Raw genomic sequence first — 922,746 nt, 5'->3', positions numbered from 1 at the left:
CCTGCTGCCGGGCATCGAGCAGCTGACGGACGAGGAGGCGCGCGAGAAGGCCTACGAGGGCACGGCGACGGTCACGTACGACACGGACCGGAAGGTCGGCTGCCGCTGGAAGGCGGAGTCGGCGACCGCGACCGACCACCTCCTGGTCGACTTCGAGCGGGTGGTCTCCTACGACAACACGGTGAGCGACGAGGACCGCGCGGAGGAGATCTACGGGAAGAAGGAGGTGACGGCGGACCTTCCGGCACCGGCCGCGTCGCCCTCCGACTCCTCCGACTCCTCCGACTCCTCCAAAACGCCTGACGCACCCGAGTCGTCCAAGTCCGGGTCCAAGTCCGGGTCGGACGACGGAGCCACCGGCGACAGCGACAGCGACGGCGGTTCCTCCGCGGACGCGGACCCGTCCACGGACCCCTCCGGCGACCCCTCCGCCAGCGGCGCCTCGGGCTCCACGCCGAGCGCCCTCCTGCCCCGCACGCTCGACGGCCTGGGCGACACGGCGTTCCTCGACGACGCGCTGAACGACTCCAAGCAGCGCACGGTGACTGTGGTGTTCCGCACGTCCAACGTGGTCGTGACGATCCAGTACGACGAGCAGCCGGCGACCACGACGGACGTCCCCAGCAGCGAGGACATGCAGGACAGGGCACGGAAACTGGCGGGTCAGCTCGCCGAGTCGTTCAGCGATTAGGGACGTTCGGCGGGGGTTTCGGCCTCGGCGGAACCTGAGCCGCACATGTCCCGTTCGGGCTACCGTGGCTCCTCGGACCCGACCGAGTGCGGTCCGGCGGAGAACGCGGCCGTCCGCACGTACACCCGAGCGTCTTGAGTGAAGGAACCATGCACCGATCCGTACAGCGACACCGTCAGCGACTCACCCGCATCCTGGCCGGGGCCGCCGCCGTCCCGGTGATGCTCGTCGCCTCCGGCTGCTCCTCGGACTCCGGCGGCGGCTCGGGCGACGACGCGAAGAAGGACTCCGGCGCCTCGGCGTCGTCCTCCGCCACGGAGGCGGCGGCGGTGGTGAAGGAGGCGACGTACGCGAAGCTTCCCGAGCCGTGCAAGGTGTTCGCGTCGAAGACGCTGAAGGAGCTCGTCCCGGAGGGCGCCAAGTCCGGCAAGGAGGGCAAGTCCGAGGACATCGGCACCCGCGGCAACTGCTCCTGGGACAGCCTGGACAACAAGGGTGTGAAGGGTTCGCAGTTCCGCTGGCTGAACGTGTCGCTGCTGCGTTTCGAGTCGGACCAGAGCCGGGGCACGGGCGAGAAGCTGGCTTCGGAGTACTACGCCAAGCACGCCGAGGACGCGCGTGCGGTGGAGGACGCGAAGAACATCAAGTCGCAGCCGGTCTCCGGCACGGGCAACGAGGCGACGCTGGTGACGTACGACCTGAAGAAGAAGGAAGGCACCTTCAGGCAGCAGACGCTCGTGACGCGCGTGGAGAACGTCGTGGTGACGGTCGACTACAACGGCGCGGGCCTGGCGGGCGACGACTCCCCGAAGGCGGCCGATCTGACGAAGTCGGCGGAGAAGGCCGCGAAGGAAGCCGTCCAGGCGGTCGTGACCGCGAACGGCGGCGGAGCCGGGGCCGGGTCGGACGCCGACGCCTCCCCGAGCAAGTCCCCGAGCAAGTCCGCGACCGAGTCCCCGAGCAAGAGTTCCGGCAAGGGTTCGGACCTCGGCGCCGGTTCCGACTCCGGCTCCGGCTCCGGCTCCGGCTCCGACGACAGCGCGAGCCCCCGCAAGTCCGCCACCAAGAAGGACTGACACAGGGCCCGAGCCGGGAACCTCGGCCTCCCTTTCGGCCGCCCTCCCACTCGCAGCCCTACCAGGACATTTGGTGGAGCCCGGCCCCCACGGAGGCCGGGCTCCACCCGTACCGGGCATCCGTACCCCGTACACATGTGCCACTCTGTTGCGCGCAACAGGTCGTAAGGGGAGGGGAGTACGGGTGGCCGCGCCTATGCAGCTCACCAAGACGCACAAGATCCTCATCGGAGTGGTCGTCTTCGGAGCGGTCGTCATCGCAGCGATCGGCTTCGCCGGTTCCTACGCGGCGGTCCGCGAACTCGCCCTGGAGAAGGGCTTCGGGAACTTCAGCTACGTGTTCCCGATCGGCATCGACGCGGGCATCTGCGTCCTGCTCTCGCTCGACCTGCTCCTCACCTGGATCAGGATCCCGTTCCCGCTGCTGCGGCAGACGGCGTGGCTGCTGACGGCCGCGACGATCGCCTTCAACGGCGCCGCCGCCTGGCCGGACCCGCTCGGCGTGGGCATGCACGCGGTCATCCCGATCCTGTTCGTGGTCTCCGTGGAGGCGGCCCGGCACGCGATCGGCCGGATCGCGGACATCACCGCCGACAAGCACATGGAGGGCGTACGCCTCACCCGCTGGCTGCTCTCCCCGCTCCCCACGTTCCTCCTGTGGCGCCGGATGAAGCTGTGGGAGCTGCGCTCCTACGAGCAGGTCATCAAGCTGGAGCAGGAACGTCTCGTCTACCAGGCGCGGCTGCGCTCCCGCTTCGGCCGTTCCTGGCGCCGCAAGGCCCCGGTGGAGTCCCTGATGCCCCTGCGGCTGGCCCGCTACGGCGTCCCCCTGGCCGAGACCGCCCCCTCGGGCCTCGCGGCGGCGGGCATCGAGCCCGCGCTGCTGCCCCCGGCGCCGCAGCCCGCCCTGGAGTCCGCGCCGCAACCGGCCGAGGCGTCCGCGGGCGGTCGCACCCCCGCGGCGCCCGCCGTACGGGACGAGGCGGCTCCCGACCGCACGCGGCGCCCCGCTCCCGAGCACGACGAGTTCCCGGAGCCTCCGGATCCGCAGGCGCAGGAAGAGGCGGAGCCGCACAACCCGTGGCTGCACGCCCGCGACCCTCAGTCGGTCGAGTACCAGGGCGGTTACGACCCGACGTACGACCCGGAGGCCGCGGACACCCAGTGGTGGCAGGACCAGCAGGCCGAGGAGTTCGAGGAACGGCAGCGGCTCCAGGACGAGCGGCGGTTCCAGGAGCGGCGACGCTTCGAGCAGCAGGCGCAGGCGCAGGCTCCCGAGCCCGCCCCCCTTGCCGAGCCGGCTCCCGAGCCGTCCATGGAGGACACCGGCACCTTCCCGATCCCGTCCGGCCCCGGCCGTACCCGCGAGCTGGGTGCGGGCGGCGGCTCGGAGCCGACCGAGGACGACTACTACCTGGTCTTCAAGAAGTCGATAGACGGCAGCTATCCGACCTCGGGCCAGTTCCGGGGCAACGTGGAGGACACGTACGGCACCAAGCTCCCGCAGCGCGAGGCCGACCGGATGGTCAACCGCTTCACCAACCGCCACACGGCGGAGCTCCAGGAGGACCACATCGCGTAGGGCGAGACGTGTGTACGTGAGAGGGGGCGCCCGGTGAACTCCGGGCGCCCCCTCTCACGTACAGGCCGGTTCTACTCCCCGAGCAGCTTCCTCACCCGCTCCTGGCCCACCGCGAGCAGCAGGGTGGGCAGGCGCGGGCCGGTGTCGCGGCCCACCAGCAGGTGGTAGAGCAGCGCGAAGAACGTGCGCTGGGCGACCTTGATCTCCGCCGGGAGTTCTTTGGGCGTGGCGTCGGCGGAGAAGCCGGCCTGGACCTTCGGAACGCCGTAGACGAGGTGGGTGAGCCCGTCCAGCGACCAGTGCGTGTCGAGTCCGTCGAGCAGCAGCCGCAGCGAGGCGCGGCCCTGGTCGTCGAGGGACGCGAGGAGTTCGGCGTCCGCGTCCTTGCGCACGACGGTCCGCTGGTCGGCGGGGACCTGGGTGTTGATCCAGGCCTCGGCCTTGTCGAGCCGCGGCCGGACCTCGTCGAGCGAGGTGATCGGGTCCGCGGGGTCGAGCTCGCTCAGGATGCGCAGGGTCTGGTCGTCGGCGCCGGCGGTGATGTCGGCGACGGAGGCGAGCGTGCGGTAGGCCATCGGCCGGGGCGTCTTGGCGAGCTCCCCGGCCGCGGTGCCGACGGCGCGCGCGTGGGCGGCGACGTCCCCCGGCAGGGCGGACCCTCCTCCGGAGCCGAACGCCTGGGAGGTGCCCCCGGCGACCTTCGCCTCCAGCTTGTCCCACTCGTCGTAGAGCCGCTGGATCTCCTGGTCGAAGGCGATCTTGAACGACTGGTTGGGCCTGCGGCGGGCGTAGAGCCAGCGCAGCAGTTGCGGCTCCATGATCTTCAGCGCGTCGCCCGGCGTGGGCACGCCTCCCTTGCTGGACGACATCTTCGCCATCCCGGAGATCCCCACGAAGGCGTACATGGGCCCGATGGGCTGCTTGCCGCCGAAGATGCTGCCGACGATCTGCCCGCCGACCTGGAAGCTGGACCCGGGGGACGAGTGATCGACACCGCTCGGCTCGAAGACGACGCCCTCGTAGGCCCAGCGCATCGGCCAGTCGACCTTCCAGACGAGCTTGCCGCGATTGAACTCGCTGAGCCGGACGGTCTCCGCGTAGGCGCACTCGGTACAGCTGTACGTCAGCTCGGTGGTCTCGTCGTCGTAGGCCGTGACGGTGGTGAGGTCCTTGCCGCAGCCGCCGCAGTACGGCTTGTACGGGAAGTACCCGGCGGACCCGGTGCCGTCGTCCTCGGCGGCGGCGCCGGAGCCTTCGGCGGCTTCGAGCTCGGCCTCGTCGACGGGCTTCTGGCCCTGCTTCTTCGGGGGTGCCTTCTTGGTCCGGTACTGGTCGAGGATCGCGTCGATGTCACCGCGGTGCTTCATCGCGTGCAGGATCTGCTCGCGATAGACGCCCGACGTGTACTGCTCGGTCTGGCTGATCCCGTCGAACTCGACGCCCAGCTCGGCGAGTGCGGCGACCATGGGGGCCTTGAAGTGCTCGGCCCAGTTCGGGTACGCGGATCCGGCCGGGGCGGGTACGGAGGTCAGGGGCCGGCCGATGTGCTCGGCCCACGACCCGTCGACCCCGGGAATGCCGTCCGGCACCTTGCGGTACCGGTCGTAGTCGTCCCACGAGATCAGATGCCTGACCTCGTGCCCGCGGCGCCTGATCTCGTCGGCGACGAGGTGCGGGGTCATGACCTCGCGCAGGTTGCCCAGGTGGATGGGGCCGGAGGGTGACAGTCCGGACGCGACGACGACGGGTTTGCCGGGGGCTCGGCGCTCCGACTCCTCGATGACCTCATCCGCGAAACGGGAGACCCAGTCGGTGGTCTCGGTGCTCTGAGCCACGATCGGCACGCCTTCTTTCCTACGGTCCACACGGCTGACGGCACCATTGTCCCAGCTAGTCCCCCAACCACGAAAACGCGTTTCCCCGTACTCGGGCGCCAGCCCCCGAACCCCCGGTCCTCAAACGCCGGCCGGGCTGAACCACCTTCAGCCCGTCCGGCGTTCGAGGACGAGCGCGGAGCGCGATCAGGGGGCGAGGGCGCAGCCCCTCGCGGTGACGGGATGGGCTGGGGCGGCGGGGGCGGGGGCGGGGGCGGATAACCCCTTTACCACCGTGGGATACTGGTCCGATCCATACCCACGAGGAGAACGGCACCCACCCCATGCCCCCGGTCACGTCCCTCACCGCCCACGTCCACCAGCGCCTCACGACCGCCCTCACGGCAACCCTGCCGGAGACCGCGGACGCGGACCCGCTGCTGCGACGCAGCGACAGGGCGGACTTCCAGGCCAACGGAATCCTCGCCCTGGCGAAGAAGGCGAAGGCCAACCCCAGGGACCTCGCGACCAAGGTCGTCGACCAGGTCGTCACGGGTGACCTGATCAAGGACATCGAGGTCTCGGGCCCCGGCTTCCTGAACATCACCCTCACGGACCGGGCGATCACGGAGACCCTCGCGGCCCGCGCCACGGACCCGGCGGACCGCCTCGGCGTGCCGCTCGCCGCGCACCCGGGCACGACGGTCATCGACTACGCCCAGCCGAACGTGGCGAAGGAGATGCACGTAGGCCACCTGCGCTCCGCGGTGATCGGGGACGCGGTCGTGCGGATCCTGGAGTTCGTCGGCGAGAGCGTCGTCAGGCGGCACCACATCGGCGACTGGGGCACCCAGTTCGGCATGCTCATCCAGTACCTGGACGAGCACCCGCACGAACTGGACCGCGAAGCCACCGCGGACGGTGCCGCCGAGACGGGCGAGGAGGCGATGTCGAACCTCAACCGCCTCTACAAGGCGGCGCGCACGCACTTCGACTCCGACGAGGAGTTCAAGACGCGGGCCCGCCGCAGGGTGGTCGACCTGCAGGCGGGCGACCCGCACACCCTCGCCACCTGGCAGCGGTTCGTGGACGAGTCGAAGGTCTACTTCTTCTCGGTCTTCGAGAAGCTGGACATGGAGATCCGGGACGCGGACATCGTCGGCGAGTCGGGCTACAACGACATGCTGGACGAGACGTGCCGCCTCCTGGAGGAGTCGGGTGTCGCCGTCCGCTCCGAGGGCGCGCTGTGCGTGTTCTTCGACGACGTGAAGGGCCCGGACGGCAATCCCGTCCCGCTGATCGTGAAGAAGTCGGACGGCGGTTACGGCTACGCGGCGACCGACCTCTCCGCGATCAGGAACCGCGTCTTCGACCTGAAGGCGGACACCCTCCTGTACGTGGTCGACGCCCGCCAGTCGCTGCACTTCAAGATGGTCTTCGAGACGGCCCGCAGGGCGGGCTGGCTGAACGAGGAGACCAAGGCGCAGCAGCTGGCCTTCGGCACGGTCCTCGGCAAGGACGGCAAGCCGTTCAAGACGCGTGAGGGCGAGACGGTCCGGCTGGTGGACCTCCTGGACGAGGCGATCGACCGTGCCACGACGGTGGTCCGCGAGAAGGCCGCGAAGATGGGCCTCTCCGAGGAGGAGATCGTCGAGAACGGCCGGTTCGTCGGGGTCGGCGCCGTGAAGTACGCGGACCTGTCGACGTCGGCCGTGCGGGACTACAAGTTCGACCTGGACCAGATGGTGTCGCTGAACGGCGACACGAGCGTGTACCTCCAGTACGCGTACGCCCGTATCCAGTCGATCCTCCGCAAAGCCGGGGACGCGCGTCCGGTGGCCCACCCGGAGCTGGCGCTGGCTCCGGCGGAGCGTGCGCTGGGGCTGCACCTGGACCAGTTCGGCGAGCTGCTCCTGGACGTGGCCGCGGGATACGAGCCGCACAAGCTGGCCGCGTACCTGTACCAACTGGCGTCGCACCTGACGACGTTCTACGACCAGTGCCAGGTGCTGAGCGACGCGAACCCGCGGGAGGTCGTCGAGAACAGGCTGTTCCTCGTCGACCTGACGGCCCGCACGCTCCACCAGGGCATGGCGCTGCTCGGCATCAGGACCCCCGAGCGCCTCTAGGCCCTGTCGAAGCGCACACCGGGAGCGCCCGCCGACGCCCCGTCAGCACCCCTCACCACGACGTCCGTTCGGGTGAGGGGTTGCGGACGTCACGCAGGTCAAAGCGCTGGCCAAAGGTTGAGGTCTCGGGGCGCACCCCCCAGTATGCGAGGCTGCGGGGCCGCGGACCCCGAGTCCGGGGAACGCCTGAGCCCTGTCGAACCGCACGCTGGGAGCGCAATGAGCAGTGCACTGCCCTTCTCCATCCCTCCGGTCGGCCGGAGGGTGTGCGCCAGTCATGCTGCCACTCGTTGAGACCGGCGAGGAGCTGGACGCGGTCGTCCGCGACGAGGCCCTGCTGCGGCCGGCCGTGGCGGACCTGTGCGAGCGCCTCGGCCTGGTCCCCAAGCAGATGGTCCGCTACATCGAGGGCTCGCTCCCGGTGTACTCCATCGGCGCCGCGCACGTCCTGAAGCTGTTCCCCGCCTTCGAGAAGCTCGACGCCCGGCGCGAGGAGCGGATGCTCGGCCATGTGTACGGCAAACTGCCGGTCCCGACACCGCAGTTGTACTCGGCGGGCGCGTACAAGAACGGCTGGTCCTTCGTCCTGATGTCCCGGTTGCCCGGCATGGGTCTCGCGGAGGCGTGGCCGCGGATCCCGGCGGCGGACCAGGACCGTATCGTCACGGAGGCCGGTGAGACGCTCGCGGCACTGCACTCGCTGAGTGTCGGGGCACTCGCGGGTGTCGTCGGCCCGTCCGACTGGGGCCTGTTCGTCGACGCCCAGCGCGCGAACGCGGTGGAGCAGCAGCGCGAGACCGGCCTGCCGGAGGTCTGGCTCGACCAGATCCCGTGGTTCCTGAACTCGGTGCCGCTGCCCGCCCCTTCACGACGGGTGCTGCTGCACACCGAGTTCATGCGCGAGCACCTGACGGTGGACCCGGACGGCTGGCGGCTGACCGGCCTCTTCGACTTCGAGCCGGTGCTGGCCGGCCATCCCGCCTACGACTTCGTGAGCGTCGGCCTGTTCCTCACGTGCGGCCGGCCCCGGCTCCTGAAACGGTTCTACGAGGCTTACGGGCGCCCGCCGTTCGACCCGCACACGGTCATGGCGTACACGCTGCTGCACGTCTACAGCAACCTGTCCTCGTACTTGCGCGTACTGCCGAAGCCGCCCGAGCCGACGCTGGACTCGCTCGCGCGGACCTGGTTCGGCACCGACTGACGGCCCGCCCCGTCCCGCGCTCCGAGGCCGTTGTCAGTGGCGGGCTCTAGAGTCACGGACATGGCCACTCTTCCGAACCAGCTGCCGACGCTCGCGGCCGACCCGGCCGGCCGCTCGCTCGGTCTCGACCTCCCGCCCGGCGCCCTGCTCGACACGACGGTCGAGGGCTCCTGGGACGAACCACTGCTGTGGCGCGCCGACGCCCCGGCGGCGCCGGGCGACTGGCTGCGCCTCGCGTCCGCGCGCCGCACGGCGGGCCTGTGCCCGGTCCTGGTCGGCGGGCGCACGGGCAGCGAACCGCACCCGGACAAGTGGGAGTTGGACCCGGACCTCGCGTCCTATCCGGGCGACCACGACGCCGAGGAGGTCCTCGCGGACCTCTGGGAGGAGCACTCGGCCCAGGCGCAGGACGCCGACTGGCCCGGCCTCGCCGCGGCAGGCGTTGTGGACGTCGACCCGGACGTGTGGGCCGCCGAGGTGGCGGACGCGCTCGTGGGCGGCCCGAGTCGGCTGGAGGAGCCGCGCCTCGCGCTCGTCCCGGCCCGCCGCAGCGCGGACATCCCGGCCGCCATCGGCTGGTGCGGTCCGGTCGGTCTCACCGACGACGTGGCGGAGCTGTGCGCGGTCCTGCGTTCCTGGGAGGACCGATTCGGCGTCCGGGTCGTGGCACTCACCTACGACCAGCTGATCGTCTCCGTCGCGGCCCCGCCCAGGACCGCGGCCGAGGCGGAGGCGATAGCCGCCGAGCACTACGCGTTCTGCCCGGCCGACATCACCCAGGGCGGCCATGCCTCGCTGCGGGCGTATGCCGAGCGCGAGGTGCTGGGCGCACGCTCCTGGACCTTCTGGTGGGACTGACCGCCCGACCCCGCCGCCGCGCTCTCAGGGCTTGCGTCCGGTGCCCGCGTACACGTCGATGTCGGCGTCCGTCACATCGTTGATGTCCCGGTAGCGGACCTTCTCGATGCCGTCGAGGCCGCCGAAGTAACCCGCCTCGGGCTCCTCGGGCACGGGCGCCGCGTGGTCGGGCCGGGGACGCTCAGCCGCGCACGTCGGGCTCGTACGGGTCGCGCCCCCAGGCCGAGTCGCCGAGTGGAAAGTCGTAGGCGGGCCGCCCCACGTTCCCACTCGTCCGGAAGGGTTTGCCGTCGTCGTCGACGCGTACGGTCCCCTTCTTCCCCCCGCTCGACCACTCCAGCTCCAGATACCAGCTCACGTTGTACGTCCGGGCGTCCGCGAAGATGTAGAACACCTCGGGGTCGGACTCGCTCACCTTGTACGGGAAGTCGCGCTGTCCGGCCCGGGGCGAGGTGTCGGGTCGCCCGTCGTCGAGGTTCACGGCGAACGACGTGGTCTCCACCCCGCCCCCGCACCCGACGCCCATCGCGAAGTCGTTCCAGGCGAGCGGCGCGCTCTTGTCCACCACCCGCACATGCAGATCGTCCAGGACGACGGTGGCCTTCCCGCTGCCCTGGACGGTCAGCGCGAGCATCTGCTGCCCGGCGGCGACCCCGCCGAGCGCGTTGACCCATCCGCGCGCGTCGGGCTCACTCGGCGGCGGGGGCACCTTCTCGGGCTCACGGTCGATCAGATAGTGCTGACTGCACGGGCCGTCCCACTTGTACGGATTGACGGCGACGACGGGCGCGGTGGCCCCTGCCACGCCCCCGGCACCCGCCGCCCCGGCCCCTCCGCCACTCCGCGAGGCGGAGGGGGCCGCGGACACCGAGGAACGCGCCGAGCGCGAGGCGGACGGCGAAGCGGACTTGCCCTTCGCCCCGGCGGACGCGCCGGCGCGTGGACGGTCGTCGGCGGACGCGAGGGCCCCATCGGCCCGCTGGTCTCCGTCACCTCCGTCGCCCGCCACGACCCGCGCGACGAGCGCCACCGACACGACGGCGGCGGCCACGGCGGCACCGGCGAGCACAACGGTGCGCCGCCGTCGCGAGCCCGGAGAAGTAACCCGGGGAGAGACCAGCAGATCGTCGGGACCGGCCGCGCCCGGCGACTCCTCCCGCACCCCCTCGGAAGCGACCGCTGCCGGAGCCTCCACCGCAGCCGCAGGCTCCTCCCCGGCCGCGGCCTCACGCCCTGCCCCCGCAGCTCCTCCGCTCGGCCTCTGCCTACGCAGCGCGTCCGCGAGAACCCACCGCCGATGGAGCTCGACCAGTTCCTCGGGGGTCGCTCGGCACACCCGCGCGAGGCGCTCCACCGGGGCGTAGTCCGTCGGCACGGCATCCCCGTTGACGTACCGGTGCAGCGTGGACGCACTCATGTGCAGCCGCTTCCCCAACACCCCGTAACTGAGCCCGGACCGCTCCTTCAGCTGCCCCAACAGCTCACCGAACTCGTCCCCCGCCACCGACCGCACCTTTCTAGACGTCCCGGATCCACCGCGCGGGAACAGGTCGTGTCCCCCATCGGTGCGCACTCAACGCAGCTTCTGCGCGACCTCCGTCGCCCAGTACGTCAGGATGTTGCGCGCACCCGCCCGCTTGATGCCCGTCAGCGTCTCCAGGATCGCCCTGTCCCGGTCGATCCACCCCTTCTCCGCGGCGGCCTCGATCATCGAGTACTCCCCGGAGATCTGGTACGCGGCGACGGGCAGGTCCACGGCGTCCGCGACGCGCGCCAGGATGTCGAGGTAGGGCCCGGCGGGCTTCACCATGACCATGTCGGCGCCCTCCTCCACATCGAGCGCCAGCTCCCGCAGCGACTCACGCGCGTTCGCGGGGTCCTGCTGGTAGGTCTTCCGGTCGCCCTTCAGCGACGACCCGACGGCCTCCCGGAAGGGGCCGTAGAACGCGGAGGAGTACTTGACGGCGTAGGCGAGCACCGCCACGTCCTCGCGCCCGATCTGATCGAGAGCGTCACGGACGACCCCGACCTGCCCGTCCATCATCCCGCTGGGCCCCACGACATGCGCCCCCGCGTCGGCCTGCACCTGAGCCATCTCGGCGTACCGCTCCAGGGTGGCGTCGTTGTCGACCCGCCCCTCCGCGTCCAGCACCCCGCAGTGCCCGTGATCGGTGGTCTCGTCGAGACACAGATCGGACATCACCAGCAGCTCGTCCCCGACCTCGCTGCGCACATCCCGAAGGGCGACCTGCAGAATCCCGTCAGGGTCGGTCCCGGCCGTCCCCACGGCATCCTTCTTCGACTCCTCCGGCACTCCGAACAGCATGATCCCGGAGATCCCCGCGGCCACCGCCTCGGCGGCGGCCTTCTTCAGACTGTCCCGGGTGTGCTGCACGACCCCCGGCATGGCCGCGATCGGCACAGGCTCGGTCACCCCTTCCCGCACGAAGGCGGGAAGGATGAAGTCGGCGGGGTGCAGCCGGGTCTCGGCCACCATGCGCCGCATCACAGAACTGCCCCGCAACCGCCGAGGCCGCGTACCAGGGAAGGATCCGTAGCTCGTCATACATCCACGCTACGCCCGCCCCGGAACCACCTTTACCGACGCCCAGTCGGAGCCAGCACAGCCACGCAACGGGAGCGGGCCGTGCCGGTACGTCGGGTCCGTCGCATAGGGCTCCTGCAAAAAACCCCACACTTCCAGGCATACGGCAGTACACCCGGAAGGCGACGGACCCGACGTACCGGCACGGCCCCGACCCCACCCCGAAACCGGTGGACGCACCGACGAAAACGGCGCGCACCTACGTGGTGGTACGCCTCCGACGGGACCCCGGCCGCCGCTCGCTGGGCCGGGTGACCGGGTCACCCGCCTCGACCGCGGAGGCCCGCCGCCGAAGCCCGAACTCCGCCAGCGCCTCGGCCAGCCGATGCACGGACGGCTCGGGCGACATGACATCGACGCGCAACCCGTGTTCTTCGGCGGTCTTGGCCGTAGCGGGCCCGATACACGCGATCACAGTCACATTGTGAGGCTTTCCGGCAATACCCACCAGATTCCGCACCGTGCTGGACGAGGTGAAGAGAACGGCATCAAACCCGCCCCCCTTGATCGCCTCACGAGTATCCGCAGGCGGCGGCGAAGCCCTCACCGTCCGATAGGCGGTGACGTCGTCGACCTCCCACCCGAGCTCGATCAACCCGGCCACCAACGTCTCGGTGGCGATGTCGGCCCGAGGCAGGAAAACCCGGTCGATCGGATCGAAAACGGGGTCATAGGGCGGCCAGTCCTCGAGCAGCCCCGCGGCGGACTGCTCCCCACTGGGCACCAGATCGGGCTTGACCCCGAAAGCGATCAACGCCTTCGCGGTCTGCTCACCCACAGCAGCCACCTTGATCCCCGCGAAGGCACGCGCATCGAGCCCGTACTCCTCGAACTTCTCCCGCACGGCCTTGACGGCGTTCACCGAGGTGAAGGCGATCCACTCGTACCGCCCGGTGACGAGCCCCTTGACCGCCCGCTCCATCTGCTGAGGCGTACGCGGCGGCTCGACAGCAATCGTGGGCACCTCGTGCGGCACGGCCCCGTACGACCGCAGCTGGTCGGAGAGCGACGCCGCCTGCTCCTTCGTACGCGGCACGAGCACCTTCCAGCCGAACAGCGGCTTGGACTCGAACCACGAGAGCTGCTCACGCTGAGCGGCGGAGGAACGCTCACCGACCACGGCTATCACCGGCCGGCCGCCCTCGGGAGAGGGCAGCACCTTGGCCTGCTTCAGCGTCTGCGCGATGGTGCCGAGCGTCGCGCACCAGGTCCGCTGGCGCGTGGTGGTACCGGCGACGGTGACGGTCATCGGCGTATCGGGCTTACGTCCGGCGGCGACAAGCTCCCCAGCCGCCGCACCCACGGAGTCGAGAGCGGCGGAGACGACCACGGTCCCGTCCGACGCCCCGACCTCGGCCCAGCACCGCGCGGACGCGGTACGGGCGTCGACGAACCGCACGTCCGCACCCTCGGCGTCCCGCAACGGCACACCCGCGTACGCGGGCACACCCACGGCGGCGGCGACACCCGGCACGACCTCGAAAGGCACACCCGCCGCGGCGCAGGCGAGCATCTCGCCGGCCGCGTACGCGTCGAGCCCGGGGTCGCCCGAGACCGCACGGACGACCCGCCTGCCACCCCTCGCGGCCTCCATGACAATATTGGCCGCGTCCTTCGACGCGGGGACGCCAGAGGTGGCTGACGTGCCGTCAACTACCTTCAGCTGAGGCGTGTCCGGGCTCGCGCCCGTATCGGTGTCGAGCACGGTGACGTTTCGTCTGGCGTGCGTGCGGACGACGTCGAGCACTTCGGGTTCGGCGACCAGGACATCAGCGTTCCCCAGCGCCTCCACGGCGCGCAGAGTCAGCAGTCCCGGATCACCGGGTCCGGCACCGAGGAAGGTGACGTGCCCGTGTTCGAGGCCGATGGGAAGGGTGGTGGGGCTCAATGTACTCGCTCCCCCATCAGACCGGCCGCGCCCTTGGCAAGCATCTCGGCAGCGAGTTCACGGCCGAGCGCCATTGCTTGGTCATGTGTCTCGGGCACGGGACCGGTGGTGGACAACTGCACCAGCGTCGAGCCGTCGGTCGTGCCGACGACGCCGCGCAGGCGCAATTCCTTGACAGTCTGCCCGTCGGCCAGAAAGTCGGCGAAGGCACCCACAGGTGCGCTGCAACCGGCTTCCAGGGCGGCGAGCAGGGAGCGCTCGGCGGTCACGGCGGCCCGGGTGTACGGGTCGTCGAGCTCGGCGAGCGCGGCGACGAGGTCCGCGTTGTCCGCGGCGCACTCGATCGCGAGGGCCCCCTGGCCGGGGGCGGGCAAAATTGTGTCGACCGGCAGGAAGTCGGTCACCTCACCGGTCCGTCCGACGCGCTGCAGCCCGGCGGCGGCGAGCACGACGCCGTCCAGCTCCCCGGCTCGCACGAACCCGATGCGCGTATCGATGTTCCCGCGGATCGGAACGGTCTCGATCGTCAGCCCGAGGTCACGCGCGTACGCGTTCAGCTGGGCCATGCGACGCGGCGAGCCGGTACCGATCCGCGCGCCGTCCGGAAGCTCGGCGAACGTCAGACCGTCGCGTGCGACCAGTACGTCACGGACGTCCGCGCGGACGGGTACGGCGGCCAGCGCGAGCTCGTCGGGCTGCCCGGTCGGCAGGTCCTTGAGGGAGTGCACCGCGAAGTCGACCTCCCCGCGCAGCAGCGCGTCGCGCAGGGCGGTCACGAAGACGCCCGTGCCGCCGATCTGCGCGAGGTGCTCACGGGACGTGTCCCCGTAGGTCGTGATCTCCACGAGCTCGACGGGCCGTCCGGTCACCTGGCTCACGGCGTCCGCCACCTGCCCGGACTGGGCCATGGCGAGTCTGCTCCGCCTGGTCCCGAGCCTCAGTGCCTGCTCAGTCATGCTCGCCCTCTGTTTTCGGCGCTCTCGAAGTTGTCGCTGTCGGCGTCCCGGCCCGCGGCCCGCGAAACGGCGGCGACCGTCTCCTGGTCCAGGTCGAACAGGGTCCGCAGCGCGTCCGCGTACCCGGCACCGCCGGGCTCGGCGGCCAGCTGCTTGACCCGTACGGTCGGCGCGTGGAGCAGCTTGTCCACGACGCGTCGCACGGTCTGGGTGATCTCGCTGCGCTGCTTGTCGTCGAGGCCGGGCAGCCGTCCGTCGAGCCGGGCGATCTCGCCCGCGACGACGTCGGCCGCCATCGTGCGCAGCGCCACGACGGTCGGGGTGATGTGCGCGGCCCGCAGCGCGGCGCCGAAGGCGGCGACCTCGTCGGCGACGATCCGTCGCACCTGGTCCACGTCGGCGGCCATCGGCGCGTCCGCGGACGCCTCGGCGAGGGACTCGATGTCCACCAGCCGCACCCCGGGCAGCCGGTGCGCGGCGGCGTCGATGTCACGGGGCATGGCGAGGTCGAGCAGCGAGAGCACGGGGGTGGGCCGGGGCACCTCGGCGACGGGCTCGGGCCGGCGCCGCTCGGGCACCCGTCCGAGGAGGGTCGCCGCGGCGGCGAGCGCGGTGATGACCTCGGCCTCGGCGGCCGGGTCGAGCAGCGCGACGGAGCCGCTCTGGCCCTCGGCGGCCGTCGCCGACACACCCTTGTCCACCCAGGCGGCGTGCTGTTCCAGTTCGGCCGCGCCCATCCCGGCCACGGCGGCCTCGCCGAGCACGGAGAACCCGGCGGTGGCCTGCACGCTCTGCACACCCTGTGCGCTCTGCGCGGCGGCGGGGTCGAGGGGACAGTTCTCCTCGGTGCCGACGCTGGTGGGCGGCAGTTCACCCCGTACGACGGCCGCGTCACCCGTACCGCGCACACCGGCACCCGGGCCGGCCGGAGCGGGACCGGGCACGCGGACCGCACGCCCCTCCATCGCGGTCGCGACGACCTCGGCGGGGAGCACGAGACCGGTCGCACCGGTGCACGACACCACGACGTCGGCACGTGTCAGTTCCTCGGCCACCGCGTCGATCGGCACGGCACGGGCCGGCACACCGGTGCCGCCCTCCTCCGCCGCACCGCGCGCGTACTGCTCCACGAGGAGCGTGGCGAGCCGCTCGGCCCGGTCGAACGTCCGGTTGGCGACGACCACCTCGGCCACGCCCGCGCGCGCCAGGGTGGCGGCGGCCAGCGAGGACATCGAACCGGCGCCGATCACGAGGACCCGCTTGTCCCGGGCCCAGGCGTCGACCGTCGCGTCCCCGGCGAACTGCTCGAGGCCGAAGGTCACCAGGGACTGCCCGGCCCGGTCGATGCCGGTCTCGGAGTGAGCGCGCTTGCCGACCCGCAGCGCCTGCTGGAACAGGTCGTTCAGCAGCCGGCCGGCCGAGTGCAGTTCCTGCGAGGTGGCGAGCGCGTCCTTGATCTGGCCGAGGATCTGCCCCTCGCCGACCACCATCGAGTCGAGCCCGCAGGCCACCGAGAACAGATGGTGGACGGCCCGGTCCTCGTAATGCACGTACAGATAAGGGGTGAGCTCTTCCAGACCGACCCCGCTGTGCTGCGCGAGCAGCGTGGAGAGCTCGGCGACACCGGCGTGGAACTTGTCCACGTCGGCGTACAGCTCGATCCGGTTGCAGGTGGCGAGCACCGCGGCCTCGGCGGCCGGTTCGGCGGCGACCGTGTCCTGGAGCAGCTTGACCTGGGCGTCCGCGGACAGCGCGGCGCGCTCCAGGACGCTGACCGGAGCGCTGCGGTGGCTCAGCCCGACGACGAGGAGACTCATGCCGGCATCACGGCGGGGACGTCCCCGTCGGGCCCTTTCCCGGCCTCCTTGGCCGCCGCGGCCTCGGCCGCGAGCACGGCGTCGGCCTGCGCCTCGGCCTCCTCGCCGGCCTTGCGCTGCTCGTGGAAGGCGAGGATCTGCAGCTCGATGGAGAGGTCGACCTTGCGTACGTCGACGCCGTCCGGCACGGACAGCACGGTCGGCGCGAAGTTCAGGATGGAGGTCACACCGGCGGCGACGAGCCGCTCGCAGACCTGCTGCGCGGCCCCGGCGGGGGTCGCGATGACACCGATCGACACACCGTTGTCGTCGATGATCTTTTCCAGCTCGTCGGTGTGCTGCACGGGGATCCCGGCGACGGGCTTGCCGGCCATCGCGGGATCGGCGTCGATGAGCGCCGCGACCCGGAACCCACGGGAGGCGAACCCGCCGTAGTTGGCGAGGGCCGCGCCGAGATTCCCTATCCCGACGATGACCACGGGCCAGTCCTGGGTGAGCCCCAGCTCACGGGAGATCTGGTAGACGAGGTATTCGACGTCGTAGCCGACACCGCGCGTCCCGTACGACCCGAGGTACGAGAAGTCCTTGCGCAGCTTGGCGGAGTTGACCCCCGCCGCGGCCGCGAGTTCCTCGGAGGAGACCGTGGGTACCGAGCGCTCCGACAGAGCGGTGAGGGCCCGGAGATACAGGGGAAGCCTGGCGACGGTGGCCTCGGGAATCCCTCGGCTGCGGGTCGCCGTTCGGTGAGTTCGGCCAGTTGCCACGGTGCTCCTGCGGGTAGCGCGGGGCTTCAGGCGGTCACACGTTCCTGGACCGCCCCGTCGAATGCAGGCTATGTCTTTGTGAACGCGTGCACAAAGATGGTGTCCGATTTGCCCGGGCAACGTGACCGGGGTCACGCACCCCCGGCGCACCCGTACGGAACCGGCGCACACGCACCTTCGTTCCTCGCATCTTGGGGGCAAAACCGCACACTCTCCTCTACGATCCCCGCCCCCGAGTCCGAATCGCCCTCGATCCTAAGTGACATTCCGGCCCGACCGGACTGCTCAGTCAGGCCACGGTCCGATTACTCTCGCGCCCCACCGGCCTCCCCTACGCAGTCAGCGCCCGCCGCAACCGCGCCTCGTCCACCCGCCAGAAGGTGTGCTGCGCCCCGTCCACCAGCACGACCGGGATCTGCTCCCAGTACTCCCGGTGCAGCTCCGCGTCCTCGGTGATGTCCTTCTTCTCCCACCGCACCCCGAGCTCACCGCAGACCTTCTCCACAACACTCTGTGCGTCTTCACACAAATGACAGCCGGGCTTCCCAATCAACGTAACGACCCGCTCCACCCGCCCACCTCACCCAAAAAGAGACCCTCATCCCCCCATTCTCCGCCCACCCCAATCTTTAAGGGGCGCGGGGAACGGCGCAGTCTTTCAGGGGCGCGGGGAACGGCGCACGCCCACCCCGGCCAGGCCGCCCACCTCCAGACCTACGCCGACCGCAAGCTCCCGGGGCACGGCCAACGCCGCAATCTTTCAGGGGCGCGGGGAACTGCGCAGTCTTTTAGGGGCGCGGGGAACTGCGCACGCTCACCCCGGCCAGGCCGCACACCTCCAGGCCTACGCCGACCGCAAGCCCCCGCCCCCACACTCGGCGAAGCCCAAGCCCCCGCAACAACAACGCCGCAAAGAGTTCACCGCATCCAAACCTCCCGACTCCAGCCACCCCGAACAAACTGGCTATGCTCACGCCATGGCCGCTCTCGGATGGCTCACCCCCCGCAGGCGCTCCGCCACAGCGCGAAGCGTGCTGGCAGGCGAGGCCTCGGCTGAGGCAGCGCGCAAGACCTCCCAGGAGCTGGAAGAACTCGCAGCCGCCCCCGGAGCCGCCGAACCGGACTTCCCGGTCCACGGCGACGACCAGGCCGCCGCGTTCTTCGACCTGGACAACACCGTGATGCAGGGCGCCGCGATCTTCCACTTCGGCCGCGGCCTGTACAAACGCAGGTTCTTCGAGTCCCGCGACCTGTACCGCTTCGCCTGGCAGCAGGCCTGGTTCCGGCTGGCCGGCGTCGAGGACCCCGAGCACATGCAGGACGCCCGCGACTCCGCCCTGTCCATCGTCAAGGGCCACCGCGTCGCCGAACTGATGTCGATCGGCGAGGAGATCTACGACGAGTACATGGCCGAGCGCATCTGGCCCGGCACCCGCGCCCTGGCCCAGGCCCACCTGGACGCGGGCCAGAAGGTGTGGCTCGTCACGGCGGCCCCCGTCGAGATCGCCACGGTGATCGCCCGCCGCCTCGGCCTGACCGGCGCCCTCGGCACGGTCGCGGAGTCGGTGGACGGCGTCTACACCGGCAAGCTCGTCGGTGAACCCCTGCACGGCCCCGCGAAGGCGGAGGCGGTCCGCGCCCTGGCCACCGCGGAGGGCCTGGACCTCGGCCGCTGCGCCGCCTACAGCGACTCCCACAACGACATCCCGATGCTGTCGCTGGTCGGGCACCCCTACGCCATCAACCCGGACGCCAAGCTGCGCAAGCACGCCCGCACGCTCGACTGGCGGCTGCGCGACTACCGCACGGGCCGCAAGGCCGCGAAGGTCGGCATCCCGGCCGCCGCCGGGGTCGGCGCGGTCGCCGGCGGCACGGCCGCGGCCATCGCCCTGCACCGCCGCCGCCGCTAGTACGCGCCCCCCCCGCCTCCCGTGTCCCCCGCGTCCTCCGCGGGGGACACAGCTGTCCCGTTGACGGCACCCGGCCACAACACGCCCCGGACTCAGACGGAACGCGAACCGAATCGATCAACAAGCGGTCACTATCCGGCACTTGATCAGGTGTCATTCGGATACAGAAGCGACGTAATCGATGATTTGAGCAACTGGGTGTAGCACTGCCTGTACGAAGCGTTATTCTCCTCAGACGCATAACGGACCCCACTCTTCGCTACGACGGGTGAACGGTCCGGTACTGCACGTGATGGAAGCTCTGCCTCTGGGAGTCCCGTGTACCCACACGTCGGGGTTGACGCCTCGGGCCTGGCTACGCTGCGCGCAACGGTCCTGGACCGCTTGCGCGGCTTCGTCCCCACCGCGTACGCCGTCCCCGCCCTCGCTGTCTCCGTCGCGCCCGTCGGTCCGTGCTACGCACTGGCCGAGGGAAGCGCGGCGGTCGGCAGACGAGGACGTTCGAGCGCGCCAGCCACCCCCGCACGCCGCCCGGCCGCCGACAGTGACAGCGCCCGGATGATGGATCTCGTGGAGCGCGCACAGGCCGGTGAGGCCGAGGCCTTCGGCCGGCTCTACGACCAGTACAGCGACACTGTGTACCGCTACATCTACTACCGCGTCGGCGGAAAGGCGACCGCGGAAGACCTGACGAGCGAGACGTTCCTGCGCGCACTGCGCCGCATCGGGACGTTCACCTGGCAGGGCCGTGACTTCGGCGCCTGGCTGGTCACCATCGCCCGCAACCTCGTCGCGGACCACTTCAAGTCGAGCCGGTTCCGGCTCGAAGTGACCACCGGCGAGATGCTCGACGCGAACGAGGTCGAGCGCTCCCCCGAGGACTCCGTCCTGGAGTCCCTCTCGAACGCGGCGCTGCTGGACGCCGTTCGCCGCCTCAACCCGCAGCAGCAGGAGTGCGTGACCCTGCGTTTCCTCCAGGGCCTTTCGGTCGCCGAGACCGCCCGCGTCATGGGCAAGAACGAGGGCGCGATCAAGACCCTCCAGTACCGGGCGGTGCGCACGCTGGCCCGGCTCCTCCCGGAAGACGCCCGCTGAGACCCCGTACGCCGCAGGCTCGATGCCACGCGGCCGGCCCGACGGACCGGCCCCGGCACGACACCGGTACGACCCCGTACGAATCCATACGCTCAGCGACGACCAACTCACCCTCCGTGAAAGTCCGTTGACTTCGCGGTCCGATCATCCGTCGTCCGTAACCCAAGTGCCGAGCCGCTCGTTGTGCGGGATACAGGCTCCCTGTGGTCACACCCTGGCCGTCTTCGATCACCCGATCGAGTCGTCGTGGTCAGGGGGTGTGACCCTCAGGACCCCCTGGGGAGCCGACCGTCATGACGAGAGGAGGTGCCGCCAGTGATCGCGAACGTATCGGCGCACCGGCGGACGAACGCCTTCGCCCAGGCCCTGGAGGAGCAGTCCGACAGGGGCACGGCGGCCGAGCAGTCCGAAGGGCCTGCTCCGGCTGTCGCGGACCGGTCCGAGCAGAGCCGGATGCTGTCCCTGGCGACCGGCCTCGGTGAGCTGCCCAAACCCCAGCTGGACCCCGAGGTCAAGGTCGTCCAGCGGGCCCAGCTGGTGGCCGCCATGGAGGCCATGCTGCTGGAGGGCACGGCCGCGGGAGGCGACACGACAGGCCTTTCGGTCCCCGAGCAACGGTCCCATCGGGGCAGGGGCGCGCACAGGGCGACCGGACTGGGGAAACTGCGGCCCCGTTCCCGGCTGTCGAAAGGGCTCGCCGCGGGCGGACTCACCGTGGGTGTGGCAGCCGGAGCCTTCAGCGGGGTCGCCGCTGCCAGCTCCGACGCCCTGCCCGGTGACTCGCTCTACGGGCTCAAGCGCGGAATGGAGGACCTCAAGCTGGGCATGGCCGACGGCAGCAGCGACCGCGGCGAGCTCTATCTCGACCAGGCCTCCAACCGGCTGAGCGAGGCGCGCCGCCTGATGGAGCGCGGTCGCTCGGGCCCCCTGGACCACGAGTCCCTGGGCGAGATCAGGCGCGCGCTGTTCGGTATGCAGCACGACGCCGCCGAGGGCCACCGCCTGCTGCACGAGGCCTATGCGCGGGACCCGGACTCCCTGGGCCCCATCCAGACGCTCTCCGCCTTCTCGCAGTCGCACCGCGACGCCTGGGGCGCCCTGCGCGACCGGCTGCCCGTGCAGCTCGGCGATGTCAGCCGGCAGGTCAGCTCGGTCTTCGACGCCATAGACGAAGAGGTCGAGCCGCTGCGCGCCCTGCTCCCGCAGCCGCCCGCACCGGCGGGTACCGGCCGCCATCGCGGCCCGAGTTCCGACTCCCCCGGCTCCTCGGGGTCGGACCGCTCGGTCCCGCCCAGCGCCTCGGGCGGCGACGCGTCCGACGGCGCCGGCACCGGGACGGGCAGCGGCAAGCCCAAGCCGTCCACGTCCAGGACGGAGGACGACGGTCTGCTCGGCGGCAGCACCGGTGGCCTCCTCGACCCGCCCGAGGACGACAGCAGCGCCTCCCCGTCAGGCAAGGACGCCCCGACCCCCGAGCCGGATGTGACCCTGCCGCCCCTCCTCCCGGGCTTGCTCCCGGGCCTGGGCATCGACAGCGAGGACGCGGACTAGATCGCGCCGATACGAAGGCGGGGGCGCCCCTTTCCACAAGGGGCGCCCCCGCTCGCGTGCGCAGCGGTCAGAAGAACACCGAACGGCGCTGCACCAGCAGCTTGTAGAGCGTGTGCTGGATCTGCTCCCTGACCTGGTCCGTCAGGTTGAACATCAGCATCGGGTCCTCGGCCGCCTCCGGCGGATAGCCGTCCGTGCGGATCGGCTCACCGAACTGGATCGTCCACTTCGTCGGCAGCGGCACCGCGCCCAGCGGACCGAGCCACGGGAACGTCGGCGTGATCGGGAAGTACGGGAATCCGAGCAGCCGCGCGAGGGTCTTCGCGTTGCCGATCATCGGGTAGATCTCCTCCGCGCCCACGATGGAGCACGGGATGATCGGCGTGCCCTGGCGCAGCGCGGTCGACACGAACCCGCCGCGCCCGAAGCGCTGCAGCTTGTAGCGCTCACTGAACGGCTTGCCGATGCCCTTGAAGCCCTCCGGCATCACCCCGACCAGTTCACCGCGCCGCAGCAGCCGTTCGGCGTCCTCCGCGCACGCGAGGGTGTGACCGGCCTTGCGCGCCAGCTCGTTGACCACGGGCAGCATGAAGACCAGGTCGGCCGCGAGCAGCCGCAGATGCCGGTTGTCGGGATGGTTGTCGTGGACGGCGACCTGCATCATCAGGCCGTCCAGCGGCAGCGTCCCGGAGTGGTTGGCGACGATCAGCGCCCCGCCCTCGGACGGGATGTTCTCGATGCCCTTCACCTCGACGCGGAAGTACTTCTCGTAGAGGGGGCGCACCATCGACATCAGGACCTGCTCGGTGAGCTCCTGGTCGTAACCGAAGTCGTCGACCTCGTAGTCACCGGTCAGGCGCCGCCGCAGGAACGACAGACCGCCGGCGATCCGCTGTTCCCAGCCGTCACCGCGGGAGCCCTCCACGGCGGCCTCTCCGGCCGCCGGGTCAGCGGGCGATCCGGCGGCCGGTTCCTCACGCGTCACAGGAACATCATCCTGCGGAATCGTTCGTGCGGGCAGGGGCTGGACCCCGTGAACCGCCGCGGGCTCGCCCTTGCGCCTGCTCCCCGCGCCCCGGCGCCGGGCGGGCCGTTGTACGGCACTCCCGCGGGACCGGTCGTCGTCGAACGGAATGACCTTGGCGTCCGCCATCGTTGATGCGCTCCTCGGTTGGCGCTCAGTTGGCGCTCTGCGTCGGGGGGTGGCCACCGCCCAGTGCGGGCAGTGCGGCGATCCGCTCGACGGCCCCCGCGAGGGCCTCGGGCGGCAGCAGTCCGGGGCCCCGGCTGCGGGCGAAGTCCGCGAACGTCTCCGCCGTCGTGAATTTCGGCCGGTATCCGAGCGTCTCGCGCATCTGGTTCGTCGCCACGACCCGGCCGTGCGTGAGCAGCCTCAGCTGCTCGGGCGAGAAGTCCGTCATGCCCACCGTACGCAGTGCCGAGCCCACCCAGCTGATCGCGGGCATCAGCAGCGGGACCGTGGGCCGGCCCAGCCTGCGCGCGCACTGCGAGAGCAGCAGGACGCCGTCGCCGGTGATGTTGAACGTGCCGCTGTTGAGCGTGCCCCGCTCCGGCTCGTGCGAGGCGATCCGCAGGACGTCGATCACGTCGTCCTCGTGCACGAACTGCAGCCGCGGGTCGTAGCCGAGGACGGTCGGCAGCACAGGCAGCGAGAAGTACGCGGCGAGCGGGGTGTCCGCGCCCGGCCCGAGGATGTTGGCGAACCGCAGCACGCACACGGCGACGTCGGGCCGCCGCCGCGCGAACCCTCGTACGTACCCCTCGACCTCGACCGTGTCCTTCGCGAAGCCGCCGCTGGGCAGCGACTTGGGCGAGGTCGTCTCGGTGAAGACGGCCGGATCACGGGGCGCCGAGCCGTAGACGTTCGTACTCGACTTCACGACCAGGCGCTTGACCGTCGGCGACTTCTGGCAGGCACCGAGCAGCTGCATGGTGCCGATGACGTTGGTCTCCTTGACCGTGGTCCGGCTGCCGCTGCCCAGCGGGGTGCCCGTCACGTCCATGTGCACCACCGTGTCCACGGAGTGCTCGGCCAGCAGTCTCGCGATGGTGGGCTGCCTTATGTCGGCGCGTACGAAATCCGCTCCGCCCAGGTGGTGCTCGGGTGCGACCGCGTCCACGGCGATCACCCGGTCCACTTCGGGGTCACGCTGGATCCGTCGTACGAACCGGCCCCCCAGCTGACGGGCCACTCCGGTCACGAGCACGACCTTCCCCAAGATCAGCGCCTTCCTTCCAGCCGTCGACGACATCTGCTCGTACTCTGCCGTGTTCCCCGTGACGGTCACGTTAGCGGGTCGGTGTTGCGCTGTGATGACTGCCCGATGCACGAGGTGACCGCACCCGCGGACATACGATCAGACCAAGCCATTCATCGCACGGAACGTACGCTCAGACATACGCACGGTGTTCGTACCGCCGGACACGGAGGGGCTGTTCGGCCCGCCCGGCGCACACGACTGTGGCCCCCCACCGACCGGTGGGGGGCCACAGAGCGCACTGTCGCGGTGTCACCCACACCCCGCTTGCGCGGGTGGGCGAGCGCCGCAGGTCGCGACTACTTCTTGTTGCGTCGCTGAACGCGAGTGCGCTTGAGCAGCTTGCGGTGCTTCTTCTTGGCCATCCGCTTACGCCGCTTCTTGATAACAGAGCCCACGACTACCCTCGCTCACTTCTCTTTACTCGTTGCTGGGCTGCATGGGCCCACACGACTTATGAGGGGCCAGCCTACCCGCCTGAGCGCCAGAGGTTGTAATCGAGGGGTTCCGGACGACATCCCGGGGCCGCGATCAAGCACCCCGGGACCTCCCCCGGACCGCCGTCAGGCTGTCTCCACCCCCACGTAGGACTCGCGAAGGTATTCGTGAACCGCTTGCTCCGGGACGCGGAAGGACCTCCCCACCCGGATCGCGGGCAGATGACCGCTGTGCACCAAGCGGTACACGGTCATCTTCGACACTCGCATCACCGAGGCGACTTCCGCCACGGTAAGGAACTGAACCTCGTTCAGAGGCCTCTCGCCAGCAGCCATGACACACCTGAACCTTCCGCACTCGACGGTCGCCGGCTTCCCCTTCCGGTGACACTTCGTCGTTGCGTGCTCACTCCCCAGAGTAGGGGCGGGTGATGCGAGTGGGGAAGAGGAGCCCCCATCGGCGGCCTACTGTGACAGACACGCTCGATTGATTACATAGCGAGTAAGCGGTCGGTAGTAATCAGACCGCACAGCGTCATCAAGTGGAACGACGACGGACACCCGCCCCTCTGCCTCGCCGACGAACAGCGCCGGATCATCGGTGTCACCCAGGCCGATGGCCTCGAACCCCAGCTGACCTGCTCCGCAGACCCACCCGTGGTCTCCCACCACGAGGTCCGGAAGCGGTCCGCCGGCCTCCGCGGCGGCAGCCAGAGCGGTACGAACCGGGAGGGGGGAGTGTGTGTGCGCGCCGGTCCCGCGACCGGCGCCCCGCGCCCCGGGTTCGCGCACCAGCGCGACTCCTCGTACGTAGTCAAGGTTGTACGTGCGTAGGCCGAACCGGGTCGTTATGTCGACACAGTTGCCATGCGCGGGGGTGAGGACGGTACATCCGGCCGCCGACAGAACGTCCGCGAGAGCGGCGTAGAAGCCGAGCAGGCGGTGCGGATGTCCGGTGCCGAACAGCACGGAGGAACGGTTCCGCGCGGCTTCCGCAAGGCGCTCCGCGAAGGCGTCGAGCGCCCTGAGCGTGCGATCGGGATCGATCACATCGGGCCCAGAGGTATGCCGTGAATCAGCCGATACGCCACATTTCTCCGCCATCAGAGCGATCAGATCGGACTGCTTCCAGTCCCCTTCGGGATCGAGTCCGATCGTCACTCGCGGATCCCGAGCGGCGAACAGCCGATAACTCCTGAGACTCACCTCCCGAGAGGTGGCCACAGCCCCGGCCAGCCCCACAGCCAGCAGATGCGCCCGCAACGCCCCGGTACTCACCACCCCCCGATGCTCCCGCACACACCACACCCCCACGCCCAAAACGACGGGAGCACCCCACAGTTGGCGTAACGGGGGCCAGCCCCCGAACCCCCGGTCCTCAAACGCCGGACGGGCTGAAGGAGGCTCATCTTCAGCCCGTCCGGCGTTTGAGGACGAGCGCGAAGCGCGATCAGGGGGCGAGGGGCGCAGCCCCATGCAGTGACGGGAAGGGTAGGGGCGGCGGGGGCGAAAACCCCTAGGCCAACAACCCCCGCAGGGGAAACACCGCCCGCCGAGCGGCCAACACGGCCTGATCCACCCGATCCGCGGGGTCATACCCCGCCTCCCACCCCACGAACGACACAGGCCACCGCCCATCAGTCATCCGCACGGGCCCCAACTGCCGCGTACGAGCAAAAACCTCCGCCCGCCAACTCTCAGGAATCACGGACTCCGGCGCCACCTCCCGCCCCGCGGCGATGGCCACAAGATGCGTCCAGGACCGCGGCACCACGTCCACCACCGCATACCCGCCCCCACCGAGCGCGACCCACCGCCCCCCGGCGTACTCGTGCGCCAGCTCATGGCACGCCACCTGCACAGCCCGCTGCGCGTCCAGCGACACGGCCAGATGCGCGAGCGGATCCTCGAAGTGCGTATCGGCCCCGTGCTGGGTGACGAGCACCTGCGGCCGGAAGTCGGCGATCAGCTCGGGCACCACGGAGTGGAAGGCCCGCAGCCACCCCGCGTCCCCGGTCCCCGCCGGCAGCGCCACATTCACGGCGGAGCCCTCCGCTCCTGCGGCCCCGGTCTCCTCGGGCCACCCCGTCTGCGGGAACAGCGTCCGCGGATGCTCGTGCAACGACACGGTCAGCACCCGCGGGTCCTCCCAGAACGCCGCCTGCACACCGTCCCCGTGATGCACGTCCACATCCACGTACGCGACCCGCTCGGCCCCCAGTTCCAGCAGCCTGGCGATGGCCAGCGAGGCGTCGTTGTAGATACAGAACCCGGACGCGCCGCCCGGCATCGCGTGGTGCAGCCCGCCCGCGAAGTTCACGGCGTGCAGCGCGTCACCCCGCCAGACGGCCTCGGCGGCGCCCACCGACTGGCCGGCGATCAGCGCGGACACCTCGTGCATCCCGGCGAACGCGGGATCGTCCATGGTCCCGAGCCCGTACGCCGCGTCGGCCGTCCCGGGATCCACGGAGGCGGCTTTGACCGCCTCGACGTAGTCCTCCCGGTGGACCAGCCGCAGGGTGGAGTCACCGGCGGGCTTGGCCGCGACGACCTCCACCTCCCGGTCGAGCCCGAAGGCGTCGACCAGGCGCCGGGTCAGTGCCAGCCGGACCGGATCCATCGGATGATCCGGACCGAAGTCATAGTCCGTTACTGCCTCGTCCCACATCAGCTGTGCGCGGCCGCTCATGTCCGTCACCGTATCGGGAAGGTCCAGAAGCGAACGACCGGGCGTAGAACAGTGTCACGAGCACCAACGCCATCGGTACGAGCATCGCGCCCCGATAGCTCCACGCATCACCCAGAGCACCCACCAGGGGCGAACCGATCAGAAACCCCACATAGTTGAAGATGTTCAGTCGCGCGACGGCCACGTCCGCCGCCCCGGGGAACAGCCTGCCCGCCGCCGCGAAGGTCTGCGGCACGATCACACACAGTCCGAACCCGACAAGCGTGAAGCCGAGCATCCCGACCCAGGCTCCAGGCGCCACCGCCACGACCGCGAAGCCGGCCGCCGCGACCACCGCCCCCACCCGCACGACCGCCACGGCCCCGAACCGCCGCACCCCGAAGTCCCCCACGGCCCGCCCGAGCAGTGTGGTGACCATATAGACGTTGTACGGAACGGTCGCCAACTGCTCCGAACTGCCGAGCACGTCCTGCAGATACTTGGCACTCCAGTTGGAGACGGTCGAGTCACCGATGTACGCGATGGCCATCACCAGACACAGCGGCAGCAGCAGCTTGAACCCCACACCCGCCCCACCGGCCCCGCCGGCTCCTCCGGCCGCGTCCGACGCCTGGGGTCCCGCCTGGGCCCCCTTCTGGCCGCTCCCGTCGACGTACCACCGGCTCGCCACCAACGCGGCGGGCAGCAGCACCAGCACGGCGGGCAGATACGAAACGAAGAGCGCCAGATCCCAGTGCGCCCCCGCCCACGCGAGCGAGGCACCGACGATCCCGCCCAGACTGAACGCGGCGTGGAACCCGAGCATGATGCTGCGCCCGTATGTGTGCTGGAGGCTCACGCCAAGCATGTTCATGGACGCGTCGAGGGCTCCGACGGCCAGTCCGAACGCGGCGAGGGCGAGTCCCAGCTGCCACAGCCCGTCCCCGGCTCCGACCCCCAGCAGCGCGAGCAGCACGACCGGCTGGGCCCAGCGCAGTACGTGACTCGGCGGCACCCGCTTCACCAGGTGCTCGGTGCAGACGCTCCCGACGCCGGCGAGGATCGGTACGGCGGCGAGGAAGGCGGGCAGCAGCCCGTCGGACACGTCGTACCGGTCCTGGATCGCCGGGATACGCGTCACGAGCAGAGCGAAGGCGACGCCCTGGGCGAAGAAGCTGAACGCCAAGGAAGCCCGGCCACGCCGCAGCACATCTGTCATGGCGGCTCAGCGTAGGGCTCAGGCTTACTCGTGGGTAGAGAAACTAGAAGATGAATTCTGCTCAGCTTCGGCGGTGGGTCAGCTCTGGAGGGGTTGGAGAAGTTCCAGGAGCTCGCCCATATCTGCGAAGAGCCGGTCGGCGTCCGCCAGCCGTTCGGCCGGCGTCATCGCCGTGAAGCCGTACACGTCCATCCCGGCCGCGCGGGCCGCCCGCACCCCGAGCGGACTGTCCTCCACCACAAGGCACTTCTCCGGGGGCACTCCCATCCTCTCGGCCGCGTACAGGAACAGGTCCGGCGCGGGCTTCCCGCGCCCGACATCCTGCGAACTGAAGACGCGCCCGTCGTCGAACCACCGGTCGAGGCCGGTCTTGCGATGCCCCACCCGGATCCGCTCATGACTCCCGGACGACGCCACACAGTACGGAATCCCGTCCGCGGCCAGCTTCTCCAGGACCTCCACGACCCCCGGAACCGGCTCCAGCTCCCGCTCGAAGGCGGCGAACACCCGCCGATGAAAGACATCGTCGAAATCCTCGGGCAACCGCTCCCCGGTCCGCTCGGCAACCAGATCGTGTACGCGATGCATGGCGGCCCCCATGTAGTCACGCAGGGAGTCCTCGTACGAGGTGGGGTGCCCCAGCTCGGTCAGATACGCGGCGAGCAGGGTGTTGGAGAGGGGCTCGCTGTCCACGAGGACACCGTCGTTGTCGAAGATCACCAGGTCATAGCGCATGACACCGACCCTAAGCCGATCCGAAAGCGGCCGAACGCAAAAAAGCCCCCGCACCGAAGTGCGGGGGCTTTTCCGTAATATTTGTTCGGCGGCGTCCTACTCTCCCACAGGGTCCCCCCTGCAGTACCATCGGCGCTGTAAGGCTTAGCTTCCGGGTTCGGAATGTAACCGGGCGTTTCCCTCACGCTATGACCACCGAAACACTATGAAACTCTCAAACTGCGGCACCACACCCCGTGGCCACACGGGTATGGGATTGTTCGTGGTTTCAGAACCAACACAGTGGACGCGAGCAACTGAGGACAAGCCCTCGGCCTATTAGTACCGGTCAGCTCCACCCCTTACAGGGCTTCCACATCCGGCCTATCAACCCAGTCGTCTACTGGGAGCCTTAACCAATCAAGTTGGTGGGAATACTCATCTCGAAGCAGGCTTCCCGCTTAGATGCTTTCAGCGGTTATCCCTCCCGAACGTAGCCAACCAGCCATGCCCTTGGCAGGACAACTGGCACACCAGAGGTTCGTCCGTCCCGGTCCTCTCGTACTAGGGACAGCCCTTCTCAATATTCCTACGCGCACAGCGGATAGGGACCGAACTGTCTCACGACGTTCTAAACCCAGCTCGCGTACCGCTTTAATGGGCGAACAGCCCAACCCTTGGGACCGACTCCAGCCCCAGGATGCGACGAGCCGACATCGAGGTGCCAAACCATCCCGTCGATATGGACTCTTGGGGAAGATCAGCCTGTTATCCCCGGGGTACCTTTTATCCGTTGAGCGACGGCGCTTCCACAAGCCACCGCCGGATCACTAGTCCCGACTTTCGTCCCTGCTCGACCCGTCGGTCTCACAGTCAAGCTCCCTTGTGCACTTACACTCAACACCTGATTGCCAACCAGGCTGAGGGAACCTTTGGGCGCCTCCGTTACTCTTTAGGAGGCAACCGCCCCAGTTAAACTACCCATCAGACACTGTCCCTGATCCGGATCACGGACCCAGGTTAGACATCCAGCACGACCAGACTGGTATTTCAACGACGACTCCACCCGAGCTGGCGCTCAAGCTTCACAGTCTCCCAGCTATCCTACACAAGCCGAACCGAACACCAATATCAAACTATAGTAAAGGTCCCGGGGTCTTTCCGTCCTGCTGCGCGAAACGAGCATCTTTACTCGTAGTGCAATTTCACCGGGCCTATGGTTGAGACAGTCGAGAAGTCGTTACGCCATTCGTGCAGGTCGGAACTTACCCGACAAGGAATTTCGCTACCTTAGGATGGTTATAGTTACCACCGCCGTTTACTGGCGCTTAAGTTCTCAGCTTCGCCAAACCGAAGTTTGACTAACCGGTCCCCTTAACGTTCCAGCACCGGGCAGGCGTCAGTCCGTATACATCGCCTTACGGCTTCGCACGGACCTGTGTTTTTAGTAAACAGTCGCTTCTCGCTGGTCTCTGCGGCCACCCCCAGCTCACCGAGTAAATCGGATCACCAGTGATGGCCCCCCTTCTCCCGAAGTTACGGGGGCATTTTGCCGAGTTCCTTAACCATAGTTCACCCGAACGCCTCGGTATTCTCTACCTGACCACCTGAGTCGGTTTAGGGTACGGGCCGCCATGAAACTCGCTAGAGGCTTTTCTCGACAGCATAGGATCATCCACTTCACCACAATCGGCTCGGCATCAGGTCTCAGACTTATGTGAACCGGATTTACCTGGATCACGTCCTACACCCTTACCCCGGGACAACCACCGCCCGGGCTGGACTACCTTCCTGCGTCACCCCATCACTCACCTACTACAGGTCTGGTCCGTCGGCTCCACCACTTTCCATTCCCCGAAGGGTCCGGAACGGCTTCACGGACTTAGCATCGCCTGGTTCGATGTTTGACGCTTCACAGCGGGTACCGGAATATCAACCGGTTATCCATCGACTACGCCTGTCGGCCTCGCCTTAGGTCCCGACTTACCCTGGGCAGATCAGCTTGACCCAGGAACCCTTAGTCAATCGGCGCACACGTTTCTCACGTGTGTATCGCTACTCATGCCTGCATTCTCACTCGTGAACCGTCCACCACTGCCTTCCGGCGCGGCTTCACCCGGCACACGACGCTCCCCTACCCATCCATACTCCCGTTGGGGATATGTGTATGAATGACACGACTTCGGCGGTACGCTTGAGCCCCGCTACATTGTCGGCGCGGAATCACTAGACCAGTGAGCTATTACGCACTCTTTCAAGGGTGGCTGCTTCTAAGCCAACCTCCTGGTTGTCTGTGCGACTCCACATCCTTTCCCACTTAGCGTACGCTTAGGGGCCTTAGTCGATGCTCTGGGCTGTTTCCCTCTCGACCATGGAGCTTATCCCCCACAGTCTCACTGCCGCGCTCTCACTTACCGGCATTCGGAGTTTGGCTAAGGTCAGTAACCCGGTAGGGCCCATCGCCTATCCAGTGCTCTACCTCCGGCAAGAAACACACGACGCTGCACCTAAATGCATTTCGGGGAGAACCAGCTATCACGGAGTTTGATTGGCCTTTCACCCCTAACCACAGGTCATCCCCCAGGTTTTCAACCCTGGTGGGTTCGGTCCTCCACGACCTCTTACAGCCGCTTCAACCTGCCCATGGCTAGATCACTCCGCTTCGGGTCTTGAGCGCGCTACTATACCGCCCTATTCGGACTCGCTTTCGCTACGGCTTCCCCACACGGGTTAACCTCGCAACACACCGCAAACTCGCAGGCTCATTCTTCAAAAGGCACGCAGTCACGACGCACCAAGTAAACTTGATGCGCGACGCTCCCACGGCTTGTAGGCACACGGTTTCAGGTACTATTTCACTCCGCTCCCGCGGTACTTTTCACCATTCCCTCACGGTACTATCCGCTATCGGTCACCAGGGAATATTTAGGCTTAGCGGGTGGTCCCGCCAGATTCACACGGGATTTCTCGGGCCCCGTGCTACTTGGGTGTCTCTCAAACGAGCCGTTGATGTTTCGACTACGGGGGTCTTACCCTCTACGCCGGACCTTTCGCATGTCCTTCGCCTACACCAACGGTTTCTGACTCGCCTCACAGCCGGCAGACTGTGAAAGAGAGATCCCACAACCCCGCATGCGCAACCCCTGCCGGGTCTCACACACATACGGTTTGGCCTCATCCGGTTTCGCTCGCCACTACTCCCGGAATCACGGTTGTTTTCTCTTCCTGCGGGTACTGAGATGTTTCACTTCCCCGCGTTCCCTCCACACACCCTATGTGTTCAGATGTGGGTGACAGCCCATGACGACTGCCGGGTTTCCCCATTCGGAAACCCCCGGATCAAAGCCTGGTTGACGGCTCCCCGGGGACTATCGTGGCCTCCCACGTCCTTCATCGGTTCCTGGTACCAAGGCATCCACCGTGCGCCCTTAAAAACTTGGCCACAGATGCTCGCGTCCACTGTGCAGTTCTCAAACAACGACCAACCACCCGTCACACACCACTTACGCGATGCTTTACCGGGGCCGGCACTGAAGATCCAGACTTGAAGTCCGTACCCTCAGACACCCAACAGCGTGCCCGACACTCTTCCCTCTCCTCATCGCTTTCCACGCCGAAGCAGTACTTGCGACCCAGAGCAGGTCAAGTGTGCCGAATAATCAACGTTCCACCCTTGAGCAACCACCGTCGAACGTATGCCGACGTAATGGCCCTGGACCACCAAACAAAAGCTTGGCGGCCTAGATGCTCCTTAGAAAGGAGGTGATCCAGCCGCACCTTCCGGTACGGCTACCTTGTTACGACTTCGTCCCAATCGCCAGTCCCACCTTCGACAGCTCCCTCCCCACAAGGGGGTTGGGCCACCGGCTTCGGGTGTTACCGACTTTCGTGACGTGACGGGCGGTGTGTACAAGGCCCGGGAACGTATTCACCGCAGCAATGCTGATCTGCGATTACTAGCAACTCCGACTTCATGGGGTCGAGTTGCAGACCCCAATCCGAACTGAGACAGGCTTTTTGAGATTCGCTCCACCTTGCGGTATCGCAGCTCATTGTACCTGCCATTGTAGCACGTGTGCAGCCCAAGACATAAGGGGCATGATGACTTGACGTCGTCCCCACCTTCCTCCGAGTTGACCCCGGCAGTCTCCTGTGAGTCCCCATCACCCCGAAGGGCATGCTGGCAACACAGAACAAGGGTTGCGCTCGTTGCGGGACTTAACCCAACATCTCACGACACGAGCTGACGACAGCCATGCACCACCTGTCACCCGACCACAAGGGGGGCACCATCTCTGATGCTTTCCGGGCGATGTCAAGCCTTGGTAAGGTTCTTCGCGTTGCGTCGAATTAAGCCACATGCTCCGCTGCTTGTGCGGGCCCCCGTCAATTCCTTTGAGTTTTAGCCTTGCGGCCGTACTCCCCAGGCGGGGAACTTAATGCGTTAGCTGCGGCACCGACGACGTGGAATGTCGCCAACACCTAGTTCCCACCGTTTACGGCGTGGACTACCAGGGTATCTAATCCTGTTCGCTCCCCACGCTTTCGCTCCTCAGCGTCAGTAATGGCCCAGAGATCCGCCTTCGCCACCGGTGTTCCTCCTGATATCTGCGCATTTCACCGCTACACCAGGAATTCCGATCTCCCCTACCACACTCTAGTCTGCCCGTATCGAATGCAGACCCGGGGTTAAGCCCCGGGCTTTCACATCCGACGCGACAGACCGCCTACGAGCTCTTTACGCCCAATAATTCCGGACAACGCTTGCGCCCTACGTATTACCGCGGCTGCTGGCACGTAGTTAGCCGGCGCTTCTTCTGCAGGTACCGTCACTTTCGCTTCTTCCCTGCTGAAAGAGGTTTACAACCCGAAGGCCGTCATCCCTCACGCGGCGTCGCTGCATCAGGCTTTCGCCCATTGTGCAATATTCCCCACTGCTGCCTCCCGTAGGAGTCTGGGCCGTGTCTCAGTCCCAGTGTGGCCGGTCGCCCTCTCAGGCCGGCTACCCGTCGTCGCCTTGGTGAGCCACTACCTCACCAACAAGCTGATAGGCCGCGGGCTCATCCTTCACCGCCAGAGCTTTCAACCCCCACAGATGCCTGCAGAAGTATCATCCGGTATTAGACCCCGTTTCCAGGGCTTGTCCCAGAGTGAAGGGCAGATTGCCCACGTGTTACTCACCCGTTCGCCACTAATCCCCACCGAAGTGGTTCATCGTTCGACTTGCATGTGTTAAGCACGCCGCCAGCGTTCGTCCTGAGCCAGGATCAAACTCTCCGTGAATGTTTTCCCGTAATCGGGATGACACCACGAGAGCGGAACCACCGGAGGAATAATCCGATGGTTCACAGCGTCCTCGCTGTGTTTACTTCAAAGGAACCTCGTCCCGACCTGATGGCCGGAGACGGGGTATCAACATATCTGGCGTTGATTTTTGGCACGCTGTTGAGTTCTCAAGGAACGGACGCTTCCTTTGTACTCACCCTCTCGGGCTTTCCTCCGGGCTTTTCCCTTCGGTCTTGCGTTTCCGACTCTATCAGACCGTTTCCGGTCCCGATTTCCTCGGCGCTTTCCAGGTTTTCGCTTTCGCGTTTCCCTTTCCGGCGATTCCGACTCTACCAGACCCTTTCAGGCCCGATTCCCAGTCGAAGTGGGGGTTGTCTTCCCGGCTGTTGGGCCGTTCCGACGAGTGAGACTTTAGCGGAATCCCGGCCCCCGAGCTAATCGGGGTTGCGCTCTCTCGAACGCGGATTCCTCATTTCGCAAACACGCATGAAAACGAACCGACGACGGGTCGTCGATCGCTGTGTGCTTGTTGCGGAATGTCTGTCCGGGGACCAACCGAAGTCGGCGCTCACGTCGGACAACTCGGAGAACACTACGTAGCGGGGAAGGGCGTGTCAACTCGGGTACAGGGACCACCCCTCAGGCGTACCCTCTGGGTCATGACTACGCACGCGTGCACCCAGCTGTGGTGGGCCGCCTGACGGCGGCCGTACCTACGCGTGTACTCAACGGCCGCCTCCTCGGCGGCCGTTTCTGTATCTCCGTCCTGGAGCGCCGGCCGGCGGTGGTGGCGGCCTCGACCAGGAGGTAGCGGGATGAAGCGGGTCTTCAGCGGGATCAAGCCGACCGGGCATCTGACGTTGGGCAACTACCTGGGGGCGATGCGGCGCTGGAGCGAGGTCGACCAGCACGAGGCCGACGCGTTGTTCTGTGTCGTCGACCTGCACGCGCTGACCGTGGACCACGATCCCGGGCGGGTGCGCAGGCTGAGCCGGCAGGCGGCCACCCTGTTGCTGGCCACCGGGCTCGATCCCCGGCTGTGCACCGTCTTCGTACAGAGTCATGTGGATGAGCACGCGCGGTTGTCGTATCTGCTGGAGTGCGTGGCCACGGACGGCGAGATGCGCCGGATGATCCAGTACAAGGAGAAGGCGGCGGCCGAGCGGGCGCGGGGCGGGAGTGTGCGGCTGTCGCTGCTCACGTATCCCGTGCTGATGGCGGCGGACATCCTGGCGTACGGGACCGACGAGGTGCCGGTGGGGGACGACCAGACCCAGCATGTGGAGCTGACGCGGGATCTCGCGGTGCGGTTCAACCAGCGGTACGGGCGGACGTTCGTGGTGCCTCGGACCACGCATCCCGAGGTGGCGGCGCGGGTCATGAATCTGCAGGATCCGACGTCGAAGATGGGGAAGTCCGACGACGTGGGGCCCGGAGTCGTCTATCTGCTCGACGAGCCCGAGACCGTGCGGAAGAAGATCATGCGGGCCGTCACGGACAGCGGGAGCGATGTCGTCCACGACCGGGAGGCCCGGCCCGGGGTCTCCAATCTGCTGGAGATCCTCGCGGCCTGTGAGGGTGGGGATCCGGAGGAACTGGCCGGTGCGTACGAGACGTACGGATCCCTGAAGAAGGAGACCGCCGAGGCCGTGGTGGAGCTCCTCAAACCCGTACAGCGGAGGCACCAGGAGCTGTGCGCCGATCCCTCGTACGTGGAAGGGGTGTTGCGCGAGGGTGCGGAGAGGGCGAGGGAGATGGCGCGGCCGAGGGTGGACGCGGCGTACCGGGCGATCGGGCTGCTGCCCGCGGGGTGACGCCGGGAGGGCGGTGCGGGGCGGGGCGCGGTGGAGTGGGCCGCCCCGCACCGTCGGGGTCTAGCTGTTGCCGGAGGCCAGTGCGCGGCTGCGGTCGCGGGCCGCTTCGAGGGCCGCGATGAGGGCGGCCCGTACGCCGTGGTTCTCCAGTTCGCGGATGGCGTTGATCGTGGTGCCCGCGGGGGACGTGACGTTCTCGCGGAGCTTCACGGGGTGCTCGCCGCTGTCGCGGAGCATCACGGCGGCGCCGATCGCGGACTGGACGATCAGGTCGTGCGCCTTGTCGCGGGGCAGGCCGAGCAGGATGCCGGCGTCCGTCATGGCCTCGACCAGGTAGAAGAAGTACGCCGGACCGGAGCCGGAGAGGGCGGTGCAGGCGTCCTGCTGGGACTCGGGGACGCGGAGCGTCTTGCCGACCGCGCCGAAGATCTCCTCGGCGTGCGCGAGGTGGGCGGCGGTGGCGTGGCTGCCCGCGGAGATGACGGACATGGCCTCGTCGACGAGGGCGGGGGTGTTCGTCATGACGCGGACGACGGGGGTGCGCTGGGCGAGACGTTCCTCGAAGAAGGAGGTGGGGATGCCCGCGGCGCCGCTGATGACCAGGCGGTCGGCGGGGACGTGCGGGGCGAGTTCGTCGAGGAGGGTACCCATGTCCTGGGGCTTGACCGTGAGGATCAGCGTGTCCGCCGTCTTGGCGGCCTCCTGATTGGTGACCGGGGTGACGCCGTGGCGTTCCTGGAGTTCCTGGGCGCGCTCGGGGCGGCGGGCCGTGACCAGGAGGTCGGCGGGGGCCCAGCCGGCCCGGATCATTCCGCTGAGCAGGGCCTCGCCGATCTTGCCGGTGCCGAGCACTGCGACTTTCTGGGTCATGTTCGGTTGCCCTCCGGGGGTGCGTCGTCCGGGGCCCATCCTCGCACCGGGGGCCCGGGGCGGGCCGCGCCGTCCGCTGGGCGGGACGCGGTCAGGCGGTGCGGCGGCGGAGGGTGGCCGCGCCCAGGGTCAGTACGAGGAGGGCGCAGGCGGCGACGATCAGGGCGTCCCGGACGAACGTGGCGGTGACGTCGGTGTGCTTGAGGACTTCGTTCATGCCGTCGACGGCGTACGACATGGGGAGGACGTTCGAGATGCCTTCGAGTACGGGGTGCATCTCGGAGCGCGGGGTGAACAGGCCGCAGAGGAGGAGCTGGGGGAAGATCACGGCCGGCATGAACTGGACGGCCTGGAACTCCGAGGACGCGAACGCCGAGACGAAGAGGCCGAGGGCGGTGCCGAGCAGGGCGTCGAGGAGCGCGACCAGGAGGAGCAGCCAGGCGGAGCCGGTGACGTCGAGGCCGAGGGCCCAGACGGCGAGGCCGGTGGCGAGGACGGACTGGACGACGGCAACCGCTCCGAACGCGAGGGCGTAGCCGGCGATGAGGTCGCCCTTGCCGAGGGGCATGGCGAGGAGGCGTTCCAGGGTGCCGGAGGTGCGTTCGCGCAGGGTGGCGATGGAGGTCACCAGGAACATCGTGATGAGGGGGAAGATGCCGAGCAGTGAGGCGCCGATGGAGTCGAAGGTGCGCGGACTGCCGTCGAAGACGTAGCGGAGCAGCAGGAGCATCAGACACGGGATGAGGATCATCAGCGCGATCGTGCGCGGGTCGTGGCGGAGCTGGCGCAGGACCCGGGTCGCGGTGGCGGTGGTGCGGGCGAGGTTGATCGCGTGCGGCTCGGGGTGCGTGGACGGGCTCTTACACGGGGCGGCGGTCGTGGTCGCTTCAGGGGTCGGCGGACGGGTCATCGGACGGACTCCTTGCGCGGCTGGTGGGGCTGGTCGGGCTGCTGGGAACGGTTGTCCGCGGCGGTGGCGATCGCCTCGTCGACCAGGTGGAGGAAGGCCGCTTCGACGGTGTCGGTTCCGGTACGGGTGCGCAGGGCGTCCGGGGTGTCGGCGGCGAGGATCTCGCCCTCGCGCATCAGGAGCAGGCGGTGGCAGCGCTCGGCCTCGTCCATGACGTGGGAGGAGACGAGGAGGGTGGCGCCCCGGTCGGCGGCGATGGTGTGGAAGAGCTGCCAGAGGTCGCGGCGGAGTACGGGGTCGAGGCCGACCGTGGGTTCGTCGAGGACGAGGAGTTCCGGGGTGCCGAGGAGGGCCACGGCGAGGGAGACGCGGCTGCGCTGGCCGCCGGAGAGGTTGCCCGCGAGGGCGTCGGCGTGGGAGGCGAGGTCCACGTCGGCGATGGCGTGCTCGACGTTCTCGCGGCGGCGGTCGGCGGCGGTGCGGCCGGGATCGAGGATCGCGGCGAAGTAGTCCAGGTTCTGGCGGACCGACAGGTCGTCGTAGACGGAGGGTGCCTGGGTGACGTAGCCGATGCGGGAGCGGAGTGCGGCGTGGCCCGCCGGGAGGCCGAGGACGTCCAGGGTGCCGGTGACCTTGGCCTGGGTACCGGCGATCGACCTCATCAGGGTGGATTTGCCGCAGCCGGAGGGGCCGAGCAGGCCGGTGATCCGGCCGCGGGGGATGTCGAAGTCGAGGCCGCGCAGGACTTGGCGGGGGCCTCGGACGACGGTGAGGCCGGCGGCGTGGACGGCTGGGCCGGGGTGGTGGGGGGGGGGGGGTGCGGGGGCAGGGGCGCCGGACGCATTATTCATCATGTGATGAATAATGCGCCTGAGTGGGCACCTCGTCAAGCAGTCGGGGCGACGACGGGGATGGCCTGGTAGTCCTCCTCTACCTGGCCGTCCGGGGGCGGCGGCGGGCCGTTTCGTACTCGGTGCGGTGCAGGGCCTCGCCCGGCGCCTCCGTCAGCGAGCGGAGGAAGTAGGCCGCGAGGGCGCCCACGAAACCGATGGTCAGCAGCCCCCGCAGAGCGGACTGGCTGTCCGGATCCGGACGCCTCGCATAGCCCGCCCAGGTGTGGCGGAACGCGAGGGCGCTGCAGACGGCGGACATCACCACCACCAGTGCGGTGACGAAACCGCCCACGGCCGCGATCTCCAGCCCCTCGTACGCGAAGCGCAGCACCAGACAACTCACCGCGATCGCAACGAGCGAACCGGCGGTCACGGCGGCGCGGCGGACCGCGTAGCCGCCGTCGTGGTTCACCCAGGTCACCGCGAAGAAGCGGATCGGCTCGGGGTGGGGGCCCGTGGTGCTTGCGCCGCCTGCGGGGGTCGCGGGGGTTGCGGAGGGCATGGCTGGTTTGGCTGGTTTGACTGGTTTGTCGCTCACAGGTTGATTATCGCCTCGGCCGGCGGCCCACCGGGTTTGCGGCCGAGGCGACGATCGGCCTGTGCGTCAGGCGCAGCGTGATGCCACGTAACCGTCGCTGCCCGTGTGCACGTACGCGTCGGAGACGTACTCCCCGACCTCGATGTTGTCCCAGATCTTCGTCGTCCCGTAGGGACCGCTGATCGTCTCCCCCGGGCGCTGGCAGAAGATCGGCACCCTGGAGCCCGGCGCCAGCGTGCGGATCAGGCGGTACTGGGTGCCGGGGCCGCTGCGGACGTTCAGGGTGTGGCCGGGTGCGATCGAGTAGAGCGCCTGGGCCGCTACCGCCGCGGCTGCCCGGGCCGCCTCGCTCACCGCGTTCCCCTCGACCGCCTCGGCCGCCTCGGCCGCTTCGGGCTCGGTGGCTTCTCTGGCCTCTTCGACTGCCATCTGTGTCTCCCCGTTGGATGTGGTGCACGCGTTGTCTCGAATGTGGTGTCTCGAAACGCTGTCCTTGCTTTGTGCACGCGGAGGCTAGCAAGCCGCGTGGGTCTCGTACGAACCATCGACTAGGCTCCGTGCGTCGCGCGTGCGTACGCAATTCACGGGGGTGGACGATGCCGCCAAGACGCATCGCCGGATCGGCTGCCGGGTCGGATCCAGAAGCGGAACTTCCCGAGTACGCAGGGCAGTACCGCCTTGAGTCGCGCCTCGGCTCGGGCGGCATGGGCGTGGTCCATCTGGCCCGCTCGGCGTCGGGACTGCGGCTCGCGGTGAAGGTCATCAACGTCGAGTTCGCCAGGGACGCGGAGTTCAGAGGGCGGTTCAAGCAGGAGGTGGCTGCCGCGCGGCGGGTCAGCGGTGCGTTCACCGCGCCCGTCGTGGACGCCGACCCCGAGGCGGACCGGCCCTGGATGGCCACCCTCTTCATTCCGGGACCGACGCTCGCGGAGCACGTGAAGCGGAACGGTTCGCTGTCGTCCGCGCAGTTGCGTCAGGTGATGGCCGGGCTCGCAGAGGCGTTGCGCGACATCCACCGTGCCGGTGTGGTGCACCGCGACCTCAAGCCGAGCAACGTCCTTCTCGCCGAGGACGGCCCCAAGGTCATCGACTTCGGTATCTCGCGGCCGTCGGACAGCGAACTGCGCACGGAGACGGGCAAGTTGATCGGCACTCCGCCCTTCATGGCCCCCGAGCAGTTCCGCCGCCCGCGCGAGGTGGGACCGGCCGCCGACATCTTCGCGCTCGGGTCCGTCCTGGTGCACGCGGCGACCGGGCGCGGGCCCTTCGACTCCGACAGTCCCTATGTCGTGGCCTACCAGGTGGTGCACGACGAACCGGATCTGACGGACGTCCCCGACGACCTGGCTCCGCTGATCGCCCGCTGCCTCGCCAAGGAACCCGGCGAACGGCCGACGCCCGACGAGCTCATGGCCGAACTGCGGCATGTCTCGTCCCTCTACGACACGCAGGCCTTCATACCGGCACAGCGCGCGGCGGAGACGGCGGAGACGGCGGCGGAGCCCTCGGCGGGCATACCCGCGCCTTCGGCGGAAGCCGTGGCCGACTCCCGCGACCGTACGACTCACGTGCGCGGCAAGCTGCGTACGCCTGCGGGATCCGACGGCTCGGATACAGGCGCGGATCCGAAGCCGGGGGCGGATCCGAAGCCGGGGACGGATCGGAGGCCGGGTTCGGGGCGTTTCCGGCGCCGGGGCGTTCTCGTCGGCGCGTTCGGGGGCGTGGTCGCGCTCGCGGTCGGTGGTGCGCTGCTGGCCGGGCTGCCGGGTGACGACGGTTCCGGACGGCGACCGGGCTCGGGAGCGGGTGGCACGGGCGCGTCCGCCGGGGAGGCGTTCCGGCCGTGGGTCACGAAGGTGGGTACGGGCCGGGACGCCATGGCCAAGTGCACGTACGGCGGTGGAGCCCTGCTCTGTGCCGGTCCCGGTGTACTCGCCGGCGCCCTCGGCCCGCGGGACGGAAAGGCGCGGTGGACACGCCCGGCGAAGAACGGGGAGGACGGTCAGGTCTCCGCGCCCGTCCTGTCCGGCGGCCTCGTGCACACGGTCACCGCGGCCGGCGGGCAGTTGGTCGCCCTCGACCCTGACACGGGCCGAACCCGCTGGAAGCTGGACACCGCGGCGTACGGGGGCGGTGCGCGGTACGCGGGCGACACCGTGCTGCTGACCGCGGGCGACGGCACGGTCACCGGCATCGACGGACGGACCGGGGAGCGGCTCTGGCAGGGCCGCCCGGCCGGCGGGGCCCAGCCCGCCTTCGCGTACTTCGGCGGCGAACTCGCGTACGCGACGACGCTGACGCCCGACGGTACGGGCACGCGGGTGATCGCGGTGGATCCACGGACCGGGGACGTGCGCTGGCGGCACCGCCTCGACGGGCTGCTCACCCCGGTCGGTACGCGCAGGGGCACTCTCTGGCTGACCGCCGTGAACGCGTCCCAGGAGACACGGAGCATCGTCGGCTACACACCGGACGGCACGTCGGACGGTGGGAAGGAGCAGCGGATTCCGCTCGACCTGCCGCTGCCGTCCGCCTCGGCCGCCCTGCACGGTGACGCGGTCTATTTACTGGCCGCGGGAGGCGCGCTGGTGGCCGTCGACATCGAGGCGGGCAAGCAGCGCTGGCGTCGTGAGACCTCGGTCAGCAGGGCCTCGGCGCCGGCCGCCGACGACCGGAACGTGTACGTCAGCGCCCCGGACGGACGGCTGCTCGCGGCCGATGTGCGTACCGGCAGGCTCGTGGGGCAGACCCCGACCCGGCTCGGCGACGACGGCGAACGGGTCGTGGCCGAGGTGCTCGCGCCCATGGTCGTGGGCGACCGGGTCTACGCGAGCGCGCCCGACGGCAGCGTCTTCGGCGTCGACGCCCGCAGGCCCGCCGACTGGTGAACCCCGTGAACGGCGAACCCGCCCGGTGGTGAGAACCGGGCGGGTTCGGACGCGCCGGGAGATCCGGCGAAGGCGTCGGGCTAGGGCTGATGGATCTCCGCGGCGTCGCGACGCCCGGCACCCACGGAGATCCATCAGAAACGCCCTAGCCGAGCAGCGAGACGTCCCGGACCGCGCCGCGGTCCGCGCTGGTCGCCATCGCGGCGTACGCGCGCAGGGCGGCCGAGACCTTGCGTTCGCGGGCGACCGGGGCGTACACGCCCTTGAGTGCCTCGCGGCGCTCGGCCAGTTCCTCGTCGGAGACCAGCAGCTCGATGCTGCGGTTCGGGATGTCGATGCGGACGCGGTCGCCGTCCCGGACGAGGGCGATCGTGCCGCCGGACGCCGCCTCGGGCGAGGCGTGGCCGATGGACAGGCCCGAGGTGCCGCCGGAGAAGCGTCCGTCGGTGATCAGGGCGCAGGTCTTGCCCAGGCCCCGGCCCTTGAGGAACGACGTCGGGTAGAGCATCTCCTGCATACCGGGGCCGCCCTTGGGGCCCTCGTAGCGGATGACGACGACGTCGCCGTGCGTGATCTCCTTCTTGAGGATCTTGTCGACGGCCTCCTCCTGCGACTCGCAGACGACCGCCGGGCCCTCGAAGGTCCAGATCGACTCGTCCACGCCCGCCGTCTTCACGACACAGCCGTCGACGGCGAGGTTGCCCTTCAGGACCGCGAGGCCACCGTCCTTGGAGTACGCGTGTTCCGCCGAGCGGATGCAGCCGCCCTCCGCGTCCTCGTCGAGGGCGGCCCAGCGCTCGGACTGGGAGAAGGCCTCGGACGAGCGGACGCCGCCGGGCGCCGCGAACCACAGCTCCAGGGCCTCCGGGGAGGGGGAGCCGCCGCGGACGTCCCAGGTCTTGAGCCAGTCGGCGAGGGACGGGCTGTGCACCGAGTGCACGTCCTCGTTCAGCAGGCCGGCGCGGTGGAGTTCGCCGAGCAGGGCGGGGATGCCGCCGGCCCGGTGCACGTCCTCCATGTAGTACGTGCGGTCCTTCGCCACGTTCGGGGCGACCTTGGCGAGGCAGGGCACGCGGCGCGAGACGGCGTTGATCTCGTCCAGGCCGAACGGGACGCCCGCCTCCTCGGCAGCGGCCAGCAGGTGCAGGATCGTGTTGGTCGAGCCGCCCATGGCGATGTCGAGGGCCATGGCGTTCTCGAAGGCCGCGAACGTGGCGACGTTGCGCGGCAGGACCGACTCGTCGTCCTGCTCGTAGTGGCGGCGGGTGATGTCCATGACCGTGCGGGCCGCGTCCTCGTACAGGCCCTTGCGGGCCGTGTGCGTGGCGAGGACCGAGCCGTTGCCGGGGAGGGAGAGGCCGATGGCCTCGGTCAGGCAGTTCATGGAGTTGGCCGTGAACATGCCCGAACACGAACCGCAGGTCGGACAGGCGTTCTCCTCGATACGGAGGATGTCCTCGTCCGAGATGTTGTCGTTCACGGCGTCGGAGATCGCGTCGACCAGGTCGAGCGTGCGGACCGAGCCGTCGACCAGCGTGGCGCGGCCGGACTCCATGGGGCCGCCGGAGACGAAGACCGTCGGGATGTTCAGGCGCAGGGCCGCCATCAGCATGCCGGGCGTGATCTTGTCGCAGTTCGAGATGCAGATCAGGGCGTCGGCGCAGTGGGCCTCCACCATGTACTCCACGCTGTCCGCGATCAGGTCGCGGGAGGGGAGGCTGTAGAGCATGCCGCCGTGGCCCATCGCGATGCCGTCGTCGACGGCGATCGTGTTGAACTCGCGCGGGATGCCGCCCGCCGCCGTGATGGCCTCGCTCACGATCCGGCCGACCGGCTGGAGGTGGGTGTGGCCGGGCACGAACTCCGTGAAGGAGTTGGCGACCGCGATGATCGGCTTACGGCCGATGTCCGCGCCCGGTACACCGGAGGCGCGCATAAGGGCGCGGGCGCCCGCCATGTTGCGTCCGTGGGTGACTGTGCGGGACCTCAGCTCGGGCATGGCCGCTCGCTCCTTCGGAGAGTGTTGACTGCTGTCGAGCGTACGCCCGGCATCCAGGGTTCGGACGGGGTGTCCGGTATGCGGGATTGTCGTCTCGGGTTCCGGGTGTTCAGGGTCCGGGTGCTCGGGTTTCGGGTGTCGGCCGTACGGGACTGGGCGCGCCCCTGATCAGGGGGCTGTCAGGTGGGACTGGATCACCGGGGAGACCCGGTCGATGATCTGTTCCGGGGCGGCGGAGGCGAGGGGTTCCACCTTGATCACGTACCGCAGCATCGCGATGCCCACGAGTTGCGCGGCAGCCAGTTCCGCGCGCAGTTCGGCGTCCGGGAGGTCCAGCTGGAGGGCGATTCTGCGCAGCAGCTGGGTGGAGATCAGGCGGCGGAAGACACCGGCCGCGGTCTCGTTGTTCACCGCCGAGCGGACGATCGCGAGCAGGGCCTTGCGGGTGGCCGGGTTCTCCCAGACGCCGAAGAAGAAGCGGGCCAGCCGCTCGCCCACGCCGTCGAGGGGGCCTTCACCGACCGAGTCGGGCGCGCTCAGGAGGGGGCCGACGACGACCGCGATGGACGCCTCGAAAACCTGCTCCTTCGTACCGAAGTAGTGATGTACGAGCGCCGAGTCCACGTCCGCCGCCTTCGCGATGGCGCGCATGGAGGTCTTCTCGAAGCCCCGTTCCGCGAACTCCTCGCGGGCCGCCGCCAGGATGCGGTCGCGGGCCGCGGGGGCGTCCTGTGCGTCCGTACGGGAGGGGCGTCCGCGGCGTCGCGGGGCGGGGGCGGCGGCGCTCATGTACGCGGGACCCGGACCGCCGAGGCCAGGTGGAGGCGGGTGAAGGCCAGCGCCTCCGCGAGATCCGCCTCCCGCTCGGCGCCCGACATGGCGCGGCGGGTGTTGACCTCGATGACGACGTGGCCGTCGTAGCCGGACAGGGCGAGCCGTTCGAGCAGTTCGGCGCAGGGCTGGGTGCCGCGGCCGGGGACCAGGTGCTCGTCCTTGAGGGAGCCGCTGCCGTCGGCGAGATGGACATGGCCGAGGCGGTCGCTCATGCGGTCGACCATCTGGAGCGCGTCGGTGCGGGCCGTCGCGGTGTGGCTCAGATCGATCGTGAAGTGCCGGTAGTCGTCCTTCGTCACGTCCCAGTCGGGTGCGTACGCGAGCATCTCGCGATCGCGGTAGCGCCAGGGGTACATGTTTTCGACGGCGAATCGTACGTCCGTCTCGTTGGCCATCTGCCAGATTCCGGTGACGAAGTCACGGGAGTACTGGCGCTGCCAGCGGAACGGGGGGTGGACGACGACCGTGCTCGCCCCGAGCTTCTCGGCTGCCGCGCGGGCGCGCTGGAGTTTGATCCACGGGTCGGTGGACCATACGCGCTGGGTGATGAGCAGGCAGGGGGCGTGTACGGCGAGGATCGGGATCCGGTGGTAGTCGCTGAGGCGGCGCAGGGCTTCGATGTCCTGGCTGACGGGGTCGGTCCACACCATCACCTCGACGCCGTCGTAGCCGAGGCGTGCGGCGATCTCGAAGGCCGTCGCCGTCGACTCCGGATAGACGGAGGCCGTGGACAGGGCGACCTTCGCATCCGGGATGCGCACGACTGGTTCTGCCACGGGGACAGGTTACGGGGTGGGTCCGTCGGTGGGGCGGGCGGGGTTGTTTGGCCGGGCGGCGGGGGTGGGGTGGGCGCGGCTGGGCCGGCGCGGGGGTTTGCTGCAATTGTTCCCCGCGCCCCTTGCGGGCTAGGGTGGGGGGCATTTGGTCCAGGGTTCGGAGGATTATTCCCTCCCTCAGGGCCCAGGGGCAGATTTCCAGCGTTTCTACTTCGAAGAGGTCCATCGCCCCCTCCGCCACCACCGCGCCGGCCAGGAGCTGGCCCGCGCGGCCCTCGGAGACGCCGGGGAGTTCCGCGCGCTCGGCGGTCGTCATGGAGGCCAGGCGCGGGACCCAGTCCTCCAGCGACCGGCGCTTGAGCTCGCGCTGGACGTACAGGCCCTCGACCGAGCGGGCGGCACCGGTCAGCCGGGCGAGCTGCTTGAACGTCTTGGAGGTGGCGACCACATGGTCGGGCGCCCCGAACCGGCTGAACTCCCCGACCGTACGGGCGATCTGGGCCCGCACATGGCGCCGCAGAGCCCGCACGTCCGCCGGGTCCGCCGGGTCGCTCGGCAGCCAGCCCGCGGTCAGCCGCCCCGCGCCCAACGGCAGCGAGGCCGTCGCGTCGGGCTCCTCGTCTATCCCGTACGCGATCTCCAGCGAACCGCCGCCGATGTCCAGGACGAGCAGTTTCCCGGCCGACCAGCCGAACCAGCGGCGGGCGGCGAGGAAGGTGAGCCGGGCCTCCTCCGCGCCGGTGAGGACCTGCAGCTCCACCCCGGTCTCTTCGCGCACCCGGGCCAGCACCTCGTCGGCGTTGCTGGCCTCACGCACCGCCGAGGTCGCGAACGGCAGCAGATCCTCGACGCCCTTGTCCTCGGCGGCCTCCAGCGCCTCCTGGATGACGGCGACCAGTTTGTCGACGCCCTCGGCGTCGATCGCGCCGCTGTCGTCCAGAAGTTGGGCGAGCCGCAGCTCCGCCTTGTGCGAATGCGCGGGCAGCGGGCGCGCGCCGGGGTGTGCGTCCACCACCAGCAGGTGCACCGTGTTCGAACCCACGTCCAGGACACCGAGTCTCATGTACGGCACGCTACTGCGCCCGGCCCGTCCGGCCGTCCCCAGAGTGGTCGTGAGCGACTTACTCTGGACTGGTGCCAAAGACGAAAAAGGCGAAGAGCGACAAATCGGCCGAGGATTCCGCCGCGGGGCCCGCGAAGGACTCGCTTCGGGTGAAGCCGTCCAAGCCCGGAAAGCTTCCGAAGGCCCCCAAGACCCCGAGGGCCCCCAAGGGCGATGAGAAGGGGCTCGACTTCGCGCGTGCGTGGGTGGAGTTCCCGGATCCGGCCGACGACGAGCAGGTCTTCCGCTGCGATCTGACATGGCTGACCTCTCGCTGGAACTGCGTCTTCGGAAGCGGCTGCCAGGGGATCCAGGCGGGCCGGGCGGACGACGGATGCTGCACGCTGGGTGCCCACTTCTCGGACGAGGACGACGAGAAGCGCGTGTCGGACCACGTGGCGAGGCTCACGCCGGACATCTGGCAGCACCACGACGTGGGGACCACGACCGGCTGGGTCTCGCAGGACGAGGACGGGGACCGGCAGACGCGCCCCTACGAGGGGTCCTGCATCTTCCAGAACCGCCCCGGTTTCGCCGGCGGCATGGGCTGCTCGCTGCACATCCTGGCCGTCAAGGAGGGCCGCGAGCCCCTGGAGACCAAGCCGGACGTCTGCTGGCAGCTGCCGGTCCGGCGGACGTACGAGTGGATCGACCGGCCCGACGACACGCGGGTGCTGCAGGTCTCGATCGGCGAGTACGACCGCCGCGGGTGGGGTCCCGGCGGGCACGACCTGCACTGGTGGTGCACGTCGGCGACGTCCGCCCACGGCGCGGGGGACCCGGTCTACGTCTCGTACCGCCCGGAACTGATCGAGCTGATGGGCAAGTCGGGCTACGACCGGCTGGTGGACCTGTGCGAGGAGCGCCTGGCCTCCCAGCTCCCCCTCCTGGCCCCTCACCCGGCTGACCCGCCCCGCCTCCCGTAGGGGCAGCGTGCGGGTCCCGTCAGGGGTGCGGGGAACTGCGCGCGCCGCCACGACGGACCCGCACCCGGAGAGCCACCCTGGGGAGCGTTCAACTCCCTGAGGGACTCGGGTCACCGGAGCCCCCTGACGTCGGCTCATCCCCTCCGGGGGAGCCCGGCGGAGGCTCCGGTTCCGGATCCGACGGCCCCGGCCCGGACGGCGTCGGCTCCGGCTCGGGCTCGGACGGCCCCGGATCGGACGGTGAGGGCCCGGACGGCGTCGGCTCGGGCCCGGGATCCGAGGGACCGGGTCCGGGCCCGGGATCCGACGGCCCGGGCCCGCTCGGCGCAGGCGGATCCGGCCGGGGCCCCGGCCGCGTGGGACCCGCGGTCCCGTAACCGCTGATCGTGACCACCGCCCCCGCCGGGCCGACCGCCACCCGGGCGTTCCACGCCCCGTTGGGCTCACGCAGATGGTCGACGTACACCTTGACCGTGAGCGACTGCCCCGGTTCCAGAGTCCCGGACGACCGGCTCAGGTAGAGCCAGGACGCCGCGGTCCGCGCCGACCAGCGGACCGCCGAATCGCCGGTCGCCGTGAGGGTGATCAGTGTCGTGCCACCGTCGGAACTGGCCTCTACGGAGAGCCCGCCCTGCTGCCCCGGCGCCACGCTGACGACCTCCACGGAGACGTCGGACGAGCCGCTGCGCGGGGTGAAGCGGGAGCCGGGCCGGTTACGGGCGTTGCCCGCGTTCTCGTAGCCGGGGCCCTCGCCGCCGAGTGTCTCGGAGTCCTGCCCCTCGTTGGCGGTGACCGGCCGGCCGTCGGCGCCCTCCCCGATGAGGGGTGCCCCCCGGTAGGCCGCCCACAGGGCGAGTACGGGGGCGGCCACGACGGTGGCGACGACCGTGGTCGTGACGGCACGCGCGCGTAGCCGGTCACGCCGGGCCGCGTGGTCCTTGGGGTCCATCGGAAAGCCGCGCCGGTCGAAGCGCGGGCCGGCGCCCCGCGCGCGCGGGAGGCGCGTCATCGCCTTGTGGAGGGCCGCGCGCGGGGCTTCGAGTACGGGCAGCGCGGCGGGCGTGACGCTGGTGCCGGGCCAGGAGCCGGGGCCCGCGCGCTCCGCGGTCCGGCGGCAGCGCGGGCAGTCGTCGACGTGCCGGACCAGTTCGCGGCGCAGGGCCGCGCCGAGGACGAGGCGGTTGTCGCCGGTGAGCCGGGTCACGCCCGGACAGGTGCCGGTCTCGACGACGGCCAGGGCCGCGCGCGTGCGCTCGACCTCGCAGGCGCCCGCCGCGAGGAGTTCGCGGGCGGCCACCGGGTCGGTGCCGAGGACCGCGGCGACCTCGTGCGCGGTGAGCTGGTGGCGCACGGCGAGTTCGAGCGCCTCGCGCTGCTCGGGCGTCGTGCCGGCGGCCTCCGGCCAGGCCAGCAGGGCGAGTTCACGCCGACGCCGCTCCGCCTCGGCGGCGGTGTCGGGAAGATCGGCGGCGCGGCCTCCGAAGCCGTCCGGGACGGGGGAAGGAGTGCGGCGGGCGGCGGGGCGGGCTGCCGCGGACTGTCCCGCCGCGTGCGGGCCGGGGCCGGGCCCGGCCTCGCCCTCCGCGCGTGAGGCGGTCCGGGCGTCCGCCCGCGGACCGGTCCTGCTCCCCGCCCGCGAGCCGGCGGCGGCGCCCTCGGGGCGGCCCGACGCGTGGGCGCCGGGCGGCCGCTGCCTGGCCTCGGCGAGCTTGCGCAGGCAGGACCAGCGGGCGAGCGCGTACAGCCAGGCCCTGCGGTCGTCGGGCGTCTCCCGGCCGCGATGGCCGCGGCGTTCGGCGAGCGCGAGGACGTCACCCAGTGCGGCGGTCGCCGTGTCGTGGTCGCACAGCACCGACAGGCAGTAGGTGAACAGGCCGTCCAGGTACGGCTCGTAACGGGTCGGCGGGCCCTGCGCCACCGTGCGCGCCGCGGCCCGGTCGCGCGCCTCGCGGTGCGCCCGGTGTGCGCCGGTGGTGCGGGTCGAGGTCTCGGGACTGCTGCTCATCACCCGTGCGACCGTAGGTGCCTTGTGGTGGGCCCTTCTCCCTGCTCGAGCACATTTAATCCATACGGGTGAAACGATCCCTCAAATGAGGGCAGGCACCCTGTATTCCATGTCGTGTCCCTGCCGGACTCGCCCTGCAAAGCGGCCGATATGCGAAGGGTGTCCCGCTATCGACGAAGGGTGTCGAACGGCTCGTCACGGCGCTGTCAGTGGCGGCGGTTACGGTTCGTGTCATGGCTGCCCGTACGAAGACCGCGAAGGACCGGCCGTCCTACCGCTGCACCGAGTGCGGCTGGCAGACGGCCAAGTGGCTCGGCCGCTGCTCCGAGTGCCAGGCCTGGGGGACGGTCGAGGAGTACGGCGCGCCCGCCGTGCGCACGACGGCTCCCGGCCGCGTCACCACGAGCGCGCTGCCCATCGGCCAGGTCGACGGCCGGCAGGCGACCGCCCGCTCGACCGGTGTGCCCGAGCTGGACCGCGTCCTCGGCGGTGGTCTCGTACCGGGCGCGGTGGTGCTCGTGGCGGGCGAGCCGGGCGTCGGCAAGTCGACGCTGCTGCTGGACGTGGCGGCCAAGGCGGCGAGCGACGAGCACCGCACGCTGTACATCACGGGTGAGGAGTCGGCGAGCCAGGTCCGGCTGCGCGCCGACCGCATCAAGGCGATCGACGACCATCTGTATCTGGCGGCGGAGACCGACCTGTCGGCGGTCCTCGGCCACCTGGACGCGGTGAAGCCGTCCCTGCTCATCGTCGACTCCGTGCAGACGGTGGCCTCTCCGGAGATCGACGGCGCACCCGGCGGCATGTCCCAGGTCCGCGAGGTGGCCGGGGCTTTGATCCGCGCCTCCAAGGAGCGCGGCATGGCCACGCTCCTGGTCGGCCATGTCACCAAGGACGGCGCCATCGCGGGACCGCGCCTCCTGGAGCACCTCGTGGACGTCGTCCTGAGCTTCGAGGGCGACCGGCACGCGCGCCTGCGCCTCGTACGAGGCGTCAAGAACCGGTACGGCACCACGGACGAGGTCGGCTGCTTCGAGCTGCACGACGAGGGGATCACCGGGCTCGCCGACCCCTCCGGTCTCTTCCTCACCCGCCGGTCCGAGCCCGTCCCCGGCACCTGCCTGACCGTCACCCTCGAAGGCCGCCGCCCGCTGGTGGCGGAGGTGCAGGCGCTCACCGTGGACACCCAGATCCCCACTCCGCGGCGTACGACGTCCGGCCTGGAGACCTCCCGCGTCCAGATGATGCTCGCCGTCCTGGAGCAGCGCGGCCGGATCAGCGCCCTCGGGAAGCGGGACATCTACACCGCGACGGTCGGTGGCGTGAAACTGTCCGAGCCCGCCGCGGACCTCGCGATCGCGCTCGCGCTGGCCAGCGCGGCGAGCGACACCCCGCTCCCGCAGAACCTCGTCGCGATCGGTGAGGTGGGGCTCGCGGGCGAGGTCAGACGGGTCACGGGCGTCCAGCGCAGACTCGCCGAAGCCCACCGTCTGGGCTTCACCCACGCCCTTGTTCCGGGCGACCCGGGCAAGGTCCCTCCCGGTATGAAGGTCCTGGAAGTGGCCGACATGGGGGACGCGCTCCGGGTCCTCCCGAGGTCGCGTCGGCGAGACGCCCCACGGGACGAGGAAGAGCGCCGGTAGACTTTGCCCAGGTCTCGCCCGTCCGTACGAACCCAGGGCGCCCTCAGAAAGCCTGCGACCGGAGGAGTGCAGTGGCAGCCAACGACCGGGCAGCGGTTCCCGGCAAGTCCGGCGGGAGTTCCGGCACCGATGGCCTGATGCGCACGGCTCTCAGCGCTGTGGCACCCGGCACAGGACTGCGCGACGGCCTGGAGCGCATCCTCCGCGGCAACACCGGCGGGCTCATCGTGCTCGGCTGGGACAAGACCGTCGAGGCGATGTGCAGCGGCGGATTCGTGCTGGACGTCGAGTTCACCGCGACGCGGCTGCGCGAGCTGTGCAAGCTCGACGGCGGCATCGTGCTGGACAAGGACATCACCAAAATCCTGCGGGCCGGCGTGCAGCTGGTCCCCGACCCGACCATTCCCACCGAGGAGACGGGCACGCGGCACCGCACGGCGGACCGGGTGAGCAAGCAGGTCGGCTTCCCCGTCGTCTCCGTATCCCAGTCCATGCGCCTGATCGCGCTGTACGTGGACGGGCAGCGACGGGTCCTGGAGGACTCCGCCGCGATCCTGTCCCGCGCGAACCAGGCACTGGCCACGCTGGAGCGGTACAAGCTGCGGCTCGACGAGGTCGCGGGCACGCTGTCCGCGCTGGAGATCGAGGACCTGGTCACCGTCCGGGACGTGTCGGCGGTGGCCCAGCGCCTGGAGATGGTGCGCCGGATCGCCACGGAGATCGCCGAGTACGTGGTGGAGCTGGGCACGGACGGGCGGCTGCTCTCCCTCCAGCTGGACGAGCTGATCGCCGGGGTCGAGCCCGAGCGGTCCCTCGTCGTACGGGACTATGTGCCCGAGCCGACGGCCAAGCGGTCCCGGACGGTGGACGAGGCGCTGTTCGAGCTGAACGCGCTCAGCCATGCGGAGCTGCTCGAAATGCCCACCGTGGCGCGGGCGCTGGGGTACACGGGGTCGCCCGAGGCGCTCGACTCCGCGGTGTCGCCGCGGGGATTCCGGCTGCTGGCGAAGGTGCCGCGGCTGCCCGGCGCGATCATCGACCGGCTGGTCGAGCACTTCGGCGGGCTGCAGAAGCTGCTCGCCGCGAGCGTGGACGACCTGCAGACCGTGGACGGGGTCGGGGAGGCGCGGGCGCGGAGCGTGCGGGAGGGGCTCTCGCGGTTGGCGGAGTCGTCGATCCTCGAACGCTACGTGTAGCCGTCCGGCGGTTTGGCGTGGCCCCCTGGGGGTGGGGGCCGGCCTCGGCTTTCGGGTGCGCGCCCGCTATGGGTACCGTTCGCGCAGTTCCCCGCGCCCCTGAAAACAGGGGGCCTGGGGCGGCGGCCTCGGCTCTCGGGTGCAGGCCCGATGCGGGCACCGATCGCGCAGTTCCCCGCGCCCCTGAAAACAGCGGGCCTGAGGAGGCCTCGGCTCTCGGGTGCGCGCCCGCTATGGGTACCGATCGCGCAGTTCCCCGTGCCCCTGAAAGCAGCGGGCCTGGGGCGGCCTCGGCTCTCGGGTGCGGGCCCGATGCGGGCACCGTTCGCGCAGTTCCCCGCGCCCCTGAAAGCAGGTGCGCGGCGGGCGCGGCCGGGCCCTTGTTGCTGGTCCGGTCCTAGTCCTGCTTCAGGACGAAGGAGGTCTGCGCCTTGGGCAGGCCCGCCGACTTCGCTTCGACCAGGTACGTGCCGGGCGTGGCCGAGAGCGCCGGCGGGGTCGCGCACTGCGGCGCGCTCGCCTTGCGGTTCCACTCGACCGTGCGGATGACCTGATCGTTCGCCGGGATGCGGAACAGCACACTCGCCGCACCCGTCGGGCAGTCGGCCGAGGACCAGATCTCGTCGTCGCCCTTCGCCTGAGTGATCGTCAGCACCGCGCTCTTCGGACCGAGATCGAGCTTGCAGTCGCTGTCCGAGGAGTTCTTGGCGACCAGTTCCAAGGTGGGCTTCTCGTCGGGCGTGTACGAGTTGTGGACACTGCGCAGCGTCAACTTCACCGAGCCCGGTGTGCAGTTGGGGAGGCTCGACCCGGCCGGCACCGTGTCGCCCGAGCCACCGCCGCCCTCGCCGTCGTCCCCGCCACCACCGCCGGAACCGGAGCCGGAACCGCCTCCGCCCGTGCCGGAACCGCCCGACCCGCCCGAGCCACCGGAACCCTCAGAACCCCCGGAGCCGCCCGAACCTTGGGAACCGCCGTCGCTCGACTCGTCGCGCCCGCCCGGCGCTTGGCTGATCGCGGACTCCGAGTCCGAGGGGCCGGGCGTGATCGACGCGGTGGGGTTCTTGCCGTTGGACCCGTCGGCGTCGTTCTTTCCGCCGCCTCCGCCGTCGTTGGTCACCACCCAGGTGACCAACAGGGCCATCACGGCGAAGATGGACGCCAGAATGGCCCTCCGTCGCCAGTAGATGGAGGAGGGAAGCGGCCCGACCGGATTGCGCAGAGATCCCACGGCGCAAACTGTACGAGAGATCGGGGAGTTCACTGGCCTCACCCGCCGTCAACGGCCCCAACTTTTTCTGATCATCAGCTCGGGACTGCTTCGAGGGCCCTCCAAAGCCCTACTTCGAGGGGTGCGGTCGGCTCCCACCCGTCCGCGGCCACCACACGCCGCGACCCCCGCCACACCTCCGTACGCGCCACCGCGTGAAAGAATCGGCCGTGCCATGACTGCGCCCACGAAACCCACGATCCCCGCCCAGGCCGACGCAGCCGAAACCGTCGGCGACGACCTGCACGCCCCCGTCATCGACTGGTTCGAGGAGCACGCCCGCGACCTCCCGTGGCGGCGGCCCGACGCGGGCCCGTGGGGGGTGATGGTCAGCGAGTTCATGCTGCAGCAGACACCGGTGAGCCGCGTGCTCCCGGTGTACGAGCAGTGGATGGCCCGCTGGCCGCGACCCGCCGATCTCGCCGAGGACACCCCGGGCGAGGCCGTCCGCGCCTGGGGCCGTCTCGGCTACCCTCGCCGCGCCCTGCGCCTGCACGGCGCCGCGGTCGCCATAACGGAGCGGCACGACGGCGACGTACCCACGGAGCACGCGCAGCTGCTCGCGCTGCCCGGCATCGGCGAGTACACGGCCGCGGCGGTGGCCTCGTTCGCGTACGGGCAGCGGCACACCGTCCTCGACACGAACGTGCGGCGGGTGTTCGCGCGGGCCGTCACCGGCGTCCAGTACCCGCCGAACGCCACGACCGCCGCCGAGCGCAAGCTCGCCCGCACGCTGCTGCCCGACGACGAGCGCACGGCCGCGCTCTGGGCCGCCGCGTCCATGGAGCTCGGCGCGCTCGTCTGCACGGCGAAGAACGAGACGTGCGTACGCTGCCCGATCGCCGCCCTGTGCACCTGGCGGCTGGCCGGGAAGCCGGCGCACGACGGGCCGCCGCGGCGCGGCCAGACCTACGCGGGTACGGACCGGCAGGTGCGCGGCCGGCTGCTCGCCGTACTGCGCGAGGCGGTCACCCCCGTCCCGCAGTCGGTCCTCGACCGTGTCTGGGAGGAGCCCGTGCAGCGGGCCCGCGCCCTGGACGGACTGGTGGCCGACGGACTCGTCGAACCGCTCGTCGGCGGTCTGTACCGGCTCCCGCACGGCTGACCCGGTCCGAGCTGGATGACGGGCGTCACCGGGCCACGTAACAGAGGCTCGGCGGGCAAAACGCCTCGTACCCGCCCCAGTCGGCACCCCCCTTTACCCAGGCCCTACTTCCGTTACACAACCTATGGACAGCCGAGCGCTCCTCGCATGCTCGCTCGGACAACCCCGTGACAACAGCTCCGTAACTTCAGTGCCGTACCGCGGACCGGCGGTACGGCAGGCAACGGACAGCCGGCAGCACCCAGGCCGGAACGGGGACGGAGGCGGTTGGAATGGCGCACGGCGAGGTGCTTGAGTTCGAGGAGTACGTACGCACTCGGCAGGACGCGCTGCTGCGCAGCGCACGCCGTCTGGTCCCCGACCCCGTCGACGCCCAGGACCTCCTGCAGACCGCGCTGGTGCGGACGTACGGACGCTGGGACGGCATCGCGGACAAGCGCCTCGCCGACGCCTATCTGCGCCGCGTCATGATCAACACGCGTACGGAGTGGTGGCGGGCCCGCAAGCTGGAGGAGGTCCCCACCGAGCAGCTGCCGGACGCGAGCGTGGACGACTCCACCGAGCAGCACGCGGACCGCGCGCTGCTGATGGACATCATGAAGGTGCTGGCTCCCAAGCAGCGCAGCGTCGTCGTGCTGCGACACTGGGAGCAGATGTCCACGGAGGAGACGGCCGCCGCCCTCGGTATGTCGGCCGGCACGGTCAAGAGCACACTGCACCGGGCACTCGCCCGGCTCCGTGAGGAGCTGGAGCGCCGGGCCCGTGCCGAGAACGACGCGAGCGGCGACGGGACCGGCGGCGGAACCCCCGGTGGGAACGGCGTCGGCGACAACGGCGGGAACGGCAGGCTCGGCGTACGGGTGCCGAAGCGTGAGGAGCGGGAGCGTTGCGCGGCCTAGACCCAGAGGCTCCGCGGGCCCGTGGGGTCCGGAAGGCGGTGATCACGGCAGCGGCCGTGCTCGCCGCCCTCGGCCTTTCCGTGTCCGCCTGCGGTACGGGCGGCACCGGCGCCCGGGACGAGGGCCCGGCCCTCTCCGACTCGGCCGCCGGGAGCGCCCGGGACGCGGCGCCCTCCGCCTCGGCCCCCGCGTCGGCCACTCCCGACCGGGTGAACGCGGTCCGGCTGGTCAGGTCCGACCCCGGGGTCAGCACGGCGGTCAAGCGCGATCTGAAGCCCTGCGTCGGCGACGAGTACCCGGTCGACGTGTCGTACGGCAACCTCACCGGCGGTTCCCGTGCGGACGTCGTGATCAACGTGATGACCTGCGGGGACGCGGTCGGCGTCGGCTCGTACGTGTACCGCGAGGAGGGCGACGGGTACAAGAACGTCTTCCGCGCCGAGGAGCCCCCGGTGTACGCGGAGATCGACCGGGGCGACCTGGTGATCACCCAGCAGGTGTACGAGAGGAACGACTCGGTGACGTATCCGTCCGGCGAGGAAGTGATCACGTACCACTGGACGGCGACCCGTTTCACCGAGCGGGCCAGGACGCACAACGACTACAGCAAAGTGGTGGGCGGCGAGTCGGCGGCACCCACCGACCAGTAGGACCGACCGACGGACCGACCGACCGAGAAGACGAGAGCACCCGGATGGCAGAGCACACCCATGTCCTGTTCGTCGAGGACGACGACGTCATCCGCGAGGCCACCCAGCTCGCGCTGGAGCGCGACGGCTTCGTGGTCACCGCCATGCCCGACGGGCTGTCGGGGCTGGAGGCGTTCCGCGCGGACCGGCCCGACATCGCGCTCCTCGACGTGATGGTGCCGGGTCTCGACGGGGTGTCGCTGTGCCGCCGGATCCGGGACGAGTCGACCGTTCCCGTGATCATGCTGTCGGCCCGCGCCGACTCCATCGACGTCGTGCTGGGCCTGGAGGCGGGCGCCGACGACTACGTGACCAAGCCCTTCGACGGAGCGGTGCTGGTCGCGCGTATCCGGGCCGTGCTGCGGCGTTTCGGGCACGCGAGCGGCCCGCGCTCCGCCGAGGGGCACGACGGCACGTCGGCCGAGCCCGGCGGCGGGGTGCTGACCTTCGGCGCGGGCTCCGGTCCCGGCGAGCTGGAGATCGACACGGAGGGCATGGAGGTGCGCAGGGGCGGCGTCCCGGTGTCGCTGACGCCCACCGAGATGCGGCTGCTCCTGGAGTTCTCGTCCTCACCCGGTACGGTCCTGTCGCGCGACAAGCTGCTGGAGCGGGTGTGGGACTACGGCTGGGGCGGTGACACCCGGGTCGTCGACGTCCATGTGCAGCGGCTGCGTACGAAGATCGGCCAGGACCGGATCGAGACGGTCCGCGGCTTCGGCTACAAGTTGAAGGCCTGAGCGGAGCGGACGATGCGGGGGACGAGCGGCAGCCCGGCCGACGGAGACGGTGACGTGGGCGACGACGACGGACGCGGACGCGGACACCGACACCGACACGGGCAGGGATCCGGAGACGGGCGCGGAGACGGGCCCGTCGAAAGGCCCGTGCCCGCGCCTGTGCCCGAGCAGGGGCGGGGGCGGGTCGGTGTGGCCGGGCGGCGCGAGAGACTCGGGCGCCTGATGCCGCGTACGGGGATCAGATGGAAGCTGAGTGCCGCCATCGCGGCGGTCGGCGCGCTGGTGGCCGTCGCGCTGAGCCTGGTCGTGCACAACGCCGCCCGGGTCTCGATGCTCGACAACGCGCGCGACCTCGCCGACGAACGCGTCCAGATCGCTCAGCGCAACTACGAGGCGTCCGGGCGGCCGAACTTCCCCGGCGTCAGGATCGACGACCCCGCCCTGCCGAAGGACCTGCTGGCCAAGGCGACGGCGGGGCGGCGGGCGACGTATGTGACGGAGCACTCCGACGGCGTGCCCGACATCTGGGCGGCCGTGCCGCTCAAGGACGGCCGCATCCTGTCGCTGCACACGAACTTCACCGACCGCAGCACGACCGTTCTGAAGGATCTCGACGAGGCGCTGCTCATCGGTTCGATCGCGGTCGTCTTCGGCGGCTGCGCGCTCGGCGTACTCATCGGCGGCCAGCTCTCCCGACGGCTGCGCAAGGCGGCCACGGCGGCCCGGCGCGTGGCGCAGGGCGAACCGGATGTGCGCGTACGGGACTCCATCGGCGGGGTCGTGCGCGACGAGACCGATGACCTCGCGCGGGCCGTGGACGCGATGGCGGACGCGTTGCAGCAGCGCATCGAGGCGGAGCGGCGGGTGACCGCGGACATCGCGCACGAGCTGCGCACGCCGGTGACCGGGCTGCTCACCGCGGCGGAACTGCTGCCGCCGGGGCGCCCCACGGAGCTCGTACGGGACCGGGCGCAGGCGATGCGGCAACTGGTCGAGGACGTGCTGGAGGTCGCGCGGCTGGACAGCGCGTCCGAGCGGGCGGAGTTGCAGGACATCCTGCTGGGCGAGTTCGTGACCCGGCGGGTGATCGCGCGGGATCCGGGGATCGTCGTCCGGGTGGTCCACGAGTCGGCGGTCACGACGGACCCGCGCCGCCTGGAACGGGTCCTCATCAACCTGCTGGTCAACGCCGCCAAGCACGGCAAGCCGCCCATCGAGGTCACCGTCGAGGGGCGGGTCATCCGGGTCCGCGACCATGGTCCCGGGTTCCCCGACGCGCTCCTGGCCGACGGCCCCAGCCGTTTCCGCACCGGCAGCAGTGACCGGGCGGGGCACGGGCACGGGCTGGGGCTCACGATCGCGGCGGGGCAGGCGCGGGTGCTGGGGGCGCGGCTCACGTTCCGCAATGTGCGGGCTGTGGGGGCGGCGGAGGGGGTTCCCGCGGAGGGGGCGGTGGCGGTGCTGTGGCTTCCGGAGCACGCCCCCACGAACACGGGCAGTTACCCCATGCTCCCGGAGTAACCACCCCGGGGCTGCCGCCCCGGCCCCCCCCTTTTCTCGTCCTCAGACGCCGGACGGGCTGGAGGGGGTGCGGGTCCGGCCAGGACTGGAGGAGGTGCGAGCCGACCGGGCTGGAGGGGGTGCGGGCCGGACGGGGCTGGCCGCGCAGTTCCCCGCGCCCCTGGGAACGGGGCTGCGCCCCGATTCCCGGGTCGGCGGCGGCACGCCTGACGCACGCCGCCGCGTGTGCGTACGGGGAGCAGGGCGCAGCCCCGTTTTTCAGCCCCTCCGGCGTTTGAGGAGCGGGGGTTCGGGGGCGGAGCCCCTGAGTACGGGACGGGAACGGGTAGGGGCGGCGGGGGCGGAGAAAGGCCCCCGGCCCCGGACGCCGTCCGGAACCAGGGGCCTCAGGGAGCGGCCGGACTCAGACCGCCTCCGGCGCCTTCTCCCCGCCGGAGGCGCCCGCACCCGCCCCCCGAAGCGGAACCTCCTTCACGAACACGGCCCCCACCAGCGCCACCACCGCGACAACCGCTCCCAGCAGGAACGCGGAGTGCGTCCCGGACGCGACCGCGTGCTGGTACGCCTCCCGCGCGGCCTCCGGCAGCTTCGCCAAGCTCGCCGCGTCCAGCTGCGCCGACTGCTCGGTCACCTTGGACCCCAGCGCCCCGGCCCGCTCGGACATGACGTCCTGGACGCGGTTGTTGAACAGCGCCCCCATGATGGCGACACCGAAGGACGACCCGAGCGTACGGAACAGCGTGGTGCTGGACGACGCGACGCCCATGTCCTTCATCTCGACGCTGTTCTGCGAGACGAGCATGGTGATCTGCATCAGACAGCCCATCCCCGCCCCGACCACGGCCATGTACACACCGGACGTCAGCCTCGACGTGTCGGTGTCCATGAGCGACAGCAGGTACAGCCCGACCACCATCAGCGCACTGCCCACGATCGGGAAGGCCTTGTAGCGCCCGGTGCTGGTCGTCACCCGCCCCGCCACCATCGACGTCACGAGCATCGCGCCGAGCATGGGCAGGAGCAGCAGCCCGGAGTTGGTCGCGGACGCGCCCTGCACCGACTGCTGGTACAGCGGGAGGAACAGCACGGCACCGAACATCACGAACCCGGCGACGAAGCCGACGACGGACATCAGCGTGAAGTTGCGGCTGCGGAAGATGTGCAGCGGCATGATCGGCGCGGCGGCCTTGGTCTGCACGAACACGAAGCCGACGAGCGCGGCGACCCCGATGGCGATCAGTTCCATGATCCGGGCGGAGCCCCAGGCGTACTCGGTCCCGCCCCAGGTGGTCACGAGCACGATCGCGGTGATGCCCACGGTGAGCAGTCCGGCGCCCAGGTAGTCGATCCGCGCGTCCACCCGCTTCTTGGGCAGGTGCAGTACGGCGCTGATGGCGATCAGGGCTATGACACCGAGCGGGAGGTTGATGTAGAAGGACCAGCGCCAGCCCCAGTTGTCGGTGATCGTGCCGCCGACCAGCGGTCCGCCGATCATGGCGAGGGCCATCACGCCGGCGATCATGCCCTGGTACTTGCCACGCTCACGCGGCGGAATCAGGTCACCGATGATCGCCATGACGCCGACCATCAGACCGCCCGCGCCCAGTCCCTGGATCGCCCGGAACCCGATGAGCTGGCCCATGTCCTGGGCCATTCCGCTGAGCGCCGACCCGATCAGGAAGAGCACGATCGATGTCATGAAGACGCCCTTGCGCCCGTACATGTCGCCGAGCTTGCCCCAGATCGGGGTGGAGGCGGCGGTCGCGAGCGTGTAGGCGGTGACGACCCACGACAGGTGTTCCAGGCCGCCCAGCTCGCCCACGATGGTCGGCATCGCGGTGCCGATGATCATGTTGTCGAGCATGGCGAGGAGCATCGCGATCATCAGCGCGAGCAGGACGACCCGTACGCTCCTGGGCTGCTTTTCCGCGTCCGCGGCGCCCGCGGCGTCCACGGCGCCCGCGGAGTCCGTCGCCGGCCGCGACCCCGACGCCGTCTTCTTCGCCGGCCTCATCGGCTTGATCGGCCTGCGCGGCCTCCGCACCCTCCCCGACCCGCTCGGCGCCGACGCCGTCGACGCCGGAGCCGATGCCGCCCCCGGCACCGCGTCCGCCGGCTCCGCCTCGTCCGCTGCTCCGGCCGCTCCGGCCGTCCTGGTGTTCGCCACTTCGCCCACTCCCCTGGGTACCGCACTGCCACTTACTTGCCGACCGGCAAGTTGACTACACTGGGGAAAGTAGACCCGTAACTAGCCGGGCGTCAAGTAAGTTTTTCTTTACCCACGCTGCGGCGTGCGACCAGGACGAGGGGCGGCCACGATGGGCGGCAGCAGGCAGCGGCGGCGCGGAGACACCCGCCAGCGCATCCAGGACGTGGCCATCGAGCTGTTCGCCGAGCAGGGCTACGAGAAGACGTCCCTGCGCGAGATCGCCGAGCGGCTGGACGTCACCAAGGCCGCGCTCTACTACCACTTCAAGACCAAGGAAGACATCCTCATCAGCCTCTTCGAAGACATGACGAGGCCGATGGACGAGCTGATCGAGTGGGGCAAGGGACAGCCCCACTCACTCGACACGAAGCAGGAACTCCTGCGCCGGTACAGCCAGGCCCTCAACGACGCGACCCCCGTCTTCCGCTTCATGCAGGAGAACCAGGCGACGGTCCGCGAACTGAGCATCGGCGAGTCCTTCAAGCACCGCATGGTCAAGATGCTGGACATCATCAGGGAACCCGCCGCCCCGCTGACGGACCAGGTCCGCTGCGTGAGCGCCCTGTTCACCATGCACGCCGGGATGTTCGCCCTCAAGGACATCGAAGGCGACCCCGAGGACAAGCGGCAAGCCGTCCTGGAGGTCGCCATCGAGCTGGTCACACGGGCGCACTCGGGCCCGCGCGAGTCCTGAGATCACGGACCCGGATCGCGAGGTCCGTCAGAGGCTGAGCCCCTTGGAGCGCAGGAAGGCGACCGGGTCGACCGCCGAGCCGTAGTTGGCCGTCGTACGGATCTCGAAGTGCAGGTGCGGCCCGCTGGAGTTGCCGGTGTTGCCGGACAGCGCGATCCGCTGGCCGGTCTTCACGACCTGGCCGGGCTTCACGTCCACCCGGGACAGGTGCGCGTACTGCGAGTACGTGCCGTTGCCGTGCTTGATGACGACGGCGTTGCCGTACGCGGGTCCGTCGCCGGCGCCGTTGCCGCCGGTCTTCACGACGGTGCCGCCGTGGGCGGCGACGACCTGGGTGCCGGAGGAGACGGCGAAGTCCTGCCCGGAGTGGGTGGACGACCACAGGTTTCCGGCCTGGGCGAAGCTCGCGGAGAGCTTGTACTTCGCGACCGGGTCGACCCAGGAGGACGCCGGCTTCGCGGCGGGCTTGGCGGCGGCCTTCTTGGCAGCCGCCTTCTTCGCAGCCTCGCTCTTCGCCTGGGCGGCCTTCTGCGCGGCCTTCGCCTGCGCGGCGGCCTGCTCCTGCACGGAGGCGGCAGCCGCGCTCGACAGGGAGACCGCGCTCGGCTTGGCGTCCGCGGCGACCGCGACCCCGGCTCCGACGGCGGTCGTCACTCCCAGGCCGAGGGCCAGGACGGCCGCCCGGGTACGGAGCTGGGACGTGCCGGGTATGCGGGACGTGGTGCGCTGCGACATGGGGACTACCTCCGGGGGACGGGCAACAACACACCCGGCGCGCTGTCGGTGCGCCGGGCGGGGGTCATCCCTTGGTAACCCGTACTCCCGCCGACCCCCAAAACACCCTTCTACGACCTCAAGTCGTACTTGACCCCGAAACTTCCGACTCCTTGACAGAACAACCGACGAATACGAGAACCTCCCCTTTTTGTATCGGAAGTCTGGTTTACCCCCACTTCAGACGCGCCCCGGACGGGCCGGACCCCACCGCGCCGACCGCCCCGTCCACCCCGGAGGACCTCGGACCCACCCCCAGGGTCAAAGGTCCTTTTTGTCCACCCCGTGTCGACCACTACCGCCGCTAGTAGCGCGCGAAACGCCTGTGCGTCATGTCACCGGGCGGCAAGATCCAAGACGCCCGAGATGTGACCGCGACTACAGCCCCTCCCCGCCTTCCTGCCGTCAGGGCCCACGTCAGGCCCCCGGCCCGAGCAGCGGCAGCGCCCCGAAGACGTGCCCCTGCCACAGCTCCCTGGACACCTCCTCCGGGTACGCCGTCACGGTCGGCCGTACGTCGAAGAGCCGTACCGGCCGCCGATCGAGGTCGTACGCCGGCCACCCGGGCCCCTCCCCCGCCGCGAAGCCCGTCCACGCGGCCCGGAACAGCGCCGACACCTCCTCCGCCGCCGCGGGCGGCTCCTCCCCGAACAGCAGGGCGGGCAGCCCGCCGCGCAGGTTGCCGAAGACCAACGGGACGTCGAGCCCGTGACACGCTCCGAGCAGCCCGCCCATGCCGGGCGCCTCCCAGACCAGCTCGTAGACGTGGGCCCGGCCGCCGCCCGCGATCTGGGCCTCGGCCAGATGCAGCGACGGCATCCGGAACAGCCAGTCGGAGCGGACCAGCTCGTACAGCCCCGCCGCGTCGAGCCCCGGAAAGGCCTTCCGGTACGTTTCCTCGCCCCCCGAGCCGCCCGCGCCACCCGAGCCGGCCACCCCGCCGGTCATGGGTGAGAACGTCAGCAGCGCCGCCGTCGCGCGGTCCTCCGTCAGCTCCTCGGTGAGCGTTCCGTCGAGCGCCATGAAGAGCCGGTACTCGTCCCGCGTATGGCCGGACACCAGCTCGATGTCGCGTGCGGCACCGGCGGCGAGCGCCTCCCAGGGCGCGCGGGGCAGCACGTCCCCGTCCACCACGGGCGCCAGTGGGATCGCCGTGTGCGCCAGCACGCCCCACCGGTCCGCGTACCGCTCCAGTCGTGCCCCGACCGTGTCCGCCGCCGCGGGCAGCGAATGCGGCGCGACCGTGCTCAGGTCGTCCACGGTCGGCCGCAGTCCCAGCTCCGCCGCGAGCTCCCCGGCGATGTCCGCGGCCAGCGGGGCCGACAGGAACGGGCCGGGCACGCTCTGCGTGACCGCCCGCCGGAAGAGCCCGGCCGCGCTCGGCATCGAGAGCAGCGCGGCGAGGGATCCCGCGCCCGCCGACTCGCCGAAGACCGTGACACGGTCCGGGTCGCCGCCGAAGGCACGGATGTTGTCCCGCACCCAGGCGAGGGCGGCGACCTGGTCGAGCAGCCCGCGGTTGGCGGGCGCACCCTCGATGTGCGCGAACCCCTCTATGCCGATGCGGTAGTTGAGCGTCACCAGGACGACGCGGCCCTCCCCCGCCAACCGCCCGCCGTCGTACTCGGGCAGGCCCGACATGCCGATGACGTACGCGCCCCCGAACAGCCACACCATCACCGGCAGTCCGGCGCCGGGGGCGGGATCGGGTGTCCAGACGTTGAGGGTCAGCCAGTCGCCGTCGTCGGTGTCCGGGGGCGCGAGCACGTCCATGCCGAACGCCGCGGACTGCGGGGGCGGTGTCCCGAACGCGGTCGCCGTCCGTACGCCGTCCCAGCCCCGCGCGGGCCGCGGCGCCGCGAACCGCAGCGCGCCGACGGGCGGTTCGGCGAACGGGACACCCCGGAACACCGCCGTACCCGCCCTCCCGGCCTCGCCCCTCAACACCCCGGCCTGCGTACGGACTTCGGGTCGGTCGACATCCATGGCGGTTCCCTCCTGGAACGGTTCGGGACACCCTGGATCCTCCCGCCGCACCGGGTCGCGCGGCCACCGCTTTTGTCACGCCAAGACCGGCGGCGTACACACGCCCAGGAGAGACGGACACCGTTCTCCAGGCCCCTTCCGGGCCCCGGGGCCTATCCCAACCCCGCCTGGGCCCCCTACAGTTACCGCTCGGTAATCTCGTCGCCCCCAGCCGGCCCCCCACGCCCGTGAGCATGTCCATGAGCCATGTCCCGCAGCGCTCCCACGCGAGAGGAACCCCCCACCCATGACCGGAAGCAGCCTGCAGCGCCTGATCGGCGTGACCGTCGCCGCCACGGCGGCCACCGCGGCCCTGATGAGCCCGGCCGCCGCCGCGACCCCGGCCACCACCGCGGTGACCGCCGCAGCCGCCGACGTCGAGTACGCCACCTGGCAGAACGACTGCCGGGCCGTCATGGCCGAGGCGCTGCCCTACCTGAAGGAACGTATCGCCGGTGCGGCCGCCGGCGAGAAGCAGGCCATCGTCTTCGACATCGACAACACCACGCTGGAGACCGACTTCGGCTTCAGCTATCCCTCGCCGGCCAACGCGCCCGTCCTCGACGTGGCCCGGTACGCCCAGGACCACGGCGTCGCCCTGTTCTTCGTCACGGCCCGCCCGGACATCATCAAGTCGGTGACGGACTACAACCTCAAGCACGTCGGCTACCGCGTCTCCGGCCTGTACGTACGCGGCTTCATCGACCTCTTCAAGGACGTGGCCGCCTACAAGACCGCGCAGCGGGCGGCCGTCGAGGCCAAGGGCTACACGATCATCGCGAACATCGGCAACAGCGCCACCGACCTGTCGGGCGGGCACGCCGAGAAGACGTACAAGCTGCCGGACTACGACGGCCAGCTGTCCTGACGGACAGGACGAGGTAGGGCCGGGGCCCGGGGCGGCCCGGACATGCCGATGGGGCCGGTGCTCGAAAGCACCGGCCCCATCGGTTGTGCGCCTGCCGGTCGTTCGATCGGCGATCGTCCGACCGGCGGTCGCCCTCAGGCGGACCCGGAGGTCACGCCTCCTTGCTCAGGTTGGGGCCTGCCCCACCGGCCGCCTGCTCGATCGGCGGAACGTCCGGCAGTGCGGACTTCTCCTCGCCGCGGAAGGTGAAGGTCTTGGCCTCACCCTCGCCCTCGGTGTCCACGACCACGATGTGACCGGGGCGCAGCTCACCGAAGAGGATCTTCTCGGAGAGGGTGTCCTCGACCTCGCGCTGGATCGTGCGACGCAGCGGACGCGCGCCCAGGACGGGGTCGTAACCCTTCTTGGACAGCAGCTCCTTGGCGGACTGGGAGAGCTCGATGCCCATGTCCCGGTCCTTGAGGCGCTCGTCGACCTTGCCGATCATCAGGTCGACGATCGTGAGGATGTCGTCCTGGGTGAGCTGCGGGAAGACGACCACGTCGTCGACGCGGTTGAGGAACTCGGGCCGGAAGTGCTGCTTGAGCTCGTCCGAGACCTTGTTCTTCATGCGCTCGTAGTTGGTCTTCTTGTCGCCCGAGGCCGCGAAGCCCAGGTTGAAGCCCTTGGAGATGTCCCGGGTGCCGAGGTTGGTCGTCATGATGATGACCGTGTTCTTGAAGTCCACGACCCGGCCCTGGGAGTCGGTCAGGCGACCGTCCTCCAGGATCTGCAGCAGCGAGTTGAAGATGTCCGGGTGGGCCTTCTCGACCTCGTCGAAGAGGACGACGGAGAACGGCTTGCGGCGGACCTTCTCGGTCAGCTGGCCGCCCTCCTCGTACCCCACGTAGCCGGGGGGCGAGCCGAAGAGACGCGAGACCGTGTGCTTCTCGCTGAACTCCGACATGTCGAGGGAGATCAGCGCGTCCTCGTCACCGAAGAGGAACTCCGCGAGTGCCTTGGACAGCTCGGTCTTACCGACACCGGACGGACCGGCGAAGATGAACGAGCCACCGGGGCGCTTGGGGTCCTTCAGACCGGCGCGCGTACGGCGGATCGCCTTCGACAGCGCCTTGACGGCGTCGACCTGGCCGATGACCCGCTTGTGGAGCTCGTCCTCCATGCGCAGCAGACGCGAGGACTCCTCCTCGGTCAGCTTGAAGACCGGGATGCCGGTGGCGGTCGCGAGGACCTCGGCGATGAGCTCGCCGTCGACCTCCGCGACGACGTCCATGTCGCCGGCCTTCCACTCCTTCTCGCGCTTGGCCTTGGCGGCCAGGAGCTGCTTCTCCTTGTCGCGCAGCGAGGCGGCCTTCTCGAAGTCCTGCGAGTCGATCGCGGACTCCTTGTCGCGGCGGACGCCGGCGATCTTCTCGTCGAACTCGCGCAGGTCCGGCGGCGCGGTCATCCGGCGGATGCGCATCCGGGAACCGGCCTCGTCGATCAGGTCGATCGCCTTGTCGGGCAGGAAGCGGTCCGAGATGTACCGGTCGGCGAGCGTCGCCGCCTGCACCAGGGCCTCGTCCGTGATGGACACGCGGTGGTGCGCCTCGTAGCGGTCGCGCAGGCCCTTGAGGATCTCGATGGTGTGCGGCAGCGACGGCTCCGCGACCTGGATGGGCTGGAAGCGGCGCTCGAGCGCGGCGTCCTTCTCCAGGTGCTTGCGGTACTCGTCGAGCGTCGTGGCACCGATGGTCTGCAGCTCACCACGGGCCAGCATCGGCTTCAGGATGCTCGCGGCGTCGATGGCGCCCTCGGCGGCACCCGCACCGACCAGCGTGTGCAGCTCGTCGATGAACAGGATGATGTCGCCGCGGGTGCGGATCTCCTTGAGGACCTTCTTCAGGCGCTCCTCGAAGTCACCGCGGTAGCGGGAGCCGGCGACCAGCGCGCCGAGGTCCAGGGTGTAGAGGTGCTTGTCCTTGAGGGTCTCGGGCACCTCGCCCTTGACGATGGCCTGGGCGAGGCCCTCGACGACGGCGGTCTTGCCGACGCCGGGCTCGCCGATGAGCACCGGGTTGTTCTTCGTACGGCGGGACAGCACCTGCATGACCCGCTCGATCTCCTTCTCGCGCCCGATGACCGGGTCGAGCTTGGACTCACGAGCGGCCTGGGTGAGGTTCCGGCCGAACTGGTCGAGGACCAGGGACGTCGAGGGGGTGCCCTCGGCAGGACCGCCGCTTGCGCCGGCGGTCTCCTTGCCCTGGTAACCGGAGAGCAGCTGGATGACCTGCTGCCGCACCCGGTTGAGATCGGCACCCAGCTTGACCAGGACCTGGGCGGCGACGCCCTCGCCCTCACGGATCAGGCCGAGCAGGATGTGCTCCGTGCCGATGTAGTTGTGACCCAGCTGAAGGGCCTCGCGGAGCGAGAGCTCCAGGACCTTCTTGGCACGAGGGGTGAAGGGGATGTGACCGGACGGAGCCTGCTGGCCCTGCCCGATGATCTCCTCCACCTGCTGACGGACCGCCTCAAGTGAAATCCCGAGGCTCTCCAGGGCCTTAGCGGCGACACCCTCACCCTCGTGGATCAGGCCCAGGAGGATGTGCTCGGTGCCGATGTAGTTGTGGTTGAGCATCCGGGCTTCTTCCTGAGCCAGGACGACAACCCGCCGCGCGCGGTCGGTGAACCTCTCGAACATCGTTAATCGCTCCTCAGAGCGGTCAGGCAGTAAGGGGACGCTCCCCTCCCTGTCCTTCCGCAGCTTAGTCCCGCAAGCGGGGACCGCTCATTCCAACTGCCGACACCGTCCTTGGCCTCCTGACCCCGAACGCCGACATCTGCCTCAACCCGATGGTGCGAGACGATGTTCCCGCAGGCCAGACAGATACCCCCACCATCAGTACGCCGATGGCGAACGCGAGATGCCCGATCCATGCGTGTCGCCCCTCCCACTAGGGATGTCTTACCCGCAGGCACTGACACTCCATGCCGAGTGCGCCGGTTCCCTCCGCTACGGGCGAACACCCTTGCGTCGCCGACCGCCTCCGGGCGCCCGCTTTCCGGGCACCCTTCGCACATGCCGGACCACCCAGCGTAACCCGGGCGCTCCCCCGGCGGTTGGCCTTGCATGGTCTCCACGGTCCCCTTTCCCCGTCGTCCGCCCGACGCGGTCCGTCCGGACGACACGGTCCGGCACTGGTACGAGAACGAACTTGGGTGGGCGACGGTGCCCGGCGCGCCGGTCGGCCTGCTGACGGGGCTGCGCTTCGACGTCCTGGAGGCGCCCGCGGAGGCGGGGTACGCGGCGCTGCGGCATCTGGGTCCCGGCTCTCCGGTGGCCGTGCGGGGGGACCGGATGCGGCTGTTCGTCGCGGCGGGGAGCGCGGAGGAGCTGCCGGGACTCCTCGACTGGCTGGAGTGGGGCTCTCTCAAGCTGGATCTCACGGCGACCGGCGCGGGCGGGCGCGTGGAGGCTCCGCTGCCGCCGGGCCCGGCACGCGGCGCGCACGAGGGCCCCGGCGAGGCCGGTGGCGGTGGTGCTGGTGGCTGCGCTGGTGATGACGCGCGCGGGGCGGCCGATCCCGGCGGGGCGGAACGGGGCCGCGTCACCGGCTCGCAGGGGGCCGCCGTATGGCTGCGGCCCCCTGAGCCCGGCTGCGAGGTGGAGTCGTCGCTGCCCACGCTGTCGGCGCTCGGCGGGGGCGGTGGGGGCGCCCCCGATCTCGTACGACTCGTGGAGACGATGGCCTCGGAGTGCCATCGCATCCGGCTGCGCCATGGCTGTGCTCAGCCGTTGGCCTTCTCGTAGGCCTCGCGAATGGACGCCGGAACGCGGCCACGGTCATTGACCTCGTAACCGTTCTCCTTCGCCCAGGCACGGATCTGCGCGGTGTCCTGGCTGCCACCGGAAGCGGCGCGCGCCTTTCCACGCCCACCCGAAGCACGGCCTCCGGTACGACGGCCGCCCTTGACGTACGGCTCAAGAAGTCCACGGAGCTTGTCCGCATTGGCGGTCGTGAGATCGATCTCGTACGTCTTGCCGTCCAACGCGAACGTCACGGTCTCGTCCGCCTCGCCACCGTCGAGGTCATCGACAAGAAGGACCTGAACCTTCTGTGCCACCGGATTTCCTTTCATCGATATCTTCAGGGCCGAGGATCCACGGCAGCCGCCGCAGTTTCATGTCCCCTGTTATATGCACTACTGCAGTACGTCGGAAAGCAAACCGCTTTTGATGGAAAAACACAAACCCCTGGGAGAGACCGACGAGACCCGGGAAGACCGGAAACATGCGCGTTTCGGACATAGAGGCACTGGGCATGGGCCGACGCGCCGGTGCGGAGGTAGGCCCGGAGTTTTACGCACGGGCGATCACAGATGCAGAAGCATCCGGCTGTTGCCCAAGGTGTTCGGTTTCACTCGTTCGAGCCCCAGGAACTCGGCCACGCCCTCGTCATAGGAACGCAACAGCTCGACGTAGACATCGGTGTCAACGGGCGTCTCACCGATCTCGACGAAGCCGTGCTTGGCGAAGAAGTCGACTTCGAAGGTCAGGCAGAATACGCGGCGAACACCGAGCCAGCGGGCGGTCTCCAGCAACTTCCCCAGCAACTGATGGCCCACACCCGCCCCCTTCATCACGGGGTTCACCGCGAGAGTGCGTACTTCCGCGAGGTCTTCCCACATCACGTGGAGAGCTCCGCAGCCCACGACCTCCGAACTCCGGCCCGTACCGCGTTCCGCGACCCAGAACTCCTGGATGTCCTCGTAAAGCGTGACCGTCGCTTTGTCGAGCAGGATGCGACCGCGGACGTACGAGTCGAGGAGGCCGCGAACCGCCGGGACATCGCTGGTCCTGGCCCGGCGGACAGTGAGGGCATTAGTGCTGACTTCGGGCTGCTCTGCTGGCATGAACCGGACGCTATCCCCCGCTCGCGCCCTCTGCGGCGGCGGGGTTCTCGACGGCCGTGTTCTGTCCTGCCGTGTTCTGTCCTGCCGCGTTCTGCGGTGCGGTGTTCTGCGGTGCCGTGTTCTGCGGTGCGGGCGTTTCCGGCCCTTGGACGATACGTACGGCGTCGCGCAGTGCTTCGCGCTGTTGCGGGGACATCATGCCGAAGAAGGCGACGAGAGCGGCGGCCGGGTTGTCGCTCTGCGTCCAGGCGTCGTTCATGAGTGCGGCCGAGTAGGCGGCACGGGTGGAGACCGCCTCATATCGATAGGCCCGGCCTTCCGCCTCGCGACGCACCCAGCCCTTCTGATGGAGATTGTCCAAAACGGTCATCACCGTGGTGTAGGCGATGGACCGCTCCTGCTGAAGGTCTTCCAGGACTTCTCGTACGGTCACCGGGCGGTTCCACTTCCACACCCGCGTCATGACCGAGTCTTCGAGTTCTCCCAATGGGCGAGGCACAGCCAGAACAATAGGGGGAGATGTCACCGATCACGTGGTGGACGTGGCACCGGCCGGCAAACAGCAACAAAAAGGGCGTACGACTCGTAAAACGTATGAGTCGTACGCCGTGCGGTGAGCGGCGGTGGGCCGGGAGCCGCGCTCAGGTCTCGGTGTCGCGGTGGGTCTGGCGGGCGTGCTCGGCGCGGGCGAGGACCGCGTCGACGGCCGCGTCCTCCTTGGCCTTGTTGGCACCGCCCTGGGTCTTCACGATCGTCACGATCAGACCGACGAAGAACACGGCCATCACGACCGGGGGCACGAGCGCGGAGACGTATTCCATGCCGCCCAGAGTAGCCAGGGTGCCGGGCCGGGCGGGGATCGGGGTCAGGGACCCGCCCGGGACGTGTCCTAGACGGCGGCGAGCTGCCGGGAAGGGCTGTCGGGGGTTGGCGACGGGGCGGCGGGCTTGCGCTTGGGAGGGAAGACCTCGCCCGGGGTCGGGATGGGGCGGTCGGGGCGCGGCGCCTGCGGGGCGGGCCGGGGGGCCGGGTCGCCGGCGGGCCGTTCCGCGGGCTTCCCGCCGGGGAGGGCCGTCAGCCGGGCGCGGGGGCGGGTGCGCGAGGCCGGTACCGAGCGGCGGGCGAGGCGGGTGCGCACGTCCTGCTCCACGAGCTCCTCGCAGCGGTCGAGGAGGAGGGCCGCCACGGGGTTGCCGCACAGGGCGCGCAGGGCGGCCATGTCGTCGGGGACCGGACGGTGGCCGGCACCGAGGGCCTCCTCCAGGAGCGTCAGATAGCCCGCGGCCGTCCCCGGGAGCGCGGCGCGGTAGCGGGCGAGGTCGGCCAGCAGGAAGGCGCGCTGCCGGGCGCCCTCGCGGGCCGCCTCGTCGACACTCTCCGCCAGGCGGAGGCAGTCCTGGAGGTCCTGGGCCGAGGCGGGGCCGGGGTGAAGGGCGAGAGCGAGCGCACGTCGGAGCACACGCAGCTCCTCCGTACCGAACGCCATGCCGCCGCGGGATCCGTGAGGCGTGGGCATGGCCGCGACGATACGCGCTAATCAGACAAAACCCACATACCGCCCATTGTGCGGCGTGGCTGCATCGTGGCGGCTCCCCCGGGGTGCCACCGAGGAGCCGCCGGGGGCGAGTGGACACCTGCGGGTCCGCTGCGGTGAGCTGCGCAGTTCCCCGCGCCCCTGGGTGGGTCGGGGCGAGGGCGCTGGATGCCTGCGGGTTGGCCGGGGCTGGTGTTGCGCAGTTCCCCGCGCCCCTGGATGGGTCGGGGCGCGGGTAACTGCGCAACATCAACCCCGACCGGCCCGCACCTGCCAAGCGCGGTCACCCCAGCGGAGCGGCTACGTGCGGGAGACGTTTCGTTCGTAGACCAGTCGCAGGCCGATCAGCGTCAACCACGGCTCGTGCTCGTCGATCACCGACGCCTCGCCGAGCACCATCGGCGCGAGCCCGCCCGTCGCGATGACCGTGACGTCGTCCGGATCGTCGGCGAGTTCGCGGGCCATGCGGCGCACGACGCCGTCGACCTGCCCGGCGAAGCCGTAGATGATGCCGGACTGCATCGCCTCGACCGTGTTCTTGCCGATGACCGTGCGCGGTCTCGCGATCTCGATCTTGCGGAGCTGCGCGCCCCGGACACCGAGCGCCTCGACGGAGATCTCGATACCGGGCGCGATGACGCCGCCGGCGTACTCCCCGCGCGCGGAGACCGCGTCGAAGGTCGTCGCCGTACCGAAGTCGACGACGATCGCCGGCCCGCCGAACAGCTCGACCGCCGCCACCGCGTTGATGATGCGGTCGGCGCCGACCTCCTTGGGGTTGTCCATCAGGATCGGGACGCCCGTCTTGATGCCCGGTTCGACGAGGACGGCGGGTACGTCGCCGTAGTAGCGGCGGGTCACCTCGCGCAGCTCGTGCAGGACCGAGGGGACGGTCGAGCAGATCGCGATGCCGTCGATGCCGTCGCCCAGCTCGTCGCCGAGCAGCGGGTGCATGCCCATCAGCCCCTGGAGGAGCACGGCCAGCTCGTCCGCGGTGCGACGCGCGTCCGTGGAGATGCGCCAGTGCTCGACGATGTCCTCGCCGTCGAAGAGCCCGAGGACGGTGTGCGTGTTGCCGACGTCGATCGTGAGCAGCATGCCTACTCAGCCTCGCTCAGGGGCGACTCGGGGGCGTCGCGCAGGTCGAGGCCGATGTCCAGGATGGGCGAGGAGTGCGTGAGGGCGCCCACCGCGAGGAAGTCGACGCCCGTGCGCGCGTACGCCGCGGCGGTGTCCAGGCTGAGACGGCCCGAGGCCTCCAGGAGCGCGCGTCCGCCCACCAGGGCCACGGCCTCCTCGCACTCGGCGGGCGTGAAGTTGTCCAGGAGGATGAGGTCGGCGCCCGCGTCCAGGACCTCGTGCAGCTGGTCCAGGGTGTCGACCTCGACCTCGATCGGCAGCTCGGGGAAGGTCTCCCGGACGGCCTTGAAGGCCTGTGCGACGCCGCCCGCGGCGACCACGTGGTTGTCCTTGACGAGGGCCGCGTCCGAGAGGGACATGCGGTGGTTGACCCCGCCGCCGCTGCGGACCGCGAACTTCTCCAGTGAGCGCAGCCCGGGCGTCGTCTTGCGAGTGTCCCGTACGCGCGCGCCGGAGCCCTCCAGGACGTCCGCCCACGCGCGCGTGGCCGTCGCGATGCCGGACAGACGGCACAGGAGGTTGAGCGCGCTGCGCTCGGCCGTCAGCAGGTCCCGGGTGCGGGTCGTGACGCTCAGGAGCCGCTGGCCGGCCTCGACGCGGTCGCCGTCGTCGACGTGCCGCTCGACCTCGAACTCGTCGGTGCAGACCACGGAGACGACCGCCTCGGCGATCCGCAGGCCCGCCACGACACCGGCTTCCCGGGCGGTGAAGTCGGCGGTGGAGACGGCCTCCTCGGGGATGGTCGCGACCGTGGTCACGTCCACCCCGTGGTCGAGGTCCTCCTCGATGGCCAGATGCGCGATGTCCTCGACCTCGACGGGGTCGAGCCCGGCGTCGGCGAGGAGCTGGGCGAGGGCGGGGTCGAGCCCGCACTCGGCGTACTCCGCGTCGTCGGCGCTGTACTCGCCACAGCCGCAGCCGTCGCCGCAGCCACCGCCGTCGAGGAGGGGAAGGTCCGGGGTGCTCACTTCTGTCACTGCTCCTGGGGGCTGGGCGTGGGGGTTTTCCCGGTACGCACACGGTCGCGGGCCGGGGAGAGTGTCGGGGGGAAGTCTGCGGTGTCGGTGGTGTGTACCGCGAGCGTCCGGTCGGGATTGAGCCGTACGACGATGTGGCGCCGCCAGTTCTCGTCGTCCCGTTCGTCCCGGTCCTCGCGCCAGTGGCAGCCTCGGGTCTCCTCGCGGAGGCGGGCGGCGGCCACCAGGACTCGGGCCACGCACAGGAGGTTGGTCGCCTCCCAGGTGTCGACGCCGGGCTCGGCGGTCTTGCCGTTCTCGTCGAGGGCGTCGCGGGCGTCGGCGTGCAGTTGCTGGAGGCGGTCGGCGGCGCCCTTCAGGGAGCCGGCCGAGCGCAGGACGCCGGCGCCGTCCGTCATGATCCGCTGGATCGCGAACCGGGCCTCGGCGGCGAGCAGCGGGTGCTCGGGCTTCCGCGGCCGGGCGTCGCCGGGCGAAGGCACGCGCGCGTGGAGCCGGTTCTCGTCCTGACCTGGCTCCTCGTGACCGGCCGTGCCGGTGCCGTCCCCGTCGTGGCTGTCCGCGATGTCCGCCGCGATGCGCTCGGCGTAGACGAGGCCTTCCAGGAGGGAGTTCGAGGCGAGCCGGTTGGCGCCGTGGACGCCGGTGCAGGCGACCTCGCCGCACGCGTACAGGCCGGGGACGGTCGTACGGCCCCGGGAGTCGGTGCGGACGCCTCCGGAGGCGTAGTGGGCCGCCGGGGAGACCGGGATCGGCTCGGTGACCGGGTCGATGCCGTGGGCGCGGCAGGCGGCCAGGATCGTCGGGAAGCGGTGCTCCCACATGCGCGCCCCGAAGTGCCGGGCGTCCAGGTACATGTGCTCGGCGTCCTGCTCCTGCATGCGCCGCGTGATGCCCTTGGCGACGATGTCGCGGGGCGCCAGTTCGGCCAGTTCGTGCTGCCCCAGCATGAAGCGCTCGCCGTGCGCGTCGACGAGGTGGGCGCCCTCGCCGCGGACCGCCTCGGACACGAGCGGCTGCTGGCCCTCCGCGTCCGCGCCCAGGAACAGCACGGTGGGGTGGAACTGCACGAATTCGAGGTCGGAGACCTCGGCGCCCGCCCGCAGGGCCAGCGCCACGCCGTCGCCGGTGGACACCGACGGGTTGGTGGTCGCCGAGAAGACCTGGCCCATGCCGCCGGTGGCGAGGACCACCGCGGGCGCGTGGACGGCTCCCACGCCGTCGTGCTGGCCCTCTCCCATGACGTGCAGGGTCACGCCCGCGGTGCGTCCGTCCGCGTCCGTGAGCAGGTCCAGGACGAGCGCGTTCTCGACCGTGCGCATCCCGCGCGCGCGGACCGCCTCGACGAGGGCGCGGGAGATCTCGGCGCCGGTCGCGTCGCCGCCCGCGTGGGCGATGCGCCGGCGGTGGTGGCCGCCCTCACGGGTCAGTTCGAGGCCGCCCCCTTCGGACTCGTCGAAGTGGGCACCGGTCTCGATCAGACGGCGTACGGCGTCGGGGCCCTCGGTGACGAGGATGCGCACGGCGTCCTCGTCGCACAGGCCGGCGCCCGCCACCAGGGTGTCGTCGAGGTGCTGCTCGGGGGTGTCGCCCTCCCCCAGGGCCGCGGCTATGCCGCCCTGGGCCCAGCGGGTGGAGCCGTCGTCGAGGCGGGCCTTGGTGACGACGACCGTCCGCAGACCGGCGGCCTCGCAGCGCAGCGCGGCGGTGAGTCCGGCGACTCCGGAGCCGACGACCACGACGTCGGCGGTGACGGACCAGCCGGGCGCGGGCGCGTGCAGACGTATGCCTGTGCCGGTGCCCGTACCGGCGCCCGTGCTGGTGCCTGTGCTGGTCACGAGGCGGCTCCGAAGGTCAGAGGAATGTTGTCGATCAGCCGGGTCGCCCCGACCCGGGCGGCGACGGCGAGGACCGCCTCACCGGTGTGGCCGTCCTGGATCTCGGTGAAGTCGGACGGATCGACCAGTGCCAGGTAGTCCAGGACGAGCGGCGGGCTGAGCCGGGCCGCGTCGTCCAGGACCAGCCGGGCGGCGGCGCGGACCGCGGCGGGGCCTCCCGGGGCCGCCTTGGCGACGGCGTGCGTGTCGGCGGCGGCGCGGGACTCGCCGATGGCGCTCAGGGCGTCGGCACGCGCGTGCGTGGCGGGCACTTCGCGGGCCCGTGCGCACAGGGCCTCCTGGGCGGCGTGCCGGTCGCTGCCCGCGAACAGGGCCTGGGAGAGGGCGAGCGCGGTGCGGCGCTCGCCGGCCGACAGATAGCGGTTGCGGCTGGACAGGGCGAGACCGTCCGCCTCGCGCACGGTCGGGACGCCGACGATCTCCAGGCCGAAATTCAGGTCGCGCACCATGCGGCGGATCAGGGCGAGCTGCTGGGCGTCCTTCTGCCCGAACAGCGCCACGTCGGGCCCGGTGAGGTGCAGCAGCTTGGCGACGACGGTGAGCATGCCGTCGAAGTGCCCGGGCCGCGTCGAGCCCTCGAGCCGCTCCCCCATCGGGCCCGCGCTGATCCGGACCTGGGGTTCGCCACCCGGATAGACCTCGTCCACGGAAGGGGCGAACACGACGTCCGCGCCCGCCTGTTCGGCGATCTTGATGTCGGCGTCCAGGGTGCGCGGGTAGCGGTCGAGGTCCTCGCCCGCGCCGAACTGGAGGGGGTTCACGAAGACGGTGACGACGACCTCGCCGTCGCCGCCCGCGAGCCGGCGGGCGGTGCGGATCAGGGTGGCGTGTCCCTCGTGCAGGGCGCCCATCGTCATGACGACGGCGCGGCGGCCCGTGCGTACGCGCGCGTGGAGCGCGTCGGCGGTGCTCAGCAGGACGGTGGTCATCGGACTGCTCCGTTCCGGGCGCCCCGGCTGTCGGTGCCCGAGCCTGAAACTGTCCCGGCGCCCCGTCCCGGGCGCGTCCCGGCGCCCGGGTCCGCGGCGGCCGGGCCTGAACCCGCGCGCGTCACCGGACGTCTCCTTCGGGGACGTCCGGTCCGTCGGGGCCGTCGGCGAGCACGCCCAGGAGGTCCTCGGCGAGCTCCGCCTTGAGCAGGCCGTGGGCCAGGGCCCGGTCGGCCGTCGCGCGGGCCATCGCGAGGTAGCCGGCGACGGTCTGCGGCGCGTGCTCGCGCAGTTCGGTGATGTGCGCGGCGACCGTGCCCGCGTCGCCGCGCGCCACCGGTCCGGTGAGGGCCGCGTCGCCCGATCTGAGGGCGTTGTCCAGTGCGGCGCCCAGGAGCGGGCCCAGCATCCGGTCCGGGGCGTCGACCCCGGCCGTGCGCAGCAGGTCCATGGACTCGGCGACCAGCGTCACTAGGTGGTTGGCGCCGAGCGCGAGGGCCGCGTGGTAGAGCGGCCGGGACTCCTCGGCGATCCACTCGGGCTCGCCGCCCATCTCGATGACCAGGGCCTCGGCGGCCAGCCGCAGCTCCTCCGGCGCGGTGATCCCGAAGGAGCATCCGGCGAGTCGCTGTACGTCCACGGGGGTGCCGGTGAACGTCATGGCGGGGTGCAGGGCCAGCGGCAGGGCGCCGGCGCGCAGGGCGGGGTCGAGGATCCTCGCCCCGTACCGTCCCGAGGTGTGCACGAGGAGCTGGCCCGGCCGGATGGAACCGGTGTCGACGAGCCCCTCGACCAGCCCCGGCAGGGCGTCGTCCGGGACCGTCAGCAGGACCAGGTCGGCCCGCTGAAGGACCTGCTCGGGGGTCACCAGCGGCACGTCGGGCAGCAGTTGCGCGGCGCGGCGCCGGGAGGCGTCGGAGACCCCGGACACGGCCACCGGGCGGTGCCCGGCGAGCTGGAGCGAGGCGGCCAGCGCGGGGCCCACCCGCCCGGCGCCGACGACGCCGACGGTGAGCCGCGCGGGGCGGTCCTTGGGGTCTGCCTGGGGGAATGTACTCACTCGACGGCGGCCTTCCGTTCCAGTCCGCTCGGGGTACCGGACGCTTTCTCGTCATGTTAACGCGATCGGTCCGAGGCCGTTTTTCTGTCCACAGGTTCTTGTCCACAGCCTGTGGGAAATCCACCGCCCGCGGCACGGGGTCGCCGTTGAATTCGCGTGCCCCTCGTCAGGGCGTCCTGCATCATCCGGAGCATGAATGATGCGGCACAGGGGTCGGAAGCGGCTGAGCGGACGCCCGGACAGCGGCGGGAGCGGCGCAGGGTCGCCTGGCGAGGGGCCCGGCGGGCGCTGTGGCGGCCCGGCTTCCGCGCCACGGTCGGTGAGCTGCTGACCGGGCTGACGGACGCCGCGCCGGACGTGTACGACCTGGACCTGCCGGTGGACATGTACGGCGACGGGATCGTCGAGACCCTGGAGGAGCGCGTCGCCGCCCTGCTCGGCAAGGAGGCCGCCGCCTTCTTCCCGTCGGGGACCATGGCCCAGCAGGTGGCGCTGCGCTGCTGGGCGGGCCGTACGGGCAACGCGACGGTGGCGATGCATCCCCTGTCCCACCCGGAGGTCCACGAGAGGCACGCGCTCAGCGCCCTCGGCGGCCTGCGGACCGTCCATCCCACGCGGGAGCCGCGGATGCCCTCCGCCGACGAGGTGCGCGACCTGGACGAGCCCTTCGGGACGCTGTTCCTCGAACTGCCTCTCCGGGAGGCCGGTTTCCTCCTGCCCTCCTGGGAGGAGCTGACCGCCGTCACGGACGCGGCACGCGAGCGGGACGCCGTGGTGCACGTCGACGGGGCCCGCCTGTGGGAGTGCGGCCCGCACTTCGGCCGGTCCGTGGCCGAGATCGCGGACCTCGCGGACAGCGTCTACGTGTCCTTCTACAAGTCGCTGGGCGGCTTCGGCGGCGCCGCCCTCGCGGGCCCGAGGACGCTCGTCGACGAGGCGAAGGCCTGGCGCCACCGGTACGGCGGCCAGATCCTCCAGCAGTTCCCCACCGCCCTGTCCGCGCTGATCGGCCTGGAGCGGGAACTGCCCCGGCTCCCGGAGTACGTGGCCCACGCGCGCGTGGTCGCCGCGGCGCTGCGCGAGGGGTTCGCCGGGGTGGGGCTCCCCTGGGCGCGGGTCCACCCGGAGGAGCCTCACACGCACCAGTTCCAGGTGTGGCTGCCGTACGAGGCCGACGTCCTGACCGACGCGGGGACGCTGCAGGCGGAGGAGACGGGCGTGTCGCTCTTCCCGCAGGTCTGGGACCGGCGCGGCCCCGGCCTCGCGTGCACCGAGGTCACGGTGGGCGCGCCCGGCCTGGAGTGGACGGCGGACGACGTACGGGCCGCGGTCAGGGAGTTCGTGGCGCGCGTCCCCCGCTGCTGACCGGGCGGGCAGGCGGGCGGGCGGGCGGGCGAACCGGCGTACCCAGACCGTGCCTACCCGTGCCCGTGGCCGTGCCCGTACGCGTACCCGTGGCCCTGGCCGGGCCCGCGGTCGCCGTCGCCGTCGCCGTCGCGGCGATTGACGGCGCTCGTCAATCGGGGGCCGCGTTGTCAGTGGCGGGGTGCACCATGAGCTCATGAGCGTGACCATCGACATCTCCGGGCTGCGCAGGGAGCGGGTGGCCGTCGTGCCCTCGCCCCTGGCCGAGTTGTGCATGGCACTGCACGCGCTGGCCGAGCCGGGCCACCACCCCGGCCTCCAGGGCTGGGCGACCGGCGTGACCGCCCGCCTGGACCCGCATCTGGCCGACCGGATGTGCGAGGCCGACTTCCTGTGGCGGACGACGTTCTCGGACCTCTTCCTGCCGTACGCGGGAGCGACGGACGGCAGCACGCTCCCCGGCGCCACGCTCGCCGAGGAGCTGGACCTGCTCGACAAGCTGACGGACAAGCAGTTCGTGGACGCGGCCCTGGAGTTCACCTGCGCGCTCCCGTACGACGCGCAGGGCGCCGGCGCCCTGGCCGACCCCGTGTCCCGTCGGCGGGCCCTGGAGCTGGCCGCCGCGCGCGGGCCGCGGCCGGCGGAGTTCACCGAGCGACTGCTGGCCGATCCGCCGCGGATCCGGGCCTGGCTGCGGCAGTTCCTGGAGGACTGCGACGAGGCGTTCTTCGCCGACACCTGGTCCCAGCTGCGCCATCAGCTCGCGGCGGACGCCCGCCGCAAGACGGACCTGCTCGGCCGGCTGGGCCTGGGCGAGGCCCTGGCGTCCGTGTCGGCCGCAGTGACGCTCGACGAGGCCGCGGGCCGGATCGTCGTCGACAAGCTGGGCCACGGCCGCACGTCGATCCGGGCGGGCAGTCTTCTGCTGATCCCGACGAGCCTCGGCTGGCCGCATCTCATGGTGCTGCACCGGTACGGCTGGCAGCCGGTGATCCACTATCCGGTCGGCTCCCCCGAGCTGACGGTCCCGACCTCGGTCGAGCAGCTGACGTTGCGGATGACGGCCCTGTCCCATCCGATGCGGATGCGGCTCTGCCGGAGCCTGGCGCGCAGCGCGTTCACGACGAGCGAGCTGGCGCAGACGTACGGGATGACGGCGCCCGAGATATCGCGGCACCTGAGCGTTTTGAAGAAGGCAGGTCTGCTGACCACCCGCCGCCGCGGCCGGTACGTCCTGCACCAGCTGGACGTCACGATGGTGGCGCGCCTGGGCAGCGACTTCCTGGAGGGCCTCCTCCGCTGACCGCTCCGCGGAGGGTGCCGGTTGTTTCCAGGTGCGGGCCGCCAGGGGTTACCGTGCGCAGTTCCCCGCGCCCCTGAGGGGCAGGGGCACGGGAAACTCATGCGCCATACCCGGCCCTCGGCGCCCCTGGGGGTGAGGGGCAGGGGGACGGGAACTCATGCGCCATCCCCCGCCCCCAACCACCTAGGGGCGCGGGGAACTGCGCACCCCCCACCCGGCCGTCAGCCGACAACGAACACCCGGCCACAGACCGCGCCGAGCCGGGCGACCCGCTCAGCCCTGTCCGCCCGCCCGTACAAGACCCGTCTCGTACGCCAGGACGACCACCTGGACCCGGTCCCGCAGCCCCAGCTTCGTGAGGATGCGGCCCACATGGGTCTTGACCGTCGCCTCGGAGAGGACCAGCCGCGCCGCGATCTCCCCGTTCGACAGACCCTGCGCGACCAGGATCATGACCTCCCGCTCCCGGCCGGTGAGCCGCTCCAGCTCCTTGTGCTGGGGATCCTTGCCGGCGCTCGGCAGCAGCGGCGCGAAGCGGTCCAGCAGACGCCGGGTCGTCGAGGGCGCGACCACCGCGTCACCGCTGTGCACGGAGCGGATCGCGGCGAGGAGCTCACCGGGCGGCACGTCCTTGAGCATGAAGCCGGAGGCACCCGCCTTGAGCCCCGAGAAGGCGTACTCGTCGAGGTCGAAGGTCGTCAGGATCAGCACCTTCGGCGGGTTCGGGTCCGAGCAGATCCGACGAGTCGTCTCCACCCCGTCCAGCTTGGGCATGCGGACGTCCATCAGGACCACGTCGACATCCCTCCCCCGCAGGGCCTGCAGCGCCTCCACGCCGTCCCCCGCCTCCGCCACGACCTCCATGTCCGGCTGGGCGTCCAGCACCATCCGGAACCCGGTGCGCAGCAGCGCCTGGTCGTCGACGAGCATCACGCGGATCGGCATAGGGAGGTCCTCCGGGGTCGGATCGAATACGTACACGTGCCTTCGCACACGTGCACGTGTCAGTGAGCGGGTTTGAGGGGAAGCAGGGCGCTGATGCGAAAGCCGCCACCGGGACGCGGCCCGGCGTCCAGGGTGCCGCCGACCATGCCGATGCGCTCGCGCATACCGATCAGTCCGTGGCCCTGGCCGTCCACCCCGCCCTCCTCGTACAGCTCGTGCGGGGCGCCCTTGCCGTCGTCCTCGACGAGCAGACCGAGGCCGTCGTCGAAGTAGACCAGGCGGACACTCGCTCCCGCGTTCGGCCCCCCGTGCTTACGGGTGTTGGTGAGCGCCTCCTGCACGATGCGGTACGCGGTCAGCTCGACACCGCTGGGCAGCGGGCGCGGAGTGCCCTCGATCTTGAAGTCGACGGGCAGTCCGGAGCCCCGGCACTGCTCGATCAGCTCGTCGAGCTGCTCCACATCGGGCTGCGGCACGTACTCGCCGGACTCCTGGTGCTCGCCGGTGCGCAGCACCCCGAGGAGGCGGCGCATCTCGGCGAGGGCCTGCCGCCCCGTCCCGGAGATGATCTCCAGGGCCTTCTTGGCCTGGTCGGGCGCGGAGTCCAGCACGTACGCGGCGCCGTCGGCCTGGACCACCATCACCGAGACGTTGTGCGCGACGACGTCGTGCAGCTCGCGGGCGATCCGAGCGCGCTCGGCGGCGACCGCGACCTTGGCCTGCGCCTCGCGTTCCTTCTCCAGCCGCGCGGCCCGCTCCTCCAGCTGCGCGAAGTAGGCGCGGCGGGTCCGCAGGGAGTCGCCGAGGACCCAGGCCAGGGCGAAGGGAACCGTCTGGAAGATCACTATCGCCACCTGCTCGACGGCGCTCTGATGCTCCTCCGGCCAGCGCAGCTGCGCGAGCGGGGCCGCGAGCAGACCCCCCGTGAGGGCGAGCCGGGACGCCCAGCGGGTGCCGTTCGAGGCAACGGTGTAGGTGATCACCAGGAGCGCGAAGTCGGCCGGTGCCAACGGCATGTCCAGCACCAGCTGCGCCACGGCCATGGAGACGGCGAGGATCAGCATCGGCTCGGGCAGCCGCCTGCGCAGCGCGATCACCAGGCAGAGCAGCAGGGTGATCGGAAGGGTGACGGCCAGCTGGCCGATCCCGGAGTCGGAATTCTCCTGAGGGGTCGTTCCGCTCGCGACCGAGATCCCGAGCAGGACGACGGCCCAGAAGCCGTCGACCCATGTCGGGTGCCTGCGGAGAAAATCATAGAGGCGCTGCACGTAACCCAGCGTAGGGAAGCGTGCTGTGTGCAGGGGTCAACCGGAGGGTCGATCCGTAACCGGTGCTTGTACTCCCCAAGGTGGAGGCCGCACCGAACTTGGCGCTTAGCCTGGCGCGGTCGCAGTGGGGAAAACAGGAGGGGGCGCAGTGGAGCGTGAGGCGGCGGGCGGGACGCGCGGATGGCGCGCGGCGACCGAGGAGGCGCTGTACGGGCCGCGCGGCTTCTATCGCAGGCCGGAGGGCCCGGCGGGCCATTTCCGCACCTCGGTGCACGCGTCACCGCTGTTCGCGGGGGCCGTGGCCCGGCTGCTGCGGCTCGTCGACGACGCCCTCGCCCACCCCGCCGAACTCGCCTTCGTCGACCTGGGCGCGGGCCGCGGCGAGCTGGTGACCGCCGTCCTGAAGGCGCTCCCCGCCGACGTGGCCACCCGCGCGCGCGGGTACGCGGTGGAACGCGCCGCCCGCCCCGCCGGACTCGACCACCGGATCGCGTGGCTCGCGGAACCTCCGGCGGGCGTCACGGGTCTGCTGTTCGCCAACGAGTGGCTCGACAACGTACCGGTGGACGCGGTCGAGGTGGACGCGCGCGGAGTGCCCCGCCTCGTCCTCGTGGACGCGGCCGGGGCGGAGTCCCTCGGGGAACCGGTGGATGGCGCGGACGCGCGCTGGCTGGAGAAGTGGTGGCCGCTCGGGGCCACGACCGACGACGCTCTCCCCGTCGAAGGTCTGCGGGCCGAGATCGGTCTCCCCAGGGACAACGCCTGGGCGTCCGCCGTGGCGGCCCTGGGCCGCGGTCTGGCGGTCGCCGTCGACTACGGGCACAGCGCGGGAGCACGACCGCCCTTCGGGACGCTGACGGGCTTCAGGGAGGGCCGGGAGACGGCACCCGTGCCGGACGGCTCGTGCGACATCACCGCGCATGTGGCGCTGGACGCCTGCGCACTGCCCGGCGGCCGGCTGCTGAGCCAGCGCGAGGCGCTGCGCGCGCTGGGCGTGAGCGGCGGACGGCCGCCCCTGTCCCTGGCCTCCACGGACCCCGCGGCCTACGTACGGGCCCTCGCGGGCGCGGGCGAGGCCGCCGAACTGACCGCCCGCGGCGGCCTGGGCGACTTCGCCTGGCTGACCCAGCCGATCGGCATCCCGAACCCGTTCCAGGACCACCGGCCGGACCAGCTCCGGAAACGCTCCCCGGAAACGAAACGACCCTCTACGTAGAGCCCCGCTCCCCTGACGGGCCCTACTTGTCGATGTCCCCCACCACGAAGAACAGCGACCCCAGGATCGCCACCATGTCCGCGACCAGCGTGCCCGGCAGCAGCTCGGTGAGTGCCTGGATGTTGTTGTACGAGGCCGACCGCAGCTTCAGCCGGTACGGAGTCTTCTCGCCCTTGCTGACGAGGTAGTAGCCGTTGATGCCCAGGGGGTTCTCGGTCCAGGCGTACGTATGGCCCTCGGGGGCCTTCAGGACCTTGGGGAGCCGCTGGTTGATGGGGCCGGGCGGCAGCTCCGCGAGCCGGTCCAGACAGGCGTCCGCGAGGTCGAGCGCGTTGTGGGTCTGCTCCAGGAGGCACTCGAAACGGGCCAGGCAGTCGCCCTCCTGGCGCGTGACGACCTTCAGGGTGTCCTGGAGTTCGCCGTACGCGAGGTACGGCTCGTCCCGGCGCAGGTCGAAGTCGACGCCGGAGGCGCGCGCGATCGGCCCGCTCACTCCGTAGGCGTGCACCGCCTCGGGGGAGAGCACTCCGACGCCGCGCGTACGCCCCCGGAAGATCTCGTTGCCGAGCACCAGGCCGTCGAACCGGTCCATGCGGGAGCGCACCCCGGAGACGGCCTCCCGCGCGCGTGTGGCCCAGCCGGCCGGCAGGTCCTCCTTGAGGCCCCCCACCCGGTTGAACATGTAGTGCATGCGCCCGCCGGAGACCTCCTCCATGACGTGCTGCAGCTCCTCGCGCTCGGTGAACGCGTAGAAGATCGGGGTGATGCCGCCCAGCTCCAGGGGGTACGACCCGAGGAACATCAGGTGGTTCAGGACCCGGTTCAGCTCCGCCAGGAGCGTGCGGGTCCACACCGCGCGCGGGGGCACCTCCATGCCGAGCATCCGCTCCACACCGAGGACCACGCCCAGCTCGTTCGAGAACGCGGAGAGCCAGTCGTGGCGGTTGGCCAGCATGATGATCTGCCGGTAGTCGCGTGCCTCGAAGAGCTTCTCCGCGCCGCGGTGCATGTAGCCGATCACCGGCTCCGCGTGCTGGATCCGCTCCCCGTCCAGGACGAGCTTCAGCCGGAGTACGCCGTGGGTGGACGGATGCTGGGGCCCGATGTTGAGCACCATGTCGGTGCTCTCCGCGGCGCCGCCGATCCCGACCATGGTCTCCGTCGTAGGAGTCATGCGGACAGTGTGTCGTACGTACGCTTGCTGCATGGAGACGGGGACCTCGGAGAACGCGGGGCAGACGACGGGCCGGCCGGCCGGGCGGGCAGCGGGGGTACCGGCGGACGAGCCGGTGTGGATCGCGCTGCCGCCGGGGCTGCTGAGGATGCGACGGCTGATGCTGGTGGTGTGGCTGGGGCTGCTGGCCCTCGCCACGGGCCTGCTGCTCGGTCTGTTCGCCGGGCCGGTCTGGGCGGCGTTCGCCCTGCTGCCCCTGGCCGCGCTGCTGTGGGGCTGGCCGATGGTGGGGCGCAACTGGCGTTCCTGGCGCTATGCCGAGCGCGCGGACGACCTGCTGATCAGCCGGGGCGTCCTGTGGCGCGAGGAGACCGTCGTGCCGTACGGGCGCATGCAGTTGGTCGAGGTGACCTCCGGTCCCGTGGAGCGGCACTTCGGCCTGGCGAGCGTGCAGCTGCACACGGCCGCCGCGGCGACGGACGCCCGTATCCCGGGGCTCGTACCGGCGGAGGCGGAACGACTGCGCGACCGGCTCACCGAGCTGGGCGAGGCCCGATCGGCGGGGCTGTGACGACCTCACCGGACGCCCCCAAGGATGTACAGGACGTACAGGACATACAGAAGACCGGGCCCGAAGCCGGGACCAAGCCCGAGGCCGGGGCCTCGACCGGCAGCCGGAGCGGAAGCGGTAGCGGTAGCGGGAGTGCGGCCCGTCCCGCTGCGGGATCCGTGCCGCGTGAGCGGCGGCTGCATCCCGTGACGCCGCTGCGCCGCGCCTGGGCGCCGGTCGCCGTGATCGCCGGCTGGGCCGTGCACGACCCCGACCAGGCACAGCGGCAGCTGATGCGGCTCACCACGACCGTCCTGCTGGCCGCCCTCGCCGCCGCCGTCCTGGGAGGCGCCCTCTACGGCTTCCTGAGCTGGTGGTTCACGCACTTCTCGGTGACCGACACCGAACTGCGCATCCGTACGGGCCTGGTGTTCCGGCGCACCGCGCACATCCGGCTCGAACGGATCCAGGCCGTCGACGTCACCCAGCCGCTGCTGGCCCGCGTGGCCGGTGTCGCCAAACTCAAACTCGACGTCGTCGGGACCGACAAGAAGGACGAGCTGGCCTACCTGGGCCAGGAGGAGGCCCGGATCCTGCGAGCCGAACTGCTCGCCCGTGCCGCCGGTTTCGCCCCCGAGACCGTCCACGAGGTGGGCGAGGCACCGGTGCGCCGACTGCTGCACGTGCCGGCCAAGGTCCTCGCCGTCTCGCTCGTCCTGACCGGGGCCACCTGGGGGACGCTGGCCGCCGCCCTCGTCGTACCGCCCCTGCTGTGGTTCGCCACCCACAGCGTGTGGTCGGTGCTGGCGACGGCGCTGCCACTGCTCGGCGCGGCGGGCGCGAGCAGCGTGGGCCGGTTCGTCGCCGAGTACGACTGGACCGTGGGCGAGTCGCCGGACGGACTGCGCATCGACCACGGACTGCTCGACCGCACGCACGAGACCGTGCCCCCTGGGCGCGTCCAGACCATCCACATCGTCGAGCCGCTCCTGTGGCGGCGGCGCGGCTGGGTCCGGATCGAGCTGGACGTGGCGGGCTCGTCCAACTCCGTACTCGTACCGGTCGCCCCGCGCGAGGTCGCCGAGTCGGTCATCGCGCGCGTGCTGCCCGGCGTGATCGTGCCGGGCGACCTCGCGCGCCCCCCGCGCCGGGCGGGCCGGTGCCTGCCGTTCTGGTGGCGGGGCTACGGGATCGCCGTCACCGAGGCCGTCTTCGTGGCCCGGCACGGGCTGCTTCGCCGCAGCATCTCGCTCGTACCGCACGCGAAGGTGCAGAGCGTGCGCCTGGAGCAGGGGCCCTGGCAGCGCCTTCAGGGGCTCGCCGACGTCCGGGTGGACACCGGGGCCAACAAGACCGTGACGGCCCGGCTGCGGGACGCCACGGAGGCGGCGGAGCTGCTGTACGCGCAGGCGGACCGTGCGCTGACCGGCCGGCGCGAGGCCGGGCCGGACCGCTGGATGGCCCGCCCCGACCTGCGCGGCCCCCTCTAGGAGACCGCGCTCCGCAGTTCCGTCAGGTCGATCTGTTCCGTCTCGTCGTGCGCGGTCAGGTCGATGACCTGGCCGACACCGCGCGACGCCTCGCTCACGGGCTTGAAGCCGGACTCGGACTCGGCCTTGTGGAGCGCGAGCGCCTCCTGCCCGACCACATCGGCCAGGTCCTCGTTCTGCACGGCCTCCAGCGCTTCCGCGCCCTTCTGCGTACCGAAGAAGTCGAAGCCGCCCTCGACGGCGGGGCGCCGCACGGGCGTGGCCGGTGCGACCGCCACCGCCGTGGGCACGGTGAAGTGTCCGGCGGGGCGCGCGGGCCGCGCGGCGGGCGTCGGCGCGGTCGCACCCGCCGGGGCGGGACCCGCGAGGGCGCTGCCCGGTGACGGCTCCGGCGCCTGCGCGGTGTCCGGCGCGGGCCGGGACGCCGCGCGGGTCGCGGTGGACTGCAGGGACGTCACGCCGACGGGCCCGGACCGTACGCGGGGCCGGGCACCCTGGGCGGGCTGCGCGGTCCCGACGGGCTGCGCGTGGGTCCGTACGGTCTCGGTCTCGGTCTCGGTCTCGGACTTGTTCCGGGTGTCGGTCCCGGCGGCCTGCGTGGGACTCGGGGCGGTCGCGGCGGCCGTGCGCTCATGCCCGCCGACCGCCTCGGGCTTCCCCAGCGACTCACCCTCCTGCCAGGTGTCGCCCGTCACCGGCGCGCCCGTCATGGCGCCGCCCGCCGTGGAAGCGGCGGCGGCCTTCGGGGAACCGCCCGGCCTGGGGGCACCCTTGCCGGGGCCGCCGGGCGACGGCGAACCCTTGCGGGTACCGCCCTTCACGGAAGCGGAAGTCCGCTTGGCCGGGCCGCCCTTGGGGGGCGTGGTCGGCGCGGGACCACCGGTACCGGGGTCTTCCGGAGCCGGGTCGTCGGGGGTCGCGCCGTCCGCCGCCGCGTCGGCCCGCGCCGAACCGGATTCGGCGGCGGGGTCGGAGTCGGAGTCCGATGCGGATTCGGCGTCGGAGGCGGCGTCAGCGTCGACGTCGGAAGCGAGGTCAGTCCCGGCTGCCGCTCCGGCTGCCGCTTTCGCTCCAGCCCCGGCTCCGGCTCCGGCTCCGGCTCCGGCTCCGGCTTCAGCTTCAGCTTCGGCGGCTATGGAGCCGTCCGTAGGCGCGTCGCCCCGCACCGGGCCCGCCGCCTCCGGGACGGCCTCGACGGCGGCCTCTGCCGCGGTGTCGTCCCCGACGGCGTTCCCGGTGGCGTCCGCGCCCCCGGCCTTGACCGCGGCCCCGTCGTCGCCCGCGGTGGACGCGTCAGCCGTCTCCTCGGCCGCGACGCCGTTGCGGGCCCCCAGGAGCCGGTCCAGCGCCGAGTTGGCCTTCACGTAGAGCACCGACGCCGCGGAGGACGCCGCCAGGGCCGCCTGGACCGTCGCCGTCGTCGCCTCGGGCACCGCCTCCTCGGCAAGCGTGCCGGCGGATCCCTCGGGAGCCGTCTCCTCGGCCGCCGGAGTCTCGACAGCGGCCTCCGGGTCCGGCGCGGCCTCTATCTCAAGGAGCCGGCGGCCCTCCAGCGCGGTGGCCCGCTCGGTCTCCGCCGTGGCGTACCGCCGCAGCAGCGCGGCGTGTTCATTGCGCAGCCCGGCCAGCTCGGCACGCTTGGCGCGCAGCCGTTGCTCCAGCTTCGTACGGAGTTCGCGCGACTCGTCGAGGTCGCTCTCCAGTTCGGCGACCCGTTCCTCGTGGCGCCACTCGTCGCTCGCGCGCCCGCGTGCGAGATCGGCGACGCGCCTGCCCGCCGAGGCGTCCCAGCGGCGCATGACGACCGCGCCCACGACGGCCGTCAGCGCGGCGCCCGCGGCCAGCCCTCGGAGCACCATCGGTTCGGAGAACAGCCATGGCCCCACGGCGCAGACGACGGATACGCCTGCGATCGCCGAGGGGGGCAACAGCCGGTGCAAAGGTGGGGAATGGCGGTGACGTCCTCGTGGCATGGCCAGAAACTTACCGCGCGTAGGCGAATGATGGTGCCCCGCGAGGCAAAAACGCAGCCACACCGAAACCTTCTCACCGCCCCTTCGACGGACAATCCCCGCACCGGCCCCTCGCCGAACACGAGTTGGGCCCGCCACCAGCAGCCGCAAGGGTCCCGCGGCGCCCGTCCGCCGTCCGCCTATTCGGCGCGGACTCCCCCGTGGCCGCCGCGCCACTTCTCGATCAAGCTCCTCGCATTCGTTACCGGGCCGAGATCGAAGGCCTTGCCACCGCACTTCCCGAGATCGGCGGAAATCCCAGGGCCGGTGAATTCGGCGGACCGCGCCGCGTATTCGCGTACGACCGCCGCCGGAAGCCCTGACCGACCGCCGCTCACCGATCGCTCAGCCGCCCGCTGAGCCACTGCAGGGTCGCCGGGATCTCGCGTCGCCAGGTGTTGAAGTTGTGGCCGCCGCTGTCGAGGATGATCGACGAGATCCGGGTCGGCTTCCTCGCCTCGACCAGGTCGATGAACCGCAGCGTCTCCCGGTAGTTGCTCTCGCCCTGCCGGCTGCTGCTGACCAGCAGCGAGGTGTCGGGCGCGGGCCGGTGCTCGAGGTACCAGACCAGGTCGGCGCGGTCGCGCAACCCCTGGTCCCCGTGGAAGAGATCGCCCGTCGTGGGGTCGGACGGCGGCCGGTAGTACGGGGACAGGCCCGCCCCGGCGGCGTACGTCCCCGGGTGGTGGATCGCGAGCTTCAGCGCGCAGTAGCCGCCCGTCGAGTCGCCGACGACACCCCAGCTGCCGGGTCTCGGGCCCACCCTGTAGTGATGTGACACGGCGTCGGGCAGGTCCTGGGCGAAGAACGTCTCGGTCCGCGGCCCGCCGGGGACGTCCACGCACTCGGTGTCGCGCGGTGGCGCCACGGTCGGCCGCATCATGACCAGGATCATCGGCTGCATACGGCCGTCCTTGGCCAGCGCGTGGGCGGTCTGCGGAAAGTGCAGGCCCTTGATGAGCGCCTCCGCGGTGCCCGGGTAGCCGGTGAGCACGACAGCGGCCGGGAACGTACGGGTGCGGTACCGCGGCTGGAAGTACTCCGGCGGCAGATAGACGTACGCGGGACTGGCGATGTGCGTCCGCCTGCCCACCAGTTCGACCTTCTGGAGCTGGCCGCCGATCTGTGGCCGCGCCCCGCCGGACACGTTGACCTGCCGGGTGCCGACCACCTGGAGCGGACCCGCCGCGTCCCCGGGGTCGTGGTCTACCACGACGCCCTGTCCGGACTCCCGGCCGAGGAGGTCGGCCCAGCTCGCGTAGAAGCCGAAGGCCTGGTTGGCGCCGACGCCGACCGATACGAGGACCGCGGCCTGAGTGGCCGTCAGCAGGACGATCCGCCCCGCCACGGCCCGCGGGTCGCGGCGCGCGAGCAGCGGCCAGCACCACACCGTGCCGACGAACAGCAGCACCGCGACGAGGACCACCAGTGCCAGCACCTTGTTGCTCGTGAGTCCCATGAGCTGTTCCTGCCTGCGCTTTCCGACGGAGGGCCGCACCGCCGCCTCCAAGGTGCCTTGCCCCGGTCTTTCCTTTCCCTTTGGAGCGGTTTTCCGCAGGGGAGTGAACCCGGCTCCTCAAGACACCGTCCTAGAGGGCGCAATGTCGCCGGATGCCGGATTGGCACCGGATTCAAGGTCTCTCGCAGAACCACGGGATGCGATGTCTGTCAGGATAGATGGGGAAAAGTCGGGTGAGGTTCCGCAACGAACGGACCGGCCGCGGGGCGCACTCGGCCGTCCGGACGGCGCACCGCGCGCTGCGCGCCGTCTCCCGCCCGGCCCGCGCCGCATACTCCGCGGTCCGCGCCGCATCCTGCACGGCCCGCGTCCCGAGGCCGTCCCCGCCTGGATCGCCCGAGCCTGCACGCTCGTCGGCGTCATGGACATCGCCGCGGGTGTCTTCCCGCGCTTCCGCCACAGCCGGATGCACACGCTCGCGGAGGTGCTGCCGGGTGAGCTCGGCCCGTTCGCCGCCGCCCTCTCGCTCAGTACGGGTCTCCTGCTGCTGCTCCTGGCCCATGGGCTGCGCCGGCGCAAGCGCCGGGCGTGGCGGGCCGCGGTGGGGCTGCTCCCGGCGGGCGCCCTCGCCCAGTTCACGTACCGTCACTCGCTCGTCGGCGTGATCATCTCGCTGGCGCTGCTGGCCCCGCTGCTGCGTCACCGGGACGAGTTCACCGCGCTGCCCGATCCGCGCAGCCGCTGGCGGGCGCTCGCCAACTTCGTCCTCATGGGCGCCGGTTCGCTCGTCCTCGGCCTGGTGATCGTCAGCGTCCACCCGCACCACATGGTCGGCGACCCGAGCCTCGCGGACCGTATCGAACACGTCTTGTACGGCCTGTTCGGCCTGGTGGGGCCCCTCGACTACACGGGCCCCACGTCCTCGACGGTGACCTTCTCACTCGGCGCGCTCGGCCTGCTGACCGCCGTGACCACCATCTACCTGGCCTTCCGCCCCGAACACCCGGCCGCACGCCTCTCCGAGGACGACGAGACGCGCCTGCGGGCCCTGCTGGACAAGCACGGCGGACGCGACTCGCTCGGCCACTTCGCGCTCCGCCGCGACAAGGCGGTCGTCTTCTCCCCCAGCGGCAAGGCGGCCGTGACCTACCGCGTCGTCTCCGGGGTGATGCTCGCCGGCGGCGACCCGATCGGCGACGTCGAGGCCTGGCCCGGCGCGATCGAACGGTTCATGGACGAGGCCACGGCCCACTCCTGGACGCCCGCCGTCATGGGCTGCTCCGAGACGGGCGGCGAGGTCTGGACCCGCGAGACCGGCCTCGACGCCCTCGAACTGGGCGACGAGGCGGTGGTGGAGGTCGCGGATTTCTCCCTGGCCGGGCGCGCGATGCGCAACGTGCGCCAGATGGTGAAGCGCATCGAGCGGGCCGGCTACGAGACCCGGGTACGGCGCATCCGTGACCTGGACGAGGGCGAGCTGGACCGCATCCGCGCAGCCGCCGAGGACTGGCGCGGCACGGACACCGAGCGCGGCTTCTCCATGGCGCTCGGCCGCATCGGCGACCCGGCGGACGGCGACTGCCTCATCGCGACGGCCCACAAGGCGGACGGCGATCCCGGCCCGTCCGGCGACCTGAAGGCCGTCCTCCACTTCGTCCCCTGGGGCGCGGACGGGGTCTCCCTCGACCTCATGCGCCGGGACCGCTCGGCGGACCCCGGCATGAACGAACTGCTCATCGTGGCCGCCCTCCAGGCCGCGCCGCGCCTGGGCATCACCCGGTTCTCGCTCAACTTCGCGATGTTCCGCGCGGCCCTGGCCCGCGGCGAGAAGATCGGCGCGGGCCCGGTCCTGCGGATCTGGCGGGGTCTGCTGGTGTTCCTGTCCCGCTGGTTCCAGATCGAGTCGCTCTACAAGTTCAACGCGAAGTTCCGCCCCTGCTGGGAGCCCCGCTTCGTCGTCTACCGCACCTCCCGCGACCTCCCCCGTATCGGTCTGGCCGCCCTGCAGGCCGAGGGTTTCGTGAGCCTCGCCCTGCCGCGCGTCCTGCGCCGCCGCCCCAAGGCCCCCCGTCCGTGCGCCCACGCCCCGGCGGAACGCGACGTACGGGCGGCCTGAGCGTCCCCGCTCCGACCGGGCCCCGGCCGTCTCGCGACGCACACCCCCTGCCGCGCGGCGGCCGGTACGGGCGGGCCTGCGGGCGCGAGGGGCGCCCTGCCCCCTTGGGCCTAGGCTGGACGGTATGAGCAAGATGAGCGGGCGAGGGCAAGTGTCAGGGCTCCCGGCGTGGGACCGCTGCGCGGTCATGGGCGTCGTGAACGTGACCCCCGACTCCTTCTCGGACGGCGGCCGTTTCTTCGACACGACCGCCGCCGTGAAGCACGGCCTCGACCTGGTCGCGGAGGGTGCGGACCTGGTCGACGTCGGCGGCGAGTCCACCCGCCCCGGCGCCGCCCGCGTCGACGAGGCGGAGGAGCTCAAACGCGTCATACCGGTCGTCCGCGGCCTCGCCTCCGAGGGCGTCACGGTCTCCGTGGACACCATGCGCGCCTGCGTGGCCGAGCGCTCGCTCGCGGCGGGCGCCCTCCTCGTCAACGACGTGAGCGGCGGCCTCGCCGACCCGGCGATGATCCCGGCCGTCGCCGCCGCGGGCGCCCCCTTCGTGGTGATGCACTGGCGCGGCTTCCTCCAGGGCAGCACCGTCCGGGGGTCGTACGAGGACGTCGTCTCCGAAGTGGTCGACGAGCTCCACGCACGCGTGGAGGCCGTTCTGGCGGGCGGCATCGCCCCGGACCGCGTCGTCGTCGACCCGGGCCTCGGCTTCTCCAAGGAGGCCGAGCACGACCTCGTCCTCCTCGCCCACCTCGACCGTCTCCGGGAGATCGGCCACCCCCTGCTGGTGGCGGCGTCCCGCAAGCGGTTCCTAGGCCGCGTACTGGCGGGCCCGGAAGGCGCCCCGCCGCCCGCCCGGGAGCGGGACGCGGCCACCGCCGCGGTCTCCGCGCTCGCCGCCCACCAGGGCGCGTGGGCGGTCCGCGTCCACGAGGTACGGGCCACCGCCGACGCCGTCAGGGTCGCCCGGGCCGTGGAGGGCGCCCGCACCGCGGAAGAAGGCCGGGCCACCGCGGGAGCCGCGAGTGGCGAGGCAGCCACGAGTGGTGAGGGAGCCCGGTGAGCGCCCCGCACACGGACGTCGAGCAGGTCGAGCTCGCCAACACGGCCTTCTACGAGACGCTGGAACAGGGCGACTTCGAGGAACTGTCCTCGCTCTGGCTGACGCCGTCCGACCTGGGCCAGGACGAGGAGTACCACGACCCCGCGCAGGCCGGTGAGATCTCCTGCGTGCATCCCGGCTGGCCGGTCCTCAACGGTCGCGGGGAGGTCCTGCGGTCGTACGCGCTGATCATGGCGAACACCGAGTACATCCAGTTCTTCCTGACCGATGTGCATGTCTCGGTCACCGGTGACACCGCGCTGGTGACCTGCACGGAGAACATCCTCAGCGGCGGCCCCCCGCCCGAGGACAGCGACGAACTCGGGCCGCTCGTGGGGCAGCTCGTCGTCGCCACCAACGTGTTCCGGCGCACCTCGGACGGCTGGAAGCTCTGGTCGCACCACGCCTCCCCCGTCCTCGCCGAGACCGACGAGGACGAGCCGGACGACCCGATGCCCTGAGGCCCGCCGAGACCCCGCCGCGGGCCGGGCGGGCGATCACCGTCGTAGTACGTTGGTGATCGCGGCGCCGGCCCCCGGTCCGGCCGAGCGGCCGTGTCAGTGCCCGCGGGTAGATTCGTTCCAGGCCGGCGCACCGTCCGCACCCGGTGGCACCGGCCCTCACCGACGACGATTGCAGGAGTGATTCGCGTGGATCGTGTCGCGCTGCGCGGCCTCAGGGCCCGTGGTCACCACGGCGTCTTCCCCAAGGAACGCGAAGAGGGCCAGACCTTCATCGTGGACCTGGTCCTGGGCCTGGACATCCGGCCCGCCGCGGCCGACGACGACCTCACGAAGACCGTGCACTACGGCATCGTGGCGGAGGAGGTCGTGGCCGTCGTCCAGGGCGACGCGGTGAACCTCATCGAGACCCTCGCCGAGCGGATCGCCACGACCTGTCTGCGGCACGAAGGGGTCCAGGAGGTCGAGGTGTGCGTCCACAAACCGGACGCCCCGATCACGGTCCCCTTCGACGACGTCACCGTCACCATCGTCCGGAGCCGTGCATGACAGCGTTCGCCGAGGGCCGGAGCGACCCGACCGTACAGCCGGTGCCCGCCTCCGTGGTCGAGCAGGTGGACGCCGCCGACTCGACCCTGCACAACCCGAAGCGGGCCGTGATCTCCCTCGGCTCGAACCTCGGCAACCGCCTGGAGACCCTGCAGGGCGCCGTCGACGCCTTGGAGGACACCCCCGGCGTCCGCGTCAGGGCGGTCTCCCCGGTGTACGAGACCGAGCCGTGGGGCGTGCGAGCGGACAGCCAGCCGTCGTACTTCAACGCGGTGGTCGTCCTGAGGACGACCCTCCCCCCGACCTCGCTGCTGGAGCGGGCCCACGCGGTGGAGGAGGCCTTCCACCGGGTACGGGACGAGCGGTGGGGCCCCCGCACGATCGACGTCGACATCGTGGCGTACGCGGACGTGGTCTCCGACGACCCGACGCTGACCCTCCCCCACCCGCGCGCCCACGAACGGGCCTTCGTGCTGGCCCCCTGGCACGACGTGGAGCCCGAGGCCGAACTGCCCGGCCGGGGCGCCGTGGCACAGCTGCTCGCCGCGGTCACCCGTGACGGAGTCGCGCCCCGGGCCGACCTGGAACTTCAGCTGCCCGAGTAGTCGTTAAGGTCACAACGCGTCAGGACACACCATCGTGAGAGGGACTGAGTGAAAGAGCTGCGCATCAGGACGCTGGCCGCGGTGTTCCTCGTGGCCGGGGTGCTGTCCTGGGCAGGTGCCCGCCTGTGGAACTCGGTGGGCACGCTGCCCCGGGTCCCGCTGGCGGCCCCCATCGTCCTGGCGCTGATCGCCGTGGTCCTGCTGGCCACGGCGATCTCCCTGCGGGCCCGGCTGAAGGCCCAGCGCGAGCGCGTGGCCGGCGCCAAGGGGGTCGACCCCCTGATGGCCGCCCGCGCGGTCGTCTTCGGCCAGGCCAGCGCGCTGGTCGCGGCCCTGGTGGCCGGGATGTACGGCGGCACGGGCGCGTTCCTGCTGGAGTCGCTGGACATCCCCGCCCGCCGCGACCAGGCCATCTACGCCGGCTTCTCGGTCCTGGCAGGCCTGGCCGTCATAGCGGCCGCCTTCTTCCTGGAGCGAGTCTGCAAACTCCCGGAAGACGACGACACAAACGGCACGACGGCCTCGGCGGCCTAGCGTTCACCAGGGCTGCCTGGTCAAGTGCCCGTTGACCAGGAAGGTGGGGTGCGGGTCGAGCCGGAACGCGTAGAGCGTGTACGGCTTGCTGCCGGCAGTCCGGTGGCGCACTTCTCGGACCTGGGCCCATGAGGACTCCCTGAGCTGAACGGGATGCCGCTCGGGCTTGAACCAGCCTCGTGACGGCCAGCTGTCCATCACGACGAGGTGAGACGCCAAGCCATTGGTACGAGGAGTGAAGCTCGCTCCGACAACCTCCGACAACTCGCTCAGGAACGGCACGTTCGAACTGACCAGGACTCGTCCGGCCCACCTCTTGCTGCGGAACCCGTCGCCGTCGGTGTAGCCGTCCAGAAATCCCTCGAAACTCTGCCTGTCCGACAGCACGACGCGCGGGAAACCCTGGCGCATATGGTGTGCGTCCCCGCCAACGTACTGGCGCATCAAGTCCGCCAGGAAGGAGGAAACGACTCGAACGCGGAACCCCGGCACGTCACGCCGCAGATACCCCGAAGGACGAGTGACGGACTCGATACGGGCATCCAAGCCCGTCACGACGGTCAGGCATCGGGCATACCGCTCGGCGAATGATCTGTCGTTGACCACTAACGACACATAGTTATTGCCGACCGTCCCGTCCGAGCACGTAGCCCCGATCAGATAACCGAGGTCGTAACCGGGCTGCACTGCCAGCCGTGTGCGGCAGAGCTTCCTCGCGGTGGTCCAGGCAAGAACGGTGTCCACGGCGTCCCTTGCATGAACCCAGCCGTCGGGCGTGCCCAGCATCTGGTCCGCCGCGACGGTGAATGTCACCTGGTCGGTGACCACCTCCACGACTTCGCGCACCTGCACGGTCGTCACCTCCGTGACCGTCGTGCACACCGTGCGTTCCGCGTCCAGCGCCCACAGACAGGACCCCACTCGGACGTCACGCGCGCGCACGCCCGCCGACCGCGTTGACCGTCTGCCTGCTCGGCAATCCGTACCCCATCGCGATCCTCCCTGACCAGGGCCAACTCCACCGATCTGGGACCGTATCGGGCACCACTGACAACGATCGGGTCAGCGCGCCAATATCAGGCTCATCGCCTCTGCTCGGGTCGTAGCGTCCCGGAGCTGTCCACGCACCGCCGATGTCGTGGTCTTGGCTCCCGGCTTGCGAATGCCTCGCACAGACATGCACATGTGCTCGGCCTCGATGACGACGATCGCACCGCGTGCTTCGAGGATCCGGACCAGAGAGTCCGCGATTTGCGTGGTGAGCCGCTCCTGCACCTGCGGACGCCGGGCGAACACCTCGACCAGCCGGGCAAGCTTCGACAGGCCGGTGATCTTGCCTGTAGTCGCCGGGATGTACCCGACGTGCGCCACACCATGGAACGGCAGCAAGTGATGTTCGCACAGACTTACGATTTCGATGTCCTTCACCAGGACCATCTCGTCGTGGCCCATGTCGAACGTTGTCGTGAGAACGTCCTCGGGCTCCTGCCACAGCCCCGCCAGAAGCTCTCGATAAGCCCGGGCCACTCGCCCCGGCGTCTCTCGCAGCCCCTCGCGGTCCGGATCCTCGCCGACCGCGATCAGCAGTTCTCGCACGGCGCTTTCGGCCCGCTTCTCGTCGAATACGCCGATCGTGCCCTCGCCGTCCAGCGCCACGGGGTCGGTCATCTCGTGCCTCGTTCCTGAGCCTTCGACGCATACGGAGAACACGTCTCATGTACGGGCATACGAAGATGCCGCGCCCCCCAGGCTAGAACCTGGGGGGCGCGGCATGCATTCCGGGCCTGGTGAGAACACCTGGGGCCCGGGGGCTGTCTAGCTTTCGGTGCGGTCCTCGGGGGCCGTCTCGGTCACCGGGTGGGTCTCGGCGGACGTGTTGGCCTTCGAGGTGGTGATGGCGGGAGCCGAGCCGTTCGTCCCGTTCGTCAGTGACAGCTCCCTGGGGGAGAGCACCGGCGGGCGGGTGGACGGGGTGCGGCGGGAGGAGCCGGTCCACGCGGGACGGGCCGGACGCTTGACGAGGGGAGTGAAGATCTCGGCGATCTGCTCCTTGCTCAGCGTCTCCTTCTCCAGCAGCTGGAGCACCAGCGCGTCGAGCACGTCGCGGTTCTCGACCAGGATCTCCCAGGCCTCGTTGTGCGCGTTCTCGATGAGCTTCTTGACCTCTTCGTCGACGAGCGCGGCGACCTCTTCCGAGTAGTCGCGCGGGTGCGACATCTCCCGGCCCAGGAAGGGCTCGGTGTTGTCGCCGCCGAACTTGATGGCGCCGAGGCGCTCGGTCATGCCGTACTGCGTGACCATCGCGCGGGCCGTTGCCGTGGCCTTCTCGATGTCGTTCGCGGCGCCCGTGGTCGGGTCGTGGAAGACGAGCTCCTCGGCCGCGCGCCCGCCCAGCATGTACGCCAGCTGGTCGAGCATCTCGTTGCGGGTCGTGGAGTACTTGTCCTCGTCCGGCAGGACCATCGTGTAGCCCAGAGCACGGCCTCGGGAGAGGATCGTGATCTTGTGCACCGGGTCGGAGTTCGGTGAGGCCGCCGCGACCAGGGCGTGTCCGCCCTCGTGGTACGCGGTGATCTTCTTCTCCTTGTCCGACATGATCCGGGTCCGCTTCTGCGGGCCCGCGACCACACGGTCGATCGCCTCGTCGAGCATGTGGTTGTCGATCAGCTTCTGGTTGCTGCGCGCGGTGAGCAGCGCGGCTTCGTTCAGCACGTTCGACAGGTCCGCACCCGTGAAGCCCGGCGTACGACGCGCGACGGCCGACAGGTCGACGTCCGGCGCGACCGGCTTGCCCTTCTGGTGGACCTTGAGGATCTCCAGACGGCCCAGCATGTCCGGGCGGTCGACCGCGATCTGGCGGTCGAAACGGCCGGGACGCAGCAGGGCCGGGTCGAGGATGTCCGGGCGGTTCGTCGCGGCGATGAGGATCACGCCGCCCTTGACGTCGAAGCCGTCCATCTCGACGAGCAGCTGGTTCAGCGTCTGCTCGCGCTCGTCGTGGCCGCCGCCGAGGCCGGCGCCGCGATGGCGGCCGACCGCGTCGATCTCGTCCACGAAGACGATCGCCGGGGCGTTCGCCTTGGCCTGCTCGAACAGGTCACGCACACGCGAGGCACCGACGCCGACGAACATCTCGACGAAGTCGGAACCGGAGATCGAGTAGAAGGGGACGCCCGCCTCGCCCGCGACGGCACGCGCGAGCAGCGTCTTGCCCGTACCGGGAGGCCCGTACAGGAGGACGCCCTTGGGGATCTTGGCGCCGACGGCCTGGAACTTCGCCGGCTCCTGGAGGAACTCCTTGATCTCGTGGAGTTCCTCGACCGCCTCGTCCGAGCCCGCCACGTCGGCGAACGTCGTCTTCGGGGTGTCCTTGGTGATGAGCTTCGCCTTGGACTTCCCGAACTGCATGACCCGGGAGCCGCCACCCTGCATCTGATTCATCAGGAACAGGAAGACGACGACGATGAGGACGAAGGGAAGCAGGGACAGCAGGATGCCGACGAAAGCGTTCTGCTTGGTCGGCGAGACCGTGTAGCCGTCCGGGATCTGCTTGTTCTGGAACTTGTCCTGGAGGGTCGTGGCCAGGTTCACACCCTGGTCGCCGATGTAGCTCGCCTGGATCTTCGAGCTGCCCTCGATCTTTTCGCCGTCCTTGAGCTCGGCCTTGATGACCTGCTCGTCGCCGGTTGTGATCTTGGCTTGTTTGACCTTGTTGTCACTGATCGCCTGGACGACCTGGCCGGTGTCCACCGTCTTGTAGCCGCCGGACGAGCCGACGACCTGCATCAACACGACCACGGCAAGGACGGCCAGCACGATCCACATGACCGGCCCACGGAAGTATCGCTTCACGTCCATCCATACGGAGCGGTGCCGCCCCGTCCCTCCTGCCATAGTGAGTTTGATAAGACTGTTATTCGGACGGTACCCCAGCATTGCCACCGGAAGCTGCTCGGTCCGGCTGACAAGCCCCGTCTACGTATGCTCCAACGGCGCGAAACCCTCTGGGGTTCCCGGCCGTCCTACAGGGACTGGACCCTTGTCAGGGGGAGTCACCCGTCCAGGGTGCCTCAGCCGCCGTAGACATGGGGCGCGAGCGTACCGACGAACGGGAGGTTCCGGTACTTCTCCGCGTAGTCGAGGCCGTATCCGATGACGAATTCGTTCGGGATGTCGAAGCCGACCCACTCCACGTCGATCGCGACCTTCGCGGCCTCGGGCTTGCGCAGCAGCGTGCACACCTTGAGGGACGCGGGCTCGCGGGAGCCGAGGTTGGAGATCAGCCAGGACAGCGTCAGACCGGAGTCGATGATGTCCTCGACGATCAGGACGTCCCTGCCCTTGATGTCGGTGTCGAGGTCCTTGAGGATCCGCACCACGCCGGAGGACTGGGTGCCCGCCCCGTACGAGGAGACGGCCATCCAGTCCATGGTGACGGGGGTGGACAGGGCCCGGGCCAGGTCCGCCATGACCATCACGGCGCCCTTGAGGACACCGACGATGAGCAGGTCCTTGCCCGCGTACTCCGCGTCGATCTTCGCGGCCAGCTCGGCCAGCTTCGCGTCGATCTCTTCCTTGGTGATGAGCACCGACTTGAGGTCGGTGCCCAGGTCTTTCGCGTCCACCCGCATCACTTTCGGTCGTCCCACCGGCTGCCTCCCGGTCCCCCGGCGAAGAGGGTCCGCTCCCCGAAGGGGTTGCCCTCCGGGAAAGTCGCCGCCCGAGGGGCGACTCTTTTTCAGCCTTGCCGAATCACCAGTCTGCCACCCTGCCGCTGGGCGACGACCTTGCCCGGGAGGTTGATGGCTCCCTGGCCGCGCCAGCCGGTGATCAGCCGGTCGATCTCCTCGATGTGCCGGGCGAACAGCGAACCGGCGGGCGCCCCGGCCCCGATGGCGGCCCGGCGCAGGATGCGGCGGCGCACGGCGGGCGGCAGGGCGTACAGCTTGGCGCACTCCAGGAGACCCGCCGCGTCGCGTACGGAGTCCTCGGCGCGGCCGGCCCAGGCGTCCAGCGCGTCGGCGTCGTCGCGGGACAGTTGGGCCGTACGGGCCAGTGCTTCGACGACGCCTTTGCCGAGCGCCTTCTCCAGGGCGGGCAGCCCCTCGTGGCGCAGCCTGGAGCGGGTGTACGCCGGGTCCGCGTTGTGCGGGTCGTCCCAGACGGGCAGCGACTGGACCATGCAGGCCTTGCGGGCGGTCTGCCGGTCCAGGTGCAGGAAGGGACGGCGGTAGCGGCGGTCGGCGCCGGGCCCGCCGGACACGGCGGCCATGCCGGACAGGGAGCGCGTCCCGGAGCCGCGGGCGAGGCCCAGCAGGACGGTTTCGGCCTGGTCGTCGCGGGTGTGCCCGAGGAGGACCGCGGTGGCTCCGTGCCGCTCGGCGGTGGCGTCCAGAGCGGCGTACCGCGCGTCGCGGGCGGCGGCTTCGGGTCCGCCCTCCCGGCCGACGGTGACCGCGACGGACTCGGCGGGGGTCAGTCCGAGCTCGGTGAGCCGCAGGACGACCTCGTCCGCGCGCAGGTCGGACCCGGACTGCAGTCCGTGGTCCACGGTGACGCCGCCGGCGCGGACGCCGAGCTTGGGCGCCTCGAAGGCGAGGGCGGAGGCGAGGGCCATGGAGTCGGCGCCGCCGGAGCACGCGACCAGTACGAGCGGCGCGCGCGAGGGCGCGTCGGGGGCCTGGCCGGGGGCGCGTCCGGGGGCGTGATCGGTGAGGACGTCGTGGAGTACGCGGCGGACCGCCAGGCGTATCGCCGCGACCGCAGGATGGGGACCCATGTCCGGTTCCCTTCATGAAATTGTCGGGGGGTGAGCCCGGGTTCGGTCACTCAGAGTGTGTCGATGGTGACAGGGCCGGGCCGTTCCCCGAGCATTGCACGCCTACCCATGCCCCACGGTCCCTCGGACGGGTGATTGGAGGGGCGTTCACCTGCCGTCGGCCGAATTCAGTTCACGACTCTGCCTTACGGTGCACCCGCGCGACCCAGTCCGCCGGTTTGGCGATCTCCGACTTGGTGGGAAGTGTGTTCGGCGAGGTCCACACGCGGTTGAAGCCGTCCATGCCGACCTCTCCCACGACCGCGCGGACGAAGCGCTCGCCGTCCCGGTACTGGCGCAGCTTCGCGTCGAGGCCCAGCAGCTTGCGCAGGGCGAGGTCCAGGCGGGAGGCGCCGCGGGCGCGCCGCTGCTGGAACTTCTCGCGGATCTCGGCGACGGACGGGACGACCGCCGGGCCCACGCCGTCCATCACGAAGTCGGCGTGGCCCTCCAGGAGCGACATGACTGCGGTGAGCCTGCCGAGGATCTCGCGCTGGGCGGGAGTCTGCACGATCTCGACGAGGGAGCGGCCCTCGTCGCCCTCCTCGCTCTCGGGCCGGCCGCCGGCGAGGGACTGGGCGGCTTCGCGGACGCGTTCCAGGACGGTCATGGGGTCGACCTCGGTCTCCCCCAAGAAAGACTGGATTTCGCCCTCGAGGTGGTCGCGCAGCCAGGGCACGGCCGTGAACTGCGTGCGGTGGGTCTCCTCGTGGAGGCAGACCCAGAGCCTGAAGTCGTGGGGCTGGACGTCGAGTTCGCGCTCCACGTGGACGATGTTCGGCGCCACGAGGAGGAGCCTGCCGCCGCCGTTCTGCCCGGCGGGCAGTTCCCGGGTGGCCGGGGCGAACGTCTCGTACTGGCCCAGGACCCTGGAGGACAGGAAGGACAGCAGCATGCCCAGCTCGACGCCGGTGACCTTGCCGCCGACGGCGCCGAGGACGGCTCCGCCCGGGGAGCTGCCGCGACGTTCCTGCATCTTGTCGAGCAGCGGTTTGAGGACCTCCCGGAAGCCGGCGACGTTCGCCCGGACCCAGCCGGGGCGGTCGACGACGAGTACGGGGGTGTCGTCGAGGTCGTCGCCGCCCATCCTCGTGAAGCCGCGGACGTGTTCCTCCGACGCCTTCGCATGCCGGCGCAGCTCGGCGACGACGGCCCTGGCCTCGTCGCGGCTGACCTCTGGGCCCGGCCGTACGAGTCGGGTCGCGGTCGCCACCGCGAGATTCCAGTCGACCATCTCGGCACCACGGATGCTCGTCATGCTGCCAACCGTACGTGAGCGCTGGCGCTTGGGGCAGGGGTGGGCCGGTGGGGTGCGTTCGCGGGGGCGACGTCCGGGGGCGCCCTCCGCGCCCCTTACGGGCGCACGCCCCCTCGCCCGTTGCCGCCGGGTGCGTCGTCGACCTCGCCCCGCCGGGGTACCGCCCTGACCATCACCTGCGGGTCCGCCGACGCTGAGCGCGCAGTTCCCCGCGCCCCTTACGGGCGCACGCCCCCTCGCCCGTTGCCGCCGGGTGCATCGTCGACCTCGCCCCGCCGGGGTACCGCCCTGACCATCACCTGCGGGTCCGCCGGCGCTGAGCGCGCAGTTCCCCGCGCCCCTACGGCGCGCCCCTGGAGGGGCGTCGGGCTGCTGGTCAGTCGCAGCCGCAGGTTGCCAGTTTTGAGGCCAGGTCGTCCAGGGTTTGTTGGGCCGTCGCCGGGTTCGCGGGCGGGTCGGACTCGGTGAGGAAGGCGAACGCCAGGAGGCGGCCGTCGGTGTCGACGACCGTGCCCGCCAGGGTGTGCACGCCCGTCAGCGTGCCGGTCTTGGCCCGGACGAGGCCGGTGCCGGGCCGTCCCGCGTACCGCTTGCTGAGCGTGCCCGTGAAGCCCGCCACGGGCAGGCCCGTGAGGACCGGGCGCAGTTCGGGGCGGTCCGGGTCGGCCGCCTTCGCCAGCAGCGCCGTGAGCAGGTCCGCGGTGAGCTTGTCCGCGCGGTCCAGCCCGCTGCCGTCCGCGAACTTCGCCCCCTTGAGCGGCAGCCCGAGCTTCTTCAACTGCTCGCGGGTGGCCGCGCCACCGCCCTTGAAGCTCGCCGGTTCGCCCGCCGCGAGGGCGGTCTGGCGCGCGAGGGCCTCGGCGATGTCGTTGTCGCTGCTGGTCAGCATGCGTTCGACGAGCGCAGACAGCGGCGGCGACTTGACGGTGGCGAGGGTCTTGGCGCGGGCCGACGCCTTCGAGGTGCCGGGGACCGTGGTCTTGATGCCGCGCTCGTGGAGGAGGTCGGCGAACTTCCGGGCCGCGTCGCCCGCCGGATCCGCACTGCGGTCGGCGGGCCCGCTGGAGGAGTCGTCCAGGCGGCCCTCGTCGGCCATCAGGGCGGTGACCCGGGCCAGGTTGGTGTTGTCCGCGCCGATGGGGTGCACGGCGGTGCCCGCGTACAGCGAGGTGTCGTACGAGAGCGTCACCTCGGCGACCTCAGCACCCTTGTCGCCCTTGCCGTCCTTCTCGCCCTTGGCGTCCTTCTCGCCCTTGGCGGTCCCGCGCGACTTGAGCGCGCGGGCCGTGTCGTCGGCGAGGGCGCGCAGGCTCGCGTTGCCCGCCGCGTCCTTGCGGGCGGTCAGCGTGGGGTCGCCGCCGCCGACGAGGACGACCTCCTCGGTGCCGGGTTCCAGGACCGCCCGGGTCGCGATGCGGTGGTCCGGGCCGGCCGCGGTGAGCGCCGCCACGGCCGTGGCGATCTTCGTGGTGGAGGCCGGGGTGCGCGCGGCGTCCGCGCCCTTCCCGTACAGGCGCTTGCCCGTGGCGACGTCGACGACGGCGCCCGCCCGGCCGCCGCCGAGCGCGGGATCGTCGAGCAGCGGCCCCAGAACGCCGCTCAGGGCCTTCTCCGAGGGCGACGGCGCGGACCCCACGGCGCCGCCGACGCCCGCGAGCACCGACACCGCGCTCGGCGCGGGCGCCGGCTCCTTGCCGGACGCACCGGACACCGCGCCGTGATCTGCGCCACCCGCGCGCTCCCGCGATGCGGCCCAGTCGCGCTCCGCCGTACGCTGACCGGTGGAGTCCCAGGGTCCGGCCGCGGTGACCACGGTGGCCGCCACGACGAGTCCGAGGGCGGCGGCGCCTGTCGTGAACTGCACGGTCGACGGCCGCTTGACCAGCGGTTTCACGGCTTCGGTCGCCCGGACGAGCGGTGGTTTCACAGCTTCCGCCGCCCGTACGAGCGGGGGCTTGACCGCTTCCGCCGCCCGGACGAGACGCGGTCGCACGGCTCGCGCGACCCGCGCCACATGCGGTCTCGCGGCCCGCCAGGACCTCAGCTCCGGCACGACCACCAGCCCCTTTCGCGATCACACACCTGCGTGAGGGACACTTAACCACCAGAACTATGTGTTGATCATGGAGGAGTCACCGGTGGAGTTCGACGTCACGATCGAGATTCCGAAGGGTTCACGGAACAAGTACGAGGTGGACCACGAGACCGGTCGGATCCGTCTGGACCGTCGCCTCTTCACCTCGACCAGCTACCCGGCCGACTACGGCTTCGTCGAGAACACCCTCGGCGAGGACGGCGACCCGCTGGACGCGCTGGTCATCCTGGACGAGCCGACCTTCCCGGGTTGCCTCATCCAGTGCCGCACGATCGGCATGTTCCGTATGACGGACGAGGCCGGCGGCGACGACAAGCTGCTGTGCGTTCCCGCGCACGACCCGCGCGTGGAGCACCTGCGGGACATCCACCACGTGTCGGAGTTCGACCGTCTGGAGATCCAGCACTTCTTCGAGGTCTACAAGGACCTGGAGCCGGGCAAGTCCGTCGAGGGCGCCAACTGGGTGGGTCGCACGGACGCCGAGGCCGAGATCGAGCGTTCGTACAAGCGCGCGAAGGACGCGGGCGGTCACTGATCCGTCTGTGTCCTGCGGGCCGCGCGACCCCGACCGGGTCGCGCGGCCCGTTTGTGTACCGGTGCGCATACTGGGGCGTACTGGATGTGCAAACCAGGAGTAGCAGGAGTAGTACGTGACGGAATCGGACGCCGAGGACCGCAAACCGCAGTCGGACGAGGCGCGCAGCGCCTTCGTACCGCCGAGCGGTGTGGTCACACAGGCCCCGCCGGTCGAGGAGGAGTCCTCGACCACGTCCGAGTTCGCGCTGCCCAAGGGCTACGGCGTGCCGCAGGCGCCCGCCGCCGATCCCTCCGAGGGGTCGGCGTTCAGCATGCCGAGGACGTACAGCTCCAGGGACGCGCCCGCCTTCACGCCCCCGGCGGGCATACCGCGGGTCGACCTCATCAAGGACGCCCCCTGGCAGGACCGGATGCGCACGATGCTGCGGATGCCGGTCGCCGACCGGCCCGTGCCCGAGACCGTGCAGAAGTCCGAGGCCGAGGGCCCCGCCGTGCCGCGCGTCCTGGACCTGACCCTGCGCGTCGGCGAGCTGCTGCTCGCGGGCGGGGAGGGCGCCGAGGACGTGGACGCGGCGATGTTCGCCGTCTGCCGCTCCTACGGCCTCGACCGCTGCGAGCCGAACGTCACCTTCACCCTGCTGTCGATCTCGTACCAGCCGTCGCTGGTCGACGACCCGGTGACCGCGTCGCGGACCGTGCGGCGCCGGGGCACCGACTACACGCGGCTGGCGGCCGTGTACCAGCTCGTCGACGACATCAGCGACGACGAGACCGAGGTCTCCCTTGAAGAGGCCTACCGACGGCTCGCGGAGATCCGCCGCAACCGGCACCCGTACAGCGGCTGGGTGCTGACGCTCGCCACCGGGCTGCTCGCGGGCGCGGCCTCCGTGCTCGTCGGCGGTGACCTCATCGTGTTCGTCGCGGCCGTCGTCGGCGCGATGCTCGGCGACCGGCTGGCGTGGCTGTGCGCCGGGCGCGGGCTGCCGGAGTTCTACCAGTTCACGGTGGCCGCGATGCCGGCCGCGGCGATCGGGGCCGCGCTCACGGTCGCGCACGTCGACGTACGGGCGTCCGCGGTGATCACCGGTGGGCTCTTCGCGCTGCTGCCCGGACGGGCGCTCGTGGCGGGCGTCCAGGACGGACTGACCGGCTACTACATCACCGCGTCGGCCCGGCTCCTGGAGGTCATGTACTTCTACGTCGGCATCGTCATCGGCGTCCTGGTGATCCTGTACTTCGGCGTGACGCTGGGCGCCGAGCTCAACCCGGACGCGGCCCTGCTGTCCACGAACCGGCCGCTGTGGCAGATCGGCGCGTCGATGCTCCTGACGCTCGCCTTCGCGGTGCTGCTCCAGCAGGAACGTTCGACCGTGCTGATCGTGACCCTGAACGGCGGGGTCGCGTGGAGCGTGTACGGCGCGATGCACTACGCGGGCGAGATCTCGCCGGTCGCCTCGACGGCGGTGGCCGCCGGTCTGGTGGGGCTCTTCGGACAGCTCATGTCGCGCTACCGCTTCGCCTCCGCGCTGCCGTACACGACCGCCGCGATCGGGCCGCTGCTGCCTGGTTCCGCCACGTACTTCGGGCTGCTCGCCATCGCCCAGAACGACGTCGACCAGGGCCTTGTGCAGCTCTCCAAGGCCGCGGCCCTCGCGATGGCCATCGCGATCGGGATGAACCTGGGGTCCGAGATCTCGCGGCTGTTCCTGCGGCTGCCGGGGGCCGCGGCGGGGGCGCGGCGCGCGGCGAAGCGGACCCGAGGGTTCTAGGCGGGCGCGCGCGGTTCCCCGCGCGCCCCCCTTCGCGGCACCCCCCGGCGCGCGGGGAGACCCGGTCAGTTCCTCGGATACTCCTGGCCGTACGGGTACTGCTGCTGGCCGTGCTGACCCTGCTGGTGCTGGCCGTGCTGTCCCTGCTGGTACGGCTGCGGGTACTGCTGCTGCTCCTCGGGGTACTGCCACTGCTGTTGGCCGTAGTTCTGGTCCTGCCCGTATGGCTGCTGCTGGTAGTAGTCCTGGTTCTGGCCGTGGTTCTGGTTGCCGTACTGGTCGTGCTGCCGGCCGCCCTGGTCGCCGTAACCCTGGTCCTGGCCGTGCTGGGGACCGTACCGCTGGTCGTAGCCGTTCTGGTGGGGCTGCGGGATCTGGCGGAGCTGGGCCGTGCGGTCGTCCATGACGGGGGCCGCCTGCGGGGCGTGACCGGCCTGGGGCTCGGCCGCCGGTCCGTCCGCGCCGTTCTTCTTGGACTTTCCGCGGGCGCGCAGGAACTCGATGATGATCGGGACCACCGAGATGAAGACGATCAGGAGCAGGATCGGCTCGATGTTCTTGTGGACGAACTCGATGCGGCCGAGCCAGGACCCGAGCGCCGTGACGCCCGCGCCCCACAGGACGCCGCCGATCACGTTGAAGGTCAGGAACGAGCGGTACTTCATGCCGCTGACGCCGGCGATGATCGGCGTGAACGTGCGCACGACCGGCACGAAACGGGCCAGCACCAGCGACTTCGGGCCGTACTTCTCGAAGAACTCGTGTGCCTTGGTGACGTTCTCCTGCTTGAAGAGGCGGGAGTCCGGCCGGGTGAAGAGCGACGGGCCGACCTTCTTGCCGAACATGTAGCCCGCCTGGTCGCCGAGGATCGCGGCGACACAGATCAGCGCGATCGCGGCCCACAGCGGGAAGTCCAGGGTGCCGGCGGTGATCAGCATGCCCGCCGTGAACAGCAGCGAGTCACCCGGCAGGAAGAAGCCGATGAGCAGGCCCGACTCGGCGAAGACGATCAGGAGCAGGCCCCAGATGCCGAACGAGTCCAGCAGGTAGTCCGGATCCAACCAGCTTGGGCCAAGGGCAAGCGTCGTCACGTTTCCGGGCTCCTGAGGGGTGGTGGATGCGGCGGCGGGCGAAGGTGTGGCCGACCAAAGTTATCAACGCGCCACGGACTGACCAGGTTCCACCGGCTCCTACAGGATGCACTGTGCCCCGACTGGGACAAAGCTGTGGGCCATGGGTATCGAAGAATACGGCGGCGGTCAGGGCCCTGCGCCCGACGTGCTGGTCGTGACGACGAACGACGTACCCGGTTACCGGGTCGAGCAGGTCATCGGTGAGGTCTTCGGGCTGACCGTCCGCTCCAGGCATCTGGGCAGCCAGATCGGCGCGGGGCTGAAGTCGATGATCGGCGGCGAGTTGAAGGGCCTCACCAAGACCTTGGTGGAGACCCGCAACCAGGCCATGGAACGGCTCGTCGAGCAGGCACGGGCACGGGGCGCCAACGGCGTGCTGATGTTCCGCTTCGACGTGACGGACGCGCAGGACGTGGGCACGGAGGTGTGCGCGTACGGCACGGCCGTGGTGATGGTCAAGGAGTAGCGCGACCGGTCGGTAAGGGGTGCCGGGTAAGGGGTGTCCGCCAATGCGGGCGCCCCTTACCAGGCACTCCTTGACCCACACTCCTTGCCCGACACTCTTTGCCCGACTGTCATGGCCCGGCTGTCACGCGTGTCGTGCCGCGTTCGCCGCGATCGCGTCCCTGAGGTGCTCGGCGAGCCCCGGGCGCAGGGCGTCGTAGAACGCCCTGAACCGTTCGTCGGACACGTACATCTCGCCGAGCCCGCGATGGATGTCGTACGAGCACGCGTAGAACCAGCGGGTGATGTGCTGCCGGTGTTCCTCGGCCATGTCAATGGCGGGCTCCCCCGTGGCGGGTTCGCCGGACACCATGAGGGCGTCGTAGCGCCCGCCCCAGGCGGCGGTCTCGGCCCGCATGCGCTGCCAGTCGTCCTTGCCGTAACGGGAGGTGCGGCGCTGCGACTCGGCGTACGCGTCCGTGCCGCCCCAGCGGCTCTCGGCCTCCTCGGCGTGCTCCTCGGGGTCCTTGCCCCCGAAGACCTCGAACTTTTCCTCGGGTGTGAGGTCGATGCCCATCGTGCGTGCCTCCATGGCGTGTTCCACGGCCGCGGCCATCTTCCGCAGCTTCTCGATCCGGTCGGTCAGCAGGTCGTGCTGCCGGCGCAGGTGCTCGCGCGGGTCGGCCCGCGGGTCGTCGAGCAGGGCCGCGACCTGGTCGAGCGGAAACCCCAGCTCCCGGTAGAACAGGATCTGCTGCAGCCGGTCGAGGTCGGCGTCGCTGTAGCGCCGGTGGCCCGCGTGACTGCGCCCGCTCGGCACGAGCAGCCCGATCTCGTCGTAGTGGTGCAGCGTCCGCACCGTCACTCCGGTGAAACCGGCGACCTGTCCCACGGGGTGGCTCACGATCTCCGCTCCCTCTTCTCCGTACACGGCTCGGTACGCGGCTCGGTACGCGGCTCGGTACGCGGCTCGGTACGCGGCCTTCTCCGTACTCCGCTCGGTACACGGTCTTCTCGTACACCGCTCGGTACGCGGTCCAGGCTGACGCCTCACGTCACGTGAGGTGCAAGCGGGAGATCCCTCGCGCGCCGAGCCGGTTCTACCCCCTTTTGGCGAGGGGTGGCCCACGATGGAGTTCCGGACCCTCGAACCCTGGCTCTGCCCAGACGACCGGAGGCACCATGGCGCTGCACAAAGGCCCCGCGAAGTCCGACGAGCACCCCTCGACCGTCAACCCCTTCTACGGGGCGGCCAATCCGGTCGACGGCATGACCGAGGCCCCGCCCCAGCACCGGCTGCCCGACGGACCGCTGGCCCCCTCCACCGCCTACCAGCTGGTGCACGACGAGCTGATGCTGGACGGCAACTCCCGGCTCAACCTCGCGACCTTCGTCACCACCTGGATGGAGCCGCAGGCCGACATACTGCTCGGTGAGTGCCGCGACAAGAACATGATCGACAAGGACGAGTACCCGCGCACGGCCGAGCTGGAGCGCAGGTGCGTGGCGATGCTCGCCGATCTGTGGAACGCGCCGGATCCGGCCGCCGCCGTCGGGTGTTCGACGACCGGGTCGAGCGAGGCGTGCATGCTCGCCGGCATGGCGCTCAAGCGCCGCTGGGCCGAGCGCAACGCGGACCGGTATCCGGGCGCCCGCCCGAACCTCGTCATGGGCGTCAACGTGCAGGTCTGCTGGGACAAGTTCTGCAATTTCTGGGAGGTGGAGGCCCGCCAGGTGCCCATGGAGGGCGACCGCTTCCACCTCGACCCGCGGGCCGCTGCCGAGCTGTGCGACGAGAACACCATCGGGGTCGTCGGCGTGCTCGGCTCCACCTTCGACGGGTCGTACGAGCCGGTCGCCGAACTGTGCGCCGCGCTGGACGAGTTGCAGGAGCGCACCGGCCTGGACATCCCCGTGCACGTGGACGGCGCGTCCGGCGCGATGGTGGCGCCCTTCGTCGACGAGGACCTGGTCTGGGACTTCCGGCTGCCGCGGGTGGCCTCCATCAACACCTCGGGGCACAAGTACGGGCTGGTCTACCCGGGTGTCGGCTGGGCGCTGTGGCGCTCGCCCGCCGAGCTGCCGGAGGAACTGGTATTCCGGGTGAACTACCTGGGCGGCGACATGCCGACCTTCGCCCTCAACTTCTCCCGTCCCGGGGCCCAGGTGGTGGCGCAGTACTACACGTTCCTGCGGCTGGGCCGGGAGGGCTACCGGGCCGTCCAGCAGACGACCCGGGACGTCGCCATGGGGCTCGCCGAGCGGATCGGGGCCCTGGACGAGTTCCGGTTGCTCACCCGGGGTGATCAGCTGCCGGTGTTCGCGTTCACCACCGCTCCGGATGTCACCGCGTTCGACGTCTTCGACGTGTCCCGGCGCATGCGGGAGCGGGGCTGGCTGCTGCCCGCGTACACCTTCCCCGCGAACCGTGAGGACCTGTCCGTACTGCGGGTGGTGTGCCGCAACGGCTTCTCCTCGGACCTCACCCAGCTGTTCCTGGAGGACCTGCGCCGCCTGCTGCCCGAGCTGCGCTGCCAGTCACGGCCCCTGACGAGGGACAAGGAGGCGGCTACCGGCTTCCATCACTGAGGCTTTCATCACTGAGGCTTTCATCGGTGCGATACGGGTTCTCCTCGCCCTCGGAGAGCACCCCCACGAACGGCTCGCCCTCGCCCGCGAAGGTGTACGCGCCGCCCTTGATCCGCTGGATCAGGCCGCGCGTCCACTCGGCGCCGCTGTCGGCGGAGTGGACCCAGAAGTTCATGATCTCGCCGATGTGGCCGAGCTGGCCGGGCCCGTCGTCCGGCACATAGTGCTCGGTGACGGCCGTGCGCCACTCCTCGATGCCCCGCACCCGCTCCTCCAGGAGTTCGAGCGCCTCCTCGCGGCCGAGGTCCACCACGAAGCCGAGCGCCGCGGAGAGGACGTCCGGCTTCTGGTCGTACGAGGTCAGGGACTCGCGCAGAAGGGTGAGGTACTCCGCCGTGCCCTTCTCGGTGATCTCGTACTCCGTGCGCGGCGGACCGCCGACCGTGGAGGGCGCGATCTCGTGGGCGATCAGCATTCCCTGCTTCGCCATCTGCTTGAGCGCGTGGTAGATCGAGCCCGGCTTGGCGTTGGACCACTCGTGCGCGCCCCAGTACTCCAGGTCGTTGCGCACCTGGTAGCCGTGGGCCCGGCCGTGCTGGCGTACGGCACCGAGGACGAGGAGGCGGATCGCTGACATGCGGTCAAGCGTAGGACGCCAGGAGACGCCGCGGGCGCCGGGCCCACCGGGACCCGGCGCCGATCTGTCGGCACGGAAATACTCAGAAATACTCAGAACAAACCAGAACTGGGCAGAACTAGCCAGGGGCCGCTCAGAAGGGGAAGGCGCTGCGGCCGTGCTGGACCGAGATCCACTTCTGGGTGGTGAACGCCTCGACCGTGCCCTCGCCGTTCAGCCGGCCCACGCCCGAGGACTTCTCGCCGCCGAAGGGGACCAGCGGCTCGTCGTGCACGGTGCCGTCGTTCACGTGGAACATGCCCGTGTCGATCTGCTTGGCGAAGGAGACACCGCGCTCGACGTCGGCGGTGTGCACGGCGCCGCTCAGCCCGTACGGGGTGTCGTTGACGATCCGTACCGCCTCCTCCTCGCCGTCGAACGGCACGAGGAGCGCGACGGGGCCGAAGATCTCCTGCCGGAGGAGGTCGGACTCGGCGGGCACACCGGTCAGCACGGTCGGCTCGACGAGGTTGTCGGTGGTGGTGCCCCGCACGAGCGCGGTCGCGCCCTCGGCGAGCGCCTGGCTCACGACGGACGAAAGGGCGTCCGCCTGCGAGGAGTTGATGACCGGGCCGATGACGGTCTCCGGGTCGCTCGGGTCGCCGACCTTGAGGGACTTCACCTTCGCCACGAACTTCTCGGTGAACTCCGCCTCGACCGAGCGGTCCACGAGAACGCGGTTCGCGGCCATGCAGACCTGGCCCTGGTGCACGAACCGGCTGAAGACCGCGGCGTCCACGGCGTAGTCGACGTCCGCGTCGTTCAGGACCACCAGGGCGCTGTTGCCGCCCAGTTCGAGGATCGAGCGCTTGAAGTGCGCGGCGCAGACGGTCGCGACATGGCGGCCGACCTTGTCGGAGCCGGTGAAGGAGATGACCTTCGGGACCGGGTGCTCGAGGAAGGCGTCGCCGATCTCCGCGATGTCGGTGATCACCACGTTGAGCAGGCCGGCCGGCAGGCCCGCGTCCTCGAAGATCTTCGCGACCAGGGAGCCGCCCACGATCGGGGTGTTCTGGTGCGGCTTGAGGACCACGCCGTTGCCGAGGGCCAGCGCGGGCGCCACGGACTTCAGCGACAGCAGGAAGGGGAAGTTGAAGGGGCTGATCACACCGACGACGCCGACCGGGACGCGGTAGAGGCGGTTCTCCTTGGTGTCGCCGGGCGAGGGGATGATCTTCCCCTCGGGCCGCAGCGCGAGGTTGACCGACTCGCGCAGGAACTCCTTGGCGAGGTGCAGTTCGAAGCCGGCCTTCAGGCGGGTGCCGCCCAGTTCCGCGACGATCACCTCGGCGATCTCCTGCTCGCGCTCCTCGACGATCCGCAGCGCCTTCTCGAACACGGCCCGCCGCGCGTACGGGTTCGTCGCCGCCCATTCCCTCTGGGCGCGGGCGGCGGCCCGGTAGGCCTCGTCCACCTCGTCGACCGTGGCTATCGTGATCGAGGCCAGCTTCTCACCGTCGTACGGATTGAAGTCGATGATGTCCCAGGACCCCGTACCCGGACGCCATCGGCCGTCGATGTACTGCTGAGCCAGGTCGGTGAAGTAGGACGACGACATGTGATCCCTCAATCCCTTGCTGCCCGAGGCAACAGCCCATGCATCTTCACGGTCTGATCACATGTCATCGTACGGGTGTTTCAACTGAGTTGGAGCAGTCCTCTGAGCAAATCGCGGCTCTCGTCGGGGCCCGGACTGTCCTGCTGGAGCTCCTTCATCGCCTTCTCGTACTGGGCGACGTCCTCGCGCTTGTCCAGATACAGCGCACTGGTGAGCTGTTCCAGGTAGACCACGTCCGAAAGGTCGGACTCGGGGAAGCTGAGCACCGTGAAGGCCCCGCTCTCGCCCGCGTGCCCGCCGAAGCTGAACGGCATCACCTGCAGCCGTACGTTGGGGCGCTGGGAGATGTCGATGAGGTGCTGGAGCTGACCGCGCATGACGCCGCGGTCGCCGTACGGCCGCCGCAACGCGGCCTCGTCCAGCACGACATGGAACTCGGGCGCGCTCTCCGCCACGAGGTACTTCTGGCGTTCGAGGCGCAGCGCCACACGCCGCTCGATGTCGGCCGCGCTCGCGCTTCTCATGCCCCGGGTGACGACGGCGTGCGCGTACGCCTCGGTCTGCAGCAGACCGTGCACGAACTGCACCTCGTACGAACGGATGGTCGCCGCCGCGCCCTCAAGTCCCACATAGGTCGGGAACCAGCTGGGCAGGACGTCCGAGTAACTGTGCCACCAGCCCGCGACGTTGGCCTCCTTGGCGAGCGAGAGCAGTGACTTGCGCTCGGCCTCGTCGGCGATCCCGTAGAGCGTCAGCAGATCCTCGACGTCCCTCGTCTTGAAGCTCACCCGGCCCAACTCCATACGGCTGATCTTCGACTCGGAGGCTCGGATCGAGTAACCGGCCTTCTCCCGGGTGATCCCCCGCGACTCACGCAGCCGCCTCAGATGTGAGCCGAGCAGCATGCGCCGTACCACCGATCCCGACTCCTGCGCGCTCACGTTCGCCAGCCTCCCCAACCCGTCTTCAAGGGCCGCAGTCTGCCACTAAAACACTTCAAGCAGTACTCGTTCGGTTACAGAAACGGCAAGCTTTCAGAGGAGTTACACAGGAAACGACAAGGAGAAGACAAGCCAGACCCAGAAAAGTGACGCCGAGATGGCGGAAAAAAGTATCAAGAAGCGGTATGGGAAGGTCCAATTCGGGCGCGTGCACGTGCATCTGCCCTTGCATCTGCCGAACGCAGACGGAACGATGGTCTCGCGCCACCGCTGCATCGCAACGACCGCGAACCCCGGGAGTGCCTCGCATGGGGACGAATGGATCGACCATGCTGGAGCCGTTAAGGCAGGGGCTTCCGCCACTGGACCCGGCGGCCGTCTCCAACGCGGCCTCCTGCGCCCTCCCGCCGCGATACGAAGCGGTGCGCGACGCACGGCAGTTCACCCGCCGCACGCTCGACCAGTGGGACGTCGGCAACCGCTTCGACGACGTCTGCCTGGTGGTCTCGGAACTCGTCACCAACGCGCTGCGGCACGCGCTGCCCGAGGACGCCCCCCGCTCCGCCGACCAGGATCCGCCCGTGCGGCTGCACCTGATGCGGTGGACCGGGAGACTGGTGTGCGCGGTGCGCGACCCCAGCCACGACAGTCCGGTCGCGGGCGACTCCGACGACTTCTCGGCCGAGTCGGGACGGGGCCTGTTCCTCGTCGAGTCCTTCGCCGACGGCTGGGGATGGCACCCGCTCGCCAACACGATCAACGGCAAGGTCGTGTGGGCGCTGTTCCGCCTGGGGCCCTCCGCCTGACGGGCCGCGGCGCTTTTTTCGCGCCGCGGCTCTACGCGCGTTACGGGCTCCCCGGGCCGTCGGGAGCCGTCGGCCGCCGCGAGGCGCACGGCACGCAGGCCGTATACACCCGCCGCGCCCACGCCCGCGCGTCCCTCAGCTCGCCCCTCGCTGATGTCGGCGTCGGCCCACTGCCGTCGGCCCGCAGCCGTCAGCCCGCTATCAGGTGGTCGAACTCGCCGTCCTTGATGCCCAGGAGCATGGCCTCGATCTCCGCCCGGGTGTAGACGAGGGCCGGGCCGTCGGGAAAGCGCGAGTTGCGCACGGCCACCTCCCCGCCGGGCAGGCGGGCGAACTCCACGCAGGAGCCCTGCGAGTTGCTGTGCCGGCTCTTCTGCCAGGCCGCCTCGTGCAGCTCCGTGGCAGCCATGCCGTTGTACACGTCGTGGTCCACAGGTCGCTCCCCGATGGTGCATTGGCGTCTGCTGCCATAGATGCAATGGTCAACTGCCCCGGATCATAGCTGTCTTCACATGCAGATGCATGGGCAGATGCACGTGCACGGGGGGTGGTCTCGTGGTTACAGATTTGACGGTCGCGAAGCCCGAATCGTTCCAACTCCGCGTCCCGTCCATGGAGAGAGACGCACACCGGGCCGTTCCTGTTCCGAAACGACGCCGCCGCGTCCGAAGAATGAACGGACGGGGCGGGTCCGGCGGACCGGCGGGGACGGTTGGGGCCCGGGGGCCGGGGGGACCTTGGGAGACCTGGGCGGCGGCGGGCCGCGGAAGGCCGCGGGGGCCTTCCGGAACCGGCCGGGGCAGCCGCTGCGGCCGGGACTGGCGTGACGCGTAGGGCAGCAGAGCCGTCTCCGGGGGGTTCTTGACCGCTCGGGCCAGCGCGCGCTGCTGCCGGGCGGACACCCGGGGGACCCTGCGACTGCGAATCTTTCCGCGGTCGGAGAGAAACCTCAGGGGTGGGATGACTGGGCGGGGCTGATACTGCGGCCCAGTAGGGGTTGGCCGCGCAGTTCCCCGCGCCCCTTAGGTGGGACAGCTGGGCGGGATTGTGACTGCGGCGCAGTGGGTGCTGAGCGCGCAGTTCCCCGCGCCCCTAAAGACGAGGCGGTGAGTGCGAGGGGCGCCCGCAGGGCCACCCCTCCAGGGGCGCGGGTAACGGCGCGGCCAGCACCCGCCGTGCCCCTTTAGGGGCGCGGGGAACTGCGCGGCCAGCACCCGCCGACCCGCACGAACGAACCCACCTCACCAAGACGGGCCATGCCCCTCCAGGGGCGCGGGGAACTGCGCGGCCAGCACCCGTCGGGCCGCACGAACGAACCCACCTCACCCACACGGGCCGTGCCCCTCCAGGGGCGCGGGGAACTGCGCGGATGGGCCGCTCGCCCCGGGGGCGGTTTCACAGACCGCGGGTGGATGCCGCTGCTGCTGGTAGCTTGCAGCGGTTGGACCCGTCCGGCCACACCCCTGGAGGCTTCGGTGACTTCGGCGATCTTCCCGCGCACCCGCACGCACGCGCGCAGCGCGGCCGTAGCCGCAGGCCTGGCAGCCGCACTCGCGCTGACGACCGGCTGCAGCAGCGACGACGGCGGCGGTGACAGTGACGGCGGCAACAGCGATAAGACTCCGTCGTCCACGGCGAGCGCCGCACCCACCCGGTCCGCGGCCCCGGGCGACGACAAGCTGAACGGCAACTGGCTGACCACCAAGGGCGGCAAGGCCGTGGCCCTGGTGATCACCGGCAAGGAGGCCGGTCTCTTCTCGACGAGCGGATCCATCTGCAGCGGCACCGCCGGGAAGGACTCCGACGCGCACACGATCACGCTGAAGTGCACCGACGGGAACAAGGACCGGGCCGAGGGCACGGTGGACTCCGTCGACTCCACCACCCTGAAGGTCACCTGGGACGGCTTCGGCTCGGAGACGTACACCCGGTCCGAGGGCGAGGGCCTGCCGCCCGGCCTGCCTACGGCGAGCCTGGGTTCCTGACCCCGGCCGCCTTCGTGCCCGACCTCGCGCCCCGCTCCGTACCCGACCCGGTACCCGGCCCCGCGCCCGCCGACGTCCCGTCGAGCGTCATGGGCGGTACCGCCGTGTCGAGCGCCTCGGACAGCTCGGTCAGGGCGTCGAGGACGAGACGCGCCGCGCCGCCCACGAAGGCGTCGTCGGAGGGGACGGGAGCAGCTCCCTCCCCGGCCGGGGACGCCTCCTCCCCGGCCGGGCTGTCCGTCTTCTCCCAGGCCTCCACCGCGGCCCGTACCGCGTCCCACACCGGCACCCGCCGCTCCCGGATCGCCTTCGCCCCCTGCTGCGTGGACTCGCGCAGCGCCTCGGCGAGGCGGGCGGCGGCCGGCACCGGTGTCGCGCCGCGTTCCGGGAGATGTGCCTCCAGAAGCATGGCGAAGCGGCCCAGCTGCGCGAGCGCGTCCTCGGCGTCGTCGGCGGCGGTCCGCGAGAGGCCGCGGTGGCGCACCGGCTCGGCGGTCGCACGGGCCACGGCCGCGCCAGGCCGCCCGAGCGGTGCGCGCGGCGAGCAGGGCCTCACGGACGTCCGGGGCGTTCCGCAGGGCCGGATCGGCGTAGGCGTCGAAGACCGCGGCGGCGTAACGGCCCTGCGCGGCCAGCCAGTCCGCGAGGCGCGTCCGCAGCCGCGGGGTCTCCCACGCCGGATAGACGGCGTACGCGAGCATCGCCAGCACTCCGCCGAGGAGGGTGAGCAGGACGCGTTCGGGTACGGTCTGCGTCCACTGTTCGCCGCCCATGCCGAGCAGGAAGACGACGTACGCGGCGACACAGCCCTGCGCGGCGAACTGGCCCGTACGCATCAGCAGATACATGAGCGCGGCGCTCCCCACGGCGAGCGCGCCGGAGAGGTACGTGCCCGGGTCGGCGAGCCGCACCACCGCGGTGGCCACCGCCACGCCGACCACGGTGCCGCCGAACCGGCCCACCGCCCGGCTGTACGTCTGCGAGAAGTCCGGCCGCATGACCATGACCGAGATCAGCGGAACCCAGTAACCGTGACCGAGGGGCAGCGCGGTGCCGAGGACGTATCCGGCGGCGGCGACCGCGGACACCCGCGTGGCGTGCCGGGCGATCGGGGAGCCCCTGCCGAGTTCCTTGCGCATGGCTTTGAGCGCGGTGGGGAGCAGGGCGAACAGGGTGGGACGGCTGCGGGGGCGGTGGAGCGGAGCGGCCGGCGTGGCGTCGGCGGAGGGCGCGACACCGGCACCCGTGCCTTGGTCGCCGCCCTTCGGTGTGCTGCCGCCCGCCGTTTCCAGCACGTCCTGGAGGAGGGTGTTGAGGCGGGCCGCCGCGCGGTAGGGGCGGCCGGTGAGGATGCTTCCGGTGTCGGGGGTGCGGAAGGTGGCCAGGGCCGCGCCCGGGACGGTCACGGGCTCGCCCCGGCGGATCGCGTGGGCCGCCGCGTCGAGGACGGTGCCGGCGGCGGCGAGCAGTTCACGGACACGGTCGCGGGCGTGCCCCTCCGCCGGTACGCCCATCGCCGGGTCGGCGAGGGAGGCGAGTACCGGCCGGATGCGCTCGGCGACACCGCGGGCGCCGTGGAGTTCTGCGGGGCGGCGGCGGGCCTGGCGCGGGGTGACGGCGGCGGCGTCGCGGGCCTCCATCAGGGGCAGCGGGTCGAAGGGCGCGACGGGATCGTGGCGCAGCCGCCGCGCGTAGTCCGCCTCGGCGGCCAGGGCGTCGGCGAGCGCGTCGCGCTGGGCGCCCCAGCGGCGTACGGGGAAGAGCACGACCAGCGCGGCCTGGACGACGCCGCCCACGATCATCATCGCGGCGTGGCCCGCGGCCTGGGCGACGGAGGTCGGCAGGGTGACCGTCACGAGCATGATCGCCACGTTCGAGGTCGCCATCAGGCCTATGGTCGGGCCCGCGGCCCAGCTCATCCCCGCGACGAACGTCCACACCACCAGCAGGGCGAGGAACAGCGGCTCCTGGGAGATCGTCAGATAACCGAGGAAGGTGGAGACGGCGAGGCTCGCACCGGAGGCGAGGGCCAGTTCGGGGCGGGGTCGCCAGCTGCGCTGGAACGTGGCGATCGCCGCCTGGAACGCGCCGAACGCCGAACTCGCGGCGACGGCCGGACCGAAGGCCCACAGGCTCCCCGCGATCACGATCGCGAGCCCCACCGCTCCGCGCACCGCGACGAGAGGTTCGAGCCGTGTCTTCTCCACGGCGAGCCCCGAGCGCGCGGTGTCCTTAAGCGCTCGTCGCCAGCTCACTGCGCCAGCGTACGGGAGGGACCGGAGGGACGGAGGAGCCATGATGATCCACGGATACCGTCATCACCCGGTATCACCATCGCCATCACCCGGCATCACCATCGCCGTGACCGTCACTGTCACTGTCACTGCCACCAACAGTGGCAGTGACAGTGGCAGTGGCAGCATCACCATCAGCAGTACGACCCTGAGGCCAGAGGACATCCATGCGCACCCTGCCGATCGCCGTCACCGCCCTCGCGGCGACGCTCGCCCTGACCCTGACCGCCTGTGGCGGCGACGACGGTGGCGGCGGTGACAAGAAGACCAGCAGCGAGAAGAGCGGTGCGTCGAACTTGTCGACCGCCTGTGCGGCCGACAAGTTCACCCAGGAGGTCGTCGCCAGCGAGGCCCCGGCCGCGGGCGACACCGGCACCGTCTCCGTCACCCTGACGAACGGCTCCGGAGCCGACTGCACGCTGAAGGGCTTCCCCACCGTCGGCCTTGACGTCCGCGGCACCGCGCTGTCCGTCGCTCCGGAGAAGTCCGCGGCGCCGGAGAAGCTGACGGTGAAGAAGGACGAGACGGTCGGCTTCACGATCACGTACGTACGCGGTCCCGCGGGCGACGCCGAGAAGGCCGCCGCCGTGACGACCGCCAAGTTCGCCCTGCCCGGCGCCGACGCCGAGCTGTCCTTCGCCTGGAAGTACGGCGAGGTGGCGCTGCGGAGCGCCGGCGGCAACGAGCCGGACGCGTCGGTCACTCCGCTGCAGCGCACGGGGGACTGAGCGGCGCGGTCGATCCGCGGGCCCGGGCAGCCGGCCCGGGCCGGACGCGGTCAGGGGCTGTGCAGCGGTGGGCGGGCCCTGACCTGGGCGCGGTCCGCCGCCGCCGCTCCCTCCTGCCAGCCGGCCGCGTCGTTCACCCCGCGCATCCGGGTCGTGACGGTGTCCGGGAACATGCGCTCCGTCTCGTCCGTGACCGCGACGTCGCGCGCCGCGAGGACCGGCAGCAACTCCCCCTCCGTGGCGGACACCTGTCCCTCGGCCGCGTCGGCCAGCCGGTCGCCGATGCGGTGCGCGTACGCGGCGAGGAAGGACTGCCGGAAGGACTTCGTCCGCTTCCTTCCGCCCGCGCGCTGGGCCGCCTCCGCCTTCGTCATCGCGGCGGTGGCCTGCACGAGGAGCGAGGTGTAGAGGAGTTCGACCGCCTCCAGGCCGGGTTCGAAACCGACGACGGTGGAGAAGCCGAGGGCCTCGTTCCACACCGCCCGGCAGCGGTTGGCGCCGGCCACCGCGTCGAGGAGGACGGCCTTGGCGGTCTCGTACGGCGGGTCGACGCCGATCCGGCAGGCACCGGGCGTGTCCTCGGCGTGTGTGCGCGCCGCGAGCAGCGCCTCGTCGATGCTGTGCCGCGCCATCAGCTCCTGCGCCTTGGCGCTCAGCGCCTCCGCCTCCTCCGGGAACCCGGTCGCCTCCGCCTTGGCGAGGAGCGCGCGGATACGGGTGAGCATGCGGGTGTCCCGCGGGACGGCGCCGCCCCCGGGCGTGCGGGGCGCGCGGGGCACGTGGGCGTCCAGCGGCTCCAGCGAGGGCAGCCGCAGCAGCAGGCGGTACAGCTCCAGGACGGCGGTCGCGTACGAGAAGCGGTCCGGGCGAGGGGCTGACGGGCCGGCGTCCAGTTCGTCGAGTTGTGCCGTCCAGCGCGGGGTCCGGGGCGTACGGTCCCGGGCGGCCTCGGCGAGGACGAGTTCCGTCACGAGGCGTTCGTGCACGTCGTCCAGTTCGCGCCGCACGATCCGTACGACGTCCGCGGGCTGCCAGCCGCGCCGCCAGGCCGCCGCGACGAACTCCTCGCCGCGACGCGCGAGTTCGGTGTCGGACGCGGGGTCGGCGGCGAGCAGGGAGGCGCCGGCGTCGAGGGCCGCGTCGGAGTCGGCGTAGAGGGCGGCGGCGAAGGCGCGCTCCACCGCGGAGGACGTACTGCTCATACCTCGATCGTGTCATGGGGCCACCGGGGGCCTGTCGTCTCAGGGGGTGAAAACCGCTCGACCCATCGGCCGGCGGCCCCGACCACGCCCCCATGGTCGACGCCTCTCTGTACGCAGCGTTCCTGGTCGCCGCGCTCGCGCTCGTGGTGAGCCCCGGTCCCGGCCCCGGCCCCGGCCTCGGCCCCGGCATGACGTTCATCGTGGTCATGGGCTTCGTCTTCACGGGCCTGGCCCTACGTCTGCTCGTGGCGTCCCTGAAGTAGCCGAACGGTGGGGCGGCCCGCAGTGGCCATCCCGAAATGCACTGTCAACACGAGGTTGACAGTGCGGGGGCGTCAACCTACGGTTGACACATGACCACGAACCCACGCGGCACCACCTCCGTACGCCTCGACGACCTCATCGAGGCCATCAAGAAGGTCCACGAAGACGCCCTCGACCAGCTCCAGGACGCGGTGATCGCCGCGGACCACCTCGGCGACGTGGCCGACCATCTGATCGGGCACTTCGTGGACCAGGCCCGGCGTTCGGGCGCCTCCTGGACGGACATCGGCAGGAGCATGGGGGTCACCCGGCAGGCGGCCCAGAAGCGCTTCGTACCGAAGGCCGAGTCGGACCTCGACCCGAGCCAGGGCTTCAGCCGCTACACCCCACGCGCCAGGAACGTGGTGGTGGCCTCCCAGGAAGAGGCCAGGACCGCGGCGAACGACCAGATCCGCACCGAGCACCTGGTCCTCGGCCTGCTCGCCGAGCCGGAGGGCCTCGGGGCGAAGGCGATCACCGCGCAGGGCGTCACCCTGGACGCCGTACGCGAGGCCGCGAACGCCGGTCTCCCCCCGCGCGCGGAGACCATGCCCGCGCTCGTCCCCTTCGACGCCGGCGCCAAGAAGGCTCTCGAACTCACCTTCCGTGAGGCTCTGCGCCTGGGTCACAACTACATCGGTACGGAGCACATCCTGCTCGCCCTCCTGGAGCACGAGGCCGGTACGGGCGTACTGAGCGGACTGGGGATCACCAAGGCGGCGACGGAGGCGGACATCGCGAAATCGCTGGAGGAGGTGACGAAGCCCCTCCAGTAAGCCCCCCCTCAGCACCCTCCAGTCGTGAGCCGTGAGCCGTGAGCGGTGAGCAGATCGCGGTACGGCCGGATTGTCAGACCCTCCTGCGAGACTCGCGTCATGACCGGACGGTGGGCTCTCGCGCCGGCCGAGGACGGCGGCGCCGAGCTGGCCCCCCTCGGCCCCGACGGGCTGCCCGCCGGACCACTCCTGCGCGAACCGGACCTCGCCGAGTCCGTACGGTCCCGGCCGGGCGTCACCCGCTGGGTGTGGCGGGCGACGACGGAGGTCTACCCACGTCTGCGCGCCGAGGGCGTCCGCGTGGAGCGGTGTTACGACCTGGAGGTGGCCGAGACCCTCCTGCTCGGCCACGAGGGACGGCTCGGCGAACCCCGTTCGGCCGCCGCCGCCCTGGCCAGGCTGCGCGGCGGCCCCGTACCGCCCGATCCCCCGCAGCGCTCGGCCGAGCCCGGCTCGCAGTCCTCCCTCTTCGAGCCGCGCCCCGGCCCCGGCAGCCATGTGTCGCTGGCCCAGCTCATCGAGGTGTACGGGGACCAGCAGCGACGACACGACGCGACCGCGCGGCCCGAGCGGATGCGGCTGCTCACGGCCTCCGAGTCGGCGGGCACGCTCGTGGCGGCCGAGATGAACGAGACCGGGCTGCCGTGGAGCACCGACGTGCACCGTGAGGTCCTGCACGAACTGCTCGGCGAGCGGTACGCGGGCGGCGGTGAGCCACGGCGGCTCGCCGAGCTGACGGAGGAGGTCTCGGCCGCGTTCGGCCGCCGGGTCCGGCCCGACCTGCCCGCCGACGTCGTCAAGGCCTTCGCGCAGGCCGGGATCAAGGTGAGGTCCACGCGGCGCTGGGAGATCGAGTCCATCGACCACCCGGCGGTGAAGCCCCTGATCGAGTACAAGAAGCTGTACCGGATCTGGGTCGCCCACGGCTGGTCGTGGCTCCAGGACTGGGTGCGCGACGGGCGGTTCAGACCGGAGTACCAGGCGGGCGGCACCGTCACCGGCCGCTGGGTGACCAACGGCGGCGGCGCCCTGCAGATCCCCAAGGTCATCCGCAGGGCCGCGGTCGCCGACCCGGGCTGGCGGCTCGTCGTGGCGGACGCCGACCAGATGGAGCCGCGCGTACTGGCCGCGATCTCCCGCGACCCCGGTCTGATGGAGGTGGCGGGCCGCGAGAGCGACCTCTACCAGTCCGTCTCCGACCGGGCCTTCTCCGGCGACCGCGCCCAGGCGAAGCTCGCCGTCCTCGGCGCGGTCTACGGCCAGACGTCCGGCGACGGCCTCAAGAACCTCGCGCTGCTGCGCCGCCGCTTCCCCAAGGCGGTGGCGTACGTGGACGACGCGGCCCGCGCGGGCGAGGAGGGCCGGCTCGTACGCACCTGGCTGGGCCGCACCTGCCCACCGGCGGCGGGGTCGGACGCCGCCGGTGAGGAGGCGGGCATCCCGGACAGCGAGGAGGCCGACGAGCGGACGGGCGGGCGCAGCGGCCTGCGGACCGGCGGCGCCGGAGGTCCCGACGAGGGAGCCCAGAGCTGGGTGCCCGGTTACGCGTCCGGCAACGCCCGGGCCCGGGGCCGCTTCGCCCGTAACTTCGTGGTGCAGGGCAGCGCCGCCGACTGGACCCTCCTCGTGCTCGCCGGGCTGCGGCGCACCTGCCGGGACATGGCGGCCGAGCTGGTCTTCTTCCAGCACGACGAGGTGATCGTGCACTGCCCGGCGGAGGAGGCCGACACGGTGGTCCGGGCGATCCGGGAGGCGGCGGAGGAGGCGGGCCGCCTGACGTTCGGGGAGACACCGGTACGGTTCCCGTTCACCACGGCGGTGGTGAAGTGCTACGCGGACGCGAAGTGAGCGCGCTGAGCGGTGTGCCCTCGGTGCGCCCCCGGTGCGCCCCGGTGCGTGGTGGTCAGCCGACGCGGCTCAGCAGCAGATCCCGCAACTCCTCGGCCACCGGGCTGTCGGTGCCGTCGAGGTCGTCGAGGTCGTCGAGGTCGTTGAGGTCGTTGAGGGCCAGTTCCCACTGCTCGTACGCCTCCTCCGTACGGCCGGCCGACCGGTGCAGCAGTCCTTGCTGGTGCCTGGCGAGACCAGTGGTGTAGCGGTCGGCACGCCGCTCGGCACGCTCCAGCAGGAGGGCGCACTCCCGGGCCGCCCGCTCCGAGCGGTCGAGGTCGCGCAGGGCACGCACCAGACCGAGCCTGGTCTGCGAACCGCTCTGCCAGTCGACCCCGTCCGAGATGCTCAGGGCCCGGTCGAAGTGCTCCAGCGCACCGGCCGGTTCGCCGAGCGTGAGGTGGGCGTACCCGATGTTGCAGTGCCCGGACTCGCGGACCCGTGAGTCGCCCATGACCTCCCCGAGCGCGAGGCTCCGCTCGTGCCACTCGATGGCGGCGCGCGGGTCGCTGTGCTCGTACAGATTGCCGAGGTTGCTGTAGACGACGGCCTCGCCGTCCGCGTCGCCCGCCTGCCGTGCCAGTGCGAGGCTCTCCCGCAGTGCGGTCTCGCACTCGGCGTACCGGCCCAGACCTTCGAGCAGCAGACCCCGGTTGTTCAGACAGCGCTGGACGCGCGGCAGGACACCGAGACCGCGCCAGCGCGCGAGTGCCTGGTCGGTCAGCACGAGCGCCTCGCCGGCCCGGCCCTGCATGAAGCGCAGCCCCGCCAGGTCGGAGAGCGCGTCGCGCCGTCCAGCGCGGTGAGGGGCGAACGGCTGGTGACGATCACCGCGCAGCCGGCGCCCGCAGGCAGCAGGTGGCGGACCTGGGCGGCGTTCGCGACATCGTCCAGTACGAGCAGGGTGCGGGTGGGGGCCAGCAGCGACCGGAGCAACGCGCTGGCCGCGTCCGGGTGTTCGGGCACGCCTCGCGGTTCCGCACCGAGGTCGCGGAGCAGTGCGGCGAGGGCCTGCCCGGCGGTGAGCGGCGGCACGCCCGGGGTCGCCCCATGCAGGCGTACGTACAGCTGGAGCCGCCGCAGACGCGTCACGTGATTCTGCAGCGAGGCGTGCGCGGACGCGGGCGGGAACGCGCCCCACAACGCCTCCTTGAGCGTGTGCACCGAGACGACCCGCCCCGGCTCCAGGAGCAGCGCAGTGAGCAGGGCGCGCCCCTTGGCGCTGCTGACCGGCCGGGGGGCGCCACCGGCGTCGTACACGACCGTGGGCCCGAGCAGCCCGAAACGCAACCGGCACGCGTTCACGGGCGTGAACGCAGAGGCAGCGGCAGAGGCCGGGGCTGGGGTGGAGGCCGAGGCGCTGGACGGACCAGCCGCGCCGGGCGGACCGGGCACGTCAGGCGGACCGGGCAGACCGGCATCCCGACCCGACCGCGTCCCGCCGCCCACCTGCTCGCCCTCCCCGCCGACGGCGCCGGGCGGCCGGAATCCGACGCTCCGCCGACCCGCGGGCGGAACTCCGTGCCCCGCCGCACCGTCCGCCCCATGTTGGCGATCGGTTGGCGTGGCCTGATTTGATCATCGCGTCGGATCCGGTCGCTCCGGTACGCGGTAGGCGTCGAAGGTCGCCGCGACTCGGGGGAGTGTCGCCGTCGCGACCGGGTCCGTCTCAGATGACGGGCGGTCGCCCCAGCCGCGTAAGCCGCCACACGGTCCGCCAGCGCATCGGCCGGCGCTCCCCGGCCGGCGCCCTCAGCCCTTCCACGAAGCCCCCGAACCACGCGCGCAGCCCACCGAAGGACCGCGTCCGTACGAGGGTCAGCGCGATCCAGACCGCCAGGTGGACGGGGATGAGCGGGAGGGGCAGCCGGCGCCTGACCAGCCAGACGCGGTTGCGGGCGGTGACGCGGTAGTAGATGGCGTGCCGGGCGGGCGACGTCTTCGGGTGCTGGAGCAGCAGCTGGGGCTCGTACCGGATGGTCCAGCCGGCGTCGGCGGCCCGCCACGCCAGGTCGGTCTCCTCGTGTGCGAAGAAGAACTCGGCGGGCCAGTCCCCGGTCTGCGCGAGCATCTCCATGGACAGGGCGTGCCCGCCGCCGAGGAAGCAGGTCACCTCGCCGCCCCGCAGGGGGTCCTTGGCGCCGAGCCTGGGTACGTGGCGCCGCTGGGTCTCACCGTGCTCGTCGGCGATGCGGAAACCGACGATGCCCAGGCGCGGCTCGGCGGCGTACAGGTCCCGTACCGTGCGCAGCACATCGGGGTCGACGAGCAGCCCGTCGTCGTCCAGCTCGACGACGACGTCCACGTCACCGAACTCCCGCAGGCGCCGCAGGGCGACGTTGCGGCCACCCGGGCAGCCGAGGTTCTCGTCGACCTCGATGGCGGTGACCTCACCGGGCAGGCCGAGCCGCTCGGCGAACTCCGGCAGCGGACAGCCGTTGCCGACGATCACGATCCGCTCGGGTGCGACGTCCTGCTTGGCCACCGAGGCGAGCAGCGCGTCGACCTCGTCGGGCCGCGTCCCCATCGTCACCACGGCCACCGCGATCCGCGGTCCCACCGACATGACGCCCACCCCGATCTCGACCTCGTCGGACAATCAGGGGCCGATGCTAGCCGTTCACGCTGCGGACTCCTCAAGTACGCGACCACGTAAGGGTGTCGCGGCACGCGCCCCGGACGCCCTCCCCGGCGGCCTCCCTCGGACCGTCCCTCCGGCGGGTGCCTCGGGACCCCACCGACCGGTAGCGTGTCCATGACTCACGACTCACGAGCCATGAGCCATGAGCCATGACCCACGACACCACCGCCGGCAGCCGCCGACCGACAGCCGGCACGTCCTGCGGGACCCGCGGATCCCGCAGGACCCCCAGGACCGTGGGACCGAAGCGGAGAGGAAGGGGCCCAGGACATGACCGTGACGATCTCCCTCATGCTGATGGCGGCCGTCGCCCTGACCGCCGCGGTCGTGGCACCCCGCGTCCTGACCGGCGCCTCATGGCCCGAGCGGGAGCCCGTACTCGCGCTGTGGGTGTGGCAGTGCCTGGTCGCCACGGTCCTGCTGTGCTGTCTGTCGTCGCTCGTACTGAGCGCCTCCGCCGTCTTCCACACCGTCCGCGCCCATGTCTTCGCCCCCGCGCCGCCCTCCGTCACCGCGGCGTACGACCTGGCCGCCGCCCCGCCCTGGACCACCGCGCTGACCCTGCTGCTGGCCGGCGGCGCCGCCTGGACCACGGCGATGCTCGCCCGCGAGGTGACGGAGGCCCGCAGGCGCAGCCGTCTGCGCCGCGAGCACCTGCGCGAACGGGCCCCCGAGCTGCCGGCCGGCCTGCCGACCTCGCGCGGCCCGCTCCTCGTGCTGGAGGACGAGTACCCGGACGCCTGGTGGATGCCCGGCAGCCCGTCCCAGCTGGTCGTCACCACGGGCGCCCTGCACCGCCTCACCGACCACCAGCTGGACGCCATCCAGGCCCACGAACTGGGCCACGCGCGCGCCCGCCACGACTGGCTCCTGCATCTGTCCCAGGCGCTGGCCGGCGGTTTCCCCGGCATCCCGGTCTTCCGTGACTTCCGCGACCAGACGCACCGCCTCGTCGAACTGTCCGCCGACGACACGGCCTCGCGCCGCTGCGGCCACCTCACGACCGCGCTGGCCCTGATCGAGCTGAACCAGCACCGCGGCGTGCTCTCCTGCGCCACGCCCAGGCCGCTCCTCCACCAACGCGTGGAACGCCTCCTGGACCCGCCGCCCCGCCTCACCCGCTCCCACCGCAGAAGCACCACGACGGCCGCCGCACTGGCCCCGCTGGTCCCGCTCCTGATCGCGTTCGGCCCGGCACTGGCGACCCTGGCCTCGTAACACCTGCTTCACATGGTCAGTGACGTCACCGACCACGTAATCGATCACGTAATCGATCACATGGTCGGTGCCGCAACCGATCACGTGGTCGGTGCCGTAACCGATCACATAATCGGCTACGCGATGTGGTCCTCCTGCAGCTCCGCGACGTGGCGGGTGATGAAGCGGTTGACCAAGCGGTTCGCCTCGTCGTCGGACACGAGGAAGCCGTACGTCGCCTCCACCGCCTCGCCGAACTGGTACGCGTCGGGATAGCTGCCGTCGATCGCCTTCTTGAAGACGAGGTAGTAGTCCTCCTCGCTCGGCTGGGAATCCTCCACGGACCTGCGACGCGCGGTGATCTTCTCGATTTTGGCGTCCATCTCCTCGCTGCGCCGGAGAAGAACCTCCAGTTCGCGTCTGACCAGCGCGGTGGTGCGCCTCGCCTCCCGGAGCGCCTCGGCTTCGACCCTCGTGGCCTCCGTGACGATCCGCGAAGCGTCCGCCCGAGCCTCTTCCAGAAGCTCCCAGGACCGTTTCAGGATCATCCCGGACACGGAGTGCCTGTCCCCCAGCTGGACGACCTCCAGCAGGTCTCCGCCGGGTTCGGTGGCGGCGTGGTCCACGAGGAGGGTGCCCAGTGCCTCGTACACCGTGGCCGCGTCCGCCGGCCGGTCCCCCGGGCGCTTGGCGAGCAGGCTCAGGATGAGGTCGTTCAGTGCGGCGGGGAGGCCGTCGGCGTGGGCCGAGGGCGGTTCCGGGACGGCCTCCAACTGTTTGCGGAGCACGGCCCACTGGTTGGTGCCGGTGAAGGGTGGCCGCCCGGCCACCGCGTGGTAGAGCAGACACCCCAGCGAGTACAGGTCGCTGCGAGGGTCGATCTCCCGGTCGCCCTCAGCCTGTTCGGGAGACATGTACGCAGGTGAGCCGAGCGGAGTGCCCGTGACGGTGAGTGCGCGGGCACCGATGGTGTCGCCCATGAACTTCGCGACGCCGAAGTCGAGCACCTTCACCGCCCCGTCCGGCGTGAGCAACGCGTTGGCCGGCTTGATGTCCCGGTGGACCACACCCTGCTGATGCGCGGCGTGCAGCGCGTCCGCGATCTGCGCGGCCCACCCGGCGGCCAGCGGCCAGGACGGCGTGGACTCCTTGAACCGCCTGTGGAGGGATACGCCCCGCACGAGCTCCATGACCAGGAAGAGGGTCGGGCGCCCGTCGACCGACACCTCCCCCCAGTCGTGCACGGTGACGATGTTCTGGTGGGAGAGCCGTCCCGCCAGTTGCACCTCGCGCTGGAAGCGGGCCTGCGTCTCCGCCTCGTCCATGCCGTACTGCGGATGAACGACCTTGACGGCGACCTCCCGCCGCATCCGCTCGTCCTGTGCCGCCCAGACCTGCCCGGAGGCGCCGGCGCCCAGCCGGTCACCGATCCGGAACCGCTCGGCGAGCAGTACGCCCTGCACCAGTCCCCTCCCCCGTCGGTGAACCGCCACCGCCGCACGACGGTACGGCTCACAACTCCCCTACGAGTATGGCGCCTTCACCGGCCAGCCGGGTCCCGCCCGCCAAGTCCCTCTGCCCCCTGATCCTCTGACCTCTGATCCTCTGACCCGCTGAGGTCCCCGAGGCAGGTCGGAACTCGTCGCCCCTCAGGAACTCCCCGAACTGCCGAACGACCCGCCCGCCAGGCGCCGCAACCGCCGGGCCTCCTCCTCGATACGGCGGGCGACATCGTTGACGCCCGTGGTCTCGTCCAGTCCGCTGTCGATGAGCTGGGCGGCCAGGGTGGTGAAGTAGTGGCTGGTGGTGAGGAGATACTCGTCGACGTCGACACCGACGGACGCGGCAGCCCCGGCCGGGATGCGGCCGGCGTCGTCACTGACACGACCGATCTGGCGTTTGATCTCGTCCCCGACGTCCCACGACAGCGCCACCGCCCGGTGGACCTGGGCCCGGATGGAATGGCAGGACTGCCGGAGTTCCCTCAGCAACCGGTCGTCACGGTTGCGGGGGGTGCCGCCCGACGTCACGGAACCGGGGTACCCCAGCGTGTTCCGCACGTCCGCGAACTGCACCTCGTAGGGCCGCAGGTCGAAAGGCCTGGTGGCGCCGAGCGCCGCCCTGAAGCACGCGTGGACGTGGAACTCCGTCTCATGCGGCTGGACGGGCAGGTCGTCGTCCCCGGCGAACACCACGTCGTTCCCCCGCCGGACGCCGAGGAAGCCGACGCCGTAGAGCACGTCGATGACTCCGGACAGGGTCAGCGCGTCGGCGTACGCGGGAAAATCGTGGTGGAGGGTCTCCGCCGCGGCCTCGAAGCGACGTGCGAGCGCGACGCGCGTGACCACGTAGCCGGTGTTCTGGAACAGCGGACGCAGCTGATTGAGGAACGGGTGCGCGACCAGATACTCCGAGCTCAGGTCCTTGAGCTTCCACTCCGAGAACTGCCGGCCCGCCTGCCGTACGTCCGCCTCGGTGATCCACTCCCGCTGGTGCTCCAGCCAGGCCTTCTCCTGGCAGAGGTTGAGGAACTGGATGGCGTCGCGCGGCCGGGGCAGACAGTGGCGGAAGAGGTACTTCGCGGTCTCCTCCCCGCCCACCGTCTGCGGGAACAGCTCCGTCCACAGCCGCTCCTCATCGAGATCCTCGCCGACGGACGCGCGCGCCCTGGCCACCGCGAGGTCTCTCAGGGCCCGCTCGGTCCAGGCGATCCGCAGTTCGTCGCCGTGGAACTTGTCGCCCTCCCCGAAGGACAACGAGTCATAGATGTCGGCCCGCAGGAACAACAGGAACCGCACCGACCGCCCGTACAGACCCGCCGCGTGCTTGGCCGCCAGCAGCAACCCGATCACCATGGAATTGCTGTCCGGCTCGGCGGACCACACCTGCTCCAGCTGATCGACCATCAGCAGCAAGGGAGGATGCGCTCCCCCGCCGCACCCCAGGTCGGTGAAGGCCCGGGTCACCCCCTGCTCGACGACTTCCAACTGCCGCGCTGCCCGGGCCCCTTCGGACGGGGACTGCGCGAGGTCCACGCTCGCTTTGACGCCGAAGGCCTCCAGGGACAGCGAACTCTGCAACCCACGGGCCCCCTGCGCCAGCCGCTCCACCAGCCGGTCCCCGACCGCCGCCTCGCCGTTCTGCTTCAGAAAGCGGGCGAGCGCCTTCACCGAGTCGGGCCGCTTGCCATGCGCCTCCTTGGCGTGGCCGACCAGATGCCGAGCCGCGTGGACGGCAAACACGTACCGCCAGATCAGCGCCTTGGCCGAGTCCCCGGGAAGCCCCTGCAACTCGAACCGCCGGATCTCCTCTCCCGCCGCCTCGTCGGGCGTGACGAGTATCTTGCCGCCGCGGTGTCCCCCGGGCCCGTCCGCCAGCAACTGCATGCAGATCGCGCTCTTGCCGGACCCCTTGCGCCCGATGATCAGCATCTTCCGCCCGGAGAGAGCACCCCGGTAGGCGGCGTTGGGCACGAACCCGCCCCGCAGCAACAGCCCCTCGGTCACGTCCCGTTCGGCATCCTCACGCCCGAAATGCAACTGTGCGAGCACCGGACCGCCGACCATCCTGCCCCCCTAGGTCATCCAGACCTCCAGTATCGACCCCGCACACCCCCCACAACCGGCCCCCACCCAAACGAACACCTGCGACGACACCCCCCAGCACCCGCAGCCCTCACCGCACCGGCGACACCGGCGACACCGGCGACACCAAAAAAAGCAAAAGCCCCAGGTCACGGCGAGTGAGTCCTGGGGCTTCCACAGAGCCTGTCGATGTTGCCGCAAAGCGTGGCCACCGGAACGCTGGAAGAGTCCCTGCGCGCTTCGAGATGTGCGCACCTGGCCCGGCAACAAGCCTCCCTGTCCGGCTGTTACATCCGGATACCTGCCCCACCAAGTTGAGCCTCACATCTTGCCCACTATGCACCTCGTCGCGAAGATAGCAGTCGACGATTCACGTACGCGCATCGCTCGTGGGGGGCCTCGCAGATGGCTGTGAAAAGTAACGATCAACGCCTGCTTGACCGCGTTCTTGAGGACAAAAGGCGCTTGCTTGCTCCGAATCAAAAGATGGATGATTTCTTCAACTATTTCGCGGCAAGCGCAGCGTTACAAGATTTCGACCTCAACGTCGATGAACTTCGCGATGGAATCGTGGACGGCTCTCACGATTGCGGTGTCGATGGCCTCTGGGTTCTGGTCGACGATCGATACATGTCGGCCAGCATTGATCGCCACACAACCTTCCGAGGAAAAAAAATACAGCTCGTCATCCTGCAAGCAAAAACTACTTCAGGGTACTCCGAAACAGCTTTCGAGAAACTCCACTATCACCTCCCCTTGCTCTTCGATATGGACCGCGACACCAAAGAGCTCTCCAACTCGACGAACGCTAAACTACTGGACCGGACCGGCAGGTTCCTCAACGTCCTGGATGCGCTGGCCTCCACCTTTCAGGAGATTTCAATCCGGGTCATATATGCGACCCGCGCCGTGGAGTCTCCACACCCGAACGTCAAGGCGAAAGGAAATAGGCTCGCCCGCGAACTAGAGAAAATCGCTTCCCGCACGAAGTGCCACATAGACTACCTAGGAGCCGCAGAGCTTAGGGAACTGTCGGGTCGCGGCGCATCAACGTCACTCGAAATGACTTACATCGAGACACCGATGAGCACGTCGCTCGGTGAAGGCTACGTATGTCTGGTACGCCTTGACGAGTACTACAATTTCATCACCTCACACAACGACGCTCTGCGTCTTGAGCTTTTCGAATCCAACGTTCGGGATTACGCAGGACGCACGGCGGTCAACACCGCGATAGAGGGGACGTTGAGGTCGGGTCACCGCGAGGATTTTTGGTGGTTCAACAATGGCGTGACGATTGTGGCAGAAGACGTCAGGATCGCCGGGAAGAAGATTGTAGTCACAGATCCACAAATCGTGAACGGCCTGCAAACGAGCCACGAGATCTTCAACCATTTCCAGAACTCTGGTCGCCATAATGACCGATCGATCCTCGTCCGGATCATTGTTCCACCATCTTCGGGCAGCGCGAGGGATGTAATCATCCGTGCGACCAACAGTCAGACCGAGCTACCGGCAGGCGCCCTGCGAGCTACAGAGAAAATCCAGAAGGATCTTGAAGAGTCTCTCGCGCGGTACGGCTACCGCTATGAGCGGAGGTCGAATTACTATCTAAATTTGGGCATCCCTCTGGAACAAGTGGTCAGCATGTCGCGACTGGCGCGGGAGTACACAGCGTTCGTCTTGGGAGAACCGCATTCGGCTCTTAAACACCTGGACACGTACCTACTGGGAGGATCGCACTACGATAGCGTTTTCTCGACTGAAACCGATATCGACCTGTACGGCCTTGTGCTTGATGTACATATGCGCATCGGCCAATTCCTGGCGGAGTATTCCAAAGACCGTCCGCTATTGGGCGATACGATGGAAAATTGGCGATACCATATCTCATACATGAGCAGGCTCACCCTCACCCGCTTGCGTAACCCAGAACAAAGTGATCTCCTGAACATCCGGATCGAGCATCTGACGGACGCCGTCCTGGGTACGATGGTGAACCTCTTGGATCGCGAATACCGAAGCGCCCTCAGAGGAAACAGGGCTCAAGGGATTGACAAGGTATCCCGCAGCGACGACTTCACGATAAAGCTGCGCCAAGCGACAATCGCCATGCGGCGATTTAAAATTGACCGCTGATTACATAAGTTCCCGCTTCGCAGTCACGGCGGGACGCACTTCCCAACGGTAGGCGCCTAATAGCTGGCATATCAGGCGCCTGATCCCCCCATGTCGGGGATACTCTATAAGCTTGTGCTGCGACCAACCAGCATGTCGCTGGGGATGCACGCGTCGCCGATTGATCAACCTCGCCTCGCGGCATGCAGTCGCGCGTCGTGTGGCTTGCGACTCGTGGCACCGGTGAACACGATGAGCAGTGCCATACCGTGTCGATAGAGCTCAGCGGTCGTGTCCGCCACGCCAAGCTCGTGACTACCAAGCCTCGATAGCGAACTCCACCACAGTCCCGTCCGCCCTGTACGTGATGCGGCAACTCCACCACCCGCTCCACGGCCGGCACGATCCTGAACGAGACGGGAGTCGACATGCCCACGATCATAGAGATCCTGCGGCACATACAGCCCCATGCTGGAACCCGTTACTGCACCTAGAACTGAGACCGCCCCGCGGCCCGCGCTCTCCGTCGCCGCCGCATCCGTTAAAAGCAAAAGCCCCAGGTCACGGCGAGTGAGTCCTGAGGCTTCTACAGAGCCGCCTTCGGGATTCGAACCCGAGACCTACGCATTACGAGTGCGTTGCTCTGGCCATCTGAGCTAAGGCGGCGCGCTGCCAGCACTATGGTGCGATCGGCAACGTCAGCAAGTCTACACAGTTTCCGGGGGTGCTCCGTACTGCCCCTGGAGGCACCCCCGGAGGGTCGGTGATCAGGCCGCCGAGCAGCGCTTTCCCTTCTGCGGCGGGGTGCCTTCGAGCAGGTACTGATTGATCGCGGCGTCGATGCAGGCGCTGCCGCGCCCGTACGCCGTGTGGCCGTCGCCGTCGTAGGTCAGGAGCGCCCCGGAGGAGAGCTGGGTGGCGAGGGCCTGCGCCCAGGGGTACGGCGTCGCGGGGTCGCGGACCGTGCCGACGACGACGATGGGCGCCGCGCCCTTCGCCTCGATGCGGTGGGGCTCGCCGGTCGGCCGCACCGGCCAGTACGCGCAGTTCAGCGAGGCCCAGGCGAGGCCCTCGCCGAAGACCGGGGAGGCCTTCTCGAAGTCGGGGACGCCCTTCTCGACCTCCTCGGGGGAGTCGAAGGCGGCGGGCAGGTCGAGGCAGTTGACCGCCGCGTTGGCGGACATCAGGTTCGCGTACGTACCGTCCGCCTCCCGCTCGTAGTAGCTGTCGGACAGGACGAGCAGGCCCGCGCCGTCCTTGTCCTTCATGGCCGTGGTGAGGGCCTCGCGCAGTTGCGGCCAGGCCCCCTCGTCGTACATCGCGGCGATGACCCCGGTCGTGGCCAGCGCCTCGCCCAGTTTGCGGCCGTCCGCGTCGCCCGCGTCGAGGGGTGCGGAGTCCAGCTGCTTGAAGAAGGCCTTCAGGTTCTTGCCGACCTGCTCCGGTGACGTGCCCTTTCCGCCCAGCGGGCAGTCGGACTCGCCCACGCAGTCCTTGGCGAAGGACCGGAAGGCCGTCTCGAAGCCGGCCGTCTGGTCCCGGTTCAGCTGTCGCGCCGGCAGGGACGGGTCCATCGCGCCGTCCAGGACCAGCCTGCCGACGCGCTCCGGATACAGGCCCGCATAGGTCGCCCCGAGGAACGTGCCGTACGAGGCGCCCACGTAATGCAGCTTCTCGTCGCCCAGCGCGGCCCGTACGAGATCCATGTCACGGGCCGCCTCGACCGTGGACACATGGCGCAGCAGGTTCGCAGAGCGCTGTCCGCAGGCCGCCGCGAACTCCTTGTAGGCGTCGACCAGCTCACCGGTCTCGCGCGCGTCGTCGGGGGTTGTGTCCGTCTGCGTGTACGCGTCCATCCGCTTGCCCGTGAGGCATTCGACGGGTTCGCTGCGGGCGACGCCCCGCGGGTCCACCGCCACCATGTCGTAGCGGGCGCGCACCTTCGCCGGGTAGCCGATCCCCGCGTACGACTGGAGGTAGTCGACCGCCGATCCGCCCGGCCCTCCCGGGTTGACCAGCAGCGAGCCGATCCGCTTGCCCGGCCCCGTGGCCTTCTTGCGGGCCACGGCCAGCCGGATGTCGCCCTTGGTCGGCTCGGCGTAGTCGAGCGGGGCCTTCAAGGTGGCGCACTCGAAGCCGGCGACACCGCAGGCCCGCCAGTTCGGGCGCTGGGCGTAGTACGGGGCCAGCGCGGAGGGGGTGGCCTCGGGCAGCGCGTGGAGCGCCACCGAGCCGGCCGGGCTCGCGGCGGTCGTCGAACTCCCCGCGGAGCAGGCGGAGACGAGGAATCCGGCGACGGCGAACAGAGTGCCGTACGCGCGGAGGGAACGAGGGGCCCGGGATGACCTGGGCCGGCGCCTGATGTGCATCGACCGAGCGTAACCCTGTGCGACGAATTGATTGCTCAGAGTCGCGCGCATGCCTCGTACGAGTGATGCCGTCTCCTCCCCGTTGTACCTGCGCCGACCCACCACGCCAACCATCGAGGTCCGCCCGCCGTGCTGCCGCACCGGCCCCGTGGTCCTTCCGCCCATCCTTCCGCCCACCGCCGATGTCCGCCCGACGCGGCCCCCTTCAAGGGGCCCGTCACCTTGTGCGGGTCCGCGTCACCCCGCCCGCAGCGCCATCGTCATGGCCTCCACCGCGAGCAGCGGCGCCACGTTCCGGTCCAGGGCCTCCCGGCAGGCGGCGATCGCCTCTATGCGGCGCAGGGTGGCCTCGGGCGACGACCCCCGGGCCAGCCGGTCGAGCGCGTCCCGCATCTCCGTGTTGGCGAGGGCGAGATCCGTACCGAACTGCAGGGCGAGCACATCGCGGTAGAAAGCCGTGAGGTCGATCAACGCCAGGTCCAGGCTGTCGCGCTGCGTACGCGTCTTGCGGCGCTTCTGCTTGTCCTCCAGCTCCTTCATCACCCCCGCGGTGCCACGCGGCATCCGGCCGCCCTGTCCCGCGCCGAGGGCCGCCTTCATGTCCTCGGTCTCCTTGACGTCGGTCTCCTCGGCGACCTGCTTGGCGTCCTCGGAAGCCGCGTCGATCAGCTCCTGCGCCGCTTTGAGGCAGGCGCCCACGTCGTCGACGCGCAGCGGCAGCTTCAGGACGGCGGCCCGGCGCGCGCGGGCCCGCTCGTCCGTGGCGAGGCGCCGGGCGCGCCCGATGTGACCCTGGGTGGCGCGGGCCACGACGGCGGCGATGTCGGGCTCGATGCCGTCGCGGCGTACGAGGACGTCGGCGACCGCGGCCACCGAGGGCGTCCGGAGCGTGAGGTGGCGGCACCGGGAGCGGATCGTGGGCAGCACGTCCTCCAGGGAGGGCGCGCACAGGAGCCAGACCGTACGGGGGGCGGGCTCTTCGACGGCCTTCAGCAGCACGTTGCCCGCGCCCTCGGTGAGGCGGTCGGCGTCCTCCATGACGATGACCTGCCAGCGGCCGACCGCCGGGGAGAGCTGGGCGCGGCGGACCAGGTCGCGGGTCTCCTTCACGCCGATGGAGAGGAGGTCGGTACGGATGATCTGCACGTCCGCGTGCGTACCGATCAGGCTCGTGTGGCAGCCGTCGCAGAATCCGCAGCCGGGGATCCCGCCGAGGGCGCGGTCGGGGCTGGTGCACTGCAGGGCCGCCGCGAAGGCACGCGCCGTGGTGGAACGGCCCGAACCCGGCGGCCCCGTGAAGAGCCACGCGTGCGTCATCTTCGAGGCCTCGGGCAGCGGGGCGTCGGCGGCGACCGCGGTGACCAGGGCGTCGGCGTCCCGCGCGGCGGCCTCAAGCTGCCCGCTCACCTTCTCCTGGCCCACCAGGTCGTCCCATACGGTCATGGGGCGCCGCCCTTTCGTCGAACCTGCCGTCGTTGCCACACCCACACCCACACCCGCAGCCGCAGCCGCAGCCGCAGCCATGCTGACAGCCGCCACATGCGACAGCGATCACGCTCGCTGTCGCATCTGTGCCTGCTGCGTCCCATTGTGCGGGAGGGCACTGACAACGAGGCCCGACGCCGCCACCGGCACTGACACTGACACCGGCACCGGCACCGGCACCGGCACCGGCACTGACACCGGCACCGGCACCGGCACCGGCACTGACACTGACACTGACACCGGCACGGTCCCGCCGCCGAGGAGGGCCGTCAGCGCCGCCGGCGCCTGTTCCCCTCGTCCCGCTCGTCGTCGTCACGCGGGCCGAGCAGTTCGTCGGCCAGCGTCGGCAGATCGTCCAGCGGGGTCTCCTCCGCCCAGTCCGACCGGGGGCGCCGCCGCGGCCTGCCCTCGGCGTCGACCTGGGGCAGCTCGCGCGTGCCACCGTCCGAAACCCCGCCGCTCCCGGCCCCGTACCCGGGCGGCACCCGGTCCTCGGGCCCACCGCCACGCTCGTCCCGTACCTGAGGAAGGACCGCCGTCTCGTCCGCGGCGGGCTCCGGCCGGACCGGCGGCAGCACCGCGGTCTCGTCGACGGCTCCCTGCGGGGGCTGCGGTACCTGCGGCAGCACGGCCGTCTCGTCCGCCGGACCACCGGAGGCGTTCGTGGGCGCCACCAGAGGCGTCTGTACGGTGCTCTCGTTGTCCGGACTCTCGTCCGCCGGGCTTTCGTCCGCCGGGCTCTCGCTGTACGAGCTCCCGGCACCCGAGCCACCCGCCGCCCGACCGGAATCAGCACGTCCGGAAGGCCTCGCAGGCGCGGTAGGCGCGGTAGGCGCGGTAGGCGCGGTACGAGCAGAAGGCGCAGCCTCAGCAGCCTCCCGTGCCGAAGCAGTCGAAGCGGCCGACGCCGCAGCCGCCGCCGACGCAGTGGTCGCCGCCACCACCGCCGCCGCGGCCTCCGCCGCCCGCCGCGCCTCCTCGGCCCGGACCAGCGCCTCCTCGGCCTTGCGCTGCTTCTCCAGGCGCCGCTCCTCGGCCTCGGCCCGCAGCCGCGCCTCCTCCTCGGCCTGCTTGCGCCGGCGCTCCTCCTCGGCCGCTCGGGCCTTCTCCTCGGCGAGCTGCCGTGCCTTCTCCTGCTCGGCACGCACGCGTGCGGCCTCGGCGCGCTGCCGGGCCTCCTCGGCCTGCCGCTCGGCCTCGCGGCGCTGGGCCTCTTCCAGTTCGAGCCGCTTGCGCTCTTCCTCCTCCGCGCGCAGCCGGGCGAGCTGTTCCTGGCGCTCACGCTCCAGCCGCTCCTCCTCGGCCTTGCGGGCGGCCTCTTCCTCGGCCTTGCGGCGCGCCTCTTCCTCGGCGGCCTTGCGTGCCTCCTCCTTGGCCTTGATCTCGGCCTCGGAGAGCGGCAGCACCACGTCGAGCCGGTGCCTGATCACGGTCGTGACGGACTCGGGCTCCTGCCCGGCGTCGACGACCAGGTAGCGGCCGGGGTCGGCGGCGGCCAGCGTCAGGAAACCGGACCGCACGCGCGCGTGGAACTCGGCGGGCTCCGACTCCAGTCGGTCCGGCGCCTCGGTGAACCGCTCGCGCGCGGTCTCCGGCGCCACGTCCAGCAGCACCGTCAGATGCGGTACGAGCCCGCCGGTGGCCCAGCGGTTGATGCGGGAGACCTCGGTGGGGGACAGATCGCGCCCCGCGCCCTGGTAGGCCACCGAGGAGTCGATGTACCGGTCCGAGATCACGACCGCGCCCCGTTCCAGCGCGGGCCGCACCACGGTGTCCACGTGCTCCGCGCGGTCGGCGGCGTACAGCAGTGCCTCCGCGCGGTGCGAGAGCCCGGCGGACGAGACGTCGAGCAGGATCGAGCGCAGCCGCTTGCCCACGGGGGTGGCGCCCGGCTCGCGCGTGAGCACGACCTCGTGGCCCTTGGCGCGGATCCACTCCGCGAGGGCCTCGGCCTGGGTGGACTTGCCGGCCCCGTCGCCGCCCTCCAGGGCGATGAAGAACCCGGCGTCGGTGGGTGCCTGCACCGGGTCGTCCCCGCCGCGCAGCGCGTCCCGCAGGTCGTGCCGCAGGGGTACTCCGGAGCGGTCGTCGGCCTTGGCGAGGACCAGTGCGGCGACCGGCAGGAGCAGCGCGCCGACCAGCATCAGCGTGAACGCGGCGCCGCCGTGCGCGAACACGAACTTGCCGTTCTCCAGGCGGTGCGGGCCGATGGCTGCCGCCACCAGCGGCGCCACCAGGACGCCCACGGCCACGAAGACCCGTGCGACCGCGTGCAGGTGTTCCGTCGTACGCGCGCGGCGGTAGTCCTCGGCCTCCTGGTCGAGCAGGGCGTGGCCGGTGTTGGCGGCGACGCCCGCGCCGACGCCCGCGAGGCCGGTGATCAGGAGCACGGTGGTGACGTCGGGGACGAGTCCGGCGGCGAGCAGCGCGATGCCCGTGAAGGCGATCGCGAGGGCGAGCAGTCGGCGGCGCGACAGGGACGGCAGCAGCTTGGGCGCCGTACGGATGCCGACCACGACCCCGCCGGTCACCGCGAGGACCAGCAGCCCGAACGTCACCGGGCCGCCGCCCAGGTCCTTGGCGTGCAGCACGGCCACGGCGACGGCCGCCGCGACGGCTCCGGCGACGGCCGCGCAGGCGAGCACCAGGAGCGGGATGGCCCCCGTACGGCCCTTGTCGATGCCCGAACCCGTCCTGGGACGGCGCAGCCCTTCGAGCGGCGAGCGCGCGCGCGGGGTGCGTACGTCGGGCAGTTCGAGGAAGGTGAGCACCGACAGGGAAGCGGCGAACAGGCCCGCGGCGACGTACGAGGCGAGCGCCGCCTGGTGCTGGTCGAACCACGCGAGTCCGGCGCCCAGCAGGTTGTTGAGGAGCCCGGCGACGACGAGCACCGCCGCCGCGAGGGGCGCCGCGACGAATCCCGTACGCAGGGCGAGGCGCCGCAGGGCGTCCATGTGGTCCGGCAGCGGTCGTACCGTCGCGCCCTCCAGGGGCGGCGCGGGCAGCAGCGCGGGCGCCGCGCTCTCGCGGCACACCGTCCAGAAGCGTTCGGCGACCCCGATGACGAACGCCGTCACGAGGAGCACGGCCAGCGCGTTCTCGGGGGTCCAGTCGATCCACAGGGGCGCGATGATCAGCAGTGCGGCCCGTACGCCGTCCGCGCCGACCATGGTCCAGCGCCGGTCGAGCGGGCCGTCCTGGGCGGTGAGCGAGGTGAGCGGGCCCAGGAGCACCGCTCCGAAGAGCAGCGTCGCGAGGATGCGCGCTCCGAAGACCGCCGATACGGCGAGGGCCACGCCGCGGTAACCGCCCCCGAAGGAGCCGTCGGACACCGCCGCCTGCAGGGCGAGCAGGACCAGCACCAGCAGGGCGAGGGCGTCGCCGACGCCGCTCACCAGTTGGGCGCTCCACAGCCGCCTCAGTTGCGGTACACGCAACAGCGCCCGCACGGCTCGCTCCCGTGAGTCTGCGACCAGGGAGTCGTCGGGGGCCGAAGGGGGGGCCGTTGGCTGCTCGGCTCGCGTCATCCTGCCAGCCTATCCGGACGCACCCGGTCCCCGAAGAGGGCCCCGAACATGCGAACGCCCTCGACACCAACTGGTGTGAGGGCGTTCGTTCTGGGAACCGAAGGTGAAAGATCGAGTCCGCCTCCGGTCCACCTGTCGATCGTCTGCGGACCGTCGTCGGACCGGTCGTCGACCTAGGACGGAGAGCGGCTCAGCCCTTTGTGCGGCCTCTGTGAAGAACGGCCCGGTCCTAGGCCTGATCGGTCCTCAGCCTGCTCAGTCCTCAGCCTGCTCAGTCCTCGGCCGTCGCCTTGGCGGCCGTGGCCTTCTTCGCGGTGGTCTTCTTGGCTGCCGTCTTCGTGGCGGTGGTGGTCTTCTTTGCCGCCGTCTTCGTGGCAGCCGTCTTCTTTGTCGCCGTTTTCTTCGCCGGCGCCTTCTTGGCGGGTGCCTTCTTCGCCGTCTTCTTGGCGGTCTTCTTCGCCGGCCCCTTCGCCCGCTTCTCCGCGAGCAGTTCGAAGCCGCGCTCCGGGGTGAGCTCCTCGACGCTGTCGCCGGACCGCAGGGTCGCGTTGGTCTCGCCGTCGGTGACGTACGCGCCGAAGCGGCCGTCCTTGACGACGACGGGCTGACCGCTGACCGGGTCGGCGCCCAGTTCCTTCAGCGGCGGCTTGGCGGCGGCGCGGCCACGCTGCTTGGGCTGCGCGTAGATCGCGAGAGCCTCCTCGAGAGTGATCGTGAAGAGCTGGTCCTCGCTCGTGAGGGAGCGGGAGTCGGTGCCCTTCTTCAGGTACGGGCCGTAGCGGCCGTTCTGCGCGGTGATCTCCACGCCCTCGGCGTCCTTGCCGACGACGCGCGGCAGCGACATCAGCTTGAGCGCGTCCGCGAGGGTCACCGTGTCCAGGGACATCGACTTGAAGAGCGAGGCCGTACGCGGCTTCACGGCGTTCTTGCCGGTCTTCGGGGTGCCCTCGGGCAGCACCTCGGTGACGTACGGGCCGTAGCGGCCGTCACGGGCGATGATCTGGTGACCGGACTCGGGGTCGGAGCCCAGCTCGAAGTCACCGCTGGGCTTGGCGAGCAGTTCCTCGGCGAGCTCGACGTTCAGCTCGTCGGGCGCCAGGTCCTCGGGCACGTCGGCGCGCTGGTGGTTCTCGGAGTCCTTCTCACCGCGCTCCACGTACGGGCCGTAGCGGCCGACGCGCAGCATGATGTCGCTGCCGTCCACCCGGTACGACGACACCTCGCGGGCGTCGATGGCGCCGAGGTCGGTGACGAGCTCCTTGAGGCCGCCGAGGTGGTCCCCGTCGCCGTTGCCCGCCTCCGCGGCGCCGGTCGCGTCGCCCTCGCCGAAGTAGAAGCGCCTGAGCCACGGGACGGACTGGGCCTCGCCCCGCGAGATGCGGTCGAGGTCGTCCTCCATCTTGGCCGTGAAGTCGTAGTCGACGAGCCGCCCGAAGTGCTTCTCCAGGAGGTTGACCACGGCGAAGGACAGGAAGGAGGGCACGAGGGCCGTCCCCTTCTTGAACACGTAGCCGCGGTCGAGGATCGTGCCGATGATCGACGCGTACGTCGACGGGCGGCCGATCTCCCGCTCTTCGAGCTCCTTGACCAGGCTGGCCTCGGTGTAGCGGGCCGGGGGCTTGGTCGCGTGGCCGTCGACCGAGATCTCCTCGGCGGACAGCGGGTCGCCCTCCTCGACCTGCGGGAGGCGGCGCTCACGGTCGTCCAGCTCGGCGTTCGGATCGTCCGCGCCCTCGACGTACGCCTTCAGGAAGCCGTGGAAGGTGATCGTCTTGCCGGACGCGCTGAACTCGGCGTCCCGGCCGTCGGAGGCCCTGCCCGCGATCTTGACGGTGACGGAGTTGCCGACCGCGTCCTTCATCTGCGAGGCGACGGTCCGCTTCCAGATCAGCTCGTACAGCCGGAACTGGTCGCCGGTCAGCCCCGTCTCGGCGGGGGTGCGGAAGCGGTCGCCCGAGGGGCGGATCGCCTCGTGCGCCTCCTGCGCGTTCTTCACCTTCCCGGCGTACGTACGCGGCTTGTCCGGCAGGTAGCTCGCGCCGTAGAGCTGCGTGACCTGAGCGCGGGCCGCGCTGATCGCGGTGTCCGAGAGGGTCGTGGAGTCCGTACGCATGTAGGTGATGAAGCCGTTCTCGTACAGCTTCTGCGCCACCTGCATCGTGGACTTCGCGCCGAAGCCGAGCTTGCGGCTCGCCTCCTGCTGGAGCGTGGTCGTACGGAACGGTGCGTACGGCGAGCGTCGGTACGGCTTCGACTCGACGGACCGTACGGAGAAGTCCGTGTTCTCCAGGGCGGCGGCCAGCGCGCGGGCGTTGGCCTCGTCCAGGTGAAGGGTGTTCGCGCCCTTGATCTGCCCGAGCGAGTCGAAGTCGCGGCCCTGGGCGACACGCTTGCCGTCGACGGCGGTCAGCCGGGCGACCAGGTTCGACGGGTCGGTGCGGTCGCCGGCGCGGCCGGTGCCGAAGGTGCCGGTCAGGTCCCAGTACTCGGCGGAGCGGAAGGCGATGCGCTCGCGCTCCCGCTCGACGACGAGGCGGGTCGCGACCGACTGGACGCGGCCGGCCGACAGCCGCGGCATGACCTTCTTCCACAGGACCGGCGAGACCTCGTAGCCGTAGAGGCGGTCGAGGATACGGCGGGTCTCCTGGGCGTCGACCATGCGCTGGTTGAGCTCGCGCGGGTTGGCGACGGCGCTGCGGATCGCGTCCTTGGTGATCTCGTGGAAGACCATCCGGTGGACGGGGACCTTGGGCTTCAGGACCTCGAGGAGGTGCCACGCGATGGCCTCGCCCTCGCGGTCCTCATCGGTCGCGAGGAAGAGCTCGTCGGAATCCTTCAGCAGGTCCTTGAGCTTCTTTACCTGCGCCCTCTTGTCAGCGTTGACCACGTAGATCGGCGCGAAGTCGTTCTCGACGTCCACGCCGAGCCGACGCACCTCGCCGGTGTACTTCTCGGGCACCTCCGCGGCGCCGTTGGGGAGGTCGCGGATGTGCCCGACACTCGCTTCGACGACGTATCCGGGGCCGAGATAGCCCTTGATCGTCTTCGCCTTGGCAGGCGACTCGACGATGACGAGTCGGCGGCCGCCGTGTGCGGTCTCGCTGGTCGGGGACAACTTCGCTCTTCTCTCCGGTCGACGCAGGGGGTCTCGCCCCAGGCCTTGAACCCGGGGGTCGGGTCATGCTGACGCTGCGGAGTGTGACGGTACATCCCGCCCCCCTGTCAAACGGGAAAAGCCCGCAACGGCCACTCGAACGGTAACCCGACTCCCGCCATTCCTGCCGCCCGGAGTGCCGACCTGCCCTTTCGGAGACATCCGGAGCGTGACCTCTCAATTACCGGAGAGGGGAATTCCGAGCGGTGTCGATCTTGGCCGCGCCCGCCGCCGTACGGCGATTCCAGGACAGTGGGGACGGTGTTTCCAGGACAGCGGGGCGGCGTTGCGCGGGCGGCGGGGCCGCGTCGCGCGGACCGCGGGAGGTGCTGCCCGAAGAGCGGGGCGGACCGGCGCGTCGGCGGTGGCCGACGCTCAGAGGCGAGTGAAACACCACACCGCGAGGAGCACGGCGGCCGTCCCGGCGAGGCCCGCGGCCGTCGCCGACGCGACGGGGCTCACTCCGTGGGCGACGGGGGCGCGCTGCCGCAGCCGGACCGCGGTCCACACCAGCAGTCCGCCCCCGAACAGGGCGAACACCGATCCCGTGAAGATCGCCGGTCCGCTCTCCATGACTCGCGCCTCCGCCCTCGTGTGCCACCGGGTCCCGTCCTGGCGGGCCCCGGGTCCCGCCCTCGCGGGCTCTGGTCGGGACGCTGGCAGCTCCGGGAAACCGGAACCCCAACCCGGGGTGAACGGGAGGCGGCCGGCACCGTGCGCCCCGGGTGCGGGACGGCTCACACCGCGCCCCGCACCGCTGCCGCCCGCTGCCGCGACCACCGCCGCGTCCCCGTCGCGCCGCCGCCACGCCGCGACTACGGCCGCACCTCCGTCGCGCCTCCGTCGTGCTTCCGTCTCGCTTCCGTCACACCGCGTCCGCACCGGGAGGGGAGCGAAACGGGCCGAAGCGGGCCGGAAGTGTGCCGCGAACGGGCTTGAAGCGGACCGACACGAGTCGGAGCGGGTCGGAGCGGGTCGGAAGCGGACCGCCCGGAAGGGGCCGGCCACCGCGCGCACGGAGCCCGCCCGGGCCAGGCTTCGGGTGGAGTCCGTCACACCGCGCCGGGCGCCGGTACCTCTCCGCTCGTCTGCACGCCGTCGGCACGACTCACCGTGCACACCGCCTTGGTGAATCACTGGTTCCACGAGTACTCGTCGGCTATGCAGCCGTAGCCGACCCGCTCCACGTCGGGCGCCCAGGTCGACTCGAACTTGTTGCCGCAGAGTTCGTTCGCGTTGTCGAGGCCCTTCTTGCAGTTCATGTGCGCCGGGGCCGGAACGACGCCGATGACCTGGTTGTCGTGCGCCACGACGAGCGCGACGACCGCCGCGGTGGGCAGCTTGCGACGCCTGCCGCCGCGACCACCCCAGCGCCCCCCTGACCGCCGTCGGGGCCGGTGACCGCCGTCGGACCGCTCCCGTAGGGCGGGTACCCGCCGCCGGCGTACGGCGAGGAGGGTGCCGAGGGTGGGACCTGCGGGGACGGCGGACCATGGGCGCCCAGCGAGGAGGGATCGCTCGCACACGGATTCCAGGGCTGGTAGGGCCCCTGCGCGGATACACATCGGTCGCCTCGCTCCCGGCCGCCGACGCCCACGCCCACGCCAACGCCGACGAGTTCACGTCATCCGACGGGCGGGCCGGAGCACCGCCCCGCCGGCCGCTCCCGCCCGCCTCCAGGTGCCCCGCGTCGTCACCGGGCCGCGGGCTCGATGAATCCCTGCTCGACCAGCAGGCGGATCTGGGCCGGTGTCCGGTCGCGGAGCAACACCGGATCCTCTCCGACCAGTTGGGCAATGGCGTCCAGGATGCGTCCCGCGCTCAGCGTGCCGTCGCAGACACCCGCGAAACCGGCGCCGACCGTGTCCACCTTCGTGGCCCGCCGCATCCCGCGGTGCTGGCGCAGCACGACGTGCTCCGGGTCCTCGGCACCGGGCAGGCCGACCTGCTCCTGCACGATCTCGTCGACCAGCCGGAAGTGCGCCGCCAGCAGGGCCGCGTCGTCGTGCTCACGCAGATAGTCGACACGCTCGAAATGCGCGCGCACGGTGTCGCCGAGCGGCTGCTCGACGGAGTGCGGCCACTCCTCCAGGACGACGGAGGGCAGTGCCGCGTCCGTCCTGCGCAGTGTGATCCAGCCGAAGCCGACGGCCTTCACCTTGCGTGCCTCGAACTCGTCCAGCCAGGCGTCGTACCGCGCCTGGTACTCCACGGGATCGGCGTGGTGGTCGCCCGCGTCGCGCAGCCACAGTTCGGCGTACTGCGTGATGTCCTGGACCTCGCGCTGCACGATCCACGCGTCGCAGCCGCGCGGCACCCAGGAGCGCAGCCGGTCGTGCCAGTCCTCGCCCTCCACGTGCTGCCAGTTGGCCAGGAACTGGGCGTATCCCCCCTGGTTCAGCCGGTCGCCCGCCTGGGACACGAGCGTGCGGCACAGTTCGTCCCCGCCCATCCCGCCGTCGCGGTAGGTGAGCCGGGCGCCGGGCGAGATCACGAAGGGCGGGTTGGAGACGATGAGGTCGAACGTCTCGTCGCCCACCGGTTCGAAGAGGGAGCCCTCGCGCAGGTCGGCCGCCGGGGCCCCGGACAGCGCGAGCGTGAGCGCGGTGATGTGCAGCGCGCGGGGGTTGAGGTCGGTGGCGCTCACCCGCGTGGCGTGCTGGGCTGCGTGCAACGCCTGGATCCCGGAGCCGGTGCCGAGGTCGAGCGCGGAGCCGAAGGGGGCGCGCACGGTGATGCCCGCGAGCGTGGTGGACGCGCCGCCCACGCCGAGTACGACACCTTCGTCATGGCTGCCGATGCCGCCGGCCCCGCCGACCGCGCAGCCCAGGTCGGACACGATGAACCAGTCCTCGCCGCCGGGTCCGCCGTACGGCCGTACGTCGACGACCGCCGCGACCTCGTCCCCGCCGACGCGGGTCAGCCAGCCGCCCTCCAGGCAGTCCTCCAGCGGCAGAACGTCCGCCACGCGCGCGTGCGGCACGGGCTGCTGCAGCAGGAACAGCCGTACGAGGGCTTCCAGCGGGGAGTCGCCGCGGGTGGCCCGGAGCGCGGGTACGGTCTCGCTGCGGGCCAGCGCCGCGTACGCGGGGGCGCCGAGCAGGTCGAGCAGCCCATCGGCGCTGAAGGAGGCGCCCAGGAGGGCGTCCCGCAGCCGCGCGGTGACGTCGATGCGGTCGGACGAGGGCAGCGGTGCCAGGCTGGTGTTACTCACCCGCCCATTGTGACGCGCGACCGACCACACGCGAGCGGCCCGCCACCACTGCCGGCACTTCTTCGGCGCGCCGACCGGGCCCTCCGAAGCCGGGACGCCACAGGGCCGGGGCCCGGCGCCGGAGTGCCTGGACACCCTTCGCGCCGGGCCGCGCCGTACACACCGCACCCGCCCGCGCCGGGCGCTGCCCGGCCGTCGCGCCGCGAGGGTCAGCTCTTCGCGGCCGACGGGGACGCGCTCTTGCAGCTCTCCTGCTTGGCCATCGCCTTGCCCACGTCGCCCTCCTCCAGCTTCGCGAGGGCGTCGTTGCCGCTCTGGCTCAGCTTGTCCAGCTGGGTCGCGATCCCCTTCAGACCGTCGGCGAACTTCGCCTGGTCCTTGGTGTCGAGGTCGTCGACCTGCTTCTTGAGGTCGCCGTACGACGCGGAGATGGTGTTGAGCTCCTTGACGGCGTCCGTCTTCTTCTTCTCGCCGCCCTCCACGTCCGGCGCCCCGGCCTTGTTCACGGCGCCGCCGATCGCCTTGTAGGCGTCGGACATGTCCTGGAAGGCCTGGGCGTCGGTCTTCTGGACGTCCGCCGGGCTGCTGTTGTCCGAGGTCTGCTTCTGGATGGCGGTGTTGGCGGCCGAGATCTTCTTGGCCTGCGGCTGCACCGCGTCGCAGACCTGCTTGGCCCAGGAGTTCAGCTTTTCGCTGTTGTCGTCACTGCTGCTGCATCCGGACAGCGCCAGTACCAGTACCGCACCGCCGGACAGCGCGGCCGCGAGCTTCTTGTTCACCGGGTTGGTCCCTTCCATGGCTCTCGGCCCCGGAACATACACGCCAATCGGGCGACACCACCGTGACGAACATCCGTTTGGACCGCTATTGAAGCCATTTGCACCAGGGGAGGGAGCGGCGAGATAAGGCTCACGAAACAGGGCGTACACACGGGATCGCGTACAGGAGCACACCCGGACGGGAGGGCGGACGGACAGACCGGCGGGCGGACGGTGCGTCAGTACGCACCGTCCGCCCGCCCGTTGTGCGGAGGGAATCCGCTCAGCCGCGACCCGGGGCTACGAAACCACCGCCGGATCGGCCGGCTTGGCGACCCGCTCGGAGTTGTCCTCGTCGCCCACGGCGATACCGCGCCGCTTGGACACGTAGACCGCGCCGATGATGACGGCCAGCGAGAGCACCGCGATGAGGATCCGCATGCCCACGCTCTTGTCGTCGCCGTAGCTGAATTTGACCACTGCCGGCGCGATGAGCAGCGCCACCAGGTTCATCACCTTCAGGAGGGGGTTGATCGCGGGCCCGGCGGTGTCCTTGAAGGGGTCGCCGATCGTGTCGCCGATCACCGTCGCGGCATGGGCCTCGCTGCCCTTGCCGCCGTGGTGGCCGTCCTCGACGAGTTTCTTGGCGTTGTCCCACGCGCCTCCGGAGTTGGCGAGGAAGACCGCCATCAGCGTGCCGGTGCCGATGGCGCCCGCGAGGAAGGCGCCGAGCGCGCCCACCCCGAGCGTGAACCCGATCGCGATCGGCGTCAGCACGGCGAGCAGACCAGGTGTGGTCAGCTCGCGAAGCGCGTCCTTCGTACAGATGTCGACGACGCGCCCGTACTCGGGCTTCTCGCTGTAGTCCATGATCCCGGGGCGCTCACGGAACTGCCGCCGCACCTCGTAGACCACGGCCCCGGCCGACCGCGACACCGCGTTGATCGCCAGCCCCGAGAAGAGGAAGACGACCGCGGCGCCCGCGATGAGCCCGACCAGGTTGTTGGGCTGCGAGATGTCCATCATCAGGTTCATCGGCGCGCCCGGGCCCGACACCTTCTGCCCCACGTCGTTCGCGGCCGTGAGGATGGCGTCCCGGTACGAGCCGAAGAGCGCCGACGCCGCCAGTACCGCGGTGGCGATGGCGATGCCTTTGGTGATGGCCTTGGTGGTGTTGCCGACGGCATCCAGGTCGGTGAGCACCTGCGCGCCCGCGCCCTCGACGTCGCCCGACATCTCGGCGATGCCCTGCGCGTTGTCGGAGACCGGCCCGAAGGTGTCCATGGCGACGATGACGCCGACCGTGGTGAGCAGACCCGTGCCGGCGAGGGCCACCGCGAACAGGGCCAGCATGATCGACGTACCGCCGAGCAGGAAGGCCCCGTAGACGCCGAGGCCGATCAACAGAGCGGTGTAGACGGCCGATTCGAGACCGAGCGAGATACCGGCCAGGACGACGGTGGCCGGGCCGGTGAGCGAGGTCTTGCCGATGTCCTTCACGGGGCGACGGGTCGTCTCCGTGAAGTAGCCGGTCAACTGCTGGATCAGCGCGGCCAGCACGATGCCGATGGCGACCGCGAGGAGCGCGAGGATCCGCGGGTCACCGGACTTGCCGAGGATGGCCTCGTCGGTGACACCGTCCAGGTCGGCGTACGAGGACGGCAGATAGACGAAGACGGCCACGGCCACCAGCGCCAGCGAGATCACCGCGGAGATGAAGAAGCCGCGGTTGATGGCGCTCATCCCGCTGCGGTCCGCACGGCGCGGCGCGACCGCGAAGATGCCGATCATCGCGGTGAGTACGCCGATCGCGGGCACGATCAGCGGGAAGGCGAGCCCGGAGTCCCCGAACGCCGCCTTGCCGAGGATCAGTGCGGCGACGAGCGTGACGGCGTACGACTCGAAGAGGTCCGCGGCCATACCGGCGCAGTCGCCGACGTTGTCGCCCACGTTGTCCGCGATGGTCGCGGCGTTGCGCGGATCGTCCTCCGGGATGCCCTGCTCGACCTTGCCGACCAGGTCGGCGCCGACGTCGGCCGCCTTGGTGAAGATGCCGCCGCCGACACGCATGAACATGGCGATCAGCGCGGCGCCGAGACCGAAGCCCTCCAGGACCTTCGGCGCGTCGGCCGCGTACACCAGCACCACACAGGAGGCGCCCAGCAGACCGAGCCCCACCGTGAACATGCCGACGACGCCGCCCGTGCGGAAAGCGATCTTCATTGCTTTGTGCGAGACGGCGGTGAGATCCTTTTCCGGCTCACCCTCCACCGGGGTCGCTTCCCGTGCCGCGGCGGCCACGCGGACATTGCTGCGTACGGCGAGCCACATGCCGATATATCCGGTGGTCGCCGAGAACGCCGCGCCGATCAAGAAGAAGACCGATCGGCCGGCACGCTGATTCCAGTCGTCCGCGGGCAGCAGCATGAGCAGGAAGAACACCACGACGGCGAATACCCCGAGGGTACGCATCTGCCGCCCCAGGTAGGCATTCGCGCCCTCCTGGATCGCGACCGCGATCTCCTTCATGCTTTCGGTGCCCTCGCCCGCCGCGAGCACCTGGCGGACCAGGACCCCGGCGACGGCAAGCGCCGCAAGGGCGACGACCGCGATCACCACCACGATGAGGCGGTTGTCGTCCGTCAGTACTGCGGCTGCGAGGGTAGTGGGCTGGTCAAACTGATGAGGGGTAGAAAGCCCCGCCATTCGTCCTCCTTGACGCTTGGACCGAGCTCAAGATGTGGACGGATTGTAGGTACCGGAACCTGATCAAAACAGTGCGCGGTAAGCGGAATTGGCCTTCACATGCCCTTCAGTGAATGATCCGGGGATCCGCGGGGGGCTCGAAAGTGGTAATGCCTCAAACGCATTGACGCCAGGTCCATTACCGTGCGGCACGGCGTAAAGCTGATCTTATTGTTGATCGAAATCCGGATCGTGAATGAATTCACGAAATAGGCGTGGCTTGATCCGGAGGGCGGTGGGGCCGCCGGGGGTGCCGATGGGGGGCCGATGGGGGGGCCTGGTCGGCGCCGGACAAGCGATCGGCAGGGCTGCCGGGACGCCGCTCCGGGGAGGGCGAGGCGGGGCAACACCCTAGGGGGACGCCGCTCCGGGGGGGGGCGAGTTGGGGCACGGCCCCAGGGAGACGCCGGACAGCGCCTGGCAGGGCCGTCAGCGCCGCCCTGAGCGGACCACAGCCACGACCGACGGGCTGTCCGGGCAGCAATGGGTGCCACGGCCGACGGCCTGTCCGGGCAACGAGGGGCGCCACGCCACCCGGGCAGCAGCGGTCCGGCGTCCGAGGCCGCTCTCGGCCGGGCAGCAGGGAGGTCGGCAGCAGCACGGCCGCTGTCTGGCCCCCCGGCTGAGCAAGCGGGGGTGCCGGGCAGCGGCCGGACATGCCAAAGGGCCCTGGTGAGCAGGGCCCTTTCGCACAGGTTCAGGCAGTACCAAGAGGGGTGGATCAGGGAACGAGCGTGGCCGGCGGCGTGGTGGGCCAGCTCATCCTGATCAGTCCGCCGTTCTCACCGGCGGTCACTTCCACGTCGTCGACGAGGCCGCTGATGACCGCGAGGCCCATCTCGTCCTCCTCGGTCTCGACGTCCGCGCCATCGGCTCCGCCACGCGCACCCGGCGATGTGTCACCGGGAACCGTGTGCGGCGCCTCATCACCGACCTCGATGGAGAACAGCTTCTCCTCCTCGATCAGCGACACCCGCACCGGAGCCGAGATACCGGCGCTCTGGTGCAGGCCGACGGCCCGGGAGCAGGCTTCGCCGACGGCGAGCCTGACCTCGTCGAGGACGGCCTCGTCCACTCCGGCCCTGCGCGCCACCGCTGCCGCCACCAGTCGGGCGGTCCTGACGTGCTCGGGCAGCGCGCTGAAGCGGAGTTCAACGGTGGCCATGCATCCCCCTCGGAACTACGGGCGTGCGGTCGGGGGGTCGGGTCGCCGAGACCTGACCCCCCTCCATTGACTTCTGCCTCCCGGGCCGCGCCCGGGATCCGGCTGTGGCGGCTGACCGGCCAGTCAGCAGGGACGGGCCGGACCACGGCCGCTCAGTCGGTGGCCGCCACCGCTTCTTCGACCGAGGTGTGGATCGGGAACACCTTGGTGAGACCGGTGATGCGGAAGATCTTCAGAATGCGCTCCTGGTTGCAGACCAGCCGGAGCGAACCCTCATGGGCACGCACCCGCTTCAGGCCGCCCACCAGGACGCCGAGGCCGGTCGAGTCGAGGAAGTCCACACCCTCCATGTCGACGACAAGATGGAAACTGCCGTCGTTCACCAGCTCGACCAGCTGTTCGCGCAACTTGGGCGCGGTATATACATCGATTTCGCCACCGACCTCGACGACCGTACGATCGCCGACGGTACGGGTCGACAGGGACAGGTCCACGGATCCTCCAGCACCTTGCTATCGAGCGGTCATCCCAAGGGACACCTCGGCGGAGCCCCCGGGACGGTTCGCCAGCCGCGATGGCATTCAATCACTTACCGGCAGGCGTGCACGACGCCTTGGGCCCATTGTCCGTCATGCCAGTGACACACTCGATGCCGATGGCCAACAATCTCCGACCCGATCGCACCTCGACGGACACCGCGTCCCGCCCCTCGCCGGGCGAGATCCTGGGCCGGCTGGCCTCTGGGCCGAGCCGGGCTTCGCGCATCACTCATACGGAGCACTTGCCCCCACGTGAGGGTCGCCATGCCGTGTGGCCCGACCGGATCCGCGCGGAGGTCGTCGCGGCAGTGCAGTCCGCCGGTATCGCACACCCCTGGGCCCACCAGGCACTCGCGGCCGAGCACGCCCTGGACGGCGAATCGGTGATCGTCTCCACGGGTACGGCCTCCGGCAAGTCCCTGGCGTATCTCGTCCCGGTGCTGTCGACACTCCTCGACGGTTCCGAGGCGCCGAACGGCCGAGGCGCGACCGCCCTCTACCTCGCGCCGACCAAGGCCCTCGCCGCGGACCAGCGCCGATCCGTGAAAAAACTCTCACATCCGCTGGGTCATGCCGTCCGTTCCGCGGTCTACGACGGGGACACCCCCGTCGAGGAACGCGAGTGGGTGCGCCAGTACGCCAACTACGTCCTCACCAACCCCGACATGCTGCACCGCGGGATACTCCCCTCCCACCCCCGGTGGGCCTCCTTCCTGCGCGCCCTGCGCTATGTCGTCATCGACGAGTGCCACACCTACCGGGGCGTCTTCGGGTCCCATGTGGCCCAGGTGCTCCGCCGACTGCGCCGCCTGTGCGCCCGCTACGGCTCCTCCCCCGTCTTCCTCATGGCCTCCGCCACCGCCGCCGAGCCCTCCGTAGCCGCCTCCCGCCTCACCGGCCTGCCCGTGGTCGAGGTCGCCGACGACGCCTCACCCCGCGGGGAACTGGTCTTCGCCCTCTGGGAACCACCCCTCACCGACCTGCACGGCGAGAAGGGCGCCCCGGTCCGCCGCTCCGCCACCGCCGAGACCGCGGACCTCCTCACCGACCTGACCGTGCAGGGTGTCCGCTCGGTCGCCTTCGTACGGTCCCGCCGCGGGGCCGAGCTGATCTCGGTGATCGCCCAGGAACGGCTTTCCGAGGTCGACCGCTCCCTGGCCCGCCGCGTGGCCGCCTACCGCGGCGGATACCTCCCCGAGGAACGCCGCGCCCTCGAACACGCCCTCCACTCCGGTGAACTCCTCGGCCTCGCCGCCACCACCGCTCTCGAACTGGGCATCGACGTCTCCGGACTGGACGCCGTCGTCATCGCCGGTTACCCCGGCACCCGTGCGTCCCTGTGGCAGCAGGCTGGGCGCGCGGGCCGGTCCGGACAGGGGGCGCTCGCGGTGCTGGTCGCCCGGGACGACCCGCTGGACACCTTCCTCGTCCATCACCCGGAAGCGCTGTTCGACCAACCGGTGGAGTCCACCGTCCTCGATCCGGACAACCCGTACGTCCTCGCGCCCCACCTGTGCGCCGCGGCATCCGAACTCCCCCTCACCGAGGAGGACTTCGACCTCTTCGGCCCGGCCACCGCCGAACTGATGCCGCAGTTGGAGGCCGCGAAGCTGCTCCGCCGCCGCACGAAGGCCTGGCACTGGACCCGCCGGGAACGGGCCGCCGACCTGACCGACATCCGCGGCGGAGGCGGCAACCCGGTGCAGATCGTGGAAACCGGCTCCGGCCGGCTGCTCGGCACGGTCGACGCCGGAGCCGCGCACACCAGCGTCCACGCGGGCGCCGTCCACCTCCACCAGGGCCGCACGTACCTGGTGGACGAGCTGCACCTGGACGACTCGGTCGCCCTGGTCACGGAGGCCAACCCGCCGTATTCGACGGTCGCCCGTGACACCACCGCCATCTCCGTCCTGGAGACGGACGTCGAGATCCCCTGGGGAGAGGGCCGGTTGTGCTACGGCTCCGTCGAGGTCACCAATCAGGTCGTCTCCTTCCTGCGTCGTCGTCTCATGACCGGTGAGGTGCTCGGCGAGACGAAACTCGACCTGCCTCCCCGCACACTCCGTACGCGCGCCGTGTGGTGGACGGTCACCGAGGACCAGCTCGACGCCGCCCGGGTGAACCCGGAGATCCTGGGCGGTGCCCTGCACGCCGCCGAGCACGCCTCGATCGGCATGCTGCCGCTCTTCGCCACCTGCGACCGCTGGGACATCGGCGGCGTCTCCATCCCCCTGCATCCGGACACCCTCCTGCCCACCGTCTTCGTGTACGACGGCCACCCCGGCGGCGCGGGCTTCGCGGAGCGCGCCTTCCACACCGCCCGCGAATGGCTCACCGCCACCCGCCAGGCCATCGCCTCCTGCGAGTGCGACGCCGGCTGTCCGTCCTGCATCCAGTCCCCCAAGTGCGGCAACGGCAACGAGCCGCTGCACAAACGGGGAGCCGTGCGGCTGCTGACAGTTCTCCTGCAGGGAGCACCGACGGCACCGGACGCACGACCCGAGGAGCCACAGGGGGAGCAACAGGGGAAGCGCTCCAGCGAGCAGCCGGGGTAACGCCTCCCGGGGGAGGCGGAGAGACAGGGCGGCCGAGAGCCGGATCCGGATGTCGTCACCGAGATCGAACCCGCGAAAGGCCAGGGTCAGAGCCAGGGGCAGAGTCAGAAGCAGGGCCAGGGCCAGGGCCAGGGCCTGGGTCAGGGTCAGAGCCAGGACCAGAACCCGGCGCCGCGGGTCCGGGCGGGCCTGCCCGTGACCTCACCTCGGCCGTCAGCGGCCCCCGACCCGCCTCGACCGTGACGTCCGAGATCTCGCCCCGGACGGCGCACCGCACGATCCGGGTGCCCTGGGCCCGTGCCACACGGTCCGCCCGCGCGCACGCCTCCGTCCGGCCGTACATCCAGTGGTCGGCCGCCGCGAGCGCCGCCAAGTCGGCCGCGCCACCCGCGCGATGACGGGCCACCACCGCCTGCCCCATCGCGAGTACGGCACCGAAGACCACGCACAGCACCGCGAGCGCGCCCACGGTCCAGACGGTGGCCGACCCCCGGTCCGCCACCGCTCCCGCCGCCCAGGACCCCGTACGCCGCCGCCCGAGGCCACCTCCCTCCGCTCCTGCCTGCCCTCCTTGCCCTCCTGGCCCGCCCAGTCCTCCCTGTCCTCCCTGTCCTCCCGACCTTCTCAGCGCCCTCGTTGCCCCCGCCGTACCCACTGACCTCGCCCTCTCCGCTCTCCCCGCCGTTCTCACCGCAGTGCCCCCACCGTCTCCTCCGCCAAGGCCGTCGCCTCCTGTGTGAGGTCGAGGGCCAGCGCGTCCGGGCCCGGGGTCTCGGCTTCGACCCGGACGTGTACCAGGTCGCTCTCCCGCCGGACGGAGATCCGGGCCCCGCTCGGCGCAGCCTGGCGGGCGGTCTCCAGCACCGTGCCCGGCGGTTCCTGCCGGGCCGCCGCGCGAGCGCCGGCCCGGGCCGCGTCCACGCACTGGATCAGCGTGGCCGCGGCCAGCAACGCCCAGATCAGCGCCATCGTGAAGGCGACCAGCACCGGCAGCACCACCGCCGCCTCCGCCGTCACGAAACCGCGGTCCCGGGCCGCCGAACCCCCGCGCGCACCCGCCTCAGAACTCCCCACTGAGCGCCCGCCCCACGATGTCCTGCAGAAACTGGCGCACCTGCTCGCTGGTCAGCACCTCGTAGAGCAGCGCGGCGAACCCCACCGCCGCGATCAGCCCCATCGCGTACTCGGAGGTGACCATTCCGGCGTCCCTCCGCCTCGCGCCTCCCCGTCCCACCCGGGCCCAGCCCTCCACAAGCCACGCCCCGACCCGTGCCCGTACCCGCGCTGCCTTGCCCATCCGAACCCCCGTGCAGATCTGTTCCGTTGACCTCTGACGTCCAGCCCTTGACCACCGGACTTACTCACTCGCTGTTCCGCCCTCAACCAGCCCCCTCATCCATCACCCCCACCCAGCACCCCGCTGGCCAGCCCGAGCACCACCGGCAGTACGCCGATCGCGATGAACGCGGGCAGGAAGCACAGCCCCACCGGAGCGGTGATCAGGACGCCCGCCCGTCGCGCCCGAGCCGTGGCGGCGCGCTCCCGTTCCGCGCGGGCCTCGGAGGCGAGGCGGGCGACCGGTACCGCCGCCGGTACGCCGGACTCACCAGCCCGCTCCAGCAGCCGGGCAAGTCCCCTGGCCCCGGGCAACGCGGCCAGCGCGCTCCAGGCCTCCGCCGGCGCTCCACCGAGGCGCATCTCTGCCGCTCCCCGTGCCAGCCGAGCCCCCACGGGCCCCTCCAGCGCCTCCCCCACCGCCCGGGCGGCCAGGACGGGGCTCGCGCCCGCCGCGATGCAGGCGGCCAGCAGATCGGCGGCAAGAGGCAGTTGCCGCGCGACCTGCACCGCGTCGAACCCCTGCGCCGACACCGCCGCCGCCGTCGACGCCGATCCGCGCTGCCACCGCCACATCCCGAACACGGCCCCCAGCCCCACCAGGACACCCGCCGTACCACCGACGAACACCCAGCAGGCGCTCAGTGCTCCGACCACCGGCAGCCATCGCCGCGCCCCGTCCCGCAGTCGCGAGCGCCGCCCGAGGTGGGCGCCCTCCACAGCCGGTTCGCGCTCATCGGCCGGGATCGTCAGCAGCGCCGCGCACCGTCTGCGGGCCCCGCGCCGCTGCCGTGCCGCTTCAACAGAGCGGGCGAGCACCCACAGTCCCGCCACCACGCACACCGCCACCTCCAGCCTGTGGACAACCTCCGCGCTCATCCGTCCTCCGCTCCCCGTACGATCCGCAGCGCCCACCACAGGCCCGCGCCCTCCAGAGCCCCGCCGACCAGCAGGCAGCCGAGGCCCGCCCCGGTGTGCAGGACGATGTGCAGCGGGTCTGCGCCGAGCGCGGTACCCAGCAGCAGCCCGAGCGCCGGCAACCCCGCGAGCAGCACCGCCGTCGACCGGGCGCCCGCCAACTGGGCCCGCAGGTCGGCCCGCTGGTCCCGCTCCGCGCGCAGCGCCCCCTCCAGCCGGTCGAGCCCGGCCGCGAGGCCCGCACCCCGGTCCACGGCGACACGCCAGCACGCGGCGAGCCCCAGCAGTCCTTCGGCTCCGGGTCGCCGGGCCGCTTCGGTGAGCGCGCCCGGCACATCGCCGCCGAAGCGCGCAGCCGCCAGGACGGACGCCTGCACGTCCCCGAGCCCTCCGGAGTCCCGGGCGGCGCCCAGCAGCGCCTCGCCTGGCTGCCGTCCGGCCCGGACCTCTCCCGCGAGCGCCCCGCAGAGCACGATCACCGCGGCGGCCCGCCGCTCCCGTGCCCGCCGTGCCGCTGCGGCCCGCCGGGCCCTCCGTACCAGGGGAACTCCGAGTGCCCCCAGGACGACCGGCACCACGGAGGCTCCGAGGAGTCCGAGCACCGACCCGGCGGCCAGCGCCCACCACTCGCCCCGCGTCCCGTGCAGCCGCCGAAGCCGCTCCCCGGTCGGCAGCGCCCGCTTCCACGGCGGCGGCCCGGTGCCCGCCGCCCCGCCGGCCGCACACACCAGCCGCGCCCGCCGCGCCCCGTATCCCGGCCCGCCCATCAGCCAGACCGCCGCTCCGGCGCACACCGTCGCCACCACCACCGCCATCCCGGCGACCCCCGTCACAGCTCACCCCTCCGCTCGCTCACGCCGCCCATGCCCCGCACGTCTCCCACCTGGCTCACGTCTCCCACCTGGCTCACGTCTCCCGTGCCACTCGGAACCCCCTGCCGCCGAGCAGCTCGCGCAGCCGCTCCCACCCACGCCCGTAGGTGAAGGCCTCCGCGCCCCATCGCAGGGCGGGCACCGTCACGACCAGCCCGGCCGGATCCCGCTCCAGCACATGCACCTCGGCGATCCGCCGCCGCCCGGTCCGGTCGCGTACGAGATGGAGCACCACCGACAGCGCCGCCGCCACCTGGCTGTGCAGCGCGGCCCGGTCGAGCCCGGCGGCCGTACCCAGCGCCTCCAGGCGGGCCGGCACCCCCGAGGCGGCGTTGGCGTGGACGGTCCCGCAGCCGCCCTCGTGCCCGGTGTTCAACGCGGCCAGCAGCGCGACCACTTCGGGCCCCCGGACCTCACCGACCACCAGGCGGTCCGGGCGCATGCGCAGCGCCTGGCGCACCAGGTCCTGGAGCGTGACGAGTCCGGCGCCCTCCTGGTTGGGCGGTCTGGATTCCAGCCGTACGACATGAGGGTGGTCGGGGCGCAGCTCCGCCGAGTCCTCGGCGAGCACGATCCGCTCCTCCGGCCCGACGAGGCCGAGCAGCGCGCTCAGCAGTGTCGTCTTGCCACTGCCCGTGCCCCCGCTGATCAGGAACGACAGCCTCGCGTCGAGCAGCGCGCGCAGCAGCCGGTCCCCGCCCGGCGGTACCGTCCCGGCGGCCACCAGTTCGGCCAGGGTGAACGCTCTAGGCCGTACGACCCGCAGGGACAGGCAGGTCGAGCCGACGGCGATCGGTGGCAGCACCGCGTGCAGCCGGGTGCCGTCGGGAAGCCTGGCGTCCACCCAGGGGTGGGCGTCGTCCAGCCGTCGTCCGGCCACGGCGGCGAGTCGCTGCGCGAGACGTCGTACGGCCGCCGCGTCCGGGAAGGACACCGCTGTCAGTTCCAGGCCGCCACCGCGGTCCACCCACACCCGGTCGGGCGCCGAGACCAGCACGTCGGTCACCGCGGGGTCGCCCAGCAGTGGTTCCAGTGGGCCGCTGCCGACCAGCTCCGACCGCAACCGCTCGGCCGCGCCGAGGACTTCGGCGTCTCCGAGCACCCGCCCCTGCTCCCGCAGGGCCTGCGCCACGCGCGCGGGAGTCGGTTCGCCCCCGCTCGCGGCCAGCCACTGCCGGACCCCGTCCAGCAGTCCCGTGTCGGAGGCCGGGCCGCCGCGCGACAGCCCGCCGACGAACGACCCCGTACCCGAGTGGCCGGGTGTGCCCGCGCGGCCGAGCGTGCCCGGCCCGGTGCGGCCTCCGGAGAAGTGCCCCGCCGGGGGCCCCGCGTGTGCCGGATGTCCGCCACGCGAACCCACGTCCCCGCTCATACGCCCCCTCCGGCGATCGCGGCCCGCTCCCAGAACGCCGAGCAGAAGCGGGCGAGCGGCCCACGGCCGTCCCCGCCGGGCGGGGCGCCCCGTTCCTGGGCCGCCGACAGCCCCGTCTCCGTGGGAACTTCGCCCATCAGGGGCAGTCCGAGAAGCCGGGCCACCTCGCGGTCGTCCAGTCCTGGCGCGTACGGCCCGCGGACCGCGACGCGCAGGTCCCGCAGTACCATGCCGACCGCGGAGGCCACCCGTCCGGCCGCCGCGACGGCGCGCAGTTCGGCCGGGACGACGAGCACCCCGAGGTCGATCTGGGCGAGGGCCTCCGCGACCCCTTCGTCGATCCGGCGCGGCAGATCGACGACCACCGCCCCGCCGCGCCGTCTGGCCGCCGCCAGGACCGCGCGGACGGCCTCGGGCGCCACGGTGACGCAGTCGCCGCGGTCCCAGCTGAGGACCCGCAAAGCGTGCAGTGCGGGCAGCGACTCCTCCAGGGCGCCGCCACCGACCCGTCCGTGCGAGGCGGCGAAGGCGGGCCAGCGAAGTCCCTCGACGGATTCACCGCCCAGGAGTACGTCGAGTCCGCCGCCCAGCGGGTCCGCGTCGACAAGGAGGGTGCGGGCTCCCTGGCGCGCCGAGGTGACCGCGAGCGCGCAGGCGAGCGTGGACGATCCGGCGCCTCCGCGACCGCCGATCACACCGACGGTGAGAGCGGGCGGTCCGACTCCCTCGGCCACGTCGGCGATGCGGTCGACCAACCATTGTTCGCCATCCGGCAGCATCAGCACATGGTCGGCGCCGATCTCCACAGCCCTTCTCCAGACCCCGGGATCGTCCTGATCCCGACCCACCAGGACGACTCCACGTCTGCGGGCAGCGCCCCGCACCCGGCGCGCGGCGTCGTCGCCGACGAGCACCAGCGGTGCCGTGTCCCAGCCGCCGCCGCGCTCCGGCACCCCGTGGTGGACTTCGGGCCGGGCACCGGCCGCGGCGCACAACCGCAGCAGGTCGTCCAGCAGATCCGCGTCCTCGGTGACGATCAACGGTCCGCCCTGCCGCCCCTCGGCGGCCGACGGCCGGTCGTGTGTGATGGCTCCCGCCACGCTCTCCAGCCCCCTTCGATGCTTCTCCGCGGAGCCTCTGCGGCCCCGCGATTCCCGCCCGGCGCAAGAGCCGCCAACCGGCCCTCCATATGAACCGCCGATACGAACCGGCCATAGCCGCCGAACAAACGGAACCGGCCATGAACTTCCGCAAGCGGTGCGCGCTGGAATCACGGTGCAACGAAGCTGGGAAATCGTGTGGATCTTGGTAAATATCTGTGGACAACACGACGCCTGTGAATATCGCCTTCACCCAAACCGGTGACCCTTGTGCGACTTCCTGAGCTCGATCCCCACAGCTACGCACGGTGACGAATCCTGTGCGGAGACAGAGAAACGCCGGGTCCCGCAGTGCGGGACCCGGCGCTCTCGACAACGGACGGGAAAACCCATCCGGACATGCGACGACCCCCGCCGGGGGGGAGAGCGGGGGTCGTCCCCACGGTTTGACTCGGGGGGGGAGGAGCCAAACCGGGTTAGCACGGTCGCGAACGATCCGTGACTTCCATGGTGTACCCGAGAGCTCTCTCAGGCAAACCCACACGTCCCACACTAGCCCGAATGGCGGGCGCATATGCTCAACCCGTGGAAAACCACTCCTTGCCTCGTACAGCGGCCTTCTTTGACCTGGACAAGACGGTCATTGCGAAGTCCAGCACGCTCACCTTCAGCAAGTCGTTCTACCAAGGCGGTCTGATCAACCGCCGGGCGGTGTTGCGTACCGCATATGCCCAGTTCGTGTTCCTCGCGGGCGGCGCCGACCACGACCAGATGGAGCGGATGCGCGAGTACCTCTCCGCACTGTGCCGCGGCTGGAACGTCCAGCAGGTGAAGGAGATCGTCGCCGAGACCCTGCACGACCTGATCGACCCGATCATCTACGACGAGGCCGCCTCCCTCATCGAGGAGCACCACACCGCCGGGCGCGACGTCGTGATCGTCTCGACCTCCGGCGCGGAGGTCGTCGAGCCGATCGGTGAACTCCTCGGCGCCGACCGGGTGGTGGCCACCCGGATGGTCGTGGGCGACGACGGCTGCTTCACGGGCGAGGTGGAGTACTACGCGTACGGCCCCACGAAGGCCGAGGCCGTCAAGGAGCTGGCCGCGTCCGAGGGGTACGACCTGTCGCGCTGCTACGCCTACAGCGACTCGGCGACCGACATTCCGATGCTCGCGGCGGTCGGCCACCCCCACGCGGTGAACCCGGACCGCGCGCTGCGCCGCGAGGCCCTCACGCGCGCGTGGCCCGTCCTCGACTTCAACCACCCCGTGCGCCTCAAGCAGCGGCTGTCCGTGACGCCCCGGCCGGCCATCGTCGCGGCGGCGGCCATAGGGGCGGCAGCGGCCACCGCGGGGCTCGTCTGGTACGCCAGCAGGCGCCGCGCGACGGTGAGCTGACCCCTTCACACCGGGGCCAGTCCAGCTCCGTCGCCCGATTCGCTCGGTTTTGGCAGCAAAAGTAAAGAAGTACAGCGGGGGGTTCCGCTTCCCTGGGACCAGGAGTACAAAGGAATTAACGGCCCGCGAGACCAAGGACATCCGAAAGGAACACCTTCAACCGCAACCGAGGCCCCACGGACCGCGCATGAACACCGGGCACCCACGCGACGTCGACCCGTCGATTACGGGCCAGCCGCACCAGGCGACGGGCAACAGTTCCCGACCTGATGGGCAACATTCCGAGGACGCTTGGTAACCCGATGGACATGCCGAGCGGCGGTACGGACTCCGTACCGCCGCAACTCTGTGCAGGGGGACCTGGGCCCTCGCTCCGGACCTACGCAGCGCCTCGTTGCAGCGCCTCGCACACGGCCGTCGACTCCCTGGCGCCGAGTTCGACCGCCCTGCCGCAGTGGGCGATCCAGGCCGCCATCCCGTCCGGAGTGCCCGAGGCATAGCCGTCGAGAGCGGCGGCGTAGGCCGCGCGGCCGAGTTCCGCGTGGCCGACCTCCGGCGGGCAGACCGACTTGGGGTCGAGACCGCTGCCGATGAGGACGATGCGTTCGGCCGCGCGCGCGACGAGGCCGTTGTGGGAGGTGAAAGGGCGCAGCGCGAGCAGTTCGCCGTGCACCACGGCGGCGGTCACCAGGGCGGGCGCCGAACTCCCCGCGATGACCAGCCGCGCCAGACCGTCCAGCCGGCCCGCGACCTCGTCGGCGTCCGGCAGCGGAAGCCCGATCAGCGGCGGCCCCGCGGCGCCGGCCGCCGGGGTCTCCGTAGCGGTCTCCCCGTCCCGTCGCGGACGGCCGACGGCGTCCCCGTTGTCGGCGGCGGCCACCAGGTGCAGCCTGGCCAGCACCCGCAAGGGCGACTGCCGCCAGATGGACAGGAGTTCGCCCGACTCGGCGGTCAGCCTGAGGGCCGCGCCCACCACCCTGGCCTGGTCGTCCCCGCTGAAGTCGGCCCTTCGGCGTACCTCTTCGAGGGCCCAGTCCGCACCGGACAGCGCGGCGGATCCACGGGAGCCCCGCAGTGCGGCCTCCCCGGTGATCTCGTTGCTGCGACGCCGCATGATGCGGTGCCCGTAGACCCGGTCCACGGCCTTGCGCACGGACTCCACGGATTCGGCCACGCCGGGCAGTGAGGCAAGCGCCGCTAGGGGGTCGACGTTCGCACCTGTCGCACTCGCTCCTGTCGTACTCATGAGTACGACACTACGCACCCCGGCCCGTGGCCCACGAACGAGTGGTCTTCTTCACGTCCGGCAGCCCTTCGGCACAGGGGCACCACTACGCTACATGAACATGAAAATTGCTTTCGTTGGGAAGGGCGGCAGTGGCAAGACCACCCTGTCCTCGCTCTTCGTACGTCACCTCGCGACCACCGGATCGCCGGTCGTCGCGGTGGACGCCGACATCAACCAGCACCTCGGCCCCGCACTCGGCCTCACCGACACCGAGGCGCGGAACCTGCCCGCCATGGGCGACCGCCTGACCCTCATCAAGGACTACCTGCGCGGCGCCAACCCCCGCATCACCTCCGCCCAGACGATGATCAAGACCACCCCGCCCGGCGAGGGCTCCCGGCTCCTGCGGGTACGCGAGGACAACCCGGTGTACGAGGCCTGCGCGCGGCCGGTGGAACTCGACGGCGGCGCCGTTCGTCTGATGGTCACCGGCCCGTTCACCGAGGCCGACCTGGGGGTGGCCTGCTACCACTCCAAGACCGGAGCGGTGGAGCTCTGCCTGAACCACCTCGTCGACGGCCCCGACGAGTACGTCGTGGTGGACATGACGGCAGGCTCGGACTCCTTCGCGTCCGGCATGTTCACCCGCTTCGACATCACGTTCCTCGTCGCGGAGCCCACCCGTAAGGGCATCTCGGTCTACCGCCAGTACAAGGAGTACGCGCGCGACTTCGGTGTCACCCTGAAGGTCGTGGGCAACAAGGTGCAGGGCCAGGACGACATCGACTTCCTCAAGGACGAGGTCGGCGACGATCTGCTGCTGACGGTCGGCCACTCGGACTGGGTGCGCGCCATGGAGAAGGGCCGTCCGCCCCGGTTCGAGCAGCTGGAGGACGGCAACCGCCGTGCGCTGAGCGCTCTCCAGGCGGCTGCCGACGCGACCTACGGGCAGCGCGACTGGGAGCGCTACACACGGCAGATGGTGCACTTCCATCTGAAGAACGCCCAGTCGTGGGGCAATGAGCGCACGGGAGCCGACCTGGCCGCCCAGGTCGACCCCGCGTTCGTCCTGCGGGAGGCCGAGACCGCCACGGCGTGAGCCGCACGGCGGCCCGGCGCCAGGCCGTGTCCGTAAAGTCCCGTCTGCCCCGCGTGCGGACGACGGGACTTCGCGGACACGCCTACGGCTTGACGGCCGGGGCGCCCGGCACTCCCTTCGGGGCCGGAGCCGGAGCCGACCGGTCCGACAGGAACGACGCCCAGTCCTGCTTCGGGGACTCACCCACCTTCAGCGTGCGGAGTTTGTCGAGGGTCTTGGGGTCCTGGGCGTCGAGCCAGTCGGCGAGCTGCCGGAAGGAGACACACCGCACCTCACGCTTGGTGCAGACGCGCTCGATGGTCTCCTCGACGGCCCGCATGTACGTGCCGCCGTTCCAGGACTCGAAGTGGTTGCCGATGATCAGGGGCGCACGGTTGCCCCGGTAGGCGCGGGAGAAGCCCTTGAGCAGGCCGTCGCGCATCTGGTCGCCCCAGTACTCGTGCTTGCCGGGATCGCCCTGGGAGGCGGTGCCCGACTGGTTGACCATGAAGTTGTAGTCCATGGTCAGCGTCTCGAACCCGCGGCCCGGGACCGGGACGAGCTGCATCGACAGATCCCACAGACCCGCCTTCTTCTTGGGCCAGACCTGGTCGTTGACGCCGCTGGTGTCGTAGCGGAAGCCGAGCTCGCGGGCGGCCCGCATGAAGTTCTTCTGCCCCTCCAGACAGGGCGTGCGGGCGCCGATGAGCTCCTTGTCGTAGTCGAAGGGCAGCGGGGAGCCCTTCGACGTACCGGTGTTGGTCTTCCATGATTTGACGAAGGACTTGGCCTGGGCGATCTCGTCCTTCCACTCCCCGACCGACCACTCGCCCACCCCGCCGCCGCTGCCGCAGAAGTGGCCGTTGAAGTGCGTGCCGATCTCACTGCCCTCGAGCCAGGCGCCGCGCAGCTGCTTCACGGTGTCCCGGATGCCCTGGTCGTCGTTGAAGCCGATGTCGGAGCGCCCGGGTGAGTGCTGCGGCGGCCGGTACAGGTCGCGCTTGCCCTCCGGAAGCATGTACACGCCGCTGAGGAAGTACGTCATGGTCGCCCGGTTCTCCTTGGCCACCTTGCGGAAGTGCGAGAACAGCTTCTGGCTGTCCTCGCCGGCCCCGTCCCAGGAGAAGACCACGAACTGCGGCGGTCGCTGCCCCGGCCGCAGCTTCGCGGCCCGGGGCAGGTGCGGCTGCGCGCCGGTGAACGCGGTGGAGCCGTCGCCGATCAGCCGGACCGGGTTCTTCGGCGCCGGAGCACCCACGCCCTTCTTGGCACCGTGCGCGCCATCGCCGTGCGCGCCCCCCTCGTGAGCCCCCTCGCCCCGCGTGCCCTTACCGGCGCCGGTGTCGCCGATCCCGCATCCGGCGAGCGCGGCGGCACAGACCGCGACGACGGCGGCGCCCGTGGTGAACCTCTGAGTGGCGGCCATGCTCCGCCCACCTTCTTCCTTCGATCGGGACAAAACAGACGGCGACGTCAAGATCGCAGGGGTCCCGGAAGGAGGTGGTACGACAAGCCGATCAAAATGACTAATCACCCTCCGGAATGAACCGTTGGACTATTTGCGCGATTTTTCCTGACACGTCCTTTACTCTCCATTACGATTCATTTACCGAGCGTTGATAAATCCCGCCGCTGTACGCCGTGACCCACGGCCGCGCCCCCAAGCGACCGCGTAGCCCCGGAGGAGACGGGAACCATGACTGCCTTCGTCCCCACTCGCACCGACGACTCTTCGCACACCCCGGACGAGGGGCGGCCGCACAGCCCCTCGCCGCCCAGCCCCAAGCCGTCCACCCGCCGTACTTCCCGGATCCCACGCATCTCCCGCCTTCCGAGGCCTCCTCGGCTCCCCCGGATCACGGCCGCCGACCTGTCGGCGTCGGTCGCCGTCTTCCTGATCGCGCTGCCGCTGTCCCTGGGCATCGCCCTCGCGACCGGAGCACCGCTGCAGGCGGGGCTCGTGGCCGCCGCCGTCGGCGGGCTGGTGGCCGGCCGGCTCGGCGGCTCACCGCTCCAGGTCAGCGGACCCGCCGCGGGACTCACCGTGGTGACCGCCGATCTCATTCACCAGTACGGCTGGCGTGCGACCTGCGCCATCACCGTCCTCGCCGGACTGTTCCAGGTCGGCCTGGGCTTCCTGCGGGTGGCCCGTTCCGCGCTGGCCGTCAGCCCCGCGATCGTGCACGGCATGCTGGCCGGCATCGGCATCACCATCGCCGTCGCCCAGCTGCACATCGTGCTCGGCGGATCCCCGAGCAGCTCGGTCGTCGACAACCTCCGGGCGCTGCCCGCCCAGTTGGCGCACCCCCAGCTGGCAGCGATGTCGATGAGCGCGCTGACGCTGTCCGTTCTGCTGGCCTGGCCTCGCATCCCCGGGCGCGTGGGGCAGCTGGTGCGCACCGTTCCGGCCGCGCTCGTCGCCGTCGCCGCGGCCACCACGACGGCCGCCCTCGCCTCGCTGACCCTCCCCAAGGTCGACCTGCCGTCCTGGCGGAGTCACGCGCTGGCCGGGCTGCCCGAGGGTCCGGTGCTCGGGATCATCGCCGCCGTGCTCACCACCACACTCGTGTGCAGTGTCCAGTCGCTCCTGGGCGCCGTCGCCGTGGACAAGCTCACGGCCAGACGGCCGGCCCAGCAGGGGCGGTCGGACCTCGACCGCGAGCTGCTCGGGCAGGGCGCCGCCAACATCGTCTCCGGCACGCTCGGCGGGCTCCCCGTCGCGGGCGTGGCCGTACGGAGCTCGGCGAACGTCCGGGCGGGCGCCCTCAGCCGGAATTCCACCATGCTGCACGGCGTCTGGATCACGGTGGCCGCACTGCTGATGGTGCCGCTCCTGGAGCTGATCCCCCTCGCCGCACTGGCCTCCCTGGTGATGGCCGTCGGCATCCAGATGGTGTCCCTGCACCACATCCGCACGGTCACCCGCCACCGAGAGGTGCTGGTGTACGCCGTCACCACCCTCGGCGTCGTCGTCCTCGGAGTCCTGGAGGGCGTCGCGCTCGGGATCGCCATGGCCGTCGGCGTCGCCCTGCACCGCCTCACCCGGACGCGGATCACCCGCTCGGTGGGCCCGGACGGCGTCCACCACGTGCGCGTGCGCGGTCAGTTGACGTTCCTCGCCGTGCCCCGCCTCAGCCGAGCACTGCACCTGGTGCCGCCGGGAGCCGAGGCCGTGATCGAGCTGGACGGCTCCTTCATGGACCACGCCGCGTACGAGTCGCTGCACGACTGGCAGAGCTCGCACACCAACCGGGGCGGCTCAGTCGAACTGACCGGGCGCACCGGAGCCCGGCTCGCGGAGCCGCACCTCAAGGACGACGACGGGCAGACGGCGCACTGCCACTGCCGTCCCTGGACGCCCTGGCGCAACCACCACTGCGAAAGCCCCGAGACACCACCGCCCGGCGGGCACCGCAGCGGGCATCAACTGGCCAGCGGCATCAGCACGTTCCAGCGCAACACCGCACCCCTGGTGCGCGGCGAGCTGGCCCGGCTCGCCCGGGAGGGGCAGCAGCCCTCGCAACTCTTCCTGACCTGTGCCGACTCCCGGCTGGTCACATCGATGATCACCTCCAGCGGCCCCGGTGACCTCTTCGTCGTACGCAACGTCGGCAATCTGGTGCCGCCGCCCGGTGAGGAGAGCGGCGACGACTCGGTGGCCGCCGCGATCGAGTACGCGGTGGAGGTGCTGCGGGTGCGGTCCATCACCGTGTGCGGGCACTCCGGATGCGGGGCGATGCAGGCGCTGATGAACACCGAACCGGGAGGCGCGCAGACACCGCTGAAGCGGTGGCTGCGGCACGGACTGCCGAGCGTGGAGCGCATGACCGCCCAGGACCGGCCCTGGACCCGGATCGCCGGACGCGCGCCCGCCGACACCACCGAGCAGCTCTGCCTCACCAACGTCGTACAGCAGCTGGAGCACCTGCGGGCACACGAGTCGGTGGCCCGGGCGCTGCGGGAGGGCGTGCTCGAACTGCACGGGATGTACTTCCACGTGGGCGAGGCCCAGGCCTACCTCCTCACGGAGGCCGCCACCCGCGACGAAGAGGAGGGTGAGTTTTTCGACCGGGTCGCGGCGACGGCCCTGTAAGGCGCCCGGGGGCTGAAGCGCCGGCTCCGCGCGACAGCCCCCGGCCAGGACCGCTCCACGCCCCCGGCCTGAACCGCTCGACTCCCTCGTCCGTGAGAACGTGTGGCCGCCCTTGTCCGCGGGCAGGCCACACGCACACAGGATCCCGCACCCGATCCGGCACACAGGTCTAAACCAATTCTCGGACGACCCTTGTCACCAGGGGCCGTGTCTGATGAGCTGTGGCTCGGGACACAAGGGGCGCCCCTGGCACAGCACCGCAAGGGAGATGTCGTGAGCAACGAAAGCCTGGCCAACCTGCTGAGCGAGGAGGGGGAAGTATGAGTGAGCCGTCCTCCCTCTCCAACCTGCTCAAGGAAGAACGCAGGTTCGCGCCGCCCGCCGACCTGGCCGCGAACGCCAACGTCACCGCGGAGGCGTACGAGCAGGCCAAGGCTGACAGGCTCGGCTTCTGGGCCGAGCAGGCCCGTCGGCTGACCTGGGCCACCGAGCCGACCGAGACCCTGGACTGGTCGAACCCTCCGTTCGCGAAGTGGTTCCAGGACGGCAAGCTCAACGTCGCGTACAACTGCGTGGACCGGCATGTCGAGGCAGGCCACGGCGACCGCGTCGCCATCCACTTCGAGGGCGAGCCGGGTGACAGCCGCGCCATCACCTACGCCGAGCTGAAGGACGAGGTCTCCAGGGCGGCCAACGCCCTGACCGAGCTGGGAGTGGAGAAGGGCGACCGGGTCGCCGTCTACCTCCCGATGATTCCCGAGGCCGTCATCTCGATGCTGGCCTGCGCCCGCATCGGCGCCGCGCACTCGGTCGTCTTCGGCGGCTTCTCCGCCGACGCCATCGCCACCCGCATCCAGGACGCGGACGCCAAGCTGGTCATCACCTCCGACGGCGGTTACCGCCGCGGCAAGCCCAGCGCGCTCAAGCCCGCCGTCGACGAGGCGGTCTCCCGGGTCGACGGCGTGGCCAAGGTGCTCGTCGTGCGCCGTACCGGCCAGGACGTCGCGTGGACCGAGGGCCGCGACGTCTGGTGGCACGAGATCACGCAGAAGCAGTCCGCCGAGCACACGCCCGAGGCGTTCGACGCCGAGCACCCGCTGTTCATCCTCTACACCTCCGGGACGACGGGTAAGCCCAAGGGCATCCTGCACACCTCCGGCGGCTACCTCACCCAGGCCGCGTACACGCACCACTCCGTCTTCGACCTCAAGCCGGAGACCGACGTCTACTGGTGCACCGCCGACATCGGCTGGGTCACCGGGCACTCGTACATCACCTACGGACCGCTGGCGAACGGCGCGACCCAGGTGATGTACGAGGGCACGCCCGACACCCCGCACCAGGGACGTTTCTGGGAGATCATCCAGAAGTACGGTGTGACGATCCTCTACACGGCCCCGACGGCCATCCGGACGTTCATGAAGTGGGGCGACGACATCCCCGCGAAGTTCGACCTGTCGAGCCTGCGGGTCCTCGGCTCGGTCGGCGAGCCGATCAACCCCGAGGCGTGGGTCTGGTACCGCAAGCACATCGGCGGCGACCGCACCCCGATCGTGGACACCTGGTGGCAGACCGAGACCGGCGCGATGATGATCTCGCCGCTGCCCGGCGTCACCGAGACCAAGCCGGGCTCCGCGCAGCGGGCACTGCCGGGCATCTCCGCGACGGTCGTCGACGACGAGGCGCGGGAGGTCCCCGACGGCGGCGGCGGTTATCTCGTCCTGACCGAGCCGTGGCCGTCGATGCTGCGCACCATCTGGGGCGACGACCAGCGCTACATCGACACCTACTGGTCGCGTTTCGAGGGCAAGTACTTCGCGGGCGACGGTGCCAAGAAGGACGACGACGGCGACATCTGGCTGCTCGGCCGGGTGGACGACGTGATGCTCGTGTCCGGGCACAACATCTCGACCACCGAGGTCGAGTCGGCGCTCGTCTCGCACCCGTCGGTCGCCGAGGCGGCCGTCGTGGGCGCGGCCGACGAGACGACCGGCCAGGCGATCGTGGCCTTCGTGATCCTGCGCGGTTCCGCGTCGGAGACCGAGACCCTCGTGGGCGAGCTGCGCGATCACGTCGGCAAGGCCCTCGGCCCGATCGCCAAACCGAAGCGGATCCTGCCGGTGGCCGAGCTGCCCAAGACCCGCTCCGGCAAGATCATGCGCCGACTGCTGCGCGACGTCGCGGAGAACCGCCAGCTGGGTGACGTCACCACGCTGACCGACTCCACCGTCATGGACCTCATCCAGACGAAGCTCCCCGGGGCGTCCAGCGAGGACTGAGAGGGGGCCCGTACGGACGCGGACCGACCCACGTCCCGTACGGACGCATGCCTCCCTGGGGCACCCGGTGGCGGACCCGCCGGGTGCCCCTTCTCCATCGCGGGTAGGCTGCGAAAGAGGTAAACACGCGACAACACAACGTCCGAGCTCCGAAGGAGCCCGGGGTTTCATAGGTGCGCCGGGAAGTCTGGTCGGCATGTACTCCGTCCTGCCCACCGACCGGAGGTCGACCCCGTGTCCGCGCCCACCCCCACGCCAGACAATGACCGCCAGGCCGCCAAGAACCGCAAGGTCCTCGCTCGGCTCTCGCTGCCCGAGCGGACCTTCGTCGCGGACGCGCTGCGCACCGAGACGGTCGGCGGCGTCCTCCTGCTCATCGCCGCCGTCGCCGCGCTGATCTGGGCGAACACCCCCCTGCGGGAGAGTTACGAGTCCGTCCGCGACTTCCACCTCGGGCCGGCCGCGCTCGGTCTGGACCTCTCCGTCGAGCACTGGGCCGCCGACGGGCTCCTCGCGGTCTTCTTCTTCGTCGCGGGCATCGAGCTCAAGCGCGAACTGGTCGCGGGCGATCTCAGGGACCCGCGGGCCGCCGCGCTCCCCGTCGTCGCCGCGCTCTGCGGCATGGTGATGCCCGCGCTGGTCTACACCCTGGTCGGCGTCACCGGCGGCGGCTCCCTCGCCGGCTGGGCCGTACCCACCGCGACGGACATCGCCTTCGCGCTCGCCGTCCTCGCCGTCCTCGGTACGTCGCTGCCGAGCGCCCTGCGCGCCTTCCTGCTCACGCTCGCCGTCGTCGACGACCTCCTCGCCATCCTGATCATCGCGGTCTTCTTCACCGACGACCTGAACTTCGCCGCGCTCGGCGGCGCCGTCGCCGGCCTCGCCGTCTTCTGGCTGTTGCTCAGGAAGGGCGTACGCGGCTGGTACGTGTACGTGCCGCTCGCCCTGGTCGTCTGGGGCCTGATGTACAACAGCGGCATCCACGCCACCGTCGCCGGCGTCGCGATGGGCCTGATGCTGCGCTGCACCACCCGCGTGGACGAGGGCGAGGAGCACTCACCGGGCGAACGGGTCGAACATCTCGTACGTCCCCTGTCGGCCGGACTGGCCGTACCGCTGTTCGCGCTGTTCAGCGCCGGGGTCGCCGTGTCGGGCGGCGCGCTCGGCGACGTGTTCACCCAGCCGGAGACCCTGGGGGTCGTACTCGGCCTCGTCGTCGGCAAGGCGCTCGGGATCTTCGGCGGTACGTGGCTGACGGCCCGCTTCACCAGCGCGTCCCTCTCCGACGACCTCGCCTGGCCGGACGTCTTCGCGGTCGCCTCCCTCGCGGGCATCGGCTTCACCGTGTCGCTGCTCATCGGCGAACTCGCCTTCGCGGACGACCCGGCGCTCAGCGACGGCGTCAAGGCGGCCGTCCTGACGGGCTCCCTGATCGCGACCGTCCTGTCGGGCGTGCTGCTGAAGATGCGCAACGCCAGGTACCGAAAGCTGTGGGAGGACGAGGAGCGCGACGAGGACCTCTCGGGCGTCCCCGACGTGTACGAGCAGGACGATCCGGCCTACCACCTGCGCATGGCCGAGATCTACGAGCGCAAGGCCGCCGAACACCGAAGGCTTGCCGAAGTGACGGGCGGGGCAGGCGTGGAGCACGACGGTCCGGCATGATCTGACACAGACGGTCCGAAAGGTACGGCCAAGACCTGACGGTCCGAAACCACCGGCCGCACCATCCGGACAGTCACCACACCGGCGACACGACAAACACGACAACCCATACAACCCGGATAACCCAGATAACAGGGAGAACGCGATGAGCGCACCCGACGGCAGCCCGGTCGGCGCCGAACGCAGCATCGGCCAGCTGTTCGCCTCGGCGACGACCGAGATGTCCGCGCTGGTGCACGACGAGATCGCGCTGGCGAAGGCGCAGCTCAAGCGGGACGTCAAGCGCGGGGCGGTCGGCGGCGGCGCGTTCAGCGCGGCCGGCGCGGTACTGATCTTCTCCCTGCCGATGCTGAGTTTCGCCCTGGCGTACGGCATCCGTACCTGGAGCGGCTGGAACATGGCCGTCTGCTTCCTGCTGTCGTTCGCCGCGAACGTGCTGGTTGCCGCGGTCCTCGCGCTGATCGGTGTGGTCTTCGCGAAGAAGGCCAAGAAGGGGAAGGGCCCGCAGAAGACGGCGGCCTCGGTGAAGGAGTCGGCGGCCGTTCTGCAGAACGTGAAGCCGCACCCCCGTGAGATGACCACCGTGTACCGGGTCGGCGAGGGAGTCGAGGCTGTGACACGCTCGTCCTCATGACGGGCTCCTCCCTCCCTGCCGGGCAATCACCCCCGGCGCAACCCACCTCTGTCGTACGGCTCGACGTACCCGGCGCCAAAGAGGTGATCCACCGGGATGTCGCCGCGAACGGGGCGCGCTTCCACATCGCCGAGCTGGGTGACGGGCCGCTGGTCCTGCTGCTGCACGGCTTTCCGCAGTTCTGGTGGGCCTGGCGGCATCAGCTGGTGGCGCTCGCCGACGCGGGCTTCCGCGCGGTCGCCATGGACCTGCGGGGCGTCGGGGGCAGCGACCGCACCCCGCGCGGCTACGACCCGGCGAACCTCGCGCTCGACATCACCGGGGTCGTACGGTCACTCGGTGAGCCCGACGCCGCGCTGGTCGGCCACGACCTCGGCGGCTATCTGGCGTGGACGGCGGCCGTGATGCGCCCCAAGCTGGTGCGCAGGCTCGTGGTCTCCTCGATGCCGCATCCCCGGCGCTGGCGCTCCGCGATGCTCTCGGACCGGAAGCAGACCGCGGCCGGTTCGTACGTGTGGGGTTTTCAGCGGCCCTGGATCCCGGAGCGCCAACTGATCGCCGACGAGGGCGCCCTGGTCGGCCGGCTGATCCGCGACTGGTCGGGGCCCCGGCTGCCGGACGACGACGTCGTGGAGACGTACCGGCGGGCGATGCTCATCCCCTCGACCGCGCACTGCTCGGTGGAGCCCTACCGGTGGATGGTCCGCTCGATGGCGCGTCCCGACGGCATCCAGTTCAACCGGCGGATGAAGCGGCCGGTGCGGGTGCCGACGCTGCATCTGCACGGATCTCTCGATCCGGTGATGCGCACACGGAGTGCGGCGGGGTCCGGGGAGTACGTCGAAGCGCCGTACCGCTGGCGGCTGTTCGACGGGCTCGGGCACTTCCCGCACGAGGAGGACCCGGTGGCGTTCTCCACCGAATTGGTGAACTGGCTTCAGGACCCCGAGCCGGACCGCTGAGACGGCCGTTCGGGACGCCCACGGGGGGTTACGCCGCTGGTCGCGCCGTGGGTCCGACGGTCGGCGGCGGGGTCTGTGGCCCCATGTGTCACACGGGTCCCAGGAACGTCTGTTCTACGAACGCCAATTGCCTCACGCATAGGCCAATTGGGGGGCGTGGGGGCGGTTATCGACCTTGGGGCTGGGGCAGACGTCGGTGTATGGGCTGGACGCACGACTACAGTGACGCAGCACGCAACCGCCGCTCGATCGGCGGGCTGAGTTCTCATCGAAGGGGCGCCCCGCAGTTGCAGGGCACGGACCCCCGACTGGGAATCCCGCACATTCTGAGGCGTCGGGCCCGATGGGTCTCGGCGCGTTTGCGTCATCCCCGCGGCTGATCGGCTCAGGAACCCTCAGCAGCGCGGCCCGTGCGGGCAGACGGCTCGCACAGCCCGTGCGGACAAGGGCTCGCGCCGCCCGTGTGACGGGGCCGCCCGCGCCGGAACCCGCCCTCTAGAGCGCGCAGCTGTCGCTGTCCACCTGCTGGTTGGCGGTGCGGCCCTTGATGATGTCCTCCCGGATCTCCTCCACGGTCAGCGCGTAACCGGTCTCGGGATCGTCGAGGGACTTCGCGAACACCACGCCGTACACCTTGCCGTCCGGGGTGAGCAGGGGGCCGCCTGAGTTGCCCTGGCGCACGGTCGCGAAGAGCGAGTACACCCCGCGCTTCACCGTGCCCCGGTGGTAGATGTCCGGTCCGTTGGCCGTGATGGGGCCGCGCACCCGCGCCGCGTTGATCGTGTACGAGCCGTTCTCCGGGAAGCCCGCGACGATCGCGCCGTCCGACCGGGCCGCCGGCCGGGCGGAGAACTGCAGGACGGGTGCCTGCAGTTCGGGCACGTCGAGTACGGCGATGTCGCGCTCCCAGTCGTAGAGCACGACCTTCGCGGCGAGCCGCCTGCCCTCGCCGCCTATCTGGACGTACGGCTCGTCCACGCCGCCGACCACGTGCGCGTTGGTCATCACGCGGCGCTGTCCAAAGACGAAGCCGGTGCCTTCGAGGACCTTGCCGCAGCTCTGGGCGGTGCCGGTGACCTTGACGATGGAGCGCTGGGCACGGGTGGCGACCGGGCTCGTGGCGAGGGCCGGGTCGGGTGCCTTCACCGGGTCGATCTGCTCGTCCGAGAAGGGGCTGAAGACCTGCGGGAAGCCGTTGCGCGCGAGGACCGAGGAGAAGCCCTGGAACCAGGTGTCGGCCTGGGCGGGCAGGGCGCGCGCCACTCCGAGCAGCACCTTGGAACTGCGGACCTCCTTGCCGAGCGTCGGCAGCGTCGTACCGGCGAGGGCCGAGCCGATCAGCCAGGCCACGAGGAGCATCGCCACCACGTTGACGAGGGCGCCCCCCGTGGCGTCCAGCGCGCGGGCCGGGGACCAGGTGATGTACCGGCGCAGCTTGTTGCCCAGGTGGGTGGTGAGGGCCTGGCCGACGGAGGCGCAGACGATCACCACGACCACGGCGACGACGGCGGCGGTCGTATCGACCTTCGCGTCGTCCGTCACCGCGCCCCAGACGACGGGCAGGAGGTAGACGGCGACGAGGCCACCGCCCAGGAAACCGATCACCGACAGGATGCCGACGACGAACCCCTGGCGATAGCCCACGATCGCGAACCACACGGCGGCGACCAGCAACAGGATGTCCAGCACGTTCACTGCTTCGAGCCTCGCCTCATCACTTTGCGGTAGCCACGTCCTGGCCGGGGGGCCGGCCCGCCGCACAGCGACAGGGAGACGGAGATCCCCCCGGAAGGACACAGCACAGAGGCCACCCTGTCATGCGCGCCAGTCGAGCGGGACCTGCTTGTCCTGGTCCCAGGGACGCTCCCAGTCGGCGTAGTGCAGCAGACGGTCGATGATTCCGGCTGTGAAGCCCCACACCAGGGCCGATTCGACCAGGAATGCCGGACCTCGGTGACCCCTGGGGTGGACCGCCGTCACACGGTTGGCCGGGTCCGTGAGATCCGCCACGGGCACCGTGAACACCCTCGCGGTCTCGTTCGGATCGACCGCGTCGACCGGTGTCGGCTCACGCCACCAGCCGAGGACGGGGGTCACCACGAAGCTGCTCACCGGGATGTAGAGCTTCGGCAGCACACCGAAGAGCTGGACGCCCCGGGGGTCGAGCCCGGTCTCCTCCTCGGCCTCGCGCAGGGCGGCCCGCAGCGGCCCGTCGGCCTGCGGGTCGCCGTCCTCGGGGTCGAGGGATCCCCCGGGGAAGGACGGCTGTCCGGCATGCGATCTGAGCGAGGTGGCGCGCTCCATGAGCAGCAGCTCGGGGCCGCGCTCGCCCTCGCCGAACAGGATCAGCACGGCCGACTGGCGTCCGGCGCCGTCCTCAGGCGGCAGGAAACGGCTCAGCTGGCGGGGCTGGACCGTCTCGACGGCGCGGACCACCGGGTCCAGCCAGCCGGGCAGCCCGGCCTTGGTCAGGGCCAGATCGCCGTACCGCCTGTCGTGCGTGCCGTGCCGCAGGTCGGGTGTGCCGTCCTGCAGGTCGTGCGTATGGCTCGTGCGCGTCATCGCCACCCCCGTTCTGCTGCTCTCAACGCCCGCGACGCCGCAGATCGTTCCGTCATCCGGTGCCACGCGAGGGTGAACCCGGGGCGGGCGCGGTGGAACCGGGCGCGGGCGAATCGGGACCGGCGGGCGCGGGCGGGGCGGTGGCGGGCGGGGCGGTGGCGGGCGCTCCGAGCGGCGGGGCCGGGATACCGCCCGCGTCCAGGTAGGACTGCGGAGGGTTGAGGCGCTGGCCAGGGAAGCCGCCCTTCTCGTACTTCAGGAGCTTCTTCGCCTTCTCCGGGTCCGTCTCGCCCTCCCCGTACGCCGGGCAGAGCGGGGCGATGGGGCAGGCGCCGCAGGCGGGTTTGCGGGCGTGGCAGATACGGCGGCCGTGGAAGATCACGTGGTGCGACAGCATCGTCCAGTCGCTCTTCGGGAAGAGCTCGCCGACGGCCCGCTCGATCTTGTCGGGCTCCTTCTCGGCGGTCCACTCCCAGCGTCGTACGAGCCGCTGGAAGTGGGTGTCGACGGTGATGCCGGGCCGGCCGAAGGCGTTCCCGAGGACGACGAAGGCGGTCTTGCGGCCGACGCCAGGCAGTTTGACCAGGTCTTCGAGGCGGCCGGGCACCTCGCCGCCGAAGTCGTCCCGCAGGGCCTTGGAGAGGCCCATGACCGACTTGGTCTTGGCCCGGAAGAACCCGGTGGGGCGCAGGATCTCCTCGACCTCCTCCGGGTTCGCCGCGGCCAGGTCCTCGGGCGTGGGGTACTTCGCGAAGAGCGCCGGTGTCGTCTGGTTCACCCGCAGGTCGGTCGTCTGCGCCGACAGGACGGTGGCGACCACGAGCTGGAAGGGGTTCTCGAAGTCCAGCTCGGGGTGGGCGTACGGGTACACCTCGGCCAGCTCGCGGTTGATACGCCGGGCCCGCCGGACGAGAGCCGTGTGCGACTCGTCGCGAGGCGGCTTGGCGGGAGCGACGCGACCGGCGGTCACGTCGCCGGCGACGGCTTTCTTGGCGGGCGCGGCCTTCTTGGCCGACACGGCCTTCTTGGCCGACACGGCCTTCTTGGCGGGCCCGGCCTTCTTGCCCGGCGCGGACTCTTCGGCAGGCGCGGCCTTCGCGGCGGCGGTGGCCTTCTTGACGGTCACGGCCTTCTTGACGGTTGCCGCTTTCTTGATCGGCACGGCCTTCTTGCCGGACACAGCTTTCTTGGCGGGCACGGTTTTCCTCGCACGGACGGGCTTCGCGGCAGGCACCGCCTTCTCGGCGGGCCCGGCCTTCTCGATGGCTGCGGACTTCTGCGGGGGCGCGGATTTCCTGGCGGACGCGGACCTCACGGCCTTCACCGCCGACGCGGACTTCTTGGTCGCGGCGGCCCTCACGGAAGGTGCGGGCTTCTTGGCCGAAGCGGCCTTCCCACCTGGTGCGGACCTCTTGGCCGAAGCGGCCTTGACGGACGGTACGGACTTCTTGGCCGAGGCGGCTTTCACCGCCGACCCGGGCTTCTTGGCCGCAGCGGCCTTCACGCCCGGTGCGGGCCTCTTCGCCGGCGCCTTGGTGGGCGTCCTGGCGGACGTCCTCGTGGGCGCGGTCTTCCTCGCGCTCTCCTTGGCGGTCCTCTTCGCGGCGGCGGCCTTCCTGGCGACCGCGACCTTCTTCGCGGCCGCGGCCATCTCCGAGGCGGCGACCCCCGCGGCCTTCCCGGCGGCTCCCGCCGCGGTCGTCGCCGGTCGCGACCCCGCCGCTTTTGTCGTTTTCCTCGCTCCACCGGAACCCTGTTCGCCCACAGCGGAATCACGACGTACACCCACGCGCCCAGCCCCCTTGGCCTGTGCTCTCACCGGCGATTTGGACACCCGGCCAGCCTAAAGCCCACCACTGACATCTGCCCCGGCCACCATCCATCAGCCCCCAATTGGCCCCCTGCCGCACTGTCGGACACGCCGGTGCGGCAGACTTGTGACTGATCACACTGTTTGGACCGTCCAGCAAAACGGGGAACACGGACCCCTGGTACACCGGGACCAAGATCCCCTGAGCAGGTCGACAAGGAGAGAACTCGTGGACGACGTTCTGCGGCGCGCCCCGCTCTTCGCGGCGCTCGATGACGAGCAGGCCGCGGAGCTCCGCGCCTCCATGAGTGAGGTGACCCTCGCACGCGGTGACGCGCTCTTTCACGAGGGCGACCCCGGAGACCGCCTGTACGTGGTCACCGAGGGCAAGGTGAAGCTGCACCGCACCTCACCCGACGGCCGCGAGAACATGCTGGCCGTCCTCGGCCCCGGCGAGCTCATCGGTGAGCTGTCGCTGTTCGACCCGGGCCCGCGGACGGCGACCGCCTCCGCGCTGACCGAGGTGAAGCTGCTGGGCCTCGGCCACGGCGACCTCCAGCCCTGGCTGAACGCACGCCCCGAGGTGGCCGCGGCCCTGCTGCGCGCCGTCGCCCGGCGGCTGCGCAAGACCAACGACCAGATGTCCGACCTGGTCTTCTCCGACGTACCGGGCCGGGTGGCGCGCGCGCTCCTGGACCTCTCGCGCCGCTTCGGCGTGCAGTCCGAGGAGGGCATCCACGTCGTGCACGACCTGACGCAGGAAGAGCTGGCCCAGTTGGTCGGCGCCTCCCGCGAGACGGTCAACAAGGCGCTCGCCGACTTCGCGGGCCGCGGCTGGCTCCGCCTGGAGGCCCGCGCGGTGATCCTGCTGGACGTGGAGCGCCTCGCGAAGCGCTCGCGCTAGCCGTCGTCACGGGGCTCGCGTCAGCGCTACCTCACGACTTCTTACCGAAGGGCCCCGCCGAACGGCGGGGCCCTTCGGCGTCACGGCACGGCCTCCCGGCTTTCGGGGTCGAAAACGGCATGCCGCCGCCGCTGCCTCCCGGCACAGTGGTGCCATGGCCGCGAAGAGAGGGCTCGACGCCCTCGGGTACATCGAGCGCGAAGGCTCCCCCGGTCGCGTACCGGAGGCGTTCCGGCCGGTGGTCGCCGCGGCCCGCGAGCGGGTGCCGGACGTCTTCGGGGCCCGGCTGCACAGCGCGTACCTCTACGGGTCGATTCCGCGCGGGACCGCGCGCGTGGGCCGTTCCGATCTCGACCTGCTGCTGGCCCTGCGTGAGGAACCCACGGAGGCGGACCGGGCGGACGCGCGCACACTCGACGAGGCCCTCGACAAGGAGTTCACCGAGATCGACGGGGCCGGGACGCTGCTGGTCGGCCGTGCGCAGGTGCTCAGCGAGCTGGAGAGGCACGACCTCGGGTGGTTCGTCGCGTGTCTCTGTACACCGCTGCTGGGCGAGGACCTCGCCGAGGAGCTGCCGCGCTACCGGCCCGGCACGCTCCTCGCCCGCGAGACGAACGGCGACCTCGCACTGCTTCTCCCGCGCTGGCGCGAGCGGATCGCCGGAGCCGTTGAGGGCACCGGGGCGGGCGGCCCGGCGGAGGCGGCCCTGCGGCCCCTGGTGCGTTACATGTCCCGCCACCTCGTCCGGACCGGCTTCACCCTCGTCATGCCCCGCTGGAACGGCTGGACGAGCGATCTGGCGGAGATGGCCGAGGTGTTCGCCGCGTACTACCCGGAGGGCGGCCATCCGCGGCGGGCCGCCCAGCTGCGGGAGGCCGCCGTTCTCGGCCGGGAGCCGGTCGGTGACCATGACGTCCTGCGGTCGTACGTCGACGACCTCGGGCCGTGGCTCGCCGCGGAGTACGCGCGCGTGCACGGCGTCAAGAAACCGCGCCCGTAGCGGACCGGCGCGCCCCGGCCCGGCTCACTCCCGCCCGATGAGCCCGTGCTCCTTGAGGTAGTCCAGCTGTGCCCGTACCGACAGCTCCGCCGCCGGCCACAGGGAGCGGTCGACGTCCGCGTAGACGTGGGCGACGACCTGGGACGGGCTGGTGTAGCCGTCCTCGACGGCCGTCTCGACCTGGGCGAGGCGGTGGGCCCGGTGGGCCAGGTAGAACTCCACGACCCCCTGGGCGTCCTCCAGGACCGGCCCGTGGCCCGGCAGGACCGTGTGCACGCCGTCGTCGACCGCCAGGGACCTCAGCCGCCGCAGGGAGTCCAGGTAGTCGCCCAGCCGCCCGTCGGGGTGGGCCACGACGGTGGTGCCCCGGCCCAGGACCGTGTCGCCGGTCAGCACGGCCCGGTCGGCGGGCAGATGGAAGCAGAGCGAGTCGGCGGTGTGTCCGGGCGTCGGTACGACCCGCAGCTCCAGGCCGCCCGTCGTGACCACGTTCCCGGCGGCCAGGCCCTCGTCACCGAGCCGCAGCGCCGGATCGAGCGCCCGTACCTTCGTGCCCGTCAGCTCGGCGAACCGCGCCGCGCCCCCGGCATGGTCCGGATGCCCGTGCGTCAGCAGGGTCAGCGCGACCCGCTTGCCGGCCTTCTCGGCGGCGTCCACGACGGCACGCAGGTGTACGTCGTCCAGGGGCCCCGGATCGATCACCACCGCCAGTTCGGAGTCCGGCTCGGCCACGATCCAGGTGTTCGTGCCGTCCAGGGTCATCGCGGAGGCGTTCGGGGCGAGGACGTTGACGGCGCGCGGGGTGGCGGGGCCCGAGAGCACCCCGCCGCGCGGCTGGCCGGGAAGTGCTGCGGCGTCGGTCATGCGGAGGCTCCACCGGTCGGGATGTGCTTGGTGAACTCGTCGTGGCCCGGCCAGCTGAGGACCAGCTCGCCGTCCACCAGCCTGGCCTGTGCGAGGACGGGTGTCATGTCGCGCCCGGGCGCCGCGGCGAGGGCCTCGGCGGCGCTCCCGTACGCGTCGAGCTGGCGCAGGGTCGCGATGGTGGGCGGCATCATCAGGAGGTCGCCCCTGTCGTAGCCGTCCATCGCCTCCGCGGGGCGGATCCAGACGGTGCGGTCGGCCTCCGTGGAGGCGTTCCGGGTGCGCTGGCCCGCCGGGAGGACGGCCACGAAGAAGAAGGTGTCGTAGCGGCGGGGCTCGAACTCCGGGGTGATCCAGCGCGTCCAGGCACCCAGCAGGTCGGAGCGCAGCACGAGCCCCCTGCGGTCGAGGAACTCGGCGAAGGAGAGGTCGCGGGCGACCAGGGCCGCCCGGTCGCTCTCCCAGTCCTCCCCGGTGGTGTCGCCGACCACGGTGTCCGGGGCCGGGCCCGCGAGCAGGACGCCCGCCTCCTCGTACGTCTCGCGGACCGCCGCGCAGACGATCGCCTGGGCCGAGGCCTCGTCGACGCCGAGCCGGGACGCCCACCACGCGCGCGTGGGGCCCGCCCAGCGGACGTGGTGGTCGTCGTCCCTGGGGTCCACCCCGCCGCCCGGATACGCGTACGCGCCTCCGGCGAAGGCCATGGAGGCGCGTCTGCGCAGCATGTGCACGGCGGGACGGGAGCCGCCGGACCCCCCGGAGCCGGTGCCGGTGCCCTTGAGCGCCTCGGAGCCGGTGCGCTCGCGGCCGGTGTGCTCGGCGGGCTCAGGGTCCGTGGTCTCGGCCGGCTCGGGGCCGGTGTCCTTCAGCAGCATGACGGTGGCCGCCCTTCTGGGGACGACCGGTGTGAGCGTGCCCTCCGAGAGAGCGCGGATCCTCTCGGGCCACTCCGGGGGGTACCACTGCCCATTCGCCATGGGCGGAGGCTATCCCGGAGTGAGCTGATGTTCGAGAGGCGACGATCGCTCCCTCCGGAGAGGTCTACGCCTGCGTCAGCTCCACCTGGATCTCGACCTCCACGGGCGCGTCGAGCGGCAGCACCGCCACGCCGACCGCGCTGCGCGCGTGCACGCCCTTGTCCCCGAGGACCTCGCCCAGGAGCTCGCTCGCGCCGTTCAGGACGGCGGGCTGGCCGGTGAAGTCGGCCGCCGAGGCGACGAAGCCGACGACCTTCACCACGCGCGCGATGCGGTCGAGGTCACCCGCGACCGACTTGACCGCCGCGAGGGCGTTCAGCGCGCAGGTGCGGGCCAGTTCTTTGGCCTCCTCCGGGGTGACCTCCGCGCCCACCTTGCCGGTGAGCGGAAGTTTGCCGTCCACCATCGGGAGCTGGCCGGCCGTGTACACGTACACACCCGACCGTACGGCGGGCTGGTACGCGGCCAGCGGCGGTACGACGGCTGGCAGGGTCAGTCCCAGTTCGGCCAGTTTCGCCTCGACAGCGCTCACGCGGCCCGCTCCCGCTTCAGGTAGGCGACGAGCTGCTCGGGGTTGTTCGGCCCGGGCACGACCTGGACGAGCTCCCAGCCGTCCTCGCCCCAGGTGTCCAGAATCTGCTTCGTGGCGTGGACGAGCAGAGGCACGGTTGCGTATTCCCACTTGGTCATGGGGGCGACTGTATCCGCTGGCACGGCCCGCCCTTCCCGGCCCTCCCCGGCCCTCCGCCCGCCGCCCGGCCGACGACCGGGCCGATGACTGGCCGATGACTGGGCAGCGCGCTCCCTGGGCACCCGTATGCGAAGCAGGGCCCCACGGCCACCGCACCGCGCAGTGAGGAATTAGGCTCGAAGACGTGAGCAGGCTTCAGGTCGTCAGCGGCAAGGGCGGTACCGGAAAGACCACGGTCGCCGCAGCACTCGCGCTCGCCCTCGCGACCGAGGGCAAACGTGCCCTTCTGGTCGAGGTCGAGGGCAGACAGGGCATCGCGCAGCTCTTCGAGACGCAGGCGCTGCCCTACGAGGAGCGGAAGATCGCCGTCGCTCCCGGTGGCGGGGAGGTGTACGCACTCGCCATCGACCCCGAGCTGGCCCTTCTGGACTACCTCCAGATGTTCTACAAGCTCGGCGGCGCGGGCCGCGCCCTGAAGAAGCTGGGCGCCATCGACTTCGCGACCACCATCGCGCCGGGCCTGCGGGACGTGCTCCTGACGGGCAAGGCCTGTGAGGCCGTACGCCGCAAGGACAAGCGCGGGCGGTTCGCGTACGACTACGTGGTGATGGACGCGCCGCCGACCGGGCGGATCACCCGCTTCCTGAACGTGAACGACGAGGTGGCCGGGCTCGCCAAGATCGGCCCGATACACAATCAGGCGCAGGCCGTGATGAGGGTGCTCAAGTCGCCCGAGACCGCCGTGCACCTGGTGACGCTCCTGGAGGAGATGCCCGTCCAGGAGACCGCCGACGGCATCGCGGAGCTGCGTGCCGCGCGGCTGCCGGTGGGGCGGACCATCGTGAACATGGTGCGGCCCGCGATCCTGGACGAGGCCGACCTGGAGCTCGCGCGCGAGGCGCCGCGTACGGCCGTCGCCAAGTCGCTGTCGGCCGCCGGACTCGGCGGCGCGCGCCGCGGCGGGGTCGCCGAGCGCCTGGTGGAGCCGTTGCTGAACCAGGCGGAGGAGTACGCGGAGCGGTACGCGCTGGAGCGTGAGCAGCGTGCGGTGCTCCATGGGCTGGAGCTGCCGCTGCACGAACTCCCGTTGCTCGCCGAGGGAATGGACCTCGCGGGCCTGTACGAACTCGCCAAGGAACTGCGTCAGCAAGGGATCTCATGAGTCAGGACCCCGCCCGCGCAAACGATTCTGCCCGCGAACCCGCCGGCAAAGGCGGAGCCGCAGGCGCGCCCGGAGCCAGCAGCACACCCGGAGCCTCCGGCGCCTCCGGAGCCACCGGCAAGCGCGGCTCCACCGGCACACCCGGATCCGCCCGCGCGATCGATCCCGCGTCCGCCGCCGTCCTGGGGGTCGACGCGCTGATCGACGACCCCGGGACCCGCATCGTGGTCTGCTGCGGCGCGGGCGGCGTCGGCAAGACCACCACCGCGGCGGCGCTGGGACTGCGGGCCGCCGAGCGTGGCCGCAAGGTGGTCGTCCTGACCATCGACCCGGCGCGCAGGCTGGCCCAGTCGATGGGCATCGACGCGCTCGACAACACTCCGCGCCGGGTGAAGGGCATCGACGACTCCGCGAGCGGCGAGCTGCACGCGATGATGCTCGACATGAAGCGCACCTTCGACGAGATCGTCGAGGCGCACGCGGACCGCGAGCGGGCGGCCGCGATCCTGAACAACCCCTTCTACCAGTCGCTCTCCGCCGGCTTCGCGGGCACACAGGAGTACATGGCGATGGAGAAGCTGGGGCAGCTGAGGGCGCGCGAGGAGTGGGACCTCATCGTCGTCGACACGCCGCCCTCGCGCTCGGCCCTCGACTTCCTGGACGCCCCGAAGCGGCTCGGTTCGTTCCTGGACGGCAAGCTGATCCGGCTGCTGACCGCGCCGGCGAAGCTGGGCGGCCGGGCCGGGATGAAGTTCCTGAACGTCGGGATGTCGATGATGACCGGCACCCTCGGCAAACTGCTCGGCGGTCAGCTCCTGAAGGACGTGCAGACGTTCGTGGCGGCCATGGACACCACCTTCGGTGGTTTCCGTACGCGCGCGGACGCCACGTACAAACTGCTCCAGGCGCCCGGTACGGCGTTCCTGGTCGTCGCGGCCCCGGAGCGGGACGCGCTGCGCGAGGCGGCGTACTTCGTGGAACGGCTGGCCGCGGAGGAGATGCCGCTCGCCGGTCTCGTGCTGAACCGGGTCCACGGCAGCGGCGCCACCCGGCTGTCCGCCGAGCGCGCACTCGCCGCCGCGGAAAATCTTGCCGAGGCCCGCATTGTGGATCAGGTGGGCGGGAAAGCTGGACTTCGTAACTCTCCCGACACGTACGGCAGTTCAGAATCACCCGCTACCGAGACCGGCGTTTCGAAGACCGCCGTTCCCGAGGCTCCCTCATCCGACGCAGGCTCCCCCGCCGCGGACCGGACCAGTGCCGACGGAGCAGGAACGGACGACGACCGCGACACCGTGGACCCCGAGACCCCGGACCGCGACGACAGCAGCACGGAAGGCCGCACCGTCGATCAACTCACCGCAGGCCTGCTGAGGCTGCACGCCGAACGTATGCAACTGCTCTCCCGCGAGCAGCGCACACGTGATCGCTTCACCGCGCTCCACCCCGAGGTGGCGGTGGCCGAAGTGGCCGCGCTGCCCGGCGATGTGCACGACCTCGCGGGGCTGCGGCACATCGGGGACCGGCTCGCGGCCGACATCACGCCGGCCGGAGGTTCTTGAGCCCGACCCGAAGGAGCCTTGAACACGACCCGAAAGGTTGTTGAACACAACCCGAAGGGTTCTTGAACACGACCCGAGGGTCTTGAGCACGACCCGGAGGTTTCTGAGCCCGAGGGAGCCGCTCGCGCCTGTGTCGGGCGCATACGGAACCGCTGTGAGTCCGCCAGGTGGGCGGATCCCGGTCAGCCCACCGCTGCGTAGTTCTCGTACACCTCTTCCTCGTCGAGGGGCAGGATTCCCGCCCCCCGCTCGTACTCGGTACGCGCGGTTTCGAGCAGCCTGCGCCAAGAGGTGACGGTTGGTCGCCTGCGCAGCAGTGCGCGGCGCTCCCGCTCCGTCATCCCTCCCCACACGCCGAACTCGACGCGGTTGTCCAACGCGTCGGCCAGGCACTCCGTGCGCACCGGGCATCCGGTGCACACCGCCTTCGCCCGGTTCTGCGCTGCTCCTTGAACGAACAGTTCATCCGGATCGGTAGTGCGGCAGGCCGCCTGCGCACTCCAGTCGGTTACCCAGCCCATACCGGCGCCGTCCTCTCCCGAATCGAGGCTCCCCCACGGCGGCAGCGGCATATTCACCGCCACCAGTTCAGGACGTTACGGAAGGTGGGCACAGTCAACCAGCCCCTTCGGGCCCAATCTTGAATGGCCCGAATGGACTATGGGTACGCGACAGATCACCCAACGGAGTGACCCGACGACATACGTGACTTTCCCGGCAGACCGGGGCACTTGACTTGCGTCACAACGGACGTCGGCTGACACATGAGGCGGATTCGGACACGCCCTCAACAAAAAAGTCGAGTGAAGACCGAGACGATTCGGGGTCGCCGGACGTATTGATACGTGGTCCTACTGCTGTGACAGTTGAGAGCAGCTTAGGCCAACGCCTATACGCGTGTCCGGCGAATGAGAACGTAGGCTGCCCTCATGCCAAAGAAGCGCTCGGGCGGTGGTCTGTCTCCCACGCAACAGGCCGCCAAGTTCCTCGGTGTCAGTGTGCTCGCGGGGGCCGTCATGGCCGGGATCGCCGTGCCGGCGTTCGGTGCGCTCGGTCTCGCGGCCAAGGGTTCGGTCGAGGGATTCGACGAGATCCCGGCCAACCTGAAGCGGCCACCGCTGAGCCAGCGCACCACGATCCTGGACAACCAGGGCGGTCAGATCGCCACGGTCTACTCGCGTGACCGCACGGTGGTCGACCTCAAGGACATCTCGCCGTACATGCAGAAGGCGATCGTCGCGATCGAGGACGCGCGGTTCTACGAGCACGGCGCGGTCGACCTCAAGGGTGTCCTGCGCGCCCTCAACAAGAACGCGCAGAGCGGCAACGTCTCGGAGGGCGCCTCGACGCTCACCCAGCAGTACGTCAAGAACGTCTTCGTGGAGGAGGCCGGCGACGACCCGACGAAGGTCGCCCAGGCCACCCAGCAGACCCTCGGCCGCAAGGTCCGCGAGCTGAAGTTCGCGATCCAGGTCGAGGAGGAGCTGGGCAAGAAGAAGATCCTCGAGAACTACCTGAACATCACGTTCTTCGGGCAGCAGGCCTACGGCGTGGAGGCGGCGGCCCAGCGTTACTTCTCCAAGTCCGCCAAGGACCTGGAGGTCCAGGAGGCCGCGCTGCTGGCCGGCATCGTCCAGTCGCCGACCCGGTACGACCCGGTCAACGACGAGGCCGAGGCCACCAAGCGGCGCAATGTGGTGCTGCAGCGCATGGCCGAGGTGCACGACATCTCGCAGGCGGAGGCCGCGGAGGCCAAGAAGAAGCCGCTCGGCCTGAAGGTCAGCAAGCCGAACAACGGCTGCATCACGGCCGTCAAGGACTCCAGCTTCTTCTGCGACTACGTGCGTGAGGTGTTCCTGACCGACCCGGTCTTCGGCAAGACGCAGAAGGCCCGGGCCAAGGTCTGGAACCAGGGTGGCCTGACGATCCGTACGACGCTCGACCCGCAGGCGCAGAAATCGGTCCAGGCCTCGCTCAAGAACCATGTCAACAAGTCGGACAAGGTCGCGGCGGCCTCGACGCTGGTCGAGCCCGGTTCGGGCAAGATCCTGGCGATGGGCCAGTCGAAGCCGTACGGCTACGGCAAGAACGAGACCGAGATCAACTACTCGGTCGACCAGAAGATGGGCGGCTCGAACTTCGGCTTCCCGACCGGTTCGACGTTCAAGCCGTTCCTGGCCGCGGCGGCCCTGGAGGGCGGCAAGCCGGTCACGCAGTCCTATCCGGCGCCGTACGAGATGCCGTATCCCGACAGCGTCCAGGCGTGCGGCGGAAAGACCTGGCGCAACAGCGAGGGCGCGAAGGTCGAGAACGAGGACGAGTCGGAGGTCGGCCCGTACGCGCTGAAGAAAGCCATGGCGCTGTCGGTCAACACCTACTTCGTGCAGATGCTGGAAGACATCGGGATGTGCCCGGTGGTGGACATGACCGACAAGCTGGGCGTCGTGCAGGGCAACGGCACCAAGCTGCCCGAGCAGCCCTCGTCGATGACCCTCGGCTCCACCGGTATCTCGCCGCTGACCATGGCGAGCGCGTACGCCGCCTTCGCCAACCGGGGCACGTACTGCACGCCGGTAGCGATCGCGTCGATCAGCCAGAAGCTCGGCGGTGAGAAGAAGTCCTTGTCGGTTCCGAAGTCGTCGTGCTCGCGCGCGATGTCGGAGACCACCGCGGACACGGTCAACACGCTGCTGAGCGGTGTGGTCGACTCCGGTACGGGTCAGGAGGCCGGTCTCACCGACCGCGCCAACGCCGGCAAGACCGGTACGACGGACTACCGCAAGAACGCCTGGTTCGTCGGCTACACGCCGAACCTGTCCGGCGCGGTCTGGGTCGGCAGTGCCACCCAGAAGGTCAAGATGGTCAACATCACCATCGGCGGGACGTGGCACGAGAAGGTCTTCGGCGGCGCGGTGCCCGGACCGATCTGGAAGGACGCCATGACCGGCGCCCTCTCCGGCAAGGAGTCCCCGAGCTTCAACCTCGTCAACATCCCCGACCCCCAGAAGGACCGCGACAAGGACCGCGACCGGGGCGACGGCAACAACGGAGACCACGGCAACGGCAACGGCGGCGGCGGAAACGGGGAGAACCGGGGAAATGACAATGGGGGCGGCACCGACGGTGGCCCGCCCCAGATCCCCACGCCGACCTTCTCCATCCCCGACGAGTGGACGATCGGCGGCAACGACGGCAACAACGGCGGCGGTAACGGAAACGGGAACGGTGGGAACGGTGGCGGGGGCACCTGGCCGTAGACCGGCCTGACGTCCATCACCTGCTGGTACGCCGATGGGGGCGCCCCCTGTTCTCAGGGGGCGCCCCCATCGGCGTACGACCGCGGCCGGTGCCGGCGGTGGTGGCCTTGGCGGCGGCAGTGGTGGTGGCGTTGGCGGTGGTGGTGGCGTTGGCGGTGCTCGGAACTCAGCCCGCGAGGCGCTTCTTGACCTCCGCGGCGACGCGACCGCCGTCCGCCAGACCGGCCACCTTCGGGTTCACGATCTTCATGACCTGGCCCATGGCGCGCGGGCCCTCGGCGCCGGCCGCCTTCGCCTCCTCGACCGCCTGCGCGACGAGCTGCCGCAGTTCGTCGTCGGAGAGCTGCTTGGGCAGGTACTCGGCGAGGATCTCGCCCTCCGCCTTCTCGCGCTCGGCCGACTCGGCACGGCCGCCCTGCGCGAACGCGTCGGCCGCCTCGCGGCGCTTCTTCGCCTCCTTGGCGATCACCTTCTGCACCTCGTCGTCGGAGAGTTCGCGCTTCTGCGTACCCGCGACCTCCTCCTTCTGGACGGCGGCGAGGGTCAGCCGGAGCGTCGAGGAGCGGAGCTCGTCGCGCCCCTTGATCGCGGCGTTGAGGTCTGCCTGCAGCTTCGACTTGAGCGTGGTCATGGGGTCGATTGTCGCAGGTGCGGTGCGGCGAACGCCCTTGTATTTCGGCGGCCGGCCTCTCGTGGACCGCTCAGGAGTCCTCTGCGGGCCGCCCATGAGCCGTACGTGGGCCGTCCGTGGGGTTCGGGGCGTCCAGGGTCTGACACGATGGGCGTATGCGCGCGCGATACGGAGTACCACTGGGAATCGCGGCGGCTGGTGCCGCCGGTCTGCTCTACTCGGCGGGGTTCGAAGCCCGCTCGTTCAGACTGCGGCGGGTGACGGTCCCGGTGCTGCCTCCCGGGATGCGACCGCTGCGCGTGCTCCAGGTCTCCGACATCCACATGGTGAGCGGGCAGCGCAAGAAGCAGCGCTGGCTGCGTTCGCTGGCCGGGCTGCGCCCCGACTTCGTCATCAACACCGGGGACAACCTCTCGGACCCCGAGGGCGTTCCGGAGGTCATGGACGCCCTCGGCCCCCTGATGGAGTTCCCCGGAGCGTACGTCTTCGGCTCGAACGACTACTACGGGCCCACGCTCCGCAACCCCGCCCGCTACCTCTTCGAGAAGACGCAGGGCCGGCACGGGCTGAACGGCAACGCGCCCGCCGTCAACGTCGTCCACAACCCGTGGGAGGAGCTGCGCGACGGCTTCGACGCGGCGGGCTGGCTCAACCTCACGAACGTCCGGGGCTCGCTGAAGATCGACGGCTACGAGATCGAGCTGACCGGGCTCGACGACCCGCACGTCAAGCGCGACCGGTACGCGCGCGTGGCCGGCGGCCCGTCCGACGCGGCCGACCTCTCCCTGGGCATCGTGCACGCGCCGTACCTGCGCGCGCTGGACGCGTTCACCGCGGACGGCTACCCGCTGATCCTGGCGGGCCACACGCACGGCGGGCAGTTGTGCATCCCCTTCTACGGCGCCCTGGTCACCAACTGCGACCTGGACACCGACCGGGTGAAGGGCCTGTCCACGTACACGGAGGAGGAGTCGGACCGGACGTCCTACCTGCATGTGTCGGCGGGCTGCGGGACGAGCAGGTACACGCCGGTGCGGTTCGCGTGCCCGCCGGAGGTGACACTGCTGACGCTCACGGACCGGACTTCCGCGTAGCCCCCGTCTTCCCTGCCTCTCCCTCACCTCCCCCGTCCGGTTGAATAGATTTAGCCCCTTTTGTCATCCTCTCCTAGCGTGAGGGGATGACCACTCCCATACCTGCGGACATCCCGGACATACCCAGGATCCCGGGCATAGCCGCCACCGCCGCCGCTTCCACCGTCCCCGTGGTGCCCGCGTACGCCGTGGTCCCGCGCGTACGCCGCCCCGTGGTCGCCATCTTCCGCCTGGTCATCGCCCTGGCGGCAGCCGCGGGAGTGGCACTCGACCTGCTCCTCGGTGCCCCGCTGCGCGTCCTGAGCTACGCCACGATCCTGAGCAGCGTCCTGGTGGCCGGGGTGTTCACCGTCTCGGCCTGGCGGGCATGGAAGGCCCACCACCCCCTCCGCCCCTCCCTCACCGCCTGCACCTTGCTGTACGCGGTCGGGACGGGCCTGCTCTACCACCTGATCCTGGCCGACGACGCGACCGCCTTCTCCATGACGAGCGACGCCGCGACGCTCACCGGCTGGCACGCGGCCACGAACCAGCTGCTGCACACGGTGGTCCCGGTGGCGGTCGCGCTGGACTGGCTCCTGCTGACCCGCCCGAGGGCGCTACGCCTGCACAGCGCGGCTGCCTGGATGATCCTTCCGGTCGCGTACCTGGCATACACGCTGACCCGGGGCCTGCTCCTCCCCCCGGGCACGCCGGCCCGCTACCGCTACCCCTTCCTCGACGTGTCCCGGCACGGCTTCGTCGAGGTCCTGGGCAACGTCACGATCCTCGGCCTCGCCTGCTACGCCCTGGCCGTGCTCCTCGTCGCCCTGGACCACATCAGGCCCGGCCCACGCCGCCACCGGGCCCCGGAAAACCGGATTTCGTCTCCGGCCACCGGTGGGCTAAAGTAAACGACGTCGCCACGGCACACCACGAGAGTGGCCAGCCACCAGCGACATCGGGGTGTAGCGCAGCTTGGCAGCGCGCTTCGTTCGGGACGAAGAGGTCGTGGGTTCAAATCCCGCCACCCCGACAGCCAAAACAGCAGGTGAGGCACCTACGGATCTCCGTAGGTGCCTCACCTGTTTCTGCATGCGTGTCTATCTGCGTGACTACCGCTCGGGGCCCCGCTTGAAGATGCCGTCCATGACCACGGCACCGGTCTGGATCACGGGCCGGATCTGCGACCGGTGGTCACCAGGCACCACTACGATCGCCGGTCATGGACTGGCCGGAGCGTGCAGCGAAATTGAGGCAGTGGAGCAGAAGCGGGGACCGTGCTCTGCACAAGCCGTTGCTGTTGTTGTATGCCCTCGGTCGTTTCGGCAGGATGCCTCCGATGAACTGCGGTAGAGCGTCGTGGAGAAGGATCTGCCGCGGCTATTGGCCGAATACGGTCCGCCGAACAGTGCCACTCCGGCCTACCCGTTCCGCCACCTGGTGAGCGACGGCGTGTGGGAGGCACGCACCCGCGGACCGGGCAGCCCCGGCATCGAGGTACGGGAGCCTCGGGCACCGCGGGGCGGCTTGGCGCCGGAGCTGCGGACAGCGCTGCGGCGTGAACCGGCGCTGCTCGGCCGGATGGCACGGGTCCTGCTCGACCCGCACTTCCCCCTTCACTCCACGCCGACCTGTGCCAATCCGTCGGCCTGGAGCTGGAGCCGGCGGAGATCGGATCCAAACAGCTCTCGGACGCCGTGTGGAGGCGGCGGCATCCGTGATGCGTGCGCTCACGTCGGCGTGCCCGTCAAGATGCCCAGCGAGGTGAGGGTGACGAAGGCCGCGCTCCAGGCCATCGCGTGGCGGATGCAGCGGTATTTGATCCAGACCGTGCGGGACAGGATGGTGAGCTGGCTGAGGTCACGTTCCCTCGAGTCGGTACGTCGCACGGCCTCTTCGAGGCAAAGGACAGACGCCGTCGCGTTTACATCACCGAAGTAGTGCGCACGGGCATGGTGAGGCCGGCCGACGCGTGGAGTCACGGCCAGACCGAGCTGGACGAGGGATACGAAGCAGGTGACGCAGCCGGCCCAGAGCAGGATCTGCGAGACGACGGCGTAGCCACGTGGTTCTATGGCACCACCCAGTATCACACCTAGCAGTGCGGTCAATGCGGCGCCCATGGACGCGAGGAGGAAGCCGGCCTTGTTGTCGGCTTTCAGCAGTTCCTCCCGTGCCTCGGCCAGCAGTGTGCGTACGAGTTGGGCGTCGCGAGTGGGCTCCGTTGTGCCTTCGCCTGTAGCCATGGTGCTCCTGTCGGTTGTAGCTACGACTGCCGTGACGAAGCCGCCCCGGTGTGTGACCGGGGCGGCCATGGCGCCGTTCCTCGTACACCCGCGTCCTCATGTCCCATGTCGCTCTGGGCCGGGCCTACGGGCCAGTCGGTCTTCGTCAGACGCTGGAGCTGCGGCGGAGTTCTTTCTCCAGCGTGTTCACCGCCTGACGCACGCGGATGTTCATCGCGGCGGTGTGCTCTCGCAAGGCGGCCTCCGACTCGGCCCGGTTGCGACGGATCTCCTGCTCGATGGAGTCCTGGGCGATCTCGATGTCGGCCAGGGCCCGGCGTTCGTCGAGGCGCACCTGCTCGCCGTAGATCTTGACCGCGCTGTTGCTGTGCAAGGTGAGCATCTGGTCGTAGGAGTTCTCCCGGCCGAGGAACTTCACGATGACGGGCAGCATGTCAAGCAGGACGAAGAGCAGGCGGATCATCCAGATGCCCACGAAAACCACCGTGTTGCCGCCGGCGAGTTCGTCGAGTGCCCGGATGCGCTCCAGGACTCCGATCTCCTTCTGCTTGGCCCGCTCCTCGACGATCCGCTGCTCGATGCCTTCCGCACGGGCCTCCAGGAAGTCGCCGCGCGCTGTGGTCAGTCGTCCCTCGATGCGTGCGATGCGGTTGTTCATCCCCGCCAGCCGCGTCTCGTTCTTCTCAGTGTGGTGAGTGGTCCGGTAGTCGCTCGCCTTCTCCCGCAGCCGCAGGCATTCGGAGGAGCGCTGGTACAGGCCAGTAGCGGCTATTCGGATCATTTGCCGGCACTCGTCTCGCACCTCGGAGTCGATTGCCTCCAGCCTGTTCGCGTCCCGATCCACCCTCTTCTGGAGATCAGCCGCGTCGGAACGCAACGCGGCCAGCTCGTCACTCTGCCGTCCGGGAGTCGCGGCGAAGGACAATACGTACGTGCTGGTGCAGTCCTCCGGTGTGCTGGTCGCGGTGGTGCTCGGCACGGGGTTGCAGCGGACCAGGTTCGACCTCAGCCGGTCTATGTCGTCGATGCGTTCGTCGGCAACGTGCGCCTCCACGGCCGTCGCGAAGATCCTCAGTACGAGAGGCTCGGCGATCACGACGCCCAGCATCAGGGCGATGAGCAGCCTCAGCACCAGCGGACCGGTCTGTCGTCGCGCGTTCGGCTGGGGGCTGACCAGCAGCCGGTCGAGGTTGAGTACGAACAGCATCCAGATCACCGTCGGGATCACCGCCAGGACGGATGCCCTGCCAAGCGCCTCCGTCGCGAAGTTCCACATGGAGAAAGCCGCGATGACGGAGGTGCCGAGCACCACTCCCCCGAGTGCCGTGTACTTGGCACGCTCGTGCGGCGTCCGGTCGAGGAGCTCCTCGCTGACGCCACTCAGGCCGCGTAGCCGTGCGGAGAAGTTGACGGGTCGGCTTGTCGCGGGGTCGGTGACGCGGTTCGTGCGCAGGCCGGCGAACTTGTGCGTGGGCCTCCGCGTGACATCGGGGCCGGTGCCTTCTGGACCGGTGCCTTCTGGACCCGTGTCGTCGGAGTGGGTGGTGTGATCAGTCAACGAGATCTTCCTCGTTCTGGACAAAGCCTTCACGCCGGTCCTTCGGGGACGCCGCATGATCCTGCCGTGCCGATGCGATGCGGGCACTCTGTCCGGGCTCCATCATGGGGGCTTCGGTCGTGCCCGAGCCGATGCCCGCAACTGCGCCCCTGTCCTGCAGGACCTGTTCGAGGACCTGGTGGTAGTCGACGTAGCCACCCTCGCTGCTGCCCATCTGGCGCAGCAGGGTCAGCACCATGTCGCGCCGCATCTGAGTCTCGGCCGTCTCCTGCGCCCGGGCATGGGCCTGGGCGGCGGCTTCCGCTTCGTTGCGGCGGGTCGCGGTCTCTTCGGTGATGCGGTGAATACGAGCCGCGGCCTCGGTGACGTCGATCTCCGCCCGGGCGATGCCGAACGCGTCCGCATGATTGGACCCCTGGGCAAGCAACTCGGCGATCCGCGCCGTGGTCTGGGTCTCCACGTCCATTTCCAGCTGGGTGAGCTGGCCGGTACGACGCTGGTTGCGTAGGGTTTCCTCCCAAGCGCGCAGGTTCTCTGACGTACTCACTTCGGCGCTGACGAACTCCACGCTCATGCCGACCACCCGCGGCGGCACCACCGCGCTGTAGGCGGTCATTCTCCGGGCCACCTCGGCGCGGACCGCGTTGACCTCCTCCACCCGATGCCCCGCGCTGAGCCTCGGAAGGTCGCTGTCCCCGAGCAGGTAGGCACGCAGGGGTACGACGACGTCGATGACGCCCTGCCGTGCGATGACCGTAGGGTCGGTCACCTGGCAGGTGAAGGAGGCATGGACCGTGAAGTTGTCCGCCTCACTCACCGAGGGAAGCGTGCGTTCGACCTCCACCAGGCGCGCCCGGGTGTCCACCAGGCTCACGGAGGACGCGTCGAGCACATCCGGATGGGACGGGTCGAAGAGCATGCCCTCTGGGAACGCGCGGTAGTTGCCTCCGACCCTGAAGACGTAGACCGCGCCGGGCGGCAACGTCGGGACGTCGTCACGTCGTCGACGCCGTGACCACAGTTTGCCCTGGACGGTGTCCAAGACCTCCTCGGTGATGACCGGGTAGTTCACTTGCTTCGGCCTCCTTGGACAGAAGAAGAAACGACTTGGGTGAAGGGCGGCGACAAGCGCCGGGCCGGGTCAGGTCGGGACCGGCCGTGCAACGATCCGACCAGCACGCGTGCCAGTTCATGGGTGCCCGGGATCGCGAAGTCGGGACTCCGCAGGGCGGTGGACAGGGCGTGGGCGAGGGCGCTCCACTGGGAGGCGCTCGTTCCGGCCCGCATCGCCTCGCCGAGTCGGCGGACGTCGTCCGTCGCGGTGGGGTCGTCCCGCAGGTGCACCAGAGTGCGGCACAGCGCCTGGACGGCCCGGCGGCGGAAGCTGCTGAGCAGCACGGCCGTCCACAGGGCCCCGAGGTGGCGGGCGCTGTCCGGGACCTGTCGCAGAAGCGCCGCAGGAACCGACCCGGGCCCCTCCAGCCTCTCCGCTTCGATGAGTTGAACGACCATGCGCAGGGCGTCGAGGCGGTCCTTGGAGCGTCTCTCGGCCGACTCGACACAGGTGCGCGCGTACCGCAGTGTCAGGAGCGCGCGGTCCGGGTCCTGCTCCGTGGTCTGCAACAACAGCACCAGAGACCGGCGTGCGGCAAACGCGATGCGCTCGCCGCGCCCGGTCAAGAACCAGAGCAGGTTGAGTGCGTCGAGGCGGTAGAGCGAGCCGAGCCTTCCGGTCAGCGCCATGGCCGCGGTGACGGCCGGGCCCGGTCCGTTGTTGTCCGCCCAGCGGAGCACGATGGTCAATACCAGCGGTGCGAGCTGTTCGGCCTCGCACATGAACTGCAGAGTCAGTGCGGCCGTGACCCGTTGGCTCGTGATTCCTTCGGCCCAGTTCCGCAGCAGGTACTCCTCGACCTCGGCCGGCCCGTACCTGGCGAGCATCGCCGTGCCACGGGCGACCTCCGTACGAGCGTCGAGGTCGGGCAGCCTGGACAGGTCGCCCAGCCACTGCCGCAGCGGGTACCACAGCTCGTATCCGTACAAGCTGTGCAGTTCACAGATGACGAGGTCACGGATGCGGGGCGAGGTGAAGACGAGGCACCGTTCACCCCGGGAGTCGCCCTGGCCCGGCCAGGAGTGTGACCGCACTTCAACGAGTTCAACCGCACGCTCCTTCCAGCGGGCGCGGGACTGTTCGAAACTGCCACCTCGCGTCGGGAGCGGAGTGACGGGCTCCTGCTCGGTGACGGGTGTCTCACCGTGCAATTCCCAGTTGCGCATGTGGGCAAAGAGCAGAGAGGTCGCCTTCTCGAACGTCCGCTCAGGGACCCCCTCCAAGAAGGCGAGCGCGGCCACCGGCAGCAGGTCGTCTGCGCCCGGCCGGCCCTGGAACCATTCATGGACGCATTTGCTGTCGCTGTCCCGGAGTGTTTCGAGGGCCGTCAGAGGGCTTTGGGAGAGGGCGACCGCCGCGGCCACGACATCCGCTGGACGTCGCTTCTCGGCCACGCTCTCCAGTAGCTCCTTCTCCGTCTCCGGGTCGATCTCGACGTACGGCAGCTTGTCCCGGCAGTACTGGAACAATTGCACCGCGTCCGGGGTGTGCCACGGAACGCAGTGGTCCTTGAGCGCCAGGCGTCGCAGAGACGTGTCGTCCGTGGTGATCACCAGGAAAGCGCCCTTGCGCTGCAACTCTTCGCTCAGCCGTCCGATCTCGTAGGCCTGTACGGCCACGATGTTCGTCTCGCCGACGTAGTCTCGGATGACGTACGCGTGGCCCGGCTCAATGGCGGCCGTCGCGGCCAGATCGGCCAACGCGTTGGCGGGAGACAGGCTGCGCAGTGGTACGACGTCGCCGGCGATCCTTCTGAGCAGCGCCAAGGCGCCGGCGCCGCGACCGGTGTCGTCCTGACCGGTCAGGACGACGAGAGAGTCGCTCTCCAGTCTGCCTAGCGCCTCCCTGAAGCAGGGTTCGGGGCGAACGTAGTAGCGCAGCGCCTCATCCACCGCCTCCGGTGCCACGATGCCGGGCACCAGCCCAGGCGCAGAGGTTGCGGCGAACCCGAAGGCTGCGCCGGAGGCATCCACCGAGGCGTAGAAGTTGTTGTAGACGCGCTGCTGGACCTGCCGGAGCTCTTCGTACCCCTTACCGTCCTCCTCGCCCTCCTGCTGCTCGGCCTTGCGCTTCCCGTGGACCCGGTCCCGCGCTTGGTCGTCGTACTCAACCTGCTCCCGTACCGTGCCACCATCCGTGGCGCGAGCGTCGCCACCCCCTTTCGGTGACACCGCTGGTCTGTCCTCGTCGACGGGTGTGACAGGTGTGACCGGCGGTACGTCCCAGCCGTCGTTCGTGTTGGGACGGCCCAAGTCGTCGGCGCCGTCAGGCATCGATACTCCCGAAGCCGAACACGGCGCCCCGCGCGTCCACCGGGCCGTTCATGTTGGTGACGTTCATCCGCTCCGCGTGGTAATCGTTGCGGACGCCCGCACCACCGTCCCGGCCCAGCGTCCCTTCGCCCTCGCCCGGCAGGTCCACCGGTTCCGGCAGGGAGTCAGTGGCCCGGTGCGGGTCATCGGTGGCAGGCCGGTCGGCGGAACCGCGGTCTCCACCCGTGGCAGGCGGCGCGCCGATCACGGGCACCGTGAGCCACGCGGTGGATTCGTACTCCTTCACCTTGACGGTGACGCGGCTGAAGTCCGATGCCCGCAGTGTGGTGTGGCCGCCCGCCACGGTGGAGCGGAAGACCTCGTCGGACAGCAGCAACGCCAAGTCGGCCGTTGCGTATGCGTCCAACGCTTCGTAGAGCGGCCGGGAGTTGAGCAGACGTGCCGTGGCGACCACCGCTGTTCCCGCAAAACCGTTGTCGGCGAGTTCCACGGGGCCGTGGTGCATGGCAGCGCGCAACCGCATGCGGGCCGCCGACGTCCGCTGCTCGTTGTAGTGACGGAGTTCCGAGGCGAGGTGACGGAAGTAGTCGTCGACCAGGCGCGGTTCGTCGCCATTCATGGGCAGGACGGCGAGCTGCTCGTCGCCCTTCAGCTGGATATGCCACTCCGAACGACTCAGTCCGGCGCTTCTGGCCGCCCTGTCGAGAATGCGTGGCAGATCATGTTGCGTTTCTGACTGACTTCGATCGTTCTTGCTTCCGTAGGACTGTGCGTCCACGGCTATACAGGTACAGGGGTAGTACCCGTGCCACTCAACCACCCGATCATCCTCTCTGGGCAGGCACTGTGCGCAATGCGCTGACCAGAGGCTAGGAGATGCGGCCGAAACTGATCCCGTCTCAGTACGGGTTCTCTCCCCCAAGTTTGGCGAATTCCAGCAACCTGGGCACGTCACAGATGGTGATGTTTCGGTAACTGCATTGCACGAGCCCCAACGCCGTCAGGGTGGCCAGGCTCTTTTCGGCCGTCGGCAGTGCGAGCCCAGCCAGCGACGCCAGCTCCTTCTGGGTCAGCGTGACGTCAAGGACACGCCGCTTGCCGCCCTCGCCCGGCATCGGCTGGGCGTACGCCTGGCCCAACTCAGCGAGCACCCGGGCGAATCGGGTGGGCGCGTCGTAGGACCGGTAGTCGATCCGGCGACGATTGGCCCAGCGCAGCCTCGCACTCAGCATCCGCAGGACCGCCTTCATCGCGTCAGGCTTCTGGGCCAGGAAGGTTTCCAAAGAATGGAGTTGAATGATCCGCGCGGTCACCTCATTACATGCCACCACCGTGCCGGACCTGGGTAGGTTCTCGAACGCCGCCATCTCACCCACCAGATCACCCGCTATACGGACGGCGAGAAGCACATTGTCCCCACTTTCGGAGCTGGCCGTCACCTTGACCACACCGCGAGTGAGCAGCAGTACGTGACGGCTCAAGTCACCCTGCTGCAACAGCGACTGATGAGGAGAGTAGTTTCTCTCAATTCCCAACTGGAGAAGTTCGCTCCGACTCGCTTCTCGTAGCCTGCTGAGGAAAGTGGACGTCGACCACTCGTGGTTCACCCCGCACCCCCGAAAATTCCACTCCGCGGCGAATCACGCCATACGAGCGACCCGACCATGGTGCCGCGCAGGCCTCGTCGGCAAGGCATCCGACGCCAATATGGCCTGTTAATTTGCACAACAGCTCAAATTGATCGAACAGGCAGCCTGAACCCCGAGGGAACGTGGACGGAGCGGTGCGTGGTTCGTAATGCCGGCGCCAACTGCCTCGATCCCGGCTGAGCCGTTCTCCGGGCAGAAAGAAAACGGGGCCCCGGTTACGGAGCCCCGCTTCTCAGCACCGGTCTCAAGCCAGGTCGCGACCGCCACCCCCGTGAACGTCGTTCCGGGGTCTGAGGGGGTCGTGAAGGGGCGTTGACCAGGTACAGGCGGTTGGCGAAGCGGGCCGCTGTGGTGGGGACGTCGAAGCGGGGGTCCGTGATCGTGCCGGTCAGGGTGGCCGTCGTGGACTTCGGGTTCAGGTGGAACACGCTGATCGTGTTCAGGCGGTTCTGGACCACGTACAGGGTGCGGCCGATGCGGTACAGGCTGTCGCCGTTCACGACGTCCGGTGCACCGACCAGGGTGATGCGTGTGGCGTAGCCCGTCCGGACACTTACCTTGTACAGCTCTCCCGGGGTGCTCTTGACCACGATGAGGGCTCGGCCGTCGAAGGTCCCTACGATGCCGTTGGCAATATTGACGTCCGGGAGTTGGACCCAGTCCCCGGTGAGCGGCAGGTGCGTACGACTCCGGAGCGGCCCCACGGCACCCCGTACAGCGCGGCCGCGGGAGTCCGTGCATCACGCCCGGTCACCCAGCAACGCCACGTCGTTGATGAAGTGGCCCGTAGCGGAAGTCAGTTGATGTGTTGTCACTACCTCGCCTGTGTGGGAGTCGTGCGTGCGGGCCACGCCCGTGCTGCCCACCAGGTACAGCAGGCCGTCGCGGTCGAGCTTCAGGCCCACCGCCACCAGGCCGGCGGCGCCCGTGAAGAGAGTCCTGCCCTCGCCCGTACACAGGTCCGTGCGGTGGATCGCGCCGTTCGCGCGCGAGCCCATGTACGCGTACGGCTCTCTGTCGATCGCTGTCCTTTCGGAGAGGAAGCCGTCGGGGAGGGGCAACTGTGCTGGCCACACGGTCGGTTGACCGATGGTGCCGTTCCTGGGGCCGCGCTCAGCCGTTCCAGCTTTCGTCGTACGGGTCCCGCGGCGCCTTGGTCGGTTTCGCTTCCGTGACCTTCAGGAACGGGATGATGCCCTCGTTCACCGGGTCCTTCGTCTGCTTCGTGGTGTACGTGCCCGTCACCTCCAGCCATGTGTCCGGGCGCAGGACCGTGGGGGTGTGGCCGGTCAGGCCTATCTTCACCGGTTGCGCGTCCGCCGCGCAGCAGCTGAGCGCCATCCTCACCAGGTAGGGCGTGCCGTCGCTGCCCACCGCCAGGAAGCCCGCCGTCGTGATGCGGCGGTTGTCGAGCGAGCGGCCGTGGTCGTACGCGGCGCGGCCCGCGTAGTCGACGAGGCTCAGGCGGACGGTGTCCCCCGCGGGCAGGTCGGCGAAGCCCCACGGCTGTTTCTGCAGCGCCGTCCCCGTGCGCATCGCGCTGTACGAGCCCAGCGCCGGTGGGGCCACCAGGACGAGCGCCAGGAGCGGGAGGGCCATCAGCCAGGCGATTCTGGGTTCCCGGTGAGGGTGGACCTCCGCGTGGGCGTCGGTCCGTTGGGCTCGGCGTTCGTACCAGACCGTCGCTGTTGCCGCCGCTATCAGGACCACCCCCGCCGCCAGCAGCAACGGCCTCAGCCCCGCCTTGACGTACCGCAGGTAGAGGTCGGTGAGGCCCGTGTGCAGGATCGCTCCGCCGGTGAGGAAGAGCACCGCTGCCTGTGCCTGGCGGTTCACAGGAGCACCGCCCCGACCAGGGACGACACCAGGACGGCCAGCGTGAACGTGGCGGGTGCGAAACGCAGGGCGAAACCGCGGCCGAACGTCGCCGTCTGCATCGCGAAGAGTTTCAGGTCGATCATCGGGCCGACGACCAGGAAGGTGAGCCGGGCCGTCAGGGAGAACTGGGTGAGGGACGCGGCCACGAAGGCGTCCGCCTCGGAGCAGATGGACAGGAGTACGGCCAGGACCGCCAGGGCGAGGATCGACACCAGCATGTTGTCGGCGGCGTACCCGAGCCAGTCCGCCGGGACCACCGCCTTCAGCGTCGCCGCGGCCATCGCGCCGACCACCAGGAACCCGCCCGCGTGCATCACGTCGTGCCGTACCGATCCCCAGAACGCCGCCCCCTTGCCGAGGCCCTCCCAGGACGGGCGGTCCGGCGGGCGCAGCCAGTCCGCGCGGCCCAGCCGGTGCCAGAGCCAGCCCATCGCGCAGGCCACCAGCAGGCTCGCCACGAAGCGTGCCAGGACCATCTCCGGGTTGCCCGGGAACGCGACCGCGGTCGCCGTCAGCACGATCGGGTTGATCGCGGGCGCCGACAGCAGGAACGCCAGCGCCGCCGCGGGCGTGACCCCCCGGCGCACCAGCGCCCCGGCCACCGGCACGGACGCGCACTCGCAGCCCGGCAGAACCGCTCCGGCCATGCCCGCGACCGGTACCGCCAGCGCCGGCCGCTTCGGCAATGCACGTGCGAAGAACGACGGCGGGACGAACACCGCGATGACCGCCGACAGCAGCACACCGAGCACGAGGAAGGGCAGCGCCTGCACGATCACCGCGACGAACACGGTCATCCAGCTCTGCGTCACCGGCGCCGACAGCGCCCCGCGGATCGGCCCCTGGAGCACCACACCCGCGAGCAGCAGCATGGTCAGGACGAGGGGGGAGTTGAACTGCCAGCCCCTGGGCTCGTCCGGCTCGCGCTCGTCCGGCTCGTCCGGCTCGCGCTTGTCCGGCTCGCGCTCCTCAACCCCGGGCGCAGCGGTGTCGGTTGTGGTCACGGGAGAGGTACCTCCGGTAGGGAGGGGCTTCGTCGGTGGATCGCCCTCCACCTTCAGTACGCCCGTTCCGGCACAGCTTCTCATCCCGGTCCGACAGCGGTTCCGGTGAGCTGATCCCTTGCGGCAGGCCACCGTGGAACCGCCCGTACGCGTGCGGCACTCTGTGCAGTTGTGGGGAGCCTTCCGAATCAGAGCGGGTCCAACGATCGCGGGCCGGACAGTCGCGGGCCGGACAGTCGCGGGTCGGGCGTTCGCGGGTCGGGCGTTCGCGGTGCGGACAGTCGGGCCGCGCACATGGTGGTGTGCGGGGACGACGCCCTCGCACACCGCCTGGCGGCCGAGTTGCGTGGTGTCTACGGGGAGCGCGTCACGCTGGTCGTGCCGTCCGCCGAGCGGACCGCGCGGCCCCCGGTCGTGGGGCGGGCCCGCGCCTCGACCCTGCTCGACCGCGTGTCCGCCGCCATGGGCCGCGCGGCGGCGGGCAACGGCGTCACGGGGGTCACCGGCGGGGACGGAAGCAGCGGCGGCGGTGCCGGGAGTGGCTCCGAAGGGGCGCGCGCCGAGCACGTGTTGGAGGCCGCCGTCCTGACCGAGGCCGTGCTCGCCGAGGCCGGGGTCGAGCAAGCCGACGCGCTGGCCCTCGTCCATGACGACGACGAGACCAACATCCGCGCGGCCCTCATGGCCCGCCGACTCAACCCCCGTCTGCGCCTGGTCATACGGCTCTACAACCGCCGACTCGGCCAGCACATCGAGGCCCTGCTCGACCAGGCGTCCGCCCTGGCCATGGCGGGCATCGGCGAGTCCACGGGCTCGCCCGCACCCGGTCTCCTGGACGCCTCCACGACCGTACTCTCCGACGCGGACACCGCCGCGCCCGCGCTGGCCGCCACCGCCGTCGCCGGGACCAGCAAGGTCGTACAGACCGACGGGCTGATGCTGCGGGCCGTGGAACGGCAGCCGCCGGGGCCGGGAGAGGTCGCCGACCCCGGGCTGTGCACCCTGGCCCTGCTCTCGGCCACCACCAACGACCCGGCCGGCGCGGACGGTTCGGAGAGCAGCGGGGAACACGGGCCGCGGCTGCTGCCCGACGAGGCGTCCGTGGCCGCCGCGACCGGCCGCGGCACCATCGTCCTGGAGAACGTGTCGTACGCCGGTCCCCCGCTGCCCGCCGAACGCGGTGTCCTGCGGGGCGGGATGCCCTTCGGGATGTCCTTCGGGCTGCCCCTCGGGAGGCTGTTCTCGCGGCGGCTGCGCTGGTCCTTCGCCGGTCTGGTGGCCTGTGTGGTCGCGCTCGCGGTCGCGTCCATGCTCGTCACGGGCGCCCATCCGCTGCACGCCACCTACCTGACCCTCCTCGACCTCTTCGCGATCAACGATCCCGCCCTCGACGATCCCCTCGGCCGTCAGATCCTCCAACTCCTCTCCGGACTCGTCGGGTTGCTGCTGCTCCCCGTACTTCTCGCCGCCGTCCTGGAGGGCCTCGGTACGTTCCGCAGCGGGACGGCGCTGCGCAAGCCTCCCCGGGGTCTCTCCGGTCACGTCGTCCTCCTCGGGGTCGGCAAGATCGGTACGCGGGTCCTCGCGCGCCTTCGCGAACTCCACATCCCGGTGGTGTGCGTCGAGGCCGACCCCGAGGCACGCGGGCTCGCGCTGGCACGCCGGCTGCGCGTGCCCGTCGTGCTCGGTGACGTCACCCAGGAGGGCGTCCTGGAAGCCGCCAAGATCCACCGGGCACATGCCCTGCTCGCCCTGACCAGCGCCGACACCACCAACCTCGAAGCCGCCCTGTACGCACGGTCGGTGCAGCCCGACCTGCGCGTCGTCCTGCGGCTGTACGACGACGACTTCGCCACGGCCGTCTACCGCACCCTGCGCGCCACCCACCCGCACGCGCTCACCCGCAGCCGGAGCGTCTCCCATCTGGCCGCACCCGCCTTCGCCGGAGCGATGATGGGCCGCCAGATCCTGGGGGCGATCCCCGTGGAACGCCGGGTGCTGCTCTTCGCGGCGCTGGATGTCGCGGGGCATCCGCAGCTGGAGGGGCGGACCGTCGCCGAGGCGTTCCGTGCGGGGGCGTGGCGGGTTCTGGCCCTGGACACGGCCGCCCCTGCCCCTGCCCCGCCCTCGCCGAACAGTCCCGCGTCCCCATCCCCTCTCCCATCCCCACTCCCCTCCCCGCTTCCGCCCCCGTCGGCTTCGGACCGCGACGCCCCCTCCCCTCACCGCCCTTCGGGCCTGGTCTGGGACCTGCCTCCGAACTACGTGCTCGGCGCCGGTGATCGGGTGGTCATCGCCGCCACCCGGCGGGGCCTCGCCGAGTTGCTGGGGCGCCGCACCCGAAATAGTGCACCGGGCCACTGACACTCTCGTGCGGGCTGTGGAAAAGCGCAGTTCAGTCCTGCCGCGAGCCGCTTCGGCCGGCCAGTTATCCACAGGCTGAGGGGCTCGTCAGCGCGAGGTCGTCCTGTGCGTGCACTATGGGGCCATGACTGAGAGCAACGAGGCCATCCCGCACGAGGGAACCATGCCCGAATGGGAGAAGCGCTTCCGGGCGCCGCGGGTGTCCTTGCCGGACTGGGCGGAGGACGCTCCGCACCGGTCCCTGTTCGTGTCCAACGCGACAGGGACATACGAGTTGTACGCGTGGGATCGCGAGACGGGCGCCCAGCGCCAGGTCACGGACCGGCCCAACGGAACGACGGACGGCGTGCTGTCGCCCGACGGCGAGTGGATCTGGTGGTTCGACGACAAGGACGGCGACGAGTTCGGCATCTGGCGCCGCCAGCCCTTCACCGCGGACGCGGACGGGGGCACGGACACGGGCACGGACACGGACACGGACACAAGCGAGGGGTCGGCCGGTCCCGACGCGCCTGCCGCACCCGGGCTCGACCCCTCCTACCCCGCCGGACTCGCGCTCGGCCGGGACGGGCGGACGGCGATCGTCGGCAGATCGACCGACGAGGACGGTTCGACGATCTACGTCAGCCGCACCGGCGAGGACCCCGTCGAGGTCTACCGGCACCGTGAGTCGGCGGGGGTCGGCGACCTCTCGCACGACGGCACACTGATCGCGGTCGAGCACACCGAGCACGGTGACGCGATGCACTCCGCGCTGCGGGTGCTGCGGCTGGACGGTTCGACGGTCTCCGAGCTGGACGACACCAAGGGCGGCACGGCCGAGCTGGGCCTTGAGGTGCTGGGCTTCGCCCCGGTGGCCGGGGACACCCGGCTGCTCGTCGGACACCAGCGGCGCGGGCGCTGGGAGCCGATGGTGTGGGACGTGCTGTCCGGCGAGGAGACGGACCTGGAGCTGGCCTCACGGCTGGACGGCGACCTGAGCGCCGAGTGGTATCCGGACGGCTCCGCCCTGCTCGTCGTCAACAGCTTCGAGGCGCGCAGCGAGCTGTGGCGGTTCGACCTGGCGGCCCGCAAGCTGGAGCGGGTGCCGACGCCGAAGGGCTCGGTCTCGGGCGCGACCGCCCGCCCCGACGGCAGCGTGGAGTATCTGTGGTCGTCCTCCGCCGAGGCGCCGGTGGTCCGCTCGACGTCCGGCGAGGTCGTCCTCGATCCGCCCGGTATGAAGGCCCCGCGGTCGGTGCCCGTCGAGGACGTGTGGGTGACGGGTCCCGGTGGCCGGATCCACGCCCTGGTCCAGCGGCCGGCCGGAGCGAGCGGTCCTCTCCCGACCGTCTTCGACATCCACGGCGGCCCGACCTGGCACGACAGCGACTCGTTCGCGGCGGGCCCGGCGGCCTGGGTGGACCACGGGTACATGGTGATCCGGGTCAACTACCGGGGCTCCACGGGGTACGGGCGTGAGTGGACGGACGCCCTCAAGCACCGGGTCGGCCTGATCGAGCTGGAGGACATCGCGGCCGTACGGGAGTGGGCGGTCTCGTCCGGGTCCGCCGACCCGGACCGGCTGATCCTGACCGGCGGTTCGTGGGGCGGCTACCTCACCCTCCTCGGTCTGGGTACGCAGCCCGACGCGTGGGCGCTGGGAATCGCCGCGGTACCGGTCGCGGACTACGTGACGGCCTACCACGACGAGATGGAGGCCCTGAAGGCGATGGACCGCACGCTGCTCGGCGGCACTCCGGAAGAGGTTCCGGAGCGTTTCGAGGCGTCGTCCCCGCTGACGTACGTCGACGCGGTGAAGGCACCGGTCTACATCTCCGCCGGGGTCAACGACCCGCGCTGCCCGATCCGCCAGGTCGAGAACTACGTGGCCCGGCTCGCCGCGCGGGACGCGGACCACGAGGTGTACCGCTATGACGCGGGACACGGTTCGCTGGTCGTGGACGAGCGGATCAAGCAGGTCCGGCTGGAACTGGACTTCGCGGAGCGGCACCTGGGCGGCTGACCGGAGCGGTGCCCTCGCGGGGAGGACCGGGGCCGGGGGACCCCCTCGACCGCGCTCCCCGCAAGGGCCCCGTACCTTTGGGGTTGTGTACCGGTTCCTGCTGACGCCCCGCTGGTGGGGGATCAACGTCTTCGTGCTGTTGGCCATCCCCTTCTGCGTGTTCATGGGGTCATGGCAGTTGGGTCGTTTCGAGGACCGGGTCCAGGACCATCGCGACGCGGGCGAACAGGCCTCGGCTGCCAAGACGCAGGCTCCCCGGCCGCTCGCCCGGCTGCTGCCCGTGGACAAGGGGACGTCGGGCAAGCAGGCCACGACGACGGGGCGGTACGGGAAGCAGTTGCTCGTGCCCGACCGGGAGCTCGACGACGAACGCGGCTTCTACGTCCTGACGATGCTGCGCACCGACGACGGCAAAGCCCTGCCTGTGGTCCGGGGCTGGCTCGCCGGCGACGCCGACACCACGAAGGTCCCGGCGGCTCCGGCCGGCGAGGTCACCGTGACCGGTGCGCTCCAGGCGTCGGAGACACCCGGGTCGAACGGCGTGCCCGCGGCCGGTGGACTGCCTGCCGGACAGACCGGCGCGATCAGCTCGGCGTCCCTGGTGAACCTCGTGCCGTACGAGATGTACGACGCGTGGATCACGCTCGCCGAGGCCGACCCGGGGATGAAGGCCGTGCCCGCCACGGCGCCTTCGGACACGGGGCTGGATCTGAAGGCCTTCCAGAACCTGGGCTACACCGGTGAGTGGTTCGTCTTCGCGGGTTTCGTGGTCTTCATGTGGTTCCGGCTGATGCGGCGCGAGGCGGAGTCCGCGCAGGACGCGGAGCTCGGCCTCGTCGAGGAGACTCCGGCACGGATCAGCGCCTGACCTCCGGGCCCTGGCCCGGACCCGGGTCGCAGCCCGGGCCCGTCGTGATCAGGAACCGGCCAGCACGCCGGTCCGGTAGACCGTCCCGGCACACGCGTTGGACACGGTCATCGCGGTCGCCGCGGCGCCGCCCTCGGCCGTGTAGGACACGCTGACGCTGCCGTCGACGGTCCCGTCGGCCCGCATGAGCTGGGTGTCCACGCCGTTCGTGCCCTCGGAGGCCGTACCGCCGCTGGCTCCCGTGGGGTCCGCCGTGGGGGTCGGGTCGGGCGTGGGTTCCCCGCCGCCGTTGCCGCCGCTGGTCGGACAGGTCGAGGAGGGCACCCAGGCGAACCGCACGTTGTACGTCCCGCCCGGCGGCAGCACCAGGGAGGAGGCGTAGGTGGACGGGTCGGGCAACCCGGCGGCGGCGTCGCCCGCCATGTGCATGGCCGTCATGAGCTGGGACTGGTCCGCGGCGCCCATCGCGGTCGTGGTCACCGAGCCGCCGCCGACGACCGAACAGCTGGCGGTCGAGACATTGGTGACCGTGAAGGTGCCGTAGACCGCGCCGGTGGCGTCGGGTGTGCCACCCCCGGCGACGGCCGTGAGCTGGCCCGGCGTACAGATCGAGGCGACCGCGCTGGAGCTCGTGGGCTGGGCGCCCCCGGTGCCGCCGCCTCCCTTGCCCTTATCGGTCTTGTCCTTCTTGTCGCCCTTGCCGGAGCCCTTGGACGAGCCGCCGGAACCGCCGGAACCGCTGCCCGAGGAGGATTCCTTGCTCGCGCCGCCCTGGGTGGCCGAGGAGTTGCCGACCACGGACGGGTCGGCGTTGGAGCCCGTGGAGTTCGAGACGTGGACGAGGGCCGGGACCGCCGTGCCGATGAAGAGCGCGGCGGCTGCCATGCCGACGACGGCCTGGCGCTTGCGTGCCCGCCTGGCCGGTACCGCGCGCCGCAGGTGGTCCAGCGTGCCGTCGGACGGCTCGATCTCCTCGACGGCCGAGTGCAGCAGGCGTCGCAGGGCCAGTTCGTCGGAGCCGAAACCGTCCGGTGCCGGTTCGCCGGCACCGAGGCCGATGCCATCGGTTCCGGGGCCGTCGGCTCCGGGGCCGTCGGCTCCGGGGCCGTCGGCATCGGAACCGCCCGCCGCGCCTCCGGACTCCGAGCCGATGGACTGCGTACCCGCAGGCTTCGTACCCGCAGGCTTCGTACCCGCAGGCTCCGTACCCGCCGACTCCGTACCGGCAGGCTCCATACCCGAGTCGACCGAGCCGCCCGAGTCGCCCGAGTCGTTCGACCCGCCGACGTCTTCCGAGCCGTTCGCCGACTTCTTCGGGGCCGAAGCGAGAGATGCGACCTCGGTCGGCGCGTCGGCGGAAGCCTTCTCCGGCGGGCTGCCCACGGCCTCGACCTCAACCTTGGCCTCGGCCTCGACTTCGGCCGGCGCCGTGTCCGACGAGCCGTCCGACTCCTCCGGCTCGGCCGACTCGACCGGGTCAACCGGATCGGCCGACTCGCCCGGGTCGGCCGGATCGCTCGGGTCGGCCGGATCGCTCGGGTCGGCCGGATCGCCGGGGGCGGTCGCCGGGGTGTCCGACAGGTGGCCTTCCGTGTCCGTGTGGCCCGACCCTTCCGGGCCCGAGTTCTGCGAGGGGCCGTGATTCACAGTTCCGTTCCCAGCGTGCTGCTCTTGCTCGTCGTCGCCGTGGCGACCGTGCTCGTCGTGGCGTGCTCGCTCGTCGTGCCCGCTCATACCGGCGCCTCCATGGCGACGCGCAGCGCGGCGATGCCACGCGACCCGTACGCCTTCACGGAGCCCAGGGAGACACCGAGGGTCTCGGCGACCTGCGCCTCGGTCATGTCCGCGAAGTACCGCAGGACCAGGACCTCGCGCTGGCGCCTCTGGAGCCCCTTCATCGCCTTGATCAGGGCGTCGCGCTCCAGCTGGTCGTACGCGCCCTCCTCCGCGCTCGCCATGTCGGGCATCGGCTTGGAGAGGAGCTTGAGGCCGAGGATGCGCCGGCGCAGGGCGGAGCGCGAGAGGTTGACCACGGTCTGGCGCAGGTAGGCGAGCGTCTTCTCCGGGTCACGTACGCGCTTGCGCGCCGAGTGCACCCGGATGAAGGCCTCCTGGACGACGTCCTCGCAGGACGCGGTGTCGTCGAGGAGGAGCGCCGCGAGGCCGAGGAGCGACCTGTAGTGGGCGCGGTAGGTCTCGGTGAGATGGTCGACGGTGGTGCCGGCCGCCAGGGCCTCGTCAGCGCCTTCACGCTGATTCGGGATGCGGGCCGACCGCGCTGCGGGCATGGGGGCGATCACCGGCATGCCGCCGCCGGACGCGCCGGACGTGCGGGGTCGGCGGGGCGGACGGAGGGCAGTGCCCCGCGTCGCCACAGTGAATTCGAGAACCTCAGCCACGCCAGTTGGACACGCGTCCCCCCGTCGGGGTTGTACGCGACAGGCATCACGTTTGCGGCGGACCTCGTGCCGGACCGTGCGCTAAGTGTCCTCATACGTAAAAGCCCATCCCCTATGCCCCATATGAACGTGGCGTCCGGTCACCCCTGAAGGGCGACCGCAAAGACGCTCCCCGCCCTCCGCGCGGTTGCGGAGAACGGGGAGGGAAATCTTCGGGCGCCAGAGGTTTGGTTCCTGTGGTCCGGACCACAGCTTCGGCCACGATCGAACCATAGAAGTCGCACAGATCCTACAAAACATTCAACTTACGATCAGCGAATTCCCCGCCCCGGGCCGCTCCCGAGGGCTCCGGTGCAGGTCAGGGCCGCAGTTCGGCCGCCACCAGCTCCGCGATCTGCGCGGTGTTCAGAGCGGCGCCCTTGCGCAGATTGTCCCCGCAGACGAAGAGCTCCAGCGCCGTCGGGTCGTCAAGGGCCCGGCGCACCCGCCCGACCCAGGTGGGGTCCGTACCGACCACGTCGGCCGGTGTCGGGAACTCCCCCGCCTCCGGATTGTCGAAGAGCACCACCCCGGGCGCTGTGGCGAGGATCTCCCGCGCCCTGCCCACCGTCACCTCGCCCTGGAAACGGGCGTGGACGGTCAGCGAGTGCGTGGTGACGACCGGCACCCGGACGCAGGTGACGGCGACCGGGAGGTTCGGCAGGCCGAGGATCTTGCGGGACTCGTCCCGCACCTTCATCTCCTCCGAGGACCAGCCGTCCTCGCGTACGGTCCCGGCCCACGGCACCACGTTGAGCGCCACCGGCTCCGGGAACGGCCCGGTGTTGTCGCCCACGGCCCGCCGTACGTCACCGGGGGTCGTCCCCAGTTCCGTACCGGCGACGAGCTTGAGCTGCTGCCGCAGTGTGTCGACGCCGCGCTGCCCGGCCCCGCTCACCGCCTGGTACGAGGAGACCACCAGCTCGCGCAGCCCGAACTCGGCGTGCAGCGCGCCCAGGGCCACGATCATCGACAGGGTCGTGCAGTTGGGGTTGGCGACGATGCCGCGCGGCCGGACGCGGGCGGCGTGCGGATTGACCTCGGGCACCACGAGCGGCACCTCGGGGTCCATCCGGAACGCGCCCGAGTTGTCGACCACGACGGCGCCCTTGGCGGCGGCCACCGGCGCCCAGTGTCCGGCCACCTCGTCGGGTACGTCGAACATGGCGACGTCGACCCCGTCGAAGGCCTCCTCCGTCAGGGCCACCACCTCGACCTGCTCGCCGCGCACGGCCAGCTTGCGGCCGGCCGAGCGCGGTGAGGCGATCAGGCGGATCTCGCCCCAGATGTCCGCGTGCTGGGACAGGATCTGGAGCATGACCGTGCCGACGGCTCCGGTCGCGCCCACGACCGCGAGCGTCGGCCGCCCGGTCATCGCCGCACGCCTCGTCGTACGCCTCGCCGCACGCCGTGTCGTATGCCTCGACGTACGCCTTCGTACGAGGGGACGGAGGGGACGGAGGGGACGGTCATCGTCCGGTGCCTCCGTAGACGACGGCCTCGTCGCTGTCGGAGTCGAGCCCGAAGGCGCTGTGCACGGCGCGCACGGCTTCGTTGACGTCGTCCTGGCGGGTCACGACCGAGATGCGGATCTCGGAGGTCGAGATCAGCTCGATGTTGACGCCCGCGTCGGACAGCGCCTGGAAGAACGAGGCGGTGACGCCCGGGTTGGTCTTCATACCCGCGCCGACCAGGGAGATCTTGCCGATCTGGTCGTCGTAGCGCAGCGACTCGAAGCCGATCGCACCCTTCGCCTTCTCCAGGGACTCGATGGCCTTGTGGCCCTCGGCCTTGGGGAGGGTGAAGGAGATGTCCGTGAGGCCCGTGGAGGCCGCGGACACGTTCTGCACGATCATGTCGATGTTGATCTCGGCGTCCGCGATCGTCCGGAAGATCACCGCGGCCTCGCCCGGCTTGTCCGGGACGCCGACGACCGTGATCTTGGCTTCGGAGATGTCGTGCGCGACTCCGGAGATGATGGCGTGCTCCACCTGCGCGTCCCCTTGCGGATTCTCGTTGCTGACCCAGGTGCCGCGCAGTCCCGAGAAGGACGAGCGGACGTGGATCGGGATGTTGTATCGGCGTGCGTACTCGACGCAGCGGTGCAGCAGCACCTTGGAACCCGAGGCGGCGAGCTCCAGCATGTCCTCGGAGGAGATCCAGTCGATCTTCCGGGCCTTCTTCACCACGCGCGGGTCGGCGGTGAACACACCGTCGACGTCCGTGTAGATCTCGCAGACCTCGGCGTCGAGCGCGGCGGCGAGGGCGACGGCCGTGGTGTCGGACCCGCCGCGCCCCAGCGTGGTGATGTCCTTCTTGTCCTGGCTGACGCCCTGGAACCCGGCGACGATCGCGATGTTGCCCTCGTCGAGCGCCGTCCTGATGCGGCCCGGCGTGACATCGATGATGCGCGCCTTGTTGTGGACGGAGTCGGTGATCACGCCCGCCTGGCTGCCGGTGAAGCTCTGCGCCTCGTGGCCCAGGTTTTTGATCGCCATGGCCAGCAGCGCCATGGAGATCCGCTCTCCGGCCGTCAGCAGCATGTCGAACTCACGCCCGGCAGGGATCGGGGATACCTGCTCGGCGAGATCGATCAGCTCGTCCGTCGTGTCACCCATCGCCGACACCACGACGACGACCTGGTGGCCGTCCTTCTTGGCGTCGACGATTCGCTTGGCGACACGCTTGATGCCCTCGGCATCGGCTACGGAGGAACCTCCGTACTTCTGCACGACAAGGCCCACGTGCGCTCCTCGCTCAGTCCGTCCCGTACCGCACGACTGCGGTCGGCTCAGTCTAACGAGCGGCCGAATTCCACCCGAGTGGTATCGCATCGTGAGATGTCCCGCTCACGTGTTGATCACCCGGTCCGGTCGGGCCCGGTCGTACGGTCCGCCGATCGGTCGGCTCCCGCAGTCCGGCCCTCCGGCCGCTCCAGGACCGCATCTGCCCGTCCCGGACGCACCTCACTCGCAAAGTGCCCCTCGTCACACGGCCGGAGCGATATGTCCGCGCGAGAAGGGGCACGACACGTTACTTGACCTCGCGCAGACCCAGCGGACCCGCGATCTCCTCCGCCATCACCCGGCCCGCCTCCTCCGCGAGGGCGTCCTCGCTGAGGTCCTGGTCGGTGTCCAGGCCGTCCAGCTCCTGGAGGGGCTGGTTCAGCCGGACGTGCGCGACCAGGGACTGCAGGGCGCGCAGGGTTGCCGAGGCGGTGGAGCCCCAGTTCGAGAAGTAGGAGAACTGCCACCACCACATGGCCTCGGTGGTGCGGCCGGCGCGGTAGTGCGCCATGCCGTGCCGCAGATCCGCCATGACATCGGCCAGGTCGTCCGAGATACGGGCCGGGACCGGGGGCTTGCGGGGCTCGTACGGGTCGAAGACCTCGGAGTAGACGTCGACCGGGTCGAGCATCTCGGCGAGGCGCTCGCGCAGCTCGTCGACGTCCGGCTCGGGGCCCAGATCGGGCTCGTACCGCTCGTCGGGAAGGATGTCCTCGTGCGCACCGAGACGGCCGCCGGCCAGCAGGAGCTGGGAGACCTCAAGGAGCAGGAAGGGGACGGCCGAGTCCGGCTCGTCGCCTCTCGCGACCTCGGTCACCGCGACGAGGAAACTCTCGATCTGGTCCGCGATCTGGACCGAGAAGTCGTCGGGGTCGGGATCGGTCGCGTGCAGCGTGGCGTCAGACATCTAGGAGCCGGCCTTCCTCAAGAACTTCGTCCCATACATCAAACAGTTGTTCATCAACCAGTCGTTCATCAACCAGTCGTTCAGACATCGAGCAGGCGCCTTCCCTCGAAGGCGCGTCCCAGGGTGACCTCGTCGGCGTACTCCAGGTCGCCGCCCACCGGCAGCCCGCTCGCGAGGCGGGTGACCTTGAGGCCCATGGGCTTGATCATGCGGGCGAGATAGGTGGCCGTGGCCTCGCCCTCCAGGTTCGGGTCGGTGGCCAGGATCAGCTCCGTGACCGCGCCGTCCGCGAGCCGGGCCAGCAGCTCCCTGATCCGCAGGTCGTCCGGGCCCACCCCCTCGATGGGACTGATCGCGCCGCCGAGGACGTGATACTTGCCCCGGAACTCGCGGGTCCGCTCGACGGCGACCACGTCCTTCGGCTCCTCGACCACACAGATGACCGAGAGGTCGCGGCGCGGGTCGCGGCAGATGTTGCACAGCTCCTCCTGCGCCACGTTCCCGCAGGTGGCGCAGAAGCGGACCTTCGCCTTGACCTCCATGAGGCACTGCGCGAGCCGGCGGACGTCCGTCGGCTCCGCCTGGAGGATGTGGAAGGCGATCCGCTGCGCGCTCTTGGGACCGACGCCGGGCAGCCGCCCCAGCTCGTCGATGAGGTCCTGGACCACGCCTTCGTACACGGATTGCCTTCCTGTTCCCACGGACTCGGTACGTACCGTAGTCGCGCTTGCTCTCTTCGTACGTACGGTAGTTGGCGGCCGGTCTTCTTAGAAGGGACCGCCGGGTTGACTTAGAACGGCAGGCCGGGGATGCCGCCGCCACCGAGCCCCTGGGTCAGCGGGCCGAGCTTCTGCTGCTGGAGCGCCTGGGCGTTCTCGTTGGCCGCCTGGACCGCCGCCACGATCAGGTCGGCGAGGGTCTCGGTGTCCTCGGGGTCGACGGCCTTCGGGTCGATGACCAGGCCGCGCAGTTCGCCCGAGCCCGTCACCGTCGCCTTCACCAGGCCGCCGCCCGCCTGACCGTCGACCTCGGTGCGCGCCAGCTCCTCCTGGGCGTTCGCGAGGTCCTGCTGCATCTTCTGGGCCTGCTGGAGCAGCTGCTGCATGTTGGGCTGGCCACCACCGGGAATCACGATCAGCTCCTGGTTCGTACGGCTGTGAGTACTGCGGTGAGTACTGCTTTCGGATACGGCTTGCGAGTACGGCTTTCGAGTACGGCTTTCGGGCGTGAATTCCGCCTTGGCACGAGCCTACGTGGTCTGTGGGGCCGTCGCCCCAGCACTCTTTCGAGTGAGAGGGCAGGTTGGCCTGTACCTGATCAGGGCCCACATCCGAGCGGAAAAGCCGCGAAAGCAGGACTGCCTCCGTCCGGGGGGAGGTAGGAAGGGGGCGGCGCAACCGCAAGCGCAACAGCAACCGCGACCGCAACCGCAACCGCGTCCGCACCATGCGCCACGCATCACGCATCACGCATCACGCAGTCACGCAGTCACGCAGTCACAACAAGGGAGCGTCGGGTGAGCCAGCCGGACATGCAGCCCGACGGGCCGGCCCCGGGCGGCCGGGGCGACGGTTTGGTGGAGCCCGGCGAGCTGATGGGGCGGGTCTTCCCGCTCGGCGACTGGGGCGAGCCGGCCGAGCGGCTGGACGAGCTCTACCGGTGGGTGGAGGCGGGGGCCCTCGCCACCGCGTCCTGGTACCTCACCGACCGGGTGTGGAAGCGGCGAGGAGCGCGCGCCCTGCGCGCCGGGGCCGCCGCGGGGGCCCTCGCCGGGGCCGGGCTGCCGCTGCTGGATCTCGCCGGGGTGCTCGGCGGTGGTGCGAGCTGGGGATATCTGGCGCTGCTGGTGGCGGTCGCCTGTGTGGCGGGCGACCGCTTCTTCGGGGTGACCTCGGGGTGGATGCGGGACGTGGCGACCGCGCAGGCCGTGCAGCGGCGGTTGCAGGTACTTCAGTTCGACTGGGCGTCCGAGTGCGTGCGGGAGGTGCTCGGGCCGGCCGAGGGGACCGCGGGGGAGGCCGCCGAGCGGTGTCTCGGGGTGCTGCGGCGGTTCTGCGAGGACGTGACGGAGCTGGTGCGGGTGGAGACCGGGGACTGGATGGTGGAGTTTCGGGGTGGGGTGACTCCGTCGGTGCTTCGGGTGGGGGCGGCGGGCGGGGGTGGGGGAGCGCGGGATTCCGTTGCGGGCGGGCGGCCGGTGGTTCCTCCGGGGGCTCGGCCGAACATGCCGCGGCAGCGGCCTCCTGAGGCGCGATAGGGGTTTCCTCGCCCCCGCCGCCCCTACCCTCCCCCACTCTCGGCTTCGCTCGACCGGGGGGACCCCCATCGTCCACGCATGGGGGCTGCGTGCGCCCCCTCGCCCCCTGATCGCGCTCCGCGCTCGTCCTCAAACGCCGGACAGGCTTACTGCTTCGTGTACGTCAGTGCGTCGCCGTTGTTCGTGTTCACTCGGCGTAGGCGGCCGTCCGGGAGGAGGGTCAGTTCCGTGTCCGCGCCAGGTGTGCAGGACGTGGCCGGTTCGCCGACCGTGACCTCCGACGGGCCGATCCGCAGCGGACCTCCCTCGCTCGGGGTCTCGGCGAGTGCCGCCCGGAACACGCAGTGGTACGTGCCGCCGTCCGCCGTGAGCGAGAGGACCGTGGCGCCCACCTCGCCCTGCCGGATGGTGAGTTGACGGGTGTTGCGGCCCGTGGCGTTGTCGATGGACGCGGTCCAGGTGCCGAGGTATCCCGTGGGGATCGCGCCGTCCGCCGGCGTCTCCTTCCCCGTGGTCGGCGGCTGCGTCGAGGGCTTCCCTGTGGACGGGCCGGGGGTGGGCGCGCCCGTCGTCCGGGACGCGCGGGGGTCGGCGCCCGCCTTGCCGTCCCCGTTGCCCTTCATGAGCGCGTACACGGACGCGCCCGCGCCGAGCGCGACGACCAGTGCCACCACGATCAGCACGGCGGTGGAACGGCCGTTCCTGCGCGGCGGCTCCGGTTCCGGCTGCGGCGCGAAGCCCCCGCCGTACGGAGGTGTCGGACCGTACGGAGGTGTCGGGCCGTACGGAGGTGTCGACCATGCGCCGGGCCGGGGGTGTTGCTGGGGGTAGCCGTAGGCCGGGTGGAGGGGGCCCGGGGCCGGGGTGCGCGCGGGCGGGGCGGGCGCCGTCATCGTCGGGAGGTGATCGGCGCGGGCGCCCGCCGGCGGGTCCGGGACGGGCAGGGACGAGGCGTCGGGGGTGGGGGCGTGTTCCGGGGAGGCCGTGGGTGGGGGTGCGGAAGGGGGTACCTGGGCAGCGGGCCGGGCGGATGCGGATGCAGGTGGAGGGGCCGGAGTCCTTTCGTCCTCTGTCGTCGGGCGGGGTGCGACCTCCGGGTCCTCCGAGTCCAGCAACCGCACCGCGTGGCGGCCCAGTTGCGCCACCAGCATCCCCGGCAGCCAGGGGTCGCGGCTGCGGCCGTCCGCGACGGTGTCCTCCGCTCCCGTGCGCTCCAGGATGTCGTCCAGCGTCGGGCGGGAGGCGGGGTCCTTGCGCAGGCACTGGCGGACCAGGTCGGCGATGCCCTCCGGCACCCCTTCCAGGTCCGGTTCCTCCTGCGCGATACGGAACATCAGGGCGTGCGCCCCGCTGTTGGCCGCGCCGAAGGGAAGGACGCCGGTGGCGGCGTACGACAGGACCGAGCCGAGGCAGAAGACGTCGCACGCGGGCGTGACCCGGTCGCCGCGGACCTGCTCGGGGGCCATGAAGCCGGGCGAGCCGACGAGCGCCCCGGTACGGGTGAGGCCGCCGTCGGTGACCGACTCCAGGGCGCGGGCGATACCGAAGTCGATGACGCGCGGGCCGTCGATCGTGACGAGGACGTTGGACGGCTTGAGGTCGCGGTGGATCAGTCCGGCCGCGTGGATGTCCTTGAGCGCGTGCGCGAGGCCGGCCGCGAGGATCCGTACGGAACGTTCCGGGAGGGCGCCGTGGTCGTGGCCGACGACCTCCTGGAGCGAGGGCCCCGCCACATAGCCGGTGGCGACCCACGGGACCGCCGCCTCGGTGTCCGCGTCGAGCACCGGCGCCGTCCAGTGGCCGCCCACGCGCCGGGCCGCCCGCACCTCCCGGCGGAAGCGCGCGCGGAACTCCTCCTGCTCGGCGAGTTCCTGGCGGACGAGTTTGACCGCGACAGTCCTTCCGCGGTCGGAACGCGCCAGATACACCTGGCCCATACCGCCCGCACCCAGCCGCGCCAGCAGCCGGTACGCGCCGATCCGGTGCGGATCCGCAGGTCCGAGTTTCTCCATCGAAACGCCGCCCTCCCCCGTGCATGTGCGACAGCCAGCCTGAGGATAGTGCGGCGCGACGGAGGGGCGGCAGGGGCGGCGTCCACGGTTCGGCAACAGGGGTACGGGTTCCCGTAACAGGGGTAGGGGTTCCGCACACACGACAACCTGTCGCTTTCGGGGCCGCACCGCAGACAGGACGCCGATGTCGCGCCCGCGCCCCGGACACCTACGCTCGGGCGCATGACCCCTCAGCCCCATCCCCAGGCCGGCGCCGCCGTGAAGGCCGCGGACCGTGCGCACGTGTTCCACTCCTGGTCAGCGCAGGAGCTCATCGACCCGCTCGCCGTCGCCGGCGCGGAGGGGTCCTACTTCTGGGACTACGACGGCAAGCGGTACCTGGACTTCGCCAGCGGCCTCGTCTTCACCAACATCGGCTACCAGCACCCGAAGGTCGTCGCCGCGATCCAGGAGCAGGCCGGGAAGCTGGCCACCTTCGCGCCCGCGTTCGCCGTCGAGGCCCGGTCGGAGGCGGCGCGGCTGATCGCGCGGCGGACGCCGGGCGACCTGGACAAGATCTTCTTCACCAACGGCGGGGCCGAGGCCGTCGAGAACGCCACCCGGATGGCCCGGCTGCACACCGGCCGCCCGAAGGTGCTGAGCGCGTACCGCTCGTACCACGGGGGCACCGCCGCCGCGATCAACCTCACCGGCGACCCGCGCCGCTGGCCGAGCGACAGCGGGACGGCCGGGGTCGTGCGCTTCTGGGCGCCCTTCCTCTACCGCTCCCCCTTCCACGCCGAGACCGAGCGGCAGGAGTGCGAGCGCGCGCTCCAGCACCTCGCCGACACCATCGAGTTCGAGGGTCCGGCGACCATCGCCGCGATCATCCTGGAGACGATCCCGGGCACGGCCGGGATCATGATCCCGCCCCCGGGTTACCTGGAGGGCGTCCGCGCGCTCTGCGACGCGCACGGCATCGTCTTCGTCCTGGACGAGGTCATGGCCGGCTTCGGCCGTACGGGGAAGTGGTTCGCCGCCGACCACACCGGTGTCGTACCGGACCTGCTGACCTTCGCGAAGGGCGTGAACTCGGGGTACGTGCCGCTCGGCGGTGTCGCCATCTCGGGCGCGATCGCCGACACGTTCGCCCGGCGCCCGTACCCCGGTGGCCTCACCTACTCCGGGCACCCGCTCGCCTGCGCCGCCGCCGTCGCGACCCTGAACGTGATGGAGGAGGAGGGCGTCGTCGAGCAGGCCGCCCGGATCGGCGAGAGCGTCCTCGGCCCCGGGCTGCACGAGCTGGCGCGGCGCCACCCGAGCGTCGGCGAGGTGCGCGGCACCGGTGTCTTCTGGGCCCTGGAGCTCGTACGGGACAGGGAGACCCGTGAACCCCTCGTCCCCTACAACCCGCAGGGCGAGGCCAACGCCCCCATGGCCGCCTTCGGTGCGGCGGCCAAGGCCCACGGGCTGTGGCCCTTCACCAACATGAACCGCACCCATGTCGTGCCGCCGTGCAACATCACGGAGGCGGAGGCCAAGGAGGGTCTGGCCGCGCTGGACGAGGCCCTGTCCGTGGCGGACGAGCACACGGCCCGATGACGCTCCGGCAGCGGGACCGAGAGGCGTCGCAGGAGGAGTGAAAAGGGTAGGGGAAGGGGGTGCGGGAGGGGGTCCGGCAGAGGGGTGTGACGCAGGACTCCCGCAATCCGGTCGGCCCGACATCGAACGCGTAAGGTGACTGGCTCGTAGACATGGGCGAGTACTTATTCGCAAGTACTTATTCGATGGGGGAAGGACCCGGACGATGCGCGGCACCGGCAGTGGCGGCGGCAAGGGGGCCGTCACCCGCAGCACCCTGCGGCAGCAGATCGCCGACGCGCTGCGCGACGAGGTGCTCGCCGGGCGCCTCCAGCCGGGCAAGGAGTTCACGGTCAAGGAGATCGCCGAGCAGTACGGCGTCTCCGCGACCCCCGTCCGTGAGGCCCTGGTCGACCTGTCGGCGCAGGGCCTCCTGGACGCGGACCAGCATCGCGGGTTCCGCGTCCACGAGTACTCGCTGAGCGACTACCGGGGCATGATCGAGGCCCGCAGCCTCGTCACGGAGAGCATCTTCCACGGGCTGCTGGACGCGACCGCCACCACCACCCGGGGCGCCCGGGCCGCGCTCGCCACCCGCACCGACGATCCGCGCACCTCCGCCGCGCTCGCCGGGGTGCGCCGCCGCGGCGAGGAGGCGGAGCGGGCCGCCGCCGCGGGCGACCTGAACATCCTGATCGGCTACGACCTGCGCTTCTGGCGCGAGCTGAGCATCCTGTTCGGCAACCCCTACCTCGCCGACTTCCTGCACCGGCTGCGGGTCCAGTCCTGGGCGTGCGCGGTCCAGCACCTGCGCCTGATCAAGGATCTGCGCGGCCACCTGTGGGCCGAGCACACCGACCTCGTCGACGCCCTCACGCGGCGGGACGCCCCGGCGGCACACGAGATCGTCGCGGCGTACAACACCCACTCGCTGGCACTCATCGAACTGCTGGCACAGGGCTCGGAACCGCCGCCGCAGGGCTGAGAGCCGCGGGCCCGGGGGCCGGGAGCCGCGGGTCGGCGGCGGGCGGGCCGGGCGGTGTGGGGTATCCGACCCGCACGAAGGGGACCGACCGTGCCCTCACCCATTACGCTGCCTTGACCACCGTGCTGAACGAGGAGCTCTCAGTTGGCCTGTGACCTGTGGCTGGTCCCGCTCGTCGACGTGTTGTGCCACACCCCCGACAACCCCTTCGCCGAGGAACTCGCCCTCTACGACAAGGTGCTGGGCGAGGCCGGACTACCGCCGGTTCCGGTGTACGCGTACATGCCGGGCCTCTCCGGCGATGTGGCGCCGGTCGCGGGCTTCGACTACGACGCGCTGCACTTCCTGCGCCGCGCGTACCTCCTCCAGGTGTGCCAGCTGCCGGTGACGCCGGTCGGCGAACTGGGCGGCGACTACGAGCAGTTGCTGGAGATGTTCGACACGACGGCCCAGCAGTCCCACCTGGTCTGGCACTACGACCACGCGGGCGCGTACGTCCCGGTGGACTTCCCGCACCCGCTGTCGAGCGACGAACTCCTCGCGGGCGGCGGCCCGCTGGGCTCCTCCCAGGTGCTGCTGCGCGAGCTGGAGCTGGTCGCCCCGTCGATCGGCATCGACCCCGCCAACCCGCCGGTGCCGCCGCAGCCGCCGATGGCCCCGACGGAGCTGGAGGAGCCGGCCGCCCCGGCCCCCTTCGACGCGAGCCCCTTCGCCCGCGAACGCCACGTATGGCTGGGCCTGCACGCGGCGGCGACCCGGAGCCTGGCCCAGGGCTCGATGATCGTCTTCAGCTAGTTGCCCGCGGGCCGCGTACACAAGGGCCTCATACGAGAAGGCCGCCGCCCCGTACGAAGGTGTCGTACGGGGCGGCGGCCTTCTCCTGTGCCGCTCGATCAGCGCGGACAGCTCTACCGCAGGAACGAGTTGATCTCGATCGTCTCGTCGCGGCCCGGGCCCACGCCGATGGCCGAGATCGGGGCGCCGGACATGTCCTCCAGCGCCTTCACGTACGCCTGCGCGTTCTTCGGGAGGTCGGCGAAGGTCTTGGCCTTCGTGATGTCCTCCGACCAGCCGGGCAGGTTCTCGTAGATCGGCTTCGCGTGGTGGAAGTCGGTCTGCGAGTACGGCAGCTCCTCGACGCGCTTGCCGTCGATCTCGTACGCCACGCAGACCGGGATCTCGTCCCAGCCGGTGAGGACGTCGAGCTTGGTGAGGAAGAAGTCGGTCAGGCCGTTGACGCGGGTCGCGTACCGCGCGATGGGCGCGTCGAACCACCCGCAGCGCCGGTCGCGGCCGGTGGTGACGCCGCGCTCGCCGCCGATGCGGCGCAGCGCCTCGCCGTCCTCGTCGAGCAGCTCGGTCGGGAACGGACCCGCGCCGACCCGGGTCGTGTACGCCTTCAGGATGCCGATGACCCGGCTGATCTTCGTCGGGCCGACGCCCGAGCCCGTGCAGGCGCCGCCCGCGGTGGGGTTCGACGACGTCACGAAGGGATACGTGCCGTGGTCGATGTCCAGGAGCGTGCCCTGGCCGCCCTCGAAGAGGACCACCTTGTCGTCGTCGAGCGCCTTGTTGAGCACCAGGACGGTGTCGGCGACGTACGGGCGCAGCTTCTCCGCGTAGGTCAGCAGTTCCTCGACGATCTGGTCGGTCTCGATCGCGCGGCGGTTGAAGACCTTGGTGAGGAGCTGGTTCTTGCCGTCGAGGGCCGCCTCGACCTTCTGCGTCAGGATCGACTCGTCGTACAGGTCCTGGACGCGGATGCCGACGCGGTTGATCTTGTCGGCGTAGGTCGGGCCGATGCCCCGGCCGGTGGTGCCGATCTTCCGCTTGCCGAGGAAGCGTTCCGTCACCTTGTCCACCGTCACGTTGTACGGCGTGATGATGTGCGCGTTTCCGCTGATGAGGAGCTTGGACGTGTCGACGCCTCGCTCGTTCAGTCCGTTCAGCTCGGAGAACAGGACCGACGGGTCGACAACGACTCCGTTACCGATGACCGGGGTGCACCCCGGCGAGAGGATTCCGGAAGGGAGGAGGTGGAGGGCGTACTTCTGATCGCCCACGACTACCGTATGGCCGGCGTTGTTGCCGCCTTGGTAGCGCACCACATAGTCCACGGAACCACCGAGCAGGTCGGTGGCCTTTCCCTTGCCTTCGTCACCCCACTGAGCACCGAGCAGCACAAGTGCGGGCACGCGCGTACACCCCTTCCGGGCGGGGCATGTCCAAGGTCGGGGACGTACGCGGCTGTATCTGGTACGGCTGCGTACGCCGGCGACCACCTTTGGCCGCGACCGTCGGACCGGATGCCCCGGAATAGACGAAGCCCCTGGCGCAATAGCGCAAGGGGCTCTTGCACAAAGATGCTACCCGAGGAAGCGAGGCATGACCGAGGTGGCGACTTCCGACCAGCTCCTGGTGGTCATCGACCCGGTCGCCCGTCACGGTGACGGTGAGGCGGTACGGATCGCAAAAGACGTGCTCAGCGCGGGTGCGACGACAAAAGTGTGCCTCCCTGACGGGCCCGACGAATTCGATCGGGCACTGGCCAGGAGAGGGTCGCGGCGACCCGTCGTGATCGGGGACGACCGGGCGCTGTCGCGCGCGGTGTCCGTTTTGCACCGGCGGCGCGAGCTGGCCGGATGTGCGCTGTCGCTGGTGCCGGTGGGCGCGGACGACGCGGCGCTGACGCTCTCGCGGGCCCTTGGCGTGCCGATGGGGGCCGTAGCGGCGGCCCGGGCGGTGCTCGACGGGTCCGAGCGGCGGCTCGATCTGCTGGTGGACGACAGTGACGGGGTGGTGCTGGGGGCGCTGCGGATTCCGCCGCTGGGCGGGGACGGGGGCGGGGGCGGGGGCTCCGCGGAGGGGGACGGTCCGCATCACCCCTCCCACTGGCTGCGGACCTGTCAGTCGCTCGTCCGCACGCTCGCCGCCCGGCCCGCCCGGCCGCCGGCGTCCGCCTCGCCCGGGCCCGCCCGGCTGCGGGTCGAGGTCGACGGGCGGACCCTCGTCGACCTGGACCAGCCGGTGGAGGCCGTGTCGATCACGCCGGGGGGTGCGGGGGGTGGTGCGCGCGTCGAGGTCCGGCCCGTTTCCGTGGGCGCGGAGGCCGCGCCGCTGGAGGCCGTGGCGCGGACGATCACCGTCTCGGGGGCGGATTTCCGCTACCGGGCGGACGCGGTGGTGGGCGGACCGGTACGGACCCGGACGTGGACCGTCCGGGAGGCGGCCTGGGGGTTGACGCTGCCGGGGGTACCCGGTGGCCCGTCCGGCGTTTGAGGACAAAGGGGGCGAGGGGGCGAAGCCCCCATGCGGTGACGGGGAGGGCGGGACTCAGCCGGCGCCGAAGTGGCGTTCACGGTGGGTTCGCCAGCGGTCCATCATCAGCGCCAGCTCCCCGTCGACGAACTCGAAGAACGCGAGCGTCTCGGCCAGCCGTCGCCCCGCCGGACTGCTCCCGCCCAGGCTGTCCACGCCCTCGCGCAGCGCCCGCTCCCACCCCTTGATGACGGCCTCACGGTTGGTGAGCGCCTCGTACCACTGGTTGCTGTGCACCCGGTACCGCTCGCGCCGCGATCCCGGCTCCCGCTCGCGCGAGACCATGTGCTGCTGCGCGAGATAGCGCACCGCCCCGGACACGGCGGCCGGACTGATCCGCAGCTGTTCGCCCAGCTCGACCGAGGTCAGCGTCCCGGAGTCGGAGGAGAGCAGCGCGGCGAACACCCGGGCCGGCATCCGCTGCATGCCGGCCTCGACGAGCTGCGCGGCGAAGCTCTCGACGAACTTCGAGACCGCCTCGGCGTCACGCGTCCCGCCCGGTTCCGCCATGCCGTGATCCTCTCCCCTGCCCCCGCCTGCCTGCGCCTTCACCAGGGGCCGATTCTAGGCGCCGTTTATACGCTTCCTTAACTTCACAAGTTTGTGAAATCAGCGTACGTTCTGAAACATGACGAAGGCAATCACCGTCTCCGGACTGCACAAGTCGTTCGGCGGCACGCACGCTCTGGACGGCCTCGACCTCGACGTCGAGTCCGGTGAGGTGCACGGCTTCCTCGGCCCCAACGGCGCAGGCAAGTCCACCACCATCCGCGTCCTGCTGGGCCTGCTGCGCGCCGACTCGGGCACCGCGCGGCTGCTGGGCCGCGACCCGTGGGCCGACGCGGTGGAACTGCACCGCCGGATCGCGTACGTCCCCGGTGACGTGACGCTCTGGCGGAACCTGTCGGGCGGCGAGGTCATCGACCTGTACGGGCGCCTGCGCGGCGGTCTGGACGAGGCGCGCCGCGCCGACCTGGTCCGGCGCTTCGAACTGGACCCCACGAAGAAGGGCCGCACCTACTCCAAGGGCAACCGGCAGAAGGTCGCCCTCGTCGCCGCCTTCGCCTCGGACGTCGACCTGCTGATCCTCGACGAACCCACCTCCGGCCTCGACCCGCTGATGGAGGAGGTCTTCCAGCGGTGCGTCGAGGAGGAACGCGACCGGGGCCGCACCATCCTGCTCTCCTCCCACATCCTCAGTGAGGTCGAGGAGCTGTGCGACCGCGTCAGCATCATCCGCAAGGGCGTCACGGTCGAGTCCGGTTCGCTCGCCGATCTGCGGCACCTCACCCGCACCAGCGTCACCGCCGAACTCTCCGGTCCCCCCGACGGACTGGCCGCCCTGCCCGGCGTCCACCACCTCGACATCCAGGGCTCCCGGGTCAGGCTCCAGGTGGAGAGCGACCACCTGAACGCCGTACTGCGCTCACTCACCGAGTCCGGCGTACGGTCCCTGACCTCGACACCGCCCACCCTGGAGGAGCTCTTCCTGCGCCACTACCAGGAGGACGTCCGGGACGAAGCGGGGGCGGTGTCCCGATGACCGCCGTGACCCCGGCACCCGGACCCACCGCCGTACGGGGCAGGGGTTCGCGCCCACTGGCGGGCACCCGGCCCCTGCTGCGGCTCGCCCTGCGCCGCGACCGGGTGGTGATCCCGCTCTGGGTGGGCGTCGTCGCCCTGATGATGGTCTCCCTGCCGGGCTCCCTGAAGAGCGTGTACCCCACGGCCGCCGAACGCACCGAACTCGCCCACCAGATGCTCACCAACAGCTCCCTGCGCGCCCTGTACGGACCGGTGTTCGGCGACTCGCTCGGCGCTCTCGTGGCGTGGCGCATCGGCGCGTACGCGGGGGTGTTCGCCGGGATCATGAGCCTGGTCGTCGTCGTACGGCACACCCGGGACGAGGAGGAGAGCGGCCGTCAGGAGATGGTCTCGGCGGGCATGGTGGGCCGCCGCGCCCCGCTGACCGCCGCACTCCTCGCCGCCCTCCTCGCGAACGCGGCCCTCGCCCTGCTCATCACCGCCGGCCTCGCCGCGCAGGGCGCGTCGGGCGCCCTGGCGCTGGGGCTCGGCACGGCCGGGGTCGGCATGGTCTTCGCGACGGCGGCGGCGGTCGTCGCCCAGCTCACGGAGAGCGCACGGCTCGCCAAGGGACTCACGGGAGGGCTGCTGGGCACGGCGTTCGCCCTGCGGGCGGCCGGTGACTCCTCGGTGACCGACGGCTCGTCCGTGCTGACGTGGCTGTCCCCCGTCGGCTGGCTGGAGAACCTGCGGGCCTTCGCCGGCGAACGCTGGTGGGTCCTGCTGCTGTTCGCCGCCGCCGTCGCGCTCCAGGGCATGGTCGCCTACGAACTGGCCGGGCGCCGCGATGTCGGGATGAGCTTCCTGCCGACCCGGCCAGGGCCCGCCGCCGGCCGCCTCGGCACGGCGGGCGCGCTGGCCTGGCGACTGCAGCGCGGCAGCGTACTCGGCTGGAGTCTCGGCTTCCTCGCCGCCGGCGCCGCCTTCGGCGGGGTGACCAAGGGCGCGACGGACCTGGTCGGCGACAACGAACGCACCCGCGAGATCATCGAGCGCATGGGCGGCCAGTCGGGCATCACCGACGCGTTCCTCGCCACGATGGTCGGCATGCTCGGCATGGTCGCCGCGCTGTACGTCGTCCAGTCCGTGCTGCGGCTGCACAGCGAGGAGACCTCGCAGCGGGCCGAACCGGTCCTGGCGGGCGCGGTGGGCCGCCTGCGCTGGGCCGGCGGCCATCTGCTGATCGCCTTCGGCGGGGCCGTGCTCATCATGCTCCTGGGCGGCCTGGGACTGACGGCCGGCTACGGGCACTCGCCCGGCGCCGTCCTGGGCGCCTGCCTGGTCCAGCTCCCCGCGATCTGGACCATCGGCGCCCTGACGGTCCTCCTGTACGGGGTCTCCCCGCGGGTGGCTCCGGCCGCGTGGGCGGTGGCCGGCACCGCGCTGCTCCTGGGCTGGATCGGCCCGGCCCTGGACCTCCCCGCCGCGGTGCTGGACCTCTCGCCCTACGGCCACCTGCCGAAACTCCCCGGCGGCGAGATGACCTGGACCCCGGTCCTGACACTCACGGCAATCGCAGCAGCCCTGACCACGGCAGGCCTGACAGTATTCAAGCACCGCGACCTGACAACGGGCTGACCTTCCCAGGAGCGCGGGAAACGCCGCAGTCTTTTGGCTTCAGCCTTCAGGGGCGCGGGGAACGGCGCAGTCTTTTGGCTTTTGCCTTTAGGGGCGCGGGGAACGGCGCAATCTTTTGGCTTTTGCCTTTAGGGGCGCGGGGAACGGCGCAATCTTTTGGCTTTTGCCTTTGGGGCGCGGGGAAAGGCGCAATCGGTTGCTTTTAGGGGCGCGGGGAACTGCGCGACCGCCCCGTCAGACCTCGACCAGCAGCCCCTCCAACCCCCGGATGACGAAGTTCGGCTTCCGCGAAGGCTCGGCACCGAGCCGAAGCGATGGAGCCTGCTCCAACAACGCCCGCATGGACGCCGCGAGTTCGATCCGCGCGAGCGGCGCCCCGATGCAGTAGTGGATCCCCGCGCTGAAGGAGATGTGCGGATTCTCCGCCCGGGACAGATCGAGCGCCTCCGGCTCGGCGAACACCGCCGGGTCGTGGTTGGCCGCCCCGAAGAGCAACGCCACCTCGCTCCCCCGCGGGATCACCGTCCCGTCGACCTCGATCTCGTCCAGCACCCACCGCTCGAACAGCTGCAGCGGGGTGTCGTACCGCATCAGCTCCTCCACCGCCGTACCCACCAGCCCCCGGTCCGCGCGGAGCGCCGCCAGCTGCTCCGGGTGCCGGAACAGCGCCCACCAGCCGTTCACCGTGGCGTTCACGGTCGCCTCGTGGCCCGCGTTCAGCAGGAGGACGCACGTCGAGATCATCTCCTGCTCACTGAGCCGGTCCCCCTCGTCGTACGCCGCGATCAGTCCCGAGATCAGGTCGTCCCCGGGCTCCTCGCGCCGTACGGCGATCAGCTCCCGCAGGAACTCGGTGAACTCGACCGACGCCCGTACCGCCCTCTCCGCCGTCTCCTTCGACGGGCTCAGCTCGTACATCCCGCAGATGTCCGCCGACCAGGGCCGCAACTGCGCCCGCTCCGACTCCGGGATCCCCAGCATCTCCGCGATCACCGCCACCGGGAGGGGCTCGGCGACGACCGTCAGCAGGTCTCCGCCGCCCGCCGCGACCAGCTCACCGACCAGGTCGGACGCCAGCCGGTCCACGTACGGCCGCAGCCGCTCGACCGTGCGCGGGGTGAACGCCTTCGACACCAACCGCCTGATCCGGGTGTGGTCCGGCGGTTCCAGGTCGAGCATGCCGTGGTCGTTCAGCACGTGGAACGGCTCGTGCTCGGGCGGGGGCGGCGTCCGTCCGAAGTCCTCGTGCGTGAACCGGTGCTGGTAGGTACGGCCCAGCCTGCGGTCCCTCAGCAGCGTCGACACGTCCGCGTGGTGGGAGACCAGCCACTGGTCGGTGGGCTCGTAGTAGTGGACCCTGCCGTGGGCGCGGAGGTCCGTGTACGCGGGGTACGGGTCCGCCAGGAAGGCCTGGTCCCAGGGGTCGAAGGACTTCGGGGGGTTGATGGCTGCCATGTCCGGACGCTAGCCGGTGGTGCCCCTGTCCGGACAGGGGGGTCAGCCCGGGGTCACCAGGCGGGCCTCGTAGGCGAAGACCGCCGCCTGGGTCCGGTCTCGCAGGCCGAGTTTCACCAGGATGCGGCTCACGTGCGTCTTGATGGTGGACTCGGCCACGACCAGGCGGCCGGCTATCTCCACGTTGGACAGGCCCTGCGCGATGAGGACCAGCACCTCCGTCTCGCGGTCGGTCAGGTCGCCGTACGCCGCGCGCGCCGCGGCCGAGTAGCGGGGCTCCTCGGACAGCTTCGAGAACTCGGTGATCAGCCGCTTCGTCACCGAGGGCGCCAGCAGGGCCTCGCCGGCCGCCACCACCCGTACCCCGTCCGCGAGCTGCCGGGCCGAGGCGTCCTTCAGGAGGAAGCCCGACGCCCCGGCGCGCAGCGCCTGGTACACGTACTCGTCGAGGTCGAAGGTCGTCAGCACGAGCACCTTCGCCGCGCCGTCCGCCGCCACGATCTCGCGCGTCGCCTCGATGCCGTTCATCTCGGGCATCCGGATGTCCATCAGGACGACGTCCGGCGCCAGCTCCCTGACCCGGTCGACCGCCTCCCGGCCGTTGACCGCCTCGCCCACGACCTCGATGTCGGGCATCGCGCCGAGCAGTACCGAGAACCCCTCGCGGACCATGATCTGGTCGTCGGCGATCAGTACCCGAATGCTCATGCCGTGTCCTCCGCCGCCGCCGAAGACGCCGCCGCAGCCGAGGAGACCGGCAGGAAGACCGCGACCTCGTAACCCCCGTCGTCCGTCGCCTCCGCCGTCATCTCCCCGTCCAGCATCGACACCCTCTCCCGCATGCCCGTAATGCCGTGCCCGGCGCCCGGCGACGGCTTGACCAGCCCGGTCGCCGGACCGTTCACCACCCGCAGCCCGAGCCCGCCGAGGACATGGCTGACCTCCACCTTGGCCGTCGCGCCCGGCGCGTGCCGCAGGCTGTTGCTCAGCGCCTCCTGCACTATCCGGTAGGCGGACAACTCGACGCCCTGCGGAAGCTCCCGCACGGCTCCCGTGACCGTGCTGTCCACCTTCAGGCCGGCGTCGCGCACGTTCTCCAGCAGGCGGTCCAGGTCCGCGAGTCTGGGCTGCGGGGCGTCCGGGGCCTCGTAGTCCTCGGCGCGTACGACCCCCAGGACCCGGCGCAGCTCGGAGAGCGCGACGACCGCGTTCTCCCGGATCACCTTGAAGGCGTACTCCAGCTCCGGCGGGGGGTTCTCCACACGGTAGGGCGCGGCCTCCGCCTGGATGGCGACCACGGACATGTGGTGGGCGACCACGTCGTGCAGCTCGCGGGCGATCGTCGTGCGCTCTTCGAGAAGGGTGCGCTTGGAACGCTCGTGCGCGGTCACCGTCCGCTGGGCGGTCACCCGCCGCACGGCGTCGTGACGCACGTGCCACACCGTGACGACCAGCAGGGCCAACGCGCTCACGAGCAGGAAGGGGATGGTGTTCGTGTTGTAGTAGGGGCTGCCCTTGAAGAAGGTTTCCGCGATGAGGCCGTAGGCCGCGGTCAGCACCCACATCCAGGCCGCCGTGCGGGGCCTGGTCCGCAACGCCACGACCGTGAGCACGACCAGCTGGGTCGCGAGGGCGCCGGGCGCCCAGGGCCAGTCAACGTCCCAGGGATTGCCGAACTGGGCCGCGACCAGTGTCACCACGAGGGAGACCCAGAAAGCGCCGACCGGCCTGAGCAGGGTCAGCACGATCGCGCCCAGTCCCATGAGGCCGGTCCAGAACCGCGGCTGGTCGCCGCCGCCGTTGGCCGCGAGGGAGATGAGCAGCGTCACCACGCCGGCCAGCACCACCAAGGCGTGCGGGAGCCAGGTGGCCTGCTCCCGAAGAGGCGACGGCAGCCTTCGGGTGAGGGGGCCGTCCACCCGCATCCTCGGAAGGGGGCGGACGGCGAAGGCGTCCTGGAACAGGTCCTGCCACAGCCACCGCGACACGCCCGTCGCGAACTGGAACACGCCCATCGCGAACTGGAACTCGGGACTGCGCGGCTGGCCACCGCCTGGCTGTGTCATCTGTATCTGGGTCGTCTCGGTCATGCACAAACCGTAGGCGGGGGTGGGGTGGTGGTCGTCACCAGTGAGACGGGTTCTGAAGCCTCCCTCTCAGGTACTACAGGTGCCGGACCGGACCGCGGACCTGCCCCCTCTACCAGGCCAGTTGGGCGATCTCCTCCGCCACCACCGCGCACGCGTCCGCCGCCGGGTCGATCAGCGGGAAATGGCCCACGTCCTCCAGGAGCGTCAGTCCCACCACCTCGCCGGCCTTCGCCGCGGCGTCCGCGTACGCCTCGGAGACCGCCTGGGGCACGACGGTGTCCGTCCGGCCCTGGACCAGCGTCGTGGCGATACCCGTCGGGAGGAGCAGGGCCGGATCGGCGTACGGCTGCCGTTCCCCGAACTTCTCTTCTCCGCCGAGGAGTTGGAGTGCCGCTCCGGAGCAGACGTCCAGTTTCTCCGCGACCGTGAAGTCGGCGATCGGGGCGAGGGCGACGACACCGCGCAGCGGGGCGGGCCGCTCCAGGTACCAGGGCGCGTCGGCCGGCAGCAGGTGACGGGCGGCTGCCCACAGCGCCAGATGGCCGCCGGCCGAGTGACCGGTGACCACCGTGCGGCGCGCGTCGGCTGCGGGCAGGGCCTTGCGTACGAGGTCCGGCATCGCGTCCAGCGCCGCCGCGACGTCGTCGAAGGTGTCGGGCCAGCGCCCCGCCACCGGTCCCGTGCCGCCCTGCGCCGGGATCGTGCCGCCGCGCCGGTACTCGACGTTGGCCACGGCGAAGCCCCGCCGGGCCAGGAAGTCCGCGAACGGGGTGATGTGCCGCCGGTCGTACGGGGCACGCCAGGCGCCGCCGTGCAGGACCACGACGAGCGGGGCCGACTCCTCACCGCCGCGCGGTGCGTAGAAGTCGACGACCTGGTCGGGGTGGTCGCCGTACGCGGCGGTGGCGTCGGGGTCGACGGGCGGGTGGGAGAAGGCCGACTCCTCCTCCGCGGCGTCGCGGGCGTCGTCCGGCATGCTCCAAGCCTCTCAGCGGTGCGGTGTTCGTTCTGCGGCCCGTACGCTCCCTGGCTCTCGTGAGCTCACGGAGCTCGCGGTCAACGTGCTCCGGGGCGCGGGTCGTTGGCGGGACGGTATCAGGCCGGTGACGTGCGCCTACACACCGCCGTGACGCTCGGTGAGGGGTAAACGGTGCTGGTGTTTCGTTACGCTGGTGGAGTGCCGCCCCGCGTCGCCCTTCCCCTTCCCTGCCTGACCGCGAAGGAGTCCCCTCATGACCGCCGCCCCCGACGACACCGAGAGCGGGCCGGGGACCGAACCGGAACCCGGGAGCGAGCCCGAGCCCGGGACCGTCCGGCCCGGAGGGCGTACCGCCCGGGTTCGTACGGCCGTGTTGCGCGCCGCCGGGGACGTGCTGGCCGAGCGGGGGTTCGCCCACCTCGATCTGGCGGACGTGGCCCGGCGGGCGGGGGTCGGGAAGACGACCGTGTACCGGCGCTGGGGCTCCGTCACCGGGCTCGTCGCCGACCTGCTCACCGACATGGCCGAGCAGTCGCTCCCCCGTACCGAGACGGGCTCCGTGCTCGGCGACCTGCGGGCCAATGCCGCGCTCGTGTGCCGCACGCTCGCCGATCCCCGGCAGGGGGCGCTGTTCCGGGCGGTGATCGCCGCGGCGGCGTGCGACGCGCGTACGGAGGAGGCGTTGCGGAGGTTCTACGACGTGCGGGTCACCGAGTGGGCGCCCTGTGTCGAGGAGGGGGTGGCCCGGGGGGAGTTGCCGGTGGGGACCGATGCGGGGGAGGTGGTGCGGGCTGTCTCCGCGCCGCTGTACTACGCGTTGCTCACGGCGGGGGTGGCGCCGGACGCGGGGGCCGCGGAGCGGGCCGCGACGGCGGCGGTCGCCGCCGCGCGGGACGGGGTGTTCGTGGCGTAGAGCTTTCCTCCGCCCCCCGGCGTTCGTCAGAACAACCCGCCCAGCACTCCCGCCGCCCTCTCCACCTCGTTGAACCCCACGTACAGCGGGGTGAAGCCGAAGCGGAGGATGACCGGCTCGCGGAAGTCACCGACCACGCCCCGCTCGATCAGCCGGCGCATCACCCCGCCCGCGTCCGCGCAGCGCAGCGCGACCTGACTCCCCCGTTCCGCGTGGGCGTCAGGCGTCACGGACTCCACCGCACCCCCCGGCACGTACGCCGCCACGCACTCCAGGAAGAAGTCCGTCAGCGCGAGCGACTTGGTGCGGACCGCCTCGATCGAGACGTCGTCCCAGACCTCCAGGGCCGCCTCCAGGGCGAGCATGGAGAGGATGTCCGGCGTGCCGACCCGGCCGCGGAGTGCGCCGTCGGCCGGCACGTGGTCCGCCGTCATGCCGAAGGGCTCGGCGTGGGAGTTCCAGCCCGGCAGCGGGGAGTCGAAGCGTGGCTGGTGGTCCCGGCGGACGTAGAGGTACGCCGGTGAACCCGGCCCGCCGTTCAGGTACTTGTAGGTGCAGCCGACTGCCAGGTCCACGCCGTGTTCGTCCAGGCCGACCGGCAGGGCACCCGCGCTGTGGCAGAGGTCCCAGACCGAGACGGCACCCGCCGCCCGGATCGCGGCCGTCAGCGCCGGCAGGTCGTGCAGGCGGCCCGTGCGGTAGTCGACGTGGTTCAGAAGCACCGCGGCCGTACGTCCGCTCAGGGCGTCCGGCACCTCGTCGGGCGCCACAGGGCGCAGCGTGCAGCCGGTGAGCCGCGCCGCCGACGCGGCGATGTAGCCGTCCGTGGGGAACGTCGTCGCGTCGACCAGGATCTCGTCCCGGCCCTCCCCGCGGGCGCCCCCTCCCCCGCCCCCTCCCTCTTCGCCCCCGCCGGCGAGGCGCACCGCGCCCACGACCGCCTTGAAGACGTTCACGCTCGTCGAGTCGCCCACCACGATCTGGCCCGGCGCCGCGCCCACCAGCGGGGCGATCCGGTCGCCGATCCGTTCCGGCGCGGTCCACCAGCCGCTCTCGTCCCAGGACCGGATCCGCAGCGAACCCCACTGTCGGCGCACGACGTCCTCGATCCGGCCGGGCACCGAGCGCGGCAGCGCGCCGAGCGAGTTCCCGTCCAGGTACACCGTGTCGTCCAGGACGAACTGCGCCCGCACCTTGCCCAGTTCGTCGGCGGCGTCCAGCGCCGCCGCCCTGCCCGCGAGCGACTCGCGGCCGGAGTCCGCGTACGGCTCAGACATGGGACCGTGCCGTCCACAGCTCGGGGAACACGTTCTTGCGGGCCCGCTTCTCCAGCCAGGCCACGCCCGCCGAGCCGCCGGTGCCCGTCTTGGAGCCCATCGCCCGCCGGGTGGCGACCAGGTGGTCGTTGCGCCAGCGCCAGACCAGCTCGGCGACGTCGGTCAACGCCTCGCCGAGCCGGGCGAGTTCGGAGCTCTCGTCGCCCGCGTAGAGGTCCGTCCAGACGGCCTCGACCTCGGGCGAGGGCTCGTAGCGGCCGGAGACGTCCCGCTGGACGACCGAGGCCGGTATCGCGTGACCGCGCCGGGCGAGCAGCCGCAGCACCTCGTCGTACAGGCTCGGCTCGTGCAGGGCCTTCTCCAGCTCGGCGTGGACGCGGGGCGCGCCCCGGTGCGGTACGAGCATGGACGCGGACTTGTCGCCGAGCAGGAACTCCATCCGCCGGTACATCGCCGACTGGAATCCGGAGCCCTCGCCGAGGGCGCTGCGGTACGAGTTGAACTGGGCCGGAGTGAGCTGGCCGAGGGGCTTCCACGAGGCGTTCAGCGCCTCCAGCTCCCGTACCGAACGCTTCAGGGCCGCCACCGCGACCGGCACGCGGTCCTCCCGCAGCGCCTTCGCCGCGGTCTCCCACTCGTGCACGATGACGGTGAACCACAACTCCATGACCTGGGTCGTCACCAGGAAGACCATCTCTCCGGGGTCGTCGGAGAGGGTGTGCTGGAGGTGGGTGAGAACGTCCGCCTGCACGTAGTCCTCGTACGGCGTCGTGCCCTGGAAGTCGAGATGCGGGGTCTCGGGCTCCGAAGCCGCCGCGTGGGCCTCGCCGTCCTGAGCCTGTTGGGACATCGCTGTCTCCTGCTGTCCTCCGGGTAGCGGTCCGCCCCTGCCGAATTCCGACACGGGGGCCCCGGTCCCCAACCGGCATCCTCCACAATCGTGCCCCGAAACCGCAAGGTCCGCCTGGTCACACCAGGCGGACCTGTACGTCCGCGACCCTCGACGGGCCCGCGGGGTCAGCCCAGGGTCTGGGCCGCCGCCGGGGAGGAGTCCTTCAGGAACTGCGCGCAGCGCTCGTACTCCGCCTGCTCGCCGATCGCCTGGGCGGCGCGGGCGAGGCCGTGCAGGGCACGCAGGAAGCCGCGGTTCGGCTCGTGCTCCCACGGCACCGGGCCATGGCCCTTCCAGCCGCCGCGGCGCAGGGAGTCGAGACCCCGGTGGTAGCCGGTACGGGCGTACGCGTACGACTCGACGACACTGCCGCGCTCGTACGCCTCGTCGGCCAGCTGGGCCCAGGCGAGCGAGGAGGTCGGGTACTTCGCGGCGACGTCGGCGGGCGCCGTGCCGTTGGCGAGGAGCTCACGCGGCTCCGGGTCGTCGGGCAGGTGGGTCGGGGGCGGTCCCCCGAGGAGGTTCTCGTGAATCGACATGGTCTCCAGTTTGCGCTATCCACGCCCGCCCCGGGCTCCTTGGGCTACTCCAGCCGCCCCCGTGATCGGTTCGGCTCCAGCGGCGGGGCCGTCACGCTGCCGTGCGTGAGGCATTCCGGGCGCAGGCAGCCCGGCGGGGGCTTGCGCACGGTCGCGAAGGCGATCACCGCGCCCACCACCAGGATGCCCGCGCACAGGGGCATGGCCCGCCGGAACGCGTCGTCGAAGGCGTCCGCCGAGCGGTACGCCTCCTCGCTCATCCCGGCCAGCAGCGGCAGCGCGGCCACCGAGACCAGACCGGCGGCACGGGCAGCCGCGTTGTTGATGCCGCTGGCCAGCCCCGCCCGGCCGGTGTCCACGGAGGCCAGCACGGTCGCCGTGAGGGGCGCCACCAGCGTCACCATGCCGGTGCCGAGCACCAGGACGGCGGGCAGCACGTCGGCCGCGTACGAGGCGTCCTCGCCCACTCTCAGCATCAGCAGCATCCCGCTCGCGCACAGCAGCGGACCCACGGTGAGCGGGATGCGGGGTCCTATGCGCTGGGCCAGCTCGCCCGAGCGGGCCGACAGCAGCAGCATCAGGACGGTCGTCGGCAGCAGCGCCGTACCGGCGCCGAGGGCCGAGTAGCCGACCACCACCTGGAGCTGGACCGCGGAGAGGAAGAAGAAGCCGGCGAAGGCCGCGTACACGCACAGGGTGACGAGGTTGACCGCCGTGAACTGGCGGGACGCGAAGATGTCGAGCGGCATCATCGGGTCGGGCCGCCGCTTCTCCACGGCCACGAAGGCGACCCCCGCCGCGACCCCGGCCGCCGCCGTCACCGCGACGACGGGCACCGAGCCGCCGGGCGCCTCGATGAGGGCGTACGTCACCAGGGCCAGCGACAGTGCGCCGAGGGCGGCGCCGAGCACGTCGAAGCCGCGCCCGTGGACCCGGCCGTCCTTCGACTCCGGTACGTGTCTCAGGGCGATCGGGGCGCACAGCAGGGCGAGCGGGACGTTCAGCAGGAACACCCAGCGCCAGCCGGGGCCGTCCACCAGCCAGCCGCCCAGGAAGGGGCCGACCGCCGCCCCGATGCCGCCGAAACCGGACCACAGGCCCACGGCCCGCGCCCGGTCCTCGGGGTGGAACGACGCCTGGATGAGGGCCAGCGAGCCGGGGGTGAGCAGCGCGCCGCCGACGCCCTGGAGGGCGCGGGCGGCGACGAGCACGCCCGCGTTCGGTGCGAGTCCGCACAGCAGGGAGGCCGCCGCGAACCACACCACGCCGACGACGAACACCTTCCGCCGTCCGAAGCGGTCGCCCAGGGCGCCGCCCAGGAGGATGAGCCCGGCGAGGGTCAGCATGTAGGCGTTGACCGTCCACTGGAGACCGGCCAGGTCGGCGTCGAGGTCGCGGCCGATCGTCGGCAGCGCGACGTTCACCACGGTCGAGTCCAGCATCGCCATGCTCGAACCGAGGACCGTCGTCAGCAGGATCCACTTGCCCGTGGAGGAGGACATCCGGACGGCCGGTGCCGGGGACGGGCCCGGGGCCGGTGACTCCTGCGGTGGGGGCGTGGGGGCAGCCATGTTCCGGATCATACGGACACAGGGCGGGGCCCGGCTGCCCCTGTGGACAACCGGACCCCGCCCTGTGGACGGAGGCGCTTACTTGATCTTCGTACCCGTGGAACGCAGGTGACCGCAGGCCTGGGTGACGCGCGCGGCCATCGAGCCCTCGGCGAGCTTGCCCCAGGTGCGGGGGTCGTACGTCTTCTTGTTGCCGACCTCGCCGTCGACCTTCAGGACGCCGTCGTAGTTGCGGAACATGTGGTCCGCGACCGGGCGCGTGAACGCGTACTGCGTGTCCGTGTCGATGTTCATCTTCACGACGCCGTTCTCCAGAGCCGTGCGGATCTCCTCCTCGGAGGAGCCGGAGCCGCCGTGGAAGACGAAGTCGAACGGGGACGGCTTGTTGTACTTCGCCGCCACGCCCTCGTTGAGCTCCTTGAGGAGTTCGGGGCGCAGGACGACGTTGCCCGGCTTGTAGACGCCGTGCACGTTGCCGAAGGACGCGGCCAGCAGGTAGCGGCCCTTCTCGCCCAGGCCCAGGGCCTCGACGGTGCGGAACGCGTCGTCGACCGTGGTGTAGAGGGAGTCGTTGATCTCGTGCGAGACGCCGTCCTCCTCGCCACCGGTCGGGGTGATCTCCACCTCAAGGATGATCTTCGCGGCGGCGGCGCGGGCCAGCAGCTCCTGGGCGATGGCCAGGTTGTCGTCGAGGGTCTCCGCGGAACCGTCCCACATGTGGGACTGGAACAGCGGGTTCCGGCCGGCCTTGACGCGCTCCTCGGAGACCGCGAGCAGCGGACGTACGTACCCGTCGAGCTTGTCCTTCGGGCAGTGGTCCGTGTGCAGCGCGACGGTGACGTCGTACTTCGCGGCGACGATGTGCGCGAACTCGGCGAGCGCCACCGCGCCGGTGACCATGTCCTTCTTGTACTGGCCGCCCAGGAACTCCGCACCGCCCGTGGAGATCTGGATGATGCCGTCGCTCTCGGCCTCCGCGAAGCCGCGGAGCGCAGCGTGCAGGGTCTGCGTCGAGGTCACATTGATGGCCGGGTAGGCGAACTTGCCTGCCTTCGCCCGGTCGAGCATCTCGTTGTAGACCTCGGGGGTTGCGATGGGCATCTGTCCGCTCCTTGTATGTGCGGGTGGCGTTCTGCTTACGGCCCTGACCTAGGGGGCGACGTCATCGTCGGCCCCATCTTCCCAGACGTCGCCGGATGCTCCGGCCGGGGACGGGAATCCATGCGGGGACCGGGTCAGGCGAGGCCCAGCTCGTCCTTGGAGTAGGCGAAGAGGTACGGGACCCCGGCGCCTTCCTGGATCTTCTCCGCGGCGCCGGTGGCGCGGTCGACGATGGTCGCCACGCCGACGACCTCCGCGCCGGCCTCGCGCACGGCCTCGACGGCGGCGAGCGGGGAGCCGCCGGTCGTCGAGGTGTCCTCGACGACGAGTACGCGGCGGCCCGCGATGTCCGGGCCCTCGACCCTGCGCTGCAGGCCGTGCGCCTTCGCCTCCTTGCGCACGACGAAGGCGTCGACGCGCCTGCCGCGCGCGTGGGCGGCGTGCAGCAGCGACGCGGCCACCGGGTCGGCGCCCATGGTGAGGCCGCCGACCGCGTCGAAGTCCAGGTCCGCCGTCAGGTCGAGCAGCACCTGGCCGACCAGCGGGGCGGCCTCGCCGTCCAGGGTGATCCGCCGCAGGTCCACGTAGTAGTCGGCCTCGATGCCGGAGGAGAGGGTCACCTTGCCGTGCACCACGGCCTTGTCCTTGATCTGCTGCAGCAGCTCGCCGCGTACGTCGTCGCTCATGCGGGTCAGCTTAGAGGCGGCGCCAGGTCCAGGTGGTGGCGGCTTCCAGGGGGTCGATGGGGGTGACCAGGCGGGGCAGGGTGTTGAGGCCGTTGGGCGGTCCTGTCTGCGGTTCGACGCACACGGCCGCCTCCTGCTCGTCGTAGACGACGACCCACTGCTCGCGGCTTGCCACGTTCAGCTCCAGCCGGCCGGGCCAGGTGAGGGTGACGTCGACGCCGTCGGGCATCCCGAAGCAGTCGTCCCACGGGCTGGGGAGGGGGTCGATACGGCGGCCGGTCGGCAGGTGGTCGGCGCCGCGCTCCTCCTGCCAGGCGGCGCTGAAGTCGACACGTACACCACTGTCGGTGTCCTGGGCCCCGCCGCCTTCGAGGTGGCGGTTGAACCAGGGGTGCCAGCCGATCTGCGCCGGAAAGGAGTCGCCGTACGTCTCCACCGACATGGTCAGGGTCAGGGAGTCCTCGGTCAGCCTGACCGCCTGGGTGACACGGCCGGCGTACGGCCAGGGGTCGACGAGGTCGTACGTGACGACGGTTTCGTCGGCGCTCCTGCGGGCGGTGCGCCAGGCGGCGTCGCGGGCGGTGCCGTGGATGGCGTGGGGTGGGGAGTTGAGGGGGAGCTGGTGGGGGGTGACGCCGTTCGAGAAGCGGCCGTCCCTGGTGCGACCGCACCACGGGACCATGGGGAAGCAGCCGAACTTGTCGCCCTGGCGCAGCAGTTCGACGCCGTCGACCTTCAGTCCGCCGATGCGTCCGCCGTTGCCGGGCTGCACGGTCGCTTGCGCGTTGCCGGCGGTCAGCGTGATGTCTTCGTTACTCACGCGGGAGACCCTACGGGGTGCGACGCACGATCCGGCCCGCAGGGCCCGGATCCCGGGGCCCCCACGCCCGGCGCACGCCCCTTGCGACCCGCGCCCTGAGCCCTGAGCACCGAGCCCCGAGCCCCGACCGACCGGTCGCTCAGTTGCCCGCGCCCCTGGGGGACACCTGCCGCCTGCCGCCTGCCGCCGCCGGTCGCGCGCGTGGTTTCCCGCCTCTCCAGGGGACCCGCCGTCTCCCCTCTGCGGGCCGCCCACGGCTGGACGCGCAGTTCCCCGCGCCCCTGAAGGGCGCCCGCGGGCAGAGGTCGGTCGGCCCGCGCCTGCGGTCAGTGGCGTTTGCGGAGGGCTCGGCCCACCACGATCGCCGAGGCCACGGCGAGGGCAGCCGCGGGCGCGGCCCAGCGGAGGACCGCGCCGCCGCCCGCGGACTCGGGCGCGGGCACGGGCGCGTACCGGCCCCGCGGTGGCGCGTGGTCGACCTCTTCCGCGCTGCGGCCGATCATCGTGCGCCGCGCGTGCGCCGCCTCGGCCGGTGCCCCCGGCGGCAGGCTCCCGTCGTCCTCGAAGCCACCGGCGAAGTCGCCCTCAGCGAACGGCATGTGCGAGGAGGGAAACTCCTCGTCCGGATCGTGCCCGGCCTCGGGTTCAGGCACGGGCTCGGGCTCGGGCTCGGGCTCGACGGATGCCTCTTCCGGCTCGGACGCCGCCTCCGGTTCCGGTTCCGGCTCCTGCTCCGGCTCCGGTGCCAGGTGTTCCGCGAACCGGTTCAGCAGGCGCGTCGTCGCCGACGCCACCTCGCCCGCCGGCAGATCGGTGATACGTCCGTCGGCCGAGGCCGTGCCGGTGAACGTGAGCGTCGAGCCCCCCTCGGCGGGCAGGACGGTCAGCGTGAGCGCGAGCTTCACCGTCCCCGTCCCCCGCGCCTCCGTGGCGTCGGCCTCGACGGAGTACGAGCCGTCGTCGCGCGGCGAGACACCGAGCGTCCCCCGGTACGTGATGGAGTGCCCGCCGACCCGTACCTTCAGGCGCCCGGAGACGGGCGCCGTCCCCGCGTCCTGCTGGAGACCGGGCAGCGCCCGCGCCACCCGCGCGGGATCGGCGAGAGCCTCGCGCAGACGCTCGACGGGAACCGGAACGAACACCTCATGCTCCATGTCGGCCGAGCCTACCCAGCACCACCCGTACCGCACCCGTACATGCGGGGATTCCACCGGATCCGCCGCGGACGGACGCGTACGCCGCCTCAGTCGGCGTACCTCGGGTGCACCAGCGTCGACGGCGGCAGGCCCTCCAGCCGGGTGCGCGCCGCCGCCCGGACGCCCGCCTGGAGCGACGGCACGTCCGGCGCCCCCGCCGCCGTGCGCAGCCGCGGCCGGGCGCGCGACGCGAGCACGTACCCCCAGTCGTGCGGAACCCGCGACCCGTCCGTCACCTCGGAGTCACGGCCGCCGACCGAGTACGGCACCGTCCGCAGCCCGGCCGCCCGTACCGTCGCGTCGACCGTCCAGAACGCGCGCGGCCGTGCCGCCACGGGCCCGGCGTGCACGAGGAGCCGCCCGCCCGTGCCGAGCACCTCGCGGGCCAGCCCGTAGAACTCCTGCGAGTACAGCTTCGTACTGGGCGTGTTCCCGGGGTCGGGCAGATCGGAGATCACCACGTCGTACGCGCCCCGCGGGGCCCGCCGCAGCCAGCCGAACGCGTCCGCGGCGACGACCCGCACCCGTGGATCCCCGTACGCGTGGCCGTTCAGCGCGGACAGGGCCGGATCGGTGCGCGCCAGCTCCACGAGCCCGGCGTCGAGTTCGACGACGTCGACCCGCCGTACGCCCCGGTGTCGCAGCACCTCGCGCACGGCGAGCCCGTCGCCGCCGCCGAGGACGAGCACGCGCGCGTGGGGACCGTTCATCGCGGGGTGCACGAGCGCTTCGTGGTAGCGGCGCTCGTCGCTGCCGCTGACCCGCAGGCGGCCGTCGAGATAGAGGTCGAGCCGACTGCCGTCGGTGCCGCCCGTGAGGACCACGTCCTGGACGTCGGTGTGTATCGCCACCCGGACGTCCCGGCCGTACATCGCGTGCCGCGCGGACCGCTCGAAGTCGTCGACGAGGACGGCGGCCGAGGCGAGCAGCGTGAGGACGAGGAGGTTGGTGACGACGAGCAGCCAGCGACCGCGCCGGGTCAGGTCCTGCCGGAACAGGCCCAGGACGAGGGCCGCGCCGGCGAACGCGTTGACCGTCCCGGTGATCAGCGTCGCGGTCAGCTGGCCGAGCAGGGGCAGCAGCAGGAACGGGAACGCGAGTCCGCCGGCCAGCGCGCCCACGTAGTCCGCGGCGAACAGGTCGGCGACGGCGCCGCCCGCGTCCTGTCTGCGCACGCGCTGGATCAGCTCCATCAGCAGGGGCACCTCGGCGCCGATGAGCAGGCCGATGGCGAGGGAGAAGCCGACGAGGAGGTAGCTGGAGCCGTCCGCCCAGGCGCCGCCCCAGCCGCCGGTCCAGGCGAAGACGGCGTACAGGACCATCGCGCTGCAGCCGCCGACGAGGGCGAGCAGGGCCTCCACCGCGCCGAAGCCGGCCGCGGCGCGACAGCGCAGCCGTTTGGCGAGGAGCGAGCCGATGCCCATCGCGAAGACCATCACGGACAGGACGACGGAGGCCTGGGTGATGGAGTCGCCGGTCAGGTACGAGGCGAGGGCGACCAGTTCCAGTTCGTACACCAGTCCGCAGGCCGCGCAGACGAACACGCCGGTGAGGACGAGGAACCGGCCGGTGGCGGGCCTGACCGGCAGACGCGCCTGGCCCGCGCCGCTGCGGGGCGGCGGGGCCGTACCGGGCGGGGCGGGGGCGTGCGGCTCGATCACCCAGGGAACGCTACGTCACCGGTTCGCTGCGTCCTGTCACCCACACGTGTGTAAATGCCGTCGCCCGCGCATACTTCGGCCGTTTCGGGGCCCCGCCCCCGGGGTCCGCCTCCGGGCCTGCCCAGGGATCTGCCCTAGAGGGTCGCCGGCACCCGTACGCCCACCTTCGTTCGTGTGGCGACCAGTTGGCCCTCCTGGGGGTACGCGTGCCAGGTGCGCCAGTGCACTTGGCCGTCGTGGCGCTGCGCGAGCATCGCGGTGAAGGCGTGGGGGCTGCCGGGGAAGACCCCCGCCAGTCCGTTCGGATGGTCGGCGACGAGGGCGAGCAGTTCCTGCGCCCGGCCGGCGAAGGACCCGCGGGACAGCGTCTCCACGCGCGCGGCGAACTCGTACTCCCAGTCGCCCGCCCGTTTGGCGACGCCGAGCGGCAGCGGGGAGCTGCTGCCCGCGATGCACGCGACGGTCTCCGAACAGGTGCCGCGCTCCTCCTCGAGCAGCACCTGATGGGACGCGCCCAGCAGTCTCAACTGCAGTTTCGCGTCGGCGAGTTCGATGTCGAGGGTGGCGAGCGCGGGCAGCGGTTCGCGTCCGAGGGCCCAGGCGAGGTCGGCCGCGCGCGTGTCGGTATAGGCGGTGTTGAGGGTCGTGAGCATGGGTCGGCTCCGCTGCACGCAAGGGTGGGGTCGGTCCGTCGCACCCCGGCCGGCGCCGGGCGGTGATCGGGCCCGGTCGGCCAGGTCAGAAGGTTGTTCCGGGGTCTGCGTCGGCGATACGAGGGAATCATGAACGGCGCGTCCGCCACAGCGTTTTTACCCAACTTCGTAGGGTTTCCATCCCCCCGAGGGCTCCACAGCTCAACTGTTCAACAAGAAAGTGCGCCCCTGGGGGGCTCGCAAACAGCTGCACGCCCCCACAACGACTGAGCGCCCCCCGGGAGATGGTTCCCGAGGGGCGCTCATACGACCGGACGACGTCGCCCGGAGCTCAGCTGCCCCGTGTCAGCTGCCTCCGCCGCATCCGCCGCCCCCGCAGGACGAGCCACCGCCGCAGGACGAACTGCCCCCGCCGCACGAGGAGTGATGCCCCGAGGAGCCCGACGAGCAGGAGCTGGAGCCGCCGTCGCTCCCGCCCACCGCTCCGCTGTCGGCCCACCAGCTACCGCTGTCGCGGCCCGAACGCCCCCTGCCACGACCGCGCGCCCGGCCCCCGCCGGATGCCACTCGCGTGACCATCAAGACCACGAACCCCACGACGAACAACGCCAGGATGATGCCGATGACCATGGCGCCACCCTCCTTCCGTTCCCCCGAAGCGGCCCCCCGTGGGCTCTGCTTCTCGTCTGCCTGCTGCCTGTGCCCTGCCGAGATCCTTGCTGTGTCGACTGCTGTACGGACCGCTGTACTGCCTACCGCGGTTCCTGCCGCACACGCACACGCACGTCTCGGGTGCGCTTGCCGCGTGCACGTCTCGGGTGCACTTCTCGCGTGTGCGTCTTGCGTGTGCGCCCTGCGTGTGCGTCTTGCGTGGGAGGGAGATGCCCTCCCGGCTCACGCGCCAAAGCCGAGTTGAGCAACTCCAGAGGTTGCGCGCAGGATGGCCGTCATGACCTCCAGCGCGCGTCGCCCTCTCCTCAACCGTCGTCTCGCCGAGTTCGGGACGACGATCTTCGCCGAGATGTCGGCCCTCGCCCTGAGTACCGGCTCGATCAATCTCGGGCAGGGTTTTCCCGACACCGACGGTCCCGAGGAGGTCCGGGAGGCGGCCGTGCGGGCGCTGCGGGATGGACGGGGGAACCAGTACCCGCCGGGGCCGGGCGTCCCCGAGCTGCGTACGGCGATCACCGCGCACCAGGAGCGCCGGTACGGGTTGACGTACGACCCCGACGCCGAGGTCCTCGTCACGGCGGGCGCGACCGAGGCCATCGCCGCCACACTGCTCGCCCTGGTGGAGCCCGGCGACGAGGTGATCGCCCTGGAGCCGTACTACGACTCGTACGCGGCCTGCATCGCGATGGCGGGCGGCACCCGCGTGCCGGTCACCCTGCGGCCGCACGAGGAGGCCGGGGAGGACGGCGTCGCGCGGCGGCGGTTCCGGCTGGACCTCGACGAGCTGCGCGACGCGGTCACCGACAACACCCGGCTGCTGCTGCTCAACACCCCGCACAACCCGACCGGCACGGTCCTCACCCGCGCGGAGCTGACCGCGATCGCCGAACTGGCCGTCGAGCGGGACCTGCTGGTCGTCACCGACGAGGTGTACGAGCACCTGGTCTTCGACGGCGCCGAGCACGTACCGCTGGCGACCCTGCCCGGGATGCGCGGGCGCACGGTCACCATCGGGAGCGCGGGCAAGACGTTCTCGTTCACCGGGTGGAAGGTCGGCTGGGTGACGGCGGCGCCCGAGCTGGTCACGGCGGTGCGCTCGGCCAAGCAGTTCCTCACGTACGTGGCCTCGGGGCCCTTCCAGTACGCGGTCGCCGAGGCGCTGGCGCTGCCCGACACGTACTTCGACGCCTTCCGCGCGGACATGCTGGTCAAGCGGGACCTGCTGAGCGCCGGGCTCGCGGAGGCCGGCTTCGGGGTCTTCACGCCCGCCGGGACGTACTTCGTCACCACCGACATCCGGCCGCTCGGCGAGAGCGACGGCTTCGCGTTCTGCCGGGCACTGCCGGAGCGCGCCGGGGTCGTCGCGATCCCGAACGCGGTCTTCTACGACCACCGGGACGCCGGGGCACCCTTCGTCCGCTTCGCGTTCTGCAAGCGGACGTCCGTACTGGAGGAGGCGGTCGGCCGCCTCAAGACGCTCGCCGGGTGAGGGCGGCACACCAGGTCATCGGCTCAGCCGGCCGCGCGGAGTGGCTCCCGGGAGCGGCAGTCCCGGCAACGGCCGGGTTCCGCCGCGCGGAAGCCCCGGTCGCAGCCGTCACAGTTCCGGAGGGGTACGACCGACGGACGTACGGGGGACTCCGCGCTTCCTAGCCATACGGGCAGGGCGAGCGGAGTTTCCTTGAGGCGGTAGGCGAGGATGCCGACCGGGCGGGTCAGGAAGGTGTCCGGGAGCCGTGCGGTGAGGTGGTCCGTGATGTGTGTGGGCAGGAGGCCTGCCGCGAGCCACTTGGTGACGGCCGGGGCGAGACGGGCGGCCTCCTGCTCGGACAGTACGAGGCGGGGGTCGACCCGGCGCAGGGCGGCGAGCACGGCGACAGCTCGAGGGTCGGTAGCGGTGTCGGCGAGCGGGACCGGTGGCTCGGCCTCGGCGTATGTATGCGGCTGGACTGTCTCCCGCACCGCTTCTCGCGCGGGCGCAATCGCCTCCGCGACAGGGGCTTGCCTCCGGGGCCGGGGCGGTTCGGGCGGCTCAGGAGGCCCGTCCGGATGCGGCACGCCGCCGGGGACGTCGTAGAAGTACGTGCGGGTACGGACCTGCCCGGTGGGCGTCCGCTCACGGCGGCGCTCCAGGTATCCGGCCGCTTCGAGTTCCCTGAGCGCCCGCGAGATCAGGATCTCTCCCTCGCTGAAGTGCTCGCACAGGGCAGTGATGGTCACGGGGGAGCCGTCGGGCAGGGAGGAAATGTACGCCGCGACGCCGATCGTGATCGCGCTGCCGCGTCGCTGGACGAGGGCGTTGGCGAGGACGGTGAAGCCGGCGGTGAGGCGGGTGCGTACACGGATCACGCCGGAAGTCGGAGTTCCGGCGTCGGCGCGCGAGTGCGCGTTAGACTGCGAATCAGCCATCGGGAAGGTGTTCTCCTAGTTGGTCAGGCCCTCGTTCGGGATGCCAGTCCCGGCCGGGGGCCGTATTTGTTTTCGGTTGTCGCGGCGAACGTAGCCGCCTGGATCTGGCTGCCGCAAGCCGGTCACTCGGACGGTGACGCGGGCTCCGCGTCAGGGAGGCGGGTGGGTGGCAGTTCTTTCCCCGGTTCTTTCAGGAGGTCAGTGGCTTGCCGGACCCTCGCGGACAAGGGCCCGGCAAGCCCGCAACGCGGACGGCCGCCGGGGCCCGGTCGTCTCAGGGACGGTGGGGTCCAGCTTTCAACTCGCCTATGAAAGCGGTCCAGGAGGCGGTCCCGAAGCACAGCGCCGAGCCGTGCGGGACCTTGCTGTCACGGACCGGGACGACGCCCCGGAACCCGTCGGCCACCTCCACGCAGTCGCCCCCCGCCTGATTGCTGTAGCTGCTCCTGCGCCAAGCGACGCCGTTCAGATCGGGACGGAAGATTCGAGGCACGATAATTGCCCTCCATCGCAGACCGGATCATGTCGAGTGACATGAGCGGGGGCAGGGCTGCCGCCCGCAGCCGATCGTAAATCACCTTGTAGCGACTGACGTTGACCGGTTCCTCGACGAGTTGGCCGTAGTCCGCGCCCTCCGTGTAAGCCACTTCTGAGTCGTTCGGCAGGGTCAGGATTGTCAGCGAGCCACCCATGGCCTCGTGTCCACCTTGGTCGAACGGCAGTACCTGCACAGTGATACGGCGTTCCCCTGCCGCATCCAGAAGTCGCGCCAACTGCTTACGCATCACCGCATCGCCACCGATGGGGCGCCTCAGTACGGCCTCGTCCAATATCACCCCCAGCTCCGGCCGGTCAGGCGAGCTCAGGCGTTCCTGACGTGTCATTCGGACTGTGACTCGCTCTTCCAGTTGCTCGTCATCGTCCAACAGAGCATCCAGACTGAGCACCGCCCTGGCGTAGTCCTCGGTCTGCAGCAGGCCCGGCACCACATGAGCCGCGTACTGCCTGATGGTCACAGCCCGCTCCGAGTACGCGATGAACTTCCGCGACCAGTCCGGAAACGCCTCCCGGTACACGTACGGCCACAACTCGACCAGCAGGTCGTCCGCGCCGAGCGCCGCGTCCAACGCACGCGCCAGTTCCAGCGTCGGCTTCGCTCCGGACGCCCGCTCGATCTGTGTGATCCGCGTGCTCACCACATGCGTGCAGGCGCCGAGTTCGGCCTGGGTCAGCCCGGCCGCCGTACGGAGCCTGCGTACCCGTGACCCGAACAGCGCCGCCATCGACGTGCTGGGGTCAATTCCGTTGGCCAAAGCGTCACTTCCGTTCCTTACGAGATGAAATGTAAGGCTGTGTCATCTGTCGAGCGTAGGGCGAACGGACGACTCTTGAGCACGGAACGTGACGACCCACATACAGGCCGGGATGAGTCCCGGCTCGACGGACAAGGACTGACCAGCCGTGCCGACAGAAACGATGAACGAACTCCCCCGCGCAGCAACCTGGTTCGCCGCCTCGCCGCGAGGTGCACGGCTCGCTCGCCGTCTTGCCGTCCGGCGCATGGAGGACTGGGGTCATCCCGCAGCGTCGGACGCGACCTGCGCGGTCGCCCTCGTCGTCGGCGAGCTCGCCGCGAACGCCGTGGCGCACGGCCGGGTCCCGGGGCGGGGCTTCAGCCTCCGGCTCACCCTCGACGCCGCCGCGGGTCTGGTGCGTATCGAGGTCGCGGACGCCGCCTCCGTGAAGCGGCCACCCGCGGTCCCGTCCGCACCGCATCCCGGGAGCGAGTCCGGCCGAGGACTTCTCCTCGTGGACGCCCTGACCGTGCGCTGGGGGTCGGCGCCTCGTCACCCCGTGGGCAAGACCGTATGGGCAGAGGTGTCCGTTTGAGGCAGTCGAGCACACAGACCAGGCGAGCTGGGAAAGCCGAGCACAGCTGAGACGCCCCCTTGTCACGGCGGCGCGCCGGTGCGGCCGGATATGGGGGTGAACCGGACCCGCTCGGCCGCGCGGTGCTCGCAAATGGGCGGGATTACCCTCAATCTGCTCATGTGACCCTCGCACCCGACCTCGCTCCGCCCGCCGTCACGTCCCCCACCGCCGTCGAGGGTCCCGCCCGCCCCCGGCTGCCGGTCCCGGCCGCCGCCATGCGCACCGCCCTCGGACTGTTCCTGGCGGCCCGGCTGCTGGGGGCCGCGGCCGTCGCCCTGACCGCCTGGGCGGTCGGGCAGCACCCTGTGCTGTTGCTCGGGCGGTCCTGGGACTCCATCTGGTATCTGCGGATCGCCGGGGACGGCTACGGCCGCAGTCTGCGGTTCCACCCCGACGTCGTCCACAGCGACCTGGCGTTCTTCCCGCTCTATCCGGGGCTGCTGCGGGCCGTCATGGAGCTGACCCCGCTCAGCGGGCCCGGCGCGGGCCTGCTGGTCTCGTGGACGGCCGCCGCGGTCGCCGCCTGCGGGATCTACGCGATCGGGGCCCGGCTGCACGACCGGGCCGTCGCCACCGCCCTCGTCCTCCTGTGGGCCCTGCTGCCGCACTCCGTCGTGCTGTCCATGGCGTACACGGAGCCGGTCCTGACCGCCTTCGCGGCCTGGTCGCTGTACGCCGTCCTCACCGGCCGGTGGGTGTGGGCGGGCACCCTCGCGGCGGGCGCGGGGCTGGCCCGGCCGAACGGGTTCGCGGTCGCCGCGGCGGTCCTCGCGGCGGCGGCGTACGAGCTGTACCGGCGGCGCGGAAAAGTTACCCACAGGCTGTGGACGGGCGCGGCGCTCGCCCCGCTCGGCTGGACTGCGTACGTGCTGTGGGTGGGGCGGCGGCAGGGCGATCCGCTCGGCGGCTACTTCGAGGTGCAGCGGCTGTGGGGCTCGCGCTTCGACTTCGGCCTGGACGCGCTGCGCTTCGTACGGCATCTGCTGCTGGAGGGCGACCTGCTCGTCTTCCCCATGTCGATGGTGATCGTCGCGGCGGCGCTCCTGCTGTACGGGCTGCTGCTCGCGGACCGCGCTCCCGCGCCACTGCTGGTCTACACGGGCGTGCTGCTGTTCGTGGCGGCCGGCGGCGCCGGGTTCTTCGAGTGCAAGCCGCGGTTCCTGCTGCCGGCGTTCCCGCTGCTGCTGCCCCTCGCGTGCGCACTGGCGCGGACGGCGAGAGCCCGGCCGTGGCACGCGACCCTGGTGGTCGGTGCCCTGGCCGGGCTCTCGTTCGCGTACGGGGCGTATCTGGTCGTACTGGCCCACAAGCCACTGTAGGGCCGGTGGCTCACAGGGCCGCCGGTCCGCTGGGCGGGCTACTCGGACTACTCGTCCTCTTGCGGCTTCTCGGCCTCGTCGATCTCCTGCTCCAGGCCGAGCTGCTCGACGAGCCACTTGTCGAACTCGATGGCGGCCCGCACCCAGCTGACCGTCGACGACACGAAGTGCTCCAGGCTGACGCCCGTGCCGATCAGCATCTGCGCCTCGCCGATCAGGCGGACGGTGCCGTCGTCGTGCGTGTGGCTGTAGACCTTGGGCCACAGCGTGCGGCGGTTCCAGTCGTCGATCGATTCGAGCAGCTGCTGCTTCTCGTCGATCTGGTGCGGCCGGTCGTAGAACGTCCGCACCGAGAAGACCTGCTGGTCGTCCTCACCGCGGAACATGAAGTACGTACGGAACTGCTCCCACGGCGCCGCGAGGTCTCCCTCGTCGTCGACGACGTACTTCAGCTCCATCTGGTCCAGGAGCTGCTTCACAAGGTCCTGATCCGGGACGACGGGGCCCGCCGGTCCGCCGGGGTTCGGCTCTGGCTGGCCCCCGAAGTTCGGAATCGAGGACGGGTCGATGCTCACCGTGATTTTCCCTTCGTACGGATTCCGCCATCCTCTCCCATCCGGGGCGGGGGCCCGCAACCCCCGCCCCCGCCGGTGACGGAATTCCGCTCAGAGCGTTTTGCCCGGCGCCGGACCGCTCCCGGAGCCAGGTGCGGAACCATCCGCGGGCCCGTCCGCGGGACCGCCCGCCGTACCCTGCGCGGCACCCGTCGCCGGGCCCTCCGCCGCGACCGTCACGGGCCCCGTCGCGGGTCCGACGATGAGGCCGTCACCGAAGGCGTCCACGCGGACCGTGTCGCCGTCCTTGACCTCGCCGGAGAGGATCTCCTTGGCGAGCCGGTCACCGATGGCGGTCTGCACGAGCCGGCGCAGCGGCCGGGCCCCGTACGCCGGGTCGTTGCCCTCGTCCGCGAGCCAGGCCAGTGCCTCGTCGGTGATCTCCAGGGTGAGCCGGCGCTCGGCGAGCCGCTTCGCGAGACGGCCGACCTGGAGCCTGGCGATGCGTTCCAGTTCCTCCTTGTTCAGCGCCGAGAAGACCACGAGGTCGTCGAGCCGGTTGAGGAACTCCGGCTTGAAAGAACTCCTCACCACCTCCATGACCTGTTCCTTCTTCTGCTCCTCGCTCGTGAGGGGGTCGATCAGGTAGTGGCTGCCCAGGTTCGAGGTGAGGACCAGGATGGTGTTGCGGAAGTCGACCGTCCGGCCCTGTCCGTCGGTGAGCCGGCCGTCGTCGAGGACCTGGAGCAGGACGTCGAAGACCTCCGGGTGCGCCTTCTCCACCTCGTCCAGGAGCACGACGCTGTACGGGCGCCTGCGGACCGCCTCGGTGAGCTGGCCGCCCTCCTCGTAGCCGACGTAGCCGGGCGGCGCGCCGACGAGACGGGCCACGCTGTGCTTCTCGCCGTACTCCGACATGTCGATGCGGATCATGGCCCGCTCGTCGTCGAAGAGGAAGTCCGCGAGGGCCTTGGCCAGCTCGGTCTTGCCGACACCGGTCGGGCCGAGGAAGAGGAACGAGCCGGTGGGGCGGTCCGGGTCGGCGATCCCCGCGCGCGTACGGCGCACGGCGTCGGAGACGGCCTGTACGGCCTCGCTCTGGCCGATCAGCCGGCGGCCCAGCTCCTCCTCCATGCGCAGGAGCTTCTGCGTCTCGCCCTCCAGGAGGCGGCCGGCGGGGATGCCGGTCCAGGCGCCGACCACGTCCGCGATGTCGTCCGGGCCGACCTCCTCCTTGACCATCGTGCCCTTGGCGGCCTCCACCTCGGCCTCGGAGGCCTCCTCCAGGTCCCTCTCCAGGGTGGGGATCTCGCCGTACAGGAGCTTGGAGGCGGTGTCGAAGTCGCCGTCGCGCTGGGCCCGCTCGGCCTGGCCGCGCAGTTCGTCCAGCCGCTCCTTCAGCTCACCGACGCGGTTGAGGGACTGCTTCTCCTTGTCCCAGCGGGCGGTCAGCCCGCGCAGCTCCTCCTCCTTGTCGGCGAGGTCGCGCCGCAGCTTGTCCAGCCGCTGCTTGGAGGCCGCGTCGGTCTCCTTGTCGAGCGCCAATTCCTCCATGCGCAGCCGGTCGACGACCCGCTGCAGCTCGTCGATCTCGACGGGCGAGGAGTCGATCTCCATCCGCAGCCGGGACGCGGACTCGTCGACGAGGTCGATGGCCTTGTCGGGCAGGAAGCGGGAGGTGATGTACCGGTCGGAGAGGGTCGCGGCGGCGACGAGCGCGCTGTCCGCGATGACCACCTTGTGGTGTGCCTCGTACCGGCCCTTGAGGCCGCGCAGGATGGCGATGGTGTCCTCGACGGTCGGCTCGGCGACCAGCACCTGCTGGAAGCGCCGCTCCAGCGCGGGGTCCTTCTCGATCCGCTCGCGGTACTCGTCGAGGGTGGTGGCGCCGACCATGCGCAGTTCGCCGCGGGCCAGCATGGGCTTGAGCATGTTTCCGGCGTCCATGGCCGAATCGCCGCCCGCGCCCGCGCCGACGACGGTGTGCAGCTCGTCGATGAAGGTGATGATCTGGCCGTCGGAGTCCTTGATCTCCGCGAGGACGGTCTTGAGCCGCTCCTCGAACTCGCCGCGGTACTTGGCGCCCGCGACCATCGCGCCCAGGTCGAGCGAGACCAGCCGCTTGTTCTTGAGGGACTCGGGCACGTCGCCCTTGACGATCCGCTGGGCGAGGCCCTCCACCACGGCGGTCTTGCCGACGCCGGGCTCCCCGATCAGGACGGGGTTGTTCTTGGTGCGCCGCGACAGGACCTGGACGACGCGGCGGATCTCCTGGTCGCGGCCGATGACCGGGTCGAGCTTGCCGTCCCGGGCCGCGGCGGTGAAGTCGGTACCGAACTTTTCGAGTGCCTTGTACTGGCCCTCGGGATCCGGGGTGGTCACCCGGCGCCCTCCCCTGCTCTTCTGGAACGCTTCCAGCAGCTTCTTGGCGCTGGCCCCCTGCTGGGAGAGTATGTCGCCGATCTGGCCGCCCTTGGCGGCGATCGCGATCAGCATGTGCTCGGTGGAGAGGAACTCGTCCCCGAGTTCCCTGGCCCGCTCGCTCGCGTCGGCGATGACCGCCAGCAGCTCGCGGTTGGGCTGTGGCGGGGCGACGGTGGAGCCGGTCACGCTGGGCAGCGCGGCGAGGACGCGCTCGGCGCCCGTCCGTACGGCGGCCTGGTCGGCCTCGACCGCGGCCAGCAGGTCGGTGATGTTCTCGTTCTCCTGCCCGGCCAGCAGCGCCAGCAGCAGGTGCGCGGGGGTGAGGTCGGGGTGACCTTCGGACACGGCCCTGCTGCTGGCCGCGTTGATGGCGTCCCGGCTCCTGTTGGTCAGCTCGGCGTCCACGTTCGCGTTCTCCTCCTCGTGCGGGTGCTGGTGCTGGTGCTGGTGCGCATGCTCGTGCGGTGTTGGCTGACCCAACCAACGTACACAAAGTTGAGTCTATTCCACTCAAGGAAGCCATGGGGGGTCATGGGGGGATGGAGGGCCGTGCGGGTCCCGGGGGAAACCCGGGGGCGCTCGGGGGGACTCGACGGGTTAGGTTCCGGTTCATGGCCTCGTACCCCGTGAACCCGCGCGATCCCGGCGACTCCTATCTCGGCTTCTGGCGGGAACGCCACGTGTGCACCCTGAGCACCTTCCGTCCCGACGGCACCCCGCACATGGTGCCCGTCGGCGTTACATACGATCCCGGGGCCGGTCTGGCTCGGGTCATCGCCTCCGGTTCCAGCAAGAAGGTACGCAACGTGCTGGCCGCCGGGCCCGGCGGGATGCCGGTCGCCGTCTGCCAGTTCGAGGGGCGGCGGTGGGCGACGCTGGAGGGGCGCGCGACGGTGTCCGGGGATCCGGAGCGGGTCGCGGAGGCGGTGCGCCACTATGCCGAGCGGTACAACAGGACGCCGTCGCCCAATCCGGCCCGGGTGGTCATCGAGATCGCCCTGACGTCGGCGATGGGCAACTGCTGAGGGCCGCCCTTGGGGCCGGTCGCGGCGCGAGGCCGGTTTTCACCCTTGTGGAGGGGTGGGGGAGGCATGAAGCATTCCTGCTGAAACATGCCTGCCGGAACTTGCCTGAAAACTGCAGCGGCGTCACCGTGTTCAGGTCACGGTGACGCCGCTGCGGGGGGAAGCGCCTGAGCGATCTACTACGACGGGGGAATCGCTTCAGGCACTGCGGGGGGTGGCTGCGATGGTTCGTACGTCCGGGGCCTCCGGCTCGTCCAGCCGGTGATCGCGCTGATCGAGGTTCACAAAGATCATTCCGTACCGAATGGCGCACCGTACCGGCTGCGGCGCCCCCCGAGGCCGCCGCAGACACCGGTACGCCCGTACGTCGTCCTCGTCGTCCCGCGTCACCACGACCGGCTCTCCGAAGACGGTCACCATCAACGAGTCACCGCTGTGGGGGATGGCGGTGGCCAGGTCGATGAAGTGCCAGCCGGAGCGATAGGCGGTGGCCATCTCTCTGCGGAAGGACCGGTCGTCGGGAGGAGTGCTCATGTCAGCCTCCGGAGCCGTCGTCCACCACCGGCGGGGCCGGCCAGTGGGAGTCCGGCACGCCGGTCGCCTGGTAGTCGATCGCCGCCGCCGGCCAGTGACTGTCGGCCTGATCGTCACTCTTCGCGATAGAAGCGTCGCTCAATGCTCCGAATGCCACGACGGCGGAGAAGGCGGCGACAAGCACCGAGCGAAGCATTTTCTTACGCATAGTCGGCTTCGTCCTCACTTGAAAGTTCCGTCTTCCCCCGTCGGGTACGACGATGGCTCATTCGGGCACGTCGTGACCACATAATCGATGCATCATGTTCCTGCACGTTCAGGACCCTGGGGGGTGGAGATTTGACAATAAATAAAACAAAAGCGACACATCCCCATTCGGTGGCCGAACTGTGTGAGGAAGGTGGACGTCTTTACGCAGACGCTCTACGAGTGGGTCGCATCGCCCGCACGGACGTGGAGGCGGCTCCCTGTTTGATGGAGTTCGCGCTGCTTCACCCCGACCCCGACGACGCGGAGTGGCTGCGCCCCGTACCGCCGTCGGTCGTGCTGGCGCAACGACTTGACCCCATCGAGCGGGAGATCTCCGACCGCAGGCGCCTCTCGATGCAGCTGGCCGATGCATTCGAGCCATTCATGGCCCTGCGGGTCCAGGAGACGACGAACAGCAACTCGATCACGGTCCTGGAAGGCGGCGACCGTATCAACGCGGCGCTCAACCTGGCCACGTCCCAGTGCCAGACCGAGATGCTCACGATCCAGCCGAGCGACCGCGGTTCGGAGCGCAGCCTGCTGCAGGGGCTGGAGCGCGACAAACCGATGATCGAACGTGGTGTGCGCATACGGACGCTGTATCAGCACACGGCTCGTTACAACCCCGAGCGGCTGGCCTACGTGGCGCAGCTCGCGGAGGGCAAGGTCGAGTACCGGACCATCGACGAGCTGGTGGAACGCCTCATCGTCTGTGACGAGACGGTCGCCTTCATCCCCACTCGCGACGACCAGCAGGTCGCCCTGGAACTGCGGCACCCCGGTCTCGTCCGCTACCTGATCAAGGTCTTCGAGTTCGTCTGGGGCCGAGCCGTCCCGCTGACCGCCGGCGCGCCGTACGAAACCTCCCCGGACGGCATCACCAACATCCAGCACTCGATCGCCAAACTCCTGGTGGAGGGCCACGTCGACGAGGCCATCGCCCGCCGCCTCGGCATGAACGTACGGACGTGCCGCGCGCACATAGCGAAGCTGGCCACCGCGCTGGGCAGCGGAAGCCGTGCGCAGCTGGGCTACCTGATCGCCATGTCGGGCATCCTGAAGCAGGAGGGGCCCCCGGAGTGAGAGCCGCGCACGCGGCGCACGAGGGGGAAAACCTGTGCCCGGTCGGCGCGTGTTGTCTCAGTGGTCGCTCGGGGTTCCTGGCCGATCGGGAACGGTGAGCGGCTGCGGTTCCGCGGAGCGCGGCGGCCCGTCCAGGCCCGCCTGGGCGATCCGCACCCCCAGCTGCGTACGGCTGGCGGCTCCCAGCGTCTCCGACAGCCGGGCGATGTGCGCCCGGCACGTACGGACGCTGATGCCGAGGCGTTCGGCGACCACCGCGTCCTGGTGTCCTTCGGCGAGCAGTGCCGCGATGGAGCGTTCGCGGTGGGTGATGCCCTCGATGCCGGTGTCCGGGAGGGGCGCGGTGAGGGGGATGGCCAGCCGCCAGAGCCGTTCGAAGACGGTGACGAGGTAACCCACCAGCGCCGGGTGGCGCAGCTCCAGGGCCATGGTGCGGTCGGGGCTCGCGGGGATGAACGCGACCGTGCGGTCGAAGACGATGAGCCGCTCGGTGACCTCGTCGAGGGTACGGGCCTCCGCCGCCTCCTCCATCAGCTCCATGTAGTTCCGCAGGCCCTGGCCGTGCCGGGCGACGTGCGTGTACAGGTCGCGCATGCGCACCCCGCGGCGGCGCAGCGCGAGCGCCCGGTGCAGGCCTTCGGAGAGTTCGTCCTCGCGGCGGATGCCGCCCGGCTGGACGGCCAGCACCTCGGAGGTGCAGGCCTCGGTCGCCTCGTCCATGGCGGCGCGGATGCGGGGCAGTCCGTCGAGCACCCGGATGGCCACTCCCTCGGCGGGTGAGCGCGAGTCGCCGCCGAGGGCCGCGTACCACTCGAAGGCGGACACCGCCTCGCCCATGCGTGACTGGGTCGCGACGACGTGCTCGTGCATCTCGCGCAGCAGCCGTGTCATGACCTCCTGCGGTGAGGTGGGGACGAGCCAGCCCATGTCGTCGGGGTCGGGGTGCAGGAGTGCCAGTTCGACGAGGCAGGGCACCGATTCGGCGTCCTGCCGGGACACCCGGCCGCGCCGGACCGCCCGGGAGTACACCCGGTCTCCGGCATCGCACAGGCGGTCAGCACCGTGTGGATGCGCTTCCGTCGTGTGCCCGGCCATTGCCCCAACCCCCGGTTCCAGCCTCGTCGGAGCGCAACTATGCGCGGCGTCCCCCGGCTCCGCAACACGGCTCCGGGACACCGAAGCGCCCTATCGGCATACTTGCTCCGCTTTTGCCCCTACCCCCGCATGACGCGTTGCAACAACCTGGTGGCGGGACGGCACGCAGCCCAGCACATGACGCCCCCGCTCACCAAGACGTCCCGCCCGCCGAAGGCTCCGGCACCACGAGTACAAGCCACCCGGCGACGACCGATATGAACCCAATACACCCCACCGCACACCACGAACACCCCCCTCGCGAAGAAGAGAAGGGGAAACCACGCAGCCACGAGGTGCCGCCGTCGCGCTCGGCCCAGGGGGTTCTTCGAGCGGTCGGCGTGCCGGGGCGCGCCCGCCGGGCGGGCACCCCCGAGACCTGCCACCGGTTCGGCGGACCGGCTACTTGATGCCGAGGTCCTCGCAGGCCGAGCGGTACTTGGCCGTGCAGATCTCCTCCGCCGAGTAGATGCCGTCCTCGATGACCGTCGACTCGATGGTGCTGCGGGTCAGGGAGGTGACCTGGACGAGGCTGGCGGGGATGCTCTTGTCGGTGGGGCTGGCGACCCGGTCGGGGGTGAGCGAGTCGAACTCGATGCCGTAACCGCGGACGCGGGCCACGGCGATCTCGGCGGCGGCCTCCGCCTCCTCGGGGTACGGCTTGTAGACGCTCATGAACTGTTCGCCGGCCAGGACACGCTGCACCGCGTCCAGTTCGGCGTCCTGGCCGGTGACGGGCGGCAGCTTGGTGGCGCCCGCGGCCTTGAGCGCGGAGATGATGCCGCCCGCCATGCCGTCGTTGGCGGAGTACACCCCGGCGATGTTGTCGACGCCGATGGAGGAGATGGCCGCCATCATGTTGGCGCGGGCGTTGGCCGGCTTCCAGTCCTTGGTGTCGTACGACTTGGCGATGGTGACCTTGTCCTTCAGCTCGCTGAGGGCGGCCGACTTGAACTGGGCGGCGTTCGGGTCCGTCACCGCGCCGTTCATCATGACGATCTTCTGGGACTTGTCGCCGTCCAGCCGGTCGGCGAGGGCACGGCCCTGCACCTGCCCGACCTCCTCGTTGTCGAAGGAGACGTACGCGTCGATCGGGCCCTCGGCCAGCCGGTCGTACGCGATCACGGGAATCCCGGCCTTCTTGGCCTTCCGCACCCCGGAGGCGATGGCGCCGGAGTCCACCGCGTCCACCATCAGCACGTCGACCTTCTCGTCCACCATCTTCTGGAGCTGCCCGCTCTGCACGTCGGCGTCCTGCTCGGCGTTCGCGTAGACGACCTTCCCCTTGCCGTTCGTGAGCGCGCCGACCTTCTTCTTGATGATGGGGTAGTCGAACTTCTCGTAACGGGAGTTCGCCTTCTCCGGCAGCAGCAGGCCCACCGTGATGTCGTCGCCCTTGGTGGGGCTCGCTTCGGCTCCGTCGTCACCGCTCCCGCACGCGGCGAGGGTCAGGGTCAGGGAGCACAGGGTCACGGCCAGGGCGGTACGACGTGTGGCGCGGTTCACTTCAGGTGCCTTCCGTACGAGGGCGACAGTGCGGGCCCAGGTGACGAAAAGCCAACGCGGGGGTTCACGGGGCGTCAAGGAGTAACTGCTAACGACCTCGCAACAGAAGTCTGTGAAGAGACGGGGGCGAAGTCGGGCGGATGCGCGCAGTGAGCATCCACACGGCCCTCGCACTCTTCACCTGACAGAAGCGCGCGGATCGTCAAGGGGCGTGATCAGTCCGGCTGAAACTGCCCAAATCTGAGTGAAATAGATAGAAACCCACGTCCGGGTCAGTGTGAGCACCTGATCGGCGGCGCACGGATTGCGGCGGGGCGGCTCCCGGATCTTGCTGGGACCAGACAACCCGTTCCTTCACCACGGAGTTCCCATGCGCACTCTCTCCCGGTCCCTCATAACTGCGCTGGCCGCGGGCTGCCTCGCCCTGACGACGGCAGGCACGTCCGCGGCGGCCACCCCCCGGTCCGCGCCCGAGCCGGTCCCCGCAGCCTGTGACGTCGACTGGACCGGGCTGGCCGGGATCACGGGCACCGGCACACTCCAGGAGGCGATCGTCGCCTGCGTCGAGGCGTACACCGGGCGCGACCTCGCCGACTGGCTCCAGACCCCGCCGAAACCGCCCACCGAGCAGAAGGAACAGCAGAAGGAGGAGAGGAAGGAAGGGCAGAAGGAGGAGGACTGGACGGGGGCCGACGCCGGGGACTGGGCGACCGAGTTGTCCTGCGACCTGGCGGAGCTCTTCGACGAGCCGACGGCATGCCGGCCGTCGGACTCCGTGACTCCCGCTCCGGCCCGCCTTTCCTCTCCGCAATAGGACGCGGGTTCTCACCCTTCCCGCGTCCGACGGGCCCGGCCGGAGCGGGAGCGCGCGCGGATCCCTGGAGATCCGCGCGCTTCCCCTCCGGCCCGGCGGGAACCTGGACTACCGTCTGTCCCAGCCCGCTCCCGCTCCCCACCCGGTGAGGCCCGCGATGCGAAAGATCGTCCTCAGCATGTCCGTCTCCCTCGACGGGTTCTTCGAGGGACCGAACCGCGAGATCGACTGGCACCTGATCGACGACGAACTGCACCAGCACCTCAACGAACGCATCGGCGCCCTGGGCGGCTTCCTGACCGGCCGCGTCTCCCACGAACTGATGACGGAGTACTGGCCCACCGCCGACCAGGACCCCGACGCCCCGGAACCGGTCCGCGAGTTCGCCGCGATCTGGCGGGACATGCCGAAGGTCGTCTACTCACGGACGCTGGACAAGGCCGACTGGAACGCGACCGTCGTACGGGAGGTCGCGCCCGATGTCATCAGGGCGCTCAAGGCACAGCCGGGCGGGGACCTCGCGGTCGGCGGGGCGGAACTCGCGGCGGAGTTCCGGCGGCACGACCTGATCGACGAGTACCTGATCTACGTCCATCCGGTGCTCCTGGGGCACGGCCGCCCCCTCTTCCGCGACACCGACGCGCTCGCCCACCTGCGCCTGGTCGAGTCCCGCAGCTTCGGCAACGGAGTGGTGCTGCTGCACTACACGCGCGAGGGCGCGGACCCGGCCGCGGAGGCGCAGACGCAGGCGTAGGCGCAGGCCGCAGGTGTAGGCGCATACAGGAGCCGGCTGCCCCCAGGTCGCCCTCAACCGCCGTCGTCCGAAGGGTGTTCATGGCCCCGCGGGCGCTCGGGGAAGGGGAGGAGGCGGGCCGGCGGGCGGTCAGGGCCCACCTGGTCCTCCTGCCCTGACGCCCGCGCGTGTTCCTCCCAGCCCGCGCGGAACCAGTTCAGCTGATGCCGCTGCAGCTCCTCCTCGGTGAGGACGCGCACCCCGTCCGGGCCCGCGGTCCGTACCTTCTCGGCCAGTACGCCGAGGAGTTCGCCCACAGTTTCCACGACCTCGGCGACGCTCTCGGCCTCTGCACCCCGGCCGTTTCCCGGTTCACCCATGCCGCGCTCCGTTCCCTCCGCCGTCAGGCGCCCTCCGGCAGGAACTGCCGTGCCACCCTGGCGAACAGCTCCCGCAGCTCGGGCGGGACACCCATCCGGCAGGCCGCCTCCTCGGGGCTGAGGCAGGGATGTTCCTCCCCGTCCGCGGGGCGGCCCGTGCCGGTGAGCGGCAGATCGTCCTCGGTCAGCCGGCCCGAGCGGATGAGCATCTCCCGCAGGGGTACGCCCAGTACGGCCGCGATGCGCCGCATCGTCTCCAGGTCGGGCATGGACTGCCGCTGGAGCAGCCGGCTCACGGCCGCCCGGTGCACCCCGGCGTCGTCGGCCAGTTTCGAACGGCCGCCGCCGCGCGGGCTGTCGATGTCGTAGCCCCGGGCGCGCAGCAGCTCCTCGATCCAGCCGGCGAACTCCCGCAGCCCCGTGGCCCGGTACGCCTGATCCGTACGGGCCCCGGCCCGTGCGCTCGAAGCCATGTGTCCGTTCTCCCCTCGTCGCCGGGGCAGCGTACCGATCACACCCGCGTCCACCTGTGTGCGCGCTCGCACGTAATTGTGGAGATCCGGCAACTTCGGTAACTCTGCGCAGCGAAAACGGGATTGATGGGCCGTCACCGCATCACTCCTCACGGAACGTAATCACTTGCGTACGCGCTCGCAACATGCAACCCTGACCGCTCGCCCGCAACTGTCGAACACATGTTCCCATACATGAGGAGGGGTTGCACGTGCACGATCAACCGTCCGAGGCCACCGTCACCACACCCGAGCACCCGGTGTCCATCCAGGTACCGGCCGAGGCCGAACCCGTCTTACGCGCCTGCGGCCGGCTGGGGCGCGACGGACGCGAGGTCACCCGATGAGCGGGAAGCAGGGCGGAGCCGTGTGGATCGCCTCGCTCGTCCGCCGGTGGCCGGACCTCGTCGACGAGCTGTCCCCCACGGGCCGCGGCGCGCTGCGGGAACGGCGGGGCGGCGGACCCGTCGGCGGTACGACCGCTCCGGTCCGCCTCCATGTCTCCGACGCCGTACGGGACATCACCGACGGAGTCGTCGAACTGGAGGAGGCCGTACGGGAACGGCTCGGGCTGCGGCCGGTGCCCCCGGCGCCCGTACCGGTACGGCTGCGCCGGATCGCCGGGCTGCTGGACCGTATCGCCGCCGACCCGCTGCTCGCTCCGCACGTCGAGGACGAGACGCGGCGGATGGCCGCACGCTGCGCCCGCGCGCTCGGCGACCCGGAACAGCTCGTACGGCTGCCCGGCCGCTGCCCCGCGTGCGACTACGTGTCCCTGCGGGCGCTCCCGGAACGGGCCGAGGTCAGATGCGTCAATCCCGCGTGCCGACGGGTGCTGGAGGCCGAGCCCAACCCACAACCGACAACCGACAACCGACGGTGACGAATACGGGAGGTACCCGATGACGACGACCGAGACCGAGGAGGTCGTCCTGGAACTGGAGCGCGTGCGTCGTTCGGTCGACGTCGGCTTCGCCACCACCCGGGGCGACCTCGCACTCCTCCTCCAGCGCGTCGACCAGACCGACAAGGCCCTGGACGAGCACGAGGCGCGTATCGAGGCGCTGGAACGCGCACGCTGGCCGCTGCCGTCGCTGGCGGCGGCCACGTCGTGCCTGGCCCTGGCGGTCACGGTGTGGCAGACGACGGGCCACTAGCCGCTCACTGCGTGGCTCGTGCGGGTCCTGTGATCGCCTCCGTGATGACGAAACCCTTGGCGGGGCCCTCGGGGACGGTGACCTCGGTGCCGTAGGGCACGCGGTGGACACCCACCCAGTCGGCCCGGTCGGGGCGGGGTTCGGTGAGGACGGTGACGGTGCCCCGGTCGTCGTACGCGTCGATGACGACGTACACCGGGATGGCCGCGCGGGCGTACTCGTGGCGCTTCTTGACGCGGTCGCGCTCCTGGCGGGGTCCGTCCGGGGAGACGACCCCCACGACCAGCCGGACGGCGGTCGCGGTGATGCCCACGCCGTCGGCGGTGACGTACCGCTCCGTGTCCCTGGGGACGACGAACAGGTCCGGTACCCATACGCAGCCCGCGTGGACGACGTTCGTGTCGTTCCGGGCGGCGAAGTCCCCGCCCTTCAGAAAGCCTCCCAGCGCCTCGTGGAGGAGGAAGACGGTCTGGCTGTGCGCGTAGCGGCCCGTGGGTGACACTTCGATGGCTCCTTCGATGATCTCGGCCCGGTAGTTCTCGGGGAGTTCCATGGACTCCCATGCCTGCCGCAGGACCTCTTCGAGGGCGGGCCCGTTCTCGGGCGGGCGGGGAGGCGCGGGCCTGGTGTCGGTCATGATCACAAGTGTCTCGGAAATGCGGTCTCACCTGCGAAAACGCCGTCCATTCACCCGAACCGGCGAAGCAGAAACGACTCGGCGGGGCCGAGCCCGGTATGACAGCAGACAACAGACGGCAGGGCCCGGACCGCGTGTAGCGATCCGGGCCCTGCCGTCTGTTGTCTGCTGTCTGCTGTCTGCTGTCTGGCTACCTGCGGCGGTGCGTCAGCTCTTGGCGCTGTCGTCGTCCGCCTGCTGGGCGGCCTCGACCTCGGCAGCCGCTGCCTTCTCGCGCATCTTGCGCACCAGCTCCGCCTTCTGGTCGGCCGCGCCCTGGCGGTCGAGGTTGCGGTACGGGCCGTTGTTCGCCCGTTCGGCGCGGGACTGCTTCTTGCGCTGGCCGCCGCCCTGGCCCACGGGGTTGTTGATGTTCTTGCTCACGGTCACGGGTTCTCCCGGTGCTGATGTGGAGTGATCTACGGATTCGTCGGTGGGGGACGGGCGGCGGCGACGTCGAAGGACTTCGGACGTCAGACGTCGGCGGGACCCGTCACGCTCTCACTCGTAAATCGGCGTCTGGAAGAACATGACAACGACGGTACCCGGTTACGTGGGCGCCGCGCACCAGCGTATTCGCCGCAGCGCGGCACCGGCCGCCGCCTCGGTCGCCGCGGAAACGGCTCACACCGTCGGCCGCAGCTCGAACCACACGCCTTTCGCGTACCGCCCCGTCCGCGCGTCGGCGACGCCCCACATGTCCGCCACCTCCTCCACGAGGGCGAGCCCTCGCCCCCAGCAGGCGACGGCCCCGGCGGCGGGGCGGGCCACGACAGGTGGATCGGGACTCTCGTCGAAGACGCTCACGTGGAGGCGGGCCGAGGTCAGGCGGACTCGGAGTATGGCGGCGCCCTTGGTGTGCAGGTGGACATTGGTGACCAGCTCCGAGGTGCACAGCGCGGCGGGCATGACGAGGGCTTCGTGCCCGTGCGTGTACAGCACGGCCCGCACGAAGTCCCGGCAGACGCGGGGCGCGGTGGCGTCGGCGGACGCGAAGAGGCTGTAGTCGTGGGCGAGTTGGGTGGGGCGGTGGGCGGCGATGCGGGCGGGATCCATGGGCGTGGGCTCCAATCGTGGTACGGGCCCAGCGATGGCGATGCCCGCGCGCTCCCGGATGGAGGGGCGGGTGCTCTGTCGGCTTGTGGGCAGGGGAGGTGGACTGGCTTCATTGAGTGACCGTTTCAACACCCAAGGTAGTGACTGAGGGTTCGAATGCGCAACCACTACACCGAGATAGTGGATCGACTACCGTGCAGGCGCCAGACTCCGAAGTACGCCACCAGGGAGACACGCATGGGACTGCGGTCCAACGTCAGCGAACGCCAGCGCCGACTGGGCTTCGAACTCAAACAACTGCGCGAACAGGCCGGGCTGAGCGCAGGAGAGGCGAGCGAGCGCATTGGCATGAGCCGTGGCCAGCTCAGCCACATCGAGCTGGGCCGTACCTCGATCCTCACGGACCGACTCCGCGCCCTGTGCGATGTATATGGGTGCGCGGACGAGCCCTATGTCACGGCACTCGTTGCGATGTCCGAGGCAAGCGGAAGGGGCTGGTGGAGTGCGCACAGGAAGCACAGAGGCCCCGGTGCCCTCGACCTTGCCGAGCTGGAATCGGGGGCGGTGAGCATCCGGACGCACGAGCCGCTGTTCATCCCGGGCCTGTTCCAGACCGCCGATTACGCGCGCGCCATCTTCACCAGTCCCAAGCTGGGGCTCGACAACATCGAGGAGGGCTTGCAATTCCGTATGGAGCGGCAGCGCATTCTCACTCGTGACGATCCGCCGTCAGTGCACGCCGTTATCCACGAAGCGGCGCTGCACATGCGGTTCGGGGATTCCGACGTCGTACGAGAACAGTTGCTGCGCTTGGTCGAGCTGGCGCGCCTGCCCCACGTAACGATCCAGATCTACCCGTTCAGCGCCCAGGCTTACGCGGCACTCAGTGGGAACTTCGCTCACTTCGTCCCTGACAACGCGAAGCTCGGCACCGTTCTGCTCGAAGCGCCCTTGGGATCGAGCTACTTGACCCACGAACACCAACTACTGGAGTACAGGGTTCTGTTCGACCGGCTCACCGAAAGCGCCCTACCCCCCATCGACGTATCGTTGGCCCCCGAAGCACGTTCGGTGAAGGACTCGCTGGCCCTCATCCAGCATCTTCTCTACACCCTCTAGGGAGGCCCGTATGTCTGAGCTGGACTGGCAGAAGTCATCCTTCAGCGGTGGACCAGAAGGCAACTGCCTCTACATAGCCACCGCCCCCGACGGAACCCTCCGCCTCCGGGAGAGCGACACCCCCGACGTCATCCTCGCCACCGAGCCGCAGGCCCTCGCCGGACTGCTGTTTCACTCGCGGCGCCCCGCGCAGCGCCGTGACTGACGAGGCCTTCGCCCACCCCCGGCTCGCCGCGATCTACGACCCGCTCGATCCCGATCGCGGTGATCTCGACGCGTACGTCCGTGTCGTCGAGGAGTTCGGGGCGCGGCGCGTGCTGGACATCGGCTGCGGGACCGGCGTGTTCGCGCTGTTGCTCGCCGGGCGCGGGATCGAGGTAGTCGGCGTCGATCCGGCGCGGGCGTCCCTCGACGTGGCCCGCGCCAAACCCGGCGGCGGGCGCGTCCGCTGGATCCACGGGGACGCCACCATGCTTCCGCCCCTGCGCGTCGACCTCGCGACGATGACGGCGAACGCGGCCCAGCAGATCACCGACGACCAGGCGTGGCGGGACACCCTGCGGGGCGCCTACGACGCCCTGCGGCCCGGTGGGCATCTCGTTTTCGAGACCCGGGATCCCGCCCGGCGCGCCTGGGAGGAGTGGACGCGTGAGGCCTCGTACCACGTGACGGAGATCCCGGGGGTCGGCGCGGTCGAGAACTGGGTTGAAGTGGGCGATGTTCGCGGGCAGTTGGTGAGCTTCCGGCAGACCTATGTGTTCGCCGCGGACGGGCAGGAGCTGACCTCGGATTCCACGTTGCGGTTCCGGGAGCGGCGGGAGGTCGAGGGGGACCTGCGGGGCCAGGGGTTTGACGTGCGGGGCGTTCGCGACGCCCCCGACCGGCCCGGCCGCGAGTTCGTCTTCGTCGCGCAGCGGCCGGAAACGGCCTCCCGGGCCGCCCCGTCCACCGGGGTCGACTGACCCTGCCGTCGACCCGGGTTCGGCGACGGAGCACGGGCCGGCCGCGCATCCGGCCCGGGATGGCCGCGGGCGGACCCCACGCCCTGGCCCTATGCGGCGGACGCCGTCAGCGTCGTGCGCGTGCCCCGGCGCCAGACCTCCCGCAGGTTGAGGGTGTCGGTGATCGTGGTCGTGGGGTCGCCGTCGACGAGGAGCAGGTCCGCCCGCAGGCCCTCCGCGATACGGCCGCGGTCCGGCAGGCCGAAGCGTCGGGCCGGGGTGGCGGTCGCCGCGCGCAGGGCCTGGGCCGGGGTGAGGCCGGCCCGTACGAGGTACTGCAGTTCCTGGTGGACGCTCGCGCCGTGGACCACGCCGCCCATGAACATCAGCGGCATGGGGGCCGCGTCGGTGCCCGCCAGGAGGTCGACTCCGGCGGCGTGCAGGGCGCCGACCGAGGCCAGTACGTCCTCAAGACTGCCCTGCGGATAGCGGTCGTAGCTGGTGTTGAGGACGTTCGTCCACGGCTCGTCCAGGCGGGACGCGACGCGCGGGTCCGCGGCGAGGGGCGCGCCGGTGATGCCCATCATGGAGGCGTTCAGGACGACGCACGGGACGACGAACGCCCCGGAGGCGGCGATGAGTTCGATGATCTCGTCGGTGTGCGGCCGGTCCATGAACAGGTGGGCGAAGCCGTCGATGCCGGCCTCGAGCGCCATCCGCGTCGCGTCGACGGTCAGCGTGTGGGCGATGGTGAGCATCCCGTGCCGGTGGGCCTCCGCGACCCCGGCGGTCAGCGTCGCCTGGTCGAGCATGGGCAGACCGGGGTGGCCCTCGACACTGCCGTCGTCGACCATGAACTTGATGTAGTCCGAGCCCGCCTCCACGAGCCGCGGGATGAAACCGACCGCCTCCTCGGGCGTCGTCGAGAACGGCATGAGGGGCCTCTCGCGCGGCGCGCCCCCCTCGCCCGGCCCGCGGTGGCCGCCCGGCTTGAAGCCCTTCGGCATGAGTTCGCTGGGGTGGCCTCCGGGAGGGGTGATGCCGAAGCCCGCCGAGCGGACGTCGGCGAGGGAGTCGTTCTCCGAGACGCGCTTGCGGGCGGGCCCGGTGTTCATGCCCTGCATCTCCAGTTCGGTGGTGATCCCGAACCGCAGGGCCAGCGCGAGCGCCTCGTCGGAGGTGTGCACATGGGCGTCGAACAGGCCGGGCAGCAGGGTGCCGCCGGCGGCGTCGACGATCTCCGCTCCGGCGGGCACCTCGCCGCCGACGGCGGTGATCCGCGAGCCGTCCAGCACGACCGTGGTGTCCTCCAGCACGCGCTCACCGTCGAACACCCGGCCGTTGATGATGGCTGTGATCATGACTTTCTCTCCTCCGGGCAGGTCGGTCCCTCAGCCGGTGCCGAGTGCTCCCACCGCGAGGACCACACTAATGCAACTTGCAACTCCATGCGAGTCTGCATGTAAATGCCAGCTGCAGATACATGTCATGTGTGCGATAGGCTGCGTGGGTGACTGACACGGACGCCTCGCCACCGCAAGGTCGGGAACAGGGCAGGGAACGGGACCAAGCCCGGGAACAGGACCTCCTCGACGCCGTCGGCGTGGCCTTCACCCGGCTGCGGCGGCGCACCATGCAGGCCCCGGTCGATCCGCCGTCGGGTCCCAAGGACCTCAAGCGCAACCTGGTCCTCAACATCGTCGACGAGGCGGCCGAGACGGACACGGAGATGACGGTCGGCGGGCTCGCCGAGCATCTGCTGGTGGACCCCTCGGTGGCCAGCCGCATGGTGAGCGACTGCATCTCCCACGGCTACCTGGTCCGCGCCGCGTCGCAGCAGGACGGCCGCCGCACCGTGCTCCACCTGACGGAGGAAGGCCTCGCCCTCCTCAACCGGTTCCGCCATCAGCAGCGGCAGGCGTTCGAGTTCATCACCCGCGACTGGCCCGAGGCCGAGCGGCTCGAATTCGTCCGCCTCCTCCTCAAGTACACGGACTCCACCGCCCGGCTGCCCGCGCCGGGCGCAGGGGCATCCCCGCAGCAGGGGGCATAGCGCACAGACAACGGGCCCGGAGGTTCGAATGAACCTCCGGGCCTGTTGTGCGACCGTGCCCCTTGACGTGACAGCGTGCCCTGACGCGTCCGTCCGCTCAGTCCGTCGGCGGGCGCTTGGGGCGCCACACCACCAGCGCGCTCGTCTGCTGGACCTCCTGGTACGGGACCAGGTCGCGGCGGTACGAGGCGTGCACCGCGGCCTCCCGCTGCTGCATGGTCGCCGCCGCGCCCTCCAGGGCCGAGGACAGTTCCGCGACCCGGGACTGGAGTGCGGCGACCTGGTTCTCCAGCTCGATGATGCGCTTGATGCCGGCGAGGTTGATGCCCTCGTCCTGGGACAACTGCTGGACGGTGCGCAGCAGTTCGATGTCGCGGGCCGAGTAGCGCCGGCCGCGCCCGGCCGTGCGGTCCGGGGAGACCAGGCCGAGGCGGTCGTACTGACGCAGCGTCTGCGGGTGCAGACCGGAGAGCTGGGCGGCCACCGAGATGACGTACACCGGTGTTTCTTCCGTCAGCTCATAAGCCCTGCCGGTGAAGGAGTTCGACCGGCGACGTCCGGGTGCGTCCATGGTGTTCTCATGCTCCCTTCGCGGCCTGGAACAGCTCAGCCCGCGGATCCTCCTCCGCGGTCGCCTCGCGATACGCCTCGAGCGCGTCACGAGCCTTCCCCGTCACGTCCGCGGGGACACTCACCTCGACGGTGACCAGAAGGTCCCCGCGGCTGCCGTCCTTGCGGACCGCGCCCTTGCCGCGGGCCCGCATCGTACGGCCGTTGGGTGTGCCCGGCGGCAGTTTCAGGGTGACCGGAGGCCCCCCGAGCGTGGGCACGCGCACCTCTCCGCCCAGTGCCGCCTCCGTGAAGGTGACGGGCACGGTGACGGTGAGGTTGTCGCCCTTGCGGCCGAAGACCGGATGGGTGTCCACATGCACCGTGACGTACAGGTCGCCCGAGGGCCCGCCCCGTTCGCCCGGCGCGCCCTTGCCGCGGAGGCGGATGCGCTGGCCGTCCGACACCCCGGCGGGGATACGGACCTGCATGGTCCGGGACGACTTGGCGCGTCCCGAGCCGCTGCAGACCGCGCACGCGTGCTCCGCGATCAGGCCGCGGCCCTTGCAGTCGGGGCACGGGTCGGTCAGCGAGAACCCGCCGCCCGAACCGCGCGCCACCTGGCCGGTGCCGACGCAGGTCGGGCACACGCGCGGTGTGCCGTTCTTGTCGCCGGTGCCCGAACAGGCCTTGCAGGGCGACTGCGAGGTCATCCGCAGCGGGACGGTCGCGCCGTCCACCGCCTCCGTGAAGCTGAGGGTGACCTCGGTGTCGATGTCCTGGCCGCGCCTCGGCTGTGTCCGGGCGCCGGGACCCGCGCCGCCGCGGTTGAAGAGACCTCCGAAGACGTCCCCTATACCGCCGCCGAAACCGCCGGCACCGCCCTGCGGACCGCCACCGCCCGCTCCGCCCTGGGGGCCGCCTCCGAAGAGGTCCCCCAGGTCGAAGTTGAAGGAGCCGCCCGCACCGGCCGGGCCGGGACGGAAGCCGCCGTTGCCGAAGAGGGTGCGGGCCTCGTCGTACTCCTTGCGCTTCTTGGGGTCCCCGAGGATGTCGTTCGCCTCGGAGATCTCCTTGAAGCGCTCCTCGGCCCGCGCGTTCCCCTTGTTGGCGTCCGGGTGGAACTCGCGGGCGAGCTTGCGGTACGCCTTCTTGATCTCGGCCTCGGTGGCGTCCTTGGGGACACCGAGGACCTTGTAGTAGTCCTTCTCGATGAAGTCCTTGGTGCTCATCCTCGACGCCCCTCCTTCCGTACGCCACCGTCACGTACGCGCTCGACGTTCTCCGTGCAAAGGGGCGCGCGTACGCCCTGTTTCACGTCAGCCCTCGTCCGGGCCACCGCTCTCCTTGTCGTCGGCCGCCGCGGTTCCCGCATCCGTCTCGTCGCCCTTGGCGGGCTGCGCTCCCGGCTGCGGCTCGGCGACCGCCACCCGCGCGGGGCGGATGGTGCGCTCGCCGAAGCGATACCCGGGCTGCAGGATCGCCACGCACGTCGTCTCCGTGACGTCCGGCGCGTACGAGTGCATCAGGGCCTCGTGGATCATCGGGTCGAAGGGCTCGCCCTCCTTGCCGAACTGCTGCAGGCCCATCTTCGCCGCGACGGTCTCCAGCGACTCGGCCACCGACTTGAAGCCGCCGACCAGTTCGCCGTGTTCCCGCGCGCGGCCGATGTCGTCGAGCACGGGCAGGAGCTCGGTCAGGAGGTTCGCGATGGCGAGTTCCTTGACCGCGATCCGGTCGCGCTCCACCCGGCGGCGGTAGTTCTGGTACTCGGCCTGGAGCCGCTGGACGTCCGCCGTGCGCTCGTTGAGCGCCGTACGAACCTGGTCCAGCTGGGCCGTCAGGCCTGCGATCTGGGCTGCTGACTGAGCTGCTGCCGTGTCCCCGGCCGGGGCCGCCCCGTCCTCCGCGGAGGAGGGGGCGGTCTTCGGCTCGGCGTCTTCAGGGGTGGCGCCGGAGGGGACGTCGGGCTGCTCGTCGAAGCCCGGGGTCTCCTCCGTCACGCGGCACCGTCCTTGCGGTCACGGTCCTCGTCGACGATCTCCGCGTCGACCACGTCGTCGTCCGCGGCCTTGGCACCGGCGTCCGGACCCGCGCCTGGGGCCTCGGCGCCCGCGCCGGCCTGAGCGGCCTGGGCGTCGGCGTACATCGCCTGGCCCAGCTTCTGGGAGACGGCGGCGACCTTCTCGGTGGCCGTACGGATCTCGGCGGTGTCCTCGCCCTTGAGCGCGGCCTTCAGCTCCTCGACGCCCGCCTCGACCTCGGTCTTGACGTCGCCGGGGACCTTGTCCTCGTTGTCCTTGAGGAACTTCTCCGTCTGGTAGACGAGCTGCTCGCCCTGGTTGCGGGCCTCGGCGGCCTCGCGGCGGCGGTGGTCCTCGTCCGCGTACTGCTCGGCCTCCTGGCGCATGCGGTCGACCTCGTCCTTCGGCAGCGAGGAGCCGCCGGTGACGGTCATCTTCTGCTCCTTGCCCGTGCCGAGGTCCTTCGCGGTCACGTGCATGATGCCGTTGGCGTCGATGTCGAACGCGACCTCGATCTGCGGGACGCCACGCGGGGCGGGCGGCAGACCGGTCAGCTCGAACATCCCGAGCTTCTTGTTGTACGCCGCGATCTCGCGCTCGCCCTGGTACACCTGGATCTGGACGGACGGCTGGTTGTCCTCGGCCGTCGTGAAGATCTCGGAGCGCTTGGTCGGGATCGTGGTGTTGCGCTCGATGAGCTTGGTCATGATCCCTCCCTTGGTCTCGATACCGAGGGACAGCGGGGTCACGTCGAGGAGCAGGACGTCCTTGACCTCACCCTTGAGGACACCGGCCTGCAGGGCGGCGCCGATGGCGACGACCTCGTCCGGGTTGACGCCCTTGTTGGCGTCCTGGCCGCCGGTGAGCTCCTTGACGAGCTCGGCCACGGCGGGCATACGGGTGGAGCCACCGACGAGGACGACGTGGTCGATCTCGCTCAGCTGGATGCCGGCGTCCTTGATGACGTTGTGGAACGGCGTCTTGCAGCGCTCGAGGAGGTCGGCCGTGAGCTGCTGGAACTGGGCGCGCGTGAGCTTCTCGTCCAGGTGCAGCGGGCCCTCGGCGGAGGCCGTGATGTAGGGCAGGTTGATCGAGGTCTCCGTGGAGGAGGACAGCTCGATCTTGGCCTTCTCGGCGGCCTCGCGGAGACGCTGGAGGGCCATCTTGTCCTTGCCCAGGTCCACGCCGTGGCCGGACGCGAACTGCTTCACCAGGTAGTCGACGACCCGCTGGTCCCAGTCGTCACCACCGAGGTGGTTGTCGCCGTTGGTGGCCTTCACCTCGACGACGCCGTCGCCGATCTCCAGGAGGGACACGTCGAACGTGCCGCCACCGAGGTCGAAGACGAGGATCGTCTGGTCGTCCTTGTCGAGGCCGTAGGCCAGGGCGGCGGCCGTCGGCTCGTTCACGATGCGCAGGACGTTCAGGCCCGCGATCTCGCCGGCCTCCTTCGTCGCCTGGCGCTCGGAGTCGTTGAAGTACGCCGGGACGGTGATGACCGCGTCGGCCACCTTCTCGCCCAGGTACGCCTCGGCGTCGCGCTTCAGCTTCTGCAGGATGAAGGCGCTCATCTGCTGCGGGTTGAAGTGCTTGCCGTCGAGCTCGATCTTCCAGTCCGTGCCCATGTGACGCTTCACGGACCTGATGGTCCGGTCCACGTTCGTGACCGCCTGGCGCTTCGCGACCTCGCCGACGAGCACCTCGCCGTTCTTGGCGAAGGCGACGACGGACGGCGTGGTCCTGGCGCCCTCGGCGTTGGTGATGACGGTGGGCTCACCGCCCTCCAGAACGCTGACGACGGAGTTAGTCGTGCCCAGGTCGATGCCGACCGCACGTGCCATTTCAATTCCTCCAGCAATGACTTGAGTGGAACGGACTCAAGTGTGCATGACGCTTGGCGCTTGGTCAACAGAGGTGAGCCGTGGGGGCTCAACTCTTATCTCTCGCTTACGCGCAGATTGGGGTGTGACCTGCGGTTACGCACCCTCGCACGACGGCGCCTCGTCGATGCCGGGTGCGGGTCGGCGGGTGTGGGCCGCGCAGTTCCCCGCGCCCCTGAAGGGTGGGGCTGCGCCCCAAGCGGGCTCGACCCGCCACGCGTACCCAGGTATGCCTCAGCGACGCAGATCACCGTGGCGCTGACTACAGTGCGGACAGCGGAATGGGTAGTCTCGTAGGACTGCGTAAGCTACCGCTCAGTAATGACCCTCGCAGGCCCGAGGAGCCCCGAAATGCAACTCGCCGCGATCATCGTGTCGCTGGTCCTGACCGTGGTCGGCGTCGCCCTCATCGCCCGCGCCATCGGCCAGTTCGTCCGGTACTTCAAGCTCGGCCAGCCGGTCCCCGCCGGAGCCCGCACCGACAACCCGTACCAGCGCAGCGTCACGCTGGTGAAGGAGTTCCTCGGTCATACCAGGATGAACCGATGGGGCATCGTCGGCTTCGCCCACTGGTTCGTGGCCATCGGCTTCCTGACGCTGCCGCCGACCCTCGTACAGGCCTTCGGCCAGCTCTTCCAGGCCGACTGGGTCCTGCCGGTCATCGGCGGGTTCCTGCCGTTCGAGCTCTACATCGAGTTCATCGGCGTGATGACGATCCTGGGCATCGCCGTCCTCATCACGATCCGGCTGCTGAGCCTGCCCTCACGGGCCGGCCGCAAGTCCCGTTTCGCGGGCTCCAAGTCCGGCCAGGCCTACTTCGTCGAGTACGTCATCCTCACCATCGGCCTCGCCATCTACGTGCTGCGCGGCCTGGAGGGCGCCCTCCACCACATCGAGGGCTACGAGGCCGCGTACTTCGCCTCGTACCCGCTGGTGCTGGCCTTCAAGGGCCTGAGCCTCACCGCGCTGCAGAACCTGGTCTACCTCGTCGCGACGATCAAGATCGGCACGTCCTTCGTGTGGATGATCGTCGTCTCGCTCAACACCAACATGGGTGTCGCCTGGCACCGCTTCCTCGCCTTCCCGAACATCTGGTTCAAGCGGGACGCGCAGGGTGGCACCGCGCTGGGTGCGCTGCTGCCCATGACCTCCGGCGGCAAGCCCATCGACTTCACCGATCCCGGTGACGACGACGTCTTCGGTGTGAGTCAGGTCGAGCAGTTCTCCTGGAAGGGGCTCCTCGACTTCTCCACCTGCACCGAGTGCGGGCGCTGCCAGTCGCAGTGCCCCGCCTGGAACACCGGCAAGCCGCTCTCCCCGAAGCTGCTCATCATGTCGCTGCGCGACCACGCGCACGCCAAGGCCCCCTACCTCCTGGCCGGCGGCGGCAAGGACATGGAGGGCAACGAGAAGGCCTCCGCCGAGCAGCTCAAGGACGTACCCGCCGCCGCCCTCGCCGAGGCCGAACGGCCCCTCATCGGCACGCTGGAAGAGAACGGGGTCATCGACCCCGACGTCCTGTGGTCCTGCACCACCTGCGGCGCCTGCGTCGAGCAGTGCCCCGTCGACATCGAGCACATCGACCACATCGTCGACATGCGCCGCTACCAGGTGATGATCGAGAGCGCCTTCCCGTCCGAGGCCGGGACGATGCTCAAGAACCTGGAGAAGAAGGGCAACCCCTGGGGGCTCGCCAAGAAGCAGCGCCTGGAGTGGACCAAGGAGGTCGACTTCGACATCCCGGTCGTCGGCCGCGACCTGGAGGACCTCTCCGAGGTCGAGTACCTGTACTGGGTCGGCTGCGCCGGCGCCCTGGAGGACCGGGCCAAGAAGACCACCAAGGCCTTCGCCGAGCTGCTGCACATGGCGGGCGTGAAGTTCGCCATCATGGGCGGCGACGAGAAGTGCACCGGTGACTCCGCCCGCCGCCTGGGCAACGAGCCCCTGTTCCAGGAACTGGGCATGGAGAACGTCATGTCCCTCAACGCCGCCTTCGGCGAGGAGATGGACGACGACGGCAAGGTCACCGCGGAGTCGAGGAAGCCGAAGTCCGCGAAGAAGATCGTCGCGACCTGCCCGCACTGCCTCAACACCCTCGGCAACGAGTACCCGCAGCTCGGCGGCGACTACGAGGTCATCCACCACACCCAGCTGCTCCAGCACCTGATCGACGAGGGCAAGCTGATCCCGGTGACCCCGGTCGAGGGCCTCATCACCTACCACGACCCCTGCTACCTGGGCCGGCACAACAAGATCTACACGCCCCCGCGCGAGATCATGTCCGCCGTCCCGGGCCTGCGCCAGCAGGAGATGCACCGCCACAAGGAGCGCGGCTTCTGCTGCGGCGCGGGCGGCGCGCGGATGTGGATGGAGGAGCGGATCGGCAAGCGCATCAACAACGAGCGCGTCGACGAGGCTCTCAGCCTCAACCCGGACATCGTCTCGACCGCCTGCCCGTTCTGCCTCGTCATGCTGACCGACTCGGTCAACGGCAAGAAGAACGATGGCAAGGCCAAGGAGTCCGTGCAGGTCGTGGACGTGGCCCAGTTGCTGCTCGACTCCGTCAGGACCGTGCCGGAAGAGCCTCCGACGGGTACGGCCGAGGAGGAGAGCGAGCCTCAGCCCGAGCCCGTCAAGTAGGCGTGCGCACAGGCAAGTGAGATGAACGGCCCCCGCCCGTCGGCGGGGGCCGTTCGCACAACCGCCTAGAGGTTGTCGAACGGTTCCGCGTACCTGAACGTGCCGCGCGGCGCCGGCTCGTACGAGGTGTACGCCGTCAGGGTGCGGACCTGGAAGTACTCGCCCCAGGCCGGGTCGGGCGGCAGGATGCCCAGGTCGGCGGCGGGACGGAAGCCGAAGCGGCCGTAGTAGGCGGGGCTGCCGAGCAGGGCGACGAGCGGTTCGCCGAGCGCGTCCGCCGCGCCGAGCACCGCGTGCACCAGGGCGAGGCCGGTGCCCAGGCGCTGCACGTCCGGGCGCACGCCGATCGGGCCGAGTCCGAGAACCGGTACGCCGTCCACGTGCCCGCGCGTACAGACGACATGGCCGACGACCTCGTTCCCGCCGTTCTCCTCGACCGCCACGTAGGACAGTTCGGGCAGCCAGCCGTCGCAGGTGCGCAGCGCGTCGAGCAGGGTCGCCTCCACCGGATCCCGGTCGGGGGCGTCCGCATGGGCGAAGGCCGCCGCGATCACAGCTCGGGCGGCGGGCACGTCGGCGGGTGCCTCACGTCGTGTCAGCACCGGGTCAGTGTGCGAGGCGGGTGCGGGGCACCGCAAAGAGATATCCGGCAGCGTGGCGCCCGTACCGTCACCCACCCTGCCGACCGCCCAGCGCGGTCGGCAGTTCGCCGCGGCGGCGGATGCCCAACTTCCGGTAGGTGCTGGTCAGATGGGTCTCCACGGTGCGCCGCGCGAGGTGCAGCAGTTCCGCGATCTCCGTGTTCGTACGGCCCTCGGCGGCCAGCTCGGCTATCCGGCGTTCGCTGCCGGTGAGCGCGCCCGATCCGGTGAGCGCCGTCGTGGTGCGGCGGGCACCGCCCTCGCGCAGGGCCTGCTCGGCGTCGGCCCGCAGCCGTACGGCGCCCAGCCGTTCGGCGCGTTCGGCCGCCTCCCGCAGGCAGTCGCGGGCGCGGGCCCGCTCCCCGGCGGCGGTGAGCTGACGTCCCTGCGCGATCAGCGCGGGGATCAGTTCCGTGTCGAGCGGGACGTCCGCGGAGGCGTCCCGCAGTACGCGTACGGCCTCGTCGGCGAGTTCCAGGCCGCGCCGCCCGCCGGTCGCCAGGCCGAGCACCCGCAGGGCGCGGCCCACCGGCCGCGGGGTGTTCCACACCTGGGCGAGGCGCAGTTCCTCCTCGGCCAGTTCCAGCGCCTCCCGGGGGCGGCCGAGGGCCAGCCGGCACTCCGCGGAGGCGCTCCGCCAGGGGGTGACGACCGGGCTCACCACGTCGCGCGCCGACTGCCGGCGTCCGCATTCGAGGAAGTCGTCCAGGGCGCCGGCCGGGTCCCCGCCGGTGGCCCGCAACACGCCTCGCGCGTACAGGAAACGGTTCACCTCCCAGGAGTCCTTCGCGTCCCGCAGGTCGAAGCCGCCCGCGAGTCTGCGGGCCTCCACCGTCCGGCCGGTCTCGACCAGCGCGACCAGGGCGTGGGCCTGGCCGTTGCCCGGGCCCAGCCGGGTGCCGGACGACGGCCGGGCCTCGGGGCCGGTGAGCAGCCGCGCGTGGTCGCCGCGGGCGGCGGCGATGTCGGCGCGGACGTTCAGCAGGGCGCGGTGCATCGGGTGCAGCAGGGAGGGACGCTGCCGGGCGAGGCCGCGGCCGACGAGCCGTTCGGCCTCGTCGAGTTCGTCGGCCCACTGCGCGACCGCGGCGGCCGTACCCAGCAGGAAGGGCTCCGCGAGCGGGTCGACCGGTTCGGCGAGGAGGGCTCGTACGCGGGTCATGGCGGCGTCCGCCGGGAGCAGGCCCGCCGTGGCCTCGTACCGTACGAGCAGTGCCTGGCCCGCGCTGCCGACGAGGTGCGGTGAGCGGGCGGCGCTCTCCCGCAGCCAGCGGTAGACCTCCTGCCTGATCTCGTGGTCCTGGTCGGAGAGCAGCGCCGAGGCGATCTGCAGGGTACGGGCCAGGTCGGGGTGGCCCGTGAGCTGCGAGTCCAGCGACCGCAGTACGTCGACGGCGGCGCGGGCCTCGCCCCGTCCGGCCAGCGCGGTGCCCAGCGCCACGGCCGCGCGCACCCGGTCCTGCGGGACGCCCGGCAGGCGTACCGCCTCGGCGAGGCGCGGTATGCCGGCCGAGGAGCGGACGGTGGCGTACTCCAGGGAGCCCAGTTCGGTGAGGAGCCGCTGCCGGTGGTCGTCGGGGAGCGGTTCGTCCAGGGCGCGGCGCAGATAGGGCAGGGCGTCGGTGGTGCGGCCGGCGTGGACGGCGACGGCGGAGGCGTCCAGCAGGACGCCGGTGACCCAGGGCTCGCCGACGGCGTCGGCCCGCAGCAGCTGGCCGGCCACGGTCTCGGCGCGTTCGCCGCGCCGCAGCATGACCTCGGCGGCCCTGCGGTGCGCGGCCCGCCGCCGGGCCACGGGCCAGCCGCTCAGCACCGCGTCCCGCAGCAGCGGGTGGGCGTAGCTGGGGCGCCCGGCGGCGCCGGACCGCAGGAACCCCAGCCGCGTCATGGCGGTGAGCCACCCCACCACCCGAGCGGGATCGGCACCGGTGACCCCACCGAGCAACTCGGCGAACTCACCCGAAACCGGCGCCGCGCCGCCCGCCGAGAACCCGTCGGAGGCCAGATCGTCGGGACGGGGTCGGGGTCGGGGTCGGGGTTGGGCTTCGGGTTCGGGTTCGGGTTCGGGTTCGGGTCTGGTTTCCATCTCGGGGTCTGGGTCTGGGTCGAGGGCTGGGTCTGGGTCGGGGTCGGGTGGCTGTGGTGGTCGCGGTCCGCCGTTCGACGACTCGGACGGCGTCCGGGCGTCAGGTGCCGACGAAGCGTCGTCCAGGGCCGCCAGCACGCGGGCCACCTCCGTCGTCGCGGGGCCCGCGCTGTCCAGCCACCAGGAGAGCGCGGCCTGGTACGCGCCCGGATACAGCGCGGCGCTCGCCCTCGGCACCGTCGCGGGCAGCGTGCCGCGCAGGTCGTCCAGCAGGGCGCGCAACAGCAGCGGACTGCCCGCGCTCGCCCGTACGCAGTCCTCCACCCACGCCCGCGGCACCGTGCCGAAGTCCGAACGCACCAGCCGCGCCGTGGAGTCGGCGCTCAGGGGGGCGAGCGTGAGCGTGCGGACGAGGGCGGGCGACAGGGTGTGGGCGAGGCCTGCCGACGGCGCCTCGATGTCGTACTGGCTGCGCTCGGTCACCACCAGCAGTACCGGTAAGCGGTCCACCCGCCGGGCCGCGTCGACGAGCCAGCGCCGGGAGGCGTCGTCCGCGTGATGGACGTCGTCCACGGCCACCAGGAGGGGCGGTCCGGCCGTGAACGAACGCAGCAGCCGCCACAGCCAGGCCCCCCGGGCCCGCTCGTCCGGCACCTCCCGCTCCTCCGAGAACTCCGATTGCGGGCCCAGCAGTTGGCGTACGGCCGCGAAGGGCAGAGCTGTGTCGTCCGGCGAGCAGCGGGCCCGCAGCACCCGCATCCCGGCCTTCTCCGCCTGCTCGGCGGCGGCTTCGAGGAGGGCGGAACGGCCCGTGCCGGTGGCACCCCGCAGCAGAACGAGCCGCCCGGTTCCGGCACGGGCGCGCGCGGCCTCGGCGGCGACCAGTTCCAGGGTTTGGCGGCGCTCAAGCAGTGGTACGTACATCCCTGCCTCCCTCGCGGCCGTGGTGCGGCCCACTGTGTGAGACGGCGGAACGGGCGGCTCCCGTTGAGTGAGATGACCCACTGTCATGTGGGCGACACCGTTTTCGATCTGCTTCCCGATCTCGTGGTGTGTCTCGTGGTTCTCCACGATTGCGCCGAGTACACGGCCCCCAGAAGTGTGATGACTGCACGCCCGTCACGGACGCCACAGAGGTGACGGGCTCGTGAACATAGGGGAGTCCGTTGCGCAGCTCATTTGGGACCGCGGCTCCGGGCACGGCAGAGCCCGAGTCCCGAATACCGGTGGCGGTACACGCCTCGGACCCGATCACCCGGGAGGGAGCGGCCAGCCAGCTGCGGCAGCACCCGGTGATCGACCTCCGCGAGGAGACCGAGACCGGGCCCGACACCGTCGCCCTGCTGATCAGCGAGACGCTGGACGAGGCCGCGCTCTCCCGGCTGCGCAGACTGGTGCGCAGCGAGGGCGCCCGTGCCGTCCTCGTGGTGAGCATGATCCGCGAGACCGAGCTGCTCGACGTCATCGAGTGCGGGGTCGGCGCCATCGTGTGGCGCCACGAGGCCACCGCGCACCGGCTGGTGCAGGCGGTCGTCGCGGCCTCCCGGGGCGACGGCGATCTGCCCGCCGATCTGCTCGGCCGGCTGATCAGCCAGGTGGGTTCGCTGCACCGCACGGCGAGCAGCAATCCCGGTACTCCTTCCTCGGGGCTCGCACCGCGTGAGGTGGATGTGCTCAGGCTCGTCGCCGAGGGGCTCGACACCGGGGAGATCGCCAGCAAGCTGTCCTACTCCGAACGGACCGTCAAGAACGTGATGCACGGGCTCACCACCCGACTGCATCTGCGCAACCGGGCGCATGCGGTGGCACATGCCCTGCGTGAAGGCTACATCTGATCGAACGGGCAGCCGGGACGGACGCGGGGGCAGGACTCTGTGCCCGCCGGTCGTCCCCGGCGTGCCTGCGGAGACGGAGCCTTCCCAGGCACGATCGGTTACGACAGCTGTCCCGTCCTCCGTGGCGGTACGGCAGGGCACGGCAGGGCGGGAGCGCGACGGTGATCCACGAGGTGGACGAGGTCCTCAAGCGGCTGCTCGGGGGTGGTGCGCTGGCCGGGTCCGGCATCGACGTCTCCTTCGAGGCCCCGACCCGCGACTGGGCGGCCCGGCGCAACGCGCCGACCATCAACACTTACCTGTACGACATCCGTGAGGACGTCTCCCGGCGCCAGCGCGGCCACACCGCCGTCCGCGACGACCGCGACATCGTCGTACGCCGCCGTCAGCCGCCCCGCTGGTTCCGGCTGTCGTACCTGGTCACCGCGTGGACCAAGCAGCCGCTGGACGAACACCGGCTGCTGTCGGCCGCGTTGGCGACCCTGCTGCCGCACGAGCTGATGCCCTCGGACGAACTGCCGGGTCCGCTCGGCGCGCTGGGCCTGTCCATCCCGCTCACGGTGGCCGGGCTGCACACCGAGTCCCGGTCGCTGGCCGAGATCTGGTCCGCGATGGGCGGCGAGCTGAAGCCGTCCCTGGACCTCGTCGTCACCGCGCCCTTCCCGGCCTACCCCGAGTACGACGCCGGTCCGCCGGTCACGGAGGGCGCGGGCGTGCGTATCCGCGGCATCGACGGCTCGCTGGAGGGTTCGGAGGAACGCCGGCACCGGCCGCGGCACCTCAAGTCCTCGCCCCTGGGCACCGGTACCCGCGAGAACACCACCGGTCAGCACGAGACCGGAGAACGGCAGAAGTGACCACCCACGCCCCGCCCACGCCCGACACGCTCCTGCTCCGGCTGACCCGACTGCGCGACCGGGTCGCCGAGTTGGTCGACGAGCGCACCGCCGATGACCCCACGGCGGGCGATCCGCTGCGCGGCCTGTACCTCTCCGACGAGGCGGTACGTCATCTGCTCGGGCCCAAAACGGCCCCGTACGCCTCCGCCACCGCCTCCGTCTTCGAGGACGGGGCGGGCGACGGGGACGGCGGCGGCAGTGCCGCCGACGGGCACGAGGGCGCCGGTGCCGACCGGCTGGAGCTGCTCGCGGTACGGCTCGGGCTCACCGAACTGGACCTGCGGATCCTGCTGATCGCCCTCGCCCCCGAACTGGAGCGCTCCTTCGAGTCGCTGTACGGGTATCTCAACGACGACGTCAGCAGGCGCCGGGCCACCACCGGCCTCGCCCTCGACCTGTGCGGGCTGCCCGTGCACTTCGCCCCCGCGCGGGCCCGCTTCCATCCCTCGGCACCCCTGAGCGCGCTCGGTCTGCTGACCGTCGAGGATTCCGAACGGCCCTTCCTCAGCCGGGCGTTGCGCGTACCCGACCGGCTCATCGCGCATCTGCTCGGCGACGACACCCTGGACCCCGCGCTCGCCGGACACGTCCACCCGCTCGCGACCGCCGCTCCCTCGCACGACGACGGGTTCACCGCCAAGCTCGCCGCCCGGCTGAGTGCCGCGCCCCTCACCGTCTATCTGCGCGAACACCGCGAGGGCGACGGGCTCGCCGGGGCCGCCGCCGCTCTGCGGGCCGCCGGATACGAGACCCTGCACTACACGGGCCCCGAGGACCGCGTACCCGAACTCCTGCGGGAGGCCAGGCTGCGCGACGCCGCCGTCGTCGCGTCCGCCCTGCCCGAGCAACCCGGTCCGCTGGTACGGGCGTTGGCGCACTCCGGGGTGCCCGTGCTGCTCACCGGGGCACGGCCGTACGACCCGCAGTGGTGCGAGCACGACCCGCTGGTCCTCGACGCGCCCCGGCAGCGGGCCGGCGCGGTGGACGTCTGGTCGGCCGCCCTGCGGCACGAGCCCGATTTCGACCTCGCGGCCACCGTGGCCCCCTACCGGCTCGGCGGCGACCGCATCCTGCGGGCCGCGCAGGCCGCCGAGAGCCTCGCCGGCTTCGACGGCACGGCGGTGACCGCCGCGCATCTGCGGCTCGCGGCCCGGCAGCAGTCCGCCTCGGGGCTTGAACGGCATGCCCGGCGGATCAGGCCCGACGTGGGCTGGCAGGACCTCGTCCTGCCCGACAAGCCCCTCGTGCAGTTGCACGAACTGGCCCTGCGCGCCCGCCACCGCGACCAGGTCCTCGGGGACTGGCGGCTCAGCGCGGGCGGCGGCCGGGGCCGCGGTGTCCTCGGTCTCTTCGCGGGCGAGTCCGGCACCGGCAAGACCCTGTCGGCCGAGGTCGTCGCCGCCGAACTGGGGCTGGACCTCTACGTGGTGCAGCTCTCCTCGATCGTCGACAAGTTCGTGGGCGAGACCGAGAAGAACCTGGAGCGCATCTTCACGGAGGCCGACCGCACGGACGCGGTGCTGCTCTTCGACGAGGCGGACGCGGTCTTCGGCAAGCGCTCCGAGGTCAAGGACTCGCACGACAAGTACGCCAACATGGAGAGCGCCTACCTGCTCCAGCGCCTGGAGTCCTTCGACGGCATCGCGCTGCTGACCACCAACCTGCGCGCCAACATCGACGAGGCGTTCACGCGGCGCCTGGACATGGTGGTCGACTTCCCGTTCCCCGACGCCGGGCAGCGCCTCGCCCTGTGGCGGCACAGCCTGGCCGCGGTGCCGTGCGAGGAGGGCACCGACCCCTCGGCGGTCGCAGACGCCTTCGAGCTGGCGGGCGGCTCGATCCGCAGCGCGGTCGTCACCGCCGCGTACGCCGCCGCCGGACGCGGCGCCCCGGTCACCACGGCGGACCTGCGCGAGGGCGCGGAACGCGAGTACCGCAAGGCGGGCCGGCTGGTCCCCGGAGAGGGCAACTGGTAGCGGTCCGGACGAACGTGGCGCGGGGGGACCCGCGCCCGGGCGTCGTCACACCGTGAACTTGACCGCTTCCAGCCAGCGGGCGTTCTCCAGCGAACCGCCGAAGATGTATCCCTCGCCCTCACCCGGCTTGTCGCAGCCGAGGCCCAGCCACGCCGCGTCGTGCACATGCGCGTTCTGGCAGACGGCCCCGGCCCCGTCGCCGACGTTGATGGTGAATCCCAGGAGATTCGGCGCGTCCTTCTTCGTACTGCCGATGTAGTTGTCGATGCCGTCCGCCGCCCCCGACCAGGGCGCGATGTAGTGCCCCCGCCCGTTGGTCGACTCCGGGTCGTGGACGAACGCCGCGCTCGCCGTCCCCTTGGTCCCCGACACGGCGATGTTGAGGCTCTTGAGGGGCGTGTTCTTGCCCACCGTACCGGCCGTCTCGCCGTCGCAAGCCGCTTCCGTCCAGCCCTTGCCCTTGACGAAGGCCCGGTAGCAGATGTGCTTCTTGTCCGGCTCGTCCGTGGCCAGTTCCTGGACGGCGGTCGCCGCGGTCCGCTCCGGGGACTTGGTCTCCTTGTCCTTGGAACCGCCGCCTCCGCCGGCCCCCGCCGCGGCTCCGGCTCCGCCCGCGGCCTGCGTCGGCGCGGCGGGCGGGGTCGTCGAGGGGGCGGCGGTGGGAGCGCTCGGTATGGGAGGGGACGCCGTGGGGCTGGGCGGCAGCGTGCTGATGCCGGCTTCCTGGAGCTTCTCCGTAGCAGCGCTGCGCACCTGCGGCTTGTAGGCGATCCACAGCATCACGAAGGTGATCGCGAGCGCCATGAACACCCCGAGGAAGGTGGCGAGCCAGCGCGGCAGGAAACCCTTCTGGACGTACGTGCCCTCGATGCCCAGCGGGTCGACACCCGAGCGCTGCACGGCGAGGGTGTAGGGCCGGGACTCCTTCGAGCCGAACCAGATGATCTGCTTCGGCTTCAGCGTCGTCTTCACGAACGCCGCCCGGCCCGGTTCGATCTGTACGTTCGACGGGTGGATGTCGTACGACAGCTGGTCACCGTTGTCGCTGCCGCTCACCGACGCCGTCAGCTTCGTATTGCCCAGATTGTCCACGGCCAGCTTGGGGCGGCCACGGAAGCGCCCCTTCACGGTTGGCGGCACCAACTCCGCCCGCACCTCCGTGAACGGGGTGATGGTGAGATTCCCCTCCGGGACGGTGGTCGCCTCCGGGTGCTCGGTCGGCGTGATCCGCACCGCGTACGGATTCGGCCCCGCCGTCGCATCCGGCGTACGCGGCGGCGCGAACGCGATGTCCACCGAACCCGTCGTCCCCGGATACAACCGCAACACCTGCGGCTCCACCCTCGCCCACGGCGCCAGCGGACCCACCGCCTCGAAGCGGTACTCGTCCACCACGTCACCCGTATTACGCAGACGCAGCCGCACCGTCGTACTGCCACCCGGGTCCACGGTCGCGGAGGCGGGCTCCAAGGAAGTCCAAAGGCTCACACCGAGAACCTAAACGCCGCCGCGGTGCCGAGTCAGGAAGCAGCGGGGCACGATGGGTGCCCGAACAGGCGCACGCACTGCCCCGGTCCTCAGTCCCTGGATGGGTGGATGATCAGCCACTCCTGGTCATCGGTGTTGGAGCAGTGATACAGCGTCAGGTTCGTGTCCACGCCCCCGGTGCTGAACCCGGCGACGTCCAGGCACTTGTTGTTGCTGGCGAAGTTGCGGATCCAGTAGGCGCCGCTCTCCTGCTTGTCGATCCACCACAGGTCGTTGTCGGCCGTGGTGCCGTCGCACGGGGACTCGTACACCCCCGTCGTCACGGGCTGCGCGCCGGCGTTCGGCAGGTCCACGCAGAGCTGGTCCTTGACGTTGCGGATCACGAAGAGGGCGGCACCGCCGGGGCCGCCCTTCGGCTCGCGCACCTCCAGGTCGAAGAGCTGGTTGTCCTCGTCCGGGTTCTCGGTGCAGGTGGCCTGCTGTACGCGGCCGGTCGCCTTGCCCTTCTCACGGCCCGGGAGGTCGGCGCACATCTTGGTGGTGGTGTTCCGCAGGAGGATCTCGGTCGCGGGTACGACCGGCTTCGGCTTCGGCTTCGGTTTCGGGTTCCCCCCGCCTCCGCCGGCGCCGCCGCCGCTGTCGCCGGTCGCCGTCGGAGCGGCGGGCTCGGAGGCCACCGGCTCGACGGACGGGGCCTTCGGCGCCTCGGGGGTCGGCGAGGGGGAGGGAGCCAGCGTGCTGATGCCGGCCTCCTGCAGCTTCTCCGTGGCGGCGCTGCGCACCTGCGGCTTGTAGGCGATCCACAGCAGGACGAACGTGAGGGCGAGCGCCATGAAGACGCCGAGGAAGGTGGCGAGCCAGCGCGGCAGGAAGCTTCGCTGGATGTACGTGCCTTCGACGTCCAGCGGGCCCACGCCGGACCGCTGCACGGCGAGCGTGTAGGGGCGGGACTCCTTCGACCCGAACCAACTGATCTGGCGGGGTTTGAGCGTTGCCTTCACGAACGCCGCCCGGCCCGGCTCGATCTGTACGTTCGACGGGTGGATGTCGTACGACAGCTGGTCACCGTTGTCGCTGCCGCTCACCGACGCCGTCAGCTTCGTATTGCCCAGATTGTCGACCGCCAGCTTGGGGCGGCCACGAAAACGGCCCTTCACGGTTGGCGGCACCAGCTCCGCCCGCACCTCCGTGAACGGGGTGATGGTGAGGTTGCCCTCCGGGACGGTCGTCGCCTCCGGGTGCTCCGTCGGCGTGATCCGCACCGCGTACGGATTCGGCCCCGCCGTCGCATCCGGCGTACGCGGCGGCGCGAACGCGATGTCCACCGAACCCGTCGTCCCCGGATACAACCGCAACACCTGCGGCTCCACCCTCGCCCACGGCGCCAGCGGACCCACCGCCTCGAAGCGGTACTCGTCCACCACGTCACCCGTATTACGCAGACGCAACCGCACCGTCGTACTGCCACCCGGGTCCACGGTCGCGGAGGCGGGCTCCAGAGAAGTCCAAAGGCTCACACAACGACGCTAGCCAGCGGACGAGCCGCGGGCAGCGGACCCAGGTGCACGCCGTGCTGCCCGAAAAGCCCGCGGGCGGGGCCGTCAGCTCCTGGGGATCGGCGAGCCGGTCGCCGTCATCACGAAGTGCGCGTAGGAGTCGGCGTTCATCAGCGCGCGCCGGCCCATGGCGTACCAGTTCTCCTGCCGCTTCGGACGCTGTGTCTCGTTGTCGCCCGTGTAGGTGCCCGGGTCGCGGGCGACCCGCCTGCCGAGCATCGCGGCGTCGTGCGTGGCGGCGGTGGCCGGGTCCAGGACCGTCGCCAGGCCCGCCTGCGCGGCGTCCTCCGACAACTCGTGGTCGTAGGAGCTGTACTGGTAGTCCAGCGTTCCGGCGAAGCGGTGCGTGGCCTCGTGGATGACGTACCAGGCGACCTCGCCCTCCTCCCGCAGGTTGATCGCGCCGCTGCGCCCCGAGTCCATGGACGGCAGCTCTTCGCTCTTCATGTGGTCCGGGTTCAGCCGGGTCATGTAGTCCTTGGCGCTCGGGTCGACCCAGCCGGCCGCGCCGGCCGCGGTCGCCCCCTTGGCACTCGTGTCGAACATCGACGGCTGTCCGACCAGCGCGATCTGCGCGCCCTGGGAGTTCAGGCCCACCTGTACCCGTCGCAGCACCTCGGAGATACGCGGCAGGAGCTCGCCGATCTGCTGCGGGGTCGCCGTCTGGAACAGCGGGAACGCGGACTTCAGCGCCTGCAGCAGCAGGCCGCTCGGCGTGCCGCCGGACGAGCTCAGCAGGGCCAGCGCGGCGGCCATCTTCTCCTGCGCCTCGACCACCGCCTTGCGGGTCCTGTTCTCGCGCTGCGGGAACCGGTGGTCGGCGATGGTCCCGCGCCTGGTGACGTCGACGGCGCCGCTGCTGTGCAGTTGCCGGGTGACGTCGTCGTACTTGTCGCCGTGCCGCAGGGAGGTGGAGTCGACCCCCAGTTCGGCGGTGGTCCTGGTCTGGCCGTTGCTGTCGAACCACGTGCCCGAGTCCTGCCCCAGGGCGTGGTGCGTCCGGGTGCTGCCGTTGAACGTCCAGGTGGCGCGCTGGACGGCGTGCCCGCCCGAGGCGCGCCCCGTACCGGGCTCCTCGGTGGCGTTCTCGGGATCGGCCGCGCGCTGCACCGGCGGCGCCCCGCTCCTCGCCCGCGCCTCGATCGCCTCGGCCCGCTTCTCGCCCCAGTCGCCCTGGCTGGAGACCTTCATGCCCGAGCCGTTGTCGGTACCGGGGACGGCACCCCTGCGCTGGTCCTTGACGTGCTGAAGCTCGTGGATGAGGGTCGGCTTGTCCTTGCCGTCCCAGACGACGTTGTCGCCCGCGGTGTACGCGCGGGCACCGATCGCCCTGGCGGACTGCAGGGCGACCGTGTCCGTGTGCAGCTTCACGCCGCTGAAGTCCTCGCCGCCGAACCAGCTCGCCGTCTCCTTGAGCAGCGAGCCGCTCATCCGGCTGCCCGGGGACTTCACCACCTGGTCGACCATCGCGCGCTGTTCGTCCGGGGTGTGCCCGCAGCCGTCGCTGTGCTGGTGCTGCCCGCGCTGCACGGCCTGGGTCACCGCCGCGTTGCCCGCCGCGCGCTGCAGCTCCAGGATCCGGTCCGCGGTGGGGCCGCGGTCCGTCGTCGTCGGACGGACCCTGACCTGATCACCACCGGCCTTCTCGGCCTGGGCTTCCTGCGCGCGCATGACGTTCCCCTCCACGGCTGGTCCACCAGCATTACCGGAAGGGGCCCGGCACGGGCAGAGCGGTACGGGCAGCCGCGGGGGCAGGGCACCGGGATCGAGGGGCAGCCGGAGCCGCACGCTGCCCTTGCGGGCAGGGAGTCTGCCCCCGATCAGGTACCGCAGGACGTTTCAACCGGCACCCGCGCGCGTGAAGGTCGGAACAGACCTGTCTCGTATCCCGAGGAGAGCAGAGCATGCCGTCCTACCTGTCGCCCGGCGTTTACGTCGAGGAGGTGGCCAGCGGCTCGCGTCCCATCGAGGGAGTGGGCACGTCGGTGGCGGCCTTCGTGGGGCTCGCCCCGCACGGCCCGCTGAACGAGCCGACGCTGGTGACCAACTGGTCGCAGTACGTCGCGGCCTTCGGTGCCTTCACCGACGGCTACTACCTCGCGCACTCCGTGTACGGGTTCTTCAACAACGGCGGCAGCGCCGCGTACGTCGTACGGGTCGGCGGCGCGTCCGACGGCACCGCGGAGAACGGCGCGTCCGCGAACGGCTCCCCGGCTGCCGTCTCCGGCTCCGCGGGCCGCGCCGCGCTCACGGCCGGCGAGCCGAAGCAGCTCGGCACCTTCAGCGTGACCGCGGTCGCGGGCGGCTCGCTCAGCGTCGAGGTCGCGGACCCCGAGGGCGAGGGTCCCGCCGAGCGCTTCAAGCTGATCGTCAAGGACGGCGACAAGCCCGTCGAGTCCTTCGACGTGACCGCCAAGAAGGGCGGCCGCAACTACGTCGTCACGCAGGTGAAGGAGCGCTCCAAGCTCATCACCGTGCAGGAGGCGGCGCCCACCGCGCAGCTGGCGCGCCCCGAGAACCAGACCGTTGCCCTGGCCGCCCCCTCGGCCGCCTCCTCCGCTCCCGCCGTGCCGGCCGGTGCGGAGGACTCGCACCCGGGCCCGGCCCAGTACCTCGGTGACTCCGCCGACCGCACCGGCTTCGGTGGCCTGGAGGCCATCGACGAGATCTCCATGGTCGCCGTCCCCGACCTGATGGCCGCCTACCAGAGCGGCGCGATCGACCTGGAGGCCGTGAAGGCCGTCCAGCTCGGCCTGATCGCGCACTGCGAGCTGATGGGCGACCGCGTCGCCGTCATCGACCCGCCGCCCAGCCTGAACGCCCGTGAGATCCGTGTCTGGCGTCAGGAGACCGCCGGGTACGACTCCAAGTACGCGGCCCTGTACTACCCCTGGGTGAAGGTCTTCGACCCGGCGAGCGGCCAGTCCCGGCTGACCCCGCCGAGCGGCCACGTCGCCGGCATCTGGGCCCGCAACGACTTCGAGCGCGGTGTGCACAAGGCGCCCGCCAACGAGGTCGTGCGCGGCGCGGTGGACCTGGAGCTGCAGATCACCCGCGGCGAGCAGGACCTGCTCAACCCCATCGGCGTCAACTGCATCCGCGCCTTCCCGGGCCGCGGCATCCGCGTCTGGGGCGCCCGCACCATGTCCTCGGACCCGGCCTGGCGCTACCTGAACGTGCGCCGGTACTTCAACTACCTGGAGGAGTCGATCCTGCTCGGCACCCAGTGGGTGGTGTTCGAGCCGAACGACCACAACCTGTGGGCCCGGATCCGGCGCAACGTCTCGGCGTTCCTCGTCAACGAGTGGCGCAGCGGCGCCCTCTTCGGGCAGCGGCCGGAAGAGGCGTTCTACGTCAAGTGCGACGAGGAGACCAACACCCCGGAGTCGGTCGACCTCGGCCGCGTGATCTGCGAGATCGGCATCGCGCCCGTCAAGCCCGCCGAGTTCGTGATCTTCCGCCTCGCGCAGTTCTCCAGCGGCAGCGGCGAGCTGGAGGAGTAGGCCCCGGCCCGCTCCCCGCGCACGTCATAGCCAAGACCCCTCAGCAAGAACCCTCAGAAGGACAGAGAACAGATGAGTCTCAGCCCGGGTGACGCCCTCACTTCACATAATTTCGGTCTCCAGATCGACGGCGTGATGGTCGAGTACCTCGCCGAGGTCAACGGCCTCAGCATCGAACAGGACGTCATCAAGCACCTGTCGAACTCGGCGCAGGGCCGCCCCGAGGTCAGCCTCATGCCCGGCGTCCAGAAGGACGGGCAGTGCACCGTGGTGCGCGGCATGACCCAGTCCCCGGCCTTCACGACCTGGATCAACGACTCGATCACGGGCCAGATGAGCACGGCCCGCAAGAACGCGTCGATCATCATGATGGATTACCAGAACAACCCGGTGAAGCGGTACAACATGCGCAACGCCTGGTGCAGCAAGATCGACGCCAGTGCGCTCAAGGCCGGCGAGGCCCAGGCGCTCACCGAGACCGTGACCATCGTCTTCGAAGAACTGGTCATCGAGTAATGCGCCGTACTGCTGCCAGGGCGGGCGCGGGCCCGGTCGTGGACGCACCGGTACCGGAGCCGGTGGCGGCGCCGGAGCAGACCTTTGCTCCGGCGCCCGCCGCCGCTCCGGCTCCGGCGCCCGCGCCGGTGGCACAACCGCTGCGCACGGAGTTCCCCTTCGAGCTTCCGCGCGGCTACGTCGACGACGCGGGCACGGTGCACCGGGACGGCGTGATGCGCCTGGCCACCGCCCGGGACGAGTTGATCCCGCTGCGGGACGTCCGTGTCCAGGAGAACCCCGCGTATCTGTCGGTGGTCCTGCTGGGCCGGGTCATCACCCGCCTCGGCACGCTGGCGATGGTCCACGACGGGATCGTCGAGAACATGTTCGCCTCGGACCTCGCGTTCCTGCAGGACTTCTACCGGCAGGTCAACGCCGAGGGCCACACCCGCGCCTCCGTGGAGTGCCCCCACTGCTCGGAGCCCTTCGAGGTCGAACTCGGCGGGAGCCGCCTGGGGGAATCGTGACGTACGCGACCGACCGGCTGCACGAGGAGATCGCGTACGTCGCCTACCACTTCCACTGGAGCCTGGAGACGATCCTGGATCTCGAACACCAGGATCGCCGCCGCTTTACGGAACAGATCGCGTCCCTGGTGACCCGGGGCGGGGCGGAGGGCTGATCGGTGGGGTTCCTCGACCGACTGAGGGGCGGTACGTCGCCGGTGCCGGCGGCGGCACCGGTGTCGGCTCCGGCTACGGCGGCGACACCGGCTCCTGAGGCGAACCCGGGTGCCGGAGGCGGTGGTTCGGCTCCGGTGCCCGTGGTCGGCTGGGCGGCGCTGCCGCCGATCCAACGGGCCGCGCCGGTGCACACCGGTGTGGCGGACTCCGGGTTCGGCGGCCGGCTGAGCACCTGGCAGAACCCCTCGCTCACCGGGACCCTGTCCCACGCCGTCCTCGACGGGGCGCCCGGCGGGCTGATCCGGAACGCGCTCACCACGTCGGCGGCGCCCGTCGCCGGGCTCGAACCGCCGTCGCGGGTCCTGCCGGTGGCGGGGCCCGAGGCCGACCCCGCCCCGGCGGCCGGCGACACGTCACCACCGGTACAGCGCGCGTCCCTGCCCGTCACGGCGTCCCGCCCGAAGGGCCCGCGGGTGACCGCGGCACCCCCCAGGCCCTCCCGCCCGAACCCGCTGACGAGGGCACCCGCGACCCCCGCGGTACAACGCCGAACCCTCCCGGCGACCCGCCGCCCGACCCCACCCACCACAACGACACCGGGCCCGGCTACGACTGGGTCCACGACGTCGGGCCCCGCTACGGCCGGGCCCACCTCGTCAGGCCCCACTACGACTGGGTCTGCCGCGTCGGGTCCCACTACAACTGGACCTACCTCGTCGGGTCCCGCTGCGACTGGGCCAGCCCCGGGCGGGCCGACTTCGTCCGGGACTGTTTCGCGGGGTCCCGCCTCGTCGGGTCCCGTGTCATCGGGCTCCGTGCCGTCGAGGCCCGCTCCGTCCGGGCCCGCTCCGTCCGGGCCTGCTTCGGCCAGGCCCGCGCCGTCCGGCTCCGGTTCACAGGGTCCCGGGACGTCGGGTCCCGCCTCGTCGGGTCCCGTGTCGTCCGGACCCTCTTCGCCGGGCCCCGGCGCGTCGGGGGCTTCGACGACCGGGGCTGCGAGGTCGGGTTCCGCGCGGGCAGGCTCCGCCGGCCCGGTGGCGAGTGCGCCCGGCAACGCGGTGAACCGTTCCGGCGGCTCGGCGGTCAACGTCCAGCGGGCCCCGGCGTCCGGCCCGACCGCGACACCGGCCCGCACGGACAGCGCGACGCCGGCGAGGCCCAGTGCCCCTGCTTCGGCCGACCCCGTACGGCCCGCGTCCTCGCCCGCGTCCGCGTCCGGTGGCGGTACGACGGCCGCTCCGGGCACCCCGGTGACCCGTACCAGCGGACCCGCGCTCAATGTGCAGCGGGCTCCGGCGGCCGGCCCCACCGCACCACCGGCCCGTACAAGCAACCCCACCCCGGCCGCACCCGTACAGCCCGCGTCCAGTGGCGGTACGCCGACCACTCCCGCCAACGCGGTGTCCCGCACCGACGGACCCGGGCTCAACGTCCAGCGCGCCACGCGCAGTTCACCCCCGCCACCGGCCGGTACAAGCAACCGGACCCCGGCCGACCCCGTACGGCCCGCGTCCTCGCCCACGTCGAGTGGCGGTACGCCGACCACTCCGGGCACCCCGGTGACCCGTGCCGACGGACCCGCGCTCAACGTCCAGCGGGCCCCCGCGCCCGGCCCCACCGCACCACCGGCCCGCACAGGCAGCCCCACCCCGGCCGCACCCGTACAGCCCGCGTCCAACGCGGTGCCCCGTACCGGCGAACCCGCGGTCAACATCCAGCGAGCCCCGGCAACCAGCCCGACCGCACCGCCGACCCGCACGGGCCCCCCGACCCCGGCCGCGCCCGCGCCCACTCCCGATGGCGGTTCGACGGCCGCTCCGGGCGCCCCCGTGACCCGTACCGGCGGACCCGCGCTCAACGTCCGGCGGGCCACGCGCAGTTCGCCCGAGGCGCCCGCCCGCGCGGACAGTCCTACGGCTGCCACCGGACCAGCCGTCAACGTCCAGCGGGCCCCGGCGGACGGCCCGACCGCACCCGTGCAGCCCGCGTCCAGTGGCAGCGCAGGGACCGCTCCCGGCGACGCGGTGACCCGCACCAGCGGCTCCGCACTCAACGTCCTTCCCAGCACGCGCAGTTCGTCCGACGCGCCGCTCCGTACAGGCAGCCCGGCCCCGGCCGAACCCGTACGGCCCGCATCCGGTGGCAGCACGGCAGCCACGCCGGGCAGCGCGGTGACCCGTACCGGCGAACCCGCGCTCAACGTCCAGAGGAGCACGCCGCGTTCGAGCGGCCCCGCGCCCTCTTCCTCGGCCGTCACCGGACCCGCCCCGGTGGCCCACCCCCAAGGCTCTGCCCCCACCCCCGCCGCGAACCCGGCCCACCCCCGCCCGGTCGGGGCGGCCTCGGAAACCCCGGCCGGCTCAGGCACGCCCTCGGTGCAGCGGGTGCTGCCGGCGGCGTACGGCGTATGGGTCTGGGCGCGCCGACGACGGGAACCCCTCCGTCACCCGCGCGACGGCCCACCGCCCCGGCCCGACCGCATCCGCGGCCCCCGCCGACCGACCGCCCACCGCCCCGGCCGTACCGCCGACGCTCCCGGCCCCGACCCCAACTCCGGCTCCGGCTCCGGCTCCGGCTCCGGCCGCAGCCCCGTCCGCCACGGTCCAGCGCGCCACCGCGCCCGCCGCCCGGCAGCGCCCGTGCTCGGCGCGCCTCTCCGCCCCCGCCGGGCAGCCCTCCGTGCAGCGTGCCCCGCGCAGGCACAAGCCCCTCACCGGCGACCCAGCCCCTTCGCCGCCCGGCCGTACCGCTCTCGCCCCGCGCGCCGACGGCCTCCGTGCAGCGCGCGAAGGCCATCCCCGCGGCCGTGGTCCCCGTAAACAGCGGCCAAGCACCAGCTCCGGCCCCAGCCGTGCGAATGCACCCGCTCCGGCACCGGCACCCGCACGGATGCCGACACCCGCACCGCCGGCGCCCATGCGTGCCCTCACCCCGCCCGTTCCCTCGCGCCGGTCCTCGCGCCCGCCGCGCCCCCCGCGCAGCAGCGCCCCGCATCCCCGGCCCCCGCCCCCCTGCGCCCCCCGGCACCCCGGTCCGGACCGGTGGCCGTACAGCGGGCCGCCGTCGCGCCCGGTGCTCCGGCGGGCCGTGCTGTGCCGCTTCTCGCGGCCGGGAAGGCCGGCGGGTCCGCTCCCGCCGGGCCCGTCAGGACGGCTCCGCCCGCGCAGCCGCTGACGGTGCCGAAGGCCTATCCGGCACCGCCGGTCGTCCAGCGGCAGGCGGTCGCCGCCCCCCGGACGGCCCCGGCGCCCGCCCCCACCGCTCCGGCCCCCGGGCCCGCGCCCGTACAACGCGCCCCGCTGCCCACGCCCGCCAGAACCACCACCGCCGTGTCCGCGGTCACGGCTCACCGCAGTTCGTCGCACGGCTCTTCCGGGTCGGGCTCGGGCAACGGTCCGCCGCCGCCGTACGAGCCGGGTGGCCCCCCGCCCGCGTACACCGCGGTCGCCACGGGCCAGTTCGATCCCAACGCCCTGACCGAGTTCCAGCTCGACGTGCTCGCGCGCCGTCTGATCGGCCGGATCACGAAGCAGTTCGAGCCCCGCGCCCTGAGCGACTTCCAGCTCGACGAGTTCACGCACCGCCTGATCGGCCGGATCACCCGGCTGATCCGTACCGAACTGCGGCTCGACCGGGAGCGGGTCGGCAAGCTCCGCGACCCACGTCGCTGAGCCGCCACCGCCGACCGGCCGAGACCCGCAGCGCCCCGCTCCACCCGGCACCACCCCGCACGACCGACGTCCGCAGAAAGGCCGCCCCCGATGCCCCGCGATCTCGACCCGGGCTCCACCATCTTCTTCACCCTGACCATCGACGGCGAGAGCCTCGGTTACTTCAACGGGTGCGAGGGACTGTCGTCCGCGGTGGAGATCGAGCAACGCCAGGAGGGCGGCAACAACGGGTTCGTCTGGCAGCTTCCGTCCCGTGTCACCTTCTCCAACATCCGGCTGACCCGGCCGCTGACCCCCGACACGACCAAGGTCGCGGCCTGGATCTCCTCCGTGGCCACCGGCATCAAGCGGCCGACCGCCCAGATCGCCGCGCTGCGCGCGGACGGCTCCGAGGTGGCGCACTGGGGGCTGATCGACGTCCTGCCGGTGAGCTGGACGGGCCCCTCCCTGGACCCGGCCAACCCGAGCGTGGCCACCGAGGTCCTGGAGATCACCCACCACGGATTCACGGACTGAGGGGCGGGACACCACCATGGCCAAGGGAAGCAAGGGCGCGGGCAAGAGCCTCGTACGCGCCACGATCGCCATCCACGAACCGCCCGTCGGATCCAGCACCACCCCGGGCGGCCTGATCAAGACGTTCAACTTCGACTTCAACCCCTCGCAGCTGCAGCTGAACCGGCGCTCCCAGTGGAAGTCCACACCCGCCGCGGCCGTACGCGACGGCACGGTCCCGGAGTTCATGGGGCCCGAGCCGCGGCACCTGACGGTCGAGATCTTCCTGGACACGTCCGCCAAGCCGACCAGCAACGTCGTGCTGAAGAACGTGGAGTCCCTGCTGGACTGCTGCGAGGTGACGGCCAAGAGCATCGCCGCGAAACAGCCCTCGCCGCCCTGGGTGGTCTTCCAGTGGGGCTCGTTCTCCACGGCCCGCTTCACCTCGTACGTGAACTCCGTGGACGTCACCTACTCGCTGTTCAGCACGACCGGCGTGCCGATCCGCGCCACCTGCCAGGTGGCGCTGCACGAGATCCCCAGCACGGTCAAGGGCCAGAACCCGACCTCGGGCGCGCTCACCGCGCAGCGGGTGCACCGGGTCGTGGCGGGCGACTCCCTGCAGTCGCTGGCCTGGCGCGAGTACGGCAACGCGTCCGCCTGGCGCGCGATCGCCGAGGCCAACGGGATCGACAACCCCGCGCACCTGCCCACCGGTGTCGAGCTGGTCCTCCCCTCCGCCGAGGAGGTGCGCCACTGATGGCGAAGCCCTCTTTCTCCAACATCATCCACGTCACCATCGACGGCAAGAAGATCCCGCCGGACTACATCAAGCTGCTCGTCGCGGGCTGGGCCGACCTCGGGGCGGGCGTGCCGGGCGAGTTCCGGCTCACCTTCCGCGACCCGGACCGGGACGTGCTCGGCAAGCTGAACATCAGGTTCGGCTCCAAGGTGGTCCTCGCCCCCGTCGCCGACGGCCAGGGCGCCGGGAACCCGCTGATCACCGGTGAGGTCACCGGGATGGAGACCGACTACGACGGCACGGGCACGTTCAGTGTCGTGCGCGGCTACGACCCGGGCCACCGGCTGATGCGGGTGCGCCGGGTGGCCGCGTACCGCAACCAGACCGCCTCCGACATCGCGCGCAAGCTGGCCTCGATGAACGGTGTGGGGATCGGGAAGATCCAGACGACGAAGACGGTCTACGAGTTCATCTCCCAGTCCAACGTGACGGACTGGGACTTTCTCGCGCGGCTCGCCGACGAGAACGAGATGGTGATGTCGCTGGACGCCAAGGGGAAGTTCGAGTTCGCCGAGCCGGATCCGGCCTCCAAGGCACCCCTGTCGACCTCCCCCGAGGATCCCAACCCCCGGGTGCTGCGGGGCCGCGTGGACGTACTGCGCTGCCGGGCCGCCGTCACCGCCGCCGACCAGGTCGACAAGGTCGAGGCGCGCGGCTGGGACATCCCGACCAAGAAGAAGATCGTCGAGCTGACGAAGGCGGGCACCTACTCCGGTTTCTCCATCGGGACCACCCCGCAGAAGGCCGCCAACGCCTTCAAGGCCGCCAAGCTGGTCGAGACCGACACGCCGTACGACCGCAGGCCCGAGGTCAAGTTCGCCGCCGCCTCCCTCGCGGACGACCTCACCTCGTCGTTCGCCGAGCTGGAGGTCACGGTGAAGGGCAATCCCGTGCTGCGCCCCGGCGTGGCCATCGCGCTCACCGACGTGGGCGTCCCCTTCGAGGGCAAGTACACCGTCACCTCCGTACGGCACACCTTCGGCGCCGGCAGTCACTACGAGACGCTGGTGACCGTGAGCGGCCGGCAGTGGCGCTCCCTGTTCGGGCTGACGTCCGGCGGCGGCGCGTCCGCGCCCCGGCTGCCCAGTGTGGCCAACGCGCTCGTCACGGACGTACAGGATCCGCTGAAGCAGGGCCGGGTGAAGCTGCAGTTCCCGTGGCTGGACGACGCGTACGTCAGCGACTGGACGCGGACCGTGCAGCTGGGCGGCAAGGCGGGCGGCGGGATCTTCCCGATGGACGTCGGGGACGAGGTGCTGGTCGCCTTCGACCGGGGCGCCCTGGACCACCCGTTCGTCATCGGCGGCCTCTACAACGGCGTCGACAAGCCGACCGTGGTGAAGGACGTGTGGCTGCACGACCCCGTCAAGAAGAAGGCGATCCGGCACACCGTGTCCGACCGGGACGGCAATCGGATGGACCTGCTCAGCCAGCAGACCGGCCTGCGCAAGCAGGGCGTCCGGCTGGCCACCGGCAACGACCGGCTGACCATCAACCTGGACCGCACCAAGACCGAGATCACCGTGGACAGCAAGGGCGCCGTCAGCATCACGGGCGGTACCGCGGTGTCCATCGACGCGGGCACCAGTCTCTCGCTGAGCGCCCGGACCGGCATCAGCATCAAGAGCGGCGGGCCGCTCACCCTCCAGGGCCGCGGGATCGTCAGCCTCAAGTCGCTCGGCGGGGCCGTGTCCGTGGACGCGGTGGGCGCCCTCAACCTCAAGGCGGCCGGTGCCGCGACGCTGAACGCGGCTGGCACCGTGCAGATCAACACCATCGGCCAGGTGGGCATGCGGGCCGTCAACATCGACCTCATGGGCCTCGTGACGGTCAACAAGAAGCCGTACCCGATCCCGTGACGGCCGGGACGACCACGACGACGAGCACGACGACGAGCACGACAACGACCAGGACGAGAGGGCGGGTGGGTCACTGATGGCCGAGCAGTTCGTCGGTTCCGGCTGGGCGTTCCCGCTGCGCATCGGCCCCACCGGGGGCATCGCCATGGTCAGCGGGGAGCGCGAGATCGAGGAGGCCATCCGGCTGGTCCTGGCGACCGCGCCGGGCGAGCGGCCGATGCGCCCCGAGTTCGGCTGCGCCATCCACGACCTGGTGTTCGCCCCCGTCAACGAGGCGACCGCCGGCCGTATCCAGCACGAGGTGTACACGAGCCTCGACCGCTGGGAGCCGCGCATCGAGGTCAGCGACGTCGACGTGACCGCCGGCTCCGACACCGAGCAGGGCGTGCTCTTCATCGACGTCCGCTACTCGATCCGCGGCACCAACAACCCGCGCAGCCTCGTCTTCCCGTTCTACGTCATCCCTTACCACGAGGAGCCCGACATTCCCGGTGCGGGCGACTCCCCTGAAAGCGACCACTGATGGCACTGCCCTCCCCGAACCTCGACGACCGCCGCTTCCAGCAGTTCGTCGACGACGCCAAGCGCTACATCCAGCAGCGCGCCCCGGAGTGGACCGACCACAACGTCTCCGACCCGGGCATCACCCTGGTGGAGACGGTCGCCCACATGGCCGACCAGATCGTCTACCGGCTCAACCGGGTGCCGGAGAAGAACCACCTGGCGTTCCTGGACCTGGTGGGCATCACCCTCTTCCCGCCCTCCGCCGCGCGCACGGACGTCACGTTCTGGCTGTCCGCGCCGCAGGAGGAGCCGGTGCTGCTGCCGGTGGGCACCGAGGTCGCCACCACGCGCACCGAGAACCAGGAGGCCGCGGTCTTCGCCACCGAGGACGAACTGGCCATCGTGCCGTGCGAGTTGCGCTACCTCGTGCTGCAGCGTGACGGCGAGCCCGTCACCGACAGGACCGCCGACCTCGCCGAGGGCAAGGACCTGATGTGCTTCGCCGAGTCCCCGCGGCCCGGTGACTGCATGCTGATCGGGCTGAACGCCGCCGTGCCGCACTGCGCGGTCGCGATGGAGCTCGACAGCCGCGTCGACGGTGTCGGTGTGGACCCGCGCCAGCCCCCGCTGCTGTGGGAGGCGTGGACCGAGGACGGCTGGGTCGTCTGCGAGGTCGACCGGGACGGCACCGGCGGGCTGAACCGGCCGGGCGAGGTCGTCCTGCACATGCCCGGCGGGCACACCCTGTCGCGCACCGGTGGCCAGGAGGCCGGCTGGCTGCGCTGCCGGGTCACCGAGCCGCTGCCCGACCAGCCCTTCTACACGACCTCGCCGACCGTGCGGTCCGTGGACGCGTTCACGCTGGGCGGCACCACCACGGCCGTGCACGCGGAGACCGTGACCGACGAGGCGCTCGGCGAGTCCAGCGGCCTGCCCGGCCAGCGGCTGCGGCTGGCCCACTTCCCCGTGGTGGGCGACACGCCCCCGGTGCTGCTGCAGACCGCCGAGCACGAGGGCTGGACCGACTGGGAGGTCGTCCCGTCGTTCGCCGCGTCCACCCCGCACGACCGGCACATCACCCTGGACGCCGCGACCGGTGACATCGCCTTCGGCCCGGCGGTACGGGAGCCCGACGGCAGCCTGCGCCAGTACGGGGCGGTGCCCCCCAAGGGCGCCGTCATCCGCGCGCGCCGCTACCGCACGGGCGGCGGCCGGGCCGGGAACGTGGCGCGCGGCGCCGTCCAGGTGCTGCGCACGTCCGTCCCGTACGTCTCCGAGGTCGTCAACCGGGAGGCGGCGCGCGGCGGGGTCGACGGCGAGACGGTGGAGGAGGCGAAGACCCGCGCGCCCATCACGCTGCGCGCCCAGGAGCGGGCGGTGACCCTGCGCGACTACGAGGAGCTGGCCCGCCGGGCCGCGCCCGACACGGCGCGCATCACCTGCCTGGAGGGCGACGAGGGCGAGCACGGGGCGTACGCGGTACGGGTGCTGGTGGTCCCCCAGGCCGTACCGGACCCGGGTGGTCGGCTGCGGTTCGAGCAACTGGTGCCCGGCGACGCGCTGTTGCACCGCATCACCCGCCACCTCGACGAACGGCGCCTGATCGGTACGCGTCTGGCGGTGGGCCCGCCCTTCTACCAGGGCATCACGGTGGTCGCCACGGTGCACGCGTTCCGCGGGACCGACACGGACCGGGTACGCCGTCAGGCGCACGACGCCCTGTACCGGCACCTGGATCCGCTGACCGGCGGCGCCGACGGGCGGGGCTGGCGCTTCGGCCGGCCCGTGCAGTCCGGCGAGGTCTTCGCCGTCCTGCAGCGGGTCCCCGGCGTCGAACTGGTCGACGAGGTCCAGCTCCACCCGGCGGACCCCCTGACCGGCAAGCGCGGCGACCCCACGGACCGCATCGACCTGGCCGCCCCGTCCCTGGTCTTCTCCTTCGACCACCGCGTCCGAGTGATCGGAGACCGCGCGTGACCCCCCGCCGGCCGAAGACCTCCGGCCCCCGCCCGCCCGCCACGGCCCCGCGGGGGTCCCGGGTGCGGACCGCGCACGACGGGGTCCGCCGTACGGCCACCGCGTCGCCGCGCCCCGCGGGGCGTACGGCCGGGGCCGCCCGTCCGGGCCGTCCGGTCGCGGGCTGCTCGGGTGCCGCCGCCGCGGTCCCCGGCGGGTACGCGCGCGCGAAGGGAGTGCGGCCGTGAGGGGTTCCATCGACGGGCTGGGATCCTCCGCGCCCATCGGGGAGACGCTGCCCGCCGTGTTCGCCGACGACGATCTGGCGCAGCGGTTCGTCGGCGGGCTCGACGACGTCCTCGCACCGATCCTGGCCGTCCTCGACAACCTGGACTCGTACTTCACGCCGTCCCTGGCACCGGTGGACTTCACCCGGTGGCTGGCCGGCTGGGTCGGCGCCGAGACCGACGGCAGCGAGCCCGAGGACCGGCTGCGCGCCGCCGTCGCCGCCGCCGCATTCCTGCACCGGGTACGGGGTACCAGCCGCGGCCTGTCCGAGGCCGTGCGCCTGGTGTTCGGCGTGGCCCCGGAGATCACCGAGAGCGGCGGTGCCTCCTGGGACGCCCGGCCGCTCGGCCCGGTCCCCGGCGACCGCCGCCCGCGCCTGCACGTCGCGCTGCGGCTGCCCCACCCGACCCAGGCGGACGAACACCGCCTGGACAGCCTCGTGGCAGCCGCCCGCCCCGCCCACATGCCCTACACGGTCCAGGTGACCGCCACCGAGAGGACTCCCGAGAGATGACCAGCCAGAACTCCGGCACGGGACAGGAGCCGGCGCGCAGCTGTGCCGAGTGCGGCACCCGCGCGGAGCCGGGCCAGTCCTTCTGCGATTCCTGCGGTGCGGTACTCGGCTGGGGCACCGGCCGCAACGCCGCGGCCCCGGTGGCCGCGGGAGCCGCGACCCCGGCGCGGGACTCCGCGGCCGGCCGCGGGACCGACAACAACGCGGGCGGCACGCCGGGCGGCAACCGGGGCGGCGAACCGGCCGGCGAACCCGGCTGGGACGGCTTCGCCGTGCCCGCCGCCGGTACGGGCACGGCCCGCACGGGCCACGACACACCGGCCCCGGCGGCCGGTTCGCCCGCCGCCCCCGCCTCCGCCTCCGCCGCTGGGGACGACACCCACCGGCGCGCCGCAGGGGCCACCGGCCCGGCGGCGGAAGGCCGGCCGGACCGGAACGGCGGGACAGGCGGCGGTTCGGGCAGCACCCCGCCCGCCTCGTCCACCCCGCATGCCTCGTCCACCCCGCCTGTCCCGCATGCCCCGACCGCGCCGACCGCCGCCATCCCCGAGCAGCGGAACCCCGCCCCGGCCCCGGCGCCCGCCTCCCCGGCAGCCCCCGACCCGGCCGCGCCCGACATCTTCTCCGCTCTCACCCCCCGCACGGCCGGCGGCGCCCACACGGACGACACCGACACCGAGCCGAGGGTGGCCCTCGGCCACGGAGCCCCGCCCCCCTCCACCGCGGACAGCGCGGACGAGCGGGCCAGGTCCCTCCTCATCCCCGTGAACGACCCCGAACCCCGGGCTCCCGTCACCCCCGCCGTCGCCCCCGTACTGCCGGGCGTCCCGCTGGCCGGCCGCCCGCAGGTGCGCGCCCCGGGCCCCGAGTCCGGCCCCCAGGACGGCCCGCCGTGCCCGTGGTGCTCCACCCCCAACCGGCCCGACCGGCACTTCTGCGCCCGCTGCGCCATGCCCATGGAGGGCGGCCCGCGCCCGCCGGAGCGGCAGACCTGGTGGCGCCGCCTGCTGAACTTCGGCAACCCGGTCAACCCGTGGGCCGGTGAGCGCCCCCGCCTGCGCCGCGGCTTCGGCCGCATCATGAACTGGGTCGTCGGCGCCGCCGTACTGGGCCTGGTCATCGCCCTCATCCTCAACATCGGCGACGGGATCAACGCGACCCGCGACCACTTCGCCAAGCGCGCCCCGGTCGGCCCGGACAGTGTCAAGGCGTCCCGTTCGTACCCCGGTCACAGCGCTCAGCTCGCCTTCGACGGCCTCAGCAACACCTGGTGGGGCCCGGGAGTCTCGCAGTCCGGTGAGGGGGAGTGGGTGGAGGCCCGGTTCGACACCCCGACCCGGCTGCTGGACGTGGTCATCACCTCCGGCGTCTCGGCCAAGCAGGAGCACCTTCAGGAGTCGGCCCTCCCCAAGCGTGTCGAGGTGCAGATCACGACCGCCGACGGCAAGAAGAGCAACCGCTTCATCACCCTCGACCGGCTCGCCGGCGGCCAGGCCCGCAAGTTCCGGGTGGGCGAGGTCCGCGCGGTGCGGTTCATCCTGCAGTCGGCCTACGCCGCCGACGCCAAGAAGCAGGTGTCCATCGCCGAGATCGAGTTCTTCGGCCGCTCCAACACCAGCAGGTCGTAGCAGGTCCAGCAAGGTCGTGATGAGCGCCACGGTGTCGACAAGGGCTGAAAACGGCCATCCCTGATGACTTATGACCCACCCCGACCGCATCATGTGCAGGTTGTTGTCTCGCGATGCGGTCGGGGTTGACGTGGCCATACGGTTGAACCGAATACGCGCGGCGGGCGCCGTGGCGGGCTGCGCCCTGCTGCTCGCGGGCTGCGGCGGTCCGGACGGCGGGAACGGGCCGGGCGCCGCCGACCGCGAGCCCCTCACGGTCGCCAAGGCCCCCGCCCGGATCCCCGTACCGCTGGGCAGGGGCAGCAAGGTCGACAGCGACTTCAACGGCGACGGCCACCGCGACCTCGTACTCAACGATCTGGTGAAGCGGGACACGCACGGGGACGACGCCGGCATCGGGATCGTGTACGGCTCGGCCGACGGACTGGTGCCCGGCGCACGGCAGTTGCTGAGCCCGGCGCGGCACGCGGCCACCACCAAGGGGCAGTCGCCCGCCGTCTTCGACGCGGAGGCGAGCTGCGACCTGGACAAGGACGGCTTCACCGACCTCGTCGTGTCGACCGACCCGCCGTACGACGGCCAGGGGCAGCCGCCGGTGCCGTTGCAGATCCTCTTCGGCTCCGCCCGGGGCCTGTCCGGCAAGGCGGTCAAACTGACGATCCCCGCGCAGGCGCGCTTCGGCAACGACTGGCCGGACCAGCCGGTGTGCGGCGACTTCGACGGCGACGGGGCGGCCGACCTCGTTGTGCACGCCTCCGACGGCCGCCTCAGCCATCTGCGCGGCCCCTTCACCCGCAAGGGAGCCCCGAAGGCGGCCGGCGCGCCGCTCGCCTCGCCCGGCAACGCCCCGGCGGCCCCCGCGGTGGACGTCGACGGCGACGGCTACGACGACCTGCTGGTGCGTACGGCCGAGGGGTCCGGCACCTCCGACTCCTCCCTCGTCCTGGGCGGGCCGACGGGCCCCACCGGCACCGCGGTCGCCCTCCCGAAGGGCGTCGACGTCGCCTTCGGCCAGTTCGGCAGGGGCAAGGGCCTCGACGCGGCCATCGGCACGATGCGCGGCACGGCCCTGCGGTACGAGGTCCCGGGCACCCTGCGCGGTGAACTGGCCGTCGCCGGCACGGTCCTGGACACCGGGGACTTCGACGGCGACGGACTGAGCGAACTGGTCTCCAGCGGCTCGCGGTTGAGGATCCTCAAGAGCCGCGCGGGCGGCCTGTCCACGACCGGCATGGTGACCGTGCAACCGCCCGCCGGGGGCACCACCCGGGTCCTGACGGTGGCCGACTTCGACGGCGACAAGCGGGCGGACCTGGTGGTACGCGCCTACCGCGGGGACACCGAGGACACGATCGCGGTATACCCGGGCGCGAAGAAGGACCTGATCGCACGGAAGCCGGCGCTGACCTTCTCCACATCGGACTTCCTCGGCGCGGAGCGCTGATGCGCCACGCCGACGGGGCCGCGCGTCCCTGCGCCTGAAGTGAGCCCGACAGTCCCCCCAGGGGGCCGGCGCTCACCGCGGCACGGGGACCTCTGCGTCCCGACGCAGATGCCGTATGAGCCCGGCGAGCCCGACGCCGGTCGCTTCCAGCACGGTGCCGGGGTCTTCGCTTTCGCGGAGGAGGAGGGTGGAGTGGGCGGCTCCTATCTCCAGGCAGTTGGGGCCCTCCTGGTCGCCGGAGAACGAGGACTTCTGCCAGGGAGCCTGTGCCGTGTAAGGGTTTCTCATTGGTCCAGGGTCAGTCGGTGGATGAAGTCCCTCGACTCTACGATGCCCAATGCCGACTTCTGCACCTCCACGAAAGACCGGCGATACCGGTCGAGTTGCGCCTCCGCGTCCAGGAAGGTGCCTGCGTGCGCGGCGTCCAGCAGGACCGTGTCCAGCGCCGGGACGGGACCCCCCAGAAGCAGGGTGGCGTAGAGGACCTTGAAACCGTCCACGTCGAACGGCACGACACGCAGGGTGACTTGGGGCCGCTCGGACTGCTCCAGGATGTGGCGCAGCTGCCGTCGGGCGACACCGCGATCGGCTCTCCTGATACGGAGAGCGGCTTCGTGGATCACCACCTCGTACACCATGTCGTCCCGCTCAAGAACCTCCTGGCGCCGCAGCCTGAACAGCGCTCTGGCTGTGCGCTGCTCCTCCGCCATCCCCCAGAACGTCTCGCCGTAGAGCGCTTGAACGTGCTCCTCGGTCTGCAACAGACCGGGGATGCTCACCATCTCGAACGACCTCAAGTAGGTCGCGTGGTACTCCAGTTCGGCGAGATCGACAAAGCTCCGCGGGAGTCGACCGCGATACTTCTCCCACCATCCGCGCACCCGTTCGGTCGCCATGACCGTCAGCGCGTCGACGAGTGGGCTGTCTCCGACTCCGTAGTGACTGGCCAGGAACCGGACGCGCTCCGCGCTCACCCCGACCCGGGCCGTCTCCACGTTGGAGAGCTTGCTCTCGTTGATCCCCGTCGCACGGGCAGCTTCCCGAAGTCCCAGCCCTGAGCGCTCCCGCAGCTTGCGCAGCTCCGTGCCCAAGCGCTCCTGCCTCACCGTGATCACGGTCCTGGCGACCATCTGCCCCTCTCTTCCCATGCGTTACGTGACTCAAGGTAGGGGAGTAGCTTGACCCGGGTCAAGCTACTCCCCTACCTTGAGTCACGTAACGAACACCCAGCGGAGCGGAAGCGCACCGTGCTGCCATGCCTACGGCAGCGCGAAACAGCCACCACTCCGTCCCCACCCCCACCCCGTGACGGGAGCCCGCATGCCCACGTCCGCGCCCAAACCCGCACCCGCACCCGCACCCCCGCCCTGGGAGTACACCCTCTACATCCCCCACGACCCCCGAGCCGTGGGCATCTGCCGTCGGGCCCTGCGCGACATCCTGACCAGCCACCACCTCCCCGGCCTCGTGGAACCCGCGGAGCTGCTCGCCTCCGAGCTGCTCGGGAACGCCATCCGCCACACCAAGGGCCCCGCCGCCCTGAAGCTCAGACAGTCCGGCCCCACCCTCCGCCTCGGCGCCTGGGACACGGACCCGATACTCCAGGTGTCACACAGGTGAACCGAGCGGACCCACCGGACCCCCGCGGTCTCGGCCACCCGGCCACCCGTTTGAAGCCACCCCCGCCCTCTGGAGGCCCCCGTGCGCATACGGACGTACGCCACCCTCGCCACCGCCGTCGCCGCGGCGGCCACCTCGGCCCTGGCCCTCGCCCCCACGGCAGCCGCCCTCCCCTCCCCCTCACCCTCCACCAGCGACTTCAACGGCGACGGCTACGCCGACCTGGCCGTCGGCGTGCCGGACGCCGCCGTCGCGGGCAAGGCGAGAGCCGGGTACGTCAACATCCTGTGGGGCGGCAAGAGGGGCATCGGCGCCCACGGCAGCATCCGCATCACCCAGGCCACCGCCGAGGTACCCGGCACCCCCGAGGCGGGCGACCGCTTCGGCGCCTCCGTGGCCCTGGAGGACCTCAACGGCGACGGCATCGCCGAACTCCTCGCCGGCGCCCCCGGCGAGGACATCACCGGACGCGGCACGGACGCCGGCGTGGTCGTCGTCGTGGGCGGCGCGAAGGGCGGCCCCGGCCCCGGCGCCAACGTCACCACCGGCCCCGCCGCCTCCGCCGCGTACGGCCTGTCGGTCGCCGCGGCCGACCTGACCGGCGACGGCAGCAGGGACATCGTGGTCGGCGGCAGGGACAAGGTGGTCCTGCGCACCGCCGACGGCCTCGCCGCGACCGTCGTCAGCGCCCCCATGGGCGGCCGGGCCCCGATCCTGACCACCGGCGACTTCACCGGCGACGGCGCCGCGGACCTGGCGGTGGGGTACTGGACGAACGACCCGTTCACCCAGTCCCACGTACGGATCTGGGCGTGGGAGAGGGCCGAGCAGGCCCTGGCCAACGTGTGGAACACCGACAACGCCGGCGTCTCCGCCCTCGCCGCCGGCGACTTCGACGGCGACGGCCACGACGACCTGGTCCTCGGCGAGTGCCGCGAGATCGCCGACGAGAACATCGACGACCCGTGCGGCCCCGAGGAGTACGCGAAGGGCGGCGGCATCCACATCCACTACGGCGCGGGCTCCGACGGCTCCTTCGGCTTCCGCAAGCAGACCCTGAACCAGGACACGGCCGGCGTACCGGGCCGCGCCGAGGACGGCGACCGCTTCGGCGCGGCCCTCGCCGTCGGTGACCTCGACGGCGACGGCCGAGACGACCTCGTCGCGGGCGCACCCGGCGAGGCGATCGGTACCAAGGCCGGCGCGGGAGCGGCCACCGTGCTGTTCGGCAGGAAGGACGGCCTGGTCGACGAGTCCGGCGACAGCGTCGCGGTCGCGTACAACCAGAACACCCCGCGCGTACCGGGCGCCGCGGAGGCGGGCGACGCCTTCGGCGCGGCCGTCGCGACCGGCGACTACGATCACGACGGCAGGAAGGACCTGGCCGTCGGCTCCCCCGGCGAGAACGCCAACTCCGGTGGCCTGTGGGCCTTCCCGCGCGCGAGCGTCGACGGCTCCTATGCCCTCACCCCCGCCCGGCTGGACCTGCCCGCCCCGACGAGCGCGCTCACCTACGGCAAAACCCTGAGCAGCCTCTGACAAAACGTCGGCCGACCTCTGACGGACCCCCTAGGGGATGTCACAGGTCGGCAGCAAAGCCGGGCCCGACGCCCCGGGCCCGGCCCGTGACTCAGCGGGACCAGGTACGTTCGATTACGTGGCTGGATTCAGGATCGGACGCGGCCGGGACAACCGCGCGCAGCAGGCGCCTCCGCAACAACAGCGGCAGCAGCCGTACGGACAGCAGGCCCCCCAGGGCGGCCCGTCGTACGGCTATCCCCCCGCGCCCGGGGCCCACCCTCAGCAGCCCCGGTACGGCGGTGGCGGCGGCAACGGCCCGCAGCAGTGGCCGCAGGGGAACGGACACGGCGAGCCGGAGTACTTCGGCGACCCGGGCCACTCCCCGCAGGGCCGTCACCCCCAGGGCCACCAGCCCCGGGGTCAGCAGCCGCAGGGCCACGACCCGTACGCGGCGAACCAGCCGGGCCACACGACGGCGTTCTCCGTCGGCGAGGACCCGTACAACCAGGGCGACACCTACCGTGCGGGCAGCACGCCCGCGCCGCCCGTCGGCCCGCCCCTGCACTGGAAGGAACTGCTGAGCGGCGTCGTCATGCGCCCGAACCAGACCTTCCTGCACATGCGCGACTACACGATGTGGGGCCCCGCCCTCATCGTGACGTTCCTCTACGGCCTGCTGGCCGTCTTCGGCTTCGACGGCGCCCGCGCGGACGCCATCAACGCGACCCTGTCGAACGCGGTCCCCATCGTCCTCGTGACGGCGGTCGCGATCGTGCTCAGCGCGTTCATCCTGGGCGTGGTCACCCACACCCTGGCCCGCCAGCTCGGCGGCGACGGCGCCTGGCAGCCCACGGTCGGCCTCTCCATGCTGATCATGTCGCTCACGGACGCGCCGCGTCTGGTCGTCGCGATGTTCGCGAGCGGCGACGCGCCCTTCGTACGCATCCTGGGCTGGGCGACCTGGGTGGCGGCCGGCGCGCTGTTCACGCTGATGGTCGGCAAGTCGCACGACCTTCCGTGGCCCAAGGCCCTGGGAGCGTCGGCGATCCAGCTGGCCGCGCTGCTGTCGATCATCAAGCTGGGCACGTTCTAGCAGTCCCGCACACGTCCCGCGCAGGGGAGGCCGGCCGCTCGCGGTCCGGCCTCCCGGCATGTCCGGCCCCGGGTGGAGCGCATGTCGCATGGGTGCCCGGCGCGCCCGACGGGAGCACCATGGAAGCCATGGACGCTACGAAAGCCATGGCCGCCACGGACGCCACGGACGCTACGGACAACGCCACAGACGCACGCGACGCCTTCGCGGAGGTCAGCGCACCCGGCCGCGTGGCCGCCCCCGACGAGGGGATCGGCCACGAGGAACTCGCCCTCGCGGCCCGCAACCACGGCCTCCCCCTGGAGGCCCTGCGCTACGACGTGACCCCGCCCGGCCTGCACTACATCCTCGTCCACTACGACATACCGGCCGCCGACGCCGACACCTGGACCCTCAAGGTCCACGGCCGCGTCCGTACGCCCCTGACCCTGGACCTGGCCACCCTGCGCGCCCTCCCGCGGGTCACCCACCGCGTGACGATGGAGTGCGCGGGCAACGGCCGGGCCCGGCTCTCCCCCCGCCCCGTGAGCCAGCCCTGGCTGGTCGAGGCGGTCGGCACGGCGGACTGGACGGGCGTACCCCTGCGGACGCTGCTCGCCGAGGCGGGCGTGGAGCCGGACGCCGTCGAGGCGGTCTTCACGGGAGCCGACCACGGAGTGGAACGCGGCGTCGAGCAGGACTACGCCCGCAGCCTCACCCTCGCGGACGCCACTGCCGCCGCCCCAGGCCCCGAGGTGCTGGTGGCGTACGAGATGAACGGCGCCCCGCTGCCACCGCAGCACGGCTACCCGGTGCGTCTGATCGTCCCCGGCTGGTACGGCATGGCCCATGTGAAGTGGCTGACGGACATCGAGCTGACCGACACTCCGTTCACCGGTTTCCAGCAGTCGGTGGCGTACCGCTTCCGCCAGTCCCCCGACGAGACCGGCGAACCGGTGACCCGTATCGCCCCGCGCGCGCTGATGATCCCGCCCGGCTTCCCCGACTTCATGTCCCGCACCCGGGTCGTACGCCCCGGTCCCGTGCGGTTGGAGGGGCGGGCCTGGTCGGGCCGGGCTCCGGTCACGAAGGTCGAGGTCAGCGCGGACGACGGTGCGTCCTGGCAGACCGCCGAACTCGCCGCGCCGGAGAGCGGCCCGTGGTCCTGGCGCCACTGGCACACACCGTGGACGGCGACCCCCGGCCGCCATGTCCTGACGGTCCGCGCCACGGACGCCGAGGGCGCGGCCCAGCCTCTCACCCAGCCGTGGAACCGGGGCGGCTTCGCCAACAACGAGGTCCAGCGGATCCCGGTGGTCTGCCAGTAGAACGACCACCGGGATCCGCCTGGGGCCGGTCGGCAACTCCTCAGGCGGCTGCCCGGCTCCAGGCGGGCCCGGCGGGCCGAGGCCGGGTGGTGAGCCAGACACTCGCACCCGGCGCGACGCGCGCCTGCCGCGGCCCGCGGAACCCGAGGTGCCGCAACTGGTCCCCGTGCCGGGCCGACATCGTGACCGCGACGGCGGTGGCGTCCTGCTCGTCGACGGCCCGCAGCCCCGGAGCCAGCAGCCCGTCGACCACCGTACGGTCCCAGGCGTCCGTCTCGTCCGGAGCGCAGACGGCGACCAGCGTCCAGTACGGCGCCGACTGCGGAGGCAGACAGAAGACGGACGCGTCGGCGGAACGCCTGGTGGACCTCCCCGTGGAATGCCCGGTCGAAAGCTCACGGGAGAGAACGCTCTTCAGCCGCGGGCCGGGAGGATCGGTACCGGTTCCGGGCGGCAGCCAGATGGCGGCGGCCAGCAACGTGCCGTCGTCGTCCCGCTCGGCCACCCACACCCGTCCCTCCTCCAGGGCGTGATGGGCCAGCACCAGCCGCATGGCGCGCTGAGCCTGCTCCGAGTGCCCGGCGGAACTCCGCGTGATCAACCGCACCACGGCGGGCACGTCCACGAGTCCGGCGGCGCGCACGGCGGCCCGTACGGGAATCTCAAGGGTGGTCATGGTCATTTTCGACGTTCACTACCTTCCGACAAACATGGATCAGATCGATACGAAACGGTTTCGTACACTCAACCTACGTAACCCAAAACCGAAACGCAAGCGTTTCTATAACGGGCCACCAGACCATCCAGGCCGTCCGGACCCGACCGAACCGGACCCGACCGAACCGGGCACGGACTGTCGGGTCCGGCAACGTAGGACGTTCCTAACGTGGGGGACGCAAAGGAAGGAGGCCGAGTTGCTGGAGCGACTGAACGAGGCTCTGGAGCACATCGAGTCACGGCTCGATCAGCAGATCGAGGTGACCGAGCTGGCGCGGATCGCGATGACGTCGGAGTACCACCTCCGCCGGCTGTTCTCCGCGCTGGCGGGGCTCCCGCTGTCCGAGTACATCCGGCGCAGACGGCTCACCGTGGCGGGCGCCGAGGTGCTGGCCGGGGAGCGGACGCTGCTGGAGATCGCGGTGCGGTACGGCTACGGCTCGGGAGAGGCGTTCGCGCGGGCGTTCCGCGCGGTGCACGGCGTGGGCCCGGGCGAGGCCCGCCGAACCGGAACCTCGCTGACCTCCCAGCCCCGGCTGTCCTTCCGCCTGGTCATAGAGGGGAGCAGCAGTATGCGCTACAGGATCGTACGGAAAGAGGCGTTCCAGGTGGTGGGGAAGAGGATCAGGGTCCCGCTGGTCCACGAGGGGATGAACCCGGAGATCGCGAAGTTCATCCGAGGCCTCCCCCCGGAGACAATGCAACGGATCAAGGCCCTGTCGGACCCCACCGACCCCTCTGTCCAGCAGCCGCGGGGAATCGTGGGGGTGAGCGACAACCTCGCCCCGAGCAGGGCGGAGGGAACGGAACTGGACTACTACCACGCGGTGGTGACGGACACCGGGACGACCGTCCCGGAGGACCTGGACTCCCTCACGGTCCCACCGGGAACATGGGCGGTCTTCGAAAGCTCGGGCCCGTTCCCGCTGGCACTGCAGCACATGTGGCGGGACGTGTTCACGCAGTGGTTCCCGTCCAACCCGTACGAGAGCAGGCCGGGTCCGGAGATCCTCCGCACCCACCTGTCGAAGGACGCCACGGAGGCGGACGCGGAACTGTGGATCCCGGTGACCCGCACGACACCCTGACGGCGGGGCAGCCGCTCGACGCTCCCGCGAACGTCAGGCGTCTCAGGCGTCGAGCACCTGCCCCGCCCGCTTCACCACAGGCGGTTCAACACTCCACGGAAAGTTGATCCACTCATCGGTGCGCTTCCACACGTACTCGCACTTCACCAGGGACTGCGACTTCTCGTAGATGACCGCGGAGCGAACCTCGGCGACGGCGCCGACGCAGAAGTCGTGGACGAGCTTCAACGTCTTGCCGGTGTCGGCCACGTCGTCCGTGATCAGCACTTTCTTGTCGGAGAAGTCGATGGCGTTGGGAACGGGGGCCAGCATGACCGGCATGTCGAGAGTGGTCCCGACCCCCGTATAGAACTCCACGTTCACGAGGTGGATGTTCTTGCAGTCGAGGGCGTAGGCGAGCCCACCGGCCACGAAGACACCGCCGCGCGCGATGCTGAGCACGATGTCGGGCGCGTACCCGTCGTCGGCGATGGCCTGAGCAAGCTCACGAACGGCACTCCCGAACCCTTCGTACGTCAGGTTCTCCCGCACGTCACTCACGCTCTCCCCTCCCCGCTCCCCTCGTCGCCGCTCACACCTGGGTCCGATGGAAGTTGAGGAAGGAGCGGGAGGCGGTCGGGCCGCGCTGCCCCTGGTAGCGGGACCCGTACCGGTCGCTGCCGTACGGGAACTCGGCCGACGAGCTGAGCTGGAACATGCACAGCTGCCCGATCTTCATCCCCGGCCAGAGTTTGATGGGCAGGGTGGCGAGGTTGGACAGTTCGAGGGTCACATGCCCGGAGAACCCGGGGTCGATGAACCCGGCGGTGGAGTGGGTGACGAGCCCGAGCCGCCCGAGCGAGCTCTTGCCCTCGAGCCGCGAGGCGAGGTCGTCGGGAAGTGAGATGACCTCGTACGTGCTCGCCAGCACGAACTCCCCGGGGTGCAGGATGAACGGCTCGTCCCCCTCGGGCTCGACGAGCCGCGTCAGATCCGCCTGCTCGACGGAGGGGTCGATGTGGGGGTAACGGTGGTTCTCGAACACCCGGAAGTAGCGGTCGAGCCGCACATCGATGCTGGAGGGCTGCACCATGGATTCGTCGTAGGGGTCGATCCGTACACGCCCGGCGTCGATCTCGGCCCGGATGTCCTTGTCAGAGAGAAGCACGCCCCGAGGATACGCAGAGCCCGGGGGCCCGCCACAATCCGGTGATCGTGGCGGGCCCCCGGGCTCCTGAACTACTGACCGCTGCCGGCACTGCTGTCTGCCGACCGCTCAGCGCTTCTCGAACTCCACCGGTACGACGTTGCGGAGCCGGGTGCAGCGGGGACAACGGATCAGCCGGCCAGGACCGAGCCGCTCGGCCTGCTGCATCGGAAGTGATGCGGTGCTGAATACGTGCCCCTCGGCACAACGGACGACGGTGCTGCGTTCCATCAAGTCCTCAGAGTCCCTTCCCCACGAGCCGCGTCTGACTGAAGAGGAAGCCACATTACGGGATGAAAGGGACGGCCTTCCAGGCGGCACTCCGATCCCACCCGCCCCCTCTCCAGCTCCTCCACCGTACGCCTCAACTCCCGCGCATCGCAGCCCCGTCCACCCCCCGAAACACCCCTGGACCCCACGGCTTCAGCACCGGGGGCCTGGCATGAGGTATGGTGAATCCGCGTTTCCGACACCGGCACGAACGACATAAATCCGGCGTCTCACGCGGGTGTAGTTTAGTGGTAGAACATCAGCTTCCCAAGCTGAGAGTGCGAGTTCGATTCTCGTCACCCGCTCCACGCAGAACCCCCAGGTCATTGACCCGGGGGTTTCTTGTTGTCTAGACCGGTGAGCGGGGCGCGCACCACATCCGCACCACAAGGCGTGGCTAGCTGCCGGTGGGCTCCTCCGAGTGGTGCGCACGGTCCCCGCTGTGGTGCTTCGAGCGCTCGGCCCGGACCATGTCGTCGAGCCCGGCCGCCACGTCGCGCTGCCGCTCCTCGTCGGAGTGCTGGTAGATCAGTGCGGCCTTCTCCGAGGACTGTCCGGCCCGGACCATCGTGTCCTTGAGGGTGGCGCCCGAGCGGGTCGAGAGGGTGTGGCCGGTGTGACGAAGGTCGTAGAAGCGGAAGCCGTCCGGAAGGCCGGCGGCGGCACGGGCCCGGCGCCACTTCCGACCGAAAGACGTACGCCGAAAGGGTGCCCCTTTCTCCCCGACAAAGATCAGGCCGTCAGGCCCCTTCTCGGCGAACCAGGCAAGATGCTGCCTCGCCTCCTTCCGGAGGAAGGCCGGGAGGACGACGGCCCGGACACCCGCGTCAGACTTGGTCTCACCGGGAGCACGCTTGCCGTTGGTCCGCTCCGGCTCGGCGACACGGACGCTGATCACCAGGTTGTCGAGGTCGACATCCCGCCGGCGCAGACCAGCCAGTTCCTCGGGTCGCATGGGACCGTACGCGCCGAGGTAGACCATGAGCCTCCAGCGGATACCGATCGAGTCGGCGAGAGCGTCGACCTGGGCAACAGTGGCGATACGCCGCTCAGCGGCAGACTCCTTGCCCGCGCCTTTGATCCGGCACGGATTGCGGCTCACCAGGTCGTCATCAACGGCCGTCTCGAAGATGCCCTTGAGGAGGCGGTACGCCTTGGCAACGGTGGTTTTGGCCTTGGTGGTGCGAAGCCGCTCAGCCCGCCATTCACGGACACGAGGAGCGGTGATCTCGTCCAGGTCGAGCGTGCCGAATGCCGGAAGAATGTGGAGCCGCAACAGGTGCTTGTACAGGTCAACGGTGCGAACGGCCAGCTCCCGCTCCTCGACCCACTTCTCTGCGTAGATCCGGAAGTTGACTGCCCCTACGTCCGGAGCACGCCAGTCCCCGCGGCTGAGATCTGCCTCAACCTGGGACAGCCAGACCTCTGCATCCTTCTTCGTCTCGAAGGTCTCGTCAGCGCGAATGCGCTCACCGTCGGGCCAGCCCCTTTGTGGCAGCTCTGAGTACTCCGTGCGTTCAATCCGCGTCGTAGGTACCGGGGTCGTGCCACATGGTGCCAACCAATCTGACTTGCGACTTTTGATAACTGTCAGATGGTCGAGTTTCAGTAATCTTAATGTATCCCACTTGCTGGTAATCGGTGGCGATACAGAAAGAATCCCCAACACCGGCCGGCAGGTCTTCGTCCGTAGCTTGCGCTTCGTCGAAAGCTGCACGACAATTCGCCAGCGATGGCGTACCAGTAAATGAAACCAATTTCTGGTCTCCGTAGGCAATGCTAATTATTACAGCCTGCCCCTCACGTCGTCTCGCCCTAAGATCAACGTATTCCTCGTTTCGAGCAGCTGGCTTAGCATCAAAATCCACCCCCTCATGACCCAACAGGATCGGACTAACAGTCCATGAGGTCACCGCTTGCGAAGGCGTTTCCACCTGCGACGATGCTGTGTCTGCCGAGCTGGGCTCCGCTTCCTGTGAGGACGGCACTTCAGGTGCGGGTTGTGATGGAGAGGCGGGCGGAGATGTCGTCGAGGTGGTCGGCGCCAGAGGATTGCTCTCGATAGGCCGAGCATCCGATGCTTGTGCACCACCATCTTCCGTTTCGAAGATGATACTGACCAAAGCAACAACGAGGGCAAGAGCGAGAAGCGATGCGCTGACGCGGACCAGCATCATCCGCTGCTTCACCAATCCGGCGAGCGTTGCGATTACCGCCCCCATAGCAACAAGGAGAGTCGCCCATTGCGCTAAATTCATGATGCTCCGACTCCCTAAAGCAATCGTCAGGCACTCGCCTGAACAACCCAAGCAGATCGCAGCCAGTTCGCAGATGCCGTATGGCACTAGCGTTGACGAACTGTGACACTTCAGCGCATCTACGACTCCTTCAGCATGTCCGCCGCAGCTCCGACCCCGCCTCACCACGCTGGTCAACAGTGATGGATGGCTTCAACGGCCCGTTGGGTCGTGCCACAGCACCTCAGCTCAGTGGTCTGTAAGCCACCGCCGCAAGGCACGGCAATCAGACCAACTGAGTTACAACTCTCTCTACTAGTTCAAGTGCGGCTCGCTCCGCTCCCCGCGCGCGGCCCGGCCCCCAGCCGGGCCTGCGCTCCTGTCTCCGCCCCGCTCCAGCCCGACCGGCGCCCCGTGCCGCGCTCAGAGCATGCAGCCGCCTGATGCCAAAGAAAGGGGTACGTCGTGGCTGGGGCGGTCGGCTCCACGGCTTTACGGAGCCACTTTGGCGCGAGCCTCGAAGATCATGGCCCCAACGTCGTGCTTTACCGGGCAGGTCCACAGACTGCCCGACGCGCCGGAAGCTTACGGGGCCATGATCACTCGCGCCAAAGCAGCGCCACCCCAAAGCCGCTCCACCGACCTCGCATTCTCTTCTCAGGCTTTTCGCCGGTATTCCTCGTTCGCTGCGGCATTTGAAATCTGACTTCTCACGTCTTTCAAGATCACCAATACGCGATCCCTGATGTCGATCCAGTCGGACAGGCTGACGTATTCCTCGCGGCCGTGCGCGATATCATTACGATGCCTCAGCAAGCGCTTGTCGATCGTGGACTGATAAATCTCGTGACGGCTTGCGTCGCAGCCGATTGAATGCATGATGTCCGCGAAAACCTCAAACTTCAAGTTCGATCGGGTGCGAATCGTTGAAGAAACATAAGGAAGGTTAGCGGGTAGAGTGTCGGCCTCCCTTAGCAAATCGACAATCGCCGTATGCGCGGAAGAGTTTTTCGAGGCCTCGCCCCGACCTAGCTGCGCCCTAAGAGCAACGGCTGCGATCTCGGACCGCAATTCGTTCACCTTGAGTCCTTTTCTGCTTATGTACTCAAGATAGGCGCGAGCGCCCTCTTTTACGTAGCCCTCCCAGTGAGCGTAGACAAGGGCCAGGCCCCCGCGGAGTACCCCGGCGACCTGATGGGCCCGACATGATGAAGCAACCTGCTCCCAAAGCTGCATCTCGTGGGTCCGCCATTTGAGGTCTTCCGTCAACGACGACTCAAGATGATCAATCGTGCGGATGGTGGTCATCGTCAACTCGCCACAAAGATTCGACCACCCACAGGGCCCATCATCGGCACGCGCGATGTAGCACGCACGCCAGCGCCCGAGTACTTCCGGAACTGCTCGTCGTTCCAAAGTTCAGAGAGCTTAGCGCGTAGCAAGGCTTCCTGGGCGCTACGCTCCAAGGCTTTCCAGCCATCGATATTCTGAGCAACACCGAGAGTCACCGCTTCAAAAGCGGATACACTAAACGCCCCTGAAGGCCGCTCCTTTCGGACGTCGTAACGCCGGAAAATATCTGGACCGAACGAGGAAAGCACCTCGAATACGTTCTCAAAAACTACTTGCTGCTCCGCGGAGTTGAAGTCTGGAGAAACAGCCATTTCTAGAACCTGATCCGAAAGGAAAGTGTCCATGTCGGCGAAGCCCTTTAGCTGTGACGAGGTGGCGTTTCGCAGGACAAAGAATCGAGTTGCGAGCTCCAAGTCGTACTGTTCGGAGATCTGCCTACCAGTGAGCGGGGTGCACTCCAAAAAGGGCCCTTCTGAGCGCAGGCGATCCAGCCATTCGAAGAAGCTAGAATTTATCATCAACAATTGAGCGGTCCTGACCTCTTGCGGAGAAGTCGGGACGCCACCGCTGTTCAATCTGTCGAAGAGTTCATATTTGACGCGGTCGTCAGATTCACGCAGCAGAATCCTGAAATCCAGGCGCGCTCGCTTGAAGTGGATTTTCAGCTCAGGGGAGAAGTGTGGCGCGTCGGTTGCGAAGGTCATCCCTTCCAGGGAGGGCAGATACTTGGTCTTGGTTAGCTTGCTCGGCGGGTAAATCTCGCCCGTACCTTCGTCTCGAAGCTCCCCCATAAATGACAGGATCGTTGATAGTCGCTGAAGTCCGTCAACAACCTCCCACACGCCGTCTTCTCGCTGCGCGACGAAGATAGTGGGGAGTGGAATGTCCAACAAAATTGATTCGATCAGACGAGACTGCTTCTCGATAGGCCATCGGAACAGCCTTTGATACTCGGGCCTGATTTGGATTTCTTTGTCGCGATAAAGGTTTATTACTTCACCGATCGACATCGTGTAGCCGTCTGATCGAATATTCTGACGGCTACTTTCAACTTCTTCAAGAATGCCCATTGGCTGTGCCTCCTCGGCGGCGGGTAGACAGGGACGCAACGGTACCTCCCGACTTCGGTGTAAGAGGGGCGTAGTAGCGAAGTTGTCTGCGGCACCACACGTAAGAACCTCGGCCGCGACTGCGGCGGCTCACAGGTGACGCTGCCTGGACTGTGTCTGCATCCGGACGACGACGGCACACTGCTCTGTAGCTCAGCCAACTGCGCGCCGGCATCACCAGGCTCGCTGTGCGGCTGCGGGTGCCAGGGCGTCAATCACGGGATAGGGGAGGAGGTACTGAAGGCGCCACTGCCTGACGCACCGAACTGGTCCTATGCTCCGGCGCCCGTGCGGCGGCCAGGATCCGGCAGCGTGAAGATCGATCGCATGCATCGGCGCATCGCCGGCCGAAGCCCGTACATCCGACATGGCGTACGCGTTCGCCCCCCGTCAGACGCACGGACAGCTTCGGACGACGCGGACGCCTGATGAGACAGAAGAGGAGTTGGTGGCAGAAAATGAAGCGGTGGCCTCCGTCGTGGCGCAGTTCGCTGACGATGTGCAGTGGGTGCGGGAGTGGCCGGACAAGCCGACCTGGCGTGACCGACTCCGTCGATGGGCATTCCCCAAGTCGTACCGCTTCGACGGGTCCGCCACACCACCAAAACCCTGGGTCGACCGGCCCGCCGAGCACTATGAGCGGACAGGCTGGCGCATCCGAGCGGCCTACTACAGATCCGACCTGGCTTTCGAAGTCGAGTATGTGGTGTGCGATCAGTGCAAGATCGGCTGGGTCGAATCGCCCTACACCTACGACGGCTACAAGCGCTGCGGCCTGGCCTCGGCCGCTCTCCGGTCTCTACGCCGAGCCTATCCCGGGTTTCAGTGGCACACAGGTGGCGGACACTTCCGCGAGTCCGAGCCCTTCTGGGATTTCGTCAGCGTGGATGTTCCCGGGGGCTACACCCGGCGGGAAAGATGTCATTACGTGGAACCACGCCGAGCGCTGTGAGCCCTCTCGCCAGAAGCCACCGGACCATCACCCGCTCGTCTCCTGCCCCAGGTGCTCTGGCCCCGCTCCCCGCCAGTCGATCCAGGACGACTCCGCCACCTCCGCCGGGGCCGGACGGAGGAACATAGGTCCACCCGGGCAAGGGCAGGCAACCGGTCGGCCCCCACCGTCTCCGTTTCCGTCTCATTCACCACCGTTCGCGGACGTTCACGCGAGACCACAGATCCGCTCCCGCACCCCGACCAGCCGTACATGAACACAGGTGAACGCCCCAAACGACGCCCACTGCCCCACCAACACAGTTGGAAAGCGTGTTGATCCCGTGCGGCCGAGCGGTGCGGCGACGCGACCTCCAGTCGACAACGTCCACCGCTCTGACCATGATTGGCCTATGCGCGAGTTCAGTTGGCCGGACCGTTCCCTAGTGCCGGCCTCTGATGTTGTAGACCAGAGCTGGCCAGCAACAGTCTCCGCCCTCCCCCTCGGATCTCGCGTCAGCGGACGAGTCATCGGCCGCCAGCCGTTCGGCGTCTTCCTCCTCCTTGATGGCGTGCCGAATGCAGTCGGCCTCGCCGAAATCACAGCCATGCCTCATCACATGGAGCTGCCTACCTTGGGTGTCACCGTCGCTGGTGAAGTGATCTGGCACGCGGAACATAACCGCCAGGTGAAGATCCGCCTCGATGAATGGCACGTGCACGACTGATCGCCTGCCCGTCGTCGCGGCTCTGCACCACTACCGCACCAGAACGAGCGGGGAACAGCGGGGAACCACGGTCAAAGCGGGTGTGCCCGCAAGGAGCACAGGCCGAACATTCACCCAGGTCAGCGCCCGAAAGGGAGCGCAAATGACCGCAGCTTCCCAAGCTGAGAGTGCGAGTTCGATTCTCGTCACCCGCTCCAGCGAGCGACAAAGGCCCAGGTCATCGACCGGGGCCTTTTTGCTGTCTCGCGGAACGCTCGCCGTGTGCCGGATCCGTGCCGGATGGTTGATCGCCCGGAGCACCGGTGTCTTCGTCCGGCACAGCCACAGCTTCCTCGCACGCCTTCCGGACGGTCCCGTCGAGTCCGGCTGCAACTCCCTGCGCCCTCCTCCCCGACAAGGAGCAGCCCTTCGGGGGCCGGCTCGGCGTACGCCTCCAGGTGCCACCGGAGCTCCCCGCGCGAAAAGGGTCCCAGCAGAAGGGGCCGAACCCTTCGGCTCGACGGCCAAGCGCCGGCCACCAAGGCAGACCCGCCCGCCGAAGCGGGTCGGTCCGGAGCGCCACGAGTCGGTGATCGAGTCACCCAGGAGCAGGCCGCGCCCGTGTGCGTCACCGGCTTCCGGGCGCCGCATGCGCACGTTCGCCGGGAACCCCGGATTGTGCCACTGGCCGGCCCGCACCGGAACTCAGAACCGCTCTGCGGGATGAGCCCGAACTGCGCGGGCGGATCGCGCGGTTGCTGCTCGACCCGCACTTCCCGCCGTCGCCGCACGGTGAACTGTGCGAGTGCGTCGGCCTGGAACCGGCGCCGGCGGAGACCGCGCGTCCCGCGCCCGCGCGCAGACCGCGGGACCGGCGCATGCGCGAACTGGTACTCAGCGCCTACGAGTACCAGTTCGCGTTCTGCGGCTACGACGGCAGGACCGGCGTCGTAGCCGGTCGGGCTGGAACCCGCACACGGCGCTCTCCGATGTCAGCTCGGTCCCCGTCAGACCTTGCTGAGTTCCCAGAACCTGAACACCGTCGAGGCGTCCAGGCAGTACTGGTATCCACGGATGTCATCGTGTACCGCCGCGTACTGTTTCGCCTGCCAGATCGGCAACACGGGGACATCGTCGGCCACGATGTCCTGAATCTTGCCGAAGTCGTCACTCGCCTCTGCGCGGTTCTTCTCGGTGGCTGAGCGCGGAATCAGCGTCTCGCTTATCGTTCGGTTCGAATAATTATTGGCCAGTACGTTGCCGTCGCCGAAGAACGGAGAAGTGAAATTATCGGCGTCGGGATAGTCCGGCAGCCAGCCCTTCACATACACGCCGTACTTACCCGCGGCAATGTCCTTCTCATAGCGATCGAAGGGTACGGACCTGACCTTGGCCTTGAAGAGGCCACTGCTGTTGAGCTGCTCGGCGATGACCCGCAGTTCCTGATCGGTGGCAAGGCCGTAACGGGACGGGGTGGACCACAGTGTCAGCTCCACCTTTCCCTCGATCCCGTCGGCGCGCAGCGCCGCTTCGGCTTTTTCCTGGGAAGGACGGTCTCCATAGGTGTCAAAGAACGCCGTTGTATGACCGATGACCCCGGCAGGAATGATCGAATACAAAGGAATCGCCGTGTCCTGGTACACCTGCTTGATCAGAGCGTCCCGATCCAGCAGGTGACTCATGGCCTTGCGGAAGCCGATTTTTCCGGCCACCGGGTCGTTCATGTTGAAGACCAGATGTTGGACCTCAGCACTGTCGCCCTCGACTATTTGGATCCCCGGCTCATCGGCGAGACTGTCGGCGCCGACAAGGTCCTTCGCGGGCAGGCCCCGGAAGGCCATGTCGATGTCGTGGTCCATCAGGCCCTGCCTCAGACGGGCTTGGTCGGAATGGAAGAGTTTCAGCGTGACTCCGCCGTTCTTCACCTCGGCGCGGCCTCTATAATTTTCGTTCGGGGAGAAGACGGCCTCGTCCTTGCTCATTGATGTGAGCTTGTAAGGCCCGGAGCCTGAAGCCTGACCGTCCTCGCGTAAGGATTTGGCCTCGTACTGCCGGTGGTTGACTATGGAACCGGCGCCCGATGCTATTTTGCTGGGAAAAGTGGCGTCAGGAACTTTGAGGCGGAACACTACAGTTTTACTGTCGGGTGCCTCAACGGAGTCGAGCATGGTGAACATGACGGCTGGGCCGGCCGCGTCATCGATGAGCCGCACGCGGTCGAAGGAGAACTTGACATCTTCGGCGGTGAGCGGATCACCGTTACTGAATTTCAGGTCGTCCTTGAGTACGCAACGATAAACCCGCACCCCAGCCCCCTCGAAGGCACAACTCTCCGCAGCCTCCGGTTGCGGATCCGTACCTCCATTCGGGAAACTCAGCAAAGTCTGGAAGACGTTGTTGAAAAGCAGCCAGGAACCCGGGTCGTAACCGGAAGACGGGTCCGTGGAAAGGATTTCGTCCGACATCCCGATAATAATTCCTGGCGATTCGTCGGTCCAGCCACTGCACGCGGTGAGCGAGGTGCAGGCCAGTGCGGTTGCGGCAGAAAACCCCGCCACCCGATTACGCATGTTCACAACTTATCCCTCTTTCTTGCGTGATAATGCTCGCATTACAGAACTCGTCGCCATGGGCCGCCGGTGACACCGCAAGCGCGCCGCGGACGACCAGAGTGACCGGATCGATACGCGGGGGCGGGGTTGCCCTTGGTGGATTCGCGCGCGGTCGTGGAGTCCGGACATACCTCTTTTTCCAGATTCTCCGCGATGACCCACTGACAGCGCGCCACGAGTTGCCGCGTCAGCCCACATCGGGGCACACGACGATAGCCACAGCATTTCGCCACATTGCCCATATCGCCCGAATGTGCCCAGTATGGCAATACTCTCCGCCTTGCGCCGCACCGCACTCAATGCCGCCCGTCCGCCAACCCACCAGTAATGACGGGACAGCGCTGACCCAGCGATTGATCATGACATTACAAAGACCAACCGGCACTGTACGCGGAGTAATTTTCTGCGCATCGCCGGAAGTTAATGCCAATCGACGAGGAGGTCAGATGCAGGCGGAGGTATTTTTTAGTGGATTTATGGCCACTCAAGAAAAATCTCCGCGCGACCAGCAGCTGTCACCTACGGCCTGACGTCGGTGCGGCCTGACGTCGGTGCGGCATGACATCGGTGCGGCATGACATCGGTGGGGCATGACATCGGTGCGGCTGATGCTCGTCGTGAGTGCGGTCCTGAAGACCGCAGAGACCTGTCGCTCCGCGGCACAACCGCGTACTCGGTGTCCAGGCACTGCTCCCCACTCGGCGTGCGGTGCTGCCGTCAACCGCCGTGGTTCCCCGCCGCCTCGACGGCCTGCTCGCGCTCGGCCGCCGACCACCACAAGTTCCTCACCCGCATCGCCGGATTGCATCGCTATGCACGCCGTGGCCTCTTGGCGGGTCCGCCTCACAACGGATGGACTCGCGGGCCTGTCCGCCGTGTGCCCTTCAGAGCGGGCAGTCACGGTCGACCAGCGTGCGTCCCGAAGGATCACCCCGTCATCATTGAGCGCCCACCCGCGGGCCGGAGTCCGCGCAAGCACCCGAGCCCCGTAGCTTCCCAAGCTGAGAGTGCGAGTTCGATTCTCGTCACCCGCTCCGCGCAGAAGGCCCGGGTCGGCAGTACCTTCGGTTCCTTGTCCGTTGTCGGCACCCAGTCGCTGATCCGCTGATTGCCGACTCTCCTCCCGTACGGAGGTTTGGCGAGTGCGCGCAGTTGCTCGTAGAGCAGTCGCCCTCCCGCGACCGTGTTGTCACCCGCGCTCCCCCTCCTGACCGCCGCGCCCGGGACCGCCCGCGCGGGTACAGCGGGCACCTCTTCGGCCAGCAGCGTTGAACGAGAAATGCCCGGTCCTCCCGCCCTGCCGGGTCTCTTCCACGTCACCGCACGAAACTCCGACCGCCAGCTCGCAGCAGCAACGTGCTGACCGGAGGAGATCCCGATGAGCAAGCTCACGGAACGAAAGCGGCGGCGAACCGTCCGTCGTCCGGGGCGTGCCGCCCTGTTCGCCGCCGTACGAGGGTTCGCCACGGCTGCGGGCTCTGCTCTTCTCGGGTGCGGCCTGGTGTGGTGGCAGAGCCGTTGAACGAATCGCAGGCCGGCGCCGGATCGGCAGCGTGGTGGGTCGAGCCCGACGCTCACGAGCACAACACACCGCTCTTGCCCTCGGTAGGGGAAAGCGTCGAGGCGACCAGGGTCTCCGTACCGCCCCGGCGCGTGGGAGTCAGTACTCTGAGTGCGGCGGGACAGGGCCCGCCGCACAGTGTCCGGGAGGCGTGTCATGACTGCCGAGATGGTGGCTCCTGCGTGGATGCACCAGCAGATCACGGCCGAGGAGTACGAGTCGTGGTCCGAGGAACAGTGCGCCGGCATCGAGATCGTGGACGGAATGGTCGTCGTAAGCCCTAGCGCCTCCAAGCGTCACAATCGGCTGGCCCGGCTCCTGGCGAACGCCCTGGACGCCGCAGCCGGCCCCGATTGGAACGCCGACACGGATTTCGACGTACGGCTTCAGGACGTCCCGCTGACCAATCGCCGCCCCGACGTCATCGTCTACCGTGCGGACACGATCGACATCACGCCAACCCGTCCGGAGCATGTACTGCTCGTGGTCGAGGTGGTGTCGCCGGGCTCGGAGACCACCGATCGGATCGTAAAGGTGGACCAGTACGCCAAAGCCGGGATCGGTTTTTACTGGCGGGTCGAGCAGGCCGCGACGGGCACACCGCTTGTGTATACGTACCTGCTCGATCCCGCGACGAAGACGTACCGCGAAGGGGACGTGCACGTCGGGGCCCTGAAGATCACCGCTCCCTTCGCAGCGGAGATCGACCTCGGCCAGATCTGAACCGGTCGCAGGGCAGCGAGAGAGGCTGTCCAGCCTGCAGTGGTGCGCCCGGCAGACTCCTGCGGATACGCGAGAGCAATCGACGCTCCCTATGGCCCCGCACGTACGGCGGGCTGACCCACTCCGGGCAGGCAGTCACCCGCGCCGGGCAGGCCACCCCCTGGACGGTCGGGACGGTCGGCGGGTTCGGCGCGGCAGCGAAGACCGTGGGGCTGCGGAAAAGGCGGCCGGCTGGCTGGGCGACAAGACGAGCGACGTCGGGAGCGGCATCGGGAGTGACCGCACCGACGGGGCCAAGAGTTTGTAGACCGCACCAATCGCACCGCCCCCGGCGGACCGGCGGCGACATACTCCGTACCTGCCCGGAATTGTGGCCTCCATCACAGCGGATGTGATCTTGCCCTGGTGAGATCACCGGATGCTCGGTTTCCTCATCCGTCTTCTGCCGTTCTGGGTCCGTGAGCCTCTGCTCATCGTGATCGGTTCTGTCTTCGGCGTACGGATCATGTATCTCGCTGCCCACGATCGCGACTGGGTCGCAGCGGGTATCGGCGCGGCGTTCCTCGTGCTCGCGGCGGTAAGTGTCCATACGGTGATCCGGGCTCTGCGTGCGCAACGGAGTCCGCGACGGAATCCGAGTCCGACCGCCTCCGCCTCCGCCTCCGCGGGCGCGGGCGCGGGGGAAAGTAGGGACGGGGTGGCGGTCGGGCCTGTCACCCAGGCCCAGACCCAGCCGCCGCCGCAACAGCAACAGCAACAGCAACAACAACAACTTCCGCACCACGCGCCGCCCCACGCCGTAACCGCGCCCCCGAGCCCCCGTACTCCCGAGAAGGAGCCCAACGCCTGGGGGCAGGCCGCTGCCGCCGTGGGGTTGTTCGGGGCGCTTGCGGTCGCGTTGTGGGCGTTGCCGCGTTATATGCCGGCCGACGACAACGCCCCGCCGCCTCCCACCTGTTCGGACGAGTCGTCCCGCGAGGCGCTTCCGAAGGCTTACGAGGACTCGTCCCGGCCGGTGACCGGTGAAGAACTGTGCGAGGCGCTCAACCGGCCGGACCTGGCCGAACTCCTCGGCACGCCGGGAGAGACCGCGACCTCCGTCTCCAGCAGCAACAACACCGCACCCCTGACGGATGAGAAAGTCGCCCAGCCGGAGGCCACGGTCGCCTTCGACACGTACACCGTGAATGTCTCGGCCACGTACAACAAGCTGTCGATCGACCAGTACGTGAAGCTGATGGAGTTCGGGGACGAGACGGACGTCAGGGCGGTGACGGTTGCCGGTCGTCCCGCGGTTCTCGCCTCGGCGCACACCATGAAGTTCGAGATCGATCTCGGCGGCAGCGCGTCCGGCGGGCCGGTCGAGGAAGGTCCCCTGGCCAGGTCGGTGACCGTGGCGCTGGACCGTGACGACCGGGGCGGCTCCTGCGACATCTCCGTGTGGAGCACGTCCGGGACCCTCCCGAACGACAGCGCTCTCCTCGACATCGCCGAGAAGGTGCTGCCGGAACTTCCCGCACGGTCCTGACGCCGCGGCGGGCTTCGGCGCCGAAACCCGCCGCCGTCTCATTCATGGTCATGGTGCCCGATCTCCCGGGACGAGGGGTGCGTCGCGGGGCGTGGTCGCCGTTCGCTAGGCCGTGAGTTCGCGGTGGAGGTCGGGGAGCCGGTCGGGTGGGCGCCTTCTCCGCCGGGCTCGTCTGACGAACCCGCCGCCGGGTGTCCGTCACCCGGGCGGCCCACTGCTTCAGGCCCGCCTGCCTCTCCTTCGTCAGCATGCCGGATCACAGGGCTCTCGGCACACGCGGCCCAACTACCCCACCCCCCAACCCCAGTTGTCCCTGAACCCCTTCGGGATTGTCCTTGATCCGTAACGGGGGCGTTCGCGGCGCTGCGTTGCTCGTACTGTTCAGGCTGTTCCCGGGAGACCGGGGGGATTCGGTGGGCGACTTCGGGGGAGCGGGGCGGATATGGCGCGGCACAGTGGCGGGCGCGGGTGGTACGGCAAGGTGCTCGGCGCGGCCCTCGGGGTGGCGATGCTCGCCGGGGGTGCCTCGGTGTGGACCGCGCAGGCCGGTGTCGTGGACGGTTCGTCGAAGCCGGCCGCGTCGGACAGCGCCGTCAAGCCCGTCGCGACGTCGATCGTGCACGCCTCCGACAAGGGCGCGCGTGGCGTCAACATCACCATCGACGACGGCCCCGACCCCGTGTGGACCCCGCAGATGCTCGACGTGCTGCGGGAGAACGGGGTGAAGGCCACGTTCTGCATGGTGGGGACGCAGGCCGAGGCCCACCCCGACCTCGTCAAGAAGGTCGTCGCCGCCGGGCACCGGCTCTGCGACCACTCGGTGTCGCACGACACCACCATGGACAAGCAGTCCCAGGCCTACCAGAAGCAGCAGATCATCGACGCCGAGCGCATGATCACCAAGGCGTCCGGCGGGGTACGGCCGATGTACTACCGGGCGCCGGGCGGTGCCTTCACCCCGTACAGCCGCAAGCTCGCCGCCTCGCACGGGATGCGTCCGCTGGGCTGGAACGTGGACACCAAGGACTTCGAGGGTCCGAGCGCGGACACCATGGTCGCCACCGTCGAGCGGGAACTGCCCGACGGGCCGACGATCCTCTTCCACGACGCGGGCGGCGACCGCGCCGAGACCGTCGAGGCCCTGCGCCGGATCCTGCCGCAGCTCAAGCAGGAGGGGTACTCCTTCGGGTTCCCGGTGCGCTGACCGTTCCCAACTCAGCGGAACACAACACAGCACAGCACAGCGGGCCCCGGTCCGTGGAGGAACCGGTGCCCGCCAGGACGGCGGCAGCGCAGGACTTCAGCGCACGTCCACGTAGTCGCCCGTCGCGTTGACCGCCGCCGTCGTCGACGTGGCGGCGAAGCTGTAACGCCAGTAGCCGTCCGTGGCCGCCTTCACCGTGGTCTTCAGGTTGCCGGAGCCGTCCGTGATGACCGACTTCACGGTCGTGTACGCGGACGCTCCCTTCTTGCGGAACTGCAGTTTCACCTTCTGGCCGGTGTACGCGCCATAGCCGCCGGACGTCTCCCAGTCCGCGCGGGACAGCTTGCCCGTGACGGTCAGGGCCTTGCCCTTCTTCACCGGCTCGGGCGCCGCGTTGGCCGTCAGCCTCGCGTCACGCAGGACGGGGACCGTCCTGGCCGCGTGTACGTCGGCGAGGCTTCTGCCGTCCGCCGTCCGCCGACTCCGCCCACGCCGCCACTTTCCACGTACCGGCGAGCGCGTTGCGGCCCAGGGACCGGCGCGGCTCGATGTAGGCGAACCGCGCCTCACAGGTGGAGGTCGTCGCGTTTGCCGTGGTGCGGCGGTGACGCGCAGGGAGACGAAGGAAGCCGTCGCGGGGACGTCGACCGTCGCCGAGCCGTCCGCCGCGACAGGCGCGTCCGTCCAGGTCGCGCCGTCGTCCGTGGAGTAAGCGAGCCCGGTGATAAGGGTGTTCGCCTCCGCCGCGTCCGTGTTGCGGGTGCTCGCGCTCATGTCGACCCGTACCGGACCGGCGCTCGCGCGGCTCAGCGCGTCCACGCTCTGCGGGGTGCCCGTCGTCCGCATGCCCTGGGCGGCGACGCCGGTGACGGACTTCGCCAGGGACGACGTACGGACCGCTCCCCCTGGGACCGTCCCCGGTTCAGCTGTCACGGGCGACGGTCAGCACACTCCGGAGGGTGGTGCGACGGCGTTCCGTCCGGCGTTCCAGGCGGCCTGTAACTTCGCAGGTCAGGGCCCGTTTGAGCATTCCAGCGTCCCGTAATTCCCGGGGAGGTGGCGGCTGGGACGACGGGCGGCACAAGGTGGGGTCACTGCCCACCGAGGCGCCTCACCGCGGGCCACCCGCCCGATGTTCACAGAAAGCAGTCCACCCATGCGTAAGAGCACTCGCACCCGTTCCTTCTCCCGCACCACCGCCTCCTCCCTCGCCGTCGCCGCTCTCGCGCTCGTCGGGTTCCAGGCCACCGCACAGTCCGCGTCCGCCGCCACCACGGCCGCGACCGCCAAGGCGTCCTCGATCGCCGCCTGCACGACGGCGAACACCAAGGTGACCGTCGGCAAGGCGTCCCGGCCGATCAACCACCTGCTGCTGAAGGCCACCAACACGGGCAGCAAGCCCTGCTACGCCTACAGCGCCCCCTTCCTGCGGGCCGGTGCCGACGCCCAGGCCCCGCTGCGGTGGGTCGAGGACAGCACCCCGCAGTCCGTGCTGACGCTGGAGCCCGGCCGGACCGCGTACGCCGGCATCCTGACGTACTCCCCCGACGGCGAGGGTGGCAGCCAGGTGAAGGACCTCGGTGTGCTCTTCACCGACAGGTCGGGCCGCCCGGCCGGCTCCGAGAAGAGCCTGCGGCTGCCGGACGGCGGCGTCTTCTTCAACAGCGCCGCCGCCGTCACGTACTGGCAGGACAACGCGGCGGACGCCCTCTTCTGGTAGGAGGCCTCACGGGATCCCGCCGTGACCATGTCACCGGTCGGTGACAGCGCTGTCCTGGAATGACGGCGGCGGGATCCCTTCGCCTCCCCGCACCCCTCCTAGTGATCGAACACGCCCCACCCCACCACCTCTCAGCAAAGGGAACTTCATGTCTGGCAACCGTCGCAGGGCCTTCCTCGTCTCCGCCGTCGTCGTGGGCAGCGCCCTGACGATGACCGCGTGCCAGGACTCGGGAGGGGTCAAGGACTCGGGCAGCGGGAAGAGTTCTTCCTCCGCCCGTACGAGCGGCGACCAAGCCGCGGACAAGTCGAAGGGCTCCGACGCGAGCAAGGGCGCCGGGAACGACACGAGCAAGGGGTCCGGGAACACGGACGGCTCCGGCGTCGACACCGGCGACGGCACGCGGGAGAAGGTCGAACAGGGCTGCGGCGCCAACGACATCACCTGGAGCACCAGGTCCGAGAGCCAGGCCGGCGGATACGTGCTGATCATCGCGAAGGCGAAGGCGGGGATCACCTGCTACCTGCCCGCGGAGCTGCCGACCGTGGCGTTCGGCTCCGACGGCACCGAGGCGGGGCCCGCGGAGCAGAGCGTCGGCGAGCAGATCAAGCTGACCGGGAACGTCACCGCCTACGCGGGCGTGAACCCGAAGACGACCGACGCGGACGGCGGCAAGGAGCTGGAGCACATCATCGTCGCCGTCGGCAACGACGACCCCAACCCGGTCTCCCTGCGGGTCGGCACCATCACCGTCGACAAGCCGGTCGTCACCAACTGGCACACCTCCCCCGCCGACGCCGTCCCCTTCGGCTGACCGGACCGTGGACCGGCTTCTGAGTCGATGTGCCCCCGCGGCCGTTCTTCAGGGTGCAGGACGTACTCGACCCAGGAGTCTGTGATGAGCACCAGGACAGGACCCCAGCGATACCCCTCCGCGAGCCGGACCCACTGGTACCAGGACGACTTCGGCGGTGACCCGATGCAGGTCAACGTCGTCGTCCTGCACACCACGGAGGGTTCCACCCTGCCCGGTTACGGCGGCGGCTCCTCCGCGCCGAACCTGACCGCGGTGCCGGACCTCGCCGCCAAGAAGCTGAAGTGGTACCAGCACTTCGACATCGAGACCTCGTCACGGGCGCTGGTCAATCTGTCCGGCGGGGTCGAGACGAACACCCTGAACGTGTGCCAGGTCGAGCTGGTCGGCACCTGCGACCCGAAGACGCACGCGAAGTGGAAGTCGGCGGGCCGGTCGCACGTCTACTGGCCGGACGCGCCCGACTGGGCCCTGCGGGCGGTCGCCGGCTTCCTCTCCTGGATGCACGAGGAGCACGGCGTACCGCTGTCCGGCCCGAAGACGTGGCCCGCGTACCCCTCGTCGTACGCGAACGGCGGCGGTCAGCGGATGTCGGGTGCGAAGTGGACGGCCTTCAAGGGCGTCTGCGGGCACATGCACGTGCCGGAGAACGTCCACGGCGACCCGGGCGCGATCGACTTCGCCAGGATCCTCAAGTACGCGAAGGCCGACCTGGACGTGGACGACGACACCCCGGGGACGACCACGCCCGCGGTGCCCGCGTTCCCCGGGCGCAAGTACTTCGCGGCGGGCGCGTCGAACGCGTACGTGCTGCAGCTCGGCAAGCAGCTGGTGAAGCGCGGCTTCGGCGACCACTACAAGGTCGGCCCGAGCAGGAACTGGGGCGAGGCGGACCGGCTGAACGTGCGCGACTTCCAGAAGTCACGCAAGGAGCTGCGCGGCGACGCCGACGGCATCCCCGGCCCGCTGACCTGGCGCCTGCTGTTCTCCTGAGGAGCGGCCCGCCCAGAAGACCGCTGCCCGCACGGCCGCCGGCCGCCGGCCGTGCGCGTCAGGCCGGTTCGGGCTGCGGGTCCAGCTGCGGTGTCGGTGCGGGCTTCGGTTCCCACGCCGTCGTGGTGCGTACGTAGCCGTGGACCACCGAGGCCATCGCCAGGAGGATCAGGGGGCCGTAGATCCACGGGTAGCGGGCCATCTCCGGCGACAGGAAGCGGTAGGACACCAGGAGCGCGGCGAAGACGGTCGCGCCATGGGCGGCCAGCCGGATCCCCGAACGGTCCCAGCCGCGGTCGTACGCGCGCAGGGCCGCCTCGATGGTGAGGACGAACACCACACCGGCGACGAGGTCCGCCCCGTAGTGGTAGCCGAAGCCGAGCGTCGCGGCGAGGGTCGCGATCAGCCAGAACGTACCCGCGAACCGCAGGAACCGCGGGCCCTTGCGGGAGTGGATGAAGATCGTGACGGCCCATGCCGTGTGCAGGCTGGGCATGCAGTTGCGCGGGGTGATCTCGTCGAAGCCCATGGCCTGCGGGGCGCCGATCGGCGGCGGGGTACGCGGCCACAGATCGCCCACCGCCCACTGGACGCTGGAGGGGGCACTGTCCGCCCAGGCGCTGATCCCCTGCCAGTGCTGGGCGCCGGTGCCGAAGGCGAAGACCGGTCCGACGACCGGGAAGAGCATGTAGACGGCCGGGCCGAGGAGGCCGACCAGCAGGAAGGTGCGCACCAGATGGTGGACCGGGAAGCGGCGCTCGGCCGCCACATTGCGCAGTTGGTACAGGGCGACGACGACCGCGGCCACCGCGAGCTGGCCGTAGACGAAGTCGAGGAGGTTGAAGCCGAGCCGGCCGGTCGCGGTGACAAGTCTGCCCAGCGGCCAGGAGAGGTTGCCCAGCGCGTGGTCGGCGGTCGCCATGTACTGGTCGAGCACCATCGGGCGGGTCTTGGAGGTGATGAGCAGCCAGGTGTCGCCGGTCTTGCGGCCGACCACCAGGAGCAGGCCGAGCCCCACGCCCTTCAGCAGCAGCACCCGGTCCTGGCCGGTGCGGCGCGTGAAGGCGATGACGGCACAGCCCAGGATCACCCACAGCGCCCCGTTCCCGAAGGGGTGGCCGTCGGTCGCCCTGGCGTCGGCCGCCCACCGGACGAGAAAGATGACGGCGTCGATGCCGACCGCGGCGCCGACCGCGACGAACCGCTGCCGCCAGGGGAGCACCACCAGCGTCAGCGCCATACTCGCGTACAGCAGGCCGCCCGATTTGGGGGCGAAGACGACCTCTCGCACCTGGTTGGTCATCGGCCCCGGCAGGCCGTAGTGCCGTGCGGCGATCTCCAGCGCGATCATGAACCCGAGGGACGCCACACCCACCACGGCCCAGAGTCTCGCCCGTGGCCGACGCCACAGGGAGGACGCGACGCGGGGGTCTATTCGGGCGGCGACCTGCGATTTTATGTGTTTCAAGTCTTCAGTCGATTTGCTAGGGGGTGGGCAGGCCCGGGGCGGGCCTCTCGGCAGGGGAAGACGGGGGGATCACCGTTCGGGTTCCGGCCTCACCCCTGGGCCCTGGGCCGCAGCCGTGCCAGCAGCAGGGCGCCACCGGCGGCGGCGCCCACCGCTCCCACCGCCAGGAATCCGCCGGTGGAGCGCCACGACAGCACCGACCACCGCGACTGCGCGGAGAACAGCGACCCCGTGCTCAGCCAGGAGCCGGTCGAGATCAGCGACAGGGACGAGCCGATCGAGCCGGCCGACAGGGCGCTTCCGATCGAGCCGACCGACAGGACCGATCCGACGGACCCCACGGACAGCACGGAACCCACCGAGCCGATCGACAGCACGGAGTCCTGCGACCACAGCGACAGCGCCGACCCCGTGGAGCCGGCACCGGAGGAGCCACGACCGACCGGTCGTACGGACAGCTTTTTCATAGGGACATCTTGCCTGCCCGGCCCCCCGGCCGGGAGAGCCCGTACATGTCCGCCTGCGGCGGCCGGGGGGCGGACCGCCTAGTTGGTGAAGGTGATGTACTTCCAGGCACCGTGGGTCGTGGAGTTGACCGTGTCACCGGACGAGCTGTTGATGTACGACGAGCGGACGCGGGCCCGGATGCCGGACTCGCCCGGTGCCTCCAGGGACACGACCGACTTGCCGTTCGTGCCGACGGAGAAGTACTCGGAGCCCGAGTCGTACCAGGAGCCCTGGTAGTACACCTGCACCTGGAAGCGCTGCTTGCGGCCCGAGTAGTAGTTCATCGTGGTGGTGAACTTCGGGTCGGTGTTCTTGTGGAACCACTGGTACGTCGTGGAGCCGATCTTCGCCGTCTTGTAGTGCTTGGAGACGGTGGTGGAGACCTTCGCCTTGGCGTACGCCGTCGACTTCACGGTCTTCGCGGCGTAGCGGGCGTCTCCGGTGAAGACCGCGGTGACCGTGGTGTCACGGGTCATGTCGACGGTCGCCGACAGGTTCCCACCGGAGTTGACCTTCGCCGACTTCAGCAGCTTCTTCGGCTTGTCGGAGCCGAAGGGGTCCGCGTAGATCGCGACCGTACGGTTCTTGTACGTCGTCCCGAGGTGCGCGGTGAAGGAGACGTCCTTGCCGTACGAGTACAGCTTGCCGTTGTTGGTGAGCGTCAGCGTGGTCGCCTTGCGGGAGACCTCCACCGCGTCGGAGCCGGAGACGGCGCCGTGCGTGGCGTCGCCCGCGTAGGACACCTTGTAGGTGACCTTGCCGCCGGCGGGCGGGGTGTCCGTGAACGAGAAGCCGCCGTCCGCCTTCGTCTTCACCGCGGCCAGCGCCTTGCCGCTCGGCGACTCGACGTCGGTGCGGGTCACGCTCAGGGAGGTGCCCGCGGGGAGCGCCGACTTCGAGGTCAGCTTGCCGGTGACGGTGAGCTTCTTGGCACGGTCCGCCTTCGTGGGGGCCGACACCTTGAGGGTGGGCAGCTCCTTGGTCGGGTCGGACAGGGCGCGCAGCGTGTACGTGCCGTAGGTGTTCACGGAGACCGCGAAGACCTGGCTCGCGTCCGGCGCCCAGGCGAGCGCCCCGTCCACGAGGGTGTCGGCGCCGCTGCTGTTGCCGGTGTTGGGGAAGTCGTACTCCCGCACCGGGGTCTGGTCGCCGGGCCGGTGGATGTGGACGTCCGGCTCGTACCAGGAGTCGCTGCCGCCCGCGACGCTGCCGTCGGGCGCGACGCGCACCGCGTTCGGGTAGGCGTCGATGGGGTAGCCGGTCTGCTCGGCCAGGTCGGTGGTCGCGTAGGCGCCGATGCCGTAGCCGTACTCGGGGTCGCCCCACGAGGTGAGGACCTGGCCGCCGTCGGGCGTCAGGTCGATCTGCCGTACGGCGGTGTCCATGTCGCCCTTGACCCGCAGCGCGGCCCCGTCGGCGGACACGTCGTACACGGCGAGATCGCCGCCGTTGCCGACCGCGAGGACGCCGGGGACGGCCGGGTCGGAGGCCAGGAACATGCCGTAGGCGCCGGAGAAGCCGACGTCCCCGCGCTGGGCGAGGTGGACGACGGGCTCGGTGCCCGAGACGTCGAGCGAGCCGATGTCGGTGCCGTGGGAGAACCAGATCCGGCCGTCCACCACCTCCAGGTCGCCGGGGGCCGCGCCCACCGGGTAGCTGGCGCTCTGGGTGTACGTCCCGGTCTCCACCGAGACGATGCGGTTGCCGTTCTTGACGGCCGCGTACACCTGCCCGGAGTCGGCGGACAGCGCGAGGCCGCTCACTCCGGAGAGCCCGGTCAGGGTGGCCCGTACGGCACCCGTGTAGTCGGTGACGACGATCTTGCCGCCGGTGGGATCGGAGACGTACACGCGCCGGTGGGCGCCGTCCACGACGATGTCGCCCACGGACGCCACCGGGAGAACCTTCGCGGAGTCGGCCGAGGCCGGACCCGCTGTGCCCGCGGCCAGAGCCGCGGAACTGAGGACGACCGCGAGTGTTGTCGCGATCGACATGCTGCGCCTGCGCACAGTGATGTGACCCCCCACAAAGAAGCCCGGTACTCGCCGGGCGTGCTCGAAGCGACCGCGTGTTCCCCTCGCACCGTCGACGGTGCGTACCCGCGGTCGAAGACGCAGCGTATGGCATGACAGTGACAAAGGTGACCCGGTTAATGCCCGGCACCGCAGCCGGCACCTCAGCCGTGCAGGGCCCGGTACGCCTCCGCCGCCCCCGGATGCAGGGCGATGCCGCCCGTGCCGATCAGGCTGCCGACGTCGAGGAACTGGGTGCCGACGGCGTTGTCGGGGACCAGGGCGCCCGCCCGCGTGACCAGCAGACGGGTCAGCGCCTCGGCGACGGCGTGCGGCAGATCGGGACGGCACACCAGCAGGTTGGACACCCCGATGGTCGCGACCCCGCCCGCCGACCGGTACGCGCCCTGCGGCAGGGACACCTTCTCCAGACCGGAACCGGCCCGGCCCTCGCGCCCGTCCAGCTCGGGCAGCAGCCCGGCCAGCGGCAGGAACCGCAGACCGGGGCGTTCGTCGAGGCCGGACAGCGTGGGCAGCGGCACCCCGCCCGCGACGATCAGGGCGTCGACCGAGCCCGCCCGCATCGCCTCGGCCGCGTCGGCCAGCGGGAGATGGAGCACGGGCACGTCGGTGTCCGGGGTGAGGCCGGCCGCGAGCAGGATCCGGGCGCCGAGCACGGCCGCACCCGAGCCGGTCGCGCCGAGCGAGACGGGGTGTCCGGCCAGGTCGGCGACCTCGCGCACGGGGGAGTCTGCGCGCACGACGAACTGCAGGTAGGTCTCGTAGACCCGGCCGATCGCGCGCAGGGGCACCGGCCGCGGGAGGAGGCCGGAGCCCTGGGCGGCCAGCGCCGTGTCGGTGAGGACGAGTCCGAGGTCGGCGCGGCGGTCGCGGAGCAGTTCGATGTTGGTGAGGCTGCCCGCGGTGGTGCGGACGCGGCAGTTCAGCCGGGGGTACGCCGATTCCAGTTCGGCGGTGAGGAGGCGGCCGAACGCCTCGTAGAACGCGGTCGGTTCACCGGTCGCGATCCGCAGGACGCCGCTCGGCCCGGGACGCTGCCCGGACGCGTCGCCGGTGAGCGCACCCCCGAGAACGGCGACGGCGGCGGTGCCGAGGGCGGCGTGGAGGAGGGTACGGCGGTCCAGGGGGCGGGGTCCGGGGCGGAGGCGGGGGCGGTTCACCGGGCCTCACCCGGCTCGTGCCGCCTGCCGGTCCCGCCCGGTCCACCCGGCCCACCCGGCGCGCCCCGGCCGCCGATACCGCCCGGTCCGCCCCGCTCGTCCCGGCCGCCGGTACCGGCCGCTCGGCCCGCCGCCGCGCGCGGCACCACCGCTCTCGCCCGCAGGCCGTGCGGTCGGGCCGCCGTCAGTTCCAGTCGGCCGCCGCGGCCCGCGAGGAGTTGTTCGGCGATGGCCAGGCCCAGGCCCGTACCCGCCGTGCGGTTCTCGCGCTGGTGGCCCGCGCGCCAGAAGCGGGTGGTGGCCAGGGCGAGTTCGTCCGTGCCGAGGCCGGGGCCGTCGTCCGTGACCGTGAGGACCACCGAGCCGGATCCGGACTCGGAGCGGGACCCCGGCTCGGCCCCTGCCCCGGAGGCGCAGTCGAGGGAGATCTCGGCGCCCTCACCCGCGTACTTGATGGCGTTGTCCAGGAGGATGTCCGCGATCTGGGCGAGTTCGCGGTCCGTGCAGGCGGCCGGGAGCGGGGGCGCGGCCGAGGTGAGGGCCAGCCGGGCGCCGGCGCGTGCGGCGACCGGCTCCCACAGGCGGTGGCGGTCCGCCGCGACCGCCGCCGCGTCGCAGTGGACGTCCGGGCCGTGGGTCATGGCCAGTTCCCCGGCCCGGTGTTCCGCGGTGGCGAGGGCGAGCAGGTCGTCGAGGAGGGTCTCAAGGCGGTCGAGTTCGGCGGTGACCCCGGTGTACGTGCGCTCTCCCGAGGGCGCCAGGTGGGTGTGCAGGGCGTCGACGCGCAGCCGCAGCGCCGCCATCGGGTTGCGCATCTGGTGCGAGGTGTCGGCGACGAGCCTGCGCTGCTGCTCCAGGGCCGCCGTGACGGTACGCGCCATCCGGTTGAAGCCGATCGCGAGCTGCCGCAGTTCGGGCGGCCCGCCGGCCCGGGTCTGCTCGGGCGGGAGCCCGGCGGCGAGCTGGCCCACCGCCCGGTCGAGCCGGCGCAGCGGGCTGACCACCCACCCCGTCGCGGCCTGCGCGAGCACCGCGCAGGCGACGGCGACCAGCGCGGCCCCGGCGAGAACGGCGGCCCAGCGCCGGGTGATCTCGTCCGCGGCGGTGCCGACCGAGGCCCGCAGCACGACGGCCCCGGAGACACGGGTCCCGGTGCCGGCCGGCTCGGCGAACATCCGGTGCCCCCGTGACCAGGGACGCAACGCCCCCGAGGGATGCTCGGTCTGGTTGCGCAGCGCCGCGTCGAGCAGCCGAGCGACGGCGGGGTCGGCGGCCCGCATGCCGCCGGTCTGGACGACGGTCCTGCGGCGCGTGTCGGTGACGACGAGCGGTTCGCCGTACAGCTCGGTGTAGCGCCGGGCCTCGGCGGCGACGGCCGAGGTGTCACCGGTCGCGGCGGCCTGGTCCATGAGGGCCGCGAAACGGTCGAGGTCGGCGCTGCGGGCCAGGACCAGTTGCTGGGTGCGGTCGGACGCGGTGAACAGCAGCAGCGGTACGGCGAACGCGGCCACCGCGATCACGACGAACAGCAGCAGTGCGGCCTGGACCCTCGTGCGCACGCCTCGCTCCTCCGTCCTCGTCAGTCCTCGTCAGTCCTCGTCGGCCCTCGTCGAGGCGCCGAAGCGGTAGCCGAAGCCCCGGATCGTCGTGAGCAGATCGGGGCGGCGCAGCTTGGCGCGCAGCTGGGTGAGGTGGACGTCCAGGGAGCGGGACACGCCGTGGTGGGCGTCGCCCCACACCTCGTCGAGCAGTTGCTCGCGGCTGACCGCCGTCCCCGCGCGCCCGGCCAGCACGGCGAGGATGTCGAACTCCTTCGTGGTCAGCTCGACCTCCGCCCCGCCGACCCGGACCCGGCGCGCGTCCAGCTCCACCTCGACGTCGGCGGCGCGGACGGTCCGGGCGGCGGTGGGCGCGTGCCGGGCGGCGTTACGCCGCGTGACGGTGTCGATGCGGGCGAGCAGCTCGGCGAGGCGTACCGGCTTGACGAGGTAGTCGTCGGCGCCGAGGCGCAGCCCGCGCACCACCGAGCGCTCGTCGCCGCGCGCGGTGAGCACCACCACGGGCAGGTCGCTGACCGCCCGCAGCGCGCGCAGCACGTCCAGGCCGTCGGTGTCGGGCAGGCCCAGGTCGAGAAGGAGCAGGTCGGAGCTTCGGTGGTAGGTCAGGACGTCCTGGCCGTAGCGGACCCGCCGGGTCTCATGGCCGTGGTCGTACAGGGCCTCGACGAGGGCAGCGGCCACGCCGTCGTCGTCCTCGGCCAGCAGTACCTGCACCCTGTCCACCTCCTTCGGCCGCTCGGGCCGCTCGGACCGCTCGGGGAACCCCGGCCACTCCCCGTAGCCACGCAACCGAATGTAGACCACACCGGCCCCGCACCCGCCGGAGTGTTAAGGGGACGTTAGTTCTGTGCCAGGGCCCCTCGTGCGGCGGCGCGGGCCCGGGTGAGGCTGCACGGCACCCAGCAGAGCAGCCCGGCCTGTGAAGGACGCCGTCATGATCATCGACTGTCACGGTCACTACACGACCGCCCCACCCGCCCTGGGGGCCTGGCGCGATCGGCAGATCGCCGCCCTCACCGACCCGTCGGCCGCGCCGGACCCCGCGGACCTGCGCATCGGTGACGACGAGCTGCGCGAGAGCCTCGAGCCGAACCAGTTGCGGCTGATGGACGAGCGCGGCATCGACGTCACGGTCTTCTCGCCGCGCGCGTCGTTCATGGCCCACCACGTGGGGGACTTCGCGACCTCCGCCGCCTGGGCCGCGATCTGCAACGAACTCTGCTTCCGGGTCTCGCGGCTGTATCCGGAGCGCTTCGTGCCCGCCGCGATGCTCCCGCAGTCGCCGGGCGTCGACCCCGCCACCTGCGTCCCCGAACTCACCCGCTGTGTGGAGGAGTACGGCGCGGTCGCGGTGAACCTGAACCCCGACCCCTCGGGCGGCCACTGGACGGCCCCGCCGCTCACCGACCGCTCGTGGTACCCGCTCTACGAGAAGCTGACCGAGTACGACATCCCGGCGATGATCCATGTCAGTACGAGCGTCAACCCGGCCTTCCACACCACCGGCGCGCACTATCTCAACGCCGACACCACGGCGTTCATGCAGCTCGTCCAGGGGGACCTGTTCGCCGACTTCCCCACCCTGCGCCTCGTCATCCCGCACGGCGGCGGCGCGGTCCCCTACCACTGGGGCCGCTTCCGGGGCCTGGCGATGGCACTCGGCAGACCACCGCTCGAAGAACACGTCCTGGGCAACGTCTACTTCGACACCTGCGTCTACCACCAGCCCGGCTCGGACCTCCTGTACGACGTGATGCCGGCCCGCAACCTCCTCTTCGCCTCGGAGATGATCGGCGCGGTCCGCGACATCGACCCGTGCACCGGCCACCACTTCGACGACACCCGCAGGTACGCGGAGGCCGCCGGCCTCTCCCCGGACGACCTGGCGGCGGTCCAGGAGCACAACGCCCGCGCGGTGTACCCGCGGCTGGACGCGCTGCTGAAGCGACAGGGGCGGTGAGCCGCGTGAGCGCCCCCGTGGACTCCGCCGGCTCCCCCAGGACGCCCGGCTGGCTCGACTGGTACGAGAACCCGTCCGCACCGGCCTTCCGGCTGCCGCCGGGGGCCGTCGACACGCACTGCCATGTCTTCGGCCCGCAGGCCGAGTTCCCCTTCGCGCCACAGCGCAAGTACACGCCCTGCGACGGCGGCAAGGAGGACCTGTTCGCGCTCCGCGACCACCTGGGGGTGGCCCGCAACGTCATCGTGCAGGCCACCTGCCACGGTGCGGACAACAGCGCCATGGTGGACGCCGTCCGCGCGGCCGGCGGCCGGGCGCGCGGTGTCGCGACGGTCCGCCCGGACATCGAGGAGAGCGAACTCCTCGCGCTGGACGCGGCGGGGGTGCGCGGGGTGCGCTTCAACTTCGTACGCCGCCTGGTGGACACCTCACCCCCCGACGACCTGCTAACCGTCGCCAAGAAGGTCGCCCCGCTGGGCTGGCACGTCGTCCTGTACTTCGAGAGCGCCGACCTGCCGGACCTTGAGGACTTCTTCGCGTCGCTGCCCGTCCCCCTCGTGGTGGACCACATGGGCCGGCCGGACGTGACACGGCCGGTGGACGGGCCGGAGTTCACCCGCTTCCTGCGGTTCATGGACGCCAACGACGTCTGGGTGAAGGTGAGTTGCCCGGAGCGCCTCACCAAGACCGGACCAGCTGCGCTGGACGGCGAACGCCACGCGTACACCGACGTCGTCCCCTTCTCCCGCCGCGTCGTGGCGGAGTTCCCCGACCGGGTGCTGTGGGGCACGGACTGGCCGCACCCCAATCTCACGGACCACATGCCGGACGACGGTCTGCTCGTCGACCACATCCCGCACATGGCGGTCACGGCCGAGCAGCGGCACAAGCTCCTGGTCGCCAACCCGATGGGCCTGTACTGGCCCGGCGAGGACTTCTGACATGCAGCACTCCAACGCGCTGAACCGGCTCGACAGGCTGCCTGTCTCGCGGTTCCACAAGGTCACCCTGCTGGCCGTCGCCTTCGCGTACTTCTTCGAGTTCGCGGACATCAACAGCTTCGCCACCACCGCGCCGAAACTGATCAGGCTGTGGGGCCTGACGGTCGACCAGGTCGCCTACGTCACGTCCCTCTCCTTCGTCGGCATGTTCATCGGGGCGGTCGTCGCCGGGTCCATAGCCGACCGGTGGGGCCGCAAACGGGCCCTGATCTGGACCACGCTGTTCTTCGGCGTCTCGTCGTTCGCGGCGGTGTTCTCCTGGGACCTCGTCTCGCTCGGCGTGTTCCGCGTGCTGACCTCGGCGGGCCTGTCGGCGATGACCGTCGTCGGAGTCGTCTACGTCAACGAGATGTACCCGTCGGCGATCCGCGGCAAGTACCAGGCGTACGCCATCGCGATCGGCATCTGTGGGACGCCCGTCACCAACCTCATCGCCAGCGCGGTCGTCCCGCTCAACGACTGGTCGTGGCGGCTGGTCTACCTCTGGGGTTCGCTGGGTGTCCTGCTCGTCCTCTTCTCCGGCCGCCTCAAGGAGTCACCGCGCTGGCTGGAGAGCCGGGGCGAGCACGCGGCGGCGGACGCGGTCCTGAGGGAGATCGAGACGGCCGTGGCGGCGGAGAAGGGGCCGCTGCCCGAGCCCGCGCCGCCGGTCGCCGGGACGCCGTCGACGAAGGCGCCGCTGCGGCTGCTGCTCCAGAAGAAGTACCTGCTCCCGACGCTGCTGCTGTCCGTCCTGTGGATGACGCAGACCATCGGCTTCTTCGGCTATTCGAGCTGGGCGCCGACCCTGCTGGCCAAGGAGGGCTTCAGCGTCGAGAAGTCCGTCTTCTACGTGGCGCTCACCACGGTCGGAGCGCCGCTCGGCTGCTATCTGGCGTCGCTGGTCACCGACCGGTTCGAGCGGAAGTGGTGCCTGGTGGCCTTCGGCACGGTGATCGCGGTGTGCGGGCTGCTGTACGGGCTGACCTTCGACCCGGTGCTCATCATCGTGTTCGGCTTCCTCGTGAACCTCTTCGAGCGGGGCTACACGGCGCTGGCGTACGCGTACTCGCCCGAGCTGTTCGACACGCGGGCGCGGTCGCTGGGGACGAGCGTGTCCTACGGGCTGGGGCGGCTGTCGAACGCGGCGGGTCCGCTGATCGTGGCGGCGCTGTACACCGGGCACGGGTACCGGAGCGTCTTCTACTTCATCGCGGGGACGTGGCTGGTGGGGGCGGTGACGCTGGCCGCGTTCGGCACGCGGACGCGGGCGGCGCGCTTGTCGGACGCGGAGTCCCAACGGGTCCGCGTCCCGGCATAGCGGCCCTGAAAGCCAAAAGACTGCGCCGTTCCCCGCGCCCCCATCCAGGGGCGCGGGGAACGGCGCAGTCTTCTGGTCAGTGGAGGCTTCGGCAGTACAGCGCGTCCGGCGTGCGGGACGACCCGATGCGGCCCGTGTACGCGACCCCCGCCACGTACTCGTCGTCCGCGCACTGCCCCTTGTACCGCCCGTTCGCGAAGTCCCCGCCCTTGGGCTCGGCCCCCCGGTTGTCCCCCCGGTCGAACCACACCGTCCGCCCCGCCGTACCGGTGATCACCCCGGCCGCGACGGCCGTACACAGCGCACCGGAGACCGCCGCCCCCCGGACGCTGTAGCCGGTCATCACCTGCCCGTCGGCGCACTGCAGCTTGGTGTACCCGGAGGCCCAGTCACCCCCGGCCTTCACGTACCGCTCGTCCTTGACCACCTCGTACCCGCCGCCCGAAGCGGCCGGCGCCGCCGTGGTCACGTCGGAGCACAGCCCGCGGTTGCCCGTGTGCGCGAGCCCGAGCAGGCGCTGCCCGTCGGGGCAGACGGCCTTGCGCGCGCCGGAGTCGAAGTCCGGCACCCCCCGCATCCGCCGCGAGGCGATGAAGTCCCCGTGGTCGGGGCTGAGCATCGACCACTCCGCCACCCGCGCGACCTGCCCCGTACGCCCCGTCGCCCCGACGAGCCGGCTCCACGCCGCGGCCCGCCAGTCGTCACCGTCGTACACCCCCATGCGGTGGCCCGCCGAGTCCCAGTGCAGCAGGGCCCAGCCGTTGCCGCCGCGGTTCTCGTGCCAGCCCACCAGCGGCCAGTACGCGAAGTCGGCGTCGGTGCGCACGAGATGGTCGACGAAGTTCTCGAACCAGGCCCGCGCCCCCGGGTTCGTCTCGGACCGGCCGCCGACCCCGAACTCGCTGATCCAGACCGGCGCGGTGAAGTGCTGGTCCTGTTCGGCGGTGACGAAGAAGGCCTGGCGGTTCAGTACGTCGACGAGTTCGGCGGGGCTGAAGTCCCGGTAGCGCGGGTCGGTGGTCTCGCCCGTCCCGGTGGCCCCGCTGTGGTTGGGGCCGGTGTAGTCGTAGAAGTGGGCGGAGTACACGAGCTTGCCGGAGTCGACGAGGGTGTGGGAGAGGGTGCGTACGGGCGCCAGCGTGGGGCGTTCGTGGGCGAAGCCGTCGATGGGGATGCCGGTCCAGTTGATGCCCTCGACGACGATGAGGAGGTCGGCGTTGGCCTCGGTCAGGATGCGGTCGCCCATGCGCTGGGAGGCGGCGAACCAGTCGTGGTCGTCGCCGAGGCCCCAGTTGGGGTCGTCCCAGATGGTGCGGCGCACCTCGTTGTAGAGGTCGGCGCCGACGACCCGCTTGTTGTCCTTGTAGCGGCGGGCCATGAAGAGCCAGTCGTCCTCCCAGGTCTGCACGGACTGGCCGGCGTTCCAGCGTTCGTTGCCGTCGACCCCGCAGCACCAACGGGTCGTGTTGGTGTGGTTGTTGAGGATCACGGCGAGCCCGGCGCCGGTAAGTTCGCCGATCACCGCGTCGTACACCTGGAGCGGGGTCCTGCCGCGCAGCGCCGGATTGGCGGCGACGGCGTCGTCGGTGACGGGGCGGCTGTCGTGGACCATCTCGTTGGAGAAGGGCAGCCGGATGCTGTTGATCCCGATCTGCCGGAAGCCGGCGACGATCTCGGCCATCGGCGCCCGGTCCAGGCCGAGGGGTATCCGCCCGGAGTTCTCGCCCGCGTGATGACTGGCGTCGTCGTCCACGCTGCCGGAGCCGTTCCAGGTGCCGCTGGCCCCGTGCCAGTTGCCGGACCGCAGCTTGAACCGGTCGCCGTTCGCGTCGACGATCCAGCGGCCCCGCGTACTGAGCGGCGCCGTCCAGTCCGCCGCGGCCGGAGCGGACTGGGCGGCCTCATGGGCGGCGGGCTCCGGGCCGGCCGAGGCCGTGGGAGCGAGGGGCACCAGAAGGAGTGCGGCTGCCAGAGTCGCCCAACCGAAGGATCCGCGCACGGCCACCGCCCCGAGGATTACGTTGTCATGGCAGCGTCATCATGAAGGACGGTCGCGTGCTGGTCCAGGCCTGCGGGGGAGAAGACTCGGGGATCCGAGCCAATTCAGGACACCGGGCCGTGGTGGTCCCGGCCCCGACGCGGCGCACGGGCGCACCAGCCGATGACGAGCGCGTTGACCAGCGCCCCGAACACGACGGCGACGACGAACATCGCGGCGCCGACCGGCAGCAACAGCAGCGGCACGAGACTGCCCGGGGCGGTGGCGAACAGCGGGATGAATGCCGCCATGGACCCGTCCGAACGGTCGCTCGCGCTCACCACGAACGCCCACACCACCAGGCCCGCACAGCACGGCGGTGAAGGTGTCCCGTTCGGTCGCCACGGTGAACAGGGCCAGCCCGACACCCGCGGCCCCCAGGACCGCCACGAGGAGCGCGGACGCGTCCGGCACCGCCCCGCGCGCGAGCGCCGCGCCGGGCCACCAGGGCCTGGGCGCAGAGCAGCAGGACCGGCAGCAGCCGGTCGTCGATTCGGTTCACGGCGGCCAGGCCATGGCCGCGACCGAGCGGCCCGACTCCGGCCGGGGGTGGATTCCCGTCGCTTACCAGGGGTGGAGGTCCGCGGGGACGGCAGTCATCCGGCAGCGGCACGCGAAGCAAACCCGCCGAAGGGAATTCCCGTACCGCTCCGACTCGACGCAATAGAAATAGAAATAGCAATAGATTCATAGCCATAGCCATCGCTATAGCCATCGCATGCAATTCGACGCAGTTCCATTCAGGGGGACATCCATGTCCAGGCGCATTCTCATCTCGTCGTTCGCCGCTGTCGTCGTCGGCGGAATCGCCGTCGGCGGGTTCGCCATGGCCTCGTTCACCTTCACCACGGACGTGCGGGACGACTTGGGCGTCAAGGGCCTCAAGGTCATCGCGTGGCCCGCGAGTTCGAAGCTCGACCCGACGGAGGCGGAGCTGCGGTCCGTGGACAGCGCCGAGTGCCGGAGCACCTCGGACGAGACGTCCCGCTGCACCTACACGCTGAAGATCACGGAGAAGGAGGAGTCCGGGAGGGACCGGGGCACCTGGCACATCTCCGCGCCGGCGACCGCCGAGGACGGCGACACGGGGTTCGTGTCCCGCGCCGCCTCCTTCGAGATCACCGGCTGACCGGTCACCGCCACGCTCCCGACAGGTTCCGGGTGACGACCGAGCTGAGGATCCGTACGCCGCGCGTCGAGCCGGGGTCGATGTCCGTGAGCTCCCTCGCCCGCCGGAGGCGGTAGTCCAGGGTGCGCGGATGGATGGTGAGGGCTTCCGCCGTGGCACCGCGGTTCATGTCGTGGAGGTAGTACGCGTCGAGGGTGAGTAGGAGGTCCGGGCCCGCTTCGAGGCTCCGGGCCACCGAGCGGAGCCAGTCGTCGACGAACGGCACCTCCGCGACGGCGAGTTCGACGAAGACGTCCGCCAGGGTGTGCGCCCGCAGCCGTCCGGACGTACGCCGCAGGGGGGCCGCCCTGCTGATCCACCGGGCCCGGTCGAGCGCGCCGGCCAGCTCGGACGCCGGCGCGCCGGCGGTCCCGACGGCACAGTGCCGGCCGAGCGCCTGGGCGAAGTCCCGCAGAAGACCGGACACGGCCGGCTCGGACACGATCGGCTCGGACCCGGCCGCGTAGGGCGCCGCCGGCAGGTCGGTGGCTGTGGCGGCGGCGGAGGGGGCGGTGGCGGTGGCGGTGGGAACCTGCCCGCTCCGGGCCCCTCCCGGCACCAGCGCGATCAGCTCGCCGCCCCTGCCGCCCCGCTCCGGACACCAGGTGACGGGCACCCGGTGGCTCCTCACCAGCGTCTCGATCCCGCTCTCCAGGTCGCGGTCGCCGACGGGGCAGTCGGGCACCAGGATCACCGTCACCTCGTAGTACTCGGCCGGTTCCACTCCCGTGAGCAGCGCGAGTTCCGCCGCGACGGGGTCCCCGGCCAGCAGGGAACGGGTCAGCAGGGCGACCTGCTCCACGTACGGCAGCCGGCGTCGCAGCGCCGTCACGAAGCCCTGCCGGTAGGCGCCGATGCCCCGCTCGCCCTGGGGCGCGAACCAGCTCATGATCCGCATGAGTTCGTCGACATCGCCGCCGCGCTGGGCCTCGGTCGCCTCGTTGATCTCGCGCAGCATGAGTTCGGTGTGCACGCGCAGGACCCGTTGCCGTGAGTCCAGCGACATCCCCGCCCCGGCCCGCGCCTCGCCCATCGACGCGATGTAGCCGAGGTCGGCGTCGGTCAGGACGCCGCTGTCCGGGGCCAGTTCGAGCGTGCGGCGCCTGAACCACACCGCGTACTCCAGCGTCTCGTCCCTGGCCCGGGAGTTCACGTCCAGCGAGCCGAGCTCCGGAATCTCACGCACATACGTGTCGACCTCGCGGCGCGCGTTGGCCGACGCCTGCCGGGCCAGCTCGGCGAAGAGGCTCCCCATGAGCGTGAGCATGCCACCGAGAGCCAGGGCGCCGCCAGATGAAATCCGGACGGGCACTTATCACTCAGGGTGAATCGATGAAGGATGTGCCGACCGCGTATTTGTCACAGTGCGCAAAGTTCCTTGATCCGGCCCCACTCGTGGCTCGATTCGCTTGTCGGGCCGATCCCGCCTGGGCTTAATGGAAACCACGCGGGACTGCTCGAAGCACCGCGCGCACCGAAATGCGGAATTCTTTCGCATGGGTCGTTTCGCATGGGTAGTACGGGAGGGAAAACAATGAAAGCAGCGGTCAGGAAGAGAATCGCGGCGGCGGTAGCGGTCGTGTCCGCGGCAACCGCGCTCACGGTGAGCGCGCCCGGCGCCAGCTCCGCCGCCCCCGACGCCACCTCCAGCCTGCGGGCGTACGGGATCTTCGGCACGGGCACCACGATGGCCACGTTCCTCACCGACGACCCGACGACCCTCAACTGGGTCAAGACCATCAAGGGGCTCGTCGGCGACACCAAACTGATCGGGATCGACTTCCGCGTGCAGAACGGCCTCCTGTACGGCGTCGGCGAGAAGGGCGGGATCTACACGATCACCTTCCCGCCGACCACCACCGACGTGGTCGTCACCAAGGTCTCCCAGCTCACGGTCGCGCTCTACGGCACCGTCTTCGACATCGACTTCAACCCGGCGGCCGACCGGTTACGGGTGATCAGCAACTACGGCCAGAACCTGCGGCACAACCTGAACGACGGCACCACGGCCACGGACAGCGCGCTGAACCTCCCGCCGCTCACCACGGCCGCCCAGGGCGTCACCGCGGCCGGCTACACGAACAACGACAAGGTCGGGTCCACCGCGACGACCCTGTTCGACATCGACACGTACAACGACCAGGTCGTCATCCAGTCGCCGCCCAACGCGGGCAACCTCGTCCCGACCGGCCTCCTCGGCTTCGACGCCGGTACCGACGCGGGCCTGGACATCTACAGCGTCCTGTCCAACGGCAGGACGGTCTCGAACACCGCCTTCGCCTCGCTCACCCCGTACGGCGCCGACACCCCGTTCTTCTACGAGGTCAACGTCCTCACCGGGGAGCCGTCGCCCGTCGGGCAGTTCCCGCTGAACGTCACGGACATCGCGATCAGCCTGACCGGGACCTGAGCGCCGACCCGGCGGCTGTCACAGCGCGGTCGGCCCGGCCTGCACCAGGCCCGTCTGATAGGCGATGACCACCAGTTGGGCCCGGTCCCTGGCACCCAGCTTCGTCATGGCCCGGTGGACGTGGGTACGTACGGTCAGCGGGCTGACCGTGAGGTCCTCGGCGATCTCGGTGTTGGACTTGCCCTCCGCCGCGAGGGCCATCACCTCGCGTTCGCGGACCGTGAGTTCGGCCAGGCGTTCCGGGGGCGCCAGGTGACCCCCGGGCGCGGGGGACGTGAGGAAGCGGGTGATGAGCGTGCGGGTGGCGCCGGGCGAGAGCAGGGCCTCGCCGGACGCCACGGTTCTCAGCCCGTCCAGCAGGGTGTCGGCCGTGACGTCCTTGCCGAGGAACCCGCTGGCACCCGCGCGCAGCGCCTGGGCGACGTAGTCCTCCGTCTCGAACGTGGTGAGGATGAGGACGCGGGTGGCGGACAGTTTCGGGTCCGCGCAGATCTCGGACGTGGCCGTGAGGCCGTCCGCGCCCGGCATACGGATGTCCATGAGAACGATGTCGGGGCGGTGGGCGCGGGTCAGGTCCACCGCCTCCGCGCCGTCGGAGGCCTCGCCGACCACCTCCATGTCGTCACAGGAGTCGATCAGGATCCGGAACGTGGCCCGCAGCAGGGCCTGGTCGTCGGCGAGCAGCACCTTGATGCTCATGGCTTGTGTCCTTCCACGGAGGTAGAGGTGTCGGAGGCTTCCACGGCCACTCCTGCCTCTCCTGCCACTGCGGCCACTCCGGCCACTTCGGCCATCCCTGCCGCCCCGGTGTCACCGGCCGCCCCCTCCGCCGCCGTCATCAGCGGTTGCAGCGGGAGTGCCGTGGTGACCTCGAAACCGCCTCCCGCGCGGGGCCCCGCCCGCAGCTCCCCGCCGATGGACCGGGCGCGTTCGTGCATGCCCATGACCCCGAAGCCCCGGCCCGGCGCCGCGGTGGAGGCGTTCGCGCCGACCGCGACGGCCGCCGGGCCGTCGTTGGTGACCGTGATCAGCAGCCGGGAGTCGGCGTACCCGAGCCGCACGTGCGCGCGCTCCGCGGCGGCGTGCTTGGTCACATTGGTCAGCGCCTCCTGCACGATCCGGAACGCCGTGAGGTCCACCCCCGGAGGGAGCGGCCGGGGCACGCCCTCCGTGGTCACCGAGACGGCGACCCCCGCGGACGCGCACGCCGCCACCAGATCCGGCAGGCAGTGGAGGCCGGGGGCCGGTTCGAGCGACGGGGAGGCCGGGTCGTCGTTCTGGCGCAGCAGCCCCAGCGTGGCCTTCAGCTCGCGCAGCGCCGAGGACGTGGTCCCGGTCAGATCGGTGAGGATCTTCCGTGACTGCTCGGGGTTGCTGCGCGCGAGATGGGCGGCGGTACCGGCCTGCGCGTTGGCCAGGGCCAGATGGTGGGCGACGACGTCGTGCAGTTCCCGGGCGATGCGCATGCGCTCCTCGGTGACGCGCAGCCGCGCCTCCTCCTCCCGGGTGCGCTCGGCGTGTTCGGCGCGGGCCTGCACGGCCGCGAGATAGGCCCGCCGCAGCCGGGTCATGTTGCCCACGGCGATCGGCAGCATGAGCCAGAAGATCGGCCCGATCGTCCTGAGCAGCAGGGAGTGCGAGCCCAGGGAGCTGGACATCACCGAGCCGGCGGTCAGCGCCACCATGACCGTGCCCCCGTAGATGCGGGTGGTCTTGCGGTCGCAGAAGACGGCCAGCCAGTAGAGCGCCGCCATCACCGGGGCGAGCAGCAGGGGGGTGACCAGGTATCCGAGGTCGACCGCGATCACCGTGCAGACCGTGATCACGACGACGGTGATGCGCGGGTACTTGCGGTACCGCAGCAGGGCCAGGCAGGACACGCCCATGAGCACGGTCCCGGCGCTGTCGTGGTCGGGTGGGACGACGCCGGGCAGCGTGATCGAGCTGCCGAGGGTCGCGGAACCCATCAGCCCCGCGGCCAGGGCCACGTCGATCACGCGGGGATGGCGGTCCGCGTACTGCTCGAAGCGGTCCGTGTAACGCTCCAGGCTGCTGGACATCGGGCTCTCCGGGGGTGGGCTGCGTCCATCCTGGACGCTTCCGGGGGTGAACGGCCGACGGGGCCGCCCGTGTCGTCGATCACGGGCGGCCCCTACCGCGGGGGGAGGCGGTCGTCTCGGGCGGGTCTCAGGTGCGGGCCACTTCCAGGTCGGCCGGCTCGGAGGGCGCCGGGTCCTCCTCGGAGCGGCGGCTGAGCGCCTCGCCCTCCACGTCGACGCGGGGCAGCAGCCGGTCGAGCCAGCCCGGCAGCCACCAGGCCTTGTGGCCGAGCAGGGCCAGGACGGCGGGCACGATGGCCATGCGGACGACGAAGGCGTCGAAGAGCACGGCGGTGGCCAGCCCGAAGCCGATCATCTTGATCATGGACTCGCTCTCGCCGATGAAGCCGGCGAACACCGCGATCATGATCAGGGCGGCGGCCACGACGACCCGGGCGCTGTGCCGGAACCCGCTGGTCACCGCCTCGGCGGGCGACTCCCCGTGGACGTACGCCTCGCGCATCCGGGAGACCAGGAAGACCTCGTAGTCCATGGCCAGGCCGAAGACGATGCCCACCAGGAAGATCGGCATCAGGCTCATGATCGGGCCGGTCTGCTCCACGCCCATCAGGTCGGCGCCGTGGCCCTGCTGGAAGACCAGGACGACCACGCCGAGGGAGGCCAGCACCGACAGGAGGAAGCCGAGGGCCGCCTTGAGCGGGACGAGCAGGGACCGGAAGACCACCATCAGCAGGATGATCGCGAGCCCGACGACGACGATCAGGTACGGGACCAGGGCGCCCGAGACCTTGTCGGAGATGTCGATGTTCAGCGCGGTGGTGCCGGTGACCTCGAAGGTCGCGCCGGTCTCGGCCTCGACCCCGGTCCGCTCGCCGCGGATGGTGTTCACCAGGTCGGTCGTCTTCTGGTCGGTCGGCGCGGTGGAGGGCACGACCGAGAAGACGGCGGTGTCGCCGCCCTCGTTGAAGCGTGCCGGGGAGACGGACACGACCCCCTCGGTGGCGCCTATCTCCTTGGAGATCGTCTCGACGGCGCCCTTCGCGTCGGAGTCGCCCTTGGCGTCCACGACGACGGTCAGCGGACCGTTGAAGCCAGGACCGAAGCCCTCGGCCAGCGCGTCGTAGGCGCGGCGCTCGGTGGTGGAGGTCGACTTCGCCTCGTCGCCGGGCATGCCCAGCTGCAGATCGGCCATCGGCACCGCGAGGGCCCCGAGACCGACCACGCCGAGGAGCAGTACGGGCACGGGCCTGCGCAGGACGAAGCGCGCCCAGCGGGTGCCGCCGTTGTCCGCGGCCTCCTTCTCGACCCGGCCGCTCCTGCGGGCCTTCCGGGTGAGCACGGCGTTCGGCCAGAAGCCGAGGAGTGCCGGTACGAAGGTCAGCGCGATCAGGACGCCCACGACGACCGCGCCGGCCGCGGCCAGACCCATCTTGGTGAGCATCGGGATGCCGACGACGGCGAGTCCGGCCAGGGCGATGACGACGGTGAGTCCGGCGAAGACGACCGCGGAACCGGCCGTACCGGTCGCGAGCGCGGTGGCCTCCTCGGGTGTACGGCCCTTGGCGCGCTCCTCCCGGTAGCGGGAGACCACGAAGAGGGCGTAGTCGATGCCGACCGCGAGGCCCAGCATCATCGCCAGGGTGCCGGTGGTCGTGGACAGGCCGAGGGTGCTGGCCAGCGTCAGGATCGTGGCCATGCTCACGCCGACGCCGATGACGGCGGTCAGCAGCGGCAGCCCGGCCGCGGCGAGGGAGCCGAAGGTGACCAGCAGGACGACCGCGGCGATCGCGACGCCGATCAGCTCGGCCGCTCCGCCCGGACCGCCGTTCTCCTCCATCGCGGTCCCGCCGGCCTCGACGGTCAGCCCGGAGTCCCGGGCCCCGTCGAGCGCCTCCACGAGCTGGGACCTGCTGGCGTCCGTCAGCTCCTCGGGCCCGACCTTGTAGGTGACGGTCGCGTACGCCGTCGTGCCGTCCTTGCTGACGGCCTTCGCCTGGAAGGGGTCGACGGCGCTCGCGACCTGCGAGCCGTCGCCCAGCCCCTTGACGGTCTTCTCGACGGCCTTCTTGCTCTCGGCCGCGGTGACCTTCCCGCCGTCCGGCGCGACGAAGACGACCCGCGCGGCCGCACCGTCGGCGGAGGTCCCGGGGAAGCGCTCCTCCATCAGGTCGAACGCCTTCTGGGACTCGATGCCCGGCATGGAGAAACCCTCTTCGGCCGCCGCCGGGGCCTTCATCGCGCCCAGTCCGACCGCGGCCAGGACGGCCGCCCAGACCAGGGCGACGTACCAGCGACGCCGGAAGGCCAGACGGCCCAATCGGTACAGGAAAGTAGCCACGGCAGAAGGTCTCCACATCTGGTGCCGAATGTCCCTCAAGGCTGTCCGGTGGAGGCCTGTCCTGTCGTCGTGCGTCTGCCGACACATTTCGCTACTCGGTTCGCAGTAGGAACAGGGCGCGGGCTCCGTCTCCGGGACGACGGGGCAGGACGCCGTGTCAGCCTCTGGTCTGGCCCCGCCAAGTTACCGAACCGTAACCTTCCGGCTGCTACCGCGAGTAACTTACTGACAGGTAAGTTCCAGGCGGACTTTCACCTGTAGGCCGCTCCACAGGAGGTTCGCCATGCCCGCACGCCGAAAACTGCTGGCCGCGGCAGTCACCGCCGTCGCCTGCCTCACCACCCAGGCGCTCACGGCCACCGCCGCCACGGCGGCGGACGAGGTCGTGTCCCGGGGCGTCACGATCCCCGCCTTCTACCACCCGCCGAGCACCCTGCCCGCCGCGAACGGCACGCTCGTCCGCAGCGAACCGCTCCCGCTGGCCCTGAGCCTGCCCAGCCTCCACGGACCGCTGCCGGGCACCGCGACCCGGCTGATGTACAAGTCCACCGACTCGAACGGCGAGCCGGTCGCCGTCACCGGGGCGTACCTCGAACCGACCGCCCGCTGGAAGGGCGGCGGACCGCGGCCCCTGGTCGCGCTGGCACCCGGCACCCTGGGCCAGGGCGACCAGTGCGCCGCGTCCATGGGCCTGGAACACCCGCTGTCGTTCAACGGCGAGACGGTCTCCGTCGGCTACGAGGACCTGTCGATCTACCGGCTCCTCGCCAAGGGCGCCGCCGTGGTCGTCACCGACTACGCCGGCCTGGGCGCGACCGACCGGCTGCACACCTACGTCGACCGGGTCGACGAGGCGCACGCGGTCCTCGACGCCGTCCGCGCAGCCCGTTCGCTCGGCGGCGCCTCCGTCACCGCGGACTCCCCGGTCGGGCTGTTCGGCTACAGCCAGGGCGGCGGGGCGACCGCCGCAGCCGCCGAGCTCCAGGCCTCGTACGCCCCCGACGTCACCCTCGCCGGAACCTACGCGGGCGCACCGCCCGCCGACCTGGCCGCGGTCACCGAGGCCATCGACGGCAGTGAGCTGGCCGGTGCGCTGGGCTGGTCCCTGAACGGCTTCCTCCAGTCCGACCCGGAGCTGAAGCCGATCGCGGAGGCGCACCTCAACACGGCCGGGAAGGCGGCCCTCGCCGATCTGTCCACCATGTGCGTCGGCGACGCCCTCTTCGGCTACGGCTACACCAGGAGCACCCGGTGGACGACCGACGGCCGCTCCCTCAGCGAGATCATCGCCGCCACGCCCGAACTCAGGACGTTCCTGGACGGCCAGCGCATCGGCAGGCTGAAGCCGTCGGGCCCGGTCCGGCTCGCGACGGGCGTCAGCGACAACCTCGTCCCCCACGGCCAGTCCCGGGACCTCGCCGTCGACTGGTGCCGCAAGGGGGCCGACGTCACGTACAAGCCGGTGGTCCTGCCGGGCGTGGGCAGCGCGCTGCTCAACCACTTCGCCCCGCTGCTGACCGACCAGGGAAACGCCATCGACTGGCTGACGGACCGCCTGGCGGGCGAGCCCACCACCTCCAACTGCTGGACCCTCCCGGTCCAGCCCTGACCGCCGCCCTGGCCCCCGCAGAAACCATGTCCCCCGGGCGGATAAATACCTGTGCCCGCCACATGAGAATTGACTCCGACGCGCGATGAATATTACTTACTCGACAGGCTGAGCGAAATCATTCATCACGCGTCGCCGATCGCAGCGTGCTAGTCTTGATCTCAGTTGCATGTTGTGGTTCCCGAAAATCTTGACAGGCATCCCCGCCAGTTCGTTACGGGTGGGGATCCTTTATGGCTCCGGTTGGCTTTCCGGTGGGGTGATCATCACGGCGACACGGAGTGCACACATGGTGCGCTCCGCACGCACCGCCCCGAAGGAGAAAAACATGGCTTCCGGTACCGTGAAGTGGTTCAACGCAGAAAAGGGCTTCGGCTTCATCGAGCAGGACGGCGGCGGCGCCGACGTCTTCGCCCACTACTCGAACATCGCCGCCCAGGGCTTCCGCGAGCTGAACGAGGGCCAGAAGGTCACGTTCGACATCGCGCAGGGCCAGAAGGGCCCGACGGCCGAGAACATCGTTCCCGCCTGACGTCGGCACGCACTTCGCAGCTGGGGCCCGCACCTTGGGGTGCGGGCCCCAGCTCGCTGCATTCCAGGGAATACGCGACCCGCTCGACGGGTTCTCCGTCCGAGCTCCGAATGAAAATCCTTCGGAGCCACCCGCACGGAACGACCGGCCCCGTCCCAGGAAACGCGCAACGCGCTCCGGCGGGACCACCCGCGAATATTCCCCGCCGCTTCGATTCACCCATCGATTCGGCTTCCCATTACTTCGGCTCGTTCTTGCAATTCTCTGCGCTGTTCATTCTTCGCGGGAATTCCTTGATACGCGCCATGTCAAGGAAGGTTCCACGTGAACCGCACGCGCACGAACGACCGCTACTCCCGTACCCGCGGCGCCGGAAATCCGAGCGCCGGCCGCAGCGGCGGCGGTAGCCGCTCCAGCTCCCCGCGCCGGTCCGACGGCGGCGGCTACGGCGGCGGCCACGGCCGCCGGCAGAGCGCTCCCCAGGGCGAGTTCGCCCTCCCGAAGACGATCACCCCGGCCCTGCCCGCCGTCGAGGCGTTCGCCGACCTCGACATGCCGTCGCAGCTGCTGGACGCGCTCGGCCACGAGGGTGTGACCGTGCCCTTCCCGATCCAGGGCGCGACCCTGCCGAACTCCCTCGCGGGCCGCGACGTACTCGGCCGTGGCCGCACCGGCTCGGGCAAGACCCTCGCCTTCGGCCTCGCGATGCTCGCCCGCACGGCGGGCCTGCGCGCCGAGCCCAGGCAGCCGCTGGCCCTGGTCCTCGTCCCCACCCGCGAGCTGGCCCAGCAGGTCACCGACGCGCTCACCCCGTACGCCCGCTCCCTGCGGCTGCGGCTGACCACCGTCGTCGGCGGCATGTCGATCGGCAAGCAGGCCGGTGCGCTGCGCGCCGGCGCCGAGGTCGTCGTCGCCACACCGGGCCGCCTCAAGGACCTCATCGACCGCGGCGACTGCCGTCTGAACCAGGTCGCCATCACGGTCCTCGACGAGGCCGACCAGATGACCGACATGGGCTTCATGCCGCAGGTCACCGCGCTGCTCGACCAGGTGCGCCCCGAGGGCCAGCGGATGCTGTTCTCGGCCACGCTCGACCGCAACGTCGACCTGCTGGTCCGCCGCTACCTGACCGACCCCGTGGTCCACTCCGTCGACCCGTCCGCGGGCGCCGTGACCACCATGGAGCACCACGTCCTGCATGTGCACGGCGCGGACAAGCAGCGCACGACCACCGAGATCGCGGCCCGCGAAGGCCGCGTGATCATGTTCCTGGACACCAAGCACGCGGTGGACCGGCTGACCGACCACCTGCTGAACAGCGGGGTACGGGCCGCGGCCCTGCACGGCGGCAAGTCCCAGCCGCAGCGCACCCGGACCCTGTCCCGCTTCAAGTCCGGGCATGTGACGGTGCTGGTGGCGACCAACGTCGCCGCGCGCGGGATCCACGTCGACAACCTCGACCTCGTCGTGAACGTCGACCCGCCCACCGACCACAAGGACTACCTGCACCGCGGCGGCCGTACGGCGCGCGCGGGCGAGTCCGGCAGCGTCGTCACGCTGGTGACCCCCAACCAGCGCCGCGACATGAGCCGGCTGATGGTCGCCGCGGGCATCAACCCGACGACCACGCAGGTCCGTTCGGGCGAGGCCGAGCTGGGCCGCATCACCGGCGCCCAGGCCCCCTCGGGCATCCCGGTGACCATCACCGCGCCCGCCTCCGAGCGGACCCGGCGCAGCACCTCCTCCGCACCCGGCGCGGCGTCCCGCGGCCGGCGCGGGCGTGGCAGCCGCAGCCGTTTCACGGGTGACGCGGCCCGCCGTCCGGCGCCGCGCTCGTCCGCCGTCGACGCGGCTGCCTGAGACTCCTGCGCACCCCCCGTCCCCGTCCGGGTCGGCCCCCCCTTCTCCCTTTGTGTCTGTGAGGCATCATGCGCTGTGTCATCGCCCGGTTCCCGTTCGACCTCACCAAGAACGGGGTGCTGGACTCGATGAAGGGCGTCAAGCCCGAGGCCATCACGGGTGAGTCCGTGCTCATCGGCCGCCGCCAGTACCCGGTCAAGCAGGTGGGCGAGATCATCACCCGCCAGGACCGCCGCGACTTCAGCGGCGCGGAGGTCACCCGCGCCATGACCCGGCTCGGCTTCACCTGCCGCGGCGTCCAGGACGCCGCGCCCGCCGCGCCCGCCGCCCTGACCCCGCTCCAGAACGCCTCGGCGATGCTCGGCGAGACCCAGCCCGCCGCGGCGGCCCCCGCGGCCACGAACGCCGGGGCGGCCGTCGCCGGCTGACCCGCGGAACAGTGAAGGGCCCTGCCGACTCGTGTCGGCAGGGCCCTTCGTCATGGGTGGGCGGGTACGGCGGGTACCCGCGGCTCAGTGGTCGGAGTAGCTGAAGTCGCCCACGGTCCAGGCGCTGACGTCCGTGATCGCGACGCGGTACATCCCGCCGGTCTCGGGAATGCCGACGTTGCCCTGCAGGATGCGGGCCAGATGGAAGTGCAGATGCGTGGGCGCCTTGGCACGGTCCGGGTGATCGTCACGGTCGGCGTGGTCGGCATGATCGGCTCGGTCTGTCCGGTCGGCACGGTCCTGTGGCCGGTCCGCGAGGAAGATGCCGGAGAACGGACCCAGATGGTCCGAGTCCTTCAGCACCTCCGAGACCCGCTCCCGCCACACGGCTTCGGGAGCCAGTCTGCCGGTGATGACAGCACCACCGGCGACCACGGTCAGCGACATCCGATTGCTCTGCCCGGACTCCACCAGGGCTGAGATACCGACGAGCAGTTCGTCAGGGTTCGACATGAGAGCCGATTCTATCCAGCGGTCGCACCTACCCACCTCCCGTGGGGCTGACACCAAGATACCTGGGATTCATGCCGCCAAAAATCTACCTTGGCGAGAGTAGACATTGGGCGTGCACGTGGCTAAGGTTTCTCTCGTAGACGAGGTCGAGCAAGTCCCCCAGACACGAACTGGCGGGTCGCAGTACAAGTCGAAGTACGAGAAGTACGCAGTTCAGAGCGGTTGTGGAGTTCCGAAGCCAGGTGTTTCGCAGGACGGTGACGGGACTGACGACCGCGCTGGGTGGCTCGCGGGTCGAGGAGCCGCCACCAGTACCACCAATGGATTTGGAGAAAGGACGGAAGGAGCAGACGCCATCAGGATCGCCCCGCCGAGAACGTTCGGCAGGGCCAGCCAGACCCCGGATTGGAAGGTGGTCCCCGGTCACGCAACCACGGTCCCCGTACTCCCTGCCCTCTCCCGGGCCGGGTGACGGAAACAGAAGGTCGGCGCGTCAGTAGCGCCGGCAGATGGTGTTCAATTTCCTTCGGGGCCCTGGTGCCGTACGGCACCAGGGCCCCTCGACGCGTTGCAGAACGAGGTGACATGACAGCAGAGAATCCGCTGGGCGATCGACTGGAAGACGACGACTACCCCGCGTACACGATGGGCCGGGCCGCCGAGATGCTCGGCACCACTCCCGGTTTCCTCCGGGCCATCGGGGAGGCCAGGCTGATCACTCCGCTGCGCTCCGAAGGCGGACACCGGCGCTACTCCCGCTACCAGCTCCGGATCGCCGCCCGCGCGCGCGAGCTGGTCGACCGGGGCACCCCGGTCGAGGCCGCCTGCCGCATCGTGATCCTTGAGGACCAGCTCGAGGAAGCGCAGCGGATCAACGACGAGTACCGCCGCGCGGCGGGCCGGACGGCGGCGGACGGCCCCAAGACGTCCTGAACCCGGCCTCGCCCGGGCGCGAATGTCCTGATGCGCGCGGCAATGCCCTCGGGCCCCCGGTGAATCCGCGCAGGAGCGTCACACAGGCTGCACACAGTGCCTGGGCGGCGTCGTTAGCGTGGCTGGCGTTCGACCCCACGTACCCACGTACGACCATGACCGGGCAGGGAACCGGAGGGGCGGCGACAGTCAACTCAGGAAGACGCTGATGGACTACTGCTCCTCGTGCCGCCGGCATCTCAACGGCGCCCTGGTGTGCCCCGGATGCGGCGCCTACGCCCCCGACATCGCCCCGGTCACCGTCAGCCGCCCTCCCGTCCAGCCCCGGGTCACCCTGGCCGCCGCGACCACACCGGCGGCCCAGGTGCCGGACCTCTCCGACTCGCCGAGCCACGGCACGTACGACGGCGACACCGAGGGCGAGGGCGCATACGACCACGAGGGCTTCCCTGGAGCGACGCCCGCGCCCCAGGGGCGGGCCGCACGCCGCCGTCAGCGCGCCCGGTGGAAGAAGAACCAGCGCCGGGCCGTCGTCGCGACCGCCGTCGCGCTCGTCGGGGGCGGTCTGACCTTCACCGCCATGGACCGGCTCTCGGCCGACCGGGCGGAGGCCGCGTCGGCTCCGGACGCGGCGGGCCCGGGCGCGAATACGAGGACGAACGCGGGGACGAACGCGGGCTCCGCGCAGGAGGAGAAGACGCGGTACACGCGTCCCCCCTCGACACGGCCCGACGCCGGTCGGCCCTCGGCGGACGCGTCCACACGGTCGCCCGCGAGCGGCCGGTCGGCCGAGCGCGGTCCCGTCGCCCCGTCCTCCGTCGCCCCGCAGGGCTCCCGGCCCGACGCGCCCGCGTCGGACACGGCGTCGGCGTCCGGCCGGCGGTCACGAAGCGCAGCCTCGGGCTCGTCCGCGGACTCCTCCTCGGCCGCGTCGTCGTCCTCGTCGTCCTCGTCCGAGGACACGTCCGGCGGCACGGCACCGCAGCCGTCCGCACCGGCCGGCACCGACGGGACGAACGGTTCCGGCGGTACGGGCGGGTCGGACCCGGCCACGTCACCGGCGAGCCCCTCGCCGTCGGCGACGTCGCCGTCGCAACTCTGCCTGCTGGTGCTCTGCATCGGCTGAGAACCTGTGTCATGTCTCCGGTGCCCGCCCGTGGTGTGACGGTCGCCGCCGGTGTCGTGCCCACCGGCGGCGACCGCACCGCCCTTTCGCGCCGCCCCCCGGCAGCGGTTGCAGGGCTTGAAATCCCTCGTCGGGGCCGCGGCGGCACGCGGGAGTGCACCGCCGTCGGGTCCGCAAGGGACATGTGGACAGGGTCCCGCTCGCAAAGGGAAGCGGCGGGAAGGGGAGCCGGAGCTCGCCCGGAGTGCTCGATCGCCTCGTCCTGGCACCGGGAATCAGGGACTGGTGCACCCGGGGGCCGGGGGCGCGAGGGAAGCCGTGGACCACGGCTTCGTCGTCATCGGCGGGCTCGGGTCCTGACCACGCGGTCAGGTGAGCCTCGCTCAGCATTCTGTTCCGAGCGTAAGCGAGACCGGCGGCCCTGCACAGCCCTGTGAACCGTCATCCGTCGGGCGACCCCGTCCACGGCCACGCGAAGGGCCGACGAGGCTCCCCGATATGACGGCGCATCACCGCACATTGCGAAGGCACCGTTTACCGCGGCGGCTCCTGCCGGGATGATGCCGAGTCCGGGGACACCCGTCCCGCGGCCGGGGGGAGGCCCGTATGGCAGAGGTGTACTTGCGCAGACTGTCCCGGTGGCAGGCGGAGCAGCAGCGGGACGCCGTCGCGGACGTGTACGTCAGCGCGTACCGGGGTGCGGCAGGGGCGGAATACCGAGACCGCCGGGGTTTCCTGCACCGGCTCGAACAGCATGTGCAGCACACCGGCTTCGACATGATGGTCGCCGACACGGCCGGGACGGTCGGCTGCGCGTACGGGTTCCGGGTGCCGCGTACCGGCGAGTTCTGGTCGGACTTCCAAGGGGAACTGCCCACGGACATCGAGGAACTCACCGCCTCGGGCCGTACGTTCGTGCTCGCCGAACTGATGGTGGTGCCGGCCCACCGCCGCCACGGCATCGCCACCCGCCTGGTCGAACGGCTGCTGAGCCGGCTCGACGCCGACCTGGTCGTCGCGGCCACGGAGCGCCACTCCGACGGCCACTCCGACGGCGACGGGGACGGGGACGGGCCCGTCGGAGGCGCCGGGACGCCGGGTGCCGCGGCGGAGGCGTTCCGCGCCTGGGGATGGTCGAGATTCGGTCTCCTCGGGCCGCACACCGCCCTGGACCTCTCCTACGGCGCCGGTCCCGGCCCGGACTCGGTGGCCCGGGAGGTCTGGATCCGCAGACCGCTGCGGTGACCCCCCGGTGCCCGGCGGCGGATGTCCCGCCGGGCTTCCGGGCGGGACACCCGCCGTACCGGTCAGACCCCCGCGGGGGACGGTCCGACCAGCTCCGACAGGACGTCCTCCATGGTGACGAAGCCGAGGACCTTGCCCGCCTCGCCGGTGACCGCCGCGAGGTGACTGCCCGTGGCCCGCAGCGCGGTGAGCGTGTCGTCGAGCGGGGTGTCGATGCGGACTCGCGTCACCGGGTGCAGGGCGCTCCGGGGGAACGGCCGGTCACGGTCGACGACGCCGAGGGTGTCCTTGATGTGGAGGTAACCGAGCAGCGTGCCGTCCCCGCCGGTCACCGGGAGCCGGGAGAAGCCGGCCTCGGCCGCCGCCCGTTCCAGCCGCGCCGGGGTGACGGTGTCGTCGACCGTACGCATCCGCTGGGCCGGGACGAGGATCTCGCCGACCGGGCGGGTGCCCAGCTCCAGGGCGTCGCGCAGCCGTTCGCCGTCGGCGGCCGTCAGGAGCCCGGCCTCGCTGGAGTCGACGACCATCCGGGCGAGCTGGTCGTCCGTGAACGCCGACTCCACCTCGTCCTTGGCCTCCACGCGCAGGAGCTTGAGCAGGGCGTTGGCGAAGGCGTTGATGCCGAAGACGAACGGCCGCAGGGCCCGGGTGAGGGCCACCAGCGCCGGGCCGAGGAGCAGCGCGGTCTGCGCGGGCGCGGCGAGCGCGACGTTCTTCGGCACCATCTCGCCGAACAGCATGTGCAGATACGTCGCCACGGTGAGCGCGATCACGAACGCGATCGGGTGCACCAGGCCGTGCGGGATGTGCGCCGCCTCGAAGGCGGGCTCCAGCAGATGCGCGATGGCCGGTTCGGCGACCGCGCCCAGCACCAGCGACGAGACGGTGATGCCGAGCTGGGCGGTCGCCATCATCGCCGAGATGTGCCGCAGACCCCACAGGGTCATCCGGGCCCGCTTGTTGCCCGCCTGGGCCAGCGGCTCGATCTGGCTGCGGCGTACGGAGATCAGGGCGAACTCGGCGCCGACGAAGAACGCGTTGGTCAGCAGGGTCAGGGCGCCGATGAGCAGTTGGATGGTGGTGGATGTACTCATCGTGACTCCCGCGCGCTCTGACCGACCGGTTCACCGTCGTGATCGCCGTCGTGACCGTCGTCGCCCCCGCCGTCGTGATCGCCGCCCGGCTCGTCGGCCGGTCCGGTGATACGGACGCGGTCGGCACGGTGGTGCTCCACGGCGAGGACGTCGAGCCGCCAGCCGGCCAGGTCGAGGGCATCGCCCTCGGCCGGGATGCGGGCCAGCCGGGTGGCGACGAGGCCCGCGACCGTCTCGTACGGGCCGTCCGGTGCGCGCAGGCCTATCGCGGCGAGTTCGTCCAGCCGTACGCCGCCGTCCGCATCCCAGGCCGGGCGGCCGTCCGCCGTGGCGGGGGCGGGCAGCAGGTCGGGGATCTCGACGGGGTCGTGCTCGTCGCGGACCTCTCCGACGACCTCCTCCACGATGTCCTCCACCGTGGCGACGCCCGCCGTGCCGCCGTACTCGTCGATGACGACGGCCATCGTGCGGGCCGTGCGCATGCGCTCCAAGAGCCGGTCGGCGGGCAGGCTGTCGGGCACCAGGAGCGGGGCCGTGGCCAGCTCGGTGACGGGGGTCGCGGTCCGCAGGCCCGGTTCCAGGGCGAGGACGTCCCGGATGTGGACCGTGCCGACGACCTCGTCCAGGCTGTCGCGGTAGACCGGGAAGCGGGACAGGCCGGTCGCGTGCGAGAGGTTGGCGGCGTCGGCGGCCGTGGCGTGCGCCTCCAGCGCCCGCACGTCGACGCGCGGTGTCATCACGTTCTGTGCGGTCAGCTCGCCCAGGTGCAGCGTGCGGACGAACAGTTCGGCGGAGTCCGGCTCCAGGGCGCCCTGCGCGGCCGAGTGCTGGGCCAGCGCGACCAGTTCCTCGGGGCCGCGCGCGGAGGCCAGCTCCTCGGCGGGCTCCAGGCCGAAGCGTCGTACGAACCGGTTCGCGGTGTTGTTCAGGTGCCGGATGAAGGGGCCGAAGGCCGCCGTGAAGGCGCGCTGCGGTCCCGCGACCACCTTGGCGACGGCCAGCGGGCGGGAGATCGCCCAGTTCTTCGGGACCAGTTCGCCGACGACCATCAGGACGACGGTGGAGATGACCACGCCGAGCAGGGTCGCCGTCGTGGAGGCCGCGCCGCCCAGGCCGACGGCCTTGAGCGGTCCCTGCAGGAGCACGGCCAGCGAGGGTTCGGCGAGCATGCCGATCACCAGGGAGGTGACGGTGATGCCGAGCTGGGCGCCGGACAGCTGGAACGTCAGCTTCCGTACGGCCTTGAGCGCGCCGTCGGCGCCCCGCTCGCCCGCTTCGGCCGCCCGCTCCAGGTCACCGCGCTCGACGGTGGTCAGCGAGAACTCGGCCGCCACGAACACCGCGCAGGCGAGCGTGAGCGACAGGGCGAGCAGGAGCAGCAGGATCTCGGTCACCGTGCCACCCCCGCTCCCGTACGCGTGTGGCGCGGGCGGGGGGTGGCACGGCTGGTACTAGGAGGTTCACCCATGGTGGAACCGTTGCTCCTTCGTCGTCTTCAAGCGTTCCCCCCAGTGTAAAGGAATCGCAAAGTACGTAGTCCAGAGGTGCCGGGCACGAGTGGCGCAGCTCACGTTCTCCCAGGTGGGGCGTGGGCCGGGGGTACCTGATTCCGGTACGGCGGGCCGCCCTTAACCTCTACATGAAAGTAGAGCACGACCCGGCACGACCACCCGTACATGAAGGAGTGGACCCCTCAATGGTGTTCAAACGGCTGCTCGGATCCCTCGGCGTGGGCGGCCCCACGGTGGACACGGTCCTGAGCCCCGCGCCCGCCCTGCCCGGCGGCACCCTCTCGGGCGAGATCCGGCTCAGGGGCGGCGGCTCGGACGCCGACATCGAGCACATCACGCTGGAACTGGTCGCGGGCGTCGAGGCCGAACACGAGGAGGGCGAGAGCGAGAGCGAGGGCGGGGTCGTCTTCGACCGGTTCGCCGTCGGCGGCGGCTTCCGGCTCGCCGAGGGCGAGGAGCGGACCGTCCCGTTCGTTGTCACGCTCCCGTGGGAGACCCCGGTCACCGAGCTGTACGGACAGGAGCTGGGCATCACCCTCGGCCTGCGTACGGAGCTCTCGGTGGCGGGAGCGCGGGACAAGGGCGACCTGGACCGGCTGACCGTGGCGCCCCGGCCCGTGCAGGAGGCGATCCTGGAGGCGTTCGGGCAGCTCGGCTTCGGCTTCAGGTCCGCGGACCTGGAACTGGGCCGGATCGGTGGCACGGGCCAGCAGCTCCCCTTCTACCAGGAGCTCGAACTCACCCCGTCGCCCGCGTACGCCCACGCGGTCAACGAGATCGAGGTGACCTTCCTCGCCGCCCCCGCCGGAATGGAGGTGGTCCTGGAGGCCGACAAGCGCGGCGGCCTCCTCTCCTCGGGCGACGACACGCTCACCCGGTTCACCGTCTCCCACGAGGGCGTCGGCCACCAGGACTGGAACGCCGTGGTCGACGGCTGGGTCCGGCAGCTGGTCGAGCACCGGGAGTCCTACGTTCCCGACGCGGCGTACGGCCACGACCGGCACGAGACGCATGAGGTGCACGAGCGGTCGGTCCCCGGCATCGGTACGGGGGTCGCCGCGGGTGCGGCGGGGCTCGCGGTCGGGGTGGCCGGCGGACTCGTGGCGGCGGAGGTCGTGGACGAGGTGGGCGACTTCTTCGAGGAGGACGAGGACTCGGGCGAGGAGGAGGAAGCGGGGGAGGAAGCGGGGGAGGACGAGGGCTGACGGCTCGCCGTCACCCATGAGGCCCGCTCCGGCGCGGAGGTCGAGGCTCAGCCGTCACCGTCCGCGCCGGGGTGGTCGGGGTGGGTCAGCAGGTCACGAAGGAGTCGCTCGTCGTCCGGTTCCAGGGACGTCACGAAGCTGGCGAGTACGGCTTCCCGGTCCTGTTCGCCGTCCAGGACCCGGCGCATGCGGCGGGCGGCCAGGCCCGCCTCGTCCGAGGCCGGGGTCCACGCGAAGGACCGGCCGACGCGCTCCCGCGTCACCGCGCCCTTGGCGAGCAGCCGGGTCAGGATCGTGACGACCGTCGTATAGGCGAGATCGCCGTCCAGCCGCTCCTGCACCCAGCCCGCCGTCGCGGGCCCCTCCGCCGCGCACAGGGCCGACAGGACCTGCGCCTCCAGCTCGCCCTGTCCCCGCCGTGGGGGACGCTGCCGTCGGTCCGTCACGTCCTGTCTCCTTCCTTATTTTCTACAGTGCTGTAGATTCTGCCTCACGAGGTACGTTCGCACCAATAAGGAGATCGGCGTGGGAGTTTCCCTTTCCAAAGGCGGCAATGTCTCGCTCAGCAAGGAGGCGCCGGGCCTGACTGCCGTGCTGGTCGGCCTCGGCTGGGACGTGCGGACCACGACGGGCACGGACTACGACCTCGACGCGTCGGCGCTGCTGGTCGACGAGTCGGGCAAGGTCCTCTCCGACCAGCACTTCATCTTCTACAACAACCTGAAGAGCCCCGACGGGTCGGTCGAGCACACCGGGGACAACCTCACGGGTGAGGGCGAGGGGGACGACGAGTCGGTCAAGGTGGACCTGGCGGCCGTGCCGGCCGAGGTCGCGAAGATCGTCTTCCCGGTCTCCATCCATGACGCCGAGGCGCGCGGGCAGAGCTTCGGGCAGGTGCGGGGGGCCTTCATCCGGGTCGTCAACCAGGCGGGCGGCGCCGAGATCGCGCGTTACGACCTGTCCGAGGACGCCGCCACCGAGACGGCGATGGTCTTCGGCGAGCTGTACCGGCACGGGGCGGAGTGGAAGTTCCGTGCGGTGGGCCAGGGGTACGCGTCCGGGCTCGCGGGCATCGCCTCGGACTTCGGCGTCGGCGTCTGAGGGGGCGGGGCGGAAGGGGAGGGGTCGCGCGTGTTCGGGCTGAGCGAGCTCGCCGTCGTCCTCGTCGTCGTCATCGTCGTCCTGGCCGTGAAGAAGGGGCCGGATCTGGCGCGTTCGGCGGGGAAGTCGGCGCGGATCCTGAAGGCGGAGAAGAGGGCGGCGGAGCCGCCCGCGGAGCCGCCGGCGGAGGGGGGCGCGGAGGGGGGCGCGCCGCGGGTGGTCCGGGGGGAGGTCGTCCCCCCGAAGGATCCACCGACGCCGCCGTCGGGGGCTTGAACGGGGGCCGATGGATCGAGCACGGCTCGCCTGCGGCTGACTGCACTGTTCCCCGCGCGCTTCAGGCGGGCGGGAAGGCTTAACAGCCCTGGCTCAGAGCATGACGGGTGGTTCCGGACGTTCTGTCGGCGTCCGAAACCGCTTGGTCAAGAGCACTTCGTCATGCAGCGAGGAGGTTTGATGCCTGACGGCTCCAGCCGGACCGTCCGCTCCCGCATCGCTCACGCAGAGCACCTCGCATGATCTGCACGTAACCCTCAAGCGAACCACGGTTGCGGATTCACCCAAGATCACAAAAATAGGGGTTTAGCCTACAGACACCGACCAGTTCGACGGGGAGTCTCCTCGCCCAGGGGCGGCCGATCCCAACCGTGATCCTGACTCTTCCAGCGGACCTTGCTTTGCTCGGGTTGAAGGCCCCGATAGCGGGAGTCAGTCGATGACGCGGATCATCACGGTCAGGACCGGCGAGGCCGGTGACGGCTGGCTCTGTCCGATGTCCTCGTACCCCCAGGACTTGTAGAGCGCGTGGACCTTTCCGTCCCCGGCGGCCGGGTTGACCATGAGGGTCACGTACAGCTCGTCGCGGGTGGCGAGGAGGGCGTCGTGGATGCGGCGGGCGGTACCGGTCTTCCGCCAGGTCGGCCGGACACCGATCTCCTTCAGGGCCACCGCCGGGCGCTCGGTGTACTTCTCGGCCGGCGTCGGGCTGGTGCGCTGCCAGTAGCGGTCGCCGTGTTCGATGGTGTTGCTGTAGGCGTAGCCGACCGGCTGTCCGTCTGCGTATGCGAGGACAACTGTGAACCCCGACTCCATGCAGTGCCGGTCCAAACGCTCGCCGAATGCCGTGACCGCGTAGTTCGGCAGGTGGAGCAGGGGGGCGCGCACGTCGGCGTACACGTCGAGGAGGTCGCCGCGGGCGGTGTCGAGGGTGGTGAAGGTGCGCAGTTCGAGGGCGGGCGCCGTGGTCATGCGGCCATCCTCCAGGTGGCAGTGTGCTCGGTCCAGGTCTGTGCGGTGGAGTTGCCCGGCGCGGCGGCTCGCAGTGCGGCCCCGAACTCCTGCAGCATGCGAGTGACCCGGGCGTGCTGGGTGGCGGCCTCGGCGGGGACCTTCATCGCGGTGGCCGTGGCGGCGTCGGGGGCGCCCTGTGCGAGCTGGGCGTGGGCGAGCCGGGTGGTGGTGATGGCCCGGGAACGGATCATGTGGGGCCGGAGCGCGGACATGCAGCGGTGGGCGTGGTACTCGGCGGTCGAGTAGTCGCCGAGCGCCAAGTGAGCACACAGTGCCAGGGAGTCCAGTTCGGCCTGGTCGTAGAAGGCGAGCATCCACACCGGCCGGTAGTCGGCGGGGTCGGCGCGCAGCATGGCGTCCTGTGCCTGCTCGAAGGCTCGGTGGGTGCCGGTGCGGTCCTGTGCTGCGCCGTGGATGGCGCCCTGCCGGGCCAGGCCGAGGGACGCGAACAGGGGATCCCGGCGTGTGAGGTGCAGGTTGCGGGCGACGTCGTTGGCGGCGAAAGCGTCCGCCGGGCGGCCCATGTGGCGGTACATGGTGCCCGCGTGGCTCCAGGTGCGGAACTTGATCGTCTGGTCGCCGGACATCTCGGCGAGGGCTTGAGCCTCGCGCATGTGCGCCTTGGCGACGTCGTAGCGCCGGCCGTCGATGGCGGCCCACATCGCGGAGGAGCGGAAGGCGGCTGCGGAGGCGTAGAGGTTGCTGCGTACGCGCTGGGTGGCGCTGCCCGCGTTCTGGAGGTTGAGCGCCTCGTCGGCGAGGGCGGCGGCCCGCTGCTCGATGCCGAGTTGTCCGCCGTGGCGGTGGTCGCTGGCGATGATCTCGGCGAAGCGCTTGTTCAGGCGGTTGACGTCGCTCATGCCGATACGGCGCGGTGACGCGGCGCCGGGCGCGGCTGCTGCTGCGGCAGCCGCCGCGATGCTGCCGACGAGAGTACGGCGCTTCATGTCGAGGTCCTCCTGCTGCGGTGGGGCCGGGGTGGACGAAGGCCGGCTCCGTGGCACGAACCCTAAAGCGACGGCGGGTAATCCGGTGACGTCCTCAAGTGCCTTGCGGGCGGCTGACTTCGGCCAGGTGACCCGGCCCGCTTTCCACGCGCGCACCGATGAGCCGTCGAGTCCTCCAGGGCGCCCGGTCAACCGTTCAATGGCCCTGTTCACGGCCTCGGCGAGGCAGTTGGAGCTGTAGCCGTGTTCGGTCATCCACGCCTCAAGAACGGTGTTGCGGGTGGTGTCCATACGGGCACGGTAGCCCGCTCGATCCCCGCTCACCAGGTAAAGCAGAGGTCAAAACGCCCTAGGTGACTCCATCGGCTGAGTGCCTGAACGCCCTAACCAACATGCTTTGAAAGGGAGTTGTCTGGGTGCTGGTCGCCCGCCGCGCTCAACCGTACGGGCGGCTGTTGACGGCCCGGCCCTCCCCCGCAGTTCCCCCGCGGGGGAGGGCCGGGCGCCGAGACGACACGAAGGCTCCACCCCGATGACGAGTCTGAGAACACCAGTTGCGGCCCTCTCCGCCGGCCACCCCACGTACAGCCAGACCTTCCCGTGCGAGCCGTCCACAGCCGAGCTCGGTCGCGATCTTGTCCGGGACGTCCTCGGCGTATGGCATCTCGATGATCTCGCCGACCGTGCTGCGCTGATCATCACAGAGCTCATCGCGAACGCCTCCAGACACACTCCGTGTCCCGAGATCCGCCTCACGGTTGGCCGGCCGAGTTCGACTCGACTGACGAACTGCGAGGAGAACTGATGGCGGCTCTGTGCGCCAGCGACCGCGTGATCCGGGAAAGCCTCGCGCGTTCCTCCGATCCCGGAGGAACGCAGCCTCTGCGGTTCTGACGGTGTCTGTCGACGCTGTCGGTGCGGGTCCCCCACGCGTCTCAAGGGCGTGGCCGGTCACCGGCGCCATGCGCCTCGTTACTTCTCCGCAGGTGCGTCCGGGCTCGGGACCAGGTCCCGGTCCTGTGCTGCGTCGGCCGCCGGCTCCGGCGCGCGCGCCGACCCCCGCCTCCCCACCCACGCCGCCACCGGCTCCGTATACCGCGCCGTCAGCGGCCCCACGATCACCAGGATCAGCACATACGCCGTGGCCAGCGGCCCGAGCCGCGGCTCGATCCCGGACGTCACCGCCAGCCCCGCGATGACGATCGAGAACTCGCCGCGAGCGACCAGCGTCCCCCCGGCCCGCCACCGCCCCTTCGCCGAGATCCCCGCCCGCTTGGCGGCCCAGTAACCCGTCGCGATCTTCGTCCCAGCCGTGACCAAGGCCAGCGCCAGCGCCGGCAGCAGCACCGGCGGGATGCTCGCCGGATCCGTGTGCAGCCCGAAGAAGACGAAGAACACGGCCGCGAACAGGTCCCGCAGCGGCGACAGCAGCCCGTGCGCCCCCTCCGCCACCTCCCCCGACAGCGCGATCCCGACGAGGAACGCCCCCACGGCCGCCGACACCTGCAACTGCTGCGCCACACCGGCGACCAGCAGGGTCAGCCCCAGCACCACAAGGAGCAGCTTCTCCGGGTCGTCGCTCGACACGAACCGGGAGATGTGGCGGCCGTACCGCACCGCGACGACGAGCACGAGCCCGGCGACCCCGAGCGCGATGGCGAGCGTCGCACTGCCCGCCGCAAGACCCGCACCGGCCAGCAGCGCCGTGATGATCGGCAGGTAGACCGCCATGGACAGGTCCTCGAGGACCAGGATGCTCAGGATCACCGGAGTCTCACGGTTGCCGAGCCGCCCCAGGTCGCCGAGGACCTTGGCGATGACTCCGGACGAGGAGATCCAGGTGACTCCGGCGAGGACGACGGCGGCCACCGGCCCCCACCCGAGCAGCAGCGCCATCGCCGCGCCGGGCAGGGCGTTCAGAGCGGCGTCCACCAGCCCTGCCGGGTACTGGGTCTTGAGGTTGGAGACCAGGTCGGTCGCCGTGTACTCGAGCCCGAGCATCAGCAGCAGCAGGATGACGCCGATCTCCGCGCCGATCGCGACGAACTCCTCGCTGGTGCCCAGCGGCAGCAGCCCGCCCTCGCCGAAGGCCAGCCCGGCCAGCAGATAGAGCGGTATCGGCGAGAACTGGAAGCGTCCGGCGAACCTGCCGAGCAGTCCGAGACCGAGGATGATCGCACCGAACTCGATCAAGAAGACCGCGGATGAGTGCACGTGTCACTCCCTTCCGAGTATGGTCGCGGCCGACTCCACGCCCTCGCGGGTGCCGATCACGATCAGGGTGTCCCCGCCGGCCAGCCGGAAGTCCGGCGTCGGCGAGGGGATGGCCTCGGCGCGGCGCAGTACGGCGACGATCGACACACCGGTCTCCGTCCGCATGCACGTGTCGCCCAGCAGGCGTCCGTTCCAGTGCGAGGTCGACGACAGCTCGATGCGTTCGGCGACCAGGCCCAGCTCGGTCGTGGACAGCAGGCTGGGGCTGTGGTGGGCGGGCATCAGGGCGTCGATGAGCGCCGCGGACTCCCCCGCGGAGAGCCGGACGGACAGGGCGCAGGCGTCCGGGTCGTCCTTGCGGTACGCGCTCAGCGTCCGGCCGCCGTCGCGGTGCGCGACCACGGAGATGCGGCGTTGCTCGCGGGTCGTGAGGTCGTACCGCACCCCGATTCCCGGCAACGGCGTACTGCTCAGGCGTGGAGTGCCCATGACTGGTCCCCTGTCCGATGTCGATCTGCTGATCCGTCAACCCTACGGCGGGCGGCGGACCCCGCTCGCGCGGTTCCCGCCCCCCTTTCCGCAGGGGCGCGGGGAACCGCGCGGCCGGACCCCGTGCCGTCAGTCGGTCACGTCGACCTTGCCGTTGGCGGGCGCCGCGGCCGGCGCGGCGGGGGCAGCCGCCGGCCCGGTGATCCTGCGCAGCAGGTCGGGCAGGTCGACCCCGGTGGTGGAGCTGAGCAGTTCGACCCCCTGGGCGACGTTGTCCGCGACCGTACGGGACAACTGGCTCGCCCCGTCCGTCGAGATCACCGTCATCTTGTCGACCGCGCTGAGCGGCTCGGACGCCTTGGCGACCACCTGCGGCAGCACCTCGACGAGCATCTGCAGGACCGCCGCGTCGCCGTACTGGGAGAACGCGTCGGCCTTCTTGCGCATGGCCTCCGCCTCGGCGGCGCCCTTCGCCCCGATCGCCGCGGCCTCGGCCTCACCCTCGATGCGTACGGCGTCGGCGAGCGCGGCACGGTGCGCCTTCTCGCCCTCACCGGTCAGCCGGGACCGCTGGGCGTCCGCCTCGGCCTGCTTGACCAGCGCGACCCGGCGGGCCTCCGCCTCCTGCTCGGCCTGGTAACGCGCCGCGTCGGCCGGCTTGCGGACCTTGGTGTCCAGCTCGCGGTCGGTCAGCGCGGCCTGCCGCTGGGCGACCTTCTCCTGCTCGGTGAGGACCTCCTGGCTGCGGGCCGCCTGGGCGAGCGGACCGGCCGCCGCGGCACGGGCCGCCGCCTCGTCCGTCTCGGCCTTGATCTCCGCGGTCTTGAGCGCGAACGTCCGCTGGGCGATCGCGATCTCCTCCTCGGCCTTCAGCCGGGCCTGCTCGGCGGCGCGCCGGGCCACCGCCTCCGCGATGTCGGCCTCCTGCTTGGCGCGGGCGGCCTCGGGGCGCCCGAGGTCCTCCAGGTACGAGCCCTCGGTGGTGATGTCCTGGATCTGGAAGGCGTCGAGCACCAGGCCCTGCCCGGACAGGCTGGCCTCGGCCTCCTCGGCGACCTGCCCGGCGAACGCGGCACGGTCCCGGATGATGTCCTCCACCGACATCCGGCCCACGATGGAGCGCAGCGCGCCGGAGAGCACTTCCTGGGTGAAGCCGACGATGCCGTTCTGCTGCATCAGGAAGCGCTGGGCGGCGGCGCGGATGGAGTCCTCGGTGCCGCCGACCTTCACGATGGCGACCCCTTCGAGGTTCGCCTTGACCCCGCGCAGGGTGACCGCGCCGCGCACCGTGATCGGGATGTGCCGGCTGGACAGGTCGAGGGTGAACTTCTGCTGGACGAACGGCACGACGAAGACGCCGCCGCCGACCACGACCTTCTGGCCGCTGTTGTCGGTGAACACGCGCCCGGTCTCCGGGTCGGTGGACTTCTTGCCGCGCCGCCCGGTGACGATGAAGGCCTGGCTGGGCCCGGCCACCTTGTACCGGGTGACGACGACGAGTGCGAGCAGGACGAGGAGTACGACGACTCCCACGACCGCGACGAGTACGGGACTCATGAGGAATTCCCCCCTTGCCACCCCCAAGGCGGCAGATCGCTATGGAACAGAACCAATAAGCAGGTGCAAGAAGCAGGTGCAAAAAGCAGGTGCAAGAAGTAGGTGCAAGAAAACGGTGACCGCTCACCGCCTCAGCGCTGGACCGGGCGGACCGCCACCGACGTCGGCGACAAGGACTCCTCGACCCAGACCTCGGTGCCCCGGGCCACGGCCTCCGGACTCTTCGCCGCGAGCTTGAGCGGCTGACCCGCGAGATACACCAGCACCTCCCCGTACCCGCCGACCGGGATCGGCGTGACGACGGAACCCGGACTGCCGACGAGGTCAGTGCCGCGCGGGGTGGCGGACGGCTCGTCGCGCATCAGGGCCCTGCTGAACCGCCAGGTCAGTCCGCCCGCCGCGGCTCCGGCCCCGATGCCCACGGCGGTGGCGGGCCCGGCTCCGAGTCCGGTGGTGCCGAGCACGAGGGCGCCGCCGAAGCCGAGCATGGACACGAAGCCGGCGATGACCGGCAGCGAGAGCAGGCCGTCGAAGAGCCCGTCCAGGACTCCTGCCCCGCCGAACAGCCCCTCCAGTACGCCGTCGAAGACCAGCGTCACGAGCAGCAGCACGACACCCGCGATGCCGAGACCGAGAAACAGGGTCATGCGGCCACCTCCCCCCAACTGTGCCGATCACCTCGTCGGACCCGCATCCTGTCAGATGCATGCGCTATACACATTGCCGGATCCCGGCAGTCTTTACGCTTTCTTGGTGCCGCTTTGGCACAGGAGCCCCGTGGTTCCCACAGTCACGACACCGCCCGGCATCAAGAACGCGCGAAGACTGCCGGGATCCGGCAATGCGGAGTTCTCGCCCCCGGGTGCACGATGGTCCGGCAGAAACGGGGGAGCCCACGGGGGACGGGCAGGGACCCCGGTATCGAACACCGTCGGTGGACGGCCGGTACCGGGGCCCCGCCTCTGCCGTTTTCCGGCAGCGAGCCCCACCCTCACCGCACCACACCCCCGCCCCGTGCGCTAGAAAGGCGTGACCAGCTCATCGAGGGAAAACGGCTCATCGGGAGAAGCGGGGCGCGCATGGCGGGGCGGGACGTACCCGAGGAGTACCTGGACGGGTACGCGCGTATCGTCGCAGACGCCTCCGCGACGGGCCGCCGGCTGACCCGTGACGAACTCGACTCCCGGCGGGCGCTGGGCGAACGGGCCGCCGAGGCCGGGTTCGGACTGCGGGCCCTGGTCGGCGCGCATCTCGCCGCCGCCCGCGTGCACTGGCCCGCCACCGCGGGGGAGAGCGCCCTCGCCGCCGTCGAGCAGGCCGTCGACGCCTTCGCCGAGGGCTACGAACGGGCACAGCTCCTCGCCGTACGGCAGGAGGAGGCCGCGCGCCGGGAGTTCATCGACGACCTGCTGCACGGCCGCAGCGACCTCGGGCTGCTCGCGGAGCGTGCCGAACGCTTCGGGCTGCGCCTCTCGCACGCGCACGCGGTCGCCGTGGCGCGGGGCAGTGCGGGTCGCGACGGGTACGACGGTTACGACGAGGGGGACACCGTGCCTCGCGAGGTGGAGAGCGCGCTGATCGCCAGGTTCGGCGACCGCAGCATCCTCGTGACCACCAAGGACGGCCGCCTGGTGTGCATCGCCCCGGGTGACCAGGACGACGTACTCGCCTTCTTCGCCAAGCAGGCGTACGCGGCCACCGACGGCGGGCAGGTCGCCATCGGCCGCTCCCGGCCCGGGCCCGGCGGGGTCGTCCAGTCCTACGAGGAGGCGCTGAACGCCCTCGACCTGGCGGAGCGGCTGGAGTTCGACACGCCCGTGCTGCGCTCCGCCGACCTGCTCGTCTACCCCGTCCTGACCCGGGACCGGCAGGCCATGGCCGATCTGGTGGTCAGCGCGCTCGGACCGCTGCGGACGGCCCGCGGCGGCGCCGAACCGCTCCTCGACACGCTCACCGCGTACTTCGACTCGGGCTGTGTCGCCGCGGAGGCCGCCCGGCGCCTGGCGCTGAGCGTCCGCGCGCTCACCTACCGGCTGGAACGCATCCACAAGCTGACCGGGGCGAACCCGGCGGACCCGGTGCACCGGTACACGCTGCAGACCGCGGTCATCGGGGCGCGGCTGCTGGACTGGCCGGAGAAGGACTTCTGAGGGCCGCCGAGGAGCACCCTCCTCGGCCGGCGCTCATTCCTCGCCGTCGTCCGTGTCGTCCTCGTCGTCGGCGCCGTCCGGCAGCTCTTCCCCGCCCCTGCCCGGCTTGCGCGGCTTCTCCGCGTCCCCGGCGGCGGGGTCCGGCCCGCCCTCCGGGATCTCCTTCGTGACGGAGGGGGAGGCGGTGGGCGCCGGATCGACGTCCGGCGCGGTACCGGCCTCCTGGCCCTGTTCCCCGCCCCGCTCCCTTCCCCGGTTCTGGTCCTGGCCCTGGTCCACCGTTCCGGCCACGGGCGCCCCGGTGGCCGACCTGCCGGACGAGTTCTCGGTCGCACCGGCTGAGGGCGGCGCGTCCTTCGATCCGCCCTCGGGCGTGGTGTCGTCCGGCGAGAACATCGACATGCCCGCGAGCACGGCCAGTACGAAGATCACGGCACCGGCGAGGATGCCGAACACCCGGGGTCTGCGGCGGACGGCGGTCCCGACACCGCCGCGTCCGCCACCACCGCCGGAAGGCCGTGCGCGACGCGAGGGCCCGGACCGGGCGGAGTGCGAGGCGTGCGAGGAGGGTGCCGGGGCGGGCAGTGGCCCGGAGCGGGCGGCGTGGGCGGAGCGTCCGCCGTGGGCGGAGCGTCCGTTGGGCTGCGCGGCGGTCGCCGGGAGCCGGTACGTCGTCGGGGCCCCGCTGTCGGCCCCGCCGGGCTGCTGCCGCGGGGGCGCGGTCGCGTACGACACCTGCGTACGCGGCTGCTGTGCGGCCACCGGGAGGGGCTCGGCCCGTCCCTGCCAGGCGCCCGTGCCGAACCAGTCCGCGACCTCCTGGGCCGTGGGGCGGTCCTCGGGCTGCTTGGCGAGGAGGCCGAGGAGGTAGTTCTCGAAGGCGGGCGGCAGCTGGCTCCCGCGCTCGCGGGGCGGCACCGGCGCCATGTCGATGTGCTGGTGCAGGGTGATCGTGGCGCTCTCGCCCTGGAACGGCGGTCTGCCGGTGAGCAGTTGATAGAGCACGCAGCCCAGCGAGTACACGTCGGAGGCGGCGGACGCCGGACGGCCCAGGGCGCGTTCGGGGGCCAGATAGAGGCTGGTGCCGACGATCTGGCCGGCCGTGGTGAGCGCGGACGACGGGTCGTCGACGAAACGGGCGATGCCGAAGTCGCCGATCTTCACGGTGCCCTGGGCGTCCACGAGGAGGTTGCCGGGCTTGATGTCCCGGTGCACGATCCCCTCCCGGTGGGCGGCGGCGAGGCCCGCGGCGGCCTGGGCGGCGATGGTGGCCACCCGGTCCGCCCCGAGGGTGCCGGACGCGGTCAGCTCCTGGGCGAGACTGCGGCCTTCGACGAGCTCCATGACCAGGTAGAAGCGGTCGTCCCAGGCGCCGAAGTCGAAGACGGCGACGACGTAGGGGTGGCTGAGCCGGGCCGCCGTCTGGGCCTCCAGGCGGAAGCGGGCGGACGCGGCGCTGTCCGCCTCGTCCCCCAGCAGCAGCTTGACGGCCACGGCGCGGCCGAGCACCTCGTCGGTGGCCTGCCACACCTCGCCCATCCCGCCTCGGCCGATGGACGCCTGCAACCGATACCGCTCCGCGACGAGCACCAGCGAATCATCCTCAACAGCAGAAGGCCAACACGACGACCGCGAACGGCACTTCAGCGGTGCGGAAGCGCGCGGATGGGGGGACTCGCAGTCCCCTTAGCCTACCGATCCCCCGACCCCCGGAACGCCCCGCGGGCCACGGGGGCGTCCGCGCCGTTCCCCGCGCCCCTGAGGGAGTGGGTGTGCGCGGGATGTCGGGTGCGGGTTGCCCGTGGTGGACCGCGCAGTTCCCCGCGCCCCTGAAATGCGGGGCTGCGCCCCTGCCTTTCATCTCTCCGCGCGGACCATCACGCAGTCGAATTCCACGACCCGGCCCGTCGCGGGGTCGCGGGTCACGGGGTACATCCCGGTGACCCCGAATCCCGCCGCCTCGTACGCGGCGACAGCCTCCCCCATCGCGGGGCTGCCCTCGTACAGGCGCAGCGCCGCCACCTCGGACTGCATCCCGACGAACTCCGAGATCCGCTCGCCCGCCCCGGCGAACACCTCCATGTCGAAGCCCTGCGTGTCCATCTTCAGATACGGCCGGGGGTTCTCGACCCCTTCCAGCGCCTTCTGCATGACGTCGTCCAGACGCCGGATCTCGATCTCCTCCGTACGCCCCTTGGCGAACCGCCGGTAGCGCTCCTTGCCGTACTCGCTCGGCGGCAGCAGGGAGTTCATGGACTTCCAGTCCACGTGGATGGACCGCGTCGCCTCCTCGCGGCCGAGCGCGAAGTTGTACACATGCCAGTCCGGGTCGTTCTCGGCGGACTTCCGCAGCTTCTCGAACGTCGCGGAGACCGGCTCGAACGACACGATCCGCCCCGTGTAACCGAAGCGCCGCAGACCCTTCCCGTACTGCCCGCTGTTGGCCCCGACGTCGAAGACGCAGTTCACCCGGTTCAGTTCCAGCAGCGCGGCCACATGCTGCGTACACAGATAGTGTGCGGCGGCGAGCTGGAACTCCCGCTCCCCGTCCGCCGGCACCGCCTTGTCCAGCAGCAGACGCGCGCCCGTGTCACCGAGCGGCACACTCTTCACGTTCCGCTGCCCCGACCCGCGGGCCACCACCCAGGTGTCCGTCCCGGCGTCCGTGACCGCGTACCGGCTCCTGCCGCGCGTCACCAGATCCGCGCCGCTCCCCACCGGCACGACGGTCCGCTCGCCCCGGCGGAACAACAGCGAGGTACCGGGACCGAGATCGACCACCTTCACGCCTATCCGGGGAAGGATTCCGAGCAGTCTTCTGTAAAGGGTCGGCATCGGGTCAGCCTCGCAGAAGTCGCCACCGATTCACCGGTACTTCACGGAACACATGCTCAACGGCGGCCGGTCGCGTGCCGGTCGAGTTCGTAGGCCGCTCTGATGAGGGGCACGTGCGTGAACGCCTGCGGGAAATTGCCCAGTTGGCGCCCGGCGACCGGGTCGTACTCCTCCGCCAGCAGGCCGACGTCGTTGCGCAGGAGCAGCAGCCGCTCGAACAGGGTCCTGGCCTCGTCCTCGCGGCCGGTCAGCCGCAGGGCGTCCGCGAGCCAGAAGGAGCAGGCCAGGAAGGCGCCCTCGCCGCCGGCCAGCCCGTCGGGGCCCGCGGCTCCGCCGGCGTTCGTCGAGTAGCGGCGGACCAGGCCGTCGTCGCTCGACAGTTCGCGTTCGACGGCGGCGACCGTGCCGGTCACCCTCGGGTCGTCCGGCGGCAGGAACCCGGTGCGCGGGATGAGCAGCAGCGCCGCGTCGAGGGCGCGCGAACCGTAGGACTGGGTGAACGTGCCGCGCGCCGCGTCGAAGCCCCTCTCGCAGACCTCCCGGTGGATACGGCCCCGGATCTCACGCCAGTGGGCGACGGGCCCCGGACGCCCGTGCTCCTCGGCGAGGCGGACCGCACGGTCGAAGGCGACCCAGCACATCACCTTGGAGTGGACGTGGTGGCGGGGTTCGCCCCGCATCTCCCACAGGCCCTGGTCGGGCCGGGACCACACCTTCTCCAGATGGTCGAGCACGGTCCGCTGGAGCGCGACGAGATGCCGCTGGGGCCGCAGCCCCGAACTCAGCGTCAGGGCCAGGGTGTCCATCAACTCCCCCGGCACGTCCAGTTGTTGCTGCGTGGCGGCGCCGTTGCCGATCCGCACCGGCCGCGACCCCTCGTACCCGGGCAGCCAGTCGGCCGTCCACTCGGTGAGCCTGCGCTCGCCGCCGATGCCGTACATGATCTGGATGTCCTGCGGGCGGCCGGCGACCGCCCGTTCCAGCCAGCCGCGCCAGGCGTCCGCCTCGGCGGTGAAGCCGCTGCGCAGCAGCGCCTCCAGGGTCATCCCGGCGTCGCGCAGCCAGCAGTAGCGGTAGTCCCAGTTGCGTACCCCTCCGGGCTGTTCGGGCAGGGAGGTGGTGGGTGCGGCGACGATGCCGCCGGTCGGCTCGTAGGTGAGGGCCTTGAGGGTGATGAGGGAGCGTACGACCGCTTCGCGGTAGGTGCCGCCGTAGGTGAGGGGCCGCAGCCAGTCGCGCCAGTACTCCTCGGTGCGGCGCAGCGCCTCGAAGGGGTCCACGGGGTCGGGGGCGGGCAGGTGGGAGGGCCCCCAGGTCAGCACGGAGGGGATCCGCTCGCCCGCGGTGACGGTGAAGTCGGCGGTGTGGGCGCGGCCGTGCGCGGTGAGCGGGACGGGGGTGGACAGGCGCACCGACTCGGGTCCGGCGACCCCGGTGAGCTGCCCGCGCTCACGGTGCATCCAGGGCACCACGCTCCCGTACTCGAACCGCAGCCGCAGGTCCATGCGCAGGTCGACCGTGCCGGACACACCCTCGACGATCCGTACGACGCAGGGGGCGCCGTCGCGGCGCGGCATGAAGTCGACGACGGTGGCCCGGCCGGTGTCCGTCTCCCACGCGGTCTCCAGGACGAGGGAGTCCCCGCGGTAGCGGCGGGTGGAGGCGGTGGGCGGGCCGGAGCCGTCGTACGCGGCCACGGGGGCGATCCGCCAGCGGCCGTTGTTCTCGTCGCCCAGCAGCGCGGCGAAGCAGGCGGGCGAGTCGAAACGGGGCAGGCACAGCCAGTCGAGGCTGCCGTCGCGGCCGATGAGGGCGGCGGTCAGCAGGTCTCCGACGAGGGCGTAGTCCTCGATCCGTCCCGGCATGGGGCCAGTGTGGCCGTGGGCGGGGGCGGGGGCATCTCGAAGGGGTCCACCGGCTCACCCGGTCGGCCCGGTGCGCTGGTGGGAGGTGCCGCGCGATGGTGCCGTGGAAGGAGATCCGGCCCTTCCCCTGTAGTCGGGAGCCGTAGGAGGCATCCGTGCTGAACCGTCCGCCCCGCCGTCGGTGCCGTCACCGGCGTACCGTCCCCGTCTCCGTCCCCGCCCTGGTACCGGCCCTCGTCCCGGTCCTGGCGGTGGCCGCGCTGCTCACGACGGCCGGATGCTCGGGCGGTGGCGGCGGGGCCGGTGCCGGTGCCGCGGACGACGCGGCGGCCTCCGCCTCCGCCGTGGCCGCGCGGGCCCCCTCGCCCTCCCCGTCGGTCACCGTCGCGCACACGCTCACCGACGCGCAGGCGAAGGCGGCGCTGGTCACCCCCGCCGACCTCGGCGACGGCTGGACGGGTACCGAAGGCGCGGCGACCTGGCGGGACGCCCTCCTCAAAGGGAAGGCGGACGTCACCGACTGCCAGCGGCTGCTCGACGGCCTGTACGCCGAGAACCTGCTGGGCGAGCCCGCGGGGTCCCGCGCGGTGGCCGGTTACGACGACACCGGCGCCGGGACGCAGCTGCGGTACCAGGTCGGGGCGTACGACCGGGCGGCGCTGGACTCCTCGCTGGCCTGGCTGAAGACGGTGCCGGAGACGTGCGGGCAGTTCACGGCCACGGATGTCAGGGGCGGGCAGTTCACCGTCCGGGCCGTCGCCGCGCCGCTGCCCGGCCTGGGCGAGGCGGCCGAGGGGCTGCGGGTGACCGTGAGCGGCGAAGGCGGCGGCTGGCCCGCCGTCCTCACCCTGGACTTCGCCGCGGTGCGGGTCGGCGACAGCGCGCTGTCCCTCACCGACGGCGGACTCGACGAGGTGGACGCCGAGGACGTCCGGCGGGCCGCCGAGGCCGGTACGCGGCGTCTGGAGGAGGTCCTGGCCGGGCGGACGCCGACGGCGGCGGCGCGCTCGGCGCCGGCCGCCGCGTCGGAGTCGGCTTCGCAGCCGGCGTCGCGGCCGGCTTCCGAACCGGCGGGGGATTCGCCTTCCGCCTCGGATGCGGCGTCCGTTCCCCCGCCGGATGCGGACGAGCAGGATCCCGATGGCACTGGCGCTGGCACTGGCGATGCCGATGCCGATGCCGATTTCGATGAGCTGAACTGATGCGGGGCGCGGGTACGGCCGTCAGGGCCGGTCGGTGAGGTAGCGCTCGACCGGGCCCAGGGTGAGCAACCCGCTGCCCGCGCCCGCGAGTTCGGCGGCGGCGGGGCGCAGGCGGTCGCGGGCGCGTTCCAGGGCGTCGTGGTCGCCGAGGCGGCGGGCGGCCTCGGCCTCCAGCGCGAGGCAGGCCTCGTACAGGAGGTCGTGCGGGGGCTCCGGGAGGGCGCGCAGGGCGGTACGGGCCTCGGTACGGCGGCCCACCGCGAGCAGCGTGAACGGTTCGGCCCAGGGGCGGTAGGGACCGTAGTCGGGTCGGGGGTCCTGGTCCGGATTCGGGTCCGGGTCCTGGTCCGGGTCCGGGTCCGGGTCCGTCGGGAGGTCGTGGGTCAGGCGGAGGCAGAGGAGGGCGAGGGGGAGGAGGCCGTGTTCCAGGCCGGGCATTCCGGCGCCCTCCAGGCGGGTGGCGGCGGCGCGGTAGGCCGTCTCCGCCTCGGCCGGCCGGCCGGTCGCGCTGAGCCGCAGGGCTCCGTACCACTCGGTGAAGACGCCCACGAGGGGCAGTTCGTGGCGTTCGGCGAGGTGGTCCGCGGCCTTCGCGTGGCGGTCCGCGCCGGCGAGGTCGCCGAGTGCCGCGCGCGCCTGGAGACGGATGAGGTGGCCGAGGACCTCGTAGGTCACCAGACCGTGGCGGGCGGCCAGTTCGACGAGTTCGGCGCCGATCGCGTCGCGTCGCGGGGCGAGGCCGGCGCGGGTGAAGGACTGCATGAACGTGCCGTTCAGGGCGAAGGCCAGCAGGGTGGGGTCGTCGAGCCGGCGGGCGAGTGCTTCCGCCTCGCGGGCGGCGTCGGGGCCGCGCCCGCCGTGCGCGTCGGCCGCTCCGCGAGTTTCCAGGGCGATGGTGGCCAGGAGGCGGCAGCGGGCCGGGTCGTGCGCGCGGGTGCCTGCGGGCAGGGCTCGGAGGGTGCGTTCCGCGGCGGCCACGATGTGGGCCGCGGCCGTGGGGTCGTCCACGCGGGTCCAGATCGCCGGGACGTCGTACGCGCCGATCACCCGGGCGGTCAGCTCAGGGTCGGCGAACTCCTCCGCCGCGGTGATGGCCGCGATGCGGTGGCGGCGGGCCTCCGCCAGGCCGGCGCCGCCGGTGACCGCGAGGTTGCGGAGGAGGCCGATGGTGGAGTGGAGGCGGGTACGGGCGCCTTCGGCGACGGTGCGGTGGTAGGACTCGGCTGCGCGGGTCCACAGCTGGGCGGTGGCGTCGGGTACGGGCGGGTCGTCGCCGGCGACGCCGTTCCCCGGGCCCCCCGCAAACAAAGGACTGCGCCGTTCCCCGCGCCCCTGGGTGGGTGGGGTGGCGGCCTCGCCGGACGGTGCGGGCCGTGAAGGGTGAGTGCGCCGTTCCCCGCGCCCCTGGGTGAGTGGGGCAGGGGCCTCGCCGGACGGTGCGGGCCGTGAAGGGTGAGTGCGCCGTTCCCCGCGCCCCTGGGTGGGTGGGGTGGCGGCCTCGCCGGACGGTGCGGGCCGTGGAGGGTGAGTGCGCCGTTCCCCGCGCCCCTGGGTGGGTGGGGTGGCGGCCTCGCCGGACGGTGCGGGCCGTGGAGGGTGAGTGCGCCGTTCCCCGCGCCCCTCAGTGAGTGGGGCGGCGGCCTCGTTGTTCTGGGTGGGGGGTAGGTCCAGGGTTGGGGACTGGGTGAGGATGTCTGACTGCAGGCGGCGTAGGTGGGGGCCCGGGTCCACTCCCAGTTGGGTGGTCAGGACCGTGCGGGCCCGGCGCAGGACGGCCAGGGCGTCTCCCTGGCGGTGCTGGCGGTAGAGGGCCAGGGCCAGCAGGCACCAGGCGTCCTCCCGCCAGGGGTGGTCCGTGAGGTGGGCGTCCAGGTCGGGGACCGCGTCGGCGGGGCGGCCGAGGGCGAGCAGGGTCTCGGCCCGGCGTTCCACGGCCTGCAGGCGCAGCTCGGCGAGGCGGGCCCGTTCGGCGCGGGACCAGTCCTCCCCCTCCCCGGCGAACTCGGCGTACGCCGGACCCCGCCACCAGCCCAGCGCCTCCTCCAAGGTCGAGAGCGCCGCCGGGGCGGGCAGACCGGCCACCGTGCCGAGCGCCGTCTCGAAGCGCCACGCGTCCACCGTGTCCGGCGCGGCACGCAGCGCGTAACCGGGGCCTTCGGTGACCAGCAGCCGGGCCGGGGTGCGGGGCGGGCGGTCCGGTTCCAGGGCGCGCCGCAGGGCCGCCACGAAGGTCTGGACGGCCCCCACGGCTCCGGCGGGCGGCTCCGTCCACAGGTCCTCGACCAGCCGGGACACGGGTACGACGCGGCGGCGGGCCACGATCAGCCGGGCCAGCACGGCCCGGTGCCGCGGCCCCTTCAGGGCGAGCTCCCGCCCGTGCTCGTCCCACGCGACCGTCGGCCCGAGCACCCCGAACACCACCCGCACGCCCCGCTGCTCCACACCGACCTCTCCCACACCGCGTCCTCCCAGCTCACGCTACCTGCGCCGGACACGCCACACCCACCTGCTGACCGCCCGCTGATTCACACCCCACACGCTGAGACCCGAGCCCAGCCAGTCCCGCCCCCAGGGGCGCGGGGAACGGCGCAGTCCTTCGTCTTTCGCCTTCAGGGGCGCGGGGAACGGCGCAGTCCTTCGCCCGTAAAGGGGCGACACCCACCCGAGGAACCCCATGCCACCCACGATCACCGGCTTCACCCACCACCGCATCCCCGGCGCCACCACAGCGGAGCTGAACGTCGCCGTCGGAGGCGACACCGCCACCGGCACCCCCGTCGTCCTCCTCCACGGCTTCCCCCAGACCCACCTCATGTGGCGCCACGTCGCCCCGAAGCTCGCCATCGAGCACCCCGTCATCTGCCCCGACCTCCGCGGCTACGGCGCCAGCGACAAGCCCGCCGACCCCGACGGCACCGCGTACTCCAAGCGCACGATGGCCGCGGACGTCGTCGCGGTCGCCAAGGCGCTCGGGCACGACCGCTTCGCGCTGGTCGGCCACGACCGCGGCGCCCTCGTCGCGATCCGCGCCGGCCTCGACCACCCGGAGACGGTCACCCACCTCGCCTCGCTGGACGTCCTGCCGACGCTCGACATGTGGGAGGTGATGCACGGAACGTCCGCCGCCGTCGGCTTCCACCTCTACCTCATGGCCCAACCGCCCGGCCTGCCCGAGCAGTTGATCGGCGCGAGCCCCGACGCGTTCTTCGGCCACTTCCTGGACGCCTGGACGCGCGACCCGGCCGCCGTACCGACGGACGTCCGCGCCGCCTACCTCGCGGCGTCCCGCGCGGCCGTCCCCTCCATCGTCGCGGACTACCGCGCGTCCGCGGGCATCGACGTCACCCACGACCGCGCCGACCGCGAGGCGGGCAACCGGCTGCGGATGCCGGTGAGCGTGCTCCAGCAGGACTGGGGCGCCGCCCTCGGCTTCGACGCCGCCGCGCTGTGGTCCGCGTGGGCCGACGACCTGCGGCACAGCACTGTCCAGTGCGGCCACTTCATGGCGGAGGAGGCCCCGGACCTCGTCGTCGAGGCGATACGGGACCTGCTGCGCCGTTGACGCGGGGGGCTGCCAGCCGGCGGCGGCTCGGTTAGCTTGCGTCGTGGGGACCCGCCCCGCCCAGCCGGCCGATGCAGAGCCAGATGGACCGCGGCGGAGGCCGGTGGACCGGGACAGAGGCCAATGCCCTGCGGAGAGGCCGATGGCCCCGTGGAGAGGAGAGGGCCGGTGGACAAGCGCACGCCCCGACTCGGCGAGGTCCAGGAGACCCTGCTCATCCCCCTCTACGCCCGCGCGGTCGAGACCCGTAAGGCGCACGGACTGCTCAGCGATCCACAGGCTGTGGAGATGGTCGACTCCCTCGACTACGACTTCTCCCGCTTCGACGGCGCGCGCAGCCTGCTCGGGGTGAACCTGCGCACCCTGCTCTTCGACCAGTGGGTACGGGAGTTCCTGGAACGGCACCCGTCCGGCACGGTCGTCGAGATCGGCACGGGACTCGACACGCGGTTCGAACGGCTCGACAACGGCACGGTCCACTGGTTCGACCTCGACCTGCCCGATGTGATCGCCCTGCGCCGGGGCTTCTTCAAGGACACGGACCGGCGGCACATGGTCTCCGCCTCGGTCACCGATCCGCAGTGGATGGAGCAGGTGCGCGACAGCAGCCCCGGACCGTACTTCCTGGTCGCCGAGGCGGTGCTGGTCTATCTGGAGGCGGAGCTGGTCCGTACGGTGTTCCAGCAGGTCGGCGAGGAGCTGCCCGGGGCCCGCTTCGCCCTGGAGACCGCCGCGTCCCGCGTGGTCGACGCCCAGGACGGCCATGACGTCCGGGCCGAGGTGACCGCCCGGATGCGCTGGGGGTGCGACAACCCGGGCGCGCTCGAACAGTGGGAGCCGGGTCTCAGCCTCACGGACTCCCGCACGCTTGCCCAGCTGCCGGGCCCGGTCACGCACCGGCTGCCCCTGCGCTACCGCCTCCTGCTTCCGGTGGTGGCGACGCTCAGGCGCCGGGACATCGGGGCGTACCGCTGCAACCTGTTCAGGTTCGCCGGTCAGTGACCGCGTAACCGGCCGTGCGGTGCGCGTAGTCGGAGGTTGCTGGGGGTGGTCCTCCAGGTGAAGCGTGCGCGAGGATGGGGTCATGACCGCGGCCCCTCGCGCCATTGCTCTTCTGGAGACCTGGCCGAACCTGGTAAGTGGCCCGCCCCGGTGCGCCGTTGGGCATGCCTTCGCTTCGGCGGGACACGAGATCGTCCACTTCCACTCCGACGACTCCGCCGACCTCTACCTCACCCCCACGGCCGTCGAGCGCCTGCTTCCCCCACTCCTGCACGCCAGCGCGATCCGGGTGCGCCCCGGCGCCTCCTGGATCACCGTGCTCCTCGACTGCGACGCCGACGTCCAGCTCCTGCTGGGGCTGGTGAGTGTCGCGCTGAAGGAGCAGGGCGCGGTCCCGCCGCGGCGTCCGACCCCGCCCTGCGACTGGGAGCGTCCGGCGGTGGTCCCCGGACCGCGCCCGGGAGCGGCCCGCCGCGTGGTGGACCGCCTCATGCCCCACCACTGACCCAAGCCCTGCCAATGACGCACGCCCCACCACTGACGGCCGGCCACCCCCGGCCACACCCGCTCCTCCCGAGAGTAGGGAGGCACGCCAGGAGGAGGGGGTGGTCATCGGGAGGCAGTCGTGCGGACCTCCGTGGAACTGCTCCCACCCTCACGCCATGTCACCGCTCCTGCAACTAACACGCAGTAAAGCTCACCCCAGGACTTGGCCCGCAATGCTTCAGGGCCTCGTGTCCGTGCCGTCGGCCGTCGTCGCCGACTCCTTCGCGCGCGCCTCGTCCGCCAGTTCCTTCGCGCGCGCCGCGTCCGCCAAATCCTCCGCCCGCGCCGCGTCGCTCGGATCCGACGTCGCCAAGCTGCTCGGATCCGACGTCGCCGTCTCCCTCGCCGTGGGCGGCGTCCGCGGACCGCTGGCCGACGGCTCGGGCGCCGGGGTCGGGCGAGAGGTGGCCGACCCCACCACCTCCACCACCGCTCCCGGCTTCAGGGTCTTGTACAGCCACATCGCGTCCACGGTGCGCAAACCGATCGCGCCCCCGGTGGCGTCGTAGGTGCCGGGCGCCTTCTCGTCCCAGCCGAGGGCGAGAAGATAGTTCGTACGGTCGTCCGGGCCGCGCAGCCGCATCACCCAGGCCGCCTTGACCTCGTACTCGTGCCAGCCCGCCACCGCGCCCGGCACCATCGTCGCCGGGTACTTGGCGGTGATGGTCATCAGCCCCGTCGGCGTGGGCGCATCGCCCGTTCCGGCGGAGATGGGCACGGTGCGTCCCCCGGCGATCAGTGTCCGCCGGTCGAGGTCCACCGTGGCGGCGACGACGACCGGCGAGGGCTGGGCGTTCGTGGGGGGCGTCTTCACGCCGTAACTGGCCGCGGGCGGAACCGACCGGGCATCTTCGCCATCAGTGAGCACCAGGGCCAGGAGAAGGGCGGCCAGCGCTCCCGCTCCGGCGGTGCCGACGGCGGCCAGCGAGGCCTTGCGGCGCCGGCGGCGGCGTACCGCACGGCGGCGGATCTCCGCCCCCGTGACGACCAGGGGAGTCTCGTGGTCCTGAGCCAACTCGCGCAGTGCGACGCTCAGTTCGGAGCGGTTCGCACCTTCGCCGGGGTCCTCGTCCGCGAACCGGTGGCCGGGCGTGAGCTCATCGGACACGGTCGTCCTCCCTCTCACCCAGTTCGTCGGCCTCACCGAGCCGACGCGCCAACGCCGCCCGGCCACGGGACAGCCGGGCCTTGACCGTCCCTGTGGGCGCACCGGTTTCGGAGGCTACCTGCTCGACACTCAAGTCGCACAGATGGTGCAGAACGACAGCCATGCGCTGTGCCTCGGGCAGTTCCCGCAACGCGGCCACGAGCGCGGCCCGTTCCGGACCCGGCCCCGGGGTGTGCTCCTGCGGCGGATTGCGGCGTACGAGTTCCAGCCAACGCCGGGCCCGCCGCCACCGGCTCACCGCGAGCCGCATCGCGACCGTGCGTATCCAGGCCTCGGGCGCCCCGTCGGCGAGGAACTCCCGCCGCCGGTCCCAGGCCCGGACGAACGCCTCCTGGACGACGTCCTGCGCCTCACCGTGGTCACCGGTGAAGGCGTAGAGCTGCCCGGTCAGCCGGGGGAACGCGGCCGCGTAGAACCCGTCGAACTCGTCCTCGGTCATACCCCCCGCCACACCCCCTGCCGCTGTTCTCGGAAGTCCCGTGCAACCCGGCTGCCTCTGTCGTGCGTACAGGTCACGTACGTCACGTACGCAACACAGGTCGCGTAGGTCGCGTACATCGAAGCACAAGCGCCCCGCAGGGCCGATCCGAAGGGAGTGGCGCGCATCGTCGCGCTCGACCGACCATGGACGACGACTTCACCGCCCGCGCCGGGGAGTACTGGCCCCGGCTCACGCGCACGGCCCGCCTGCTCACGGGGAACGCCGCCGACGCGGACAGACGCGCGAGAGCGGCGGTGGCGGAGGTCTACGCGCGGCGCCGAATCCCGGGCGACGACGCGGAGTTCTACGTACGGCGGGCGCTGGTACGGGGCTTTCTGCGCGACGGGCGCTCCTGGGGCGCCGGGCGCCCGGTGCACTCCGGAGGAGCCAGACACTCGCGGCACTCCGGGCGGTCCGCGCGGTCCGGGGACACGCCGGAGCCGTACGCGCCCGATCCGCTCGACCCGCTCACCGAGGTGCTGGCGGGGCTTCCGCACCGGCGGCGGGCCGTGGCCGTGCTGCGGCACTGGGACGGGCTGACCCACCGCGAGATCGCCGCGCTCCTCAACTCCTCGCGAGGGACGGTGAAGACGGCGGGCCGCCGGGCGGAGAAAGCGCTGCGCACCCACCCCGCGTACCGCGAAGGCGCGCACGATGTGGGCCCGTCCGAGGGCCCGTCCGAGGGCCCGCCCCTCCCCGGGCCCGCCATCGAGGCGGCCGGCCGCACGCTCCGCAAGCGGCGCCGGCGCACCACCGCGGTGCTCACCGCGGTGGGCGCCCTGCTCCTCGTACCCCTGGTCGTGGGGGCGGTACGCGGCACGGGTTCCGGGTCCGGTGGGGTCACGGTCTCCGTGGAGAGGGCGGCGGTCCGGGTCGTGACACCCGGAGAACGCGTCGAGGCCGCGCCCGGTGTGCAGTTCTGGCTCTCGAAGGACGGCACGCACGTGTCGGCACCGGGGCAGCCGAACCAGTTCCGCGACGCCGGGGAGGACAAGAGGGGGGTGACCCTCTGGGTGGACTCCACGACCGGGAACGGCAAACGGGTCTTCCTCTCCGGCGTCCACCGGGGCCCCCGCGAGGCGTCCCGTGTCGAAGTCCGCACCGCCGGGGGCACGTTCACCGCCCGGCTGCTCACCCTGGCGGGCTCCCCCGGCTGGTCCGCCTGGTACGTGGACGCCCAGCTCCCCGGCGGCGGCACGTCGTCGTCGGACATCACGGTGAAGGCGTACGACTCCGCCGGCACCCTCCTCGCACGGACGGACTCCCCCTCATGAACGCCCGCGTGAAGACCGGCGTGAAGACCGGCGTGAAAAGCCGCGTGCAGAGCCGCGTGAACGCCCGTGGCCTGCTCGGCCGCTGCGGTGCCCGCCTGCGCGGCATCGGCACGTTCCTGCGGCGGATACGGGTCCGCCGGCGCCGTACCCGCGCCCGCCGGCTGCGCCGCGTGCTGGCCGCCCTGCTGACGCTGTTCCTCCTGGTGTGCGCCGCGGTCGTGGTCGCCTACCGGATGACGCCCGTCCCCGAGCCGCACCCGGAGACCGTCAGCCAGAGCACGGTCTTCGTGGACGCCGGGGGCGAGTACCTCGGCAGGCGCGGACCGGTCGACCGCCAGGACATCCCCCTCAAGCAGGTCCCGCGGCACGTCCAGGACGCCGTGATCGCCGCGGAGAACCGCTCGTTCCGTACGGACTCGGGGGTCGCCCCCTCCGCGATCCTGCGGGCCGCGCTCGCGACCGTGACGGGCGGCGACCGCCAGGGCGGCTCCACGATCACGCAGCAGTACGTGAAGAACGCCCTGCTGACCCCCGAGCAGTCCCTCCAGCGCAAGGCGCACGAGGCCCTCATCGCGGTGAAGCTGGACCGCACGAGGGCCAAGGACGACATCCTGGCGGGCTACCTCAACACCGTGTACTTCGGCCGCGGCGCCGCCGGTATCGAGTCGGCCGCACGCAACTACTTCGGCGTCGGCGCCCACGACCTGACGGTCTCCCAGGGCGCCGCCCTCGCCTCCATCCTCAACCTGCCCTCGTACTACGAGCGGGCGGGCGCCGACGCGAAGGTGACGGGGACGCTGGAGCGGCGCTGGGAGTGGGTGCTCGACGCGATGGCGGACTCGGGCGCGATCAGCGCCCGCGAGCGGACGGACGCCCGCTTCCCCGCCTTCCGCTTCTACCCGCCGGGCGGCACGAACGGCCAGCGGCAGTACCTGATCGACACGGCGTCCGCGGAGGCCGCCGACCGGCTCGGCATCACGGAGGACCAGCTGGCGCGCGGCGGCTACAAGGTGCACACCACCTTCGACCTCGGCCTCCAGGACGAGACGGCGGAGCTGGTGCGCGAGCAGAGTCCCGCGGCCGTGAAGGGTGGAGCCCGGCTGCACACGGCCGTCGTCGCGACCGTTCCCGGCGACGGCGCGGTCCGGGTGCTGTACGGCGGGGCGGACTACGCGCACCAGCCGTTCAACGACGCCGTCGACGGGGCGGTCGAGGCGGGCACGGTCCTCGAACCGTTCTCCCACCGGGGCCTGCGGTTGGGCGACCCGCTGGGCGGACTCGTCAAGGAGACGGCTCCCACCCCGCTGCGCCTGAACTCGGCGTACGCCACGCTGGCCGCCGACGGCACCTACGCGGCCCCGTACACCGTCGCGAAGATCACCAAAGCGGGGCGTACGGTCCACACCGCGCGTCCGAAGACGCGTACCGCGATGGACGGGAAGGCGGCGGCGGTGGTCACCGAGCTGGTGAACGAGTCGGCCGCGAAGGACGGTGCCTACGCGCCCGGCCCCGGCCCCGCCATCAAGGACGGGACCTCCTTCCTGCCGGCCAGGCCCGTGCCCACCGGACCGGTCGGCCACTCGGCCGGCGCGGGCAGCGGTCCGGGCGCCCGGACGGCCTGGCGGAGCGTGTACTCACCCCGCCTCGCCCTGACCCTGGCCCTGTTCGCCGAACGCGACGGAAAACCCGCCCGGGTAGCAAACCTGACGGGCGACCTCCCCCCGGACACCCACGCAACCCAGACGGCCAACCAAATATGGAACATGGCCAACACCCCCGCAGGCCAACCACCCCAGGCCCCGGAACCCACGGCAGCGCCGGTTCCTTAGGAGGGGGTCGACGGCTCCCGCAGGGGGGGTGGGCGTGGGGGACTCAGCGCCGGGCCGCGGCCGGGCTTCGGTCCAGACGTGTGACGACGTGGTCATGGAATCGGTCCACGGCCTCGTCGACACTGCGGATGAACCCGGACTCGGCGTTGCCCCGGCTGCTGCCCATGCTCCGGAAGAGCGACAGCCGGAAGCCGGCGATCTCGGCGTCGTTCCTGGGAAGAAGGTCACCGGGCTCCGGACGCAGTCGCTCCAGAGTTCCGCGGGGTCCGCCCGTCTGGCCCACCAGCAAGGTCTCGACGTGCACGTCGGCCGGGGCGTCGGCAAGCTGACGGATCAGCCGCTTCGCCCAGGTGAGCGGGTAGCCCTGCTCCGGGGCGGCGATCTCGATGGACGTACGAAGCTTGCCGGTCCGCAGGTCCGCCGAGAGCGCGAGGATGCCCGGCGTGCCCTCGATACGGAGCTCGGAGTCCAGTCTGCCCGCCAGACAGAGCTGGTCGGCGAGGACCTCGCGACGGACCCGGGGATCGGTTCCGCGCTTCGCCCGCTGCACGGGGAGTACCCTCTGCCCCAGCTCACCGCCCAGCCGCAGGCACACCTGCCGCACAAGGCGCTCCCAGTTCTCGACCACCTCCACAGCCCGCTTGTCACCCTGGCAGAGGGTCTCGTCGTCGATGCCGTTGCGCACGGGCACCCAGGCAGGACCCATGTTCTGGAATCCATGGCATCCGGAGTTGTCGTGCTGGAGGTAGTGCAGGAGCTCCTGGAGCAGCCAGGCGTGCGCCGCGTTGCCGACGCCTTCGTGACGGATCAGCATCTGGGCCTGGTGGGTGACGTCGGCCCACGACAGGTGCCGCAGCGCCACCTTGTGCTTGCGGCGGCCGTCCGTCTTCACATCGACCAGCGGGCTGCCGTCCAGCTCCACGTCGTTGGAGAGGGTGATCACGGCCTCGTAGCCCCGGCGGGCGGCTATGTCCGTGTAGGCCTGTACCTGGTCGGGTTTCAGGGAGTTGCCATTGGTCTTGGTCTCGACCAACGCGGTCCACAGCTTCCCCGCCCGCTCCACCCGGATCACACCGTCCGGCCGACGCGGGGAGTCGCCGTTCGGCAGCGAGACCTCGGTGAAGGTCTCCATGCGTCCGGCGGGCGCGCCGAACACCGCGGTGAGGCGCCGGCCGAACTCCGGTACCTGCGCCATCACGGACAGCAGCACGGACGTCGCGCGGGTCTCCCTGTCCCGGTCGCTCTTGAGAGCGGAGACCGGGAAGAGCCGGGCCGGCCGCCAGGAGTCGTTCTCGGCAAGGGACTTCCTGGTCGCCTTGGGCAAGGTGACCTTCTTCTTGGCCGTACGGGGCCGGGGCACCGCCTTGGCCACGGGCTCGGCCGATCCCTTGGCCTCCGTCTCCCCCACGCCCTGCTCAACGAGGGGAACGGGAGCGGGAGCGGGGGCAGAAGCAGGCGCTGGGACAGAGGCAGACGCCGGGGCAGGAGCGGGTGGCGGAACAGAGGCAGGGGCAGGGGCAGGGGCAGCGATCGACGCCGCCTCCGCCGGGGGCACCGCCCCCGCCTCCTCCGCCGCCTCGGCTTCCTCCACCTCGCCCGCGTCGTCGTCGACATCGACGCCGAAGTCCTGCGCCAGGCCCGCGAGTCCGGACTCGTATCCCTGTCCGATGGCGCGGAACTTCCAGTCGCCGGCCCGGCGGTAGAGCTCGCCGAAGAGCAGCGCGCCGACCGCCCCGGCGTCCTCGATGGAGAACCGCAGCAGCCCTTCACCGGAACCGTCGGCCAGGGTCACCCGTACGTCGTCCAGGTCCCCGAACCTGGCTCCGTTGTAACGGCTCGCCGCCACGATGATCTGCTCGACGTCCGCCGGGATCGCGGCCAGATCGAAGGTGATGCGGTCCTCGCTGCCGTCCGCGGTGGGTGTCTTGCCCAACAGCTGCACGGAACCGTCGGCCGCCACGGGGTTGTTGTAGAAGTAGAAGTCCGCGTCGCTGCGGACCTTGCCGTCCGGTGTCAGGAGGAGGACGGACACGTCCGCGTCGCCTTCGCCCGTAGGACTGCTCCAGCCCAGGCTCACCATCACGGAGCCCACGTCTTCGCTCAACGCCGTCAGTTCGACATTGGCGCCCTTGACCATCTCGTGCACGAGGCCCCCCAGATGCACCGCCGACCAGGAGCTGCCTGGTGGCTCATTGTCGCGATGTGTGACGCGCCCCCCACTCTGTGCGCATCAGGAGGGCACTGTAACGCCGGAATCAGGGATATCGACCCCGATCGGACGACTTGCATCACGCATGCGGCAGGTCGGCGGCGCGGCTCGACGGTTCATCGCCTGTCGTACGGGTCCGAGGGGGTCCCCGGTCGGCGGCTTCGGGCTGGGGGCCGGGGCGGGATGTTCGGGCAGGAGCTAGGGCGTTTCTGATGGATCTCGGTGGGTGAAGGAGCGGCGTCCGGTGCGTGCTCTCGTCGTGCCGGGCACAGGCCCGCGTACTGGACGTACTTGGGTCTGTGCCCGGTGCGGCGAGTGGGGGTCCCCCCGGCCGGAGGCTGGGGGAGCGTGCCGGGCGTCGCGACGCCGCGGAGATCCGTCAGAAGCGCCCTAGTGGGGGACTGCGTTCGCGGCGCTGATGAGTGCGGCGAAGGCGATCACGGCCGCGCCGAACGCCGCGATGAAACGAGCCGGAAGGTAGCGCGTGGCAATGCGTCGGAACACGGCGACAACCTCGCAACGTCAACGTAGGCCAGCGTATTAAATGTGCTTCATCGTGCGCTTAATGCGCCGCTTAACCTAGGGCGTGTTCGCCTCCGGGGCAAGGGCCGCATTGAGCCGATCGGCGGCCTGCCCGCAAGACTTAACTTGACCGTTTCAACAGGAAGTTGGATAGGGGACAGGTGTAAGTCCGCTTACTGGCATGCTTACGCCATGGCCGAGCGCGACGACCCGGGAATCATCGGGCGCAGAGTGCAGCAACTGCGTACGGAACGCGGGCTGACACAGAAACAACTGGCGGAACCCGCCTACACCCCCGCGTACGTCTCCACGCTGGAGGCAGGACGCGTACGGCCCTCGGAGGAGGCGCTGCGGCACATCGCCGAACGGCTCGGGGTCGCCTACGAGGAACTCGCCACCGGGCGCCCCGCCCACCTCGCCACCGACCTGCGGCTGAGGCTCACGGACGCCCAGCGCACGCTCGCGACCGGCGAGGCGGGGATCGCCGCCGAGCAGTACACCGCGCTGCTCGCGGAGGCGCAGGCCCACGGCCTGGACGCCGAGTGCGCCGCCGCCCTGCTCGGCCTCGGCGAGTGCGCCATGGACACCGGCGACCTGGCGACGGCCCGGCTGCGTTTCGAGGAGTCGGAGAAACGGCTCGCGGACGAACCGCTGCCCGTCCGCGTCCCGGCCCTGCGCGGCCGTGCGGTCTCGCACTACCTCGCGGGCGAACTCCGGTACGCCTGCTACCTGCTGGAATCCGCCATCGACGAGCTGAACAAGGGCGGGCTGCACGACCCGGACGCCCTGCTGCTGCTCTACGCGGCGGTGATCGCGCCGTACATGGACATGGGGGCGCACGCACGGGCTGCGCAGGCGGCGGAGTTCGCGCTCGCACTGGCCCCGCAGGTCGGCGATCCCGCGCTGCTGGCGCGTATGCACCGGTCCGTCGCCCGCACGATGATCGCCGAGGGACGGATGGCCGAGGCCGACATCTCCCTGGGCAAGGCGGCGGAGCTGTACCGGCAGCTCCAGATCCGTACCGAACTGGCCAACTGCCACTGGATGCGCGGGTACTTGTACGCGCAGAACGGCGACCTGGAGCGCGCCGAGAGCGAGTTGCGCGAGGCGCAGGCCATGCACTCCGCCCAGCGCGCCGCGCTCTACACCAGCCAGGTCGCGGTGGAACTGGCGGACGTGCTCCACCGGCGCGGCAAGTCGGAGGAGGCCGCGAGCCTCCTGCACGGCGTGCTGGGCGACCTCAGCTCGGAGCGCGGGGCCGTCCACTCCGCGGGCGCGCACCGGCTGCTCGGCATCATCGCGGAGGACAGCCGGGACACCGAGACGGCCGAGGAGCACTACGTGCGCGCGCTCAGCCTGCTGGAGCGGGCGGGCGCGGCCGGTGACCTGGCCGACCTGTGCCGCCTACTCGGCGACCTGCTGCGGCGTACGGGCCGGATCGACGCGGCGCTGGACGCGTACCGGACGGGGCTCGGGCACCGGACGGCCCCCGGCACGACGACACTGGGCCCGGCGCCGGCCCACCCACCCCTCTGACCGACAGGGCGGCACGGCGGCGGGGCGGCGGGGCGGCACGGCGGCGGGGCGGCATGATGTGATGGAAACCATCCGAAATACCCCTCCTGGCATCGCGCCGGCCGCCTTACCGTGGACGAATGTCATCCGCCGTCCCCCTGACTCCCCTCGTCGAGATCACCCGCACGTACGCGCCGCGCTTCGCGGAGTTCGCGTTCGAGCCGGCGTTCACGGCGGCGGTGGACCAGCACGTGGCGGAGTTGCGTGACCGGCTGACGGCGGCGGGCCCCGGTCTGGTCCCGCTCGCGCCGGACCGCGAGATCCTCACGGACTACGCACTCGGCTTCCTGGACGGGCTCGCGGAGACGGACTGGCGGGAGCCGGTGGGTCACGACTACGCGGTGTGCCGTCTGACGGCGATCACGTGGCTGGTCCACCGCCACGCGCTGATCCCGCCCCAGCGCGACCACTAGGCGTGGGGGCGGGCCGGCACTCGTGCGGGGGTGGGTGCACGGGTGCGGGCCGTGAGGGCTGAGCGCGCAGTTCCCCGCGCCCCTGGAAAGCGGGGCCGCGCCCCTGCCTTTCATCTTTCAGGGGCGCGGGGAACTGCGCGGCCAACCTCGACCGCCCCGCGATTGAGGCACCGGCGCGTCACATGTCCATGGTCGAACCAGAGCCGGCGTCCCGGCCCCCCGCCCGCTCCGTCCGCTCACGCGCCGGCTGCCCGCGCAGGGCGTCCTCGCGGCCCGACTGGTACGCCGACATGCTCCCCTTCGCGTTCGCCGACTCCCGCTCGGCCGTGTCCAGCCACCGCTCCCACCGCTGCCGCATCGGCATGATCATGCCGCCGCCGACACCGACGATCAGGATGCCCGCCACGGCCGCGAGTGCCGCGTACAGGACCGGCTGGGTGACCGCCGTCGCGATGCCCGCCTGGCCGAGCGCCGCGATCACGCCCAGCGCGAGGATGCAGGCCCACAGCATGGTCGCCACCGTCTTCCCGTAGGAGACGGAGGACAGCGCGCTGCCCACGATCGTGCGGACCCCGTTGGCGATGGCCATCGCGATCACCACGAGGACCACGGCGACGATGCCGCGCGGCAGCCAGGCCACGATTCCGTTGATCATCTCGCTGACGGGGTTGGCGCCGAAGACGCCGAGCGCGAGCTGCAGTGTGATCAGCATCAGCGCGTAGTACACGATCTTGCAGACGATCCCCGTCATGTCGTACTTGGAGTCGCTGAGCAGCCGTTCCGTGCCCGCCCGCTCCGACAGGCGCTCGGAGCCCACCTTGCGCAGGACCCGGTCAAGGACGCGGGCGATCATCTTCGAGATGACCCAGCCGATCACCAGGATGACGAGGAACCCGATGAGTTTGGGGACGAATGTCGCGATCTTCGACCAGGCGTCGTCGAGCCCCTGGGTGAAGTTGATGGCGAGCGTGCCTGCCATGCCGCACTTCCTTCGGTGGGTGTCGTCCCCCTCCCTCGTGGATAGCAGTGCCACCCGGCCACGACCGCGCTGAACACCGCCATACGGGTGACACGCGGCCACCGGACCGGGCGCCGCCGTCTCGGGTATCTCGGGTCAGGTCTGTGTCTGGAGGCGGCTGAGGTTGCGCCGGATGTCGTCCAGCGCGCCCTGCCGGCGCCCGGGGACCCGGCCGCGCAGACCGGCCAGCGCGAGCCCCAGCTCACGGGCGCGCGTCGAGTCGCCGATCCGGCCCCACTGGTGGTGCGCCCGGTCGACGGCCGCCTCGACCCCGGCCGCGTCCGGGGGCTGCCCCGCGGTCAGCCGCGCGTCGGCCACCGCCAGCCAGATCCGGCAGCTCAGCTCGGCGTCGCCCGCGAACATGGCCAGGTCCGCGCGTACCTCCATCCAGTGCACGACCTCGTCGGCGCCCGGCCCGTACGTCCGCAGCGCCGTCCGCTCCCACCGCTCGGCCAGATCGGCGGCCTCGGCGTGCCGACCGCTCTGCACGGCGGCGGTGATCTCGGCGTGCGGGTCCACCGGGTCGGGCACGGGAGCCGCCAGGTGAGCCGCCACGGGAGCCGCCACGGGCGTGGGTGCGGGGGCCGGTACCGGGACCGGGGCCGGTGCCACCGCGTAACCGGGGGCCGTGGCGGGCATGTGCATCGCCGTCGGCATCGGCATCGGCATCGGCATGGGCACCGGCGCGCCGGCCTGGTAGCCGGGTTCGACCGCGAGTACGAGGTCCCGGTGGGCGGAGTCCGGGTCCTCGGCGTACGAGCGGGTCAGCGCCTGCTGGTGGAGCTGCGCGAGCGGCGGACGGTGACCGCTGCGCAGGATCGTGGCCAGGGACTTCATGTACGTGGGCACCGCCACCGCGCGTCGCGGGGGAGGCGGGGCCACGCGGCCGTACAGCGCGACCCCTGCACCCCCGGCGAGGGGCTGCGCGGTCAGTTGCTGCCAGGTCTCCGCGTCGGTGTGCAGGTCGACGAGGAGGGTCGTACTGCCCGGGGCGCGCAGGCGGAGTTCCTCACGGATCCAGTGCCACGGGAAGCCGGTGTAGCGGACGGTCGCGGGGGTCGTCCTGGCGAGCGCCAGATGCGGACGCCGCTGCCTGCGGTCCAGTTGGAGCTGCCCGGTGAGGAAGACCGTCAGCGGGCCGGGGGCCGTCGCGGCGGCCCGCAGCCGGGTCAGGACCGCCTGCGGCTGGAGGGGATCCGCGAGTTCGACCACGTTCGCGGTGTCCGTGCCGGAGAGCACCGCGGGGGCCACAGCGGCGAGTACGGGGAGCACGGACGCGGCGTCGACGAGGCAGCCCTTGCCGGCCGGTGACGCCGCGATCAGCAGTACGGTTCCGGGCATCGCCGTGTCCCTCCCCATCGCTTCCCCTTCGATCAGTACGGCAGCACGGTAACCGGTGCGGGTGCAAAGGGGGTTGTGAAGGGGGTGATAGAGGGTGGGTGGTGGCGTTTTGTTCGACCTCCGGCTCACTCACGGGCCGGGCGGACCTGGTGGACCTGGTGGGCCGGGGGGACCGGCCGGACGGCGAAGATCGTCGTGTCGTCCACCAGGTGGCCCGTGCTGTGGCGCAGGGTACCTTCGCGGACCAGTTCCACCAGGTGGCCCGGATGGGCGGCGGCGGGGTCGACGGAGACGGCCAGGGCGACGCGTTCGTGCAGCGGGAAGAAGGCCCCCTCGGCGTCCCGGGCCTCGGTCACGCCGTCCGTGACGAGCAGCAGGGTCTCGTCGGGGGCGAAGGGCACCCGGTGGACCGGCGGGACGTCCGAGGACGGGCCGGCCAGCCCGCCGAAGCCGAGCGGCAGACCGTCGCCGGGCGGCAGCGGGCGCACGCCGGACGTTCCGGCCACCAGCGGGGGTTCGTGCCCGAAGTTGACGACCTCGATGTACCCGTCGCCGGCAGCGCCCGGCGGCGGGAACCCGACGAGGACCGCGGTCGCGAAGCGTTCCACGCCGCGGGCCGGTTCCTCGCCCAGGTCCGCGACGTACTGCCGCTGGCGGCGCATCCGCACCTCCAGCCGTTCGGCGACGACGGCCAGGGACGCCTCGTGGTACGCGGACTCGCGGAAGGTGCCGAGCAGCGCGGCGGCGGCGTCGACCGCGGGCAGGCCCTTGCCCTGGACGTCGCCCAGGAGGACGCGGGTGCCGTGCGGGCCGGGCTGGATGTCGTAGAAGTCGCCGCCGACGCGGGCCTCGCTGTCGGCGGCGAGGTAGGCGGCGGCGTGGTCCAGGCCGGCCCAGGGGGTGGGCATCGGGCGCAGGACGGTACGGCGGGTGGTGTCGGCGACGTCCCGCATGTGCAGCGCGCGCCGCTCCTCCCGGACGCGTACGGCACAGGCGGTGGTGGCGAGGGCGCCGCCCACGGCGACGAGGATGAAGTCGGGCAGGCCGGTCTGGTCCTGGTGCGGCCAGGCGGCGTCCACCTCGATGTAGGTGACGAGGGCGAGGGCGGCGAGGACGGCGGTGCCTCTGACTCCGCAGATGGCCGCGGCGATGCCGGGGACGAGGACGATCCAGGAGATGACCCTGAACTCGCCCGAGGTGTTGCTGTCGATCACGGCGATCGCGACGAGGAGGAGCAGTGGGGGTGCCCAGGCGACGCTGCGTCCGCGCACGCGGAGCAGTTGCTGCCGCTGGGCCCGGGTTCTGCGCTCCGCGCCGCCGCTCACCCGCCCAGCGAAACACGCACGCGGCCCCGCCGCACGCCGGGGCGTCCACCTCGGTGGCTCCCCCCACCCTCTGCGGGACGACAACTGACCGCCGTTTACGGTCCAGGCCGACCAGTGCCGGCCGCGCAGTTCCCCGCGCCCCTTGAGAGCGAAAACCTGACGGGGCTCACAAGCCCAGGCCGACCAGTGCCGGCCGCGCAGTTCCCCGCGCCCCTCAAAAGCGGGGCTACGCCCCGGCTTTTGCCCCTGGTCGCAGCCCCCAAGGGGCGCGGGGAACGGCGCAGTCTTTTGTCTTTAGGGGCGCGGGGAACGGCGCAATCCTTCGCCCCTCCCGAAGTGCGGGAAACGCGCGACCCTTCCACCCTCAGGGGCGCGGGGAACGGCGCAGTCTTTGTCTTTAGGGGCGCGGGGAACGGCGCAGTCCCTTGGCCCTCCCAGGGCGCGGGAGCGGCGCAACCCTTCCCCTCCTCCGGGGCGCGGGGAACGGCGCAACCAGCTCCGCCGAACCGTACGACTTGCCGTCCCCACCCCCCAGGTGTGCCCTGGAAGGCAAGGGCGCGAGGAAGAGAGGAGCGCCGTCATGGCTCACACGGCACCCGCAAGGACCACCCACCACCCCACCATCCCGCTGAAGGCGAAACTCGTACTGCCCGCCCTCGCCGGCATCGTCTACGGCCTCTGGACCTCCGGCATAGACCGCCACGCGGGCCCGATCACCGGCTGGAACGTCCTCCTGGGCGTGGTCTCGGCCCTCGCGTTCGCCGCGGCGGCCTACGGCGTCCACGCCCTCGCCCCCCGCCTGCCGCGCGAACTGCGCGCGGCCACCTGGGCGGCGTTCGCGGGCATCTCGTTCGGTTTCATCTACAGCCTCACGGACGCCGGCGTCGTCAAGACCGTGTGCCTGTCCCTCGTGATCACGGCGGGCGTCCTCGCGGTCGTCTTCTACCGCTACTACACCACCGAGGACTGAGACCGAGGTCAGTACCCATCACGACGGGCCCCGGCCGCACGCCGGGGCCCCGTTCTGTTGGGAGCACCACGGTCACCGATGAGTTTCCGCGACCCCAGGGGTCTGCATTCCGGAACCAGTTACGGAACCAGCCACAGGATCAGTCACCGGAATGACGCGGATGGGCGGACCGACATGACAAGCAGCAACCGCACCGACCAATGGGCCGGGCCCGCCATCGAGACCGCGGGCCTGGTGAAGACCTTCGGCGACACCCGCGCCGTCGACGGCGTGGACCTGCGGATCGAGCGGGGCACGGTCTACGGCCTGCTCGGCCCGAACGGCGCGGGCAAGACCACGACCGTACGCATGCTGGCGACCCTGCTGCGTCCCGACGGCGGCGAGGCCCACGTCTTCGGCCATGACGTCGTACGGGAGGCGGACGCGGTCCGCGGCCGGGTGAGCCTCACCGGCCAGTACGCCTCCGTGGACGAGGACCTGACCGGCACCGAGAACCTCGTGCTGCTGGCCCGCCTGACCGGCCACGCCAAGAAGGCCTCGTACGACCGCGCGGCCCAACTCCTCGACGCCTTCGGCCTGTCGGAGGCGGCCGGCCGGCAGGTGAAGAACTACTCGGGCGGCATGCGGCGCCGTATCGACATCGCCGCGTCCATCCTCAACACCCCGGACCTGCTGTTCCTGGACGAGCCGACGACGGGGCTCGACCCGCGCAGCCGTAACCAGGTGTGGGAGATCGTGCGGGCGGTCGTCGCGCAGGGCACCACGGTCCTCCTCACCACCCAGTACCTCGACGAGGCCGACCAGTTGGCGTCCCGGATCGCCGTCATCGACAAGGGCAGGGTCATCGCCGAGGGCACCAAGGGCGAGCTGAAGGCGTCGGTGGGCGCGGGCGCCGTGCACCTGCGCCTGCGGGACGCGGACCGCCGCCCCGACGCCGAACGGGTGCTGCGGCAGGCCCTGGGCACGGACGTCCAGCTGGAACCGGACCCCGTGGCCCTGACGGCCCGGGTCGGCAACGGCTCGCCGGACGGCGCCGCAGCCGCCGAGAAGGCGTCCCGCGCCCTTGCCGAGCTCGCCCGCGCGGGCATCACCGTCGACAACTTCTCCCTCGGGCAGCCGAGCCTGGACGAGGTCTTCCTCGCCCTCACCGGCGAGCACGAAGGCCGACACGACGACCGGCCTGACGACCGGCACGACAGCCGGTCCGAACCCCAGCCGACGCTGAAGAAAGAGGCCACGGCATGAGCACCGCGACCCAGTCCTCCGGCACCGGAACCGGCACCGGCACCGCAACCGCGGACGCCGCGGACCTCGCGCCGGTCCGCACCGAGAGCCTCGCCGCGATCCTGGTCGCCGGCGAGCGCCCGCCGCGCCCGAACGCCCTCCAGGCCTCCCTCACCTTCGGCTGGCGGGCGATCCTCAAGATCAAGCACGTGCCGGAGCAGCTCTTCGACGTGACGGCGTTCCCGATCATGATGGTGCTGATGTACACGTACCTGTTCGGGGGCGCGCTCGCCGGTTCCCCCGAGGAGTACATCCAGTACCTGCTCCCCGGCATCCTCGTGATGTCGGTCGTCATGATCACGATGTACACGGGCGTCTCGGTCAACATCGACATCGCGAAGGGCGTCTTCGACCGGTTCCGCTCGCTGCCCATCTGGCGCCCGTCGACGCTGGTCGGCTATCTGCTCGGGGACGCCCTGCGCTACACGATCGCGTCGGTCGTGATGCTCGCGGTGGGCCTGATCATGGGCTTCCGGCCGGCCGGCGGCGTCCAGGGAGTGGTGGCGGGCGTCGTCCTCCTGATCGTCTTCTCGTTCGCCTTCTCGTGGGTGTGGACGATGTTCGGTCTGCTGCTGCGCACGGAGAAGTCCGTGATGGGGATGAGCATGATGATCCTGTTCCCGCTGACCTTCCTCAGTGACATCTTCGTCCGCCCGGAGACGATGCCGGGCTGGTTGCAGGCCTTCGTCAACAACAACCCCGTCACCCACCTCGCCTCGGCGGTCCGCGGTCTGATGGACGGTTCCTGGCCGACCACCGAGATCGCCTGGTCACTGGGCTGGGCCGGGGTACTGGTCGCGGTCTTCGGCCCGATCACGATGCGCCTCTACAACCGGAAGTAATCCCCCGGCCCCTCAGGCCCCCGGGCTTCCAGGGCTTCCCGGAAGCCCTCCGGGCCCCCGGGTCCCCCGGAAGAACGCAATCCGCGTCCGGATGCAGTCACCCCGGCCGTGCCCCGATGGCGGAGGGCGCGGCCGGGGTTCTTCCTTGAGGGGTGCGGAAAGACACAGGCCCTGACACCGACCCGTCGGCGCTGCGCGGAGTCCTCTCGGCGCTGCTGATCGTGCTCGCCTGCGTCCTCGTCCCGCTGGGCGGGCTCTCGGCCTGGGCGAAGTACGAGATCGGCGACACCGCCCGGTACGTCGACACGATGGCGCCGCTCGCCGCGGGCCCCGACGTCCAGGACGCGATCGCGGACACCGTCACGGACGGGATCATGAGCGAGGTCGAGGTCGGCCCGCTGGAGGGGGAGGTCCGCGCGTACGTCCACCGGGCGGTGCGGTCCTTCACCGGTACGGAGGCCTTCCGCGCGGCCTGGGCCACGGCGAACCGGGCCGCGCACGACGCCGTCCTGCGGGCCCTGCGCAGCGACAGCGAGGGTGCCGTCACGCTCGACCTGGCTCCGGTCACCGCCCGCCTCAAGGCGCAACTGGCCGACGACCGCGTGCCGTTGGCGAACCGCATCCCCGTCGAGCACACCGAGGTCACGGTCCTCGGCGCCCAGGAGCTGAGCTCCCTGCGGAAAGGCTTCCCCATGCTGGAGATCGCGGGCTTCTGGCTGCCGCTGGCGGCGGTCGCCCTGGCCCTCGGCGGCATCCTGCTGGCCGTACGCCGCCGCCGTGCCGTCACCGCCACCGCGCTCGGCATGGCCCTGGGCGCCGCCCTGCTGGCCCTCGCCACGGTCGTCGGCCGGGCCCTGACCCTCGCGGGCCTGCCCGAGCACGTCTCCCACGCCGCGGCGGGCGCGGTCTACGACGCCCTCACCGAGACCCTGCGCACGGCGGCCTGGTTCATCCTCGCCCTCGGCCTCACGGTGGCGCTGGCGACCTGGCTCACGGACGCCCGCGCGCGACGTCGCGCAGCGTCCGCAGCGCCTGCTCCAGCGCCGGTACCGGAACCGACGCGAGCCCGAGCCTGACGGCGTCCGGCGCGCCCTGCGACCTCGCGTATCCCACGTACCTCGTCCGCCCCGGAGGTCCTGCCTGACCCGACCGTTCCGACCGTTCCGACCGTCCCGGCTGGCCCGGCTGGCCCGGCTGGCCCGCGTGCTCCACGACGAAGGCGGGACCCGGGGTGACCGCAATGCCGCGTGCGGCGGCGGCAGCCGTGAAGGTGTCGGCGCGCCAGGGCGCGGGCAGCTCCCACCAGGCGTGATACGCGTTCGGGTCGGCCCGTACCGTGAACGTGTCGAGCAGTTCCGCGACGACCCGCTGGCGCCGGGCCGCGTCGACCCGCTTCCTGCCGACGAGCCGCTCGACGGTCCCGTCCCGGATCCACCGCGTGCCCGCCTCCAGCGCGAACCGCCCCGCCGTCCAGCCGCCCGACCGCAGGGCCGCGCCCACCGCCGCGACCCGTTCCTCGGGCACGACGAGGAAACCGACGGTCAGTCCTGGCGCGACCCGCTTCGACAGTCCGTCGACGACATGGACGCGCTCGGGGGCGTACGCGGCGAACGGCACGCCCTGTTCGTGGAGGAAGGCCCAGACCCGGTCCTCGACGACGGGCAGCCCCAAGTCCCGTACGACTACGGCGAGTTCACGCTTTCTCCGGTCTCCCGCCGTCACCCCGGTCGGATTGTGCAGCGTCGGCTGGACGTAGAGCGCGGAGAGCGGCGCGGTGCGGTGGGCGGCGGCGACGGCGTCGGGCCGCAGTCCCTCCTCGTCCGTGGCGAGCGGCACGAGCGTGCAGCCGATCCGCTCCGCGATCTCCTTGACCAGCGGATACGTCAGCGCCTCCACGCCGACCCGCCCGCCGGGCCGTACGAGCGAGGCGAGCACGCCCGCGATGGCCTGCCGGGCGTTCCCGGCGAAGAGGAGCTGCTCGGGCGCGGGCCGCCACCCGCATCCCGCGAGCAGTCCCGCGACGGCCTCGCGCGCGGCGGCGGTCCCGGTGGCCGGGAGGGTTCGGGTGGCGTCACCCAGCACGTCGGCCCGCAGCAGCGGCGCGAGTCCGTCGGCCATCAGCTCCGACTGCCCCGGTACGGACGGGTAGTTGAGCTCCAGGTTGACCTTCACCCGGGGGTCCTGGTCGTGGGTGGCCTCCGCGAGGGCGCGGCCGGAGGGGGGCGGGGCGGCCCGTACGAAGGTGCCGCGTCCGACCTCGCCGACGACCAGGCCGCGTCGCACGAGCTCTCCGTACACGCGCCCGGCCGTGGATCCCGCGATGTGCCGGCGCCGGGCGAACACACGCTGCGGCGGCAGCCGTTCACCGGCCTTCAGCCGCCCCGAGTAGATCTCCTCGGCCAGCCGGTCGGCGATACGCCGGTAGTCCTCCACGCCGGCCCCTTTCTGGTACTCGTCTTTCTGGAACTGGTCTTTCTGGAACACATCCTTCTGGGATTCATCCGGATTGCACCGAGAGCAAAGATCCCATTGCACCTTATTGCACCGAGGAGTTGAGGGGATCTAGGGTCCGATCATGGCTCCCTTCCTCGCATACGAGGACAAAGGCCCGCAGGATGCCTCGGCGCTGCCCCTTGTCCTGATCCACGGCCACCCCTTCGACCGCACGATGTGGGACCCGCAGGTGGCCGCCTTCTCCCCCGGCCGCCGGGTGATCGCGCCGGACCTGCGGGGGTACGGCGCGTCCCCGGTGGTCCCCGGAGTCACCCCGCTCTCCGTCTTCGCCGAGGACGTGGCGGCCCTCCTCGACGAACTCCGGGTACCCGAATTCGTCCTCGGGGGACTGTCGATGGGCGGCCAGATCGCCATGGAGTGCTACCGGCTGTTCCCGGAACGGATCCGGGGCCTGCTCCTGGCGGACACGTTCCCGGCGGCGGAGACCCCGGAGGGGAGGAAGTCGCGGAGCGCGACGGCCGAGCGGCTGCTCCGCGAGGGGATGGACGGGTACGCGGAGGAGGTCCTGTACAAGATGGTCGCGCCGTACGCCCGCCCGGAGGTGGTGGCGCGGGTGCGTCGCATGATGACGGGTACGTCGCCGGAGGGGGCCGCGGCGGCCCTGCGGGGGCGGGCGGAGCGGCCCGACTACCGGGAACTGCTGACCCGGGTCGGCGTTCCCACGCTGGTGGTGGTGGGGGAGGACGACGAGTTCACCCCCGTACGGGATGCGGAGGCGATGCACGCGGCCGTGCCGGGGGCTGTGCTCCGGGTCGTACGGGGCGCGGCCCACATGCCGAACCTCGAACGCCCGACGGCCTTCAACGAGTCCCTGACGGAACTACTGACCCGCTGCACCCCCGAAGTCCGCCTCTAGGGGCGCGGGGAACGCCGCAGTCCTTTGCCTTCGGGGGCGCGGGGAACGGCACGAACGACCCCCGTGGGCTCCGCCCACGGAACCCCGCACGCACTCCCCCCGTCTTTGAGAGAGGATCCATGCAGATGGACCGGGGTGGGCGGGGGCGGAAGAGGTGGAAGGCGTGGCCGTGCGCAGTACGACGACAGCCGAGACGGGCACGAGGACGAGGGACCACGACACCCCCGCGCCCCGACGGCCCCGCAACACCAGGGCAGGCGCCTGGTTCGCGGCCTTCCTCCTCCTCACCGTGAGCGTCGTCCTCGGCTGCCGCACGGCCGACACGGACGCCATCACCCCCGTCCCCCAACTGCTCGCGTTCCTCCCCTGGCTCCTCGCCCCCACCGCCGTCGCCCTCCTCTTCGCCGCCCTGTCCCACTGGCGCATCGGCCTCGTCTGGGGCGTGGCCGCCCTCGCGGTGACCGCCTGGTACATCGAGCCGTACGGCAAGACGATGGAACCCGGTGGCGTCCCGGTCGCCGAGATCCGCGTCCTCACCGCGAACGTCGAGTTCGGCAAGGCCACGGACGGCCTGATCGAGGCGGTCTCGGAACAACGCCCTGACCTGGTTTTCGTCCAGGAGTGCGAGGACACCTGCGAGAAGAAACTCGACCAGGCCTTCGGCAAGGCGAGCAAGGCCGACAAGGCCGACAAGCTCAAGGAAAAGAGCAGGGAGAAGGGCAAGGAGAAGGGCAAGGCCAAGACCGGCGTCTACCCCTACCGGCAGGTCGTCGCGAGCGCCACCTCCGAGGGATCCGACGGTTCCGTCATCCTCAGCCGCCATCCCCTCACGCCCGCGAAGGGCATCCCCGCCACCATGGGCATGCCCGGCGCCACCGCCGACGTGGACGGCCAAGAGATCCACCTCCAGCTGGCCCACCCCATGCCGCCGCTGCCGTCCACGCTCGGCACCTGGCGCGAGGAACTGGCCGCCCTGCGCGACTACGCCGCCGCGAACATCGGCCGGCCCACCGTCGTCGCGGGCGACTTCAACGCCACCCAGGACCACGCCGCCTTCCGCCGCATCCTGGACACCGGCTTCATGGACGGCGCCCGCCTCACCGGCGACACCCGCACCCCGAGCTGGCCCGCCCTGACGGCTCCGGCCTTCGGCGCGCAGATCGACCACGTCCTGGTGTCCCGGGGCTTCACCGCGACGAGGACCCGTTTCCTGGAGCTGGGGAACACCGACCACCGGGCCCTGGTCGTGGACCTGGTCCTCCGCAAGAGCACCTAGGGCGCTCCGTACCCGGACATACGACGTGGGCCGCCCACTGTGCAGGAGGGGCGGCCCACGTCCGTGGGGGGTGGGTGGTACATCCGAGGGGGACCTGTCGGTCCCGGCGTCGGGGCGATGCGGCGCCGACTCCGCACCGCCCCGACACAGGATCAGTACTGCCTGCTCAGTCCTGGTTGACCTTCGCCAGGGCCTTCGCGAGCCCGTTGGCCCACAACTGGTTCACGCGGGAGCGCTCCGCGCTGTTGGGGATCGAGTTCGTGCAGGACGTGCCCGGCCCGCCGCCCGACATCAGCTCGCTGCACGGACCGGAGTAGTGGTCGGGGAGTCCGAGCACGTGCCCGGTCTCGTGGGCGGTGACGCGCGTGGAGTCGTACTGCTGGTTCTGCCGGTAGTCGAGGAATATGTACCCTCTGCCGTGCCCGTCCGTGGACGCGTACGAACCGCGCGAGTCGTTCCCCTCGCGGTACGTGAAGCTGGCGCCGCTGGTGCCGGCCTGCAGCTTGACGTTGGAGACGGAGCTGTTCCAGATCGACGTGCTGCGGGCTATCTGGGTGGCGAAGGACGGCGCCGCCGAGGCGTTGTAGACCACGGTGACGGCGGCGGCGGACGTCGGGTTCGCGGCGCGCTTCTCGGCCACGGACTTCAGTACGGCTTCGAAGAAGGCCTCGTTGGCCTTGGCTTCCTCGCCGGAACCGTTGTAGCCAGCGCCCGCCACGGAGGCGGAGGTGACGGACCCGCTGGACGCCGGCTCCGGCGCCTGGGCCGCCGAGGCCGGGACGGTACCGATCGCCGCCGCCGTGAGGCCGAGGCCGAGCGCGGCGGAGAGCATGGGTGTGGACAGTCGCATCGAGGACTCCTCGTGTGGGGGGTGAAGTCGTCACGAGGAGTTTCGGCGTCTGTGGGGCGGCTGTGATGATGGCAACAGGCGATAGGACGCAGCTATCCGTACGGATCCGATCGCCCGACTCCCCTGATTTGGTCGGGGTTTGTGCATCTGGTGAAAGCCGTACTTCCGCCTTAGGCTCCGGCGGCATGGACCTAGAGGTCAGGCACCTCCGCGCACTGTGCGCCATAGCCGACACCGGCAGCCTGCACCGGGCCGCCCGGCAGCTCGGCGTGGCCCAGCCGTCGTTGAGCACCCAGCTCAAACGCATCGAGCAGGAGCTCGGCGGCCCCCTCTTCCTCCGCGAACGCACCGGCTGCCGCCCGACCCCGCTCGGCCTGGTCGTCCTGGGCCGCGCCCGCCCGCTGGTGGCCGAAATGCGATCACTGGTCGCGGAGGCCCGGGCCGCCGCGACGGACGCCGACGGGCCCCAGCTCCGTATCGGCTCCACCGCGAGCCGCGCCCTCGCGGGCTGGCTGCGCCGGCTGCGCGCCCGCCAGCACGAACCGGTCCTGCAGATGGACGTCTCCCCGAACGCCCTGCTGCGCATGCTCGCCGCCGGCCGGCTCGACGTGGCCTTCGTGCACGAGGTGGAGGGCAGCCCGCTGCGCGTCCCGGACGGGCTGGCCCTGCGCGTCCTGGTCGACCGCGAACCGCAGTTCGTCTCCCTGCCGGCCGACCATCCGGCCGCCGCGCGAACGGAGGTGCGGCTCACCGACCTGGCCGGGGACCGGTGGATGGTCGATCCGACGGTCGACGGCGAGTGGGACGCCGTGCACCGCATGCTGCGGGCGGCGGGGCTGCGGCCCCGGGTACTGCACGGGGACTACCACACGGCCGCCTCGCTGGTCGCGACCGGCGAGGTCGTCACGGTCTGCCAGCCGACGTGCCAGCCGCGCCCGGAGATGGCGGTGCGGCGGATCCAGGGGGATCCGCTGGGGGTCCGGCTGGTGCTCGCGGCGCGTACGGAGGGGGAGCTGGACCTGGTGTTCCCCGAGCTGTGGGAGGCGTACGCGGAGGTGGCGCGGGATGCCCCCGGCTATGGGGAGTGGCTGAATCTCGTCACCGCGTGACGCACGGCTCGCGGTCGTGCGGGACCGCCCCTATGGGGAGGGCGCCCCACCGTCGGCGGGGCGCCCCACTCGTCTCACATTCCGATGTCCTCGCCGTCCTTGCGCCAGACGGCCACGACCGCCGGGCGCACGATCCTGCCGGGGCCGTCGGGCCAGGTGCTCGCCGGGTTCTCGACGGTCGCCCCGGTGATCTCACCCGGGTGCTGCACCGCCACCAGGACACGGCGGTCCTGGACGAGCGGGCCGCAGGTCTCGGCGCCCGTCGGCACGGTCAGGAACTGCTTCAGCTCACCGCGCCGCTCGCCCTTCGTCGCCACGCCGAACAGGCCGTCGTGGGAGCCGAGCTGGGCGCCGTCGGTGGAGATCCACAGGTTGCCGTGCGGGTCGAAGGCCACGTTGTCCGGGCAGGAGATCTGGCTGACCTTGTCCTTCGGGTAGCCCGCGAAGTACGTCGCCGGGTCCTTCGGGTCGCCCGCGACCAGGAACAGCGACCAGGCGAAGGCCGTGGCGTCGGCGCGGTTGCGGCGCTCGGTCAGCTCCAGGACGTGCCCGTGCTTGTTGGCGTTGCGCGGGTTGGCCTCGTCGACCTTGGCGTTGGAGCCGACACCGCGGTTGGTGTTGTTCGTCAGGGCGACGTACACCTTGCCGGTGTGCGGGGAGGGCTGGATGTCCTCCGGGCGGTCCATCTTCGTGGCGCCCACCTTGTCACCGGCGAGGCGCGTGAAGACGTACACCTCCTCGGCGGTCATGCCGGGGACGTGCGAGACGGCGCCCTTCGCGGTGGCGGTGGCCAGCGGGATCCACGTACCGCCGCCGTCGAACTCGCCGTCCGCCGGGAGCTTGCCGGTACCGTCGATCTCGATCGCCGGGGAGTCGCCGGTGAGCTTGGCGACGTACAGCGTGCCCTCGTCGAGGAGGGTCAGGTTGTGCTCGCGGGCGGCGCGGCTGCTGCCGTGGCGCATCCGCTTGCTGCCGACGAACTTGTACATGTAGTCGAAGCGCTCGTCGTCGCCGGTGTAGGCGACCGGGCGGCCGTCGTCCGTGAGACGGATCGTCGCGCCCTCGTGCTTGAACCGCCCGAGCGCGGTCCGCTTGCGGGGCGTCGAGGTCGGGTCGTACGGGTCCAGCTCGACGATGTAGCCGAAGCGGTGGACCTCGTTCGGCTCCTGGGCGACGTCGAAGCGCTTGTCGAAACGCTCCCACTTGCGCTCGGTGGCGCCGGTTCCGATGCCGTAGCGGGCGTCCGTCGTGCGGCTCGCGTTGGCGAAGTACTGGTTGAAGTTCTCCTCGCCGTGCAGCGTCGTCCCCCAGGGGGTCTCGCCGCCGGAGCAGTTGTTGAGCGTGCCGAGGACCTTCTTGCCGGTCGGGTCGGCAGAGGTCTTCAGGAGGCTCGATCCAGCCGCGGGACCGGTCACCTTGAACTCGGTGGTCGCGGTGACGCGCCGGTTGAGGGGGTGGCGGGGCACGGCGGTGAGCCTGCCCGTCTTCCGCTCCTCCTCGACCACGACGACGCCCAGACCGTGCGCGGCCCAGGCGATCTCGGCCTGCTCGCGGGTCGGGTTCGCGGGGTCGTAGCCCTTGAACATCAGGACCTCGTCCGTGTACTCGTGGTTCGCCACGAGCAGCTGACGGCCACGCTCACCCGGCAGCGGGAGCAGGGCGAGGAAGTCGCAGTTGTAGCCGAACTGGCCGGCCTGCGCCTTGGCGGTCTGCCGGTCCGGGTCGAAGGCGGGAGCGCCTCGGAGGATGGGCTCGCCCCAGCGGATGACCACGTTCTGGCCGTAGCCCTCGGGGACGGTGACCGCGTCGGTGGTGTTGGGCGCGACGGGGGTGAAGCGCAGGCCGCGGGCGGCCTTGCCCTTCGAGCCGTGGGGGCCGTGGGAGCCGTGCGAGCCGGTTCCGAAGGTGGCCGCCGCGCCCTCGGCGGGCTGGGCGGCGGCCGGGGCCGCGCCCGCGCCGACGAGCGCCCCGCCGGCCGCGGTGGTCACGGTCACCGCGGCGGCGGCCCGCATCATCGAGCGACGGCTGAGCGCTCCGGCGATGACATCGCCGACGTATTCGTTGGCGCTGGTGTTGGGCGCCGGGTGGAAGCAGGCGTCACCACAGCGGTACCGACAGGTCATCTCGGAACGGCCGCCCGGGTGTGAACCCGTCGAGCCGAGCAGAGGCAGCAGGTTGCGCACGGTCTCTCCCCTATGTCTGTTGTCTGGCGAGACGCTAGGGGCACACGCGTGCGAGGGCGCGGACGCGAGGTGAACGGAGAGTGAACCGGGCCCAGCCAACAGGGCTTTGACCCCGACAGGCGTGCGGGAAGCGGGTCCGTGTTTGGGCCCGATAAAGATCTTCGGTCCTGGCGGCTAACCTTACGTGTCCGTCCTGGCCAGGGATTGACGGAACCAACTCATGCGAAGGGTTGCGCACATGGGCATTCTCACCCGCCTGCGGAATGCGTTCGGAAAGTCACGCAAGGGGGACGCTGAAGCTGCCGCGGTCCCTTCCGCATCTGCCGCCGCCGAGCCGACCGTGCCGGCGGCCCGGCAGGAGACGGCTCCCGAGCCCACGCCTGCGGCAGCCGAGCCTGAGGTCTCTGTCCCCGCACCGGCCACGGAGCCCGAGGCCACAGCCGAGGCCGAGCACAAGGCCGTCCCGAAGACCGAGCGCAAGACCGAGCGCAAGACCGAGCCGAAGGCGTCCTCGGTGGACGACCTGGTCTCGGCGGCGTTCGACAACGTCACGGTCCCGAAGCAGGGGACGGCGCCTGCGGCGAAGGCTGAGGCGTCGACGGAGACGTCGACCGAGACTGAGGCTGCCGCCAAGGCCGACGTCGAGGCTGCGGCCGAGACGAAGCCTGCCGCGAAGGCCGAGCCCGTCGTGAAGGCGGAGCCTGCCGCGAAGGCCGAGCCGGTGGCGGAGCCGGAGCCCGTCGTGGCGCCCGAGCCGGTCGCCGCCGAGGTCGCCCAAGAGGTCACCGAGCCCGCGAAGGCGGAGGCCGAGCCCGTCACCGCGGCCGAGCCGACTCCCGACCCGGCCCCCGAGCCCGTCGTCATCGCCGCGGCCGAGGCCGAGCCCGAGCTGGTCATCCAGCTCGTTCCGGAGCCCGAGGCCGAGCCGGTCGTCGAGCCGGAGCCCGAGGTCGAGGCCGTAGCCGCCGCCGAGGCAGCCGAGACGGAGGCCGCCGCCGAGGCAGCTGCCGCCGAGGTCACCCCGGAACCTGAGCCCGACTCGGAGCCGAAGTCGGACTCGAAGCCCAAGTCGGACTCGAAGCCGGAGCCGAAGTCGAAGCCTGCGCCGGAGTCCGGGCCCGAGCCCCTCGCGGCGGAGACCGAGCCCGTCGCGGCGGAGACCGAGAAGCCGTCGGCCCCCGAAGCCAAGGCCGAAACGGCACCCGAAGCCGAACCCGCCGTCGCGGAGCCCGCCACCGCGGAATCCGCCACCGCAGGTGGCGGCGAGGACGCGGTCGCCTCCCAGGCCCCCGCCCTCCTCAGCGCCTACAAGGCCGCCGCCACCGCCCTGGCGAACCGGGACCTCACCGACGCCCGGGCCAAGGTCTACCTCGTCCTCGACCGCTCCGCGTCGATGCGCCCGTACTACAAGGACGGTTCCGCGCAGGCGCTCGGCGAGCAGACCCTCGCCCTCGCGGCCCACCTGACGCCGGAGGCGAACGTCCAGGTCGTCTTCTTCTCCACCGAGCTGGACGGCACCGGCGAGCTCACCCTCGCCGAGCACGACAACAAGATCGACGAACTTCACGCGGGCCTCGGCCGCATGGGCCGTACGAGCTACCACGCGGCCGTGGCGGAAGTGATCGCCCTGCACGAGAAGTCGGGCGCCCCCGCGGAGCCCGGCCTGGTCGTCTTCCAGACGGACGGCGCCCCGGACGCCAAGACCCCGGCGACCCAGGCCCTGACGGCGGCGGCGAAGAGCCACCCCGGCCTCTTCTTCTCCTTCGTCGCGTTCGGCGAGCAGGACAACAAGGCCTTCGACTACCTCCGCAAGCTGAAGTCGGACAACACCGCGTTCTTCCACGCGGGCCCGACACCCCGCGAACTCACGGACGCGGAGATCTACGAGGGCGTACTGGCGAACTGGCGCCCGTAACCACACACCACAGGGCCACCCGGGCCGCCCGCTCCTCGTCCCATAAAACGAGGAGCGGGCGGCCCACCCATGTCGGCTACGATTTCAAGGTTCGTATCCAAGGTTCGTAAGACGGCCGAAAGCCGAAGCAGTACTCGGCCGGACGTCACCACACGCAGCGACTCGGGAGCAGCCCGCAATGGCTCGACACCTCATCACCAGCGCCCTTCCGTACATCAACGGGATCAAGCACCTGGGCAACATGGTGGGGTCCATGCTCCCGGCCGACGTGTACGCCAGGTACCTCCGCCAGCGCGGCCACGACGTCCTCTACATCTGCGCGACGGACGAGCACGGCACCCCGGCCGAACTGGCGGCGAAGGAGCAGGGCCTGCCGGTCGCCGAGTTCTGCGCCGGAGCGCACGACGCGCAGAAGGCGATCTACGACGGCTTCGCGCTCGCCTTCGACCACTTCGGCCGCAGCTCCTCCCCGCAGAACGCGGAGCTGACGCAGCACTTCGCCCGCCGGCTGAACGAGAACGGCTTCATCGAGGAGCGCGCGATCCGGCAGGTGTACTCGCCGGCCGACGGCCGCTTCCTGCCCGACCGTTACGTCGAGGGCACGTGCCCGCACTGCGGTTACGACAAGGCGCGCGGCGACCAGTGCGAGAACTGCACGCGCGTCCTGGACCCGACCGACCTGATCAACCCGCGCTCGGCGATCTCGGGCTCGACGGACCTCGAAGTACGCGAGACGACGCACCTCTTCCTCCTCCAGTCGAAGCTCCAGGGCGAGGTCGAGGCGTGGATCGACGAGGTCGCGGACGAATGGCCGCAGCTCGCGTCCTCCATCGCCCGCAAGTGGCTGACCGAGGGCCTGCACGACCGCGCGATCACCCGTGACCTGGACTGGGGCGTACCGGTGCCGGCCGACACGTGGCCGGAGCTGGCCGCCGACGGCAAGGTCTTCTACGTCTGGTTCGACGCGCCGATCGAGTACATCGGGTCGACGAAGGAGTGGGCGGACGCGGCGCCGGAGGAGAACCGCGACTGGAAGTCGTGGTGGTACGAGCCGGCGGGCGCCTCCGACGTGCGGTACACGGAGTTCATGGCGAAGGACAACGTCCCCTTCCACAGCGTGATGTTCCCCGCGACGGAGATGGGCGTACGGGAGCCGTGGAAGAAGGTCGACCAGCTGAAGGCCTTCAACTGGCTGACGTACTACGGCGGCAAGTTCTCCACCTCGCAGAAGCGGGGCGTCTTCACCGACCAGGCCCTGGACATCCTCCCGGCGGACTACTGGCGCTACTTCCTCATCGCCAACGCTCCCGAGTCGGACGACTCGTCGTTCACGTGGGAGCACTTCACGGCGACGGTGAACAAGGACCTGGCGGACACGCTCGGCAACTTCGTCAACCGCGTCCTGTCCTTCTCGAAGAAGCGCTTCGGCGAGGAGGTCCCGGCGGGCGCGGAGGCGGGCGCGCCGGAGGCGAAGCTGGGCGATGAGATCGCCTCACTCCTCGCCGACTACGAGTCCCAGATGGAGGCACTCCAGTTCCGCAAGGCGGCGGCGGCGCTGCGCGCCCTGTGGTCGGCGGGCAACTCCTACCTGGAGGAGAAGGCCCCCTGGCTGGAGATCAAGACGAACCCGGAGGGCGCGGCGCTCACGCTCCGCACGGCGATGAACCTGATCCACCTGTACGCGGTGGTCTCGGAGCCGTTCATCCCGTCCTCGTCGGCGGCGATGCGAGCAGCCTTCACCCTCCCCGCCGACACGGCGACGTGGGCCACGCAGGAGGAGGCACGCTCCCTCTCCGCCCTCCCCGCGGGCACTCCCTTCACGGTCCCCCCGGTCCTCTTCGCCAAGATCACGGACGAGGACCTGGAAACGTACAAGGAGCGCTTCGGCGGGGCGCCGGAGTAACGACCTGGCTCCTCCTCCGACGGCCGGGGTGGCCGGACACCGCACGACGACGGTGCCCGACCACCCCGTTCCCGTACACGGAGCCGAGGAACTACTACTCCTCGCCGAAGAGCTGCGCCGCATCCGTCGCATGAACGGCCCGCTGCGCCCAGAGTTCGAGTTCGTCGAGGTCCGTGCAGCCGCGCACGCGCTCACGTACCGAGTCCGGGATCTCGATGCCGCGCCACTGAAGGATGTTCAGGGTCATCTCGGCACGATCCTCGATACGCCCCTCTTCACGCCCCTCTTCACGTACCTTCTCGGCGACTTCGTGCCGGAAGAAGTAATTGATCGCCGTCATCAGGTCCCTCCAGATCTGCTTCGCCTGGGAGTCAACCAGGCATGACTCGGTGAACTGCGCCAAGACCGCCGCGGTGTCGGGGTCGAGGGTTTGCAGGGCGGTTGCAAGGGGTTCCAGTATGGCGGCGGCCTGTGAGCCCCGGCCATGTGTCATCGCCGAGAACGCAGCGAGTGGTACGTCCCGTGCGGCTTCGTGTTCGTCCGTGATCAGCGGCACGTTCTCCGGGCCGAGGACCAGCGGCCTCACGGTGAGCGAGTTCCAGACGGGCAGACCCATCCGGATGGGCTGCGCCGCCCAGCGGGCCGTCGAACTGCTCTGCGTCAGCACGATCAGGATCGGCTCGCAGCCGTACTTCGCGTAGAGGTACGAAAGGTAGTAGGCCCAGCTTCCGCGCTTGGCCTCGTCCTTCTTCCCCTGCGCCTCGACGACCAGGAGGAACGTCCCCACGTCCGTCTCCACCCGTAAGAGTGTGTCCACACGCCGTTCGATCGGTTCGATCTCCGTGAGGTCCGCGTTCAGGATCGCGATGTCTGTGGGCTCGGGGAACGGGATGCGCAGTACGCGCTGAAGGGCGCGCGTGAGTAGTGCGGGGTCCTTCTGGAAGATGCGATGCAGGGCCTCGTGTGACGAGCTGACCATCGGGTCTCCTTTCTGTCCGATCCATCCGATGTGATCAACGAACTACGCGACGCCCAGGTCACACCACACGTACTTGCCCCCACTGCCGTTCCTCGGCAGCGGATACCAGCCCCAGACATCCGCGCAGGCCTGAACAAGGGCGAGGCCTCGGCCCGACTCCGTCAAGTCCGCCAAGTTCGCGGTCGGCCGCGGAGGGTCGGGGTCGCCGTCCCACGCGCCGATCCGCAGGACTCCGTCCCGCCAGCGCAGGCGCAGGGCGGCGGGGCCCTTCGCGTGACACACCGCGTTGGAGATCAGTTCCGTCGCCAGTAGCTCGGCGGTGTCGGTGAGGCGGATCAGGCCGTGGATCGTGAGGATGAGGCGGAGAGTACGGCGGCAGACCGTCACCGCACGGGGGTCGTTGGGGATGCTGAGCGTGTACTCCCAGGGTTTGAGTTCATGGGTGTTTTGCGGCATGCGGGAACTCCGTTCCATGAGGGGGAAGGTGAGGGTGGGGAGTAGTGGCATGCCGCAGCCGTCGTGGCAGGACGGAGTGGTGCGCTTCCGGAGTCCCCGAAATTCGCAGCGTGTGCGTAGCGTCACTGAAGGTATGGGTAAAATTTGGTACCTCGCAAGCCGCCACCGTTATCTGCCACTCGAACGAGTAAGTGCCTCACAACAGTTGAGGCGAGGAGGACGTCATGCCGCGTAGACGGCAGCCCACCGCACGACAGGAACGTCTGGGGACCGAACTGCGGAAGCTACGCGAAGCCGCAGGTCTCAAGGCGCGCGAGGCTGCGGCGCTGGTTGGATCCGACTCGGCACAGATGAGCCAGATGGAGTCCGGGATCGGGGGCGTGAGCGAAGAGCGCCTACGCAGACTCGCCGCTCACTACTCCTGCTCGGACACAGACTTGGTCGAGGCCCTGGTGATCATGGCGAACGATCGGACACATGGCTGGTGGGAGGAGTACCGAGGCCTGCTGCCCACATCATTCATGGACCTGTCCGAGCTGGAGCACCATGCCACCTTCCGGTGGGATGTGGACTGCCTGTATGTGCCCGGTCTTCTTCAGATAGAGGAGTACGCCCAACGGGTCTTCTCGCACAGGGTGCCTGAACTCCCGCGAGCTGAGCTCGACTTGCGTGTGGAGCACCGGATGGCGCGACGAACCATCATCGACGGCGACCGGCCCATTCCTTACACGGCGGTGGTGCACGAGGCGGCACTCCGCATCAAGGTCGGCAACCGGGCGATCGCACAGGCCCAGCTCTCCCGCATCCAGGAACTCTCGGAAGCCGATCACGTGACCGTGCGCGTCATCCCGTTCACTCTCGACGATTTCATCGACGCCGGAAGCGCGATGGTCTTCGCGGGAGGCGCCGTCCCCAAGTTGGACACGGTCGTGCGGGATGCGCCTCACGGTTCGGCATTCGTCGACTCCGACGCCCAACTCAGCAGTTTTCGAACCCTTTTCCGTAGGGTGGAAGGATCGTCACTCGAACCCGATCGGTCGCGTGACTTCATCCACCGGCTGGCGAAGGAGCTGTGAGGCGCCCCATGACGACTCTCGACAACTGGCAGAAGTCATCCTTCTCCGGCGGCGGCGACGGCAACGCCTGCGTCGAACTCGCCGCCGTCCCTCAGGCCATCCACATCCGCGAAAGCGACGACCCCTCCACACAACTCATCACCACCCCCGCCCCCCTCGCCCACCTCCTCCACGGCATACGCTCCGGCACCCTCGGCAAGGCATAAGGGCGGCTCGGGGCGGGCCTCCACCACCTCACCAGCCACGTAACCGTGGCGTGGCGCGGCTTGGGGGCCCGTACGGAGACTCACTCGGGTGGGTGAATATCCTCAACTGTGTGGCTATCAGGTCGCTTTGGGGCTTTAGGCTCTCACGGCAACCTGCCTTTGGCATACGCCAATGGCATATCTCCCACCGCCAGGAACCTTCATGGTCAGCGCGCCGCACGAGGCGATGCACCGCATCTTCCAGGACCACCCGGACCTCTTCTCCGGAGTGTCCAAGGTGCTGGGCGTCGACTTCGCTCCGCCCACCTCGGTCACTCTCATGCCGACCGACCTCACCGAGGCCAGCCCGCTCGAACGCCGCGTCGACACGTTGCTGCGGCTTGAGACCGAGGACGACGAACCGCTCCTGCTCGCCATCGAGGCGCAGGGCAAGAAAGACCCGGACAAGCCGGCGAGCTGGGCGTACTACGCCTCCTACCTGCTGGCGAAGTACCGGCTGCAGCCGATACTGCTGGTCGTTTGCCAGGATCACGCGACGGCCAAATGGGCGGAACAACCCGTCCGGTTCGGGCCGCCCCAATGGCCGTTGCTCACCCTGACCCCGCTGGTCGCGGGGCCGCACAACATGCCGGTGATCAAGGATCCGGCCGAGGTGCGCAAGGACCTCGCGCTCGCCACCCTGTCCGCGATCACTCACGCCAAGAGTCCCGAGATCGGGCCCATACTCAAAGCAGTGACGACCGTTCTGCGGGACGAACCTGACGCGGTCAAGAACCCTGTCATCGAATTCATCGCACGCGGCCTGAGCAAACTGCCCGCCGCAGCAACATGGAGGACACTCGTGGCCGTGGACCTTTCTTTCTACAAGTCATTCATCTTCGAAGAAATCCGCGAGGAGGCCCAGACGCAGGGCCGGGTGGAAGGCCGAGTGGAAGGCCGAGTGGAAGGCCGGGTGGAAGGCCTGGCCGAGGACATCCTCGAAGTCTTCGAGGTGCGCGGCATCGACGTCCCCGAAGCCGTCCGGGAACGCATCACCGGCTGCGACGACCTCGACATCCTGCGGCAGTGGCACCGGCGGGCCATCACCGCGCCGACCGCCGAAGACGTCTTCACCGCCTAGTGCTCTGACCCCTTGGTTCGCCGGGTTGGTGGTCGGGGCGGTTGGAGGTTGCGTGACGTCCGATCCGAGTGCTGGGGGTGTGGTGGCTGAGCCTGTCCGCGTGCGCAGGTTGCCCGACCAGGAGGGGCAGAAGCTGCAGCAGATCGTGCGTCGGGGCAGCACCAGTTCGGTCCGCTTCCGGCGGGCGATGATACTGCTGGCGTCGGCCGGCGGGAACCGGGTCCCGGTGATCGCTCAGCTGGTGCAGGCCGACGAGGGCACCGTTCGGGATGTAATCCATCGGTTCAACGAGATCGGCATGGCCTGTCTGGGCCCTCGGGGGGAGGGAGGCCGTCCCCGCCTGCTCAGTCCTGACGACGAGGACTTCGTCGTGGCGACGGCCACCACCCACCCGACCAAGCTCGGCCAGCCCTTCACTCGCTGGTCCATCCGCAAACTCGTCGCCTACCTGCGGAGAGTCCATGGGCGGTTCATCCGCATCGGCCGCGAGGCGTTAGGCCGTCTGCTCGCCCGCCGCGGCATCACCTTCCAGCGCACCAAGACGTGGAAGGAGTCCCCGGACCCCGACCGCGAGGCGAAGCTGGACCGGATCGAGGAGGTTCTGGACCGCTTCCCGGATCGGGTCTTCGCGTTCGACGAGTTCGGCCCGCTCGGCATCCGCCCCACCGGCGGTGCGTGCTGGGCCCCGGCCAGTCACCCCGAGCGGCACCCGGCGACCTACCACCGCACGCATGGGGTCAGGTACTTCCACGGCTGCTATTCGGTCGGTGACGACACCCTCTGGGGCGTCAACCGCCGGAAGAAGGGCGCCGCGAACACGCTGGCCGCGCTCAGATCGGTCCGGGCCGCCCGACCGGACGGCGCCCCCATCTACGTCATCCTGGACAACCTGTCCGCCCACAAGGGCGAGACGGTCCGCCGCTGGGCGAAGAAGAACCGCGTCGAGCTGTGTTTCACGCCGACATACGCGTCCTGGGCCAACTCAATCGAGGCGCACTTCGGGCCGCTACGGCAGTTCACCATCGCCAACTCCAACCACCGCAACCACCGCAACCACACCGTGCAGACCGAGCCCTGCACGCCTACCTGCGCTGGCACAACGCGAATGCCCGTCACCCCGACGTGCTGGCAGCCCAGCGCCGCGAGCGCGCTCGCATCCGCAGCGAGAAAGGCATCCGCTGGGGCGGACGTCCCCTCGCCGATGCCGCTTGACCAGCCCGGCGACCTCGCCCGGTCGGGTCCTAGCAGTAGCCGTCCACCCTGGCGCCGGCTGGAGCGAGGTTGGGCCAGGGATGTCCTGCTCTGTCGGAGGCGGCAGACCGCAGGAGGTCAAGAATCGTGCACCCCGGGTAGCCCCGAAAGCTCGCGTGGGTGCCGCGGTAGTAGCAGCTCCAGTAGCTCACCACCCGCCGTTGAATGCGCGCGAAGAAGTCAGGGTTGTCCACGAGGAACTGCCCGTAAGCGAGGTGGCCGCAGGTGCCGGGCGTGGCGAGATCACGGAGCTCATCGCAGATGACGACCAGGATCTCCAAGACGTACTCGCCAACTAGCTGCACGACTAAGGGGACGGACCATGGGTCCGTGGAGCCAACGACCTTCTCCAGGTGGCGCTGCCTGACCATGCCGTCGCAGTGCCTTGAGTACAGGCAGTGCAGAAGCTGTTGTTGGCGCGACGAAAGCGACGCCACCCTGTCAGTTGGCGGCTCGTCGTTGTAGAGGCGGCCGGGGATCAAAACCTGCTGGCCCTCGACCGTGACCGAGAACGAGGCATGCGGCTGGAGCCGAGAATCAGGCATCACCGCCAGGACTGCCTCGGCATCGCTTGCAAGCTCGGCTGGGAACGCCGTGATCAACGGATTGCTACGGTCGGAAAGCGGCTGCACGAGCCGAGCATAGGCGGATGCCTCGGCCAGATAGCTGGCATTAATGGCCCCACACCCGCCCAACCCGGCGAAGGTATGCGGTCAGAGCACTAGTGTGATGCGCCAGAAATCCTGTTGATTAGTTACTACCCTGTTGGCATGTCGCATCCGGGGCCCTCTGCTGTGGAGATCACGCTGTCCGAGGCCGAGCGCCTCGAGTTGGTGAGCTGGACGGAACGGCCGCACCGGCGTTCGGCCGAGAAGGCCCGCATCATCCTGGCGTGTGCTGAGGGCATGTCGAATGCGGCTGTGGCGCGGGTCGTCGGGGTCCAGGCCAAGACGGTAAGCAAGTGGCGTAGGGCCTTCGCCGCCCAGCGGATGGCCGGGCTTGAGGACGCCGGCTGGATCGGCCGGCCGAAGGCCGACCTGGTCTTGGACGATGCCGAGCGCAGGCAGCTGCAGCAGTGGGCGCGGCAGGCGAAGACCGCCCAGTTCCTGGCGTTGCGAGCCAAGATCGTGCTGCGCTGCGCGGAGGGCGGCACGAATCAGCAGGCCGCGGCCGACCTCGGCGTCGACAGGTCGACCGTAGACCGCTGGCGGGCCCGGTTCCTCGCACATCGCCTCGATGGTCTGCAGGACGAGCCGCGCTCGGGTCGGCCGCCTTCAATCCTCCTCGACCAGGTCGAGGAGATTGTCGTGGCCACTTTGGAGTCGGTCCCGGGCCAGGACACGCACTGGTCACGGGCCTCCATGGCCCAGCGCACCGGGCTGTCGAAGTCCACGATCGGGCGCATCTGGAAACGGTTCGACCTCAAGCCCCACCTGCAGGACTCCTTCAAGCTGTCCACCGATCCGCAGTTCGTCGCCAAGGTCGTCGACGTGGTCGGTTTGTACCACCACCCGCCCGAGAAGGCGGTCGTGCTCTGCGTGGACGAGAAGTCCCAGATCCAGGCACTGGACCGCTCGCAGCCGGTGCTGCCGATGATGCCGGGCATGCCCGAACGCCGCACCCACGACTATTACCGGCACGGCATCACCAGCCTGTTCGCCGCGTTCAACATCGCCGACGGCACCGTCATATCAGCACTGCACCGCCGCCACCGGGCCATCGAATTCAAGAAGTTCCTGATCCGGATCGACAAGGCGGTGCCCGCCGACCTCGACGTGCACCTCGTCTGCGACAACTACGCCACCCACAACACCGCCGAGATCAGGACGTGGCTTGGCAAACACCCTCGCTTCCACGTCCACTTCACCCCCACCGGCTCCTCCTGGATGAACCAGGTCGAGCGGTGGTTCGGCCTGCTGACCGACAAGCTCATCCGCCGCGGCGTCCACACCTCGGTGAAGGCACTCGAGGACGACATCACCGTATGGATCGACAACTGGAACAAGAACCCACGGCCGTTCACCTGGACCAAGACAGCCGACGAGATCCTCAACTCCCTCGTCGACTACCTCGCCAAAGTCGGAACTACCGGTCAAAAAACACAGCAGAACTAATCAACAGGATTTCTGGCGCATCACACTAGTACTCCAGCAGGTCGTGGGCGGCAGCGGAGCACATGGCGGTTTTACCCAACGGCAACAATCATGATCGTTTCCATGTGTCGCTGTTCCGGCTCGCTGTTCCGGCAGCGGGCCGGGTCCCAGGTCCGCCGATGCTCACGGCACCGCGGGCCCCGTGACCAACCGCCCCTTCGCGTCGTACGGCCACACGTTCGGCGTGCAACCCCGCATCCCCTTGATCTGTTGCATCATCGCCGGGGCCGGTTTGCCCGCTCCGGGGCACGTCACGTGGCCGTGGCCGAGGAAGTGGCCGACCTCGTGGTTGATGATGAGGGCGCGGTAGGCGTCCACGTCGTCGGCGTAGACCGGGGTCGCCAGCAGCCAGCGCTTGAGGTTGACCACCACGTCCTTGCCCACGCTGCAGTTGACCTCGCCGCGGGTCCGCAGGCCGTAGCGACCGCAGATCTCGTCCACCGTCCCCGGAGTGGCGAGCCGTACGACGAAGTCGGCCGTACCTGTCGACACCCGCTTGAAGCCCGACCTGCCGTCGGCCGTCCAGCCTCGCCGGTCCGCCAGTATCTCCTCCACCTGGCCCGCCACGTCCGTCGCCGACTGCGCGAGACCCTTCTCGACGACGACCTTGTAGCGCAGGGTGCGGGCGCCTTTTCCGACCGTCCCGCTGCCGCCGCCGGCCGTGGTGAACGTCCCGGGCCCCGACGCGGGGATCGAAGGGGAGGGGGAGAGGGAAGGGGACGAGACCGAGTCCGGGGACTCCTCGTTTCCGGGGGTCGCGCTGGGCTTGCTCTCGGGCGAGGGCCGGTTCGACTTCTCGCCCGTCGCCTCCGGTTCGCGGTCGGATGTACCGCTGGAGCTGGAAGCCGCCGGCGTCCCCCCGTTCACCGCCAGCGCCGCCGCCGATAACACCGCCAGCGCCGCCAGGCCCCACAACAGGGGGCCCTTTCCCCTGCCGCCGTTGCCGCCGTTGCCACCGTTAGCGCCCGCGGAGCCCCTGCGACGGCGGCCTGATCTCGCGGTCGGGGACGGCTTGGTCGCGCGGCGGTTGATCATGGTCATGAGTATCAAGAGGGAATACGCGAGGTGTTGGGTTCTGACTCAGCGAATAACGAAGCCATAACGCCCCGTGGGGGCGCCCCCGTTACGGGACCCCGCTCCTGGCATGTGCACGATTCATCCGTATGGTTTCGTCATGGCAGTTCCCCAGGTCATCCCGATCACGTACGAGCCGCGCCACCGCACCGATGCCGTCGGTCACTACGCGGAGGGGCAATTCCTGGGGTCGGTCACCTACGCCTTCCCCGAGGATTACCGCCCCGACGACGGCTGGGAAGAGCACAAACGGCTCTTCACGGTGCTGCACACCTTCGATACAGAGGGCCGTCACCGCGACTCGGAGATCTGGTGCGCCGGTAGCTGGGCCGAGCAGCAACGCAACCCCCACGGGCCCGACTCGGTCCTCGCCCAGGCACAGGCCCATCTCGCGAAGCTGCTCCGGAGCCTCCCCCGGCGCCGGTACACGGACATCGCGGTCCAGCCCTTCCGGCTCACCCGCGACGGCGTGCTGTTCGGCCTGCTGACCGGTGAGGACGACGGCGAGCCGTGGGCCGAGCTCTACCCGGACCAGCTGGGCTTCGGCCCGCCTTGGGACGGCACGTACGACACCTGAGCACTCCGCCGCAGGCGCCTCCGGGCCCGGGCAGTGAACGACTGTGGGGCGGGGCCACCTTCTTTGAAGGTGGCCCCGCCCCACAGTCGTTCATCGTTCACAGCCGCGCGTACGGCCCTACTTCGCCGGGTTCACCGGCTTGCGTACCGAGATGTGCAGCTCACGCAGCCGCGTCTCGTCCAGCTCGGTGGGCGCGCCCATCATCAGGTCCTGCGCGTTGCCGTTCAGCGGGAACGCGATGGTCTCCCGGATGTTCGGCTCGTCGGCGAGGAGCATGACGATGCGGTCGACACCGGGGGCGATGCCGCCGTGCGGAGGGGCGCCGAAGCGGAACGCGCGCAGCATGCCCGCGAACTGCTCCTCGACCGTCTCCCGGTCGTAGCCGGCGATCTCGAAGGCCTTGAGCATGATCTCCGGCTCGTGGTTCCGGATGGCGCCGGAGGACAGCTCGACACCGTTGCAGACGATGTCGTACTGCCAGCCCAGGATGTCCAGCGGGTCCTGGGTCTCCAGGGCCTCCAGACCACCCTGCGGCATCGAGAACGGGTTGTGCGAGAAGTCGATCTTCCCGGTCTCCTCGTCCTTCTCGTACATCGGGAAGTCGACGATCCAGCAGAAGCGGAAGACGCCCTCTTCGAAGTGCCCGGCGCGCTTGGCGGTCTCGACGCGTACCGCGCCCATGATCTTGGAGACCTCGTCGAACTCGCCCGCGCCGAAGAAGACCGCGTGGCCGGGGGCGAGCGACAGGCGCTTCGTCAGCTCGGCGACGTTCTCCTCGGTCAGGAACTTGGCGATCGGGCCCGTCAGCGAGCCGTCCTCGGCCACCCGCACCCAGGCGAGGCCCTTCGCGCCCTGCGAGACCGCGTAGTCACCGAGCTGGTCGAAGAACTTGCGGGACTGTGCGGCCACGTCCGGCACCGGCAGGGCCCGTACGTGCTTGCCCGCGAAGGCCTTGAACTCCGAGCCCTGGAAGACGTCGGTGATGTCGACGAGCTCCAGCTGGGCCCGCAGGTCCGGCTTGTCGGAGCCGTACTTCAGCATCGCCTCGCGGAACGGGATCCGCGGGAAGGGGGAGGTGACGTTCCGGCCGTTGCCGAACTCCTCGAACAGCTCGGTCATGAGCTTCTCGATCGGCTGGAAGACGTCCTCCTGCTCAACGAAGGACATCTCCACGTCGAGCTGGTAGAACTCACCCGGCGAGCGGTCGGCGCGCGCGTCCTCGTCACGGAAGCAGGGCGCGATCTGGAAGTACCGGTCGAAGCCCGAGATCATCAGCAGCTGCTTGAACTGCTGCGGGGCCTGCGGCAGGGCGTAGAAGCGGCCCGGGTTCAGACGGGAGGGGACGACGAAGTCGCGCGCGCCCTCGGGGGAGGTGGCGCTGAGGATCGGGGTCGCCATCTCGTTGAAGCCCAGCGCCGTCATCTTGTGCCGGATGGCGGAGATGACCGACGTACGCAGCAGGATGTTGCGGTGCATGCGCTCGCGGCGCAGGTCGAGGAAGCGGTACTCAAGGCGCCGCTCCTCGTTCACCCCGTCCTCGGTGTTGATCGTGAAGGGCAGCGGGGCGGCGGCGCCGAGCAGCTCGACCTCGCTCACCTCGACCTCGATCTCACCGGTCGGCAGCTCCGGGTTCACGTTCTCCGTGCCGCGGGAGACGACCTTGCCGTCGACGCGGACGGTCGACTCCTTGGAGACCTTGTCGAGGGCCTCGTACGCGGGAGTGCCGGGGCGGGCGACGAGCTGCGTGATGCCGTAGTGGTCGCGCAGATCGATGAAGAGGATGCCGCCCAGGTCGCGCCGATTGTGCAGCCAGCCGCTCAGCCGGACGTCGCTGCCGACGTCAGAGGCGCGGAGCTCGCCGCAGGTGTGGGACCTGTACCGATGCATCGTCGTTCATCCAGTCTTCGCGGTCGGGGACATGTTTCACGTGAAACACGTGCAAGGGTACCGGCCGCCCCGTGATCGCCGTCCGCAATAGTTCGCGGGGCCGCAGTGGCACCCTTCGTTCACCTGTTCATACAGTGGGTCAATGCGCACAGGTGATCCCCTTCCGTCCGTGGGGGATGTCCTCGTCACCCTCGCCACCGGCCTGTGGAGGTGGGACGACGCCGCCGGGAAGGTCACCCTCGACGCCGAGGCCGCCCGGCTTCTCGGGCTGCTCTCGCAGCCGACCGTGCTGACGGAGGCAGGGGTACGGGCCCGTTTCCACCCCGTCGACTGGAACGAGGTCAACGGGGTCGTCCAGCTCGCCGCCGCCGAGAAGACGCTCGCCGAGCTGCGGCTGCGGGTCATGGACGACCAGGGCCGCGTGCTCCGTACCGTACGCAGCCGTTCCAAGCCCGCGATCGACCCGGACACCGGGGCGTACCAGCTGATCGGCACCCTTCAGGAGGTCACCGAGCCGCCGCCGGGCGCCGCGGCGCGTTCGCCCGTGACGGGTGACTGGCGGCGCTCGCGCGAGGCGTTCCTGCTGGACGCGGGGCGCGCGCTGGCCGAGGCGCGGAACACCGAGGAAGTGCTGCGGGTCGCGGCCGGCCTGTCGATGCCCGGGTTCTCGCCGGACGGGCTCGCGGTCTTCGGCGCGGAGGCCGACCGGCTCACCGTCATCGGCCACTTCGGGCAGCAGCCGGGCGACGAGGAGCCGTTCTCGCACATGGCGCTGGAGACGGACTATCCGGCGGCGGAGGTCGTCCGCACCGGCCGCGCGGTCTATCTCTCCTCCCCGGACGACTACCGCGGCCGTTATCCGGCCGCCTGGCCGCTGGCCGAGGGCTTCGGCCGGGAGTCCTGGGCGTTCCTGCCGCTCACGGTGGCGGGGCGCACGATGGGCGCCTGGATGGCGGCCTTCACCTACCCGGTCACCTTCACGCCCGACGAGCGGTCCGTACTGACGACGGTGGCGCGGATGCTGGCGCAGGCTCTCTCGCGGGCCGGGGTCACCGAGTCCGAGCGGGAGCTCACCGACGGGCTACAGCGCTCGATGCTGCCGACCCTGGGTCCCAAGATCCCCGGCATGAGCGTCGCCGCCCGGTATGTGCCCACGGGCGGCGGGCTCCAGGTGGGCGGCGACTGGTACGACATGATCCCGCTGCCCGGCGGCACCTCGCGGACCAGCCCCGGGGGCGGCCGTTTCGCCCTGGTCATCGGCGACGTACAGGGCCATGACGTACGCGCGGCCGGGCTGATGGGCCAGCTGCGGATCGCGCTGCGGGCGTACGCCTCGGAGGGGCACCGCCCGGACGCGGTCCTCTCCCGCGCCTCACGCTTCCTGTACGGGATCACCTCCGACGACGACACCGCGGACCTGCGCTTCGCGACCTGCCTGTACGTGGAGGTGGACCCGGAGAGCGGTGTGCTGGAGATAGCCAGGGCCGGGCATCCGGACCCGGCGATACGCATGGCGGACGGGACCGTGCTGACCCGGCCCACGGCGGGCGGGCTGCCGCTGGGCATCGACCCGGACGCCGACTATCCGACGACGCGGCTCGTGCTGGAGCCCGGCGAGACCATGCTGATGTGCACGGACGGGCTGATCGAGACCGGCGGGCACGACCTGGAGACCGGCTGGCTGAGGATCCGCAAGATCCTGGAGAGCCATGACGGTGACATGGAGGAGCTCGCAGACGCGCTGGTCAGGGCCGTGCACGGGCCTTCCTCGCATCACATGACAGGTCCCCTGGCGGACCGTCGCGAGGACGACATCGCGGTGCTGCTGCTGTGCCGGGCGGGGGAGGAGGGCTGCGATCCCGACGAGGCGTCGGTGCCCACGCGGGCCACCGTGCGGCGCACGATGCTGACCGTCGCGCAGGCCGAGCCGCAGAAGGTCGCGCTGGCACGGCAGCAGTTGCGGGAGTTCCTGCACGACTGGCCCTCCGTCGACCAGGTCGACTCGGCAGTCCTGCTGGTCTCCGAGATGGTCACGAACGTGCTCGTCCACACGGACGCGGACGCGCTGCTCGTCGCCGAGATGACGGGCGCGGCGGGCACCCGCCGGATACGGATCCAGGTGACGGACGGCAGCGACGACCTCCCCCACCGGCGCCACCCGGGCGAACTGGCGTCCTCGGGCCGTGGCCTGGTCCTCACCGAACTGCTCGCCGACGCATGGGGCGTCGACCCTCGGGGCGAGGGCAAGAGCATCTGGTTCGAGCTGTACGAGGAGGGGTCCGGGGGCGGCGGGGAGACCAGCGGTGCATGACGAGATTGCATGACGAGAGGGGCCCCGTCCGGTTCGGACGGGGCCCCTCTCGTCATGCTGGGTGAGCTGCTAGGTGCTCGGTGAGCTCTAGAGCCCGCCCTCGGACATCCCGTGCACCGCCGGGACCGTGCCCAGGCGGCCCTTCTGGAAGTCTTCGAAGGCCTGCTGGAGCTCGTCGCGGGTGTTCATCACGAACGGGCCGTAGTGGGCCATCGGCTCACGGATCGGCCGGCCGCCCAGGATGACGACCTCCAGGTCCGGAGTGTTCGCGTCCTGCTTCTCGTCCGCGCGGATCGTGAGCGAGGAGCCCTCGCCGAAGACGGTCGTCTGGCCGGTGTGGACCGGACGGCGCTCCGCTCCGACACTGCCGCGGCCGGCCATCACGTACGCGAGGGCGTTGAAGTCCTCGCGCCACGGGAGGGTCAGCTCGGCGCCGGGCGCCACGGTCGCGTGGACCATGGTGATCGGCGTGTGCGTGATGCCGGGGCCCTCGTGACCGTCCAGCTCACCGGCGATGACCCGCAGGAGCGCGCCGCCGTCGGCGGTGCTGAGCAGCTGGACCGAACCACCGCGGATGTCCTGGTAGCGCGGCGCCATCATCTTGTCCTTGGCCGGGAGGTTCACCCAGAGCTGGAGGCCGTGGAAGAGGCCGCCCGACACGACGAGCGACTCCGGCGGGGCCTCGATGTGCAGCAGGCCCGAGCCGGCCGTCATCCACTGGGTGTCGCCGTTGGTGATCGTGCCGCCGCCACCGTTGGAGTCCTGGTGGTCGAAGACGCCGTCGATGATGTAGGTCACGGTCTCGAAGCCGCGGTGCGGGTGCCAGGGGGTGCCCTTCGGCTCTCCCGGCGCGTACTCCACCTCACCCATCTGGTCCATCATGATGAACGGGTCCAGGTGGCGGTAGTTGATCCCGGCGAACGCGCGTCGAACCGGGAAGCCCTCACCCTCGAAACCGCTCGGCGCGGTGGTCACGGTGAGCACGGGACGGGCGACGGCCTCTGCCGATGCCGCCACACGGGGCAGGGTCAGCGGGTTCTCGACGGTCACTGCAGGCATGTCGGTACCTCCTTGTGCTCGGAGTTTAGTTGAACGTAGAACTTCTTGCCACCCGCAACACGGAACGCTTGGAGGGAATTCCCTCCAAGCGTCCTGGGTGGGGCGGGGGTGAGGTCGTCGTGCGGCTGCGGGCCGTCCGTGGCTGATCGCGCAGTTCCCCGCGCCCCTAAAGACTGCGCCGTTCCCCGCGCCCCCAGACGGGGCGCGGGGAACGGCGCAGTCCTTGGCGGTCGCTCAGCCGTACATGCGGCGCATCGCGAAGTCCACCATCTGCTCGACCGCCTTCGCGTCGAAGACGATGCGGTGCTCGCCCTCCATGTCCAGGACGAAGCCGTAGCCCGTCGGGAGCAGGTCGATCACCTCGGCCCCGGTGATCACGAAGTACTTGGACTCCTTGCCGGCGTACCGGCGCAGCTCCTTGAGCGAGGTGAACATCGGGATCACGGGCTGCTGCGTGTTGTGCAGCGCCAGAAAGCCGGGATTGTCGCCGCGCGGGCAGTAGACCTTGGACGTGGCGAAGACCTGCTGGAAGTCCTCGGGGGTCAGCGACCCCGTGGTGAACGCGCGCACCGCGTCCGCGAGCGACGGCGGCGACGGCTCCGGGTAGAGCGGCGGCTGCTGGCCGTACCCGCCGACCCCGCCGACCCCACCGGGCATCTGCTGCTGCGGCGGCGGCTGGGACTGCGCGTACTGCTGCTGTCCCGGTCCCACGTTCTGGTCGTAGCCGTACATGCGGGCAAGAGTACCGAGGGCACGGGGCCCCAAGGTCGTCCCTGGCGGATTTCCTCGAACAGGTGGCGGGCCCGTCGACTCGCAGCCGAACGTAGACCCTGCTCACACTTGGGCAAACAGGGGTTGCGTCTTATTACCGACGGGTAGCATCATCGTAGCTACTAGTTGGTACGTGAACCAGGTACGAGGAACCACCACCTCCCCGATCCCTTTAACGGAGCCGTCGCCATGGGGCACTACAAGTCGAATCTCCGCGACATCGAGTTCAACCTCTTCGAGGTGCTCGGGCGCGACAAGCTGTACGGCACCGGCCCGTTCGCGGAGATGGACACCGAGACCGCCAAGAGCGTCCTCGCGGAGCTGACCCGCCTCTCGGAGAACGAGCTGGCGGAGTCGTTCACGGACGCCGACCGCAACCCGCCGGTCTTCGACCCGGAGACCAACACCGCGCCCGTACCGGCGTCCTTCAAGAAGTCCTACCAGGCCTTCATGGACTCCGAGTACTGGCGGCTCGGCCTGCCCGAGGAGATCGGCGGCACCACCGCGCCCCGCTCCCTGATCTGGGCGTACGCGGAGCTGGTGCTCGGCGCCAACCCGGCGGTCTGGATGTACTCCTCGGGCCCCGCGTTCGCGGGCATCCTCTTCGACGAGGGCAACGAGGTCCAGAAGCACATCGCGAAGATCGCCGTGGACAAGCAGTGGGGCTCCACCATGGTGCTCACCGAGCCGGACGCCGGCTCGGACGTCGGCGCCGGCCGCACGAAGGCGGTCCAGCAGGAGGACGGCTCCTGGCACATCGAGGGCGTGAAGCGCTTCATCACGTCCGGTGAGCACGACATGTCGGAGAACATCCTCCACTACGTGCTCGCCCGCCCCGAGGGCGCAGGGCCCGGCACCAAGGGCCTGTCCCTCTTCCTCGTACCGAAGTACGAGTTCGACTTCGAGACCGGCGAGCTGGGCGAGCGCAACGGCGTGTACGCCACGAACGTCGAGCACAAGATGGGCATCAAGGCGTCCAACACCTGCGAGATGACGTTCGGCGACCGCCACCCCGCCAAGGGCTGGCTCGTCGGCGACAAGCACGACGGCATCCGCCAGATGTTCCGCATCATCGAGTTCGCCCGCATGATGGTCGGCACGAAGGCGATCTCCACGCTCTCCACCGGCTACCTGAACGCCCTGGAGTACGCCAAGGAGCGCGTCCAGGGCCCCGACCTCGCGCAGTTCATGGACAAGACCGCGCCCAAGGTCACCATCACGCACCACCCGGACGTGCGCCGCTCGCTGATGACGCAGAAGGCGTACGCGGAGGGCATGCGCGCGCTGGTGCTGCACACCGCCGCGATCCAGGACGAGATCCAGGTCAAGGAGGCCGAGGGAGCGGACGCCGCCGCCCTGGAGGCCATGAACGACCTGCTCCTGCCGATCGTGAAGGGCTACGGCTCCGAGATGGGCTACGAGCAGCTCGCGCAGTCGCTGCAGACCTTCGGCGGCTCCGGGTTCCTCCAGGAGTACCCGATCGAGCAGTACATCCGCGACGCGAAGATCGACACCCTGTACGAGGGCACGACCGCGATCCAGGGCCAGGACTTCTTCTTCCGGAAGATCGTCCGCAACCAGGGCGCCGCGCTGAACTCGCTCGCCGAGGACATCAAGAAGTTCCTGGCGCTCGGCACGGGCGGCGAGGAGCTGTCCGGCGCCCGTGAGCACCTCGCCAAGGCGGCCGTCGAGCTGGAGGCCATCGTCGGCCTGATGCTCACGGACCTCGCGGCGACCGAGCAGGACGTCAAGAACATCTACAAGGTCGGGCTGAACACCACCCGGCTGCTGATGGCCTCCGGTGACGTCGTCGTCGGCTACCTGCTCCTGAAGGGCGCGGCCGTCGCCGCCGAGAAGCTGGAGACGGCCTCGGCGAAGGACCGCGCGTTCTACACGGGCAAGATCGCGGCGGCGAAGTTCTTCGCCGCGAACGTCCTGCCGGGCGTCACGGGCGCGCGCAAGCTCGCCGAAGGGGTCGAGCTGGACCTGATGTCCCTGGACGAGGCGGCGTTCTGATCCCGAGTGGGGCCCACCTCGGGGGCTGCCGCCCCCCGGGGCCCCGCATCGGCCTGAACGGCCTCGTCCTCAAACGCCGGACGGGCTGAAAGACCGGGGCGCAGCCCCGCCCTCCCGGGGGCGCGGGGAACTGCGCGACCGGCCACACGCGCCCCGCACCCGAGAACACAGCCCACGCGGGGCAGGGGCGCAGCCCCACCCTTCCGGGGCGGGGAACCGCGCGGCCGGCCCCCACCGGCCCGCACCCGACAACACGGCCCCTCCCGGGCGGAGGGCCCGTTCCCGTCCCCGGGAGCGGGCCCTCGTCCGTCGTTAAGGTGAACCCATGCGCACACCCCCCCGCTTCGACCGCGGACACACCGACGACCTGATGTCCTTCCTGGCGGCGAGCCCGTCCCCGTACCACGCGGTGGCGAACGCCGCCGAGCGGCTGGAGAAGGCCGGCTTCCGCCAGGTCGCGGAGACCGACGCGTGGGACGGGACCACGGGCGGCAAGTACGTGCTGCGCGGTGGCGCGATCGTGGCCTGGTACGTGCCGGAGGACGCCGAGCCGCACACCCCCTTCCGCATCGTCGGGGCGCACACCGACTCCCCCAACCTGCGGGTGAAGCCGCGCCCCGACAGCGGCGGGCACGGCTGGAGACAGGTGGCGGTCGAGGTCTACGGCGGCCCGCTGCTCAACTCCTGGCTCGACCGCGACCTCGGACTGGCCGGACGGCTGTCGCTGCGGGACGGTTCGACCCGCCTCGTGAACGTCGACCGCGCGCTGCTGCGGGTGCCGCAGCTCGCCGTCCACCTGGACCGTTCCGTCACCGCCGAGGGCCTCAAGCTCGACAAGCAGCGGCATCTCCAGCCCGTCTGGGGCCTCGGCGACGACGTGCGCGACGGCGATCTGATCCGCTTCCTGGAGCAGGAGGCCGGCATCCCCGAGGGCGAGACCATCGGCTGGGACCTGATGGTCCACTCGATCGAACCGCCCGCCTACCTGGGCCGCGACAGGGACCTCGTGGCGGGCCCGCGCATGGACAACCTGCTGTCCGTGCACGCCGGTACGGCGGCGCTGGCGGCCGTGGCCACCGCCGAGGAGACCCTGCCGTACATCCCGGTCCTCGCGGCGTTCGACCACGAGGAGAACGGCTCCCAGTCCGACACCGGAGCGGACGGGCCGCTGCTCGGCAGTGTCCTGGACCGTTCGGTCTTCGCGCGCGGAGGATCGTACGAGGACAAGGCGCGGGCCTTCGCGGGCACCGTCTGTCTCTCCTCCGACACGGGCCACGCCGTGCACCCGAACTACGCGGAGCGGCACGACCCGACGCACCACCCGCGCGCCGGCCAGGGCCCGATCCTCAAGGTGAACGTCAACAACCGCTACGCCACGGACGGTTCGGGCCGCGCCGTCTTCGCCACGGCCTGCGACAAGGCCGGTGTGCCCTTCCAGACCTTCGTCTCCAACAACTCCATGCCCTGCGGCACGACCATCGGGCCCATCACCGCGGCCCGCCACGGCATCAAGACGGTCGACATCGGCGTGGCCATCCTGTCGATGCACAGCGCCCGCGAACTGTGCGGCGCGGACGACCCGTTCCTGCTGGCGAACGCGCTGGTGGCGTTCCTGGAGGGCTAGGAGTCTCCCCAACTGGCGCCGCCGTACCGCGAGTCGGTCCGCGTCCCGCTGCCGGGCGAGTCGCCCCCGGCCGCATGGAGGGCCCGCGTCCGGGTACCCGCACTGGGCCCGGGGCGTACGGTCTCCGGGCCCGGCACGAGACCGTGCGCAACAGGAGGCGACATCCAATGGGCCTGGGCGGATGCATCATTCTGATCGCCGCAGGAGCGATCCTCACGTTCGCGACCGACTGGGACATGCAGGGGGTCAACCTCGACCTGGTCGGCGTCATCTTCATGATCGTCGGCCTGATCGGCGTGGCGACCTTCAGCAGCATCGCGAGGCGTCGGCGGGCGGTCGTGGCACCGCCGACCACCACGGTGATCGACGACCAGCGACACCACAACCACACCGGCTACAGCGACGGTTACGGCGGCTGACCCAGACCCTAGGCGAGCGGGTGGCCCGTGGTGACGTCCACGTGGGCCGGAACCTCCTCGTGGCGGTCACCGACCGTCAGGGTGCCGGTGGGTTCGATGAGCATGATCACGGCACCCGACGGGGCGGACGGCTTGTGTTCGACACCGCGCGGCACCGTGAAGAGCGAGCCCTTCGACAGCGTGACCGTGCGCTCACCGGCGGGCTCACGCAGTCCGATGCGCAGTTCGCCCTCCACGACGAGGAAGAACTCGTCGGTGTGGTCGTGGGTGTGCCAGATGTGCTCGCCCCGGACCTTGGCGAGGCGTACGTCGTAGTCGTTGACCGACCCGGCGATACGAGGACTCCACAGGTCGGTGAAGGTGTCGAGGACATCGGAGATCGCGACGGGCTCGCTCACGGCGGCGTTCCCGACGGCGTTCCCGACGGCGTTCCCGACGGCGTTCCCGACGGTCGGAGTCGCGGTGGCCCCGGTCTCGGTGGACGGGGTCGCGGTGGACGAGGTCGCGGTGGTCGGCGTCGCGGTGGGTTGATTGGCCATGGACTCATCGTGGACGTGACGGCCGCCGCGTACGAGTGCTAGAAATCGCACATGCCGCATGGATCCTCGCACCGCGTGGCCGTGATCGTCGACGAGGGCACCAACCCCTTCGAGGTCGGGGTCGCGACCGAGCTGTTCGGGCTGCCCCGCCCCGAACTCGGCCTCCCGACCCCCCTGTACGAGCTGACGCTGTGCACCCCCACCCCCGGCATCCGCATGAACCACGGCTTCTTCACGCTGAGCGGAGTACCCGGGCTGGAAGCGGTGGACGGCGCGGACACCGTGGTCGTCCCGGGCCGCCCCGACAACGTCGTACCCCGCGTGGAGGCCGTCCTGGACGCCGTCCGGCGCGCCCACGCGCGGGGCTCCCGCGTCGTGAGCCTGTGCACCGGGAGTTTCGCGCTCGCCGAGGCCGGGATCCTGGACGGGCGCCGGGCCACCACGCACTGGCAGTGGGCTGCCCACTTCCGGGAGCTGCACCCGAAGGTCCTCCTGGAGCCGGACGTCCTGTTCGTGGACGAGGGCGACGTACTGACCGCGGCGGGCAGCGCCGCGGCCCTCGATCTCGGGCTGCACCTCGTCCGGCGCGACCACGGCGCCGAGATCGCGAACGCGGTGTCCCGGCGGCTCGTCTTCGCCGCCCATCGCGACGGCGGGCAGCGGCAGTTCGTCGAACGCCCGGTGCCGGACGTCCCGGACGAGTCGCTGGCGCCGCTGCTGGCCTGGGCCGGCGAACGGATCGGTGAACCCCTGACGGTCACGGACCTGGCGGCGCACGCGGCGGTCAGCCCGGCCACACTGCACCGCCGTTTCCGGACCCAGCTCGGTACGACTCCGCTGGCGTGGCTGACCGCCGAGCGGGTGGCGCTGGCCTGCCGGCTCATCGAACGCGGCGAGGAACGGCTCGATGTCGTGGCCCGGCGCAGCGGTCTGGGCACCGCCGCCAACCTGCGGGCCCGGCTGCGGCGCGGGACGGGACTCAGCCCGACGGCCTATCGGCGGCGTTTCGGACCCTCTGCCGGGGAAGCCCTGGAAGCATGAGATTCCTCGTACGCGACCGGCTCCTGGGCTTCGGTGACGACTACTGGATCGAGGACGAGCAGGGCCGCAAGGCCTTCCTCGTCGACGGCAAGGCGATGCGGCTGCGGGACACCTTCGAGCTGAAGGACCGGCAGGGGCGCGTCCTGATCGACATCCACAAGAAGATGCTCGCGCTGCGGGACACGATGGTCGTCGAGCGGGACGGCGAGCCGCTGGCGACCATCCGGCGCAAACGGCTGTCCCTGCTGCGCAACCACTACCGCGTCACGCTCGCGGACGGCACCGAACTCGACGTCAGCGGCAAGATCCTGGACCGGGAGTTCGTCGTCGAGTACGACGGCGAACTGCTCGCCCTCATCTCGCGCCGCTGGCTGCGGGTGCGGGAGACGTACGGCGTCGAGGTCGTCCGGGACGACGCGGATCCGGCGCTGCTGATCGCGGTGGCGGTGTGCGTGATCCACCTGGCGGAGGGAGAGAGGGACGGCGACTGAGGTCGCTGTCCCCGCCCTCGCACCGTCCCCCGTCGCCCACGTTACCGCCGCGGTGCCGCGACCCCCAGCAGCCGGTCCTTCAGCGCGGGGAACTGCTCCCGCGTCACCCCCACGCGCCCAGGATCGAACTCCACCACCAGAACCTCCTCCCCGGCCCCCGCCTCGGCGAGAACCTCCCCCCAGGGATCGACCACGATCGAGTACCCCGCCTGCGGCACGCCCGCGTGCGCCCCCGCCGTCCCGCAGGCGAGCACATACGCCTGGTCCTCGACGGCCCGCGCCCGCGCGAGCAGTGTCCAGTGCGAGCGCCGCCGCTCGGGCCATCCAGCGGAGACGACGAGCGTCTCGGCCCCGGCGTCCACGAGCCCGCGGAAGAGCTCGGGGAAGCGGAGGTCGTAACAGGTGGCCAGCCCGACCGTGGTCTCGGGCAGCCGCACGGTGACCAGCTCCGAGCCGGCGCCCATCAGCACGGCCTCGCCCTTGTCGAAGCCGAAGCGGTGGATCTTGCGATACGTGGCGACGAGGTCCCCGGAGGGGGAGAAGACGAGGGAGGTGTTGTACAGCCCCCCGGGCGCCCCATCAGCCCCCGTCACCCGTTCGGGAATCGACCCCGCGTGCAGCCACACGCCCGCGTCGCTCGCCGCCTTGGCCATCACTTCGTACGTGGGCCCTTCGAGCGGCTCGGCCTCGGTGTCGAACGACTCGTAGGCGAAGGCGCCGGTCGTCCACAGTTCGGGCAGGATGACCAGGTCGGACCCGGTCTGCCGCCGTACGAGCGAGGCCACGCGCTGTCTGCGGGCGTCGACCGATTCGGCCTCGTCCACGTCGATCTGGAGGAGAGAGGCGCGCACACTACCACCGTCCTGGCATTCGAGGCTTTGATACGGGCCTACGATCGTCACACGAAAGCACTGCCGGGGTGCCTCACAGCAGCGTAACTTAGCGTCCCAAGACACCCGCAGCCTGTGTTCTGCCCGCGCCCAACCGCCCGAGGGGTCCCGTTCCGTGAGTCTGCATCCCAGCCTTCAGTCCTACGCCGACGCCTGGACGCACTCCATCGACGCGATATCCGATCTCGTGTCACCGCTGATGGAGGGTGAATGGAATCGGCGGACTCCATGCCCCGGCTGGTCGGTGCGCGACATCGTCTCCCATGTGATCGGCCTCGACTGCGAGGCGCTGGGCGACCCCCGGCCGATCCACACGCTCCCCCGCGACCTGTACCACGTGACGAACGAGCACCAGCGGTACATGGAGATGCAGGTCGACGTCCGCCGTCACCACACCGCCCCGGAGATGACCTCCGAGCTGGAGTACACGATCATCCGCCGCAACCGTCAGCTGCGGAACGAGTCACGCCGACCCGACGCGCTGGTGCGCGGCCCGCTCGGCACCGAGGTCACCCTCGAAGAGTCCATGCGCAACCGGGCGTTCGACCTGTGGGTGCACGAGCAGGACCTGCGCACGACCCTCGGCCGGCCGGGCAACCTCGACTCCCCGGGTGCGTACGTCGCCCGCGACGTCCTGCTCGCCAGGCTCCCCAAGGTCGTCGCCAAGGACGCGGGCGCACCGGCGAACTCGGCGATCGTCTTCGACGTCCACGGGCCCGTCGAGTTCCTGCGCACGGTCCGCGTCGACGCGGACGGCGTCGGTTCGATAGACGGTTCCCCCTCCCTCGGCCCGGCCGCCACCCTCGCCCTCGACTGGGAGACCTACTTCCGCCTGGCCTGCGGCCGGGTAACCCCGGAAGCGGTCGCGGACCGCCTCAAAACAGAGGGCGACCCGGACCTGACATCAGCAATCCTCCACAACTTCACGGTCACGCCGTAGTTACGTTTCTCAGCCCGTCCGGCGTTTGAGGACCGGGGGTTCGGGGGCAGCGCCCCTGAGTCAGTGACGGGAACGGGTAGGGGCGGCGGGGGCGACACCCCCTGCCCCCACCCGCCTACGCCGGAACGTGCACCGTCGCCACCCGACTGGCGACCAACCGCTCCCGCTCCCGCCGGGCCACAAGCTTCCGCAGCCGAAGAATCTGACTCAACCCCAGCGCCTGCAACACGAACACCGCGGAGAACGCGACGGCGTAACTCCCCCCGGTCGCGTCCAACAACACCCCCACCGCGAACAACGTCGTCATGGACGCGACGAACCCACCCATGTTGGTGATCCCGGAGGCGGTCCCCTGCCGCTCCGGCGGATTCGCCGGCCGCGCGAAGTCGAACCCGATCATCGACGCGGGCCCGCACGCCCCGAGCACCACGCACAGCACGACCAGCACCCACATCGGCGCGTGCTCGGCGGGATACGCCAGCGTGCCGGCCCACACGACCGCCGTCGACAGGACCGTGCCCAGCGCCAGCGGCAGCCGCGCCCCATGGTGCCGGGCGACGATCTGCCCGTACACCAGGCCTATGAGCATGTTGGAGAGCACGACGAGGGTGAGGAGTTCACCGGCCGTCGCCCGGGACAGGCCCTGGGCCTCGACGAGGAACGGCAGCCCCCACAGCAGCAGGAACACCATCGCCGGGAACTGGGTCGTGAAGTGCACCCACAGCCCCAGCCGCGTCCCGGGCTCCCGCCAGGACGCCGCGATCTGACGGCGTACGTAGGCGGCTCCCCGGTGCGGGAACGGCTCGGGCGCGTGCCCCTCGGGGCGGTCCTTCAGGAACACCAGCATCAGGACGAGGACGACCACGCCGGCGACCGAGCTGCCCGCGAACGCGGCCGTCCAGCCGACCCCGTGCAGCAGCCGGGCCAGCACGAGCGTCGAGACGAGGTTGCCCGCCATGCCCACCAGGCCCGCGAGCTGCGCGACCATCGGTCCGCGCCGGGCCGGGAACCAGCGGGAGCCGAGCCGCAGCACGCTGATGAACGTCATGGCGTCACCGCACCCGAGCAGCGCGCGCGAGGCCAGCGCCGTCCCGTACGTCGGTGAGAACGCGAAGCCCAGCTGGCCGATCGTGAACAGCACGACGCCGAAGGTCAGCACCTTCTTCGTGCCCAGCCGGTCGACCATCAGGCCGACGGGTATCTGCATGCCCGCGTAGACGAGGAGCTGGAGGATCGAGAACGTCGAGAGCGCGGAGGCGTTGACGTGGAAGCGGTCGGCGGCGTCGAGGCCCGCCACGCCCAGCGACGTACGGAAGATGACCGCGACGAAGTAGACGGAGACACCGACGGACCACACCGTGACGGCCCGGCGCCCACCCGGCGGATCACCGGGAAGACTCAGCGACGGGGACGAGCTCATCGGACGTCACCCCGGGCCAGGTTCGAGAACCAGCTGACGTGGCGGTGGACCAGGTCGACCGCCGCCTCGGCGTCGCCGGAGCGCAGCGCGTCGAGGATCTCCTGGTGCTCGGTGAGCGTCTTGGTGATCCGGTCCGGGTGGGCGTGCATCACGGCGACGCCCATCCTCAGCTGCCGGTCGCGCAGTTGGTCGTAGAGGCGGGAGAGGATCTCGTTGCCCCCGCTGCGGACGATCTCGGCGTGGAAGCAGCGGTCGGTGACGGCGGCTCCGGCCAGATCACCGGCGGCGGCCTGCTCCTGCTGCTGCGCCAGGAGTTCGGTGAGGCGCTCGATCAGCGCGGGCGCGGCCGGCACCGCCTTGCGGATCGCGTGCGCCTCGACGAGCTGCCGGGTCTCCACCACGTCCGCGATCTCCTGCGCGGAGACGGGCAGGACGAGGGCGCCCTTCTTCGGGTAGAGCCGGATCAACCCCTCGACTTCCAGTTTGAGCAACGCCTCGCGCACGGGTGTCCGCGAGACACCGACGGCGTCGGCCAGCTCCCCCTCGGTGAGCAGGGTCCCACCCTCGTACCGGCGCTCCAGTACAGCCTGTTTGACGTGCGCGTATACGCGTTCGGCGGCGGGCGGCGACTTCACTGCGGGGGACGGGGCGGAAGGCATGCGCACAGCATAGATACAACACGTACGCATCGTCCCGGGTGGTCCAGGATATGGACGAGGTAAAAAGGGGCACCCCACTCCGGGAACTGCACATCCTTTTGTGCTACTCGTGTGTCTGAAGAGAAGGCGCTACTGCCAAGTGAGCGCTCTCTTGGGGCATTTGACACCAGTTCGGTGTTTCCAACGTAATCGGGGTAATCGACTTGATAACTGCCATTAAGGGTATGCGCGTCCGCAGAGCGGCCGGAGTGGTCCTCACCACCGGCGCCGTGCTCGCGACCGGTGCTCTCGGCACGGCGCCCGCGCAGGCCCTCACGAAGCCCACGATCGCCGCCAAGGGCGGTTTCGTGATGAACAGCGGCACTGGCTCGTCGCTCTACACCAAGGCAGCGGACACCCGCCGCTCCACCGGCTCCACGACGAAGATCATGACCGCCAAGGTCGTCCTGGCCCAGCCGAACCTCAACCTGGACGCCAAGGTCACCATCCAGAAGGCGTACAGCGACTACATCGTCCGCAACACCGCCTCCTCGGCCCGCCTCATCGTCGGCGACAAGGTCACCGTCCGCCAGCTGCTGTACGGCCTCATGCTGCCGTCCGGCTGTGACGCGGCGTACGCCCTCGCCGACAAGTTCGGTTCCGGCTCCACGCGTGCCGCCCGGGTGAAGTCGTTCATCGGCAAGATGAACAAGCAGGCCAGGGACCTCGGTCTGACGAACACGAAGTTCGACTCGTTCGACGGCATCGGCAACGGCTCGAACTACTCGACGCCGCGTGACCTCACGAAGATCACCAGGAGCGCGCTGAAGAGCGCCAACTTCCGCGCGATCGTCAAGACGAAGAAGTACACGGCCAAGACCATCACGAAGACCGGCAGCACCCGCACGATGGCTCCGTGGACCAACACCAACGGTCTGCTGAGCAGCTACTCCGGCACGATCGGTGTGAAAACCGGTTCCGGTCCGGAGGCCAAGTACTGCCTGGTCTTCGCCGCGACCCGCAACGGCAAGACGGTCGTCGGGACGGTCCTCGCCTCGACGTCCATCTCGGCGCGCGAGTCGGACGCGAAGAAGCTCATGAACTACGGCTTCGCCAGGTAACCAGCTCAGCTCAACCGACTGCGCCGTTCCCCGCGCCCCTTCTCGGGGGCGCGGGGAACGGCGCAGTCTTTTGCTCTTCGCTCTCAGGGGCGCGGGGAACGGCGCGACCGGCCCCCGCCGCGCGCCCGAGCCCTACCCCCAGGTGATCAACCGCTTCGGCCGCTCCAGGATCGCCGCCACATCGGCCAGCACCTTGGAGCCCAGCTCCCCGTCGACCAGCCGATGGTCGAAGGACAGCGCGAGGGTCGTGACCTGCCGGACCCTGACCTTCCCCTTGTGCACCCACGGCTGCGGCTTGATGGACCCGACGGCGAGGATCGCCGACTCACCGGGGTTGAGGATCGGCGTACCCGTGTCGACCCCGAACACCCCGACGTTCGTGATCGTCACCGTCCCGCCCTGCATGGCCGCCGGCGAGGTACGCCCCTCACGAGCCGTCCCCACCAGCTCACCCAGCGCCTCGGCGAGCTGCGGAAGCGTCTTGGCGTGGGCGTCCTTGATGTTCGGGACGATCAGGCCACGCGGGGTGGCCGCCGCGATGCCCAGGTTCACATAGTGCTTCCGCACGATCTCCTGGTTGGCCTCGTCCCAGGAGGCGTTGACGTCCGGATGGCGCTTGATGGCGACCAGCAGGGCCTTGGAGATCAGCAGCAGCGGGTTCACCCGCAGCCCCTGCATGTCCTTCTCCTGCTTGAGCTCCTCGACCAGCTTCAGCGTGCGCGTCACGTCGACCGTGACGAACTCGGTGACATGCGGCGCGGTGAACGCCGACCCGACCATCGCGGCGGCGATCGCCTTGCGGACCCCCTTGACCGGGACCCGGGTCTCGCGCACGCCGTCGTACGAGACGGACGGGGCGAGGGGGGCGAGCGGGGGCGCGGCCGGAGCGCCCGCCGGGGCCTCCGATGCCGGCGCGGGCGCCGCGGTGACCGCGGGCTCCCGGACGGAGGCCGTAGTCGCGGCCGGGGCGGGGGCGGCTGCGGGGGCCACCGCCGCGTGCACGTCCTCGCGGGTGATGATCCCGTCCGGGCCTGAGGGCGTGACCGCCGCCAGATCGACCCCGAGGTCCTTGGCCAGCTTGCGCACCGGAGGCTTGGCCAGCGGACGGGCCGCCGGAGCCGCGTGTCCGTTCAGCTCGTTCTGGACCGCCTCGGCCGCGGCGGCGGCTTCCGGCTGCCGGGCCGGCACCCCTCTGCGGGGACGGCGCTTGGTGGAGGCCACCGAGACCCCGTACCCGACGAGAACCGGCTTGCGGCCCTCCGGCGCGGGCTCGGCCTCCGCGGATGCCGTCGCAGCCGGTGCCTCGGCCGGAGTCACCGCGGCCGGAGCCTCGGTCGAGGCGGTCGAGGCGGTCGAAGCAGGCGGACCGGCTGAGGCGGGGGCAGCGGTGTCAGCGGGCGCAGCCGCCCCGGCGGCCGAGCCGTCCCCACCGCCCACCCGCACCGCGATGATCACCTGGCCGACGTCCACCGTCGTCCCCTCGGGGAAGCGCAGCTCGTGCACCACCCCGTCGTAGGGGATCGGCAGCTCGACGGCGGCCTTGGCGGTCTCGACCTCGCAGACCACCTGCCCGTCGGTCACCGTGTCACCGGGCTGGACGTACCACTTGAGGATCTCCGCCTCGGTCAGGCCCTCGCCCACGTCGGGCATCTTGAACTCGCTCAGCCCCGAGGCCGTTTCCGTCATCGTCGTCACGACCTTCTCCTCAGTACGCCAGCGAGCGGTCGACGGCGTCGAGCACCCGGTCCAGGCCCGGCAGGTACTCGTCCTCCAGGCGGGCCGGCGGATACGGGGCGTGATAGCCGCCGACCCGCAGCACCGGTGCCTCCAGGTGGTAGAAGCTCCGCTCCGTGATCCGGGCCGCGATCTCCGCGCCCGTCCCGAGGAACACCGGCGCCTCGTGCACCACGACCAGGCGGCGGGTCTTCTCGACCGAGGCCTGGACGGCGTCGAAGTCGATCGGGGACATCGACCGCAGGTCCAGCACCTCGAGGGACTTGCCCTCTTCCTGGGCTGCCGCCGCGGCCTCCTGGCAGACCTTCACCATCGGCCCGTACGCCGCCAGCGTCAGATCGGTGCCCTCGCGGACCACCCGCGCCTTGTGCAGCGGACCGGGGATGGCCTCGCGGTTCACCTCGGACTTGTCCCAGTAGCGCCGCTTCGGCTCGAAGAAGATCACCGGGTCGTCGCTGTGGATGGCCTGCTGCATCATCCAGTAGGCGTCGCCCGCGTTCGAAGGGGAGACCACCTTCAGGCCCGCCACGTGCGCGAAGAGCGCCTCGGGGGACTCGGAGTGGTGCTCGACCGCACCGATGCCGCCGCCGTACGGGATGCGGATGACGACGGGGAGCTTGATCTTGCCGAGCGCCCGCGCGTGCATCTTCGCGAGCTGCGTGACGATCTGGTCGTACGCCGGGAAGACGAAGCCGTCGAACTGGATCTCCACGACCGGGCGGTAGCCACGCAGCGCGAGGCCGATCGCGGTGCCGACGATGCCCGACTCGGCGAGCGGGGTGTCGATGACCCGGTCCTCGCCGAAGTCCTTCTGCAGGCCGTCCGTCACCCGGAACACACCGCCGAGCTTGCCGACGTCCTCGCCCATGATCAGGACCTTGGGGTCCGAGTCGAGGGCCGTGCGCAGCGATTCGTTGATCGCCTTGGCCAGCGCCATCTTTTCCGCTGTCATCGCTGATCGCCCTCCCCTTCATCGGCGAACGACGCCTGGTAGGCGGCGAACTGGGCCCGCTCCTCGTCGACGAGCGCGTGCCCGTCCGCGTACGCGTTCTCGAAGATGGCGAAGCTGTCCGGGTCCGGCATGGCGCGGACGACTTCGCGTACTCGTTTGCCCAACGCCTCGCTCTCGGCTTCGAGTTCCGCGAAGAATCCCTCGTCCGCGTGGTTTGAGGCCTCCAGGTACGTGCGCAGCCGCTGGATCGGGTCCTTCGCCTCCCAGGCCTCGCGCTCCTCGTCGGCCCGGTACTTGGTCGGGTCGTCGGAGGTGGTGTGCGCGCCCATGCGGTACGTGAACGCCTCGACGAGGGTCGGCCCCTCGCCCCGGCGGGCCCGCTCCAGCGCCCACTTCGTGACGGCGAGGCAGGCGAGGACGTCGTTGCCGTCCACGCGGACGCCCGGGAAGCCGTACCCCTGCGCGCGCTGGTAGAGCGGGACGCGGGTCTGGCGCTCGGTGGGCTCGGAGATGGCCCACTGGTTGTTCTGGCAGAAGAACACGACGGGCGCGTTGTAGACCGCGGAGAAGGTGAACGATTCAGCGACGTCGCCCTGGCTGGAGGCGCCGTCCCCGAAGTACGCGATCACGGCCGAGTCCGCGCCGTCCTTGGCGATGCCCATGGCGTAGCCGGTGGCGTGCAGCGTCTGCGAGCCGATGACGATCGTGTAGAGGTGGAAGTTGTTGCTGTTCGGGTCCCAGCCGCCGTTGTTCACGCCGCGGAACATGCCGAGCAGGTTGGCCGGGTCGACGCCGCGGCACCAGGCGACGCCGTGCTCGCGGTAGGTCGGGAAGACGTAGTCGTCCTCGCGGGTGGCCCGTCCGGAGCCGATCTGGGCGGCCTCCTGGCCGAGCAGCGAGGCCCACAGGCCCAGCTCGCCCTGACGCTGCAGGGAGGTGGCCTCGGCGTCGAAGCGCCGGGTGAGCACCATGTCGCGGTACAGGCCGCGCAGCTCTTCGGGGGTGATGTCGGCTACGTACGCGTCGAATTCGCCATTCTTGACGCGCTTCCCCTCGGGGGTCAGCAGCTGTACGAGGTCCGGCTGGGCGCCCGGCGGCTTCTTCGCAGCGGTGCGCTTTGTACCGGCGCTGCGTCGCGGCTTGCGCGCGGCAGTGCTCTCCACGGTCACGTGTGCTCCTCCGTCGGTCCGGCCCCCGGGGTTGCCGGGAACTGGGGTTCCCCCAGCTCGTCGAGAACCGGGGGAGCGGCTCGCCTGGTCCTCGTACCCGTGCACGGGGTGGGTGCCCTCGGCCGGGAACAGGCGTGACAGGTGCCCCGGCGAGCGCCCTGCAACAAGCACGTTACCCAGTGCTTCACATTTCTGTGAAACCCCTCCTGACCTGCGTTTTTGCTCGGAGTTCCAAGTACTTTCCACTCGGACTTCCAAGTACTTCGCACACGTCGGGAACAGTCGCTGGTCACAGCACTGGTAACAGCCTGGCAGGGGGCCGGAACACCGGCACGTTATCCCGGTCACCCCGGGGACGGGAAGGGCTCGACTGGCGCAAGCGGAAAGATCGTGTGTGAAACTGACTCCGTGCGCGAAGAGGGAAAAATCACCGTTTTTCTTCTCGACGACCATGAGGTGGTCCGCCGGGGAGTCCATGAGCTGCTCTCGATGGAGGACGACATCGAGGTGGTCGGCGAGGCCGGTACGGCCGCCGACGCGCTGGCGCGAATTCCGGCCACGCGTCCCGACGTCGCCGTCCTGGACGTGCGGCTGCCGGACGGCAGCGGAGTGGAGGTCTGCCGCGAGATCCGCTCCAAGGACGAGTCGATCAAGTGCCTGATGCTCACCTCCTACGCCGACGACGAGGCCCTCTTCGACGCGATCATGGCGGGCGCCTCGGGCTACGCGCTGAAGGCGATCCGCGGCGACGAACTGCTCTCGGCGATCCGGGACGTCGCGGCCGGCAAGTCGCTCCTCGACCCGGAGGCGACCGCCCGCGTCCTGGAGCGGCTGCGTGACGGAGGCAGCCCCAAGGGGGACGCCCGGCTCGCCAAGCTCACCGACCAGGAGCGCAGGATCCTCGACCTGATCGGCGAAGGGCTCACCAATCGTGTGATCGGCGAGCGGCTGCACCTCGCAGAGAAGACCATCAAGAACTACGTCTCCAGTCTGCTGGCCAAACTGGGCATGGAGCGGCGCGCGCAGGCAGCCGCCTACGTGGCCCGGATGCAGGCGGGCCGGCAGCAGTGAGCTGAGGCGGAGGCCCCCTCGCGGCGGGGGACGGGACCTCCGGCCCGCGCCCGGGGGCCCGGCGGCCTCTTCTCCCGGCTCCCCCGGTGCCGCAGATTGGGGGCATGCCGACCGACCAGCACATCGCCGCCGGCCTGCTCGGCCGCGTCGAGTACGGCCGGGTGGCGGCCAGCGTGCGCGCCCTGCCCTTCCTGGCACCGGCCCGCCATATCGTCGTGGCCGACCGCCTCCTGCTGAGGATGCACCGGGGCCACGGCCACCACCGGGTGTGCGCGGGCAGCGTCGTCGCCTACGGCGCGGACAACCTGGGTTCCGCCCCCGCGGGCACGGAGCGGTGGTCCGTGCAGATCGTCGGGTGGTGCGAGAACGCCGAGCCGACCGACGCCCAGCTCGACCGCTTCGGCCCCGGCCCGCGACGGGTGGACGGCGATCCCTTCGAGGCCGTCTACCTGGAGATCGCCCCGAGCCTGGCCACCGTGCACTCCCTGGGCATCACCGATGGAGCACCCGAACGAGCACAATAAGTAATGAGATCGATACGGAGGGCTCCTGCGGTGCCCTAACATCTGGCGCGTGTCGCGCTCATCTGTTTCGCCCGCTCCCTCCCCCGCACCTCCGCTGGGTGCCCTGCTGCGCCGGTACGGCGCCGGAACCCCGCTGGCCTGCAAACCCGTCGACCAGGGCCTGCTCAACCGCGGTTACCGGCTCGCCACCACCCGGGGCCGGTACTTCCTCAAGCACCACTTCGACCCCGAGACGGCCGACCCGGCGGCGATCGCCCGTCAGCACCGCGCGACCCAGCGGCTCGCCGACCTGGGCGTCCCGGTGGCCCCGCCGCTGACCGGGAAGGACGGCCGCACGGTCGCCGTGATCGGCGGTCACGCGTACGCGCTGCACCCCTGGGTCGACGGACGGCACCGCAGCGGCGCCCAGCTCACCCCCGAGCAGTGCCGCCGCCTCGGCGCCCTCCTGGGAGTCGTCCACGCCTCCCTGGAACGGGTGATGCCGCCCCGGGGGTCCGAGGAGCGCGCCGAGAGCGCCGACCCCCGCGACACCTTCGCGCTCATCGACGACCTGCTCGCCCGGGTACGCCGCCACCGCCCGGCGGACACCTTCGACGAACTGGCCCGCCACCGTCTTCTGGAGCGGCGCACCCTCCTGGAACGGCACGCGGACCGGCTGCCCCCGAAAGGCGGCACGGTGGGCTGGACGCACGGGGACTTCCACCCCTTCAACGTGCTCTACAAAGGAAGTGCCCCCGCCGCGATCGTCGACTGGGACCGGCTCGGCGTCCAGCCGCGGGCCGAGGAGGCGGTACGCGCCGCCGTGATCTTCTTCGTACGCCCCGCGGGCACGCTCGACCTGCCGAAGGTGCGGGCCTACGCGCGCGCGTACCGCCGCTCCGCGCGGGCCACCCCGTCGGAGCTCGCGGCCGCCGTGCACCGGGTGTGGTGGGAGCGGCTCAACGACTTCTGGATACTGCGCTGGCACTACGAACGCGGGGACACCCGGGCCGACCCGCAGTTCCCCGCGGCCTCCGCACTGGCGGTGTGGTGGACACGGGAGTACGACGCGGTGTGCGAGGCGTTCGTGGGGTGAGGGTGAGGCCCCGCCGGGCGGTCAGTCGTCGGCTCCGGGATCCCCGTTCGTACCACCGGCGTCGGCCGGCGTTTCGTCCGGAGGGCTTTCATTGCCCGGCGGGGTCGTCTCCTCGTCCGGCGGGGGCGTCGTCGTGGGCTGCTTCGTCGTCGGGTCGGCCGAGGGCTTGGACTGCGTGGGCGAGGGCGAGTAGGTCGGCGACGGCTTGTACGACGGCGTGTAGTCCTGGTTGCCGCCCGTGCTCGTGTCCTCGTCCGTCTGCTCCTCCGTGGGCTCGTCCGAGGTGTCCTTGCTGGGGGCGTCGTCCTTCTCGGTCTCCGAGGCGGTCGGCGTCGTCTTCGTGCCGCCCCCGCCACCACCGCTGCCGCCGCCGTTCAGCGCCAGCGCCACACCCGCCGCGATCGCGATCACCGCGAAGACGGCGAGGATCCACATCTTGCCGCGACCGCTGCCCCGGTTGCCGTGGCCCTCGAAGCCGCCGTCGTCGCCTCCGCCCCGGCCCGGAGGCAGGAGCGGTGAGGGGATCTGGGCGGTGCCCGAGTCACCGGGGTGCGGCAGTCCGGCCGCGCCCGCGAGGCCCAGCGCCGGAGTGGTCATGCCCTCGTGCAGAGTCACCGGGCCGGTGTTCCAGGTGCCGGTGTGGCCGCCCTGGTCGTACAGCATCTGCAGCCCGTACTGGACGAGTCCGCGCATCTCCTCGGCGGTCTGGAACCGGTCGTCCGGCTCCTTCGCGAGGGAGCGCATGACCAGGCCGTCGAGCTCCGGCGGCACCGCGTCCGAGACCTCGGACGGCGGCACCGGGATGTCCTGGACATGCTGGTAGACCACCGACAGTGGGGTCTCACCGGTGAACGGGGGCCGCAGCGCGAGGAGTTCGTAGAGCAGACAGCCCGTCGCGTACAGGTCGCTGCGGTGGTCGACCGCCTTGCCGAGCGCCTGCTCCGGGGAGAGGTACTGGGGCGTGCCCATGACCATGCCGGTCTGGGTCATCGTCGACTGGGCGCCGTGCAGGGCGCGCGCGATACCGAAGTCCATCACCTTGACCGCACCGGTGTCGGTGATGATCACGTTGGCGGGCTTGATGTCCCGGTGCACGATGCCGTGCTGGTGCGAGTAGGCGAGCGCTTCGAGCACACCGGAGACGATGATCAGCGCCTGCTCGGGGCCCGGGGCCTCGGCGTTGATCAGGAGGTCGCGGATCGTGCGGCCCTCGACGAGCTCCATGACGATGTACGGGACGACCTGGTGGGGGAGGACGTCCTCGCCCGAGTCGTAGACCGCCACCACCGCATGGTGGTTGAGGCCGGCGACCGACTGGGCCTCGCGTGTGAAGCGGGCCTTCGAGGTCGGGTCCTCGGCCAGGTCGGAACGGAGCAGCTTGACCGCCACGGTCCGCCCCAGCCGGACGTCCTCGGCCGCGAACACCTCGGCCATACCGCCCCGGCCGAGTCTGTGGGTGAGCCGATACCGGCCGTCCCCGACCAGTCCGCCGTTACCCCACAACTCCGGCGCATCTGACATACCGCCGCCAGTCGCCTCGGGGTCGGACGGGCCCTGAGCGCGCTGCTGCTGTGCCATCGGTCCTCGCCGTCGTTTCTGTCCGCACCGGTCGACGTAGTACGCGCGGTGGTTGTTACGGTCTCCGTCGGGCCACGCTACAGCCTCCGCGCGAAGCGCCGGTCCGTGATGGACCCGCTCGCGGAACCCGCGGCCGGTCCGCGGGTGCACATTGTGTGTGCCGGCCGTACAGCACCTGTAACGCTTCCGCGACGCTTCTGTCCCGTACGGTCACGGAACGGGCACCGAGCTTGACGTGTCAGTGCCCTCCGGCAGACTTGGCTGGAATAACACCAGAGATCACCGGCCGCGGGAGCCACATCAGGCGACTTTCGCCCGCGTGACGGCGCACTGTCGATGGGGGACGCGGAAAGATGAGCCAGGACGGCGCACACGGCCAGTACGTGGGGCGATCGGTCGCCGGCGGGCGCTACCAGCTGCGCGACCTGCTCGGCGAGGGCGGCATGGCGTCGGTGCACCTCGCCTACGACTCGGTGCTCGACCGGCAGGTCGCCATCAAGACACTGCACACCGACCTCGGCCGGGAGCAGGCCTTCCGCGAGCGTTTCCGCCGCGAGGCGCAGTCGGTGGCCAAGCTCACGCACACGAACATCGTCTCGGTCTTCGACACCGGCGAGGACACCCAGCTCGACGGCGGGTCCGGGACGCCGACCCCGTACATCGTCATGGAGTACGTGGAGGGCCGGCCGCTCGGCTCGGTCCTCGACCAGGACGTCGCGCAGTACGGCGCGATGCCCGTCGACAAGGCACTGAAGATCACCGCGGACGTGCTGGCCGCGCTGGAGATCAGCCACGAGATGGGGCTGGTCCACCGCGACATCAAGCCGGGCAACGTCATGATGACGAAGCGCGGCGTGGTCAAGGTGATGGACTTCGGCATCGCCCGCGCGATGCAGTCCGGTGTCACCTCGATGACCCAGACCGGCATGGTCGTCGGCACTCCGCAGTACCTCTCCCCCGAGCAGGCCCTCGGCCGCGGTGTGGACGCCCGCTCCGACCTCTACTCGGTCGGCATCATGCTCTTCCAACTGGTCACCGGGCGGCTGCCGTTCGAGGCGGACTCGCCGCTGGCCATCGCGTACGCGCACGTCCAGGAGACGCCTGTCGCGGCCTCCTCGGTCAACCGCTCGCTGCCTCCGGCCGTGGACGCGCTGATCGCCCGCGCGCTGAAGAAGAACCCGAACGAGCGTTTCGTCAGCGCGGAGTCGATGCGGGACGAGTGCCTGCGCGTGGCCCAGTCCGTGCAGCCCGTGCCCCCGAGCATCGTCCCGGGTGTGCAGACGTCCAGCGGGGCCGGTGTGGCCTCCGCGGTGTTCCCGCCGGTCGACAATTCGGCGCAGGTACCGCAGGGCAGCGTACAAACCCCGTACCAGCCCAGCCCCTACGGACCGTCGACGCCCGCACCGGCGCCGACTCCCGCCCCCGCCCCGTCGTACGGCTATCCGCAGCAGGGCGGCTACCCGACACCGCATCAGACCTCCGCGTACTCCCCGCAGCAGGGTCTGACGACCCCGCCGCCGTACACGATGTCCCCCCAGTCCGCGGGCGCCCCCGGCGGTGGCCGCAAGAACAACATGCCGGTGATCGTGGGCTCGATCGTCGTCGCGCTGCTCGCCGTCGGCGGGCTGATCGCCGCTCTCACGATGGGTGGCGACGACGACAAGAAGAAGGACGCCTCCGAGAGCGCCCGTGCCTCGGCTTCCGAGGAGGTGGCCGGGCACAAGGGGCCGGACACCACGAAGAAGATCGACACGACCGAGTGCACCGAGCCCGACGAGTCGTACAACGACGAGGACAAGATCAAGGTCCCGGACTTCGAGTTCAAGAACATCGACTCGGTGAAGGCGTGCTTCCAGGCGGCGGGCTGGCAGTACGAGGCCAAGTCGGTGGACGAGAACGCCTACGGCGAGGGCACGGTCATGACCCAGATCCCCGAGGCGCAGTCGGACGTGGATCCCGAGCACATGCCCAAGATCCAGCTCTATGTGTCGACGGGCAACCCCTCCTGATCCGTCGCGGGACACCGCGGGACAGCACGAGAGGGGCCCGGCTTTTACGCCGGGCCCCTCTCGTGCGACTGCGCTCCTACAGGTACGGACCGCCCGAACGGCCGCCCGCCCGCGGATCCACCAGCTCTTCCTCGCCGCCCGCGCCCGGCGGCAGCGCCCGGCGCATCTGCTCCAACTGGGCCCTGGCCGCCATCTGCTGGGCGAACAGGGTGGTCTGGATCCCGTGGAAGAGACCCTCCAGCCAGCCGACCAGCTGAGCCTGCGCGATCCGCAGCTCGGCGTCCGAGGGGATACCGTCGTCCGTGAACGGCAGGGAGAGCCGCTCCAGTTCCTCGACGAGATTGGGAGCGAGCCCGTCCTCCAGCTCCTTCACCGAGCTGGCATGGATCTCCTTGAGCCGTACCCGGCTCGCTTCGTCCAAGGGTGCCGCACGCACCTCCTCCAGCAACTGCTTGATCATGCTCCCGATCCGCATGACCTTGGCCGGCTGTTCCACCATCTCCGTCACCGGAATCTCTCGGGAGTCCGCGTCTCCACCGCCACCGAGAGCCATCCCGTCCTGGCCCACGACCAGGATCTGGGGGTTCTCCGGCGATCCTTCGTTCCTCGGCATCTCCATGCCGCCATTCTCTCGCACTCACACACGTCACCAGCGTGGTGCCCCCTACGAGGCGTGATCCACCCTGTACGAACGGGCGCCCCGCGTCAGGGGGGCGGCGCCGACGGGGGCGGTGGCTCCGTGGCCGCCGCCTCCGCGAGTCGCAGCAGCCGGGCCTCGCAGTGGTCCAGCCAGCGGATCTCGGCCTCCGCGCGGAAGATCAGATGCTCCAGCACGAACAGCCGGGCCACCTCGTCGCGGTGGCCGGGCGCCTCCGCGAGCGCCCGGGCCCTGAGCCGGGTGTACGTGTGCATGGCCTCCGAGAGATACCGCCGCTGCGCCTCCGCGATCGCCCGGAGGTCGGCGCCCGGCGCCCCCACCGCCATGGCCAGCTTGATCGCCAGCTCGTCACGCGGCAGGTTGGAGCGCTCCACGGGACGGATGAACCAGGACCGCAGCTCGGCCCGCCCGCTGTCCGTCAGCGCGTACAGCACGTGGCCCGCCTCGTCGGCGCCCTGCTGTACGACCAGGCCGTCCCGTTCCAGCCGGGCGAGGGTCGTGTAGACCTGGCCGATGTTCAGCGGCCAGGTCGAGCCGGTGCGCGCCTCGAACTCGGTGCGCAGCCGGGAGCCGTAGCGGGGACCGCGCTCCAGGAGCGCCAGCAGGCCATGTCGTATCGACATACCCGATCTGTACCCCGTACACCTGTGCGCGCCACGGCCATCACCGAGCGTGACAAGGCCTCCGGGACCGGGGGCTATGGTTCCGGGCCCAGCGGCCCCGGCTCCGGATGCCGGTGCGGACACCCCGTGTGAGGCTGAAGCCGCTGATCTTGGATCCTCCGTACCGGGAGGGGGTCACCGACGTGACTCCATGGCTTCGCACCCTGCGCGTGACCGGCCTGCTGCTGCCCCTGCTGGCGGGCCCCGCGTTCACGCCGTACGCCGCCGCGCACGAGCCGGTTCCCGCCGAGTCGCGGGCCGGCAGCCGGGCCGGAGAGGGCCGCGAGCGTCCGGGCCGTCAGACGCCCCCGCCGGACGAGGACGGCGCCTCGGCTCACCCGGACAGCGCAGAGAGCCCGGTCGGCGACGAGAACCAGGCCCAGGAGGCCTCTCCCGCACCGCCGGAACCGCCCGCCCGCCCCGTCGACGCCCGCCAGGCGGCCGACCACCCGGTACGAGATTCGGAACCCGTCCTCCAGGTACTGCCCCTGGGCAGCGGTCTGGTCCTGATCGGCCTGGGCCTGGGCCTGGCATTCCTGGCCCTACGAACCCGCCGGGGCTGAATCCTGCGCCCATGGGGGCGCGGGGAACTACGCACCCGGCCCCCGCCGAGCCGCACCCGAGAGACACCCCGTCGGGCCTCAGGGAAGCGTGAGCAGCACCTTCCCGATATGGCTGCTCTCCTCCAGCACCCGGTGCGCCTGCGCGGCCTCCCGCATCGGCAGCTCCCGATCGACGATCGGCCGCACATGCCCGCCCGCGAGCAACGGCCACACATGCTCCCGCACGGCCGCGACGATCGCCGCCTTCTCCTCAGCAGGCCGGGCCCGCAACGACGTCGCGGTGACAGCGCCGCGCTTGCTCAACAGCGCCCCGATGTTCAGCTCCCCCTTGGCCCCGCCCTGCATCCCGATGATCGCGAGCCGCCCGTTGACGGCGAGAGCGGTGACATTGCGGTCGAGATACTTCGCACCCATGTTGTCGAGAACGACATCGGCGCCCGCCCCGTCCGTGGCCGCCCTGACCTCCTCGACGAAGTCCTGCTCGCGGTAGTTGATGAGCACATCCGCGCCCAGCTCTGCGCAGAAGTCCAGCTTCGCCTTGCTGCCGGCGGTGACGGCGACCTTCGCGCCCACCGCCTTGGCCAGCTGGATCGCCATCGTGCCGATACCGCTCGATCCGCCGTGCACCAGCAGCGTCTCGCCCGGCCGCAGATGGGAGATCATGAAGACGTTCGACCAGACCGTGCAGGTCACCTCCGGCAGCGCGGCGGCCTTGTCGAGGTCCACGCCCTCGGGGACGGGCAGCAGCTGCCCGGCCGGGACGGCCACCTTCTCGGCGTACCCGCCGCCCGAGAGCAGCCCGCACACCTCGTCGCCGATGTTCCACCCCGCGGTACCGGGCCCGAGCGCGGCGACCCGTCCGGAGCATTCGAGCCCCGGGTACGGGGACGCGCCGGGCGGCGGATCGTAGAAGCCCTGCCGCTGCAGCAGATCGGCGCGGTTGACCGCGCTCGCCACCACCTCGACCAGTACTTCGCCCTCCCCGGGCACCGGGTCCGGGACCTCGTCCCACACCAGCGCCTCGGGCCCACCAGGTTCAGGAATCGTGATCGCTCGCATGCGGGCGAGGCTACTCCCGACAGCCCGTCACGTGGGGAAACCGGCCGCCACGTGGGGGTTCGATGCGCCACCGTGGGGTCCGGCCCGCCAGGAGCTCAATCCTGCGGCAGCGGCTTCATGTCCGGGGCGATCTGGCTGTGCGGGCTGACCCGCACGATGGTGATCAGCCGGTCCGTCAACTGCAGCTTTCCGATGCCCGGATCGTCGTAACCGAGCACCCGATGCCCTCGTACGACGCTGACCACCAGGTCCTCGACCTCTCGGACCCCCTTGCCGACCTCGGCCTTTATGACGGGCCGCTCGGTCATGTCGAGCCCACTGCCCTGCTGGATGAGGTCCTCCATGACCATGCCCGCGCTGGGGCTGAGCACGGAGAGGCCGAGCAGGCGGCCGGCGGCGCTCGCGCTGGTGATGACGGCGTCGGCGCCGGACTGCTTCAGCAGGGGCGCGTTCTCCTCCTCGCGCACGGCGGCCACGATCTTCGCCTTGCGGTTGAGCTGCCGGGCCGTCAGCGTGACGAGCACGGCGGTGTCGTCGCGCTGGGTCGCGATGATGATCTGGCGGGCCCGCTGGACCTCGGCCCGCAGCAGTACGTCACTGCGCGTGGCGTCACCGATCACCCCCGCGTACCCGTCCGCCGTCGCCGCCTCGATCACCTTGGAGCTGGGGTCGACGACCACGACCTGCTCCTTGTTCAGCCCCGTCGCGCACACGGTCTGGATCGCCGAGCGGCCCTTCGTGCCGAACCCGATGACAACGGTGTGCTCCCTCAAAGCGGTCCTCCAGCGGTTCAGTCGCCACTCCTCCCGGGTCCGTTCGGTGAGAACTTCGAGAGTGGTGCCGACCAGGATGATCAGAAAGAGCACGCGCAGCGGCGTGATCAGGAAGATGTTGGTGAGGCGGGCGCCGTCACTGACCGGGGTGATATCGCCGTACCCGGTGGTCGAGAGCGTGACGGTCGCGTAGTAGAAGGCGTCGAGCAGGTCGACCGACTTATCGGAGTTGTCGGTGTAGCCCTCCCGGTCGAAATAGACGATGAAGGCCGTACCGAGCAGCACCAGCAGCGCCATGAGGACGCGTTTGGTGACCTGGAACAGGGGGCGTTCCACCCGTTGGCGGGGCAGCTCCACCCGATGGGTGACCAGGCGTTCGTCCGCCTGGCGGGCGATCGCGTCATGGCCCGGAAGTTTCACGTGAAACACACCTCGATCCCGGCCATGGCCCAGGGCAGTTCGAGGATCTCCAGTTCCTGACCCGCCCGGGCGCCGCCCGGCGGCACGACCGCGAGCGCGTCGGCCACGGCGATACCCCGCAGCATCGCCGGCCCGTTGTAGTGCAGCGGCACGGCCCGGTCCCCGCGCAGGGCGACAGGGACCAGCCGGGTGTCGTACGGGTGGCCGTGCACGCCTTCCCGAAGGGGCAGCGCGTACGGCTCCGGGGCCGTGCGTCCCGCGAGGGTGCGCAGCAACGGCTCGGCGAGGGTGAGCAGGCCGGAGACGGCGGCGAGCGGATTGCCCGGCAGCCCGACGAGGTGCTGGTTCTCCTTGATTCGTGCCAGGAGCATCGGGTGGCCGGGTCGCACCTGGACGCCGTCCACGAGCAGTTCGGCACCGAGGCGGCGCAGGATCGGGTGGACGTGGTCCACGGGACCGGCGGCGGTTCCCCCGGTCGTGACGATCAGGTCGGCGTCGGAACTCCTGAGAGCCTTGCGCAGGGCTTCGGCGTCGTCGCCGAGCCTGCGCACCGCGATGACCTCCGCGCCGAGCGCGCGCAGCCAGGGCGGCAGCATCGGGCCGAGCGCGTCCCGGATCAGCCCGTCGTGCGGCAGTCCTTCGGTGAGCAGCTCGTCGCCGAGGACCAGGATTTCCGCGCGGGGCCGGGGGAGGGCCGCGACGGTGTCGTATCCGGCGGCTGCGGCGAGCCCGAGCACGGCCGGGGTGACCAGCGTGCCGGTCGGCAGCAGGGGGTCGCCGGAGCGGCACTCCTGGCCGCGGGGCCGGATGTCCTGCCCGTGCACGACGTCCCGGGTCGCGTACAGCCGCTCCTTCTCGTCGGTGCGGCCGTGTTCGCTGCGGAGCACGGCGGAGGTGTCCTGCGGGATCCGCGCGCCGGTGGCGATCCTGACCGCCTCGCCGTCGGTGAGCCGCTGCGGTCCGCCGTGCCCCGCGAGCACTCCCTCGGCCCGGACGTCCCACGGTCCGGGTCCGGCGACCGCCCAGCCGTCCATCGCGGACGTGTCGAAGGACGGCAGGTCCGAGAGCGCGGCGAGCGGGGCGGCGAGGACGAGGCCCAGCGCGGCTTCCAGCGTCACGGAGACGGCGGTGTCCGGGCGGCGGGGGGCTCGCCCGGCGATGGCGCGGGCCCTCGGCCAGGGCGTGGCGGCGGGGTGCTCGGCGCTGTGGTGCTCGGCGGCCCGGTGCCCGGCGTCCTGACGCCCGGCGTCCTGCTGTTCGGCGGGGTCCTTCGCGCTTCCGGCTCCGGGGGCCGGTGAGGGCACCGGACGGGAGGCGCCGGTGGATCCGGGGTCGTCGGGCACCGGGGCACCGCCTTCCTTCACCAGGGCCAGGGCCTCCTCGACGTCGAAGTCGACCTCCTCGAACCGCCCCGAGGCGGTCATCCGGCGTCCGGGCCGGTGGATTCCGCCTCCGCCGCCCAGCGCAGCGCCAGGGCCGCGGCCTTGCGGGCGGCCTCCGCGACCGCTTCGGGGCCCCCTTCGGCCCGGCCCGCCGCGTACCCGACGAGGAACGTCGTCAGCGGCGCCGCCGGACGGGCCACCCCGTGGGCGGCGTCGCGGGCGAGGTCGAGCAGGACGTCGGTGTCGACGTCCAGGTCGAGGCCCAGTTCGTCCTTGACTGCGGTGATCCATTCATCCAACACGTGCCCATGCTCCCTGATACGTGCCCGGGCGGCGGCGATGTCGTCCCAGGTGTCGCAGTCGAAGGACGCGACGGGGTCGGTGATACGGGTCAGTTCGAGCGCGCCGGTGAGCCGTCGCAGCGGCAGACCGGTCAGTTCGCCGTGCTCGGCGCGCAGCGCCGTCAGCTCGCGTCGCAGCGCCGAGCGGCGGTACGCGGCCACGAGGGGCTGGTCGCGTCCGCCGGGGTCGGTGAGCAACACACCGTCGCCGCGGCCTTCGTGAAGGGCCGTCAGCAGGTTCCGTACCGTCTCCCGGTCCAGGAACGGCAGATCGGCGGAGAGCACGACGACGTACTCGGCGGTGGTGTGCCGCAGGCCGGCGTCCAGCGCGGCGAGCGGGCCCCCGCCAGGAGGGTCCTCACGTGCCCACTCCACGGGGCGCTCGGTGGGCCGGGGCTCCGCGACGACCACGGTGACGGCCGCGCCGGAGCAGGCGGCGAGGACACGGTCGAGCAGTGCGCGACCGCCCACGCGGACCCCCGGTTTGTCCGCTCCACCGAGGCGGCGGGCGGCGCCTCCGGCGAGTACGACGGCGTCATGGCCGTCCGTACCGGCCGCGCCGGAGGAACCGAACGCGTCGGAGGAACCGGGTGTGCTGGGTGGCTCGAACGCGGTCACCCCACGAGTATGGGTGTCCGATGGATCATTTCCACCCCCGCGCACAGCATGTGGACGGGGGTGGCGACGGACCGCCACGCGTTCCCCGGGGCCCAGAGGGTCACAAGGTCCGCAGCAGCACCGCCGGTTGTTCCACGCAGTCCGCCACATATCGCAGGAAACCGCCCGCCGTTCCGCCGTCGCACACCCGGTGGTCGAAGGTGAGCGAGAGCTGCACGACCTGCCGTACCGCCAGCTCGCCCTCGTGCACCCACGGCTTGGGGACGATCCGGCCGACGCCGAGCATGGCCGCCTCGGGGTGGTTGATGATCGGGGTCGAGCCGTCGACGCCGAACACCCCGTAGTTGTTCAGTGTGAACGTCCCGCCGGTGAGGTCCGCCGGGGTGAGCGTCCCGGTCCTGGCCGCCTCGGTGAGCCGGGCGAACTCCGCGCTCAGCGACTCCGCGTTCCGGCCGTGCGCCCCCTTCACCACCGGTACGACCAGTCCGCGCTCGGTCTGCGCGGCGAACCCGAGATGCACCTCGTCGAGCCGTACGACCTCGCGGGCTTCCATGTCCACCGTCGAGTTGAGCTCGGGGAACCTGGCCAGCGCGGCGGTGCAGATACGGGCGAGGAGCGCGATCAGGGAGATCTTCGGTCCGCCGGCCCCGTTCATCGCCACGCGCGCGTGCATCAGTTCCGTCGCGTCGGCGTCGACCCAGCAGGTCGCGTCGGGGATCTCGCGCCGGCTGCGGGAGAGCTTGTCGGCGACGGCGCCGCGGACGCCCTTGAGGGGGATGCGGGTGCCCGCCCGGGGCACCGCGGTGCCGGACGCGCGCGGGGCGGCCGGGGCGGGTGCCGCCGCCGGGCTCCGCTCCGGCCGCGCGACCGCCGGCGCGGACACGGACGCCCCGGCCCGTACGGCGTGCTCGACGTCCGCGCGCGTGATCAGCCCCTCGGGGCCCGAACCGGCCAGCGCCCGAAGATCGAGCCCGTTCTCCCGCGCCAGCCGCCGCACGAGCGGGGAGATGACCGCGACGGGGCCGTCGGACGGGCGGCCGGGGTCGCCACCGGCGCCCGCGGCTTGCGCGGGCGGAGACACAGGCACAGACGCAGGCGCAGGCGCAGGCGGTCGTACGCGGCGGCGGCGCGCCGGAGGGGCCTGCGTGCCGTAGCCCACGAGCACGTTCCCGGAGCCCTCGTCCTCATCGCCGGAAGCCCGTGCCCCGGAAGCCGCCCCGACGGCGGCCGGAGCGTCGAGACCGGAGGAGGCGAGGCCGGACAGGGCGGGGTCCGCCGCGCCGGAGCCCGCGCTACCGGAGGCCGGGGTACCGAAGCCCGCGCCACCGGAGGCAGCCGCTCCCACCGCGACCGTCAGCAGCGGGGAGCCCACGGGCAGTTCGGTGCCCTCCTCCCCGTAACGAGCCGTCACCACGCCCCCGTACGGGCACGGCACCTCGACCATCGCCTTCGCCGTCTCGACCTCGACGACGGGCTGGTCGATCGCCACGACATCGCCGACCTGGACGAGCCAGCGGACGATCTCGGCCTCGGTGAGCCCTTCACCGAGGTCGGGCAGTTTGAACTCCAGGACCTGGGCCATCAGCTCTGTGCCTCCCACTGCAGCCGGGCCACCGCGTCCAGGATCCGGTCGACGCCGGGCAGATGGTGCCGCTCCAGCATCGGCGGCGGATACGGGATGTCGAACCCGGCCACGCGCAGCACCGGCGCCTCCAGATGGTGGAAGCAGCGCTCGGTGACCCGCGCGGCGATCTCCCCGCCGGGTCCTCCGTAGCCGCCCGACTCGTGCACCACGACGGCCCTGCCGGTGCGGCGCACGGACGCGGCGACCGTCTCGTCGTCGAAGGGCACCAGGGAGCGCAGGTCGACGACCTCCAGGTCCCAGCCCTCGGCCCGTGCCGCGTCCGCGGCCTCCAGGCAGACGGGCACGGACGGCCCGTACGTGATGAGCGTGGCGCTGCGGCCCCGGCGGCGGACCACCGCGCGGCCGATCGGCTCCACGGCCTGCGGCTCGTCGGGGTTCCAGGAGTCCTTCGACCAGTACAGCCGCTTGGGCTCCAGGAAGACGACCGGGTCGTCGGAGGCGATGGCCTCACGCAGCAGTCCGTACGCGTCGGCGACCGTCGCGGGGGTGACGACATGCAGCCCCGGAGTCGCCATGTAGTACGCCTCGGAGGAGTCGCTGTGGTGCTCCACCCCGCCGATGCCGCCGCCGTAGGGCACGCGCACGGTCAGGGGCAGCGGCATCGCCCCGCGGGTGCGGTTGCGCATCTTCGCCACGTGCGAGATCAGCTGCTCGAAGGCCGGGTACGCGAAGGCGTCGAACTGCATCTCCACGACCGGCCGGAGCCCGTACATGGCCATGCCGACAGCCGTGCCGAGGATGCCCGCCTCGGCCAGCGGTGTGTCGGTGACGCGGTCCTCACCGAACTCCTTCGCGAGGCCGTCGGTGACCCGGAAGACACCGCCGAGGGTGCCGACGTCCTCGCCCATCACATGGACGGTGGGGTCGTCGGTCATGGCGTCGCGCAGGGCCCGTCCGAGGGCCTGCGCCATGGTGGCCGGCTTCACCGCGACGGTGGTCATCGCGTGTTCCCTTCCGGCTCGTGCGAGCGCGCGTCCGTGGCTTCGCCGCCGTACTCGTCGTCGTGCTCGTCGTCGTGGTGGCGCGCCTCGGCGTCCAGTTCGGCGCGCAGCTGCGCCTCCTGCTCCAGGAGGTTCGCGGTGGGCCGGGCGTAGACGTGCGCGAACAGGTCCATGGGGTCGAGGACCGGGTCCTGGTTCATGCGCTCGCGCAGGTCCGCGGCCATCGCCTCGGCGTCCTCGCGCACGGCGCGCACACCGTCCTCGTCGAGCAGTCCGCGCTCGGTGAGCGCGTGCTCCATGAGGGCGATCGGGTCGTGCGCCCGCCAGGCCTCGACCTCCGTGTCCTCGCGGTAGCGCTTGTCGTCGTCCGCGTTCGTGTGGGCCTCCATGCGGTACGTCACCGCCTCCACGAGGGTGGGGCCGAGACCCGCGCGCGCGTGGGCGATCGCCTCGCCGAGGACCTCGTGCACGGCGACGGCGTCGTTCCCGTCGACCAGGCGGCCCGGCATCCCGTACCCGACGGCCTTGTGGGCCAGTGAGGGGGCCGCGGTCTGCTTGGCGAGCGGGACGGAGATGGCGAAGCCGTTGTTCTGGACCAGGAAGACCACCGGGGCCTGCCAGACGGCCGCGAAGTTCAGTGCCTCGTGGAAGTCGCCCTCGCTGGTGCCGCCGTCGCCGACGAGCGCGAGCGCGACCACGTCGTCGCCCTTGAGGCGGGCGGCGTGCGCGAGGCCCACGGCGTGCGGGAGCTGGGTCGCCAGGGGGGTGCACAGGGGGGCGACGCGGTGCTCGTACGGGTCGTAGCCGGTGTGTCGGTCGCCGCGCAGGAGCGTCAGCGCCTGGACGGGGTCGAGGCCCCTGGCGACCGCCGCGAGGGTGTCCCGGTAGCTCGGGAAGAGCCAGTCGCGCTCTTCGAGGACGAGCGCGGCGGCGACCTCGCAGGCCTCCTGGCCGTTGGAGGAGGGGTAGACGGCGAGACGACCCTGCTTGGTGAGGGCTGTGGCCTGCGTGTTGTACCGGCGGCCCCGTACCAGTTCCGCGTACAGCCGGCGCAGCAGATCCGGGTCGACCCGATCGGCCGCACGGGTGCCGAGGACGCGGTGGGGCAGCGCGTCGGGCAGCAGCGGCGCGGGGTCGGTACGTGGCTGCCAGGCGGGCGGGGGCGTCGGCCGGTACGCGCCTCGCTGCTCCATGACCGTCATGTCGGCACCTCCTCGTGGGAGTCGCTTCGAGAGGCCGCCGAGAGTGACGCGCCTCACCTACCGATTGTTCGGTCGTCGGCACATTTTGGCTACAGGCACCTTCAGGCTGTGGACAAACGGTTCTGCACAGCCTGAGATGGACGCAGTACGTCCATGGTAGGGAGGCGGGGGGACATGGCACCTGAACAAATGGCCGAGGGGCCGGAGCCGGGAGCGGCCCTGCCGCCGCCGCGTCCGCTCGACTCCACCGATCAGGACATTCTGCAGATGCTCCAGGCGGACGGACGCGCCTCGATACGGTCGGTCGCCGAGCGGGTCCACGTGTCCCGCGCCAATGCCTACGCGCGGATCAACCGCCTCGTCGAGGACGGCGTGATCCGCGGCTTCGGTGCCCGTGTCGACCACGAGCGCGCGGGACACGGCACCTCGGCCTACATCACGCTGAAGATCGTGCAGAACACCTGGCGCACGGTGCGCGAGCAGCTCAGGAGGCTCCCCGGGGCGTCCCACATCGCGCTGGTGGGCGGCGACTTCGACGTCCTGCTGCTGGTGCACACGCCGGACAACCGGGCCCTGCGCGAACTGGTCCTCACCCGTCTCCAGGCCATCCCCGAGGTGCTCAGCACCCGGACACTGCTGGTGTTCGAGGAGGAGGACCTGGAACCGCAGGGGTGAGCGGGGTGCGCGGGGGCGCGCCGTCCGGCCCACGCGCCCCGTGAGATGCCGCTCAGCCCGCCTGTCTGAGTCCCCCGAAGACCATCAGCACCACGGCGTCGGCGACCTCGCGCTCTCCCATGCCGCGCCCGTCCGGGCGGTACCACTCGACTATCGAGTTGATCATCCCGAAGACCAGCCGGGTCGCGAGCCGGACCTCCAGGTCGGCGCGTACGTCCCCGTCGGCCGCCGCCGCCTTCAGGAGCGCGGCCACCTCGTGGTCGAAGTCCCGGCGCCGTTCCAGGGCCCAGCGCTCGGTGTCGGTGTTGCCGCGCACCCGCAGCAGCAGCGTCACGTAGGGCAGCTCGGCGGTGAGGACCTCGACCATGCGCCGGGTGACGTACTCCAGGCGCTCCACGGCACGCCCCTCGCGCGCGTGCTCCTCGTCGAGGATCCCGAAGAGGCCGTCGAGCGCCCGGCTGACGGCCCGGCGCAGCAGCTCCTCCTTGCCCGTGACGTGGTGGTAGATCGACGACTTGGAGATGCCCGCCGCCTTGGAGAGGTGCTCCATGGAGGTGCCGTCGTAGCCGCGCTCGTTGAAGACCCGCACGGCCACCGAGAGCAGTGTCTCCGGCGTGTAGGTGTCGCGCTTGGCGGTGGTCATGGGGTGCCCTCCCGCGGTCATGGGGTGCCCTCCCGCTTCTCGGAGGCGTACGCGTGGCGGTAGAGCGCGAGGGACGGCGCGTAACGCCCCGACGGGTCGCGCATGTGCAGGTCGTCCAGGACGTCGTAGGCCCAGCTCCGGCCGAGCCTGCGGCTCCACTCGAAGGGGCCCAGCGGATAGCTGACGCCCTGGCGCATCGCCGTGTCGATGTCCTCCTCGGTGGCGACCCCCTTGGCGACGGCGTCATGCGCGAGGTCGATGATCCGGGCCACCGTGCGCGCGACGATCAGGCCGGGCACGTCCCCGATGACGCTGACGTCCTTGCCGAGCGCCTGGAAGAGCCCGGTGGCCTCGGCGAGGGTCTGCGTCTGGGTGTCCTGGGAGTGGGACAGGGCGATCCGGGTCGCCCTGCGGTAGTCGAGCGCGAGGTCGAAGTAGACGACGTCACGGAACTCGACGGCGGTCTGGCCGTCCGCGAGGGCCAGTTGACCGCCGCCCGGCAGGACCAGGCGCGTGCCGTGGTCCTCCTCGTCCTCGCGGACCTGGATGCCCGCCTCGCGGATCAGCGCGAGCAGTTCGGAGGCGGGGCCCAGATCACCCTCGGCGACGACGTACGCGGGCGGCTGGACCTTCTCGGCGGTGTGCGGCTCGGGCCGCTCGCCCCGGTCCCCGTAGTCGTACCAGCCGTGCCCCGTCTTGCGGCCGTGGCGGCCCGACTCGACGAGCCGCCGCTGGGCCAGCGAGGGGGTGAAGCGCACGTCCTGGAAGAAGGCCTCCCACACGGAGCGCGTGACGGACTCGTTGACGTCCTGGCCGATGAGGTCGGTCAGTTCGAAGGCGCCCATCCGGAAGCCGCCCGATTCGCGCAGGACCGCGTCGATCGTCGCGGGGTCGGCGGCCTGGGCCTCGTAGACCGCGAAGGCCTCGGCGTAGAAGGGCCGCGCGATGCGGTTGACGATGAACCCGGGGGTGTCGGCGCAGGCGACGGGGGTCTTCCCCCAGGCGCGGGCCAGCTCGTACGCGCGCGTGGCCGACGTGACGTCGGTCGCGAACCCGGAGACGACCTCCACCAGGGGCAGCAGCGGCGCGGGGTTGAAGAAGTGCAGCCCGACGAAGCGGCCGGGGTTGCGCAGGGCGCCGCCGATCGCGGTGACCGACAGGGAGGAGGTGTTGGTGGCGAGCAGGCAGTCGTCCGGGACGATGTCCTCCAGTTCGCGCAACAGCCGCTGTTTGACGTCCAGTCGCTCCAGGACGGCTTCGACGACGAGGCCGGAGTCGGCGAGTTCGGAGAGGCTCTCGGCGGGGCGCAGCCGGGCACGTGCGGCGTCGCGCTCGGCGCCGGTCAGCCGGTCCTTCTCGACGAGCCGGTCGAGCCGGGCGCCGATCTCTTCGGCCGCCGCCCGGGCACGGCCGGGGGCGGTGTCGTACAGCCGCACGGGGTGGCCCGCGACGAGCGCGACCTGGGCGATGCCCTGGCCCATGGTGCCGGTGCCGACGACGGCCACGGGGCCGGCGAGGTCGAGTGCTGTCATGCTCGCGATCCTCCCGCACGGGGTTTTCCACAGGTTCAGCGGACCCCCTTGTCCCGACCGATCGTTCGGTTACTCTAACTCTGTCCGGCTGTTTCTGCCCAGGTCATGAGCCGGACCGCCGGATCATGACCTGGACTGCCAGGTCATGACCTGCACTGCCCGGTCCTGAGCCGAATTGCCAGGTCCTGAGCTCGACGAAGAGTTCATGAAACGAGGAGATGGTTCCGCATGGCCGCCGCCGCACTGACCGCGCACGAGCTCATCGCCAAGCACCGGCCGACCCTCGACCAGGCGCTTGAGGCGATGCGCACGCGCGCGTACTGGTCGCCGCACCCCGAACACCCCAAGGCGTACGGGGAGAACGGCAGCCTGGGGATGGCCGAGGGCAAGGCCGCCTTCGACGCCCTGCTGGGCGGCCGGCTCGACCTGGGCCAGCCCGGCACCGACGACTGGGTGGGCGGCGAGGTCTCGCCGTACGGGATCGAGCTGGGCGTCACGTATCCGCACGCCGACGTCGACACCCTCCTGCCGGCCATGCGGCTCGGGCAGCGCGGGTGGCGCGACGCGGGCGCGGAAACACGCGCGGTGGTGTGTCTGGAGATCCTCAAGCGGATCAGCGACCGCACGCACGAGTTCGCGCTCGCGGTCATGCACACCAGCGGCCAGGCCTTCATGATGGCGTTCCAGGCGGGCGGCCCGCACGCCCAGGACCGCGGCATGGAGGCGGTGGCGTACGCGTACGCGGAACAGGTCCGCACCCCCGACACGGCGGAGTGGACCAAGCCCCAGGGCAAGCGCGACCCGCTCGTCCTCACCAAGCGGTTCACGCCGGTGCCGCGCGGCGTCGCGCTCCTGATCGGCTGCAACACCTTCCCCACGTGGAACGGCTACCCGGGCCTGTTCGCCTCGCTGGCCACGGGCAACGCGGTGCTGGTCAAGCCCCACCCGCGCGCGGTGCTGCCGCTCGCCCTCACCGTCCAGGTCGCCCGCGAGGTGCTCGCCGAGGCGGGCTTTGACCCGAACCTGGTGGCGCTGGCCGCCGAGCGTCCCGGCGAGGGCATCGCCAAGACCCTGGCCACCCGCCCCGAGATCCGGATCATCGACTACACCGGTTCGACGGCGTTCGGCGACTGGCTGGAGACCAACGCCCGCCAGGCGCAGGTGTACACGGAGAAGGCCGGCGTCAACACGGTGATCGTGGAGTCGACGGACAACTACAAGGGGATGCTCTCGAACCTCGCCTTCTCCCTCTCCCTCTACAGCGGCCAGATGTGCACGACCCCGCAGAACCTCCTCGTCCCGCGCGCCGGCATCCGTACGGAGGAGGGCCCCAAGACGTACGACGAGGTGGTCGCCGACCTCGCGCGGGCCGTCGACGGACTCCTCGGGGACGACGCCCGGGCGAACGCCCTGCTGGGCGCGATCGTGAACCCGGACGTGAAGGCCCGCATCGAGGCGGCGGCCGGCCTCGGCGAAGTCGCCCTCGCCTCAAGGGAGATCACGAATCCCGACTTCCCCGACGCGGTGGTCCGCACGCCGGTGATCGTGAAGCTCGACGGCGGCAAGCCGGACGACCAGGCCGCCTACATGAGCGAGTGCTTCGGCCCGGTCTCGTTCGCCGTCGCCGTCGACTCGGCGGCCGACGCGGTGGAGCTGCTGCGCCGCACCGTCCGCGAGAAGGGCGCGATGACCGTCGGCGCGTACACGACCTCGGAGGAGGTCGAGGAGGCCGTCACGGAGGCGTGCCTGGACGAGGCGGCCCAGCTCTCCCTGAACCTCACCGGCGGGGTGTACGTCAACCAGACGGCCGCCTTCTCCGACTTCCACGGCTCGGGCGGCAACCCGGCGGCCAACGCGGCCCTGTGCGACGGAGCCTTCGTCGCGAACCGCTTCCGAGTGGTGGAGATCCGCAGCGACTCCCTCACCCCGTCGTAACCCCCGCGGCACAGGGGGCCGGAGACTTTCAGCGGCACGGGGAACCACGCGGTCCTTCAGGCTAGGGGCACGGGTTTCAAGGGGCACGGGGAACCGCCCGTCTTCTGGGGGCGCGGGGAACGGCGCAATCCTTTGGGGGCCGCGGGGAACGGCGCAATCTTTTAGGGGCGCGGGGAACGGCGCAACCGGCCACGCCGGACCCGCAGCCCCCACCCCCCGCCCTAAGACGCACTCCAGTGGAACAACGCCATCGCCACACTGGTGGCGAGGTTGTAACTGGACACCTGCGCCCGCATCGGCAGGGACACCAGGTGATCCGTCCGAGCCCGCAACTCCCCGGACAACCCACTGCGCTCGGAACCAAAGGCGAGAACCGCATCGTCGGGCAGCTTCACCGCCCGAATGTCCGCCCCCTCCGGATCAAGGGCGAACACCGGCCCGGAGGGCAACTCGTCCACGGCCAGCCGCTCGACGGCCGTGGCGAAGTGCAGCCCCGCCCCGCCCCGCACGACCGTGGGATGCCACGGATCGAGCGGGCCGGTCGTGACGACCCCGGTCGCCCCGAACCCAGCCGCGAGCCGGATCACCGCCCCCGCGTTCCCGAGATTGCGCGGCTGGTCGAGGACGACCACGGGCGCTGTGCGGGGCGTACGGGCCAGCGCCCGCAGGTTGGCGTCACGCGAGGGCCGTACCGCCAGGGCGGCCACCCCGGTGGGGTGCGGTCGCGCGACGAGCGCCCGGTACGCGGTCTCCGGGACCTCCACCAGGAGGACGTCCAGCGCCCCCCGTACGTCCGGAGCCAGTTCGTCCGCGAGGGCGAGCGCGGCCGTCCGGTCGGTGGTGACGGCCACCGGGACCTCGGCGCCGAAGCGCAGCGCGTGCTTGAGGGCGTGGAAGCCGTCGAGCAGCACGGCGGAGCCGGCGAGCCGGTGCCAGTCGCTCAGCGGCTCGCGGTCGGGGGAGTCCGTCATGCGGTGAAGCCTACGTGCGGGTGATCGGCCGCTTCCGGGGGACGCGGGCCCCCCTCGCCCGGCTCGTCCTCCGCCTCCTCGCCGAAACCCTCACCGGGGTTCCCGCCGGAGCCCGAGCCGGAGTTCTCACCCGACCCGGTGCGCGCACGCCCGGAGCGCCCGAAGCGCCCGAAGCGCCCGAGCCGGAAGGGCCCAGGGAGCCGCGAGAGGCGGGAGAGGCGGGAGGGCAGCCATTCGCGCGCGCGGGCGGCCCACCCGCCGAGGCGGCGCAGGAAGGACGTCGGCAGGAAGACCGCGTCGGCGGCGATCATCGCGAGGGAGAAGAACGGCAGGCCGAGCACCACGGCGATCACGGCGTGCTCGGTCATCATGCAGGCCAGCAGAACGTTCTTCACCCGCCGGTTGAACAGCGTGAAGGGGAAGGCGACCTGGGCGACCACCGTCCCGTACGTCACGAGCATCACCATCGTGCCGCTCGCGGACAGGAGGTCGGACAGCGCGGGCCAGGGGGAGAAGTAGTCCAGGTGCAGCGGGTAGTACACGGCCGTGCCGTCCTGCCAGCGCGAGCCCTGGATCTTGTACCAGCCGGCGGTCGCGTAGATCAGACACGCCTCGGCCATGATCACGAAGAGGGCCGCGTTGTGGACGAGGTTGGCGACGACGTCGAGGAAGATCCGCGGCTGGGCGTTCCGGCCGGCGTACCGGCCGGCCAGCCACCACAGGGCCTGGAGCGCCCACAGCCCCCAGTAGACGGTCCGCCAGCCGCCCAGCGTGCCGCCGTCGATCTTCCCCGCGAGCGTGACGGCCGCCAGGGCGAGGCCGAGCACGGCCCACAGAGCGATACCGGTCCGGTCCTCCCGGCCCGCAAGCCCCTCACGCGCGCGTGCCGCCGCCGTCCGGCGTTCGCGCCGCGCGTCCAGCGACCACACCTGGCCGCAGCGGGTGAAGACCAGGTAGATCGCCATCAGGTGGATGACGTTGTCGCCGCCGTCGCCCATGAAGATGCTGCGGTTCTGGAGGGAGAGCACCCCGAACAGGAAGAGCACGGACAGGGTGCGGGTGCGCCAGCCGAGCATGAACAGGCCCGCGGAGAGCACGGCGAACCCGAAGACGATCTCGAACCAGACCTGGCTGTCGGCCCACATCAGAGCGGTGAAGGCGTGGTTGTTCGCGATGAGCTGCTGGGCCAGGTCCCAGCTCCAGGGTCCGTCGGGCCCGTACATCTCCTGCCGGTGCGGGAACTCCCGCAACAGGAAGAGCAGCCAGGTCCCGGCGAAACCTATACGGATCACCGCGCTCTGGTAAGGCCCCAGAGCCTGCCCGGTGAGGCGGGAGATCGCGTACCCCAGCTTCCCGTCGAGCCGGTGCTCACGGTCGAAACGGCTGATCCGTCCGGCCGGCCGCTCCCGCCCGGGACCGCGCACCGGACCGCCGGCCCGGTCGTTCGCCGGAGTGCTCTCGTAACTGCTCGGCGGAGTGCTCTCTCGGTTGCTCATCGGGCGCTCGCCGCCGTCTCCGGTGAGTCGACGGGCCGCGTCCCCGCCGCCCGGTCGGTGTCCGACACCGGCCACCAGGGCAGCTGGCGCAGGACGGGCTTGTCGGACACCTGCTCCTCGCTCCACTCCGGTGGGGGCACATTGGTCGTACGGGAACGGATCTGGACCTGCTGGACGGTGGCGCCCCGGCCGCCCGCCTCCTCGCGGTCGAGGCGCAGCACCGCGATACGGCGCAGATAGCGCTCGGAGAGGTCGCCGCGCAGACCGTTGGGACGGTTCGAGTTGTCGTGCGTGGCCGTGAAGAAGTCCCAGGCCCGGCGCAGTTCGTTCTGCTCGGTGTGGCTGGGCAGCAGATTGCCGTCGATGACGCGGCCGTCCAGTGCGGAGAGGTCGTACCAGCGGGTCGTCCTGATGTCGCCGTCCGCGCCCGCCACCTCGGCCCGGACCTGGACCGCGATGTTCTGCTGCAGCGGGTTGGGCGCGAAAAGCTTCCAGTTCTGCTCGAACTCCGGGTAGATCCAGTCGTCGATCACCTGCCCGTGCTGCTTGGTGACCGTGTTCGACGGCGCGACATGCAGGAAGACCATGCCCAGGTGCGCACAGGCGACCACCCCGACGAGCGCGAACGCGAGGGCGGCGGCGATCTGAAAGGGGAGGGAGAGAGCGGTGATGCCCTCACGAGGAGGACCGGCCGAGTCGATTGGAGGGGAGTCACCGGGACGGAAGCCGCCGGGAGGGGAGTCGCCCGGAGGGAAGTCGCCGGGGAGCCGGCCCGCGGCGCGAGCGGGAGCCTCCGGGGGCTCCGGGGGCTCCGGGCGCTCCGGGGCCTCCGGGCGCTCGCCCGCAACGGGACGGGCGTTCGCGCCCTCGTCGTACGCATCCATTGCGCCCCGTTTCCCCAGGTCTGCCCGATTGTCGCCGCCCGTGCCACGAGGGCGACGGCCGCACCGGAACGGTACTCAGCCCCACCCGCCCGGCACAGCCCAGGGGGCACGGCGGAGCGGTGGACACCTTACGGCCCGCCCTTCCCCCGAACCGCCGAACCGAAGACGCCGAGCGGCCGTCCGCCACCGCCCGCAGCCGCCACCGTTCCCTTTTTGTAGAACCTGTTCTATCTTGACGCTCCGCCGAACCGACCGGGAGGACGGGACCGTGGATTTCACCTTCACCGAGGAACAGCAGGCGGCCGTGGAGGCGGCGAAGGCGGTCTTCGCGGGGGTCGCGCCGGACGGCGTACCGAGTCCCGCACTCACCGCGGGCGCCGTCGCGGACGACTTCGACCGTGCGCTGTGGTCCCGGCTCGCCGACGCGGACCTGCTGAGCCTGCTGCTCGACGCGCGCCACGGCGGCGCCGGTCTGGACGCCGTCGCCCTGTGCCTGGTGCTGCGGGAGTCGGCGAAGGTACTCGCCAGGGTCCCGCTGCTGGAGAGCACGGCGGCCACGGTGGCCGTACTGGCCTACGGCGGCGAGGAGTTGCGGGCCGACCTGCTCGCACGCGCCGGCCGGGGCGAGCTGGTCCTGACGGTCGCCGCGAACGGCCGGACCGGACACGACAGCGCCGAACTCGCCGTGAGCGCACGGCAGGAAGACGGCGCGTGGGTACTGGACGGGCTGCAGACGGCCGTTCCATGGGCGCACACCGCCGACTTCGTCCTCGTACCCGCGCTGAGTACCGACACGGGCCGCTCCGTACTCGCCCTCGTGCCGCGCGGCCACCAGGGCGTGACGCTCGCCGAGCAGGTCTCGACGACGGGCGAACTGCTCGGCGAACTCCGCCTGGATTCCGTACGGATCCCCGCCCGTGACGTCATCGACGCCGACGGCGCGTGGGAGGGCCTGCGGAACCTGCTCGCCACCGGAACGTGCGCACTGGCCCTCGGGCTGGGCGAGCGGGTCCTCGATATGACGAGCGACTACACCGGCAAACGGGAGCAGTTCGGTTTCCCGGTCGCCACGTTCCAGGCCGTGGCCGTGCAGGCCGCCGACCGCTACATCGATCTGCGCGCGATGGAGGCGACCCTCTGGCAGGCCGCGTGGCGGATCAGCACGGGGGCGGGCGGGGCGCTGCCCGCCTCCGGCGACGTGGCCGTCGCCAAGGTCTGGGCCTCGGACGGCGTACGCCGGGTCGTGCAGACCGCGCAGCATCTGCACGGGGGCTTCGGCGCGGACACCGACTACTCGCTGCACCGGTACCACGCCTGGGCCAAGCACCTGGAGCTGTCCCTCGGCCCGGCGGCGGCACACGAGGAGGCCCTGGGCGACCTCCTGGCGACCCACCCCCTGGGCTGACCTTCTGACCGGCCGTAGGTCCGCTTCGCTACAGCACGAACCCCGGCTTCCCCTCCGTGTTCACCACGGGGCGGCCCTCGGCCGCCCAGACCTGCATGCCGCCGGCGACGTTCACCGCGTCGACGCCCTGCTGGTTCAGATACATGGCGACCTGCGCCGACCGGCCGCCCGAGCGGCAGATCACGTTGACCCTGCCGTCCTGCGGGGCCGCCTCGGTCAACTCGCCGTAGCGGGCCACGAATTCGCTGATGGGGATGTGCAGGGCCCCTTCGGCGTGACCCGCCTGCCACTCGTCGTCCTCCCGGACGTCCAGCAGGAAGTCTCCGTCCGCGAGATCTCCGACCTCGACCGTGGGCACACCAGCTCCGAAACTCATGGCCCCGACGCTACCCGACCGTCACGGCTGAGGCGGTCGGCGGTCAGGCGCCGCTGCCGAGCAGGTCCGCCAGCTCCGCTTCCCGCTCGCTCACCTGCGCGAGCAGCTGCTCGGCGATCTCCTCAAGCAACCGGTCGGGGTCGTCCGGCGCGATCTTGAGCATCCCGCCGATCGCGCTCTCCTCCAGGTCGCGGGCCACGAGCGAGAGCAGTTCCTTGCGCTGGGCGAGCCATTCGAGACGGGCGTACAGCTCCTCGCTACGGCTCGGCCGCCACTCCTCCGTGACCGGCCCCGCGGCCCACTCCGCGGACAACTCCCGCAGCAGGGTCTCGTCGCCACGGCCGTAGGCGGCGTTGACGCGGGAGATGAACTCGTCGCGCCGCGCGCGCTCCGTGTCGTCCTGCGCCAGGTCGGGGTGCGCCTTGCGGACGAGCTCGCGGTAGAGCTTGCGGGCCTCATCGCTGGGCCGCACCCGCTGCGGCGGGCGCACCGGCTGCTCGGTCAGCATCGCCGAGGCCTCCGGGGAGAGTCCGTCCGAGTCCAGCCAGCCGTGGAACAGCTCCTCTACGCCCGGCATCGGCATGACCCTGGCCCGGGCCTCCTTCGCCTTGCGCACATCCTCCGGGTCACCGGTGCTCGCGGCGCGCGCCTCGGCGATCTGCGCCTCCAGCTCGTCGAGCCGCGAGTACATCGGGCCGAGCCGCTGGTGGTGCAGCCGGGAGAAGTTCTCCACCTCGACCCGGAACGTCTCCACCGCGATCTCGAACTCGATCAACGCCTGCTCGGCCGCACGCACGGCCCGCTCAAGCCGCTCCTCGGGCCGCTCGCCCCCGTCGTCCACGGCACCATCAACGGGCTCGCCGCCCCCGACGGCCCCCTCCGACGCACCGACCTCCGAACCCGAGTCCGCGTCCTCAGCCGTATCCGTGCCCAAGTCCGCATCCGCATCCGCGCCCGAGGCAGCACCGTCCTCAGCAACCGACTCGGCCCCGGTCTCCGCACGGACCTCACCGCCTGATGCGCCACCGAGCTGCTCACCGGCACCGGCACCGGCGTCGGCGGATGACTCGCCACCGGTCGCGACGGATGGCTCGGCGCCCGTACCGGCTCCCCCGCCGGCAGGCGCCTCGGCACCCGTTGCGACGGGGGCCGCCTCGGCACCCGTCTCACCGGCACGCGATGCACCGGCGACCGGCTCCGCGGAGGGCTCGGACGGCGGCTCGGACGGGGACTGATCAGCTTCCGGGGTCGTCACCCGCCCAGCCTAGGCCACCACTCCACCCGCCACCCGAACCCGGCCCGGACAGAACAGGGCGAGGCAGAAACAACCCGCCCGCTTCCCCCTCAGAGCCCTCGGAGCCCTCAGACCCCCAGCTCCCCGGCGATCCGCCCCGAGCGCACGGCTGTCACCAGCTCCGCGTGATCGGCCTCGGTCCGGTCCGCGTACGCCACCGAGAAGGCGGCTATCGCCTCGTCCAGTTCCTCGTTCTTGCCGCAGTAGCCCGAGACCAGCCGCGGATCGGCGCTGTGCGCGTGGGCCCGCGCCAGCAACGCCCCCGTCATCCGGGCGTAGTCGTCTATCTGGTCCGCGGCCAGAGCCGCCGGGTCCACGCTGCCCTTGCGGTTGCGGAACTGCCGCACCTGGAAGGGGCGGCCGTCGACCGTGGTCCAGCCGAGGAGGTTGTCGCTGACGACCTGCATGCGCTTCTGGCCGAGGACGACCCGGCGGCCTTCGTGCTCCGCCTCCGGCAACGGCAGACCGGCCGTCTCCAGATGCGGCACCAGGACGGACGCTCGGGCCTCCTTCACCTGGAGGACGAGCGGCTCGTCGCGGTGGTCCAGCAGCAGCACCACGTACGAACGGGTGCCCACGCTTCCGGTGCCGACCACGCGGAAGGCGACATCGTGCACCGCGTACCGGGCGAGGAGCGGGAGGCGGTCCGGGGAGAGCGTGCCCAGGTACTCCTCCAGTGCCAGCGCCACCGCGGTGGCCTCGCCGTCCGGGACCCGGCGCAGCACCGGCGGGGCGTCGACGAAGTGGCGCCCTCCGCCCTCGACCGCCTCCGTCGACTTCGCCGCGAACCGTCCGCTGGTGTTGGACCGCGCCTTCTCCGAGATTCGCTCCAGGGTGCCGAGCAGGTCATGTGCGTCGGCGTGGGAGACCAACTCCTCGTCGGCGATGGCGTTCCACGCGTCCAGGGCCGGGAGTTTGGCGAGCAGCCGCATCGTGCGCCGGTAGGAACCGGCCGTGAAGTGCGCGGCCTGGCGGCAGGTGTCCTCGTCCGCGCCCGCCTCGCGCGCGGCGAGCACCAGCGAGGTCGCCAGTCGCTTGAGGTCCCACTCCCACGGCCCCCGCACCGTTTCGTCGAAGTCGTTCAGGTCGATGACGAGGCCGCCGCGCGCGTCCCCGTACAGGCCGAAGTTGCCCGCGTGCGCGTCGCCGCAGATCTGGGCACCGATGCCTGTCACGGGCGTACGCGCCAGGTCGTACGCCATGAGGCCGGCCGCACCGCGCAGGAACGCGAAGGGTGTGGCCGCCATCCTGCCGACCCGGATCGGGGTGAGCTCGGCTATCCGGCCCCGGCCGGACTCCTCGACGGCCCGCACCGCGTCCGGGCGGTCGCCGTCCGTGTCGAGCGACGCGTGCGCGCCGCGCGGAACGCGTGCCCTGAGAGCCTTGCCCTCCTTCTTGGCCGAGTCCTCCACCGGCCACGGCGCGAACCCGCGCACCGCAGGAATCCGCACCGTCCTGGCCTCTCCGGCCCCTCCGGCCCCTCCGCCAACTCCGGCCGTGCCATCCGTGCCGCTCACCGCTCCACCGGTCTCACTCACCGGAACCGCCTCCCCCGCCCACGAACTTCGACTCGGCACCCGAACATCAACTCGGGACGACCGTACCGCCGGGCGCCGATTCGCGTGAGCCCCTGTGGACAACTCCGCGCCTGTGGACAACAGCCCAGCTCAATGGGGAGAACGAGGCTCGGAACGTTCCGCTAATTCCGGAATCGCTCCGCGCAACGGCCGTCCTCCAGCAGGTACTTCTCCGCCCACATGCCCAGTTCCCGGAGCGCGGGCTCCAGCGCGGAACCGGCCTCCGTCAGCCGGTAGGAGACGCGCAGCGGCGGCCCCTCGTCGACCTCGCGCACCACGATTCCGACGCCGGCCAGTTCGGTGAGCCGGTCGGAGAGCATGCGCTCGCTGATGCCCGGGATGGCCCGGCGCAGGTCCGCGAAGTGCACGGGGGCGGGCATGAGCACGGCCACGATCGGGCCCGTCCAGCGCTTTCCGATCACCTGGAAGACACGGGTGATGCCGTCGTCGACCCGCCTGCACGACGCGGGGTCGTGGTTTTCCTGGACCGCCATGCCTTCAGGGTACTTGCCGTCCCGTACGGGGATGAAAAAAAGTAAGCTCCTGTGTTATTCATAGTTACGCACGAAAAAGCAACACCGCGGGCAGGCCCTGATCCGGCCCGCCCACGGCACAGCACGTCTTCACGCACGTCCTTCACGCACCCCCTTGACCCACTCCGTTCACGCACTCCCTTCACCCACCCCAAATGGAGAACTCATGGCCACCCTGCTGCACGTGGACTCGTCCGTCCTTCCCGGTTCCGCCTCGGCGTCCCGCGCCGTCACGGACGCCTTCCGCAAGGCCTGGGAGGAGCAGCACCCGGAGGGCACCGTGATCTACCGCGACCTCTCCGCGCACCCGGTCCCGCACATCACCGCCGACGCCCACAGCGCCGCCTTCGCGGACCCGTCGGAGCACACCCCGGAGCAGGCCGCGGCCTTCGCCGGACGCCTGGAGTTCATCGAGGAGCTGGAGCGGGCGGACGCCGTCCTGATCGGCGCGCCCATGTACAACTTCTCGATCCCCTCGACCCTGAAGGCGTGGCTGGACAACGTGATCGTCGTGGGCCGCACCGCGGGCGACGTCCAGTCCGCCAAGGGGACCCCGGTCACCATCGTGGCCAGCCGCGGCGGCGCCTACGGTCCTGGCACGCCGCGCGAGGGCTACGAGTACGTACAGAACTACCTGGGGGCCGTCCTGAGGGACATGCTCGGCCTGGACGTCGAGTTCATCGTCCCGGAGCTGACGATGGCCCCGCACATGCCGGCGCTGGCCGACCTGGTCCCGCTCTTCGAGGCATCCCGCGACAAGGCCCTTGAGGACGCGGCCACCAAGGGACGGACCCTCGCGGAGCAGCTCGCCCCGAGGGCCGCCTGACACCTCGCCGGAGGTCCACGCCCCATCCGCGCTGCGGCACGCCACCACACGGACCCGCACGGACCCGCGCCTCGCCCTCGCCACCGCGGGCGGGGCGCGCGTCGCGTCACGCCCCAGCGAGCCTGTTGATCTCCTCGGTCTCCAGCACCCGGACCCCGGACTCGCCACGGGCCACGGCGACCATCGCCAGACCCACCTGCTCCGTAGTGGTGATCCAGCGGGGCGCCAGCTTCCGCAGGAGGGGCAGCAGACGCCCGGTCGCCGCGTAGACCGCCCGGTAGACCCGCGTCTTGGACGTGATCCCGTGCAGCGGCTGGATGAGCCCCGGCCGGAACATGTACGCGTCCACGCCGTCCAGCGCGAGCAGGGCGTTCTCCGTCTCCCCCTTGACCCGCGCCCACATCAGCCGCCCGCGCGCGGAGCTGTCGGTCCCCTGCCCCGACACGTAACAGAAGGTCAGCCCGGGACTCGACGCGGCCAGTGTGCGCGCCACCGAGAGGGTGAGGTCGTACGTGACCTTGCGGTACGCGGCCTCCTTCATGCCCGCCGACGAGACGCCGAGGCAGAAGAAACAGGCGTCGTGTCCGGCGAGTTCACCCTCCGGCCCGTCGAGGCCGGTGAGGTCGGTGAGGTCGGCCCGGACGACCTCGCGCAGTTTCGGATGTGTGACTCCCACCGTCGTACGGCCGATCACGAGCACGCTCTCGACCGCCGCGTCCCGGAGACACTCCCGCAGAACTCCGCGCCCGACCATCCCGGTCGCCCCGAAGAGGATCACCTTCACAGAGCCCCACTCCCGCCACGTAGTCCGGACAGGCACCCTAGGCCCTCCCAACCGTGAGATACATCACCGTCCCGCGCCCCCGCCCCTCAGGAACGCGGGGACCCCGTGTCGCCGCTGCCACCCCTTTCCATCCACCGCCGACAGCCCCACCGGGCGAGCGCACCCACCAGAACGGAGACAACGATCGCCCCCCAGTCGATGACATGCGGGAGCCCGGGAAAGAAGGCGAAGAAGGCGAAGGTCGCCACGAGGCCCGCCACGAACGCGGCGATCTCGGCCGAGCGCCCTCGCGACTTCTCCCGCTGCTCCCGATCTTGCTGCTGATCGATCATGAACAACTCACTTCGTAATGTGATGACACTGACTCACTCGGCGCACCCCGGTCACATAGAGGTGCGCACACGCTTTTCCATAACGAGGCAGCGTCCGAGGAGAGTTGTTCCGCATCGGATCGATCTTGCACTCGGGATGCGTTCGCCCCCGGGACGTGCGGTACGTCTTGTTGTTGGTGTCGGCGTACGTGAAATCGATCCGCCAGTTGCAGAACCCGCTGCCCAGCGCGGCAACGAAGGCGCAGTCCACACCGGCGTTCTGGTAGGTGATCCTCTTCCCGCCACCACGGATGATGTGCGTGAACAAGCAGCCGGTCGGGACCTTCATGGTCATACCGCCGACGCTGTACTCGAAGGTCCGCACCGGGGTCGACCCGACGGCGCCCGCCTGCGCGGCCGAGGGACTCGTCAGCACGAGAGCACATGCGGCGGCGGCTGCGATGAAAAGCCTGGACCGAAAAAGCGCGGCCATGAACAATCCTTTCCGGCGGAGAATCTCTTCCGACCGGAATGAACGCCGCAGCGTCGATCATGTTTCTGGATGATGGGATGGTTCACCGACTTGAGTGATCAAGTGGTATCCGGCTGACCTGCCGAGTCGTTTCTCCGGCCGCCCACCAGCCAAGCCCCCGGAACCCACAAAGCCCCAGCCGTGAGATACCTCACCGCCAGGGCCGTTCCGCTCCGTATCGCCGCGCCGTGCCGCCTCCCGCGCCGTCCCTCGGCCCGGGTCCAGCCCCGCCGCGCAACCGCGCAACCGCGCAACCGCGTGGCTACGTAACCGCGTACCCGCGTAGCCCCCGGGGAAATGAGAAACGGGCCCCCGCCAGAACTTTCGTTCTGACGGGGACCCGTCTCTGCTGGTGCGCGAGGGGGGAGTTGAACCCCCACGCCCTTGCGGGCACTGGAACCTGAATCCAGCGCGTCTGCCATTCCGCCACTCGCGCATTCTGTGTGTCGTCCGTCTCCCACCAGGGGGTGAGCGCCTTCCGACATCCAGAAGATTAGCACGCTGGTGGGGGTGGATTCACATCCGTTTCCGAGGGCCACGGGAGGCCGCCCGCAGGCGCGCGGAGCCGCTGCCGGCCGCCCCGCCACCCGGTTCCCGCCCCCGCTCCCACCCCGTCCCCCTGCCTTCGCCACCCCCTCGCCACCAGCAGGACCGACTCCCGTGGCGCCCCGGATCCCACCGACCCCCGCTGCCACGTATCAAGCGGAACCGGTTCACGTATCAACCTCGTACCGGTCCCGGCCATCTCCCCGTCAGGGGGCCGGGGTGCGCTGCCGCGTGCGGGACACTGTGGTGAAGCCGCCTCTACGATCCTCCCCATACGGAGTGCCTCGGGGGAGTTCGAAGAGGGACTTCGGCGGGAACAGCGGGAGGGGACTTCAGCGGGCGTCGACATCCGTCGACCGGGCCGACAGGGGGAACCAGCCGATTTCCCGGCGCGTGGATACGATCAGTAAGCAGTACCAGGACGACGACACAGGAGGAGGTGCCCCATGGGAGTCCTGAAGAAGTTCGAGCAACGCCTCGAAGGTCTGGTCAACGGCACCTTCGCCAAGGTCTTCAAGTCCGAGGTCCAGCCGGTGGAGATCGCGGGAGCGCTGCAGCGCGAGTGCGACAACAACGCCACCATCTGGAACCGCGACCGCACCGTGGTCCCCAACGACTTCATCGTGGAGCTGAGCACGCCGGACTTCGAGCGTCTCAGCCCCTACTCGGGCCAACTCGGCGACGAGCTGGCCGGCATGGTGCGCGACTACGCCAAGCAGCAGCGTTACACCTTCATGGGCACCATCAAGGTCCATCTGGAGAAGGCGGACGACCTCGACACGGGCCTGTACCGGGTCCGCAGCCGTACGCTCGCCTCCTCCGCCAACCAGCAGGGCGCTCCCGAGCGCGCCCCCGCGGGCCCGCCCCCGCCGGCCGGCCGCGGCCCGGCGGGCGGTCAGCCCGGCGGCTACGGATATCCGCCCGCCGCCGCTCCGCCCATGCCCGCCGCTCCGCCGCCCGGCGGACGCCCGGGCGCCGCACCCGCGGGCCAGCGGCCCGCCGCGGCCCCGCAGCCGGGTGGACGTACGCGGCACTGGATCGAGGTCAACGGCACCCGCCATCAGATCTCCCGCCCGACGCTCGTGCTGGGCCGCAGCACCGAAGCCGACGTGCGGATCGACGACCCCGGCGTCTCGCGCCGGCACTGCGAGATCCGGACCGGAACGCCCTCGACCGTCCAGGATCTTGGGTCCACCAACGGCATCGTGGTGGACGGACAGCACACCACCCGCGCTACGCTCCGCGACGGCTCGCGGATCGTCGTGGGCAGCACCACCATCATTTACCGGCAAGCCGAAGGGTGAAGCGGGGGCAATGTCAGAGCTGACCCTCACGGTCATGCGGCTGGGTTTCCTGGCCGTACTGTGGCTGTTCGTGATCGTGGCCGTGCAGGTCATCCGCAGCGACCTGTTCGGAACGCGCGTCACACAGCGCGGGTCGCGGCGGGAAGCCCAGAGGCCGCAGCAGGCCGCCGCGCGCCAGAGCGCACCACCGCCGCAGCGACAGCAGACGGCGTCCGGCAGCGGCGGCGGCCGCCAGCGCCGCGGCGCACCCACCAAGCTGGTCGTCTCGGAGGGCATCCTCACGGGCACGACCGTTGCCCTTCAGGGACAGACCATCACGCTGGGCCGCGCACACGACAGCACCATCGTGCTGGACGACGACTACGCATCCAGCAGACATGCCAGGATCTATCCCGACCGTGACGGCCAGTGGATCGTCGAGGATCTCGGGTCCACCAACGGCACGTATCTCGACCGGACCCGACTGACGACCCCCACGCCGGTTCCGCTGGGCGCGCCGATCCGCATCGGCAAGACCGTCATCGAGCTGCGGAAGTAGTGCTACGTCATGAATGAGCGCGAGCGGAGCGAGCGAGCAGCGGCGGTCCCCACGACGGACCCCGGCGCGCTCCCGACCGGAGGGTGGCCACCGTGCGGATGTACCCGGAGCCGACGGGCGAGGTGCGCATGAGTCTGTCACTGCGCTTCGCCGCCGGATCGCACAAAGGCATGATCCGAGAGGGCAACGAGGACTCCGGTTACGCCGGACCGCGGCTGCTCGCGATCGCGGACGGGATGGGCGGCCAGGCCGCCGGTGAGGTCGCCTCGTCCGAGGTGATCTCCACGATCGTCGCGCTCGACGACGACGTGCCCGGCTCCGACATCCTCACCTCGCTCGGCACGGCCGTGCAGCGCGCCAACGACCAGCTCAGGATGATGGTCGAGGAGGACCCCCAGCTCGAAGGCATGGGGACGACCCTCACCGCCCTCCTGTGGACCGGTCAGCGCCTCGGCCTCGTGCACGTCGGCGACTCCCGCGCGTACCTGCTGCGGGACGGCGTGCTGACGCAGATCACGCAAGACCACACGTGGGTGCAGCGCCTCGTCGACGAGGGACGCATCACGGAGGAAGAGGCGACCACCCACCCGCAGAGGTCGCTCCTCATGCGGGCACTGGGCAGCGGCGACCACGTCGAGCCCGACCTCTCCATCCGTGAGGTCCGCGCCGGCGACCGCTACCTGATCTGCTCCGACGGGCTCTCGGGCGTCGTCTCCCATCAGACGATGGAGGACACCCTCGCCAGCTACCAGGGCCCCCAGGAGACCGTTCAGCAGCTGATCGAGCTCGCGCTGCGCGGCGGCGGCCCCGACAACATCACCGTCATCGTGGCCGACGTCCTCGACATCGACGGCGGGGACACCCTCGCCGGGCAGCTCTCCGACACCCCGGTCGTCGTGGGCGCGGTCGCCGAGAACCAGAACCAGCTGCACGACAACGGCGCCATGCAGACGCCCGCCGGCCGCGCCTCCGGCCTCGGCCGCCAGGTCCCCGGGCAGGGTGGCGGCGGTGAGTTCGGCCCGCCCGGCAGCGGCGACACCACCGGGTACGTACCCACCGGCGGGTTCGGCGACTACACCGACGAGGACTTCGTCAAGCCGCGCTCCGGCCGCAAGTGGCTGAAGAGATCCTTCTACATCGTGCTCGCGCTCGGCGTCATCGGCGGCGGGCTGTACGGCGGCTACCGCTGGACGCAGACGCAGTACTACGTGGGCGCCAACGACGAACACGTCGCGCTGTACCGCGGCATCAGCCAGGACCTCGCCTGGGTCTCGCTCTCGAAGGTCGAACAGGACCACCCCGAGATCGAACTCAAGTACCTGCCGCCGTACCAGCAGAAGCAGGTCAAGGCGACGATCACCGAGGGCGGTCTGAACGACGCCCGGTCGAAGATCGACGAACTCCAGACCCAGGCGTCCGCGTGCAAGAAGGACGCCGACCGCCGCAAGGCGGAGAGCGAGGAGAAAGCGAAGAACGGCGAGGGCGAGGCCGGCGGGGTCACGGGAACCACGCGGACCTCCGCCGCGTCCAAGGCCACACCGACACCGACGGCGCCTCCGTCGGGCCCGTCGTCCGACCCGTCCAAGTCCACGACCGCACCCACTCCGACACCCGGCCCCAGCCTCTCCGACGAAGAGCAGAAGCTGGTCTCGCTGTGCGGTAAGCAGTAAGCAGCCGTGAGGGGCCCTGTCACACGATGAGCAGTACTTCCAACACGCCGACGCACCACACGTCCACGATCGGCTCGATCGGCACACCGAGCCGGCGCAACACCGAGCTCGCGCTGCTCGTGTTCGCCGTGGTCATCCCGGTGTTCGCCTACGCCAACGTCGGGCTGGCCATCAATGACTCGGTGCCGCCGGGCCTGCTGAGCTACGGGCTCGGTCTCGGCCTGCTCGCCGCCGTCGGCCATGTCGTCGTACGAAAGTTCGCGCCGTACGCGGACCCGCTGATGCTGCCGCTGGCGACGCTGCTGAACGGCATCGGTCTGGTCGTCATCTGGCGCCTGGACCAGTCCAAGCGGCTGCAGGCGAGCAGTACGTTCGTCGAGGCGGCCCCCCGCCAACTGCTGTACTCCGCGCTGGGCGTGGCCCTCTTCGTGGTCGTGCTGGTCTTCCTCAAGGACCACCGCGTCCTGCAGCGCTACACGTACATCTCCATGGTCGGCGCGCTGATCCTGCTGCTCCTGCCGCTGGTCCCGGGCCTCGGCCTGAACGTCTTCGGCGCCAGGATCTGGATCTCGATCGCCGGATTCACCATCCAGCCCGGTGAGTTCGCGAAGATCGTCCTGGCGATCTTCTTCGCCGGCTACCTCATGGTGAAGCGCGACGCGCTCGCCCTGGCCAGCCGCCGCTTCATGGGCATCTACCTGCCGCGCGGACGCGACCTGGGCCCGATCATCGTCGTCTGGATCATCTCCATCCTGATCCTGGTCTTCGAGACCGACCTCGGTACCTCCCTGCTCTTCTTCGGCATGTTCGTGATCATGCTGTACGTCGCCACCGAGCGGACCAGCTGGATCGTCTTCGGCATGCTGATGTCGGCGGCCGGTGCCGTCGGCGTGGCCTCCTTCGAGTCGCACGTCCAGCAGCGCGTCCAGGCGTGGCTCGACCCGATGCACGAGTACGAGCTCAGCCAGCAGGGCGTCATCGGCCACACCGAGCAGTCCATGCAGGCCCTGTGGGCCTTCGGCTCCGGTGGCACCCTCGGCACCGGACTCGGCCAGGGCAACTCCGACCTCATCGGCTTCGCCGCCAACTCCGACTTCATCCTCGCCACCTTCGGCGAGGAACTGGGCCTGGCCGGCGTGATGGCGATCCTGCTGATGTACGGCCTGATCGTGGAGCGCGGCGTACGCACCGCCCTCGCCGCCCGCGACCCCTTCGGCAAGCTGCTCGCCATCGGTCTCTCGGGCGCCTTCGCCCTCCAGGTCTTCGTGGTCGCCGGCGGCGTCATGGGCCTGATCCCGCTGACCGGTATGACGATGCCGTTCCTGGCGTACGGAGGTTCGTCCGTCATCGCCAACTGGGCGCTCATCGGCATCCTGATCCGCATCAGCGACACCGCCCGCCGGCCCGCGCCGGCCCCCGCACCCAACCCCGACGCCGAGATGACCCAGGTGGTCCGACCGTGAACAAGCCCCTGCGCCGGATCGCGATCTTCTGCGGGCTCCTCGTCCTCGCCCTGCTCATCCGCGACAACTGGATCCAGTACGTCCAGGCGGACTCCCTGAAGGACGACACGAAGAACCGCCGTGTCGCCATCGCGCGGTACGCCACACCGCGCGGCGACATCATCGTCGACGGCCGTCCGATCACCGGCTCCACCAAGACGAACGGCGACGACTTCAACGACTTCGAGTACAAGCGCACCTACAAGGACGGCGCGATGTGGGCCCCCGTCACGGGCTACGCCTCGCAGGCCTTCGGTGCCACGCAGCTGGAGAGCATCGAGGACGGCATCCTCACCGGCAACGACGACCGGCTCTTCTTCCGCCGTACGCTCGACATGATCACCGGCAAGAAGCAGGAGGGCGGCAATGTCGTCACCACGCTGAACGCCGCCGCGCAGAAGGCCGCGTACCAGGGGCTGCTGAAGCAGGGCAAGGGCGCGGTCGCCGCGATCGACCCGGAGACCGGCGCGATCCTGGCGCTGGCCTCCACCCCCTCGTACGACCCCTCGACGTTCGCCGGCAACTCCAACAAGGTCGACGGCAAGGCATGGAACAAGCTCCAGAAGAAGAACAACAAGGACGACCCGATGCAGAACCGGGCGCTGCGCGAGATCTACCCGCCCGGGTCGACCTTCAAGGTGGTCACGGCCGCGGCGGCGCTGGAGCATGGAATCGTCGACAGCGCCGATGAGAAAACCGACTCCCCTCTTCCGTACACCCTGCCGGACACCACCACCGAGCTGAAGAACGAGGGGAACATCCCCTGCAAGAACGCGACGCTGCGCGAGGCGCTGCGCGTGTCCTGCAACACCGTCTTCGGCAAGCTCGGCGTCGACGTCGGCAAGGAGGACATGCTGGAGACGGCCAAGAAGTTCGGATTCAACGAGGAGCAGTTCGTTCCGATCCGCTCCAGTGCCTCCAACTTCCCCGAGAAGATGGACCGGCCGCAGACGGCGCTCAGCTCGATCGGCCAGTTCGAGACCGCCACGACTCCGCTGCAGATGGCGATGGTCGCCTCGGCCGTCGCCAACGACGGCACGCTCATGAAGCCCTACATGGTCGACAAGCTCCAGGCGCCGAGCCTCGACGTCATCGAGCAGACCGACCCGGAGAAGATGAGCGAGCCGCTCTCCGAGAAGAACGCCCAGATCCTTCAGTCGATCATGGAGACGGTCGTCGAGAAGGGCACCGGCACCAACGCCCAGATCAACGAGAGCGGCGTCACGGTCGGCGGCAAGACCGGTACCGCCCAGCGCGGTGTCGACAACAGCGAGAACCCGTACGCCTGGTTCATCTCGTACGCGAAACTCGACGACGGCAGCTCTCCGGTCGCCGTCGCCGTGGTGGTCGAGGACGAGAGCGCCAACCGTGACGACATCTCCGGCGGTGGTCTCGCCGCTCCGATCGCGAGGGACGTGATGAAGGCAGTCATCGACAGCAAGAAGTGACCCCGCTCACGTCCCCTTCACATCGGTGCACGATGCGATACCGGTCCTGTATCGGGTGACGGTTGTGGCCAGGTCAGTCAAGGCGGTCCGGGTACGGTATGCCCGGACAGCACACCGCCGGACCACACGTGGTGTGGTCGGGACCGTCGGAAAAGGCTGGTAGGTAGCTATGGAAGAGCCGCGTCGCCTCGGCGGCCGGTACGAGCTGGGCCACGTGCTCGGCCGTGGTGGCATGGCGGAGGTACACCTCGCCCATGACACCCGGCTCGGCCGCACGGTGGCGGTGAAGACGCTGCGGGCGGACCTCGCGCGCGACCCGTCGTTCCAGGCCCGGTTCCGCCGGGAGGCCCAGTCGGCCGCCTCGCTCAACCATCCCGCGATCGTCGCCGTGTACGACACGGGTGAGGACTACATCGAGGGCATCTCCATCCCGTACATCGTGATGGAGTACGTCGACGGGTCCACGCTGCGCGAACTGCTGCACTCCGGGCGCAAGCTGCTGCCCGAGCGCACCCTGGAGATGACCATCGGCATCCTCCAGGCCCTCGAGTACTCGCACCGCGCCGGCATCGTCCACCGCGACATCAAGCCGGCGAACGTCATGCTGACGCGCAACGGCCAGGTCAAGGTCATGGACTTCGGCATCGCCCGCGCGATGGGCGACTCCGGCATGACGATGACGCAGACCGCGGCGGTCATAGGGACCGCGCAGTACCTCTCGCCCGAGCAGGCGAAGGGCGAGCCGGTCGACGCCCGCTCCGACCTGTACTCGGCGGGCTGTCTGCTGTACGAGCTCCTGACGGTGCGCCCGCCGTTCATCGGGGACTCCCCGGTGGCGGTCGCGTACCAGCACGTGCGCGAGGAGCCGCAGCCGCCGAGCGTCTTCGACCCCGAGATCACGCCCGAGATGGACGCCATCGTCCTGAAGGCGCTGACCAAGGACCCGGACTACCGCTACCAGTCAGCCGACGAGATGCGCCTCGACATCGAGGCCTGTCTCGACGGCCAGCCGGTCGCGGCCACCGCCGCCATGGGCTCGGTCGGCTACGGCGGCTACCCGGACGACCAGCCGACCACCGCCATGCGCTCCTCGGACGGCCAGCACACCACGATGCTGCCTCCGCAGAACCCGGACGACGGGGCCTTCGGCTACGACGACCGGGCCGGCCGGCGCCGCCAGCAGAAGAAGAACAACACCTCCACGATCCTTCTGGTCGTCGCCGGTGTGCTCGTGCTGGTCGGCGCGATCCTCATCGGCAAGTGGGTGTTCAGCGGGAACGACGCGGACAACTCGGTGGACACGCCCAACTTCGTGAACCGGACCGTGGCCGACGCCAAACAGACGGCGAGAAACGTCGACCTCGAACTCACGATCAACGAGAAGCCGTGTGAGAACACGCCCAAGAACAGCGTCTGCGACCAGTCCCCGGCTGCGAAGACCCAGGTCGAAAAGGGCGACACCATCACGTTGACGGTGTCGACGGGGGCGCCGAAGGTGGCGGTTCCCAACGTCATCGACGACTCCGTGGACGCCGCGACCAAGAAGCTTGCGGGCGACAAGTACGAGTTCGAGGTCAAGACGAAGAGCAAGGAGTCCAGCGAGGACCCGGGCACCGTCCTCGACCAGGACCCGTCCTCGGGCGAAGAGGTCGAGAAGGGCTCCACGATCACGCTCACCGTCGCCAAGGAGAAGGAACAGTCCACCGTTCCCGACGTCGGCGGTCAGAGCTGTGACCAGGCCAAGGCCCAGATGGAGCAGAACGACCTGACGGGTACCTGCACCGAGGTGGAGACCGACGACGACAACCTGGTCGGCAAGGTCATCACGACCTCGCCGCAGGCGGGCTCGCCGGCCGACCCCGGATCCACGGTCACCATCCAGATCGGCAAGAAGAAGAAGGAAGAAGAGCCGCAGAAGTTCGCCATGCCGAAGGTGACCCAGATGACCCTCGCGCAGGCCAAGCAGGTGCTCGCGGGGAGCCAGCTCCAGGTCGGCAACATCAACGGGTCGCAGGACGACAACGCCATCGTCCTCGCCAGCGACCCGGGCCAGGGCAACGAGGTGAAGCCCGGCGACAAGGTCAACCTCGTCACGGTCGACACCGGCGGCGGCGGGAACAACGGCGGCAACGGAGGCGGCTTCCTGGGAGGCGGCTCGGGCTGACGCCCCCTCCGTCGCACCGGCTGCCGCACGGCACTACGAAGAGGCCCCGGCCCCCCATCTCAGGGGGCCGGGGCCTCTTCGTCGTACGCGGGCTGTCAGCGCAGCTCCGCCGGAGGCGTCCGTTCGTCGTCCGCCTTCTCCACGCGGTCCAGCTCGCCCCACACCACGTACCGGTAGCGGGACGTGTAGACCGGCGTGCAGGTCGTCAGCGTGATGTAGCGGCCCGCCTTCGTCCTGCCCGACTCCTTGGGGACGGGCCCGAGAACGTTGACGTTGTACTTCGACGTCTCCGGAAGGGTCGCGTAGACCTTGTAGACGTACCAGTCGTCCTTGGTCTCGAAGACGATCGCGTCGCCCTTCTTGAGCTTGTCGATGTTGTGGAACTTCGCGCCGTGGCCGTCGCGGTGGGCGGCCAGCGAGAAGTTGCCCTTCTTGTCCTGCGGGAGCGCGGACTTGACGGGGTCCGTGTAGTAGCCGGCGATGCCGTTGTTGAGCAGCTTCGTGGAGGTGCCCTTCTTGACCAGCACCTCGCCGTTCCTCATCGCCGGGACGTGCAGGAAGCCGATGCCGTCCTTGGTGTCCAGGCCGACCGGGCCGCGGTCCTCGGCCCAGTGGTCGCGCACCTTGTCGCCCTGCTTGTCGGCCTCGCGGTCCGCGATCACGTTCGTCCACCACAGCGAGTAGACGACGAACAGGCCGAGGACCAGGCCCGCCGTGATGAGGAGTTCGCCCAGGACGCTGACGGCCGTCGCGATCGGGCCGCCGCCACGCCGCCGCGGCGGGGGCGGGGACGCCGGCGCGTCCGTGTGCTCTTCGTGGTCGGTCGTCGCTGCCACTGCGTTTTCCCCGTCTGGTGTCTCAGAAAGCTGTTCAGAAAGGTGTTCAGGAAGGTGTTCAGGAAGCTGTGAAAAAGGCGTTCGGGAAGCTGTGCGGGAAGCCGGCTGAGGCCCCGCCCGTGCAGTCAGCCGACGAGTTCGTCCGGTTTGCCCTTGTCGCGGGCTCGCTCCTCGACCATCGTGCCCCAGACGATCATCCGGTACTTACTGGTGAATTCCGGCGTGCAGGTGGTGAGAGTGATGTAGCGGCCCGCCGTCTTGAAGGTCGACCCCTTGGGGATCGCGTCCAGGACGGACGTGTTGCTCGGTGACGTCACCGGCAGGATCGAGGCCATCTTGTAGACGAAGTACTTGTTCTGCGTCTCCACGATGATCGCGTCGCCGGGCTTGAGACGGTTGATGTAACGGAACGGTTCACCGTGGGTGTTGCGATGCCCCGCGAGCCCGAAGTTGCCCTTCTTGGCGTCCGGCATCGCGGTCTTCACGCCCTCTTCGGCGTAGTGGCCCACCATGCCGCGGTCCAGGACCCGCTTCTTGTCGATGCCCTCGGCGATCGGTACGACGACGTCGAGCTTCGGGATGTGCAGCAGGGCGAACCCCTGCCCCGGCTCGAACGTGCCCGGAGCGCCCTTGCCGCTCGCCCAGTCGTCCTGGAGGCTGCTCGCCTCGCTGTTCGCCTGCGCGTGGGCCCGTATGTTCGTCCAGTACAGCTGGTAGGTCACGAACAGCAGCATCAGCACACCGGTGGTGATGAACACCTCGCCGATCGCGCGGCTCGCCATCACGGCCGCGCCGGGCTTGCGCGCCTTCGCCGCGCGCCTGGCCGCCGCGCGCGAGAGGGGCACGTCGACCCCGTCGGCCCCCGGCTGCTCCTCGTGCACCCCTGCGGCGTCGGTCCCGCCGCGCCGTCCATGGCGCTTGGAGGCCTTCCGCCGGGCCGCGCGGCCCCCCGGGGTACCTGCGGGCCCCGGAGCCGTCCCTGGGCCCGCAGAGGGCGTTGAGGGCGCACGGCGGCTCGCCGCGGACGCGATGTCGGCGACGCGCAACGCGACCGTCTCTTCGGCGGACGGAGAGACCTCGTACGACGGCGTGTACGGCTGGGCCTCCGGGAGCGGTTGCGCGACGGGCGCGGCAGCGGCGGGGGCGGCCGGGGCGGGGGCAGCCGGGGCGGCAGGCGCGTACGCCTCGCCGTAGGGCGGTCGCACCTCCTGGTACCCGGGATACGCGGTCTGCGCGTGCCCGTACGACTGCGCCGCCCCGGGACGGGGCTGCTGCGGTTGGGGCTGCGGCTGCGCGTACGTCTGCTGGTCGTACCACCCCTGCTCCGGCGCCGCGGGCTGCCGCCGTCCCGGCAGGGGATCGCTGAGCGGGTCCGCCAGCCCGTCCACGGCGGCCCGCATCGCACCGCCGGCGCCCGGCGCCTCGAACGCCGCAGCGCCCCCGTACCCGGCGTCCTCGCCGTACGGGGCGGCACTGTCGCGCTCGGGGCGCAGCGCGGTCACGCCGTGACCCTGCCCACCACCGGGGCGAGCCCCGCCGACCTGGCCACGGCTCCCCGGTCGCCGCACTCGGCCAGCCAGTTGGCCAGCATGCGGTGACCGTGTTCGGTCAGCACGGACTCGGGGTGGAACTGGACTCCCTCGACCGGGAGTTCGCGGTGTCTGAGACCCATGATGATCCCGTCGTGGGTACGGGCCGTGACCTCGAGGTCGGCCGGCACGGTCCCGGGCTCGGCGGCCAGCGAGTGGTAGCGCGTGGCGGTGAAGGGCGACGGCAGTCCGGCGAACACGCCCCGGCCCTCGTGCTCGACGAGCGAGGTCTTGCCGTGCAGCAGCTCGGGCGCGCGGTCCACCACCCCGCCGTAGGCCACCTGCATCGACTGCATCCCGAGGCAGACCCCGAAGACGGGGACCCCGGTCGCGGCGCAGTGCCGCACCATGTCGACGCAGACCCCGGCCTCCTCGGGAGTGCCCGGCCCGGGCGACAGCAGCACGCCGTCGAACCCGTCCTGTGCGTGCGCCATCGCCACCTCGTCGTTGCGCAGCACCTCGCACTCGGCGCCGAGCTGGTAGAGGTACTGGACCAGGTTGTAGACGAAGCTGTCGTAGTTGTCGACGACGAGGATCCGCGCGGTCACTGGTTGTCCACCGTCACATCGTTGAAGGGGAGCAGCGGTTCGGCCCACGGGAAGACGTACTGGAAGAGCACGTAGACCACCGCGAGGACCAGCACGATCGAAAGCAGTGCCTTGATCCACGTGTTCCCCGGCAGAAGCCGCCAGATAAAGCCGTACATGCCGTCCCTTCCTTCGCACCACGGCACCGGACTCACGCCGTACCCACTCAGACTAACGGCGTAGAGCCTCCGGTTTCCCAGCCTCCACGGGCTGGGTTTCGTCAAGGTGTGCCCAGACGATCAACCGGTGGCTGTGGCCCCATTCGGGGTCGCACGTGGTCAGCGTCAGATAACGGCCCTCCCGCGTGTACCCGGACTTCCTCGGGACGGGGTCGATGACTGCTGTGTCACTCGGCAGCGTCCGGTAGGGCTTGGTGTCGATGCGGTACGTGAACCAGGACGTGCCGTCGGTCAGCACCACCGGGTCCCCGGGGCGCAGCCGGGGGAAGTCCTTGAACGGGTCCCCGTACGTCCGGCGGTGGCCGGCCACGGCGAAATTGCCCCGCTGACCGAGCTGCGCGGTGCTCGCGTAGTGGCCCAGGCCCTTCTTGAGGGTCTTCGTCCTCGTGCCTTCGAGCACGGGCTTGTTCCACGTGAAACCAAGCCTCGGGATGTACATGACGGCGAACGGCCGCCCGTCCTTGTACGCGGCGGGCTTCTCCGGAGCCGTGCCCGGGCTCCTGGTGGTGGACGAGGAGGCGCGGGGTTCGGCCGTCGCGGGGTCCGCGGCCCACTGTTCGTGCAGCTGCTCGATCTGGTCGTCCATCGCGGTGTCGGCCTTCACGCCCGTCCAGAACAACACGTAGACCACGAAGAGCACGATCACGGTGCCGACCGTGATGCACAGTTCGCTGAACGTCCTGACGACCACTCGTACCGACACAAGGTCCCCCAGCGGCAGCTGTTCCCGTACTCCACAGCCTGCTACCCCGACGGCCGCCGCCGCACGGGACCTTGAGAACTCTTGGGAATTCGGTCCGGCTCTTCCGGTGCTCCGCCGCCCGGCTACTCCACGGGCTTCGCGTAGTGGAGATCCACCGTGCCCGAGTAGCCCGGCATGGTGCGCGTGCCGTCCTCCTCGACCTTCCAGCCGAGTCCGTAGACATTCACGTACACCATGTAGTTCTGGATCGACGGGGACGCGGAGAGGGCCTTCTGCAGCTTCTCGGGGTCACCGACCGCCTGGATCTTGTACGGGGGCGAGTAGACGCGGCCCTGGAGGATCAGGGTGTTGCCGACGCAGCGGACGGCGCTGGTGGAGATCAGCCGCTGGTCCATGACCTTGATGCCCTTGGCCCCGCCCTGCCACAGCGCGTTGACCACGGCCTGCAGGTCCTGCTGGTGGATGACCAGGTAGTCGGGCTGCGGCTCGGGGTAGCCGGGGAGTTTGGCCGTCGCGTTCGGGGGCGCGTCGTCGAGCGTGACGGTGAGGGCCTGGCCCTTGAGGCTCTGGGTTCCCGCGTGCTTCTCCAGGGCGGCCAGTTTGGCCGCCTCGGCCGCGGTACTGCCGTTGTCCCGCTCGGCGAGGGTCTCGACGTCGTCGCGCAGCGATCCGTTGCTCTCGTCGAGCCGGCCGTTCTTGTGGCTGCGCTCCTGGATGAGGTCGGAGAGCTTCAGCAGCGAGGCGTCCGTACGGATGTCGGTGCCGTTGGCGGTGTCGAAGCTGGTGAAGAAGATCAGTCCGGCCAGCGCGAAGACAGCCATGGTCAGCAACCGCACCGGCCGAAATCGCCGGATACGGTCAGGGCTGGAACCCGACTGGGGGGAGTCGGCAGAATTGCTCAACGTACCCTTATCTCCTTCGGCGCCGCGGAAGCACTACGCTAACGGACGCCCGGGACACCGTAAGAGTCCCCTTGTACGCTGCCTCAGCAGCCCACGTTCCCTGCGCGGCCACGCAGCGCATCGACAGGAGAGACCCTCGTGCCGAAGTCACGTATCCGCAAGAAGGCCGACTACACGCCGCCCCCGGCGAAGCAGGCGACCAACATCAAGTTGAACAGCCGCGCCTGGGTCGCCCCGGTCATGCTGGCCATGTTCCTCATCGGTCTCGCCTGGATCGTCGTGTTCTACGTGACGGACGGCTCGCTGCCGATCGACTCTCTGGGCAACTGGAACATCGTGGTCGGCTTCGGCTTCATCGCGGCGGGATTCGGTGTCTCCACGCAGTGGAAGTAAAGCCCTGGCCCTAGGTGTCCACTGAGTTATCCACAGAGATTTCCACAGTGGGGAAAAGGTCAGAAGATCTGTGGATAACCCCTCGGGACTGGCGTCGTGTTGACGCCGGTGTGACTGACCTACCGGGATCCGCAAACATGTTCGCCCCCTGTCCTGCCTGGGGAAACCCAGGTCAGAGACAGGGGGCACACTTGTTCCCGCACAGCATGCACAAGATCCGCCACGGTCTGTGGACAACGTGCGCGCTCAGGTGAGCTGACCAGTCCTGATGAGTGTCATGACCACAACCGCGAGCAGCACCAGCGCGCACGCGCCGTACTGGATGAGCGCACGCCGCTCCCGGGGCGCGTGCACCATCGCGTAACCGATGAGGACACCACCGACGAGGCCGCCGATGTGCGCCTCCCAGGCGATGTTGCTCCACCCGAAGGTGAAGATCAGGTTGATCACCAGCAGGGCGATGACCGGGCGCATGTCGTAGTTGAGCCGCCGCATCAGGACGGCGGTCGCGCCGAAGAGACCGAAGATCGCCCCGGAGGCACCGAGCGAGGGCTGGTTCGGCTCGGCGATCAGATACGTGAGCGCGCTGCCCGCGAGGCCGGAGGTCACGTACAGGGCGAGGTAGCGGAAGCGGCCCAGGGCCGCTTCCAGGGGACCGCCGATCCACCACAGGCTCAGCATGTTGAAGGCGATGTGGATATAGCTCCCGTGCAGGAACATCGCCGTGACCATCCGGTACCACTGGCCCTCGGCGACACCCTGGACATCTCCGAGGATCGGTACGAACGCCCGGCCGATCAGGTCGAAGCTGTCGGTGAAGCGGTCCCCCACGGAGAGCTGGACCAGGTAGACGGCGAGATTGAGTCCGACGAGGATCTTGGTGACGAGCCGGGGATCCGAGGTGACCGTGCCGCCCGCGAGGGTGCGGGGCTGCGAGGCCCCTGGCGCGTGCCCGGTACCGGAGCCCTCCCGGACGCACTCGGGGCACTGGAAGCCGACCGAGGCGTTGACCATGCACTCGGGACAGATCGGGCGCTCGCACCGGGTGCAGCGGATGCCGGTCTCCCGGTCCGGATGCCGGTAGCAGGTGGGCAGGCTCGGGGCACCCTGCGGTTCCTGCGGGCTGCCTGGTGCCTGATCCATCGGGTTCCCCTCATCCTTCTGTACACAGGTGCGCAGGTACGCAAGCTCGCGAGCACGCGGGTACGCACCGGGTGCGCAACGCACCGCCCCGCTCATCCTTACGGACGGGCGGGGCGTTTGGTTCCCTGCGGGAGCCCTCCGGCACCGGGCCGGACGAGGGCTCACCCGCAGGGGAGACCGCGGCTGTCGGATCAGCGGGTCTCGACGACGACCGACTCGATGACGACGTCCTTGAGGGGCCGGTCGGTGCGCGGGTTGGTCGGCAGCGCGACGATGGCGTCCACGATCTTCTGGCTGGCTCCCTCGGTGACCTCGCCGAAGATGGTGTGCTTGCGGGTCAGCCAGGCCGTCGGGGAGACGGTGATGAAGAACTGCGAGCCGTTGGTGCCCGGGCCGGCATTCGCCATGGCCAGCAGGTACGGCTTGTCGAAGGCCAGGTCCGGGTGGAACTCGTCCTCGAACTCGTAGCCGGGACCGCCGGTGCCGTTGCCCAGCGGGTCGCCGCCCTGGATCATGAAACCGCTGATCACGCGGTGGAAGACCGTGCCGTCGTAGAGCTTGTCCGTCGACTTCGCACCCGTGGCCGGGTTGGTCCACTCACGCTCGCCCTGGGCGAGTTCCACGAAGTTCCGGACCGTCTTGGGCGCGTGGTTCGGCAGGAGCCGCACTTCGATGTCGCCGTGATTGGTCTTCAGGGTGGCGTAAAGCTGCTCGGCCACGATCTGCCTTCCGTTGTCCTTTGTGACGTCCGATCCTCGCACGGACCGCGCCGCCAGTCTTCCGTCACCGCCGTACACACGGGTTCAGCCGCTTCGCGCCAAACAGGCGCGCGGACCTGGGATCCGTGGCATTGTCGTCGCAGACTCCTGTTGCACCATATTGATCGGTTATTGCACCAAGTACACCCGGAGTCACCATTCATGACCCGGATGCCTGTCCTCACATGCCCCGGAGCGCTCCTGCAGGCATGATCCGGATAAGGGTGGAAAGGCGAACTGTGACTTTCCGGGGGACGGCCCCCGAGCCCCCATGTACGCCACCGAGGAGGAGGATCCCGTGACCCGCAAGGACAGCGTGCGCGCGGCGGCCGAGTCGGCGAAGGACAGCGTGCGGCACGCCGCGGAAGTGGTGGCGCCCTACGCCGACACGACAAAGGACCGAGCCACCCACTACGCGCATGAAGCCCGCGTGAAGCTCGCGCCCAAGGTGTCGTCCACCGCCGTCACAGCCGCCGAACAGGCACGCACTCAGTACGCCGCCCATCTCGCACCGCGTATCGAGCAGGCGCGCACCCACGTGCCGCCGAAGGTCGATCACGCGGCGCACGAGGCCGCCGTCCGTACGCGCAAGGCGGCTCGCCAGGCGGCGGACTACTCCCGCCCGCGGATCGAGCAGGCCAGGGCCGCGGCCGGACCCGTACGCGAGGAGGCCGCGTCCCGTAGCGCGGCGGCGCTCGCGGCGCTGCGCGGCCAGGTCTCGGCCAAGGAGGTCGAGAAGCTGGTCCGCAAGCACGAGCGGCGGGCCAGGAACGGCCGCCTCGCCAAGAGGCTGGCCGTGCTGGGCCTCCTGGCCGGTGGCGCCTTCGCCGCCTGGAAGTGGTGGGACAAGCAGGCCAACCCGGACTGGCTGGTCGAACCGCCGGCCGCCACCGAGGTCCCGGAGACCGGCCGTCTGACCTCGGTCGACGGCAGCGGCCAGGAAGACCTCGACCCGGAGGTCCAGGCCAAGCAGGCCGAAGCCGAGGCTAAGGCAGCGGACCGCACCGAACGCGGCTGACGCGACCGGATCGTTCGGCACGTGCAGGGCAGTAGGGCTGTAGGCAGGAAGGCTTCAAGTCTCCTGCCTACAGCCATGTTTCACGTGAAACAGGCCTCGCCCCGCGAGCCGCGTCACGCCCTTGTTCACGCCCTCGACCCGCGATGACGTTTGCAACCGACCGACTGTGCAACGTTCGCGCGGACCCGATTAACGGAGCGCAGCGTTCTGATTACGCAGTTTCGTTCACGGCAGCTCACGCATGCCTTCACGACTCCTGCATGCCGCCCTCACGTCACCCGAATTCCCTCAAGGGCGAACACCCACCCCCACTCCCGGGCACTTCTTTGCGCAAACAATTGCAAAGATCGCAACGAAATCCTGTGACGCACATCACCGCCCATGACCCACTGGAGTCTCGGCACCCCTGGAAAGGTGCATCCTGAAGGTTGATGAGGCCACGTCACGTCACGACGAAACACCAATTGCCTTCCGCCCCGGACGCGTTGAGGAGGGCGACGCCGAGCGGGATCACCGCGGATCCGAGCGGGGGCCAGATTTTTCACAGCCGTCGCGCCCAGCACCACGAGCAGCGGCACGGAGCGAGGGATCACCACTTCCCCACGACCTCCGGGAGCGCCGGCACTCGACCGCGCCTCCCGCCCCACCTCATGAGAAAACCCCCTCTGACCTGCGTAAAGCCGGTCCGAGGGGGTTTTTCTCGTGGAGCCTAGGGGAGTCGAACCCCTGACATCTGCCATGCAAAGACAGCGCTCTACCAACTGAGCTAAGGCCCCGAAAGGGAGGCACGTACCGGAAAGATCTCCCTCCGGACAGCCGCCGCAGACCAGAGTACCGGGTCACCCCGGGTATCCCGCAAAAAAGATGGGGGGTCCCCGTGCACGACCACTCTCCGTAAGATGCTCGACGTGGTTCGCTACAGCGAACCGCGGTACTTGGGGAAGCGATGGGGAGACGCGCATGGACGCCGCACAGCAGGAAGCAACCGCGAGAGCCCGCGAGCTGCAGCGGAACTGGTACGGGGAGCCGCTGGGGGCGCTCTTCCGTAGGCTCATAGATGACCTGGGACTCAACCAGGCCCGTCTGGCGGGGGTGCTCGGTCTGTCCGCGCCCATGCTGTCTCAGTTGATGAGCGGTCAGCGCGCCAAGATCGGCAATCCCGCGGTGGTTCAGCGCGTACAGCTGCTGCAGGATCTCGCAGGTCAGGTCGCGGACGGCAGTGCCAGCGCCGCCGAGGCCACCGAACGGATGGACGAGATCAAGAAGTCCCAGGGGGGCTCGGTGCTCAGCAACACCACTCAGTCGACGACCACTTCGGGCGGTGCGCCCACGGTGAAGCGCGTGGTGCGCGAGATCCAGTCGCTGCTCCGCTCGGTCTCCGCTGCCGGGGACATCATCGACGCGGCGGACACCCTCGCCCCGACCCACCCGGAACTGGCAGAGTTCCTCCGGGTGTACGGCGCGGGCCGCACTTCCGACGCGGTCGCCCACTACCAGTCCCACCAGAACTGAGTACACCGCCCGGCAGCCGAACAGCCCGCCACCGGAGCCCTGTCGGGGTTCCCGGGAGCCGGAAGCCAGGCAGCCGGGCACCTCGGTAAGAGGACGCCGCAGTACCGACCGCCGAAGGGGGAGCGACGCACGACCATGGGTGAGGTCTTCGCCGGCCGGTACGAACTGGTCGACCCGATCGGACGCGGGGGAGTCGGTGCCGTCTGGCGCGCCTGGGACCACCGGCGGAGCCGTTATGTGGCCGCCAAGGTGCTCCAGCAGAGCGACGCGCACTCGCTGCTGCGGTTCGTGCGCGAGCAGGCGGTCCGGATCGACCACCCCCATGTGCTCGCGCCCGCCAGCTGGGCGGCCGACGACGACAAGGTCCTGTTCACCATGGACCTCGTCGGTGGCGGATCCCTGGTCCACCTGATCGGCGATTACGGCCCGCTGCCGCCGGTCTTCGTCTGCACCCTGCTCGACCAACTCCTCGCGGGACTCGCCGCGGTGCACGCCGAGGGGATCGTGCACCGTGACATCAAGCCCGCCAACATCCTGCTGGAGTCGACCGGAACGGCCCGCCCGCGGCTGCGGCTGTCCGACTTCGGCATCTCGATGCGCCTGGGTGATCCGCGCCTCACCGAGACCAACTACGTGGTGGGAACACCTGGTTACTTCGCGCCCGAGCAGTTGCAGGGCGCCGATCCGGATTTCCCCGCCGACCTCTTCGCCGTGGGCCTGGTCGCGCTCTTCCTCCTGGAGGGTGCCAAACCCGACGCCAAGGCGCTGGTCGAGCATTTCGAGGCGCACGGCACGCCGAGCGCCCCCAAGGGGATTCCCGAGCCCCTGTGGCAGGTCGTGGCGTCCCTGCTCGAACCGGATCCGGCCGCCAGGTTCCGCACCGCCAACGGAGCGCGCAAGGCGCTCGTCTCGGCCAGGGAGCTCCTCGCGGAGCCCGGCCCCGACGACGAGCTGATCGAGATATTCGACCAACTCGGTCCGCTTCCCGAGGGGTTCGGCCCCGAGGGCCCCCTCACGCGCACGACCACCACAGCCACCAGGCCCACCACGACGCCCCGGACGACCGCTTCCGCACCCTCTCCGGAGGCCGATACGGGAACCGCCTCCCCAGCGGGCGGTCCCCCGGCGACCGGTCCCTCCCCGGGCCATTCCGCCGCCGGGCGGTGGGCCGGGGGCATACCGCCCCAGCCGACCAGCGATCCCACCCCCTCGCAGCCCCTCACCCCGTCGGACACCGGCAGCTTCCACCTGCCGCCGCCGCTGCGGGAGAAGCACTCCCTCGCTCCCCCTGCCCCGCCCGGGCTCCCGGCTTCCGCCTACTCCCCGTCGCCGTCGTACGAGCCCACCCACGTGCCCTCCCCCCAGGCCCCGTACCCGACGGCTCCCGCGCCCGCGCCACGACCACAGCCGCAATCACCCCCACCGGCCCTGCCGCTGCCGCAGTCCATGCCCCTGCCCCAGCCTCTGCCTCCGTCACAGCCGCGTGAGACGGCTTCCACCGCCTCGTACACCGCTCAGGGCGTTCAGGTTCCGCCGCAGCCGCAGCCGGTCGCGCGGCACCGCGCCAGGCGGGCACGGCGGCGGCCCGGCCCGCCCCTCGCGGTGGTGGTTCCGGTGCTCCTGCTCGCGCTGATCTGCTTCGCGGTCGGATTCTGGGCACTGGCGCGGATCTGAACCGGGCCCGGACCTCCTGAACCACCAGAACCAGAACCGGCACCAGAACCGGCACCGGCACCGGCACCGGCCGGCGGCAGCGTTGAACTACCTGGCCCGGGCCCGCCCGTACGTCCGTGCGGCTCCGGCGCCCGCGACCGGCACGGCGCCCTCGGGCGGCTCCGCCTTCACCCCCGCCCGCCGCCGGGCGACCACCGTCCACATCGCGAGCCCCAGCACCAGGACGCACCCCGTACCGATGCCGCTCACGGCCACCGCCTGCATCGCGGTGTTCCCGCCCGCCGAACCACCGTCACCGCCGTCCCCACCGGTCGCCGCGCTGCCGCTCGCCGCAGCGTGCCTGTCCCCCGCGGTGACCTCGAAGACGTCGCGCGGCACGGCGGCACCGCTGTAGGCCGGTGCCTCCCCGGCCGTACCCCTCACCCGCACGCGCAGCGTCAGCTCGACCGGCCCGTCGCCGAACTTGTCCGCCGTCTCCGCCGCGAGATGCACGACGAGGTAGTACCAGCCGGCGAACCGCATCCCGCCGACCTGGTCGTCGACGGCGAACCGGTTCTCGTACGCGACCGGAGGCAGCGGTTCCAGCGCGGTCTGCTTCTTCGAGCCGTCGTATCCGGTGGTGGCGTCGTCCACCAGGGCGCGCACGGGGTTGTGGAGGGACAGGACGAGCGCGTTCCCCAGATAACCGTCGCCGTTCGCCGGGCCCAGTTCGGCGGTGGCGTCCAGCTGCTGTCCCCAGTCGACGGGCACGCGGTAGAAGAGGGTCTGCCCGGCCCTGATCCCGTCCTTCCAGACGCCCTGCTCCAGCGAGCGCGCCCCACTGAAGCCCGTACCGCCCTGCCGGGTGCGGGCGAGGCCTTCGACGGCCTGGGGGGAGGCGGAGTCCCACACCTGCGGGGCGGCCGTCGAAGCGGTTTTCGCCACAGCGGGCTCCGAGACGTACTGAAGCTCCAGCTCCCAGTCGTCCAACGAGGAGCCGGGCCCGCTCGTCCGCTCGACGAGCACCGCGTACGTACCGGCCTCCTTGCAGGTGTACGCGCCGGGGCCGGCCTTGCGTGACGCCCAGGCCGTGAGCGGGCGCGGGCTCTTCGTCGGCCCGAAACGGGCGATGCCGGCATCCCCGGAGAAGCATCTGTGGCCGTCGGGATCCTGAAGCGACACCTTGATGCCGTCCGAGTACCCGACCTTCGTGCCCGGCTTCGGTACGGCGGTGGCCGACACGTACGCACCGGACGCGCCGGAAGCCTCGTCGAGCCGCAGCCCGTAGTAGAGCTTTCCGTTGTCGCGGATGGTGCTCCGGTAGTACGTGCCGGGTGTCAGGGGTTCGGTGTCGATGCTCTGGGTCGCGCCCTCGATCCGCTCGGCATCCGCGGCGAAGCGGTACGGAGGGGGAGCGTCGGCCGCCGTCGCCGTCGTCGCCCGGCCCACCGGTGCGGCGATCGCGAGCAGCGTCGCCGCCCCCGCCAGGACCGCACGGCTACGGCCGCGCCACCCTTCCCTGCGCCGCCTCATCACGCGCCCCCTCGCCGTCACCCGGACCCTCACCCGACGGCCTCCCACGGACCGGCGCCGTCGCTGTTCCGACACTGTCCCGAACGCCCGCGAAGCCTCGACCATCCTGCCCCGCAGGACCGCCACGCCGCTCCCTGTTCGGTGACACAAGCGCTTCCTGTGACGCCCGGGCAAGACAAAACCCCGGTCGCGGCAAGGCGGCCGGGGTCTGTACTGGGAATGTCGTCGACACTCACGAACCCGTGGGCACGGAGTCTGTCGCCTCCGTCCACAGGTCCTGCTCGGCGCGATCCGCCTGGATCTGGCGGTACACGAGGAGCCCGCCGATGGCGGCCAGTGCGACCAGGAGAAGCTTCTTCACCGCGAGACCTCGTCTTTCTTGGGCGTTGGGGACTTCTGGCGCCCGACTATACACACCGGCCGATACCGATCGGTGACCTGCGTCGGGGCCTCAACTGCCCGCTGGGGCAGCGCAATACGACCGGGGCCGTCCACTCGGATCGGAGGGTGATCACACTCTCACCGAGGGTGATTTCGCCCTGCTTTCCTCATGCTTCCGCTCATTTAATGAGCAATGGGCCCATCCGGGTGGTGTTCATCAGAAGATCGCCGCGCCACGGGCGTCGGTCCGTCACTTCGCAACCGACATACACATCATGAGGAAAGTATGCAAATCCACCCACCCCAAAGGAGAGGGACCATGACTCGCAACCAGGTCATGAACCTGTGGACCGCGGTCGTCACCGCCTTCCTCGCGCTGTGCACGTCACTCGGACTGATCACGACGACCGCCGTCGCCGCCGTACCCGCGACGGAGACGGCACGCAACACCAACGCCCCGCAGGAAGCGGCGGCGCAGGAGGAGCCCATCTGGGCCCGTCCGGGGGCGAGTTCCCTGCCACCCACGATGAAACAGCGCATCCACGCGGAGGCGCACGGCTCCTCGCCGTCCTGCCGACACCGCCCGTCGACGGAGGCCCTGGATGCCTTCGGTCCCGCGGATGCCACCGATGCCGCCGATGCGGCGGGCTCGAACGCCGGCGCCTCCGTCACACGGGACAGCGCCGCGGCCCCCGCCCACCCCTCAGGCGCCACACGCAGGACGACCGGCTCCATCGACGCCGGCTCCCCCGACACCGGTACCACCGCCGTCGGGCAGCCCGCGGGTCACGCCGCTGGCCTCGGCGCCGAACTCGCCGCTCGTTCTGCAGTCACGCCGACCACGCAGTGCACACGCCACGCCCTCGCAGCACCGGCCGCGTCTGCCGCACCCGTCGCCGCCGTCACTCTTCCCTCGCAGTCCTCGGCCCCGGTCCAGCCCCCGGCACCCGTCCTGGCCGCGGCCGGTACGGCGACCCGGGGATGACCGCGCTCCGGCAGCAGGACCTGTACGGGCTCACGGCCGGTCAGAGCGAGCCACTGAGCTGAAGCCGTCACGGCTCACGACTCACGGCTCACGGCTCACGGCTCACAGCTCACAGCTCACGGCTCACAGCCCACGGCCCACGGCCCACGGAGAAGACGCTTCACCCGACGGAAAACACGCCCCACCCCTTGACCTACATCAACGTCTACCGTCTACCTCTCCATCTCCATCTCCATCTACTTGCCTATTGAGTACCGCAGCCGGGAGGAACCCCGGGCTCCGAGGGAGCCGGGTCTCACTGCTGCCGTTGTCCAAGGACACAGAACTCGTTGCCTTCGGGGTCGGCCATGACCACCCACGACTGCTCGCCCTGGCCGATGTCGACGCGCTTCGCGCCATGCGCCTCAAGACGGGCCACCTCGGCGGCCTGGTCGTCGGGCCTGAAATCGAGATGCAGTCGGCTCTTCACCTTCTTGCTCTCGTCGATCCGGACGAAGTCCATCCCCGGCAGACGGTCGGGGGTCTGCCGGATCTCGAACTCGTCGTCGGAGGAGTGGACGACCACCCAGCCGAGAGCGTCGGCCCACCACTGCCCCAGGGCCGCCGGATCTTCGCAGTGAACAAGTACCTGTTCCCATTCCAAGGTCATCCATCGAGCCCAGGCCCACCGACGCCACGGGAACAGGCGCCGGGATACGCGCCGTGAATGCCAAAACCCCCAGGTGCGATGACCTGGGGGTTGTGAACTGGTGGGGCTAACAGCTTTTGAACCTGTGGCCTCATCCTTATCAGGTCGATCATGGCGTCCCATCGAGCCTGACTCTCGCCTGCCTGGTGGCCGGTCGCTGGTCGCCACGGTTCGCCTTGGTCCGACTCCGTACGCTGCTGTTGGTGTCAGCCATTGATGTCAGACACCAAGCCGGGGTTGACACCTACGGCTTTGGCAGCTCGGTGACGAACGTCCCGATGCCCGGTTGCATCTGCGCCAGTCCCGCATCCCGGAGTTCGGTGAGGACGCGGCGGGCCGTCATCTGCGCGATACCGAACTCACCTTGAATCGCGAGAACGCCCGGCAACTGGCTCCCCGGCGGGTAGTCGCCGTCTGCGATCCGCTGCTCGAAGATCGCGTACACCTGCTTCCAGCGCGGGATATCCGGCTTCCAGTCCATGATCCGAAGCTAGGCAGGATGAGCCTGATCGGCGAGTCGAGATTGCCTGTCTAACCTAGCTACCCTAGCTACCTAGTACTACGCTGCGTGCACGCACATCACCCCCGCGATCGCGCAACCGATCCGGGGGCATGGACGACTGAGATGGAGTCGACGTGAACGAGGGTAAGCAGAACCCAACCGCCCCGAACAGCCCGAACACGGCGAAGACGGAGCCCGTCGCCTATGGCTACTGCTCATGGCACCGCGGCTACAGCATCGACATCCGCATCATCAGTGTGGATGAGCAGGGTTCCGGGCCAGGGGGTGCTCAATCTGCCTGCGGCCCATGCCGCGATCAGCACGACCTGATCCCGTTCTCCGACCGGCCATGACTGGGACTTGGCGGCCGAAGCCGCCGCCCGCCGGGGAACTCAGCGGCTGGCAGTATCTCGGCTGGCGCTGCTGCTGGTGTGGCGGACTGCTCTGGGAGGGCGCCAGATCGGCCGGCCGCGCCGAAGGACACTGCGGTGCACACGATCTGTCTGTCGAGGTGTACGAGTGCGGCCCGCACTGCCCAAAGCGTCCGACAAGAACCGAACCAGCCACTAAGCCGGGCCTGACGAATAGAGCCTCTACCTGATTCAGCCGCCGGGCGGCACAGAGATGCACGATCAGTGGGGACGCTCTGAGGGGCATCGTGCAACCACCATGGCGCTAGCAATGCGCAATTGGAGAGAGATCCGTAGAGCTGTAGCTACACGATGGGGCTGCGTGTAGCTACAACCATGGACCGTCCTAGCTGGCCAGCGAGGTCAAAGCGGAGGTATTGTAGTAGACAGATTGTCTCGGACTAGGGCCCTGATCAGGGCTTTTCTAGTAACAACCGTAGACAGAGGGGGTTTGGCCCCGGCGCCAACCAGGACCAAACCCCCTGCCTTAGCGAGTCCGGTCGAGCTGATACCGACCGGACTCGCTGCATTCACAGCTCATCACGTGTCGCCTCCGACCGGCCTCCTGACGGGTCACCAAAACCAACCCGCTCGATCGATGATCGCGAACATCAGTGCCACAGCCGCCAAGCCAACCTGCCACTTTTCAGGGCCGGTCCATCGTCGGCGCGTCTTAACGATCTCGCTCATCTAGCCACCTCCTTCCGCTCTCCAGACCGACCCGCCATGGGCCGGAGACGGTGAACTCACCTTCCCCAAGGCGCAGTTCGTAGAGAGCTTTGCGAAGTAGCTGCGCTCATCTTACCGGTCACCTTTGACAACCCCGGAAATCAAGCCGTTTCCGCAGGTCAAATGGGTGCGGCCAGTGATTTCAGCCTCTTGGAGGCGTGCACCCAGCTCCACAAATGGACCTGTTCACCGTCGAGGACTGTTTCACGTGAAACATCGCAGCAGGCTCCGTCGATGCCGCAACCCACCACTTACCCAAGCTCCCATCCCGTCCGCCGTCGACCCACACACCGTGGAGCAGGCGTGGTTCAGGGGCGTCAAGGTGGAGCGCGCCACTGTACGAACGACCTTGACGCCCCTGGGCCGCGTCTGCTCGGCTCTGCCTGGGTCGGCGGTGGACGGGATGGGAGCTCCCCACGCACGCCCCACTCGGCCGGTACCCGCCAGCGGCGCCCCCTCCATCCCGGAGTCGGAGCGCCCCCGCCGGAGGCATGTCCTTGACCGTGGCCGCGTTCGTGCAGTGATCGCCCTCGTCAGACCGGCCTATCTACCCGTGGGCGTGCGTCGGCGCAGCGCCCGCAGCGCGGGCCGGAGGCAGGAGCGCGGAGGGCGGCGGAGCCGGAAAGCGCGCCCGGCGGAGCGGAGCGCAGCCGGACTTGATGAGGTAGAGAAACCTGTAACAACACGCTGCGGCCGGTCGGATGGGCGGATTCCTCGCAGCGTGGGCTGATCCGGGCTGAGTTGATCAGGTGGAAGCCGTGTCGGTGTGGAGGAGCCGACTGGTGAAGCCTTCGTGGCAGAGCCGCTCATACGCCCGAAGCACGTGATCCGGGACTTGCTGACTGATCATGAACCCCTGCTCCGGGTAGATCAGCAGACGCTGAAGCGCTCCCACAAGCATGTCGATGACCAGACGTACATCCCCGATGGAATCCACGTACTCGCTGAACGTCATCGGAGTTGAGGCGCTGACGATCTCTACCCCAGGCCACAGCTTGCGCGCCGTGGCGTACGCCCTCCGCTCCTCGTACGGCTTGCTGATCAGGAGAACGGAGGAGACGTCCACCCCCGCCTCCTCAAGCACGGCCTTGGAGAAGCGGATGTTCTCACCCGTGTTGCGGGCGCGCGGTTCCACGAGGACCGCTGAGGCGGGCACGCCGAGTTCGAGGGCCCGTTCGCGGTAGTGGACCGCCTCGCCTCGCGGCATACGGTCCCGCGTCGTCGGGCTGGTGGCGCCAGTGAACACAAGCAGGGGGGCCATGCCGCGCTCGTACAGGTCCACCGCCGTGTCGGCCACGCCCAGGTCGTGGCTGCCCAGGCCGACCGCGACCGAGCACGGCCGCAGGACGTGGCCCATCTGGTGGTAGTCCCACAGGCATCGCGCGTCGTCCCAGGCCTGCGTCGAGATCATTGCTGCCCCTTCTCGCCCTTCGCCGAGTCCGGGACCTTGAAGTCGTACTCCCAGGCGAAGCGCGAAGCTGCGTGCACACCGATGGCGAATTCGACCACTGTGCCAGAAGCCGTGTAGGTCGTCCGATGCAGCTCGACGACAGGTTCGCCCGCGGGGAGCTGCAACAGCTTCGTCTCGTCCGGCGTCGCGGCCCTGGCGAAGATGGCTTCCTTCATGTGGTCGATCTCGTAACCCGCGTCGTACAGGACCCGGAATCCGCCGCCGCGGCCGGCCGGTCCTGGAGTCGGATCCACGATCCGTGTGCCCTCGACGTGCTCGGGGCGGTAGTAGCTGGTCAGGGTATGAGTCGGCTGGTCGCCTTCCTTGACGAGACGCGCTCGGGCGTACACCGGCGCTCCTTCAGGGAGACCGTGTGCGGCTGCCACTGCGGGCGGCGCTTCAACGAGGCTGACCGTCTGTGTCTGCTCGTTCCGGCGGTAGCTGCGCCCGGAAGCCACGCGGTCCGCGATGAACGCGACCTCGTCGCCGTCCCGCCACTTGGCCTTGTCGTACCGGGCGATGCCGAGCCGCTTGAGCGGTACCTGCTGCCGTACGACGGTGCCGTGGCCTCGGGACGAGGTCACCAGCCCTTCGGCTTCCAGCGCCTTGTAGGCCGCGTGGACGGTGGACTTCGAGCCCTCGCCCTCCGCCACCAGCTCCCTGATCTGCGGAAGCTGCTGCCCCGGTGCGTACTCACCGCTCCTGATCTGCTCGGCCAGCTTGTCCGCCAGCTCTCGCCATTTGGGCGTCATCTGGTGGCTCCTCTCGACGGGACCAGTCAAACACAGTCCCAGGACTGTTGACAGTCCTGGGACTGCGTGCCACAGTCTCCCTAAGTCGCTCGCAGTCCTAGGACAGCGAGCAGGGTGGTTCCCGTTGGGCTGCCCTACGCACTGACTCAGGGAGTACTTCATGCCGTCGTTCAAGATCGATGTCTCGACCGCTGTGGTGTTCGTGGCGACCGCGCCGACGCCGAAGCTCATCAATCAGAAGACCGGGGAGCGTGCCATGGACCGGGAGACCGGTGCGGGTCTGTCGACCGTGGGCCTGCTGGTCTCGGACGAGGGGGAGGGCAACCTCTACCAGGTGACGATCCCGGAGACGGGTATTCCGGAGGGTCTGGCGCCGGGTCTGCCGGTGAAGGTGGTCGGCCTGAAGGCGCGGGACTGGGAGAACGAGTTCAACGGCCAGAAGCGGCACGGGATCTCGTTCCGTGCGGTCGCGATCACCTCGGCGGTCTGATCATGACGAACCTGTCGGTGTGGCTGGAGGCCACTGGAGCCGTAGCGGGTGCCGGTGGTCTTGGCTATGCGAAGGTGCGCGCTCCTCGCGTGTACTGGTCGCTGGTCGGGATGCCGGTCACCTGGGGGCGCTTCGTCCTCTCGTACCGCTCGACCATGGACGTCTGCGGGCTGACGGTGCAGCCCTCGGGCCTGCGGGCCTTCATGACGCGCAACGTCGCCCGCCGCGAGGTACAGCCGGTGCCCCCGAAGATCCGCCGGGTGCGCGGCACGTCGACCGGCCTGCGGGTCACCCTGCGCCTTCCGGCCGGGCTGGAGCCCGCCGACCTGATCGCCACCTCGGAACGGCTGCGTCACGCCTGGGGCGTGTACTCGGTGACCGTGGCGGAGACCAAGCCGGGATACGTCGAGCTGCGCATGACCGGCTACGACGTGCTGCGCCGGGTGCGGATGCCGCGCAAGGCACGCCCCCGAGACATGGTCGTCCCCGTCGCGCTGCGGGAGGACGGGACCGCCTTCGAGCGGGACTACCGCAAGGCGCCGATGGCGCTCACCCTGGGCGCGAACCACTCGGGCAAGTCGATGTATCAGCGCAACCTGATCAAGGGGCTCGCGCAACTGCCGGTGGCGCTGGTGGGCATCGACTGCAAGCGCGGGGTGGAACAGACCGCCTACGTGCCTCGGCTGTCGGCGCTGGCCACCACTCCGGACGAGTCGGCCTCGCTGCTGGCGGTCCTGGTCGCGGAGATGGAAGACCGCTTCGACCAACTGCGGCAGCACGGCGTCTCGGACATGTGGGAGCTGCCTGCCGAGCTGCGGCCGGTGCCGGTCGTCGTCCTGGTGGACGAGGTGGCGGAGCTGTTCCTGATCTCCGCCAAGAAGGACGAGGAACGCCGCGAGCGAATCGTCACGGCGCTGATCCGGCTGGCGCAGATGGCCCGCTCGGTCGGCATCTACCTGGAGATCTGCGGGCAGCGCTTCGGCTCCGACCTGGGCAAGGGCGCCACCATGCTCCGGGCCCAGCTCACCGGCCGGGTGGTGCACCGGGTCAACGACAAGCAGACCGCCGAAATGGGCCTCAACGACGTAGCCCCCGACGCGGTCCCCGTCGCGAGCCTGATCCCGATGGAACGCCCCGGCACGGCGGTCGCGGCGGACTCCTCCGGCGGCTGGTCGAAAATCCGCACCCCGGACACGCCTCGCGACGAGGTGGCCGCCATCTGCCGCGAGTTCGCCCACCTGGTCCCGGACTTCCCCGCCCTCAAGCCCTTCCGCCCCTACGTGCCCGCTGCCATGCCGGCCGTTTCTCCTCCGCTGGGCAAGGCCCGGCCGGTCACCAGCTGAACCCCCTGGAAGGGAGGTGGTTCTCATGTCCCGCTCGATCCGTCCGGACGCGGTCATGGTCCAGGCCGTCATCGCCGGTGCGCTGTCCTTCGCCCACCTGCACGACCTTGCCGACGCCGCCGGACAGACCGGCTGGAAAGCCTGGGCCTATCCGATCTCCGTCGACCTGCTGCTCGTCGCCGCCTGGCGTCGGCTGCGCACCGCCCGCCGGGACCGCTCCGCCTGGACCTGGTTCGTCATCGCGCTGGTCGCCTCACTCGGCGCGAACATCGCCACCGCCGGGCTCCTCGACCTCAACGCCGTCCCGGCCTGGCTCTGCATCCTCGTCGCTGGCTGGCCCGCCCTGGCCTTCCTCGGCGGCACCCTCCTGGTGCACTCAACCCCTGCGACGCCAGTCGCTCCCACGCAGCCAGTGAAGGACGAACCGGCTCCGCAGGAAGTCGAGATGCAGCGCACCGACGAACCCGCGCCCGCCCCGGCTCCCGAACCGGCACCGGAGCTGACAGCCGCGCCACCCAAACCCCCGGCCAGTGCCCCCGCGGTCCCGGTCGCCCTGCTCGACCACGCACGCAAGATCGCCGAAGCACACCGGGCTTCGACTGGTTCACCGATGCCCGCGGCTGATCTGTCGGCCCGGCTCGGACTGCCCGCTCCGATGACCGACGCGATCACCACGCAACTCCAACTCGCCTGAAAGGAAGATCGCCCGTGGCTGCCTACCGCCGCTTCCGCAACGTGGTCCGCATGGGGCCGGTCAAGGTCGCGACCTACTACGACGGGCGCGGCCGGGACAAGCACACGGCCGCCTGCGCCACCCCCGGCTGCGGCTTCTCCACCGAGCACGACGACCGCTCGGCTGCTGAACTCACCGCCCGCACCCACCGCTGCAAGGCCTGACAGGAGATCTCGTCATGGACGTACCGCTGTGGCTCGCCCTGCTCGTCGTCGGCGTCCTGGGCGTCAAGCTCGCCCGCCCGCCGTGGTGGCTGGTGGCTGTGCTTCTGCTCGGCGGCTACCTCGTCGCTGACAGCTTTCTCGGCCCCGCCGTCGACACCGCGATCAAGTAACCCGACTCGAAGGGACAGCCATCGTGTTCACCCCGAGGTATCCGACCCCCGACACCGCACCGCCCCCGGCCCAGTCCACCCCGGTCCCTACGGCCGACGCCCCGGCCCCGCTCGCGCCGGTCTCCGCACGGCCCACGGTTCAGCTCACCGCGGGCAGCGCGCTCGCCCTCGTCGGCGGCGGCACCGCCGTGGTCCTGGTCGTCGGCGCCGTCCTGGTCTCGATGCTCCTGGCCGTGGCCGTCACCGGCATCTCGGTCGCTGTCGTCGCCGTCGTCCTGCGCCTGCTGCTCAAGGACCTCAACAACCAGCGCTAACGGCCCCCGGAGCGGCCTCGGTCGCCAAACTTCCGCCGCTCCGGGCGCCTGCACCACTTCCAGATCCGACGGACCCGAAAGGGAAGCTCCATCATGGCCCAGCTCGCCCCTGCCCGCGCCCGTATCTGCCGTGCCTGCGACGGCTTCGCCGCTGCTGTGATCACCACCGGCACCCGTCACCGCGACGGCACCCGCGTCACCCTCCGTGTCACCTGCCCGGCCTGCCAGGGCACCGGCCACACCACCCCGGCTCGTCGGCGGGAGACCGCCCGTGTCTGACACCGCCACCATGGCGGGCCTGGACCCGGCCACCCTCGCCGACGTGCTGAGGCTGGCCGGGTCAGAAGGCTTCGACCGCATCCAGGACCAGATCCGCCGCACCGGCGGCTGCTCCGACCCCATCCACCTGCAAGGCTCCACCATCACCCGCGACCGGATCACCGGGCAGGTCCTGCACTCCTACTCCACCGACGCCGAACCCGGCGGCCGACTCCGCCTCGCCTGCGGCAACCGCCGCGCCTCCCGCTGCCCCTCCTGCGCCTGGACCTACGCGGGCGACACCTACCACCTCATCCGCGCCGGACTGATCGGCGACCCCGCCAAGGGCACCCCTCCCACCATCCGCGAACACCCGCGCGTCTTCGCCACCCTCACCGCACCCTCGTTCGGCCCCGTCCACAACCGGCCCGGCAACCGGCCGTGCGCCTGCGGCACCCGCCACCAGGAGGACGCGCCCGAACTCGGCACCGCCCTGAACCCGGCCACCTACGACTACGCGGGCGCGGTGCTGTGGAACAACCACGCCTCCGACCTGTGGCGCTACTTCACGATCTACCTCCGCCGCGAGATCGCCCGCCGCGCAGGCCTCACCCAAAAGGCAGCCCACGAACAATCGCGCGTCGCCTTCGGCAAAGTCGCCGAGTACCAAAAGCGCGGCGCCGTCCACTTCCACGCCCTCATCCGCTTCGACGGACCCGAGGGCCCCGACTCCCCGCCCCCGGCCTGGGCCACCCTCGACCTGCTCACCGACGCCATCCACGCCGCCGCTGCCCGCGTCGCGGTCGACGTCCCGCCCGCAGGAGACCAGCCCGCCCGAACCCTGCGCTGGGGCACCCAGCTCGACGTACAGCCCATCGGAGCCTTCGGCAACGGCGAGGACATCACCGAACAGGCCGTCGCCTCCTACGTCGCCAAATACGCCACCAAAGCCGCCGAGACCACCGGCACCGTTGACCGGCGCATCGGCAACAAAGAGGCCCTGACCCTACTCGGCGTACCCGACCACCCCGCCCGGCTCATCGCGGCCTGCCTCGACCTGCACGCGCTCTACCCGGAACGCAAGCTCCGCGACTGGGCCCACATGCTCGGCTTCCGCGGCCACTTCTCCACCAAATCCCGCCGCTACTCCACCACCCTCGGCGCCCTCCGCCAGGTCCGCGCCGACTACCGAGCAGCCCAGCAACGCGCCGCGCTCGGACTGCCCGACCCCGACGACCACCCCGAGACGACCATCCGCGTGCTCGCCCACTGGACCTATGCCGGCCACGGCAACACCCCCGGCGAATCCTGGCTCGCCACCACCATCAGACGGGACATCGAGCTGAACCGAGAGACCGCCCGCGAAGAACTACCCGGCCAGCTGGCCCTGGAAGGAGCCGACGCATGACCACCGCCTCGCCTTCGCTGCTGACCGTCCCCGAGGTCATGGCACGGCTCAAGGTCGGACGGACCAAGGTCTACGACCTGATCCGCACTCACCGCCTGGTCTCCATCAAGGTCGACGGATGCCGACGCATCCCCGACGACTCGATCCGTAACTTCATCGTCGGTCAGATCGGGGAGGCTGCCTGATGGCCAAGCGAAGGCCCAACGGCGGCGGCACCATCACGAAGCGGTCCGATGGCCGGTACCAGGGCGCTGCCTACGTCACCGACACGGACGGCAACCGCGTGCGTAAGTACGTGTACGGCCGGACCTGGGACGAGACGAACGAGAAGCTCGGCAAGCTCCAGGACCAGGAGCGCAACGGCGTTCCCGTCCCCTCCCGCTCCTGGAGTGTTGGCGAGTGGCTGGCCTACTGGCTGGAGCACATCGTGAAGCCGGAACGGGAGCACAACACGTACGTGAAATACGAGTCCAAGGTCCGGCTGTACCTGGTCCCGCAGCTCGGCAAGAAGGCCATGATCCGGCTGACGCCCGCGCAGATCCGTACCTTCATGGCGAAGCTCAAAGCGGACGGTGTCGGCGCTGCCGCTCGCTTCGAGGTGCTGCGCGTCCTCCGCAACGCCCTGAACCGCGCTATGCGCGAGGAGCTGGTGACCCGGAACGTCGCGCTGCTGGTGGATATGCCTAAGGTCAGCAAGGGGGAGGCTCGGCCTTGGAACGCTCAGGAGGCCGTCGCCTTCCTGCGGGCCTCACGGGCGCACCGGCTGTACGCGGCGTGCGTCCTGGTGCTCGTCCTCGGCCTGCGCCGCAGCGAGGTACTGGGCCTGCGGTGGCGGGACATCGACTTCGACCGAGGGCAGTTCACGCCCGTCAAGCAGGTGCAGCGGGTCAAGGGCATCGGCCTGGTCCTCAAGGACCTCAAGACCGAGTCCTCTCATGCGGTGCTGCCGCTGCCGGAGTTCTGCGCCCGGGCCCTCCGCGAGCGCCAGGAGCTCCAAGACCTCGAACGCCGGATCGTCGGCGACGGCTGGGCCCAGAAGCCGGAACAGGATCTCGTCTTCTCGTCCGAGCGGGGCGGCCCGATCGACCCGATGGGCTTCTCCCGGAGCTTCGAGCGGCTGGTGAAGCGAGCCGGTGTGCGCCGCATCACGGTCCGGCTGGCCCGGCACACCTGCGGGACTCTGCTGGCCTTCCTGAAGGTGCATCCCAAGGTCGCCCAAGCGATCCTGCGGCACAGTCAGATCAGCATGACCATGGACGTCTACACGCATGTGGTGGGCGACGGGGAGCGGGAGGCCGTGGCGCTGCTCGCCGAGCTGCTGGAAGATCCGCTCATCGGCTGATGTCAGCCATGGATGTCAAAGGCCCCCAGCCATGATCGACTGGGGGCCTTTTCGCATGTGGGGCTAACAGGATTTGAACCTGTGGCCTCATCCTTATCAGGGATGCGCTCTAACCAACTGAGCTATAGCCCCGCCGCGCTCTGCGGTGTATGTCCCGCGCGCTGACCTCTGAAGATTAGCGCACGACGGGTCCAGTCCCAAAATCGGTATCCCGGACCCCCTTCGGCCCGCCCGAACAGCGGGAAGGCGCACCCCCGACAGAGGGTGCGCCTTCCCGGCGAAGCGGTACTGACAACGTTTACTCGTCGCCGTTCAGTCGTCCGCGACCTCGTTCACTCGTTCACTCGTCCTCGGCGAGCGTGAGCTCGACTCCGCCGACGAAGCCCGCGGAGAGGTTGTAGATGAACGCGCCGAGGGTGGCGAGCGCGGTGGCGAGGACGACGTCGATCACGGCGATGACCGACGTGAAGACGAGGACGCGCGGCAGCGACAGGAACGACTGCAGGTCGAAGCCGTTCGACTCGTTCGAGCCGGTGGCCTCGGAGATCGTGCCGCCCACGGTGGAGAAGACGCCCATGGCGTCCATGACCATCCACAGCACGGCCGCCGCGACGATCGTGCAGATGCCGAGCGCGATGGAGAGCAGGAAGCTGACCTTCATCACCGACCAGGGGTCGGCCTTGGCCACCCGCAGCCGGGCCTTGCGCGTACGGGGCGTGGTGCGCGCCCCGGTGCGCGGCCGGCGTACGGCGCCCGCGGCGGGCGCCGTGTGCGCCGCGTACGCCTGCGGCGGGTGGTACGGCTGCTGGGCGGCCTGCTGCGGCTGCCGCTCGCCCGGCAGGGGCGAACCCGGTGCCGGTGGCCCGGCCGCGCCGGAAGGTGCCGCCGGGCCCGGAGGCACCTGCGAGCCTGGGGCCGCACCGGCCGCGTACTGCGGCGTCTGTGGGCCTCGGGTGTCCGTCACAGTTCCCCCCTGGGATCCATGAGAGTCATGGGAGTCAGTCGCCTCCGTGGCGGAGCCACGGCCGCCGTCCGTTTCCGTATCGGTCGAACCGGCGCCCGTGGCTCCGCTCACGATGACTCACTCCTCGCGCTACTCGTCCGAGGACGGCTCGCCCTCGTCCGTGCCGGCGACCGTCTCGACCTCGTCCGAGTCGTCGACCACCCCGTCGACTTCCTCGGCCTCGCGACCGGCCTCGGCGTTACGTGCGATACCTACGACGGCATCGCGCTTGCCCAGGTTGATCAGTTGAACGCCCATGGTGTCACGGCCCGTCTCCCTGACCTCGTTGACTCGCGTGCGAATCACACCGCCGGACAGTGTGATGGCGAGGATCTCGTCCGTCTCCTCGACCACCAGCGCGCCGACGAGCGAGCCCCGGTCCTCGACGATCTTGGCGGCCTTGATACCCAGGCCACCGCGACCCTGGACGCGGTACTCGTCGACAGGGGTCCGCTTCGCGTACCCACCGTCTGTGGCAGTGAACACGAACGTACCGGGTCGAACAACATTCATCGAGAGGAGCTGGTCGCCCTCGCGGAAGCTCATTCCCTTGACGCCCGAGGTGGCACGGCCCATGGGGCGCAGCGCGTCGTCCGTCGCGGTGAACCTGATCGACTGGGCCTTCTTGCTGATCAGAAGCAGATCGTCCTCTGCCGAAACCAGCTCGGCTCCGATCAGTTCGTCGTCGGAACCGTCCTCCGTCTCACGGAGATTGATCGCGATGACGCCTCCGGAACGCGGCGAATCGTAATCCTTCAGGGATGTCTTCTTCACCAGTCCGCCCTTGGTCGCGAGGACCAGATAGGGCACCGCTTCGTAGTCGCGGATCGCGAGGATCTCGGCGATCGCCTCGTCCGGCTGGAAGGCCAGCAGGTTCGCGACGTGCTGGCCGCGCGCCTCACGCCCGGCGTCGGGCAGCTCGTACGCCTTCGCTCGGTAGACCCGGCCCTTGTTGGTGAAGAACAGCAGCCAGTGGTGCGTCGTCGACACGAAGAAGTGGTCGACGATGTCGTCTTCCTTGAGCTTCGTCCCGCGGACGCCCTTGCCGCCGCGCTTCTGCGAGCGGTAGTCCTCGGCCTTGGTGCGCTTGATGTAGCCGCCACGCGTAATGGTGACGACGATGTCCTCCTCGGCGATCAGGTCCTCCATGGACATGTCGCCGTCGAAGGGCACCAGCTTGGAACGCCGGTCGTCACCGAACTTGTCGACGATCGCGGCCAGTTCCTCGCTGATGATGGCGCGCTGCCGCTCGGGCGAGGCCAGGATCGCGTTGTACTCGCGGATCTTCGCCTGCAACTCGTCGTGCTCGGCCACGATCTTCTGGCGCTCCAGGGCGGCCAGTCGGCGCAGCTGCATCTCGAGGATGGCGTTGGCCTGGATCTCGTCGATCTCCAGGAGGCCCATCAGGCCCTCACGCGCGATCTCGACGGTGTCGCTGCGCCGGATCAGCGCGATGACCTCGTCGATGGCGTCCAGGGCCTTCAGGAGGCCGCGCAGGATGTGCGCGCGCTCCTCGGCCTTGCGCAGCCGGAACCGCGTACGCCGGACGATGACCTCGATCTGGTGCGTCACCCAGTGCCGGATGAACGCGTCGAGCGACAGGGTGCGCGGCACGCCGTCCACCAGCGCCAGCATGTTGGCGCCGAAGTTCGTCTGCAGGTCGGTGTGCTTGTACAGGTTGTTCAGGACGACCTTGGCGACCGCGTCCCGCTTCAGGACGATGACCAGGCGCTGGCCCGTACGCGACGAGGTCTCGTCCCGGACGTCCGCGATGCCGCCGATCTTGCCGTCCTTCACCAGGTCGGCGATCTTCTGCGCGAGGTTGTCGGGGTTGACCTGGTAGGGGAGCTCGGTGACCACCAGGCACTGGCGGTTCTGGATCTCCTCGACCTCGACGACCGCGCGCATCGTGATGGAGCCACGACCCGTGCGGTACGCCTCCTCGATGCCCTTGCGGCCCACCACCAGGGCGCCGCTCGGGAAGTCGGGGCCCTTGATGCGCTCGATCAGCGCGTCCAGGAGTTCCTCGTGCGAGGCCTCGGGGTTCTCCAGGTACCACTGGGCGCCGGAGGCGACCTCGCGGAGGTTGTGCGGGGGGATGTTGGTGGCCATACCGACCGCGATGCCCGCCGAGCCGTTGATCAGCAGGTTCGGGAAGCGGGCGGGCAGGACGGTCGGCTCCTGGGAGCGTCCGTCGTAGTTGTCCGTGAAGTCGACGGTGTCCTCGTCGATGTCGCGGACCATCTCCATGGAGAGCGGCATCATCTTGCACTCGGTGTACCGCATGGCGGCGGCCGGGTCGTTGCCCGGGGAACCGAAGTTGCCGTTCGAGTCCACCAGCGGCATCCGCATCGACCACGGCTGCGCGAGACGGACCAGCGCGTCGTAGATCGAGGAGTCGCCGTGCGGGTGGTAGTTGCCCATGACGTCGCCGACGACGCGGGCGCACTTGTAGAAGCCCTTCTCGGGCCGGTAGCCGCCGTCGTACATGGCGTACAGGACGCGGCGGTGGACGGGCTTGAGACCGTCCCGTACGTCCGGCAGGGCGCGCGACACGATGACGGACATCGCGTAGTCGAGGTACGAGCGCTGCATCTCGGTTTCGAGCCCGACGGGCTCGACACGCAGCGCGGTCCCGTCCTCTTCCACGGGAATGCCCGCGGGGATGCCCGGACCGGTGGGGGAAATGGGTGTCTCGTCGGTCATTGCTGGTGCAGATCCTTTCTGACGCGGTCAGCTGAGACCGACTCAGATGTCGAGGAAGCGGACGTCCTTGGCGTTGCGCTGGATGAACGCGCGGCGTGCTTCGACGTCCTCGCCCATCAGCACCGAGAAGAGGTCGTCGGCCTGGGCGGCGTCGTCGAGGGTGACCTGGCCCAGCACGCGGTGCTCCTGGTCCATGGTCGTGATGCGCAGCTCCTCGGCGTTCATCTCGCCGAGACCCTTGAAGCGCTGGATCGAGTCCTCCCTGACGCGCTTGCCGGCCTGTCGGCCGAGCTCGATCAGGGCGTCGCGCTCACGGTCCGAGTACGCGTACTCGAAGTCGTCGCGGCCCCACTTGATCTTGTAGAGCGGCGGACGGGACAGGAAGACGTGCCCTGCCTCGACCAGGGGGCGCATGAAGCGGAACAGGAAGGTCAGCAGCAGGGTGTTGATGTGCTGGCCGTCGACGTCGGCGTCCGCCATCAGAATGATCTTGTGATAACGGAGCTTGGCGATGTCGAAGTCCTCGTGCACGCCGGTGCCGAAGGCCGAGATCAGCGCCTGGATCTCCTGGTTCTGCAGGATCTTGTCGATCCGCGCCTTCTCGACGTTGAGGATCTTTCCCCGGATCGGGAGGATCGCCTGGTACTGGGGGTTGCGGCCGGACTTGGCCGAGCCGCCGGCGGAGTCACCCTCGACGATGAAGATCTCGCACTTGGTGGGGTCGTTCGACTGGCAGTCGCTCAGCTTGCCCGGCAGCGACGCCGTCTCCAGGAGCCCCTTGCGGCGGGTGAGGTCGCGGGCCTTGCGGGCCGCCACGCGCGCGGTGGCCGCCTGGATGGACTTGCGGATGATGTCCGCGGCCTCGTTCGGGTTGCGGTCCAGCCAGTCGCTGATGTGCTCGTGCACGACCTTCTGTACGAAGGTCTTCGCCTCGGTGTTGCCCAGCTTGGTCTTGGTCTGGCCCTCGAACTGCGGCTCGCCCAGCTTGATCGAGATGATCGCCGTCAGACCCTCGCGGATGTCGTCGCCCGTGAGGTTGTCGTCCTTCTCCCGCAGCAGCTTCTTGTCGCGCGCGTACCGGTTGATGAGACCGGTGAGCGCCGCCCGGAAGCCCTCCTCGTGCGTACCGCCCTCGTGGGTGTGGATGGTGTTGGCGAAGGAGTACACGCCCTCGCTGTAGCCGCCGTTCCACTGCATCGCGACTTCGAGGGAGAGCATGCGCTCCTTGTCCTCGGCCTCGATGTCGATCACCGTGGGGTGGATGACCTCGCCCTTGCGGGAGTTGAGGTACGTCACGAAGTCGACGATGCCGCCTTCGTAGTGGTACGTGACGGTCTTGACCTCTACGGGCTCGTCCGTACCGGCCTCGTCGGCGCCCACCGTGGCCTTCGCCGAATCGCGCTCGTCGGTGAGTTTGATCGTCAAACCCTTGTTGAGGAACGCCATCTCCTGGAAGCGCCGCGACAGCGTCTCGAAGGAGTAGTCGGTGGTCTCGAAGATGTCGCCGTCGGCCCAGAAGGTGACCGAGGTGCCGGTCTCGTCCGTCGCCTCGTGCTCGGCCAGCGGGGCCGTCGGGACGCCCAGCTTGTAGTCCTGCGTCCAGCGGCGTCCGTCGGTCCTGATCTCGACGGCCACCTTGGTGGACAGCGCGTTCACGACGGAGACGCCCACGCCGTGCAGACCACCGGAGACCGCGTAGCCGCCGCCGCCGAACTTGCCGCCCGCGTGCAGCACGGTCAGGACGACCTCGACGGCGGGCTTGCCCTCGGAGGGGACGATGCCCACCGGGATGCCGCGGCCGTTGTCGACGACGCGGACGCCGCCGTCGGGAAGGATCGTGACGTCGATCGTGTCCGCGTGGCCGGCCAGCGCCTCGTCGACGGAGTTGTCGACCACCTCGTACACGAGGTGGTGCAGTCCACGCTCGCCGGTGGACCCGATGTACATACCGGGTCGCTTGCGAACCGCGTCCAGGCCCTCAAGAACGGTGATGGCGCTGGCATCGTACGAGGCCGTGACCTCGCCGTTCGAGGAGTGGGACCCGCTGGTCGCGGCCGCGTCGGTGGACGGGATGTTCTCGTTGGGGTTGCCGGAATCGGCCACGAAGCGCCCTTTCTGGCACAGCACAAGCCAAGCTCCGGGTCCCCTCGGGGGAGGGTGTCCGGAGCGGCTGCGGCGTGTTACGTCGGTAAGCCTTTGTCAGCGTTGCTCGGTGTGTCCCACAAGTGGGGCGGGATTAGCTTCCAGTCTACCGGTAGCGCCGACAGTGATGGGGGTTTGCCGGTACCTGAGTCCGCATGTGCCGCCCTGAACCGGTCTCCACCGACTCCCCATATGCGGACCCGGGCTCAAAGAGGCGCAGAGCGGCACTCAGCGCTTCCGGGTGTCAACCCCGCGCTACGGACGGCATACCGTCCGGTCCGGCTCACCCGTAGGTGTCACCGGGACCCGTGCTGCCGGGGGCTCGCAAGGGGCCGTAGCGGTGGGCGGGACCCCCGGGGCCCAGCACCTTGATCAGCCTCACCGTGCCGTGCCCGAGGTCCTGGTTCAGGCGGGCGACCAGCTGCGGAGCGAGCAGCCGCAGGTTGGTGGCCCAGGCCGTCGAGTCGCACCGCACGACCAGTACCCGCTCGTCCTCGTCGTACTTCTCCGGTACGCAGTGCTTGGCCAGGTCGTCCCCGACGATCTGCGGCCAGCGGCCCATGACCCCGCCGACGGCGGCCGGGGTCTCCCAGCCCCGCTCGGTGATGAGCCGGTTGATGGCGGACCCGAGCGCCATGGGGTCGCGCCCGTCGGCGTGCGCGCCGGAGCGCAGACCGCCACGACGCGCCTGCTTCCTGTCCCGCACCGCGTCGCCGCGCGCGCGTGCCTGCTCCTTCGCCGCGCGCAGGGCCACGCGCGCGAGGTCGACGCCGGAGGGCTCGGGGGTGCTCCCGGGGGTCTTCTTCGGGTCGGATGTGTTCTCGCTCATACGCGCTCCACCGCGCCCTCGGACACGGCGTACCGCGTCCCTTTCAGCACACCCGGCACGTCGTCGTCGACCGCGGCCGTCACCAGCACCTGCTCGCCGGGGGCCACCAGTTCGGCGAGGCGTTCGCGGCGCCGGGTGTCCAGTTCGGCGAAGACGTCGTCGAGGACCAGCACCGGCTCGTTGCCCTCGGCCCGCAGCAGGTCGTACGAGGCGAGGCGCAGCGACAGCGCGTACGACCAGGACTCGCCGTGCGAGGCGTATCCCTTCGCGGGCAGCTGACCAAGTTTGAGCAGTAGTTCGTCCCTGTGGGGGCCCACGAGGGTGACCCCTCGTTCGATCTCCTGCTTGCGGCTCTCCACCAGGGCTGCCCTCAGCTGTTCGTACAGCTCCTCGCGCGCGTGCCCGGTGATCCCGGGCGAGGAGGGCTTGTACTCCAGGGCCACCGGACCGCCGCCGGGCGCGAGCTGCTCGTACGCCTTGTCGGTGAGCGGCTGGAGCGTGGCTACCAGATCGAGCCGCTGGGCGAGCAGTTCGGCGCCCACGCGCGCGAGGTGCTCGTCCCACACGTCGAGCGTGGAGAGGTCCATCGTGCGACCGCCGTGGCGGCGGGCAAGGGCGGCCGACTTCAGGAGGGTGTTGCGCTGCTTCAGGACCCGGTCGTAGTCCGAGCGCACGCCCGCCATCCGCGGCGAGCGCGCTGTGATCATCTCGTCGAGGAACCGCCGGCGCTCGCCGGGGTCGCCCTTGATCAGCGCCAGGTCCTCGGGCGCGAACAGCACGGTCCGTACGATGCCCAGCACGTCACGGGGTCTGACCTGCGAGGACCTGTTGATGCGGGCGCGGTTCGCCCTGCCGGGGTTCAGCTCCAGCTCCACGAGCTGCTGCCGGTCGCCCTGGCGGATGTTGGCCCGGACGATCGCCCGTTCGGCGCCCATCCGCACGAGGGGCGCGTCGGACGAGACCCGGTGGCTGCCGAGGGTGGCGAGATAGCCGACCGCCTCGACAAGATTGGTCTTGCCCTGTCCGTTGGGCCCCACGAACGCGGTGACGCCCGGGTCGAGCGGAACCTCGACCCGGGCGTACGAGCGGAAGTCGGCCAGCGACAGATGCGTGACGTGCATGGTCGTTCGCCGACCTCCCCCAGCGCTGTGGATCCGCGGAGCGGACCTCGTGGACTGCTTCTTCTCCGGAACCGCCGCCGGAATCCTCCGGACCGCCTCCGGGCTACTTCTTCTCGACGGCGTGGCCGCCGAACTGGTTGCGCAGTGCCGCGATCATCTTCATCTGCGGCGAGTCGTCCTGCCGGGACGCGAACCGGGCGAAGAGCGACGCGGTGATCGCGGGCAGCGGTACCGCGTTGTCGATGGCCGCCTCGACGGTCCAGCGGCCCTCGCCGGAGTCCTGCGCGAAGCCGCGCAGCCGCTCCAGGTGCTCGTCCTCGTCCAGCGCGTTGACCGCCAGGTCCAGCAGCCAGGACCGGATGACCGTGCCCTCCTGCCAGGAACGGAAGACCTCGCGCACATCGGTGACGGAGTCGACCGCTTCGAGCAGCTCCCAGCCCTCGGCGTAGGCCTGCATCATGGCGTACTCGATGCCGTTGTGGACCATCTTGGAGAAGTGCCCGGCGCCGACCTTGCCGGCGTGCACGAACCCGGCGTCGCCCTCGGGCTTGAGGGCGTCGAAGACCGGCTGGACCTTCGCGATGTGCTCGGCGTCGCCGCCGACCATCAGCGCGTAGCCGTTCTTGAGGCCCCACACGCCCCCTGAGACGCCGGCGTCGACGAAGCCGATGCCCTTGGCCGCCAGCTCCTCGGAGTGCTTCTCGTCGTCCGTCCAGCGGGAGTTGCCGCCGTCCACGACCACGTCACCCGGCTCAAGCAGCTCGGCGAGCTCGTCGATGGTGGACTGGGTCGCGGCACCGGCGGGAACCATCACCCACACCACCCGCGGACCCTTGAGCTTGCCCACAAGCTCCTCGAGGCTGTGGACATCGGCGAGATCCGCGTTGCGGTCGTATCCGATGACGGTGTGGCCTGCGCGGCGGATGCGCTCGCGCATGTTGCCGCCCATCTTGCCGAGGCCGACGAGACCGAGCTCCATCAGGTTGTTCCTTCACTAGCGATGTGGCAGGAGAGCACTTTCGTACGCGCCCGAGCCTAAACCCGGACTCTCCTGCACACCTGTGGGCATAGCCGCTCAGACGTACGCCCTCACCTGCGGCTCTTCGTCAGCCGCTGAGCCGCACCGGCATGATCAGGTACTTGTAGGCCTCGTCCGCCTCGGCGTCCAGGGCGGGCCTGCCGCTGAGGAGCGCCGGCTTGGTGGACGTCGTGAAGGAGAGCTGCGCGACCGGGGAGTCGATGGCGCTCAGCCCGTCGAGCAGGAACGTCGGGTTGAAGGCGATCGAGACGTCGTCGCCCTCCAGCTGCGCGTCGACCCTTTCCACAGCCTGTGCGTCGTCGCTGGAGCCGGCCTCCAGGATCAGCACGCCCTGCTCGAAGCTGAGCCGCACCGGGGTGTTGCGCTCGGCGACCAGGGCCACACGCTTGACGGCCTCCACGAAGGGGGCCGTCTCGATGACGGCGATCGAGTTGAACTCCGTCGGGAACAGCGAGCGGTACTTCGGGAGGTCGCCCTCCAGCAGTCGCGTGGTCGTCCGCCGGCCCGCTCCCTCGAAACCGATGAGGCCCTCACCGGCTCCGGAGCCGGACAGCGCCAGGATGACGCTGTCGCCGCTCGTGAGCGCCTTGGCGGTGTCCAGGAGCGTCTTGGCGGGCACCAGGGCGACGGCGGACGCCTCCGGGTTCTCCGGCTTCCACAGGAACTCGCGGACCGCGAAGCGGTAGCGGTCGGTGGAGGCCAGGGTGACGGTGTCGCCCTCGATCTCGATGCGGACACCGGTGAGCACGGGCAGCGTGTCGTCGCGGCCCGCGGCGATGGCCACCTGGGCCGCGGCCGAGGCGAAGACCTCACCGGGGACGGTGCCGGTCGCGGACGGCATCTGCGGCAGAGCCGGGTACTCCTCCACAGGCAGTGTGTGGAGGGTGAAGCGGGAGGAGCCGCAGACCACGGTCGCCCGTACACCGTCTGTGGAAATCTCGACCGGACGGTTGGGGAGGGCGCGGCAGATGTCGGCGAGCAGACGGCCGGAGACGAGCACCGTGCCCTCCTCGTCGATCTCCGCGTCCACGGAGACACGTGCCGAGACCTCGTAGTCGAAGCTGGAGAGGCTCAGTGCGCCCTCCTCGGCCTTCAGAAGGAGGCCGGCGAGCACAGGCGCCGGCGGACGGGCCGGGAGGCTGCGTGCCGCCCAGGCCACTGCCTCCGCGAGTACGTCGCGTTCCACCCGGATCTTCACCGTTGCCGCCTCCGTCTGTTGCCGGCGCTCTCGCCCTGCTCGGTCTTCGTCGTCTGACTCGGCGTCTCGTGGCCCATCGACGGGCCGGACACCGGGGACCAGTCTGACGCACCGCACTGACAGTCGTTGCCGCTCGGGGTCAAGTCGTCCAAAGCGGCGGTCGGGGCGCCGAGCGAGAGTTGTGCACAGCCCAGACTTCGAAACGGTTCTCTGACTCTCTCTGGTTGTCAGTAGTAGTAGGGGCTGTGGATACCGTGGATAACCCCGTTTTCGCAGGTCAGGGTTGGTTTTTTGTCCACTGGCCCTGTGGGTGGAGGCGGTGGATAACACGCCTCTTCTGTGGACGGCGAAAAGTTCTGCACACTCCATGCACAGGCGAGGGGTAGTTCTCCCCAGCGCCGTCCCCAGCTTTACCCAGGTTCCCCACAGCCCAACCCGGCACCTTCGTGTGACGCCTTTCACTCGACCCGGTGAGATCGCGCGTCGTGTTGCCGAACAGTGGACAGCGATGTGGAGAAGCTGACGATCACTGGGGACAACTGCCCCTAGCCTGTGGGTCGCCGGTGGACAACTCTCCGCACAGCCTGTGGATCATTTCTTTGTCCACAGGCTGTGGAGATCTTTTGTCCACGGATCCACAGGCGACTGAGCTGGGCTGATTCTCTTTCAGCAGCCGCCCCTGTGGACACGATCTGGACAACTTCGCAGTCCCCAGGGTGTGGACACAAGAAAGTCCCCGAATCTGTGGAGGACACCCGTAACCATGCGCGTAATCGAACGGCTGATAGCTGTCGGGTAACGGCGGAACGGCTCCGGACGGGGCCCCGCAGCGTCTCGGTGGGGTCTCGGAGGGGGCCTGAAGGAGGTCTGGAGGGGTCCCGGAGCGCGTCGGAGCCTTCCGGAGAGCGGTCCGCAGCGCGCGTACGGGAGCGTCCGAGCGCGTCCGGGGACGGTCGGGGACGGTCGGGGAGGGGCGGGGAGGGGCGGGAGCGGTCGTCCGCGGCACGGCAAAGGCGCCCGCGGGAACGAGTCCCGGGGCGCCTTCAGCGACGTACCGCCGTGGGTGTCAGCCGTTCTTGATGCGGTTCGTGAGCTCGGTGACCTGGTTGTAGATCGAGCGGCGCTCCGCCATCAGCGCGCGGATCTTGCGGTCGGCGTGCATGACGGTCGTGTGGTCGCGACCGCCGAACTGCGCGCCGATCTTCGGCAGGGAGAGGTCCGTGAGCTCGCGGCAGAGGTACATAGCGATCTGGCGGGCCGTCACCAGGACCCGGCTGCGCGAGGAGCCGCACAGATCTTCCACCGTGAGGCCGAAGTAGTCGGCGGTGGCCGCCATGATGGCCGGCGCGGTGATCTCGGGGGACGAGTCCTCACCACCGGGGATCAGGTCCTTGAGGACGATCTCGGTGAGACCGAGGTCGACCGGCTGCCGGTTGAGCGACGCGAACGCCGTCACCCGGATCAGCGCGCCCTCCAGCTCGCGGATGTTGCGCGAGATGCGGGACGCGATGAACTCCAGTACCTCCGGCGGGGCGTTGAGCTGCTCCTGCACCGCCTTCTTACGGAGGATGGCGATACGGGTCTCCAGCTCGGGCGGCTGGACATCGGTGATCAGACCCCACTCGAAGCGGTTCCGCAGCCGGTCCTCCAGCGTCACCAGCTGCTTGGGCGGCCGGTCGCTGGAGAGCACGATCTGCTTGTTCGCGTTGTGGAGGGTGTTGAAGGTGTGGAAGAACTCCTCCTGCGTCGATTCCTTGTCCGCCAGGAACTGGATGTCGTCGACGAGCAGGATGTCCATCTCGCGGTACCGCTTGCGGAAGCTGTCGCCCTTGCCGTCGCGGATCGAGTTGATGAACTCGTTGGTGAACTCCTCCGAGCTCACGTACCGCACGCGCGTGCCCGGGTAGAGGCTGCGCGCGTAGTGCCCGATCGCGTGCAGCAGGTGCGTCTTGCCGAGGCCGGACTCCCCGTAGATGAACAGCGGGTTGTACGCCTTGGCAGGCGCCTCGGCGACGGCGACCGCGGCCGCGTGTGCGAAACGGTTCGAGGCGCCGATGACGAAGGTGTCGAAGAGGTACTTCGGATTGAGGCGCGCGGTGGGCTCGCCCGGGCCCGTCGCGGGCGCCGGCTGCGCGGCCAGCGGGCCCGGTGCGCCGCTGGAGGCGGGCAGGGAGGAGCCCACGGGGCCGCCGCGGTGGACATGGCCCATGCCGGACGGGGACGGCGGCTCGGACCGGTCACGGCGGTCCGGACGCTGGTCGTAGTCGGAGCGGGGCTGGTCGTAGTCGGGCCGCTGCTGCTCGTAGTCGGACCGCTGGTCGTACGGCGAGCGGCCCGGCTGCTGCCGGTAGTCCCGCGGCGGCGACGCGTAGGGGTCGCGGTCGGGGAAGCCGAGCCGCTGCTGCTGCCAGCCGTAGTCGTCCTGCGTGGGCCGCGGCCAGGCACCCGGGTCGGGGCGCTGGTAGTCGGGGTACGCGGGGCGGGCCGTAGGGAGCTGGTCCTCGTGGGAGGGCTGCTGCTGCCCGGAGCGGCCCTGCGGGTGGTCGTCCATCCGGTCGTCCATACGGTCGCCCATGCGATCGTCCATACGGTCGCCCATGCGATCGTCGGCGCGGTGCCGGCCGTACCCGCGGTAACCGTCGCGGTTCTGCGCGGGCGGGCGCTCGGGCTCCTCGTACCGCTGCTGCGACTGCTGGACGGGCGGCGACGGCGGCGCGGGGGATTCCCCGACCGAGTCGTCGACGGTGATCGCGATCCGGATGGGCCGGCCGCACTCACGGCTCAGCGTCTCGCTGACGACCGGCGCGAGGCGCCCTTCGAGGACGCCCTTCGCGAACTCGTTGGGAACGGCGAGCAGTGCGGTGTCCGCCACCAGCGCCAGCGGCTGGCAGCGCTTGATCCAGTGCTCGTCCTTCGTCTCGACACCCTGCCCGCGGCCCTCACCGAGAAGTTGCTCCAATACGCGTGGCCACACTGCGGCAAGATCGGCAGGTACGTCAGCCACAGGGCACGCTCTCTCACGGGTCCCACGAACGTGTGATTCCTGGGACGGGTCGGGGTGGAACTCGGTGAACGGGGTGGACGAAGCTGCTGGAGCGGCCGGAACGAATGCGATGGAGCGCGGAGAAGGGAACGAACCGGAGTCCGGCCACGGTAGTCAGGGCGACCCATGCGGTTCAAGTTGTTGTCCCCAGCCTGTGGACAGTGTCTCCCGGGCAGCGCCGGTTTGACCGGATGGCGTAGCCGCGCGTACCGTGACCAGGTCGAGTTGTCGATGGCTGCTGCCGCCTGCCTCCGATGGGCACAGATCGCGAAGAGTGATCGGGAAGCGGTGCACTCGGGCGTAATGCGAGCTACTCGTTGGCGCACGGTGACAGCCAGGACGGCACTCCGCCGCCACCGATTCTTACTGGAGCCCCCGAGTGAGCAAGCGCACCTTCCAGCCGAACAACCGCCGTCGCGCCAAGACCCACGGCTTCCGCCTGCGGATGCGTACCCGTGCCGGCCGCGCGATTCTCGCGAACCGCCGTGGCAAGGGTCGCAGCAGCCTGTCCGCCTGATTACCTAAACAGGTCATGACGTGCTGCCTACCGAGCATCGGCTGAGGCGGCACGAGGACTTCGCGACCGCGGTACGCCGAGGACGCCGGGCCGGACGCCCGCTCCTCGTCGTCCACCTTCGTAGCGGTGCAACGGACCCGCACGTGCCTGGGGAGAACACTCCCCCGACGCGTGCGGGTTTCGTTGTCAGCAAAGCCGTGGGCGGAGCCGTCGTACGCAACAAGGTGAAGCGTCGTCTTCGCCATCTCATGCGTACGCGAGTGGCTCGGCTGACCCCCGGTAGCCTGGTAGTCGTACGAGCGCTGCCCGGTGCGGGCGACGCCGACCATGCACAGCTGGCCCGAGACCTGGACGCCGCTCTGGAGCGGCTACTGGGAGGGGGCGCGCGATGAAGTACCCGCTGCTGGCTCTCATCAAGATGTACCAGTGGATCATCAGCCCGTTGCTCGGGCCGGTGTGCAAGTACTACCCGTCGTGCTCCCACTACGGGTACCAAGCCATCGACCGGCACGGTGCGATCAAGGGAACGGCACTCACCGCCTGGCGCATCCTGCGGTGCAATCCGTGGTCGCCGGGCGGCGTGGACCATGTTCCGCCGCGCAAGCGTCCGCGGTGGCACGAGGTGCCGCGCAACGCCTGGCGCGCACGCAAGGGCGGGAACTCCGCCGCCGAACCGGCCACCGAGGGGCACGGTATGTCCAACCACTCCTCAAGCCCGGCCGCCGAGACCTCGTCCCATGCTCAAGGAGCCTGATTAGTGGACACGATTGCCAGTATTTTCAGCTTCATCACGACACCCGTTTCCTGGGTCATCGTCCAGTTCCACTCCGTGTACGGCGCCATCTTCGGCCCCGACACGGGCTGGGCCTGGGGCTTGTCCATCGTGTCCCTGGTGATCCTGATCCGTATCTGCCTGATCCCGCTCTTCGTGAAGCAGATCAAGGCCACCCGGGCGATGCAGACGCTGCAGCCCGAGATGAAGAAGATCCAGGAGCGCTACAAGAACGACAAGCAGCGCCAGTCCGAAGAGATGATGAAGCTGTACAAGGAGACGGGTACCAACCCGCTCTCCTCGTGCCTTCCCATCCTGGCGCAGTCGCCGTTCTTCTTCGCCCTGTACCACGTGCTCAACGGCATCGCGTCGAACGACACCATCGGCGTGATCAACGACAGGCTGCTGGAGAGCGCGCAGAAGGCGCACATCTTCGGCGCTCCGCTGGCCGCGAAGTTCACGGACGGCAGCGCCAAGGTCGAAGCGCTGGGCTCCTCGATCACCGATGTGCGCGTCGTCACGGCGATCATGATCGTCCTGATGTCGTTCTCGCAGTTCTACACGCAGCGTCAGCTGATGACGAAGAACGTCGACACCACGGTCAAGACGCCGTTCATGCAGCAGCAGAAGATGCTGATGTACGTCTTCCCGGTCATGTTCGCCGTCTTCGGCATCAACTTCCCCGTCGGTGTTCTCGTCTACTGGCTGACCACCAACGTGTGGACCATGGGCCAGCAGATGTACGTCATCCGCAACAACCCGACGCCGGGTTCCAAGGCGCAGGCCTCTTACCTGGAGCGCCTGCACAAGCACGTCACGCAGCACGGCAAGACCCGTGGCCGCGGCGAGAAGGCCATCGTCAAGGCCATCGTCGCCAAGGGCCGTGACCGCAACGAGTTCGAGCGCAAGTTCATCAACGGTCTGACCAAGGCGGGCCTGGCGGCCCAGGCCGACGGCAGTGTGGTGAAGAGCGAGGCCTCGACCCTGGTCGAGAACGAGGACGGCACCCCGGCGACAGGCGGGGCGCCCAAGCGCCAGCAGCCCAAGCGGCAGAGCAAGTCCCAGCGCCAGTCGGGCACGGTCCAGGGCGGTGCCAAGGCCGCGGGCGAGCCCGAGCCGAAGACCTCCCTCAGCAAGTCCGACGAACCGCAGGACGCCAAGCCCGCTCCCAAGCCCGCGGGTGGCAAGCCCGCGTCCGGTGCCAAGCCCGCGTCCGGTGGCACCCGCAGCAAGGCCCAGTCCGGACAGCGCAAGGGTCCGCAGCGGCCCAAGTCCCCGTCCAAGAAGTAAGTAAGAAGGAGTCCATCCCGTGACGGAAGGCACCACCGCCGCTGCCCCTGAGGGTGGCGACACCCTGACTCGCCTGGAGCAGGAGGGCGAGATCGCGGCCGACTACCTTGAGGGTCTGCTCGACATCGCCGACCTCGACGGCGACATCGACATGGACGTCGAGGCCGATCGTGCGGCTGTCTCGATCATCAGCGATTCCCACAGCCGCGACCTGCAGAAGCTGGTCGGCCGCGACGGCGAGGTGCTGGAAGCACTCCAGGAGCTCACCCGCCTGGCCGTGCACCGGGAGACCGGCGACCGCAGCCGGCTGATGCTGGACATTGCGGGCTACCGCGCCAAGAAGCGTGAGGAGCTCTCCGAACTGGGCGCGAAGACCGCGGCCGAGGTCAGGAGCTCCGGCGAGCCGGTGAAGATGAATCCGATGACGCCCTTCGAGCGCAAGGTCGTGCACGACGCCGTCAAGGCCGCCGGTCTGCGCAGCGAGTCCGAGGGTGAGGAGCCGCAGCGCTTCGTCGTCGTGCTCCCCGCCTGATCCAGCACGTCGTACGTCCGGCCCCGTCTGTGTTCGCAGGCGGGGCCGAATTTTGTCAGCCCGGTGTTTCTCGATAGTTCCTGATAGTCCTGGTAGTCAGCGCGCCATGCGCTCAAGCGGTACGGAAGGACGGTTCCCCGTGACGGAGGCAGCGGAGCTCCCCCCTGCGCCCGAGCAGGCTCGGGCGGTATTCGGTGATCGCTTCGCGGACGCGGTTCGTTTCGCGGAGTTGCTGGCCGATGTGGGAGTTCAGCGCGGTCTGATCGGTCCCCGCGAAGTACCTCGTCTGTGGGAGCGGCATCTGCTGAACTGCGCCGTGCTCTCGGAAGTGGTTCCGGAGGGCGTGACCGTGTGCGACGTCGGGTCCGGGGCCGGTCTGCCCGGCATCCCGTTGGCCCTGGTGCGCACGGACCTCAAGATCACGCTGCTGGAGCCGCTGCTGCGGCGCACGAACTTCCTCAACGAGGTCGTCGAGCTGCTCGGGCTCGACCATGTCACCGTTGTCCGAGGGCGCGCCGAGGAGGTCCTCGGCAAGCTGCCTCCCGTGCATGTGGTGACGGCCCGGGCGGTGGCTCCTCTGGACCGCCTCGCGGCTTGGGGAGTCCCGCTCCTGCGCCCGTACGGAGAGATGCTGCTTCTCAAGGGCGACACCGCGGAGGAAGAGGTCAAGAGCGCCGGAGCCGCCCTGAGCAAGCTCGGAGCGGTGGACACCTCGGTGCTGCACGTCGGCGAAGGCGTGGTGGATCCCCTGGCCACAGTGGTGCGCGTAGAGGTCGGAGAGAGCCCCGGAGGTGTACGGTTCGCGGCCAAACGGGCCAAGGCAGCGCGGACGGGGAGGACCCGCAGGCGCCGCTGATCGCCATCCGGCGAGTACGTCGGATCACGCGTTGAGTACATCGGACCGCGCGTCGAGTACATCGGACCGCGCGGCTACGTCGTCGGGGCGGAGACAGGTTGACTGATCCGTCCTGACGACGAGACGTACTCCACACAAGCTGCCAAACCTATGCATGCCGGAGTGTCGCGCGATGGCGACCCCAGCCGCTGTGCATCGTGTTTCACGTGAAACGTCGCTCATTGCTGCACGGCATCATCGGTCGCGGTCGTGCCGCAGCCGAACCCCGCGACCGGAACCCGCTGGGATCCTTGGGATCCTTCGGGAAAAGAGCCTCTCCTGCCCGAAGGGCGTCCCCCGAAGAGGGTGTGGAGTTGTCCACAGAGGTGGATTTCTCCACAGAAGCACGGGCCTCGCTGGTTCACGACCCCGATGGCATGGGAGGCTCTGTTCATTGCGAGCCTGAAGTCGAGGAGAGTGAATCCTTGCGGTCCGACGCCAACATCGCGGGACCGATGACCGATCCGGTCCCCGGTCCCCGAACCGAGTCGATCGGGGACGATGTTTCACGTGAAACACCGCCCCCGATGGACGACACTCCCATCGGTCGTGCTGCCCAACTTGCTGTGGAGGCTCTAGGTCGAGCCGGCGAGGGCCTGCCACGGCCCGAGCAGACCCGCGTCATGGTGGTCGCCAACCAGAAGGGCGGGGTCGGAAAGACCACGACCACGGTCAACCTTGCTGCCTCTCTCGCGCTGCACGGCGGCCGGGTCCTGGTGATCGATCTGGATCCTCAGGGCAATGCGTCCACCGCGCTGGGTATCGACCATCACGCCGAAGTTCCGTCCATCTACGACGTGCTGATCGACAGCAGGCCACTCTCCGAGGTTGTTCAGCCGGTCCCGGATGTCGAAGGCCTCTTCTGCGCACCCGCCACGATCGATCTCGCCGGTGCGGAGATCGAGCTCGTGTCCCTGGTGGCACGTGAGAGTCGGCTGGAGCGGGCGATCCTGGCGTACGAGCAGCCGCTCGACTACATCCTCATCGACTGCCCGCCCTCCCTGGGACTGCTGACGGTCAATGCGCTCGTCGCGGGCGCCGAGGTCCTCATCCCGATCCAGTGCGAGTACTACGCACTGGAGGGCCTGGGCCAGCTGCTGCGCAACGTCGACCTGGTACGGGGACACCTCAACCCCAACCTGCATGTGTCGACGATCCTGCTCACCATGTACGACGGCAGGACGCGTCTCGCATCCCAGGTCGCCGACGAGGTGCGCAGCCACTTCGGCGAAGAGGTACTGCGCACGAGCATTCCGCGGTCTGTCCGCATCTCCGAAGCCCCCAGCTATGGGCAGACGGTGCTGACCTACGACCCGGGGTCGAGTGGCGCTCTCTCCTATCTTGAGGCGGCGCGCGAGATCGCTCTGCGCGGAGCCGGCGTCGCCTACGACGCGCAACACGCCCACATGGGCGCACACAATGAACAGAGCATGGTGGAGGGGATCCAGTGAGCGAGCGACGGAGGGGGTTGGGCCGTGGTCTCGGCGCACTGATCCCGGCTGCCCCGACAGGGGAGAAGGCAGTACCGCCGGCGATGGGCGGAGCGTCCACCTCGCCGGGAGCCGTACCGGTACTCACCGCGGAGCGGGGAGTGGCGGCGGCCAAGGTCGCCGCACTCCCGCCGGCCCAGGTTTCACACGAGCCGGAAGAGCCGTCGACGAGCGTATTCGGAGAGGCTCCGGCGGCACCTGTGGGTGCGTACTTCGCCGAGCTCCCCCTCGACTTCATCACGCCGAACCCGCGTCAGCCCCGCGAGGTGTTCGACGACGACGCTCTCGCCGAACTCGTCACCTCCATCAAGGAGGTCGGGCTTCTCCAGCCGGTCGTCGTACGACAGGCTGGACCGACGCGCTACGAGCTCATCATGGGCGAGCGGCGCTGGAGGGCCTGCCGGGAGGCGGGACTTGAGGCCATTCCCGCGATCGTGCGCGCGACGGACGACGAGAAGCTCCTCCTGGACGCTCTGCTGGAGAACCTGCACCGGGCGCAGCTGAACCCGCTGGAAGAGGCTGCCGCCTACGACCAGCTGCTCCAGGACTTCAACTGCACGCACGACCAGCTGGCCGACCGCATCGGGCGGTCACGTCCTCAGGTCTCCAACACACTGCGTCTGCTGAAGCTCTCGCCGTCGGTGCAGCGCCGCGTGGCCGCCGGAGTTCTTTCCGCCGGACACGCCCGGGCTCTGCTCTCCGTCGCGGACTCGGAGGAACAGGATCGACTGGCTCATCGGATCGTGGCCGAGGGGCTTTCGGTGCGGGCCGTCGAAGAGATCGTCACCCTCATGGGTTCACGGCCGCAGTCGGCGCCGCGCTCCAAAGGGCCGCGAGCCGGTGCTCTGGTCTCTCCCGCGTTGAGCGATCTCGCCGGTCGTCTCTCGGACCGCTTCGAGACCCGGGTGAAGGTCGACCTCGGCCAGAAGAAGGGCAAGATCACCGTCGAGTTCGCCTCGATGGAGGACCTTGAGCGGATCCTCGGCTCGCTCGCTCCCGGCGAGGGACCGGTTCTGCAGAAGAGCCTCCTGGACGACGACTCCGAGGATGCTGATTCTTGAGTCGTGAGTCGTGAGTTCTGAGTCTTGATCGGCCGGTCGGGTGTGACCGGCCGGCCAGCGGAGCGGGCTGTGTCCGGTGTGTACCGGAACACGGCCCGCTCTTTGCTTTCTGTCGGTATCGAGGGAATCGCATCGTGGATACGATGCGTTCGGGTATGGCGCATTCACCTGGCAGTACCTTCTGTGGGGAGGCGGAGGCCATGCGAACGGTGAGCCGCACAGGACTGGTGAGCGCGGGTCTGGGGCTTGGCGCAGTCGGCGGATTCGTCGGCAGCCTGCTCAGGGAACGGAGCGCTCTGACGGCCGCTCGCGATGCCGCGGGCGAGGGAAGCGAGGAACTGCCTTCATGGGGCGCCGGCTCGTACCGCTCACGCTGGACAACCTTCAGGACCTTCCCAAGCGCTGTCGCGCGTGCGTCTTCTGGGAGTTGGACCCAGTCAGCGACCAGGCCGCGGTAAAGGCAGGCACTCCGGATCTGGAGAAGGAGGCGTGGATCTCCGCCGTTCTGCTGGAGTGGGGATCCTGCGGCCGGGTCGTCTACGTGGACGACGTACCGGTGGGCTTCGTGATGTACGCCCCGCCTGCCTATGTACCGCGCTCAACGGCTTTTCCCACCAGCCCGGTCTCGCCCGACGCGATTCAATTGATGACGGCCTTCATCCTGCCGGAGTACCAGGGACAGGGACTCGGGCGCGTGATGGTCCAGACGGTCGCCAAGGATCTGCTGCGGCGAGGCTTCAAGGCCATCGAGGCCTTCGGGGACGCCCGGTGGAAGGAGCCCGCCTGCGTCCTGCCCGCAGACCATCTGCTGGCTGTGGGCTTCAAGACGGTCCGGCCGCACCCGACCTACCCGCGTCTGCGTCTGGAGCTACGGACGACGCTCTCCTGGAAGGAAGACGTGGAGCTGGCGCTCGACCGGTTGCTGGGAGCCGTACAGAAGGAACCAGCCCTGCGCCCGTTGTAGGGGCTGACTGTGCTGAACATGCGGATGGGCCGACCCGTAGGGGTCGGCCCATCCATGTTTCACGTGAAACATCGTCGCCCGAGCGACGGCTTGCTGCATTACTCGGCGATGAAGTCCTCAAGGTCCCGCACGATCGCGGCCTTCGGCTTCGCACCCACGATGGTCTTGGCGACCTCGCCACCCTGGTAGACGTTCAGGGTCGGGATCGACATGACGCCGTACTTGGCGGCCGTACCCGGGTTCTCGTCGATGTTGAGCTTGACGATCTCGATCTTGTCGCCGTACTCGGCGGCGATCGCCTCAAGGGACGGCGCGATCTGGCGGCACGGACCGCACCAGGCGGCCCAGAAGTCGACCAGTACGGGCTTGTCGCTCTTCAGTACGTCCTGCTCGAAAGAGTCGTCTGTCACGTGCTTCAGGGTGCCGGCCACGGCGGGCTCCTTAACTGGTTGGTGCGGTCGGGCGGATGGGGGTCAGACAGCGGTCTTCTCGGGCTCCGCAGGCTCACCGTCCGCGAGGGCGGCGAGGAATCGCTCCGCGTCGAGAGCTGCGGAGCAGCCGGTGCCGGCCGCGGTGATCGCCTGGCGGTAGGTGTGGTCGACGACGTCGCCGGCACCGAAGACACCCGTCAGGTTCGTGCGGGTGGAGGGCGCCTCGACCTCCAGGTAGCCCTCCCCGTCCAGGTTGAGCTGACCCTTGAAGAGTTCCGTGCGCGGGTCGTGGCCGATCGCGATGAACAGGCCGGTGACAGGCAGGTCGGACGTCTCGCCGGTCTTGAGGTTGCGGAGCTTCAGGCCGGCAAGCTTCTGGTCGCCCTGGATCTCGGCCACCTCGCTGTCCCAGACGAACTTGATCTTCGGGTCGGCGAAGGCGCGCTCCTGCATCGCCTTGGAGGCGCGCAGCGTCTCGCGCCGGTGGACGATGGTCACGGACTTGGCGAACCGGGAGAGGAAGGTGGCCTCCTCCATCGCGGTGTCGCCGCCGCCGATCACGGCGATGTCCTGGTCCTTGAAGAAGAAGCCGTCACAGGTCGCGCACCAGGAGACGCCGCGTCCGGAGAGGGCGTCCTCCTTCGGCAGGCCCAGCTTGCGGTGCTGCGAGCCGGTGGTCACGATGACGGCCCTCGCCCGGTGGACGGTGCCCGCGGTGTCCGTGACGGTCTTGATCTCACCGCTGAGGTCGACCGAGACGATGTCGTCCGGAATCAGCTCCGCACCGAAGCGCTCGGCCTGTGCCCGCATGTTGTCCATGAGTTCGGGGCCCATGATGCCGTCCTGGAAACCGGGGAAGTTCTCCACCTCGGTCGTGTTCATGAGGGCACCACCCGCGGTGACGGCGCCCTCGAAGACCAGCGGCTTCAGTGACGCGCGCGCGGTATAGAGCGCCGCCGTGTAGCCGGCAGGGCCGGAGCCGATGATGATCACGTTACGGACGTCGGTCACGGCTTGATTCCTCGTCTCTGGGGACTGCTACGTACGACCGGGGGAGCTTCTTTCGGAACTCTCACCCCACCCAACGGATCCTAAGGGGCGCGCATTCCCACTGTGTCCGGGCACACGAAGACGAGTCACCGCGAGCAGGGGTCAGAGCAGGGGTGGAGAGCGTCGCCGACCGTCCGTGGCGGAGCCGAGACGGCTCAGCTGCGCGGGTAGGTGTGCTCCAGCAGGACCTTGCCACCGGAGACCGACGGCTTGTCCACACAGGCGGAGTCGACCACGTACGCCGTGACCTGTGTCTGGTCGGTGGCTGCGGGCAGCACGACGAGATACGCGTCCGTGCCGTCGTAGGAGCCTTCCTTGAAAGCGAGGGGAATCGCGTCGCGGCCGATCCCCTGCATCACGCAGCTGGGTACCGCGTCCGTGGGTGTGTTGAAAACCTTCGGCCCATCGGTGGACGCGGTGCCCTGAGGGCGGGAACTACGAGGGCCGCCGTCCTTCTTCTCCTTCACCTCGGTGAGGAGATCCGCGACCTGATTCTCCAGCTTCTCCCCGGCGAAGGTCTTCGCGGAGTCGCTCTGCTTCGGGGACGGCGACGCGGAGCCGTTGTCCCCGCCATCGCTTCCCATCGACTGGATGAGCAGGCCTCCGAGGCCCAGCGCGGCAGCGGTGAACATGGCGCCCAGGACGACGGTGCTGCGTCGACCGCGACGGGGGCGACGCGCGCGACCCGGCCCGGTGGCGGCACGGGAATGTCCTGCGGGGCGGTCGGCCACGGTCGATGTTTCACGTGAAACATGCGTGCCGCTGCCGCCGCTCACGCTTTTGCGCTCGTCGTCGGCCGGCGGGCGGGACTCGCTCACGGACGACAGGGCGCCCATGCCAGAGGCGCTTGGCACGGTGGCATTCAGCAGGGCTTCGGCCGCGAGGGCGGCATCGATGCGTTCCGCGACGTCGTCGGGCATCCGCAGGGGGCCCGGCAGCGTGCCGAGCATGCCGCGGATCTCTTCCAGCGAGTCGTACACGTCGGCGCAGGGCGCGCAGTCGTCGAGGTGACGTCGTACATCCGCTGAACGCGACGGGGGGAGCAGACCCTCGGTGAGGTCGGAGATCTCCGTGACGTCCGGGTGTCCGGTCGTGTCGGCCGTGGATGTCACGCTCGCCCACCTCCGCCCTTCACAGCCGCTGAATCGCTTGGTCCGTCATGTGGTCCCGCTGCGGGTGGGACGGATGTCCCCTGCGTACGGTTCCTTCCCTCGCCCGACTTCTTGCTCGATCTGTCGCTCCCGCTGTCCGTGCGCAGGTGTTTGAGCAGGGGGAGAAGTCTGGCTCTGCCGCGAGCGCAGCGGCTCTTGACGGTTCCCGTCGGCACGTCGAGCAGACTGGCGGCCTCCGCCACGGGGTAGCCCTGCATGTCCACCAGGACGAGAGCGGCCCGCTGATCGGCGGGCAGGGTGCCCAGAGCGGCCAGCAGCTCACGGTGCAGATCATTGCGCTCGGCCGGTGCGGAAGCCGACTCGTGCGGCTCCAGGAGCTGCTCCAGGCGTTCCGTGTCGTCCACCGGGGAGGTCTTCCTGGAGGCTGTCTTGCGGGCCCGGTCCAGGCAGGCGTTCACCGTGATCCGGTGCAGCCAGGTGGTGACGGCCGACTGGCCGCGGAAGGTGTGGGCGGCCCGGTAGGCGGAGACGAGAGCGTCCTGGACGGCGTCAGCGGCTTCCTCGCGGTCGCCGAGCGTGCGCAGGGCGACAGCCCAGAGCCGGTCGCGGTGACGCCGTACGAGTTCGCCGAAGGCATCGGGATCGCCCTCGACATGACGGGCGAGGAGGTCCTGATCGCTTACTTCGCGGTAGGCGCCGTCCGCCATCGAACCCCCTCCCCCTCGGCTACTCCTCAGCCGGTGAACTTCACGTCGGTGATCGCTTGCTTGTAACCGGCGCCGCTGAACTGGTCGCCCGCCGCGTTCGGCACCGCGGTGATCCAGACCAGAACGTACCGGGTCTTCACCGCCTTCTTGGCCGCAATCTTCAAGTCCGTGGTGCTGGTCGTGCCGGTCGCGATCTTCGTCATCGAGCCCAGACTCTCCGAGGACGACAACGAGTTGGCCGCGTACAGCGTGGCCGTTGTGTGGTCGCCCGCGTAGTACAGCCCTATCGAGGCCGCCGACACTTCCTTCTCCGACCCCAGGTCGTAGACGATGCCCACGCCCTGCTTGAAGGGCGCCAGCTTGGGGCCGCCCCGGTAGGAGTACGTCCTCCAGTAGGTGGAACTGTCCTTGTCGTACGTCAGGCCCACGTCGTTCGCGTGCTGGGGCTTGCCGTCCGGGTAGTACTCCGCGGCGCTCTGGATCGTGAGAGGCCGGGCCGGCTTCGTCTTGTCGCTGCTCTTGTCGTTGCCGTCCGTGATCTGGGTGTCGCCCGTCTCGTCGGACTTCCCGTGATCCATGAGCGCGTCGGCGAGCTGCCAGCTGCCGAGCCCCAGCGCGGCGATCAGAAGCGCGGACACAGCCCACTTGAGGGCTTTGCCGGTGCGGGTCTGCAGCGGGGGAAGCGGCGTCGGCATCGCCTGGGGGGATCCCGGGTGAGGCGCGGGGCGGCCGTAGTTGCCCTGCTGGTACGTCGTGCGCTGGTACTCGGGCGGTGCGGTGAACGTCGGCTCGGGCGGACGGATGCGCGGCATCTCGCCGATCGCCTTCACCAGTTCCTCCGGCGTGGTGCACGGAGGTTCCTGACGGGACGCGGTGGCGCCGTCGTTGGCGAGTGCCCGCATCGCGAGCTCCGACAGACCGCGGTGCACGCCTGCCCGTACCTGATCGGGCGCGATGAGGCCGACGCCCTTGGGTAGCCCGGAGAGTCCGTACGCGTCGTCTTCGTACGGCCAGCGCTGTGTGAGCGTGGCGTACAGGAGGGCGCCGATCGCCTCCGTGTCGGTGCGCTGCGGGGTGTCGGAAGTGATGCCGCGCAGCGCGGCGTTCACGGCGAGGCCCCGGATGCGCCACTGGCCGGACGAGGTGCGCAGCACGGCGCCCGGGGTCAGCTTCAGATGAGCCAGCCCCTCGCGGTGTGCGGCGGCCATCGCCGAGGACACCTGACTGACCATCTGGTACGCCTCGTGCACCTCCAGCGTTCCGGCGGCCAGGAGCGTCGTGAGCTCCGTGGCGTCGGGCAGCCATTCGTGCACCACATAGACGAGGTCGTTCTCCTCGACCGCGTCCAGGACCTGGACGAACCGGGGATCGCCCAGCAGGGCCGACGAACGGGCCGCCGCGAGGACGGAACGCGCCCGAGGGTGGTCGGCGGGCAGCAGGTGCACACCGACGGCACGGCGGAGTTTCTCGTCCACCGCACGCCAACTGCTGAAACCGTCCAGACGGGTGACGCACTCCTCCAGGCGATAGCGTCTGGCGAGCTTGTGACCACTGTGCAACTCGGGCGGTGAAGTCCTGCCGGGGTTCTCGTTCCCCCCGCTCCCCTGTGCCTCTTCGCTCTCCGTGTCCCGCTCCCGGTTCTGGGCCACCCCGTCGGCCGTGGACTGGTCCGCCTTCGCGGTCAGCGGCTCATCGCCGCTGCTGTCCGCCACGTCGACGGCAGCCGTGCTCCGTTCCGCCACCGTCGCTCCTGCCTCCCCATTCGTTGCGCGCTGTCCGACGCCAAAGCCAATTGTGCCCACAGTCCGTCCCTCTGCACGACACGCGGTCGCGGACGATGGTTGTGCGCCTACCCCGCTCTCAGCGCCCAAGGCGCCCGCGGACCATGCCCACCATTCCGTTCAGTTCCTCGATGCGCATCCGTCGCGCCGCGACGAAGAAGACACCGAGCAGTACGACACCACCGCAGAACAGGGCGACGAGCGAGCCGCCGACGCCCTGGCCCAGCGACTTGCTGATGCCGTAGCAGGCCGCGCCGCTGAGCAGCGCGGCCGGTACCGCGGCGATCGCGAGCCGCGCGTAGGTACGCAGCACACGGCCGCCGTCCAGGTCGCCGCCCAGCCGCTTGCTCAGCCGCCGCCACGCGACCCCGACACCGGTGGCGTAGGCAAGACCGTACGAGGCGGCCATGCCCGCGACCGCCCAGCGCGCAGGAAGCAGGAAGAAACACAGCGCGGAGGCGCTGGCGTTGACGACGGCCACGATGACCGTGTTGTAGAAGGGGGTGCGGGTGTCCTCGTACGCGTAGAAGGCACGCAGCACGACGTACTGCACGGAGTAGGGGATCAGGCCGAGGCCGAAGGCCATCAGCATGTACCCCATGTTCGTGGCCTCGCCGGTTCCGGAGGCACCGAACATCAGCGTGCACATCGGGACGCCGAGTGCGACGAAGCCGAAGGAGATCGGCACGATCGCCACGGCCGTGGTGCGCAGCCCCTGGGAGATGTCGTCGCGGACGGCCCCGGTGTCACCCTCGTGGGCCGAACGGGCGAGCCGAGGCAGCAGGGCGGCCATCAGCGAGACCGTGATGATGGCCTGCGGGAGACCCCAGATGAGTTGGGCGTTGGCGTAGGCGGCGAAGCCGGTGCCGTCGACGGGGGAGTTCTTGCCCGCCGCGGTGGACAGCTGGGTCACCACGATCGCGCCCGCCTGGTTGGCGAGGACGAAGAGCACGGTCCACTTGGCGAGCATCGCCGCCTTGCCGAGTCCGTGGCCCTTCCAGTCGAAGCGCAGCCGCAGCCGGAAGCCGGTCTCACGGAGGTAGGGGATCATCGCGAGGGCCTGGACGACGAGACCGAGCAGCACACCGATGCCGAGCAGTTGCTCGCCCTCCGGCGGGATGGTCGAGGCCTTCATGCCGGAGCTGCTCGCGGTGCCGTACACCCAGATGAACAGGCCGAGCGTCACGATGATGACGACGTTGTTGAGGACCGGGGTCCACATCATCGCGCCGAACTTCCCGCGCGCGTTGAGGATTTGGCCCATCACCACGTGGATGCCCATGAAGAAGATCGTGGGCAGGAAGTAGCGGGCGAAGGTGACGGCGACGTCGTTGGCCGCCGCGTTGCCCGCCACGGGCGCCGACAGCGCGCGGACCAGCAGCGGCGCGGCGAGCACCGCGAGCGCGGTGAGCAGGCCGAGAACCACGACCACGAGGGTCAGCAGCCGGTTGGCGTACGCCTCACCGCCGTCGTCGTCCTCCTTCATGGCACGCACGAGCTGCGGTACGAAGACGGAGTTGAGTCCGCCGCCGACGGTCAGGATGTAGATCATCGTCGGCAGTTGGTAGGCGACCTGGAAGGTGTCACCGAGCAGGCCGACACCCAGCGCCGCGACGATCAGCGCGGAGCGGATGAAGCCGGTGAGACGGGACACCATGGTTCCGGCCGCCATCACGGCGCTGGACTTCAGCAGGCCCGACGCACGGCCCCCGGACTTCTTGGCCGGAGCCGCCGCGGGCGCGGGAGGCGCCGTGGTGGCCGCAGCCGGCTCCCGCGTCGGCGGAGGAACGCTGGGCGGCGGCCCGGCGGGAGCCGGAGCACCGCCCTGCTGCTGGTCCCGGAAGAGATGGGCGAACGCGTCCGGCTCGTGGCGTTCCTCACCGGCCTGGGTCACCAGGTCGTCGACGCCGACGAACTGTGTCGTGCGGGGATCGTCCCCGTAGGGCAGGTACTGGGTGGGACCCTCCGGCTCGGGCGCCGGGGTCTGTGCCCACACCCGCGGGTCGGGTGCGTACGGGGACTGGGGCGGCGGGCCGTAGAGCGGCTGCTGCGGCTGATACGTGCCGGGCGGCGGCGGAGGATGCGCGGCGCGGTCGTAGAGGGCCTCGGTGACCGGGTCCTGGGCGGACAGGTCCTGGGCCCGGTAGGGGTCCTGGGCGTAGGCGTCCTGGAAGTACACCTCGGCCGCGGGCTGCGGAGGCACCTCGCCAGGATCCGGCGGGCCCTGCGGCGGGCCGTCGGGGTGGCCGGAGCCCCCCGCGCCCTGACCGCGGTCACCGTCGTACGGCGCGTTCATGGTTACCCCACCTCATCGTCCCCGGCCCACCGGCCACGACATCGCTCAACGGTCCACTCTCTCACCCGTGCCGGACGGGTCGGTGATTTCCGGTGCGGTGTCCGGTGACGGGTCACTCGGGTGCTCCGGGTCGGGTGCGCTCGACCCGGGCGTGGACGTCCGGTCGCGGTCGCCCTCCGCCTCGGCCGCGGTGCGCGCGCCCGTGTTCTCCGCGTCGGTGCTCTTCGTGCCGGTGTCGGGAGCGTGCTCCGCCGGGTCGTCCGTGGAGGTGGCGTGCGCTTCCAGCGCGGCCTGGCGGGCGGCCTCCCGCTTGCGCTGCGTGTACATCCGGAACCCGGCGAGCACCAGCAGCAGCACACCGCCGGCGATGACCAGCATCACCGTGGCCGTGATCTCGGTGACCTTCACGTCGAAGGCGACCGGAGGGCCGTACGCCTGGCCGTCCTCGGTGTACAGCTGGGCGATCACTCCGGCCCGGCCGTTCGCATGCGCGTTGGTGGTGAACTTCACCGACTGGCTGTGCCCGCCCGCGACCGCGACCGGCTGCTCCTGCCAGGCACCGTCACCGATGCTCAGGCGGCTCGGCTGTGTGGAGGTCAGACGCAGCACCAGGTGGTCGACGCCCTGGACGAGGTTGTTCTGCACGGTGACCGGGATCGTGGCGCTGCGGCCCGAGAGTTTCGCCTCGGACTTGTCGATCAGCCCGACGCCCTCGGTGAGCCCGACGAGGTACTTCTCCACCGCGTCGCGGAACGCCTGCGCCTCGTCGGCACGGCCGCGCCAGGAGGTGGACATCGACCGGTCCATGGCCCGTCCGAAGGGTGTGACCACCCGGGACTTGTCGGAGAGGATCACCTGGAAGCTGTTGAGCTTCCTCTGTGTCTCCTCGATCTGTGTGAAGGCCTCCAGCGGCAGCTCCTGCTTGCGCAGCGAGGAGGGGTACGCGGACGCCGACGGCACCCGGGTGGTGGCGCCCGCGTCCGGCTTGGCCTTGGTGGCCGCGGACAGCTCGGCGGACTCCGACCAGTTCCCGTCCTGGAGCGCCGTCAGCGCCTGTGCCATCGTCTGCGCCTGGCTGGCGGTCGGCGTGCGCTGCGGGGCGACCACGACGCTGCGCTGCTTGTCCGGGGCCTGACGGTTGAGCATCAGGCTCTGGGCGAGGAACCGCTGCACGGCGAGGGTGGAGTTGCCGGCCACCGTCATGTCGCCCTGAAAAGCCGTGGACAGCCGGGCGTCCGTGACGACCGCTGTGGTGCCGCCGCCGATCGGCCGGGCCGCCGAGGGCGTGTAGGGGAGGGCGCCGGTCTCCTGGAGGCTGTCGCTGCGGGCGATCACCGTGTCGGCGCCGGCCGAGGTCGCGACCTTGACGATCGACGGGTCGATCGCGCCGTTCACGGGCCAGGCGTACTCGGTGCCGGGGGTCACGTGGAGGACCGATTCCACGGTGATCGCGGCCGCGGTGGTGGCGTCCTTGAGGTGACTCAGCGATCCGGTCACCTTGGTGCCGTGGTGGGCCAGGGAGGCCAGATCCGGGTCGGCGAAGGGGAGAGCGACGACCTCCTCGCCTCTGATCTCCTTCTCCAGCTTGCTGAGCCACTGCTTGGCCACCGCCTGGTGCGTACCGGCCGTGGTCGTCCCGCCGGAGCCGTCCGCCTGGACCCGGTAGCTGCGGGTCATGGCGTCGACGGAGGCGAGCAGGTCCGGGTCGATGACCCAGGTGATGTCGAGGTCCTTGCCGAGGCTGAGGAGCTGTTCCAGACGGCCACCGGGTGAGAGCTCGGCGGCCAGGACGTCGTCGTCCGCGAAGACGGGGGTCTGCTGTTCGTTCGAACCGGTCTCGGCCGTCATGTGGGAGGTTGAGATCAGCGGCCAGAGGTAGGTGGTCCTGGTCTTCGTGTCCGCGGCCTCCGGCTGCCACGGGAGGAAGGTCCGCTCGATACCGAGGATCTGGTCGTACGCCGCGGCGGTGGTCCGGCCGGTCAGGGTGACACCGAGCTGGTAGACGCCGTCGGAGCCCAGGTCCAGCTTGTCGACGGGAACGGAGATGCTGAACGTCTGCGGGACGCCCGGGGCCAGCCTGGCGAACGTGGCCACGTACTTGCCGCCGACCTCCGTGCCCGCGTAGGGGTTGCTCTTCGCGGCGTCGTCGATGGCCGAGCGGCCGTTCAGCGCCGGGCCGACCCGCAGCCCCACGTGCGCGGCGGTGACCGCCTGCTTGCCGTTGTTGACGATCTTCCCGGAGACGGTGAGTGTGTCGTCGTCCGAGGGGATGCTGGGGCTGAGCGAGTCCAGCGAGACGTCCACCGTACGCGAGCCGGTGGCTTTGGCCGGGGCGCTCGGTTCAGAGGCGTACGAGGACGAAGAAGTGGGCAGCTGTAGGACGCCTGCCAGCAGAGGCGCCCCGGCGAGCAGTGCTCCGGTGCGCCGAAGCCACCGGCGGGCAGGTGAGGGACTGGTCCCCTGGAAGTCTGCCGCCTCGGCCACGCGCTCGCCCGTCCCTCGTCGTCGTCAGTGGTCGTCGGAATGTGCGTCCACGCATGGTAACGATGCGCGCCGAGGGTAAGTGCCGCGGTCCGCTCCACAAGATCGGAGAACGAAACCCGGCTGTCCCTCTATGTGGCTGTATCTGGGTCGGTGTCCCCACCCTGGACAAGGGGTGAGACCTGTGCACTTTTAATGAAGGCGCTCTCGGGCATCGGGGCCACGTAACCTTTTCTGTTGTGTCGAACGCCAACGAAGACAGTCCCAGTGCACTGAGTCAGGTGCAGAGCCGCGCGGTGAGCGAGCTGCTGCGGGTGTCCCCCGTCGCCGATGAGCTGGCCCGCCGTTTTCAGGAGGCCGGGTTCTCTCTCGCCCTCGTCGGCGGTTCGGTTCGGGACGCCCTGCTCGGCAGGCTCGGCAACGACCTGGACTTCACGACCGATGCCCGCCCCGAGGACGTACTGAAGATCATGCGGCCCTGGGCCGACTCCCTGTGGGAGGTCGGCATCGCCTTCGGCACCGTGGGGGCGCAGAAGGACGCGCGTGTCGGTGATGGCGTACAGAGCTTCGAGATCGAGGTGACGACCTACCGCTCCGAGTCGTACGACCGGTCCTCGCGCAAGCCCGAGGTGTCCTACGGGGACTCCATCGAGGAAGACCTGGTCCGGCGCGACTTCACGGTGAACGCGATGGCGGTGGCGCTTCCCGAGAAGAAGTTCATCGATCCGCACGGCGGGCTCGATGATCTCGCCGCCCGTGTCCTGCGGACTCCGGGGACCCCCGAGTCGTCCTTCTCCGACGACCCGCTGCGGATGATGCGGGCGGCGCGCTTCGGGGCGCAGATCGACTTCGAGGTGGCGCCGGAGGTCGTCGCGGCGATGAAGGCCATGGCCGACCGCATCGAGATCGTCTCGGCGGAGCGTGTGCGTGAGGAGCTGAACAAGCTGCTCCTGTCGGCCCACCCGCGCAAGGGACTGACCCTGCTCGTGGACACGGGGCTGGCCGACCACGTGCTGCCCGAGCTGCCCGCGTTGCGTCTGGAGCGGGACGAGCACCACCGGCACAAGGACGTCTACGACCACTCGTTGATCGTCCTGGAGCAGGCGATGGCGCTGGAGGAGAACGGCCCGGACCTCACTCTGCGCCTGGCCGCGCTGCTGCACGACATCGGCAAGCCGCGGACGCGTCGCTTCGAGGAGGACGGGCGGGTCTCCTTCCACCACCACGAGGTGGTGGGGGCCAAGATGACCAAGAAGCGGATGACCGCGCTCAAGTACTCCAACGAGCTGGTGAAGGACGTCTCGCGCCTGGTCGAGCTGCACCTGCGCTTCCACGGCTACGGCACCGGGGAGTGGACGGACTCGGCGGTCCGCCGCTATGTCCGGGACGCCGGCCCCCTCCTTGATCGCCTCCACAAGCTGACCCGCTCCGACTGCACGACACGGAACAAGCGCAAGGCGACCGCCCTCTCCCGGGCCTACGACGGTCTGGAGGAGCGCGTCGCCCAGCTCCAGGAGCAGGAGGAGCTGGACGCGATCCGTCCCGACCTCGACGGCAACCAGATCATGAAGGTCCTGGACATCGGACCGGGCCCGGCCATCGGCCAGGCCTACAAGTTCCTCTTGGAGCTGCGTCTGGAGAACGGGCCGATGGAGTACGACGCCGCGGTGTCGGCTCTCAAGGAGTGGTGGGCGGAGCAGAACTGAGAACGCACACACGCGTGGGGCGTGCTCATGTTTCACGTGAAACATGAGCACGCCCCACTGTCACCGGATACGCCGAGGGCCGTTGTTTCACGTGAAACAACGGCCCTCGTGCGTCAGCAGGCTCTTACTTCTTCGAGGAGTACTCCGACAGGCAGAGAGTGAAGTCGCTGCTGCCACCGGTCTCGGTGTACTCGGCGTACTTGGTGCGGTCGCAGCCGGAGTTGTCGCTCTTCTTCTGCTCGACCTTGTACGCGGCCTTGGAGTCGCCGCAGTCCACGACCTCAAGCTCCGGGTCGGTGGTGCTGTTCGGGTTGCCGATGCTCATGCAGTCGCCGACCTTGGCGCTGGACGCATCGTCCCGGCTCGCGATCCAGCCGCCCACGGCGACTATGAGGACGACGACGGGGATGGCGAAGCGCAGGTACTTCTTGAGGTTGCGCTTCGGGGGCTCCGGCGTGACCGGGGCGTAGGGAGCGTTCGGCTGCTGCGGGTAGCCCTGCGGGGGCTGCTGCCCGTAGGGGTTGCCCTGGGGCGGCTGCTGGCCGTAGGGATTTCCCTCGGCCGGCTGGCCCTGAGCGAACGGATTCTGGCCCTGCGGCGGTGGTGTGGTCACTTGGAGGTCCCCCTCGAACGTGGAGCGCGTGGCGCGAAATAAGACGCACGTAAGCTATCCGGCCCCACTGACAACTCCGTAGCCCGGAGTGCCTCTGTGTCCTTGATGTGACACTTACTGGTGCTCAAAGCGGGCCATAGCCGCAGCAACCGCCCCGTAGATAACGGCCACCGTGACCACAAGCGCCACGGATCGGCCGTCAGAGGGCAGCATCAGGGCGGCTACTCCTGCGGCGCCGACGAAGGCGACGTTGAACAGGACGTCGTACACCGCGAAGATCCGGCCACGGAAGCCGTCCTCGACGGACGACTGGACGACGGTGTCCGTGGCGATCTTCGCGCCCTGGGTGATGAGTCCCAGGACGAAGGCCGCGATCAGGAGGGGGACTTCGGTGAACGACAGGCCGAGGGCCGGTTCCAGGACCGCGGCACACGCCGCGCAGGCGATGATCCAGCCGCCGGGTCCGAACCGGTTCGCGCCCGCCGGAGTCAGTACGGCCGCGGCGAAGAAGCCCGCCCCGGAGATCCCCACGGCCAGGCCGAGCAGGGCGAGCCCGTCGTCGTCGGGGCCGGACGACCAGGCGTACCGGCAGAGCATCAGTACCATGACCGTCAGCGCGCCGTAGCAGAACCGCATCAGGGTCATCGCGGCCAGTGCCCAGGCGGCCTCGCGGCGCGCGGGCTCGGCCAGATGACGCACGCCCGCGACCAGGCCGCGCGCCGTGCCGAGTACGGCCGTCCTCAGCCGGGGCCGCACCGACCGCCGTTCGGGGCCCAGCAGATCCGGGGCCAGTCGCAGTGCGGCGAGCGCGGAGCACACGTACAGGGCCGCTCCCACCAGGACGACCGCCGCGTCGGAGTCGGAGCCCACGAGGCGTACGACGAAGGCGAGGCCGCCGCCGAGGGTCGCGGCGAGTGTGCCGGCCGTGGGCGACAGGGAGTTGGCCATCACCAGGCGCTCGGAGTCGACCACGCGGGGCAGCGCGGCGGACAGGCCCGCGAGCACGAACCGGTTGACGGCGGTCACGCACAGCGCGGAGGCGTAGAAGAGCCAGTCCGGGACACCGCTGAGCATCAGAACGGCCGTAAGGGACGCCAGGAGCGCCCGCAGCAGGTTCCCGTACAGGAAGACCTGGCGGCGTCTCCAGCGGTCCAGGAGGACGCCCGCGAAGGGGCCGACGAGGGAGTACGGGAGGAGCAGGACCGCCATCGCGGAGGCGATCGCGGCGGCCGAGGTCTGCTTCTCCGGCGAGAAGACGACGTAGGTGGCGAGCGCGACCTGGTAGACACCGTCGGCGCCCTGCGACAGCAGCCGGACGGCGAGCAGACGCCGGAAGTTCCTGAAGCGCAGGAGTACGCGCAGGTCACTCACGACAGCCATGGGTCAAAGCCTCGCACAGGCAGAGGGCCCCCGGAGCGATGCCCCCGGGGACCCTCAACAGCCGTGCGTGGAGCGAGCTTTTAGCGCTCGACCTCGCCCTTGATGAACTTCTCGACGTTCGCGTAGGCCTCGTCGTCGAAGTACTGGACCGGCGGGGACTTCATGAAGTAGCTCGACGCGGAGAGGATCGGGCCGCCGATGCCGCGGTCCTTGGCGATCTTCGCGGCGCGCAGGGCGTCGATGATGACACCAGCGGAGTTCGGGGAGTCCCACACCTCCAGCTTGTACTCCAGGTTCAGCGGGACGTCACCGAAGGCGCGGCCCTCAAGGCGGACATACGCCCACTTGCGGTCGTCGAGCCAGGCCACGTAGTCCGAGGGACCGATGTGGACGTTCTTCGCGCCCATGTCACGGTCGGGGATCTGCGAGGTGACGGCCTGCGTCTTCGAGATCTTCTTGGACTCCAGGCGGTCGCGCTCCAGCATGTTCTTGAAGTCCATGTTGCCGCCGACGTTGAGCTGCATGGTGCGCTCAAGACGGACACCGCGGTCCTCGAACAGCTTCGCCATCACGCGGTGCGTGATGGTGGCGCCGACCTGCGACTTGATGTCGTCGCCGACGATCGGGACGCCCGCCTCGGTGAACTTGTCCGCCCACTCCTTGGTGCCGGCGATGAAGACCGGCAGAGCGTTGACGAACGCGACCTTGGCGTCGATGGCGCACTGGGCGTAGAACTTCGCCGCGTCCTCGGAACCGACGGGCAGGTAGCAGATGAGGACGTCCACCTGCTTGTCCCGGAGGACCTGGACGACGTCGACCGGGGTCTCCGTGGACTCCTCGATGGTCTCGCGGTAGTACTTGCCGAGCCCGTCGTGGGTGTGGCCGCGCTGGACCGTGATGCCCTTGTTCGGGACGTCACAGATCTTGATGGTGTTGTTCTCGCTGGCGCCGATGGCGTCCGAGAGGTCGAGGCCGACCTTCTTCGCGTCGACGTCGAAGGCGGCGACGAATTCGACGTCACCGACGTGGTATTCGCCGAACTGGACGTGCATCAGGCCCGGCACCTTGGACGCCGGGTCGGCGTCCTTGTAGTACTCGACGCCCTGAACCAGCGAGGCGGCGCAGTTGCCCACGCCGACGATGGCTACGCGAACCGAACCCATTCCGGTTGCTCCCTGTGTGTACTCGGTGAAGCCCTTGGCGGACTTCACGTGGCAGTGTCGTCGGACGGATCCGGCCCGGGGGTGCCCCCGGGCCGGGGCAGGCCGCCCGACTCCCCAGATGTGTTGTCCTGCTGAGCGGAGACGTCGGGTCCGGGACGCCGATGGTCCCGGCCCGCCCGCTCGCTCTCGATGAGCTCGTTCAGCCAGCGCACTTCGCGCTCCACGGACTCCATTCCGTGGCGCTGGAGCTCAAGCGTGTAGTCGTCGAGTCGCTCCCGGGTGCGTGCCAGCGAGGCGCGCATCTTCTCCAGGCGCTCTTCGAGACGGCTGCGGCGGCCTTCGAGGACCCGCATCCGTACATCCCGTGACGTCTGGCCGAAGAAGGCGAAACGAGCGGCGAAATGCTCGTCCTCGTACGCGTCGGGACCCGTCTGCGAGAGAAGGTCCTCGAAGTGTTCCTTACCTTCGGCCGTCAACCGGTAGACGATCTTGGCGCGACGTCCTGCGAGTGGCGCCGCGAGGGCGTCCTCGGAGGTGTTCCCCGGCTCCTCGATCAACCAGCCGTTGGTGACCAGCGTCTTGAGGCAGGGGTAGAGCGTCCCGTAGCTGAACGCACGGAACACTCCCAGTGACGTATTGAGACGTTTGCGCAGCTCATAGCCGTGCATCGGGGACTCGCGGAGAAGGCCGAGGACGGCGAACTCAAGGATCCCGGAACGCCGGCTCATCGTCGCCTCCTCTCTGCCGCGGCCCTGCCGTGACGGTCTTTATGCCGAGCTGATGTATCGACTCGATACATCAGAACGATAGATCGGTACTCCGCCTGCGACAAGAGGGGGCACGGTGAACGGCGTCACATCACCGATTCGTAGGAAGCAAGTTGCCTGTTTTGGGGTGAACTTCGGTGCTAGGCAGGTTTTGACGGTGCGTAGTCTGTCCGCCATGCAAACCACCGGGAACCGAGTGACGCCTGGGGACGTCCTTGTCCTCGGTGCAGTACGGATGAATGTAAAAACGACCGCATCCGTACTTCGGGGGGACCGGAAACCAGCTGCCGTTTCCAGGTGCGCTCAGGTGCGCCTGCCCGAGGAGTAATCGTTCGATGAGCGAGCACCGTCGCAAATCGCCGCAGCCGCAAGGTGGCGGTCGGGCCGCGGCCCGACGCGGCCAGACCGGCTCGTCCTCCGGCCGCCGTGCGGCACCGCGAGGCGCAACCGAGTCTCCTTCCGATTCATATGACTCGGGGGGTGAGGAACGCCCGTTCGCCAGTCGCGCCGAGGCCCGGCGGGCGGCACAGAGAAACGGCGGCGGCGCCGGTCGACGCAGAGCGGCCGACGGCGCGGGGCAGGGAGGCCGTGGCCGGGGGCGTGGGTCCGTACCGCCGAAGAAGCGGATCATCGACTACCCGCGCGCGGGCAAGTACGGGGCGACCCGCTGGGTGCCGTCCTGGAAGCTGGTGACGGGACTGGTCATCGGCTTCTTCGGCAGCATGATGGCGGTCGCGGGAGTCGCGTACGCGCTGGTGGGCCTGCCGGACGTCGCCAAGACGGCGGAGGCGCAGAACAACGTCTACTACTGGGCCGACGGCACCCAGATGGTCGCCACCGGTGGTGAGACGAACCGGCAGATCATCGACTACTCCCGGATTCCCAAGGAGATGCGCTACGCCGTCATCTCGGCCGAGAACAAGACGTTCGAGAACGACCGGGGCGTCGACCCCATGGGTATCGGCCGGGCGCTGTTCAACATGGCCAAGGGCGGTCAGACCCAGGGCGGCTCCACGATCACCCAGCAGTACGTGAAGAACGCCATGCTGGAGGACCAGTCGCAGACGATCTCCCGTAAGTTCAAGGAGCTCTTCGTCTCGATCAAGGTCGGCGCCAACGTCGACAAAGAAGACATCATGGCCGGCTATCTGAACTCGGCTTACTACGGCCGCGGTGCCTACGGAATCCAGGCCGCCGCGCGTACGTACTTCGACAAGGACGCCGAGGACCTCAACCCGAGCCAGTGCGCCTTCCTGGCGGCGGTGCTCAAGGGCGCCACGTACTACGACCCGGCGGGTGCGGAGTCGATCGACCCGTCGGCCACCCCCGCGGCCAACCGCGAGCGCGCGGAGATCCGCTGGCGCTGGATCCTCGGCGAGATGGTCAAGGACGGGCACCTGGAGGAGTCGGTACGCGCCAAGTACCCCGACTTCCCGAAGCTGCAGAGTCCCCGGTCGAACGCCCAGCTGGGCGGTCAGGTCGGTTATCTGGTCGACCTCGCCAAGGCGTACATCGTCAACAACAGCGAGAAGACCGGGATCACCGAGAAGCAGCTGCGTGACGGCGGCTACGAGATCCACACGACCTTCGACAAGAAGAAGGTCGGCCAGCTCGAAGCCGCGGTGAAGAAGGTCCGCAAGGAGAACATCAAGGAGAAGGAACGGCCGAAGACGGACAAGCACGTCCAGTTCGGCGGAGCCTCGGTGGACCCGGCGACCGGTGCCATCAAGGCCATCTACGGCGGTGTGGACGCGACCAAGCACTTCACCAACAACGCCGACCAGACGGGCGCCCAGGTCGGTTCGACCTTCAAGCCGTTCGTCCTCGCGGCGGCCATGAAGTGGGGCGTGCGCGATCCCGACCTGGAGCCGACCCAGGCCCAGGACGAGCGGATCAAGGTCTCTCCGAAGAGCCTGTACAGCGGCAAGAACAAGCTGAAGATCGAGGACTACGACGGGACGGTCTGGAAGGACAAGGACGAGAAGGAATGGCTGCAGCGGAACGACGGCGACGAGTCGTACAACCCGCCCACCTTCCAGATCGACCTGCGTGAGGCGATGAGGGTCTCCTCGAACTCCGCCTACGTCCAGCTGGGCATGAACGTCGGTCTGGACAAGGTGCGGGAGTCCGCCGTGGACGCCGGCATCAAGGAAGGCAGCCTGGCCAGCGCCAACTTCCCGTCCTTCTCCATCGGCACCTCCGACCCGAGCGCGATCCGCATGGCCGGCGCGTACGCCACCTTCGCGGCGAGCGGCAAGCAGAACGAGCCGTACTCGGTCGACGAGATCACCGACAAGGACGGAACGGTCTTCACGCACGAGAACTCCGCCAAGGCGAAGCAGGCCTTCACGGCGCAGGTCGCCGACAACGTCACCGACGTCCTCAAGACCGTCGTCGACGAGGGCACCGGTACCGCGGCGAAGCTGAGCAACCGGCCGGTGGCGGGCAAGACCGGTACGACCGACGGCAACAAGTCCGCCTGGTTCGTCGGCTACACCCCGCAGCTCTCCACCGCGATCTCCATGTACCGCCTGGACGACGACGAGTCCAACAAGAAGCGCGAGTTCCTGGAGATGTACGGAACGGGTGGCCAGGACAAGATCCACGGCGCCTCGTTCCCGGCCGAGATCTGGCACGACTACATGGAGCAGGCGCTCAAGGGCGCGAAGGTCGAGCAGTTCCCGACGCCCGAGCCCATCGGCGAGGTCGTCAACGACGTCGTGGTCCCGACTCCCACTCCCACTCCCACCGAGACGGAGGAGGAGGAAGAGACCGAGTCGCCGGATCCCACACCGACGAAGAGCGAACAGCCTCCGAGCCCCACCACGAGTGAGTCCTGCGGCGCCTTCGGCTTCGGGTGCGAGGACGACGGCGGGGCCAGCACCGGTGAGACCGACACCGGCGGTACGGACGGCGGCGCGAGTCCCACGAGCTCCGAGTCCACGGAGGAGAACGGCGGGAACAGCAGAGGCAACGGCAACGGAGGCCTGTTCCAGGGGACCTCGGGCTAGCGGGCGGACATTCCTTCGACGCGACGTGGTCGCCGGCTCCGGTCGGCGGCCACTCGCTTTTTGTGGGAGGTTCGGCGCCCCGCCGAGCTCCTGCCGGGCCCGAACCCGCCCGCCCTCGGCGTCTTCCAGGGCACGTACGGCAGGATGTGCGGCATGCCCAGTGCAGAGACCACGCGCGCGAGCGTGCACGAGCCAGATCTGGTGCCGCCGACCAAGGAGGACCCGGTCGCGGCGACCGGCAGTGAACTGTTCGGCGGCCCCCTGGGGCGGCGCGCGCTGACGGGGGTGTCCTGGTGGACTCCCGTCCGGGTCGTCGCACTCGTCGCGATCGGCATGTTCGCCCTCGGCATGGTGCAGAAACTGCCCTGCTACGACGGTGCCTGGTTCTTCGGGGCCAGCTCCCAGTACACGCACGCCTGCTATTCGGACATTCCGCACCTCTACCAGGGGCGGGGCTTCGCCGACGGGCTCGTGCCGTACTTCGACAAGCTCGAAGGCGACATGGAGTACCTCGAATACCCGGTGCTCACCGGCGTGTTCATGGAGGTCGCCTCCTGGCTCACGCCGGGCAGCGGAAGCATCCAGGAGCAGGAGCAGGTCTACTGGATGGTCAACGCCGCGATGCTGATGGCCTGCACGGCCGTCATCGCCGTCTGCGTGGCCCGCACCCACCGGCGGCGTCCCTGGGACGGCCTGCTGGTCGCTCTGGCGCCCGCCTTCGCACTGACCGCCACCATCAACTGGGACCTCCTGGCAGTCGCTCTGACGGCCGCGGCGATGCTGATGTGGTCCCGGAGCCGTCCGCTCGCCTTCGGGGTCCTCCTGGGGCTCGCCACGGCCGCCAAGCTGTATCCCGTGCTGCTGCTGGGACCCCTGTTCGTGCTCTGCTGGCGGGCGGGCAGGTGGCGCGCGTTCGGCACCGCCCTGCTCGGCGCCGCCGGCTCCTGGCTGGTCGTGAACCTTCCGGTCATGCTCCTGGCGCCCGAGGGCTGGTCGAAGTTCTACACGTTCAGCCAGGAACGAGGAGTCGACTTCGGCTCCTTCTGGCTGATCCTGTCCCAGCGCGGTGACACGCCGCTCGACACCGACGCCGTCAACATGTGGGCTTCGGTACTGATGCTGCTGTCCAGCGCGGGCGTCGCGGCTCTCACGCTGGGGGCTCCGCGCCGGCCGCGCTTCGCCCAGCTGGCGTTCCTGATCGTCGCGGCCTTCATCCTCACCAACAAGGTCTATTCGCCGCAGTACGTACTGTGGCTGGTTCCCCTCGCGGTACTGGCCCGCCCGAAGTGGCGGGACTTCCTGATCTGGCAGGCGTGCGAGGTCGCGTACTTCCTCGGGATCTGGATGTACCTCGCCTACACGACCAGCGGCGACGCCCACAAGGGACTGCCCCAGGAGGGCTACCAGCTGGCCATCGCCGTCCATCTCCTGGGGACGCTGTTCCTGTGCGCCGTGATCGTGCGCGACATCCTCATGCCCGAGCGGGACGTGGTGCGCCGCTCCGGGGACGACGATCCGTCGGGCGGAGTGCTGGACGGCGCCCAGGACGCCTTCGTCCTCGGTTCCGCGGCCCGTCCGCCCCGCCACGCGGCGCACTTCGACGGCCCCCACGTGGAGTGGGGCGGCGGCGAGGGCAACGCAGGGAGGGATCCCGGTTCGCTCTGAGCGAACAGGGCCACAGGGGCAGGCACACGAAAGGCCGTACACGGAGTCCGTGTACGGCCTTTCGCCCGTGTGCGGGCCCGGCGCGGGGCGCGCCGCGCGGTCAGCGCTCGACGACGCGGTCGAACTGCGTGGTGGTGTGCCGCAGATGGGCCACCAGTTCCTCGCCGACCTTCGGCTCGGGCGCGTCCGAGGGCACGAAGAGGATCGAGACCTGCATGTGCGGGGGCTCCGCGAACCACCGCTGCTTGCCGCCCCAGACGAACGGCGAGAGGTTCCGGTTGACCGTGGCGAGGCCGGCCCGGGCGACGCCCTTGGCACGGGGCATGACGCCGTGCAGGGCCTTGGGGGCCTCCAGGCCCACCCCGTGCGACGTACCGCCCGCCACGACCACCAGCCAGCCGTCCGAGGCGACCTTCTGCTGCCGGTAGCCGAAACGGTCACCCTTGGCGACCGGCGAGACGTCCAGGACGGCTCCGCGGTACTCGGTCGCGTCATGGTCCCCCAGCCACAGCCGCGTGCCGATACGGGCCCGGAAACGGGTCTGCGGGAACTGCTGCCGCAGCCGGGCGAGCTCGTCGGCCTTGAGATGGCTGACGAACATCGTGTGCAGCGGCAGCCGTGCCGCGCGCAGCCGGTCCATCCAGCCGATGACCTCCTCGACGGCGTCCGAGCCGTCGGTACGGTCCAGGGGCAGGTGGATGGCGAAACCCTCCAGGCGCACGTTCTCGATGGCGGCGTGCAGCTGGGGCAGGTCCCGCTCGCTCACCCCGTGCCGCTTCATGGAGGACATGACCTCGATGACGACACGGGCGCCCACGAGGCCGTAGACCCCGTCGACGGACGAGACGGACCGGATGACACGGTCGGGCAGCGGTACGGGCTCCTCGCCCCGCCTGAACGGCGTCAGCACCAGAAGGTCGCCGCCAAACCAGTCCTTGATCCGCGCCGCCTCGTAGGTCGTGCCGACGGCCAGGACGTCCGAGCCCATGCGGGTGGCCTCGTCGGCCAGCCGCTCGTGGCCGAAGCCGTAGCCGTTGCCCTTGCAGACGGGGACGAGTCCCGGGAACTGCTCGGACACGTGCTTGTGGTGCGCCCGCCAGCGTGCGGTGTCGACGTAGAGCGTGAGCGCCATGGCCGGACCTGGAACCTTTCTCGTGGCAGCGGTGGAGCAGGATGAGTCGGAGGTACGAAGACGAATTCTGGTGCGTCAGCGGCGCGACATGTAGATGTCGAGCGCCTTGTGGAGCAGTTTGTTGAGGGGGAAGTCCCACTCCCCGAGGTATTCGGCCGCCTGCCCGCCCGTACCCACCTTGAACTGGATGAGGCCGAAGAGGTGATCGGTCTCGTCCAGCGAGTCGGAGATGCCGCGCAGGTCGTAGACGGTGGCGCCGAGCGCGTAGGCGTCGCGCAGCATCCGCCACTGCATCGCGTTCGAGGGCCGGACCTCGCGGCCGATGTTGTCGGAGGCGCCGTAGGAGTACCAGACGTGCCCCCCGACGACCAGCATCGTCGCGGCCGACAGGTTCACACCCTCGTGCCGGGCGAAGTAGAGCCGCATGCGGTTGGGGTCCTCGGTGTTGAGGGCCGTCCACATGCGCTGGAAGTACGAGAGCGGCCGGGGCCGGAAATGGTCGCGCAGAGCCGTGATCTCGTAGAGGCGCTGCCACTCCTCCAGATCCTGGTAACCGCCCTGGACGACCTCGACGCCGGCCTTCTCGGCCTTCTTGATGTTGCGCCGCCACAGCTGGTTGAAGCCCTTGTGGACGTCCTCCAGTGACCGGTTCGCCAGCGGCACCTGGTAGACGTAGCGGGGCTGTACGTCGCCGAAGCCGGCCCCGCCGTCCTCGCCCTGCTGCCAGCCCATACGCCGCAGCTTGTCGGCCACCTCGAAGGCGCGCGGCTCGATGAAGTCGGCCTCGATGTCGCGCAGGCGCTTCACGTCCGGGTCCTGGATGCCCCGCTTGATCGACGTGGCCTCCCAGCGCCGGATGATCACCGGCGGGCCCATCTTCACGGAGAAGGCGCCCTGCTGCTTGAGGTGCGCGAGCATCGGATCCAGCCACTCGGTCAGATTCGGCGCGAACCAGTTGATGACCGGGCCCTCGGGCAGATAGGCGAGATAGCGCTTGATCTTGGGCAGCTGGCGGTACAGCACCAGGCCGGCACCGACGATCTCACCGGACCTGTCGTCGAACCATCCGAGGCTCTCGGAGCGCCACTCCGCCTTGACATCTGCCCAGGCGGGGACCTGCATGTGGCTGGCCGCGGGCAGGCTCTGGATGTACGCCAGATGCTGCTCGCGGCTGATGGTCCTCAGGGTCAGGCTCATTCGGGGCGCTCCTCGGCTGGTGTGTCCCCATGGGTACAGGGGCTCCGGCTCTCGCGCCGAAGCCTACTGCGCCCTGCGAGCGCCCCGTCTGGCCGTATGGGTCCCGGGCCCCGACCGGTGTGCGGCCGGGGCCCCGAGACGTGGTCCGGGACGCCGTCAGCCGATGACGCCGCCGAAGAGGCCGCCGTGCGCCATGCCGAGGAGGAAACCGACGGCCGAGGCACCCAGACCCAGGATCAGCGCGAACCGCTCCCGGGTGGTCTCGGAGACGAACTGTCCGTACGCGCCGGTGATGATGCCGATCAGCCCCGCCCAGGAACTGAGCAGATGCAGGTTGTGGAACATCGCGGTGACGAAGGCCGTCACGCCGAGGACCGCCGTCACGGCGAGCAGCGCGTGCTGGAGCGGATGGGGCTTGTGGTCGGTGGCGAAGAGAGAGCCGGCGGTGTTGGGTCGCAACGTCTGTGCCATCTGGCACCTCCTGCGGAAGGTGGCGCATCGTAGCGCCATACACACCCGATGAGTACAGACTGACGGTCACCCGGCCCTGATTTCAACCGGAGGCCGGTGAGCGGGTAGTCTGTAGCGTCTGCACCGGTGTCTGCCCAGGCCATGGCACGGTCCCTCGCTCAGTTCGCTGATCGGCGGTCCGATTGTCCGTGGCCGCCGATACCGTTGCGAACGCATCACAACCCTCCTGCCACGGAACGACCGTGGCCGCTGAGTCCAAAGGAGGTGGGTTACACATGCGTCACTACGAAGTCATGGTCATCCTCGACCCCGATCTCGAAGAGCGTGCTGTCTCGCCGCTGATCGAGAACTTCCTCTCCGTCGTCCGTGAGGCGAACGGAAAGGTCGAGAAGGTCGACACCTGGGGCCGTCGTCGTCTCGCGTACGAGATCAAGAAGAAGCCCGAGGGCATCTACTCGGTCATCGACCTGCAGGCCGAGCCTGCGGTCGTCAAGGAGCTCGACCGCCAGATGAACCTGAACGAGTCGGTCCTCCGGACCAAGGTCCTCCGTCCCGAGACCCACTGAACTTCCCCGTTCAGCGGTGCTTGAGATCCGAGTAGCAGCACACCCGCAGCAAAACCGCCGAGAGGTTCCTCCATGGCAGGCGAGACCGTCATCACCGTCGTCGGAAACCTGACCGACGATCCCGAGCTGCGCTTCACGCCGTCCGGCGCGGCCGTCGCGAACTTCACGATCGCGTCGACGCCTCGGACGTTCGACCGTCAGACCAACGAGTGGAAGGACGGCGACGCGCTGTTCCTCCGTGCGTCGATCTGGCGTCAGGCCGCGGAACACGTCGCCGAATCGCTGACGCGCGGTATGCGCGTCGTCGCTCAGGGACGACTGCGGCAGCGTTCGTACGAGACGCAGCAGGGCGAGAAGCGGACAGTCGTGGAGCTTGAGGTCGACGAGATCGGCCCCTCGCTGCGCTACGCCACCGCCAAGGTCGCCAAGGCCCCTGGTGGTCGTGGTGGCGGCCAGGGTGGCGGCGGCGGCTTCGGGGGCGGCGGCCAGCAGGGCGGCGGCGGCGGTGGCGGCGGCTGGAGTGGAAACTCCGGTGGCGGCCAGCAGCAGGGCGGCGGCGGTGCTCCCGCCGACGACCCCTGGGCGACCGGCGCTCCTGCGGGCGGTGGCAACCAGGGCGGCGGTGGCGGCGGTGGTGGCTGGGGTGGAAACTCCGGCGGCTCCGGCGGTTCCGGCGGTTCCGGCGGCGGCTACTCGGACGAGCCCCCCTTCTAGGCCCAGGGCCGAAGAGGGTGGGCCGTACCCACACTTCTTGATCAAACAGGAGAGACACACATGGCGAAGCCGCCTGTGCGCAAGCCCAAGAAAAAGGTCTGCGCATTCTGCAAGGACAAGGTCACGTACGTGGACTACAAGGACACGAACATGCTGCGGAAGTTCATTTCCGACCGCGGCAAGATCCGTGCCCGCCGCGTGACCGGCAACTGCACTCAGCACCAGCGTGACGTCGCCACGGCAGTGAAGAACAGCCGTGAGATGGCGCTGCTGCCCTACACCTCCACCGCGCGATAAGGGAAGGGTGACCGAAACATGAAGATCATCCTCACCCACGAGGTCTCCGGCCTCGGTGCCGCGGGCGACGTCGTCGACGTCAAGGACGGCTACGCTCGCAACTACCTGATCCCGCGGAACTTTGCCATCCGCTGGACCAAGGGCGGCGAGAAGGACGTCGAGCAGATCCGTCGTGCTCGCAAGATCCACGAGATCGCGACGATCGAGCAGGCCAACGAGATCAAGGCGCGCCTTGAGGGCGTCAAGGTCCGCCTGGCCGTCCGCTCCGGCGACGCCGGCCGTCTCTTCGGCTCCGTCACCCCGGCCGACGTCGCCTCGGCGATCAAGGCGTCCGGTGGCCCCGAGGTCGACAAGCGCCGCATCGAGCTGGGCTCGCCGATCAAGACGCTGGGCGCTCACGAGACGTCCGTGCGTCTGCACCCCGAGGTGGCCGCCAAGGTCAACATCGAGGTTGTCGCAGCCTGATCGCTGCGCTCAGCAGAGCTGAGAGAAGGGCCGCACCCCGCGTGGGTGCGGCCCTTCTTGCTGTTCGCATTTGGCCGACGCCGACGCCGACGCCGACGCCGACGCCGACGCCGACTGGGCGGGCTCCGGGTTTCCGTGTTGATGCGCGGGTTGTTTCACGTGAAACGGCGGCGGCTGGTTTCACGTGAAACATGGGCACTTCTATTTCACGTGCAGCACGGGTTCCTCCGTTTCACGTGAAACAGTCAGCGCGTGGCGCCTGTGACGATCCAGCGGCCCGAGCGGGTGCGCAGCCAGAGGGTCAGCATGCGGACGGTCATCATGAGGGTCATCGCTCCCCAGACGGCGGTGAGACCGCCACCGAGGGTGGGAATGAGCAGCGCCACCGGAGCGAAGACCGCCAGGACCAGCAGCATGGCCCGCGCGAGGTAGGGGCCGTCCCCCGCGCCCATCAGTACGCCGTCCAGGACATAAACGATGCCGCAGATCGGCTGGGAGAGCGCCACCATGAGCAGAGCGGGCAGCGCGATGTCATGGACGGCGGAGTCGCTGGTGAACAGCGGGAGGAACAGGGGGCGGCAGGCGATGACCAGGCCGCCGAGTACGACTCCGACGGCGATGCCCCACTCGACCATGCGTCGGCAGGCCTCACGGGCTCCCTGGGTGTCGCCCGCACCGAGATAGCGGCCGATGATGGCCTGGCCCGCGATGGCGATGGCGTCGAGTGCGAAGGCGAGCAGGCTCCACAGGGACAGGATGATCTGGTGGGCCGCGATGTCGGCGTCTCCGAGCCGAGCGGCGACGGCGGTGGCGATCATCAGAACCGCTCGCAGGGAGAGGGTGCGGACAAGCAGCGGCGCACCGGCCTGGGCGCAGGCGCGTATCCCGGCGGCGTCGGGCCGCAGGGAAGCCCCGTGCTTGCGCGCACCGCGGACCACCACGAAGAGGTAGGCGGCGGCCATCCCGAACTGGGCGATGACGGTGCCCCAGGCGGATCCGGCGATGCCGAGGTCCGCGCCGTAGACGAGGCCCGCGTTCAGGACCGCGTTGGCGATGAAGCCGGCGATGGCGACGTAGAGCGGTGTCCTGGTGTCCTGCAGACCCCGCAGCACACCGGTGGCGGCGAGGACGACGAGCATCGCGGGGATGCCGAGCGCCGAGATGCGCAGATACGTGACGGCGTAGGGCGCGGCGGTGTCCGAGGTCCCGAAGAGTTCCACCAGGGCGGGTGCCGTGGGCACGAAGACGGCGATGACAGCGATCCCGAGCAGCGTGGCGAGCCAGATGCCGTCCATCCCCTGGCGGATGGCCGCCGGAAGGTCGCCCGCCCCGACCCGTCGGGCGACAGCGGCCGTGGTGGCGTACGCGAGGAAGACGAAGATGCTGACGGCCGTGGTGAGAAGAGCGGAGGCGACTCCGAGGCCGGCGAGTTGAGCGGTGCCGAGATGGCCGACGATGGCGGTGTCGGCCATGAGAAAAAGAGGCTCGGCGATGAGCGCGCCGAAGGCCGGTACGGCCAGCGCGACGATCTCTCGGTCATGCCGTCGCCGAGTGGCCTTGGGGGCCTGTGGAGCCTGTGTCATGCACATCAATCTAATCTTCCACAGGTAAGAGATGCAACTGTGCAGCAACCCTTACTGGCAAACTCGTGCGACCTGCCGTTGCACGCCATTCGCATCGATCTTGGCCCGAGTCGGAAAGTTTTTCTTCTGCACAGCCGGTGGATGGGATACGTGCAGGTCAGGGCTGGTGTGGAAAACGGGCTGAGTGCTTGTTCACAGGCCTGTCCACCGGCTCGTGCACAGGTTTTACGGAGTTCTCCACAGCATCGGGGCCGTCGTCCACATGGCCTGTGGATAACCAGATTGGCTGACGGTGCCTGCGGGCCTACCGTGGTGCGGCACCCTCTCCCTCCTCCGTCCTCGGAAACCTCGCAAAACCGACGCGTCAGAACCGGAGTTGGGCGTCTTATTTGTCAGTGTCGTGCCGTAGGAATAGAGGGCACGGCGAGGTCCGCTCGGCGGACGGGAGGAGGTGGCCCGGTGAGTATTTCCGAGCCCTTGGACGACCCGTGGGCCGACAGCGGTCCCAGTGATCGTCTGCCCGCCTCCCGACAGCGCCGCGACGGTGGCGGCCGAGGCAGGGAGGACCAGCACGACCGCGGTTCGGACAGCGGTGGCTGGGACGGCGGGGGATCGTCCTTCGAGCGAGTGCCCCCACAGGACCTGGACGCCGAGCAGTCCGTCCTCGGCGGCATGCTGCTCTCGAAGGACGCGATCGCCGACGTGGTCGAGGTGCTCAAGGGTCACGACTTCTACCGGCCCGCGCACGAGACCGTTTACGGCGCGATCCTCGACCTCTACGCCAAGGGTGAGCCGGCCGACCCGATCACGGTCGCCGCCGAACTGACCAAGCGCGGCGAGATCACCAAGGTCGGCGGCGCGTCGTATCTGCACACCCTGGTCCAGACGGTCCCGACGGCGGCCAATGCCGAGTACTACGCGGAGATCGTCCACGAGCGTGCGGTCCTGCGCCGACTGGTCGAGGCGGGTACGCGCATCACGCAGATGGGTTACGCGGCCGACGGCGACGTGGACGAGATCGTCAACAGCGCCCAGGCCGAGATCTACGCGGTCACCGAGCAGCGCACGACCGAGGACTACCTGCCGCTCGGCGACATCATGGAGGGCGCGCTCGACGAGATCGAGGCGATCGGTTCGCGCTCCGGCGAGATGACCGGTGTGCCGACCGGCTTCACCGACCTCGACCAGCTGACGAACGGTCTGCATCCCGGTCAGATGATCATCATCGCGGCCCGTCCCGCGATGGGTAAGTCGACGCTGGCACTGGACTTCGCCAGAGCCTGCTCGATCAAGCACAACATGCCGAGCGTGATCTTCTCGCTCGAAATGGGCCGCAACGAGATCGCCATGCGTCTGCTGTCCGCCGAGGCGCGGGTGGCTCTGCACCACATGCGTTCCGGCACGATGACGGACGAGGACTGGACCCGGCTCGCCCGCCGGATGCCGGACGTCTCGGCTGCTCCCCTCTACATCGACGACTCCCCGAACCTGTCGATGATGGAGATCCGGGCCAAGTGCCGCCGCCTCAAGCAGCGTGCCGACCTGAAGCTCGTCATCATCGACTATCTGCAGCTGATGCAGTCGGGCGGCAAGGGGCGCTCCGAGAGCAGGCAGCAGGAAGTCTCGGACATGTCGCGAAATCTGAAGCTGCTGGCCAAGGAGCTGGAGCTGCCCGTCATCGCGCTGTCCCAGCTGAATCGTGGCCCCGAGCAGCGCACGGACAAGAAGCCGATGGTCTCCGACCTCCGTGAATCCGGTTCCATCGAGCAGGACGCGGACATGGTGATCCTGTTGCACCGGGAGGACGCCTACGAGAAGGAGTCGCCGCGCGCGGGCGAGGCCGACATCATCGTGGGCAAGCACCGTAACGGCCCGACGGCCACCATCACGGTCGCCTTCCAGGGCCACTACTCCCGCTTCGTGGACATGGCACAGACCTGATCTCCGCCTGTGCCGGGTCAAGGGCAGCCTCTACAACACCTTCGGTAGTAAACACGACCTGTTCGAGCGGGCGCTTCGCCGCTATCGCGACGGCCAGGCCGTCGGCCTCATCGCGATGTTGGAGGAGCCCGGGCCGGTCAAGGCGCGTCTGCGCAAGGCGCTGGGGTTCCTTGTCGAGACGGACCTCGCCGACCCGGACCGTCGGGGTTGCATGGCCGTGAACACGGCGGCGGAACTCGCCGCCACGGACCAGGTGGCGACCGAACTCGTCCAGCGCATGTTCGCCCGAACCGAGGACGCCTTCCGTGCGCTGATCGAAGAGGGGCAACGCTCGGGAGAGATCGCACCGGAACGTGATCCCGCAGCCCTGGGGAGCCTGCTGCTGAACACGGTCGTAGGGCTGCGGCTCATGGCGCGCATTGCCGAAAGCCCTGATCTGCTTGTCCAAGTGATCGACGCGACGGTCGACTCTCTCTCACCCGAATCTTTCTCACCCGGATCTTTCTCACCCGGATCTCTCTAGCCCGGATCTCTCTAGCCCGCACCGCGGCACTCGCTCCGTCTGGAGTGTCCACTGCCCATATTTTGTACTTAGAGTTCAAGAACTGGAGCGTCATGCGGCTCAATCTCACCGCCAAGACGGCCGTCGTCACCGGTACCAGTCGGGGCATCGGGCTCGCCACCGTCCGGACTCTCACGGCCGAAGGCGTACGCGTCGTCGGCGCCGCCCGCACCATTACGCCGGAGTTGAAGGAAACCGGCGCCTACCGGTGTCGGCCGACCTGAGCTCCGCCGAAAGCGTCGCCACTCTCATGGACAGTGCCCTCACCGAGTTGGGCGGCATCGACCTGCTGGTGAACAACGTCGGAGCCGGGGACGACGTGGAGCCCATCGGCTTCCTCGACACCGACGACACCCAATGGACCCGCATCCTCGACCTCAACCTGCTCAGTGCCGTCCGTGCCGCCCGCGCGGCTCTCCCGAGCCTGATCGAGCGCCGTGGGTCGATCGTCAACGTCTCGTCCATCAACTCACGGCTGCCCGCCGCCGCCCCGGTCGCCTACAGTGCCGCCAAGGCGGCCCTGGCCACACTCGGGCGGAGCATGCCGCGTTCCTTCAGCAGATCCCGGAAGCGTTCAACATCACTACCGGCCGCGTCACCGAACCCGAAGAAGTGGCGGCCTTGATCGCGTTCCTTCTCTCCGACGTCGCGGGCAACATCACTGGTGCCGACCACGTCATCGACGGTGGCGCCATCAAGACGCTCTGAATCACGGAGCCCCAATGCGGGCGGAGCTGATTCTCGTGGCTGCGGAATGAGAGGCGCTACGTTTCGGAGCCATGAGAAGTGACACGACCGCGAGGCAGAACCCTCCGGCAAGCCTGGTGAGGGCCGGGGCGCGGACAAATGCGCTCGACGCGGGACCTCGGGGCGGGTGGACTGGGGGCATGACGACGACATCCGCGGAAGAACTGCTTCCCGCCACGCGCCGGGCCCTGCTGCACAGAATCGCCACCGCCCAGGCGCAGGGGCGTGCGCCGTCGTTGGTCGCGGCCGTGGTGCGGGGCCGGGACACGGTGTGGCACGGGTCCCGCACCTCGGTGGACGGGCACGGACCCGACGAGAACGTGCAGTACCGCATCGGTTCGATCACCAAGACCTTCACGGCCGTCCTGGTCCTGCGGCTACGCGACGAGGGCCTGCTCGACCTGGGCGATCCGCTGGAGAAGCACCTGCCGGGCACCGGCGCGGGGGAGGCGACGATCGCCGAACTCCTCGCGCACACCGCCGGATTGGCCGCCGAGTCACCCGGTCCCTGGTGGGAGCGCACCCCCGGGGCGCTGCGTCCCGGACTCGCCGACGTCCTTGGCGAGCAGCCGTACCGGCATCCGGTCGGGCGGCGGTTCCACTACTCGAACCCCGGCTACACCCTGCTGGGCGCGTTGATCGAGGAGCTGCGGGGTGCCCCCTGGGAGGAGGTACTGCGCAGCGAGGTGCTCGAACCGCTGGGACTGCGCCGGACGAGCGGACAGCCGCACGCACCTCATGCGGGCGGCTGGGCGGTGCATCCCTGGGCGGACGTCATGCTTACCGAACCGGCCGAGGACCTCGGACTGATGGCGCCGGCCGGTCAGCTCTGGTCGACCACCGGCGATCTGGCGCGCTTCGCCGTCTTCCTGGCGCGGGGCGACGAGCGGGTGCTGAGCGCGGAGTCCGTACGGGAGATGCGTACACCCGCCGCGCCGGCCGAACCGGAGGAGGTGGCGGCCGGTGCCGCGTACGGGCTCGGTATGCAGGTTCAGTATCGGGACGGCCGGACTCTGGTGGGGCACGGCGGTTCCCTGCCGGGCTTTCTCGCCGGCCTCATGATCAGCGTCGAGGACGATCTCGCCGCCGTCGTGCTCGCGAACTGCACATCGGGTCCGCCGGTGGCGACGGTCGCGGCCGACCTCGTGCGTATCGTCGCGGAGGCCGAGCCCCGGCTTCCCGAGCCGTGGCGGCCGTTGCCCGAAGTCGACCGGTCCGTACTGGAGTTGGCCGGGCCCTGGTACTGGGGGACGCACCCGTTCGCGCTGCGTCTCACCTCCGACGGGGACGTCACGCTCGGGCCCCTGGCGGGCAACGGCCGACGCTCGCGTTTCCGGGTCCGGAGCGACGGGACCTGGACCGGGCTCGACGGCTATTACGCCGGCGAGCTTCTACGGGCCGTTGAAGGGCCTGACGGGTCGGTGACCCACCTGGACCTCGGCTCGTTCGTGTTCACGCGTCAGCCGTACGGTGAGGGCGCTCCGGTCCCGGGTGGAGTAGACCCCGAGGGGTGGCGCGGGATCAAGTAGCCGTCCCGCCGACTGCTTCCTCGGTGCTTCCTGGCCGTGGTGCATGGATGTGACGTGGAGGGGCGTCGCTTCACGTGAACACGACGCCCCTCCGCATGAGGTGAACGTCATGATCCATATCCCGATTTCGCCGGTGCGGCCCTCAGAGCTGCAGTTTGAACCCGACGTGCGAGGCCGTGAAGCCGAGACGCTCGTAGAACCGGTGCGCATCCGTCCGAGTGGCGTCCGAGGTCAGCTGTACCAACTGGCAGCCCTCGCTGCGGGAACGGTCCACGGCCCACTCGATGAAACGGGTGCCCAGACCGCTGCCCCGCTCGTCGGCGTGGACGCGCACGGCTTCGATGATCGAGCGGGTCGCTCCCTTGCGGGACAGCCCCGGAATGATCGTCAACTGGAGGGTGCCGACGACTCGACCCTCCCGCACCGCGACGACCGCGTGCTGGTTCGGATCGTTGCTGAGGCGTTCCAGCGCGGCCAGGTACGGCGTCAGGTCGTCCGGTGACTCACGCTGCGAGCCCAGCGGGTCGTCGGCGAGCATCGCGACGATCGCGGGGATGTCGTCGGCGACGGCGGGGCGTATCTCAAGATCTCCCATGGCGTCAGCCTATGGAGCACGAGGACGGCGCGTCCGCGTCCGCGGTCGATGCGCCTAGGCGGGCGCGGGCAGGCCCGCCGACTCGACGGCGCGCACCAGCGGAGCCAGCTCGGGGTTCCTGGCCGCCTCGTCCAGAGCTTCCCGCAGGGCCGTGTCGTTGGTGGGCCGAGCCTCCTCAAGGAGCTTGAGGCCCGCCTCGCTGACGTTCGTGTAGATGCCACGGCGGTCGGTGGGGCACAGGTAGCGCGAGAGCAGGCCACGGTCCTCCAGCCGGGTCACCAGGCGTGTGGTGGCGCTCTGGCTGAGGACGACCGCGTCGGCGACCTGCTTCATCTGCAGATGCCCGCCGTCGCCGTCGTGCTGGCGGCTGAGGACGTCGAGGAGCGAGTACTCGCGCACGCTCAGGCCGTGCCGCGTCTGCAGGGCCCGTTCGATGTGCGCCTCGATCCTCCCGTGCAGCAGGGAGAGGGCGCACCAGCCCTGGGCGAGAGCGGTGAGTGCGGGGTCCGTCGCTGTCATGGCATTTCCTCCGTCCCGGAGCGGCTGATCCCAGGATAGGGCACGTCCGCAATATCCTGCGCTTGCACTTAGCCCGCGTCTGCAACTATTGTCAACGCACGTAAAGCGCTCCTGCAATCTTCTGGGAAGGTCGTCCCCCATGCCTCTCGCGCTTCTGGCCCTCGCGATCGGGGCCTTCGGAATCGGAACCACCGAGTTCGTGATCATGGGCTTGCTGCCCGAGGTCGCCGGTGACTTCGGTGTCTCCATCCCCACCGCGGGCTTCCTGGTGACGGGCTACGCGCTCGGAGTCATGTTCGGCGCGCCCCTCATGACGGTGCTCGGCACCAAGGTGTCCCGCAAGCGGATGCTGATGCTGCTGATGGGACTCTTCATCGTCGGCAACCTGATCTCCGCGGTCGCCCCCACTTTCACCCTCATGCTGATCGGACGCGTGATCGCCTCGCTCGCGCACGGCGCCTTCTTCGGCATCGGATCGGTCGTCGCGGCCGACCTGGTCGCGCCGGACAAGAAGGCCGGCGCCATCGCGATGATATTCACCGGCCTGACCGTCGCCAACGTCGTCGGCGTACCGCTGGGCACCCTCATCGGGCAGTCCGCCGGCTGGCGCGTGACCTTCACGGTCGTCGCCGCGCTGGGCGTCCTCGGCCTGGCCGGCATCGCCAGGCTGGTGCCCGACATGCCCAAGCCGGAAGGCGTGCGACTCCGTCACGAGCTGGCCGCCTTCAAGAACGTCCAGGTCCTGCTCGCCATGGCGATGACCGTGCTCGGCTTCGGCGGAGTCTTCGCGGCGATCACCTACATCGCACCGATGATGACCAACGTCACCGGTTACGCCGACGGCTCCGTCACCTGGCTGCTCGTCCTCTTCGGCCTCGGCATGGTCGGAGGCAACCTCGTCGGCGGCAGGTTCGCCGACCGTGCCCTGATGCCGATGCTCTGCGTGTCACTGGGCGCCCTCGCGGTCGTGCTCGCCCTGTTCACCTTCACCGCGCACAACAAGATCGCGGCGGCCGTGACCATCACGCTGATCGGAGCCCTCGGGTTCGCCACCGTTCCGCCGCTGCAGAAGCGGGTGCTCGACCAGGCGCACGGCGCTCCGACACTCGCCTCCGCCGTGAACATCGGTGCCTTCAACCTCGGCAACGCCCTCTCGGCCTGGCTCGGCGGCGTCGTGATCGCGGCCGGCCTCGGCTACACCGCCCCCAACTGGGTCGGCGCCGTCCTGGCCGCCGCCGCCCTGCTGCTCGCCGTCCTCTCGGCCACACTGGAGCGCCGCGCGGCTCCTGCTCCCGCGGCGGACCCGGTCACCGCGAAGACGGAACAGGCGCACTCCGTGCAGCAGCAGACCGTCGTCCACCACTGAGCGTCGTCCACAACTCGGCGTCGCCCGCAATCCCCCACACCGCACCACCCCGCAAGGAGAGAGACCCCTCATGAGCACCACCACCGTCACCCCGCTGACCATCCAGGACGCCGAGGCGCTCGTCACGGCAGCCCGTCGCGCCGCGGAGGCGGCGGACGTCAGGGTCAGCGTCACGGTCCTCGACGCGGGCGGCCACCTGCTCGCCTTCCGGCGGGACGACCGCGCCGTCCTGATCTCGGGCGAGACCAGCACCCGCAAGGCCTACACCGCACTGCAGCTCGGCACTCCCACCGCGGACCTCGTCGAAGCAGTCCAGCCCGGAGGGCTCTTCCACACCCTGCCGACCGCGCTCGACCGTCCGCTCCTGTTCATCGCCGGAGGTGTGCCGGTCCACCGTGACGGCCGGCTGATCGGCGCGATCGGTGTCGGCGGCGGGGCGCCCGAGCAGGATCACGGCTTCGCCGCCGCCGCGGTGCAGACCCTCGCCTAGAAGGACCGACGCTCCGAGCGTCCCGTATCAGCGAACCGCCCGCTCATCCCTGAGCGGGCGGTTCGTCCGGTTCATCCGTCGTCGCTCCGGCTCAGCCCGCTGCCACGGTGAGCGGAGCGAAGCGCCGCCTCCAGTCGCCGGGCAACTCCCCGATCCCGTAGGTCATGACGGCGTTGAAGCTGAGAGGGGCGAGCCCGCGCTCCTTGACCCACCCCAGCAGGTCCTCATGACGCACATCGACGTCCGTGCGCAGTGGACGGTCGGTCAGGGAGGCGAGCGAGGCGATGAGTGCCTTGGCCGTCTCCGTGTCCCGGGCGATCAACGGGCCGACGACATGGGTGTCCATGTTGGGCCAGGCGGCGGCGTACCCGATGATCCGGCCGTCCTCCTCGGCGACGCGCAGGTGGTCGGAGAAGGCGGGCAGCCGCGTGATCATGTGCGTCCGGTCCGCGCCGAAGACCTCCTCGTCGAGGCGGAGGATCGGGGCGAGGTCCTCGGCCCTGGCCGCACGCGTGGCCACCTCGGGCTCCGGACCCAGAGGTCGGAAGCGGCCACGGACCATCTCGGCGCGCCCGATGGTCTTGAAGCCCAGTTCTTCGTACAGCGGACGCCCGTACGGAGTGGCGTGCAGGGTCACCGGAGTGGTCGCGAGTTCGGCCACCACATGGCGCATGAGACGGCGCCCGATGCCCTGGCGGGCGTACCGCTCGGCGACCAGCACCATGCCGATGGCCGTCAGATCCGGCTGTTCCCGAGGCCCGTAGGCGGTCACGACACAGGCGGAGACAAGGCCGCCTGAGGGGTCGTCGATGCCGTAACCCGTGCCGGCCGCGAGCAGCAGACCCCACTTGTGTTCTTCACGGGGCCAGCCCCGGTTCTCTGAGAGGTCGGCGCAGGCGGAGAGATCGCGAGGCGTCAGACGGCGAATGGGCAGAGCGGCGGGGGAAGGAGTCGGCACGCAGGTCAGGCTGTCCGACGAGCGGCTGTCACGTCCACCGGTTTGCGGGCGGCCGTACGGGTCTTTTGCCCGCGCCGGGTCAGACCCCAGGGTTTGAGAATTGAGATCACCGTCATGAAGAGATACGCGGTCAGCGAGACGATCGGTCCGAACAGGACGTCACCGGGGTCGGGCAGCGGTCCGCCGTCCGACACCGCGGCGACCGCGGTGTCGACCCCGGGGCGCAGGGCCAGAACCGTGGCCGTGACGGTGGCCAGCGTCAGCCAGAACTTGGTGTAGACCCACCGGTGCCGCGCGAGCCCCCACGGTGTGCCCAGGGACAGCACCAGGCCGGTGAGGAGTGTAAGCAACGCGAGGGGGAGCAGAAGCCAGTCGGTGAAGGTCTTCATGGCGCGGACGGAAGCTTCCACGGTCACCGCGGACCCGGTGGTGTTCGCGGTGATTCCCAGGGCGAGCAGCCCGAGCGTGAGCCCGAGCCAGCACGCGGACGCGGCTACATGGACGACGAGGTTGGCCCGGCGTGCCGGGCGGCTTAGTTTCACGTGAAACACCGTGCCGGGCGCGAGCGGCTGACGCGTCTGACAGGGGGAGTACCCCTGTCTACCAGCCTCGGCGTACGCGCTGTGAAATGGCTTCTCCTGTCCGGTAATTGAAAGAATTGATGAGACGTCCACACGCAATTCCTGACGTAAGGAAGCGGGGACTTGTGTGTCGGACCGCGGCCGGTATGGTCGACTCCGGTTCGTGTCCGACAAGGTGTCCGCACATCCCGTCGGGGCGATCACGCGGCAATGCAGCCCAACGGGACAGAAGGATCGAAGAATCGCATGTCCGCTTATGCGGCCGGGCCGGGGGTAATGGGCGGGATTCCGACATGGCTGTAGTGCGGCCAATGTCACATTCTTGGCTCTCTTGTCTCCGGCGTGCGAGGGCGCGGTCCAATATGGGCGCATTGGCCGACAGGACGGAACGGGGCGAAGCAAGCAGTCTGCGGGGGAAAGCAGGCATCTTCCGATTGAGGAGGTGCGCAGACCGACCGAAAGATGTTCGAGGCGAGGCACAGCATGGACGCTCCGACCACCACGTCGGCCGACAACGGCACTTCAGGGGGTGGCGGCGGAGGCGGCTGGTTCACACCGCACACGCCACCGGACCCGCCCGCGGGCGGTGAGCAGGGGGCGACCGAGGGGCGGCGCCTGGCCGCGTTGAGGCCCGTCGGCAGGTCCGCGGCCGGAGCGGGCGGCCCGGCACAGCGGCGAATACCCCCCAAGGCGCAGGCCGGCCCGGACACGGACCGAACCGGTGCCGAGCGAAGCGGTGCAGATCGAAGCGGTGCGGTTCGAACCGACGCCGCCCGAACTGGCCCCGGCCCTGGATCCGACCTCGGCCCCGGCTCCGGTTCCGGCCCCAAGCGCGTCCCCGGTGAAAGCGAAGGCACCGCACGTGCCGTCTCGTCCGCGCCTCCGATGGCGTCGCGCGCGGTGACACCCCCCGCGGCGACCCTCAACGGGCCTCCGCCGACCGCCCGTACGGCGGTCGCAGCCCCCACGGTCCCCACAGCGCGCTCCGCGCCCGCGCCGGACTCCGTGCCCGCTGCCGCCACCCCGGCCCCCGCGACGCCCGCCTCTCCGGACGCCGTCCTCATCCGCCGCACCATGGCCGAGGTGGCGCCCGTCGCGGACAAGGTCACCTCGTACTTCTACGCGCTGCTCTTCGTACGCCATCCCGATCTGCGCCCCCTCTTCCCGGCCGCGATGGACACGCAGCGGGACCGGTTGCTCAAGGCTCTGCTGACAGCGGCCGAGCACATCGACAACACCGACGTCCTGGTCTCGTATCTGCAGAACCTCGGCCGCGGCCACCGCAAGTACGGCACGCGCCCTGAGCACTACCCCGCCGTCGGGGAGTGCCTCCTCGGCGCACTCAGCCGCTTCGCCGAAGAGGCCTGGGACGGGGAGACCGAGGCGGCCTGGGTCCGGGCGTACACGAAGATCTCCCAGGTCATGATCGACGCCGCCGCCGCGGACGAACTGCGCGCGCCGGCCTGGTGGTACGCCGAGGTGGTCTCGCACGAGCTGAGGACCCCGGACGTCGCTGTCGTCACGGTCCGCCCCGATCAGCCGTACCCCTTCCTCGCCGGTCAGTACGCGAGCCTGGAGACCCCGTGGTGGCCCCGCGTCTGGCGGCACTACTCGTTCGCCTCCGCCCCCCGCTCGGACGGACTGCTGTCGTTCCATGTGAAGGCGGTTCCGGCCGGCTGGGTCTCCAGCGCACTGGTGCACCGGGCCCGACCCGGCGACACCGTCAGGCTTGGCCCGCCCGCGGGCTCGATGACCGTCGACCACACCACCGACAGCGGACTGCTCTGCCTGGGCGGCGGCACCGGTATCGCGCCGATCAAGGCACTGGTCGAGGACGTTGCCGAGCACGGGCAGCGACGCCCGGTCGAGGTCTTCTACGGGGCCCGCACCGGTCACGACCTGTACGACATCGACACCATGCTCCGGCTCCAGCAGAGCCACTCATGGCTCGCCGTGCGTCCCATCGTCGACCAGCAGGCGCACCTGCAACTGCCCGACGCGGTCCGCGAGTACGGCCCGTGGGACGAGTACGACGCCTACCTGTCGGGGCCGCCCGGCATGATCCGTAACGGGGTGGACGCGCTCCGGGACATCGGTATCCCGTCGGCGCGTATCCGTCACGACGCGGTGGAAGACCTGGTCGCGGCCCGGGACTGACACAGGACCGCATCGAAAGGGACCGAACCGGGCCGGAATCCTGCATCGAACGGCGAACGGCGAACGGCGAACGGCGAACGGCGAACCGCGTACCGCGAACCGCGTACCGCGAAGCGCGAACCTCGTACCGCGAACCCGCGTGGCCGCTCAGCCGAGGTCGGGTGCCTGCATCGCCCGTACGCCCTCGATGTTCCCGTCGAGATAGTGCCGCAGCGACAGCGGTACGAGGTGGACGGACGCGATGCCCACGCGAGTGAAGGGGATCCGCACGATCTCGTAGTCGCCGCAGGGTTCCTCGATCTCGGGGCCATGGCGGAGCGCGGGATCCATGGATTCAAGGTGGCAGACGAAAAAGTGCTGCACCTTCACCCCCGTGGAGCTGCTGTCCTCGCCGATGTGCTCGACGGTGTCGACGAAGCACGGCACGACATCGGTGATCTTGGCGCCGAGTTCCTCGTGCACTTCACGGTGGAGCGCGTCCACGACGGTCGTGTCCTCGGGCTCGACCCCGCCGCCGGGTGTCACCCAGTAGGGATCTACGCCGGGTTTGGTCCGCTTGATCAGGATCAAGTCGTCGCCGTCCAGCAGGACGGCCCGAGCGGTGCGCTTGACCACGGGTCGGTCGGTCATGGGAGGAATGTGGCCCGGTTGGTTCCACGTGAAACATCGCCGTCCGGACCAGCCGAAGCATCTGCGTCACGACCAGCCGGCAGCGGCACGCATCAGCCACTCGTGGGCCCGCGCGATATGCGGCATGGCCAGTGTGCCGGTCCGTACCACCAGGAAGTATGTACGAAGAGGGGGAACCGGTGGCTCGCTCAGCGCCACTACGTCGCCCCGCTCCAGAGCGGGTCCGCACAGATAGCGCGGCAGAACCGCGAGACCCGCGCCGGTGGTGGCACAGGCCAGCACCGCCCTCAGGTCGGGAACGATGACGGTGCCCGACGCGGCGGGCAGGGAATCGAAGACGGAAGCCCAGTAGCGGGCGATGAACGGCAGTGACTCGTGCACCTCGACCACGGGCAGGTTCTCCAGCACGGGCGCGCCCCGGCCTCGTAGCGTGTCGGAGCCGATGCGGGCGACCCAGCGCGGGGCGGCGACCAGCACGTGTTCCTCGTCGCAGAGCGGAGTCGCGGTGAGTAGAGCCCCCCGAGGGCGTGCCGTGGTGATGGCCAGATCATGATGCCCGGCAGCGAGCCCCTCCAGCGTCTCCTCCGCATTGCCGAAGGAGGCCCGCAGCGCGAAGCCGTGGCCGTCGTCGCCGATCAGCTCGGTGAGCGCGGGCAGCGCACGCTCGGCGGTGAACTCCGGCGGCCCGGCGAGATGGAGTGTGCGCAGGGAGGAGTCCGCGTCGAGGCCGGTCTCGGTGATCTCCACGAGGGCGTCGAGATGCGGAGCGGCCTTGTGGGCGAGTTCGTCCCCGATGGTGGTGGGGGTCACTCCACGGGCCTGGCGCAGGAACAGGGGGCGCCCCAGCTGCCGTTCGAGGGTGCGGATCTGCGAGGTGACGGCCGGCTGGGAGAGGCCGAGCAGGGCGGCGGCCCGGGTGAAGGAGCCGGCCCGGTGCACGGTCACAAAGGTCCGCAGCAGGGCCAGATCCATGGCTTCCCTTCGCTCTCCAGCTTCCCGGAAGCCCCCAACTATAAATAAGTCGATAGCCCCCTGTCGCTACCGTGATTGGACACTGACACAGAGTCAACTAGCCTTGTTGGGGCGGTTCTTCGCGCGGAGAACCGGGGCGGTCCGAGCCACGAGGGGGGAGGCTCGGACCGTCCGTCGGGCGACCGCGGCTACTGGCCGTTCACTCAGCAAGCACTCAGGTCGCGGACTCGTCGAGCGCCCGTCGGACATCCGCCACCAGATCCTCCGGATCCTCGGCACCGACCGAGAAACGGATGAAGCCCTCCGGGACCGCGTCGCCGCCCCAGCGCCCGCGCCGTTCGGCGGTCGACCGCACCCCGCCGAAGCTCGTCGCGTCGTCCACGAGCCGCAGTGCGTCGAGGAAACGGTCGGCACGCGCGCGCGTGGGCAGCGTGAACGACACCACACATCCGAAGCGCCTCATCTGCTGTGCGGCGAGCTTGTGCGAAGGGTCGCCGGGCAGCCCGGGATAGCGGACCCCGAGCTCCTCGGGCCAGTCCCGCAGCATCTCGGCGAGCACCTGGGCGCTCGCGTTCTGCCGGTCCACGCGCATCTGCAGCGTGGCCAGCGAGCGGTGCGCCAGCCAGGCCTCCATGGGGCCCGGGATCGCCCCGACGATCTTGCGCCAGCGCCGTACGGAGGCCATCGCCGAGCCGTCGCCACCCGTGACGTAGCCCAGGAGGACGTCTCCGTGCCCGGTGAGCTGCTTGGTGCCGCTGGCCACGGAGAAGTCCGCGCCGAGCTCCAGCGGCCGTTGCCCGAGCGGCGTCGCCAGGGTGTTGTCGACCGCGACGAGGGCCCCGCGCGCGTGGGCCGCCTCGACCAGCCGTCGCACGTCGCACACGTCGAGCCCCGGATTCGACGGGGTCTCGATCCACAGCAGCTTCGCCCCGTCGAGGACGTCGAGCTGGGCATCGCCCCCGGTCGGCGCCGTGCGCACCTCGATGCCGTACGCCTCCAGCTGGCCGCGTACGAGCGGCAGAGCTTGGTAGCCGTCGTTGGGGAGCACGACCGTGTCACCGGCGCTCAGCTGGGAGAAGAGGACGGCCGAGATGGCGGCCATGCCGGAGGCGAAGACGAGCGTCTCGACGCCGTCCCGGCCCGGAGCCTCCAGCTCGCCGATGGCGCGCTCCAGGTGGGTCCAGGTCGGGTTCTCGTCGCGTCCGTAGGTGTAGGGGCCGGTGGGATCGCCCGGCAGGTGGAAGTGGGCGGCGAAGACCGGGCCGGGCAGGGTGGGCTCATGCTTGACCGGTTCGGGCAGCCCCGCCCGCACGGCGCGGGTGCCGTCACCCACGCTCTCCGCATCCCTCTCCTCGAAAGAATCCGAACCCGCTTCCTCGAAAGAATGCGTCATGCCGCCCGTTCCTCCACTCGCTCGCGTACCGCGGCGAGCAGTCCGGCGCTCGCCGCCTCCACCATCTCAAGACACTCCTCGAAACCGTCCATCCCCCCGTAATAGGGATCGGGTACGTCGAGATCGGCGCCGGCGGCGGAGTCGTACGAGCGCAGCAGCCGGACCTTCTCGGCGTCGGCCGGGGACGGCGCGAGGCGGCGCAGGGCTCTGAGGTGCCCGGCGTCGAGCGCTATCACCAGGTCGAGCCGGGAGAACCAGTCGGGGCGGAACCGGCGGGCCGCACGGCCGCTGTCGTAGCCGTTCGTCTCCAGTACGGAGACGGTGCGCGGATCGGCGCCGTCACCCTCGTGCCAGCCGTCGGTACCCGCGCTGTCCACCTCGACCAGATGATCGAGCCCCGTCTCGGCCACCCGCGCGCGGAAGACGGACTCGGCCATCGGGGAACGGCATATGTTGCCGGTGCATACGAAACACACGCGATAGGGCATCCGGTTCGCTCAGTCCTCGTCGGGCAGGACGACGTTCAGGGCCCAGGAGACGATCGAGATGATCAGGCCGCCCAGGACGGCGGTCCAGAAGCCGTCGACGTGGAAACTCAGGTCGAGCTTGTCCGCCAGCCACGAGGTGAGCAGCAGCATCAGGGCGTTGACCACCAGCGTGATCAGCCCCAGCGTGAGGATGAACAGGGGGAAGGTGAGGACCTGCACGACCGGCTTGACCAGGAAGTTCACCAGACCGAAGAGCAGTGCGACGAGTAGCAGCGTGCCGATCTCCTTGCCCTTGCTGTCACCGGTCAGGGTGATCTTGTCGAGCAACCACACGGCCACCGCCAGGGCGCCCGCGTTGGCGATCGTCTTGACTACGAAATTCTTCATGTGTCTGATCGTGACAGAAGAGATCGATCACGAGCAGCGGGGCAAGGGCGGACAACGGCGATGAAGGCATTCCGGCTGGACGAACTGGAGGCGGAGCGCGCCGCCAACGACGGCGCGTACCTCCAGTTCCTGCGCGAGAAGAACATGTCGGTCGGCCTGTACGCGCTGGACGCGGGCACACAGGACCCGCAGCAGCCCCACCGCCAGGATGAGGTCTACCTCGTCGTCAGCGGCCGTGCCGCGATCACGGTCGGCATGGAGACGACCCAGGTGGCGCGCGGCAGCGTCGTGTACGTGCCCGCGGGCGTGGCTCACAAGTTCCATCACATCAGCGAGGATCTGCGGGTCGTCGTGGTCTTCTCTCCGCCGGAGAGCTGACATCCGTCTCAGGGTTCCCTAGGGGGACGGTCAGGGGCAGACAAGGGGTGCGAGGCCCCCGCGGGCACCCCTGCCGCGCCTAGCATCGAGGCAGGACATTCGTGGCCCGCCGGCACGGCGGGAGCGGTCAGGAACAGCACTCGGAAACGGGCAGAGAGAAGGAACAGGGCGATGCGAGAGATCTTCGCGGGGATGCCGTGGTGGGTTAAGTGGGTCGCGGTGCCGGTCATCGCTCTGGTCGTCTTCGGCGGCCTGATAGCGAGTGTCGTCGGATTCGTGATCGGCCTGCTCTTCAAGCTGCTGCTCTTCGTGGCACTGGTCGGTGGACTGATCTACGTCGTACGGAAGTTCATGTCGGGCTCCTCGTCGCGGAGTGACTGGTAGACGCGCGGCGCGAGGGACAGGCGGACTGCCGGACCCCACCGTCCGGCAAGCCCGCACCGCTGCAGGGAACGGTCGGTTCCCTCGGGTGGGCGAAGTTTTCGAGGCATGTCGTCAGCGATCGGTGGCAGACGGTTAAAGTCCGGAACTCGTCGCGGGGTTGATCCTCGGGAGCGACGTTCCGAAGCCTCTCGTGTCACCCTCGCACGGGCGGCCCCCTCGCGTTTCGGGAGTGACCTTTGGCCACGGTTGACACCGCACCCTTCGGACCGAAGGTTTCCGCCCCCGAGCCGCACCCCACCACCCTCATCGGCTCGGTGCAGCGTGCGATGCGTCTTTTGGAGTCCGTCGCGCGGCACGGACACGGGGCTCCCGCGAAGCAACTGGCCCGAGAGGCCGGGCTGGCTCTCCCCACGGCGTACCACCTGCTGCGCACCCTGGTGCACGAGGGTTATCTGCGCCGCGAGAAAGGGCTGTTCTTCCTCGGTGAGGCGGCCGTGCGGCTGAGCCTCAGCGGCGCCCAGCAGAAACGTCGCAGCACGATCGCCGATGCCCTGGGAACCTGGCGCGATTCGATCGGTGCTCCCATCTACTACGCGGTCTACCGAGGCGGGGAGATCGAGGTCCAGTGCGTCGCCGACACCCCGGGCAATCCCGCGGTCCAGGAATGGGCGGACTTCCGGGAGACGGGGCACGCGCACGCGGTCGGCCAGTGTCTGCTGTCCCAGCTCGACACGGAAGGGCGCAGGGACCACCTCGACCGCTACCCCGTTCGATCCGTCACGCCGTACACGGTGCGTGACGATCAGACCTTGATTCGCCGTCTTGAATCGACCAAACGCATGCAGCCCGTGATCGAGCGTCAGGAGTACGCACTGGGCACGGTCTGCGCCGCGATCCCCCTCACGCTGGGCAGCACGGCTGCCACGGTGGCCCTCTCCATGCCGTCCCACCAGGCCGACCGGCTGCTGCCCGCGGTGCGGCGGCTCCAGATCGAGATCGACACGCTGCTGGGGGCGGGCTCGGTCTCTATCAGCATCTGAAAACTCACTCCTTGTGATCTGGTGTACACGTTAAGCAAGATGCCAGAAGTGTTTAGGTGGACGATTCCCGGCCATGGACGGCAAACGACGGGGTAGGCGATGCGCGAGTCGGTAGTACAGGCAGAGGTCATGATGAGCTTCGTCGTCTCGGAGGAGCTCTCCTTCCGCATCCCGGTGGAGCTGCGTTACGAGACCTGTGATCCCTATGCCGTGCGTCTGACCTTCCACCTGCCCGGCGACGCTCCGGTGACCTGGGCCTTCGGCCGGGAGTTGCTGATCGACGGGGTGGGCCGGCCGTGCGGGGACGGAGACGTGCACATCACTCCCTCGGACTCCGAGAGTTTCGGCGATGTGCTGATCCGGCTCCAGGTGGGCGTGGACCAGGCCCTGTTCCGCTGTGGTACGGCGCCTCTGCTGGCGTTCCTCGACCGTACGGACCGGCTGGTTCCGCTGGGCCAGGAGCGTTCCCTGGCCGACTTCGACACGCACCTGGACGAGGCCCTGGACCGCATCCTGGCGGAGGAGCAGAGCGCGGGGTGAGGCGACCGCGGGCGGCCGACGCGAGGTGACGCTTCCCGCCGACCGCCCCGGTGTCGCGCCGGCTTCAGTGCTTGCGGCGGCGGCCACTCCCCCCGCGCAGGGGGGCCTTCGCGCCGGACTGAGGCTGCTGCGCCTGCCCCTGCGGCTGTTGCGGCTGCCGGGCCGGGGCGGCGTCGCCCGGTCGGTCCGCCGAGACCACCAGGGCCGCGAGAGCGGTCGTGACCGGCACCGAGGCGACCAGTCCGATCGAGCCGACGAGAGTACGGACGATCTCCGCGGCCACCAGTTCGCTGTTGGCCACCGTCCCCACACTGCTCTGCGCGATGGAGAAGAGCAGCAGCAGAGGCAGTGCCGCGCCCGCGTAGGCGAGGACAAGCGTGTTGACCACGGACGCGATGTGGTCACGGCCGATGCGGATGCCCGCGCGGTACAGACCGCGCCAGCCCATCGTCGGGTTGGCCTCGTGCAGCTCCCAGACCGCCGACGTCTGCGTCACGGTGACGTCGTCGAGCACTCCGAGCGAACCGATGATGACACCCGCGAGCAGCAGACCGCTCATGTCGATGGACGGGTAGAGACCGTGGATCAGGCCGGTGTTGTCGTCGGTGTTGCCGGTCAGCGCGGCCCAGTCGATGAACAGTGAGCCGAGCAGCCCGATCAGCACCAGGGACAGCAGCGTGCCCAGTACGGCGACCGACGTCCGCGCTGAGAGGCCGTGGCACATGTAGAGGGCGATCAGCATGATGGCGCTGGCCCCGACCACCGCCACGACCAGCGGATTCGAACCCTGCAGAATCGCGGGCAGGATGAAGAACGTCAGGATCAAGAAGCTGACGGCCAGCGCGATCAGCGCCATGACACCGCGCATCCGGCCCACCACGACCACGGCGAGGGCGAAGATGCCGGCGAGCAGCGCCATGGGGAGTTTGCGGTTCACATCGGTGACCGAGTACTGGAGCTCCTTGGGGGCGTCGGGCGCGTACGCCACGATCACCTCCTGGCCCTGTTCCAACTGGCGTGAGGAGTCGGGCTGGACGATCTCCGTGAAGGTACGGCCCTTGTCCTTGCCGGAGTCGACCCGGATCGTCGCCTTCTTGCAGGTGCCCGATGCCTGTTGCTGCGCCGCCGAGCCCTCGGCTGTCGAGGTGTCGCCGGTCGGCGTCCCGCCCGAGGCGTTCACAGATTTGCAGTCGACCTGGTCGAGCTTGGTCACGGTGGCCTGCTGGGTCTGCCGGTCGAAGCCGACGCCCGTGCGCTCGTGTCCAGGGGCGCCGCCCGGCCAGAGCACCGCGAGACCGACAACGACCGCTGCGGCGAAAGGAATCAGCACAGCAGCGATGATCTTGCGCAGGTGCATGGAGACAGGGGCCGCGGGGCCATGACTGTGTGAGTGGCCGTGCCCGCCGCCGGTGGCTCCTTCGCTGCCCCCACCGGGCCGATTGCCTCCGCCACCCCCGCCGGGGCCGTGGGCTCCGTGGCCGGATCCTTCCCCATGACCGTGGCCGTCGTGGCCGTGTCCGTGGGGCGGTTCGGGCGGCGGAAGTGGGGGCTGCTGCGTCGTGGTCACCGACCGATCATCGCAAGAACGGGAGGGGCCCACTGTTCACCGCGCCCATTGTGACGCTAGCGTGGAAGCACCTTTGCACACGCGGGAGCTCGGAGCACCGGGCTGAGAGGGCGCTGACCTCCGTATCCGCGATGTTTCACGTGGAACATCGCCGGACGGGAAACGCTGCGTCGACCGCCGAACCTGTTACCGGGTAATGCCGGCGTAGGGAGTAGGTCTCATGACCAACAAGGACGTACGCACGCCTGCCTCCAGCCAGTCGGGCGGGGCAGCTGCTTCGCCCGGAAACGGCGAAACCGGAAAGTCCGTAGCCGGAAAGCCCCCAGTCGGGGATTCCGCAACCGGAAAGTTCGCAACCGGAAAGTCCGCTACCGAGGAATCCGCTACCGGGGAGTCCGGCCCCGCGAAGTCCATCGGCTGGCACAAGGCGTATGTCGCGGGCTCGCGCCCCGATCTGCGGGTGCCGGTCCGTCAGGTGCATCTCACCAACGGTGAATCGGTCACCCTCTACGACACCTCGGGCCCGTACACCGATCCGGTCGTCGACACCGATGTACGCAGGGGTCTGGCAGCCCTGCGCGACAACTGGATCATCGCCCGTGGCGACACCGAGGAGTACGCGGGCCGTCCCGTGAGCCCCGAGGACGACGGAATCAAGCACACCTCGCCCCGCGGCGGACTGCGCAACCTCGACGCGGTCTTCCCGGGGCGTCCCCGGCTGCCCCGCCGGAGCCGTGACGGGCAGGCGGTGACGCAACTCGCCTATGCGCGGCGGGGCGAGGTCACGCCGGAGATGGAATACGTGGCCATCCGGGAGAACGTCGAACCCGAGGTCGTCCGTGCGGAGATCGCGGCGGGCCGGGCCGTGCTGCCGGCCAACGTCAACCATCCCGAGATCGAGCCGATGATCATCGGCAAGCGGTTCCTGGTGAAGGTCAACGCCAACATCGGCAACTCCGCGGTCACCTCCTCCATCGAGGAGGAAGTCGAGAAGATGACGTGGGCGACGCGCTGGGGCGCCGACACGGTGATGGACCTGTCGACCGGCCGCAACATCCACACCACGCGGGAGTGGGTACTGCGCAACTCCCCCGTCCCCATCGGCACGGTCCCCCTTTACCAGGCGCTGGAGAAGGTCGACGGGCGCGCCGAGGAACTGACCTGGGAGATCTACAAGGACACGGTCATCGAGCAGGCCGAGCAGGGCGTGGACTACATGACCGTCCACGCGGGGGTGCGGCTGCCGTACGTCCCGCTGACCGCGAACCGTAAGACCGGCATCGTCTCGCGCGGGGGCTCGATCATGGCGGCGTGGTGCCTGGCGCACCACAAGGAGTCGTTCCTGTACGAGCACTTCGAGGAGCTCTGCGAGATCCTCGCCGCGTACGACGTCACGTATTCACTCGGCGACGGGCTGCGGCCCGGGTCGATCGCGGACGCCAACGACGCCGCGCAGTTCGCGGAGTTGCGGACCCTCGGGGAGCTCAACAAGGTCGCGAAGCGTTTCCACGTGCAGACCATGATCGAGGGGCCGGGACATGTCCCGATGCACAAGATCAAGGAGAACATCGACCTTCAGCAGGAGATCTGCGAGGAGGCTCCATTCTACACGCTCGGCCCGCTGACCACGGACATCGCCCCGGCGTACGACCACATCACCTCCGGTATCGGTGCCGCGATGATCGCCTGGTGGGGCACGGCGATGCTCTGCTACGTCACGCCCAAGGAACATCTGGGCCTGCCCAACCGCGACGACGTCAAGACGGGCGTCATCACCTATAAGATCGCGGCTCACGCGGCGGACCTCGCCAAGGGGCATCCGGGCGCGCAGGAGTGGGACGACGCGTTGTCGGACGCCCGCTTCGAGTTCCGGTGGGAGGACCAGTTCAACCTGGCCCTGGACCCGGACACCGCCCGCGAGTTCCACGACGAGACCCTGCCGGCCGAACCGGCCAAGACGGCGCACTTCTGCTCCATGTGCGGTCCGAAGTTCTGCTCGATGAAGATCAGCCACAGCATCAACGAGCAGTTCGGCGGTACGGCTGCCGCGGGGGCCTCGCCGGAAGAGGTCGCCGACGGGATGCTCCAGAAGTCGAAGGAGTTCGCCGCGGCGGGCAACCGGGTCTATCTGCCCATGGCCGACTGACAGCCGGCCGACCGGTCGTGGTGCCGTGACGCCGAGGTCCTGGGCGATCATTTCCAGGACCTCGGTGATCCGGCCCGTCCGTCGCGCGGGTGAGGCCGGTGGCGAAGGAGAGGCGCTGTCTCCTCTCGACTCACCTACTCCGGCGCGTGGTCCGGGCCCCCGAAGTCCGGGCTGCTGAAGTCCGGACTTGAGTAGCTGGGGCGCGGGCCCGCCGCCGCACCTCCGTCGGGGCTGCTGAAGCCCGGGCGGTTGTAGCCGAGCTGCGGCATCCGGCTGATCGGTTCCGTCGGCTTCGTACGGCCGAGGGCCGCTGTGCCCGGGTCGGCCAGAGCTTCCCGGAGGAACGGCATGAGACCGCGCTCCAGGAGAGCTTCGTGCCACGCTTCCCTGGCGAGGGCGACCTCCTCGCTCCGTTCGCCGTGGACACCGGCCTGGAGCGAGCTGGCGCCGTTGCGCAGGGCGGCGAGCAGCAGGCAGACGGCGGCGACCAGGATCGAGACCGCGGTGATGGCGCCGAAGACCCAGCCGGTGCCGAGCAGGGTCCCCGCGATGCCCGGTTCGGGGTCGAGCATCTTCAGGATGTAGCCGACGAGCAGGAAGATCGCCGCGGCGGTGCCGGCGAGGACCGGGGCGAGCACGGCGACGACCGCGGCGGCACCGGCCCCTGCCGTCTCGGCGACTTCCCCCATGGCGGTGGCGAGCCCCACCGCGCTGGTGCCCGGATCCGCGGAACTGCCGGACCCTTCGCGGACGGGAGGGGCGGACGGCGTGGGCTGGCGCAGTTCCTCGCGGACCTTCACATAGTGCTGGTACTCGCTCGCCGCGGCGGCCGTGATGAGTGCCGTGGCGTTGAGCGCCATCGTGCGCAGTTGTTCGGGGTTGAGCCGCTGACCGACAGCGGCGAGTTCCGGGCGGTGTGGTGCGGAGCGCAGCGCCTCGTCGAGGATCCGCTCGTACTCTTGGCGGTCCTCGCTCAGCAGGTGCTGCGGAACGCTGTTCATGTGCATCCCCCGATGCTCCGTAGGGCTGGGTGACTCGGCATGGTGACGAGCCGTCGGGCAGAAACGGAGGGGAGCCTGCTACGGATAAGCCGATGGTAGAGCGATGACGGCACGGGGTGACAGGGGGTTTCCAGAATTTGCTCCCGGACCGCACGCGTCCTCCATCGAAGGACGCGTGCCCGGGAACGCTCAGCTGTCCAGGGGTAGCTGCTGGACCAGCAGTTTTCCGGCCATGGTCACGCCGCCGTCCATCGCGATCGCGAGTTTGTCGGCGTACACATGAGGTTCTTCGACCGCCAGGGGCGGCGAATTGTCCCCGTCCTCCGAGCCGACCTCGCCGCGGAGGTAGGGAATGGGGCTGTGACCATGCACGATGCGTGAACCGCCGTAGGTCTCCAGCAAGGAACGGACCGCCTGCGCACCGCCGTCGTCGCGGAACGCGAAGCGCTTGGTGAACTTGCGGAAGAGGTCCCAGCACTCGTCCGCGTCATTGCGGGTGAGGGTTTCCCGGATGGTGTCGTTGACCGCTTCGATGGAGTCGCCGTAGTCGAGATAGGCGGTCGTGTCGGAGTGCACGAGCAGATGCCCGTCCGCCAGTTCCATCGCGTCCAGGCGGGCCATCCACTGCAGATGGTGGTCCTGGAGACGCTCCATGTCGGTCTTCTGGCCGCCATTGAGCAGCCAGGCGGCCTGGAAGGTGGCGGTCCCCGCCCCGGAGTTGACGGGGGTGTCCCCGAACCGCCTGGCGCCCAGAAGCAGCAGTTCGTGGTTGCCCATCAGCGCCTTGCAGTAGCCGCCGACCGCGGCGGCCTCCGCGGACAGGCGCATCACGAGGTCGATGACGCCGATCCCGTCGGGCCCGCGGTCGGTGAAGTCACCGAGGAACCACAGCCGGGAGGTCCCGGCCGCCCAGCGGCCTTCGAGGTCGATGAGCCCCTTCTCGTGCAGCGCGGAGACGAGTTCGTCGAGGTACCCGTGCACGTCACCGACGACGTACAGCGGACCCGGTCCCTCCTCCGGCTGCGGAAGCTGCCCGGTCTCGGGGTCGACCGGCATCTGAACCGTGTCACCGCGGTTGATGACCGGCAGATCGCGCTCGGTCGGTGTGTAGCCCTCCGGTTCGGCGGCGGGGACGCCGGCCTCGCTGTGCGGCGGCCCGCCCGGGTAGGAACCGGATCGGACGTACGGCTCCGCAGGCCCGGTGTACGGGTCGGCGGCCTGGTCGTACGGCTCGGTGGAGCGGTCGTACGGTTCGGCCGGCCGGTCGTACGGCCCGGGCGGTGCCGGGTGCGGTCCGGGTGGCTGCGCGTACGGACCGGCTTCGTGGACATACGCCGGTACGCGGAAGTCGCGCACCGTCGGCGTCCGCATCTCGGGTCCCTGACCGGCCCCCTGAGTCATCGACCCCTCCACCACCATCGCGCCGCATCTGCACCGCGTCGGACTGCCTGGTCGCAGCGGCCCGCGGTGTCGTCCGCCCATCATAGGAATGCGGATCGCGCCATGTGATGACCCAGGGGTGGTGAATCGGAGCAGAACCCCAGTTCACCGTGGTTTTCTCCCGAATTGGGAGGGGCTTTCCGCGTCCGAGGTCACCCCTGCTCCGGAGACCTCGGCGGACTGACGGTCGTCCGCGGCGGCCGTCGCTCGGAGGAGGTGCGCACGATCAGCTCCGTCGGTATCACCTGCTCGACCGGTTGGTCCGATTCGACCCCCTCGATGGCGTCGATCAGGAGCTGGACCACGGCCGTGCCGATTCGTCTCGGTTTCAGCGAGAGCGTCGTGACGGGCGGTTCGGTGTTGGCGTAGACCGTGGACTCGCTGCAGCACACGAGAAGCAGGTCGTCCGGTACGCGCAGGCCGTAGCGCCGGGCCGCCGCGAGGAGATCGGTGCCGTTCGGGTCGAAGAGTCCGTAGACGGCGTCGGGCCGGTCGGGCCGGGCGAGCAGCCGGTCGGCGGCCACCGCCCCCGCGCACGGATCGTGCGCGGGATACGCCTCGTACACAGGATCCTGGCCCACGCGCTCGCACCAGCGCAGGTACGCCGTCGTGGAGAGATGGGTGTACGTGTCCGTGGTCGTCCCGGTCAGCAGGCCGATTCTGCGGGCTCCGGCGGCGGCCAGGTGGTCGAGGATGCCCAGGACAGCGGCCTCGTGGTCGTTGTCCACCCAGGCGGTCACCGGCAGCGTGCCGGCCGGGCGGCCGTCCGAGACCACCGGTAAGCCCTGGCGGACGAGTTCGCTGACGACCGGGTCCTGGTCGGAAGGGTCGATGACGACCGTCCCGTCCAGGGCCACGTTCGACCACACGTCGTGGCGCGAGGTCGCCGGGAGGATGACCAGGGCGTAGCCCCGGGCGAGCGCGGCCGAGGTGGCGGCTCTGGCCATCTCCGCGAAGTACGCGAACTCCGTGAAGGTGAAGGGTTCGTCCCCGTAGGTCGTCACGGTCAGGCCGATGAGGCCGGACTTGCCGGTACGGAGGGTTCGGGCCGCCGCGGAGGGCCGGTAACCCAGCCGATCGGCGACCTCGCGGACATGGCGTCTGGTGGCGTCCGGGAGCCGTCCCTTGCCGTTGAGGGCGTCGGAGACCGTCGTGATGGAGACTCCGGCGGCCGCGGCCACGTCTCTGATGCCCGCCCGGCCCGGCCGGTTTCCTCGACGAGAGGTATCCGACCGGCTCACCTGGTGCTTCCCTGCTGCTGTCATGGCGAGCCGATAGTAGGGCTCATGTGGTGGGGTAGTGCGGACGCATATGCACTCGTTGACAGGCACGTTTCTGCATGATCATCAATAGCTAACTGCCTTGGAAAGCAAGAGGGTTGACCGATTCAATGGCAGTACGTCACTTGTCGGCGCGCATGAGCCTGCCAAAGGGGCCATGTCTCGAAGAGGTCTCAACTCACCTGCACGAGGGATGCGCGCCACGGCGCGAGCCACCAGCGCGAACTGTGACCGGCGGCGCGCCCCCTCTTTCGTACGCCTTCGTGCGGTGATGCCCGGGAGTGCGCACACGGATCCTCGCCGCCGGCCGGGAGGTCGGTCCCGGGCCGTACTCAGCGGCTTCGAATCCTCTTAAGGTGAGCAGTATTGGTAGCCGGTGGTGGTGATGAGCCGGAGACGGTCACGAGGAGGACTGCGGTGAGCGAGACGAGCCCGAAGCTGCGAGCCGAGCTGGAGGGTATTCCCACGTACAAGCCCGGGAAGCCCGCGGCGGTCTCGGACGGTCCGGTGGCCTACAAGCTGTCCTCCAACGAGAACCCCTATCCGCCGCTGCCGGGAGTGCTGGAGAGCGTCAGCGCGGCGGTCGGTGCCTTCAACCGCTACCCCGACATGGCGTGCACGGGGTTGATGAGCGAGCTGGCGGACCGGTTCGGGGTGCCGCTGACGCATCTGGCCACCGGCACCGGCTCGGTCGGCGTCGCCCAGCAGCTGGTGCAGGCGACCTCGGGACCGGGTGACGAGGTGATCTACGCCTGGCGGTCCTTCGAGGCGTACCCGATCATCACCCGCGTCAGCGGGGCGACGCCGGTCCAGGTGCCGCTGACGCCGGGGGACGTCCACGACCTCGACGCGATGGCGGACGCGATCACCGACCGGACGCGGCTGATTTTCGTCTGCAACCCCAACAACCCCACGGGTACGGCGGTGCGCCGGGCCGAGCTGGAACGATTCCTCGACCGGGTGCCGGCCGATGTCCTGGTGGTCCTCGACGAGGCGTACCGCGAGTTCGTGCGCGACGCGGAGGTGCCGGACGGCGTCGAGCTCTACCGGGACCGGCCGAACGTGTGCGTGCTGCGGACGTTCTCCAAGGCGTACGGTCTCGCCGGGCTGCGGGTCGGCTTCGCGATCGCTCATGATCCGGTGGCGGCGGCGCTGCGCAAGACGGCCGTGCCCTTCGGGGTGAGCCAGCTCGCTCAGGACGCGGCGGTCGCCTCGCTGCGCGCCGAGGACGAGCTGCTCGGCCGGGTCGGTTCGCTGGTCTCCGAGCGCACCCGGGTCGTCGGGACGCTGCGTGGCCAGGGCTGGACGGTGCCGGACACCCAGGCGAACTTCGTGTGGCTGCGGCTCGGGGAGCGCACGGTCGACTTCGCCGCCGTGTGCGAGCAGGCCGGGGTCGTCGTCCGGCCGTTCGCGGGCGAGGGTGTCCGGGTGACGGTGGGCGAGACCGAGGCCAACGACATCTTTCTGATGACGGCGGAGGGCTTCCGCAAGGAGATCTAGCCGAACCGTCGACTGAGGCTGTTGATCAAGGCCCCGGCATCCCAGGTTCGCGGGGTGCCGGGGCCTTGTGGTGTTCGTCTCGTCCCGAGCTCTCCGGACCCCCCTGAGCTGCGGCTTTGCGTTCCACGCGGCGAGGTCCGCAGCTGGGTGCCCCCGCCTGTCACCTCTCGAACGGCCATGCGTCATAATTGCTTGTGAATGTGAACGCGTTCACAAGCGCGTCCTATTTGCTCCCTGGAGGTCTGGGGCAAGCAGGGCAAACCGCCGCGGTAACCACGGCGACGTAAGGAGTTGACGACGTGGAATTGGCTTTGGCGCCGGAGACGATAGCGCGCTGGCAGTTCGGCATCACCACCGTCTACCACTTCCTCTTCGTCCCGCTCACGATCTCGCTCGCCGCGCTCACCGCGGGCCTGCAGACCGCATGGGTGCGCACGGAGAAGGAGAAGTACCTCAGAGCCACCAAGTTCTGGGGCAAGCTCTTCCTGATCAACATCGCGATGGGTGTCGTCACGGGGATCGTGCAGGAGTTCCAGTTCGGAATGAACTGGTCCGACTACTCGCGCTTCGTCGGTGACGTCTTCGGTGCCCCGCTCGCCTTCGAGGCCCTGATCGCCTTCTTCTTCGAGTCCACGTTCATCGGGCTCTGGATCTTCGGCTGGGACAAGCTGCCGAAGAAGATCCACTTGGCCTGCATCTGGATGGTCTCGATCGGCACGCTGCTGTCCGCGTACTTCATCCTCGCGGCCAACTCCTGGATGCAGCACCCCGTCGGCTACCGCATCAACGAGAAGAAGGGGCGCGCCGAACTCACCGACTTCTGGCTGGTCCTGACCCAGAACACGGCGCTCAACCAGGTGTTCCACAGCTTCTCGGCGGCCTTCCTGACGGGCGGCGCCTTCATGGTGGGCATCGCGGCGTTCCACCTGATGCGCAAGAAGCACATCCCGGTGATGCGGACCTCGCTCCGGCTGGGCCTGGTCACCATGGCGGTCGGCGGCCTCCTCACCGCGATCAGTGGCGACACCCTCGGCAAGGTCATGTACGAGCAGCAGCCGATGAAGATGGCCGCCGCCGAGGCCCTGTGGGACGGCGAGGAGCCCGCGCCCTTCTCCGTGTTCGCCTATGGGGACGTCGACAAGGGGCACAACACGGTGGCCCTGGAGATTCCCGGGCTCCTGTCCTTCCTCGCCCACAGCGACTTCGACTCGTACGTGCCCGGCATCAACGACACCAACAAGGCCGAGCAGGAGAAGTTCGGACCCGGCGACTACAAGCCCATCGTCCCCGTCGCCTACTGGGGCTTCCGCTGGATGATCGGCTTCGGCATGGCGTCCTTCTCCCTGGGCCTGCTGGGACTGTGGCTGACCCGCAAGAGGTTCCTGCTGCCGGCCGCTCAGCGGACGGGGGAGGACGACGTACCGCATCTGGTGCTGCTCAGGAAGCCGCTCGGCTCCAGGCTCACCCGGCTGTACTGGCTCCTGGCGGTCTGGACGATGGCCTTCCCGTTGATCGCCAACTCGTGGGGGTGGATCTTCACCGAGATGGGCCGGCAGCCCTGGGTCGTCTACGGCGTCATGCAGACCCGCGACGCGGTCTCCCCCGGTGTGTCGCAGACCGAGATGATCATCTCGCTGGCCGTGCTGACGACGATCTACGCGATCCTCGCCGTCGTCGAGGTGAAGCTGCTCGCGAAGTACGTCAAGGCCGGACCACCCGAGCTCACCGAGGCCGACCTCAACCCGCCCACGAAGATCGGCGGCGACCCCCGGGACGCCGACAAGCCGATGGCCTTCTCGTACTAGGCCCAGGGAGCTGCTGAGTCATGGAACTTCACGACATCTGGTTCGTCCTCATCGCCGTCCTGTGGATCGGCTACTTCTTCCTGGAGGGCTTCGACTTCGGGATCGGCGTTCTCACCAAGCTGCTCGCCCGGAACCGGACCGAGAAGCGGGTACTGATCAACACCATCGGCCCGGTCTGGGACGGCAACGAGGTGTGGCTCCTCTCGGCGGGAGGCGCGACCTTCGCCGCCTTCCCCGAGTGGTACGCCACGCTCTTCTCCGGCTTCTACCTGCCCCTGCTGCTCATCCTCGTCTGCCTGATCCTGCGCGGAGTGGCCTTCGAGTACCGGGCCAAGCGGCCCGAGGAGCAGTGGCAGCGCAACTGGGAGAACGCGATCTTCTGGACCTCGCTGCTCCCGGCGTTCCTGTGGGGTGTGGCCTTCGGCAACATCGTCCGCGGGGTGAAGATCGACCAGAACTTCGAGTACGTGGGCGGCCTCACGGACCTGCTCAACCCGTACGCAGTCCTGGGCGGCCTGGTGACGCTGACGCTGTTCACCTTCCACGGAGCGGTGTTCGCCGCGCTCAAGACCCTTGGTGACATCCGGGAACGGGCGCGCCGACTGGCGCTGCGGCTCGGACTGGTGACGGCCGTGCTCGCGCTGGTCTTCCTGCTCTGGACGCAGGTCGAGAACGGTGACGCCAAGAGTCTGGTCGCGCTGGTCGTGGCGGTCGTCGCGCTGGTCGCGGCGATCGGAGCGAACCAGGCGGGACGTGAGGGCTGGGCGTTCGGACTGTCGGGCCTCACCATCGTCGCCGCGATTGCGATGCTGTTCCTGACGCTCTTCCCGAACGTCATGCCGTCCTCGCTGAACGACGAGTGGAGCCTCACGGTCACCAACGCCTCGTCGAGCCCGTACACGCTGAAGATCATGACGTGGTGTGCGGTGATCGCCACACCGGTGGTCATGCTCTACCAGGGCTGGACGTACTGGGTGTTCCGCAAGCGGATCGGTACCCAGCACATTGCCGACGCCGTGCACTGAAGCCCGTAGATCCGGGGGCATGTTTCACGTGAAACATGCCCCATGAGAAGAAGGTGTGTTTCACGTGAAACACGCCGGCTTGACCCAAGGGTGTGTTTCACGTGAAACCGATCGACCCGCGACTTCTTCGCTACGCCCGTGCCACCCGTCTCTTCCTGATGGCGGTCGTGGGGCTGGGCGTTGTGGGAGCGGGGCTGGTCGTCGCGCAGGCCATGCTCATCGCCGAAGTGGTGGTCGGCGCCTTCCAGCACGGACTGTCGACGGCTGAACTCCGCACGCCGCTGCTCCTGTTGGCGGCTGTCGCGATCGGTCGCGCGCTCATCTCCTGGCTCACCGAACTCGCGGCGCACCGGGCGAGTGCTGCGGTCAAGTCGGAGCTGCGCGGACGGTTGCTGGAACGGGCCGGAGCGCTCGGTCCGGAGTGGCTGAGCGGACAGCGGACAGGCTCACTGATCGCGCTCGCCACGCGCGGAGTGGACGCGCTCGACGACTACTTCTCGCGCTATCTGCCGCAGTTGGGGCTCGCGGTGGTCGTGCCCGTCGCCGTACTGGCGCGGATCGTCACCGAGGACTGGGTGTCGGCGGCGATCATCGTCGGCACGCTTCCGCTCATCCCGATCTTCATGATGCTCATCGGCTGGGTCACGCAGTCCCAGATGGACCGGCAGTGGCGGCTGCTGTCCCGGCTCTCGGGCCACTTCCTGGACGTCGTCGCGGGGCTGCCCACCCTCAAGGTCTTCGGACGGGCCAAGGCGCAGGCGGAGTCCATCCGGCGGATCACCGGGGAGTACCGGCAGGCGACCATGCGGACCCTGCGGATCGCCTTCATCTCGTCCTTCGCGCTGGAACTGCTCGCCACGATCTCGGTCGCCCTGGTCGCGGTGACCATCGGAATGCGCCTCGTCCACGGCGAGATGGCGCTGTACGACGGACTGGTCGTCCTGATCCTCGCCCCCGAGGCCTATCTGCCGCTGCGCCAGGTCGGGGCGCAGTACCACGCGGCGGCGGAGGGGCTGTCGGCCGCCGAGGAGATCTTCTCGGTCCTGGAGACGCCGGTACGGGAGTCCGGGTCCGGTGTCGTGCCCGCCGCCGGGGAGCTGTGCTTCGAGGGAGTGACGGTCCGCTATCCCGAGCGGTCGTCCGACGCGGTGTCCCACGTGTCCTTCGCGGTCCGGCCCGGAGAGACGGTGGCGCTCGTCGGCCCCAGCGGAGTGGGCAAGACGACTCTGCTCAACGTGCTGCTGGGCTTCGTCCGGCCCACGGAGGGGCGGGTCGAGGTCGGGGGAGTCGACCTCGCGGAAGCCGACCTGGAGGAATGGCGTTCGCACCTCGCCTGGGTGCCGCAGCGGCCCCATCTGTTCGCCGGGTCCGTCGCCGAGAACGTACGGCTGGCGCGGCCGGAGGCGGACGACTCCGCGGTGCGGGCGGCACTGGCCGACGCCGGGGCCCTGGAGTTCGTGGACGCGCTCCCCGACGGTGCGCGCACGCTCCTCGGCGAGGACGGTGCCGGACTCTCCGCCGGGCAGCGCCAACGGCTCGCCCTGGCCCGGGCGTTCCTCGCCGACCGGCCGGTGCTGCTGCTGGACGAGCCGACCGCCTCGCTCGACGGGGCGACCGAGGCCGAGGTGGTGGAGGCGGTCCGGCGCCTCGCCGTCGGACGGACCGTCCTTCTGGTCGTCCACCGGCCGGCCCTGCTCGGCGTGGCCGACCGCGTGGTGCGCCTGGAACCGGCGGCTTCGGCGGACCGGGCCGCCGCGGCGCCCGGCGATGCGCGGCCGGGTCGCTCCGACACGGTGGCGTCCGTGCCCACGGCGGGCAACGAGAAGGCGGCCCCGCTTCCCCAGAAGCGTGGTGACGTGCTCGCGCGTGTCCGTGCCATGGCCGGGCCGCGCCGGGGACGGCTCGCGCTGGCCCTCCTGCTCGGCAGTCTCGCGCTCGGAAGCGCCGTCGGCCTCATGGCCACCTCGGGCTGGCTGATCTCCCGGGCCTCACAGCAGCCGCCCGTGCTCCATCTGATGGTCGCCGTGACGGCCACACGGGCCTTCGGGATCGGACGGGCCGTCTTCCGGTACGCCGAGCGGCTGGTGTCGCACGAGGCGGTGCTGCGGATGCTCGCCGACACCAGGGTCGCCGTGTACCGGCGCCTCGAACGGCTGGCGCCTGCGGGGCTGCGCACCACCCGGCGCGGCGATCTGCTCTCCCGGCTCGTCAGCGATGTCGACGCGCTGCAGGACTACTGGCTGCGCTGGCTGCTGCCCGCCGCCGCGGCGGCCGTCGTGTCCGCCGGTGCGGTCGGGTTCACGGCCTGGCTGCTCCCCGAGGCGGGTGCCGTTCTCGCCGTCGGGCTGCTGGCCGCGGGCGTGGGCGTTCCGCTGGTGACCGGCGCCGTCGCGCGTCGCGCCGAGCGCCGGCTGGCACCGGCACGCGGCGTACTGGCGACCCGGGTGGCCGATCTCCTCACGGGAACGGCCGAGTTGACCGTCGCGGGCGCGCTGCCCGCCCGTACCGCCGAGGCACGGAAGGCCGACGCGGACCTCACGCGCATCACCTCGCGCGCCGCCACCGCCACCGCGCTCGGCGACGGACTGACCGCGCTGATCTCCGGCCTCACCGTCACGGCGGCGGCGTTCGTGGCCGCCCAGGCGGTCGTCGACGGACGACTCGCCGGGGTGGCGGCGGCCGTTGTCGTCCTCACCCCCCTGGCCGCCTTCGAGGCCGTCCTGGGACTGCCCCTGGCCGCCCAGTACCGGCAGCGGGTGCGCAAGAGCGCGGAGCGCGTGTACGAGGTCCTGGACGCGCCCGACCCCGTACGGGAACCGGAGCGGCCCGCGGAGGCGCCCGCGTCGCCGTTCCCGGTCGTGGTGAAGGGGCTGGCCGCCCGATACGCGGGACAGGAGCGGGACGCGGTCGCCGGGGTGGACCTGGTGCTCGAACGCGGGCGCCGGACCGCCGTCGTCGGGCCGTCAGGATCCGGCAAGACGACGCTGGCCCAGGTGCTGCTGCGCTTCCTGGACCCGCACGGGGGGACGTACACGCTGGGGGGCGTGGACGCGTACGGCATGGACGGTGACGATGTGCGGCGGCTGGTCGGACTCTGTGCGCAGGACGCGCATCTCTTCGACAGCTCGGTGCGCGAGAATCTGCTGCTCGCACGGAAGGACGCGACGGACTCCGCGCTGCGGGACGTGCTGGGACGGGTGCGGCTGCTCGACTGGGCCGACGGCCTGCCCGACGGCATCGACACGCTGATCGGGGAGCACGGGGCCCGGTTGTCCGGCGGGCAGCGGCAGCGGCTGGCGCTCGCCCGCGCGTTGCTCGCGGACTTTCCCGTGCTGGTGCTCGACGAGCCCGCCGAGCATCTCGACCTGGCCACCGCAGACGCCCTCACCGCCGATCTGCTGGCCGCGACCGAGGGGCGTACGACGCTGATGATCACGCACCGGCTGGCGGGCCTCGAAGCGGTGGACGAGGTGATCGTCATGGCCGGCGGGCAGGTGGTGCAGCGGGGCGCGTACGACGAGTTGGTGCGTGCGGCGGGGCCGTTGCGGGAGATGTCCGAGCGGGAACGCCGCACGGAGATGCCGGCCTTCGCACGGTGAGGACTGGCGCGGTGAGGGTTTCGCGCGGTGACGGTTCCGCACACGCTCGACTTTACCTGACAAATGGGACTAACTAGGCTCGGTGCATGTCAGTCGAGCCGGGCCCCGGTGGCGTCCCGAATCCAGCCGACGTACCGCGGCTGCTGGAAGCGATGCGGGCGGTCGGAAGCGGTCTGCGGCTGCGGTCCACCCTGGAGCGGATCTGCGAGACCGCGGCGGAGCTGGCGGACGCGCGGTACGCGGCGGTCGGGCTCACGGCGGAGTGCGGGGACGGCCTCGCCGAGCGCGTGGGCGAGGACATCGACGGACAGGCGGTCCGATGGATCGGGCGGCTGCCGGACGGGTACGAGGAGACCGCCGGGGCCGGGGGGACCTGCCCTCCGCCCGAGGCCGGCTTCCTGGCCGTGCCCGTCCGCGTCCAGGGCGAGAGCGTGGGCACCTTCCACCTCGCCGAGAAGCGCGACGGCGGCCCGTTCGGCGAGCACGACCTCGACATGGTGCGCGTACTGGCGCGCGAGGCGGGCATCGCGGTGGGGAACGCGCGCCTGTACGGGGCCGCCAGACGGCGCGAGCGCTGGATCGACGGATCCGTGGCCGTCACCACCGCGCTGCTCTCCGGAGGAGACGCCGACGAAGCCCTCCAGGTGGTCGCCGAACAGGCCCGTCGGCTCTCCGACTCGATGGCCGGGCTCGTGCTCCTGCCCGCGGCGGCGGGCGGACTGGAGATCGTCGCCGTCGCCTCCGAGAGCCCGTCGAGGGCACTGGGCCTCGTCGTGCCGGCCGAGAACGCGGTGGCGGGCCGGATCCTCGCGGGGAAGGCCGTGTTCGTCGAGGACGCGGCCTCGGATCCGCGGATGTCCGCCGACCTCTCGCGGGGTTACGGGCCGACGCTGCTCCTTCCGCTGCGGAGCGGCGGCCGGGTCCTGGGGAGCCTCGTCATGGCACGCGCGGCGGGCGCCCGCCCGTTCACGGATGCCGAGCGCACCCTGGCGACGCAGTTCGCCTCCCAGGCCGCGCTCGCGCTGATGATGGCCGAGGCACAGCGGGACCGGGAACAGCTCGCGGTCTATGAGGACCGTGACCGGATCGCCCGTGACCTGCACGATCTCGTCATCCAGCGGTTGTTCGCCACCGGGATGCTGCTGGAGAGCGCTCAGCGGCGGTCCGTGCTGCCCGAGGTGCGGCAGGGCGTCGGCAAGGCGGTCGACGAACTCGATGTCACCATCCAGGAGATCCGTACGGCCATCTTCGCGCTCCAGCAGGGACCCGCGGAGTTTCCGACCGGGCTGCGGGCGCGCGTACTGCGGGAGATCAACATGGCTGCCGTACCGCTCGGCTTCAAGCCGTCGCACCGCTTCGTCGGATCGGTGGACACGGTGGTCGGCGAGCTCACGGCCAAGAACCTCGTCGCGGCCCTGCGCGAAGCCCTGTCCAACGCCTTCCGGCACGCGGGAGCGTCCCGGATCGACGTCACCGTGGACGCGACGGTACGGCTTCCGGGTGACGGGACCGGCGTACGTCTGACGGTCACGGACGACGGCGTCGGCATCCCCGACGGCGGCCGGCGCAGCGGGCTGAAGAACCTCAAGCGGCGCGCGGAGTCGCTGGGCGGGGACAGCTGGTACGGCCCGGGGTCCGGGAAGGACGCGGGCGGCACGTCGGTGGTCTGGGAGGCGCCGTACTGAGTCCGGGGCAGGTCCTGACGGGCGCTCACGAGCACGTGCGGGCGCTCGCGGGCACGTACGGGCGTTCGCGGGTACGTACGGACGTGCGGCGCGGCTCGCCGAAGTGATTCCGGCGGGACCCCTGTTCGGCCCAGCGCAGTGCTCCGTCCGTGCCCACCGCTCCCCCAGGTGTACGACGTGAACAGGACCGGAGCCGTCCCCGCGCGACACGATTCGTGTCATGCGCTCACGCCGACGTCGCCGTCCCCCGCTCGTCACGGCGCTCTCGTGCGCGCTGGCCGTCCTGATGGCGGTGCCCACGGCGGCCACCGGGCACACCGACACCGACAGCGGCGGCGGGGCCGGCGCCGAGGTCGTGCGGCTGTACGAGGAGGCGTCAGTGGCGACGCAGCGGTACGAGGCGGGGCGCCGCGAGGCCGAGGAACAGCGGAGCCGGGCCAGGCGGCTGGAACGGCTTCTCGACCGGGAGCGGCGGGACACCGCGGCGCTGGACGGGGACCTCGGCCGCATCGCGCGTGCCCAGTACCGCAGCGGCGGCGGGCTCCCGTACACCGCCCGGCTGCTGCTGGCGGACAGCCCCGAGGAGCTGATGCGCGGTCAGCGAGCCGTCCGGCAGGCGGATCTGGCGGTCGACCACGCCGTCACCAAGAGCCGCCGGGCCCGGAACAGGCTCGCGGCCGACGAATCGAAGGCGGCCTCCGCCTGGCAGGCGCTGGAGCGGCGCAACGAAGAACTCGCCGGGATCAAGCGCGGCATCGAGCGGAAGCTGACGGAGGCCCAGGGCACACTCCAGGGCCAGGCGGACGCCTCGGCCGCCGCCGGTGCGTGCCGGGGGCCCGTCCGGCTCGACCAGCCGGACACGGACTTCACCCAGCCGTGGATCCCCCCGGTGGAGACGTACGGGCTCTCCGCGGGGTTCGGCAGCGGCGGTGAACGCTGGGCGAGCCGGCACACCGGTCAGGACTTCGCGGTGGACATCGGTACACCGGTGCGTTCGGTGGGCCGGGGACGGGTGGTCAAGGTGTCGTGCGGCGGCCCGTTCGGCATCGAGGTCGTGGTGCGGCACGCGGGCGGCTACTACACGCAGTACGCCCATCTGGCGGCCGTCACCGTCGAGCAGGGAGAGCGGGTGTCCACCGGTCAGTGGGTCGGCCAGTCGGGCACGACCGGCAACTCGACCGGCCCGCATCTGCACTTCGAGGTACGCCTGACGCCGCAGCCGGGCTCGGGAGTCGATCCGCGCGAGTGGCTCGCCGAGCGGGACGTCCGGCTGTAACCCCGGGAAGAGGGCCGGCGGCCGGCGCGCGGGAGGTTCGCCGCGGGCCGCGGTCCGTTCCTACCGGCGGTCCGCGAGTATCCGCTCGATCACGACAGCCACGCCGTCCTCGGTGTTGGCGGCCGTACGCCCGGACGCCGCGGCGATCACATCGGGGTGCGCGTTGCCCATCGCGTACGACGTGCCCGCCCAGGTGAGCATCTCCACGTCGTTCGGCATGTCACCGAAGGCGACGACCTCTTCGTGCGAGATGCCGCGCTCGGCGCAGCACAGCGCCAGGGTGCTGGCCTTCGAGACGCCGGGGCCGCTGATCTCCAGGAGCGCGCTGGGGCTGGACCGGGTCACGTCGGCCCGGTCGCCGATGGCCAGCCGGGCGGTCATCAGGAAGTCGTCCGGGGCGATCTCGTGGTGGTACGCGAGGATCTTGAGCACCGGCTCGTCGGCGCCCGGGGCGTCCGGCGCCAGAAGTTTCTCGGCGGGCGCGACGGTGTCGGGAGCCTCCAGGTGCAGCTTCGGGTACGCGGGCTCCTGGTAGAAGCCGTATGTCTGCTCGATGGCGAAGAGGGTGCCCGGAGCGGCGTCGCGCAGCAGCCGTACCGCGTCGAGGGCGTTCTCCCGGGCCAGCTCCCGCACCTTGACGAAGCGGTGGGCGCCGGGGCCGCCGTGCAGATCGACCACGGCGGCGCCGTTTCCGCAGATGGCAAGCCCGTGGCCGTGGACGTGATCGCTCACGACGTCCATCCAGCGGGCCGGGCGCCCCGTCACGAAGAAGACCTCGATGCCGGCCGCCTCGGCGGCGGCCAGGGCGGCCACCGTGCGCGGTGAGACGGACTTGTCGTCGCCCAGGAGGGTGCCGTCGAGGTCCGTGGCGATCAGGCGGGGCGCGAGGGGGGAGGCCGGGATCCCGGGCCGTCGGGTCGCTGAGGTCACTCCGTCATTCTCCCGCATATGCGCGCACGGGCGTGCGGTGGTCCGCACATGTGAGTGACGTAACCTTTCACCTGCCCTTTTGCGGACCGGGGGCCGCCGGGCGGGGGCACCCCGCAAGGGGCGTGGCGAACGGCGCGGGGGACCGGCGTCGGCCCGCAACCGGACGTCAGCCCAGTTGGGCCACCGCTTCCAGCGCGATCTGCTCGAAGACCTTCTCGTCCGCCGCGAAGTCGGACTCCGGGATGGGCCAGTGGATCACGATGTCCGTGAAGCCCAGCTCCAGATGGCGGCCCGCGAAGTCGACGAACGCGTCCAGGGACTCCAGCGGACGTCCGCGGTCCGGGGTGAAGCCGGTGAGCAGGACCTTGTCCAGCTCGCGCACATCGCGCCCGGCCGTCTCGCACGCCGCGGCCAGCTTCTCCGTCTGGCCGCGCAGGGCGTCCACCGACTGCTCGGGGGTGCCCGCCTCGAAGAGCTTCGGGTCTCCGGTGGTCACCCACGCCTGTCCGTGCGCGGCGGCGAGCTTCAGGCCGCGCGGTCCGGTGGCGGCCACCGCGAAGGGCAGCCGGGGGCGCTGCACACAGCCGGGGATGTTGTACGCCTCACGCGCCGAGTAGAACGTGCCGTCGTACGACACGGTGTCCTCGGTGAGCAGCCGGTCGAGCAGCGGCACGAACTCGCCGAAGCGGTCGGCCCGCTCGCGCGGCGTCCAGGGCTCCTCGCCGGTGCGCAGCAGTGTCGTGGCGTCGAAACCGGAGCCGCCCGCGCCGATGCCCAGCGTGATCCGGCCACCGGAGATGTCGTCGAGGGAGATCAGTTCCTTGGCGAGGGCCACCGGATGCCGGAAGTTCGGCGAGGTCACCAGCGTGCCCAGGCGGAGCCGGTCGGTGGCGCCCGCGGCGGCGGTCAGCGTCGGTACGGCGCCGTACCAGGGGCCTTCGCGGAACGTCCGCCATGCCAGGTGGTCGTAGGTGAAGGCGGTGTGGAACCCGAGCTGCTCGGCCCGCTGCCAGGTGGAACGGCCTCCCTCGTGCCAGCGGAGGTAGGGCAGGATCACGGTGCTCAGGCGCAGACTCATGCCGCAGAGCCTAAGCGCAGCCGTGCGGCACGGCGGACCGCCCGGGGCCGGCGGTCACTGATCCCTCGCTCCTCAGCGCGTGACCGGAAACCGCAGGTAGCGCGGCGGCACGGTGGCCGTGAGCCAGACGCCGTTGGCGCTGACCGTGAAGACATGGCCGTCGCGGTGCATGGCGCCGGCGTCCACGGAGAGGACGACGGGGCGCCCGCGGCGCGCTCCGACGCGGGCCGCCGTCTCGCGGTCGGCCGAGAGGTGCACGTCGTGCCGGTCCATGGGCCGCAGCCCCTCGGCGCGGATCGCGTCCAGAGTGCGGGCGACGGTGCCGTGGTAGAGGTACGCGGGCGGGGTCGCCGACGGCAGTCCCAGGTCGACCGCCACGGAGTGGCCCTGGCTGGCGCGGATCCGGGTGCCCTCGATCGCGAAGCGCCGCTTGTCGTTGTGGGTCACCACGTGGTCGAGCTCGTCCCGGGTGAACGGGAAGCCGTGCGCCGACGCCGCGGTCATCAGCGTGCCGATCTCGACCCAGCCGCCGTCGTCGAGCACCAGCCCGATCCGTTCGGGCTGGTGCCGCAGATGCTTCGAGAGGTACTTCGACACCTTGACGGTGCGCCTCTCGTCCCTGGGTCTCTCATTCATCCCGACAGGGTGCCTGAAGAGACACGGATCACGCAGGTGATTTTGACCCGAAGGTTTGATCCACAGCCAAGTACGTTTTCCACAGGCGTAGTTGAGGAATCTGTGGACAACTCGTGGACACTTTAGGCTGGTTCGTCAACTTCAGTCGTTTGAGAGCGGGATGGGACCAATGCGTCCAAGGCCCGTGCCCTGACCTCGCGTTCAGCGGCCAGGGAGATGAACTCGGCCGCCCGCTCCGCGCCGACAAGCCCTTCCACCGCGGTCATTGTCTCCGCCGGAAGGATCACGGTACGCGTCCCCTCCGGGTCTTTTCGGGGCTGCTCCACACCGAGGTGCCGACGCAGCTGCCGATGGGCGAACAGCTGCATGGCCCGCGCCAGTTCGGCGTCCACCGTCTGGCGGGCGAGCGGCCGGAGCCGGCGTACGAGCGCGGCTGCTTCCGTGGCGTCGGTGTCGTTCGGCGGGTGTTCGCCGAGATAGCGGGCGAAGACGTGCTCGGCCGTGAACTCCAGGAACCGGGCGGCGATGTGCTCCACCTGACCCCTCAACTCCCGCAGATGACCGGAGATCGCGGACAGCGGGACGCCCGCCTCGTACAACTCCGCGGCGACGGCCAGCTCTTGGGGGCTCGGCACGAGGAACGTGTCCTCCTGTCCCGGGATCCGTTCGAGTACTCCCAGCGCGATCGCCTCGGCCACCGCCGCGTCGTCCGGGTGACCGCCGAACCGTTCGTCGAGCTCCGCCCGGGAGATACGGACCGCCTCCTCGTCCGTCCACGGACCGTCGACCTCGGCGACCAGTCCGAGTACGCCGCCCAGACCGCGCCCCGCGTCCCAGGCCTCCAGCAGCTCCTTGATCGAGGCCAGGGTGTAGCCGCGGTCGAGCAGGTCGGCGATCTGCCGCAGCCGGGCCAGATGGGTGTCCGCGTAGAGGTTCGCGCGCCCGCGCCGCTCCGGGCGGGGGAGCAGCCCGCGGTCCTGGTAGGCGCGGATCGTCCGGACCGTGGCACCACTGCGGTGCGCCAGCTCCTCGATCCGGTACGCGGCGCCGGCCGACTCGTCGGTCACAGTCCCCGCCCTTCCGGTTCCCCGCCCTGCCGACCGGAGCCGTCACCGCACTGCCGGCCACCCGGCGCGCATACCGGAGCAGCAGCCACTCCCGGGCCGGTGTCCGGTCCAGCGCCGGAGTCGAAGGAGAGCCGGCGGGGTGTGAGGGCGTGGTGCTCTCTCACAGCGGGGGCTCCATCCGTGCGATCGCGCGAAGTGCCCCGGGGGTGAAACGGGACATGAGACGGCCGCCTCGTGCCTCCACCGTGACGGGCACCACGGCCTGGTTGCGGACGACGGCCCGCACCACGGCCTCGGCGACCTTCTCCGGCGGGTAGTTGCGCAGTCCGTACAGCCGCGCCGATCTCTTCTGGCGCCGTTTCTCCTCCTCGGCGTCCACTCCGGTGAAGCGCGCGGTCGAGGTGATGGCGGTGTTGACGAAGCCGGGGCAGATCGCCGAGACGCCGATGCCCTGGCCCGCCAGCTCGGCGCGCAGACACTCGCTGAGCATCAGCACCGCCGCCTTGGAGGTGCTGTAGGCGGTCAGCGCCTTCGACGGCAGATACGCGGCGGCCGACGCGGTGTTGACGATGTGGCCGCCCTGTCCGCGCTCCGCCATCTGCTTCCCGAAGAGCCGGCAGCCGTGGATCACACCCCACAGATTGACGTCGAGAACCGTGCGCCAGTCCTCCACGGTGGTGTCGAGGAAGGAGCCGGACAGTCCGATCCCGGCGTTGTTCACCAGGACGTCGACCACCCCGTACTCGGCGGCGACCTTGGCGGCCAGTTGCTCCATGGCCCGCTCGTCCGAGACGTCGACCGTCTCGGCCCAGGCCTCCGGGGCGCCGACGAGCCGGGACCGCTCCGCGGTGCGTGCCGCGCTCTCCGCGTCCCGGTCGACGGCCACCACGCGCGCGCCGGCCTCGGCGAACGCGAACGCGGTGGCCCGTCCGATGCCGCTGCCCGCGCCGGTGACCAGGACGAGCTGCCCGCCGAAGCGCTCGGCGTGCGGACCGCTCACCGCGGGCGCGGGCCGTCCGTCCTCCGTCGAGGTCACGAACTCGGTGATCCAGGCGGCCACCTGGTCGGGCCGGGTGCGCGGGATCCAGTGCTTGGCCGGGAGAGTGCGGCGCACCAGCCGTGGGACCCACTGCTCCAGATCGTCGTAGAGCCGTTCGGAGAGGAACGCGTCTCCCAGGGGCGTGATGAGCTGCACGGGCGCGTGCGCGTACGCGTCGCCGCGGGGCCTGCCCAGGCGGGGACGGATGTTGTCGCGGTACAGCCACGCGCCGTTGGCCGCGTCCCTGGGCAGCGACGAGGTCGGATAGTCCCCGGCGGGGACCTTCTCCAGGCGGCGCAGGATCTTCGGCCACTGCTTGCCGAGGGGGCCGCGCCAGGCCAGTTCGGGCAGGGCGGGGGTGTGCAGCAGGTACACGTACCAGGACTTGGCGCCCTGGCCGAGCAGTTGCCCGACCTTGCGCGGTGTCGGGCGGGACATGCGCTTCTTGATCCAGTGCCCGAAGTGGTCGAGGGAGGGGCCGGACATCGAGGTGAAGGACGCGATCCGCCCTTCCGTGCGCTTGACCGTGGTGAACTCCCAGGCCTGCACCGACCCCCAGTCGTGGCCGACCAGATGGACCGGCCGGTCCGGACTGACCGCGTCCACGACCGCCAGGAAGTCGTCCGTCAGCTTCTCCAGGGTGAATCCGCCGCGCAGGGGCCGGGGCGCGGTGGATCCGCCGTGGCCGCGCACGTCGTACAGCACCACATGGAAGCGCTCGGCCAGGCGCCCGGCGACCTCGGACCACACCTCCTTGGAGTCCGGATAGCCGTGCACGAGCACCACCGTGGGCCGCGTCGAGGGATCGCCCCACTCGGCGACACACAGTTCGACGCCGCCCGTACGCACCCGGCGCTCACGCGCGCCCGCGAGGGCCGCTCGTCCTTCGCCGAGGGGCACTTGCCCTTCACCACGGCTCACTTGTCCTCCGCCCTACGCCGCACATGCGGCACGTCGTCGTCCAGCCGGAACGCGCTCTGGGCGGTGCGGCCCTCGCCGTGCGACCACCGCCCCGGCGCACACGAGCCGGTGCGGCCCGCCCGAATCCGGCGAGCCCCGCGGTGAGCGGACCGGGTGAGGCCCCTGGCGAGGCCACTGCTGAGGTCATGCCACCGTCCGTTCCAAGCCGGCTGCCGTACGCGCCCGCAACTTGACACTGATGAATGTGACCATTGTCGGCGGCTGCGTCAAGAGGGGGGTGCGAGACCTGTGGAAAACCGTGTGGTTGTGGACAACCCGGCCGACCCGGGCGACCCCGGGCCACCCGGGCACGCCGACGGCCGCCGGTTGTTCGACCTGAGGGTGACCCCTACGGACCCGTACGACCGGAGAGTGAGAGCGATACAGCTCCCAGGTCTGACGACTGATGTGTTGTGCGCCACTACCTTCGGAATGTGACTGTGATCGCGACCGAAAGCCTGAGCAAGCGGTTCCCCAGGGTGACCGCTCTTGACCGGCTCTCCGTGGACGTCGGACCCGGTGTGACCGGACTCGTCGGAGCCAACGGAGCCGGCAAGTCCACATTGATCAAGATCCTGCTGGGGTTGTCCCCCGCCACCGAGGGCCGCGCCGCGGTGCTCGGACTCGATGTCGCCACCAAGGGCGGCGACATCCGGGAGCGCGTCGGATACATGCCCGAGCACGACTGCCTGCCGCCCGACGTCTCGGCCACCGAGTTCGTCGTCCACATGGCGCGCATGTCCGGTCTGCCCCCGGCGGCGGCCCGCGAGCGCACGGCGGACACGCTGCGCCACGTCGGCCTCTACGAGGAGCGGTACCGCCCCATCGGCGGCTACTCGACGGGCATGAAGCAGCGCGTCAAGCTCGCGCAGGCGCTGGTCCACGACCCGCAACTGGTCTTCCTCGACGAGCCGACGAACGGCCTCGACCCGGTCGGCCGCGACGAGATGCTCGGCCTGATCCGCCGCATCCACACCGACTTCGGCATCTCCGTCCTGGTCACCTCGCACCTGCTCGGCGAGTTGGAGCGCACCTGCGACCACGTCGTCGTCATCGACGGCGGCAAGCTCCTGCGGTCCAGCTCCACCACGGACTTCACGCAGCGCACGGCGATCCTCGCCGTCGAGGTCACCGACACGGACGAGCACCCGGACGGCACCGGCGCACTGCGCGACGTGCTGCACGCGCGCGGTGTCGACACCCACGACGGCAGCGGACTCCCCGGTGCGGGCCACATCCTGCTCCTCACCGCGCAGGGCGAGGAGACGTACGACCTCGTACGGGACGTCGTCGCCGACCTGGGCCTCGGTCTGGTGCGCATGGAGCAGCGCAGGCACCACATCGCTGAGGTCTTCAAGGACAGCGACGAGCAGGCGGCCAGGGACGCCGAAGCGCGCTCGGCCCCGAAGAACGGCGACGAACAGCGGAAGGAGGCGGTCGGCCATGGCGGTTGAGCAGCCCCAGGCACAGGTCCCGGCTCCGGCAGGCGCGGGCGAGCAGACCCGGATCCACAACATCGGCTACCGCAACTACGACGGCCCGCGTCTGGGACGCGCGTACGCCCGCCGCTCGCTCTACTCGATGTCCCTGCGCGGCTCGTACGGCCTCGGCCGCTCGGTGAAGTCCAAAGTGCTGCCGATGCTGCTCTTCGTGGTGATGTGCGTCCCCGCGCTGATCATGGTCGCGGTCGCCGTCGCCACCAAGGCGAAGGACCTGCCCGTCGACTACACGCGCTACGCGATCATCATGCAGGCCGTCATCGGTCTGTACGTCGCCTCCCAGGGACCGCAGTCCGTCTCCCGGGACCTGCGCTTCAAGACCGTCCCGCTGTACTTCTCGCGCCCCATCGAGACCGCCGACTACGTACGCGCCAAGTACGCGGCGCTGGCCTCGGCGCTGTTCCTGCTCACCGCCGCCCCGCTGCTCGTGCTGTACGTGGGAGCGCTGCTGGCCAAACTCGACTTCTGGGACCAGACCAAGGGTTTCGGACAAGGGCTCGTCTCCGTGGCACTGCTTTCCCTGCTTTTCGCCGGCATCGGCCTGGTCATCTCGGCGATCACCCCGCGCCGCGGCTTCGGCATCGCCGCCGTCATCGCCGTGCTGACCATCTCCTACGGAGCGGTGTCCACCGTCCAGGCCATCGCCTACGACCAGTCCAGCACCGACGCGATCTCCTGGCTCGGCCTCTTCTCGCCGATCACGCTGATCGACGGGGTGCAGACCGCCTTCCTGGGCGCCACATCGGCGTTCCCCGGCGGTGAGGGTCCTTCGAGCGGCCTGGGCGTCGTGTATCTGATCGCCGTCCTGGGGCTCGTCGCGGGCTGCTACGGCATCCTGATGCGCCGCTACCGAAAGGTCGGACTGTGACCGCCCGCCCGTCGTCCGCCACCACCCTTCCAAGGAACGGGCCGCGCCCATGAGCACCCTCACCATCGACCACGTCTCACGCTGGTTCGGCAACGTGGTGGCCGTCAACGACATCACCATGACCATCGGCCCCGGAGTCACCGGCCTGCTCGGCCCGAACGGCGCCGGAAAATCCACCCTCATCAACATGATGGGCGGCTTCCTCGCCCCCTCCACCGGCTCCGTCACCCTCGACGGCCGGCCGACCTGGCGCAACGAGGAGATCTACAAGCAGATCGGCATCGTCCCCGAGCGCGAGGCGATGTACGACTTCCTCACAGGCCGCGAGTTCGTCGTCGCCAACGCCGAGTTGCACGGCCTCGGCGACAAGGCGGCCCACCGCGCCCTCGCCACGGTCGAGATGGAGTACGCGCAGGACCGGAAGATCTCGACGTACTCCAAGGGCATGCGCCAGCGCGTGAAGATGGCCTCGGCGCTCGTCCACGACCCCTCGCTGCTGCTGCTCGACGAGCCCTTCAACGGCATGGACCCGCGCCAGCGCATGCAGCTGATGGACCTGCTGCGGCGCATGGGCGACGAGGGCCGTACGGTCCTCTTCTCGTCGCACATCCTGGAGGAGGTCGAGCAACTCGCCTCGCACATCGAGGTGATCGTCGCCGGACGGCACGCGGCCAGTGGCGACTTCCGCCGGATCCGCCGCCTGATGACCGACCGCCCGCACCGCTACCTGGTCCGCTCCAGCGACGACCGCGCGCTCGCGGCGGCGCTGATCGCCGACCCGTCGACGTCCGGCATCGAGGTGGACCTCCAGGAGGGCGCCTTGCGCATCCAGGCCGTCGACTTCCCGCGCTTCACGGCACTGCTGCCGCGAGTGGCCCGCGACCACGGCATCCGACTGCTCACGGTCTCGCCGTCCGACGAGTCCCTCGAGTCCGTCTTCTCGTATCTCGTCGCGGCGTAGGAGGCCGAAAGATGTACGACCCCACAGTCGCCCGACTCACCTACCGCGGCCTCCTCGGCCGCCGCCGGGCCCTCATCCTGGGCGCCCTGCCCGTCCTGCTGATCGTCCTCTCCGTGGCCGTGCGCAGCTTCACGGGCGCCGACGACCAGGTGGCCGCGGACGTCCTCGGCGGCTTCGCGCTCGCCACGATGGTGCCCATCATCGGTGTCATCGCGGGAACGGGCGCGATCGGCCCCGAGATCGACGACGGCTCGGTCGTCTACCTGCTCGCCAAGCCGGTCAAGCGCCCCACGATCATCTTCACCAAGCTGATCGTCGCCGTCGCCGTCACCATGGTGTTCTCGGCGGTCCCGACGTTCCTCGCCGGACTGATCCTCAACGGCAACGGCCAGCAGGTCGCCGTCGCGTACACCGTGGCGGCTCTGGTCGCCTCCATCGCGTACGCGGCGCTCTTCCTGCTGCTCGGCACCATCACGCGGCACGCGGTGGTCTTCGGACTCGTCTACGCCCTCGTGTGGGAGGCGCTCTTCGGGACGCTGGTCTCCGGGGCGAGGACGCTCAGTGTCCAGCAGTGGTCGCTCGCGGTGGCCCACAAGGTGTCCGGCGGCGATCTCGTCACCTCCGACGTGGGCCTCACCACCGGCACGGTGCTGCTGGTCGTGGTGACCGTCGCCGCCACCTGGTTCGCGGGACAGAAGTTGCGGACGCTGACCCTGGCCGGCGAGGAGTAGCCCTGCCGGAGTGGGTGGCGGGCCCGCCTGGTCGATGCGGCTCCACGCGCGCGTGGAGCCGCATCCGTCCTTGATCCCGCAGTCGATTTCTGATCTTGAAGATCTTGAAGTGGGTTTTACGCCGGTGACGGCACACTGGCCCGAGGGGATGCGACGAGGAGGAACGGGGATGGCGGCGCAGGCACCACGCGGTGACGGACAGGGACCCGGCGAAGGCCCTGGGGAGCCCGCGGGAGAGGTCTGGGACGAACTCGTCCTGGACGAGGACTTCATACGGTCCGCCGATACGGAGGAGCCGTCCGCGCGCGCCCGGATGCTCGCGGCCCGCTGGCGCGACGGCGGCCCCGATCCGCAGCCCTGGCGCTCCGACGAGCCACCCGCGGGATGGTTCTTCAGCAAGGCGCGGCGGCGCAGGTGGCGGCGGAGCTGACCTGCCTGCCCACTGCGCGCCAAGCGCCCTTTTATTCAGGGGCGTCCGATTATTCGGTGGCGTCCGACTCGTCCCCCGGGGCACAGTGGTCATGTTCAGGGCGCCGGATTCCTCCGGTGCCGCAGTCCGGGTGAGGAGCACGACGACGCCCGTCAGTGGCGGTTCGTCGGGCTCCCGGCAGGGCAGCGTGCGGGCTCCGGAGCAGTCAGCTCCGTCGAGTCCGCCCCGCGAGGGAGCTGCCCGGGGCGGCCGCTTCGAGCGCGTACCTCCGCGCGGGCCGCCCCTCCCGGGCGGGGTTCCCCAAAAGCCGCGGAGCGGCTAGCCCAGCAGTCTCTCCAGCACCACCGCGATGCCGTCCTCGTCGTTCGACAGGGTCAGCTCGTCGGCCACGGCCTTGAGTTCGGTGTGGGCGTTGGCCATCGCCACGCCGTGCGCCGACCACGCGAACATCGGTATGTCGTTCGGCATGTCGCCGAAGGCGATCGTGTCTGCGGCCTTCACACCCAGGCGGCGGGCCGCCAGGGAGAGCCCCGTGGCCTTGGACAGACCCAGGGGCAGGATCTCCACGATGCCCTCGCCCGCCATCACGATGTTCACCAGCGAGCCCGCCGCCGCCCGCGCCGCGGACGTCAGCTCGTCGTCGGTGAGGCGCGGATGCTGGATGTACATCTTGGTCAGGGGCGCGGCCCACAGCTCGGCCACATCGGTGAACGGGACGGACTGCAACAGGCCCTGCACCCGGTAGCCGGGGCCGACCAGGACGTCGCCGTCGAGACCGTCGCGGCTCGCGGCGAGGGACAGCGGGCCGACCTCCGCCTCGATCTTGGCGAGCGCCAGCCCCGCCAGCTGCCGGTCGAGGGTCACCGACGTGAGCAGCCGGTGCGCCCCGGCGTCGTACAGCTGGGCGCCCTGGCCGCACACCGCGAGGCCCTCGTACCCGAGGTCGTCGAGGATGTGCCGGGTCCAGGGCACCGCCCGGCCGGTGACCACGAGGTGCGCCGCACCCGCCACGGTGGCCGCGGCGAGTGCCTCGCGCGTGCGCTCCGAGACCGTGTCGTCGGAGCGCAGCAACGTTCCGTCGAGATCGGTCGCGACAAGCCTGTACGGGAACGCCCGCGTGGATCCGGCCGATCCGGTGGGCTCGGTGGTGCCGGTCACTTGGAGATCGGCTCCAGCAGCTCACGGCCGCCCAGATACGGACGCAGCACCTCGGGCACCCGTACGGAGCCGTCGGCCAGCTGGTGGTTCTCCAGGATCGCCACGATCGTGCGCGGAACGGCGCACAGCGTGCCGTTCAGTGTCGCGAGCGGCTGCACCTTCTTGCCGTCCCGCATGCGTACCGACAGCCGGCGGGCCTGGAAGCCGTCGCAGTTCGAGGCCGAGGTCAGCTCGCGGTACTTGCCCTGGGTCGGGATCCACGCCTCGCAGTCGAACTTGCGCGAGGCGGACGACCCCAGGTCGCCCGAGGCCACGTCGATGACCTGGAAGGGCAGCCCGAGACCGGTCAGCCACTGCTTCTCCCAGTCGAGGAGCCGCTGGTGCTCGTTCTCCGCGTCCGCCGGATCGACGTACGAGAACATCTCGACCTTGTCGAACTGGTGCACGCGGAAGATGCCCCGGGTGTCCTTGCCGTACGTGCCGGCCTCGCGGCGGAAGCACGGCGAGAAGCCCGCGTAGCGCAGCGGCAGCTTGTCCGCGTCCAGGATCTCGTCCATGTGGTACGCCGCGAGCGGGACCTCGGAGGTGCCGACCAGGTAGAAGTCGTCCTTCTCCAGGTGGTACACGTTCTCCGCGGCCTGGCCGAGGAAGCCGGTGCCCTCCATGGCGCGCGGGCGGACCAGCGCGGGGGTCAGCATCGGGACGAAGCCGGCCTCCGTGGCCTGCGCGATCGCCGCGTTGACGAGGGCGAGCTCCAGGAGCGCGCCGACCCCCGTCAGGTAGTAGAAGCGCGAGCCGGACACCTTGGCGCCGCGTTCGACGTCGATGGCGCCCAGCGCCTCGCCGAGCTCCAGGTGGTCCTTGGGCTCGAAGCCCTCGGCGCCGAAGTCGCGGATCGTGCCGTGCGTCTCCAGGACGACGAAGTCCTCCTCGCCGCCGACGGGGACGTCGGGGTGCACGAGGTTGCCGAGCTGCTGCAGGAGCCGCTTGGTCTCCTCGTCCGCCTCGTGCTGCTCGGCGTCGGCCGCCTTGACGTCGGAGGCGAGCCGGCCGGCCTTCTGGAGCAGCTCGGCCTTCTCGTCGCCCGAAGCCTTGGGGATGAGCTTGCCGAGCGCCTTCTGCTCGGAGCGCAGCTCGTCGAAGCGGACGCCGGACGACCTGCGCCGCTCGTCGGCGGAGAGCAGGGAGTCGACGAGCGCGACATCCTCTCCACGGGCGCGCTGGGAGGCGCGAACACGGTCGGGGTCCTCACGAAGCAGGCGAAGGTCAATCACGCCACAAGGTTACCGGTGCCGGGTTCCGGGTCACGACCCGGTATTCCGATCTGTCGCTTCTGTCAGGTTTTGCGGGAATTGTCGAATCGTTTGAATTGTGCGGATCCGCGTCAATCGAAAGAGGTCCGGCTCCCTGGAACGGGGCAGTCGGGATGCGGCGGGTTGACTCGATTCCCTTGCGGGCCAAGGGACTTGGTGCGGGGTTTGTCCACAGGAATCCACACCCCGGGAAAGTTATCCACAGGCTGTGCGAAAGATCTGTGGACATCGGAAGTGATCGTTCCGAAAGCCGCATCCGGGACGAGGAATTCCCGAGTCAAACCCTCTCTACACCCACGTTCGAGTGGAAATGGGTCCCTCTAAGGGATTGGTCAGGGAAAACGGGTGTACGAAGGGTGGCCTGCGGGACTGTGGACGCGGTTGCGGGTTGTAGGGCGATTTGTCGACTGTGTCGTGCTTCGTTGTCGACTTGTCCCCAGGTCGAGAAGCGCGCCTGTGGATAACTTCTGTGGATGAAGAAAATCTGCAGGTAGGACCAGCCGCTTCCAGCCGCTTCCGGCCGCTTCCGGCCGATCCGGCTGGATCGGGCGGAAGCGGCCGGATCGGCTAGAAGCGGCCGTCCTGGCAGCGCGCCAGCCAGTCCGAGGCCGCCGCGAACTCGCCGTCCGACGTACCGGCCCGCGGTGCGCGCATGTCCTTCGGATCGACGTCGGCCTGTGGATAGGACCCGAGGAACCGCACCTTCGGGCAGGACCTCTTGAGCCCCATCAGCGCCTCGGCCACCCGCCGGTCCGCGATGTGCCCCTCCGCGTCGATGGCGAAGCAGTAGTTGCCGATGCCCTCGCCGGTCGGCCTGGACTGCAGCAGCATCAGGTTGACCCCGCGGACCGCGAACTCCTGGAGCAGTTCGAGCAGGGCACCCGGATGGTCGTCGCGCTGCCAGATCACCACGGACGTCTTGTCGGCACCGGTCGGCGCCGCGGGCCGGGCGGGCCGGCCCACCAGGACGAACCGGGTCTGCGCGTTCTCCGCGTCGTGGATCTCGGTCTCCAGGGCCTCCAGGCCGTACCGCGCCGCCGCGAACTCACCCGCGAAGGCCGCGTCGTAACGCCCCTCCTGCACCAGACGGGCACCGTCCGCGTTGGAGGCCGCCGACTCCCACACGACGTCCGGGAGGTTGTCCCTCATCCAGTTGCGCACCTGCGGCTGGGCGGCCGGGTGCGCGCTGACCGTCTTGATGTCGGAGAGCTTCGTACCGGGGCGGACCAGCAGCGCGAAGGTGATCGAGAGGAGCACCTCGCGGTAGATCATCAGCGGCTCGCCGACGGCCAGCTGGTCGATCGTCGTGGTGATGCCGCCCTCCACCGAGTTCTCGATCGGCACGAACGCGGCCTCGACCTCACCGGCCCGGACGGCGTCGAGGGCCGCCGGAACGGACACCATCGGGACGAGCTGCCGGGTGGCCGACTCCGGAAGAGTCCGCAGGGCCACTTCGGTGAAGGTGCCCTCGGGGCCGAGATACGCGTAGCTGGCTGGCATGGCCTCACCCTAATGGGCCTTGTGGGAACTGGTCTCACGCTTCCGGAACCACGCCCCGATGGGTGGATCTCAGCCCTCCAGCAACTTCTGTCCCACGTACTCCCCCTCCGACGCCCCGCCCGGCACCGCGAAGAGCCCGCTCGACTCGTGCCGGATGAAGGCGGACAGCGCGTCCCCGCGGTCGAGCTTGCGCTGCACCGGTACGAAGCCGCGCAACGGGTCGGCCTGCCAGCAGACGAAGAGCAGCCCCGCGTCCGGCACACCGTCCGCGTCGATGCCGTCATGGAAGGAGAAGGGCCGTCGGAGCATCGCCGCGCCGCCGTTCTCGTCGGGCCGGGTGATCCGGGCGTGCGCGTTGACGGGGACCACCAGTTTGCCGTCGCCGCCGGTCTTCTCCAGGTCCATCGCGGTCGTCTCGGTGCCGCCGGACAGCGGTGCCCCGTCGGACTTCCGGCGCCCGATGACCTCCTCCTGGTCCTTGACCGAAAGCGCCTCCCAGTCGTCGAGGAGCATCCGGATACGGCGTACGACGGCGTAGGAACCGCCCGCCATCCACGCCGGGTCGCTCGTCTCGGGCACGAAGATCCGCCGGTCGAAGTCGGACTCCGAGGGCTTGGGATTACGCGTGCCGTCGATCTGGCCCATGAGATTGCGGGCCGTGAGCGGACGGGTGGTGGCGCCCGGCGAGCGGTTGAAGCCGTTCATCTGCCAGCGCACCCTGGCCGCCCGGCCCGCGTCCTGCTGGATCGCGCGCAGGGCGTGGAAGGCGACGAGGGAGTCGTTCGCGCCGATCTGGACCCACAGGTCGCCGTTGCTGCGGGCCTTGTCGAGGTGGTCCGACGAGAAGTCGGGCAGGGGGTCGAGGGCGATCGGGCGCTGCTTCTCCAGTCCCGTACGGGCGAAGAAGCTGTGGCCGAAGCCGAAGGTGAGCGTGAGGGACGAGGGGCCGGCATCGCGCGCCACGTCCGTGTCGTCGTTCGCGGACGCCTCGCCCGCCATCAGCCGCTCGGCCGTCGTCGACCAGCGCCGCAGCAGAGTGGCCGCCTCCTTGCGGCCCGCGCCCGCCGCCAGGTCGAAGGCGACGAGATGACCCTTGGCCTGCAGAGCGGTGGTGATGCCCGGCTGATGTTTCCCGTGAAACATCACCTCGTCCGCGCCCACCGAACTGAGGAGCGCGGTCCGGTCGGCGGCGGGCGCGGCGGCGTAACCGGCGGCTCCGCCCACCGCACCGAGCGCGAGACCGGTGGCACCGGCGGTGCCCAACAACCGCCGTCGGGAGACGACCCGGGTGGGGGAGGGCTTCGAAGCGGGGGTCTCCGAAACAGAGGTCTCCGGAGCAGGGGTCTTCGGTACAGAGGGCTTCGAAGCAGAGGACTTCGGTACAGAAGACTTCGGTACAGAAGACTTCGAAGCAGAGGGCTTCGAAGCAGGGGTCTTCGGGGTGGACTGTTCAGCCATGGTGTCGTTCAGCCGATCTGCGCGTTCTTGTCCACGGTCACCTGGTCGATGTCGGACGTCCGCACGGTCACCTCGATCTGCCAGTTGCCCGCCATGGGGATCTGCACCCCGCTCGCCGTCCAGTGTCCGGTGGCGATGCGGTCGGGGACCACGGGCAGCGGTCCGATGTCCTTCGCCTTGAGGGTGAAGGAGACCTTGACCTCGGGGATGTCGAAGGCCTTGCCGTTCGGCCGCTCCACGTAGACGTGCATGTCGTTGCCGCCGACGCGGGCCGGGTCCAGTTCGACGCGGGCTATCCCCTTGCCGTCCTCGCCGCCCGTGTCGAACGGGATGTCCAGCGACAGCGCCTCACCGGTCTGCGCCGCGGACGCGGCGGCGGTGGCGGCTTTCGCCTCCTCCTCCGTACGCCCCGGTTCGGTGGACGTGAGCACCGTGGTGACGGCCAGCAGGACGACCGCGACGCCCGCCTCGGCGAGCACCGAGCGGCGCAGGCCGGAGCGGAGCGGGTCGGCGTCGCGCAGGCGCTTGTCGCGCGCGGTGGCCACCGCGGCCCGCTGCCGGGCCAGCTGGGCGGCTCGCTTGCCGCCGCCACCGGCGCCGCCGCCGCTGCTACCGCCTTCGCCGCCCGCTGGGACCGTCACCTTGTCGTCCGGGTTCTCCTCGGACCCGGTGGACACCTTGGACGCCTTGGACGACTTGGCTCCCTTCGGGCTCTTGGACGCCTTGGCTCCCTTGCCCCCCGTCGGTGCAGCCGATCCGTTCGACTTCTTCGATGCCGCGGCCCCGACCGAGGCCTTCACGGACTGCTTGGCCGCCGACGTCGGCGTCTGCGCCAGCCGCGCGGTCCAGCGTCGCGAGACGTACGCGATGCCGACGAGGACGACCACCAGGGCGACCTTGATCAGCAGCAGCTGCCCGTACCAGGTCCCGGTGAGCGCGGACCACGAGCCGACCTGCCGCCACGACTGGTAGATCCCGGTCACGACCAGCACGGCCACGCTGCCGAACGCGACCTGGGAGAAGCGCTGTACGGCGGACCGTTCGATCGACGGCGCCCGGTAGAGCACCACCAGCAACGTCGACAGCCCGCCGAGCCAGACCGCCACGGCGAGCAGGTGCAGCACGTCGGCGGGCATCGCGATCCCCGCCTGGAGCCCGGTCGAGGCGTGCTCGGCCATCGCCCACGTCGCGGCGAGACCGGCCGCCACGACGAACCCGCCGATCGCGAGCCCGAAGGTCAGATCGCCCTTCTCCTCCTCGTCCTCACGCTTCTCGTACGCCCCGAAGAGCACGGCGATGAACAGCGCGGCGGCGGCGAGCAGCAGCAGCCTCGACACCAGGGCGGCGCCCGTCTTGGTCTGCAGCACGTCGCTGAGCAGGTTCAGGTCGAAGATGTCCCCGAACTTCCCCGAGCCGGTGTACGACCCGCGCAGCATCAGCATGGCGAGCGTGGCCCCGGTCAGGGCGAGCCACCCGGAGACCACGAGCCGCTGCACCGCCCGGACACCGGTGCCGCGCTGCCAGCAGGCCAGCACGAAGGCCGAGCCGCCGACGAGCAGGATGAATCCCGCGTACGACACATAGCGCGCGAAGCCGTAGAGGCCGCCCACGAGCCCGCCGCCGGCCTCCTGGTCGGACACGGCGACCGTGGTCGTGGAGGGCGCCCCGATGGAGAAGGTGAAGGCCCCGGAGACGGGATGGCTGTCCGCCGACACCACCTGGTAGGTCACGGTGAACGTGCCGTCGGGCAGCCCGGAGTGCAGCTTCACGGCGTACGTGTTGCCGCCCTGCCCCGACGTCTTGCCGGTGTCGACGCGCTCGCCCTTGGGGTCGAGCACGCGCACCGAGCCGTCGGACATCGCGACCTGCTCGGAGAAGGTGAGCGACACCTGGGCGGGGGCCTCGGTGACCACCGCTCCCTGCTGCGGGTCGCTCCCGGTCAGGGCGGCGTGCGCGGAGACGGGCACGGCTCCGGCAAGGAGTGCGCCGGTGACGGCGAGGAGCAGCAGCAACAGCGTCCGCACACGGGGAGCGATGGTCTGACTCAAGGGTGGTCCCTCCCTCAGTGATGCGATGTGATGGACAGAGCGGACAAGGTGGATGGAACAGACGAGGCAGGTGGGACGGATGGAGCGGTGAAGGGGGTCGGAGCGGTCGGAGTGGTCGGAGGGATAGACGACCGCGAGGACGATCTCGTCACCGCCGACGGCTGGTAGGTCGCGGACTTCACCGGCATCTCGACCTTGATCGGATCGGACTCGGTGAAGCGCAGCTCCAGGGACACCGTGTCCCCCTCCTTCGGCTTGCGCTTCAGCTTCTCGAACATGAGGTGGTCGCCGCCGCTTTCCAGGACGAGCTTGCCGTGAGCGGGGATGTCGAGGTCCTTCACCTGCTCCATCGACTGCCCGACGGTCGTGTGGATGGTGACCTCGCCGGCCACGTCACTGGTGACGGAGGACAGCCGGTCGTCCGCGCCGCCGTCATTGGAGATGACCAGGAACCCGGCCGCCATGGAGTCCGACACGGGCTGCGGCATGTAGGCGGAGCCCACCGACAGTCCGCTCCCGGAGGCGTCCGAGCCGCCCGAGCCGCCGGAGTCCGAGTCCCCGCAGCCCGTCAGGATCAGTGCGGCGGCGGCCACGAGGGCAGCCGCGGACGCCGTACGACGGGTCACGGCTTCGCGCCCTTGATCAGCGCGGGGAGGTCCTTGGTGTAGTCGTCGACGGTGGCGTCCTCGCCGTACAGCACGTAACCGCCGTCGGTCTTCGGGGAGAAGGCGATGACCTGCGTGCCGTGCATGGAGGTGACCTTGCCGTCCTTGCCCTTCGTCGGCGCCTCGATGGAGATGCCCACCGTCCGGGCGCCCGCCTGGATCGTGTCGAAGGAGCCGGTCAGGCCGACGACGTCCGGGTCGATGCCCTTGAGCCACTTGCCGAGCGCGGCAGGGGTGTCCCGCTCCGGGTCGGTGGTGACGAACACGACCCGGAGCGAGTCCTTCTCGGCCTGGGACAGCTTCTTGTTCTGGGCGAGCTGCTTCTTGGCGACGGCGATGTTGTTCATCGTCAGGGGGCAGACGTCGGGGCAGTTGGTGTAGCCGAAGTAGATGAGGGTGGGCTTGCCCTCGGTCGCCTCGCGGAGGTCGTACTTCTTGCCCTGCGTGTCGGTGAGGACCAGATCCGGCTTCTCGAACGGCTTGTCGAGGACCGTGGCGGCCTTCTCCGAGCCGGACTCGGCGGAGACCTCGGCGACGGCGTTGTCACCGCTGTCGCCACTGCCGCAGGCGGAAAGGGTCAGAGCGGCCGCGGCGAACAGAGCGGCCACGGCGTACTTCTTCTTGCGCATAGTGCATTCTCCTGGGACGCCACACCCGTTTTTCCTTTGTACGGGACCGGCCCCCGGCCGGATACGGACCGGCCGGTGATCGCGGTGGGCGTCCGGCGTCGGATCGGTCGGACCGGACCTGCGCGGAGGCCGGAGAGGACTCGCGCGCAGACCCGTCCTGACGGGCGCGCGGGCCGGTCCGGCTCACGCGTGGGTCGTACGGGACTTATGCGTTGGTACGCCGGCGGCCGGCGAGAACGCCGAACGCCACGCCCGCCACGCCGACGACGATCCCCACGACGCCCAGCACACGGGCGGTGGTGTCGCTGCTGTCGGCGGAGGCGGCCTCGGTGGTGGAGGCGGCGGCCTTCGCGTCGTCGGCGTCCTCATCGGCGTCGTCGTCGGCGGCGGCGGAGCCGTGGTGGTCGTCGGTCGCGGCGGACAGCGCGAGCACCGGAGCGGGCGTCTCGGGCTCCTCCCCGCCCTTCTCCTGGGTCTCGATCCAGCGCACGACCTCGTCGTTGGAGTACGTCTGGATCGCCTTGAAGACCAGCTCGTCGGCGTCCTCCGGCAGCGCCCCGATGGAGAGCGGGAACTTCTGGAAGAAGCCGGGCTGGATGCCCTTGCCGTCCGCGGTCCAGGTGACCTTGGTGACGGCCTCGTTGATCTTCTCGCCGTGCAGTTCGAGCGGCTTGTCGAGCTTGGACTTGGTGACCTTGACGTTCCAGCCGTCGACGGGCTGCGGCATGACCGAGGCGAGCGGGTGGTCGGCCGGGAAGTTGATCTCCAGCTTGGTGGTCGAGGCCTTGTCGCGCTCGTTCGGCACCTTGAAGTTGACCGTCGCGTACCCGCCCTTGGCGGCCGTGCCCTCGGGCTGCACGCTGACGTGCGCGAACGCGGGGCCGGACAGGACGAGGACGGCGGAGGCGGCGACGACACCGGTCGCGGCGATACGAGAAACCTTCATGCAGGAAACACTTCGCTTTCAGCACTGGTTCGGTGAAGAACCGTTCGGTCGAGAACTGGGGGTTGCGCGCGTGAGAGAGCGGGCACGCGCGCGTGCCGCACGACGGCACCCCTGGAGTACTACGTCCGAAGTGGTGCGGTGTGTCAGGCGGCGAGGGCGAGTGCCTCGCCGGCCGGCGGACCGCGCCGGCTGACCGAGTGCTGAAGAGCGGTCGTACACGCGACCGGTGGCTCGTACGCCCAGCCGCGCGGTGCGCCGGGCATCGCCGGGACCCCGCCGGGCAGGCCCGACAACAGGGCCCGTACGAGCGCCAGGGCGCCGCGCAGAGAGATCAGCGGCCCTTCCGCCATGCCGTGCGCCGAGAGCCGCAGAAGGCGCCGCAGGGCGATGTCGCCGCGGCGCAGCAGCCACCCGGTGGCGACGGCGGCGAGAACGTGACCGAGGAGCATCGGAAGCGACGGCAGCACCGATGCCAGCCCCGACGACGGCGATCCGAGGGCGGTCGGGAGGGCACCCGCCTGCTCGTGCACGGCGTGCGGGGTGCCCGCGCCCGTACCCGCGCCGTTGCCGTTGCCGGTGCCGAGTTGGGCGTCGGCGAGGATTCGCTGGGCCTGGGCGGGGCTGAGCGTCGCGATGGAGGCGCCGCACACCAGCCGCGCGGCCCGGGCCACGAGTGAGGCGTCCACGCCGCTGGAGGCGACGGACGCGGTGGACGTGGCGGACGCGGTGACCGTCGTGCCGTGCTGTCCGAGTCCGAAGAGCGTGTGCAGCACCGTCTGGCCGGTCGCGAGGAGCACGGTGATGCCGGGCAGCGAGCGCTCACGCCCGGCGAGCGGCGCCGCGACGGCGAAGACGGCGAGGAAGCCCACCCCGAGCGACCACAGGGGAACCGTCGCGCAGGAGGCGATGGAGTGGCCGGCCGCGGCCAGCACGACACAGACGGCGGTGAACACCGCGGCCCTCAGGACCCGGAGATCACCTCCGGTGCGCGCGCGCTGGTGGGAGGCAGTCATGGCGGGCTCATCATCGCACTGGCCCTACCCGCCCCATACGGCAGGTCCACAAGGTGACGTGCGGACCGGAAGATGGGGCTCTATGGCAATTCGTCCTTACATGTGTCGGCGGTGTGTCGGATACACAGCCGCCATACACCGGCAGATGGCCTCGGTACATCCCCCGTATGGGCGTTGTCACGTCCACCGCACGCTTAGTTCAGGGTCCAGGCGGCAATACGTATCGGTATGTCGAGCCGCGGCCAGGAGGCTGGAGCATGAGCATCTGGTGGTCCCTCCATCTCCGGCGTGAGGCGGCGAGTGTTCCGCTCGCCCGGCGCCTGCTGATCGGCACGATGGAGTCGGCGGGGGTGGATCCTGAGATCTCCTACGACATCTCCGTCGCGCTGAGCGAGGCCTGTGCCAACGCCGTCGAGCACGGGGGTGACACGGACCGGGGGAAGTCCACCGAGGCCTACCGGGTCACCGCCTATCTGGACGGCGAGAAGTGCCGTATCGAGGTGACCGACTCCGGCCCGGGGTTCCCCTCGGGACGTGGTCGTGCGCCCCTGCGGCCCTCCCCCAGCGACGCGGAGCACGGGCGGGGCCTGTGTCTCATCCAGGAACTCGCCGACCACGTCCACATCGGCAGCTCCGTCAGGGGCGGCGCCGTGGTCAGCTTCGACAAGATCCTCAAATGGCGCGAGGGAACACCGCTGCTGGCCACCTGACGGCGCGTCCAGTTCGGCGCGGTGGCCGGGCCGGGAGGCCGAGCGGTGGGCCGGTCACCCGTCGGTGTGTCGGCCCGGCTCCCCGTCGCCCACCGCACCGCGGGACCCATCGCGTACGAGGCCGCCCGTGTCGGAGCGCCGAGGAGGAGCCGGCCCGGCGTCCCCCAGCCCACGAGCAGCGCCGTCAGCACCAGCGGGCCCAGCGTCCGCGCCACTGTCACCCCCGTGTGGATGGTCTCCGTGCTGTTCGTGCTCAACACCGGTGCGGTGATGCTGTTCCAGGGGCGGACGGCCTGCGGGCACGGCGTCGGCCACGCGCGCTGCAGCTTGGCGTCGGCGACCGCGTCGACGAGGTGCGGCGGCAGCACATCCGGCCGAGCCGCGGCGGCGCGGGCCCGAGCGTCTTGGACGCCGTCCTCAGCTACGCCACCTGCCCGGGGCCATCCCCTGGAGGGCTCCCACGGGCTGCCGGTCGTAACGGAACTTCCCGTCGTAGTCGTCCTCGACGATCACCCCTTCACGCGCGCGTGCCGACGCCTGAGGGGCCGTGGCAGGCCACAGCGCACCCGCGGACGAAAACGGCCGGTCACCGTTCGGTGCCCGGCCGTTCACGTCACTTCATGTCACTGTCGGTCAGTCGACCGCGGGTCAGGCCGTGAGCGCGGCCATCCACGCCTCGACCTCGTCGGACCTGCGAGGCAGCCCCGCCGACAGGTTCCGGTTGCCGTCCTCCGTGACGAGGATGTCGTCCTCGATCCGGACACCGATGCCCCGGTACTCCTCCGGCACGGTCAGGTCGTCCGCCTGGAAGTACAGCCCCGGCTCCACGGTCAGGCACATGCCCGGCTCCAGCGTGGCGTCCACGTACGTCTCCGTCCGCGCGACCGCGCAGTCGTGGACGTCCATGCCGAGCATGTGACCGGTGCCGTGCAGCGTCCAGCGTCGCTGCAGTCCCAGCTCCAGGACCCGCTCGACCGGGCCCTCGACGAGCCCCCACTCGACGAGCTTCTCGGCCAGCACACGCTGGGCGGCGTCGTGGAAGTCCCGGTACTTGGCACCCGGCTGCACGGCCGCGATGCCGGCCTCCTGGGCCTCGTACACGGCGTCGTAGATCTTCTTCTGGATCTCCGAGTACGTTCCGTTGACGGGCAGCGTGCGCGTCACGTCGGCCGTGTACAGGGTGTGCGTCTCCACGCCCGCGTCCAGCAGGAGCAGGTCCCCGGAGCGCACCGGGCCGTCGTTGCGCACCCAGTGCAGCGTGCACGCGTGCGGTCCGGCCGCGCAGATCGAGCCGTAGCCGATGTCGTTGCCCTCGACCCGCGCGCGCAGGAAGAACGTGCCCTCGATGTAGCGCTCGCTGGTCGCCTCGGCGCGGTCCAGGACCCGTACGACGTCCTCGAAGCCCCGGACGGTCGAGTCGACCGCCTTCTGCAGCTCGCCGGCCTCGAACTCGTCCTTGACCAGCCGGGCCTCGGAGAGGAAGACCCGCAGTTCGGTGTCGCGCTCGGCGGTGACCTTGTCGGTGAGCGCCGCCTCGATCCCGGCGTCGTAACCGCGTACGACCCGGACGGGCCCGGTCGCCTCGCGCAGCTTCTCGGGAAGTTCGCGGACGTCGGAGGCGGGGATGTCGTACAGCTGTTCGGCCTCGGCCAGGGAGTGGCGGCGGCCGACCCAGAGCTCGCCCTGGCCGGAGAGCCAGAACTCGCCGTTCTCGCGGTCGGAGCGCGGCAGCAGATAGATCGTGGCCTTGTGGCCGTCCGCGGACGGCTCCAGCACGAGGACGCCGTCCTCGGTGAGGTTGCCGGTCAGGTACGCGTACTCGACCGAGGCACGGAAGGGGTACTCCGTGTCGTTCGAACGGGTCTTCAGGTTCCCGGCGGGGACGACCAGGCGCTCGCCCGGGAAGCGCGCGGAGAGGGCGGCGCGGCGGGCCGCCGTGTGCGCGGCCTGGGCGATCGGCTCCAGGCCGTGCAGTTCCGTGTCGGCCCACCCGGACTTCATGCTCTCGGCCAGCTCGTCGGACACGCCCGGATACAGGCCGTTCTTGCGCTGCTTGATGGGCTCTTCTTCATCCGCCTGGTCGGCGGCATCTTCAAGCACGGCTTCCGGGGTCTCCGGAATGAGCGCCTCCGACACGATCTGCCTCCTCGATACGACTCTGGACGCCTACCATCGTACGGTCGTACGGAAGAGCGCCCAGGGCCGGAAGACCCGTCGGCGCGCGGGCCGCACAGGGCCCGCGCCGGCTCCCCGGAGGAGGGGCGTGCGGCTCACTCGAAGCGGGCCGCCAGAAGCACCACGTCCTCGTCGCTGTCGGCGTCGTCGAGGCCGTCCGGCAGCATGGTCCGCAGGACGTGGTCGGCGACGGCTCCCGGGTCCGCCCGCAGCGCCCTGGGCACGCTCGCGGCGGACGCGTGCAGCCGCGCGAAGGCCCGGTCCATGGGATCGCCGGTCCGGTGCAGCAGCCCGTCCGTGTAGAGCAGAACCGTCTCTCCCGCCTCCGCCCGGAACTCCACACTGGGCGCCTCCCAGCAGGCGAGCATGCCCAGGGGCGCCGAGAGCGAGGTCTCCACGTACTCGGTGCGCCGCTCGCCGATCACCAGCGGCGGGCTGTGGCCGGCCCCGGCCAGCGTGATCTTGCGCAGCGCCGGCTCGCAGTAGGCGAACAGGGCGGTGGCGGAGCGGGCCGGTTCGGTGAGCCGCAGCAGCAGTTCGAGGTCGGACAGGACGGCGACCGGATCCTCGCCCTCCATCACCGCGTACGCCCGCAGGGAGGCCCGCAGCCGGCCCATGGCGGCGACGGCGCTGGGGCCCGACCCGGTGACGGACCCGACCGCGAGGCCGAGCGCGGCGTCGGGCAGCGGCAGCGCGTCGTACCAGTCGCCGCCGCCGCGCGGCCCCGTGCGGTGCCGGGCGGCGAGCTGGACCCCGGAGACCCGGGGCAGCCGGGAGGGGAGCAGCTCCTCGGAGATGGTCGTGATGCACGCGCGCGTGCGCTCCAGTTCCACCAGGCGGGCCAGGTGCTCGGCCGCGTACGCCGTGTAGAGGCCGACCAGATGGCGCTGCCGCTCGACCGGCTCGGCCGGCTCGTCGTAGAGCCACACGGCCGCGCCCAGCCGGCCCGCCGCGTCCGTGGACAGCGGCAGCGCGTAGCTCGCGGCATAGCCGAGCCGGGCGGCCACCTCGCGGTGCCGTGGGTCGAGCCCGTCCTCGGAGAGCAGGTCGGGCTGGGCGATCTCGCCCTCGCCCCCGGGGAGCCCGTCGAGGATCCTGCCGTACGACATGCAGCTGCGCGGGACGGTCTCGATGTGCCCGAGATCCGCCCGGGCGAGGCCCAGGCCGATCGTGGTGTCCGGGCCGAGGCCGTCGCCCGGTTCCAGCACCACGAGGCCGCGCCGGGCGCCCACGAGGGCGGCTCCGGCGCGCAGCAGTTCCTGGAGGGCGTCCGCCAGGGAACCGGTCCGTGCCAGTCGCTCCGTCAGCTCGTGCAGGGTGGTGAGGTCGGACACCCAGCCTGCGAGTCTGTCCTGGAGGACGGCGCCCGGGGCGTGTGGGGACGGGGCCGCTGGGGAACCCGTGGTGGCACGTGTCGGCGCGACAGTGTGTGCGGGTGAGGGAACCGTTGAATCGATTCCGGCCACTTTCGGAAGGTGAGGGGCGTTCATGGTGTCCGGCTTTCCGACCGGTGCGTATTGCTCGATAGCATCGCAAACCCCCATGTGATTCTGCGCCGCTGGCAGTGTCTCCACATGTACACGCACTCGTGAGGGGATGTCCAGCATTGTCCTGCTGGGATTCGTGGTGTCCGTGGGACCGCTGCGGAAAGGTAAAGTTGGCTTAAAACTGACTCTAGTCACGGTGTATTGCGGTCGACTGGCCTAGCTCCACAGAGCGTCACAACGGTCGTGATGGGTACGTACTCGGTGAAGGCCAGGTGTGGTGGGGATCCTCACAGAACCCTCCCGGAACCTGGCGACGGACCCGGGCGTCTTAACCACCGACGACTGTGCCCCATCCTCCCGTGGCGGAGGCGGCGAGATCTACGCGGGACTGCAAACGCCAGGCGCCGCCACCCCACGCCATGCCCGTGCTTTAGCCAGACGCAGTATGGACGCGGACGCAACCAACGCTCGGCCCGGAGGGGTTCCCCTTGTCTCTGACGAGGGTGTGAAGCGCCAGCAGGTACGCACAGCGAAGTGATCGACACATGGTGTGATGTGGCTCCTCGGCGTTCAACGGAAAGGAACGAGCGCACATGCGCGAGATCCTCGGAAGGCGACGCAGGCTCCTGTCCAGGCGAAACGCTGGGAGGCCTGAGATGCTCAGCGCGGCCCTGACCTTCGCGACCCAATGGCAGTGGCCCGTACTCCCGGGTGTGGCCCCGGACCCGCAGGGGCGGGCCCGATGCGGGTGCCCGGACCCGGAGTGCACGGTGCCAGGTGCCCACCCCTTCGACCCCGGCCTGCTCGCGGCCACCACCGACGAGCGCATGGCGCGCTGGTGGTGGACGAACCGGCCGACAGCCCCGATCATCCTCGCCACCGGAGGAAAGGCGCCGTGCGCGGTGAGCCTGCCGGCTCCGGCCGCGGCCTGGGCGCTGGCCGCCCTCGACCTCAAGGAAATGCGCCTCGGCCCCGTGATCGCGTCCCCGACGCGCTGGGCGCTGCTCGTGAAGCCGTACTCCCTGGAGCAGCTGGGTGAGCTGCTCTACGCCAAGGACTTCGTGCCCGGCTCGCTGCGTTTCCACGGCGAGGGCGGTTACGTGGCCCTGCCGCCGTCCGAGACCGGGCAGGGCGGGATCCGCTGGGAGCGGGCTCCGCTGCCGGGTTCGGCCGCTCCCTGGGTGCCCGACGTCGAGGCCGTGGTGGACGCGGTGGTGGAGGCTCTCACTCGTACGGGTGTGAGCGCCCCCGAGTTGTAGGGGACTCGGGCGCGCGGCGAACCGCGCGCCCGCCCTCGCTCGTTATCGTCCCCTTTATGCTGCGTCACTCCGGGGGACGACCCCTGGACTCCCTGTACTCACCGCCTCCACCCCTCTCACCGCACGCCCCTCGCTCCATGGGCCCCGACCGGCCGGGTTCCCGGAGGGTCCGGCTGGCGATGTTGACGGTCATCGTCGTTCTCACGGTCGCCCTGCCGCTGGCGGTGGCTTCCGCGGGGCCGGTGGGCGGCGAGTCGCCCGCGTCTTCCTCCGCGTCCTCCTCCGCCTCCTCGGTCTCGTCCGGGCGCGCGTCCGCACGGCCGGTGGGCGACGACGGCCGCGATGCGCGTGGGCGTGATGCCGACGGCCGTGATGCTGCCCGCCGTGATGCCGGAGGCACTGGCGTCGGAGGCCCTGGCGTCGGCGGTGAGGTGGCTGCGGCCGAGCGGCGTCCCCCGGCTTCCGAACGCTCCCTGACGCTCGGTGTGGGACTCGCCACCGCCGCGCGCTGCGGACCCGAACTCGCCTCCCCCGACGGCGTCGAGGCGCAGACGTGCGTGCTGACGCAGGGTCGCGAGACCTGGGCGCGTACCTACTACCGCAACGCGACCGGGGATGCCCTCACGTCCGTACTGACTCTCCTGGCGCCCGGCGGCCGCACTGTGCTGATGCACTGCGCGGTGGGCGCGGACGATGAGCCGGGGGTGTGCGAGACACCGCGGGAGCGGACGGCGGGCGACGCTTCGGCGTACGCGGCGATCGCTGAGTACGCCGGATCCGCGGAGGGTGCCGGCGGGCCGCTGCTGTTGCGCTCGGGGAGCAACTCGCCTGTACAGAAAGCGCGTTGAGAACTTCGCCGAGGGCGGTCCCTGGTCCGGACATGAAAAGACCCGGTTGCTGGCGACGGGGGATGCACCAGCAACCGGGCTATTGGAACGGTAACAAGAGATCGGCGGTTCGCAAATTCGATCTCGGCTATTCAGACACGGATTCGCTTGTCACGACCGGGAGTTGTGACAGGAGTCACCCGCTTTGCGCACCTGTCGCCCGGCTGATCGGTCGGTCGGCCGGGGCCGGGTGTCCGCCGGGTGTCAGCTGAGGGTGACCTGGCGATTGGTGAGGCCGCCGCGTGCCCGTCGCTCGTCCGCGGTGAGCGGTGCGTCCGTGGCCAGCGCCGCGGCGAGCCGCTCGGCGAACTCGGACGCGGGCTTCTCGATGTCCTCGGCCGAAACGCCCGTCGGCAGGTCCCAGACCGGGACGGTGAGGCCGTGGGCACGGAAGGAACCGACCAGTCGGGTGCCCTCCCCGAGGCTCGACCGGCCCTCCGCGTGCAGCCGCGCGAGTGCGTCCAGAAGCTGCTCCTCGGGGTGCGGCATGACCCAGCGCAGGTGGTTCTTGTCGGGGGTCTCGCACCAGTACGCGGCGTCCACACCGGCGAGCTTCACCGTCGGGATGGCGGCGGCGTTGGCGCGCTCCAGGGAGGCGGTCACCTCCGTGGCGGCGTTCTGTGCGTCCGGAACCCAGAATTCGAAGCCGGCGTGCACAACTGGCTCGAACGCGCCTTCGGGGTCGAGGAGATCCTGCAGGCGCACTCCGTCGCTCGGGGCGCGGCGGCCCTGCACCGGAGTGCCCGGCTCCGCGGTGAGTGCGCGCTGGAGCGTGTCGGCCAGGTCGCGGCTGATGTCGCCGGACGCCGTGTCGTTCTGCAGACCGATGAGGACCGAGCCGTCCTCGCGGCGCAGGGCCGGCCATGCCATCGGCAGCACCGTCGCGAGGGTGACCGACGGGACGCCCTCCGGGAGGGCCTCCTTCAGGTGCAGCTCGACGGTCGCCGCGGGCACCAGCTCGCGCAGCGCGATCCAGTCGCCCTCGCTCGGCAGGCCCTCGAACGGCCGGTGGACCAGCTCGGTCACGGCGTGCGCGGCGGCGCGTCCGTGACACGCCTTGTAGCGACGGCCGCTGCCGCAGGGGCAGGGCTCGCGTGCTCCGACAACCGGGACGTGTCCGTCTGCGCCGGCGGCGCGGGCCCCATCCTGGCGCTGCGGCTGCTTGGCCTTGGTCTGGGGTCGCTTCTTGGCCATCGTGGATGTCTCCCGGTTACGGCTCGACTCGTACGGGCGCGAGCCTAGCCGTTCGTACGAGGGCCGACGGGACCCTGTGGACAACGTGCCGGGTCGTATGCGCGGCGGCGGTTCGGTTCGTCCCGGAACCGGCGCTTCCGTCTGCTTGGACCCGGGAGTCCCCCTGCTACCCGCGCGGCCGACCCGACCTGCCCGGTCGCCCGGGTGGCCGGTACGGCTCAAGCTGCCGACTCGGCCCTAGTGGTCGGCACGGCCTAACCAGCCCAGCCGGCCGGTCAGTCCAGGCCGTCGAAGGTGTCCCCGAAGTCCAGCTCGGACATCGCGGACACGGTGGAGGCCGCGGACACCGCCGGTGCCGTGACCCGCGCGCTGAAGTCGTTGCGCCGACGTACGGCACAGGCGCCTTTGTGTACGACCACCCACACCGTGACCTCGCCCCGGGCGTCGTCCCGGACGCCCCAGTCGTCGGCCAGCGCCGTGATGATGTTCAGCCCACGGCCGCCGTGCGCGGTGACCGAGGGGGTGGCCGGAACCGGACGCGTCGGTCCGCCGCCGTCCGTCACCTCGACGGTGAGTCTGCCGGTCGGTTCGACACGCCACGCGGCCCGGACGTCGCCGTCCCCGGCCAGGGCTTCACCCAGTGGCCTGCCGTGACGGCAGGCGTTGCTCAGTAGTTCGGAAAGGATCAGTACGGCGTCGTCGATGACCGTTTCCGCCACACCCCCGGTGCGTAGTTGATCCCGCATCCGGTGTCTTGCTTCTCCCACGCCCGCAGGGCCATGGGGTACGGCCATGCTCGACGACGCGGGCACCTCTTGTGCCACCATCAACGCCACCCCCGAGACCTCCTTTGCCCCACGCCACGGTGTGAATGCCCTTCTGGGATGGGCCGGAAACCGGCCAGTGCGCGTGCGGTGACGCACTCGCAACGATCGAACACGGAACGAGTGCGCCGGAGCACTCCCTGTAATCGACCGGCCGGAAATCGACCATATGGCCGAGATGCGGCCCCTGGTGGGCGGAACGTGTGGGGCCTGTGGGGATCGGGAGGGGAGTGGTTTCAGCGGCCCAGCTGGCGCAGCACCGCGCGCGGGCGGTTGGTGATGATGGCGTCGACGCCGAGTCCGAGGCAGAGGTCGACGTCCTCGGCGTCGTTCACCGTCCACACGTGCACCTGGTGGCCGGCCCGCTTCAGCCGCTCGATGTACGCCGGGTGACTGCGCACGATCCGCATCGAGGGACCGGCGATCCGGACCCCCGGGGGCAGCCGCCCGTCGCGCAGCCGGGGTGAGACGAACTGCAGCAGATAGACCGTCGGCATCATCGGGGACGCGGCGCGGACGCGCTGCAGGGAGCGCGCCGAGAAGCTCATGACGCGTACCGGCGACTCGGCGGGCGAGGACGGCGCGTCCAGGGCGAAGCGCTTCAGGAGGACCAGCAGCCGCTCCTCGACCTGGCCGGCCCAGCGGGTGGGGTGTTTCGTCTCGATGGCGAGCCGTACGGGACGGCCGGCGTCGGCCACGAGTTCGAGCAGGCGCTCCAGTGTGAGGACGGACTGCTGTTCCCAGGAGGGGGGCCGCTGCTGCTCCCAGTCGGGTGCCTCGTCGCGGTTCTTCCAGGAGCCGAAGTCCAGGGCGGCGAGATCCGCGAGCTCCAGGGCGGAGACGGCTCCGCGACCGTTGGAGGTGCGGTTGACGCGGCGGTCGTGGACGCAGACGAGATGCCCGTCCGCGGTCAGCCGTACATCGCATTCCAGGGCGTCGGCCCCGTCCTCGATCGCTTTCTCGTACGCGGCCAGGGTGTGCTCGGGGGCCTCTTCGGAGGCCCCGCGGTGGGCGACGACCTGGGTCGGGTGCTGTCGTGCGTGGGTCACCGCGTCATGGTGCCATCGCTGGTGGGTACGCGTGGGACCGGCGGCTGAACTGGTGACCGGATCGGCGGCGGGGTGGCGGCCGGATCGGCAGCGGGGTGGCGGCGGGGTCGGCAGCGCGGGCGGTGCAGTGTTTTTGTCAGACCTGTCCTATATAAATGAAGATCTCCAAGTCACAGGTGCCGCTTATGGCGCCCTGACGTCCCGTGGGAAAAGCTGACGGCATACAAAAGCACATGCACAGCTGAATCGTGCCGGTTCCTGAGCGTGCGTGGTGGAGTTCCGAACACGTGCGACCGAACGCGACCGTACGCGACCGGAAACGAACTTACTGAACAGCCGTGGATCGAGAGGAAGAGCTGTGAGCACCGAGAACGAGGGCACTGCGGTACCCCCGGCCCCGTCTGCACCTCCCGTGCCGGTGGATACTCCCGCTGCTTCCGTGCCCCCGGAGCAGTCGGCAGCGCCCGGAGCGGGTCCCGCGGGCCCCCATGAGGGCATGAACCGGCCCCAGGGGCCGGGCTCCTCCCCGGGAGACGCGCCGACGGCCACGTTGCCCCCGACGCCTCCCGGGGCGCCCCAGGGTGCCGTTCCGGCTCCGGAAGGAGGCGCCTGGCCGCCCCCTCCGCCGACGACACCGGCGTACGCGAACGAGGCGCACTCCGGCCCGTACGCGGGAGCGGGCGAAGGCGGCTCCGGCCCGTACGGAGGCGCGGGCACGGGCGGTCCGGGTCCCTACGGAGGCGGGGGCGAAGGCGGTTCGGGCCCCTACGGAGGCGGCGGCGAAAGCAGCTCCGGGGACGTCTGGGGCTCCTCGTACCAGCAGCCCGCCCCCAAGGCGAAGTCCGGCGGACGCGGCGGCCTGGTCGCCGCGGTCCTGGTGGCGGCGCTGATCGCGGGCGGCGTGGGCGGTGGTATCGGTTACTGGGCGGCGGACCGCAACGACGACTCCTCCGGCTCGACGACGGTCTCCTCGTCCGAGAGCGGCGGCGACCTCAAACGCGACGCGGGCACGGTCGCGAACGTGGCCGCCACCGCGTTGCCGAGCACGGTCACCATCGAGGCCGAGGGCAGCAACGGCGAGGGCGGCACGGGCACCGGCTTCGTCTTCGACAAGCAGGGCCACATCCTCACCAACAACCACGTGGTCGCCGAGGCGGTCGAGAGCGGCAAGCTGTCGGCCACCTTCTCGAACGGCAAGAAGTACGACGCCGAGGTGGTCGGCCACGCCCAGGGTTACGACGTCGCGGTCATCAAACTCAAGAAGGCGCCGGACAACCTCAAGCCGCTGCCGCTCGGCAACTCGGACAAGATCGCGGTCGGCGACTCGACCATCGCGATCGGCGCTCCGTTCGGGCTCTCCAACACGGTGACCACGGGCATCATCAGCGCGAAGAACCGCCCGGTCGCCTCCAGCGACGGCAGCTCCAGCAGCAAGGCCTCGTACATGAGCGCCCTGCAGACCGACGCCTCGATCAACCCGGGCAACTCCGGTGGCCCGCTCCTGGACGCCAAGGGCTCGGTGATCGGCATCAACTCCGCGATCCAGTCCACCGGCGGCGGCCTGGGCGGCACGAGCCAGTCCGGCTCCATCGGCCTGGGCTTCGCGATCCCGATCAACCAGGCGAAGAACGTCGCCCAGCAGCTCATCAGGACGGGCAAGCCCGTCTACCCGGTCATCGGTGCCTCCGTCTCCCTGGAGGAGGGCACGGGCGCGAAGATCACCGAACAGGGCGCCGGCAACTCCGACGCGATCACACCGAACGGCCCCGCCGCCAAGGCCGGTCTCAAGCCCGGCGACGTCATCACCAAGCTCGACGACCGGGTGATCGACAGCGGCCCCACCCTCATCGGGGAGATCTGGACCCACCAGCCCGGCGACACCGTCAAGCTCACCTACACGCGCGACGGCAAGCAGCGGACGGCCGAAGTGACCCTGGGCCAGCGCGAAGGCGACAGCTGACCGGTTAGTCTTGTCCCCGCGCCGATCTCTCAGCGGCGCGGGGTGGGTTGCCCGAGCGGCCTAAGGGAACGGTCTTGAAAACCGTCGTCGCAGCGATGTGACCGTGGGTTCAAATCCCACACCCACCGCGCAGGTCAGATGTTGTGCAGGTCAGAAGGGGTGCCCCTCTCCGGAGGGGCACCCCTTCTGTGTTCAGCCTGTCTCACCCTGACTCGCCTCTGTCCCACATCTGACCAGTGCGTATGGGCCATCTGTGGGCCAGAGTGGGCCCGCTACCCGCCCTTGTTCAGCTCCTCCGTGATGAGCTGGTTGGAGCGCGACTGCTCGCCCCGCAGGATCTTGGCGTAGAAGCGGAACAGCACGGCGATGCTGTGGCCGGCACGGCGGGCGACTTCCACGGGGTCCACCCCCGACTTGATCCACAGGGACACTCCGGCGTGACGGAGCGAGTACGGGACGCGAGCGAGAGGCGTTGCCGCGTCCGCCTCTGAGAGCACCGCGGCCCGAGCCGCCTCCCACAGACTGCAGTACTCGTTCGACCCGACCCGACCACCCTTCGCCGCACGGAACAGACGACCGTCAGGGGCCGTCCCGTAGGCCGCGATGTGGTCCCGCAGCATCCGTACGAGGAGCGGGGGGATCGGTACGGACCGTGTCGCCCCACGGGCCCGACGCTTGAGGCCGCGCGCCTCATAGGCCGCGCCGTCATCCGTCCAGCCACCCCCGACTTCGGGGCGACTCTCCCCCAACAGCAGCTCGCCCCACTGCTCCGCAGCGTCCTCGGTGTCCGGAGGCAGCGTGCAGTCTGAGGCCTTGAGCGAGGCGATTTCGGAGGGGCGCATCGCGGCGTAGTACAGGCACCCGAAGAACGCTTCGAGGTGCTGTCCGCGCGTCCCGGAGTCCCGCACGGCGGTGATGAACGAACGGGCCATCGTCGGACCGGGCACGTACCGGAAATCGATCTCGTCGTCCGTCTCCGGTGGTGTCCAGTCCACACGCAGGAGCGGGTTGGCGGACAGCAGTCCTTTCTCCTCCACTGTGTACCGAAGGAAGTTGCTCAGCACCATGCGCTTCCGGCGAGCGGTGTTCTCAGCGGCTTTCTTGCCGTCCATGCGGCGCGACAGCGCTTCGAGGGCGGGGCGCAGGAGCGCGGGATCTTCGAGGGCCTTGACCTGCATCGAATGCTTGGAAATCCAGGAGAGGGCCGATCGGATCTCTTGCGGGGGCTCTTCGACGGCATGCCGGGCGGTCAACCGACCGTCCGGCCCCGGCGCCGCGCGAAAGGCCCACTGATAGAGCGCTGCTCGCAGGATCTTGGAATCCGGGGCGCCCCGGGTGGTCGTGACCAGTGTCGGAGTGACGACCGCGAGTGCTTCGGCGATGCTGGCACGGTGCTTGGCCGCCGCGCGCGTCCACTTCATGAGCACGTACGCGGTGGCGTGGTCGTACCAGGTCGGCGAGGTACGTACGGCCAACTCGCGCGCCGGTACGCCCGTGTCCTCGTCGAACTGCTCGCGCTCCCGAAGCGCGGTCATCAGCTCGGAGCGGCGACCGTCCGCCTGTGGCTTGAGCTTGAAGCTCTTGGAGTGCGGTTGTGAACCGACTCGCCAGCGCAGTTCGTAGGGCTTCGGACGTCCTGCTCGCTTGCGGATGGACCAGATGTCGACGTCGTACGTGAGCATTTCTCTCCCATGAGGAGAGGGGCCCACCAGATCGGCGGGCCCCTCGGTTGGTTGCTGGAGAACTACGCAGCGTTTTCCTCACACCGCGCCCACCACGTGTCCAGGTCGGAACGGCGCACGCGGAGCTGCCCGTTCGGGAGTTTCTGGAGGCGGGGAGCATGTCCACGGGCGCGCATGCGGTAGAAGGCGGCGCGGCTCATCTCGATCTCTTCGAGCACTTCGCGGAGCTTGAGCATCTTGGTGCCGGCCAAGGTGGGACTCCTTCTGTCTTCTTCCTTCTGGGGAATCCGCAACATCCGCCACGCCGCAACATTGCTGGTCAGCGGCTTGTATCTGTGGCGGATGCCGTTTTTGTTGCGGATAGATGCCGCCACGCGAGGCACGTGGCGGCATCGGTTGTTGTGGCTGGTCAGCTCGCGATGCGGAGTTGGCGTGTGTCGGTTTCCGCGGGCATGTGGCGGCTCTCGGAAGGGGTATCCGCCACAGATTCACCCCCGTTGACCTGCGATGTTGCGGACGTTGCGGATGTTGCGGACTTCTCAGGGGAAGGGGGGCAGTAGCGCGCCCACGCATCGCTGAGGTCTTCCGCGTAGTAGCCCTTGGGGGTACCGCTGCCCACCCGGATGCCGCGGGGTTTGATGGGGGTGTTGTCGGGGCGCACGTAGTGGCTCAGGAGCCGGGACAGACCGCGCGCGGTGAGGGGCTTGACGTTCTGCCCGTCCTCGCTCATGTCGGCCCACGGGGCGTCATCGAGGGAGAGGAGCACTTCGAGGATCGCGGCAGTCGGCATGCGGTCGGAGCCGCAGTACACCTTGTCGCGCAGGTCCGTCAGCAGCCGCACCCCCAAGGACGCCTCACCGCCCTGCGCCGCGGCCTTGATGAGTGCCACGCAGGCGGCACGGGCCCGCTCAGGCCAGTCACCACCGGCCGCGTCCGCCACCGCCAGCAGCGGCTCCCACACGTCGGCCGGCCGGTCGGAGACACCCTCGGGCATCTCCGGCCACGCGTCCGCGATCTGGTCCTCAATGGTGGCGGTCCACTCTGCGAGCCGGTCCCGCAGGATGTGGCCCTGCTTCTCGTGGACGCGGCGCCGGTAGGGCTCGCACGTCTCGTTGGGCGCCTTCTTGCGCATGCGGATGATGACGGACCTGGTCAGGATCGTGTCCGGCAGCGATCCGAGCCCCGCCATGGCGACCGCACAGAACGAGTCGAACCAGCCTGCTTTCTGGTCGGAGCCTTCTCCGACGCAGCGCAGGGACTTGGCTCCGCGCCGGTAGCCGGAGTTGAGGAACCCGCGGACCTCTTCGTTCCCGCCGGCCTTGGGCCCGAACACGGTGTCGATCTCGTCGAACAGCAGCGTTGGCGTTCCCGCGTCGGCCGCTACCAGCCGGAACAGCGCGTTGGCGGACGCGTTGACCGTGGTCGCGGAGCGCGGAGTGAGCGTTTCGATGATCTCCAGTGCCCGTGACTTCCCCGATCCCGGTTCGGGGCTCAAGAAAGCGATGCGAGCGGTGCCGTCGAGTGCCTCGATCAGGTGCGCGTGCGCGTCCCACAGGGCCACGGCGGTGTAGGCGTGCTCGGTGGGGAAGACGTTGAAGCGTCGGTGGAAGGCTTCCACCTCGTCGAGCAGTACGGCGCCGTCGATGGGGTCGGGTGCGGTCATGCGGCGGCCCTACCTTCCTGGGGGGTACGGAGCGGGCAGGCGTCTCGGTGGTCAGCGTGATCGGTGATCAGTGCGAGCACCTTGGCGTGGCCCACCGCGCTGCGGTCCCTGCCGCACAGGCATTTCGAGGTGGCGGTAGGGACTGCGCCTAGTGGCGCGACGATGGACAGCCACGCCACGGGGTACCGGCCGTCGCCCCGGTGCGGATCAGGGCCAAGAGCAGTGCGGACGCCTTCGGCGGCGATCTTCGGCGCGCTAGGGCCGGTTGCAGGTGCGGCCGGTTCGGCGGGGCTGGGCCCGGTGGGGGTGCCCACGATGCTTTTCAAGAGGGGGGTGGGGTGGCGGGTCATGCGGCTGTCCTGGGGCGGCAGGTGCGGATGGACCAGTCCAGTGCGCTGCGGATCGTGGTCCGGCACTCGGCCGCGGGGAGTCCGACCGCCTCTCCCTCCCCTTGAAAAGCGTCTTCGACCACGTGACGGGGGATGTCGCCCCATGCGACGAAGCGGCCCATGGCGCGTGCGCTCTCCAGCAAGCGGACGTTACGGGCGCCCTCCGGCGCCTGCCGCACGTTCCTGCGTGCCCAGATCAGGGCTGCGTCTGCACCCCGCCCCGTGCGCGCCGGTACCGGCGCCAGCGCGGGCCGGGGTGTGGTGGACGGGTGCGGCGGGATGAGCAGCGCCAACAACCCCGAGGGCAGGGGGTTGAGGAGCGCGGGGCCCTCGACCTCGTACGTCCGGCCGTCGACGGTGCTGCCGGCTGCGACGACGTAGCCGCCCCATGCGCGGCTGTCGACCAGTGGGGCGAGGGTCCCGGCGGTGTTGTGCAGGCGTACGGCGGCGGGGGCGGTGAAGTACAGGTGACTGCCACCGCTCGCGGTCCGGATCGTGCGGGTGCGGGGCACGGGCTGCTCGGTGCGCTCGCAGAGCGCCTTAAAGGTCGCCGTGCCGTCAGGCGCGTCCGCACTGCTGTTGCCGTTGTCCTGGCTTTTGGGCTTGTCCAGGTCGATGACGACCAGGCCGGCGGGGCCGGTGGCGATGCCGACGTTGAACGGCGCCTGCGACCAGGCCGCGCGGATGCGGTCGGGGTCGGTGGTGGCGCGCTGCTCCCACTTGCGGTGACTGTTCGCGCAGGGGCCGGTGCGGGTGCAGGCGGCTTCGCGGTGCAGTGCGGGCCGCTTGGTGCCGGGTCGGAGTGGGAAGACGGGCCAGCCGCGCTCAGCGGCGCTCAGGGCTGCGGACAGCAGCCCGGTTCGGGGGTCATGGGTCATGCTGGAGACCTCCAACAGGTCTGTTGTGGGCTGGTTGGGCCGGGGCGACTGCGAATCTTTGGCGAGAGGTGCGGTCGCCCCGGGCGTAGCTAGAGGTGCTTGCCGCGGGTGAGCCGGAGGGTGATCCCTCCGATGCCGATGGGTCCGGCGGCGCCGGCGATGACGGTCGCGGTGTGGGCGGCGGCATCGAGCAGCGCGCACAGCGCGACGACCAGACCCCAGCCCCCGAGTGCGGCGGCCCCGGCGATGGCGAGCGAGGCCAGGATCCGGCGCCACGGGAGGCCGCTCGGGTCGGTGGCGTGGACGACAATGACGACCGGTGCGCCGGTCGCTTCGGCGCGGCGGTAGGCATCGGCGGGGATGTGCGGGGCGATGATCCCCGGCGGGTCGTAGCGAGCCATAGAGGGCTCCCTCGGGTGAGGCGCGCGCCCGTGCCCACGGGGGCGCGGGTGCGCGTGCGGGTGAGGTGTCAGACAGGTGTCACAGGGGCGTCAGAGGCGGCTGTCAGGGAGCGTGACACCTGCGCCTGCCTAGGGGTTTGGGTGTCAGGGGGGCGTGACGGTGTCAGGTGTCAGGCGGCTGTCAGGACGGGGACGATGCGCCACCGGCCGGTGGTGTTCGTCGCCTCCAGCCGGCCGTCCATGGCCGCTTCCTTGAGCCGTGCGGACACCCACGGGCGGGAGAGCCGGTTGCGGTCGCACCAGTCGGTGAAGTCCTTGGGGCCCACGATCATGCGGCCCTCTTCCTCGAACTCCTCCAGCGCGCGGGCGAACAGCTCCCGCGCTTCCTCCGGGGACGGCTTGCGGCCGGTCTCCTGCCCGAAGATCGGGGCATCGTCGCCGGCTTCCGCCTCGGGAAGGTCGGCTTCCGGGTCGATGTCGACGTCCTCGGCATCGACGTGCCTGCTGCCGTACTCCATGTCGTCCTCCCCCTGCACGACGCTGAGCCGACCCCCACCCACAGCACCCTCCGCGCGGGTGTCGGCGGTGCGGGTACGGCCGGTGTAGGCGTTGCCGGCGACGCTCGCGGCGGCCCCGGCGGTGACCGGGTCCGCGGTCGCGCCGTAGCGCAATGCCCACGCGGCGAGCTGTTCCATGACCGGGATGGCGCGGGAGGTGAAGGCGCGGGTGCGGCCCGGGGAGGCGTAGCGCTCCTCGTCGATGCCGGGGGTAACGAGGTAGCAGTAGCCGGGGCGCCGGTTCGACCAGGCTCCGGGGTGGGCGCCGGCGTCGATGACCGACTCGGGCAGGCTGAATCCTTCGTCGCGCGGGTCGCAGCCGAGCGCGATCACGGACGGCAGGGATGCGCGGGTGCTCGTGCTCATCTGGTCGTAGGAGGGGCGCTGCAACGAGACGATCAGGGAGATTCCCGCACTGCGGGCTTCCTGAGCGATCCCGGTGAACGCGTCGTCCCCGAGCGCGCGCAGGGTGTTGGCTGCTTCTTCCATCCACGCGACCAGGAACGGCATCCCCTCACACCCGCACGCCCGCCCGTCGGTGCGGCACGAGTGCTCCGCATCGTTCTGCGGCTGTGCGCAGGCGGGTGTCCACTGCCGGTAGCGGTGCGCACCCAGCCACCGCGTCCGCGCCGGAATCGTGGCCTGGAGTGCTTCGACCATGACCTCGGTGGGGGTGCCGCCCTCAACGGCCCAGTCGATGCCGTCCAGCAGCGGCCGGAAGTCCTGGAAGGCTTTGGGGTCCGACAGCCACAGGATCACGTCCGTGCGGGACAGGATCTCGGTCTGCAGGTTCAGGGCGGTGTCACCCTTGCCGGATCCGGAGCCGCCGGCCAGCAGGACGTGCGTGCTGTTGCGCTTGGCCTCAGGGTCGCCCGGCAGGTACAGGTACATGGGGGCGCCGTCGTCGTAGCGGCCGATGACCAGCGGATCGGCGATCGAGCCGCCCACGTTCGACGGACCCTCCCACTCCACCACCTCAGCCAGCATGTCCTCCGGCACGATGACCAGGTCCCCACGCCGCTCCGAGCCGGGGTCGGGCCGGTAGCGCACCGCAGTGCGCGGCAGATCCAGGGCGGACGCGAGCCGGTTCAGGCTCTTGGTCACGTCGTCGTGCGTCTGCTCACCGGGATCCAGGGCGAGGGGCGCGGTGACCCGGTTGGGCTCCACCTTCGCCGCACCCACCTGCGCCCGCGCCAAACCCACCTTGGCCAGCAGCCCTTTGTCGGAGCCTTCGCCGGCGGGGTCGGCGTTGCGGCGCAGCACCATCCGCACGTTCCAGGACAGGGCCACGACCGGCCCGCCCATCAGATACAGGTCACCGATCGGCCCCGCGGTGGGACCGGCCAGGCACGCGGCCGTCAGCCACCCCGAGCCCGCAGCCACCGTGATGGCCGAGTGCAGGCGGCGCTGCTGGCTGGTCGACTTCCCCGCCCACCACGTCGCGCCGGTGAGCGCGACGGAGGCGAGGGTGAGGCCGACACCGGCGGCGGCGGACTCGCCCCACCGGGCGTTACCCAGGAAGCCGGCCAGGCCGGTCCCGGCGACCCCCAGCCACGGGGGAAGGTGCGGCTTGGCACGGTGCAGCAGGTAGCGGCCGACCCCACCGCCATCGGATCCGCCCTGCAACTGCACCTCGTGCAGCTCATCAACGTTGCGCTCAACCACCATCGTCGTTTCCCCTTCCTACTGCTGGGCCCAGTTCATGACCGGCTGCTGTGGCTTGCGGGCGCGGTGGCGAACCCGGTTGATCTCTTCCTCGTACTGCTGCTGGAACGTCGAGTAGCAGGAGGCCGCGTTCTTGGCCGCGTCGCGCAGGGCGTCCGCGGAGCGCTGCATCTTCCGTGCCACCTTCGCCGCGCGGATCCGGGAGCCGAACGCACGCCCCTCCGGGTCCGGCACCGACGTGAGCACGCCTTTCAAGATCTCGGCGCCCATGGCCACCTCGATCGAGAGCGTCACGGCAGCGGCCCGCAGGGTGTTGCAGTAGTTCCGTACCTGCGCCGGAGAGGTGAACTCCGGGGCGGGCAGCAGGCTTTCGGCGTGCGAGCGGCCACCACCGCGGCGGGCGCCGTTCTTGTTGTTGTTCACGGTGACGTTGATCGGCGGGACGATCGAGCCGCCCAGCGCGCCCATGAACCCGCCGGCGGCGGCGCCCGCGTTGGCGAACTTGTTGCCCTTGTCGCCGGCCCCGCCGTTGACGTTCACGCGCGGCCGTGCCGCGGACTGTGCCTGCCGGTAACGCCGGTTGTTGGCGCGGTTGGCTGATCCGTTGTCTGCCATATCGGCTTTTCCTCCAGGTCAGACGGTTACAGGCCGAGAAGGTGGTAGGGGAACGGGTCACGTGACGGCTTGGGCTGACCCAGTCCGAACAGCGTGTTGTCGATGTAGCGCCACACGAACGGGAAGCGTTTAATGCCCAGCTCCATCAGCGCGATGGCCCGGTGGTGCCCGTCGCCCACGTACACCCAGCCGGTGTCACGGCTGACGTCCAGCAGAAGCGGGAACTCCGGCACGCCGTGCTGGGCGATCTGGGCCTTGTGCCGGTCGACGATCTGGCGGCGCTTGCCGCGGGTGAATGCGCTGCGGCACTGGCTCCACCTGGGGTATTCCTTGGCGCGGATCTGCTCATCGTTCAGCAGTTCCGTCCGCAGCCGGCCGCGGTAGGCACCGCCGGGCGCTCCGGTCATGAACGCCTCCCGGGTCAGCGGGTGCGGCGGACGATGAGCCACGCGCACTGAGCGGTGATGAGCATCAGCAGCCACCACAGCTCCAGCGCGCCGGCCAGCGGGCCGAACGCGGCGGACAGCGCGAGCCAGGCCAGCGCGGACGACGCGAACGCCGCCGTGCCGACCCGCCACCCGAGGACCGTTCCGGTGCCGGGGCGGCGGCGCTGCATCAGCAGCAGCCACACCAGCGGGCCGGCCGGGGCGGGGGCGAGGACCAGCCCCGACCACCAGGCCATGACATGCAGCAGCGCGGCCACAACCAGCGCCAGCACCGCCAGACCGGTCGGGGCCAACGCGCGACGGAAGCGCCACAACAGGCCCCCGAGGGCGGACAGTGCCTCGCGGGTGAGGGAGGGGCGTTCGGGCACGACGACCACGAACGGCTGAGAGGAACGGAGCCCGCGCTGGCGCGGGATACGGACAGTGGTGGCCCCGGCGGTCGTCTTCACGGCACGGCGGGGGCGGGTACGGCTGGACACAGCGAAACTCCCAGATGAGTGAGGGATGTTCAGGCGGCGCGCTGTTCGTCGTCGGGGTACGCGCAGGGCACGCACATGCCGAGTGAGGTGGGGATGACGTAGCCGGCATCCGAGCGGCACTGCGGGCAGGTGCGGCGTGCGGTGTTCGCCTTGGCCAGCGCCGCCCACCTGCCCGGCGTCATCGGCCGAACCGGTTTGGCCTGGTCGAGCCGGTAGAGGTAGGCGACCAGCGGGCCACGCCGATAGCGCGGACGCAGCACCTGCCCGGCGACCGGCTGACCACCGGGACGCAGGCCACGGGCCCGCAGTTGGCGAAAGGTGGCGTAGCCGTCCGGAGCCATCCGCCACGGGAAGGTGGGGATCCCGTGGCGGGCGCCGTCGGGGTCGAAGCACTTCACGAACGAGTACGACATGAGCCCGGTCCTTCCGCTCAGCCGGTGAGCGCGGTCGGGAGGTCGGCCAGGTGCGGCTCACGAGTCTTGACCCGTCCGCGTGCGGTGCGGGCCGTCGACTCCGACGCCCCCAATCCCGCTGCGGCCATCGCCTGCGTCATCCGCGCCGTGCTCGGCTGGGTGAAATCCATCCCGTACAGAGCGCGCACCAACTGATCGACCCGGTTCGGGTAGACCACCGGGGCGCACAGGTCGACGGGCGTCGACGCGGTGTCGACGGGGACCGGATCCGGGATGACGGGCGTCGACGTGTCCACGGCCGTCGCCGGCACGGCCACAGCCGCGGACACCGGATCCAGCACCGGAACCACGGGCGCGGGTGGCGCGGCCGACTCGCGGTCGACGCGCACGGTGACGGGCGTCGAGGGTGTTTCGACGCCCGTCGACGCTCGGCGGGCGAGGTAGGCGTGCACCTGCCGCATCAACGCACCGAACGCCAGCAGCGCGGCCACCGGAGGAACCGCGGCCACCACATAGTTCAGGACGTCGGCATCCTGCCCGACACCGGCCACGTTCAACGCGATCGAGGCCCCGTCACCTGCGGTGACCAGGCCGATCGCCCACCAGTCGACCCGGTGAGCCAGCGAGGCACGCAAGATCAAAAGCTCCCCGATCACGATGAACAGATCCACCGTGGCTGGCCACGCCCACGAACGGGCGACCGCATCAGCCATGCCGTGACGGGCGGCTACTTCCTGCAAGTGCTCGTAGGAGAGCCAGAACGCCACGGCCGTCAAAAGCACAGTGAGCACGGCCGCGAGAGCGGTGATCGCGTGATCCACCGCGGCGGGCGCCGACGCGGTTTCGACGGGCGTCGACGATGCGTCGACGCGGGCCGCGGCACTCATGCCGCACCCCCGACCGGCACCGGGGCGACGACATCCGCGTAACCCGTCAGACGTACCGTGGCGCCTGCGTGGTCGACGTCCGCACGCAGGACTCCCGTCCGTCCGTCGTTCTGCTCGCGGTAGGTCACCACGTCCGGGACGATCCCCAGCGCTTCCCGCCACATCTCGAAGCCGGGGAAGTCGTCGTAGAACGACAGCTCCAACCGCTCCGGGTAGATGGTCGACACGTGCACGGTCGGAGCCGGCAGGTGCCCGAAGTCCACAGCCAGCAGACGCAGCGTGCGCAACGGCGCGGCCACATCGTCCAGCGTCAGGATCCCGCTCATGCCGCACCCGCCTTGGACACGACAAGGAACCGGTCCGTACGCAGGTCCATGACGACCGTGGCGCTCTCGCCCTGCTCCCGCAGTACGGCGGCCCGCTCCTCAGCCGGCCAGCTCCCGCGCGGGTGACCGGCGGGGAAGCTGTCGAGAACCTTGCGCTCACTCATGCCCCGACACCCGCGATCGTGATCGAGCCGTTGGCCAGCTCACGACGCGCGGCCAGGACCCGGCGGTGCGCCCGACGGATCCGCCGCGCGTCCAGCTCGCTCGGGGTGCGGTTAAGGGTGGTGATCTGCGCGTCCAGCAACTCGACACCGGCCAGGATGACCGGCATCTCCCGCTCGATCGCGTCCAGCTCCGCGGCCGTCGGCTCGCGGTCGAAAAGGTCGGCGGTAACAACCGCCTGAACAGCACCGATGTACCTCATGGGTCATGTCTCCCTAGTCAGTGGAACGGCCCGAAACAGCGGCCCCGGTGTTCGAGCACCGGGGCCGCGCGCCGTTGAAGTCGGATGCCCGGCTCCCCTCAGCGCTGCTCGTACGAGACGAGCAGCGGAGGCAACCGGCCCGCAGCCGCTGAGCTGCGGAAAGGTCAGTCGCGCTGTACCGCACACGGGGACGGAACCCGCGCACGCCGCCCTCTTATTTGCAGAGGTGGGACGGACTACCTCAGGCACACTGTTCAGTTTTCAAGTAACGACCGGCATGGGGCCCGCCAAGGAACGGCAAGCACTCCCATCCGACATAAAGATGGACTCGGAAGTGTTGGTGGTGTTGTACCAACAACTTTGATGCCCTGAGTCTCACCCCAAGCGGCTGGGATCGTCAAGCCAAAGCGCGTATGTTGTTGGAACAAGTCAGCCAAACGAAGGGGATGCGGTGAGGGAGCAGCGGCCGAGGTACCACCGGATCGCGGATGACCTGCGCGGACAGATCGAGCGAGGAGAGCTTGAGCCGGGCGGGCAGCTTCCGACCGAGTTCGAGTTGGTCGAGCAGTACGAAGCGAGCCGCAACACGGTCCGGCTTGCGCTCCGACGCCTCACTGAAGAGGGGCTCGTCATCGCTGGTCAGGGACGCGGAAGCTTCGTGCGGCGCAGCCTGAAACCAGCGGTTTGGGACTGGTCGGTGCTGGAGTCGCGCACCCGTCACACGTCGGACGAGCAGGGCGACCAGTGGGCCAGCATTGTGGCCGAAAGCGGGCGCCAGCCGCGGCAAGAAGTGCGCGTATCAATCCGGCGCCCTCCGACTGAGGTGGCAGAACGCCTAGGGCTGGACCCCGAGAAGGATCTGACCGTTGTACGAGAAAGGATCCGGATCGTCGACCAGGACCCATACGCCCTGGCGGACTCCTACTTTCCCGAAGAGCTGGTGCGAGGCACACCCCTGATGCTCCCGGAGGACGTCTCGGCACCCGGCGGTGTTCTCGCCAGCGTCGGGCTGGTTCAGGCCCGATACCGAGACGAGATCACGGTGCGCATGCCGACGCGCGCAGAGGTCGAAAGGCTTTCTCTGCCCGCTGCGACTCCGGTTGCTGTCCATATGCGTACGGGCTACGACGAAAATAGTCGGCCCCTACGAGTAATGATCACGATCCTTCCGGGAGACCGGCATGTCATCAGGTACGACGTATCAGCCGAGTAAAGACGTCTCCCAGGAGCGCGTACGCGTGAAAGCCTTGCAATCCATCGACCCGACCATGCCAGACGATCTCAACCCTGAGTGCGTCTGGTACACGTCGTACGGGTCCAACATGCACATGGATCGTCTCGGGTTCTACATCCGAGGTGGCCAACCGCCCGGCACAACGAAGACGTATCCCGGTTGCCGAGACCAACGGATGCCCAGTCGCTCAATCCCGGTTGAGCTTGAGGGCACCCTGTACTTCGCAACCGATTCGCCGGTTTGGGGAGGTGGCAGGGCGTTCTATGACCCGAGGGCTGCCGGTCGAGTTCTGGCGAGAGCGCACCTGGTGACAACGGACCAGTTCTCGGACATCGCGGCTCAGGAAATGTACAGGGCGCCCGGCTCAGATATCGATCTTGCGGAGGTGCTGACCCGAGGGACAGCGACTCTGGGCGAAGGGCGATACGAGACGCTGGTGTGCGCCGGCCAAGTGGACGGACTACCGGTGTTGACCTTCACCGCCCCTTGGGACTCGAAGGACGTCCGATGGAACCCTCCGTCGTCGGCCTACGTGCGCTACTTGGCCGCAGGACTGCTTTCTTCAGGCGCGTGGGACGTCGAGACGGTCGCCTCGTACGTTGCGACCTGCCCCGGCGCGGCGGGCCACTGGTCGAAGCAGGAACTCAGTGACCTGTTGCGCGACTGAATCCACAGAGTATGGGTCATGCGTGATCCATAGATGCCTAACCGCCCCCTGGGTTTCTCAAAACCCTTGGCACAACACGTTTGTCGATGCAAAATGATGACATGCTCGCAAATCTATTGCCGGGAATTCGTGAAATCCGTGCGCCGTTAGCATCTGGTTACATCTGGCTGCTTAGTCTATGGATTGCCTTTTTTGAGTACGTACCAAAAAGAGAAGAGGCGAGAGGTCTATGGAAGGGTGTGTATCAACTAAGCTCTACGGTGGGTACGGCAGCAATGCTTGCCGCTGTCAGTTTTGTAGCGTATCTGATCGGTAGTCTGCTTGAAATTCGAGCCCGCTCTATAGTTCACTGGTTCAGATATCGCGAATGGTGGTGGACTCTTCGCCGGAAGTTCTCTAAGAGATATCCAGTCGACGTTTTTCGTGACCCGCTACTATTGCGATGGTCTGAGACCGCAAAGAGTCGACGGAGTCCTTCGCTCCCAGGCGATCTTATCTCTGGGGTAGAGTCCTTCACTGGCGTTAGAATACCTGACTGGGGTAATCGCGTTTCCCGCTCTGCTCTAATTGATCTAGCCGTGCATGTGAAGCACCTTGGTGGGTCTAGGGTGGACCTGTACTCGGCCTTGAACAGGTTCGGAGATGAGCTGGATCAGCTTGCTATTCGACTTCAGGTGCGAAATTTAGATCTTTATGGAACGTATGATCGTGCTGCGGCGGAGGCAGATCTCAGGGTAAATGTTGGCTTCAGTGCATCGGTCCTCGTCAGCGCCGTCGCGGCGCAGGAAAGTCCCGGGGTTCTGTTGCTGATTCCATGTGCTTGGCTTTTTGTTTTGAGAGGCCAGCAAAAGGCACGTGAGGCAAATGATGTCCTGATCCAGGCCGTAGTTTCTGGCGAATTGGAGTCAACGACATTGACATCCTCTCTGCCCGAGATCGTGGTGACAGATAGTATGGGATCGCACGAAATTACGTTTGATGGGAGCGCCGCGCAGGACAGCGCAGACAACCCGGAGTGAACGATCAGAGCAGGGATCCTGGAGTGGTGGACGAGAGAGCTCTCCATATCATCGAACGGCCACGTCGGAGCGGGCCACTCGAATCAAATGCTGAGGTGAGTCACCCCACCGCGCAGTCCATTAGTGGACCAGCAGGCGCGACCTACGGTGTCCAGCTCGTACGGTTGTGGGTTCACGGGGTGTGCGGGGAGCGCTAAAGACAGCCCACGACTGCGTGAAGCGAACCGGCTGAGGACCTTAAAGCGCTACGTCATCACCGGCGGGGAGTTGACTTTGCTGCTTTCCTACTCTAATCAGGCGATATTGCTTCTGTGAGGCCCTTCCCGATCGAGCTCGCATTACAAATGTCTCCAACTCTACTTCCACTTCATGGTCTAGATTTTCCCTCACGGCTGGCATGAGGGATTCATCTACGAATCCGTGAACTTCATGCCCATCGGCAATCTCCAGATAGAAAATTTGCCTTCGAGTTCGCAGGCCATCCAAACGTCCACGCACTCGAACAATTCCACGCTCTTCTCTGGCTACAGATAGCCTTTCCCGCAGAATCGAAGCCTGTCGTGGAGTCACCGATGACCTCAACACTTCACCCGAAATGCGGCGAACAGAAAGGGAAAGGCTCAACTCGGGACGCTCATCGGAATCTCTAGCGACCAGGTCTGCGACAGCTCTCCGGATAACCGGGGATGCCGCGTCGATTGAATCGATTGATTGGTCGTCGGCGTCATTTTCCGGAAGCGCTCGAATTAGTTCTACCACTCCGATCTCTGTCCATAGAGTCGAGAATTCGGATGTGCGTGAACTTTCTTCTATTACTGGGTAGCTAAGGTCAACCACCCAGGACCCTAGGGAAGCGGCGGCGACGTTAAGTCTGGCAAGGTCAAAGTCAACTGATGTCAGGCGAGCCACATCCGCGAGCCGAGCGCGACGCGCTTTCGCGAGACGTGCGACTGCACGCTGGACACGCCGCAAAAAATCGCCGGCCTCCAATGCAGAAACTGCACCAGAGTCAGACTGTGTATCCGATAGGCGCAATTGAACGGCAGCAGATTTATCTTCTGGCGACGCGGTGATTCCGAAGTCGGAGGCGGCCACTTGCAATGAGGATCGCCGCAAACAAGAAAACGGATCATCCCCGGCAGTCGAGTCCATTGCTCGCTGCCAAAGGGCGTGAAGGTGAGTGCTCACAGCGCTACCTCCAGGTAGCCCTTATGCTCGCCGTCAACGATCTTCCCGTCGTCATCTTTAACTAGGGACCAATTATAATCCCAAAGAGCGACGTCGTCAGCGTTTCCCTCCTCGGCAAAGAACGCGTCGATGAGGCCTCCCATCGGCTGGATCCTCCGCTCAACAGTGTGCGGCACCATCGCAGTGAGGTTTTGGAGCGTTATGAGTTGATTCATCCGCGTCCACCTCTCCTGGTCGAAATGCTGTACGAGCCTGCGCGACGCGAATAGCACAAGATCGATATCTGCGGGAGGTGTCGCCTTGTGAGTGCAAAACCCGCCATCTATCCACAGTGTGGCGCGCGGAAGCAGGTCGCGCACCAGGGCCACGTAGAGTTCTAGTGCAGAGTAGAGGCGTTGCCGGTGCATTGAGTGAGGGGCTTGCACCACGAACACGTCATGGATCTCCTCTAGCGTCGCTGGGTGACGCCCTACGGGCAGCATCCCCCCAGAGGTCAACGGCGGAATCAACGAGTGCCCTCCATGGACTGTCCCCCCAGCACCATCAGCAACGAACCGATACCTACTGTAATCGTAGGTATCGGTTCCGCAGAACCCGCTGATCGTGATTCCTTCCATCCTCCAGTCTCCTAGTCGACTCGAACTAGCGTTCCACGACTGCAGCATGCCGTGAGGATGGACATCTGGTGGCGGTGTTCGCCGGCTAGCTGACCAGTGCGGTCGCCGTCGGGCCGGCAGTTGCACCATGGGCGAATGTCGTTGGTCCTGCACGAGCTGACAAGCGCTTAAAGAGCCGCTCCCAGATTCGGAAGCGGTGTCACACGAGGCCTGTTGCTAGAGCAGTCGGCGACCCAGCCCACCCCTCGTCTGTGGGCCATACTGCCGCGATGCCGTGGTGCTCCAGAAGCCGTGTGTAGACCTCGCCGACCGGCTCGGAAAACAGCGCTAGCTGTCGAGGTTGAGCGTCGTGCGGGTACAGGCAGAATGCGTAGGTCGCCAGTTGTCCCAGAGCCTCACGTACTGCCCCGGTGGCGTTGCCGCGCCTGATGAATTTGGCTTCGACGAGCCAGTGCAGGCCGTCTTTGATGATCACCATGTCTCGTGGGTGGACGTTCGTTCCGACCTCCAGCTGTCGGTCACGCAGGAACTGCCCGTACCGAGCTACCAGCGTTTCGTGGCTTCGGCTCTTGCGCAGCTTGCGTGCCACGACCGTCTGCGTGTACTCGGTATCGCTCTTGGGTGCGAAGTGCAGTAGTAGTTCTGTCGCCTTGGTGGGTGGCTGTTCGACCACGGTGACGATGGTGTCGCGCGTGGTCTGGCGCACCTCTTCGCGGACGGCCAAGGCTTCCTGGTAGAGCGTGATCATGCGGGCAAGATCTGCACGCAGGGTCTGTTCACTGGGTAGAGCGGCGATCTCGTAGGTGATAGCCAAGAGGTTCCCGGCCTCGTAAGAGCGAGGCAGGCCGGAGCGCCCGCCGAGGTCGATCGTCGTGCTCAGCCCTGTTTTGACGTCGACGGAAAGAGCGTCTCGGATCGCCGCAGCCTCGGCGGCAAGCCTCGTACGTGCTTCGCGCGCGCCAAGTGCTTTGGTGATCTCAGTGACGCCTTGGTTCAGACTGAGTGCAAAAGTCTTCCTGTCCTCGGCAAGTAGGTAGACGAGGTACATCCCTCGCGTGGCTGTCGTTGTCTCGTCTGGGTCGAAAATCGAAACCCAGGGGCAGACAGCCAAGTTGCCCTTCCCTGGACTCCCTACAACCAGGTAGCCGCCAGGCACCAAGTGCCCAACCTCTGCAGGAGCGGCCCGGATTAGGCGAGCTACGTCGCTGCTGATGCTCTGGTCGTCGCCAACCCCGAAGGTCGTGCCGATTTTGTAGAGGAAGTCACCAAGCTCCATACGCCAGATGCTAGGGGCGACCACTGACAACGCCCCACCGAAATAACGGCTCTGCTCTCGCGGGACGCAGAGTTGAGTAACAGGAGAGGCGGCATCCGTTTCCCTGATCGTTGTCCCGTGCGCCGGCAACGTCTGCGTTCGCCGCTGTCCGTATGACGGCTCTGACCTGCCTCGCGGACCTCTGCGAACGCCCCTGAACCCTGCTGCGGGCAATGGGAAAGCGTGTTGGGGCGAGTCATCTCAGGAGCGTGTGGGCCATCTGTGGGCCAGCGGCTACACCATGGGTGACTTTCGTTGGATTTGGCCAGGTCAGGCGGGCTATGGATGGACGAACGACGACGCTCTTGAAAACCGTCGTCGCAGCGATGTGACCGTGGGTTCAAATCCCACACCCACCGCCGAAGTGCAGAAGAACGGCCCCTGACCAGGTACATCGGTCAGGGGCCGTTCTCGTGTGCCGGGTGTGGTTACGGGTGGTGGGGCGTCATGCGGGATGCCGATGTGATCGTCGAGCGGGCCTCGCGTTCCGTGAGGCCCGTGCGGACGGCGGCGTCGACCAGGGCCTCGGTCAGTTGCGGGCCGAAGCCGTTCTCGTAGGCGCGGCAGGCCGCCCAGAACAAGCGGGTGTTGCGCTGGCCCTCGTGCGCGGCGAGCACGAACTGGACGAGGCCCTGGCCCTGCCGGTCAGGCGTCGTGGCCGTCGGGGCGGGGGTGCGGGGCGGTGGCGTCAGGAGGTGCAGCAGTGATGCCGGGCAGGGGGCGGGCGGCAGTTGCGCGGTGCCCGGTGCCGTGCTGTAGACGCCGTGTTCGGTACGGGAGCCGGGGCCGACTAGGTAGCCGCCGGCGCCCCGGATGTCGATGCCAGGCGCCAGCCGGCTCGCGGAGTTGGGGACGACGACGTCGGGCGGTCCGCTCAGCCAGAGGTGACGGCCGCCGCTGGGGGTCAGCACGACGACCGTCTCGGGGATCGTGAACAGGTGGCGCAGCGCCAGTTCGCGAAGAGCCGCGGACGAGTCCGTACTCGACTTGGTGTCCAGGTCGATGCCGATCAGATGGTGGGGGTCCAGGCCGCAGGCGATGCCGTAGCCGGTGGCCCAGGGTGCGGCGGCGAAGAGGGCGCGTATGCGGCGGGGGTCGGTCGAGGCGTCGTACACACCGTGTCCGAAGCGGCCGCACTCGCCGTGGCAGGGCGGTGCCGTCGGGTCGTCGCGGTGGGGGGAGCGCAGCGCCGGGAGCTTCGTCCGGGACAGCGGGATGACGGCCAGTCCGCGTTCGGCGGCTGACAGGGCGTGCGCGAGGGCCAGCGTCGTGGCCTGCCGGTCGATGGTGGCCATGCTTCTATGTTCGTACGAGTGTTCGAAAAAGGGAAGGGTGGAGGGGGGAAATCCGCTTACAGGGGGTGGCTGAAAGGTTACGAAACGCTTCACCTCCTTGCGGTGTATGGGGTTGAGGTGCCCACACCATCCTGAACTGCGGTTTTGGGGGCGTGAAGGGGGTTTATCGACATGTACTCACGCTTGCGAGCGAATAGCGGCTTCCGGGGTGGTTCGCCGGGGATTCGGTGGGCAATTCTGATCTCGCGACGTCGTGAACGAACACCGAGGCAGTCGGCCAACTGCCCCGGAACCAGCCGTACTCAGCCGGTTGGCCGGCATGTACTACTCGCTTCCTGGAGGAACACACATGGCAAGCATCCGTACCGCCCGCGTTCTCGCCGCCGTGGCAGCCCTGCCGCTCGCCGCGGCCCTCCTCTCGGGGGTGGCGACGGCCGACAACGGCTCCTTCGCGGACAACGGATCGAACGCCGCGGTGGCGACTGTCGGTGGCGGCGGAGTGGGGGGTGACAACTACGGCACCTCGTCCACGACGCAGCAGCAGGCCGTCGGTTCCGGCGCCTCGAACCAGAGCAACACGGCGCAGGTGAACGGTTCCGCGTTCACGGCCATCGACCAGTCGAACGACAACGTCGCCGTCAACTTCACCCACCTCTGGTGAGCCGTCGGCCGCCGGGAACTGGAGACCCCCGACGGCCGTATGCCTCCTTGGTGGGGTGCTTTGTGGGGTGGTAACACGTCTGCGCGGCGGTGCTTCTGCATCGCCGCGCAGACGTTTTCGACCTTGACAGTGCGCAGTATCTGACGGACAGTCAGAAACCCTTGTTCGTACGAGGTCCGGGAGGGCCGTCGTCGTGCATCTCGCCCCCACCGAACGTCAGCGACGACTGCGGGCCGAACTCCGGTCCTACTTCCGGGAACTGATGCCGGTGACGCCGGTGCTGTCGGAGGGGGCCGGTACCACCGGTGCCGATACCGATACCGATACCGATACCGGTGCCGCGGAGCGGCGGGCGCTGTTGCGGCGGATCGGTGCCGACGGATGGCTCGGCATCGGCTGGCCGGAGGCTTACGGGGGTCAAGGGCGGGGCGCGGACGAGCAGTTCGTCTTCTTCGACGAGGCCTGCCGGGCGGGTGCCCCGATCTCCATGGTCACGCTGAACACGGTCGGACCCACGCTCATGAAGTACGGGACCGAGGAGCAGAAGGACTTCTTCCTGCCGCGGATCCTGCGCGGAGAGCTCGTGTTCGCGATCGGATACAGCGAGCCGTCGGCCGGTACGGATCTGGCCGCGCTGCGGACCCGGGCCGTGCGGGTCGGCGGCCCTGAGGGCGGAGGCGGGGGCGGGTGGATCGTTGACGGGCAGAAGGTGTTCACCTCCAACGCCCAGCGCGCCGACTGGATCTGGCTCGCCTGCCGTACGGATCCCGAGGCGCCGAAACACCAGGGCATCTCGATCCTGCTGGTCCCCACGGACGCGCCCGGGTTCTCGTGGACACCGATAGAAACGGTGGGCGGGCTGACCACGACGGCCACGTACTACGACGGGATCCGGGTCCCGGCCTCCCGCCTCGTCGGCGAGGAGAACGGCGGCTGGGATCTCATCACCAACCAGCTGAACCACGAACGGGTCGCGCTCGCCGCCCTCGGTATGCAGGCCGAGGACTTCTACCTGGCCGCGCTCACCGCGTCCCGCGTCCCCGACCCGGTGACCGGGCGGCGCAGGGCCGACGAGCCGTGGGTGCGTTCGCGGCTGGCCGAGGTGCACGCCCGGCTGGCCGCGGCACGCCTGCTCAACTGGCGGCTGGTCGGTGATGTGGGGGCCGGCCGTCTGGCGCCCGGTGACGCCAGCGGCGTGAAGGTCGTGGGGACCGAATCGGCCGTCGCGGTGTACCGGATGTGTCAGGAGATCGTCGGACCGGACGCGCTGATCCGGTCCGGTTCGCCGGGCGTGTTCGGGGACGGCGAGCTGGAGCGGATGAACAGGGCGGCGCAGATCAACACGTTCGGGGGCGGCGTGAGCGAGGTGCAGCGGGAGATCGTGGCGACGATGCGGCTCGGGATGACGAGGGGGCGGCGGCGGTGAGCAAGAGGGGTGTGCCCGGCAGGGATGCGGCCGAGCGGGGGCACGAGGACATCCACGACATCCACGCGCGGCTGAAGACGTACGAAGGGCTGACCGCTGTCGGAGGCGTCGGCAAGGATCTGGTCAACGAACCCATGATCCGGCACTGGTGCGAGGCGATGGGAGACGCGAACCCGGCGTACGCGGGAGCGGACGCCGTCGCGCCGGCCACCATGCTCCAGGCCTGGACGATGGGGGGCCTCTCCGGGCACGGGGGGCGCTCGGAGGCGTACGTCGAGATGCTCGGGCTGCTCGACGACGCCGGGTACACCTCGGTGGTCGCCACCGACTGCGAGCAGGAGTATCTGCGTCCGCTTCGGCCGGGGGACCGGATCACCTTCGATTCGGTGATCGAGTCGGTCTCCGCGCGCAAGACGACCAAGTTGGGCACGGGGTACTTCGTCACGACGCGGACGGATGTACGGGCGGGGGGTGAGCCGGCGGGGACGCATCGGTTCCGGATCCTCAAGTACGTACCCGCGGGGCGGCGCCCGGGAGAGACCGCGACGGGCGCGGCGGCGACGACAGCCGCGGAGGTGGTGGAGGGCGCCGCGAAAGCCGCGCCGCCCTCCCGGCCCCCGCGGCCCCGCCCCGTCGTCAATCGGGACAACGCCGGGTTCTGGGAGGGCGTGTCCCGGCACCGGCTGCTCATCCAGCGCTGTGAAAAGTGCGGGACGCTGCGTTTCCCCTGGCTGCCGGGGTGCAATTCCTGCGGCTGCCTGGAGTGGGACACGGTCGAGGCGGCCGGCGGGGGGACCGTCTACTCGTACGTGGTGATGCATCATCCGCCCTTTCCGGCCTTCGACCCCCCGTACGCCGTGGGGCTGATCGAACTCGCCGAGGGCGTCCGGATGATCAGCAACGTGGTGGGGGTGCCCTACGACCGCGTGCGGATCGGGATGCCGGTGCGGCTGGAGTTCGAGCGGGTGGACGAGGAACTGGACCTGCCGGTCTTCCGCGCCGCCGAGGGGAGCGGGGGCTGATGGACTTCACGCCGACCCAGGAGCAGACGGCGGCTCGCGAGCTGGCCGCGCGGATCTTCGGCGACCTGTCCACGCACGAGCGGCTGACCGCCGCGGGGACGGGCAGCGACGCGGAGTTGTGGAAGGCGCTGTGCGAGGCGGGGCTGCCGGCCGCCGTCGAGGACATCGGGCTCCTCGGCCTGGTGCTCCTCCTGGAGGAGCAGGGCCGGACGACGGCCCAGGTGCCGTTCGCCGCGAGCTGTGTCTACGGGCTGCTGGCGGTGTCGGCGCACGGCTCGGCGCGGCAGCGGGAGCGGCTGCTGCCGGGGATCGCGGACGGGTCGGTCGTGGTGACCGGCGCCCTGCCCGCGACCGCCGTCCGAGGGGGTGTACCGGGCGAGTTGAGCGGGGTGGTCCCCTTCGTGCCGTGGCTTCGCGACGCCACACACGTGCTGGTCGCGGACGGCGAACACCGGCTGTGGCTCGTACGGACCGCCGACGCCCGGTGCGAACCTGTGGAATCGACGGCCCCGTGGTCGGCCGGACGCCTGACCCTGGACGCCACACCGGCCGAACGACTCGGCGGCGCCGACGCGTACGCGCAGGCCGGTACCGATGCCGATGCCGATGCCGATGCCGATACCGATGCAGATGCCGATGCCGATGCCGATGCGTACGTCGATGCGTGCGACGAGGCGTACGAAGACGTGCTGGCCACCGCGCGTACCGCCTTCGCGGGGCTGCAGGCGGGGGTGTGCGCGGGCTCGGTCGCCCGGGCCGTGGCGCACACCAACACCCGCGAGCAGTTCGGCCGGCCGCTCGCGGTCAAGCAGGGGGTCCAGCTCCGCGCGGCGGACGCCCACCTGGACACCGAGGCGATACGGGTCACGGCGTACGAGGCGGCCTGGCGCCGGGACGAAGGGCTGGACCACGCCGCGCACGCGCTGACCGCCGCCTGGTGGGCGTCGGAGGCGGGGCACCGCGTCGTCCACGCGGGGCAGCACCTGCACGGCGGTACGGGGGCCGACCTGGAGCATCCCGTGCACCGGCACTTCCTGTGGGGGCGGCAGCTGGAGGCGTACCTGGGGGGCGGGAGCGAGCTGCTCCAGGAACTGGGGGAGACGATCGTCCGGGGCGAGACAGAGCGGGAGGCAGAGCGCGGGACAGAGGCCGAGACAGAGGGCAGGGCAGAACGCGGGACAGAGGGGGCAGGGGACGCATGAGCACCGATGCCGGGCCGGTGCGGGCCGGAGACGCGCTGCCGCCGCTGGAGATCGAGATCACCCGCACGCTCGTCGTCGCCGGGGCGATCGCCTCGCGCGACTACCAGGACGTGCACCACGATGCCGACGCGGCACGGCGGAAGGGCTCGCCGGACATCTTCATGAACATCCTGACGACCAACGGGCTGGTCGGGCGCTACATCACCGACCACTTCGGGCCCCGGGCCGTGCTGCGCAAAGTGGCGATCAGGCTGGGCGCCCCCAACCATCCGGGCGACACCATGGTGCTGACCGGGGTGGTGGAGGACGTGCGGGGCGACACGGCGACCGTGCGGATCGTCGGAGCCAACAGCCTCGGCAACCACGTCACCGGGAAGGTCACGGTCGTGGTCCCGGTCCCGGTCCCGGTCTCGGTCCCGGTCACGGTTCCGGTCTCGGTCACGGTTCCGGTCCCGGTCCCGGTCCCGGTCCCGGTCGCGGTCACGACGCCGAACGCGCAGGGCCGGCCATGAGCGTGCGGACGAGGGACAACCTCGGCGGACGGGCGGCCGTCGTCGGGATAGGGGCCACCGAGTTCTCCAAGGACTCGGGGCGCAGCGAGCTGCGGCTCGCGGTGGAGGCGGTGCGGGCCGCGCTGGACGACGCGGGGCTCACACCGGGCGATGTGGACGGCCTGGTGACGTTCACGATGGACACCAGCCCCGAGATCACCGTCGCCCAGACGGCCGGCATCGGCGAGCTGTCGTTCTTCTCCCGGATCCACTACGGCGGCGGTGCGGCCTGCGCGACCGTCCAGCAGGCGGCGCTGGCGGTGGCCTCGGGGGTGGCCGAGGTGGTGGTCTGCTACCGGGCGTTCAACGAGCGGTCGGGGCGGAGATTCGGCTCCGGGGTCCAGCACCGGACGCCGTCCGCCGAGGGCGCCGCGCTCGGCTGGGCACTGCCCTTCGGACTGCTCACGCCCGCGTCCTGGGTGGCGATGGCTGCCCAGCGCTACCTGCACACGTACGGGCTGACGTCCGAGGCGTTCGGGCAGGTCGCGGTGGTCGACCGTAAGTACGCGGCGACCAATCCGGCGGCGTACTTCCACGGCAGGCCGATCACGCTCGCGGATCACGCGGCGTCCCGCTGGATCGTCGAGCCGCTGCGGCTGCTCGACTGCTGCCAGGAGACCGACGGCGGACAGGCCCTGGTCGTCACCTCGGTGGAGCGGGCGCGCGACCTGCCGCGCCCGCCGGCCGTGATCGTCGCCGCCGCCCAGGGCGCGGGGCGGGCCCAGGAGCAGATGACCAGCTTCTACCGGGACGATCTGACGGGGCTGCCGGAGATGAGCGTGGTGGCGCGGCAGTTGTGGCGTACGTCGGGGCTGACGCCGGCCGGGATCGACGTCGGGATCCTGTACGACCACTTCACGCCGTTCGTGCTGACGCAGCTGGAGGAGTTCGGGTTCTGCAAGCCGGGCGAGGCCGTGGACTTCGTGGCGGAGGAGCGGCTGCCGCTCAACACGCACGGAGGACAGCTCGGGGAGGCGTATCTGCACGGCATGAACGGCGTGGCGGAAGGGGTCAGGCAACTGCGCGGTTCGGCCGTGAACCAGATACCCGGGGCCCGCCGGGTGCTGGTGACGGCGGGGACGGGCGTGCCGACCTCGGGGCTGATCCTGGGTTCGGACGACGGGGCCTGATTCCGGGTTCGGACAGGGTTTGATCCAGGGGTCCGCCCCGGCCCCGGTTCGGACGATCGGGGCTGATTGCGGGGCGGACGGATGAACGTGGCGCGTGTCCGGGCCCGTCGGCGAGGGCGGGGCCGTTGACTCGGCCTATGCGTTGGCTGCGATGTCACAAGATGATCGTCGGATTCGGGTTCGTGCTGCTCCTGCTGGGGCTCACGGCGGCACCACCCGCGGAGGCGGGGGCGGGGACAGGGGCAGGGACCCGGTCGCCGGGCACCGCCGCTCCGATGGGTGCCACCGACCCGATGGGTGCCACCGACCCCATGGGTGGTGCGGTGGGTTCGGAGGGCTCTCCTGGACAGGAGTCCGGCGCGAGACCCAAGGCGGTCACGTTCAAGGGCCGTGCGTTCGATACGTGCCGGGCGCCGTCCGCGGACACCATGCGGCGGTGGCGGGCGTCCCCGTACCGTGCGGTCGGTGTCTACTTCGGCGGTCGCGGGCGGGCCTGCCACTCCCAGCCCCATCTGAGTCACCGCTGGATGCGGACGGTGCGGGACCAGGGCTGGCGGGTCCTCCCCCTGTACGTGGGCTCGCAGTCGACCTGTGTGTTCGCGCGGCACAAGAAGAACGTACGCATCGGCCGGCATCCCTGGAAGCAGGGGACGGCCGAGGCCCGCGACGCGGCGCAGAGGGCGGCGGCGCTCGGCATGAGGCCCGGCAGCCCGCTCTTCCTGGACATGGAGGCGTACGCGTACGGGAACAAGCGGTGTGCCCGGACCACGCTCCTGTTCGTACGGGGGTGGAACCGTGAGGTGTCGCGCCGGGGCTATCTGCCGGGCTTCTACAGCAGCGCCGAGTCGGGCGTCCGCCACATGGAGCGCTCGCGGCGGGCCGGCGTGCGGGACCTGCCGGCGGTGGTGTGGTTCGCGCGCTGGGGCGTGAAGAACGGGCTGCACCGTGAGCCCGTGCTGCGGAAGACCGCGTGGGCGCCCGCGCGACGGATCCACCAGTACGCGGGGAACGTACGGGAACGGCACGGCGGCCGGACACTGGTGATCGACCGCAACCTGATGCACGCGCCGGTCGCACGCGTCGACTGAGCTGCCGGGGACACCGGTCGAGGACGTCGGTCGAGGACGTCGGGCGGGGACGTCGGGCGGCGCGGCCTCCGTGCCCGGGCGTCGTACTACTCAGGCACCACGCCCGGGGTCCGGGCTACTGCGCCAGGAGTGCGCCGGGTGCGGGACGGGAGTGCGCCGGGGGTGCGCCCGGGCCCGCTTCTCAGGGGTGAACCCTCAGGGGGCCTGAGCCTCGTGTCCACCTTCAGGAGGTGGGGCCTGCCCCCCTCCTACAACCTGAGGCGGACAAGGCTTCGGGACCTGCGGCCGATCCGGTGGAGCAGGGGCGATCCTAGCGTGGAGCCATGACCACATCCGTCTGCACCAGCGCTTCGAACGTGGCGACGCGGACCCATGCGTACCCGTCGTTCTCCTCGTACGTGAGGGCTCGCCAACCCGTGTTGCTGCGTACCGCGCGCTCGCTGACCGCGAACCCGTGCGACGCCGAGGACCTGCTGCAGACCGCCCTCACCAAGACGTATGTCGCCTGGGAGCGGATCGAGGACCACCGGGCACTCGACGGCTACGTGCGGCGGGCGCTGCTGAACACGCGGACGTCGCAGTGGCGCAAGCGGAAGGTCGACGAGTTCGCGTGCGACGAGATGCCGGAGCCGCAGGCTCCGCCGGCCGGGGACCCCGCGGAGCAGCAGGCGCTGCACGACGCGATGTGGCGCGCGATCATGAAGCTGCCCGCGCGGCAGCGGGCGATGGTCGTCCTGCGGTACTACGAGGACCTGAGCGAGGCGCAGACGGCGGAGGTGCTGGGCGTGTCGGTCGGTACGGTCAAGTCAGCCGTGTCGCGCGCACTGGGCAAGCTCCGCGAGGACCCTGAGCTGGGCCCCGTGCGCTGACCGGCGCGGTGGCAGCACACGGCGTGGGACCGGGCAAGCAATCCTTGCCGTGACGTGATCGATCACCCGGTAGTAGTGACATACCGCGCGGTATGTGAGCAGAATCAGCCCAACCCTTACTACCGCGTAGGCAATGTCGCCCCCGGGAGGACGCCGTGCTGAGCACGATGCAGGACGTACCACTGCTGATCTCTAGGATCCTGACCCACGGGTCGACGATCCACGGGGCATCCCAGGTGATCACCTGGACCGGTGAGGCCGAGCCGCACCGGCGTTCGTTCGCCGAGATCGGGGCACGTACGGCACGGCTGGCACACGCCCTGCGCGACGACCTCGGAGTCCGGGACGACGACCGGGTCGCGACCCTGATGTGGAACAACGCCGAGCACGTCGAGGCGTACTACGCGATCCCGGCCATGGGCGCGATCCTTCACACGCTGAACCTCCGGCTGCCCCCCGAGCAGCTCGTCTGGATCGTCAACCACGCCGCCGACCGGGTCATCGTGGCCAACGGTTCGCTGCTCCCGCTGCTCGCCCCGCTGCTCCCGCACCTGAAGTCGGTCGAGCACGTGGTCGTCTCCGGCCCCGGCGACCGCGCCCTGCTCGACGGGGCGGCCGTCCAGGTGCACGAGTACGAGGAGCTGATCGCGGACAAGCCGGACAGCTACGACTGGCCCGAGCTGGACGAACGCCAGGCCGCGGCCATGTGCTACACCTCCGGCACCACCGGCGACCCCAAGGGCGTCGTCTACTCGCACCGCTCCATCTACCTGCACTCGATGCAGGTCAACATGACGCAGTCCATGGGGCTCACCGACGGGGACACGTCCCTCGTCGTGGTTCCGCAGTTCCACGTGAACGCCTGGGGTCTGCCGCACGCGATGTTCATGACCGGTGTGAACGTGCTGATGCCCGACCGTTTCCTGCAGCCCGCACCGCTCGCCGAGATGATCGAGCGTGAGCGTCCGACGCACGCAGCCGCCGTCCCCACCATCTGGCAGGGCCTGCTCGCGGAGCTCAAGGCCAAGCCGCGTGACGTGAGTTCGCTGACCCAGGTCACCATCGGCGGCTCCGCCTGTCCGCCCGCCCTCATGAAGGCGTTCGACGAGCTGGGCATGCGCGTCTGCCACGCCTGGGGCATGACGGAGACCTCACCGCTCGGCACGATCGCCCGGCCGCCGGCCCAGGTGGAGGTGGGCTCCGACGAGGAGTTCGCGTACCGGCTGACCCAGGGCCGTTTCCCCGCCGGTGTCGAGCCCCGGCTGACCGGTCCGGGCGGCGAGCGGCTGCCCTGGGACGGCGAGTCCGCGGGCGAGCTGGAGGTACGGGGTCCCTGGATCGCGGGCGCGTACTACGGCGGTCAGGGTGCCGAAGTCCTGCGCCCCGACGACAAGTTCAGCGAGGACGGCTGGCTCAAGACCGGTGACGTCGGCACGATCAGCGCCGACGGTTTCCTGACCCTCACCGACCGCGCCAAGGACGTCATCAAGTCCGGCGGGGAGTGGATCTCCTCGGTCGACCTGGAGAACGCCCTCATGGCCCACCCCGAGGTCGCCGAGGCGGCGGTCGTCGCCGTCCCGGACGACAAGTGGGGCGAACGCCCGCTCGCCACCGTCGTGCTGAAGGAGGGCGCGAGCGCAGACTTCGACTCCCTGCGGTCCTTCCTCGCCGACGAGGGCAAGATCGCCAAGTGGCAGCTCCCCGAGCGCTGGACGATCATCACGTCGGTGCCGAAGACGAGCGTCGGCAAGTTCGACAAGAAGGTGCTGCGCAGGCAGTACGCGGCGGGCGAACTGGACGTCACCCAGCTCTGACAGCGAAAGCGACAGCGGGCGACAGCCACAGCGGGTGACAGCCACAGCGGGTGACGGGCGCGGGGTGGCTTCCTGCGCGAAGTAGGGCTGTATACGCGGGTTGGGGCGTTGTTTCACGTGAAACAACGCCCCAACCGGTTGCTGTACGCGCTTGGTTGGCCCGGCCCCGGCGCTCAGTTCGTACCGATACGGGCCAGCAGATCCACGATCCGGTCCTGCACCTCGGCGCTCGTCGACCGCTCGGCCAGGAACAGCACCGTCTCCCCCGCGGCCAGCCGCGGCAGTTCGCTCTGGTCGACGGCGGCGGTGTAGACGACCAGCGGGGTGCGGTTGAGCTGACCGTTCGCACGCAGCCAGTCGACGATCCCGGCCTGTCGGCGGCGTACCTGCATCAGGTCCATCACCACCAGGTTGGGCCGCATCTGTCCGGCCAGCGTGACGGCGTCCTCGTCGGACGACGCCCGCGCCACCTGCATACCGCGCCGTTCCAGCGTCGAGGTCAGCGCGAGCGCGATCTCCGCATGCTCCTCGATGAGGAGGACACGCGGCGGATGCTGCTCACTGTCGCGCGGCGACAACGCCTTGAGGAGTACGGCGGGGTCGGCGCCGTACGCCGCCTCACGTGTCGCCTGACCGAGACCGGCCGTCACCAGGACCGGCACCTCGGCGGCGACGGCGGCCTGACGCAGCGACTGAAGGGCCGTACGCGTGATCGGACCGGTGAGCGGGTCGACGAACAGGGCGGCCGGGAAAGCGGCGATCTGCGCGTCGACCTCTTCGCGTGAGTGCACGATGACGGGCCGGTAGCCTCGGTCGCTCAGGGCCTGCTGCGTGGTGATGTCCGGCGCGGGCCAGACCAGCAGCCGGCGCGGGTTGTCCAGCGGCTCCGGGGGCAGTTCGTCGTCCATCGGCTGGGGGTGGGGCTGGTTCGCGACCTCCACCGCGCCGCCGGGGCCGTCGAGCGGCTCGGGGCCTTCGTCGGCGTTCTGGTCCGGTGCCCCTATGGCGTACGAACGGCCGGTGCCCTCGGTGGCGTGGGCCAGCCGGGACTGCTGCCCGCCGGAACCCGGGTGCGCGCGGGCCGCCGTGTCCGTCTGCTCGGCCACCGGATCGGGCCGCGTACCGAGCTTGCGGCGCCGCCCGGAGCCGTTGGTGGAGTGCGGGGGAGGCGTAGGCGCCTGGGGCTGCGGCGCGGCTCCGCCCTGAGCACCGGGTTGCGCCTGCGCTTGTGCCTGCGCGTGGGGCTGGGGGGCGGGAGACCCCGTCCGACCGGGCTTGGGCTGCTGGGCGTCGGTCATACGACGACCGAACGGGACACCCTGCCCGAGCGTACGGACGCTGATCGCCCGGCCTTGCGTCGAGTTGGGGTCGATGGGAGGCGCCGCTTCCGCGGGGAGGGGCTGTGCGGCGCGTGGCTGTTCCGGGGCCGCTGCGGCCTCAGGGGCGGCCGACGTATCGGCCGTACCCGGCCACGGCTGCGCCGCCACGGCTTCCGGCGGTACGGGTACTCCGGCGCCGGAGGTGCCGGCCGCGCCGGGCCACGGCTGAGGGGGCGCGGCCGGGTCGGCGTTCGGAACTCCGGCTGCGGGTGTCTGCGGTTGCGGGTGCCGCTGTTGTTGCTGTTGCTGTTGCTGTTGCGGTTGTGGCTGGGCGGGGCCCGCCGCGGGGGTGCCTTGGGCGGGCGTGCCGGGCGCCGGGACGCCGATGTGGCCGGGGACGCCCTCGGCCGTCGTGGGTGCCATGGGTGCCATGGGCGCCGCGGGTGTCGTGGGTCCGGCGAGACCGGTTGGGGCGACCTGGCCGGGCATGGCCTGCGGCGGCAGGGCCTGACCGGGGAGGGGCCCCGCCTGCGGAGGGAGGGCCTGCCCGGGGACGGGCTGCTGGAGGACGCCTTGCGGGGGCACGGCCTGACCCGGGGACGCCGCGGGTGCGAGTGCGGGCTGTCCGGGGGCGGGCTGTCCGGGGCTGACCTGGCCGGCGACGGACTGGGCGGGCGCGCCCGTCGGGGGAACGGTGTGCGTGGAAGCCGGGTGCGCGGGAACGGCCTGGGCGGGCGGCAGGTGGCCCGGCATTGGCTGCTGCCCGGGAATTCCGGTCGCCCCGTCCGATGCCAGAGCGCCGGCGTCGCTGCCACCACCGGCGCCAGCGCCTGCTGCCTCGCCGGCGGCCTGCCGAGCCCGTCGGCGTCCACTGGGCGCCTGCACCGGATGCGGCTGGGGCGGCGTGTGATCGTCGGCAGGATCGCGCAGGGCGACGTCATGCCGTCCACCGGCGGCGACCTGACCTTGGCGTTGGTGGTGCCCCTGCCCTTGGCCCTGTTGCTGGCCCTGTTGCTGGCCCTGACCCTGGTCTTGTCCCTCGGTGAACTGCTGCGCCGTGTACTCGGGAGAGCGGTCCGCCTCGGCGGGCGGCAGCGCGAACACCGCGCGAGGCCCCGCCTCCTGAGCCGCCGCACGCTCCGCCGCGGCGGCCAGCGCACGCCGACGCCGCCCGGTCGGCTGGGCGCCGCCACCCTCGGCGTTCTCCCCCGCGTCCCCACCCGAACCCGGGCCCGTCCCGGCGGGTGCAGCCGCGGGCAGAGCGGCCGGCAGAGCCTGTCGGCCGACGTCCTGAAGGGCGCGCCGTCCGTCGGCGGGCGCGGGCACGCCCTGCGGAGGCACGGTCGCCCCCAACCCCGTGGCCGCCGTGCCGGCCGCATGTTCGGCGGCGGTCACCACCGCGCCTTCGGAGACACCGCCTTCGACGGGGCTGGGCCGCCCACGCCGACGTCCGGTTCCGCCGTTGCCTTCGGAAGCGGAAGCACCGTCGTCCTCGGTGGCCCGGGCAGGCAGCGCGGGCTGCCCCGCGGCCTCAGCGGCCCGCCTGCGTCGCCCGGTGGGCACGGCCGTCTCCGTCGGGGGCCCCACCTCGCTCTCCAGGAAGGCGTCGACGGACGCGCGCCGGGCCCGCCGCCGCCCGCCGCCCTGCGAGGAAGCCTGCTCGGGCAAGGCGAGAGCGGAACCGACCGCGCCGGAGCCCGCTTCCACGGCCAAAGGACCGTCACCGTCCGGCGCCCCGCCCGGGCCCGAACCCGCATCGGAAAAGCCATCCGTACCCTGACCGGCACCCGTACCCATCGGCGGCGGGACCGACCCGGCCCCGCCGCCGATGGGTACTTCGAGAACGAACGCGCTGCCGCTCATCCCGGGGACCTCGTGCGTCTGCAGCACTCCCCCGTGTGCGCGCACGATTCCGCGCACGATGGGCTCGTGCACCGGGTCTCCTCCGGCGTACGGCCCGCGTACCTCGATCCGTACGCCCTCGCCCCGCTGTGCCGCCGCCACGACGACCGTGTTGTCCATGTAGCCGCCGGCCGAGGCCGGCGAGTTGCCCGTGGAGTCGACGCCCGCGACGTCCGCGATGAGGTGCGCGAGCGCGGTCGCGAGCCGCTGCGGGTCGACCTCGGCCTCGATGGGCGGCGCGTGCACGGCGAACTGCACCCGCCCGGGCCCGATCAGCTCGACGGCCCCGTCGACCCCGGCGGCGACGACCGCGTCCAGCATCACTTTCGTACGGGAGACGCCTTCGGTCCCGGAGTCGAGGCGCTGGTACGCGAGGACGTTGTCGACGAGTGTGGTGATGCGCGAGTAGCCGGCCGAGAGGTGGTGCAGCACCTGGTTGGCCTCGGGCCACAACTGCCCGGCGTCGTCCGCTGCGAGGGTCGCGAGTTCACCGCGCAACTGGTCGAGAGGCCCGCGCAGAGAGCGCCCCAGCACGGCCAGCAGTTGCTCGTGCCGTGCGGACAGTGCCTCGTAACGGTCCTTCTCGCGCTCGGCGAGGGCCGCGTACCGGTCGTCCCCGGTGGCCAGCTCCTCCTCGTGCTGCTCGCGCAGTCCGGCGAGCACCCCGGCGTGTTCCTCCCGGAGCGCGGCCAGCTCCCCGGCGTGCGTCTCGGCGGCCTGCGCGAGCTCCTGCTGATGCCGCTCGGCCTCGGCGTCCTTCTCCTCGGCCAGCGCGTCGTACGGCCGGCGGTCCGTGAAGGTCATCACGGCCCCGACGAGCTGGTCGCCGTCCCGTACCGGCGCGGTGGTGAGGTCGACCGGCACCCGGTCGCCGCTCTTGGACCACAGCACCTGTCCGCGCACCCGGTGCTTGCGCCCGGAACGCAGGGTGTCGGCGAGCGGCGACTCCTCGTACGGGAAGGGCTGGCCGTCCGCGCGCGAGTGCAGCATCAGCGGGTGCAGTTCCTGCCCGCCGAGGTCGCTGGCCCGGAAGCCGAGGATCTGGGCGGCGGCGGGATTGACGAGGACGACCCGTCCCTCGGTGTCCGTGCCCACCACACCCTCGGCGGCGGCACGCAGGATCATCTCCGTCTGCCGCTGCGAGCGCGCGAGTTCCGCCTCCGTGTCGACGGTGCCGGAGAGGTCCCGTACGACGATCATCAGCAGTTCGTCGCCGGTGTAGCCGTGACCGTCGTACGCCTGCTGCCCGTTCTCCAGGTTCGCGCTGGTGACCTCGACGGGGAACTCGCTGCCGTCGGTGCGGCGGGCGATCATCCGGGTGGGCCGGGTGCGGCCGTTCTCGTCGACGGTCTCGGCCCGCCGCATCGTGCCCGGGATGAGTCGGGAGTCGAACTGCGGCAGCAGGTCGAGCAGCCCGCGTCCCACGAGCGCGGTGCCCGGGGCCTCGAAGGCCTCCAGGGCGATGGTGTTGGCGTTGACGACCGTTCCGTTGGCGTTGACCAGCACCAACGCGTCGGGAAGTGCGTCGAGTATGGCTGCGAGGCGAGCAGCGCCTCGGGATGGCCTGCTGCTCACGAGACGCTTCCTCCCTGTTACCGCTCCTTGCCGACCGCGGTAGCCATCTTGCCAACGGGGCCGCGACGTGTCACGCGAGGGAGTCTACGGGCAGTGGTTGCGCTCGCGACGCCGGATGAGAGGGAGGTCGCACGTAGAGGGGACGCAGAACGCACGCAGAAGGCCTGGAGAACCTGTGACCATGCGATTCGCGGCCCCGGCCGCCGCCCGATCCCGCACATCCGCCAGACCCCGCCCGCGTACCCCACCCGCACGCCCTCCTCGACGCGCCCTCGTGTCCAGGCCTGTTTCTACGCGCCGAGATCCGGGAGTACGGGCACGAGGGCGTCCCAGCGCGAGATCTCGCATCCGTCCGCGCGCCGGTACGTGGCGTCGACGGGCCGGCCGGCCCAGGTGCCCGTGACGTGCGCGGTGGCGGGCCCGCCGTACTGCATCGTGCACATCCCCCGCTCCTGCGCGGGTGCGAACGGGCTCTTGCCCCACGAGGTGTTCCGGTCCAGATGGTCGCAGGCGGCCTGAGCCTGCGGATGGCTGCCGCCCGCCGGATGGCAGTCGAGCTCGAACTTCCCGTCGCGCCCGTCACCCGCCCCGCTCACCGTCACGGTGAGGTGGTCGGTCCGGTCCGCCCCGCTCACCGGCGGCGGCAGGAGGGGAAACGAATCGGCGTACGCGACCGCCGGCGCTCCGGACAGCGCGGCGAAGGAGGCGGCGGCGGAGGTGGCGACGGTGAGGGCGATGCGGCGCAGCATGATGACTCCCCTGACGACGGTTCTGAACGACTGTCCAGGCGACAGCCCTGGCGATTGCCCTTGCGACAGCTGGGGCGATCGCTCAGGCGACTGCCCTTGAGACAGCTGAGACAGCTCTTATGCCTGCTCTAACGCCGTCCGCGCCCCGACGTTGCGCCGCCGACAAGGGCTTTGCCCTCGGACCTTGCCGCCTAGTACCGTGGGGGGCGATTGGTGACAGCCCGCTCGACTGTGTCATCATCTGCACGCACCATTTCGCACCCGCGAGGATGGTTGTGCTGGAGGCGTCGCCTAGTCCGGTCTATGGCGCCGCACTGCTAATGCGGTTTGGGTTTTACGATCCATCGAGGGTTCAAATCCCTCCGCCTCCGCAGAAGGTCACGAAGCCCCGGTCGTCCACGACCGGGGCTTCGTCGTTCCTTGATCGTCCCAGGCGCTCCACGGGACCGTGCCAGGACCCGCGCGAAGGGCGTCAGAGGATCGTTTCCGCAGGTCAGGCATGGTCTGGCAAACGGATTTCGCCTCACGCCGCCAGTCATGTAATGTTGTTCCCGCAACGCCAACCGGGCAGAAAAGTCCGGAGGGAAGAGCAAAAACAACAGAACACACAAGCACTCGTAGCTTAACGGATAGAGCATCTGACTACGGATCAGAAGGTTGCAGGTTCGAATCCTGCCGAGTGCACACAGGTCAAAGGCCCCGCCGGTTCGCCCGGCGGGGCCTTTGACATCAGCGGCTGACATCAACGCCCCCGGAAAGGCCGCTCAGGGGGCGTTCTCGCCCTCCGGGGCGTCGTCCCCATCTTCGAGTCCGAGCGCGTCATCCATCCGCTCGGCAGCCGCCCGCAGCGTCGACCCCATCACGTGCGCGTAGGTGTCGAGCGTCATCGTGATCGTGCTGTGCCCGAGCGTCTCCATGATGGTCCGCGCGTCGACGCCCTGAGCGAGCAGCAGGGACGCGCAGGTGTGCCGGAGGTCGTGCACGCGCACCCGTCGTACCTTCGCGTCTCTGCACAAAATGGTGAGCATCCGGTTCAGGCTGCGCGGGTCCGTCACCCGTCCGGTCACCGTGGTGAAGACGAGTCCGGCCGGATGCCCCGGGGTGGGCTGCCACTTCGCTCCGGCTACCTTCTGCTCTCGCTCCTGCTGCGCCCGGTGCGTGGTGAGGGCCCGCACGCAGTGCTTGGGCAGGGAGATCGTACGGACGGAGCGCATCGTCTTGGGCGTGCCGAAGATCAGCTCTCGTCGGATGCGCTGGACGTTCCGCCGGACCCGGAGAGTGCCGGCCGTGAGATTGATGTCCGCCCACGTGAGCCCGAGAGCTTCCCCGCGCCGCAACCCGGTGGACACGAGCAGCAGCCACAGGGCGTAGAGGCGATGAGGCTGAGCGGTCTTGAGCAACAGGCGGACCTCGGCCGCGTCCAGTGGACGCACCTCCTTCGATTCGACCGTGGGGGTTTCCACGATTCGGGCGACGTTGCGTGCGATCAGTTCCTCGCGCATCGCCTGTTGCAGCGCGGACCGCAGCACCGCGTGGATGTACTGGACCGTGCGGGCCGACGGGCGGCGCTTGCAGCAGCGGCCCACGGCGCAGCACGTGCGCTTGTCCTCAGGCCGCTCCTCGTCGGCACCCCGGAGGCAGCAGAGGCAGGCTGCCTTGAATTCGGCGAGGAATCGCCGGACGTCTGCCGGGGAGAGCCGGTTGAGGCGCTTTTTGCCGAGCGCGGGACGGATGTAGAGGCGGGACAGCCCCTCGTAGCTGTTCAGCGTCGCGGGCTTCAGCCGTTCCGGGGCGATGGTGGCCAACCAGTAGGTGAGGTAGTCCCCGAATGCCATCGTGGACGAGGCCGCAGGGATGCCCTGCCGGGTCATCTCCTGCATCTCCGTGAGCTGCGAGGCGACTTCCTCACGAGTCTTGCCGTAGGCGAACTTCCTCGTCCGGGTCCCGTCGGGACGGAAGACGTAAGCGGCTGCCTGGTAACGGCCATCCTTGCGCTTGGTGATCGTTCCTTCGCCATTCGCGCGGCGCTTGGCCATCAGGCTGCCTCCTCAAGTCGGTCTTGCATGTACTGGCGTACGGCGGTGACCGGGACCCTGCGGGCGCGGCCAGCGGTGAAGCTTTCGAGCTGCTTGGAGCGGAAGAGGTCGTAGACCTTGCTGCGGCTGAGGCGCAGCGCGTGCATGACTTCCGGGACGGTGAGTGCTTCAGGCAGAGCAGGGGCGACGCTGGGCACGAGGACGAACCTCCGGGAGCAAAAGGGGCCTTGGAGTCCTTCTGGAAGTCCGCTACATCCGCTACGCCGCTACATCGCAGGTCAGCGGCATGATTTTTGTAGCGGAGAGGTTCGATGTAGCGGCTACGGCCGTTTCGGGGTGGGGGGCCGTAGCCGCTACATCGGGAGGTGCCGCTACAGATTCAGGGGCTCTGAGCTGGGAAGTAGCGGCGTAGCGGATGTAGCGGCCCCTGAGGGCGCGCAGTAGCGGGTCCAGGCGTCTTCGAGGTCTTTGGCGAAGAACCCTTTGAGGATTCCGCCGGCGGTGCGGATGTTGCGGGAGACGACCGGGTCCCCGTCAGCGGTGACGTATTCGCTGAGCATTTTGGAGAGGCGCCGGTTGTCGAGCGGCTTGCCGTTGAGGTCGGCCCAGGGTGCGTCATCCAGCGCGTTGAGGCGGTCGAGGATGGCGACGGTGGGCAGCCGGTCGATACCGATCAGGACGTGATCGCGTAGGTCTGTCAGGAGTCGGATACCGATGCTGCCTTTGTCGTTGGCGCGTGATGCGTTGACGAGGATCAGGCAGGCTTCGCGGGCCCGGTTCGGCCACTCGCCCCCGGCAGCGTCGGCGACGGCGAGCAGGGGTTCCCACACGTCCGCGGGCCGGTCGGTGACGCCGTCCGGCAGAGCGGGGAACGCGCCGGCGACGCGCTTTTCCACGGACTCCGCCCACTTGGCCAGGCGGTCACGGATCTCGTTGCCCTCACGGACGTGAATGCGGGAGCGGAACGGCTCTGCCTTCTCGTTCCTGGCCCGGCGGCGCATGCGGATGATGACGGAGCGGGTCAGGATGGTGTCGGGCAACGAGCCGAGTCCCGCGACGGCGACGGCGCAATACGAGGGGAAGCCCTGTACTTGCTGGTTGGAGCCATCCCCCACGCACCGGTACATGGGACGTCCGCGCGCGTGACCGGCGTTGATGAACCCTCGAAGCTGCTCGTTGTCTCCGGCCTTGGGGCCGAAGATGGTGTCGATCTCGTCGAACAGGATCGTGGGCCGGCCACCGTCGATGCCGGCCACCGACCGGAACAGCGCTGCTGCGGACGCGTCTGCAGCAGCCATGGAACGGGGTACGAGCGTCTCGACTACGTCCAGCGCACGGGACTTGCCGGAACCAGGTTCGGGTGACAGGAACGCGAGGCGGGGAGTGGAGTCGAAGCAGTCGAGCAGATGAGCGTGCGCGTCCCACAGCGTGACGGCAACGTAGGCCGCTTCCAGCGGGAAGACGTTGAAACGGCGGTGGAAGGCTTCTACCTCGTTGAGCAGTGCGGCGCCGTCGATGGAGTCGGTCATGCGGCGGCCCTCCCTTCCTGGGTGGTGCGGAGCGGGCAGGTGTCGCGGTGCGCTTCGTGGTCGGTGATCAGGGCGAGCACTCGGGCTTTACCGACTGCACTGCGATCACGTCCGCACAGGCATTTCGAGGTGGCGGTAGGCACCGCGCCGCGCGGAGCGACGATGTGCAGCCACGCCACGGGGTACCGGCCGTCTCCGGTCTGCGAGTCAGGACCAGGAGCAGTGCGGACGCCCTGACGGGCGGCGCCTTTCGGGTCGCCCACGACCAGTTCGGGCACGGCCGGTTCGGCGGGGCGCGGGCCGCTCGCCACCGGTTGGCCTTCCAAGCGGGGGCGGGGAGGGGTGTTCATGCCGTCTCCCGGGGTCGGACCTTGCGCAGGGAACTGTCCAGGGCACTGCGGATGGTGGAGCGGCACTCCGCAGCGGTGAGTCCCCGAGACTCCCCAGCCGCTTGGAAGGCGTTCTCTGCCACGTGCCGGGGGAGGTCGCCCCACGCGACGAACCGCCCCACCTTGAAAGCGCACCGGTTAAGCGTGATGTTGCCCTGCTTCTCCGGGGCCGCGGCCACGGTCGCGCATTCGGCTTCCAGCGCGGCCAGCGCTGCGCGGCTACCGTCGACCGCGGGCAACCGCAACGGCACCACCGGGCGTGCGGGGGCCGGTTGCAGCAACTCCAGCAGCCATCCCGGCAGCGGCACCGGGGCGGTGTCGTTGACGGTCTCGTACAAGCCGGCGGGGGTGGTGCTGCCGGCGGCGACGACGTATCCGCCCCATGCTCGGGTGTCGACCAGTGGGGCGAGGGTGCCCGCGGTGTTGCCCAGCCTGATACCGGCCGGTGCGGTGAAAAACAGGTGTTGTCCGCCGCTCGCGGTCCGGACGCGGTAGGTGGTGGGGACGGGGTGGCCGGTGCGCTCGCAGAGCGCCTTAAAGGTCGTCGCGCCGTCAGGCGTGTCCGCACTGCTGTTGCCGTTGTCCTGGTTCTTGCGTACGTCCAGGTCGACAACGACCAGCCCGGAAGGGCCGGTGGCGAGGCCGATGTTGGCGGGGCTGGTCTCCCAACACTGCGTGATGCGGTGTGGGTCGATGGTCGCCCGCTCCTGCCACTTCAGGTGGCCGCGGGCGCAGTCGCCGGTGGCGCGGCACCGGTCGGCCCCGTGCAGAGCGGGCCGCTTCGTGCCGGGCCGCAGGGGGAAGACGTGCCAGCCGCGCGCGGCGACGTCCAGTGCTGCGGACAGCAGCGCGGATCGGGGGTCATGGGTCATGCTGGAGGTCTCCAGTTCCGTAAATGGATGCTGGCTGACAAGGGCGGCCCCGCGACTTTGGCGAGACGAGGGGGCCGCCCTTGGCGTAGCTAGAGGTGCTTGGTGCGGGCGAGTCGGAGGGTGATTCCGCCGAATCCGATGGGTCCGGCGGCGCCGGCGATGACGGTCGCGGTGTGTGCGGCGGCATCGAGCAGCGCGCACAGCGCGACGACCAGCCCCCACCCACCCAGGGCCGCGGCCCCGGCCACAGCGAGCGCGGTCACGATCCGGGGCCACGGGAGGGCGTTCGGGTTGTTGGTCTGGACGACGATGACGACCGGCTGTCCGGTGGTCTGCGCGCGTCGGTAGGCATCGGCGGGGATGTGCGGGGCGATGATCCCCGGCGGGTCGTGGTGGGTCATCGGAGCCTTCCTCGGGTGAGGCACGCGCGAGCGGGCGCAGGGGCGCCGTGGGCGTGCGTGGGTGAGGTGTCAGGCGGGTGTCAGGGCGGGGTGTCAGGAGTGCGTGACACCGCGTGTGCCTAGGGGTTTGGGTGTCAGGGTGCCGTGACGGTGTCAGGCGTCACGCGGCTGTCAGGGCGGGGACGATGCGCCACCGTCCGGTGGTGTTCGTCGCCTCCAGCCGGCCGTCCATGGCGGCTTCCTTGAGTCGGGCGGACACCCAGGGGCGGGAGAGCTGGTTGCGGTCGCACCACTCCAGGAAGTCGACCGGCCCCACGATCATCTGGCCGCTCTGCTCGAACTCCGTGAGCGCGCGGGCGAACAGCTCCCGCGCCTCCTGCGGAGTCGGCTTGCGCCCGGAGTCCTGCCCGAAGATCGGGGCGTCGTCGCCTTCCTCCGTCTCGGGGAGGTCGGCTTCCGGGTCGATGTGCGCGTCCTCGGGGTCCACCCGCGGCCCGTCCTGGTCCATGGCGTCCTCCTCGACCACCCGCAGCCCTGCCGGCTGTGCGTCGCCGTTCTCGTCGGGGCGGCCGGTGTAGGCGGTGCCGGCGATGCTGACGGCGGCGCCGGCGGTGATGGGGTCGGCGAGGGCGCCGTTGCGCTGGGACCAGGTGGCGAGCATTTCCATGACCGGCACCGCCCGGTGGGTGAAGCGCCGGGTGCGGCCCGGCGAGGCGTAGCGGTCCTCGGGGATACCGGGTGAGACGGCATAGCAGTAGCCGGGCCGCCGGTTGCCCCACGCCCCCGGATGCGCACCCGCGGCCAGCACCTCGTCAGGGAGAGAGAATCCCTCGTCGCGCGGGTCGCAGCCGAGCGCGATCACGGACGGGAGGGAGGCGCGCGTACTGGTGGACATTTGGTCGTAGGAGGGACGCTGCAGCGACACGATCAGGGAGAGGCCCGCGGAGCGGGCTTCCTGGGCGATGCCGGTGAACGCGTCATCCCCGAGCGCGCGGAGGGTGTTGGCGGCTTCCTCGAACCAGGTGACGAGGAACGGCATCCCCTCGCACCCGCACGCCGTGCCGTCCGTCCGGCAGGTGTGCTCAGCGCTGTTCTGCGTCTCGGCAGCTTCGGGGACCCACTGGCGGTAGCCGTGGGCACCCAGCCAGCGGGTACGGGCGGGGATGACGGCTTCCACCGCGGCGACCATGATTTCGGTGGATGCTCCGCCCTCGGCGGCCCAGTCGAGTGCGGGGCGCAGGGTGGCGAAGTCCTGGTACATCTTCGGATCCGAGAACCACACGATGACGTCCCGGCGGGAGACAACCTCGGTGAGGAGGTTGAGGGCGGCATCGCCCTTGCCGGAGCCCGTTCCGCCGGCCACCAGGACGTGGGTGCCGTTGCGGCCCGCTTCCGGGTCGCCGGGCAGCCAGATGACGAGTGGGGCGCCGTCGTCGTAGCGGCCGATGACCAGCGGCTGAGCGATGGAGCCGCCCACGTTCGACGGACCCTCCCATTCGACCACCTCAGAGAGCATGTCCTCGGGGACGATGACCAGCTCCCCGCGCCGCTCCGAACCCGGGTCGGGGGTGTAGCGCACGGCGTTGCGCGGCAGATCCAAAGCGGACGCGAGACGGGCGAGGCTCTTGGTGACGTCCTCATTCGTCTGCTCGCCCGCCTCCAACGCGACCGGAGCGGTGACCCGGTTCGGCTCCACCTTCGCCGCACCGATCTGCGCGCGGGCCAGTCCGACCTTTTCCAGCAGCCCCTTGTCCGAGCTTTCGCCGGTGCTGTCGGAGGTGCGCAGGAGCATCCGCACGTTCCACGACAGCGCGAGGACGGGGCCGCCCATCAGGTACAAGTCGTCCAACGGACCGGCCATCGGACCGGCCAGGCACGCAGCGGTGACCCACGCTGACCCGGACGCCACGGTGATCGCGGAGTGCAGGCGGCGCTGGGTGCTGGTGGATCGGCCGATCCACCAGGTGGCGCCGGACAGCGCCACCGACGCGAGGGTCAGACCGACCCCGGCGGCAGCGGACTCGTCCCAGCGCCAGTTACCGAGCGCTCCGGCCAGACCCACCGCACCCACCCCCAACCACGGGGGGAGATGCGGCTTGGCCCGGTTGAGGAGATAGGCACCGATGCTGCCACCGGAACCGTTGTCGGCCAGCGCGTAGGGAGACATGACGGTCGCGTTGTCGGGGAAGTCGCTCCGGCCGTGCCGGTTGTTCCTGCTCATATGGTGTCGCCTCCTTACTGCTGGGCCCAGTTCATGACCGGCGCTTGCGGCTTACGTGCGCGGTGGCGCACGCGGTTGATCTCTTCCTCGAACTCTTGCTGAAACGTCGCGTAGCAGGCGGCGGCGTTCTTCGCCGCGTGGCGCAGATCGTCGGCAGACTTCTGCATCTTCCGCGCGACCTTCGCCGCCCTCAGGCGGGAGCCGAACGGCCGGCCGTCCGGGTCAGGGACGGTGGCGAGCACGCCCTTGAGGATTTCGGCGCCCATGGCCACCTCGATGGACAGCGTCACGGCGGCGGCGCGCAGAGTGTTGCAGTAGTTGCGCACCATCGCCGGCGAGGTGAACTCCGGCGCGGGGAGCAGGGATTGAGCGTGGGTTCCGCCACCGGTGCGGGCCATGCCTTTGTTGTTGTTCACGGTGACGTTGATCGGCGGGACGAATGAGCTGCCCATCGCGCCGACGAACCCGCCGGCGGCGGCGCCGGCGTTGGCGAACTTGTTGCCCTTGCCGTTGTTCGCGCCGTTGGCCCCGGAGCCGGCGGCGCGCTGAGGACGTGCGTGTGCTGCCATCGAAAGATCTCCCTGCGGGGTCAGTGGGTGCGGCGGATGATGAGCCACGCGGTCTGTGCGGTGAGCCAGGTGAGCAGCCACCACACCTCAAGCGCTCCGGCCAGCGGCCCGAACCCGGCAGCCAGCGCCAACCAGGCCAGCGACGACGCAGCCAGGGTGGCGAGGGTGATGCGGTAGGCGAGGGGGGTGCCGGCGGCGGGGCGGCGGCGCTGCATGACCAGCAGCCACACCAGCGGAGCCGCGGCGGTGGGGGCGAGGATCAGCCCCGACCACCACGCGATTACGTGCAGGAGCGCGGTCACCGCGAGGGCGAGAACGGCGAAGCCGGTGGGGGCCAGCGCGCTGCGGAAGTGCCACAGCAGAGATCCCACGACCGACAGCGCCTCGCGGGTCAGGGAGGGCTGTTCGGGCATCACGACGACGAACGGCTGAGCGTTGCGGCGCCCGCGCTGGCGCGGGATACGGACGGTGGTGGCCCCAGCGGGCACCTTCACGGCGCGGCGGGGGCGGGTACGGCTGGTCACAGCGAAACTCCCAGATGAAGTGAGGGATGTTCAGGCGGTGCGCTGTTCCTCGGAGGCGATGCAGGCCCCGCAGATGCCGTAGGAGCGGGGGATGCAGTAGCCGACGTCGAGCCGGCAGCGGGGGCAGGTGCGGCGGGCGAGCATCGCCAGAGCGAGCGCGCCCCACTTGCGCGACGTCATCGGGCGGACAGGCTTGGCCAGCTCCTCGCGGTACAGGAAGGCGACCCGCGGGCCGCCGGTGCGGCGGTTGAACCGCATGAGCTGTGCTGCTATCGGCTGGCCACCGGGCCGCAGTCCGCGGGCGCGGAGTTGGCGGCGGGTGGCGTAGCCGTCCGGGGCCATGCGCCACGGGTAGGTGGGCAGCCCGTAGCGAGCGCCGGACGGGTCGAAGCACTTCGCGTAGGCAGTCGGCATCAGAACATCGCCTCAACCTGCGGCGCCTTGCTGGCTTTCTGCTCGCGGGCTTCCTGCACCCGGGCGGACACCCAGCCGATCGACCAGCCGGTGTCCTCCGAGAGCTGCCGCACCGTCCGCTCACCCTCACGGAAGGACCGAAGGTAGGAACGAGCGTCGGACTCCGGCATCTTCGTGAACATGCCCGCCGGGCCGTTCACGGCCGTGTTCACGGCGGCATCTGCCGTGTTCACGGCCTCCGCCCCGCTCGGCTCGCGGACGGCGTGGCCGGTCGTCTCGCGGGCCGGCTGAACGGTGCGTGAACGCTCTGCTCGCTCCTGCTGTTCACGGCGCAGCGCGTCTTCACGCTGCTGGGTCTCGCGCCGGATGCGGTCGTCGTGTTCGCGCTGCTCACGCCGCATGTCCGCCTCGCGCTCCAGGCGTTCACGCTCCAACCGCTCCGCGTGCTCACGCTCTGCGGAGCGCTCACTGGCTTCGCGGTCGGCCCGCTCGCGCTCCAGCCGTTCGGCGTGTTCGCGGGCGGCGTGTTCACGCTGTTCACGGGTTTGCCGCTCGTGTTCACGCTCCGCCCGCACCCGCTGTTCACGCTCCGCGGCTTCGGCGGCTCGTGAACGCTCGATGCGCTCCAACGCCGTGTTGATCGCCCGCCGGTAGGCGAGTCCGGCTTCCGCGGTGACGATCAGTAGCAGGGGTGCGACCGCATGCACGGCCACGCCGACCTGGTCGCCTTTCAGCGCGCTGTTGCCGACGTTGAGGAGCAGCGTCATCAGACCGGTCATCCACCGCAGCACGGCCGGCCACCGCCCGGAGTCGCCCCCGAGACGTGCCACGACCGCGTCCAGGCGGACCACGATCACGACTGCCGCGTCGACCACCAGCGGCAGGATCGGCGCCGTCCAATCCCACTCGGCCGGTGTGACTTCCTCCACCAGTGGCGTGACCGTGAGCACCGAGAACAGCACCGCACCAGCGGTGATCGTCCACGTGCCCGCAGCCAGCGTCCTCTCCGCGGACTGAATCTGCTGCGGACTCAGCGAATCCGCCATCCGACCGCGGGGTTCGCGGCTCACGCCGCGGCTGCCGTGTGGACGGTGTGGTGCAGGGCCGGACGGTGCGAGGTCCGGCGCGAACGCCGGACGGCCGACCGCGGGTTGAGCGGGCTCGTGCGGAGCAGGGACTGCGCGTAGGCCGCGGTCTGCGGGTCGCTCTCGCGCAGCTCCGCGAGGACTTCCCGCGCCACGTCCAGGCGGGCCGCGCGGTCGGTGTCCGACTCGGCAGTCAGGCCGGTGAACAGTTCGATGTCGATACCGAGCGCCAGTTCCGCAAACTCTGACGCGGTAACGGCTTCATGACCAGCAACGATGCACTTCATGGGTCGTGACTCCTTCAGTAGTGGAACGGCCCGTACAGCGGCCCCGGTGTTCCCGCACTGGGGCCGCACGCCGTTGAAGACGGAAAGATCCGGCTCCCCTCAGCGCTGCTCGTACGAGACGAGCAGCGGAGGCAACCGGTCCACAGCCGCTGAGCTGCGGGAAGGTCGATTCACATCTCACGTAGCGGGGACACATCCCCGCCATGCCGCCCTCTCGTGAGGTGGGCGGCTTCTATAGGCACGCTGTTGAGTTCTCAACCAACTGGCGCTTTCTTCGTACTCGCCCCTGCGGGCTTTCCTCCGAGCGCTATCTGTGCAGGTCAAACAGCCACGACAGACTCTCCCCCGATTTGCTTAGGGGGGGTTTCCGTCTTGCTTGATAGGTACGGTAGGCAAACCGAGGGCTGCGCGCAACCCCCTCTCGCGATAGAGTCTGCTATCCCCCCTAGGCGATGATCGGAGAGTCGTGCACTACGACATGGAGCAGGTCCCTGGGATCGCGGACCCCGTAGACCGCGCCAAAGCCGCAATCGACCTGATGGCGCGGTATCAGAGCCACGTGAACGAGCTGTCCCGCATCCGCCGGGAAGCGATCGAAGAGGCGCAGGCGTCGGGCATGACCCAAGCCGAGATTGCGAAGCGGCTCGGAGTCAGCCGCGGGCGTGTCGGTCAGCTCGCGTCATCCGGGCCACCACCAGAGCGAGCCTTCTTCGGCACAGACCTGGTCACGGTCTCGCTCGGGGGCAAGTACGAAGCAGGGAAGGCACCCGACCAGAACCCCAGCGAAGTGGTCACGCGGGAAGACCTCAACAACTTCGAACACCTTCGCAAGCTGCTGGGCGGCATGAAACTAGACGCTCAGTACGAGGTGATCCCACCGAGTGGAATCGTCAACCTCAACCGGGACAACCACGTCGTTGTCTGTGGCCCCCGCCTGTCCCCGATCGTCGCGCAGGTGCTCGAAGGGGACGACAACCTTCGGTTTGCCAAGGATCACGCGTGGCACCTGGTCGACCAGGTGGCCGGGCAAGAGTTCCGGTCCCCACAGGATGAGGACGGATCGGCCGGCGACGTCGGTTACCTGGGACGCCTCCCCCGCCTGGACGGAAAGGGGACGTTTCTCTACATCGCCGGTATCCACTCCATCGGAGCGAACGGCGTCGTTCACTTCCTGGAGAACAACCTGGCAGAGCTTTACAGAGAGGTCCGCACGCGTCGCTTCTCCACTCTGATTTCGTGCCGTTACGACCCGACCACGCTCGAAGTGCTGGAGAGTCGACGCGTCACTCCGCTGTACCGACACGAAGGCTGAACATGCGCGTCGCGATCGACACCCGACCCGGTGGAGCCGCCCCCAACGAAGATTGGGTGGCCGGCACTCCGGCTCTTGCCGTTGTGCTGGACGGGCTCAGCACTGCGGGCCTGGACACGGGATGCCGCCACGGGGTTCCGTGGTACGTCGAACACCTGGGCAGTCAGCTCGTGGCTGCACTGGTCGACCCGGAGCGCTCACTGTCGACCGGCTTGGCCGATGCCCTCGAACACGTGGCGGCTGAGCACCCCGAATGCGACCTGGGGAATCCGGGAACTCCATCCGCAACGGTGGCCGTCCTCCGGCAGCGCGAAGGCTTCTTCGATCACCTCGTCTTGGCTGACTCCCCGATCGTGCTCGAAGGCCGCCAAGACTTCTCCGTGATCACTGACCTACGTGTGAAGGAGATCCTTCCGGAGCTGAAGGCGGAAGTCGATCAGTACGAAACCCATACGGCAGAGCACAAAGAGGCTCTGCGCCGTCTGGTGCTCGCGCAGCGACAGACCCGCAACACGACCACCGGGTATTGGGTCGCGGCTTCCGGGCCCGAAGCTGCAGAGCATGCGTTGACCGGCAGTGCTCCCGCCGACGATCTGCGCGCCGCCGCGCTCCTGTCCGACGGTGCATCGTGCCTCGTGACGGACTACTCGATGGCGACCTGGCCCGAAGTCTTCAGTACGCTCCGCGCCGGGGGGCCGCGAGAGCTGATCGATGCGGTTCGCAAGGTGGAGGCCACAGACCCTCATGGGCAACGGTGGCCGCGCTACAAGTCGGGGGACGACGCGTCCGTTGCCTTCTGCGAGTGGGGATAACGGCTGGTCAGCACTCGCGCGCTCCGTCTCGGTTTCCGTCTCATTCACCCCCGTCCGAAGGTGTCCGCAGCGGTTCACGCGTCGGGCGGGAGTACGGGAATGAACGAGGCTGAACGGCCCTATACCGCGCTATGACCAACACGAACAGACCTCGAAAGCGAGTGTGGCGCAACTCGCCGACGGTTCAAATCTCCTCCGCTACCGCAGGCAGATGAAAGGCCCGGTTCATCAGAACCGGGCCCTCCGTGCTGATCAGTCTCAGTTTCCGTCTGAGTCGGAATTGATCAAGCCCGGGGATTTAGGTCCCGGGCTTATCAAGCTTGCTTCCAAATAGGGGAATCACGCCGTCTTGGCTATGCATTTCTTGAGGCTCAAGAAATAGATCCTCACGTACGGGGGTTCTTGCTGTCACGGTTCGAAAAATTCCCGGAGTTACCCGGGATTCTTTGGCCAATGAGAGTTCGTTTATCCCTACGCTCGACAGGATTTCAACCGCCTTGGGGTAGAGCGACGGTTGCTCTACGGCGGGCATCTCTCCTGGTTCTCGACGGCGCCATCCCTTCGATGACAGGTAGGCGACTGCGTTGCGATACGTCACGTCACTCATTACGCCGAGAGCCCTGGAGCGATACAGGAGAGCCTGAAGGCTTACCCCGTAAGTCTCCTTCAGCGTTGCGAGGATTCTCCAGTCTGCCTTGCTGGGCAAAAGGTCGCGCAACTCATCCTCTGGAAGGAGGAGTTCAGCCGCGAATCGGTGAGCCTGGTTCTCAACTACCTTGCTCCCTGGTTCGGCATCCACATGCATCACGAGGTGCCCGATTTCGTGGGCGACGTCGAAGCGCTGGCGGTAATAATCTTCCTTGGCTGGATTCAATACCACTGTCGGCCTATAGCCGTCGTCAAAGGAGTAGGCGTCAACTGTGGCAGTTTGCGTGGGGCTGAACACCACCACGACGCCATGGTTTTCCGCAAGGCGCACGAGGTGGCCAACCGGCCCTGGGCCGATGTCCCAGTGCTTGCGAAGAAGACGAGCCGCTTCCTCAGGGAGCGTGCTCGACTCGTCCTCCACGTCCACGCTTAGCCGCGGCAGATTGGGTTCCGGGAACTCGACGTGCCGTTCCAGAGCGGCGCCCACATCTCCAGAGATTCTTCCGTACGCGAATGCTTGATCTCGCGCCAACTGCGTCGTCGAACGCAACGAGCGAAAGTGGGGTACGGAGTCGCTAGCTGTGGATTGGTGAGGACCGGGGAGGAAGAAACCTGGATCCACTCCAAGCGTCAGGCATAGCTGAGCAACCGTAGCGGGCGCTGGTCGCTTTGTGTTGTTTTCATACGCAGCGATAGCTGTAGCGCTTTTGTCGATTTTCGTCGCGAGTGCGTTCTTTCTTAGGCCGATCAGCTGTCGCGCGAGCGTCAAACGTCGTCCGTCGAAAAGGCGAGAGGCGTCACTAACCTGCACATCTGTGCGGCGTGAGGAATCCATGACTATCCACTCGTTTCATTACTTGTCGTTCTCTCCCGACGTCAGGCGACGCTCTCCGCTCCCTTCCGACGACTGACGGCGAAGGCGAACGGGTGCGTCCTGGATGCCGGACAATCCGGGACGAGGGTCGGGCGAAAGGGGAATCGGTACCGAAGTGGGAGTACCCGGTTCGGCTGCAAGTAGATCATGCTTCCAGTACCAAGCATCTCCGCCCCCACGATTCAAACGAGAGCGCCCCAAGTAAAGTTCTCGGATGTTCAGCTCTCGTTCAATGCTGTGGGCGACGATGAGCGTTGTCGCGTTGAGCTCCGCGTTCTCTTCCCTCAGTGCCTGGATGGTGGCGGCGAGCGACTCGGCCTCGTCCTCCCAAAGGGTGGGGTGAGGGTCCAGCCACCCTGACGGCTTCCCCTGAGCCGCAACGCGCTGCTTCGTGGGGCTCTTCTGGGGCCACGGGATGCGATTGCTCTCTCCGAACACGAATGATGTGAGCAGGAACCGCCAATCCCCATACCGCCACCCCGGCGACTGATTGAGGTCGGACCAAACGACTGTGCCTGGGGTGATGAGCGGCATCTTCCGGTGCTCGCCCGGGGCCAATCCGGCGGCCACGAGGTCCAGGCCAGCTGAGGCGGACTCTGGTGAGTCCACGCCGTGCTTCCCCGTGGAGAAGGCTCGATGCAGTCGGTCAACGAAGAGCTTGTGGGCGGTAGATCCGACCCAGCCCTGGTCATGACCCGTGTCGGGGTCGTAGTCCTCCATGGTGCGTCGGTAGGCCGACGCGCTAGCCCATGTGAGGGTCGCGAGAACACCACTGGACTCAAGGTCCTCAAGTGCATCCTGCTGTTCGCTCATGCCGCATGACTCTACCCCATCCCAGTAAGTGACGCGTAAAAATGAACCGGCTGCTCATGGTGACGTGTTCAAATAAACCGAACACGTGATCTAATCTGGGCTGAACCTATCGTCTTGCCGACCGGCCCACCAGTCCCCGTCTCTGCTAGCGCTGAGGGCCGGCATCGATCCTGTGCGTTGACGACAGTCGTGCCATTCGCCTGATCAACGGCGCGATTGCCTGCAACGATGTCGTCATGCCGAAGCCTGGAATACCTCTCCAAGCCGCGCTCATTCCCGACTGCACCGAGCCGGAGGCTCACCGTGCTGCCTACAGGACAGCCAAGGCCAACAACGCGATCTTTGTATGCATTGCTCGCCATGGGCAGCGTTGGAAGGTGCAGCTTGACGTCATGGCCAGCCGCAAGCCTTACGTGCCGGATCAAGCGATGGCCATCCTGCAATCAGCGGCTGAAGCGCTCGTCCTGGACGGCACCGTGGAGCAGGCCAACATCGGAGCTGACTACATCTCCATGTGGCCGATCGAGACCGAAGAGAGGGCACGCGAGATTGCCGCGGCGTTCCACGCCGCAATGTATGGTCTCCAGCTTCTACACATTGCAGCCCCGAGCCAGCTGGAGCCGTCGCCCCGGCCTGGAGGGGGCCGATGACATCAACCCTTGACATCAACATGGGCGCACACCGACGGACGGCGACAACCCCGGGCCTTACCCCGCTGGTAGGTCTGCGAGGCTCGGTCATTGAGCTTGAGTGATCCTCAGCAGCGTCGCACCCGCCTACGGATCAGAAGGTTGCAGGTTCGAATCCTGCCGAGTGCACAGCACACCAGAGGCCCCGTGGAGGAATCCACGGGGCCTCTGGCTTTCGCTTTGGCGGCAGTGTCTGACGGCAGCCGCGTCACGTGGCGATGTCAGGTGGTGAACGCGGGATGACTCGGACGACTGCCGGGACGCCGGTCGCATCGTGATCGTCGTCCAGGTCGGTGCCGCCACCCCGCCCTCAGATGTCCCGCCTCATTAGGACAGCTCCTGACCTACATGATCTCTAGCGTGGTCCTGGCGACGGAACGGGACCACCCGAAGGCGGAGATCATGACTGGCACTGTGCGGACCACCCGCGACTTGAGCGAGCGTCCGACGATCACTGGCGAGCGCGCCGACTGGCTCGAGACACTGGCCAAGCACCGGCACTTCCTGCGCTTCACGACCCGGGATCTCACGGACGAGCAGGCCCGTCAGCGGACCACCCCCAGTGAGCTGTGCCTGGGCGGTCTGATCAAGCACGTTACGGAGGTCGAACGGGCCTGGGGGGACTTCATCCTGAACGGCCCGTCGTCGATGCCGGACTTCACGGCGATGACCGACGCCGACTGGGCGCGTCGGGCGGACGGGTTCCGGCTGCTGCCCGAGGAGACGCTGACCGGTGTGCTGGCCGACTACGCGGAGGCGGCCCGCCGGACCGATGAACTGGTGGCCTCTCTGCCCGACTTGGATGCCACCTGGCCACTGCCGAAGGCCCCGTGGTCCGAACCAGGTGCGCGGTGGTCGGTCCGGCAAGTGCTGATGCACATCGTTTCCGAAACGGCCCAGCACGCCGGCCACGCCGACATCATCCGAGAGGCCCTCGACGGCGCCAAAAGCATGGGGTAGTCCCCGCCGGCACGGCTTGCAGCCGTGGATGGCGAATCCGTTCGATCGCTGTCGAGCCAGGGGTTGTGGGGCGCGTGCTCAGGGCCTCGGGTTTCGGCGGATCTCGTTCAGGTGGTCCGTCGGGGGCGTGGTGCTCAGTGCGGTGGTGACCTGGGGGCTGCACTTGACCGGGTGGGGCAAGGCGCCCGGGATCCGGCCCGTGGCGGAGCGCGGCATGTGGGTGCGGGATCGCGCGGCGCAAGGCGGCCATCCTGGCTGCGTCGGGTGTCGGATGGCCGGGCGCGGGAGTTCGGCGCGTGGTTTCGGGGAGGTCGTTGCCGGGCGTGGCCCCACTGTCAGTGCCGGCCTCTACGCTCGTGAGTGATGGCACTGGTGTGGAAATGCAAGGGGCTTCGGTGGGTCGGGCGGGAGCCTGTGCTGGCCTGGGACGGGGGGCGTCGCAGTGTGTTGCCGTGGGGGAAGCAGGTCGCGTTCGCCGTCGTGGGCGGGGGTGAGCGGCGGTGTGTGGGAGCGCGCGGGCACGGCTGTTTCGTGGGGGCCGCGGTGTCCGGGCGCAGTGTCGGGGCCCGGTGCGAGGAGTGCGCACGGCTGGATCGGGCGCACTCCGTCGCGGCGGACACCATCGCCGACGACCCCCGGCCCTACTCCGTCTATCTGGCCTGGTTCGGACCCGGGTTGGTCAAGGTGGGCATCACCGCCGTCGAGCGCGGGTCGGCCCGGCTGCTTGAGCAGGGAGCCGTCGTCTTCACCTGGCTGGGTCGGGGGCCGCTGATGTCCGCCCGGCGCAGTGAGGAGTTGCTGCGTACGGCGTTGGGGGTGCCCGACCGGCTCGCCTACGAGGCCAAGCGGGCCGTACGGAGTGCGTTGCCGGAGGCGGGGGTGCGGGTGGCGGAGGTCCGGGACCTGCACGCGCGGGCCGTGGGGCTGGACGGATGGCCGGACGCTCTGGAGCGGCTGCCGTTCGAGCCCGTCGATCACACCGACGCGTTCGGGCTCGACAGGCTGCCGCCGGCCGTCGCCGTCGTCGGCGAGCTGGTTCCGGGAGGTGCCGTGCGGGGAGAGCTGGTCGCCGCCGCCGGGCCCGATCTGCATCTGCTGACCGGGCGGGGGGTCGTCGTGCTCGATACGCGGCTCATGACCGGGTGGGAACTGACCGGAGCGGCCGGGCCCGGCGAGCGAGGGGAGATCACCGTGCCCGTGCGGGATTTCGGGGGAGTTCAGGACGGGCTGTTCTGAGGGAGGGGGCCGATGATCCCGCAGGCAGAGGGCAGAGGGCAGAGGGCAGAGGGCAGAGGGCAGAGGGCAGAGGGCAGAGGGCAGAGGGCGCTCGGGTGGGCGGGAGAGTGTTCCTTGGAGATCCTCTTCGGCGAACGGGATGGACTTGGTGTGTCGGCCGGATCGAGGGTGGGTGACATGAACCTGAACGAGGTCGTCGGGGTGCGGCGGTTCTGGGAGGACCTCGGTCTTCCCGGGCTCGTCGACGTGCACACCCACTTCATGCCCGAGTCCGTCCTGAAGAAGGTCTGGGCGTACTTCGACGGGCTCGGGCCGCTCACCGGCGGTGTCGAGTGGCCCATCACCTACCGGGCCGAGGAGGACGAACGGGTCGGGACGCTGCGGGAGTTCGGCGTGCGTGCCTTCACCGCCATGCTCTATCCCCACAAGCCGGGCATGGCGGAGTGGCTGAACCAGTGGGCCGTCGACTTCGCCCGCCGGACCCCCGACTGCCTCCACACGGCGACGCTGTTCCCCGAGCCGGGCGTGGCGGAGTATGTGCGCAAGGCGCTGGACGACGGGGCGCGGGTCTTCAAGGCACACGTCCAGGTGGGGGCGTACGACCCTGCCGACGCGCTTCTCGATCCGGCCTGGGGGCTGCTCGCCGAGGCGGGGACCCCTGTCGTGATCCACTGCGGATCGGGGCCCTCGCCCGGAAAGCACACCGGTCCCGAACCGGTCGGGCGGGTGCTCGCGCGGCATCCGCGGCTGCGGCTGGTGATCGCGCACATGGGGATGCCGGAGTACGAGGACTTCCTCGACCTCGCCGAGCGGTTCGGGGAGGTGCGGCTGGACACGACGATGGCGTTCACGGACTTCAGCGAGGAGGTCGCGCCGTTCCCCCGGCGGGCGCTTCCCCGCCTCTCCGGTCTCGGAGACCGGATTCTGCTCGGGACCGACTTTCCCAACATCCCGTACCCGTACGAGCATCAACTGCGGGCGCTGGAGCGGCTCGGGCTCGGGGAGGGCTGGCTGCGGGCGGTCTGCCATGACAACGGGGCGCGGCTGTTCGGGCTGTGACGGAGGCCTACCGCCGCGCACCCGGGCAAGCAGTCGTAAAAACCGCGAGCAGCCGCAAGCGACCGCGACAGTCGCAGACCGTTCTCAAGCGGCCTCAAGCGGCCTCAAGCGGCCTCAAGCCCTCCCCACCCTCCCCTGAGAAGCAGCTGTGTGTTTCTCAGGGCATTCACAGGTTCCCGAAAGGGTGCTCTCAGGGCCGGCCACCAATGTGTTGGCTATGACCACGACCTCGCCCCAGGGGCGCACCGAACTGCTGAGGCCGGACGGGAGCCCCGTTCGCGTGCTCGTCGTGGACGACGAGCTGTCGATCACCGAGCTGCTGTCCATGGCCCTTCGCTACGAAGGCTGGCAGATCCGCAGTGCGGCGGACGGCACCGGGGCGGTGCAGACCGCCCGTGAGTTCCGGCCCGACGCCGTCGTTCTCGACATGATGCTGCCCGACATGGACGGCCTCGCCGTCCTCGGCCGGCTGCGCCGGGAGCTGCCCGACGTGCCCGTTCTCTTCCTGACGGCGAAGGACGCGGTCGAGGACAGGATCGCGGGGCTGACGGCCGGCGGCGACGACTACGTCACCAAGCCCTTCAGCCTGGAGGAGGTCGTGGCGCGGCTGCGCGGCCTCATCCGCCGTTCCGGCGCCGCCGACCGCCGCTCCGACTCGGTGCTCGTCGTCGGTGACCTCACCCTGGACGAGGACAGCCACGAGGTGTCGCGTGCCGGTGACGGCATCCACCTCACCGCGACCGAGTTCGAGCTGCTGCGGTTCCTGATGCGCAATCCGCGGCGGGTGCTCAGCAAGGCGCAGATACTCGACCGCGTGTGGTCGTACGACTTCGGCGGCCAGGCCAACGTCGTCGAGCTCTACATCTCGTATCTGCGCCGCAAGATCGACGCCGGCCGTGAGCCGATGATCCACACCCGGCGCGGCGCCGGTTATCTGATCAAGCCCGCGACGTCGTGAGCGGTCGGCGACAGCCGCGTACGCGGCGGCACCGGCCGTCCGGGACCTCGCGTACGCAGCGGCGCCGGCCGTCCGGGACCTCGCGTACGCAGCGGCGCCGGCCGTCCGGGACCCCGCCCACGCGGCGGCGCCGGCAGCCTCGGACCCTGCGGACGCGGCTCGTCGTCTCGGCGGTGGCGCTGATCGCGGTGGTGTGCGCGGTGATCGGCACGGTGACCACGATCGCACTCCGCTCCCACCTGTACGAACAGCTCGACGAGACGCTGCGCGACGCCACCATGAGGGCGGCCGGCCCCTCGCGGATCGAGGGCGGCGGGCCCGACCTCGCTGGCAAGGGCAAGCTGCAGCAGAGGTCACTGTCGGAGTTCGTCAGGCAGGGGCCGCAGCCGAGCGGCACGGTCGCCGCGGAGGTCACGGGCGGCAGCATCACCGAGGCCCGGGTCGGCAAGAAGACCAAGAGCGACGACGGGATACCTGACCTCAACGCCGAGTCGCTCACCACCGCGCAGACGTCCGCCCTCGCGAGCGTGCCGCAGGACGGCCGGCCGCACACGGTGACCCTGCCGGGCCTCGGCGAGTACCACGTCCAGTTCCAGACCGGCGACAACGGCTCGTTCTACGTCGGCGTGCCCACCGAGGGCGTCACCAACACGCTCAACACCCTGATCCTCGTCGAGGTCAGCGTCACCGTCGCCGGTCTCATCGCCGCCTCCTTCGCCGGGGCGACCATCGTGACCGTCGCCCTGCGCCCCCTCCGCAAGGTCGCCTCCACCGCCACCCGCGTCTCCGAACTGCCGCTGCACACCGGCGAGGTGACCCTCGACGAACGGGTCCCCGAGTCCGAGACCGACCCGCACACCGAGGTCGGGCAGGTCGGGGCCGCGCTCAACCGCATGCTCGACCACGTCCACGGCGCCCTGCACGCGCGCCAGGAGAGCGAGACGCGCGTACGGCAGTTCGTGGCGGACGCCAGCCATGAGCTGCGTACCCCGCTCGCGTCCATTCGCGGGTACGCCGAGCTGACCAGACGCGGACGCGAGGAGACCGGACCCGACACACGCCACGCGCTGGGCCGGATCGAGTCCGAGGCCGGGCGGATGACGGGCCTCGTCGAGGACCTGCTGCTGCTCGCGCGCCTGGACGCGGGACGGCCGCTCAGCTACCAGCACGCCGACCTCTCCCCGCTGGTCGTGGACGCCGTGAGCGACGCCCGTGCGGTCGGCCGCGAGCACAACTGGCGGCTCGAACTGCCCGACGAACCCGCGGTGGTACTGGCCGACGCGGCCCGCGTCCAGCAGGTCATGGTGAACCTGTTCGCGAACGCGCGTACCCACACACCACCGGGCACGACCGTGACCGCCCGGGTGCGCCGCCAGGGCGCCTGGGTGTGCGTGGACGTCCAGGACGACGGACAGGGCATCTCGCCGGACCTGCTGCCGCACGTCTTCGAACGGTTCGCGCGGGGTGACTCCTCGCGCTCGCGTGCCTCCGGGTCCACCGGGCTCGGGCTCGCCATCGTGCAGGCCGTCGCCGCCGCGCACGGCGGAGCGGTGACCGTCGACAGCGTCCCCGGGCACACGGTCTTTACCGTGCATCTGCCCGCGCCGGCCCCTCAAACGCCCCTTTTTCATGAGGCGTTCACCTCGGAAACCTCCGCGCAACCGTACTCACAGGCACAGCACAGCACGACCACATGGGTGCGACAGGGCGCTTGACGACAGTCGTCGTCATGCGAACCGAACCTTCTCCCGGCACCCTGCCGGCGCGGGAGCACCTCCCGGCCGGACACGCCGGTACGCCTGTCCTGGACGTAGTGATCCCCGTCTACAACGAGGAGAAGGACCTCCAGCCGTGTGTGCTCAGACTCCACGAGCACCTCTCCCGCACCTTCCCGTACGCCTTCCGCATCACCGTCGCGGACAACGCGTCCACGGACACCACTCCCCTGGTGGCGGCGCGGCTGGCGGCGGAGCTCCCCGAGGTCAGGTCGTACCGGCTGGAGCAGAAGGGCCGCGGCCGGGCGCTGCGGACCGTCTGGTCCGACTCGGACGCCCCGGTCCTCGCCTACATGGACGTCGACCTCTCCACCGACCTGAACGCGCTCCTTCCGCTGGTCGCCCCGCTGATCTCCGGTCACTCCGACCTGGCGATCGGCTCGCGGCTCGCCCGCAGTTCGCGGGTGGTGCGGGGAGTGAAACGGGAGTTCATCTCCCGTACGTACAACCTGATCCTGCGGGGGTCGCTGCAGGCCCGGTTCTCCGACGCGCAGTGCGGCTTCAAGGCGATCCGGCGCGATGTCGCGCAGGTGCTGCTCCCGCTCGTCGAGGACACCGGCTGGTTCTTCGACACCGAGATGCTGGTCCTCGCCGAACGGGCCGGACTGCGCATCCACGAGGTACCGGTCGACTGGGTCGACGACCCGGACTCGACCGTGCACATCGTGAAGACCGCGACCGACGACCTCAAGGGCGTGTGGCGCGTGGGACGCGCCCTCGCCACCGGCTCACTGACGCTCGACCGCCTCGCCCGGCCGTTCGGTGACGACCCGCGCGACCGTGAGATCAGCGGTGTGCCCAAGGGCCTGGCCCGCCAGCTCATCGGGTTCGCGGTCGTGGGCGTCCTGTCCACGCTGTTCTACCTGGTGCTCTACAGCGGCTTCCGTACGTTCTCGGGTTCGCAGACCGCCAACGCGCTCGCCCTGCTCGTCTCGGCGGTCGCCAACACGGCGGCCAACCGGCGCCTGACCTTCGGCGTACGCGGCAAGTGCGGCGCGGTTCGCCACCAGGCGCAGGGCCTGGTCGTCTTCGGTATCGGACTCGCCCTCACCAGCGGCTCGCTCGCCGCCCTGAACGCGGCGACGACCGAGCCGGCGCACGCCACCGAACTCGCGGTGCTGATCGTCGCCAATCTCGCGGCGACCGTCCTGCGGTTCCTGCTCTTCCGGGCCTGGGTGTTCCCGGACCGGCACGACGCGTCACCGTCGACGGTCGTCGCCGCGCACACACCCGCCATGCCGAACGTGCCGCCGACCGTACCGGCCGGACCCGCGTCCCCCGTCTACGCGACGACGCCGCAGTCCCCGTACGGCACGCAGTCCCTCTACGGCACGGCCGACGTTCCGCACGACCACCAGACCTGGGGGGACTCGACGATGCAGATGCAGCCGGTGCACCCGAACGACCATGATCCGAGGGACGCGCGATGACGACGACTCAGCACGAGTATCCGGACACGGGGGCCGCCGATCCCGGCCGGCGACCACCCGCCTCGACAGCCGTACAGGAACCGGTCGCTCCGGCGGAGCCGACCGCCCCACCCGCCACCCCCGAGGACGGCAGTCCCCGGCAGCCCTTCGTACGCCGCCTGTGGCGCGGGCGGCCCGAGGACAACCGCTGGGTGCGCCCCGCGTTCCTCGGCGCGCTGCTGCTGATCGGCGCGCTCTACACCTGGAACCTCACGGCCTCCGGGTACGCCAACTCCTTCTACTCGGCGGCGGCGCAGGCCGGCAGCCAGTCCTGGAAGGCCTTCTTCTTCGGCTCGCTCGACTCGGCCAACGCCATCACCGTCGACAAGCCTCCGGCCTCCCTGTGGCCGATGGCCCTGTCGGTGCGGCTGTTCGGCCTGAACTCCTTCGCGATCCTCTTCCCGCAGGTCCTCATGGCCGTCGCCACGGCCGGAGTGCTGTACGGGGCCGTGCGCCGCCGGTTCACCCCCGCGGCGGGCTTCCTCACCATGGCGGTGTTCGCGCTCACGCCCGTCGCCGCGCTGATGTTCCGCTTCAACAACCCGGACGCGGCACTCGCGCTCCTGATGGCCGTCACGGTCTACTGCGTGCTGCGCGCCATGGAGAAGGCCGGGACGAAGTGGCTGGTGTGGGCGGGCGCCGCCGTCGGTCTCGCCTTCCTGGTGAAGACTCTCCAGGCCTTCCTGATCCTGCCGCCCCTCGCGATCGTCTACGTGGTCTTCGCGCCGACGACCCTGCGCAGGCGCATCGGGCAGGTGCTCCTCGCCGGCCTGTCGATGATCGTCGCGGGCGGCTGGTGGGTGGCGCTGGTCGAGCTGTGGCCCGCGTCCTCCCGCCCGTACGTCGGCGGCTCGCAGAACAACTCCTTCCTCGAACTCACCTTCGGCTACAACGGACTCGGCCGCCTCAACGGCGAGGAGACCGGCAGTGTCGGAGGCGGCGGAGGGGGCGGCGGCGGAGGCGGCAGCTGGGGGGAGACCGGCTGGGACCGGATGTTCGGCTCGTCCATCGGCGGTCAGATCTCCTGGCTGATCCCGGCCGCGCTGATCGTGCTCGCCGCGGGCATCGCCCTGACCTGGAAGGCGAAGCGGACCGACACGGCCCGGGCCGCCTTCCTCGCCTGGGGCGGTTCACTGCTGATCACCATGGTCATCTTCAGCTTCATGCAGGGCATCTTCCACGACTACTACACCGTGGCCCTCGCCCCGTACGTCGCCGCCGTGGTCGGCATGGGCGTGAGCGTGCTCTGGGAAGAGCGCGGCCGACTGTGGATCTCGCTCACCATGGCGGCCGGCAGTACGGCCACCGCGGTCTGGGGGTACGTCCTCCTGAACCGTTCCTCCGACTACCTGCCCTGGCTGAAGTGGCTGGTCCTGGTCGGCGGTCTGGTCGCGGCACTCGGTCTGATCTTCATCGCGCGGCTGGGCCGCGGGCTGTCCCTCGCGGTGGTCGGGCTCGGCTTCGTCGCGGCCCTCGCCGGCCCGACGGCGTACACGCTGACCACGCTGAACGAGGGGCACAGCGGCTCGATCGTCACGGCGGGGCCCTCGGTCTCCGGCGGTCGCGGTGGTCCGGGCGGCGGCATGGGCGGCGGTCCCGGTGGCGGCGGTGGCGGTATGCCGGGCGGCAACGGGCAGGGCGGCACCGGTCGGAACCAGCAGGGCGGCGGCATGGGCCAGCCTCCGACCGGCGGTATACCGGGCGGCGGCAACGGCCAGCAGGGCCAGCAAGGTCAACAGGGCCAGCAAGGCCAACAGGGTCAGCAGAACGGCCGGACCCAGCCCGGTGGCGGCATGGGCGGCGGAGGCGGCGGCATGGGCGGTCTGCTCAACGGCGCGAGCGTCAGCTCCGAGGCCAAGGCGCTCCTGGAGAAGAACTCCGGGGACTACACCTGGGCGGCGGCGGCCGTCGGCGCGCAGAACGCCGCGAGTTACCAGCTCTCCACCGGCGACCCGGTGATGGCGATCGGCGGCTTCAACGGCAGCGACCCCTCGCCGACCCTGGCGCAGTTCAAGAAGTACGTGGCGGACGGGAAGATCCACTACTTCATCTCGTCCGGCTCCATGGGCGGCGGTGGCGGCAGCGGCGACTCCGGTACCGCGTCCAAGATCAGCGCGTGGGTGGAGGCCAACTTCAAGAAGGTGACGGTGGGTTCGTCCACCTTCTACGACCTGACGCAGGCCGCGAACGGCTGACGGTTCGCCCGCGATCGACGGTTCGCCCGCAGGGGGCGGTGACCGGGGTGAGAGTGCCCCGGCCACCGCCCCCTTGCCATGGCGGACTGCTGGCCGCCGCGTTGCTGAGGCGGGACCAGGGGGCAGACTCCGCGGTGGCGGCGGTGGTGAGGTGAGGGCCGTTCGTCATGAGGGCCGGGACGGAACTCGGTGTTCCGAGGCGTCCCGGTGCGGGAGTGCCGAGGAGGGTGCGCCATGGTGAGGGCAGTCGACCGGGCCGGGCGCCCGGCCCGGACCAGCGTGTGGTTGGAGGGAAAGGCCCCCCGGGGTGGTGGCGCACGGGGCGGCCGGCCGGCGGCGCTCGACCGGGACCGGATCACCGAGGCGACGGTACGGCTGCTCGACGCGGACGGGCTGGCCAGGTTCTCCATGCGACGCCTGGCCGCCGAGCTGAATGTGACCGCGATGTCCGTCTACTGGTACGTGGACACGAAGGACGACCTTCTTGAGCTCGCCCTCGACGCGATCTACGGGGAACTGGAACTGCCCGATCCGGCGGCGGACGAGGACTGGAGGGACCAGCTCCGGGCGATCGCCTCCGGGTACCGGGCACTTCTCGTACGGCATCCCTGGGCTTCGCCGCTCGCGGGGACGTTCCTCAACATCGGGCCCAGGTCGGTCGCCTTCTCGCGGACCGTGCGGCGGGTGGTCCGCCGGACGGGACTGCCCACGCACCGGCTGGCGGGGGCCATCTCGGCCGTCTTCCAGTTCGTCTACGGCTTCGGCACGATCGAGGGGCACTTCACGGCGCGGGCCGCGGAGGCGGGGATGAGTCCTGACGCCTCTTCCAGCAGGCGCTGAGCGCGGTGCGGGCGGCTCCTGGACTCGGTGACGTTCTGGAGGAGTCCAAGGAGCTGATGCGGGCGCGTGGGGGGAGCACGGTGGAGGAGATGTACGAGCGGGACTTCGGGTTCGCGTTGGATCTGGTGATCGCGGGGATCGAGACGGTTGTGCTCCGCGGGGTGAGGGGGGGGGGGGGGGGTTGACCGCGCCCCCCTCGCGGCGCCGCCGGCAAAGACGAAAAGACTGCACTGTTCCCCGCGCCCCTGAAGGCAAAAAAGCGAAAGACTGCGCCGTTCCCTCGCGCCCCTGAAGGCAAAACGAAAGATTGCGCCCGTTCCCCGTTCCCCGCGCCCCCAACGGCAAAGACTGCGCTGTTCCCTGCGCCTCTGGTGGGCGGTATAGGTCTGTCTGATACTTCCCGCCTGCCGCGCGACTGCAGCGTCGCACTTCGCCGCACCGGCGCAGAGCCAGTCGTCCAGTACGAGGCTCCATGCCCGGCACACCGAGAGAGCACGCACCTGACGCCGCGCAGCCGCCCTACGGGCGACGACGGGAATTGTCAGACAGACCCTAGGCCAGGTGGGGCGGGAAGCCGCCTGTTGCCACCGGGCCCCACCTCTCCGGGGTGATGCGGATGATCGACTTGCCCTGCTTGAGCATGGCCTGCCGGTACTCGTCCCAGTCCGGGTGTTCGCCCGAGATGTTGCGGAAGTACTCCACCAGGGGTTCCACCGAGTCGGGGGAGTCGATCACCTCGGCCGTGCCGTCGATCTGGACCCAGGGGCCGTTCCAGTCGTCGCTCAGGACGATCAGGCTGACCCGCTCGTCCCGCTTGGCGTTGCGGGTCTTGGCGCGCTCCGGGTAGGTGGAGACGACGATGCGGCCCGAGTCGTCGACCCCGCAGGTCAGGGGCGACCCCTGCGGGCTCCCGTCGGCCCGGCGGGTCAGCAGGATGGCGCGATGCCGAGGACGTACGAAATCGAGCAGTTCGGCCGACGATACGGAGGTGTTCGTAGCGATGTTCGGTGCCATGGGGGCAGCCTAGGGGTACGACGGCCCACCCAGGCTGACCCTGCTGGACCTACGTCCGTGGCTGTGTCGCCACCTATGCCGCCACGTATGCCGCCACCTGTGTCGCCGCCCATGCCCGCCGCCTATACCTGCGGGAGCGTCTCGCCCTGCACCGCCTGGATGTCCAGCTCCACCTTCAGCGTCGTGCCGATCGCCGCGATGCCCGCCTGCACGACCTGGTTGTAGTTCATCGCGAAGTCCTCGCGGCGCAGTTCCGTGGTGGCGCGGAAGGCCGCCCGGGTGCCGCCCCACGGGTCGGCGCCGGTGCCCAGATAAGCGAGGTCCAGGTCGACCGGGCGTACGACCCCGTGCAGGGTGAGGTCGCCGTGGACCGTCCAGCGGTCGCTCCCGGTGGCCGGGGTCAGGCCCGTCGAGACGAACCTGATCTCCGGGTGGCGCTCCACGTCCAGGAAGTCCGGCGACTTCAGATGGCCGTCGCGCATCGCGTTGCCCGTGTCGATCGAGTCGGCCCGGATCACCGCCTCCACCCGGGACTTGGCGACCTCGTCCGGGGCGATCTCGATCGACCCGGCGAACCGCGTGAACCGGCCGTGCACGCTGGAGATCCCCAGGTGCTGGGCGACGGCGCCCACGGAGGAGTGGGCCGGGTCCACCGTCCAGGGGCCGGGCGGCGGCAGCTCGGTGCCGCCCTGCCGGGCGAGGGTCACGGTGCCGATCTCGGCCCGGCCGCTCGCTGTGACGATGGCGCTCGACGCGACGGGCGCGTACCCGACGGCCGTGACGATCACCGTGTATGCGCCGGGCACGAGCACGACCGCGTCCCGCACGGCGCCTTCCTCGTCGGCCTCAGCACGCACCACCTGGGCGCCCGTCATGTCGGTCACGGTGACGACCGCGTGCGACACGGCCCAGCCGTCCCGCGTACGGATCCGCGCGGTCAGTCCCATTGCTCACAACCTCATCTCGTGGATCCGGCCCGCGGAGCGCGCCTCCGCCAGGGACGCGCCCCACGGGCCGGGGTCTTCAACTGCTGTTTTCGCGGGTGGTCCTGCGACTACTCGCCGGGGTGGGCGAGCCGGATGTCGTGGCCGTCCACGCCGCCGCCGCTCACGGTCAGGGCCGTGGCCACAGGCGGGTAGCCGGTCGCGATGACGGTGTACTCGCCGCTGTCCAGGTCGGCGAAGGCGTACGCCCCGTCCGTCCCGGTGGTGGCGGTGCCGACCACGTTGCCCGCCGCGTCGACGAGCGTGACCCGGGCGTCGCCCAGGGGTCCCGCGGGTGCGTGCACCACGCCCTGGAGCCGCGCTCCGGCGGTGAGTTCGACCTCGACCCGGGTGACACCGGTGCCGCCGACCTCGACGGGCAGGGCGCGGGGCCGGTGTCCGGCGGCGTTCACCGCGACGGTCACGGCGCCGGGCACCAGCTCGGCGAAGGTGAACTCGCCCTGCTCACCGGTGGTCCCGGTGGCCAGCACGTCACCGCGCACATCGGTCACGATGACCATCGCGCCCACGATCGGCTGTCCGCTCCCGGCGGACTTCACCGCACCGGCGAGCCCGCTCGTGCCGCTCAGCAGGATGTCGTACGCGAGCGGCTCACCGTTCACGACGACCGTCGAGGCCTGCGGCTGGAAACCGTCCGCGGAGGCGATCAGCACGTACGAACCCGTGCCGGGCGCGTCCACCGCGTAGGCACCGTCGGCCTGGGCGACCGAGCGCCCGAGCTGACGGCCCGCGAGGGAGATCAGCGTGACCGCGGCCCGGGGCACGGGCGCGCTCTCGGCGCCGCGCACGAACCCGTGGACGGGAACCCCGCGCGAACCGGAACCCGAATCCGAACCGGAATCGGCACTCGCGGCGGCGTCGGTACCGGCCGCCAGGGTGGCGACGGCGGCGAGCCGCTGGGTGCCCGCGGGCTCCGCTCCAAGGCCCTCACCTGCACTTTCACCCGTGCCTGAGCCTGAGCCGACGCCTGAGCCTGAGCCTGAGCCGGTGTCCGTGACGGCCCAGCTCGGTACGCGCTCCTCGGTCTTTGCCGGGAAGGCGTCGGCCGGGGAGCCCGCCGCCGGCGCGGCCTCGGTGACAGCGACCGTGCCGTCCGCCTGCGCCTGCGCCTCGGCGGCCTGTGCCAGCCCGCCCGAGGTACGCAGCGGGACCTCCTTGATGAACAGCGTGATGAGGAAGGCCAGCAGGGCCAGGGCGGCGGCGATCAGGAAGACGTCCGCGATGCCGTGCCCGTACGCACTCTCCATGACCGTGCGCAGCGGCGCGGGCAGGGAGTCCATGTCGGGGATGCTGCCGGTGGAGTGGCTCGCCGCGGCGGCGTACTTGGGGTCGATGCCGGTGAGGCCGTCCTTGACGTAGTCGGTGATGCGGTTGGCCATCACCGCGCCGAGCGCCGAGACGCCCATCGCGCCACCGAGGGAACGGAAGAAGGTCACCGTGGAGCTGGCCGCGCCGAGGTCCTGGGGCGCCACCTGGTTCTGGGTGGAGAGCACCAGGTTCTGCATCATCATGCCGATGCCGAGACCCAGCAGCGCCATGAAGACGGCGGTCTTCCAGTAGTCCGTGTCGTAGCGGATGGTGCCCAGCAGACCGAGGCCCGCCGTGATCAGCACACCGCCGCCGACCAGCCACGCCTTCCACTTTCCGGTCTTGGTGATGATCTGGCCGGAGACGGTGGAGGAGACGAACAGACCGCCGATCATCGGGATCGTCAGCACACCGGACATGGTGGGCGACTCGTCCCGGGCCAGCTGGAAGTACTGGCTGAAGAAGACGGTGCCGGAGAACATCGCGACACCGACGAAGAGCGAGGCGAGGGAGGAGAGCGCGATGGTCCGGTTGCGGAAGAGCCGCAGCGGGATGATCGGTTCCTTGGCCCTCGACTCGATGAGCACGAAGATCAGTCCGAGCGCGATCGAGCCGCCGACCATCGCGTACGTCTGCCACGACACCCAGTCGTACTTGTCGCCCGCGAAGGTGACCCACAGGAGCAGCAGCGAGACCGCGGCGGAGATGAAGAACGCGCCGGACCAGTCGACCTTCACGTCCCGCTTCACGACGGGCAGGTGCAGGGTCTTCTGGAGGACGATCAGCGCGATGACCGCGAAGGGGACACCGACGTAGAAGCACCAGCGCCAGCCGAGCCAGCTGGTGTCGGTGATGACACCGCCGAGCAGCGGGCCGCCGACGGTCGCGACCGCGAACGTGGCGCCGAGGTAACCGGAGTACCGGCCGCGCTCACGCGGGGAGATCATCGCGGCCATGACGATCTGTGCGAGGGCGGACAGACCGCCCACGCCGATGCCCTGCACCACGCGGCAGGCGATCAGCATGCCCGCGTTCTGCGACAGGCCGGCGGCGGCCGATCCCAGGACGTAGACGACGAGGGCTATCTGGACGAGCGCCTTCTTGCTGTAGAGGTCCGCGAGCTTGCCCCACAGGGGAGTGGTCGCGGTCATGGACAGCAGGGCGGCGGTGACGACCCAGGTGTAGGCGGACTGGCCGCCGCCCAGGTCGCCGATGATCTCGGGCAGTGCGTTGGAGACGATCGTCGACGACAGGATCGCGACGAACATGCCCAGCAGCAGCCCGGACAGGGCTTCCATGATCTGCCGGTGCGTCATCGGAGCGCCGTCGGGGGCACCTCCGTGCTTGGCGTGTGAGCCCCGCACACCGGCTGGTGTGGTCGTTGCCATGGGCTTCCTTTTCTTGTGTCGCGTCATACGGGTGTACGGGTGGTCCGCTCGGGGGTCGCCGCGGCGGGCACGGCGGATGCGTCCGGTGCGTCCGGTGCGTCCGGTGTGGTCACAGCGCCCGGACCGGCCGGTACGGACGTCACGGCCCGGCAGTCGCCGAAGCTGGCGCGCAGTCGTCCGAGCAGGGTGTTGAGCTGGTCGACCTCGTCGTCGGACCAGTCCGCCAGGTAGTGGGCGAGCGCGTTCATATAGCGCTCGGAGAGGTCGGCGAGCATGTCGCGTCCGGCGGGGGTGAGCCGCAGGATGCGGGAGCGCTTGTCGGCCGGGTCGAGGGCCCGGTCGATCCAGCCGTGCTCGGCGACGTGCGCCACGTGCCGGCTGGTCACCGACATGTCGATGGCCATCAGCTCGGCGAGACGGCTCATCCGCATCTCGCCGTGCCGGTCGAGCAGCGTGAGCACCGCGGCGGAACCCGCCGGGCACTCGTGCGGGAGGATCCGGCCCAGCCCCCGCTTCACGGCGCCGATGGCGCTCAGCTGCTGGGCCAGCTCCTCGTACTGCCGTCGAGCGGCCATCGCACCTCCCTCATGTTCTTTTGTTGCTTGAGGCAACCATAAATACGGTTGGTTGCTGCAGGCAAACGAAATGGGGCTCCGCGGGCTAAAAGCTTGGCAAAGGCAAGTATTGGCGAACGTAAACTCGCAGGTGAGGGGGTTTCCAGGGTTGCCCCCGGCTTGCTCGACGCCTGAGCGGCGTTCCCCCCTCAGCCTGTCCGGCGTTTGAGGACGAGGCCCCAAGGCCGATACGGGGGTCCGGGGGCGGAGCCCCTGGGGCGGTGCCCACAACAGAAGACGGCCCCAAAACTTGGGGCCACAGAACGCACCCGATAGGGTCACGCGCATGGCAAACACCCAGGGCCCCGAGGGCAACTACGACCCCGCGGGTAGCACCCAGATGTTCCGAGCGTTCGTCGACGACCCGCAGAGCCGCCAGCAGCAGCAGGCGGCCACCACCCGGGGTCCCCGGGTCGGCCTGATCGTCGGTGTGATCGTGGCCGTCGCGATCGTCGCCGTGGTCGCCTGGCTCGCACTCAAGTAAGCGCGTGGGGGCGCCGCCCGGCGCCCCGCTCCCACAGGGCGGACACGTCACTTCCGTCGTCGGAGGGGCGTGTCATTCCCACCGGACGGAAACGTCCCGCGTCTCGACATGCATGCCCAGAGGTACGCGCCAGGCGTCGACGCACACCGTCCAGGTCTTCTCCGTCCGGCTGCCCGGAGCGATGGGTACGGGCAGCCGTTCGGTCGACTCGACGGTCGCCCAGTCGATGCCGAGTGCGCCGATGACGTGCGTCCCGAAGGTCACCGTCCCCGAACGCACCGCGCTGCCCCCGGTGTTGCGGAACCCGGCGGTGACCTTCTCGCACCACCGCTGGTCGGCGGGCTCCCGCTCGGGCTCGCCGACGACCAGCACGGCGGGGCCGGCGGGCACGTCCGCGCCACCCGCGCCGCCCGTAGCGCCCGTACTGTCGCCCCCGGACGAGGGCGGACTCGTACGACCGCTGTCGTGCGCGGCTGCCCCGGACGAACCGGAAGCGGACGGGCCGTCCGCAGGTGAACCGACCGCCGACGAACCGGACGCCGAAGAGCCCGCGCCCCGCTCCCCCGACCCGGTACCGCCGGGCGCCGAGGCCGCCGAACTCGGCTCTGCCGCCGAACCCGGTTGCCCCGCACTCCCCTTGCCCGCGGACGCACCCTCCAGCGGCACCAACTCCACGTCCCCCGTGGGCGCGACGGCACTCGCCGACGACGAGGGCCGCTGCACGGCGACGTACCCGTCACTGTCGCCGCCATCGCCCCCGATGCCGCAGGCGACCAGCGTCACCGCCCCCAGACAGAACACAGCCGCCGAGGCACCCCCAAGGGCCCCTCGGCGACCACGTATCGACCGCTGTCCCACCTGTCGACGCATCGCGCCAGTGTGGCTGACGACCCGTCAATTCTGAACCCCTCGTGAGGTTCCGGGCGATGGCTCAGTCGGAGATGAGACCTTCCCGCAGCTGGGACAACGTCCGCGTGAGCAGCCGGGAGACGTGCATCTGCGAGATGCCGACCTCCTCGCCGATCTGCGACTGCGTCATGTTGGCGAAGAAGCGGAGCATGATGATCTGCCGCTCGCGGGGCGGGAGTTTGGCGAGGAGCGGCTTCAGGGACTCGCGGTACTCGACGCCCTCCAGTGCCGTGTCCTCATAGCCGAGGCGGTCCGCGAGGGAGCCCTCGCCGCCGTCGTCCTCGGGAGCCGGGGAGTCGAGGGACGACGCCGTGTAGGCGTTGCCCACCGCCAGGCCGTCGACCACGTCCTCCTCCGACACGCCCAGTACGACGGCGAGTTCGGCGACGGTCGGCGAGCGGTCCAGCTTCTGGGAGAGCTCGTCGCTGGCCTTGGTCAGCGCGAGCCGCAGCTCCTGGAGCCGGCGCGGGACGCGCACCGACCACGAGGTGTCCCGGAAGAAGCGCTTGATCTCACCCACGACCGTCGGCATCGCGAACGTCGGGAACTCCACGCCCCGTTCGCAGTCGAAGCGGTCGATCGCCTTGATCAGGCCGATCGTGCCGACCTGGACGATGTCCTCCATCGGTTCGTTGCGCGACCGGAACCGGGCGGCGGCGTACCGCACCAGTGGGAGGTTGAGTTCGATGAGGGTGTCCCGCACGTAGCCGCGCTCGGGGCTGTTCTCGTCGAGTGCGGCGAGCCGCAGGAACAGGGAGCGGGACAGAGTGCGGGTGTCGATCACTTCCGGGGTCGGGGGGAAGGCCGGGGCTTCCGCGGCCGGGATGGCCGGAACCTCGACAACGACACTGTGAAGCACGTCTGGCGCGGATTCGCTCTTCGTGAGCGTGAGCACCTTCGAGCTGCCCTGGTCTGCGGACATGCCACCCCCTTTGGGTCGCGGACGGTCGCGGCGGACGCTCCCGTCGAAGGAACGCAGCCTCCACCTGAATACCGGAGGCGGAGCTGCGGCAAACGCGTCACCGGAAGAATGTCACATGTCGGCAACACGCTGTAGTGACATGTCGACACGAGAAGGGTGAATAGGCCCTGGAAAAAGGGGGTCTGACGGTTTTTCGGCGCAGAAACGTCGGGAAAAGGCCTTGGAAGCGATTCGCTCCCCGGAGCTACGCCTCGATCCTGTTTGCGGATCGAAGCCGAGCGAAGCTACGGGCGAGGAGCCTTGACACATGCATCTGCGAGACACCGAGTTCGGCGCTGATCTGTGACTGCGTCAGATTGCTGTAGTAACGCAGCAGAAGGATGCGCTGCTCCCGCTCGGGGAGCTGGACGAGCAGGTGCCGTACGAGGTCGCGGTGCTCCACGCCGTCCAGTGCGGGGTCCTCGAAACCGAGCCGGTCGAGGAGGCCCGGCAGCCCGTCGCCCTCCTGGGCGGCCTCCAGGGAGGTCGCGTGGTACGAGCGTCCGGCCTCGATGCAGGCCAGTACCTCGTCCTCGGTGATGCGCAGCCGCTCGGCGATCTCGGCGGTCGTGGGCGTACGTCCGAAGGCTGTCGTGAGATCCTCGGTGGCGCTGTTCACCTGCACCCACAGCTCGTGCAGCCGGCGCGGTACGTGGACCGTGCGGACGTTGTCGCGGAAGTACCGCTTGATCTCGCCGATGACGGTGGGCATCGCGAAGGTCGGGAACTGCACGCCCCGGTCGGGGTCGAAGCGGTCGATGGCGTTGATCAGGCCGATGGTGCCGACCTGGACGACGTCCTCCATGGGCTCGTTGCGCGAGCGGAAGCGGGCGGCGGCGTACCGCACGAGCGGGAGGTTCGCCTCGATCAGCGCGGCCCGCACCCGGCCGTGCTCGGCGGTGCCGGGCTCCAGGTTCTTGAGCTCGGCGAAGAGGACCTGGGTGAGGGCCCGGGTGTCGGCCCCGCGGCGCCGCTGCGGGCTCTGGTCCCGGGCGTCGCCCGGCTCGTCGAGCCGTTCGAGGGCCTGCGGCTTCTGCTGGGGAGGTGCGGGTGCTTGAGGCGCTGTACTGGCCGGCACGGTCAACTCCACCTCTGGGTCCGTCAACCCGTGAAAACACAAGTCCGAACGACGTCCGTCAGACACATGCGTCAACTCATCGGTCAAAAGCGGTCATAGCATCACAAGACATGTGCACTGTGTGCAAGCACCTCATCACTCCGTGTTGAAACCAGCTCCGGGTCAGAGGCGTGCGGGAGCATGAAGAAACCCCCCGCCATTCGGGCGAGGGGCTGCTGTTCCGCCGTTGCGCTGTTCCGCGGGGCTCAGAACTCGTAGTCGGCGATCACCCAGGTGGCGAACTCGCGCCACAGGGCGACGCCCGCCTGATGGGCGGGGTGCTCGATGTACCGCTTGAGCGCGTCCGTGTCCTCGACCGCCGAGTTGATCGCGAAGTCGTAGGCGATGGGGCGGTCGGTGATGTTCCACGCGCACTCCCAGAACTGCAGTTCGGGAATCGTCCCGCCGAGCGCACGGAAGGCGGCGACGCCCTCGACGACGCGGGCTTCGTCCCGTGCGACGCCTTCGTTGAGCTTGAAGAGGACCAGGTGGCGGATCACGTGCACTCCCAGGACGAACGGGGAAAGGGGGCGGTGGGGCCGCCGCTAGTCCTTGGCCCCGTCGGCGATCCAGGTCATGAAGTCACCGACGGACTGCGCGGCGTTCGAGATGCCCTCGAAGCCTATCTGGACGTAGTCCGCCGCGTTCTCGGGGTCGGTGATGATCACGTACAGCGCGAAGACCACGACTACGTAGACGGCGATCTTCTTCGAATTCACCGCCATCGCGGCCTCCCCGTGTGCCTGGCTGTCTGTGCCTGCTGCCCGCTACGCACTGCCCGCGCCCTGAGGGCGCTGTGCCTGGCGGGGCCCGTGGTGTCGGCGGCGAGTGTAACCCCAGGCAGTTGATCTGACGATCTTTCAATGGGGCGAAGCGGAGCAGGACGGGCGGGCAGCACGAAGGGCCCGGTCCAGTGGACCGGGCCCTTCATCTACCTGCGGTAGCGGAGGGATTTGAACCCTCGGTGACTTGCGCCACACTCGCTTTCGAGGCGAGCTCCTTCGGCCGCTCGGACACGCTACCGAGAGAGATCCTAGCCCACGATGGGCCGTGCTCGGAAATCGGTTCAGCGGCCCCTGAAGAACTCCGTGAGCAGCCGGGCGCACTCCTCGTCGAGCACTCCGGCGATCACTTCGGGCCGGTGGTTGAGCCGGCGGTCGCGTACGACGTCCCAGAGGGAGCCGGCCGCGCCCGCCTTCTCGTCCCGGGCGCCGTAGACGACCCGGTCCACCCGGGACTGGACGAGCGCGCCGGCGCACATCGTGCAGGGTTCGAGGGTGACGACGAGCGTGCAGCCGGTGAGCCGCCACTCCCCGGTCCTCGCGGCGGCCCGGCGGATCGCCAGCACCTCGGCGTGGGCGGTCGGGTCACCGGCCGCCTCACGTTCGTTGTGCCCGGTGGCGAGCACCGTCGTGCCGTCCGGGGCCAGCACCACGGCGCCGACGGGTACGTCCTTGCCGCGGCCCGCGAGTCCGGCCTGTTCCAGGGCGAGCCGCATCGCGGGCCGCCAGCGGTCGCGTACGGGATCCTGCACAGGACCTCGTACAGGACCTCGCACAAGATCTTGTACGGGATCGCGTACAAGATCCTGTACCGGATCTCGTGTGGGCGCGGGCGCGGGCGCGGGTACGGGTACGGGTACGGGACCGTCGGCCGGGTCCTGTTCCTCCTGGGGGTTCGACGGAGTCAGCGGACGGTCTCCAGGACCTCTGCCACCCCGAGGACCTCGGCGATCTCGCCGAGTGCGTCGGTGCCGTCCAGGGCCAGCAACTCCTTCTCGTTCACACCGAGATCGGTGAGGACCTCGCGGTCGCCGATGGGTCCGGACGGCACGGTCGCACCCTTGGAGGTGGTGCCGACGTCGTCCTCTTCCTCGTCGTCGGTCTCGTCCTCGGGTTCACCGTCCTCCGTGCCGTCGAGGTCGAGGGAGTCCAGGTCGGCGACATCGTCGTCGCCGGGCTCCCGTCCGAGCAGTTCGTCCGTGAGCAGGATCTCGCCGTACGAACTGCGGGCCGCGGCCGCGCCGTCCGAGACGTAGACGCGAGGGTCCTCCTCGCCGTCCACGCGGACGACTCCGAACCACGCGTCCTCCTGCTCGATGTAGACGAGCACCGTGTCGTCGTCGACCGAGGCTTCGCGGGCCAGGTCGGCTAGATCCGACAGGGTCTCCACATCGTCGAGCTCTGTGTCGCTCGCTTCCCACCCGTCTTCGGTGCGCGCGAGCAGTGCGGCGAAGTACACCGTGACTCTCCCACTGGTCCTAGGCGTGCCGGTTGGGGGTCCCCCCGGCGGAGGTTGTGGGCGGCGGATACGTGCTCCGAGCCCCGCCCACTCGGAATCGTGGCAGAAACAGAGCGTTCAGGAGAGGTCTTCGGCTCGCTGTGTCCCGGTCGGGTTCCCACGCCCGGTCGCGTGGCGCGTGCGTCACGCCGCCGCATGGCCTCACCTGGGCGCCCGGCGCCCACCGACAGCGGGATCGTACGCCGCCGGGCCCCGGCTTCGTACGCGCCGTCCCCCGGGCCGGCCCGGCGGGTCGCGCCGCGATGCCCCCACGGGCGGGCCTTCGGGCGGATCCGGTGGCTGGTCGCGGTCCGCGGGTGTCCGGGAGTGGGGTGTGCTGTGCTCGGGCGGCGGGTCCGTCACGGCGTGGCTACCAGCGGAACGTGCGCATGCGCATCGCGTGGCGCAGGCGGGCCGTTTTCGCCCGGCGCGGCTGCACCCGGTCGCGCAGCTCGCGAGCCTCCGCGAGCTCCCGCAGGAACTGGGCCCTGCGCCTGCGGCGCTGCGCGTCGCTCTCCAGGTCTTCCCGGTTCTGTCGCTCCGGGTCCGGCATCCGCAACACCCCCAGTTCGGTCACTCCCACTTTCCCCCCGACGAGCGGTTTGATGCCAGCGGAGGTTTGCGCGGTGGTAACGGCGAAGTGTTCTCGTACCAGGTGGCGACGGGCGACGGGCGGTCTGGACGGGCCCGGATACCCTGGTGGACATGCGTCTCCACGTCGTCGACCACCCCCTGGTCGCTCATAAGCTCACCACGCTGCGCGACCGCCGCACCGACTCCCCGACCTTCCGTCGGCTCGCCGACGAGCTGGTCACCCTGCTCGCCTACGAGGCCACGCGGGACGTGCGCACCGAACAGGTCGACATCGAGACCCCGGTGTCCGCCACCACGGGCGTCAAGCTGTCCTACCCGCGCCCCCTCGTCGTACCGATCCTGCGCGCGGGCCTCGGCATGCTCGACGGCATGGTGCGTCTGCTGCCCACCGCCGAGGTGGGTTTCCTCGGCATGATCCGCGACGAGGAGACGCTCCAGGCGTCCACGTACGCGACCCGTATGCCGGAGGACCTCTCCGGGCGCCAGGTGTACGTCCTGGACCCGATGCTGGCCACCGGTGGCACCCTCGTCGCGGCGATCCAGGAGCTGATCAAGCGCGGCGCCGACGACGTGACCGCCGTGGTCCTGCTCGCCGCCCCGGAGGGCGTGGAGGTCATGGAGCGCGACCTCGCGGGCGCCCCGGTCACGGTCGTGACCGCGTCGGTCGACGAGCGCCTGAACGAGAGCGGCTACATCGTCCCGGGCCTGGGCGACGCGGGAGACCGTATGTACGGCGCGGCCGAATAGCCGAATAGCGCATGCAGGACGGCTGCATAGCCGGACGGCCGGACGGCGGGGCGAGCGGCAATCCGGCTCAGCCGTCCTTCTTCAGCCGACCTTCCTCAGCAGTCCTTCTTCTGCAGTCCTTCTTCGTCGAGGGCGCCGGTTCGGGCCTGGCCAGTGTGGTCAGTGCCTTGTCGGCGTCCTCTTTCGTCGTCAGGGCCTTGTAGGCCTTGCCGAGGATCAGATCGACCTCCGCGGGCTTGGCCCGGGTGTCGGTCTTCAGCTCGGCACCGGCGAGCTGGGTCGCGAGAACGGGGAGCGCGGCGTCGGCCGCCGCTTTCGCACCGAGCACGATGCCGGGCCCGTCGACCTTCTTGTCGTACGCCTTGGTCGCGTTGCCCACCTCGCCGATCTTGAAGCCGCGCTTCTTCAGCGCGTCCGCGGTGTCCTTGGCGAGACCCTTGCGGGCCGTGGCGTTGAGGACGTTCACGGTGATCCGGCCGGGCTCGGGCAGAGCTTTGACCGGGCGCGCGGAGGGCGAAGGGGACGGCTTGCAGCCCGGTGCCGAACCCGCCGCGGACGCCTTGTCGCCGCCGCCCGTGAAGACGTCGATGAGCTGCAGGGTTCCCCAGCCGGCCAGTCCGAGTGCGGTGACGGAGGCGGCGACCGCGAGCACGATCCTGCGGCGCCCCCGGTTTCTACGCATCCGTGGGTACTTGTCCCCCGTGATCCGGTACTGGCCGCCCATGCCTGGGGGAGTGAGCATGCTCATGTGCGCAGCGTAGTGCGCTTGGGCGGCGATGCCTACTAGATGATCATTGACCGGGGCTCAGTCCAACCCATAAGGGCCAACCCGGACGGGTTCATGCCCGCCCGTGCCCGTCGAGGGAGGGCTCAGTCCAGTTCGAGGACGCGGGCGTGGAGTACCTGGCGCTGCTGGAGCGCGGCACGGACGGCGCGGTGCAGGCCGTCCTCCAGGTACAGGTCGCCCTGCCACTTCACGACGTGCGCGAAGAGGTCGCCGTAGAACGTGGAGTCCTCGGCGAGCAGCGTTTCCAGGTCGAGCTGGCCCTTGGTCGTCACCAACTGATCGAGGCGGACCGGGCGCGGCGCGACATCCGCCCACTGCCGGGTGCTTTCCCGGCCGTGGTCGGGGTACGGCCGTCCGTTTCCGATGCGCTTGAAGATCACACGGAAAGCCTACCGGTCAAGAGCTTCCGGGCGCAGCCATGGCGGCGGAGTGCGACGCTGGAAATGACGTCGTAAATATGGGCAAACCGGTAATTCTCCCGGATCACCCGTTCATGATCCTTTCGGAAACGACCCGAGAACGTGCTCGGAAACGACCCGAGACCAGGTTCGGAGACGGACTCAGAGCGGGCTCGGAAACGGACTGGGGAAACCCGGGAACAGGGGCCTTGAATGACTGACAGTGAAACGCGGCGGCCGGGTACGGCTGACGCCCCTGGCGCCACCCCCACCCCCGCCTCTACCCCTGCCTCCACCCCCGCTCCGCCGCCGGAAGCGCTGGCGATCGCCTCCGGGTACGCCTTCCCGGGGGCCGCGCTCGATCTGGGGGCTCTGCTGTGGGACGGGCGGTGTCTGCCGGACGCGCAGATCCGTATCGCGCTGGGGATGCTGAACCGGCACGGTCTGGTGGCCGGCGCGACCGGCACCGGCAAGACCAAGACCCTGCAGCTCATCGCCGAGCAGCTGTCGGCGCAGGGGGTGCCGGTGTTCCTCGCGGACGTGAAGGGCGACGTCTCCGGGATCTCCGCACCGGGCGAGGAGAACGACAAGGTGCGGACGCGGGCCTCGGAGGTCCGCCAGGAGTGGACGCCGACCGGTTGTCCGTGTGAGTTCTACGCCCTCGGAGGCATGGGCCACGGCATCCCCGTACGCGCGACCGTCACGAGTTTCGGTCCGGTCCTGCTCGCCAAGGTGCTCCGGCTGAATCAGACGCAGGAGCAGTCGCTCGGCCTGATCTTCCACTACGCGGACCAGAAGGGCCTGGAGCTGGTCGACCTCAAGGACCTGCGGGCCGTGGTCGGCTTCCTCACCTCCGACGAGGGCAAGTCCGAGCTGAAGGACATCGGCGGTCTCTCCACGGCCACGGCCGGCGTGATCCTGCGCTCGCTGACCGCGTTCGAGGCCCAGGGGATGAGCCCGTTCTTCGGCGAGCCGGAGTTCGACACGAACGAGCTGCTGAAGGTGGCGGCGGACGGCCGGGGCACGGTCTCCGTCCTGGAACTGCCCGCCGTGCAGGACAAACCGCAGCTCTTCTCGACGTTCCTGATGTGGCTCCTCGCCGATCTCTTCCACGACCTCCCCGAGGTCGGTGACGTCGACAAGCCGAAACTCGTCTTCTTCTTCGACGAGGCGCATCTGCTGTTCAGCGACGCGTCCAGGGCCTTCCTGGACTCCATCACGCAGACCGTCCGGCTGATTCGCTCGAAAGGGGTCGGCATCTTCTTCGTCACGCAGACCCCCAAGGACGTACCCGCGGACGTCCTCGCCCAACTCGGCAACCGTGTCCAGCACGCGCTGCGCGCCTTCACCCCCGACGACCAGAAGGCGCTCAAGGCCACGGTGAAGACCTTCCCCGACTCCCCGTACGACCTGGAGGAGGTACTCACCGCCCTCGGCACCGGGGAGGCCGTCGTCACCGTCCTCAGCGAGAAGGGCGCGCCCACGCCGGTCGCGGCGACGCGGTTGCGGGCGCCGGAGTCCCTGATGGGCCCGGTGGACCCGGCGGTCCTCGACCGGGCGGTCGAACAGTCGCCGCTGCACGCGCGCTATGCCGCCGCGGTCGACCGCGACTCGGCGTACGAGAAGCTGCGGGCGGCGGAGGCGGGGGCGGGGGCGGAGTGGGCAGACCACAGGGCAACCAGCCGGGCGGGCGGCTGGGCAGGCAGTTGAGCCTTCCCGTGATTCCCGTGATCCCCGTGATTCCCCGAAATCCCGGACGGCCGAGGAGGCCCCCTCCGTCGTCCAGCAGGTCGTCAGCAGCGGGGTCTTCAAGTCCCTGGCCCGCAGCTTGGGTACGCAGATCGGGCGCGAGATCACCCGGTCGGTCTTCGGCACGGCCCGGCGCAGGCGGTAGCCGGACCGTGATCGCTTCCCCGGCGGCGAGGGCTGCGGCGGGGACGGGTCGGCTGCGGCCTGGCCGCCCCCGCCGGTCGACTCAGTCCCGCTCGCGGTTCCGGGACGGGATCTGCTCCGAAGCCGAAGCCGAAGCGGACGCGGACGCGGACGCGGACGCGGACGCGGACGCGGACGCGGACTCCGAACCGGGTGACGGTGACGGTGACGGTGACGGTGATGGTGTCTGCGCCGCCTTCGGTTCGGGCGCGGCCCGGTGGGTAGCGGGGGGCGGTTTCGGGGCGTTGCGGAGGGATTCGGCGCGTACCAGGGCGTGCAGGATCGCGTACGGGTCCGTCGGCATGGAGAGGGTCCTCTCGTGCTGCTCGTACTGCTGGGGGGAGGGGAGCGGTTCGGCCGGAGCCGGGCTCCTCAGCAGCGGAGGACCATGCAGCGCAGGGTGCGCGGGGCGGGGGCGTGGTGGAGGGCGCGAGCCCGCGAGTGGGGGCGCTCGGTGGCGGTGGTGGTGGCGGGGCGTGGCGCGGACCGCTCAGCCGGGCGCCGGGGTGCCAGAGGGCGGTGGCCTTGTCGGCCGGCCGATCGGAAAGCGGTGTCCTGGACGTCTTGGGGGTGTTCGAGACCGGGCTCGGTGGAGACGGCGGCGGGCGGGGCCGTACGGATCCCGCTGTGTCCGCCCGCCGAACCGGCCGCGCCGACTACGCCCGCCGCACACAGCGCGCACAGCAGCGAGGCGAGCAGCACGAGGAGCCGCCGCCGGGCCGCCCCGCACGGCGTGCGCGGGCTGAACCGGTCGGGAGCTCCGGCGGGATTCGGGACGCGACTCGCGACGGACGTCCCGGCGGGAGGCCGGGCGGTGGTCCGGGCGGGAAACTTGACCGGAGTCCGGACGCGGGTCCCGACGGCACTCCGGACGCGGGTCCCGACGGTAGTCCGGACGCCGATCCAGACGGGGGTCCGGACGGGAGTCCCGATGGCAGTCCGGACGCCGATCCAGACGGGGGTCCGGATGGGAGTCCCGGCCGGAGTCTCGTCGGGGCTCCCGCCGGGTCTCCCCTCAAGACTCCCTCCGGGTCTCCCCTCAAGACTCCCGTCGGGGCTCCGGGCCAGGTTCCGGTCGGGGCTCATGCGACGTCATGTCCCCGGTCGAAGGGCCGAGCGCATCGGTCACCCCCGTAGAACCGCCCGCTTGGCGTAGGGCGGCGCCCACGGGCCAGGGGAGGCCCGGCCCCGCACGACGCCACCACGCTCAGAGCGCGCGCGGCACGGATCGGGCCCGTTTGCGCATCTGCAGCGACGTGATGATCTCCGTGACGCCGAGCGCCAGCAACCACGCGCCGCCGACGACGGTGAGGACGGCCACCGACTCGAAGGGGGAGACGATCAGGACGACACCGGCGAGGAAGCTGAGGATCCCGAGGAGGATCTGCCAGCCCCGGGCGGGCACGGACGGGTCGGACGCGGCGGCCAGCGTGTACGTGACACCGCGGAACAACCAGCCGATGCCGATCCACAGCGCGAGCAGCAGGATCGACTGCATCGCGCCCCGGAAGCAGAACAGCCCCAGCAGGATGGACAGCGCTCCGCTGATGAACGCCATCACCCGCAGGGAGGTCGCCGCGTGCGTCCCGAAGGCGGAGGCCAGTTGGAGTACGCCGCTGAACAGCAGATAGAGCCCGAAGAGCACGCCCGCCGCGAGCAGCGTCGCCTTCGGCCACACCAGCATCATGACGCCGAGCGCCAGTGCGGCGATCCCGGCGGCCAGTACGGTCTGCCAGGCGGTGCGGGAGAGCAGGAAGAGGGGACCTTCGAGTCGGTCGTCCGGCTCGTGGAGATCGCCGGTCCGGCGCGGGTCACGGGCCGCGTGGGCTCGTCGGTCGTCGTATTCAGGGCCCCAGGGGCCGCCATTCGGTACCTCGGCCATGCCTCATGCTCAGCCGGGACCGGTACCCCTGCCACTCGTGCCACCCGAACGACTGAACGCGAGGACGCGAGGACACGAGGACACGATGACGCGATGACACGACCCGCCCAGCAGAACCTCACTTACGGGAGGTCTACGCCCCCTCCGCCCCCTCCGCGCCCTTCGTCGCCTTCACCGCCTTCACCGTCTTCGCCGCCCTCGCGGTCGTCTCGGCCGCCGCTTTCGCCGCCGCCTTCATCTCCTGCTTGTGCGCCCGCACCTTCGTCAGCGACTCCGGGCCGGTGATGTCCGCGACCGAGCGGAAGGAGCCGGCCTCGCCGTAGGAGCCCGCGGCCTCACGCCAGCCCTTCGGGCGTACGCCCAGCTGTTTGCCCAGCAGGGCGAGGAAGATCTGCGCCTTCTGCGTACCGAAGCCGGGCAGTTCCTTGAGCCGCCGCAACAACTCCGCCCCCGTCGCCGCTCCGGTCCCCGTGCCCGTACCCGCGCCCTCCCAGACCCTCGCCGCGTCCCCGTCGTAGTGCTCGACGAGGTACTGGCACAGTTGCTGGATCCGCTTGGCCATCGAGCCGGGGTAGCGGTGGACGGCCGGTTTCGTGGACAGCAGGGCCGCGAAGGCCTCCGGCTCGTACGCCGTGATCTCGTGCGCGTCGAGGTTCTCCCCGCCGAGCCGCCGCGCGATCGTGTACGGGCCCGCGAACGCCCACTCCATCGGTACCTGCTGGTCGAGCAGCATGCCGACGAGTGCGGCGAGCGGGCTGCGGCCGAGGAGTTCGTCGGCCTCGGGCCGCTGGGCGAGGTGCAGGGTGACGTTGACGTCCATGTCCCGATCATCGCCCGTGCGGGTTCAGGCCGCTCGCCAGTACCCCAGCGCGTTCACCCGCTGCTTCGGAAGGGCCAGTTCCTTGCGGAAGTACGCGGACAGCGAGCGGGTCGTCGCGGTGTCGCAGGCGATCCAGACATACGGGTCTGCGGTCTCCTTGAGGAGTTCCGGCACGGCGGCCCGCACCTGTGCCACCAGGTGGGCGCCCCGGTCGAGCCGGGGAACCGTACGCAGGTCGTGGCGGGCCGGGTCCACCCGCAGGGGCAGCCCGTCGACGCCCCGGGGATCCCCACCCGCACCGCTCCCGGAGGGCCCGCCGCTCCCTGCGGTCTCGAACCAGATCGTCGCGGGTGCCGTCCCCACCGCGCCCAGCAGGGAGTTGAGGGCGGGCAGCGAGGCGGCGTCGGCGATGGCCAGTACCCGGGACGGGACCGGGTCCGGATCGGTGAAGCCCGTGCCCTGGACGGTGGCCTCGATGGTGTCCCCCGGCTGCGCGGACCGTGCCCAGTCGCTCGCGCACCCGGCGTGCAGCGCGAACTCCAGGCCGAAGGTGCCCGCGACCGGATCGGGATCCACGAGTGTGTATGCCCGCTGGTGCGGCTTGCCCGCGTTGTCGAACCAGAGCCGTACCCACATCGTGGGATGCACCCCGGTCACCCCGAGCATGCCACCGTCGGAGAGGCGCAGTCGGCGGTAGTGCTCGGTGACGTCCTCCGCGCCCAGAACCGTGAACGCGAAGTCCCTGCCCCGGAACAGTCTGAGAACCGCGCCCTCCCAGCCATGCCCCTGCCCCCGCCCCGGCCTCCGTTCCCGCCCCGGCCCCGGCCTCCGTTCCCGCCCCGGCCCCGGCCTCCGTTCCTGCCCCTGCCCCTGCCCCATGACGTTTTTCGCCCCTCGCGTACGATTCCGGGATATCTACTTAGGTGAGCCTAACCTAATCAAATGGAGGACGCAGGGTGACTGTCGAGATCTACCGTGACGCCTGGGGCGTACCGCATCTGCGCGCGGGCGACGCGTTCGAACTGGCCCGCGCCCAGGGTCTCGTCACGGCACACGACCGCGCCTGGCAGATCGAGGTCGAGCGGCACAGGGCGCGTGGCACCTCGGCCGCGTTCCTCGGCGCGGACGCGCTCGCCTGGGACCGGTTCGCGAGACAGGCCCTGCTCGACGACACGGCGAGACGCTGCTTCACGGCCCTGGAGAGACGGGACCCCGAGACCGCCGCCTGGGTCCGGGCGTACGTCGACGGGGTGAATCAGGGCCTGCCCGAAGGAGCCCGCCGCGCACCCGAGTTCGGGGCCGTCGGGCTCGTACCGGGGCGATGGGAGCCGTGGACACCGCTGGGTGTCTGGCTGGCCACGCACATCCTGTTCGCCGGGTTCCCGGCCAAGCTGTGGCGCGAGGAGGTCGTACGCCGGCTCGGTCCGGACGCCGTCGCCCTGTTCGCCACCGACGGACCCGGCACCTCCGGCAGCAACGGCTGGCTCGTCACCGGCGAGCGCACGGCCACCGGCCGGCCGGTCATCGCGGGCGACCCCCACCGTTTCATCGAGGCGCCGGGTGTCTACCAGCAAGTCCGGTTGTGCTGCCCGGAGTTCGACGTCGTGGGCCTGGCCGTACCGGGCGTCCCCGGCATCGCCCACTTCGGCCACACCGGCACGGTGGCCTGGGCGATCACCAACGCGATGGCCGACTACCAGGACCTGTACCGGGAGCGGCTCCGCCGGTCCGGCGACGGAGCGGAACGGCTGGTCGAGGCACTCGGCCCGGACGGACTGTGGCACCCCGCCGCCCGTCACACAGAGCTGATCGAGGTGGCCGGCGCCGACCCGGTGGAGGTCGAGGTGATCGAGACCGACCGCGGCCCGGTCATCATCAACACCGAAGCGGAAGCGGAAGCGGACGCCGACGCGGGTGGTGAAGCCGACGCCGACGCCGACGCCGACGCGGGTGGTGAAGCCGACGTCGACGACACAACCGGCGGCCCCATCACCCTCCGTTACCCGCCCCGCGTCCGCGAAGACCTCGGCTTCAGCGCCCTCCTCCCCCTCCTCCGCGCCCGCCGGGTCGCCGACGTGGACCGCGCCCTCGACGCCTGGGCCGAGCCCGTCAACGTCGTCCAGGCGGCCGACACCGAGGGCGGCCTGCTCCACCGCGTCGCGGGCCGCGTGCCGGTGCGCGACCCGCTGAACGGCACCCGGATCGTCCCGGCCTGGGAACCCGCCCACGCATGGCACGGCTGGTACGCCCCCATGCCGCGCGGCACGGTCGACGACGGCATCGCGGTCATGGCCAACCAGCGCGGCCCCGCCACCCCCCTCGGCGTCGAGTTCGCCCCGCCGCACCGGGCCACCCGCCTGCGCGCCCTCCTCGACGCGCGGAAGAACTGGACGGCCGCCGACATGGCCGACCTCCACATGGACACCCATCTCGCCTCCGCGGCCCCGCTGCTGAACCACCTCGCCGCCCTCCAAGACCTCAGCCCCGAGGCCGCCGCCCTGCGCGCACAACTCCTGCGCTGGGACCGTCACATGGCCGCGGACAGCACGGAGGCGGCCGGTTACGCGGCGGTCCGCGGCGCCGTCGTACGCCGCCTCGCCGCCCACCCCGCCCTGGCCCCGCTGACCGAACCCCTGCCGTACCCCGAGGTGTTCCGCCCCTGGCTGGCCCTCCTCCCCCGGGTCGCCTTCGCCCTCGAAAACCTCCTCACGGCCGAGGAGTTGTACGGGATCGACCGCGCCGAAGTCGTCAGGGCGGCCTTGGAGGAGGTGGCCGGGACCCCGCCGAAAGGTGTGTGGGGTGACACCCACCGCCTCGCCCCGTGGCGGGCGCTGCCGGACCCCTCGTACGACGCGAACGAGCCGGGGCTCTCCGGCGATCACGACTGCGTGCTGTGCACCTCGGCCGTGCCGGGGCTCACCGACCGGGCGGCACGCGGCCCGGCCGCCCGTTACGTGTGGGACCTGGCACGGCGTGAGGAGAGCCTCTGGGTGGTGCCGTTCGGCACGTCGGGCGTCCCGGGCTCACCGCACCACCGCGACCAACTTCCCCTGTGGCTCGGCGGAGAACTGGCCCCCGTGACCACCGACTGGAACCGACTCCGCCCGGACCGGCCGAACAACGAGAACGAGGACCCCGCATGACGCCACACACGACCACGACCACGACCACGACCACGACTGTGACGGGGGCTATGACTGGGGCTGGGACTTCGTCCCTCCAAGACCGCGCGGCCGTCCACGAGGAAGCCGTCGAAGGTCTCGGCACCGTCCGTATCGTGCCCGTGGACGCGGAGGCCGACCTGGACGTGCTGCATCCCTGGGTGACGGCCGAACGGGCCCGTTTCTGGGGCATGCGCGGTTTCACCAGGAAGCAGGTGCTGGAGACCTACCGGCATCTCGGCTCGCTCGACACGCACCACGCGTTCCTCGCCGTCCTGGACGGCGAACCGGCCGCGCTCTTCCAGACGTACGAACCGGAGGCCGACCGGGTCAGTGAGTGCTACGAGGTGGAACCCGGTGACATCGGCGTCCACCTGCTGATCGCCCCGGCGCCCGACGGCATCGGCCGGCCCGGCCACAGCACGGCCCTGCTGGGGGCCTTCACCACGTACGTCCTGCGGGTACTCGGCCGACGGCGGGTCGTGGTCGAGCCCGACCTCCGCAACGAGAAGGCGATCGCCCGTCTGCTCCGCCAGGGCTTCGTGCTGGGCCCGTCGGTCGTGCTGCCGGAGATCGACCTCCCGGAGGTGTACCTGCCGAAGAAGGAGGCCCAGCTGGCTTTTCTCGTGCGGGACGGTGCGTCGGCGACTCCAGGTGAGGCATGGTCGGGGGGTGGCCGATGACATCACTCCGGAAGCCCTTGCCGCGCACTACCGACTTGAGCCCATCCCCGAGGAGGGCGGCCTCTTCCGCCGCACCTGGGCGGGCCCCGAACGTCCCGACGGACGGCCCGAGGGCTCCGCGATAGTGGCCCTCCTGACCTCCCGGCCCGGCGATTTCTCCGCCCTGCACCGCCTCCCGGCCGACGAGACCTGGCACTTCTATCTGGGGGACCCGCTGGAGATGCTGCTCCTCGCCCCCGACGGCACGTCCCGTACGGTCCTGCTCGGCCCGGACGTCCTCGGCGGCCAGCACGTCCAGTTCACCGTGCCCGCACGCACCTGGATGGGCGCGCGGGTCGACGCGGACGGCGCCTGGTCGCTGTTCGGCTGCACGATGGCACCCGGCTTCACCTACGAGGGGTACGAGCACGGGGACGGCACCGAACTCGCCGCCCGCTACCCGGCGGAGGCGGCGCGCATCACCGCGCTGAGCCGCCCGTGACGGGCGCGAGCGGTGAGAGAGCTGCGAGTGGTACGAGCGGCAGGCACGGCGTGAGCGGCCGGTTGCTCGGGGGCCAGGTGGCGCTGATCACCGGTGCTTCGGGCGGCCTCGGACGGGGGATCGCGCTCAGGTTCGCGGCGGCGGGCGCGGCCGTGGCCGTCCACTTCCGTACGAACGCGGAGGCGGCGGACGAAGTCGTCGCCCGCATCGCGGACTCGGGCGGCCGTGCGGTGGCCCTGCGGGCCGATCTGACCGTGGAGTCCGAGTGCCACCGGGTGGTGCGCGAGGCCGCGGACTGGGGCGGCGGCGTACTGACGGCACTGGTCAACAACGCGGGCGTCCAACCGGTCCAGGAACTGCCCGGCATGACGCTGGCGGACTGGCGGGCGGTGGCCGACGCCAACGTGTCGAGCGTGTTCGCGTGCACGCAGGCCGCGGCGGAGTTGATGCGGGACGCGAGTGAGGGGAGTGGGGGGAGGGAGGCTAGTAAAAGGATTGAGGGGACTGCGGGGCTTGAGGGAACTGAGGGAACTGAGGGAACTGAGGGGAGTGAGGGGAGTGGCGAGGCCGGTGGACGTGTGCGCAGCATCACGCACATCGCGTCCGTCGAGGCCACGCACCCCGCCCCGCACCACGCGCACTACTCCGCGTCGAAGGCGGCCGTCGTCATGCACGCGCGCTCGGCGGCCCTGGAGTACGGTCCCTACGGAATCCGCGTGAACACCGTCTCGCCCGGGCTGATCGACCGCGAAGGCCTCGCGCAGGCCTGGCCGGAGGGCGTACGCCGCTGGGAAGAGGCGGTGCCCACCGGGAGGCTGGGGCGTCCGGAGGACGTGGGCGACGCCTGTGTGTTCCTCGCCTCGCCGATGGCCTCCTGGATCACGGGGCACGACCTGGTCGTGGACGGGGGGATCTCGGCGCGGCCGACGTGGTGAGCGCGTTGAACAACGTGCCGCGTACATCCGTACTCCCACAGAGGCCGCGGACGTACACGCGCCGAGCACGAGAAGCAGGGAGAGCCGACGTGGGCCGAGTGCGCCGTACACACCGGGCCGGGGCCCTCGTCACCCTGCTGGGCACGCTGTTCCTGTTCCAGTTCCTGCTCCTGCTGGGCGGCGCGCCCTCCGCGTCCGCCCACTCGGCCGTGCGGGACACCGACCCGCGCGAGGGGTCCGTCCTGAAGACCGCGCCGCGCGAGGTCACCATGACCTTCACCGAGTCGGTCGGCATCACCGACGACTCGCTGCGCGTCCTCAGCCCCGAGAACCGCCGGGTCAACGCCGGCGACACGGAACACGTCTCCGGCAGCTCCGACAAGGTCCGCGTGCGGCTCCGCGACGACCTCCCCGACGGTACGTTCACGGTCGCGTGGCGGGTGGTCTCGGCGGACAGCCATCCCATCTCCGGCGCCTTCACCTTCTCCATCGGCGAACCCTCCGCTACGACGGCCGCCATCTCCGCCGAGCCGGCCGTGAACCCCGCCTCGGGTGCCCTCTACGACATCGCCCGCTATGCCGCGTACGCCGCCGTCGCCCTGCTCATCGGCGTGACCGTCTTCGTCCTGGCCTGCCGCCCGCCGAGCACCCAACCGCTCCGCGGGCTCGTGCGCGCCGGCTGGTGGACCCTCCTCGGCACCACGGTCGTCCTCGTCTTCCTGCGCGGCCCGTACGAACGCGGCACCGGCCCCTCGACCCTCCTGGACCCGGAGCTCATCGGGAACACCCTGACGAGCAGGCCCGGGTGGGCGCTGCTCGCCCGGCTCGTGCTGCTGGCGGGGGTGGCGGTCTTCCTCGTACGGACGGAGGCGGCGCTGCGGAGGCCCGGGCCCGAGGAACTCGCGCCGGCACCGGTGTCGGCACCGGCGTCGGCATCGCCACCGACGACCGCATCGGCACCGACGTTGGCATCGCGACCCACGCCGGCCGTTCTCGCGGTAGGTGGGTCCCTGGCGCTGGCCCTGGCGGGCACGTGGGCCGTCGCCGAGCACGCGTCCGCGGGTATCCAGGTGCCGTTGGCGATGACGTCCACCGTGCTGCATCTGCTGGCGATGGCGGTCTGGCTCGGCGGCCTCGGCGCCCTGCTCACCGCGCTGCACCGGTCGGAGACCCCGCTCCCGGCCGCGTCCGTGCACCGCTTCTCGCGCCTGGCGTTCGGCTCGGTCACGGTGCTGGTGCTGACCGGCGTCTACCAGTCCTGGCGCGGACTCGGCTCATTCGACGCGGTGTTCGACACGTCGTACGGCCGGATCCTGGTCGTGAAGGTGTGCGCGGTGGTGCTGCTGCTGGCCGCGGCGGCCTTCTCGCGCCGCTGGACGGGCCGGCTGACGGAGGTGACGCGACCGTCGAAGACGCGGGTGCCGGAGATGGCGGTGGCGGTGTCGGTGTCCGTGGCCGCGTCGGACCCGACGTCAGTTCCGACACCGGGCCCGACGACCGCGGCCCCCTCGCCGTCATCACCCTCGTCCCCCTCTTCGCCGTCCTCTTCGCCGTCCTCATCGCCGTCGTCGGCGGCCGGGGCGGGAGGCGGTGCCGGTCACCGCGCCCTGCGCCGCTCGGTGCTCGCCGAGGTCGTCGTGGGGGTGGCGGTGCTGGTCATCACGACGGTACTGACCGGCACCCAGCCCGGCCGCGCCGAACTGGAGACGGCAGCGGCGGCCGAGTCCACCGCGAGCGCCGCCGCCGGGGGCCCGACCGCGTCCACGACCCTGATCCCCTTCGACGTCGGCACCCCGGGCGGCCACGGCAAGGTCCAGATCGTCCTGGAACCGGGCCGCGTAGGCGAGAACACGGTCGAGGCGGTCGTGATCGGCCCGGACGGCGGCATCGCCACCGTCCCCGAGATCAAGCTCTCCTTCACACTCGGGGCCCAGAAGATCGGCCCCATCGACGCCAAGCTCACCGACCAGGGCGGCTACTGGGGGACCCGGTCCCTCAACCTGCCCCTGGCCGGCACCTGGACGATGAAGGTCACCGTCCGTACGTCGGACATCGACCAGGTGTCGGAGACACGGCAAGTGAAGATCGCCCGCTGACCTGCGTCGGTCTCTCGTCCCTATGGTCTTCCGATCACCAGGTCAGCGCGATCGGACAAACAGGCGTGATCACCAGGCCGGGGCGATCACCAGGCTGGAGCGATCACCAGGCCGGCATGATCGCCTCGGGATACCGGGACCCGGCGGCCCCCCTGGGCAGGATCTCCTGGATCCGGGCCAGGTCCCGCTCGGTGAGCGTGACGTCCGCGGCGGCCACGTTCTCGGCGAGGCGCTCAGGGCTGCGGGTGCCCGGGATCGGGACGACGTCGTCGCCCTGGGCCAGCAGCCACGCCAGAGCCAGCTGCGTGACGGAGATCCCCTTGGTCGCCGCGAGGGTGGTCAGTTCGCCGATGGCGGTCAGGTTCCGCTCGTAGTTGCCGGGCTGCCAGCGGTCGTCCCAGCTGCGCATGTCGTCGGCGGGATACTCGGCGGCGGGCTTCACGCTGCTGGTCAGGAACCCCCGGCCGAGCGGCGAATACGGTACGAATCCGATGCCGAGCTCGCGCACCACGGGCAGGACGTCGGCCTCCACGGCCCGCTCGAACACGGAGTACTCGGTCTGGAGCACGGACACCGGGTGGACGGCGTGGGCGCGCCGGAGGATGTCGGGCCCGGCCTCGCTCAGCCCCAGATACCGCACCTTGCCTTCGGCGATCAGCTCGCCGATCGTGCCCGCCACGTCCTCGATGGGGACATCCGGGTCGACGCGGTGCTGGTACAGCACGTCGATGTGGTCGGTACCGAGATGGCGGAGGCTGTTCTCGGTGACCTCGCGGATGTGGTCGGGGCGGCTGTTGAGGGCGTAACCCTCGGAGTTCTGCGGCGCGTCCATGTCGAAGCCGAACTTGGTGGCGATCACGACGCCGTCGCGGATGCCCCGCAGGGCACGGCCGACCAGCTGCTCGTTGCTGCCGGTGCCCATGCCGTAGAGCTCGGCGGTGTCGAAGAGGGTGACGCCGAGTTCGTACGCGCGGCGGATGGTCGCGATGCCGCCGGGTTCGTCACCGGCGCCGTACGCCATGGTCATGCCCATGGTGCCGAGACCGATCGCGCCGACGGTCAGTCCTTGCCCGCCCAGAGCGCGTACGGGCAGCCCACTGCTCTTGCCCTGCTGTCCATTGCCTTGCTGTGTCATGCCGCCAACGCTAGGAGCGCGCACGTCACGGGGCATGGGCCGTCTACCGCATAGGATTGCCTGATCCTCTCAGAGCCACCCGGCCTCCAAACGCAGTCAGAGACCAGAGACCAGAGACCGGAGATCAGGTAGCAGGTCGCAGGGGCAGAAAGCAGGGAGCGCGCATGCTGGAGGAACTCGCCGCGGTCATCACCCGGCACGGCGGCGACATGTGGTCCGACACCGCCGTGCCGCGCCAGCGACTGGTGACGCTGGACAAGGTGGAGGCACCGCTCGACGTGCTCTACGAGCCGATGCTCTGTTTCATCGTCCAGGGCTCCAAGAGCAGTGTCGCGGGCGAGCGGAGCTGGACGACCGGGAGCGGGGAGGTGTTCCTCAACTCGCTGGTCCTGCCGGTCACGGCGACGTTCGAGGAGATGCCGTACCGCTGTGCGGTCCTGCGCCTGGACGGCGGCAGGCTCGCCGAACTCCTCCTGGAACTGGACCCGGAACCGGAACTGGACCCGGAACCGGACGGCACGAAGCACCCCGCCCTTCCCGCCCTTCCCGGTCCGGGCCTGACCGGCCCGGTCACGGCACCGATGACCCCCGAGATCACCGACGCGGTCACCCGCTGGGTGCGGCTGCTCGACACACCGCAGGACATCCGCGCGCTGGCGGGCCGTTTCGAGATGGAGATCCTCTACCGGCTGCTCGGCACCGCACTCGGTCCGACCCTGCGGCACTACACCCTGACCGACTCGCCCGCGGCCAGGATCCGTACGGCGGCCCGGTGGATCTGCGCGCGTTTCGCCGAGCCGCTCACCGTCGAAGAGATCGCGGCGACGGCGCACATGAGCACCGCGAGTCTGCACCGCAACTTCAAGGCGGCCACGGGGATGAGCCCCCTGCGCTTCCAGAAGCACCTCCGCCTCCAGGAGGCCCGCCGGCTCCTCCTCGCCGACGACACCACGGCGGCGCTGGTCGCGGAGAAGGTGGGCTACGTGTCCGCGACCCAGTTCAACCGCGAGTACCGGCGGACGTACGGGCTGCCGCCGGGCCAGCACACGGCACGCCTACGCGACCGCCTGACGGACGCAGGCACCCACCCCGCGTAAGCGGTTCCCCTCCTCCTCTACTTTCCTCCTCACTCGGGATCCCAGTGGGCGAGGAGATGCAGGGCGGCGGAGGTCCGCGCGAATCCTTGGTCGCCGGTCGCCGGTCGCCGGTCGCCGGTCGCCGGTCGCCGGTCGCCGGTCGCCGAGGAGGCGCGCGGTGACGGCGGACTCAGGGAGCCCTCGGGTCCGGGGCGAGCTCCCGCCGGATCCCGCCGAAACCCGCGGCACCCGCGGCATCACAGAACTGCAACCACCGCCCGGCTATTTGCCGCTCTCCGGGCCGTACCACTGGAGAGCCTGGCCGGTCACGGCTGCGATGCAGGCGAAGTCGTGGTCGCGGTGCAGAAGGGTGAGTCCTTGCAGTTCGGCCGTCGCGGCGACGACGAGGTCCACGGCACCTGCACCGCGGTGCTTTCCCTGTTTTGTGAGAGCTTCCTGGACCTGCCAGGCCCGGTCGTAGGCGCGATCGTCGACGGGAACCCAACCGAAGATCAGTCGCATGTCCTCGATGCCGCGCGCTCTGTCGGCAGCCGACCGGGCGCTGTAGAAGAACTCAAGCTCGGTGATCGGGCAGGTGGCGATGAGCCCGGCGGCTGCCGCCTGGTCCCAGCCGTACTGCTCAGCGTCCTCGCGCATGAACCGGGCGAGCGCGCTGGTGTCGATCAGGAACTGGGCCGCGTTCACCGGCGGTAGTTCCCCTTGTTCTCGAACAGCTCCAGATCGAATGCGCCGTCTCCGGCCGCGGTCCGCAGTCGGGTGAGCGCCAGGGCGCGACGCCGACTCTCCAGCACCTCGCGAAGAGCCGTGTTGACGGTCTCCTTCTTGGTGCTCGTCCCGAGGGCTTTGGCCACGTCCGCGACCAGGTCGTCGTCCAGATCGATAACCGTCCGACTCACGAGTGCCTCCCTGATATCAAATATGGGGTGAAGTATATCTCGCAAGGTGCAAACGGTGGCACACTCCGGCACTCCGGCACTCCGGCACTCCGCACTCCGGCACCCGGCCTTGACCGCCAAGTGCTGCTGGGTGCACGGCGGGCGGTCGGACCAGGTGTCGCCGGTGTCTGGCTGGCCATCCATCCGATCGCCGGTCAGTGGGTCGCGGCCGGGGCGTCGCTCCAGACACTTGCTGGGGCGACGTTGGTGCGCCGGCTGACGATCTCCGCCATGTACTTGGGGAGGAGTTCCAGGACCACCTGGAGCGCGGCCAGCGGGTCGTCAGCCTGTCGGCAGGCGTCGGCCAGTTCCTTGGCCGTCTTCGCGATGACCGGCTCCCCGATCGGGGTGATCCGACCGTTCTCGGCGTCGAGGGTGTCCGGAGGAAGTGCGTCAAGGTCGATATCGGTGGTCACGCGATCGCCTCGTTCACGGCCTCATCTGCTGCTTGTTCGTCCACGGGCTGGATCACGAACGCACGGGGACGCGTCAGAAGCGCCGGCAGATGCACGCCGTCCGCTCAGGTCCGAGCCGATCCGATCACTGCAACTGAGACCAAAACTGCGCCCACGCACGAAGAAGGGCCCCACCTCGCGATGGGGCCCTTCGACATCGTGCCCGGTGAGGCACTGGCGGAGGATACGAGATTCGAACTCGTGAGGGGTTGCCCCCAACACGCTTTCCAAGTGTTCGTCTGGGGGGTCGGGAGTGATCATGGGTGTCCTGACCTGCGGCGCAATGGTGCTGAGGGCAGGTGGCGGACAGTGCTGAACAGCGGTGAATGCAACCAGAACTGCAACCACGGGGGTTCAGTTCCTGCTCATGCCCTGCGCCAGGCGCTGAGCAGCTCCTCGGGGCCGTATGCCGCCTGGAGTCCGGAACAGCTGACCCCGTTGCGTGAGACTGCCACAAGCGGTACGGGCTCGTCTGTGATCGCCGCCCGGTGCTTCTGCAGAGCGGCCAGGTCGTGGCTGTCGAACGCGGAATTCTCCAGCCACTTGACCGAGCCGAGGAAGAACAGCTGCTTGGCCACAGGTTGCCTGTCGGCGCCCACCAGGTCGATTTCGACGTCGTTGCTACGGGTCCAGTAACCGCCGACCGCCGGGGTGGCGGGCAGGAGTCCGTCCGGCAGGAGGCGGGCGAGGGATTCCCGCACCAGGGGCTCGATCGCGCGGCCCCGCCAGCTCGTCCACTGCTCCCTGATCCGGCTCAGTGTGAGATCTCCCCGCATCCGCTCGATCTCAGCCATATGCGGATCCAGAAACGCGAGCCAGAACCGCAGGTAGGGGTCTGCCACTCGGTAGCGGCGTTCTTTCGACGGACGCAGGGAGAGGGGCAGTTCGGCTGCCACCACCCGCTTCTCGGTCAGGACGTCCGTTGCCCGGGTAAGCGTGGTGTGGGCGATGCCTCCGGCGGCGCGCGCGATGTTGGTGAAGGTCCGTTCTCCGGCTCCGATGGCCCGTAGGACTTCCCTGCTCATCGCCTGCGGTGGGAACTCCGCGGCCAGTGAACGTTCGGCGGAGACCAGCAGCGCCGAGATCGGGTTGTCGAGCGAGTCACGGAGGAACTCCCAGGCGTCCGCTCCGGCCCGCCACTCCGCACAGATCAGCGGAAGACCGCCCGTGATCAGGGCGGCGTCGAAGGCGACCGCCGGCGACAGGTCGAGCATCTCGCCGATGTCGGCCGGGTTCAGCGGCCCCACGACCATTTCCCGTCCCCGCTGATGGAAGGGGCGGTCGTAGCTGTTCAGCGCCTCCATCATCGACAGGTCGGATCCGACCAGGAGGAGGAGCACGGGCTTGCGGCTGAGCAGCCGGTCCCAGGCCCGTTGCAACATCCCCTCGAACGCGTCGATTCGGTCCATGAGATACGGAACCTCATCGATGACGACCACGCTCGGGCTGTCGTCGGGCAGGACCTCCGCAAGCAGCCTGAATGCCGCATTCCACTGCTCCGGGGCCTCCTCCGAGAACAGTCCCCGCTCCGGGAGGGTGGATCTGGCGACGGCGTCGAGCAGTTCCGTCAGCTCGTCGTCCGCCGTGCCGCCCGCAGCGGTGAAGAACAGGTACGGCGTCTCCGTGCGCCGGAGGAATTCCTCGACGAGGCTGGACTTGCCGACCCGCCGCCGTCCGCGCATGAGGATGCACTGGCCTGGTTTCGCCGACCCGGCGGCATCATGAACCGCCTGCAAGGCGTTGCCGAGCACGTTCAGCTCGCGGTCCCGCCCGATGAAGCGACGCACGGCAAGCCTCCCGCAGGCGATGGTCTCGACGGAGATACTATCTCTATCGATACCATCTTCCCTTTCATTCGGGCATGACGCTCATGACGCTGTGGATGCGGGAGAGGGTGAAAACGCGCTCAGAGTCCCGCAGGTGACACCAGGCTTCGAGGTAGGGCGGGTCGAGCATGAGTCGGCTCAGGGTGCGCACGGTCTGGCTGCCCGAGGTGGCGACGTACTCGACGGTGATGGCCTGACCGGCATCGATGGCATGGGCGAGCTGGCGGACATCGCTGTACGGCAGGAGCTTCGCGCACCCTGCGACGATCTCCTCGGTGTCCGTGGCGAAGGGCGCTCCTCCGTCGAACGGCGCGGGTTCGGGCGTCGTGAGCGGGGCGGCCAGCAGTTGGGTCGCCAAGGTGTTCAGGTCGATGGCGGCGGGTGCCTTCGCCGCGCGCGTGGCAGCGATTCGGCGGCTGTTCCTCGCGTCGGCGCCGCGTGAAGTCGGAACGGGAGCGGCGGTCCGCTGAGGTCGGGCTTTTTCGATGCGCACCGTGCCCTCGGCCGTTTCGGCGACAGGGGCGTATCCCTCGGCCCGGAGCGCGGCGAGGGTCGTGTCGATCGGGCTGCGGCTGACCAGCACCGTCGGCGCCAGTTGTCGCAGTCCGAGCTTGACAAGCCTTCGATGGACAGCGAGTTCTGCCAGGAGCGCCGGCTCGTCGCCGTGCAGGACGCAGGCCGCGGGGGCGATGCGCACGCGCCCGTGGCCGCGTGCGGTGTCGGTGATCAGGTACGACAGCGGTTGTGGCAGGGGGCCGGCGGCGACAGCCGCCAGGTCGGCTGTGATGTCGTCGGGGAGACCGCCGGCGTCCAGGGCCCGGCGGATGCTGCCGACGCTGAACCGCCACACCGATGCCGTGCCGCTGGTCTCCCGGTCGGCGACGGAGTCCAGGATCGCGGCCAGCCGCGCGGACGGTGTGCCGGTCACGACGGCGGTCAGGTCGGCGCCGATCCGGGCTGTCGCGGCGGCCGGGGGCAGCAGCCGCCGACACACGGCACTCAGTCCTTGCACGTCGTCGGTCCACAGGTGGGCGCCGAGGGGGGAAAGGGCGCCGCGAGCGAGTACGCCGAGGAGCTCGGCCTCGCGGATCACGGTGGCGAACGGTGTTCCGTCCCGGGGTGATGAGTCGGCGAGTGGTCGGTGCCATGCGATCAGGGGTCCCAGATCCGAGCCGACCCTCGGGCCCTGCCCTGCTGGGAACTGCGCGGCTGCGGCCAACAGCCCGTGGCGGGCTTGTACGCAGCCGTTGCAAGGCGGTGCTCCGGCGAGCGCGGGAAGCGCCTTGTTGTCCTCGTCGCGCGCTGTGGTGGGGGTGAGCGGCAGGTTCCGCCATGCCTGAAGCAGTACGGAGAACTGCTCCGGGGGTTCCTGTTCCGCCCAGGCGTCGTACGCCTCGGTGGGTACAACGCGATCGCCGTCCCGGCCCAGGAGCCCGGCAGCGTACGCGGTTTCGAGAGCAAGGCGTACGACGGCGTCGTCGGCCTGGGCGGCCTTGCCGATCCGGGCCAGTTCACGGGCACCGATCCCGCCGGACTTCAGCCGGGCCGGGGCAGTCGCGGAACAGGCCGACAGGACCGAGGCGGCTCGGGAAGCGAACGCCGTGGTTGCGGCTGACGCCTCGCGTTCCACCTCCACCGGGGTGACAGACGCCCATCGCGCGGAAGGCGGTACGGGAGCGAACGGCGCGTGCCAGCCGGGCCCACGCAGCACGAGCGCCACCTCGGCGGGCATACGGGCGGGACCGTAGCGGTGGCGGTCCTCGATCAGCAATCCACGTTCCCTTGCCCATCGGGTGCCCGGGTCGAGGCCGGGGCCGGGATGCCCGAACATGATGAACTGCGGCTCCGGCTTGGTCAGTGCCCGGCGTTCAAGCAGCTTCCGGGCATCCGCGGGAGCCTTGGCGACCACTGAGGCGATCTGCTCGGGGGCGCTGTGGTGTTCCACCAGGGCGACCAGTCGCGCCGCCTTGCTGCCGGGCGGCTTGACGCCCAGTGCCACCAGCATGCCGCGCAGCTCGTCGGAGGCCGCGCCCGCGAGCAGTTGCTCCAGCGGAGCATCCAGCCCCAGGGGCGCGTCCCATGCCTGCCGCAGCGGCCCGGCCATGCGGAGCTGCCCTGCGCTGTCCGGCCAGACCAGAGCGTGATCGGCCAGCACCTCCAGTACGGCGTCCAGTTCGCGAGCGGTTGCGTCGTCCGCTGTTTCCAGCAGCGCGGCCAGGGCGTCGCGCGACGCGGGCGCTCCCAACGCCGCCAGCGCCTCGGCCGCCTGGAGGTGCGGCAGCGCGAGCCGCGGCAGGACCAGTGCCACCGACCCTGGGCGCTGCAGACGGTCCGCCAGTTCCCCCAGCGAGCGCGGCTCCGGAAGGGCCACGGCGTCCTTCCGCGTCCCGAGCACGCGAGCCAGACGAGAGCCGTCGAGGCTGGCCAGCCATGTCGCCAGCGTTGATCGGGACTTCATCGGGGGCACCCCTCACACCTCGTCGGACCAGGGAGCTTCGTAGCGGGCCGGAGCCCCGCGACCTGCTTCAAGGATGGCGTATCCCGTGATCCGAGGGTGCCGTACGAGGGCAGGTTCCCCCCTGGCGGGCGCCGGCGGCCTGCGGCCCGCCTCAATTGCGGCGCGAGAGGCTCAATCGCATGACGAGATATCCGAAATGGATACTTATAAACGCAACCAAAACTGCAACCACGCACGTCGAAGGGCCCCGCTGCGAACAGCGGGGCCCTTCGAGTCGTGCCCGGTGAGGCACTGGCGGAGGATACGAGATTCGAACTCGTGAGGGGTTGCCCCCAACACGCTTTCCAAGCGTGCGCCCTAGGCCACTAGGCGAATCCTCCGCGGCAAACAATACAAGACGTTGAGCCGTGCTCGCGAACTCGTTCCCCCCGCTCGGATCGGGTACTGTGTGCGCAGCCCCTCACGTGGCGCTATCTGACTGAACTCCCCCAGGGCCGGAAGGCAGCAAGGGTAGGTTGGCTCTGGCGGGTGCGTGGGGGGCGCTTGCGTTTGCGGGCGGACCTCGGGGCTGATCCGGGCGCCTGGGCCCGGGGGTTCGGGCCGGTGTCGGTGGGGCCGGCCGGGCAGCAGACGGTGGGCGTTCCCCGTTGTCAGTGGGCGCCTATAACCTCGTATGTGTGTCGTCCCTCGCGCTGTACCGCCGTTATCGCCCGGAGTCGTTCGCCGAGGTCATCGGGCAGGAGCATGTCACCGACCCGTTGCAGCAGGCGCTGCGGAACAACCGGGTCAATCACGCGTACCTGTTCAGTGGGCCGCGCGGCTGCGGGAAGACGACCAGTGCGCGCATCCTCGCGCGGTGTCTGAACTGCGAGCAGGGGCCCACTCCCACACCGTGCGGTGAGTGCCAGTCCTGCCGGGACCTCGCGCGCAACGGGCCCGGCTCCATCGACGTCATCGAGATCGACGCCGCCTCGCACGGTGGTGTGGACGACGCCCGTGACCTGCGCGAGAAGGCCTTCTTCGGGCCCGCCAGCAGCCGGTACAAGATCTACATCATCGACGAGGCCCACATGGTCACGTCGGCCGGGTTCAACGCGCTACTGAAGGTCGTCGAGGAGCCTCCGGAGCACCTCAAGTTCATCTTCGCCACCACCGAGCCCGAGAAGGTCATCGGGACGATCCGGTCGCGTACGCATCACTATCCGTTCCGGCTGGTTCCCCCCGGGACCCTGCGGGAGTACCTCGGCGAGGTCTGCGGACGCGAGGGCATGCCCGTCGAGGACGGGGTGCTGCCGCTCGTCGTGCGAGCCGGCGCCGGATCCGTGCGTGACTCCATGTCCGTCATGGACCAGCTCCTCGCGGGGGCCCGGGACAACGGTGTGACGTACGCCATGGCCACCTCCCTCCTCGGTTATACGGACGGCTCGTTGCTCGACTCCGTGGTCGAGGCCTTCGCCGCGGGCGACGGTGCCGCGGCCTTCGAGGTCGTCGACCGGGTCATCGAGGGCGGCAACGACCCCCGGCGGTTCGTCGCCGACCTGCTGGAGCGGCTGCGGGACCTCGTGATCCTGGCGGCCGTGCCGGACGCCGGCGAGAAGGGGCTCATCGACGCCCCCGTGGACGTGATGGAGCGGATGACGGCCCAGGCCGGTGTCTTCGGCGCCGCCGAGCTGAGCCGCGCCGCCGACCTGGTCAACGCCGGTCTGACGGAGATGCGGGGCGCCACCTCGCCCCGCCTCCAGCTCGAACTCATCTGCGCGCGCGTGCTGCTGCCCACCGCCTACGGGGACGAGCGGTCAGTCATGGCCCGGCTCGACCGGATCGAGCGCGGTGTGAACTTCAGCGGGGGAGTGCCAGGGGGAGGGGTAGGGCCAGGCGGAGGGGTTGGGATCGGCGGGCCCGCCGTTGGTTACGTGCCTGGGGCCGATGCCCATCCGGGAGCCCATGCAGGGCACGGGGGGCAACCTGGGCATGTGGGGGTGCAGGGCGGGCCCGCCGCTGCCCGCGCCGCCGTGCGGGGAGGGGGCGGAGGAGGAGCGGGGCAAGGGGGTGGAGTTCTTGGTTCCGGTTCGGGTTCGGGTTCGGGTTCTGGTTCTGGTTCCGGGCTCGGTTCCGGTAGCGATGTAGGGCCTGGGCCCGGGGTCGGGCCCGCGCAGGTCCCGCCTGCGCCCGCTACCGCTTACGCGCCTTCGCCCGCTCCCGCGGAGTCTGCGGGCAGTCCCAGTCCCAGTCCCAGTCCCAGTCCTAGTGCCAGTCCCGCTCCCGTTGCCGAGCAGCCGGTCGCCCCTGCCGCCGGTGGTGCGCCCGGTGCCTGGCCCGCCGCCACCGCCGTGGGCAGTGGGCGGCGTCCGGGCGGCTGGCCGACCACGGCAGCCGCGGGCGGGGGGCAGCCCCCGTCCGCCGCGTCCGGGCCTCCTCAGGCCCCTGCCTCCGCCGTCGCCCCCTCGCAGGGGAGTGCGGGTCCCGCCGCGTTCTCCGCCGCTCCGAGCGGTGGGCCCGACCCCCGCACTCTCTGGCCGAACATCCTGGAGGCGGTGAAGAACCGGCGCCGTTTCACCTGGATCCTGCTCAGTCAGAACGCCCAGGTAACCGGTTTCGACGGCACCACCCTCCAGATCGGCTTCGTCAACGTCGGCGCGCGGGACAACTTCGCGAGCAGCGGCAGCGAGGAGGTGCTGCGGCAGGCGCTGTCCGAACTGTTCAACGTGCAGTGGAAGATCGAGGCGGTCATCGATCCGTCCGGCGGCTCGGCGCCGCCACCCGCACCCGGTGGCAGCTTCGGCGGCGGCTTCGGTGGTGGCGGGGGTTACGGCGGCGGTAGCGGTGGTGGCGGAGGCTACTCGTCCGGTGGCGGTGCCGCTCAGGGGCAGGGTGCGCCCCGCCCTGCCCCGCAGCAGCCCGCCGCCCCGGCTCAAACTCCGGCGCCCGGACCGTCCTCCTCGGCGTCCCAGGGGCGGCCGGCGTCCGCCCCCGGCGGCGCGTCCTCGTCCGCGCCCGCTCACCAGCCCCCGCCCCGCCCAGCCGCCCAGGAGCCCCCTCCCATCTCACCGGAGGACGACACCCCGGAGGATGACGATCCCGACCTCGACGAGTCGGCGCTGTCCGGTCACGAACTGATCGTCCGGGAGCTGGGAGCGACGGTGCTGGACGAGTTCTCGAACGAGTAGCCGGCCAGTCGGCCTACTGTCAGTCGGTCTGCTGCCAGCCGGTCTGCTGCCAATCGGCCCCCGCGGGCCCACGACCCCTCCGCCGCAAACCGCCCCAAGAGCCCCATCCCCACCCCACCCATCCCCACTCCCATCCTTACTCCCGTCCGAAGTGTCCGCCCCCTCCGCCAGGGCCCCGAGCGAGGGCCCGCGCCAAACCCCGCCGGCCAGGCGCCCCGCTAGGCTGACCCCCGTGAAGGTCCTAGTAATTGGCGGCGGTGCCCGCGAACACGCCCTGTGCCGTTCCCTCTCCCTCGACCCCGACGTCACCGCGCTGTACTGCGCCCCGGGCAACGCCGGGATCGCCGACGTGGCCGAGCTGCACGAGGTCGACGCCCTCGACGGCAAGGCCGTGGCCACGCTGGCCACGGATCTCGGCGCCGGGCTGGTGATCGTCGGCCCGGAGGCGCCCCTCGTGGCCGGGGTCGCCGACGCCGTGCGCGAGGCGGGCATCCCGGTGTTCGGCCCCTCGCAGGAGGCTGCCCAGCTGGAGGGCTCCAAGGCCTTCGCGAAGGACGTCATGGCGGGTGCGGGCGTCCCCACCGCCCGCTCGTACGTGTGCACGACCCCCGCCGAGGTGGACGAGGCACTGGACGCCTTCGGTGCCCCGTACGTCGTCAAGGACGACGGGCTCGCGGCCGGCAAGGGCGTCGTCGTGACCGACGACCTCGCAGCCGCCGCCGCCCACGCCAACGCCTGCGACCGCGTCGTCATCGAGGAGTTCCTCGACGGCCCCGAGGTCTCCCTCTTCGCGATCACCGACGGCGTCACCGTCGTCCCGCTGCAGCCTGCCCAGGACTTCAAGCGCGCCCTCGACGGCGACCAGGGCCCGAACACCGGCGGCATGGGCGCGTACTCGCCCCTCCCGTGGGCTGATCCGAAGCTGGTCGAGGAGGTCATGCAGACCGTTCTGCAGCCGACCGTCGACGAGCTGCGCCGCCGCGGCACCCCGTTCTCCGGGCTGTTGTACGCGGGGCTCGCGATCACCTCGCGCGGCGTGCGGGTCATCGAGTTCAACGCCCGGTTCGGCGACCCCGAGACCCAGGTCGTCCTCGCCCGCCTGAAGACGCCGCTCTCCGGCATCCTCCTCGCGGCCGCGAACGGCACCCTCGCCGACCTCGAACCGCTGCGCTGGAGCGACGACGCGGCCGTCACCGTGGTCATCGCCTCGCACAACTACCCCGGTACCCCGCGTACCGGCGACCCGATCGAGGGCCTCGCCGAGGTGGCCGCCGAGGACGCCCCGCACGCGTACGTCCTGCACGCCGGTACGAAGCGCGACGGCGACACCGTCCTCAGCGCGGGCGGCCGGGTCCTCTCGGTCACGGCGAGCGGCAAGGACCTCACCCAGGCCCGCACCCGCGCGTACAGGGCGGTCGAACGGATCCGCCTCGACGGCTCCCAGCACCGTACGGACATCGCGGCGAAGGTCGCGGAAGCCGCCGCGGAGTAGGCGAGCGGGTTACGTAACCCACGGCCGTGTAACCCACGGCCGTGTAAGCCCCGGCTACGTGACCCTAGGTAATGGGCTTTCACCTGCACCGTTACGAACCATGACGCACCCCCCGCGCGTCCCCCATGCGTCCCCCGCGCGTCCCCGCCCAGCACGCGCGGGCGTACGCGCCCAGCACCGCCCCCGCACCCTCGGGCCCCGGATCCGGCACAGGATCCGGGGCCCTTCCGTCAGCCACCTTTAGCCAAAGCCATTCCATCGAGTGACCGATCCCCCATCCGGCTGACGACGGCCGGGGCCCCAACTATGGTGCGGCGCAAAGCGCTCCGGCACTTGGCCCATCGGCATTGCGATGTCAGTCACGGGTGCCACAGTGGGGGAGTGAGCAACACCATGGACGTCCGCCGGCGGTGGCTGGGTATGCACACGCCGGGCGGGCAGTAGGGGGTGACACCGGTCGTGTCCGGTATGGGAGTGGAGTTGGGTGCGCACACCGCGCGCTCACGGGCTCTCGCCGTGCTGCGCATCCGCAGCAGGGCGCTGGCCCTCGCCCTGCTGCCCGCGGCCGTCGCCGTCGTCCTGCTCGTCGGCGGGTCGACCGGGCACATCGACGGCCCCGGCTGGGGCGTGGTGCGCGCGGTCGTGACGGGGTTCGCCGTCCTCGTGCTGCTCTGCGCGGTGGGTGTCGCGCTGCTCGTCGCCCGGTCGCGGCCCGCCATGAGCCCCACGGTCCCGGTCGCCGAGGAGTCGGCGCCGGATCTGTACCGCATGGTGCGGGATCTGGCCGACCGCCTCGAAGTGCCCGCGCCCTCCGCGATAGCGCTCACCCCGGACTGCGACAGCTGGCTGGAGGACCGGACCCACCCGGCCCACACCGCGCCCCGCCATGAGTCCGCGGACGAGGAGGAGGAAAAGGACGAGGACAGGGGGAAGGACAAGGACAAGATGGAGGGCGGCCGAGGACTCGGCGGCCCCGCACACCGGCGTACGCCCGCCGCGCCCGTCCTCGTCATCGGCTCCCCCTTCCTGTGGTGGATGCGGGTCGGCGAGCTGCGGGCCGTGCTCGCCCCGGTCGTCGCGGGTACGGGACCTTCGGCGCACCCCGACATAGCCGCGGCCCGGCGCTTCGTACGAGGCCTCGACGCCGCCGTGGCGGTCGCGTCGGCGTCCACGCGCGGACCGCTGACCCGCCCGGTGCTCGGCGTGGCCGGCTGGGTGGCCAGGATCATGCTGCGCGGCTGCCGCGTGCACGCGGCGGAGATGGAACGGGGCGTGGCGACCGCGGCGGCGGAGCGTGCGCAGACCGTGGACTACGGGCTGCGGATCGTCGCCCAGGAGCAGGTGGGGCTGGCGTACGCGGGCTGGGACCGGCTGCTGACCAGGGTCGCGCTGCCGGCCTGGCGCATGGGGCGGTGGCCGTCGCGGCTCGACGCGGGTGTCGTCGCGGCGCTCACCGAGCTGTCACGGCGTGACCGGCTGGCCGAGGGCTTCACCTCCCGGCTCGGCGAGCGCCCCGCCTGCGATCTCCTGGAGGAGCCGGGCGCGATCGACGAGGCGACGTCCCTGTTGGCGGCGCGCCTCTTCCACGGCGGCCCCGCCGAGACCGGACCCGACTGGGCCCCGGTCGACTGGGCGGAGTACCCGGACGAGGTCGTCGACCGCAAGTGGCGTACGGACGCGGCGCGGCTCCATCGCGTACTGGACGGGCTCGGCGTGAGCCGTACCGCGGGGGCGGGGGCGTCGGAGCCGGAGGGCCCGACGCTGGACCGCGTCATGGCCCACCTGACGTCCTTCACGTCCCAGTCCTCGTCCCCGTCCTCGTCCCCGTCCCCGTCTCCGCACGCGCCTCCGCCCCCGGAGGACGAGCAGCGCGCCACCGAGGCCGCGGCCTCGGCCACGGACAGCGGCGCGACGGCGTACGAGGCCGACGCCGGGCCGGAGAGCGACGAGGACGGCGGTCCGGCGACCGAGCGGAGCGCGGAGCTCGCGGCGGTGCTGAGCGCCGAGCTGGCTCGCGAGGAGGCCGCGACGAGCGCCGGGCCGACGGCGTCCCCGGGGTCCTCGGCGGCCTCCGCGGGACAGGGCGGTCCCGACCTGGCGCTCTGGGACGACGGCACGTTGCCGCTCTTCCCCCTGCAACCGCCGCGGACGGGGCGCGAGTTGCTCAGCGACCATGTGACGGCGATGGTCTGCTGCGCGGCGATGGACACGGCCGGCGCGATGCCGGGGCTCGACTGGCTGGACGGCCCGTCGCTCCTCGTCAACGGCGAGCGCTCCGCGGACCTGGGCCCCCGCGTCCTCAGCCTCATCGAGGAGGGCGACCCGGCCCCCCTGCGCGCCTGGCTCCTGAACTTGGGAGTACGCCCAGAAAAACCAGTAAGACTGGTCTGACCCCGCCCCCGGCTCCCCCGGCTCACCCGGGCCCACCCAGGGGCGCGAGGAACCGCGCACTCGCCACCCCAACCACCCGCACGCCGCAAGGCACCCCCCAACTCCCGGCACCCCGCACGCCGCAACGCGCCCACCCCCGTAAGTAATTCGCGACGAACCGTAACGGCACGCATGCGTAATGTGATGTGCTGGGCTCACCCGTGCACGGGGGCACGTGTGGGCAAGGACGTACGAGGGAGGGAACGTCACATGGGGACCGAGCAGATCCGCCGATGGGAGTCGGGAGCGCTGGCGCACGCGGTCACGGACCCCTTCGGCCTGGGCCCCGTCCCCTGGCTGCGCGGCAGCGAGCAGTACTTCGACGACACGGGCCACGTGGTCCCCTGGTACGTCGACCCCACCCCGCCCCCCGGCGCGACGACCACCCGCGACCGCTACCGGAGCTCCGGACCGCGCGTCCCCACCCCCCGCGCCAACGACGGAGGCCCCCGTTCCGCCGACGACGTCCACCGGCAGGTGAAGGGGTTCGCCTCCACCGGCGCGGTAGCCCCCGGCGAGGCCCTCGACTTCCACATCACCGTGGACCCCCCGCAGCAGTTCAGCGTGGACATCTACCGCATCGGCCACTACGGCGGCGACGGCGCCAGCAAGATCACCACCAGCCCGCGCCTCGCCGGCATCGTCCAGCCGGCCCCGCTCACCGCGGACCGCACGGTCTCCTGCCACCACTGGTGGCTCTCCTGGCGGCTGCAGGTCCCGTCGTACTGGAGCATCGGCGCGTACGTCGCCGTCCTCACCACCGACGACGGGTACCGCTCCCACATCCCGTTCACGGTCCGCGACGACCACCCCGCCGACCTGCTGCTCGTGCTGCCGGACATCACCTGGCAGGCGTACAACCTCTACCCGGAGGACGGGCACACGGGCGCGAGTCTCTACCACGCGTGGGACGAGGACGGCCGGCTGCTCGGCGAGGCCGACGCCGCGACGACGGTCTCCTTCGACCGCCCGTACGCGGGCGCGGGCCTGCCCCTGCACGTGGGCCACGCCTACGACTTCATCCGCTGGGCCGAGCGCTACGGCTACGACCTCGCCTACGCCGACGCCCGCGACCTGCACGCCGGCCGCGTCGACCCCACGCGCTACCGAGGCCTGGTCTTCCCGGGCCACGACGAGTACTGGTCGACGACCATGCGCCGCACCGTGGACGTCGCCCGCGAGCAGGGCACCTCGCTCGTCTTCCTCTCCGCCAACACCATGTACTGGCAGGTGGACCTGGCGCCCTCGCCGTCCGGCACCCCCGACCGGCTGCTCACCTGCCTGAAGCGCCGCGGACCCGGCAGGCCCGCGCTGTGGCGGGAGATCGACCGCCCGGAGCAGGAGCTTCTGGGGATCCAGTACGCGGGCCGGGTCCCCGAGGCCCACCCCCTCGTCGTCCGCAACGCCGACCACTGGCTGTGGGAGGCGACCGGCGCCCATGAGGGCGACGAGCTGGAGGGCATGGTCGCGGGCGAGGCCGACCGCTACTTCCCCCGGGTCGCGCTCCCCGAGCACCAGGGCCGCATCCTCCTCTCCCACTCCCCGTACCGGGACACGGAGGGGACGATCCGCCACCAGGAGACGTCCCTGTACCGCGCGCACTCCGGTGCCCTCGTCTTCGCGGCCGGCACCTTCGCCTGGTCCCCGGCCCTGGACCGGCCGGGGCACACCGACGCCCGGGTCCAGCGCGCCACGGCCAACCTCCTGGACCGCATCTGCAAACGCGACTGAAGCGCGACTGAAGCGCGACTGAGACGCGACTGAGGCCGCCGCCCCGCGTGCCGCACAGCCCCCTGGCCGAGGCGGCGCCTCCCATACGGGAGAATCGAGCCATTCAGCCAGAACCACGCGGAGGAACCGTGTCCGGATTCGTCGAAAAGCCCGAGCCTGTCGAGGTTCCGGGTCTGGTGCACCTGCACACCGGCAAGGTGCGCGACCTGTACCGGAACGAGGCGGGCGACCTCGTGATGGTCGCCAGCGACCGCATCTCCGCGTTCGACTGGGTGCTGCCCACGGAAATCCCCGACAAGGGCCGCGTCCTGACGCAGCTCTCGCTCTGGTGGTTCGACCAGCTCGCCGACCTGATGCCGAACCACGTCCTCGGCACCGAACCGCCGGCCGGTGCTCCCGCCGCGTGGCAGGGCCGCACCCTGGTCTGCAAGTCCCTGGAGATGGTCCCGGTCGAGTGCGTCGCCCGCGGCTATCTCACCGGCTCCGGGCTCGTCGAGTACAACGAGACCCGTACGGTCTGCGGCCTCGCGCTGCCGCACGGGCTGAGCGACGGCTCGGAGCTGCCCGCCCCGATCTTCACCCCGGCGACCAAGGCCGCCGTCGGCGAGCACGACGAGAACGTCTCGTACGAGGAGGTCGCCCGGCAGGTCGGCACGGAGACCGCGGCCCAGCTGCGGCAGGCGACGCTCGCCGTCTACGGCCGCGGCCGTGACATCGCGCGCGAGCGCGGCATCCTCCTCGCGGACACGAAGTTCGAGTTCGGCTTCGACGGCGGGACGCTGGTCGTCGCCGACGAGGTGCTGACCCCGGACTCGTCCCGCTTCTGGCCCGCCGACCAGTGGGAGCCGGGCCGCGCGCAGCCCTCGTTCGACAAGCAGTACGTGCGCGACTGGCTGACCTCGGCGGAGTCCGGCTGGGACCGCAAGAGCGAGCAGCCGCCCCCGGCCCTGCCCCAGCAGGTCGTGGACGCGACCCGCGCCAAGTACGTGGAGGCGTACGAGCGGTTGACGGGCACGCCCTGGACCTGAGCGGCCCGCGGCCCCATGGAGCCGCGGTGAACGCGGAAACCCCCGGTCGACGACCGGGGGTTTCCGCTTTCTTCTTCACTTGAGCGGACGACCAGGTTCGAACTGGCGACCTCAACCTTGGCAAGGTTGCGCTCTACCAACTGAGCTACGTCCGCGCCGCGCCGTGGCTTCACCGGGTGGCTCTCACCGTGGCGCGAGAGCAACTATACCCAACCTCGCTCGCGCGCGAGACGCACCGCCGAGTGACGGTTCTCGGCTCCGAGTTTGGACACGGCCGACGACAGATAGTTCCGCACGGTCCCCTGCGAGAGCGCGGCCCGTTCCGCGATCTCTGCGACGGGCGCCCCGTCGGAGGCCAGCTCCAGCACCTCGGCCTCACGCGCGGTGAGCGGCGAATCCCCGGCGGAGATCGCGTCGGCGGCCAACTCGGGGTCGACATAGCGGTTTCCCGCGTGGATCGTACGGATGATCTCCGCGAGCCGTTGTGCGCTCACGGTCTTCGGGACGAAACCGCGCACACCCGCCGCCAGCGCCCGCTTGAGATGCCCGGGGCGCCCGTGGCTCGTCACGATGAGCACACGGCAGGCGGGCAGTTCGGTCCGCAGCGATGTGGCCACCCTCACACCGTCGGCCCCGGGCATCTGCAGATCCAGTACCGCCACATCGGGTTCGTGCGCCATCGCCATCGCCAGCGCCTCGGGCCCGCCGGCCGCCTCCGCCACCACCAGCAGATCGTCCTCAAGACCCAGCAGCGCGGCGAGCGCCCCCCGGATGAGGTGCTCGTCGTCGGCGAGCAGCAGCCGGATGGGTCGTACGGATGTCATGGGGTGACCTCTTCACTCACTGAACTCACTGAGCGCGAAACGGCGGAGGCGGAGGCTGAGTCGGCGGGTGCGGTGGACGCGGGTGCGTCGGAGGCGGACGGCGGCAGGGGCACCTCGGCGACGACCCGGAAGAGACCGCCGTCGACGGGTCCCGCCCACAGCGTCCCGGCCACCGCGGCGAGCCGCTCCCGCAGCCCGGCTAGCCCGGATCCGCCGGTCCTTCCGCCGCGCGCACCCGGCCCCTCGGCCGCCCCCTGCGCGGCGGTCCGCTCCACGCCGTCGTTCTCGACCGTGAGGACCACGTGGTGGCCCGCGGGTTCCAGCGTCACGCGGCACCGCCGGGCGTCGCCGTGCCGCAGTACGTTCGTGGTGGCCTCCCGTACGACCCAGCCGAGCGCCGACTGGACCGCAGGAGGCAGCCCGGTCGCGGAGCCGGTCACCGAGCAGTCGACCCCGGCCGCGGTCAACACGCCCTGTGCGCCGTGGAGTTCGGCACCGAGGTCGGCCTCGCGGTAGCCCCGTACGACCTCGCGGACCTCGCGCTGCGACTCGCGGGCGATCCGCTGCACCTCGATCATCTGGTCCACGGCCTCGGGGCGTTCGCGGCGGGAGAGCTGGACGGCGAGCTCGCTCTTCAGGGCGATGACCGCGAGGTTGCGGCCCATCACGTCGTGCAGGTCGCGGCCGAAGCGCAGCCGTTCCTCGGCGACGGCGAGCCGGGTCCGGGTCTCGCGGGCCGCGTCCAGCTCGTACACGGCGTCCAGCAGCCAGACGGAGAAGACGGAGGTGAAGGAGAGGCCGCCGCCGCCGAGCAGGACCGCGAACGCCGTTCCCAGCGCGGCACGCCCGTCGAGGCCCAGCGCGAACGCCATGACGCCCGTATACGCGGCGAAGCCTGTCACGATCCCCAGGACGCGCAGCCGGCCGCGTACCCCGAGGGCGATGGTGCCGGCCCCGAAGGCCAGCACGCCCACGCAGAGCGGGACCATCGTCGACACCAGGTCCTTGCCGCCCGGCCCGTGCTTCACGAGGCTGATCGCGGCGGTTCCCAGCAGCGCGGAGACCACGCCGAGCACGATGAGCAGGCGTACGGGCTGTGCACGGGTGCCGCGCGTCCAGTCGAGCGACCTGGACGCGGTCACCCCGCACAGCACGGCGTGGGCGCACAGCGGCAGGACCAGCCCGACGGCGAGACCGTTGCCCACCCGACCGAAGACCGGCAGCCCGATCGCGGTGAACTCCACCAGCGGAAAGAAGTGGAAGGACCAGCGGGTGTACGTCTCGACCTTCGCCAGCGTGCTCTTCCCGCGCCACCAGCGCCCAGGCCTGCGCATCCCCGTACTCCCGATTCCCATGCCCGACCGTCCCTGTCCCCGTCCGCGTTCCAGTCAGCGCCTCGGTTCCCAGCGGAACCACTTGTGTACAGCAAACACCGCGAGAACGGTCCAGGCCAGCGCGGTCGCGAGCGCGCCCAGGGCGTCGTACGCGGAGAGGTTGCCGGCCCAGCCGCCGCGGATCAGGGTGATCACCGGGGACAACGGCAGCAGTTCGCAAAGGGAGGCGAGCCGGTCGGGCATGACCTCGAAGGGTACGACGGTGCCGGAGCCCACCATCGACACGAGCAGCAGCGGCATCGCGGCGACCTGGGCGCCCTCCACGCTCCTGCTGAAGCTGGCGGTGACCGCCGCGAGCGCCGGCCACATCATGAGCCCCAGCAGCAGTCCCAGGACGGCGAGGAGAGGCGCTTCGGGCGTTCCCACGTCCATGAGCGCCGCGCAGGCGGCCGTCAGCACCAGGCACTGCACGAGGCCTATGAGGACCGAGGGCACCGCGGCGCCCATGAGGATCTCGGCGTCCCGCAGCTCCCCGGTGCGCAGCCGCTTGAGGACGAGTTCCTCGCGGCGGGCCGCGTAGACGCTCACCAGCGAGCTGTAGACGGCGAAGAGCAGGGAGAAGCCGACGGCGGAGGGCAGGATGACCGTGCCCACCGAGAGGCCGGCCCCCTTCAGGTCCATGTCATCGGTCGCCGAGCGAAGGCTGAGCGGCAGGACCAGCGGCACGAAGACCGCCGCGAAGAAGGTGGCCCTGCTGCGGGCGAGGAGGGTGAGTTCCGCCCTGGCGAGGGAGGTCATCCGGCCGACCGCGGTCACGGTCGATGCCGGGCCGGCGGTCCTGGTCACGGTGTCCGCGCTCATGCCACGTGCTCCTTCTCGGAGGGCTGAGACTGCCCTGCCTGGCCCGTCAGGCCTGCCTGTTCCGTCTGGGCCTCCTGGTCCTCCTGGTCCGAGACGTGCCGCGCGATGCGCAGGAACGCCTCCTCCAGGGACCCCGACCGGATGTCGAGCCCCCGCAGCTCGACACCGGTCCGCTCGGCCCACGTCAGCAGCCCGGTGGCGGCCCGCTGCAGCTCGTTCGTACGCAGCCGGATCACGCGTCCGAAGACCTCGTGCCCGGTGACGCCGAGGGAGTCGAGCGGCGGCAGATCGCCGGGGAAGTAGCCGGCGGGCAGTTCGAACGACATCCGCGACGGCTGCGAGGCGGTCACCTCGGCCGGGGTGCCGGAGACCGCGATCCGTCCGGCGTGCAGGATCGCGAGCCGGTCCGCGAGCCCTTCCGCCTCCTCCAGGTAGTGGGTGGTGAGCAGCACGGTCGTGCCCTGGGCGCGCAGTTCGCGCACCAACTCCCAGGTCTCCTGGCGCCCTTCGGCGTCGAGGCCGGTGGTCGGCTCGTCCAGGAAGAGCACCTCGGGCCGTCCGAGCAGCGCGAGTGCCAGGTCCAGGCGGCGCTTCTCGCCGCCGGACAGCTGCTTCACGCGTACGCCGGCCCGGCGGGTGAGGCCGACCAGTGACAGCGCCTCGCTCTCGGGCCGGGCTCCGCTCGTGCAGCCGGCCCACATCCGTACGGTCTCCGCGACGGTCAGCTCGGAGGGGAAGCCGCCCTCCTGGAGCATGAGGCCGATACGCGGCCGGACGGCGGAACGTTCGCTGTACGGGTCGTGGCCGAGGACGCGCACCTGGCCGCCGGCCGGCTTGGCGAGGCCCTCGATGAGTTCGACGGTGGAGGTCTTGCCCGCGCCGTTGGTGCCGAGCAGTGCGAAGAGTTCGCCCCGGGCGACTTCGAAGGAGACCCCTCGGACCGCCTCGAACCCTCCCCCGTAGACGCGTCGGAGATCAGTGACCTCGATCACGGGCTCATTCGTATTCATGACTCAAGCGTCCCGGCCGACGGCGGGGTTCGGCAGTGCGCGCTGTCACCGCCGCACATGACAAATGTCAGGGGTGCGAACGTGCCCGCACATGAAAGAGACCCCGGTCATATGACCGGGGTCTCTTTCATGGAGCGGACGACCAGGTTCGAACTGGCGACCTCAACCTTGGCAAGGTTGCGCTCTACCAACTGAGCTACGTCCGCATTGCCTCCGACCGGCTTTCACCGATCGGCGCGAGCATCAGCCTACCTGATCGTAAGAACGACCGGACCGGCGATGCAGAGCGGGTGACAGGAATTGCACACTGCGCCTTCCCCCTGGAAGGGGGATGTTCTGCTACTGAACTACACCCGCGTGACTCCGGTGAGCCGGGCCTTTCGGCCTTGCCCCTCGGCGTGCTCCGAACTCTAGCCGATTGCCGGGGGTAGAACGCAAGTCGACTACCCCCAGGCCCGCATGACCCCCGACAACCACACCCACGCAGGGGCGCGCGGAGCGACGAGCTCAACCCCTACGGACCCGCTCCCATCGACCGACATCCACCCCCACCCACCCAGGGGCGCGGGGAACGGCGCGCTCAACCCCGACGAACCCGCCACCGACGACCGACATCACCCTCACCCACCCGGGGGCGCGGGGAACGGCGCACAAGCGCAGCCGCACACGGCACACGCACACGCACCCGCAGGAGCCCGACCCCCGAGCGGCCGAGCTCCCCGCCTCCCCCGGCAGGCAACCGCCCCGCGGGGAACCGCCCCGCGGGGAACCGCCCCGCGGGGAACCGCCCCGCAGGGAACCACCCCGCAGGGAACCGCCCCGCCCCTACTGCGCAGCGGTAAAAGCCTCATACACCCGCTTGGGAATCCGCCCCCGCGCAGGCACCTCCAGCTTGTTGGACTGCGCCCACGCGCGAACCGCCGCCGGATCGGGCGCCACCGCCGTCTGCCGGTACGCCTTCCCGGACCGCGACCGCTTCCGCCCCGCCTCCACGTACGGCTCCAGCGCCCTGCGCAACTGCTCGGCATTGGCCGGATTCAGGTCGATCTCGTACGACTTGCCGTCCAGACCGAAGGCGATCGTTTCCGCCGCTTCCGAGCCGTCGATGTCGTCGGAGAGAGTCACTACGACACGCTGCGCCACGAATATCGGTCCCTTCGTGCGGCACCTATCCGGTGACACGCGTTGACGTGCCGAGATGCCGACTGTCCGACTGCTTTTATGGGTGATTGGGCAAAGTATCGGCTATTGCCAATTCATTTGTACAGTGCCCGGCAATGCAATGTGAAGCTCGACTAAATCTCTTGGCGTGTCTCCAGGCAATAGGGACCGGGTCCCGATCCTGGATCTTTCCCAGGATTTTTCGTGAAGGCAGCCCGACGATAGGTTCTCGATGCGGAATCGTGATGACCGTCACGTAGATTCCTACGAATCTACCCGCGTAGAAATTTTGTACGGGTAGTCTGAAGGAACTTGCTCAGCACCACACACCGGGAGTGCCAGTGGCACGCGTCGTAGTCGACGTCATGCTCAAGCCGGAGATCCTCGACCCCCAGGGCCAGGCGGTGCAGCGTGCACTGCCGCGCCTCGGTTTCGAAGGCATCTCCGATGTCCGTCAGGGAAAGCGATTCGAACTGGAAGTGGACGGACCGGTGGACGACGCCGCGCTCGCCCGCATCCACGAACTCGCCGAATCCTTCCTCGCCAACACCGTGATCGAGGACTTCACCGTCAAGGTCGAGGAAGTCGCGGAGGCCGGAAAGTGACCGCTCGTATTGGCGTCGTCACTTTCCCCGGAAGCCTCGACGACCGGGACACCCAGCGCGCGATCAAGCTCGCCGGCGCCGAACCCGTCGCTCTCTGGCACAAGGACAAGGACCTCAAGCAGGTCGACGCCGTTGTCCTGCCGGGTGGTTTCTCGTACGGCGACTATCTGCGCGCCGGTGCGATCTCGCGGTTCTCACCGGTCATGGCGACGGTGATTGAGCAGGCGAAGTCGGGAATGCCGGTGCTCGGCATCTGCAACGGCTTCCAGATCCTCACCGAGGCCCATCTCCTCCCCGGCGGGATGCTCGGCAACGACCACCTCCACTTCATCTGCCGCGACCAGAAGTTGAAGGTGGAGAACGCGGAAACCGCCTGGACCCTGGACTACGAGTCCGGCCAGGAGATCAACATCCCGCTGAAGAACATGGACGGGCGGTACGTCGCCGACGAGCGCACCCTCGACATGCTGGAGGCGGAGGGCCGCGTCGTCTTCCGTTACGTGGTCGGCGGCGAGTTCGCCGACGGTTTCGGCAACCCCAACGGCTCGCTGCGGGACATCGCCGGCATCTCGAACGAGGCGGGCAACGTCGTCGGTCTGATGCCGCATCCGGAGCACGCTGTCGAACCCCTCGTCGGGTCCGGCCGCACCGACGGCCTCCCCTTCTTCACCTCGATCCTCAAGAAGCTGGTCAACGCATGAGCCGGACGCCTCTGGACACGGTCGAGCACGCGGCCGGGACCCCCGACGTCGAGCTGCCCTGGGCCGAACTCGGCATGAAGAAGGACGAGTACGAGCGGGTCGTGGAGATCCTCGGCCGCCGTCCGACCGGCGCCGAGCTCGCCATGTACTCGGTCATGTGGTCCGAGCACTGCAGCTACAAGTCCTCGAAGGTGCACCTGCGCCAGTTCGGCGAGAAGGCCCCCCAGTCGGACGCCCTCCTCGTCGGCATCGGCGAGAACGCGGGCGTCGTCGACGTCGGCCAGGGCTACGCGGTCACCTTCAAGGTCGAGTCGCACAACCACCCGTCGTACGTCGAGCCCTACCAGGGCGCGGCCACCGGCGTCGGCGGCATCGTGCGCGACATCATCGCGATGGGCGCGCGTCCGGTCGCGGTCGTCGACCCGCTGCGCTTCGGTGCGGCGGACCACCCCGACACCAAGCGCGTACTCCCCGGCGTCGTCGCGGGCATCGGCGGCTACGGCAACTGCCTGGGCCTGCCCAACATCGGCGGCGAGGTCGTCTTCGACGCCTGCTACCAGGGCAACCCGCTGGTCAACGCCGGTGCCATCGGCGTCATGCGGCACGAGGACATCCACCTCGCGAAGGCGTCCGGCTCGGGCAACAAGGTCATCCTGTACGGGGCCCGCACGGGCGGCGACGGCATCGGCGGCGCCTCCATCCTGGCGAGCGAGACCTTCGACGACGCCAAGCCCTCGAAGCGCCCCGCGGTCCAGGTCGGCGACCCCTTCCAGGAGAAGCTCCTCATCGAGTGCACCCTGGAGGCCTTCGCCGAGAAGCTGGTCGTCGGCATCCAGGACCTCGGCGCGGCGGGCCTGTCCTGCGCGACGAGCGAGCTGGCGTCGAACGGCTCCGGCGGCATGCGCGTCACCCTGGACGACGTACCGCTGCGCGACTCCACGCTCTCTCCCGAGGAAATCCTCATGAGCGAGTCGCAGGAACGCATGTGCGCGGTCGTCGAGCCGTCGAAGGTCGACCGCTTCCTGGAGATCTGCGACAAGTGGGACGTCATCGCCACGGTGATCGGTGAGGTCACCGACGGCGACCGCCTGGAGATCTTCTGGCACGGCGGCAAGATCGTCGACGTCGACCCGCGCACGGTCGCGCACGACGGCCCGGTCTACGAGCGTCCGTACGCGCGTCCGCACTGGCAGGACGCGCTGCAGGCGGACGACGCGAACAAGCTGCCGCGGCCCGCCACGTCCGAGGAGCTGAAGCAGCAGGTCCTCCAGCTGGTCTCCTCGCCGAACCAGGCCTCCAAGTCCTGGATCACCTCCCAGTACGACCACTTCGTGCAGGGCAACACGGTGCTGGCGCAGCCCGAGGACTCGGGCATGATCCGCATCGACGCGGAGTCCGGGCTCGGGGTGGCCATCGCCACGGACGGCAACGGCCGGTTCGCGAAGCTGGACCCGTACACGGGGGCGCAGCTCGCGCTCGCCGAGGCGTACCGCAATGTCGCGACGACCGGTGCCAAGCCGCTCGCCGTCTCCGACTGCCTGAACTTCGGTTCGCCCGAGGACCCGGCGGTCATGTGGCAGTTCGCGGAGGCCATCCGCGGACTGGCCGACGGCTGCCTGCAGTTGGGTACGCCGGTGACCGGGGGCAACGTCTCGCTCTACAACCAGACGGGCGAGGCGGCGATCCACCCGACGCCGGTGGTCGCGGTCCTGGGCGTCATCGACGACGTGGCCCGGCGCACACCGGTCGCCTACCGGGAAGAGGGGCAGCTCCTCTACCTCCTCGGCGACACGCGTGAGGAGTTCGGCGGGTCGGCCTGGTCGCAGGTCGTCCACGACCACCTCGGCGGGCTGCCCCCGGCCGTGGACCTGGAGCGGGAGCGCCTGCTCGGCGAGATCCTGATCTCCGCGTCCCGTGACGGCATGATCGACTCCGCGCACGATCTGTCCGACGGGGGTCTGATCCAGGCCGTGGTCGAGTCGGCGCTGCTCGGTGACAAGGGGGCGCGGCTCGTCGTGCCCGACGGGCTGGACGCGTTCACGTTCCTGTTCTCCGAGTCCGCGGGGCGTGCGGTTGTCGCGATCCCGCGGTCGGAGGAGCTGCGCTTCACGGACATGTGCGGTGCGCGGGGGCTGCCGGCCACGCGCGTCGGTGTCGTGGACGGGGACGCGGTGGAGGTGCAGGGGGAGTTCACCCTGCCGCTGTCCGAGCTGCGGGCGGCGCACACGGCAACGATCCCGAACCTGTTCGCGTAGCGCCACGCGTCCCGGCCCCTCCGAGGGGCCGGGACGCGCGTCCCGCCCCCTCCGGGGCGGGTCTGCGCAGTTCCCCGCGCCCCTGAGGCGGGAGGGTGGCTGGGCTGGGTTTGCGTCCTGCGGCGGGTGGGTGGCTATTGCGCAGTTCCCCGCGCCCCTAGGGTCTGTCTGACAATTCCCGTCTGCCGCGCGACGCCATGCACGCACTCTCGCCGCACCGGGCGCAGAGCCAAGTACGTCCAGTACGAGGCTCTACGCCCGGCACACCGAGAGCACGCACCTGACGCCGCGCAGCCGCCCTACGGGCGACGACGGGAATTGTCAGACAGACCCTAGGGCGGGTGGGTGGCTGGGCCCGTGTTCGGCTTGCGGCGGGGCCCCGTGCCCCTGAGGGGCGCCGGTGGGCACGGTTGTGCCGAGTGAGTCCGGCCAGCCCTTGCCGCCTTCAGGGGCGCGGGGAACTGCGCACCCACGCCCCCACCGCGTCGCCGTCGCAAGGTCACCGCCCCCATAAACTCCCCCCATGCCCCCGGCCAAGAAGCGTCCCCGTGTCTACGACCCGGCCAAGACCCGCGCCGCGGTTCTCGCGCAGTTCGGGAACGTGCGGGCCGCCGTGCGCACCCTCACCCCCGCACAGCTCGCCGCACCCGCCGGCCTCGGTGACTGGACCGTTCGCGAGCTGGCCGCGCACCTGACCATGGCGCTGGAGGCCGTGAGCCGGGGCCTGGACGGGCCGGCGCCCACCGGCCCCGCGCTCGCCCTGCTCGACTGGCCGTCCACCACGGCCCCCCGCGCGGGCGAGGTCGACGAGGACGTACACGCGCTGGCCACCGCCCACCCGGACCTCGACGCGCTGTACGAGCGCACGGAAGCCCGCTTCACCGAGCGACTGACGCACGCCCCCGACAGCCGGATGCTGACCACCCGCGTGGGAGCGATGACCCTCGCCGACCACCTCGTCACCCGCACCGTGGAGCTGGCCGTCCACACCGACGACCTCAACGCGGCGGTCCCGGCGCTCGACATCCCGTACGACCGCCACGCCCTCGCCACCTGTACCCGCCTCCTCGCCGACGCCCTCGCCGCGAAGGCGCCCGGCGCCTCCACGGAGGTGCGCGTACCGCCGTACGCCGTCGTGCAGTGCGTGGCGGGCCCGCGCCACACCCGCGGCACCCCGCCCAACGTCGTGGAGACGGACCCGCTCACCTGGATCCGCCTCGCCACGGGCCGGACGGGGTGGCGGGCCGCCCTCGACGACGCGAAGGTCCGCGCGAGCGGAGAGCGCGCCGACCTGGGCGCACTGCTCCCCCTCATGAGCTGAACCCGACGGCCGCCCCGAGAACGCCCGTTGCCACCCGTTGCGCGCCCGTTACCCCGTACGGGCCCCGACAGGGAACCAAGCACCCCACCCGCCCCGTCAAAGCGGCATGCACACGCAGCGACGCAACCTCAGCGCCCTCAGCCCGCGGGTCGGCCTCAGTGCCCTGGCCGTCACCGGACTCCTCGCCACGGCCGCCTGCGGCACGGAAAGCGGCAGTGGCAGCGGCAGCGGCGGCAAGGAATCCGGTGCCAGTTCCGTCGGGACCCGGCAGGACACCGGGCTCACCGGCACGCAGTGGAACGTCGACAGCGTCACGGCCGACGGCAAGACGCAGGCCGCCCCGGCCGGCGCCCACGTCGAGTTCGGCAAGGACGGCAAGGTGGGCGGCAACTACGGCTGCAACCACTTCGGGGCCACCGCCGAGATCGACGGCGACACGATCACGATCGGCGACGACACGGTCAAGACCAAGATGGCCTGCACGGACGACGGGACCATGAGCTTCGAGTCGAAACTCGGCGGGCTGATCTCCGACAGCACGATCAAGGCCGACGTCAACGGCGACAAGCTGACGCTCACCAACGAGGACGGCTACACCGTGAAGCTCACCGCTGAGAAGCAGGCCGACCTCTACGGCACCAAGTGGAACGTCACCGGCACGGTCAAGACGGACGCGAAGGGCGACACGAAGGACGGTACAGAGGACGGCACCAAGGGCGGCTCCGCCGTCGCCCTGCCCTCCGAGGCCGAGGGCAAGGCCCACCTCACCTTCGACGAGAAGGGCACCGTCCGCGGCGAGCTCGGCTGCAACAAGGTCACGGCGAAGGCCACGGTCGGCGACGGCACTATCACTCTGGGCGCGCCCGGCACCACCCGGAAGATGTGCTCCGACTCACTCATGGACACCGAAAGGTCCCTGCTGGCCCTCTTCGGCGGCACCGTGAAGTACACGCTCAAGGGCAGCAACCTCACCCTGACCAGCGAAAACGGCGCAGGCCTGGAAGCCGTCGCCGCGAAGTGATCCCGGACGGGCGGCGTCTCACCGCGCCGCCCGGGCACTTCCCCAATTCGGACCAGTGGTCGATCTCGCCTACACTCGGTGGCGTGCCACGTGGTGACGGTCGACTCAGTCATGATCTGCTCCCCGGCGAGAAAGGCCCCCAGGACGCTTGCGGCGTCTTCGGAGTCTGGGCTCCCGGTGAAGAGGTCGCCAAGCTCACTTACTTCGGGCTCTACGCCCTCCAGCATCGAGGCCAGGAATCCGCGGGAATCGCGGTCAGCAATGGCTCTCAGATCCTCGTCTTCAAGGACATGGGGCTCGTTTCCCAGGTCTTCGACGAGGCCTCCCTCGGTTCCCTGCTCGGTCATATCGCGGTCGGTCACGCCCGCTACTCGACCACCGGGGCCTCCACCTGGGAGAACGCCCAGCCGACGTTCCGTGCCACCGGGCACGGCTCGATCGCGCTCGGCCACAACGGCAACCTCGTCAACACGGCGGAGCTCGCCGGAATGGTCGCCGACCTCCCCAAGCAGGAGGGCCGCACCCCGCGTGTGGCGGCGACCAACGACACCGACCTGCTGACGGCCCTGCTGGCCGCCCAGGTCGACGACGACGGCAAGCCGCTGACCGTCGAAGAGGCCTCCGCGAAGGTCCTCCCGCAGGTCAAGGGCGCCTTCTCGCTCGTCTTCATGGACGAGCACACCCTGTACGCGGCCCGTGACCCGCAGGGCATCCGCCCGCTGGTCCTCGGCCGTCTTGAGCGCGGCTGGGTCGTCGCCTCCGAGTCCGCCGCCCTCGACATCTGCGGGGCGGCCTACGTCCGCGAGATCGAGCCGGGCGAGTTCGTCGCCATCGACGAGAACGGACTGCGAACGTCCCGATTCGCGGAAGCGAAGCCCAAGGGCTGCGTCTTCGAGTACGTGTACCTGGCCCGTCCGGACACCGACATCGCCGGCCGGAACGTGTACCTCTCCCGCGTCGAGATGGGCCGCCGTCTCGCCAAGGAAGCTCCGGTCGAGGCCGATCTGGTCATAGCGACACCGGAGTCGGGCACGCCCGCCGCCATCGGTTACGCGGAGGCCTCCGGCATTCCGTTCGGTGCGGGTCTCGTGAAGAACGCGTACGTCGGCCGGACCTTCATCCAGCCTTCACAGACCATCCGCCAACTGGGCATCCGGCTGAAGCTGAATCCCCTCAAGGAAGTCATCAAGGGCAAGCGCCTGGTCGTCGTCGACGACTCGATCGTGCGCGGCAACACCCAGCGCGCCCTGGTCCGGATGCTCCGCGAGGCGGGCGCGGCCGAGATCCACATCCGGATCTCCTCGCCGCCCGTGAAGTGGCCCTGCTTCTTCGGCATCGACTTCGCGACCCGCGCGGAGCTGATCGCCAACGGCATGTCCATCGACGAGATCGGCACCTCGCTCGGCGCCGACTCCCTCTCGTACATCTCCATCGACGGCATGATCGAGGCCACCACCATCGACAAGCCGAACCTCTGCCGTGCCTGCTTCGACGGCGAGTACCCGATGGACCTCCCGGACCCCGAGCTGCTCGGCAAGCAGCTCCTGGAGACCGAGCTGGCCGCCGGCCCCGCGTCGGCCGCGTCCGAAGCGATCCGTCGCCCGTAGCACCTGCCGAGTCCCGCCGGGCCCCGCCGAAGATCCGGGACCTCGCAGCAACCCCGCAGCAACACCGCTGTACGACACGAAAGTTCTCACCGTCATGTCTGAGACAACTGGTGCCAGCTACGCAGCCGCGGGCGTCGACATCGAAGCGGGCGACCGCGCCGTCGAACTGATGAAGGAGTGGGTGAAGAAGACGCAGCGCCCCGAGGTCCTCGGCGGCCTCGGCGGCTTCGCCGGCCTCTTCGACGCCTCCGCCCTCAAGCGGTACGAGCGCCCGCTGCTCGCCTCCGCCACGGACGGCGTCGGCACGAAGGTCGACCTCGCCCGGCAGCTCGGCGTGTACGACACCATCGGCCACGACCTGGTCGCGATGGTCATGGACGACATCGTGGTGTGCGGCGCCGAGCCGCTCTTCATGACCGACTACATCTGCGTCGGCAAGGTCCACCCGGAGCGCGTGGCCGCCATCGTGAAGGGCATCGCCGAGGGCTGTGTCCTCGCGGGCTGCGCCCTGGTGGGCGGCGAGACGGCCGAACACCCCGGCCTGCTGGGCCCGGACGACTTCGACGTCGCCGGCGCCGGTACGGGTGTCGTGGAGGCCGACCGGCTGCTCGGCGCGGATCGTATCCGTACGGGTGACGCGGTGATCGCCATGGCGTCCTCCGGTCTTCACTCGAACGGGTACTCACTCGTCCGCCATGTCCTGTTCGACCGCGGGAATCTGAAGCTCGACCGCCACGTCGAGGAGTTCGGCCGCACCCTCGGCGAGGAGCTCCTGGAGCCCACCAAGATCTACTCGCTGGACTGTCTGGCGCTGACCCGCACGACCGAGGTGCACGCGTACTCGCACATCACGGGAGGCGGCCTCGCGGCCAACCTGGCCCGGGTGATCCCGGACGGCCTGCACGCGACCGTCGACCGCGCCACCTGGACGCCGGCCCCGGTCTTCGACCTCGTCGGCACCACCGGCCAGGTCGAGCGCCTGGAGCTGGAGAAGACGCTGAACATGGGCGTGGGCATGATCGCGATCGTCCCCCAGGACTCCGCGGACGCGGCCCTCACCACCCTGGCGGACCGAGGAGTGGAGGCCTGGGTGGCAGGCGAGATCACCGACAGGGGCACCCACGGGACGGGCGCAACCCTGACGGGCGACTACGCCCCCCGGTAGCCGCGAGCAGGGGCGCCCGCCGGGGCGCCCCCGTCAGGGGCGCGGGGAACTGCGCCACCTCAGCCACGAGATACCGGCGCCGTAGAAGCACCCCACAGCGCACCCCCGCCACCCCAGCGGAGCGAACCCGCGGAGCGGCATGCACAAAACCCGGTCCGGCAATCAACCCCGGACCGGGTGAAGCGCAGCTAGAACGACGAACGCAGCCGGTACGTCAAGCCCCGCGGCGTTGCGACGCAGGACCGGACTCATCGTCCTCGTCCTCGTCGTCGTTGTAGAGATCCGCGTACTGGGAGTACGGGTCGTCTTCCTCGTCGTCGTCCTCGAACGGCTCGCCATTAGGCGGCTGTTGCGAGGTCGAAGCGCCCAGCTCATTGGCCAGACGCGACAGATCGGTCCCGCCGCTGCTGTACTTCAGCTGGCGGGCGACCTTCGTCTGCTTGGCCTTTGCCCGGCCGCGCCCCATGGCTCGACCCCCTCGGATACGGGGCTCGACGGCCCCAGAGTCTTGACACGCGTTCATGATCTGGAACGGGCTCTCCGTGGAGAGACCGGTCCGTAGGGCTTCCACGGTACCTGAGCCCACGCCCATACGGTACGTCGCCCGCAGGAAGCTCGTGTGCACAGGACCCGCGAGGTGCCCTGTCCTCGCTGGTCAACCGCGATTTTAACCTCTTCTCGGCGAGCGACCCGCCGACGAACGTGAGAGTTCTCTCCAACACCCGCCGACGGGACCCCGCCGGGCCGCGCGCACAGCCGTCCGGACGCCTTCAGGACGGCCTCCGAACGGCTTCCCGAACGGCCTGGGAACATCAGGGACGGCGGGCCTCCGCCATGCGGTGCTCGGCGATCCGGTCGGCCGCGGCGGCCGGCGGAATCCCGTCCTCCTTCGCACGAGCGAATATAGCCAGCGTGGTGTCGAAGATCTTCGCGGCCTTCTCCTTGCACCGGTCGAAGTCGAAGCCGTGGAGTTCGTCGGCGACCTGGATGACCCCGCCCGCGTTCACCACGTAGTCCGGCGCGTAGAGGATCCCGCGGTCGGAGAGGTCCTTCTCCACACCCGGGTGCTCCAGCTGGTTGTTGGCGGCGCCGCAGACGATCTTCGCGGTGAGCGCCGGCACGGAGTCGTCGTTCAGGGCTCCGCCGAGCGCGCACGGGGCGTAGATGTCGAGCCCCTCGGTCCGGATCAGCCGCTCGGTGTCCTGGGCGACCTGTACCGAGGGGTGCCTGTCGGCGATGCGGCCCACGGCGTCCTGGCGCACGTCCGCGATCACGACCCGGGCGCCGTCCTCCAGGAGGTGCTCCACCAGGTGGCGGCCGACCTTGCCGACGCCCGCGACGCCGACCGTGCGGCCCCGCAGCGACGGGTCGCCCCACAGGTGCTGCGCGGAGGCCCGCATGCCCTGGAAGACCCCGAAGGCCGTCAGGACGGACGAGTCGCCCGCGCCGCCGTTCTCCGGGGAGCGCCCGGTCGTCCAGCGGCACTCGCGCGCCACGACGTCCATGTCGGCCACGTAGGTGCCGACGTCGCAGGCGGTCACGTACCGCCCGCCGAGCGAGGCCACGAACCGGCCGTACGCGAGGAGCAGGTCCTCCGTCTTGATCTGCTCGGGGTCACCGATGATCACGGCCTTGCCGCCGCCGTGGTCGAGTCCGGCCATGGCGTTCTTGTACGACATCCCGCGGGCGAGGTTCAGCGCGTCGGCGACGGCCGCGGCCTCGTTCTCGTACGGGTAGAAGCGGGTGCCGCCGAGGGCCGGGCCCAGGGCGGTGGAGTGGATGGCGATGACGGCCTTGAGGCCGGTGGCGCGGTCCTGACAGAGCACGACCTGCTCATGGCCGCCCTGATCCGTCCGGAACAGGGTGTGCAGTACGTCGTCAGGGCTGCCGGTTACGTCGGTCACGGTGGTGACTCCCAGGTAAGTAGCGGCGGGTCGGGGCGGCCCTCGTACGGGTGGCGGGGGTCCGTGTGGCACGAGATTAGAGCCTGTGCGGGACCGCCATCGGCCCAGTGGTCAGGATCACCCCCGCCGGGAGTACGGTCACGGACGGGCGTGGGACGATTTGCTGGGGTTTCCCGCGTGCCGGCGCACACGCCGCGCGGTTTTCCACCGGGTCGGCTGGGGAGGGAGCAAGCGTGCCCAAGGTGTCCTCGTTGATCATCCCGTACGCGTCCTATCTCCGGGTGTACGAGCCGCTCGCGGCCTTCCCGGAACCGGAGCGCGGCCACTGGTACCGCTATGCGCGCCGGCCCGAGCGGCCCTCGTACCAGGACGAACTGCGCCGCTCGCTGGCCGACTTGCTGCCCGTGCCGCCGGTCCCGGTGCCGGTGCAGGAGAGCGGTGACGCGTTCGTCGCGGAGGTGGACGGCGTCCTGTGCGTATGCCCCTGGCGGACCCGGCTGCGCGGCTGGGAGGCCCTGGGCGACCTGGCGGAGGAGTTGCCTGCCCCCGTCCTGGACGCGGCGCTGCCGGAGCTCGTACGGCGTCAGGCGGCCCAGGACTACGAGCGCTGGCTGACCCGCAACCCCGACGCCCGGCCCTGGATCCGCACCTCGACCTGGCAGGTCCCGCTGCACTGGTTCGTGCTGGTCTCGGACGAGGAGCGCGAGTACGACAAGGGTGCCGGGTCCGGGGGCGGCGCACGGGCCGAGGAGGACGCCCCCGTGCTGCGCTACCGCACGCCGATGGTGCAGGCGCGGCGGCGGGTGGCGCGGGCCCTGCGGACGCTGCGGGACACCCTCGACGAGGGGCCGCTCATCGACGGTCTGGTGGACGTGGGGCGTTGGCTGGAGGAGTTCCATCCGCGGTCGCTGGTGGAGCTGGACTACGGCGGCCTCGTACATGTCCTGCCCGCGGGGGAGCTCGACGGCGACCACTCGGCCGCCGATGTCGCCGAGGGGATCGAGGCGTTGCGCACGGGCGACGGGCCCGCCGCGGGGGAGGCCTACGGGCGGCTGGTGGAGCGGTGGCGCTCGGTGCGGGACCGTCGCTCGGCTAACTGAGGGGCGCGCGGAGGCTCTTCGGGCGCCCGGTTCCGGTGTGTCACGGAGCCTGACAGGACGTAAGTCCCGATCCGGGTCGTAGGGGGTAAGGGTGACGGACGGCACTAACACGGACCTTGCGCCCAACGCCCCTCCTCATGCCAAAATAGGACAAGGAGTCCGGGGAGGGCTCTCTCTGTACACGTTTGGGTGGAATCTCGGCATTGCGCTGCAGGGGGGTCCCGTGACTCCTGATCGTCCTGTGACTGATCGTCACAGAGGCGTGACTGTCCGCTATGGCATGGTCCATCGGCTTCCGTCGCTGATGAACACCTGGGAGGGCAATTCCATCGGTTTGGCCGACGCGGCTGGACGGATGGTGTAGTTGTAGTGCCGAGGACAAGCCGTTCGTCCTATAACCGACTCGACCCGCATCCGCCATTTCGGGCAACGCGGGTCAAGGTGCAGAATTTAGAGGAAAGAACCGAGAACGATCGGTTCTCCCGAGGAGGCCGCTCATGACCGCTCGCACCCCTGATGCCGAGCCGCTGCTGACCCCGGCTGAGGTCGCCACGATGTTCCGCGTGGACCCTAAGACGGTCACGCGGTGGGCGAAGGCCGGCAAGCTCACGTCGATCCGCACGCTGGGTGGGCATCGCCGTTACCGCGAAGCAGAGGTACGTGCTCTGCTCGCGGGCATCCCGCAGCAGCGCAGCGAAGCCTGAACAACAACTGCATAGCCACATAGCAGGGTATTTCGGCAGGTCCCCCAACTTGTCGGCAGGGCCCTGACGCAAGTACCGCTTCACGCGTCATCCAAGCACCACCCAAGTACCAAGCGACGCGGATCCCGCCCCAACGGGGTCCCCGCCCGAGCAAGAACCACAAGCACTGTGGGTGCGTCGTAGATCGCGCTGGACTCCGCCGGGTCCAGCGCGATCTTTTTTGTGCGCTGGTCATGGGCTGTGCGCGCTTGGCGGGTCGGTCTGTGAGTGGCCTTGTCGCACTCTGGGCGAGGCTGTCGGATCGGCTGTGAGTCCCCTTGGGGCCGGTGCAATTGCACATATTAAATTGACCAGTTGTAGGTGAGGGGTAAGATCCGCGGGTTTGAAAACTTATGCGGTGACACCCGTCACATGCCGGAGTCCTTGTTGCGCGTGGCATACCTGCGCTAATGGAGGACTCGTTCATCTGGGGCCGCGCGAGGGGCAGTTGATGCGCGGTCCTCGCGTGCGCGGCGGTGGCGCGGTGGCTCACGCCGGGGAGGGCGCGTCGTCCTCCGGGGTGCCGTCCAGGTCCTCGGGGCCGGGCTCCGAGGCCAGTCGCAGGAGGCGGTGGCAGATCGGGCAGTGCCTGGTGCGGTGGCGGTGGCCGGAGGCGGCCGACAGATGGGCGCGGAGCAGGGCTCGCGTCTCATGCCGAGCAGTCGCCGCCATGGTCACCTCCGGTGGGGTCTGGGGCCCTGGTTCGTAGGTACTGGCGGAATGTGACGGCGTCAAGGGCGTGTGGACGGCGGACGGGCCCCCTGAGGCCTGTGGGGTCGGTGCGGGGCTTGTTGCCCAGTTCCCCGCGCCCCTGGAGGGCGCAACACAGAAGGCCCCGCTTCCGTTACCGGAAGCGGGGCCTTCTGTTTCTTCTTCTGCGGTCCTGACGGGATTTGAACCCGCGGCCTCCACCTTGACAGGGTGGCGAGCACTCCAAACTGCTCCACAGGACCTTGTTTCGCAGTGCGATCTTGCGTTGCGCTGCGAGACAAGACTGTACAGGAGGGTTGGCCCCCCGAGCGAACTCACCCGGTGTGCGGACCCCGTTACGGTGCGACCGCGTCGATCGCCTTCACGATGCGCTTGTCGGAGACCGGATACGCCGTACCCAGCGCGTGCGCGAAGTAGCTGACGCGCAGCTCCTCGATCATCCAGCGGATGTCCCGCACGGAGGAGGGGACAGGGCGCCCCTGCGGCAACTGCTCCAGCAGCCAGGCGTACTCGTCCTGCATCTCGTGGACCTTCTCCATCCGGCTGGTGTCCCGCTGCGCGTTCGTCGGCATCTGCTGCAGCCGGCGGTCCGCCGCCACCAGATAGCGCATCAGGTCCGGCAGCCGCCGCAGGCCCGTCGCCGTGACGAAGCCGGGCCGCACAAGGGCGTCCAGCTGCGTCCGTACGTCCGTCAGGTTGGCCAGGAGCACGGCGCTGCGTACGCCCTTCAGACGGCGCTCACAGGCCTGCCAGGCGGCCAGCACCTGCTCGACCTGGCCGACCGTGCGGACCGTCGTGTCGACGATCTCGGCGCGCACCTTCTCGTACAGCTTCCGGTACGACTCCTCGTCCCAGGCCGGGCCTCCGAAGTCGCCGATCAGCTTGTCGGCGGCGGCCGTCGCGCAGTCGTCGAACAGGGCCTGGATCGACCCGTGCGGATTCGCGGATAGGGCCAGCTTCTGGGCGTTGGTGAGCTTGTCCGACGCGAACTTCGCCGGGTTCACCGGGATGTTGCGCAGGATGAGCCGCCGCGTGCCCTGCCACATCGCCTGCTGCTGCTCGGCCTCGGTGTCGAAGAGGCGTACCGCGACGGTGTTCGCCCCCGGACCCTCGTCGACCAGCGCCGGGTACGCCTTCACCGGTTGGCCCGCCCGGCGCGTCTCGAAGAGGCGGCTGAGGGAGCCGATGGTCCAGTCGGTCAGCCCCGTGCGCTCCAGGGACTCGCCGCCCTGCCGCTCGGCCGTGGCCGCCGCGGCCTTGGAGATCGCCTGGCGCGCCTTCGGCCGCAGCCGGGTCTTCAGGGCCTCCAGGTCCTTGTCCTCGGCCAGCTTGCGGCGCCGCTCGTCGACGATCCGGAAGGTGATCTTCAGGTGGTCGTCGAGCCGGGACCAGTCGAAGTCGTCGGCGGTGAGGGGTACTCCGACCATGCGTTTCAGATCGCGTGCCAGCGTCACGGTCAAGGGCTCCTGGAGCGGCACCGCCCGCTCCAGGAACCGTCGCGCGAAGTCGGGCGCGGGCACGTAGTTGCGGCGGATCGGCTTCGGCAGGGAGCGGATCAGCTCGGTGACGACCTGTTCGCGCAGCCCCGGGATCTGCCACTCGAAGCCGTCGTCCGTGACCTGGTTCAGCACCTGCAGCGGAATGTGGACGGTCACGCCGTCCGCGTCGGCGCCCGGCTCGAACTGGTACGTGACGGGGAACTTCAGCCGTCCCTGCCGCCACGAGTCCGGATAGTCGTCCTTGGTGACCGCGCCGGCCGTCTCCCGGATGAGCATCGACCGCTCGAAGTCGAGGAGTTCGGGCTCTTCCTGCCGCTTGTGCTTCCACCAGGAGTCGAAGTGCGCGCCGGACACGACATGGGCGGGCACCCGCTCCTCGTAGAAGTCGAAGAGCGTGTCGTCGTCGACCAGGATGTCCCGTCGCCGCGCCCGGTGCTCCAGCTCCTCGACCTCGGTGAGCAGGCGCCGGTTGTCGGAGAAGAACTTGTGGTGCGTACGCCAGTCGCCCTCGACGAGCGCGTTGCGGATGAACAGCTCCCGGCTGATCTCGGGGTCGATCCGCCCGTAGTTGACCTTCCGCTGGGCGACGATCGGCACCCCGTACAGCGTGACCTTCTCGTACGCCATCACCGCCGCCTGGTCCTTCTCCCAGTGCGGTTCGCTGTACGTGCGCTTCAGCAGGTGCTCCGCGAGCGGTTCGATCCACTCGGGCTCGATCTTCGCGTTGACGCGGGCCCACAGCCGGGACGTCTCGACGAGTTCGGCGGACATCACGAAGCGCGGGGGCTTCTTGAAGAGGGCCGAGCCGGGGAAGATCGCGAACTTGGCGTTCCGGGCGCCCACGTAGTCGTTCTTCGCGCTGCTCCTGCCGTCCTTGCCCCCGTCCTTGCCGCCCTCCTTCCCGGTCTCCTTCACGTCCTTCATGCCGATGTGGGAGAGCAGGCCGGCCAGGAGGGAGAGGTGGACGTGCTGCTCGGGCGCGTCGTCCTCGTTCAGATGGATGCCCATCTGCTTGGCGACGGTCCGCAGCTGCGTGTAGATGTCCTGCCACTCGCGGATGCGCAGGAAGTTCAGGTACTCCTGCTTGCACATGCGACGGAACGAGGACGAGCCGCGCTCCTTCTGCTGCTCGCGCACGTACCGCCAGAGGTTGAGGTACGCGAGGAAGTCGGAGGTCTCGTCCTTGAAGCGGGCGTGCTGCTGGTCGGCCTGCGTCTGCTTCTCGGCCGGCCGCTCGCGCGGGTCCTGGATGGAGAGCGCGGCGGCGATCACCATGACCTCGCGGACGCAGCCGTTCTTGTCGGCCTCCAGGACCATCCGGGCCAGCCGCGGGTCGACGGGCAGCTGGGCGAGCTTGCGCCCGGTGTCGGTGAGGCGCTTGCGCGGGTCCTTCTCCGTCGGGTCGAGCGCGTTGAGCTCTTGCAGGAGCTGGACGCCGTCGCGGATGTTGCGGTGGTCCGGCGGGTCGATGAAGGGGAACTTCTCGATCTCGCCGAGCCCGGCCGCGGTCATCTGGAGGATGACGGACGCCAGGTTCGTACGGAGGATCTCGGCGTCGGTGAACTCCGGGCGGGCGAGGAAGTCGTCCTCGGAGTACAGCCGGATGCAGATGCCGTCGCTCGTACGGCCGCAGCGGCCCTTGCGCTGGTTGGCGCTGGCCTGCGAGATCGCCTCGATGGGCAGCCGCTGGACCTTGGTGCGGTGGCTGTATCTGGAGATACGGGCGTTGCCCGGGTCGATCACGTACTTGATGCCCGGGACGGTGAGGGAGGTCTCGGCGACGTTGGTCGCCAGAACGATCCTGCGCCCGGTGTGGGGCTGGAACACGCGGTGCTGCTCGGCGTGCGAGAGGCGCGCGTAGAGGGGGAGCACCTCGGTGAACCGGTAGTTCTTCTTGGTGAGGGCGTCGGCCGTGTCGCGGATCTCCCGCTCGCCCGACAGGAAGACGAGGATGTCGCCCTTGCCCTCGCCCTGCAGCTCCTCGACGGCGTCGCAGATCGCGGTGATCTGGTCGCGGTCGGCGTCGTCGCCGTCCTCTTCGAGGAGCGGCCGGTAACGCACCTCGACGGGGTACGTACGCCCGCTGACCTCGACGATCGGCGCGTCCCCGAAGTGCCGGGAGAACCGCTCGGGATCGATGGTCGCCGAGGTGATGACGACCTTCAGGTCCGGCCGCTTCGGCAGCAGCTGGGCCAGATAGCCGAGCAGGAAGTCGATGTTCAGGGACCGCTCGTGGGCCTCGTCGATGATGATCGTGTCGTACGCGCGCAGCTCGCGGTCCGTCTGGACCTCGGCGAGCAGGATGCCGTCCGTCATCAGCTTGACGAAGGTGGCCTCCGGGCTGACCTGGTCGGTGAAGCGGACCTTCCAGCCGACGGCCTCGCCCAGCGGGGTGTCCAGCTCGTCGGCGACCCGCTCGGCGACGGTACGGGCGGCGATGCGGCGGGGCTGGGTGTGCCCGATCATGCCGCGGACGCCACGGCCCAGCTCCAGACAGATCTTGGGGATCTGGGTCGTCTTGCCGGAGCCGGTCTCACCCGCGACGATGACGACCTGGTGATCACGGATGGCGTCCGCGATCACGTCCTTCTTCTGGCTGACGGGCAGCTGCTCGGGGTACGAGACGGTGGGCACGCGGGTACGCCGCTCGGCCATGCGGGTCTCGGCCTTCGCCACCTCCGTCTCGATCTCGGCGGTGACGGCGGCGCGGGCCTCGGGCTTGCGGATCCGGCGCGCGCCCTCGAGCCTGCGCCCGAGCCGGTGCGCGTCGCGCAGTGACAGCTCGGCCAGACGGGAGGCGAGATCGCCGAGGGCGGGGGCAGGATGCGTAGACATACGCGGTCCAGGATCTCACCTCGGGGAAACGTGGGGCGAACGCTTTTGCGCTCGGGGGTTCCGGCGACGGACGCAGGGGTGCTCCTCCAGGGGTCGCGCCGGGCGGACGTCGCGGAGAAATATCCCGTACGTCCCTTTAGCGTGGGCGTATGTCCGAGATGCCGCACGGCGCACAGGGTGCACACGGTGCACATGGCAGACCGCCCACGCGGCGCGAACGCTGGGCCTCCTTCAAGGAGTCCCCCTTCCTCCCCGCGTCGGTGCTGGTGCTGATCCTCGCCGCAGCGGCGGGCCTCTTCGCCGGCTCGTACACGTACTCCATGGCGGACCCGACCCCGCGCCATGTGCCGACCGCGGTGGTGGGCTCGTACGAGGAGGGGCGGGGCAAGGCGTTCCTCGCGGGGATGGAGAAGGCGCTGGACGCCTCCCTGAAGATCCACGCGTACGACAGCCGGGCGGCGGCCGTACGGGCGGTGGACGACCAGAAGGTCTTCGCGATCCTCGATACGCGGGACGCCGGCGAGAAGGTGGTCCTCGACGTCTCCGGGGCGTCCGGGGCGTCGGTCGCGGAGCTGCTGGAGAAGGCGGCGCCGGCCGTCGGCAGGGCGACGGGGGTGGAGGTCACGGTCCGGGACATCAAGCCGCTCCAGGAGGGCGACCCGCGGGGGCTCGCCATCTTCTACATCTCGCTGGCAGCGGTGATCATCGGCTTCATCGGGGCGATCCAGCTCAGCGTGCACGCGCGGGGGCTGAACCCGATGGAACGGATCGCGTTCACCGCCGCGTACGCGCTGCTCGGCGGGTTCGCGATCGTGGTGGCGGTCGACTGGATCCTCGGAGCCCTGAAGCTGCCGTTCGTCGAGTCGTGGCTGATCCTCGCGCTGACCATGTTCACGTCCGGCATGGTCTTCACGATGTTCAACACCCTGTTCGGGCGCTGGGCGATGCTTCCCACGTGGGGGCTGATGGTCATGCTCGGCAACCCCTCGTCGGGCGGTGCCGTCTCCTGGCCCCTGCTGCCGTCCCCGCTCGGCGTCATCGGCCGCTGGCTCCCGCCCGGCGGCTCGGTCAACGCCCAGCACACGGCGGTGTACTTCGCCGGCCACCAGCACGTCTTCCCGTTCCTGGTCCTGGCCGGCTGGGCGCTGCTCTCCTGCGCGGTCTTCTGGACCTGGCGCCACCGCCACCCAGGGGGCCGCGCCGCACCCCCGGCCCACGCGTCGGGTACGCCCCGGCCGTGACCGCCGTCTTTCTGGGGGCGCGGGGAACTGCGCGTCCAGCGGCAACGGCCTCGCGGCTGTGCCGGCGCCCTGAGTGTCACGCCGGTGTCTTCAGGGGCGCGGGGAACGGCGCAAACGGCCCCCGGTGGCGGCCCCCGGCCGAACGACCCCGCGCCGGGCGCACAGCGAAGGCCCCGTCCACCTGGACGGGGCCTTCGAATGGTGGCTGGGGCCGGGATCGAACCGGCGACCTATCGCTTTTCAGGCGATCGCTCGTACCAACTGAGCTACCCAGCCACGCAGTTCACCGAAGTGATCTGCAAGCGGTCCTGACGGGATTTGAACCCGCGGCCTCCACCTTGACAGGGTGGCGAGCACTCCAAACTGCTCCACAGGACCAAGCTTGTGCGCAAGCGAGCGAACTCAGTCTCGCACACGGTATTACGTGCCCCCAACGGGATTCGAACCCGTGCTACCGCCTTGAAAGGGCGGCGTCCTAGGCCGCTAGACGATGAGGGCTATCGGCCCACCTGGGCGCTTCGCAGCGCGTCGGGGACGTGAGAAGCATATGGGATGTCGGGAGGGATCGCCAAAACGGTTTACGGGGTGGGGGTGGAAGGGGTGCGAGAGGCGGGCGCGCCCGGCTGGTTCTCCTTCGGAAGATGGCGGCTGACCTCGGCCGTCGTCAGTCCGAGCCCGCCCAGTTTGATCTCGTCCCAGGCCTGCAGCCGACGGGTGTCGCGGTCCAGATAGAGGATCGACGTCTCGATCGGCGCGGGGTCGTCGCCCTCCAGCGCGCGCAGCCCGCCGCCACCCGTCGAGCCCTCGATACGCAGCCGCGTGCCGTACTTCAGGACCTCCATCTCCTGGTGGTGGACATGGCCCGCCAGCACCAGCGGCACGTCCCCGTCCGTCTCGCGCGCCGCCGTCGGGTTGTGCGCGACCGCGATGTCGACCGGGGTCCCGGCCGCCTCCTGGTCGCGCAGGGAGGAGGCGAGACGGGCACCCGCCAGCACCTCCGACTGGCCCGCGCCGCCCACCCCGGCCGAGCGGTCCGGTGTGAACTGCGGGTCGCCGATCCCCGCGAACCGCAGTCCCGCGACCGACACCGCCCGGCCGTCGTCGAGGACGTGCACGTTCTTCATGCGCTCCAGATAGTCCTGCGTGACCTGCCCGTCGTGGTTGCCGCGCACCCACACGTACGGGGCGCCGAGGTCGGCCGCCGGGTCCAGGAAGCCGTTCTCCGCCGCCGTCCCGTGGTCCATCGTGTCCCCGGAGTCGATGACGACATCGATCTTGTACTGCTTCACCAGCGACGCGATGATCTTCCAGCTCGCCGGGTTGAGGTGGATGTCGGAGACGTGCAGGACCCGGATCGTGGAGGGGTCCGGCGCGTACGCGGGCAGCGTGGACGTGACGTCGTACAGCTTCGTCACATTCGTGACCAGGCGGGCCAGTTCCTTCTGGTAGACGTCGAACTCGCTGACGATGCTGCGCGCGTTGCCGACCACCGAGGGCGCCGAGGAGAGCAGGCCCGAGAACTTCGGTTCGAGGACCGACTTGGGGTTCCAGGTGGCGAAGGCCGTCGCGCCGCACGCGGCCAGCAGCGTCAGTGCCAGGCCGCCCGCCGCGAGGGCCCGGCGCGGGCGGCGGTAGACCGCGAGGCCCAGACCTGTCGCACCGGCGACCACGGCGGCACAGGACCGTACGGCCAGGTCGAGCGTGCCCGCGCCGACGTCCTCGGCGACCTCGTCCTGTAGGCCGGAGAGCCGTTCCGGGTGGTCGACGAGGGCCTGTGAGCGGACCGGGTCGAGCTGGTCGACGTCCACGTCCAGCCGCAGCGGGGCGGTGTGGCTGCGCAGTTCGAGGGCGCCGAGCGGCGAGACGTTGATCTTCGTGCCACCGGTGAGGGAGGGGCGCAGGGTCATCGTGGTGTCCATGGGGCCGACCGGCGCCCGGACGTTCCCGACGACCAGCAGTCCGAGCCACGCGCCGAGCAGCACGACGGCGACGAGCCCGAGCGCACGGGTATAGGGGTGCGGTTGCTGGACGAGTTCGATGGCGGGCTGGGAACGGCGTGAGCGGTAGTGCCGTACGAGGATGCGGGGAGCCTTCCGTACGCGGAGCAGAGCGGCGGCAGCGGGGACGCGGGCCATTGGGCCCGTATGCCCAAGGGGCGGGGTCGGTATGCGGCGCGCCGGCCGGCGTCGGGTGTGCGTCCGGTGCGGCTTCCGTACGCCCTCGCACGCGCCCTCCCGTACGCGGTGGCCCTGGCGTCCGGGCGTGCGTACCGGACAATGGTCCTGTGCTGGAGATGACGCGCGAGGAGTTCGAGGAACTGGTCGCCGAGGCCCTGGACCGGATTCCGCCGGAGCTGACGCGGCTGATGGACAACGTGGCGGTGTTCGTCGAGGACGAACCGCCCGCCGACGATCCCGAGTTGCTCGGGCTCTACGAGGGGACTCCGCTGACCGATCGCGGGGAGTGGTACGCCGGGGTGCTGCCGGACCGGATCACCATCTACCGGGGGCCCACGCTGCGGATGTGCGGGACGCGCGAGGAGGTGGTGGCCGAGACCGAGGTGACGGTGGTGCACGAGATCGCCCACCACTTCGGCATCGACGACGCACGCCTGCACGCGCTCGGCTACGGCTGACGTACGCGCGGCCCGGCGCGCACGGGTGCGACGCGTACGTACGCGCACGGGTGCGACAGGGACGTGCGCGTACGACTGTGACGGGTACGCACGTGTACGGGTGTGACGGTACGTACGCGTACGGCGGCGTGTCCTCTTGCGGGCGGCGGGAGTTGGGCAGGGTGACCACTCGTCCCCTTCCTCGCGCTCCCGTCCCCGGGTTCCCGGCCCAGCCGGACAGGAGGGGACCCCATCCGGAGGTAGCTGCCCGTGCGCGCCATGTACGTACCCGTCCGTCTGGCCGCCGCGGCCCTGGCGGTCGCCGCCTCCGCCGGCTGCATGAGCGTCGGCGACGACGAGGGGAGCGGCCGGACCAGGCCCTCCCACTCGGCGGGGCAGCAGGGCGGCGAGGAGGCCGACGGCGGGTCCGCGGTGACCGGCGAGGGCGCCGCGGGGCGCGGGACGAGTGACGGAAAACACGCTCGGATGAAGCCGCACGAGTCCGCGTCCGGGTCGGCGTCGCCGTCGGCGGGGGAGAGCGGTTCGGCCGCGCCCAAGAAGCCGGCCAAGGGCGCCACCGGCGGGAAGAAGCCCAGGCCAGGGGTGCCTTCGCCGACGAAGGAGCAGCCCACGCCGACGCGTCAGGACCCGGAGCCGACGCCCCCCAAGGAGACCCCTCCGCCGTCCCCGGACCCGACCACCGCCGAGCCGTCGTCCTCGGCGCACCCGGAGCCCGAACCGCAGCTCGCCCAGCGTCGGGAGCCGGCGCCGGAGGCAGGGATTCAGGCCTGAGCGGGGTCCGGCAGCCGTGGCCCAGGACCGGCGCAGGCCCGGTGGAGCCCCGGCGTCAGGAGGCCGTACGGGCCTCTGACCTGGACATTCGACGTCGGTTTGCCTTGAGGGGCACAGGGTGCGTATGGTAGTAGATCGTTTGATCCCATCGCCCGGCGCCATCACAGAGCGCCGCGTGGCGCGTACTCTCCCTTGCCGTGGCTGACCGCATTGAGGCGGTCGTTTGCGAAATCACGGAGTTGACGGGCGCGTGCCGAAGAGACTCCGGAAGGTTTCGCATTCGCATGTCCATTTCCAGTACTGATCACATCGTCGTGCCCGAGAACGAGGCACCCGAGGTGACCGAAGAGACCGCGGCCCCCGAGCTTTCCGCGGCTCCCCAGACCTCTGAGACCCCCGAAACTCCCGGGGCCCCCGAGGTCACCTTCACCGACCTCGGTCTCCCCGAGGGCGTCGTGCGCAAGCTCGGCCAGAACGGTGTGACCAGCCCCTTCCCGATCCAGGCCGCGACCATCCCGGACGCCCTGGCCGGCAAGGACATCCTCGGCCGCGGCCGTACCGGCTCCGGCAAGACCCTCTCCTTCGGTCTGCCGCTGCTCACTCAGCTCTCCGGCGGCCACACCGAGAAGAAGAAGCCCCGCGGCATCATCCTCACGCCGACCCGTGAGCTCGCGATGCAGGTCGCGGACGCCCTCCAGCCGTACGGCGACGTGCTCGGCCTGAAGATGAAGGTCGTCTGCGGCGGTACGTCGATGGGCAACCAGATCTACGCCCTGGAGCGCGGCGTCGACGTCCTCGTCGCCACCCCGGGCCGGCTGCGCGACATCATCAACCGTGGCGCCTGCTCCCTGGAGAACGTCCAGGTCGCCGTGCTCGACGAGGCCGACCAGATGTCCGACCTGGGCTTCCTGCCCGAGGTCACCGAGCTGCTCGACCAGATCCCCGGCGGCGGCCAGCGCATGTTGTTCTCGGCCACGATGGAGAACGAGATCTCCACGCTGGTCAAGCGCTACCTGACCAACCCGGTGACGCACGAGGTCGACAGCGCCCAGGGCAACGTCACGACCATGTCGCACCACATCCTCATCGTGAAGCCCAAGGACAAGGCGCCGGTCACCGCCGCGATCGCCTCCCGCAAGGGCCGCACGATCATCTTCGTCCGCACCCAGCTGGGCGCCGACCGTATCGCCGAGCAGCTGTGCGACTCCGGCGTGAAGGCCGACGCGCTGCACGGCGGTATGACGCAGGGCGCCCGTACCCGCGTTCTCGAAGACTTCAAGAAGGGCTACGTCAACGCGCTCGTCGCGACCGACGTCGCCGCCCGAGGCATCCACGTCGACGGCATCGACCTGGTCCTGAACGTGGACCCGGCCGGTGACCACAAGGACTACCTGCACCGCTCCGGCCGTACGGCCCGTGCGGGGCGCAGCGGCACGGTCGTGTCGCTCTCCCTGCCGCACCAGCGCCGGCAGATCTTCCGTCAGATGGAGGACGCGGGCGTCGACGCCACGCGCCACATCATCCAGGGCGGCGCCGCCTTCGACCCGGAGGTCGCGGAGATCACGGGCGCCCGGTCGATGACCGAGGTGCAGGCCGAGTCCGCGGGCAACGCGGCGCAGCAGGCCGAGCGCGAGGTGTCGCAGCTCACCAAGGAGCTGGAGCGCGCGCAGCGGCGTGCCGTCGAGCTGCGCGAGGAGGCCGACCGCCTGGTCGCCCGTTCCGCGCGTGAGCGCGGCGAGGACCCGGAGGCCGCGCTGGCCGAGGCGGCGGCTGTCGTCGAGGCCGCGGCTGCCGCCGTGGCGCAGGAGCCGGTGGCGCAGGCCGCCGACCCGCGCGACGAGCCGCGTCAGCGTCGTGACGACCGCGGCAACTACGAGCGCCGCGACAACCGTCGCGACGACCGCCCGTCCGGCGGCTTCCGTCGTGACGACCGCGGTGGCGACCGTGGCGGCTTCCGCCGCGACGACCGTCCCTCGGGTGGCTCCGGTGGTGGCTTCAACCGTGACCGCCGTGACGGCGACCGTCCCTCGGGCGGTTTCAACCGTGACCGTCGCGACGACCGTTCGTCGGGTGGCTTCAACCGTGACCGTCGTGACGAGCGTCCTTCCGGTGGCTTCCGCCGGGACGACGAGCGTGGCGGCCGTTCCTTCGACCGGCGTGACGACCGTCCGTCGGGCGGGTTCCGCCGGGACGACCGTCGTGACGACCGCGGTGGCGACCGTGGCGGCTTCCGCCGCGACGACCGTCCCTCGGGTGGCTCCGGCGGCGGCTTCAACCGCGACCGCCGTGACGGCGACCGTCCCACCGGCGGCGGCTTCCGCCGTGACGACCGCCCCTCCGGCGGTCACCGGGGCAGCGACCGTCCGTTCAACCGTGACCGGCAGAGCGACCGTCCCACCGGCGGCGGCTTCCGCTCCGGCCACGACCGTCCGTCCGGCCGCCGCGACGACCACCGCGGCTCGGGCTCCGGTTCGAACACGGGCTCCGGCTCGTCCTTCGGCCGCCGTGACGACAAGCCGCGCTGGAAGCGCAACGGCTGACGCGCCTCAGCTGACGCCGTAGCGACGTAAAACGCGAAGGGCCCGGACGACCTCGGTCGTCCGGGCCCTTCGGCGTTCGCGCCGGGTGTTGGGTGCCGAGTGCCGAGTGCCGAGTGCCGGGTGCCGGGTGCGGGGTGCGGGGTGCCGAAAAATGACAACTTCCCTGGCAGCGGTGGCTGTTACGCTCCGGCGCGCAATCGGACGGCCCGGCGGATCGCCGGGCCCAGGGGAGGGGACCCGTTGAAGCCACCAGTTCGTCATGCCCTCGTACGCTGCGCGATCGCCGTGACGCTCGCGTCGTCGGCCGTCGCGCTCGGCCCGTGGACGGCCACGGCGGCTTCGGCGGCCTCAGCGGCCTCGGCGGCCGAGAACCGGCCGCCGTCGCAGCCCGCTGGGGCCGGTCTCTCGACCGGGAGCGCGGCTTGTGCGGGTGCCGCGGATCCGACGTACGTGCGCTCGGCACCGACGCTGTCCGCGGTGCTGCGCGACCCGGACGGGAACCGGGTGAGCGCCCAGTTCGAGGTGTCCTGGACGGACGACGCGGGTGACCCCCAGGTGCGTACGGTCGAGACGACCCACCGGACCAGCGGATCCACGTTCAGCTGGACCGTACCGTCCGACATACCGGTCTTCACCGAGGTGAGCTGGCGGGTGCGGGCGCACGACGGCACGGTGTGGGGACCGTGGAGCTCCGACAACGAAGGACGGTCGTGCGCCTTCGTGTACGACGACGAGGCGCCCGCGAAGCCCTCGGTGTCGTCCCCGGAATACCCCGACTACTCCGACGACGGCGAGTGGCACGACGGGGTGGGCAAGTACGGCACGTTCACCGTCGACTCCACGTCGGACGACACGGTGTCGTACCTCTACTACTTCTCGGGCGGCGGCACCCGGACCGCGAAGCCGGCGGAGCCCGGTGGCCCGGTCGTGCTCACCTACCTGCCGCAGTCCGCGGGCATCCCCAGGCTGACGGTCCAGGCCGTCGACCGGGCGGGCAACGCGAGCGCGCCCAGGGAATACATGTTCCGCGTGAGCGAGGGCCGTACGCCCGTAGCCGCCTGGAAGCTCGCCGACGCGGCCGGGGCCACCGAGGCCGCGGCAGGCGCGGGCGGCCGTCCCGCGACGGCGGGTGCCGGGGTCGGGTTCGGCGCCGAGGGCCCCGCGCGGACCGCGGTGACGGGAGCGGCGGAGTTCGACGGCACGGCCGGGGCGTACCTGACCAGCGGCGCCCCGGCGGCCGACCCCGCCGCGGCTTTCACGGTCAGCGCCTGGGTACGCCCGGACTCCCTGGCCGAGGACCTGGCGGCGGTGAGCCAGGACGGCGGCGCGGACGCGGCGGCGTTCGGGCTGGGGACGGACGACGGAGCCTGGTCGTTCACGGTGGGCGACTCGGTCGTACGGGGCGGAGTGCCCGAGAGCGGGGAGTGGGCGCAGCTGACCGGCGTCCACGACCCGGTGGCCGGGACGGCCCGTCTGTATGTGAACGGCAGGTCGGTCGGCACCGCCGAGAACGTCACGGCGCCCTCGGCGTCAGGGAACCTCCAGGTCGGGCGGACCCGGAGCGGTGTCGGCGCCAACTGGCACGGCGCGCTGGCCGACGTCCGCGTGTGGGACCGGGTGGTCGTCGCCCCCGAGGCCGCCGCGCTCGCGAAACGCGGCACCGCGAGCAAGGGGTACTGGGCACTGGACGAGGTGGCGGACGGCGGCAGCCCGGAGCGGGACGGCGGACTGCCGCTGACGTTCGGTGGGGACGCCACGATCTACAACGACGACAACTCCTGCGACCCGGGGGCCGACCCGGACTGCGCACCGGTGCCCCTGCCCATCGTCGGGGCCGGACATCTGGTGCTGGACGGCGACGGCGACTTCGCCGCGGCGGACGGGCCGGTCGTCGACACCGGGGACAGCTTCTCGCTCTCCGCGCACGTACGGGTTGACGGCGCGTCGCGGGACCGGCCGATGACGGTGCTGTCGCTGCCCGGTGCGGACGGCTCTCTCGCCGCGGTGCGCTACTCGGGGGCCTCGGAGCGGTTCGAGGCGGTGCTGACGGACGCGGACGGCGAGGAGACCACGCTCACCGCGGGGAACGCGTGGGCGTCCCCGGACGACGACCACCACCTGTCGCTCGTGTACGACGACGCGGCCGACGAGATCCTGCTGTACGTCGACGGAGACGTTTCGGCGCGGACGTCGTACCGGCCGGGCTGGACGGCGAAGACCGGCATCGAGGTCGGGCGGTCGCGGGTGGCCGGGGGCTGGGGCGAGTACCTGGACGGCGTGGTCGACGAGGTGCACGTCCACGCGGGGGTGCTGACCTCGGACCAGGTCATCCACCTGCGGCTCGGAATGGCGGACGTGTAGCGGACGAGCAGTGGACGTGCAGCGGACGTGGGGTCCCGGCCCGGCCGGGACCCCACCGGCCGTGTTTCGGCCAGATCAACCGCACTGTGGCGCATGTCATACCTCCGGCGAGGGAATTGCTGGGGGCATGACAGAAGACGCCAGAGTGAGTGGGCTGTCGGACGAAGAGCGGCTGACCCAGCTCGGTTACACGCAGGTTCTCGCCCGCCGCATGTCGGCGTTCTCCAACTACGCGGTCTCCTTCACGATCATCTCGGTCCTGTCGGGCTGCCTGACGCTCTACCTGTTCGGCATGAACACCGGCGGTCCCGCCGTGATCACCTGGGGCTGGGTCGCGGTCGGCCTGATGACCCTGTTCGTCGGACTTGCGATGGCCGAGATCTGCTCGGCGTACCCGACCTCCGCGGGCCTGTACTTCTGGGCCCACCGCCTGGCTCCGGCGCGTACGGCGGCGGCCTGGGCGTGGTTCACCGGCTGGTTCAACGTCCTCGGGCAGGTCGCGGTGACCGCCGGTATCGACTTCGGGGCGGCCTCGTTCCTGGGCGCGTACCTGAACCTCCAGTTCGGTTTCGAGGTCACCCCCGGCCGCACGATCCTGCTCTTCGCCGCCATCCTGGTCCTGCACGGCCTGCTGAACACCTTCGGCGTACGCATCGTCGGCCTCCTCAACAGCGTCAGCGTCTGGTGGCACGTCGTGGGCGTCGCGGTCATCGTCGGCGCGCTGACCTTCGTACCGGACCACCACCAGTCGGCGTCCTTCGTCTTCACGGAGTTCGTGAACAACACGGGCTGGGGCAGCGGCTTCTACGTGGTGCTGCTGGGCCTGCTGATGGCGCAGTACACCTTCACCGGGTACGACGCCTCGGCGCACATGACGGAGGAGACGCACGACGCGTCCACGGCCGGACCGAAGGGCATCGTCCAGTCCATCTGGACCTCGTGGATCGCGGGCTTCGTCCTCCTCCTCGGCTTCACCTTCGCGATCCAGTCGTACGACGGCGCGCGCACGTCGCCGACGGGCGTACCGCCGGCCCAGATCCTCCTGGACGCGCTGGGCGCGACGACGGGCAAGCTCCTGCTCCTCGTTGTCATCGGCGCGCAGCTCTTCTGCGGCATGGCGTCGGTGACAGCCAACTCCCGCATGATCTACGCCTTCTCGCGGGACGGGGCGCTGCCGTACTCCAACCTCTGGCACACGGTGAACCCGCGCACCCGTACGCCCGTCGCGGCGGTGTGGCTCGCGGCGCTGGGCGCGCTGGTCCTCGGCCTGCCGTACCTGATCAACGTGACCGCGTACGCGGCGGTGACGTCGATCGCGGTGATCGGCCTCTACATCGCGTACGTCATCCCCACCCTGCTCCGGCTGCGCAAGGGCGAGGCGTTCGAACGGGGCCCGTGGCACCTGGGCCGCTGGTCCCGCCCGACAGGCATCGTGGCGGTGGCCTGGGTCGCCGTCATCACGATCCTCTTCATGCTCCCGCAGGTCTCCCCGGTCACCTGGGAGACCTTCAACTACGCGCCCGTCGCCGTCCTGGCGGTCCTCGGCTTCGCGGCGGCGTGGTGGTTCGCCTCGGCCCGGCACTGGTTCCTCAACCCGGACCACGAGCGCACCCGCGCCCGCGAGGCGGCCCGCGCGGGCGCCCCGGAACCGCTGGATCCGTGACGTCCGGCGCCCCATGGCGACCGCCCGGCGCGGCCGGGACACCGATACCCGATCGGAGTCCCGGCCGCGTCCGGCTATGCTCGTTCCTGCGTCGACCACGGTCGGCGCGTGCGCCGGCGATGCCCGGCGCACGGACCCTTAGCTCAATTGGCAGAGCAGTGGACTTTTAATCCATTGGTTGTGGGTTCGAGTCCCACAGGGTCTACACGAAAGCCCCCAGCTCAGAGGCGCTTGAGCTGGGGGCTCGTCTTGTCCGTCATGTCTGGCGGGGTTCGCTCCCGTCGCCGGGCGCCTTCGGCATGTCGATGACGTACGTCCCCTTCGCGGGCAGGGTCGCGACCAGTCCCCGTTTGCGGAGTTCGACGATGGGGCGGCGCACGGTGCCGATGCTCACGCCGTACAGCTCCGTCATCGCCCGCTCGCCGGGCAGCGCGGCCCCCTGCGGCAACTTGCCGGACGCGATGTCCGCCTCGATCGCGTCGGCGAGTTTCACGTACTCGTAGCGCGGAAGCTCACTCATCCCCCCACGGTGCCGCAGCCTTACGCGTACCGCAGAGGCAGAACGCATCTGATCGGTGCGCGGGAAGTGGCCGCCTGATGGAGCGCCCCCTCGACACCGCACCTCGTCCGCTGCCCTGGCGGTCCCTCGACGGGAAGCCCTGCTGTCTGGTCATGGACCACGGCGGCAGCCACCTGTCCCGGCTCGCCGACGACCTGGAGGCCGTCCTGCTCGCCACCGGCGCCGACGTGCTCGGCCTCGCCCGCCCGTTGCTGGACGACCCGGCGTCCCCGGCCGCGGAGCTGCGCTTCGCGGTCGTCGGCTCGCCGAGTGCCTGAGTGACGCCCTGCGCGTCGCCGAGTCCCGGGGCATGCGCCTGCCCGGCGGCGAGTAGGCGCAGACGCACCGAAGGCCTGGTGGACGCGTTGTGTACACATGGTGCACTCGGTACTCTTGGGCGCATGACCCAGATGCCCATAGAGTCCATCCGTGACGTGCGCGCCCACCTGGCCGAGGTGGTCGAGCGGGCCGACCGCGACGACACTCCCACGGTCATCACCCGACGGGGCAGGGAAGTGGCCGCCGTCGTGTCCATCGAGGTCCTGCGCAGGTATCAGGAGTGGGAAGAGCGCGAGATCAACCGGATCATCGACGAGCGCATGGCCAGCAAGGCGGCAGGTGCCCCGATCGAGGACGTCATGCGGGAGACGCTGGCCCGCGGTGAGTGAGCCCGGTGCGCGTGCGTATCGCACCGTCTTTCGGCCGGAGGCCCGGTCGGAGCTGCGAAAGATTCCCCGTGCTGCCGCACTCCGCATCCTTGCCAAGCTGACCGAGCTGGAGACCGACCCGCTCGGCTTCCACAGCACCGCGCTCGTCTCCCAGCCGGACCGGCGCCGCCTCCGCGTCGGGGACCACCGGGTCATCTACACGCTCGACAACGGTGAACTGGTGGTGTGGGTGGTTCACGTCGGACACCGGTCCACCGTCTACGACGTATAGACGTATGACCGTGCGGGTGGCGGGGGTCACGTGATCACCAGCAACGCCCCCCACATCACCACCGCCAACGTCGGCAGCAAGTACGCGATCAGGACGATCGAGCGGCCCCGGCCACGGCCCTGGCCTCGCGTGGACCAGCTCGACCATGTCGCCGCGTACTCAGGCAGGCGTTCCACCGCTCGGCGTTGTACGTGCTGGTAGTAGAGGCGGTGCCGGTGGCCCACGTACAGCCAGGTGAGGGCCAGTACGAGGCCGAAGGCGGCCAGGACGCGTGCCGCCACGAGGTGTTGCTCCGAGGTGAGGAGCGTCGTGTACGCCACGGCGAACAGCGACTGGCCCACCAGGAAGAGATTCCCCCGCGAGAACAGCATCGTGTTCTCGTGCAGCGTGTGCTGCCAGAGTCTGCCGTCCTCCGCCAAACGCTGCGCCAGCGCCTGGGCCCGTGCGTCGGCGTCACTGTCGTCCCCCACGTTCGTCTTCCTGCCCCGCAGTCGCGCGGAGTCACCGCTTCCGCAGCCGGCGGCAAACCGCGTCAGCCCGCCGTCAGCTCCGCGAGCGGGAGCGTGTGCTGGGTCTGGAGGACCTTCGCCCGCAGGTACAGGACGTTGTGGGCCGTCGTGAACACGCCTGTCGGGACCCGGAGTTGTACGTCCACGCCGAGCGCCCGGAGCTGGTCCGCCTTGTCGGGGTTGTTGGACAGGAGGTCCAGCTCCGTGATGCCGAGGGCCGTGAGCATCTGGGCCGCCGCCGTGTAGTCGCGGGCGTCCTCGGGCAGGCCGAGGGCCGTGTTGGCGGCGTACGTGTCGAGGCCCTCGTCCTGGAGGGCGTACGCGTCGAGCTTGTTGTACAGGCCTATGCCCCGGCCCTCCTGGCGGAGGTAGAGGAGGACGCCGCCGCGCTCGGCGATCCGCTCGACGGCCTCGCGCAGCTGCGGCCCGCAGTCGCAGCGCGCGGAGCCGAAGGCGTCGCCCGTCAGGCACTCGGAGTGCAGGCGGACCAGGGGTGTGGCGCCGGCCGGGTCGCCGAGGACCATCGCCACGTGTTCCCGGCCGTCGGTCAGGCCGTGGAAGGTGACCAGTTCGGCGTCGACGCTGTAGCCGTCGTGGAAGCGCAGGGGCACCCGGACGCGCGAGCGCTGGGTGGCGGCGGCTGGGTAGTGGGGCATGCGGGTACTCCGGTCCACGGTACTCGTCTGCTTCAGATTTGAAGCAGATCCTCGAATCGAGACCCTAGTCCATGCTTTAAAGTTAAAGCAATGGTGCCGTGTGGAGCGGGGAGGGCCCCGTGGGGAGGATTACGTACACGAACCCTGCGAGCGGCGGCGCCATGGGACGTCGTCCGGGGGTGCCTGCGCGTCGTCGCCCTCCAGGCCCCGCGCGACACTCGCGCAGATCTCCTCCAACTGCCCCACCTGCTCCGCGGTGAGCCGGTCGAAGAGGGCCGCGCGGACCGTCTCCACGTGACCGGGAGCCGTACGCTCCAGCAGGGCCATCCCCTCGCCGGTCAGGACCGCCGTGCTGCCCCGCCTGTCGCTGGGGCAGCCCTCACGGCGCACCGCCCCGTCCTTCTCCAGGCGGGTCACCGCGTACGTCAGCCGACTGCGCGTGATCTTCGTCCGCTCGGCCAGATCGGTCATCCGCAGGCGGCGGTCCGGCGCCTCGGAGAGGTTCGCCAGGATGGAGTAGTAGACATGCGGCATACCGGCCTCCTGCTGGAGCTGCCGGTCGATCGCGTCCTCCAGGAGGTGGGAGGCGGCGATGTAGGCGCGCCAGGCGCGCTGCTCCTCGGGGGCGAGCCAGCGGGTCGTCATGCCTCCAGTGTAAGTTTGTTTCAAACTTGAACCAAGCCGCGAGCCGCAGCCGTATGCAGCGAGCCAAGCCGAGCCGAGCCGAAGCCCAGGTCCCGCCCCGCCCGCGTCCCACCCCGCCCCGCGAAAGAGAGCGCGTCCATGCCCCACCCCTACGTCCTGTTGTCCGCCGCCGTCTCCCTCGACGGCCGCCTGGACGACACCGGCCCCGAACGGCTGCTGCTCTCCGGCCCCGCCGACTTCGACCGGGTCGACGAGGTACGGGCCGACTCCGACGCCATCCTGGTCGGCGCGGGCACCCTGCGCGCCGACAACCCGCGGCTCCTCGTGAACTCCGCCGAGCGCCGCGCCGCCCGGGTCGCCGCGGGGAGGCCCGCCTACCCGCTCAAGGTCACCGTCAGCGGCACCGGCGACCTCGACCCCACCGCCAACTTCTGGTCCACCGGCGGCGAGAAGGTCGTCTATACGACGGACGACGGCGCCGTGACGGCGGTGGAGGCTCTGCGAGGGCTCGGCGTCGACGTCGTGTCCGTGGGGGCCGGGCTGGACTGGCGGGCCGTGCTCACCCACCTCCACGACGTCCGCGGCGTACGGCGGCTCATGGTCGAAGGCGGCGGCCGGGTCCACACCCAGCTCCTCCAGCAGGGTCTCGCCGACGAACTGCAGCTCGCGCTCGCACCGCTCGTGGTGGGGCAGCCGCACGCGCCGAAGCTGTTCGGGGACGGCCCGTACCCGGGCGGGCCGCGCAGCCGGCTGCGGCTCGTCGAGACCCGGCCCGTGGGAGACGTGGTGCTCATGCGGTACGTGCCCACCGCGCCCGGCACCGGACCCGTACCCTCCGCCGCCGACCACCGGTGGCTGGCGCTCGCCTGCGAACTGGCCGCCGAGTGTCCGCCCTCGCGGACCGCCTTCAGCGTCGGCGCGGTCGTCGTCGCGGCCGACGGCACGGAGCTGGCCCGCGGGTACTCCCGCGAGTCCGACCCCGTCGCGCACGCCGAGGAGGCCGCGCTGGCCAAGATCGCGCCGGACGACCCCCGGCTGCCGGACGCCACGGTCTACAGCAGCCTGGAGCCCTGCGCCCACCGTGCCTCGCGGCCCGCGCCCTGCGCCCGGCTGATCCTCGACGCGGGCGTGCGCCGGGTCGTCACCGCCTGGCGCGAGCCCGACACCTTCGTGGCCGCCGCCGACGGGAACGGCCTGCTCACGGCTGAGGGCGCCGACGTCGTCGTACTCCCGGACCACGAGAGCGCGGCCAAGGCGCCCAACCGGCACCTGGACCGGCACCAGAACCGGGGCTGACATTTACCCGTGTGCGCCGAGTCCCGCGAATGGCGTACAGTGGTCTCAACGACGCGGGGTGGAGCAGCTCGGTAGCTCGCTGGGCTCATAACCCAGAGGTCGCAGGTTCAAATCCTGTCCCCGCTACTGAACACCTGAGGCCGGAATCCATTGGATTCCGGCCTCAGGTGTTTCCACGGCAGGACGGCACGACGGCACGGAGACCTGGTGCTCACCCTCCCGGTCCCCGTCCGCTCGCCACTCCCCGCCCGTCCCGGAACGCTGTACGGAGCGAGGTGGTCGAGGGCAGGAGACACGTGATCGGGCGTCGAGCGGTCGAGCAGCGGTCGCCGGGCTCCGCCGGGCCGCGGCCGGACAAGCAGGCCGGCCCGTACCCCCGTACCCGCGCGGTCGTCCGCGCGCTGCCGGCGCTGCTGATCGTCGCCGGAATCCTGTACGACGCACTCACCCCGCAGTACTTCACCGCCGCGCCCTTCCTCTCGGCCGCCTCACTCATCGCGGCCCCGCTGCTGTCGCTGGGCGCCACCGTCTGGACGGGTGTCGCGGGCACGGCGGCCATGGTCCTCGTCAGCCTGCGGTTCACCCTCGACGCGAGCGGGATCACCGAGATCGCGACCGTGGCCGTCGTGGCCTGCCTCGCCGTCGTCATCAACCGGCTCGTGAGCCTGGGCAACGCCCGGCTGGCCTCCGCCCACGAGATCGCCGAGGCCGCCCAACGGGCCCTACTGCCCGAACCGGCCGCGCGGACCGGCGGCCTCGACCTCGCGGTCCGGTACGTGGCGGCGCAGACCGACGCGCTCATCGGCGGCGACCTCTACGCCGTGCAGGACACCCCGCACGGCGTACGGCTCGTCGTGGGCGATGTGCGGGGGAAGGGCATGGGCGCGGTCGCCGCCGTGGCCGTCGTCATCGGAGCCTTCCGGGAGGCCGCCGAACAGGAGAGCACCCTGGAGGCGGTCGCCCAGCGGCTGGAGCGGTCGCTGATGCGCGAGGGCGTGCGGCGCGACAGCGTCGAGGTCTTCGAGGGCTTCATCACCGCCGTGCTCGCCGAGATCCCACACGGCGCCCAGCGCGTACGACTCGTCAACCGCGGCCATCCCGGGCCGCTCCTGCTGCGCTGCGACGGAACCGTACGCACGCTCGCCGCTGCGGAACCCGCGCTGCCGCTCGGGATGGGCGACCTGGGCGCGTGGCCCGACCGCGCGCAGGAGGAGGACTTCCCGGCCGGGTCCACGCTGCTCTTCTACACGGACGGACTGTCCGAGGCCCGGGACGGGCGGGGGGTCTTCTTCGACCCGGTGACGCGGCTGTCGGGGCGGGAGTTCGCCGGGCCCGACGCGCTGCTCGCCGCGCTGGTGGACGAGGTGCTGCGGTACACCGGGGGCGGCGGTACGGACGACATGGCGCTGCTCGCCGTGCGACGGCCGTGAGGGGGTCGGGAGACTCTTCCTGACTTGTTTCCTGACTCGCTTCCGGACCTGCTTCCGGAGCTACTCCGGGCAGGACCTTCTGCGGACCTATATCACCTGCAGTAGTCGAACGACGCCCCTGCGCATCACAACTGACACACCATCAACAAAATCGGTGCCCGTGAATGCCGACCAACTCGCCCGATTTACCCCGCTCGGAACGTTTAAGTCCAGGCCAGGAGCCGTAACGATCATCAGGAACAGCTTGGAATCCGGTGCCTGAGTCTATTAACGTTCGATAACGCAGCGCGGTGTCCCAGCCGTCACAAGAGACGGCTCCGTGCGCACGCGCCGAATCCCGCAAGGGAACCGGGGAACCACCTACATGGGGTGAATCGCGTGTCTTTCGTGGTGGTGAACACCGCGGTCGACTCGCGTAGGAGACCTTCCTGCTCCGAACCCGTCAGCTAACCCGGTAGGCGAGAAGGAAGGAAAGGAGCGCGCCCACGTGGCGTTCAACAGGCCTGCCCCCACACCGTCGTTCATACCGGACGAGGTGACGGGAGAGACCTCGGGCGGCAAGAAGCCCGACACCTTCGCCTTCGGCGCCCGCAGGGACGACGAGCCCTTCGAGCCCTGGAACCCCAGCGCCGAGACCGTCCTTCCCGTCCGGGGCAAGCACCGCGTCTCCAAGCAGCGTGGCGGGGGACTCGCCCGCAGCTCCACCGTTCTCGGCGTCGGTGTCATCGCCGCCGTCGGCGCGGGCGGCATGGCCTCCGCGCAGACCGGCAAGCCGCCGGTGTCGATCTCGATCCCCGACCTGCCGAACGTCGGCTCGCTGATCTCCGACGACGACGCGGCCCCCGAGGGTTCCAGCAAGGCGCTCACCGCCGCGGGACTCACCGAGGCCGACGCCGAGGAGGGCAACGCCGACGCCGGCGAGGCCCTGCGCTCGCGCATCATGCTCCAGGCCGAACTCCAGCAGGACCAGGTCGACCGCGAGGCCCAGGCCGTCGCCGAGGCCGCCGCCGCGAAGAAGGCCGCCACGCTCGCGGCCAAGGAGCAGGACGCGGCGAAGGCCAAGGCCGCCGCCGCGAAGGCGAAGAAGGAGAAGGAGGCCGAGGCGAAGGTCGAGGCCGCGCGCCTCGCCACGCTCGCCAAGCAGTTCACACTGCCCACCTCCTCGTACACGATCACCTCCACCTTCGGGCAGTCCGGCTCGCTGTGGTCCTCCGGTCAGCACACGGGTCTGGACTTCGCCGCTCCCACGGGTACCCCGATCAAGGCCGTTCACAGCGGCACGATCACCGAGGCGGGCTGGAGCGGTTCGTACGGCTACCGCACGGTCCTCACGCTCGACGACGGTACGGAGCTCTGGTACGCCCACCAGTCGTCGATCGGCGTCAGCGTCGGGCAGAAGGTCAGCACGGGCGATGTCATCGGGCGCGTGGGTGCCACCGGCAACGTCACCGGGGCGCACCTCCACCTGGAGGTCCACACGGCCGGCGGCAGCGGGATCGACCCGATGACGTGGCTGCGCGGCAAGGGCCTCAACCCGTAAGCCTTCCGCTACGCCGCTACGAGGAAGAGCCGACGCGCGTGTCGTGGGGCTTTTGGGGGCGCGGGGAACTGTGCGCTCAGCCCCCGGCGGCCTGCGGTCGTGATCCCGGCCGTCCCTCACGCACCTAGGGGCGCGGGGAACTGCGCAAACCGGCGCTGCGGCGCGTCAGGACCTGTAGGGGTTGTACGCCGGGTACGGCGGCGGGTACCCGTACCCCGGCGCGGGCCACGGCGCCGGAGCCGGTGCCGTCGCCCGCGCCGCGTACGCCAGCGCCGGGCGAGCCGGCTCCCGCCGCGCCCACAGCTCGTTCAGCAACTCACGCTCCCGTACGGCGAAGTCGGCACCTGCCCGGCCCCGGCGCCCCCGATGGCGCAGAAACGCCAGCGACGTCGCGTACGCCTCGTACTCCGCCACCGCCCGCCCCGCGTCCCGACCGCCGTGATGCGTCGCGTACTCCCGGGCCAGCCGGCGCGCCTTCATCGAGCCCAGGACGAACGGCTCGGGTGCGGCCAGCCACCCGGCCATGGCGTACGAGGGCAGCTCCGTGCGGACCGTGCCCAGTTCGCGCTGGCGCGTCCAGACGGCCAGCCAGGTGAGCAGCCCGAAGGACGGGACCATGAAGGCCGCGTAGACCGCGAAGAAGCCGTACTCGCCGAAGGCCGACGAGCCGTTCCACATCGCGTGCATGCCCATCGCGAGCAGCAGCCCGACGAGGGGCAGAAGTACGCGGCGCACCTGCTGGCGGTCCGCCGAGCGCGCCGCGATGCCGAAGCCGATGCCCGTCAGCACGGTGAACAGCGGGTGCGCGAACGGCGACATGATCACGCGTACGAAGAAGGTCGCCGCGGTGACGGAGAAAAGGCCGGTGTCGCCGCTGAGCCGGTCCGTGCCGAAGGCCGTGCCCAGGTAGAGGATGTTCTCGGTGAACGCGAAACCGGTCGCCGTGACGCCCGCTATCACCACGCCGTCGACTATCCCCGTGAAGTCCCGTCTGCGGAACAGGAAGACGAGCAGGACCGCCGCCGCCTTCGCCGACTCCTCGACGACCGGCGCTATCACCGTCGCGCCGAGGGTGTCCGCGTGGGACGGGTCCGCGGTCGCCGTCGCTATCCACTGCGTCGCGAAACTGTTCGCGACGATGGCTATCAGCGCCGCCGCGCAGGCGCCCCACGCGAAGGAGAAGAGCAGGTTTCTCCAGGGGCCCGGATCGACCCTGTCCAGCCAGCGGAACGCCGCGACGAGCAGGGGGACGGGGAAGACGGCGAGGCCGAGGCCCACCAGGAAGCCCTCGGTGCCGGTCTGTTTGCGGACGAGGGCCAGGATGACCAGGCCCGACAGGGCGAGCAGGGTGGTCAGCGCGGCGTAGCGCACCCACGTGCGCTGCCACCAGTGCGCGTGCCGACGGGCGGCCTCGGCGGGGAGGCCGGGGGGTGTCGGGGGTGGGGGACTGGTGGCCATGACAAAAACCCTAACGAGGGAGGGGCTCGGCCCGCGAGAGCGCCCCGTCCCGGGGTGGGGAGGCGCCGCTCAGGTGCCCGGGCTGTCCGGACCGCTGTTCGTGCCATGCGGTACGCGGCGGAACAGGAGATCGTTCACCACGTGGCCCTTGTCCAGGCCCTGCGCCTCGAAACGGGTCAGCGGGCGGAAGTCGGGGCGCGGCGCGTAGCCGGTGACGTGGTCGCCGGCGGCGTCGGGGAGTGTGGGTCGGGTGTTCTCGAAATCCGGGTGGGCGGAGAGAACTTCCAGCATCACCTCGGCGTACGGCTCCCAGTCCGTCGCGCAGTGCAGCAGCGCGCCGGGGCGCAGGCGGGACGCGGCCAGCGTGAGGAACTCCGGCTGGATCAGGCGCCGCTTGTGGTGGCGCTTCTTGGGCCAGGGGTCCGGGAAGTAGACGCGCAGGCCGGCGAGGGAGTCCGGGGTCAGCATCTCGCGGAGCAGGATGATCGCGTCGCCGTTGGCCACGCGGATGTTGGACAGGCCGGCGCGGTCCGCGAGGTTCAGCAGGTTGCCCTGGCCGGGGGTGTGGACGTCGACGGCGAGGATGCCGGTGTCCGGGTCCGCGGCGGCCATCTCGGCGGTTGCCTCCCCCATGCCGAAGCCGATCTCCAGGACGACGGGGATGTCGGCCTCGAAGAGTTCGGCGAGGTCGAGGGTTCGCTGCCCGTCGATGTCCAGGCCCCACTTGGGCCAGAGCCGCTGCAGCGCGTCCGCCTGGCCCTGGGTGACGCGGCTGCGGCGGGGCTGGAAGCTGCGGATCCGTCGCTCGAAGTGCGAGCCTGCCGGGTCGGGCTGGGGGCCGTCGGGGAAGCGGGGTTCGCTTTTCGGGCGGGGGGTTCGGGATGCATCAGACACAGTGCGTTGATTTTACGGCGTGGTGGGTCGTCGTGCGGCGTGGCGTCCGTCGTGGGTCGGGGCCGTGCCGGTACGCCGCGGTCCGCCGCCCCCGGGCATACGGAACCATGCCGGCAGGGCAGGCATGGTGTGGAAGGGCTACGCGGCGGACCACGACGTACCGGCACGGACCCTCGCGGCGTCCGTTCTCGCAGTGGTCGCAGTGGTCGCAGTGGTCGCGGCGGTTGCAGTGGTCAGGCCGCTGCCAGGGTTTTTAGGGCTCTCTGGGCCACCTCTCGGCCGATGGGGAGGGAGGCCGTGGCCGCGGGGGAGGGGGCGTTCAGTACGTGGACCGTGCGGGGGCCCTCCTGGATCAGGAAGTCGTCCACCAGGGTGCCGTCGCGCAGGACCGCCTGGGCGCGGACGCCCGCGGGGGTCGGGATCAGGTCGTCCGAGGTGATGGCGGGCAGCAGGCGGCGGACCGCTCGGGTGAAGGCCGCCTTGGACAGGGAGCGGTGCAGTTCGCCGGTGCCGTAGCGCCAGTGGCGGCGGGCTATGTGCCAGGAACCGGGCCAGGCGAGGGTCGAGCCCAGTTCGCGGGGGCGGACGGTGCGCCAGTCGTAGCCCTCGCGGGCCAGGGCCGGAACCGCGTTCGGGCCGACGTGGACGCTGCCGTCGATGCCGCGCGTGAGGTGGACCCCGAGGAAGGGGAACGCGGGGTCCGGCACGGGGTAGACGAGGCCGCGGACCAGGTCGGGGCGGGCGAGGGTGTAGTACTCGCCGCGGAAGGGGACGATCCGCATGTTCGGTTCGTCGCCCGTGCGGCGGGCGATCTCGTCGCAGTGGAGGCCGGCGCAGTTGACCAGGACGCGGGCGCGGACGACCGTGCCGTCGTCCGTGCGGACGGCCACGCCGAGGTCGGGGCGGCGGTCGATGTACGCGGCCTTCGTGCCGTACCGGATCCGGGCGCCGGAGGCGTTCGCGAGGTGCCGGGCCACGGCGCCGTAGTCGCACACCCCGGTGGTGGAGACGTGGATCGCGGCGAGGCCCTGTACCTCGGGTTCGTACTCCTCGATCTGGGGGGCGCCCAGTTCCCGTACGGGAATGCCGTTCTCCCGGCCTCGCTGGACCAGGGCGTGCAGGCGGGGGAGCTCGTCCCGCTCGGTGGCGACGATCAGCTTGCCGGTCACCGCGTGCGGGATGTCGTACTCGGCGCAGAACTTGACCATCTCGGCCGCGCCGCGCGCCGCGAACTGTGCCTTCAGGGAGCCCGGGCGGTAGTAGATCCCGCTGTGGATGACTCCGCTGTTGCGGCCGGTCTGGTGTCGGGCGGGGCCGGCTTCCTTCTCCAGCACCGTCACGCGGGTGCCCGGTGCGGCACGCGTGATCGCATACGCCGTCGACAGACCGACGATCCCGCCGCCGATCACCAGCACGTCACAGTCGTAAGCGATCTCCCGCACCATCCGCCCGCCCACCTCCCCTTCCGACTCAGCCACCACCGATAGTGCACTGCGCCACTGACAACGCCCTCAAACCACGATTCAGGCCGGGTACTTTTTCAGGGGTGCGGGGAAGTGGGCACGACCAGGCCGGCGCACCCGCAGGCGGCGCGCCGGGAAGCGCTGAGCCCTAGGCCGGTGCCATCAGCAGCGGCCGCGCCCGTTCCCGTAGCTCGACGACCCGCGGCTCGTCCCCGTACGGCTCCAGCCGGTGGAGGAGGTCCTTCACGTACTCGGTCGTGCGCGCCGAGGAAATGCGCCCGGCGACCTCCACCGCCCGCACCCCCTGCTCGCACGCCGCGTCCAGATTGCCCGATTCGAGCTCGGCGACCGCCGACACCACCAGCCGCAGCCCGTGCGAGCGTACGAACTCCTCCGTCGGCTTCGACAGGGCCTGCTCGGTGAATCGGCGGACCTGGCGCGGAGCCTTCAGGTCGCGGTAGCACTCCGCCGCGTCGGCCGCGAAACGGTCGTACGAGTAGAAGCCGAGCCAGGACGGATCCTGGTCGCCGTCCCGGGCCCGCTCCAGCCAGCCCTCCGCCGCCCGCAGGGCGCCCCCGGCCGCGTGGGCGTCACCCGCGCGGGCGTGGGCCCGCGCCTCGACCAGGCGGAAGAAGCTCATCGTGCGGGCCGTGGCCAGCCCCCGGTTGCGTTCGAGGGCGGCCTGCGCGAGGTCCACGCCCTCGTCGCCGAAGCCGCGGTAGGTCGCCTGGAGGGACATGGAGGCCAGTACGTAACCTCCGAGCGGGACGTCCGCCGCCGCGCGGGCCAGGCGCAGGGCCTGGATGTAGTAGCGCTGTGCCGCTTCCTGCTGGCCCGTGTCGAAGGCCATCCAGCCGGCCAGCCGGGTGAGTTCGGCGCTCGCCCCGAAGAGGGAGCGGCCGACCTCGTCCGAGTACGAGCCCAGGAGCAGCGGTGCCGCCTCCACCCGTAAGCACTCCGGCACCATGGACGAACGCCAGTCGCCGCCTCCGTATTTGGAGTCCCAGCGCCTGGCGTCCTCGGCGGCCTCCCGCAGCTTCAGCACGTCGCTGTGGCCGACTTTCAGTGGTGCCTGGGAACCCTCCAGCGGGCCGGCGTCCCGTGCCACCGAGGTGTCGGCCGGGGTTATCAGCCACCGGGAGGCGGGAGTCGCGTACGCGCTCACCGCGAACGAGCCGGCGAGCGACTGCCAGATGCCGCCGGAACCGGCCCGGCGCCCGGCGAGGTCGAGGCGGTACAGATCCGTCGCCGACCGCACGGCCTGCCCTACGTCGCGGGGGAAGGCGAGGCCCACCTCCGGCGCGGGGTCCGCGTCCGCCAGGCCGATCTCGTGGAGCGGCACCGGGCGGCCGAGTTTCTGGCCGATGGCAGCGGCGATGAGGTGGGGCGCGGCGCCTTGCGGCACCATGCCCTTGGACACCCAGCGCGCCACCGACGTCTTGTCGTAGCGAAGAGTCAACCCGCGTTGGGCGCCAAGATCGTTGACGCGACGCGCGAGTCCTGCGTTGCTGATTCCCGCGAGGGCGAGAACGGTGCCGAGTTTTTCGTTCGGCCCGCGTTGCTCCCTGGACATGCGCCACCCCTCGACACAGACGGCTGCCGCGCGGGTTCAGCCACGCGGCATTCGTGCTGTGTCTTCCCGGGCCGCCAACCCCTGGAACCCCACCCGCACAAGCACGTGGCTGAGCCCTCAGGAATATGCCTCCCGCGAAAACACAGGCAAACACAGGGTAGTTCGCCGCATCCCAAGCGTTAAGGGGCATTGTTCCGGATGGCGGGATTGTGGTCCGCGGGTCAGCACGGAGCGTCGTGTCGTGCTCCCGCTGTGTGGCAGTGCGCCCGTCCGTGCGCTCTTCTCCGGCCAACGGGGGAGCGCTTCGATGGATCGCGCGTGGGTCGGCCCGCTGTACTGGATCCAGTGGGCTGGGGGACACCGCCGCCTACATCCCCGCGGGCGGCGGACCGGTCCGGGAGGCGGAGTCCGCCTCCCGGACTGTGCGTTGCGCACAGCCTGTACGGAGCGTGTGCAAGCCTGTCTGTCCATCCCCGATTTGGCTGAATATCGCCCCTGCCTTCGGGAGCCAAAAACCGCGTCTACCACGGTACTTGAGGGCGCGTTGGGTGTTTTTGGGGAGTGTTTTGGGGGCGCATTCGCGTCGTACGCCAATAGTCAATTCCTCGCGATCGCCTTTCCCCGCGCGTGAGTTCACCGCCGAGGGGGCATCTCCCAGGGGCGCACAAAGGGGAGCGCGACCGGCGCCGTCGGCTCTCCGGCGCGCTTTCTTCGTGGCAGCATGGTGACCGGTTCGTGCGGTGCACTGGTTGTCCACAGCCTGTGGAGGCGGCGATGCGATGGTTGGTGGGATGGAGCAGCACCGCCGCTCGTGCGCCTGAGTTCGGTTCGGCGGGCGCGACCGGCGGCAACGGCGAGACCGTCCATCCGGTCGGGTCCCAACTCCTGTGGGGCGACCCCGATCCGCTCTGGGCGGTCGGCGACTGGCGCCCCGACGAGGTGCGGGTCGTCAAGGCCGACGACCAGAACCGCATGGCGGTGCTCGGTACGTGCGGCGCCTCCGACGAGGAACTGCGCGTGGGCCTGTTCGCCGCGCGCGGCGGGGCACTTCGGCATCTGACGGCCTGGTCCGGCAGTTACACGGCCGTCGTCCAGGTGGGCCGCCGTGTCATGGTCTGTGGCGATCTGGCAGGCTTCAGACCGGTGTTCTACACCCCGTGGGCCAGCGGTACGGCGTACGCGACCGCCGCCCTGCCCCTCGCCGACCTCATCGAGGCCAACCTCGACTTCGGGCATCTGGCGGCTCTGCTCGCGGCCCCCGACGTACCGGCCGCACTCCAGGACTCGACCCCCTACGAAGGCGTACGGCGCATTCCGCCGGGGCACGCGCTGATCCTGCGCGCCGGGGCGCGGGAGATCGCCGGGTACGAGCCGGTGGCCTCCCTCGCCGTCGCGGCCCCCACCGCCGACGCCGACAGCGCGGTGGACGGCGTCCGGGACGCCCTGGTGGAGGCCGTCCGCACGCGGCTGGCCGCCCCCCGGCACGTACCGGGAGCGGACATAGATCCCGGACCTGTGCCGGGCATGGGGCCCGCGGAGCGGCGTGCGGCGCGCGGCATGCCGGTTCCGGGCATCGGGGCCGACCTCTCCGGGGGACCCGCCTCCGGCACGCTCGCCCTCCTCGCCGCCGGACTGCCCGGCGCCCCCGGCACCGTCCTCGGACACGGCACGGGCGCGGGCGAACGCCTCCTCGCGGTCACCTTCAACGACATGGTGGTCAAGGGCCGGGAGGCCGAGCTGGAACGGGCCGGCACGCTCGCTGCCAACCCGCGCCTGCACCACGTGGTGGTGGCCGGGGGCGAGGAAGTCCTGCCCTACGCCGAACTGGAGGGCCCGCTCACCGACGAGCCGGGCCCGTCCCTGGTGACGGCCGCCCGCCATCGCGCGCGCCTGGCCTCCGGCAGCGCGGACCACTTCACCGGGTACGGCGCCCGACAGGTCCTGGACGCCCATCCGGCCCGTCTCGCCGACCTGCTCATGGACCGCAAGCGGCGCCACCTGGTGCGTCCGGTCGCGGCGCTGACGAAGGCGGACGGTTCCGTCATGGTCCCCGCGCGCGTGTACGGCGCGGCCCGCAGACTCTCCCGTACGTCCTACGTGGTGGGTGTGGAGAGCCTGGCCGACAGGCTGCTGCACAAGCGGTTCGAGGAGCCGGCGGGAGCGGTCGGGGCGTCCCTCGCCGCGCTCACCTGGGCCAGGCCGGGCCCCGCCGCACGGTGGCTGACGGGTGAGGCCCTCGCTGAAGTATCGGTTCGCCTGACGGGTGCGACGACCCGCGCGAACGTCGGTCCCGGCCAGCGGCCCGGCGATTTCCGGGCCCGCTCCGCGCTCACCCGGCACGCCGCGGACCTCCGGATCCTGGAGCAGGCCGCCGAGGTCCGCTTCCAGCGCCTGCACGCCCCCTTCCTCGACAACCAGGTCGTACGCGCCTGTCGCGCCCTTCCCGAGGCGCTGCGGGTGCGGCCCGGGGCGCGGGCCGCGATCCTCCGTACGGTCCTGGAGGGCGCCGGGGTGGCGGACCTGCCGCCCGGCTGGGGCGCCCCCTCCCACGCGTCGTCCAACGCCGCCGCGCGCATCGGGGTACGGGTCGCCGTGGACGAACTGGTGGCCCTCTTCGACACGCCCCTGCTCGCCCAGGCCGGTCTGGTCGAGGCACGCGTGGTCCGCAAGGCCCTCCGAGCGGCGGCCGACGGCGAGCCCCTCCCCCTGGAAGGCCTCGCGGACCTGGTCTCCCTCGAACTGTGGCTCCGCCGCCTCCTGGACCGCCGAGGCACATGCTGGACGGGCACGCCGGCCCGCATCCTCCGAGAGGCCCTGGACCTGTGGCGGGGCCCGGCCCTGGCCGACCTCCCCGACCGCACCACGGCGGCCACCCGACCGGAATCCCTCCGGCAGGAGGCGACCCGCGCGCGCGTGGAGGCGGATCTGCGCAACGGCCGCGCCCACGACGCCGTACCGGAACTGCGGGCCCTCACCGAGACCCACCCGTACGACGAGTCGCTGCACGCCCTTCTCGTCCGGGCCCTGCGTGACACGGGCCGTCCGGCGGACGCGCTGGACGCGTACGAACGGGCCCGCCGTGCCCTCGCCGACGGCCTCGGCACGGACCCGAGCCCGGAACTGCGCGCCCTGCACGCGCAACTGCTGACCCCGCACGCGGCCCCGCCGAACCCGAAGGCGACTCCCGCCCCCGAACACCGCGAACCGACCGGCAACATCCGTCCCCGCCTCAACTCCTTCGTGGGCCGGGAACCCGAACTCGACGCGATTCGTTCCGAATTGCACCGGGCCCGTCTCGTCACCCTCACCGGACCGGGCGGCTCAGGAAAGACCCGTCTAGCAGAGGAGGCCGCCTCCGGGCATCCACGGGCTTGGCTGGCCGAGCTCGCCCCGCTCGACCGGCCCGAGGCGGTGCCGGGCGCGGTCGTCAGCGCCCTGGGCCTGCGGGAGACCGCGCTGATGACCCATGAGATGGCGGGTCAGCAGCACGACCCGGTCGCCCTGCTCGTCGAGTACTGCGCCCCGCGCACGCAACTCCTGATCCTTGACAACTGCGAGCACCTCATCGACGCGGCGGCCGAGCTCGCCGAGACGCTCCTGACCCGCTGCCCGGGGCTCACGATCCTCGCCACCAGCCGTGAACCCCTCGGAGTGCCCGGTGAGTCCGTGCGCCCGGTCGAGCCCCTCCTGCCGGCACCGGCACACCGCCTCTTCAGGGAGCGCGCGGCGGCGGCCCACCCCGAGGGTGATGTCACCGACGACGCCGCCGTGGAAGAGATCTGCCGCCGCCTCGACGGTCTGCCGCTGGCCATCGAACTGGCCGCCGCCCGGCTGCGGATGCTCGCCCCGCGCCAGATCGCCGACCGGCTCGACGACCGCTTCCGGCTCCTCACCTCGGGCAGCCGTACGGTTCTGCCCCGCCAGCAGACCCTGCGCGCGGTCGTCGACTGGTCCTGGGACCTCCTCGACGAGCCCGAGCGGACCGTCCTGCGTGAGGTGTCCGTCTTCGCCGGCGGCTGGGACCTGGAGGCCGCGGAAGCGGTGTGCAGCGGGCCCGTGGCCGAGCTGATCGGAGCGCTCGTCGACAAGTCCCTGATCGTCGCGACACCCGGCAGGCGGGGCGACGACGCCATGCGCTACCGCATGCTGGAGACGATCCACGAGTACGCGGTGGAGCGCGTCGCCGAAACCCCCGAACTGCGCGCCGAGGCCGAGCGCAGGCATCGCGCGTGGGCCCGCGCGCTGGTCGAACAGGCCGACCCCCTCCTGCGGTCCGCCGACCAACTCCGCTGGATCGACCGCCTGGAGAGCGACCTCGACAACATCCGCGCGGCCCTGCACCGCAGCGTTCTCGCGGCGGACGAACCGGAGGCCGCGGCGCTGGTGCTCTCCATGGGCTGGTTCTGGTGGCTGCGCAACTTCCGCAGAGAGGGCGCGACCTGGACCAACCGAGTCCTGCTCCTGGGAGCGGCACTCGACGCGACGGCGGGGACGAATCCGGCGGCGACGGATCAGGCGGCTACGTATCCGGCGGCGACGGACCGGGCGGCGACTGGTTTGGTCGGGGCGGACCCTGCGCCGACGAAACCGGTGGCGGCGGGTCCGGTGGGGACGGACCCAGCGGCGATGGATCCGGCGGAGACCGGTCTCGTCGGAGCGGATCCGGTGGCGACGGGTCTGGTCAGGGCGGATCCGGTGGCGATGGGTCCGGCGGAGACCGGTCTCGTCGGAGCGGATCCGGTGGCGACGGGTCTGGTCAGGGCGGATCCGGTGGCGATGGGTCCGGCAGCGACCGGTCTCGTCAGGGCGGGTCCGGTGGCGAGGGGCCCGATGGGGGCGGATCCCGCGGCGACGGGCCCGGTCGGGGCGGATCCCGTGGTGGCAGGTCCGGGGAGGGCGGATCCTCCGCGTCTCCCCACCGCCGGTCTCGCCGGCCTCGCCGGGGTTCAACTCGACACGGTCGACCCCCTGGCGATCTGCCTCGACACGAGGGATCCCCTGAGAGCCGGTCTCGGCCTCGGCATCGACATCGACCCCGTCGGGGCCTTCCTCGCCGACCCCGAGGGTGAGAGCGGGCACCCCCTGCACAGGGTCCGGCTCAAGCTGCGGGTGCTGCAGATCTTCCTGGCCTCGGAACTCGGGAGGGTACCGCTGACGGAAGAGCGGACCGTGGAGTACGTCGCCCGCCTGCGGAGCACACTGGCGCGCGGCGGCCCCGACGCCGCGAGCTTCCCCGGCATCCTCTGGCCGCTGATCGGATTCCTGATCGGCAACACCGACGGCGTGCGCGGGACGATGGAGACCTCGCTCGCCAACTGCCGCGCCCACGGCGGCGAATGGGAGATCGGCGTCGCCCTGCTGTTCTCCGTACACGTGGCCGTCGACATGCCCGGCGGCATGGAGTACGTCGACGGGTACGTCGAGGAACTGCGGACCGTCTCCCTGCGCGTCGGTGACCGCTGGATGCGGGCCCAGGTGTGCCCGCTGGATGCGGGCCCAGGTGTGCGGCGCGGTCGGCGAGGCGGCCATGGCGCGCAGTCGGTTCGAGGAGGCGAAGGCGGAGTTCGAGGAGGCGTTGCGGCTCGCCCACGAGGTGCGGGCGTACGCGGAGAAGCCGTTCCTCATCGCGCGGCTCGGCGAGATCGCCTACCGCGAGGGCGACCGGGCGGCGGCGCTCAGGGCTCTGGACGAGGCGACGGCCGCGGCCGACCGCTACGCGGTGCCGGACTCACGGGCGTTCGTCCTCCTCGTACGGGCCCAGATGGCGCTCGACGACCGGGAGTTCGGGCGCGCTCGCGAACTCTGCGAGGCGGCCCGCAAGGAGACGACGCGGGGCACCCCGCCGCCCCAGTTCATCGCCGCGCTGAACGGCGTCGACGGCCTTCTCACAGCCGTCGAGTCGGGTCCGGGACAGGGCCTGCGGCGCCTGGCCGACGCGCTGCGCAAGGCCATGGCGGACAGCTGCGCGGAGGTGGTCCTCGCCACCCTGGCCGAGCAGGCGGCGGGGGTGCTCTCCGGCATCGGCGAGCACGCGCGCGTGGTGCGCGTACTCACGGCCGCCTCCTGCTGGCGGGAAGGCCACCCGCGCCCGCTGCCGCACCGGACGGACCTCGAACGCATCGAGGCCACGGCACTGGCCGCACTCGGCCGCCGGGCCTACGACACCGAGCGCGCCACCGGCGCCGCGCTCACCCGGGGCGGCGTCCTGGGCGTCCTGGAGGAACTGGCCGAGGCGTCACCGGCACCGGAAACGTGAGTCGGCCCAGTCCGCCAGGGCCACCGGGCCGAAGCCCGAGTACGGTTCGACGACCAGGCGGATCGTTTTCCTGCCCGTCAGATCGACGTGCAGGGGCACCGCGGCCTGACCGCCCCGGATCAGCCCCGACCGCCACCTCCGCACACCGTCCGCGAACACCGAGAACCGCACCTGACCGAGGCCCATCGTCAGGTCGTCCACGCCGACCATCGCGTCGTACGAGGAACAGGTGCGGTTGAGATCGATGGTGACCGAGGAGGCGCCGTGCACGGTGACACCGTTCGCGTACCGCTTGCCGGCGACGGACATGCCGTAACGCTGCCAGACCCAGCTGCTCTCGCCGAGCCGCATCTCGGGCTCGGTGCCGTCCCCGGTGATGCCGTACTTCAGCTCGTTCCACTGGAAGTCCTCGGGCTCCGGGGGCGGCGGGGGAACGGGAGCGGGAGGCGGCGTGGGCTTCGGTGGGGGTGTCGGAGCGGGCGTCGGCCGCGGCTTCGGCTTCGGGGTGGGGTCGGGCGCGGGCGTCCGGGCCGGTGCCGAGGGCGGCTTCGGCTTGGGTTTCGGCGCCGCCGCGACCGCCGCGGGCTCGGGTGCGGCCTTCGGCGGGGGCGAGGACCGGGAGGGCGACGGTGACGGTGACGGCACGCTCGGTTCGACGACCGGGCCGGGCGGGCGCGGCCCGGCCTCGTCCTTCTTGACGGCCGCGTCGTCGCCCGTGAGCGCGAACACCACCGTGGCGACGGCCGCAGCGACGATCCCCGCGACGATCCCGGCCTTCGCGGGCGTGCCGAGCCCCTCCGCCGCGGCCCCGCCGGCCCCCGCGCCACCCGAACCGCCGCCGGCCGCGGAGGCGGCTCCCGCGGCCCCGGCCGCACCCACGCCGGTCCCGCCGGCGATGAGGGCAGCCGCCTTCGCGTATCCGGCGGCACCGAACCAGCCGATGACCGCGATCGGCACGACCGCCGGGATGCCGTTCGCGACGTCCTTGATCTGGCCGGCGGCCAGCCGGCACTTGGCGCACTCCTCCAGGTGTTTGCGCAGCCCGCGCTCGGCCCGCGTGCGCAGGCCGCCCCGCGCGTACGCGCCGAGCCGGTCGGCGTACCGCGCGCACTCCTCGTCCGTGGTGAGCGTGGCGCTCACATGGGCCTGCAGATAGGCCTGCTTGAGGCCTTCACGGGCCCGGCTGGCCAGTACGCGCGTGCCGTTGGCGTCGAGGCCGAACAGCGTGGCGACCTCGCTGGGCGACTCGTCCTCGACCTCGGTGTGCCACAGCACGGCCTGCCAGCGCTCCGGCAGCGACCGGAACGCCTGCATGGCCATGGACTGCTCGGCCTCGTGCATGGCGCGGACGTCCGCGCCCAGTTCCTGGGAGGCGGTGTCGTCCGACAGCTCGGAGCCGCGCGCGGCCTGCGCCGCGAACACGGCGAAGTCGTCGACCAGGTGCTCCCGCCGCGCGGACCTGGTCCAGCCCGCCGCGACCCGCCGTACGGTCGTCAGCAGATAGGCGCGTACGGAGTGCTCGGGGCCGCTGCCGCCGCGGACGGCCTGGAGCATGCGGGCGAAGACCTCGGCGGTGAGGTCGTCCGCGGTGTGGGCGTCGCGGCAGCAGGTACGCGCGTACCGGCGGACGGCGTCCGCGTGGCGGCGGTACAGCTCCTCGTAGGCCGTGTCGTCGCCCGAACGCATCCACCCGATCAACTCGGCGTCGGCGGGCGGCGGTTCGACGATCTCGGCGGGCGGCGGCAGCACTCCGCCGTCCTGCTGCTCACGCCGCTCGCGCTGCGGCGGAACAACGGCTTCCGGTACGGCGCTGTCGAGCGGCTCGTCCTGCTCGTCAACGCTCATCGCGGAAAGCCCCCGCCTGCACACTCGGACCCGAACACCGGGAAAGAGTGCCACAAGCCCTCAACCGTGTTACCCACAGGAACGCAGCAACCACTCATCCGTATGGATCACCCAACCACCCCTTGACGCCCGATAGGAGCGCGGGGAACGACGCACTCCAGCCCAAACCGACCCGCACTCCCCAACAGGGCTCACCCCGACTCCCTAAAGGGGCGCGGGGAACGGCGCACTCCAGCCGAAACTCACCCGCACTACGCAACAGGGCTCGCCTTCGACTGCCATAGGGGCGCGGGGAACGGCGCACTCCAGCCGAAACCCACCCGCACTACGCAACAGGGCTCGCCTTCGACTGCCATAGGGGCGCGGGGAACGGCGCACTCACCCCCCGGGCGCACCCACCCCCGACCACCCCCCACCCCCGCCGGAGGCGACCGCACGCGGACAAGCACCCCCACGCACAGCCGCCGCACGCCAAGTGCCACGCGCCTACGCAGGACGCGAACGCAACCCTTCCAGCAGGATGTCCAACAGCCGCGCGGACGCCGCAGCCTGCTGCGCGGCATCCGGCAGAGACGGCGCCGCCGTGGCTATCACCAGCAGCACGTCCGACACCGTCACATCCGCCCGCAGCGCACCCGCGCCCCGCGCCCGATCCACGAGCCGCCCCACGACCTCAAGCAGCTGGGCCGCCCCGGCGTCGTCCTCGTCCGGCTCCCCGAGGGAAACCGGCCGCTGCTCCACGAGCCGCAGATCGGGCCCGCCGGGCTGGGACCGCTGCTGCGGAACCCGCGCCCCGTCGCGCACCGGAACTCCGTCGAGCACCGGGACTCCGTCGCGCACCGACGTCCCGTCGAGGACCGAACCGTCCTCGCCGACCCCCACCCGCAGCACCTGCGGCGGCAGCAGGCGCCCCGCGCCCGACGCCACCGACGTCCGCAGGAAGCGCGACAGCGCCGACCACGGCTCGTCCTCCTGCCCGAGCGCGGAGCGCGCCTGATCGGTCAGCCGGGAGGTCTCCTCCTCGGCGATACGCCGGACCAGGACGTCCTTGCTCGGAAAGCGCCGGTACACCGTGCCCACACCGACCCGCGCGCGCCGTGCCACGTCCTCCATGGGAGCGCCGTACCCCAGCTCCCCGAAGACCTCACGCGCCGCGCGCAGTACGTGCTCCAGATTGCGCTGTGCGTCCACCCGCAGCGGCGTGGTGCGCGATACGTCCCCCGCGCGTCCGTTGCTCGCCGCCTGGGTCGCGCCGCCCGTTGGAAGGGCGGACGCGGATGTCCAATGAGTGTCCTGAATATGCATGTGTGTTCCCCCGGTAATGACGTCTCCCCCCGGAGACTCTCCCCGCCATCGACAGACCGGAGTCAGCGGAACAACCTTCGCCGTAGGACCCCACCGTACGGACCCGTCGAGCGCATCCCCCTACACCCCGATGACAGACGAACATAGTTGAGGCGGAGTCAATTCAGAAGGGGGAGGTTCCGCACGGAGCGCCCCCCGATCGGAGTACGGGCCGGTTACGTCCCGGTTGCGCCCCCTAATGCCACCCAGCTCACACCTGCTGACCTGCGAACCTTCCTCGCGCTCCGGCGAAACGGCCCGCTCCGCTCGTCTTCGGCCGCCGGTCACACAAATTGACGGGCCTGTGGACAAACGCCCGTAGCCGGTGCGTCATGGGTGAGTGAAGGAACGTGCGCGCATTCTCGTTGTCGGCGGCGGCTACGTCGGGATGTACACCGCCCTGCGTCTCCAGCGGAAGCTCAGACAGGAGCTGAAACGCGGAGACGTGGAGATCACCGTGGTCACTCCCGACCCGTACATGACCTATCAGCCCTTCCTGCCGGAGGCGGCCGCGGGCTCCATCTCGCCGCGCCACGTCGTCGTACCCCTGCGTCGCGTCCTCGACCGGTGCCGCGTCGTCATCGGCGAGGCCACGTCGATCGACCACGCCAAGCGCACCGTGACCGTCGCGACCCTCGCCACCGAGGAGGAGGGCACGGGCCCCGACCAGCTTCCGTACGACGAACTGGTGCTGGCCCCCGGCTCCGTGGCGCGCACCCTTCCGATCCCCGGCCTCGCCGAGTTCGCCATCGGCTTCAAGACCGTCGAGGAGGCCATCGGTCTGCGCAACCACGTCATCGAGCAGATGGACATCGCCTCCTCCACCCGCGACCCCGCGATCCGCGACGCCGCCCTGACCTTCGTCTTCGTAGGAGGCGGTTACGCCGGAGTGGAGGCGCTCGGCGAGCTGGAGGACATGGCCCGGTACGCCTCCCGCTACTACCACAACGTCCAGCCCGAGGACATGAAGTGGATCCTCGTAGAGGCCTCGGACCGCATCCTCCCCGAGGTCGGCGAGGAGATGGGCAAGTACACCGTCACCCAGCTGCGCCGCCGCAACATCGACGTACGCCTGCGGACGCGCCTCGACTCCTGCACCGACCGCGTCGCCGCCCTCAGCGACGGCGCCCGCTTCCCGACCCGCACGGTCGTGTGGACGGCGGGCGTGAAGCCCCACCCGATCCTCGCCGCCACCGACCTGCCGCTGAACGAACGCGGTCGGCTGAAGTGCACCCCCGAGCTGACCGTGGAAGGCACCACGCACGCGTGGGCCGCGGGCGACGCCGCCGCCGTACCCGACGTGACCGCGTCCGCGCCCGGCACGGAGACGGCCCCCAACGCCCAGCACGCCGTCCGCCAGGCCAGGGTCCTCGGCGACAACATCGCCCACTCCCTGCGCGGCGAGCCGCTGGAGACGTACTCCCACAAGTACGTGGGATCGGTCGCCTCCCTGGGGCTGCACAAGGGGGTCGCGCACGTCTACGGACGCAGGCTGAAGGGATACCCTGCCTGGTTCATGCACCGCGTCTACCACCTGAGCCGGGTGCCCACCTTCAACCGAAAAGCCCGCGTGCTCGCCGAATGGACCCTGTCGGGCCTCTTCAAGAGAGAGATCGTCTCTCTCGGTTCGCTCGAACACCCCCGCGCGGAGTTCGAACTCGCGGCCGGTGGAAAGCCTCCCCAGGACCACCCGAAGGGGTCGTCCTGACCGGAGTCAGGAACTTCGCCCGCGGGACCGGCGTCTGACGAATGTCGGCCCCGTCGGACACACTGGTCCATCACGACCATGGGCGGGCCGACCGCTCGCCCTTCGATCCCACGAGGCCTGTCCCACAGTGAACTTCACGCGCTGGAGCGCTCGGCTCCCCGGAACGCAGCGCCGCGCGGCGGCGCGGGCCGACGGACTGTCCACGGCCCTCCCCCCGGAGGGCTCCGTGCCCGCGGCACGCGCCGAGCGGCCGACCGCCGAGGGGACCTCGGTCGCGCTCGCCCCCGCCGTGGACGAGCTGCCGGTCCGTGAGGTCCTGGACCGCATCCCGGCCCTCGTCGCACTGGTGCACGGACCCGAGCACCGCCTCGCGTACGTGAACGACGCCTATGTGACGGCCTTCGGAGCCCGTCCGCCCGGCGAACCCGCGCGTGAGGCGCTGCCCGAGCTGGCCGAGACCGGTCTCCTGCCGCTCCTCGACCAGGTCCTGCGCAGCTCCAAGCCGCGCACGGTCAAGTCCCGCAAGGTCCCCGGCGGTCGCTCGTACACGTTCACGTGCACCCCCGTGGAGGTCACGGCCACCCCGGACGGGGGCGGTGTGCTGATCTTCGCGGTGGACGTCACCGACCACGCCGAGGCCGCCGAGCGGCTGCGGGCCAGCGAGCGCCGGCAGCGCGAGACCGCCGTCACCCTCCAGCGCTCCCTGCTCCCCCAGGAACTGGAGGAGCCGGACGACCTGCGCGTCGCCGCGACCTACCACCCCGGCGGCACGGAGGCCGCGGTCGGCGGCGACTGGTACGACGTGATCACCCTCGGCGGTGGCCGCACCGCCCTCGTCATCGGCGACGTGATGGGCCGCGGCATCCGCGCGGCGGCCGTCATGGGCCAGCTCCGCACGGCGGTCCGCGCGTACGCCCGCCTGGACCTGCCCCCGCACGAGGTCCTCCAGCTGCTCGACGGCCTCGCCATGGAGATCGACGCCAACCAGATCGCCACCTGCGTGTACGCGGTCCACGACCCGAACGAGGGCCGGCTGGTGTACGCCTCCGCCGGCCACCTCCCGATCCTCGTACGGGACGAGAGCGGCACCGTCCACCGCGCCGACGAGCCCACCGGGCCCCCGCTCGGCACGGGCGGCTGGATGCACGCCTCCGGTTCGGTGCCGCTGGGCCCCGGCTCCACCGCCGTCCTCTACACCGACGGCCTGGTCGAGCGCCGGGACGCGGACCTCGACGAGGGAATCGCCTCCCTGGAGGGCGCACTGGCCGGCGCCACGGGCACCCCCCAGGTGGTCTGCGACCGCCTGGTCCGCTCGATGGGCGTGACAGCCGAGCACGACGACGACGTCGCCGTCCTGGTCCTCCAGCACCCGGCGCGTACGGGCCCGGACGGCGACCTCTTCCGCAACGCGGCCCTGGAGCTGCTCGGCGGCACGGAAGCGGCCCCACGCGCGCGTGCCTTCGCCTCCGGCGTCCTCACCAGCTGGCGCTTCGCACCCGACCTGCACGACCTCGGCGTACTCGCCGCGAGCGAACTCGTCGCCAACTCCCTCCAGCACGGCACCCCGCCGATGCGCCTGAGACTGCGCCGCACCGACCGCCGGCTGATCGTGGAGGTCACGGACGGCGACGACCACCTGCCGCGCCGCCGCCGCGCGGAACCGGCCGACGAGTCGGGCCGCGGCATCGCGATCATCGCCGCCATCGCCTCGAACTGGGGCTCCCGCCGTGCCCCGGGCGGCGGCAAGGCGGTGTGGTGCGAGTTCGCCCTGCCGAGCGTCAGTTCCGTCAGGCCGCGGTCCGCACCGACTCCGTAGAGGCCCCGCCCCGCACCACGACCCGGCTCTTCGCGAGCGAGGGCTGGTTCTGCACAGGGGTGAGCTGCCGCCCCAGCCGTACGGCCAGGACGGTGATCCCCAGCGAGAACAGCAGGAACGTCACGATGTACGGCGCGTGCAGCGAGGCACCCATCGGGCCGCCCACCGCCGGGCCGACCGCGAGGGCCAGCTGCTTCACCAGGGCGAAGGCCGAGTTGTACTGCCCGGCCAGCCCGCTGGGCGCGAGATCCGCGACCAGCGGAGCCACGGTCGGCGACAGCATCGCCTCCCCGAGCCCGAACAGCGCGTATGTCGACACGAACGCGGCCGTGGCCATGGTCTGGCTGGCGTGCCCGAGGCCCGCGTACCCGGCGATGACCCAGGCGAGAGCCCAGATCAGTCCCACGGCGGCGATCACCCGGGACCGCTTGCGCCGCTCGACGAACTTCAGCACGGCGAACTGCGCGACGACGATCATCGCGGTGTTCGCGGCGAGAGCCGTCCCGAGCGCGGAGGTGGAGATGCCGGCCGCCTCGACGCCGTACGCGCTCAGCCCGGACTCGAACTGTCCGTAGCAGGCGAAGAACAGCACGAAGCCCACCACGCACAGCTGCACCATGGCCCGGTTGCCGAGCAGCTGCTTCCAGCTGCCCCCGGCCTGCTTCGGCGCTCTCTCGACGCGGGGCGCCTTCGGCATCCGTACGGTCGCCATGACCACCACGAGCAGCAGGAACATCGCCGCCTCGATCGCGAACAGCAGCGTGAACGAGCTCGCCCGCGAGGCATCGACGAGGTGACCGCCGATGAGCCCGCCGACGCCGAGGCCGAGGTTCTGCAGGAAGAACTGGGTGGCGAACGCGCGGGAGCGGGTCTCGGCGGTCGAGCAGTCGACGATCATCGTCGCCAGCGCGGGCTGCATCACGGCCTGCCCGGCACCGAGCGCGGCAGCCGACATCAGTACGGCCGCGGAGCTGCTCGACAGTCCCAGGCTCAGCGAGCCGACGGCGGCGGCGACCAGGGCGAGGAGCAGCACGGGCATCGGCCCTCGCCGGACGATGGCCCGCCCGGCGAACGGCAGCACCACGAGCGCGGCCACGGCGAAGACGGCGAGCACGAGTCCCGCCGTCATGGCACCGAGATCCCGTACCTGCGCCACGTAGACGTACAGATACGGGACGGTAAAGCCGAGGCCGAACGCGCTGAGTGCGTTGCCCACATGGATCCGGCGCATCTCCGCGCCCATCGCCCTGGTCACTTTCACCTGCCTTGATCAAGAAGTCTTACGCCTACCTCAGGAGTTAGGGCTGAAGGCTTCGAAGCTAAAGTTAGAAGCTAAACAGTACATCTCGAAGGACTTCAATGCCAAGCGGGCGCGTGCCATACTGCGGCCATGGGTGACACCCCCGCCGCGAACGAGCCGACGCTGGACGAGCAGATCGCCGCCTACCAGCGCGAGTTCCAGGACCTCGACCCCCAGGTCGAGAAGATCGTCTCGGCCCTCGGCCGCCTCAACCGCCGTATGAACGTCGCGTACGGCCGTCAGACCGCCGCCCTCGGCATCAGCAACGCCGAGTGGGAGGTCCTCAAGGCGCTTGTCCTGTCGGGAGCGCCCTACTGCCTGGGCCCCAGCGACCTGGCGAAGAGACTCGGCCTCACTCCGGCGGCCATGACCCACCGGATCGACCGGATGGTGGGGGAGGGGCTCGTCACCAGGGAGCGCGACGAGTCCAACCGGGTCCGCGTGATCGTGGAGCTGACGAACGAGGGCCGGGACAAGTGGCTGGAGGCCATGCGCCTTGCCACCGTCTTCGAGGAGGACCTGCTCCAGGACCTCTCACAGGCGGAGCGGGGTGCCCTGGAAGACGTGCTGGCCAGGCTGCTGCGACGCGTGGAGGACGCGCAGCCGGACGCCGGCGGCCGGCTCACCGACCTCGACTGAGGCCCGCGCGGGGCGAGTTGAGGGTTTGCCGGGCGCCAGCCAGGGGGAGACTTGACACTCCCCTCGTGGAACCGTAAGGTTCTTCGAGTTGCCACGGAGCCGTAACGGTTCTGCGACAGCTCATCCGCCGCAGATGCGGCACACCAAACCACCAGCACGATCTCCCAACGGGATCCAATTCGGCGTGCCCGAATTGATTTCGATTCGGGGTCAGCAGCTCGATTAGGAACTGCCGACAGGATCCGCTAAAGTTTTGGACGTCGGAACGGCCCAACAGCCGCAAAGACAAACCCGGTTGACCGGGAGTCAGGCCCGAAAGGATCTGATAGAGTCAACATCGCCGGAAAGGGAAACGCGAAAGCGAAAACCTGGAAAGCACCGAGGAAATCGGGACCGGAAACGGTCTGATAGAGTCGGAAACGCAAGACCGAAGGGAAAAGCCCGGAGGAAAGCCCGAGAGGGTGAGTACGAAGGAAGCGTCCGTTCCTTGAGAACTCAACAGCGTGCCAAAAATCAACGCCAGATATGTTGATACCCCGTCCATCACCGCATGGTGGTGGGTGGAGGTTCCTTTGAAAAAGTCCTGCCGGGCGCAAGCACGGCAGGCGCATCAGCGAGGACGCTGTGAACGGCCTTCCTTATTCCGGTTGGTCGTTCCGCTCTCATGATGTGAACCGGATTACCGGTAAACATTCACGGAGAGTTTGATCCTGGCTCAGGACGAACGCTGGCGGCGTGCTTAACACATGCAAGTCGAACGATGAACCACTTCGGTGGGGATTAGTGGCGAACGGGTGAGTAACACGTGGGCAATCTGCCCTTCACTCTGGGACAAGCCCTGGAAACGGGGTCTAATACCGGATGATACTTCTGCAGGCATCTGTGGGGGTTGAAAGCTCCGGCGGTGAAGGATGAGCCCGCGGCCTATCAGCTTGTTGGTGAGGTAGTGGCTCACCAAGGCGACGACGGGTAGCCGGCCTGAGAGGGCGACCGGCCACACTGGGACTGAGACACGGCCCAGACTCCTACGGGAGGCAGCAGTGGGGAATATTGCACAATGGGCGAAAGCCTGATGCAGCGACGCCGCGTGAGGGATGACGGCCTTCGGGTTGTAAACCTCTTTCAGCAGGGAAGAAGCGAAAGTGACGGTACCTGCAGAAGAAGCGCCGGCTAACTACGTGCCAGCAGCCGCGGTAATACGTAGGGCGCAAGCGTTGTCCGGAATTATTGGGCGTAAAGAGCTCGTAGGCGGTCTGTCGCGTCGGATGTGAAAGCCCGGGGCTTAACCCCGGGTCTGCATTCGATACGGGCAGACTAGAGTGTGGTAGGGGAGATCGGAATTCCTGGTGTAGCGGTGAAATGCGCAGATATCAGGAGGAACACCGGTGGCGAAGGCGGATCTCTGGGCCATTACTGACGCTGAGGAGCGAAAGCGTGGGGAGCGAACAGGATTAGATACCCTGGTAGTCCACGCCGTAAACGGTGGGAACTAGGTGTTGGCGACATTCCACGTCGTCGGTGCCGCAGCTAACGCATTAAGTTCCCCGCCTGGGGAGTACGGCCGCAAGGCTAAAACTCAAAGGAATTGACGGGGGCCCGCACAAGCAGCGGAGCATGTGGCTTAATTCGACGCAACGCGAAGAACCTTACCAAGGCTTGACATCGCCCGGAAAGCATCAGAGATGGTGCCCCCCTTGTGGTCGGGTGACAGGTGGTGCATGGCTGTCGTCAGCTCGTGTCGTGAGATGTTGGGTTAAGTCCCGCAACGAGCGCAACCCTTGTTCTGTGTTGCCAGCATGCCCTTCGGGGTGATGGGGACTCACAGGAGACTGCCGGGGTCAACTCGGAGGAAGGTGGGGACGACGTCAAGTCATCATGCCCCTTATGTCTTGGGCTGCACACGTGCTACAATGGCAGGTACAATGAGCTGCGATACCGCAAGGTGGAGCGAATCTCAAAAAGCCTGTCTCAGTTCGGATTGGGGTCTGCAACTCGACCCCATGAAGTCGGAGTTGCTAGTAATCGCAGATCAGCATTGCTGCGGTGAATACGTTCCCGGGCCTTGTACACACCGCCCGTCACGTCACGAAAGTCGGTAACACCCGAAGCCGGTGGCCCAACCCCCTTGTGGGGAGGGAGCTGTCGAAGGTGGGACTGGCGATTGGGACGAAGTCGTAACAAGGTAGCCGTACCGGAAGGTGCGGCTGGATCACCTCCTTTCTAAGGAGCATCTAGGCCGCCAAGCTTGCTTGGTGGTCCAGGGCCATTACGTCGGCATACGTTCGACGGTGGTTGCTCAAGGGTGGAACGTTGATTATTCGGCACACTTGACCTGCTCTGGGTCGCAAGTACTGCTTCGGCGTGGAAAGCGATGAGGAGAGGGAAGAGTGTCGGGCACGCTGTTGGGTGTCTGAGGGTACGGACTTCAAGTCTGGATCTTCAGTGCCGGCCCCAGTGCACTCCGGAGTTTTCCGGGGGTGATGGGTGGTTGGTCGTTGTTTGAGAACTGCACAGTGGACGCGAGCATCTGTGGCCAAGTTTTTAAGGGCGCACGGTGGATGCCTTGGTACCAGGAACCGATGAAGGACGTGGGAGGCCACGATAGTCCCCGGGGAGCCGTCAACCAGGCTTTGATCCGGGGGTTTCCGAATGGGGAAACCCGGCAGTCGTCATGGGCTGTCACCCGCATCTGAACACATAGGGTGTGTGGAGGGAACGCGGGGAAGTGAAACATCTCAGTACCCGCAGGAAGAGAAAACAACCGTGATTCCGGGAGTAGTGGCGAGCGAAACCGGATGAGGCCAAACCGTATGTGTGTGAGACCCGGCAGGGGTTGCGCATGCGGGGTTGTGGGATCTCTCTTTCACAGTCTGCCGGCTGTGAGGCGAGTCAGAAACCGTTGGTGTAGGCGAAGGACATGCGAAAGGTCCGGCGTAGAGGGTAAGACCCCCGTAGTCGAAACATCAACGGCTCGTTTGAGAGACACCCAAGTAGCACGGGGCCCGAGAAATCCCGTGTGAATCTGGCGGGACCACCCGCTAAGCCTAAATATTCCCTGGTGACCGATAGCGGATAGTACCGTGAGGGAATGGTGAAAAGTACCGCGGGAGCGGAGTGAAATAGTACCTGAAACCGTGTGCCTACAAGCCGTGGGAGCGTCGCGCAAGGAACTTGTTCCTTGCGTCGTGACTGCGTGCCTTTTGAAGAATGAGCCTGCGAGTTTGCGGTGTGTTGCGAGGTTAACCCGTGTGGGGAAGCCGTAGCGAAAGCGAGTCCGAATAGGGCGGTATAGTAGCGCGCTCAAGACCCGAAGCGGAGTGATCTAGCCATGGGCAGGTTGAAGCGGCTGTAAGAGGTCGTGGAGGACCGAACCCACCAGGGTTGAAAACCTGGGGGATGACCTGTGGTTAGGGGTGAAAGGCCAATCAAACTCCGTGATAGCTGGTTCTCCCCGAAATGCATTTAGGTGCAGCGTCGTGTGTTTCTTGCCGGAGGTAGAGCACTGGATAGGCGATGGGCCCTACCGGGTTACTGACCTTAGCCAAACTCCGAATGCCGGTAAGTGAGAGCGCGGCAGTGAGACTGTGGGGGATAAGCTCCATGGTCGAGAGGGAAACAGCCCAGAGCATCGACTAAGGCCCCTAAGCGTACGCTAAGTGGGAAAGGATGTGGAGTCGCACAGACAACCAGGAGGTTGGCTTAGAAGCAGCCACCCTTGAAAGAGTGCGTAATAGCTCACTGGTCTAGTGATTCCGCGCCGACAATGTAGCGGGGCTCAAGCGTACCGCCGAAGTCGTGTCATTCATACACATATCCCCAACGGGAGTATGGATGGGTAGGGGAGCGTCGTGTGCCGGGTGAAGCCGCGCCGGAAGGCAGTGGTGGACGGTTCACGAGTGAGAATGCAGGCATGAGTAGCGATACACACGTGAGAAACGTGTGCGCCGATTGACTAAGGGTTCCTGGGTCAAGCTGATCTGCCCAGGGTAAGTCGGGACCTAAGGCGAGGCCGACAGGCGTAGTCGATGGATAACCGGTTGATATTCCGGTACCCGCTGTGAAGCGTCAAACATCGAACCAGGCGATGCTAAGTCCGTGAAGCCGTTCCGGACCCTTCGGGGAATGGAAAGTGGTGGAGCCGACGGACCAGACCTGTAGTAGGTGAGTGATGGGGTGACGCAGGAAGGTAGTCCAGCCCGGGCGGTGGTTGTCCCGGGGTAAGGGTGTAGGACGTGATCCAGGTAAATCCGGTTCACATAAGTCTGAGACCTGATGCCGAGCCGATTGTGGTGAAGTGGATGATCCTATGCTGTCGAGAAAAGCCTCTAGCGAGTTTCATGGCGGCCCGTACCCTAAACCGACTCAGGTGGTCAGGTAGAGAATACCGAGGCGTTCGGGTGAACTATGGTTAAGGAACTCGGCAAAATGCCCCCGTAACTTCGGGAGAAGGGGGGCCATCACTGGTGATCCGATTTACTCGGTGAGCTGGGGGTGGCCGCAGAGACCAGCGAGAAGCGACTGTTTACTAAAAACACAGGTCCGTGCGAAGCCGTAAGGCGATGTATACGGACTGACGCCTGCCCGGTGCTGGAACGTTAAGGGGACCGGTTAGTCAAACTTCGGTTTGGCGAAGCTGAGAACTTAAGCGCCAGTAAACGGCGGTGGTAACTATAACCATCCTAAGGTAGCGAAATTCCTTGTCGGGTAAGTTCCGACCTGCACGAATGGCGTAACGACTTCTCGACTGTCTCAACCATAGGCCCGGTGAAATTGCACTACGAGTAAAGATGCTCGTTTCGCGCAGCAGGACGGAAAGACCCCGGGACCTTTACTATAGTTTGATATTGGTGTTCGGTTCGGCTTGTGTAGGATAGCTGGGAGACTGTGAAGCTTGAGCGCCAGCTCGGGTGGAGTCGTCGTTGAAATACCAGTCTGGTCGTGCTGGATGTCTAACCTGGGTCCGTGATCCGGATCAGGGACAGTGTCTGATGGGTAGTTTAACTGGGGCGGTTGCCTCCTAAAGAGTAACGGAGGCGCCCAAAGGTTCCCTCAGCCTGGTTGGCAATCAGGTGTTGAGTGTAAGTGCACAAGGGAGCTTGACTGTGAGACCGACGGGTCGAGCAGGGACGAAAGTCGGGACTAGTGATCCGGCGGTGGCTTGTGGAAGCGCCGTCGCTCAACGGATAAAAGGTACCCCGGGGATAACAGGCTGATCTTCCCCAAGAGTCCATATCGACGGGATGGTTTGGCACCTCGATGTCGGCTCGTCGCATCCTGGGGCTGGAGTCGGTCCCAAGGGTTGGGCTGTTCGCCCATTAAAGCGGTACGCGAGCTGGGTTTAGAACGTCGTGAGACAGTTCGGTCCCTATCCGCTGTGCGCGTAGGAATATTGAGAAGGGCTGTCCCTAGTACGAGAGGACCGGGACGGACGAACCTCTGGTGTGCCAGTTGTCCTGCCAAGGGCATGGCTGGTTGGCTACGTTCGGGAGGGATAACCGCTGAAAGCATCTAAGCGGGAAGCCTGCTTCGAGATGAGTATTCCCACCAACTTGATTGGTTAAGGCTCCCAGTAGACGACTGGGTTGATAGGCCGGATGTGGAAGCCCTGTAAGGGGTGGAGCTGACCGGTACTAATAGGCCGAGGGCTTGTCCTCAGTTGCTCGCGTCCACTGTGTTGGTTCTGAAACCACGAACAATCCCATACCCGTGTGGCCACGGGGTGTGGTGCCGCAGTTTGAGAGTTTCATAGTGTTTCGGTGGTCATAGCGTGAGGGAAACGCCCGGTTACATTCCGAACCCGGAAGCTAAGCCTTACAGCGCCGATGGTACTGCAGGGGGGACCCTGTGGGAGAGTAGGACGCCGCCGAACAAATATTACGGAAAAGCCCCCGCACTTCGGTGCGGGGGCTTTTTTGCGTTCCGGCGCATGGAGGCGCATTCGGTTTCGTTACCGTGACCCTCATGAATTCTGAGTACCTGATCCGTTCGATAGGCAGTGACGAGTGGCCCGCGGTGAAGGAGCTGGCGCTTGCCGCTCTGCAGGATCCGGTGGCGCATCTGGCTTTTCTGGATACGTACGAGGTCGCGGTGGGGCGGCCCGACAGTTTCTGGCAGGAGCGGGCCGCCGGAGCCGCGGAGGGGGTGCGTGAACGCCAGCAGATCGTCGCCGAGGAGCCCGGTGGGCGGTGGATCGGGTGTGTGGTCGTGCTGGTCGAGGAGGCCGGAGCTGTCGGGGCGCTGGGGGCCGTGAGCCCCGTACGGCAGGGGCATTTGGTGGGTGTGTATGTGCGGCCCGAGGTGCGGGGGATCGGGCTCACCGAGCGGCTGTTCGCGTATGCGCTGCGGTGGGCCTGGGAGGATGCCGGCCTGGAGCGGGTGCGGCTGTTCGTGGACGAGCGGAACGGGCGGGCCGAGTCCTTCTACCGCAAGTTCGGGTTCGTGCCCACGGGGGAGAGCGTTCCGGTACCCGGGGATGTGGATGCGCGGGAGCTGGAGTTCGTGTTCGAGCGGTCCTAGGCGTCGCGGGTCACACCGGGAGGTTCTGGTGGGGCCAGCGGGAGCGGGCCTGTTCCTGGGAACGGAGGAGGGCCAGGGTGGGGAGGCCTCGGTCCGGGGCCGTGCCGTCGGCTGCGGCGAGCAGGTCCGGCAGCTGGGGGAGCGGGGCCACCGCGGCCACGTCGTCCAGGACGAGGGTCAGTGGTGGGTCGAGGCGACCGGAGGATGACCGTTCGGCCATGCGCCGGCCGCGCTCGACCACGCTTGAGGCGAGGGCCGTCAGGAGCGGCATGGCGCCGGGGTTCGACCTTGGGTCCTCGATGGGTTCACCGACCACATAAAGCGTGCCCCCTTCGTTGACGAAGGAATCCAAGGTGAGGCTGTCGGTTCGGTTTGGAGTGCACGCCTCCCGGACGTTGACGGTGAAGAGGGCGGAGAGCGCTCGGGCGGTCAGTTCCTGGGCGATGTCACGGCGTTCCGGGTGCGAGGTGAGGGCCGCTTCGAGTTCGCCCGCGGAGCCCGCTGCCGACTTGGGGTTCGTACGGAGGATGCGTACGGCGTCCTGGACCTGGCTGCCCTGGGCCCAGCGGTGGACGTGGCGAATGGTGCGGCCGTCCACCGCCGCGGCGTGCAGGTAGCTGCGCAGGAGGGTCTCCGCGGTGTCGGCGACCGCCTGGTCGATCTTGGCGGTGGGGCGGACCGGGGCGAGGAGCGCTGCGGCCCGGGCCTGCGCGGTGTCCTTGGTCTCGCAGCCCGCGGAGGGGGACCAGTGGAGGCGGGCCGGGGTGTCGCAGAGGTGGGAGGGGTCGTAGAGGAGGACGGGGCCCAGTTTGGCGCGGGCGTCCTTCGTGCTCGACCAGAGAGTGGGGTCGGAGGTGATGACGAGGGCGGGGCCGTCCGCGTCCCGGATCGCCTGGACGGCGAGGGGGTGGCGGGTCTTGGGCGGGCCCAGCACGACCCCGTGCGGGGCTGATACGGGGCTTTCCCACCCGCCCGCCAGTTCGGCGGTTTCCACAGGGGCCGACTCCAGCGGCGTCGTGACCTGCTCGGCTGCGGACTGTGCCGGTACCTCGTGCACGTCCGGCCGTTCCGCCGCCCGGGCCCGAGGAACCTCGCGTGGTTCGTCCTCGGCCGCCGGCGCCGGCGCCGGTTCCGGTGCCAGGGCAAGCGTTCTGCGTCTCGCTCTGCCCGCTCGCCATCTCGCCACCGTGCCCAGGACGAACACCGTGAGGACGACCAGGATCATCAGCTGGCCGATGAACAGGCCCCAGAAGAGCCCGTATCCGGAGAGCTGGCCGGGTGGGGTGTCGGGCCAGGCGGTCGGCAGGTCGTGGGGGGCCGCGACGAGTTGGCGTATGGCCAGGGGCGTACGGCGGAAGGTGACCTCGGACGGCCAGGAGCCGTGCGAGAAGAGGCCGGCGAGGCCGGTGGCCGTCCAGATCATGACGGTCATGCCGAGGACGAAGGCCAGGAGGCCGAGCAGCAGGCCGTCGGGGACGCCCCCTTGGCCGCCGCCTCGGCCGCCGCCGTGGTGGCGATCGCGATCGCGGTCGTCCGGTCTCATCTCGGGTCGCTCCTATGCGCCACTATCGCCACTAACTCAACTAACGCCGCTTACGGCACTCACGGCACTCACGGCACTCACGGCACTCACGGCACTTACGCCACCGTGGACTCGGACGAGTCGTCGAGATCGCTCAGGTGGTGCTCCATGAACGCCGCCGCCCGTTCCTCGGCCTCCAGCTCGGCGGCGCGCAGGGCGTCGTCCGCGAGGTGGTCGGCCGACGACTCCGTCATGGCGCGGTCGGTGAAGACCAGCGGGCGCTCGGTCTCGGAGATCAGGTGTTTGACGACCTGGACGTTGCCGTTGACGTCCCACACGGCGATGCCCGGGGTCAGGGAGGGGATGATCTCGACCGCCCAGCGGGGCAGGCCGAGGACGCGGCCCGTCATTCTGGCCTCGTCCGCCTTCTGGGCGTAGATCGTCCGGGTCGAGGCCATCTTCAGGATCGCCGCGGCCTCCTTCGCGGCGGCTCCGTCGACGACGTCGGACAGGTGGTGGACGACGGCCACGAAGGACAGACCGAGGCGGCGGCCGAACTTCAGCAGGCGCTGGAAGAGCTGGGCCACGAACGGGCTGTTGATGATGTGCCAGGCCTCTTCGACGAGGAAGATGCGCTTCTTCCGGTCGGGGCGGATCCAGGTGTGCTCCAGCCACACGCCGACGATCGCCATGAGGATGGGCATGGCGATGGAGTTGCGGTCGATGTGGGACAGGTCGAAGACGATGAGCGGGGCGTCGAGGTCGATGCCGACGGTCGTCGGGCCGTCGAACATGCCTCGCAGGTCACCGTCGACCAGGCGGTCGATGACCAGGGCAACGTCGAGGCCCCAGGCGCGTACGTCGTCTATGGCGACGTTCATCGCCTCCGCCGACTCCGGTTCGGGGTGGCGGAGCTGCTCGACGATGTCCGTCAGAACGGGCTGGCGGTCGATGATCGTCTCGTTGACGTACGCGTGCGCGACCTTCAGCGCGAAGCCGGAGCGCTCGTCCAGGCCGTGGCCCATCGCGACCTCGATGATCGTCCGGAGCAGCGCGAGCTGGCCGGTCGTGGTGATCGCCGGGTCGAGCGGGTTGAGCCGGATCCCCATGTCCAGGGCGGCGGTCGGGTCCAGGCGGATGGGGGTCAGTCCCAGCTCCTGGGCGATGAGGTTCCACTCGCCGACCCCGTCCTCGCCCTGTGCGTCGAGGACGACGACCTGGCGGTCCTTGAACCGCAGCTGCCGCATGACGTACGTCTTCTCCAGCGCGGACTTGCCGTTGCCGGACTCGCCGAGGACCAGCCAGTGCGGCGCCGGGAGCTGCTGTCCGTAGAGCTGGAAGGGGTCGTAGATGTAGCCCTTCCCGGAGTAGACCTCGCGGCCGATGATGACGCCGGAGTCGCCGAGGCCGGGGGCCGCGGTCGGCAGGTAGACGGCCTGGGCCTGGCCGGTGGAGGTGCGCACCGGTGGGCGGGTCGTCTCGACCTTGCCGAAGAGGAAGGACGTGAAGCTTTCCGTGAGGACGGACAGCGGGTCCCGCATGTAGTCCTACCTCCGGATGCCGGTCGCGAACGGGAGTGTGTTGACGAAGGCGCGGTGGTGCTCGCGGTCGCACCATTCGAGCTTGAGATACGACTTGCCGGCCGAGGCTCTGATCGTCCGCTTGTCGCGGGCGAGCGCCTCGGGGTTGCGGGACGAGACGGTGATGTACCCGACGAGGTTGACGCCGGCGGCGCCGCTCGCGAGGTCCTGGCCGCGCTGGTCGACGCGGTTGTGGGAGGCGACGTCGCGGGGGTCGACGGTGCGGTTCATCTTGGCCTGGCGGCTGGCCTCGGCGTCGTCGTTGGTTTTTTCGGTCAGCATCCGTTCGATGGCGACCTCGGTGGGTTCGAGGTCCATCGTGACGGCGACCGTGCGGATGACGTCCGGGGTGTGGACCAGCAGCGGGGCGAGGAAGTTGACGCCCACCGGGGTCATCGGCCATTCCTTCACCCAGGCCGTGGAGTGGCACCAGGGGGCGCGAGTGGAGGACTCGCGGGTCTTGGCCTGGAGGTAGGTCGGCTCCATGGCGTCCAGTTCGGCCGGCCAGGCGTTGCGCTTGGTCATGGCCTGGATGTGGTCGATGGGGTGGTCCGGGTCGTACATCGAGTGCACGAGGGAGGAGAGTCTGCCCTGGCCGAGCGGCTGGCGGACCCGGATGTCGGCCTCCTGGAGGCGGGAGCAGATGTCGGTGAGCTCGCGGGCCATGACGACGGCGAGTCCGGAGTCCTTGTCGAGCCTCTTGCCGCCCTTGGGACGGGCGGCGCGGGCCATCGCGTGGGCCTCGGCGGCCAGTTCGCGTGAGTAGTGCATGCAGGCGACGAGGTAGGCGCGGTGCTGTTCGCTGCTGGTCGACACCATGGAGGAGAGCTGCTCGTACGACTCCCGCAGCCAGCCGGGTGCCCGGTCGTCGCCGCGTACGGAGACGTCCTTGGCGTGGGCGTCCGGGTCGGCGGGGAGGGTGCGGGCGAGCATCTGGATGCGGGTGACGAAGCCGTCTCCGTTGGCGACGTGCTTGAGGAGGGTGCCGAAGCGGTCGACGAGGGCTTCCTGGTCCTCGCTGTCGCGCAGGCCGACGCCGGGGCCCTCGATCTCGATGGCGGCGGTGACGGTCTTGCGGTCGGCGTGCAGGAGGACGGCGATCTCGTCCGGGCCGAACGGTGCCGCGAGCCAGGAGATGCGTCCGATGCCCGGGGGCGGGCCGATCTCGACCTCGCGGCCGTCGATGCGCGTGCCCGACTCCATGACGTCGCTGCGGTAGGCGGTGCCGCGGCGCAGGCCGCGCTTGTAACTGCGGTTGATCTCGAACCACTTGTAGAAGGTCCGCCGCTTGTACGGGACGTAGACCGCGGCCAGCGCCAGCATCGGGAAGCCCATGAGCAGCACGATGCGCAGGGAGAGCACGGGGACGATCAGGCCGCACATCATGCCGAGGAACGCGCCCGCGATGATGAGCCCGATCTCGCCGGACTCGCGGTTGCGGCCGACGATCGCGCTCGGCCGGGCGCGGCCGATCAGATATGTACGGCGGGGCGTGACCGGATGGGACGTATGGGCCACGTGGGAATCAGTCGTCAACGCCCTTCACCTCCCGTGCGGTTGCTGCTGTTGCTGTTGTTTCGATTGTTCCCGGCGTGGGGGGTGTTGATCGGGCTGGAGCGGGGTGGGGGTGCGGAGGGGACTGCTCCACCGCCGCCCGATCCCGCGCCGCGTGTGCTGTGGGCCGCGACGCCGCCGGAGACGGGGTTCGAGGGGCGGGCGCCGGCGTTGCCGCCGCCTCCGCCTCCGCCGTTGTTGTCGGCTCGGGTGCTGTGGGTCTTGATGCCCTGGGCGACGAGGTGGGCGGGCGAGCTGATGGCCGCCGCGGCCTTGCCCTCGGCGCCCTGCATGATGCGGTTGTTGCGGCCGCCCGCGATCTCGTCGCCGAAGCCGGGGACGAAGCGGTAGATCATCGCGCTGGCGAAGATGGCGAGCAGGATGATCGCGAGGCCGGAGACGACGGCGGAGAAGGAGTCCGGGCCGTCCTCCGCGGAGAGGGCTCCGGCGAGGCCGAGCACGATCACGATGACGGGTTTGACGAGAATGACGGCGATCATGATGCCGGCCCAGCGGCGGACGTGGCCCCAGAGGTTCTTGTCGACGAGTCCGGCGTAGACGACGGTGCCGAGGAGCGCGCCCACGTAGAGGAGGGCGGCGCGGATCACCAGTTCGAGCCAGAGGACGCCGGCGGCGAGGATCGACACGAGGGAGACCACGATCAGCATGATCGGGCCGCCGCCGATGTCGGTGCCCTTGTTCAGGGCGCCGGAGAAGTTGCCGAAGAACGTGTCGGTCTGATTGCCGGTCGTCTTGGCGAGGACCTCGGCGATGCCGTCGGTCGCCGAGACGACGGTGTAGAGGACGAGGGGGGTGAAGGCGGAGGCGAGCACGGTCAGCCAGAGGAAGCCGATGGCTTCGCCGATGGCCGTGCTGAGGGGGACGCCTCGCACGGCGCGCTTGGCCACCGCGAGCAGCCACAGGAGGAGGGTGAGGATGGTCGACGCGGCGAAGACGACTGCGTACTGCTGGAGGAACGTGGGGTTCGTGAAGTCGACGGTCGCCGTGTTCTGGACGGCGTCGCTGAGCTTGTCGATGGTCCAGGAGGCGGCTTTCGCGCAGCCCTTGGCGAGGGAGGCGAGGGGGTCGAGGGCGGTGGTGGGGTCGTCTAGGGAGGGGGCGTTGCGGTTGTTACTGCCCTGTTCGCAGTAGTCCCTGGCCTGACCTGAAATCTGTGAGCAGTAATCTTCCGAAGGGCTCGGTGTCGGCGTCGGAGCCGCGTGGGCCCGCGAAGCCAGCAGAACAACCGTGGCCTGCACGGCTGCTACGACGCTGGTGAACCTGAGCACGCGCTGCGGGTTACCGGCCATAAGTGAACCCTCCGAACTCCTCGACCGCCTTGCCGATCTCGTCGGACCCGGAGACGGGGTTGTCACCGTTGACGGGGGTGGGACCGGTCTTCTGGCTGGTGTCCCGGACCTTCCAGTCGTCGTCGGCCCACTTCAACTTCACGGTCAAGGTGAACCAGCCGCTGGTCACGGGTTTGGTGGATGCCTCTCCGGTCAGACCGAAGAGGCTGTTGCACCAGACTTCGACGGTGGCCGACCCGCCGCCGCTGGACGTGACCTTGGTGCCCACCGGCAGGGTGCGGTTGACGAAGGTGCTGCCGGCGGGTGTGCCGCCGTCCTCGTCGAGACCGATCTTCTTCAGGAGCCCCGCTGAGTAGTCCGCGTCGAGATCGGACCGGAGTCGGTCGAGCGAGCCAGGGTCGGCGATCGTCTGCAGGATCTCGTGCCGCTTGGCGGTGTTGAACATGGCGTCGGAACCCAGCGCCACCGAGTAGTTCGCTGCCGCGCTCTGGGCGCCGTGGTCGTCCTGGGTGTACCCGGTCGGGATGCCGCCCGTTTTGGACTTCACCGGGTGTTCGCCGGAGGGGGACGTGGGGGTCGTGCCCGATTTGGCGGTGCCGCCGTTGTCCGGGGAGTCGCGGTTTCCGTCGCCTCGGTTCGCGAAGGCGATGGCGGCGATCAGGAGGACCACGACGCCCACCACCGTGACGAGGCTGCGGGAGGACGAACGGCCGCCGCGTCGTGCCCCTCCGTAGACGTCACCCGCACTGTCGGGGAGCCGTGTGCGTGTCTGGCCGGTACCTCCGTACCCGCCGTCCTCGCCACGCGCTCCGTGTTCGTCGCCGAGATTCATGCCGCGTACGCCCCTTCGACCTCATGCGGAACGTCGTCGTACGACGGTGGCCCCGCTGGTTCCCGCGTGGGCGCGGTGTGGTGACTGGACATCAGGAGACGCAACCTCAGCCGGTGGGCACGACGGACGGGTGGGGTAGAGGAGTGAAGGTGCGGGACCGGCCGGGCGCGGGGGCACCTGGCCGGCGGCCGCCTAGACGGCCATGCCGTACACGATCGTGAAGAGCGTGCCCAGTGAGCCGATGATGAAGACCCCGGTGAGACCCGCGATGATCAGACCCTTGCCCTGTTCCGCGCTGAAGGTGTCGCGGAGGGCGGTCGCGCCGATACGTTGTTTCGCCGCTCCCCAGATCGCGATGCCGAGGCACAGCAGGATGGCGACCGCCATCACGACCTCGATCATCACGCGGGCTTCGTTGCCCAGGGTGCCGAACGGGCCCCAGTCCGGAGCGATTCCGCCGATGATCGTGTTGATGTCGCCCTTTTCGGCTGCGAAAAGCATGTAAGTCACCGCCCCTAGTGGGTTGTTCTGCCTCCTCTGCCACTCTGCGCAGAGGTCACGGCTATTGTCGCTGACAATGATGCGGTCGCATGTCGACTTGGCGTCATTGATTGGCGGTTTTCGTGCGAATCCCTTGTCACCGGTGCTCGCGGGACCCCTCAGGGGGGCGCAGGCCGGTTTGGCGGGGGATGCATCGTCACTCTGTGTATCACGGCAGGTCACGCCGGGCAACGAAGTCGTGCGAAACCTGTGGTGTGGTTCCGTCGTTAGCTTCTCTTGCGTGAGCGCCAACTGATAGTGGCCGATTCCGCCCGGCCATCGAGCCCGACTCCGTCCCGAGTGCGCCGGTCCGTCGTGCCGATGTCCTCCGGGCCGTGCGTCTTCTGGTGTGTAGACGCCACCCGTTCTGTCGTGGTGCAGGTTATCCCGGACGGGGGGGCGGGTGTGCCGGGGCGAACGGGCGCTGAGCGGGTACCCCCACTTCCTATCGCCTTGCGCTTATATAAGCTTTCGGTGATACGTTCGCCGGGTGCACGCATTCGACGTACTCGGTGACCCCGTTCGCCGGCGGATCCTGGAGCTGCTCGCGGAGGGCGAGATGAGTTCCGGGGCGGTGAGCGAGGTCGTGCGGGAGGAGTTCGGGATATCGCAGCCCGGTGTCTCGCAGCACCTCAAGGTCCTGCGGGAGAACGGCTTCGCCACGGTCCGGCCGGAGGGGGCCCGGCGGTTGTACGCCGTGAACTCCGACCCCCTGCGGGACGTCGACGCCTGGCTGGACCGCTTCCGGCGGTTCTGGACGCCCCGTCTCGACGCCCTGTCCACCGAGGTGGCCCGGGGCAAGCGCGAACGCCGGCTCCGTGAGCGGCCCGGCGACAGCGATTCCCCGTAGCCGTCCCCCGTAGCCGTCCCCCGCAGCCATCCCCTGTGGCGATCCCCTGTAGCGATCCCTTGCAGTGATCTCTGGTGAACTCCTGTAGCGAAGGACATGGAGGAGGAGCAGCGCATGATCGACGTAAGTCATCAGATCAACGCCGTGCGGCGCACGGTCGGCAGCCGGGTCATCGAGGCGGGCGAAGCCCACGTGGTGACCGTAAGTCAGACGTACGACACGACCGTCGAGGACCTCTGGGAGGCCTGCACCGATCCCGAGCGCATCCTGCGCTGGTTCCTGCCCGTCACCGGCGAACTGCGTCCCGGCGGCACATACCAGCTGGAGGGCAACGCCGGTGGCACCGTGGAGCGCTGCGATCCGCCGAAGGGCTTCACCGCGACCTGGGAGTTCGGCGGGAACGTCAGCTGGATCGAGCTCCGGCTGACCCCCGTGGCGGACGGCGGTACGCGCTTCGAGCTGGACCACATCGCTCCCGACGACGACGAGAAGTGGCAGCAGTTCGGGCCCGGGGCCGTCGGTGTCGGCTGGGACATGGCGCTCATCGGACTCACCCTCCACCTGTCCTCCGGCGCGGCCGTGGATCCTCAGGAGGCCATGGCCTGGTTCGGGACCGAGGATGGGCTGCGGTTCGTCCGGCTGAGCAGCGAGGGCTGGTACGCGGCTGCCGTCGCCGGCGGTGAGGCCGAGGAGGTCGCGCGGGGGAGGGCGGACCGGACGACCGCCGCGTACACGGGGGCGGAGCCGGAGCCTTCCTGAACCAGGTACTTACTTTCGAGTAACCTCGCACGGCAGCCGTTGCCACAGCCTTTCGTGGGCTCTCGGAGGAGGAACCGTGCCAAGGTCGGAACGCTCACCCCTGTTGCTCGCGGGCCTGCTGGCCTCCGCGGCGGTCGCCCACTTCGCGGTGCCGAGGCAGTTCGACGCGATCGTCCCGCGCGCGCTGCCCGGCTCGCCGCGGACCTGGACGTACGCGAGCGGTGCCGTCGAGCTGGCGCTGGCGGCCGGGGTGGCGGTGCCGCGTACGAGGCGGGTGGCGGCGCTGGCCACCACAGCGTTCTTCGTCGGGGTGTTCCCCGCGAATGTCCAGATGGCGGTGGACCGGCGTCACCGGCCGGCGCCCCGGAAGGCGGCGGCGCTGGCCCGGCTGCCGCTGCAGGTGCCGTTGGTGCTGTGGGCGCGGCGCGTGGCCAGGACCGCCTAGGGCCGGCCGCCCGCGGATCCCTCTGGCCCCTCTGGCCCCTCTGGCGCCTCTGATCCCCCTGATCCCCCTGCTCCCTCGAACCCTTCCACTCCCTCCACGAAGTGGTCGAACTCGCCTGCCTGTACGCCGAGTACGAAGGCGTCCCACTTCTTCCTGGTGGTCGTGACGACGTTCTCGGGGTCGCTGGTCTCGCGGATGTAGACGAAGTCGTCGTCGCCGAAGGCGAGCTCGATCCAGGGGCCCGGCCCGGTCGCCTCCGGCGGGGCGGCACGTTCCCAGGTGAGGTTCGCGGGGATGTCAGACATGGTCTGGGCTCTCTTCGAGTACGGGGGACGAGTGCGGCGGTGGCCTTCGGCGGCCACCGTATCCCCGTCCCGGGCCCGCGTTCCTCGGCTCCCACGCGATCCACGCGTACCGGGGACCGTGCGGTGGGCGGCATGTGATCATTCCGCGGTGGGCTTTCCGCCTCTACACTGACGTTCGGATTACCGTGCGGCGAGGGGCGGTTGACGGTGCGTAAGGGCTGGATCTTGGCGACCGCCGCCGTGGGGGCGGGGCTCAGCTTCGTCATGGTGCTGGTCGTCGGCGTCTACATGGTCGCCGGGAACCTCGCCAACGGGGTGGGACAGGGAGCGGTCGGCCTCGCCAAGGGGTCCGTGCCGGCGGCGTACCGGACGCTCGTGCAGAAGTGGGGCAATCTGTGCACCGCCATTAATCCGGCCCTTCTCGCCGCGCAGCTCTATCAGGAGAGCGGGTTCAATCCCGATGCCAAGAGCCCGGCCGCCGCGCAGGGGATAGCGCAATTCATCCCCGGCACGTGGGCCACGCACGGAATCGACGGCGACGGTGACGGCGACCGCGACGTATGGGATCCGAATGACGCGATTCCATCGGCCGCGAAGTACGACTGCACGCTCGCGAAGTACGTCAAGGACGCGCCCGGGAACCAGACGGAGAACATGCTCGCCGCGTACAACGCGGGGGCGTACGCCGTCATCAAATACGGGGGCGTTCCGCCGTACAAGGAAACCCAGAACTACGTGAAGACGATCACCACGCTGCAGGAGAGCTTCGCCGCGCCCGTCGGTCGTGTGCAGCCCTCCGAGCAGGCCGCCGGTGCCATCTACTTCGCGCAGAAGAAGCTCGGCACGCTCTACCTCTGGGGCGGCAACGGCACCCCTGAGCAGGGAGGACGCTTCGACTGCTCAGGGTTGACCAAGGCCGCGTACGAGACGGTGGGGGTCACTCTGCCGCGGGTCGCCAACGACCAGTACAACGCCGGCCCGCACCCCGGGCGGGACGAGCTGCTACCCGGTGACCTGGTCTTCTTCTCGGACGACCTCACCAACTCCAGGGCCATCCGGCACGTGGGCATCTACGTCGGCGGCGGATACATGATCAACGCCCCTCGGACGGGTGCCGTGATCCGCTTCGACTCCATCGACACGCCTGACTACTTCGGGGCGACGCGGGTGACCGAAGATGGCGCGAAAGCATTGCCCACCTCTGTGTGAAACCCACCCCTGAGCTGCGGCGATGTATCTCTCTTCGATAACGTCTGCGTGATCATTCGGTGGAGAGCGGAACGTATTGAAGGGGAGTGTGCGTTCCTGTTCTTGTAGCCGACGACGGGGGTTGTGGCGCGACGCATCCGGTGGGTGCGTCGGAAAGATGACGACGAAGGAGCCGTTGCACCATGGCTGGACTCGCCGACTCCGGATCGAACCCCGATGTCGACTTGCTCTACGACATCAATGGTCTCGCCAAAGACGCGCCGCACTGGTTCGACCGCGTCATGGAGTTCGTGGGCGAGTGGGGGCTCCTGCTCGTCATGGTTCTGCTGGTGCTGTGGTGCTGGTGGAACGTCAGACGGCGGGGCGGGGACGAGGCCGCCTCGTCCGTGGCCGCGCTGATCTGGGCGCCGCTGGCCGCCGGGGTCGCCGTACTCGTGAATGTGCCGATACGGGGATTTGTCGAACGGCCCAGGCCCTTTGTGGACCACGAGGGGCTTGAGGTTCTCATCGGCGGCAAGAGCGACTATTCCTTTGTGAGCGATCACTCGACTCTCATGATGGCCATGGGGGTCGGGCTGTTTGTCGCCAACCGGAAGTTCGGGCTTGTCGGGATAGGGCTCGCGCTACTCGGTGGGTTCTGCCGGATTTATATGGGCGTGCACTATCCGACCGACGTGGTCGGGGGGTTCGCGCTGGGGACGGCTGTCGTGCTGCTGCTTTCGCCGCTTGCGACTGCTTTGTTGACGCCTGTGGTGAGGGCTGTCGAGCGGTCGGGGCGGGTGGGGTGGGTGGTTCGGGCGGATCGCTCCCGCGGGGGTGGGGGGAAGGTTCTTCCTGGGTCTCGGCGGGATGTTGATCCTGCGGAGAGGGATCTTGCGGCGTAGGTGGGGGGCGGGGCGGGGCTGTGGGTGGTTGCGCAATTCCCCGCGCCCCTAAAGGATTGCGCCGTTCCCCGCGCCCCCAAAGACGAAAAGATTGCGCCGTTCCCCGCGCCCCTGGAGGGCGAAGCCACGACTGCGGCGTTCCCCTCGCCCCCAAAGACGAAAAGATTGCGCCGTTCCCCGCGCCCCTGGAGGGCGAAGCCAAGACTGCGGCGTTCCCCCGCGCCCCTGGAGGGCGAAGCCAAGGTTGTCGGCTGTGGGATCTGGGTGGGTTATAGGGGCTGGGGGGAGTTGAAGAAGGTGTTGGGGTCGTAGTGGGATTTCAGGGAATGTAGGCGGGGGGCCGCCTGGCCGTAGTACGCCTTGCGCCAGTTCTTGAGCGTGGGGTCCGTGTAGTTCTGGTAGGCCGCGCCCGACGCGTACGGGCGCATGGCCGTGTGGGTGGCCGTCAGCCACGACTCCGACGCGCTGCCGGACGTGCCCGGGCGCCACGCCGCGATGTACTGGGCCAGCATGCGCGAGCGGCGGTGGACGAACGCCGTGGCCGTGGGATCGACCCGGTTGACCGCGCCGCCGAGCGCGGTCAGCGCGATGCTGCCCGTACCGCCCCGCACCCCCGAGATGCCCGAGAGCAGGGTCCGGATGCCCGCCGCCGAGATCGAGCGGTCGAAGAAGTCGGAGCGGCCCGCGTACGTCTCCCGGTTCAGAGCCCCCTGGGGCGAGCGGCCCGGTGTCCCGCCCGGCAGATGGCACTGCGCGTCGGACGAGAAGGACGAGCAGCCCGCGTACACCTCCATCGACTCCTCGTAGGAACGCCGTTTGAGGGAGACGCTCCGCGCGGAGGCGCCCACGCGGTCGGCGAGGCGGTCCACCGCGTTCTGCAGCTCCCCGTACGTGCCCAGCGAGAACGCGGAGACGGAGACGGTGGGGGTGCCGCCGGCCGCGTTCTCCACGTGCAGCGACGACCAGATCTCGTCCGGCTGGTCCGGGCCCCACTCCTGCCAGGCCGCCAGCACCGCCGCAGCTTTCGACCACGGCCAGGACATGTTCGCCGCCACGCCCCGCGGGGCCGGGTGCGTCTTGAAGCGGAGTTCCGTGACGACGCCGAAAGTGCCGTTGCCCGCGCCGCGCAGCGCCCAGAACAGGTCCTTGTGCTCGGTCGCGCTCGCGCTGAGCTCCTTGCCGTCCGCCGTGATCAGGGTCGCCCGGGTGAGGCTGTCGCACGTCAGGCCGTACGCCCTCGACACCACCCCGTGGCCGCCGCCCAGCGCCAGTCCCGAGACGCCCACCGTCGGGCAGGAGCCCGCGGGGACGGTCACGCCCTTCGCCACGAGCCCGCGGTAGACGTCGATCAGTTTGGCGCCCGCGCCGATCACCGCCTCGTCGCCGGACGCGCGGATCCGGGACAGCTTCGACACGTCGACGATCAGTCGGCCGTTCCCCGAGGACCAACCGGCGTACGAATGGCCGCCGTTGCGGATCGAGACGCGGACGTCGTGGGCGCGGGCGTACGCGAGGACCGTACGGATGTCGTCGGGGTGGGCCACGTACGCGACCGCCGTCGGCCGCAGGGAGTCGAAACGGGTGTTGTAGAGCTGTCGGGCCGCCGCCCAGTCCGCGTCGCCCGGGCGGACCAGGGCGCCGTCCAGGTCCGTGGCCAGCGCCCGCAGGTCGGCGGCCGGAGTGATCGTCGGGCTGCCGGCCCGGGTGCCGCCGGCCGTCGCGGTCGCCCCCGTGCCGGTGGCCGGTGTGCCGGACGTACGTGCCGAAGCGGCCGGCCGTGGGCCCGGCCCCTTGCCGCCGCAGGCCGCCGACGCCGCCGTCACCGCGACCGCCGCCGTACCGCCTATGAACGTACGCCGTTGCATGTGCGCCTCCCGTGGCTCCCGTTGGACGAGACGGGTCAACCGCCCGGCGGGTTCCACAGGCGGCGACCGACAACCCCCATGAGTCCGCAAAGGGGAGGCGGCGGGTTCCGGCCAGGAGGGGGCGGGGCGGAGCGGTGCGGGACTGAGTGGCGCGGAGAGGTGGGGGACGGAGAGGTGCGGAGGGGGCGCGTGAGCGAAGGCGGGGGTTCCGGTAGTCGGAACCCCCGCGTGTTCTCCCCGTGAGCGTTCCGTGACCTCACCGCACTGACGGCAGGGGTTCACCCTGCGTTCACTCACGGCCATCGGCGGCTTCACCTGTTCTGCCTAATTTCGGCCTTACCCGGTGCGTGGTGCGGACGGAAGCGAGCACCCGTGCCGGTCGATGAACAAGCAGGCCCATGACATCGCACGCCGCCGCAACGGCGGCTCCTGGAAGGAACTCACGAAAGTGAAGCTTCAGCGCAAGAACCGGCTTCGCGCCCTTTCCCTCGGTGCTGTCGCCGTCTCCGGCGCCCTTGCGCTGACGGCGTGCGGCTCCGACGACACCGGCGGCGGCTCCGGCAGTGACGGCGGCACGACCGCCGCCAACAGCTCCATCAAGTGTGACGACGCCAAGGGCCAGCTCCTGGCCAACGGCTCCTCCGCGCAGAAGAACGCGATCGACGCGTGGGTCAAGCAGTTCGTGACCGCCTGCAAGGACGTGCAGATCAACTACAAGTCCGAGGGTTCGGGCGCCGGTGTCACGGCGTTCACCCAGGGCCAGGTCGCCTTCGCCGGTTCCGACTCCGCGCTGAAGCCCGAAGAGGTCACCGCCTCCAAGAAGGTCTGCTCGGGCGGCCAGGGCATCAACCTGCCGATGGTCGGCGGCCCGATCGCCGTCGGTTACAACGTCCCGGGTGTCGAGGGCCTCGTCCTCGACTCGGAGACCCTCGCGAAGATCTTCGACAGCAAGATCACCAAGTGGAACGACGCGGCGATCAAGAAGCTGAACCCGGACGCCAAGCTGCCCGACCTCAAGATCCAGGCGTTCCACCGCTCGGACGAGTCCGGCACCACGGACAACTTCACCAAGTACCTGATCGCCGCCGCGCCCGACGAGTGGAAGTACGAGGGCGGCAAGGCCTGGCAGGCCAAGGGCGGCCAGTCCGCGTCCGGCTCCTCCGGTGTCGCCCAGCAGGTCAAGCAGACCTCCGGCGCCATCAGCTACATGGAGCTGTCGTACGCCAAGGACGGCATCACCGCGGCCAAGCTGGACACGGGTGCCAGCGACCCGGTCGAGGCCACCGTCGAGAACGCCACGACGGCCATCGCGGACGCCAAGATCGTCGGCACGGGCAAGGACCTCGCGCTCGAACTGAACCGCGCGACCAAGGCCGACGGCGCCTACCCGATCACCCTGGTCACGTACGAGATCGTCTGCGACAAGGGCAACAAGGCCGACACCCTGGCCGCCACCAAGGCGTTCCTCACGTACATCGCCGGCGAGGACGGCCAGAAGATCCTGGCCGAGAACGACTACGCCCCGATCCCCGAAGAGATCATCGCGAAGGTCCGTACGACCGTCGCGGGCCTGAGCTGACCTGAGGGCCTGTGTCATCTCCCCGGCCGGGCGCGCGGCGTCCGGCCGGGGACATGACACAGGCTCCGAGCGCGCGGTCCGGTTTCCCTCGGCAGGGGCCGCACCGCGCGCCGTCCGGTGCACCGCCGCCTGGGGCCGCACGCAGTGTGTGGCCCCGCAGACCGGAGAACCCCATGGACATATCCACCAAGAACGCTGAAGCACCTCCCCCTCTCTCCCCACCCACCGAGGCCGAGCAGAAGCGCGCGGCCCGCGGGGCCACCCGGCCCGGTGACCGCATCTTCCTCGGCCTGTCCCGCGGGTCGGGCATCTTCCTGCTCGTGATCATGGCCGCCATCGCGGTCTTCCTCTCGTACCGGTCCGTGCTCGCGATCAGCAAGGACGAGACGAGCTTCCTCACCACCTTCGAGTGGAACCCGACCGCGGCGGAGCCGAGCTTCGGCATCGCGGTCCTTGTCTACGGCACCGTCATCTCGTCGATCATCGCGATGGTCATCGCGGTCCCGATCGCGGTCGGCATCGCCCTGTTCATCACGCACTACGCCCCGCGCAGGCTGGGCGGCACCATCGCCTACGTGATCGACCTGCTGGCCGCCGTACCGTCCATCGTGTACGGCCTGTGGGGCGCCCTCGTCCTCGTGCCGCACATGAGCGGCCTCTACGGCTGGCTCGACGACTACTTCGGCTGGACCGGCATCCTCGACTGGCAGGGCGGCGCACCGCGCTCGCTGTTCACCGTGGGCATCCTGCTCGCGATCATGATCCTGCCGATCATCACCAACGTGAGCCGCGAGGTCTTCCGGCAGGCTCCGCTGATGCACCAGGAGGCCGCGCTGGCCCTCGGCGCCACGCGCTGGGAGGTCATCCGCATGTCGGTGCTGCCCTTCGGCCGCTCCGGTGTCATCTCCGCCTCGATGCTCGGCCTCGGGCGCGCGCTCGGCGAGACGATGGCCGTGGCCACGGTCCTGTCCCCGAGCTTCGAGATCAACGCCAGCCTGCTCGACCCGGGCGGCGGCACCTTCGCCCAGAACATCGCCAGCAAGTTCAGCGAGGCCAGCGAGATGGGCCGCGACGCGCTCATCGCCTCCGGCCTGGTGCTGTTCGTCATCACCCTGCTGGTCAACGGCGCGGCCCGGCTCATCATCGCCCGCCGCGCGGAGTACTCGGGGGCCAACGCATGAGCCAGACCGTGAACGACCGGCGCCCCAGCTCCCTGCAGGGCGCGACGCTGCCGAAGTGGAGTCCGTACGCGATCGCCGCGGGCTCGGTCGCCCTGGGCCTCGGCATCAGCGCGGCGGCCGGACTGCACAGCAGTGTCCAGTGGGGCCTGCTGGCCGCGATCTTCTTCGTGTTCGGCTCGTACGGCATCGCCGCGAAGGTCGAGGGCCGCCGGCAGGCCAAGGACCGGGTGGCGACCAGCCTGGTGTGGGTCGCGTTCCTCCTCGCCGTCGTCCCGCTGGTCTCGCTCATGTGGGAGACCGTCAAGCGCGGGGTGAAGGTCCTCGACGGCTACTTCCTCAGCCACTCGATGGGCCTGGTCACCGACACCGAGCCCGGCGGCGGTATCTACCACGCGATCCTCGGCACGCTCGAACAGGTCGGCATCGCCACCGTCATCTCCGTGCCGATCGGCATCCTGACCGCGATCTACCTCGTGGAGTACGGGCGCGGCAAGCTGGCCAAGGCCGTCACCTTCTTCGTCGACGTCATGACGGGTATCCCGTCGATCGTCGCGGGGCTGTTCGTCCTGAGCTTCTGGATCATCATCCTGGACATGGGCTACTCCGGCTTCGCCGGCTCGATGGCCCTGACCATCCTGATGCTGCCGGTGATCGTCCGCTCCACCGAGGAGATGCTCAAGCTCGTACCGAACGAGCTGCGCGAGGCCTCGCTGGCCCTGGGCGTACCGAAGTGGCGCACCATCATGAAGGTGGTCCTGCCGACCTCCATCGGCGGCATCACCACCGGTGTGATGCTCGCGGTCGCCCGCATCACGGGTGAGACCGCGCCGGTGCTGCTGCTGGTGTGGGGTTCGACGTTCATCAACACGGACCCCTTCGAGGGCCCGCAGGCCTCGCTCCCGATGTACATCTACCAGCAGTACGCGAACAGCGGCGGCTCCGGTGCGGCGTACGACCGGGCCTGGGCGGCGGCGCTCACGCTGATCGCGTTCGTGATGATCCTCAACTTGGCGGCTCGCGGCATCGCCCGCTGGAAGGCCCCCAAGACCGGTCGCTGACGCGGCCACCCAGCGACCAGTTTTCCCCCTCGAAAGAAGCAGTGATCCCCATGGCCAAGCGAATCGACGTCAGCGGCCTCAGCGCCTACTACAGCTCGTTCCGGGCCATCGAGGACATCTCGATGGCCATCGAACCCCGCTCGGTGACGGCCTTCATCGGCCCCTCCGGCTGCGGCAAGTCCACCTTCCTGCGCACCCTCAACCGCATGCACGAGGTGACGCCGGGCGGGCGCGTCGAGGGCAAGGTCATGCTCGACGACGAGAACCTGTACGGCGCCGGGATCGACCCGGTGTCGGTGCGGCGCGAGGTCGGCATGGTCTTCCAGCGTCCCAACCCTTTCCCCACGATGTCGGTCTTCGACAACGTGGCGGCGGGGCTGCGGCTCAACGGCAGCTACAAGAAGTCCGAGCTGGCCGACATCGTGGAGAAGTCGCTCAAGGGCGCGAACCTCTGGAACGAGGTCAAGGACCGGCTGAACAAGCCGGGGTCCGGTCTCTCCGGTGGTCAGCAGCAGCGGCTGTGCATCGCGCGGGCGATCGCCGTCGAGCCGAAGGTGCTGCTCATGGACGAGCCGTGCTCGGCGCTCGACCCGATCTCGACGCTGGCCATCGAGGACCTGATCGGCGAGCTGAAGGAGCGCTTCACGATCGTCATCGTGACGCACAACATGCAGCAGGCGGCGCGGGTCTCCGACCGGACGGCGTTCTTCAACCTGTCCGCGGTCGGGCAGCCCGGCAAGCTCATCGAGATCGACGACACCGAGCGGATCTTCTCCAACCCGTCCGTGCAGGCCACCGAGGACTACATCTCGGGGCGCTTCGGCTGAGCCGACGTCTTCGGGCCGACGTCCTTCGTACGTTTCCCGGACCCCTCGCGGTGCTGCATGGCGGTGCCACCGCGGGGACCGATAGGGCCCGCTCCCCGGTCACGGGGGGCGGGCCCATTGGCTTGTTCCGGCCCCCGGTCACCGTCCAGCCCGTCCGGCGTTCGAGGACGAGCGCGCAAGCGCCGTTCGAGGACGAGCGCGCAAGCGCGACAGGGGGTCTGGGGGCGCAGCCCCCAGGGAGGGAGCAGGCCTAAAGGAATACCGCGTTCACCAGCCAGAAGCTCGTCGCCGCGACCAGCGCCGCCGCCGGCATCGTGATGAACCAGCCGAGGATGATGTTCTTGGCGACACCCCAGCGCACCGCGTTCACCCGCTTCGTCGCCCCCACGCCCATGATCGCCGACGTGATGACATGCGTCGTCGAGATCGGCGCGTGGAAGATGAACGCCGTCGTGAACATCAGCGAGGCGCCCGTCGTCTCCGCCGCGAACCCCTGCGGGGGGTCCAGCTCGATGATCTTCCGGCCGAGCGTGCGCATGATGCGCCAGCCGCCGGCGTACGTGCCCAGCGACAGCATCACCGCGCACGCGATCTTGACCCAGACCGGGATCGGGTCGCCCGCGTCCTCGACGTCCGCGATGACCAGGGCCATCACCACGATGCCCATCGTCTTCTGGGCGTCCTGGAGGCCGTGGCCGAGCGCCATGCCGGCCGCCGACACGGTCTGCGCGATACGGAAACCGCGCTTCGCCTTGTGCGGGTTGGAGCGGCGGAAGAGCCACATGATCGCGCACATCACGAGATAACCGGCGACCAGGCCGACGACGGGGGAGAGGAACATCGGGATGACGACCTTCTCCAGGACGCCGGACCAGATGACATCGATCCCGCCCGCGAGCGCCGCGCCCACCATGCCGCCGAACAGCGCGTGCGAGGAGGAGGACGGCAGGCCGAAGTACCAGGTGACGAGGTTCCACACGATCGCGCCCACCAGCGCGGCGAACAGGATCCACATGCCCCTGTTGCCGTGCGGGGTCTCGATCAGGCCCTCGCTGACGGTCTTGGCGACCCCGCTGCCCATGAAGGCGCCGGCGAGGTTCATCACGGCGGCCATCGCGAGCGCCGCGCGGGGCGTCAGCGCGCGCGTCGACACGGAGGTTGCGATGGCGTTCGCGGAGTCGTGGAAGCCGTTGGTGTAGGTGAATCCGAGCGCGACACCGATGGTCACGATCAAGGCGAAGGTGTCCATGAAGGGGTCAGGACTCCTTGACCGCGATGGTCTCCACCGTGTTGGCCACGTGCTCGAACGCGTCGGCGGCCTCTTCGAGGACGTCCACGATCTGCTTCAGCTTCAGCACTTCGATGGCCTCGTACTTGCCGTTGAAGAGCATGGCCAGCAGCTTGCGGTGGATCTGGTCGGCCTGGTTCTCCAGACGGTTGACCTCGATCCAGTACTCGGTGAGGTTGTCCATCGTGCGCAGGTTGGGCATGGCCTCGGCGGTCAGCTCCGCCGCCCGGGCCAGTACCTCGATCTGCTGCTCGACGCCCTTGGGCAGCTCCTCCACGTTGTAGAGGACGACCAGGTCGACGGCCTCCTCCATGAAGTCCATGATGTCGTCGAGGGACGAGGCGAGGTTGTAGATGTCCTCGCGGTCGAACGGCGTGATGAACGAGGAGTTCAGCTGGTGGAAGATCGCGTGCGTCGCGTCGTCACCGGCGTGTTCCGCGGCCCGCATACGCTCTGCGATCTCGGCTCGGCCGGACGAGTCCGCCCCGAGCAGTTCCATCAGGAGCTTGGAGCCCGTGACGATGTTGTCCGCGGAAGCGGCGAACATGTCGTAGAAGCTCGTCTCCCTGGGGGTCAGACGAAATCGCACGTGGGGTCCTCGGATTGCTTCGGTGTCGGTCAGGCTGATGCTAGGCGCATCATCCGGCCACGGCTAACCGGCCGCCCCCCAGTGTCGCCCATCGGGCACAGTGATCAGCACGGGGTCCCGTGAGGGCGCCCGCGACGGCATCCGGCAAGGGGCCCATACCCGGCAAAATTCGTTACGATATACCCGGTAGGGGTATCAGTCAGCAGGAGGACGCGATGACGACCACCGAGGCCGGCGCCACGACGCCCTCCGGGGAGAGCGGTGCGACGGAGATCGTGACCGATCACGATCGCGGGATCCACGGCTACCACGAGCAGAAGGGCGAGCACCTCAAGCGGCTGCGGCGGATCGAGGGGCAGGTGCGGGGGCTGCAGCGGATGGTCGACGAGGACGTCTACTGCATCGACATACTCACGCAGGTCTCCGCCTCCACGAAGGCGTTGCAGTCGTTCGCGCTGCAGCTTCTGGAGGAGCATCTGCGGCATTGTGTCGCGGACGCGGCGGTCAAGGGGGGTGCCGAGGTGGATGCGAAGGTGGAGGAGGCCACCAAGGCGATTGCTCGGCTGTTGCGCACGTGAGCCCTGGCCGGGCGGGGCGGGGTTGAAAAGCTGCGGCGTTCCCCCGTGGCCCTGGAGGGCAAAGGCAAAGGATTGCGCCGTTCCCCGCGCCCCTTGGGGGGAGCAGGAACGGAAGATTGTGGCGTTCCCCCGTGGCCCGGGAGGGCAAAGGCAAAAGATTGCGCCGTTCCCCGCGCCCCTGGGGGGCCGCGCCTCTGAGGGGGGAACCCCGTGACCCCTGGACCGGGTTAGGGGGTGGGGGTGTTGGCGGGGGAGGGGGGGGTAGCGTTCTTCGGCGACCTTTAGGACCTCGTCGATCTGGTCGGGGGTGAGGCGGTCCTCGCGGGCGGCCGAGGCCGCGATGATCAGGTCGCCGCACAGCTCGATCTCGGCCAGGGCCACGTGGTCCTGAACTGCCGTACCGCGCGCCGGAGCCACGTGCATCACCTCTTCCTGCCGATACCGACTTCCTAGAGTAGGGAGCGGTCCACGGACAGCGCATGGCACCAACGGACCATTTCCGGCCCCGCCCGCCACCGTTCCCTCACTCGGCGATCCGCCCGGCGAAGATGTCCTTCGTCTTCGGCAGACGTACGTCGACAGCGGCGCCGAAGTCGTAGAGCAGCGTCGTGGAGGACACCGCGACCGTGTCCTTCCGCTGCCCGTTCACGAAACTGAAGCGGTGGCGGACCTTGCGGATGCGCCCCTGTTCGTCGAGGTAGACGTCGAAGGGGACCGTCGCCGTGGCGAAGCCCTTCGCCGCCGCCCGCAGCACCTTCCGGTTGCCCGCCGAGGCATCGCGCGCGGCCACCGTGAGGTCGGCGGTGCCCCGGTAGTGCCGTACCGCCGTGCCCGCGACCGCCGTCCTGCCCACGTACGTCGCCGTGCGCGCGCCCCGCAGCAGTTCCGCGGCGGCGAACGGATCGGTCGCACCGCCCGTGACCAGGTTCCCGTCGGAGAGCGTGGCCGTGTCGACGCGCACCCACTTGTCGCTCGGTACACCCGCGCCGCGGTTCTTCATGTACAGCGCGCCCGGTGCGAGGAGCTCGGTGATGGGGCGGTGGGCGTCGTCGCCGGCCGGGTCCTGCGGGAGGAGTACCTTCAGCCGGCCCACCTGGTCGGCGAAGTCGTAGACACCCTCGCCGCGGATGGTCACGCGGGTGCCGCCGGTCGCCATCTCCATGGACGTACGCGCCTTGGACGTACCGGCGCGGACCAGGTTGCCGGCCGCTCCGTGGAGCACCTCGACGGGGTCCTCGGCGGTCCGGGCGTCGTCGGAGGCGGCCCCGCCGCCCGCGCATCCGGTGGCGCAGAGCAGCAGCCCCGTCGCCGCGGCGGCCAGGGCCACCGCCCCGTCTCCTCGTTTTCGCCGCTCCACCATCGCCTGCTACCCCCAGCCGGGACGTCCTTGGGCGGGTCTCGTGTCGTTCCCTTAACGACTGGTGGGGGGTGTTGTCACGCGGACGCCCGGCATGGGGAAGCGTTTACCGGGCATCGGTACGGTGGGGCGCGTGGCGCAGCAGGAAGAGATCACTCCCCTGGAACACCGGACGACGACGGTCGAGCAAGGGCCTTTCTGCCTGGCTCGATGCATCTGCGGCTGGCGGGGCCCGGCGAGAAGAGCCCGGAGTCTGGCCCGCACGGACGCCGAGAACCATCTGACCGCGGCCAGGTGAGGCCCGCGCCTTCAGGGGCGCGGGGAACGGCGCGGTCGTCTGTCCTGTGCGGGGCTACACGCGCCGCAGCACCGACACCAGCTCGTCCACCAGCCCTCGGTCCCGCGCCTGCGTGAGCCTCCCGCGCGCGGCAGCCGGCGCGAGCCACAGCACCCGGTCCACCTCACGGTTGGCGACGAAGGTGCCGCCCGTCTCCTCGGCGGCCCAGTAACTGACCTGCTTGGGCCGGTCGTTGGCCACATAGCGGAGGGTCGTCAGCCGCGGCCCCGGCGCACACCGGTGCCCGGTCTCCTCCTCGACCTCGCGCAGCGCCGCGGCGAGCGTGTCCTCGCCGGACTTCAGTTTGCCCTTCGGGTGCGACCAGTCGTCGTACTTCGGCCGGTGGACCAGGCAGATCTGCAGTTCGCCGTCGGCCGGTGAGCGGCGCCACAGGACGCAGCCCGCCGCGAGCACCGGTTCTGCGTCCATGGGCGCGGGATGTCCGTTCGCGTGCACTGGGCCTCCGATCGCGAGTGGCGGCCTCCGTCGGGTCGAGCCCTCACGGAGTGCCGACCGTCTCCCTCATCCAGGCTCGCTGAAACGTGAACCTGGCCGCTTCCACTTCGTGCCGCTGGTCCGCGTGGAGCACGCCGAGCGCGTACGCCGTCGCGGGTGCGATCCGCGGGGTGCGGGCCGCCGAGGCCGCCGCGGCGGCGGCCTCCGCCGCGTCGCGGTGCCGGTCAAGGGCCTGGCCCGCGTTCAACAGGCGGACGTCCAGGAGGACTTCGTCGCCGAGGACGACCTCGCGCGCGTAGCGGTGCAGGCGCAGCAGGAGGCGTACCTGGTGCCAGGGGGCGTCCTGGGGCTGCGGGGCCGTGTCGGTGGAGAGGCCGTGGACGAGGGCCTCCGAGTTGTAGGGGTGGCCCGCGGTGACCAGGGGCAGCCCGGCGACGGCGTCGCTGAGGCGGTCCTCCGCGGCGGCGGCCAGCGGCTGGAGCCCGGCGGAAGCCGCGTGGCCCGTCCCGGCTGTCCCGGCTGTCCCGCCCGTCCCGGCTTTCGTCGCCGCGGCGGTCAGCGGGACCTCGCTGGCCAGTACGGCCACGTTGTCGGCGACGGCGTGGAAGCGGCTGGAGCCCAGGGCCTGCAGCGCGGCCGAGTGGGCGCGGGTGCGGGCGAGGGTCAGCTGGCGCTCCAGGAGGGCGCCCGCCTTGGCCGCGCCGACGGTCAGCTGGCCCTTCTCCGGCCGTACCTCGGAGGCGGCCTGCACGGGAAAGGCCGCCGAGCCGGAAAGGCGGTGCAGCGCCGCGAGCAGCCGTTCCAGACGGGCCCCGTACGCGTGTTCGCGGGCCAGGGTCCCCGAGAGCCAGGCCAGTTCGGGGCGCATGCCCTCCGACCAGGCCTCGTCGAGGAGGGGCCGGAAGGTGTGCAGGGTGCCGCTGATACGGCGGGCCGAGCGGCGCAGGGCGCGCGCCGCGTCCACGGCCTCCTTCGAGCCGTTCTCCCCCACGCTCGACTGCGCTCGCGCGGAGGGACCCCCACCCGCCGCGCCACCGGTCTCCCGGTGCTGGCGCAGCGCGCGGAGGAACTCCGTGGCCTGGGCCCGCAGGTATGCCGCGAGGGCGTCCCCGGCCACGGGTCCGGCCGTCGGGTCAAGGTGTTGCTGTGCCACGCCGGCGCCTCCGGGCGTCTATGAGCATCTCCTGGACGTTGCGCAGGGGCTGGCCCTCGGCGTCGGTCGCGTGCCGGGTCCATTCGCCGTCGGGCCCCAGGTGCCAGGAGGAAGTGGTGTCGGACATACCGGTCTCGAACAGCCGCGTGAGGGCCGACCGGTGGGCCGGGTCGGTGATCCTCACCAGGGCTTCGATACGCCGGTCGAGGTTGCGGTGCATCATGTCGGCGCTGCCTATCCACACCTCGGGCTCGCCGCCGTTGCCGAAGCCGAAGACCCGGGAGTGTTCGAGGAAGCGGCCGAGGACGGACCGTACGCGGATGTTCTCGGACAGGCCCGCGACGCCGGGGCGTACCGCGCAGATTCCGCGTACCCAGACGTCGACCGGTACGCCGGCCTGGGAGGCGCGGTAGAGCGAGTCGATGAGCGCCTCGTCCACCATCGAGTTGACCTTGATGCGGACATGGGCGGGGCGTCCGGCACGGTGGTGCTGGACCTCCTTGTTGACGCGCGCTATCAGGCCGTCGCGCAGGGACTTGGGCGCGACGAGCAGCCGGCGGTACGTCTCGCGGCGGGAGTAGCCGGAGAGCCGGTTGAAGAGGTCGGAGAGGTCCGCGCCCACCTGTGGGTCGGCGGTCAGGAGCCCCAGGTCCTCGTACAGGCGGGCGGTCTTGGGGTGGTAGTTGCCCGTGCCGACGTGGCTGTAGCGGCGCAGGGTGTCGCCCTCCTGGCGCACCACGAGCGACAGCTTGCAGTGGGTCTTGAGGCCGACGAGGCCGTAGACCACGTGGCAGCCCGACTCCTCCAGTTTGCGGGCCCACTTGATGTTGGCCTGCTCGTCGAAGCGTGCCTTGATCTCGACGAGGACGAGGACCTGCTTGCCGGACTCGGCGGCGTCGATGAGGGCGTCCACTATGGGGGAGTCGCCCGACGTGCGGTACAGCGTCTGTTTGATCGCCAGCACGTCGGGGTCCGTCGCCGCCTGCTCGAGGAACGCCTGGACGGAGGTGGAGAAGCTGTCGTACGGGTGGTGCAGCAGGACGTCGCGTTCGCGCAGGGCGGCGAAGATGTCGGGCGGGGACGCCGACTCGACCTCCGCGAGGTCGCGGTGGGTTCCCGCGATGAACTTCGGGAACTTCAGCTCGGGCCGGTCGAGGGCGCCGATGCCGAAGAGGCCGGTGAGGTCCAGGGGACCCGGCAGCGGGTACACCTCGGCCTCGGAGATCTTCAACTCCCGTACCAGCAGGTCCAGTACGTACCGGTCGATGGACTCCTCGACCTCCAGGCGCACCGGCGGGCCGAAGCGGCGCCGCATGAGTTCCTTCTCCAGGGCCTGCAGCAGGTTCTCGGCGTCGTCCTCCTCGACCTCCAGGTCCTCGTTCCTGGTGAGGCGGAACGTGTGGTGCTCCAGGACCTCCATGCCGGGGAAGAGCTCCTCCAGGTGGGCCGCGATGACGTCCTCGATGGGGACGAAGCGGTTCGGGGAGGCCTCCAGGAAGCGGGAAAGCAGCGGCGGCACCTTGACGCGGGCGAAGTGGCGGTGCCCGGAGACCGGGTTGCGCACGACGACCGCGAGGTTCAGGGAGAGACCCGAGATGTACGGGAAGGGGTGCGCCGGGTCGACCGCGAGGGGGGTCAGGACGGGGAAGATCTGGTGGCGGAAGAGGGTGAAGAGGCGGGCCTGCTCCTTCTCGGACAGCTCGCTCCAGCGGACGAGGTGGATGCCCTCCTCCGCGAGCTGCGGTGCCACGTCCTCCTGGTAGCAGGCGGCGTGCCGGGCCATCAGTTCGCGCGAGCGGGCCCAGATCATCTCCAGGACCTCGCGGGGCTGCAGGCCGGAGGCCGAGCGGGTGGCCACACCGGTGGCGATGCGCCGCTTCAGACCGGCCACCCGGACCATGAAGAACTCGTCCAGGTTGCTGGCGAAGATGGCCAGGAATTTCGCCCGTTCGAGGAGAGGTGTGTTCGGATCCTCGGCGAGTTCGAGGACTCGCTCGTTGAACGCGAGCCAACTGCGCTCCCGGTCGAGGAACCGGCCCTGCGGAAGCTGGACGCCGTCCTGGACGAGATCCTCGTACTCGTCGAGGTCGGCGTCGAGGTCGGGTTCCAGGTCGGAGACGTTCGCCGCCACGGTGTGCGGGCGGTGAGCGGCTATGGAGCCGACGGACGGCTGCGGGTGCTGCACCTGTGCCTGGGCATTGGGCTGGCTCATGAACCCATTCTTCCGTGCCGGGCCGGAAACAGGCGCGTCGGAGAGAGCGGGAGGAAGCGCCGCGACGATGTGCGTGCTTCCGTTCCTCCTCTGCGGGGAGGGCTCGCGCTCCGGCGGAGGCGAGGGCTCGGGCGGGGCGGGGTTCATTGCCCGAGGGTCGCAAGCCTGTCTGAATCACTGGTTACGGCGACATGACGTGCGGGATATCGGCGGGAGACCCCCCGACGTCCACATGGCCGCCCGGCACGCCGTCCCGCACCCCACGGCAGGGGCTGCGCCCCGAAAGGAGCGCGGGGAACGGCGCAGTCTCTGCCTTCAATCCGGCGAGCGCTCCCACCCCCAGCCCGCACAGCGCGTACGCGACCAGCGCGGGCCCGCGCGCGGCGAACACGTCGTGGAACGTCCAGTCGTCGCCCATCAGGTCCCGGTCGGCCGCCCACGCCCAGCGGAACACGAGGACGAACACCGTCCCGCCGGCCGTCAGCAGCAGCGCGGGCACCGCGAGCTTGGCGGCCGGCCAGCGGGCCGGGGAGACGGACTGGGTCCAGGCCAGCTCGGCGGTGCCGTTCTCCAGCTCGCGTCCCACCAGCGCGCCGCCGGCGACGGCAGCCGGAAGGAGCACTCCTGTAGTACAGGTCCACGCCTGCGCCGGTACCGCTTGCCCAGCCCGGCCGCTTCGAGCGCGGTCCCTTCGCCGTCCCTGTTCATCGCTCCCCCTCAGGGCACTTCTCGTCCAGTACGGAGGTGAAGAGCGCGGAGATGTCCTCGCGCTCCAGGCCTTCCTTGCGTGTCTCGTCCAGCCAGGCCGTCAGCTTCGAGCGCAGGGCGGTGTGGTCGGCGGGTGCGGAGCCCAGGGAGCGCCGCACGAACGTGCCGAGTCCGCGTCTGGCCTCGACCAGGCCCTCGCGTTCCAGCTCGCGGTAGGCCTTGAGCACGGTGTTCGGATTGATCGCGGTGGCCTCCACGACCTCGCGGGCCGTGGGGAGCCTGTCGCCGGGCTCGAGCACGCCCAGGCGCAGCGCCCGCTTCGTCTGCTGGACGATCTGGACGTACGTGGCGACACCGCTGCGCCGGTCGATGCGGTACTCGACCACGCGACCATCACCCTTGCACTAATTGAGTAGTGAAAGGGTGATGGAAGCCCGGAGGCCTGTCAAGGTGGATCGGGCGTTCACAAGGTGAATCGAGGATTCCGGAAACTTCTCGCGGTGGCGTGAACCGATCCGGGGGGCTCGTGCGATGAGGGGGTGTGAGGGAAACGAGAAGCGACGGAGAGCTGCTGCGGGCCATCGCAGCGGACGGTGACCGGCGCGCCTTCGAAGAGCTGTACCGGCGGTATGCGCCGTGGCTCGGAGCGAGGCTGCGGGGCCGCTGTTCCGACGCGGGGACGGTCGACGAGGTCGTGCAGGAGACGTTTCTCGCGGTGTGGCGCGGCAGCGCCCGCTACCGCGAGGAGGGCGACGTGGCCGGCTGGCTGTGGCGCATCGGCTCGCGCCGCCTCATCGACGCTCTGCGGGGTGACGGCGCCCGGGGCCGGATGCGGCAGGCGCTGGCGCGGCTGCGGCACCGCGAGGAGGCGTCCGCGGAGGAGCGCGTGCTCGCGGGGGTGGAGCACGGGGACCTCGCGGGCGCCCTCGTCCGGCTGTCGCCGGAGCTGCGGTCGGTCCTGCAGGCCACGGTCATAGACGGGCTGACCACCCGGGAGGCGGCCGTCCTGCTCGGCATCCCGCCGGGGACGGTCAAGACACGGGCGCTTCGGGCCCGCAAGCAGCTGCGGGAGGAGTTGGCATGAGCGACGACGACACGAGCGGGATGCGCGATCAGGACGGCAGTGGCATGACCTGGCACGTCGCGGAGGACGACCTCCGCGCGTATGTACGGGGGGAGCTGGCGGCCCCGATGCTCTGGTCGGCCGACACCCACCTCATGGCCTGCGCGCGCTGCCGGGCGGCCCTCGCCGAGGTGAGCGACCCGGTCCCGCTGGACGAGGGCTGGGAGCGGCTCGACGCCGAACTGGACGTGCCGCGACCGGGGCTCCTGGAGTCGCTGCTCGTCCGGGCCGGGGTGGCCGACCACACCGCGCGGCTGCTGGCCGCGACGCCGGTGCTGCGCCGGTCGTGGCTGGTCGCGGTCGTCGCCGTGCTGTTCCTCACGGTGCTCGCGACCAGTTTCGCCGGGGCACCCGACAGCCCGTCGCTGTTCCTCGCTCTCGCCCCGCTGCTGCCCCTCGCCGGGGTCGCGCTGTCGTACGGGCCGGTGCTCGACCCGACGTACGAGATGGCGGTGGTGTCGCCGACGCACGGGTTCCGGCTGCTGATGATCCGCACGGTGCCGGTGCTGGCCGCCGCCCTCGCTCTGAACGGTCTGGCGACGCTCGCGCTCCCCTCGTACGGACTGCGGGCCCTGGCCTGGCTGCTGCCGGCGCTCGCGCTCACCTCGACCGGGCTCGCGCTGACGCCCCGGCTCGGCCCGGTTCTCGCGCCGGGTCTGGTCGGGGGTACGTGGATCGCCCTGCTGCTGATCGCGCAGAGGACGACCGCCGAGGGGACTCCCGCGCCCTACACGGTGGCGGGGCAGAGCGCCGCCGCCGCGGTCGCCGTGCTCGCCGCCGGGTTCTTCTATCTCCGGCGCGACCGCTTCGACTCGACCTCGGCGCATACACCGTTCGGGGACTTCACGGGCTACAGGGACGGGGGTGCGGCGTGATGTCGGTCGCCTGGCGCAGGCGCTTCAAGCTGCTCGGAGCCGTACTGCTGATGATCGCCTCGGTGCTCTACAAGGTGCTCTACTTCGCCGTCCTGGTCCTCCTGGCCGTCTCCTCCGGCAAGCGGGGCTCGTCGTCCTCCTCTTCCTCCGACGGGGGCGACGGATGAGGGCCGCTTCGCCCCTCGTCCTCTGCTTCCGTCCCCTCCCGCCCCTCCTGCCATCGCCCTCATCCACGGGATCCACTGGAGTCACGCATGTCCGACCTGTCCCCGGCACCTCTTTCGGTACCGACGGTGTCCGCCGCCGGGCTGACCCTCCGCTATGGGGGAACGGCCGCCCTGGACGACGTGTCCGTGCGACTCGGTGAGGGCGTCACCGGGCTGCTCGGGCCCAACGGGGCGGGCAAGACCACCCTGTTGCGGGTCCTGGCCACGGCTGTGCCCCCGGACAAGGGAGCGTTCACGGTGCTCGGCAACGACCCGGGCACCTCGGCAGGCCGGCAGGAGGTGCGGCGCGCGCTGGGCTATCTGCCGCAGGCACCCGGTTTCCACCCGGACTTCTCGGCGTTCGAGTTCGTCGACTACGTGGCGATCCTGAAGGAGCTGACGAACCGCACCGCCCGGCACCGCGAGGTGCGCCGGGTGCTGGACGCCGTCGCGCTGTCCGACGTACGGAGCAAGCGGATCAAGAAGCTCTCCGGCGGGATGCGCCAGCGGGTCGCGCTGGCCGCCGCCCTCGTCGGCGACCCCGGTTTCCTGGTCCTGGACGAGCCGACGGTCGGCCTCGACCCCGAACAGCGCATGCGTTTCCGCGAGTTGATCGCCCGGGCGGGGGAGGGGCGGACCGTCCTGCTGTCCACTCACCAGACCGAGGACGTCGCGATGCTCTGCCACCGCGTGATCGTCATGGTCCGCGGCCGGATCCGCTTCGAGGGCACCCCCGCCGACCTGACCGCCCGGGCGGCCGGCCGGGTCTGGAGCAGCAGTGAACGCGACCCGGGCGCGTGGGCCGGCTGGCGCACGGGCACGGGTTCCTTCCGTAACGTCGGCGAGCCCCCCGAGGGCGCCGAGCTCGTCGAACCGACCCTGGAGGACGGTTACTTGCTCACCCTCGACGGGGAGTCCTCGGAGGTGACGGCCGCATGAGCACCGTCCTGGAGACACCCGCGCGGACCGCCGGGCCGACGCATCCGCCGCGTCCCTGGGCGGCGGTGTTCGCCCTCGCCCGCTTCGAGGCGCGCGAGCTGAGGATGAACATGTCCATCCTCGCCCTCGCGGCCCTCTACGCGGCCTTGATCGTCTGGCAGACCACCCAGCGCCAGGGCGACTTCCCGACCTTGCAGGACGTCGACCGCGACACGCAGGGCATGCCGATGGTCCTCGGGCTCGCCGTCATGCTGCACGTCAATCGCGCGGTCCTGCGTTCCCGCCGACGCGACACCGACCGCCACTTCGATGTCCTGGTCGTCGAGCCCTGGCGGCGTGCGGCCGCCCACGCGCTCTCCGTGGTCCCCGCGGTGCTGTTCACCGCCGTGTGCGTCGCCGTCCAGTTCACCTGGGCCGCGCTCAAGCCCGGCGCGGCGGGACACGGTTCGCCGGCCGAGCTCGCCGTCGGCCCGCTGACGGTCCTGCTGTTCGGAATGCTGGGCGTCCTCTTCGCCCGTCTGTTCCCTTCCGTGGTCGCCGGGCCGATGGTCCTCGTCCTGCTGCTCTTCGTGCAGGTCTTCGTGGCGCCCCCCTCCGGGAGCGACTGGGCGAGCTGGCTGGGCGTGGTCGTCACGGAGACCGGCTCCGACCCGTTGCCCTCCGATCTGCTGGAACGCCCCGCCGCCTGGCACGCCCTGTACCTCATAGGGCTCGCCCCGTCCGTCGCCCTTCTCGCGGTGCTCGTCAGCGGCGGCCGTTCGACGGTCGTCAAGGCGGCCGTCGCGGGAACGCTCGCCCTCGCGCTGGTGGGCGCGGCCGGTCAGTGGGACGGGACCCCGGACGGCTCGACACCGGCCCGAGAGGTGGCATCGGTCACCCCGGAGAAGGTCCGTAAGTGCATCGAGCACGGCAGGTCCTCGTACTGCGCCTTCCCCGAGTGGACGGGCCGCACCGCCGACTGGGCCGCCGTGGTCGACCGGGTGCAGAACCTCGCGGGCGGCAGGGCCGGCGGTGAGCGGCTGACCGTGGACCAGCGCATCGACGCGCGCCACGGACCGCAGGCCGACACCGTGATCCCCCCGTCCACCGAGCCCGGCCATGTGACCGTCCGCACCGACTGGGGCGGCAACCGCGTTCCCGAGTTCGCCGTCGCCGTCGCGTCGGTGCTGGTGGCGGGTGACGAGAAGGCGGGCACCGAGATCTGCGACGCCCGGGTGGTGACCATCATGTGGCTGGCACTGGGCGGCGAGTCCGACCCGCTGTCCGCGCTGCGCAACGTCCGCGTCGGCGACAGCGTCTCGGGCCCCGCGCTCGTCCTGTCACCCACCGAACCGTTCAGCATGAGCGCCGAACAGACACGCATCGTCGCGGAGTTGCTCAAGAAGCCGCGTTACGACGTCGCCGGCAAGGTGAAGGCCAAGTGGACGGAGCTCACCTCGCCCGACACGTCGTTGGCACGGGTGGCGGAACTGCTGAACGTGTCGGCCGAGGCAGCCTCGGACGGTGACGCGTGCGAGGAGTGACGGTCATGACGCGCGCTCTTCTCCCGCCCGTGTGGCGCGCCCTGCCCCGGCGGGCGCTCGCGGCAGCCGCCGCGCTGGGGCTGCTGCTGGCCGGCCTTCCGCGTCTGCGGTCAGGCCCGCCCGATCCGCTGGCCGGCCTCTACGCGCTGCGGGCCGCCGCCCTCGTCTTCGCGCTGGGCCTGGCGTTCCTGCTGGACGACCCGGCCCGGCACATCACCTCGGCGGTCCCGGCCCGGCGCCCGGTGCGGGTCGCCCTGCGCGTGGCGCTGGTCGCCCCGGGGGCCGCGCTCTGCTGGACGGCGGCGCTGCTCCTCGTACCGGAGGAGGCCCGGCCACCGGTCGGCGCGCTCACCCTGGAGGCCGCGGCCACCGCGGTACTGGCCCTCGCCGCTGCGGCCCTGGTCGTACGCCGCACCCAGGCCACGGAGCCGGGAGCGGCGATATCGGCCTGGCTGGTGGTCACGGGTGCCGCCGCGTTCCTTCTGCTGCCGCACGACTGGGTTCTCTTCGTGACCCCGGAAGACCCCCGCTGGGCAGACACCCATGACCGCTGGGCTGCGCTGCTCACGGTGGCGGCGGTGGTGGGGGCGAGGGCGTGCGTGGAGCCTCTGAGGGCAAGACTGAGGCCGCGCGCCCTCTAGGAGTGCCCCGCCCCTGTCCGGCCCGGCTCTCTGGCCGGGGCCCGCTCGGTCAGGACCCCGTCAGGACCCCCTCAGGACTCCGTCCGGTACATGAGGTCCGTCTCGTGAACCGCGAAGCCGAGCCGTTCATAGACGGCCACCGCGGCCAGGTTGTCCGCGTCGACGTACAGCATCGCGTCCGGTACCCCGGTACCCGCCAGGTGCCGGAGGCCAACCGCGGTGAGGGCCTTCCCCAGCCCGCCCCCCTGTGCGTCGGGCCGCACACCGACGACGTACACCTCGCCCAGCCCCTCGGCCTCGTGGACCTTCGTCCAGTGGAAGCCGATCAGTTCGTCGCCGCGGAAGGCGAGGAAGAACCCGGCCGGGTCGAACCACGGCTCGGCCTTGCGCTCGTCGAGGTCGCGCTGTCCGAGGGAACCCTGCTCGGGATGGTGCGCGAAGGCGGCGGCGTTCGCGGCGAGCCAGGCCGCGTCGTCCTCGCCGGGCACGAACGTACGCACCCGTACGCCGTCGGGGAACGTCGGTTCGGGCAGGTCGAGGCCGGTCAGGGGCCGCCGCATCTGACGCAGTTCGCGGAACAGCGCGAGACCGAGGACCTGGGCGAGATGGCGGGCCGCCGCATGCCCGCCGTGGGCCCACACCCGCAGCCGCTTGCCGGACTCGGCGAGCAGCGCGTTGCCCAGCGCCCGTCCGTGCCCGTGCCCCCGGTGTACCGGGTGGACGACCAGTTCGGCGGCCGGCGCCTCGATGGGGTCGGTGTCCTCCAACTGCGCGTACCCGACGAGCAGGTCCTCGGTGTGCAGCAGCAGATGGCGGATTCCGTCCCGTGCGCCGCCGCGCAGATGCAGCCGGCCCTGCTCGGAGACCGCCTGCTGTCCGTCGGTCCGGGCGGCCTCCGCGATGAGTGCCAGCACGGTGTCGGCCTGCTCGTCGCTCAGCGCGGTCAGGACGTCGATGGAGCGGGCCGTGGGATTGCCGCCCTGGCCGAGCGAGGCCGAGAGCTTGCGGGCAGCCGGTGCGGTGTCGTCGCTGGTCATGGGTACGAGAGTACGGCGTGTCCGGTTCATGGCGAAGTGGGCCGCCCGGCGGTATCCGGAGGGGCGCGCGGCCGGTCGGCGGCCGGGGCGGGACGAGGGCGTGGCCGGTACACGCCCTGTCCGTTTCATGGTGAAAAACCCCTCGTGGCAACCAGTCCGTAACCCCGAACCCCCTGTCGCGCTACGCGCGTTGACTCTAGGCTGCGCCGGGACGGGGCCCACATATCAGCCGACCCACAGGGGGGCGCATGTCAGCCATACCTCAGCCGTACCGCCCGAGACGCCGTACCACCCGCCTCATCGCGGCGGCGGCGGGTGTCGCCACCGTCGGCGCGCTGGTCGCGGCGCTCCCGGCGTCCGCGGGCGAGCAGGGCAAGTCGACGAACAAGCACGGACACCAGAGCCCGTCCCGCTACCAGGACGTCCAGCTGCTGTCCTTCAACGACCTGCACGGCAATCTGGAGCCGCCCTCCGGCTCCTCCGGCCGGGTCACCGAGAACCAGCCCGACGGCACCACCAAGACGATCGACGCGGGCGGTGTCGAATACCTGGCGACGCATCTGCGCCAGGCCCGCCAGGGCAACAAGTACTCCGTCACCGCGGCCGGCGGTGACATGGTCGGCGCCTCGCCGCTGATCTCGGGACTCTTCCACGACGAGCCCACCATCGAGGCGCTGAACAAGCTCGACCTCGATGTGACGAGCGTCGGCAACCACGAGTTCGACGAGGGCGCCAAGGAGCTGGGCCGGCTGCAGAAGGGCGGCTGCCACCCCACGGACGGCTGCTATGTGGAGGGCCGGAAGTTCAAGGGCGCCGACTTCCCGTACCTCGCGGCGAACGTCCTCGACGAGAAGACCAAGAAGCCGGTCCTCAAGCCCTACTGGGTGTGGAAGAAGAACGGCGTCAAGGTCGGCTTCATCGGCGTCACGCTGGAGAACACCCCGGGAGTCGTCTCCGCCGAGGGTGTCAAGGGCCTCAAGTTCAAGGACGAGGTCGAGACGATCAACAAGTACGCCAAGGAGCTGGAGAAGCAGGGCGTCAAGTCGGTCGTCGCGCTGATCCACGAGGGCGGGCAGCCGGCCTCCGCGTCGTACAACTACGACTGCGACTCGCCCGGTGGCGGCGACGGCATCTCCGGCCCCATCGTGGACATCGCGAAGAACGTCACGCCGAAGGTCGACGCGCTGGTCACCGGCCACACCCACGCCGCGTACGCGTGCACGATCGACGACCCGTCGGGCAAGCCCCGCACGGTCACCTCGGCGGCGTCCTTCGGACGGCTCTACACCGACACGACGCTCACGTACGACCGCCGCACCGGCGACATCGCCCGGACCGCCGTCGCCTCCGCGAACCACGTGGTGACGCGTGACGTGGCCAAGGCCCCGGACATGACCGAGCTGATCACCAAGTGGAACACCCTCGCGGCGCCGATCGGCAACAAGCCCATCGGCTACATCTCCGGTGACATCACCAACGTCGGCACCGAGTCCCCGATCGGCGACCTGATCGCCGACGCGCAGCTCGCGTACGGCAAGGAGCTGGACCCCGAGACCGACCTCGCGCTGATGAACCCGGGCGGTATCCGGGCCCCCCTGACCTACGCGGCCAAGGGCAGCGAGGGCGACGGCGTGGTGACGTACGCGGAGGGCTTCACGGTCCAGCCGTTCGCCAACACCGTCAATCTGCAGAGCTTCACCGGCGCGCAGCTCGTGCAGGTGCTGAAGGAGCAGGTCAGCGGTTCGAACGCGGCTTCGCCGAAGGTGCTGCAGGTGTCGTCGGGCCTCACCTACACGCTCGACCTCACCAAGAGCGGTGCCGACCGGGTCGTCGCCGACTCGGTCAAGCTGAACGGTGCCGCGATCGACCCGGCCGCCACCTACCGCGTCGCGATGAACAGCTTCCTGGCGGGCGGCGGCGACGGCTTCACCACGCTGGGTCTCGGCACCGACGACCTGGTGGGCGACGACGACCTCGCCGCGCTGGAGAAGTACCTGCTGGCCAACTCCTCCGCGACGAACCCGATCGCGCCGCCCGCGGCGAACCGCATCACCGTCGTCCAGTAAGAGCCTGTGTATGACACAGGCTCTGAAGCCGGGGTAAGCCACGTAATAAAGCCTGTGTGAACAGGGAACTGGTTCCCGAATGCGTCTGAGAACCGTCTCAGTCGCAATTCATCGAGGTCTCAGCGGAATTGGCGATTTCCGTCTCCGTGTGCCCGTAGTGTTTTCCGTGTCGAAGCCGAACAGGGCTTACGGCAAAGGAAACACCCGCACAGGAAAGAGACATCGCATGAGCTTCCACAAGGTCACCCCGGTCCGCAAGTCCCGCAAGTCCGCTCCGGCGGCCAAGAAGCAGGCCGCGAAGCCCGCGCCGAAGCATGCGGCCAAGCAGCAGCGCCGCCGCCCGGTCGGCAACAAGTAGGAGACGCCACGAGGCGGGGTCCCCGGATTCGATCCGGGGACCCCGCCTCGGCCATTTCCCGGACCCGGGAAGTGGATGACCACCCCGGCGGAGAACCGGCAGGACGCGGGCAGGGAAAGGGAATGGAACGCCATGCGAGAAGTACGGGAGGCATTCGCGCGTTTCTGGCCGCTGACGCGCGGCGACCGCGGCCGACTGGTGCTGATCATCGGCTCCGTGATCGGGGCCGCGCTGGCGGAGACGGCCTCGATCCTGTTCTTCGCGGAACTCACCGACCACGCGCTCACGGCCGGTTCGCTCAGCGCCTTCTGGACTCCGGCCGGTGCCTGGCTGGCGGTGGCCGTGCTCGGCGCGGCCGTCGGCTATCTCGGCAACTCCCTCGCGATCCGCACGGCCGAGAGATTCGTACTGCGGCTGCGCGCGGGCGTCTTCCGCCATGTCCAGGACCTGCCCCCGCACTTCTTCCAGCGGTACCGCCGCGGCGACCTGGTGGAACGGCTCACGGGTGACGTCGAGGCCATCGAGCAGCTGGTGGTCTCGGGCGCGGTCGGCGCGGTCTCCGCCGCGTTCTCGGCACTCTTCTACTCCGCCGCCGCGCTCTGGCTCCGCTGGGACCTCGCCCTGGTCACCTTTCTCCTCGCCCCCCTCTTCCTCGTCGCGGCCCGCCGCTTCGCCGGCCGCGTCCAGAAGGCGGCCAGGGACGAGCGGACCGCCGACGGCGCGATCACCTCGGTCGTCGAGGAGTCCCTCGGCAACATCGTGCTCACCCAGGCGTACAACCGGCGCGGCGCGGAGGAGAAGCGGCTCGACCGCGAGGCGCGCGCCTGGCTGCGCGCCAGTGTGCGCGGGGCCCGCGCGAGCGAGCTGTACGAGCAGTTCGTCGAGGTCGTCGAGACGCTCTGCGTCCTCACCGTGATCGGGCTCGGCGCCTGGGAGATCGCCCAGGGCCGGATGTCCCTGGGCCAGCTGCTCGCCTTCGCCGCCTTCCTCGGTTACCTCTACCCGCCGATCCGCGACCTCGGCCAACTCGGCCTGACCCTGACCGCCGCGACCGCCGGAGCCCGGCGGCTCCAGGAGATCCTGGACACCGAACCGGCCGTCATCGACCCCGCCACCCCGGCCGACGAATGGCCCGTACAGGGCCGGATCTCCTTCCACCACACCTCCTTCCGCTACCCGGGCGCGGCACACGACAGCCTGCACGACGTGACGTTCACCGCGCGGCCCGGCGAGTTCGTGCTGATCGCCGGCGCGAGCGGGGCCGGAAAATCGACCCTGACCAAACTCCTGACCCGTTTCTACGACCCCTCGGCGGGCGCGATCCGCCTCGACGGCGTCCCGCTCACGGACGTCACCCTCGCGTTCCTGCGCGAGAACGTGGCCCTGCTGCCGCAGGAGACCCTCGTCCTGCACGGCACGATCCGCGAGAACATCGCGTGCGGGCGGCCGGGCGCCACGCACGAGGAGATCGAACGGGCCGCACGCGACGCGGACGCCCACGCGTTCATCCGCCGCCTGCCCGACGGATACGAGACGCCGATCACGCCCGGCACGGCCGTGCTGTCCGGCGGGCAGCTCCAACGGGTGGCCATCGCCCGCGCGATGCTCCGGGCCGCCCCCGTCCTCGTACTCGACGAACCGACCGCCGGCCTCGACGCGCTCGCCGCGCGCCGGGTCGTACAGCCGCTGCGGCGCCTGGTGTCCGGCCGTACGACCGTGCTGATCACCCATGACCTGACGCTCGCCCCGGACGCCGACCGGATCCTCGTCGTGGACGGCGGACGGCTGGTGGAGCAGGGCACGCACGAGGAACTGCTCGCGCGCGGAGGGACGTACGCGGCTCTCGCGCGCCCGCTCCCGACGGAGACGACCCTGCCGCTGCTGCGGTCGAGCCCGTAGATCCGGCTGTCCGGGTCAGGAGGCGGCCGGGGCCGGTGGGACGCCGACGGCCGCCGCTGTCCCGCGCCTACGAGCTCGTAACACGATCTTGTTGAAGTGCCCTGGCCGGGCGTGACCGTTGGGTGATCCGGCCGTTCGGGAAGGTGTGAGTACTCGACCGTGGATCGTGGACGACGACTTGTGGGCCCTGATCGAACCGCTGCTGCCGCCCTGGCCGGAGCGGTCACCCGGGCCTCGGCCGGTGGCGGATCGGCTGTGTCTGCAGGGCATCCTGTACGTGCTCCACAACGACATAGCCTGGCAACTGCTGCCCCTGGAGCTGGGGTTCGGCTCCGGGCAGACCTGCTGGCGCAGGCTTGAGCGGTGGCAGCAGGCCGGTGTCTTCGACCAGTTGCACCGGATCCTGCTCGCGGAACTCAACGCGGCCGGCGAACTCGACTGGTCCAGGGCGTGCGTGGACGGCTCTCACATCCGCGCGAAAAAGGGGGAGCCGACACCGGTCCGTCACCGGTCGACCGGCGGAAGACAGGCAGCAAACACCATCTGATCTGCGACGGACGCGGCACCCCTCTCAAGGTCATCACCACCGCGGCCAACGTCAACGACGTCACCCAGACCCTCGCTCTCGTCGACGGCGTCCCGCATGTCGCCGGCCGTCCCGGCCGGCCACGCCGCCGCCCCGACTCGCTGCTCGGGGACAAGGGCTACGACTCCAACCCCAACCGCGACGAGCTGCGCAGGCGCCGGATCCTGCCGGTCATCTCCCGCAAGGGCGCCCCGAACATCAAGGGCCTGGGCAAACTCCGCTACGTCGTCGAGCAAACGTTCGCCCTGCTCCACCAGTTCAGGCGGCTCGCCGTGCGATGGGAACGCCGCACAGAACTCCACGACGCGTTCATCTCCCTCGCCTGCAGCCTCATCTGCTGGAGACGGCTCAAGAAGCGCCGATCATGATCGTGTTACGAGCTCTACGGGTGGGGACAACCGGAATATCGCGGTCCATTGGATATATGCGTTTCCTTTCGGTGCGCTTTTTTATTTCGACGGCCAACGCTGGATTCGGGGTGCGCGGGGTGGAAGAGTGAGGGGGATGTTTCGGCTTCGCCCTCTTCGGTGCGCGTGGCTGCTAGGGCCTTGTGATTCACCAGGGGAACCGTGATTGAGACGCTGGATTTCGACAGTGAAGATCTGGAATTCGACTACGACATGCGGCACGACGCGCAGGTCCTGAGCCGGATCTGCCTGGGCAATGTACGGACGGGCAGTATTGTCCGGCAGTTCTCTCCCGACGGCGATGAAGACTGTTTCGGCCCCGGGGGCGTTTTTCTTTACGCCCCGCAGAAGCACGCGTACGCGCACACCGGCCTCGGCCTCGCCGACATCGCCGCGGCGTCCGGCCGGCTTGCCCACGAGGCCCTGCTGCGGCACGGCACTTGAAGCGTTCTAGGTCCGTGCCGTGGTGCCCCGTGCAGTGCCGTGCCGTCCCGTCCCGTCCCGTCCCGTCCCGTCCCGTGCCGTGCAGTGCCGTGCCGTCCCGTCCCGTGCCGTCCCGTCCCGTGCCGTCCCGTGCCGTGCCGTGCCGTGCCGTCCCGTCCCGTGCCGTGCCGTGCCGTGCCGTGCCGTCCCGTGCCGTGTCGTGCCGTGCCGGTCCGGCACACCGGAAGAGACGGAGCCCGCGCGGGAGCCCACCGGACCGGCCGCCGCCGCCCGGCTCCGCGTTTTCCGCACGCCCGATGCCGACCGCTGCGTTCCCCGCATGTCGCGGCGACCCGGCCCGGGAGTTGGCTGGACGTGACGCGGCCGGCAGTGACGGCAGTGCCCACAGCGTCGGCGGTGCCCACGGCGGCGCGGCGACGCTCCCCGATCGGTTCGAAAACTGGAGGGTTCTCGATGCACACCACGGAACGTGAGGTGCGGGTCGCCGAGGCCGTCCTCGATATGGCCGCTCGTACGGAACAGAGCGACGTGCTGGGTCTCCTGCACGACCTCACCACGCACCTGGTCACCCTCTGCGGGCTGCGCGGCGCCGGCACGACCATCCTCGACGAGGCGGGACGGGTGGACTACCTCACCGCCTCCGACGAGATGTGCAGGAGCCTGGAGGAGGAGCAGCGCGACCTCGACGAGGGCCCCTGCGTCGACAGCACCCGTGCCGGTGCCGCACTCGCGCCGGTCATGCTCGGTCCCGGCAGCGTCGGTGCCCTGCGCTGGCCCCGGTTCGCCCCCCGGGCGCTGCGCGAGGGCATCACCTGGGTCGCCTCCGTACCGCTGCGCGCCGGGACGAACACCCTCGGCGCCGTCAACCTGATGGGCGCCGACTCCGGCGCGCTGGACGCGCGGGACATGCGGCTGGCGCAGATCCTGGCCGACGCCGCCGGGGCCTGGCTGGTTCAACGGCAGTTGCAGCGCACCAAGGACGAGCTCATCGAACAGCTGCAGACGGCCCTGAACACCCGCATCGTGATCGAACAGGCCAAGGGCGTGCTCGCGGCGAAGCTGGGGGTCGACGTGCACGAGGCCTTCAACCGGCTGCGCGGCTACGCCCGCTCCCAGCGGGAGAAACTCGGCGACGTCGCCACCCGGGTCGCGAACGGCTCCATCCCGCCGGAACTGCAAGCCCGTGCCGAGCGGTGACGAGGACCACGCGGAGGACCACGCAAGGGACGGTACGCCGTGCCCCGCTGACGGACCGACCTCGCTCCTGTCCTGCGCGGCCCGCGCCGCCCGGACCGGGCTCGGGTTACGGGGCCTGCCCGCGGGCCTGGCCCGGCTGCTCGGCCTGGACTTCCTCGCGCTGAGCGCGGTCACCCACAGCGGGTTACCGGAACTCGTATGGGACGAACCGTCCGGAGGGCTGGGTGCCGAGCTGGAGGAACTGCAGTTCGCCCTCGGCGACGGCCCCACCCTGGAGGCCGCCCCCCGGAGCCGTCCGCTGGCCGAGCCCGACCTGGCCGCCACCGATCCCGCGCGCTGGCCCGCCTTCCTGCCCGAGGCCGTGAACACCGCCGTCCGTGCCGTCGTCGCCGTACCCCTCCTGCTCGGTGTCGCCACGGTCGGCGTACTGACGGGGTACCGCACCGCCCCCGGCGCCCTGACCGACACGCAGTGGCGGGACCTGCGGCGCCTGTCCCGGACCCTGGTCGCCCTGCTGCTGGACACGGCGGACGCCGCCCCGGCCGACGAGACGGGACCGCGGTCCGACCTGGTGCTGCGGCGCGCCGAGATCCACCAGGCCACCGGATATCTCTCGGACCGGCTCGGCATACCCCCGGCCCAGGCCCTCCTCAGACTCCGCTCCTACGCCCTCGGCCACACCATCCCGCTCACCACCCTCGCCCGCGCCCTGCTCACGGGCCGGCTGCCCCCCGAGTCCCTCGACGAGTGACACCCCGCGCGGCGGGGACGCGCGCGCCTCGACTGGCCGCGACGCGCAGCACCTCTCCCAGAGACTCCACCGCGCGCGTGAGCGCGAAGCGCACGGCGGGTTCGCCCGCCTTGTCGTCGGCGAGAACGGCCCTGGCACCGGCGAGGACCTGTTCGCCCGAGTCCAGCTGGTCCGCCTCCAGATCGTCGGCGAGCCGGGACAGCCTGCTGTCCGCGCTGTCGGTACTCAGGTAGCAGGGCCTGCCGTCCGGTGTCGTCCACGGCAGCAGCCGCAACGGCCCGTTCACGCGTGCGCCGCGACGAGCCGGCAGCGGCACCCGCGCCGCACGGGCGCCGCCCGGTGCCGTCCCCGGGCGGGCAGCAGGACGCGCAACAGCGCCGCGCAGAGTTTCGTACCGGGTCCACTCATGGCTGAACTCCTCGTGACAGAGGGGGCTGTGACGAGCGGCGATCACCGTTCGTGTCCACATCGTCACGGCACGCCCGTACGCTGCGGAAGGGGGCGCCCGTTGCCTGGGCGCCCGGACAACGGCGAGGGGTGACGTGGACGAACGCGTTGACGCGGAGGGGGAGTCGGGGCTCGCGGGCCTGGGCCGGACCCTTCGGCACCTGCGTCAGAAGGCGGGTAAGTCATTGGGGCAACTGGCCCAGGAGACGGCGTACGACAAGAGCTACCTGAGCCGCCTGGAAGCGGGCAAACGGCTGTCCAAGGTGACCGTCATGGAGGACCTGGACCGCTATTACGACTCCGGTGACCTGCTGGTTCGCCTCTGGCGGGACGCGCGCAAGGACGTCATCAAGGACAAGTACAAGGCGTTCATGGAGCTGGAGGCGACGGCGAGCGTGATGTGGAAGTTCCAGCTCGCGGTGCCCGGCCTGTTGCAGACCGAGGGCTATGCCCGGGCGGTGTTGTCAGGGTTGTCCGGCGCCCAGACAACGGCTGGCAACGGCGAGGACATTGAGGAGCAGGTCGCCGCGCGCATGGGACGGCAGGAATTGCTGTACCGCGATCCGGCGCCGTGTGTCCGGGTCATTTTGGACGAGGGAGCGCTGCGACGACCCGTTTCCGGGGTGCGGGTGTGGGCGGACCAGCTGTCCCGCTTGGTCGAGGTGGGAGAGCTGCCGTCAGTCGCGCTTCAGGTGCTGCCTTTCACGGCAGGCGTGCACGACCTCATGGACAGCCACCTGACGCTGATGTGGCAGAGGGTCGGGGAGCCTGTTGCCTACGTGGAAGGCAACAGGATCGGTGAACTGATCGACGATCCGGACAAAGTCCTTGCCTTCCGCTTGTCCTACGATCTGGTCAGGGACGCGGCGCTGACTCCGGTGGAGTCGACGGCGTTCATCAAGCGCCTGCTGGAGGAGTGCAGATGATGAACCCAACCCCCGACTTGAACGGCGCTGTCTGGCGCAAGTCGTCGTACAGCGACGGGGGAGACACGAACTGCGTCGAGGTGGCCGACGGCTACCCCGGCCTCGTACCCGTCCGGGACAGCAAGGCCCCGCAAGGCCCGGTGCTGCTGTTCGGCGTGGAATCGTGGGGCCTGTTCGTGCGGGAGGTCGGCGCTTGAGGTGTTCGGGCATCTCGATGTGACGTACATCGAGATGAGACCCGGTCAGCCCCCGTCCAGGGCGGGCGGCGGGGTCGGGGCGCCGGGCAGGCGGATCGTCGCGACCGTGCCGCCGCCCGGGGCCGGGCCCAGCGCCACGTCGCCGCCCGACTCCTGGACCGTACGCGCCACGATGGACAGGCCCAGGCCCGAGCCGGGGAGCGCGCGGGCGCTCGGGGAACGCCAGAAGCGGTCGAAGACGTGCGGGAGTTCGTCGGCGGCCACGCCGGGACCGTAATCCCGTACGGTCAGTTCGCCGCCTCTGAGCGCGACGTCGATCGCGCCGCCCTCGGGGCTGAACTTCACCGCGTTGTCGAGGATGTTCACGATCGCCCGTTCCAGCGCGGTGGGCTCCGCCCGGACGAACCACGGGTGCACGTCCGCCGTGATCGTCAGCTCCGGGCCGCGCAGCCGGGCCCGGCGCAGGGCCGACTCCACGGTGTCCTGCAGCGCCACCACCTGGACGCGGTCGGCCGGCGTGCCCGCGTCCGACCGCGACAGCGTCTGCAGGTCGCCGATGAGCGCGGCCAGTTCGGTCATCTGCGCCTTCACCGAGGCGAGCAGCGCCTTGCGGTCCGCCGGCGGGATGGGCCGGCCCGTCTCCTCACTGCGGGTGAGCAGCTCGATGTTCGTACGGAGGGAGGTGAGGGGGGTGCGCAGTTCGTGACCGGCATCGGCGATCAACTGCTGCTGCAGCTCACGGGAGCTGGCGAGGGAGGCGGTCATCGAGTTGAAGGAACGCGAGAGGCGGGCGATCTCGTCCTCGCTGTCGTCCCCGACGGGGATGCGGATGGTCAAGTCCTCGGTGCGGGCCACGTTCTCGACGGCTTCGGTGAGTTTGTCCACGGGACGCAGACCCGCCCGGGCGACCCAGAGACCGGCCGCTCCGGCGACCACCACTCCGATGCCGGACACGATGAGCAGGATCCAGGCCAGTGAGGACAGGGGTGCAGTGACGTCCTTCAAGGGCTTGGCGATGGAGACCGCGATGCCGTTCTGTACCTGTCCGGTCTTGCCGTCGAGGACCTGCTGGCTGTAGACGCGCATCTCGGCGCCGTTGTCGGCCGTGGCCGAGTGCGTGGCGCTATGGGCCGTGCCCTTGGCCACCTCCAGGTCGGCTGACTGTACCGGCACGGTCGGGTTGATCGGATTCGTGCAGGTGGAGCCGTCCGAGTAGAAGATCGTGACGATGGGGGAACTCGGTGGCTGCTGGAGATCCTGGGGTTCGGCGAGCTGACAGTTGCGCAGCATGCTCTGAAGCAGTGGCGGCGAGACCTGCGCGCTCTCCAGCTGCTCGTCGACCTGGTTGTAGAGCTGGTCCCGGACGATGAACCAGCACGTCACGGAGACCGCTGCCACGGCGAACGCGACCGCCGCCGCGGTGAGGAGCGACAACCGCGACCGGAGCGGCAGGGTCCGTACCAGCCGTACGAACCCTTTCACTCCGCCCCGCCCGACCGCAGCACGTACCCCACACCCCGCACCGTGTGCACGAGGCGCGGCTCGCCGCCCGCCTCCGTCTTGCGGCGGAGGTACATCACGTACACGTCCAGCGAGTTGGACGACGGCTCGAAGTCGAAGCCCCATACCGCCTTCAGGATCTGCTCCCGCGTGAGGACCTGGCGCGGGTGGGCCAGGAACATCTCCAGCAGGGTGAACTCCGTGCGCGTCAGCTCGACGGGCCGCCCGGCCCGCGTGACCTCACGGGTCGCGAGGTCCATGCGCAGGTCGCCGAAGGTGAGCGCGTCGTCCACCGGGGCGCCGACCGCGGCTGCGGCGTACGAACTGCGCCGCAGCAGCGCCCGTACCCGCGCGAACAGCTCGTCCAGTTCGAACGGCTTCACCAGGTAGTCGTCGGCGCCCGCGTCGAGTCCGGTGACCCGGTCGCCGACCGTGTCGCGGGCGGTGAGCATCAGGATCGGCGTCGTCGTGCCCGCGCCGCGCATCCGGCGGGCGGCGGTCAGGCCGTCCATCCGCGGCATCTGGATGTCGAGGACGACCAGGTCCGGCTGGTAGGCGATGGACTTCTCCAGCGCGTCCGCGCCGTCGACGGCCACCTGCGTGTCGTACCCCTCGAAGGCGAGACTGCGCTGGAGTGCTTCTCGCACGGCCGGCTCGTCGTCGACGATCAGGATGCGCTGGGGTTCACGGTCGCCTTCGGCGGGGCTCATCGCGGTCAGTTCCTCGGGTGCGGTGGGACGTGCTCGGGGCGCTTTCAGCCTCGCACGTTTCAGGGCTGTTCTCGTAGAGCCGGAGCCCGCCGGGAGGGCGGGGGGTCAGCCCCGTACGGTGCGGCGGGTGCGGGCCGTGGCGCCGCTGCGGCGCGCGGTGCCGCGCGGGGCCCGCGCGGTGGCCATCTCGGGTGCGCGCGGCGCCGGCGCGTGCAGCTCGCGGGCCACCGCGAGGGCCAGGGCGAGTCCGGCCGGATCGCCGCCGACGAGGGTGTGGGACACGGTCCTGATCTGCGGGATCTGCGGGATCTGCGGAATCTGCGTCACCTGCGTGCCCTGCTTGGTCTGCTCGGTCTGCATGACGACCTCCGGGGTCGGGGGCGGGTCGGTCGGGGGTGGCCCTGGGTCAGCTGTCGGAGCCGCCGGACCGCAGCGAGGCCAGGTCGGCCTTGACGGTGTTGACGGGGATGGCGAAGCCCAGGCCGACGCTGCCGGCGCTCGACGAGGACGAGGAGTCCGTGGCGGCCGAGTACATCGCGGAGTTGATGCCGATGATGTTGCCGTTCATGTCGATCAGCGCGCCGCCGGAGTTGCCCGGGTTGAGGGACGCGTCGGTCTGCAGCGCCTTGTACGTCGTCTTGGACGAGCCGGTGTCGCCGTTGAACTCCTGGCCGCCGAACTCGAACGGCCACTGACCGCTGCCGCCGCCTCCGCCGGGCTGCTGTTGCTGCTGGCCTTGGCTCTCGTCCGTGGAGACGGTGACGTCCCGGTCGAGTGCGGAGACGATCCCGCTGGTGACGGTGCCGGTCAGGCCCTCGGGGGAGCCGATCGCCACGACCTCGTCACCGACCTTGACGGCGTCGGAGTTGCCGAGCGTCGCGGGGGTGAGGCCCGACGGCGCGTTCTCCAGCTTGATCAGCGCGAGGTCCTTCTTGCTGTCGGTGCCGACGACGCTCGCGGTGTACGACTTGCCGTTGCTCAGCTGCACCTTGATCTGGGAGGCGCCCGAGATCACGTGGTTGTTGGTGATGATCTCGCCGCCGGTCGTGATGACCACGCCGGAACCGGTGGAGGAGCCCGCGTTCGAGGTCGCGCTGATCTCGACGATGCTCGGGCTGACGGCCTCGGCGACCCCGGCGACCGTGCCCTTCTTGCTCGTGGCCACGACGCTGGTGCTGGTCGCGCTGCCGGCCGCGGTGTCGCTGCCGGTCAGCTCCTGGAAGGCGTACGCGGTACCTCCGCCCACGGCCGCGGCGGCTATCGCCACGGCGGCGAGCAGGGCCAGCGGACCCTTGGCGCGCTTGCGGGGCACGGCGGGGGAGGCGGGCACCGGTTCCGTGAGGAGCGCGGTGGGGGCCCCGCCCCGCGCACCCGCGTCCGCGGCCGGAGCCGGCTGGTGCGCGGGCGGGGCCGGCCACTCCGGATTCACGGAGGAGGCCGTGGAGGAAGCGGGGTGGGCGGCCGGGTAGGAGGTCGTGGGGTGGGTGGAGGAGGCGGAAGGCTGCTCGTGCGACTGCTCGTACGGCTGTCCTGAGTACGCGGACTGCTGCTGGTCGCCCTGGGGGTACTCGCCGCTGCGGCGGAAGCTCTCGGTCATGAGTAAGACTCTGTCGCCCGACCATGAGAGCTCCCTGAGTGCTCCCTGAGAAGCCCGACAGAACCTCGTATGCCCGATATAAAGACGCCGGAGCCCGGGGATACCGCGGAAACGCAGGGGTGCCCTCGTCCACGTGGGCGCTCAGCCGCGCCTCACACCGCGGCCCACCGCCCTAACACCCGCAGCTGCGCCGCACCACCAACGAGGACGGGAACAGCTTCAGCCGCTCCCGCCGCGCACCCGCGACCCGCAGCCCGTCGTCGAGCACCAGGTCGACGGCCGCCCGGGCCATCGCGGACCGATCACTCGCGACCGTGGTCAGCGGCGGATCGGTCAACCCCGCTTCCTTGATGTCGTCGAACCCGGCGACGGCCAGCTCCCCCGGCACATCGATCCGCAGCTCCCGGGCCGCCCGCAGCACCCCGATCGCCTGGTCGTCCGTGGAACAGAAGATCGCCGGCGGCCGGTCCGGCCCGGCCAGCAGCCGGAGCCCCACCTGGTACGCGTCGTACCGGTTGTAGAGCGCCTCGAAGAGGCGGCCCTCGGTCGAGCGGCCCGCCTCGTGCATCGCCCGACGCCACCCCTCGACGTGGTCGGAGACCGGGTCGCCGACCGTGGGGGTCTCCGCGACACCGCCGAGACAGGCCACGTACGCGTACCCGTGCTCAAGGAGGTGCTGGGTGGCGAGATGCGCCCCGCCCACGTCGTCCGTGACGACCGCGACGTCGTCGATCGCCTCGGGCCGCTCGTGCAGCAGCACCACGCGGGCGTCCCACGCCTCTATCTCGGCGGCGGCCAGGTCGTTCAGCGCGTGGCTGACGAGGATGAGCCCCGAGACCCGCATACCGAGGAAGGCCCGCAGATAGTGGACCTCGCGCTCGCCGACGTAGTCGGAGTTGCCGACGAGCACCATTTTGCCGCGCTCGGACGCGGCCTGTTCGACCGCGTGCGCCATCTCCCCGAAGAAGGGCTGGCGCGCGTCCGGCACGATCAGGCCTATGAGGTCCGTCCGCCGGGACGCCATGGCCTGGGCGACCCGGTCCGGGCGGTAACTCAGCTCCTTGATGGCGGCGAGTACACGCTCGCGCGTGGCCGGGGCAACCGGCCGGGGTCCGTTGTTGATGACATAGCTGACGACGGCGGTGGAGGTACCCGCCAGTCGTGCCACGTCATCCCGAGTCACCTTGGCCACGCGCGGAGTCTACGCGGATGGACCTACCGCTGGGCAGGCCGTACGGCTTCTTCCTGGGCCTTCGCCGGGGCCGGCGCCGAGGCCTTCGCGGCACCGGCCGCGTCGAGGTGCGCCGTCTCGTCCGCATCCTCCGGCTTTGGCCGAACGGCCTTGGCCTTCGCCTCTCCCCCACTCTCGGCTTCGCTCGACCGGGAGGTGCCCCCAGCCGCCCGCTCCACCTTCTCGGGTGTGACGAATCGATAGCCGACGTTCCGGACGGTACCGATCAGCGACTCGTGCTCGGGGCCGAGCTTCGCGCGAAGGCGCCGTACGTGCACGTCGACGGTCCGCGTGCCCCCGAAGTAGTCGTAGCCCCAGACCTCCTGCAGCAGTTGGGCGCGGGTGAAGACGCGGCCCGGGTGCTGGGCGAGGTACTTGAGGAGCTCGAACTCCTTGAAGGTCAGGTCGAGGACCCGGCCCTTGAGCTTGGCGCTGTAGGTGGCCTCGTCCACGGAGAGGTCGCCGTTGCGGATCTCCATGGGGGAGTCGTCGTTGACGATCTGCTGGCGGCCCATGGCCAGCCGCAGCCGTGCCTCGACCTCCGCCGGACCCGCCGTGTCGAGCAGCACGTCGTCGATGCCCCAGTCGGCGGTGACGGCCGCGAGACCGCCCTCCGTCACGACGAGCACGAGTGGACAGCCGGGCCCGGTGGAGCGCAGCAGCTGACAGAGGCTGCGGACCTGCGGGAGGTCACGGCGGCCGTCGATGAGAATGACGTCGGCACCGGGGGTGTCGACGAGTGCGGGTCCCTCCGCCGGAGCCACGCGCACGTTGTGCAGCAGCAGGCCGAGGGCGGGAAGCACCTCCGTCGACGGCTGAAGGGCATTGGTGAGGAGCAGCAGAGAGCTCATCGCGCCCCACCTGCCTGGGTCGTCCTACGGTCACGCACGGTTCGCTCGCCCATAACGTCTGGTTCCTCCTCGGTCCCTGCGAGGACGTTTTCGGCACTGCTCAACGTCGTATACAGCGTTCGTATACAACGCTCCAGAAAGCGCAAAAGGACCCGGGGGCTTCGCTGCCCGAGTCCTCTGCCAAGGAGAATAGCCCACATGAGCCAAGGTCCGGCAGGTCATGTGACGCGATCTTTCATTCGTCCAGAACCTGAGACGGCGGGTGGATGTACGGAAAGTGCCGCCGAACGATCTTCCCGAGGGGTGCTGAGAAAGTTTCTGCGTACCGCCGACGGGGTGACGATCGACGCCGCGTACGAGCCCGGAACGAACACATCGGACACCTCCGGCCCATCTGACGCATCCGGTGGACTCGACGCGGCCGAACGCGGAACCGGCCTGGTCATCGTGGTCGCGCACGGCTTCACGGGCGATCTGGACCGTCCGCACGTCCGGCGGGCGGCCACGGCGTTCGCGCAGTACGCGGCCGTGGTCACGTTCTCCTTCCGCGGCCACGGCGCCTCCGGCGGACGCTCCACGGTCGGCGACCGCGAGGTGCTCGATCTGGCGGCGGCGGTGGAGTGGGCGAGAGAACTCGGTCACACCCGGGTGGCCACCGTCGGCTTCTCCATGGGCGGCTCGGTGGTGCTCCGGCACGCGGCCCTGCACCCGAAGAGCGAGCGGGAGCACGAGGGGCGCACGGGAGCGCATTCGGACGCGGTGGTTTCGGTCAGCGCACCCGCCCGCTGGTACTACCGGGGTACGGCCCCTATGCGGCGCCTGCACTGGCTGGTAACCCGCCCGATGGGCCGCGCGGTCGGCCGCTACGGTCTGCGAACCCGCATCTATCACCGCGAATGGGACCCGGTCCCGTCCTCACCGGTGGAGTCGGTTCCCCTCATCGCCCCCACGCCCCTCCTGATCGTCCACGGCGACCGCGACGGCTACTTTCCGCTGGACCATCCGCGGATGCTGGCCGCCGCGTCCGGCGGCCACGCGGACCTGTGGCTGGAGCGCGGCATGGGCCACGCGGAGAACGCGGCGGACGACCGGCTCCTGTCCCGCGTCGCGGAATGGGCCGCCGCGCACGCGGGTTAGTCGACAGGGCCTAGCCTGACGGGGTCCGTAACCCGTTTCCCGCACAGCTGACCGAAGATCGAGGAACCAGATGGCACAGGGCACAGTGCGTTACTGGGCCGCCGCCAAGGCCGCGGCAGGCGTCGCCGAGGAGCCGTACGAGGCGGAGACCCTCGCGCAGGCGCTGGACGCGGCACGCGCACGACACTCCGGCGAACTCGCCCGCGTCCTGCTGCGATGCTCGTTCCTCATCGACGGCGATCCCGTGGGTACCCGCGGACATGAGACGGTACGGCTGGCCGAGGGCGGCACGGTCGAGGTGCTCCCGCCGTTCGCAGGAGGGTGACGGGACGATGAGCGATCAGCCGTACGAGGGGCCCTACGAGGGTCCGTATCAGGGCCAAGGGCAGAACCAGGGCCAGGTCCCTTACGAGGGATACGACCCGTACCAGCAGCAAGTGCCGCAGGCGCAGCAGGGGCAACAGGCGCCGCAGGCCGGGTGGCCGGGGCAGCAGCAGTACGACGAGGCCGCCGCGCAGCAGCAGTACACCCAGCAGTGGGAGGGCCAGACCTGGGAGACGCAGGTCCAGCCGCCGCTCCGGTCGGCTGCTCCGGCGGCTCCGGCCGCTGACACGGCGTATCTGCCGCAGCAGGGTCCGGCGGAGGCGGCGTACGGGACGTACGGGGCGCAGCAGCAGCCGTACGGGGCTCAGTACGGGGTGGTCGGGCAGCCCATGCCCGGTCAGCAGGCTCCGGTCGGAGCGAACCCCGCGCCCGGCGCCGCGCTTGCGCCTGCTTCCGCGCCTGCTCCCGCTCCGGGCGGTGCCGACGGTTACGGTCCCGCGACCGTCACCGGCAACACCCGGGTCACCGACGCACAGCGTGCCCGCGCCGAGGGACGTTCGCCGATCATCGAGCCCGGCGCACAGCCGGCCGTGCTGACGGGGGTCCTCGGACTGCTGCTCGCCGGCGCGGCGGCGGTCGGGCAGTACGCGCTGGTCGTACCGCTGGTGATCCTGCAGGCGGTGACGGCGGCGGGCTGGTTCCGGCTCAACGGGATGTGGCCCGCGCGGCAGGGCATCGCGCTCGCCTTCGCGGGTGCGCTCACGGCGGACGTGGCCCTGCTCGTGGCCGGGCGCGAGAACGCCCCCGCCGCGATTCTCGGCACGCTCGGCGTGTGGGTCCTGCTGACCCTGGTTCTGCAGTTGCGCAGCCGTGCCGGGGCCGACGAGCGGATGCTCGGTCTGATGGCCACGGTCGTCTCGGCGGCGCTGGCGATCATCGCTACGGGGTATCTCGCGGCGGAGCCGGACGCGGTGGTCGTGGGCGGGGTGGCGGTCGCGGTGGCCGTGCTGGCCCGCGCCCTTCCGCTGCCGACGGCGGCGTCGGTCGTGGTGGCGGTGCTCGCGGCGGCGGGGGCGGGGGTCGCCATGGGCGGGGTCACGGATCTCGGTGCGGGCGGGGCTGTGCTCGGGGCCGGGGCGGGGGTGTGTGCGCTGGTCGGGCACCGGGTCGCGAGTTACGACTATCCGTCGAGGTTCGTGCACTTCACGGCGGGCGTGGCGCTGCCGCTCGCGGCGGCGGCCCCGGCGGTCTATCTGCTGGGCCGAGCCCTGATCTGACCTTTTTTCCTCTTTCCTCGCCCCCGCCGCCCCTACCCTTCCCGTCACTGCATGGGGCTGCGCCCCTCGCCCCCTGATCGCGCTCCGCGCTCGTCCTCAAACGCCGGACGGGCTGAAGATGCGCATCTTCAGCCCGTCCGGCTACATCTCAGCCCGTCCGGCGTTTGAGGACAAAGGGGGGCGAGGGGGCGCAGCCCCCATATGTGGTCGGGAACGGGTAGGGGCGGCGGGGGCGGGAAAAGGCCTGATCACGGCCACCCCCTGTCACAGCTGATCGACAACAGATCCGTCCCCCGGCCGGAGGCCCCCCGCCCGGGGTTACCCTCGCGTACAGAAGACCGGCCGAGGTGGGGGAACACGGAAACATGCGAGCATTGCGAATACTTCTGATCGTGACCATCGTCCTCGGCGGCCTCTTCGTCATCGCCGACCGCGTGGCCGTCGGCTTCGCCGAGGACGAGGCGGCGGACCGCCTCAAGGCCAACGAGAACCTCTCCACCACCCCGGACGTCTCGATCAAGGGCTTCCCCTTCCTCACCCAGGTGGCCGGCGGCGAACTGGACGAGGTGCAGGTCGGCATCAAGGACTACGAGGCCGACACGAGCGGCGCGGCGAACGGCACGGACGCCGACGTCCCCGCCAAGATCCGCATCGACAACCTCACCGCACAGATGCGCGGCGTCGCGTTCTCCGGCGACTACAGCTCCGCGAAGGCGGCCACCGCCACGGGCACGGCGACGATCTCGTACGCCGAGCTCCTGAAGGCGGCCAAGGCCGAGCCCGTGGACGTCGCGACCGGCGTCACCGCCCAGGTCGTCGGCCTCTCCGACGGCGGCAACGGCAAGATCAAGGTCGAGGTGGAGGCCACCGTGCTCGGCACGAAGCTGCCCCGCCCGGTCTCCGTGCTCAGCTCGGTCAGCGTCAAGGGCGACAACGTCATGGTGAACGCGGACTCCCTCCCCAACCTGGGCGTGCAGCTCGCCGAGGACAAGGTCCGTCTGATCACCGACTTCCAGCAGAAGATCGACGGCCTGCCGGGCGGCATCAAGCTCGACAAGGTGGAGGCGGCGGCCAAGGGCGTCGACATCAAGGTGAAGGGTTCGGACGTCAGCCTCGTCGGGTAGTAGGCACAACGGCCGACGACGTACCGGTCTCGCGGACGTACCGATCTCGCGGGGGAACCGCCGACCGTCCGAAAGGCGAGACGGAGCCGTCCGCACAGCAGATCGGCGGGCGGCGGGACCCGGGCCGTGCCCGTCCCGAGGACCCACAGGGCGCGCGAGGGCAGACCGCGCGCCCCTCGCATCCCACATCGCGGACGATCGCGTCTCAACATGCGACACGCCGGTGACATGTCCGGCTTTCCGTCCCTACGATCGACGGCATGACGCAACAGGCGGACCTCACGAAGCGGCGGGCAGTAGACCTGTGCCGCGTCGCCGCCATGCTCTGTCGCACCTTCTGAGCGGAAGCCCTCGTCCTTCCGCGCACCGGCCCCTCGACTCCTCTTGTCGGGGCCACCCCCGCGCCGCGTACGCCCGTGCGGCCCCGGCCGCAGAGCGCGTACCCGCACCCCAGCACCCCGCACCGACGCACAGCCCCGCCGTAACTGCCCCGGAGGAGAACGAGCATGAGCCGCAGTGACGTCCTGGTAGACGCCGACTGGGTCCAGGAGCACCTGGACGACCCGAACGTGGCCGTCGTCGAGGTCGACGAGGACACGTCCGCGTACGAGAAGAACCACATCAAGAACGCCATCCGGATCGACTGGACCAAGGACCTCCAGGACCCGGTCCGCCGTGACTTCATCGACCAGGAGGGCTTCGAGAAGCTCCTCTCCGGCAAGGGCATCGCCAACGACACCCTGGTCGTCCTCTACGGCGGCAACAACAACTGGTTCGCGTCCTACGCCTACTGGTACTTCAAGCTCTACGGCCACGAGAACGTGAAGCTCCTCGACGGCGGCCGCAAGAAGTGGGAGCTCGACTCCCGCGACCTCGTCGACGGTTCGCAGGTCCCCGAGCGCCCCACGACCGAATACAAGGCCAAGCCGCAGAACAAAGCGATCCGCGCCTTCCGTGACGACGTCGTCGCCGCGATCGGCTCGCAGAACATCGTCGACGTCCGTTCGCCCGACGAGTTCTCCGGCAAGCTGCTCGCCCCCGCGCACCTGCCGCAGGAGCAGTCGCAGCGCCCCGGCCACGTGCCGTCCTCGCGCAACATCCCGTGGTCGAAGAACGCCAACGACGACGGCACCTTCAAGTCGGACGACGAGCTCAAGGCCCTCTACGAGGACGAGCAGGTCGACCTGTCGAAGGACACCATCGCCCTGTGCCGCATCGGTGAGCGTTCCGCGCTCACCTGGTTCGTGCTGCACGAGCTGCTCGGCGTCGAGAACGTCAAGAACTACGACGGCTCGTGGACCGAGTACGGCTCCCTCGTCGGTGTGCCGATCGAGCTCGGCGCCAACAAGTAACCCTCCGGGCCGCCCCTCACGGCCACCAGGACTCAAGGACGGAAACGAAACATGTGTGGAGCGAAGGCCGGCGGCCCCGACGCCTCGACGATCAAGCCCGGTGAGACCACCATCCAGGGTCAGGTGACCAAGGACGGCGAGCCGGTGGTGGGCTACGTCCGCCTGCTGGACTCGACGGGCGAGTTCACCGCCGAGGTCCCGACCTCGGCGACCGGACAGTTCCGGTTCTACGCGGCCGAGGGCACCTGGACCGTTCGCGCCCTCGTGCCGGGCGGCACGGCCGACCGTACGGTCGTCGCCCAGACGGGCGGCCTGGCCGAGGTGGCCATCGCCGTCTGAACTCCGAACCACTTGAACCGTCCGGCGGTTCGCACCGTATGAACGGCCGAAGGGCCGCACCCCCGGGGGTTGGACGCTTTCCGGTACGGGGTGTGGCCCTTCGGCTTGTCCCGCTTGCCCGGAACCGGCTTACCCTGGACGTATGTATGCGCGAAGGCGGCACGTCTACTTCGCCATGATGGGGACGTGCATCGGGTTGTTCGTGCTGGCCTGGGGAGTCGTGCGGCTCTGGTCGGTCCCCGTGGCCGTCGGCATGTGCGTCGTGGCGATGGTGATCCCGCCGCTCGCCGCGATGACGGCCAACCGCCGGGGCCCCGACGACCGCTGGTGGGACGACCCCTCGGGCGACCACAGGTCCGACGAGTGGTGGGACGAGCTGGACGGGAAGAAGCGCCGCCGGTAGGCCCGGTTGCCGCTGACGGCGGCACTCCTCAGTAGACGAGTGCCTGCGCGTCGTCCGCCAGGGCCTCCTGCACGAAGACCTGCGCGCCCGCGATCCGTACGCCGTCGAGGACGTCCTTCTCGGAGATGTCACGGCGGGCCGCGCACTGCGTGCACAGGGTGAGACGGCCGCCGGCCAGGATCGAGTCGAGCAGGTCGGGGAGCGGGGCCGCGTGCGGGAGCTCGAACTCGGCGGCGCGGCCGGGCAGCGCGAACCACGCGGACTCCCCGGTGAGCCAGAGCGAGACGTCCACCCCGCTGGCCACCGCGACCGCGGCCACCGTGAAGGCCTGCGAGCAGCGTTCCGGGGCGTCGGCCCCTGCCGTCACCTTGATCACGAGCTTCTTCGCCATGGCCGAATCGTAATCAACTCCGCTGCAACCCGGGGAGTGGGTCAGGGGTCTCCTGTGCGCGCGGATACGGAATCCGCCTTTCGCGTTCTGTGGGGGACGACGTCTTGGAAGTACCCGAAAGACCCGAAGTACCCGAAGTACCTGAAGTACCTGAAAGACCTGAAGCGTTTGCAGGAACAGAAGCGCCGGGTTCCGGTCCGGTGGCGGCGCGGGTGCGCCGACGGGGGCGTACGACGCTCCTGATTGCCACGGCCGCCGTGCTCGGGACGATCGCCGGCACCTGCGCCGGCTACCTGGTCCAGGCCGACCGCGAGCCCACCAGGCTGCCGTCGCTCTCGCAGCCGGTCGTCGAGCAGGCCAAGGGCAAGGGCCCCGAGCCGCTGTCGGCCGCGCAGGACCGCCGGGTGAAGGTCGACGGCGACCTGCGCAAGCTGCTGGTCGAGCGGCCGAAGGGGGCCGGGGACGGCGCCTACGCGACCGACGACGAGGGCGAGTGGATGACGCTCGCCGAGTACGCCGACTCGTACACGAAGCCCGGCGACGCCTTCCGCAACCTCGTCGGTGACGAGTTCCGGCGGGCGGCCGTCACCACCTGGAGCGAGAGCGGTACGCGCGACGTCGAGGTCCGCCTCGTGCAGTACCGCCAGGAGGAGAAGACCGCCGCGGCCGGTAACGCCGAAGGCCAGCACTACTGGGCCGAGGACCTGGGCGACAACCACAGCTGGTCCGTTCCCGGTACGGGGGACGGCATGGCGTACGTCCATGACGAGCCCCAGCGGGTGGCGGGCTACCAGCCGCTGTACTCGGCCCAGGCACACGCCTGGCGCGGCGACATCGCCATGGAGATCTGGATCTACGACACGAAGCCGGTCCCCAAGAAGACGATCATGGACCTGGCCGAGCGGCAGATGGAGCGGCTGTGAACGAGAACCCCGCCGGACCGGACGCCCCCGCGCCCGCACCCGAGGCCGCACCCACGCCTACGCCCGAGACCGCGTCCACGCCTGTGCCCGAGACCGTGTCCACGGAGACACGCGAGGCCGCGTCCACGGAGACGCCCGTGGCGCCCCGGCGGCGCATGCGGCCCGCGCGGGTCGTCGCCGGTGTCGCGGTCGGCGCGCTGCTCGTCGCCGTCGTCGGTGGTGTCGGGTTCACCGCCGTGGCCGTCGACGGCGCCGACCGTGACGCCGGCGCCCCGGTGTGGCGGTTCCCGAAGAAGTCGGCGGACGACGGAGAGCCGAAGGAGGCGGCGGCCGGCGCCAAGAGCGGCCTTGCCGGCCTGCTCGTGCCCTACGAGACCGACCCCGACGCCGACGGCTTCACCCGGGGCCCCGACATCGACGAGTTCGGCTCCGACTCCCGGTTCAGCGGCCGGCAGGCCACCGAACTGCGCAAGCAGTCGATCCGCGACCTGCCCCGCTCCCAGCGGCTGCGCCTGGAGAAGCAGATCGACAAGCAGCACATCCAGGGCATGGCGATGCGCAGCTACGTCAGCCCGTCCGACAGCCTCGACCACAACGGCAAGGTCTTCACGGTCGACATCGTGCTGTCCCAGATGGACAAGAAGACCGTGCGCGACCTCGCCACCTTCCAGAACGAGTTCCTCGACGCCCTGGAGATCTTCCGCAAGGGCCCGAAGATCGAGGGCCACAGGAACGCCCAGTGCTTCCTGCCGCCGAAGGACGCCGAGGAGAAGCTCGACCTGATGGTCTGCTCCGCCTACAAGGGCGACGTGCTGGTCAGCGCCACCGCTTACGGGGTCAAGCCACTCAACACCAAGGGAGTCGCGGTGTTCCTGCGCGAACAGCTCGACCGCATCGCCGAACCGGGGGAGGCGGTATGACCGAGCTGATCGACCACCAGGCCTCCCAGCCACCCCCGCCACCTCTGCCCGAAGCGCCGCCCTCCCCGCCCGAGGCGCAGACGCAGCCGCAGCCGCAGCCGGAGACGCAGACACAGCGGGAGACGCAGACACAGCCTGAGGTGAAGGCGAAGAAGGACCGGCGCGTACTGCGCGCCGCCCTGCGCTGGACCGCCGCCGTCGCGGTCTTCGCGGCTCTCGGCACGGCATCCGCGTACGGCGTCACCCGGCTGGACCGCACCGACGTACCCGGCCTGGAGACCGCGTCGGACGGACGCTGGGACTACCCGGAGATCAGTCGGCCGCCCCTGCCCGCGGGCAGCCCGGGCCCCTTCGCCGAGTCGAACAGGGCCGGAGTCCACCACGCCGACCTGCGCGAACTCGTACTCCCGGCACCCAAGGGCGCGAAGGCCGACCCGGTGCTGCGCGGCGAGGACGGCTGGCTCCCGACGAAGACCTTCCTGGCGGAGTACGTCAAGGACGACCGAGAGCCCTTCGGGCAGCTGCTCACCGACAACGGCCTGCGGCACATCACGGCACGCGGCTGGACCACACCGGACGGCACCCGCACCCGGATCTACCTGTTGCGGTTCTCCACGGCCGCCGTCGCGGACGAACTGTTCGCCGGCAAGCTCACCTCGTACGACATTCCCCGCTACGAGCTGCGCGGGAGTCCGGAGACGGCCGACGGCGACGACGGGTTCCCGGTGACCTCCGTGGTCGACGGCGTCGAGCGCGTCATCGGCGACGAGGCGAAGCCGTACGGCGCCGAGCACGTACGGCAGGCGTATCTGGGGGCGGCCGACACCGTCGCCGTGATCGTGCAGTCCCGCAAGGGCACCGCGAAGAAGGTCCCGTTCCAGCAGACCGTGGTCCTGCAGAGCCAGCTCCTGGGCTGACCGGCGGACCTCGGAGAGAGAGCCGGTCCCCGCCCGACTAGAGTGGGGACCGGCTCTGTACCGCCCACCACCGCGTCACCCGAGGAGCACCCCGTGCTTGAGTACTTCTTCGAAGCTCTGCTGGTCCTGGTCTGTGTCGGCGTTCTCGCCTTCACCGGGCTCGCCGTGAAGAAGCTGTACCAGGGCCAGCGCTGACCCCCATCAAGGAACTGCCGACCTCATGATCGAGATCCCGTCCGACCTGCACAAGGACCTCGTCCCCCTCGTCTTCCTGCTCGGTGAGTGGACCGGCGCGGGTGTTCACGACTTCCCCGGCGCCGAGAAGTGCAACTTCGGCCAGGAGGTCAGCTTCACCCACGACGGCCGGGACTTCCTCGAATACCACTCGCACACCTGGGTCCTCGACTCCGAGGGCAACAAGGTGCGCCCGCTGGAGTCCGAGTCGGGCTTCTGGCGCATCGACAAGGACCGCAAGGTCGAGGTCGTGATGGTCCGCGACGACGGCGTGGTGGAGATCTGGTACGGCGACCTGGCCGCCAAGAAGCCGCAGATCGACCTGGTCACGGACGCGGTGGCGCGCACGGCCGCCTCGGGCCCGTACAACGGCGGCAAGCGTCTGTACGGCTATGTGAAGAGCGACCTCATGTGGGTCGGCGAGAAGCAGACCCCCGAGGTCCCGCTCCGCCCGTACATGTCGGCGCAGCTCAAGAAGGTCGTCAGCCCCGACGACGTGGAGCGCTGGGCGAAGGCTCTCCCGGACGACATGCCGGACGACGGCATCGCCTTCTTCAAGTAGTCCTAGACTTCCGGTGTGGTGAGCACTGGAAGCAGCACCGAAGGCACGGGCGCGGACACGACGGGTGCGGGCGCCGACTGGAAGAGCGATCTGCGGCAGCGTGGCTACCGGCTCACGCCTCAGCGGCAGCTCGTGCTCGAAGCGGTGGACACCCTGGAGCACGCGACTCCCGACGACATCCTCGTGGAAGTGCGGAAGACGGCGTCGGGGGTCAACATCTCCACGGTGTACCGCACCCTTGAGCTCCTGGAGGAGCTCAAGCTGGTCTCGCACGCGCATCTGGGTCACGGCGCGCCCACGTACCACCTCGCGGACCGGCACCATCACCTCCACCTCGTCTGCCGTGACTGCACGAACGTCATCGAGGCGGACGTCGAGGTGGCCGCCGACTTCACGGCCAAGCTGCGCGAGACCTTCGGCTTCGTCACCGACATGAAGCACTTCGCGATCTTCGGCCGCTGCGAAGAGTGCGCGGCGAAGGCCGGTACCGGTACCGATACGGGTAGCGGTGCCCGTACCGATACGGGCACGCGCACCGGTACGGGCCCCGCCGGGAAATAAAATCGGCCGGTACCGGGTCGTAGGCTGTGTGGATATGAAGAGCCCTCTGCTGTCCCTGCCCGGTGCCGTTCCCGCCGAGGGAGTGGACGAAGGCGTAGCCGCCCACTACGGCGACCTGTTCCGCGAGCAGCGTGCCCTCGCCGACGGCACCGGTTTCGTGGACCTCTCGCACCGCGGGGTGGTCGCCGTCACCGGTTCGGACCGGCTGAGCTGGCTGCATCTGCTGCTCACCCAGCACGTCAGCGATCTCCCGGCGGGCCGGGCCACCGAGGCGCTGATCCTCTCCGCGAACGGCCATGTCGAGCACGCGCTGTATCTCGTCGACGACGGCACGACGACCTGGGCGCACGTCGAGCCCGGCACGCAGGACGCGCTGATCGCGTACCTGGAGTCGATGAAGTTCTTCTACCGGGTCGAGGTCGCCGACCGCACCGGAGACCTCGCGGTCGTGCATCTGCCCGCCGGTTCCATCGCCGAGGTCCCCGAGGGTGTCGTCGTCCGCGAGACCTCGTACGGGCGGGATCTCTTCCTGCCGCGCGCGGACCTGGAGTCCTTCGCCGGGGACGGGACCGCGGGTGCGGCCGGGCCCGCCGTCGGGCTGCTCGCCTACGAGGCCCTGCGCGTCGAGCAGCACCGGCCGCGGCTCGGTTTCGAGACCGATCACCGGACCATCCCGCACGAGCTGGGCTGGATCGGCAGCGCGGTCCATCTGCAGAAGGGCTGCTACCGCGGCCAGGAGACCGTCGCCCGCGTCCAGAACCTGGGCAAGCCGCCGCGCAGGCTCGTCTTCCTGCACCTGGACGGCAGCGAGGTCCATCTGCCGCCGCACGGCACGGAGCTGCGCCTCGCGGACGAGGGCGCGGAGGGCCGCAAGATCGGTTTCATCACGACGTCCGTACGCCACCACGAGCTGGGCCCGATCGCCCTGGCCCTCGTCAAGCGGAACGTGCCCCTCGACGCCCGGCTGACGGCCGACGAGACGGCCGCCGCCCAGGAGGTCGTGGTCGAGCCGTAGGCCGACCGGGCTTCACACGACAGTCATCACACGACAGTCATCACACGACTGTCTTCACACGACTGTCATCACATGTCGATCAGTAGCGTGAACGGGCCGTCGTTCGTCAGTGAGACGCGCATCTTCGCGCCGAACCTGCCCGTGGCCACCGTCGCGCCCAGCGAACGGAGTTGGGCCACGACCTCGTCCACGAGGGGCTCGGCCACGTCGCCGGGGGCCGCCGCGTTCCAGGTGGGGCGCCGCCCCTTGCGGGCGTCCCCGTAGAGGGTGAACTGGCTGATGACGAGCAGCGGCGCGTCCAGGTCGGAGCACGATTTCTCGTCGGACAGCATCCGTACGGACCAGAGTTTGCGGGCCAGTTGGGCCGCCTTCTCCTTCGTGTCCTCGTGGGTCACCCCGACGAGGACGCACAGTCCCTCGCCGTCGATCTCCCCGACCGTCTCACCGTCCACGACGACGCTCGCGCCGTCCACCCTCTGCACCACCGCACGCATGGGATCCATCATGCCGTGCGCCCGGCCTGCCTCCGTACGGGGGCTTTCTTATTGATCCTTAACAGTCCATCTGGGGCCGATCGGGGGCACTCGGTCACATAGCGGCCACTTGGGGTGGCACGATGCTCACACGCGCCGGTCGAGGGGACGGTTGAGGCACATGAGCACACCGAGTACGGGGCAGTCACCCGGGTTCGTATCGCTGATCCGGGGGGAGCCGCCGTCGTTGTCGCCGCCGTTGGTCCCAGCGGTGCGTCCGCCCACTCAGCGAAGGGTCAGTCCGATGCCGGAGACCGCGCCCCCCGCACCCGAACTGGGCGTCCTGCGCCTGACCGAACTGCGCGGCCTGCGCAGGGACGCGCAGCGGGACGAGGCCGATCTGAGTTACGTACGGCGGCTGTTGCAGGGGCGGATCGACATCCTGCGGGCCGAGGTGGGACGGCGTACGGAAGCGCCCCGGCAGGACCGGGACGACGGCCGCGGGCTGCCGGCCCTCGGTGAGGCGTCGGTCGTCGCGCGGCTGTCGGAGATCCTGACGGACGGACCCGCCCGGCACCGCTCCTCGGCGCGGCACGTGACCGTGGGGACGCCGTACAGCGAGGAGTACCGGCTGCTGGCCGCCGAGATGCTCTCCGAGGTCGAGCTGTCCGATCTGGAGGCGCGTACGGATCTTGAGCTGAGCGCCGCGATGGGGCGGCTCGTGCGCTACGAGCAGCAGGTGTCGCGGCGTCGGCAGCAGTTGCAGCGGACCGCGGACGACTGCAGCGCGGAGATCGCCCGCCGATACCGCGAGGGCGAGGCCCAGGTCGACGACCTGCTCCTGTAGCTGGTGGCCGGTAGCTGGTGGCCGGTAGCTGGTGGCCGGTAGCTGGTGGCCGGTAGCCGGTAGCCGGTAGCCGGCAGCCGGCGCGGAAATCCGGACGACAGTTCCGGGCCGGATGCCTAGCGTGAGCGCATGAGTCCGCACCAGCACATCGATGTACGCGCCATCCGTGACGACGGGTTCCCGGAGTGGATCCGTGCGATGAACACCGGGTTCCTGCGACCGCCCAGCGTGTCGGAGGCCGAGATCGAGGACCGTCGCACCTACCTCGTGCCCGAACGGACGGTGGGGGCCTTCGACGGCGAGCGGTGCGTGGGGACCTTCCGGTCGTTCGAGCAGGAGATCACGGCGGTGGGCGGCGCCGCCGTGCGGGCCGACGCGATCACGAACGTGACCGTGACCTCGACGCACCGCAGGCGGGGCATCCTGACGCGGATGATGAACCGGGAACTGGCCGCCGCCGAGGAGCGCGGGGATGTCGTGGCGACGCTGATCGCCGCGGAGTACCCGATCTACGGACGGTACGGGTTCGGGGCGGCCACGACGACCGCCGAGTGGACGATCGACGTCCCGCGGGCGGGGCTCGATCCCCGCCTGGCCGGCCCCGACGGCGGCGGCCGGGTCGATCTGGTGGACGGCGACGACGTACGCAAGGCCGGGCCGGAGCTGTACGAGCGCTTCCGGCGGGCGCAGCCGGGCGCGGTCGACCGCAATGAGCGGTGGTGGCGGATCGCCACCGGTGCGCTGGTGCTGGACCGGGTCCCGTCGACCGACCCCTTCCACGCCGTGTACCGCGGTGCGGGGGGAGAGGTCGAGGGCCTGCTCTCGTACACCGTGGACGACCACTGGGGGGACGCGAAGCAGCCGCTCCAGACCGCGAAGGTCACGGACCTGATCGCCGTCACGCCGGCCGCCGAGCGCGCTCTGTGGCGCTACGTCTGCTCGATCGACTGGGTCACGCGGGTCAGGACGGGCCGGCGGGCACCGGACGATCTGCTGCCGCATCTGCTGCCGGACCCGCGCGCGGCGGCGATCACCTCGCAGGCCGACTGGCTGTGGGTACGCATCCTGGACGTCGTGGCGGCCCTGGAGGCGCGGACGTACGGGGCGGCCGGCGCGCTGGTCCTGGAGGTGACCGACGGGCAGGGGATGGCCGGGGGGCGGTACCGGCTGGATGCCTCGCCCGAGGGCGCCGACTGTGTCCGGACCACCGAAACCGCCGAACTGACCTTGGGTGTGGGGGAGTTGGCGGAGCTGTGGCTCGGGGGTGAGTCCGCGGTGCGGCTCGTGGCGCTGGGCCGGGTCCGGGAAGAACGAGCGGGCGCCGCCCTGGTGGCCGACGCCCTGCTGCGTACGTCCAGGCGACCGTGGTGCCCGGACATCTTCTGATCCCCTTCTTTCTCTTCTTCTGCTTCCTCTTCTTCTGCTGTTTCCTCTGCTGCTGTTTCTGCTTCTGTTTCCTTCCTTCTGCTGTCGTGCTGTTCATCCGTAGCGATTCAGTTGTTGTGCGGTGGTGCGGTGGTGCGGTGGTGCGGGCCGACCGGGCTCCCGGCTCCCCTCCGGAAGGGAACCCGGTCGACCGGACTGACGGGCGGTGCGGCCCCGTCAGCCGGACTGGGCGAGCAGCATCACGAGGATCAGGGCCCCGATGCCGCCGATCATTGAGTTCTTGGCCTTGATACCGATGGCGAGGGCGGCGAAGGCGACGACGCCCATCACTCCGTACTTCACCTGGATCAGTTGCTCCAGGCCGATGGCGAGGGCGGCGACGAGGATGGCGATGAGCGGCATGCGGTCCCTCCTTCGGGACGGGGAGGCGGACCCCCGCCGGGACCGATCCACCTGATCGCCTGCTGCGACTCTGGCGGCCAACCCCCCGGAAGCCTGACCATGTTGCTCAAGTTGGTGACCAACTTCAATGAAGTTATCTCCACTTGGATGCGTCTCATAACCACCTTCTCGTTAACTGCCCAAAGATGGCGCGAAGTTGTAGTGTTTGGCCGTGGACCCGGAACATGCCGCCGTCAACGGGCGGAAGAGGGCACAACGGCCACAGATGTCACACCGAGAGGTGGCCGACGCGCTGCGCAGCCGGATCGTGTCGGGCGAGCTGCGGGCGGGAGAACGCATGCCCACCCAGGCCAGGCTGGCCGACGAGTTCGGAGTCGAGCGCGGGACCGTACGGCAGGCGCTGCGCATCCTGCAGTCGGAGAGCCTGCTGGCCAATGTCTCCAAGGGGAGCCCGGCGACCGTCGCGGACGGCGTGGAGAAGGGCCTGACCGGGCCGGCGGCTCCACCGCGGACCACCATGGTGGCGCTGGCCCCGCGCATCACGGCCGCCTTCTCGGCACCCCACGTGGAAGTAGACGCTCTGTGTCTTACGGCTGTCTCCCTGACGCTCGCGATGGGCGAACCGCTGCGTCTCATCCACGAGGGCCGATTGAAACCGGCCAGGATCGACGTCCGCGTGCTCCTGCCGTCCCGTGACATCGACCTCGCCTTTCCGTCGGCGGTGGACGCGACGGAGGACAACGAGCGGGTGCAGCGGCGGTGGCTGGCCCAGCGCAACGCACAGGGCCAGGTCCTCAAGCACAACCTGCTGGCGTTGCGGGCGACGCACGGCATCGACGTACACATCATGTTCAGGGCCCTGCCGTTCACCCCGCCGGTGAAGTTGTACCTGCTCAACGAGGCGGAGGCGCTCTTCGCCTACTACACGCTGTCGCGGCGGGGGGCGGAGATCGAGAGTGAGTACCTGGAGACGTACGACGCCGAGGGGACCCAGTCGACGCTGTTCGCCTTCGAGCAGGGGGAGGGGCTGCGGGCCACGACGTTCGTGGAGCAGTCGCATCTGTGGTTCAACGCGCTGTGGGAGACCATCAGCTCGGAGCTGGTGCTCACGTCATAGGGCCGGGCCCGCGAACATCAGCGCCAGGACGACGGCCCCGATCGAGCTGCAGGTGGGGCTCTTCATCTTGAGACCCACCGTGAGCAGTAGCAGGCCGACGGCGCCGCTGGGGCCGTACTGCCATTCGACGAACTGCTCGAATCCGACGACGAGGAGGGCGGAGAAAAGGGCTAGGGCGGGCATGGTGGATCCTCCTTCGGGTCTTGCGCGGGCGGGCGGGCGGCCGTGCGGGCGAGCAGTTGAGCCGTTGAGCGGTCGAGCGGGAGGAGTGCGATGGCGCTGCGGTGAGGTGGAGAACCTTCCCAGTTGCCAACTATGTGCGAGAGGAGGGAGAACTTCCGCCATCTTCGCCAAGTTGGCAACCAACTGTGCTTAACTTATCCCCAGTTGGTGCCTATCTCAAAACAAGTTTCAAACAACTCCCCTTAGATGGGGCAAAGTTGTAGCGTTTGGTCGTGACCCAGGAGAACGTGGCAGTGAACGGCAGCAGAAGGCTCTCGCCGCAGGAGATCGCCGACATCCTGCGGGACCGCATCCGCGCGGGCGACCTGCGCGCCGGCGACCGCCTGCCCACCCAGGCCGAGCTGGCCGAGGAGTTCGGCGTGGAGCGCGGCACGGTCCGCCAGGCCCTGCGCGCGCTCCAGGACGACGGCCTGCTCAGCAACGTCAGCAAGGGCAGCCCGCCCCGGATCGCCGAGGTCACCCACCCGCGGGACGAACCCCAGCCGACGATGGTCGCCCTCGCGCCGCGGCTGGTGGAGGCGTTCGCCGCGCAGCACGTACGGATCGACGTCGTCTGCCACACGGCGGAGACGCTGATGCTGGCCATCGGCGATCCGGTCCGCCGGATCCACGAGGGCAGCCTGCGCCCCGAGTCGCTCGACGTCCGCATCCTGGTGCCGTCCCGGGAGATCACCCTCGCCTTCCCCGTCTCCGTCGACAGCGACGCCGACGACGACCCGGTCCACCAGCGCTGGCTGGACATGCGCAACGCCCAGGGGCACGTCCTGCGGCACAACCTCCGCTCCCTGCGCTCCTCGCACGGCATCGACGTGAAGGTCACGTTCCGCGCGCTGCCGTTCACCCCGCCCGTGAAGCTCTACCTCCTCAACGGCCAGGAGGCGCTGATCGGTTACTACGTCCTGACCCGGCGGGAGGAGCCGTACGAGAGCCAGACCCTGGAGATGTACGACGCCCTCGGCTCCGAATCCCTCCTCTTCTCCTTCCTGACAAGGTCGGGCCAGCGCGACGCCGCGTTCGTGGAGGAGTCCCAGAAGTGGTTCGACGGGCTCTGGGAAACCATCACCACGGACCTGACACTCTCCTAGTGACTACCGATACGCAGCAGACTGGTCCGGTGACAGCAGAGACAGAGAACCTCTACTCGTTGATCGAGCAAGCCCGTTTCGTCCTTTTCGACTTCGACGGGCCGATCTGCCGGCTCTTCGCGGGGCACTCGGCGGAGGACGTGGCCAAGGACCTCGTGAGATGGCTCGAGCAGCAGGGCCTGCGTGAACTCCTCACAGAGAAGGAGCGTGTCCATCCCGACCCGATGGCGGTCCTGTACGCGGTCAACCGCCGTCATCCACACAGTGATCTCGTGGTCGAACTGGAGGACCGCCTCACCCAGCAGGAACTCAAAGCGGCGCCCTCCGCTTGGCCTACTGAATTCGCCGACCCGCTGGTCCGGACCTGGAGTGCGATCGGCGTGCGGTTGGCGGTGGCGACCAACAACTCACCCCTTACAGCGGCCGCTTATCTGGAAGGCCGGGGTCTGACCGACTGCTTCATGCCCAACATCTACGGACGCACGCACGACTTGGAGCAGCTCAAGCCGCACCCGCACTGCCTCAACCGGGCCATGAACGCCCTCGGTGCCGCCCCGCGGTCCACCCTCATGATCGGTGACGCACCCTCGGACCACCGGGCCGCGGAAAGGGCGGGCGTCCAGTTCCTCGGCTACGCGCGTAACAGTCAGAAAGAGAAACTGCTGCGGGATGCCGGAGCCGAGCACGTGGTGGGTTCGCTGGAGCTGGTGCTACGGGCCTTGAGGGGTCAGGCCTGAAGCTGGAGCGTCAGCAGGAAGAAGAGGGCGTCCTGGTCCGGCTCTGTTCGGAATCTGCTCGCGGAGTGACTTCGCCCGACCGGGAGGGGCCGATGCGGGGTGCCCCACATCCTCGGAGCCATGTTCGACGTTTACCTCATTGAGACGAACACGGCGCGACAGACGTATTCAACGACGTTTAGGGTCAGCGCAACCACAGTTACAGGAGTTGCCCGTGGGTACACCTCGGATTCCCACGCGTGCTCAGCGTGAACCAAATGTCACTGATGCCGACTATGACGATTTCGTGGAACAGGCGAAGCAAGTCGGCGTGATGAGTGGCGGCCACCACAACCAAAATTATGTGCTGCCCCTGACTGAGGCGATGGCGCAGGGCGTGAGGCGTGAGCCGGGGACGAAAGTGACCGTCCGGATCCGTCGGCCCGAAGTCGTTCCGGTGGTCATCAGGACCTGGGAGCGGGAGTCGGAGATCCTTGCCGCCATCGGTGGCGTTTTGCCGCACGTACCGCAGTGTCTGGCCCAGCGGCCCGGTTCGGCCGTCCACAGCTATGTGGAAGGTGTCCCGCTCTCCACAGTGTGTCCGAACGGCAAGCCGGTCGACAGCATGCTGATCGGTGCTTTGGCTGAGCTGCTGGCGCAGATGTCCCAGGTACGCAGGGAAGCACTACCTTCACTGCCCGCTGGCTGGCCAGCCAATGACAAGGACGGTCAGGCTTTTCTGCGCAAGCTGGCGCATCTTGCCGACCGGCAGATCCGGCAGCCCAATTGGTCTGCCTTCGGAGGCCTGTTCGCCGCACTTGGCATCCCTGAGGACGCCCTGGTTCGCCTGGCGGAGCGCACCCCCGCCATGGTCCGTCGTCCTTCCAGCCTGTGCCACGCGGACCTCCACCGGGACAACGTGATCGTCACGTATCTGGGTGATCCGCCACTGATCTGTGTGGACTGGGAACTCGCGACCTACGGTGACCCCCTGCACGACCTGGCTACGCATCTGGTCCGTATGCGGTATCCGGATTTCCAGTGGGACGAGGTCGTCGAATCCTGGGCGGTGGCCATGCAGGCCGCCCGGCCCATGGCCGCGAACGGCCTCTCCAAAGACCTCCGCCACTACGTGGCTTTCGAACGCGCGCAATCCGTCTATCCGGATGTGATGCGGGCAGCGAGATCGCTGGAGTACTCGCTCGACCAGAACCGTCTGGACCAGGCCACCGCGTCGGTCACCGGGGCTCTCCGAGCCGCGGCCGGACCGCTCAGGCTCCGTCGCGTGCCGGACGAGGCGGAGGTCGAACGAGTTCTCGTCCGATGGCAGGCATCCCGACACGATCGTCGTCCGGGCGGCCACAGCACGAACACGGTCCACAGCTGGACGCCGGACGAACGAGTCCCCGAGCGCCCCGACTTTCCCCGTTCGTCCGTACTCGACGCCCTGATCGCCGAAGGCGCGGCACCGGCGGATCGTGTGTTCAAGGGGACGGTTCATCTCAACTCGGTGGTGCGGGTGCCGGGCGTCGATTTCCCGGTCATGGTGCGACGCAAGGTGGCGTCGGTCTGTCGCCGTGAACGCGGATACCTGAGCGAGCACGTCGTCCTCGGGGCCATCGAACGATCCGGGATCGCCGTGACGGCGCCAAGGGTCCTTGCTTTGGGCGAAAGCCATACCAGGGATCCTTTCGCCATCCATACCTATGAGGGTGCGGGTGACGGCAGCCAGCCGCCCAGCCACCCGGTGAACGGTCTCCTGCCTCACGAGGCGGACGGTCTCGTCGACCAGATCTGCGCGCTCACCAGGGTTGACCTGCCGTCGGTGGATCCGGCGGCCACGGAGTTGGCCCAGGAGGGGTACTTCTACGAGTGGCTCCGCGACCAACTCGTCGCTCTTGTACACAGCTTGCCCAAGGAGTCCCAGCAACTGGCGAGGGTACTGGGGCTGCCGGACGCGAACCGGTTGGGGCAGATCTTGTCCCGGCACCAGGTCACACCTCGTTCGCCATCTCTGCTGCACGGCGACCTGAACCCCTGGAATCTCGTGCGCCGGGACGACGCGTATGCGCTGACCATCATTGACTGGGAAATGGCGCTGGTCGGTGACCCTCTGTACGACATGGTCCGGCACATGCATCTCACACCGAACCGGCCCGAGATCCGCGACCGAATGTTTCTGCGCTGGAGCAGCGCGCTCCCCGCCACCCACACGAAGGACTGGAAGCGGGATTGGCATCTCTACCGCTGGATCGAGAACATCCGCTCCGCCTACGTGGATCTCGACCGCATGGTCACGGGTGCCAGCCTCGACGCCCCCAATGTCAGCCGTGCGGTGAACTCGTACGGGATGACGTTGCGGGCCGCGAAGGGCTCGCTCGGACTGCCCCCGCATGAACTGTCGAACCCCTACCTTGTCCGTGCGCTGCCGAATGGGGACCATGGCATCACCAGACAGGTGGGGTTGTCCGCCGGTCCTTGAACCAGTGCATCGGACTGGCCGGCCTCAGAAGAGAAGGGCTGGCCATGTCCGGTGTACGGGGCGGTCCTGCGGCGCGAGGTGGTGACCGCCTGAAGCGGTACCACGCGAGATTCGAACCTCTCGTGACGCGCACACTGCTCCTAGGGATCTTTGCCATCGGGTTGACGGCGCAGTTCGTCAAGCCGGTCGGTGAGGCGCTGGAGGGCAAGGCGGCCCTCGGCGGCGCTCTGCTCAGCCTGGTCGGCTACGTCCTGTACGACTCGGTGAGGGAGTTGGCCGCGTCGCTCAGGTTGCCTCCACAAGTCCGCGTCCAGTCTCGGGACCTGGGCAGCTTCGTGAGCGAGGCGTTCCGGGCCCGCGAGGTGGAGATCCGGTTTCTCGGTTATACGGGCGAGACCCTCTATAACGAGCTGTATCACCGACTGGAAGGTCTGTTGGACGATCCCGGGCCGACGAGGCACGTCTCCGTGCGCATTCTGATCCCGGACTTCGGACAGCCGATGACCGTCCCGTCACGCGTGGGCCCGAACGGTGCGCCTGTGGACGATCCGGTTTTCCGTCGGGGGTTGGAGTCGAAGTGCGAGCAGTACGAGCAGAGGCTGACGGCGATCGCGGAGCGGCTCGCCGTCGCGGGCCGGGTGACCGCGGAATGCGAGTACCGTTTCTACCCCGGTATACCAAGAGACAAGATCTGTATCTTCAACCGGGAACAGGTGCTGCACGGCCTCTACGACGTGGTCGCCCGAACAGTGCAGCGGAGCACCGACCCCGGGTTCTACGATCCCAAGGGGTACAACACGGAACTCAACGTGTGGGCCCGTAGCAGCAGCGAGGACTCATGGATCGTCGTCGACACATGGAACAAGCATCTCGACGATCTCTGGAGTTTGGCGGCGACACCGAGTTGGCGTCGAGGGACGGCACCCTGACCGAGGCTGTCGGCCTTACGAGTCCGCAGCTCCATCGTCACCGCGCCCTCTAAGAGCCGTACACCTCTCTCCCTTACCCTCCCGGTGGACAAGTAGGGAGCACGGGCTCGGATGCCGGGTTCCGTTCGGAGTTTGGTTGACGCCAAGGGGAGGGCGGGAGTCCGGAAACTGCGTAGTCTCGGGGCATGGGCGAGACGGGTGCGTGGGGCGCGGCTGATGCGAGCGGTGCGTCCGGTGTGAGAGGCACGGTGGGTGCCGCGCGCGCCATGGGACTGCGTGAGCGCAAGAAGCTGCGGATGTACCAGGACGTCTCCGACATCGCCATCGCGCTCTTCCTGGAGAAGGGGTTCGAGCGCGTCTCCGTCGCGGAGGTCGCCGCCGCGGCCGAGATCTCCAAGCCGACCCTCTTCCGGTACTTCTCCTCCAAGGAGGACCTCGTCCTGCATCGGTTCGCCGATCATCAGGCCGAGGCTGCGCGAGTGGTCGGCGAACGGGGGCCGGGGCAGTCCGCGACGGACGCCCTGCGGCTGCACTTCCTGGCCGGGATCGAACGGAGCGACCCGGTGACCGGGGTCAACGCCGATCCCCAGGTCCTCGCCTTCCACCGGCTGCTGTACGGGACTCCGTCGCTCGTGGCCCGGCTGTACGAGTACCTGGAGCGTTCCGAGGACGCGCTGGCCGCCGCGCTCGGCGGCGACCTGGAGGCGCGGCTCGCCGCCGGGCAGATCATCGCCGTCCAGCGGATTCTCGCGATGGACAACTGGCGGCGGATCGCCGGGGGTGCGGACATCGCGAAGGTGCGGCAGGACGCCGTCGTGGCGGCCGAGGGCGCTTTCGCGAGGCTGTCGGCGGGTCTGCCCGCTTACGAGATGGAGTAAATAATGTAACTCGGTTACGTCATTCCGGTACCCTTGCCCGAATGACGTCAGTCGATGCCGATGCAGGTCCCGATGCCGATGCCGATGCCGATGCCGATGCCGGTCCTGGACTCCATCCCGGTCCCGGTCCCGGTCCCGATCGCAGCCTTGCCGCCGCCCTCCGCCGTGAGCGCGGACACCACGACCTCTGCCGGACCGCCCTGGCCGCGATGGTCGACGGCGCCCAGGAACACGTCGTCACCGGAGAGGACGTATCCGCGTCCGGCGCCGATGCCGAAGTGCTCGGGTACGCGCTCCGCAGCCGCGCGAAGGAGATGCGGGAACTGCCCGCGGGGCCGCTGTTCTTCGGCCGGCTGGACTTCCGTACGGACCCGGCGGGCGGTGACCACGCCGGGCAGAGCTATCACATCGGCCGGCGCCGGATCAGCGAGCATCCCGCGGCCACGCCCCTCGTCGTCGACTGGCGCGCCCCCGTCTCCCGCGCCTTCTACCAGGCGAGCGCCCGCCGTCCCCAGGGTGTGGACGTACGGCGGCGGTTCGGCTGGGCGCCGGGCAGCCGGGGGGACTCGTCCGACCTCACGGGACTTGAGGACGAGTGTCTGGCGGGACTTGAGCCCGAGAGCAAGCATGCGGCGGGACTTGAGGGCGAGTATCTGGCGGGACTTGACGGCGAGTACCTGGACGATGCGCGCCCGGAAGCCTCCGGCCAGGAGAGCCGCATCCTCGCCGGCGAGATCGAGCGCCCCCGCGTCGGCCCGATGCGCGACATCGCCGCGACCATCCAGCCGGACCAGGACGACCTCGTACGGGCCGGTCTCGCCGTCTCCGTCTGTGTGCAGGGCGCCCCCGGCACCGGTAAGACGGCCGTCGGGCTGCACCGCGCCGCGTACCTGCTCTACACCCATCCGCAGCGCATCCGGCGCGGCGGACTGCTGATCCTCGGGCCGAACCCCACCTTCCTCTCCTACATCTCGGAGGTGCTGCCCGCGCTCGGTGAGACCGGTGTGCGGCAGTCGACGGTCGGGGACGAGATCGGCCGGCACCCGGTCCGGGCCGAGGACGACGAGGACACCGCCGTCGTCAAGCACGACGCCCGCATGGCGCGGGTACTGCGGCGCGCCCTGTACGCCCGGGTGGACCCGGCGGGGGCCGAGGGCCTTGGTGGCCTCGCCGTGCCCGACGGTTCGTACCACTGGCGGGTGTCCGCCGGCGCACTCGCACGGATCGTCGCGGGCGTCCGGACCGAGGAGCCGCCGTACGCCGTCGGACGTGAGCGCGTACGGACCCGGATCGTCCGCCACGTACAGGCGCAGGCTGAACGGCGGGCCGGGGTCCAGTCCAGTGCCTGGCTGCAGAAGATCTCGCGGGCGCGGCCCATCGGCGCGTACGTCGACGCGGTGTGGCCCAAAGTGCGGCCGGAGGAGGTCGTCGCGGAACTGCTCGGCGATCCGGACGCACTGGCCGCCGCGGCGGACGGGGTGCTGGACGCGGAGGAGCAGAAGGCGATCCTGTGGGCCCGGTCGCCCCGGTCGCCCCAGTCACGGCGGTCGCCCCGGTCGTGGAAGTCCGCCCGCTGGTCCACGGCCGATCTGGTCCTGCTCGACGAGGTCGCGGGCCTGGTCGAACACCCCGACGGCTACAGCCACGTGGTCATCGACGAAGCCCAGGACCTGTCGCCGATGGAGTGCCGGGCGATCGGCCGGAGAGCCGCCTTCGGGTCGGTCACGGTCCTCGGCGACCTCGCCCAGGGGACCACGCCGTGGGCCGCGCGGGAGTGGGGCGAACTGCTCGCGCACCTGGGTAAGCCCGAGGCGTCCGTGGTGCCGTTGACCACCGGGTTCCGGGTGCCCGAGGCGGTCGTCGAACTGGCGAACCGCGTGCTGGCCCGGCTCGACGTAGGAGTGCCTCCGGGCCGGTCCCTGCGCAAGGACGGCGAGCTGCGGATCCGCCCGACGGACCCCTCGGACGTACTGCGGGAGACGGCCGGGTGCGTCCGCCGCGCGCTCACGTTCGAGGGGTCCATCGGGGTGGTCACCGTCGACGCCGACGTCGTACGGGTTCGGGAGGCGCTGGCCGCCGCCGGGATCGAGGCGGCCGACGTTGACCAACTGGGCGCCCGAGTAGTGGTGTTGGGGGCCCGTGTCGCGAAAGGGCTCGAATACGACCACGTCGTGGCCGTGGAGCCGGCCGCGATCGCGGAGGGCCACGGGGGAGGGAGCGGGGGAGGGGCGGAGGTGGCGGAGGGGGATGCGGGGCGGGGGTTGCGGCGGTTGTACGTCGTGCTGACGCGGGCCGTGTCCAGGCTGGACGTCGTGCACGCGCGGCCACTGCCGTTCGAGTGATGCGAGTGGGTGGCGGCAGGTGCTGTTTCAGCGGGCCGACCCTGCTGGCCCTGTCGCCTCTGTCGCCCCTGTCGCTCCTGTCGACCCTGCCGGTCGTGCCGGTCGTGGCGGCGCGTCCAGTACGGGAATCAACTGCTCCTCCTCGTACGTCAGATGAGCCTCCAGCGCCGCGGTGAGACGCTCGACCTCCTCGCGTACGCGCTGAGGGCTCGCTGGGTCCGCCGGGCCCGTGGCCGCCGCCGGGTCCGCGCCGATGACCTGCTTCAACTCCGCCGTCAGTTCGGCGATCCGCTCGTGTTCCTCGCGCAGACGGTCGAGGACCGGGGCGAGGTCCGGGTGGCTGTCGGCGAGGAACGGGAACATGCCGATGTCCTCACCGGTGTGGTGGTTGTGCAGGCCCTGGCAGAACGTCAGGCAGTTGATCCGGAGCTGGGCGCCGAGTGCGGGGCCCGCGTTGCCGATCTCCTTGCGGATCAGGGCGAGTTCGCGACGGAAGGCGTCGTGGATCAGTCGCACGTACTGGCCCATCGAGGAGGCGCTGACGTTCGGCGGGCCGTCGCTCGGCATCTGGTGGAGGACGACCACCGGGATCACCCGGCTGGTCCTGGCCTGGTAGTCGGCCCAACCGGGGTCGGCCTCGACCGCCCGGGCGAACGCGTCGTCACGTGCCGTGCCCTCCAGGACCTCCGCGGTGGCCTCGTATGTGAACACCCCGCTCTCGACGGTCACTTGAGGATGCGCGACGAGGTTACGGAACCAGTCGGGATGCTTCGGAGCGCCGCCGGCCGAGGCGATGACCAGCACGTCTCCGTCCCCGTCGGCGTAGTAGGCGACCGGGGTGGTGTGCCGCTCCCCGCTACGGGCTCCCGTGGTGGTCAGGAGGATGAGCCGGGCGCCCTCGAAGGGGCCGCCGACCTCCCCGGCGTTGGCGCGGAATTCTTCGATGATCTGCTGGTTGAAGTCGTTGGGCATTCTTTTCTCTCTACTGGTTTCCGCGTGTTCTGTTGCGGAATTGGGCGCGGAAATGGGCATGGGGAATTGCCGCGGGGTGAATTGCACGCGGTGCACGCCGTGCGTACGGTGCGCACCGTGCACGGCGGAACCCGCGGTGAAGGTGAATTGGGCGCAGGGCAGCGCGGACGCGGCGCGGATGGTGGCGGCGCGCGACGAGAGATGCGCATACGTGCGCGAAGGCGCACTTGGTCGCAACGTGCGGCGGCAACGTGCGGTGGCAGCGTGCTGCGGCACTAGGTGCGAGTGCGAGTGCGAGTGCGCGTACGCGTAAAGGGGCGGCCCTCTGGCCCGCCCGGGCCTCACTCGGAGGCCGGGAACCCTACTGTTTTCTGGCCCATGGCCGACCCGGCAGTCACGGCGGAAATGCTAAGGGATAGCGCGCGTCAAGGCAATGCCGTCAAGGCGATGCCGTCGAGGCAATGCCGTTCGGACAATTCAGCTCAGGCGATTCAGTTCAGGCGATGCGGATCAGGCGATGCGGTTCCGGCAATGGCGGTCGAGTAAGGGGGTTGCCGTGAAGGCTCTTTTGTCGAGCCGTGACCGGTGCCCGGTGGACCGCCGGTACCCCTCCGTGGTCGACTCCTTGCCATGAGTCTGTCGGTCGATGTGTACGTGCCCCGTGCGGAGGGCGGCATCGAGGTGCTGGACGTTCCGCCCGGATGTTCCGACGCGGCGGGCCGGGAGGACTGGCGCACCGAGGTGTGGGGGTCGGAGCCGGTCCGTTCGCTGGGCGCGCGGTTCCTTCCGCGCCTCGCCACCGAAGACCTCACCGTGGCACCGGACGAGGTGCCCGCCTTCCTCGCTGAGTGCGACCTCATCCGTACGCATCTGGGGCGGATCGCCGGACACGCGGATGACGTGAGCCGCGCGGACGACGTGAGTCGCGCCGACGACGTGAGCCGCGCCGACGACGTGAGCCGCGCCGATGACATGAGCCGCGTCGACGACATGAGCCGCAGCCTCGACAACATCGTGGACGCGGCCAGGCGGGCGTCGGCCGTCGGGGGCGGAATCATCATCTGGTAGGCGGCAGCGCACCCGCCGGTGTCTTCATGCTCCTCGTGAAGTCGTACGCCGACCAGTTGGTGAGCAGGCGGTAGCCGAGACGCTGGTAGAGGGCGTTGCTGGTGGGGTTGGCCCAGTCCGTGAACAGGACGACCTCCCGTGCGCCCGCGGACAGTGCGGCCCGGCTCACCGCCGCCGTGACGGCACCCGCGTACCCGTGGCCGCGCAGCTCGGCCGGGGTGTAGACGACGTCCACCTGCACCTGGCCGCCGATCACGGGGTTCATGCCCGCGACGGAGACGGGGGTGCCGTCCGGGGTCTCCCAGAGCGTGTAGGTCTTGTCGGCGTAGCGGGTGCCGGCCCAGGAGGCGGCGTCGATGGTGACGTCCTCCCCGGTGGCCCGGGCGAACTCGCCGCACCAGTACATGACCTCGTCGAGGTCCTGCTCGCCCAGCAGACGGCTCCGGCCCGCCGGGTGCGGATCGGGCGGGGTGAGCGTGCCGAGGCGGTACAGCCCGAGCCGGAGGTCACGGAGCTCCGGTGTCGCGCCCGTGTGCCGCTGCCATGCCTCGGCGAACAGGGTGGCGGTGCCGTCGTCCGCGCTGACGGCGGGGAGGGAGTGTCCGAGGGCGGCCAGGTGGGCGGCGAGGCCGTCGGCCTGCTCGGGTGTGAGCGGGGTGGGGACCAGCCCGCGGGGCGGGAGACGGTAGAAGGCGGCGCGGGCCTCACCGGCTTGCTCCAGCAGGCCGAAGAGGGGTGGCTCGGTCCCGAAAGCCGCAGCCCCACGGGCCCGCAGCCGCGCGGTCCACGTCAACGGCATGACGTGCAGCCCGGGCCGCGACCGCAGGAAACCACCGGCTCGGGCAAGGAACTCGTCGACATCTTCGGTGAGGTACCAGGCGTCGGGTCGCATACGGGGGCAGTCCTTGTCGTCGGCGGGGCGGCGGGGCGGCGGGGCGGGGCGTCCATCGGGCGGGTCGAGGGTTGGCGGGCTCGTGGTGGGGCGGCTCGGCGGTTTAGCGGTTCAGCGGGTCGGTAGTGGCGTGGCGCACTTTTGCAAGCATGTGCTTGCAATAGTTAGCGCGTGTGGTGCAGGCTAGGCGCATGGCATCGCTCAACGTCGGCAATCTTGGTGAGTATCTGCGGGACCAGCGGCGCAACGCGCAGCTGAGTCTGCGGCAGCTCGCCGAGGCCGCCGGGGTGTCCAATCCGTATCTGAGCCAGATCGAGCGCGGGCTGCGCAAGCCGAGCGCGGAGGTGTTGCAGCAGGTCGCCAAGGCCCTGCGGATCTCCGCCGAGACCTTGTACGTCCGGGCCGGGATCCTCGACGCCGAGCGTGACCGGGACGAGGTGGAGACGCGTGCGGTCATCCTCGCCGACCCGACGCTCACCGAGCGGCAGAAGCAGGTGCTGCTCCAGATCTACGAGTCCTTCCGCAAGGAGAACGGGTTCGAGATCAAGGCGGTCGAGGACGCTCTGGAGGCGTCGGACGTGGCGAGTGTGTCGGACGTGTCAGCCGTCACGCGCGTAACGGACGGCGGGGACCCCGCAGTCGACAGCGCTCGCACGGCCGACGGCAGCGATGCCGCCCGGAAGGACCCGCTCGACCCGCTCGACCCGCTGCATCAGCACGAACCGCACAACCCGCACAACCCGCACGACCCGAAGGACCAGCAGTCCTCCGCGAGCTGACCTCGCCCGGCGCCACGACCGGGTGCGGCATGCCCGGCCTCGTTCGGGCAGGCCCACCGGCCGGTCGGCCGGCCGGCAGACCGGCCGCGGAGAGTACCGACAGACAGACCACACCCTCACGCTCAACGCGATAGTGATTCCGGGAGGACCGTCACCATGGCCATCACCGACGACCTGCGCAAGACCCTCAGCGACCCGACCCCCCTCTACTTCGCCGCCGGTACGGCCGATCTGGCCATCCAGCAGGCCAAGAAGGTGCCGGGGCTCGTCGAGCAGCTGCGCGCCGAGGCGCCGGCCCGTATCGACGCCGTCCGGGGCATCGACCCGAACGCCGTTCAGGAGAAGGCCAGCGCCCGCGCCAAGGAGGCGCAGGAGACCCTTCAGACCAAGGTGAACGGCTTCATCAGCACGCTGGACACCGACCTGAAGAAGATCGGTGAGACGGCTCAGGACTTCGCCCTGCGTGGTGTCGGCGTCGCCGCCGAGTACGCGGTGAAGGCCCGCGAGACGTACGAGAAGGTCGCCGAGCACGGCGAGCAGACCGTGAAGACCTGGCGCGGCGAGGCGGCCGAGGAGATCGAGGAGCTGGCCATCGCCGTCGAGCCGAACCCCGAGCCGGCCGAGGGCACGATCGCGACGCCCGCCGAGGCCACGACCGCGCCCGCCCCGGCCAAGAAGGCTCCGGCGAAGAAGGCCCCGGCCGCCCGCAAGACCACCGCCACGGCCAAGAAGCCGACGCCGCCCGCGAAGTAGGACGCCGACCGCGTACGCGACGGGCACGCCTCGCGAACGGGTCGCGCACGCAACGAGTACGGGTCGGGTACTCCGGGCACGATCGGAGTTCCCGGCCCGTTCTGCGGGTACGGTGACCGCGTAGAGACGACGTAATCGACACGGGTGGTGGGCAACGTGCTCCTGACGGCATTCGGTGGCCTCATGTGGCTGCTCTACACCGCCATGCTGGTGCTCGCGGTGGTGGCGCTGGTCATGGCCGGACTGGCCCGCGAGGACGCCTACCGCGCCGCGAACAAGCAGACCAAGATGTTCTGGCTGATCCTTCTCGGCCTCGCGGTGGCCGTGAACCTGCTGGTGCCGATGCTCTTCCTGCAGATCGCGTTCCTCGTCGCCACGATCGTCTTCTTCGTGGACGTCCGGCCCGCTCTCCAGCAGGTCTCGGGCGGCGGCCGGGGTGGCCGCCGGGGCGGCAGCAGCAGCGACGGTCCGTACGGGCCGTACAACGGCGGTCGCTGAGCGGCGAGGCCGGGGCCGGGCAGGGGCCGCGCCCCGACCTTTTGTCGTTGGGAGTGCGGAGAACTGGGTGGTGGGCGCGCCCACGGCGCCGCACTTTTCAAGAGCCCCGTCGGCCGATCGGCTGCACTGCCTGCCTGCCTGCCTGCTGCCTGCTGCCTGCTGCCTGAAGCGGAAGCGGCTGCGGGACGGCGGTTACGCCACCCGGTCCAGCAGCAGGACGGCCACGTCGTCCGTCAGCTCGCCGCCGTTCAGGTCCCGCACCTCGTTCACGGCGGCCCTCAGCAGTTCCTCGCCCCGCAGGCCCTGTGCCAGCTGGCGGCGGACCATGTCCACCATCCCGTCCTGGCCGAGCCGCTCCTTGCCCTCGCCGGTACGGCCCTCTATCAGGCCGTCCGTGTAGAGCATCAGACTCCACTCGCCGCCCAGCTCCACCTGCTGGCGCGGCCACCGGGCGTTCGGCAGCAGACCGAGCGCCGGGCCGCCGTTCTCGTACGGCAGCAGCTCGGCGACGGGAGGCACTCCCGCGTCGCCGGCCCCGTCCGCGCCCACCAGGGCCCTTGAGCGGGCCGGGCGCGAGATCAGTGGGGCGGGATGGCCCGCCAGGCACAGGCCCGCGCGGCGGCCGTCCGGTGCGATGTCCACCGTGCAGAGCGTCGCGAAGATCTCGTCGTTGTCGCGCTCGTGCTCCAGGACCTGCTGGAGCGTCGACAGCAGCCGGTCGCCGCACAGGCCCGCCAGGGTCAGCGCGCGCCAGGCGATCCGCAGCTCCACGCCGAGCGCGGCCTCGTCGGGGCCATGACCGCAGACGTCGCCGATCATGGCGTGGACGGTGCCGTCGGGGGTGCGGACCGTGTCGTAGAAGTCGCCGCCGAGCAGCGCGCGCGAGCGGCCGGGCCGGTAGCGCGCGGCGAACCGCAGCGAGGAGCCCTCCAGAAGCGGTGTGGGCAGCAGCCCGCGCTCAAGGCGTGCGTTCTCCTGCGCGCGCAGCTTGGACTCGGTCAGCCGTCGCTCGGCCCGGTCGGAACGTTTGCGCTCCACCGCGTAGCGGACCGCGCGGCTCAGCAGCCGGCTGTCCAGCTCGTCGCGGAAGAGATAGTCCTGAGCGCCGACGCGTACGGCTTCCGCGCCGCGCTCGGTGTCCTCGGCCGGCGTGAGCGCCAGGACGGCGTGCCGGGGCGCGAGCCGCAGCACGTGCCTGAGCGTGGCCAGCTCGTCGTCCGGTTCCGGCTCGGCCGCCGTCCCCTCGGACGTGATCGCGGGGGCGGGTGTCCGCAGCGCGAGGTCGAGCAGGACGCACTGGACGTCGTCGGTGAGCAGCCGCTCGGCCTCGGTGAGGTTGCGGGCGGTACGGACCCGGATCTGCCTGCCGGCGGCGTCCCGCAGTTCGGGCAGGGTCAGCGCGCCGGCCGGATCGTCCTCGATCACGAGCAGCGTCAGCGGAGCGGTGCCGTTGACACCACCGCCACCGCTACCGCCGGATGGGACATCACCGCTGTGCACGGCACCACCGCTGTGTGCGGCATCAGCACGTTGTACGGCGGCACCGCTGTCGGCGGTGGCGCCGTGGTCGCCGTGGGAGGCGTCGCCGGAGGTGCCGTGCCTCGTCGAGGACGGCTCCTGGCCGGACAGGGCGCCGGACGCGGGCGCGGCCTGTGCCGGTCCGCCGGATGGAGACGCGGCGTGAGCCTGTCCACCTTCCACGGCGGGGATCGCTCTCTGCCGCGGTACGGGTACGGGCATCGTCTTGGGTTCCTTTCCCTCCCCCCGAGGGCATGGCGGGTCGAGGGATCTCGATCCACCGACGGGGACCATAGCGTCAGGCGCCGTCACATAGGAATGGTGGCAGCCCGCGCGCGGGGAAAACGGCCGCCGTCATATGCCGCATCCTGTACCGCAATTGGGCAGGATGTGCGCTTGTACGGGATGACGTACATCACGCCCCACCGGTTTAGCGCCGGCCTCGAACGTGCCGCGTGTCACGTGCGGCAAGTCACTCAGCAAGTCACTCGGCAAGACCCTGTGGCAGGTCGCTGCGGTAGTTCGCCGCGGCGATGGCGCGGCGACGGCTGGGCGACGGGGATTGCGGCGACGGCGCGGCGACGGCGATTGCGGTGGTGGTGGGAGCAGTCGGAGTCGGGGGCCGGACGGGGGGCGCGTCAGGCAGGACGCGCGCCCCGCGCGAACCTCACTTGCCCGGCCGGACCACGCCGAGTATCGGCATCGAGCCCGCCCCCGCGATCGTCACCGTACGACCGGGGCGCGGCGCGTGGACCATCGCGCCGTCGCCGATGTACATCGCGACATGACTGGCGTCGGCGTTGTAGATGATGAGGTCGCCGGGGCGCATGGCCTCGACGGCGACGCGGTCGAGCTGCTTCCACTGCTCCTGCGAGGTACGCGGGATGCCCTGTCCTGCGGCGGCCCACGCCTGTGAGGTGAGCCCGGAGCAGTCGAACGTCTTCGGCCCCTCGGCGCCCCACTCGTACGGCTTGCCGATCTGTGCCGTCGCGTACTCCACGGCCTTCTTGCCCTGGGCCGAGGCCTTTCCGTTGATCTCGTCGAGGATGCCGGAGTCCAGCCAGGTCGTCTGCGCCTTGTACGCGGCCTGCTGCTCCAGCTTCGCCAGCCGCTCCTTCTCGCTCTTCTCCAGCTGGGACTCGAGCTTCTCGGCGGCGGCGATCTGCTTCTTGATTTTCTTCTTGGCCTTGGCCTTCGCCTCGCGGTTGGCCTCGAGCTTCGTCCACTGGGCCGCCGCGTCGCGCGCGTACTGCTCCAAGTCCTCCTGCGTGCGCCGCATTTCGGCGAGCAGACCCTTGGTGGCTTGTGCCCCCTGGCGGATCCGGCCCGCGCCGTCGAGGAAGGCTTCCGGGTCGTCGCTGAGCATCAGCTGGGCCTGGTCGGGCAGTCCGCCGACGCGGTACTGGGCGCGGGCGGCGGCGCCCACCCGCTTCTTCAGCTCGACCAGCCTGGCCTTGCCCTCGACGATCTCGCGGGCGAGCCCGACGATCTGCGTGGACTGCTTCTCGGTCCGCTCCTCGGCGAGGTTGTACGCGTCCGTGGCGACCGCCGCGTCGTGGTACAGCCCTTCAAGCTTCACGCGGACCGCTTCAAGGTCCGCGGTGCTCACGGGTGTTGGACTCGGGGTCGGGACGGGCGTCCGGGTCGGTGCCGGGCTGGGTGTCGGCGTCGGGGCCGCGTAGGCCACCCCCGGCGCGGCCAGTATGACTGCCGCACAGGCCAGGGCCATGGCCGTAGTGGTCACGCTCCGCACACCGGTCCCCATGAACCGACCCCCAAACTGATTTACCGTCAGTAACTTAGGAACGCCCCGGGGATCGTGCCATGTCGGCGCGGAATACGACAGAGGCGGGTAACAACTCCCGCTTCCCTTCCGCCCCTTCCCTCCCCCTCACTGCCCGGTCGGTGGTGATCTCCCTCGCGTTCCCCGCCAATGTGACGAACGACTCACCGAGATCGTTCCCGTCGCATCCCCGTCGCGTCCTACGCGCCCGGCGCCAACGCCTCCCACCGCACGGTCACTTCCCCCTGCCGCCACCGCGTCACCCCGTCCACGACCGGCCAGTCGGCCGTCAGATCGCGGACCGCCCGGATCCAGCGCTGCCGGGCGCCGTACGAGGCGTACGGCGCGGCCGATGCCCAGGCGCGGTCGAAGTCGCGCAGGAAGGCGTGCACCGGCTCGCCCGGGACGTTGTGGTGGATGAGGGCCTTGGGGAGGCGTTCGGCCAGGTCGGACGGGCGGTCCAGGGAGCCGAGGCGGGTGGCGAACGTGGCGGTCCGGGGGCCCTCGGGGCCGAGCGCGATCCACACGTGCCGGCGGCCGATCTCGTCGCACGTGCCCTCGACGAGGAGCCCGCCGCGCGAGCCCGCGTCAGCCGGGGCCAGGCGCGCGCACAGCCGGGCCCACACCGCGGCGACCTCGGCCTCCTCGTACTGCCGCAGGACGTTCGCCGCGCGGATCAGTGTCGGCCGTACGGGCAGCGGGATCTCGAAGCCGCCGTGCCGGAAACGGAGGCCGTCGCGTTCGTACGGCTTCGCGGCGGCGACCCGGGCCGGATCGATCTCGACGCCCACCACGCGCGCGCGTGGAGCGGCGGTACGCAGGCGCTGGAGCAGCTCGACCGCGGTCCAGGGGGCCGCGCCGTACCCGAGGTCGACCGCCACGGGGTCGTCGGCGCGGCGCAGTGCGGCGCCGTGGGTGGCCGCGATCCAGCGGTCCATGCGGCGGAGGCGGTTCGGGTTGGTGGTCCCGCGCGTCACCGTCCCCACGGGTTTCGCTGCGCGGGCGTTCATGGGGTCAAGGGTAGGCGGTGCGGGCGGTGCGGACTCCGGGTCGGTGTGGACGTCCGGGGCTGCCGCCCCCGGGCCCCCGCTGTCGGCCTGAACGGCCTCGTCCTCGAACGCCGGACGGGCCGAACAGCGCAAGCCGCCCGACAGGCCTGAAGAGCACAGCCCGCCGGACAGGTCGAAAGCGCAAGCCGCCCGACGCGCTGAAAAGCGCCGGCCCGGAACGCGATTCAGGGTCGAACGGTTGAGCGACCAACGGCAATGATTCGGTAAAGAGGAAATGGCGCGGAGGTTTCCGATGTTCAGGACTTGAAGGGCGTTCTACGCCCGCCACCGGCATGCCCGCAGCACGTCCGTACGAAGGAGGAACGCCACGTGAGCCAGTACGTGAGCAGGCTCGGGCGCCGCTCGCCGGCGGCCTCGACCAGGCTTCGCCTGCACCGCAGGCCACGCCGCGTGGCGATGCTCTCCGTGCACACCTCACCACTGCACCAGCCGGGCACGGGCGACGCGGGCGGCATGAACGTCTACATCGTGGAGCTGGCCCAGCGCCTCGCCGCGATCAACATCGAGGTCGAGATCTTCACGCGCGCCACCACCGGGGCCCTGCCGCCCAAGGTGGAACTCGCGCCCGGCGTCCTGGTCCGGCACGTCGACGCCGGCCCCTACGAAGGCCTCGCCAAGGAGGACCTGCCCGCCCAGCTGTGCGCGTTCACGCACGGGGTGATGCAGGCCTGGGCCGGCCACCGCCCCGGGTACTACGACCTCGTCCACTCGCACTACTGGCTCTCCGGGCAGGTCGGCTGGCTGGCCGCCGAGCGCTGGGGCGCCCCCCTCGTGCACGCGATGCACACCATGGCGAAGGTCAAGAACGCCGCCCTGGCCGAGGACGACACCCCCGAGCCCGCCGCCCGTGTCATCGGCGAGACCCAGATCGTCCGCGCCGCCGACCGGCTCATCGCCAACACCTCGGAAGAGGCCGACGAGCTGATACGCCACTACGAGGCCGAGCGGAACAAGGTCGCGGTCGTCCACCCGGGCGTGAACCTCGACCGCTTCCGCCCGGCCGACGGACGAGCCGCCGCCCGCGCGCGGCTCGGCCTCCCGCAGGACGCCCTCATACCGCTCTTCGCGGGCCGCATCCAGCCCCTGAAGGCGCCCGACGTGCTGCTGCGCGCGGTCGCCGTCCTCCTGGAGGAGCGCCCCGAGCTGCGCTCGAACATCGTCGTCCCGGTGGTGGGCGGCCCGAGCGGCAGCGGCCTCGCCAAGCCCGAGGGACTGCAGAAACTCGCCGCCCGGCTGGGCATCGCCGACGTGGTGTGCTTCCGGCCGCCGGTCGGCCAAGAGCAGCTCGCGGACTGGTTCCGGGCCGCGTCCGTCCTGGTGATGCCCTCCTACAGCGAGTCGTTCGGCCTCGTCGCCATAGAGGCACAGGCGGCCGGTACTCCGGTGCTCGCCGCCGCGGTGGGCGGTCTGCCGGTCGCGGTCCGCCACAAGGAGACGGGCTTTCTGGTGTCCGGGCACAATCCCGTCGACTACGCGCGCGTGCTGCGCGATTTCGCCGACAACCGTGCGCTCCCCGACCGGATGGGCGCGGCAGCCGCCTGGCACGCCCAGTCGTTCGGCTGGGACACGGCGGCGGCGGCCACGGCCGACGTCTACACGGCAGCCATGCACGAACACCGCCGTCACGTACGCTCCCACCATGGCTGACACGATGGCTGCGGAGCGGGCGGCGGGGACTGTCGAGGAGTTCCTCAAGGACGCCGAACTGGAGTGGGAGAGCCCGGAGTCCGGTCACTTCGTGGTGAAACTCCCAGGCACCCGGAAGCTGTCTACGACCGTCTCGCTGATCGTCGGCAGGCACTCCCTCTCGCTGAACGCCTTCGTCGTCCGGCACCCGGACGAGAACGAGGGCGCCGTGCACCGCTGGCTCCTGGAGCGCAACCTCAAGCTCTACGGCGTGGGGTACGCCGTCGACCCGCTCGGTGACATCTACGTGGCGGGCAAGCTGCCGCTCGGCGCGGTCACCGCCGACGAGGTCGACCGGCTGCTCGGTTCGGTCCTGGAGGCCGCCGACGGCAGTTTCAACACCCTCCTGGAGCTCGGTTTCGCCTCCGCGATCCGCAAGGAGTACGCCTGGCGGGTGTCACGCGGCGAGTCCACGCGCAATCTGGACGCGTTCAGCCACCTGACACAGCGTCCGACCGACTGAGTGGGTAGTCCGTAGGGGTAGTCCATACCAATCAACCGCCGCACGGCTCTTTCCCGCCGTGCGGACACCGTGTCATGCTCACCGCCAACGCACCTATGAACATTGTTCACATCCATGGAATCCCCATCCCTGGAAGGCGGTTCGGGCATGAGCGACCGTGGCGCGGAGAACACCCACCGGGCACGCACGAGCCGGACCCTCACGAGCCGGGCACGCACGAGCCGGGCCCTCACAAGACGGACCCTTACGAGACGGGCCCTGCTCGGCAGTGCGACAGCGGTGGTGGCGGGCCTCGCGACCGGCGGCACACCCGCATCCGCCGCGACCTCCCGCCCGCAGGTGCCCGCACTCTGGCGGGAGCTCGCCCGCACCCCCTGCACGCACCCGCAGATCCCGTACATCGGCCGGGCCGGCCAACGCGCCGGGGCGGCGCGCTTCCCCCGCAGCCCCGGCGCCGCCGCCGTGGCCGACGTCCGCGCGTACGGCGCCACGGCGGACGGCTCGGCCGACTCCGCACCCGCGATCAACCGTGCCATCGCCGCTGCCGGAAGGGCCGGCGGTGGCACGGTACTCATCCCGCCCGGCACCTACCGCCTCGACGGCCTGATCCACATCGGACGCTCGAACGTCGTCCTGCGCGGCGCCGGCAGCACCCGTACGAAACTCCGCGCGACCCGCAGTCTCACCGAGGTGATCGGTGTCTACGGGTCGCGTTACGGCGGAGACAAGTCGTCCTGGTCCTGGGCGGGCGGACTCATCTGGCTGTGCCCCACGGACCGCTTCACCACCCTGACGGACGCCATCCGTACCGAAGAGTGGCCTTTCGAGGGCTGGACCGGCAACGAACGGGACGAGTGGCGGACGCTCACCACGGTCCAACCGGCCCGCCGCGGCTCCTGGACGGTGACCGTCACGGACCCGGACCGGCTCGCCCCCGGAGACCTCGTCCTTCTACGCCTCGCGGACGACCCCGCCCACACTCTCCTGGAACACATGGCGGGCGACGGCGCGGGCCCGGAGGCGTACGTCTGGGACGACAAGACAAAATTGACCAGCTACGTCCCGTACGAGTGGCCGGTACGCGTCGCGCGCGTGCGGGGCCGGCACATCACCCTGGAGCGGCCCCTTCCGCTCGACGTACGCCCGGAGTGGGACCCGCGTCTTACCACCCATGTGGAGGCGCTGACGGGATCCGGGGTGGAGGGCCTCACCCTGGAGGCCGTCGAGACCCCGCAGTCCCCGCATCTCCTGGACAAGGGCTACAACGGCGTCACCTTCCAGTGCGCGTACGACTGCTGGGCCGACGACATCGTCGTACGGCACATGGACAACGGCTTCGGGCTGGTCGCCGCCTCCGCCTGCACCCTGCGGAACACCCGGGTCGCGGGGCGCGGTTCGCACCACCCGTACTTCTGCCGTGAGGGGTCGCACGACAACCTCGTCGACCGCTTCACCATCGAGGAACGCACCACACCCGCCCCCGCGAACACCCAGCTCCACGGCATCAACGTGGAGGGGCTGTCCTCGTACAACGTCTGGTCGCGCGGTGACATGCGCATGGGTACCTTCGACTCGCATCGCGGGATGCCCTTCGCGAACGTCCGTACCGACATCACGGTCGTCAACAACGGCCGCCACGGCGGGGACGCGAGCGCGGGTCCGCTCTTCGGCGCCCGCTTCACCCACTGGAACATCCGGGTCACCAACGGCCGCGCCGGGCTGATCCGGATCGACGGCCTGGCCCCGTACAGCGCCACGGTCGGCATCAACGAGGTGACGGAGTTCGACCAGACCGACGTACCCGACTTCACCGGGCCGCCGCACTCCCGCCTGGAGCTGTACGGGACCACGGACGCCGTACGCCCCCGGAACCTGTACGACGCTCAGCGCGACCTTGGACCCGAGCTGTCGCGGTAGCGGCCCGGCGCCACTCCGACCAGGCGTTTGAAGTGGCGGCTGAGATGCGACTGGTCGTAGAAGCCGGTCTCGGCGGCCACCTCGCCCGGTGCGCCGCCCGCCAGCAGCAGCCGGCGGGCCCGTTCCACCCGGCGTGACATCAGGTACTGGTGCGGCGGTATCCCGTACGCGCCGCTGAACGCCCGCACCAGATGGGCGGGGTGCGCGTGCACGAGCCCGGCGGCCTCCTGGAGGGTGACGCCCTGGAGGAGTCGTTCGTCGAGCAGTTCGCGGAGCCGGTGTGCGAGCGGGTGGTCGGCGTCCCGGCCGTCCTTGACGAGCGCGGGCCGCAGATGGCCGCGCAGCCGCTCGCCGATCAGGGTCAGCCTGCTCTCCGCCTCCAGCTCGTCCCCGGGGTGGGCCAGGGCGGTGTGCAGCTGCCCGACCCGCCGCCGCAGCACGGGATCGAGGAAGTCGGGGGTGTCGACGGCCGGTCCGATGTACGTCTCGTCGAGGCGGCTGAGGTCCAGGTACAGGACACGTTTGCGGAAGCCGTCCTCGGTGATCGGCGAACCGTTGTGCGGCACGTGCGGCGGGAGCAGCGAGACCGTGCCGTCCGGGGTGCCGTGCTCGTGCCGGTCGAGGTCGTAGCGCACCGCGCCCGCGTCGACGAGCAGCAGGGTCCACGCGTCGTGCACGTGCATCGGATACGCGTACTCCGTGAAGTGGGCGTGGAAGACCTCCACGACACCCGGCACGCTGGGGCGCCAGGCGGAGACCTCACGCCGGACCACCATGCAAACAACGTACAAGACGGGAACGTACGCGGCTCGGCAGTCTCGAAGCATGAGCAGCATGAGCAGCACGAGCAGCACGAGCAACGAAACCCTTGAGAACGCCCCGGCCGTCGCCCCGGCACCCGTCCGTTTCGACACCAAGATCGCTGTCCTGCTGCGCGAGGACCTGGAGCCGTGGCAGCGGCTGAACGTGACCGCGTTCCTGGTCAGCGGCTTGGGACCGGCGGTCCCCGAGGTGGTCGGAGAGCCGTACGAGGACGCCGACGGCGTCGGTTACCTGCCGATGTTCCGCCAGCCGGTGCTGGTCTTCGAGGGTACGAAGGAGACGCTGAAGGCGGCCCACGGCAAGGCCCTGTCCCGCGCCCTGCCCCGTGCGCTGTTCACCGCGGACCTGTTCACCACGGGCAACGACCGCGACAACCGGGCGGCTGTCCGGGCCGTACCGACCGCGGACCTCGACCTGGTGGGCCTCGCGGTGTACGGCCCGCGCAACGCGGTGGACAAGGTGGTGAAGGGGGCACGGATGCACCACTGAGGCGTACGGGGTGTCGCGGCCCGCTGCCGGGTACTAACCGGCTCTGACCTCGGGCTTTTCAGGCTGGGAGTGGGGCTGGGGCTGGGGCTGGGACTGGGACGGGGTCTGGGACGGGGTCTGGGGCCGGGGTGGTTCGGCGGTGAGCCCGGTGGGATCGGTGACGGAATCGGTGATGGGCCCGGCGGTGGGCTCCTCGTCCGGGAGCTTGCGCATGAGCAGCCCGTACCCCAGCCCGGCCACCGTGCCGACGGCCGCGCACGTGCCCCACAGCCAGGCCGCCCCGAAGCGGTCGATGACCACACCGGCCAGCAGGGGCGCGACGAGGGCGGCGACGGACCAGGACATCGTGTACATGCCCTGGTACCGGCCGCGGCCGTGGGTGGGGGAGAGACGGACGACGAGGCCGGTCTGGGTGGGCGCGTTGACGATCTCGGCGACGGTCCACACGCAGATGGTGAGCGCGAAGACGCCGATCGAGCCCGCGAAGGCGGTGAGCCCGAACCCGTACCCGGCGAGGAGTGACGACACCACGAGGAGTCGCTTCGGGTCCCGGTACTGGATGAAACGGGTGACGGGGAGCTGGAGTACGACGATGAGGACGCCGTTGACCGCGATCACCAGGCCGTAGTCGGCGGGGGTGAAGCCGGCCTGGCCCATCGCCACCGGCAGGCCCACGAACCCCTGCTGGAAGATGAGCGCGACGAGGAAGGACAGCCCGACGACGCTCATGAAACGCCCGTCGCGCAGGACCGTCCCCAGGCCGACTTCGGGCTCGTCGGCCGTCTTGGCGGTCGGCGCGGGCCGCGACTCGGGCAGTTTCACGAAGACGACGACCGCGCAGGCCATCGTCATCCCGGCCTCGACGAGGAAGCCGGCGAGGTAACTGGCCTCGGCGATGAACCCGGCCGCGGCGGACGAGACGGCGAAGCCCAGGTTGATGGCCCAGTAGTTGAGCGAGAAGGCCCGCACCCGGTCCTCGGGCTTGACGATGTCGCCCATCATCGCCTGCACGGCGGGCCGGGAGGCGTTGCTGGCCATGCCGACGAGGAAGGCGACGGCCGCGATGGACACCGGGTCGCGCACGAAGCCGAGCAGCGCGACGGAGACGGCCGTGGACGACTGGGCGATGAGGAGTGTGGGCCGCCGCCCGAGCCGGTCCGTCATCACGCCGGCGCCGAGCGAGGAGATCACTCCGCCGAGCCCGTGGAGCGAGGCGACGAGTCCGGCGTACGAGGCGGAGTAGCCGCGGTCGAGCGTGAGGTACAGGGCCATGAAGGTGGCGACGAAGGCACCGAGCCGGTTGACGAGCGTGCTGGTCCACAGCCACCAGAACTCACGGGGGAGCCCGGAGAGGGTCTCGCGGGCGACACGTCTCACGCTCAGGGACGTGAACGGCATCGGGGACTCCCAGGTCTGCTGAGCGCTCTTGACGCGAGCGCGGCTCATGTAGGTGACGCACGCGGGTGGCGCACGCAGGTAGCGCATGCAGGTAAGGCGTAAGGCGTACAGATGGCGCATGTAGGTGGTGCGTGTGCGTGGCGCATGTAAGTGGTGCATGCGGTGAGCACAAATTACGAGGACGGGACGGTCGGCGGCCACTCAATTAACAGAAGTCGTCAAGTGTCGCGGATGCGGGCGGGGGAGGCGGCCCAGGGGTGTCCGGGTTCCGGGCGGGCGAGCGGTCGATCGGGGGCTTCGATTACGCTCGGGGCCATGGCCGACGCACCGTACAAGCTGATCCTCCTCCGCCACGGCGAGAGCGAATGGAACGCGAAGAACCTGTTCACCGGCTGGGTGGACGTCAACCTGACGGAGAAGGGCGAGAAGGAGGCAGTCCGCGGCGGTGAGCTGCTGAAAGACGCCGGCCTGCTCCCCGACGTGCTGCACACCTCGCTCCAGAAGCGCGCCATCCGCACGGCGCAGCTCTCCCTCGAATCGGCGGACCGCCACTGGATCCCGGTCCACCGCAGCTGGCGCCTGAACGAGCGCCACTACGGCGCGCTGCAGGGCAAGGACAAGGCGCAGACCCTCGCGGAGTTCGGCGAGGAGCAGTTCATGCTGTGGCGCCGCTCGTACGACACGCCGCCGCCCCCGCTTGAGGACGGCACGGAGTTCTCCCAGTCGGACGACCCGCGCTACGCGACGATCCCGCCGGAGCTGCGCCCGCGCACGGAGTGCCTGAAGGACGTCGTCGTCCGCATGCTGCCGTACTGGTATGACGGCATCGTCCCGGACCTCCTGGCGGGCCGCACGGTCCTGGTCGCCGCCCACGGCAACTCGCTCCGCGCCCTGGTCAAGCACCTCGACGGCGTCTCGGACGAGGACATCGCGGGCCTGAACATCCCGACGGGCATCCCGCTCGCATACGAACTGGACGCATCCTTCAAGCCGCTGACCCCGGGCGGCACGTACCTGGACCCGGCGGCAGCCACGGCGGCGATCGAGGCGGTCAAGAACCAAGGCAAGAAGAAGTAGGTTCCGCGATCATGCCCCTGAGCTGCGCATACGGCGCGGCTCAGGGGCATGTTCATGCCATGGGACCTCTGGGACCTCAGTTCGTGTGATCTTGCGGCCCCAGAGCCTGGCGATGGTAGGTGGTTTCTGGGTCAGTGGCCTGCCGCGTCGGCGTCGCGGCGGCGGCGGTGGACTGCCGCGGCGTAGGTCGTCAGGCCGCCCAGGACCAGTGCCACGCTGGCGGCGATGATCAGGCTGGCGGTGGAGGAGGTGCCGGTGGCCGCGAGGGAGGCTCCTCCGGTGACAAGGCCGGTTCCGGTACCGCTGAGGTAGTTCACGATCGTTTTCCTCTCGGCGGCCTGTCGGCCGCGTCGGATCAGGTGGGTCTGAGAGATCGAGTGATGAGTGCCTGCGTTAGGGCGTTAGGGCGTGCTGCTGGGGCTGCGTCTCGGTCATTTCCAGGTGGAGACACGGGTGGCGTACGACTTCACGACCGAGGAGATGAACCAGTACGCGCGCACCGTGGAGAAGACCAGTCCGGGCAGCATCAGCACATCGACCAGGACGCCCTTCCAGCCGAGGTGCCGGGTGCGGAAGGCGGCGTACACGATCCAGAAGGCGACCAGGCACAGCCAGACGGGGTCCAGGACGAAGCCCGTGTTCGCGATCACGCCGGTCCAGACGGCCAGCCACCCCAATGTGTAGAGGAAGCCGACGAAACCCAGCACCATGCTGGTGATGGAGAACCACGTGTGCCTGGTCCAGCCGCGGCGCCGCAGAGTGTCGACCGTGCCGCGCCCCCAGCGCTCGCGCTGACCGATCAGCTCACGCAGGGTGGGCATGAGGTCGGTGTAGGCGATGCAGTTCTGGTTGGCCGTGACCTTCCAGCCCACTTCCTTCAGCGCGAGCGTCGTCTCGTAGTCCTCCACGAGGTTGGCGTGGTCCTCCCAGAACACCTCGCCGCGCCAGCGCAGGATGCTCAGCAGTGCCTCGGTGCGGTAGAAGGAGCCGGCGCCCGACATGCTGTGGATGCCGAACCGGTAGCGCCCGCGCGCGTAGCGCCCGTACTCCATGATCTGCATCCCCAGCAGGTAGCGCTGCCAGAGGTTCTTCCACAGTCCGGTGCGGCCGTGGCAGGTGGCGCTGAGTCCGCCCAGCCTTCGGTCGGACGCCATCACGTTGCGCGCCCGTTCCAGGAACTTCGGGTGCAGGCTGGTGTCGGCGTCCATGATCAGCAGATATTTCGCGGTGGCCGCGAGTCCGCCGACTGCGCTGTGCAGCCAGTGGATGCCGTGGTTGAGGGCGCCGGCCTTCTTGTGCGGGTTGTCCGGCAGGTTGAAGACCACCGTGTGCGGCACACCTGGGCGGTCGGCGAACCGGTGCGCGAACTCCTCCGTCCGGTCCGAGGAGTTGTTGACCACGATGACGATCAGGTCGGGTGGTGCGCTCTGCGCCGCGAGCGATTCCAGCGCCAACAGCACGCCGGCCTCCTCGTTGCGGGCGGGAAGGATCACGGCGGTCTCCATCAGCGGAGCCGCTCCCTGGGTGACCAGACGTCGCCGGTGCGCGCCTTGCGTACGTCTGCCCCTGCTGTGACCTGGGCCGCCCCCGTGACGGCTTCCCTCATTGTGTTCCGCTAACGGACTTGACGGGTCTTTCACCGCCGTGACCGGGCGTCCAGCAGCCGTGGCCATGTGATCGGACATGATTTTGTTGCCCCCCGGCGGCCTGGCTGCCGCCATACTCCCCGACGGCCGTCAGGCCGCCCTCTTGTCCGGTGACTGCCCGGCGCCGTTCCCCCCGGCCCGGGACAGACTCGGCAACCACTGCGGTGAGTGGCGGCGCGAGGAGCCATTGTCGCGACGCCGGTCACGGTCCCGGAAGAGTGACGGAGAGGCGTGGGGAAGCTTGGAGGGGGGTGATGGAGCGAGGAGGGGATCGGGTGGTGAGGGCGGGGAGTGCGATCCCCCTGCGCGCCCCCGCGGGAGGGGCGGACGGGCACGTCTTCTTACGGACAGCTGACAGCCTCCGCGATCCGCGCCGCCGCCTCCGCGGGCGTGAGGTGCGTCGTGTCCACGACCTCGGCCTCGGCGTGCAGCCATGTGCGGGCCGCCTCCGCGTAGGGCTCCAGGTAGTGGAGACGGAACGGGGAGTCGGGGCCGAGGACGGTGTCGCCCGCGATGCGGCCCCGGAGCGTGTCCTGGTCGGCGTGCAGCACGAAGTGCCTTACCGGAATGCCATGTTGAGCGAGGCCCGCGCTGATCTCGCGCCAGTACTGCTCCACCAGGACGGTCATCGGCATCACCAGGGTGCCGCCCGTGTAGTCGAGTACGCGGCGGGCGGTCTCCACGACGAGCGGTCGCCATGGCGGCCAGTGCTGGAAGTTGTCCGACCCGGGTCCGGGCAGCCCCGGCGTGATGTCCATGAGCGTCTCGCCGACCTTCTCGGCGTCGAACACCCGTGAATCCGGGATCAGTTGCTGCACAAGCGCGCTGGTCGTCGTCTTGCCCGCCCCATGGGTGCCGTTGAGCCATACGATCATGGCCTCACGCTACCGGCGGGCCGACCGGTCATGCCCTCGGCACGGCAGCACCGAGCCAGCCGGCGAGCGCGACGAAATCGGCGTCTCCCAACCCCCGGCCCGGGTCGACACGGTGGAGCAACGACGGCCCCGGGTGCTGCGCGTCGACCCAGAACCGGTCCATGTCGCCGATCTCGTCGTCGACCCAGATGAACGGGCGGCTCCCGGCCCACTCGACGATGTGCGGCGTCTTCCAGTGCAGCCCGCGCGGACCCTCCTCGGCGACCGTGGATGTGGACATGGACGTGGACGCATCAGGCCACCTCACCACGGGCAGGACCGGCAACCCGATCCGGGGCGCGACCACCTCATTCGCGTCGTCCAGCCACGTCGAAGCCCACACCAGGTCGCATCCCAGCGCCAGCAGACGCCGCCCGACGGTGGGATCGAGCCGCCCGAGCAACGGGTTTCCCGAAGCCGGGGAAGCCGGGGAAGCCGGGAAAGTCGGGGAACCAGGAGAAGCAGGGCGTCCGGGCAGTCGCCCGGGAAGCCCGTCGGGCAGTCGGTCGAGCTGTCCCTCAGGCCCTCGTTCGGTCGGCCCGCCGAACGGGATGAGTGGTCCGTCCACGTCGAGGAAGAGGACTGGACGCCCGTCCGCGCAACGTTCGTTCAAAACTGTTCCTTTCTGATCATGTGTGCCGCTACAGTGACCCAGCTGTCGTAAAGGAACGTGATGTTGCCGTTCCGCGTCGGGGAGGCGAACGACAGCCCATTTCGCCACTTCTGTCACGTCATCATTCTTGTGGGGGCACATGAAGATTCACAGACGCCGCGTGCTCGCGGCACTCGGCACCGTCGTGGCCGTGGCCGCCGGCATGGCGACCGCCACGCCCGGCGCGGTCGCCGCGGAACCCGTCACCTGGCCGGCCGCCGACGGCAAGCTGACGTTCGTCAACGGCGCCCGTAACGTCATGCAGACGCAGGACCCCGGCAGCAGCACGTACACCGACTTCCTCGCCGACGCGCGCCAGCCTGCCTGGTCGCCCGACGGCAGCCGGGTCGCGTACGTGAAGGACAACCGGGTCGAGACCCGCCGCTACACCGGCTCCACCCTGGTCAAGATCCAGGAGCAGGGCTCGATGACCAGCGTCGGCCACCCGACGTTCCTGCGGTCGGGCAACACGGTCGTTTACTCCGGCGGCGGTCGCCTCCGGTACGCGTCCTCGGACGGCTCCCGCTACGCCCAGCCGCTGTTCTCCACCACGGAGGACGGCTGCGACCGTCAGCCCAGCGCGTCCGTCAACGGCCTGGTCGCCTTCGTCCGCACCGGCGACACCTGCGGTTCGCCGACCGGCTCGGCCATCTGGCTCTGGGAGGACACCACCGGCGGCTTCACGAAGCTGGCCGACTCCGGCACCAACCCCGCGATCTCGCCCGACGGCACCCAGGTCGCCTTCGTACGCGAGGCCGACGGCCAGAGCCGGCTCTTCGTCGTCAACACCGACGGCACGGGGGAGCGCCAGCTCACCTTCACCGACGCCGCGTACGCCCCGGCGTGGTCGCCCACCGGCACCCGGATCGTCGTCACCAACGGCACCGACGAGGACGTGGCCATCCCGCGCATCGTCGACGTCGCCACCGGCGACGTCACGACGGTGGCGCTGCCGCCGGGTACGTCGTCGGCCCTCGACCCCGCCTGGCAGCCGCTGCGCAGCCAGAGCGTGGGCCGCGTCTGGGGCGCCGACTCGTACGGTACGAACATCGCCGCGTCCCGCTGGACCTGGAACACCACCGGTCAGAGCGAGCCCGGCCTGATCGACGCGAAGACCGCCGTCCTCATCAGCAAGGACAGCCCGTCCTACGCCCTGACCGGGCAGACCCTCGCCGCCCAGAAGCAGGGCCCCCTGCTGATGACGTCGAAGACCTCGGTGTCGACCGCCGTGCAGACCGAGCTGAAGCGCTCGCTGAAGCCCGGCGCCACCGTCTACCTGGTGGGCAACACGGACATCCTGTCCAGCGCGGTGGCGACCAAGGTCAGCTCGCTCGGCTTCACCCCGAAGCGGCTGTCCGGCACCTCGCGCTACTCCACGTCCGTGGCGGTCGCGAAGGCGGTCACCAGTTCCCCGGAGTATGTGTTCATCGCCACCGGCACCGACTACCACTCGGCGATCGCGGCCTCCGCCGCGGCCGGAGCCCTCGGCACGGGCGGCCGGGGCACGGTCGTCCTCAACGAGGGCAACACGCTGTCGTCGTCGGTGAAGTCGTACCTCAACTCGATCGACCCCGACCAGACCCTGGTCATCCCGGTCGGCACCTCGGCGAAGTACGCGCTCACGCACACGGCCTTCTCCAACTGGCCCGACACCTTCTCGTACTACCCGATCAGCGGCAGCGGCCACGACGGTACGTCCGCTGAGCTGGCGCGGTTCTGGTGGAGCTCCCCGTTCCAGGTGGGCCTGGCCTGGACGGACAGCTGGCGCGGCGGGGTCTCCGCGAGCACCGGCATGCTCAACTACGGCCCCGTCCTGTGGACCGACGAGACGACCCTGTCGGAGACCAGCGCCACCTACCTGCGTCAGCAGGCGGCCGGCGTCAACTCCGTCATCGCCTTCGGCGGAACCGGGTCGGTCTCCGCGGCCGAGCTGACCGCGGCGGGTTCCGCCATCAGCGCGGGCAGCTCGCTGGTGGAGTACCGGCCGTACTACAACGGCCTCGCCCCGGCGCAGGCGACCGCGCGCTCGGCAGCCCCCGGCGTCGCGAGCGACACCGCGCAGCGGGCGACCGGTACCGCGGCCCCGCAGCCGAACCTGGACGCGGTGCGCACCACCAACCGGTAGCCGCCGACCGCCGGCGCGTGAACCGGTGAACGAACGGAAGGGCCCCGCACCTGAAGCGGGGCCCTTCCGCGTTCACGGCCAGGCAACGTAACGCCGGGCCACACCACCTCACGCCCCAGGCGCGTCAGCCGCACTGACAGGGATTGCCGGACTGGCACCCGCATCCGCAGCCCGAGCCGCAGCCGCAGGCGCCGAACAGCGGCAGGCTCTTGATCTCGACGGGCTGCTGCGTCTCGCGTTCCTGGGTCGGGTCGGGTGTGGTGGGGGAATCGGCCATGGGTCCCTCCTCGAAGGCTTGTGCCTACTCCCATTGCATTCCCCCGGGGCCGGGCGCATCAACGGCGCACGGAGGCTTTCGGGCTCCCGCCCGCACCCGATGCGCCCCCTGGTGGCCGGATCCCGGCCCCACGGCATCGGGCTCCCGTTCCCGGCCCGCTCCAGGCCCGCCCCCGCCCGTACCCGGCTTACGCGCCCTCGACCTGCGGAGCCGTCTGCAACTCGTCGGCGTGCTCGCCCGTCACCAGGTACACCACGCGGTTCGCCACCGACACCGCGTGGTCCGCGAAGCGCTCGTAGTAGCGGCCCAGCAGCGTCACGTCCACCGCGGTCTCGATGCCGTGCTTCCAGCGGTCGTCCAGGAGGTGCTGGAAGAGCGTGCGGTGCAGGAGGTCCATCGCGTCGTCGTCCTGCTCCAGCTGAAGGGCGAGGTCGACGTCCTTCGTGATGATGACCTCGGCCGCCTTCGCCATCAGCCGCTGCGCGAGCTGGCCCATCTCCAGGATCGTGGCGTGCAGGTCCTGCGGAATGGCACGGTCCGGAAAACGCAGCCGCGCCAGCTTCGCCACATGCTGGGCGAGGTCGCCGGAGCGCTCCAGGTCGGCCGACATACGGAGCGAGGTGACGACGATCCGCAGGTCCGTGGCCACGGGCTGCTGCCGGGCCAGCAGGGTTATCGCCCGTGCCTCAAGGTCGTGCTGGAGATCGTCGACCTTCTGGTCTGCCGCGATCACGCTCTCCGCCAGCTTCAGATCGGAGTCGAGGATCGCCGTGGTGGCGCGACCGATGGCCGAGCCGACGAGGCGGGCCATCTCGACCAGGCCCTCGCCGATCGAGTCAAGTTCCTCGTGGTACGCGTCCCGCATCTGGATGTCCCTTTCCTACGTCTGCTTCGGAGGTTCACTGGGGCTCGTGAACCCCACGGTCCCACGCTCCGGCCTGAACGCGTCGGTTTACGTCCCCTCAAATGAACCATCACCGGCACCCAGGTGAATTCTGGGCGACGCCACCTCTTCCCGCAGGTGGGAAGGGTGCGCGGGCCGGTCGTACGAAGTGAACCAGCAGGGTCTCCAGGGTGAACTCTGGGCGACGAGTGTTCGAGTCCACCCTCGGACGACTGTGACCGGGGCGTACAGCGTGCCTAACCTGGAGCCATGGACGTGAACGCGGCGGTCGCCGCAGTGGCAGCGATCGCCGGTGTACTCACCGGTGTCATCGCCGTGCTGGCGTTCCGCTGGAGCGAGCGGGAACAGAAACGCCCCACCCGTACCTCTCTGCACACCGACCCCGTCCTGCCACCGGGCGTCGACACCGTTCTGTCCGTGCTCCGCTCCTCCGCCGTCGTCCTGGACGAGTCCGACGCCGTGGTCAAGGCCAGCTCCGCCGCGTACGCCCTCGGGCTCGTGCGCGGCGGGAAACTGGCCGTCGAGCCGATGATCCTGATGGCCCGCGACACCCGCAGGGACGGCGAGATACGCCAGGTCGAGCTGGACCTGCCCCGGCGCGGCACCGGCCGCGGCGAGGCACTCGCCGTGTCCGCCCGGGTGGCGCCGCTCGGCTCCCGGCTCGTACTGCTCCTGGTCGAGGACCTCACCGAGGCCCGCCGGATCGAAGCCGTACGACGCGACTTCGTGGCCAATGTCAGCCATGAGCTCAAGACCCCGGTCGGCGCGCTCTCCCTGCTCTCCGAGGCCGTCATGGGCGCCTCGGAGGATCCGGAGGCCGTGGAGCGCTTCGCGGGACGCATGCAGATAGAGGCGACCCGCCTCACCAACCTCGTCCAGGAGCTCATCGACCTCTCCCGGGTCCAGAACGACGACCCGCTGGAGGACGCGGAACCGGTCCGCGTCGACGAACTGGTCGCCGAGGCGATCGACCGCTGCCGCCACCAGGCCGGCACCAAGCAGATCACCATGGCCGCCGGCGGCACCGCCGACCTGCGCCTGTGGGGCAACCGCGGCCAGCTGGCGGCCGCGCTCGGCAACCTCGTGGAGAACGCCGTCAACTACTCGCCCGCCCGCACCCGGGTCGGCATAGCCGCGCGCAGGGTGACCGCGCCCGGCGGAGACCTCATCGAGATCGCCGTGACCGACCAGGGCATCGGCATCTCCGAGAAGGACAAGGAGCGCGTCTTCGAGCGCTTCTACCGCGTCGACCCGGCCCGTTCCCGCGCAACCGGCGGTACGGGACTCGGGCTCGCGATCGTCAAACACGTGGCAGCCTCGCACAGCGGGGAGGTCACGGTGTGGAGCTCCGAGGGTCAGGGCTCCACCTTCACCCTGCGGCTGCCGGAGGCGGTCGCCGCCCGCGACCGCGCGAGCGGCGACCGGACACCCGGCCTCGACGAAGGCGACGAGGCCGGTCAGACCGACGGGACGACCACCGTCTCATCCCCGTACGAACCCTTTTCTGCCCCGGAGGTCCACCCGTGACCCGAGTGCTCGTCGTCGAGGACGAGGAGTCCTTCAGCGACGCCCTGTCCTACATGCTCCGCAAAGAGGGTTTCGAGGTCGCCATCGCGGCCACCGGGCCCGACGGACTCGACGAGTTCGAGCGCAATGGCGCCGACCTCGTCCTCCTCGACCTGATGCTGCCCGGCCTGCCGGGCACCGAGGTGTGCCGTCAGCTGCGCAGCCGTTCGAACGTTCCGGTGATCATGGTCACCGCCAAGGACAGTGAGATCGACAAGGTCGTGGGGCTCGAAATAGGAGCCGACGACTATGTGACCAAGCCCTTCTCGTCGCGTGAGCTGGTCGCCCGCATCCGGGCCGTCCTGCGCCGCCGCGGCGAGCCGGAGGAGGTCAGCGTGGCCGCACTGGAGGCCGGCCCGGTCCGCATGGACGTCGACCGCCACGTGGTCACCGTCTCCGGCTCCAAGGTCGACCTCCCGCTCAAGGAGTTCGACCTCCTGGAGATGCTGCTGCGCAACGCGGGCCGCGTCCTGACGCGTATGCAGCTCATCGACCGGGTCTGGGGCGCCGACTACGTGGGCGACACCAAGACGCTGGACGTCCACGTGAAGCGCCTGCGGGCGAAGATCGAGCCGGACCCCGGCGCGCCCCGCTACCTCGTGACGGTCCGCGGCCTCGGCTACAAGTTCGAGCCGTAAACCGCACACGACAGCCCGAGGCCACGGGAGCACGACAGTAGGTACTGCGAAGGGCGGGTCCCCTGCGACAGGGGACCCGCCCTTCGTCATGCGTCGCGTCCGCACGAGACCTGCCCGTACGGGAGAACGGTGGCTGTACGCCGCTCAGTGGCCCGCGGCCGACTCCGCGGCGTCGGCGCTGGCCGAGGCGGCGTCGGTGGACCGGGCGCCCGCCTCACCCGTCTCCTCGGTCTCACCCGAGGCGGACCCGGTGGGCGACGGCGACCCGGTGGCCGTACCGGACTCCGACTTCTCGGCGGACGGCTCGGTGCTCGACGCCGCGGGGGCCGCGCTCGGACCCCACTCGGCGTAGTAGCCCTTCGCGGGCACGACGAACGCTTCCAGCTTCACGTCGCCGGTCTTGCTGAAGGCGAAGGTGACCGGGTGCGCGTCGCCGTCCGCGAACGCCTCGCGGCTGTTCTCCAGTACGGCGGAGGCGTTGCCCTTGCCGCCGAGGACCAGCGAGCCGCCGGCCGGGACGGTGAGCTTGCCCGCGCCCTTGGCGGGCTTGAGCTGTGCGCCCTGCCCGACGCCCTCGACCTTGACGGACTCCAGGGTCTGGGCGGTGTCGCCGTTGTTGAACACGGTCGCGGAGACCGCGGACGGGCCCGTCGACTCCGGCTCGGCCTGGGTGATGACCACGGCGTTCTGGATCTTGATCTCGCCGACGGTGACGGCGGCGTTGTCCGGCTTGATCTCCAGCGTCTGGGCCTTGTTGCCGGCACCGCACGCGGCGAGCGAGGCGATCGAGAACGCGATGGCGGCGGCGGCGAGGCTGCCGCGTCGAAGGCTGCTGCTCACGGCGGCGGCAACTCCTAGAACGTGGGCGGATCAGAGCGGCTCACTTGATAAAGCCGCCCTAAGGGTCGGTCAGCGGCCTCAGGTTACCGAGCCGTTCCCGCGCCGCCGCACCCGACCCGCCCCTACGGCCGGCCGACCGCTCCCGCGACCGCTCCCGTACGCCACTTCCCCGGCCTTCCGCCGCACGCGTCACCCGCTGTAGTTGCATCCCGCATGGACTCATCCGTCACGCACTCGTCCGTCTTTCACATAAGAACCCTCGGAGAGAACCCTCGGAGAGAACCCTCGGAGAACCCCCGGTAAGTCTCCGGTGCGGTCTTGCGGATTTCCCGTGCGGAATGCAGGGCGGTCCGAGAAATCGATCTTCGGTTGAACTCCGGTCGTTCCCGCCTCGTTCTCCCCTCGATCTCCGGCCGATCTCCAACCGAGCCGATCCCGATCTCCGGATGATCTCCGGCCGGTCTTCGATCGATCTCCCGGGCCGAGTGATCAATTTCCGATTCGGCTCGTACGTGACTCCGTTCACCGAACGGAGTAGCGGAAGATGGGCCTTCGGAACCCGACAAATCTGGACGATCAGGCACGTGGGCGGGGGTCGAGGGTGTTGTAACGTGCGCGTTTCTCCTCGCCGGGAGAGCCGCTCCGACCTGCGAATACCGTCGTCGGCGACCCCTCCGCAGCACGTTCATGTTGCGATTGTCAAGCCCCGAGATATGCCCTGACCTGCGAAAACGCCATTCAGAACACGCGGTTTCCGTGTTACCCTGGATAGCCACGGAAGGGGTACCTGTCACATGACGTTCAAGGTTGGCGACACCGTGGTCTATCCCCATCACGGGGCCGCGCTGATCGAGGCTATCGAAACTCGTCAGATCAAAGGCGTGGACAAGACCTACTTGGTGCTGAAGGTCGCCCAGGGCGACCTGACAGTGCGTGTGCCAGCGGACAATGCGGAGTTCGTCGGCGTACGTGATGTGGTCGGTCAGGACGGACTGGACCGCGTCTTCGAGGTACTGCGCGCGCCGTACGCCGAGGAGCCCACTAACTGGTCGCGTCGTTACAAGGCAAATCTTGAGAAGCTCGCCTCCGGCGATGTCATCAAGGTGGCGGAGGTAGTCCGTGACCTGTGGCGTCGTGAGCGCGAGCGTGGACTCTCCGCCGGCGAGAAGCGCATGCTCGCCAAGGCCCGCCAGATCCTGGTGAGCGAGCTCGCCCTCGCGGAGAACACGAACGAGGACAAGGCCGAGGCCCTGCTCGACGAGGTCCTCGCGTCCTGACGCCCGTCGCGCTCTGATCGCTTTCTGACCAGAGGTGAAACGAGCGGTTCGGCGCAATGAAATGCCGTGGTGCCCGATGACGTATTCACTGTCGCCGGGCGCTGCGGCATGTTCGGCCCCGGACGCATTTCGCACCCGGCGCATGTCCATACCGTTCACGTCCGTACCGGTCATGGCCGGCCGTACCCGTCATGGCCATACCGGGAAACCGTGCGCACACATCACGCAGACCCGCATCATGCAGACCGCATCACACACGCACACGGTGTACATCCCGCACTCGGACGCCCCCGACAATTCAGGGATCCGATACTCAGAGTGCCGGGCCCGGACAGCTGGCTCGACCATCTTCACGGAAGGGTCCGGTCAAAGCGTCGCGCCCGGCACTCCCCCAGCCCGTCGGCCGGGGTACGCCCAGGCCATACCCACGTCGGCCGAGCATACAAACCTGACAGGAACCGATGTCTGACGATTCGCGCCCCACGCCTCCCGGGGCCCGTACCGCGGCCGTGATTCCGGCCGCAGGCCGGGGCGTACGCCTCGGCCCTGGCGCGCCCAAAGCGCTTCGCACGCTGAACGGCACCCCCATGCTGATCCACGCGGTCCGGGCCATGGCCGCGTCGCGTGCCGTCTCCCTGGTCGTCGTCGTGGCGCCGCCCGACGGGGCCGCGGAGGTCAAGACGCTGCTCGACTCGCACGCACTTCCCGAGCGGACCGAGTTCCACGTCGTGCCCGGGGGCGACAGCCGCCAGGACTCCGTGCGGCTCGGGCTCGAAGCGCTGCCGTCCGGCATCGACATCGTGCTCGTGCACGACGCGGCCCGCCCGCTCGTACCCGTCGACACGGTCGACGGCGTCATCGAGGCGGTACGCGACGGGGCGCCGGCCGTCGTACCCGCGCTGCCGCTCACGGACACCGTCAAGCAGGTCGAGCCCGCGGGGGCGGCCGGGGAGCCCGAGCCCGTGGTCGCCACCCCGGACCGGGCGCGGTTGCGCGCCGTCCAGACACCGCAGGGCTTCGACCGCGCCACCCTCGTAAGGGCCCACGAGACGGTCACGGACAACGTGACCGACGACGCGAGCATGGTCGAGCAGCTCGGACTGCGGGTCGTGGTCGTGCCCGGCCACGAGGAGGCGTTCAAGGTGACGCGTCCGCTGGACCTGGTCCTCGCGGAGGCGGTCCTGACGCGGCGGAGGCTGAACGATGGCTTCTGAGACATCTCCGGTGCGGCCCGCGCAGTCCGCGCAGTCTGCCCAGCCGGTGCAGGCCGTGCAGTCGGTGCCCGCCGTGCCTCTGCTGCCGCAGGTCGGGATCGGTACCGACATCCACGCCTTCGAGGAAGGCCGTGAGCTGTGGTGCGCCGGCCTGCTGTGGGAGGGCGAGGGGCCCGGTCTCGCGGGCCACTCCGACGCGGACGTCGTCGCGCACGCCGCCTGCAACGCGCTGTTCTCCGCGGCGGGGCTGGGGGACCTGGGCCAGCACTTCGGTACGGGGCGGCCCGAGTGGTCCGGCGCGTCCGGAGTGACGTTGCTCGCGGAGGCGGCGCGGATCGTCCGTGCGGCGGGGTTCACGATCGGCAATGTGGCGGTGCAGGTGGTCGGGTCCCGGCCGAAGATCGGCAAGCGGCGGGCGGAGGCGGAGGGGGTGCTCTCCGCGGCGGTGGGGGCGGTGGTGTCCGTGTCCGGGGCGACGACGGACGGGCTCGGGTTCGCCGGGCGCGACGAGGGGCTTCTGGCGGTGGCCACGGCGTTGGTGGCGCGGGTGGGTTGACGGGCCTCACCTCGCCCCCGCCGCCCCTACCCGTTCCCGTCACGTACTCAGGGGCTCCGCCCCCGAACCCCCGGTCCTCAAACGCCGGACGGGCTGAAGTGTCGCCGGACGGGCGGATATCTCCAGCCCGTCCGGCGTTTGAGGACAAGGGGGGCGAGGGGGCGCAGCCCCCATGCGGGACGGGAACGGGTAGGGGCGGCGGGGGCGGGAACCTCTCGTGTCCACCCTGATCCACTTGAGCAAGGAGCCACGTTGCGCTACCGCGAACACTTCGACCGGCAGGTCACCGTCGAGGACGTCTGGATCCCGACCAGGGACCCGCACACCCACCTGCACGCCCGCATCTGGCGCCCCGCAGACGCCACCCCCGTCCCCGCCCTCCTCGAATACCTCCCCTACCGCAAGACCGACTGGACGTCCCCCCGCGACGCCCAACGCCACCCCTGGTACGCCGGCCACGGCTACGCCTCCGTCCGCGTGGACATCCGCGGCCACGGCGACAGCGAGGGCACCCCCGGCGACGAGTACGACGCCCAGGAACTCGCGGACGGCGTGGACGTGGTCAACTGGCTGGCCGAGCAGCCCTGGTGCACCGGCAAGGTCGGCATGTTCGGCATCTCCTGGGGCGGCTTCAACGCCCTCCAGATCGCCGCCCTCGCCCCCGAGCCCCTCAAGGCGATCGTCACCGTCTGCTCGACGGACGACCGCTACGACAACGACGTGCACTACATCGGCGGCGCCGTCCTGGGCGTCGACATGCTCGCCTGGGCGGGCACGATGCTCGCGTTCGCCGCCCGCCCCCCGGACCCCACCAGCGTGGGCAAGGACCGCTGGCTGCCGATGTGGCGCGAGCGCCTCGAAGCCCTCGAACCCTTCCTGCACACCTGGCTGGCCCACCAGCGGCGCGACGACTACTGGCGGCACGGCAGCGTCTGCGAGGACTACACGGCGATCGACGCGGCTGTCCTCGCCGTCGGCGGCTGGAACGACCCGTACCGGGACACCGTGCTGCGGCTCGTGGAACACCTGCCCGGCGACCGCGTCCGCGGACTCGTCGGCCCCTGGTCCCATCAGTACCCGGACCGCGGCCTGCCGCCCGGCCCCGCGATCGGCTTCCTCCAGGAGACCCTGCGCTGGTGGGACCAGCACCTGAAGGACGAGGACACGGGCATCATGCGCGAGCCGCTGCTGCGCGCCTGGCTCAACGACCCGGTCCCGCCCGCCCCTTCGTACGACGTGCTGCCGGGCCGTTGGGTGGGGGAGGACAACTGGCCGTCGACAGCCGTCAGTTGGGACGAGCGGTCCCTCCGTGAGGGGGCTACCGGCGCCAGCCCCGTCCTCGTACGGTCGCCGCAGCACACCGGTCTCGACGCCGGCCGGTTCTTCCCGTTCGGCAACGCGAGCGATCTGCCGCCCGACCAGCGGGAGGAGGACGGCCGTTCGGTCTGCTTCGACTCCGAGCCGCTGCGTGAGCGGTTGGAGATCCTCGGCCGCCCCCGCGTCCGGCTCCGCCTCGACAGCGCGACACCCCGCGCCCACGTCATCGCCCGCGTCTGCGACGTCGCCCCCGACGGCTCGTCCACCCTCGTCACCCGCGGCGTCCTCAACCTGCTCAGCAGGCACGGGCGCGACCAGGCCGTGGAGTGGACCCCGGGGACGTACGAGACGGTGGAGTTCGAGCTGAACGGCGTCGGGTACGCCTTCCCGCCGGGACACCGTGTCAGGGTCGCCGTCTGCGACGCGTACTGGCCCTGGGTGTGGCCGCACGGCGAACGCGGCGCGCTGACCGTGCTGCCCGCCGACAGCGCCGTACTCCTCCCCGTGCGGGACCCCGCGGCCGACGAGAACCGCGCACCCATCCGTTTCGAGGAACCCGAACAGGCCCTACCGCTGGCCGTGGAGCACGAACGGGCCGTCGACCCCGGACCGGAGCGGCTGGTCACACATGACGTGGCCAAGGGGGAGTGGACGCTGGAGGTCGACCCCAACTACGGCGGCTCGCGGGTCTATCCGGACGGGCTGCGCTACGACGAGAGCGCCCGTGAGACGTACCGGATCCGCTCCGACGACCCCCTGTCCGCGCGGGCCGTCTCCGAGTGGGCGATCCGGCTGCGGCGCGGCGACGACTGGGACGCCGAGATCATCACGCGTACGGAACTGCTGGCCACGGCAACGGAGTTCATCATGGACAGCCGGATGGAAGCACGGGCGGACGGAGAGACAGTGGTCAAGCGCGCATGGCACCGCACCACCCCGAGGACGTCCGCGTGAAGCCCGCGAAGACGCCCCGCCGTGCGGTCGCCGCGGCCGACCGCACGCGCCAGCCCACCGAGGTCCGCCGCCGGCTCATCGTGGAGGCGGCCGTCCCGCTCATCGCCGAGCGCGGTTACGCGTCCGTGGGCGTCCGGGACGTCGCCGCCGCGGCCGGGGTGTCGGTGGGGACGGTCACCTACCATTTCGGCTCCGTCCAGGAGATCCTCTCCGAGGCCATGGTGCTCAACATCGAGCGCTACTACGCGGCACTGAACGACGCCGCCCAGGAGGCGTCCGGCGGCGCGGAGGCACTGCGGCTGCTGATCGACGCGCTGTTCACCGAGGACACCGACCGGCACTGGCGGATGTGGTTCGACTACTGGAGTGCCGGCGACCGCGACCAGGACCCCGAACAGGCCTTCGCCGGCGGGCAGGCCAAGCGGTACGAGGACTGGCACGGCCAGATCCGCGCACTGGTCGAACGGGGCGTCGCCGACGGAGAGTTCGTCTGCGTCGACCCGGCCGGGTTCACCGTCCGCTTCGCCGCGCTCTCCGACGGCCTGGCCCTCCAGCGGCTGCGCCAGGCGCCCCCGCTGAGCACGGAGGACGCGCGCCGGCACATGTACCGGCTGGTGGAGACGGAACTGGGCGACGGCGGACGCTGAGTCCGGTGCCCGAGTGCCCGAGTGCCCGGGTCCTGGCCCAGGTCCGGAGCCTTGGCTCAGTCCGCCGCCGAAGCGGAAGCCGATGCCACGGCCGCGCCGATCGCCTCGCTGATCACCCGGCTGATGCGCAGGATGCCGGGGGAGCGGACCGGGCAGGGCCTGGGTGTCGAGGTGGTCGGGGCCAGACAGAAGTGCAGGTAGTCGTCGTCGCGGTGCAGGGCGGTGCGGCCACTGCCCGGCTGTGTGCAGTACGGGCCGTGCGCACGCTCGTACGCGGTGCACGGCAGGTACTGGGTCCAGGTGTAGCGCGCCGAGGCCCCGCTCACCGCCTTCCCGGCGTCCGCGAGCAGATCGCCCGAGGCCCGCGCCTGCCGCTCGTACAGCGCGTTGACACGCCGGACCCGGTCGGGGGTGACCGGATCGGGTCCCTGCAGCACCCAGACGATCCTCGCGCCGCTCGCCGCATGCGCGATCTGGTCCGTCAGCCGCCCCGCGTCGGCGCTGTAGCGCGCGAAGTACCTGTCCCGCTCCTTGTCGTACGTGATGCCGTCCATGCAGGGTGTGTAGCCCCAGGCGTTGCCCCAGAACTGGAGCACCACGAAGTCCGGCCGCAGCCGGCGCACCAGGGCTGCCGCCTTGTCCTTCGGCGGAACGAGGGACTTCTCGCCGGAGCCCTCCAGGTAGTCGCACAGGGTGGTGCCGGAGTAGGGGACGCTGGTGTAGCGCGCCCTCTCCTCCTCCCGCAGGAGTCCGCCGAGGACCTTCTGGTTCTCCATGGCGAGGGAGTCACCGAGGTACAGGACGGTGGGGCGCTCGGCGGCGGCCTCCTCGGCGCCGGCTCCGGCGCTCGCTCCGGCGCCCGCTCCGGGGGTGGCGGCCGGGCGCTGATGCGTGGTCGAGGCGGTTCTCGGGGACGAGGGCGTGGACGCGGTCTCGGGCCCCGACGAGGGATCCCCGCACGCGGTGAGCAGCAGCGCTCCCGCCAGTACCCATCCCGTCAGCACTCCGACGCTCCACGGCCTGCCCATACGGCAACTCCCGCCCCCGCCACCGAAAAACGGCACCCAGACAAGCACAAGGGGCGGCAGGGCGGAAGGGCCTGCCGTGACATCGGGCACCTGCCGGGACCCGGCGGTTTCAGGACCCCAATTCGCCCATCGCCCGCGTCAGGGCCGCGAGCACCCGGTCCGTGTCGGCCTCGGACGTCCGCCAGTTGCTGAACGCGGCCCGCAGCGCATGCGTCCCGTCCAGGACGGTCGGTGTCAGGAACGCCTCGCCGGACTCGGCGACCGCCCGGCCCAGCGCGTGCACCCGCTCCCCGGTCGCGGACCCGGCGAGGGTGAAGCAGACGACGTTCAGCCGGACCGGCGCGAGCAGGCGCAGACCCGGTACGCCCGCGATCCCCTCACCGAGCCGCCGGGCCTGGGCCACGTTCCGCTCGACGATCTCCCGATGCCCCTCGCGGCCGTACGCGGTGAGCGAGAACCAGGCCGGAAGCGCGCGCAGCCGGCGAGAGTTCTCCGGCGTGAGGTGGACGAAGTCGGGTTCGCCGGTGGGCAGTCCGAGGTACGGCGACGCGTTGTGGAAGACCCGCACCTGCAGGTCCCGGTGGCGGGTGAACTGCACGGCCGCGTCGTACGGGACGTTGAGCCACTTGTGCAGGTCGACGCAGACCGAGTCGGCGGCGTCGATGCCGTCGGTCAGGTGCGCGTACGCGGGGGACAGCGCGGCGAACCCGCCGAAGGCGGCGTCCACGTGCAGCCAGAAGCCGTACCGCTCCTTGAGTGCCGTGATCGCCCGCAGATCGTCGAAGTCGACCGTGTTCACCGTGCCCGCGTTGGCCACCACCACGGCCGGGCGCCCGTCCAGCGCTTCTAGCGCCTCCGCCAGCCGCGGTACGTCGACCGCTTCCCGGCCGCCGGGCAGCACCGGCACCGGACGCAGCCGGTCGCGGCCGATGCCCAGGACGGAGAGGGCCTTGGGGATGCTGGAGTGCGGGCTGCCGGAGAGCACGTCGACGGGGCCGAGCGCGGCGGCGCCCGCCTCGGACACGCGGATCCCCGCACGCTCGCCCAGCCATTCGCGCGCCAGGGCCAGTCCGACCGTGTTCGACATGGTGGCGCCCGTCACGAAGGCGCCGCTGTGCGCCTCGCCGAGGCCGAACAGCTCCCGCAGCCAGCCCAGGGTCTCCCGTTCCAGGGCCGCCGCCGAGGAACCGTCACCCCCGGCGGCGTTCTGGTCGTAGGCGCTGGTCAGCCAGTCCCCGGTGACCGCGGCCGGAGTCGCGCCGCCGGTGACGAAGCCGAGATAGCGGGGACCCGCGGTGGCGGCGAAACCGGGCGCCCACCGCTCGGCGAACCGCGTGAGCGCGCCCTCGGCGCCGACGCCCTCGGCCGGCAGGGACCGTGCGTCCGGGGCCTTCCCGTCCTGCTGGACCACGGGCCGGGCCCCGACCCCCGACACCTCGCGGGCGGCGAAGTCACGGGCGGACCGGAGGAGTTCGGGGAGCCGGGAGAGATCGTCGGCGAGCGTGGGGTGCATGGCGGCAGCGTAGGGGGCGACCGGGCCGTAAGCAGGAGCCAATCGCGGGGAACTGGCCCCACCTCGGCGCGGCGGCCCGCCCGTGTGCCGAATGACCCGGTTCAAGATCAGGTCACCGTTTCGTTCCAGTCGCCCCATTACCACAACCGATCTCCCCCAGGGTGTGTCTAGCTGGCAGAGATCGACCGGATCCAAGAAGAACCGAAGCGGAAAGGCCTGGCCATGGGGGACACGCGCAGACGGGCAGCCGTCGCACTGGGGATCACCGGGATGGTGGTGCCGCTGACCGTCGCACTGGGGGCGGCGCCCGCGCAGGCGGCGAGCTGCACCACGTCGAGCGGGCCGTACCAGAAGAAGGTGGAGAAGTTCCTCGGCCGGCCTGTCGACGGCAAGCAGTCCACCGCCGACTGCAAGGCGATCAAGGCTTTCCAGACCAAGCACGGCATCACCCCGAACATCGGCTACGCCGGCTCCATCACCTGGGGCGTGATGGGCCTGATGACCAAGCAGAAGGCCGTCGGGAGTAACCCGAACAAAGACGGCAAATGCCCGGTCAACAAGGGCCGTATCGCCTGCGTGAACCTGACGCTCCAGCTCAGCTGGATCCAGGACGGCAAGACCCTTGTGTACGGACCGGTGCCGGTGCGCACGGGCCGCAACGGGTATGAGACCCGCACCGGCCTCAAGAAGATCTACTGGCGCAACATCGACCACGTCTCGACCATCTACGACGTGCCGATGCCCTACAGCCAGTTCTTCGACGGCGGCCAGGCCTTCCACTCCGTGGGCGTGAGCATGTGGAACCCGCCCGGCTCGCACGGCTGCGTCAACATGACCAAGACGGACGCCAAGAAGTACTGGTCGCTGCTGAAGAAGAACGACGACGTCTACGTGTACGGCCGCAAGCCGGGCACCTGAGCGGTGACTGCGTGAACGCCCGCGTCCCGCCCCACCGGTGAAGGCGGGACGGGACGCGGACTCCCCCCGTGCGGAAATGGTCGGAGCGCCGGTACGTCGGAGCACCGGCACGTCAGAACGTCAGAGCAGGACGTTCACGGTGCCGACGTTCACGTAGCCGCCCAGCGGTGCGGGCGACCCGGCGGGGTTGCGGTAGGCCAGGGAGGCGATGAGCGAGTAGGTCCGCCCGGGCTGCAGCGACGACAGGACGATCTCCCGCCGGTAGTCGGGAGTGCCGTTCAGCGGAACGGGCACGGGCGCCGACGGCTCGTTGAAGTCGTGCGGGCCGCCGATCTCGTCCACGCTGACATGCAGGTTCCAGGTGCCCGCCAGCAGCGGTACGAGGAAACCGGTGAGGTTCCACTCGATCCGTACGGTGATCGGCGTGCCCTTGTTGACGACGTCGGCGGGGTTGCCGCCGGGGTCCAGGACGATGGCGCTGATGCGGCCGTCGAGTGCCGTGGTCGGGACGGGAAGGGACTGGAAGGTTCCAGAGGCCATGCGATGACTCCTTGTCGGGAACTGCCCGGTTGTGGACATCTCCAACGGTGCGGCGCCCGGCCCGTTCGGAGCAGAGGCAGGCGTCCTGTCCGGGGCGGGACGACGTCCCGGCAGCCGTGGGACGAGCCGGGGCGGGGCCCGGGCACGTCCTCAGGCCGCGTCCGGCAGCGGGAGGCGTACGCGCACTTCGGTGCCGCTGCCCCGCACGGTCCGGACCGTGCGGACCGAGAGGGTCCCGCCCGCGGCCTCGGCGCGGTGCCGTATGGACGTCAGCCCCACTCCGGCCGGCGCGCGGGCGATACCGCGTCCGTCGTCGGCGATCGTGACCAGCAGTGCGCGGCGCCCGCCGGCCAGGGTGACCCGCGCGTGCCGGGCACCGGCGTGCCGCACGACGTTGGTCATCGCCTCCGTGACGATCCGGTACACCGCGCTCTCCACGGCCGAGGGCAGCGCGGGCAGCGCGGACGCCACGATCTCGACGGCCGTCGGCGGCGGGACGAAGCGGGCGTGGTCGCGCAACGCCTCGACGAGTCCGAGCGAGGCGACCGCGGCGGGAGGCAGCGCGTCGACCAGACGGCGTACCTCGACGACGGCGTTGGACACCTCGGCGCGGATCCGGTGCACCAGAGCGCGCTCGATGTCCAGACCGGGCCCGACGCCCACACCGGGCCCTACGCCTACACCGGGCCCTACGCCCACACCGGGCTCGACGTCCGGACCGTCTTCGGTGTCCGGACTGTCTTCTGCGTCCGGTCCGCGCCCGTCCAGCCGGTCCGACAGGGCCCCGGCGCACAGTGCTATGCCCGACAGGAGCGGGCCGAGCCCGTCATGGAGGTCGTGCCGGATCCGGGTCCGCTCCACGGCGACGGCCTGTTGGACGTGCGCGTCGGACGGGCCGCGGCGCAGCAGGGCGGGAACCGCGGCGGTGAGCGCCGCACACAGCGACCCGAGGCCGTAAAGGGCGAGAACGGCGTCGGCCCGGGCCGAGAAGAAGCCGAGGGCGGCGAACTGCGGGGCCAGGCAGACCGGCACGGCCATGACGGCGCGCGTCCTGCTCTTCACGCGTCGGTCCCCCGCACCGGGTGCCCGGCCGTCCGCGGGTGCGCGGCCAGCACCTGGCGCAGCGCCCAGCGCATCCGGGGCACGGCGGTCTCCGGGCGCTCGCCGTAGGCGCACGCGAGTGCGCCCGCGCAGCCGCGGCTGCCGCCGTTGCGCCGGATCGAACGCCGGATCGCGTCGGTGAGTTCGCTCCGGGTCGGCTCGGATCCGGTGACCAGGTCGCTGCTGAACAGCGCCTCGGCCCGGGCCGCGGTCAGTAGGTCGGTCATGGGTGCCCCCGCGTTCGTGGATGTCTGAAGCCGCTGTGGAAGCCGACGCGATGTCCGTGCCGACGGCGGCGCCGATGTCAGCGCCGCGTCGATCTCCGTGCCGATCTCTGTCTCGGTCCCCGGCTCGGTCTCGGTCTCGGTGTCCGTGTCGTGGGGGCCGAGGGGGAGGGGTTCGTCACCTCCCGCCCGGCCCCGGACACCAGGCTGCGGGCCGGGGTTGCAGCCCCCGCTGCAGGAGCCGCTGCAGTCCGGGCAGCGGCTTTCGCGCCGGTTTGGCGCTAGCGTGGACGGCAGGTGCCGCTTGAGGTGGGAGCCCGCGATGACTGGGCCTGAGCCGTTCACCGGCCTGCGTTTCCAACTGCTCGGACCGCTGCGGGCGTGGCGGGGCTCGACCGAGCTGGACCTGGGACAGATGCAGCAGCGTGTGGTGCTCGCGGTGCTGCTCCTGCATGCCGACGCCCCGATCGGCCGGGACCAGCTCGTCGACGCCGTGTGGGGATGGGCCGTGCCGGCGCGCGCGGCCAACCTGCTGCAACGGCACGTCTCCGGCCTGCGTCGCGTACTGGAACCCGAGCGTCCGCCCCGGGCGCCGTCGGGGCTGCTCGCGTGGACCGAGGCCGGTTATCTGCTGACTCCCGGACCGGCGCGGCTGGACGTGCGCACCTTCGACGACCTCATCGGACGGGCGCACTCGGCCCGCGCCCGGGGTGACCGGGTCGGGACCGCCGAGGCTCTGCACGCGGCTCTCGACCTGTGGCAGGGACGGCTCTGCGAGGGCATGACCGGACCGCTGGTCGACGCCGAGCGCGACCGGCTGGCGGAGCGGCGCCTGAGCGTCCTGGAGGAACGCATGGAGGTCGACCTGTCCCTCGGCGACGACTTCGACCTCGTGGGCGAGATACACCGGCTCACCGTCGAACACCCGCTGCGGGAGGGCTTCCACGGACTGCTGATGCTGGCCCTGCACCGTGCCGGGCGGCAGGCGGAGGCGCTGGCCGCCTTCCACCGCGCCCGCCGCCTGCTGCGCGACGAACTCGGCATCGAGCCGGGACAGCGGTTGCGCCGCCTGCACGTGAGGATCCTGGCCGACGATCCGGGGCTCGACACGGCCGGGGGCGGCCGGGGCCCGACCGTCGTACCGGCCCCGCAGACGCCCCGTCCCACAGCGGGCACCGGTCTGCCCACGACCGTCGTACCCGCTCAACTCCCGCATCCCGTGACCGGTTTCGTCGGCCGGGAGGAGGCGATCGCGAGGCTCGACTCGTTCCTGTCGAGTGCGAGTGCGAGTGCGAGTGCGACTGCCGCGACTGCCAGTGCCAGTGCCAGTGCCAGTGCCGGTGCGGGCGCGGGGCCGGGTGGTGACGGCGGGACCGTCGTCATCACGGCGATCGACGGCACGGCGGGGGTCGGCAAGACCACCCTGGCCGTGCACTGGTCCCACCGGGTCCGCGACCGGTTCCCCGACGGCCAGCTCTACGTCAACCTGCGCGGCTTCGACCCGAGCGGCAGCGCCATGCACCCGGCCGAGGCGATCCGCGGATTCCTGGACGCGCTCGGTGTGCCGGCCCAGCGCATCCCCGTCGAGCTGGACGGACAGAGCGCCCTCTACCGGAGTCTGCTGGCCGACCGGCGCATGCTGGTCGTCCTGGACAACGCGCAGGACGCCGACCAGGTACGCCCGCTGCTGCCCGGCTCACCGGACTGCTTCAGTGTCGTCACCAGCCGCAATCTGCTCACCGGGCTGATGATCACGCACGGGGCGCAGCCGCTCGGTCTCGGTCTGATGTCCCACGCGGAGTCCGAGGGCGTACTGGGCCGCCGGATCGGCACGGACCGTCTCGCCGCCGACCCCGACGCCGTGCGCAACATCATCGACTCCTGCGCGCGTCTTCCGCTCGCACTGGCCATCGTGGGAGCCCACGCCGCCACACGTCGGCAGCAGCCGCTCGAAGCCCTGGCGAAGGAACTGCACGCCGCGGGCAGCGCGCTGGACCTGCTCGACGGCGGCGACTCCGCCACCAACGTCCGGAAGGTCTTCTCCTGGTCCTACCAGCGGCTGTCCGAACCGGCCGCCCGGCTGTTCCGGCTGCTCGGGCTGCACCCCGGCCCCGACATCAGCACAGCCGCCGCGTCGAGCCTGGCGGGGCTGCCCCTCGACCGCGCCCGGACACTGCTGACCGAACTGACGGGCAGTCACCTGCTGGCCTCTCCCTCGGGGGACCGCTACGAACTGCACGACCTGCTACGTGCCTACGCCGCCGAACTCGCCCTCACGCGGGACCTGCCCGCCGACCGGCCGGCCGCGCTGCACCGCATGCTCGACCACTATCTGCACAGTGCCTACCGGGCCAGCCTGTACGTGAGTCCGCACCGGGACGACCCCATCACTCTGAGCCCGCCCGCACCACCGGTCACCGGTGAGCACTTCAAGGATCACGACGAGGCACTGTCGTGGTTCCTGCGGGAACACGCCGTGCTGCTGGCGATGCAACAGGAAGCCGGGCGCGGCCGGTTCGACACCCATGTCTGGCAGTTGGCGTGGGCGCTGCAGCCCTACTTCGACCGGGGCGGACACTGGCACGACTCCGCCGCCGCACACGAACGCGCCCTTGAGGCCGCACGCCGCGAGGGGAGCGCTCGCGGCAAGGCCGTCAGCCATGGCTGCCTGGCCTATGCGTACATGCGGCTCAGCCGGTATGAGGAGGTCGCCACCCACATGCGGCAGGCACTCGGCCTGTACGAGGCGCTCGGGGACGTCCTCGGTCAGGCGCACGTGCACCGGACGCTTTCCTGGCTCAAGGACGAGAAAGGGCAGTACGAAGAAGGGCTCGACCACGCCCGTAAGGCGCTGGGGTCCTTCGAGGCGGCCGGCCATCGCACCGGCCGCGCGCGGGCGCTGAACGCCGTGGGCTGGTTCTGCTCCCGGCTCGGCCGGCACGAGGAGGCGCTCGGCCACTGCGGGCTGGCGCTCCGGCTGATGGAGGAGGCGGGGGACCGGTTCGACCAGGCCGACACCCTGGACAGCCTCGGTCACATCCACCTCGACCTCCGGCAGTACGAGCAGGCCGCCGGGAGTTATGAACGGGCGCTCACCATCTACCGGGAGATCGGCGACCTGTACAACGAGGCCGACACCCTCTCGTCCCTCGGCGACGTGCTCCTGGCCATGGGCGACCGCGGTGCGGCGGGGGCGGCATGGGGGCGGGCGGCGACGCTGCTGGAGGAACTGGGCCACCGGCAGGCGGCCCATGTACGGGCCCGGCTCGCTGGTGAAGTGGAGGGCGGGGTGCCGGAAGAAAAGGGCCCTTGACGTACGGATGGCCTGGCGCCAGACTCCCCGGCATTCAGTGCTGCCCACGAAAGTTCAGAAGGGGGCGCCGTGAAAGAGAAATTTGTGGACTGGGCGGACATCGAACGTCTTGCGAACACTTTGGTGAAGATGAGGAACAGCTTCTCCGAGGACGACAGAAGGTTATTGCAATTAGTGTTCGAAGCTGCCGGTGATCAGCTCACCGGCAGGAGGGAGGCACAGTACTTGGGAACCCGCTTCAGGAAGGGTTCCGACTCCCGCAGGTCTCAGGAAGCGGTCAAGGTCAACCTGCTTTACGTGGCGCAGGACGACGGATCTGCGAACGGGCCGAACGGGCCACGGGGACGCGGATGGCCATGAGGTAGGGAACTTCGTGATGTCTGATGCGAGCGCTCCGCGGCGCGCGGAGTGGCCGGTCGTTCTGGTGTGCATGCCCTTCATGGACGACCGCCGACCCTCTCTCCAAGCCGGGTTGCTGAGCGCCCTTGCGACAGCACATGGGTTCCCCGCAACCACTCTCCACGCGAACCTGGACTTCGCCGCCGGTCTCGGCGTGGACATGTACCGCGCTCTGGCCGACGACTGCGGTCGCCTGGTCGGGGACTGGCTGTTCTCCCTTGAGGCGTTCGGGTCCGCCGCGCCCGACCCGCACAGTGAGTTCCTCGACCTGTACGCCGAGGGCCTTGCGCCCGCCCTCGGTAGCCCTGTCCCTCAAGTGTGCGACCGACTCCTTCGCATCAGGCGCGACGACGTGCCTGCCTACCTCGACGCCCTTGTCGAGGCGTACCCGTGGGACCGGTTCCGTGTAGCCGGTTTCACTTCGACCTTCCAGCAGAACGCGGCATCCATGGCACTGGCCCGACGGCTCAAGCGACGGTACCCGGACCTGTTCACCCTCTTCGGGGGCGCCAATTTCGACGCTCCCATGGGCCCGGAGTGGGTACGCACGGTCGAGAGCATCGACGCGGCGGTCATCGGAGAAGCGGACGTTGCCTTTCCCATGCTGCTGTCTGCGCTGGCCGACGGCAGCCACCTCGACGCGGTCCCCGGGCTGGCACGCAGAAAGGCGGGGAACGTGGTGACGGGACCTCCGGCGCAGCCTGTTCGGAGTCTCGACGACCTTCCGATGCCGGACTACGACGAGTACTTCCAACGAGCCGAGAATCTTCGGTTACAGCCGCGCTCAGTGTCCCGGGCGGTCGATATTCCTCTGGAGACCGCCCGCGGCTGCTGGTGGGGGATGAGACATCACTGCACCTTCTGCGGCCTCAACGGGGAGGCCATGCACTTCCGCTCCAAATCGGCCGGGCGGGTTCTCGAGGAATTCGCCCACCAGGCCCGCAGATACGGGAGTTTTCGATTCGAGGCGGTCGACAACATCCTCGACACCCATTACTTCCGGACGTTGTTTCCCGCTCTGGTCGAAAGTGGCGCACACTATGAGATCTTCTACGAGGTGAAGGCCAATCTGTCCCGGGCCCAGATCAAACTGCTCGCCGACGCCGGCGTTTCACAGATCCAACCCGGAATCGAGTCATTGAATTCGCACGTGCTGAGTCTCATGCGCAAGGGTGTGACGGCGGCACAGAATGTGAACCTCCTGCGCTGGGCGCGCCATTACGGTATGGATGTGCGGTGGAACCTCCTGTGGGGATTTCCGGGCGAAAGCCCGAAGGACTCTTCCGAGCAGGCCGCCGCGATACGGGACCTCTGGCATCTGACGCCGCCGGGGGACATGGGCCGTCTCATCATGGAGCGGTTCAGCCCGCTGTTCTCCGACCAGGACAAGATCCTGCGCGACCTGCACCCCGCACCCGGCTACGCACGGGTGTATCCAGCGGACATCGATCTCGATCTCGTGGCGTACTTCTTCCGCTGCGAGATCGAGGGAGCTCTTCCCGACGCCGACTACCGGCCCCTGCGTGAGGCGGTCGCCGACTGGCGGGGTGCGTGGCAGGGCGACGTCGAGCCGCCTGTTCTGGAGTACCGGCAGGCGCCGCACTACGTCCAGATCCACGACGGCAGAAGGAAGGAGGACGAGGGCACCTACGTCCTTGAAGGCCCGACGGCAGATCTGTATCTCGCCTGCTGTGACCGCCCTGTGACGGCGACCGCTGTGCATGAGCGTCTCGGACTGCGCGGACCTGTGGAACGGGTGCAGCAAGCACTTGACGAATTCGCGCAGGCCGGGCTCGTCTTCAGGGACGGCCCCAGGAACGTGGCTCTGGCCGTCCCGGTTACCCGGCCCTGACTCATCGGGGGTACACGCTTATGGCCTACAGCATCGAACACCGATTGCCCAGCAAGATATACGCACACGCATCGCCCAAATCGCGAGGCGGTGTGTCCCTCTTCGCTGCCGGCACGATCACGTCGGACAACGCGGACCAGTTCGTCTCGGATGCCGACGTTGTTCGGCTTGCCCGGCGGGAACTCGCCGAGCACGGCTTCACCATCCTCGACACCCGAGACGGCACACCCGACGACAGCAGCACGGTGAGCATCAACATCGCAGCTCCGCCGTACGTCTACGAGGAATACTTCGACACGATCCTCGTCACGGAGGAGCGGGAGGTTATCCAGCCGGGCGCGGTCAACCTACGCAGGACCCGCACGTACATCGACACGGCCAGGCCCGACCTGCCCGGTTTCATCTCGACCGGCAGGCTGCCTGCAGCAAACTTTCTGGAAGGCGTGGCCCTGGAACAACCGGCCACTACGCTGCGCGGCGCCAGCCGGATGCCGACTCCCGGGTACTTCCATCTCACCACTGGCCAGGTCGCCGATTATCTGGGCGCAAGCGCGGCGCACGACCGCGGTTGCAAGGGCGCCGGCGTCCGGCTGACGATGGTGGACACAGGGTGGGAAGATCATCCCCACTTCTTCGAACGGGGATTGTGCGGGACCGTCCGTCTGGGACCGGGCACCACCGACGTGGAGGTCGACGAGGACGGACACGGCACCAGTGAGTCGGCCAACGCCTTCGCGGTGGCACCCGGCATCGACTTCACCATGGTCAAGGCACTCACGACCAACCTGCTGGGAGCGTTCATCGAGGCGGCTCGGCAGGATCCGCCGCCGCAGATCATCAGCATGAGTCTCCAGTACGACCGCAAGACGGAGCTGGCGGCCCTTGACCCGGTTCTGGCGGCGGCGGTATCGCTCGCGGTCAAGAAGAACATCGTCGTGGTGTGTGCCGCCGGCAACGGTCATTTCGCGTTCCCGGCCCAGCATCCCGAGGCCATTGCCGTCGGTGGGGTCTACCGGACCGAGGACAGCCAACTAGTGGCATCGAACTATGCGAGTGCGTTCACCAGCGCCTTCTACGATCGCAAGGTTCCGGACGTATGCGGCCTGGTAGGGCAGCGCCCGGACGCGACGTACATCCTGCTGCCCACGCCCCGCGGCTCCACGATCGACCAGGATCAGTCGAGGAGGGCCGCGGACGGCACGACGCCCGGGGATGGATGGGCGCTTCTGAGCGGCACGTCGGCCGCGGCGCCGCAGGTGGCAGGAGCCTGCGCGCTCTTGCTGGAGAACGACCCCTCTCTGACACCGCACAGGGTCAAGAAGCTGCTTATGGAGACTGCCCGCCCGGTCTACGAGGGGTGGAGCAATGAGGACACCGGTGGTCTGTCCGCCAGTGACGGTGCGACAGGAGCGGGACTCGTGAATGTCGACGGCGCATTGGCCCTGTTGAGGGGCCTGCTGGCGCTCGCATGACCCGGAACGCCTCAGTCCCTCCCCGCCGCCACAGCCCCGGCCCCGGCCCCGGCCCCGGCCCGCGGAGCCTGCGCGACACGGCGCAAGTGCAGTTTGAGCGCCTGCACATGGTCGAAGAGTTCCTGGGTGCGCCCGGCGTACCGGCGGCCGGCGTCGCAGACGAGTACGGCCAGCGCGCCGAGCAGGACGGGCAGATAGACGTTCTCCGGCAGCGGCTCGCTGTTCCTGTGGCTCACCATCACCGCGTTGGTGAGCAGCAGCGCCCCGGTGTACAGGGCGCTCGTGAGACACAGGGCCCTCCCCGCGCGGTCATGGAGACGGTGCGCCATGGCGACGGCGACGGCGAACACCCCGGGGACCAGGACCGGAAGGCCGCGCAGGGCGACCGAACGGTAGACCTCCGCCTGGTCACTGGGATGCTTGCCGCTCCAGTAACCCAGACTGCCCAGGCCCACCCAGGTGGCCACCAGGTCGAGGAGGCAGAGCGCGGCGGTACCGAGGGCCACGGTCAGGACGACCGTTTTGCGGCTCGGCTCTATCCGCGGGCGCGGACCGATGATCCGGGGGCGGTCGGCGGGCGGCCCGGCGGCCCGGCGGCAGTCGTCGTTGGTGGAGCGCTGCAGCACGGGCAGACCGGCCAGGATCAGCCCGGCCGCGCAGGCGGCGAGCTGGGCGATCTGCTCGGCGTCCTTCGTGTGCAGCACCAAGGTGAGGGCGGCGGCCACCAGGGGAGGAAGGGACTGCAGGGCGGCTGTCGTCCGGGGAGTAGCGGCGAAGAGAGGTGGGAAGTTCGGCAAGGCGCTCCCTCGATTCCGGTGCCGGACTCGGCACGAGTGCTCGACAGCGTGGCCGTCCACCGCGTCGCCGTCCTGATGCACAGGTCCCGTCGGTGCCGGGAGGACAGTCCGCCGCGAACGGGACACGCCCTCGGGACGCCGGGGCACGAGCCAGGATCAGGGAGGGGCGATGAGTACCGGAGCTGATGTCGGCCCCGTCGGCGGTACGGGCGGCGGCACCGTCCGCGTCGTCATCGCCGACGACCACCCCATGTACCGCTACGGCCTCGCCGCCGTGCTCGCCGCCGACGGGAGTGCGGACGTCGTGGCCGAGGCCGGCGACGGCGACGGTCTGCTGGCGGCCGTCGAGCGCACCGCGCCCGACGTCGTGGTGACCGACCTGGCCATGCCGGGCCTCGACGGCACCGCGGCCACGCGTGCCCTGCTGGCCCGCCACCCCGCCCTCGGTGTACTGGTACTGACCATGCACGAGGACGACGAGGCCCTGTTCGGGGCGCTGCGCGCCGGAGCCAGGGGATACCTCCTCAAGGACGCCGACAGCGCGGACATCGTCCGGGCCGTTCTCACCGTCGCCGCCGGGGACGCGGTCTACGGCAGGGCGGTGGCCCACCGCATCATCGCCTTCTTCACCGGCACCCACCGCGCGTACGCCGCCCAGGTCTTCCCCGAACTGACCGAGCGGGAACGGGAGGTGCTGGACCTGGTCGCTCTCGGGCACGGCAACCACCAGATCGCCGGGCGGCTGGTCCTGTCGGAGAAGACGGTCCGCAACCACGTCTCCGCCATCCTGTTCAAGCTCCAGGTCTCCGACCGCGCCGCGGCCGTCGCCCGCGCCCGTGACGCCGGAATGGGCCGGTCACCGTCCGGGTGAGTCCCCGGTGGGACCGGCCCCCGCCGCGTCGGGCGGCGACCGCTCACGCCTCCGGCGCGTCCCCGAAGTCCGGGATCTCCAGCCGTGCCCCGCCCTGCCGCGCCGACTCGTGCGCCACGATCCCCGGCAGGGTGTAGCGCGCGGCCACCCACGCGTTCACCGACGGCAGGGTCCGGGTGTTGACGGCGGTCACGAAGTCGTCCACGAGGAAGTGGTGGCTGCCCTCGTGGCCGTTGTGCAGGTGGTCGAACTCCCTCGGCAGCCGCGCCCGGTCGTGGACCGGGGCGGACCCGGAGGTGAAGGCCGCCCGCAGTTCCGGCGCGATGTGCCGCAACGAGGGGTCGTCGGGGGACATGGTGGGCTTGGGTTCCAGGAGTTCGCTGATGTCCTTGACTCCCTTCTTGTCCTGCCAGAAGGCCACCGTGGCGAGCTGCTCCATGCTGGCGTCCGTCCCGAAGAACCGGAAACGCGACTCCCGGATGTGCGAGGGGTAGCCCACCCGCCGGAACTCGTTGGTACGGAACGAGCCGCCGCCCGCGACCTCGAACAGCGCGGTGGCGTTCGAGAGGTCGTTGCCGAACTGGCTGATCTCCTCGTCGAAGACCCCGTCCCCGCGGTCGTCCCTGACGCCGATCGCGGACACACTCACGGCGTGCGTCCGCCATGCCCCGAGGACCCCGCCCACCGAGTGCGTGGGGTAGAGCAGCGGCGGATAGCTGGCGGTCGCCTTCCAGTTCTCGCCGCCGCTGTACTGGTACGCCTCGTAGAACCCGAGGTCCATGTCGTGCACGTAGTCGCCCTCGGCGTAGAAGAGCCGGCCGAAGGCGCCGTCCGCGATCTGGTTGCGGGCATGGACGGTCGCCGGGTTGTACTGGCTGGTCTCACCCATCATGTACGTGAGCCCGGTGGCCCGTACCGTGTCGATGATCGAGGCGATCTCCTCGTAGGTGATCGCCATCGGCACCGCGGAGTAGACGTGCTTGCCGGCGTTCAGGCCCTGGATCACCAGCGGGCCGTGGGTCCAGCGCTGGGTGAAGACCGCGACGGCGTCGACCGCCTCCGACTCCAGCATCGCCTGGTACGAGGGGAAGGTGCCCGCCAGCCCTTCGGCGGCGGCCACTTGCTCGGCGCGCTCCGGCAGCAGGTCGGTGACGTACACGTCGCCGACCCCCGGGTGGGCAAGGAACAGCTTCGCGAACTGGCCGGAGAACTGGCCGGCGCCGACGATGCCGAGGGAGAACGTCATGAAGTGTGAGCCTTTCACTGTCCGGGCCTCTGTCCGGGTCACTGGCCGAGGATGAAGTTGATCTGGTCGTTGGTCTTCGTCAGGCCCTTCACCGGGGCGTTGTTGGCGTAGACGTCCTGCATCGCGGGGCGCATCAGGGCGTACACGTCCGCCGCGTAGTCGGTGACCGGGAAGGAGAAGGTGGTGAAGTCCTTCTTGCCCTCGACCGGCCCGGTGAAGGCGGACACGTCGATGTCCTTCTTCTTGTACGCGGCCACGGCCGCCGCGGTGCCGTCCGGCGTCGCGGGGAAGACGATCCCGTAGCCGCCGACGGTCTTCTGGCACTCGTCGGAGGCCAGGTACCGCACCCACTTCTTCGCGCCCGCCTTGTTGCGGGCGTTCTTGGTGATGGAGTCGGCCAGGCCGTTCATCATGGTGGCCCGTTTGCCGGTCGGACCGGCCGGGGTGACGGCGGTGCCGACGTCGAGGCCCTTGGTGCCGTAGTACGTGGAGATCATCCACGCCCCGTCGAGGGCGGTCGCCGCCCGGCCGGAGGCGACCTGGGCGTTGGCCGGGTTGGCGCCGTCGGTGTAGTCGGTGAACGGGGCGAGGTAGCCCTTCTTCGCGAGGCCGAAGTACCAGTCGATCACCGACTGGAAGGTCTTGTCGTCGTACCGGTAGGCGCTGCCCCAGCGTGCTTTGTCCGTGTACTTCCAGCCCGCCGAGGCGGCGAACGGGCTCCAGGTGGTCTGCCCGTCGCTGTCGCCGGCGCCGCCGGTGGCGAGCCCGTACACCTTGACGTTGTTCCTGTCGAAGCCCTTCTCGTCGCCGCGCTTGCCGTTCCTGTCGACGGTCAGGTGCGCGAGGGCCTTCTCGAAGGAGCCGCCGTCCTCGGGGTTCCAGGAGAGGCCGTCGATCTCCCCGGCGGTCAGCCCGGCCTCCTCGGTCATCTTCCTGTTGTAGAAGAGGGCGACGGTGTCCCAGTCCTTCGGGGCGCCGTAGCGGTGGCCGTCCTGGCCGGTCCAGTTGGCGGCGAGGCCCGGCTGATAGGCGGATTCGTCGATGCCCAGGTCGTCCAGTGGTTCGAGCACGTTCAGATCGGCGAACTGCCCGAACTTCTGGATGTGGTCGGTGAACACATCGGGCTCGGTACCCGCGATGAAGCTCGCGGTGAGCTTGGTCCAGTAGTCCGCCCAGCCCATTTGCGTGATCTTCACCTTCAGACCCGGGTGCTCCTTCTGGAAGTCCTTGGCGCAGGCCTGGTAGGCGGGCAGCTGGTTGGAGTCCCAGAGCCAGTACGTCACCGTGTCCGCGCCCGCTCCGGCGGCCCCGCCCTGCGCGCAGCCCGTCACCAGGGACAGCGCCAGCGCCCCGGTCAGCGCCACGGCCGTACGCGTACGAATTCGCATGCCCGTCCCCTTACTTGATGCCGGTGAAGCTGATGGTGCTGACGATGCGGCGCGCGAAGAAGCCGAAGAGCACGAGCATCGGGAGAGCGGCGATGAGCGTCGCCGCCATCAGGCCGGACCAGTCGTAACCGGTCTGCGGTGTCTGCGCCCGGAAGATGGCCAGGGCCACGGTGAGCACGCGTGAGCTGTCGCTGTAGGAGACCATCAGCGGCCAGAAGTAGTCGTTCCAGGAGGTGATGTAGGTCAGCACGCCCAGGGTCAGGACGGGAGAGGACGCCATCGGCAGCATGACGCGGAAGAAGATCCGGATCTTCCCTGCCCCGTCGAGCAGCGCGGCCTCCTCGACCTCCCGGGGCACGTTCATGAAGAACTGGCGCAGGAAGAACACCGCGAACGGGGTCATGAACATCGTCGGCAGTGAGATGCCCAACAGGCTGTCGAGCAGGCCGAGTTGCTTGATGAGGACGAAGTTCGGCAGCAGTGTGAAGATGGTGGGCACCATCAGCCCGGCCAGGAACAGCCCGAACACCGTGTCCCGCCCGCGCCACCGCAGCCGGGCGAAGGCGTACGCGGCCATGGCGGAGAAGAGGATCTGGCAGACGGTGATCAGGGTGGACACGATCACCGAGTTGAGCAGATAGCGCCAGAACTTCAGTCCGCCGCCCGAACCACCCTGCGCGATCGCCTCCTCGGTGGACTGCAGGCCCAGCGCCCGCTCGAAGCCCCCGGTCGTCGGGTCCACGGGCAGCACGTCACCGGGGTGGGCCGCGAGCGCCGTGTTCGAGGACAGCGCGGTGCGCAGGATCCAGTAGAACGGCAGCAGGGTGATGAGGACCATCGCGGCCGTCACCGTCCAGGCCAGCACCTTTCCGGGGGAGGGCCTTCGGCGCTCCGGCCGTACCTTCGTCGTCGTCGCCGTCACGGCGCTCATGTCGGTCGCTCCCTTCGTTCAGCCGAGGTCGGTCCGGCCGGCCCGGGTGAGCCGGTACTGGAGGATGGTGATCGCGCTGAGCACGACCAGGAGCGCCACGGACATCGCCGAGGCGTAGCCGAACTGGAAGCGGCCGAACGCCGAGCCGTAGATGTAGAACTGGAGCACGTTGGTGGCGTTCGCGGGGCCGCCGTTGGTCGTCACCGCCACCGTGTCGAAGACCTGGAACGAGCCGATCACAGTCATGATCAGCACCACCGCCAGCACCGGCCGCAGCAGCGGCATGGTGATGCGCCAGAACATCCGCCACTCGCTCGCGCCGTCGACCTTCGCGGCCTCGTACATGTCGTTCGGGATGGCCTGCAGTCCGGCGAAGAGCAGCAGCGCGGTGTAGCCGACGTGCCGCCACACGTTGATCAGCGCGATGGTCGGGATCGCCCAGGTCTCGTCCGCCAGGAACGGGATGCGGTCGAAGCCGAGGCCCGCGATGATCTCGTTGCCGATGCCCAACTGGGTGTCGAGCATCCACAGCCAGACGATGCCCGCGACGACGTTCGACATCAGATACGGGGTGAGCACGACCCCTCGCAGCACCGCGGACTGGGTGAGGCGCTGCAGGAGGACGGCGATGGCCAGCGCGGAGACCGTCTGGACGCCGATGTTGATGAACACGTACTCGACGGTGACCTTCAGCGAGTCCCAGAAGATGGGGTCCTTCACCATGCGCCGGTAGTTGTCGAGGCCGACCCACTCGGCCGGGGTCAGCAGGTTGAAGCGGGTGAAGCTCAGATAGATGCCGCGCAGGGTCGGCCAGAACAGGAAGACCAGGAAACCCAGCAGGGCCGGCCCGATGAACAGGGCCGCGAGAGCGCCGTCACCGCTGCCGCCACCGTCACGTTCTCGCTTCCCGACGCTCCTGCGCTTCGGAGCCGTCTCCTCGACGTCGCGCGGTGGCAGGTGTGACGGTGGGCTGCTTGAGGCGACGGTCATCGGGAGACTCCCTCGTCTGCGGCTCGTCCTCGGGCCTCACTTACTTTTGGCCCGAAAGAATCCTGCCGTCAAGAGGTCTGCACTCACCTTTCTCTTCCGGAGTTTTCTGGGATCAAGCGAGCAGTGATGGCATGATTACTTCTGCATCGAAAGAAAATGAGGGGGTCGGTCATGACCGCACGCGCCGCCAGTTGGCTGCCGCTCAGTCCCGGTGAACGTTCCGTGGCGATCGAGGTCCTCACGCACGGCCCCCTGTCGCGCACCGACATCGCCCGGCGGCTCGACCTGTCCGCGGGCAGCCTGACCCGCCTCACCAAGCCGCTCATCGAGTCCGGTCTGCTGGTCGAGGTCCCCGAGGGCGGCGCGCTCCCCGACGCCGCGGTGCGCCAGGGCCGGCCCTCCCAGCCCCTCGACATCGTCGCCGAGTCCCGCACCTTCGTCGGCTTCAAGATCACCGAGGACATGGTCTACGGCGTCGTCACGACCCTCAGGAGCGACATCGTCGCCCGCCACGACCTGCCCCTGTCCGGCCACGATCCGCAGCATGTGGTCGAGGTGCTGCACGCGGTCACCCAGGAGTTCGGCCGCAGGTTCCCCGGCCTCGCCGGGATCGGCATCGGCCTGGGCGGACGCGCCTCGGACCGCTCCGTCGTCGACGAGTCCGCCTTCCTGGGCTGGCGCGACGTCCCGCTGGCGCGGCTCCTGGAGGAGCGCACCGGACTGCCCGTGGTCGTCGAGAACGACGTGAACGCGCTCGTCGAGGCCGAGAGCTGGTTCGGCGCGGGCCGAGGGCTCGACCGGTTCGCGGTCCTCACCATCGGCGCGGGCCTCGGCTACGGCCTGGTCAGCGGCGGCAAACGGGTTGTGACCGCCGAGGACGGGCGCGGCGTCGGCCGCTTCTGGATGGTGAACCCGAACGGCCCGCTCACCCCCGAGGGCGAGCGCGGCAGCGCCATCTCCCTGCTGACCATCCCGAGCATCCGCTACCAGATCCGGGCCGCCACCGGCCGCGACGTCCCGTACGACGAGATCCTCGCGCTGGCCGCCGAGGCCGAGCCCATGGCCGCCCGGGTCGTCGACGAGGCGGCGCGCGCCCTGGGCACCCTCGTCGCGCAGATCGCCAACTTCGCGATGCCCGAGAAGATCCTCCTCGCCGGGGAGGGGGTGGGCCTGGTCGACGTGGCCGGGCCGGTGGTCGAGGAGGCGGTCCTCGCCAACCGCCATCCGCAGGCCGACCCGGTCAACCTGGAGACCAAGGTGTCCGACTTCCACGACTGGGCGCGCGGCGGCGCAGTACTGGCCATCCAGACACTGGTCCTGGGCTCCGGCTCCGGTTCTGGCTCCGGGCCCGGTTCTGGTCCCGTGTCCGGGCCGGGGCGGGTCTGAACGACCGGCCGTACGGCTGTTCCTTACGGCAACTTGACGCAGTGGCCCTTGTCACAGCCGCCGAAAGGCGGTAAGGATCACAGTCTCCACTCACATGGTCTTCACGCTCGGCCCCGTATGATTCACGGCATGTCCACCACTTGCCGTCGTGCGCCGGGAGCCACGCAGAGATCAGCCGCCGAGGTCAACGAAGAGATCCGGGCCCTGTGGCTCCGGGCCGGCGGAACACTGAGCGGCGAGCAGCGGCGGGACTACCAACGACTGGTCCTGGAGTGGGCGGCCGCCGCCCCCAGGCCCGACGCGGACTCCTCGAAGGCGGCCTGACCGCCCGGCGGTTGCGGCCCGCCTCCGCCAACACCCCCGCACGGCTGCCCCCTTCACCGCTCAGCCCTTCATCGCCCCCTGCAGCAGTCCCGCGATGAAGCTGCGCTGGAAGACGACGAAGAGGATCAGGATCGGCAGCATCACGATGATCGTCCCCGCCGCCAGCGTGGGGATGTCCGTGCTGTTCTGGCCGACGAAGAACCCGAGACCCGCGGGCGCCGTGTGCTTGGTGGTGTCCTGGATGAGGACCAGCACCAGCAGGAACTGGTTCCACGACCACATGAAGACGAGCAGCCCGAGCGTCATCAGGGACGGCCGGGCCAGCGGCAGCAGGATCCGCACCAGGATCGTCGCCGACGAGGCCCCGTCCATCCGCGCCGCCTCCACCAGTGACGTGGGCGTCGACAGGAAGTGCGTACGCATCCAGAACACGCTGAACGGCATGAACAGCGCGATCTCCACCAGAATCACGCCCAGGTACGAGTTGGTCAGCCCCAGGCTGCGCAGGTCGAAGTAGAGGGGCACCACGATCAGTTCCACCGGGATCGTGAGCCCCGCGATGAAGAACGCCGCCATCGCGTTGCCGCCGGGCAGCCTCATGGTGCCCAGCGCGTACCCCGCCAGCGCGGAGAGGACCAGACAGGCCGGCACGACACCGACCGCGATGATGAGACTGTGCCGGATCAGATGCGAGAAACCGGCCACCGACCACGCCGTCTCGTAGTTGTCCCAGCTCCACCGCTCCGGCCAGGTCAGCCCCACCACCGGCGTGCCCGCGGGCTGGAGCGAGGCGAGGAAGACACTGAGGAACGGGATCACGACGACGATCGCCATGACGGTCAGCAGCGCATAGCCGGACCAGCGTTCCGAGCGCGCGACGGTCTTCATGTCCGATCCCTCGACAGTCGGTTGATGAGGTAGACGATCCCGAGTATCAGCACGCTCAGGACGACGGCCAGGGCGGCGGCGAGCCCCACCTTGCCCTCGGAGAACGCCAACCGGTACACGAGGAGGCCGGGGACCGTCGTCTGCTCACCCGGCCCGCCGTTCGTCGTCACGTACACGATGTCGAAGCTGGCCAGCGCGGCCACCGTCGTCACGGTCATGGCGACGGCCAGCTCACCGCGCAGATGCGGCAGCGTCACCGACACGAACTCCCGGACCGGACCCGCCCCGTCGATCCGCGCCGCCTCGTACAGGCTGGGGTCCACCTTCTGCACACCGCTGAGGAAGAGCATCATGCACAGCCCGCTCAGCACCCAGGTGCCGACGAGCCCCACGGCGATCAGCGCGAAGTCGAAGTCGCCCAGCCACGCCCGCGCCACACTGTCCAGACCCACCGCGCGCAGCGCCTGGTTGACCACCCCGTCGTCCCCGTACAGCCACCGCCAGGTCACGCCGACCGCGACGAGC

Annotated in this window: 806 protein-coding genes, 20 tRNA genes, 6 rRNA genes, 1 other RNA gene, 19 pseudogenes and 1 riboswitch (2 of these 853 cut by a window edge); of the genes and pseudogenes, 392 read left to right on the top strand and 460 right to left on the bottom strand. The window is 70.3% G+C overall.

Going from position 1 to position 922,746, the window contains the following annotated elements:
• The 3 genes from K3769_RS24895 to K3769_RS24885 form a co-directional block, all read left to right on the top strand.
• Positions 1-691: the 3' portion of a DUF3558 domain-containing protein gene (locus tag K3769_RS24895; RefSeq protein WP_267031529.1), read on the top strand. The gene continues 203 nt to the left of window position 1, outside the view; 691 of the gene's 894 nt are visible here — the last part of the coding sequence; the start codon falls outside the window, past its left edge; its stop codon occupies positions 689-691.
• A gap of 149 nt (positions 692-840) precedes the next feature.
• Positions 841-1,767, top strand: a complete 927-nt coding sequence (locus K3769_RS24890; RefSeq protein ID WP_267028551.1) for a DUF3558 family protein — start codon at positions 841-843, stop codon at positions 1,765-1,767.
• Positions 1,768-1,963: 196 nt separating this feature from the next.
• Complete coding sequence (locus tag K3769_RS24885) at positions 1,964-3,349, top strand: DUF2637 domain-containing protein (RefSeq protein ID WP_267031528.1); 1,386 nt, start codon at positions 1,964-1,966, stop codon at positions 3,347-3,349.
• A gap of 71 nt (positions 3,350-3,420) precedes the next feature.
• Here K3769_RS24885 and lysS read toward each other — a convergent pair whose 3' ends face one another.
• Complete coding sequence (gene lysS / locus K3769_RS24880; protein WP_267028550.1) at positions 3,421-5,193, bottom strand: lysine--tRNA ligase; 1,773 nt, start codon at positions 5,191-5,193, stop codon at positions 3,421-3,423.
• Positions 5,194-5,507: 314 nt separating this feature from the next.
• Here lysS and argS point away from each other — a divergent pair, with 314 nt between their 5' ends.
• From argS to K3769_RS24865, 3 genes are all read left to right on the top strand, one after another.
• Positions 5,508-7,292, top strand: a complete 1,785-nt coding sequence (gene argS / locus K3769_RS24875; protein ID WP_267028549.1) for an arginine--tRNA ligase — start codon at positions 5,508-5,510, stop codon at positions 7,290-7,292.
• 277 nt (positions 7,293-7,569) lie between these two features.
• Complete coding sequence (locus K3769_RS24870; RefSeq protein ID WP_267028548.1) at positions 7,570-8,496, top strand: phosphotransferase family protein; 927 nt, start codon at positions 7,570-7,572, stop codon at positions 8,494-8,496.
• 60 nt (positions 8,497-8,556) lie between these two features.
• Positions 8,557-9,354, top strand: a complete 798-nt coding sequence (locus tag K3769_RS24865) for a DUF4253 domain-containing protein (RefSeq protein WP_267028547.1) — start codon at positions 8,557-8,559, stop codon at positions 9,352-9,354.
• Between the two features lie 24 nt (positions 9,355-9,378).
• Here K3769_RS24865 and K3769_RS24860 read toward each other — a convergent pair.
• The 8 genes and pseudogenes from K3769_RS24860 to K3769_RS24825 all read right to left on the bottom strand — a co-directional run.
• Positions 9,379-9,528 (bottom strand): annotated as a pseudogene (locus K3769_RS24860) (SAM-dependent methyltransferase); the annotation flags it as partial.
• Between the two features lie 7 nt (positions 9,529-9,535).
• Positions 9,536-10,858, bottom strand: coding sequence for a helix-turn-helix domain-containing protein (locus tag K3769_RS24855; RefSeq protein WP_267028546.1), 1,323 nt, complete (start codon positions 10,856-10,858; stop codon positions 9,536-9,538).
• A 69-nt stretch (positions 10,859-10,927) separates the two neighbouring features.
• Positions 10,928-11,920, bottom strand: coding sequence for a porphobilinogen synthase (hemB, locus tag K3769_RS24850; protein WP_267028545.1), 993 nt, complete (start codon positions 11,918-11,920; stop codon positions 10,928-10,930).
• Positions 11,921-12,158: 238 nt separating this feature from the next.
• A complete protein-coding gene (locus K3769_RS24845; RefSeq protein ID WP_267028544.1) occupies positions 12,159-13,847 on the bottom strand; it encodes a bifunctional uroporphyrinogen-III C-methyltransferase/uroporphyrinogen-III synthase in 1,689 nt (562 codons plus the stop codon).
• Positions 13,844-14,803 (bottom strand): hydroxymethylbilane synthase, encoded by a 960-nt coding sequence (gene hemC, locus K3769_RS24840; RefSeq protein WP_267028543.1) that lies wholly within the window; start codon positions 14,801-14,803, stop codon positions 13,844-13,846. Before hemC ends, K3769_RS24845 begins: the two co-directional genes overlap by 4 nt.
• Positions 14,800-16,620 carry a glutamyl-tRNA reductase gene (locus K3769_RS24835; protein WP_267028542.1) on the bottom strand — a complete coding sequence of 607 codons (1,821 nt, stop codon included), beginning with the start codon at positions 16,618-16,620 and terminating at the stop codon, positions 14,800-14,802. Before K3769_RS24835 ends, hemC begins: the two co-directional genes overlap by 4 nt.
• On the bottom strand, positions 16,617-17,384 hold the full coding sequence (locus K3769_RS24830; protein ID WP_210881859.1) for a redox-sensing transcriptional repressor Rex: 768 nt from the start codon (positions 17,382-17,384) through the stop codon (positions 16,617-16,619). Before K3769_RS24830 ends, K3769_RS24835 begins: the two co-directional genes overlap by 4 nt.
• A 331-nt stretch (positions 17,385-17,715) precedes the next feature.
• On the bottom strand, positions 17,716-17,955 hold the full coding sequence (locus K3769_RS24825; protein WP_267028541.1) for a glutaredoxin family protein: 240 nt from the start codon (positions 17,953-17,955) through the stop codon (positions 17,716-17,718).
• Positions 17,956-18,361: 406 nt separating this feature from the next.
• Here K3769_RS24825 and K3769_RS24820 point away from each other — a divergent pair, with 406 nt between their 5' ends.
• The 3 genes from K3769_RS24820 (at position 18,362) to K3769_RS24810 (ending at position 21,940) form a co-directional block, all read left to right on the top strand.
• Positions 18,362-19,294 (top strand): HAD family hydrolase, encoded by a 933-nt coding sequence (locus tag K3769_RS24820; protein WP_267028540.1) that lies wholly within the window; start codon positions 18,362-18,364, stop codon positions 19,292-19,294.
• Positions 19,295-19,612: 318 nt separating this feature from the next.
• Positions 19,613-20,389 (top strand): ECF subfamily RNA polymerase sigma factor, BldN family, encoded by a 777-nt coding sequence (locus tag K3769_RS24815; RefSeq protein WP_107020822.1) that lies wholly within the window; start codon positions 19,613-19,615, stop codon positions 20,387-20,389.
• 315 nt (positions 20,390-20,704) lie between these two features.
• Positions 20,705-21,940: a DUF5667 domain-containing protein gene (locus K3769_RS24810; RefSeq protein ID WP_267028539.1), complete on the top strand. Its 1,236-nt coding sequence runs from the start codon at positions 20,705-20,707 to the stop codon at positions 21,938-21,940.
• A 67-nt stretch (positions 21,941-22,007) separates the two neighbouring features.
• Here K3769_RS24810 and K3769_RS24805 read toward each other — a convergent pair whose 3' ends face one another.
• The 11 genes from K3769_RS24805 to K3769_RS24755 form a co-directional block, all read right to left on the bottom strand.
• Complete coding sequence (locus K3769_RS24805) at positions 22,008-23,093, bottom strand: lysophospholipid acyltransferase family protein (RefSeq protein ID WP_267028538.1); 1,086 nt, start codon at positions 23,091-23,093, stop codon at positions 22,008-22,010.
• A 25-nt stretch (positions 23,094-23,118) separates the two neighbouring features.
• A complete protein-coding gene (locus tag K3769_RS24800; protein WP_267028537.1) occupies positions 23,119-24,180 on the bottom strand; it encodes an NAD-dependent epimerase/dehydratase family protein in 1,062 nt (353 codons plus the stop codon).
• Positions 24,181-24,518: 338 nt separating this feature from the next.
• Positions 24,519-24,617: a 30S ribosomal protein bS22 gene (locus K3769_RS24795; protein ID WP_003948845.1), complete on the bottom strand. Its 99-nt coding sequence runs from the start codon at positions 24,615-24,617 to the stop codon at positions 24,519-24,521.
• Positions 24,618-24,782: 165 nt separating this feature from the next.
• Positions 24,783-24,992, bottom strand: coding sequence for a helix-turn-helix domain-containing protein (locus K3769_RS24790; RefSeq protein WP_093781815.1), 210 nt, complete (start codon positions 24,990-24,992; stop codon positions 24,783-24,785).
• Between the two features lie 129 nt (positions 24,993-25,121).
• Complete coding sequence (locus tag K3769_RS24785) at positions 25,122-25,937, bottom strand: phosphatase (RefSeq protein WP_267028536.1); 816 nt, start codon at positions 25,935-25,937, stop codon at positions 25,122-25,124.
• Between the two features lie 235 nt (positions 25,938-26,172).
• Complete coding sequence (locus K3769_RS24780; RefSeq protein ID WP_267028535.1) at positions 26,173-27,345, bottom strand: acetoin utilization protein AcuC; 1,173 nt, start codon at positions 27,343-27,345, stop codon at positions 26,173-26,175.
• Positions 27,296-28,543 (bottom strand): MFS transporter, encoded by a 1,248-nt coding sequence (locus K3769_RS24775; protein ID WP_267028534.1) that lies wholly within the window; start codon positions 28,541-28,543, stop codon positions 27,296-27,298. The genes K3769_RS24780 and K3769_RS24775 overlap by 50 nt, the downstream gene beginning before the upstream one ends.
• A gap of 78 nt (positions 28,544-28,621) precedes the next feature.
• Positions 28,622-29,278, bottom strand: coding sequence for an HAD family hydrolase (locus K3769_RS24770; RefSeq protein ID WP_267028533.1), 657 nt, complete (start codon positions 29,276-29,278; stop codon positions 28,622-28,624).
• Between the two features lie 83 nt (positions 29,279-29,361).
• Positions 29,362-29,478 (bottom strand): 5S ribosomal RNA (gene rrf, locus K3769_RS24765).
• Positions 29,479-29,576: 98 nt separating this feature from the next.
• Positions 29,577-32,699 (bottom strand): 23S ribosomal RNA (locus K3769_RS24760).
• A 313-nt stretch (positions 32,700-33,012) separates the two neighbouring features.
• A 16S ribosomal RNA gene (locus K3769_RS24755) occupies positions 33,013-34,540 on the bottom strand.
• A gap of 818 nt (positions 34,541-35,358) precedes the next feature.
• Between K3769_RS24755 and trpS the strand changes: the two genes are divergently transcribed.
• Positions 35,359-36,357: a tryptophan--tRNA ligase gene (gene trpS, locus K3769_RS24750; RefSeq protein WP_267028532.1), complete on the top strand. Its 999-nt coding sequence runs from the start codon at positions 35,359-35,361 to the stop codon at positions 36,355-36,357.
• 60 nt (positions 36,358-36,417) lie between these two features.
• On the opposite strand, the gene proC is transcribed toward trpS, so the two are convergent.
• The 5 genes from proC to K3769_RS24725 all read right to left on the bottom strand — a co-directional run bounded on the left by proC (position 36,418) and on the right by K3769_RS24725 (position 39,997).
• Positions 36,418-37,227: a pyrroline-5-carboxylate reductase gene (gene proC / locus K3769_RS24745; RefSeq protein WP_210881848.1), complete on the bottom strand. Its 810-nt coding sequence runs from the start codon at positions 37,225-37,227 to the stop codon at positions 36,418-36,420.
• A 91-nt stretch (positions 37,228-37,318) separates the two neighbouring features.
• Positions 37,319-38,137 carry an ABC transporter permease gene (locus tag K3769_RS24740; protein ID WP_267028531.1) on the bottom strand — a complete coding sequence of 273 codons (819 nt, stop codon included), beginning with the start codon at positions 38,135-38,137 and terminating at the stop codon, positions 37,319-37,321.
• The gene (locus K3769_RS24735; RefSeq protein WP_372515026.1) at positions 38,134-38,991 is read right to left on the bottom strand and encodes an ABC transporter ATP-binding protein; all 858 of its coding nucleotides are present in this window, start codon (positions 38,989-38,991) and stop codon (positions 38,134-38,136) included. The genes K3769_RS24740 and K3769_RS24735 overlap by 4 nt, the downstream gene beginning before the upstream one ends.
• A 76-nt stretch (positions 38,992-39,067) precedes the next feature.
• Positions 39,068-39,532, bottom strand: coding sequence for an EamA/RhaT family transporter (locus K3769_RS24730; protein WP_267028530.1), 465 nt, complete (start codon positions 39,530-39,532; stop codon positions 39,068-39,070).
• Positions 39,533-39,634: 102 nt separating this feature from the next.
• The gene (locus tag K3769_RS24725; RefSeq protein ID WP_267028529.1) at positions 39,635-39,997 is read right to left on the bottom strand and encodes an SH3 domain-containing protein; all 363 of its coding nucleotides are present in this window, start codon (positions 39,995-39,997) and stop codon (positions 39,635-39,637) included.
• Positions 39,998-40,164: 167 nt separating this feature from the next.
• Between K3769_RS24725 and K3769_RS24720 the strand changes: the two genes are divergently transcribed.
• Positions 40,165-42,456: a serine/threonine-protein kinase gene (locus tag K3769_RS24720; RefSeq protein WP_267028528.1), complete on the top strand. Its 2,292-nt coding sequence runs from the start codon at positions 40,165-40,167 to the stop codon at positions 42,454-42,456.
• A 145-nt stretch (positions 42,457-42,601) separates the two neighbouring features.
• On the opposite strand, the gene ilvD is transcribed toward K3769_RS24720, so the two are convergent.
• The 4 genes and pseudogenes from ilvD to K3769_RS24700 all read right to left on the bottom strand — a co-directional run.
• Complete coding sequence (gene ilvD / locus K3769_RS24715) at positions 42,602-44,455, bottom strand: dihydroxy-acid dehydratase (protein ID WP_267028527.1); 1,854 nt, start codon at positions 44,453-44,455, stop codon at positions 42,602-42,604.
• A 168-nt stretch (positions 44,456-44,623) separates the two neighbouring features.
• Entirely contained in the window at positions 44,624-45,244 is a 621-nt protein-coding gene (locus tag K3769_RS24710) for a TetR/AcrR family transcriptional regulator (RefSeq protein ID WP_267028526.1), read from the bottom strand.
• Positions 45,241-46,065, bottom strand: a complete 825-nt coding sequence (locus K3769_RS24705) for a sugar phosphate isomerase/epimerase family protein (protein WP_267028525.1) — start codon at positions 46,063-46,065, stop codon at positions 45,241-45,243. Before K3769_RS24705 ends, K3769_RS24710 begins: the two co-directional genes overlap by 4 nt.
• 139 nt (positions 46,066-46,204) lie before the next feature.
• Positions 46,205-47,128: pseudogene (locus K3769_RS24700) on the bottom strand (Ppx/GppA family phosphatase); the annotation flags it as partial.
• A gap of 71 nt (positions 47,129-47,199) precedes the next feature.
• Between K3769_RS24700 and K3769_RS24695 the strand changes: the two are divergent.
• On the top strand, positions 47,200-48,093 hold the full coding sequence (locus tag K3769_RS24695; RefSeq protein ID WP_267028524.1) for a DUF3109 family protein: 894 nt from the start codon (positions 47,200-47,202) through the stop codon (positions 48,091-48,093).
• A gap of 88 nt (positions 48,094-48,181) precedes the next feature.
• Here K3769_RS24695 and K3769_RS24690 read toward each other — a convergent pair whose 3' ends face one another.
• On the bottom strand, positions 48,182-50,098 hold the full coding sequence (locus K3769_RS24690; protein ID WP_267028523.1) for a BACON domain-containing protein: 1,917 nt from the start codon (positions 50,096-50,098) through the stop codon (positions 48,182-48,184).
• Between the two features lie 233 nt (positions 50,099-50,331).
• On the opposite strand from K3769_RS24690, the gene radA reads away from it, so the two are divergent.
• Both radA and disA read left to right on the top strand, forming a co-directional pair.
• Entirely contained in the window at positions 50,332-51,741 is a 1,410-nt protein-coding gene (gene radA, locus K3769_RS24685) for a DNA repair protein RadA (RefSeq protein WP_267028522.1), read from the top strand.
• 71 nt (positions 51,742-51,812) lie between these two features.
• Positions 51,813-52,937, top strand: coding sequence for a DNA integrity scanning diadenylate cyclase DisA (gene disA / locus K3769_RS24680; RefSeq protein WP_267028521.1), 1,125 nt, complete (start codon positions 51,813-51,815; stop codon positions 52,935-52,937).
• A 397-nt stretch (positions 52,938-53,334) separates the two neighbouring features.
• Here disA and K3769_RS24675 read toward each other — a convergent pair whose 3' ends face one another.
• Entirely contained in the window at positions 53,335-54,168 is an 834-nt protein-coding gene (locus tag K3769_RS24675; protein WP_267028520.1) for a hypothetical protein, read from the bottom strand.
• 214 nt (positions 54,169-54,382) lie between these two features.
• Between K3769_RS24675 and K3769_RS24670 the strand changes: the two genes are divergently transcribed.
• The 5 genes from K3769_RS24670 to cseC all read left to right on the top strand — a co-directional run bounded on the left by K3769_RS24670 (position 54,383) and on the right by cseC (position 59,158).
• Positions 54,383-55,312, top strand: coding sequence for an HhH-GPD family protein (locus tag K3769_RS24670; protein ID WP_267028519.1), 930 nt, complete (start codon positions 54,383-54,385; stop codon positions 55,310-55,312).
• Between the two features lie 272 nt (positions 55,313-55,584).
• Positions 55,585-56,211 (top strand): SigE family RNA polymerase sigma factor, encoded by a 627-nt coding sequence (locus tag K3769_RS24665; RefSeq protein ID WP_267028518.1) that lies wholly within the window; start codon positions 55,585-55,587, stop codon positions 56,209-56,211.
• The gene (locus tag K3769_RS24660; protein ID WP_282566243.1) at positions 56,199-56,861 is read left to right on the top strand and encodes a hypothetical protein; all 663 of its coding nucleotides are present in this window, start codon (positions 56,199-56,201) and stop codon (positions 56,859-56,861) included. The genes K3769_RS24665 and K3769_RS24660 overlap by 13 nt, the downstream gene beginning before the upstream one ends.
• A 44-nt stretch (positions 56,862-56,905) precedes the next feature.
• Positions 56,906-57,637, top strand: coding sequence for a two-component system response regulator CseB (gene cseB / locus K3769_RS24655; protein WP_267028516.1), 732 nt, complete (start codon positions 56,906-56,908; stop codon positions 57,635-57,637).
• Between the two features lie 222 nt (positions 57,638-57,859).
• Positions 57,860-59,158 carry a two-component system sensor histidine kinase CseC gene (cseC, locus tag K3769_RS24650; RefSeq protein WP_267028515.1) on the top strand — a complete coding sequence of 433 codons (1,299 nt, stop codon included), beginning with the start codon at positions 57,860-57,862 and terminating at the stop codon, positions 59,156-59,158.
• Positions 59,159-59,561: 403 nt separating this feature from the next.
• Here the strand turns inward: cseC and K3769_RS24645 are convergent, their stop codons facing one another.
• Entirely contained in the window at positions 59,562-61,112 is a 1,551-nt protein-coding gene (locus tag K3769_RS24645; RefSeq protein ID WP_267031526.1) for an MDR family MFS transporter, read from the bottom strand.
• On the opposite strand from K3769_RS24645, the gene K3769_RS40960 reads away from it, so the two are divergent.
• Positions 61,021-61,380 carry a hypothetical protein gene (locus K3769_RS40960; protein ID WP_267031765.1) on the top strand — a complete coding sequence of 120 codons (360 nt, stop codon included), beginning with the start codon at positions 61,021-61,023 and terminating at the stop codon, positions 61,378-61,380. The genes K3769_RS24645 and K3769_RS40960 overlap by 92 nt on opposite strands.
• Positions 61,381-61,476: 96 nt before the next feature.
• On the top strand, positions 61,477-62,061 hold the full coding sequence (locus tag K3769_RS24635) for a TetR/AcrR family transcriptional regulator (protein ID WP_267028514.1): 585 nt from the start codon (positions 61,477-61,479) through the stop codon (positions 62,059-62,061).
• A gap of 27 nt (positions 62,062-62,088) precedes the next feature.
• Here K3769_RS24635 and K3769_RS24630 read toward each other — a convergent pair whose 3' ends face one another.
• A complete protein-coding gene (locus K3769_RS24630) occupies positions 62,089-62,796 on the bottom strand; it encodes a M23 family metallopeptidase (RefSeq protein ID WP_267028513.1) in 708 nt (235 codons plus the stop codon).
• 456 nt (positions 62,797-63,252) lie between these two features.
• Positions 63,253-64,821 carry a carboxylesterase/lipase family protein gene (locus K3769_RS24625; RefSeq protein ID WP_267028512.1) on the bottom strand — a complete coding sequence of 523 codons (1,569 nt, stop codon included), beginning with the start codon at positions 64,819-64,821 and terminating at the stop codon, positions 63,253-63,255.
• Positions 64,822-65,107: 286 nt separating this feature from the next.
• On the opposite strand from K3769_RS24625, the gene K3769_RS24620 reads away from it, so the two are divergent.
• Entirely contained in the window at positions 65,108-65,728 is a 621-nt protein-coding gene (locus tag K3769_RS24620) for an HAD family acid phosphatase (protein WP_267028511.1), read from the top strand.
• A 151-nt stretch (positions 65,729-65,879) separates the two neighbouring features.
• On the opposite strand, the gene K3769_RS24615 is transcribed toward K3769_RS24620, so the two are convergent.
• Positions 65,880-68,408, bottom strand: coding sequence for an ATP-dependent Clp protease ATP-binding subunit (locus tag K3769_RS24615; RefSeq protein WP_267028510.1), 2,529 nt, complete (start codon positions 68,406-68,408; stop codon positions 65,880-65,882).
• A gap of 429 nt (positions 68,409-68,837) precedes the next feature.
• On the opposite strand from K3769_RS24615, the gene K3769_RS24610 reads away from it, so the two are divergent.
• Positions 68,838-69,518 (top strand): SCO3374 family protein, encoded by a 681-nt coding sequence (locus tag K3769_RS24610; RefSeq protein WP_267028509.1) that lies wholly within the window; start codon positions 68,838-68,840, stop codon positions 69,516-69,518.
• Here K3769_RS24610 and K3769_RS24605 read toward each other — a convergent pair.
• From K3769_RS24605 to K3769_RS24560, 10 genes are all read right to left on the bottom strand, one after another.
• Positions 69,497-69,832 (bottom strand): histone-like nucleoid-structuring protein Lsr2, encoded by a 336-nt coding sequence (locus tag K3769_RS24605; RefSeq protein ID WP_030573823.1) that lies wholly within the window; start codon positions 69,830-69,832, stop codon positions 69,497-69,499. The genes K3769_RS24610 and K3769_RS24605 overlap by 22 nt on opposite strands.
• A 249-nt stretch (positions 69,833-70,081) precedes the next feature.
• Positions 70,082-70,621, bottom strand: a complete 540-nt coding sequence (locus K3769_RS24600; RefSeq protein WP_267028508.1) for an amino-acid N-acetyltransferase — start codon at positions 70,619-70,621, stop codon at positions 70,082-70,084.
• Between the two features lie 10 nt (positions 70,622-70,631).
• Complete coding sequence (locus K3769_RS24595; RefSeq protein ID WP_267028507.1) at positions 70,632-71,120, bottom strand: BlaI/MecI/CopY family transcriptional regulator; 489 nt, start codon at positions 71,118-71,120, stop codon at positions 70,632-70,634.
• 142 nt (positions 71,121-71,262) lie between these two features.
• Positions 71,263-71,442 (bottom strand): hypothetical protein, encoded by a 180-nt coding sequence (locus K3769_RS24590; RefSeq protein ID WP_267028506.1) that lies wholly within the window; start codon positions 71,440-71,442, stop codon positions 71,263-71,265.
• Positions 71,443-71,510: 68 nt separating this feature from the next.
• Positions 71,511-72,107 (bottom strand): hypothetical protein, encoded by a 597-nt coding sequence (locus K3769_RS24585; protein ID WP_267031525.1) that lies wholly within the window; start codon positions 72,105-72,107, stop codon positions 71,511-71,513.
• A gap of 348 nt (positions 72,108-72,455) precedes the next feature.
• Positions 72,456-73,253, bottom strand: a complete 798-nt coding sequence (locus tag K3769_RS24580; RefSeq protein WP_267028505.1) for a type III pantothenate kinase — start codon at positions 73,251-73,253, stop codon at positions 72,456-72,458.
• Between the two features lie 2 nt (positions 73,254-73,255).
• A complete protein-coding gene (gene nadC / locus K3769_RS24575) occupies positions 73,256-74,263 on the bottom strand; it encodes a carboxylating nicotinate-nucleotide diphosphorylase (protein ID WP_267028504.1) in 1,008 nt (335 codons plus the stop codon).
• Positions 74,264-74,268: 5 nt separating this feature from the next.
• Positions 74,269-76,110 carry an L-aspartate oxidase gene (locus tag K3769_RS24570; protein WP_267028503.1) on the bottom strand — a complete coding sequence of 614 codons (1,842 nt, stop codon included), beginning with the start codon at positions 76,108-76,110 and terminating at the stop codon, positions 74,269-74,271.
• Complete coding sequence (gene panC / locus K3769_RS24565) at positions 76,107-77,099, bottom strand: pantoate--beta-alanine ligase (protein WP_267028502.1); 993 nt, start codon at positions 77,097-77,099, stop codon at positions 76,107-76,109. Before panC ends, K3769_RS24570 begins: the two co-directional genes overlap by 4 nt.
• Before the next feature lie 121 nt (positions 77,100-77,220).
• Positions 77,221-78,159: a Rossmann-like and DUF2520 domain-containing protein gene (locus tag K3769_RS24560; RefSeq protein ID WP_267028501.1), complete on the bottom strand. Its 939-nt coding sequence runs from the start codon at positions 78,157-78,159 to the stop codon at positions 77,221-77,223.
• A 192-nt stretch (positions 78,160-78,351) separates the two neighbouring features.
• Here K3769_RS24560 and K3769_RS24555 point away from each other — a divergent pair, with 192 nt between their 5' ends.
• A complete protein-coding gene (locus K3769_RS24555) occupies positions 78,352-79,524 on the top strand; it encodes a threonine aldolase family protein (RefSeq protein ID WP_267028500.1) in 1,173 nt (390 codons plus the stop codon).
• A 196-nt stretch (positions 79,525-79,720) separates the two neighbouring features.
• The gene (locus tag K3769_RS24550) at positions 79,721-80,827 is read left to right on the top strand and encodes a DUF5937 family protein (protein WP_267028499.1); all 1,107 of its coding nucleotides are present in this window, start codon (positions 79,721-79,723) and stop codon (positions 80,825-80,827) included.
• A 273-nt stretch (positions 80,828-81,100) separates the two neighbouring features.
• On the opposite strand, the gene K3769_RS24545 is transcribed toward K3769_RS24550, so the two are convergent.
• A complete protein-coding gene (locus tag K3769_RS24545) occupies positions 81,101-81,772 on the bottom strand; it encodes a response regulator transcription factor (protein WP_189773250.1) in 672 nt (223 codons plus the stop codon).
• Positions 81,773-81,831: 59 nt separating this feature from the next.
• Positions 81,832-83,040, bottom strand: coding sequence for a sensor histidine kinase (locus K3769_RS24540; RefSeq protein ID WP_267028498.1), 1,209 nt, complete (start codon positions 83,038-83,040; stop codon positions 81,832-81,834).
• Between the two features lie 148 nt (positions 83,041-83,188).
• Here K3769_RS24540 and K3769_RS24535 point away from each other — a divergent pair, with 148 nt between their 5' ends.
• On the top strand, positions 83,189-84,256 hold the full coding sequence (locus K3769_RS24535) for an SAM-dependent methyltransferase (RefSeq protein WP_267028497.1): 1,068 nt from the start codon (positions 83,189-83,191) through the stop codon (positions 84,254-84,256).
• Positions 84,257-84,278: 22 nt separating this feature from the next.
• Here K3769_RS24535 and K3769_RS24530 read toward each other — a convergent pair whose 3' ends face one another.
• Positions 84,279-85,430, bottom strand: coding sequence for an NADH-quinone oxidoreductase subunit D (locus K3769_RS24530; RefSeq protein ID WP_210881812.1), 1,152 nt, complete (start codon positions 85,428-85,430; stop codon positions 84,279-84,281).
• A 31-nt stretch (positions 85,431-85,461) separates the two neighbouring features.
• Here K3769_RS24530 and K3769_RS24525 point away from each other — a divergent pair, with 31 nt between their 5' ends.
• Together K3769_RS24525 and K3769_RS24520 are read left to right on the top strand one after the other, a co-directional pair.
• Positions 85,462-86,001, top strand: a complete 540-nt coding sequence (locus K3769_RS24525; RefSeq protein WP_267028496.1) for a PH domain-containing protein — start codon at positions 85,462-85,464, stop codon at positions 85,999-86,001.
• 158 nt (positions 86,002-86,159) lie between these two features.
• On the top strand, positions 86,160-87,470 hold the full coding sequence (locus tag K3769_RS24520) for a PH domain-containing protein (protein ID WP_267031524.1): 1,311 nt from the start codon (positions 86,160-86,162) through the stop codon (positions 87,468-87,470).
• Here the strand turns inward: K3769_RS24520 and K3769_RS24515 are convergent.
• Complete coding sequence (locus K3769_RS24515) at positions 87,467-89,329, bottom strand: hypothetical protein (protein ID WP_267028495.1); 1,863 nt, start codon at positions 89,327-89,329, stop codon at positions 87,467-87,469. The genes K3769_RS24520 and K3769_RS24515 overlap by 4 nt on opposite strands.
• Before the next feature lie 487 nt (positions 89,330-89,816).
• The gene (locus K3769_RS24510) at positions 89,817-90,941 is read right to left on the bottom strand and encodes an alpha/beta hydrolase (RefSeq protein WP_267028494.1); all 1,125 of its coding nucleotides are present in this window, start codon (positions 90,939-90,941) and stop codon (positions 89,817-89,819) included.
• A 202-nt stretch (positions 90,942-91,143) separates the two neighbouring features.
• Between K3769_RS24510 and K3769_RS24505 the strand changes: the two genes are divergently transcribed.
• The 6 genes from K3769_RS24505 (at position 91,144) to K3769_RS24480 (ending at position 96,302) form a co-directional block, all read left to right on the top strand.
• Positions 91,144-93,057 carry a phosphatidylglycerol lysyltransferase domain-containing protein gene (locus K3769_RS24505; protein WP_308216397.1) on the top strand — a complete coding sequence of 638 codons (1,914 nt, stop codon included), beginning with the start codon at positions 91,144-91,146 and terminating at the stop codon, positions 93,055-93,057.
• A 124-nt stretch (positions 93,058-93,181) separates the two neighbouring features.
• A complete protein-coding gene (gene folP, locus K3769_RS24500; protein ID WP_267028492.1) occupies positions 93,182-94,114 on the top strand; it encodes a dihydropteroate synthase in 933 nt (310 codons plus the stop codon).
• Positions 94,111-94,614, top strand: coding sequence for a nuclear transport factor 2 family protein (locus K3769_RS24495; protein ID WP_267028491.1), 504 nt, complete (start codon positions 94,111-94,113; stop codon positions 94,612-94,614). The genes folP and K3769_RS24495 overlap by 4 nt, the downstream gene beginning before the upstream one ends.
• 189 nt (positions 94,615-94,803) lie before the next feature.
• The gene (gene folB / locus K3769_RS24490) at positions 94,804-95,163 is read left to right on the top strand and encodes a dihydroneopterin aldolase (protein ID WP_267028490.1); all 360 of its coding nucleotides are present in this window, start codon (positions 94,804-94,806) and stop codon (positions 95,161-95,163) included.
• The gene (folK, locus tag K3769_RS24485) at positions 95,160-95,768 is read left to right on the top strand and encodes a 2-amino-4-hydroxy-6-hydroxymethyldihydropteridine diphosphokinase (RefSeq protein WP_267028489.1); all 609 of its coding nucleotides are present in this window, start codon (positions 95,160-95,162) and stop codon (positions 95,766-95,768) included. Before folB ends, folK begins: the two co-directional genes overlap by 4 nt.
• Before the next feature lie 48 nt (positions 95,769-95,816).
• On the top strand, positions 95,817-96,302 hold the full coding sequence (locus K3769_RS24480) for a DUF3180 domain-containing protein (RefSeq protein ID WP_267028488.1): 486 nt from the start codon (positions 95,817-95,819) through the stop codon (positions 96,300-96,302).
• A gap of 3 nt (positions 96,303-96,305) precedes the next feature.
• Here the strand turns inward: K3769_RS24480 and K3769_RS24475 are convergent, their stop codons facing one another.
• From K3769_RS24475 to dacB, 7 genes are all read right to left on the bottom strand, one after another.
• Positions 96,306-97,163: a hypothetical protein gene (locus K3769_RS24475; RefSeq protein WP_267028487.1), complete on the bottom strand. Its 858-nt coding sequence runs from the start codon at positions 97,161-97,163 to the stop codon at positions 96,306-96,308.
• A gap of 201 nt (positions 97,164-97,364) precedes the next feature.
• The gene (gene folE, locus K3769_RS24470; RefSeq protein ID WP_267028486.1) at positions 97,365-97,970 is read right to left on the bottom strand and encodes a GTP cyclohydrolase I FolE; all 606 of its coding nucleotides are present in this window, start codon (positions 97,968-97,970) and stop codon (positions 97,365-97,367) included.
• Between the two features lie 147 nt (positions 97,971-98,117).
• Complete coding sequence (gene ftsH, locus K3769_RS24465; protein ID WP_267031523.1) at positions 98,118-100,160, bottom strand: ATP-dependent zinc metalloprotease FtsH; 2,043 nt, start codon at positions 100,158-100,160, stop codon at positions 98,118-98,120.
• Positions 100,161-100,372: 212 nt separating this feature from the next.
• A complete protein-coding gene (gene hpt, locus K3769_RS24460; RefSeq protein ID WP_267031522.1) occupies positions 100,373-100,933 on the bottom strand; it encodes a hypoxanthine phosphoribosyltransferase in 561 nt (186 codons plus the stop codon).
• A 107-nt stretch (positions 100,934-101,040) separates the two neighbouring features.
• Positions 101,041-102,081, bottom strand: coding sequence for a tRNA lysidine(34) synthetase TilS (gene tilS / locus K3769_RS24455; protein WP_267028485.1), 1,041 nt, complete (start codon positions 102,079-102,081; stop codon positions 101,041-101,043).
• A 172-nt stretch (positions 102,082-102,253) separates the two neighbouring features.
• Positions 102,254-103,378 carry a zinc-dependent metalloprotease gene (locus K3769_RS24450; protein WP_267028484.1) on the bottom strand — a complete coding sequence of 375 codons (1,125 nt, stop codon included), beginning with the start codon at positions 103,376-103,378 and terminating at the stop codon, positions 102,254-102,256.
• Between the two features lie 376 nt (positions 103,379-103,754).
• Positions 103,755-105,437 carry a D-alanyl-D-alanine carboxypeptidase/D-alanyl-D-alanine endopeptidase gene (dacB, locus tag K3769_RS24445; RefSeq protein WP_267028483.1) on the bottom strand — a complete coding sequence of 561 codons (1,683 nt, stop codon included), beginning with the start codon at positions 105,435-105,437 and terminating at the stop codon, positions 103,755-103,757.
• A gap of 79 nt (positions 105,438-105,516) precedes the next feature.
• Between dacB and K3769_RS24440 the strand changes: the two genes are divergently transcribed.
• Positions 105,517-106,008 carry an inorganic diphosphatase gene (locus tag K3769_RS24440; protein WP_107018199.1) on the top strand — a complete coding sequence of 164 codons (492 nt, stop codon included), beginning with the start codon at positions 105,517-105,519 and terminating at the stop codon, positions 106,006-106,008.
• 115 nt (positions 106,009-106,123) lie between these two features.
• Positions 106,124-107,779 carry a threonine/serine exporter family protein gene (locus K3769_RS24435; protein WP_267028482.1) on the top strand — a complete coding sequence of 552 codons (1,656 nt, stop codon included), beginning with the start codon at positions 106,124-106,126 and terminating at the stop codon, positions 107,777-107,779.
• A 65-nt stretch (positions 107,780-107,844) separates the two neighbouring features.
• Here the strand turns inward: K3769_RS24435 and K3769_RS24430 are convergent, their stop codons facing one another.
• Positions 107,845-108,870 (bottom strand): DedA family protein, encoded by a 1,026-nt coding sequence (locus tag K3769_RS24430; protein WP_267028481.1) that lies wholly within the window; start codon positions 108,868-108,870, stop codon positions 107,845-107,847.
• 142 nt (positions 108,871-109,012) lie between these two features.
• Between K3769_RS24430 and K3769_RS24425 the strand changes: the two genes are divergently transcribed.
• Positions 109,013-109,378 carry a YbjQ family protein gene (locus tag K3769_RS24425; protein ID WP_210881799.1) on the top strand — a complete coding sequence of 122 codons (366 nt, stop codon included), beginning with the start codon at positions 109,013-109,015 and terminating at the stop codon, positions 109,376-109,378.
• 123 nt (positions 109,379-109,501) lie between these two features.
• Here K3769_RS24425 and K3769_RS24420 read toward each other — a convergent pair whose 3' ends face one another.
• Complete coding sequence (locus tag K3769_RS24420; RefSeq protein WP_267028480.1) at positions 109,502-110,260, bottom strand: MerR family transcriptional regulator; 759 nt, start codon at positions 110,258-110,260, stop codon at positions 109,502-109,504.
• Positions 110,261-110,538: 278 nt separating this feature from the next.
• Here K3769_RS24420 and gad point away from each other — a divergent pair, with 278 nt between their 5' ends.
• A complete protein-coding gene (gene gad / locus K3769_RS24415) occupies positions 110,539-111,945 on the top strand; it encodes a glutamate decarboxylase (RefSeq protein WP_267028479.1) in 1,407 nt (468 codons plus the stop codon).
• Here gad and K3769_RS24410 read toward each other — a convergent pair.
• From K3769_RS24410 to K3769_RS24400, 3 genes are all read right to left on the bottom strand, one after another.
• Positions 111,926-112,582 (bottom strand): PadR family transcriptional regulator, encoded by a 657-nt coding sequence (locus tag K3769_RS24410; RefSeq protein ID WP_267028478.1) that lies wholly within the window; start codon positions 112,580-112,582, stop codon positions 111,926-111,928. The two genes, gad and K3769_RS24410, sit on opposite strands and share 20 nt — an antisense overlap.
• Before the next feature lie 133 nt (positions 112,583-112,715).
• On the bottom strand, positions 112,716-114,179 hold the full coding sequence (locus K3769_RS24405; protein ID WP_267028477.1) for an aldehyde dehydrogenase family protein: 1,464 nt from the start codon (positions 114,177-114,179) through the stop codon (positions 112,716-112,718).
• 80 nt (positions 114,180-114,259) lie between these two features.
• Entirely contained in the window at positions 114,260-115,096 is an 837-nt protein-coding gene (locus K3769_RS24400; RefSeq protein ID WP_493660840.1) for a Sco1979 family transcriptional regulator, read from the bottom strand.
• A gap of 332 nt (positions 115,097-115,428) precedes the next feature.
• Here K3769_RS24400 and K3769_RS24395 point away from each other — a divergent pair, with 332 nt between their 5' ends.
• On the top strand, positions 115,429-115,926 hold the full coding sequence (locus K3769_RS24395) for an ATP-binding protein (protein WP_267028476.1): 498 nt from the start codon (positions 115,429-115,431) through the stop codon (positions 115,924-115,926).
• A 190-nt stretch (positions 115,927-116,116) separates the two neighbouring features.
• Here the strand turns inward: K3769_RS24395 and K3769_RS24390 are convergent, their stop codons facing one another.
• Positions 116,117-116,359, bottom strand: coding sequence for a DUF397 domain-containing protein (locus K3769_RS24390; protein WP_079103477.1), 243 nt, complete (start codon positions 116,357-116,359; stop codon positions 116,117-116,119).
• A gap of 388 nt (positions 116,360-116,747) precedes the next feature.
• Positions 116,748-116,876, bottom strand: a pseudogene (locus K3769_RS24385) (30S ribosomal protein S18); the annotation flags it as partial.
• A 525-nt stretch (positions 116,877-117,401) separates the two neighbouring features.
• Between K3769_RS24385 and K3769_RS24380 the strand changes: the two are divergent.
• Positions 117,402-117,911, top strand: a complete 510-nt coding sequence (locus K3769_RS24380) for a hypothetical protein (protein ID WP_267028475.1) — start codon at positions 117,402-117,404, stop codon at positions 117,909-117,911.
• On the opposite strand, the pseudogene K3769_RS24375 reads toward K3769_RS24380, so the two are convergent.
• A pseudogene (locus tag K3769_RS24375) lies at positions 117,889-120,166 on the bottom strand (FUSC family protein). The gene K3769_RS24380 and the pseudogene K3769_RS24375 overlap by 23 nt on opposite strands.
• A 206-nt stretch (positions 120,167-120,372) precedes the next feature.
• On the opposite strand from K3769_RS24375, the gene K3769_RS24370 reads away from it, so the two are divergent.
• The gene (locus K3769_RS24370; RefSeq protein WP_267028474.1) at positions 120,373-120,933 is read left to right on the top strand and encodes a DUF4232 domain-containing protein; all 561 of its coding nucleotides are present in this window, start codon (positions 120,373-120,375) and stop codon (positions 120,931-120,933) included.
• A 50-nt stretch (positions 120,934-120,983) separates the two neighbouring features.
• Here K3769_RS24370 and K3769_RS24365 read toward each other — a convergent pair whose 3' ends face one another.
• Complete coding sequence (locus tag K3769_RS24365) at positions 120,984-122,135, bottom strand: DUF2786 domain-containing protein (RefSeq protein WP_267028473.1); 1,152 nt, start codon at positions 122,133-122,135, stop codon at positions 120,984-120,986.
• Between the two features lie 92 nt (positions 122,136-122,227).
• Between K3769_RS24365 and K3769_RS24360 the strand changes: the two genes are divergently transcribed.
• The 3 genes from K3769_RS24360 (at position 122,228) to K3769_RS24350 (ending at position 125,062) form a co-directional block, all read left to right on the top strand.
• Entirely contained in the window at positions 122,228-122,398 is a 171-nt protein-coding gene (locus tag K3769_RS24360; protein ID WP_267028472.1) for a hypothetical protein, read from the top strand.
• Positions 122,399-122,488: 90 nt separating this feature from the next.
• The gene (locus K3769_RS24355; RefSeq protein ID WP_267028471.1) at positions 122,489-123,214 is read left to right on the top strand and encodes a Clp protease N-terminal domain-containing protein; all 726 of its coding nucleotides are present in this window, start codon (positions 122,489-122,491) and stop codon (positions 123,212-123,214) included.
• Between the two features lie 99 nt (positions 123,215-123,313).
• Positions 123,314-125,062: a bifunctional 3'-5' exonuclease/DNA polymerase gene (locus tag K3769_RS24350; RefSeq protein ID WP_267028470.1), complete on the top strand. Its 1,749-nt coding sequence runs from the start codon at positions 123,314-123,316 to the stop codon at positions 125,060-125,062.
• Positions 125,063-125,117: 55 nt separating this feature from the next.
• On the opposite strand, the gene K3769_RS41180 is transcribed toward K3769_RS24350, so the two are convergent.
• The 3 genes from K3769_RS41180 to K3769_RS24340 form a co-directional block, all read right to left on the bottom strand.
• The gene (locus K3769_RS41180) at positions 125,118-125,858 is read right to left on the bottom strand and encodes a tetratricopeptide repeat protein (protein ID WP_372515023.1); all 741 of its coding nucleotides are present in this window, start codon (positions 125,856-125,858) and stop codon (positions 125,118-125,120) included.
• Positions 125,825-126,409, bottom strand: coding sequence for an AfsR/SARP family transcriptional regulator (locus K3769_RS41175; protein WP_372515022.1), 585 nt, complete (start codon positions 126,407-126,409; stop codon positions 125,825-125,827). The genes K3769_RS41180 and K3769_RS41175 overlap by 34 nt, the downstream gene beginning before the upstream one ends.
• A gap of 364 nt (positions 126,410-126,773) precedes the next feature.
• Positions 126,774-127,670, bottom strand: a complete 897-nt coding sequence (locus K3769_RS24340) for a glycosyltransferase family 2 protein (protein WP_267031520.1) — start codon at positions 127,668-127,670, stop codon at positions 126,774-126,776.
• A gap of 345 nt (positions 127,671-128,015) precedes the next feature.
• Here K3769_RS24340 and K3769_RS24335 point away from each other — a divergent pair, with 345 nt between their 5' ends.
• The gene (locus tag K3769_RS24335; protein WP_282566241.1) at positions 128,016-128,963 is read left to right on the top strand and encodes a M56 family metallopeptidase; all 948 of its coding nucleotides are present in this window, start codon (positions 128,016-128,018) and stop codon (positions 128,961-128,963) included.
• A 116-nt stretch (positions 128,964-129,079) separates the two neighbouring features.
• Here the strand turns inward: K3769_RS24335 and K3769_RS24330 are convergent, their stop codons facing one another.
• Positions 129,080-130,405 carry a serine/threonine-protein kinase gene (locus tag K3769_RS24330; protein ID WP_267028469.1) on the bottom strand — a complete coding sequence of 442 codons (1,326 nt, stop codon included), beginning with the start codon at positions 130,403-130,405 and terminating at the stop codon, positions 129,080-129,082.
• 186 nt (positions 130,406-130,591) lie between these two features.
• Positions 130,592-132,508: a P-loop ATPase, Sll1717 family gene (locus K3769_RS24325; protein WP_267028468.1), complete on the bottom strand. Its 1,917-nt coding sequence runs from the start codon at positions 132,506-132,508 to the stop codon at positions 130,592-130,594.
• Positions 132,509-132,931: 423 nt separating this feature from the next.
• Between K3769_RS24325 and K3769_RS24320 the strand changes: the two genes are divergently transcribed.
• Entirely contained in the window at positions 132,932-134,665 is a 1,734-nt protein-coding gene (locus K3769_RS24320) for an AIPR family protein (protein ID WP_267028467.1), read from the top strand.
• 145 nt (positions 134,666-134,810) lie between these two features.
• Here the strand turns inward: K3769_RS24320 and K3769_RS41170 are convergent.
• The 13 genes and pseudogenes from K3769_RS41170 to bldG all read right to left on the bottom strand — a co-directional run.
• Positions 134,811-134,991: pseudogene (locus K3769_RS41170) on the bottom strand (hypothetical protein); the annotation flags it as partial.
• 245 nt (positions 134,992-135,236) lie between these two features.
• Positions 135,237-135,310 (bottom strand) — tRNA-Thr (locus K3769_RS24315).
• Between the two features lie 101 nt (positions 135,311-135,411).
• The gene (locus K3769_RS24310; RefSeq protein WP_267028466.1) at positions 135,412-137,013 is read right to left on the bottom strand and encodes an alpha/beta hydrolase; all 1,602 of its coding nucleotides are present in this window, start codon (positions 137,011-137,013) and stop codon (positions 135,412-135,414) included.
• A gap of 237 nt (positions 137,014-137,250) precedes the next feature.
• Positions 137,251-138,456 (bottom strand): DNA polymerase III subunit delta', encoded by a 1,206-nt coding sequence (locus K3769_RS24305; protein ID WP_267028465.1) that lies wholly within the window; start codon positions 138,454-138,456, stop codon positions 137,251-137,253.
• Between the two features lie 311 nt (positions 138,457-138,767).
• Positions 138,768-142,025, bottom strand: a complete 3,258-nt coding sequence (tmk, locus tag K3769_RS24300; protein WP_267028464.1) for a dTMP kinase — start codon at positions 142,023-142,025, stop codon at positions 138,768-138,770.
• A gap of 271 nt (positions 142,026-142,296) precedes the next feature.
• On the bottom strand, positions 142,297-145,140 hold the full coding sequence (gene topA, locus K3769_RS24295; RefSeq protein WP_267028463.1) for a type I DNA topoisomerase: 2,844 nt from the start codon (positions 145,138-145,140) through the stop codon (positions 142,297-142,299).
• 414 nt (positions 145,141-145,554) lie between these two features.
• Positions 145,555-145,752 (bottom strand): hypothetical protein, encoded by a 198-nt coding sequence (locus tag K3769_RS24290; RefSeq protein WP_267028462.1) that lies wholly within the window; start codon positions 145,750-145,752, stop codon positions 145,555-145,557.
• Positions 145,753-146,312: 560 nt separating this feature from the next.
• Positions 146,313-146,705 (bottom strand): hypothetical protein, encoded by a 393-nt coding sequence (locus K3769_RS24285; RefSeq protein ID WP_267028461.1) that lies wholly within the window; start codon positions 146,703-146,705, stop codon positions 146,313-146,315.
• A gap of 167 nt (positions 146,706-146,872) precedes the next feature.
• On the bottom strand, positions 146,873-148,393 hold the full coding sequence (locus K3769_RS24280) for a DUF7059 domain-containing protein (RefSeq protein ID WP_267028460.1): 1,521 nt from the start codon (positions 148,391-148,393) through the stop codon (positions 146,873-146,875).
• Positions 148,394-148,602: 209 nt separating this feature from the next.
• Positions 148,603-149,190, bottom strand: a complete 588-nt coding sequence (locus tag K3769_RS24275) for a small secreted protein (protein WP_267028459.1) — start codon at positions 149,188-149,190, stop codon at positions 148,603-148,605.
• A gap of 261 nt (positions 149,191-149,451) precedes the next feature.
• Positions 149,452-151,857, bottom strand: a complete 2,406-nt coding sequence (locus K3769_RS24270; protein WP_267028458.1) for a sodium-translocating pyrophosphatase — start codon at positions 151,855-151,857, stop codon at positions 149,452-149,454.
• Between the two features lie 760 nt (positions 151,858-152,617).
• Positions 152,618-153,061, bottom strand: coding sequence for an ATP-binding protein (locus K3769_RS24265; protein WP_267028457.1), 444 nt, complete (start codon positions 153,059-153,061; stop codon positions 152,618-152,620).
• Between the two features lie 152 nt (positions 153,062-153,213).
• The gene (gene bldG, locus K3769_RS24260) at positions 153,214-153,555 is read right to left on the bottom strand and encodes an anti-sigma factor antagonist BldG (protein ID WP_003975386.1); all 342 of its coding nucleotides are present in this window, start codon (positions 153,553-153,555) and stop codon (positions 153,214-153,216) included.
• 80 nt (positions 153,556-153,635) lie between these two features.
• Here bldG and K3769_RS24255 point away from each other — a divergent pair, with 80 nt between their 5' ends.
• A complete protein-coding gene (locus K3769_RS24255; protein ID WP_267028456.1) occupies positions 153,636-156,155 on the top strand; it encodes a DEAD/DEAH box helicase in 2,520 nt (839 codons plus the stop codon).
• 55 nt (positions 156,156-156,210) lie between these two features.
• Here the strand turns inward: K3769_RS24255 and K3769_RS24250 are convergent, their stop codons facing one another.
• The 7 genes from K3769_RS24250 to ssd all read right to left on the bottom strand — a co-directional run bounded on the left by K3769_RS24250 (position 156,211) and on the right by ssd (position 161,752).
• A complete protein-coding gene (locus tag K3769_RS24250; protein ID WP_267028455.1) occupies positions 156,211-156,657 on the bottom strand; it encodes an Rv3654c family TadE-like protein in 447 nt (148 codons plus the stop codon).
• Between the two features lie 185 nt (positions 156,658-156,842).
• Entirely contained in the window at positions 156,843-157,229 is a 387-nt protein-coding gene (locus K3769_RS24245; RefSeq protein ID WP_267028454.1) for a TadE family type IV pilus minor pilin, read from the bottom strand.
• On the bottom strand, positions 157,216-157,353 hold the full coding sequence (locus K3769_RS41165; protein ID WP_372515021.1) for a DUF4244 domain-containing protein: 138 nt from the start codon (positions 157,351-157,353) through the stop codon (positions 157,216-157,218). Before K3769_RS41165 ends, K3769_RS24245 begins: the two co-directional genes overlap by 14 nt.
• A gap of 194 nt (positions 157,354-157,547) precedes the next feature.
• Positions 157,548-158,369 (bottom strand): type II secretion system F family protein, encoded by an 822-nt coding sequence (locus K3769_RS24235; RefSeq protein WP_267028452.1) that lies wholly within the window; start codon positions 158,367-158,369, stop codon positions 157,548-157,550.
• Positions 158,366-159,223 carry a type II secretion system F family protein gene (locus K3769_RS24230; protein ID WP_267031518.1) on the bottom strand — a complete coding sequence of 286 codons (858 nt, stop codon included), beginning with the start codon at positions 159,221-159,223 and terminating at the stop codon, positions 158,366-158,368. The genes K3769_RS24235 and K3769_RS24230 overlap by 4 nt, the downstream gene beginning before the upstream one ends.
• A 91-nt stretch (positions 159,224-159,314) precedes the next feature.
• Complete coding sequence (locus K3769_RS24225; protein WP_267028451.1) at positions 159,315-160,652, bottom strand: TadA family conjugal transfer-associated ATPase; 1,338 nt, start codon at positions 160,650-160,652, stop codon at positions 159,315-159,317.
• Positions 160,649-161,752 carry a septum site-determining protein Ssd gene (ssd, locus tag K3769_RS24220; protein ID WP_267028450.1) on the bottom strand — a complete coding sequence of 368 codons (1,104 nt, stop codon included), beginning with the start codon at positions 161,750-161,752 and terminating at the stop codon, positions 160,649-160,651. The genes K3769_RS24225 and ssd overlap by 4 nt, the downstream gene beginning before the upstream one ends.
• A 561-nt stretch (positions 161,753-162,313) precedes the next feature.
• Here ssd and K3769_RS24215 point away from each other — a divergent pair.
• Positions 162,314-163,150, top strand: a complete 837-nt coding sequence (locus K3769_RS24215) for an HAD family hydrolase (RefSeq protein ID WP_267028449.1) — start codon at positions 162,314-162,316, stop codon at positions 163,148-163,150.
• Positions 163,151-163,529: 379 nt separating this feature from the next.
• On the opposite strand, the gene K3769_RS24210 is transcribed toward K3769_RS24215, so the two are convergent.
• Entirely contained in the window at positions 163,530-164,396 is an 867-nt protein-coding gene (locus tag K3769_RS24210; RefSeq protein WP_267028448.1) for a Fic family protein, read from the bottom strand.
• A gap of 100 nt (positions 164,397-164,496) precedes the next feature.
• Between K3769_RS24210 and K3769_RS24205 the strand changes: the two genes are divergently transcribed.
• On the top strand, positions 164,497-165,477 hold the full coding sequence (locus K3769_RS24205) for an ATP-binding protein (RefSeq protein ID WP_267028447.1): 981 nt from the start codon (positions 164,497-164,499) through the stop codon (positions 165,475-165,477).
• A gap of 82 nt (positions 165,478-165,559) precedes the next feature.
• On the opposite strand, the gene K3769_RS24200 is transcribed toward K3769_RS24205, so the two are convergent.
• Complete coding sequence (locus tag K3769_RS24200) at positions 165,560-166,882, bottom strand: polysaccharide deacetylase family protein (protein ID WP_267028446.1); 1,323 nt, start codon at positions 166,880-166,882, stop codon at positions 165,560-165,562.
• Positions 166,883-167,152: 270 nt separating this feature from the next.
• On the opposite strand from K3769_RS24200, the gene K3769_RS24195 reads away from it, so the two are divergent.
• The 6 genes from K3769_RS24195 to K3769_RS24170 all read left to right on the top strand — a co-directional run bounded on the left by K3769_RS24195 (position 167,153) and on the right by K3769_RS24170 (position 175,469).
• Complete coding sequence (locus tag K3769_RS24195; protein ID WP_267028445.1) at positions 167,153-169,549, top strand: bifunctional SulP family inorganic anion transporter/carbonic anhydrase; 2,397 nt, start codon at positions 167,153-167,155, stop codon at positions 169,547-169,549.
• A gap of 320 nt (positions 169,550-169,869) precedes the next feature.
• The gene (gene acs / locus K3769_RS24190) at positions 169,870-171,828 is read left to right on the top strand and encodes an acetate--CoA ligase (RefSeq protein ID WP_267028444.1); all 1,959 of its coding nucleotides are present in this window, start codon (positions 169,870-169,872) and stop codon (positions 171,826-171,828) included.
• Positions 171,829-172,062: 234 nt separating this feature from the next.
• Positions 172,063-173,493: a Na+/H+ antiporter NhaA gene (gene nhaA, locus K3769_RS24185; RefSeq protein ID WP_267028443.1), complete on the top strand. Its 1,431-nt coding sequence runs from the start codon at positions 172,063-172,065 to the stop codon at positions 173,491-173,493.
• Positions 173,494-173,638: 145 nt separating this feature from the next.
• Positions 173,639-174,127 (top strand): phage holin family protein, encoded by a 489-nt coding sequence (locus tag K3769_RS24180; RefSeq protein ID WP_267028442.1) that lies wholly within the window; start codon positions 173,639-173,641, stop codon positions 174,125-174,127.
• Positions 174,124-175,089 (top strand): alpha/beta fold hydrolase, encoded by a 966-nt coding sequence (locus tag K3769_RS24175; RefSeq protein ID WP_267028441.1) that lies wholly within the window; start codon positions 174,124-174,126, stop codon positions 175,087-175,089. Before K3769_RS24180 ends, K3769_RS24175 begins: the two co-directional genes overlap by 4 nt.
• Before the next feature lie 200 nt (positions 175,090-175,289).
• The gene (locus K3769_RS24170) at positions 175,290-175,469 is read left to right on the top strand and encodes a hypothetical protein (RefSeq protein WP_107018148.1); all 180 of its coding nucleotides are present in this window, start codon (positions 175,290-175,292) and stop codon (positions 175,467-175,469) included.
• 115 nt (positions 175,470-175,584) lie between these two features.
• Here K3769_RS24170 and K3769_RS24165 read toward each other — a convergent pair whose 3' ends face one another.
• The 3 genes from K3769_RS24165 to nth form a co-directional block, all read right to left on the bottom strand.
• Positions 175,585-176,784 (bottom strand): MarP family serine protease, encoded by a 1,200-nt coding sequence (locus K3769_RS24165; protein WP_267028440.1) that lies wholly within the window; start codon positions 176,782-176,784, stop codon positions 175,585-175,587.
• Between the two features lie 120 nt (positions 176,785-176,904).
• The gene (locus K3769_RS24160; RefSeq protein WP_267028439.1) at positions 176,905-177,651 is read right to left on the bottom strand and encodes an NUDIX hydrolase; all 747 of its coding nucleotides are present in this window, start codon (positions 177,649-177,651) and stop codon (positions 176,905-176,907) included.
• Positions 177,652-177,703: 52 nt separating this feature from the next.
• Positions 177,704-178,813, bottom strand: coding sequence for an endonuclease III (gene nth / locus K3769_RS24155; RefSeq protein WP_372515020.1), 1,110 nt, complete (start codon positions 178,811-178,813; stop codon positions 177,704-177,706).
• On the opposite strand from nth, the gene K3769_RS24150 reads away from it, so the two are divergent.
• The 3 genes from K3769_RS24150 to K3769_RS24140 all read left to right on the top strand — a co-directional run bounded on the left by K3769_RS24150 (position 178,803) and on the right by K3769_RS24140 (position 181,365).
• The gene (locus K3769_RS24150) at positions 178,803-179,498 is read left to right on the top strand and encodes a hypothetical protein (RefSeq protein WP_267028438.1); all 696 of its coding nucleotides are present in this window, start codon (positions 178,803-178,805) and stop codon (positions 179,496-179,498) included. The genes nth and K3769_RS24150 overlap by 11 nt on opposite strands.
• Positions 179,499-179,690: 192 nt before the next feature.
• Complete coding sequence (locus tag K3769_RS24145) at positions 179,691-180,365, top strand: Crp/Fnr family transcriptional regulator (protein WP_016642758.1); 675 nt, start codon at positions 179,691-179,693, stop codon at positions 180,363-180,365.
• Positions 180,366-180,519: 154 nt separating this feature from the next.
• Positions 180,520-181,365 (top strand): nucleotidyltransferase domain-containing protein, encoded by an 846-nt coding sequence (locus K3769_RS24140; protein ID WP_267028437.1) that lies wholly within the window; start codon positions 180,520-180,522, stop codon positions 181,363-181,365.
• Between the two features lie 24 nt (positions 181,366-181,389).
• On the opposite strand, the gene K3769_RS24135 is transcribed toward K3769_RS24140, so the two are convergent.
• From K3769_RS24135 to sp36, 4 genes are all read right to left on the bottom strand, one after another.
• Positions 181,390-182,229, bottom strand: coding sequence for an MBL fold metallo-hydrolase (locus tag K3769_RS24135; RefSeq protein ID WP_267028436.1), 840 nt, complete (start codon positions 182,227-182,229; stop codon positions 181,390-181,392).
• On the bottom strand, positions 182,226-183,206 hold the full coding sequence (locus tag K3769_RS24130) for an NUDIX hydrolase (protein WP_267028435.1): 981 nt from the start codon (positions 183,204-183,206) through the stop codon (positions 182,226-182,228). The genes K3769_RS24135 and K3769_RS24130 overlap by 4 nt, the downstream gene beginning before the upstream one ends.
• A gap of 64 nt (positions 183,207-183,270) precedes the next feature.
• Positions 183,271-183,738 carry a RidA family protein gene (locus tag K3769_RS24125; protein ID WP_267028434.1) on the bottom strand — a complete coding sequence of 156 codons (468 nt, stop codon included), beginning with the start codon at positions 183,736-183,738 and terminating at the stop codon, positions 183,271-183,273.
• The gene (gene sp36, locus K3769_RS24120; protein ID WP_107018142.1) at positions 183,735-183,896 is read right to left on the bottom strand and encodes a Sp36 family protein; all 162 of its coding nucleotides are present in this window, start codon (positions 183,894-183,896) and stop codon (positions 183,735-183,737) included. The genes K3769_RS24125 and sp36 overlap by 4 nt, the downstream gene beginning before the upstream one ends.
• A 185-nt stretch (positions 183,897-184,081) precedes the next feature.
• On the opposite strand from sp36, the gene bagA reads away from it, so the two are divergent.
• Both bagA and bagB read left to right on the top strand, forming a co-directional pair.
• A complete protein-coding gene (bagA, locus tag K3769_RS24115) occupies positions 184,082-185,059 on the top strand; it encodes an ATPase BagA (RefSeq protein WP_267028433.1) in 978 nt (325 codons plus the stop codon).
• Positions 185,056-186,621, top strand: a complete 1,566-nt coding sequence (bagB, locus tag K3769_RS24110; RefSeq protein ID WP_267028432.1) for an ATPase BagB — start codon at positions 185,056-185,058, stop codon at positions 186,619-186,621. Before bagA ends, bagB begins: the two co-directional genes overlap by 4 nt.
• Positions 186,622-186,803: 182 nt before the next feature.
• On the opposite strand, the gene wblA is transcribed toward bagB, so the two are convergent.
• Positions 186,804-187,142, bottom strand: coding sequence for a transcriptional regulator WblA (gene wblA / locus K3769_RS24105; protein WP_055515737.1), 339 nt, complete (start codon positions 187,140-187,142; stop codon positions 186,804-186,806).
• A 408-nt stretch (positions 187,143-187,550) separates the two neighbouring features.
• Here wblA and K3769_RS24100 point away from each other — a divergent pair, with 408 nt between their 5' ends.
• Positions 187,551-189,878, top strand: a complete 2,328-nt coding sequence (locus tag K3769_RS24100) for a transglycosylase domain-containing protein (RefSeq protein ID WP_267028431.1) — start codon at positions 187,551-187,553, stop codon at positions 189,876-189,878.
• Positions 189,879-190,044: 166 nt separating this feature from the next.
• Here K3769_RS24100 and K3769_RS24095 read toward each other — a convergent pair whose 3' ends face one another.
• Complete coding sequence (locus K3769_RS24095) at positions 190,045-190,509, bottom strand: GatB/YqeY domain-containing protein (RefSeq protein WP_267028430.1); 465 nt, start codon at positions 190,507-190,509, stop codon at positions 190,045-190,047.
• Positions 190,510-190,664: 155 nt separating this feature from the next.
• Between K3769_RS24095 and K3769_RS24090 the strand changes: the two genes are divergently transcribed.
• From K3769_RS24090 to K3769_RS24075, 4 genes and pseudogenes are all read left to right on the top strand, one after another.
• Positions 190,665-191,603, top strand: coding sequence for a metallophosphoesterase (locus K3769_RS24090; protein WP_267028429.1), 939 nt, complete (start codon positions 190,665-190,667; stop codon positions 191,601-191,603).
• Between the two features lie 86 nt (positions 191,604-191,689).
• Positions 191,690-192,496, top strand: a complete 807-nt coding sequence (locus tag K3769_RS24085) for a Pr6Pr family membrane protein (protein WP_308216394.1) — start codon at positions 191,690-191,692, stop codon at positions 192,494-192,496.
• Between the two features lie 48 nt (positions 192,497-192,544).
• Positions 192,545-192,618, top strand: a tRNA-Pro gene (locus K3769_RS24080).
• 189 nt (positions 192,619-192,807) lie between these two features.
• Positions 192,808-193,261: pseudogene (locus K3769_RS24075) on the top strand (phosphorothioated DNA-binding restriction endonuclease family protein); the annotation flags it as partial.
• A gap of 54 nt (positions 193,262-193,315) precedes the next feature.
• Here K3769_RS24075 and K3769_RS24070 read toward each other — a convergent pair.
• From K3769_RS24070 to K3769_RS24025, 10 genes are all read right to left on the bottom strand, one after another.
• On the bottom strand, positions 193,316-193,831 hold the full coding sequence (locus tag K3769_RS24070) for a Pycsar system effector family protein (RefSeq protein ID WP_267028428.1): 516 nt from the start codon (positions 193,829-193,831) through the stop codon (positions 193,316-193,318).
• A 145-nt stretch (positions 193,832-193,976) separates the two neighbouring features.
• Positions 193,977-195,389, bottom strand: coding sequence for a DUF4407 domain-containing protein (locus K3769_RS24065; protein WP_267028427.1), 1,413 nt, complete (start codon positions 195,387-195,389; stop codon positions 193,977-193,979).
• Positions 195,382-196,461, bottom strand: coding sequence for a hypothetical protein (locus tag K3769_RS24060; protein ID WP_267028426.1), 1,080 nt, complete (start codon positions 196,459-196,461; stop codon positions 195,382-195,384). Before K3769_RS24060 ends, K3769_RS24065 begins: the two co-directional genes overlap by 8 nt.
• Positions 196,458-198,776 (bottom strand): hypothetical protein, encoded by a 2,319-nt coding sequence (locus K3769_RS24055; RefSeq protein ID WP_267028425.1) that lies wholly within the window; start codon positions 198,774-198,776, stop codon positions 196,458-196,460. Before K3769_RS24055 ends, K3769_RS24060 begins: the two co-directional genes overlap by 4 nt.
• Complete coding sequence (locus K3769_RS24050) at positions 198,769-199,554, bottom strand: hypothetical protein (RefSeq protein WP_267028424.1); 786 nt, start codon at positions 199,552-199,554, stop codon at positions 198,769-198,771. The genes K3769_RS24055 and K3769_RS24050 overlap by 8 nt, the downstream gene beginning before the upstream one ends.
• A gap of 121 nt (positions 199,555-199,675) precedes the next feature.
• Positions 199,676-200,383, bottom strand: coding sequence for a Crp/Fnr family transcriptional regulator (locus K3769_RS24045; protein ID WP_267028423.1), 708 nt, complete (start codon positions 200,381-200,383; stop codon positions 199,676-199,678).
• 257 nt (positions 200,384-200,640) lie between these two features.
• Entirely contained in the window at positions 200,641-201,129 is a 489-nt protein-coding gene (locus K3769_RS24040; RefSeq protein WP_267028422.1) for a hypothetical protein, read from the bottom strand.
• Between the two features lie 36 nt (positions 201,130-201,165).
• Entirely contained in the window at positions 201,166-201,486 is a 321-nt protein-coding gene (locus K3769_RS24035) for a hypothetical protein (protein ID WP_267028421.1), read from the bottom strand.
• Positions 201,487-201,538: 52 nt separating this feature from the next.
• Positions 201,539-202,261 (bottom strand): TIGR03943 family putative permease subunit, encoded by a 723-nt coding sequence (locus K3769_RS24030; protein WP_267028420.1) that lies wholly within the window; start codon positions 202,259-202,261, stop codon positions 201,539-201,541.
• Entirely contained in the window at positions 202,258-203,307 is a 1,050-nt protein-coding gene (locus K3769_RS24025; RefSeq protein ID WP_372515019.1) for a permease, read from the bottom strand. The genes K3769_RS24030 and K3769_RS24025 overlap by 4 nt, the downstream gene beginning before the upstream one ends.
• A 294-nt stretch (positions 203,308-203,601) precedes the next feature.
• Here K3769_RS24025 and K3769_RS24020 point away from each other — a divergent pair, with 294 nt between their 5' ends.
• From K3769_RS24020 to K3769_RS24010, 3 genes are all read left to right on the top strand, one after another.
• Positions 203,602-205,671: an NAD-binding protein gene (locus K3769_RS24020; RefSeq protein WP_267028419.1), complete on the top strand. Its 2,070-nt coding sequence runs from the start codon at positions 203,602-203,604 to the stop codon at positions 205,669-205,671.
• Between the two features lie 124 nt (positions 205,672-205,795).
• Entirely contained in the window at positions 205,796-207,676 is a 1,881-nt protein-coding gene (locus K3769_RS24015; RefSeq protein ID WP_267028418.1) for a S9 family peptidase, read from the top strand.
• Positions 207,677-207,761: 85 nt separating this feature from the next.
• Positions 207,762-208,544, top strand: a complete 783-nt coding sequence (locus K3769_RS24010; protein WP_267028417.1) for an SURF1 family protein — start codon at positions 207,762-207,764, stop codon at positions 208,542-208,544.
• A gap of 48 nt (positions 208,545-208,592) precedes the next feature.
• Here the strand turns inward: K3769_RS24010 and K3769_RS24005 are convergent, their stop codons facing one another.
• The 7 genes from K3769_RS24005 to K3769_RS23975 all read right to left on the bottom strand — a co-directional run bounded on the left by K3769_RS24005 (position 208,593) and on the right by K3769_RS23975 (position 215,807).
• A complete protein-coding gene (locus tag K3769_RS24005; protein ID WP_267028416.1) occupies positions 208,593-210,278 on the bottom strand; it encodes an ICP22 family protein in 1,686 nt (561 codons plus the stop codon).
• The gene (locus K3769_RS24000) at positions 210,275-210,943 is read right to left on the bottom strand and encodes a SigE family RNA polymerase sigma factor (protein ID WP_267028415.1); all 669 of its coding nucleotides are present in this window, start codon (positions 210,941-210,943) and stop codon (positions 210,275-210,277) included. Before K3769_RS24000 ends, K3769_RS24005 begins: the two co-directional genes overlap by 4 nt.
• A 358-nt stretch (positions 210,944-211,301) precedes the next feature.
• Positions 211,302-212,357, bottom strand: a complete 1,056-nt coding sequence (locus tag K3769_RS23995) for an aspartate-semialdehyde dehydrogenase (protein ID WP_267028414.1) — start codon at positions 212,355-212,357, stop codon at positions 211,302-211,304.
• Between the two features lie 94 nt (positions 212,358-212,451).
• On the bottom strand, positions 212,452-213,726 hold the full coding sequence (locus tag K3769_RS23990) for an aspartate kinase (protein ID WP_248778541.1): 1,275 nt from the start codon (positions 213,724-213,726) through the stop codon (positions 212,452-212,454).
• A 289-nt stretch (positions 213,727-214,015) separates the two neighbouring features.
• Positions 214,016-214,675, bottom strand: a complete 660-nt coding sequence (locus K3769_RS23985; RefSeq protein WP_267028413.1) for a DUF5063 domain-containing protein — start codon at positions 214,673-214,675, stop codon at positions 214,016-214,018.
• Between the two features lie 80 nt (positions 214,676-214,755).
• Positions 214,756-215,355 (bottom strand): recombination mediator RecR, encoded by a 600-nt coding sequence (recR, locus tag K3769_RS23980; protein ID WP_107018120.1) that lies wholly within the window; start codon positions 215,353-215,355, stop codon positions 214,756-214,758.
• A 110-nt stretch (positions 215,356-215,465) separates the two neighbouring features.
• The gene (locus K3769_RS23975; RefSeq protein ID WP_267028412.1) at positions 215,466-215,807 is read right to left on the bottom strand and encodes a YbaB/EbfC family nucleoid-associated protein; all 342 of its coding nucleotides are present in this window, start codon (positions 215,805-215,807) and stop codon (positions 215,466-215,468) included.
• A 384-nt stretch (positions 215,808-216,191) separates the two neighbouring features.
• On the opposite strand from K3769_RS23975, the gene K3769_RS23970 reads away from it, so the two are divergent.
• Positions 216,192-216,932 (top strand): SLATT domain-containing protein, encoded by a 741-nt coding sequence (locus K3769_RS23970; RefSeq protein ID WP_267028411.1) that lies wholly within the window; start codon positions 216,192-216,194, stop codon positions 216,930-216,932.
• 146 nt (positions 216,933-217,078) lie between these two features.
• Here the strand turns inward: K3769_RS23970 and K3769_RS23965 are convergent, their stop codons facing one another.
• Complete coding sequence (locus K3769_RS23965) at positions 217,079-218,944, bottom strand: serine/threonine-protein kinase (RefSeq protein WP_267028410.1); 1,866 nt, start codon at positions 218,942-218,944, stop codon at positions 217,079-217,081.
• Between the two features lie 222 nt (positions 218,945-219,166).
• Between K3769_RS23965 and K3769_RS23960 the strand changes: the two genes are divergently transcribed.
• The 3 genes from K3769_RS23960 (at position 219,167) to K3769_RS23950 (ending at position 222,284) form a co-directional block, all read left to right on the top strand.
• Positions 219,167-220,525: an aspartate aminotransferase family protein gene (locus K3769_RS23960; protein ID WP_267028409.1), complete on the top strand. Its 1,359-nt coding sequence runs from the start codon at positions 219,167-219,169 to the stop codon at positions 220,523-220,525.
• A gap of 205 nt (positions 220,526-220,730) precedes the next feature.
• Complete coding sequence (locus K3769_RS23955) at positions 220,731-221,489, top strand: GntR family transcriptional regulator (RefSeq protein WP_267028408.1); 759 nt, start codon at positions 220,731-220,733, stop codon at positions 221,487-221,489.
• A gap of 144 nt (positions 221,490-221,633) precedes the next feature.
• Entirely contained in the window at positions 221,634-222,284 is a 651-nt protein-coding gene (locus K3769_RS23950) for a putative DNA-mimic protein (RefSeq protein ID WP_267028407.1), read from the top strand.
• A gap of 113 nt (positions 222,285-222,397) precedes the next feature.
• On the opposite strand, the gene K3769_RS23945 is transcribed toward K3769_RS23950, so the two are convergent.
• On the bottom strand, positions 222,398-223,684 hold the full coding sequence (locus K3769_RS23945; RefSeq protein ID WP_210881699.1) for an adenylosuccinate synthase: 1,287 nt from the start codon (positions 223,682-223,684) through the stop codon (positions 222,398-222,400).
• 190 nt (positions 223,685-223,874) lie between these two features.
• Between K3769_RS23945 and K3769_RS23940 the strand changes: the two genes are divergently transcribed.
• Positions 223,875-224,768 (top strand): diacylglycerol kinase family protein, encoded by an 894-nt coding sequence (locus K3769_RS23940; protein ID WP_267028406.1) that lies wholly within the window; start codon positions 223,875-223,877, stop codon positions 224,766-224,768.
• Positions 224,769-224,822: 54 nt separating this feature from the next.
• On the opposite strand, the gene K3769_RS23935 is transcribed toward K3769_RS23940, so the two are convergent.
• Positions 224,823-225,317 carry a GbsR/MarR family transcriptional regulator gene (locus K3769_RS23935; protein ID WP_267028405.1) on the bottom strand — a complete coding sequence of 165 codons (495 nt, stop codon included), beginning with the start codon at positions 225,315-225,317 and terminating at the stop codon, positions 224,823-224,825.
• 118 nt (positions 225,318-225,435) lie between these two features.
• Here K3769_RS23935 and K3769_RS23930 point away from each other — a divergent pair, with 118 nt between their 5' ends.
• Together K3769_RS23930 and K3769_RS23925 are read left to right on the top strand one after the other, a co-directional pair.
• Entirely contained in the window at positions 225,436-226,350 is a 915-nt protein-coding gene (locus K3769_RS23930) for an ABC transporter ATP-binding protein (RefSeq protein WP_267028404.1), read from the top strand.
• On the top strand, positions 226,347-227,969 hold the full coding sequence (locus tag K3769_RS23925; RefSeq protein ID WP_267028403.1) for an ABC transporter permease: 1,623 nt from the start codon (positions 226,347-226,349) through the stop codon (positions 227,967-227,969). The genes K3769_RS23930 and K3769_RS23925 overlap by 4 nt, the downstream gene beginning before the upstream one ends.
• Before the next feature lie 234 nt (positions 227,970-228,203).
• On the opposite strand, the gene K3769_RS23920 is transcribed toward K3769_RS23925, so the two are convergent.
• The 4 genes from K3769_RS23920 to K3769_RS23905 form a co-directional block, all read right to left on the bottom strand.
• A complete protein-coding gene (locus K3769_RS23920; RefSeq protein ID WP_267028402.1) occupies positions 228,204-229,424 on the bottom strand; it encodes a cytochrome P450 in 1,221 nt (406 codons plus the stop codon).
• Between the two features lie 42 nt (positions 229,425-229,466).
• A complete protein-coding gene (locus K3769_RS23915; RefSeq protein WP_267028401.1) occupies positions 229,467-230,132 on the bottom strand; it encodes a response regulator in 666 nt (221 codons plus the stop codon).
• The gene (locus K3769_RS23910) at positions 230,129-231,514 is read right to left on the bottom strand and encodes a sensor histidine kinase (RefSeq protein WP_267028400.1); all 1,386 of its coding nucleotides are present in this window, start codon (positions 231,512-231,514) and stop codon (positions 230,129-230,131) included. Before K3769_RS23910 ends, K3769_RS23915 begins: the two co-directional genes overlap by 4 nt.
• A gap of 109 nt (positions 231,515-231,623) precedes the next feature.
• Positions 231,624-232,490, bottom strand: a complete 867-nt coding sequence (locus tag K3769_RS23905; protein ID WP_267028399.1) for an alpha/beta hydrolase — start codon at positions 232,488-232,490, stop codon at positions 231,624-231,626.
• A gap of 256 nt (positions 232,491-232,746) precedes the next feature.
• Between K3769_RS23905 and K3769_RS23900 the strand changes: the two genes are divergently transcribed.
• The gene (locus K3769_RS23900) at positions 232,747-233,406 is read left to right on the top strand and encodes a TetR/AcrR family transcriptional regulator (protein WP_267028398.1); all 660 of its coding nucleotides are present in this window, start codon (positions 232,747-232,749) and stop codon (positions 233,404-233,406) included.
• Between the two features lie 26 nt (positions 233,407-233,432).
• Here the strand turns inward: K3769_RS23900 and kynU are convergent, their stop codons facing one another.
• The 10 genes from kynU to K3769_RS23850 form a co-directional block, all read right to left on the bottom strand.
• Positions 233,433-234,683 carry a kynureninase gene (kynU, locus tag K3769_RS23895; RefSeq protein ID WP_267028397.1) on the bottom strand — a complete coding sequence of 417 codons (1,251 nt, stop codon included), beginning with the start codon at positions 234,681-234,683 and terminating at the stop codon, positions 233,433-233,435.
• Positions 234,676-235,533 carry a tryptophan 2,3-dioxygenase family protein gene (locus K3769_RS23890; RefSeq protein ID WP_267028396.1) on the bottom strand — a complete coding sequence of 286 codons (858 nt, stop codon included), beginning with the start codon at positions 235,531-235,533 and terminating at the stop codon, positions 234,676-234,678. The genes kynU and K3769_RS23890 overlap by 8 nt, the downstream gene beginning before the upstream one ends.
• 167 nt (positions 235,534-235,700) lie before the next feature.
• Positions 235,701-236,114 (bottom strand): DUF3151 domain-containing protein, encoded by a 414-nt coding sequence (locus K3769_RS23885; RefSeq protein WP_267028395.1) that lies wholly within the window; start codon positions 236,112-236,114, stop codon positions 235,701-235,703.
• Between the two features lie 44 nt (positions 236,115-236,158).
• Complete coding sequence (locus tag K3769_RS23880; RefSeq protein WP_267031515.1) at positions 236,159-237,616, bottom strand: MFS transporter; 1,458 nt, start codon at positions 237,614-237,616, stop codon at positions 236,159-236,161.
• Between the two features lie 147 nt (positions 237,617-237,763).
• A complete protein-coding gene (fbaA, locus tag K3769_RS23875) occupies positions 237,764-238,786 on the bottom strand; it encodes a class II fructose-bisphosphate aldolase (protein ID WP_267028394.1) in 1,023 nt (340 codons plus the stop codon).
• Positions 238,787-238,920: 134 nt separating this feature from the next.
• Positions 238,921-239,472, bottom strand: coding sequence for an orotate phosphoribosyltransferase (pyrE, locus tag K3769_RS23870; RefSeq protein WP_267028393.1), 552 nt, complete (start codon positions 239,470-239,472; stop codon positions 238,921-238,923).
• Between the two features lie 10 nt (positions 239,473-239,482).
• A complete protein-coding gene (locus tag K3769_RS23865; protein ID WP_267028392.1) occupies positions 239,483-240,292 on the bottom strand; it encodes an aldose epimerase family protein in 810 nt (269 codons plus the stop codon).
• Positions 240,293-240,618: 326 nt separating this feature from the next.
• A complete protein-coding gene (locus K3769_RS23860) occupies positions 240,619-241,446 on the bottom strand; it encodes an SRPBCC family protein (RefSeq protein WP_267028391.1) in 828 nt (275 codons plus the stop codon).
• 89 nt (positions 241,447-241,535) lie between these two features.
• Positions 241,536-243,149, bottom strand: coding sequence for a polyamine aminopropyltransferase (locus K3769_RS23855; protein ID WP_267028390.1), 1,614 nt, complete (start codon positions 243,147-243,149; stop codon positions 241,536-241,538).
• 134 nt (positions 243,150-243,283) lie between these two features.
• Positions 243,284-243,802, bottom strand: a complete 519-nt coding sequence (locus K3769_RS23850) for a DUF2617 family protein (protein ID WP_267028389.1) — start codon at positions 243,800-243,802, stop codon at positions 243,284-243,286.
• Positions 243,803-244,742: 940 nt separating this feature from the next.
• On the opposite strand from K3769_RS23850, the gene K3769_RS23845 reads away from it, so the two are divergent.
• Positions 244,743-245,963, top strand: coding sequence for a pyridoxal phosphate-dependent aminotransferase (locus tag K3769_RS23845; protein WP_267028388.1), 1,221 nt, complete (start codon positions 244,743-244,745; stop codon positions 245,961-245,963).
• A gap of 23 nt (positions 245,964-245,986) precedes the next feature.
• Here K3769_RS23845 and K3769_RS23840 read toward each other — a convergent pair whose 3' ends face one another.
• From K3769_RS23840 to K3769_RS23830, 3 genes are all read right to left on the bottom strand, one after another.
• Positions 245,987-246,883 carry a hypothetical protein gene (locus K3769_RS23840; RefSeq protein WP_267028387.1) on the bottom strand — a complete coding sequence of 299 codons (897 nt, stop codon included), beginning with the start codon at positions 246,881-246,883 and terminating at the stop codon, positions 245,987-245,989.
• 274 nt (positions 246,884-247,157) lie between these two features.
• A complete protein-coding gene (locus tag K3769_RS23835) occupies positions 247,158-247,289 on the bottom strand; it encodes a DUF397 domain-containing protein (RefSeq protein WP_267031514.1) in 132 nt (43 codons plus the stop codon).
• Positions 247,252-248,166, bottom strand: coding sequence for a helix-turn-helix domain-containing protein (locus K3769_RS23830; protein ID WP_267031513.1), 915 nt, complete (start codon positions 248,164-248,166; stop codon positions 247,252-247,254). Before K3769_RS23830 ends, K3769_RS23835 begins: the two co-directional genes overlap by 38 nt.
• 193 nt (positions 248,167-248,359) lie before the next feature.
• Here K3769_RS23830 and K3769_RS23825 point away from each other — a divergent pair, with 193 nt between their 5' ends.
• Both K3769_RS23825 and K3769_RS23820 read left to right on the top strand, forming a co-directional pair.
• Positions 248,360-248,773, top strand: a complete 414-nt coding sequence (locus K3769_RS23825; RefSeq protein WP_267031512.1) for an ATP-binding protein — start codon at positions 248,360-248,362, stop codon at positions 248,771-248,773.
• 161 nt (positions 248,774-248,934) lie between these two features.
• Positions 248,935-250,134, top strand: a complete 1,200-nt coding sequence (locus K3769_RS23820) for a putative hexosyltransferase (RefSeq protein WP_372515016.1) — start codon at positions 248,935-248,937, stop codon at positions 250,132-250,134.
• Positions 250,135-250,181: 47 nt separating this feature from the next.
• Here the strand turns inward: K3769_RS23820 and K3769_RS23815 are convergent, their stop codons facing one another.
• Positions 250,182-250,709: a type III secretion system chaperone family protein gene (locus tag K3769_RS23815; protein WP_267028386.1), complete on the bottom strand. Its 528-nt coding sequence runs from the start codon at positions 250,707-250,709 to the stop codon at positions 250,182-250,184.
• 222 nt (positions 250,710-250,931) lie between these two features.
• Positions 250,932-253,517 (bottom strand): annotated as a pseudogene (clpB, locus tag K3769_RS23810) (ATP-dependent chaperone ClpB); the annotation flags it as partial.
• Positions 253,518-253,723: 206 nt separating this feature from the next.
• Here clpB and K3769_RS23805 point away from each other — a divergent pair.
• Positions 253,724-254,137, top strand: coding sequence for a pyridoxamine 5'-phosphate oxidase family protein (locus tag K3769_RS23805; protein WP_267028385.1), 414 nt, complete (start codon positions 253,724-253,726; stop codon positions 254,135-254,137).
• Positions 254,138-254,335: 198 nt separating this feature from the next.
• Here the strand turns inward: K3769_RS23805 and K3769_RS23800 are convergent, their stop codons facing one another.
• Together K3769_RS23800 and K3769_RS23795 are read right to left on the bottom strand one after the other, a co-directional pair.
• Positions 254,336-254,671, bottom strand: a complete 336-nt coding sequence (locus K3769_RS23800) for a Rieske (2Fe-2S) protein (protein ID WP_189773067.1) — start codon at positions 254,669-254,671, stop codon at positions 254,336-254,338.
• A 1-nt stretch (position 254,672) separates the two neighbouring features.
• Positions 254,673-254,867 carry a hypothetical protein gene (locus K3769_RS23795; protein ID WP_267028384.1) on the bottom strand — a complete coding sequence of 65 codons (195 nt, stop codon included), beginning with the start codon at positions 254,865-254,867 and terminating at the stop codon, positions 254,673-254,675.
• 128 nt (positions 254,868-254,995) lie between these two features.
• Between K3769_RS23795 and K3769_RS23790 the strand changes: the two genes are divergently transcribed.
• On the top strand, positions 254,996-256,003 hold the full coding sequence (locus K3769_RS23790; protein ID WP_372515166.1) for a helix-turn-helix transcriptional regulator: 1,008 nt from the start codon (positions 254,996-254,998) through the stop codon (positions 256,001-256,003).
• A gap of 57 nt (positions 256,004-256,060) precedes the next feature.
• On the opposite strand, the gene K3769_RS23785 is transcribed toward K3769_RS23790, so the two are convergent.
• Both K3769_RS23785 and K3769_RS23780 read right to left on the bottom strand, forming a co-directional pair.
• Positions 256,061-257,098, bottom strand: coding sequence for a helix-turn-helix transcriptional regulator (locus K3769_RS23785; protein WP_267028382.1), 1,038 nt, complete (start codon positions 257,096-257,098; stop codon positions 256,061-256,063).
• A gap of 441 nt (positions 257,099-257,539) precedes the next feature.
• Positions 257,540-258,643, bottom strand: coding sequence for a sugar ABC transporter substrate-binding protein (locus K3769_RS23780; protein ID WP_267028381.1), 1,104 nt, complete (start codon positions 258,641-258,643; stop codon positions 257,540-257,542).
• Positions 258,644-259,013: 370 nt separating this feature from the next.
• Here K3769_RS23780 and K3769_RS23775 point away from each other — a divergent pair, with 370 nt between their 5' ends.
• Both K3769_RS23775 and K3769_RS23770 read left to right on the top strand, forming a co-directional pair.
• Positions 259,014-259,457: a hypothetical protein gene (locus K3769_RS23775; RefSeq protein ID WP_267028380.1), complete on the top strand. Its 444-nt coding sequence runs from the start codon at positions 259,014-259,016 to the stop codon at positions 259,455-259,457.
• Positions 259,458-259,614: 157 nt separating this feature from the next.
• Complete coding sequence (locus K3769_RS23770; protein ID WP_267028379.1) at positions 259,615-260,211, top strand: dihydrofolate reductase family protein; 597 nt, start codon at positions 259,615-259,617, stop codon at positions 260,209-260,211.
• Positions 260,212-260,264: 53 nt separating this feature from the next.
• Here the strand turns inward: K3769_RS23770 and K3769_RS23765 are convergent, their stop codons facing one another.
• Positions 260,265-260,570: a hypothetical protein gene (locus tag K3769_RS23765; protein ID WP_267028378.1), complete on the bottom strand. Its 306-nt coding sequence runs from the start codon at positions 260,568-260,570 to the stop codon at positions 260,265-260,267.
• A gap of 23 nt (positions 260,571-260,593) precedes the next feature.
• Positions 260,594-261,043 carry a helix-turn-helix domain-containing protein gene (locus K3769_RS23760; RefSeq protein ID WP_267028377.1) on the bottom strand — a complete coding sequence of 150 codons (450 nt, stop codon included), beginning with the start codon at positions 261,041-261,043 and terminating at the stop codon, positions 260,594-260,596.
• 251 nt (positions 261,044-261,294) lie between these two features.
• Between K3769_RS23760 and K3769_RS23755 the strand changes: the two genes are divergently transcribed.
• Genes K3769_RS23755 through K3769_RS23745 form a run of 3 tightly spaced genes read left to right on the top strand, consistent with a single transcriptional unit; the run spans position 261,295 to position 262,239 of the window.
• Positions 261,295-261,429, top strand: a complete 135-nt coding sequence (locus K3769_RS23755; RefSeq protein WP_267028376.1) for a hypothetical protein — start codon at positions 261,295-261,297, stop codon at positions 261,427-261,429.
• Positions 261,426-261,965, top strand: coding sequence for a hypothetical protein (locus K3769_RS23750; RefSeq protein ID WP_267028375.1), 540 nt, complete (start codon positions 261,426-261,428; stop codon positions 261,963-261,965). Before K3769_RS23755 ends, K3769_RS23750 begins: the two co-directional genes overlap by 4 nt.
• 19 nt (positions 261,966-261,984) lie before the next feature.
• A complete protein-coding gene (locus tag K3769_RS23745; protein WP_267028374.1) occupies positions 261,985-262,239 on the top strand; it encodes a hypothetical protein in 255 nt (84 codons plus the stop codon).
• Positions 262,240-262,243: 4 nt separating this feature from the next.
• Here the strand turns inward: K3769_RS23745 and K3769_RS23740 are convergent, their stop codons facing one another.
• The 3 genes from K3769_RS23740 to K3769_RS23730 all read right to left on the bottom strand — a co-directional run bounded on the left by K3769_RS23740 (position 262,244) and on the right by K3769_RS23730 (position 263,971).
• Positions 262,244-262,876: a Uma2 family endonuclease gene (locus tag K3769_RS23740; RefSeq protein WP_267028373.1), complete on the bottom strand. Its 633-nt coding sequence runs from the start codon at positions 262,874-262,876 to the stop codon at positions 262,244-262,246.
• A 207-nt stretch (positions 262,877-263,083) separates the two neighbouring features.
• A complete protein-coding gene (locus tag K3769_RS23735) occupies positions 263,084-263,305 on the bottom strand; it encodes a DUF6243 family protein (protein ID WP_267028372.1) in 222 nt (73 codons plus the stop codon).
• Between the two features lie 234 nt (positions 263,306-263,539).
• Complete coding sequence (locus K3769_RS23730) at positions 263,540-263,971, bottom strand: ATP-binding protein (protein ID WP_267028371.1); 432 nt, start codon at positions 263,969-263,971, stop codon at positions 263,540-263,542.
• A 237-nt stretch (positions 263,972-264,208) separates the two neighbouring features.
• On the opposite strand from K3769_RS23730, the gene K3769_RS23725 reads away from it, so the two are divergent.
• The 3 genes from K3769_RS23725 to K3769_RS23715 are packed head-to-tail and all read left to right on the top strand — an operon-like array spanning position 264,209 to position 266,052.
• The gene (locus K3769_RS23725; RefSeq protein ID WP_267028370.1) at positions 264,209-265,090 is read left to right on the top strand and encodes a helix-turn-helix domain-containing protein; all 882 of its coding nucleotides are present in this window, start codon (positions 264,209-264,211) and stop codon (positions 265,088-265,090) included.
• Between the two features lie 10 nt (positions 265,091-265,100).
• A complete protein-coding gene (locus tag K3769_RS23720) occupies positions 265,101-265,295 on the top strand; it encodes a DUF397 domain-containing protein (protein ID WP_267028369.1) in 195 nt (64 codons plus the stop codon).
• On the top strand, positions 265,288-266,052 hold the full coding sequence (locus tag K3769_RS23715; protein ID WP_267028368.1) for a class I SAM-dependent methyltransferase: 765 nt from the start codon (positions 265,288-265,290) through the stop codon (positions 266,050-266,052). Before K3769_RS23720 ends, K3769_RS23715 begins: the two co-directional genes overlap by 8 nt.
• 89 nt (positions 266,053-266,141) lie before the next feature.
• Here K3769_RS23715 and K3769_RS23710 read toward each other — a convergent pair whose 3' ends face one another.
• Positions 266,142-267,392 carry an amidohydrolase family protein gene (locus tag K3769_RS23710; RefSeq protein ID WP_267028367.1) on the bottom strand — a complete coding sequence of 417 codons (1,251 nt, stop codon included), beginning with the start codon at positions 267,390-267,392 and terminating at the stop codon, positions 266,142-266,144.
• Positions 267,393-267,541: 149 nt separating this feature from the next.
• On the opposite strand from K3769_RS23710, the gene K3769_RS23705 reads away from it, so the two are divergent.
• The gene (locus K3769_RS23705) at positions 267,542-268,084 is read left to right on the top strand and encodes a MarR family winged helix-turn-helix transcriptional regulator (protein ID WP_372515015.1); all 543 of its coding nucleotides are present in this window, start codon (positions 267,542-267,544) and stop codon (positions 268,082-268,084) included.
• A 97-nt stretch (positions 268,085-268,181) separates the two neighbouring features.
• On the opposite strand, the gene K3769_RS23700 is transcribed toward K3769_RS23705, so the two are convergent.
• The 4 genes from K3769_RS23700 to dnaK form a co-directional block, all read right to left on the bottom strand.
• Complete coding sequence (locus K3769_RS23700; protein ID WP_267028366.1) at positions 268,182-268,655, bottom strand: heat shock protein transcriptional repressor HspR; 474 nt, start codon at positions 268,653-268,655, stop codon at positions 268,182-268,184.
• 7 nt (positions 268,656-268,662) lie between these two features.
• Positions 268,663-269,865: a molecular chaperone DnaJ gene (dnaJ, locus tag K3769_RS23695; protein WP_267028365.1), complete on the bottom strand. Its 1,203-nt coding sequence runs from the start codon at positions 269,863-269,865 to the stop codon at positions 268,663-268,665.
• A gap of 87 nt (positions 269,866-269,952) precedes the next feature.
• A complete protein-coding gene (gene grpE / locus K3769_RS23690; RefSeq protein WP_267028364.1) occupies positions 269,953-270,636 on the bottom strand; it encodes a nucleotide exchange factor GrpE in 684 nt (227 codons plus the stop codon).
• Complete coding sequence (dnaK, locus tag K3769_RS23685) at positions 270,633-272,498, bottom strand: molecular chaperone DnaK (protein ID WP_267028363.1); 1,866 nt, start codon at positions 272,496-272,498, stop codon at positions 270,633-270,635. Before dnaK ends, grpE begins: the two co-directional genes overlap by 4 nt.
• A 390-nt stretch (positions 272,499-272,888) precedes the next feature.
• Here dnaK and K3769_RS23680 point away from each other — a divergent pair, with 390 nt between their 5' ends.
• Positions 272,889-275,177 carry a (Fe-S)-binding protein gene (locus K3769_RS23680; protein WP_267028362.1) on the top strand — a complete coding sequence of 763 codons (2,289 nt, stop codon included), beginning with the start codon at positions 272,889-272,891 and terminating at the stop codon, positions 275,175-275,177.
• Positions 275,178-275,242: 65 nt separating this feature from the next.
• Here the strand turns inward: K3769_RS23680 and K3769_RS23675 are convergent, their stop codons facing one another.
• Together K3769_RS23675 and K3769_RS23670 are read right to left on the bottom strand one after the other, a co-directional pair.
• Positions 275,243-275,779 carry a GNAT family N-acetyltransferase gene (locus K3769_RS23675; RefSeq protein WP_267028361.1) on the bottom strand — a complete coding sequence of 179 codons (537 nt, stop codon included), beginning with the start codon at positions 275,777-275,779 and terminating at the stop codon, positions 275,243-275,245.
• Between the two features lie 67 nt (positions 275,780-275,846).
• Positions 275,847-278,828 carry a helix-turn-helix transcriptional regulator gene (locus K3769_RS23670; protein WP_267028360.1) on the bottom strand — a complete coding sequence of 994 codons (2,982 nt, stop codon included), beginning with the start codon at positions 278,826-278,828 and terminating at the stop codon, positions 275,847-275,849.
• 242 nt (positions 278,829-279,070) lie between these two features.
• Between K3769_RS23670 and K3769_RS23665 the strand changes: the two genes are divergently transcribed.
• From K3769_RS23665 to K3769_RS23655, 3 genes are all read left to right on the top strand, one after another.
• The gene (locus tag K3769_RS23665) at positions 279,071-279,739 is read left to right on the top strand and encodes a helix-turn-helix transcriptional regulator (RefSeq protein ID WP_267028359.1); all 669 of its coding nucleotides are present in this window, start codon (positions 279,071-279,073) and stop codon (positions 279,737-279,739) included.
• A gap of 161 nt (positions 279,740-279,900) precedes the next feature.
• Complete coding sequence (locus tag K3769_RS23660; protein WP_267028358.1) at positions 279,901-280,596, top strand: Pvc16 family protein; 696 nt, start codon at positions 279,901-279,903, stop codon at positions 280,594-280,596.
• Positions 280,593-282,614: an ATP-binding protein gene (locus K3769_RS23655; protein WP_267028357.1), complete on the top strand. Its 2,022-nt coding sequence runs from the start codon at positions 280,593-280,595 to the stop codon at positions 282,612-282,614. Before K3769_RS23660 ends, K3769_RS23655 begins: the two co-directional genes overlap by 4 nt.
• 45 nt (positions 282,615-282,659) lie before the next feature.
• Here K3769_RS23655 and K3769_RS23650 read toward each other — a convergent pair whose 3' ends face one another.
• The 3 genes from K3769_RS23650 to K3769_RS23640 form a co-directional block, all read right to left on the bottom strand.
• A complete protein-coding gene (locus K3769_RS23650) occupies positions 282,660-284,102 on the bottom strand; it encodes a hydrolase (protein ID WP_267028356.1) in 1,443 nt (480 codons plus the stop codon).
• Positions 284,103-284,191: 89 nt separating this feature from the next.
• Positions 284,192-285,619, bottom strand: a complete 1,428-nt coding sequence (locus tag K3769_RS23645; protein ID WP_267028355.1) for an RICIN domain-containing protein — start codon at positions 285,617-285,619, stop codon at positions 284,192-284,194.
• Positions 285,620-285,703: 84 nt separating this feature from the next.
• Entirely contained in the window at positions 285,704-287,329 is a 1,626-nt protein-coding gene (locus tag K3769_RS23640; RefSeq protein ID WP_267028354.1) for an eCIS core domain-containing protein, read from the bottom strand.
• Positions 287,330-287,562: 233 nt separating this feature from the next.
• Here K3769_RS23640 and K3769_RS23635 point away from each other — a divergent pair, with 233 nt between their 5' ends.
• The 14 genes from K3769_RS23635 to K3769_RS23570 all read left to right on the top strand — a co-directional run bounded on the left by K3769_RS23635 (position 287,563) and on the right by K3769_RS23570 (position 303,503).
• Positions 287,563-289,161, top strand: a complete 1,599-nt coding sequence (locus K3769_RS23635) for a phage tail sheath subtilisin-like domain-containing protein (RefSeq protein ID WP_267028353.1) — start codon at positions 287,563-287,565, stop codon at positions 289,159-289,161.
• Positions 289,162-289,233: 72 nt separating this feature from the next.
• Positions 289,234-289,677, top strand: coding sequence for a phage tail protein (locus K3769_RS23630; RefSeq protein ID WP_107018041.1), 444 nt, complete (start codon positions 289,234-289,236; stop codon positions 289,675-289,677).
• Positions 289,677-290,186, top strand: coding sequence for a hypothetical protein (locus tag K3769_RS23625; protein ID WP_248778476.1), 510 nt, complete (start codon positions 289,677-289,679; stop codon positions 290,184-290,186). Before K3769_RS23630 ends, K3769_RS23625 begins: the two co-directional genes overlap by 1 nt.
• Positions 290,183-290,341: a DUF6760 family protein gene (locus tag K3769_RS40955; RefSeq protein WP_308216389.1), complete on the top strand. Its 159-nt coding sequence runs from the start codon at positions 290,183-290,185 to the stop codon at positions 290,339-290,341. The genes K3769_RS23625 and K3769_RS40955 overlap by 4 nt, the downstream gene beginning before the upstream one ends.
• Before the next feature lie 3,042 nt (positions 290,342-293,383).
• Positions 293,384-294,013 carry an extensin gene (locus K3769_RS23615; RefSeq protein ID WP_267028351.1) on the top strand — a complete coding sequence of 210 codons (630 nt, stop codon included), beginning with the start codon at positions 293,384-293,386 and terminating at the stop codon, positions 294,011-294,013.
• Positions 294,014-294,103: 90 nt separating this feature from the next.
• The gene (locus K3769_RS23610; RefSeq protein WP_267028350.1) at positions 294,104-294,529 is read left to right on the top strand and encodes a phage tail protein; all 426 of its coding nucleotides are present in this window, start codon (positions 294,104-294,106) and stop codon (positions 294,527-294,529) included.
• 16 nt (positions 294,530-294,545) lie between these two features.
• Positions 294,546-295,268: a CIS tube protein gene (locus K3769_RS23605; protein ID WP_267028349.1), complete on the top strand. Its 723-nt coding sequence runs from the start codon at positions 294,546-294,548 to the stop codon at positions 295,266-295,268.
• The gene (locus tag K3769_RS23600) at positions 295,268-297,169 is read left to right on the top strand and encodes a VgrG-related protein (protein WP_267028348.1); all 1,902 of its coding nucleotides are present in this window, start codon (positions 295,268-295,270) and stop codon (positions 297,167-297,169) included. The genes K3769_RS23605 and K3769_RS23600 overlap by 1 nt, the downstream gene beginning before the upstream one ends.
• A gap of 76 nt (positions 297,170-297,245) precedes the next feature.
• Positions 297,246-297,692: a GPW/gp25 family protein gene (locus K3769_RS23595; protein WP_267028347.1), complete on the top strand. Its 447-nt coding sequence runs from the start codon at positions 297,246-297,248 to the stop codon at positions 297,690-297,692.
• Complete coding sequence (locus tag K3769_RS23590) at positions 297,692-299,650, top strand: putative baseplate assembly protein (protein WP_267028346.1); 1,959 nt, start codon at positions 297,692-297,694, stop codon at positions 299,648-299,650. The genes K3769_RS23595 and K3769_RS23590 overlap by 1 nt, the downstream gene beginning before the upstream one ends.
• On the top strand, positions 299,647-299,877 hold the full coding sequence (locus tag K3769_RS23585; protein WP_267028345.1) for a hypothetical protein: 231 nt from the start codon (positions 299,647-299,649) through the stop codon (positions 299,875-299,877). The genes K3769_RS23590 and K3769_RS23585 overlap by 4 nt, the downstream gene beginning before the upstream one ends.
• Positions 299,874-300,431 (top strand): phage tail protein, encoded by a 558-nt coding sequence (locus K3769_RS23580; RefSeq protein ID WP_267028344.1) that lies wholly within the window; start codon positions 299,874-299,876, stop codon positions 300,429-300,431. The genes K3769_RS23585 and K3769_RS23580 overlap by 4 nt, the downstream gene beginning before the upstream one ends.
• Positions 300,428-302,059, top strand: a complete 1,632-nt coding sequence (locus tag K3769_RS23575) for an NADase-type glycan-binding domain-containing protein (protein WP_267028343.1) — start codon at positions 300,428-300,430, stop codon at positions 302,057-302,059. The genes K3769_RS23580 and K3769_RS23575 overlap by 4 nt, the downstream gene beginning before the upstream one ends.
• A gap of 136 nt (positions 302,060-302,195) precedes the next feature.
• On the top strand, positions 302,196-303,503 hold the full coding sequence (locus tag K3769_RS23570; RefSeq protein WP_372515165.1) for an FG-GAP repeat domain-containing protein: 1,308 nt from the start codon (positions 302,196-302,198) through the stop codon (positions 303,501-303,503).
• Positions 303,504-303,575: 72 nt separating this feature from the next.
• Here the strand turns inward: K3769_RS23570 and K3769_RS23565 are convergent, their stop codons facing one another.
• Together K3769_RS23565 and K3769_RS23560 are read right to left on the bottom strand one after the other, a co-directional pair.
• Positions 303,576-303,791 (bottom strand): DUF397 domain-containing protein, encoded by a 216-nt coding sequence (locus K3769_RS23565; RefSeq protein WP_267028342.1) that lies wholly within the window; start codon positions 303,789-303,791, stop codon positions 303,576-303,578.
• Positions 303,788-304,633, bottom strand: coding sequence for a helix-turn-helix domain-containing protein (locus K3769_RS23560; RefSeq protein WP_267028341.1), 846 nt, complete (start codon positions 304,631-304,633; stop codon positions 303,788-303,790). Before K3769_RS23560 ends, K3769_RS23565 begins: the two co-directional genes overlap by 4 nt.
• 190 nt (positions 304,634-304,823) lie before the next feature.
• On the opposite strand from K3769_RS23560, the pseudogene K3769_RS23555 reads away from it, so the two are divergent.
• The 4 genes and pseudogenes from K3769_RS23555 to K3769_RS23540 form a co-directional block, all read left to right on the top strand.
• A pseudogene (locus K3769_RS23555) lies at positions 304,824-305,099 on the top strand (ATP-binding protein); the annotation flags it as partial.
• 105 nt (positions 305,100-305,204) lie between these two features.
• Positions 305,205-306,662: an FG-GAP-like repeat-containing protein gene (locus tag K3769_RS23550; protein ID WP_267028340.1), complete on the top strand. Its 1,458-nt coding sequence runs from the start codon at positions 305,205-305,207 to the stop codon at positions 306,660-306,662.
• Between the two features lie 37 nt (positions 306,663-306,699).
• Entirely contained in the window at positions 306,700-307,737 is a 1,038-nt protein-coding gene (locus tag K3769_RS23545) for a YIP1 family protein (protein ID WP_267028339.1), read from the top strand.
• Between the two features lie 128 nt (positions 307,738-307,865).
• The gene (locus tag K3769_RS23540; RefSeq protein ID WP_372515014.1) at positions 307,866-309,044 is read left to right on the top strand and encodes a sulfite oxidase; all 1,179 of its coding nucleotides are present in this window, start codon (positions 307,866-307,868) and stop codon (positions 309,042-309,044) included.
• Positions 309,045-309,084: 40 nt separating this feature from the next.
• Here the strand turns inward: K3769_RS23540 and K3769_RS23535 are convergent, their stop codons facing one another.
• Complete coding sequence (locus tag K3769_RS23535) at positions 309,085-309,720, bottom strand: hypothetical protein (protein ID WP_267028338.1); 636 nt, start codon at positions 309,718-309,720, stop codon at positions 309,085-309,087.
• Between the two features lie 238 nt (positions 309,721-309,958).
• Between K3769_RS23535 and K3769_RS23530 the strand changes: the two genes are divergently transcribed.
• A complete protein-coding gene (locus tag K3769_RS23530; RefSeq protein WP_267028337.1) occupies positions 309,959-310,849 on the top strand; it encodes an AraC family transcriptional regulator in 891 nt (296 codons plus the stop codon).
• A 42-nt stretch (positions 310,850-310,891) separates the two neighbouring features.
• Here K3769_RS23530 and K3769_RS23525 read toward each other — a convergent pair whose 3' ends face one another.
• Complete coding sequence (locus tag K3769_RS23525) at positions 310,892-311,389, bottom strand: phosphoribosyltransferase (RefSeq protein WP_267028336.1); 498 nt, start codon at positions 311,387-311,389, stop codon at positions 310,892-310,894.
• A gap of 31 nt (positions 311,390-311,420) precedes the next feature.
• Positions 311,421-311,996 (bottom strand): dCTP deaminase, encoded by a 576-nt coding sequence (gene dcd / locus K3769_RS23520; RefSeq protein WP_217454233.1) that lies wholly within the window; start codon positions 311,994-311,996, stop codon positions 311,421-311,423.
• 543 nt (positions 311,997-312,539) lie between these two features.
• Here dcd and K3769_RS23515 point away from each other — a divergent pair.
• A tRNA-Gly gene (locus tag K3769_RS23515) sits at positions 312,540-312,613 on the top strand.
• A gap of 89 nt (positions 312,614-312,702) precedes the next feature.
• Here the strand turns inward: K3769_RS23515 and K3769_RS23510 are convergent.
• The 4 genes from K3769_RS23510 to K3769_RS23495 form a co-directional block, all read right to left on the bottom strand.
• A complete protein-coding gene (locus K3769_RS23510) occupies positions 312,703-313,827 on the bottom strand; it encodes a tyrosine-type recombinase/integrase (RefSeq protein WP_372515164.1) in 1,125 nt (374 codons plus the stop codon).
• The gene (locus K3769_RS23505) at positions 313,823-314,563 is read right to left on the bottom strand and encodes a hypothetical protein (protein ID WP_267028335.1); all 741 of its coding nucleotides are present in this window, start codon (positions 314,561-314,563) and stop codon (positions 313,823-313,825) included. Before K3769_RS23505 ends, K3769_RS23510 begins: the two co-directional genes overlap by 5 nt.
• Positions 314,564-315,199: 636 nt before the next feature.
• Positions 315,200-315,850, bottom strand: coding sequence for an MAE_28990/MAE_18760 family HEPN-like nuclease (locus K3769_RS23500; protein WP_267028334.1), 651 nt, complete (start codon positions 315,848-315,850; stop codon positions 315,200-315,202).
• Positions 315,851-315,852: 2 nt separating this feature from the next.
• Positions 315,853-316,965: a DUF262 domain-containing protein gene (locus K3769_RS23495; protein ID WP_267028333.1), complete on the bottom strand. Its 1,113-nt coding sequence runs from the start codon at positions 316,963-316,965 to the stop codon at positions 315,853-315,855.
• Between the two features lie 487 nt (positions 316,966-317,452).
• Here K3769_RS23495 and K3769_RS23490 point away from each other — a divergent pair, with 487 nt between their 5' ends.
• On the top strand, positions 317,453-317,956 hold the full coding sequence (locus K3769_RS23490; protein ID WP_267028332.1) for a hypothetical protein: 504 nt from the start codon (positions 317,453-317,455) through the stop codon (positions 317,954-317,956).
• A gap of 391 nt (positions 317,957-318,347) precedes the next feature.
• Positions 318,348-318,662 carry a S1 domain-containing protein gene (locus K3769_RS23485; protein WP_267028331.1) on the top strand — a complete coding sequence of 105 codons (315 nt, stop codon included), beginning with the start codon at positions 318,348-318,350 and terminating at the stop codon, positions 318,660-318,662.
• Between the two features lie 525 nt (positions 318,663-319,187).
• On the opposite strand, the pseudogene K3769_RS23480 reads toward K3769_RS23485, so the two are convergent.
• Positions 319,188-319,322: pseudogene (locus K3769_RS23480) on the bottom strand (ATP-binding protein); the annotation flags it as partial.
• On the opposite strand from K3769_RS23480, the pseudogene K3769_RS23475 reads away from it, so the two are divergent.
• Positions 319,298-319,619, top strand: a pseudogene (locus K3769_RS23475) (phosphorothioated DNA-binding restriction endonuclease); the annotation flags it as partial. The pseudogenes K3769_RS23480 and K3769_RS23475 sit on opposite strands and share 25 nt — an antisense overlap.
• Before the next feature lie 29 nt (positions 319,620-319,648).
• On the opposite strand, the gene K3769_RS23470 reads toward K3769_RS23475, so the two are convergent.
• Positions 319,649-321,211 (bottom strand): ABC transporter substrate-binding protein, encoded by a 1,563-nt coding sequence (locus tag K3769_RS23470; protein WP_267028330.1) that lies wholly within the window; start codon positions 321,209-321,211, stop codon positions 319,649-319,651.
• Between the two features lie 1,420 nt (positions 321,212-322,631).
• On the opposite strand from K3769_RS23470, the gene K3769_RS23465 reads away from it, so the two are divergent.
• From K3769_RS23465 to K3769_RS23450, 4 genes are all read left to right on the top strand, one after another.
• Positions 322,632-322,775, top strand: coding sequence for a hypothetical protein (locus K3769_RS23465; RefSeq protein WP_267028329.1), 144 nt, complete (start codon positions 322,632-322,634; stop codon positions 322,773-322,775).
• A 195-nt stretch (positions 322,776-322,970) separates the two neighbouring features.
• Positions 322,971-323,537: a Uma2 family endonuclease gene (locus K3769_RS23460; protein WP_267028328.1), complete on the top strand. Its 567-nt coding sequence runs from the start codon at positions 322,971-322,973 to the stop codon at positions 323,535-323,537.
• 697 nt (positions 323,538-324,234) lie between these two features.
• On the top strand, positions 324,235-325,065 hold the full coding sequence (locus K3769_RS23455; protein WP_308216388.1) for a DUF6215 domain-containing protein: 831 nt from the start codon (positions 324,235-324,237) through the stop codon (positions 325,063-325,065).
• Between the two features lie 442 nt (positions 325,066-325,507).
• Positions 325,508-326,269, top strand: a complete 762-nt coding sequence (locus K3769_RS23450) for a polysaccharide deacetylase family protein (protein WP_267028326.1) — start codon at positions 325,508-325,510, stop codon at positions 326,267-326,269.
• 96 nt (positions 326,270-326,365) lie between these two features.
• Here K3769_RS23450 and K3769_RS23445 read toward each other — a convergent pair whose 3' ends face one another.
• On the bottom strand, positions 326,366-327,202 hold the full coding sequence (locus tag K3769_RS23445; RefSeq protein ID WP_267028325.1) for a hypothetical protein: 837 nt from the start codon (positions 327,200-327,202) through the stop codon (positions 326,366-326,368).
• A gap of 223 nt (positions 327,203-327,425) precedes the next feature.
• On the opposite strand from K3769_RS23445, the gene K3769_RS23440 reads away from it, so the two are divergent.
• From K3769_RS23440 to K3769_RS23430, 3 genes are all read left to right on the top strand, one after another.
• Positions 327,426-327,989: a DUF4232 domain-containing protein gene (locus K3769_RS23440; RefSeq protein WP_267028324.1), complete on the top strand. Its 564-nt coding sequence runs from the start codon at positions 327,426-327,428 to the stop codon at positions 327,987-327,989.
• A 148-nt stretch (positions 327,990-328,137) separates the two neighbouring features.
• Positions 328,138-328,803, top strand: a complete 666-nt coding sequence (locus K3769_RS23435) for a DUF4232 domain-containing protein (protein WP_267028323.1) — start codon at positions 328,138-328,140, stop codon at positions 328,801-328,803.
• An 84-nt stretch (positions 328,804-328,887) separates the two neighbouring features.
• Positions 328,888-329,796 carry a peptidoglycan-binding protein gene (locus K3769_RS23430; protein WP_267028322.1) on the top strand — a complete coding sequence of 303 codons (909 nt, stop codon included), beginning with the start codon at positions 328,888-328,890 and terminating at the stop codon, positions 329,794-329,796.
• 58 nt (positions 329,797-329,854) lie between these two features.
• Here the strand turns inward: K3769_RS23430 and K3769_RS23425 are convergent, their stop codons facing one another.
• The 6 genes from K3769_RS23425 to K3769_RS23400 all read right to left on the bottom strand — a co-directional run bounded on the left by K3769_RS23425 (position 329,855) and on the right by K3769_RS23400 (position 337,237).
• Positions 329,855-331,147 carry a phosphatase PAP2 family protein gene (locus K3769_RS23425; RefSeq protein ID WP_372515163.1) on the bottom strand — a complete coding sequence of 431 codons (1,293 nt, stop codon included), beginning with the start codon at positions 331,145-331,147 and terminating at the stop codon, positions 329,855-329,857.
• A 206-nt stretch (positions 331,148-331,353) separates the two neighbouring features.
• Positions 331,354-331,731 carry a hypothetical protein gene (locus K3769_RS23420; protein WP_267028320.1) on the bottom strand — a complete coding sequence of 126 codons (378 nt, stop codon included), beginning with the start codon at positions 331,729-331,731 and terminating at the stop codon, positions 331,354-331,356.
• A 78-nt stretch (positions 331,732-331,809) separates the two neighbouring features.
• Positions 331,810-333,765, bottom strand: a complete 1,956-nt coding sequence (locus K3769_RS23415) for a YncE family protein (RefSeq protein ID WP_267028319.1) — start codon at positions 333,763-333,765, stop codon at positions 331,810-331,812.
• Between the two features lie 182 nt (positions 333,766-333,947).
• Positions 333,948-334,964, bottom strand: a complete 1,017-nt coding sequence (locus tag K3769_RS23410) for a TAXI family TRAP transporter solute-binding subunit (RefSeq protein WP_267028318.1) — start codon at positions 334,962-334,964, stop codon at positions 333,948-333,950.
• On the bottom strand, positions 334,961-336,523 hold the full coding sequence (locus K3769_RS23405) for a sensor histidine kinase (protein ID WP_267028317.1): 1,563 nt from the start codon (positions 336,521-336,523) through the stop codon (positions 334,961-334,963). Before K3769_RS23405 ends, K3769_RS23410 begins: the two co-directional genes overlap by 4 nt.
• A 30-nt stretch (positions 336,524-336,553) precedes the next feature.
• Entirely contained in the window at positions 336,554-337,237 is a 684-nt protein-coding gene (locus tag K3769_RS23400) for a response regulator transcription factor (RefSeq protein WP_267028316.1), read from the bottom strand.
• Between the two features lie 220 nt (positions 337,238-337,457).
• Here K3769_RS23400 and K3769_RS23395 point away from each other — a divergent pair, with 220 nt between their 5' ends.
• The 3 genes from K3769_RS23395 to K3769_RS23385 are packed head-to-tail and all read left to right on the top strand — an operon-like array spanning position 337,458 to position 340,784.
• Entirely contained in the window at positions 337,458-338,483 is a 1,026-nt protein-coding gene (locus tag K3769_RS23395) for an amidohydrolase family protein (protein ID WP_267028315.1), read from the top strand.
• Between the two features lie 5 nt (positions 338,484-338,488).
• A complete protein-coding gene (locus K3769_RS23390; protein WP_267028314.1) occupies positions 338,489-339,424 on the top strand; it encodes an amidohydrolase family protein in 936 nt (311 codons plus the stop codon).
• A 1-nt stretch (position 339,425) separates the two neighbouring features.
• Positions 339,426-340,784, top strand: coding sequence for an MFS transporter (locus tag K3769_RS23385; RefSeq protein WP_267028313.1), 1,359 nt, complete (start codon positions 339,426-339,428; stop codon positions 340,782-340,784).
• A 76-nt stretch (positions 340,785-340,860) separates the two neighbouring features.
• Here the strand turns inward: K3769_RS23385 and K3769_RS23380 are convergent, their stop codons facing one another.
• Together K3769_RS23380 and K3769_RS23375 are read right to left on the bottom strand one after the other, a co-directional pair.
• Positions 340,861-342,735: a glycoside hydrolase family 5 protein gene (locus K3769_RS23380; protein ID WP_372515012.1), complete on the bottom strand. Its 1,875-nt coding sequence runs from the start codon at positions 342,733-342,735 to the stop codon at positions 340,861-340,863.
• A 152-nt stretch (positions 342,736-342,887) separates the two neighbouring features.
• On the bottom strand, positions 342,888-343,073 hold the full coding sequence (locus K3769_RS23375) for an SCO4225 family membrane protein (protein ID WP_267028312.1): 186 nt from the start codon (positions 343,071-343,073) through the stop codon (positions 342,888-342,890).
• Between the two features lie 503 nt (positions 343,074-343,576).
• On the opposite strand from K3769_RS23375, the gene K3769_RS23370 reads away from it, so the two are divergent.
• Positions 343,577-343,951: a DUF5707 domain-containing protein gene (locus tag K3769_RS23370; protein WP_267028311.1), complete on the top strand. Its 375-nt coding sequence runs from the start codon at positions 343,577-343,579 to the stop codon at positions 343,949-343,951.
• A 4-nt stretch (positions 343,952-343,955) separates the two neighbouring features.
• On the opposite strand, the gene K3769_RS23365 is transcribed toward K3769_RS23370, so the two are convergent.
• Entirely contained in the window at positions 343,956-345,245 is a 1,290-nt protein-coding gene (locus K3769_RS23365) for a PucR family transcriptional regulator (RefSeq protein ID WP_267028310.1), read from the bottom strand.
• A 279-nt stretch (positions 345,246-345,524) separates the two neighbouring features.
• Here K3769_RS23365 and K3769_RS23360 point away from each other — a divergent pair, with 279 nt between their 5' ends.
• Positions 345,525-346,400 (top strand): DUF4394 domain-containing protein, encoded by an 876-nt coding sequence (locus K3769_RS23360; protein ID WP_267028309.1) that lies wholly within the window; start codon positions 345,525-345,527, stop codon positions 346,398-346,400.
• Positions 346,401-346,418: 18 nt separating this feature from the next.
• Here the strand turns inward: K3769_RS23360 and K3769_RS23355 are convergent, their stop codons facing one another.
• The 3 genes from K3769_RS23355 to K3769_RS23345 form a co-directional block, all read right to left on the bottom strand.
• Positions 346,419-347,099, bottom strand: coding sequence for a response regulator transcription factor (locus tag K3769_RS23355; protein WP_267028308.1), 681 nt, complete (start codon positions 347,097-347,099; stop codon positions 346,419-346,421).
• Positions 347,096-348,460, bottom strand: a complete 1,365-nt coding sequence (locus K3769_RS23350) for a sensor histidine kinase (protein ID WP_267028307.1) — start codon at positions 348,458-348,460, stop codon at positions 347,096-347,098. Before K3769_RS23350 ends, K3769_RS23355 begins: the two co-directional genes overlap by 4 nt.
• Positions 348,461-348,587: 127 nt before the next feature.
• The gene (locus tag K3769_RS23345) at positions 348,588-350,798 is read right to left on the bottom strand and encodes an MMPL family transporter (RefSeq protein WP_267028306.1); all 2,211 of its coding nucleotides are present in this window, start codon (positions 350,796-350,798) and stop codon (positions 348,588-348,590) included.
• 283 nt (positions 350,799-351,081) lie between these two features.
• Here K3769_RS23345 and K3769_RS23340 point away from each other — a divergent pair, with 283 nt between their 5' ends.
• The 4 genes from K3769_RS23340 to K3769_RS23325 all read left to right on the top strand — a co-directional run bounded on the left by K3769_RS23340 (position 351,082) and on the right by K3769_RS23325 (position 355,227).
• Positions 351,082-352,407 carry a lipase family protein gene (locus K3769_RS23340; protein ID WP_267028305.1) on the top strand — a complete coding sequence of 442 codons (1,326 nt, stop codon included), beginning with the start codon at positions 351,082-351,084 and terminating at the stop codon, positions 352,405-352,407.
• A 328-nt stretch (positions 352,408-352,735) separates the two neighbouring features.
• Positions 352,736-352,939, top strand: a complete 204-nt coding sequence (locus K3769_RS23335; RefSeq protein ID WP_107017975.1) for a cold-shock protein — start codon at positions 352,736-352,738, stop codon at positions 352,937-352,939.
• Between the two features lie 324 nt (positions 352,940-353,263).
• Positions 353,264-354,799 carry a DEAD/DEAH box helicase gene (locus K3769_RS23330; protein ID WP_267028304.1) on the top strand — a complete coding sequence of 512 codons (1,536 nt, stop codon included), beginning with the start codon at positions 353,264-353,266 and terminating at the stop codon, positions 354,797-354,799.
• Positions 354,800-354,867: 68 nt separating this feature from the next.
• On the top strand, positions 354,868-355,227 hold the full coding sequence (locus tag K3769_RS23325) for an SCO5918 family protein (RefSeq protein WP_267028303.1): 360 nt from the start codon (positions 354,868-354,870) through the stop codon (positions 355,225-355,227).
• Between the two features lie 84 nt (positions 355,228-355,311).
• Here K3769_RS23325 and K3769_RS23320 read toward each other — a convergent pair whose 3' ends face one another.
• Positions 355,312-355,740: a hypothetical protein gene (locus tag K3769_RS23320; RefSeq protein ID WP_267028302.1), complete on the bottom strand. Its 429-nt coding sequence runs from the start codon at positions 355,738-355,740 to the stop codon at positions 355,312-355,314.
• A gap of 585 nt (positions 355,741-356,325) precedes the next feature.
• Between K3769_RS23320 and K3769_RS23315 the strand changes: the two genes are divergently transcribed.
• The 3 genes from K3769_RS23315 (at position 356,326) to K3769_RS23305 (ending at position 359,044) form a co-directional block, all read left to right on the top strand.
• On the top strand, positions 356,326-356,673 hold the full coding sequence (locus K3769_RS23315; protein ID WP_267028301.1) for a MerR family transcriptional regulator: 348 nt from the start codon (positions 356,326-356,328) through the stop codon (positions 356,671-356,673).
• Positions 356,674-356,881: 208 nt separating this feature from the next.
• The gene (locus tag K3769_RS23310; RefSeq protein ID WP_267028300.1) at positions 356,882-357,799 is read left to right on the top strand and encodes an SCO2400 family protein; all 918 of its coding nucleotides are present in this window, start codon (positions 356,882-356,884) and stop codon (positions 357,797-357,799) included.
• A 606-nt stretch (positions 357,800-358,405) separates the two neighbouring features.
• Positions 358,406-359,044, top strand: coding sequence for a GNAT family N-acetyltransferase (locus K3769_RS23305; RefSeq protein ID WP_267028299.1), 639 nt, complete (start codon positions 358,406-358,408; stop codon positions 359,042-359,044).
• 62 nt (positions 359,045-359,106) lie between these two features.
• Here the strand turns inward: K3769_RS23305 and K3769_RS23300 are convergent, their stop codons facing one another.
• Both K3769_RS23300 and K3769_RS23295 read right to left on the bottom strand, forming a co-directional pair.
• Positions 359,107-360,138, bottom strand: a complete 1,032-nt coding sequence (locus K3769_RS23300) for a hemolysin family protein (RefSeq protein WP_267028298.1) — start codon at positions 360,136-360,138, stop codon at positions 359,107-359,109.
• On the bottom strand, positions 360,135-361,532 hold the full coding sequence (locus tag K3769_RS23295) for a hemolysin family protein (protein WP_267028297.1): 1,398 nt from the start codon (positions 361,530-361,532) through the stop codon (positions 360,135-360,137). Before K3769_RS23295 ends, K3769_RS23300 begins: the two co-directional genes overlap by 4 nt.
• A 302-nt stretch (positions 361,533-361,834) precedes the next feature.
• Here K3769_RS23295 and K3769_RS23290 point away from each other — a divergent pair, with 302 nt between their 5' ends.
• Positions 361,835-362,854 carry a sporulation protein gene (locus K3769_RS23290; RefSeq protein WP_267028296.1) on the top strand — a complete coding sequence of 340 codons (1,020 nt, stop codon included), beginning with the start codon at positions 361,835-361,837 and terminating at the stop codon, positions 362,852-362,854.
• Positions 362,855-362,901: 47 nt separating this feature from the next.
• Here K3769_RS23290 and K3769_RS23285 read toward each other — a convergent pair whose 3' ends face one another.
• Positions 362,902-363,300 carry a BlaI/MecI/CopY family transcriptional regulator gene (locus K3769_RS23285; RefSeq protein WP_267028295.1) on the bottom strand — a complete coding sequence of 133 codons (399 nt, stop codon included), beginning with the start codon at positions 363,298-363,300 and terminating at the stop codon, positions 362,902-362,904.
• A 79-nt stretch (positions 363,301-363,379) separates the two neighbouring features.
• Here K3769_RS23285 and K3769_RS23280 point away from each other — a divergent pair, with 79 nt between their 5' ends.
• Positions 363,380-363,955 (top strand): TerD family protein, encoded by a 576-nt coding sequence (locus K3769_RS23280; RefSeq protein WP_210881578.1) that lies wholly within the window; start codon positions 363,380-363,382, stop codon positions 363,953-363,955.
• Positions 363,956-363,985: 30 nt separating this feature from the next.
• The gene (locus tag K3769_RS23275) at positions 363,986-364,231 is read left to right on the top strand and encodes a twin-arginine translocase TatA/TatE family subunit (protein ID WP_267028294.1); all 246 of its coding nucleotides are present in this window, start codon (positions 363,986-363,988) and stop codon (positions 364,229-364,231) included.
• A gap of 432 nt (positions 364,232-364,663) precedes the next feature.
• Here K3769_RS23275 and K3769_RS23270 read toward each other — a convergent pair whose 3' ends face one another.
• Together K3769_RS23270 and K3769_RS23265 are read right to left on the bottom strand one after the other, a co-directional pair.
• A complete protein-coding gene (locus K3769_RS23270; RefSeq protein ID WP_267028293.1) occupies positions 364,664-365,203 on the bottom strand; it encodes a GNAT family N-acetyltransferase in 540 nt (179 codons plus the stop codon).
• Positions 365,200-366,483, bottom strand: coding sequence for an NsdA family TPR-like regulatory protein (locus K3769_RS23265; protein WP_267028292.1), 1,284 nt, complete (start codon positions 366,481-366,483; stop codon positions 365,200-365,202). The genes K3769_RS23270 and K3769_RS23265 overlap by 4 nt, the downstream gene beginning before the upstream one ends.
• Positions 366,484-366,724: 241 nt before the next feature.
• Here K3769_RS23265 and K3769_RS23260 point away from each other — a divergent pair.
• Positions 366,725-366,976: pseudogene (locus K3769_RS23260) on the top strand (ATP-binding protein); the annotation flags it as partial.
• Positions 366,977-367,164: 188 nt separating this feature from the next.
• Here the strand turns inward: K3769_RS23260 and K3769_RS23255 are convergent.
• The 4 genes from K3769_RS23255 to K3769_RS23240 form a co-directional block, all read right to left on the bottom strand.
• On the bottom strand, positions 367,165-368,406 hold the full coding sequence (locus K3769_RS23255; protein ID WP_267028291.1) for a cation:proton antiporter: 1,242 nt from the start codon (positions 368,404-368,406) through the stop codon (positions 367,165-367,167).
• A 3-nt stretch (positions 368,407-368,409) separates the two neighbouring features.
• Complete coding sequence (locus K3769_RS23250; protein WP_267028290.1) at positions 368,410-368,895, bottom strand: cation:proton antiporter regulatory subunit; 486 nt, start codon at positions 368,893-368,895, stop codon at positions 368,410-368,412.
• 129 nt (positions 368,896-369,024) lie between these two features.
• A complete protein-coding gene (locus K3769_RS23245) occupies positions 369,025-370,452 on the bottom strand; it encodes a flotillin family protein (RefSeq protein WP_267028289.1) in 1,428 nt (475 codons plus the stop codon).
• Positions 370,453-370,583: 131 nt separating this feature from the next.
• A complete protein-coding gene (locus K3769_RS23240; protein WP_267028288.1) occupies positions 370,584-371,099 on the bottom strand; it encodes an NfeD C-terminal domain-containing protein in 516 nt (171 codons plus the stop codon).
• A 432-nt stretch (positions 371,100-371,531) separates the two neighbouring features.
• On the opposite strand from K3769_RS23240, the gene K3769_RS23235 reads away from it, so the two are divergent.
• Complete coding sequence (locus K3769_RS23235) at positions 371,532-372,602, top strand: PucR family transcriptional regulator (protein ID WP_267028287.1); 1,071 nt, start codon at positions 371,532-371,534, stop codon at positions 372,600-372,602.
• Positions 372,603-372,635: 33 nt separating this feature from the next.
• Here K3769_RS23235 and K3769_RS23230 read toward each other — a convergent pair whose 3' ends face one another.
• From K3769_RS23230 to K3769_RS23220, 3 genes are all read right to left on the bottom strand, one after another.
• A complete protein-coding gene (locus tag K3769_RS23230) occupies positions 372,636-374,192 on the bottom strand; it encodes a serine/threonine-protein kinase (RefSeq protein WP_267028286.1) in 1,557 nt (518 codons plus the stop codon).
• A gap of 267 nt (positions 374,193-374,459) precedes the next feature.
• A complete protein-coding gene (locus tag K3769_RS23225) occupies positions 374,460-375,437 on the bottom strand; it encodes an FkbM family methyltransferase (RefSeq protein WP_267028285.1) in 978 nt (325 codons plus the stop codon).
• A gap of 56 nt (positions 375,438-375,493) precedes the next feature.
• A complete protein-coding gene (locus K3769_RS23220; RefSeq protein WP_267028284.1) occupies positions 375,494-377,302 on the bottom strand; it encodes a glycoside hydrolase family 15 protein in 1,809 nt (602 codons plus the stop codon).
• 155 nt (positions 377,303-377,457) lie between these two features.
• Here K3769_RS23220 and K3769_RS23215 point away from each other — a divergent pair, with 155 nt between their 5' ends.
• Complete coding sequence (locus tag K3769_RS23215; RefSeq protein WP_267028283.1) at positions 377,458-378,504, top strand: hypothetical protein; 1,047 nt, start codon at positions 377,458-377,460, stop codon at positions 378,502-378,504.
• 21 nt (positions 378,505-378,525) lie between these two features.
• Here the strand turns inward: K3769_RS23215 and K3769_RS23210 are convergent, their stop codons facing one another.
• Entirely contained in the window at positions 378,526-380,931 is a 2,406-nt protein-coding gene (locus K3769_RS23210) for an AfsR/SARP family transcriptional regulator (RefSeq protein ID WP_267031506.1), read from the bottom strand.
• 247 nt (positions 380,932-381,178) lie between these two features.
• On the opposite strand from K3769_RS23210, the gene K3769_RS23205 reads away from it, so the two are divergent.
• The 3 genes from K3769_RS23205 to K3769_RS23195 all read left to right on the top strand — a co-directional run bounded on the left by K3769_RS23205 (position 381,179) and on the right by K3769_RS23195 (position 383,573).
• Positions 381,179-382,066, top strand: a complete 888-nt coding sequence (locus K3769_RS23205; RefSeq protein WP_267028282.1) for an alpha/beta fold hydrolase — start codon at positions 381,179-381,181, stop codon at positions 382,064-382,066.
• Positions 382,067-382,234: 168 nt separating this feature from the next.
• Positions 382,235-383,068: a class I SAM-dependent methyltransferase gene (locus K3769_RS23200; RefSeq protein WP_267028281.1), complete on the top strand. Its 834-nt coding sequence runs from the start codon at positions 382,235-382,237 to the stop codon at positions 383,066-383,068.
• A gap of 82 nt (positions 383,069-383,150) precedes the next feature.
• Positions 383,151-383,573 carry a luciferase domain-containing protein gene (locus K3769_RS23195; RefSeq protein ID WP_267028280.1) on the top strand — a complete coding sequence of 141 codons (423 nt, stop codon included), beginning with the start codon at positions 383,151-383,153 and terminating at the stop codon, positions 383,571-383,573.
• A 219-nt stretch (positions 383,574-383,792) separates the two neighbouring features.
• Here the strand turns inward: K3769_RS23195 and K3769_RS23190 are convergent, their stop codons facing one another.
• Positions 383,793-384,722 (bottom strand): L,D-transpeptidase, encoded by a 930-nt coding sequence (locus K3769_RS23190; RefSeq protein ID WP_267028279.1) that lies wholly within the window; start codon positions 384,720-384,722, stop codon positions 383,793-383,795.
• On the bottom strand, positions 384,712-385,221 hold the full coding sequence (locus K3769_RS23185; protein ID WP_107017951.1) for a SigE family RNA polymerase sigma factor: 510 nt from the start codon (positions 385,219-385,221) through the stop codon (positions 384,712-384,714). Before K3769_RS23185 ends, K3769_RS23190 begins: the two co-directional genes overlap by 11 nt.
• 185 nt (positions 385,222-385,406) lie before the next feature.
• Here K3769_RS23185 and K3769_RS23180 point away from each other — a divergent pair, with 185 nt between their 5' ends.
• Positions 385,407-386,537 carry a sigma factor-like helix-turn-helix DNA-binding protein gene (locus K3769_RS23180; protein WP_267028278.1) on the top strand — a complete coding sequence of 377 codons (1,131 nt, stop codon included), beginning with the start codon at positions 385,407-385,409 and terminating at the stop codon, positions 386,535-386,537.
• Positions 386,534-388,366 (top strand): transglycosylase domain-containing protein, encoded by a 1,833-nt coding sequence (locus tag K3769_RS23175; RefSeq protein ID WP_267028277.1) that lies wholly within the window; start codon positions 386,534-386,536, stop codon positions 388,364-388,366. The genes K3769_RS23180 and K3769_RS23175 overlap by 4 nt, the downstream gene beginning before the upstream one ends.
• A 43-nt stretch (positions 388,367-388,409) precedes the next feature.
• Here the strand turns inward: K3769_RS23175 and K3769_RS23170 are convergent, their stop codons facing one another.
• Positions 388,410-390,503: a TerD family protein gene (locus K3769_RS23170; RefSeq protein WP_267031505.1), complete on the bottom strand. Its 2,094-nt coding sequence runs from the start codon at positions 390,501-390,503 to the stop codon at positions 388,410-388,412.
• Between the two features lie 786 nt (positions 390,504-391,289).
• Here K3769_RS23170 and K3769_RS23165 point away from each other — a divergent pair.
• Both K3769_RS23165 and K3769_RS23160 read left to right on the top strand, forming a co-directional pair.
• Positions 391,290-392,633 (top strand): helix-turn-helix domain-containing protein, encoded by a 1,344-nt coding sequence (locus tag K3769_RS23165; protein WP_267028276.1) that lies wholly within the window; start codon positions 391,290-391,292, stop codon positions 392,631-392,633.
• A gap of 119 nt (positions 392,634-392,752) precedes the next feature.
• Positions 392,753-393,085 carry a DUF6401 family natural product biosynthesis protein gene (locus K3769_RS23160; protein ID WP_267028275.1) on the top strand — a complete coding sequence of 111 codons (333 nt, stop codon included), beginning with the start codon at positions 392,753-392,755 and terminating at the stop codon, positions 393,083-393,085.
• 178 nt (positions 393,086-393,263) lie between these two features.
• Here K3769_RS23160 and K3769_RS23155 read toward each other — a convergent pair whose 3' ends face one another.
• The 3 genes from K3769_RS23155 to K3769_RS23145 all read right to left on the bottom strand — a co-directional run bounded on the left by K3769_RS23155 (position 393,264) and on the right by K3769_RS23145 (position 396,769).
• Entirely contained in the window at positions 393,264-394,064 is an 801-nt protein-coding gene (locus tag K3769_RS23155) for a mechanosensitive ion channel family protein (RefSeq protein WP_267028274.1), read from the bottom strand.
• A gap of 135 nt (positions 394,065-394,199) precedes the next feature.
• Positions 394,200-395,444, bottom strand: coding sequence for a hypothetical protein (locus tag K3769_RS23150; protein WP_267028273.1), 1,245 nt, complete (start codon positions 395,442-395,444; stop codon positions 394,200-394,202).
• A gap of 125 nt (positions 395,445-395,569) precedes the next feature.
• Entirely contained in the window at positions 395,570-396,769 is a 1,200-nt protein-coding gene (locus tag K3769_RS23145) for a PP2C family protein-serine/threonine phosphatase (RefSeq protein WP_267028272.1), read from the bottom strand.
• Between the two features lie 580 nt (positions 396,770-397,349).
• Here K3769_RS23145 and K3769_RS23140 point away from each other — a divergent pair.
• The 4 genes from K3769_RS23140 (at position 397,350) to K3769_RS23125 (ending at position 400,941) form a co-directional block, all read left to right on the top strand.
• Positions 397,350-397,739: a hypothetical protein gene (locus K3769_RS23140; protein ID WP_267028271.1), complete on the top strand. Its 390-nt coding sequence runs from the start codon at positions 397,350-397,352 to the stop codon at positions 397,737-397,739.
• Positions 397,740-397,913: 174 nt separating this feature from the next.
• Positions 397,914-398,984: an ATP-binding cassette domain-containing protein gene (locus K3769_RS23135; RefSeq protein ID WP_267028270.1), complete on the top strand. Its 1,071-nt coding sequence runs from the start codon at positions 397,914-397,916 to the stop codon at positions 398,982-398,984.
• Positions 398,981-399,865 carry an ABC transporter permease gene (locus tag K3769_RS23130; protein ID WP_267028269.1) on the top strand — a complete coding sequence of 295 codons (885 nt, stop codon included), beginning with the start codon at positions 398,981-398,983 and terminating at the stop codon, positions 399,863-399,865. Before K3769_RS23135 ends, K3769_RS23130 begins: the two co-directional genes overlap by 4 nt.
• 152 nt (positions 399,866-400,017) lie before the next feature.
• Positions 400,018-400,941 (top strand): hypothetical protein, encoded by a 924-nt coding sequence (locus K3769_RS23125; protein WP_267028268.1) that lies wholly within the window; start codon positions 400,018-400,020, stop codon positions 400,939-400,941.
• Here the strand turns inward: K3769_RS23125 and K3769_RS23120 are convergent.
• The gene (locus tag K3769_RS23120; RefSeq protein ID WP_267028267.1) at positions 400,856-402,298 is read right to left on the bottom strand and encodes an aminotransferase-like domain-containing protein; all 1,443 of its coding nucleotides are present in this window, start codon (positions 402,296-402,298) and stop codon (positions 400,856-400,858) included. The two genes, K3769_RS23125 and K3769_RS23120, sit on opposite strands and share 86 nt — an antisense overlap.
• 142 nt (positions 402,299-402,440) lie before the next feature.
• Between K3769_RS23120 and K3769_RS23115 the strand changes: the two genes are divergently transcribed.
• Positions 402,441-403,235 carry an alpha/beta fold hydrolase gene (locus K3769_RS23115; RefSeq protein ID WP_267028266.1) on the top strand — a complete coding sequence of 265 codons (795 nt, stop codon included), beginning with the start codon at positions 402,441-402,443 and terminating at the stop codon, positions 403,233-403,235.
• Positions 403,236-403,404: 169 nt separating this feature from the next.
• Positions 403,405-404,511, top strand: a complete 1,107-nt coding sequence (locus tag K3769_RS23110) for an endonuclease/exonuclease/phosphatase family protein (RefSeq protein WP_372515161.1) — start codon at positions 403,405-403,407, stop codon at positions 404,509-404,511.
• 166 nt (positions 404,512-404,677) lie between these two features.
• On the opposite strand, the gene snpA is transcribed toward K3769_RS23110, so the two are convergent.
• A complete protein-coding gene (gene snpA, locus K3769_RS23105) occupies positions 404,678-405,361 on the bottom strand; it encodes a snapalysin (protein WP_267028264.1) in 684 nt (227 codons plus the stop codon).
• Positions 405,362-405,546: 185 nt separating this feature from the next.
• Here snpA and K3769_RS23100 point away from each other — a divergent pair, with 185 nt between their 5' ends.
• Positions 405,547-406,470, top strand: a complete 924-nt coding sequence (locus K3769_RS23100; RefSeq protein WP_267028263.1) for a LysR family transcriptional regulator — start codon at positions 405,547-405,549, stop codon at positions 406,468-406,470.
• Positions 406,471-406,544: 74 nt separating this feature from the next.
• Here K3769_RS23100 and K3769_RS23095 read toward each other — a convergent pair whose 3' ends face one another.
• Positions 406,545-408,653 (bottom strand): PhoX family protein, encoded by a 2,109-nt coding sequence (locus K3769_RS23095; RefSeq protein ID WP_267028262.1) that lies wholly within the window; start codon positions 408,651-408,653, stop codon positions 406,545-406,547.
• Between the two features lie 238 nt (positions 408,654-408,891).
• Here K3769_RS23095 and K3769_RS23090 point away from each other — a divergent pair, with 238 nt between their 5' ends.
• Both K3769_RS23090 and metG read left to right on the top strand, forming a co-directional pair.
• The gene (locus K3769_RS23090) at positions 408,892-410,568 is read left to right on the top strand and encodes a VWA domain-containing protein (RefSeq protein WP_267028261.1); all 1,677 of its coding nucleotides are present in this window, start codon (positions 408,892-408,894) and stop codon (positions 410,566-410,568) included.
• Positions 410,569-410,746: 178 nt separating this feature from the next.
• Entirely contained in the window at positions 410,747-412,471 is a 1,725-nt protein-coding gene (gene metG, locus K3769_RS23085) for a methionine--tRNA ligase (RefSeq protein WP_267028260.1), read from the top strand.
• A 94-nt stretch (positions 412,472-412,565) separates the two neighbouring features.
• Here metG and K3769_RS23080 read toward each other — a convergent pair whose 3' ends face one another.
• Together K3769_RS23080 and K3769_RS23075 are read right to left on the bottom strand one after the other, a co-directional pair.
• A complete protein-coding gene (locus tag K3769_RS23080) occupies positions 412,566-413,450 on the bottom strand; it encodes a hypothetical protein (RefSeq protein WP_267028259.1) in 885 nt (294 codons plus the stop codon).
• Positions 413,451-413,492: 42 nt separating this feature from the next.
• Positions 413,493-413,906, bottom strand: coding sequence for an ATP-binding protein (locus K3769_RS23075; RefSeq protein ID WP_267028258.1), 414 nt, complete (start codon positions 413,904-413,906; stop codon positions 413,493-413,495).
• A gap of 224 nt (positions 413,907-414,130) precedes the next feature.
• Between K3769_RS23075 and K3769_RS23070 the strand changes: the two genes are divergently transcribed.
• From K3769_RS23070 to K3769_RS23055, 4 genes and pseudogenes are all read left to right on the top strand, one after another.
• A complete protein-coding gene (locus K3769_RS23070; RefSeq protein WP_267028257.1) occupies positions 414,131-414,982 on the top strand; it encodes a helix-turn-helix domain-containing protein in 852 nt (283 codons plus the stop codon).
• 8 nt (positions 414,983-414,990) lie between these two features.
• Positions 414,991-415,188 carry a DUF397 domain-containing protein gene (locus K3769_RS23065; RefSeq protein WP_267028256.1) on the top strand — a complete coding sequence of 66 codons (198 nt, stop codon included), beginning with the start codon at positions 414,991-414,993 and terminating at the stop codon, positions 415,186-415,188.
• A 202-nt stretch (positions 415,189-415,390) separates the two neighbouring features.
• On the top strand, positions 415,391-416,308 hold the full coding sequence (locus K3769_RS23060) for an RpnC/YadD family protein (RefSeq protein WP_267028255.1): 918 nt from the start codon (positions 415,391-415,393) through the stop codon (positions 416,306-416,308).
• Between the two features lie 82 nt (positions 416,309-416,390).
• Positions 416,391-417,520 (top strand): annotated as a pseudogene (locus tag K3769_RS23055) (IS630 family transposase).
• Between the two features lie 29 nt (positions 417,521-417,549).
• Here K3769_RS23055 and K3769_RS23050 read toward each other — a convergent pair.
• The gene (locus tag K3769_RS23050) at positions 417,550-418,191 is read right to left on the bottom strand and encodes a hypothetical protein (protein ID WP_267028254.1); all 642 of its coding nucleotides are present in this window, start codon (positions 418,189-418,191) and stop codon (positions 417,550-417,552) included.
• Between the two features lie 138 nt (positions 418,192-418,329).
• Between K3769_RS23050 and K3769_RS23045 the strand changes: the two genes are divergently transcribed.
• Positions 418,330-419,673 carry an IS630 family transposase gene (locus K3769_RS23045; protein WP_267026466.1) on the top strand — a complete coding sequence of 448 codons (1,344 nt, stop codon included), beginning with the start codon at positions 418,330-418,332 and terminating at the stop codon, positions 419,671-419,673.
• 162 nt (positions 419,674-419,835) lie between these two features.
• Here the strand turns inward: K3769_RS23045 and K3769_RS23040 are convergent, their stop codons facing one another.
• A complete protein-coding gene (locus K3769_RS23040) occupies positions 419,836-420,747 on the bottom strand; it encodes a DUF3152 domain-containing protein (protein WP_267028253.1) in 912 nt (303 codons plus the stop codon).
• A gap of 139 nt (positions 420,748-420,886) precedes the next feature.
• Between K3769_RS23040 and K3769_RS23035 the strand changes: the two genes are divergently transcribed.
• On the top strand, positions 420,887-421,363 hold the full coding sequence (locus K3769_RS23035) for a hypothetical protein (RefSeq protein WP_267028252.1): 477 nt from the start codon (positions 420,887-420,889) through the stop codon (positions 421,361-421,363).
• A 117-nt stretch (positions 421,364-421,480) separates the two neighbouring features.
• Here K3769_RS23035 and aspS read toward each other — a convergent pair whose 3' ends face one another.
• On the bottom strand, positions 421,481-423,250 hold the full coding sequence (gene aspS / locus K3769_RS23030; RefSeq protein ID WP_267028251.1) for an aspartate--tRNA ligase: 1,770 nt from the start codon (positions 423,248-423,250) through the stop codon (positions 421,481-421,483).
• A gap of 142 nt (positions 423,251-423,392) precedes the next feature.
• Between aspS and K3769_RS23025 the strand changes: the two genes are divergently transcribed.
• Positions 423,393-425,561, top strand: coding sequence for an ATP-binding SpoIIE family protein phosphatase (locus K3769_RS23025; protein WP_267028250.1), 2,169 nt, complete (start codon positions 423,393-423,395; stop codon positions 425,559-425,561).
• An 87-nt stretch (positions 425,562-425,648) separates the two neighbouring features.
• Here the strand turns inward: K3769_RS23025 and K3769_RS23020 are convergent, their stop codons facing one another.
• Positions 425,649-426,620: a pirin family protein gene (locus K3769_RS23020; protein ID WP_267028249.1), complete on the bottom strand. Its 972-nt coding sequence runs from the start codon at positions 426,618-426,620 to the stop codon at positions 425,649-425,651.
• Positions 426,621-426,854: 234 nt separating this feature from the next.
• Positions 426,855-427,352 (bottom strand): SseB family protein, encoded by a 498-nt coding sequence (locus K3769_RS23015; RefSeq protein ID WP_055517152.1) that lies wholly within the window; start codon positions 427,350-427,352, stop codon positions 426,855-426,857.
• 228 nt (positions 427,353-427,580) lie between these two features.
• Here K3769_RS23015 and K3769_RS23010 point away from each other — a divergent pair, with 228 nt between their 5' ends.
• From K3769_RS23010 to K3769_RS23000, 3 genes are all read left to right on the top strand, one after another.
• Positions 427,581-429,407, top strand: coding sequence for an acyl-CoA dehydrogenase (locus K3769_RS23010; protein WP_267028248.1), 1,827 nt, complete (start codon positions 427,581-427,583; stop codon positions 429,405-429,407).
• 325 nt (positions 429,408-429,732) lie between these two features.
• A complete protein-coding gene (locus K3769_RS23005) occupies positions 429,733-431,031 on the top strand; it encodes a M18 family aminopeptidase (protein WP_267028247.1) in 1,299 nt (432 codons plus the stop codon).
• Positions 431,032-431,198: 167 nt separating this feature from the next.
• Complete coding sequence (locus K3769_RS23000) at positions 431,199-431,450, top strand: DUF6458 family protein (RefSeq protein ID WP_267028246.1); 252 nt, start codon at positions 431,199-431,201, stop codon at positions 431,448-431,450.
• Between the two features lie 8 nt (positions 431,451-431,458).
• Here K3769_RS23000 and K3769_RS22995 read toward each other — a convergent pair whose 3' ends face one another.
• Complete coding sequence (locus K3769_RS22995; protein ID WP_267031504.1) at positions 431,459-431,848, bottom strand: cupin domain-containing protein; 390 nt, start codon at positions 431,846-431,848, stop codon at positions 431,459-431,461.
• 192 nt (positions 431,849-432,040) lie between these two features.
• Here K3769_RS22995 and K3769_RS22990 point away from each other — a divergent pair, with 192 nt between their 5' ends.
• Entirely contained in the window at positions 432,041-433,030 is a 990-nt protein-coding gene (locus K3769_RS22990) for a GlxA family transcriptional regulator (protein WP_267028245.1), read from the top strand.
• Positions 433,027-433,521, top strand: coding sequence for an LURP-one-related/scramblase family protein (locus K3769_RS22985; RefSeq protein ID WP_267028244.1), 495 nt, complete (start codon positions 433,027-433,029; stop codon positions 433,519-433,521). Before K3769_RS22990 ends, K3769_RS22985 begins: the two co-directional genes overlap by 4 nt.
• Positions 433,522-433,562: 41 nt before the next feature.
• Here K3769_RS22985 and K3769_RS22980 read toward each other — a convergent pair whose 3' ends face one another.
• Positions 433,563-434,372: a carbon-nitrogen family hydrolase gene (locus K3769_RS22980; RefSeq protein ID WP_267028243.1), complete on the bottom strand. Its 810-nt coding sequence runs from the start codon at positions 434,370-434,372 to the stop codon at positions 433,563-433,565.
• Between the two features lie 154 nt (positions 434,373-434,526).
• Between K3769_RS22980 and K3769_RS22975 the strand changes: the two genes are divergently transcribed.
• Positions 434,527-435,351, top strand: a complete 825-nt coding sequence (locus K3769_RS22975; protein ID WP_267028242.1) for a maleylpyruvate isomerase family mycothiol-dependent enzyme — start codon at positions 434,527-434,529, stop codon at positions 435,349-435,351.
• 115 nt (positions 435,352-435,466) lie between these two features.
• Here the strand turns inward: K3769_RS22975 and K3769_RS22970 are convergent, their stop codons facing one another.
• Positions 435,467-436,771 (bottom strand): MFS transporter, encoded by a 1,305-nt coding sequence (locus K3769_RS22970; RefSeq protein ID WP_267028241.1) that lies wholly within the window; start codon positions 436,769-436,771, stop codon positions 435,467-435,469.
• Positions 436,768-437,430 (bottom strand): GntR family transcriptional regulator, encoded by a 663-nt coding sequence (locus tag K3769_RS22965; RefSeq protein ID WP_267028240.1) that lies wholly within the window; start codon positions 437,428-437,430, stop codon positions 436,768-436,770. Before K3769_RS22965 ends, K3769_RS22970 begins: the two co-directional genes overlap by 4 nt.
• Positions 437,431-437,654: 224 nt before the next feature.
• On the opposite strand from K3769_RS22965, the gene K3769_RS22960 reads away from it, so the two are divergent.
• Positions 437,655-438,530, top strand: coding sequence for a D-alanyl-D-alanine carboxypeptidase family protein (locus K3769_RS22960; RefSeq protein WP_372515010.1), 876 nt, complete (start codon positions 437,655-437,657; stop codon positions 438,528-438,530).
• 132 nt (positions 438,531-438,662) lie between these two features.
• Here K3769_RS22960 and K3769_RS22955 read toward each other — a convergent pair whose 3' ends face one another.
• Genes K3769_RS22955 through pdhA (K3769_RS22945) form a run of 3 tightly spaced genes read right to left on the bottom strand, consistent with a single transcriptional unit; the run spans position 438,663 to position 442,385 of the window.
• Positions 438,663-440,225, bottom strand: coding sequence for a dihydrolipoamide acetyltransferase family protein (locus K3769_RS22955; protein WP_267028238.1), 1,563 nt, complete (start codon positions 440,223-440,225; stop codon positions 438,663-438,665).
• A 10-nt stretch (positions 440,226-440,235) separates the two neighbouring features.
• Positions 440,236-441,216, bottom strand: a complete 981-nt coding sequence (locus K3769_RS22950) for an alpha-ketoacid dehydrogenase subunit beta (RefSeq protein WP_267028237.1) — start codon at positions 441,214-441,216, stop codon at positions 440,236-440,238.
• The gene (gene pdhA, locus K3769_RS22945) at positions 441,213-442,385 is read right to left on the bottom strand and encodes a pyruvate dehydrogenase (acetyl-transferring) E1 component subunit alpha (RefSeq protein WP_267028236.1); all 1,173 of its coding nucleotides are present in this window, start codon (positions 442,383-442,385) and stop codon (positions 441,213-441,215) included. The genes K3769_RS22950 and pdhA (K3769_RS22945) overlap by 4 nt, the downstream gene beginning before the upstream one ends.
• 408 nt (positions 442,386-442,793) lie before the next feature.
• Here pdhA (K3769_RS22945) and K3769_RS22940 point away from each other — a divergent pair, with 408 nt between their 5' ends.
• The 3 genes from K3769_RS22940 to K3769_RS22930 all read left to right on the top strand — a co-directional run bounded on the left by K3769_RS22940 (position 442,794) and on the right by K3769_RS22930 (position 445,055).
• A complete protein-coding gene (locus K3769_RS22940) occupies positions 442,794-443,456 on the top strand; it encodes a response regulator (protein ID WP_267028235.1) in 663 nt (220 codons plus the stop codon).
• A gap of 104 nt (positions 443,457-443,560) precedes the next feature.
• Complete coding sequence (locus K3769_RS22935; RefSeq protein ID WP_267028234.1) at positions 443,561-443,980, top strand: pyridoxamine 5'-phosphate oxidase family protein; 420 nt, start codon at positions 443,561-443,563, stop codon at positions 443,978-443,980.
• A 49-nt stretch (positions 443,981-444,029) separates the two neighbouring features.
• Positions 444,030-445,055, top strand: coding sequence for a phosphotransferase (locus tag K3769_RS22930; protein ID WP_267028233.1), 1,026 nt, complete (start codon positions 444,030-444,032; stop codon positions 445,053-445,055).
• A 21-nt stretch (positions 445,056-445,076) separates the two neighbouring features.
• Here the strand turns inward: K3769_RS22930 and K3769_RS22925 are convergent, their stop codons facing one another.
• Positions 445,077-446,633 (bottom strand): protein kinase domain-containing protein, encoded by a 1,557-nt coding sequence (locus tag K3769_RS22925; RefSeq protein ID WP_267028232.1) that lies wholly within the window; start codon positions 446,631-446,633, stop codon positions 445,077-445,079.
• Between the two features lie 353 nt (positions 446,634-446,986).
• Here K3769_RS22925 and K3769_RS22920 point away from each other — a divergent pair, with 353 nt between their 5' ends.
• Positions 446,987-448,642, top strand: a complete 1,656-nt coding sequence (locus K3769_RS22920) for a protein kinase domain-containing protein (protein WP_267028231.1) — start codon at positions 446,987-446,989, stop codon at positions 448,640-448,642.
• 76 nt (positions 448,643-448,718) lie between these two features.
• Here K3769_RS22920 and K3769_RS22915 read toward each other — a convergent pair whose 3' ends face one another.
• Both K3769_RS22915 and K3769_RS22910 read right to left on the bottom strand, forming a co-directional pair.
• On the bottom strand, positions 448,719-449,261 hold the full coding sequence (locus K3769_RS22915) for a bacterial proteasome activator family protein (protein ID WP_267028230.1): 543 nt from the start codon (positions 449,259-449,261) through the stop codon (positions 448,719-448,721).
• 86 nt (positions 449,262-449,347) lie between these two features.
• Positions 449,348-449,923: a PadR family transcriptional regulator gene (locus tag K3769_RS22910; RefSeq protein ID WP_267028229.1), complete on the bottom strand. Its 576-nt coding sequence runs from the start codon at positions 449,921-449,923 to the stop codon at positions 449,348-449,350.
• Positions 449,924-450,105: 182 nt separating this feature from the next.
• Between K3769_RS22910 and K3769_RS22905 the strand changes: the two genes are divergently transcribed.
• Entirely contained in the window at positions 450,106-450,525 is a 420-nt protein-coding gene (locus tag K3769_RS22905; RefSeq protein WP_267028228.1) for a hypothetical protein, read from the top strand.
• Positions 450,526-450,603: 78 nt separating this feature from the next.
• On the opposite strand, the gene K3769_RS22900 is transcribed toward K3769_RS22905, so the two are convergent.
• The 7 genes from K3769_RS22900 to pdhA (K3769_RS22870) form a co-directional block, all read right to left on the bottom strand.
• Positions 450,604-451,584 (bottom strand): NAD(P)H-quinone oxidoreductase, encoded by a 981-nt coding sequence (locus K3769_RS22900; RefSeq protein WP_267028227.1) that lies wholly within the window; start codon positions 451,582-451,584, stop codon positions 450,604-450,606.
• Positions 451,585-451,679: 95 nt separating this feature from the next.
• The gene (locus K3769_RS22895; RefSeq protein ID WP_267028226.1) at positions 451,680-452,777 is read right to left on the bottom strand and encodes a potassium channel family protein; all 1,098 of its coding nucleotides are present in this window, start codon (positions 452,775-452,777) and stop codon (positions 451,680-451,682) included.
• Positions 452,774-454,201, bottom strand: coding sequence for a molybdopterin molybdotransferase MoeA (locus K3769_RS22890; protein WP_267028225.1), 1,428 nt, complete (start codon positions 454,199-454,201; stop codon positions 452,774-452,776). Before K3769_RS22890 ends, K3769_RS22895 begins: the two co-directional genes overlap by 4 nt.
• Positions 454,198-455,118, bottom strand: a complete 921-nt coding sequence (locus K3769_RS22885) for an NTP transferase domain-containing protein (RefSeq protein ID WP_267028224.1) — start codon at positions 455,116-455,118, stop codon at positions 454,198-454,200. The genes K3769_RS22890 and K3769_RS22885 overlap by 4 nt, the downstream gene beginning before the upstream one ends.
• 100 nt (positions 455,119-455,218) lie before the next feature.
• Positions 455,219-456,700 (bottom strand): dihydrolipoamide acetyltransferase family protein, encoded by a 1,482-nt coding sequence (locus K3769_RS22880; RefSeq protein ID WP_267031503.1) that lies wholly within the window; start codon positions 456,698-456,700, stop codon positions 455,219-455,221.
• Positions 456,700-457,704 carry an alpha-ketoacid dehydrogenase subunit beta gene (locus K3769_RS22875; RefSeq protein WP_267028223.1) on the bottom strand — a complete coding sequence of 335 codons (1,005 nt, stop codon included), beginning with the start codon at positions 457,702-457,704 and terminating at the stop codon, positions 456,700-456,702. The genes K3769_RS22880 and K3769_RS22875 overlap by 1 nt, the downstream gene beginning before the upstream one ends.
• Positions 457,701-458,906, bottom strand: a complete 1,206-nt coding sequence (pdhA, locus tag K3769_RS22870; RefSeq protein ID WP_267028222.1) for a pyruvate dehydrogenase (acetyl-transferring) E1 component subunit alpha — start codon at positions 458,904-458,906, stop codon at positions 457,701-457,703. The genes K3769_RS22875 and pdhA (K3769_RS22870) overlap by 4 nt, the downstream gene beginning before the upstream one ends.
• Before the next feature lie 174 nt (positions 458,907-459,080).
• On the opposite strand from pdhA (K3769_RS22870), the gene K3769_RS22865 reads away from it, so the two are divergent.
• The gene (locus K3769_RS22865) at positions 459,081-459,581 is read left to right on the top strand and encodes an Lrp/AsnC family transcriptional regulator (RefSeq protein WP_372515008.1); all 501 of its coding nucleotides are present in this window, start codon (positions 459,081-459,083) and stop codon (positions 459,579-459,581) included.
• 52 nt (positions 459,582-459,633) lie between these two features.
• Here K3769_RS22865 and K3769_RS22860 read toward each other — a convergent pair whose 3' ends face one another.
• Together K3769_RS22860 and K3769_RS22855 are read right to left on the bottom strand one after the other, a co-directional pair.
• The gene (locus tag K3769_RS22860) at positions 459,634-460,224 is read right to left on the bottom strand and encodes a TetR/AcrR family transcriptional regulator (protein ID WP_210881493.1); all 591 of its coding nucleotides are present in this window, start codon (positions 460,222-460,224) and stop codon (positions 459,634-459,636) included.
• A gap of 17 nt (positions 460,225-460,241) precedes the next feature.
• Entirely contained in the window at positions 460,242-461,756 is a 1,515-nt protein-coding gene (locus K3769_RS22855) for a 3-hydroxyacyl-CoA dehydrogenase (RefSeq protein WP_267028221.1), read from the bottom strand.
• 228 nt (positions 461,757-461,984) lie between these two features.
• On the opposite strand from K3769_RS22855, the gene paaN reads away from it, so the two are divergent.
• Positions 461,985-463,691, top strand: a complete 1,707-nt coding sequence (gene paaN / locus K3769_RS22850) for a phenylacetic acid degradation protein PaaN (RefSeq protein ID WP_267028220.1) — start codon at positions 461,985-461,987, stop codon at positions 463,689-463,691.
• A 221-nt stretch (positions 463,692-463,912) separates the two neighbouring features.
• Here the strand turns inward: paaN and K3769_RS22845 are convergent, their stop codons facing one another.
• From K3769_RS22845 to K3769_RS22835, 3 genes are read right to left on the bottom strand one after another with little or no spacing between them, the layout of a single operon-like run.
• Positions 463,913-464,662 (bottom strand): TrmH family RNA methyltransferase, encoded by a 750-nt coding sequence (locus tag K3769_RS22845; RefSeq protein WP_267028219.1) that lies wholly within the window; start codon positions 464,660-464,662, stop codon positions 463,913-463,915.
• The gene (locus K3769_RS22840; protein WP_267028218.1) at positions 464,659-466,158 is read right to left on the bottom strand and encodes an HTTM domain-containing protein; all 1,500 of its coding nucleotides are present in this window, start codon (positions 466,156-466,158) and stop codon (positions 464,659-464,661) included. The genes K3769_RS22845 and K3769_RS22840 overlap by 4 nt, the downstream gene beginning before the upstream one ends.
• Positions 466,155-467,042 carry a DUF5819 family protein gene (locus tag K3769_RS22835; RefSeq protein WP_267028217.1) on the bottom strand — a complete coding sequence of 296 codons (888 nt, stop codon included), beginning with the start codon at positions 467,040-467,042 and terminating at the stop codon, positions 466,155-466,157. The genes K3769_RS22840 and K3769_RS22835 overlap by 4 nt, the downstream gene beginning before the upstream one ends.
• A 268-nt stretch (positions 467,043-467,310) precedes the next feature.
• Between K3769_RS22835 and K3769_RS22830 the strand changes: the two genes are divergently transcribed.
• Positions 467,311-468,447, top strand: coding sequence for an acyl-CoA dehydrogenase family protein (locus tag K3769_RS22830; RefSeq protein ID WP_267031501.1), 1,137 nt, complete (start codon positions 467,311-467,313; stop codon positions 468,445-468,447).
• Between the two features lie 28 nt (positions 468,448-468,475).
• Here the strand turns inward: K3769_RS22830 and K3769_RS22825 are convergent, their stop codons facing one another.
• From K3769_RS22825 to K3769_RS22810, 4 genes are all read right to left on the bottom strand, one after another.
• A complete protein-coding gene (locus K3769_RS22825; RefSeq protein WP_149512654.1) occupies positions 468,476-468,805 on the bottom strand; it encodes a rhodanese-like domain-containing protein in 330 nt (109 codons plus the stop codon).
• A 61-nt stretch (positions 468,806-468,866) separates the two neighbouring features.
• Positions 468,867-469,757 carry a J domain-containing protein gene (locus K3769_RS22820; protein WP_282566941.1) on the bottom strand — a complete coding sequence of 297 codons (891 nt, stop codon included), beginning with the start codon at positions 469,755-469,757 and terminating at the stop codon, positions 468,867-468,869.
• A 428-nt stretch (positions 469,758-470,185) separates the two neighbouring features.
• Entirely contained in the window at positions 470,186-471,655 is a 1,470-nt protein-coding gene (locus K3769_RS22815) for a DUF2252 domain-containing protein (protein ID WP_372515007.1), read from the bottom strand.
• Positions 471,656-471,816: 161 nt separating this feature from the next.
• On the bottom strand, positions 471,817-472,188 hold the full coding sequence (locus K3769_RS22810; RefSeq protein WP_267028216.1) for a winged helix-turn-helix transcriptional regulator: 372 nt from the start codon (positions 472,186-472,188) through the stop codon (positions 471,817-471,819).
• 205 nt (positions 472,189-472,393) lie between these two features.
• Between K3769_RS22810 and K3769_RS22805 the strand changes: the two genes are divergently transcribed.
• Complete coding sequence (locus K3769_RS22805) at positions 472,394-473,053, top strand: FMN-dependent NADH-azoreductase (RefSeq protein ID WP_267028215.1); 660 nt, start codon at positions 472,394-472,396, stop codon at positions 473,051-473,053.
• 106 nt (positions 473,054-473,159) lie between these two features.
• On the opposite strand, the gene K3769_RS22800 is transcribed toward K3769_RS22805, so the two are convergent.
• The 4 genes from K3769_RS22800 to K3769_RS22785 all read right to left on the bottom strand — a co-directional run bounded on the left by K3769_RS22800 (position 473,160) and on the right by K3769_RS22785 (position 475,116).
• Positions 473,160-473,837 (bottom strand): Rossmann-fold NAD(P)-binding domain-containing protein, encoded by a 678-nt coding sequence (locus tag K3769_RS22800; RefSeq protein ID WP_267028214.1) that lies wholly within the window; start codon positions 473,835-473,837, stop codon positions 473,160-473,162.
• A gap of 86 nt (positions 473,838-473,923) precedes the next feature.
• Positions 473,924-474,169 (bottom strand): hypothetical protein, encoded by a 246-nt coding sequence (locus K3769_RS22795; protein ID WP_267028213.1) that lies wholly within the window; start codon positions 474,167-474,169, stop codon positions 473,924-473,926.
• Positions 474,170-474,176: 7 nt separating this feature from the next.
• Complete coding sequence (locus tag K3769_RS22790) at positions 474,177-474,641, bottom strand: hypothetical protein (protein WP_267028212.1); 465 nt, start codon at positions 474,639-474,641, stop codon at positions 474,177-474,179.
• A gap of 389 nt (positions 474,642-475,030) precedes the next feature.
• Positions 475,031-475,116: transfer RNA gene (locus K3769_RS22785), tRNA-Leu, on the bottom strand.
• A gap of 556 nt (positions 475,117-475,672) precedes the next feature.
• Between K3769_RS22785 and K3769_RS22780 the strand changes: the two genes are divergently transcribed.
• The 6 genes from K3769_RS22780 to pknB all read left to right on the top strand — a co-directional run bounded on the left by K3769_RS22780 (position 475,673) and on the right by pknB (position 483,852).
• Positions 475,673-476,530, top strand: coding sequence for an FHA domain-containing protein (locus K3769_RS22780; RefSeq protein ID WP_267028211.1), 858 nt, complete (start codon positions 475,673-475,675; stop codon positions 476,528-476,530).
• 10 nt (positions 476,531-476,540) lie between these two features.
• Entirely contained in the window at positions 476,541-477,068 is a 528-nt protein-coding gene (locus K3769_RS22775) for an FHA domain-containing protein FhaB/FipA (RefSeq protein WP_267028210.1), read from the top strand.
• Between the two features lie 98 nt (positions 477,069-477,166).
• The gene (locus K3769_RS22770) at positions 477,167-478,738 is read left to right on the top strand and encodes a Stp1/IreP family PP2C-type Ser/Thr phosphatase (RefSeq protein WP_267031498.1); all 1,572 of its coding nucleotides are present in this window, start codon (positions 477,167-477,169) and stop codon (positions 478,736-478,738) included.
• A 26-nt stretch (positions 478,739-478,764) separates the two neighbouring features.
• On the top strand, positions 478,765-480,201 hold the full coding sequence (locus tag K3769_RS22765; RefSeq protein WP_267028209.1) for an FtsW/RodA/SpoVE family cell cycle protein: 1,437 nt from the start codon (positions 478,765-478,767) through the stop codon (positions 480,199-480,201).
• A complete protein-coding gene (locus K3769_RS22760) occupies positions 480,198-481,688 on the top strand; it encodes a peptidoglycan D,D-transpeptidase FtsI family protein (protein WP_267028208.1) in 1,491 nt (496 codons plus the stop codon). The genes K3769_RS22765 and K3769_RS22760 overlap by 4 nt, the downstream gene beginning before the upstream one ends.
• A gap of 169 nt (positions 481,689-481,857) precedes the next feature.
• Positions 481,858-483,852: a Stk1 family PASTA domain-containing Ser/Thr kinase gene (gene pknB, locus K3769_RS22755; RefSeq protein WP_267028207.1), complete on the top strand. Its 1,995-nt coding sequence runs from the start codon at positions 481,858-481,860 to the stop codon at positions 483,850-483,852.
• A 95-nt stretch (positions 483,853-483,947) separates the two neighbouring features.
• Here pknB and K3769_RS22750 read toward each other — a convergent pair whose 3' ends face one another.
• From K3769_RS22750 to K3769_RS22725, 6 genes are all read right to left on the bottom strand, one after another.
• The gene (locus tag K3769_RS22750; protein WP_267028206.1) at positions 483,948-484,688 is read right to left on the bottom strand and encodes a class E sortase; all 741 of its coding nucleotides are present in this window, start codon (positions 484,686-484,688) and stop codon (positions 483,948-483,950) included.
• 125 nt (positions 484,689-484,813) lie between these two features.
• The gene (locus K3769_RS22745; RefSeq protein WP_267028205.1) at positions 484,814-486,190 is read right to left on the bottom strand and encodes a class E sortase; all 1,377 of its coding nucleotides are present in this window, start codon (positions 486,188-486,190) and stop codon (positions 484,814-484,816) included.
• Positions 486,187-486,825, bottom strand: coding sequence for an aminodeoxychorismate/anthranilate synthase component II (locus K3769_RS22740; protein WP_267028204.1), 639 nt, complete (start codon positions 486,823-486,825; stop codon positions 486,187-486,189). The genes K3769_RS22745 and K3769_RS22740 overlap by 4 nt, the downstream gene beginning before the upstream one ends.
• On the bottom strand, positions 486,822-486,983 hold the full coding sequence (locus K3769_RS22735) for a hypothetical protein (RefSeq protein ID WP_210881475.1): 162 nt from the start codon (positions 486,981-486,983) through the stop codon (positions 486,822-486,824). The genes K3769_RS22740 and K3769_RS22735 overlap by 4 nt, the downstream gene beginning before the upstream one ends.
• A 52-nt stretch (positions 486,984-487,035) precedes the next feature.
• Positions 487,036-487,746 (bottom strand): class E sortase, encoded by a 711-nt coding sequence (locus K3769_RS22730; RefSeq protein WP_267028203.1) that lies wholly within the window; start codon positions 487,744-487,746, stop codon positions 487,036-487,038.
• Positions 487,747-487,868: 122 nt separating this feature from the next.
• Positions 487,869-488,648 (bottom strand): DUF881 domain-containing protein, encoded by a 780-nt coding sequence (locus tag K3769_RS22725; RefSeq protein WP_267028202.1) that lies wholly within the window; start codon positions 488,646-488,648, stop codon positions 487,869-487,871.
• A gap of 138 nt (positions 488,649-488,786) precedes the next feature.
• On the opposite strand from K3769_RS22725, the gene crgA reads away from it, so the two are divergent.
• Positions 488,787-489,041 (top strand): cell division protein CrgA, encoded by a 255-nt coding sequence (crgA, locus tag K3769_RS22720; RefSeq protein ID WP_055517312.1) that lies wholly within the window; start codon positions 488,787-488,789, stop codon positions 489,039-489,041.
• A 246-nt stretch (positions 489,042-489,287) separates the two neighbouring features.
• Here the strand turns inward: crgA and K3769_RS22715 are convergent, their stop codons facing one another.
• Positions 489,288-490,184, bottom strand: coding sequence for a rhomboid family intramembrane serine protease (locus K3769_RS22715; RefSeq protein WP_267028201.1), 897 nt, complete (start codon positions 490,182-490,184; stop codon positions 489,288-489,290).
• 191 nt (positions 490,185-490,375) lie between these two features.
• Positions 490,376-490,903 (bottom strand): peptidylprolyl isomerase, encoded by a 528-nt coding sequence (locus K3769_RS22710; protein WP_267028200.1) that lies wholly within the window; start codon positions 490,901-490,903, stop codon positions 490,376-490,378.
• A 337-nt stretch (positions 490,904-491,240) separates the two neighbouring features.
• Here K3769_RS22710 and K3769_RS22705 point away from each other — a divergent pair, with 337 nt between their 5' ends.
• Positions 491,241-491,960 carry a DUF5324 family protein gene (locus tag K3769_RS22705; protein ID WP_267028199.1) on the top strand — a complete coding sequence of 240 codons (720 nt, stop codon included), beginning with the start codon at positions 491,241-491,243 and terminating at the stop codon, positions 491,958-491,960.
• Positions 491,961-492,663: 703 nt separating this feature from the next.
• On the opposite strand, the gene K3769_RS22700 is transcribed toward K3769_RS22705, so the two are convergent.
• Positions 492,664-492,736: transfer RNA gene (locus K3769_RS22700), tRNA-Ala, on the bottom strand.
• A 184-nt stretch (positions 492,737-492,920) separates the two neighbouring features.
• Here K3769_RS22700 and K3769_RS22695 point away from each other — a divergent pair.
• Both K3769_RS22695 and K3769_RS22690 read left to right on the top strand, forming a co-directional pair.
• Positions 492,921-493,472 (top strand): helix-turn-helix domain-containing protein, encoded by a 552-nt coding sequence (locus K3769_RS22695; RefSeq protein ID WP_107017870.1) that lies wholly within the window; start codon positions 492,921-492,923, stop codon positions 493,470-493,472.
• Positions 493,473-493,607: 135 nt separating this feature from the next.
• Positions 493,608-495,146, top strand: coding sequence for a serine/threonine-protein kinase (locus K3769_RS22690; RefSeq protein ID WP_267028198.1), 1,539 nt, complete (start codon positions 493,608-493,610; stop codon positions 495,144-495,146).
• Positions 495,147-495,233: 87 nt separating this feature from the next.
• On the opposite strand, the gene K3769_RS22685 is transcribed toward K3769_RS22690, so the two are convergent.
• Positions 495,234-496,658 carry a hypothetical protein gene (locus K3769_RS22685; RefSeq protein WP_267028197.1) on the bottom strand — a complete coding sequence of 475 codons (1,425 nt, stop codon included), beginning with the start codon at positions 496,656-496,658 and terminating at the stop codon, positions 495,234-495,236.
• 232 nt (positions 496,659-496,890) lie between these two features.
• Positions 496,891-497,019, bottom strand: coding sequence for a DLW-39 family protein (locus tag K3769_RS22680; RefSeq protein ID WP_003999697.1), 129 nt, complete (start codon positions 497,017-497,019; stop codon positions 496,891-496,893).
• Between the two features lie 339 nt (positions 497,020-497,358).
• Between K3769_RS22680 and K3769_RS40950 the strand changes: the two genes are divergently transcribed.
• Entirely contained in the window at positions 497,359-498,024 is a 666-nt protein-coding gene (locus K3769_RS40950) for a DUF6344 domain-containing protein (RefSeq protein WP_308216384.1), read from the top strand.
• A 295-nt stretch (positions 498,025-498,319) separates the two neighbouring features.
• Here the strand turns inward: K3769_RS40950 and K3769_RS22670 are convergent, their stop codons facing one another.
• Both K3769_RS22670 and K3769_RS22665 read right to left on the bottom strand, forming a co-directional pair.
• Entirely contained in the window at positions 498,320-498,673 is a 354-nt protein-coding gene (locus tag K3769_RS22670; protein WP_267028196.1) for a VOC family protein, read from the bottom strand.
• Positions 498,674-498,956: 283 nt separating this feature from the next.
• Positions 498,957-499,193 (bottom strand): GntR family transcriptional regulator, encoded by a 237-nt coding sequence (locus tag K3769_RS22665; protein ID WP_267028195.1) that lies wholly within the window; start codon positions 499,191-499,193, stop codon positions 498,957-498,959.
• Positions 499,194-499,348: 155 nt separating this feature from the next.
• Between K3769_RS22665 and K3769_RS22660 the strand changes: the two genes are divergently transcribed.
• Positions 499,349-499,567 (top strand): hypothetical protein, encoded by a 219-nt coding sequence (locus tag K3769_RS22660; protein WP_267028194.1) that lies wholly within the window; start codon positions 499,349-499,351, stop codon positions 499,565-499,567.
• A gap of 1,531 nt (positions 499,568-501,098) precedes the next feature.
• On the opposite strand, the gene K3769_RS22655 is transcribed toward K3769_RS22660, so the two are convergent.
• The gene (locus tag K3769_RS22655) at positions 501,099-501,764 is read right to left on the bottom strand and encodes a YdcF family protein (RefSeq protein WP_267028193.1); all 666 of its coding nucleotides are present in this window, start codon (positions 501,762-501,764) and stop codon (positions 501,099-501,101) included.
• A complete protein-coding gene (locus K3769_RS22650) occupies positions 501,761-502,555 on the bottom strand; it encodes a GntR family transcriptional regulator (RefSeq protein WP_267028192.1) in 795 nt (264 codons plus the stop codon). Before K3769_RS22650 ends, K3769_RS22655 begins: the two co-directional genes overlap by 4 nt.
• Positions 502,556-502,715: 160 nt before the next feature.
• Between K3769_RS22650 and K3769_RS22645 the strand changes: the two genes are divergently transcribed.
• From K3769_RS22645 to K3769_RS22600, 10 genes are all read left to right on the top strand, one after another.
• On the top strand, positions 502,716-503,045 hold the full coding sequence (locus K3769_RS22645) for an SCO3933 family regulatory protein (RefSeq protein WP_267028191.1): 330 nt from the start codon (positions 502,716-502,718) through the stop codon (positions 503,043-503,045).
• 2 nt (positions 503,046-503,047) lie between these two features.
• Positions 503,048-504,388, top strand: a complete 1,341-nt coding sequence (locus K3769_RS22640) for an FtsK/SpoIIIE domain-containing protein (RefSeq protein ID WP_267028190.1) — start codon at positions 503,048-503,050, stop codon at positions 504,386-504,388.
• Positions 504,389-504,413: 25 nt separating this feature from the next.
• Positions 504,414-505,082 (top strand): DUF2637 domain-containing protein, encoded by a 669-nt coding sequence (locus K3769_RS22635; RefSeq protein WP_267028189.1) that lies wholly within the window; start codon positions 504,414-504,416, stop codon positions 505,080-505,082.
• 14 nt (positions 505,083-505,096) lie between these two features.
• Entirely contained in the window at positions 505,097-505,285 is a 189-nt protein-coding gene (locus K3769_RS22630; RefSeq protein ID WP_107017861.1) for a mobile element transfer protein, read from the top strand.
• A gap of 14 nt (positions 505,286-505,299) precedes the next feature.
• Positions 505,300-505,455 (top strand): hypothetical protein, encoded by a 156-nt coding sequence (locus K3769_RS22625; RefSeq protein WP_267028188.1) that lies wholly within the window; start codon positions 505,300-505,302, stop codon positions 505,453-505,455.
• 23 nt (positions 505,456-505,478) lie between these two features.
• On the top strand, positions 505,479-505,769 hold the full coding sequence (locus tag K3769_RS22620; RefSeq protein WP_267028187.1) for a SpdD protein: 291 nt from the start codon (positions 505,479-505,481) through the stop codon (positions 505,767-505,769).
• Positions 505,770-505,862: 93 nt separating this feature from the next.
• Complete coding sequence (locus K3769_RS22615) at positions 505,863-506,048, top strand: hypothetical protein (RefSeq protein WP_267028186.1); 186 nt, start codon at positions 505,863-505,865, stop codon at positions 506,046-506,048.
• Positions 506,041-507,435 carry a replication initiator protein RepSA gene (gene repSA / locus K3769_RS22610; protein ID WP_308216383.1) on the top strand — a complete coding sequence of 465 codons (1,395 nt, stop codon included), beginning with the start codon at positions 506,041-506,043 and terminating at the stop codon, positions 507,433-507,435. Before K3769_RS22615 ends, repSA begins: the two co-directional genes overlap by 8 nt.
• Positions 507,432-507,620, top strand: a complete 189-nt coding sequence (locus K3769_RS22605) for a helix-turn-helix domain-containing protein (protein WP_267028185.1) — start codon at positions 507,432-507,434, stop codon at positions 507,618-507,620. Before repSA ends, K3769_RS22605 begins: the two co-directional genes overlap by 4 nt.
• On the top strand, positions 507,620-508,777 hold the full coding sequence (locus tag K3769_RS22600; RefSeq protein WP_267028184.1) for a tyrosine-type recombinase/integrase: 1,158 nt from the start codon (positions 507,620-507,622) through the stop codon (positions 508,775-508,777). Before K3769_RS22605 ends, K3769_RS22600 begins: the two co-directional genes overlap by 1 nt.
• A 58-nt stretch (positions 508,778-508,835) precedes the next feature.
• Here the strand turns inward: K3769_RS22600 and K3769_RS22595 are convergent.
• The 9 genes from K3769_RS22595 to dnaA all read right to left on the bottom strand — a co-directional run bounded on the left by K3769_RS22595 (position 508,836) and on the right by dnaA (position 521,819).
• Positions 508,836-508,909: transfer RNA gene (locus K3769_RS22595), tRNA-Ile, on the bottom strand.
• Between the two features lie 208 nt (positions 508,910-509,117).
• The gene (locus K3769_RS22590) at positions 509,118-509,852 is read right to left on the bottom strand and encodes a DUF3566 domain-containing protein (RefSeq protein ID WP_267028183.1); all 735 of its coding nucleotides are present in this window, start codon (positions 509,850-509,852) and stop codon (positions 509,118-509,120) included.
• A gap of 18 nt (positions 509,853-509,870) precedes the next feature.
• Positions 509,871-512,486 (bottom strand): DNA gyrase subunit A, encoded by a 2,616-nt coding sequence (gyrA, locus tag K3769_RS22585; RefSeq protein ID WP_267028182.1) that lies wholly within the window; start codon positions 512,484-512,486, stop codon positions 509,871-509,873.
• 42 nt (positions 512,487-512,528) lie between these two features.
• The gene (gene gyrB, locus K3769_RS22580; RefSeq protein ID WP_267028181.1) at positions 512,529-514,589 is read right to left on the bottom strand and encodes a DNA topoisomerase (ATP-hydrolyzing) subunit B; all 2,061 of its coding nucleotides are present in this window, start codon (positions 514,587-514,589) and stop codon (positions 512,529-512,531) included.
• 322 nt (positions 514,590-514,911) lie between these two features.
• On the bottom strand, positions 514,912-515,457 hold the full coding sequence (locus K3769_RS22575; protein ID WP_267028180.1) for a DciA family protein: 546 nt from the start codon (positions 515,455-515,457) through the stop codon (positions 514,912-514,914).
• The gene (gene recF, locus K3769_RS22570) at positions 515,454-516,578 is read right to left on the bottom strand and encodes a DNA replication/repair protein RecF (protein WP_267028179.1); all 1,125 of its coding nucleotides are present in this window, start codon (positions 516,576-516,578) and stop codon (positions 515,454-515,456) included. The genes K3769_RS22575 and recF overlap by 4 nt, the downstream gene beginning before the upstream one ends.
• A gap of 103 nt (positions 516,579-516,681) precedes the next feature.
• Complete coding sequence (gene gnd / locus K3769_RS22565) at positions 516,682-517,557, bottom strand: phosphogluconate dehydrogenase (NAD(+)-dependent, decarboxylating) (RefSeq protein ID WP_267028178.1); 876 nt, start codon at positions 517,555-517,557, stop codon at positions 516,682-516,684.
• Positions 517,558-517,684: 127 nt separating this feature from the next.
• On the bottom strand, positions 517,685-518,815 hold the full coding sequence (gene dnaN / locus K3769_RS22560; protein ID WP_107020400.1) for a DNA polymerase III subunit beta: 1,131 nt from the start codon (positions 518,813-518,815) through the stop codon (positions 517,685-517,687).
• Positions 518,816-519,881: 1,066 nt separating this feature from the next.
• Positions 519,882-521,819, bottom strand: a complete 1,938-nt coding sequence (gene dnaA, locus K3769_RS22555; protein ID WP_267028177.1) for a chromosomal replication initiator protein DnaA — start codon at positions 521,817-521,819, stop codon at positions 519,882-519,884.
• Positions 521,820-522,237: 418 nt separating this feature from the next.
• Here dnaA and rpmH point away from each other — a divergent pair, with 418 nt between their 5' ends.
• From rpmH to K3769_RS22510, 9 genes are all read left to right on the top strand, one after another.
• Positions 522,238-522,375, top strand: a complete 138-nt coding sequence (gene rpmH / locus K3769_RS22550; RefSeq protein ID WP_003967884.1) for a 50S ribosomal protein L34 — start codon at positions 522,238-522,240, stop codon at positions 522,373-522,375.
• A 20-nt stretch (positions 522,376-522,395) separates the two neighbouring features.
• A complete protein-coding gene (gene rnpA, locus K3769_RS22545) occupies positions 522,396-522,767 on the top strand; it encodes a ribonuclease P protein component (RefSeq protein ID WP_267028176.1) in 372 nt (123 codons plus the stop codon).
• Positions 522,764-523,129, top strand: a complete 366-nt coding sequence (yidD, locus tag K3769_RS22540; protein WP_267028175.1) for a membrane protein insertion efficiency factor YidD — start codon at positions 522,764-522,766, stop codon at positions 523,127-523,129. The genes rnpA and yidD overlap by 4 nt, the downstream gene beginning before the upstream one ends.
• Positions 523,130-523,132: 3 nt before the next feature.
• Positions 523,133-524,437: a membrane protein insertase YidC gene (yidC, locus tag K3769_RS22535; protein ID WP_267028174.1), complete on the top strand. Its 1,305-nt coding sequence runs from the start codon at positions 523,133-523,135 to the stop codon at positions 524,435-524,437.
• Positions 524,438-524,456: 19 nt separating this feature from the next.
• A complete protein-coding gene (locus K3769_RS22530) occupies positions 524,457-524,969 on the top strand; it encodes a Jag family protein (protein WP_267028173.1) in 513 nt (170 codons plus the stop codon).
• Between the two features lie 139 nt (positions 524,970-525,108).
• Positions 525,109-525,825, top strand: coding sequence for a 16S rRNA (guanine(527)-N(7))-methyltransferase RsmG (rsmG, locus tag K3769_RS22525; RefSeq protein WP_267028172.1), 717 nt, complete (start codon positions 525,109-525,111; stop codon positions 525,823-525,825).
• 416 nt (positions 525,826-526,241) lie between these two features.
• Positions 526,242-527,315, top strand: coding sequence for an AAA family ATPase (locus tag K3769_RS22520; RefSeq protein ID WP_107020407.1), 1,074 nt, complete (start codon positions 526,242-526,244; stop codon positions 527,313-527,315).
• Entirely contained in the window at positions 527,312-528,415 is a 1,104-nt protein-coding gene (locus K3769_RS22515; RefSeq protein ID WP_267028171.1) for a ParB/RepB/Spo0J family partition protein, read from the top strand. Before K3769_RS22520 ends, K3769_RS22515 begins: the two co-directional genes overlap by 4 nt.
• 346 nt (positions 528,416-528,761) lie before the next feature.
• Entirely contained in the window at positions 528,762-529,379 is a 618-nt protein-coding gene (locus tag K3769_RS22510) for a GNAT family N-acetyltransferase (RefSeq protein WP_267028170.1), read from the top strand.
• Positions 529,380-529,477: 98 nt separating this feature from the next.
• Here the strand turns inward: K3769_RS22510 and trxA are convergent, their stop codons facing one another.
• The 7 genes from trxA to K3769_RS22475 all read right to left on the bottom strand — a co-directional run bounded on the left by trxA (position 529,478) and on the right by K3769_RS22475 (position 539,240).
• Positions 529,478-529,810, bottom strand: coding sequence for a thioredoxin (gene trxA / locus K3769_RS22505; RefSeq protein ID WP_190203100.1), 333 nt, complete (start codon positions 529,808-529,810; stop codon positions 529,478-529,480).
• 42 nt (positions 529,811-529,852) lie between these two features.
• The gene (gene trxB / locus K3769_RS22500) at positions 529,853-530,821 is read right to left on the bottom strand and encodes a thioredoxin-disulfide reductase (RefSeq protein ID WP_267028169.1); all 969 of its coding nucleotides are present in this window, start codon (positions 530,819-530,821) and stop codon (positions 529,853-529,855) included.
• Positions 530,822-531,015: 194 nt separating this feature from the next.
• Positions 531,016-531,972 (bottom strand): RsmA family anti-sigma factor, encoded by a 957-nt coding sequence (locus K3769_RS22495; protein ID WP_267028168.1) that lies wholly within the window; start codon positions 531,970-531,972, stop codon positions 531,016-531,018.
• Complete coding sequence (gene sigM / locus K3769_RS22490; protein ID WP_267028167.1) at positions 531,969-532,679, bottom strand: RNA polymerase sigma factor SigM; 711 nt, start codon at positions 532,677-532,679, stop codon at positions 531,969-531,971. Before sigM ends, K3769_RS22495 begins: the two co-directional genes overlap by 4 nt.
• 26 nt (positions 532,680-532,705) lie before the next feature.
• Positions 532,706-534,421 carry a protein kinase family protein gene (locus tag K3769_RS22485; protein WP_267028166.1) on the bottom strand — a complete coding sequence of 572 codons (1,716 nt, stop codon included), beginning with the start codon at positions 534,419-534,421 and terminating at the stop codon, positions 532,706-532,708.
• A 118-nt stretch (positions 534,422-534,539) separates the two neighbouring features.
• Positions 534,540-536,756: a murein biosynthesis integral membrane protein MurJ gene (murJ, locus tag K3769_RS22480; RefSeq protein WP_267028165.1), complete on the bottom strand. Its 2,217-nt coding sequence runs from the start codon at positions 536,754-536,756 to the stop codon at positions 534,540-534,542.
• A 45-nt stretch (positions 536,757-536,801) separates the two neighbouring features.
• Complete coding sequence (locus tag K3769_RS22475; protein ID WP_267028164.1) at positions 536,802-539,240, bottom strand: DUF6049 family protein; 2,439 nt, start codon at positions 539,238-539,240, stop codon at positions 536,802-536,804.
• Between the two features lie 236 nt (positions 539,241-539,476).
• Here K3769_RS22475 and K3769_RS22470 point away from each other — a divergent pair, with 236 nt between their 5' ends.
• Entirely contained in the window at positions 539,477-540,943 is a 1,467-nt protein-coding gene (locus tag K3769_RS22470) for a CCA tRNA nucleotidyltransferase (protein ID WP_267028163.1), read from the top strand.
• A gap of 124 nt (positions 540,944-541,067) precedes the next feature.
• Here the strand turns inward: K3769_RS22470 and K3769_RS22465 are convergent, their stop codons facing one another.
• The 4 genes from K3769_RS22465 to K3769_RS22450 form a co-directional block, all read right to left on the bottom strand.
• A complete protein-coding gene (locus K3769_RS22465; RefSeq protein ID WP_267028162.1) occupies positions 541,068-541,556 on the bottom strand; it encodes an LppU/SCO3897 family protein in 489 nt (162 codons plus the stop codon).
• 114 nt (positions 541,557-541,670) lie between these two features.
• Entirely contained in the window at positions 541,671-542,936 is a 1,266-nt protein-coding gene (locus tag K3769_RS22460) for an MFS transporter (RefSeq protein ID WP_267028161.1), read from the bottom strand.
• Positions 542,937-543,016: 80 nt separating this feature from the next.
• Positions 543,017-544,099 carry an inositol-3-phosphate synthase gene (locus tag K3769_RS22455; protein ID WP_267028160.1) on the bottom strand — a complete coding sequence of 361 codons (1,083 nt, stop codon included), beginning with the start codon at positions 544,097-544,099 and terminating at the stop codon, positions 543,017-543,019.
• Between the two features lie 44 nt (positions 544,100-544,143).
• On the bottom strand, positions 544,144-544,827 hold the full coding sequence (locus K3769_RS22450) for a PadR family transcriptional regulator (protein ID WP_267028159.1): 684 nt from the start codon (positions 544,825-544,827) through the stop codon (positions 544,144-544,146).
• 374 nt (positions 544,828-545,201) lie between these two features.
• On the opposite strand from K3769_RS22450, the gene K3769_RS22445 reads away from it, so the two are divergent.
• Together K3769_RS22445 and K3769_RS22440 are read left to right on the top strand one after the other, a co-directional pair.
• Complete coding sequence (locus K3769_RS22445; RefSeq protein ID WP_267028158.1) at positions 545,202-547,877, top strand: transglycosylase domain-containing protein; 2,676 nt, start codon at positions 545,202-545,204, stop codon at positions 547,875-547,877.
• A 144-nt stretch (positions 547,878-548,021) separates the two neighbouring features.
• Positions 548,022-549,542, top strand: a complete 1,521-nt coding sequence (locus K3769_RS22440; protein WP_267031496.1) for a glycosyltransferase family 87 protein — start codon at positions 548,022-548,024, stop codon at positions 549,540-549,542.
• A 100-nt stretch (positions 549,543-549,642) separates the two neighbouring features.
• Here the strand turns inward: K3769_RS22440 and K3769_RS22435 are convergent, their stop codons facing one another.
• The 3 genes from K3769_RS22435 to K3769_RS22425 form a co-directional block, all read right to left on the bottom strand.
• Positions 549,643-550,674, bottom strand: coding sequence for an alanine racemase (locus K3769_RS22435; RefSeq protein ID WP_267028157.1), 1,032 nt, complete (start codon positions 550,672-550,674; stop codon positions 549,643-549,645).
• Positions 550,675-550,749: 75 nt separating this feature from the next.
• A complete protein-coding gene (gene femX, locus K3769_RS22430; protein WP_189771408.1) occupies positions 550,750-551,871 on the bottom strand; it encodes a peptidoglycan bridge formation glycyltransferase FemX in 1,122 nt (373 codons plus the stop codon).
• Positions 551,872-552,027: 156 nt separating this feature from the next.
• Complete coding sequence (locus tag K3769_RS22425) at positions 552,028-552,342, bottom strand: hypothetical protein (RefSeq protein WP_267028156.1); 315 nt, start codon at positions 552,340-552,342, stop codon at positions 552,028-552,030.
• A gap of 275 nt (positions 552,343-552,617) precedes the next feature.
• Between K3769_RS22425 and rpsF the strand changes: the two genes are divergently transcribed.
• The 4 genes from rpsF to rplI all read left to right on the top strand — a co-directional run bounded on the left by rpsF (position 552,618) and on the right by rplI (position 554,384).
• The gene (gene rpsF, locus K3769_RS22420; RefSeq protein ID WP_028804085.1) at positions 552,618-552,908 is read left to right on the top strand and encodes a 30S ribosomal protein S6; all 291 of its coding nucleotides are present in this window, start codon (positions 552,618-552,620) and stop codon (positions 552,906-552,908) included.
• Between the two features lie 72 nt (positions 552,909-552,980).
• Positions 552,981-553,622: a single-stranded DNA-binding protein gene (locus K3769_RS22415; RefSeq protein WP_267028155.1), complete on the top strand. Its 642-nt coding sequence runs from the start codon at positions 552,981-552,983 to the stop codon at positions 553,620-553,622.
• Between the two features lie 60 nt (positions 553,623-553,682).
• Entirely contained in the window at positions 553,683-553,919 is a 237-nt protein-coding gene (gene rpsR / locus K3769_RS22410) for a 30S ribosomal protein S18 (RefSeq protein WP_003949403.1), read from the top strand.
• 18 nt (positions 553,920-553,937) lie between these two features.
• Positions 553,938-554,384 (top strand): 50S ribosomal protein L9, encoded by a 447-nt coding sequence (gene rplI / locus K3769_RS22405; protein ID WP_217457141.1) that lies wholly within the window; start codon positions 553,938-553,940, stop codon positions 554,382-554,384.
• A 245-nt stretch (positions 554,385-554,629) separates the two neighbouring features.
• On the opposite strand, the gene K3769_RS22400 is transcribed toward rplI, so the two are convergent.
• Complete coding sequence (locus K3769_RS22400) at positions 554,630-555,967, bottom strand: MATE family efflux transporter (RefSeq protein ID WP_267028154.1); 1,338 nt, start codon at positions 555,965-555,967, stop codon at positions 554,630-554,632.
• A 459-nt stretch (positions 555,968-556,426) separates the two neighbouring features.
• Here K3769_RS22400 and dnaB point away from each other — a divergent pair, with 459 nt between their 5' ends.
• The 4 genes and pseudogenes from dnaB (at position 556,427) to K3769_RS22380 (ending at position 560,746) form a co-directional block, all read left to right on the top strand.
• Positions 556,427-557,908 (top strand): replicative DNA helicase, encoded by a 1,482-nt coding sequence (dnaB, locus tag K3769_RS22395; RefSeq protein WP_267028153.1) that lies wholly within the window; start codon positions 556,427-556,429, stop codon positions 557,906-557,908.
• Positions 557,909-558,023: 115 nt separating this feature from the next.
• Positions 558,024-558,431, top strand: a complete 408-nt coding sequence (locus K3769_RS22390; RefSeq protein WP_267028152.1) for a TetR family transcriptional regulator C-terminal domain-containing protein — start codon at positions 558,024-558,026, stop codon at positions 558,429-558,431.
• Positions 558,432-558,523: 92 nt separating this feature from the next.
• Positions 558,524-559,178: pseudogene (locus K3769_RS22385) on the top strand (SDR family oxidoreductase).
• A gap of 179 nt (positions 559,179-559,357) precedes the next feature.
• Positions 559,358-560,746: a serine hydrolase domain-containing protein gene (locus K3769_RS22380; RefSeq protein WP_267028151.1), complete on the top strand. Its 1,389-nt coding sequence runs from the start codon at positions 559,358-559,360 to the stop codon at positions 560,744-560,746.
• Positions 560,747-560,888: 142 nt separating this feature from the next.
• On the opposite strand, the gene K3769_RS22375 is transcribed toward K3769_RS22380, so the two are convergent.
• Positions 560,889-561,341 (bottom strand): GNAT family N-acetyltransferase, encoded by a 453-nt coding sequence (locus K3769_RS22375; RefSeq protein WP_267028150.1) that lies wholly within the window; start codon positions 561,339-561,341, stop codon positions 560,889-560,891.
• A 54-nt stretch (positions 561,342-561,395) separates the two neighbouring features.
• Positions 561,396-561,860, bottom strand: a complete 465-nt coding sequence (locus tag K3769_RS22370; protein WP_267028149.1) for a MarR family winged helix-turn-helix transcriptional regulator — start codon at positions 561,858-561,860, stop codon at positions 561,396-561,398.
• Between the two features lie 139 nt (positions 561,861-561,999).
• Here K3769_RS22370 and K3769_RS22365 point away from each other — a divergent pair, with 139 nt between their 5' ends.
• On the top strand, positions 562,000-563,226 hold the full coding sequence (locus tag K3769_RS22365) for an MFS transporter (protein ID WP_267028148.1): 1,227 nt from the start codon (positions 562,000-562,002) through the stop codon (positions 563,224-563,226).
• 70 nt (positions 563,227-563,296) lie between these two features.
• Positions 563,297-563,716, top strand: a complete 420-nt coding sequence (locus K3769_RS22360) for a GlcG/HbpS family heme-binding protein (RefSeq protein WP_267028147.1) — start codon at positions 563,297-563,299, stop codon at positions 563,714-563,716.
• Positions 563,717-563,807: 91 nt separating this feature from the next.
• Here the strand turns inward: K3769_RS22360 and K3769_RS22355 are convergent, their stop codons facing one another.
• On the bottom strand, positions 563,808-564,674 hold the full coding sequence (locus K3769_RS22355) for a GNAT family N-acetyltransferase (protein WP_267028146.1): 867 nt from the start codon (positions 564,672-564,674) through the stop codon (positions 563,808-563,810).
• 5 nt (positions 564,675-564,679) lie between these two features.
• Positions 564,680-565,216, bottom strand: coding sequence for a DUF2269 family protein (locus tag K3769_RS22350; protein ID WP_267028145.1), 537 nt, complete (start codon positions 565,214-565,216; stop codon positions 564,680-564,682).
• 522 nt (positions 565,217-565,738) lie between these two features.
• On the opposite strand from K3769_RS22350, the gene K3769_RS22345 reads away from it, so the two are divergent.
• Positions 565,739-567,412: a globin domain-containing protein gene (locus tag K3769_RS22345; RefSeq protein ID WP_372515005.1), complete on the top strand. Its 1,674-nt coding sequence runs from the start codon at positions 565,739-565,741 to the stop codon at positions 567,410-567,412.
• Positions 567,413-567,559: 147 nt separating this feature from the next.
• Here K3769_RS22345 and K3769_RS22340 read toward each other — a convergent pair whose 3' ends face one another.
• The 5 genes from K3769_RS22340 to K3769_RS22320 form a co-directional block, all read right to left on the bottom strand.
• Complete coding sequence (locus tag K3769_RS22340) at positions 567,560-568,042, bottom strand: NUDIX domain-containing protein (protein ID WP_267028143.1); 483 nt, start codon at positions 568,040-568,042, stop codon at positions 567,560-567,562.
• 66 nt (positions 568,043-568,108) lie between these two features.
• Positions 568,109-569,014, bottom strand: a complete 906-nt coding sequence (locus tag K3769_RS22335; protein WP_267028142.1) for a LysR family transcriptional regulator — start codon at positions 569,012-569,014, stop codon at positions 568,109-568,111.
• Positions 569,015-569,228: 214 nt separating this feature from the next.
• Positions 569,229-570,407 carry a cystathionine gamma-lyase gene (locus tag K3769_RS22330; RefSeq protein WP_267028141.1) on the bottom strand — a complete coding sequence of 393 codons (1,179 nt, stop codon included), beginning with the start codon at positions 570,405-570,407 and terminating at the stop codon, positions 569,229-569,231.
• A complete protein-coding gene (locus K3769_RS22325) occupies positions 570,404-570,895 on the bottom strand; it encodes a low molecular weight protein-tyrosine-phosphatase (protein WP_267028140.1) in 492 nt (163 codons plus the stop codon). The genes K3769_RS22330 and K3769_RS22325 overlap by 4 nt, the downstream gene beginning before the upstream one ends.
• A gap of 9 nt (positions 570,896-570,904) precedes the next feature.
• Positions 570,905-571,282: a phage holin family protein gene (locus K3769_RS22320; protein WP_267028139.1), complete on the bottom strand. Its 378-nt coding sequence runs from the start codon at positions 571,280-571,282 to the stop codon at positions 570,905-570,907.
• Between the two features lie 60 nt (positions 571,283-571,342).
• On the opposite strand from K3769_RS22320, the gene K3769_RS22315 reads away from it, so the two are divergent.
• The 4 genes from K3769_RS22315 (at position 571,343) to K3769_RS22300 (ending at position 573,624) form a co-directional block, all read left to right on the top strand.
• The gene (locus K3769_RS22315) at positions 571,343-571,660 is read left to right on the top strand and encodes a cupin domain-containing protein (RefSeq protein WP_210881421.1); all 318 of its coding nucleotides are present in this window, start codon (positions 571,343-571,345) and stop codon (positions 571,658-571,660) included.
• A gap of 171 nt (positions 571,661-571,831) precedes the next feature.
• Positions 571,832-572,044 carry a DUF5326 family protein gene (locus tag K3769_RS22310; RefSeq protein ID WP_189771436.1) on the top strand — a complete coding sequence of 71 codons (213 nt, stop codon included), beginning with the start codon at positions 571,832-571,834 and terminating at the stop codon, positions 572,042-572,044.
• 236 nt (positions 572,045-572,280) lie between these two features.
• Positions 572,281-573,084 (top strand): IclR family transcriptional regulator, encoded by an 804-nt coding sequence (locus K3769_RS22305; RefSeq protein ID WP_267028138.1) that lies wholly within the window; start codon positions 572,281-572,283, stop codon positions 573,082-573,084.
• A 99-nt stretch (positions 573,085-573,183) separates the two neighbouring features.
• The gene (locus tag K3769_RS22300) at positions 573,184-573,624 is read left to right on the top strand and encodes an SsgA family sporulation/cell division regulator (protein ID WP_267028137.1); all 441 of its coding nucleotides are present in this window, start codon (positions 573,184-573,186) and stop codon (positions 573,622-573,624) included.
• Positions 573,625-573,688: 64 nt separating this feature from the next.
• Here K3769_RS22300 and K3769_RS22295 read toward each other — a convergent pair whose 3' ends face one another.
• Positions 573,689-575,191, bottom strand: coding sequence for a YibE/F family protein (locus tag K3769_RS22295; RefSeq protein WP_267028136.1), 1,503 nt, complete (start codon positions 575,189-575,191; stop codon positions 573,689-573,691).
• A 220-nt stretch (positions 575,192-575,411) separates the two neighbouring features.
• Between K3769_RS22295 and thiC the strand changes: the two genes are divergently transcribed.
• Positions 575,412-577,337 carry a phosphomethylpyrimidine synthase ThiC gene (thiC, locus tag K3769_RS22290; protein ID WP_267028135.1) on the top strand — a complete coding sequence of 642 codons (1,926 nt, stop codon included), beginning with the start codon at positions 575,412-575,414 and terminating at the stop codon, positions 577,335-577,337.
• Between the two features lie 134 nt (positions 577,338-577,471).
• On the opposite strand, the gene K3769_RS22285 is transcribed toward thiC, so the two are convergent.
• The 3 genes from K3769_RS22285 to K3769_RS22275 form a co-directional block, all read right to left on the bottom strand.
• Positions 577,472-578,344, bottom strand: coding sequence for a hypothetical protein (locus K3769_RS22285; RefSeq protein ID WP_267028134.1), 873 nt, complete (start codon positions 578,342-578,344; stop codon positions 577,472-577,474).
• Positions 578,345-578,527: 183 nt separating this feature from the next.
• Positions 578,528-579,754, bottom strand: a complete 1,227-nt coding sequence (locus K3769_RS22280; RefSeq protein ID WP_267031495.1) for a metallophosphoesterase — start codon at positions 579,752-579,754, stop codon at positions 578,528-578,530.
• Positions 579,755-579,930: 176 nt separating this feature from the next.
• A complete protein-coding gene (locus K3769_RS22275; RefSeq protein WP_267028133.1) occupies positions 579,931-581,043 on the bottom strand; it encodes a LacI family DNA-binding transcriptional regulator in 1,113 nt (370 codons plus the stop codon).
• A gap of 432 nt (positions 581,044-581,475) precedes the next feature.
• On the opposite strand from K3769_RS22275, the gene hisC reads away from it, so the two are divergent.
• The 6 genes from hisC (at position 581,476) to K3769_RS22245 (ending at position 591,948) form a co-directional block, all read left to right on the top strand.
• On the top strand, positions 581,476-582,558 hold the full coding sequence (gene hisC, locus K3769_RS22270; RefSeq protein ID WP_267028132.1) for a histidinol-phosphate transaminase: 1,083 nt from the start codon (positions 581,476-581,478) through the stop codon (positions 582,556-582,558).
• Between the two features lie 299 nt (positions 582,559-582,857).
• Positions 582,858-584,363 (top strand): cytochrome ubiquinol oxidase subunit I, encoded by a 1,506-nt coding sequence (locus tag K3769_RS22265; protein ID WP_267028131.1) that lies wholly within the window; start codon positions 582,858-582,860, stop codon positions 584,361-584,363.
• A gap of 20 nt (positions 584,364-584,383) precedes the next feature.
• Positions 584,384-585,388: a cytochrome d ubiquinol oxidase subunit II gene (gene cydB / locus K3769_RS22260; RefSeq protein ID WP_267028130.1), complete on the top strand. Its 1,005-nt coding sequence runs from the start codon at positions 584,384-584,386 to the stop codon at positions 585,386-585,388.
• A gap of 101 nt (positions 585,389-585,489) precedes the next feature.
• Complete coding sequence (cydD, locus tag K3769_RS22255) at positions 585,490-588,987, top strand: thiol reductant ABC exporter subunit CydD (RefSeq protein ID WP_267028129.1); 3,498 nt, start codon at positions 585,490-585,492, stop codon at positions 588,985-588,987.
• Between the two features lie 86 nt (positions 588,988-589,073).
• Entirely contained in the window at positions 589,074-590,672 is a 1,599-nt protein-coding gene (locus tag K3769_RS22250) for a sensor histidine kinase (protein WP_267028128.1), read from the top strand.
• Between the two features lie 220 nt (positions 590,673-590,892).
• The gene (locus tag K3769_RS22245) at positions 590,893-591,948 is read left to right on the top strand and encodes a peptidoglycan DD-metalloendopeptidase family protein (RefSeq protein ID WP_267028127.1); all 1,056 of its coding nucleotides are present in this window, start codon (positions 590,893-590,895) and stop codon (positions 591,946-591,948) included.
• A 60-nt stretch (positions 591,949-592,008) separates the two neighbouring features.
• Here the strand turns inward: K3769_RS22245 and K3769_RS22240 are convergent, their stop codons facing one another.
• From K3769_RS22240 to K3769_RS22220, 5 genes are all read right to left on the bottom strand, one after another.
• Entirely contained in the window at positions 592,009-592,896 is an 888-nt protein-coding gene (locus tag K3769_RS22240; protein WP_267028126.1) for an HAD hydrolase family protein, read from the bottom strand.
• Positions 592,897-593,044: 148 nt separating this feature from the next.
• Positions 593,045-593,956, bottom strand: coding sequence for an LLM class flavin-dependent oxidoreductase (locus K3769_RS22235; protein ID WP_267028125.1), 912 nt, complete (start codon positions 593,954-593,956; stop codon positions 593,045-593,047).
• A 72-nt stretch (positions 593,957-594,028) separates the two neighbouring features.
• Positions 594,029-594,592, bottom strand: coding sequence for an RNA 2'-phosphotransferase (locus K3769_RS22230; protein ID WP_267028124.1), 564 nt, complete (start codon positions 594,590-594,592; stop codon positions 594,029-594,031).
• A gap of 122 nt (positions 594,593-594,714) precedes the next feature.
• Positions 594,715-595,659: a MerR family transcriptional regulator gene (locus K3769_RS22225; RefSeq protein ID WP_267028123.1), complete on the bottom strand. Its 945-nt coding sequence runs from the start codon at positions 595,657-595,659 to the stop codon at positions 594,715-594,717.
• A gap of 160 nt (positions 595,660-595,819) precedes the next feature.
• Complete coding sequence (locus K3769_RS22220) at positions 595,820-597,619, bottom strand: SDR family oxidoreductase (protein WP_267028122.1); 1,800 nt, start codon at positions 597,617-597,619, stop codon at positions 595,820-595,822.
• Between the two features lie 479 nt (positions 597,620-598,098).
• Here K3769_RS22220 and K3769_RS22215 point away from each other — a divergent pair, with 479 nt between their 5' ends.
• The 5 genes from K3769_RS22215 to K3769_RS22195 all read left to right on the top strand — a co-directional run bounded on the left by K3769_RS22215 (position 598,099) and on the right by K3769_RS22195 (position 602,147).
• Complete coding sequence (locus K3769_RS22215; RefSeq protein ID WP_267031494.1) at positions 598,099-599,112, top strand: ABC transporter ATP-binding protein; 1,014 nt, start codon at positions 598,099-598,101, stop codon at positions 599,110-599,112.
• The gene (locus K3769_RS22210; protein WP_267028121.1) at positions 599,102-600,025 is read left to right on the top strand and encodes an ABC transporter permease; all 924 of its coding nucleotides are present in this window, start codon (positions 599,102-599,104) and stop codon (positions 600,023-600,025) included. Before K3769_RS22215 ends, K3769_RS22210 begins: the two co-directional genes overlap by 11 nt.
• A 49-nt stretch (positions 600,026-600,074) precedes the next feature.
• Positions 600,075-600,986 (top strand): ABC transporter ATP-binding protein, encoded by a 912-nt coding sequence (locus tag K3769_RS22205; RefSeq protein WP_267028120.1) that lies wholly within the window; start codon positions 600,075-600,077, stop codon positions 600,984-600,986.
• A gap of 11 nt (positions 600,987-600,997) precedes the next feature.
• A complete protein-coding gene (locus K3769_RS22200; protein WP_267028119.1) occupies positions 600,998-601,717 on the top strand; it encodes an ABC transporter permease in 720 nt (239 codons plus the stop codon).
• A gap of 169 nt (positions 601,718-601,886) precedes the next feature.
• Positions 601,887-602,147: an SGM_3592 family protein gene (locus tag K3769_RS22195; protein ID WP_267028118.1), complete on the top strand. Its 261-nt coding sequence runs from the start codon at positions 601,887-601,889 to the stop codon at positions 602,145-602,147.
• Positions 602,148-602,465: 318 nt separating this feature from the next.
• On the opposite strand, the gene K3769_RS22190 is transcribed toward K3769_RS22195, so the two are convergent.
• The 9 genes and pseudogenes from K3769_RS22190 to K3769_RS22150 all read right to left on the bottom strand — a co-directional run bounded on the left by K3769_RS22190 (position 602,466) and on the right by K3769_RS22150 (position 612,877).
• Positions 602,466-603,305, bottom strand: a complete 840-nt coding sequence (locus K3769_RS22190; protein WP_267028117.1) for an HAD family hydrolase — start codon at positions 603,303-603,305, stop codon at positions 602,466-602,468.
• On the bottom strand, positions 603,302-604,579 hold the full coding sequence (gene serS, locus K3769_RS22185; RefSeq protein ID WP_267028116.1) for a serine--tRNA ligase: 1,278 nt from the start codon (positions 604,577-604,579) through the stop codon (positions 603,302-603,304). The genes K3769_RS22190 and serS overlap by 4 nt, the downstream gene beginning before the upstream one ends.
• Positions 604,580-605,185: 606 nt before the next feature.
• Complete coding sequence (pheA, locus tag K3769_RS22180) at positions 605,186-606,118, bottom strand: prephenate dehydratase (RefSeq protein ID WP_267028115.1); 933 nt, start codon at positions 606,116-606,118, stop codon at positions 605,186-605,188.
• 69 nt (positions 606,119-606,187) lie between these two features.
• Positions 606,188-607,576 (bottom strand): iron uptake transporter deferrochelatase/peroxidase subunit, encoded by a 1,389-nt coding sequence (efeB, locus tag K3769_RS22175; protein ID WP_267028114.1) that lies wholly within the window; start codon positions 607,574-607,576, stop codon positions 606,188-606,190.
• An 8-nt stretch (positions 607,577-607,584) separates the two neighbouring features.
• Positions 607,585-609,624, bottom strand: coding sequence for a copper resistance CopC/CopD family protein (locus K3769_RS22170; RefSeq protein ID WP_267028113.1), 2,040 nt, complete (start codon positions 609,622-609,624; stop codon positions 607,585-607,587).
• Positions 609,625-609,779: 155 nt separating this feature from the next.
• Positions 609,780-610,250, bottom strand: a pseudogene (locus tag K3769_RS22165) (copper chaperone PCu(A)C); the annotation flags it as partial.
• Complete coding sequence (locus K3769_RS22160; RefSeq protein ID WP_267028112.1) at positions 610,247-610,918, bottom strand: SCO family protein; 672 nt, start codon at positions 610,916-610,918, stop codon at positions 610,247-610,249. The gene K3769_RS22160 and the pseudogene K3769_RS22165, both read right to left, overlap by 4 nt.
• A gap of 205 nt (positions 610,919-611,123) precedes the next feature.
• Positions 611,124-611,864 carry a YcnI family copper-binding membrane protein gene (locus K3769_RS22155; protein ID WP_267028111.1) on the bottom strand — a complete coding sequence of 247 codons (741 nt, stop codon included), beginning with the start codon at positions 611,862-611,864 and terminating at the stop codon, positions 611,124-611,126.
• Positions 611,865-612,007: 143 nt separating this feature from the next.
• Complete coding sequence (locus tag K3769_RS22150; protein WP_267028110.1) at positions 612,008-612,877, bottom strand: hypothetical protein; 870 nt, start codon at positions 612,875-612,877, stop codon at positions 612,008-612,010.
• Between the two features lie 257 nt (positions 612,878-613,134).
• Between K3769_RS22150 and K3769_RS22145 the strand changes: the two genes are divergently transcribed.
• Positions 613,135-613,587, top strand: coding sequence for an ATP-binding protein (locus K3769_RS22145; protein WP_267028109.1), 453 nt, complete (start codon positions 613,135-613,137; stop codon positions 613,585-613,587).
• A gap of 323 nt (positions 613,588-613,910) precedes the next feature.
• On the opposite strand, the pseudogene K3769_RS22135 reads toward K3769_RS22145, so the two are convergent.
• The 3 genes and pseudogenes from K3769_RS22135 to K3769_RS22125 form a co-directional block, all read right to left on the bottom strand.
• Positions 613,911-614,118: pseudogene (locus tag K3769_RS22135) on the bottom strand (PLP-dependent aminotransferase family protein); the annotation flags it as partial.
• Between the two features lie 117 nt (positions 614,119-614,235).
• Positions 614,236-615,723, bottom strand: coding sequence for an aminopeptidase P family protein (locus tag K3769_RS22130; protein ID WP_267028108.1), 1,488 nt, complete (start codon positions 615,721-615,723; stop codon positions 614,236-614,238).
• Between the two features lie 134 nt (positions 615,724-615,857).
• Positions 615,858-617,369, bottom strand: a complete 1,512-nt coding sequence (locus K3769_RS22125) for a PP2C family protein-serine/threonine phosphatase (RefSeq protein ID WP_267028107.1) — start codon at positions 617,367-617,369, stop codon at positions 615,858-615,860.
• Between the two features lie 473 nt (positions 617,370-617,842).
• On the opposite strand from K3769_RS22125, the gene K3769_RS22120 reads away from it, so the two are divergent.
• Together K3769_RS22120 and K3769_RS22115 are read left to right on the top strand one after the other, a co-directional pair.
• Positions 617,843-618,508 (top strand): bifunctional DNA primase/polymerase, encoded by a 666-nt coding sequence (locus tag K3769_RS22120; RefSeq protein WP_267028106.1) that lies wholly within the window; start codon positions 617,843-617,845, stop codon positions 618,506-618,508.
• 179 nt (positions 618,509-618,687) lie between these two features.
• A complete protein-coding gene (locus K3769_RS22115) occupies positions 618,688-619,356 on the top strand; it encodes a hypothetical protein (RefSeq protein ID WP_267028105.1) in 669 nt (222 codons plus the stop codon).
• A gap of 243 nt (positions 619,357-619,599) precedes the next feature.
• Here K3769_RS22115 and K3769_RS22110 read toward each other — a convergent pair whose 3' ends face one another.
• The 3 genes from K3769_RS22110 to K3769_RS22100 form a co-directional block, all read right to left on the bottom strand.
• Positions 619,600-620,589, bottom strand: a complete 990-nt coding sequence (locus tag K3769_RS22110; RefSeq protein WP_267028104.1) for a DUF5926 family protein — start codon at positions 620,587-620,589, stop codon at positions 619,600-619,602.
• Between the two features lie 275 nt (positions 620,590-620,864).
• Positions 620,865-621,512 (bottom strand): ATP-binding protein, encoded by a 648-nt coding sequence (locus K3769_RS22105; RefSeq protein WP_267028103.1) that lies wholly within the window; start codon positions 621,510-621,512, stop codon positions 620,865-620,867.
• Positions 621,513-621,649: 137 nt separating this feature from the next.
• Positions 621,650-622,462 carry a glycerophosphodiester phosphodiesterase gene (locus tag K3769_RS22100; RefSeq protein ID WP_267028102.1) on the bottom strand — a complete coding sequence of 271 codons (813 nt, stop codon included), beginning with the start codon at positions 622,460-622,462 and terminating at the stop codon, positions 621,650-621,652.
• Between the two features lie 358 nt (positions 622,463-622,820).
• Here K3769_RS22100 and K3769_RS22095 point away from each other — a divergent pair, with 358 nt between their 5' ends.
• Together K3769_RS22095 and K3769_RS22090 are read left to right on the top strand one after the other, a co-directional pair.
• Positions 622,821-624,422, top strand: a complete 1,602-nt coding sequence (locus K3769_RS22095; protein WP_267028101.1) for a S1C family serine protease — start codon at positions 622,821-622,823, stop codon at positions 624,420-624,422.
• 41 nt (positions 624,423-624,463) lie between these two features.
• Positions 624,464-624,550: transfer RNA gene (locus tag K3769_RS22090), tRNA-Ser, on the top strand.
• Positions 624,551-624,694: 144 nt separating this feature from the next.
• Here K3769_RS22090 and K3769_RS22085 read toward each other — a convergent pair.
• The 14 genes from K3769_RS22085 to K3769_RS22020 form a co-directional block, all read right to left on the bottom strand.
• Positions 624,695-626,104: a tyrosine-type recombinase/integrase gene (locus tag K3769_RS22085; RefSeq protein ID WP_267028100.1), complete on the bottom strand. Its 1,410-nt coding sequence runs from the start codon at positions 626,102-626,104 to the stop codon at positions 624,695-624,697.
• A gap of 62 nt (positions 626,105-626,166) precedes the next feature.
• Complete coding sequence (locus K3769_RS22080) at positions 626,167-626,355, bottom strand: helix-turn-helix transcriptional regulator (protein WP_267031493.1); 189 nt, start codon at positions 626,353-626,355, stop codon at positions 626,167-626,169.
• Between the two features lie 158 nt (positions 626,356-626,513).
• Positions 626,514-627,767: a DUF3631 domain-containing protein gene (locus tag K3769_RS22075; RefSeq protein ID WP_267028099.1), complete on the bottom strand. Its 1,254-nt coding sequence runs from the start codon at positions 627,765-627,767 to the stop codon at positions 626,514-626,516.
• A 346-nt stretch (positions 627,768-628,113) separates the two neighbouring features.
• Positions 628,114-629,034 (bottom strand): bifunctional DNA primase/polymerase, encoded by a 921-nt coding sequence (locus K3769_RS22070; RefSeq protein WP_267028098.1) that lies wholly within the window; start codon positions 629,032-629,034, stop codon positions 628,114-628,116.
• A gap of 89 nt (positions 629,035-629,123) precedes the next feature.
• Positions 629,124-629,435 carry a hypothetical protein gene (locus K3769_RS22065; protein ID WP_267028097.1) on the bottom strand — a complete coding sequence of 104 codons (312 nt, stop codon included), beginning with the start codon at positions 629,433-629,435 and terminating at the stop codon, positions 629,124-629,126.
• Positions 629,436-629,605: 170 nt separating this feature from the next.
• Positions 629,606-631,660, bottom strand: coding sequence for a plasmid transfer protein TraB (gene traB / locus K3769_RS22060; protein WP_267028096.1), 2,055 nt, complete (start codon positions 631,658-631,660; stop codon positions 629,606-629,608).
• Positions 631,661-631,675: 15 nt separating this feature from the next.
• The gene (gene traA, locus K3769_RS22055; protein WP_267028095.1) at positions 631,676-632,272 is read right to left on the bottom strand and encodes a plasmid transfer protein TraA; all 597 of its coding nucleotides are present in this window, start codon (positions 632,270-632,272) and stop codon (positions 631,676-631,678) included.
• Positions 632,273-632,298: 26 nt separating this feature from the next.
• On the bottom strand, positions 632,299-632,679 hold the full coding sequence (locus K3769_RS22050; protein WP_267028094.1) for a ParB N-terminal domain-containing protein: 381 nt from the start codon (positions 632,677-632,679) through the stop codon (positions 632,299-632,301).
• A 14-nt stretch (positions 632,680-632,693) separates the two neighbouring features.
• Complete coding sequence (locus K3769_RS22045) at positions 632,694-633,197, bottom strand: hypothetical protein (protein ID WP_267028093.1); 504 nt, start codon at positions 633,195-633,197, stop codon at positions 632,694-632,696.
• Positions 633,198-633,226: 29 nt separating this feature from the next.
• Positions 633,227-633,610: an RRQRL motif-containing zinc-binding protein gene (locus K3769_RS22040; protein ID WP_267028092.1), complete on the bottom strand. Its 384-nt coding sequence runs from the start codon at positions 633,608-633,610 to the stop codon at positions 633,227-633,229.
• A gap of 17 nt (positions 633,611-633,627) precedes the next feature.
• Positions 633,628-634,497 carry a DUF2637 domain-containing protein gene (locus tag K3769_RS22035; protein ID WP_267028091.1) on the bottom strand — a complete coding sequence of 290 codons (870 nt, stop codon included), beginning with the start codon at positions 634,495-634,497 and terminating at the stop codon, positions 633,628-633,630.
• A complete protein-coding gene (locus K3769_RS22030; protein ID WP_267028090.1) occupies positions 634,494-634,823 on the bottom strand; it encodes a hypothetical protein in 330 nt (109 codons plus the stop codon). Before K3769_RS22030 ends, K3769_RS22035 begins: the two co-directional genes overlap by 4 nt.
• Positions 634,820-634,987: a DUF8839 family protein gene (locus K3769_RS22025; protein WP_267028089.1), complete on the bottom strand. Its 168-nt coding sequence runs from the start codon at positions 634,985-634,987 to the stop codon at positions 634,820-634,822. The genes K3769_RS22030 and K3769_RS22025 overlap by 4 nt, the downstream gene beginning before the upstream one ends.
• Positions 634,984-635,247, bottom strand: coding sequence for a DUF6284 family protein (locus K3769_RS22020; RefSeq protein WP_267028088.1), 264 nt, complete (start codon positions 635,245-635,247; stop codon positions 634,984-634,986). The genes K3769_RS22025 and K3769_RS22020 overlap by 4 nt, the downstream gene beginning before the upstream one ends.
• A 451-nt stretch (positions 635,248-635,698) precedes the next feature.
• Between K3769_RS22020 and K3769_RS22015 the strand changes: the two genes are divergently transcribed.
• The 3 genes from K3769_RS22015 (at position 635,699) to K3769_RS22005 (ending at position 638,167) form a co-directional block, all read left to right on the top strand.
• Positions 635,699-636,460, top strand: coding sequence for a GntR family transcriptional regulator (locus K3769_RS22015; RefSeq protein ID WP_267028087.1), 762 nt, complete (start codon positions 635,699-635,701; stop codon positions 636,458-636,460).
• Positions 636,461-636,485: 25 nt separating this feature from the next.
• On the top strand, positions 636,486-637,148 hold the full coding sequence (locus K3769_RS22010; RefSeq protein ID WP_267028086.1) for a histone deacetylase: 663 nt from the start codon (positions 636,486-636,488) through the stop codon (positions 637,146-637,148).
• Between the two features lie 608 nt (positions 637,149-637,756).
• Positions 637,757-638,167, top strand: a complete 411-nt coding sequence (locus K3769_RS22005; protein ID WP_267028085.1) for a hypothetical protein — start codon at positions 637,757-637,759, stop codon at positions 638,165-638,167.
• A 1,184-nt stretch (positions 638,168-639,351) separates the two neighbouring features.
• Here the strand turns inward: K3769_RS22005 and K3769_RS22000 are convergent.
• The 3 genes from K3769_RS22000 to K3769_RS21990 form a co-directional block, all read right to left on the bottom strand.
• Positions 639,352-639,972, bottom strand: a complete 621-nt coding sequence (locus K3769_RS22000; protein WP_267028084.1) for a DUF6932 family protein — start codon at positions 639,970-639,972, stop codon at positions 639,352-639,354.
• A 199-nt stretch (positions 639,973-640,171) separates the two neighbouring features.
• Positions 640,172-641,248, bottom strand: a complete 1,077-nt coding sequence (locus K3769_RS21995; protein WP_267028083.1) for an MrcB family domain-containing protein — start codon at positions 641,246-641,248, stop codon at positions 640,172-640,174.
• Positions 641,249-641,715: 467 nt separating this feature from the next.
• Positions 641,716-642,582, bottom strand: coding sequence for a bifunctional DNA primase/polymerase (locus tag K3769_RS21990; RefSeq protein WP_267028082.1), 867 nt, complete (start codon positions 642,580-642,582; stop codon positions 641,716-641,718).
• A 349-nt stretch (positions 642,583-642,931) separates the two neighbouring features.
• Here K3769_RS21990 and K3769_RS21985 point away from each other — a divergent pair, with 349 nt between their 5' ends.
• The 9 genes from K3769_RS21985 (at position 642,932) to K3769_RS21945 (ending at position 652,345) form a co-directional block, all read left to right on the top strand.
• Positions 642,932-643,243, top strand: coding sequence for a hypothetical protein (locus K3769_RS21985; protein WP_267028081.1), 312 nt, complete (start codon positions 642,932-642,934; stop codon positions 643,241-643,243).
• Between the two features lie 193 nt (positions 643,244-643,436).
• The gene (locus tag K3769_RS21980; protein ID WP_267028080.1) at positions 643,437-644,669 is read left to right on the top strand and encodes an acyl-CoA dehydrogenase family protein; all 1,233 of its coding nucleotides are present in this window, start codon (positions 643,437-643,439) and stop codon (positions 644,667-644,669) included.
• Between the two features lie 11 nt (positions 644,670-644,680).
• Entirely contained in the window at positions 644,681-645,691 is a 1,011-nt protein-coding gene (locus K3769_RS21975; protein ID WP_372515160.1) for a bifunctional MaoC family dehydratase N-terminal/OB-fold nucleic acid binding domain-containing protein, read from the top strand.
• The gene (locus tag K3769_RS21970; protein ID WP_267028079.1) at positions 645,691-646,893 is read left to right on the top strand and encodes an acyl-CoA dehydrogenase family protein; all 1,203 of its coding nucleotides are present in this window, start codon (positions 645,691-645,693) and stop codon (positions 646,891-646,893) included. The genes K3769_RS21975 and K3769_RS21970 overlap by 1 nt, the downstream gene beginning before the upstream one ends.
• A 17-nt stretch (positions 646,894-646,910) precedes the next feature.
• Positions 646,911-647,405, top strand: coding sequence for a MaoC family dehydratase (locus K3769_RS21965; RefSeq protein ID WP_267031491.1), 495 nt, complete (start codon positions 646,911-646,913; stop codon positions 647,403-647,405).
• Complete coding sequence (locus K3769_RS21960) at positions 647,402-648,574, top strand: lipid-transfer protein (protein WP_267028078.1); 1,173 nt, start codon at positions 647,402-647,404, stop codon at positions 648,572-648,574. Before K3769_RS21965 ends, K3769_RS21960 begins: the two co-directional genes overlap by 4 nt.
• Before the next feature lie 161 nt (positions 648,575-648,735).
• Positions 648,736-649,662: a DUF1906 domain-containing protein gene (locus K3769_RS21955; protein ID WP_267028077.1), complete on the top strand. Its 927-nt coding sequence runs from the start codon at positions 648,736-648,738 to the stop codon at positions 649,660-649,662.
• A 323-nt stretch (positions 649,663-649,985) separates the two neighbouring features.
• A complete protein-coding gene (locus K3769_RS21950; RefSeq protein WP_267028076.1) occupies positions 649,986-650,531 on the top strand; it encodes a SigE family RNA polymerase sigma factor in 546 nt (181 codons plus the stop codon).
• Positions 650,532-650,698: 167 nt separating this feature from the next.
• On the top strand, positions 650,699-652,345 hold the full coding sequence (locus K3769_RS21945) for a long-chain fatty acid--CoA ligase (RefSeq protein WP_267031490.1): 1,647 nt from the start codon (positions 650,699-650,701) through the stop codon (positions 652,343-652,345).
• Positions 652,346-652,518: 173 nt separating this feature from the next.
• Here K3769_RS21945 and K3769_RS21940 read toward each other — a convergent pair whose 3' ends face one another.
• Entirely contained in the window at positions 652,519-657,141 is a 4,623-nt protein-coding gene (locus K3769_RS21940) for a PAS domain-containing protein (RefSeq protein ID WP_267028075.1), read from the bottom strand.
• 290 nt (positions 657,142-657,431) lie between these two features.
• A complete protein-coding gene (locus K3769_RS21935) occupies positions 657,432-657,890 on the bottom strand; it encodes an SSI family serine proteinase inhibitor (protein ID WP_267028074.1) in 459 nt (152 codons plus the stop codon).
• A gap of 280 nt (positions 657,891-658,170) precedes the next feature.
• On the opposite strand from K3769_RS21935, the gene K3769_RS21930 reads away from it, so the two are divergent.
• Together K3769_RS21930 and K3769_RS21925 are read left to right on the top strand one after the other, a co-directional pair.
• A tRNA-Ser gene (locus tag K3769_RS21930) sits at positions 658,171-658,261 on the top strand.
• Between the two features lie 240 nt (positions 658,262-658,501).
• Positions 658,502-658,574: transfer RNA gene (locus K3769_RS21925), tRNA-Arg, on the top strand.
• A gap of 80 nt (positions 658,575-658,654) precedes the next feature.
• On the opposite strand, the gene K3769_RS21920 is transcribed toward K3769_RS21925, so the two are convergent.
• From K3769_RS21920 to K3769_RS21870, 11 genes are all read right to left on the bottom strand, one after another.
• A complete protein-coding gene (locus tag K3769_RS21920) occupies positions 658,655-659,926 on the bottom strand; it encodes a tyrosine-type recombinase/integrase (protein WP_267028073.1) in 1,272 nt (423 codons plus the stop codon).
• Positions 659,926-660,123 (bottom strand): helix-turn-helix domain-containing protein, encoded by a 198-nt coding sequence (locus K3769_RS21915; protein ID WP_189776308.1) that lies wholly within the window; start codon positions 660,121-660,123, stop codon positions 659,926-659,928. Before K3769_RS21915 ends, K3769_RS21920 begins: the two co-directional genes overlap by 1 nt.
• 174 nt (positions 660,124-660,297) lie before the next feature.
• A complete protein-coding gene (locus K3769_RS21910; RefSeq protein WP_267028072.1) occupies positions 660,298-661,455 on the bottom strand; it encodes a DUF3631 domain-containing protein in 1,158 nt (385 codons plus the stop codon).
• A 346-nt stretch (positions 661,456-661,801) separates the two neighbouring features.
• Entirely contained in the window at positions 661,802-662,716 is a 915-nt protein-coding gene (locus K3769_RS21905; RefSeq protein WP_267028071.1) for a bifunctional DNA primase/polymerase, read from the bottom strand.
• Positions 662,717-662,805: 89 nt separating this feature from the next.
• A complete protein-coding gene (locus K3769_RS21900) occupies positions 662,806-663,117 on the bottom strand; it encodes a hypothetical protein (protein ID WP_267028070.1) in 312 nt (103 codons plus the stop codon).
• 160 nt (positions 663,118-663,277) lie between these two features.
• A complete protein-coding gene (traB, locus tag K3769_RS21895) occupies positions 663,278-665,284 on the bottom strand; it encodes a plasmid transfer protein TraB (RefSeq protein WP_267031489.1) in 2,007 nt (668 codons plus the stop codon).
• A gap of 68 nt (positions 665,285-665,352) precedes the next feature.
• Positions 665,353-665,907: a plasmid transfer protein TraA gene (gene traA, locus K3769_RS21890; RefSeq protein WP_267028069.1), complete on the bottom strand. Its 555-nt coding sequence runs from the start codon at positions 665,905-665,907 to the stop codon at positions 665,353-665,355.
• Positions 665,908-665,927: 20 nt separating this feature from the next.
• Positions 665,928-666,431: a hypothetical protein gene (locus K3769_RS21885; RefSeq protein ID WP_267028068.1), complete on the bottom strand. Its 504-nt coding sequence runs from the start codon at positions 666,429-666,431 to the stop codon at positions 665,928-665,930.
• Between the two features lie 30 nt (positions 666,432-666,461).
• Positions 666,462-666,845 carry an RRQRL motif-containing zinc-binding protein gene (locus tag K3769_RS21880; protein ID WP_267028067.1) on the bottom strand — a complete coding sequence of 128 codons (384 nt, stop codon included), beginning with the start codon at positions 666,843-666,845 and terminating at the stop codon, positions 666,462-666,464.
• Positions 666,845-667,891 (bottom strand): DUF2637 domain-containing protein, encoded by a 1,047-nt coding sequence (locus K3769_RS21875; RefSeq protein ID WP_267028066.1) that lies wholly within the window; start codon positions 667,889-667,891, stop codon positions 666,845-666,847. Before K3769_RS21875 ends, K3769_RS21880 begins: the two co-directional genes overlap by 1 nt.
• Positions 667,892-667,911: 20 nt before the next feature.
• Positions 667,912-668,217, bottom strand: a complete 306-nt coding sequence (locus tag K3769_RS21870; RefSeq protein WP_267028065.1) for a hypothetical protein — start codon at positions 668,215-668,217, stop codon at positions 667,912-667,914.
• A 466-nt stretch (positions 668,218-668,683) separates the two neighbouring features.
• Here K3769_RS21870 and K3769_RS21865 point away from each other — a divergent pair, with 466 nt between their 5' ends.
• Together K3769_RS21865 and K3769_RS21860 are read left to right on the top strand one after the other, a co-directional pair.
• Positions 668,684-669,529 (top strand): sigma factor-like helix-turn-helix DNA-binding protein, encoded by an 846-nt coding sequence (locus tag K3769_RS21865; protein ID WP_267028064.1) that lies wholly within the window; start codon positions 668,684-668,686, stop codon positions 669,527-669,529.
• A gap of 2 nt (positions 669,530-669,531) precedes the next feature.
• Positions 669,532-670,341, top strand: a complete 810-nt coding sequence (locus K3769_RS21860) for a protein phosphatase 2C domain-containing protein (RefSeq protein ID WP_267028063.1) — start codon at positions 669,532-669,534, stop codon at positions 670,339-670,341.
• A gap of 298 nt (positions 670,342-670,639) precedes the next feature.
• On the opposite strand, the gene K3769_RS21855 is transcribed toward K3769_RS21860, so the two are convergent.
• From K3769_RS21855 to K3769_RS21845, 3 genes and pseudogenes are all read right to left on the bottom strand, one after another.
• The gene (locus K3769_RS21855) at positions 670,640-671,476 is read right to left on the bottom strand and encodes an ImmA/IrrE family metallo-endopeptidase (protein WP_267031488.1); all 837 of its coding nucleotides are present in this window, start codon (positions 671,474-671,476) and stop codon (positions 670,640-670,642) included.
• A 132-nt stretch (positions 671,477-671,608) separates the two neighbouring features.
• Positions 671,609-671,824, bottom strand: a pseudogene (locus tag K3769_RS40945) (helix-turn-helix domain-containing protein); the annotation flags it as partial.
• An 18-nt stretch (positions 671,825-671,842) separates the two neighbouring features.
• Complete coding sequence (locus tag K3769_RS21845; RefSeq protein ID WP_267028062.1) at positions 671,843-672,676, bottom strand: hypothetical protein; 834 nt, start codon at positions 672,674-672,676, stop codon at positions 671,843-671,845.
• Positions 672,677-672,912: 236 nt separating this feature from the next.
• Here K3769_RS21845 and K3769_RS21840 point away from each other — a divergent pair, with 236 nt between their 5' ends.
• From K3769_RS21840 to K3769_RS21795, 9 genes and pseudogenes are all read left to right on the top strand, one after another.
• Entirely contained in the window at positions 672,913-673,326 is a 414-nt protein-coding gene (locus K3769_RS21840) for a hypothetical protein (protein WP_267028061.1), read from the top strand.
• A gap of 441 nt (positions 673,327-673,767) precedes the next feature.
• Positions 673,768-674,325: a DinB family protein gene (locus tag K3769_RS21835; RefSeq protein WP_267028060.1), complete on the top strand. Its 558-nt coding sequence runs from the start codon at positions 673,768-673,770 to the stop codon at positions 674,323-674,325.
• A 363-nt stretch (positions 674,326-674,688) separates the two neighbouring features.
• Positions 674,689-675,561, top strand: a complete 873-nt coding sequence (locus K3769_RS21825) for a DUF2797 domain-containing protein (protein WP_267028059.1) — start codon at positions 674,689-674,691, stop codon at positions 675,559-675,561.
• A 177-nt stretch (positions 675,562-675,738) separates the two neighbouring features.
• Entirely contained in the window at positions 675,739-676,620 is an 882-nt protein-coding gene (locus tag K3769_RS21820) for an amidohydrolase family protein (protein WP_267028058.1), read from the top strand.
• A gap of 217 nt (positions 676,621-676,837) precedes the next feature.
• Positions 676,838-677,578 (top strand): response regulator transcription factor, encoded by a 741-nt coding sequence (locus K3769_RS21815; RefSeq protein WP_210881354.1) that lies wholly within the window; start codon positions 676,838-676,840, stop codon positions 677,576-677,578.
• 146 nt (positions 677,579-677,724) lie between these two features.
• On the top strand, positions 677,725-679,293 hold the full coding sequence (locus K3769_RS21810) for a sensor histidine kinase (RefSeq protein WP_267031487.1): 1,569 nt from the start codon (positions 677,725-677,727) through the stop codon (positions 679,291-679,293).
• 14 nt (positions 679,294-679,307) lie between these two features.
• Positions 679,308-680,783, top strand: coding sequence for a bifunctional glycosyltransferase family 2/GtrA family protein (locus tag K3769_RS21805; protein WP_267028057.1), 1,476 nt, complete (start codon positions 679,308-679,310; stop codon positions 680,781-680,783).
• On the top strand, positions 680,780-683,017 hold the full coding sequence (locus K3769_RS21800) for an ArnT family glycosyltransferase (RefSeq protein ID WP_267028056.1): 2,238 nt from the start codon (positions 680,780-680,782) through the stop codon (positions 683,015-683,017). Before K3769_RS21805 ends, K3769_RS21800 begins: the two co-directional genes overlap by 4 nt.
• A gap of 234 nt (positions 683,018-683,251) precedes the next feature.
• Positions 683,252-684,042 (top strand): annotated as a pseudogene (locus K3769_RS21795) (TetR/AcrR family transcriptional regulator).
• Positions 684,043-684,409: 367 nt separating this feature from the next.
• Here the strand turns inward: K3769_RS21795 and K3769_RS21790 are convergent.
• From K3769_RS21790 to K3769_RS21775, 4 genes are all read right to left on the bottom strand, one after another.
• Positions 684,410-684,871: a PPOX class F420-dependent oxidoreductase gene (locus K3769_RS21790; RefSeq protein WP_267028055.1), complete on the bottom strand. Its 462-nt coding sequence runs from the start codon at positions 684,869-684,871 to the stop codon at positions 684,410-684,412.
• Positions 684,872-684,993: 122 nt separating this feature from the next.
• A complete protein-coding gene (locus K3769_RS21785) occupies positions 684,994-685,818 on the bottom strand; it encodes a YceI family protein (protein WP_267028054.1) in 825 nt (274 codons plus the stop codon).
• Between the two features lie 107 nt (positions 685,819-685,925).
• Positions 685,926-688,499, bottom strand: a complete 2,574-nt coding sequence (locus K3769_RS21780; RefSeq protein WP_493660839.1) for an MFS transporter — start codon at positions 688,497-688,499, stop codon at positions 685,926-685,928.
• 95 nt (positions 688,500-688,594) lie between these two features.
• A complete protein-coding gene (locus tag K3769_RS21775) occupies positions 688,595-689,146 on the bottom strand; it encodes a MarR family winged helix-turn-helix transcriptional regulator (RefSeq protein ID WP_267028052.1) in 552 nt (183 codons plus the stop codon).
• 325 nt (positions 689,147-689,471) lie between these two features.
• Here K3769_RS21775 and K3769_RS21770 point away from each other — a divergent pair, with 325 nt between their 5' ends.
• Positions 689,472-689,669 carry a hypothetical protein gene (locus K3769_RS21770; protein WP_189776335.1) on the top strand — a complete coding sequence of 66 codons (198 nt, stop codon included), beginning with the start codon at positions 689,472-689,474 and terminating at the stop codon, positions 689,667-689,669.
• A gap of 72 nt (positions 689,670-689,741) precedes the next feature.
• Here K3769_RS21770 and K3769_RS21765 read toward each other — a convergent pair whose 3' ends face one another.
• The 9 genes from K3769_RS21765 to K3769_RS21725 all read right to left on the bottom strand — a co-directional run bounded on the left by K3769_RS21765 (position 689,742) and on the right by K3769_RS21725 (position 695,489).
• Positions 689,742-690,470 carry a hypothetical protein gene (locus K3769_RS21765; protein WP_267028051.1) on the bottom strand — a complete coding sequence of 243 codons (729 nt, stop codon included), beginning with the start codon at positions 690,468-690,470 and terminating at the stop codon, positions 689,742-689,744.
• A 130-nt stretch (positions 690,471-690,600) separates the two neighbouring features.
• The gene (locus K3769_RS21760) at positions 690,601-691,500 is read right to left on the bottom strand and encodes an RNA polymerase sigma factor SigF (protein ID WP_107020512.1); all 900 of its coding nucleotides are present in this window, start codon (positions 691,498-691,500) and stop codon (positions 690,601-690,603) included.
• 244 nt (positions 691,501-691,744) lie between these two features.
• A complete protein-coding gene (locus K3769_RS21755; RefSeq protein ID WP_267028050.1) occupies positions 691,745-692,617 on the bottom strand; it encodes an RNA polymerase sigma factor SigF in 873 nt (290 codons plus the stop codon).
• A 245-nt stretch (positions 692,618-692,862) separates the two neighbouring features.
• On the bottom strand, positions 692,863-693,156 hold the full coding sequence (locus tag K3769_RS21750; protein ID WP_267028049.1) for a Dabb family protein: 294 nt from the start codon (positions 693,154-693,156) through the stop codon (positions 692,863-692,865).
• Between the two features lie 45 nt (positions 693,157-693,201).
• A complete protein-coding gene (locus K3769_RS21745) occupies positions 693,202-693,381 on the bottom strand; it encodes a hypothetical protein (protein ID WP_267028048.1) in 180 nt (59 codons plus the stop codon).
• Between the two features lie 213 nt (positions 693,382-693,594).
• Positions 693,595-693,679, bottom strand: a tRNA-Ser gene (locus K3769_RS21740).
• A 43-nt stretch (positions 693,680-693,722) separates the two neighbouring features.
• A complete protein-coding gene (gene tadA, locus K3769_RS21735; RefSeq protein ID WP_267031486.1) occupies positions 693,723-694,154 on the bottom strand; it encodes a tRNA adenosine(34) deaminase TadA in 432 nt (143 codons plus the stop codon).
• Positions 694,155-694,342: 188 nt separating this feature from the next.
• A complete protein-coding gene (locus K3769_RS21730) occupies positions 694,343-694,897 on the bottom strand; it encodes a tRNA adenosine deaminase-associated protein (protein ID WP_267028047.1) in 555 nt (184 codons plus the stop codon).
• A 409-nt stretch (positions 694,898-695,306) separates the two neighbouring features.
• Positions 695,307-695,489 (bottom strand): hypothetical protein, encoded by a 183-nt coding sequence (locus K3769_RS21725; protein ID WP_267031485.1) that lies wholly within the window; start codon positions 695,487-695,489, stop codon positions 695,307-695,309.
• Positions 695,490-695,641: 152 nt separating this feature from the next.
• Here K3769_RS21725 and upp point away from each other — a divergent pair, with 152 nt between their 5' ends.
• Positions 695,642-696,277, top strand: a complete 636-nt coding sequence (upp, locus tag K3769_RS21720) for a uracil phosphoribosyltransferase (protein ID WP_267028046.1) — start codon at positions 695,642-695,644, stop codon at positions 696,275-696,277.
• A 67-nt stretch (positions 696,278-696,344) separates the two neighbouring features.
• On the opposite strand, the gene K3769_RS21715 is transcribed toward upp, so the two are convergent.
• Complete coding sequence (locus tag K3769_RS21715; protein ID WP_267028045.1) at positions 696,345-697,025, bottom strand: LytR C-terminal domain-containing protein; 681 nt, start codon at positions 697,023-697,025, stop codon at positions 696,345-696,347.
• 122 nt (positions 697,026-697,147) lie between these two features.
• Positions 697,148-697,444, bottom strand: a complete 297-nt coding sequence (locus tag K3769_RS21710) for a type II toxin-antitoxin system VapB family antitoxin (RefSeq protein WP_003999914.1) — start codon at positions 697,442-697,444, stop codon at positions 697,148-697,150.
• 231 nt (positions 697,445-697,675) lie between these two features.
• Here K3769_RS21710 and K3769_RS21705 point away from each other — a divergent pair.
• Positions 697,676-699,356: pseudogene (locus tag K3769_RS21705) on the top strand (helicase HerA-like domain-containing protein).
• Between the two features lie 410 nt (positions 699,357-699,766).
• Here the strand turns inward: K3769_RS21705 and K3769_RS21700 are convergent.
• The 4 genes from K3769_RS21700 to K3769_RS21685 all read right to left on the bottom strand — a co-directional run bounded on the left by K3769_RS21700 (position 699,767) and on the right by K3769_RS21685 (position 702,975).
• Positions 699,767-700,096: a hypothetical protein gene (locus tag K3769_RS21700; protein ID WP_267028044.1), complete on the bottom strand. Its 330-nt coding sequence runs from the start codon at positions 700,094-700,096 to the stop codon at positions 699,767-699,769.
• Positions 700,097-700,601: 505 nt separating this feature from the next.
• Positions 700,602-701,276: an HdeD family acid-resistance protein gene (locus K3769_RS21695; RefSeq protein ID WP_267028043.1), complete on the bottom strand. Its 675-nt coding sequence runs from the start codon at positions 701,274-701,276 to the stop codon at positions 700,602-700,604.
• Between the two features lie 133 nt (positions 701,277-701,409).
• Positions 701,410-702,096, bottom strand: a complete 687-nt coding sequence (locus K3769_RS21690; protein WP_267028042.1) for an HhH-GPD-type base excision DNA repair protein — start codon at positions 702,094-702,096, stop codon at positions 701,410-701,412.
• A 24-nt stretch (positions 702,097-702,120) separates the two neighbouring features.
• Positions 702,121-702,975: a siderophore-interacting protein gene (locus tag K3769_RS21685; RefSeq protein ID WP_267028041.1), complete on the bottom strand. Its 855-nt coding sequence runs from the start codon at positions 702,973-702,975 to the stop codon at positions 702,121-702,123.
• A 77-nt stretch (positions 702,976-703,052) separates the two neighbouring features.
• Here K3769_RS21685 and K3769_RS21680 point away from each other — a divergent pair, with 77 nt between their 5' ends.
• The 5 genes from K3769_RS21680 (at position 703,053) to K3769_RS21660 (ending at position 709,452) form a co-directional block, all read left to right on the top strand.
• Positions 703,053-705,239, top strand: coding sequence for a penicillin acylase family protein (locus tag K3769_RS21680; RefSeq protein WP_267028040.1), 2,187 nt, complete (start codon positions 703,053-703,055; stop codon positions 705,237-705,239).
• A gap of 50 nt (positions 705,240-705,289) precedes the next feature.
• Positions 705,290-705,940, top strand: coding sequence for a GNAT family N-acetyltransferase (locus tag K3769_RS21675; protein ID WP_267028039.1), 651 nt, complete (start codon positions 705,290-705,292; stop codon positions 705,938-705,940).
• A 1-nt stretch (position 705,941) separates the two neighbouring features.
• Positions 705,942-706,421: a cupin domain-containing protein gene (locus K3769_RS21670; RefSeq protein ID WP_267031484.1), complete on the top strand. Its 480-nt coding sequence runs from the start codon at positions 705,942-705,944 to the stop codon at positions 706,419-706,421.
• Between the two features lie 50 nt (positions 706,422-706,471).
• Positions 706,472-707,356 (top strand): SDR family NAD(P)-dependent oxidoreductase, encoded by an 885-nt coding sequence (locus K3769_RS21665; protein WP_267028038.1) that lies wholly within the window; start codon positions 706,472-706,474, stop codon positions 707,354-707,356.
• 89 nt (positions 707,357-707,445) lie between these two features.
• Positions 707,446-709,452 (top strand): copper resistance CopC/CopD family protein, encoded by a 2,007-nt coding sequence (locus K3769_RS21660; RefSeq protein WP_267028037.1) that lies wholly within the window; start codon positions 707,446-707,448, stop codon positions 709,450-709,452.
• 103 nt (positions 709,453-709,555) lie between these two features.
• On the opposite strand, the gene K3769_RS21655 is transcribed toward K3769_RS21660, so the two are convergent.
• Positions 709,556-710,587: an aldo/keto reductase gene (locus tag K3769_RS21655; RefSeq protein WP_267028036.1), complete on the bottom strand. Its 1,032-nt coding sequence runs from the start codon at positions 710,585-710,587 to the stop codon at positions 709,556-709,558.
• A gap of 164 nt (positions 710,588-710,751) precedes the next feature.
• On the opposite strand from K3769_RS21655, the gene K3769_RS21650 reads away from it, so the two are divergent.
• On the top strand, positions 710,752-711,684 hold the full coding sequence (locus K3769_RS21650) for an AraC family transcriptional regulator (RefSeq protein WP_267028035.1): 933 nt from the start codon (positions 710,752-710,754) through the stop codon (positions 711,682-711,684).
• Positions 711,685-711,945: 261 nt separating this feature from the next.
• On the opposite strand, the gene K3769_RS21645 is transcribed toward K3769_RS21650, so the two are convergent.
• From K3769_RS21645 to K3769_RS21620, 6 genes are all read right to left on the bottom strand, one after another.
• A complete protein-coding gene (locus K3769_RS21645) occupies positions 711,946-712,368 on the bottom strand; it encodes a PIN domain nuclease (protein WP_267028034.1) in 423 nt (140 codons plus the stop codon).
• The gene (locus K3769_RS21640) at positions 712,365-712,580 is read right to left on the bottom strand and encodes a type II toxin-antitoxin system VapB family antitoxin (protein WP_267028033.1); all 216 of its coding nucleotides are present in this window, start codon (positions 712,578-712,580) and stop codon (positions 712,365-712,367) included. Before K3769_RS21640 ends, K3769_RS21645 begins: the two co-directional genes overlap by 4 nt.
• A 194-nt stretch (positions 712,581-712,774) precedes the next feature.
• A complete protein-coding gene (locus K3769_RS21635; RefSeq protein WP_267028032.1) occupies positions 712,775-713,035 on the bottom strand; it encodes a hypothetical protein in 261 nt (86 codons plus the stop codon).
• A 404-nt stretch (positions 713,036-713,439) separates the two neighbouring features.
• Positions 713,440-714,861 carry an ATP-binding protein gene (locus tag K3769_RS21630; protein WP_267028031.1) on the bottom strand — a complete coding sequence of 474 codons (1,422 nt, stop codon included), beginning with the start codon at positions 714,859-714,861 and terminating at the stop codon, positions 713,440-713,442.
• Between the two features lie 64 nt (positions 714,862-714,925).
• Entirely contained in the window at positions 714,926-717,358 is a 2,433-nt protein-coding gene (locus tag K3769_RS21625; protein WP_267028030.1) for a helicase C-terminal domain-containing protein, read from the bottom strand.
• A gap of 292 nt (positions 717,359-717,650) precedes the next feature.
• Positions 717,651-717,738 (bottom strand) — tRNA-Ser (locus K3769_RS21620).
• A 71-nt stretch (positions 717,739-717,809) separates the two neighbouring features.
• Here K3769_RS21620 and ffs point away from each other — a divergent pair.
• The 6 genes from ffs (at position 717,810) to K3769_RS21590 (ending at position 727,206) form a co-directional block, all read left to right on the top strand.
• An RNA gene (ffs, locus tag K3769_RS21615) (signal recognition particle sRNA small type) lies at positions 717,810-717,908 on the top strand.
• Between the two features lie 127 nt (positions 717,909-718,035).
• The gene (locus K3769_RS21610) at positions 718,036-720,525 is read left to right on the top strand and encodes a DNA polymerase III subunit gamma and tau (RefSeq protein WP_267028029.1); all 2,490 of its coding nucleotides are present in this window, start codon (positions 718,036-718,038) and stop codon (positions 720,523-720,525) included.
• A gap of 232 nt (positions 720,526-720,757) precedes the next feature.
• Entirely contained in the window at positions 720,758-722,017 is a 1,260-nt protein-coding gene (gene purD, locus K3769_RS21605; RefSeq protein ID WP_267028028.1) for a phosphoribosylamine--glycine ligase, read from the top strand.
• A 468-nt stretch (positions 722,018-722,485) separates the two neighbouring features.
• Positions 722,486-724,408 carry a hypothetical protein gene (locus tag K3769_RS21600; protein ID WP_282566906.1) on the top strand — a complete coding sequence of 641 codons (1,923 nt, stop codon included), beginning with the start codon at positions 722,486-722,488 and terminating at the stop codon, positions 724,406-724,408.
• Positions 724,409-724,657: 249 nt separating this feature from the next.
• Positions 724,658-726,178, top strand: coding sequence for a N,N-dimethylformamidase beta subunit family domain-containing protein (locus K3769_RS21595; RefSeq protein WP_267028026.1), 1,521 nt, complete (start codon positions 724,658-724,660; stop codon positions 726,176-726,178).
• 128 nt (positions 726,179-726,306) lie between these two features.
• Positions 726,307-727,206, top strand: coding sequence for a phosphoribosylaminoimidazolesuccinocarboxamide synthase (locus K3769_RS21590; protein WP_267028025.1), 900 nt, complete (start codon positions 726,307-726,309; stop codon positions 727,204-727,206).
• A gap of 82 nt (positions 727,207-727,288) precedes the next feature.
• Here K3769_RS21590 and K3769_RS21585 read toward each other — a convergent pair.
• The 8 genes from K3769_RS21585 to K3769_RS21550 all read right to left on the bottom strand — a co-directional run bounded on the left by K3769_RS21585 (position 727,289) and on the right by K3769_RS21550 (position 732,378).
• Positions 727,289-727,361: transfer RNA gene (locus K3769_RS21585), tRNA-Gly, on the bottom strand.
• 48 nt (positions 727,362-727,409) lie between these two features.
• Complete coding sequence (locus K3769_RS21580; protein WP_267028024.1) at positions 727,410-728,030, bottom strand: response regulator transcription factor; 621 nt, start codon at positions 728,028-728,030, stop codon at positions 727,410-727,412.
• Positions 728,027-729,364, bottom strand: a complete 1,338-nt coding sequence (locus tag K3769_RS21575) for a sensor histidine kinase (protein WP_267028023.1) — start codon at positions 729,362-729,364, stop codon at positions 728,027-728,029. Before K3769_RS21575 ends, K3769_RS21580 begins: the two co-directional genes overlap by 4 nt.
• A gap of 54 nt (positions 729,365-729,418) precedes the next feature.
• Complete coding sequence (locus K3769_RS21570) at positions 729,419-730,225, bottom strand: ABC transporter permease (RefSeq protein ID WP_267028022.1); 807 nt, start codon at positions 730,223-730,225, stop codon at positions 729,419-729,421.
• Positions 730,222-731,235 carry an ABC transporter ATP-binding protein gene (locus K3769_RS21565; RefSeq protein ID WP_267028021.1) on the bottom strand — a complete coding sequence of 338 codons (1,014 nt, stop codon included), beginning with the start codon at positions 731,233-731,235 and terminating at the stop codon, positions 730,222-730,224. The genes K3769_RS21570 and K3769_RS21565 overlap by 4 nt, the downstream gene beginning before the upstream one ends.
• Positions 731,236-731,365: 130 nt before the next feature.
• A tRNA-Gly gene (locus tag K3769_RS21560) sits at positions 731,366-731,441 on the bottom strand.
• Between the two features lie 79 nt (positions 731,442-731,520).
• Positions 731,521-731,592, bottom strand: a tRNA-Gly gene (locus K3769_RS21555).
• 468 nt (positions 731,593-732,060) lie between these two features.
• On the bottom strand, positions 732,061-732,378 hold the full coding sequence (locus K3769_RS21550) for a histone-like nucleoid-structuring protein Lsr2 (protein ID WP_267028020.1): 318 nt from the start codon (positions 732,376-732,378) through the stop codon (positions 732,061-732,063).
• A gap of 359 nt (positions 732,379-732,737) precedes the next feature.
• Here K3769_RS21550 and purS point away from each other — a divergent pair, with 359 nt between their 5' ends.
• From purS to purM, 7 genes are all read left to right on the top strand, one after another.
• Entirely contained in the window at positions 732,738-733,001 is a 264-nt protein-coding gene (purS, locus tag K3769_RS21545; RefSeq protein ID WP_009313473.1) for a phosphoribosylformylglycinamidine synthase subunit PurS, read from the top strand.
• Positions 732,998-733,702, top strand: a complete 705-nt coding sequence (purQ, locus tag K3769_RS21540; protein WP_267028019.1) for a phosphoribosylformylglycinamidine synthase subunit PurQ — start codon at positions 732,998-733,000, stop codon at positions 733,700-733,702. The genes purS and purQ overlap by 4 nt, the downstream gene beginning before the upstream one ends.
• A complete protein-coding gene (purL, locus tag K3769_RS21535) occupies positions 733,699-735,957 on the top strand; it encodes a phosphoribosylformylglycinamidine synthase subunit PurL (protein ID WP_267028018.1) in 2,259 nt (752 codons plus the stop codon). The genes purQ and purL overlap by 4 nt, the downstream gene beginning before the upstream one ends.
• A 523-nt stretch (positions 735,958-736,480) precedes the next feature.
• A complete protein-coding gene (locus K3769_RS21530) occupies positions 736,481-737,278 on the top strand; it encodes a maleylpyruvate isomerase family mycothiol-dependent enzyme (RefSeq protein ID WP_267028017.1) in 798 nt (265 codons plus the stop codon).
• A gap of 106 nt (positions 737,279-737,384) precedes the next feature.
• Positions 737,385-738,299: an META domain-containing protein gene (locus K3769_RS21525; protein WP_267028016.1), complete on the top strand. Its 915-nt coding sequence runs from the start codon at positions 737,385-737,387 to the stop codon at positions 738,297-738,299.
• An 83-nt stretch (positions 738,300-738,382) separates the two neighbouring features.
• Positions 738,383-739,906, top strand: a complete 1,524-nt coding sequence (gene purF / locus K3769_RS21520) for an amidophosphoribosyltransferase (RefSeq protein ID WP_267028015.1) — start codon at positions 738,383-738,385, stop codon at positions 739,904-739,906.
• A 94-nt stretch (positions 739,907-740,000) separates the two neighbouring features.
• Positions 740,001-741,071, top strand: coding sequence for a phosphoribosylformylglycinamidine cyclo-ligase (gene purM / locus K3769_RS21515; protein WP_267028014.1), 1,071 nt, complete (start codon positions 740,001-740,003; stop codon positions 741,069-741,071).
• A 214-nt stretch (positions 741,072-741,285) separates the two neighbouring features.
• Here purM and K3769_RS21510 read toward each other — a convergent pair whose 3' ends face one another.
• Positions 741,286-741,537 (bottom strand): DUF3073 domain-containing protein, encoded by a 252-nt coding sequence (locus K3769_RS21510; RefSeq protein WP_107020614.1) that lies wholly within the window; start codon positions 741,535-741,537, stop codon positions 741,286-741,288.
• A gap of 346 nt (positions 741,538-741,883) precedes the next feature.
• On the bottom strand, positions 741,884-742,975 hold the full coding sequence (locus K3769_RS21505; protein ID WP_267028013.1) for a Leu/Phe/Val dehydrogenase: 1,092 nt from the start codon (positions 742,973-742,975) through the stop codon (positions 741,884-741,886).
• Positions 742,976-743,208: 233 nt separating this feature from the next.
• Between K3769_RS21505 and K3769_RS21500 the strand changes: the two genes are divergently transcribed.
• Together K3769_RS21500 and bldC are read left to right on the top strand one after the other, a co-directional pair.
• A complete protein-coding gene (locus tag K3769_RS21500; RefSeq protein WP_267028012.1) occupies positions 743,209-744,075 on the top strand; it encodes a DUF8083 family protein in 867 nt (288 codons plus the stop codon).
• A 497-nt stretch (positions 744,076-744,572) separates the two neighbouring features.
• Positions 744,573-744,779: a developmental transcriptional regulator BldC gene (gene bldC, locus K3769_RS21495; protein ID WP_003949541.1), complete on the top strand. Its 207-nt coding sequence runs from the start codon at positions 744,573-744,575 to the stop codon at positions 744,777-744,779.
• Between the two features lie 528 nt (positions 744,780-745,307).
• Here the strand turns inward: bldC and K3769_RS21490 are convergent.
• The 3 genes from K3769_RS21490 to hrpA all read right to left on the bottom strand — a co-directional run bounded on the left by K3769_RS21490 (position 745,308) and on the right by hrpA (position 749,863).
• Positions 745,308-745,490 (bottom strand): DUF6274 family protein, encoded by a 183-nt coding sequence (locus tag K3769_RS21490; RefSeq protein ID WP_267028011.1) that lies wholly within the window; start codon positions 745,488-745,490, stop codon positions 745,308-745,310.
• Positions 745,491-745,696: 206 nt separating this feature from the next.
• Positions 745,697-745,771 (bottom strand) — tRNA-Asp (locus tag K3769_RS21485).
• 93 nt (positions 745,772-745,864) lie between these two features.
• Positions 745,865-749,863: an ATP-dependent RNA helicase HrpA gene (gene hrpA / locus K3769_RS21480; RefSeq protein WP_267028010.1), complete on the bottom strand. Its 3,999-nt coding sequence runs from the start codon at positions 749,861-749,863 to the stop codon at positions 745,865-745,867.
• A gap of 158 nt (positions 749,864-750,021) precedes the next feature.
• Between hrpA and K3769_RS21475 the strand changes: the two genes are divergently transcribed.
• Complete coding sequence (locus K3769_RS21475) at positions 750,022-751,104, top strand: ABC transporter permease (protein WP_267031483.1); 1,083 nt, start codon at positions 750,022-750,024, stop codon at positions 751,102-751,104.
• A 199-nt stretch (positions 751,105-751,303) separates the two neighbouring features.
• Here the strand turns inward: K3769_RS21475 and K3769_RS21470 are convergent.
• From K3769_RS21470 to K3769_RS21455, 4 genes are all read right to left on the bottom strand, one after another.
• Positions 751,304-751,380: transfer RNA gene (locus K3769_RS21470), tRNA-Phe, on the bottom strand.
• 27 nt (positions 751,381-751,407) lie between these two features.
• Positions 751,408-751,482: transfer RNA gene (locus tag K3769_RS21465), tRNA-Asp, on the bottom strand.
• Between the two features lie 47 nt (positions 751,483-751,529).
• Positions 751,530-751,602 (bottom strand) — tRNA-Glu (locus K3769_RS21460).
• An 80-nt stretch (positions 751,603-751,682) separates the two neighbouring features.
• Positions 751,683-753,239: a metallophosphoesterase gene (locus tag K3769_RS21455; RefSeq protein WP_267028009.1), complete on the bottom strand. Its 1,557-nt coding sequence runs from the start codon at positions 753,237-753,239 to the stop codon at positions 751,683-751,685.
• Between the two features lie 149 nt (positions 753,240-753,388).
• Here K3769_RS21455 and K3769_RS21450 point away from each other — a divergent pair, with 149 nt between their 5' ends.
• The 6 genes from K3769_RS21450 (at position 753,389) to K3769_RS21425 (ending at position 761,279) form a co-directional block, all read left to right on the top strand.
• Positions 753,389-753,739: a metallopeptidase family protein gene (locus K3769_RS21450; protein WP_189776386.1), complete on the top strand. Its 351-nt coding sequence runs from the start codon at positions 753,389-753,391 to the stop codon at positions 753,737-753,739.
• 258 nt (positions 753,740-753,997) lie between these two features.
• Complete coding sequence (locus K3769_RS21445) at positions 753,998-754,510, top strand: hypothetical protein (RefSeq protein WP_282566900.1); 513 nt, start codon at positions 753,998-754,000, stop codon at positions 754,508-754,510.
• A gap of 284 nt (positions 754,511-754,794) precedes the next feature.
• Complete coding sequence (locus tag K3769_RS21440) at positions 754,795-757,050, top strand: DEAD/DEAH box helicase (RefSeq protein ID WP_267028007.1); 2,256 nt, start codon at positions 754,795-754,797, stop codon at positions 757,048-757,050.
• 240 nt (positions 757,051-757,290) lie between these two features.
• The gene (locus K3769_RS21435) at positions 757,291-759,411 is read left to right on the top strand and encodes a LamG domain-containing protein (RefSeq protein ID WP_267028006.1); all 2,121 of its coding nucleotides are present in this window, start codon (positions 757,291-757,293) and stop codon (positions 759,409-759,411) included.
• A 127-nt stretch (positions 759,412-759,538) separates the two neighbouring features.
• Positions 759,539-761,074: an amino acid permease gene (locus K3769_RS21430; RefSeq protein ID WP_267028005.1), complete on the top strand. Its 1,536-nt coding sequence runs from the start codon at positions 759,539-759,541 to the stop codon at positions 761,072-761,074.
• Positions 761,075-761,206: 132 nt separating this feature from the next.
• A tRNA-Lys gene (locus K3769_RS21425) sits at positions 761,207-761,279 on the top strand.
• A 51-nt stretch (positions 761,280-761,330) separates the two neighbouring features.
• Here K3769_RS21425 and K3769_RS21420 read toward each other — a convergent pair.
• The gene (locus tag K3769_RS21420) at positions 761,331-761,594 is read right to left on the bottom strand and encodes a winged helix-turn-helix domain-containing protein (RefSeq protein WP_267028004.1); all 264 of its coding nucleotides are present in this window, start codon (positions 761,592-761,594) and stop codon (positions 761,331-761,333) included.
• Positions 761,595-761,671: 77 nt separating this feature from the next.
• Here K3769_RS21420 and K3769_RS21415 point away from each other — a divergent pair, with 77 nt between their 5' ends.
• The 3 genes from K3769_RS21415 (at position 761,672) to K3769_RS21405 (ending at position 762,572) form a co-directional block, all read left to right on the top strand.
• Positions 761,672-761,911 carry a hypothetical protein gene (locus K3769_RS21415; RefSeq protein WP_372515003.1) on the top strand — a complete coding sequence of 80 codons (240 nt, stop codon included), beginning with the start codon at positions 761,672-761,674 and terminating at the stop codon, positions 761,909-761,911.
• Between the two features lie 123 nt (positions 761,912-762,034).
• Positions 762,035-762,301, top strand: coding sequence for a type II toxin-antitoxin system Phd/YefM family antitoxin (locus K3769_RS21410; RefSeq protein WP_267028003.1), 267 nt, complete (start codon positions 762,035-762,037; stop codon positions 762,299-762,301).
• The gene (locus K3769_RS21405) at positions 762,294-762,572 is read left to right on the top strand and encodes a type II toxin-antitoxin system RelE family toxin (RefSeq protein WP_267028002.1); all 279 of its coding nucleotides are present in this window, start codon (positions 762,294-762,296) and stop codon (positions 762,570-762,572) included. The genes K3769_RS21410 and K3769_RS21405 overlap by 8 nt, the downstream gene beginning before the upstream one ends.
• Before the next feature lie 26 nt (positions 762,573-762,598).
• Here the strand turns inward: K3769_RS21405 and K3769_RS21400 are convergent, their stop codons facing one another.
• The 3 genes from K3769_RS21400 to K3769_RS21390 form a co-directional block, all read right to left on the bottom strand.
• On the bottom strand, positions 762,599-763,042 hold the full coding sequence (locus K3769_RS21400; RefSeq protein ID WP_267028001.1) for a RipA family octameric membrane protein: 444 nt from the start codon (positions 763,040-763,042) through the stop codon (positions 762,599-762,601).
• A 62-nt stretch (positions 763,043-763,104) separates the two neighbouring features.
• Positions 763,105-763,737: a GTP cyclohydrolase II gene (locus K3769_RS21395; RefSeq protein ID WP_267028000.1), complete on the bottom strand. Its 633-nt coding sequence runs from the start codon at positions 763,735-763,737 to the stop codon at positions 763,105-763,107.
• Positions 763,738-763,866: 129 nt separating this feature from the next.
• Positions 763,867-764,382: a MarR family winged helix-turn-helix transcriptional regulator gene (locus K3769_RS21390; RefSeq protein WP_267027999.1), complete on the bottom strand. Its 516-nt coding sequence runs from the start codon at positions 764,380-764,382 to the stop codon at positions 763,867-763,869.
• A gap of 138 nt (positions 764,383-764,520) precedes the next feature.
• On the opposite strand from K3769_RS21390, the gene K3769_RS21385 reads away from it, so the two are divergent.
• The 4 genes from K3769_RS21385 to K3769_RS21370 all read left to right on the top strand — a co-directional run bounded on the left by K3769_RS21385 (position 764,521) and on the right by K3769_RS21370 (position 768,648).
• A complete protein-coding gene (locus tag K3769_RS21385) occupies positions 764,521-765,678 on the top strand; it encodes a dihydrofolate reductase family protein (RefSeq protein ID WP_267027998.1) in 1,158 nt (385 codons plus the stop codon).
• A 52-nt stretch (positions 765,679-765,730) separates the two neighbouring features.
• Positions 765,731-765,804: transfer RNA gene (locus K3769_RS21380), tRNA-Met, on the top strand.
• Between the two features lie 170 nt (positions 765,805-765,974).
• Complete coding sequence (locus K3769_RS21375) at positions 765,975-767,108, top strand: PP2C family protein-serine/threonine phosphatase (protein WP_267027997.1); 1,134 nt, start codon at positions 765,975-765,977, stop codon at positions 767,106-767,108.
• A gap of 318 nt (positions 767,109-767,426) precedes the next feature.
• A riboswitch (cyclic di-AMP (ydaO/yuaA leader) is annotated at positions 767,427-767,584 on the top strand.
• Positions 767,585-767,595: 11 nt separating this feature from the next.
• Positions 767,596-768,648 (top strand): M23 family metallopeptidase, encoded by a 1,053-nt coding sequence (locus K3769_RS21370; RefSeq protein WP_267027996.1) that lies wholly within the window; start codon positions 767,596-767,598, stop codon positions 768,646-768,648.
• 165 nt (positions 768,649-768,813) lie between these two features.
• On the opposite strand, the gene K3769_RS21365 is transcribed toward K3769_RS21370, so the two are convergent.
• From K3769_RS21365 to K3769_RS21350, 4 genes are all read right to left on the bottom strand, one after another.
• The gene (locus tag K3769_RS21365; RefSeq protein ID WP_267027995.1) at positions 768,814-770,106 is read right to left on the bottom strand and encodes a PrsW family intramembrane metalloprotease; all 1,293 of its coding nucleotides are present in this window, start codon (positions 770,104-770,106) and stop codon (positions 768,814-768,816) included.
• Positions 770,107-770,175: 69 nt separating this feature from the next.
• Positions 770,176-771,000, bottom strand: coding sequence for a tRNA (guanosine(46)-N7)-methyltransferase TrmB (trmB, locus tag K3769_RS21360; protein WP_267027994.1), 825 nt, complete (start codon positions 770,998-771,000; stop codon positions 770,176-770,178).
• A gap of 233 nt (positions 771,001-771,233) precedes the next feature.
• Complete coding sequence (lhgO, locus tag K3769_RS21355; protein WP_267031482.1) at positions 771,234-772,445, bottom strand: L-2-hydroxyglutarate oxidase; 1,212 nt, start codon at positions 772,443-772,445, stop codon at positions 771,234-771,236.
• Positions 772,446-772,611: 166 nt separating this feature from the next.
• A complete protein-coding gene (locus tag K3769_RS21350) occupies positions 772,612-774,036 on the bottom strand; it encodes an NsdA family TPR-like regulatory protein (RefSeq protein ID WP_267027993.1) in 1,425 nt (474 codons plus the stop codon).
• 774 nt (positions 774,037-774,810) lie between these two features.
• On the opposite strand from K3769_RS21350, the pseudogene K3769_RS21345 reads away from it, so the two are divergent.
• Positions 774,811-778,494, top strand: a pseudogene (locus K3769_RS21345) (BTAD domain-containing putative transcriptional regulator); the annotation flags it as partial.
• A gap of 1,777 nt (positions 778,495-780,271) precedes the next feature.
• Here K3769_RS21345 and K3769_RS21340 read toward each other — a convergent pair.
• Both K3769_RS21340 and K3769_RS21335 read right to left on the bottom strand, forming a co-directional pair.
• Positions 780,272-782,137, bottom strand: a complete 1,866-nt coding sequence (locus K3769_RS21340; RefSeq protein WP_267027992.1) for a sigma-70 family RNA polymerase sigma factor — start codon at positions 782,135-782,137, stop codon at positions 780,272-780,274.
• A gap of 486 nt (positions 782,138-782,623) precedes the next feature.
• Positions 782,624-783,442: a TetR/AcrR family transcriptional regulator gene (locus tag K3769_RS21335; protein ID WP_267027991.1), complete on the bottom strand. Its 819-nt coding sequence runs from the start codon at positions 783,440-783,442 to the stop codon at positions 782,624-782,626.
• 379 nt (positions 783,443-783,821) lie between these two features.
• On the opposite strand from K3769_RS21335, the gene K3769_RS21330 reads away from it, so the two are divergent.
• A complete protein-coding gene (locus K3769_RS21330; RefSeq protein WP_267027990.1) occupies positions 783,822-785,189 on the top strand; it encodes an NAD(P)/FAD-dependent oxidoreductase in 1,368 nt (455 codons plus the stop codon).
• Positions 785,190-785,316: 127 nt separating this feature from the next.
• The gene (locus K3769_RS21325; protein ID WP_267027989.1) at positions 785,317-787,005 is read left to right on the top strand and encodes an ATP-binding SpoIIE family protein phosphatase; all 1,689 of its coding nucleotides are present in this window, start codon (positions 785,317-785,319) and stop codon (positions 787,003-787,005) included.
• On the opposite strand, the gene K3769_RS21320 is transcribed toward K3769_RS21325, so the two are convergent.
• Complete coding sequence (locus K3769_RS21320) at positions 786,977-788,248, bottom strand: MFS transporter (RefSeq protein WP_267031481.1); 1,272 nt, start codon at positions 788,246-788,248, stop codon at positions 786,977-786,979. The two genes, K3769_RS21325 and K3769_RS21320, sit on opposite strands and share 29 nt — an antisense overlap.
• A gap of 147 nt (positions 788,249-788,395) precedes the next feature.
• Here K3769_RS21320 and K3769_RS21315 point away from each other — a divergent pair, with 147 nt between their 5' ends.
• The 5 genes from K3769_RS21315 (at position 788,396) to K3769_RS21295 (ending at position 795,460) form a co-directional block, all read left to right on the top strand.
• Positions 788,396-788,944: a MarR family winged helix-turn-helix transcriptional regulator gene (locus K3769_RS21315; protein WP_267027988.1), complete on the top strand. Its 549-nt coding sequence runs from the start codon at positions 788,396-788,398 to the stop codon at positions 788,942-788,944.
• A 692-nt stretch (positions 788,945-789,636) separates the two neighbouring features.
• Positions 789,637-791,164 (top strand): 16S ribosomal RNA (locus K3769_RS21310).
• 311 nt (positions 791,165-791,475) lie between these two features.
• Positions 791,476-794,598, top strand: a 23S ribosomal RNA gene (locus K3769_RS21305).
• A 98-nt stretch (positions 794,599-794,696) separates the two neighbouring features.
• Positions 794,697-794,813, top strand: a 5S ribosomal RNA gene (gene rrf / locus K3769_RS21300).
• 92 nt (positions 794,814-794,905) lie between these two features.
• Complete coding sequence (locus K3769_RS21295) at positions 794,906-795,460, top strand: GNAT family N-acetyltransferase (RefSeq protein WP_267027987.1); 555 nt, start codon at positions 794,906-794,908, stop codon at positions 795,458-795,460.
• A gap of 10 nt (positions 795,461-795,470) precedes the next feature.
• On the opposite strand, the gene K3769_RS21290 is transcribed toward K3769_RS21295, so the two are convergent.
• From K3769_RS21290 to K3769_RS21265, 6 genes are all read right to left on the bottom strand, one after another.
• Positions 795,471-797,003 (bottom strand): P-loop NTPase family protein, encoded by a 1,533-nt coding sequence (locus tag K3769_RS21290; protein ID WP_267027986.1) that lies wholly within the window; start codon positions 797,001-797,003, stop codon positions 795,471-795,473.
• 95 nt (positions 797,004-797,098) lie between these two features.
• Complete coding sequence (locus tag K3769_RS21285) at positions 797,099-798,523, bottom strand: ATP-binding protein (protein ID WP_210881261.1); 1,425 nt, start codon at positions 798,521-798,523, stop codon at positions 797,099-797,101.
• A gap of 6 nt (positions 798,524-798,529) precedes the next feature.
• Positions 798,530-800,080, bottom strand: a complete 1,551-nt coding sequence (locus K3769_RS21280; RefSeq protein ID WP_372515159.1) for an SCO6880 family protein — start codon at positions 800,078-800,080, stop codon at positions 798,530-798,532.
• A 14-nt stretch (positions 800,081-800,094) separates the two neighbouring features.
• Positions 800,095-801,426, bottom strand: coding sequence for a hypothetical protein (locus K3769_RS21275; protein ID WP_267027984.1), 1,332 nt, complete (start codon positions 801,424-801,426; stop codon positions 800,095-800,097).
• Positions 801,416-802,258: a hypothetical protein gene (locus K3769_RS21270; protein WP_267027983.1), complete on the bottom strand. Its 843-nt coding sequence runs from the start codon at positions 802,256-802,258 to the stop codon at positions 801,416-801,418. Before K3769_RS21270 ends, K3769_RS21275 begins: the two co-directional genes overlap by 11 nt.
• A gap of 192 nt (positions 802,259-802,450) precedes the next feature.
• Positions 802,451-802,759, bottom strand: coding sequence for a DUF8827 family protein (locus tag K3769_RS21265; protein ID WP_107015212.1), 309 nt, complete (start codon positions 802,757-802,759; stop codon positions 802,451-802,453).
• Positions 802,760-803,288: 529 nt separating this feature from the next.
• On the opposite strand from K3769_RS21265, the gene K3769_RS21260 reads away from it, so the two are divergent.
• The 3 genes from K3769_RS21260 (at position 803,289) to K3769_RS21250 (ending at position 804,852) form a co-directional block, all read left to right on the top strand.
• Complete coding sequence (locus K3769_RS21260) at positions 803,289-803,648, top strand: ArsR/SmtB family transcription factor (RefSeq protein ID WP_267027982.1); 360 nt, start codon at positions 803,289-803,291, stop codon at positions 803,646-803,648.
• Positions 803,649-803,762: 114 nt separating this feature from the next.
• Positions 803,763-804,407 (top strand): SRPBCC family protein, encoded by a 645-nt coding sequence (locus tag K3769_RS21255; RefSeq protein WP_267027981.1) that lies wholly within the window; start codon positions 803,763-803,765, stop codon positions 804,405-804,407.
• A gap of 76 nt (positions 804,408-804,483) precedes the next feature.
• Complete coding sequence (locus tag K3769_RS21250; RefSeq protein ID WP_267027980.1) at positions 804,484-804,852, top strand: DoxX family protein; 369 nt, start codon at positions 804,484-804,486, stop codon at positions 804,850-804,852.
• Here K3769_RS21250 and K3769_RS21245 read toward each other — a convergent pair.
• Positions 804,849-805,157, bottom strand: coding sequence for a DUF397 domain-containing protein (locus tag K3769_RS21245; protein WP_267027979.1), 309 nt, complete (start codon positions 805,155-805,157; stop codon positions 804,849-804,851). The two genes, K3769_RS21250 and K3769_RS21245, sit on opposite strands and share 4 nt — an antisense overlap.
• Positions 805,158-805,358: 201 nt before the next feature.
• Between K3769_RS21245 and K3769_RS21240 the strand changes: the two genes are divergently transcribed.
• Positions 805,359-806,366 (top strand): C40 family peptidase, encoded by a 1,008-nt coding sequence (locus K3769_RS21240; RefSeq protein WP_267027978.1) that lies wholly within the window; start codon positions 805,359-805,361, stop codon positions 806,364-806,366.
• A gap of 182 nt (positions 806,367-806,548) precedes the next feature.
• Positions 806,549-807,250, top strand: a complete 702-nt coding sequence (locus tag K3769_RS21235; protein WP_267027977.1) for a phosphatase PAP2 family protein — start codon at positions 806,549-806,551, stop codon at positions 807,248-807,250.
• A gap of 269 nt (positions 807,251-807,519) precedes the next feature.
• Here K3769_RS21235 and K3769_RS21230 read toward each other — a convergent pair whose 3' ends face one another.
• Entirely contained in the window at positions 807,520-809,115 is a 1,596-nt protein-coding gene (locus tag K3769_RS21230) for an FAD-binding oxidoreductase (RefSeq protein ID WP_267027976.1), read from the bottom strand.
• 448 nt (positions 809,116-809,563) lie between these two features.
• On the opposite strand from K3769_RS21230, the gene pstS reads away from it, so the two are divergent.
• The 4 genes from pstS to pstB all read left to right on the top strand — a co-directional run bounded on the left by pstS (position 809,564) and on the right by pstB (position 813,760).
• Positions 809,564-810,694 carry a phosphate ABC transporter substrate-binding protein PstS gene (gene pstS / locus K3769_RS21225; protein ID WP_267031480.1) on the top strand — a complete coding sequence of 377 codons (1,131 nt, stop codon included), beginning with the start codon at positions 809,564-809,566 and terminating at the stop codon, positions 810,692-810,694.
• 173 nt (positions 810,695-810,867) lie between these two features.
• The gene (gene pstC, locus K3769_RS21220) at positions 810,868-811,875 is read left to right on the top strand and encodes a phosphate ABC transporter permease subunit PstC (RefSeq protein ID WP_267027975.1); all 1,008 of its coding nucleotides are present in this window, start codon (positions 810,868-810,870) and stop codon (positions 811,873-811,875) included.
• Positions 811,872-812,933, top strand: coding sequence for a phosphate ABC transporter permease PstA (gene pstA / locus K3769_RS21215; RefSeq protein WP_267027974.1), 1,062 nt, complete (start codon positions 811,872-811,874; stop codon positions 812,931-812,933). The genes pstC and pstA overlap by 4 nt, the downstream gene beginning before the upstream one ends.
• Before the next feature lie 50 nt (positions 812,934-812,983).
• The gene (gene pstB / locus K3769_RS21210) at positions 812,984-813,760 is read left to right on the top strand and encodes a phosphate ABC transporter ATP-binding protein PstB (RefSeq protein WP_267027973.1); all 777 of its coding nucleotides are present in this window, start codon (positions 812,984-812,986) and stop codon (positions 813,758-813,760) included.
• Between the two features lie 250 nt (positions 813,761-814,010).
• On the opposite strand, the gene K3769_RS21205 is transcribed toward pstB, so the two are convergent.
• Entirely contained in the window at positions 814,011-815,009 is a 999-nt protein-coding gene (locus K3769_RS21205) for an inorganic phosphate transporter (RefSeq protein ID WP_267027972.1), read from the bottom strand.
• A 7-nt stretch (positions 815,010-815,016) separates the two neighbouring features.
• Positions 815,017-815,637 (bottom strand): DUF47 domain-containing protein, encoded by a 621-nt coding sequence (locus K3769_RS21200; RefSeq protein ID WP_107015224.1) that lies wholly within the window; start codon positions 815,635-815,637, stop codon positions 815,017-815,019.
• Positions 815,638-815,852: 215 nt separating this feature from the next.
• Here K3769_RS21200 and K3769_RS21195 point away from each other — a divergent pair, with 215 nt between their 5' ends.
• Positions 815,853-816,215: a metal-sensitive transcriptional regulator gene (locus K3769_RS21195; protein WP_267027971.1), complete on the top strand. Its 363-nt coding sequence runs from the start codon at positions 815,853-815,855 to the stop codon at positions 816,213-816,215.
• Positions 816,216-816,738: 523 nt separating this feature from the next.
• On the opposite strand, the gene K3769_RS21190 is transcribed toward K3769_RS21195, so the two are convergent.
• Positions 816,739-817,575 (bottom strand): SCO4651 family lipoprotein, encoded by an 837-nt coding sequence (locus K3769_RS21190; RefSeq protein WP_267027970.1) that lies wholly within the window; start codon positions 817,573-817,575, stop codon positions 816,739-816,741.
• A gap of 130 nt (positions 817,576-817,705) precedes the next feature.
• On the opposite strand from K3769_RS21190, the gene K3769_RS21185 reads away from it, so the two are divergent.
• Entirely contained in the window at positions 817,706-817,870 is a 165-nt protein-coding gene (locus K3769_RS21185) for a hypothetical protein (RefSeq protein ID WP_267031764.1), read from the top strand.
• Between the two features lie 54 nt (positions 817,871-817,924).
• Here the strand turns inward: K3769_RS21185 and K3769_RS21180 are convergent, their stop codons facing one another.
• The 5 genes from K3769_RS21180 to K3769_RS21160 all read right to left on the bottom strand — a co-directional run bounded on the left by K3769_RS21180 (position 817,925) and on the right by K3769_RS21160 (position 822,824).
• Complete coding sequence (locus K3769_RS21180; protein WP_267027969.1) at positions 817,925-818,338, bottom strand: NUDIX hydrolase; 414 nt, start codon at positions 818,336-818,338, stop codon at positions 817,925-817,927.
• Positions 818,339-818,408: 70 nt separating this feature from the next.
• Positions 818,409-819,518, bottom strand: coding sequence for a CHAD domain-containing protein (locus tag K3769_RS21175; protein ID WP_267027968.1), 1,110 nt, complete (start codon positions 819,516-819,518; stop codon positions 818,409-818,411).
• Positions 819,499-821,877, bottom strand: coding sequence for an RNA degradosome polyphosphate kinase (locus tag K3769_RS21170; RefSeq protein ID WP_372515002.1), 2,379 nt, complete (start codon positions 821,875-821,877; stop codon positions 819,499-819,501). The genes K3769_RS21175 and K3769_RS21170 overlap by 20 nt, the downstream gene beginning before the upstream one ends.
• Positions 821,878-821,911: 34 nt before the next feature.
• Positions 821,912-822,352, bottom strand: coding sequence for an ABC-2 membrane transporter-related protein (locus K3769_RS21165; protein WP_308216378.1), 441 nt, complete (start codon positions 822,350-822,352; stop codon positions 821,912-821,914).
• A gap of 82 nt (positions 822,353-822,434) precedes the next feature.
• On the bottom strand, positions 822,435-822,824 hold the full coding sequence (locus tag K3769_RS21160; RefSeq protein WP_267027966.1) for a GntR family transcriptional regulator: 390 nt from the start codon (positions 822,822-822,824) through the stop codon (positions 822,435-822,437).
• 155 nt (positions 822,825-822,979) lie between these two features.
• On the opposite strand from K3769_RS21160, the gene K3769_RS21155 reads away from it, so the two are divergent.
• From K3769_RS21155 to K3769_RS21130, 6 genes are all read left to right on the top strand, one after another.
• The gene (locus K3769_RS21155; protein ID WP_267027965.1) at positions 822,980-823,522 is read left to right on the top strand and encodes an RNA polymerase sigma factor; all 543 of its coding nucleotides are present in this window, start codon (positions 822,980-822,982) and stop codon (positions 823,520-823,522) included.
• 44 nt (positions 823,523-823,566) lie between these two features.
• Entirely contained in the window at positions 823,567-824,436 is an 870-nt protein-coding gene (locus K3769_RS21150; RefSeq protein WP_267031479.1) for a zf-HC2 domain-containing protein, read from the top strand.
• On the top strand, positions 824,436-824,603 hold the full coding sequence (locus K3769_RS21145) for a hypothetical protein (protein ID WP_267027964.1): 168 nt from the start codon (positions 824,436-824,438) through the stop codon (positions 824,601-824,603). Before K3769_RS21150 ends, K3769_RS21145 begins: the two co-directional genes overlap by 1 nt.
• Positions 824,604-824,690: 87 nt before the next feature.
• The gene (locus K3769_RS21140; RefSeq protein WP_267027963.1) at positions 824,691-825,581 is read left to right on the top strand and encodes an ABC transporter ATP-binding protein; all 891 of its coding nucleotides are present in this window, start codon (positions 824,691-824,693) and stop codon (positions 825,579-825,581) included.
• The gene (locus tag K3769_RS21135; protein ID WP_267027962.1) at positions 825,578-827,104 is read left to right on the top strand and encodes an ABC transporter permease; all 1,527 of its coding nucleotides are present in this window, start codon (positions 825,578-825,580) and stop codon (positions 827,102-827,104) included. The genes K3769_RS21140 and K3769_RS21135 overlap by 4 nt, the downstream gene beginning before the upstream one ends.
• 5 nt (positions 827,105-827,109) lie before the next feature.
• Entirely contained in the window at positions 827,110-827,745 is a 636-nt protein-coding gene (locus K3769_RS21130) for an ABC transporter (RefSeq protein WP_267027961.1), read from the top strand.
• A gap of 71 nt (positions 827,746-827,816) precedes the next feature.
• On the opposite strand, the gene mshD is transcribed toward K3769_RS21130, so the two are convergent.
• Positions 827,817-828,782, bottom strand: coding sequence for a mycothiol synthase (gene mshD / locus K3769_RS21125; protein WP_267027960.1), 966 nt, complete (start codon positions 828,780-828,782; stop codon positions 827,817-827,819).
• Between the two features lie 248 nt (positions 828,783-829,030).
• On the opposite strand from mshD, the gene K3769_RS21120 reads away from it, so the two are divergent.
• The 7 genes from K3769_RS21120 to K3769_RS21090 all read left to right on the top strand — a co-directional run bounded on the left by K3769_RS21120 (position 829,031) and on the right by K3769_RS21090 (position 836,490).
• A complete protein-coding gene (locus K3769_RS21120) occupies positions 829,031-830,848 on the top strand; it encodes a bifunctional metallophosphatase/5'-nucleotidase (RefSeq protein WP_267027959.1) in 1,818 nt (605 codons plus the stop codon).
• Between the two features lie 226 nt (positions 830,849-831,074).
• Positions 831,075-831,206, top strand: coding sequence for a hypothetical protein (locus K3769_RS21115; protein ID WP_267027958.1), 132 nt, complete (start codon positions 831,075-831,077; stop codon positions 831,204-831,206).
• A gap of 132 nt (positions 831,207-831,338) precedes the next feature.
• Positions 831,339-833,105, top strand: coding sequence for an ABC transporter ATP-binding protein (locus K3769_RS21110; RefSeq protein WP_267031478.1), 1,767 nt, complete (start codon positions 831,339-831,341; stop codon positions 833,103-833,105).
• A gap of 145 nt (positions 833,106-833,250) precedes the next feature.
• A protein-coding gene (locus K3769_RS21105) for an IS5 family transposase (protein WP_372515001.1) occupies positions 833,251-834,059 on the top strand; the annotation gives its coding sequence in 2 pieces (ribosomal slippage) (positions 833,251-833,583 and positions 833,586-834,059; 807 coding nt in all).
• 201 nt (positions 834,060-834,260) lie between these two features.
• Positions 834,261-834,542 carry a hypothetical protein gene (locus K3769_RS21100; RefSeq protein WP_267027956.1) on the top strand — a complete coding sequence of 94 codons (282 nt, stop codon included), beginning with the start codon at positions 834,261-834,263 and terminating at the stop codon, positions 834,540-834,542.
• 453 nt (positions 834,543-834,995) lie between these two features.
• A complete protein-coding gene (locus K3769_RS21095; RefSeq protein WP_267027955.1) occupies positions 834,996-835,739 on the top strand; it encodes a GAF and ANTAR domain-containing protein in 744 nt (247 codons plus the stop codon).
• On the top strand, positions 835,726-836,490 hold the full coding sequence (locus tag K3769_RS21090) for a GAF and ANTAR domain-containing protein (RefSeq protein ID WP_267027954.1): 765 nt from the start codon (positions 835,726-835,728) through the stop codon (positions 836,488-836,490). The genes K3769_RS21095 and K3769_RS21090 overlap by 14 nt, the downstream gene beginning before the upstream one ends.
• Here the strand turns inward: K3769_RS21090 and K3769_RS21085 are convergent.
• Positions 836,453-836,776, bottom strand: coding sequence for a hypothetical protein (locus tag K3769_RS21085; protein WP_267027953.1), 324 nt, complete (start codon positions 836,774-836,776; stop codon positions 836,453-836,455). The genes K3769_RS21090 and K3769_RS21085 overlap by 38 nt on opposite strands.
• The gene (locus tag K3769_RS21080) at positions 836,773-836,898 is read right to left on the bottom strand and encodes a hypothetical protein (protein ID WP_267027952.1); all 126 of its coding nucleotides are present in this window, start codon (positions 836,896-836,898) and stop codon (positions 836,773-836,775) included. The genes K3769_RS21085 and K3769_RS21080 overlap by 4 nt, the downstream gene beginning before the upstream one ends.
• A gap of 134 nt (positions 836,899-837,032) precedes the next feature.
• On the opposite strand from K3769_RS21080, the gene K3769_RS21075 reads away from it, so the two are divergent.
• Positions 837,033-837,863 carry a helix-turn-helix domain-containing protein gene (locus K3769_RS21075; RefSeq protein WP_267027951.1) on the top strand — a complete coding sequence of 277 codons (831 nt, stop codon included), beginning with the start codon at positions 837,033-837,035 and terminating at the stop codon, positions 837,861-837,863.
• The gene (locus tag K3769_RS21070; protein ID WP_267031477.1) at positions 837,863-838,060 is read left to right on the top strand and encodes a DUF397 domain-containing protein; all 198 of its coding nucleotides are present in this window, start codon (positions 837,863-837,865) and stop codon (positions 838,058-838,060) included. Before K3769_RS21075 ends, K3769_RS21070 begins: the two co-directional genes overlap by 1 nt.
• A gap of 45 nt (positions 838,061-838,105) precedes the next feature.
• On the opposite strand, the gene K3769_RS21065 is transcribed toward K3769_RS21070, so the two are convergent.
• The 6 genes from K3769_RS21065 to K3769_RS21040 all read right to left on the bottom strand — a co-directional run bounded on the left by K3769_RS21065 (position 838,106) and on the right by K3769_RS21040 (position 843,949).
• Positions 838,106-839,542: a sensor histidine kinase gene (locus K3769_RS21065; RefSeq protein WP_267027950.1), complete on the bottom strand. Its 1,437-nt coding sequence runs from the start codon at positions 839,540-839,542 to the stop codon at positions 838,106-838,108.
• On the bottom strand, positions 839,539-840,270 hold the full coding sequence (locus tag K3769_RS21060) for a response regulator transcription factor (protein WP_267027949.1): 732 nt from the start codon (positions 840,268-840,270) through the stop codon (positions 839,539-839,541). The genes K3769_RS21065 and K3769_RS21060 overlap by 4 nt, the downstream gene beginning before the upstream one ends.
• A gap of 105 nt (positions 840,271-840,375) precedes the next feature.
• The gene (locus tag K3769_RS21055; RefSeq protein WP_282567520.1) at positions 840,376-840,630 is read right to left on the bottom strand and encodes a hypothetical protein; all 255 of its coding nucleotides are present in this window, start codon (positions 840,628-840,630) and stop codon (positions 840,376-840,378) included.
• Between the two features lie 46 nt (positions 840,631-840,676).
• Positions 840,677-841,867: a S1C family serine protease gene (locus K3769_RS21050; protein ID WP_267027948.1), complete on the bottom strand. Its 1,191-nt coding sequence runs from the start codon at positions 841,865-841,867 to the stop codon at positions 840,677-840,679.
• A gap of 172 nt (positions 841,868-842,039) precedes the next feature.
• Positions 842,040-843,059, bottom strand: coding sequence for a LacI family DNA-binding transcriptional regulator (locus K3769_RS21045; RefSeq protein ID WP_267027947.1), 1,020 nt, complete (start codon positions 843,057-843,059; stop codon positions 842,040-842,042).
• Positions 843,060-843,082: 23 nt separating this feature from the next.
• The gene (locus K3769_RS21040) at positions 843,083-843,949 is read right to left on the bottom strand and encodes a response regulator transcription factor (protein WP_267027946.1); all 867 of its coding nucleotides are present in this window, start codon (positions 843,947-843,949) and stop codon (positions 843,083-843,085) included.
• A 198-nt stretch (positions 843,950-844,147) separates the two neighbouring features.
• On the opposite strand from K3769_RS21040, the gene K3769_RS21035 reads away from it, so the two are divergent.
• The 8 genes from K3769_RS21035 to K3769_RS21005 all read left to right on the top strand — a co-directional run bounded on the left by K3769_RS21035 (position 844,148) and on the right by K3769_RS21005 (position 849,905).
• Positions 844,148-845,086 (top strand): alpha/beta hydrolase family protein, encoded by a 939-nt coding sequence (locus K3769_RS21035; protein WP_267027945.1) that lies wholly within the window; start codon positions 844,148-844,150, stop codon positions 845,084-845,086.
• Positions 845,087-845,156: 70 nt separating this feature from the next.
• The gene (locus K3769_RS21030) at positions 845,157-845,411 is read left to right on the top strand and encodes a MoaD/ThiS family protein (RefSeq protein WP_267027944.1); all 255 of its coding nucleotides are present in this window, start codon (positions 845,157-845,159) and stop codon (positions 845,409-845,411) included.
• 7 nt (positions 845,412-845,418) lie between these two features.
• Positions 845,419-846,687, top strand: coding sequence for a hypothetical protein (locus K3769_RS21025; RefSeq protein WP_267027943.1), 1,269 nt, complete (start codon positions 845,419-845,421; stop codon positions 846,685-846,687).
• Positions 846,688-847,052: 365 nt separating this feature from the next.
• Positions 847,053-847,811 carry an LmeA family phospholipid-binding protein gene (locus K3769_RS21020; protein ID WP_267027942.1) on the top strand — a complete coding sequence of 253 codons (759 nt, stop codon included), beginning with the start codon at positions 847,053-847,055 and terminating at the stop codon, positions 847,809-847,811.
• Between the two features lie 260 nt (positions 847,812-848,071).
• The gene (locus K3769_RS41160; protein WP_356537092.1) at positions 848,072-848,152 is read left to right on the top strand and encodes an Ms5788A family Cys-rich leader peptide; all 81 of its coding nucleotides are present in this window, start codon (positions 848,072-848,074) and stop codon (positions 848,150-848,152) included.
• Between the two features lie 165 nt (positions 848,153-848,317).
• Positions 848,318-849,163, top strand: coding sequence for a sulfurtransferase (locus K3769_RS21015; RefSeq protein WP_267027941.1), 846 nt, complete (start codon positions 848,318-848,320; stop codon positions 849,161-849,163).
• A gap of 51 nt (positions 849,164-849,214) precedes the next feature.
• On the top strand, positions 849,215-849,502 hold the full coding sequence (locus tag K3769_RS21010) for a DUF1416 domain-containing protein (RefSeq protein ID WP_033324392.1): 288 nt from the start codon (positions 849,215-849,217) through the stop codon (positions 849,500-849,502).
• Positions 849,503-849,644: 142 nt separating this feature from the next.
• Positions 849,645-849,905, top strand: coding sequence for a DUF3099 domain-containing protein (locus K3769_RS21005; RefSeq protein WP_267027940.1), 261 nt, complete (start codon positions 849,645-849,647; stop codon positions 849,903-849,905).
• A gap of 28 nt (positions 849,906-849,933) precedes the next feature.
• Here K3769_RS21005 and K3769_RS21000 read toward each other — a convergent pair whose 3' ends face one another.
• Positions 849,934-850,296 (bottom strand): DsrE family protein, encoded by a 363-nt coding sequence (locus K3769_RS21000; RefSeq protein ID WP_267027939.1) that lies wholly within the window; start codon positions 850,294-850,296, stop codon positions 849,934-849,936.
• A gap of 200 nt (positions 850,297-850,496) precedes the next feature.
• Here K3769_RS21000 and K3769_RS20995 point away from each other — a divergent pair, with 200 nt between their 5' ends.
• The 6 genes from K3769_RS20995 (at position 850,497) to ygfZ (ending at position 855,428) form a co-directional block, all read left to right on the top strand.
• The gene (locus K3769_RS20995; RefSeq protein ID WP_267027938.1) at positions 850,497-851,219 is read left to right on the top strand and encodes a hypothetical protein; all 723 of its coding nucleotides are present in this window, start codon (positions 850,497-850,499) and stop codon (positions 851,217-851,219) included.
• Positions 851,216-852,139, top strand: a complete 924-nt coding sequence (locus tag K3769_RS20990; protein ID WP_267027937.1) for a hypothetical protein — start codon at positions 851,216-851,218, stop codon at positions 852,137-852,139. The genes K3769_RS20995 and K3769_RS20990 overlap by 4 nt, the downstream gene beginning before the upstream one ends.
• Positions 852,136-853,056 carry a hypothetical protein gene (locus K3769_RS20985; protein WP_267027936.1) on the top strand — a complete coding sequence of 307 codons (921 nt, stop codon included), beginning with the start codon at positions 852,136-852,138 and terminating at the stop codon, positions 853,054-853,056. The genes K3769_RS20990 and K3769_RS20985 overlap by 4 nt, the downstream gene beginning before the upstream one ends.
• 220 nt (positions 853,057-853,276) lie before the next feature.
• On the top strand, positions 853,277-853,852 hold the full coding sequence (locus tag K3769_RS20980; protein WP_107015264.1) for a heme-binding beta-barrel domain-containing protein: 576 nt from the start codon (positions 853,277-853,279) through the stop codon (positions 853,850-853,852).
• A 15-nt stretch (positions 853,853-853,867) separates the two neighbouring features.
• Positions 853,868-854,413 carry a Fur family transcriptional regulator gene (locus K3769_RS20975; protein WP_267027935.1) on the top strand — a complete coding sequence of 182 codons (546 nt, stop codon included), beginning with the start codon at positions 853,868-853,870 and terminating at the stop codon, positions 854,411-854,413.
• 34 nt (positions 854,414-854,447) lie between these two features.
• Complete coding sequence (gene ygfZ / locus K3769_RS20970; RefSeq protein WP_267027934.1) at positions 854,448-855,428, top strand: CAF17-like 4Fe-4S cluster assembly/insertion protein YgfZ; 981 nt, start codon at positions 854,448-854,450, stop codon at positions 855,426-855,428.
• Positions 855,429-855,496: 68 nt separating this feature from the next.
• Here ygfZ and dtd read toward each other — a convergent pair whose 3' ends face one another.
• Positions 855,497-855,922, bottom strand: a complete 426-nt coding sequence (dtd, locus tag K3769_RS20965; RefSeq protein WP_267027933.1) for a D-aminoacyl-tRNA deacylase — start codon at positions 855,920-855,922, stop codon at positions 855,497-855,499.
• 126 nt (positions 855,923-856,048) lie between these two features.
• Positions 856,049-856,186, bottom strand: a complete 138-nt coding sequence (locus K3769_RS40940) for a hypothetical protein (protein WP_267027932.1) — start codon at positions 856,184-856,186, stop codon at positions 856,049-856,051.
• A 19-nt stretch (positions 856,187-856,205) separates the two neighbouring features.
• On the opposite strand from K3769_RS40940, the gene K3769_RS20955 reads away from it, so the two are divergent.
• A complete protein-coding gene (locus K3769_RS20955) occupies positions 856,206-856,748 on the top strand; it encodes an RsiG family protein (protein ID WP_267027931.1) in 543 nt (180 codons plus the stop codon).
• Positions 856,749-856,877: 129 nt separating this feature from the next.
• Complete coding sequence (locus tag K3769_RS20950; RefSeq protein WP_267027930.1) at positions 856,878-858,134, top strand: GNAT family N-acetyltransferase; 1,257 nt, start codon at positions 856,878-856,880, stop codon at positions 858,132-858,134.
• A gap of 216 nt (positions 858,135-858,350) precedes the next feature.
• Here the strand turns inward: K3769_RS20950 and K3769_RS20945 are convergent, their stop codons facing one another.
• On the bottom strand, positions 858,351-858,536 hold the full coding sequence (locus tag K3769_RS20945) for a hypothetical protein (RefSeq protein ID WP_267027929.1): 186 nt from the start codon (positions 858,534-858,536) through the stop codon (positions 858,351-858,353).
• A 265-nt stretch (positions 858,537-858,801) separates the two neighbouring features.
• On the opposite strand from K3769_RS20945, the gene K3769_RS20940 reads away from it, so the two are divergent.
• The gene (locus K3769_RS20940) at positions 858,802-859,653 is read left to right on the top strand and encodes a winged helix-turn-helix domain-containing protein (RefSeq protein ID WP_372514996.1); all 852 of its coding nucleotides are present in this window, start codon (positions 858,802-858,804) and stop codon (positions 859,651-859,653) included.
• Here the strand turns inward: K3769_RS20940 and K3769_RS20935 are convergent.
• Positions 859,648-859,836 carry a hypothetical protein gene (locus tag K3769_RS20935; protein WP_267027927.1) on the bottom strand — a complete coding sequence of 63 codons (189 nt, stop codon included), beginning with the start codon at positions 859,834-859,836 and terminating at the stop codon, positions 859,648-859,650. The two genes, K3769_RS20940 and K3769_RS20935, sit on opposite strands and share 6 nt — an antisense overlap.
• Positions 859,837-860,102: 266 nt before the next feature.
• Between K3769_RS20935 and K3769_RS20930 the strand changes: the two genes are divergently transcribed.
• The 5 genes from K3769_RS20930 (at position 860,103) to K3769_RS20910 (ending at position 865,986) form a co-directional block, all read left to right on the top strand.
• The gene (locus K3769_RS20930) at positions 860,103-860,981 is read left to right on the top strand and encodes a GntR family transcriptional regulator (RefSeq protein ID WP_267027926.1); all 879 of its coding nucleotides are present in this window, start codon (positions 860,103-860,105) and stop codon (positions 860,979-860,981) included.
• Positions 860,982-861,010: 29 nt separating this feature from the next.
• Positions 861,011-861,718, top strand: coding sequence for an HAD family hydrolase (locus K3769_RS20925; protein WP_398567229.1), 708 nt, complete (start codon positions 861,011-861,013; stop codon positions 861,716-861,718).
• 313 nt (positions 861,719-862,031) lie between these two features.
• Positions 862,032-864,179 carry an aminoglycoside phosphotransferase family protein gene (locus K3769_RS20920; RefSeq protein WP_267031475.1) on the top strand — a complete coding sequence of 716 codons (2,148 nt, stop codon included), beginning with the start codon at positions 862,032-862,034 and terminating at the stop codon, positions 864,177-864,179.
• 122 nt (positions 864,180-864,301) lie between these two features.
• A complete protein-coding gene (locus tag K3769_RS20915) occupies positions 864,302-865,108 on the top strand; it encodes a hypothetical protein (protein WP_267027924.1) in 807 nt (268 codons plus the stop codon).
• Between the two features lie 266 nt (positions 865,109-865,374).
• A complete protein-coding gene (locus K3769_RS20910; protein WP_267031474.1) occupies positions 865,375-865,986 on the top strand; it encodes a TetR/AcrR family transcriptional regulator in 612 nt (203 codons plus the stop codon).
• Positions 865,987-866,033: 47 nt separating this feature from the next.
• On the opposite strand, the gene K3769_RS20905 is transcribed toward K3769_RS20910, so the two are convergent.
• Entirely contained in the window at positions 866,034-866,219 is a 186-nt protein-coding gene (locus tag K3769_RS20905; RefSeq protein ID WP_267027923.1) for a hypothetical protein, read from the bottom strand.
• On the opposite strand from K3769_RS20905, the gene K3769_RS20900 reads away from it, so the two are divergent.
• Positions 866,196-868,328, top strand: coding sequence for a HelD family protein (locus tag K3769_RS20900; RefSeq protein WP_267027922.1), 2,133 nt, complete (start codon positions 866,196-866,198; stop codon positions 868,326-868,328). The genes K3769_RS20905 and K3769_RS20900 overlap by 24 nt on opposite strands.
• Positions 868,329-868,355: 27 nt before the next feature.
• Here K3769_RS20900 and K3769_RS20895 read toward each other — a convergent pair whose 3' ends face one another.
• Positions 868,356-869,300, bottom strand: coding sequence for a nitroreductase/quinone reductase family protein (locus K3769_RS20895; RefSeq protein WP_267027921.1), 945 nt, complete (start codon positions 869,298-869,300; stop codon positions 868,356-868,358).
• Between the two features lie 630 nt (positions 869,301-869,930).
• Between K3769_RS20895 and K3769_RS20890 the strand changes: the two genes are divergently transcribed.
• Entirely contained in the window at positions 869,931-870,368 is a 438-nt protein-coding gene (locus K3769_RS20890; RefSeq protein ID WP_267027920.1) for a hypothetical protein, read from the top strand.
• Here K3769_RS20890 and K3769_RS20885 read toward each other — a convergent pair.
• Positions 870,358-871,260 carry a GNAT family N-acetyltransferase gene (locus K3769_RS20885; protein ID WP_267027919.1) on the bottom strand — a complete coding sequence of 301 codons (903 nt, stop codon included), beginning with the start codon at positions 871,258-871,260 and terminating at the stop codon, positions 870,358-870,360. The genes K3769_RS20890 and K3769_RS20885 overlap by 11 nt on opposite strands.
• Positions 871,261-871,451: 191 nt before the next feature.
• Between K3769_RS20885 and K3769_RS20880 the strand changes: the two genes are divergently transcribed.
• The 3 genes from K3769_RS20880 (at position 871,452) to K3769_RS20870 (ending at position 873,290) form a co-directional block, all read left to right on the top strand.
• Complete coding sequence (locus K3769_RS20880) at positions 871,452-872,039, top strand: helix-turn-helix domain-containing protein (protein WP_267027918.1); 588 nt, start codon at positions 871,452-871,454, stop codon at positions 872,037-872,039.
• 156 nt (positions 872,040-872,195) lie between these two features.
• Positions 872,196-872,792: a hypothetical protein gene (locus K3769_RS20875; protein ID WP_267027917.1), complete on the top strand. Its 597-nt coding sequence runs from the start codon at positions 872,196-872,198 to the stop codon at positions 872,790-872,792.
• Positions 872,793-872,948: 156 nt separating this feature from the next.
• The gene (locus tag K3769_RS20870; protein ID WP_267027916.1) at positions 872,949-873,290 is read left to right on the top strand and encodes a DUF2516 family protein; all 342 of its coding nucleotides are present in this window, start codon (positions 872,949-872,951) and stop codon (positions 873,288-873,290) included.
• 192 nt (positions 873,291-873,482) lie between these two features.
• On the opposite strand, the gene K3769_RS20865 is transcribed toward K3769_RS20870, so the two are convergent.
• From K3769_RS20865 to K3769_RS20855, 3 genes are all read right to left on the bottom strand, one after another.
• On the bottom strand, positions 873,483-875,030 hold the full coding sequence (locus K3769_RS20865; protein ID WP_267027915.1) for a PP2C family protein-serine/threonine phosphatase: 1,548 nt from the start codon (positions 875,028-875,030) through the stop codon (positions 873,483-873,485).
• A 445-nt stretch (positions 875,031-875,475) separates the two neighbouring features.
• Positions 875,476-876,573, bottom strand: a complete 1,098-nt coding sequence (locus K3769_RS20860; protein ID WP_267027914.1) for a C40 family peptidase — start codon at positions 876,571-876,573, stop codon at positions 875,476-875,478.
• Between the two features lie 218 nt (positions 876,574-876,791).
• Positions 876,792-877,601, bottom strand: coding sequence for a class I SAM-dependent methyltransferase (locus tag K3769_RS20855; protein WP_267027913.1), 810 nt, complete (start codon positions 877,599-877,601; stop codon positions 876,792-876,794).
• A gap of 369 nt (positions 877,602-877,970) precedes the next feature.
• Between K3769_RS20855 and mshA the strand changes: the two genes are divergently transcribed.
• The 3 genes from mshA to K3769_RS20840 all read left to right on the top strand — a co-directional run bounded on the left by mshA (position 877,971) and on the right by K3769_RS20840 (position 881,727).
• Positions 877,971-879,308, top strand: coding sequence for a D-inositol-3-phosphate glycosyltransferase (gene mshA / locus K3769_RS20850; protein ID WP_267027912.1), 1,338 nt, complete (start codon positions 877,971-877,973; stop codon positions 879,306-879,308).
• Positions 879,301-879,810, top strand: a complete 510-nt coding sequence (locus K3769_RS20845; RefSeq protein WP_267027911.1) for a type III secretion system chaperone family protein — start codon at positions 879,301-879,303, stop codon at positions 879,808-879,810. Before mshA ends, K3769_RS20845 begins: the two co-directional genes overlap by 8 nt.
• A gap of 114 nt (positions 879,811-879,924) precedes the next feature.
• Entirely contained in the window at positions 879,925-881,727 is a 1,803-nt protein-coding gene (locus tag K3769_RS20840; protein ID WP_267027910.1) for a glycosyl hydrolase family 28-related protein, read from the top strand.
• Here K3769_RS20840 and K3769_RS20835 read toward each other — a convergent pair.
• Positions 881,694-882,503: a helix-turn-helix transcriptional regulator gene (locus K3769_RS20835; RefSeq protein WP_267027909.1), complete on the bottom strand. Its 810-nt coding sequence runs from the start codon at positions 882,501-882,503 to the stop codon at positions 881,694-881,696. The genes K3769_RS20840 and K3769_RS20835 overlap by 34 nt on opposite strands.
• A gap of 58 nt (positions 882,504-882,561) precedes the next feature.
• Between K3769_RS20835 and K3769_RS20830 the strand changes: the two genes are divergently transcribed.
• Positions 882,562-883,038 (top strand): DUF2000 domain-containing protein, encoded by a 477-nt coding sequence (locus K3769_RS20830; protein WP_267027908.1) that lies wholly within the window; start codon positions 882,562-882,564, stop codon positions 883,036-883,038.
• Between the two features lie 33 nt (positions 883,039-883,071).
• On the opposite strand, the gene K3769_RS20825 is transcribed toward K3769_RS20830, so the two are convergent.
• Entirely contained in the window at positions 883,072-884,436 is a 1,365-nt protein-coding gene (locus K3769_RS20825; protein ID WP_267031473.1) for an MDR family MFS transporter, read from the bottom strand.
• Positions 884,437-884,751: 315 nt separating this feature from the next.
• Between K3769_RS20825 and K3769_RS20820 the strand changes: the two genes are divergently transcribed.
• Positions 884,752-885,513: a phosphoglyceromutase gene (locus tag K3769_RS20820; protein WP_267027907.1), complete on the top strand. Its 762-nt coding sequence runs from the start codon at positions 884,752-884,754 to the stop codon at positions 885,511-885,513.
• A gap of 131 nt (positions 885,514-885,644) precedes the next feature.
• On the opposite strand, the gene K3769_RS20815 is transcribed toward K3769_RS20820, so the two are convergent.
• The 4 genes from K3769_RS20815 to K3769_RS20800 all read right to left on the bottom strand — a co-directional run bounded on the left by K3769_RS20815 (position 885,645) and on the right by K3769_RS20800 (position 888,686).
• Positions 885,645-885,830, bottom strand: a complete 186-nt coding sequence (locus K3769_RS20815) for a hypothetical protein (protein WP_267027906.1) — start codon at positions 885,828-885,830, stop codon at positions 885,645-885,647.
• Positions 885,831-885,944: 114 nt separating this feature from the next.
• Complete coding sequence (locus K3769_RS20810; protein WP_267027905.1) at positions 885,945-887,018, bottom strand: glycosyltransferase family 2 protein; 1,074 nt, start codon at positions 887,016-887,018, stop codon at positions 885,945-885,947.
• Between the two features lie 482 nt (positions 887,019-887,500).
• Positions 887,501-888,034, bottom strand: a complete 534-nt coding sequence (locus tag K3769_RS20805) for an AAA family ATPase (RefSeq protein ID WP_267027904.1) — start codon at positions 888,032-888,034, stop codon at positions 887,501-887,503.
• Between the two features lie 28 nt (positions 888,035-888,062).
• The gene (locus K3769_RS20800; protein ID WP_267027903.1) at positions 888,063-888,686 is read right to left on the bottom strand and encodes an HAD domain-containing protein; all 624 of its coding nucleotides are present in this window, start codon (positions 888,684-888,686) and stop codon (positions 888,063-888,065) included.
• Between the two features lie 139 nt (positions 888,687-888,825).
• Here K3769_RS20800 and K3769_RS20795 point away from each other — a divergent pair, with 139 nt between their 5' ends.
• The gene (locus K3769_RS20795) at positions 888,826-890,850 is read left to right on the top strand and encodes a cell wall-binding repeat-containing protein (protein ID WP_267027902.1); all 2,025 of its coding nucleotides are present in this window, start codon (positions 888,826-888,828) and stop codon (positions 890,848-890,850) included.
• Positions 890,851-890,974: 124 nt separating this feature from the next.
• On the opposite strand, the gene K3769_RS20790 is transcribed toward K3769_RS20795, so the two are convergent.
• Positions 890,975-891,127 (bottom strand): hypothetical protein, encoded by a 153-nt coding sequence (locus K3769_RS20790; protein ID WP_188113919.1) that lies wholly within the window; start codon positions 891,125-891,127, stop codon positions 890,975-890,977.
• A gap of 187 nt (positions 891,128-891,314) precedes the next feature.
• Complete coding sequence (phoU, locus tag K3769_RS20785; protein WP_107015299.1) at positions 891,315-891,992, bottom strand: phosphate signaling complex protein PhoU; 678 nt, start codon at positions 891,990-891,992, stop codon at positions 891,315-891,317.
• Positions 891,993-892,280: 288 nt separating this feature from the next.
• Here phoU and phoR point away from each other — a divergent pair, with 288 nt between their 5' ends.
• Complete coding sequence (phoR, locus tag K3769_RS20780; RefSeq protein ID WP_267027901.1) at positions 892,281-893,558, top strand: two-component system sensor histidine kinase PhoR; 1,278 nt, start codon at positions 892,281-892,283, stop codon at positions 893,556-893,558.
• 5 nt (positions 893,559-893,563) lie between these two features.
• A complete protein-coding gene (gene phoP / locus K3769_RS20775) occupies positions 893,564-894,235 on the top strand; it encodes a two-component system response regulator PhoP (RefSeq protein WP_468666368.1) in 672 nt (223 codons plus the stop codon).
• 144 nt (positions 894,236-894,379) lie between these two features.
• Here phoP and K3769_RS20770 read toward each other — a convergent pair whose 3' ends face one another.
• Positions 894,380-895,075 carry a copper chaperone PCu(A)C domain-containing protein gene (locus K3769_RS20770; protein ID WP_267027900.1) on the bottom strand — a complete coding sequence of 232 codons (696 nt, stop codon included), beginning with the start codon at positions 895,073-895,075 and terminating at the stop codon, positions 894,380-894,382.
• 794 nt (positions 895,076-895,869) lie between these two features.
• Between K3769_RS20770 and K3769_RS20765 the strand changes: the two genes are divergently transcribed.
• From K3769_RS20765 to K3769_RS20745, 5 genes are all read left to right on the top strand, one after another.
• A complete protein-coding gene (locus K3769_RS20765) occupies positions 895,870-896,352 on the top strand; it encodes a CarD family transcriptional regulator (protein WP_003953493.1) in 483 nt (160 codons plus the stop codon).
• A 461-nt stretch (positions 896,353-896,813) separates the two neighbouring features.
• Complete coding sequence (gene ispD / locus K3769_RS20760; protein WP_267027899.1) at positions 896,814-897,566, top strand: 2-C-methyl-D-erythritol 4-phosphate cytidylyltransferase; 753 nt, start codon at positions 896,814-896,816, stop codon at positions 897,564-897,566.
• Positions 897,556-898,122, top strand: coding sequence for a 2-C-methyl-D-erythritol 2,4-cyclodiphosphate synthase (gene ispF / locus K3769_RS20755; RefSeq protein WP_267027898.1), 567 nt, complete (start codon positions 897,556-897,558; stop codon positions 898,120-898,122). The genes ispD and ispF overlap by 11 nt, the downstream gene beginning before the upstream one ends.
• 252 nt (positions 898,123-898,374) lie before the next feature.
• On the top strand, positions 898,375-900,393 hold the full coding sequence (locus K3769_RS20750) for a CocE/NonD family hydrolase (protein WP_267027897.1): 2,019 nt from the start codon (positions 898,375-898,377) through the stop codon (positions 900,391-900,393).
• Positions 900,360-901,040, top strand: a complete 681-nt coding sequence (locus tag K3769_RS20745) for a TetR/AcrR family transcriptional regulator (RefSeq protein WP_267027896.1) — start codon at positions 900,360-900,362, stop codon at positions 901,038-901,040. The genes K3769_RS20750 and K3769_RS20745 overlap by 34 nt, the downstream gene beginning before the upstream one ends.
• A gap of 56 nt (positions 901,041-901,096) precedes the next feature.
• Here the strand turns inward: K3769_RS20745 and K3769_RS20740 are convergent, their stop codons facing one another.
• The gene (locus K3769_RS20740; protein ID WP_267027895.1) at positions 901,097-902,068 is read right to left on the bottom strand and encodes an SGNH/GDSL hydrolase family protein; all 972 of its coding nucleotides are present in this window, start codon (positions 902,066-902,068) and stop codon (positions 901,097-901,099) included.
• Between the two features lie 109 nt (positions 902,069-902,177).
• Entirely contained in the window at positions 902,178-903,581 is a 1,404-nt protein-coding gene (locus tag K3769_RS20735) for a pyridoxal phosphate-dependent decarboxylase family protein (protein ID WP_267027894.1), read from the bottom strand.
• Positions 903,582-903,803: 222 nt separating this feature from the next.
• Here K3769_RS20735 and K3769_RS20730 point away from each other — a divergent pair, with 222 nt between their 5' ends.
• Positions 903,804-904,499 carry a L,D-transpeptidase family protein gene (locus tag K3769_RS20730; protein WP_267027893.1) on the top strand — a complete coding sequence of 232 codons (696 nt, stop codon included), beginning with the start codon at positions 903,804-903,806 and terminating at the stop codon, positions 904,497-904,499.
• A 120-nt stretch (positions 904,500-904,619) separates the two neighbouring features.
• On the opposite strand, the gene K3769_RS20725 is transcribed toward K3769_RS20730, so the two are convergent.
• The 3 genes from K3769_RS20725 to K3769_RS20715 all read right to left on the bottom strand — a co-directional run bounded on the left by K3769_RS20725 (position 904,620) and on the right by K3769_RS20715 (position 906,367).
• Complete coding sequence (locus K3769_RS20725; protein ID WP_267027892.1) at positions 904,620-905,039, bottom strand: hypothetical protein; 420 nt, start codon at positions 905,037-905,039, stop codon at positions 904,620-904,622.
• A gap of 150 nt (positions 905,040-905,189) precedes the next feature.
• Entirely contained in the window at positions 905,190-906,101 is a 912-nt protein-coding gene (locus K3769_RS20720; protein ID WP_267027891.1) for a sensor histidine kinase, read from the bottom strand.
• Positions 906,098-906,367, bottom strand: coding sequence for a hypothetical protein (locus tag K3769_RS20715; protein WP_267027890.1), 270 nt, complete (start codon positions 906,365-906,367; stop codon positions 906,098-906,100). Before K3769_RS20715 ends, K3769_RS20720 begins: the two co-directional genes overlap by 4 nt.
• A 319-nt stretch (positions 906,368-906,686) precedes the next feature.
• Between K3769_RS20715 and K3769_RS20710 the strand changes: the two genes are divergently transcribed.
• The 4 genes from K3769_RS20710 (at position 906,687) to K3769_RS20695 (ending at position 913,400) form a co-directional block, all read left to right on the top strand.
• Positions 906,687-909,677, top strand: coding sequence for an AfsR/SARP family transcriptional regulator (locus K3769_RS20710; RefSeq protein WP_267027889.1), 2,991 nt, complete (start codon positions 906,687-906,689; stop codon positions 909,675-909,677).
• Between the two features lie 69 nt (positions 909,678-909,746).
• Positions 909,747-910,037, top strand: a complete 291-nt coding sequence (locus K3769_RS20705) for a hypothetical protein (RefSeq protein ID WP_267027888.1) — start codon at positions 909,747-909,749, stop codon at positions 910,035-910,037.
• Positions 910,038-910,053: 16 nt separating this feature from the next.
• Entirely contained in the window at positions 910,054-911,928 is a 1,875-nt protein-coding gene (locus K3769_RS20700) for a RiPP maturation radical SAM C-methyltransferase (RefSeq protein ID WP_267027887.1), read from the top strand.
• A 20-nt stretch (positions 911,929-911,948) separates the two neighbouring features.
• Positions 911,949-913,400 (top strand): S8 family serine peptidase, encoded by a 1,452-nt coding sequence (locus K3769_RS20695; RefSeq protein WP_267027886.1) that lies wholly within the window; start codon positions 911,949-911,951, stop codon positions 913,398-913,400.
• An 11-nt stretch (positions 913,401-913,411) separates the two neighbouring features.
• Here K3769_RS20695 and K3769_RS20690 read toward each other — a convergent pair whose 3' ends face one another.
• The gene (locus K3769_RS20690; RefSeq protein WP_267027885.1) at positions 913,412-914,125 is read right to left on the bottom strand and encodes a hypothetical protein; all 714 of its coding nucleotides are present in this window, start codon (positions 914,123-914,125) and stop codon (positions 913,412-913,414) included.
• Between the two features lie 241 nt (positions 914,126-914,366).
• On the opposite strand from K3769_RS20690, the gene K3769_RS20685 reads away from it, so the two are divergent.
• A complete protein-coding gene (locus K3769_RS20685; protein ID WP_267027884.1) occupies positions 914,367-915,068 on the top strand; it encodes a response regulator transcription factor in 702 nt (233 codons plus the stop codon).
• Positions 915,069-915,111: 43 nt separating this feature from the next.
• Here K3769_RS20685 and K3769_RS20680 read toward each other — a convergent pair whose 3' ends face one another.
• Genes K3769_RS20680 through K3769_RS20665 form a run of 4 tightly spaced genes read right to left on the bottom strand, consistent with a single transcriptional unit; the run spans position 915,112 to position 919,623 of the window.
• Positions 915,112-916,314, bottom strand: a complete 1,203-nt coding sequence (locus K3769_RS20680; protein ID WP_267027883.1) for a Gfo/Idh/MocA family protein — start codon at positions 916,312-916,314, stop codon at positions 915,112-915,114.
• Between the two features lie 38 nt (positions 916,315-916,352).
• The gene (locus K3769_RS20675; protein ID WP_267027882.1) at positions 916,353-917,702 is read right to left on the bottom strand and encodes an ABC transporter substrate-binding protein; all 1,350 of its coding nucleotides are present in this window, start codon (positions 917,700-917,702) and stop codon (positions 916,353-916,355) included.
• 10 nt (positions 917,703-917,712) lie between these two features.
• A complete protein-coding gene (locus K3769_RS20670) occupies positions 917,713-918,633 on the bottom strand; it encodes a carbohydrate ABC transporter permease (protein ID WP_267027881.1) in 921 nt (306 codons plus the stop codon).
• A gap of 18 nt (positions 918,634-918,651) precedes the next feature.
• A complete protein-coding gene (locus tag K3769_RS20665) occupies positions 918,652-919,623 on the bottom strand; it encodes a carbohydrate ABC transporter permease (RefSeq protein WP_267027880.1) in 972 nt (323 codons plus the stop codon).
• Positions 919,624-919,794: 171 nt separating this feature from the next.
• On the opposite strand from K3769_RS20665, the gene K3769_RS20660 reads away from it, so the two are divergent.
• Positions 919,795-921,009 (top strand): ROK family transcriptional regulator, encoded by a 1,215-nt coding sequence (locus K3769_RS20660; protein ID WP_267027879.1) that lies wholly within the window; start codon positions 919,795-919,797, stop codon positions 921,007-921,009.
• Positions 921,010-921,126: 117 nt separating this feature from the next.
• Complete coding sequence (locus K3769_RS20655; protein ID WP_267027878.1) at positions 921,127-921,333, top strand: hypothetical protein; 207 nt, start codon at positions 921,127-921,129, stop codon at positions 921,331-921,333.
• Between the two features lie 60 nt (positions 921,334-921,393).
• Here the strand turns inward: K3769_RS20655 and K3769_RS20650 are convergent, their stop codons facing one another.
• Entirely contained in the window at positions 921,394-922,221 is an 828-nt protein-coding gene (locus K3769_RS20650; RefSeq protein WP_267027877.1) for a carbohydrate ABC transporter permease, read from the bottom strand.
• On the bottom strand, positions 922,218-922,746 hold the 3' portion of the coding sequence (locus K3769_RS20645) for a carbohydrate ABC transporter permease (protein WP_267027876.1). The gene runs 365 nt beyond the window's last position; the window shows 529 of its 894 coding nt (coding positions 366-894); the start codon falls outside the window, past its right edge; its stop codon occupies positions 922,218-922,220. Before K3769_RS20645 ends, K3769_RS20650 begins: the two co-directional genes overlap by 4 nt.

Origin of the sequence: Streptomyces ortus, assembly GCF_026341275.1 — a bacterium.
GTDB lineage: Bacteria > Actinomycetota > Actinomycetes > Streptomycetales > Streptomycetaceae > Streptomyces > Streptomyces ortus.
This window is presented reverse-complemented; position numbering and strand designations above follow the sequence as displayed.

Bases quoted from the DNA above. Each gene is read 5' to 3' on its own strand.
- K3769_RS23150 (WP_267028273.1), bottom strand. From the start codon at position 395,444: ATGCCCGGAACCGTACTGCTGATCGCGGCGTCACCGGCCGGCAAGGGC.
- gyrA (WP_267028182.1), bottom strand. From the start codon at position 512,486: ATGACCGACGAGACACCCATTTCCCCCACCGGTCCGGGCATCCCCGCG.
- K3769_RS21195 (WP_267027971.1), top strand. From the start codon at position 815,853: ATGACGACCACCGAGGCCGGCGCCACGACGCCCTCCGGGGAGAGCGGT.
- K3769_RS23610 (WP_267028350.1), top strand. From the start codon at position 294,104: ATGCCCCGCGATCTCGACCCGGGCTCCACCATCTTCTTCACCCTGACC.
- K3769_RS23700 (WP_267028366.1), bottom strand. From the start codon at position 268,655: ATGGACGCACCCGGACGTCGCCGGTCGAACTCCTTCACCGGCAGGGCT.
- K3769_RS23680 (WP_267028362.1), top strand. From the start codon at position 272,889: ATGCAACTCGCCGCGATCATCGTGTCGCTGGTCCTGACCGTGGTCGGC.
- K3769_RS21900 (WP_267028070.1), bottom strand. From the start codon at position 663,117: ATGACCCACCACGACCCGCCGGGGATCATCGCCCCGCACATCCCCGCC.
- K3769_RS23910 (WP_267028400.1), bottom strand. From the start codon at position 231,514: ATGACCGAGACGACCCAGATACAGATGACACAGCCAGGCGGTGGCCAG.
- K3769_RS21130 (WP_267027961.1), top strand. From the start codon at position 827,110: ATGACGCGCGCTCTTCTCCCGCCCGTGTGGCGCGCCCTGCCCCGGCGG.
- K3769_RS21290 (WP_267027986.1), bottom strand. From the start codon at position 797,003: ATGAGACCGGACGACCGCGATCGCGATCGCCACCACGGCGGCGGCCGA.
- trpS (WP_267028532.1), top strand. From the start codon at position 35,359: ATGAAGCGGGTCTTCAGCGGGATCAAGCCGACCGGGCATCTGACGTTG.
- K3769_RS22375 (WP_267028150.1), bottom strand. From the start codon at position 561,341: ATGGGAGATCTTGAGATACGCCCCGCCGTCGCCGACGACATCCCCGCG.
- K3769_RS22985 (WP_267028244.1), top strand. From the start codon at position 433,027: ATGAGATTCCTCGTACGCGACCGGCTCCTGGGCTTCGGTGACGACTAC.
- K3769_RS23750 (WP_267028375.1), top strand. From the start codon at position 261,426: ATGAGCGGGAAGCAGGGCGGAGCCGTGTGGATCGCCTCGCTCGTCCGC.
- K3769_RS23220 (WP_267028284.1), bottom strand. From the start codon at position 377,302: ATGCCGGGACGGATCGAGGACTACGCCCTCGTCGGAGACCTGCTGACC.
- K3769_RS24290 (WP_267028462.1), bottom strand. From the start codon at position 145,752: ATGGAGAGCGGACCGGCGATCTTCACGGGATCGGTGTTCGCCCTGTTC.
- K3769_RS21845 (WP_267028062.1), bottom strand. From the start codon at position 672,676: ATGAGCGAACAGCAGGATGCACTTGAGGACCTTGAGTCCAGTGGTGTT.
- pstB (WP_267027973.1), top strand. From the start codon at position 812,984: ATGGCCAAGCGAATCGACGTCAGCGGCCTCAGCGCCTACTACAGCTCG.
- K3769_RS24730 (WP_267028530.1), bottom strand. From the start codon at position 39,532: ATGCCCTCCGCAACCCCCGCGACCCCCGCAGGCGGCGCAAGCACCACG.
- K3769_RS21800 (WP_267028056.1), top strand. From the start codon at position 680,780: ATGACGACGACTCAGCACGAGTATCCGGACACGGGGGCCGCCGATCCC.
- K3769_RS23830 (WP_267031513.1), bottom strand. From the start codon at position 248,166: ATGGCGGCGCTGTTCGGGTCACGGGTACGCAGGCTCCGTACGGCGGCC.
- K3769_RS21655 (WP_267028036.1), bottom strand. From the start codon at position 710,587: ATGACACAGCAAGGCAATGGACAGCAGGGCAAGAGCAGTGGGCTGCCC.
- K3769_RS23265 (WP_267028292.1), bottom strand. From the start codon at position 366,483: ATGGACACCACCCGCAACACCGTTCTTGAGGCGTGGATGACCGAACAC.
- K3769_RS23930 (WP_267028404.1), top strand. From the start codon at position 225,436: ATGACGAAGGCAATCACCGTCTCCGGACTGCACAAGTCGTTCGGCGGC.
- K3769_RS24195 (WP_267028445.1), top strand. From the start codon at position 167,153: ATGACTGCCTTCGTCCCCACTCGCACCGACGACTCTTCGCACACCCCG.
- K3769_RS23795 (WP_267028384.1), bottom strand. From the start codon at position 254,867: ATGCTTCGCTCGGTGCTTGTCGCCGCCTTCTCCGCCGTCGTGGCATTC.
- K3769_RS22665 (WP_267028195.1), bottom strand. From the start codon at position 499,193: ATGGACTGGAAGCCGGATATCCCGCGCTGGAAGCAGGTGTACGCGATC.
- K3769_RS22790 (WP_267028212.1), bottom strand. From the start codon at position 474,641: ATGGCCGCGCTTTTTCGGTCCAGGCTTTTCATCGCAGCCGCCGCCGCA.
- K3769_RS23170 (WP_267031505.1), bottom strand. From the start codon at position 390,503: ATGGTCAAGGGCGCCAATGTCGAACTGACGGCGTTGAGCGAAGACGTG.
- K3769_RS20940 (WP_372514996.1), top strand. From the start codon at position 858,802: ATGTCACACCGAGAGGTGGCCGACGCGCTGCGCAGCCGGATCGTGTCG.
- folE (WP_267028486.1), bottom strand. From the start codon at position 97,970: ATGACCGACCCCGTGGCGCTGGACGGCGAGGGCACGATCGGCGTATTC.
- K3769_RS20795 (WP_267027902.1), top strand. From the start codon at position 888,826: ATGAAGATTCACAGACGCCGCGTGCTCGCGGCACTCGGCACCGTCGTG.
- K3769_RS24740 (WP_267028531.1), bottom strand. From the start codon at position 38,137: ATGACCCGTCCGCCGACCCCTGAAGCGACCACGACCGCCGCCCCGTGT.
- K3769_RS23590 (WP_267028346.1), top strand. From the start codon at position 297,692: ATGGCACTGCCCTCCCCGAACCTCGACGACCGCCGCTTCCAGCAGTTC.
- K3769_RS22685 (WP_267028197.1), bottom strand. From the start codon at position 496,658: ATGAGGCGGCGCAGGGAAGGGTGGCGCGGCCGTAGCCGTGCGGTCCTG.
- K3769_RS23425 (WP_372515163.1), bottom strand. From the start codon at position 331,147: ATGATCGCGCTGGAGATCGCCGCACGGCACTACGGCCTGCCGGGGCCG.
- K3769_RS21905 (WP_267028071.1), bottom strand. From the start codon at position 662,716: ATGACCCATGACCCCCGATCCGCGCTGCTGTCCGCAGCACTGGACGTC.
- phoU (WP_107015299.1), bottom strand. From the start codon at position 891,992: ATGCGGGACGCGTACCACGAGGAACTTGACTCGATCGGCGAGGGCCTG.
- K3769_RS22050 (WP_267028094.1), bottom strand. From the start codon at position 632,679: ATGACCGGAGCGCCCGGCGGTGCCTACCGCGGCCGGCTGCGGACGGAA.
- K3769_RS20790 (WP_188113919.1), bottom strand. From the start codon at position 891,127: ATGGCCGATTCCCCCACCACACCCGACCCGACCCAGGAACGCGAGACG.
- K3769_RS21365 (WP_267027995.1), bottom strand. From the start codon at position 770,106: ATGGCCACCAGTCCCCCACCCCCGACACCCCCCGGCCTCCCCGCCGAG.
- bldC (WP_003949541.1), top strand. From the start codon at position 744,573: ATGACCGCTCGCACCCCTGATGCCGAGCCGCTGCTGACCCCGGCTGAG.
- K3769_RS24180 (WP_267028442.1), top strand. From the start codon at position 173,639: ATGAGCGCACCCGACGGCAGCCCGGTCGGCGCCGAACGCAGCATCGGC.
- K3769_RS20810 (WP_267027905.1), bottom strand. From the start codon at position 887,018: ATGGAGACCGCCGTGATCCTTCCCGCCCGCAACGAGGAGGCCGGCGTG.
- K3769_RS21070 (WP_267031477.1), top strand. From the start codon at position 837,863: ATGAACCCAACCCCCGACTTGAACGGCGCTGTCTGGCGCAAGTCGTCG.
- K3769_RS23080 (WP_267028259.1), bottom strand. From the start codon at position 413,450: ATGGTCAGCTCGTCACACGAGGCCCTGCATCGCATCTTCCAGAAGGAC.
- K3769_RS24610 (WP_267028509.1), top strand. From the start codon at position 68,838: ATGGTCTCCACGGTCCCCTTTCCCCGTCGTCCGCCCGACGCGGTCCGT.
- K3769_RS21235 (WP_267027977.1), top strand. From the start codon at position 806,549: ATGGCTGGACTCGCCGACTCCGGATCGAACCCCGATGTCGACTTGCTC.
- K3769_RS23300 (WP_267028298.1), bottom strand. From the start codon at position 360,138: ATGAGTACATCCACCACCATCCAACTGCTCATCGGCGCCCTGACCCTG.
- K3769_RS22415 (WP_267028155.1), top strand. From the start codon at position 552,981: ATGGCAGGCGAGACCGTCATCACCGTCGTCGGAAACCTGACCGACGAT.
- K3769_RS21625 (WP_267028030.1), bottom strand. From the start codon at position 717,358: ATGAAGTCCCGATCAACGCTGGCGACATGGCTGGCCAGCCTCGACGGC.
- cydB (WP_267028130.1), top strand. From the start codon at position 584,384: ATGGAACTTCACGACATCTGGTTCGTCCTCATCGCCGTCCTGTGGATC.
- ygfZ (WP_267027934.1), top strand. From the start codon at position 854,448: ATGAAGAGCCCTCTGCTGTCCCTGCCCGGTGCCGTTCCCGCCGAGGGA.
- K3769_RS23900 (WP_267028398.1), top strand. From the start codon at position 232,747: ATGACCGCCGCCCCCGACGACACCGAGAGCGGGCCGGGGACCGAACCG.
- K3769_RS20835 (WP_267027909.1), bottom strand. From the start codon at position 882,503: ATGGTGGTCCGGCGTGAGGTCTCCGCCTGGCGCCCCAGCGTGCCGGGT.
- K3769_RS21685 (WP_267028041.1), bottom strand. From the start codon at position 702,975: ATGGGGCAGGGGCAGGGGCAGGAACGGAGGCCGGGGCCGGGGCGGGAA.
- K3769_RS23195 (WP_267028280.1), top strand. From the start codon at position 383,151: ATGACCGCGGCCCCTCGCGCCATTGCTCTTCTGGAGACCTGGCCGAAC.
- K3769_RS22810 (WP_267028216.1), bottom strand. From the start codon at position 472,188: ATGGCGGTCCAGGAAAACCACGACCCCGCGTCGTGCAGGCGGGTCGAC.
- K3769_RS20900 (WP_267027922.1), top strand. From the start codon at position 866,196: ATGGTCGACGGCGCCCAGGAACACGTCGTCACCGGAGAGGACGTATCC.
- K3769_RS24170 (WP_107018148.1), top strand. From the start codon at position 175,290: ATGGGCTGGACGCACGACTACAGTGACGCAGCACGCAACCGCCGCTCG.
- K3769_RS23025 (WP_267028250.1), top strand. From the start codon at position 423,393: ATGCGCACAGGTGATCCCCTTCCGTCCGTGGGGGATGTCCTCGTCACC.
- traB (WP_267028096.1), bottom strand. From the start codon at position 631,660: ATGGTGGTTGAGCGCAACGTTGATGAGCTGCACGAGGTGCAGTTGCAG.
- K3769_RS23090 (WP_267028261.1), top strand. From the start codon at position 408,892: ATGGGCATTCTCACCCGCCTGCGGAATGCGTTCGGAAAGTCACGCAAG.
- K3769_RS23595 (WP_267028347.1), top strand. From the start codon at position 297,246: ATGGCCGAGCAGTTCGTCGGTTCCGGCTGGGCGTTCCCGCTGCGCATC.
- K3769_RS22735 (WP_210881475.1), bottom strand. From the start codon at position 486,983: ATGTACGGCTTTATCTGGCGGCTTCTGCCGGGGAACACGTGGATCAAG.
- K3769_RS22880 (WP_267031503.1), bottom strand. From the start codon at position 456,700: ATGGCCCAGGTCCTGGAGTTCAAACTGCCCGACCTCGGTGAAGGGCTC.
- K3769_RS22625 (WP_267028188.1), top strand. From the start codon at position 505,300: ATGGACGTACCGCTGTGGCTCGCCCTGCTCGTCGTCGGCGTCCTGGGC.
- K3769_RS23985 (WP_267028413.1), bottom strand. From the start codon at position 214,675: ATGTCTGACGCCACGCTGCACGCGACCGATCCCGACCCCGACGACTTC.
- K3769_RS20675 (WP_267027882.1), bottom strand. From the start codon at position 917,702: ATGCGAATTCGTACGCGTACGGCCGTGGCGCTGACCGGGGCGCTGGCG.
- K3769_RS23000 (WP_267028246.1), top strand. From the start codon at position 431,199: ATGGGCCTGGGCGGATGCATCATTCTGATCGCCGCAGGAGCGATCCTC.
- K3769_RS22195 (WP_267028118.1), top strand. From the start codon at position 601,887: ATGGCGGCGCAGGCACCACGCGGTGACGGACAGGGACCCGGCGAAGGC.
- K3769_RS20735 (WP_267027894.1), bottom strand. From the start codon at position 903,581: ATGCACCCCACGCTCGCCGACGATCTCTCCCGGCTCCCCGAACTCCTC.
- K3769_RS21295 (WP_267027987.1), top strand. From the start codon at position 794,906: ATGAATTCTGAGTACCTGATCCGTTCGATAGGCAGTGACGAGTGGCCC.
- K3769_RS22445 (WP_267028158.1), top strand. From the start codon at position 545,202: ATGAGCGAGCACCGTCGCAAATCGCCGCAGCCGCAAGGTGGCGGTCGG.
- K3769_RS20855 (WP_267027913.1), bottom strand. From the start codon at position 877,601: ATGAACGCCCGCGCAGCGAAACCCGTGGGGACGGTGACGCGCGGGACC.
- K3769_RS21995 (WP_267028083.1), bottom strand. From the start codon at position 641,248: ATGGAGCTTGGTGACTTCCTCTACAAAATCGGCACGACCTTCGGGGTT.
- K3769_RS22340 (WP_267028143.1), bottom strand. From the start codon at position 568,042: ATGACCGACCGACCCGTGGTCAAGCGCACCGCTCGGGCCGTCCTGCTG.
- K3769_RS22695 (WP_107017870.1), top strand. From the start codon at position 492,921: ATGGACGCCGCACAGCAGGAAGCAACCGCGAGAGCCCGCGAGCTGCAG.
- traA (WP_267028095.1), bottom strand. From the start codon at position 632,272: ATGGCAGACAACGGATCAGCCAACCGCGCCAACAACCGGCGTTACCGG.
- wblA (WP_055515737.1), bottom strand. From the start codon at position 187,142: ATGGGCTGGGTAACCGACTGGAGTGCGCAGGCGGCCTGCCGCACTACC.
- K3769_RS24265 (WP_267028457.1), bottom strand. From the start codon at position 153,061: ATGGCCACCGTTGAACTCCGCTTCAGCGCGCTGCCCGAGCACGTCAGG.
- K3769_RS21060 (WP_267027949.1), bottom strand. From the start codon at position 840,270: ATGAGCCCCGCCGAAGGCGACCGTGAACCCCAGCGCATCCTGATCGTC.
- K3769_RS21990 (WP_267028082.1), bottom strand. From the start codon at position 642,582: ATGGCCACCATCGACCGGCAGGCCACGACGCTGGCCCTCGCGCACGCC.
- K3769_RS24555 (WP_267028500.1), top strand. From the start codon at position 78,352: ATGAATGATGCGGCACAGGGGTCGGAAGCGGCTGAGCGGACGCCCGGA.
- K3769_RS22320 (WP_267028139.1), bottom strand. From the start codon at position 571,282: ATGAAGAATTTCGTAGTCAAGACGATCGCCAACGCGGGCGCCCTGGCG.
- K3769_RS21950 (WP_267028076.1), top strand. From the start codon at position 649,986: ATGACCACATCCGTCTGCACCAGCGCTTCGAACGTGGCGACGCGGACC.
- K3769_RS20830 (WP_267027908.1), top strand. From the start codon at position 882,562: ATGAGCAGCACGAGCAGCACGAGCAACGAAACCCTTGAGAACGCCCCG.
- K3769_RS21445 (WP_282566900.1), top strand. From the start codon at position 753,998: ATGTACGTACCCGTCCGTCTGGCCGCCGCGGCCCTGGCGGTCGCCGCC.
- K3769_RS23335 (WP_107017975.1), top strand. From the start codon at position 352,736: ATGGCTTCCGGTACCGTGAAGTGGTTCAACGCAGAAAAGGGCTTCGGC.
- K3769_RS23955 (WP_267028408.1), top strand. From the start codon at position 220,731: ATGCGCGGCACCGGCAGTGGCGGCGGCAAGGGGGCCGTCACCCGCAGC.
- K3769_RS23710 (WP_267028367.1), bottom strand. From the start codon at position 267,392: ATGATCACAGCCATCATCAACGGCCGGGTGTTCGACGGTGAGCGCGTG.
- K3769_RS21785 (WP_267028054.1), bottom strand. From the start codon at position 685,818: ATGGGACTGACCGCGCGGATCCGTACGCGGGACGGCTGGGCCGTGTCG.
- K3769_RS24515 (WP_267028495.1), bottom strand. From the start codon at position 89,329: ATGGTGCTCCGAGGGCTGGCCGCGGGCGCCGCGCTGACGGCCGTCGTG.
- K3769_RS22380 (WP_267028151.1), top strand. From the start codon at position 559,358: ATGACGACGACATCCGCGGAAGAACTGCTTCCCGCCACGCGCCGGGCC.
- K3769_RS22075 (WP_267028099.1), bottom strand. From the start codon at position 627,767: ATGACCGCACCCGACCCCATCGACGGCGCCGTACTGCTCGACGAGGTG.
- K3769_RS22935 (WP_267028234.1), top strand. From the start codon at position 443,561: ATGCCGACCGACCAGCACATCGCCGCCGGCCTGCTCGGCCGCGTCGAG.
- gnd (WP_267028178.1), bottom strand. From the start codon at position 517,557: ATGGAGCTCGGTCTCGTCGGCCTCGGCAAGATGGGCGGCAACATGCGC.
- K3769_RS21120 (WP_267027959.1), top strand. From the start codon at position 829,031: ATGTCAGCCATACCTCAGCCGTACCGCCCGAGACGCCGTACCACCCGC.
- K3769_RS21415 (WP_372515003.1), top strand. From the start codon at position 761,672: ATGGAGCGCCCCCTCGACACCGCACCTCGTCCGCTGCCCTGGCGGTCC.
- K3769_RS23800 (WP_189773067.1), bottom strand. From the start codon at position 254,671: ATGAGCACTCCTCCCGACGACCGGTCCTTCCGCAGAGAGATGGCCACC.
- K3769_RS23785 (WP_267028382.1), bottom strand. From the start codon at position 257,098: ATGGCCGGGCACACGACGGAAGCGCATCCACACGGTGCTGACCGCCTG.
- K3769_RS24670 (WP_267028519.1), top strand. From the start codon at position 54,383: ATGACTGCGCCCACGAAACCCACGATCCCCGCCCAGGCCGACGCAGCC.
- K3769_RS21945 (WP_267031490.1), top strand. From the start codon at position 650,699: ATGCAGGACGTACCACTGCTGATCTCTAGGATCCTGACCCACGGGTCG.
- K3769_RS21880 (WP_267028067.1), bottom strand. From the start codon at position 666,845: ATGCCGACTGCCTACGCGAAGTGCTTCGACCCGTCCGGCGCTCGCTAC.
- K3769_RS21035 (WP_267027945.1), top strand. From the start codon at position 844,148: ATGAGCCAAGGTCCGGCAGGTCATGTGACGCGATCTTTCATTCGTCCA.
- K3769_RS23470 (WP_267028330.1), bottom strand. From the start codon at position 321,211: ATGCGTAATCGGGTGGCGGGGTTTTCTGCCGCAACCGCACTGGCCTGC.
- K3769_RS22300 (WP_267028137.1), top strand. From the start codon at position 573,184: ATGCGCGAGTCGGTAGTACAGGCAGAGGTCATGATGAGCTTCGTCGTC.
- K3769_RS24085 (WP_308216394.1), top strand. From the start codon at position 191,690: ATGACCACTCCCATACCTGCGGACATCCCGGACATACCCAGGATCCCG.
- K3769_RS21695 (WP_267028043.1), bottom strand. From the start codon at position 701,276: ATGGCCGAGGTACCGAATGGCGGCCCCTGGGGCCCTGAATACGACGAC.
- K3769_RS20700 (WP_267027887.1), top strand. From the start codon at position 910,054: ATGTCTGATGCGAGCGCTCCGCGGCGCGCGGAGTGGCCGGTCGTTCTG.
- K3769_RS22325 (WP_267028140.1), bottom strand. From the start codon at position 570,895: ATGCCCTATCGCGTGTGTTTCGTATGCACCGGCAACATATGCCGTTCC.
- K3769_RS21575 (WP_267028023.1), bottom strand. From the start codon at position 729,364: ATGCGCAGGCCTGGGCGCTGGTGGCGCGGGAAGAGCACGCTGGCGAAG.
- K3769_RS22160 (WP_267028112.1), bottom strand. From the start codon at position 610,918: ATGCGCAAGAAGAAGTACGCCGTGGCCGCTCTGTTCGCCGCGGCCGCT.
- K3769_RS21715 (WP_267028045.1), bottom strand. From the start codon at position 697,025: ATGAGCATGCTCACTCCCCCAGGCATGGGCGGCCAGTACCGGATCACG.
- K3769_RS20655 (WP_267027878.1), top strand. From the start codon at position 921,127: ATGATTCACGGCATGTCCACCACTTGCCGTCGTGCGCCGGGAGCCACG.
- femX (WP_189771408.1), bottom strand. From the start codon at position 551,871: ATGAGCCTGACCCTGAGGACCATCAGCCGCGAGCAGCATCTGGCGTAC.
- K3769_RS24635 (WP_267028514.1), top strand. From the start codon at position 61,477: ATGGGCGGCAGCAGGCAGCGGCGGCGCGGAGACACCCGCCAGCGCATC.
- K3769_RS23745 (WP_267028374.1), top strand. From the start codon at position 261,985: ATGACGACGACCGAGACCGAGGAGGTCGTCCTGGAACTGGAGCGCGTG.
- K3769_RS24835 (WP_267028542.1), bottom strand. From the start codon at position 16,620: ATGAGTCTCCTCGTCGTCGGGCTGAGCCACCGCAGCGCTCCGGTCAGC.
- K3769_RS21390 (WP_267027999.1), bottom strand. From the start codon at position 764,382: ATGACGACCCGCTGGCTCGCCCCCGAGGAGCAGCGCGCCTGGCGCGCC.
- K3769_RS20980 (WP_107015264.1), top strand. From the start codon at position 853,277: ATGATCGAGATCCCGTCCGACCTGCACAAGGACCTCGTCCCCCTCGTC.
- K3769_RS23505 (WP_267028335.1), bottom strand. From the start codon at position 314,563: ATGAATTTAGCGCAATGGGCGACTCTCCTTGTTGCTATGGGGGCGGTA.
- K3769_RS22240 (WP_267028126.1), bottom strand. From the start codon at position 592,896: ATGCGGGAGAATGACGGAGTGACCTCAGCGACCCGACGGCCCGGGATC.
- K3769_RS23180 (WP_267028278.1), top strand. From the start codon at position 385,407: ATGGACGACGACTTCACCGCCCGCGCCGGGGAGTACTGGCCCCGGCTC.
- K3769_RS22125 (WP_267028107.1), bottom strand. From the start codon at position 617,369: ATGCTGGACATCCCCTCACGAGTGCGTGTACATGTGGAGACACTGCCA.
- K3769_RS23905 (WP_267028399.1), bottom strand. From the start codon at position 232,490: ATGCCGGACGACGCCCGCGACGCCGCGGAGGAGGAGTCGGCCTTCTCC.
- fbaA (WP_267028394.1), bottom strand. From the start codon at position 238,786: ATGCCCATCGCAACCCCCGAGGTCTACAACGAGATGCTCGACCGGGCG.
- dnaJ (WP_267028365.1), bottom strand. From the start codon at position 269,865: ATGAGCACCAAGGACTTCATCGAGAAGGACTACTACAAGGTCCTCGGT.
- K3769_RS24820 (WP_267028540.1), top strand. From the start codon at position 18,362: ATGGCCGCTCTCGGATGGCTCACCCCCCGCAGGCGCTCCGCCACAGCG.
- K3769_RS22440 (WP_267031496.1), top strand. From the start codon at position 548,022: ATGTGCGGCATGCCCAGTGCAGAGACCACGCGCGCGAGCGTGCACGAG.
- K3769_RS23420 (WP_267028320.1), bottom strand. From the start codon at position 331,731: ATGAAAAAGCTGTCCGTACGACCGGTCGGTCGTGGCTCCTCCGGTGCC.
- K3769_RS22910 (WP_267028229.1), bottom strand. From the start codon at position 449,923: ATGTCGATACGACATGGCCTGCTGGCGCTCCTGGAGCGCGGTCCCCGC.
- K3769_RS22435 (WP_267028157.1), bottom strand. From the start codon at position 550,674: ATGGCGCTCACGCTCTACGTCGACACCGCACGCTGGCGGGCGCACCAC.
- K3769_RS20805 (WP_267027904.1), bottom strand. From the start codon at position 888,034: ATGATCGTATGGCTCAACGGCACCCATGGGGCGGGCAAGACGACGACC.
- K3769_RS22150 (WP_267028110.1), bottom strand. From the start codon at position 612,877: ATGACTGCCTCCCACCAGCGCGCGCGCACCGGAGGTGATCTCCGGGTC.
- K3769_RS22600 (WP_267028184.1), top strand. From the start codon at position 507,620: ATGGCCAAGCGAAGGCCCAACGGCGGCGGCACCATCACGAAGCGGTCC.
- K3769_RS23375 (WP_267028312.1), bottom strand. From the start codon at position 343,073: ATGGCGGCATTCATCCCGCTGTTCGCCACCGCCCCGGGCAGTCTCGTG.
- K3769_RS24210 (WP_267028448.1), bottom strand. From the start codon at position 164,396: ATGAGTACGACAGGAGCGAGTGCGACAGGTGCGAACGTCGACCCCCTA.
- K3769_RS21875 (WP_267028066.1), bottom strand. From the start codon at position 667,891: ATGGCGGATTCGCTGAGTCCGCAGCAGATTCAGTCCGCGGAGAGGACG.
- K3769_RS21565 (WP_267028021.1), bottom strand. From the start codon at position 731,235: ATGAATACGAATGAGCCCGTGATCGAGGTCACTGATCTCCGACGCGTC.
- K3769_RS21350 (WP_267027993.1), bottom strand. From the start codon at position 774,036: ATGTCCAGGGAGCAACGCGGGCCGAACGAAAAACTCGGCACCGTTCTC.
- K3769_RS23995 (WP_267028414.1), bottom strand. From the start codon at position 212,357: ATGACCGGGCGGCCGACGCTCGCGGTCGTGGGCGCGACCGGAGCCGTC.
- K3769_RS23765 (WP_267028378.1), bottom strand. From the start codon at position 260,570: ATGGGTGAACCGGGAAACGGCCGGGGTGCAGAGGCCGAGAGCGTCGCC.
- dnaK (WP_267028363.1), bottom strand. From the start codon at position 272,498: ATGGCACGTGCGGTCGGCATCGACCTGGGCACGACTAACTCCGTCGTC.
- K3769_RS21395 (WP_267028000.1), bottom strand. From the start codon at position 763,737: ATGCCCCACTACCCAGCCGCCGCCACCCAGCGCTCGCGCGTCCGGGTG.
- K3769_RS23770 (WP_267028379.1), top strand. From the start codon at position 259,615: ATGCGAAAGATCGTCCTCAGCATGTCCGTCTCCCTCGACGGGTTCTTC.
- K3769_RS23225 (WP_267028285.1), bottom strand. From the start codon at position 375,437: ATGCCGACCCTTTACAGAAGACTGCTCGGAATCCTTCCCCGGATAGGC.
- thiC (WP_267028135.1), top strand. From the start codon at position 575,412: ATGACCAACAAGGACGTACGCACGCCTGCCTCCAGCCAGTCGGGCGGG.
- sp36 (WP_107018142.1), bottom strand. From the start codon at position 183,896: ATGACCAAGTGGGAATACGCAACCGTGCCTCTGCTCGTCCACGCCACG.
- K3769_RS24425 (WP_210881799.1), top strand. From the start codon at position 109,013: ATGGGTATCGAAGAATACGGCGGCGGTCAGGGCCCTGCGCCCGACGTG.
- K3769_RS23320 (WP_267028302.1), bottom strand. From the start codon at position 355,740: ATGTCGAACCCTGACGAACTGCTCGTCGGTATCTCAGCCCTGGTGGAG.
- K3769_RS20730 (WP_267027893.1), top strand. From the start codon at position 903,804: ATGGGGGACACGCGCAGACGGGCAGCCGTCGCACTGGGGATCACCGGG.
- K3769_RS23165 (WP_267028276.1), top strand. From the start codon at position 391,290: ATGGCCGAGCGCGACGACCCGGGAATCATCGGGCGCAGAGTGCAGCAA.
- K3769_RS21970 (WP_267028079.1), top strand. From the start codon at position 645,691: ATGGACTTCACGCCGACCCAGGAGCAGACGGCGGCTCGCGAGCTGGCC.
- phoR (WP_267027901.1), top strand. From the start codon at position 892,281: ATGGACGTGAACGCGGCGGTCGCCGCAGTGGCAGCGATCGCCGGTGTA.
- K3769_RS20665 (WP_267027880.1), bottom strand. From the start codon at position 919,623: ATGACCGTCGCCTCAAGCAGCCCACCGTCACACCTGCCACCGCGCGAC.
- K3769_RS24395 (WP_267028476.1), top strand. From the start codon at position 115,429: ATGGGGACGAATGGATCGACCATGCTGGAGCCGTTAAGGCAGGGGCTT.
- K3769_RS23535 (WP_267028338.1), bottom strand. From the start codon at position 309,720: ATGACCACCCTTGAGATTCCCGTACGGGCCGCCGTGCGCGCCGCCGGA.
- K3769_RS22425 (WP_267028156.1), bottom strand. From the start codon at position 552,342: ATGGCACAGACGTTGCGACCCAACACCGCCGGCTCTCTCTTCGCCACC.
- K3769_RS21745 (WP_267028048.1), bottom strand. From the start codon at position 693,381: ATGGCGGTGAATTCGAAGAAGATCGCCGTCTACGTAGTCGTGGTCTTC.
- K3769_RS23370 (WP_267028311.1), top strand. From the start codon at position 343,577: ATGTCCAGGCGCATTCTCATCTCGTCGTTCGCCGCTGTCGTCGTCGGC.
- K3769_RS21675 (WP_267028039.1), top strand. From the start codon at position 705,290: ATGACTGGGGCTGGGACTTCGTCCCTCCAAGACCGCGCGGCCGTCCAC.
- K3769_RS22670 (WP_267028196.1), bottom strand. From the start codon at position 498,673: ATGACCTTGGAATGGGAACAGGTACTTGTTCACTGCGAAGATCCGGCG.
- K3769_RS23350 (WP_267028307.1), bottom strand. From the start codon at position 348,460: ATGTCCAGCAGCCTGGAGCGTTACACGGACCGCTTCGAGCAGTACGCG.
- K3769_RS22035 (WP_267028091.1), bottom strand. From the start codon at position 634,497: ATGAGTGCCGCGGCCCGCGTCGACGCATCGTCGACGCCCGTCGAAACC.
- K3769_RS21955 (WP_267028077.1), top strand. From the start codon at position 648,736: ATGATCGTCGGATTCGGGTTCGTGCTGCTCCTGCTGGGGCTCACGGCG.
- efeB (WP_267028114.1), bottom strand. From the start codon at position 607,576: ATGGCTGAACAGTCCACCCCGAAGACCCCTGCTTCGAAGCCCTCTGCT.
- K3769_RS23415 (WP_267028319.1), bottom strand. From the start codon at position 333,765: ATGTCGATCGCGACAACACTCGCGGTCGTCCTCAGTTCCGCGGCTCTG.
- K3769_RS20725 (WP_267027892.1), bottom strand. From the start codon at position 905,039: ATGGCCTCTGGAACCTTCCAGTCCCTTCCCGTCCCGACCACGGCACTC.
- K3769_RS24135 (WP_267028436.1), bottom strand. From the start codon at position 182,229: ATGACCGACGCCGCAGCACTTCCCGGCCAGCCGCGCGGCGGGGTGCTC.
- K3769_RS20840 (WP_267027910.1), top strand. From the start codon at position 879,925: ATGGAATCCCCATCCCTGGAAGGCGGTTCGGGCATGAGCGACCGTGGC.
- K3769_RS20945 (WP_267027929.1), bottom strand. From the start codon at position 858,536: ATGCCGCTCATCGCCATCCTCGTCGCCGCCCTCGCCATCGGCCTGGAG.
- K3769_RS24360 (WP_267028472.1), top strand. From the start codon at position 122,228: ATGGTCGACGCCTCTCTGTACGCAGCGTTCCTGGTCGCCGCGCTCGCG.
- K3769_RS22715 (WP_267028201.1), bottom strand. From the start codon at position 490,184: ATGGATCAGGCACCAGGCAGCCCGCAGGAACCGCAGGGTGCCCCGAGC.
- K3769_RS22915 (WP_267028230.1), bottom strand. From the start codon at position 449,261: ATGGAGATGCCGAGGAACGAAGGATCGCCGGAGAACCCCCAGATCCTG.
- K3769_RS23575 (WP_267028343.1), top strand. From the start codon at position 300,428: ATGACCAGCCAGAACTCCGGCACGGGACAGGAGCCGGCGCGCAGCTGT.
- K3769_RS23600 (WP_267028348.1), top strand. From the start codon at position 295,268: ATGGCGAAGCCCTCTTTCTCCAACATCATCCACGTCACCATCGACGGC.
- K3769_RS23965 (WP_267028410.1), bottom strand. From the start codon at position 218,944: ATGGAGAAACTCGGACCTGCGGATCCGCACCGGATCGGCGCGTACCGG.
- lhgO (WP_267031482.1), bottom strand. From the start codon at position 772,445: ATGGTGCGGGAGATCGCTTACGACTGTGACGTGCTGGTGATCGGCGGC.
- K3769_RS22205 (WP_267028120.1), top strand. From the start codon at position 600,075: ATGAGCACCCTCACCATCGACCACGTCTCACGCTGGTTCGGCAACGTG.
- K3769_RS21140 (WP_267027963.1), top strand. From the start codon at position 824,691: ATGTCCGACCTGTCCCCGGCACCTCTTTCGGTACCGACGGTGTCCGCC.
- K3769_RS20660 (WP_267027879.1), top strand. From the start codon at position 919,795: ATGACCGCACGCGCCGCCAGTTGGCTGCCGCTCAGTCCCGGTGAACGT.
- K3769_RS23075 (WP_267028258.1), bottom strand. From the start codon at position 413,906: ATGCCGCAAAACACCCATGAACTCAAACCCTGGGAGTACACGCTCAGC.
- K3769_RS21320 (WP_267031481.1), bottom strand. From the start codon at position 788,248: ATGGGCGCGGAGATGCGCCGGATCCATGTGGGCAACGCACTCAGCGCG.
- K3769_RS23730 (WP_267028371.1), bottom strand. From the start codon at position 263,971: ATGGATCCCGCCCGCATCGCCGCCCACCGCCCCACCCAACTCGCCCAC.
- K3769_RS21000 (WP_267027939.1), bottom strand. From the start codon at position 850,296: ATGGCGAAGAAGCTCGTGATCAAGGTGACGGCAGGGGCCGACGCCCCG.
- argS (WP_267028549.1), top strand. From the start codon at position 5,508: ATGCCCCCGGTCACGTCCCTCACCGCCCACGTCCACCAGCGCCTCACG.
- K3769_RS22875 (WP_267028223.1), bottom strand. From the start codon at position 457,704: ATGACCACCGTCGCGGTGAAGCCGGCCACCATGGCGCAGGCCCTCGGA.
- K3769_RS23185 (WP_107017951.1), bottom strand. From the start codon at position 385,221: ATGACCGAGGACGAGTTCGACGGGTTCTACGCGGCCGCGTTCCCCCGG.
- K3769_RS22275 (WP_267028133.1), bottom strand. From the start codon at position 581,043: ATGACAGCAGCAGGGAAGCACCAGGTGAGCCGGTCGGATACCTCTCGT.
- hemB (WP_267028545.1), bottom strand. From the start codon at position 11,920: ATGACGAGCTACGGATCCTTCCCTGGTACGCGGCCTCGGCGGTTGCGG.
- K3769_RS22765 (WP_267028209.1), top strand. From the start codon at position 478,765: ATGAGCAGTACTTCCAACACGCCGACGCACCACACGTCCACGATCGGC.
- K3769_RS22855 (WP_267028221.1), bottom strand. From the start codon at position 461,756: ATGACAGCACTCGACCTCGCCGGCCCCGTGGCCGTCGTCGGCACCGGC.
- K3769_RS21170 (WP_372515002.1), bottom strand. From the start codon at position 821,877: ATGAACCCCGCCCCGCCCGAGCCCTCGCCTCCGCCGGAGCGCGAGCCC.
- K3769_RS23315 (WP_267028301.1), top strand. From the start codon at position 356,326: ATGACAGCAGAGAATCCGCTGGGCGATCGACTGGAAGACGACGACTAC.
- K3769_RS20955 (WP_267027931.1), top strand. From the start codon at position 856,206: ATGCCGGAGACCGCGCCCCCCGCACCCGAACTGGGCGTCCTGCGCCTG.
- pstC (WP_267027975.1), top strand. From the start codon at position 810,868: ATGGACATATCCACCAAGAACGCTGAAGCACCTCCCCCTCTCTCCCCA.
- K3769_RS22250 (WP_267028128.1), top strand. From the start codon at position 589,074: ATGTCAGTCGAGCCGGGCCCCGGTGGCGTCCCGAATCCAGCCGACGTA.
- K3769_RS24615 (WP_267028510.1), bottom strand. From the start codon at position 68,408: ATGTTCGAGAGGTTCACCGACCGCGCGCGGCGGGTTGTCGTCCTGGCT.
- K3769_RS22370 (WP_267028149.1), bottom strand. From the start codon at position 561,860: ATGACAGCGACGGACCCCGCACTCACCGCTCTCGCCCAGGGCTGGTGC.
- K3769_RS20650 (WP_267027877.1), bottom strand. From the start codon at position 922,221: ATGAAGACCGTCGCGCGCTCGGAACGCTGGTCCGGCTATGCGCTGCTG.
- K3769_RS22285 (WP_267028134.1), bottom strand. From the start codon at position 578,344: ATGCACATGAACAGCGTTCCGCAGCACCTGCTGAGCGAGGACCGCCAA.
- K3769_RS24225 (WP_267028451.1), bottom strand. From the start codon at position 160,652: ATGAGCGGGGACGTGGGTTCGCGTGGCGGACATCCGGCACACGCGGGG.
- K3769_RS22245 (WP_267028127.1), top strand. From the start codon at position 590,893: ATGCGCTCACGCCGACGTCGCCGTCCCCCGCTCGTCACGGCGCTCTCG.
- K3769_RS23430 (WP_267028322.1), top strand. From the start codon at position 328,888: ATGAGCACCAGGACAGGACCCCAGCGATACCCCTCCGCGAGCCGGACC.
- K3769_RS21180 (WP_267027969.1), bottom strand. From the start codon at position 818,338: ATGGACGCAGAACCGGTGCTCGCGGCGGGCTGCGTCCTGTGGCGCCGC.
- K3769_RS21020 (WP_267027942.1), top strand. From the start codon at position 847,053: ATGCGAGCATTGCGAATACTTCTGATCGTGACCATCGTCCTCGGCGGC.
- K3769_RS21490 (WP_267028011.1), bottom strand. From the start codon at position 745,490: ATGGCGGCGACTGCTCGGCATGAGACGCGAGCCCTGCTCCGCGCCCAT.
- K3769_RS22145 (WP_267028109.1), top strand. From the start codon at position 613,135: ATGAGCATCTGGTGGTCCCTCCATCTCCGGCGTGAGGCGGCGAGTGTT.
- K3769_RS23005 (WP_267028247.1), top strand. From the start codon at position 429,733: ATGCGCACACCCCCCCGCTTCGACCGCGGACACACCGACGACCTGATG.
- pstA (WP_267027974.1), top strand. From the start codon at position 811,872: ATGAGCCAGACCGTGAACGACCGGCGCCCCAGCTCCCTGCAGGGCGCG.
- K3769_RS24130 (WP_267028435.1), bottom strand. From the start codon at position 183,206: ATGGCGAATGGGCAGTGGTACCCCCCGGAGTGGCCCGAGAGGATCCGC.
- purM (WP_267028014.1), top strand. From the start codon at position 740,001: ATGTCTGAGACAACTGGTGCCAGCTACGCAGCCGCGGGCGTCGACATC.
- K3769_RS21110 (WP_267031478.1), top strand. From the start codon at position 831,339: ATGCGAGAAGTACGGGAGGCATTCGCGCGTTTCTGGCCGCTGACGCGC.
- K3769_RS21190 (WP_267027970.1), bottom strand. From the start codon at position 817,575: ATGGTGGAGCGGCGAAAACGAGGAGACGGGGCGGTGGCCCTGGCCGCC.
- K3769_RS22925 (WP_267028232.1), bottom strand. From the start codon at position 446,633: ATGGCACAGCAGCAGCGCGCTCAGGGCCCGTCCGACCCCGAGGCGACT.
- K3769_RS22795 (WP_267028213.1), bottom strand. From the start codon at position 474,169: ATGATCGATCAGCAGCAAGATCGGGAGCAGCGGGAGAAGTCGCGAGGG.
- K3769_RS23860 (WP_267028391.1), bottom strand. From the start codon at position 241,446: ATGGAGCATGAGGTGTTCGTTCCGGTTCCCGTCGAGCGTCTGCGCGAG.
- K3769_RS22365 (WP_267028148.1), top strand. From the start codon at position 562,000: ATGCCTCTCGCGCTTCTGGCCCTCGCGATCGGGGCCTTCGGAATCGGA.
- K3769_RS22110 (WP_267028104.1), bottom strand. From the start codon at position 620,589: ATGGCCAAGAAGCGACCCCAGACCAAGGCCAAGCAGCCGCAGCGCCAG.
- K3769_RS22865 (WP_372515008.1), top strand. From the start codon at position 459,081: ATGGCACCTGAACAAATGGCCGAGGGGCCGGAGCCGGGAGCGGCCCTG.
- radA (WP_267028522.1), top strand. From the start codon at position 50,332: ATGGCTGCCCGTACGAAGACCGCGAAGGACCGGCCGTCCTACCGCTGC.
- K3769_RS23270 (WP_267028293.1), bottom strand. From the start codon at position 365,203: ATGACCACGGCGCCCGCCCTCGAACTGCGCACCTTCACCACCCTCGAC.
- K3769_RS22235 (WP_267028125.1), bottom strand. From the start codon at position 593,956: ATGAGTCTGCGCCTGAGCACCGTGATCCTGCCCTACCTCCGCTGGCAC.
- K3769_RS21205 (WP_267027972.1), bottom strand. From the start codon at position 815,009: ATGGACACCTTCGCCTTGATCGTGACCATCGGTGTCGCGCTCGGATTC.
- K3769_RS24020 (WP_267028419.1), top strand. From the start codon at position 203,602: ATGGTGGTGTGCGGGGACGACGCCCTCGCACACCGCCTGGCGGCCGAG.
- K3769_RS22210 (WP_267028121.1), top strand. From the start codon at position 599,102: ATGGCGGTTGAGCAGCCCCAGGCACAGGTCCCGGCTCCGGCAGGCGCG.
- K3769_RS24690 (WP_267028523.1), bottom strand. From the start codon at position 50,098: ATGAGCAGCAGTCCCGAGACCTCGACCCGCACCACCGGCGCACACCGG.
- K3769_RS22950 (WP_267028237.1), bottom strand. From the start codon at position 441,216: ATGACAGCGGAAAAGATGGCGCTGGCCAAGGCGATCAACGAATCGCTG.
- metG (WP_267028260.1), top strand. From the start codon at position 410,747: ATGGCTCGACACCTCATCACCAGCGCCCTTCCGTACATCAACGGGATC.
- K3769_RS21580 (WP_267028024.1), bottom strand. From the start codon at position 728,030: ATGACATCCGTACGACCCATCCGGCTGCTGCTCGCCGACGACGAGCAC.
- dtd (WP_267027933.1), bottom strand. From the start codon at position 855,922: ATGCGTGCGGTGGTGCAGAGGGTGGACGGCGCGAGCGTCGTCGTGGAC.
- K3769_RS40950 (WP_308216384.1), top strand. From the start codon at position 497,359: ATGACTCGCAACCAGGTCATGAACCTGTGGACCGCGGTCGTCACCGCC.
- K3769_RS21230 (WP_267027976.1), bottom strand. From the start codon at position 809,115: ATGCAACGGCGTACGTTCATAGGCGGTACGGCGGCGGTCGCGGTGACG.
- K3769_RS24340 (WP_267031520.1), bottom strand. From the start codon at position 127,670: ATGTCGGTGGGACCGCGGATCGCGGTGGCCGTGGTGACGATGGGGACG.
- K3769_RS22335 (WP_267028142.1), bottom strand. From the start codon at position 569,014: ATGGATCTGGCCCTGCTGCGGACCTTTGTGACCGTGCACCGGGCCGGC.
- K3769_RS21440 (WP_267028007.1), top strand. From the start codon at position 754,795: ATGTCCATTTCCAGTACTGATCACATCGTCGTGCCCGAGAACGAGGCA.
- K3769_RS22330 (WP_267028141.1), bottom strand. From the start codon at position 570,407: ATGACGCATTCTTTCGAGGAAGCGGGTTCGGATTCTTTCGAGGAGAGG.
- K3769_RS23385 (WP_267028313.1), top strand. From the start codon at position 339,426: ATGCAGCACTCCAACGCGCTGAACCGGCTCGACAGGCTGCCTGTCTCG.
- K3769_RS21760 (WP_107020512.1), bottom strand. From the start codon at position 691,500: ATGTCCGCAGACCAGGGCAGCTCGAAGGTGCTCACGCTCACGAAGAGC.
- K3769_RS21725 (WP_267031485.1), bottom strand. From the start codon at position 695,489: ATGCCGGACCCGGAGCGACAGAACCGGGAAGACCTGGAGAGCGACGCG.
- K3769_RS21840 (WP_267028061.1), top strand. From the start codon at position 672,913: ATGCCGAAGCCTGGAATACCTCTCCAAGCCGCGCTCATTCCCGACTGC.
- K3769_RS21780 (WP_493660839.1), bottom strand. From the start codon at position 688,499: ATGACGCACCGGCAGATCATGGAAGCCCTGTCCGGGCTGCTGCTGGGC.
- hemC (WP_267028543.1), bottom strand. From the start codon at position 14,803: ATGACTGAGCAGGCACTGAGGCTCGGGACCAGGCGGAGCAGACTCGCC.
- K3769_RS24070 (WP_267028428.1), bottom strand. From the start codon at position 193,831: ATGGCTACAGGCGAAGGCACAACGGAGCCCACTCGCGACGCCCAACTC.
- K3769_RS23465 (WP_267028329.1), top strand. From the start codon at position 322,632: ATGAGCAAGCTCACGGAACGAAAGCGGCGGCGAACCGTCCGTCGTCCG.
- K3769_RS23915 (WP_267028401.1), bottom strand. From the start codon at position 230,132: ATGAGCATTCGGGTACTGATCGCCGACGACCAGATCATGGTCCGCGAG.
- K3769_RS23340 (WP_267028305.1), top strand. From the start codon at position 351,082: ATGCCCGCACGCCGAAAACTGCTGGCCGCGGCAGTCACCGCCGTCGCC.
- K3769_RS23235 (WP_267028287.1), top strand. From the start codon at position 371,532: ATGGCGGGGCGGGACGTACCCGAGGAGTACCTGGACGGGTACGCGCGT.
- recF (WP_267028179.1), bottom strand. From the start codon at position 516,578: ATGCACGTCACGCATCTGTCGCTGGCCGACTTCCGCTCGTACGCCCGG.
- K3769_RS20685 (WP_267027884.1), top strand. From the start codon at position 914,367: ATGAGTACCGGAGCTGATGTCGGCCCCGTCGGCGGTACGGGCGGCGGC.
- K3769_RS23460 (WP_267028328.1), top strand. From the start codon at position 322,971: ATGACTGCCGAGATGGTGGCTCCTGCGTGGATGCACCAGCAGATCACG.
- K3769_RS20845 (WP_267027911.1), top strand. From the start codon at position 879,301: ATGGCTGACACGATGGCTGCGGAGCGGGCGGCGGGGACTGTCGAGGAG.
- K3769_RS24725 (WP_267028529.1), bottom strand. From the start codon at position 39,997: ATGGCAGTCGAAGAGGCCAGAGAAGCCACCGAGCCCGAAGCGGCCGAG.
- K3769_RS24590 (WP_267028506.1), bottom strand. From the start codon at position 71,442: ATGGAATACGTCTCCGCGCTCGTGCCCCCGGTCGTGATGGCCGTGTTC.
- K3769_RS23625 (WP_248778476.1), top strand. From the start codon at position 289,677: ATGCGCCGTACTGCTGCCAGGGCGGGCGCGGGCCCGGTCGTGGACGCA.
- K3769_RS23100 (WP_267028263.1), top strand. From the start codon at position 405,547: ATGGACCTAGAGGTCAGGCACCTCCGCGCACTGTGCGCCATAGCCGAC.
- K3769_RS24005 (WP_267028416.1), bottom strand. From the start codon at position 210,278: ATGAGCGGGCACGACGAGCGAGCACGCCACGACGAGCACGGTCGCCAC.
- K3769_RS22025 (WP_267028089.1), bottom strand. From the start codon at position 634,987: ATGAGTGAGCGCAAGGTTCTCGACAGCTTCCCCGCCGGTCACCCGCGC.
- K3769_RS24255 (WP_267028456.1), top strand. From the start codon at position 153,636: ATGGCATTCAATCACTTACCGGCAGGCGTGCACGACGCCTTGGGCCCA.
- K3769_RS24335 (WP_282566241.1), top strand. From the start codon at position 128,016: ATGACCGTGACGATCTCCCTCATGCTGATGGCGGCCGTCGCCCTGACC.
- K3769_RS23290 (WP_267028296.1), top strand. From the start codon at position 361,835: ATGGTGTTCAAACGGCTGCTCGGATCCCTCGGCGTGGGCGGCCCCACG.
- bagB (WP_267028432.1), top strand. From the start codon at position 185,056: ATGAGTCAGGACCCCGCCCGCGCAAACGATTCTGCCCGCGAACCCGCC.
- K3769_RS21510 (WP_107020614.1), bottom strand. From the start codon at position 741,537: ATGGGGCGCGGCCGGGCAAAGGCCAAGCAGACGAAGGTCGCCCGCCAG.
- tadA (WP_267031486.1), bottom strand. From the start codon at position 694,154: ATGCGGCTCGCCCTGGAACAGGCCGGACTCGCGGGCCGCGGCAAGGAC.
- K3769_RS23245 (WP_267028289.1), bottom strand. From the start codon at position 370,452: ATGAGTCCCGTACTCGTCGCGGTCGTGGGAGTCGTCGTACTCCTCGTC.
- K3769_RS21050 (WP_267027948.1), bottom strand. From the start codon at position 841,867: ATGACCGAGAGCTTCCGCCGCAGCGGCGAGTACCCCCAGGGCGACCAG.
- K3769_RS23435 (WP_267028323.1), top strand. From the start codon at position 328,138: ATGTCTGGCAACCGTCGCAGGGCCTTCCTCGTCTCCGCCGTCGTCGTG.
- K3769_RS21935 (WP_267028074.1), bottom strand. From the start codon at position 657,890: ATGCTGCGCCGCATCGCCCTCACCGTCGCCACCTCCGCCGCCGCCTCC.
- K3769_RS24325 (WP_267028468.1), bottom strand. From the start codon at position 132,508: ATGGTCGGCGGTCCGGTGCTCGCACAGTTGCATTTCGGGCGTGAGGAT.
- K3769_RS22115 (WP_267028105.1), top strand. From the start codon at position 618,688: ATGTTGACGGTCATCGTCGTTCTCACGGTCGCCCTGCCGCTGGCGGTG.
- K3769_RS20710 (WP_267027889.1), top strand. From the start codon at position 906,687: ATGACTGGGCCTGAGCCGTTCACCGGCCTGCGTTTCCAACTGCTCGGA.
- K3769_RS20695 (WP_267027886.1), top strand. From the start codon at position 911,949: ATGGCCTACAGCATCGAACACCGATTGCCCAGCAAGATATACGCACAC.
- K3769_RS20745 (WP_267027896.1), top strand. From the start codon at position 900,360: ATGGCACCGCACCACCCCGAGGACGTCCGCGTGAAGCCCGCGAAGACG.
- K3769_RS23355 (WP_267028308.1), bottom strand. From the start codon at position 347,099: ATGAGCATCAAGGTGCTGCTCGCCGACGACCAGGCCCTGCTGCGGGCC.
- tilS (WP_267028485.1), bottom strand. From the start codon at position 102,081: ATGGGTCCCCATCCTGCGGTCGCGGCGATACGCCTGGCGGTCCGCCGC.
- K3769_RS22835 (WP_267028217.1), bottom strand. From the start codon at position 467,042: ATGGATGCGTACGACGAGGGCGCGAACGCCCGTCCCGTTGCGGGCGAG.
- K3769_RS22775 (WP_267028210.1), top strand. From the start codon at position 476,541: ATGTCAGAGCTGACCCTCACGGTCATGCGGCTGGGTTTCCTGGCCGTA.
- K3769_RS24585 (WP_267031525.1), bottom strand. From the start codon at position 72,107: ATGGCGTTCGGTACGGAGGAGCTGCGTGTGCTCCGACGTGCGCTCGCT.
- K3769_RS23605 (WP_267028349.1), top strand. From the start codon at position 294,546: ATGGCCAAGGGAAGCAAGGGCGCGGGCAAGAGCCTCGTACGCGCCACG.
- K3769_RS22970 (WP_267028241.1), bottom strand. From the start codon at position 436,771: ATGAGCTCGTCCCCGTCGCTGAGTCTTCCCGGTGATCCGCCGGGTGGG.
- K3769_RS23040 (WP_267028253.1), bottom strand. From the start codon at position 420,747: ATGATCAACCGCCGCGCGACCAAGCCGTCCCCGACCGCGAGATCAGGC.
- K3769_RS41180 (WP_372515023.1), bottom strand. From the start codon at position 125,858: ATGCAGGGCCGGGCCGGCGAGGCGCTCGTGCTGACCGACCAGGCACTC.
- K3769_RS23640 (WP_267028354.1), bottom strand. From the start codon at position 287,329: ATGCGCGCGCAGGAAGCCCAGGCCGAGAAGGCCGGTGGTGATCAGGTC.
- K3769_RS23670 (WP_267028360.1), bottom strand. From the start codon at position 278,828: ATGTACGTACCACTGCTTGAGCGCCGCCAAACCCTGGAACTGGTCGCC.
- K3769_RS21790 (WP_267028055.1), bottom strand. From the start codon at position 684,871: ATGGCACCGAACATCGCTACGAACACCTCCGTATCGTCGGCCGAACTG.
- K3769_RS23725 (WP_267028370.1), top strand. From the start codon at position 264,209: ATGGGACTGCGGTCCAACGTCAGCGAACGCCAGCGCCGACTGGGCTTC.
- K3769_RS23205 (WP_267028282.1), top strand. From the start codon at position 381,179: ATGCCACCCACGATCACCGGCTTCACCCACCACCGCATCCCCGGCGCC.
- K3769_RS23495 (WP_267028333.1), bottom strand. From the start codon at position 316,965: ATGGGCATTCTTGAAGAAGTTGAAAGTAGCCGTCAGAATATTCGATCA.
- K3769_RS23485 (WP_267028331.1), top strand. From the start codon at position 318,348: ATGCGCGAGTTCAGTTGGCCGGACCGTTCCCTAGTGCCGGCCTCTGAT.
- K3769_RS22455 (WP_267028160.1), bottom strand. From the start codon at position 544,099: ATGGGTTCGGTTCGCGTAGCCATCGTCGGCGTGGGCAACTGCGCCGCC.
- K3769_RS23925 (WP_267028403.1), top strand. From the start codon at position 226,347: ATGACCGCCGTGACCCCGGCACCCGGACCCACCGCCGTACGGGGCAGG.
- K3769_RS23825 (WP_267031512.1), top strand. From the start codon at position 248,360: ATGAACGAACTCCCCCGCGCAGCAACCTGGTTCGCCGCCTCGCCGCGA.
- K3769_RS22020 (WP_267028088.1), bottom strand. From the start codon at position 635,247: ATGAGGTACATCGGTGCTGTTCAGGCGGTTGTTACCGCCGACCTTTTC.
- K3769_RS21770 (WP_189776335.1), top strand. From the start codon at position 689,472: ATGGCAAACACCCAGGGCCCCGAGGGCAACTACGACCCCGCGGGTAGC.
- K3769_RS21005 (WP_267027940.1), top strand. From the start codon at position 849,645: ATGTATGCGCGAAGGCGGCACGTCTACTTCGCCATGATGGGGACGTGC.
- K3769_RS21525 (WP_267028016.1), top strand. From the start codon at position 737,385: ATGCACACGCAGCGACGCAACCTCAGCGCCCTCAGCCCGCGGGTCGGC.
- K3769_RS22000 (WP_267028084.1), bottom strand. From the start codon at position 639,972: ATGGAAGGAATCACGATCAGCGGGTTCTGCGGAACCGATACCTACGAT.
- K3769_RS23135 (WP_267028270.1), top strand. From the start codon at position 397,914: ATGACAAGCAGCAACCGCACCGACCAATGGGCCGGGCCCGCCATCGAG.
- K3769_RS22120 (WP_267028106.1), top strand. From the start codon at position 617,843: ATGCGCGAGATCCTCGGAAGGCGACGCAGGCTCCTGTCCAGGCGAAAC.
- K3769_RS20885 (WP_267027919.1), bottom strand. From the start codon at position 871,260: ATGCGACCCGACGCCTGGTACCTCACCGAAGATGTCGACGAGTTCCTT.
- K3769_RS20910 (WP_267031474.1), top strand. From the start codon at position 865,375: ATGGGACTGCGTGAGCGCAAGAAGCTGCGGATGTACCAGGACGTCTCC.
- K3769_RS21275 (WP_267027984.1), bottom strand. From the start codon at position 801,426: ATGGCCGGTAACCCGCAGCGCGTGCTCAGGTTCACCAGCGTCGTAGCA.
- K3769_RS21530 (WP_267028017.1), top strand. From the start codon at position 736,481: ATGCCCCCGGCCAAGAAGCGTCCCCGTGTCTACGACCCGGCCAAGACC.
- K3769_RS21335 (WP_267027991.1), bottom strand. From the start codon at position 783,442: ATGCATATTCAGGACACTCATTGGACATCCGCGTCCGCCCTTCCAACG.
- K3769_RS40960 (WP_267031765.1), top strand. From the start codon at position 61,021: ATGGCGAGGAGCATCGCGATCATCAGCGCGAGCAGGACGACCCGTACG.
- K3769_RS23560 (WP_267028341.1), bottom strand. From the start codon at position 304,633: ATGGTCGCCAGGACCGTGATCACGGTGAGGCAGGAGCGCTTGGGCACG.
- K3769_RS21340 (WP_267027992.1), bottom strand. From the start codon at position 782,137: ATGAGCGTTGACGAGCAGGACGAGCCGCTCGACAGCGCCGTACCGGAA.
- folP (WP_267028492.1), top strand. From the start codon at position 93,182: ATGAGCAAGATGAGCGGGCGAGGGCAAGTGTCAGGGCTCCCGGCGTGG.
- K3769_RS24100 (WP_267028431.1), top strand. From the start codon at position 187,551: ATGCCAAAGAAGCGCTCGGGCGGTGGTCTGTCTCCCACGCAACAGGCC.
- K3769_RS21115 (WP_267027958.1), top strand. From the start codon at position 831,075: ATGAGCTTCCACAAGGTCACCCCGGTCCGCAAGTCCCGCAAGTCCGCT.
- K3769_RS22345 (WP_372515005.1), top strand. From the start codon at position 565,739: ATGGACGCTCCGACCACCACGTCGGCCGACAACGGCACTTCAGGGGGT.
- K3769_RS24160 (WP_267028439.1), bottom strand. From the start codon at position 177,651: ATGACGCGCACGAGCCATACGCACGACCTGCAGGACGGCACACCCGAC.
- K3769_RS22510 (WP_267028170.1), top strand. From the start codon at position 528,762: ATGGGGCGCCGGCTCGTACCGCTCACGCTGGACAACCTTCAGGACCTT.
- K3769_RS23450 (WP_267028326.1), top strand. From the start codon at position 325,508: ATGGCGCGGCACAGTGGCGGGCGCGGGTGGTACGGCAAGGTGCTCGGC.
- K3769_RS20680 (WP_267027883.1), bottom strand. From the start codon at position 916,314: ATGACGTTCTCCCTCGGCATCGTCGGCGCCGGCCAGTTCTCCGGCCAG.
- K3769_RS24620 (WP_267028511.1), top strand. From the start codon at position 65,108: ATGACCGGAAGCAGCCTGCAGCGCCTGATCGGCGTGACCGTCGCCGCC.
- traB (WP_267031489.1), bottom strand. From the start codon at position 665,284: ATGTCTCCCTACGCGCTGGCCGACAACGGTTCCGGTGGCAGCATCGGT.
- panC (WP_267028502.1), bottom strand. From the start codon at position 77,099: ATGACCACCGTCCTGCTGAGCACCGCCGACGCGCTCCACGCGCGCGTA.
- K3769_RS24410 (WP_267028478.1), bottom strand. From the start codon at position 112,582: ATGTCAGCGATCCGCCTCCTCGTCCTCGGTGCCGTACGCCAGCACGGC.
- K3769_RS24215 (WP_267028449.1), top strand. From the start codon at position 162,314: ATGGCGGGCGCATATGCTCAACCCGTGGAAAACCACTCCTTGCCTCGT.
- K3769_RS23250 (WP_267028290.1), bottom strand. From the start codon at position 368,895: ATGGGCACTCCACGCCTGAGCAGTACGCCGTTGCCGGGAATCGGGGTG.
- K3769_RS21475 (WP_267031483.1), top strand. From the start codon at position 750,022: ATGCCGCACGGCGCACAGGGTGCACACGGTGCACATGGCAGACCGCCC.
- sigM (WP_267028167.1), bottom strand. From the start codon at position 532,679: ATGGCGGACGGCGCCTACCGCGAAGTAAGCGATCAGGACCTCCTCGCC.
- K3769_RS23635 (WP_267028353.1), top strand. From the start codon at position 287,563: ATGCCGTCCTACCTGTCGCCCGGCGTTTACGTCGAGGAGGTGGCCAGC.
- K3769_RS24735 (WP_372515026.1), bottom strand. From the start codon at position 38,991: ATGATGAATAATGCGTCCGGCGCCCCTGCCCCCGCACCCCCCCCCCCC.
- K3769_RS20880 (WP_267027918.1), top strand. From the start codon at position 871,452: ATGGCATCGCTCAACGTCGGCAATCTTGGTGAGTATCTGCGGGACCAG.
- K3769_RS24805 (WP_267028538.1), bottom strand. From the start codon at position 23,093: ATGGCGGACGCCAAGGTCATTCCGTTCGACGACGACCGGTCCCGCGGG.
- kynU (WP_267028397.1), bottom strand. From the start codon at position 234,683: ATGTCTGAGCCGTACGCGGACTCCGGCCGCGAGTCGCTCGCGGGCAGG.
- K3769_RS22400 (WP_267028154.1), bottom strand. From the start codon at position 555,967: ATGACACAGGCTCCACAGGCCCCCAAGGCCACTCGGCGACGGCATGAC.
- K3769_RS22315 (WP_210881421.1), top strand. From the start codon at position 571,343: ATGAAGGCATTCCGGCTGGACGAACTGGAGGCGGAGCGCGCCGCCAAC.
- K3769_RS22070 (WP_267028098.1), bottom strand. From the start codon at position 629,034: ATGACCCATGACCCCCGAACCGGGCTGCTGTCCGCAGCCCTGAGCGCC.
- K3769_RS24865 (WP_267028547.1), top strand. From the start codon at position 8,557: ATGGCCACTCTTCCGAACCAGCTGCCGACGCTCGCGGCCGACCCGGCC.
- K3769_RS23565 (WP_267028342.1), bottom strand. From the start codon at position 303,791: ATGAGAAACCCTTACACGGCACAGGCTCCCTGGCAGAAGTCCTCGTTC.
- K3769_RS24405 (WP_267028477.1), bottom strand. From the start codon at position 114,179: ATGTCGTCGTCCTACTTCACCGACCTGGCTCAGCAGTACATCGACGGC.
- K3769_RS24320 (WP_267028467.1), top strand. From the start codon at position 132,932: ATGGCTGTGAAAAGTAACGATCAACGCCTGCTTGACCGCGTTCTTGAG.
- K3769_RS23940 (WP_267028406.1), top strand. From the start codon at position 223,875: ATGACCGAGGTGGCGACTTCCGACCAGCTCCTGGTGGTCATCGACCCG.
- K3769_RS20875 (WP_267027917.1), top strand. From the start codon at position 872,196: ATGGCCATCACCGACGACCTGCGCAAGACCCTCAGCGACCCGACCCCC.
- K3769_RS22840 (WP_267028218.1), bottom strand. From the start codon at position 466,158: ATGAGCAACCGAGAGAGCACTCCGCCGAGCAGTTACGAGAGCACTCCG.
- K3769_RS21080 (WP_267027952.1), bottom strand. From the start codon at position 836,898: ATGAGTGGACCCGGTACGAAACTCTGCGCGGCGCTGTTGCGCGTCCTG.
- K3769_RS23500 (WP_267028334.1), bottom strand. From the start codon at position 315,850: ATGACCACCATCCGCACGATTGATCATCTTGAGTCGTCGTTGACGGAA.
- K3769_RS21570 (WP_267028022.1), bottom strand. From the start codon at position 730,225: ATGAGCGCGGACACCGTGACCAGGACCGCCGGCCCGGCATCGACCGTG.
- K3769_RS20895 (WP_267027921.1), bottom strand. From the start codon at position 869,300: ATGCCCAACGACTTCAACCAGCAGATCATCGAAGAATTCCGCGCCAAC.
- K3769_RS21145 (WP_267027964.1), top strand. From the start codon at position 824,436: ATGTCGGTCGCCTGGCGCAGGCGCTTCAAGCTGCTCGGAGCCGTACTG.
- upp (WP_267028046.1), top strand. From the start codon at position 695,642: ATGCGTCTCCACGTCGTCGACCACCCCCTGGTCGCTCATAAGCTCACC.
- K3769_RS24890 (WP_267028551.1), top strand. From the start codon at position 841: ATGCACCGATCCGTACAGCGACACCGTCAGCGACTCACCCGCATCCTG.
- K3769_RS21150 (WP_267031479.1), top strand. From the start codon at position 823,567: ATGACCTGGCACGTCGCGGAGGACGACCTCCGCGCGTATGTACGGGGG.
- gad (WP_267028479.1), top strand. From the start codon at position 110,539: ATGGCGCTGCACAAAGGCCCCGCGAAGTCCGACGAGCACCCCTCGACC.
- K3769_RS23845 (WP_267028388.1), top strand. From the start codon at position 244,743: ATGGCCGTCATGACCTCCAGCGCGCGTCGCCCTCTCCTCAACCGTCGT.
- K3769_RS23885 (WP_267028395.1), bottom strand. From the start codon at position 236,114: ATGTCGATTCACGAGAACCTCCTCGGGGGACCGCCCCCGACCCACCTG.
- snpA (WP_267028264.1), bottom strand. From the start codon at position 405,361: ATGCGACTGTCCACACCCATGCTCTCCGCCGCGCTCGGCCTCGGCCTC.
- traA (WP_267028069.1), bottom strand. From the start codon at position 665,907: ATGGCAGCACACGCACGTCCTCAGCGCGCCGCCGGCTCCGGGGCCAAC.
- K3769_RS21650 (WP_267028035.1), top strand. From the start codon at position 710,752: ATGCTGGAGGAACTCGCCGCGGTCATCACCCGGCACGGCGGCGACATG.
- K3769_RS23140 (WP_267028271.1), top strand. From the start codon at position 397,350: ATGGCTCACACGGCACCCGCAAGGACCACCCACCACCCCACCATCCCG.
- K3769_RS21775 (WP_267028052.1), bottom strand. From the start codon at position 689,146: ATGGCCGCTCGACGGCAGTACGAGGAGCTGGCCCAGCAGCTGAGCGCC.
- K3769_RS22640 (WP_267028190.1), top strand. From the start codon at position 503,048: ATGACGAACCTGTCGGTGTGGCTGGAGGCCACTGGAGCCGTAGCGGGT.
- K3769_RS23880 (WP_267031515.1), bottom strand. From the start codon at position 237,616: ATGTCCTCCTCCACGGGCAAGTGGATCCTGCTGACGACGGTCCTCGGT.
- K3769_RS21860 (WP_267028063.1), top strand. From the start codon at position 669,532: ATGCGCGTCGCGATCGACACCCGACCCGGTGGAGCCGCCCCCAACGAA.
- K3769_RS22390 (WP_267028152.1), top strand. From the start codon at position 558,024: ATGTTGGAGGAGCCCGGGCCGGTCAAGGCGCGTCTGCGCAAGGCGCTG.
- K3769_RS24275 (WP_267028459.1), bottom strand. From the start codon at position 149,190: ATGGAAGGGACCAACCCGGTGAACAAGAAGCTCGCGGCCGCGCTGTCC.
- K3769_RS21420 (WP_267028004.1), bottom strand. From the start codon at position 761,594: ATGAGTGAGCTTCCGCGCTACGAGTACGTGAAACTCGCCGACGCGATC.
- mshD (WP_267027960.1), bottom strand. From the start codon at position 828,782: ATGACCAGCGACGACACCGCACCGGCTGCCCGCAAGCTCTCGGCCTCG.
- K3769_RS23805 (WP_267028385.1), top strand. From the start codon at position 253,724: ATGGCCTCGTACCCCGTGAACCCGCGCGATCCCGGCGACTCCTATCTC.
- K3769_RS21835 (WP_267028060.1), top strand. From the start codon at position 673,768: ATGACTGGCACTGTGCGGACCACCCGCGACTTGAGCGAGCGTCCGACG.
- K3769_RS21410 (WP_267028003.1), top strand. From the start codon at position 762,035: ATGACCCAGATGCCCATAGAGTCCATCCGTGACGTGCGCGCCCACCTG.
- K3769_RS22960 (WP_372515010.1), top strand. From the start codon at position 437,655: ATGCGCGTCCGCAGAGCGGCCGGAGTGGTCCTCACCACCGGCGCCGTG.
- K3769_RS23160 (WP_267028275.1), top strand. From the start codon at position 392,753: ATGTCATCCGCCGTCCCCCTGACTCCCCTCGTCGAGATCACCCGCACG.
- K3769_RS22200 (WP_267028119.1), top strand. From the start codon at position 600,998: ATGTACGACCCCACAGTCGCCCGACTCACCTACCGCGGCCTCCTCGGC.
- K3769_RS21255 (WP_267027981.1), top strand. From the start codon at position 803,763: ATGATCGACGTAAGTCATCAGATCAACGCCGTGCGGCGCACGGTCGGC.
- K3769_RS22040 (WP_267028092.1), bottom strand. From the start codon at position 633,610: ATGTCGTACTCGTTCGTGAAGTGCTTCGACCCCGACGGCGCCCGCCAC.
- K3769_RS24355 (WP_267028471.1), top strand. From the start codon at position 122,489: ATGACCACGAACCCACGCGGCACCACCTCCGTACGCCTCGACGACCTC.
- K3769_RS21690 (WP_267028042.1), bottom strand. From the start codon at position 702,096: ATGGACGTCAACGTCACCCTGCACCTCGCCCAGCGGCCCGAGGCCGAC.
- K3769_RS20860 (WP_267027914.1), bottom strand. From the start codon at position 876,573: ATGGGGACCGGTGTGCGGAGCGTGACCACTACGGCCATGGCCCTGGCC.
- K3769_RS21245 (WP_267027979.1), bottom strand. From the start codon at position 805,157: ATGTCTGACATCCCCGCGAACCTCACCTGGGAACGTGCCGCCCCGCCG.
- K3769_RS24545 (WP_189773250.1), bottom strand. From the start codon at position 81,772: ATGCCGATCCGCGTGATGCTCGTCGACGACCAGGCGCTGCTGCGCACC.
- K3769_RS21095 (WP_267027955.1), top strand. From the start codon at position 834,996: ATGCACACCACGGAACGTGAGGTGCGGGTCGCCGAGGCCGTCCTCGAT.
- K3769_RS21430 (WP_267028005.1), top strand. From the start codon at position 759,539: ATGACAGAAGACGCCAGAGTGAGTGGGCTGTCGGACGAAGAGCGGCTG.
- folK (WP_267028489.1), top strand. From the start codon at position 95,160: ATGACAGCGTTCGCCGAGGGCCGGAGCGACCCGACCGTACAGCCGGTG.
- K3769_RS21135 (WP_267027962.1), top strand. From the start codon at position 825,578: ATGAGCACCGTCCTGGAGACACCCGCGCGGACCGCCGGGCCGACGCAT.
- hpt (WP_267031522.1), bottom strand. From the start codon at position 100,933: ATGCGGGTGGACGCGAAAGACCTGGGCACCGACCTCAAGTCGGTGCTC.
- K3769_RS23545 (WP_267028339.1), top strand. From the start codon at position 306,700: ATGTCACAGGTCGGCAGCAAAGCCGGGCCCGACGCCCCGGGCCCGGCC.
- K3769_RS20935 (WP_267027927.1), bottom strand. From the start codon at position 859,836: ATGCCCGCCCTAGCCCTTTTCTCCGCCCTCCTCGTCGTCGGATTCGAG.
- K3769_RS21815 (WP_210881354.1), top strand. From the start codon at position 676,838: ATGACCACGACCTCGCCCCAGGGGCGCACCGAACTGCTGAGGCCGGAC.
- K3769_RS24720 (WP_267028528.1), top strand. From the start codon at position 40,165: ATGCCGCCAAGACGCATCGCCGGATCGGCTGCCGGGTCGGATCCAGAA.
- K3769_RS21265 (WP_107015212.1), bottom strand. From the start codon at position 802,759: ATGCTTTTCGCAGCCGAAAAGGGCGACATCAACACGATCATCGGCGGA.
- K3769_RS24710 (WP_267028526.1), bottom strand. From the start codon at position 45,244: ATGAGCGCCGCCGCCCCCGCCCCGCGACGCCGCGGACGCCCCTCCCGT.
- K3769_RS24775 (WP_267028534.1), bottom strand. From the start codon at position 28,543: ATGACAGATGTGCTGCGGCGTGGCCGGGCTTCCTTGGCGTTCAGCTTC.
- K3769_RS23305 (WP_267028299.1), top strand. From the start codon at position 358,406: ATGGCAGAGGTGTACTTGCGCAGACTGTCCCGGTGGCAGGCGGAGCAG.
- K3769_RS24600 (WP_267028508.1), bottom strand. From the start codon at position 70,621: ATGCCAGCAGAGCAGCCCGAAGTCAGCACTAATGCCCTCACTGTCCGC.
- K3769_RS23115 (WP_267028266.1), top strand. From the start codon at position 402,441: ATGGCTCCCTTCCTCGCATACGAGGACAAAGGCCCGCAGGATGCCTCG.
- K3769_RS20740 (WP_267027895.1), bottom strand. From the start codon at position 902,068: ATGGGCAGGCCGTGGAGCGTCGGAGTGCTGACGGGATGGGTACTGGCG.
- K3769_RS21805 (WP_267028057.1), top strand. From the start codon at position 679,308: ATGCGAACCGAACCTTCTCCCGGCACCCTGCCGGCGCGGGAGCACCTC.
- K3769_RS24305 (WP_267028465.1), bottom strand. From the start codon at position 138,456: ATGACCGTATGGGACGACCTGGTGGGCCAGGAGAAGGTGAGCGGGCAG.
- K3769_RS24450 (WP_267028484.1), bottom strand. From the start codon at position 103,378: ATGACGAGCATCCGTGGTGCCGAGATGGTCGACTGGAATCTCGCGGTG.
- K3769_RS21960 (WP_267028078.1), top strand. From the start codon at position 647,402: ATGAGCGTGCGGACGAGGGACAACCTCGGCGGACGGGCGGCCGTCGTC.
- K3769_RS20825 (WP_267031473.1), bottom strand. From the start codon at position 884,436: ATGCCGTTCACGTCCCTGAGCGTGAGACGTGTCGCCCGCGAGACCCTC.
- K3769_RS24780 (WP_267028535.1), bottom strand. From the start codon at position 27,345: ATGAGCGGCCGCGCACAGCTGATGTGGGACGAGGCAGTAACGGACTAT.
- ftsH (WP_267031523.1), bottom strand. From the start codon at position 100,160: ATGGACGTGAAGCGATACTTCCGTGGGCCGGTCATGTGGATCGTGCTG.
- K3769_RS21040 (WP_267027946.1), bottom strand. From the start codon at position 843,949: ATGAGCTCTCTGCTGCTCCTCACCAATGCCCTTCAGCCGTCGACGGAG.
- K3769_RS21820 (WP_267028058.1), top strand. From the start codon at position 675,739: ATGAACCTGAACGAGGTCGTCGGGGTGCGGCGGTTCTGGGAGGACCTC.
- K3769_RS22860 (WP_210881493.1), bottom strand. From the start codon at position 460,224: ATGACCACCGCCAAGCGCGACACCTACACGCCGGAGACACTGCTCTCG.
- K3769_RS22615 (WP_267028186.1), top strand. From the start codon at position 505,863: ATGGCCCAGCTCGCCCCTGCCCGCGCCCGTATCTGCCGTGCCTGCGAC.
- K3769_RS24350 (WP_267028470.1), top strand. From the start codon at position 123,314: ATGACCGGACGGTGGGCTCTCGCGCCGGCCGAGGACGGCGGCGCCGAG.
- K3769_RS21870 (WP_267028065.1), bottom strand. From the start codon at position 668,217: ATGAAGTGCATCGTTGCTGGTCATGAAGCCGTTACCGCGTCAGAGTTT.
- K3769_RS24365 (WP_267028473.1), bottom strand. From the start codon at position 122,135: ATGAGCAGTACGTCCTCCGCGGTGGAGCGCGCCTTCGCCGCCGCCCTC.
- K3769_RS24530 (WP_210881812.1), bottom strand. From the start codon at position 85,430: ATGACTCCTACGACGGAGACCATGGTCGGGATCGGCGGCGCCGCGGAG.
- K3769_RS23760 (WP_267028377.1), bottom strand. From the start codon at position 261,043: ATGGCTTCGAGCGCACGGGCCGGGGCCCGTACGGATCAGGCGTACCGG.
- K3769_RS24230 (WP_267031518.1), bottom strand. From the start codon at position 159,223: ATGGCGGTGGTGGTGGCGACGGTGTGCGCCGGAGCGGCGGTCTGGCTG.
- K3769_RS23045 (WP_267026466.1), top strand. From the start codon at position 418,330: ATGTCGCATCCGGGGCCCTCTGCTGTGGAGATCACGCTGTCCGAGGCC.
- yidD (WP_267028175.1), top strand. From the start codon at position 522,764: ATGAAGTACCCGCTGCTGGCTCTCATCAAGATGTACCAGTGGATCATC.
- K3769_RS23070 (WP_267028257.1), top strand. From the start codon at position 414,131: ATGCCGCGTAGACGGCAGCCCACCGCACGACAGGAACGTCTGGGGACC.
- K3769_RS22450 (WP_267028159.1), bottom strand. From the start codon at position 544,827: ATGAGCCGGCGTTCCGGGATCCTTGAGTTCGCCGTCCTCGGCCTTCTC.
- K3769_RS21455 (WP_267028009.1), bottom strand. From the start codon at position 753,239: ATGGCCCGCGTCCCCGCTGCCGCCGCTCTGCTCCGCGTACGGAAGGCT.
- K3769_RS20715 (WP_267027890.1), bottom strand. From the start codon at position 906,367: ATGACCGACCTACTGACCGCGGCCCGGGCCGAGGCGCTGTTCAGCAGC.
- murJ (WP_267028165.1), bottom strand. From the start codon at position 536,756: ATGAACGCGCCGTACGACGGTGACCGCGGTCAGGGCGCGGGGGGCTCC.
- K3769_RS23630 (WP_107018041.1), top strand. From the start codon at position 289,234: ATGAGTCTCAGCCCGGGTGACGCCCTCACTTCACATAATTTCGGTCTC.
- K3769_RS21920 (WP_267028073.1), bottom strand. From the start codon at position 659,926: ATGGCCAAGCGCCGCGCGAATGGCGAAGGAACGATCACCAAGCGCAAG.
- K3769_RS41160 (WP_356537092.1), top strand. From the start codon at position 848,072: ATGACGCAACAGGCGGACCTCACGAAGCGGCGGGCAGTAGACCTGTGC.
- K3769_RS24625 (WP_267028512.1), bottom strand. From the start codon at position 64,821: ATGGATGTCGACCGACCCGAAGTCCGTACGCAGGCCGGGGTGTTGAGG.
- K3769_RS24205 (WP_267028447.1), top strand. From the start codon at position 164,497: ATGAAAATTGCTTTCGTTGGGAAGGGCGGCAGTGGCAAGACCACCCTG.
- K3769_RS23365 (WP_267028310.1), bottom strand. From the start codon at position 345,245: ATGGGGAGCCTCTTCGCCGAGCTGGCCCGGCAGGCGTCGGCCAACGCG.
- K3769_RS23310 (WP_267028300.1), top strand. From the start codon at position 356,882: ATGGACTACTGCTCCTCGTGCCGCCGGCATCTCAACGGCGCCCTGGTG.
- K3769_RS23065 (WP_267028256.1), top strand. From the start codon at position 414,991: ATGACGACTCTCGACAACTGGCAGAAGTCATCCTTCTCCGGCGGCGGC.
- K3769_RS22890 (WP_267028225.1), bottom strand. From the start codon at position 454,201: ATGACCGCCTCGGGGCGGTTCGAGGAGGTCGACTTCGACGTCGAGGAG.
- K3769_RS23850 (WP_267028389.1), bottom strand. From the start codon at position 243,802: ATGCTCACGACCCTCAACACCGCCTATACCGACACGCGCGCGGCCGAC.
- K3769_RS24175 (WP_267028441.1), top strand. From the start codon at position 174,124: ATGACGGGCTCCTCCCTCCCTGCCGGGCAATCACCCCCGGCGCAACCC.
- K3769_RS20890 (WP_267027920.1), top strand. From the start codon at position 869,931: ATGAGTCTGTCGGTCGATGTGTACGTGCCCCGTGCGGAGGGCGGCATC.
- K3769_RS24580 (WP_267028505.1), bottom strand. From the start codon at position 73,253: ATGCTGCTCACGATCGACGTCGGCAACACGCACACCGTCCTCGGGCTC.
- K3769_RS20950 (WP_267027930.1), top strand. From the start codon at position 856,878: ATGAGTCCGCACCAGCACATCGATGTACGCGCCATCCGTGACGACGGG.
- K3769_RS21910 (WP_267028072.1), bottom strand. From the start codon at position 661,455: ATGACCGACTCCATCGACGGCGCCGCACTGCTCAACGAGGTAGAAGCC.
- K3769_RS21595 (WP_267028026.1), top strand. From the start codon at position 724,658: ATGGGGACCGAGCAGATCCGCCGATGGGAGTCGGGAGCGCTGGCGCAC.
- K3769_RS23890 (WP_267028396.1), bottom strand. From the start codon at position 235,533: ATGTCCCAACAGGCTCAGGACGGCGAGGCCCACGCGGCGGCTTCGGAG.
- K3769_RS23015 (WP_055517152.1), bottom strand. From the start codon at position 427,352: ATGTACGGCTACGACCAGAACGTGGGACCGGGACAGCAGCAGTACGCG.
- K3769_RS23540 (WP_372515014.1), top strand. From the start codon at position 307,866: ATGGACGCTACGAAAGCCATGGCCGCCACGGACGCCACGGACGCTACG.
- K3769_RS24015 (WP_267028418.1), top strand. From the start codon at position 205,796: ATGACTGAGAGCAACGAGGCCATCCCGCACGAGGGAACCATGCCCGAA.
- hrpA (WP_267028010.1), bottom strand. From the start codon at position 749,863: ATGTCTACGCATCCTGCCCCCGCCCTCGGCGATCTCGCCTCCCGTCTG.
- K3769_RS20865 (WP_267027915.1), bottom strand. From the start codon at position 875,030: ATGCCCGTACCCGTACCGCGGCAGAGAGCGATCCCCGCCGTGGAAGGT.
- K3769_RS22920 (WP_267028231.1), top strand. From the start codon at position 446,987: ATGAGCCAGGACGGCGCACACGGCCAGTACGTGGGGCGATCGGTCGCC.
- K3769_RS23010 (WP_267028248.1), top strand. From the start codon at position 427,581: ATGGGGCACTACAAGTCGAATCTCCGCGACATCGAGTTCAACCTCTTC.
- K3769_RS21385 (WP_267027998.1), top strand. From the start codon at position 764,521: ATGCCCCACCCCTACGTCCTGTTGTCCGCCGCCGTCTCCCTCGACGGC.
- K3769_RS24235 (WP_267028452.1), bottom strand. From the start codon at position 158,369: ATGAGCGCGGAGGTTGTCCACAGGCTGGAGGTGGCGGTGTGCGTGGTG.
- K3769_RS21270 (WP_267027983.1), bottom strand. From the start codon at position 802,258: ATGAATCTCGGCGACGAACACGGAGCGCGTGGCGAGGACGGCGGGTAC.
- K3769_RS24370 (WP_267028474.1), top strand. From the start codon at position 120,373: ATGCGCACCCTGCCGATCGCCGTCACCGCCCTCGCGGCGACGCTCGCC.
- K3769_RS22575 (WP_267028180.1), bottom strand. From the start codon at position 515,457: ATGAGCGAGAACACATCCGACCCGAAGAAGACCCCCGGGAGCACCCCC.
- K3769_RS22605 (WP_267028185.1), top strand. From the start codon at position 507,432: ATGACCACCGCCTCGCCTTCGCTGCTGACCGTCCCCGAGGTCATGGCA.
- K3769_RS23130 (WP_267028269.1), top strand. From the start codon at position 398,981: ATGAGCACCGCGACCCAGTCCTCCGGCACCGGAACCGGCACCGGCACC.
- rpsF (WP_028804085.1), top strand. From the start codon at position 552,618: ATGCGTCACTACGAAGTCATGGTCATCCTCGACCCCGATCTCGAAGAG.
- K3769_RS23440 (WP_267028324.1), top strand. From the start codon at position 327,426: ATGCGTAAGAGCACTCGCACCCGTTCCTTCTCCCGCACCACCGCCTCC.
- pdhA (WP_267028222.1), bottom strand. From the start codon at position 458,906: ATGACGGTCATGGAGCAGCGAGGCGCGTACCGGCCGACGCCCCCGCCC.
- ispF (WP_267027898.1), top strand. From the start codon at position 897,556: ATGGCTTCTGAGACATCTCCGGTGCGGCCCGCGCAGTCCGCGCAGTCT.
- K3769_RS24310 (WP_267028466.1), bottom strand. From the start codon at position 137,013: ATGCACATCAGGCGCCGGCCCAGGTCATCCCGGGCCCCTCGTTCCCTC.
- K3769_RS21825 (WP_267028059.1), top strand. From the start codon at position 674,689: ATGGCACTGGTGTGGAAATGCAAGGGGCTTCGGTGGGTCGGGCGGGAG.
- K3769_RS20920 (WP_267031475.1), top strand. From the start codon at position 862,032: ATGAGTGGCGGCCACCACAACCAAAATTATGTGCTGCCCCTGACTGAG.
- K3769_RS24090 (WP_267028429.1), top strand. From the start codon at position 190,665: ATGCGCGCGCGATACGGAGTACCACTGGGAATCGCGGCGGCTGGTGCC.
- K3769_RS24790 (WP_093781815.1), bottom strand. From the start codon at position 24,992: ATGGCTGCTGGCGAGAGGCCTCTGAACGAGGTTCAGTTCCTTACCGTG.
- K3769_RS20985 (WP_267027936.1), top strand. From the start codon at position 852,136: ATGACCGAGCTGATCGACCACCAGGCCTCCCAGCCACCCCCGCCACCT.
- K3769_RS24770 (WP_267028533.1), bottom strand. From the start codon at position 29,278: ATGCGCTATGACCTGGTGATCTTCGACAACGACGGTGTCCTCGTGGAC.
- K3769_RS22690 (WP_267028198.1), top strand. From the start codon at position 493,608: ATGGGTGAGGTCTTCGCCGGCCGGTACGAACTGGTCGACCCGATCGGA.
- K3769_RS20670 (WP_267027881.1), bottom strand. From the start codon at position 918,633: ATGAGCGCCGTGACGGCGACGACGACGAAGGTACGGCCGGAGCGCCGA.
- K3769_RS41165 (WP_372515021.1), bottom strand. From the start codon at position 157,353: ATGGTCACCTCCGAGTACGCGATGGGGCTGATCGCGGCGGTGGGGTTC.
- K3769_RS23020 (WP_267028249.1), bottom strand. From the start codon at position 426,620: ATGCCTGCAGTGACCGTCGAGAACCCGCTGACCCTGCCCCGTGTGGCG.
- K3769_RS22780 (WP_267028211.1), top strand. From the start codon at position 475,673: ATGGGAGTCCTGAAGAAGTTCGAGCAACGCCTCGAAGGTCTGGTCAAC.
- K3769_RS23920 (WP_267028402.1), bottom strand. From the start codon at position 229,424: ATGGCAGCCATCAACCCCCCGAAGTCCTTCGACCCCTGGGACCAGGCC.
- K3769_RS22230 (WP_267028124.1), bottom strand. From the start codon at position 594,592: ATGAATGAGAGACCCAGGGACGAGAGGCGCACCGTCAAGGTGTCGAAG.
- K3769_RS23775 (WP_267028380.1), top strand. From the start codon at position 259,014: ATGCGCACTCTCTCCCGGTCCCTCATAACTGCGCTGGCCGCGGGCTGC.
- K3769_RS24270 (WP_267028458.1), bottom strand. From the start codon at position 151,857: ATGGCGGGGCTTTCTACCCCTCATCAGTTTGACCAGCCCACTACCCTC.
- K3769_RS22155 (WP_267028111.1), bottom strand. From the start codon at position 611,864: ATGAAGGTTTCTCGTATCGCCGCGACCGGTGTCGTCGCCGCCTCCGCC.
- acs (WP_267028444.1), top strand. From the start codon at position 169,870: ATGAGTGAGCCGTCCTCCCTCTCCAACCTGCTCAAGGAAGAACGCAGG.
- cseB (WP_267028516.1), top strand. From the start codon at position 56,906: ATGGCAGAGCACACCCATGTCCTGTTCGTCGAGGACGACGACGTCATC.
- K3769_RS23155 (WP_267028274.1), bottom strand. From the start codon at position 394,064: ATGGCAGGCACGCTCGCCATCAACTTCACCCAGGGGCTCGACGACGCC.
- K3769_RS22085 (WP_267028100.1), bottom strand. From the start codon at position 626,104: ATGCTCACGTACGACGTCGACATCTGGTCCATCCGCAAGCGAGCAGGA.
- K3769_RS23740 (WP_267028373.1), bottom strand. From the start codon at position 262,876: ATGACCGACACCAGGCCCGCGCCTCCCCGCCCGCCCGAGAACGGGCCC.
- K3769_RS23935 (WP_267028405.1), bottom strand. From the start codon at position 225,317: ATGGCGGAACCGGGCGGGACGCGTGACGCCGAGGCGGTCTCGAAGTTC.
- K3769_RS22900 (WP_267028227.1), bottom strand. From the start codon at position 451,584: ATGCGAGCGATCACGATTCCTGAACCTGGTGGGCCCGAGGCGCTGGTG.
- K3769_RS22360 (WP_267028147.1), top strand. From the start codon at position 563,297: ATGAGCACCACCACCGTCACCCCGCTGACCATCCAGGACGCCGAGGCG.
- K3769_RS21055 (WP_282567520.1), bottom strand. From the start codon at position 840,630: ATGCAGACCGAGCAGACCAAGCAGGGCACGCAGGTGACGCAGATTCCG.
- K3769_RS22030 (WP_267028090.1), bottom strand. From the start codon at position 634,823: ATGAGCGGGATCCTGACGCTGGACGATGTGGCCGCGCCGTTGCGCACG.
- K3769_RS24885 (WP_267031528.1), top strand. From the start codon at position 1,964: ATGCAGCTCACCAAGACGCACAAGATCCTCATCGGAGTGGTCGTCTTC.
- K3769_RS24525 (WP_267028496.1), top strand. From the start codon at position 85,462: ATGGAGACGGGGACCTCGGAGAACGCGGGGCAGACGACGGGCCGGCCG.
- ispD (WP_267027899.1), top strand. From the start codon at position 896,814: ATGTCTGACGATTCGCGCCCCACGCCTCCCGGGGCCCGTACCGCGGCC.
- K3769_RS22460 (WP_267028161.1), bottom strand. From the start codon at position 542,936: ATGGCTGTCGTGAGTGACCTGCGCGTACTCCTGCGCTTCAGGAACTTC.
- K3769_RS22845 (WP_267028219.1), bottom strand. From the start codon at position 464,662: ATGACGGACTCCCCCGACCGCGAGCCGCTGAGCGACTGGCACCGGCTC.
- K3769_RS22805 (WP_267028215.1), top strand. From the start codon at position 472,394: ATGGCCACCCTGCTGCACGTGGACTCGTCCGTCCTTCCCGGTTCCGCC.
- K3769_RS21015 (WP_267027941.1), top strand. From the start codon at position 848,318: ATGAGCCGCAGTGACGTCCTGGTAGACGCCGACTGGGTCCAGGAGCAC.
- pknB (WP_267028207.1), top strand. From the start codon at position 481,858: ATGGAAGAGCCGCGTCGCCTCGGCGGCCGGTACGAGCTGGGCCACGTG.
- K3769_RS24630 (WP_267028513.1), bottom strand. From the start codon at position 62,796: ATGTCGCAGCGCACCACGTCCCGCATACCCGGCACGTCCCAGCTCCGT.
- K3769_RS22655 (WP_267028193.1), bottom strand. From the start codon at position 501,764: ATGATCTCGACGCAGGCCTGGGACGACGCGCGATGCCTGTGGGACTAC.
- K3769_RS23360 (WP_267028309.1), top strand. From the start codon at position 345,525: ATGAAAGCAGCGGTCAGGAAGAGAATCGCGGCGGCGGTAGCGGTCGTG.
- ilvD (WP_267028527.1), bottom strand. From the start codon at position 44,455: ATGCCCGAGCTGAGGTCCCGCACAGTCACCCACGGACGCAACATGGCG.
- K3769_RS23240 (WP_267028288.1), bottom strand. From the start codon at position 371,099: ATGACCCTGTTTCTCGGTCTCGGCATCGCGGGTGTCGTGCTGCTGCTC.
- paaN (WP_267028220.1), top strand. From the start codon at position 461,985: ATGGCCGCCGCCGCACTGACCGCGCACGAGCTCATCGCCAAGCACCGG.
- K3769_RS21010 (WP_033324392.1), top strand. From the start codon at position 849,215: ATGTGTGGAGCGAAGGCCGGCGGCCCCGACGCCTCGACGATCAAGCCC.
- K3769_RS24200 (WP_267028446.1), bottom strand. From the start codon at position 166,882: ATGGCCGCCACTCAGAGGTTCACCACGGGCGCCGCCGTCGTCGCGGTC.
- K3769_RS22065 (WP_267028097.1), bottom strand. From the start codon at position 629,435: ATGGCTCGCTACGACCCGCCGGGGATCATCGCCCCGCACATCCCCGCC.
- K3769_RS24140 (WP_267028437.1), top strand. From the start codon at position 180,520: ATGGCCGCGAAGAGAGGGCTCGACGCCCTCGGGTACATCGAGCGCGAA.
- K3769_RS23175 (WP_267028277.1), top strand. From the start codon at position 386,534: ATGAACGCCCGCGTGAAGACCGGCGTGAAGACCGGCGTGAAAAGCCGC.
- K3769_RS20820 (WP_267027907.1), top strand. From the start codon at position 884,752: ATGGCCGACGCACCGTACAAGCTGATCCTCCTCCGCCACGGCGAGAGC.
- aspS (WP_267028251.1), bottom strand. From the start codon at position 423,250: ATGCATCGGTACAGGTCCCACACCTGCGGCGAGCTCCGCGCCTCTGAC.
- tmk (WP_267028464.1), bottom strand. From the start codon at position 142,025: ATGACGCGAGCCGAGCAGCCAACGGCCCCCCCTTCGGCCCCCGACGAC.
- K3769_RS21285 (WP_210881261.1), bottom strand. From the start codon at position 798,523: ATGCGGGACCCGCTGTCCGTCCTCACGGAAAGCTTCACGTCCTTCCTC.
- K3769_RS22635 (WP_267028189.1), top strand. From the start codon at position 504,414: ATGTCCCGCTCGATCCGTCCGGACGCGGTCATGGTCCAGGCCGTCATC.
- K3769_RS21025 (WP_267027943.1), top strand. From the start codon at position 845,419: ATGAGCGATCAGCCGTACGAGGGGCCCTACGAGGGTCCGTATCAGGGC.
- K3769_RS22645 (WP_267028191.1), top strand. From the start codon at position 502,716: ATGCCGTCGTTCAAGATCGATGTCTCGACCGCTGTGGTGTTCGTGGCG.
- K3769_RS23060 (WP_267028255.1), top strand. From the start codon at position 415,391: ATGGTCAGCGCGCCGCACGAGGCGATGCACCGCATCTTCCAGGACCAC.
- pyrE (WP_267028393.1), bottom strand. From the start codon at position 239,472: ATGAGCGACGACGTACGCGGCGAGCTGCTGCAGCAGATCAAGGACAAG.
- K3769_RS23325 (WP_267028303.1), top strand. From the start codon at position 354,868: ATGCGCTGTGTCATCGCCCGGTTCCCGTTCGACCTCACCAAGAACGGG.
- K3769_RS22520 (WP_107020407.1), top strand. From the start codon at position 526,242: ATGGGAGGCTCTGTTCATTGCGAGCCTGAAGTCGAGGAGAGTGAATCC.
- K3769_RS24550 (WP_267028499.1), top strand. From the start codon at position 79,721: ATGAGCGTGACCATCGACATCTCCGGGCTGCGCAGGGAGCGGGTGGCC.
- K3769_RS23720 (WP_267028369.1), top strand. From the start codon at position 265,101: ATGTCTGAGCTGGACTGGCAGAAGTCATCCTTCAGCGGTGGACCAGAA.
- purL (WP_267028018.1), top strand. From the start codon at position 733,699: ATGAGCCGGACGCCTCTGGACACGGTCGAGCACGCGGCCGGGACCCCC.
- proC (WP_210881848.1), bottom strand. From the start codon at position 37,227: ATGACCCAGAAAGTCGCAGTGCTCGGCACCGGCAAGATCGGCGAGGCC.
- K3769_RS21315 (WP_267027988.1), top strand. From the start codon at position 788,396: ATGGGTGACACCCCCGCCGCGAACGAGCCGACGCTGGACGAGCAGATC.
- rplI (WP_217457141.1), top strand. From the start codon at position 553,938: ATGAAGATCATCCTCACCCACGAGGTCTCCGGCCTCGGTGCCGCGGGC.
- K3769_RS22770 (WP_267031498.1), top strand. From the start codon at position 477,167: ATGTACCCGGAGCCGACGGGCGAGGTGCGCATGAGTCTGTCACTGCGC.
- K3769_RS22990 (WP_267028245.1), top strand. From the start codon at position 432,041: ATGCCGCATGGATCCTCGCACCGCGTGGCCGTGATCGTCGACGAGGGC.
- K3769_RS23035 (WP_267028252.1), top strand. From the start codon at position 420,887: ATGGCAGTTCCCCAGGTCATCCCGATCACGTACGAGCCGCGCCACCGC.
- K3769_RS24095 (WP_267028430.1), bottom strand. From the start codon at position 190,509: ATGACCACGCTCAAGTCGAAGCTGCAGGCAGACCTCAACGCCGCGATC.
- K3769_RS23840 (WP_267028387.1), bottom strand. From the start codon at position 246,883: ATGGCTGATTCGCAGTCTAACGCGCACTCGCGCGCCGACGCCGGAACT.
- K3769_RS23395 (WP_267028315.1), top strand. From the start codon at position 337,458: ATGATCATCGACTGTCACGGTCACTACACGACCGCCCCACCCGCCCTG.
- K3769_RS22650 (WP_267028192.1), bottom strand. From the start codon at position 502,555: ATGACGCCCAAATGGCGAGAGCTGGCGGACAAGCTGGCCGAGCAGATC.
- K3769_RS24870 (WP_267028548.1), top strand. From the start codon at position 7,570: ATGCTGCCACTCGTTGAGACCGGCGAGGAGCTGGACGCGGTCGTCCGC.
- K3769_RS21030 (WP_267027944.1), top strand. From the start codon at position 845,157: ATGGCACAGGGCACAGTGCGTTACTGGGCCGCCGCCAAGGCCGCGGCA.
- K3769_RS24505 (WP_308216397.1), top strand. From the start codon at position 91,144: ATGTCTGTCAGGATAGATGGGGAAAAGTCGGGTGAGGTTCCGCAACGA.
- K3769_RS21985 (WP_267028081.1), top strand. From the start codon at position 642,932: ATGGCAAGCATCCGTACCGCCCGCGTTCTCGCCGCCGTGGCAGCCCTG.
- K3769_RS24665 (WP_267028518.1), top strand. From the start codon at position 55,585: ATGGCGCACGGCGAGGTGCTTGAGTTCGAGGAGTACGTACGCACTCGG.
- K3769_RS21600 (WP_282566906.1), top strand. From the start codon at position 722,486: ATGGGAGTGGAGTTGGGTGCGCACACCGCGCGCTCACGGGCTCTCGCC.
- K3769_RS24055 (WP_267028425.1), bottom strand. From the start codon at position 198,776: ATGCCTGACGGCGCCGACGACTTGGGCCGTCCCAACACGAACGACGGC.
- K3769_RS20765 (WP_003953493.1), top strand. From the start codon at position 895,870: ATGACGTTCAAGGTTGGCGACACCGTGGTCTATCCCCATCACGGGGCC.
- K3769_RS23960 (WP_267028409.1), top strand. From the start codon at position 219,167: ATGACCCCTCAGCCCCATCCCCAGGCCGGCGCCGCCGTGAAGGCCGCG.
- K3769_RS24510 (WP_267028494.1), bottom strand. From the start codon at position 90,941: ATGGGACTCACGAGCAACAAGGTGCTGGCACTGGTGGTCCTCGTCGCG.
- rpsR (WP_003949403.1), top strand. From the start codon at position 553,683: ATGGCGAAGCCGCCTGTGCGCAAGCCCAAGAAAAAGGTCTGCGCATTC.
- cseC (WP_267028515.1), top strand. From the start codon at position 57,860: ATGCCGCGTACGGGGATCAGATGGAAGCTGAGTGCCGCCATCGCGGCG.
- K3769_RS22965 (WP_267028240.1), bottom strand. From the start codon at position 437,430: ATGCCTTCCGCCCCGTCCCCCGCAGTGAAGTCGCCGCCCGCCGCCGAA.
- K3769_RS22310 (WP_189771436.1), top strand. From the start codon at position 571,832: ATGCGAGAGATCTTCGCGGGGATGCCGTGGTGGGTTAAGTGGGTCGCG.
- pheA (WP_267028115.1), bottom strand. From the start codon at position 606,118: ATGCCAGCCAGCTACGCGTATCTCGGCCCCGAGGGCACCTTCACCGAA.